Here is a 908,980-nt window from a genome sequence, read left to right as displayed (position 1 = left end):
GCGCACCAATCCGGCCGAAATGACCATCGCCAAATCCTACATCAATTGCACCGAGGACACCGCGCTGCCGCACGGTCTGCCGTGGCATCCGCGGCTGTCGAGCAAGCTCGGCCTGTTCCGGCTGGTGCAGGTGCCCGGCAGCCATGAGCTGTGCTTCTCAGATCCGGCGCGGCTGGCGCAGGCGATCATGGATGCGGGGCGCGACTGAGCGGCTATGTCAGCACGATCCAGGCCGGCGCGTGATCGCTCGCGCCGTCCTCGCCGCGGATGGCGCGGTCGATGCCGGCCTTGGTCAGGCGCGGCGCGAGCTGCGGGCTGAGCAGCAGGTGATCGAGCCTGAGCCCCGCATCGCGCGGCCAGCGGTTGCGCTTGTAGTCCCAGAAGGTGAACATCGGCTGGTCCGGATGCAGCGTGCGGATCGCGTCGCACCAGCCCTGATCGAGCAGCGCCTTGAAGGCCGCGCGGCTCTTTGGCTGGATCAGCGCGTCCTTGTCCCATGACCGCGTCGGATAGATATCCAGCGGCGTGGGTGCGACGTTGTAGTCGCCGGCGAGCACGACCGGCAGGTCATCCTTGATGAAATCAGCTGCGTGCCTGTGCAGCCGCTTGAACCACTCGATATAGCGCGCGTCCTTGTCCGCAGGCGCGCCGGGCAGGGCAGTGCGGATCAACACCGGCTCTGCTTTGCGCGCGAGGATCGCAACCCCGTTCCAGGTCTTCTGACCCTGCCACACCGCGCCATAGCCGGCCTTGGCGATGGCGTCAGCCGGGAATTCGGCCTGTGCGCATTTCAGCTCCTGCAGGCAGACGATGTCCGGCCTGGCGCTGCGCAGCCAGGAGAGCAAATTGGGGAGGCGCCGCCTGACATTGTTGATGTTGAAGGTCGCAATCTTCATGATGCCTGCACAAGGAGGGGAGACCGGATGTCCAAGCTCGCAGGCGCCATTTTGTTCATCGGGCTCATCGGCGCCGCCTGCGCCGCGTCCGCCCAGCAGCTGCCGACCGACGAGCAGCGCGCTGCCTGCCAGGCCGATTACATCAGGTTCTGCCTGGACACGCTGCCCGGCAACGGGCGCATCGTCGCCTGTCTCACCCGGCAATATGCCCAGCTCTCCGAGGCCTGCAAGAAGGTGCTCGACGACGCCAAGAAGGAATAGGGGCCTGGGCGCCGGCCTAGGAACGGTCGTGGGCCCGCCTGATTGCCACCTGCGCCCCGCCAAGAAGCGACCATGCTCCTGATCAAGCTGGCCGCTCCACGCGGATATTGGGGGGGCCAATGATCGGACGAGAGGCGGCGCGGGCGCTGGTACGGGTGATCCGATCGCGGTATCGCGATCACCGGACGGAACTCCACGCGCTGCGGCAGCGGATCGGACGCGGCGACATCGTCTGCGACATCGGGGCGAACAAAGGCAGCTTCCTCTATTGGCTGGCGCGCTGGTCGGCGCCCGGGCGCGCGATTGCATTCGAGCCGCAGCCGGATCTCGCCGACGGCCTGTCGCGGCTGTGCGCGAGCTTCGCGCTGAGCAATGTGACCATCGAGCGGCGCGCGGTGTACTCGTCATCGGGGTCGCGAACGCTGTTCATCCCGGACGGGCATCAGCCGGGCGCGTCGCTGCTGCAGCCGGCCGAGGCCTTCCGGCCGATCGAGGTGCAGACGATTTGCCTGGACGACTACGTGTCCGGCGGCGACATGGTCTCCGCGATGAAGATCGACGTCGAGGGGGCGGAGCTCGATGTCCTGCGCGGCGCCGTGACCACCTTGCGGCGCTGCCGGCCGTTGATCGTGCTGGAATGCGACCGCCGCCTCGCCACGCTGGAGCGGATGCGCGAGACCTTCGCGCTGCTGCGCGGCCTCGGCTATTCCGGCAGCTTCGTGCGCCGCGGCCAGCTGCTCCCGTTGGCGAATTTCGATCCCGAGCTCCATCAGCGCACTGATGGCGAATGGTTCTGGAAGAGCAAGGACTACTGCAACAATTTCGTGTTCAGCAACTGAGCCGGACAGCCGGCGGCGCTTGCGCGCGGCCGGCGTTTCATCCGGCCTTGCTGCCGGTGACGATCGCCAGCGCCTCCACCAGGCGGTCGAGATCCGCCTCGGTCGTGTAGAGCGCCGGCGTCACGCGGATGCATTGTCCGTTGGCGACGCCCGCGCGCCGGACGGTGAGCACTTTGCGCTCGTCGCGCAGCCTTGCGACGATGGCCTCGTTGTCCGCCTTGCTGGTCTTGCCGGCCAGCCGGAACGAGGTGATGGCCCCGTAGAGGCCGGGCTCGTCCGGCGTCAGGATCTCCAGTCCTTTGAGCGCGCGGGCGCGGCTGACCCAGCTGTCGCGCAAATAGCGCAGCCGCGCCTGCTTGGCCGCGGCGCCGATCTCCTGGTGCAGGGCGATCGCGGTCGGCACCGTCAGCACGGTGGCGAAATTGACCGTGCCGGTATGCACGCGCGAGCGAATGTCGCTCTCGGGAAAGTCTTCATCGCCCATGTCGCGATCGATGCTGTCGAGCCGGTCCTTGCGGATGTAGAGGAAGCCGATGCCGAGCGGTGCGCCGATCCATTTGTGTAAATTGAAACCGACGAAATCGGCTTCGAGATCGCCGACCTTGATGTCGAGCTGGCCCCAGGAATGCGCGGCGTCGACGATGCTGTCGATCCCGCGCGCCTTGGCCATGCGGACGATCTCGGCCACCGGCATCACCAGCCCGGTGCGGTGGCTGACATGGGTGAGCAGCAGCAGCCGCGTCTTCGGATTGGCGTCGAGCGCGCTGGCATAGGCGTCGAGCACGGCCTGCCGCGTTGCCGGCTCGGGGATGTTGAACTTGACGACCTCGACACCGCGCCGCGCCTTGAGCGCGTTCATGGCATATTGCATCGAGTCGTAGTCGAGATCGGCATAGAGCACGCTGTCGCCCGGCTTCAACCGGTTGTAGCCGCCGATCAGAAGCTGCAGCGCCTCGGTCGCGCCGCGCGTCAGCGCGATCTCCTGCGGCGCCGCGCCGACCGCCTCCGCCACCTTGACCCGCACCGCCTCGAAATCGGCGCCGAAGCGCTGCCGCGCGTAGTAGGAGTTCTCTCGGTTGACCATGTCGGTCTGCCGAATGAACTCGCGCCTGACGGGCTCCGGCATCACGCCCCAATAGCCGTTCTCCAGATTGACCACGTCCGGCGTCACCGCATAGAGCCCGCGCACGGTCGACCAATAGGCCTGGTCGGTGGCGATCGCCGTGGCCGATCCGGCCGGCGGCGTCGGCAGGCCCGACAGCGCTCCCTCGGCGGTCGTCGCGGTCCCGGCCAGCGGCAGCACCGCGGTCGCGGCGAGGCCGGCGAGAATCGAACGGCGGCTCGATGTGATGGTGTCGGTCGGGGTCATGGCAGGTTCTCCCTGGGCGTCGCGAGCACAGAGCAATCCGCGACGAAATAGAGATGACGGCGGGGTGACGGTTCGATGTCCTTCCGCATATGCGAGGATCGCGACAGCGCGATCAAGCCGGCCGGGGAGGCGGCAAGGATCGTCCGGTCCGTGCCCGCTTGCGCCGGCGCCCGGCCTATGTCACTGGCGTAAAGATGTCCTCGCCTCCACTCGCCATCATTCCGCCCGCGCACCCGCTCGTCGGGCGGGTCATTCCGCCCGGCAGCAAGTCGATCACCAATCGCGCCCTGCTGCTCGCAGCGCTCGCGCGCGGCACCAGCCGTCTGACCGGTGCGCTGAAGTCGCGGGATACGACCTTGATGGCGGCTGCGCTGCGGCAGATGGGCGTTGCGGTCGACGAGCCCGACGAGACCAGCTTTGTCGTGACCAGTCCGGGCAGGCTGAGCAGGCCGGATCAGCCGCTGATGCTCGGCAATGCCGGCACCGCGATGCGCTTTCTCACCGCGGCGGCGGCGCTCTGCGACGGCACGGTGATCCTCGACGGCGACGAGGCGATGCGCAAGCGCCCGATCGGACCGCTGCTGACGGCGATGCAATCGCTCGGCATCGCGGCCGCCGCGCCGACCGGCTGCCCGCCGGTCACGGTGCAGGGGCGCGGGCATTTCGGTTCCGGCCGGGTCGAGATCGACGGGGCCTTGTCGAGCCAATATGTCTCGGCGATGCTGATGGCCGCCGCTAATGGCCAGGGCCCGATCGATGTCGTGCTCGCCGGCAAGGATCTCGACGCGCGCGGCTATGTCGACCTCACGGTCGCGGCCATGACGGCGTTCGGAGCCGAGGTCACGCTCGTCGACCGCACCACGTGGCGGATCGCGCCGACCGGCTACACCGCGACCGACTTCGTCATCGAGCCCGATGCCTCCGCCTCGACCTATCTGTGGGCCGCGGAGGCGCTGACCCAGGGCCGCATCGACCTCGGTGTTCCGATCGAGGCCTTCACGCAACCGGATGCGAAGGCGGCTCAACTGATCAGGATGTTCCCGCATCTGCCCGCCGTCATCGACGGATCGCAGATGCAGGACGCCGTCCCGACGCTGGCGGTGCTGGCGGCGTTCAACGCGACACCGGTGCGTTTCACGGGCATCGCCAATCTGCGGGTCAAGGAATGCGACCGAATCCGCGCGCTGGCGACGGAATTGTCGCGCATCCGTCCCGGCCTCGGCCGCGAGGACAGCGACGATCTGATCGTCGCGGCCGATCCCGGCCTCGCCGGACAGACGCTGCCGGCGCGCATCGAGACCTACGAAGACCACCGCATCGCGATGAGCTTCGCGCTCGCCGCCTTGCGGATCGGCGGTATCGTCATTCTCGACCCGGCCTGCGTCGGCAAGACCTATCCCGGCTATTGGGATGCGCTGCGCGCGCTGGGCGTGGAGACGCGGCAGCTGTAAGTGGTGACGCGCGGTCTTGCGCGCGCTTTGAGCCGCGATTTGACGTCGCGTCATGCGGACGAGAGACACCGCGCGGCAAAATCGCGAGTTCGCTGGTCGACCCGAGGTGGTGCTCCCTGCGGGTTTGCTGTTAGCTTCGGTCCACCCGCGTCGCAGAGCCCCGGCATGGCCAAACCGCAGATCCCGCATCCGATCCTCTCGACGGCCCGGCTGCGGCTGCGCCAGTTCCGTGAGGACGACACCGCCGCCATGCACCGCTGCTTCAGCGACAGAGACGCGATGCGGTTCTGGGATCATCAGGTGCATACCAGGCCGAGCGAGAGCGAGCGCGCCGTTCGCCGCTTCATCGATTGCACGCCGTCCTACTACCGGTTCTGGGCGATCGCCGAGGCCGGAACCGACCTCTGCATCGGCATGGTCAACTACCACGACGGTCACATGCGCCAACGGCGCGTCACGATCGGCTACATCGTCGATCCCGCCCGGCAGCGCGACGGCATCGCCACCGAGGCTGTCGCTGCGATGCTCGACTTCTGCTTCGGTGAGCTCGGCCTGCACCGCGTGCAGGCTTTGATCCATCCCGACAACGCCGCGTCGCGCAAACTGGCCGAAAAGCTCGGCTTCCGCTGCGAAGGTCGGCTGCGCGACCACCAGCGCGTCGGCGGCGAATGGCGCGACGACATGCTGTATGCGTTGCTGAAGACGGATGCGCGTGGCAGAGCCGCCCCATGAGACCTCGTCCGGCCGTCGCCACCGTGAGGCGACCACGAAAGCCTTCCTGTTCGATCTCGACGGCACGCTCGCAGCCAGCGAGGTCTTGAAGGCCCGCGCGCTGGCATCTGCTCGCCCTGTCGCGATTGAGCGTGGATGCGACGACGACGCGGGTATTCGAGGACTCGCTGGCAGGGCTGAAGTCGGCGAAAGCGGCCGGCTGCCGCTGCATCGCCGTCCGCCGCAGCTTCAACAGCCGGGACGATTTCTCCGCAGCGGACGGAGAAATACGAAGCTTCGAGGGGCTAGCTCCTGCCAGCCCCTACGCCCCACCGGCCGCGCCTGGGATATCGAGCCTGGCTTGATAGGACTTGAGCAGTAATGATAAGTTGGTACCGCCGCTGCCCGGCATGAAGCAGCGGCAAGGCCAAGTTTCCTTGCGCGCTTCGTTAACGCGCCTCGAACGAGCTTGCCTTAGTTGGCTAGCTGTGGAGCCTCAGGAGGTTGTCCTCGGTTAAACCGAGTCTGCTGATAGGCGGCTGGGAGTTTATGCCGCCGTGAGGCCGGTGCCAATTATACTGGTGCAGCCAGATGGGCAGTTGCGCGGCGCGCTGATCGGAAGTGGGATAGGTGTGTGCATAAGCCCACTCCCGGAGCGCTGTCTGGATAAAGCGTTCAGCCTTGCCATTGGTTCTGGGCGTGTAGGGCTTGGTGCGGATATGCTTGAGACCAATATCGCGGCAGGCCTTATCGAAATCGAAGCCGATATAGCAGCCTCCGTTGTCAGTCATGACGCGGGTGACGGTAACGCCCAAGCTCTTGTAGTGAGCGACAGCGGCCTTGAGAAACGCAACAGCACTCTCGGCGGTCTGATCCGGCTTGAGCTGTGAAAAAGCGACACGGGAGTGGTCATCGATGCAGACATGCATGTACTCCCAGCCAAGACCGCGACAATGACTATAACCGTTCCGATTACCGGTGACGCGATGGCCGCTTTGCGCGAAACGGCCGAGCTTTTTGATATCGATATGGATCATCTCGCCGGGCGCAGCGTGCTCATAGCGACGCACCGGTTCGATCGGCTCCAGATCACGGATTCGGTTCAGCCCCAGCCGTCGCAGAACGCGGCTGACCGTGGCCGGCGACACCTTAACCTCAGCCGCAATCTGCTTGCCGGTGTGGCGCTGACGGCGCAGAGCCTCGATAGCGGTACATGTGGCAGCAGTGGTTTGGCCTGGCGATGAGTGCGGTCTGGAGGAGCGATCGAGCAATCCCTCGACACCTTCCTCGCGGAACCGCCTCACCCATTTGGCTACGGTCTTCGGCGTCGTATTGTACTGGTAAGCAGCTTCAGCATAGCTCAGCCCACCGTCTACGACACTGCGCACCATCGCCTCTCGACCTTTCGGTGTCATAGGCGCATTCTTGTGGACGTCCATCTGGTCTCTCCTTGGAACACTGAAGCTTCGCAACCTCAGCTTCCTCGGTTCAGACCGGATGGACAACCTCCTGGAAGACCACAGCTAGCCACCTACTTGAGAAGTCGCGCGCAGTCTTATAGCGGCTGACTGCGACGTCATCTTCGCAGGGCACTGCGATCGGATCCCGAGCCACCTCAAATTCACGGTCTGCGATGTAACCGACGGTGAAACACTTCTGCTGGTGCTCACCCAGCGCTCTGTTCTTCACCTTGAACGTGAGCGCGATGAAACCAGCTTCAAGAATCCGATTCTTCCATTTCACCGTTCCATAGTCACGCAATTCGCTGGCCACGCTTTCCAGTTCCCAGTCGTTGGCAATCTGCTCCAGGTACCACGTCGCCAATGCCGGCCACCACTGCCTCACATAGGTTCTGTCGGCGCGTTCGCTGTTCTCCGCAAATTCCTTTACGCGATCCGTTATGAGCTCCTGCAGCCCTCGCGCTAACGCGCCGTTCTCCTTCTGCAGTTTGTCTTGCCGGTCGCGCTTTTCCTCGCCGGATTGCCTCAGTCGGAGTTCCGCGCGCAACTGATCATCTTTCCTCCTCTGGTCCAATTGCTGTTCTTCGCGCAGCGATCTGGCTTCGGCTTCAGCGACATTCTTTGTTTCCGCCTCAAGGTCGACGGTAGTGAACCAAATCGGCAGGACATGATAGTTGAGTTTGTCTCGCTGCAAGCCCGTAATCAAATCGCGCAAATCCTTGGAGGAGCTGTAAATCGCTCCGCACTGACCGCGCTTGGTCGACACAAAGGCGGTCTCGATCGAAGTAGAAATGACCTTCGGCGCGGAGCCAAGCTCAATCTGCAGCCGATCAGCGGCGCGAGTGATAAGGCTCTCATGGGCTTTCTGGTGATCGGAGACCGCTTGACACACGACAGAAGTTCCGTTCGCAATCGAGACGAAACCAAAGCCGTCGATGGCTCGTTTTTGTAGATCGTTCTCGAGTTGAAGACTCTTGATGCTGTCCGCGTTCCTCGCGGTCTGCAACTCGCGGTCGCTAAGGCTCCCAAGCAGCGTGAAAAGACCTCTGTCGACAGCCTTCAGAATGGCGCTCGCAACATTGGCCGGAAGTGTCGCAAACAGACCTCTGTTGACGGCAACGAGATCGTAGCGCTCCAGGCGATCTGCCGCGCATGGGGATGCCGATACTTCGAACGTACGGACACCTTTCTCGGAGATTTTGGCTTTGAGCTCGGACATGCCGAAGGCGTCGAGGTTGGCGTCATGCAGAAAGCACAATGTTGCGCTGCCGCGGTCGAATACGAGGTCACCACGGATATTTCTCACCACGTTCGCTTGGCCGCTTTCGTTCACGAGGATCAAGGTCTCATCCAGGGGGCCGTCCACGAGCAGACGGTTACGATCGGTTGCCGCTGGCAGAGAATTCCGACTCTGTATCGGATGTTTGGCTCGATAGTCGTGGTAGTCCTGTTGAAGGCGCAATTGGGCCAATTCTCGCTCGGAGTCGGAGATGGCTTGCTTGAGAGCATTCGTTTCCGGACGGACGAGCACTTCAGACAAGCGAGCTTTCAGTTTGATGAGGGTCTGCACGTTATCGGAGGTAATGTTCCGCTTTGCGTAACTTTCAGAAAAGTCAGAAATTGTTCGCGCGGTGTCAGAGAGTTGATCTAACTCGGCTTTTGCGGATTCCTGGCGCGCTTCTTCCCGAGAGATTCGAAAACGTTTGAACTCCGGAATTTCCTCGAGGCGACGTTGTAAGGCGGAGAGCGCTTCTGACGTCTTGCTTGGATCTTTGGTGCTGAGCGCCGCCTTTAATGCGGCGACAAGCGGTCCCACTTCAAGGGGTACTAGGCTGGCGTTCTTCTGCGCGAACTCAGATAAGTCGCCCAGGGTGTTCTCGGCGTTGACGCGTACAGCGTTTGCAGCTTCTTCCCTCTGCTTCTGCCGGATCTCGTCTGCCTTTTGGTCGAGTGCATCGATGCCCGCTCGGATTTGCCTTGCGCAGCTCTCAGCGCCTTCTTTGGCGGCACGGATGGACTCGGACCGTGCCAGCGCTTTCGCGATGTCCGCGCCTCGTTGCTGAGCTCTTGAAGATGCATTGTCCCGCTCCGAGGAGCGTCGATTGAGGTCCTGCTCGGCGGCAGTCATTGTCGGCCGCAGTCGCTCCAGTTCCTGTTTCATCTCCCGTTGCCGAGCTTTGGTCGGTTCTGCCTTGAGTTCGTGCTCGCGCTCAGTGACCTTTTCAGAGACGGCATTCAGCCGAGCTTGGCTTTCGGCGACAGCATCGCTCAGTTTTTGCACGTCCATCAAGAGCTTCCGGCGCTCGTCAGCTGGCTGTGTGAGAGCCGATTGTTGCTTCTCGGCAGCCTCTATGTCCCGGCTCAATTGGTCGATCTGGGCGAGTTGAGCGTCCAGTTTGGCACGGTACGTCTGAGCACTGGAAGAAATGGCGGCAACAGCTATTTCCATGGCTGTCCCGGACGTAGCAACTGTGCCTGCGGCGATGCGCGCTGCCTGCTCGTTTGTGTCGCCCAAGCACGAAGCTGCGGTTTCCGCCGATGGCGATGCTGTCATCGTCGTCAGCCTTGCAGCCCCATCCTTGGCCACCTGATTTGTGGGATCGATCAGCAGAGCGTATTGATAGTCTTTGAGCGCGTCATCCGTGTTCGAGCCGGATGCTTCGAGAGCTTTGGCGCGAGAGAGGCGAGACCAGATGAAGTTCGTCTTTAGGGCGATGGCCTTATTCAGGGCTGATACAGCGTTTGCCGCGTCATTCAGGCCCAAATAGGCCGCGCCGAGATTGGCGTAGGCGTAGGAGTATTTCGGGTTCAGATCAATGGCAGTCTTGCAGTCCGACAGCGCAGGTTGATATGCCTGCTTCTGATTGTAGGCGGAGCAGCGGCCATCGAAGGCGTCGGCAAGGCGTACCCGGTCGGCACCTTTCGCGTCGATCACCTTTGTACAGCCGGCGAGCCGCGCTGCAGTGTCAGAAGACTGACAATCTTTCCAGGGGTCAGATGGGATCTGCGGCGACGGATTGGCATTCGCCTGTGGACCCACTGTCGTTCGGGTGGCTAGAGTTGATGCATCGATAGCGAAGAAGCGCAGTCGCCCAAGCCCATTGGCGTCATGGCTTTCTGCCCACACAAAGCCGGGACCGCCGGAAACCCGGTATATGGGAAGGTTCTGACGTATGGATTCTTGGTAGTTTCCCGCGAAATCGACGAGTAAGCCTCCAGGGGCTCGACCCGAGGCGATCGTCGCGATGGCATTTGCATCCAGCGGCTCCAGAACAACATCGCCCCAATAGGCGATAACGCCGCTCATTCCGGCTGGACGCTGGGGTCTGGAAATGATGCGAGGTTGCTCGCCGTAGGTCCGCGACAGGCGATCGATGTCTTCGCTTGCTTCTCCCGGGTCAAAGAATGCGGGGTCCAGGGAGCGGTTCAGATAGTAAATGCGCCCTTCGTCGGTGTGCAACAGGCTGTACGAAGAAAGGTACTCTCCTCGTGAGGTGCGCTCAGTTCGCTGTTTTTGACACCATGTAAAGCCTGAAAACTGGGCGCTCGGTCGGCATTGGTACTCTTTATAGTTCGGCGTTTCGAACGAAATGGTGCTGCCCAGCGGGACCTTATCCACTCTATATTTGAAAGGACCGCCGGTGGGCTGAGACAGTGGAGGGGGTGCGGGACTCATCCGGCCAAGCTCCGGCGCCGGTTGGGATCGGGTGTTTGCCTGCCGTAGCTCGCCCTGGGCGCGGCAGCTCGCGATGACGTCGGAGACTCGCGTGTCTGATGGGCCAATACCGTTATTCACGAGAACCTGGACGCTGATGCCGCGCTGACGGAGTGTCTCGTCGACGCAGGTCAATGTGATCGGAGGAAGCTTACGCCATTCAGTTTGGCTCGCTTGGGCCATCGCCGACTGCATGATGGCGCCAAACATGTTCATCAAGTCCCGCGAATTCTGGGCGAACGACGAGCTTGCAATGAATCCACATCCAATGATTGTTAAAATGCGAATGATCGACGCGCTGTGAAACCTGCGCATTGTTGTCACCTAAAGCAAAGCGAAGTTCTGATATGATCGAAAAATGATGGCTGCCCAGTTGGCAGTCAATATCAACGCTCGGCTAATCTAAGCAGTAGGTTAGCATGGGGGCGCTGCACGAGGATGTTGACCTTCCGTTTCGATGGCGAAGTCTGCTCGTGGCGTCAATCCGAGCTTCGTCAATGAGACGGTTCTATGGTTTCTAAGGAGGACGGTCGTTCAACTGGACAACCGTGCCATCCGGGGCTGCTCCGGCGAAGTGGCTGATCATGGTCGCTCGATCAGGCGAAATTCCCCTGCGATCTCAACGCGACTCACCTTGTCCAGTCTTTCCTCCACAAATAATCGGCTTTCGCTTTTCCGAAAATCATGATTGTATAGAACCGTCCCGCCTCGGCACGAGCAACTGTGCTGTTGAGGTAGGCCGGCGATCGGCCGGCCTCAAGGCTGGCGCGAGACGCGCCTCCGCCTTCGGCGGCTGAAGGCCTTGACCCCGTCCGCTCGCCGTCCTGTTGGCTTGGCATGCGCTCGGTCGCGGACCGAGCGCGGCGTGGCGCTCGATCAGCTCACCGCAACGCGTGGCGGCTTGGGATTCCACTTCTCCCCGCGGGCGATCATCGTGTTGAGGATGATGATCAACTTGCGCATGCAGGCGATGAGCGCAACTTTCGGCTCCTTGCCCTTGGCGGTGAGGCGCTCATAGTAGGCCTTGAGCACCGGATTATGCTGGGTTGCTGCGCCGAGGCAGGGAAGAAACAGGCCGTTTCTCACCCAGCGCCGGCCACCCTTGATGTGGCGCTCGCCTCGGCGCTTGCCACTGTCATCGTCGTAAGGAGCGACCCCGATCAGGGCGGCGGCGATCTCGTCGCTCACCTTGCCGAGCTCCGGCGCTCCTGCAATGAGGATCGCGGAGGTCGTTCCGGCAAGCCCTGGAACACTTTCGATGATCTCGGCGCGCTCGGCAAACTCCGGTGTGGCCTTGACCTTGGCCGAGATCGCAGCCTCAAGCTTTGCAATCTGTGCCGCGAGCGTCTTCAACACCTGGGAATGGGCCTTCTGCGCCAATCCCGGCACGACATGTTCGTGCTGGTTCTGTAGACGGGTTTTCAGATCCATCAGGTTCTTGCGTGCTTTCACCAGTCCCGCCAGTTCCTCGCGGGCAGCGTCGTAGGTCTGGCTCGGTGCGTCGTTGAACGTCTCGGCGAACCAGGCGATCATCTCCGCATCGATCGTGTCGTTCTTCGCCAGTCGACCGGCCGATAGGGCAAAGTTGCGAACCCGCTTGGGATCGACGATCCGCACCTCCACGCCTGCCTGGCGCAACACCTTGGCCCATTCGCGCTCATAGCCGCCAGTGGCCTCCATGACGGCCTTGTTCACCTTGTGCTTGCGAAGCAAGGCCAACAGCTGGCGGTGCCCTTGCGGAGTGCTCGGGAACGTCTGCCGTAGTCCGAGACCGCGAATGCAGCCGTCCACCTTGTCCTTGGCCACATCGATGCCGGCGACACCGTTTGCGATCTGTGTCATCATCCACTCCCTTCCTTGCCTTGTATGGGCTCGAGGCCCTTGCAACTGTTCGGGTTGAGGAAGATCACCGGAGCTGTCCCTCGCTCTGAAACAGGCTCTGCCGCGTTTGGGGCGTTACGGGCTCAGATCCTGCGACGGGCGGTTTTGCGAGAACCGCCCGTTCGCACATTCTGACAGACTTTCTGAACACAAGGGGCGTATCGCGATCGTCATGACACGCGGGGTGGGATGCGGTGGGCGCTTGGGATCGCAGCATGGCTTGGCCGTGCGGACGAACGGCTCGGGGCGCACGTCGAAAACGTATGGTCCTGGCATCTCGACGCTGATGCAACGCCGGCGGTGAGGATGATCCGCCGGTCACGGGGGCAAGACAGCCGATCCCCGGGGAGAGTACGCATAAGACGTCGATCCATCGCGCAGGGAATGCCGGTTGACGGCTGGACCTGTGGTGACTGCCGCCTGCTTTTTTGCTGCAGGCGGGCCATGGGTTGCGGCCAGCGCCCGGCATTCCCTGCGCCCTCGTTGTCGAAGAGGGTGAAAATGAGATGCAGGCCTCGGGCGATTCATGCCGCGAGAACGAAGGCGCATGCTTTGTGGGCACCGTCATTGCGAGCGCGGCGCGCAGCGCGCAGCGAAGCAATCCAGAGTCCCGCACACCACTCTCGATTGTTTCGCTGCGCTCGCAATGACGCTGTGAAGGCCGCTCTGGGCCTCTCAGGCAGACAGCGTTGTAGCTGGCGATTAGCCTTCCGCTGCCGCAGCACCGCCCTTGTAGATGCGGTGATAGCGCCGGCCGAGATTGGTCATGACCTCGTAGCCGATGGTGCCGAAATGATGCGCGAGTTCGTCGACGGTGATGCCTTCGCCGAGCAGGGTGGCGAAGTGGCCGCGGCGGGCGGCCTTGGGCGGCAGGTCGGTGACGTCGACCGCGATCAGGTCCATCGAAACACGGCCGGCGACGGGGCAGCGCTGGCCGGCGATGACGACGTCGGCGCCGCGGGTGCCGTCATTGGAGCCGGCGGCGCGGAAATAGCCGTCGGCATAGCCGGCCGAGAGGATCGCGATCTTCGTCGGACGGCGCGCGGTCCAGGTGCCGCCATAGCCGACCGTGTCGCCGCGGGCGAGGTCGCGCAACTGCACGATGCGGGCCTTGATCTCGGCGACCGGCTGCATCGGGTTGTCGGACTCCGGCGTTGGATTGATCCCGTAGAGCGCTGCACCGGGGCGCACCATGTCGAACTGGAAGGCGGCGCCGAGGAAGATGCCGGAGGAGGCGGCCAGCGCCGCCGGCACGCCGGTGAACACGCTGGCGACCTCGCGGAAGGTGGTGAGCTGGCGCGCATTCGACGGGCTGTTGAGCTGCTCGGCCGAAGCGAGATGGCTCATGATCAGGGTGATGCCGTGGTCGCCGCTCTGGATGCGCGGGATCATGCCCTGCGCGTCGGTCGGCGTGAAGCCGAGCCGGTTCATGCCGGTGTCGACATGGATGGCGGCGCCGCCCTTCCAGCCGGTGCGGCGGCAGAACATGTCCCATTCGGCGAGCTCGTTGAGGTCGCCGATCACCGGGCGGCAGTTGATCGCGGCGTAGTCTTCGCCTGTGTTCTGGAAGAAGCCGTCGAGGACGTAGAGCGCTGCGCTGTCGGGCAGGGCGCTGCGTGCGACCTTGGCCTCGCCCAGCGTCGCGACGAAGAAGGTCTTACAGCCGGCCGCGGCGAGCGTGCGCGCCACCTGGGGGATGCCGCAGCCATAGGCGTCGGCCTTGATGACGCCGGCGCATTCGGCCGGCACTGCGGTCTTTTCCAGCTTGCGCCAATTGGCGGCCAGCGCGTCGAGATCGATGGTCAGCACGCCGGTGGCGGCGGCAGGCACCAGATCGTCAACCGCCGCTGCGGGCGACTCGACGGGTTTCGTTTCGGGAACACTCATGTGGCGCTTTTACGCGCCACCGTGCCCCGGTTCAACAGCACACGGTCAATAGTCGTGATGCTGTGGCGGCAGACCGTCATGCGCGAGATCGCCGAAGCGGGTGACGGAGGCGTCGAAGTGCAGCTCGACCGTGCCGGTCGGACCGTGACGCTGCTTGCCGATGATCACTTCGGCCTTGCCGAGCGCGAGATCCATTTCCATCTGCCACTTCTGGTGCTCCTCGGTGCCGGGGCGCGGCTCCTTGGCGGCCAGATAGTACTCGCCGCGGTAGACGAACAGCACCACGTCGGCGTCCTGTTCGATCGAGCCGGATTCACGCAGGTCCGACAGCTGCGGTCGCTTGTCCTCGCGATTCTCGACCTGACGCGACAGCTGCGACAGCGCGATGATGGGAACGCTGAGCTCCTTGGCCAGCGCCTTCAAGCTGGTGGTGATCTCGGTGATTTCCTGCACGCGGTTGTCGTTGCCGCGCTTGCCCGAGCCCGACAGCAGCTGGATGTAGTCGATCACCAGGAGGTCGAGGCCCTTCTGGCGCTTCAGGCGGCGGGCGCGCGCCATCACCTGGGCGATCGAGATGCCGCCGGTTTCGTCGACATAGAACGGCAGCGACTGCAGCTCGATCGAGCACTCGCGCAGCTTCTCGAAATCGGCCTCGGTGATGCCGCCGCGGCGGATATGGCTCGACGGAATGCCGCTGCGCTCGGCGATGATACGGGTGGCGAGCTGCTCGCCGCTCATTTCGCACGAGAAGAACCCGACCACGCCGCCCTGAGCGGCCCGATAGGTGCCGTCGGGCTGCAATTCGGGAACATAGGCCTGGGCGACGTTGTAGGCGATGTTGGTGGCGAGCGAGGTCTTGCCCATGCCGGGGCGGCCGGCGAGGATGATCAAGTCGGAGTGCTGCAGGCCGCCCATCTTGGCGTCGAGATCGCGCAGGCCGGTCGAGATGCCCGACAGCTTGCCGTCGCGCTGGAAGGCCTTCGCGGCCATGTCGAGCGCGGTGGTCAGCGCCTGCGAGAATTTCTGGAAGCCGCCGTCATAACGGCCGGACTCGGCGAGCTCGTACAGCCGGCGCTCGGCGTCCTCGATCTGGTTGCGCGGCGCGAAGTCGACCGGCGCGTCATAGGCGACGTTGACCATGTCCTCGCCGATGCCGATCAGGTCGCGCCGCAACGACAGATCGTAGATCGTGCGGCCATAATCCTGCGCGTTAATGATCGTGGTCGCCTCGGCCGCGAGGCGCGCCAGATACTGGCCCACGGTCATGCCGCCGAGATCGACATCGGCCGGCAGGAACGTCTTCAAGGTGACGGGCGTCGCGATCTTGCCCATCCGGATCAGGCTGGAGGCCGTCTCGAAGATGGTCTGATGCAGCGGCTCGAAGAAATGCTTCGGCTCGAGGAAGTCGGACACGCGGTAAAACGCGTCGTTATTGACCAGAATAGCCCCGAGCAGACCCTGCTCCGCCTCGATATTGTGAGGAGCGGTACGGTAGGCCGGTGTCGCCGCGTCAGCAGGCGCCAGCTTGAAGACGTTCGAATCGGTAAGTGCCATGGCGATGTTTAGCAGCTTTGAAGGGGAGGGGATAAAGCGCCAGTCGCGCGCGAAGCGGAAGCGAAAGCTGGTCTCTATTCACCGTCCGGTAAATTTGGTGGATGAATCCGGACTCGCCAGATGACGTGCTTGACGACTCGCCCCGGTGGCAAGGCCGTCGGTCCCGGAGCGGAACTCCGGTGCATCGACGAGGAGCTGACGTCGGGTCGCAGTCGGGGGCGGGCGAGACGAAGGGGGAGGCCGGTGCGCCTTGGCGCGTGGCGGCTGTCAAAAGATCCGCGCGGGGCGTCAGACCAGCAGCAGATAGAGCAGGGCGATGAGGGAGGCGCCCACGCCGGCGGCAATCAGCGCGTAGTCGGTGCTGAAGTCGGTCTGGGGTTCCAGCATGGCTTGGGTCGGGCTCTTGATCATGCCGGGACATTACGGCCGGGCTTTCCCGGGGTCTGTGAGCCAGTTCACAGAACGAACGATTTGTTCGAAAGTTTGAGATGGATGAGGGGCAATTCGTGCGGAAGATGCAGATTACCGAACTGGCATCTTGAGATTGAAACGGGGGGCGCCTGCGGGGCGAGCGGAGACCGCGCGCAGCGCCTCCGCCCGCCGCCTCGCTGTCGCGGAGCGCAGCGGCGCCCGGCTACTCGCCCGCCATCCGCAGCGTTGGACGCGTGCCGCGCTCCAGCGTCCGCAGCCTTGCCTCCTCGCGCTGGATGTAGTCGCGCGTCATTGGCACGACGCCCTGACGCTTGGTCAGCTGGATCTGGAAGTTCATCATGTTCTGCTTGCGGAATGCCATCTCCGAGGCCGCCAGATAGAACTCCCACATCCGCGCAAAGCGCTCGTCATAGAGCTGCACGGCCTCCTCGCGCCGGGCCAGGAATCGCTCGCGCCAGGCTTTCAGCGTCTCCGCGTAGTGCAGGCGCAGGACCTCGATGTCGCAGACCAGCAGCCCCGCGCGCTCGATCGCCGGCAACACTTCCGACAAAGCGGGGATGTACCCGCCCGGGAAGATGTATTTGGCGATCCATGGATTGGTGGCATCCGGCCCTTCGGAGCGGCCGATCGAGTGCAGCACCATGATGCCCTCGTCATCCAGCAGTTCGGCGCAGCGGCGGAAGAACGTGTCGTAGAAGGCAACCCCGACATGTTCGAACATGCCGACCGACACGATGCGGTCGAACGTGCCGGGGACGTCGCGGTAATCCTGCAGCAGGAAGCGCGCGGATCCCGACAGGTTGCGTTCCGCCGCTCGGGCATTGGCGACCTGCAGCTGCTCGTTCGACAGGGTGACGCCGGTCACGTCGGCTCCGGTCATTTCAGCCAGATAGAGGCCGAGCCCGCCCCAGCCGCAGCCGATGTCCAGGATGCGATCGTTGCGGTCGATCAGCAGCTTGGCGGCGAGATGCCGCTTCTTGGCAAGCTGGGCATCGTCCAGCGTCGCATCCGGCGTTTCGAAATAGGCGCAGGAATATTGCCGGTCGGCGTCGAGGAACAGCGCGTAGAGGCGGCCGTCGAGGTCGTAATGATGCGCCACGTTCTGGCGCGACCGTCCGCGGATGTTGAGTTGGCCCAGGTGCCGGATGAGATAGCGCAGCCACCATTGCGGCTTGGCCCAGTCGGGCACGGCCGCCGGCTGACTCATGACGATCGCCAGGAAGTCCGCGACCGAGCCCTGCTCGATCACGAAGCTGCCGTCCATATAGAGCTCGCCGAGCGCCAGTTCGGGGTTCAGCAGCACCCTGCGCTCGGCGTCATGGGTGAGAAATCGCGCTGCGACGGGAACGCCGGTTCCATCCCCACAGCGGAATGTCGTGCCATCCGCGGTCGCAAAACTGATCGACCCGCGGCAAATGAAACGAGACAAAAGACGACGCAGCAAACGGTCCATCCACACCACCCAACGAGCTTATCCCGTGAGATGCTGACTTTCCCGGCTGTCGCACTCGACGCGTTGAGAACCGATTGGTTCCCATTCATCAGGTCGTTATGTTACGCGGCGGGCATATGAACGCCATTGCGTTTGTGACAAAGCGGTTATTCCGAAATCACATCCCAGGCAGGACAGTTGTGGGGCGGGACATCTGTGCGCTTTCATTCCCTCCGCGATCCGCTAAAACGATGCCGCCCGGCCTGTGGTTGGCGGATTTCCGCCATGGGACGGCCGGTGGGGTCGAGGGATCGCCATCGAGGATCGAGGAGCGGCCGCAAGGCGCGCTGTCACGTTCCCCTGATAGCGAGAGGAACACGGCAGCGGGTGTCGCGCTGGCGACGCCGTGTGGGCGAAACGATAGCTGGAGAATGAGGATGGTGGGCCGAGCGCTCAATCTGGCGACGGTGGTGGCTGCGTTCTGCGTGGTGTTTGCGGGCGGGGCCGGCGCGCAGGAAAATCTCGACGCGGGCAAGAGTCCCGCTCAGATCTTCAACGGAACCTGCGTGGTCTGCCACAAATCGCCGCGCGGTCTGGCCAAGAACACGTCGGCGAGCTCGTTGCCCGGCTTTCTGCGGCAGCATTATACGACCAGCCCTGAGATGGCTGGGGTGCTCGCCAACTACCTGATCGCCAACGGCGCGGCCGATGCGCGCGCCACGGGACATTCGGGCAAGGATGGCAAAGACGGCAAGGAGACGCGGGCCGAGCGCCGCGCCCGGTCCGCGGTGAGCGCCGAGCCGTCCGAGGCGAAGCCTGCCGCTGACGATGCGGGCGGCTCGGCCGAGCCGCGCCGCCGGTCCGGCCATCACAAGCGGTCCGAGCGCCCGGCGCCGGCCGAGGGCAAGCCCGAGGCGGCTCCCGAGGCCGGTGCGGCCCCGGCTGCGGCCGATGGCGACGGCCAGTCTCCGGCCAAGGGCCGGCACGGCAAGCGCAAGAAGCCGGCGACGCAGGATGGGGCGGCGGCTGACGAGACCCGCAGCGAGCCGACTGGCGCCACGCGTCCTGCCGCCGCGCGCGACGACTCTGTCGTGCGCTCCGAACCGCCGCGGGTCGCGCCTGCGACCTCGAGCGAGGCAGCGCCGGCACTGCGCGCCGATCCGGTTCCGCCGGTGACCCCGGCCCCCGCGACGACCCAGGCGGTGCCGACGGCTGCGAGCAGCGCCGACGATACCTCGGCGCCGTCCTCGCCGTCGCGCTAGTTACACAAACGAAAAGCCCGGCTCGATGAGCCGGGCTTTATGGTCTTCCGGGGGGCGCTCGTCGCGCTTACTGCGCGGTCTCGCCAGCGGCGGCCTCGTCCTCCTGAGCCTCCGGATCGAAGAACTCGCCGGCGGCGGCGATGGCCTCGGCGGCGGCGTCGCGATCCTCCTGGCGGGTCGAGATGTCCTCGCCGCGCTTGATGCGCTCGGCCTCGTCGGCGCTGCGGGCCACCGTCACGGTCACCGAGGTCTCGACCTCTGGATGGATCGCGATGGTGATCTTTTGCTGGCCGATCGCCTTGATCGGGGCGTCGAGCCAGACCTGCGGACGGTTGACGGTGATGCCGTCGGCGGCGAGCGCGACGACGATGTCACGCACCGAGACCGAGCCGAACAGCTGGCCGGATTCGGACGCCTGGCGGATGATGACGATGTCGCGGCCGTCGATCTTCTCGGCGACCTTGGCGGCCTCACCCTTGGCCTTGATGTTGTTGGCCTCGAGCTCGGCCTTCATGCCCTCATACTTGGCCTTGTTGTCGGCGGTCGCCCGCAGCGCCTTCTTGCGCTTGAGCAGGAAGTTGCGGGCGAACCCGTCCTTGACCTTCACGATCTCGCCCATCTGGCCGAGCTTGGCGACACGTTCCAGCAGAATGACTTCCATCGATGTTCTCCTTGTGATGTTCGGAAGCGGTTGATGAGAGGTTGAGCTTTTACGGCACCGGCAACGGCGGCGGCTGCCGCGGCCCGAAGCGGTGACGGAGGTCGAAGGCGGCGTCGGCGATCCCCAGCGCGATCATCGCCAGCATCGGCACCGGCCAGATGAAGGTGAGCATCAATGCGTAGGCGAGGCCGAGCCAGAGCGGGCGGGTTCGCAAAGGCAGCGTGAGGGTATGGAGCACCGCTAGGCCAGTGAGGGCGTAGGCGGTCAGCAGCGCAGCGGCGGCGATCCGCGCCAGCAGGCCGACGATCCCGCCGGGGAAGCAGAACGCGATGATGGCGCATAGCGCGGCAAGCGTCATCGGCGGCAGCTTGGTATCCCGCAGGCGGGGCCAGGGGCGCATCAGGCGGCCGGAAATCGCGGCGATCTTCGCTGCAATCACGACGCTGAGCGCGAGGATCGTCGTCATGATCATCGCGGCCAAGGGGGGCGCCACGATCAGGAAGAATTCGACAAGGCGCGGAATGTCGACCGTGTCCGGCGGGACGGCGCTGGTGAACACACGCGAGAGCAGGCGCCTCAGGTCATCGTTGGTGGCCGAGACGTCCGTGCCGAACGCAAACGCAACGATCAGCGTCGCAATGGCCGCGATCCACAGCAGGATGCTGCCGGGGGGGTACCATTCAACGCCATCCTGCGGCTCGGTCATCGGCCGGCCAAGCAGGACGAGATGGCCGAGCCACCAGGCCGGCAGCGCAATCGTGACGGCAAAGGCGAGGCCGCGATCCACGCCGAAAATGGCCAGCACGGCCGCCGTGGCTGCGGCACCGCCGATGGCGGCGCAGAGACGTCCCCACGAGATGCCCACGACGATCAGCGGCACCGGCGCAAACAGCGCGAGCAGGATCGACATCGCCGCGCCCGACATGGGAGAGGCAAACATGAGCGCCGAGGCGGCGCCTGCTGCGAGCGCGATGAGAAGCAGTCCGATCATCAGCTGTCCCGCTCCCTTCGAGCGGTTAGAGGCCAACTCGCCCCAACCATCGGCGACCGGACGACCCGGAAGCCTTATGAGAATTCTCAGTATTCGAGACGAGGAATCGGCGGCGCAAGGCCGCCGATTCCTGACCGCCGTTCAGCGGATGACGTAAGGCAGCAGGCCGAGGAAGCGGGCGCGCTTGATGGCGCGGGCCAGCTCACGCTGCTTCTTGGCGGACACCGCCGTGATGCGGCTCGGCACGATCTTGCCGCGCTCGGAGACGTAGCGCATCAGGAGCTTGGAGTCCTTGTAGTCGATCTTCGGCGCGTTCGGCCCGGAGAACGGGCAGGTCTTGCGGCGGCGGAAGAACGGGCGACGTGCGGGGGCTTCAGCCATTGATCTTACTCCTCGTCCGCAGTTTCTTCGTCACGGGGCCGGCGCGGGCCACGATCGCCACGGTCACCGCGATCGCCACGGAAGCCGCCGCCATCGCGCTCACCGCGGAAGCCGCCGCCGCGGTCGTCGCGCTCACGGTCGCGATCGGCCTTGCGCATCATCGCCGACGGGCCTTCCTCGAGCTCGTCGACGCGGACGCTGAGGTAACGGATGACGTCTTCGCTGATCCGCTCCTGACGCTCGATCTCGGCGATCGCCGCCGACGGCGCGTCGATGTTGAGCAGCACGAAGTGCGCCTTGCGGTTCTTGTTCATGCGGTAGGTGAGGGAGCGAACGCCCCAATTCTCAGTCTTGGTGACCTTGCCGCCGAGACCTTCGACGATACCGGTCATCTGAGTCGTCAGTTCTTCCACCTGCTGGGTGCTCGCGTCCTGACGTGCGAGGAAAACATGCTCGTAAAGCGGCATGGCTGTCCTTTCCAAGTTGGCGCAGATCCCGGCGTCAAGCCCTTCGAGCCCTTGTGGAAAGGACTCGCAGACGTCAGCTCAGAAGGCGGGAACACGGGACGACGGGCCGACTGGCCCTGCCACATCAAAGTCGCCTGGAAATCACTGAGATTAGAAAATCGCTGCGATTAGACAGGGAGATTTTGCTGAGACCGTCCGTTCAGCTCCCGGCTCGGGATCCACGGATGGCGCGCCTTATACCGATTTTCGGCCCCAAGGCAAGGGAAAGTGGTCGAATTGCGCCCGTCACGCGCTTGACATCACGGCCTTGGCCAGTGTCTTTCCGGCCAAAGTTACTCAATTCCAGGGATTTTGGAACGTTCAGGGAGCGGCCATGACGGCAGCATTCACTTTTCCGGGGCAGGGGTCCCAGGCCGTCGGCATGGGCAAGGCGTTGGCAGACGCCTTTCCGGAGGCTCGCGCGGTGTTCGAGGAGGTAGATACCGCCCTTGGCGAGAAGCTGACCGCGATTATCTGGGACGGCCCGGCCGAAACCCTGCAGTTGACGGAAAATGCCCAGCCCGCCTTGATGGCGGTCTCGATGGCGGCCTTGCGGGTGCTCGAGGCCGAGGCCGGGTTCTCGGTCGGCCGTGACGCAGCCTTTGTCGCCGGTCACTCGCTCGGCGAGTATTCGGCGCTGGCGGCCTCCGGCAGTCTTAGCATTGCGGACACCGCGCGCCTGCTGCGGACGCGCGGCTTGGCCATGCAGAAAGCCGTTCCCGTCGGGGTTGGCGCCATGGCCGCGTTGCTCGGCATGGATTACGAGGCCGCGGTCGCGGTGGCCGAGGAGGCTGCTCAAGGCGAGGTCTGCCAAGCGGCCAACGACAATGGCGGCGGCCAAGTGGTCGTTTCCGGCAACAAGGCCGCAGTCGATCGCGCTGTCGAAATTGCGCGCGCCAAAGGCGCGAAGCGCGCGATGCTGCTGCCGGTCTCGGCGCCGTTCCACTGCAAGCTGATGCAGCCGGCGGCCGAAGTCATGGCAGAGGCGCTGTCGAAAGTGACGATCAAGGCGCCGGCGGCGCCGCTGGTGTCGAACGTGCTCGCGGCACCGATCAGCGACCCCGACGAGATTCGCCGTCGGCTGGTCGAGCAGGTCACGGGCACGGTGCGCTGGCGCGAATCGATCGCCTATATGGCAGGTCAAGGCGTGACGCGCTTTTTCGAGATCGGCGCCGGCAAGGTCCTGAGTGGTCTGGTCAAGCGGATCGCGGATGGAGCCGTCGGCGTCGCTGTCGGCGGTCCGGCGGACATTGCGGCCGCCAAGGACGCGCTGGCCGCGGCCAAAACGGCGTAACGGGCTGCGTGTAGCGGCATTGATGGAGAGTTGAATGTTCGATCTGAGTGGCAGGACCGCGCTGGTCACCGGCGCGACCGGCGGTATCGGCAATGCGATCGCCAAGGCTCTGCACGCGCAGGGGGCGACGGTTGCGATTTCCGGCACGCGCCGCGACGTGCTGGAAACGCTGGCGGGTGAGCTGGGCAGCCGTGTGCATGTGCTGCCCTGCAATCTGTCGGATAGTGCCGAGGTCGAGGCGTTGGTGCCGGCCGCGGAGCAGGCCATGGGCCAGGTCGATATTCTCGTGGCCAACGCTGGCATCACGCGTGACAACCTGTTCGTGCAGCTGCGTGACGAAGACTGGGACGAGGTCATCAAGGTCAATCTGACCGCGACCTTCCGTCTGGCGCGTGCCGCGACGAAACTGATGATGCGCAAGCGTTTCGGCCGAATCATCGCGATCACGTCGATCGTCGGCGTGACCGGCAATCCCGGGCAGGGGAATTATACGGCTTCCAAGGCCGGGCTCATCGGCATGATCAAGACGCTCGGTGCGGAATATGCCAAGCGCGGCGTGACCGCGAACTGCATTGCGCCTGGTTTCATCAAGACGCCGATGACCGATGCGCTGAACGACAAGCAGCGCGAGACGATCCTGGCCAAAGTGCCCGCGGCGCGACTCGGCACGCCCGAGGATATTGCTGCAGCTGCGGTGTACCTCGCCTCCAACGAGGCGGCCTACGTCACGGGGCAGACGATCCACGTCAATGGCGGCATGGCCATGATCTAAGCGTCTCCGCGGCTCGGAATGCGGCGAAAAGACGTCGCAATCGATCTCCCGGTCCGAGTCGCCAAGGATTCGCGTGTATGGTAACTGGGCCGCCGATGGGGGCACGAAGAACGCCATTGCAGGATTTCCAAACCCTGTATATTGGCGGGGCGAGCTGCCATCGTTCGCCGGGCCTCCGTCGGCTGGTGCTGCTGATCCGGGGTCCTGTTTGAGCGCTCTGGGTCGGAGGCGTGCCGGACTCGTGGAGTCCTTGAGGATTGGAGTTTGTGAGTGGCCCCGTTTCCGAAGTTTTCGGACCGCAAGTCGTCCGCCAGATTTCGGTAAAGGGGCGCTGCGGGGCAAATCTGGTTTTGCGCGATCGCGAAGGAAGTTTAACGGCCGGGGTGATGCGGATCATCCGGGGGTCGGGTCTTAAAGGAACAAGCACGAGGTTGAACGATGAGTGAGATTGGCGAGCGGGTTAAGAAGATCGTGGTCGAGCACCTTGGTGTCGAGCCCGAGAAAGTGGTCGACAACGCGAGCTTCATTGACGATCTCGGTGCCGACAGCCTCGACACGGTCGAGCTCGTGATGGCCTTCGAGGAAGAGTTCGGTTGCGAGATCCCTGACGACGCCGCGGAGACGATCCTCACCGTGGGCGACGCCACCAAGTTCCTTGAGAAGAACGCCAAGAGCTGATCCTCAGGCGAGCGTTGCGCGAAACCGGCCGGCCCGTCTTGTGCGGCCGACCGGTTTCTTGCTGTTGGCGGCGTCGTAAGGAGTCGTCAGATTGGGCCGGCAGTGCACGATTCGGCGGCACGACCCGGCCAGAACGTGTTGCTCGAAACAACGTGTTGCTCGAAACAATGACCCGAGGTGCGGCGACCGTCGTCCGCCGGTCAACGACCGCCCAAGATCGGGTCTGGAGAAACAAACATGAGGCGGGTTGTCGTCACTGGCCTTGGCATGGTTTCGCCGCTTGGCTGTGGGGTGGAAACGACCTGGCAGCGCATCCTGCAGGGTAAGAGCGGGGCTCGCAAGATCGAGACGTTCGACGTCTCCGATCTGCCGGCCAAGGTGGCTTGCCAGGTGCCGCGTGGTGATGGGACCGACGGCGCGTTCAATGCCGACCAATGGATGGAGCCGAAGGACCAGCGCAAGGTTGACGATTTCATCATCTTCGCCATGGCGGCTGCGCGCCAAGCGCTTGACGATGCCAATTGGCACCCGTCGACGGAAGAGGACCGTTGTGCCACCGGCACCTTGATCGGCTCCGGCATCGGCGGCCTGTCGGGCATCGCCGACACCGCGATTCTCCTGAAGGAGCGCGGTCCGCGGAAGGTGTCGCCCTTCTTCATCCCCGGACGTCTGATCAACCTCGCGTCGGGCTATGTCTCGATCGAGCATGGCCTGAAGGGCCCCAACCATTCGGTGGTCACGGCGTGTTCGACGGGCGCACATGCCATCGGCGACGCCAGCCGTCTGATCGCGCTTGGCGATGCCGACGTCATGGTGGCCGGCGGCACGGAATCGCCGATCTGCCGGATTGGCATGGCCGGATTCTGCGCGGCCCGGGCGCTGTCCACCGGCTTCAATGAGACGCCGGAGAAAGCTTCGCGTCCCTACGACAAGGATCGCGATGGCTTTGTGATGGGCGAGGGCGCCGGCATCGTGGTGCTCGAGGCGTATGAGCATGCGAAGGCGCGCGGCGCCCGGATCTACGCCGAGGTGAGCGGTTACGGACTGTCGGGCGATGCCTATCACATCACCTCGCCATCGCCGGATGGCGACGGCGGTTTCCGTAGCATGAGCGCGGCCATGAAGCGCGCCGGCATCACGGCCGCGGATATCGACTACATCAATGCGCACGGCACCTCGACGCAGATCGGTGATGAGATCGAACTCGGCGCGGTCGAGCGCCTGCTCGGCAACGCAGCATCGAGGATCTCGATGTCCTCGACCAAGTCGTCGATCGGCCATCTGCTCGGCGCTGCCGGCGCTGTCGAAGCGATCTTCTGCATTCTCGCGATTCGGGATAATATCGCGCCGCCGACCATCAATCTGGAGAACCCGTCGGTCGAGACCGCGATCGACCTCGTGCCGCAGACCGCTCGCAAGCGGGAGATCAACGTGGCGCTGTCGAACTCGTTCGGGTTCGGCGGCACCAATGCTTCGGTGATCTTGCGACGCGTGGTGGGTTAGTGTGGAAGGACGGATGACCGCTGCGACTGCTTGTCGTTTCGTCACGCGGATATCCGACCACAGCCACACTAGAACCCAAGAGTTCGCGTGTCCTCGCAGGACGAGCAGGCTCGATGAGGCACGGAACCGGCCGTCCATGGCCATGAGATCCGGCGAGAACACCTTTTCGCCGGATTCGATGATGAAGCGTGAGGGTGGGCGTAGACGTGACGTCGCCGCGTGGGGAGCGCACGGCGGCGACGAGAGCGACAGCACTGAAGGTTGCATCGATGAGTGAACGGCCGCCCATCTCGCCCCGTAGTCCGCGCGCAGCGCTTGAGCCCGAGCGGGTGCCGCCGCCGCCGCGTCGTTCCGATCGGGCTCGCAATCCGTTTGTCGTCGTCGGCAATGCGATCATCACGTTGCTGCTTCTGGCCATGATCGGAGCGGGAGCTGCGTATTACTACGGGCGGCAGATCCTGGAGGCCCCGGGGCCGTTGCAGGACGACAAGATCGTCAACATTCCCCAGCGCGCGGGCAAGCGCGACATCGCGGACGTGCTTGCCCGCGAGGGCGTGATCGACGTCAATCCCTGGATCTTCATCGGTGGCGTGTATGCGTTGAAGGCGAGTTCCGACCTGAAGCCCGGCGAGTATGCGTTCCAGAAGAATGCGTCGCTGCGCGACGTGATCGGCGTGATCGTCGAGGGCAAGGTTGTGCAGCATGGGGTCACGATTCCCGAAGGTCTGACCTCCGAGCAGATCGTGGCCCGCCTCTCGGACAACGAGATATTCACCGGCAGTGTTCGTGAAATTCCGCGCGAGGGAACGCTCCTTCCGGAGACCTACAAATTCCCGCGTGGCACGAGTCGCGAGCAGGTCATTCAGCGCATGCAGCAAGCGCAGAAGCGTGTGCTGGCCGAGATCTGGGAGCGCCGCAGCCCTGATTTGCCCGTGCGGACGCCAGAACAGCTGGTGACGCTCGCCTCGATCGTCGAGAAGGAAACGGGCAAGCCGGACGAGCGCAGCCGGGTCGCCGCAGTTTTCGTCAATCGCTTGAAGCAGAAGATCAAGCTGCAGTCGGATCCCACGATCATCTACGGTCTCGTCGGCGGCAAGGGGACGCTGGGACGTCCGATCAAGCGCAGCGAAATCACACAGCCCTCGCCGTACAACACCTATGTGATCGAGGGGCTGCCCCCGGGGCCGATCTCAAACCCGGGCCGGGCGTCCCTGGAAGCCACGGCCAACCCGGCACGGACACGCGACCTCTATTTCGTGGCCGACGGCACCGGCGGTCACGCCTTCACCGAGACCTACGATCTGCACCAGAAGAACGTCGCCAAGCTGAGGGCGATGGAGCGGCAGACCCAGAACGACACGGTCGAGCCTGAGGAGGCGCCGGCGGCCACCGCAGCGGGCGCCGTTGATCCGGCCGCCGCGGCAGCAGCACCGCGTACGCCGACGGGGGCCAAGAAGCCGCCGGCCAATCGCGCATCGGGCGCTCCGGCGCCTGCTGCTGCGGGCGGAAGGCAGGGCGCGGCGCAATCGAGCCCGCCGGTCGTTCAGCAATAATTGTCCACGCGCCCCGGCCGCGCAGAACCGGGCTTAACATTTGGCCAAAAGGCCGTAAGGTTCGCGCACTTTTGGTGGGGCGAGTCTGTCGCTCGTTTCTGATGTGCCGGAGATATTGACGAAATGGCGCTGTCGAGCATGACCGGCTTTGCCCGTAGCCACGGGGCAAGCGGTCCCTACTCGTTCGAGTGGGAGTTGAAGTCCGTCAACGCCAAGGGACTGGACGTCCGCGTGCGGCTGCCGCAGGGCTGGGACGAGGTCGAGGCTTTCGCGAAGAAGCGCGCAACCGAAGTGCTGTCCCGCGGCACTGTCTATGCGAACCTGACCGTCAAGCGCACCGAGACTGGCGCGACGGTTCGCATCAACGAGGACGTTCTGGCGGCCGTGGTCAAGGTGGCGAGCTCGCTGTCCGGCCGGATCGACGCGGTCGCCCCGAGCATCGACGGGCTGCTGTCCATTAAGGGCGTGATCGAGGTGGCCGAGCCGGAGAGCGACGAGGCCGAGGACAAGGCGGCCAAGGAGGCTGCCATCGCCGCGTTCGAGACGGCTCTGAAACATCTGGTGGAGATGCGCCGCCGCGAGGGAGAATCGCTCGGCCAGATTCTCAATCAGCGTGTCGATGAGATTGAGGCGCTGGCGGGCAGGGCCGAAGCCTCGCCCGGGCGCAAGCCGGAAGCGATCAGGGCGCGGCTCGCGGAGCAGGTTGCGGCCTTGCTCGAAACCTCCGATCGTTTCGATCCCGACCGCCTGGCGCAAGAGGCGCTGCTGATCGCGGCCAAGGCCGATGTGCGCGAGGAGCTCGATCGTATCGCCTCGCATGTCGCGCAGGCCCGCGAGATGCTCGGCAAGGGCGGCCCGGTCGGGCGCCGGCTCGATTTCCTCGCGCAGGAATTCCACCGCGAGGTCAACACCTGCTGCTCGAAGTCGAACGACATCGAGCTGACCAACATAGGACTCGAGCTGAAGACCGTGGTCGAGCAGTTTCGCGAACAGGTTCAGAATCTGGAGTGATCCATGGCGGCTCACGACGGAAGCTTCGACGGGGTGGAACGGCGCGGTCTGATGTTCGTGCTGTCGTCACCCTCGGGGGCGGGCAAGACGACGCTGTCGCGGCTGCTGATCGAGCGCATGCCGGGCCTGCAGATGTCGGTGTCGGCGACGACACGTCCGATGCGCCCTGGTGAGGTCGATGGACGTGACTATCACTTCGTCGACCGTGGGCGCTTCGAGGACATGGTCAAGCGCAACGAGCTGCTCGAATGGGCGACCGTGTTCGACAACCGCTACGGCACGCCGCGCGCGCCGGTCGAGGCGGCTCTTTCGGCCGGGCAGGATGTTCTGTTCGACATCGATTGGCAGGGCACGCAGCAGCTGCGCGAGAAGGCACGACAGGACGTAGTCAGCGTGTTCATCCTGCCGCCATCCGCTGCCGATCTCGAGAAGCGGCTGCATACGCGCGCGCAGGATTCCGACGAGGTCATTCGCGGGCGCATGAGCCGAGCCAGCCACGAGATGAGCCACTGGGCCGAGTACGACTACATCGTCATCAACCGCAATGTCGACGACGCCTTTGCCGAAGTGCAGTCGATCCTGAAGGCCGAGCGGCTCAAGCGCGAGCGCCGGACTGGACTGACGACCTTCGTGCGTGAGCTGCAGCGCCAGCTCGAAGGCTGACGCGCCGGCTCAGGCCCGGCGCCCGAGGCGCGCCAGGATGTCCTGAATGCCGTCGAGCGACTCATCCTGCTGGATGTTGCGCGGCCGCGGCCGCAACGCCTGAGGGCGCGGAATGAAGTCGAGCGGCGGTGTCGCCGCATCCTCGACCGGAGGCGGGACGAACAGCGCACGTTGCTGCGGCTGGCGTCGTGACGGCTCGCGGACGGCAGGGGCCGGCGGCAGCGAAGGTCGCGATTCCAACATGCTCAACAGCTGCGCCGCCGGATCGTCCTGCTCGGCGGCGATCTGCTGCTGCGTCTGCGGTGCAAACGCCTCGTCGCGCGCGTCGGAGCCATCTGCTTCCAGTTCGTCTTGCGCCAGCGCGAAGCGGGACTCCAGCAGGTTGATCAAGGCCGCAGCGGGATCATCGAGGTCAGCGTCGTCGCTGTGAGGCGCCGCGGGCTCCGGCTCGAAGGTCGAGGCGTCCTGCGGCTGCTGGGGGGGCTGCCGCGCCGCATGGGCGCGGAGCGTCTCGATCAGCGCAGCCGCCGGATCCGCGGATGAAGCTGCACTTGCGGCGACCGCGTCGGCGGACATCGCAGGCCTCGGAGGCGCGGTGGCGTGTCCGTTGCGGAGGCGATCGACCAAGGACGGCGCTGGCGGCGCGGCCTGCGATGCGCCGATGTCGGCGGCGGGTGCGGCGTCCGCCATTTCGGGCATGGACGGTTGCGATGCGCGTCGCTTGGCCGCGCGGGACACCAGAAGGGCAGCAATCACCTTGGCCGCATCCACCGGCGCGGCGCCTGGCGTTTGCGACGCGGCATTGCCGGTGCGGGCCTTGCGCAAGGCCGATACGATCTCGGCGACATCCACCGGGGCGGGCGGGGTCGCCGGCGCAGCCGGCGCGCCCATCTGGGACGGTGCCGCAGAAGCGGGGGCCGCGATCTGCGCGTCAGGCGGTTGCGCGCCCGGCCAGGCCGCAGCGGGGCGGGTCTGGGCGGACCAGCCCTGGGGGGCCATCTCGGCCGAAGAAGCGCTGGCATTGGCAGCGGCCGCTTGCGGGGCAGCAAACGCGGGCGCTGTTGCTGGCGGGACCGCAGGGGCGATCTGGGCTGAGGTGATCGGCATGTCGGCCGATGCCATAGATCCCTGCGCCATCGATCCCTGGGTCTGGACGCCTTGTGAGAGGACGGCCTGGGCCATCATTGCGGAGTGGCGCCCCGCGGCACGGGCCGCGAGATCATCGGCGGCCTGCCAGACGGCCTCGGCTGGTTGCAGCTTCGGCAACTCGGCTGCCTGATCCCAATCGTGTCGGCTGGGAACGTCGTTCGAAGGATCCGGATAGGGGGCGGGCGCCGCGGCTCGGGGCCTCGCGCCGGCCTGATCCTGTGTCGCGGCGGACAGCCGGGCGCTGGCGAGGTCGAGCGCCGATGCCGTCTCCTGGGTTCGAAAGCCGTTGCCCGCGGCAGATCCGTTGCGGGCGCTGCGCTGACCGAAGGCCGGCGCTTTTGCTTTTGTCCGCGGCTTCGCGCGCGAGCGCCGCGTCCGTGCCGCCATTTGCCACTCCGCGCCGCGGCGCCGCTTCCGTCCCATCCGGCTGAGACGGTAGAGGGCGCTGGCCAGCAGGCCGGAGATCGCGAGGGCGCCGAACACCACGAGCATCAGCACGTGGATGGGGGCTTCCGGCTTGGCGGACTTCGACGCCGCCGTCATCGGCCCCTCGGCGGGCGGTGCTGCATTGGCGTCCAGTTCAACATTATCGTCCGCGGCGATCGCCGCTGCCGGCTGCGAATCGGATATCGCCGGCTCGGTCTGCGGCGGCGGCGAGGACGGCCATGGCGAGGCGTCGAGACTGCGCGGCAGGTTGGCGTCGGAGGCCGTCAGTGTGGTCGGCGTGATCGCGACATTCTGTGGCTTCGGCGTGCCTCGGATGGCAAGGTCCGTGCGGACACGCGGCTGAGGCGCATCTGCCAGGGCTTCGGCGTTGGCGCGGGGCGCTGGGCCATCGGTTCGTTTTGCGGTCAGTTTGGGCGGCGCAGGCTGGGCAAAGTCCCAGGGAGCCGGCTGCTGCGGCGTCCGCGGTGGGGCCGCAATGTCGCGGGTGTTGCCGTTGGCGTCCTTCAGATACCAGCAGCGCCGATTGGTGCCGCGATCGAAGCGGTAGTACCAGCGTTGTGCGTCGGACTTCTCGCCAGTCGGCTCAGTGAGGCAGTCATCCGCAGCGATGGCTACGCGCGGCGACACGGCAATCACGACGATTCCGGCTGCAATGGCGAATGCAACTCCTGCCGTTCGGCCTGCCATTGGTGACTCCGGATACGCGACGCAACGGCGCGTTCTCGGAAAGAAGTTAGGTCGCAATGAGCCCCAATTCCGGATTAATTCTGACTGGCCGTTTTCACTGTGGACTGAGGCATTTTTTCCACAAGCAGATCGCCATGCGGGCTCCGCTGCTGGATCACATGGGAGCAGGCTGCGTGCTTGGTTGCACCGCACGGCCACCATTTGTGGACAAATGAACCGCGTCGATCGATGCCGCACGCAACCCCACCCAGACACCGTTGAGGCTGCTGCCGGATCAGCGCGCGCGGCTCCGAGCCGCGCGCGCACTGCATCTACAATGCGATGGACGGACCGATCAGTTCGTCAGCACCACGCGTCCGACGACATGGCCGGCGCGCAGTTGATCGATCCATTTCTGGACGTCGGCCATCGGCTCCTCGCGCATCGGCGGCGGCTTGATCTTGCCGGCGCGGGCCAGGGCCATCAGCTCATGACCTTCGGCGAGCGTGCCGACCATGAAGCCCTCGATGGTCATGCGCTTGTACACCCACTGCACCATCGGCAGCGTGAACTGGCCGCCCATCAGGCCGGATACGACGATCTTGCCGCCGCGAGCCACGACCGACACGGCAAACGCCATCGACTTCTCATTGCCGGCGAAGTCGACGACCTCGTCGAAGCCGCCCTCGGTCTCCTTGAGGATGCGCTTGATCACATCCGGCTCGGCCGGATCATAGGCCGTGGCTGCCCCGTTCTTCAGCGCGGTGTCGCGCGCGGCAGCCGAGAGATCGGCGACCGAGATCGGCTGCTTGAACATCGCGTGCGCGAATGACAGACCCATCATGCCGACGCCGCCGAGTCCGATCAGCAGCAGATTGCGCTGCCGCGGCCGGTCGACGAGACGCTTGAGCGCGCCATAGGCCGTGACACCGGAGCACATCAGGGTCGCCGCCTGATTGACCGGCAGCGGATCATATTCGAGCAGGTACTTCGCGTCGGGCACCAGTACGTGGGTGGCGAAGCCACCGTCGATCGAGACGCCGAGAAAACGCTGCTTGGCGCACAAATTCTCGTCGCCATTGGCACAGTCGCGGCACTGGCCGCAGCCGATCCACGGAAACACCGCGCGCCGGGCGCCGATCAGCTCCTTCGGCACGTCGGGTCCGATCTCGTCGACGACGCCGGCGATCTCATGTCCGAGCGTGAAGGGCAGGGTCATGCCGCGGGTCGTGTCGAGGCGCTTGCCGCCGCCGAGGTCGGCATAGCCATCCTGGATGTGCAGGTCGGAATGGCACAGGCCGCAGCGTTCGATACGCACGAGAACCTCCCGGCCCTGCGGCTTCGGTGTCTCGACGATCGTCTCGCACAGCGGTGCATCGAATTTGACGAGCGACTGACGACGCATCAACGCCATGAGAAATCTCCCTGAAATGCTTGTTGTTAGGTCTTGTTATCGTCGCGACTATTGGTCAATTCGCTCGCCATGGCAACAAAGCCCGACACCGGAATGGTCTCGGCGCGGCGCGTCGGATCGACGCCGGCAGCTGCGGCCAGACGCGCGGGATCCGTTGGCAGGGACTTCAGGCTCTGGCGCAGCATCTTGCGGCGCTGGCCGAATGCGGCGGCTGCGACCTGCTCGAGCGCGCGGCGGTCGCACGGCTCCGGGGCTGTGCGCGGCACCAGCCGCACCACCGATGAGGTCACCTTCGGCGGCGGCACGAAGGCCGAGGGCGAGATGTCGAACAGGATCTTGGTCTCGCAGCGCCAATTGGCGAGCACGCCGAGCCGGCCATAGGCCTCCTCGTTCTCGCGCGCGACGATCCGCTCGGCGACCTCGCGCTGGAACATCAGCACCATCATGTCGTACCAGGGCGGCCATGGTTCGGCGGAGAGCCAGCCGATCAGCAGATGCGTCGCGATGTTGTAGGGCAGGTTGGCGACGATCTTGGCCTTGGTGCTGCCGAGATAGGGCCGGACATCGAAGGTGCGGGCATCGGTGCAGACGATCTCGAGCCGTCCCGGATAACGCTCCGCGATCGCCTGCAGCGCCGGGATCGCGCGCTCATCGTGCTCGACGGCGATGACGTGGCGGGCGCCGAGCGCGAGCAGCGCCCGCGTCAGGCCGCCCGGGCCCGGACCGATCTCGACCACGGTGGCGTCCTCCAGCGGACCGGCGGCCCGGGCAATTCGCGCGGTGAGATTGAGATCGAGCAGGAAGTTTTGGCCGAGTGCCTTGCGCGCCGACAGCTGATGCTCGCGAATGACCTCGCGCAGGGGCGGCAGGTCGTCGATCGCGCTCATGCCGCTTGGCTGGCCATGCGCGCGGCAAGCCGGAGGGCGGCGATCAGGCTGGCCGGATTGGCCGTGCCCCTGCCGGCGATGCCGAACGCCGTGCCGTGGTCCGGCGAGGTGCGGATGAAGGGCAGGCCGAGCGTCACATTGACGCCCTCGTCGAAGGCCAGCGTCTTGATCGGGATCAGCGCTTGATCGTGATACATGCAGATGGCGCAATCATAGGTCTTGCGCGCAGCGTCGTGGAACATCGTATCGGCCGGCAGCGGTCCCTGCACGTCGAGGCCGGCATTGCGCAGCGTCGCGATCGCCGGCGCGATGATCGTGTCCTCCTCCGTGCCCATCGTGCCGTCCTCGCCGGCATGGGGATTGAGGCCCGACAGGGCGATGCGCGGCCGCGACAGGCCGAAATAGCGCCGCAGGCTCGCCGCGACGATGCGGGTCGTCGAGGTGATCAGCGGGCTCGTCAGCTGCTCGATCGCCTCGCGCAGCGCCACATGGATCGTCACCGGCACGACGGCGAGCGTCGGCGACCAGAGCATCATGACGGGCTGCGGGACCACCCCGCCATCGGCGGCGAGCTCGGCGAGATACTCGGTGTGCCCCGGATGCGTGAAACCGGCGCGGTAGAGGATGGCCTTGGCGATCGGATTGGTCACGACGGCGCTCGCCCGTCCGGTCTTGACGTCAAGGACGGCCTGGCGGATCGAGCCGATCGCGGCCTCTGCGCTCGTGACGTCGGGACGGCCGGGTTGCGCGGTGACGCGATGCCCCGTGGGTACGACCGGCAGCGCCTTGGAGAATATCTCGACGGCCTGTCCGGGATGCGTCTCCGTCACCGGAACATCGAGGCCCAGCAGCGCCGCCCGCTGGCTGATGAAGCCGGGATCCCCGAGCAGATAGAAAGCCGGAAGTCCAAGCTCGGTGCGACGCAACCACGCCTGCAAGGTGATGTCGGGGCCGATGCCTGCAGGTTCGCCCAATGTGAGCGCGAGGGGATTGCTCATCAGCGATATTCGATCATCGCCGCCTTGCGGACTTCCTGCAGATAGGCCTTGGACGTCGCCTCGTACTTCTTGGTGTACATCTCCTCGCGGATCTGACGCTTTTTCGGCGTGTCGACCGTCGTGGGAGTGCGGGCGCACAGCGCGACCATCTGGATTCCCTGTTTGGTCGCTTCAGGCGGCGTGAGATGTCCAATCGGAGTGTCGTCGAGCAATTTGCGGAGGTTCGGCGGAATGTCGGCGGACGTCTTGACGACGATCTCCTTGATCACGGCATTCGCGGTGGTCTTGAAGACATTGTTGGCGTCGGCGCAGGTCTGCACCCGCGCGCGCAGGGCTTCCGCCTCCTTGTGCCGCGCTTCCATCACCGCCTGGTTCGATGAGTTTGACACGATCAGCACGATCGGCTGCATCTTGTATTCAAAGGCTTGGCCCTGCTGGTCGGAATCGCCGCCGGCCGCAGCAACCGCCGCGGCGACGTCCTTGTCGGACACCAGCAGGCGTTCCTTGTAGCGACCGCGGACCAGGCTGGTCCAGACGATCTCGGCCTTGATGCGCGCCTTGAGGGTTTCGGGGCGCACGCCCTGGCTCTCCAGCGATTTCGTCAGCTGTTCGGCATTGAGCCGCATGCGCGAGCCCATGCCGGCGAACGACTGGTCGACGTCGGAGGCCGTCGGTTCGACGCCGAACTTCTTGCCTTCCTTGATCTTCACCTTGTCGTCGATCAGCTCGTTGATGACCTCCTGCCGGCTCTGCTGCTTTCGCGTGCTGAGGAAGTTGAGCTTCATCCGCTGCTCAATGTCGTAATCGGTAATGGGATCGCCATTCACCATCACGACGATGCTCTGGGCCTGAGCGGGGATCAGCCCGGCACCCGATGCCAGCACGGCAAGACTGCAGATGGCCAGGGCCCGAAGGCGGGAAGAGAACGCGATCGTCATGACCAAGCTTCGCTGTTCGCAATGAGTCCAACCAGAAGCGGCGCGACGGCTCTTTGTCGGGACCTCTCGGACCAGAGGAGCACCGGTCGGAGACCGGCGCGCGCTACTGAAGGCCACCAGCCGCACTTCCCGTCGACGAGGAGTTTGCGAGCGTCCGAAGCCCGATCTGGAGCATATAGGCATGGCTCAGAACGGGTGGGGTGGTACCTGCGGTGTAATTATAGGACGTTACATAGTTGGCGGCCAGCACGAAACAATCGTCCACATAGCCGGCGCCGATCACATACTGGTTGATCTTGTTGGCGGCCAGATCCCAGCGCGCCGCACCGGATACGATCCAGTTGGGCGCCACCTTGACCGAGCCGCTGCCGAGGATGCCCTCACGCCGGGCGAGATAGCCGAGCGCCGGATCCGCGGCGTAATTGCCGTAGGTCAGGGCCACCGACCAGCGATCGAAGTTCGCCTTCGCCTCGGCCTCGAAGCGCTGGATGTTCAGGGTCTGCTGGTCGAACCGGCTGCGCATGCTGAACGTATAGGTCCGGTTCGGCGAGTAATCGACGCGCGCCACGTAATCCGAGACGGTCTTGTCGAGACCGGACCCGATGGCGGTATTGTTGGCGTCCTGCACCGCGAAGGAGTTCAGGCCGAACAGGTGGTAGGACTGGCCGAACAGCACGTTGATCGTGCCGCCGCGGTCGAACTGGGTGGTGGCCTGCACGCCGACATTGGCGCGGCCGCCGCCTTCGACGCGGTCATAGCCGGAGAACTTGTCGACGCTGAACAGGTTGCTGGCGTCGAACACCATGCTCTGGGCGTCCTCGTTCGGCAGCCGGCCGGCATAGGTCTCGTTCGGCCGGATGATCACCTGCGCGATCGGTTCGATCGTGGTGGTTCCCCACGGCTGCACATTGATGAACGGGTAGCGGTATTCCAGGCCGACCGTCGGCATCAGCCGCAGCGCCTGGGTGTCGCCCGTCTGGACGAAGTTGCCGACGCCTGGCTGCGCGGTGACGTTGGCGTTGATCGCGTCCGCGCGCAGAATCGCGAACGGCGTCCAGATCTGGCCGTAGGGGTCAGTGAACGAGCGCCGCCACTCCGCCTGTGCGGTGAGACGGGTATAGGTGCCGGGTGTGGCGCGCAGCAGGCACTGGGTGGGCAGCCGCGCGCGCGGATCGGCCGACGTCGTCGCGCACAGGCCGGCCGTATTGGCCGTGGTGGTGATCGGGTCGAACACCGCCTGTTCACGGCTCAGATTGACGAAATTGGTCTTGTAGCTGAACTCACCGCCGAACACCGGATAGTTCAGCACGTTCGAATAGTCGAGCACCGGATAGACCACCGGCACGGTCTGCTGGTTGCCCGAGAAGCTCAGATAATGGATGGCCCGGACGTCGAAGAAGCTGCGGCTGCCGACGCCGGTCAGATACAGCTGCGAGATCGCCTCCGTCGGCAGGCTCATGAACGAGTTGAACGGGTCGCGGTACTGCGCCAGCCGGTAGTCCGACAGGAACATGTAGTCGGACAGCAGGATGCCATCCCAGCCGAACACCCACTTGTCGTTGATCGCGAACTGGCCCTTGGTGTCGATGCCGCCGCGGAACTGGCGATTGCCCGGCTGGCCGGCGAAGGCGTTGGGGTCGAGCTGGTCGATGCCGTAGAGGCGCACCTGATAGCCGCCATTGCTAAAGCGCTGGCGGAATTCGGTCTGTAGCAGCACGCCCTGCTTGGAGGTGATGCGCGGCGTGAAGGTCGCGTCGTAATCCGGCGCGATCGCCCAGTAATAGGGGATGTCGACGCCGAAGCCGTAGCCGCCGGTCTGGGTGATGCCCGGCATCAGGAAGCCGCTCTTGCGCTTCACCGTCGGGTCGGGCGTCGAGAAGTACGGGATATAGGCGAGCGGAACGCCGAAGAATTCGAGCTGGGCGTTCTCGAAATACAGCATCTTCTCGGTCTGGTCATGGATGATGCGCGCACCCTTGACCTGCCACAGCGGCGGCTTCTTCGGATCGTCCTTGCATGGCGCGCAGGCGGTGTACACGCCGTTCTCGAAGACGGTGTAATTGCCCTTGGAGCGGTCGGCGCGGGTCGCCGCCATCCGCGTCTGGTCCTCGGTCTCGACGCGCAGCGAATCGACGAAGCCGTCGCGGTAATCGTCGGACAGATCGAGGCTGTTGGCGTAGGTGATCTTGCCGTCGGCGTCGGTCATGCGGATGTTGCCTTCCGCATGCAGGCGCTTGGTTTTCTGGTCGTAGATCACCCGGTCGGCCTCGACCGAGGTGCCGTTATAGAACAGCTGGACGTTGCCGACCGCTGACACGCGCGAGTTGTTGTAGTCGTAATCGACCTCGGTCGCCTGAACCAGCATCTGGTTGTCGTTGGCGACGCGCGGCGGTGGCGCCTTTGGCGGGCGCGGATTATAGGTGAAGCTTTGCGCGGCGGCGGGCGCAGGTGCAACCAGACCGATGGCCGCTGTCAGCACGGCACCGAACGCCAGCGCGAACACGCCCCCGAGAACGGCAGACGTGAATTGGCCAGACGTGAAGCTGCGCGGCTTGGAACCGGGAGACCAGAACTTCCGAGACATGGATTCGGCAGACACGATGCCACTCACGCGCGCGAATCGACCGCATGCAATCGCATGCTGCCGGAGCACGGCAAGCGCTGTCTGACGGACGGCAACGAACGACACTAGCCGTCCTCCTGGTAGAGCAAGGCCATAAAGCCGGTCAGGCCACCGACGAACACCGGCAGCCACGCGGCAACGATCGGATCCATCAACGCAGCCTTGCTCAAATCTTCCGTTACTTTCGACAAAACGTAGAGCAGAAAGCCGGCGCCCACGCCACTCAAAACCATTTTTTGTACGCCACCCATTCGGAAGAAGCGGAGCGACACGGACGCGGCCAGCATGACCATCGCAGCCAGCAGGAATGGCTGCGCGATCAGCTTATGATACTGCAATCGGTAGCCCGCGGTCGCGAAGCCTGAGCTCTCTGACGAACGGATGTAGCTCGGCAGTTGCCAAAACGACACAGTTTCGGGGGTCGAGAAGCTGTTGCGGACCTGTGCCGGTGTCAGGCTGGTGGGCAGAATGAAGGTCGGCTCGTCCACCGGCGGCGCATCGAGGGAGAATCGGCGCACCGATTTGAACACCCACTGGCCGTCTTCGAGGGTGGCCTCGCGCGCTTCGATTCGGTCCTTGAAATGTTTCTCCGTATCAAAACGGAACAGCGTCAGGCCGGTCAGCCGAACACCCTGCTGCTCACTGCGCGCGGCGTTGATGATGACCGAGCCGTCCGGGTTGATCTGGTTCAGCCAGAAGCCGGACGCATCCTGCACGCCGCCGCCCGGGGCGGCGCCGAACAGCTCCGCTTCCATGCGCTTCGACAATTCGCGCAGATTGGCGGACATCGGATTGTACAGCGTCGTCGCCATCAGGCCGAGCATGATGGCGCTGGCCAGCGCCGGCGCGATGAACTGCCAGGCCGACACGCCGGCGGCGCGCGCCACCACGAGCTCGAGGCGACGCGACAGGGCGAGGTAGCAGGTCATGGCGCCGATCAGGACGCAGAACGGCATCATCTTCTCGAGCAGTTGCGGCACGCGAAACAGCGAGGTCTCGGCGACCATCAGCGCCGAGGCGGAGGCCAGCCCCGAGGTCTTGCGGACCATCTCGATGTAATCGACCAGGACGAGCAGCACGAAAATGCTCGCGAACACGCCGACCGCCGAGACCAGGAAGCGGCCGGCGAAATAGCGCCCGAGCGTGTTGGTGACCATGTTCATGCGGCGGCCGGCCTTCTGAACAGCCGTGCGATCCGCGCATTCGAGCGGTTGATCACCTCCATCAGCCGCGCCGGCGGCTCGACCACCACGCCGCCGACGATGATCCAGATGCTCAAGCCGAGCACGCCGAACAGCATCAGGTACTGCACCAGGGCGGCAACCGGCGTCTTCACCGTCATGACGGAGCAGGCGAAGCCGGCCATGCGTACGCCGAACACCGCGAGAATCGCACTGCCGAACGAGAAATTGCGGCTCTGACGCGTCGTGCGCGGCGCGCCGAGAAACGCAAAGGTCAAAGCCGCGAAGGCGAAGGGGTAGATCGGTGCAAGGAAGCGGTCATGCAGCTCCTGCCGGAATTGTCCGGGGATCTGCTTGTAGATCGGATCGTCCTCGGCCGGCGCCATCAATTCCCACAGATAGCGCTCGCGGATGCCGAGCGTGACATCGCGGCCCTGATTGGAGAATTTCGACATGTCGAAGGCGTAGCGGGCGAACGCGACCATCGCCGGCTCGCGCTTGCCAAGTTCGAAGCGCTCCAGATTGCCATCCTCCAGCACCAGGAACGACCCGTCGGGGTTCTTCACCACCGTACCCTTCTCGGCGATGATCGTGATTCGCTCCTTCGGATCGCGGCGGTCGTCGATCAGAATGCCCTGCAATTCGCCGCCGGGCTGGCGTTCGCGAATCCGGATGGTGAGGTTCTGGTCGAGCTGGGCGAACCGGCCGGGCTGCAGGATGTTGGCGAGTACGTCGGCGGTGATCTCGGCGTCCCATTGCTTGATCCGCCGCAGCCCGTCGGGCGCAAAGAAAGCGGCAATGAAGGTGACCAGGATCGCGACGACGCAGGTGGCGTAGGCGAAGGGCACGAACAGCCGGATCGGCGACATGCCGGCGGCGTTCATCACGATGATTTCCGAATCGGTCGCGAGCTTGTTGAGGGTGTGAGAGACCGCGATCATCAGCGCAATCGGCGCGATCACGCCGAGCAGCGAGGGAATCACCAGGCCGGTAATGCCGAGAAAGGTCAGGATGGTCTGTCCCTGGCTCGTCATCAGGTCGATGCCGCGCAGCGCCTGGGTGATCCAGATCACCCCGGTGAGACTCACCAGGACCACCGCAAACGACGCGAGCGTCGTGCGAAAGATGTACCTGTCGATGGATCCCATCGTGTGCGCTCGATCCCCAATCAGCAGTCCCGGAACGAGCGCTGCGGCCACCCTTGAAACGGGTCCCCGAGGCTGCTTGCGCCGTCACGTTCCAAGGTCAGTGAACATCCTTACCATCCCTTTGATCCGTCGACAAAATGGCTGTGGCGTGGCGCCGCTAAAATACGGCTAAAATTTCATTATTGTGACCGCCTCGACACGGGAGGCTTGGCAGCTCTGGCCGCGGCAGGCCATACTGTTGCCAAGTTGGGTTCCGAACTGCCGCCATCCTCGTCTGTCCGCTCAGATTTTGGGGCGGTCGCGGCGGCCCTCACGATGAAATTTGGAGGTTTGCTTGATGTCCGACACCGTCAAGGTCGGCTTCGTTCCGCTGTCGACTGCGCCACGCGGTATCCTGGTCGCGTTCTGCGACGAATCCCTGCGGCTTGGTGCCGCGACCGACAAGGCGCTGGGCGGCGCCGCCGAGCTGATCCAGCGCGCGGCCGCTGCGGCGCGCTTCAAGGGCAAGGACGGTGCGGTGCTCGACCTTCTCGCCCCCCAGGGAATCAAGATTCAGCGCTTGCTCGTGATCGGCACGGGCAAGAGCGGGGATCAAAAGGAAAAGGATTTTCTGAAATATGGCGGGACGTTAGCCGGAAAACTGAATGCCGGGACTGAACCTGTGATGGTGATGGCCGAGCTGCCCTCCGGGCCGATGACGCCGGATCAGGCGAGCTCGTTGGCGGCCGGGATCAGGCTGCGGGCCTATCGATTCGACCGCTACAAGACCAAGAAGAAGGACGAGGAGGCGGCCGTCAGCGCCGCGATCTCGCTCGCCGTCGCGGACGTTGCCGCGGCCAAGAAGGCTTTCGCGCCACGGTCGCATGTCACCGACGGCGTGATTCTGGCGCGCGATCTCGTCAACGAGCCGCCGAACGTGCTCTATCCGGAGGAGTTCGCCAAGCGCGCCAGCGCGCTGCGCAAGCTCGGCGTGACCGTCGAGATTCTCGATGTGCCGGCCATGACGAAGCTCGGAATGGGGGCGCTGCTCGGGGTCGGCCAGGGCTCGGCGCGGCCGAGCCGCACCGTCGTCATGCGCTACAATGGCGGCAAGAAGGGTGATCAGCCGGTCGCGTTCATCGGCAAGGGCGTCTGCTTCGACACCGGTGGCATCTCGATCAAGCCGGCCGGCTCGATGGAGGATATGAAGGGCGACATGGGCGGTGCGGCCTGCGTCGTCGGTCTGATGCATGCGCTGGCCGCGCGGAAGGCCAAGGCCAATGTGATCGGCGCGATAGGCCTGGTCGAGAACATGCCGGACGGCAACGCCCAGCGCCCGGGTGACATCGTCACCTCGATGTCCGGGCAGACGATCGAGATCATCAACACCGACGCGGAAGGCCGGCTCGTGCTCGCCGACGTGCTCTGGTACGTCGCGACCAAGTACAAGCCGAAATTCATGATCGATCTCGCCACCTTGACCGGGGCGATCATGGTTGCGCTCGGCACCGAGCATGCGGGCCTGTTCGCCAACAATGACGATCTTGCCGAGAAGCTGTTGAAGGCGGGGCAGGAGACCGGCGAGAAGGTCTGGCGCATGCCGCTCGGCCCCGAATACGACAAGCTGATCGATTCGCAATTCGCCGACATGAAGAACACCGGCGGGCGCCACGGCGGCTCGATCACGGCCGCGCAATTCCTGCAGCGCTTTGTCAATGATACGCCATGGGCGCATCTCGACATCGCCGGCACCGCGATGGGCGCGCCGAAATCGGAGGTCAATCAGAGCTGGGGCTCCGGCTACGGCGTGCGCCTGCTCGACCGGCTGGTGTGGGATTGCTACGAAGCCAGGAGTTGAGGGACGGCTGTTCGGATGACGGAAGTCCTGTTCTATCATTTGCAGAACATGACGCTGGAAGGCGTGTTGCCGCCGCTGCTGGAGAAGTCGCTCGAGCGTGGCTGGCGGGTTGTGGTGCAATCGACCTCAGAAGAGCGTGCAGATGCGCTTGATGCGCATCTGTGGACCTATCGTGACGATTCGTTTCTGCCGCACGCCACATGGCGGGTTGCCGATGTGGCCGACCAGCCGATCGTGTTGGCGGTGGAGGAGAGCAATCCCAACCAGGCGAATGTGCGATTCCTGGTCGACAACGCGCCGCTGCCGTCAGACGCGCACACTTATGAGCGTATGGTCCTCGTCTTCAACGGCGACGATGACGAAGCGCTCGCAGCTGCGAGAGCGGCCTGGACCGATTGCAAAACGCGCGGATTCGAGGTCACCTATTGGCAGGCCGATGAGCGCGGGCGGTGGCAGCGTCGGCAATGATGGCCTGCCGGTCGCGCGCGCTCGCCATGGCGGCGTACCGCGATTAATGATAATCTGCCAATGAACTGGCGGTGCGTTGGCAAAGCCACGAACGTGCCGCAAAGTGATGGTGGGACGATCCGTTCGAACAACGATTGTGCCTCGCGCATCTGAAGTGTTGCATCCCGCCGATGCGGGCAGAACATCGCTTCAAGAGCCAGGGCGCAGCCGGTTACAAGATCTGCTAGTGCTTTTGAATCGAGCATTGGTTGCAATTCAGCAAGGTTCATCGTGCGAGACCACAATCAAAAGCTGACGCGCCTTCTGGCGTTCCTTGTGCTTGCACCGGTCGTGTCCGGATGCTCCGGCTCGGCTGACTTTCTCTCCAAGGATGCCGAATGGTTCAACCGGCCGCAGCGCCTGTTCATCAAGAGCATCTCGATCGACGCGCCGCCGCTGACGCCCGAAAAGCCCGTCACCGCGGAGGATCTCGTCAGCGCCGAGGGCGCCTGTCCCGGCATGGCGTCGGCCGGCGCGAATGCGATGAGCAGCGATGCGGCCGCTGCGCCGCCCGCCGCAGGCGGCACGGTTGCGCTCGGCCATACCGAATGTGACGTGGTGCGCGGCATCGGCGCACCCGACAGTGTCAACATCGGCGGTAATGGCGGTGATCGCGTTGCGACCGTGACCTGGCTGCGCGGTGCGCGCGCAGGCGTCTACACGTTCACCGCGGGCCGTCTGACCTCGATCGAGCGCGCGCCCGATCCGGGCCCGGCGCCGAAGATGGCGAAGCCCGCCAAGGGCAAGAAGAAGGCGACCTGAGCCCGCTGCGCGAGTGGCTTCTGTCACAGCAGAACGGATCGAACCAGGTTCGGTCCCAGTGATTTTGAGGAACTACCGGCCGGACGTTTGTTCGTCAGCCGGTCGCCTCGTCGTACAGCGTGCTCGCTTCCAACCACTGCTCTTCGGCGCGCGCGAGCGCCTCCGCGGCATTCGCCCTTGCCTTGTACAATTGCGCCGCCTGCTTCGGGTCGCGGGTGAAGATGTCTGGCAACGCCAGCGCGCCGTCGATCTTGGCGATGATCTCGGTGATGCGGGCCATCTCGGCTTCGGCGGCCGCGATCTTCTGTTTCAGTCCGCCACGCTTGTTGTCGCCGCGCGGTCGTTCCGCTCGCTCGCTCGTCTGCGGACGTTCGGCATCGCGCGCCGACGCACCGCTCCGCGACGACAGGATCATCCGCCGGTAATCGTCCAGATCGCCGTCATAGGTCTTCACGGTCCTCTCGGCGACGACCCACAGACGATCCGCGCAGGCCTCGATGAGATAGCGATCGTGCGAGACCATGATCACGGCGCCCGGAAACTCGTTGATCGCCTCGGCGAGCGCCGCGCGGCTGTCGATGTCGAGATGGTTGGTCGGCTCGTCCAGGATGATCATGTTGGGACCGTAGAAGGTGGCGAGCCCGAGCAGCAGCCGCGCCTTCTCGCCGCCGGACAGGCTTTTCACCAGCGTGTCGGCCGCCTTGCCGGAAAATCCGATGGCGCCGGCACGGGCCCGCACTTTCGATTCCGGCGCATCGCTCATCAACTGCCGGACGTGAGTGTAGGGTGATCCCTGCTCGTCGAGTTCATCGAGCTGGTGCTGGGCGAAATAGGCGGTCGACAGCTTGTCGGCGCGCGTGACCTTGCCGGAGAACGGTGCCAGCCGGCCGGCGAGCAGCTTGACCAGCGTCGATTTGCCGTTGCCGTTCGCGCCCAGCAGCGCGACGCGATCGTCATTGTCGATGCGCAAGGTCACCCGGTTCAGCACCGGCTGGGCAGGGTCATAGCCGACCGAGGCGTTGTCGACCGCGATGATCGGCGGCGACAGCAATTTCTCCGGTGCGGGAAAGCTGATCTCGTGCACATCCTGGGTCACGAGCGCCGTGATCGGCTTCATCCGTTCCAGCATCTTGACCCGCGACTGCGCCTGCCGCGCCTTCGAGGCCTTGGCCTTGAAGCGGTCGACGAAGGACTGCAGCCGCGCGCGCTCGGCCTCCTGGCGCTTGACCGCCTTGGCGTCGAGCATCTCGCGCGTGGCGCGCTGCTCCTCGAACGAGGAATAGCCGCCGCGGTACAGCGTCAGCTTGCCGCGATCCAGGTGCAGGATCTGATCGACCGACGTCTCCAGCAGATCGCGGTCGTGGCTGATGACGATCACCGTGCGCGGATAATGCGCCAGATGATCCTCGAGCCACAGCGTGCCTTCGAGATCGAGATAGTTGGTGGGCTCGTCGAGCAGCAGCAGGTCGGGGGCGGCGAACAAGGTGGCGGCGAGTGCCACGCGCATACGCCAGCCGCCGGAGAATTCCGCGCAGGCCCGCGCCTGGTCGGCGGCCGAGAAGCCGAGGCCGCTGAGGATGGCGGCGGCCCGCGCCGGCGCCGAATGCGCGTCGATATCGACCAGCCGGGTCTGGATCTCGGCGATGCGATCCGGCTCGACGGCGGTTTCGGCTTCGCGCAGCAGGGCATCGCGCTCGAGATCGGCCCGGAGGACCACCTCGATCAGGCTTTCCGGGCCGCTGGGCGCCTCCTGGGCCAGGCTGCCGATCCGCCATCGCGGCGGGACGGTGATCGCTCCGTTCTCCAGCGACAGTTCGCCGCGGATCGCCTTGAACAGCGTCGACTTGCCGGTGCCGTTGCGGCCCACCAGGCCGACGCGGGCGCCGGGCGGAATCTGCACCGTGCTGTGGTCGATGAGAAGCCGTCCGGCGAGCCGGATGGAGATGTCGTTGATCGAAAGCATGCGCGCCTTGTCACCGCGCGCGCGACCAAACGCAACCGCTTTGTCGCAGGCTCAGCCTGGCGGAATTTTACTCCAAGCGCAGACTCGTCTCGTCGCGCTTGCGCAACTCGTTCATCAGATGAGCGAGCGGGGCCGGGAGGTGGGAGCCGTCCGGCGGCAGGCTGCGTTGCAGCCGTTCGCCCACGGCGTCGCAGATCGATCGGCTCGTCTTGCGATCGAGCGCCTCGCTGGAATCGGCGGTGCGGCCAGTCATGACTGAGTTCCACGAGCATTGTGACGGGTCCTCTATCAAGTCATGGCAGGCCGATTGGTTTCCGCGACAGCCCCGGAATGGCGCGGACTTGGTTGAAATCCAACGAAAAAAGCCCCGGCGTGGGGGGCGCCGGGGCTAGGCGAGCTGTTGCGGCGGGGGGCGGGTGCCGCGACAGGGCTCGTCGGGGAAGGTGGGATCAGATGGTCTCAGTAGCAGCGGTTGATCCAGCGCCAGCGCGGTCCCCACGGGGTCGGAACCACGCGGCGCACATAGCAGCCGCCATAGCCGTAGCTGTACACCGGGCCGCCGACGAAAACGCGCGGCCCATAGAACGGACGGTGCCAGCCGTGATGCCAGCCCCCGTGCCAACCGCCGCCATGCCAGCCGCCGCCGTGCCAATGGGCCGAGGCCGCGGTGGGGGCGAGCGCAGCTGTGCCGAGGGCAACCGCGGCCGCCGCGATGAGCGAGATTTTGCGCAACATGTTCGTCTCCTGGAGTACGGCGCTGGTGGCGCTACATTGTTGGACGCTTTGGGCTGGGAGAAGGCGGTGACCAGAGCCCGGTTCGCCGTCACCCGATGCGACCATCATATGAAGCCGAGGTGAACGCTGGTGGCATGTGCCCTTCAGACAATGTTCAGAATTGTGAAATTGTCGTAACCCGCGGCCTCTCAGAACCGGCGCGGTCGCTTGCCGACAACCGATCGCGTCGATATAAGCCCGCAACCCACCCAAATCCCGCACCTCCAAGGACGACATTATGGCGATTGAGCGCACGTTTTCGATCATCAAGCCCGACGCGACCGAGCGTAACCTGACTGGCGCGATCAACGCGCTGATCGAGAAGGCCGGTCTGCGCATCGTGGCCCAGAAGCGCATCCGCATGACCCGCGAGCAGGCAGAGACCTTCTATGCCGTGCACAAGGCCCGCCCGTTCTTCGGCGAACTGGTCGACTTCATGATCTCCGGCCCGGTCGTGGTCCAGGTTCTGGAAGGCGAGGGCGCCATCCTCAAGTACCGTGATGTGATGGGCGCGACCGATCCGTCCAAGGCCGCCGATGGCACCATCCGCAAGCTGCACGCCAAGTCGATCGGCGAAAACTCGGTGCACGGATCGGACGCCGCGGAAACCGCGGCCATCGAGATCGCGCAGTTCTTCTCCGGCAACGAGATCGTCGGCTGATCCATCAGTGTGCGGCGGAGGGGCATCTCCGCCGCACACCGCGTTCGTCCGCATTCCCGCTGAACGTCTCTGAAAGGCCTGGCCGTGAACTGGCTGTCGCAGCTCGCTGATCCCGCCACTTTCGGCCATTTGCTCGCTCAATTTGAAGCCGACCTGCAGAGCCCCGGCTTCTGGCTCGCATTGGGCAAGATCATCTGGATCAATGTGCTGTTGTCGGGCGACAACGCCCTGGTGATCGCGCTCGCCTGCCGCGGCCTGCACGGCCGGCATCGCGTCTGGGGCATGGTGGCAGGCTCGGGCATCGCGGTGGCGCTGCGCATCGCGTTCACCGGCATCGTCGCCACCTTGATGGCGCTTCCTTATCTGAAGCTGATCGGCGGCTTGGCGCTGCTCGTGATCGCGGCCAAGCTCCTGGTCCCGGAGGACGAGAACGACGAGATCGCCGCGGGAACCACGCTGTGGCACGCGGTGCGGATCGTCGCGCTCGCCGACCTCGTGATGAGCCTCGACAATGTGATCGCGGTCGCCGCGGCCGCCAACGGCCAGGCTTCGCTGCTGATCATCGGTCTCGCCATGAGCATCCCGTTGATCATCGCCGGTGCGGCATTGATCATGCTCGTTCTCGATCGGTTTCCGCTCCTGGTCTGGCTCGGCGCGATGCTGCTTGGCTGGGTGGCCGGCGAGGTGATCGCCACCGATCCGGCGATCGAGCCGCTGCTGCACCATGTCCTGGACGGCACCGTCGTCATCACCATCGAGGCGGCCTCTGGCCTGTTCGCGGGCAAGACCAACGTCTCCGGCCATGTCGACGTCATGGAGACGCTGATGTCGCTGCTCGGCGCAGGGGTGGTGCTGGTAGCCGGGTCGATCTGGCGCGGCCGCGCGCTACAGCGCCAGGCGGCCGGTGAGCTCGAAGCGGTGCCGGCCCGCGGCGTCGATCTGCCATAGTTCGCGACGCGCGCTGTCCATCCTCCAGATCTCGCCGGAGCCCGTCAGGTCCCGGCGTCGAACCGGTCAAGGAACTCGCGGACGGTGTGAACCGAGCCGGTGTCGGCTGGCGCGTAGCCGGGCAGGGCTGCGATCTCACGATGGAAATCGTCGCCCTTCATCACGTCGAGCACGCGCCGCATCGGATCGCTCTCCAGGAACGATTGATGGCAGGCGAAGAAGTAGTCCTCGGTGAGGATGCGGATGAAGTCGAGCCCGAACTGCCGCGCGGCAGCCTCGACGCCGAAGCTGACATTCGGCCATGCCGCTCGCGACATAGGCGGCGACGGCCGCATGGGTGAACTCGATCTGCTGCGCGCCATTGATCTGCTGTTCGTCCAGGCCATGCGCGGCGAGCAACTGATCGAACAGCAGGCGGGTGCCCGAGTCATGATCGCGATTGACGAACCGCGCTTTGCCATCGGCGAGATCGGCCAATGATCGGATGACCAGCGGATTGCCGTGTTTGACCATCAATCCCATCTCACGTGTCACGAAACTGATGACGCAGTCCCGCTCGGGATCGAGCCAGTCTCGGCAGGCCTGGATGCTCTGCGCCCGGAGCTCGCCCCGTGGCAGGTGCAAACCCGAGAGATCGCAGGCGTCCTGCGCGAGCGAGACCAGCGAATGTTGGCTGCTGACATAGCGAAGGTCGATGCCGACACCCGGTGCGCGATCCAGCAACTCACGCAGCTTGGCCACGGCAAAGCCATGACTGGCGTGAACGCGGATCAGCGTCGGATGTGGCTGCAGGAACGGCTTGATCTCGGTGACGAGCTCCTGCGCGAGATTGTCGAGCTGAGGACCAAGCCGCGCATGCATGCGCTCGCCCGCCCACACCAGCTTGTCTCCGAATGCGGTCAGTCGCGATCCCTTGCCGCGCTGGGTTTCCACCAACGGCACGCCGAAGAATGCCGACCATTGCTCGATCAGATTCCAGACATGCCGATAGGAGAGCTGGGCATCGTTGGCTGCGCTCGTGATCTTGCCCGTCCGCCTGATCTCGCTGAGCACGCGGAGCATCACGACGATGCTGTGCGGGTCATCATTCTTGGAGAAGCGCCAGACAGGTTCGATCGCGATCCGCAACATCAGGGCCTGCTCATGAAGACGGCTTCATGTGATCGCCTGCAATAGGCAACCCATATCATATTTACGAACTCATATTTGCTCCTACGTTGGCATACAACAAGCGGAGGAAATATGATGTCCATTGCATATGAGTACGAGCGCAGCTCCGCGCTATCGTCGGATCTGACGAAGCCGCTGCAACTTCTGATCGGCGGACGGCACGCTCCGTCGGTCTCGGGGCGCACCTTCACGACGATCAATCCCGCCACGGAGCGGCCGCTCGCGACCATTGCCGAGGGCAATGCCGAGGATGTCGATCTTGCCGTCGCAGCTGCGCGGCGTGCCTTCGAAGGTCCTTGGCGCACGATGCGTGCGGCCGAGCGCGGCGCGATCCTGCTCAAATGGGCGCAGCTGCTGCGTGATCGTTCCGCGGAGATCGTCGAGCTGGAAAGCCTGGACGCCGGCAAGCCGGTCTCGGCGATCCTGCGCCAGGACCTTCCTGCGGCGATCGACACGCTGACCTACTACGCCGGCTGGGCCGACAAGATCAGCGGCGAGGTTGTCCCCACCCGCGACGATGCCCTGACCTATACGGTGCGGGAGCCGGTCGGCGTGGTCGCCGCGATCGTGCCCTGGAACTTTCCTTTGATGATCGGGATGTGGAAGCTCGCCCCGGCACTGGCCTGTGGCTGCACGGTGGTGATGAAACCGGCCGAACTGACCTCGCTGTCCGCGCTGCGGATCGCGGAGCTGGCACTCGAAGCCGGTCTGCCGCCGGGCGTTCTCAACATCGTGACTGGACCGGGGCGCATCGTCGGCGAGGCGCTGGTCAACCACCCCGATGTCGACAAAGTGACGTTCACCGGGTCGCCCGGCGTCGGCCGCGGCATCATGAAGGCGGCCGCCGGCAACTTCAAACGGGTGTCGCTCGAGCTCGGCGGCAAGTCCGCCAACATCATCTTCGATGATGCGAATATCGAGGCGGCGGCCAAAGCCGCGGCCAGCGGCATCTTCTTCAACGCCGGACAGGTCTGCTCCGCGGGCTCCCGCGTGCTGGTGCAGGAGCGCGCCTATGACGAGGTCGTCGAGCGCCTGACCGCGCGGGCACGGGCGTTGCGGATCGGAGATCCGCTCGATCGCGCGACCTCGCTCGGTCCGGTGATCTCCGAGCGGCAGATGAAGACGATCCTCGACTATGTCGACATCGGCCGACGCGAGGGCGCCACGCTGGTGACCGGTGGCGAGCGCGCCGCGGCACGTGGCTATTTCATCAGCCCGGCAGTGTTTGCCGGCGTCACGCATGAGATGCGGATCTCACAGGAGGAGATTTTCGGTCCCGTGGTCAGCGTGATCAAGTTCAAGGACGAGGCCGATGCGCTGCGCATGGCGAACGGTACCGCCTACAGCCTGGCGGCCGGCGTTTGGAGCCGCGACCTCGGGCGCGTACAGCGCTTCGCCAAGCGGCTGCGCGCCGGCACGGTGTGGATCAACACCTATGGCTACACCGACGTCCGCTTGCCCTGGGGCGGCGACCGCGACTCTGGCCTCGGCCGCGAGCACGGCACGGCGGCATTGGACAATTTCACCGAGCCGAAGGCGGTGTGGATGAACCTCGCCGTGTGAGTCTGCGAGCTCCATCCGCGAGGACGGCCGCGATGTCTTACGCGCGGCCGTCCAGGGGGGCGTCGTTCAGTCGATCTTTGTCGTGTTAGTCCGTGGTTGCGCCCGTCGTGATCATCGAGCCGACGTGCTGGCCGCGCAGCGCCGCCGTGAGCCGTCCCGGCACCAATCCGTTGATGAGTTGGATGCGCGTCAGGTGGCGGGCGTTGGCCATCACCTCGACCAGCGCGCGGTCGAACGGCAGCGTGCCCTCGTGCTTGGCAAGCGCATCGAAGCTGGTGCGGTCCAGCAGTTTCGCCTGGGCTGCATCCGGTCCTTTCGGGTCTGCGGTGTAGACGCCATCCACGTCCTCGACGATGGTCAGGCCGGTTGCGCCGAGCGCGTCAGCGATCAGGAAGGCGCCGGTATCGGCCCGATGCGGCGGGATCCGCGAGGTCGGGAATTCGTGGTGGTGATAGGGCGGAAAGGCGCTGCCGACCACGGCGCGCGCGGCGCTCAGATGGATCGCGAGCTGGTTGGCGATGGTCGGATGTTCGATATAGGAGACACCTTCCGACGCCAGCAGCGCGGCCAGGATGTGACCGTTCTGGCCGGCTTCGCTGGCTGCCAGCGGCGCGAGCGAGCCGACCGGCAGACCGAGATCGAGGCCGACGCCATACAGGTGGCGGGCGCGGATGCCGGCGCCGGTCAGGATCAGCAGGCGGTGCTCGGGCAGTAGCGTCTTGATCTCCTCGACCAGGGGCAGGATCGCCTCTGCGCCGCGGTCCATGATCGCGCGGCCGCCGATCTTGATGACTTGCAGCCACGGCAGCAGCGCGATCGGGCGCTTGCCGGCCACGGGACGGGTGAGCTTGTTGTCGAGCAGGGTCTGGCGCGCGAGCGGCGAGGCGACGTGCTTGATGGTGTTGGCGGTCTCAGCCATGGCGATGGGCCTCTCAGCTCGCAGTGATGATGGTGCCGACATGTTCGCCGGCGAGCGCGCGGGTCAGATTGCCGGGCACGAGGCCGTTGACGACCTGGACCTCGCGGACATGGCGTGAGGCTTCGAGCAGATCGAGCATCGGAAACTCCAGGATGGAGTCGGCGAGGCCCTTGGCCTTCATCTCGGCGACCGAGATATTCGGAATGAAGGTGGCGTTCTTGTCGGTCTTCGGATTGGCGGTGTAGAGGCCGTTTTCGTCCTTTACATAGATCATCGCCTTGCAGCCGAACTGCTCGGCGACCAGGAAGCAGCCGGCGTCGGTGCGGTAGGGCGGGATCACGCCGTCGGCGGCAGGCCGCATCCACAGGCCGTAGGGCGGCATGCCGCTGAAGACGACGGCGTTCACTTCGGCAAGATACAGCGGTACGGCCGACAGGCCGGCGCCGTCGACCGCCGAGATGCCGTGCTTGGCCAGCAATTGTCCGAGCATCGCCGCGTTCTGGTCGGCCACGGAGGCGCCGAGCTGCGACAGCACGCCGGCGGGCAAATTGAGGCCGGCGGCGATCGAATAGAGGTGGCGGGCGCGCGTCCCGGCGCCGGTCCCGATCAGCATCTTGTGCGCCTTGCGGGCGGCCACGATCTCCTCGACCAGCGGATAGACGGCGGCGCGCCCGCGGTCGATCATGCTCTGGCCGCCGACCTTGATCACGGTGGCGTCAGGAAGGATGCGGAAATCAATTGCCGTCTCCGCCGCCGCGATCAATTGGGCGTCGGTCAGCGAGCGCTGCATCAGCAGCGTCTCGAGCTCGGCCGTCGTACTTGCCATCGAAGAGGATCCCTTATGCTTGTCGACATCCGTCAGCGCGCCGGCATGCTACCGCCGCCGCCCGTTGTGGGCTCCTGAACGTTTCCTGGATGGGACGGCCGGGAGCTCATTAAGCCCTGGCCTCGCGTGCTGCCCATGGACGACGCGATCGTTTGTGGCGTCGGCCGCTCGCTTGGCGGCCGACACGCGGCGAAAATGATCGCTCCGGTTCCGGGCGTCAACCGCGATCAAAGCAATTCTTTTGATGTTTCAATAAGCTGTATCGTTATTGATATAGCATTGTTGAGCCCCGGAGCCGACCCCAATCGCGGCTGCTCGCGAATATTGAGCAGGTCGTGAACGGCGCGTGCGAGCGCTTCGCGTCGGTGCCAAGCTATTTCAGCATCTCGCAGATCGTTGGGCGGACATTATCGAACCCTGGGTAACGCCGCGATACGGTTCGCCACCAAGCATTCAACGCACGAGGCGTGCAGGGCAGTCGCACACTCATGCCGTGCGCGAACCGGATCCATTCCACAAATCGGAAGCTTGGGACCGCGATCACCACAGGGATATCTGATGCCAGCGCCTGCTCGATCAGGAAAGTGAGGCCTTTGCCTTCGCTTTCCTGACGGCCGAAGCGGTTGATGATGAGAAGATCGGCGCCGTCGCTGAGGGCGTTCGCGACCTCGGCACCGGCCTGCAGCAGCTGGCCGACATCGAGCCGGCAGCCGCTCGCATGACGTCCAAGTTGCAGCAGCAGGGGACGCTCGACACCGTTGTGCACCAGCATCGCTGCGATGCCGTCAGCGTCGATGGCGTGTCGGACCTGTTGGATCAGGCCGACGGCACGAACGCCGTGGGCCTGCAGGCTCTGCGCGAAATCGCGCAGCACAGCACTCGGATCGTCGCCGCGATCATAGACCACGGCAGCAAGATCGCATTCGGCATCGAACATCGCGCGCTCCGAATGGCAAAGATCGACGAGGCCGCAGCTGTTGTCCCGCGGCCTCGCTGTGGCTCAGGCGGTGACGCCAGGTCCGTTGATGATCTGCAGCTGGGTGAATTCGGCGAGGCCTTCCTCGGCGAATTCGGTGCCGATGCCGGATTGCTTGGCGCCGCCGAACGGGATGTGCGGCGCCATGTCGATATGCTTGTTGATCCAGACCGTGCCGGCCTCGATGCGCGCGGCGATCTCGTGGGCGCGTTTCGGATCGGACGACCAGACTGAGGCGCCGAGGCCGTAGCTGGAAGCATTGGCGCGGCGGATCACGTCATCGGAATCGGAGTATTTGATCACGGGCAGCACCGGTCCGAACTGCTCCTCGTCGACCAGCTTGGAGCCTTCCTCTATGTCGCGGACGATGGTCGGCGCGATGAAATAGCCGGGGCGGTCCATCGCCGCGCCGCCGGCGATCACCTTGCCGTTCTTGTGCGCGTCGTCGAGGAACGCCTTCACCTTCTCGTACTGCATCTTGTTCTGCAGCGGTCCGAGCCTGGTGCCCTGCTTGGAGCCGTCATCGACGACCGTGCTCTTGGCGATCGCAACCAGCTCGTCGCAGATCTCGTCATAGACGCTTTCATGGACATAGAGCCGCTTGATCGCGAGACACACCTGGCCGGAGTTCTGGAAGGCGCCGTCGAAGATGCCGGGCGCGACGGTCTTCGGGTCGACGTCGTCGAGCACGATGCCGGCGTCGTTGCCGCCGAGTTCGAGCGTGATGCGCTTCAAGGTCTGGGCGGCGCTCGCCATCACCTTCTGGCCGGTGGCGGTCGAGCCCGTGAACGAGATCTTTCGGATGTCCGGATGCTTCGTCATGGGGTCGCCAAGGTCGTTCGCGTCGGCGATCACGTTCAGCACGCCGGCGGGGAGCACATCCTTGACCAACTCGGCGAAGCGCAGCGTCGATAGCGGCGTCGTCGGCGCCGGCTTGACCACCAGCGTGTTGCCGGCGAGGAGGGCAGGCGGCAGCTTGAAGCCGAGGATCAGCAGCGGGAAGTTCCAGGGAATGATAGCGCCGACCACGCCGAGAGGACGCCGATAGGCTTCGACCTGCCGGTCGCCCGAACGCTCAAGCACCCGCATCGGCAGATCCAGCGACGCCAGATAGCGGAAGAAGCCCGCCATGCCGAGCACCTCGCCGGTGGCGTCGGCGAGCGGCTTGCCTTGCTCGCTGGTCAAAATCCGGGCGAGATCGTTGGCATGGGCCTCGATGATGTCGGCCATCTTGCCGATCAGCCGGCGGCGTTCCGTGATCGGCGTGGCGGCCCAGGCCGGAAAGGCGGCCTTGGCGGCGGCCACCGCTGCGTCGAGCTGCTCCTTGGACGCCCGCGGACAATCGGTCAGCACCTCCTCGGTCGCGGGATTGATGACCGGCATGGTCGTCTCGCCCGGCACCAACGCCCCGCCGATCAGAAGATGATAGTCATTCATGGCATGCCTCTCCCTGCAATATGTGACGCTTCGGTCACGTTATATGCAACGCTATATCACGCAAAATACAGCAGCGCCATCGTTTGATGGCCGTGGGGCAGGTAGACGCTGCTCCGTTTTCGATATATTCATGCGGGAATAACGATGAAGTGAAGCGGAGCGCGTGATGCAACTGCGGGCGAAGGCGCTGACCTGTTGCGAGGTGGTTGACGACGGCGAGACGATTTCGCTGGGCTTTGAGGATGCCGCCGGCCAGCCGATCGCGCTCAGCCTCTCGGTCAGTCAGGCCGGTGCGCTGATCATGACCCTGCCGGGCCTGCTCGAAATGGCACTGCGCACGCGCTATGGCGATCAGACGCTGCGCTATGCCTATCCGCTGGCATCCTGGACCATCGAGCAATCCACCGACGCCGCCCAGCGCATCATGACGCTCGCCACCGCCGACGGCTTCAGCATCCGCTTCGCGATCCCGACGGCCGAGCAGAACGTGCTCGGCGAGGCGCTGCTGGCGCAGTACCCGACGCTCATGGCTGTCCGGCCCAATTGACGCCGCTGAGCGGCTGACCGCCGCAGGGCCGACTGCCCGAGCTTGCCAGTATTATGATCTTGATCCGCACCTGCTGGTCCGCGGCGATGTGCTCACGGCAGCTGCGGCACGGTGCCGCGCCTGGGGAGCGCTGGGGTGGATGACCGCCCCCGTCCTCCAGAGCATGATCCGGAAAAGCGGAAATCGGTCTTCCGTAAAGATCACGATGCGTTTCCGTGGAGGCGCATCATGATCTGGACTTGAACCGTTTGCGGTCGCCGAGATACCACAACATCGTATGTTATTTGCTGCCCCGGATCGGGCTTTTCGAAGTTGGACTCGTGAATGTTGACCGCCGAGGAGATTGCCTGCGTCAGGTCGTCGTTCGACATGGTGTTTGCCAATGCCACGGACATGACCACGACGTTCTATCAGCGGCTTTTCGAACTGGCGCCGGAATGCCGCCCGATGTTTCCCGACAACATGGACGTGCTGAAGCGGGACTTCATCGCGACGCTGGCGGTGCTTGTCGGCAGCCTTGATCGGATGACTGGATTGCTGTCGAGCACCGACATCCTCGGCCGCAACCATGCGCGCTACGGTGTCAGGCCCGAGCATTACCCGCTGGTCGGCGAGGCGCTGCTGTGGAGCCTCGCCAAGGGTCTCGGACCGCAATGGACGGCAGAGGTGGAGCAGGCCTGGCGCAAGGTCTACGAGGTCATCTCCCAGCGCATGATCGCGATTTCAACCGGTCCCCATCGGCCTTGATCCGATCACGCCAGCGGCACGCGCGCCGGATCCGTGGCATTGCCAGCGGCGTTGCAATGTCCGGCGAAACGCAAGCCGTCAGTTCAGCACCACCGAGCCTGCGCGTCCGAGCAGCCGGGCGAGTTGCTTGAAGCGGCCGCCGACGCGGTCGGCGACGAGATCCACCATCTGGTGCTCGAACACCAGCATCAACTTGCGATCCTGGGTGCGGAAATGGGTTGCCGGCAGCACGCCCGGACGGGCTGCGGAGACCAGATGGGCGACGCGGAAGGCGGTGCCGAGCAGGCGGGCGCGGTCGATCGCGGCGGGGCTCAGCTGTTCCGTCAGCGCCGGTGGCGCGGCTTCGTCGCGCAGGCCCTCGTAGCGGAAGAACACCGAGAGCGCGACGAAGATGCGGCCGTCATGGCTGACCGATCCGAAATTGCCGTTGAGGATGATGCCGTAGGTCTGCTCGCCGCGGTGATCCGGATGCATGCGCCAGCCGATGTCGGACAACAGGCAGGCGGCGTGGCGCAGCCGGCGCTCCTCCTCTGTCTCGCGGAGATGGACCACCCGGAACAGGCGGTCGGTCCAGTCGATTAGCTCGCGGGCATGCTGGGCCGAGCGTGACAGCAGCTCGTTCAGTCCCTGGGCGGCGCAGAGCAGACCGTCCTTGGCGCGCTCGACATCCGGCAGCTTGGAGTAGAGCAGGCCCTCGCGCACCCCGAACGTGGAGAAGACCACCATCTTCGGTTTCGCGACCCGGATGATGTGTTCCAGCACGAGCGCGGCATAAGCGAGCAGCGGCCGGCGCGCTTCGGCGACCACTTCGATGTCGGCCAGCATGTCGGCGGCGACGAGACGGCGCAGCCGCCGGACAAAGGCCAGGGCCTCCACGGCCGGGATCGCGTAGCCATGCATGACCCCGAGCGGATAGCCGCTCTGGAGGATGTGGATCCGGGCCAGCGCGCGCCAGGTGCCCCCGACTGCGTAGAAGGTGCGGTTCTCGCCGGCCAAGAGCTGCGGCAGGTCGGTCAGGGCATCGCTCGCGATCCGCTGCGCCTTCTTCAGCGATTTCTCTGCGAGATCCTGCAGCGCCAGGCTGCCGAGCGGCAGCGTCACGCCGCTGCGCACCTGGTGGCCGCGCACGTCGATCAGCTCCAGCGAGCCGCCGCCGAGATCGCCGACGATGCCGTCAGGCTTGTGGATCCCCGAGATCACGCCGAGCGCGGAGTAACGCGCCTCTTCGGGGCCCGTCAGGATCTGGATCTCCGCGCCGCAGATCTTCTCGGCCTTGGCGATGAAGTCAGGGCCGTTGGAGGCGTCGCGGCAGGCGGCCGTGGCAATCGCGTGGATGCGCCCGACCTTCTGGACCTTGCATAGCGCCCGGAAACGCCGCAGCGCGGTCAGCGCCTTTTCGACGGCATCCGCGGCGAGCAGGCCTGTGGTCTGCACCTCGCGTCCGAGCCCGCACAGCGCCTTCTCGTTGAAGACCGTGACGAGGCTGCGTTCCATCGCCTGGTAGACGACGAGACGGACCGAGTTCGAGCCGATGTCGATGACCCCAACGCTCGCGGCCCTGGCAGCGGGCCGTTTCACCGGGACGTCCTCTGATGACAGGCGCCGTTACGACGGGTTGCGTTCGTTCCGGCGCGTGAGGCGACGCGGCGATGATTCCTTGAGCGACTTTCCACGGCCGGACAGACTCGGATTCGTCATGAAGTAATTGTGCAGGTTGAACGGCTCTTCGCCCTTCGCGGCCTTCATACGCGTTGACGACCCGTCCGGCAACAATTGCCAGCTTTGCTCGGTGTCCTTCAGGTTCGCGACCATGATCTGCTCGAGAACCTGCTGATGCACCGTCGGATTTTGCAGCGGACACAGCACCTCGACGCGACGGTCGAGATTGCGCGGCATCATGTCGGCCGAGGAGATGTACACGGCTGCCTTGGCGCTCGGCAGGCCCTGGCCCATACCAAAGCAGTAGATGCGGCCATGCTCCAGGAAGCGGCCGATCACCGATTTGACCCGGATGTTCTCGGACAGCCCGGGCAGGCCCGGGCGCAGGCAGCAGATTCCGCGCACGATCAGGTCGATCGAGACGCCGGCCTGTGACGCTTCATACAACGCGTCGATGATATCGGGGTCGACCAGCGAGTTCATCTTCATCCAGATCACGGCCGGCTTGCCCTGGCGCGCGAAACTGGTCTCGCCGTGGATGTGCTCGATCATGCGCTTGCGAAGCGTGAGCGGCGACACCGCCATCTTCTCGATGTCGATCGGCTCGGCATAGCCGGTGATATAGTTGAAGACCCGTGTCACGTCGCGGCCGATCACCGGATCCGAGGTGAAGTAGGAGAGGTCGGTGTAGATGCGGGCGGTGACCGGGTGATAGTTGCCGGTCCCGGTATGCACATAGGTCGTCAGGCCGCCGCCCTCGCGGCGCACCACCATCGACAGTTTGGCGTGGGTCTTCAGCTGCAGGAAGCCATACACGACCTGCACGCCCGCGCGCTCGAGGTCGCGCGCCCAGCGGATATTGGCTTCCTCGTCGAAACGGGCCTTCAACTCGACCAGCGCCGTGACCGATTTGCCGGCCTCGGCGGCCTCGGCCAGTGCGCGCACGATCGGCGAATTGTTCGAGGTGCGGTACAGCGTCTGCTTGATTGCGACCACGTCGGGGTCGCGGGCCGCCTGCTGCAGGAACTGCACGACGACGTCGAACGACTCGTAGGGGTGATGGACGATCAGGTCCTTCTGCCGGATCGCGGCAAAGATGTCGCCGCCATGGTCGCGGACGCGCTCGGGATGCCGCGGCACATAGGGCGCGAATTCGAGGTCCGGCCGGTCGACACGCGTCAGCTGCGACAGCTCGTTCATCGCCAGCACGCCGTCGACGACGAACACTTCGTCGTCGGTGGTCGACAGCGCGTCCTGAACGAAGGCGCGCAGCTCTTCAGGCATGTTGGCCTCGATCTCGAGCCGGATCACCGAGCCGCGGCGGCGGCGCTTGAGCGCGGTCTCGAACAGCCGCACCAGGTCCTCGGCCTCTTCCTCGATTTCGATCTCGCTGTCGCGGATGATGCGGAAGGCGCCCTGGCCCTTGACGGTGTAGCCGGGAAACAGCCTGCCGATGAACAGGCTCGTGGCCTGTTCAAGCGTGATCAGGCGGATCACGCCATCCTTGCTGCCGGGGAAGCGGATGAAGCGATCGATCTTGCCGGGCATGCGGATCAGCGCATTCATCGGCCTGCCGTCGGAGGTGCGCATCAGCTGCAGCGCGACGGTGAAGCCGAGGCTCGGAATGAACGGGAACGGATGCGCCGGATCGATCGCGAGCGGCGTCAGCAGCGGGAAGATGCTGGCTAAGAAATGGTCCTCGATCCAGGCGCGCTCGCTCTTGGTGACGTCCTGGCCGTCGACCAGCACGATGCCGAGCTCGGCGAGGAACTTGCGCAGGTCGCGCCAGATCGCCTGCTGGTCGATCGCGAGCTGCGACACGCTTTCGTTGATTACCTTGAGCTGCTCCAGCGGCGTCAGGCCGTCCGGGCTGCGCTCGGCGATGCCCTCGCGCACCTGGGCGCGGATACCGGCAACCCGGACCATGAAGAATTCATCAAGGTTGTTGGCGGAAATCGACAGGAACCGCACCCGCTCCAGCGCCGGATGGCGTGGGTTGACTGATTCTTCCAGGACACGGCGGTTGAAATGCAGCCAGGAGAGTTCGCGATTGATGAAGCGCTCGGGGCTGGAGGCAATCTCGGCCGGAGGTGAGGAAACCTGATCTTTCTCTTGAATTTCAATCGCTTGTTCGGTGTCCATCGGAAAATCGTTCCATCGCCGTCAAGGGCGTCAAATCGGTCCTGCAGAGCGGTGGACCGTAGACTAATGTGAATGACCAGGGGATGACGTTCCCGGCACCATAGAGGTTCCCCGGCGACCGGGCGTCAAGATGGCCCGCGGTCACATACCCTCGGAGGGCCGGAGCAGCTCGGCCGCGAGCGCCCGGGTGACGGGGCGCCCAAGCCGCAGCGACTCATTATCCAGCAGGGCGACCGTATGGCGGGCGGCGGCATAGGAGCGCTCGATCCGGGTGGTGAGATAGCTCACGACGGCTTCGTCGATGGTCAGCTGCCGGTCGGCGGCCAGCTTGACGATCAGGGCCCGAAACAGCTGGTCGTCGGGCGGCAGCAGCGTCACCACCGGACAGGCGCGCAGGCGCGACCGGAGGTCGCTGAGCGCGACCGGCATGGTCGCGGGGGCCTCGCGCGCCGTGATCAGGATGTAGGCCTCGTCCTGCCGTGCCAGATTCAGCAGGTGGAACAGCGCGCGCTCGTCGAAAGCGGTGGGGCTGAGGTCCTCCAGCACCAGCGCGCCGGTGGCTAGCGCCCGTGGAACGGCGGCGATGTCGAGGGCCTGGGCCGAGAGCGAGCGGGCTCCGGACTGTTCGGCCCAGATCGCGGCGAGATGGCTCTTGCCGGACCCGTCCGGTCCGACCAGGAACATGGTGCGTGCCGGCCATTCTGGCCAGGCATCGACCAGCGCCAGTCCTGCCGCGTTGCCGGCGCCTTCGAGGAAGTTGTCCCGCGTCAGACTTTCCGCGTGCGGCAGCGCGAAGGCCAATTGACGAGGGGGAAGATGGCCGGCCAAGTTTGACGTGCTCCGTATCGTGCCTAGGGGGGCGTTGCGGGAGGCCAAAGCCCCACTCATCGCACTTCGATGGTGCTCATGTGGCGCACCCATTCGACCAGGTAAAGCCCGACGGATACGAGGGTAAAGATGGTCACCAGGGTCATCAGCAGAATATCGTAGGGCTTCGGCTCGAAGCCGAAGCTGAGCGACGCCAGCACCAGCGCAGCAAAGGCGACCTGCGCCGCCGTGTTCAGCTTCGACACCATCAGCGGCCGCATCGCGACCGGGCGGTCGAACAGCCAGGACACGATCACCGCCGCGACGATCATGATGTCGCGCGATACCACCAGGATCACGATCCAGCGCGGGATCGCGCCCCAGATGCCGAGCGTCACGAAGATCGAGACCAGAAGCGCCTTGTCGGCGAGTGGGTCGAGCAGGGCGCCGAGCTCGGATCGCAGGTTGAAGCGCCGGGCGAGAAAGCCGTCGACCGCATCGCTCACGCCGGCGACGACGAAGACCATGAATGCGATTTCGGTCTCGCCGGCCGCGATCGCCCAGACGACGATCGGAACCAGCAGGATTCGGCCGAGCGTAATCAGATTGGGGATACTGTGGGGGATGGTCACGCAGCAGGTCCCGACGATAACTCGATCAACATTCAATCCGATTCCGAAGCGGGGCGAACCGGTGCAGTTCCTAGATAGTGTGGGGACGAGCCCCTTGCGAGCCATTGCGCGCGGCCGGATTCCGACGTAACCAGCGGTCAGATTAGGGGTTTTTACCATGACCGAGCGCAAGAACGGGCTCACTTATGCAGATTCGGGCGTCGATATCGATGCCGGCAATCGTCTGGTCGATCTGATCAAGCCGATGGTGCGCGCGACGGCCCGTGCGGGCGCGGATGCCGAGATCGGCGGGTTTGGCGGCCTGTTCGACCTCAAGGCCGCCGGCTTCAAGGACCCGGTCCTGGTGGCCGCCACCGACGGCGTCGGCACCAAGGTCAAGATCGCGATCGAGACCGGTCTGCATTCCGGGATCGGCATCGATCTGGTGGCGATGTCGGTCAACGATCTCGTGGTGCAGGGCGCCGAGCCGCTGTTCTTCCTCGACTACTTCGCCTGCGGCAAGCTCGATCCGGAAGCGACCGCGTCGATCGTGGCCGGCATCGCCGAGGGCTGCCGCGAGTCGGGCTGTGCGCTGATCGGGGGCGAGACGGCGGAAATGCCGGGCCTCTACAAGGATGGCGACTATGATCTCGCAGGGTTCGCGGTCGGCGCGGCCGAGCGTGGCACCCTGCTGCCGTCGGCCGACATCGCCGCGGGCGATTTGGTGCTCGGCCTCGCATCGTCAGGCGTGCACTCCAACGGCTATTCGCTGGTGCGCAAGATCGTCGCGCAATCGGGCCTCGGCTTCGAGGCGCCGGCGCCCTTCGCACCGGTGATGACGCTCGGCGGCGCACTGCTGACGCCGACGCGCCTTTACGTGAAGTCCTGCCTGCGGGCGATCCGTGAGACGGGCGGGGTGAAGGGGCTGGCGCACATCACCGGCGGCGGCTTTACCGACAACATCCCGCGCGTGCTGCCGGAGGATTTGGGCGTGTCGATCGATCTCGCCCGTCTTCCCGTGCTGCCGGTGTTCAAATGGCTGGCGGCGCAGGGCGGCATTGCCGAGCTCGAGCTGCTGCGCACCTTCAACTGCGGTATCGGCATGATCGCGATCGTCAAGGCCGAGGCGGTCGATGCGGTCAAAGCGGTGCTGACCGAGAGCGGGGAGCATGTCGCGCTGCTCGGCGAGGTCGTTCGTGCAGTTGGGGATCAGCGCGTGATCTACAACGGCGCCCTCGATCTGTCGCTGTGAGACGAGCACGCCGATGAAGCGCCGCGTCGCCATCCTGATCTCCGGTCGCGGCTCGAACATGGCCGCGTTGATCCGTGCCGCCGCGGAGCCTGATTTTCCGGCCGAGATCGCGGTCGTGATCTCCAACCGGGTCGATGCGGCCGGTCTGCAGAAGGCGGCTGCGAGCGGCATCGCCGTCGAAATCATTGAGAGCAAGCCGTTCGGCAAGGATCGCGCCGGCTTCGAAGCCAGGCTGCAGCAGGCGCTCGACGCCCGCGGCATTGAGATCATCTGTCTTGCCGGCTTCATGCGGCTGTTCACCGCCGGGTTCGTCCAGCGCTGGTATGGCCGGATGCTCAACATCCATCCCTCGCTGCTGCCGTCCTTCCCCGGCCTCGATCCGCATGGTCAGGCGCTGCGCGCCGGCGTGAAGCTCTCGGGCGCGACGGTGCATTTCGTCATTCCGGAAACGGATGCGGGGCCGATCGTCATGCAGGGCGCGGTTGTCGTCAAGGATGACGACACGCCGGAGACCCTGTCGGAGCGGATTCTCGGCGTCGAGCACCGCATCTATCCCGACGCGCTGCAACTGTTGGCGAAAGGTCTCGTGCGGCTCGAGGGCGATCTGTGCAGGACATCGACCGTGGAGCAGGCGGAGCAATCGCTGATCTGGCCGCAGGTCTCCGCCGCGCGCTGAGCGGGCGGCCGGCGAAAAAAATCCCCGGCAAGGCCGGGGAACATCAAGGCTGACCAAGTCCGATCATCGGTTTAGGCGAGGGGCGCGCGGCGCCTGCAGGTGTGCAGCAAAGCGTGCGCGATGGCCTCCGCCGTGAGCACGCTTACGAGAGCTTGAGGTTCTCGGCCGACGTCTTGCCGCGGCTCTCGACGAGATCATATTCGATCGCCTGGTTCTCGTTGAGCGTCGACAGTCCGGCCCGCTCGACGGCCGAGATGTGAACGAACACATCCTTGTCTCCGCCTGCCGGCTTGATGAACCCATAGCCCTTGGTCGGGTTGAACCATTTCACGCTGCCTTTGTAGCTCGGCATCGGTGTCTCCTTCGTCTACACGAAAAAAAGACGCGGCCACGCTCGCGCGTGCCACGCCACAATACGGGCTTCCCGAAGTCTGCTGAATTTCAGATGTCACGAAACGCACAGTCGAACGGCCAGATCCGATTGCGCTGGGGATTGCAACACGATTTTTAGTCGATATCAAGTTCGTGAGGCCTGCGGGAACGCGTCGCGACGTCGCGTCTTGCCATCTCTCTGGTGGGCATGAAACTGCCGCGGAACCGGCATTTTCGTGCCGGCCGCGGGCCCGACGGGTGTCAGCAGCCGGGAACCCGGGACGCCGAGCCCGCCTACCGAAGGATATCTGCTGCTCTCGCCGGGGCGGGCGGCCATGCGGTTGGTCGGCGTCGTGCCGGCCGATCACGCCCCCCGCATGGGACGCTCATGCCGTCAGTCCGGCGGAACCCGCACGCTTGCACCCCGGCCAACTTCTCGGGCAGCAGCGGGAGGGGGGCGGGTTACCCAGTGGCTTGGGCGGCCCCGGAGTGTGCCGAGATCGAGCCTCGGCTGCAGCGCGGTGTCCTAGATCGGCCTGGGGGCGATGTAGTTGTGGAAGCCCGCGGTCTCTCGCGTATGCTCCATCATCGGAATGAGGTGGAGGGGATGGATGAACTCGTCGCGAAAGCAGGCGTGGATCTTCGGATCAAAGATGCGCTTCAGCCATTCGATGACGATCTTGTGTCGTTCCGACGTACGAAATTCCTTATGATAGGTCAGCCACAGATCCATGTGGTAGTTGATGCCGAGATCGACAGGCACAAGCGGTGCCCCGAGCGCGACCGCCGATGTCGGCAGGAAGCCGATGCCTGCGCCGCGCTCCACCGCGTAGAGAACCGCCACGCTCGAATTGGTGGAAATTCCGACGATGCCATCGAGCGAGTCGAGGCCGAGAATTCGCGCATAGCCGGTCTCGTCCAGCTGCACGCCATGCTGCTTGATGATGCGGTGATTGCGGAGATCGGCAAGCGAGGTCGGCAGGCCATACGCATCACGATACGCTTCGGATACGAAGCCGTGGATGTGAAGCCGGCCGAGCTTGCTGACGATCACGTCGGGATTTGTCGGGCGCGCGAACTGGATCGAGACGTCCGCTTCGAGGCGCGACACGTCGGCCTGCTCCATCGCACAACTGAGTTCGACAGTAATCCGCCGATAGGTCTTCTGGAAATCGATCAGCCTTGGCAGGATCCAGAAATTGCCAGGGCCTTCCGTCACGGCGACGCGGACCGAGCCTTGACTGTCGGTGGCGAGCGAGGCGCGGCGGAAGATGTTGAAGCTCAGGCGCTCCATCTGCTCGACATCGAACAACAGCGACCGTCCTTCATCACTCAGCGACAGGCCCGACTGATCGCGGATGAAGACCTTGAATCCGAGCTCTTCCTCGAGCCGGTCGATCTTGCGCATGAGGGTGGTGCCGGTCAGTCCTAGAACTTCCGCCGCATTTCTGAAGCTCTGATGTCGTGCGCAAAGGAGAAATGCTCTTAAATCTTCCCACGACGCATTAAGGTTTTCGTCAGATTTCCGGCGCTGCGTAGATGCAGCACCCCGATGCAAATGTTGCCGCATACACTCCAGCCCCGAGAAGTATGATGACGTCATCAAAGCCAAGCTGGAAACATAGATGCAGAACCCCCGCTTCGGAAGCACGGAATCCACGCGAAGACACCAGCTTGACATGTTGCCGCGGACGGATCTCGTCGCGGCCCGCCCTGTCACGCCGGATCGGCTCGGCGAGCTCGCGGCGCTGGCAAGGCAGGAAATTCCAGGCGTTCGTGCCTCCGAGCAGGATCTGGCGGAATTCCTGCGGCACGACCCGAACTCGATCTTCGTCCTGTGCCGAGGCCGCAATTTGCTCGGCGGCATCGCCTTTCTCTATTTGAACTGCGCCGGCCTCGATGCGCTCCTCTTGGATGAGTTCAGCTTGTATGATCCGCCGCGCAAATATCTTGCGCGGCTCGATGAGGATGTTGCTGCTATCTATGTCTGGGCGCTTGTTGCGCAAGGACGAGGAGCCGTCGGCCTGGGCAACGTTGCTGATATCCTGCGGGGACCGCGATTCCGCGCTGCTGACTACTATGCGCAGCCGTCGAGCTCGGATGGGCGCGCGTTCCTCGGCGCCCTGGGCTTTACGCCTGTTCCCAGCTTTCAGCCGGATCTCTGGTGGTACCAGCGACCGTGGAATCGATTGCAGCAGGTGATTGCGCCGTCGTTGCAGTCGGTCGAAACATTCTCAGAAAGGGGTGCAGCGGATGCACGATATTAGTTCGAGCAAGCTGGAGCGGAATCCGAAATCGCGCGCCATCTCGGTCCGTATTGCGCGTGATGCAAACGATCTCATGCTGGTGACGGCGATCCGTTCGGCGGTCTATCTGGCCGAGCAGGATTGTCCGATGGAAGAAGAGTTCGATGGCAACGACCTCGTTGCCGCGCATTTCCTCGGCTTCGTCGGCAATGAGCCGGCCGGTTGCGTGCGCGTGCGCTTCTTCGGTGAGTTCGCCAAGGTCGAGCGGCTGGCTGTTCGCCATCAGCACCGGCGGTCGCGCCTGTCGTTCAAGCTGGTGCGGGAAGCGCTGGATTATTGCCGGCGCAAGGGCTTCAAGAAGGCCTATGGCCATGCTCAGGACCGTCTGGTGGACTTCTGGGCGCATTTCGGCGCAAAGCCGCTCGGTCACAACCGCAAGCTCACCTTCTCGGATTTTTCCTACACGGAAATGGTGGTGGATCTCGCGCCCTGCGAGGATGCGATCACGCTCGACAGCGATCCCTATCTGATCATCCGTCCGGAAGGGGATTGGGATCGGCCGGGCGTGCTCGATCTCTCGGCCGGCCGGCCGGCGTCCTCGCCCTTGCGCGATCTTGCCGCCGCGGGGCGATGATGTCGTACCGAGACCCGCTCGGTGAGTCCGCAACGGACCCGCCGGTTCTGGTGTGTGCCGATCTGCAGTGCGAGTATCTCGCTGAAGGGCGCAAGCATCTGATTGCCGACGGCGACCTGATCATGTCGCGCTGTCGGCAGTTGATTGCGTTGTGGCGCGGCAATCTGTGGCCGGTGCTTCACCTCAAGCGGATTGCGCAGGCCGCCTGGTTCAATCCGGCTTCCAATCTGACGAATTGGCTCCCGGAGGTCAGGCCGACGCCTGGCGAACTGACGTTCGAGCATCCGCTGCCATCGGCCTACAGCTCGGCGCGGTTTGCCGAGTACATGTCGAACATGCGCGGCATCCGCTGCGTGCTGCTTGGCTTCTCGCTGGATGAGACGATCCTCTCGACAGTTGTGGAAGGCTTCCATCGCAGCCACCGTTATCAGGTGATCGAGGACGCCGTGGCCTGCCGCTTGGCATGTGACGGCGACGTCGCCGCCTACAAGCTGGTTGTCACCCGGGTGATCAGCAACTTCGCTGGCGTGCTCGACAGCGCCGACCTGACAAGATTCTGCGGCCGTCTCGCGGTGTGATCCCGGGGGCGGGGACGTCACCCGCCGGCCAGCCTTTCAGCCAGTTCGATCACCATGCGGCGGTCTGACGGGGCGGTGAGCTTGTCGAAGGCGACGACGAGCCTGAGGGCTTCCGCAACATGTAAATCCACCGGATTTTCGCTGAGAAGCCGCAGCAACTTCTGTCGCGGCGGCTCGCAATCGTCTTTGCTCACACGGCAGCTCCAGCAACGAGAATCGGACATGACCCGAGAGGAAGAGCTCAAAGAGCTGGCGAGCAGCCTTCGGGCGGCCCTCGACAGGGCACGCCGACTCAACCTGCCGACCAGCGCCTACATCCTGTCGATGGCCCTGGTTGAGGTATCCCAGACAATCGAGGCAGAGTTGAGGGGACGGGCCGACCCCGAATGATTGATTCCAATGCACCGTGGCTGGGTGCATCGTATCCTGCAATAAACTGCATCAACGTCCGGGCAAGCTGCGACGCCGCAGGCTCATGGGATCAGGCGATCGACCCGGATCACGCGGCCCTTGTCGATGGCGAGCGCGAGCTTGCCATGCTTCAGCGCCAACGCGGCCTCGCCGAACAGCTCGCGGCGCCAGCCCTGCAGCGCGGCAACGTCGGCATGATCGTCGGCGGCAATCTGCTCGAGATCGTCGACGGTCGCGATCACCTTGCTCGCCACCGCGTGACGCTCCGAGGTCATTCGCAGCAGCACCTTGAGCAGCTCGACGATCGCGGCGCCGTTGGCGTTGTTGCGCGGCTTCTCCAGCTTCGGCAGCGCCGCGAGATCGCGGGCCAGGCCGCGCTGCACCGCCGCGACGATGTCGGAGCCCCATTTCGAGCGTTCGAATCCCTTGGGCAGCGAGCGCAGATTGCCGAGCTTCTCGATCGAGGTTGGGGCATGCGTGGCGATATCGCCGACCGCATCGTCCTTGAGCACGCGGCTGCGCGGCACGTCGCGGCTCTGCGCCTCCTGTTCGCGCCAGGCTGCGACCTCCATCAGCACGGCAAGCTCCTTCGGCTTGCGCACGCGCGTCTTCAGCCGTTCCCAGGCGCGTTCGGGGTGGAAGTCGTAGGTCCTGGGCGAGGTCAGGATCTCCATCTCCTCGCTGACCCAGTCGCTGCGGCCGCGCTTCTTGAGGTCGGCATCGAGCGCTGCGAACACGTCGCGCAGATGGGTGACGTCGGCCTCGGCGTAGTGCACCTGTTCCTTGGAGAGGGGGCGCCGTGACCAGTCGGTGAAGCGATGGGTCTTGTCGGGTCGGTGGCCGGTGATGCGCTCGACCAGCTGGTCGTAGGCGATGCTGTCGCCATATCCCAGTACCATCGCGGCGACCTGGGTGTCGAAGATCGGATGCGGGACGATGTTGGCGCGGTGCCAGATGATCTCGATGTCCTGCCGGGCGGCGTGGAAGACCTTCAGCACCTTCTCATTGGCCATTAGTTCGAAGAACGACGTCAGATCGATGCCCTCGGCCAGGGCGTCGATCACCAGGGCCTCGTCGGGGCTCGCCATCTGCACGACGCAGAGCAGAGGATAGTAGGTGGTTTCCCGCAGGAACTCGGTATCGACTGTGATGACCGGGTGTTGGGCGAGGCGGGCGCAGGCGGCTGAAAGATCCGCAGTGGTGGTGATCAAGTCCATGAACGATCCATGACGAGGCACTTACGCCGTCGTCCGAAAGCGCTGACAAGTCAAGGGTGTCGGCAAAGGGTACGGGACGAAATTCATCTCCGCTTGTCGGCCCAATCGGGCTGGAAGGCAAGCGCCGCAATATCAGCCGATCGGCCTATGGTTGATGCCGGGCCGGCCCCGGACGCCGTTCAATGGTGGCGGACGCGGCCGGAGGGCCGCCGCCCGGAGGGCACGGCGAGCACGATCAGGCACAGCGCGATCATCGCCAGACCCATGAATTCGAACACCAGCGCGTCCACGTTCGCGACCTCCCCGACCTGTTGGTTCAACTTGTCGGGGCTGCGTTGATCGTTTCTTAAGGACCCGGGCGCCGTCAGGGCGATGGTGGACGCGCGGTTAACAGCGTCTGGTCCGGGTTTACGTCCCGCAGAACGTCTGGAGCACGCGCTCATCGGGTTGTGGCGGCTCGGCGTAGGCCGAGAACGCTGGCTGGTCGTCATACGGCCTGGCCAGCACCGCATGCAGCTCCTCGAACGGCGCGTAGTCGTCGTTCTCGACCGCTGCCGTGATGACCGCCTCGATGCGGTGGTTGCGCGGGATGAAGGCCGGATTGACCTGGCGCATGGCCGCGGCGCGCTCGGCGGCCGGCTGCGGCTCCGCGGCGAGGCGCTGGCGCCAGCGCGGCAGCCATTCGTCGAGCCCGGTCGGATCCTCGAACAGCGCCCGCACCGGGGCGTCATCGCCGCTGCCCGCCGCATCGCTCAGCCTGCGGAAGGTGAGGGTGAAATCGGCCTTCGCCGCTGCCATGGCATCAAACAGCGCCTGCGCCAGCGCCTGGTCGCCGTCGCGCGCGCTGAACAGGCCGAGCTTGCGCCGCAGGCCGGCCTGGTGCGCGTCGGTGAACTGCGCGGCAAAACCGTCGAGCGCGCCCTCGGCTTCCTGGATCGCCTGGTCCTTGTCGTCGCCGAACAGCGGCAGCAGGCATTCGGCCAGCCGCGTCAGGTTCCACAGCGCGATGCGCGGCTGGTTGGCGAAGGCGTAGCGGCCGAACTCGTCGATCGAGGAGAACACCTGCTTCGGATCGTAGCCGTCCATGAACGCGCAGGGGCCGTAATCGATGGTTTCGCCCGACACCGAGGTGTTGTCGGTGTTCATGACGCCATGGATGAAGCCGACCAGCAGCCAGTCGGCGATCAGCTTCGCCTGGCGCGCGATCACGGCATCCAGCAGGGCATGATAGGGCCGCTTGGTGCCGGCGAGGTCGGGATAGTGCCGGCTGATGACGTGGTCGGCGAGCCGGCGCACGGCCTCGACGTCCTGGCGCGCCGCGAAATATTGGAATGTGCCGACCCGGATGTGGCTGGTCGCGACCCGCGTCAGCACCGCGCCGGGCAAGGCGATGCCGCGATAGACTTGCTCGCCGGTCACGACCGCCGCCAGCGAGCGGGTGGTCGGAATCCCCAGCGCCGCCATCGCCTCGCTGACAATGTATTCGCGCAAGACCGGCCCGAGCGCCGCCCGGCCGTCGCCGCGGCGGGAGAACGGGGTCGGGCCGGAGCCCTTGAGCTGGATGTCGCGGCGGACGCCGTTCTTGTCGACGACCTCGCCGAGCAGGACCGCCCGGCCGTCGCCGAGCTGCGGCACGAAATGGCCGAACTGGTGGCCGGCATAGGCCATCGCGATCGGCTCGGCGCCGTCAGGCACGGTCTTGCCGGCCAGGATCTCGGCTCCCTCCGCTGTCTCCAGCTCGGCCGGGTTCAGCCCGAGTTCCGCGGCCAGCGGCCGGTTCAGCTTGATCAGCCGGGGGGCGGCGACAGGAGTCGGCGCCACCCGGGCAAAGAAATTGTCCGGCAGCGCGGCGTAGGAGTTCTGGAAGGGGAAATGCACGGTCATGGCTCCAAGATAGGCGCGGCGGGACGGCTTTTCGAGCCCAAACGGCCGTCAGATGAGCGATCCTGCGTCAGCTCAATCCGGCGGCAATGCCCGGGTTGCACGCCGCGCCGGCGTTTTCCTGGCCCTTGGCCCGAAAAGGGCCGCTTCATTCGGTTGCCGCGCCGGGGCGGCTCGGCTAAACCCAGCGCGCATTCGGAATGCGCCTTTGCGGCAGCACCGATTCCTTCTCCTCACGACGATATTCAGGACGACCATGCATCGCTACCGGACCCATACCTGCGGCGCGCTCCGCGACAGCAACATCGGAGAGACGGTCCGGCTGTCCGGCTGGTGCCATCGCATCCGCGACCATGGTGGCGTGCTGTTCGTCGACCTGCGCGACCATTACGGCATCACCCAATGCGTCGTCGACCCCGATTCCAAGGCGTTTGGCCTCGCCGAGAAGCTGCGCTCGGAATGGGTCGTGCGCATGGAGGGCAAGGTGCGCCGCCGCCCCGAGGGCACTGAAAACGCCGAGCTGCCGACCGGCCAGGTCGAGCTCTATGTCGCCGACATCGAGGTGCTGGGCCCGGCCGCCGAGCTGCCGCTGCCGGTGTTCGGCGAGCAGGAGTATCCTGAGGACATCCGGCTGAAATACCGCTTCCTCGACCTGCGCCGCGAGAAGCTGCACCAGAACATCATGACCCGCGGCGCGATCATCGATTCGATGCGCCGGCGCATGAAGGAGCAGGGCTTCTTCGAATTCCAGACGCCGATCCTGACCGCGTCCTCGCCTGAGGGCGCGCGCGACTTCCTGGTGCCGTCGCGCATCCATCCCGGCAAGTTCTACGCGCTGCCGCAGGCGCCGCAGCAGTACAAGCAGCTCTTGATGATGTCGGGCTTCGACCGCTACTTCCAGATCGCGCCATGCTTCCGCGACGAGGACCCGCGCGCCGACCGTCTGCCCGGCGAGTTCTATCAACTCGACGTCGAGATGAGCTTCGTCGAGCAGGAGGACGTGTTCGCGGCGATGGAGCCGGTCATCACCGGCGTGTTCGAGGATTTCGCCAAGGGCAAGCCTGTGACCAAGGGCTGGCCGCGGATCCCGTTCGCCGAGGCGCTGCGCAAATACGGCACCGACAAGCCGGACCTGCGCAACCCGATCGAGATGCAGGACGTCTCCGAGCACTTCCGCGGCTCCGGCTTCAAGGTGTTCGCGCGCATGCTCGAAGACCCGAAGAACCAGGTCTGGGCGATTCCCGCACCGGGCGGCGGCAGCCGTGCGTTCTGCGACCGTATGAACTCGTGGGCTCAAGGAGAAGGCCAGCCGGGCCTCGGCTACATCATGTGGCGCGACGGCGGCGAGGGCGCAGGTCCTCTCGCCAACAACATCGGCCCGGAGCGCACCGCTGCGATCAGGACGCAGCTCGGCACCAAGGAGGGCGACGCCGCCTTCTTCGTCGCCGGCGATCCCGAGAAGTTCTGGAAGTTCGCAGGCCTCGCCCGCACCAAGGTCGGCGAGGAATTGAACCTGATCGACAAGGACCGCTTTGCGCTGGCCTGGATCGTCGACTTCCCGATGTACGAGTACAATGAGGACGACAAGAAGGTCGACTTCTCGCACAACCCGTTCTCGATGCCGCAGGGCGGCCTCGATGCGTTGCAGACGCAGGACCCGCTGACCATCAAGGCGTTTCAGTATGACATCGCCTGCAACGGCTATGAGATCGCCTCCGGCGGCATCCGCAACCACAAGCCGGAAGCGATGGTGAAGGCGTTCGAGATCGCGGGCTATGGCGAGCAGGAAGTGGTCGACCGCTTCGGCGGCATGTACCGGGCCTTCCAGTACGGCGCGCCGCCGCATGGCGGCATGGCCGCCGGCGTCGACCGCATCGTGATGCTGCTCTGTGGCACCACCAACCTGCGCGAGATCTCGCTGTTCCCGATGAACCAGCAGGCCATGGACCTCCTGATGGGCGCGCCGTCGGAGGCCACCACCAAGCAGCTCCGCGAGCTGCACATCCGGACCAACCTGCCGAACAAATAGGTCGGCAGGGGTCGTAGATCCTATGGGCGGCAGGTAGTCAGGAGCAAGTTGAGCGGGCGACCGCCCACTCGCCCAGAGGATCAACCATGCGCATTGATGATACTGACGCACGCGCCCGCGACGAGTGTGCCGCGGTTCACGTCCAGTGAACCGAAGTGACCGCTGGGCATCATGCTGCCCGGAACGGAGAAGCTGGGCCGCTATCGGATGCCGGGTCGGCGATTGCGAGGTTGATGCCTCGAGCATCGAGGTCAGCCGCCGGGCGCGGCGGGCCAGGACCGACCGGGGCGATCTGGCATTGCTGATGCGTTCGTTGTTGGCCCGTCTGCGCGGCGAGGCCGGCGTCTGCAGTATGGTTCGAGTGCCGAGGCCTGAGACGAGGACCGCAAACGCTGGACGCGGGGGCGCAAGCGGCTCTTGAAGGAACGCGCCGTTCACAGCAGCCGGATCAAGGGCCTGCTGCACGGGCCAGTGCATCCGTGATGCGGATGCCCTTGAAGCCGGGCTTCCTGAAGAGCCGCGACACGATCCTCACCCGCGGCTGCAGTACGGTGACGGGCCGCGACCATCGGTTTTCGAGAGATTGCAGCGAAGCGCCGCGCTTGCCGACGTCACAGGACAGCAGCAGTCCAGTCCGCGCTCAGGGCGATAGCGCCTTCCAATACGAGTCCTGCAGGTGATCCCTGATCTCAGGCGGAATGAACCTGAACAAGGACCCAAATGTACCTGGTCCTGCGGGCGACAGAAGATGCCCAGACATAAGATTCCCCAATCCTCGCTCGATCGTCTTGGCGAGTTGTTGGCTGAACTGAGGATCGTCGGTCCCGATCGGCGTCAGTGGCTGCGCCTCGTCGAATTTCGCTCCCGCGTCACATAGGAGGGCTCGCCCCAAATGGCGAAATCCGGCGAGCGACGGCGGCACTCGCGCGACGAGATCAAGTCCGTAAACCAACCGATAGGTCAACGCCCCAAGACTCGGATCATAGGCCGCGCGAAATTGTTCTCCGCCGACGCGGGGCATGCCGAATGCATATACGGCGGTGGGCGGCGAGTTCTTGGCCAGGGCTGTCGTGGCAGCGAGCGCCGCGAGTGCGGCGCCAAGACTATGACCTGCGATGAAGAACGCTTTCCGCGTCTGCTGGGCCAGCTGGATGGCCGCTTCGATCTCGGACTGCGCGGCTGCCGCGGCCCGCCGGAAGCCCTCGTGGATGTCCGAACCGGCGCGCGGCAAGAGGCTAAGATCCGTGGCGAGATTCTGCCAGATGCCTGGATCAGTTCCGGCAAAGGCCAGGATCACTGCGTCGTCCCGTTCACCGATCAGCCCGCAGGTTTCAAAACTGCCGTTCAGGCTGGACTTGCGCGTGATGAAAGGGACCACGGATCTGAAGCCCCATAACGGGTATACGGCTTGGACGGTCGCGATCCGATGCGTCTCATAGGCAAGCTGGCAATACCACATCAACGCCCGCGCATTGGCGACCTTGAAGCCAGCTGCCGTTGCACCGAAGCCTTCGAATGCCGCAGGATCATATTCGTCCGGGGCGATTTCGACGAGCGTACTCATAGGGCCCACTCCCGAAGGACCGATGCGCAGGGAGGTTGAACTCGTTGTTCGGCACGCCGCGCGCTTGGAAATGATCGAAGAGCTGATCGCTGCAATCGAGCAAAGCCCATTCTCTGAGTAAGGCCAATGCTCGGCAGCGAGTCGATCGCTCGTCAGCCCATTCGCGATCGATGTCGTTGTCCTGTCAGATCAATATCAACAAGGCGCAACAATTACGGCCGTCACGCCTCCGCAGCTGATGACCAAACCATTGCGACCAAATCTATTGGCCCAAGCACTATAGTTCATCGCTCGTCTGGACAGTGCCGCACCAGGCGCGACAGACGTCAACGCTGACGATCACAGCAAACAAAACCGCGCGGAAAACGTATTTGTGAAACACATCACTTGTCAAGGAGCGCGTCCCGTAGAAATATGCTTAGCTAAACTACACAACGGTGGCGCGTGCTCTGGCCTGCAGAGCCTTGTCGACCGGCCTCAGTGTTGGGGGGCTTCATGGCTGGTGAAGACCGACGATCGGTTGATCTCGCGTTTGCCGCTCTGCACCCCGCTATTCGCCAGAGCGTGCAGACGATCCAGCGTCAGCTGAACAGCGAAGGCCATCCGTTTGAGATCTTCGAGGCGTTCCGGTCGCCCCATCGCCAAGCCTATCTCTACGCCCAGGGCCGCACGAGACCCGGCAACATCGTCACCAAAGCCCAGCCTTGGACGTCGTATCATCAGTATGGTCTTGCGGTCGACTTTGTCCTCAAGATCAATGGCCAGTGGGATTGGAGCGACACCGGTCCCAACGCTGCCGCTTGGAAGCGGCTTCATGAGGTCGGCCGCGCGCAGAACATGGAGCCGCTGAGCTGGGAGACGCCGCATCTGCAAATGGCCGGCGTCCGGATCGGTGATCTTCACGCCGGACATTTTCCTCCCGGGGGTGACGCCAGCTGGGCCGAGAATCTTGAGTCAGCCATTGCCGGATGGTCGGGCTCGCCAGTCCCGCCTCCGGCACCGCCGTCGGTCTTGCGCCCTCCTCTCGCGGCGGGGGCCGTTGCGGAGATGATGACAGTGTCCGATATCGATCGCCCAGCCAGCGCTGCGATGACATCCACGGCGCCTGGCCACTTCTCCCGCATCCAACCCTTCATCGAGAAGTGGGAAGGCGGATACACCAACCATCCCGCCGACCGCGGCGGCCCCACCAATATGGGTATCACGCTCGAGACCTTGCGGGCCTGGCGACACAACGATGCTTTGACCGCGGAGGACGTCAAACAGCTCAGCATCGACGAGGCGCGTCGCATCTTCAAGGCGCGCTACTACGATATCGTTCGTGGCGATGATCTGCCGCTGCAGGTTGCTGCGCCCGTGTACAATGCCGCAGTGCTGCATGGGCCGGGGCGCTCCGCCGAATTCCTGCAAAATTCGCTGATACGCTGCGGCGCGCAGGTGGCCGTCGATCGCATCATCGGCCCCGATACGATCCGAGCGGTCGGATCGGTTGACACGCAGCGCCTGTGCAAGGCGTTTCTCGACATCGAAGATGCGTATTTTCGATCGCTGCGTGAATTTCCAGTGTTCGGCACGGGCTGGCTCAACCGCCTCAATGACATGCGACGCTTCGTTGCCTCGCTCTCGGCCGAACCCATCGTCGTCGCAACTGGAGCAACAGCCGTGTCCGTTCAGTCGCAGACCCAGCCGAACCTGACCGAAATCGTCGCGAAAATCGAGGAGCTCCTCGAGCTCTTCGGCCAAAAGCCGAACCTGCCGGGTGCAGGGGTCGGGCCGGCTGCTCAAGCTGACGCGCTGTCTCGCATGAGCCAGGTGGTCGAGGTGCTGCGGCAGCTCGGCATCGTGGTTCCTCCGGTTGCTCCGGGCACCACAGCTCCAGCACCGCTGACACCCGTCAATGCCGCGTTGGGGACGACGCTTGGAAATCTGCTCGACGGGAGGAAGAGCGCGATCGGCATCATCGGCAGCGTGCTGACCGCCCTGCTGGGCGCCGCTGCGCCATCGGCAGGCGGGGCGCCCGGAGCAGCGGGCGGCCTCATGAGCATTCTTTCCACGCTCGGCGTCGCCGTGCCCTACCTCCAGCCCATCATGCTGGGCCTGACTGCATGGGGGGCGCTCGGCAAATTAGATAAATGGCGATTGGGCGTGCAAACAGTGCAAGCCTCAAAGCCCGGCTGACCGAACGACATAGCTCGGTTGTCGCTTCGCTCATCCGGGTTGCGTCGCCAGATGGCGCGGGTTCGGTGCGTCGTCGGTCCGCGCAGGGTGAGCCGGCTCTCAACGCACCCTTCTGCATTCGATCCTCTCGCGTCAGCGTCGGTTAAGGCTGCCAGCGACATCATCTGAACCGCTGGGGCAGCGCCCGGCGCCCTGGATCAGCGCGCCTCGCCATGATCGATCCGCCGGCGGCCTGTTGTGCAATGCAGGAAGGCCTTGATCTCCAGCGTCAATCGACGGCCTCCCTGTCAGTCCCACGGTTCGCGAGGCGCAGCTCGCGAGGCGTCCGGCTGTACTCATTTCAAATGAGAGCAATACCGTTCGGTCAAACGGTGCGGTGTCATGCAACCCGCCATTAATCCAGTGCTCATCTGAATGGTGCGGTGAACATAGCCACCCCATCACAAGAAAACGGATAGCCCTGAATGACCGTTCGCTGGTCTGTGCTCCTGCTCGGAACTTGCTTCCTCCTCCCTGCGGGCCCCGCGCTCGCGGCCGTGTCTCCCGATGTCGTTCGCGATCTCGCCGCGCGGGTCGGCCCTGTCATCGGCCAGGCCGCGACCTGTCCGGCCATTGCCCAGGGACGCGTCCAGACCATCATCGATCAGTTCGGCGAGGTCATCCGTCAGGCCGCGTCGACGACCACCGAGCGCGATCTGCTCATCCGCAGCTTCAACAGCTCCATCGCCGAGGGGCGCGGCCGGATCGCATCCGCGCAGGTGAACTGTCAGATGGCAGAACGCCAATTGTCCGAGCTCGAGCGCTCGCTGAGCCAGCAGTCATCGGCCGCTGCGACGATGTCGCTTACGCTGGCGCCGTCGAGCGCGGCTGCGGCGACGCAACCCACGGCCAACCTTCCGCCGCCCCTTCCGCACGGCGTCAGCGACACCGAGATCCGTTTCGGCACTGTGATTCCCTTCTCGGGCGTGCGCAAGGAGTCCGCGCGTCAGATGAAGCTCGGCATCGAGACCGCGTTCAACCGCGCCAACGACGCCGGCGGGATCAACGGCCGCAAGCTGAGACTGATCGCGGCCGACGACGCCTATGATCCTACCCGCACGCTCGCCGCCATGATGCAGCTCTACGAGAAGGATAAGGTGTTCGGCTTCATCGGCAATATGGGCACCGCCAACAATGCGGTGGCGATCCCCTATGCGCTGGAGCGCCGCGCGCTGTTCTTTGCGCCCTATAGCGGCTCGGCCGTCGTTCGCCGCGATCCGCCCGACCGCTACGTCTTCAACTATCGTGCGAGCTATGCCGAAGAGACCGCCGCGATCGTGCACTATCTGATGAAGGTCAAGCGCATCCAGGCGAAACAGATCGCGGTCTTCGCGCAGAATGATGCCTATGGCGACGATGGCGCCAACGGTGTCGCCAAGGCGTTCCGTGCGCTCGGCATCACCGATCCGATCATCCGCTACGGCTTCCCGCGCGGTACGCTGGAGGTCGACGACGCCGTCGGCAAGCTGAAGGCGCAAACCAAGCCGCCGATCAAGGCCGTGATCATGATCGCGACCGACCGCGCCGCGGCGAAATTCATCGAGAAGACCCACGAGGCGGTTCCGGGGCTGATCTACGCCAACATCTCGGCTGTCGGCTCTTCGTCTCTCGCCGCCGAGCTGAAGCTGCTCGGCACGAAATATACCAAGGGCGTGATCGTCACGCAGGGGGTCCCCTCGGTGGCCGGCTATTCGAGCCTCGTGCTCGACTACAAGAATGCGCTCGACAAGTACTTCCCCGGCGAAGCGCCGGACTACACCTCGCTGGAGGGCTTCATCTCGGCGAGCATCCTGATTCAGGCGCTGAAACAGACGACGCCGCTCGACACCGAGCGGCTGGTCGACACGCTGGAATCGATGAAGAGCATCGATCTCGGCCTCGGCAGCACGCTCTCGTTCGGACGCGCCGAGCACCAGGCCTCGCACAAGATCTGGGGCACCGCGCTCGACGAGACCGGCACCTACCAGGCGATCGAGCTGGAATGAGGCGCGGAGCGCGGCTCCGGCAGGTGCGGTCGGGGCCTCGTTCGCCGCATCCGGCGGCGTCAATGCGGGGCTGCAACATGCCAGCAGCAGGTGGCCGCGTTGCGCGATGCGATAGGTATCGCATCGCCGCAGCACCATCGACTTGAACCGTCGCCGTCACGGTTTGGTCGCCACGCGGCCGATTTTGCCCAGTCGACTTCCCCCGCTGGGGTGCGGGAGGAGGGGACATGCCGCCGAGCCGTCGCGGACGTGCATCGGGCGTTGCGACCGAGGCTGGCGCGCCGCGCTGGCATCTGCGCGATGCATCGGGCCGCGCCGTGCGGATTCGTTGGCTCGCCGTCGCGCTGTCGGCGGCCTTGCTCGCCGGCTGTGCGCGGTCGCCCGACATCGGCGCCGGCCCCGACAAGGGCAGTGCGGCAGAGCATACTGCCCTCACACGGCCTGCGCCGGTCGCGTCGACACCGCCGGCGAACCCTGCCGCGCAGACGGCCGCTCCGCCGTCTGCGCTTACTGCGCCGCGGCGGCCGCGCCATGCGCTGCGCGGTCTCGCCAGCTACTACACCGCGCCGCAGCCGACCGCGAATGGCGAGGTCTTCGACACCACGGCCATGACCGCCGCGCATCGCAGCCTGCCGTTCGGGACGCGCCTGCGCGTGACGCGGCTCGACACCGGTCGCGCGGTGACGGTGCGCATCAATGACCGCGGTCCCTATGTCGACGGCCGCGTGGTCGACCTGTCCTATGCCGCCGCTGCTGCGCTGGACATGGTCGACTCCGGGCTGGCGAACGTCCGGCTCGACGTGGTGCGCTGGCCGAAGCCGCGGGCGCACAAGCCAAGGGTGCAGCAGGCCGCGCCGGCCAATGCAAGGCCGCTGCCGCGCCCGTCGCCGACGCGGCTGAGCCTGCTGCGCTTGCCAGGCGGGCCGGCACAGATCAGCCGCTGATACGGACGGCCAGCCGCAGGGCTTACAGGCCGCGAAGGGCGATGCCGCCTTTGGGCATCGGCCGAGGCGCGGCCATTTCGGCGCGTGCATCGAACTGGGAGGCCGGCATCGGCCGCGCGGGCGCGATGAAACTCTGCCCGGTCTTGGGTCCGCCGCTGTAGCGGATGCCCTGCGCGGACGCGCAGCACGAGGTTACGCCGACCAGGCCAATCGCAGCGATGATGATCTTGAACGTCGACATCGAACTCTCCTGTGTTGGCTGCAGCAGGGAAGCCGCTGCGGCATGGAGAGGACAATGCGGCCGGCCGCGCCAGCGTTGAAATATCGATCCGCTATCATCGCGATACGCCGCGGCCATCGCCGCGGCCGGTTCGATAGATCAAGGGGTCATCACCATCGCATCTCGGTGGTCGATAGTCACTCCTGCGCTGCATATGGCAAGCTCATGCGGCCGAACGGCCGGGCAGCATCCGGGTCAAAACGCCGTCGCGTCGTACCAGGTGATGAAACAGCGCGGCGACGACGTGCAGGGCAACAATCGTCCAGGCAACCCATTTGCCCAGGGCATGGTGGATGGCATCGACCGGCGGCTCGAACCTGTCCCAGGCGAGCCCGAAGCTGCTCTCGATCCAGCCGAACAACGCCGTCTCGCGGAAGTTCGGCACCTTGAACAATCCGAAATTCGTCTCGGCATCAGTGCCGACATAGCCGGTCAGCGGCATGACGATCAGCAAGGCATACAGGCCCCAATGCGCGGCATCAGCGAGCCGGCTTTCGAGCGCAGACTCATGCGGCGGTTCAGGCTGTACATTGGCGAACCGCCACAGCAGCCGGGGCAGAACCAGGAATCCGACGATGATCCCCAGCACCCAGTGGATGTTGAGCACCGGCAGCGCCTCAGGCGCCATGTCATCCATGAACCAGATCACGTAGTAGACGACGACATAGGCGGCGATGAAGGCGACCGCGCTGCTCCAGTGGAAGAACTTGGCCAGGGCGCCAAATTCCAGCTTCGTGTTCGTCCATGGCATGGTGGCGTCCTTCGAAACGAGAACGAGGTTGTGGTCACCGAATGCCGCGAATTCGTCGTCGTGAAATCGCTCCGCGCTTCGGCGTGATGGGAAGGACGGCCGATGCGGGCAGCGCCTTCCGTTCGAAGGCTGCGCAGCTAGCCGAAAAGAGCGCGGGATTCCAGCGAGAGGCGCGCGAACTGGGCCAGCGCCTGATCAATTCGCTTCACCTTGTTGTCATTCGACGCCGTGGCGCATGCTCGGCCGGCCAGAGCCGGCGGACCTCGAACCGCGGAGGCATCAGCTTCCGTTATGTCGCCTGCATCGCGCAGAGCGGTCAGCCCGCGCGCCGCGCAACGAGCAACGCTGCTCCGAGTCCGCACAACACCGCGCCGGAGGCCTGGCGCATCCGGGTGACCAAGCCCGGCCGCTTGATCAGTCCCTGCCGCGCCTTGGCCGCCCACAACGTCACGACGAGGTCGACGCTGGTGTTGAGCGCGACCGAGATCAAGCCGAGCGCGATGAATTGCCCGGCGACATGCCCTGCGGGATCGACGAATTGCGGGATGAAGGCGAGGACGAAGGCCGCCGTCTTCGGATTGAGCGCCTCGACGATGATGCCCTCGCGAAACGCGCGCCGGCTGCCGGTCGTCGTCACCTCGGCCGGCACGGTGGTGCGCGCCTGGCGCCAGGTCTTGATCCCGAGCCAGATCAAATAGAATGCGCCGGCAATCTTCAGCGCCGCAAAGGCTTCGGCGCTCGCCATCACCAGCGCTGACAGGCCGACCGCACCGGCGACCACGTGCACCAGCCCACCGAGCCCAAGCCCGACGCTGGACGCCAGCCCCTCGCTCCGGCCGCCCGCCAATGTCCGCGCGACGATGTAGAAGATGCCCGGCCCCGGCGTCACTGCGACGACGAGGGCGGCAGAAAGGAAGAGAAGGAAGGTGGACAAGTGGGGCATACGGCCTGTCGTTGCGGCGAGATCTTGTCTTGTAGGAGAATCGTGAGCACGATGCAAAATCTGGCATTGCGGCGGTCGCATCTGCGCGGGCGGCGCGGCTCACGGATAGCCAAGGACATCTTTATGGAGGTCCGCCGCCTCATCATGGAATGAGCTGCGCTTATATGCTCGAGATCACTTTGGACGACCCGGCTTCAGCCGCGGCAGAAATGTTGATAGCTGAGCTGTCCGCGACGCTCGCGCGCATCACCGGTGACAGCGGCCGGTCGTCGTTCGATCCGGGTGACGTTCGCGGCCCGAAAGCGTGCTTCGTCGTTGCGCGCGATGGAGAGGGGCAGGCCATCGGTTGCGGCGGGCTGCGGCCGCTGCAGGCGAACATTGCCGAAGTGAAACGGATGTACGCCCGCGCGGGCACGCGCGGCGTCGGCGCAGCGATCCTGGCGCATCTCGAAGCGGCAGCGCTTGGCTTCGGCTACCACACGATCTGGCTGGAGACGCGGCGCGTCAATGCGCGTGCCGTCGCATTCTACGAACGGCACGGCTATCGCCGGATTCCCAATTTCGGCAAATATGCCGGCCGGCCTGAAGCCGTCTGTTTCGAGAAGCGGCTTCCTCGTCCGCGCTAACGGCGCTTCTGTTGCAATCGGATCCGTGTTTGCGTCACGCCTTCGGTGAGCTGCGCCTCGCTCCGACACGCAGCTTGTTGGCGTCAGGCGTTCCGTGTCCGTGCCGGCGCCAGGGCCGTGCCGAAGACGTGGTCCCAGACACCCGTGACGACGCCGAAATTGCCGGGTGGGCCGCGATGGTGTCGGACATGGCGGAGCCGGCAACTGCGCAACCAGGACTGCAGCGGCGACTGTCCGGCCAACGGCCAGTGATGCACGGCATCGTGGACCATCAGATACAAGACGTAACCCACCAGCAGGCCGCTCGTCGTTCCACTTGCCGTCTGCAGATCGGTGAGGCTCGCGACCAGCGCGAAGAATGACAGGAAGATGACGACGCTCACCCAGATCGGCGCGCCAATGAGATCGCTGGGGCGCGCGTGGTGGAGCCCATGGAGCTGCTTGAGGATGGCGACCTCATGATACAGGAAGCGGTGCACCAGATATTCGGCGAGCGTCCACAGCATTGCCCCGCCGAGCGCCGCCAGCAGCCAGCGCAGGTGCAACGTGACCCCATTGCTCGCGAGATCGAACAGCAGAAGCGCGGCGACGACGATCGGGTAGAAGAAAAGCTCGGCGTAGTAACTGATCTTGCTGTGATTCACGTCGTGTCCCGTACGCAGATATCAAGGACGATAGGGGGCGCGCTCCCCCGGACATGGCCGACCAACGCGATCAGCCATCGCCCGAATCGGCGTTCGTGGGAGTGGTCGTCACAGGTATTGGGTAGCGCAGTTTTAAGGCACTTGCGTGAATGCACGAAGGTGGGCCTTGAGCCGGGCTGCATTCTGGCATCCGGAACAGGTGCGACTGGAATCCCCGATATCGTAGCACCTCATCTCTTGGGGGGGATTGCTACTATCGCGCGCGATCAATTCGTTTGCTCGACGGGCAGTCCAGGCATGCCCCTCATGCGCAGATTGCCCGTCGAGCCAGTTTGCCGCAGCTTCAAGGCTTGCACCGTCGGGCAAATCGGGCCGATGTTTTCGGCCATCCCGCCTCGATGAAGAGGGACGGTTCGCGGTCGTCACGAGACGTGAGGTGGGGAGGCGGTGGCTGCACTCTGGCGCAGCGCGCGCAAGCGCGTGGACGAAAGGCAGGTTGCAGGCGGCCAAGTCGTGTGGTCCTGACGCCCCGATGCTGGTGTCAAGTTCGCGCAAATGCCTAGCGGCATCGCGCGGATGATGGGGGCAAACAAGCCGGTCCCCAAGGAGAGCGCGAAGCAGCCGAAAAGCCCACCGCGCAGGGAATGCCGGATGATTTGGCTGAACCTGTGGTACCTGCCGCCTGCATTCTTTGTTCGCAGGCGGGCCATGGGTTGCGGCCAGCGCCCGGCATTCCCTGCGCCTTCTTCGTTCGGAGGAGCGCCGAACCAACCGGACAAACTCGGGCGAATGAGCCGCGGGATTGCGGATGTGTGCTCTCGATTAGTGGGGTGCCTGCCGTGCTCGTTCATAAGCGGCCCATAATCCTCCGCGCGCAACGATGTCGATCGCGGGCACAATCTCGCCGCCGTCATTCCGGGGCGCCCGTAGGGCGAGCCCGGAATCCATACTCACAGACGGTGGTTGGTGAAGGAGGTCGGGCGTGCTCGCAACTCGCTTTCCACGCACAGCCGGGGTTATGGATTCCGGACTCGCGCTGCGCGCGCCCTGGAATGACGGCCGTAAGAGACGGGCTCGCTGCGTCAATCGCCTCAAGGCGCGGTCTGCGCCTCGATCTTGAACTGCGCCAATGCGCTCTGCGGATCGATGGCGATAAGCTGCGCGAGTTGGATGGCAGGCACCTTGGCGCGGGGCGAGAGTTTCAGCGTCAAAGTCTGGCGCGGCTTCTCGACGAACCGGCTCAGCGCATCCACGGCACTCGCTGCATCGATATTGGCGGCGGCCATCTGTGCGCCGATGGCCTTGATGCTGTCGATCAGCGCCCTGCGCGCGGCATCCCGGGGAATGCCATGACCCCTGGCGAAGTTGGCGACGAGCACGTCGACAGCACCGAGGTCGCGCAGGCTGAAGTCGAGCCCTTCGGCCTCGATCTGTGCCGCCGCCGTCGTCGCCTGCTGCAGATCGATCGTGAACACATCGCGAGGCACCTGCGCCAGCGACATGTTGGCCGAGGCCGCGACGAGATTGCTGACCTCGAGCTTGAAGGGCGTCACGGCAAACCGGCCCGTGCTCTCGGTCCAGCCGAGGCCGAGATCGGCGTCGAAGGCGGCCGTGTCGATGCCGGCGACCAACAGCGGCAGCAGCGCCGGGTTGGATGGATCGAGCGGCCCTGCCATCTTGGCGACCAGGCGTGCCCTGGTCGGGATGGGACCGACGAACTGGCCCCAGTCGAGCGTGATATTGTCGATCTGCACCGGCTTGTCGCCGGCCTTGTAGGGGGCCGTGAGCGCCTTCAGCTCGACGCCGTCGAGCAGTTTGAACAGCAACACCGCGTCGGTCGGCCCCGGCTTCGTCCCGGGCGAATATTTGCTGCCGAGGCGCATGAGGCCCGCGATGTCGAAGCCCTTGAGCGCGAAGCGGCCGAGCTTGACCGGCCCGTTGGGCGAGCGACCGTCGAAACCCTCGACCGCGATGTCGCTCTTGCCGTCGCGCAGGTCGAACCGCAGCGCCGCCAGCTTGATCGGCCCTTGCGGCGTCTCGATCGAGAGGCCACGCATTTCCGCGTTCCTGAGCGCCATGCCGTCATAGATCCCGGCGATCTTGTCCATCAGTTCGCGCGTCTGTTCGGGCGTGGGCTGCACGCCCGTCGAAGCGGGCAGGGCGGCAAACAAGGCGGGCAGTTGCAGCCGCGAGGGCCGCACGCTGAACTCGTCGGCGGAGATGCCGTCCATGCGCATGCGAACGCCGGATTCGGAATTGACCTCATAGGCGCCGGTGGTGACCCGGCCATAGACCCTGTAGGTGCGGTCATCCTTTGCCGCGTCGGGATCGAGCGCGGCCACGATTGCATTGGCGTCGACGTCGTGGTGAACGATGTCGGTGATGCGGCCCTGCATCTTGTCGGTCTTGCCCGCGGGCTGCTGCGGACTCATCGTGAATGCGAGCTCGTCGAGCTTGTAGCTCGCGATCCGGCCGGCCTTGATCTGATCGACGCTGAGGCCGGAATAGCTGAATTCCGCCGGGCCGGCGGACGGCCCGCCCTCCATTGTCCCGGTGGTGCGGGGTACCGTGATCGAGGCGGCGCTGATGGCGGCGAATTGCTGGGCCAGCGCCCGGTAGGTCTCAACCAGCGTGGCGCCGGCCGGGATGGCCGCGAACCGAACCGGCCCGGCATAATCCTTCACCACGAGCTGCGGCAGCTTGTAGCTCAGCCGAAGCGGCGACGTGCCGGGGATCTGGGCGGCCATCGCTACATTGCTGATTTCGAGGCTGGCAGCCGCCACGTGCCCCTGGTCAGGCTGGCTCAGCCCGGTCGCCGTGATGGTGCCGAACGTCACGCTGGCCGGCGGTTGCGTGGCCGACTCGATCTTGACATCGGCGATTGTCAGCTTGCGCGACCACAGATCGAAGGCGACCTTGCCGTGGGTCGCAGTGGCGCCGTTCTGCCGGATCTGGGCGAAACTGGCCTCGACCTCGCGCTCGGCGCGGTTCTGGGCGTACCAGGGGACGCCCAAAAAGGCGGCAGTGCCGAGGACAATCGCAACGAGAACTCCAGCCACAATCCGGTTCATGCAATCTGCTCCCGCTCTCGCCCGAATGCCGGGCCGGCGCAACGCTCTGGTCTCATGGTGATGGTGTTGGCGAATGGGATCGGATAGGGATGTGCTTCTGCCAACTTGAGAATTTGCCGCCCCTGGTCTGTTGACGGACATGGTTTCCGATGTTGCATGAAAACCGCTCTGCGTGCATCAACTGCGGTTCCGCCGGCCGGAAAAACCGCGTCCTGAACGCATCTCACGAGACCAACCGGGGTCGGAAACGCTGGAGCACGTATGTCGTCCTATTCTGAAGATCTTCGTTCCGCAGCGCTGGCCTATCATCGGCTGCCACGGCCGGGCAAGCTGGAGATCCAGGCCTCCAAGCCGCTCGCCAACCAGCGCGATCTGGCGCTCGCCTATTCGCCGGGTGTGGCCGCTGCATGCACCGAGATCGCCAACAACCCGGCCGAAGCGGCGTCGCTGACCGCGCGGGCGAATCTCGTGGCCGTGGTCTCCAACGGCACGGCCGTGCTGGGCCTCGGCAATATCGGCCCGCTCGCCTCCAAACCGGTCATGGAGGGCAAGGCGGTCCTGTTCAAGAAATTCGCCGGCATCGACGTGTTCGATATCGAGATCGCGGCCGACACCATCGACCGCGTGGTCGAGACGGTGGCGGCGCTGGAGCCGACCTTCGGCGGCATCAATCTCGAGGACATCAAGGGTCCCGAGTGCTTCGAGATCGAGGCGCGGCTCAAGGAGCGCATGAAGATTCCGGTCTTCCATGACGACCAGCACGGCACCGCGATCATCGTCGGCGCCGCGATCAAGAATGCGCTGTCGCTGGCGGGCAAGCAGCTCTCCGAGGTGAAGATCGTGACGTCCGGCGCCGGCGCCGCCGCGATCGCCTGCCTCAATCTGCTGGTCTCGATGGGCGCGCAGCGCAAGAACATCTGGGTCTGCGACATCGACGGCGTCGTCCATGAGGGCCGCAACACGCTGATGGACCCATGGAAGGCGGTCTATGCGCAGAAGACCGACAAGCGGACCCTGGCCGAGGTGATCGGCGGTGCGGACATTTTCCTGGGGTTGTCCGCGGGCGGCGTGCTGAAGCCGGAGCTGCTCAAGCAGATGGCCGAGAAGCCGCTGATCATGGCGCTCGCCAATCCCAATCCGGAGATCATGCCGGAGGAGGCGCGTGCGGCGCGACCCGACGCGATGATCTGCACCGGACGTTCGGACTTCCCGAACCAGGTCAACAACGTCCTCTGCTTCCCCTTCATCTTCCGCGGCGCGCTCGATGTCGGCGCCACCGCGATCAACGAGGCCATGAAGCAGGCGGCGGTCGACGCGATCGCGCAGCTCGCCCAGGACCCGCCCTCCGATGCAGTGTCACGCGGCTTCGATACCGGTGAGACCCAGGGCTTCGGTCCGGGCTCGCTGATTCCTTCACCATTCGATCCGCGGCTGATCCTGCGCATCGCGCCGGCAGTGGCCAAGGCGGCGATGGAGTCGGGCGTGGCGACGCGGCCGATCAAGAATTTCGACGAATACACCGCGCTGCTGGAGCGCTTCGCGTTCCGCTCCGGCCTGATCATGAAGCCGGTGTTCGCGAAGGCCAAGACGCAGCCGGTGCGCGTCATCTATGCCGAAGGCGAGGACGAGCGCGTGCTGCGTGCGACGCAGGTCGTGCTGGAAGAGAAGCTGGCGCGGCCGATCCTGGTCGGCCGTCCCTCGGTGGTGGAGGCCCGCATCAAGCGCTTCGGCCTGTCGATCAAGGCGGGCCAGGATTTCGACCTCATCAATCCCGAGGATGATCCGCGCTACCGCTCCTATGTGCAGAGCTATATCGAGGTCGCCGGCCGCCGCGGCGTGACGCCGGATGCGGCGCGCACGGTGGTGCGCACCAATGCCACCGTGATCGCGGCGCTCGCGGTCGTCAGGGGCGAGGCGGATGCGATGATCTGCGGCGTCGAGGGACGCTACATGAGCCATCTGCGTCATGTCCGCGAGATCATCGGCTTCATGCCGGGGGTCAGCGACTTTGCCGCGCTCGCGCTCACCATCACCAGCAAGGGCGCCTATTTCATCGGCGACACCCAGGTGCGGCCGAACCCGACCGCCGAGGAGCTCGCCGAGATGGCCTCGTTGGCGGCCAATCACGTCACCCGCTTCAACATCAAGCCGAAGATCGCCTTTGTGTCGCATTCCGATTTCGGCGGCTACGACACCGATTCCTCGCGCAAGATGCGGCAGGCGACGGCGCTGCTGAAGCAGCACCGGCCGGATCTCGAGGCCGATGGCGAGATGCAAGGCGACACGGCGCTGTCGGCGACCGCACGCAAGGCGATCCTGCCGCATTCGGATCTCGAAGGCTCGGCCAATGTGCTGATCATGCCGAATCTCGATGCCGCCAACGTCGCCTATCAGATGATCAAGGTGCTGGCGGACGCGGTGCCGGTGGGGCCGATCCTGATCGGCCCGGCGCGGCCGGCGCATATCCTGACGCCGTCGGTCACCGCGCGCGGCATTCTGAACATGACGGCCGTCGCAGCGGTCGAGGCGCAGGAGCGCGCCGGGAGGGCGCAGCCGACCCTGTTCGCCTGAAGGCTGACATGATCGAAGTGTGGCGGAATTCGTCCGGTTTCGGTCGCATTCCGCCCGCCTTTATTGTTGAAAAGCGTTGGAGACGTCACATATCCGGCCCGGTGGGCCGGCGACACATCGGTTGAAGTTGATCCGTGGTTGAAGTTGATCCGAGAGGGCGAGAATGCCGGGTTTCATTACGTTCGGGCGCGTTCTGTTTGCCGTGATCTTCATCTACACGGGCGCGACCAAGCTGTTCGGCATTCAAGCGACCGCCGATCTCATTGCCGCTAAGGTCACGATTCCTGCCGTGCTCGCGCCCTATGCGGCGCAGCTGGAAGCGGCCGCGAAGATGCCGATGCCGCAGATCCTGGCGATCGCCGCCGGCGCGTTCGAGGTGCTGGCCGGCCTGATGATCGCGCTCAACATCCTCGGCCGGTTGTTCGCGTTGCTGATGATCGTGTTTGTCGGAGCCACGATCTTCTACTTCCACGATTTCTGGAACCAGACCCCGCCGGACAACGCCAAGACCCTGATCGACGCGCTGAAGAACCTCTCGATCATCGGCGCGCTGTTCATCATCTTTGGCTACGGCAAGGGACCGAAGGTGCCCGAGCAGAGCGCCTATGGCGACATCTAGCCGGATCGTGAGCGGGCTTTACGCCGCGCGCTTCCAGGCGGTGACGCTGACCTCGTCGGCAGGATCGAGCATCAGCTGGTTGGCCGGGACAAGGCCGTGTGCGGTCAGCACCTGCTGCGGCGAGCGTCCGGGAGCGACCGAGGTGAAGCAGGGCGCGCCCTCGGGCAACGAGACATGGGGCGCCAACGACAGGAAGAACGTGTCGTAACGGTCCATGAACATGTCGAACACGACCGGACCACCAATGATGGCGACGGTGCCTGAATCGACGCCGGCGGCTTTGCAGGCAGCCTCGAACGAGGCGCCGGCCGGATTCCAAAGCGTCGATAGCGGCTTCTCGGGGTCAGGCGCCAGCCCCGCCACCGTGCGGGTTACGACCAGCCGGCGGCGCTTCGGTGAATTGGGCTGGTCCTCGTAGGAATTGCGCCCATGGACGATCAGATCGGCGCCATCCAGCGCCTGAGAAAAAAACGCAGCGTCGCCGGGAAATTTCAGCGCTGCCGGCATCACATTGTGGGCGTCGGCCAACATTCCGTCGGCCGACACGATCACGTAACCCTCGATTCGAAGCTTGTTCACTGACGAACGTCATCCTGTCTCATTCGGACACTGTCGTCACAACGCTCGACACCGGCCTTTGGCTCACCGTCGGCAGCTTGGCGACCTTGGCGAGCTGCTCGTCATATTGCGGCAGCGACTGCACCGGGGCCTTGGCCCGCATCGCGACGACCTTGTAGCCGCCGGCCTTGAGGCGGCGCAGCAGTTCGGGCAGCGCTTCGGCGGTGTGCTTGTGGAAGTCGTGCATCAGGATGATGCCCTTGCCGAGCTTGTCGAGCTTCTTGAAGGTGACGTCGATCACCGCCTGCGCATTGCGCGCCTTGAAGTCGAAGGAGTCGAGGTCGCAGGAGAAGATGCCGATATTGCGGGTGCCGAGATAGGTCACCATCTCCGGCGGGTGCTGCAGCGCCGGGAAGCGGAAGAACGGAGCAGGCGAGTTGCCGCCAAGCGCCCATTTCACGGCGCTGATGCCGAGTTCGATCTCCTCCTTGCGCTGGTCCTCCGTGAGCTTCTTGTTGGTCAGCGCGGCGTGCGACCAGGTGTGCGTGCCCACGGTGTGGCCGGCGTTGTAGACCTGCTTCAGTATCTCCGGGTAATAGGTCGCGTGCTTGCCGATGATGAAGAAGATGCCCGTCGTGCACTGGTCGGCCAGCGCCTTGAGCACGCCGGGGGTGTTCTCCGGCCAGGGGCCGTCGTCGAAGGTCAGCACGACCTCGTGATCCTTGAGGAAGTCGAGATCCTTGAAGTGCTCGAAGCCGAACCCGGGACCGCCGGTCGTGTCGATCTCGACGGTGCGGCCGACCCCGAGCGCCTCAGGGTTCATGCAGGGCGCCCGTGGCGGTTGGCTCTGTGGGGCCGGCGTTGCGGCCGCTGGCAGCGGAGCCGCAGCCGGGGTGGGGGCCGCCGCCGTGCGCTGGGCCTGCGACCACGCGGCGCCAGACGTCAACAACGATGCCGCCAAAGAACTCGCGAACACCAATCCAGCCGCAATCCGCATCGTGCTTCCTCGGGTTGTTGCAAGGCGAGCGCCGTAATCCAGAGTCGCTCCACCATCCGGCTCGGGATACTAGCCCAGTCACCGGATGGTCGCCAAAAGGAAACGCGGCAAAGTCACGCCGAGATTGCCGATTTCCGCCGCATTGTTGCCGAGTGTTGCTCAGACGTCCGCGAGGTTGCGGGCGATGGCCGTCTTCACCCGGGTATCCGTCGGCTCGACCGAGGAGGCGAACACGTCGGCAATGAAACCGTCGCGGCCGATCAGATATTTGTGAAAGTTCCAGCGCGGGGTGTCCTTCGGCCGCGCCTCGGCCGCCCAGCGGTAGAAGGGATGGGCGTTGGAGCCGGTGACAACCGCCTTCGCGGTCATCGGAAAGGTCACGCCGAATTGCTTGTTGGCGAGCTCGGCGATGTCGCCGGCCACCCCCGGCTCCTGATTGAAGTCGTTCGACGGCACGGCAATGATCGACAATCCGCGCTCGTGGAACTCGCTCCACAGCTGCTGCAGGCCGGTGTATTGCGGGGTATAGCCGCATTGCGAGGCCGTGTTCACGACCAGGACCGGCTTGCCCGTGAACTCGGCCAGGCGAATCGGGTCACCCGACAGCGCCGGGAACGAGAAGCGATAGGCCGTGGTCTTGCTCACCGCATTCTCGGCGCGGGCTGCCGGCGAAATGAACGCTGAGCTGGCCATGGACGCGCCGATGCCGAAGAGAACCGTCCTGCGATCGATCATGAGAACCTCCTGAGCGGAATCAGCCTCGCCGACCGTCGAGCGACATGGCCGCGACGGGACCGTACCATGAACGGTCCCGCGATGGCTTTGGATCAGGTCGCGTCCGGCAAGGGATACCTTGGTGGTACGAGCCGCCTTGGGCGGAAACAAGGACCCATTCGGCCGTCACCGCAGCGAAAGGATGAACTCCGTGCCCTCGCCAGTTTCGCCCTGGTGGAGGCCCTGATCGGAGACGATCAACGAACTTCCGCTCGACAAGGCCTCGCCCAGCCAAGCCAGGACGTCCGCTGGAATCGTGATGCGATCGAGCGCCTCGGTGGCGCTGCTGAGCTGAACGACCGGCTTTGCATCGGCCTGCTCAACAGATTTCCTGCCGCGGCGGACCACACCGTCATTGGCGGCGACGCTCCGCGCCGAACTGGGAAGCGAGACGGCCGTCCAATGCATCGTCGCCGGATCGGCCTTGTCCGCGGTCGCGGTGAACACATGCGTGCCGAGGGGCTTGTCGCCCGGCGCGATGCTGATCGGCGTGTTGAACACAGGCGCGAAGTTCTGCCGAACGTACAGCTTGGAGTCCTTGCGGCTGATGAAGATCGCGATTTGGCTGTTGCGCTTCAATTCGGGTTTCGGGGCGATCGGCTTGTCCGGAGCCGCAAGACGCGACTGATCCTTTTCGAGAGTCTTGGGATCAAGCGTCTTGGGATCAACAGGGCTTTCCGGCGCCGTCGCTGCCGTGCCCGTGCGAATGGCGGGCTGATCCGTGATCTTGGTATCCGCGGGCTTTGCCTCTGTCGGCTTCACATCGGTCGAGCCAGTGGCTTCGAGGGCGGGGGCTTCGAGGACGGGCGATGTCGCCGTCGCCTTCTCCGGTGGAGTGGTATCAGCCGTGCTGCTGGGCGGGCTCGCCGGCGACGGAATGGCATCCGCCGCGGTAGACGTCGCGTCGTCCTTTTGAACGGCCTTGGCACTGGGCTCCACGAGGCTGGACTTCATACCGGCGGCGACGCCCACCACCTCTGCGGCGTCCGGGCGAGCAGCTTCCGGGCTTGGCGACGCATCGGAGGCCGTGGCGGCAAGACCATTCGCATTGCTGGCGTCGGCTGTCCGCAGCGGGCGTGGCAGCGCCGTGGCTTCAGCCGAAAGCGCCGCCTCGGCGTGGCCGATGGTGGCCCGCAGATCCGTGGTCGCAACCGTGATCGGGGCTGCCAAGGCGGCGCCCTTGTCCGACTTGGTCGCTGCCGGAGTGGTGGCGTCGGGCTGGATCGACGCGCTCGGTTGCGGCGCCTTCAGCGCCGCGAGCAGGGGATGGGCGAAGCTGGCCGGGGCGACTTCGCCAGGGGTGACCAGAACGCGCGATCCCATCCGCGTCCACCCATAGATTCGCGTCGCGAAGCTCGCGGGCATGCGGATGCAGCCGTGCGACGCCGGATAGCCAGGCAGCACGCCGGCGTGGAGCGCCACGCCCGACCAGGTGATGCGCTGCATGAACGGCATCGGCGCGCCGCTATAGATGTTCGAGCGATGAAATTTCTGCTTCTGAATGACACTGAACACGCCCATCGGCGTGGAATGCCCCTTCATGCCGGTCGAGACCGGCGCTTCGGCGAACAGGCCGTTCGCGTCGTAGACCTTGAGGCGCTGCTTGTCGATGGACACCGCCACGGTCACGGGACCTTGCGGTTTGGCCGCTTCCTTCTCGAGCTTGACAGTTTTCTGAATCGGGCGCGCCTTCGGCTTGCGCGGCACGACATAGCGCTCGGCCGGATAGAAGGTTTGCTGCGGATCATTCCATTCGGAGTAGGGCGCAGCTCCAGCCTGTGACGTCGCTGCTACGATAAGCGGTACTGAAACGATTGCTGCACAATAAAACCGCCCCCTGGCGGCTGCACGAACGCAGAGCATTCCGGCAAGTCCTCAAGAACCATCTGGCCTTTAGTGTCGCAGACGGAGTCTGCGTTCACCAGCTTGGGGCTTCTGCCCTGCGTGTTTTCGTTCCGATCGTAGCAGAAAAGCCTCACATCCCGTTAAACGAGTATCGGATGTGACGGGATAGGAATGCCTTCCTTGCAGGCATTTGTGTCCCTACATGGGCGGTGTGCCGAGCCATCGGCGGTATAATGGAGACCGACATGTCGTTCAGAGCCACCAGCCAGTTTGACCTGTGGCTGAAAACTTTAGCTTTCCTGCTGCTTATCGGGCTGTTTTCGCCTGTGGTGTCAGCGTACGCCGCCGACGAGCCGGATCTGATCTTCCGTCGGTCGACTGTGTTCAAATTGCTCAGTCCGAATGACAAGCTTGCGACCTATGGCGTTGACGATCCTGAGGTCGAGGGCGTCGCCTGCCATTTCACCGTGCCGCAGAAGGGGGGATATGCCGGCTGGCTCGGTCTTGCGGAGGAGGTGTCGGACATTTCGCTCGCGTGCCGGCAAATCGGGCCGATCCGCTTCAAGCGCAAGCTCGAACAGGCCGACGACATGTTTCGGCAGCGGCGGTCGCTGTTCTTCAAGAAGATGCAGATCGTGCGCGGCTGCGACGCCAAGCGCAACGTTCTCGTCTACATGGTCTATTCGGACAAATTGATCGAAGGCTCGCCGAAAAACTCGACCTCGTCGGTGCCGGTCATGCCCTGGGGCAAAGCGGATGACGGCGATGTCCAGAAATGCGGAGACTTCATTCAATAAGGATGAACGAACGGGAGAGGCGGACTGTCCATGGGCTTGCCGCGCGCTTGCGCGGCTGGCTCGTGGCAGACAGGGAGAACGAATCGGGGGCGCGTTGAGCTGTTGCACTGAGATGATGTGAGGAATGTCTCCTTTTGCTTGAAGGAAATACGTCATTCTTTCGGTGGTTGTGTTTGATGTCGTCCCGGAAGGCGCACGAAACAATTGGCCGCGCGACGAAACCATTTTCCCCTTGCGGCGCAAACGGACTGAAACCTGGCGACCTTATCAAGCACGGTCAGGCGACGAAGCCACTTCGAACTTCCTTCCAGCCATGCCGTGGATGCGATGACGAGACCCCGAGACCAGCGATGGGCGACGCTTCGTCAGAGTCTCGCGACCGTTGCCGTTCTTGTCGGCCTCGTCGCGTCCGCCGCCGATGCTCGGCCGACGGCGCCATTGCCCGATCTGCGCAGCGACTTCGTTCGCCAATGTGCGCCGCACATGGTCGGACGATGGGCGCATCCTGAAGCCGTGTGCTCGTGCCTGCATGACCACGCGGTCGTCATGGTCGAGGATGCCGACCTTCGCGAGGCGCTGCTGCGCGGGATCAGCGAGAACGGTGTACCGACGATCGAGACGCAATGGGTGCCGCCAAGCAAGCTGGCGGAGATCGGCCCAACCTTTTCCAAGATCGCCAAGCCGACATTGCAGTGCATGTTCGCTCCCGCCGATTGATGCGGGGAAGCTGAACCTCGCGCGGCGCTGCTTGGTTCGAGAGCGATTCCGACCAACTCTGTAGCGAGGGCTGCTGCCCCATCCGGACATGCTGCGGAGCGCCGCGGTGTCCGGCTGCATCCGTTGGGGCATTTCGGAGCAGCGCGTCGCTGTTCGTAGCGCTGCCGACAATGCAGCAATTGCCGAGCGCTACGTGGCGGGATCATGGCGGTCGGCCTGGGCGGTATCGGATGCTCACGATGGTCATGGTCACGCAGCGGTGGCGGCCGCTCGATCGTGGGCGACGACGACGCGTTGACCGCGCATCCGGGCGATCACCTCGTCGCGCTCCCCGAAGGCCAACGACTTGCCGAACGACATCACCATGATGCGATCGACATGCGCGAGAAGCTGCGGGCGATGCGTGACGACGATGACGGTCCGGCCGGCGGCCTTTGCCTGGGCCATGGCATGGGCCAGCGCCCGCTCGCCGTCCTCGTCGAGGTTGGAGTTCGGCTCGTCCAGGATCAGCAGGCGTGGATCGCCATACAGGGCGCGGGCCAGACCGACACGCTGGCGCATGCCGCCTGAGAGCGCGACGCCACCCTCGCCGATGGGCGTGTCATAGCCGTTGGGCAGACGCAGGATCACCTCATGCGCGCCAGCAGCCTTGGCCGCCGCGACCACAGCGGCTTCGTCGACCTTGGCCAACCGCGCGATGTTGTCCGCGACCGTGCCCGAGAACAGCTCGATATCCTGCGGCAGATAGCCGATATGCTTGCCGAGCCGATTCTGATCCCACTGGCTGTAGGCTGCGCCATCGATGCGGATCACACCTTCGCGGAGCGGCCAGACGCCGGCCATCGCGCGGGCCATGCTGGACTTGCCGCTGGCGGAGGCGCCGACAATCGCGAGGCTCTCGCCGGCCTTGAGCGAGAAGCTGACCCCCTTGACCGACGGGCGACCTGCCGCCGGCGGCCAGACCACGGCATTTTCGACGTTGATATCACCACGCGGCGCAGGGAGCGCGGTCGGCGCAGCGGTGACGGGGAGCGCCTGGAACAGCTCTTCGAGTCGGCGATAGGCGGAGCGGAAGGCGATGATCCGCTTCCACTGGCCGACGACCTGTTCAACCGGTGCCAGCGCGCGGCCCATGATGATCGATGTCGCCATCATGGCGCCGGGCGAGATCTGCTGCTCGATCGCGAGCCAGGCTCCGATGCAGAGCAGCGACGTCTGCACGGCCATGCGGGCGAATTTGGTGATCGAGTGCATCGCGGCGCCGCGCTCGACCAGCGTGCTGTGGGCATCGACCATGGCCGACTGCCGGCAGCTCCAGCGATCCATGACGATGTCGCCCATGCCGAGGCCACGTACGACCTCGCCATTGCGCAGCGCCGCTGCCACGAAGCGCGAGGCCTCGTTGGCCAGCGCGTTGGTGCGCTCGACGCTGGAGCGCGTGTAGAACTCGGTCAACAGCGCCAGCGAGAACAAGACGACCGCTCCCAACAGCGAGAGAATGCCGAGATAGGCGTGCTGCAGGAAACACAGCGCCACGAACACCGGTGTCCAGGGCAGGTCGCAGGCGATAGCCGCGGTGCCGCTCGAGATGCAGTCGCGGATAGTCTCGGCGTCGCGGATGATCTGCTGTCCGAAGCGATGCCGCGGTGACAGCTCGGCCTTCATCATCGTTTCGAACAGGGGATGGCGCAGGGTGCCTTCGAACTGGACGCCGGCGCGCGCCAGCACCCCGGACCGGGCGAATTCGAGGATGCCGTACAACACCAGGAAGACGCCGACGATCAAGGTCAGCATCACCAGCGTGCCAAGGTTGCGGCTGGTGAGCACGCGGTCATACACCTGCATCGAATAGAGCGGCGAAGCCAGCATGCTCGCATTGATGAAGAGGCTGAGGACGAAGGTCGCGGTGAGCGCGGGAAAGCAGGCGCGCAGTGCGGTTCCGAGCGGGCTGCGGGCGGTGGTCGTCGTCATGACTGGTCCCCTTTGCGATTGGCAGGAGGAGTTTCGTCCAAGCGGAGCTCTGCCCACCGTGATCGACCTCACACAGGCGCGACCCGCGTCCTTCGTTCAAAGCCGAACCGTCACCTTCGGCTTCGCTTTCACCGTGCTGCAGTCTGCCATCGGGCGGCGCGTTCACCGAGGTCTCTGGGTCCGCATGGTCTGCGTCTCACGCGGGCGCCGATGCGCCCGGTCTCAGTCTGTGTCCGGCACCTCATTTCTCCCGGAAGGTCTTGGCGAGGGTGTTGAGCAGGGGGCCGACGAGATATTCGAGCACGGTGCGTTCACCCGTGGAGATGATCACGTCGGCCTGCATGCCCGGCATGATTTTGCTGGCGATCTCCGGCGGAAGGGTCGAATAGTCGATCACGACCCGTGCGGAGTAATAGCTCTGCTTGGTCGCCTCGTCGGATATTGCGTCAGCCGAGACGCTCTGGACCTTGCCGAAGATCGTCGGCGTCGTGCGTGAGGAGAAGTTCGGGAAGCGGACTTCGGCCTTCTGTCCGACCGCGACGCTCTCGATATCGCGCGGCGAGACATGCGCCATCACGTCGACGCCTTCGCCGATCGGCACGATCTCTGCGAGCGTATCGCCCGGCTTCACCACGGCGCCGACCGTGTGAACCTTCATGTTCATGACGATGCCGTCGCGCTCGGCGCGGATGTCGACACGGCGCAGCACGTCCTCTGCAATGACGAGCTTCTCGCGCAGATCCGACAATTTGGCTCGGGTGCCGTCGAGCTGCTGGCCGACCTCTGTCTGGTATTTCTGCAGCGCCTGATCGATCTGCAGGCGCGTTTGCGCCGCCGTTTGCGTCAGTCGTGCCACGTCGGCCTGGGCCTGGCCGAGATCGCCCTCGACGCGGGCGCGGTCGCGCTCCAGCTCCAGGAACTTGTTGCGGGGATAATAGCCCTGCGCGACGGCAGGCCTGACATTGTTCATCTGCGTATCGAAGCTCGCGAGTTGCGCCCCCAGCGCGGCGCGCTGCCTGTCGCGGCCGGCGAGCTCCTGCTGCTGCTGGGCGATCTGCGAGTTCAGGATGTTGATCTGGCTGATCAGGCCATTGCGGCGCTCGATGAACAGCCGCTGCTGATCGGCGATGGCGAGCGCCGCTTCCGGAACGTTTTGCCGATTGAGCAGACTGTCCGGGAAGGTGATCATCCGCGCATTGCCGCGCTCGGCGAGCAGCCGCGCTTCCTCAGCCAGTGCGGCGTCCATCTGCTTGCGCAGGAGATCGGTGTTGGCTTGCGCCTCGGTCGGCTGCAGCCGGAACAGCAGGTCGCCGCGGCGCACCTCGCGGGTTTCTTTGGCCAGGATCTCCCTGACGATGCCACCTTCGCGGTGCTGGACCACCTTGTGATCGCCGGAGACGGACACCGTGCCAGGCGCAATGGCTGCGCGGTCGAGCGGCGCATAGCCCGACCACATGCCGAAACCGCCGAACACGAGCGCGATCGAGATGTAGCCGAGCAGGGCGTAGCGGCTGAAATCGGCGTTGACCGGCTGTGGCCGGCCGGGCAGTTCAAAGCTGTTGTCCTGCACCAGTGACATCGACATGAGTGTCCCCCGTGGTCTTCACCGGAGGGCAGCATGGACGTTCGGTGGTTCGGGAACTGTGCGGCATGTCACACCGCACGGTAGACATCACCAGGTCGGCTCCACCCCGCTACTTCTTCGGTCCGAAGCGGGGAACGCATGTGACGGTCCGGACGATGCCGTTCTCGCTCATGGTGGCTCCGACGACCTGCTTCACCTGGCCGGCAGGGCAGGTGCCATCGTCGACCAGCACGCGCTGGCCCAACCTGAGATCGGTGATGTCCTGCTCGCTCCCGACATATTGTGCGCTCGCCGGTGCGAGCAGAAGAAGCATCAGCCCGAATGCGCCAAGGGACCGCGATGCCGTGAACGAGGGACGGAGAGGACCCATCATTTGCCTTCGATCTTCAGGCCGTTCGGTCCAAGATTGATCTGGACGCCGTTCGGCTGCCTTTTGGCTTGGTAGAAGTTGTAACCGAGCACGATCACCGCCGCGGTGAGAATGCCCAGCAGAAAATACAGGATGTTGCGGTGATCCGACATGGCAAAATTCCAAAGTAAGTCATTGCGGTCGTTCGTATGCGTCAATGTACGAGGAGGCTTGCGATTCTGAAAGCAACGGCATTTCCACTGCAACTCCGCATCGGATTGTGATTTGCTGCTGCGGTCAGTCATCGGAACCTGAACACGCATGCTCACGCCCGACATCACGCAACGAATCGTCGACGCCGTCGACGACGCTTTCGACCGTCAGCTCGCGACCACGAGCGATTTCGTCGCCATTCCTTCGACGCGCGGCGCCGAAGGGCCCTGCCAGGACATGTTCGGTGATCTTCTGCGCATGCGCGGCTACGAGGTCGACGATTGGCACATCGAGCTCGATGCCCTCAAGGACATGCGCGGCTACGGTCCGATCGAGCATGACTTCTCGAAGGCGCGCAGCGTGGTTGGAACGTATCGGCCGGCGACCACGGCGGGCCGCTCGCTCATCCTGCAGGGCCATTGCGACGTGGTGCCGGCGGGGCCGCTCGAGATGTGGGAGACGCCGCCATTCTCACCGGTCATCCGCGACGGGCGGATGTATGGCCGCGGCGCCTGCGACATGAAGTCGGGAACGATCGGTGCGTTGTACGCGCTGGATGCCATCAAGGCTGCTGGTTTCAAGTCGACGGCCCGCATTCACGTCCAGTCCGTCATCGAGGAGGAGAGCACCGGCGTCGGCGCGCTGTCCACTCTGCAGCGCGGCTATCGCGCCGATGCCTGCTTCATTCCCGAGCCGACCAGCGGAAAGATGGTGCGTTCGCAGGTCGGCGTGATCTGGTTCCGTCTGAAGGTGCGCGGCTTTCCCGCCCATGTGTTCGAGGCCGGGATCGGCGCCAATGCGATCCAGGCGAGCTATCATCTGATCCACGCGCTGGAGAAGCTTGAGGCCGACTGGAACGAGCTGGCCAAGAGCGATCGTCATTTCAAGACGCTCAATCATCCCATCAACTTCAATCCCGGGATCATCAGGGGCGGCGATTGGGCGTCGAGCGTGCCGGCGTGGTGCGATGTGGATTGTCGGATCGCGGTCCTCCCGGGCTGGTCGATCAAGGACTGTCAGAACGAGATCCTCGCTTGCGTCGCGGCTGCCTCACGCGATCACCGTTTCCTGTCCAACAACCCGCCGGTCGTGGAATGGTCGGGCTTCCTGTCAGAGGGCTATGAACTCACGGATTCGGCCGAGCCGGAGGCGGCGTTCGGACGGGCCTTCAACGCTGTCTATGGCGGGGAGGTCCAGGATCTCGTCTTCACCGCGCTCACCGACACCCGCTTCTACGGGCTGAACTACAACATCCCGAGTCTCTGTTTCGGCGCCGCTGGCGCTGCGATGCATGGCTTCAACGAATATGTCGATCTTGCCTCGCTGCGCCAGGCCACCAAGACCATGGCATTGTTCGTCGCCGACTGGTGCGGAGTGGAGCCCAACTGAGCTGAGCGGGATCACGACGACGCGCAATGACCTCGCAGGTCATTGCGCGTGAGTCACTGCCAGGCGCATTCACTTGGTGCATTCGTCGGCGGCTCTGACGCTGCCAGACCCGTGGTCCGATCAGGAGGAGAACGGCATGACACCGCTGGACAGGATCAATGCGCTGAAGATGCCGTTCGCGGAACTGAAGGGTGTCACGTTCATCGAAGCCGGCGCGGATCGGGTGGTGGCGACGATGCGGGTCAGGGCCGATCTGTGTACGTTGCATCATACCGTTCACGGCGGCGCCGTCATGGCGCTGGCCGATTCGGTGGGGGCAGCCGCCACTGTCATCAACCTTCCCGACGAGGCCAAAGGCACCACGACGATCGAAAGCAAGACCAATTTCATCGGCGGCGCCAAGGAGGGGACGGTCATCACGGCGATTGCGACCCCGGTGCATCGTGGGCGCCGCACCCAGGTATGGCAAACCCGGATCGAGACCGCCGAAGGCCGGCTGGTGGCGGTCGTCACCCAGACCCAGCTCGTGCTCGAATGATTCGTACACAAACGAGTTGTTAACTCACGCGGTGCACGCATGGCCGCATGTTCCCTCCGTAGAGCACGGGGCTTGCAATGAATGTTGCGATGCACAATATAGCCGCTGTCTAGGGAAGACGCTTGTGCACGAGGGCTTCGAAGAGGAGTCTTGGCAGTGTCACAGTTAGATAGTTTTCGTCCGCGGCCGGGCTTCGGCTATGTGCGGACGCTCAGCCAGCACGAGGAACTGCCGCTGCTGCGCGATCATCTGTTGCGGCTCGATCCTGAGAGCCGGCACGATCGATTCAACGGCTTCCTCGATGACAGTTTCATCGAACGCTATGCGGCCCGCTGTGCGGCTGACGGCACGATCGTTGTCGCCTACATGGAAAACGGCATGGTCCGCGGTGCGGCCGAGTTGCATCCGCCGGAGCAGTCGGAAGACGGGCTCCCGGAGATCGCGTTCAGCGTGGAATCCTGCGTGCGCCGTCGCGGCGTTGGCAGCCTGCTGTTTCAGCGCGTGATCTCGGAGGCGCGCTGGAAGGGCTACCGCCAGCTGCGGGTCACGACCGGAGCGCAAAACCACGCGATGCGGGCTTTGGCGGCCAAGTTCGGCGCCCACCTGGCGTTCCGCCATGGCGAGTCGACGGGCACGATCGATCTGGAGCAGCAGCCGCAGGACGAATTGGCGAAGCTCGTGATCGAGGCGCCGATCGCCGCGGCACGCGCCTTCTTCAACCTCAACCGCGCCTGCTGGAAGCTGGTCACGCGCATGTATGGTGACCAGCGCGCAGCTTGAGCTCACAAGCTCGTCCAACGACAAGAGCGCAGCGGCGTTGGCCGTTGCGCTCTTGTCGTTTGAGAGGGGTCTGTGGCAGCCCGCCTGTCGCGCGCTCGCGCGGGCGACAGAGCAGTCTGATCAGGTGCCGGTGCGCTTGTCGAAGTTGAAACGGCGCACGGTGCGGCGCTCAACCACGACGGCGCGCTGCTGGGTGCCCTGGTCGGCGGTAATCACGCGTGTATTGGTCCGCGCAGCAACCCGACTGGCTTTCTTCACCTCAGGCAGGACCTGCTCGAGCGGGAGTCCCATCAGAGCTGATGCGATCTCGGCCTGGGCCTGGACATCATCCGTGATGCCGGACGCAGCGAAGATCGCCTCCTCCAAGGTCGGAGGATCACGCCTGACGCGACGCGGACCGTACTTGGTGTTCCAATCTTCGCTCATGGGGGCCTCGTGAATCGTCCGGGATACCTAGAAGCAGCTTTGTTGCATTGCAATATGAAATCTGCACGGCAGCCCAGTTATGCGTTCACCATGTCGCGATCGGGCAACGCGGCCTCCGTGATGTGGATATTCTGGGGCCAGCGGCGCAAGGCTGCATGCCCGGCTGGCGTGAGAGCGTAGACCCCGCGCTCGGCGCGGTCGAACCAGCCATAGACGTTACGCTGCAGGATCTTCGGTGCGTCTGGGATGTCGGCACGAAGCTCTCGCACACGCTTCGGGCCGCCCGACAATGCCGAGGCGCAGGCCAGCGCCTGCTGGCGATAGGCGGTCATCACCGGTGCGCGGGTCGAGCCGCCGGCCACCGGATCTCCTTTGCGCCGCTGATGCTCGCTCACCAGACGCGATCTCTTCTTGAGGTTTTTCCGCGGTGCAGTCGTGGGCGGTTGTACCAGCACCTCGACCTGACCGCTGGAGGTCACCGCGAGCATGCCGAAGCCGAGTCGCCGGCAAAGGTTGCGGTAGCGGGTATCGCTTTCGCGGCCTTTGCCACGCGCCGACAGTCTGGCCGCAACCCAGACCTCATCGCAGGCTCCGGCGCGATCGACGGCCTGCAGCAGCAACTCCAGATTAAAAGACTGCTTCAACTCGCAGATCACCACCAGTGGCGGCTCGTCGCCCTTCAGCGCGACCACGTCACAGCCGCCGATCTCCCCTTTGGCTGTAAAGCCGAGGTTTTCGAGGAACCGTTTCACGGGCAGATACAGCGCGGTTTCCAAGGGAGTATCCCTGCGTGCGACTCAAAGCGCGAGTCTAGCGCGATGAGTCACGCGATGTCAGCGCCAAGCCAACGATTGATGGACGGCGCTGCGCCTACATGCGGCCGACCACCGGTATCAGCGCGCCGGTCACGCCGCTCGCGGCGTCGCTTGCAAGAAACAGAATCACTTCCGCGAGTTCCTGCGGCGTCACCCATTTGTCGAAATCGGCCTTCGGCATGCTGGCGCGATTGGCCGGCGTGTCGATGGTCGAGGGCAGCACGGCATTGACGGTGATCTTGCCTTTCCATTCCGCTGCGAGCGCCTCGGTCAGGCGATGCACACCTGATTTGGAGGCGGCGTAGGGGCCCATGCCGGCGCCGGCCTGCAGCGCGCCCATCGCGCCGATATTGACGATGCGGCCGGTGCTGGAACGCACCAGATGCGGGATCGCTGCGCGCGAGGCATGCAGCGCCGTCATCAGATTGCGCGCGTGCATCTTGTCCCAGACCGTATCGTCGCCATCGGCCGCATTCTCGAACGCAAATGCGCCGGCGATGTTGATCAGGGCATCCAGAGTGCCGAAATGGGCCGCGACCGAATCGATGGCGACTTTTGCCTGTTCGGGATCGGACAGATCGACACCTCCGAGCTCGATGCGGTCGTCGCTGGCGGGGATTTCTGCCTGGGCATGATCGATTCCGGCCACGTGCGCGCCCCGCGCCAGAGCGAGATCGGCAACGCTCCGCCCCAGCGCCCCCTGCGCTCCCGTAATGACAATCACTGCTCCGTTCATTCCGTCCCCTGGTCTCCATTCGCCCCGCGCGCCTTGCTTTTATACTATTGCCACGCCGACGAGTTGCAATGGCTGCGCGGCCCGCGGGACGGAATTGCATCTGGGCCTGAGGCATGGGATGACGATGACGATCGGCTGCCAATGAGCGAATGCGTGACCGCCCATTTCATCGGCGCGCTTGTCGACGCCGTGGGCAACGCGGGCCTGATCGATAAAATTTGTCGTACTTTCGTAAGAGGATCGCCAGGGTGAGAGGCTAGCGTCGCCTTATGCCGCCTGAGGGGCGTTGGAGCTTTGTCATGATGAGACATCTGCCGGACCATGGTTTGCCGCTGGTGCAGCTGAAGGAACAGCGGCGGGATCTCGTGGTCGCCTTGCAGAACCGCGCCGGTCCGGTCACCGGCTGGGAATTGATGCAGATTGCAGCGGTGCAGCAGGCGATTTCCGCATTCGAGGAGGTCATTGCCGATCTCGACGCGATGGAAGCCGCCGAGACAGCGGATATCGAGGCCGCCTGACGCCGAGGCTGCCGCGACCGGCGCAGCCCGATCTACGACGATGTCCCCTGGGCCGTCGCCGCAAATCGTCCATACAGACGACAATGCCCAGCTGCGCTTGCGGGCGCAATGCCTCTAACATCAGGCGCATGAATCGAATTGGCGCAAGCATTGCGGTTATCGGCATCATCGCCGCTGCGAGCACGTTCGCGGCTGGAGCTGAGGCACCCTGTGAGCCTGATCAACATCAGAGCTTCATCTGTGGCACAGGCCAGGGTGCGATCCGCGTATTCCCCGAGACCATTGCCCCCTCGGGCAAGCTTGCCTTCGGCTGGCGGACGTCCAAGGGATTGCCGTCCGGAGCGTCCGAGCCGTCCGGCGCCATCGACAACGTCGTGATCAGACTTCCCGATGGTGCAGTGCTGGGGAAGCTCGGCAGCACCTATTGGGCCACCGGCGAAATGCGGGCCAACCGCCATGACCTGATTGCCGCCTGGTCGCCCGACAGCCGCGCCGTGGTGGAGGTCGAGAACAGCCGCTGGGACACTGAATCCTTGCGCTTCCATGGCATCGGCGACAGCGACGTGGTGTCCCTGGACCTGCGCGATCTCGTCGAGCGAGCTGTCAGCCAGGCCGCTGGCGGCGCAGCCAAGGGGCGGGTGTTTCGGGTCCGCGAAGATCTGCCGGTGAAGCTCGATTCCGGTGGGCATCTCTCCTTCGCGGCGATCCTGTTCTTTCCGAAGAGCGAGGAGGCCGCGCTCGGCTTTCGTCTCGAGCTGATGGTGAAGACCGTCAAATCGTCCGCGGCGGCGCGCGTGGTCTCGATCCAGCGCGCGAAACTGCCGAACTGAGCAGCTCAGCGCGCGAGATAGCGATCCTGCAATGCGCTCCGCTCCGCAGCGCCGAGACCGAGCCCGTCTCGCAGATAGTCTTCGACACCGCCATAATCATCGCGAATGGCGTCGAACGCCGCCGTCAGAAATGACGCCTGCACAGTTCGGATGGCTTGGACGATCTCCTCGGGCAGATCCGGCCGAACTGCGCTATCGTGCCGGTAGAACTGGTTCGTGAGCAGGTAATCTTCGAAGATCACCTCCTCGGGGACTTCGAGTGCGTGCAGCAGCAGCGCGCAGGCGAGGCCGGTGCGGTCCTTGCCGGCCGTGCAATGGATCACGAGTGGGGCGCTGTCCTGCAGCAGGTGATCGAACAGCGTCTGAAAGCGCGGCGTGTGATGGCGGATGTAGTTGCGATAGGAGTCCCGCATCAGGCCGAGCGCATCCTCGGCGTTCAGCTGTCCTGCCATCGCCCGAGCCCGTAGTGCGGGGACGACGCTCGGCTCGATCGACAATGAGTGCACGGTGATGTGATCGACCGCGCACGGGCCGGACAAACGCTCGTCGCGACCGCGGAAATCGAAGGCGGTGCGGATGCCGAGCTGACGCAGGACGGCGACATCGGATGCTGTCAGCTGGCCGAGATGGTTCGATCGAAACAGCTGTCGCCAGCGCACATGGCGGCCATTGCTGCTGGGATAACCGCCGAGATCCCTGAAATTGCAGGCCCCTTGCAGGCCGAGATGGCGGCGGTTCGGATCGAGCATGCACCCACAATAGAAGAGGGAGCGCCCTGAGGGAACGCCCTGGCGTGCGTTCGGGCGAAGATCCGCCGCTCACAAGGAGCGGCCATCGCTTCGCGTGGGTGCCATGAAGCAAAAGGGCCGGAACCTCATCGGTCCGACCCTTCAGCAAAGGCGCAATTGCGTCACGGCATCGTCTGACATCAGCGGTCCCACGCCGGTTTGGCTTCCTGGATCGCCTCGTCGTGATACCAGCTGCCGCTGTAGATCGAGGGCTGCAAGGCCGGAGCGACCTGCCGGGCGGATGCGATTGCAGGATGCTGGAGCGCGAGACCTGCCCGTCCTCCGCGTGGGAATTGATAGATCCTTGCGGATCCCTCGTTCACGTTCGTGTCCATTCCTCAGTCTCCTTTCCATCGGACCGCAGCTGATGGTGCGCCCGACTCGTTCTCTTGTGGTTACCGGTCTCGATATCGGCGCTGCCTTGGAGAATGCAATATGATCAAAATGAAATCACATGTTGCGTGTTTCGAAGGCATTTCGGCGTTTGCCCCCTGCGAAGCAACGGGCAGCTGACTAACGCTTGGGCCGGATCAAAGGTTGCGGGATGAAGGCGACTTCTTTTCGAAAATGTCTCGGGCTTGCCGATGCCTTGGTCGCCCCGTTTTTCGCGCCGCCGCAAATGCCAAGGAATCAAGCGGGTTTTTGACGCGCTGCTCTCGTTCCCATGCAGTCCGTGCAATCCCGGCCGCGCCGCTTTGCCGCACCTTTGGAGGGTCAAAGTCGAGGCGCGCGGTGTCCGGATGAGCCCCGGCGCGTGCGACGGGACGCCGCAGGACTTGGCACGTTCCGTGCTTAAGAGTGCGCTGGCCGATCGTGGCCGGGTAAGCGGGGTGCCTTCGATTGCTGGGCTCCCACCTTTCGATAAGACAGAGAGGCTCAATGACGAAATACAAGCTCGAGTATATCTGGCTCGACGGCTACAAGCCGGTGCCGAATTTGCGCGGCAAGACACAGATCAAGGAATTTTCCTCGTTCCCGACCCTGGAACAGCTGCCTCTTTGGGGCTTCGACGGCTCGTCGACGATGCAGGCCGAAGGCCATAGCTCCGACTGCGTGCTGAAGCCGGTCGCCGTGTATCCCGATGCCGCCCGCACCAACGGCGTGCTGGTGATGTGCGAAGTGATGATGCCGGACGGCAAGACCCCGCATCCGTCGAACGCCCGCGCCACTATCCTGGATGATCCGGACGCATGGTTCGGCTTCGAGCAGGAGTACTTCTTCTACAAGGACGGTCGTCCGCTCGGCTTCCCGGAGTATGGCTATCCGGCGCCGCAGGGTCCGTACTACACCGGCGTCGGCTTCAAGAACGTCGGCGACGTCGCCCGCAAGATCGTCGAAGAGCATCTCGACCTCTGCCTCGCGGCCGGCATCAACCACGAAGGCATCAACGCCGAGGTGGCGAAGGGCCAGTGGGAATTCCAGGTGTTCGGCAAGGGCTCGCGCACGGCCGCTGACCAGATGTGGATGGCCCGCTACCTTATGCTGCGTTTGACCGAGAAGTACGGCATCGACATCGAGTTCCACTGCAAGCCGCTCGGCGACACCGATTGGAACGGCTCGGGCATGCACTGCAACTTCTCGACCAAGTACATGCGCGAAGTCGGCGGCAAGGAGTACTTCGAGAAGCTCATGGACGCTTTCAAGGAGGCTCGCGCCGACCACATCGCCGTGTACGGTCCGGACAACCACATGCGTCTGACCGGCAAGCACGAGACGGCGTCGATCGACACCTTCAGCTGGGGTGTGGCCGACCGCGGCGCCTCGATCCGCGTCCCGCATTCCTTCGTGAACAACGGCTACAAGGGCTATCTGGAAGACCGCCGTCCGAACTCCCAGGGCGACCCCTACCAGATCGCGTCTCAGGTCCTGAAGACGATCTCGACGGTTCCGACCGGCGCGAAAGCCGCGGCCTAAGACGCCGAACACAACACCCCGGGGGCAGGGGCTGACATGATGATCCGCCGGAGCAGCCGCTCTGGCGGATCATTCGTTTGTGAAGGCGCTTCGCCGGATACGTGCGTTCGTCGTCCGTCTTGATCAAACGCAAGTCCGGGTCTGGCCGGCAGCGGTATGTCTTTCCTGGATGGCGGAGACGCGGATCTGGGAAGCGGAGTGTCGAATGAATCATCGCAAATGGTTGGCTGGAATTGTGCTGGCCGGCGCAGCCGTCTCGCTGGCCCTCATGCCGGCGGCGTCCGGCGCAGAGCAATATTTGCCGCGGCTTGGCGACATCATGAATCTCGTCCAGGTCAGGCACGCCAAGCTGTGGTTCGCCGGACAGGCCAAGAACTGGGATCTTGCGGGCTACGAGCTGGCGCAGCTCAAGCAGAGTCTCTCTGATGCCGCCGCCTTCTATTCGGGTCTGCCGGTGGACAATGTGACCACCTTGAGCCAGCCGATCCAGTCGATTTCCGATGCGATCACCGCCAAGGACGGCAAGCGCTTCGCCTCGGCGGTGACCGAGCTGACCTCGGGCTGCAATGCGTGCCACGCGTCGATGGATCGCGGCTATGTCGCCATCCGCATCCCCACCGAAAAGCCGTTCGGCAACCAGGATTTCCGGCCGCAGGGCCGCTGACCGGGCCTGCTTGGGGCGCGAGTTGCAGTGCAAAATTGCGCCTTCCACCGGCGGCGCGCATCGACTAAGAGCGGCGGCAACCCGTCCACCGCCTGAGCCCTCATGATCCGCCTCGATAACGTCAGCAAGCAAGTCGGCCACCAGATTCTCTTCATCGAGGCCTCTGCCGCGCTCCAGCGCGGCGAGAAGATCGGGCTGGTGGGCCCGAACGGGGCCGGCAAGACGACGCTCTTCCGGATGATCTCGGGCCGCGAGCAGCCGGACGAAGGCCAGGTCTCGATCGATCGCGGCGTCTCGATCGGCTATTTCAACCAGGATGTCGGCGAGATGTCCGGCCGCAGCGCCGTGGCCGAGGTCATGGACGGGGCCGGGCCGGTATCCTCGGTCGCGGCTGAGCTCAAGGAGCTCGAGGCGGCCATGGCCGATCCGGACCGCGCCGACGAGATGGACGACATCATCGCCCGGTACGGCGAGGTGCTGGCGCGGTTCGAGGAGCTCGACGGCTATGCGCTCGACAGCCGCGCCCGCGAGGCGCTGGCCGGCCTCGGCTTCTCCGAGGAGATGATGGACAAGGATGTCGGCTTGTTGTCCGGCGGCTGGAAGATGCGCGTCGCGCTGGCCCGCATCCTGCTGATGCGTCCCGACGTCATGCTGCTCGACGAACCGTCCAACCATCTCGATCTCGAGAGCCTGATCTGGCTGGAGCACTTCCTGAAGGGTTATGAGGGGGCGCTGCTGATGACCTCGCATGATCGCGAGTTCATCAACCGCATCATCAACAAGGTCATCGAGATCGACGCCGGCCAGCTCACGACCTATTCCGGGGACTACGATTTCTACGAGCAGCAGCGGGCGCTGAGCGAGAAGCAGCAGCAGGCGCAATATGAGCGCCAGCAGGCGATGCTCGCCAAAGAGATCAAGTTCATCGAACGCTTCAAGGCGCGGGCGTCGCATGCGGCGCAGGTGCAGAGCCGGGTCAAGAAGCTCGACAAGATCGAGCGCGTCGAACCGCCGAAGCGCCGCCAGACCGTGGCATTCGACTTCCTGCCGGCGCCGCGCTCGGGCGAGGACGTGGTGGCGCTGAAGAAGGTGTCCAAGAGCTACGGCAGCCGCCGCATCTATGAGGGGCTCGATTTCATGATCCGGCGCAGGGAGCGCTGGTGCGTCATGGGGGTCAACGGCGCCGGCAAATCGACGTTGCTGAAGCTGGTCGCCGGGACCGCCGAGCCCGACGACGGCTCGGTGACGATCGGCGGCAGCGTCAAGATGGGCTATTTCGCGCAGCATGCGATGGATCTGCTCGACGGCGACGAGACCGTGTTCGAATCGCTGGAGCATTCGTTCCCGCAGGCCGGGCAGGGCTCGCTGCGCGCGCTCGCCGGCTGTTTCGGCTTCTCCGGCGACGATGTGGAGAAGCGCTGCCGGGTGTTGTCGGGCGGCGAGAAGGCACGGCTGGTGATGGCCAAGATGCTGTACGATCCGCCGAACTTTCTGGTGCTGGACGAGCCGACCAACCATCTGGACATGGCGACCAAGGAGATGCTGATCGCGGCGCTGTCGAGCTTCGAAGGCACGATGCTGTTCGTCTCGCACGATCGTCATTTCCTCGCCGCGCTGTCCAATCGCGTGCTCGAGCTGACGCCGGACGGCCTGCATCAATATGGTGGCGGCTACACCGAATATGTCGCCCGAAGCGGCCACGAGGCGCCGGGCCTGCGCAGCTGACGGCGTGGTGGCAGCGGCCTGTCATCGCTTCAGCCACTCGACGACGAGCGGAGCGGCGCGCCGGAGCGTGTCGTCCATCGCCGGACCGTTGCCGGCGACCGCCTGACGGCTCGCCGACGGTTCGTCGAAGCCGTGTGTGGCACCGGGATAGATCGTTGTCTCGATCTCTGTGCCGGCCTGCCGTGAGCGCTCGGCCATGGCGCGGCAGAGCGCGGGCGACACCTCCTCGTCATCGGCGGCGAGGAACAGCTGGACGGGTGCATTCGTCCTGAGTGCTGGGCCGAGCATGGAGCTCCCACCGCAGCCTGGATAGAAAATGAGAGCACCGCGAAAGCCGTTCGGCTGCAGACCCTGGCGCATCAGCACGTTCAGAGCCGTGCTGCCGCCATTGGACCAGCCCTGCACGACAATATGGTCTGCTGTGACATCGCTGCGTTGGCGCAGATAGGCGAGGGCCCCTTCGGCGTCGAGCGGGCGCACCGTTCTCTCATTGACGTCCGCACGCTCCTGATCGTCATGCGTGTCGCGGCCGAAGCCATGCGCCTTGCCGCGCGGACCAAAACTGTCGGTCAGCAGCGCGAGGTAGCCGCGCTCGGCCCAATACTGACCCCACATCATGTGCCGCTTCGACAGGGTCCGTGCGTTGCAGGGCGAAGCGGGTGTCGCGCGCGAGACCAGCGTGCAGTCTGCATTGATGTTGGAGGAGTAGGGGCCTCCGCGTCCGTGCAGCATCACCACGGCCGCAAATGGCCCCCGGCCGACCGGCCTGAACAGATATCCGGCGAGTTCGGTTCGCCCGTCAGCGCTCGGAAAGAACACCGTCTCGGGCTGTGCAGCGCTCGCGGGGACCGACCATGACATTGCAAGGACAGCCATGCGGGCCATCCGAACGCTGGTCAGGCGTCTCCTCATCAGCCCTCCACCATCTCCGTGACGCGGCCGGCCAGCGCTTCGGCGTCGAACGGCTTCGTCAGCACCTGCATGCCCGGAGCGAGCTGGCCGCTGCTCAGGATGGTCGGCTCATCGTCCACGACCATGATGTCTGACCTAGGGACGAGGCCGTCGGAACTCCGCGCCGAGCCCCTGCGATCATCGGCCCCGCCGGGTGGCGAGGCCGCCGTGTCATCAGCGAAGCCCAGTTCAGGTGCCGGCCTCGCACTTCTTCATGAAGCTGGTCTTGGCCGCGCCGGCGAGCTTCTTGCCATCGGAGCCGACTGCCTTGGCTGCGCAGCTGTCGGCCATGCACTTCTTCATGAACGAGGTCTTGGCGGCTCCGGCGAGCGGCTTGCCATCCTTGCCCATGGCCTTGGTCTCGCAGCTGTCCTGGGCGAAAGCAGAGCCTGCAGCGAAGGTCGTGAGCGCGGCAATCAGAAAAAACTTCCTCATGAGCGTGTCTCCTTGGGACAAACAATGCGGCGGATGGGAGCCGTAAATCTGGGCGCGATCAAGTTTCGTGTTCGGCTATCACCTGAAATCCAGCTCGCCGGACGCTGAACTCATCAGCATGCTACCGATGACGCCGGTGTGAATCGCTGCGCCGCCAGGACGTCAGACGGTGTCGCGCTGCAAAAAGGCCAGGGTAGCGGGATCACGCACGCCATCGCAGTGGCGGTCGAGTGCGGTGCCGAAATCCGCTAGCGGGCGAATCGCATCGAACAGCGTCATGCAGGAGCGAAACTTGGCGTCGTCAGGCGTGCCGAGAATGTCGCGGAGCGACTTGCCGGGGACGGTGAGCACCAGCCGGGTGCATTCGACGAGACGGCTGCCGAGCAGAGGGTGGGCGAGATAGGCCTCCGCCTCCGCGCGGGACCGAATGGCATAGCGTTGGGCCATGGCGGAGGTCCCCAACCCGTCCACCTGGGGAAAGATGAACCACATCCAGTGGCTTTGCTTGCGACCGGCGGCAAGTTCGGCGGTCACGCGGGAATAAATCGGAGTCTGCGCCTCGACAAATCGGTTGAGATTATGACAATCCACGTTCATGAATGTCTCCATCTAATTGAAAAATATAGAAAATGTTTCCCTCGCCCAGCTTGGGAGAGATGCTTTTCCCGCTTGGATCGGCTGCCATGCCGGATCAATGCGGGCTGGTCTTTGTCTAGATTATGCCGCACTCTTGCCATCCTATGTCATGACGGGTCGAATCGTACCCCTTGGGGTCGGCTACTTCCGCTTGTAGTCCGAAGAGGGCGTATATCGGGGACGTGATGGCTTCCAGTGAAGCGAGCGTAGAGGTGCTGTTGTTGCGTGGCCGCTTCGGGCACTCCGAAGCGATCGCGCTGGTGCTTGCCGCGCTGGCGATCGCCGGCGGTGCGGCCGTTTGGGTCGGCAGCGACAGCAGCGATCCGGCCCCGCTGACGACTGCGGCGCTGCCGGCGCCCGAGCCGCCGTCCACCACCTTCGAGACACGTTTCGCGCCGGTCTCTGCGTCGGCGACCGCCTATTCCGAGAAGGACGCCTTGCGCGCGCTCGACCGCTTCGCTTTGCGCGGAATTGATCGCCAGTTGCTGGATGCGCGGGCGGCGCTGGTGAAAGGCATGGAATCGCGGGACCCGAACGGGCGCGACCTCAATGGCGGCGAATGGCGGCCGAAACTCACGGAAGGCACCGCAGTCGCGCTGCCGGCGCCCGGCGTGCCGCTGCCCCGGCCACGGCCGTCTGCCGCCGACATGCCTGTCAATCTTGCGTCGGCCGCGCCCGCCGAGACCACGGGACGCGTCGATGATCGCTCGATTCTGCAGCGCCTGTCCGACCTGCTGCCGAGCCCGACCAAATACGCCTCGCTCGGGCCTGACAGCGGCGTGGTTCGCTCCGGCATCGATCTTGGCGCGCTCGGCTACGAAAAGACTGCCGTGTACGACATCAAGGCCAAGATGGTCTATCTGCCCTCCGGCATCGGGCTCGAAGCCCATTCCGGCATGGGCAGCCTGCGCGACGACCCTGAGCACGTCAATCAGCGCATGATCGGCGCGACGCCGCCGGCCACTTACGAGCTCAAGCCACGCGAAAAGCCGTTTCACGGCGTGCGTGCCCTGCGCATGAACGTGGTGGAAGGGTCGACTCTCGGCCGAACCGGCCTGCTGACCCACAGCTATATGTTGGGACCGGAGGGCGATTCCAACGGCTGCGTCTCGATCAAGAATTACGATCGCTTCCTGAAGGCGTATGATGAGGGCGAGTTCAACCGACTCGTCGTCGTCGTCGGGCTCGAGGCTGGCACCCCGACGCGAACCGCGCAAAAGACCGAGTGACGCTTGGTTGCTGGGCCTCGGCGCGACTTCGGCGGTGACGCCCGTCGTATCTTCGGGAAGGTCTCCATGAATGATCCCGCAAGCTCGGAAACGCGTCTGCGCACCACCTTCAACATCAGGGTGAACGGGAAGCCGTTCGTGATTTCGACCGTCGGGCAGGCTCACCAGTTTCTCACCAGCCTCAACGCCGTCGAATGGATGGAGTTCAAGTCGCTGCACGACCAGGCCATGGCCTCGCTGCAGGCGGCCGCCGACAATGCGATCATGACGGTGCAGGCCACCAACGCGGTGCGCACGCTGTTCGTCAATGCGAAGCTGCTGTGAGAGCATTGCGCCGTCTCTTGCATTGGTGTCGCCCGCTTGCTCCGCGTCATCGCCGGATCGACCGGCGAGTCCACACATGTCCTCACGCTCTCGCGGCGCTGTCGCGTCCGAGTCATCCATCGGTGAGGCCCTCGAAACAGATGAGGGCGCGGGGAATGCCGGGCTGCTGGCCGCAACCCATGGCCCGCCTGCAGAAGAAAAAGCAGGCGGCAGTTACCACAGGTTCAGCCGGGCAACCGGCATTCCCCGCGCGATGGCCTTAACGGCTGCTTCGCGTTCTCCCCGGTGCGCCGGGCTTTCTGGTCACCGTTTTGCGCATGATGCTCACACATCAGCGCGGCATCAGCGTCGGGATGCCAGGACCACGCGACTTGACCGTACGCGACGACGGCGTTCGTCGGCGCAAGCTGCGCTCCGCTGCCATCGCGTCCACCGCTTCTCCCGCTCGACGTCCGTGACGACCGCGATACGCCCCCTTGCGAGCAGGAGATGGGATCAGGAAAGCAGCAAAGCTCACTTTGGAAAAGCGGAAAATTTTTCGTAGTGCGACTGGACAGGCCAAATCAGCCTGATGTGTCGGAAGAAAATCGTTTTCGCGCGCATGGGCAATCTGGTTGGTTCAACCTCTGAATGTGCTCATATGATGCAACAAAGTCGCCTGATTTGCCCGACGGGCAGTGAAGTCATTCTTCGCGGGCGACTGCTCGCTTGCAGAAACGGCAAATACTCGCGGCCATCCTGCGCACTTATTAGTTCGCTGAACTGAAGATGTTCTGGCTGGCGGAACTGAGGACGATCGAAAGCACAAATTGTCCGCTGCTCGCAAAATTACGGAAGACGGTTTTACCTCCCCTTTCAAAAAGAGACGGTCTTGGACTCGCTGCGTTATCGCTTCTCTGCGACAATTTGCGGGTCGATCGATGGTGATTGACAGAGGGGACGTGCATGATCGGCAATGATCTCTGCAGCTGCCAAGATGCGGCTGCACTCACGGATGGCGGCCACTTCCGTGCCACCTGCACATGGCTCTGTTGATCGGCTGATGCGGCAGTCGCGGTTCTGATAACCGCGACATCGGCAGGCGCTGCCTGCTGATCATTTCGATATCGCAATGCAATCCGCAATGTGCTGCCAGCCGGCGGCGCAAAGGCTCGCTGTCGTCCTGTCGGCGACGGCAGAAGTGTTCACGACCACGAGGACTAGCGAGGATAACAATGACGGCCAAGGATTCGTCCATCAAGTTCGCCTATTGGGTGCCCAACGTCTCGGGCGGATTGGTGATCTCCAACATCGAGCAGCGGACGAGCTGGGACATCGGCTACAACAAGCGGCTGGCACAGATCGCCGAGGAGAGCGGCTTCGACTATGCGCTGAGTCAGATCCGTTTCACGGCTGGCTATGGCGCCGAATATCAACATGAATCGGTGTCGTTCAGCCATGCGCTGCTCGAAGCGACGACGAAGCTGAAGGTGATCGCCGCGATCCTGCCCGGACCGTGGCATCCGGCGGTCGTCGCCAAGCAGATCGCCACCATCAATCATCTCACCCAGGGGCGTGTTGCGGTGAACATTGTCAGCGGCTGGTTCCGCGGCGAGTTCGCGGCGATCGGAGAACCCTGGCTGGATCACGATGAGCGCTATCGCCGCTCGGAGGAGTTCATCCGTGCGCTACGGGGCATCTGGACCGAGGACAACTTCAATCTCCGCGGCGACTTCTATCGTTTCACAAACTACTCGCTGAAGCCGAAGCCGATCGACCCGCAGCCGGAGATCTTCCAGGGCGGCAGCTCGCGTGCTGCCCGCGACATGGCCTCACGCGTCTCGGACTGGTACTTCACCAACGGCAACTCGGTGGAGGGCATCAAGGCCCAGGTCGACGATATCAGGGCCAAGGCGAGGGCCAACAATCACCAGGTCAAGATCGGCGTCAACGCGTTCGCAATCGCGCGCGACACCGAGGCCGAGGCGCAAGCCGTGCTCAAGGAGATCATCGACAACGCCAATCCCGAGGCCGTCCACGCCTTCGCGCATGAGGTGGCCAATGCCGGCAAGGCGTCGCCGGAGCGCGAGGGCAATTGGGCAAAGTCGACCTTCGAGGATCTCGTCCAATACAATGACGGCTTCAAGACAAACCTGATCGGCACGCCCCAGCAGATTGCCGAGCGCATCGTCGCACTGAAGGAGGTCGGCGTCGACCTCGTGCTGCTTGGCTTCCTGCACTTCCAGGAGGAGGTCGCCTATTTCGGCAAGCACGTGATCCCGCTGGTGCGCGAGCTCGAGGCCAAGGCCGGCCTTCGCGTGCAGGCTGCCGAGTAGGCCGGGCCGCGATGCTGTTGACCGCACTCAGTTCGTCGCTCGACCTGCTGTCGCTGGAGACCTGGGCTCCAGGGACGGCGCGTCAGGTGCTCACGGCGGAGCCGAATGACCAGTCGGCCTCCGCCATGGCCGGCGCGCCGCGTCCGGTGCTGCGGCTCAACAATGTCTCGCTGGCATTTGGCGGTCTGACGGCGCTCCGCGATATCGATCTCGATGTCGCGGAGGGCGAGATCCGCGCGGTGATCGGCCCCAACGGGGCCGGCAAGAGCTCGTTGCTCAACGTCGTCAGCGGGCTCTATCGCCCGGACCGAGGTGCGGTGTGGTTCGGTGATCGCGCGTTTCGCCAGGTGCCGACCGCGCAACTGGCAGGCTATGGCGTTGCCCGCACCTTCCAGAACCTCGCTTTGTTCAAGGGGCTGTCCGTCTTCGACAACGTGCTGATGGGGCTCGCGCATCGCGTCCGCGCCGGCTTCATCCGCCAGCTCGTCGGCTCGCCCATGGCGCGACGGATCGAAGCTGAGAACCGGGCAGCCGCTGCCGAGGTCATCGGTTTTCTCCATCTCACGGATATCAGCGACCGCATTGCCGGCACCTTGCCCTACGGCTTGCAGAAGCGGGTCGAGCTGGCGCGCGCGCTGGTGGCACGGCCGAAGCTGCTGCTGCTCGACGAGCCCTTTGCCGGCGTGACCCTGAGCGAGAAGCGGGAGCTGGCCGAGCATGTGCGCAACGCGCGCGACCGTTACGGCGCCACCATCGTGCTGATCGAGCACGACATCGGCATCGTGATGGAGCTGTCCGACCACATCGCGGTGCTGGACTACGGCCGCAAGATCGCCGACGGGCCGCCGGCCGAGATCCGCAGTAACCAGGCGGTCATCGACGCCTATCTCGGCGTTGCCCATGAGGACGAAACGGAGCTCGCGAGCTGATGTTCGACTATCAATTCCTGATCGAGGTGCTGGTCGGCGGGCTGCTCTCCGGGGTCATGTACTCGCTGGTCGCGATCGGCTTCGTGCTGATCTACAAGACCTCCGGCGTGCTCAATTTCGCCCAAGGCGCGATGCTGCTGTTCGCGGCGCTGACCTTCGTCAGTCTGGTCGAGCACGGCACGCCGTTCGCGCTGGCGCTGCTGGCGACGCTCGCCATCATGGTGGCGCTGGGCATCACCATCGAGCGCACCGTGCTGCGGCCGCTGATCAACCAGCCGCCGATCACGCTGTTCATGGCCACCCTCGGCCTCTCCTACGTCATCGAGGGCGCGGCGCAGCTGTTGTGGGGCACGCAGGTGCACGGCCTCGAGATCGGCGTCAGCGACATCCCGTTCGACATCGGCGGCGTCTTCATCAGCCGCTTCGACCTGTTCGCGGCGGCGATGGCCGGCAGTCTGGTGGCGCTGTTCACGCTATTCTTCCGCTACACCCGCACCGGGCTCGCGTTCCGCGCCGTGGCGGATGATCAGTTCGCCGCGCTCGCGGTCGGGCTGCGGCTCCCGCGGGTCTGGGCGGCGGTGTGGACGGCAGCCGGCATCGTTGCTCTGGTGGCGGGCCTGTTGTGGGGCGCGCGGCTCGGCGTGCAGTTCTCGCTGTCGCTGGTGGTGCTGAAGGCGCTGCCGGTGCTGGTGCTCGGCGGCTTCGATTCCATCACCGGCGCGATCGTCGGCGGGCTCCTGATTGGCGCCATCGAGAAACTGGCGGAGGTCTATGTCGGACCGTTCTTCGGCGGCGGCATCGAGGCCTGGGCGGCCTACGTGGTCGCTCTGGCGCTGCTGCTGGTGCGGCCCTCCGGGCTGTTCGGCCAGAAGCTGGTGGAGCGGGTGTAGGTCATGACGACGATCTCCGAAGCCGCTCCCACACCGGCGCGATCCTCGCTGCTCAACGCCAATATGCTCGGCATCGTGCTGCTGCTGGTGCTGGCTTACGGCCTCGTGCCGCTGATCGGCTCCGACTATCTGATGGACGCGGTGCTGACGCCATTCCTGGCGCTGGCGCTGGCCGCAGTCGGGCTCAATGTGCTGACCGGCTATGCCGGTCAGGTGTCGCTGGGCTCGGCGGCGTTCCTCGCGGTCGGCGCTTATGCTGCCTATAATCTCAATCTGAGATTGCCGCAGTTGCCGCTCCTCGCCGACCTGGTGTTGGCTGGCGGCATCGCCGCCGCGGTCGGGATCATCTTCGGCCTGCCGAGCCTGCGGTTGCGCGGCTTCTATCTCGCGGTCTCGACGCTCGCGGCGCAGTTCTTCGTGCAGTGGGCGCTGACCAAGTTCGGCTGGTTCTCCAACGATAATGCGTCGGGGGTGATCGACGCGCCGGTCATCCGCGTCGGCAGCCTGACCTTCACGAGCGCGACCGGACGCTACGTGTTCTCGTTGACGATCGTCGCGATCGCCACCGCGCTGACGGCGCGGCTGCTGTCATCACAGACGGGGCGCAACTTCATTGCGGTGCGCGACCACGAGGTCGCGGCCAAAGTGATCGGCGTGCCCTTGCTGCGCACGAAGTTGCTGGCGTTCGGCGTGTCCTCGTTCCTGATCGGCGTCGCCGGCGTGCTGTGGGCGTTTGCCTATCTGCGCACGGTCGAACCGGCCGGGTTCAATCTCGATCGCTCGTTCCAGATTCTGTTCATCATCATCATCGGAGGGCTGGCCTCGCTGCGCGGCGCCTTCATCGGCGCTGCCTTCATCGTGGTGTTTCCGCTGCTGTTGTCGCGGCTCGGCGCCGCCGTACTCGGCAGCGTGTTCGATTCCGGCGTGCTGGAGATGAGCCAGCGTATCGTCATCGGTGCGCTGATCATCGCCTTCCTGAGCGCTGAGCCGCGCGGCCTGATCGCGCTGGTCGACCGCGCGGCCAGCGCGCTGCGCCGCCTCCGTTCATCCCAGACCTGAAACAGTAACACCAGAAGGAGATCATGATGACGACGTTCCGACATGCGAAGCTGGCCTTGAAGCTATCATTGGCGGCGGCGCTTGCACTCGGGCTTGCAACCAGCCTGCCGGCAAAAGCCGACGAGCAGTTCTTTCCGCTGCAGAGCTATCGGGTCGGTCCCTATGCGGCTGGCGGCACCGGCTTCTTCGGCGGTTTCATCGACTATCTGAATTTGATCAATATTCGTGACGGCGGCGTCAATGGCGTCAAGCTGACCTGGGACGAGGGCGAGACGCAGTACGAGGTCGAGCGCGGCGTCGAAGTCTATGAGCGGCTGAAGGGCCGGCCGGGTGTGGCGGCCTGGAATCCACTCTCCGTCGGCATCGCCTATGCGATGATCGACCGTATCAGCAAGGACAAGGTGCCGCTGATCACCATCAACCACGGCCGCACTGACTCCACGGATGGCCGCGTGTTCCCTTACGTGTTCCCGCTGCTGCTCAATCCCTACAGCGAGACCTCGGGCATCGTGAACTACATCGCGACGCGCGAGGGTGGGTCCGAGAAGCTCAAGGGCAAGAAGATCGTCGTGCTCTATCACGGCTCGCCCTACGGCAAGGAGACGATCCCGATCTACAAGCTGCTCGCGGACAAATATGGCTTCGAGCTCGAGCAGATCGAGGTGCCGCATCCCGGCAATGAGCAGCAGTCGCAGTGGCTGTCGATCCGCCGCGCCAAGGCCGACTACGTCGTGCTGCGCGGCTGGGGCGTGATGAATCCGGTGGCGCTGAAGACAGCGCAGAAGGTCGGCTTCCCCGTCGACCACATCATCGGCAATGTCTGGTCCAACTCCGAGGAGGACGTGATCCCGGCCGGCGACGCCGCCAAGGGCTATGTTGCGATCACCACCCAGGCCTCCGGTGCCGAATATCCGGTGCTGCAGGAGGTGATCAAGACCGTCTACGGCGCCGGCAAGGGCAATCTCGACGACAAGAAGCGGATCGGCAGCGTCTACCACAATCTCGGCATCGTGAACGGCATCCTCAATGTCGAGGCGGTCCGGATCGCGCAGGAGAAGTTCGGCAAACGGACGCTCACGGGCGACGAGGTGCGCTGGGGCTTCGAGCATCTCGCTCTCGATCCCGCCCGCGTCGAGGCGCTCGGCGCCAGGGGGCTGTTCCACTCGATCAACGTCACCTGGGACAATCACGAGGGCAATGGCCGCGTGACCTTCCAGCAATGGGATGGCGCCAAGTGGAAGGTCGTCTCCGACTGGATCTCGCCGGACTGGGCGGCGCTGCGCCCGATCATCGAGAAGTCGTCGACCGCCTATGCCCAGGAGCGCGGCATCAAGATCCGCACCTCCGGGGATGACCCTGTCGGTCAGTAACGTCATCAGGCGCGGGAGCCGGTCTCCCGCGCCCTTCACCCGGGGATTATGAGATCATGAGCGACGTGCTGCTGTCGGTCGAGCATCTGGCCGCGACCTATGACCAGGCGATCCGCGCGGTCAGCGACGTGTCGTTTTCTGTTGCTGCCGGCGAGATCGTCGCGGTGCTCGGCGCCAATGGCGCCGGCAAGTCGACCACGCTGCAGGCGGTGTCGGCGCTGCTGCCGGCGCGGCGCGGTCAGATCACCCGCGGACATATCACTTACGACGGCCGCGACGTGTCCTCGTCGTCGGCCGCGCAGCTGGTGCGCGCCGGGCTCGTGCCGGTGCTCGAAGGCCGGCATTGTTTTGCATCGCTGAGCGTCGAGGAGAACCTGATCACCGGTGCGGTCGGGCGCGATGCCCGGCGTGGCGAGATCAGCGCCGATCTGGAGCGCATCTATGCGCTGTTCCCGCAGCTTACCCGGCATCGCCGGTCGGTGGCCGGGCTGACCTCTGGCGGCGAGCAGCAGATGACCGCGATCGGCCGCGCGCTGATGTCGCGCCCCCGGCTGCTGGTGCTCGACGAGCCCTCGATGGGGCTCGCGCCGCTGGTGGTCGAAGGCATCTTCCGCGCACTCAAGCGGCTGAATGGCGAGGAGGGGCTCTCGATCCTGGTCGCCGAGCAGAATTCGACTGTGGCGCTGCGGTTCGCCGATCGTGCCATCGTCCTGGAGAGCGGCCGAAGCGTGCTCACGGGCGCCGCGCGCGAGCTCCGACAGCGCCCCGACATCAAGCATCTCTATCTCGGCGGCGCGACCGCGCCGACGAATTCCACCCAGGCCGTGGCCTGACTGACACCAACCTGACTGACACTAAGAGGAGACCCGCATGGCAACCAGCACTGCCGCACGCAAGATCGAGGAAGGCCCTTACAGTCAACTTGACGCCATCGTCGCCGACGTCATCAAGGCCAACGCCGATCGCAACGACCGCGAGGGCCGCTTTCCCCGCGAGAACCTGTTGGCCCTTGCCGAGGCCGGCTGGACCGGCGTGCTCAATGATCCGCGCTTCGGCGGGCTCGGGCTCGGCCATGTCGACTTTGCGGAAGCCGCCTACCGCATCGGCCAGGCCGACGCCTCGACCGGCCTCGTCTATGTCATGCATGTCGGGGCCGCCCAGACCATCAATCTGTTCGGCACCGACGATCAGAAGGAGCGCTGGCTGAAGGCCGACAATGGCCGGCTGCTCGGAACGTACTCGACCAGCGAGCGCGCCACCGGCGGGCACTGGTGGTACAATCTGTCCGAGGCCTCGCGCGACGGCGAGGATTACCGGCTCAACGCCGACAAATCGTTCACGACCAGCTCGGGCCAAGCCGACTTCTATGTCGCGCAAACCCGCACCCCCGGCGCCAAGGACCAGGCCGACATCATCTTCTTCATCGTCGATGGCAAGGCCGAGGGTATCCAGTCACGGCCGTGGGAGGCGCTCGGCGTGCGCGCCAACCATTCCGGCGGCATCAGCTACAAGAACGTCCATGTGCCCAAGCGCGACCGGCTCGGCGCGGAGGGGCAGGGCAAGGAGATCATCTATGACGGCGTTTCGCCGGTCTATCTGATCGGCCTCGGCGCGGTCTGGGAGGGGCTCGCGCGCGGCGTGCTCAATGCCGCGGTCGCGCACACGACCGGCTTCGTGCACAAGGACCGCAACAAGAGCCTGTCGGATTACCAGGCGATCCGGCAGGAGCTCGGCGCCGCCAAGGTGCTGGTCGAGAGCCTGCGCCCCTGGCGCATCGAGCTCGCGCACAAGCTCGACGAGCTCTGGCGCGCCGGCCGGCCGCAGAGCGAGATCCTGATCCCGCTGACCGAGTTCAAGGTTCATGCGGCCGAGGTGGCCAACAAGGTGGCGTCGACGGCGCTGACCGTGACCGGCGGCTATGGCTACCATCGCGGGCCGATCGAGCGTGCCTTCCGCGATGCACGCGCCGCGATCGCGATGGGGCCGTCCAACATCATCGCGCGGGACTGGATCGGCAAGGCCCAGGTCGGGCTGCCGCTCGAACTGTTCTATGAGGGCGGCGAGTGACGCTCACGGCTGCTGCGGCGCGGCCGCAGCAGCCCATCATGATGCGGCTCCACGGCACCGCATCATGATCTTATCTTTTGTTCGCGGCTGATGTTTTCAGAAAGCCGCTTCCGAGCCTTTTGAATTGTGCACTAGCTGGCCAGCTCGGCCTCGACCGTGCTGTCCTTGTGCTCGGCGGCCTCGACTGGCGCCGCATTGGCGTCATCGGCGGTTTCGAAATCGTCCTCGGCGATCGCGGGGACTTGATCGACCTCGGCCGTCGCGGTCTCGACCTCCTCGGCGGCGAGCTCGGCGGCCACGATCGCTTCGGCCTCGCTATCGCCAGCCTGCGGCAGTGCGAACACGTTCGGTGCGGGTACCGTCGTCGGCAGCGGCGGCTGGCACTTCGGCTTGTACCAGGATGCGAATTTTTGCGAGATGCTGGCCTCGAACTCGGCGAGCGGCTGGCTGTTGCCGTCCTCGTCGGTGATGACGACCTTCCAGCCTTCGGCCTCCATGACCTGCGCGTTCGCCAGCACGATCAGCGCGCTTTCGCGCTGCTTGCGGATCTTGTGGTGCTCCCGCTCCGCGATCATCGTGTACGCCATGATCCTGCTCCCGCGATGCCGGGACGACGGTCCCGGTGCGCCACTACTACGCCGCGAGAGTGTGGGTGCGGCTGGGCCGGATTGCGTTCGGCTAATGACAATTTGGCGGCGCCGCGTGGGTTCCCAACGCTGAAGGGAGTCGCAGATGCAACAGCCGGCAAAATAGTGGTGCAGGGACTACAGCGCTTATTGAAGGCGCGTCTCGACCTGTCATGATTTGATTCTGCGGCGGCAACTGCTTCGCGGACAAGCGCGGGCAGCGGGTGATCAGGGCAAACAGCGGGCAAATCGGGGACATCGATGCGAGCTCATCGGCTCAGGATGCGAAACTTCAATGTGGCAATGGCAGGGCTCGCGCTGGCGATGATGGCAGCTCCGCGCGCGGGCCATGCCTTTACCGAGGACGATCAGCGGCGGCTGTGCACCGGCGACGTCTTCCGTCTCTGCTCGTCGGAAATTCCTGATCGCGACCGCATCATCGCCTGCATGGTCAAGCAACGCGCCAGCCTCAGCGATGGCTGCCGCAGTGTGTTCGGCCGGCCCACCGAGCGCTCCGCCGCGGCGACGGTGACTCGGTAGGGCCTCGCCGGCTTCTACCTCGGAAGAGACGCGCCGCCGGTCGGCAACGCGACCGACCCGCGGCCGTCTCGGCATCACCGGGTGACCGTTGGCGTGGTAGACTGGCACGGATCATTCGGCCAGGAGGTGACCCGCCATGAGCTTCCGTATCCTCGTCTTCTATGGCTCGTACCGCGCCGACCGGATGGGGATCCGGCTGGCGCAGTTCGTCGTGGATGGCCTGCGTGACAAGGGGCAAGACGTCGAGCTGATCGATGCCAAGGCGGTCGGCCTGCCGATGCTTGACCGCATGTTCAAGGAGTACAAGCCGGGCGACGCGCCGGAGGCCATGGCCGCGCTCGCAGCCAAGATCCGCGCCGCCGACGGCTTCGTGTTCGTGACCGGCGAATATAATTGGGGCATGCAGCCGGGGCTGAAGAACCTGACCGACCATTTTCTCGAGGAGTGGTTCTGGCGGCCCGTCGCAATCGCGAGCTACTCGGCCGGCCGGCTGTCGGGCGCGCGCGCCGCAACCGCCTGGCACGGCACCTTGTCGGAGATGGGCATGGTGGTGGTGTCGAGCACGCTCGCGGTCGGCCCCATCGCGCAGGCGCTGTCGGCGGAGGGCAAGCCGACCGGCGAGGCCGGCCAATCACTGGCGCGGGCGTTTCCGCGCTTTGCCGACGACCTGTTGTGGTGGGTCGAGGCAGGCCGGGAGCAGCGCGCGCGCAAGGCGCCGCCTTATTGAGCCCGTGCTGATCGATCATGTGCCGGAGCGCGCCGCGCTCCGGCTTTTTGTTGCATTTGTTAGCGCGCCGCGCTGCCCGGCGTGTTGGTGACCGACTGCTGCCTGCGCGGTGCGCTTGCCGGCTGCCCTTGGCCCTGACAAGGCAGCTCGTTCCAGGTTCCGTCGGGAGCCTGCTGATAGGCCCGGCATGGGACGGAGGAGGGGGCCTGATCGTCAGGCTTAGGTATTTGGGAATTCTTCGCCAGTGCGGGTGCGGCCGTCGCGACGAGGGCGGCCAGCGAACCGACGAAGATCACGGGGGTGATCCGCATGGGGGTTCTCCTGCTCGAAGCACTGCAGATTCAGAGCCGGATTGTGGAAACATTGAGGCAAATTGCGCTGTCGGTCCCGCCACGCTCAGGATCACCGGCGACGCGGACCTCGCTGTTAACGGTGGTTGTCGAAGCCCGGCCGCCCCGGGGGAGTGTGGCAGGATGTGGGCTGGCGCTGCGCCGCGCCCGGCGTTAAGAGCTGCCCAACGCGCGGAAGCGCCCTCATGGTCGCGATGCGGCGCTCCGATGGAGCGGCGCATGCGGTCATCGGATGACGTGTTGGCCGAACGGCTGATGTCGTCCCAACAGCAGCCGCGTGGGTAATTCCTGGCGGCTTGCTGACCGGCGGGTGGGGAGTGATCGCGCAGGCTGACGACTGTGCGAGTATGACGCGACCTCGATTGCCCTCTCTCATCGCATTGCGTGCCTTCGAGGCGGTGGGCCGCAAAGGCAGCGTGCGCGCCGCCGGTGACGAGCTCGCCGTCAGCCATACCGTCGTCTCGCGCCATCTGCAGAACCTGCAGCGCAGCCTCGGCGTCGCGCTGGTCCGCGCGGAAGGCCGCGGCATTGCCCTGACCAATGCCGGCCGCACGCTGCATGCCGAGGTCAGCCAGGCATTCGACATCATTGCCCGCGCCACCACGCAGGTCCGCCCCGCGTCGCGGCCCACCCTGAACATCTGGTGCATTCCCGGCCTCGCCAACCGCCGGCTGCTGCTCAGGCTGCCCGAGCTCACCGGGCCGCCGCGCAACTGGGACATCAACCTGCAGCCGACCTTGTCGCACCCCGATCTCGAGCGCGGCGAGGCCGATGCCGAGATCGTCTATGCCGACATGCCCGCGGCCAAGAGCGGCATGCTGGCCGAGGAGCTCGTCCGCCCCCGGGTGTTCCCGGTCGCGAGCCCGGCCTTCCTGGCCCGGTTCCCGGCGCTCACCTCGCTCGGCGCACTCGCCAGGGCCTCTCTCATCCACGAAGAGTCCACTGAGCAGTGGGAGCGCTGGTTCAAGCTGGCCGGACTGCACGAGCCCCTCACCTTGCGCGGACAGCGGCTATGGCATGCGCATCTGGCGATCGAGGCGGCGCGCTTCGGCCAGGGCGTTGCCCTCGCCAACGACGTGCTGGTCGCGGATGACGTGCGCAGCGGCGCGCTGGTCGAGGTGCTGCCGTCGGCGGTCCATATGGGCGCCTATCAGCTCATCGCCCTCCGGGAGCGCTGGGACGAACCGGCCATCGTCGCGCTGCGCGCCTGGCTCAAGAAGGTGCTTGCGCAATAGCGATCGCCACTCTGCCGATCGGAGCGGTCACGCGCGTGACAAGAGCAGCGTGTGACAATGAGAATCATTCCCTGCTGAGCCAGTAGTCGTACGGGTGCGGAATTCACGCCGCGGCGACCGCAGGATTCACATCCTATACCAAATCGAAATTGGCCAAGTCTAACTAACTCATCATTGATGATGTTATCAGGCCGGGCCGATGCTGTCGCTGTTCTCGAAGAACTCACAACCGCCGTCTCAGCCCGTGATCGCTCAAGCCTCTGGCCCCGAGACGCCGGAATTGCGCGAGGCTCAACTGATCCGCGTCATCGATACGGATGACCGGCTCGACGGCGTCTCGGCCGACAGCTTCAAGTTCGACGGCGCAGCGTCACCGCTGGCATTCGCTTTCGTCTCGCCGCATCTTGATTTCGCAAGGATCACCTCCGAGCTCCGCAGGCTGGCCGGTGCGACGACCGTCATCGCAGTCTCGACGGCCGGAGAGCTGTGCGCAGCATCGCCCGCGACGCTCTACAAGCCGACCGAAAACCGCTGGTCGTCGGTGGTGGTCCAGGTGTTTCCGGCCGATCTTTTCCGGGCGGTGAGCGTCCACGCGATTCCATTGCAGAATGAGGACACTCGTAAGGGCGCGCCGTCGCTGCCGCATGATGCGCGCATCGAGGCGATCGTTCGTTCGCTGTCGTCGATTCGCACGCCGTTCGGCATCGACGTGCGTGACACGCTCGCCTTCACCCTGGTGGATGGCGTCTCGGCGAGCGAGAATTATGTCATGGAGGCGGTGTACAGGGCCGGCAAGTTCCCGTGCGCCTTTGTCGGCGGCTCCGCCGGCGGCAAGCTCGACTTCAAGAACACCTATCTGTTCGATGGCAGCCGCGCCATCGAGAACCACGCGCTCATGATCTTCATGAAGATGGCTCCCGGCCGCGGCTTCAGCCTGTTCAAGAGCCAGAACTTCAAGAAGACGGGTCAGTCCTTCGTGGTGATGGGCGCCGATCCGCACCGGCGCACCGCCTCCGGCGTGCTCGACGAGCGCACCAACGAGATCAGGCCCTTCGCCAACGCCGTGGCGGACGCGCTGAAGACGACGCCGGCCGGGGTCATGTCGAAGATGCAGCGCTACTCGTTCGGGATCGAGGTGGGCGCCGATCTCTTCGTCCGGTCGGTCGCGGACATCAACGCTGAGACGGGCGTCATTTCCTTCTTCTGCGACGTGAATTCCGGCGATCGCCTCGAGCTTCTGGAGGCGACGGATTTCGTGGAGCAGACGCGGAAGGACCTCCAAGCCTTCCTCCAGGGCAAGCCCCCGGCGATCGGTGCCGTGCTCAACGACTTTATCCTGCGGCGTCTCAATAATGAGGGTGCGCTGCGCAACATGTCCGGCCTATGGCCGATGCCCGCGGCGGGGTTTTCGACCTTCGGCGAGCTGTTCGGCATCAACATCAATCAGACGCTGACCGCCGTGGTGTTCTTCGACACGCGCAGCCAGCAGCTGCGCGATCCCTTCGCGGACATGTTTCCGGTCCACTACGCCAATTTCGCCAGCTACTTCACGCGCAGCCATCTCAACCGCATGATCCTGCTGAACCGGATCAAGGACGGAATCGTCGCTCGCCTGACCGAATATCTCGGCACCAGCGCGATGCTGAGCGAGAAGGTGGAGAACGCGTTGCGGCAGACCGCCGCCGTCAACACAATCGTCAAGGACATCCATTCGGTGATCCTGACCAGCGCTGATTCAGCCATCAAGGCCACGGACACCACTGCGCTTGCCGACGAGTATTCCGGCCTGACCCAGGCGATGAACGGCCTGCGCGACATCCTCAAGATCATCGACACGATTGCCGGGCAGACCAACCTGCTGGCTCTGAACGCCACCATCGAATCCGCCCGCGCCGGCGAGGCCGGACGCGGCTTCTCGGTGGTGGCGAGCGAGGTCAAGAAGCTCGCGCAGGACACCCGTTCCAGCCTGTCGCGGACGCATGCCTCGATCGGCGGGATGGAGAACTCGCTGGCGTCGCTGGGCACGAACATCCAGGAGACCCGCGGACAGCTGGTGCAAGCGGGCGAAGGCTATAGCGGGATCGTCACCCAGATCGAGCAGATGTTCACCAAGCTCGAGACCATCACCGGCGTTCTTGCCGAGCTCGAGGGGTTCGTGCGCAAGAGGAGCGCCGAGCTGGCTGGGGTGATGGGCGAAATCGACAAGTTGAAGCGGATCGGCTGATCGCGCCGGACGCTTGCTGACGACGCGCTCCGCCGAAGACCATTCTCCGAAGAACCTGGTGCCGGCCGCCGGGACGGCGCGCCGAACCGCGGCAGCCGGGCCTCAAGGTGGGGTGTGGCGCATTTTCATGCCTCGCCTTCGGTGCATAAAAGTCACCTGTCGCGCGGAACAAGCTGATTGTTCCCGAACGCCAGCGCCTTAGCGTGTGGCTCAGCTAGTTTTGCAAGGAGCTGAGCCATGGGCGCGAACGAGGAACTGCTGGCACGACGACACCAGGCCGTCGTCAGGGGCGTGAGCTATGCGACGCCACTGTTTGCCGACCGGGCGCTCAACAGCGAGGTCTGGGACGTCGAAGGCAAGCGTTACGTCGATTTCGCCGGTGGCATCGCGGTGCTGAACACTGGCCATTGTCATCCGCATGTGGTGGCGGCCATCCGCGCCCAGCTCGACCGTTTCACCCACACCTGCTTCCAGGTGCTGCAATACGAGCCCTATGTGCGGTTGACGGAGCGGCTCAACGCGATCGCGCCGATCTCTGGCCCGGCCAAGTCGATCCTGCTGACGACCGGCGCGGAGGCGACCGAAAACGCCATCAAGATCGCGCGGGCCGCCACCGGCCGCAGCGGCATCATCGCCTTCACCGGCGCCTTTCACGGCCGCACCGCGCTGGCCAATGCCATGACCGGCAAGGTGATGCCCTACAAGAAGCACTTCGGGCCACCTTTGCCCGGAATCTGGCATGCGCCTTTTCCGGTCGCCGGCAGCGGCGTCTCGGTCGAGGATACGTTGTCTTATATCAACTTCATCTTCAAAGCCGACATCGACGCCTCGCAGGTCGCTGCGATCATCATCGAGCCGGTGCAGGGCGAGGGGGGCTTCCATCAGGCGCCGCCGGAGCTGATGCGCGGCCTGCGCCGGCTTTGTGACACCCATGGCATCGTGCTGATCGCGGACGAGGTGCAGACCGGCTTCGGCCGGACCGGCAAGATGTTCGCGATGGAGCACTATGACGTGCAGCCGGACGTGATCTGCGTGGCCAAGAGCCTCGCCGGCGGCATGCCGCTGTCGGGCGTGATCGGCCGCGCCGCGATCATGGAAGCCGCTGAGCCGGGCGGGCTGGGCGGAACCTATGGCGGCAATCCACTGGCCTGCGCGGCTGCGCTCGCCGTGCTCGACGTCTTCGAGCAGGACAAGCTGTTGGACCGCGCCAACGCGATCGGTGCCAAGCTCCGCGCTGCCATCAGCAAGTTTTCGCGCGCCAATACACTGGTTCCGATTTCCGAGCCGCGCGGTCCTGGCGCGATGATTGCATTCGATATTCTGAAGCAGCGCGGCAGCCACGAGCCGGATGCGGAGATGACCAAGCGCGTGACCCGCGTGGCGCACGAGAATGGCCTGATCCTGTTGTCTTGCGGCGTGACGGCCAGCACGATCCGAATCCTGGTGCCGCTCACCGCGTCGGACGAGATCGTCGACGAAGGGCTCGCGATCCTGGAGAAGTGTCTGGCCGCCTGATCAGCGGCCAGGGTGAGAGATGAGGCTGGAGGTTGGCGTGACTGAGAGTGTGGCGGCAGTGCCGAATGACGTGATGGAGCGGCTTGCCGCCGCGGTCGATGCGAACTTCGCGAAGCAGGTCGCCTTCCTGCAGCAGCTCGTGCAATTTCGCAGCCTGCGCGGCGCGGAAGCGCCGGTGCAGGACTGGCTGGCCGGCGAGTTCGAGACGCGCGGCTACGAGGTCGAACGCTTCAGCCTCGCCGATGTCGACTTGATGCGCCATCCCAAGGCGGCGCCGATGGACAGCATCGTGCTGGATGGATCCAAGCAGGTGGTGGCGACGCTCGACAGCGCGGGCAAGGGGCGCAGCCTGATCCTGCAGGGTCATATCGACGTCGTGCCGGAGGGGCCGACCGATCTCTGGAATGATCCGCCCTATGAGGCGATCGTACGTGACGGCTGGATGATCGGGCGCGGCGCGCAGGACATGAAGGCCGGCGTGTCGGCGATGATCTTCGCCCTCGATGCCATCCAGACAGCCGGCTTCGTGCCGGACGGACGCATTCACCTGGAGACGGTGACCGAGGAGGAGAGCACCGGCAATGGTGCACTGTCGACCTTGATGCGCGGCTACACCGCCGATGCCTGCCTGATCCCGGAGCCGACCGGCCACACGCTGACGCGCGCCCAAGTCGGCGCAATCTGGTTCCGCCTGCGCGTGCGCGGTACACCGGTGCACGTCGCTTATGCGGAGACCGGCACCAATGCGATCCTGTCGGCGATGCATCTGATCCGTGCCTTCCAGGAGCATACCAAGGAGATCAACGCGCGGGCCAAGTCGAATGCCTGGTTCGCCGCGGTGAAGGATCCGATCAAGTTCAATGTCGGCATCATCAAGGGCGGCGATTGGGCGAGCTCGACGCCGGCCTGGTGCGACCTCGATTGCCGGCTCGGCGTGCTGCCCGGTGAGACACCGGCGCAGGCCATGGCGGGAATCGAGCAGTGTCTCGCCGCAGCGCAAGCCGCCGACAGCTTTCTGTCGGAGAATCCGGTCGAGCTGGTGTGGAGCGGCTTCCAGGCCGATCCGGCGGTGTGCGAGCCTGGCAGCGCCGCCGAGGCCGCGCTGGCCGAGGTGCATGCGCGCGTCTTCGAGACGCCGCTGGATGTGCGGCTGTCCACGGCCGTCAACGACACGCGCTATTACGCGGTCGACTACGGCATTCCGGCGCTGTGCTACGGACCTTACGGCATCGGCCCGCATGCGTTCGATGAGCGCGTCGATCTCGACAGCGTGCGCAAGACGACGCTCTCGATTGCGATGTTCGTTGCGCAATGGTGCGGGCTGCGGACCGCGTGACGACCGCATGATCCGCGTTGCACTTCTGAGCCGTCCCGGCCTCATGGATCCGATGAAGCCGCTGCTTGAGCGCGAATTGCCAGGTGTGACCGTCGCGTCGTGGCCCGAGCCGGCGGCGCGCGATGCCGATATCGCGGTATGCTGGAAGCCCGAAGCCGGTGCGCTCGCGGCGATGCCGAAGCTGAAGCTGATCCATGCGATCGCCGCCGGCGTCGACAACATCCTGTCGGACCCGACCTTGCCTGATCTCCCGCTGTGCCGGATCGTCGATCCCGGCATCACGTCGGCGATGACGGAATTCGTGCTGTGGGGAGCGCTCTACTTTCATCGCGACTTCGATCGGATGATCAGCAACGCGCGTGATGGGCTGTGGTGTCGCTACGATCAGCGCGCGGCGCGGAATCGCCGAGTAGGGATTCTCGGACTGGGCGAGCTCGGGACTGCGGCGGCAGTTCGTCTCGTCGAGCTCGGCTTCACCGTCAGCGCCTGGTCGCGCTCTCCGAAGCGGCTGGCGGGTGTTCAGACCTATAGCGGGGCGGGTGCGCTCGACGCATTCCTGAGCGAAACGGAGATCCTGGTCTCGCTGCTGCCGCTGACGCCCTCAACCGTTGGCCTGCTCAACGCGGAACGTCTGAGCCGGCTGCCAAGAGGGGCGGCGCTGATCCTGTGCAGCCGCGGTGAGCATCTGGTGCTGGATGATCTGGTGGGCCTGCTTCGCAATGGGCATCTGCGCGGCGCGGTGCTCGACGTGTTCGAGCAGGAACCGTTGCCGGCCGAGCACCCGCTATGGCGCGAGCCCGGTGTGCTGGTGACGCCGCATATGGCGGCGATCGCCTCCTGGGAGGTGATTGCGCAGCAGGTGGCGGACAATGCCAAGCGGCTGCTGCGCGGCGAGCCGCTCCTGAATGTCGTCGATCGCGTGCGAGGCTACTGAGCTGCGGGCCGCTGAGCAGCCTCCCGTGGCCTGGCCTATTCGAGCGTCTGCACCGGCGGTGCGACTGGGCCGCGCGGGGCCGGGGGCGCGGCCGCAGCAGTCATCGGCTGTGGCGGCGCGTTGCGCGGTGCTGCGAGCGGCGGCTGCTGAGCGTCGGTCATGGCCGCCTGGCTCTCCCTGACCGGACGCCGAACCTGTTGCGCGCGGGCCGCGCGCGACCGGCGGAAGCCCCAGGAGCGCGCGATCGAAGGCCCAGCGGTGTAGCCGACCACGGCGCCGGCGACGGCGCCCACCGGGCCGAAGACCACGGCGCCGGAGAGGGCGCCCAGCGCGGCATCGCCGCCGCGATGCTCGTCCGCCCGCGCCGCTGTCAGGGTGACCGATGTCAGCAAGGTGAGTGCAAGCGCCGTTGTGGCCAACATTCTGGTCATGCGATGTCCCTTCGTCTCAGCGCTGCCGAAATGGCGGACAAATGTGGCGAGAAGAATGCGGCTGGGATCCACGCTGGCGATCGCCGGACATGCGTGTCATCGGCGCATCGCACCCTGCGGCTTCAGCGGCGCAGGATCCGGCCGGATGCACGCCGGCTTTTCGAAAGCATCATCGTCAGGGAAGGGACAAGATCATGGCGCGCAGCTCTGGAACGCATCCTGTTCCAGGTCTATGCCACGCTTCTGGCGCCATGCTTGGCGCGCCATTTCGGCCCGGGGCCGCGCATGTAGTGGCGTTCGGGCCGGTAGGGGTCGCCGATCAGCGCGAGGAGAGTCTTCCAGCGATCGCGCAGTGCAGCCAGACGACGGGGTCCACGGAACAACATCTGAGCCTCGAACTCAATGCATGCGACCAAGAATGGACGAGAACGGGACGGCGAAGATCTCTTCGTCGAGATCGTCTGCGACATGCAGAACCCAGTCCCGCCAGTCCTCCTCGCTCTCGGCTGAAATCAGTGCGTTCATCACGCGGGTCGCGTGATCGCGGGCCTCAGCAAGATCGAGAACCGCGGTTCCGCGCCGATCGATGAGGATCTCATCGTCATTGGAGCAGTGAAAGAAGACCTGCGTCATGTCTGGCTCCTCAGCCACCATCGCCGAATCTTGCTGAGAGTTAGCAGCGGAGAGCTGCACACGGAATTACGATTGAGCACGTAAGGTAAATTACGGGCGCAGTGTTGCCTTTTGGAACCGCTTCTGCGGTGACCAGAGTCACACAAGGCAGCCTCCGAAGGAACCCTAGGCTCGCATTGCGGTTAATGCGGGATTCCAGTGCAACAGGAGCACCGCATGATGTCCGAAACTCAGATTCATGCGATCGCCAGGCAGATGCTCGAGATGCACGGTGCGGCCGCGATTGCGCAGGCCGCGCAAAAGGCGCTGTCCTGCGAAAACGGGGGCTCTCCCGAAGAGGCGCGCGAGTGGCGCCACATCGCCGATGCGATCAGGATGATGCGCGGCCCGCATCAGAGCTGATAAGGCTTTGCTAACCCTGCGGGGGGACCGGATCCGGCCAGCGTGTCCGCTGTCGGCGCTGGTCGAGCGCGCGATGCGAGCCATCTCATCCTGGTTTCCGACCCAATTTCCCCGCATGACTCGGTCAACATGATTCGGCCGTCGATTCGCCGCGGCGGCCGAGGCGTCGGCGCGCTTTTCGCCTCAAGATTGTCCAAGGATTGTCGCCATGGTCTTTTTCAAGCGTGAGCTCAGCCCCGTCGAGATCTTCGAGCGCGCCTTGAGGGACAAACAGGCCGCGCGCCAGAGGCTGACGGAGCGGCTGCGCAGCGCCGAACAGGCGCTGGAAGAAAAGCGCGTGGCCGCCGAGCGGCTCGCAAAGGCCGGCGCGAGCAATGGCCAGCTCGATCGCGCCGAGGCCAAGATGCAGTCGGTCGAACTCAAGGCCAAGACATTGCGGACCGCCGTCGCGGAATGCGACGAGCAGATCATTCTCGCCGAGCGCGGTCTGTCGGAGGCGGTGGCCCAGCGCGACCGCGACCGCGCCGCCAATGAGATCGAGGCGGTGGCCGCCGCAATCGAGCAGGCGGTGCCGCGGTTCGAGATCGGTGCGGCAGCGCTGGTGGATGCCGTCACGCGCGGCCGTGCGGTGTTGAATGAGGCCAGCCGCTTCGCCGCCGATGTCGACGATATCCGTCGCGAGGTGCTCTCGGCCGCCGAGCTGATCTGCTGGGAACTACGCACAGCGGCCTCGCGCACGCGGGCCGGCAACATCAATGTCGCGCTGCTGGCGCCACCGGAGGCCGCGCAGCTGCCGCCGCCGGAGACGGACCGGCAGATGATCTACACACTCAATCCGCTGACATGGCGCGAGGGAGAGGAGGTGAAGCGTGTCGCCGCCTTCACCATGACCGCGCTCCCCAAGGCGCTGTTGCCGTCGGCGCTGGCGCATCAGCATGTCGACTATCTGAATGCGCGTCGGGTGCAGACGCTGATGCATGTCCATGGCAGCGGACAGCAGCAGAGCGAGCCGATGCCGGATGATCCGGCGCTGATTGACCTCGATGCGCTCGGCATGCAGGCCGAGGAGACGCCGCAAGCGGATGTGGCCTGAGTTCGGCAGCTTGCGGCTGGCGTTGGCGGCGGCGCTGCTGCTGATTGGCATCAGCGCGGCGCGCGCCGAAAACCTCGATGCTGGAAAGTCCGCGCCGCGCCTGTTTGCGGACAGTTGCGCCAGCTGCCACCGCTCGGCACTCGGTCTCGCCAAGGGGCGTTTCCGTCTGACGCTCTATCTGTTCCTGCAGAAGCATTACACGACCAGTTCGGACCAGGCGGCGGCGCTGAGTGCCTATCTGCAGTCGGTCGATGAGTCCCCCGGTCACCGGCCCGCGCGCGCCGCCAAGCCTGTCCATCCCGGCCGTCGCGAAGGGCGGGCGCCCCGTCCGCCGTTGCCGGTCCGGGGCCGCTAGCCGCCCGAACGTCCGCAGTTTTCCGGGCAACGCGATCCGGGTATGGCCGACATCTGCAACCTGGGCTATGCTGAACGGGCCAAAACCGGCCAAACGAAACGCAAGCGAATACGGATGATGCTCACGCCTCCCATCCTGGTGCACGGACCGGCCGAGGCGGGGCGGTAGCGATGATGACCTTACCGGAGCTCGCGGCAGCGGCGCTGGAGCAGTTCCTCAGCTCTTACATGCGTCGCCGTTTCGGATCCTCTCAGACCCAGCTGTCCGAATTCCTTCCGGCTGCGGCCCGAATTGCGCTGGAATGCATCGGCAACAGCGATGCGCTCTATCACAATGTCGAGCACACGCTTCTGGTCACGCTGGCGGGACACGAGATCCTGCGCGGCCGCGCGCTGCACAGCCACATGACGGCCGACGACTACGTTCACGTGATCATGGCATGCCTGCTGCACGACATCGGCTATGTGCGTGGCCTGTTTCGCGAGGACGATGCGGACGGGTTTGTGGTCGATCCGGCGGGCCGCAAGATCTGCCTGCCGCGCGGTTCCTCGGATGCCAGCCTGATGGCCTATCATGTCGACCGCTCGAAGCTCTACGTGATCAACCGCATCGAGGGCATGGCGCCACTCGACAAGGATCGCATCGCCCGCGCCATCGAAGGCACGCGCTTTCCGCCGCTCGCCGGCCAGCAATTCGACGAAGAGCAGTCGATCGTCCGTGCCGCCGATCTCATCGGGCAGCTCGGCGATCCCAACTACATCCGCAAGGCCAATGCGCTGTACCACGAGTTCGAGGAGGTCGGCATCAACCGCCAGCTCGGCTACGATTCGCCGGCCGACATCGTCCATCGCTACCCGCAGTTCTATTGGAACAGCGTCGCGCCGCACATCCAGACCGAAATCCGTTATCTCAACATGACGTCCACTGGCCGGCAGTGGATCGCCAATCTCTATGCGAATGTGTTTCGCGCCGAGCGCGACATCTCGCTGTCGGGGCCGCAGACCTGAGCAGGCGTCGCGGCTAGATCACGAAGCGTTTCCACGGAACGCATCATGATCTTTCCTCGTTGTTTGAGCATGATCTTTTCGGAAAACCGGTGTCCACTTTTCCGGATCATGCTCTAGCGCCGGCCGCCGACCTCGTCGATATGGCCGAGCAGATCGGCGGGATCCTCATAGACTCGAATGGCTCCGGACTGGCGCAGCTCTTCAGAGCCATAGCCGCCGCTCAACAGGCCGACGCCGAGCGCGCCGCGGCAGCGCGTCGCGGCCAGCATGTCCCAGATGCTGTCGCCGATGACGATCGTGCGCTCGATCGGCACATCGAGACGGGCAGCCGCGGCGAGGAACAGGTCAGGGTCGGGTTTGGCGTAGCGGACCTCGTCGCGCGTCACCACCGGGCTCGCTTTGGGGTCGACGCCGAGCGCTGCGAGGTTGACGGCGGCGGTTTCCATGCGGCCGCTGGTTGCGATCGCCCAGGGGATGCCCGCATCGGTCAGGAAGCCGAGCAGTTCACGCGCGCCGGGCAGGGGACGCACCTGCCGTCCCAGCGCTTGATAGGCCGCCGCGTGCGCGATCCGGAGACGTTCGATCCGCTCCGGCTCCATCGCAAAGCCGGTCTCGCGCAGCAACTGGTTGGTGAACAGGCCACCGCTCATGCCGATCTTGCGGTGGATGCGCCAGACCGAGAGTTCGATGTTCTCGGCATCGAGCGCGCTCTTCCAGGCCAGTACATGCTGATAGACGCTATCGACGAGCGTGCCGTCGAGGTCGAAGAGAAAGGCGGTTTCAATGTGCATGGGTGGACCTCAGCGCCGGGCTGGTGCAAGCGTCGCGATTGCAAGACCACGCGCGGGCGGCCATTCGGGGTCCTGCCCGGCCTCATTCAGCGTACGCGCCCGGCCCATGGGGCCGGAGACGCGCCGCCTGTCCTCGTCGGCATTGGTCGCCGTCAATCAGCCCTTGGTGCGGATGAAGCCGGCCAGGGTCTTCTTGTGCTCCTCGCACCAATTCGTCATGCCCAGGCGGCGCTGATCCATGTCGATGGCCTGTGTGGCGATGGCCACTTCGGCCATCACGTCGTCATCCTGCTTCTGGCCCATCTTTCCGCCGGTATGCATATAGGCGATGGCGTTGCGGACCTTTTCGGTGGTCCCATCGGGCATGTGCATCTCCTGGGCCTTCTGGACCAGGTCCTGATAGACGACGTCGATGCCCGGGCATTCGATCTTGGTTGCAAACGCTTCCAGCACCATCATGGTATACATTTGGCGCGGCTCGGCGTTGGCTGACGCCGCTCCCATCAACAGCGCCGCAATGGCCAAGGTGTAACGCAGCAAGGTGTAACGCAGACCGTGTCGCATATGCTCGGATCCTCCCGTTTGTTTCCCGGGAGGCTAGCGGCTGGGCGCGGCGGCGGCAATGATGAGCGCAGTGCAGCAATCGCGATTTGATCTCGCGATCCGGCCGCGGCCGGCGCCTCCCCGCTATTTGCCGAGGCGGCGCTCCTGCTCCTTGAGCAGCAATTCCAGCTCGTCGCTCTGTTGCGCCAGGCGCTCCGCGTTGCGCTCCTCGTCCGCGGCTCCTGAGCGCGCTGCCGCCTGCTCGGTGATCTGGCGGATGTTGTCGCGCAGGATCGCGATGCGATCTGCGAGCTCGGACGTGGACAGGATGGTCGGATCGGTTAGGCTCATGAATCCCTCGCCAATGGTGCTTGTGCGTCGTCTGCTGGCTTCGGATCGCACATTCCCGCGCCTCTCAGCGCGGTTCCATAGCTCGGAAAGCGCCAGCGCGACAAGCCTGACGAGATGTCAGCCGGTCATTCCACTTCTAGGACGCGGCCTGATTTCCATTAGCGGACCGGCATCGGCGGACGCACCACCGGCTGATCGGGATCGGTCGTCCCCTGCGGCGGCGGTGCCGATTGCAGGGCCATCGGCGCTGGCGGCGGGGGGACTGCAGCGGTCGCGGGGCGCGGACGGTGCGGGACGGCAGCGGCGCCCGGCGGCGGCGCTACGGCGGCCGTGGCGGGCCGCGGCGCGGGCCGGGGCCGCAGCGTCTGCTCGATGGCGCGCGGATCGAACGCCCGCGCTTCCGCGGTCCGCTCGGTCGGCTTGGCCTCGGCCGCGCGCGCCACGTCCCGCGCCACCTGGTCCTGGCCGGCCTTCAGCTGCGCGATACCGGCTTTGAGCTCGTTGACCTGCTGGCTCAGAGCGGCGATGTCGCGGGCCATCGATTGGAGCATCTGAACCTGCTCCGATGTGACCGTCGCGGCGGCGGCATTCGCCGCCGGCTCCTGCGCCTGCGGCGCAGCAGTAGCCGTCGCCGTCGTGGTCTCGTGCGACAGCGATGCGGCCGCAGGAGCCGATCCGTCCCGGTCCGCATTCGACATCAGCGAGATGCGCGGCATCCAGTGCGCAACCAGCTCCTGGGCCTGATCTCCATAGGTCTGCCACGCGGCCGCGGCCACGGCGCTGCAGACGCCAAACAGCACGACAAGGACGGTGCGCACCAGCCAGGTTCCGACGCTGCTGCGGCCGCCGGACGACGCGGCCTCTGGCGCAGCCGGTCGCGATTCGGGATCGATCTTGGGCGGCGACATCTCTGCGGCTCGCGGCAGCGGCCGGCGGTCCGGCTCTGCGGTGACACGATCTGCGCGCGCTGCCAGTACGATCTCAGGGTCGATCACAGCATGGGGCTGCGCATCGCCGTCTTTCGTGGTCGTCGTTGCAAGCATTGACGCTCCGTCCTCCGTTATCGTCCGCTCTGACGGCGGGGCTCAGCTCCATGCCCTTGGTGAGGCGACGCGCGACCGAGCAGGCCGCATCCAGCATGGAACTTGAAAACCGGTTATCATCGTACTCATGCACCGCGTACTCCTGCATCGTGCGCGCGCACGGCAGTCACGCATCACCCAGAGTAGGACCCGGCACGAGATTCGAGCCAAAAAACTGGGCTCAAGATCTCGGCTGGCACTTGCGCCGCGCGCTTGGAACGCGCCATTGCGTTCCCTCATTCTCGCGGTCGGCGAGTTCCGATATCTTATCGCACGTTCCCAATCTATCCGCCCAAACCAAGGCGAACGCATGACGCTTGCGGGACCCGCGGGACTATCCCTGCGGCCGCAGCTGCAGCTTACTCCCAATAAGCGCTCAATGCTATGCGGATGGTATTTCCGGCCGTTGAAGATCGTTTTGGCCGGCCATTTCTGCCTCCGCTAACTGCATCGGACGTCAACGCTTGAGGATGTCCCGCGCCGGCAGCCGGATCTCGCAACGCAGGCCGCTCGGCTCGAATCGCCTGGTCACGCGGGCCCCGACATCATAGGGCAGCATCTGTTCGAGCAGGACAGTTCCAAAGCCCTGGCGCTGCGCGGCGATGGGGCGGCCCGACATGCCGGTCTCGCTCCAGTCCAGGACGATCCAGCCGCTGTCCTCGCTGCCGTCGAGCCGCCATTCGATGCTGATGAAGCCTCGCGGCATGGTCAGAGCGCCGAATTTCAGCGCGTTGGTCACGAGCTCATGCACGGCGAGGCCGATGCTTTCGGCAGCCTTGGCCCTGATTCGCAAAGGTGGGCCGGCCAGTGAAAACTGTTCGTCCTCACGCGCTGCGCCGGCGCGCAGCTCGTCGGCAATCAGTTGGGCAAGGTCGAAGCCCGCGAATGGATCGCGCGTGATGGCGGCCTGAACGCGGGAAAGCGCCGTGATGCGGCCCTCGAGATGGCTGGCAAAATCCTCGACATTGTCGCTGCTGTCTCCGGTACGCCGGATGATCGATCGGATCACCGCCAGCATGTTGCGAACCCGACGCTGCAACTCCGCCAGCAGCAATTTCTGGTGCTCGGTCCCTGATACGAGCGCGGTGATGTCCTGGGTGATGCCGCCGATTCGCTGCACCCGCCCGGTCTCGTCGATCATCGGAAAGCTGCGGATGCGGAGCCAGCGCAGGCTGCCATCGCTGCGCCTGATGATGCGAAAATCGAAGCTGTCGCGTTCGCCCTGACGGGCGCGGGCGAGGCCCTCCAGGACGCGGGGGCGGTCCTCCGGCAGCATCAGCTCGGTCCACTGCGCGAGATGGTCACCTTGCAGCACGGCCTCGCGCGGAACGCCATAGATTGTCTCGAACGCGGGGCTGAGATATTCCCATTGCATGGTCGCGGCATCGCGGATCCACACCACGTCGGACGATGCCGCGCCGAACTGGCGGAAGCGCGCCTCGCTCTCGCGCAGCGCGGCTTCGGTGCGCTTGCGATCGTCGATATTCATCGCCAACTCGACCAGGGTACCGTCGCCGAGGTCGCGGCCGGCGAACATCATCCAGGTGCGTTCGCCGTTCTTGCGGAAATATTCCTTCTCATAGGGACCGATCCGGCCGGTCCGCTGCAACAGATCAATCTGGGCCGCGGAACTGGCCTGCCACTCCGGAGGTGTCATGCTCTGCCAGGTCAGCTGTCCACCGCGCACCTCCTCGCGCGAATAGCCGGTCATGGTAAGAAAGGCGTCATTGGCGTCGATCAGCCTGCCCTCGGCATGATCGAAGAAGAGCACGCCGACCGAGTCGATCTCCTGCAGCCGCTGCAGCCGGTGCGCGCTGGAGACGATATGCTCCGCCGGCCCGGGATGCCCGGCCATGTCGGGATCGCAGCCCTTCTTCGCGTCCGTGCAGCTCAGCCGCGCCGCCAGATCGGGATCGGATCGCATCAAGCTCAGCACATCCGGGTCCAGCGCGATGTCGGGGTGGGCGACGGCCCAGAAATGCGCCATGCGCAGATAGGCGAGAAAGGCGGCCAGCAGCTCCAGCCTGCGATCGCCCAGCGTCTTTCTGAGCGTGAGCCGCGCCCGCTCGGCCATTTCGGTCTGCAGCAACAGTGCGCCGGCGGCATCGAACAGATCAGCCTCTGCCGCGCTGAAAGGGGCAGGAAGCTCCGTCAGCTCGGACACTGCTCCCATCCGGTCCAGCGCGGCCGCGACGCGACCCGAATCTGCAATCGGACGCATAAGCAACTGGCGGGCGCGATCAACCGTCTCCGGCCGGACCGTGGGATCGCCGCCGGGATGACCCAGCCCGACCAGAAAGCCGAAATGACGGGCCACGCAATAGCGGGCGCAACCGAGGCGCGACAGGTGGACGGCGAGACGTTCCTTGAACAGCGCCGGCAATGGCGCGTCGAGATAGGAGCTTTTCGCGAATTGCCACAGCGTGGGGGCGGTCTCCGGCGCCGATGGCCGGGGACGGAATAGGTTGGGCATCAGGCCAAGGCGCTGGACCACCTCCTGTTCAAACGCGAAGTCGCCGTCACGCTGCTCAACCATTGCCGCTTCCCCGGCCGTGCGCCCGAGCTGGCCAGCATAGCGCAATCCGCGCGCGCGACCACAGACGGTGCCTCAATCATTGGCGTCGAGCTGACGTCCTTCGCGGTCCAAATGCAAGTAATTGGCATTGAACAGGCCGGCGCTCATCAGGCGCTCGAGATCCGGCAACACCAGCATCTTGCCCTTGAGCACGATCAGATTGTTGGCACGCAGCTCCTGGAGCGTTCGATTGACATGGACCTTCGAGAGACCTGTGGCTTCGGCGAGATCGGCCTGGGTCAGGGGGAAATTGCAGCTGTTGTCTTCGGCGAGGCCAGCGAGTCGCAGCCGGAAGAACAGTTCGCACAGCAGATGCGCCATGCGCTCCGACGCGGTCCGCTGTCCGAGGTTCATGGTCCATTCGCGTTGGATCGCCGCGTTGACAAGGGTCTCCCACCAGAAGGCGGTCGCGACGCGCGGATACCCCGTGCTGATCTCGTCGAAGAACTCGCGTGACAGGTCGGCAATCGAGACCTGCGTGATGGTGCCGATCGAATGGTCCATCTCGCGCAGGATGAAGATGTTGAGGTCGCAAATGTCGCCCGGCAGGAAGAATGATACGATCTGGCGGCGACCGTCCTCGAGCTGCTTGTAACGGCAGGCCCAGCCGTTCAGGATCAGGTGAACGTCCTTCGGTTTCTCGCCTTCACGCGCAATGTCGGTACGCGGCGCAAACGTCCTGATGCGCTGCGCGGCCGCGCGATTGAGCATCAGGCGGTCCGCTGCAGAGAGCCGGACGAAATTCTCAAGTTTGCGAACCAAGTGGCTCAATATCGGTTCCCCCGTGTCGCTTATAGGGGTTCCAGGCGGTGCGCATTCAATAACTTATGTTAGTATGGTACCTCATTAGTCGCTGGAGCGCCATGGTTGCGCCGGTTCCCATTCCGACACTTCCGCACCGTCCATCATAATCGGTTCCATCGCCCCGGGGCATCCGCCTTGCTGCGGCGGCACGGAGGGCAAAAGCGGTCTGATCGGCCGATGGGACGACCCATGTCGCAAGCCGAACAACCGTAATCCTACGGGTATTCATGCTGCGCTTGATGCGACGCCTACCGGCAGGGCGGCTGATTAAGCGTGCCTTAGTGTGCCACTGTCTAGGGTGAACGGATCAAGCAATTAGGGATGCATCATGCGGGTCGGTCAGCTGTTCACTGTCTCGATGCTCTCAGTCGCGGGCCTCGCCTGCGTGCTCGGGGGCGAGATCGTCGTGTCTGAGTATCGCGCTTATGCGAGCAAGACCGAGGCGATCAGGTCGGTGGACGCCTTCGGGGCCGTGCTGCTGACCGGGCAGGCGATCGCCGGGTTCCGCACGCCCTATGCCACCACGCTGTTCCAGGAGCCCGTTGCCAATCCGGCGCAGCTGGACGCGATCGCGAAATCCGGGCAGCAGGCCGATGCGGCTTTTGCGAAGGCGCGCAACGCGATCGAGGCGATCTCCGATAGTCAGCCGATCATCGACGGATTGGCAAAGGGGATGGCCAGGCTCAACGACGTCCGCGCCGTCGTCGATCGCGCCGTTCAGGTGCCGTTGAGCTCGCGCGATCAGAACGCGACCCGAGGCGTACTGCCGGGCATCTCCGATAGCCTGAAGATGATGGAGCCGCTCTTGAACCGGCTGGAGAGCCGGGTGGCGGTGGCGGATCCCTCGCTGACGCCGCTGCTCAGCATGGCGCGCACGGCGCAGGATCTGCGGCTCACGGCCGGCGGCCGCGCCGCGATGCTGTCGCCGGTGCTCGGATCGAAGCGACCGCTGACCGCCGCCGAGATCTCTGCCATGGACCGCGCGCAGGGCCGCGTCGAAGCCAACCGCGAACGCATCGAGTCGAGCATCGATCAGGTCGGTAATCCTCCCGCGGTCGTGCAGATCATGGGCGAGGCGGTCGAGGCCTATTTCGGCAAGTCGGCGCCGTTGATCGAGAAGGAGGTCGCGGCCTCGCGCAGCAACGGCAATTATTCCTTGACGCCCGACGAGCTGGGCAATCTGGTGGTTCCTGCGATCCTCAAATTTCTGGCTGTTCGCGACAAGGCGCTGGCCGAGGCACGCGATCGCGCCGAAGCCGAACGCGACGATGCGCGCCTGAAGCTGGTGCTGGCAAGCGGTGCCGTGCTGGCGCTGCTCGGCATGCTCGCCGTCGTCACCTTCATGCTGCGCCGTCGCGTGATCGCGCCGCTCGCGGCATTGACGGGCGTCGTCGGCGATCTCGCCGCCGGCCGGGATGACGTCGTCATTCCCGCCAACGATCGCCAGGATGAGATCGGAACGCTGGCCGGTTCGCTCCAGGTCTTCAAGGACGCGCTGCTGGCGAAGAAGGCCGCCGATCGTGCGGCCGCCGCCGAAGCGGAAGCCAAGATCCAGCGCGGCCAGCGGGTCGACGTCGTCACGCGCGAATTCGAAGCGATCATCAGCGAGATCGTGGAGGTCGTGTCGACGGCGTCGACGGCGCTCGAGAGTTCGGCGGGTACGCTGACCGCGACAGCCGAACAGTCGGAGCGGCTAGCTGTGGAGCCTCAGGAGGTTGTCCTCGGTTAAACCGAGTCTGCTGATAGGCGGCTGGGAGTTTATGCCGCCGTGAGGCCGGTGCCAATTATACTGGTGCAGCCAGATGGGCAGTTGCGCGGCGCGCTGATCGGAAGTGGGATAGGTGTGTGCATAAGCCCACTCCCGGAGCGCTGTCTGGATAAAGCGTTCAGCCTTGCCATTGGTTCTGGGCGTGTAGGGCTTGGTGCGGATATGCTTGAGACCAATATCGCGGCAGGCCTTATCGAAATCGAAGCCGATATAGCAGCCTCCGTTGTCAGTCATGACGCGGGTGACGGTAACGCCCAAGCTCTTGTAGTGAGCGACAGCGGCCTTGAGAAACGCAACAGCACTCTCGGCGGTCTGATCCGGCTTGAGCTGTGAAAAAGCGACACGGGAGTGGTCATCGATGCAGACATGCATGTACTCCCAGCCAAGACCGCGACAATGACTATAACCGTTCCGATTACCGGTGACGCGATGGCCGCTTTGCGCGAAACGGCCGAGCTTTTTGATATCGATATGGATCATCTCGCCGGGCGCAGCGTGCTCATAGCGACGCACCGGTTCGATCGGCTCCAGATCACGGATTCGGTTCAGCCCCAGCCGTCGCAGAACGCGGCTGACCGTGGCCGGCGACACCTTAACCTCAGCCGCAATCTGCTTGCCGGTGTGGCGCTGACGGCGCAAAGCCTCGATAGCGGTACATGTGGCAGCAGTGGTTTGGCCTGGCGATGAGTGCGGTCTGGAGGAGCGATCGAGCAATCCCTCGACACCTTCCTCGCGGAACCGCCTCACCCATTTGGCTACGGTCTTCGGCGTCGTATTGTACTGGTAAGCAGCTTCAGCATAGCTCAGCCCACCGTCTACGACACTGCGCACCATCGCCTCTCGACCTTTCGGTGTCATAGGCGCATTCTTGTGGACGTCCATCTGGTCTCTCCTTGGAACACTGAAGCTTCGCAACCTCAGCTTCCTCGGTTCAGACCGGATGGACAACCTCCTGGAAGACCACAGCTAGCCACCACCGTCGCCGCTGCGTCGGAAGAAGCATCCACCAACGTCGGGTCGGTGGCATCTGCAACGGAGGAGATGTCGTCCTCCGTCACCGAGATCAGCCGGCAGGTGCAGGATTCCGCACGGGTGGCCAACGAGGCGGTGCAGCAGGCGCAGCGCACGAACGACCGGGTCGGCGAACTCGCCAAGGCCGCCAGCCGCATTGGCGATGTCGTGGAGCTGATCAACTCGATTGCGGGCCAGACCAATCTCCTGGCGCTGAACGCCACGATCGAAGCGGCGCGCGCCGGCGAAGCGGGTCGCGGCTTCGCCGTGGTGGCGTCCGAGGTCAAGGCGCTGGCCGAGCAGACGGCAAAGGCCACCGACGAGATCAGCCAGCAGATCAACGGCATTCAGTCGGCGACGCAGGAGTCCGTGAACGCGATCAAAGAAATCGGACAGACCATCGAGAAGATGTCCGAGATCGCCTCGACGATTGCTTCGGCCGTGGAGGAGCAGGGCGCCGCCACGCAGGAAATCTCGCGCAGCATTCAGCAGGCCGCGCATGGCACCCAGCAGGTCTCCGCCAACATCGCGGATGTGCAGCGCGGAGCAAGTGCGACCGGTCAGGCGTCAGCGCAGGTGCTGAACGCCGCCCAGTCGCTCGCCGGTGAAAGCAGCCGTTTGAAGCGCGAGGTGAGCCGATTCCTGGGGTCGGTTCGCGCAGCCTGAGGCACGCCCGGCGCGGCCTCGTCCTCGTCTTGAAGCCCGTTGGCGACGTTCTACGCCATTTCGAGATGGTCACTTGCTGCCGGCCCGGTCCTTGTCGTTCCTCCAATGCCAAGTCGAGCACTTAAGCCGAAAGCTGGGCGCGAGGTTCTGAGGAGGTCCGCCGCGCCAGCCGCGGTGAACGGCCGCGGCGTTGTTGGAGGAGCGCGCGCAGGCGCAACGCGTCTGTCGGCGCCGCGCTCTTCTGATCATTGTCGAAGTAGACGTAGACGTCGATCCCGTGTGCGGACCACCCGCGAATTCGCGCGGCCCAATCTTGGAGCGTTGCCGCGGGATAGTTGTCGCGGTACTGGCCACCTGGTCCATGGCCCCGCACATAGACAAAATCAGCCGTCCGTCGCCACGGCGCCGGCGCGTCGTGATGGTCCGACAGGCACAGGGAGATATTGGCATCTCTCAGCACGCGCATGATTTGCGGCGTGTACCAGCTCGGGTGACGGAATTCGAAGCTGTAGCGGCGATGCTTGGACAGCAGCGCCAGGAAGGAGGTGAGCCTGTCGACGTCCAGTTGAAATCGCGGCGGCAGCTGAAACAGCACGGGATCGGCCTTATCGCCGAGCAACGCCAGCCGGCTTTCCATCAGCTCCAGGCTGTTGATGGAGCGCGCGGACAGGCGCTTCCATTGGGTGATGAACTTGGACGCCTTCCAGGCGAAGACGAAGTCCGGGCCGGTCTGGTCGTGCCAGCTGCGGACAGCGGCTTCCGTCGGTGTTCGATAGAACACACCGTTCAACTCGGTGGCGCCGAACTGGCTGGCGTAATAGAGCAGCTCATGGCGGATCAGCAGACTGGACGGAAAGAAGGCGCCGCGCCAGGAGGCATAGTGCCATCCGGATGTGCCGACAACGATCCGTGCCATCATCACCTCGCCAGCAACGTCATCCCACTCACAAGCTTGGGGCGGGGACGGGGTTCCTGGCTTGAGGACAGAAGACGTGGCCGGCAGTGCGGCCAGGCGAGACGTCCGGGGAACTCTAGCGATCTGCAGGCTGCAGGCGCGGAGCGCTCAACAGCTCGTTGATGTGCGCCGCCGTTTCGGCCTGCAGCGCCTTTTTCAACAGCGAATCCCGCTCCTGTCCGGCCGGAAGCAATTTCGCAGCATCACGCGCCGCGGCTGCGGCCTGCTGCAGGCGCTCGGCGAATGGAATTGTCTGTTTGCGCCGGTTTCTCTTGAGGGGCATGGGCGAACTCCTGTTCCACTGGACAGGAGTCTGTGACGCTGTCCCGTCGATGTCGCTAACACACGTTAGCGTGAAATTCACGATGAGCGGAAGGCGCAGCGAACCCGTCTCGCAGCAGGCGATGGTTAGTTGCTCGACCGTTCCGTATCGTCGCCTGGGACGCATGAGATGCACCTCATGTCCTTGCTTGAGCGCCAGGGTGGCCGCTGCGGCCGCCGACTCGAATGCCGCCTCCCTGGTCGCGAAGTCGCCATGCGTGTTGCCGTCGTGCAGCATGCTCCAATGATCACCGACTGCGACGACGGCGTATTGAGCCAGTCCCATTGTGTCCTCCATCACTGCCTGAACGACGAGAAATCAGCTGCCCGACGCGGTGACGCGCCAGACCCTGTTGCCGACGTCGTCGGCGATGAGCATTGCGCCGGTCTTGTCGACGGCAACGCCCACCGGGCGGCCCCGCGCCTCGTTGCGGTCGTTCAGAAAGCCGGTCACCACGTCCTGCGCTTCGCCACGGGGCTTGCTGCCTGCCTGAGAGCCACCGGCATCGCCGGGCGTTCCGATGGAGCGCACGGATTCGTTCGACCGCCTCGTGCCTGGGCAGGGTCTGCCCATGTTTTCCGATTGCAAACTGGGTTGGTTGCAGCACGATCGAGGGCTGACCGGGATTCATGGGGAATCCCCTGCATGGGCTCGAGACGTGATGGCTGCTTCTCAGCGCCTGTTTTCATTCGTCGGCGGACCGGTCGGACGGTGGTCCGTCCTGGAGATTCGTCCCGTCAAGGGCGCGGCGCTGGCCGTGGTCGAGAAACTGGACATCGTGCAGGGCTCGGTGCCCGCGCCGTCCTGCGGCCAAGGCTGGTCGCTCCGCGGCGTCACCAGCAACGTCAGGTACACGACACGGTCGGAGCAAAGCGCGCTCACCACGGTTCAGGCCGGGCTCGGACGATCAGAGGCGACGCGCGCCGTGCTGATCCCGATTACGAAGACCGCCGCATGGTGGGATCTTCCGCAGGATGAGCGGCGCGCCATTTTTGAGGAGCAGTCGCGTCACACCAGCATCGGCCTGAAATATCTGCCGCCGGTGGCGCGGCGGCTGCATCATTGTCGCGATATCGGTACGGCGGAGCCGTTCGATTTTCTCACCTGGTTCGAGTTCGCTCGGGAGCACGAGGGTGAATTCGATGCTCTCTTGGCCGAGCTGCGCGCCACGCGGGAGTGGGATTTCATTGCCCACGAGGTCGAGGTCAGGCTGGCGCGATGAGGCCCGGGCCTTGGCGCGGATGCCGCACGCCTCGGCATCCGTCAACGGTTCTTGTTGAGTGGACCGGTGCCGCGCGCGCTATCGCTGGCGGTGGCGTTCCCCGGCGCAGTCGGGGCGACGGCGGCCGGCGCGCTCTGCTTCGGTGCCGCGACGCCAGTGGTCTGCTGATCGGTGCCCTGCGCGTCGCGGCGCGGCCACCGAGCTCGCCATCAACGAGGGCCAGCTGCATTCCGTTCCAGCGGTCGGCCGCTGTCAGATGCCGCTGTCAGAGCTCGATGATGATGTAGTCGTTCTCGACCGCGACCGGGTAGCGCTCGGCGACGTAGGGTCCCTTCACGAGGTTCCCGCCGGTCTCGCGCTTGACGTCGTAGTTGCGCAGCCGCGTGGTGCGTGGGTCGCACCAGGACTGGCCGGTGGCGAGCTCGAACTCCCAGCCGTGCCAGGGGCAGCGCAGGAATTCCCCGTTGCGTTCGAGGCGGTAGTCGCCGGGACCTGAGGATTGCGCGATGCCGGTGATGACGCCGGTGCAGATCCGCGCGCCGCCATGCGGGCAGCGGTTCAGCAGCGCATGCAGCCGGCCGTCGACATTGAACAGCGCGATCTCGCGGCCGTCGACGAAGGCGGTCCGGCGCGCGCCCGGCGGCAATTCGTCGGCCGAACAGACGACGTGGCGGCTCATGACAGGCGATACAATGCCATCGCATTGTCCCTGAAGATCTGACGGCGCTGGGCTTCGGTCATTGGGAATTTGAAGGAGAAGCCCGGATTGTCGTAGTCCCAATGCGGATAGTCCGACGAATAAAGCAGGCGGTCCCAGCCGATCCAGTCGATGATCTCCGTGAGATGGCGCGCCTGCTCGGGCTCCTCGATCGGCTGCGTGGTCCACCAGATGTGGCGGCGCAGATAGTCGGAGGGTCGCTGCTTCAGATGCGGCACTTCCTTGCGGAACTTGTCGAAGTGCTTGTCCATGCGCCAGGCCAGCGCCGGGGCCCAGGCGAAGCCGCCTTCGACCAGAACGACCTTCAGGCCGGGGAAACGCTCGAACACGCCGCCGAGGATGAAGCTCGCGGCAAGTGACTCCATGCAGGCGACGAAGACGTAATGCTCCTGCAAGTAATAGGTCGGCCAGCCGGAGCCGGTCGAGGGATGTCCGCCATTATAGCCGACCGGATGCAGGCCGATCGGCAGTCCGGCACGTTCCGCCGCGGCGTAGATCGGCCAATAGCGTGGGTGGCCCAGCGGATCGGACGGCCGCGACGACAGCATGATCTGCACGTAGCGGCGATCGGCGGCGCAGCGTTCGATCTCGGCCACCGCGGCCTCGGGAAATTCCTGCGGCACGACGATGCCGGCGCGCAGCCGCGGCTCCTGCCGCACCCAGCGGTCGATCTGCCAATCATTGGTGGCGCGCGACATGGCGGCCGCGAATTCGGGATTGCGTTCCTCCATGCCGCCCTTGCTGAGCGCCATCAACAGCCCGAACTCGACATTGACGGGATCGAGATGCTGCCTGCGCAGCATGTCCAGGTCCGATCCCGCCGGGCCGCTGGCCGGCAGCGCGTCGGAGCGCATGCCGGCTGCCATCATGCGCGGATACATCAGGGTGCTCGACAGCGCCTGCCGCACATGCACCCCGTAGGTCTGATAGTGTTCGCGCCAGCGCGGCTCGAGATAGGGCAACAACTCGCCCGGTGTGCGATGCGCGGGATGAATGTCGCAGTCGACCACCGCGAGGGTCTGTCGCGCCTGCTGCTCTCGGAACGGAGCGTTCATCGGATCGTCTCCTCGATCGTGGCGGCGGCGCCAAGCGCCTGCGGCGCAAGCCGCGGATAGGCCGCCTGCGCGTTGTCGATCAGCAGCTTGCGCAGGGTGGCGGACGGCAGGCCATCCGGCAGCACGTCGTCGCCCTCGAACTGCCAGTGCGGGTAGTCGGTCGCGAACAGCAGCATGTCGTCGGAGCCGATGCGCGCGATGGTCTGGGCGATGGCGGTGGCGTCGGGTGCATCGAAAGGCTGGGTCGTGAGCCTGATGTGCTCGCGGATGATCTCGGATGGCCAGCGATCGACCCAGGGTGTCTCGGGGCGGGCCCCGCGCCAGGTCTTGTCGGTGCGCCACATCGTCACCGGCAGCCAGCTGACGCCGGATTCGAGGAAGACGAATTTCAGCTTAGGGAATTGTTGGAAAACGCCCTCGGCAATCAGGCTGACGGTCTGGTTCTCGAACGCCTGCGCCTGGGCGACATAGTCCTCGAATTGATAGCAGGGCCAGCCGACGATGGTTGGCGCATAGCGATAGGTACTGCCGGCATGGACGGCGACGACCAGCCCGTGGCGTTCCGCGGCGGCATAGAGCGGGAAGAATTCGCGCCGGCCGAGCGGCCGCTCGCCCATCGCTAGCATCAGGATCTGAACGAAGCGGCTGTTGGATGCGAGGCGCTCGACCTCGGCCACCGCCTGGGAGATGTCCTGGGGATGGATCAGGATCGAGCCGCGCAGCCGCGGCTCGCGGTCGAGCCATTGCACGCGCAGCCAATCATTGACCGCGCGGCACAGCGCGGCGGCCATGTCGTCATGATGCAGCGCGACGCAGCCATGGATGACATTGACGATGGCGTATTGGACGCCGAACGGATCGAGCGCTTGTGCGCGCAGAGTGTCGAGCGGCGTGGCGGCCTGCGTGCTGCGCCAATCGGCGCGCATGCTGATCGGCGCATTGGGCGGATAGCTCATCATCGCAAACGGCATGCGGTCGATGGCGCGATTGACGAGCTGGTCGCGCCAATAGTCGTCGAGGAAGGGCAGCAGCTCGGCGATGGTCGGTGCGGGAACGTGGAGGTCGCAATCGACCGCACCCGCATAAGGCATTCTCATGGTCGGCTCCGTATCTGACGAGAAGGTGTCGGCGCAGCAGCGATCAGGCCGGCGCGGCCTGATCGACCTTGTCCGGTTCAGGAGCTGCGAGGCTGCGGCGACGCTGCGACAGCCCCAGCGAGACGACGCAGCACGCCATGACCAGCGGCGGGAGCGCGGCGAGCACGAACAGGCTCGACGCCGGCAGGTGCCGGGCGATCAGCAGCCCGGCGATCAACGGCCCGCCGATCGAGCCGATCTTGGCCACCGAGAGCGCCCAGCCGACCGCAGTCGCGCGGTTGGCGCTCGGATAGAACTGCCCCACGGCACTGTTCAGACCCTGGTGGCCACCGACCACGAAGAAGCCGACGCACATCATCGCGGTCAGGAAACCCGCGTCGCTGAAGCCGGCAAACCCCAGCGAAGCAACCAGCGGGCAGGCGATCATCGGGACGGCAGCGATCGCAAGCACGCCGAAGCGGTCGAGCGCCCAGCCGGCGAGCAGGGCTCCGACCGAGCCGCCGAGGCTGAACATCGACAGGCCGAACGCGGCCCGCGCCGGCGAATAGCCTGACGCTTCCGCCAGGATCGGCGTCCAGCTGTTGAGGAAGAACATCGTCATCGAGCTGGCGATATAGGCCACCCACAGCAGCGGCGTGATGACCGCGAGCCTGCCGTCGAACAAGGCGGTCAGGCGCGCGAACGGCCCGCTGCCGGCCGGGGTGGGCTCGTCCTCTCGGATTACGAAGCGGCTGGTCGGTTGAGCGTTGAGACCGGGCGCGATGCGGTTGACGATGCGCGCGACCTCCTCGGGCTGCCGGCCCTGCGCGACGAGAAACTTGATGGATTCCGGCAGGCTGAAGAAGCTGACGATTGCGGCGAGCAGCGGCAGCACGCCGCCGATCCAGAACACGATCGGCCAGCCGAGATGCGGCACCAGCCAGGCCGCGATCAGCCCGCCGGCGCTGCCGCCCGCGACATAGCCGAGCATGATGATGGCGACGACGGTGCCGCGATAACGGCTCGGCACATATTCGAGATTGAGCGAGAAGCACAGCGGCGCAAGTCCGCCGATCCCGATGCCGGCGAGGAAGCGGAGCGCGATAAGCATGTTCAGATCACTCGCCCACGCTGTCAGCAGGCTGAAGCCGCCAAAAGTCACGGTGGCCGCGACGATCGAACGACGCCGTCCGATGCGGTCGCCGAGATAGCCGAAGATCAATCCGCCGACGAGAATGCCGAACACGCCAGCGCTGAACACGATGCCGAGCGTGGCCTTGTCGATGCCCCAGCTGCGGATGAGGGACGGGGCTGCGAACGCCATCGCGTGCAGGTCATAGCCGTCGAGACACATCATGATGGTGGATAGGGTCACGACTCTGAGCACCAGGGCGTTGCGGCGCTGGCGCTCGATGACGTCGCTGACGTCAATGGCCGCTGTTGAGCTCATGGTCTCCTTCCCCTTGTCTGCCGTTCGTTGGTGACGGCTTGTGCAAACCGCCCGACGGCGGCCAATCGTTCTGGGCGGAGCGACCGACCCGGACACAACCTTGGAGGCGCGTCCACAGCCGGAGCAGTTTGCAGCTGCAAGCTATTTGCTTCGAAAAGGAGGGAGAATAGGCTATTTTGGCAGAACATTTTTTCCGGATTGGATGAAATGAGCGATAGCCTTTTGAATATGAAGGCCTTTGTGGCGACGGCCCGGAACGGAAATTTCTCCGAAGCGGCCCGCCAGCTGGGGCTGGCGCCATCCGTCGTGACGAAGCGGGTGAGCCACCTCGAATGGTCGCTGAAATGCAAGCTGCTGCGACGAAGCACGCGGCGCCTGCAGCTCACCGAGATCGGTGAGCGCTATCTCGAGACCATGCAGCAGATCGTCCGTGAATATGACGAGATGGCTGCCGGCGTGAAACGATCGCCGCATGAGATCGAGGGCCACATCCGCATCAAGGCACCGGGGTCGCCAATGGCGATCGACCTGCCGCGGCTGCTATCGAGCTTTCAGATCAGATATCCGCGCGTCGTCCTGGAGGCGGTGCTGGTCGACCGCACGGTCAATCCGGTCGAGGAGGGATTCGACATCGTGCTGACGATGATGCCGTCGTCGTTTCATGGCGTCATCGAAGAGCCGCTGCTGGCCTTTCCACGCGTGCTGTGTGCCGCGCCGTCCTATCTCGCGCGGCGTGGCGAGCCGCGCCACATCCGTGATCTCGCCGATCACGATTGTCTGGTGTTTACGCCGATGGGGTCGGTTTGGACCTTCGACGGCAAGAGCGGTCTGACCACCGTCGCGGTACGGCCGCGCCTGTTGACCAACAATAACGGGCTGCTGGTGGAAGCCCTGAGTGCCGGTGGCGGCATTGCGGTGGTCTCGCGCAAGGTGGTGGCCCCAAGGCTGCGAAGCGGGACGCTGATCGAGGTGCTCCCGGAGGCGTTGCTGCCGGACCTCTGGGTCAAGGCCCTGGTGCCGACAGCGCGGGCGAATCTGGCCCGCGTGCAAACCCTGCTGTCGGAGATCCGCGATGCCTTCCGCCTGGTGGGAGAAGGTCAGCCGGCGCATGTTTGACTGGCTCGCGGTCGCAGCGATGCGCCTGGCGGGGGTCTACCCGGTGATGCGATAGCCTGTTAAGCAGCAGGCGAGCGCGGGCGGCGTCGCCCGGACGACATGAGAGAGGCATGAGCAATGATTGAGACAGTCGGCATCATCGGAGCAGGCACCATGGGCAACGGCATCGCGCAGGTCTGCGCGGCCGCGGGCGTACCGATCGTGATGGTGGACATTTCCGAGCAGGCGGTGGCGCGCGGGCTCGCGACAGTCGGCTCGAGCCTCGATCGTCTGGTCAGGAAGGACAAGCTGACCGCGGCAGACAAAGACAAGGCGTTGTCGCTCATCACCGGCACCACGGACAAAGCGAAGCTGGCGAGCTGCGATCTGGTCATCGAGGCTGCAACGGAGAACGAGGAGCTCAAGCTCAAGATCCTCGCGGATCTCTGCGCGGGCCTGAAGCCGGAGGCGGTGGTCGCCACCAACACGTCGTCGATCTCGATCACCAAGCTGGCGACAGCGACGGACCGGCCCGACCGCTTCATCGGCATGCACTTCTTCAACCCGGTGCCGATGATGGCGCTGCTCGAACTGATCCGCGGCTTGCAGACCTCCGATGCCACGCATGCGGCCGCGGCCGATTTCGCCAAACGGATCGGCAAGGTGGCGATCACCGCGAAGAACAGTCCGGGCTTCGCCGTCAACCGCATTCTGTGCCCGATGATCAACGAGGCGATCTTTGCCTATTCTGAGGGGATCGCCACCGCCGCCGACATCGATGAGGGCATGAAGCTCGGCTGCAATCACCCGATCGGCCCGCTTGCGCTGGCGGACCTGATCGGGCTCGACACGATGCTGTCGGTGATGGAAGTGTTCTACAATGGCTTCAACGATCCGAAATATCGCCCGGCGCCGCTGCTGAAGGAAATGGTGGCGGCAGGCCAGCTGGGCCGCAAGACCGGCAAGGGCTTCTACGACTATAGCAAGTAGTTGCGATTGGCCGCAACGGCACATCAGCATTGCGCGCAGCGGGTTGCTCCCGCTGTCGCGCAGAGATGCCGCGGACGTTGGTCCTCAAAACCTATTCTGATCCCAGATCGGTTGATTTGGCAGTTGTTGCAGGAATTGATGCGTCGGCGATGATCAATCTTGCGGCGACATCCGAACCCGGCATCATGCGTCGCACCGATGACAACCGCAACCTTCGCAATGGCGCCGATTGCGGCCGATAAAAGCTACAGTTGATATTGACCAACGGCATCCGTCGAGCCGACGGCCAACGCCGGGTAGGCAAGGGGCCATGCCTCGCTGATGCAGCCCTCTAAGCCGAGTCCCGGCGTGCCGTTCGTGAATTTGCCGCTATGCGACGCTCCGAAACGATGCCGTCGCACTCAGCGGAGTCGGTACTGAGGTGGAGTCATTGGACCTCCCGCCACAATTTTTTGCCGTCAATCTGCAATGAGACCTGTCACTCATGGTTACTGCAGACGAGCACACTACAGACGATCAGCACCCGGATCGTCCTCCCGCTCGCCGACGCTGTCAAGGCGCATCATGACGCAATGATGAACTCGACGTTACAGCGCCCATCGCAGCGCGCAGCAAGCCGTCACTTTTGGCTCACAGCGGTGACAAATCATGCGCGGATAACTACATGGGTGCGGGCCAAGGCGATCGTCGGCAGCCGGGTCGTGAATCGCGGTGGGCAAGCGCGACAAAGTGACTGCCACGAGGATGAACGTTTGCGGCGCGTCAAACAGCCGCGTTCATCCGCGGTTACACTGCGCGCGTGCAAAGTGATCGACGGAACCAAAGGAATTCGTGGCGTCTTGTCTGCCGCGAATATCACAGCAGGAGAACAGCGATGAAGACAGCAACCATCACCCTGGCCACGGCCGCGGTTCTCGCATGGAGTCTGCCTGTCCTTGCTGCGGAGCAGGGCGCTGCCGGCGTGGTGACCGGCATCAACCGTTTGAATGGAACCATTGCCATCAAGCGCGTTCAGAATGGAACCGTGGGCGCGGCTGCCGCGGCGACCGCCGAGGAATTCAAGGTCAAGGACAATGCGATGGTGGAGGACGTTCACGCCGGCGATCGCGTGATATTCTCCACGTCGGACGGCAACACCAAAACGATCATCAAGCTCGATCGCCAGAAATAGCGCCTCCGTGCTGAGCTGAGGACGAGATGCGATCGCGGGATAGCGTGCTGCGATATGGCGCCTGGAGCCTTGGCCTCTGGCTGATCGTCGGTCTCTGCCATGGCGCCAGCGCGGGGACCGACGATCTCTACCGCGCTCAGACGATTGTGACCGGCCAGGGGCTGGACAACCGTGAGGCGGCGTTTGCCGCCTGTTTGGAAGACGTGCTGATCAAGGTGTCGGGCGCTTATCAGCTCAGCGGTGACGCCCGCCTGTCGCCGTTCAAGGCGCGGGCCGGCGACTTCGTCACCGGCTTCGACTATCACGACCAGAAGGCGGGGAAGCCGAAGCACGATGAGCAGGGCACGCGCGACCGTTCCTACGATCTCACGGTCTCGTTCGATCACGCCAAGATCGATGCTCTGCTGGGGACGCTTTCGACCAAGCCATGGCTTGCGGCGCGTCCGGTCGTCGCCACGATCGTCGCGATGAACTACGGCGGCAGGAGCTTTCTTGTCGCCGCGGATGATCGGCGCTCCGATCTGCAGCGTGACGCGCTGCGTGCGGCCGCGGCCAAACGCGGCCTCGACATCGCTCTGCCCACGGCGTCAGAGCTCGCGACGGCCAGTTCTGGCGGTGCCTATCAGGGCGCTCCGACCCTGGCGAGCCTCGGTGCCGTGTTGCCCGGAGTTGAGGTCAGGCTGTTCGGGCAGTTGTCATGGGACGACCGCGAGCTCGGCTGGATCGCGCAGTGGCAGCTCGACGCCGCCGGACAGCGGCATCATTGGCAGCTTCGCGGCGCCACGTTTGACGACGCATTCCGCCGCGGATTCGGCGGGGTCGCGCAGATTCTCTCCGGCAATGGAGCGCCGTGAGATCAGACCTCGGTGACTTTGCTGTTCAGTCATTGTGATCTCCGCATCGGTGATCGGTCCAACAAGTTTCGGAGCGCTCGCTTCGGAAATCGGTTCCGTATCTCCGGATGATGCTGATGGGCCACTGCGGCAGTGGCAGAAGCCGCGAGGACGACTACATGGGGGTCATCCTCCGGATCTCCAGCACAACTCGTCCGTCGTGAAAAAGCTCGTGCTCGTCTTCCTGCTTATCATTATCGCCCCCTTGTCCCTCTCGGCCGCGAACTATCTGCGCGATGATCGCCGCGGCAACTGGCAAAGCGCCGATCGGTCGAGTGCAGGATTGCTCCCCTCTCCAGCCGAACAGGCCGATGCGCTGGTGCGCGTGTTCGCTGCGCGCACAGTGCGGTGGCGCGACATCTTCGCGGTCCATACCTGGATCGTGGTCAAGGAGAAGGGCGCTCCGCGCTATACGCGCTATGACTATACGGCGTGGGGTGAACCGATCCGCGTCGATGGCTCCGCCCCCGACGGGCGCTGGTTCGGAGCTGAGCCGGAAACGGTTCTGGCCGTCGATGGCGACGAAGCCCAGCGCGTGATCCCGAAGATCCGCAATGTCATCGAGACTTATCGCTTCCGTGCCTATGGCGATTACAACGCCTGGCCGGGGCCCAATTCGAACACCTTCGTCCAGGCCGCGCTGAACGCCGTGCCGGAGCTGAACGCGGTGCTGCCGCCGACCGCGATCGGCAGGGACTTTCCTTATGCGGGGTGGTGGGGGCGCACCGCCTCTGGAACCGGTCTGTTCGTATCTTTGGGAGGCTATCTCGGCGTCACCGTGGGGTGGATCGAAGGGATCGAGCTGAACGTCCTCGGTAGCGTTCTCGGCGTGGATGTGCGCCGGCCGGCGCTCAAATTCCCCGGCATGGGCAGGCTCGGCCTGCCCATGGGGTGAGGACGGAGGGCCTCCGGCGACCGGCTGGCATGCCGCTTGCTGCGCCTCGACAGCGCGGCGCCACGATGTCGGGGACCCGCCACAGGAGGCCGGTGATGGAGACGCTGTTCGCAATCTGTGCGACCTATGAGGTGGACGACGGTGGCGCACGGGGCTTCGTTCTCCAGCGCCGGGAGCCGGACGGCACCGCCAAGCCCTGGCCGATCCTGGTCACCCGTAAAGGCAATCATTTCTACGGCTTTGAGAATGCCTGCCCGCACCAGGGCGCCCGTCTCGATAAGCGCGCCGGCGAGTTCATGGACGAGGAAGGCAATTTCCTGGTCTGTGGACAGCACGGCGCCCGCTTCGACCTCGACACCGGAAAGTGCTTCATCGGGCCGTGCCAGGGCTCGGCTCTGGCCGCGATCAAGCTGGTGATCGACGATGGCGATGTCTGCCTGTCCGGCATCGATCTTGACGAGGAGGACGGCCTCGACATCGACGATCCCGAGGATGACGTCCCGGACGTGCAAATCACGTCCGATTGACGCTACAGCGCCCGCTGGGGCCGTCAGCGCTTCTTCCGTTCGGCGCGGCTGAAATTGCTGAGATGTCCCTCGCGAGCCGCTTGCGCGCGCGCTGCCCTGATGAGGCCGGGGCTGCGTGCCGGCGGGGCGGGCAGCGACGGCAGCCTGGTGAGCTTGCGTCCGCCGCAGCCCGGGCACACCGGGCGTTCGGATAGTCCGATCAACAACTCGACGTCTGCAGCGCAACTGGTGCAGTGAAAGCTATAGAACGGCATGACACATCCCCCTGTGTAGCCAGGCGGACCTTGCAGGAAGCGGGCCATCCACAAAGATACCGAAAGCGTCGATCAGGGCGGGATCCGGGCCGGTTTTCACGCAAACGGCTCGTTCTTTGCCCGAGCGCGTTCCAAACATGACGCCGCCTGCGTCGAACATTCGACAGGTGGTGGTCCGAGCGGTCGACCGCGGCGGCTGGTTCCGCGCAGGCTCGGTCGACCGCCCGCCGGCCAGCCGATCAGGCGTGGGTCTTCGGTACGTAATTGCCGGCGACGCACTTGTAACTCTGCAGGCGCCACTCGTGATATGGACCCTTGGACATCCAGTCGGCGATTCCTATCTGTGCACTGACCGCGCACGACGTCATCGTGATGCCGGACATCTCGCTATTCGTGACAACCTTCTCCATGCAGAGTTGGCCGTTGCAGAGCATTGCGACGAGAGTGACGAGCACGTTGATTCTGCCTCCATAGAGTGGGACCCGGTAAGGATCGCGAAAGCAGAGTTCATGCCAAGTTATGATGGTGGGCCGGGTTGCTACGGGACGGATCGTTGCGGATGTTACTTGATCGCTACACAAGCGTGACGAATCCCGAGCGACATCACGTAGGTTTCACAATGCCGTTCGGTATGCTGCTGATGAGTTCGCGATGGGAGCGTCATCGCTGAATGCGCGTCCGGCTGTGGGCGTATCCTCGAATTTTACCGATGCCAAAGAACGGGCAGCGTTTGCGCAGTCGAGTGGCGGCTTCGCCGGGATGCCCCCGTGGGCCGAGATACCGTTATTCCACGGCTTGATCCCAGGGCTTGATTCCAAGCCTCGCAAGTCTTCAACCCGGGGCAGCCGCGCAGCTCAGGCCTCGTTGAGGCCGGCGCCGCGATCGGTCAGGACTTTCTGACCTTTCGCGGTCAGCTCATGGATGTCGCCGTCCTTGGCGACGTAGCCTTCGCGAATCAGGCCGTCGAGTTGGTCCTGGCGGTCAGGCGAGAAGGCGATTGCCCGGCCGATATCTGCGAGTGTCGCGATCTGGTCGTCCGTCAGCATGGCCACCCTCCCGTTGTCGATCCGAACGCGGCGACGTGCCGAATGTTCCGGGAGGGCGGCATGTGAAGGGGGCGGCATGTCATGCCTTGCGCACGAACTCCGACTTCAGATTCATCTGGCCGATGCCGTCGATCTTGCACGCGATGTTGTGGCCGTCGCTCGCCTCCTGCAGGCGGATGTTGCGCACCTTGGTGCCGCCTTTCACCACCGAGGACGAGCCTTTCACCTTGAGGTCCTTGATGACGATGACGCTGTCGCCATCCGCGAGCACATTGCCGTTGGCGTCACGAATGCTCGTCTCATCCGCCGCGGCGACAACCGCATCACCGCTCCATTCGTGACCGCATTCCGGACAGACCCACAGCGCGCCGTCCTGATAGGCGTGTTCGGAGCGGCATTGCGGGCAGATCGTCGCGTCGGTCATGTCATCCTCGGGCGCTGGCAGAAGCGGGGGCAGCGTTAGAGGCTCGGATGGAACCGGGCAAGGAAAATCACGCCCGGCCCGCAGTCCCAGCGCGCGTTGCCGAGGCGCCGCGCGCTGTCGTTGTCGACGGTCTGCTGGTCGCGCCGCGCCCGTCACGCCGCCTTGCGTTCGGGGGCCTTGGCCGGTTCGGTCTCTGCCGCTTCCATGGCCCGCAGATAGGTGTCGAGCAGGGTCTCATGCTCGTCGCGCTCGTCCTGGTCCTGCTTCCGCAGCTTGATGATCTCCTTCAGGATCTTGACGTCGAAGCCCTCGCCCTTGGCCTCGGCGAACACTTCCTTCTTCTGCTCGTTCAGCTCCGCCAACTCGCCATCGAGGTGCTCGATGCGCTCGACGAAGGACCGGATGCGCGCGCCGGGAATGCCGATCTCTGACATGGTGACTCCTACATGAATGGGACCCTGAAAATGCGCGGCAGTTCGTTGCCAATGTGTTAACGCGCGGGGCTTGACCACAGCTGCGCATGTGACGTGCTTAACGCGGAACCGGGCCTGCAGCGATCCCGCCGATGCTGCGCCCCTGCTCAGCTCCGTTGACCTGCTGCAAGCTTCTGAAACAGCTTCTTCATCGCGTTGACCTTGCCGAGATAGTTCGCGACCGAATGGTCGCCGCAGCGCTCGCCATCCTCGGGCTTGAAGCCGCGCCGGACGAAGCCGGCGGCGGGTCCGGCGCCGCAGAGATGGATGACGGCTGCGAGATCCTGTTTCTGCTGGGCGGTGGGCTTGGCGGCGGGCTGCCGCGCGAGCACCGCGGCGACCTGGCGGTCGAGCGAAATCACCGTGAGGGCCACCGCATGCACGGGCCAGGCGCGGAGCCACAGGCTGGGAGATCCGCAGTCGTCTGCCGTGACCTCGTGATCCCGGATGCAGAACCGCGCGGCGTCGGCGAAGGCGCCATCGGTCATCTGGAACAGGCCGACGGCGCTCGAGGCCGGCTGATACAGCGCAAACGGATTCCAGGCGAGCCGCCAGCGCCAATAGGTCCTCGCCACCGGATTGCCGGAGCTTTCGGTCTGTGCCAGCGCAGCGAGCAGCTCCGGTGTGATCGCCCGTGTCGCGCTCTCTCGAAACAGCGTGCCATATTGCCGCCAGGTCTCCTCCGGCTCCTTGTCAAGCGCGTGGCCCGTCACGACGAACAACTCGGTCGGTTTGCGCACGACGTGATAGGCGAGATTGGCGAGCGCGAGGACGCCGAGCGCCAATGCGACCCCGACGGTCAGCTTCAGCCAGCGCGGCGCCGCGCCCGCCGTCCGCAGCAACCACCATGCGCCGCGCTGAGCATATCGCCCCGTATCGCGGCGCAGGGCGCGCCAGCCTTGAGCCAGCCGGCCTTGGGCGCGGCGCGGCTTGCGCGCGGTTTGTGGACGTCGAGCAGGAACGTTCGGCAAGGCGGGACCTCGGTGAGGGGTGTGCCGGTCCATGGTTAAGGAAGAATTTGCGCAAATGGGTCATGCTGCCACTTTCTGCGGTAAGGCGGTGCGCGATGAGGAATTCGGTCAGTACCCTGCTGATGGTGCTGTTGTCGGTGCTGGCGGCGGGCATCCTGGTGTCCACGGCGATCCTGATGAGCGGCGCTGCCGGCCGCTACCGCGAAAGCGTCGCGACGGAGCAGCTCACGGCGGCCGACAAGGCGATCTTCCAGAACGTGCTGGTGATGCGCGCCCGCCGCGGCGACATGCAGAGCGTGCTGCTCAGCGAGGACGATCCGCGCGCCAGGCTCACAGAGTATCAGGGCGTCGAGGCCAAGGGCTATGACGGCATCCTCGCGGCGCTTGCCGGCGTCGACATGCCCGAGCGCGATGAACTCATCAGCCGGCTCAAAGCGAGCTGGGAGGCGACGCAGCCGCAGTTCCGGCTGCTGTTCGACGAGGCCGCCAAGCCGCGCGCCGAACGTGTGCTGAGCCGCACCCAGCCCTGGTATGACGCGATGACCAAGACGCTGGATGCCGCCAACGCGGCCTCGCTCGCCGTCTCCAACCGCGCCTGGATGACCGATCCGGCGATCGCCAAGATGGTCCAGGCGCGCCGCCTGGCCTGGCAGGTGCGCGACCGCTACGGCCTGCAATGCTCGGCGATGCGGCCCAACATCAACAGCTCCAAGCCGCTCGACGACGCCCAGAAGGCCTCGATCGGGCAATGGCGCGGCACCGTCGCGGCCGGCTGGTCGGGTCTCGACGACCTCCTGGCGGGCGCCGGCGGTGCGGAGCTCGCGGCCGTGGTCAAGACCTCGCGCGCCGAGGTCGAGGCGGCGCATCAGCGCATGGACCAGCTCGCCAAGAGCTTTGACGGCAGCGGCAGACCGGCGATGCCGGCGCCGGAGTGGAATGCGTTCTGCCAGGGTCCGTTCCAGGGCATCATCAATATCGGCATGGCCGCGCTCGACGGCTCGATCGCGCGCGCCGGGGCGATCAAGGCGGCGGCGCTGAGCAGCCTGATCGTGCAGTCGATCGCCTTCATCACCGCGCTGCTGGTCGCGGGCGCGGCGCTGCGCGCCGTGCGCGTCCGCCTGGTGCGCCCGGTCGGCGCGCTGATGCAGGCCATCCAGCGCATCGGCCAGCGCGACTACCAGACGCCAGTGCCGCAATTCGCCCATGCCGACGAGTTCGGCGCGATGGCCGCCGCGCTCGAGGGCCTGCGTGAAAGCGCCGGCACCGCCGAGCAGCTGGGCCGCGAGCGCGAGCTCGACCAGGGCAAGCGGCTGGAGCGCTCGCAGGCGATCGACAGCGCCTGCCGGAGCTTCGACGACACGGTGCAGGCGGTCATCGTCAGCATGAGCACCTCCACCGGCCAGCTCGATTCCAGCGCCGGCGACGTGCGCAAGCTGGTCGACGAGTCCGCCGATCAGACCGCCGCCGTCGCCAGCGCCGCGGAGACCGCGACCACCAATCTCGAGACCATCGCCGCCGCCACCGAGGAGCTGACCGCGTCGGTCTCCGAGATCGCGGCGCAGGTGCAGGCGTCGGCCGCCGAGGCGCGCCAGGCGGTGGAGAAGGCGGCGCAGACCAACGCCACCGTGGAAATGCTCGACCGCGCCGCCAACCGCATCGGCGAGGTGGTCAAGATGATCACCGCGATCGCCAGCCAGACCAACCTGCTGGCCTTGAACGCGACCATCGAGGCGGCGCGCGCCGGCGAGGCCGGCCGCGGCTTTGCTGTTGTCGCCGGCGAGGTCAAGAACCTCGCGGCGCAGACCGCGAGCGCAACCGACGACATCACCCGGCAGATCGGCGAGATCCAGGCCGCCACCGGCGAGTCGGTCGAGGCGATCCGCGCCATCAGTCACAACATCTCCGGCATCGACGAGAAGATGGCGGCGATCGCGGCGGCCGTGGAGCAGCAGCGCGCCGCCACCACCGAGATCTCGCGCAATTTCCAGCAGGCCGCGCAAGGCACCCGCGCCGTCACCGACACGATCGGCTCGGTCGCGGCCCTCAACCGCCAGACCGGCAATGCGGGCGCCGCGATGGTGGAGTCGGTGCGCCGGATGGCCGATGACGCCGACCGCTTCCGGGTCGCCGTCGAAGGCTTCCTCGGCACGGTGCGCCGCGCCTGAGGGGAGGCGCCGCGCGCGCCGTCCTCTGACCGGGTCCTGACGTTGACAAACAGCGGCGTGCGCAGATCAGCTCACGCATGCAGACAAAGGGAAGCATTCCCGCGGCGCCGATGCGCCCGAGTCGTGCTCCGGATTGCCCCCTCCTGAGGAGAGGGCGCGGGGAATGCCGGGCGCCGGCCGCGCCCATGGCCCGCCTGCAACAAGATAAGCAGGCGGCAGTCACCACAGGTTCAGCCGAGACATCCCGGCATTCCCCGCGCGATGGTTTTCACGCTTATGGCGCGCTCTCCCCGGTGTCCGGCTTGTAGCCACCGTCGTCAGCGGGATCATCATCCCCCGCGGATTTGGCGCCAGCTTCGGGGCGCCAGGACCACGCGATTTCACGTCCGCAAACGGCTGTTCGTCGGCGAGCACCAGGCCCGCTGCAGCCCATCCACGGCCACCGCATCTCCGGCCCCGCGTCTCGTGACGATCGCGATGCGCCCCTCTCAGCGGGCCGGGATGGCGATAGACAAGCATGAGTTCGGCAAAAGCGAAAGAGGTTTATTTTTCGCCGAAACACTGGACAGGCCAAATCAGCTTGAGGCGACTGCGGAAATCGGCTTTCACGCGCATGGTCTCGCCGGGCGCCGCTGTGCCGATCCACGGCTCCGTGTTTGCGCGGGCGTCGCACGGAACACATGTCCAATCCGCTGGTTGAAGCAGCTCAACCCAGAGCATCAGTCACGGAGCGCGCCACCATGCAGGACATCAGGGAACATATGGAAGTCATCGGCGCCGACGGCGCGCATGTCGGCACCGTCGACGGCGTCGAAGGCCACCGCATCAAGCTGACCAGGAAGGACAGCGGCGAGGGCAGCCACAAGGGGCATCATCACTTCATCGACAAGGGCCTCGTCGCCGAGATCGAGGGCGACAAGGTGCGGCTGTCGGCGATCGGCGCCGTGGCGGTGACGATGGAGGAGGAGACGTAGCGGCGCCGCCCATCCCGCTTCCGCTATTTGTCTCCATCATAGCGAGCGCAGCGAAAGCAACCCAGGATTCAGCCAAGGATTCTGGATGGCATCCGCTGCGCTCGCAATCATCGAGGCCATGAAGAAAGATCTGGCGACGCCCTTTGCGCCGGTACAATAGTCCATTAGGTCTGGACCTCCGCAAGCAGCGCCGTGGCGCAAGGAGGTCGAGATGACCAGGAGACTCGAAGGCAAGGTGGCGCTGGTGACCGGTGCATCCAAGGGGATCGGCGCCGAGATCGCGGCGCGGCTGGCGGCGGAAGGCGCGGCGGTCGCCGTCAATTACAGCGCCAGCAAAGACGGCGCCGACCGCGTCGTCGCTGCGATCGCCGCCAAGGGCGGCAAAGCGGTGGCGGTGCACGGCAACCTGATCGATGCGGCCCAGGTCAGAAGCGCCGTCGCCGAGACCGTGAAGGCGCTGGGGCCGATCGACATCCTCGTCAACAATGCCGGCATCTACGAATTCGCGCCGCTCGATGCGATCACGCCGGAGCACTTCCGCAAGCAGTTCGATCTCAACGTGCTCGGCCTGCTCCTGGTGTCGCAGGAGGCCGCGCGGCATTTCAATCCGGCCGGCGGCAGCATCGTCAACATCTCCTCCGGCGTGTCGACGATCGCGCCGGCGAACACCGCCGTCTACACGGCCACCAAAGCCGCCGTTGATGCGATCTCCTCGGTGCTGTCCAAGGAGCTGGCGCCGCGCAAGATCCGCGTCAACACCGTCAATCCCGGCATGACCCTCACCGACGGCGTGATCGCCGCCGGCTTCCACGAGGGCGATATGCGCAACGAGGTCGAAACCGCCACGCCGCTGGGCCGCATCGGCAAGCCCGAGGAGGTCGCTGCCGCGGTCGCGTTCTTCGCCTCGGATGATGCATCCTTCGTCACCGGCGAGACGCTGCATGTGACGGGGGGACTGCACTGAGCGATCGACGCGTGCGGTGTTCGCGGCGTGATCCTGGATCGCGTCGCGGCGCTCGCGATCACGGCCAGTGGATCATAAGGGAGAGCAGGGGCCGAGCCGGGCCATCGGGCCTGCCGGGATGGCGAGCGGAGCCGCCAAGGGCGTTGCATGTTTCGGCCGGCCACCGCAGACTTCCACCGCGATGAACATCTATCTCGACATCGATGGCGTGCTGCTCGACCGCCACTCGGAGCTGGCGCCGTCAGCGCCGGAGTTTGTGAGGTGCGCTCTGGCCAGGTGCCCGGAGAGCACCTATTGGCTGACCACCCATTGCAAAGGCGACGCCGCCGTTCCCCTGCGGCGGATCGGGCATCTCTTCGACGCGGAGACGCGGGCGATGATGGCGAGGATCAAGCCGACGAACTGGGACCTCGCCAAGACCGAGGCCATCGATGTCGCGACGCCGTTTCTCTGGTTCGACGATGATTGCTTCGATTTCGAGCGCAGGGTGCTGGAGCAGCACGGCGTCCTGGACAATTGGATCAGGGTCGATCTGCGCAGGACGCCAAACCAGCTCGGCCTGTTCGTGCAGAGCTTTCCGCTGCCGATCAACGCGCTGCGAAACGATGAGTAAGATGAGCGGGGATGCCGGATGAGCGATCGTGACATCTGGCAGCCCGCCGCTGGTGATGGCGCCGTATTCCGCAGCCTCTTCGTGCGACGAGCTGGCGAACACGCGCACGATACGCTGCCTCGGAGGCGCCGAGGACTTTGAAATTGGCCCGTGCCTCGGTGAGCGACAGCCCGTATCCCGGATGAGCGCAGCGATATCCGGGGTCTTCCTTGCCGCCGGCGATGAACCCGGATGTCGCTGCGCTCATCCGGGCTACGCCATTACTGAAACGCCTGCATCAACGGCGTCACGTGAGGCGAGCCATGCGGCGCGCGGCCATCTTTAACGAAGCGAAATATTTTAAACGACAACTATAGGTTGATTTTCGGGTCGAGATCGGATCAAATCCGGCTTGCCGAATCCGCGATGCAAGTCCTCACGGACCCGGCAGCGTTTCGCCTCGCGTGACACATGGCGTCTTGCGATAGCTTCAATCCCGAGCGGCTGGATTTTCAGATTACCGAGGAGTTTTTCATGCGCATTGGCTTTGCATTATCGACGATGTCGGTTGTCATGGGATCGGCCGTTCTCGGCTGGGGAGTCACGACGCCACGCCCCGCGCACGCGTTCCTGGAGGACATCTGCATCCCGCGCGTCAAGGACGGGCTACGGAATTGCCTCGCGCCGGCCAGCGCGTGCAAGGATCCGGCGGAGGCGCTCAACCGTGGCTGCCTGCTCGAGGCGGTGCAGTTCGCGCTCATTCCGCCCGGCCGCAGCATGATCCACGCCGACTCGACCTATTTCATCGCCCAGGCGCTCGGCTACCGCGCCGACGTGGCCTATTGGATCGCCGCCTACAACGAGAACTCCGACTATGGGCAATATGCGCCGATCGATCAGTGCGGCGGGCAGGCGACGTCGGCCAATTCCGGCGCCAGCTACATCACCGCGCAGTTCAACGGCTTCAAGCGCACCAACAACACCACCGACGGGCCGCTCTATCACTACCTGCTGAACTTCTCGCCGAACGGGCAGGGCACCGACGTGCACGGCGCCAGCGGCGTGCAGGCGGTCTATCCGTTCCATTATCCGCCGCCCGGCTATCCCATCACCATCGACGACGTCTATCAGGGCACGCTGTACGACCTCCGGCAATGGGCGATGAAGCCCGACGACGGCCCGGGCCTGCTGTGCACCGCCGGCTACACGGTGCCGAACGGCTCCTCGAACTTCAGCGGCCCGAAATGCCTGGCGAACGTGCCGATCAGCGGCAACGTGCCGCTGCTGGAGAACTACGCCATCGGTCCGGCGATCAACGTGACCTCGGGGCCGAAGATTCTCGACAACAGCAACGGCGTGGTCGACTACACCCAGCTGAAGTCCTGGCTCGACGACAAGGGCAAGACCACCGGCGTGCTGTTCGACGACCCCAGGAAGCCGCCGGTGCCGGTGCAGATCGCCCGCATCGGGCTCTATCTGCACAGCCTGCAGGATGCGTCCTCGCACGGCACCTTCTGCGGTGACGACGCGCCGTCGCCGCCGGGCGGCTCGGACGTCGGCAGCTACATGGCCATGAGCGCCAGTAGCATCAAGCTGGTGTTCGGCACCTATTGCGCGACCGGACCGCATCTGGCGAGCCACGTCCAGGAGACCGGCACCGGCGATACCAGCCTGCCGCTGCGCGACTATGTGGCGTTGAACAACACGCTCGATGAGCTGATCCTGTTCGGCAACAACGTCGCCAAGAAGCGCGGCTGGATCGTCAACCCCGACCTGCTGCCGCCCAACGTCGTCGGCGGCAAGAGCGCCGCCGGCGACAGCGCCGCCGACCTGAAATCGCGCCTCGTCGGCCGCATCGTCCAGGGGCAGCAATGGTCCCGCGCCGAGGTCTACAATTCCGGCGTCATCACCTTTCCGTTGCAACGCACCGATGCCCAGGACCGCCTGAACACGATGAACGCCGCGCTGGGCGCGTATTCGAAGCGCTTGTTGAATACCAATCCCAAGCTGACCCCGTTGAAGCCGATGCCGGGCAATTCGTTCGTGCCGGGCGATAAGTCGGTATGCTTCAAGTAGGGAACGAGGGTGTGGAGCGCAGCAACCGTTCAGCTCATCACAGGGATGCGTGAAGATCCGGCAGATGAGCGCGGTGCACATGAATGCGCCCTCGCCCCTTGCGGGAGAGGGCATGTAGGAAAGCGCTGCGAGTTCGGTCGGGTGAGGGGTATGTCTCCGCAAGGGACATTTGCGGAGACATACCCCTCACCCGACGGAGCACGTGGATGGGCCGGAGATGCCCTCTCCCGCAAGCGGCGAGGGCGCTGTATTGCACAGCGCGGCCTGCACGCGACCTCTGTCGATATGAGGGGGGCAAAGCGCCGCCCTCAGGCGACCGATGGCGACATTCTCACTATCCGCGTCGCGGTGGTCTCGATGCGACGCGCCGGCGGAGCCGCCATGCCATTGTTTGGGACGGGGATAACCGCTAAACGCGCTCCATCGCACCAAACTCATCCCGGAGACCGTCATGGCCAACGAAAAAGGCCCGAACATCAAGAAGAAGGCCAAGTGCAAGAACTGCGAAGGCAAGGGCCTGGTCAAGAAGGGTGACAAGGTGCTGAAATGCCAGCGCTGCCACGGAACGGGACTGCGCTAGGCCAAAGCGTCAGCTGGAGTTACAAAGACGAACAGGTCGATCGGTGTTGCTCGGTCCCCTACGAACCCCGCTTAGGCGCAAGCTCCCTCAGCACGTCATTCCGGGGCGCGCGTAGCGCGAGCCCAGAATCTAGAACCACAGGCCGTTATGTCGGGCGAGGGCCGTCGTGACGAACGTCTCGGACCACATGCCTGATTGCGGCTATGGAGTCCGGGCTCGCGCTGCGCGCCCCGGAACGACGAGAGGAGAGAGGCGCTCTCAGCCACACCGAGCGTGCTACGCGACCTCCACCACCAGGGCCGGGTCGAAGTCCGGGTTCTCCCGTCCATAGCCGTGCGGGTTGCACACCACGCGCGTCGCGCCGATGCGATAGTCCGCGGGCGTGTGGATGTGGCCGTGGACCCAGAGTGCCGGCTGGGTGGCCTGGATCAGCGCCGAGAGATCGGAGGCGTAGGCGGCGGTGACGCGGTCGTTTCGATATTTGTCGGCGACCGAGCCCCAGCCGGGGGCGTGGTGGGTGACGACGACGGTGGGTCCGTCGAACGGCGTCTGCAGCACGCCGGTCAGCCAGGTGCGGGATATCAGGTGCAGGCCGAGCGCCTCCTGCGGCCGGAACCGCAGCCAAGGCTGTTTGCGCCAGGTGATGCGGCGGTGGTCGTTCATCCGGTCGCGGCACACCGCCATCGTATGCACCTCGCTGCCGGGACCGAAGATCGCATAGTCGGTCCACAGCGTGCAGCCGACGAAGCGCGCGCCCGAGAGCACGACCGCGTCGTTCTCCAGCAGATGCACGCCGAACCGCGCCGCCTCGGCCCGCGCCAGCTTCAGCTCGTCGGGGAAGGTGCGCTGATAGAATTCATGGTTGCCCATGACCATCGCGACCTGCTCCGGCACGATCTTCCGCAGCCGCGCAAACCCGTTCACCGCTCCCTCGCAGACATCGCCGGCGACGACCACCACATCGACCTCGGGCAGGGCCTCCATCGGCTTGATGTCGGCCATGTCGGCGTGGAGGTCGGAGAAGATGTGGAGGTGCATGAGAGCGGCCAACCGCGTGCTCGCATCCGTAGGGCGCGTTAGCGAAGCGTAACGCGCCGATCCGGTCAAGCGGCGGATTACGATTCGCTAGTCTGCGTAGGCCTCCGCGTCACTAGTGATCGTTTAATATGGCTCGGCTCGGAGAGAATCGGAAGATTGTTTGCAATAAGGCTCATCTATCTCGGGAAGCGGATGTCCGTGAGTGTCCTGCAACAAGTGAATTCCCGTGACTCGGCGCTTCACCAGAGGCGAGGCGCATCGTGTCAGTTCGCGCGTCTTATCCTGCAGCATCAGAATGCGTTGGTCTATCTGAGCATCTAATTGCTGGAGCACGTGCGGCACATTTGCGTGTTTGAAGGCTTGAGACCACCCCCAAATGGTCCGATGCATCAACGAGAGCGCATGGTGATACAGTCTTGTATGCGAGTGGCTGCGCCCACTTGCCGCCGAGGTCATGTTGCGCTCCGCCTCCAGGATGATCTTGTCGAGTTTATCGAAAAGCGCCCTTTTAGCTGATCTGCTCGGCTGCAATGCGTGAGCCGAAATTCGATATCCGAGCACGTCTGTTCCATTGTGAATGTTCCCGCTGTCGACTTTTCCAGCTTTCCGCGCCGCCTCATCGGTGAAATCGTAGACGGACATTCCTAATCGAAGCAAACGGTTTTGGGCAGAGCGGAATGCGGCGGTGACGGCCTTTTCGCTCTTTCCGAGCAGAATGAAATCATCAATGTAACGTACGCAGACAATCCCACGATTATTCATTTCGATGTCGAAGTCATGCAGAATGATATTGCCTGCAAGCGCAGAGAGTGCAGAGCCCTGAGCGACACCGGTGTCATCCGAGGGAAAGAGTACGAAGTGCTTTCGCTCTTGTAGTGCTTCCTTATTCGCAAGGTTAGTCTTCAGTGCTTGGAAAAAAAGATCAGAGAAAAACTCGTCATTTACGGCGGTGCGAACAAAATGGTTCACGTCCGCGAGCGGAATGCGCGTAAAAAAGTCTTTGATATCTGAGCGGACGAACCAGTGATGCCCATCCCTGACCGCAGAGTCGATCAGCGCAAGGCCATAAGGCACTCTGCGCTTGGCTATGCCGCCTACACTCGTAGGAGTCTTCATTACCTTTCGAATTGCATCGACGCCGTGAAAATTGCGTCGCTTTTCATCTGAAATCAGCTCGTAGCCCTGAAGAACTTCCAATATCGCTCGGCGAACGACACGATTCTCGATCGGGGCAACAACTATGGGGCGTCGTCCATTCCCCGATCGCTTTAGCGGGGCGACACCGATTTCGTCCGAAAAACTGAACTTCCCATTTCGCAGTTTCTTCGCGATGCGTTCTATATGATTGAGTGAATTAGCGTCGAATTCTTTTGTTTTTCGAACGGTTTCTTCGCTAAGCGAATTTAGACCTGAGGCTCGAACTATGCTCCATGAGCGTTGAAGAAGAGCTCTTGACCGTACTAGTCGCGAAGGTGCGGCTGTCATTGTCTCTCATTTGGTGTGGGAGCTCATCGGTAAACCCGCTCCCGGCCGAAGGCGTTATCGATCTCCAAGGCTCCGAAGGCGCTGCGAGCGAACTTCGGGTGCTACCTGAACCGCTGAAGCCAAAGCCTCGCGGTCCTCGCCCCCAGCAAGACCGACGCTCACAAGGAGCCCAGCCGCCAGAAGCGGGTAGATCGGTGCCGCAGCCGAAACGGCGGCGGCGAGACGAGCCGCAAACGTTGCCCGTTTTTGCATGTCCGGGTCATTTGTCCCTCCTTACTTGTCGGCTAGCCTTTTTGTGGCTTCCGTCAAGCTCGGCCATCGACCCTCCACGACCAACGAGAAAGAAAAGCTGCTGACCGTCCGATGAGTCCCCTTGATAGTTAGGGCTACGGCCAGTTTCCTTTCAGCCGGGCGCGAAGTTCGATCTCCAAGGCTCCGAAGGCGCTGCGAGCGAACTTCGGGTGCTACCTGAACCGCTGAAGCCAAAGCCTCGCGGTCCTCGCCCCCAGCAAGACCGACGCTCACAAGGAGCCCAGCCGCCAGAAGCGAGCGAATCGAACACATCGATTCTGTCAGAACATAAGAAGAACTTCAATATGCAGTAGGATATATCCACACAAGATCCTCTATATCTAGTGCGGGACTGTAGAGTTCTGATATTCCGAAATTCTTGAGTGATGCCCTGTTTGGGCCGCCAGCAGCGCGCCCAAAAAAGGCGCGGCATCGGATGCCGCGCCTTCCCTTTTGAGGAGGTATCTTCGTCGAAGTTTACGAACACCCCGTCGTGCTGCCGCACGTATCACACTTCATACAAGTCCCGTTCCGCACCAGCGTGAAATTCCCGCACTCCGAGCACATCTCGCCTTCGTAGCCCTTGGCCTTGGCTTCGGCGCGGCGTTCGGCCTTGGAGGCGACTTGGGTGGCGGCGGTGCCGGCCTTGCTCCATTGCAGGGCCTCGAGCTTCTCGGTGGGCGAGAGGTCGTGTTGCGGCTCCTGCTTGTAGGCGACGGCGCCTTCGATCGCGTCGCCGGCGCGGGAGGAGGCGAGGGCGGTGAGATTCACCCCACCCCGATCGCTCGCTGCGCTCCCGATCGACCCTCCTCCTGCAGGGGAGGGGGACGAGGAGCCGCCGCGCATCACGACGAGGTTGTCGGTGCGCGAGCGGGTCAGGCCGCGCGAGACATATTTCGCCGCCTGCTGGCTCGGGCCGTCCTCGGACATCTTGCCTTCCTCGACGCCGCGGCCGAGCGCGTCGAAATTGCTTTCGGACGGGTCGACATGGGCGAGGTCGAAGCGCGACATGTAGCTGACGGCGAGCTCGCGGAACACGTAGTCGAGGATCGACGTCGCGTACTTGATCGAGTCGTTGCCCTGCACCGGACCGGCCGGCTCGAAGCGGGTGAAGGTGAAGGCGTCGACATACTCCTCTAGCGGCACGCCGTATTGGAGACCCAGCGACACCGCGATGGCGAAGTTGTTGATGAAGGAGCGCAGCGCCGCGCCCTCCTTGTGCATGTCGATGAAGATCTCGCCGAGGCGGCCGTCATCATACTCGCCGGTGCGCAAGTACACTTTGTGGCCGCCGACAACCGCCTTCTGGGTGTAGCCCTTGCGGCGATCCGGCATCTTCTCGCGCTCGCGCATCACGACGATGCGCTCGACCAGCTTCTCGACGATCTTCTCCGAGACCTGGGTGGCACGCGCGGCCATCGGCTTCTCGTAGAAGGACTCGACCGCATCGTCCTCGTCCTCATCGTCGGCGATGAGCTGCGAGTTGAGCGGCTGCGACAGCTTCGAGCCGTCGCGGTACAGCGCGTTGGCCTTCAGCGCGAGCTTCCAGGAGAGCAGATACGCCGCCTTGCAGTCCTCGACCGTGGCGTCGTTCGGCATGTTGATGGTCTTGGAGATCGCACCCGAGATGAACGGCTGCGCCGCCGCCATCATGCGGATGTGGCTCTCGACCGAGAGATAGCGCTTGCCGATCTTGCCGCAGGGATTGGCGCAATCGAACACCGAATAATGCTCGGCCTTCAAATGCGGGGCACCCTCGACGGTCATCGCGCCGCAGATATGCACGTTGGCGGCCTCGATCTCGCGCTTGGTGAAGCCAACAGCCGCGAGCAGCTCGAAGGTGGGCGCAGCCAGTGCCTCGGCGGAGACGCCGAGCTGCTTGGTGATGAACTCCTCGCCGAGCGTCCATTTGTTGAACACGAACTTGATGTCGAACGCGGTCGGCAGCGCCTTCTCGACCTTGGCGATCGCCTCGTCGGTAAAACCCTTGGCCTTCAACGTGGTGGCGTTGACGCCGGGGGCGTTCGACAGCGAGCCGTGACCGACGGCATAGGCCTCGATCTCGGCGATCTCGCTCTCGCGATAGCCGAGCACGCGGAGTGCTGCGGGCACCGCGCGGTTGATGATCTTGAAGTAGCCGCCGCCGGCCAGCTTCTTGAACTTCACCAGCGCGAAGTCAGGCTCGATGCCGGTGGTGTCGCAATCCATCACGAGGCCGATGGTGCCGGTGGGAGCGACCACCGTGACCTGGGCGTTGCGATAGCCGTTGGTCTCACCGAGCGCGAGCGCGTCGTCCCAGGCCTGGATGGCGTGGCTGACGAGCGAGACCTGAGGGCAGTGGGCGTGGTCGAGCGGCACCGGGTTGACCGACAGCGCCTCATAGCCGGTCGCTTCGCCCTTGGCGGCGCGGCGATGGTTCTTGATGACGCGCAGCATGTGCGCGGCGTTCTTCTTGTAGCCGGGGAAGGGACCGAGCTCGCCGGCCATCTCGGCCGAGGTCTTGTAGGCGATGCCGGTCATGATCGCCGAGAGCGCGCCGCACAGCGCGCGGCCTTCCTTGGAGTCATAGGACAGGCCCATGGTCATCAAGAGGCCGCCGATATTGGCATAGCCGAGGCCGAGCGTGCGGAACTCGTAGGAGAGTTCGGCGATCGCCTTCGACGGGAACTGCGCCATCAGCACGGAGATTTCGAGCACGACCGTCCAGAGCCGGCAGAGATGCTCATAGGCGCCGACGTCGAAATGCTTCGTCTCGGTGTTGTAGAAGGTCAGCAGATTGGCCGAGGCCAAATTGCACGCCGTGTCGTCCAGGAACATGTATTCCGAGCACGGATTGGACGCGCGGATGTCGCCGGACGCCTTGCAGGTGTGCCAGTCGTTCATCGTGGTGTTGAAGTGCAGGCCCGGATCGGCCGAGGCCCAGGCGGCGTGGCCGATCTTCTCCCAGAGGTCGCGCGCCTTGAGCGTCTTGACGACCTTCTTGTTGGTGCGGCCGATCAGGCTCCAGTCGCCATCGGTCTCGACGGCGCGCAGGAAATCGTCCTTCAGCGACACCGAATTGTTGGAGTTCTGCCCCGAAACGGTGAGATAGGCCTCGGAATCCCAGTCCGTGTCGTAGATCGGGAAGTCGATGTCCTTATAGCCCTGCTTGGCGAACTGGATGACCCGCTTGATGTAGTTGTCGGGCACCAAAGCGCGGCGCGCGAGCTTGATCTCGCGGCGCAGCGCCGGGTTCTTCTCGGGATCGAAGCAGTCGTCGCCGGAGCCCTCGCAATTGACGCAGGCCTTCATCACGGCCTTCAGGTGCTTCTGGTTGATCTTGGAGCCGGTGACGAGAGCGGCGACCTTCTGCTCCTCCTTCACCTTCCAGTCGATATAGGCCTCGATGTCCGGATGGTCGGCGTCGACCACGACCATCTTGGCGGCGCGGCGGGTGGTGCCGCCCGACTTGATGGCGCCCGCGGCGCGGTCGCCGATCTTGAGGAAGCTCATCAGGCCGGACGAGCGGCCGCCGCCCGACAGCTTCTCGCCTTCGCCGCGCAGCCGCGAGAAGTTGGAGCCGGTGCCGGAGCCATATTTGAACAAGCGCGCCTCGCGCACCCACAGGTCCATGATGCCGCCGTCATTGACGAGGTCGTCCTCGACGCCCTGGATGAAGCAGGCATGCGGCTGCGGATGCTCGTAGGACGACTTCGACTTGGTCAGCTTGCCGGTCTTGTAGTCGACGTAATAATGGCCCTGGCCGGGGCCGTCGATGCCATAGGCCCAATGGAGTCCGGTGTTGAACCATTGCGGCGAGTTCGGCGCGACCATCTGCTTGGCGAGCATGAAGCGAAGCTCGTCATAGAACGCGACGGCGTCTTCTTCCGACGAGAAGTAGTTGCCCTTCCAGCCCCAATAGGTCCAGCAGCCGGCGAGACGGTCGAACACCTGCTTGGCAGAGCGCTCGCTGCCATAGCGCTCGCTCTCGGGCAGTGCGGCGAGGGCGTCGGTGTCGGGCACCGAGCGCCACAGCCAGGACGGCACGCTCTCTTCCTCGACCTTCTTCAGGCGCGCGGCGACGCCAGCCTTGCGGAAATATTTCTGCGCCAGCACGTCGGAGGCGACCTGCGACCAGAATTCGGGGATCTCGACATTCTCGAGCCGGAACACCACCGAGCCGTCCGGATTCTTGATCTCGGACGTGGTCAGGCGGAAGTCGATCCCTGCATAGGGTGACTGTCCTTCGGTGGTGTTGCGCCGTTCAATCCGCATCGCGAGCCCCAATTGTTCTTGCCGGACCGCGTTGTTGGCGGCCGGGATCATTGCATCCAAGGGCGGCGGCCGGCGAGTCCCGATTCCGGGACACCCGCCTGCCGCCGCAGTTCAACCGGTCGCCCGGCCCGTCTCTGTTCAGCCTCGAAGACGGAAGGCAGCCGCGCCGTTGTCCGGCGTCTCGCCCCGTCTTCTTCGCCGGCGCGCGCAGCCCGTCCGCTGCCCGCTCCGCCTCACGTCTCAACGCTTCACGTTCTCAACGCCTCACGCTCTCGACGCGCCACGCTCTCAACGCGCCAGGCGCGCCATCCTGCTCCCGTCTCGCTGCAGGGGAGGCCCCACATCTAGTGGGTTCCCCCGGAGGACGCCGTCCGCCTCCGTCCCGGCGTGGGACAGCCGAGGCCGCGCACGCCGGGCCTTGTGGCCGGATGGCGTGGTTGTCCTCGAACCCTTCTGGGAAGCGGCCGGCGAGACTTCAAACGCGATCAAGCGCCGAACCGGGCCGGAAGCTAGGACGACTCCGCTCTGCCCGTCAAGGACTAGTACGAGTTCCTAAACCAAACACTAAATATGGGGGAAAGCGGGGGATAACAGGGCATTTGCCGGTATCGTGATGGCCGTAACTATCGGCGAGTCCTCGCGGATTCGAAACCGAAAAAATTTGCCGGCGATGTCATCCACAGGGCTTCGCCCCGCTGTTCACAGGGCAGGAATTTATTCGTCTGCGAACGATGTGTTCCGGTTGCATCGGCGCGACTCACGGCCGCTGACGGGCTGGTGCGGGGCAGGCATGCCCCACAATCCCTGGTGTGGCCGGGAAAACGCCGGCAAGCTGCGGCTCCTGCACACCGCGCCGGTGATTCCATGACAGACACGCCGAAGGCCAGCGGGCGGATCACGCCCGCCGGGCTGATGTTTCTTGCCGTGACCTCGCTCGGCTGGGGCTTCAACTGGCCCGTCACCAAGCATCTGGTCGGCGTGCTGCCGCCGCTGACGCTGCGCGGCAGCACCGGGGTGGTCGGCGCGGCGCTGCTGGCGCTGCTCGCGATCGTCAGAAGCCAGAGCCTAGCCGTGCAGCGCGAGGTCTGGCCGCGGCTGATCATCGCCGGGCTGCTCAATGTCACGGTGTGGATGGTGCTGATGGGGCTGGCGCTGCTGTGGCTGCCGGCCGGCGAGGCGGCGCTGATCGCCTATACGATGCCGGTCTGGGCGTCGATCCTGGCCTGGCCGATCCTCGGCGAGCGGCCGACCTGGCTGCGCGTGCTCGCGCTGCTGCTGGCCTTCGCCGGGCTCGCCGCGCTGATGGGCGGCAACGGCCTGTCGGCCAGCCGCGACAAGCTGCCGGGCATCCTGATGGTGCTGGGCGGCGCCTTCGGCTTTGCGCTCGGCACGGTGCTGGCGAAGAAGCTGCCGATCCGGCTGCCGCCGCTGTCGGCGGCGGCCTGGCAGATCGGCATCGGCTGCGTGCCGATCGTGCTGGTGGGCGTCGTCATCGAACAGTCCGACTGGACCAGGCTCGATCAGCTCGACTGGGCGCTGATGTTCTACTCGACGGTGATCCAGTTCTGCGTCGCCTATGTCACCTGGTTCGCGGCGCTGGCGCGGCTGCCGGCCTCGGTGGCGGCGATCGGCACCATGGCCGTCCCGGTGATCGGCGTGGTCGCCTCGGCGATCGCGCTCCGCGAGCCGCTGGGGGCCGGGCAGGTGGCCGCGCTGGCGCTTACGCTGGCCGCAGTGGCGCTGGCGACGCGGGGCTGAGCGCCCGCCGCACCATCTGCGCGAGCTCGGCGCGGCGATACGGCTTGGTCAGCAGCAGCGCCTCCGAGAGCAACTGGCCGTGCTCGAGGATCGCATTGTCGGTATAGCCGGACGTATAGAGCACGCGGACCGATGGGCGCTTGGCCTGCACCGCCTCCGCCAATTGCCGGCCGCTCACGCCACCGGGCATGATGACGTCGGTGAACAGTAGCTCGAACGGCTGGTCGCCATCGACGATCGCCAGCGCCTCGCGGCCGCGCGCGGCCGACAGCGTCGTGTAGCCGAGGCCCTGCAGCTGGGCCAGCACGAAGCTGCGCACCAGCGGATCATCCTCGACGACGAGGATCGTCTCATGGCCGGTCGGCAGCTCGGTGTCCGGCTCGGCGGCGATCTGCAGCGCCGCCCGCGCCGGCGGCAGATACAGCCGGATCGTGGTGCCGCGATGCTCCTCGCTGTAGATCTTGACGTGCCCGCCTGATTGCTTGGCGAAGCCGTAGACCATGCTGAGCCCGAGGCCGGAGCCCTTGCCGGCCTCCTTGGTGGTGAAGAACGGCTCGAAAGCGCGGTTCTGCACCTCCTGCGGCATGCCGCTGCCGGTGTCGCTGACGGCGACCATGATGTAGCGGCCCGGCACCACGCCCGGATTCGCGGCGGCATAGGCCGCGTCGAGCGCGGCGCTCTGCGTCTCCAGCAGCAGCTTGCCGCCATCTTGCATCGCGTCGCGGGCATTGATCGCCATGTTCACCAGCGAATTGGCGAGCTGCGCCGAATCGACATGGGCGATCAGTTCCTCCTCGGCGAGAATGGCCTTGACCTCGATCTGCTCGCCCAGGGTCGGCCGCAGCAGCTTGGCGATGTCCTGCACGGTCGCATTGACGTCGATGTCGCGCGGCCGCAGCGGCTGTTTGCGCGCGAAGGCCAGCAGATGGCGGATCAGTTCGGTGCAGCGGTCGGCGGCCCTGCTGATCAACGCCGCCAGCTCGGCCGCCGCCGGGCGATCCTGCACCGTGTCGATCAGCACCTCGATCGACCCGGTGATGATGGTCAGCATGTTGTTGAAGTCGTGCGCGACGCCGCCGGTGAGCTTGCCGATCGCGTCGAGCTTCTGCGCCTGCTGCAGCAGGCGCTCGGTCTCGTGCACTTCGGTGACATCGTGATACACCAGCACGGCACCGCTGATCGTGCCCGCGGAATTGCGCAGCGGCCGCCCGCTCACCATCAGCCGGGCCTGCGCACGACCGTCGGCCGGCTTCACCACCATTTCGCGGCGATCGAAGGACAGGCCGCGCAGGGCGGTCGCGATCGGCAAGTCGTCGGTCGGGATCGGCGTGGTGCCGTCGCTCGCGAAGAACCGGTTCTCGACCACGATTTCGGCGAACGTCTTGCCGGCTCGCGTGGCGAGAAAGTCATCGATGGCCGGGTTCGACAACACGATCGTGCCGTCCGGATCCACCACCAGCACGCCTTCCGCCATGCTGTTGAAGGTGCTCTCCAGAATCGCCGAGGATCGTCTCAGCTCGTCATAGGCGACAGCGAGTTCGGCCACGTTGCTGCAGGGCCTGGGCCTCGAGCGACATTGCTGTGGCCTGCGATCGGCTGAGCGACGAGCGCAGCGTCCGATCCGACACGTAGGCGCGCCGAATGAGGTAGGCCGCGATCAGCAGCAGCACGCCGACCCCTGCCAGGTCGATCATCAGCAGCCACGCGCCGGTGCGCTGCGAGGTTTCCGTGCGCGCCGCGAGCAGCCGCCGCTCCTCTGCATTGAAGGCGTCCAGCGTCGCGGTGATCGTCGCCATCGCCGCGCGTCCGGGCCCCCCTGCGAGCAGGTTGTCGAGCGCTGCCTGATTGTTCGCGGCGCGAAGCTGGATGAGCCTGCTCGACAAATCGAGGCGGCGCTTCACCACCTCGTCGATGGATGTCAATCGGGTGACCTGGGCCGGATTGTCGTTCACCGCGTGCAGCAGATCCGCGAGTGCCGCGGGAACCTGTTGTCGCGCGTCCTGGAACTCGGCCACGAAACGATCGTCAGCAGTGAGCGCGAAGGCACGCGAGGCGCTCTCGACCTGGCGCAGCAACAGCCGCAGATCGGACGATTTTTGCAGCACTTCCATGGTGTGATCGACCAGGGCTGCGTCATCGCGCGACTTCAGGTCGAGGGCCACGGAGGCGGATCCCACCGCAAGCAAGGTTCCCAAACCCAGGCCGATCGCCACGCGCCGGCGTATCATGGCAAGAGCTCTTCAGCGCGCTGCGCGTTGGATCGATCAAGCATTGTTGTGATGGAGCGCTCGCCGCCTCTGCGCAGCTAATAAGGCTATTAGGAGTGACGATTCCTAAGCAATATAGGGCGCTCTGCCAATTCTTCTTTGCGGTTCCATGCCGATTATCCAGAGCCGGCGCCGATCTCAATTCGCAGCGTGCTGGTCGGGCATCAGCCCGCGAGAGCGCCGCCGACGGCGGCGGGCGGTCCGGCATCCGCGCTCGACAGCAGCGCCAGGCGGACCATCTGCGCGAGCTCGGATTTGCGATAGGGCTTGGTGAGGGAAGCAGCGCGTCCTGATCGAGGCCGCCATGCTCGATCATGGCGTTATCCGTGTAGCCGGACGTGTAGAGAACCTTCATGCCGGGCCGTTGCCGCAGCGTCTCCTCGGCTAGTTCCTTGCCGTTGACGCCGCCGGGCATGATGACGTCGGTGAAGAGAAGGTCGAAGGTCTGCCCGGCCTCGATCTTCGCCAGGGCTTCGACTCCGGTCGATGCCGTGATGGTCCGGTAGCCCAGGCTCTGCAGTTGCGCGACCACGAAATCCTGCACCAGCGGATCGTCCTCGACGATGAAAATCGTTTCGGTGCCGCGGGGCGGCGGCGGATCAGGCGCCGCCGGGGCTGCGGGTTGCCCCTTGGGTGCGGGAATATAGAGCCGGATCGTGGTGCCCTTGCCTTCCTCACTGTAGATCTTGATGTGACCGCCGGATTGCTTGACGAAGCCATAGACCATGCTGAGCCCGAGGCCTGAGCCCTTGCCAGGCTCCTTGGTCGTGAAAAACGGCTCGAACGCGCGATCACGGACCTCGGTCGACATGCCGGTGCCGGTATCGCTGACGGCGACCATGACGTAGGTCCCGGGCTCCACGCCGGCATTGGCGGCGGCATAGGCCTCATCAAGCACGACCCGGCGCGATTCCAGCAGCAGCTTGCCGCCATTGGGCATCGCGTCGCGGGCGTTGATGGCCATGTTGACGAGTGAGTTGGCAAGCTGCGCCGAATCGATATGGGCGATCAGCTCTTCCTCGTCGAGGATCGAGTTGATTTCGATCTGCTCACCGAGGGTCGGTCGCAGCAGCTTGGCGATGTCGAGGATCGTGCTGTTCACGTCGCTGTCGCGCGGATGCAGCGGCTGCTTGCGCGCGAAGGCGAGGAGGTGGCGGATCAGCTCTGTGCAGCGGTCTGCGGCCTGGCCGATCAAGGCTGCGGTGGCGGCGGCAGCCGGGCGGTCTTGAACCTCTTCGGCGAGGGTTTCGATGGTGCCGGTGATGATCGTGAGCATGTTGTTGAAATCATGCGCCACGCCGCCCGTGAGCTTGCCGATCGCGTCGAGCTTCTGCGCCTGATACAGCAATCGCTCGGTCTCATGTGCCATCGTGATGTCGTGATAGACCATCGCCGCCCCGGTGATGGCGCCGGCGGCGTCACGCAACGGCCGGCCGCTCACCATCAACCGCAACAACTCGTCGCGCTCTTGCAGATGGACGATCAGCTCCCGACGGTCAAACGCCTCGCCGCGCAGGGCGCGCGGCGTCGGCAGGTCATGACCTGCGATCTGCGTCACGCCGTCGCTTTCATAGACGCGAAGCCGGGCTCGGACTTCGGACAGCTTCCTGCCGGGACGGTAGCCGAGCAGACGCTCGACGGCGGGGTTCGAGAATACGACCGTGTCGGCGGCATCGATCACCAGCACGCCCTCGGCCATGCTGTTGAAGGTGCTTTGCAGGATCTCGGCGGAATGGCGCAGCTTCTCATGCGCCGCCATCAGATCGCGGTGCTGTTCCTCGGCCTTCTCGGCCAGCGAGACGGCTTCGGCCTCGGAACGGAGCAGGGAGGCGCGGAGCGTGCGGTCGTCCTGATAGGTGCGTCGGACGAGGTATCCAGCGATGAGCAGGAGCACCGCAAGCCCGCACAGGTCGATCGCGAGCAGCAGGGAGCCGGTCGCCTTGGACGTCGCCGTCCGCTGCGCCAGCAGCTGTCGCTGTTCGGCAACGAAGCGATCGAGATTGGCCGTGATCGTGGCCATGATGGCGGGGCCTTCGGCGCGACTGCCAAGCGCGTCGAGCCCGGCGCGATCCGACGCCGCGCGCAGACGGATCAATTCGGCGGCGAGATCAACCCTCCGGTCGATCAGCGCGGCCGTCTCGGCAAACAGGTTCTTCGCGGTGGGACTGTCCGCCGCGCTTCGCTGCAGATCGGACAAAGCCGTGGGAATTTGTGCCCTGACGTCGTTGAACTCGGCGTTGAACTGCTCCGCGCCGGTGAGCCCGAAACCGCGTGAGGATGCCTCCACCTCGCGCAGGAGCAACCGCAGATCGGATGCCTTCTGCAGAATGTTGAGCGATGAATCGACCCAGGCTGCGTCATGGCGCGACTTGATGTCGAGCGCCGTCGATGCCGCTCCGATCGCAAGCAGAGTTCCCAGCCCGAGCCCCAATGCGAGGCGATGGCCGATCATCCGGTGCGCCCGCTCAGCGACATATCAACCCGGAGGGTGGTCGAATGCCGCTGGCGCCTCTTCCGGGCAGCAGGGTGGAGTTGATATTCGATGCAGCGATGACGTCTTGGCAAGGTGCGCCTCCTTGATGGAAAGTCCGGGCGCGTTCGACGGCGATAGGCGCAAACGCTGAATCGCCGCGGGTGAGAAGGCGCGGGACGGCAGAAACAGTCTGTGCATCGGCAGCAGAGCGATACCCTTGCGAGCAGCCCGTTCCCTGAGGAAAGAAGAATCAAGGCTGAAATCGATATTGGACCTGTTCGCTGAATTCATCTGCACGCCGGACGGCACAATGTGGAAATTTCGTTCAAAATCAATCTGCGACGTGGCGGCCTGGACACACAACGCGCAACGATGAGGCACGAACAACTATGAGGCACTGCTACACGCGACAAGGCGGCGGGTGATCACCCCGCCGCCTCTTTAGAGCAGTGCCGTCGTTGCCGGACGCTTACGGGCAGGGATGACGCAGGCCGTCATAGCCCAGATAGGTGCCCGACGCAGGATCGTAGGACCGATAGCGCCGCACGCAGTAGCTCGGGTCGACGCCTTCCGTCCCGACGACGGCGACAGGCGCAGAGTCGTCATAATAGGAATAGTCGTTGTAGTAGTCCGATCCGTAATAATACGGGTCGTTGTAGTAGGCATAGGAGCTGCCCAGTGCGCCGCCGATGAAGGCGCCCGTCGCTACGCCCGGCCAGAAGCCGCCGCCGCGATGATGCCAGCCACCGCCATGTCCGCCATGCCAGTTGCCTCCGCCGCCGTGCCAATTGCCGCCGTTCCAGCCGCCACGGCCGCCACCGCCATTGTTGATGGCAACGTTCGCGCCAGCCGCCGGACCACGGCCGGCAAAGACGTTGGCGCCGCCTGCTGCGGCCCGGCCGGCAAAACCGCCGCCGCCCATGCCGCCGGGCCCAGGACCCGCCGAGAAGCCGCGACCGCCACCGCCGATCGCACCCCCTCCACCGCCCATGGCGCCGCGGCCGCCACCGCCGCCGATGGCGCCACCGCCATGGCCACCGCCACCGATGGCTGCGCCGCCACCGCCGGTGTGACCGCCAGGACCAGGGCCTTGCGCAAAGCTCGTGCTTGCTGCCGCAAGCGGCAGGACCAGCGCCACGGCCGCTACGGCGCTCAATGTCTTCAGGTTGGTCATCGATGTCGCTCCATCAGGGGAAAAGGATCTAACCGCAGGCGGGGGATCTCGTTCCCCGTGCCGAACCGGCCGGATCGCCGCGGCCGGCAGCACTGGACCGGCAACACTGGACAAGTGGCGGGCGCGGTGGCATCAGAGCCGGGATCTTCACAACACCGGCCCGCGCGCATGAAACAGTTCTTCCTGAAGCTCTTCACGTGGTGGAACGGCCAGACGTTCGGCACGCAGCTGTGGACCTGGCGGTTCGGCGAACTCGTGGGCCAGGACGGGCAGGGGAACCGCTATTACCGCACGGCCGGCGGCAAGATCGATCCGGTCCTGCATTTCGAGCGCCGCTGGGTGATCTATAACGGCCTCGCGGAAGCCAGCCGTATCCCCCCGGAGTGGCACGCCTGGATGCACCACATGGTCGACGTGCCGCCCTCCGAGGACGGCTACAAGCCGCGCGAGTGGGAGAAGCCGCACCAGCCCAATTTGACTGGGACGCCGCTCGCCTATCGTCCTGCTGGATCGACCCTGGCCAGCGGTCGCCGCCCGAAGGCCACCGGAGACTATCAGCCCTGGACGCCCGGCAGCTGATTCGCCGCAGCCGCTGACCGTGGAATTCGACCCGACCGTCCGGACCTCCGGGCGGTCTTTTCTTGTGGGCAACCTCGGGCGCTCGGCGCTAGCCTGCCGTCCTCGCGAGCCGGCTGGCTGCGCGTTCGGCTGCCTCGACGCGACGCGTCCGGAATGGCTCGATCCGTTCAAGCATCCGTGACAGCACCTCGGGTGGCGCCGTGTCCGGCGAACCAGCCGAGAAGGGCGGCGCGGGATTGTATTCGAGCCGGAGTTGGATGGCTTCCGCCGTTTGCCGGTCGAACAGTTGCGACACGACGGTCAGCGCGAAATCGATGCCGGCGGTGACGCCGCCGCCGGTGATGCGGTTGCGATCGATGCAGACCCGCTCGGTGCTGACAGTGGCGCCGAACAATGCGAGGCACTCGCGCGCGCTCCAATGGGTCGCGGCCCGATAGCCGTCGAGCAGGCCGGCGGCGCCAAGCGCCAGCGAGCCGGTGCACACCGATGTGATGTACCTGGCGCCGGCAGCCTGGCGACGAATAAAGCCGATCACCTCGTCGTCGTTGAGAATGGCGTCCACGCCGAAGCCGCCGGGGATGCAGATGATGTTGCTCTGGGGACAGTCCGCGAAGGTCGTCGTCGGCAGCAGCGTGAGCACGGAATCGGTGGGCACAGGCTCGATCGTCTTCCAGGCCAGATGCAGCGTCGCGCCGGGCACGCTGGAAAACACCTGCACGGGACCGGTGAGATCGAGCTGCGTCACATGGGGAAAGAGGACAAAGGCAATGGAAAGCGGTTCGGCCATGGCTGCGCTCGCTGCGATGAGGGTTGACGGCGATCATCCTGCATGATCCGGTGTCTGGCTCATATGCCTAAGTTCCCTCGTTTCCGGACAAGGCGGCCGTGGAGCTCCCAGATGATCGGCGTCCTGATCTTCCCGAGTTTCCAGCTGCTCGATGCCGCCGGGCCGATCTCGGTGTTCGAGATCGCGGCGCGCTATGCACACGCTGTCCCGGCGCTCCGGGTAATCGCGGCGCAGCCGGGGCCGGTCCGCTCCTCGTCGGGCGCCGAGATGCTGGCGCGCAAGTTCGGCCCGGCGTCGGCGCTCTCGACATTGCTGATTGCCGGCGGCGACGGCGTGGAGGCGGCGAGCCGCAATTCCTGCACGATCAACTTCGTCCGGAAGGTCGCGCAACGCGGCACCCGCATCGCGAGTGTCTGTTCCGGAGCGTTCGTGCTCGCTGAAGCGGGCCTGCTCGACGGCCGGCGCGCCACCACGCATTGGCAGCGAACGCGGCAGTTCCTGCGCAGCTATCCGAATGTGAGGCTGGAGCCGGACAGCATCTATGTTCGCGACGGCCAGGTGTGGAGCTCGGCCGGGATCACGGCCGGCATCGACCTCGCGCTGGCGATGGTGGCCGAGGATCATGGCGAGGAGATCGCCCAGATGACGGCGCGTCAGCTCGTGCTGTATCACCGCCGCAGCGGCGGCCAATCGCAATTCTCCTCGCTGCTCGAACTGAAAGCGCCGAGCGGCCGCTTCGCCGATCTCCTGATCTGGGCGCGCGAGCATCTCGATGCGCCGCTGACCGTCGATGATCTCGCCGAGCGTGCTGGCATGAGCACACGGCATTTCACCCGCGCCTTCGTCGCACAGACCGGCACCACGCCATCCAAGGCGATCGAACGTCTGCGCCTCGAGGTCGCGCGCGATCGCGTTCAGGCCTCGCACCAGCCGATCGAGCTGGTCGCCGAAGCCACCGGCTTTCGCGATCCCGAGCGGATGCGCCGGGCGTTCATTCGCGCGTTCGGCCAGCCGCCGCAGGCGTTGCGGCGGGCGGCGAGGGCGGGATAGTCTCACCCAGTCAAGCGCGGAGATGGCGTGATGGCCGGCAATTCCATGGGGTTTGGAGTCATCTTCCCATCCCCCTATGTGATCGAGCTGTCCAGGCTGCGGCAGCAGCTCGAGCAGGCGCATCTCGCTTGGGCCATCGAATGGAAACGGCAGCAGCAGGCGTTCGTGATCGAGAACATCCGATTCGCGCACGACCCGCGCTGGAACGAGCGCGTCTTCAGCCTGCAGGCGGCGCGCGACGGCAAGACCTGGGTGTGGCGGGCGACCCGCATCATCCTGACCTGCAGCGGATTGTCGGTCTGAACAGTGGCGTCTGCCGAAGGGATTTGCGGCAGGTGTTCAGCTCAGACGGCTCATTCCCGTGCCGGGCTGACGAGGTCCTTATCGCCGTCGACGGTTGACGGCGGCTTGCGCAGCCGTTCGGCGAACGGCCGCAGCAGCTGTGGCGCGAGGTGGATCGGAAACTGACTCATCGCGAAATACAGCCAGGTGGTGCCTGGGATCGCGCCTTCGGTCGCCGCCAGCATCAGCCCCATGTTGCGCAGCGAGACCATCATGCCCAGCGCCATCGCGCGTTCGCGGCCACAGCGGCGGAACAGCAGCATGGTGGTCCCGAGCAGCAGGAAGAACACAGCGAAGGCGAGCGCTGCGAGGCCCAGCATGCGCAACGGAGTTGCGACGAGGTCGGCGAGCACATGTGCCATGATCGCGGACGCGAACACGAACAGGATGCAGATGTTGAACCCGTCGATCGGCGCCCGATGGCGGCGCACCGCCGTCAGGCCGAAGGCCAGGCGGATGAGCGTGGCGACGACGCCGGCGCCGGCGAGAATGCCGGCCAGCTTCAGCCCGAGCGTTGCGGGTGACAGCGCCAGCGTCTGGCCCAGGAAGACATAGGCGAAGAACGGGGCCGTCAGCGGCACGAGCGCGGTCGAGGTCACCAGCGTGATCAGCACCAGCGTCGCGTCCAGCCCCATCAGGGCGGCGAGCGCGGGCGAGGCCATCATTGGCGAGGCGGTCGCCTGCAGCATCAACGCGAGATGCAGGTCAGGGGTGGCGGCCTCGATACCGGTGATGCGCGTGAGCGTGCCGACCAGAAGCGGCACGGCGATCGTGGTCCAGGCGGTCGCGGACAGCACCAGCAGCGGCCGGCGCAGATGCGCGCGCAGCATCGCGACGTCGACGCGCATGAAGGAGATGCAGAGCAGCAGGAAGATTGCTTCGGTGACGTAGGGACGCAGCAGCTCGCCGAGCGGCGGCACCGCGATCGCGGCCAGGAGCACGGCGACGATCGCGCGCGTGCCCTGATTGCCGAGCCAGCTCAGGGCCCGCAGCGGAACAGCGAGTGGCCCGGAATATGGCATCGGATGTCCGAACGATGTGAATCAAAGAACGCGCGAACCATGAAGTGGCCGCGCGCTCCTGCAAAGTCACATCTCTTTACCGATGATGACCGGCGACGGCCCCCTGATCGATCGGGGGCGCCGACCCTGGGCTATTGCGCCGTCGAGCCGCCCAGCACGATCTTCTCATTGAGCTTGAAATCGACGGTCTGCACCGTCTGGTCGATCTCGGTATTGGGCATGCCGAGCTGCTGGGCGATCAGCTTCACCAGCAGGTCGACGCGCTCGATGAACGGCGCGCCCGCGGCCACGGCCCGCGCAGCCGAAGACGGCTTCAGCAGGCTCTCGGCCGCCTTGGCGTACTTCTCGAACGGCACCTGATCGCTCGGATCGGCACCGAGCTTGCGCGCGATCGCGTCGACATGCTCGTAGATCGCTTTCGAGCGGGCGAGATCGCCGTGCACGGCGTCGCGGATCGCCTGCGGCTCGCCGCGCGTGATGCAGCGGTAGTTGCCGGTCAGCAGCATCGACCATTTCGCCAGCGGCACGAACAGCGAGTCGAATACCTTCAGCTTCACCGGCACGTCATGGCCGTCGAGCGTCACGGCGTCGATATCGCGCTCCAGCTCACGCAGCAGCGCGGTGTGCGTCTCGTCCGCGAAGGCGGCGGCCTTGAAATTGGTCGGCAGGCCGACATGCAGCACGTTGGCAGCTTCCTCCGGTGGGCGGAAGGCCTGCGGATCCGGCGAGCACAAGGTCACGAGGCCCGGCGTGAAGCGCTCCCAGACCGCAGCGTTGGTATAGGCCTCGTCGAGATCGCTGTTGGCCAGCGCCGGAATGCGCTTCAGATAGGGCAGCGGCGGCATGTTCATGATCGACAGGCAGGGCAGCTTCGCCTCGGCGATCTTGACCATCAGCATGCGGATCGTGTGGTTGGCGTATTGCGGCTCCTGCATTGCAAGGCCGACGAGGTCGTAGCGCGACAGATCGACTTGATCCGGCGAGGCGGCGTCGAGCTTGCCGGGCAGATCGCGCGAGAAGATCGAGCGGTGCGCCGGTTCGTCGCGCAGCTTGATGCGGACCTCGGTACCCTCGCGATTGATTAGCTCGGCGGTCTTCTTGCGGCAGACCAGCGTGACATTGTGGCCGGCCATCAACAGCTTGGTGCCCAGCAGGGAGCCATAGGAGGCCCCGAGAATCAGAATATTGCGTGCCATACCTTGGTCTCCCCAGAGATCGGTTTTGCGTGCGAGATTTTTTTATTGGTGGTCCAGTCGCACCGAAGTGTCCGTCGGACGCTCCAAGGAGCGGACGGAGGCGGCAAGCCTTGCCTCGGCTGCTGGCATACCAGAGCTTCATCACATGGAATGAGCCGTCTGGCAAGTGCAGCGCACCCGAGGCGGGGCAGTGCCGGCGGTTGTCCGGGCGAGCCGGACAGGCGCGGGCCGGTCGCTTCAGCTCAGAGCCATGTAGCGGCCGGGCTTGTGGTTGATCGCGATGATGATGTTGACGATCACGATCCCCAGGATCGACAGCGCCAGCCTGTTTGCCGGGATGACGAAGAACGCGCCGAGCATGATCAGGATGTCGACCGCGAGCTGGAAATAGCCGGCGCGGATCTTCCAGTGTTCCTGCAGATAGAGCGCCAGGATGTTGATGCCGCCGAGGCCCGTGCGATGACGGAACAGCATGAGAAGCCCGGTCCCGGTGAGGCCTGCCCCGATCACCGTGGCATAGACCGGGTCGATACGGCTGATGTCGATCCAGTCTGCTGTCAGGCGCGAGAACACCGCGACAAGGCCGACCGCGACGAAGGTGCGGATCGTGAACGGCCAGCCCATGCGCTTGATCGCCAGCACATAGAAGGGCAGGTTGAGCAGGAAGAAGCTGATCCCGAACCCATAACCGGTCACGTAGCTCAGCAGCAATGACAGGCCCGCGGTGCTGCCGACCAGCAGCACCGTCTTGCTGTAGATCAGCATGCCCAGCGAGACGAACAGCGTGCCCAGGGTCAGCGCCATCACATCTTCGTAGAGCTTGTGACGCTCCTGCACCACCTCAGCCACGCCGTCGGTCCTCAATCTGCAGCGAGGTCAGAGCGCCTTGAACAGTCCGGCGACGCGTGCCACGTCCGCAAGCTTCAGGCCGGCGATGTTGATCCGGCCGGAGGTCGGCATGTAGACGCCGTGCTTCTCGCGCAGGGCCATGACGTCAGCCGGCGTCACTGGCAGCAGCGAGAACATGCCCTCCTGCCGGCCGATGGCCAGGGAGTTCGACCAGCGGTCGCCCAGCGCCTCGGCGAATGCGCCTCGCAGCGTCGCCAGACGTTGCCGCATGGAGTCGAGCTCGCTGCGCCAGTCGTCGTAGAGGTCCGGCGTGCCCAGGATCGTCTTCACGATGGCCGAGCCGTGGTCCGGCGGCATCGAATAGCTGGTGCGGGCGATGGCGACGAGATTGGAGCGCGCGGTCTCGGCCGCGGCCTGCGCGGCAGCGACGGCGTAGAGCGCGCCGGTGCGCTCACGATAGAGACCGAACGATTTCGAGCAGGACACCGCGATGAGCGCTTCGGGGATGGCTGCGATCATCGCCCGCAGGCCGGCGACGTCGCCGTCGAAGCCGGCGCCAAAACCCTGATAGGCGGAATCGATCAGCGGCACGAGCCCGCGCGCGGCGATCACGGCGGTGATGCGTGCCCAATCCTCGGCGCCGAGCGGGGCCCCCGTCGGATTGTGGCAGGAGGCATGCAGCAGGACCGCATCGCCGGGCTCGGCGCGCTGGAGCGCCTCGATCATGCTGTCGAGCTGCAAGCTCTGCGACGGGACGTCGAAATAGGGATAGGTCTCGATCTTGAGTCCGGCGGCGGCGAAGATGCCGGCATGGTTCGGCCAGCTCGGCAGTCCAAGCCAGATCTTGCCGGTGCCGGCCTGGCGGATCAGATCGGCAGCCAGCCGCAATGCGCCGGAGCCGCCGGGGGTCTGCACGCCAGCAGCATGCACCGCAGAGGCGTTGCCGCCGACCATGGTCCAGAGCAGGTCGAGGTAGGTCTGGTCGCCTTCAGGCGCCACATAGGCCTTGCTGCTCTGGCTTTCCCAGATCAGGCGCTCGGCGGCCTTTACGGCGCGGAAGATCGGCGAATGGCCGGCTTCGTCGCGATAGACGCCGACGCCGAGATCGACCTTGTCGGCCCGCGGATCGGCTTTGAAGATGCCGATCAAAGCGAGCAGGGGATCGTCGGGCTGGCGGCTCAGGCGTTCGAACATCGGGGCAATCCTGTCGGGAGTAGGGCCCACCGGCCAGTCATGGGCCGTCCTCGCGGGCGACGGGACACTATCTTGGTTGCGGCGCAAAAACAGCGGAAATTTCGGCGAGGCTCGGTTTCGTCCGGTGCATGAAGCAGCCCGCGCCCGTCCGGACGCCTCGCGCGCGCGAGGCGTGCCGGTGGAAGCTCGGCCGGAGGCGGCTCAGATGCCGCTGGGCCGATCCAGCTGTTTCAGCCAGGCGCCAATGTCGCGCGCCGCGACATTGGCCTGGTCGAGCAGCTTGCCCATGGTGAAGAAGCCGTGGAATTGGCCGGGATGCGTTCGGTGCGTCACCGGCACGCCGGCCTCGCGCAACCGCCGCGCATAATCATCGCCTTCATCGCGCAGCGGATCGGCGCCGGCGGTCAGCACGTAAGCGGGCGGCAGGCCGGCCAGCGTCTCGGCCTTGGCCGGCGAGGCGCGCCAATCGTGGATGTCGGCGGCGCTGTTGAGATAATGGTCGCGAAACCAGCGGATGACCGAATGGGTCAGCAGCACGCTGGTCTCGGGCTCGCTGTGCGAGGGATGGTTCATCGAGAAGTCGGTGGCCGGGTAGATCAGGACCTGGCCCGACAGCTTCGGCCCGTGGCTATCGCGCGCCGACAGCGCGACCACGGCCGCCAGATTGCCGCCGGCGGAATCGCCGCCGACGCTCAGGCGGGTGTCGTCGATGCCGAGCGAGGCCGCGTGATCGGCGACCCATCGGGTCGCCGCGACGGCGTCGTCGACCGCGGCCGGAAACTTGTGCTCGGGCGCAAGACGGTAATCGATCGAGACCACGATCAGCTCGCCCTCATGGGCCAGCGCGCGGCAGACCACATCGTGCGAATCCAGATTGCCGATCACCCAGCCGCCGCCATGGAAGAACACCAGCGCGGGTGCGAGGCCGCCATTGTGCCGTATCGTCTTCGGCCGATACAGGCGTGCTGGGATCGCGCCATGCGGGGCCGGGATGGAGAGCTCCTGCACGTCGGCGAGCTCCGGCGGCTCCGGATTGCTCACCACGCGGGCGGCCAGATAATAGTCCCGCGCTTCCGCAGGTGTTAGCGTTTCATAGGCCGGGCGGCCGGCCTCCTGAAACGCCTTGTAGACGGCGGCGGCATCGGCATCGAGTGGAACGGGCATGGGCAATTGACCTATCGCGTTAATGTTCAATGACGTCTTGAATGAAGGCTGTTCAGGCTGCGGTGCGGCCGCCATCGACGGTGTAGGCGGCGCCGGAGACGTAGCTCGCATCGTCGGAGGCGAGGAACGCGACGATGGCGGCGACCTCCGAGCCCTGGCCGAGCCGGCGCGCGGGGACGCGGTCGACGATCTTGTCGACCGGGACTGGCCCGCCGCTGCGGCCTTCGATGATTGCGCTCAGCATGCGGCTGTCGATCAGGCCGGGACAGATGCAGTTCACGCGCACATTCGTGCCGGTGCATTCCCACGCCGCGCTCTTGGTCAGGCCGATCACCGCGTGCTTGCTGGCGCTGTAGACGGCAATCTGCGGCGAGCCGATCAGCCCGGCAATCGAGGCGGTGTTAATGATCGAACCGCGGTTCTGCTGCAACATCACCGGCAGGACGTGCTTGAGGCCCAGGAACACGCCGACGACATTGACGTCGAGCACGCGACGAAACGCCTCGAGCGGATAGTCGGTGATCGACTTGATCTCGCCCTCGACGCCGGCATTGTTGAAGAACACGTCGATGGTTCCGAACTGGTCACAGGCCCGCCGCACATAGGCCGCCACCTGCGCTTCGTCGGTCACGTCGGCGGCGATCGCGAGAGCCTCCGCGCTGGCGGGCAGGGCCGCGATGGCCGCCTTCAGATCCTGTTCGCGCCGGTCGATGGCGACGATGCGGGCGCCGCGCGCGGCCAGCAGGCGCATGGTCGCGGCGCCGATGACCCCGGCCGCGCCGGTGACGACGGCCACCCGGCCGTCGAGACGAATCAAATCGGTCATTCATTTCCTTCCTTGCCGGCCGATCGGACGCGGCCTTGCTGCGTGTTGGTTTCACGCTATCTGTTGGTGGTCCGACTATCTCATTGGATGAACCGGATGACCACCTCGCGGTGCGCTGGTAAGTCGCCCTTTCCCCGCCGTATTCGACATGTTAACGGGAGGGCTGATCGAGAGCGGCGGATGGGTCATGACGCGATTTGATTGTCCCGAACCCCGATTCGCCTGATAAAGCCGCGCGAGATGCACCGAACAATCGTCCTGACCGGTATCGCGGCAGTCCTGGCCGCAACGTCCCTCGCGCTGGCCGTGCCCGCACGCGCGCAGATCGGGACTATTTTCTCTGATCCCGTTCCTCGGCCGCCCGGCAACATTCCGCGTCGCGGAGAGCCGATCCCGCCGCCCGAGGAAGAGGAGGAAGTTCCGGAACTGCCGCAGGGCCGCGTTCTGCCGGCACCGACCCGGCCCGCGCCGGGGGCCGGACTGCCGGGCCCGGTGCAGTCGCAGCCGCTGGCGCCGCCTCCGGGGGCGGCCGTGCCCCCGACCAACGCCCCCGTCGCAGTTGCTCCGCCTCCCGGACAGCCCGGCGCGGCGCCGCCGCCTGGCGGCCAGCGGCAGCCGCCGCGCGCGGCGCGCCGCAGAATGCGGCGGTTCCGCCGAATGGCGCCGTGCCGCAGACGCCGGCGACCCTGCAGCCGGGCGACGAGGTCGTGACCGAGCCGCCGGCGCAGAAGATCGTGAACAAGAAAGCGAGCTTCTCGGGCCTGGACAAGATCACCGGCCGCATCATCAATTTCGACGAGGATGTCGGCGAGACGGTGCAGTTCGGCGCGCTGCGGGTGAAGACCGATGCCTGCTACACGCGTCCGGCCACCGAGGCTGCGAATACCGACGCCTTCGTGCAGGTCGATGAGATCACTCTGCAGGGTGAGGTGAAACGCATCTTCTCGGGATGGATGTTCGCCGCGAGCCCCGGCCTGCACGGCGTTGAACATCCCATTTACGACATCTGGCTGGTCGACTGCAAAGAGCCGCAGACGACCGTCGTGAGCGCCGCGCCCGACCAGAAGCCGGCGGCGCAGCAGCCGGCTCAGAAGCGGCCGCCGCAGCAGCGACAAGCTGCTCCGCGGCCGGCGCCGCCGCAGCAGCAATATCAGACGCAGCAGATGCCTCCTCCGCCTCCGTCCCCACTGCCTCAGCCGGGCGGACCGTTCGGCGGTGTGTTCAGATAGCGCCTGTTCAGATCGCGCGTGTTGCGATCGCATGCGTTGAGATGGCGGGGCTCAATGGCGCTCGGCAATGATGGCGAGCGCCTCCGTGCCTGAGATCGGCTGGTCAATGGAGAGCCGCGTGAAATTGGCCGCGGGCCCGGTCAGCGCCTTTTCCAGCAGGCCCGTATAGCGGCGGCGGGGGATCTCCACCGCGCCGAACGTCTTGAGATGCTCGGTGACGTATTGCGTGTCGAGCAGTTCGAATCCGCCTGCGATCAGCCGCGCGACAAGATGCACCAGCGCGACCTTCGAGGCGTCGCGGGTGCGGTGAAACATGCTTTCGCCGAAGAAGGCGCGCCCCAGGCTGACGCCATAGAGCCCGCCCACCAGGTCCCCCTCCTGCCAGCATTCGACGCTGTGGCAATGGCCCAGCGCGTAGAGGCCACTATAGAGTTCGCGGATACGCCGGTTGATCCAGGTGTCCTCGCGCCCGGGCTGCGGCTCGGCGCAGCCATCCATGACGGCCGCGAAGGCCTGGTTGACGGTCACCGTGAAGGCATCCGACCGCACCGTCCGCGCCAGACGTGACGACACCCGAAAGCCGGTCAAGGGAATGACGCCGCGCAGCTCCGGCTCGACCCAGAACAATGACGGGTCGTCGGCGCTTTCGGCCATCGGGAAGATGCCGCAGGCATAGGCACGCAGCAGAACCTCGGGCGTGATCTCGGACGCTGCGGAGTCGCGCGAATTCATGCGGGGAGCTTAGCAGGAAGCCGCCGTCCAGGCGATGGTTCGTTGGTGGCGTCCGCCGGTCGCCGGGAGCTGTCAGCCCACCGCGGCCGCCGCCGGCTTGAGAACATCCTTGGTCAGGCGGAAGCGCACCAGAATCTTGGTGCCGTCATGCCCCGGATCGGGGGCCACCGTCGCATCGAGCTTGGTGGCCATCGCGCTGACGATACGCTGCCCCATGCCGGTCGAACGCGGATCGCTGGTGGCGTTGAGGCCGACGCCATTGTCGGCGATCGAGAGCAGAACGTCGTCGCTCGCAAGCTTCAACTCGACGTGGATCGGGCCGGGCCCGTCGGGATAGGCATATTTGACCGCGTTCATCACCAGTTCGTTGACGACGATGCCGATGGCGACCGCCCGATCCGGGTCGATCTCGACCGGCTCCGCCTTCAACGTCAGGCGTGACATGCGATTGCCCTCGGCCGAGCGGCGGAGGTCGTCGAGCAGGGCGTCGAGATACTGGTTCAGCAGTACGCTCTTGAGATCGTGCGAGGTGTAGAGCCGGCGGTGGACCTGCGCCACCGCGGCGACGCGGCCCATGGCATTGGTGAGCGCGGCCTTCACGTCCTCCTGCGAGCTCGAATTGGCCTGCAGGTGCAACAGCGAGGCGATGATCTGCAGGGAGTTGCCGACGCGGTGGTTGACCTCGCGCAGCAGCACCTCGCGCTCGGCGGCCAATGCCGCGTAGCGGTCGCGCGAGGCGCGCACTTCGGCTTCGGCCTCGTCGCGAGCCTTCTGCAGCCGTGCCTGGCGCAGCGCGCCTTCGGCGGCGACCTGGAGCAGGGGGACGAATTCGCCCTGGACGTCCTTGACCAGGTAATCGGCGGCCCCGGCCTTCAGCGCGGTCACGGCAATCTTGGAATCCTGGGACGCCGTGACGAACACCACGGGCGGTGCTTCAGGCAGCGCCATGATGCGCTCCAGCGTCTCCAGGCCATCGAGGCCCGGCATGTACTGGTCCAGCGCAACGACGTCGATCCCACCGTGCTGGATCCGTTCGAGGCCTGCGGCGCCATCGGGCGCATGCTCGACCGTGAAGCCCAGCCGCTTGAGCCCGCGCTCCACCAGCCGCGCCAGGGTGGCGTCGTCGTCGATATAGAGCAGCGTGGGTGCGGCGGAGCTCATACGGCGGGCGGAACCTGGATGACGGAGAAGAACAGGCCGAGTTGGCGGATGGCGTTGGCGAAACTCTCGTAATTGACTGGCTTGGTGATGTAGACGTTGCAGCCGAGCTCGTAGCAGCGCTTGATCTCCTGCGAGTCGTCGGTGGTGGTGAGGATCACCACGGGGGCACTCTTCAGGAAGCTATTCTGCTTGACCATCCTGAGGATGTCGATGCCGGTCATGTCCGGCAGGTTCAGGTCCAGCAGAATCAGCAGGGCCCGGCCCTTGTGATCGAGCCCGGTACCGTCAGCACCCAGCAGATAATTCACGGCGTCTGTACCGTTGGTGAACGGCATGATCTCGTTGTTGACGCCGGAGCGGCGAATGTTCCGCTCGATCAGCCGGGCGTGTCCTTCGTCGTCCTCGATCATGATGATCGTCACGGGCATGGTCATCGGTCTGAGTTCCGGTTTGAGGCGTTCCATTTGATCGGAAGCGTGATGGTGAAGGTGCTGCCCTGGTCGAGTTCCGAGGCGACCGACATGGTTCCGCCGAGTCGCCGCACCAGCGCGCGCACATGGGCAAGCCCGATTCCCTGACCGGGACGATCCTGCGTCCCGGCGCGGCGGAACAGGTCAAAGATACGTTGGTGATCCCGGGGATCAATCCCCCGGCCGTTGTCGGTAATCTCGAAGATCGCGAAGCCCAGCTTGGTACGGGCGCGGATCGCGATATCCCCTGGCACTCCGGGCTTCAGATATTTGATGGCGTTGTCGATCAGGTTGGAGAAGATCTGCTCCAGCGCCAGGCGGTCGCTTATGATCGCAGGCAGCGGCTCGATACGGATGGTTGCCTGCGCTTCCTCGGCCTGATGGGCGAGCGTGGAGACGATCGCCTCGATCAGCTCGCGCGTCTCGATCCGCACCGGAACGAACTCACGTCGTCCTTCGCGGGTCAAATTGAGGATGGCTGAGATCAGCCGGTCCATCTTCGCAATCGAGGATTTGATGAAGCCCAGCGCCTCCGAGAAATCCTCGGAGAGCTGCTTGTCGGCGCCTTCCAGCTCCGGCTCGGCGCCTTCGGCCGGAGGCGGCGAGTCGGATACCGCGCGTGCCAGCGTCGCGATGCGGCGGAAGATGTCGTTGCGCAGCTCGTCTAGCTCGCTGGTAAAGCCCATGATGTTGACCAGCGGCGAGCGCAGATCGTGGCTGACGATGTAGGCGAAGCGCTGGATCTCCTCGTTGGCTTCGCGCAGATCCGCGGTGCGCTCGTCGACGGTCGCCTCCAGGTTCAGGTTGCTCTCGCGCAGCTGCGCCTCGGCATCATCGCGGGCGCGGGTGGAACGGCGCACCAGCAGCACCGAGATGACCGCAAGCACCACAACGAGGGCTGAACCCGTGATGGTGACGATGGCCGCCAATTGCTGGCTGGCATCGGCATTGGCGGTGCGCAAAGCCAGCAGACGCTCCTCCTCGAGACGCATCGTCTCGGCGGTGTTGCGCATCATGTTGCTGCTGTCGGTCGATCCGGCATCGCGCACCAGCGCGACGGCGCCGGGGAGGTCGCCGGATGTCACCAGCGCCTTTTCGCGATCGAATTGCGCCAGCCGGCCTTCGATCACGCTGCGCAGTCGGGCGAGGTTTTCGACCTGCTTCTGGTTGTCGGCGACGAGCGTGCCCAGCTTGTCGAGCAGCGGCCGGAGCGCCTTCACGGCGGCTTCGTGGTCTTTGAGAAATTCCGGGTTCTGCGTCAGCAGATAGGCGCGCACGCCGCTCTCGGCGCGCCGGACCTCGAGCAACAAGGCGTTGATCTGGTTCTCGGCCTCGACAGTGTGGACCACCCAGGCGCTGTCGCTGCGGGCCTTGTTGACCAGCAGCACCGACGCCGTGCTGACGGCAACCAGCACCACAAATCCCGCCGACAACAGCAGGATCTGTCCCAGCGTGCGCCTTCGTCTCACCTCAGGCGCCACTGCCCACTCGCACGTCGTTGGTAATCACTGCCCCCTGGCGGAAAAGTTCCGACCGAGCAGAACGCAGCTGCAACGGGTTGGTTCCGCCCTGGACGACAGTTTTTCTGGGCGAAGCCGCTCAGTCCGTCTGCTGGCCGGCCAGATACTGTTCGAGCCAGTGGATGTGATAGTCGCCGTCGATGATGGCGGGCTCCCGAACCAGGGCGCGGAACAGCGGCAGGGTCGTCTCGATACCGTCGACCACCATCTCGTCCAGCGCGCGGCGCAGCCGCATCAGGCATTCGACCCGGCTCTTGCCGTGAACGATCAGCTTGCCGACCAGCGAGTCGTAATAAGGCGGGATCACATAGCCCTGGTAGACGGCGGAATCGATGCGGACGCCGAGGCCGCCGGGCGGATGGTATTGCAGGATCTTGCCTGGCGAGGGACGGAAGCTGACCGGGTTCTCGGCGTTGACGCGGCATTCGATCGAATGGCCGTTGATCACGACCTGGTCCTGGGTCATCGGCAGGTCGCCGCCGGCGGCGATGCGGATCTGCTCGAGCACGAGGTCGATCCCGGTGATCATCTCGGTGACGGGATGCTCGACCTGGATGCGGGTATTCATTTCGATGAAATAGAACTCGCCATCCTCGTAGAGGAATTCGATGGTGCCGACGCCGATATATTTCAGCTCCTGCATCGCCTTGGCGACGGTGTTGCCGATCTTGGCGCGGGCGGCCGCGTCGAGCACCGGGGAGGGGCCTTCCTCCCAGACCTTCTGGTGGCGGCGCTGCAGCGAGCAGTCGCGCTCGCCGAGATGGATGGCGCCGCCGCGGCCGTCGCCGAGCACCTGGATCTCGATGTGACGCGGCTTCTGCAGATATTTTTCGAGATAGACCGAGGCGTCGCCGAATGCCGATTTGGCCTCATTGGCCGCGGTGGTCAGCGCCAGCTGCAGGTCGGCCTCGGTATGCGCGACCTTCATGCCGCGGCCGCCACCGCCGGCGGCGGCCTTGACCAGCACCGGGAAGCCGATCTCCTTGGCGATCGCCATCGCGTCCTGGTCGGGCGTCACGGCTCCGTCGGAGCCCGGCACGACGGGAATGCCGAGCCGCTTGGCGGTCTTCTTGGCCTCGATCTTGTCGCCCATCAGGCGGATGTGCTCCGCCTTCGGCCCGATGAAATGCAGGTTGTGATCGGCCAGAATCTCGGCGAAGCGCGCGTTCTCGGACAGGAAGCCGTAGCCGGGGTGGACGGCGTCGGCTCCGGTAATCTCGCAGGCGGCGAGCAAAGCGGGGATATTGAGATAGCTGTCTTTCGACGGCGGCGGACCGATGCAGACGCTCTCGTCGGCGAGACGGACATGCATGGCATCGGCATCCGCGGTGGAATGCACCGCGACGGTGGAGATGCCGAGCTCCTTGCAGGCCCTGAGGATGCGAAGGGCGATTTCGCCGCGATTGGCGATGAGGATCTTGTCGAACATGGTGTCCTACGAAGCGAATGGCGAATAGCGAGTGGCGAGCAGGAAAGCAGCGACCATTCGCTACTCGCCATTCGCCACGCGCGCCTACTCGATGATCACCAGCGGCTCGCCGAACTCGACCGGCTGGCCGTCCTCAACCAGAATCTGCGTCACCGTGCCGGCACGCGGCGACGGGATCTGGTTCATCGTCTTCATGGCTTCGATGATCATCAGCGTCTGACCGACCGAAACCTTGGTGCCGACCTCGACGAACGGCTTGGCGCCGGGTTCCGGAGCCCAATAGGCGGTGCCGACCATCGGCGAGGGCACGACGCCCGGATGCTTGGAGAGATCGGCGCCGACCGAGGCCGCGCTCGCCGCGGCGACCACGGGAATGCCGGCCGCGGCGGACGGGACCGCCGAGGGAACGGCGGCGGCGATGGTGACGTTGCGGGCGACGCGGATGCGCAGGCCCGCCCGCTCCAACTCGATCTCGGTCAGGCTGGTTTCATCCAGCAGCGCAGCAAGCTCGCGGATGAGCTGGCTGTCCTGGGATTGAGCGGAGGTCTTGTCGTCGGGCTGGGGCGCCATGATCGTGATCCAGAAACGTTGTGTGACGTGAGGGCGAGGACGTCAGGCTTGCGCCTTGATGTCGGACTTCGTGTCGGTCGTGGCACCAATCTTTGCAGCGAGGCCGGTGATCGCGAGTCGGTAGCCGTCGATTCCAAAGCCACAAATTGACGCAAACGCGGCCTTGGCCGTGAAAGAATGGTGCCTGAAGCTCTCGCGGGCGTGGATGTTGCTGATATGCACCTCGACCGTCGGGATCTTCACGCCCATGAGCGCGTCGTGCAAAGCGATCGAGGTATGGGAATACGCGCCAGCATTGAGAATGATGCCGGCCACGCCCTTGACGCGGGCCTCATGGATGCAATCCACCAGCACGCCTTCGTGGTTCGACTGCCGGCACTCGGCCACGAGGCCGAACCGCGTCGCCGTCTCGACGCACAGACGCTCGACATCGGCCAGTGTCGCGTGGCCGTAGGTTTCCGGCTCGCGGGTGCCCAGCAGATTGAGGTTGGGTCCATTGAGGACGTAAATCGTCTTTTGCGCGTCGTCGGCCATTCCCATCCCGGCGGTGTGGCGGCGGTGGCCGGCGTTATAGGTAACAAAGCCGCCAAGGGGAAGCCTTTCGGCAGCCGGGCCGCCCTGGATCGGGGCTTGCCCGCCCCGCGAAAAAACGGGGCAAGTCGCGGAAACGGCTCGTTAACCATGGCCAGGCTGGCGCTGCACGTGCCGATTGTGGTTGCGCAGCACAAAGGGGCGGGCATTGCTGCCCGCCCCTTGTCCCGTCACCTGCCTGGTCGGGGATCAGGTGTCGAGAACCGCGACGATCTCGAAGGTATGAGGATCGATGACGACAATCTGCTCACGAACGAGGATGAAGTCATATCCGCGCCATTCCGGATAGACCGTCACCACTTCGGCCGGAAGCGGATGGAAGCGGACGTCACGCGGCACGCGGGTGCCGACCGAGATGTTGAAGTTGACGTTGGTGACCGGCTCGACCCGCTGACTGCGGATCACGCTGGTGATCTTGGTGCGCTGCTCGGTCGAGAGCTTGGCGCCGGCGCCGGCCTGTCCGGTGGTGGTCTGGGAACGGTCACCGCCGGTCTTGGTCTCGGCATTGGTGCTGGTGCCGTTGCGGTTGTCGCGGTTCTCAGCCGCGCTGCTGCCGCTCTTACTGTCGTGGCCCTCGGCCTTCATGTTCTTGGCGCCGCCCTTGTCGGTCTCGGAGCTGCTGCTCTTCGTCGCCGGGCCCTTCATGCCGTCTTCGGCGCGCTGGCCGCGTGTCTCGGTGCCAGACTTCTGCTGCGACTGGCTGGAGCGCATGTCGGATGAACCACCGGTAGAGGGCGAGGCGCTGTCGCGATTCATCGCGCCGCCGGTCGCATTCGTGCCAGTCGAGGCGCCGCCGCTCGCGCCGCCCTGCATCGCAGCGCCGCCGGACTGCCCACCGGCGCCGCCGGCGCCGCCACCTTGCGCGTGAGCGAAACCTGCACCGGCCAGCAGCGCGATCGCAGCAACTGATACCATCAAGCGATTAGTCATTCCGTATCCTCCTCTGTCATTGGCACTGCCCGCGCCGACAACGGCAGGACATAGGAGTCGTTCCGTGCGTCTGTGTTGGTTCCAGAGATTTGTCGCGGCTCGCGACCTTATGAACGGATGCTCAGGCTCATGAACGCAGCACAACGCGCAGCTCTCTTGCATTCACGCGGAGCTCTCTTGCATTCACGAGACGTGTTGCAGGGACTAATCAGCGTGGCGCTCTTTGGCGTAGCGGACGAGCGCCAGGAAGCGGTACAGCCCGTGCACGAACTTGCCATAGGGCAGGGTGATGAACAGCGCGAACACGGCGCCGAGATGCAGCGCCAGGAGCACGCCCATGGCGTTCGTCTCGCGCAGCAGCAGCAGAGCCAGACCCGTCACGCCGGTCAGCAGGAGCATGGCGAGGAACGCCACGTCCATGCCGCGGCTTCCAGGGTCCATCAGCGCAGCGTCACGCTTGCGCTTCGCGGCATAGAGACCGATCGGCCCGATCACAATGCCCAGGCCGCCGAGCGTGCCGAGCACGACCGGCAGATCCCAGAACGGGTAGGGCGCTTCGCGATGCAGGACGTAGTGATAGAGCGTTGCGACGCTAGTCGAGGCGAAGCAGAGCAGGAAGCCGTAGAACGTCAGATGGTGATAGAGGCGCCTGTTGTCGCTGGGCCGCTCGTCCTCATTGTAGCAGCCGACGCCGCCGCCATCGAGATAGCGCAGGTTGGTCGCGTCGCGCACCGCGCGAAGGAACGGCCGCGGCTCGGTGAGGGGCGCGTTCGGCTCGCCGATATCCGTCCAGAAAGCGCGCGCGCCCTTGATGAAGGCGATCATCGCCCACAGGAAGGCCGCGCCGAACACCAGCGCCATCATATTGTGAGGCATGAGCGCGTAGAATGATCCGGCGCCATGCCGGGCTGCAAACAACGCCGTCGAATCGTTGAAGGCGACGAATCCGACAATGAATATGGCGACGCTCAGGACGGCGGCCAGCGCGATCGCGAGGCCGTTCCGTCTGAACATCGGCGCGAGCGCGCGCGGCCAAGCATAGTCGGCATAGCTCTCGCGCCGCGCTTTGGCGAGCACTGCAGGGACTCGTACGTCGAATTCGTGCGGCGGCGAGAACTGGCAGTCGACGTAGCAGGCACCGCAGGAATGGCAGAGATTGGCCAGGTAATTGAGGTCGCCGCTCGTGAAGGCGCGGCGCATTTCCATTGCGGGAAAAACGGCGCACAGACCCTCGCAATAGCGGCAGGAGTTGCAGATCGTCATCAGGCGATCCGCCTCGGTCAATGTCGCGCTACGCTGCATGTCGTGCTGCTCCCCGGCCGGCGATGCGGCCGAACACGCTGCCGATGGTCATGCCGATGCCGGCGGCATAGCCGCGGCCGAGCACGTTGCCGGCCATAATCTCGCCCGCGGCGTACATGTTGTCGGCCGGACCGCCGCCCTTCATCATCATCCTGGCCTCGTGATCGACGCGCACGCCGAGATAGGTGAAGGTGATGCCGGGGCGCACGGGATAGGCGTAATAGGGCCCGGTGTCGATGCGCCGCGCCCAATGCGACTTCGTCGGCGTCAGCCCCTCGGTATGGCAATCATCGAGGATGTCGGGGTTGAACGTGCCGTCGCGCACCGCTGCGTTGAATTGCGCGACGGTGGCTGACAGCCTGTCGGGATCAAGGCCGAGCTTGCCGGCGAGCTCGCCGATGCTCGGCGCCGCGACGGCCGGGTAGAGCGAGGGCATGAACAGGTTCGCGGATTTCGAGTCGAAGATGATATAGGCGATCTGGTCAGGCTGCGCCGCGACCAGCCGCCCCCAGATCGCGTAGCGCTTCGGCCAGACGTCCTCGCCCTCGTCGTAGAAGCGCTCGGCCTTGTTGTTGACGACGATCCCGAACACGACGCAGTCGAGCCGGGTGATGATGCCGCCATCATATTTCGGCGCCCGTGCATCGATCGCCACGGCGTGGCACTGGGTCGGATCGCCGATGCTGTCGACACCGGCGCCGAGCAGCAGGTCCAGCACGGTGCCGCGGTTGTTGGGGGTGCCGCGGATCAGGAAGTTGCGGGCGATCTCGCCCCAGCCTTCGACCAGCTTGTCGATGTTGGACTCGAAGCCGCCGGCCGCCGCCACCAGCGCCTTACCGCGAATCCGAATGCGCTGATCACCGCGCTGGACGATTGCGGCGCGAAAGCGAGTCTGGTCGATGTGGAACGCGACGACCTCGGATTCGTAGTGCACCTCGACGCCCAGCCGTTCGGCAGTGAGATAGAGGGCGTTGAGCATCGCGCGACCACCGCCGAGGAAGAACGAGTTGGTGCGGCCGAGGCTCAGCGTGCCGCCGAGCGAGGGCTGGAAGCGGACGCCCTGCTCGACGATCCAGGTGAGCATCTCCTTGGATTCGCGGATCATCATCCGCGCCAATTGCTCGTTGGTCTGGCCTTCGGTGACGCGCAACAGATCGTCCCAGAACTCGTCTTCGGTGTAGGGGCCGCTCAACGTCGCTGTCGCGGCATCATGGGCGCAGCGCATGTTGCGGGTGTGTCGGGTGTTGCCGCCGCGATAGAATTTGGTCGCAGCCTCGAGCACGATGACGGACGCTCCCGCGCGCCGCGCCGAAATGGCGGCGCAGAGGGCCGCGTTGCCGCCGCCCACGACCACGACGTCGTAGGCCAAAGGATGGTCGGCGATGTCGCCGTCGCCCGTACTCATCCGATTTCTCTCTGTGCAACCAAGTCAACCGGCTCCTCACACAGCGCATCGAGCAATGGCCAGGCGAACCGGCCTCGCCACGCGCCAAGGGCGGCAATCCATTCATCGTATACTATTGTATACAAAAATATGCAACAGCCTTTCGCTTTCGCCGGCGCTGTGAGACAGTGGCCTCCATGTCCTCAGACGCACACGTGCTCACCATCGATCGCGACAATGTTTCGCTCGGAGAGGCGGTATTCCGATCGCTGTGCCGGGCGCTCGAACACGGCGTCTACCGCTCCGGCGACCGTCTCCGCGAGGACGAGGTCGCCCAGAAGCTGAACGTCAGCCGCACGCCGGTGCGCGAAGCGTTCGGCAAGCTCGTCGCCAAGGGGTGGGTGCAGCCGGCCGGCGGCCGCGGCCTGATCGTGCGCAGCCTCGACCAGGGCGAAATTCTCGAGCTCTACGCGATGCGCGAAATATTGGAGGGGGCGGCGGCTCGGCTGGCCGCGCAATATGCCGCGCCGGCCGAGATCGCGGCGCTGCGCGACATTCATGCGCGGTTCGCGCGCGGGGAAGGCGGCGCGCCCGGGCTCGCCCGGCTGAACCGGCTGCTGCACGGCGCCATCCAGCGTGCCGCCCGCAACCGCTATCTCGACGCCGCGCTCGAGGACATGCACGTCGCCACCGCGCTGTTGGGGACGACGACGTTCGCGGCGGAGGGACGGCCGGTCACGGCCGCCGCGGAGCACGGCGAACTGATCGACGCGATCGCAGCGCGCGATTCCGACCGCGCCGAGGCGATCGCGCGTGCCCATATCCGCGAGGCGCTGCGGACGCGGCTGCAAATGACGCTGACGGAAGCGGCCAAGGCCCGGCCCTGAGCGGCTCTCCGCGCAGTGAATCCGCGCAATGAAAAAGGCCGGCTGCTCAGCCGGCCTTTTGGGGAGGATGTCTTCACGCGGCGCGGTGGGCTCAGCAGGTCGCCTTGCCACAGCGCGCGGTGCTGATCTTCTCGCGCAGTCCCTCGACGCCGACCGCGCCGATCACCACCTGCTTGCCGATCACGTAGCTCGGCGTGCCGTTCATGCCCATCTCTTCGGCGAGCTTGAAGTTCTCCTCGATCGTCGCCTTGGCTTCCGGGCTCGCCATGTCCTTTTCGACGCGGGCGATGTCGAGGCCGAGCTCCTTGGCCACCGCGAGCGCGTGGGCCTTGTCGGCCTGGCCGCGGCCGCCCAGCAGCTTCTGGTGGAAGTCGAGATATTTCTGCGGCGCCTGCATGCGCACCGCGACGCCGACTTGCGCGGCCTCGACAGACCCCTGGCTCAGCACCGGGAATTCCTTGAGCACGACCTTCAGCTTCGGGTCGCTCTTCATCAATTCCATCATGTCGTTCATCGCGCGCTTGCAGTAGCCGCAATTGTAATCGAAGAACTCGACGAAGGTGACGTCGCCGTCCTTGTTGCCGAGCACGACGCCGCGCGGCGAGTTGAAGATCGTGTCGGCGTTCTTCGCGATGCCTGCCTCATGCTTGGCAGCTTCCGCGGCGGTCTGGCGCTTCTGCAACTCGGCCATCGCCTCCTCGAGCACCTCGGGATGCGAGATCAGGTAGTTCCTGACGATCGTCTCGATCTCGCCGCGCTGGCTGTCGGAGATGCTTTCTGCCGACGCGACCAGCGGGGCGGCGCAGAACGAGAGCGCGAGCAGCGCCGCGGGAACGAGCGTGCGGAATGACGGCATGAAGGCGGTCCTCTTGGTCAAATGATCGGGTCCTTGTCGATGGCTGTGAGCGGTATCTTGATAAGATGGTCCGATGATAGCAGTAATCTCTTCGTTCTACTGGCCCGAAAGCGGCTTTGCCGTGACGATGTCGTCGGCCTTGACCCAGCCCGGCGAACCCACGGCAAACCGCGTCTTTGCCCGCGACGCGAGTTCGCGCGCCGTCTTGTTGTCGCCTCGCAGGAACGCCGCCTGGGCCGAGGCCAGATCAGCCTCGGCATAGTCGCCCTTGCGGCCATAGGCCATCGCAAGCTGGGAGTAGCCGAGCGGCGCCTCGGATTCACGCGCGACGGCGGCGCGCAGGATCGAAATCGCCTCGTCAGTGTAAGCCTTGTTCTCGGATGCCACCAAGGCTTGGCCAAGTAACATCTCGATGAGCGGGCCGTTATTGGAGAGCTGCACGGCTTTGCGCAACGGCGCGATCGCCTCGGCCGGGCGGCCGCCTTCGAGCAGGGCCTGGCCGCGTACCTCGTAGAAATAGGGATTGTTCGGCTGGGCCTGGATCAAGGCGTCGATCTGGCTCAACGCGCTGCGCAGGTCGCCATGGAGATAGGTCGAGATCGCCCTCGCATAGCGCGCGGGCAGGCTGTTGTCCGACAGCGGATATCGCCGCGCGACGGTGTCCGGCCGCTCCATGAACGCCGAGATCTTGGCGCGGACCATGTCGTGGCGCAGCTGCAGCGCAGGGTCGTCCTTCTTGTCCCAGTAGGGGCTCTGCCGTGCCAGGCCCTCGAGCGCCTCGACACGATCGGCGGGCATCGGATGGGACTGCAGATAAGGGTCGGAGCCGCGGGCCGCGAACAGGCTCTCATTGGTGAAGCGCTTGAAGGTGTCGTACATGCCCTTCGGCGACTGGCCGGTGGCGCTGAGGAACTTCACGCCGGCGCGGTCGGCGTTCTCCTCCTGCTGCCGCTGATAGGACAGCAGCGAGCGGCGGATCACCTCACCCGGGCCCGACAGCGCGGCGGCCCCGGCATTGGCCAGGCCGCTGTTGCCTCCGCCACGGGCGCCGACGGCGAGTGCGCCGGCACCGAGAATCGTGGCGATGATCATCTGGGTCTGGGCCGTCGCGAGCTGCTGGCGCAGCTTGGCGAGATGGCCGCCGGCGAGATGGCCGGTCTCGTGGGCGAGAACGCCGATCAGCTGGTTCGGATTTTCCGACTGCATGATCGCGCCGTAATTGACGAAGATGCGGCGGCCGTCCGCGACGAACGCGTTGAAGGACGCGTCGTTGATGATGACCATCTGGATGTTCTGCTTTTCGAGGCCCGCGGCACGCAGGATCGGCCGGGTATATTCGCGCAGCAGCACCTCGGTCTCGGTGTCGCGCAGGATCGGCGGTCCCTTGCCCTGCTGCGCCGAGGCCGACGCGAACGGCGCGAGCGCGACGGCAATCGCGACGAGCGCGGCGAATCCACCGGACAATCTCTTACGGAGCGCGATACGGAGCGACATCAGGCGATCTTTGCAATTGGCGTGAGGCTCGATAAGGGCTATTGCCCACCAAACTGCGGAATGCGGCTCATCTGCGGCGAGCGATGTCCGCGACGCAGGCTCGGGCCGGCTCAGAGAACGGGTCCGAACAGCCGGGTCAATAGCAGATATCCATGGTGGACGCGACAGTGATACCGACAATGGAACAGCGGATCGCAAGCCTGACGGCACCATCCGCCCGCAGCAACGTTCCTCCGTTCATGGTGATGGACGTCATGGCCGCCGCGGAGCGGATCGAGGCCGGCGGCGGTCACGTCATTCACATGGAGGTCGGCCAACCGGCGGCGCCGGCGCCGCGGACCGCGCTGGCGGCCGCGCATGCCGCGCTCGATCAGGCCCGCATCGATTACACCTCGGCGCTCGGTCTGCCCTCGCTGCGCGGACGCATTGCGCGGCACTATCGCGAGACCTATGGCTGCGACATCGATCCGGGCCGCATCGTGATCACGACGGGGTCTTCGGCCGGCTTCATCCTCGCTTTTCTGGCGATGTTCGAGCCGGGCGATCGCGTGGCCGTCACGGTGCCGGGCTATCCGCCGTATCGTCACATCCTGACCGCGCTCGGCTGTGAGCCGGTGCTGATCGAAACCACCGCCGAGACCCGGCATGCGCTGACCGGCGAGGCGCTGCTGGCGGCCCATCGCAAGACGCCGCTCAAGGGCGTCCTGGTGGCGAGCCCCGCCAACCCGACAGGCACCATGATGTCGCGCGCGGCGTTGGGCGACGTGATTGCGGCTGCGCGCGACGCCGGCATCCGCTTCGTATCCGACGAGATCTATCATGGTCTCGACTACGCTTTTCCTGCCGTGACTGCCGCGCAACTGACCGCGGATGCGCTGATCATCAACTCGTTCTCCAAGTACTTCTGCATGACCGGCTGGAGGGTCGGCTGGATGGTGGTGCCGGATGCGCTCGTCCGTCCGATCGAGCGGCTGCAGCAGAATCTCGCGATCTCGGTCCCGACCCTGTCACAGATCGCAGCTGAAGCGGCGTTCGATGGTCGCGCCGAGATGGACGGCATCAAGCATGGCTACCAGGAGAACCGCCGGATCCTGATCGAGGGCCTCCCCAAGGCGGGGCTGAGCCGTTTTCTGCCCGCCGATGGCGCGTTCTACCTCTATGCCGACGTCTCCGAGTTCACCAAGGACAGCCTGGATTTCGCCAAGCGCATGCTCGAGGAGACCCATGTCGCGGCCACGCCGGGCGTCGATTTTGACCCGATTCACGGCCGCAACTTCGTGCGCTTTTCCTATGCACGTTCGGCTGAGGATATGCGGGAGGCTGTTGCCCGGATCGCACGCTGGCTCGGATAGGGCTGGGCTGAGCCCGGCACGACGGGATATCGGCCGTCGCCACCATTGACTCCCGTGTCACAATTTGCCTGAGGTGGCGGCTCGCGTGGGCTGGGACACAAGGCCCGACGCGGCAAAGGTGGATGAGGTAAGCCCGATGGTGGCAGCAACTGATGCCGGGACGCAGGGTACCCGGCTGCAAGCAGCGAAGAAGCCCTGGTATGGAATCCTTTATATTCAGGTGCTGATCGCCATCGTGATCGGCGTGCTGGTCGGGTGGCTGTTTCCGAACCTGGCCACCAACGACTGGATCAAGGCGCTCGGCGACGGCTTCATCAAGCTGATCAAGATGGTGATCGCGCCGATCATCTTCTGCACCGTCGTGTCCGGCATCGCGCATATCGAAAGCGCCAGCAAGGTCGGCCGGGTCGGCATCAAGGCGCTGATCTATTTCGAGATCGTATCCACCTTCGCGCTACTGATCGGCCTGATCGTGGGCAATCTCGCGCCGATCGGACACGGTCTCGCCGAGAAGCAGGATGCGGCTGCTGTCGCTGGCTATGTCAAACAGGCGCAGGCGCAGAAGTCGGTCGACTTCGTCCTCAACATCATCCCGGACAGCGTGGTCGGCGCGCTCGCGCGTGGCGACATTTTGCAGGTGCTGCTGTTCGCGATCCTGTTCGGCTTCGCACTGATGGCGCTGGGCGAACGGGGCCATCGGCTGCGTGACGTCATCGACGACACCGCCCACGCCGTGTTCGGCGTGATCGCCATCGTCATGAAGGCGGCCCCGGTCGGCGCCTTCGGCGCGATGGCCTATACGATCGGCAAATACGGCCCCTCAGCCCTCGGCGACCTGATCGGCCTGATCGTCGTGTTCTACATCTCGGCTGCCCTGTTCGTGGTCATCGTGCTCGGCCTGATCGCGCGCTTCGTCGGTTTCAGCATCTTCAAGTTCATCTCCTACATCAAGGACGAGCTGCTGATCGTGCTCGGCACCAGCTCCTCGGAGAGCGCGCTGCCGCAGCTGATGGAGAAGCTGGAGCGGCTCGGCTGCTCCAAGCCTGTGGTCGGCCTGGTCGTGCCGACCGGCTACTCGTTCAATCTCGACGGCACCAACATCTACATGACGCTGGCGACGCTCTTCATCGCGCACGCGCTCGGCGTCGAGCTCACATGGGGGCAGCAGATGACCATCCTGCTGGTCGCGATGCTGACGTCGAAGGGCGCCAGCGGCCGTGACCGGCGCGGGCTTCATCACCCTGGCCGCGACCCTGTCGGTGGTAAACCCGGCGCTGGTGCCGGGCATGGCGATCGTGTTCTCGATCGACAAGTTCATGAGCGAGGTGCGCGCGCTGACGAACATCACCGGCAATGGCATTGCCGCCGTGTTCGTGTCGTGGTGGGAGGGCGAGCTCGACCATGACCTTCTGCAGAAGCGGCTCAACCGGGAGATCGATCCGTCCGACGTCGAGACCGCGATCACGACCGGCTGAGGCGCCGCCACCGGCGCCGGCCGCGCTTCATTCGAAGCGTGCCCGCGAAACAGAAACGCCCGGCCAGATGGCCGGGCGTTTGCGTTTGCGGATGATTCTGGTGGCGGGGTTTATTGGCCGCCGCCGAAACGGCGCGACCACCAGCCTGCCTTGCGGGGGGCCGCGGGCGCGGCCTCCGGAGTGGGCTCGGTCGCGCTCGGCTCGGTCGTCACCGGCTCCGGCGCCGCAGCAGCCACGGTGGGGGTGCTCTCGGCAACGTTGACCGAGACAGCCGCGCTGTCCGGTTTGGGCTCGGTGAACAAGCTGACCTTCTCGCGCACGGTCGAGCGACGCGGGGTCTTCTCGGGCTCGGCCTTCGCAGGTTCGGCCGGCTGCGTCTCGGGCTGGATTGCAGCAGGAGCTGCCGGTGCGACGGGCTGTTCGGCCAAGGCGACTTCCGCTGCGGGGGCAGCCTCGACCGGGGCTTCCGGCTCGTCACCGTGGGGGGCGCCGTTGCCGTCGAAATCGGCGACGGCGGCCTCGGCCTCGGACGCGGAGGCCGGTGCAAGATCGTCGCTGATCGATGCGGCCAGACCGTCATCGATGCCGCCGCGCCGACGGCGACCGCCACGGCGGCCGCGCCGCCGTGGGCGCCGCTCACCATTGGCCTGGTCGCTCGGCTGGTCGCCTGACGCGAAGGCCGGCTGCTCGTCGCTGTCCTCGTCCTCTGCCTCGGCGTCCTCGGCCGGCAGTTCGGCCGCGGGTGCCCACCTCGAGGGACTCTGCCGCTGCAGCCCCTTCAGGCGTCGCTTCGCGCGCCTCGTTACCGCCCCGGCCGCGGCGGCGCCGACGCCGCTTGCGGCGAGCGCCGTCACGCTCGGTTTCACTGGCCTCGACGGCCTCCTCAGACAGTCCCTCGGTTTCCTCGGTCTCGACCTCGGATTCTGTTTCGATGTCGAACGGCTCGTCCTCGTCATAGACCTCGTCGGCCACCAAAGGCGGAGCAGACGCCTGCGCGGCCAGCAGCGCCTTGGCGGCCTCGAGCGTATGCACCTGCTCGCCGCGATCGATGATGAAGGATTGCTGTCCGCTGACGTTCGGATCGGCGATCACCGCCAGCGAGACCTTGAAACTGTTCTCGAGGTCGCGCAGATGGCCGCGCTTGTGATTGAGCACGTAGAGCGCCACCTCGGTCCGCGTGCGGACCACGAGGTTGTGAGTCGCGCCCTTCATCAGCGTCTCTTCGAGGCTGCGCAACAGCTGCAGCGCCACCGAGGACACCGAGCGCACATGGCCGGTGCCGCCGCAATGCGCGCAGGGCTCGGTCGAGCTCTCCAGCACGCTGGCGCGGATGCGCTGGCGCGACATCTCCAACAGGCCGAAATGCGAGATGCGGCCGACCTGGATGCGCGCGCGATCCTGCCGCAGACAGTCCGACAGCTTGCGCTCGACGGAGCGGTTGTTGCGCTTCTCGTCCATGTCGATGAAGTCGATGACGATCAGGCCGGCGAGGTCGCGCAGCCGGAGCTGCCGCGCCACTTCCTCGGCCGCTTCCATATTGGTCTTGAGCGCGGTGTCCTCGATGTGATGCTCGCGGGTGGCGCGGCCGGAGTTCACGTCGATCGAGACCAGCGCCTCAGTCTGGTTGATCACGATGTAGCCGCCCGAACGCAGCTGCACGGTCGGCGAGAACATCGCATCGAGCTGACTCTCGACGCCCATCCGCGAAAACAGCGGCTGGCCGTCGCGATACTGCTTCACCGCGCCGGACATTGGTCGGCATCAGCATCTTCATGAAATCGTGCGCCTCGCGGTAGCCGGCTTCGCCGGCGACCAGGATCTCGTCGATCTCCTTGTTGTAGAGGTCGCGCAGCGAGCGCTTGATCAGCGAGCCTTCCTCGTAGACGAGGGTGGGGGCCTGCGACTTCAACGTCATGTCGCGGACCGTTTCCCACAGCCGCAGCAAATATTCGAAGTCGCGCTTGATCTCGGGCTTGGTGCGGTTGGCGCCGGCGGTGCGCAGGATCACACCCATGCCCTCGGGCACGTCGAGGTCCTGCACCACTTCCTTCAGGCGCGAGCGGTCCTGCGCCGAGGTGATCTTGCGGCTGATGCCGCCGCCACGCGCGGTGTTCGGCATCAGCACAGCATAGCGGCCGGCGAGCGACAGATAGGTCGTCAGCGCGGCGCCCTTGTTGCCGCGCTCTTCCTTGACGACCTGCACCAGCATCACCTGGCGGCGCTTGATGACCTCCTGGATCTTGTACTGGCGACGCGGACGGAAGGTGCGCTCGGGCACTTCCTCGAGCACATCGTCGCCGCCGACGGATTCGACGACCTCTTCCTCGATCTCCTCGCCGTCATCGTCATCGTCGTCATGATCCGCGACGGCCGGCTCGACGCCGTTGTCGTCGCCCGGAACGATCGTGACCTCGCCATCATCATCGTGCTCGGCGACGGGCGAGAGATCCGCGGAGTCCTCATGCTCATGCTCGTCATGATCCTCATGATGATCATCGTCGTGATGGTCATCCTCATCGTGATCATGATGATCGTGATCATGATGGTCGTGGTGGTCGTGATCGTGCGCCTCGGCGGCGTCGTCGGCCCCGGACGAGGCAACCTCGCCGCTCGACGCGGCCGCTGCGACCGCAGAAGGGGACACCGGGAGGTCGGTGCCGCCCTGCGCGGGCTCGGAATCCGCAACCGCCGGCGCATCCGGACCGTGATGCGGCTGCGCGTCGTGGGTCCCTTCGTCAGGGCCGGCGTGCGTTGGAGCCTCAAGCGGCGCCTCGGCGAAGCCTGCGGCCTGTGCAGGGGTCTCCGCGCCCGCATCATCGGCGGGGTGGTTGTCCTGCGCGCAGGCGGAGTCCGACGCCTCGAATGCGCCGTGGTCGCCCTCATGCGTCTCGGCGTGAGGCGCCTGGCTGGCGTCGGCGGCCTCGATGATCTCGCTCTGAACGCGCTCGCCGCTGCCGCGGCGCCGCGAGCTGCGGTGCCGGTTGCGCCGGCGATTGGACCGGTTCTCGCTCTCTTCCTCGGCCTCGCGGTGGGCGCGCTCTTCCGCCTCGATCAGCGCCTGACGATCGGCGACCGGAATCTGGTAATAGTCCGGGTGGATTTCGCTGAACGCCAGGAAGCCGTGGCGATTGCCGCCATATTCAACGAAGGCCGCCTGGAGCGACGGCTCTACCCGAGTGACCTTGGCGAGGTAGATGTTGCCGCGGAGTTGCTTGCGCTGGGCAGTTTCAAAATCAAATTCCTCGACGCGGTTGCCGCGGACGACAACGACCCGGGTCTCTTCCGGGTGGGTAGCATCGATCAACATCTTGTTCGGCATATTGGAACTCTTGGAGGCGACGGACGCGATTGGCCGCGAGCGCGTGGCGCGCTGTCGGATGACGCGACGGTCCACCTGATTCGGGGGTGAGGGGAAGGCCTAAACACGTAGGGTTGCGCCGTGCCGGCCGTGGACCCGGCGGTACGATGTGCCGAGCGAGGGTCTGGCCCCGCATCGGCGCGGTTCGTCCGCTGGTCATGGCTGGCAGTTTCGTTTGGCGCATCAAGCGTCGGCCCGTCTGGAACACGTGGGCGGCTGAGGAGGCCACCTTGTCTCTTGCTGAAGACCAGATTGCGCCGGAACGCTCGCCTTGGTCGCATACCGCACCCATCAAGGATGTGGTATCAGGCTATGCCGTGCGTGACTGGTGCCCGGGCGGCCTCAGCTGAGGAGGCGCCCTGAAACCGGCGCCACTCGGCTCGTGACCGGAACTCCATTGCGCCGCGCGGGATCGCGCAGGTTCGATGGAGCGTCGGAAAGGCGCAGGAGTCTCCGAAAAGATCGAATATTCGATCACGAAGATTCCGGCGTTTCACCGGGAGGTTGAACGCGACACAACCGGCAGTAAGTAACAGCCTTCAGCCCTTCGTACATACGAGGATTGGGCTGGCCGTGCAAGGGAAGCGTCGCGGAACCGCAACAATCGGTGGCCTTTAACGAAAATGCCCAAATTTGGCGATTAACCCCGTCGATTGGTTGCGGTAAGAGGGTCCTGCGGAGACACGGATTTGGCAGCTGGCCGGGCAAAACACCTAACTTTGCTGGGATGCGCGTGGCTGTGCGTCACGCAATTGTTATGGACGACCGTGCTTCCGGCGCAGGCTCAGGGTGTGCCGGCGGCGCAGACTCCCGCCGTGAGCGTCACGCCGGGGTTTCCGATTGCGTCTGATGCGCGCCTCGCGGGCGATTCTCGACAGACGCGATTCGTGCTCGACCTCGACAAGGCGGTCCCGTTCCGCGCCTTTCTGCTCAGCGAGCCCTATCGCGTCGTGGTCGACCTGCCGCAGGTCAGCTTCCACCTTCCTGCGGGGGCCGGAACCAGCGGCCGTGGCCTGGTGAAGGCATTCAGGTACGGCATGGTCATGCCCGGCGGCTCCCGGATCGTGTTCGATCTGACGGGGCCGGCGCGAATCGCCAACTCTTCGGTGCTGGATGCCGCCAACGGGCAGCCGCCCCGGCTCGTGCTGGAACTGGAGGAGGTCGACGAAGCGACCTTCGCGCGGGCGATCGGCAACGACAACCGCCCGGCGCTCAAGCCGAGCGTGGCCGATTCGAGCCCTTCGGCGGCGCTGGCGGCGGCGTCTCCCAATCCGTTGGCGGTGCGACCGCCGCCGACGACGCCTGCAGGAGTTCCGGCGGCGCCAAATGCGCCCGCGGACACGCGGCCGGTGGTGGTGATCGATCCGGGGCATGGCGGTATCGACTATGGAACCCAGGGCGGCGAGATCCCGGAAAAGAATCTGGTGCTGGCGTTCGGACAGGCGCTGCGCGATCGGCTCGAGCGCGCGGGCAAGTTCCGCGTCGTCATGACCAGGGATGATGACACCTTCATTCCGCTCGGCGACCGGGTCCGCATCGCCCAGAAGCAGGGCGCGGCCCTGTTCGTGTCGATCCATGCCGACGCGTTGCCGCGCGGCGAGGGCGATGCTCAGGGCGCGACGATCTACACGCTCTCGGACAAGGCCTCCGACGTCGAAGCGGAGCGGCTCGCCGAGGCCGAGAACCGCGCCGACCTGATCGGTGGCGTCAACCTGACCGAGGAGCCGGCCGACGTCGCGGATATTCTGATCGATCTGGCCCGGCGCGAAACCCGCACCTTTTCCAATAGGTTCGCCCGCGTCTTGATGAACGACATGAAGACGGCGGTGCATATGCATAAGCGGCCGTTGAAATCGGCGGGGTTCCGCGTGCTGAAGGCGCCCGACGTGCCCTCGGTGCTGGTCGAACTCGGCTATGTCTCGAACAAGGGCGACATGGGGAACCTGGTGTCGGAAGCTTGGCGGTCGCGCACGGCCGACGCGATGGCCCGCGCGATCGATGTCTTCCTGACCAAACGCGTTGCAAATGCCGGTGCCGAGCGGCCGGAGAAGCCGGCGCCTGCCCGTGCAAAGCCCTAGTTTGGCCACAGCAACATCCGTATAAACCTGCTGCGAGGCACCTGGAATCGGGAGATGATTCCTTATCGGCGGACTTGTGGTAAGCTCGACCGCCGACAGGTTGGACCGTGCGGTTCTCCGGCATGGGTCATGTGGCATCACGGCCCACCGCATGATTTTGGCGGCAGCGTCTTCGGGATGCGCCGCGTCCAAGCCGAGAGATGAACAGAAGTGGGAACGGATATTCGCCGATGCGCTTTGTAGTGCGGTTTTTGGGCTTCCTGTTCGCAGCTGGCACCGTCGTCTTCCTCGTCGGTGTGGCGGCGGCGGCCGGCCTGATCTGGCATTTTTCCAAGGACCTGCCCGACTATTCTCAGCTGCAGGATTACGAGCCGCCGGTCATGACCCGCGTACATGCCGTCGATGGCTCGCTGGTCGGCGAGTACGCCCGGGAGCGCCGGCTCTATCTGCCGATCCAGGCGGTGCCCAAGCTCGTGATCAACGCGTTCCTCGCCGCCGAGGACAAGAACTTCTATGAGCATGGCGGCATCGATTTCACCGGCATGGCCCGCGCCGCTGTGGTCTATGCCCAGAACTTCGGCTCGAATCGCCGTCCGCAGGGCGCCTCGACGATCACCCAGCAGGTCGCCAAGAACTTCCTGCTGACCAACGAGGTCTCGTTCGCGCGCAAGATCAAGGAAGCGCTGCTGGCGATGCGCATCGAGCGCACCTATTCGAAGGACAAGATTCTCGAGCTCTATTTGAACGAGATCTATCTCGGCTCCGGCGCCTATGGCATCGCCGCGGCGTCGCTGGTGTATTTCGACAAGTCGGTCAACGAGCTCACGGTGGCCGAGGCCGCCTATCTGGCGGCACTGCCGAAGATGCCGGGCAGCCTGCATCCGATCCGCAACCGCGACCGTGCCATCGAGCGCCGCAATTATGTGGTCGACCGCCTGCTGGAGAACGGCTGGATCAAGCAGGCTGACGCCGAGAAGGCGCGCAAGGACCCGCTGACGATCGCAAGCCGCAACACGGGCGCGCACATTTTCGCAGGCGAGTATTTCGCTGAGGAAGTCCGCCGCGACATTTTCGAACGTTATGGCGAGAAGAAGCTCTATGAGGGCGGGCTGTCCGTCCGCACGACGCTCGATCCCAAGATCCAGGTCATGGCGCGCAAGGCGATGGTCGCCGGTCTGGTGCGGTATGATCAGGAGCAGGGCTATCGCGGACCGGTCTCGAAGCTCGACATTTCCGGCGATTGGGGCCTGAAGCTCGCCGAGATCAAATCGCTCTCCGACATCTCGCCGTGGCGGATGGCGGTGGTGCTGGAGACCAGCGATCAATCCGCTCGCATCGGCTTCCAGCCACCGCGTGAGCTCGGCGGTGCCGTGAGCAAGGAGCGTCAGACCGGCCTGATCACGCTCGACGGCGTCAGATGGGCGCGCGCAGCGACGGGCAATGGCCGCGGCAAGACGCCGACCTCCGTCGCGCAGGTGCTGCAGCCGGGCGACGTGATCTATGCCGATCCGCTGTTCAAGGAAGGCAATCCGGTTGAAGGCCAGTATCGCCTCGAGCAGCTGCCTGAAGTCTCGGGCGCGATGGTCGCGATGGACCCGAACACCGGGCGCGTGCTCGCGATGGTCGGCGGCTTCTCCTTCGACCAGAGCCAGTTCAACCGGGCGACGCAGGCGTACCGGCAACCCGGCTCGTCATTCAAGCCGATCGTCTATTCGTCGGCGCTCGATAATGGCTACACGCCGTCGACCCAGGTCGTCGATGCGCCGATCGAAATCGATCAGGGGCAGGGCGGTCAGGTCTGGCGTCCCGACAATTTCTCCAACGGCAAATATCTCGGTCCCACGACGCTGCGCAACGCGCTGCGGCTGTCGCTCAATACGGTGACCGTTCGGTTGGCGCAGGATGTCGGCATGCCCTTGATCTCCGAATATGCACGCCGGTTCGGTGTGTATGACGAGCTGCCGAATTACCTCTCTTACGCGCTCGGCGCCGGCGAGACCACGGCCATGCGCATGGTCACGGCCTATTCGATGATCGCCAATGGCGGCCGTCGGGTGAAGCCGACCTTGATCGACCGGATCCAGGACCGCTACGGCCACACCATCTTCAAGCACGACGCCCGCGAGTGCCGCGGCTGCGATGCGCCCGAGGGCTGGAAGAACCAGACCGAACCGCAGCTGGTCGATCGCCGCGAGCAGGTGCTCGATACGATGACCGCCTATCAGATCACCTCGATGCTCGAGGGTGTCGTGCAGGCCGGCACGGCGACCGTGCTCAAGGAGGTCGGCAAGCCGATCGCCGGCAAGACCGGCACCACCAATGAGGCCAAGGACGCCTGGTTCGTCGGCTTCTCGCCGGATCTCGCTGTCGCGATCTATATGGGCTACGACAAGCCGCGGCCGCTCGGTAAGGGCAATGCCGCAACCGGCGGCCATCTGGCTGCGCCGATCGCCAAGGACTTCATGAAGCTCGCTTTGGCCGACAAGCCCGCGACCCCGTTCAAGATCCCCGCGGGAATCAAGCTCGTGCGCGTCGATGCCAAGACCGGGCTGCGCGCAGGTCCTGGCGATACCGGCCGCACCATCATGGAAGCCTTCAAGCCGGGCACCGCGCCGCCGGACAACTACTCGGTCATCGGCGTGGCCGATGCCGATGGCCGGATGATGCCGTCGCAGAGCGGCGGTCAGCCTGATGCCGGCAGCTTCATCATTCGTCCGGGGACCGGCAGCCTCTATTGAGCTGGCGAAATTGAACTGGCGAAACTCGCCACCTTCCGGTGCAGGCGATTGCGCTTTGTGCCGCGCGCCGCTACATCCCTGACGGACATCATGCTGCGGCCCCCTCGGCCGCGGCCGGAAGAGAGCGATATGCGCGCCGAAATCGAAAAAATCGTAGAAGAGATCAAGCAGTCGGTCGGGCTGCTGAGGAGGCATCTTTGACGTCGATGCATCGACGGCAAGGCTGGCCGAGCTGAACAAGCTCGCCGAAGATCCCAACCTCTGGAACGATCCCCAGAAAGCCCAAAGACTGATGCAGGAGCGGACCTCGCTGGAGGATTCGCTGACCGGCATCGGCAAGGTGGAGCGTGAGCTCAGCGACAACATCGAGATGATCGAGCTCGGCGAGGCCGAGAACGATTCCGGCGTTGTCACCGAGGCCGAGAACGCGCTCAAGGCTTTGAAGAAGGACGTCGCGCGCCGCGAGCTCGAGGCGCTGCTGTCCGGCGAGGCCGACAAGTTCGACACCTATCTCGAGGTGCATGCCGGGGCCGGCGGCACCGAGAGCCAGGACTGGGCGCAGATGCTCTTGCGCATGTACACGCGCTGGGCCGAAAAGCACGGCTTCAAGATCGAATATCTGGAAGAGACCCAGGGCGAAGAAGCGGGCATCAAGTCGGCGACCATCCAGATCTCCGGCCACAATGCCTATGGCTGGCTGAAGACCGAGGCGGGCGTGCATCGTCTCGTCCGCATCTCGCCGTTCGATTCGAATGCGCGGCGGCACACCTCGTTCTCATCGGTCGCGATCTTTCCGGTGGTCGACGACAGCATCAAGATCGACATCAAGGAATCCGATGTCCGCACCGACACGATGCGCTCGGGCGGAGCCGGCGGCCAGCACGTCAACAAGACCGAATCGGCGGTGCGACTCACGCACATTCCGACCGGGGTGGCGGTGGTCTGCCAGGCCGGCCGCTCGCAGCACAAGAACCGCGCCCAGGCCTGGGACATGCTGCGCGCGCGTCTCTATGAGATCGAGCTGAAGAAGCGCGAGGAGAAGGCCGCCGCCGATCAGGCCGCCAAGACTGAGATCGGCTGGGGCCACCAGATCCGATCCTATGTGCTGCAGCCGTATCAGATGGTGAAGGATCTGCGCACGGGCGTGCAGACCTCCGACACCGCTGGCGTGCTCGACGGCGATCTCGACGAGTTCATGGCGGCGACCTTGGCACAGCGTGCCTTCGGTACCACGCCAGGGGCTGCGATCGAGGACGTGGACTGACCGGTGACGCGCGTCGCCTTCATCGGCCTCGGCCGCATGGGCCATGGCATGGCCGGGCGTTATCTCGACGCCGGCTATTCCGTTGCGGTCTGGAATCGCAGCAAGGCCAAGGCCGAGGACCTGATCTCGCGCGGTGCGCGCTGGTCGACCTCGCCGGCTGACGCTGCGATCGATGCGGATGCGGTCGTCACGATGGTCGCCGACGACGATGCCTCGCGCGCGGTGTGGCTCGGGCCCGACGGTGCGGCGGCCGCGATGCGGGTCGGCACCATTGCGATCGAATGTTCGACGGTCTCGCGCGATCATGCGCTGCGCCTGTCGCGTGAGCTGAATGCACGGGGCGTGATCTATCTCGATTGCCCGGTGACCGGGCTGCCTGACGCCGCGGCAAACGGCAAGCTCACCTTGCTGGTCGGCGCCGACGCCGCCGACCTCGAGCGCGCGCGACCGTTTCTTGCGCCGATCGGCTCGACCATCCGCCATTTCGGCGCCGTCGGCACCGGAACGGTCTATAAGCTGATCAACAATCTCTTGGGCGCGATGCAGATCGCAGGTCTCGCCGAAGGCCTCGGGATCGCCGAGCAGGCCGGGCTCGATATGAACCTCGTGTTGGAGGCGATCCAGGGCGGCGTCGCGGCGAGCCCGCAAGTTCTGCGTCACGCGCCGCGCATGGTCGCGCGCAATTTCGCCGATGCGAGCTTTACCGCCGCGCTCCGCCACAAGGATGCGGCTTGTGCGCTGCAACTCGCCGAGCAGCTGCTTGCTGAACGTCCGGTGATGGCCCAGGCTGCTGTCGATGCCTATGCGCGCGCGACGGCGGCGATGCCGGATGAAGACGAAGGCCGCATGATCGAGCTGGTATCGCGGCCGAAGGATCCGTCCTAGGCGGGTGTCAGGGCGAACGGAAAGCGGGTGGACCTTGCTCCGCTTCATCTGCAACGTTCACGCGCACATTGAATGCGGTTGCGGTGATGACATCCCCGAACGACAGCATGGACACACGGGATTGGTAGGCTGCTCGGCCTGCTGTCGGTGCTGTGGAGCGGATCTTTCATCTTCAACGGCCTTGCCTTGAAGGAATTGCCGCCGCTGACCCTGGTGCTGCTGCGCATTGTGCTGGCGGCCGGGATCCTGCTGCCGGTGGCGCGACTGCGCGGGCTCGGCTTCCCTAAGGGCATTGCCGGCTGGCGACCGTTCTTTGCGGTGGCGCTGTTCAATAACGTCGTGCCGTTCTGCCTGATCGTGATAGGCCAGACGTTCATCACCTCAGGCTTGGCTGCCATCCTGAATGCGACGACGCCGCTGTTCACGATCGTGGTGATGGCCGCCGCGGCAGAGGAAAGGCTGTCGGCCCGGCGGGCTGCGGGACTGATCCTTGGTCTCGTCGGCGTCGTAATCCTGCGGGGTGGGCCGGGGTTCGATGGCTCGGCTGGCGGCTACGGCATTCTGTTCGGTCTCGGCGCGTCGCTCAGCTACGGCATCGCCGCGCTGCTGGTGCGCCGCCATCTCGCCCATTCGCCGCCGCTTGCGACCGCCACCTTCCAGCTCTCGGCGTCCAGCGTGATGATACTCGCCGTCGCCGCTGTCGTTGACCAGCCATGGCGTCTTCCACTTCCCGGACTGCAGACCTGGCTCGCGGTCATCGGGCTCGCGGCGCTGTCGACGGCGTTCGCCTATATCGTGTTCTTCCAAATCCTGCGTCGCTCCGGCGCAACCAATGTGACGCTGGTGACATTGTTGATCCCGTTGACGACGATCCTGCTCGGGTCGCTGGTGCTTGGCGAAAGCATCTCGTCGCGGGAGATCGGCGGTGCGCTGGTGATCGGGAGTGCGCTGCTGGTGATCGACGGCCGGATCTTCAGCGTCATTCGTCCGTTACTGCGACCGTCCTGCTGACGCGTTCGCGCACGCTCACTTCGTGCCGAACATGCGGTCGCCGGCATCGCCGAGACCGGGCACGATATAGGCATGGTCGTTCAGCTTCTCGTCGATCGCCGCGGTCCAGATCGGAATGTCCGGATGCTCCTTTTCGAACTGCGCGATGCCTTCCGGCGCGGCCAGCAGGCAGACGAAACGGATGTCCCGGGCACCGCGCGCCTTGAGCAGTTCGGCTGCGGCGCAGGCCGAGTTGCCGGTCGCCAGCATCGGGTCCATCAGGATCACGGTGCGGTCGGTCAGGTCCTGCGGCGCCTTGAAGTAGTATTCGACCGCCTGGAGCGTCGTGGGGTCGCGATAGAGCCCGATATGAGCGATGCGCGCCGATGGCATCAGCGCCAGCATGCCGTCCAGGAAGCCGACGCCCGCGCGCAGGATGGGGGCGAGGGTCAGCTTCTTGCCCGCGATCTTCGGCGCTTTCATCGGCGCGATCGGTGTTTCGATGTCGACCAGTTCGAGCGGCAGGTCCCGTGTGACCTCATAGGCCAGCAGCATGCCGATCTCGTTCAACAGCTCACGGAAGCCCTTGGTCGAGCGGTCGCGCTCGCGCATCAGGGATAGCTTGTGCTGGACCAGCGGGTGATCGACGACGTGAACGTTGATGCTTGTCATAGGACCGGTTTAGCGGGATCTCGGCCGCAGTTCCAGTTGGGAGGTGCGTTGGTTCACGGGAGAACCTCGCGGCGGTCGGCCAGCAGCGCCTCGGCCTCCTGACGGCGGTCGGACAACAGGCCGGCGCTGGCGTCCTGGATCAGATTTAGCAGCACCTGCGCGTCGCTGAGCCGCGGCACGGTCACATAGTCCGCGCCGGCATTGTAGAGATCGTTGACGTCGGCCAGCAGGTCCGCGGTCGCGACGATCTTGGCGGTCGCGTTGATGCTGCGGACGTGCCGCACCAGCTTCTCATTGTTGGCGCCCTTGAGCAGCGAGTCCGGGATGCTCAGGATGATCAGCTCGGCCTGGCCGACCCCGGCATGGACCAGCGTGTCGACATTGCTGATATCGCCATAGGTCACCTGGATGCCGCGGTCGGACAACGTCCGAAACACCACGGGATTGAAATCGACGACCCCGATCCGCTGCAGGAGCGCAGGCTCGTTGCGCTCGATCTCGCTGAGCAGTGCGCTGGCGGTTCGGAAAAAGCCAAGGAGCACGATCGGCCGTGCGGCGCCGTGGCCTCCGTCGTGGCCGGGCTCGCCGTCCTTGGTCGCGTCGAGATCCCGCAGGCCGAGCCGCTTCAGGAGCGGAATGCTGCGCCTTACGATCGGATCGGAGCGCACGATCACGAAGGTGGAGAGCACTGCGAGCAGCACGAATGCGAAGGACGCCGCGCTCGACGTGCCGGTCTTGAGATGGCCGGCGGCGGCGCCGGTCTGGATCACGACCAGCGAGAACTCGCTGATCTGGGCGAGGTTGAGCGCCGGCAGAAGGCTCGCACGCAGGCCCTGCCGCATCATGTAGAGAGGCGTGAAGGTGGTGAGCAGCCGGCTCGCCACCGTGAACAGGGCGATGACCAGCGCCAGCCCCACCACCGACATCGTCGGGATCGGGATGGTCATGCCGAGCGCGACAAAGAACAGCGTGATGAAGAAATCGCGCAAGGTCGTCACCTTGGCGGTGACGTCAAGCGCATAGGGGAAGGTCGAGAGCGACACGCCGGCGATAAGGGACCCCATTTCGCGCGAAAGATGCAGCCGCTCTGCAATCTCGCCGATCAGGAAGCACCAAGCCAGCGCGCCCAACAGGATCAGCTCGGGGGTGCGCGCGATGCGATGGAACACCGGTGGCAGCACGTAGCGACTGAGCAACAGCGCGATCGCGACCAGCGCGCCGGCGCGTGCGAAGGACAGCAGGATGACGCCGACATGCAGATCGTCGAGGCTCGGCTGCACCGCCAGGAAAAGGATCGCGAACACATCCTGCAATACGAGCACGCCGAGGGTGATGCGGCCGGGCAGGGTGTCGAGCTCGCGCTTCTCGTACAGCACCTTGACGATGATCACGGTCGAGGACAGCGCGCAGGCGACGCAGAGATAGAGCGCATCGTAGCTCTCGGCGCCCATTCGCATGCCGATGGCGACGAAAAACAGAATACCGAGCGCCGCCCCGCCGAGCAGCTGGACGCCGCCAGCGATCAGAATCACCGGGCCGGCACGGATGATCTTCTTCAGGTCGATCTCGAGTCCGATCATGAACAGCATGAAGATCAGGCCGAGTTCCGAAATGACCGAGATCGAGTCCTGGGATTTGACCCAGCCGGTGCCGAAGGGGCCGATGGCGAAGCCCGCGACCAGATAAGCGAGAATCGAGGGCTGGCGCCAGTAATGCGCCGCCAGTCCAAGCACCCACGCAAACAGGATGCAGAGCGTGATGTCGCCGATCAGTTCATGCATGAAGCAACCCCCGGGCGGCAACTTATGTCGCTGCGCCCGGCAAGGAAACCCGCAATCTGTCACATCGTGTGATCGCGGCTATCGGCTTGCTCGCCGCGGAGTGGTGCCGATGCGCGCAATCTGCTGTTGCAGCAGCACGCCATGATGCAGGGCGGAGTCGGCGGACGCCCAGCACGTAGCTGTCGATTGGCACGATCCGGCCGCAGCCGCCGACGAGCGAGGAGTCGTGGTGATGGTAGCCGCCGGCGGGGGCCAGGAGCCCAGGCCTGCGCGCTCGCATTCTAACGCGGCCACGACGGATCGACGGCTCACGCGCTCGGACGAAAATGATGTCGGCGACAGGCCCTTCCTAAATGGAGGATGCGAGCCGAGTCCGCATAGCCACCGCCGGCGGCGGGTCGGGTTCAGAGTGGCCGGCGGTTGGGGAGAACTGCGGAAGAATTCTGTAACGTCTTGATCGCGGACGGGGGCTGGACGCGCGGGCCGGACTGCTGCCATTGCCTGACGTTGACGAGGATGCCGGCGAGCAAAAGCGGTGCGACGGCGGCGATGGCCATCAAGGACGACAGCGGCTTGGGAGTGATCATCTCCAGAATCATCTCGGAGACCATCCATAACGTCCCGAACACCACCGCGTAATCGAGCGGAGGGATGCGCAGCCAATAGAGAAAGCCTGCGACGATCACGGCCGGGGCGATCGCCGGGCCAATCATGTAGAAGGTCAGCTCCGGTGGCGTCAGGGCGTCGAGAAGCATGGACGCCAGCAGCCAGAGGCTGAAGAACATCACTGAGCCGTCGACATATCGCATGGATCACCTCCGCCGCGACATTTTGGCGCAATGTTTGGCCGGTTTGTGGCTGGTTCGTCAAGTGGGGAGCTTCTCGGACCCTCGTTCGACGGCTGTGGCGGGGCGTCGGATGACGTGGATACCGGCGACGTCTGCCAGGGCCAGCACCGCCTGCTGCAGGTCGAGATGGCCGGCCCGCCAGCGCTGCGCCATCGTCGCCGGACCGCTACCGCGGCGGGACCGGCGCGACGACGTTTAGGAGCAGGTGCTGCGGTTCAAGCGCCGCGTTGCGAGCTGATGAGCTTCGCCCGTCCCGGCGGCTTGGCGGGGCCCCCTATACGCGTCGGCAGTTCGATGCGGGTCTTGCTCGATGGGGCCGATCGCGCGCGGAAGACGCGGCGGTAGCCCGGCGGCGCGACCGGGCCAGGCGCCGGATGGTCTGATCTCAGGGCTCGCTGCAGCCCGCGATCCAGATATGACCGCCGATGGCGACATGCGGGCTGTTCGCGCAGCGCGACGGAAAAGCGACAATGGCGGCGATGTTGCCGAGCAAGAGGGCGGCGAGCATCACCACAGCGGCGCGGCGCAGGGCTGGTGTCGGAGATGGCATGGGGAGGCCTCGGGATCCTTTTCGGGTCGTCGAGGCCGCGGGCGGGGAGTTTGCAAACCGCGCGCGGCCACGCCTGTGAGGACACGCTGGCGGCGGGGCGGTTTTGCGAAGCTTTCATTTCAGGCTGTGAGATGTTGTTGCGTTGTCCTTGACCGGCACGGAGGTCTTAACGCTCCGCCAGCGCCAGCCGGGCGCCGAGCAACGCAAATCCGGCGGCGAAGCTGCGGCGCAGCCAGGCTATGACGCGGGGACGGCTGATCACACGGTCGCGCACCGCCGCGGCGAACAGGCCGTACAGCACGAACACCGCAAAGGTCATCGCCATGAACGTTGCCGACAGCTCGAGCATGGTTCCGAGCGGATGCGCGTCGTCGGCCGCGATGAACTGCGGCAGGAAAGCGAGGAAGAAGATCGACAGTTTCGGATTGAGGATATTGACCAAGAAGCCGGTCAGCACCACGCGGCCGGACGAGCGGGCATCCCCCTGCGCCTCGACCGCGAGCGCGCCACGCTCGCCGAGCGTCTGCCAGGCCATGTAGAGCAGATAAGCGACACCGCAATATTTCAGCGTGGCAAACGCCAGCGCGCTGGTATGCAGCACCGCCGCAAGGCCGACAATGGCAGCGAGCATCGCCGGAATGATTCCGAGCGTGCAGCCGAACGCGGCCGCAATGCTCATGCGCGATCCGCGCGTCAGCGCCACGGCGAGCGTGTAGAGCACGCCGGTGCCGGGCGAGGCCACCACGATCAGCGAGGTGAGGAGAAAGGCTGCGGACATCGACACATTCCTCGCTTCGCTGTGTGCCCAGCATCGCCCATTCTCAATCTGCCGAGAAACCGAACGGGATCGACGAGGTGTGGAAATCGTCGGGCAGGATCTCGCGGCCGATGGGCGGCGCCGAACGCGCCGCGCATTTCGGCCGGTGGCAGACCCGGCAGGCGGTGCCGATCGGGGTCGGTTCGTCGGCGCGCGGGCCGTGGCCGTCGCGGGTGTAGATCAATTGGCCCGCATGCTCGGCCGCGCAGCCCACCGCGATCGCGCGCTCGACGCGGACGGCGCCGTAGGAGCCGCCGCCGGCGGTCACCGTGCGTGCGATCGAGAAGAAGCGACGGCCGTCCGGCAGCTCCAGCCATTGCGTCACGATCTGGCGCGGCGTCTTGAAGATGCCGTGCACGGACCACAGCGGGCAGGCGCCGCCATGACGCGCGAACGGAAAGCCGGCGCCGTCGAGCAGTTTCGACACGTTGCCGGCGGGATCGACGCGGATCAGGAAGAACGGGATCTTTTCAGCGCCCGGCTTCTGCAGGGTCGTGACGCGATGCGCGGTCTGTTCGAAGCTGGTGCCGAACTGCCGCGCCAGCGCCTCCAGATCGTAGGCCCTGGTATCGACGGCTCTGGCGAAGATCGAATAGGGCATGATGATCGCCGCCGCGGCATAGGCCGCGAGCGCGCGGCGCGCCAGCAGCTCCGCGGTCTTGCTGGCGAACTTGCCGTCCTCCAGCGCTGCGCCGATCTCATTGTCGAGCTCGAGATAAGCGAGTTGCCGCGCCAGTTCGAACTTCAGGCTGGCGCTGTCGAGCGAATCCTCGATCAGCAATTGCCGGCGGTGCAGGTCGAGCCGCCTGAGCGAGCCGAGCATCACGTTCGGCGGCATGTAGCGGACCTGTAGATTGTGCCGGGCGCGAAACCGCTCGATGAAGCCCGAGGGGCTGGCCGAGACCTGCGCCGAGCCCGTCGCCGAACCCTGGACCATGGCCTGCGCCAGCCGCTCGGCGGCCTCGTCGAGCTGGGCAAAATTGTTGCGGCGGGCGGCGAGGAAACGGCGCACGTCGGCGACGGGATCGTTGGCGTCGAAGCCATCGGGAAGCGGCGCGCCGCCGGAGGCTGCGGGCGCGCGCTCGGCCAGCGCCAGCTGCTCCTCGCGATAGGCCGTGTAGAGCCGCAGGAAGGCTTCGGTCATGCCGGGATAGCTGACGGCGAGGTCGGAGATCTCCAGCGCGGGAATGTCGATGTCGGAGAACATCGGGTCCTTGAGGACGGATTGCATCCGCGCGGTGTGGTCGGCGCCGCCGTCGCCGGCCAGATCCGCCAGGTCGATCTTGTAGGTCCGGGCCAGCCGCAGCAGCATGTCGGCGGTTACCGGCCTCTGGTTCCGCTCCAGGAGTGCCACGTAAGGTGCTGATATTTCGAGGTCTGCGGCCATGTCGGCCTGGGTCAGGCCGAGCTCGCGGCGGAGCCGGCGCAGGCGCGGGCCCATGAAGATCGAGCGTGCCGTGGTCGTGGTCATGGCCTGTCATTTCGGGTCTGTAAGCTCCTTACAGCTATACACGAGAGATTTGTAAAGTGTGACAAGTTTTCCGCGCGCTGTCTGGTCCGTCCGCGGCGAACGCTTACAACAGGTCCCAGGTTGTCCTTAACCAAGGGATCACGGACATGAACTTCCAACCGCGTGGACTGAACGACCAAGCCCTCCAGGGCCCCGCGTCCTACCAGGCCGAGGTCGAGGCGGCGCGTGCGCTGCTCGAGACCCAGCCGACCTGGAACGGCGTCACCGCCGAGGCTGTGGCGCGCATGCGCCTGCAGAACCGCTTCAAGACCGGTCTCGACGTGGCCCGCTACACCGCGGCCGTGATGCGCGCCGACATGGCCGCGTATGACGAGGACAGCACCAAATACACCCAGTCGCTCGGCTGCTGGCATGGCTTCATCGCGCAGCAGAAGCTGATCTCGATCAAGAAGCATTTCGGCAAGACCGACCGCCGCTACCTCTATCTCTCGGGCTGGATGATCGCGGCGCTGCGCTCGGAGTTCGGCCCGCTGCCGGATCAGTCGATGCACGAGAAGACCTCGGTGCCCGCGCTGATCGAGGAGCTCTACACCTTCCTGCGCCAGGCTGACTCGCGCGAGCTCAATGATCTGTTCCGCACGCTCGACGCGGCCCGCAAGGCCGGCGACAAGGCGAAGGAGACCGAGATCATCGCCAAGATCGACGGCTTCCAGACCCACGTCGTCCCGGTGATTGCCGACATCGACGCCGGCTTCGGCAATGCCGAGGCGACTTATCTGCTCGCCAAGAAGATGATCGAGGCGGGCGCCTGCGCGCTGCAGATCGAGAACCAGGTTTCCGACGAGAAGCAGTGCGGCCATCAGGACGGCAAGGTCACCGTGCCGCATGACGTGTTCCTGGCCAAGATCCGCGCCTGCCGCCACGCCTTCCTGGAGCTCGGCGTCGAGGACGGCATCGTCGTCACCCGCACCGACTCGCTCGGCGCCGGCCTGACGCAGCAGATCGCGTTCTCGAGCCAGCCGGGCGATCTCGGCGACCAGTACAACAGCTTCCTCGATTGCGAGGAAGTGACGCCTGCGACCGCGCGCAGCGGCGACGTCATCATCAACCAGAACGGCAAGATGATGCGTCCGAAGCGGCTGCCGTCGAACCTCTATCAGTTCCGCCCCGGTACCGGCGAGGACCGCTGCGTGCTCGACTGCATCACCTCGCTGCAGAACGGCGCCGACCTGTTGTGGATCGAGACCGAGAAGCCGCATATCGAGCAGATCGCCAAGATGGTCGACCGTATCCGCAAGGTGATCCCGAACGCCAAGCTCGCCTACAACAACTCGCCGTCGTTCAACTGGACCCTCAACTTCCGTTGGCAGGTCTATGACGCGATGAAGGAGGCGGGCCAGGACGTCAGCCGCTACAACCGCGCCGAGCTGATGAAAGCGGAGTATGACGACACCCCGCTGGCCAAGGAAGCCGACGAGCGCATCCGCACCTTCCAGGCGGATTCGGCCAAGCGCGCCGGCATCTTCCATCACCTGATCACTTTGCCGACCTACCACACCGCGGCGCTCTCGACCGACAACCTCGCCCGCGAATATTTCGGCGAGCAGGGCATGCTGGGCTACGTCAAGAACGTCCAGCGCGCCGAGATCCGCCAGGGCATCGCCTGCGTCAAGCACCAGAACATGGCCGGGTCCGACATCGGCGACGACCACAAGGAGTACTTCGCCGGCGAGAAGGCCCTGAAGGCCGGCGGCGCGCACAACACGATGAACCAGTTCGGCTGAGCTCTGCCGGGTGAATTTCTGAACTGATGAAACCCGTCTGGAGCGGCAACGCTCCAGACGGGTTTGGTTTTTGCCCGGGCTAATCGAGCCGAAACTGATGACCCTCGCAATGGGCACACGTTTCATCGCGCGCCAGCCTGCAACCTCCGCACCCCTGCGCGATGCAGTGCCCTCGCCCCTTGTGGGAGAGGGCATCGCCGGCTGATCCGCAGGCTCGGTTGGGTGAGGGGTTGTCTCCGCGAGCGCAACTCGTTGAGACATACCCCTCACCCGACCGAGATCGTTGGGCTGCCGTACATGCCCTCTCCCACAAGGGGCGAGGGCGCAGTTACGGCCATCGCGCCCGCGGCGAGGTCGATTGGTTTCCCGCTTCTCCACAATGTTGCTCTGTATCAACACGCGGACAGCTTGTTCATTGTCTCGTGTGCAGCGGCCGCCCCGCCGCTGAAGGCTCATGGTGAGGAGCGCCGCCCTTGCGGCGCGTCTCGAACCATGAGGCCACAGCACGGGCCTCGCCCTTCGAGACGCCCGCCTGCGGTGGGCTTCTCAGGGTGAGGAGTGAAGGCCGTATGCCCGTTGCCATGAGCGTCACCCCCGCTGCGGCACGCCCTCAGCGCTCGCTCATTGCCAGCCGCGCGCCGAGCAGAGCAAAACCGCCGGCGAAGGCGCGGCGCAGCCAGGTCATGACGCGGGGGCGGCTGACGATCCGGTCGCGCACGGCGGCGGCGAACAGGCCGTAGATCACGAACACCGCAAACGTCATCGCCATGAACACAGCCGACAGCTCCAGCATCAGCGCCAGCGGATGCGCCGCATCGGCGGCGATGAACTGTGGCAGGAAGGCGAGGAAGAAGATCGACAGCTTTGGATTGAGGATGTTGATCAGGAAGCCGGTCAGCACCACGCGCCCCGCCGAGCGCGCCTCGTCCTTTGACGCGATCGAGAGCGCACCGCGTTCTCGAAGTGTCTGCCAGGCCATGTACAGCAGATAAGCGCCGCCGCAATATTTCAGCGCCGCAAACGCCAGCGCGCTGGCGTGCAGCACCGCCGCGAGCCCGACGCTCGCCGCGAGCATCGCCGGGATGATGCCGAGCGTGCAGCCGAACGCAGCCGCCATGCTCATCCGCGATCCCCTCGTCAGCGCCACCGCGAGCGTGTAGAGCACGCCGGTGCCGGGCGAGGCCACCACGATCAGCGAGGTCAGCAGGAAAGCAAAGGACATCGGCGGGCTCCCGGTTTCGCGGCCGTGCAACAAGAGAACGATCGGCGCATCGCAATGTGGGCTCCATCATTCCATGCCCGACCTGAGGAGGATACACTGACGCGTGACACGCTCAGTGACGCCCAGGTGCGCCGCCATTCGACGTCGCCGCGCACGCGCACAAGGCTGGGGGCAAAGGGGCGCGCTCGCGCGTCGTCGCGACGCATGTCGCGCCCGAGCTTTTCGAGATCGTTCGCCCTCCTCGGACAGAGGGCGCGGGGAATGCCGGGTTGCAGGCCGCAACCCATGGCCCGCCTGCAACAAGGAAAGCAGGCGGCAGTCACCACAGGTTCAGCCGGCATCCGGCATTCCCCGCGCGGTGGTCTTAACATTTATACGCGATCTCCCCGGTGTCCGGCTTGATAGCCACCGTCGCCCTCGGGGATCATCATTCCCCGAAAACTTGGCGCCAGCTTCGGGGCGCCAGGACCACGCGATTTCACGTCCGCGACCTGCCGTTCGTCCGCGCACATCAGCGCGCTGCAACAGGCCCGCGGCCACCGCTCCCCGCACCCAACGTCCGTGACGATCGCGAAGCGCCCCTCTCGAGGAGCACGGGATGGGGGTGTCTAGCATGGATTTCGGAAAACGTGAAATCAATTATTCTGCGCAAGGGGGCCGAACAGGTTGATCGTTTTGAGAAGGCAGAGGAAACTAATCTCTGGGTGTATGCCATCCAGCAAGGGCGGGCTGTGTCAACCAAGGATGCGGAACAAAACGAGGGTAGACGGGCAATCGAAGCTTCGAATATCATTCTCGTGTAAGATGAATATGATTCTCGTATAAGATGTAGGCTCAAAGCCATCGCTATCGGAGGAGCGACGTGGGAGAAAATTCATCAAATGGCTTAGTCATCGAACGGGAGCAGAAGCTGCTGAACCTAGTGAATAGCTTGATCGTGTTTTCGCGTGATCGACGTTTTGTGCCGGGCCTCAACATTTTCGAAGCAGCGGGGCTCGACCGACAAGAAATCCGACATTCCAACTTTCTGGCATTCATTCTTAGGCCCTACGAAAGCCATGGGTTGGGCGATTCGTTCCTAAAGTCTCTACTGAGGCGTGCTCTCGAAAATGCGCCGGAACCACCGATTAGACCGCTCAAGCTTGTTCTAGCTGACTTCTCCGATGCGCTCGTAACGCGCGAATGGCGCGGTATCGACGTTCTGATCGAATCGAAAGCTAACCAGCTCGTCTGGGCGATAGAGAACAAAATCGACTCTACAGAATCCGAACATCAGCTACGAATGTATGAAGAGAGTGCCCGTGAATCCTTTTCAAACCACAAGTTTGTTTTCTCGTATCTGACCGTCGATGAGGACCATCCGTCAGAGCAGACGTGGTCGGCAATTGGCTACTCAGGTGTCCTGGAAGCATTGCAAGAGTCAATGACATATCACTCTGCCAATTTGACGAGTGAGGTCAGCACCGTCTTAAATCACTATGTGACCCTCATAAGGAGAAAGATCGTGCCGGATCAAGAGCTGATTGAGCAGTGCAGGGCAATCTACGCTCAACATCGCCAAGCTTTGGATTTGATCATCCGGTTCGGCACGGTAGACCCCTTCGTATCTGCGGCCGACCTATTTTTTAAGGAGCACACAGACCTAGAGCAGGCCACCGTATCTCCCAACAGAGCGGTTTTTACGCCGTCAGTCCTTGCGAATGTCGTGCCAAAGGGTGTTGGAAGCTCCTGGGCTGGATATCAGCGAGCCGTAGCTTTCTGGTTCAATCTATATCGGCCAAAGAATAGCCTTGGCCTAATTATAGAAGTAGCGCCATTCAACAGTGATCGCTACAACCGAGAAGCTCTCGCAAGAGCGCTTCTTAATCACTTCAAGACGAACACCAAGACGATCACGCCAAAATATACCCGGGTTTATAGCGACTACAAGAAGCTGTCGGACGAACAACTAGGTTCGACAGACGAAATTCTGAGGGTCATGAACGATCTTTATCAAGTTGTTTCGAGTCGGTACCTTTCCGCGGTAGCGGACATAGCAAGATGTGCGTTCTCAGGCGTAGGATCATAGCGGACTCGAGTCGCGGCGACTGTGCTGGACTGTTGATGCGACGAAGGAGTCGGCTGACTACCAAGCGCGAAAAGATCTGCTCGGCCCGGATTACGGTGACATTCAATTCCGGGCTGAAAGAGCAGCCAATTTGGTGCACTGTCACCGTAATCCCCGCGGTAGGTAGGGGACGGATCTTTCGAAATTGGCTTGAATGCAGCAGGCCGCCCATCGTCTCGGCGCACTAATAACAGTAAGTATTCTGCGCGCAAGAATTAAAGCGATCAATCTGCTTTTTTCTCTCCGACGCCATATCGTCGAATTCCATTCGGAGACAATCCTGATATTCAACAGATCTTCTTTGATAGCGCTCCACTTCATCCCGACACGTTTGAAAAGTCACTTCATCACGACTGACGGCCATTGCGTCGATACAAGACGGCTTTCGCGGGCGATCGCAATAATACGTCTGGGCGTATGCCTCCGACATCTGGAAGGCAACCGGCACTACAATTGCCGATATCGCTACAGCTGTTGCGCATAATGTCGTGTTCATGTCAGCTCGCTCATCTTCGTCTCGATCAGCCGAGGGATCGGCTCACCTATTGATCGAGTATCGTCACGGCTTCTCCCCCGCGATAAGCGGGATACGGTGACAGCACTGGACTGCACCCCTCAAGTGAGACACGATAATCTCGGTGACAGTGCGGTTGCCACGACGTGTTATCGTGCGTTGTTTTGCGCGAACACGGCTTCGAACTCAAGAGGCGATCGATAGCCGAGTGCCGAGTGCAGGCGTTCTTTGTTGTAGACGTCCGCGATGAAGCTATCGATCCGGCGACGCGCGTCTCTGATGTCGGAGAATGTCTTGCCGTTGACCTCTTCGGCCTTGAGCGTCTTCATGAAGCTTTCAGCTTTGGCGTTGTCGAACGGGTTGCCCGGCCTGCTCATGCTGATCGTGATGTCACGATCCGCCAAGATCTGGCGATAGGCAATCGAGGCGTATTGCACGCCGCGATCGGAGTGGTGGATCAGGCTGCCGCGCTGCGGCTTGCGGGCCTCGATTGCCCTGTCCAAAGCCGCAATCGCGAGTGAGGCATCGAGCGTGTTGTCGAAGGCCCAGCCGACTGCCTTGCGCGAGAAAGCGTCGAGGATGACGGCGAGGTAGGCGAAGGTCGTGGCGAGATGGACATAGGTGATGTCCGCCACCCAGATCTGGTCAGGAGCGGACGGCACCAGGCCGCGTACGAGATTGGGGACGACGACAATGTCCCTTGGCCGCTCTGCCGGCGGCTTCAGGAATGGCGCCTTGCGCTGTGCGAGAAGGTTGTCCTCGCGCATCAGCCTGAGCACCTTCTTTGCATTGACGACCATGCCTTTGCGTCGGATCGTGGCCGTCACGCGCCGATAGCCGTAGAATGGATGCTTGAGGCAAATGCGCTGGATCTGGTCGCGCAGCTCGCAATCGGCCGTCTCGCGACTGCGTTTGTTGAGATGCCGGTAGTAGGTCGCGCGTGGCAGGCCGGCCAGACTGCAGAGCGTTGCACGTCGGCGTGGGACTCCGTTGCTTCCGATGTCATGGCTTGGATGACTTCGATGATGCGGGTGCGGGTTTGCCTTGCGCTGCCGGCCGCTCCAATGCGCGCAAGGCTTGCCGAAAAAATCGAGATCCATCTGCTGACGGCCGACAAGCCGTTCGAGCTCGGCGATACGAGCATTTGCGCGCGTCAGCGCAGACCTCTTATCGTCATAGGTTGCTGTAGCTTTGAGCTTCCGGGGGTCGGGCTTCGGCCCCGGTCTGCGGTTCAATCCGTCGGGCCCTTGGGCCTTCCAGGCCTTGATCCAGTCGTGCAGGATCTTGCGCGATATCCCAAGCTCGCGGGCCACAGGCAGAACGCCTTCGCCTCGCTCGACACGCTTGATTGCCTTCAGCTTGTAAGCCGTCGGAAACCGACGGTTCTTCCCTCTTGCTGCCACAGGTCATCCTCGGAATGCCTGTCACCGAGATTATCGTGTCTCACTTGAGGGGTGCAGTCCAGTCCAGCACTGTCAACGTAATCCTGTCCGTAGTCCGTCATCACAGCCAGCACGGTGCATGATTTTACGGCCTGGCCGTCGATCTCGACGGTGCAGGCACCGCATTGCGAGGTATCGCAGCCAACATGCGTGCCGGTGAGACCGAGATCCTCCCGGATCAGGTGGACGAGCAACCTTCGCGCTTCGGCGGTTACGGTTCTGTGGGCGCCGTTGATTTCGAGCGTCACGGAGTGAAGCTCTCCAGAATCGGACATGACGCCTTCCTCACGAGAACCTAATGTTTCTGATGTCAATGGCGACGGAGGGACCATTCTGGATTGCCGTTCCGTCAGCATTTCGTCGATAGGCGCGGCGCCTAGAGGGAATCTTGATCCCATCGAAGTCTCGATAGTCGGACGTGTAGTGCGCGGTCGGAATTGCGCCGACAACGTTTGCGGAATAGTCGAGCCGCGTGATCAGGCCATTGCCGCCGACATAGAACACCTGCTCCGGGGAATGGGTGGCGACCGACTCTGGAAAAGTGATCTTGAGTCGTCGCCACGTCTCGCGACCTTCAACCCACGGCTCGATCTCTTCGGCCGAGAAACCCGGCAGAGCAAACATGAAGGGCGTGTTGAGGTAGTTCCACATCGCGTAACCACTGAAATAGGCGAGGTGGAGATCGTCCCATGGGGTAGCGGGCGCGTGGCCGGCGAATGAGTCGCGCGGATTGGTCCGCTGTTTCAGGCGTTTGCCGTTGACGTCATCGATCGCGACCAGATCGGGACGATAGAAGCTGCGCAAGCCCTCAGCCGTGAATGGTTCGTAGCTGAGCTGCTGGTCGGCGATATCGACGGTGACGCGAACGTGCTTCAGAGCTTCCGGCCAACCCTTTCGCGCCCAGAGGCCGCCGACAATCGACATGTCCCCTTCAATTCTGCGAAACCGACGCCATTGCGCGGCTCCATGGGCATCGAGAACCAAATCACGAAGATTAGCCATGATCGTCCCTCCGCTGCATTTTTGTAACTCTAATGATTGTAACTCTAATGATAAGAGTGAAAAGAATGCAAACACTTTCCCAAGATGCGGATTCCGATCGATGTCGCCCAGGATTCCGAGATGATCTCGCCCACCATTCCGATTTGAAGTCGCCCACCCGTTCCGAGATGATGTCGCCCACGATTCCGGGATGATGTCGCCCGGGTATCGCAAGAGCGAACCCGGGGTGACGAGACCTCTTCTGGCTCCCATAGGGTCAACCTTTCGGCTTTGCGAAGGGGGACCCTGGATGCCGACGGAGAGGCTTGCGATGCGCCGTGTGCGCGATGTGATCAGGATGAAGGCGGCTGGGCTGCCGAGCCGCGAGATTGCTCGGCGGATGGGCGCGGCGCCCTCGACAGTGCGGCTGACCATCCGGCGGTTCGAGGCCGCAGGCCTGAGCTGGCCGTTGCCCGACGAACTCACGGACGCGGCCCTGGAGGCCCGCCTGTTCGCCAAGACCGGCAACGGTAACCGGCAGGGTCATCGCCGCATCGCCGAGCCCGATTGGGCGGCGGTGCACCGCGAGCTCAAGCGCAAGCACGTGACGCTGTCGATCCTGTGGGAGGAGTACATCGGCGCCGAGCCCGGCGGATACCGGTACTCGCGCTTCTGCGAGCTTTACCGCGCCTGGGAGGGACGCCTGTCGGTGACGATGCGCCAGGCGCACGCGGCCGGTGACAAGCTGTTCGTCGACTACGCGGGCGACGGCGTGCCGGTGGTGGTCGACCGCCTCACCGGCGAGCGGAGGACGGCGCAGATCTTCGTCGCCGTGCTCGGCGCCTCGAGCTTCACCTACGCGCAGGCGACGTGGACGCAGGGGCTCGCCGACTGGATCAGCGCCCATGTTGGCGCCTTCGCGGCGATCGGCGGCGTCCCGGCGCTCCTGGTGCCTGACAACACCAAAGTCGCAGTCATCAAGGCGAGCCTCTACGACCCGCAGATCAATCGCACCTATGCGGAGATGGCCGCGCATTACGGCACGGCCGTCTTGCCGGCGCGACCTCGCAAGCCGCGCGACAAGGCCAAGGTCGAGCAGGCCGTCCTCATCATCGAGCGCTGGCTGCTCGGTCGCCTGCGCCACCGCGTCTTCTACAGCCTCGCCGAGGTCAACGCAGCGATCGGCGAGTTGCTCACCAGGCTCAACGAGGAGCGGCCGATCCGGCGGCTCGGCGTGACGCGCCGCCGGCTGCTCGAGGAGATCGACCGGCCGGCGCTCAAGCCGTTGCCGGCGAGCCCCTACGTGCTCGCCGAGTGGCGGATCCGCCGCGTCAGCCTCGACTACCACGTCGAGGTGGAGAAGCATTATTACAGCGTTCCGCATCGCTTCGCGCGTGCCGAGGTCGAGGTGCGGTTCACCGCCCGCACCGTCGAGATCTTCCACAAGGGCGAGCGGATTGCCGCGCATCAGCGCATGAGTGGCAATCACAAGCACACCACCGTGCCGGAGCACATGGCCTCCAGCCATCGGCGCTACGCCGGCTGGACTATCGGGCGTATCCGTCAGGACGCCGCCGCGATCGGGCCGGCAACCAGCGCATTGTGCGACCTCATTCTCGACGAGCGCTCGCACCCCGAACAAGGCTTCCGCGCCTGCCTCGGCATCCTCAGGCTCGCCGCCTCCTATGGGCGCGAACGGCTGGACGCGGCGGCTGCGCGGGCGATCGACATCGGCGCGCGCACCTATGGCTCGGTCAAGTCGATCCTCGCCAACAATCTCGATCGGCGTCCCGCTCACCAGCGCTCCGCGGACGATGCGCCGATCCTGCATGCCAACATCCGCGGACCGCGCTACTACAATTAGGAGACCGTCCCTTGCTCACCCATCCGACCCTCGACCGCCTCAACGCCCTCGGCCTCCACGGCATGGCCAAGGCCTTCGCCGACATCGAAGCCGCCGGTGAGGCTGGCAGCCTCGGTCACGCCGAATGGCTTGCTCTGCTGCTCGAACGTGAAGCCTCGCTGCGGCACGACAAACGGCTCGCCACTCGCCTGCGCTACGCCAAGCTGCGCCAGCAGGCATGCGTCGAGGACATCGACTACCGCACCCCGCGCGGTCTCGACCGCCCGCTGTTCGCCAAGCTTGTCGAGGGCCGTTGGATCGACGACCACGTCAATCTCCTGATCTGCGGCCCGGCAGGCGTCGGCAAGAGTTGGCTCGCCTCGGCGCTCGGCCACAAGGCCTGTCGCGACAATCGCTCCGTGCTCTATCAACGCGTCCCGCGCCTGTTCGACGATCTGGCGCTCGCCCGCGGCGACGGTCGTCACCCACGCCTGTTGCGCGGCCTTGGCCGTGTCGATCTGCTGATCCTCGATGATTGGGGGCTCGAGCCGCTCGATGCCGGCGCCCGTCACGACCTCCTGGAAATCCTCGAAGATCGCTACGGTCATCGCTCCACCATCGTCACCAGCCAGCTCCCCGTGGACCAGTGGCATCTGCTCATTGGAGATCCCACCTATGCCGACGCCGTGCTCGATCGCCTCGTCCACAATGCCCATCGGCTCGACCTCACCGGTGAGAGCCTGCGCCGAACTCGGCAATCCGCCCGAAAGACCTGAGCGCCGTGGACATGCCGCTGCGCTTGGACAACGCAATCGCGTTGTCCACATGCCCACAGCAACCGCAGAAGAAGAAAAAAGGTTGAAGTCGCGATTCCAGATTGACCGCGCGGCTTGACCGATGCCAGAGAACCAGCCGGCCAGAACGCCTCGCCGCTGGGCGAGATCAAATCGGAAAGGTGGGCGACATCGTCTCGGAATCCACGGGCGACTTCATATCGGTACGCCTGGGCGACTTCGTCGGAATCCGCACCCAAGATTTGCGGAGGCGATCGAAATACTCTAATAATCAGAGTGGTTTGAGAGGCTGGGATCGATGCGGTCGAAGAGCTTTGAGGGAATGACGTGCTCGATCGCCGGAGTGCTCGATGCGATTGGGCGATCGCTGGGCGATCGTGTCCCTGGGCGTGGTGTAGCTTGCCGCGGTTCACCGCGTTCGCCGGCGCGGGCCGGATCGGTCAGCTGGCGATCGCTGCCGTGATCGTGACGGGATGACGGTCCACTGCACAGAACGCGTGAGGGCGGCGGCGTGGAGCGATCTGACCTTGCCCCCAAGTTTTATCCAGGTCTGAGTTCGTTCGGGCGGTTGGATGAAGTGCTCCCCGAAACTAGGCCAACTGAGGCTGGAATTTTCCGGGGTTAGGCTCATGCCGGCGGGGGCGCCGATGAGCCATTCAACAGCGAAATCGGCGCCTTGTTGCCGATCGCGCTATGTGGCCGGACCTCATTGTAGTCTCTACGCCAATCCTCCATTTTCTGCCGGGCATCGTCAAGGCTCAGGAACCAGTGCGTGTTCAGGCACTCGTTTCGGAACTTGCCATTGAAGGATTCGATGAAGCTGTTGTCGGTCGGCTTGCCTGGCCTGGAGAAGTCGAGAATGACATTCTTCTGGTAAGCCCAGATGTCGAGATCGCGGGAGATGAACTCCGACCCCTGATCGACGCGAATAGTCTTGGGGTAGCCGACGGCCTTGCAGACGCGTTCCAAAGTCAGCACGACATCCTCGCCTCGATAGCTGAAGCGCGGATCGACGGCTGGTGAGAAGCGACTGAAGGTATCGACGATCGTAAGAACCCGGATCTTGCGGCCGGTAGCGAGCTGATCGTGAACGAAATCCATCGCCCAAGTCTCATTGATCTGAGATGCGTCGGTACGATCCTCGCGCAGCTTGGCCTTGACGCGACGTCTCGGCGTTTTATTGCGCAATTGCAGGCCTAATTCCCTGTAGAGACGATAGACGCGCTTAACGTTGACGGCCCAACCGTCACGTTGCAGCAGGACATGGACCCGGCGATATCCGTATCTCACCCGCGTCTGGCAGACGTCCTTGATCCGATTTTTAAGGGCGGCCTGGTCGCCGCGCTTCGACTTGTAGACGTACAGTGCGCGATCGATCCGAAGCGTCGAACAGGCCCGCCTGATCGAGACCTTCCAGTCGCTCCGCACCTTGTCGACAAGCTCCCGCTTGCGGCCAGGCTTCAGAGCTTTTTTGAGAGCACATCCTGCAGCATGGCCTTGTCGAGCGACAAGTCCGCAACGATCCGCTTGAGCTTGGCGTTCTCCTCCTCGAGTTGGCGCAGCCGCTTCATCTCCGATGGCATCAGACCGGCATACTTCTTCTTCCAATTGAAATACGTCGCCTGGCTGATCCCGGCCTTGCGGCAAACCTCCGCAACCGCCGTACCGTCCTCAGCCTGCTTCAGAACAAATGCGATCTGAGCCTCCGAAAACTTCGATGCCTTCATGGAACTCTCCTCTGTCCCGGGTGGGATCATAAGTGGAAAATTCCAGTTCAAACTGGCCTAATTTGGCGGGGGCACGTCATGGATGTGCCCATCCGGGCGGTGGTAGCGGCGGGGGCTGGCGCGGAGCTCTCGACATAGCGCAGCGCCAGATCCCGACGCGGATTGCAGGTTGCGGCGAACTCGGACGGCGTTTTCCACCCGAGCTGTGAGTGTGGTCGTTCATCATTGTAGTCGGCCCGCCAGCATCGGAGCGCGACGCGGGCCTGGGCGAGCGAGGTGAACAGCGTCTCATTCAGCAGTTCATCCCGCAGGCGGCCGTTGAAGCTCTCGATGAAGGCATTCTGCATGGGTTTGCCCGGCTCGATGTAGTGCCAGGCGACACGGCTCTGATCGGTCCATGTCAGGATGGCATTGCTCGTGAACTCGCTGCCGTTGTCGCTCACCACCATCCTGGGCTTGCCGCGCTCGGCGACCAGCCGGTCCAGCTCCCGAGCAACCCGGGCGCCCGAGAGTGAGGTGTCGGCCACCAGCGCCAGGCACTCGCGGGTGCAGTTGTCGACCACGGTCAGGATGCGGAAGCGCCGGCCATCGGTCATCTGATCCGACACGAAGTCGAGCGACCAGCGATCATTCGGGAGTAGCGGCACCGTCATTGGCGCTCGTGTGCCGAGGGCCCGCTTGCGGCCACCTCTGCGGCGCACCGTGAGCCGTTCCTCCCGGTACAGACGGAACAGCTTCTTGTGATTGACCAGGTAGCCCTCCCGCTTGCAGGCGACGATAGCCGAAGCGGCGGCGCTCATGGGCGATCGCCCTCATGCGCTGCCGCAGCCCGGCATCATCGGCCCGGCTCGTCTGATATCTGACCGTCATGCGGCAACAGCCGATGGCTTTACACGCCCGCCGTTCGCTCATCCCGTGAACGCGCATGAGATGTGCGACAGCTTTCCGCTTCGCCGCGGGCGTTACCACTTCTTTCCCAGGAGATCCTTCAGCGCCGCATTGTCCAGCATGGCGTCCGCCAGCAACCGCTTCAGCCGCGTGTTCTCGTCCTCCAGCGTCTTCAGCCGCTTGGCCTCCGAGACGTCCATTCCGCCGAACTTGGCCTTCCACTTGTAAATGCTGGCGTCGCTCACGCCATGCTTGCGGCACAGATCGGCGACCGGAACGCCAGCCTCGTGCTCCTTCAAAATCCCGATGATCTGCTCTTCCGTAAAGCGGCTGCGCTTCATGCTCTGGTCCTCGTTGGGGCCAGAACGAACTTCAAACTGGATTAAGCCCGAGGGGCAAGGTCAGAAGTAGTTGCGGTTTCGATAGACTGCAAGAAGGCGCAAGGTCGCGGCTGAGCAACGATAGTAGGTCGTGACGGTAGAATGCGATAGACCGGCTCGACAAGACTGCGATTCGTCTGGAATCTCCTGCTCGGGTACAAACGCTAGCTTTGTCCGTCGTCGTTGCTCGTGCGCTCTTTGGCTGAACCAGGGCGTAGCGGAGCGCCTATGTCGTCGATGCAAGCGAACTCTACCTAGGCATCGCGAGCGCTTTGTGGTGAGCGCGCTGGGGCTCGAACCCAGGACCCCGTGATTAAAAGTCACGTGCTCTACCGGCTGAGCTACGCGCTCGCTTCTAGGGAAGCGGTGTGGCGGTTGGAGCCGTCACTGTCCGGATCGTCGGCAGGGTACCATGAGAACGCGCGGGGCGTCGCCGTGGTTCACTGCGGCGCAAAATCGGGGCGTCGAAACCCCGGCCATGGGCCGCGTTGCTGTCGCACCGGCTGTGTAGGGGGCTCGCCGGCTTCGGTCAATAGGCGCTCGCGCCACCCCACAGCCGGACGGCCGGAATTTGCTCGGCGTTGAAGGCGGTTAGCCAGCCGTCCTCGCATCCTCAGGCGCGCGGTCGAGGCTCACCTCCCGCGGGGCGCCGCGAGCGCGGCCGTCTGCGGGCGCCGCCATCACAGCCGAGGCCTCACCTGTGGCCTGCGCGCTACAGCGCGACCAAAACAGGGGTGGCTGTTACGAAATGGTGTAATCGCCGAATATGCTACCGCCAGTGAGTATGTTTCCAAAGGTTACTGTCCGTTGCTGTGGCCCGTGAACCGGCGCCAATCGCGCCCGGCCGTCGGCAGAGGAAACGACATGAATGTGCCTCATCGCGGATTCTGGCCTGTGCTTGGGGCCCTGCGGTTCCTGCTGGCGATGTGGGTGCTGTTCGATCACACCTACAATTTCGGGCCCGCCGACCGCGCCATTCCCGTCCTGACGCGGAGCGGCCTGATGGCCGTGATGTGTTTCTTCGTCATCTCCGGCTTCAGCATTCATCATTCGATCGCGACGGGGCCAGCCGGCTACTTCCGCCGGCGCCTGCTGCGCATCTTCCCGTTGAATGCGCTGGCGGTCCTGATCGGATGGTTCGGCTGGTCCGTGCTCGGCCTGTCCGGCGGGTATGGCACGCCGGCGGTGCCGCCAAGCGCGTGGCAGTTCATCGGCTGCATCTTCCTGCTCGAGGCGTTCTTTCCGATCATGATCGGGTTTCTTTACCCCGCCTGGTCGCTCTCGATCGAGGCGGTGTACTATCTGCTCGCGCCGCTGTTCCGGAAGATCGAGGGACGCCCGTATATTCCGGCCATCATGATCGTGTCGGGCCTGCTGTTCGTGGCATGGCCGCTGATCCGCGACGAATATGTCGCGGGCCGCAACTCCTACTGGCTGACGGGCATCGTCATGCTCTGGGCCTGGCTGGCGGGCTGGGTCGCCTATACGAACGCCGGCAACCGCCGCTATCTCGTCTGGCTCGGCATCGCCGGTCTGGCCTCGGTCGCGACCCAGGCCAGGTTCTTCGACGTGACCAATGTCAGCTCCGCGGCTGTGAATGGCGTCGCCTGGGTCGGCACCTTGATGCTGGTGTTCTACCGGATCGGCGATGTCCGCGGCCGCGTCGCCGCCGTCTTCGACTATCTCGGCGAAATCAGCTTCCCGCTGTACATCCTGCATTACCCCGTGCTGTTCGTGGTCAGCAGCTCGCTGTTCAAGGCGCATCCGGACCTGAACTACGGCGTCACCCAGGTCGCCATCTCGCTGGCCGCGGCGGCGCTGGCCTACCACCTCGTCGACAGGCCGTTGCGTGTCCCCGGGGCGAGCCTGGCGCAGGCCGCGCGCGCCTGGCGCGGCCTGTTCGCCGGCCGGCCCGTGTCGCCGGCTGTCGGCAATAGAAGCGTCGAGCTGCCCGAGGCCGCGCCGCGGCTCGGCACGACCTCCTGATCTTCGCTCATCCCGACGCAGGTGGCGGCGCGGGAAGGGGATTCAGACCTTCTCCGCCACCTTCGTCGGCGCAGCGCTCAGCGCGGCCGGCTGCATGCCGGGGCCGGCCAGCTCGGGCACCCAGACCGGGCGCAGGCCGATCAGCTCGGCGGTGCGGACGGTGGCGTGGCGCCAGAATTCGAAGGAGTTGATGCGCGACATCTCCAGCACGGCGATCGCCACCGCCGAGAGGAACGGCAGGCTCTCCAGGATCAGGACCGCGGCGAAGATGTAGAGCTCGGTGATCGCCAAATAGTTGGTCATGATCAGGATGGTGGCGCCGATCAGCAGCAGGGCGCCGATCACGGCCTCCCAGAACGCCTGGAACTCGATCGACATCCGGGACAGGCCGCCCTTGGAGGTCCGGGCGAACGCCAAATGCTCGGTGATCAGGCCCTGCGCCACGGCGCGGCTGACCGTCCATTGCACGCTCATGGCCGCGATCATCGCGCCCAGCATCTGCCACGGCTTCACGGCGACGCGCAGCCGGTAGAGGATCAGGAAGTGGGCGAGCGAGACCACGAAGGCGGCGATGATCGGGATGGTCAGGATCTTGTCGGGGATGGCGATGCCGGCAAAGGCTACGATCGGCACCCAGATCAGGTTGAGGATCGCGACCACGACGCCGAGGCTCTCGGCGCCGAGCCAGTTGAGCCAGCCGAGCGAGAATTCGCGCTTCTGGTCCGCCGTGAGCCGGCTGCGGCCCGGCAGGAAGCGGCGCCAATGCTTCTTGACGATCTGGAAGCCGCCATAGGCCCAGCGATGGCGCTGCTTCTTGAACGCCTCATAGGTGTCGGGCAGCAGCCCGGCGCCGTAGCGGGTGGCGGTGTAGTGGGTCTGCCAGCCGAGTTCCTGGATCGCCAGCCCGAGATCGGTGTCCTCGCAGATCGTGTCGCTCGACCAGCCGCCGGCCATGTCCATCGCCGCGCGCCGGATCAGGCACATCGTGCCGTGCACGATGATGGCGTTCTCCTCGTTGCGCTGGACCATGCCGATGTCGAAGAAGCCGGCATATTCGCCGTTCATGATGTAGTGCATCAGCGACAGGTCCTCGTCGCGATGCTCCTGCGGCGCCTGCACCAGGCCGACGGCGGGATCGGCGAAGGCCGGCACGAGGTCGGACAGCCAGTCCGGCGTCACCACATAGTCGGCGTCGATGATGCCGATGATCTCGGCATCGACAGCGGTGCGCTCCATGGCGATGCGCAGCGCGCCGGCCTTGAAGCCCTTGACCTTCTCGGCATTGATGAACTTGAAGCGCTCGCCGAGCATGCGGCAGTGATCCTGGATCGGCTGCCAGAACGCCGGATCGGGCGTGTTGTTGATGATGCAGACGACCTCGTAATTCGGGTAGTCGAGCCGGGCCAGCGCATCGAGCGTCTGCTTCATCATCTCGACCGGCTCGAAATAGGCCGGCACATGGATCGAGACCTTCGGGCAATAGTCCGGCGCGGCGGCGCGGGCGCGCGCGGCCTTGTCGCGGGTGAGCAGGCGGCGCGGCGCCCGGCCGAAGGCGATCGCGGCGATCTCTTCGATGCGGGCCATCGCGATCAGGATCAGCGGAACCAGCAGCGTCAGGCCCAGCGTCAGCGCGAAGGCGGAGCCCCAGACGAAATAATGCACGTTCCAATAGGCGAAGACGTTGGAGACCCAGGCGCCGACGCCATGCGCCGTGATCGCCAGCACCAGCGCCTGCAGCACCGTCGGCTGGCGCAGCCGCACCAGCGGCAGCGACAGGAGCACGCCGACCAGCAGCGCAATGGTCGCAAGCTTCCAATAATCCGGGTTCACGATCGGGCCGGTCCAGGCGAACTTGGCCTCGCGCGCGGCGTTCAGCACGCCCCAATACGGACCGACGCCGCCCTCGAAGAACTTCCAGGGCTGATCGATGCCCTCGACGATGTTGTACTCCATGCCGATGGCCTCGGCGCGGGTGACGAAATTGCGCAGCACCCAGGCCTGCTGGAACGGGCCGGGATCGGCAATGCCGCGATTGTAGCCCTCGCTCGGCCAGCCGAACTCGGCGATGACGATGCGCTTGCCGGGAAACTTTTCGCGCAGCAGCTGGTAGCGGTCGACGGCCTGGTCGACGGCCTGGGTGTGGTTGAAGAACTCCCAATAGGGCAGCACGTGCGCGGCGATGAAGTCGACATTGGAGGCGAGCTGCGGGTAGTCGCGCCACAGGTTCCAGATCTCGCCGGTGGTTACGGGCACGGTGACCGACTTCTTGACCATCTTGATGTAGCCGATCAGCTCGTCCGGCTTGAGCTCGCCGCGGTACAGCGTCTCGTTGCCGACGACGACGCCGATCACGTTGCTGTTGCGGCGGGCGAGCTGGATCGCAGCCGCGATCTCGCGCTTGTTGCGGTCCTCGTTCTTGTCGATCCAGACGCCGAGCGTGACCTTCAGGCCGACTTCGGCTGCGATCGGCGGCACCAGCTCGACGCCGCCGGTCGACGAATACAGCCGGATCGCGCGGGTGATGGTGGCGAGCTTCTTCAGGTCGCTGCGGATGCGCTCGGCATTGGGAATGTTGTCGACGTCAGGATGGTCGGTGCCCTCGAACGGCGCGTAGGACACGCTCGGCAGCATGCCGGTGAAGTCGGGCGCGCTCTGCTTCTGCTGCAACAGGCCCCACAGCGCGGCATGCGCGGCGGCGACGAACAGGATGACGGCTGCGATCACGCGCATCGGTCAGGACACCATGGCGGGCGGGAGAGGAGGGAGCAGCGACAGCGACGGCGCCATCGGCGGCCGGCGTCGCGCCGCGGCACCTCGCGGCGTGCTGCCCAGGCACGACAACGAAGCGCAGCTTCGAGCGGAAAACCGGCCATGGCTCTGAGATGGCACCATGCCGGGGTCACCATTTAGGCCCGTTCATCGCTGAACGAGGGCTGAACCGGCGTGGCGGTCGGACTCACGCCGCTCGCGACACGATAACGCTGCAGCGCCATTAGACAACTGCAGCGATGATGCGGCGTTTGCGTGGCAGACCTGTTGCTGCGCCGCGATGGCGCAGGCGGGTTCGCTTATGGCTTGGCAGGCTGGGGCGAGGGCGAGGCCTGCGGCGTGGCCGGCTGGGCAGCCTGGGGCTGCGACCCTGTCGGGGCCGGCGGCGCGGCCGGCGCCGGGGCAGCCGCGACCTGCGGCTTGGCGTCCGGGTTGATCCAGCAGGTGTGGACGTGGTTGTTCAGCGAATTCGCCACCTTGTCGTCGATCTGGGCGATGAACCGGGTCAGGCAGCGGAACGAGGCCTGGACGTGGCCGCCGGGGCAGCCGAACCGGTCATACAGGTCGAGGTGACGGAAGGCGGTATCGAGGTCGTCGCGGTACATCAGCTGGACGACGCGGCGGCCGAGCCAGACGCATTCGGGGTTGCCGGCGGGCCCGCCGCTGAGCGCCTGCGCGGCCTCGGAAAACTCGTCGGCCTTGCGCTGGTTCTCCTTGGCGTCGGCCGGATTGGCCGCCTGCGGCTTTTGGTCCTGGGGATGGTCGTTGCCGCTCTGGGCGAAGGCGCCGGGCAGGCCGACAAGGACCGAGAGGCCCACGGCCGCAGACAAGCGCAAAACCGAAAACTTGGACTGGAGCACGCGTCGACCCATAAATTCCCCGAATGTTGCCTTCATGCCGTCCCGCGACGGACGCAGTGTTGATGCCGGTCAAATCGGCCCCGATTGCGGCGGGAGAGTGATTCCGAGTATCGCATTGCGTTCCTAAAATCCGGTTGCGGTGCTCGGAGCATCCGGGGAGTCCCAATGACCGGAATCGCGGATTTTGTCCAGCAAGGCCCCAACTTTCTCGCCGCACATCGTAAAGCATCGCCAATGCCACGCCGCCATTGCCGCCGCGCGGGGCCGATGACGCGCGTGCGGCAGAGCCCTTGGCAGATCGCCGCCGACCGGGTAATCGACTGCACCCTGCCTGGAGAACGGAACTGAAATCCCTTCGTACACCGCTGGCGCTTCTGCTCATTTCCTTGGGTGTCATCGCCGCCATGTGGTGGTGGCTCGCCAAGCCCATTGTGCTCGCACGCGCCCCCATCGAGCTCGATTCCAAAGTTCAATGCGTCTCCTACGCGCCGTTCCGCGGCCAGCAGAGCCCGCTGGATCCGACCACGCATATCGAGGCCGACCAGATCGAGCAGGACCTGGTCCAGCTCGCCAAAATCGCGGATTGCGTGCGCACCTATTCGATCGAGAACGGGCTCGACCAGGTGCCGGGGATCGCGGCGCGCGTCGGCATCAAGGTCATCCAGGGCATCTGGCTCGGCTCCAACAAGCTGAAGAACCAGCAGCAGATCGGCATCGCCGTCGACCTGATCAAGCGCTATCCGGGCGTGATCACGTCGGCCGTGGTCGGCAATGAGGTGCTGCTGCGCGGCGAGATGACCACCGCCGATCTCGCCGCGACGATTCGCAGCGTCAAGGCGCAGGTCACGGTGCCCGTCACCTATGCCGATGTGTGGGAATATTGGCTGCGCAACCGCGAACTCTACGACATCGTCGATTTCGTCACGGTGCACATCCTGCCCTATTGGGAGGACATGCCGGTGCGCGCGAAATTCGCCGCCGCCCATGTCGACACGATCCGCCAGCAGGTCGGCGTGGCGTTTCCCGGCAAGGAGATCCTGATCGGCGAGACCGGCTGGCCGAGCGAGGGCCGCATGCGCGAGGGCGCGCTGCCGTCGCGCGCCAACCAGGCCCGCGTGGTGTCGGAGATCCTGACGCTGGCCAAGCGCGAGAATTTCCGCGTCAATCTGATCGAGGCCTATGACCAGCCCTGGAAGCGCAAGCTCGAAGGCACCGTCGGCGGCTATTGGGGCCTGATCAGCGACGACCAGCGCGCGCTGAAATATCCGCCGGGCCAGCCGGTCAGCAACTATCCGCAGTGGAAGCTGCAGATGGCGGCCGGCATGATCCTGTCCGTCGTGGTGTTCCTGTCGGGCTGGCTGACCGTGCGCCGCCGGCCGTGGCCGCCGCACCTCTCGGCCTGGCTCGGGGTCGGAATCTCCGCGACCACGGCGGGCGTGCTGTTCGGCATGGCCGCGGACAAGATGTTCTATGAGAGTCTGGGCGTCGGCGGCTGGCTGCAATGGGGTGCGCTGCTCGCCGCCGGCGTGCTGGCGCCGATCCTGGGGGCCAATGCCGCGATGGCCGGCCGGCCCCTGCCGACCTTCCTCGACCTGCTCGGGCCGAATGACGGCCGCAAGCAGCTCAAGATCACCTATGCCCTCGGCCTGGTGCTGATCGTGACCGTGCTGATCGCGGCCGAGACCGCGCTCGGCTTCGTGTTCGATCCGCGCTACCGCGACTTTCCGTTCGCCAGCCTGACCATGGCGGTGGTGCCGTTCGCGATGCTGCTGGCCAACCGGCCGGCGCAGGGCGGCCGGCCGATCGCGGAGGCGAGCTTCGCCGGCCTGCTCGCGATCTCCTCGGTCTATGTGATCTACAATGAGGGGCGCGACAATTGGCAGGCGCTGTGGACCTGCGCGATGTACCTGACGCTCGCCGTCACGCTGTGGCGGGCGCGGGCCGTGCAAATCCGAGGATGAGCAGGCCGATCGCCAGCCCCGACAGCACGATATTGTAAAGAACGATGCCGAGGCCCGCGGCGATCAGCCCGCCGGTCAGCAGCACGATCGACGGCCGCATCACATGCAGGACCGCGATCACCAGCGCGGTGGCGCCGAACACGGAATTCTTGAACAGCGTCGTCGCCACTGCCCGGCTCTTGCAGGCCAGGGTCTGCAGACCCGCGTCGCAGGCGAGCGCGACGCTCGACAGCTCGATCGCGAGATAGCGCAGATAGAGGGCGTAACCGACGGTGACGAAGCCAACGATCAGGAGCCATTGCACCTGATAGGGCGAGAGGCGGAACGGGGTCTTTTTCATGCGCCGGACTATGCTGCGGAACGGCCGTGCGGACAAGCCGCAAAGCGGGTCCGCTCTGCTTTCACAGGCCGGTCCAAGCGCTTCGCGGAGCAGATGAATTCGATCAGGAGCGGCGGAAGAAGGACGACAGCGCCGAGGGCTGCTCGGGCTTGGGCGGCTCGGGCGGAGGCGCCGGCGCGGCCGCCGCCGGGGGGTGGCGGCGGTTCCTCGCGCTTGCCATGGCGCTGCTGCAGCGCCTGGGGCTGCAGCGTGCGGCGGCGTTGCGCCGGCGGCTTCTGGGCTGCTGGCGCCGGCGCAGCCGACTTCGCGGCGTCGGAGCCGTCCGGCTCATCGCGCAGCGACAGCCGCTGGCCGTCATAGACCGTGGTTTCACAGGTGCGCTGCAGTTCTGTCAGCGTCGCGCAGATCCGGGCGGCCGCGGCCGCATCGCTGAGCGGACCAGCGCCGAGCCGCAGCTGCATGCCGGGGCCTGATTGGCCCTCTTTGAGGATGATAATCGGGCGCAGCGCGGCGAGATCGGCGTTGGTCTTGCTCAGGCCGCGCCACATCGTGCGCAGACCGCCAATCGAATTCGCGCCGCCGAGATCGACCGCGAATTCGGTTTTCTGGACAGCTGTTGCGACGTTGTCCGAACTGTCGGTCGGGCTGGCGGAATCCGCCGGCTCGGCCTTGGCGATCTTCTCAGCGTCAGGTGGCTTGGCTGCGGCCGGCGCGGCCGAACTCGCCGTGGCGGGCGTTGCCGCGGGCGAGGGCGCCGGCGCCGGCGAAGCGGTCGTGCCGGCACGTCCGGCCCCGGCTCCCGGAACCATGGTCGGCGCCGCCATGAAAGGCGACATGTTCGCATAGGCCGGCAGCGGGCTCGGCGATGCCGGACTGGGCGAGGGCGATGGCGGCTGCGACTCCACAGCGGCGACCGCCGGCGGCGGCGCGCTCCGGCTGTTCGGGGCCGGGCTTGCCGCGGCCTGGGGCGGCGTCTGTTTGGCAAGCGCGCCGGTGACGGAGTCCAGGCCCTGCTCGAGCACGGTGACCCGGGCATAGAGCCGGTCGCGGTCGGTGTTGAGCGTCTCGATGGCCGCCGCGAGCTGACGCGCTTCGCCCTGCGTCTCCCTAGCGAGCGACTGGATCAACTGGGTCTGGCGCGACAGATCGGCCGCCGAAACCCGGTCGCGACGCCAGCCCTGCGCGGTCTGACTGGCGAAAATGGCCAGGCCGACGGCTCCCACGGCACCCGCACCCCACCAGCCGAGCCGCCACAGCGTCCGGCGGTCGAACTCGTTCTCGTCCGCGAACAATCCGGACAGCTTTCCGCCGGTTTTCTCAACTCCTCGAACTGCGGCTGAATTGTGGGAGTCCTTAGCCATGAACCTGCCTTAATCGAATCACGGGCGAACATTAACAGGAAAACCACTGCAGGCTTCAGTCGGTGGAGGTTTGCCGCGGGCAGAAAACGCATTATGACAACGCGGTGTGGCCGTGTGCTGATTTGCCTCTCAATTCAAGGTGTTGAATGACCGCTCGATCCAGTCTCACAATCGTGCTTGCCGCGGGTGAGGGCACGCGGATGCGCGCGAGCCTGCCGAAGGTGCTGCACCCGGTCGCCGGCGAATCGATGCTGGCCCACGTGCTGGCGGCGGCGCCGAGTGGAGATGGCGCCCGCCTCGCCGTGGTGCTTGGACCGGAGCACGCCGCGGTCGAGACGGAGGCCAAGCGCCTGCGGCCCGATGTCGACATTTTCATCCAGCGCGAGCGGCGTGGGACCGCGCATGCGGTCTTGGCGGCGCGCGAGGCGATCGCCCGCGGCGCCGACGATCTGCTGATTGCCTTTGGCGATACGCCATTGATTACGGCTGCGACCTTCGCGCGGCTGCGCGCGCAGCTCGCTGAGGGCGCGGCGCTTGCCGTGCTCGGCTTTCGCGCCGCCGATCCGACCGGTTACGGGCGGTTGCTGATGGACGGAAGCAAACTGGTCGCCATCCGCGAGCAGGCCGATGCGACCGAGGCGGAGCGCGCGATCACGCTGTGCAATGCCGGGGTGATGGCGATGGATGGCCGGCATGCGCTGGCCATCCTGGACAAGATCGGCAACGCCAACAGCAAGGGCGAATATTATCTGGTCGACGCTGTGGCGATCGCACGCGCGCAGGGACTGGATGCGGCCGTCATCGAAACCTCGGAGGACGAGGTGCGCGGCATCAACACCAAGGCGCAGCTTGCCGAGGCCGAGGCCGTGATGCAGCACCGTTTGCGGCAGGCGGCGATGGACGCGGGCGTGACCCTGATTGCGCCGGAGACCGTCTATCTCGCGGCCGACACCAAGTTCGGCAAGGACGTGACGATCGAGCCGTTCGTCGTGATCGGTCCTGGCGTCTCCATCGGCGACGGTGCCGTCATCCATTCATTCTCGCACATCGTGCAGTCGACGCTCGGCCGCAACACCCTGCTGGGACCGTTCGCGCGGCTGCGGCCCGGCACATCAATGGGCGACGGCGCCAAGATCGGCAATTTCGTCGAGGCCAAGGCCGCGGTGCTGGAGGCGGGCGTCAAGGTCAACCATTTGTCCTATATCGGCGACGCCCATGTCGGTGCCCATTCCAATATCGGGGCCGGCACCATCACCTGCAATTATGACGGCTTCAACAAGCATAAGACCAGGATCGGCGAGGGCGCCTTCATCGGCACCAACACGTCGCTGGTCGCCCCCATCAACATCGGCGCGCGCGCTTATATCGGCTCGGGCTCGGTGATCACGCGCGACGTGCCCGAGGACGCGCTGGCGCTCGAGCGCAGCCCGCAGACGACCCGCGAGGGAGCCGCCGCGCGCTTCCGCAGCGCCAAGCAACGCCAGAAGAAGTGAACTGGGCCCGGCGGCCTAGCCTTCGTCGTCCTGGAACTCGGCGAACATCGCGCGTGTCAGCCGCCAGCCGCGACGGGTAGCGTGCTTGACCGGTTCGCTGCTGCGATGCTTGACCGGCATCGGCTTGAGCTCGCGGCTCATGGTCGGCGGCGGCCAATGCGCGAGATGGCTGCCCGACTCGGGATGCGACAGGCTCAGCGAGCCGGTGCCTTTGGGATCAGATGGGCGACGCGTGGTGGTCATGTGATCATCTCCGACGCGACATTGTCTGCGCGAAAGCATTGACCGGACGTTAAGCTCGCTTCCATTGGGACCTCCGCGTCTAACCGGAGTTGCACGCCTCTCCGCGCGCTGAAGTCCGCCACTTAACCGTGTCGCAATCCGCAATAATTATTGAATCCTGAAAGCGCACGGATTCCGTTAAGACAACGCCACGCATTTGAATCTGTTTGGACAATTTGGGGAATAGCTCGGCATGTGCGGAATTGTCGGCATTTTGGGACGCGGGCCGGTCGCCGAGCAGTTGGTGGATTCGCTCAAGCGGCTCGAATATCGCGGTTATGACTCTGCCGGCGTCGCCACGCTCGAAGGCGGCGTCCTGGAGCGCCGGCGCGCCGAGGGCAAGCTGAAGAATCTCGAAGCGCGGCTTCAGGCTCAGCCGCTGAAGGGATTCACCGGCATCGGTCATACGCGCTGGGCGACGCATGGCAAGCCGACCGAGAACAATGCGCATCCGCACGCGACGGATCGCGTCGCCGTCGTCCACAATGGCATCATCGAGAACTTCCACGAGCTGCGCGAAGCCCTGCAGAAGAAGGGCACGGTGTTCGCAACCGAGACCGACACCGAGATCGTGGTGCATCTCGTCGATGATCTCTTGAGCCAGGGCATGGCTCCGGTCGACGCCGTGCGCGAGACCCTGGCGAAACTGCGGGGAGCCTTTGCGCTCGGCTTCATCTTCGCGGGCCAGGACGATCTTCTGATCGGCGCGCGCAATGGTCCGCCGCTCGCGGTCGGATATGGCAATGGCGAGATGTATCTGGGGTCGGACGCGATCGCGCTTGGACCGCTCACCGACAACATCAGCTATCTCGAGGATGGCGACTGGGTGGTGCTGACCCACAAGGGCGCCACGGTCTACGATCGCAACAACGCGATCGCCGACCGCGAGATCGTCAAGCATGGTCCATCGACCTCGCTGGTCGACAAGGCCAACTACCGCCACTTCATGGCCAAGGAGATCCACGAGCAGCCGGAGGTCGTCGGCCATACGCTGGCGCGCTATGTCGACATGGGCACCGAGCGCGTGATGCTGCCGGCGCGCCTGCCGTTCGACTTCAAGGACATTCAGCGCATCTCGATCACCGCCTGCGGCACCGCGAGCTATGCCGGTTTCGTCGCCAAATATTGGTTCGAGCGGTTCGCGCGGGTGCCGGTCGAGCTCGACGTCGCCTCCGAGTTCCGCTACCGCGAGGCGCCGCTGCGCAAGGGCGACCTCGCGATCTTCATCTCGCAATCGGGTGAGACGGCCGACACGCTCGCCGCGCTGCGCTACGCCAAGGCGCAGGGTGTTCACACCCTGTCCGTTGTCAACGTGCCGACCTCCACGATTGCGCGCGAGAGCGAGATCGTGATGCCGACCCTGGCGGGCCCCGAGATCGGCGTCGCTTCGACCAAGGCGTTCACCTGCCAGCTGATGGTGCTGGCCGCGCTGGCGATTGCCGCCGGCCGCGGCCGTGGCGAATTGTCCGAGGCCGACGAGACCAAGCTGGTGCACGGCCTCGTCGAGGTGCCGCGCCTGATCGCGGCGGCCCTCACCATCGAGCCGCAGATCGAGAAGCTCGCCCGCGAGATCGCCAAGTCGAAAGACGTGCTCTATCTCGGCCGCGGCACCTCCTATCCGCTGGCGCTGGAAGGCGCGCTGAAGCTGAAGGAGATCTCCTACATCCACGCCGAAGGCTACGCCGCCGGCGAGCTGAAGCATGGTCCGATCGCGCTGATCGACGAGACCATGCCGGTTGTCGTCATTGCGCCTTATGACCGCGTGTTCGAGAAGACGGTATCGAACATGCAGGAGGTCGCGGCGCGCGGCGGCAACATCATCCTGATGACAGATGCCAAGGGGGCCGAAGAGGCCACCGTGGACTCGCTGGTCACGATCATCATGCCCGACATGGCCGCGACCTTCACGCCGATCGTCTACGCCATCCCGGTGCAACTGCTGGCCTATCACACCGCCGTGGTGATGGGGACAGACGTCGACCAGCCGCGCAATCTCGCCAAATCGGTCACGGTGGAGTAGGCGGGGTCACCTCCGCCGCCTTGGATCCTTACCGCGGCTACAAAGGTCTCAGGCTTGAGGCTCTCCCACTCCGCGTCGTCATGGCCGGGCTTGATCCCGGCCATCCACGTCCAGCGGCTTGCCCATCACGATGTGGATGCCCAGGTGTGACGGCTCGCTCATTGGCGGATGTGCCTGCTGCGCAGGCCGCGCGGAGACGACTGTGACCGCCCGCTTGCCATCCGGACTGGGATCAGTCATCAGCATCTGGCGGTGATCCTGGACACGGATCGATTGATCCGCGTCGACAGGGGATCAAGATGGCACTCAACACCTGGCTGCTGTTCCTGGTCACCTCGGTCGGGATCTCCCTCACCCCCGGGCCGAACGGCCTGCTGGCCCTGACCCATGGCGCGCTGCATGGCGGGCGCAAGACGCTGTTCACGATCGCGGGCGGCTTGATCGGCTTCGTCCTGGTCATTGCGCTCTGCATGTTCGGCATCGGCGCGCTGGTGCAGGCGTCGATCACCTGGCTGGTGGTGCTGAAATGGGGCGGCGGGCTCTATCTCGCCTGGCTCGGCATCAGGCTGTGGCGGTCGCCGCCGGTGGCCGTCGATGTCAGCCGCGACCGTGTCACCGTCAGCGGACCAGCGCTGTTCAGGGCTGGTTTCCTCACCGCGGCCACGAACCCCAAATGCCTGCTGTTCTTCAGTGCGCTGTTGCCGCAATTCATCGACCCCGACCGAAGCCTCCTGGTACAGTTCACCGTCGTTGCCGTGACCTATACGGTCACCGAGTTCGTCACCGAGGTCGCCATCGCGAGTTTCGCCGCACGGGTGCGCCCCTGGCTCGCCCGGGTCGGACGGCGCTTCAACCAGGTCTGTGGCGGCATCTTCGTGGCCGTGGGCCTCGCTCTGCCGCTGCGCGCCTAGCGCCGGATCTGCCCGTCGGGTGGATTTATGCGGCGTATCCTGCGGAAAAATAGTGACACGGATCGTCACAATCGTCCGGCGGATGGGTCACACGGCAGCGGCAAAGCGCCCGGCTGTGTCGGAAAGGGGGCCTTGTCCTTCCAAAAATCTGCTAAGACCCTAGCTGAGATTTGATCCGACCCCGGAAGTCCGCATGAGTTCCCGCGACGACCTGCCGCCCCAAAACGACCCCTTGGCCGATGCTCAAGCCGAGACGCCCCATCATGGGTTGATGTTTCGGTTTCGAAACTATTTTCTGACCGGTCTGGTCGTCGCCGGCCCCGTCGCCATCACGCTCTACATCACCTGGTGGTTCGTGACCTGGGTGGACGGTCTGGTGCGGCCGTTCGTGCCGCTGGTCTACCGTCCCGAGACCTATCTGCCATTCGGCGTCCCGGGCTCCGGCCTGATCGTCGCCGTGATCGGTCTCACGCTGCTCGGCTTCCTGACCGCCAACCTGATCGGCCGCACGCTCGTCGATCTCGGCGAGCGGCTGCTCGGCCGCATCCCGGCGGTGCGCGCGATCTATCGCGGCCTCAAGCAAGTGTTCGAGACGCTGTTCTCGGGCAAGGGCTCCAGCCTGCGCCGCGTCGGCCTGGTCGAGTTTCCCTCGCCCGGAATGTGGTCGATCGTGCTGATCTCGCAGCCGCCGTGCGTCGAGGTCGCGAGCCGGCTGCCCGGCGACGAGGAGCAGATCTCGGTGTTTCTGCCGTGTGCGCCGAACCCGACCACGGGCTTCTTTTTCTATCTGCCGAAGAGCAAGATCATCGAGATCGACATGAGCGCCGAGGACGCGGCGACCCTGATCATGTCGGCCGGCGTGGTGCAGCCCGGCTCCGATCAGCAGAAGAAGGTCGCGGCGCTCGCCAATGTGGCGAACGCCGCGCGCATCGCCAATTCCCAGCCGCAGCCAGCGGCGCGCCTGGAGCCGGAGACCGCCAAGGCGGACTAACAAGGCGGACTAACAAGGCCGACTGACGAGGCCGCCCGAGGCGGCCGGCCGTCACGCGTCCTGCGGGACGAAGACACGCAGCCGATGCCCGTCGGGATCGAGCGCCACGAAGGTGGTGCCGAAATCCATCCGCGTCGGTGCCTGCGCAATCTGCAGGCCGCGGGCCTTCCAATCGTCGTGAAGCCTCTGGACCTCACCGGCATCGGCCACCGTGAAGGCCACCTCGCTGCAGCCCGCCGCGCCGGCTGCAGCCGGTTCGACCGTGTGTCGTGACCACAATCCCAGCATGACGCCCTCGCGCAGCGGGAGCATCGCGAAGGTGGGGGCTTGCTCGACGATCGGGCTGCCGAGCAGGCCGGCATAGAAGGTCGCGCTGTTCGGCGGGTTGTCGACATACAGGATGAGAAAGCTGAGATCGGGCATTGTCGGTCTCCAGTGTCAGCGCCGGCGGCGCGTCTGAGCCCGCAAACTACCCGTGCCGCTGCCGGATTCTGTCAGCAGCCTGCATGGCCGCAGGCGGTGGCTTGCCGTGCGCCGGATGGACCGACGTTCATTGGGCGGCACGCTGCGCTGCATGATGATGCGCGAAAGGCACAGAGCATCCTGGTGTTCTCTCTACAACCGCAAGGTGGTGGTCCTGCAACCCGTCGCCATGGAAACATTCAGTCAACAAATGTAAGGCGTTGGGGAGGCGCGTATGAGGCCTGTGAGCAGGACGTCGTTGTTGTGTGCAGTTGCCCTGTCGGGAGCGTGTTTGCAACCATCGGGGCCCGCGTCCGCCCAAACCGCCCTCACGCGCATTCAGGCCTTCGGCGACAGCTACGCCGATACGGGCAATCTCTGGACCTTCACCGGCGGCATCGGCAAGCTGCCGCTCTATCCCACCGGGCGCTTCAGCGGTGGCACCAATTTCGTCGACACGACCTCGGCGCTGCTCGGCATCCCGCAGCTCAATTACGCCATCGGCGGCGCCACCAGCGGCACCACCAACGTGGCCGGCCCCGGCATTCCCGGCTTCTTCCAGGAATGGAGCGGATTGACCGGCTTTTCCGGCCGGATCTCGTCGACCGATCTGGTCGAGATTTCGATCGGCGGCAATGATGCGCGGGCCTATTACCGCGCCGGCGGATCGCTCGCCGGAGCACCGGTCGCCGCCGCGGTCACCGCGCAGCAGGCAATGGCCGGCATCAACGCGCTGGTCGGCAGCGGCGCGCGCAACATCGTGTTCACGGCTGGCGATGTCAGCACGCTGCCGGAGGCGGTCGGCAACGCCAATGCGCCGGCCGGCGCGGCCTACAGCAAGACCTATAACAGCCTGATGCAGGCATCGCTCGCCGGCGTTGCGCGGTCGGGCGTGCGCGTCGAATATGTCGACACCGGGCTGATCGGCACGCTGATCCAGGCCAATCCGCAGCGTTACGGCTTCAGCAATGTCGGCGCCTGTCCGGTGGCCTGCATCGGCAATCCGGCGCTGCAGAACCAATATCTGTTCTATGTCGACGGCGTGCACCTGACCTCGCACGGATTCGAGGTGCTCGGGCAATATATCGTCAACCGCCTCAACGCGCCGCTGACCTTTGCGCCGCAGGGCGAGGTGGCCTCGATCACGGCGATGGGCTTCGCCGCGACCTTGTTCGGCAAGCTCGACCAGTTTCGCGAGACCGCCGGGTTCGCGCCGTCGACGATGAATTCGTTCGCGACCGTCACCAAGGCGCCTTACACCAAGGCGCCGCCGCTCGCGGCCATCAGCCCGTGGTCGTTCTACATGCAGGGCAATGGCGGCATCAGCGACCGGCAGGGCAATGTCGCCGCCAACGGCTTCAATCTCGACAGTGTCGGCGGCACCATCGGCGTCGAGTACCGGCTGTCCGCGAATGCGTTCATCGGCACCGCGTTCGACTATTCCAATCCGAAAGCGCGGCTGTTCGACAATGCCGGCACCACGGACGCCAACTCCTATCAGTTCGGCCTGTACGGCGCCTGGGCCAGCAGCAACCTGTTCGCCGAAGCCCTCACCACCATCGGCCACCAGGATTATCGCAACACCCGGCCGGGCGTCGTCGACACCATCACCTCCAATCCCGGCGGCACCACTTTCGTCGCCGCCGGCAAGGCCGGCTATCTGTTCGATGCCGGCGCCGCCAAGATCGGGCCGATCGGCGGCCTGACCTATGCGCGGGCCCGCGTCGACGGCTTCACCGAGGCCGGTGATCCGGCGCTGACGCTGACCGTCGGCTCGCAGACCGCCGAGACCCTGATCGGCAGCCTCGGCGTGCAGTTGCGGACCCCGTTCCAGATGCAGGGCGCCACGATCCATCCCTATCTGAACCTGACGCTCGACGATGACATCATCGGCAATGGCCGCCTGATCCAGTACAGCGCGACCTCGGCGCCTGTGATCGTCAACAACTGGACGGTCCCGAACGGCACCTCGCACAATGTGTATGGCCGGGTCAGCGCCGGCGTGGTGGCGCCGTTCTGGAGCAATGTGGCGCTGACGGCCAACGTGTCGCGTACCATCGGCCGGAGCGGCGGCGACGACTTCTTCGGCAGCGGCGGGCTGAAGATCTCGTTCTGATGCGGTCGGCGCAGCAGGCGCTGGGGGGCGCGGCTGCTGCGACGGTCGTGGAGGGGCAGTCCGGAAGGGCTGCCCCTCGGTTTTCGCGTGTTCAGTTTTGTCACGAGATGCGCGTAGTCTCCGCGACTGTTCTTGGAATCGGAGACAGTCCTCATGCCCCCCAGCATTGCCGTCATCGCCCCCGGCGCCATGGGCAGCGCCATCGCCGCCCGCCTCGTCGAATATGGCTGCAAGGTTCCGACCCTGCTCGACGGACGTAGCGCGGCAACACAGTCGAGGGCGGCCGCAGCCGGCATGACTGGCGCCAGCGAGTCCGAAATCGTCGATGCGGACATCATCCTGTCGATCGTGCCGCCGGGCGAGGCGGTGGCCCTGGCGGAGCAGCTCGCGACGCTCATCAATCGCAATGCGAAGAAGCCCGTCCTCGTCGATTGCAACGCCGTGAACGTCGAGACCATCCGGACGATCGAGGACATCGTGCTGTCGTCGGGCGCGCGCCTCGTCGACGCCGCCATCATCGGCCTGCCGCCGAAGCCGGGAACGAAAGGACCGGCGTTCTATGTGAGCGGCGACGCCGCTGGCGACATTGCGGTGCTGGGCCAGCTCGGGCTCGACCTGCGGCTGATCGAAGGACCGATCGGCGCGGCCTCGGCACTGAAGATGTCCTATGCCGGTATCAATAAGGGCCTCACGGGGCTCGGCGCGGCCATGGTGCTCGCGGCCACGCGCGCCGGCGCCGCCGACGCGCTGCGCGATGAACTCGCGCTCAGCCTGCCGCAGGTCCAGGCGCGGCTCGCCAACGCGCTGCCGGACATGCTGCCGAAGGCCTATCGCTGGGTCGCCGAGATGCGCGAGATCGCGGGCTTCCTCGGCGAGGATCATCCGGCCGCGCTGATCTATGAAGGGTTTGCGCGGCTATTCGAGCACATCGCCGCGGATGTGCAGGGGCAGGGCACCGAGGCGGCGCAGCTCGTGGCGTTCGCCGAGCGCTGCAAGGCGAAGACATAGGCCCAGCTCTCTCCACGCGTCATTGCGAGCGCAGCGTGAAGCGAAGCAATCCAGGACGGAACGAGGACTCTGGATTGCGTCGCTGCGCTCGCAATGACTGCGAGTGTCTAAATTAGCCCGCCGTCAGCAGCGGGATCGCCTCGTCGCGTTCGTAGAGATACAGCAGGCAGCGCAGCGCGCCGCTGCGCGGGCCCTTGAGCTTGGGATCCTCTTTCAGGATCCGCAGCGCCTCGTCGCGCGCCTGCGTGATCAGCTGGGCGTGCACCTCGGGGCGGGCGATGCGATAGCCGGGCAGTCCGCTCTGGCGGATGCCGAGCACGTCGCCTTCGCCGCGCAGCTTGAGGTCCTCCTCGGCGATGCGGAAGCCGTCGGTGGTCTCGCGGATCACCGCGAGCCGCGCCTTAGACATCTGCCCGAGCGGCTCGTGATAGAGCAGGATGCAGGTCGAGGCCTCCGAGCCGCGGCCGATGCGGCCGCGCAACTGGTGGAGCTGGGCGAGACCGAAGCGCTCGGCATTTTCGATCACCATGATGGTCGCGGCCGGCACGTCGACGCCGACTTCGACGACGGTCGTCGCAACCAGGAGTCGTAACTCATGCGCCGCGAAGCGGCCCATGACCTCGTCTTTCTCGCTGCCCTTCATCTTGCCGTGGACCAGGCCGACCTTGTCGCCGAAGCGCTCGCGCAGGCTCTCGAAGCGGTCGGTCGCATTGGTGAGATGATCGATGCCCTCGGCCTCGGATTCCTCGACCAGCGGGCAGATCCAGTACACCAGCTTGCCGGCCTGCAAAGCGCGGCCGACGGCGTCGATGACCTCGCCGAGCCTGGTGTCGGCCACCGCGCGCGTATCGATCGGCTGGCGGCCGGCCGGCTTCTCGCGCAGCTCGGAAATGTCCATGTCGCCGAAATAAGTGAGCACCAGGGTGCGCGGGATCGGCGTCGCCGACAGCACCAGCACATCGACCGCCTCGCCCTTCGAGGTGAGCGCCAGCCGCTCGCGCACGCCGAAGCGGTGCTGCTCGTCGACAATGGCGAGCGCCAGCGATTTGAAGATCACGTCGTCCTGGATCAGCGCGTGGGTGCCGATCAGGAGGTCGATCTCGCCCGCTTCGAGCCGGCCGAGAATGTCGCGGCGCTCCTTGCCTTTCTCGCGGCCGGTCAGGATGGCGACGTTCATGCCGGCGCGCTCGGCCAGCGGCGCGATGGTCTTGGCGTGCTGGCGCGCCAGGATCTCGGTCGGTGCCATCAACGCCGCCTGCTTGCCGGCCTCGGCCACGGCCGCCGCGGCGAGCAGCGCCACCACCGTCTTGCCCGAGCCGACATCGCCCTGCAGCAGCCTGAGCATGCGGACGGGCTTTTCGAGATCCGCCGCGATGGCGTCGAGCGCCCCAGCCTGCGAGCTGGTCAGCGCATAGGGCAGGGCGTCGATGATCTTGCGGCGCAGATGGCCGTCGCCGGTATGGCGGTTGCCGGCCGGCCGGCGCAGCTGCGCCCGCACCAGCGCCAGCGCCAATTGCCCGGCGAGCAATTCGTCGAAGGCGAGGCGCGACCAGAACGGGTTTTCGGGCAGGATGTCCGTCAGCTCCTGCGGCACATGCACCCGCGTCAGCGCCTCCCTCAGCGAGGGGAAGTTGCAGCGGCTGAGCACCTCCGGGTTGATCCATTCCGGCAGGTCCGGCAGCTTGGTCAGCGCCGCCGCAATCGCCCGCCGCAGCGAGCCGAGCGCGAGCCCTTCGGTGAGCGGATAGACCGGGTCGATCCCGGAGAGCTTGGCAAAGGCCGCTTCGTCCAGGATGGGGTGGGGATGGACGATCTGCGGCACGCCGTCATACATCTGGACGGTGCCGGAGACGTAGCGCTTGGCGCCGACCGGCAGCATCTTCTCGATGTAGTCGCCCTTGGGGCGGAAGAAGGTCAGCACCACGTCGCCGGTCTCGTCGCTGGCGTAAACCAGATAGGGCGCGCGCGCGTTACGTGACGGGCGGTGGCGGTCGACGGTGACTTCGAGCGTCACCACGGTTCCGACCTCGGCGTCGCGCACCTTGGGCCGCGTTGCGGCGGTCGATCACGCTGGCCGGCAGGTGCAGCAGCAGGTCGACCAGGCGCGGCGTCTCGCTGCAGCTGAGCAGATAGCGCAGCAGCTTGTCCTGCTTCGGTCCGACCCCGGACAGGGTGGTGACCGGCGCAAACAGCGGATTGAGGATGGCAGGACGCATAGGGCGAACACTTAAAGCGGTTTGTGGGGCGGAATAGCCGCGAATGCCAAGACATCCACCTCTTTTTGTTGCAGGCGGCCCGGCATGCCGGTTCTGCGGCCCGGGAGGGCTGACACCGGCCCCGCGCACCGCTATATCGAACCGCGCCCGGCACCGTCCGGGCTTTCGGCGTTGTACTGCAGGGATACCGCGATGACTGGGACCACCCGATCGAGCCAAGGCCTAGACGACCGCCGCAAGCGGCTTCTGTTCCGCTGCTGGCATCGCGGCACCCGCGAGATGGACCTGATCCTCGGCCGCTTCGCCGACGCCGAGATCGGGACGCTCTCCGAGGGCGAGCTGGCGGAGCTGGAGCAGCTGCTGGAAGTGCCGGACCCGGATTTCTATGCCGCCGTGACTGGCGCCCGGCCGCTGCCGCCGGAGCAGACGCCGGCGCTGTTCGCGCGCATCAAGGCGTTCCGCGCGGCGGATGCCGATTGATGAAGAGCCCGGTCAAGTCGCCTGCCGAGCATCTCGCGCCGGGCCGCGCGCTGACGCTCGCCAATGTCGCCGAGGGCGCCGAGGGCCTCGTCGTCTCCGACCTCGCGCGCGCGATCGCGGCCAAGCCGAAGCCGCCGGCGGTGAGCCTCGCCGTGGTCTGCCGCGACGGCGCGCGGATGCAGCAGCTGGCGCGGGCGCTCGACTTTTTTGCGCCGGATCTTCCGGTGATGCAGTTCCCGGCCTGGGACTGCCAGCCCTATGACCGCGTCTCGCCGCATGGCGGCATCCTGGCGCAGCGCGTGACGACCTTGGCGCGGCTGTCGCGGCTGGCCGGCAGCGACAAGCCGCTGATCGTGCTGACCACGGTCAATGCCATCGTGCAGCGCGTGCCGTCGCGTGACACCATGGCCGGGCAGGCGCTGTCGGTGGCGCCCGGCCATGTCGTGCCGATGAACTCGGTGGTCGCCTGGCTCGAGCACAATGGCTATGTCAGGTCGTCGACCGTGCGCGAGAGCGGCGAATATGCCGTGCGCGGCGGCATCCTCGATCTGTTCCCGGCCGGCCTCGACCAGCCGGTGCGCTTCGACTTCTTCGGCGACAGCCTGGAATCGATCCGCACCTTCGATGCCGAAACCCAGCGCACCCTGCTCGACATGCGCTCGCTCGACCTCGTGCCGGTCTCGGAATTCCAGCTCGTCACCGACACCATCCGCCGCTTCCGCATGGGCTATGTTGCCGAGTTCGGCGCGCCCGAGCGCGATGATGCGCTGTACGAGGCCGTCAGCGAAGGCCGCCGCTATCCCGGGATGGAGCACTGGCTGCCGCTGTTCCATGACAAGATGGAGACCCTGTTCGACTATCTGCCGAACACGCCGATCGTGATCGAGCCGCAGGGCGAGGATGCCGCGCGCGAGCGCTTCAAGCAGATCATCGATTATTACGACGCGCGCCGCGAGGCGATGGAGCATCCCGGCGGCGGCGCGATCTACAAGCCGCTGACGGTCGATCGGCTGTATCTGACATCGTCCGAATGGGCCGAGCGGCTGGAAGGCGTGCCGCTGGCGCGGATGACGCCGTTCGCCGTGCCGGAAGGCACCGGCGTGGTGGACATCAACGCGCGCCAGGGCCGCAATTTCGCGCCCGAGCGCAACGACGCCGCCGTCAACGTGTTCGAGGCGGTGGTGGCGCATGTCCAGGCGCTGCAATCGGTGCGCAAGAAGGTCGTGATCGCGCTGTGGAGCGAAGGCTCGCGCGACCGCATGGCCAGCATGTTGAAGGACCACAAGCTGATCCATGTCACCAGCGTCAACACCTGGCGCATGGTGCAGGCGACGCCGCGCAACGAGACCATGCTCGCGGTGCTCGGGCTCGAGACCGGCTTCGAGACCGACCAGATCGCGATCATCTCCGAGCAGGACATTCTCGGCGACCGCCTGGTGCGGCCGCGCCGGGCGAGCCGCAAGCTCGACAATTTCATCTCGGAGGTGACGAGCCTCGCCATCGGCGACATCGTCGTCCATGTCGATCACGGCATCGGCCGCTTCGTCGGCCTGCAGACGCTGGAGGTCGCCGGCGCGCCGCATGACTGTCTCGAACTGCGCTATGCCGGCGAGACCAAGCTGTATCTGCCGGTCGAGAACATCGAACTGCTGTCGCGCTACGGCTCCGACCAGACCAGTGTCGAGCTCGACAAGCTCGGCGGCCAGGGCTGGCAGACCCGCAAGGCCAAGCTGAAGAACCGCATCCGCGAGATGGCCGGCGAGCTGATCAAGATTGCCGCCGAGCGCATGCTGCACGAGGCGCCGAAGCTGCCGGTGCAGGCCGGCCTCTATGACGAGTTCTGCGCCCGCTTCCCCTATGACGAGACCGAGGACCAGCTCACCGCGATCCAGGCGACGCTCGCCGATCTCGAAGCCGGACGGCCGATGGACCGGCTGGTCTGCGGCGATGTCGGCTTCGGCAAGACCGAGGTGGCGCTGCGCGCGGCATTTGCGGTCGCGCTCGACGGCAAACAGGTCGCCGTCGTCGTACCCACCACGCTGCTGGCGCGCCAGCACGCCAAGACCTTCACCGAGCGCTTCAAGGGCTTTCCGGTCAATGTCGCGCAGGCGTCGCGGCTGGTCTCGACCAAGGAGCTCAACCAGGTCAAGAAGGGGCTCGCCGACGGCTCGGTCGACATCGTCGTCGGCACCCATGCGCTGCTCGGCAAGTCGGTCAAGTTCCGCGACCTCGGCCTCGTCATCGTCGACGAGGAGCAGCATTTCGGCGTCGGCCACAAGGAGCGGCTGAAGCAACTGCGCGCCCAGGTCCACGTGCTGACCTTGTCGGCGACACCGATCCCGCGCACCTTGCAACTCGCTTTGACCGGCGTGCGCGAGCTGTCGATCATCGCCTCGCCGCCGGTCGATCGTCTCGCCGTGCGCACCTTCGTCGCGCCGCATGACCCCGTGATGATCCGCGAGGCGCTGCTGCGCGAGCGCTATCGCGGCGGCCAGGCGTTCTATGTCGTGCCGCGCATCGACGATCTCGCCGAGGTCAAGGAGTTCCTCGACAAGACCGTGCCGGAGATGAAGGTCGCGGTCGCGCATGGCCAGATGGCGCCGACGGTCATCGAGGACATCATCGGGGCGTTCTACGACGGCAAGTTCGACATCCTGCTGTCGACCACGATCGTCGAATCCGGCCTCGACATTCCCCGCGCCAACACCCTGATCGTGCACCGCGCCGACATGTTCGGCCTTGCGCAGCTCTATCAGCTGCGCGGCCGCGTCGGCCGCTCCAAGCTGCGCGCCTATGCGCTGTTCACGCTGCCGTCGACGCACAAGATCAGCGCCCAGGCCGAAAAACGGCTCGGCGTGCTGCAGTCGTTGGAGACGCTGGGGGCCGGCTTCCAGCTCGCCAGCCACGACCTCGACATCCGCGGCGCCGGCAATCTGCTCGGCGACGAGCAGTCCGGCCACATCAAGGAGGTTGGCTTCGAGCTCTACCAGTCGATGCTGGAGGAGGCGATCGAGAACCTCAAGGCCGGGATCACCGAGCCGACCGTCGACCGCTGGTCGCCGCAGATCACCATCGGCATGCCGGTGCTGATCCCGGAGGACTACGTCTCCGATCTCTCGGTCCGGCTGTCGCTGTACCGGCGGCTCGCCGATCTCGAAACCGACGAGGAGATCGAGAATTTCGCCGCCGAGCTGCGCGACCGTTTCGGCAAGCTGCCGGACGAGACGCGCTATCTGTTCAAGGTCGCTGCGATCAAGAACTACTGCCGCAGGGCCAATGTCGAGAAGGTCGACGCCGGCCCGAAGGGCGCCGTCATCGCCTTCCGCGACAACAGCTTCGCCTATCCCGATCGTCTGGTCGCCTTCATCAAGCGCCACGGCCAGGCCGCCAAGGTGCGCCCCGACATGAAGGTGGTGTTCCTGCAGGTCTGGGAGACCCCGGAAGAACGGCTGGAAGGCACGACGGATATTCTGAAGGAGCTGGCGGAGCTCGCGGAGAAGAAGAAGGCGGCGTAGCGCCGCTTTCATCGCCGTTCGCCTGCGGGCTCCCAGCTCGGCTGGGGCCTCGTCACCCGCCGCCGCGAGTCAAAGCAGCCGCCATCCGAAATGCAGCGCAAAACTGGCGATGAGAAAGACCGACACGATCGCGACAATGCTGACCCAGTCGGTCTCGTCGCGGGATTGTCTGTTTTGCATCGCGCAAGGCTCCGCTTCACGTGCCCGAGTCCCAGGTTTGATGACATTAGACGAGTAGGGCAAATGCGAGATCTCAAGATGTGCGTGTTTGGCTGAGATCTTGACCACAACCGTCATTGCGAGCGAAGCGCGAAGCGAAGCAATCCAGAGTCCCGTCCGAACCCTGGATTGCTTCGCTTCGCTCGCAATGACGCTGTGAGAGCGTGACGCGAAACTCACGACGCCGCGCGCTGCGCCTCGTTGTAGACGCGCGCCAGCAGTGTGCGCGCGGTGTCGCCGGGCTGCAGTGCGGCGATGGTGATCGCGGGCTCGGTGCGGGCGTCGCGCTTGCCGTGCGAGGTGTGGCGCATCACGCTGGAGAGGCGGCGGGCGATCGCATGGGCGGAGCGCAGATCGGTCTCGGCGAACACGACGATGACCGAGCCGTTGTCCTCGTGGGTGCCGAAATCCATCCGCCGCATCAGCCGGCTGATGATGCGCGCGCCGTCATATTGAGCGCGGGGACTGACCGGATCGAAGGCGAAACGCGCCACGGCGAGGCTGCCGCCGCTCTTCTGGGTCTGGCTGACGGCGGTGGCGAAGTCGCGTGCGAAGGCGGTCCGGGTGAGCAGGCCGGTCTGCGGATCGAGCATGCCGCCGGCTTCGATGGCGCGCAGTGTCCGGTTGAGGCGGGCCTCGAAGGCATGCTGCCGGATCAGGGGCAGGGCGCTGGCCGCGATATGGGCGGGAGCCCCGGCGATGATCTCGAGATTGGCGAGCTCCTGCAGCGGCGCCGGCTGGTTGGCGGTGACAACGACGGCGAGATTGCGGAAGCGGGTGTCCTCGGCGAGCACAGCGAGGAAGGCGTCGACGACGCGCGGCGAAAACCCTTCGCCGAGCACGATGCCGTCGATGTCGCGGCTCGACAGATGCTTGGCCGCGGCTTCGATGCTCAGCGCGCCGACGACGGCCATGCGCTCGCCGAGCGCCACCGACAGCCCGGGAAGCGAGCCGCCGCGGCCGAGCAGCAGCACCGTCGCATCGCTGAGCGGATCGGTATCCGGCATCGTGGCGTCCGACGCCTTCTTCTCGTCGAGACGCCGCAGCACCGTCGTGTGCAGCGTGCGGACCCGTAACGCAGCGCGCAGCCGCGCCAGCAGGCGGTCGGTGTTGTCGCTGCCGTGCAGGGGAATGGCATTGTCGGGCAGGGTCGCCTCGCCCGGCGCGATCGCGATCAGCGGCACGTAGGGCTTGCGCGCTTCCAGATGCCGCGAGAACGCGTGCATCTCGCTTGTATCGGCGCCCTCCATGACCGCCAGCACGGCGGCCGGTTGAACGCGGGAGATGATCCCGGCCGCAGCGTCCCAGCGCGCTTCCATTGTAGGCAGAATTTGCGCCGCATCGAGGGCCGCAGTCAGTGAAGGCCGCGAAGACCGGGAGACGATGAGGAGCGGGCCGTGTTGGGACATCCAGGAAACTCAGGATACGCTGATGACAACGCGCGATCCTAGGTCTCCGACGTTAACGCGGCGTCAACACTGTTCCGAGTGGCGAAGCCGCGAAAATACAACTCATGACGCGGCATGAGTTGCCGCCTTCATAAGTTGCCGCAGCTATGATTTGCCGCCTCGATGCAGCGCCCCTCAGCGCCTCGCAGAGCAGCAATGGCTGTGTCAGCCGGACTGATTTGCACGGTCGCGAAACGCCTCGACCATCAGTGGATTGAGTCCGAGTTCGGCCAGCGCGTCGCGGGCACGCGCATTGTCCATCGCGCGTCCGGCGAGCCGGTGACCGCTGAGCCGATCAGGCAAAGCCGTCAGCAGCGCGCCCTGGCCGAGCCGGCGCGACCATTCGTGCAGGTCCTGGGCGAGAAAGCGGTAGCCGCCCACGGCCATGACGCCGGCGGGAGGCGCGGTGATCGAGATGGTGTCATGGGCGCGGTCGAGCCTGACGGCATATTCGGTATCGACATAGTCGCGCGGCGGTGCCGGCATCAGTGAATCGCTCGGCGGTGGCGCTGGCGCATAGGCGGCCACCACGACCATCGGTCCGCGCAGTCCCAGCGTGCCCTTCGGCGTGACGAGGATCTCGCCGGCGATCGATGAGCCCGGCTGCTCGCGCGGGGCACCCTGGCGGCCCGGTTTGACGGGACCGGGATTGCCGTCGGCGGCGGTGCGGCGCACCGCGAACAATCCGGCCTCGCCGAACAGATAGACGTCCGAGAACTCGATCTCGCGCGTCTTCCAGGCCGGGCTCGAGGCGACCTGTTCCGGCGCCCGCCACAGGCCGAGCACATAGCGCAGGTTGGGCAGGCGGCCCGCGAGGTCGCTGCTGTCGAGGCGCAGCACGAGCTGCGCCGGCGCGATCAGCGTGTCGCAAGCGAGTTCGGCGAGCTGCTGCTCGAGCGCCTCGGAGTCGAACGGATGATGCAGGGCCAGGCTGCCGCCCGACAGCAGCCAGGTGACCACCGAGGCGGCGAGACCGGCGAAGGACGACGGCAGGAAGGCCGACATCATGTTCACGCCTTGGGGCAGATCGCTCTCCAAGGAGATGGCCAGCCCGCCGGCGATCAGGCTCAGATGGCTGCGCGGCACGGCGCGGAAGCCGTCGGCGGTGACATCGAACGACACGATCGCGGCCTTGCGACCGTCCGGCATCACGCCGCGCGTCGACCGCGACGGCTTGGCAATCGATTGGTCGAGCGAGAACATGCCCTCGGGCAAATCATTGCCGAAGCCGCAGACGTGCCGGATCGAGAACGCCTCCGCCGCGGCATGCATCGCGAGGTCGGCATGGATCACGCCATCGACCTTGGACATCGTCACGATCGCCCGCGCGCTGGTGCGGTTCAAGGCGGCGACCAGCTCGGCCTGCCGCCAGAGCAGCGGAAACACCGCGACCACGAGGCCGGCGCGATGCGCCGCCAGCACCGTCAGCACGAACTCGATGGTATTCGGCAGCTGCACCGCAATGACCGAATGCGGCGGCAGGCCGGCATCGATGAAATGCGCCGCCAGCGCCGAGATCACGCGGTCAGCCTCCGCATAGGTCAGGCGCATCGGCGCCCGCCCGGTGACCCGCTGCTTGTTGATCGGATCGACCAACGCAATCGCGTCCGGCTTGCGCGCCAGAATGCGTTGAAACAACGCGTCAAGCGTCGGCGACGTATTGGCCTGATTCACCTGCTGCCCCGTGCTTTCCCGGATCCGGCGTCGACCAACTGCCCCGGTTGATCATTTGGTTGCCGGCTCCGGCCGCTGCCACCAGCTTTCCGGGAGCGCTCCCGTCAAGGCTGTCCTGTCTGGTCGTTCTATCCGATTCCACCGCGCAATCCATTCCTCGGCGGCGTTGAGCACTGGAATAGCGTAGAAGCCGGCCATCAGGGTACGGTCCAATGCGCGGACCGTCGAGATAAATTCCGGCCTGTCGCGAGCCCGCAACAGCGCTGCGATCATGGCGTCGATGGCCGGGTCCTTGGCGCCCATGTAGTTCCGGGTTCCGGTCCGGTCGGCCGCCTCGCTGCCCCAGTAGAACGCCTGCTCGTTGCCCGGCGACAGCGATTGATCCCACCTGTTCTGGATCATGTCGAATGCGAAGCTGAGCCTGCGCTGGTCGAATTGCACGGGGTCGACAACCCTGATCGCCGCGTTGATGCCGGCACGCTTGAGACTGCCGGCATAGGCCAGCGCGATACGTTCCTGGTCCCTTGTGGTGACAAGGATCTCGAATGCGAGCGGCTGCCGGGTCGTCCGGTGCCGCAGCACCGTGCCGTCGAAGCCGTAGCCGGCCTCTTCCAGGAGATCGAGCGCCGCCTTGAGCGCAGTGCGATCGCGGCCCGAACCGTCCGTGATCGGCAGGCGGTAGCTGCCGTCCATGATCTCGGGCGGTATCCGGGCCGCGAACGGCTTCAACAACTCGCGCTCCGTGGCGTCCGCGGCGCGTCCATAGGCGGAGAGCTCGGAGCCAGCGAAATAGCCGCCGCTCCGACGGTAGAGGCCGAAGAAGTAGTTGCGGTTGATCCATTCGAAATCGAACAGGAGGGTCAATGCGCGCCGCACCTTGATGTCGGCGAACACCGGCCGGCGCGTGTTGAACACCAGGAACTGCGAGGGTTGCGGCATGCCGGAGGTGACACTGTCGCGGATGATTTCGCCGTTACGGGTCGCCGGGAAATCATAGCCGTCGTGCCAGCGCAGCGGCTCGTTCTCGATGCGGACATCGTAGAGCCCGCGTTTGAAGGCTTCGAACTGCCCATTGGCCTCGCGATAATAGTCCAGCCGGATCTCGTCGAAGTTCCACAATCCCCGATTGATCGGCAGGTCGCGGCCCCAATAATCCGGATTGCGGGTCAGGGTGACGCTCGCGCCCGGCCGGACCGCGGTGACACGGTAGGGGCCGGAACCGACCGGCGCCGCCATCGACGTGTCCTCGAAGGTCGCGATATGGGTGGCGTGCTTCGGCAGGATCGGCATCAGGCCGAGGATCAGCGGCAGTTCGCGATCGGCGACGCCGCCGAAATCGAACCGGATCGTGAGCGGATCGAGCACCTCGACCTTGACCACCTTGCCGTAGAACTGCTGGTGGTTCGGCCGGCCATGCTCACGCAGCAGGTTCCAGGAGAATGACACGTCGTCGGCCAGCACGGGCTGCTCGTCGGAAAAACGGGCGCGCGGATCCAGGTGGAAGGTGACATAGGTGCGCTCGTCGTCGGTCTCGACGGTTCGCGCGAGCAGTCCATAAAGGGTGAACGGCTCGTCATTGCCGCGGGTCAGCAGGCTCTCGAACACATGGGTGCGGATTTGCTGCACCGCAACGCCGCGCACGATGAAGGGATTAAGGCTGTCGAAGGTGCCAAGCAGGCCCCAAACCAGCCGCCCGCCCTTGGGCGCTTGCGGATTCACATAGGGCAAGTGCTGGAAGTCGGCCGGCAAAGCCGGAGCGCCGTGCATCGCGATCGCCGAACTTTCCGAGGCTGTTGCGGCGAAGCCGTGGACGGACAGCGACAGCGCGATGATCATGGCACAGCGGCGCAGCGCCATGCGGGAAAGGCGCTGCAACCTTAGGAACAGGGCACAAGCATCTGATTCGAAATGGGGCACAACAGGCTTTTAACACAGGCCCGTAAGCGCTAGACCGCAGCGACGTCGTGGTCTCGCGGCATTGATCTTTCCGCATACCGCGTTATGAAAGCGGGCGATTAAGCTGGGCGGTAACGCCTGTCACTTAACCGCCTCATTTCCTGAGGAGACAGCCGCTTCAACGGCTTGGTGTGGCGCCTTTGGCGGTCTCGGGCGCTGCCGTTCAGAAAGGGTTTTCCGCAATGAATTTCCGTGACTTGGCCTCGTCGGTTGGGCCGCGTGGGCGGCTCATCGCCCTGCTGGCGGTCACCGCGCTGGCTGTTCCCTTCGCTTCGGCTGCGCAAGCGCAGGCTCCGGCGCCTGCTGCGCCCAAGGCGAAGGCTCCCGCTGCCGCTCCAAAGGGTCCCGCTCCGGCCGCGCAGGCCCCTGCCACGCCTCCCGCCGGCGGCCAGCCGCAGCAGGCCCAGCAGGAGATGCCGCAGCTGATCTACGCGCCCTGGACCAAGTTCTGCCTGAAGGGGCAGGACGCCAACGCCAAGCAGGTCTGCTTCATCGGCAAGGACGGCCGCATCGAGTCCGGTCAGCCGGTGGTTGCAGCCGTGATCATCGAGCCCGAGGGCGAGCCGCGCAAGATCCTGCGCGTGACCCTGCCGCTCGGCATGCAGCTGCAGCCGGGCACCCGCATCGCGGTCGACACCGGCAACCCGATCGATGGCAAATATGTCATCTGCTTCCAGAACGGCTGCATGTCCGACTACGAGGCGACGCCGGATTTCGTGAACAGCTTGAAGAAGGGCCAGACCCTGTACGTGCAGGCAATCAACTCGAACGGCACCGCGCTGACGCTGCCGCTGCCGCTGCAGGAGGGCAATAGCAGCTTCGCCAAGGCCTATGACGGTCCGCCGACCGACCCGAAGGAGTTCGAGAAGACCCAGCAAAAGCTGCAGGAAGAGCTGCAGAAGCGCGCCGAGGAGCAGCGCAAGAAGCTGGAGCAGACCCAGGGCGCCCAGCCGCAGGCGAAACAGTAACGTCGGCCTGGCCGACGACATACCGACAAACACACAAAAGGCGCTCCGAGGGAGCGCCTTTTTTGTTTGGATCGTTCTTGTCCGGATCGTTCGGCGGGAGCGGGCTCTGAGAGAGGCTGCTGAAATGCTTCGAGCGCCGTGCCGCCTCGTGCAGCTCAGTTCAACAGAGGGTTGCGTGGACGGTAGCCGCCGGACTTGTCCTTGATGAAGATCTCGGCAACCTGGGAGTGCCGGATCGGCTCGCCCGAATCGTCCGGAACCAGGTTCTGCTCGGAGACATAGGCGACGTATTCGGACTCAGCGTTCTCCGCCAGCAAATGGTAGAAGGGCTGATCCTTGTGCGGGCGGACCTCCTCGGGGATCGACAGCCACCATTCCTCGGTGTTGTTGAACTCCGGATCGATGTCAAAGATCACGCCGCGGAACGAGAACACCCGGTGCCGGACGATCTGACCGATCTGAAATTTGGCGGTTCGCGCTTTGATCATTCTTGTCGAATAGACCAGGATTGAGGCTGATGCTAGTGCCCGGAAGGCGGATTTAATCTAGACCGCCGCCGATTCGGCGGGCAGCCGCCGCTCCCGCATCCCTGGCCCGCAACGGGTCACCTTCCGAGCGCCATGTTCGACATTCTCAATCTGGCCTTGCCCTATTTTGGCGTCGTTTTCATAGGGTTCGCCTGCGGTAAATGGAAGAAGCTGCCCGAATCCGGGCTGGCCTGGATGAACTTCTTCCTGCTCTACGTGTCGCTGCCGGCCTTGATGTTCAACCTTATCGCGCGCACGCCGTTTGCGGAGCTGAGCAACCCACCATTCCTGGTTGCAACGACGCTCGCCACCATGCTCACTTTCAGCCTGGCGCTGCTGCTCGGCAAGCTGATCGGCCGGCTTTCGCTGCGCGAGGCGACCATGGCGGGGCTCGCCGGCGGCTATGGAAACATCGGTTACATGGGCCCGGGACTGGCGCTGTCGGTGCTCGGGGCCAAGGCCGCAGCGCCGACGGCGCTGATCTTCTGCTGCGACAGCATCTTCCTGTTCTCGATCGTGCCGCTGCTGGTGGAACTGACTGAGCGCGATCATGCCTCGGTGGCGCATGCGCTGCGCACGGTGCTGCGCCAGATTGTGCAGAACCCGCTGATCATGGCCACTGCGGCCGGCATCCTGGCGGCGTCGCTGAAGGTCTATCCGCCGACGGTGTTCGACCGGATCCTGCAGTTCCTGCAGAACGCCGCGGCGCCCACGGCGCTGTTTGCGCTGGGCGTGACCGTGGCCCTGCGGCCGTTCGAGCGGCTGCCCTGGGAGGTGCCGGTCCTCACCATCGTGAAGCTCGTGGTCCACCCGCTGCTGTCGTTCGGACTGATGCTGCAGTTCGGGCCGTTCGCGCAGCCCTGGGCGGCCACGGCGGTGCTGATGGCGGCGCTGCCGCCGGCGCTGAATGTCTTCGTGATCGCGCGCCAGCATGACAACTGGATCGAGCCGGCCTCGTCCGCAGTGCTGATCGGCACCTTCGCCTCGGTGATCACGCTGACCAGCGTGATGTGGCTGATCCAGAGCGGCCGGCTGGTGTTTCCCTAACTAGTATTTCCCTAAGACCGGCGCTCAGCCCGCCTTGCGCGCGTTGCGCCAGGACGGCGCGAGTCCCTCGCGCATCGCCAGACGCCGCAGCGGACCGAAGCCGCCGATCAGATGCATGCCGACTGCGCGCAGCGACTGCATCGGTACGAGATCGCTGAGCAGCGAGCGGTTGGCGACGTCGATGACGAAGGTACGGCTCAGGATGTCGGCGCGGCGCGCCGCGCCATAGCGGGCGATCACTTGGGGCGCGCCGAGATCCTCGCCGGCTGCTTTCGCCTTGCTCACGACAGACGCGAGATCGATGCCGTCGCGCAGTCCGAGATTCAATCCCTGCGCGCCGATCGGCGGCACCACATGGGCGGCCTCGCCGATCAAGGCGACGCGGTTCTGGGCGTAGCGCTGCGGCCGCTCGATCGCGAGCGGAAACAGATGGCGGCCGGGCTCGACATGAACGCGACCAAAGATCGAATGCGATTGCCGCTCGGCGGCCGCGGACAAAGCGTCGTCGTCGAGAGCGTAAAGCCGCTCCGCCTCCTTCGGCGCCGCGACCCAGACGACGCTGCAGCGGTCGCCGGGCAGGGGCACGAACACGCAGGGGCCCTGCGGCGTATGGAATTCCGTCGAGACCTCGTGGTGCGGACGCGCATGGGTAATGTTGAAGGTCAGCGCCGCCTGTTGCAGCGTCCTCCGGCTCACGCCGATGCCGGCCGCCTCGCGGCACAGCGAATGCCGTCCGTCGGCCCCGACCACCAGCTGCGCCCTCAGGCTGCGTCCAGAGCTCGTGGTGACTGTGACGGCATCGGCGTCACAACGCACGCTCTCGGCGTCCTCCGCGATCCGCGTCAGCTGGTCGATGTCAGCCGCCCGCCGCTCCAGCGCCTCGACCAGCACGGCATTGGCGATGTTGTAGCCGAACACGTCCAGACCGATCTCGCTGGCAACGAAGCGCACTTCAGGCGCGCGGATCAGGCGGCCGGTATCATCGACGAGCCGCATCGCCTTGAGGCCCGCGGCGCGATCGCGGCACAGCGGCCAGACGCCGAGCTCGTCGAGGAAGTCGACCGAGCCGCCGAGCAGCGCCGTGGTGCGATTGTCCGCATAGGGGGCCTGACGGGCCACGAGCGCCGTGCGCGCCCCGGTTTGCGACAGGGCGATGGCGGCCGCGAGTCCCGCAGGGCCGCCGCCGACGACGATGACATCGAAGCTGGCATTTGTGTTGGTCATGGTGGAACAATTGACGTTCCCGCCGGCCTTTTTCAAGGGCACTGCGCGGCGCATGGTCGCAATCGGCGATATGCAATCGGCTCCGATTCCTGGTAGCAGTGGGCCTGCATGGATCAGGTCAGACCCGAGGGCGCAGTATCAGTCACGCCGGCGCACCGCGCTGCCGCGTTCTCGGTGCATGTGTTCACCGCACTCGGCGCCGGCGTGGCGCTGCTCGCGATGTTGCAAGCCGTTCGCGAGCATTGGACGGCGATGTTCTGGTGGCTCGGCGTGGCGCTGATCATCGACGGCATCGACGGGCCGCTGGCGCGCTGGCTCGACGTCGCCCATGTCCAGCCGGACTGGTCGGGCGACGTGCTCGATCTCGTGGTGGACTTCACGACCTATGTGTTCGTGCCGGCCTATGCGATCACCGCCAGCGGCATGCTGCTGCCGCTGGCCGCGCCCGTGATCGGGGTCGCCATCGCGGTGACCGGCGCGCTGTATTTCGCAGACCGCCGCATGAAGAGCGCCGACAATCATTTTCGCGGCTTCCCCGGGCTGTGGAATATCGCCGCGTTCTATTTGTTCCTGCTGCATCCGCCGCCGCTGCTCGGCACGCTCGGTCTGGCGATCCTGATCGCGCTGACCTTCGTGCCGTTTCACGTCATCCATCCCGTGCGCGTCGCGCGGTTGCGCTGGCTGACATTACCGCTCATCGCGCTCTGGGCCGTCCTGGTGATCGATGTGCTGGCGGAGAATTTCACCGTGAGCCCGATCGTGACGGCACTGCTGTGCGCGATCGGGCTTTACATCGTGGCGAGCGACTCCGCGATCCGTCTGTTGAGATCCTTGAAAGCATGATCGACCTCCTGACCAGCCCCGAAGCCTGGGCCGCGCTGCTGACGCTGACGGCGCTTGAAATCGTTCTCGGCATCGACAACGTGATCTTCCTGTCGGTGATCACCTCGCGCATCCCGCAACCGCAGGCGACGCGCGCCCGGCAGATCGGGCTGGCGCTGGCGCTGATCTTCCGCATCCTGCTGCTCAGCGTGCTGGTCTGGCTGATCGGCCTCACCCAGCCGGTGTTCTCGATCGGCGGTCTCGGCTTCTCCTGGCGCGACATCATCCTGATCGGCGGCGGCCTGTTCCTGATCGCCAAGGCGACGCATGAGATCCATGCCGAGGTCGAGGCGCGCGAGGAGGAGGGGCCGCAGACCGGGGGCACCAACCAGTTCTTCTGGGTGATCCTGCAGATCATCGTGATCGATCTGGTGTTCTCGCTGGACTCGATCATCACCGCGATCGGCATGGCCCAGGATCTCGAGATCATGATCGCCGCGGTCATCATCGCCGTCATCATCATGTACGTCTCCTCGGGACCGGTCGCCCGTTTCGTGGCGAACTATCCGACCACCAAGATGCTGGCGCTCGCCTTCCTGGTCCTTATCGGCGTCGCGCTGGTCGCCGACGGCTTCGAGTTCCACATTCCGCGCGGCTACATCTATTTCGCCATCGTCTTCGCGCTCGCGGTCGAGGCCTTCAACGTGATGGCCTCGCGCAACCGCAGGAAGCGCAAGGGCTGAGTTGACAAGGACCGCGTGATCGCCTTGGCTTTTGGCCTGCGGCTGCGCCTCGAGCACCGGCTGCGGTCAGGCTCTTTCGACGAGCCCGGATGTCCGATGAGAATCAGGTAATTGTCGAACGGGCTGGTCCGGCTCTCGAAGCCGGCCCAGCGGGCCTGAAGGGGGGATCGCGGGATGGCGAAGGCGGTGCGCGTGCACAAGGTGGGAGGCCCCGAGGCGCTGGTCTATGAGCCGGTCGATCTCGCCGCCCCCGGTCCGGGCGAGGTCCGCATCCGCCAGCATGCGATCGGATTGAACTTCATCGACGTCTATTACCGCACTGGACTGTACAAGGCGCCGGGCCTGCCCTTCATCGCCGGCAATGAGGCGGCCGGCGAGGTGATCGCCGTCGGGCCGGGCGTGACGCATTTCCATCCCGGCGATCGCGTCGCCTATTACGAAAATCTCGGCGGCTACGCCACCGAGCGCAACATCGCCTGGCAGCGCCTGGTCAAGCTGCCCGACCACATCACCTATGAGCAGGGCGCGGTGCTGATGCTCAAGGGTTTGACGGTGTGGTATCTGCTGCACAAGACATTCAAGGTCGAGCCGCATCATCGCGTGCTGATCCATGCGGCGGCCGGAGGGATCGGCCTGTTGGCCTGCCAATGGGCGCGGGCACTCGGCGCGCATGTCATCGGGACCGTCGGCTCCAGGGCCAAGGCCGACCTGGCGCTCGCCAATGGCTGCGATCACGTCATCCTCTACAACGAGGAGGACTTCGTCGCCCGGGTCAAGCAGATCAGCCGCGGCGAATTGTGCGACGTGGTGTATGACGGCGTCGGCAAGTCGACCTTCCCCGGCTCGCTGTCCTGCCTGAAGCCGCGCGGCCTGTTCGTCAGTTTCGGCAACGCCTCCGGACCGGTGCCGCCGTTTTCGATCGCGGAGCTCAACAGCCACGGTTCGTTGTTCGCGACCCGTCCGAAGCTCAACGACTATGTCGGAAAGCGCTCGGAATTGCTGGAAGGCGCGGACACGCTGTTCGCGGCGGTCATCAGCGGCAAGCTGCACGTTCCGATCAATCACGCTTATGCGCTGAAGGATGCGGCCAAGGCGCATGCCGATCTGGAAAGCCGCGCCACGACCGGAGCCTCGATCCTCAAGCCGTGACGACCTCGCTAGCTCTCGTCGCCGGCCATCGCCGCGCCGTCGGCGGCACGGCTCCAGAGCATGGCATTGGCCTGGCCGGCCGGCGGCTGTTCGATCCGGGCGGGGCGAGGCTGTCCTTGCCATCGCGCCAAGCGCGCTCGCGCGCGGGGTCGTTGAGGGCCAGTGCAAGGCCCTGGTTCAATTCATAAAGATCGGCAACAAGGCCGGCCTCCGCGAGGGCTGACCGCAGCGCATCCTGGATCAATCCGCGCAGGGCGATATGAGGTGCCGACACCGGGACATCCACGTCGCGTCCGGCCATGGCCTGGTTGCAGGCGCGTCGGTCGAACGACGCGTGGCCGCGGCAGGCCAGCGGGCGGGCGGGGTGGATGATGCAGGCGCCGCGCACCACGAAGGGGCAGGGTTCGCGCAGCTTCATCCGCTCGACCTCGTCCAAGCCCCGGGTGGTACGGTTGGCGAGTTGCACGCGTCGGGACAGGAGGCCGAGGGCCGTCCTCTGCACCCGCTGATCGATCTGCCTGATGTAGCGCGCCAGCAGAAAGATCTCCGGCGCGGTGGCCGTGACGCGCAGCGCGCAGCAGGACGGGCATCCTTTGTCGCAAGCCAGCACAGGCAGATGGGCCGACTGGACGCCGATATTGGCCTCGAACAGGTTGAACGCCTGCTCGGTCAATGTCTCGACGGCGGCGCCCGATCCGGGGCGGCTGGCCAGCAGCGTGCGGAAGGTCTGTTGCAGTTCTCCGAAGATCGATCGCGCCACCGCCATTCTCCCATGGCCAGAACAGATCCAATCGACCGCGGCGCACCCGGCGCGCCGCGGTCGAGAGGACGAGGCAGAGAGGACGCTCGCTGCCTCATCCGGACAGAGCCGATGTCAGCCAGCGACGTCCTTGAGGATCGCCTCGAAGCAGGGGCGGGGAATGCGGAAGAAGCCGCGGCCGCCGGCAAAGGTCTGATAATGCGGACGCGCCATGTCGAGCAGCCGCTCATACCATTGGCTGGCGGTGAGGCTGGCGGGCTTCTCGCCAATCGAATTGATGTCCGAGTTCGGGAAGAAGCGGACGTGGATCAGCACCTCTTCGGTCGCGGCAGCGGCGGCGACGTGGCTCGTTGGAGCTTCGACGGGCAGTACCCGAGCCAGATTGTCTCTCGCCATTCTTGCATCTCCTTCTGTCGTGCCGACCTCGTTGTCGGCGGAATGATCATCAGCTTGGTCCCGGCAAGCCTCTTCCTCCGAGCTGATCACATCCCGTACAACGCTATATCCGTAAGAATATAACGTATGTCATCGGATCGCAGGTGTTTGGCGCAAGCAGGATCGTTGTTCTGCAGCGACGCTGTCTTTGATTTAGGTCAACCGCTGCCGGTCACTGATCCTGCGAATCTGCCTCTTCTATGGGCAAGCGAGACACAGTCTCCACCGTCGGACGGGGGAGACCGCGCTCGACCTCGATCCGACTACGCGACGCAGCGTGCGGCGCCGAGCTGGGTCAGAATGCCGTCCAGGGTCTCGATCATGGCGGCGATCTCGTCCCGCGTGACGTTCAGGGCCGGCATAAAGCGCAGCGTGTCGGCGCGCGGCGCGTTCAAGAGCAGGCCGAGCGCGAAAGCCTCCGCGACGATCGACGGCGCGATCGGCCTGACGACATCGAGCGCGAGCAGCAGGCCGCGGCCGCGCACCTCGCCAAGCCCGTGCCGGGCCGAGAGCCGCTGCAGCTCGCTTTCGAGATAGATCCCGCTATCGGAGACGGCCTTCAGAAATGACGGCTTCTCGATCACGTCGAGCACGGCAAGCCCGGCGGCGCACATCAGCGGATTGCCGTTGAAGGTGCCGCCCTGGTCGCCATGCGCGAAGCAGGAAGCATCGTGGGTGGCCAGCAGCGCCGCCAACGGGACGCCGCCGCCGATGCCCTTGCCGAGCGTCATGATGTCCGGAACGATATCGGCATGCTCATAGCCGAAGAGTTTGCCGGTCCGGCCCATGCCGGTCTGGATCTCGTCGACGATCAGCAGCAGGCCATGCTGCGTGGTCAGGGCGCGCAATTGCTGCAGGAATCCGGTCGTCGCAGGCCATACGCCGGCTTCGCCCTGGATCGGCTCCAGCATGATCGCGACGGTCTTGTCAGACATCAGCGCCGCGACCGAGGCGATGTCGTTCAGACGCGCCTTGGCAAAGCCCGGGACCTTCGGCTCGAACAGCGGTTCGAACGCCTTCTTGCCGGATGCAGACATCGTCGCCAGCGTGCGGCCGTGAAAACCGCCTTCGAAGGTGATGATCTCATGCGCGCCGTTCTTGCGCATCGCGCCATATTTACGCGCCAGCTTGATCGCGCCCTCATTGGCCTCCGCGCCCGAATTGGTGAAGAAGACCTGATCGAAGCCGGAGCGGTCGACCAGAGCCTTGGCCAGTTTCAGGCTGGTCTCGTTGAAATAGGCCGGGCTCGGCGTGATCAGCCGCGCCGCCTGGTCGGCAAGCGCCTTGGCCAGCTCGGACGGCGCATGGCCCAGCGCGTTCACCGCCCAGCCCTGGATGAAATCCAGATAGCGCTTGCCGGTATCGTCCCACAGCCAGGAGCCTTTGCCCTGGACGAAGACGGTACGCGGACGGGCCGTGATCTCCATCAGAGCGTCGAACGGATGAGAGGCGGTCAGCATGTTCAATCTCCTATGCTCAGGGGGAAACGGCGGCCAAAAGCGAGAAGGCCGCTCCTTGCGGGAGCGGCCTTCTCGAAAAACGGAAGCTGATGCGCGAGCTGATCAGCAACGTCTTCGGACATGGCGCGCCCCGGCCTCGTCACGGCGGTGACGGCGGCAAATGGCGGCGCGGCGGCTGGTCCGGTTGAAGATCATGCGGCGGGCCATACAGGCAAATTGTCACCGGTGTCAAGGCGGGAGGATGTCGAGCCGGGGGGCACAACGCAAGACAGGCCCGATCGAGCGGGGAAGCATGACATACCGCAGGCAGCTCGACCCAGCTTAGTTCAAACTTTACCAAACATTTAGCGACTGCCTCTACCGTGCGGGGCAATCTGAAATGGAAAGCGCTCAGGACGAGCGATGTCGAAACCTCATCTCACCATCGCCGATGAAGTGCAGGCGGCGATTGCCACCGGCTCAGCCGAACGCTGCTCCGTGGTGGCCGAGCGAGTTGCGTCCCTGTTCATCGCCTCGGCTGGCAACATGGATATCGAGCAGCATGCGCTGTTCGCGGACGTGTTCGAGCGCCTCGTCAACACGATCGAGCTGCGTGCGCTCGCCGATGTCAGCGCACGGATCGCGCTCGCCGAGCTCAGCGCGCAGCTCGCCCCGGTGCCTCAGGCGCCCGTCGCGGTGATCCGGCGGCTCGCCCGTCATGAGGATATTGCTGTTGCGGAGCCGGTGCTCGCGGAGTCGCCGCGGTTGAGCAACGCCGATCTCATCGAGATCGCGAACACCCGCAGCGAACAGCATCTGATCGCGATCGCCGGCCGCTGGTGGCTGCAGGAAGTCGTCACTGATGCCCTGCTGGGGCGGCGTTTTCCCAGCGTGAGCCGCAAGCTGATGAAGAACCCGGGCGCGCGGATCTCCGCGGCTGGCTTTTCCATCATCCTCTCCCAGGCGATCAACGATCCGGAGCTCGCGATCGCCACCGGCATACGCGCCGATCTGCCGGCGGGATTGCGCAGGACGCTGCTGCAGAGCGCGACCGAGGCGGTCAAAGCACGCCTTCTCGCGTCGGCGCCGCCGCATCTCTATGAGGAGATCCGAAGCGCGATTGCGGCCGCCGCCGCCGGCGCTGAGCGGGACATGGCGCGACAACGCGATTTCGGCAGCGCCAAAGCGGCGTTCGGGCAGCTGCGGCAGACCGGCAGGCTGAACGAGACCATGCTGCTCGATTTCGCCAAGCAGCGCCGCTACGTCGAGACGACAGCGGCGATTGCGGAGCTCGCAAAATGCAGCATCGATCTGGTGCGGCCGCTGATGCAGAGCCTACGCAGCGATGGCATTCTCGTTCCCTGCAAGGCGGCGGGACTGAGCTGGGACACGGTGGTAGCCATTCTCGACAGCCGCTTCGTCTCCGGCGCGACGGAGCCTGACGAACTCGCCAAGCTCAAGATCAAATACCGTGCCCTGACCGCCGAAGAGGCCCAGCGCACGCTCAATTTGTGGAACGTCAGGACAGCGGCCCCGGCCAAGTCAATTTAAGGCGCAAGCCGATTTGAGGCCATCGTCTTAAGGCCATCGTCCCGAGGTGGCCGTCAATCGCGCGGCGATCAGAAGCCGGCGACCGTGCCGTGCAGGTCATATTCGTCAGCGCGCTCGATCTTGGCCGTGACGATCTCGCCGACGCGAAGGGGACGGCGGCTGGAGAGGTAGACGGAGCCGTCGATCTCCGGCGCGTCTGCCTTGGAGCGGCCCTTGGCGACGGTCGGACCGACCTCGTCGATGATGATCTGCTGGCGGGTTCCGACCTTGCGCTTGAGGCGACGCGCCGAGATCTTCTGCTGGCGCGCCATCAACGCGTTCCAGCGCTCCTGCTTGACCTCGGCTGGAACCTGATCTGGCAGGGCGTTGGACGTCGCCCCCGCCACCGGCTCGTATTTGAAGCAGCCGAGACGATCGATCTCGGCCTCGTCGAGCCAATCGAGCAGGTAGGCGAAATCCGCATCGGTTTCGCCGGGAAAACCGACAATGAAGGTCGAGCGCAACGCCAGATCCGGACAGGTCGCCCGCCAGCCCTTGATGCGGTCCAGCGTCTTGTCCTGGGCCGCCGGCCGTCGCATCGCCTTGAGGACATTGGGGCTGGCATGCTGGAAGGGAATGTCGAGATAGGGCAGCACGCGGCCCTCGGCCATCAGGCCGACGACCTCGTCGACATGCGGGTAGGGATAGACGTAGTGCAACCGGACCCAGGCGCCGAGCTCGCCGAGCTCGCGGGCGAGGTCCAGGAAGCGCGCCCTGACGCTGCGGTCCTTCCAGCTGCTCTCGGCATATTTCAGGTCCAGCCCATAGGCCGACGTATCCTGGGAGATGACCAGGAGCTCCTTGACCCCGGCGGCCACCAGCCGTTCGGCCTCGCGCAGCACGTCGGCGGCGGATCGGGACACGAGATCGCCACGCAGCTTCGGGATGATGCAGAAGGTGCAGCGATTGTTGCAGCCCTCGGAAATCTTCAGATAGGCGTAATGACGGGGCGTCAGCTTGATGCCCTGCGGGGGAACCAGGTCCAGATGAGGGTTGTGGAGCGGCGGCGACGCCCGGTGGACGGCCTCGAGCACGCTCTCGTACTGCTGAGGCCCGGTGATCGACAGCACACCCGGATAGGCCTGTTCGATCTGCTCAGGTTCGGCGCCCATGCAGCCGGTGACGATGACCTTGCCATTCTCGGCCATGGCCGAGCCGATCGCGGACAGCGATTCCTGCTTGGCGCTATCAAGGAAGCCGCAGGTGTTGACGATCACGACGTCGGCGCCGTCATGTTTGCGGGCCAGCTCGTAGCCCTCCGCCCGAAGCCGGGTGATGATGCGCTCGGAATCGACCAGCGCCTTTGGACATCCGAGCGAAACAAAGCTGATCTTGGGCGCGGAACCCTGCTGCATCTTGGAACTGCCTGATGGGATAAGCGTCAGCTAGTCTGAATTACTCAGAAAGACAAGGCTTTAAGCCGGTCGCGTCCATGCTATGGATGAAGGCCCGGACAACCCTGGTGATCGATGAGCGCCGAGCACTCGCCTAAAATCGTGATCGTCGACGAGAGCCCGATCCGCGCGGCCATCCTGGAGGAGGGCTTGCGGGAGGCGGGTTTTACCGGCGTGGTGCATGTCAGCGAGATGCAGGGCCTGCTGGCGCGGATCTACGCGCTCGACCCTGACGTCATCGTCATCGACCTGGAGAACCCGAGCCGCGACGTGCTTGAGCAGATGTTTCAGGTCAGCCGCGCGGTCCGCCGGCCCATCGCCATGTTCGTGGACCAGAGCGACGCCGCCTCGATCCAGGCCTCGGTGGAAGCCGGCGTGTCGGCCTACATCGTCGACGGTCTGAAGAAGGAGCGGATCAAGCCGATCCTCGACCTCTGCATCTCCCGGTTCAATGCGTTCTCGAAGCTGCAGGATGAGCTCGAGCGCGCCAAATCGGCCCTCGAGGATCGCAAGGTGATCGACCGCGCCAAAGGCATTCTGATGAAGATGAAGGGCTTCACTGAAGAGGAAGCCTACGTGCTGTTGCGCTCCACGGCGATGCGCGAGAAGAAGAAGATCGGCGAGATCGCGCAGTCGATCCTGACCGCCTCGGAGATGCTGAAATGATCGGGCCGATTCGCATTGGCTTCATTCCGCTGGTCGATGCCGCGGCCCTCATCGTCGCGGTCGACAAGGGCTATACGGCAGCGGAAGGGCTGGACGTCACGCTGGTGCGCGAGGTCTCCTGGTCGAACGTGCGCGACAAGCTGAATATCGGCCTGTTCGATGCCGCGCATCTGTTGGCGCCGGTTGCGATCGCCTCCAGCCTCGGCATCGGCCACGTCAAGGTCCCGATCGTCGCCCCATTCGCTCTCGGAGTGAACGGCAACGCGATCACGGTCACCCCGGCCTTGTACGCCTCCATCATGGCCAAGCTCGAAGGCGACCGCTTCGACCCGATGGCGACAGCGCTCGCTCTGGCGCGGGTGGTCGCCGAACGCCGCAAGTCCGGCGCCGAGCCGCTCACCTTCGGCATGACGTTTCCGTTCTCCACCCACAACTATCAGCTCCGCTTCTGGATGGCCGCCGGTGGCGTCGACCCGGATGAGGATGTCCGGCTTGTGGTGCTGCCGCCGCCCTACATGGTCGACAGCATCGCCAATGGCCATGTCGACGCGTTCTGCGTCGGCGCTCCCTGGAACTCGATCGCCGTCGATCTCGGCATCGGCCACATCCTGCATTTCGTGTCCGATGTCCTGGTGCGGGCTGCCGAGAAGGTCCTGGCGGTGCGGCAGAGTTGGGCCGACAAGCACCCGGACGCGCTGGCCGCGCTGGTCCGCGCCTGCGCCCGCGCCGCCAATTTCATCGAGCAGAATCACGAGGAGGCCGCGCGTGTTCTGGCGGTACCCGAGCGGATCGCCGTCGATGCGGGGGTGCTCCAGCGCACGCTGGACGGCCGGTTGAAGATCTCGCCGGACGGCAGCTTCCGCGAAAGTCCGCGCTATCTGCTGGTGGGACGCGAGGGCGCGGCGCGACCGGACAAGATCCAGGCCGCCTGGTTGTATGCTCAGATGGTGCGCTGGGGCCAGACCCAGCTCAGCGACGAGGCCCTCCGCACAGCGATGGGCGTGTTCCGGCCGGACATCTACGATGCCGCGCTCGGAGTCCCCGGGCAGACCCAGGACAGCGCCATCGGTGCCTTCGCCGGTCCGCCCTTCGCGGCAGACGACGTGATTGGCCATCTCAGGGCGTTCAAGATCGGCCGCTGGACCGCGTGATCCTTATTGCTCGACCAGGATCTAGGCATCTGGCGCCGCCGTACAAAATTTAGGCGGACTGCCCGCATTTCGGGGCTTGAGCCCGCATCCGCACGCTCAGCGATTCGATTATGTCCTTGTTTTGAATAGTCTTTCCTTGGCGTCGCGGCTGGCACGCAACTTGAATGTTGCATTGCAGTCAGCCGCCACAGACGCCGCTGACCGCAATCCGCGTCGGATTTCCGCAGCAACGAAGCTGGTCGGACCGCTCACCCTGTCGCGCCACGTCGGCCGAACGGATGACGCGATCCTCATCCCATCCACACAGGCCCGTGGCCGCTGGAGCTTCGTCCGCCATCATGAAAATCGAACCCTTGTCAGTCGACTTCAACGACGAGCAGAAGCGCTATCTCGAAGGCTTGGCCGCCGGCCTCAAGGTCAATCTGGGGGGGCGGGCTCAGACCGCCACTACACCCGTCGCGGAGCCGAGCGGGCCCGATGCCATCCACATCAAGGCGCAGGACAAGGTCCTCGCATCGGGACGCAAGCTCGCGGACCAGGAGAAGGTCAAGCGCGAGCAGCATCCGTTCGACGCCTATGCGCGCTTGAAGCAGCAGGCCCACAGCAACGCGGCGCCATCCGCTGCCGACAATTTCCGCTGGCGCTATTTCGGCCTGTTTCATGTCGCGCCGGCGCAGGATTCCTACATGTGCCGGCTGCGGATTCCGAACGGCATCCTGAAGCATTGGCAGCTCGCGGGGCTCGCCGACCTCGCCGATCAGCTCTGCGGTCCGTACAGCCATGTGACCACGCGCGCCAATCTGCAGCTGCGTGAAATCCCGCCCAAGCACGCCGTCATGCTGCTGGAGGGGCTCTCCGATCTCGGGCTGACCGCGCGCGGCTCCGGCGCCGACAACATCCGCAATGTGACGGGGACGCCGACCGCCGGCATCGATCCGCAGGAATTGCTCGATACAAGCGCCTATGCGCGCGAATGGCATTTCCACATCCTCAACGACCGCTCGCTGTACGGCCTGCCGCGCAAATTCAACGTCGCGTTCGACGGCGCCGGCCGGATCGCAGCGCTGGAAGACACCAATGACATCGCGTTCTCGGCCGTCGAGGTGAAGGATGGCTTCGGCGTTGCGCCGGGCGTCTGGTTCAGGCTCGGCCTCGGCGGCATCACCGGCCACAAGGATTTCGCCAAGCCGACTGGGATCATCGTCGAGCCCGAGCGCGCCACCGAAGTGGCCGATGCCATCGTGCGGCTCTTCATCGAGACCGGCGATCGCACCAATCGCCTGAAGGCGCGGCTCAAATATGTGCTCGACAGCATGGGCCATGACAAATTCGTGGAAGCCGTCGAAGCGCGGCTCGGCCGCAAGCTTGCGCGCGTCGCGGACGAGGCGATCAAGCCGCGGCCCGAAGCCGATCGCATGGCCCATATCGGCGTGCACCCGCAGAAGCAGCAAGGCCTGAACTGGATCGGCGTCGTGCTGCCGCTGGGCAAGCTGACGACGGACCAGATGCGCGCGCTCGCCAGGATCGCTGCGGATCTCGGCGACGGCGAGATCCGGCTCACGGTCTGGCAGAACCTGCTGCTCCCGGGCGTGCGCGACGAGAACGTCGTCCTGGCCTGTGCCGCGATCGAGCAGATCGGTCTCTCGACGAAGGCGTCGCACATCCGCGCCGGACTGATCGCCTGCACCGGCAATGCCGGTTGCAAGTTCGCCGCCAGCAACACCAAGCGTCACGCCGCCGAGATTGGTGACTGGTGCGAGAGCCGGGTGGAGATCGATACCCCGCTGAACATCCATCTCACCGGCTGCCATCACTCCTGCGCCCAGCACTACATCAGCGACATCGGCATGATCGGAGCGAAGGTCCCGGTCGGTGATGGCGACGAGACGGTCGAGGGCTATCATTTGTTCGCCGGCGGCGGCTTCGGCCCGCAGGCCGACATTGGCCGCGAAGTCTATCGCGACCTCAAGGCGGAGGACGCGCCGCGCACCGTCGAGCGGCTGCTCAAGGCCTATCTGGCGCACCGCCTCTCTCCCGATGAAACCTTCCTGTCCTTTGCCCGCCGGCACGATGGCGAAACCCTGCGCAAGCTGGCCGAAGCGCAGACATCCGAGGTCGCCGCATGAACCAGATCACGCCCATGCCGAAGATCGAGATCATTCCCCCGTCAGCGCCGTTCTCCGAAGCGCAGCGGTCCTGGCTCAACGGCTTCCTCGCCGGCGCGCTCGGCCTCGACGGATCGACGGCGTTGTCGCCGACGCAGAACGGCGCGGTGCTCGCACCCGCAGGCGATGCCGATGACGGCGAGGCGCCGTGGCACGATCAGACCTTGCCGATTGCGGAGCGCATGAAGCTGGCCGAGGGTCGTCCGCTGCGCCGTCGCCTGATGGCCGCGATGGCACAGCAGGATTGCGGCCAATGCGGCTACAATTGCAGCGACTATTCCGACGCGATCGCCAATCGCAGCGAAGCCCGGCTCAATCTCTGCGTCCCCGGCGGCAAGGAAACCGCGCGGATGGTCAAGGCGCTCTACGAGGAGCTCGACAAGGCGCCTGCAGCGGCCAAGCCGGCCGCAGTTGCAGCAACGCCGGCCACCGTGGCGGTCGTCGTCAGCGAGCCCGGCCGCTCGCGCGACAATCCGGTCGAGGCTACCTTCCTGTCGCGGCGTTTGCTCAACAAGCCGGGCTCGGAGAAGGAGACGTGGCACATCGAGTTCGATCTCGGCGAAGCCGGGCTCGACTATGTGGTCGGCGATTCCTTCGGCATCTTCGCCAAAAACGATCTTGGCCTGGTCGACCAGATCATCGCGCTGCTCGGCGCCTCGCACATGACGCAAGTGAACGGCAAGCCGTTGCGGCAATGCCTGCTGGAGGACGTCTCGCTGTCACCGGCGCCGGACTCGCTGTTCGAGCTGATCTCCTTCATCACCGGCGGCGCGACGCGCGAGAAGGCGCGGCGGCTGGCGCAGGGCGAGGACCCGGATGGCGATGCGGCAACGCTCGACGTCATGGCGGTGCTGCAGAAGTTCTCCGGCGTGCGACCGCATCCCGAAGCCTTCGTCGAAGCGCTGGAGCCGCTGCAGCCGCGGCTGTATTCGATCTCCTCCTCGCACAACGCAACGCCGGGAAAGGCTCTCGCTGACGGTCGACTGCGTCCGCTATGTCATCGGCAAGCGCAAGCGGCTGGGGCTTGCCTCGACATTCCTGGCCGAGCGCATCAATCCCGGCGACAGGCTCCGCGTCTATGTGCAGAAGGCGCATGGCTTTGCGCTGCCGGCTGATCCGAAGACGCCGATCATCATGGTCGGCCCGGGCACCGGCATCGCGCCGTTCCGCGCCTTCCTGCTCGATCGCAGGGCGACCGGCGCGCCGGGCAAGAACTGGCTGTTCTTCGGCCACCAGCGCAGCGACTGCGACTTCTTCTACGCCGACGAGCTCAATGCGATGAAGACGGCTGGCCTCTTGACGCGGCTGTCGCTGGCGTGGTCGCGCGACGGCGACAAGAAGTTCTACGTCCAGGATCGCATGCGCGAGGTCGGCCGCGAGGTCTGGACCTGGCTTGCCGAGGGCGCCCATCTCTACATCTGCGGCGACGCCAAGCGCATGGCCAAGGATGTCGAGCGGGCCCTGGTCGACATCGTCGCCCAATTTGGCGCGCGGTCGACTGACGAGGCGGTCAGCTTCGTGGCGGAGCTCAAGAAGACGGGACGGTTCCAGCTCGACGTCTATTAACCGTCCAAGGCGGGCAGGAAGCCCGCGGATAAAATTCTCAGGCGGAACTCCAGCTGAGAATTTTATGGTCCCAGGCGGACCCGAAACAGGGGGCTTGTCGTTATTTCGCCGGTTGCCTTGCGCTCGGCCGCGAGAACGCTTTTCTCGTGGTCGGAACTTCAGGAGACCGGCCATGCAGACCATCCCGACGGCTTCGCGCCAGGTGCCTCAGGCCCGCGTTATGCCTCAGGGCCGCGCGATGCCTGAGCGGGGAACGACGGCAGCGCTGGTTGCCTTCTATGGCGCCGTGGCTCTGATCGCTGCGATCACGCTGGGCATGCCCTTCACCCATCCGTTCTGATCGATCTCGTCTTGATCACGCTGCCGTCTTGAACGGCGCGACCTCGATACCGGCGGCATCGAGCGCGCGGCGCACCTCGCGCGCAATCTCCACGGCGCCGGCGGTATCACCGTGAATGCAGACCGTGTCGGTCCGCATCTTCATGACCTTGCCGGTCACCGAGATCACGGCCCCGTCCTGAACCATGCGCACCACCCGATCGGCGATCTGCCTGGGGTCGTGCAGCACAGCGCCCGGCTTGCTGCGCGACACCAAGAGGCCGTTGTCGTCATAGGCGCGATCGGCAAACACCTCATGCGCCATCGACAGATTGGCCTTCTCGCCGGCCGTCACCAGCTTCGAGTTGGCGAGCACGACAAAGATCAGGCTCGGATCGACGGCGTTGATCGCCCTGGCGATCGCGTTCGCCGTCATGTCGTCCTCGCAGGCGACGTTCGACAATGCGCCATGCGCCTTCACATGCGTGACCTTGTGACCGGCAGCAGTGGCAATCGCCTGCAGCGCGCCGATCTGATAGGCGACGAGGTTCTCGATCTCCGATGATGTCAAGCCGGGCACCGGGCGCCGGCCGAAGCCGTGCAGATCGCGATAGCCGGGATGCGCACCGACGCTGACAGCTTTGGCCTTGGCCATCTCGACCGTCTTGCGCATGATGTCGGCATCGCCAGCGTGAAAGCCGCAGGCGACGTTCACCGATGTCGCCAGCTCGATCATCGCGGCGTCATTGCCCATCTCCCACGGGCCAAAGCTTTCTCCGAGGTCGCAGTTCAGGTCGACGGTGCTGGTCATTGTCAGGGCTCCGCGCTTTGCTGGGTCCGAAGCTTTAGGGGTGATCAGATGAATCGAGCGTCAATCCGGGCCATGTGGTGACATCGGTTGCGCTGACCGCGTGGCCGGCCACATTGGCCGTGAACAGGGCATCGACATTGAAGGCGCTGCTCGTCAGTTCGGTGACGCGGCCGGGTAGGCTGCGCAACAGATCCTTGTACCTTCGCAGTTCGGCCTGTGCCTCCGCCATGCTGACGGCCTTGAAGCGGAACGGCGTGCCGGCGGACGTCTGGGCCAGGCGGCCAAAATCGGCCGTGATCACGGTCGCGATCTTCGGATAGCCGCCACTGGTGCCGCGGTCGGCCATCAGCACGATCGGCGCGCCGTTGCCGGGCACCTGGATGCTGCCATCCACGGTGCCGTCGGAGACGATGTTGTGGCCGTGCAAATGGCGGATGGGCGGCCCCTCGAGGCGGTAGCCCATGCGGTCGCTGGTCGCCGAGATCGTCCAGTCGCTGCCCAGGAACAGCGCCTTCATCTCGTCACTGAACTCGTCGTCCTGCGGTCCCATCACGACGCGGATCGGGCCGCCCGCCTTGGGCAGGTCGAGGCGCAGCTCCGGCGCGTCGCTGGCGGGCGCGACCTCGAAGACATCGCCCGACTTCAGCGGCCGAGGATAGGGGCTGCCGAGCCCGGCGCGCGCATTGACCGAGAGGCTGTTGAACATCGGCTCGCCGCTGATGCCGCCGGCGATGGCGAGATAGCTGAACGAGCCGCCGCGCGCGAAGCCGAGCGTGAGTGTCTCGCCGTCGTTCAGCGTCACCGACGTGTTCATCTCGACCTGGCGTTTGGCGACGTCGGCAGGCCGGGGCGCGCCGGCAAGCGCGACTCGCACAGAACCGCCTGTCGCCGTGAGCGTGGCGCCGAACGGGCCGATTTCGATCGCGGCCGCCAGCAGCGCGTTGCCGACCAGGCAATTCGCTGCCGCAAGCGACAGCTTGTCCATCGCGCCCGATGGGGTCAGTCCGTAGCGCTGCGCGCCGAAGCGGCCGCCGTCCTGGACCGAGCTGGCCGGACCGATCTGTGCGACGACCAGCGTGCTCATGCTGCAATCCGTTCGGCGATGAGCTCGCCGCCCTCGGCTGCGCGCTCCTGCTCCGCAAAGATCTTGGCGTCCACGGCGGTGAAGCTGACCTCGTCACCCGGCTCGAGCAGGAAGGTGGGCTGGCGGTGAAGCTGAAAGGTGCGCATCGCGGTGCGGCCGAGCAGGTGCCAGCCGCAGGGGCCGGCGAGGCACTGGATGCCGGTCTGGATGCCGCCGATCGCGACAATGCCCGGCGGCGTCGCGAGGCGTGGGTTCTGCCGGCGCGACATCTGCAGCGTGGGATCCAGGCCGGACAGGTAGGACCAGCCGGGCGTGAAGCCGATCATCGCGACCCGGTAGGTGGCGGCGACGTGGCGGGCGACGACCTCGTCCGGCGTCAGGCTCAGCGCCTTGGCGACATCCTCCAGGTCGATGCCGTGCTCGCCGCCATAGCAGACCGGAACCCGCCAGCGCCTGACCTCGGTCTCCGGCCCGAGCGTGCCCGCCGACAAGGCCAGCAAATTCGCACCGAGCGTCGCGTGATCGATCATGCAGGGATCGTAGTGCACCAGCAGCGAGCGATAGGTCGGCACCGTCTCGGTGATGCCCGCGAGGCTGGCCGCCGCCAGCGCGTGGTCGAGCGCGAGCACGCGGCGGTTGGCGGTCTCGTCGATGGTCCGGCTGAACTCGACGGTCACAGCGCTGTCGCCGCTGGGCAGGAGGCGTGGAGGTGGAAAAGGATCGGCCATGAGCTCGGGGACGGTTCGCGATGTCGGTTCCTGATTAGCTGCTTTTGGCCGCCAGTGGAATTGGGGCCAAGTCAAAAACTCTCGAAAATTCAATAAATTAATCGGATGTTCTGCGATAAGAGAACTTTATCGGGCGCAGCGCAACCCCGTATGCGCTGCGCGCACGCGCATGCCCTTGACGGCGCGACCGTCGCTCGCAAGATGCGCCTGCTTTTTCCGCCAGCCTGTTGGAGCACCAGTCTCACAATGTCCCTCACTCCCGAAGCCATCGCCACCCTGTCCCAGGTCACCACCGCGACCATCACCACGGTCCTGCTGAAGAAGGGGTTGCGCAATGTCTGGATGCGGGGCGCGAAGCCGCTGCGTCCGGGACAGAAGCGGCTGGTCGGTCCCGCCTTCACCTTGCGCTTCGTTCCGGCGCGCGAGGATCTCGCTACGCCGGAATCCTGGTCGTCGCCGATCTCGACCCGCACTGCGATCGAAGCCATGCCCGAGGGCTGCATCGCCGTCGTCGACGCGATGGGCGTCAAGGACGCCGGCATCTTCGGCGACATTCTCTGCGCGCGCATGGTCAAACGCGGCGTCACCGCGCTGATCACCGATGGCGTCGTGCGTGACCTCGAAGGCGTGCTCGGCACCGGCCTGCCGGTGTGGTGCGACGGTTATGCGGCGCCGCCCTCCGTCGCGGGTCTGACCTTTGTCGGCTGGGGCGAGGCGATCGGCTGCGGCGGCGTTGCGGTGTTCCCGAATGACGTGGTCGTGGCCGACCAGGACGGTGCGGTGCTGATCCCGCAGGCGATGCTCGATCACGTGCTCGCCGAAGGGCCGGAGCAGGAGCGCATGGAGGCCTGGATCGTCGACGAGGTGAACAAGGGCGCGGTGCTGCCGGGCCTCTATCCGATGAACGCTGAGACCAAGGCGCGCTACGCCGCGTCGAAGAAGTAAGCTCGAACAGCCGCAGAAAGGCACATCATGGATTTCCACCCCGCAGGCTCGCGCACGACGCGCCGGGCGCCCGCTGAATACTTCACCGGCAACGTGCTGCAGGATCCGCTGATCATGGCGCCGGCACCGGCACGGCTCAATGCCTCGCGCGTCTCGTTCGCGCCGGGCGCGCGCACCGCCTGGCACACCCATCCGCTCGGGCAGACACTCTATGTGATCTCCGGGATCGGCCGCATCCAGGCCAAGGGCGGACCGGTGCGCGAGATCCGGCCGGGCGACGTGATCTTCATCCCGCCGGGTGAGAAGCACTGGCACGGCGCCTCGCCGGACAATGAGATGACGCATATCGCGATGCAGGAGGCGCTCGACGGCGTCTATTCGAACTGGATGGAGCACGTCACCGACGAGGAATACGCGACACCGGTCGGCTGAGCGGTCTCTGACGAAATGCGAGCGCGCGGTCGCAGGGCTGCGCGCTTTGGGTTTGCAGCGGACGCTGCGCTCAGTTCACCCGCGTCCAGGTCTGGCCGCCGCAGAACATGCCGCCAAAGGCGCAGCCCTGCACGCGCAGGCTGTTCGATCCCTTCAATGCGATGGTCGAATCGTAGGTGCTGCCGCTGTTGGGATCGAAGATGCGGCCGCTCCACTTCTTCTCCTGCGACTTGTCGCTCGGACGCATGTTGATCAGGATCTGCTCGCCATTCTGGTTGGTCTTCGCGTCGATCGAATAGCCACAGAGATTGACGCCGCACGGCTCGATGCGGATCTTGCCTTCCTTCTCCTCCGTCAGCCAGATGCCGATCGGCGAGTTCGGATCCTGCGACGCTGCGGGTGCGGGCGGCGGCGGCAGCGCGGCCGTCGTGACCGCGGCCGGTGCCTGGGCCGGCGCTGGCACCGCCGCAGGAGCAACCGGCGGCGTCACCGGAGCCGTTGCCGTGATTGCGGGAGCGGCCGGTGCGACTGGCGCGGCAACCGCTGGCGCTGGTGGAACTGGGTCGAGGGGAGCCGTGGGCAATGGAACGGCCGGAGCGGCGGCCTGGACCGGCGCCGCCGGAGCTTGCGCCGGTGGCGGGCTAGCGGGGGCGGCAGCTGTCGTGGCGGGAGCCGGGGCAGGGATGGGGGCAGCGGCCGCCGCCGCTGGCGGCTGAGGCGGAGGTGCCGGCGTGACCGCCGCCTCGGCAGGTGCCTGGGCAGGCTTGTCTGCTGCTGCCGGCGATTTGCGCGCCGCATCCTGCTCGCGCTTGGTCTTCTTTGCCTTCTTCTGCTCGGTATTGTCGTAGACGCCGGGAATCGACACCGTGCCGCGCTCCGGATCGATGCGGATGGTGTTGCCGCCATATTCGATGACGTATTGCGCATGCGCGGCGCTGCTCGCCAGCACCAGCGCGGCAACAGCCAACAACCTCTTCATCAGGATCTCCGCCATGTCCGTTGCTGAGGTGAGCGAGCTCACGCGCTGGTAAGTCGCCGGTGTGGCGGCCTCGGTTCAATCCGCACGCCGCTCAGAAATCGAGCGGCGCATTGTCGACCACCTCCTTCATCACGAAGAAGGTGCGGGTCTGGCGCACGCCGGGCAATGAGATCAGCTGATCGCCGTGCATGCGGTTGAAGTCCTGCATGTCGCGGACGCGGATCTTCAGGAAGAAGTCGAAATCGCCCGCGACCAGATGGCAGTCGAGCACGAATTTCAGCTTGCGGATCGCGGCCTCGAAGGTGCGAAAACTCTCCGGCGTCGAGCGGTCGAGCACGACGCCGACCAGCACCAGCGCGCTGCGCTCGACCTTCTCGGGCGCGATCTGCGCGCGCACGCTTCTGATGTAGCCGTCCTCGAACAGGCGCTGGGTGCGGCGATGGCAGGTCGCCGGGCTGACATGGACCGCGGCGGCCAGCTCGGCATTGCTCATGCGGCCGTCCTTCTGCAGCAGCTGCAGAATGCGACGGTCGACTCGATCGAGATCGGGTTCGGAAGGTTCTTTCATCAATCGACGATCCGGTGAGAGTAAATTTCGCCATTGTGGCTCAGCTTTGACGTAAGCACGAAAGCAGCGGCCAATAAAGAGAGCACCTTTCTCAGGCTTTCTCGTATGTTTCCGTCGCCCATTCATCCATCCACGGAGAGATCCCGTGCTTCGGCTCGACAAGTTCAAGAAGTATCCGCTCACCTTCGGCGCGACCCCGATCGAGCATCTCCCGCGCCTGACGGCGGCGCTCGGCGGCAAGGTGCAGATCTATGCCAAGCGCGACGACTGCAATTCCGGCCTCGCGATGGGCGGCAACAAGCTGCGCAAGCTCGAATACATCGTGCCCGACGCGATCGAGTCGAATGCCGACACGCTGGTCTCGATCGGCGGCGTCCAGTCCAACCACACCCGCATGGTGGCGGCGACCGCGGCCAAGATCGGCATGAAGTGCGTGGTGGTGCAGGAGAGCTGGGTGCCGCACGAGGACGCGGTCTACGACCGCGTCGGCAACATCCTGATGACGCGCCTGATGGGCGCCGACAGCCGCATCGTGCCCGACGGTTTCGACATCGGCATCCGCAAGAGCTGGGAAGACGCGATCCAGTCGGTGAAGGATGCTGGCGGCAAGCCCTACGGTATCCCGGCCGGCGCCTCGGTGCACAAGTTCGGCGGCCTCGGCTATGTCGGCTTCGCCGAAGAGGTGAGAGCGCAGGAAGCCGAGATGGGAATCAAGTTCGACTACATCATCGTCTGCGTCGTCACCGGCTCGACCCAGGCCGGCATGATCGTCGGCTTCGCCGCCGACGGCCGCGCCGACCGCGTCATCGGCATCGACGCCTCCGGCACACCGGAGCAGACCCGCACCCAGGTGCGGCAGATCGTCGACAACACCGCCGAGCTCGTCGAGCTCGGCCGCAAGGTGCGCGACGACGAGATCGTCATCCTCGAAGACTACGCCTATCCGGCCTATGGCGTGCCGAGCGCCGAGACCAACGAGGCCATCCGCTTGGCCGCCCGCACCGAGGCGATGATCACCGACCCGGTCTACGAGGGCAAGTCGATGCAGGGCATGATCGATCTGGTCAAGAAGGGCTACTTCCCGGAGGGCTCGAAGGTGCTCTACGCCCATCTCGGCGGCGCCCCCGCGATCAACGGCTACAGCTACACATATCGCAACGGCTGAGGGCCGTTCGAGCTGCGACGGATCCTTCGGGGTGAGCCGGGCTTCCGCAACACATTCCGCTGCCGTCCCGGCCTTGAGCCGGGACGGCAGACGGCTTGTGTGATGAACTCGGCCAGGCCAGCGCCTCGAATCCCTTCAAACGTGTCGAGAAGGAGCATTCTTCCTTAAACAAGATTTGTCAGCTGTTTCGGCAGATTGAGCTTTTGGAGGACGATCCCGGCATGACGCGCCGCTTCCTTGCCATCGCATTCATCTGTCTGGCATCGTCGTGGGCGGCTTGGCGGCTGGGTTATTTGAGGTTCGCCGTTGAGTTCGTCGTCGTCGCGGTCATTATGCACGTGCTCACTCGGATCCAACGAGGCAAGGCGCCGGCCGAGGCGGGCGAGTGGAAGATCCTCCGGGTCGGCTTGATGGAACGGCTTGCCATCGGCCTCGGTACAGTCCTGACACTGCTGTTTGCGTATATCTTCTTCTTCGTCGGCTCCGCAAGGCACGACGCCGACCAGCAAATGTTGATGCTCAGACTGCTGCTCGTCGCCTTTACGCTGATGACCGCCTACGCCTCGTACCTGGCGCTCATGGTCACAATCCGGTGGGACGCGCGGCAGATCGAGCAAGAGTCCTCCTTGTTCGGCAAGCGCTCGGTTCAGTTTGCGGACATTGTTCAGTTGTCCCCACTGCGCTGGGCGGACATGCTGCGGATCACTTCGATCGACGGCACCCGAATCTACGTTCCCCTCTACAGGAATGGTGCTGACATGCTTTTGGACGAGCTGACGGCCAAGCTCGGGCTGAGCCATGGAAACAGCCCCGACATAAATCGGACGACGGACCGCTGACTGAGGCAGATCAATGATCGGCTCGTCACGCCTGGAAGATCAGGCAGGTGGTCGTGCCGTGGGCGAGCAGGCGGCCGCCTGCGTCGGTGATCCGGCCCTCGGCGGTGCCGACGCGACGACCGCAGGTGAGGACGTTCCCCTCGGCGCGGAGCACTCCCGTTGCCGGCGTGATCGGCCGGAGCAGCGAGATCTTGAACTCGAGGGTGGTCTGAGCCACGCCCTTCTCGAGCATCGACCAGATCGCCAGGCCCATGCAGCTATCGAGCAGCGTTGCTGACAGGCCGCCGTGCACGGTGCCGGCGGGATTGAGATGGGCCTCCGTGGGCATCGCGGTCACGACGACCCGTCCTTTCGACGCCGCGGTGACGTCATAGCCAAGCGTGCGCGCGATCGTGTTGAGCGGCAGCGTCCCGTCTGCGAGACCCTCGACGAATTCGAGGCCGCTCATCTCCTTGCGCCTGGCGTCGTCGACCGTCCCGTAGTGTCGGTTCGACATGTCCGATCCCTTTATTGTTGCTGCATCGATCTTGGCTTGCGCGGGCGCAGCCTCGACGGCGGCCAACCGTAGAGAGCGACAAATGTCGCGCTCATGCGGCGCGCACTGGAGAAACCGGCGCAGCGCGCGATGCGCGAAACCGGAAGATCGGTCTCATCGAGCATGCGCTTGGCGCGTTGGACGCGCAGCGATTGCGCGATCTGCGTCGGCGATGCGTCGAGATGCGCCGCGAATAGGCGCGCCAGATGACGCGCAGACATCCCGAGTCGATCCGCCAGCGCATCGATGCCGTCATGGTCGAGCGCACCGGCCTCGATCAGGGTCAACGCCCGTTCTACGGTGCTCTGGGTTCCCTTCCAGGCCGGACAGAACGGCGCGGTCTCGGGCCGGCAGCGCAGGCAGGGGCGATAGCCGGCGCCTTCGGCCGCTGCAGCGCTCCGGTAGAACAGGACGTTACGCGCCAGCGGCGTTCGCACCCGACAGACGGGCCGACAATAGACGCCGGTCGTTCTGACAGCGACGAAGATGCGGCCGTCGAGCGCTGGGTCGCGACGACAAAAGGCTCGGTAGAGGGCTGCAGGGTCTTGCATGAAAGGCGGTGTACCCCGATCGGCTGCTGGTCGTGAGCGCAGGCCGATGATGAGGTCCGAAAACGACCGCTGCAGCCGGCTGCCTTTGCCTCAGTCGAACCAGTTCTTATAGATCGTCTGATAGCTGCCGTTCTCCGTCGAGATATGCAGCCACTGATCGACGAACGCCTTGAGGGCGACGTCGCGCTGCAGCCAATAGGCCTTCTCGGAGAAGTCGAACGGCTTGTCGGGGTGGACGGCGCAGAGCACGCCGGGATGCAGCTTCTGCTGGTAGCGCGTCTCGGAGGCGTCGGTCATCATCAGGTCGGCATCGCCCTTGGCGATCTCCTCGAAGATGGTGACGTTGTCATTGTGGACGCGGATGTCCGCCGCCTTGACGTTGGCGCGGGCAAAGCGCTCATTGGTGCCGCCGGGATTGACGATGACACGGGTGCCCGGCTTGTCGATGTCGGACAGCGTCTGGTACTTTGAGGTGTCGCTGCAGCGGGCGATCGGAGTCTTGCCCTCGCGCATGATCGGCGTCGAAAACAAGCCCTTCTTCTGGCGGTCGAGGGTGATCGACACCCCGCCCATCGCGACGTCGAACTTGTCGGCCTCGAAATCCTTCATCAACTGCGGCCAGCTGGTCGGCACGAACTCCACCTTCACGCCGAGCGCCTTGCCGAGCGCCTCGGCCATGTCGACGTCGAAGCCGGAGAACTTGCCGGTGGCCTTGTCGAGATAGGTGAAAGGCTTGTAGTCGCCGGTCATGCCGACCCGAAGGCTTCCCCGCTGCATGATCTCGTCGAGGCGCGAGGCCTGCTCAGCCAGCGCGTCGCTGGCGACTCCACACAACAGCGCAATCCCGGTCAGGGTCGCGATCGTCCGGTCGAAAAATCCCATATCGAGGCACCTCGGTTCGTTTGGCCGGCCTCTTCTTAGCGGAGGTCGGCACGCGCGACGAGGGGGGCGGACAGGCAGTCGTCAGGAGGCCGGCCTGCGGGGGCAGGGGCAGGGCGCTGGCTGTTTGAGAACTCCGCGATGGGGTGTTCGGATCGACAGGCAGGCCGGCTGCTGCGTCTAGCGTGATCCCGTTGGAGCGACAGGGCTGGCCGGGCTCCTGCCTGTCATCTCGTTCTTCAGCGCCTCGAAGCGTTCTTCTGCCTCCCGCGCGCGGGCATCGACCAGCTTGATGGCGGCTTCGGCGCTCAGCGGGCCGCTGCTCACGGCGATCGAAGCGGGCCCGACCGTTTCGTCGACATAATAGCCGTCCTCACCGCGCCGCACCGTCCAGCGGAAGCGGATGGCGGAAATCGGACCTGGACCGAGCTTGGTGTAGCCATCGGCCTGTCCGAACGGCACCACCGTCGCGCCAGCCTGCTTCGGCGACACTGGCTTGTCGGCCTGCCTGGCGGTTTCCTGCTGATCCAGAATGCTCGCTATTGTTGCGAGCGCGTGCTCCGTCGCAACACTCATGACCGCCTCTGTTCCTACTGGCGCGCGCCGTGGCTGGCACCAATAGTCATAGTTGTAGCGGCGTTCGGGCAAGATGCAAGAAATGCGTTGAAAATGGGGCGAGAATGCGGTGGACGGACGCCAGTCCTCAGCCTGTCAGCCGCAGGGCTCCTGACGCCGTCCCGCCTGTGAGGCGGGACGATCCCGCGATCATCACCGCTTGAGCGTCTACAGCACGTCCTGATTGATCACGTTCTGCCGGATCGGATCGCCATCCAGCACGCTGAGGATATTGCGCGCGGTCTGCTCGCTCATGCGATCGACGGCTTCGCGGGTGACGCCGGCGACGTGGGGCGCCATGATCACGTTGGGCAGCGCATGCAGCGCATGCCCGACCGGCGGCGGCTCCTGCTCGAACACGTCGAGACCGGCGCCGGCCAGCCGGCCGGACGAGAGCGCGTCGTACAGCGCGGCCTCGTCGACCAGGCCGCCGCGCGCGGTGTTGATCAGGTAGGCGGTGGGCTTCATCAGCCTGAGACGGGCGGCATTGAACAGGCCGATCGTCTCCGGCGTCTTCGGGCAGTGGATGCTGACGAAGTCGGCGCGCGGCAACGCGGCGTCGAGATCGGCGACCGGCTCGCAGCCGGCAGCGGTAATCTCGGCTACGGGCTTGTAGGGATCATAGACCAGGACCTGCATCTCCATTGCCTGGCAGCGCTTGGCGGTCCGGATGCCGATGCGACCGAATCCGATGATCAGCACGGTCTTGCCGTAGAGATCGAACGGCAGCACGCCGAGCCGGCTACCCCAGGTGCCGTCTCTGACCATCGCATGCATCTCGTTGGCGCGCTTGGCGAGCGTCAGCATCATGAACAGAGCCTGCTCAGCGACCGAGGGCGAGTTCGCGGTGCCCGCCACCATCAGCGGCACCTTGTGCTTCGACAGCGCGGGAACGTCGACAGCGTCGAAGCCGACGCCGATGCGGGTCACGACCTTCATGTCGCCGGCCGCCAGCAGCTCCGGCTCGCCGAAGCGGGTGGCGCCGAGCGCGACACCGTGGACGGGCGCATGGGACTTGAGCAGCACAGAGAAATCCGCCGCCGAGATCATGTTGGGGAACTCGATCATCTCGACATCGTCGCGCGCCGCGAGCAGTGCGCGGCCCTTGGCCGAAAAGGATTCCGTGACGAGGATCTTGTTCTTGTTGGTTGCCGTCCTGGTGGTCATGTCCTGCCCTTGAAGCTTCTTGTGCTCGTCAGATCACGAGCCCGGTCGCCTCATTTAACAGGTGCATGTTGTTGAGGTCCATTGCCATGCGCAGAGGGCTGCCATCCCGCGCGCCGGCATTGGGACTGACCCGACCGCAAACCGGTGTCTCGTTCAGGCCGAAGTAGACCAGGGTTTCCATGCCCATCGGCTCGGTGACGTCGAGCATGGCCTCGAAGGGCTCGACTCCGGGCTCGGCATGCGGCTTGGTCTCGGTGATATGCTCCGGCCGGATGCCGAGCAGCAGCCGGTCATTCCGCGACACGGATTGATAGCGTGCAGCGCGCAGCGGCGGCAGCGGGAAGGCGATGCGGTCGGTGAGCCGCAAATGGAGCCGGCCATCGGCCTCCTCGAGCCGGCATGGCAGGAAGTTCATCGCGGGCGAGCCGATGAAGCCGGCGACGAAGCGCGTGGCGGGATTATGATACAGCTCGTTCGGTGTGCCGATCTGCTCGATGCGACCCTTATTCATGACAACGACGCGGTCCGCGAGGGTCATCGCTTCGACCTGGTCGTGGGTGACGTAGACCGTGGTGGTGCGGACCTTCTGGTGGACCTTCTTGATCTCGATGCGCATCTGCACGCGCAGCTTGGCGTCGAGATTGGACAGCGGCTCGTCGAACAGGAACACTTTCGGATTGCGCACGATGGCGCGGCCCATCGCCACCCGCTGGCGCTGGCCGCCGGACAGCTGCTTCGGCTTGCGGTCGACGAGGTCTGCAATGTCGAGCATGCGCGCGGCCTCCGCCACGCGGCTCTTGATCTCGGCCTTTGGGTAATGTTTGAGCCGCAGCCCGAACGACATGTTCTCGGCTACCGTCATGTGCGGATAGAGCGCGTAGTTCTGGAACACCATCGCGATGTCGCGATCCTTCGGCGGCACGTCGTTGACGACATCGCCGCCGATGGTGATGTCGCCGTCGGAGATGTCCTCCAGTCCTGCGATCATCCGCAACGTCGTCGACTTGCCGCAACCGGATGGGCCGACCAGCACGACGAATTCGTGGTCGGCGATGTCGAGATCGATGCCCCTGACCGCCTCGACGTCGTCGTAACGTTTCACGACCTTGCGCAAGCTCACTTCAGCCATGTGTGGTCAACCCCTCATCAGCCTTTGGTCGCGCCGGCCGTCAGTCCGGCGATGTAGTAGTCCATCAGGAATGCGTAGATGATCAACGGCGGCGCGGCGCCGAGCAGCGCGCCGGTCATGATCTGCCCCCAGTTGAAGACGTCACCCTTGATCAGCGTGGTGACGATGCCAACCGGCAGCACCAGCTGGTCGGCCGAGGTCGTGAACACCAGCGGATACAGGAACTGCGCCCAGGATACGGTGAAGGCGAAGATCGTCGCGGCGATCAGGCCGGGCAGGGCGACCGGGATGAAGATGCGCGTCAAGGTCTGCAGCCAGGAGGCGCCGTCGATGATCGCGGCCTCGTCGAGCTCCTTCGGGATCGAGGCGAAATAGCCGATCATGATCCAGGTGCAGAACGGCACCGTCAGCGTCGGATAGATGAACAGCAGCACGTACCAGCGGTTGATCAGCTGAATGCCGGTGACGTCGCCGATCAGCGCGAACATCTTGAACAGCGGAATGAACAGCAGGCTGTCCGGGATCAGATAGGTCAGGAACACGCCGGTGGCGAGCGTCGCCGAGCCCCAGAACTTCATCCGTGACAGCGCGAACGCGGCGGGGATGCTGATCAGCATGGTGATGATCACGACGATGATCGAGACCATGGCCGAGTTGAAGAAGAAGCGCAGAAACTGGTTCGAGGTCAAAAGCCCGGCATAGTTCTCCAGGGTCGGATGGAACACCCACCACGGATTGGTCGCGGCGGAGATCTCCGCGCTGCCCTTCAATGAAGTGATCAGCATATAAAGCGGCGGCACCAGCGAGAAGATCGCAAACAGCGTCAGGAAGAAATACGACCAGCGCAGCGCCCAGGCGCGGTCGCGGCTCATCGAGCCGTATTTGACGGTGCGGGTCGGGCCGGCCTTGTCGACGGTCATCGTGCTCATCAGGACTCGTTCCCCCGCTTGGAGACATCGCGCAGGATGAAGATCGCGGCCACCGCCAGGATCGGCACCATGAATAGCGAGACGCTGGCACCGAGCGGGATATCGCTGCCCTCGATACCGACGCGGAACGCCCAGGTCGCGAAGATGTGCGTCTTGTCGAGCGGGCCCCCGGCGGTGAGGATGCGGACGATGTCGAAATTCGCGAACGTCACGATCAGCGAGAACAGCGTGGTGATGGCGATGATGTTGCGCATCATCGGCAGTGTCACGAACCAGATCCGTTGCCACCAATTGGCGCCATCGATGGCGGCGGCCTCGTAGAGTTGCTCCGGCACCGACTTCAGCGCCGCCAGATACATGATCATGAAGAACGGCGCGCCGTACCAGACATTGACCAGGATCACCGAGAACCGTGCCCAGGCGGCGTCGCCGGTCCACGGGATCGGACCGATGCCGAAGAACGCGAGCGTATAGTTGAAGGCGCTGTAGGACGGGTCGAACAGCCACAGCCAGGCGAGCGTGCTCATCGCCGGCGGGATCACCCAGGGCACCAGCAGCATGCCGCGCCATTTGCGCTGCCCCTTGGCCGGGATATTGTGCACGAAATGCGCGACGATGAAGCCGATCAGGGCTTTGAACACCACTGCCGTGATCGCGAAGATGCAGGACTGCTTGACGACCAGCCAGAACGTGTCGCGCTTGAAAAGGAACTCGAAATTGCCGAAGCCGACGAAGCGCTGCATCGACTTGTTCAGGGTCGCCAGATGCACCGAATAGGCCGCGGGATACACGACGAGCAGCGTGATCAGCAGGATCAGCGGCAGGGTCAGCAGGAAGGCGACGGTCGATTTTCGCTTCAGCGCATGGCGGAGACCTCTGCGGGTGGCGGCCCTGCGCGGGCGGGCAACGGTGTCTTCGCCGATCGCGGCATCAACCATGAGAACAGGCTCCTCGTGAGACTCCCGGCAGGCCGGGCTTCACTGGGCGGGCAAGAAAATGCGCGGAGGGAGGCGGCCCGCGCGATGCGGACCGCCGGATTTGAGAGAGGGCCGCTCAGCTGCGCATGAAGCCTTCGCACTCGCCCTCGGCCCAGGCGAGCGTCGTTTCCATCTTCTCGCCCTGGGCATAACGCAGGCACATCTTGGTCATCGTCGCCTGCGCGTAGATCTGCTGCGCGATCTTGGGCGGAGCAGGGGAGGCCGCGATCGACAGCGTCTGGTGATTAAAGGGATTGGGGTAGTGATAGAGCGTCCCTTTTGGCGGTCCCTGCTCCTGCCAGACCTTGAGCGTGGTCAGCTTCTCATAGGCTGGCAGGTCATAGCCGCCGCTGGCGACCACCATCTTCTCGATCGAGGCCGGCTTGGACAGATGGACGATCAGACTCTTGGCGGCCTCCTTGTTCTTGGAGAACGACCAGACGCTCCAGAAGTAGGGCAGGAATGGCGCGAAGCGGCCCTTCGGTCCGGCCGGGAAGCCGTGGGTCCAGCACTGCTCGGCGATCTGCGGCGCGTCGCGCTTGGCCACCGCCCAGGCGCTCGGCGGATTCATGATCATGGCGCCCTTGCCCGACACCAGCCATTTGTTGTTCGAGGCGTCGTCCCATGAGGCGACATCCGGCGGCAGCGCCGCGATCAGCCGCTTGTAGAATTCGAGCGCCTGGCGGACGGCGTCGGTCTTCACGGTGACATCGCCCTTGGCATTGACCAGTTCGGCCCCGAACGCCTGGAAAAAGGCGCCCGCGGAATCGACGCTGTCGGTGGTCTCGCCGAGGCCGATGCCGAAGGGAACGCCGGCCTTCTGGCAGGCTTCCGCCGCCTTCAGGAACGTCTCTGTCGTCCAACTGTCCGCTTTCGGCGGGCTGCCGGCCGGGTAGAGCTCCTGCACGTCGATCCCGGCGTGCTTCTTCATCAGGTCGATGCGGGTGCAGGGCCCCTTGATCTGGCTGCCGACGCAGGCGGGTACCGCCAGCCATTTGCCGCCCGATTGCCCCAGATATTTGACGGTGCCGTTCACCTCGCCGTTTTCCTGGATGATCGGCCCCATGATGTCGTTGACCGGTTCGAGCAGCTCGGCATGGGCATGCGGCCACCAGGTCGGCATCGCGATCAGATCGTGTCCCGATTTCGCCGCGGCTTCCGCGGCGATGGTCAGCTCGATCTTCTTGCCCTGGCTGGTGATGTAGTCGATCGACACCTCGACCTTTTCCTTGGCGGCCCACTCATTGACGAGGTCGGTCGAAGCCTGATTGGCGCCGGGAACCCAGTGGTCCCAGAATCCCATCGAGAGCTTGCCTGCGGCATAGGCGCCGCGAACATAGGGGGCGGCGATCATGACCGCGGAACTGGCGGCGGTCGCAGCAACGAATTGTCGGCGGTTCAGCTTCCTCCGTGACATGGCGTTCCCTCCCTGGTGAGCCAAGCATGCGGTTGATGGCGAATCCGTCTTGTTAGTTATTGCGTCGCATCATGCGCGCACGGATTTCGCTTGAGTGCAATCAGAGCAGAATTGCACGCCACTGTCGAGAAAGCAGGTGAGGCGAACCCTTGAACTAATGGCGGGTACGCGGTGCTGTGGCAGCGTGTCGCGACCGCGGTGCAGCGATCGGCCGCTGCAATGCAAATCAAGCTGACCGTGGCTTTCACGGCGGAGGTCTTGCGGGAGCGCGAGGCTAACCGCATGCGGACATGGACTTGCGCGCTGCGGCAACGCTACACTGAGCAGGAATCACAGCGCCCACGCACTGACGTCGGCTCCGTCCGGTCAGGCCCTGTTGTGCGGAGCCTTCACTGATGATTGTGAAACTGATGATCACGAAGCAACCGGCCAGCCGGCGGCGCCCGTTGCTGTGCATTGCGGCAGGAGTCGGAGTGGTGCTGGCGGGGCTTGTCGGCCTGCCGCGTCAGGTTGACGCGCAAGGCCTGTTCAAGGGCATGGAGCAGGGGGCTCGCGAAGGCAACAAGGCTGCCGGTCCGGTTGGCGGCGTGCTGGGCGGCGCGATCGGCGGGGTCGTCGGCGTGGTCACCGGCGTTACCGGGGTGCTCACCGGAAATGAGGCGCAGCCCAACCCGCGCAGCGCAGCTCCGCCGGAGGGCAACCCGCCGGCGGAAGCCAAAAAGGGCAAGTCATCCAAAGTCACCAAGCCCAGCAAGCTTGCCAAGGCCGCGCCGATTCTGACGCAACAAGCTGCGCCGCAACTGACCGCCGAGCAGATCGTCGCCAACAGCGACAGCAATGTCGAGCGTCTGAAGGCCGGTCTCAACCTCACCGCAGAGCAGGAAAAGAACTGGGCACCGTTCGCCAATGCGATGCACGCTCTCGGCCGCAACGGCGCCGATCGCTTGAACCTGCGCATCGCGCGGTCGAAACGAGATCCGCCGGATGACATCGTCGAGCAGATGCGCAATGAGGCGCAGTTCCTGGTCGATCGCGCCGCCGACCAGCGCGCGGTGTCCGACGCGGCGGAGCCGCTCTTCACCAGCCTGGATGATAAGCAGAAGCAGATGTTCATCGATGAGATGGTCCGTCTCAGCCACGAGCGTGGGCTGGACTGAGATCGCTACCGAGCAACTCGCGCACTTTATCGTCGGCGCCATCGAGACGAGATGCGAGCTCGATTCAGCGAGCATGATATGTCGGATCCCTTCAGGCATACTTGCTCGCGGCGTCAACGTGCCCGACAGCACCTGCCGGCCGGAGCAGCAGCAGTCCGAATGCGGCAAGGTCCCTGCCTGCGTTGCGAGACAGATCCCGAAGCGGGTCGTGGCAAAGAGATAGCGGCTACTTCCCGCAAGCAACAGCAGCCAGGCTCCCTCGATCGGCACACCGAGCAGGCCGTGAATGACCAGGGATCAGCGACAGCGTCGAGGTTGCCAGAACCACGATGCCCATGGATCAGATCTGCTCAACATGATTTCGAGCGACGTGCAGCCAATTGAATCAGTCCCCATTATCCTCCGTCACACAGATGGGATTGAAGCAAGGGACAATCATTCGCCGATGTGCTGATTATATCCCCGAGACCCGCCAGCATCGATGTTGTTAACGGTCAGCAGCTCATTGGCCTGTCGTGATGCTGAATCGCATCACATTGCGTAGTTCGGCGAGACGTCCGGCCTCTCCCAGCGAACCGTGCACGTCGTCGGTAGAAGCGTGGACGAACTGAGATGGTCTGGCGGATAGGGGATTGTTGTCGAGATCGCGGTGCGTGGGCGCGAGCAGGGCGAGCGTGCTTCCAACACTTGTTTGAAAACCGCATCTGTGCTGGCGAACGATCTGTCGACGGCTGCCATGCCGATAGGCGAACAGATGTTCGATCTGCGCTTGATGACGACGAGGCGATGAGGCATCAGCCTCGCGGAGGTCGGCATTCTCAACGCGTAGCTGGGATGCTCGGCAAGCGAGGTCTAATTACCAGCATAAGTTGTCTACGACAACGGCCTTGACGCCAAGATCAAGACCAAGTCTGCCGACAGACCGCCGAGCTGAAAAATCCTGGTCCGTCATGACACAGAATGTGCCTGCTCAGTGGTCCCCATGCGCATGCTCGAAGGGAGAGACTCTCGAGCTGCGCTACGGATTGTTCTGGTGCGTCTTAGACAAACTGACTCACCTGCTCATCGTCAATCGATTGCAGGATCTTGATCATCCCATTCGGTCATCGCTCAAGATGCGGGGTCCGATAGACGATCACTCGATAAATATAGCCTGCTGGTGCTTGGGAGTTACACAGCCATGAGCGGCTCGCGAGGATACTCATAGTTGCCCACGGGTCGCTGCAGACAGCTCGATGCCTATGTGACGTCCGCAGATTGGACATTTTTGGCGGACACTCATGGCCACAACTAAGACCGGTCCTCCAATGGGTGTTCCAAATGTGACCGTCGCGCGATTTTGATTGGCGACCTCTGAACGCGTCGCTCTACTATCAACTTCTGGGCATCACTCCGTGAGCTCAGCGTGAGTTCTGCAAACGCTTCGGAGTCGTCTGATGGCGTGGACGTAAAGCTTGGAGGGTTTTTTTGCAACCTAGGGTAGTTTGCCGAATGCCGTGAACGTGGAGGCAATTCTTCCGGACGGCTCTCAAAATTCAGTAAGTAACCAACGGTCAGTAGGCACGATGATCTTCACCGCCAATGCAATGGTCCAACGGCAATATCGCCAAGAGGGACCAGAAGTGTCGCCACATCACGCAAATCGGTCATGGATCAGCTCGAAGAAGGGCGAGGCTGTCGTGGGTAGGGGGGCGCATGAGGATATTTGAACAATTCGTTCAGAATCTCCCGACATGCGACAATACGCATGAAATTGAGAATCTCTTGCGACAAACCTTGGAGCACTATGGCTTCCCATGCTTTGCCTATCTCAGTTTCACGCCGCGCGGCGACGAAGATGACGCGCTGGCAATCACGACCTATCCGAGTGCCTGGGTGGAGCAGTACCGTGCAAATCGGTACGACAGGATCGATCCGGTGATCGCCCGCTCGGTTGCAACGACGCTTCCCTTTGCGTGGTCAACTGATCGATTCGATACGCTAACCAATAGGCAGAAGTGGTTCTTGGAAGAGGCCAACGAGTTCGAGATTCGACATGGTGTCACGATTCCGATCCATGATCGTCAGGGCAAGGTTGCAACGCTCACCCTCGCTGCTTGCGACTCCCGTTCGGCGTTCGAAGCCCGAATCGGGAGATACCGCCATCAGCTGCATCTCATTGCGATCTACCTCTATGCGCGATTGCGGGACGTAACGCCGACGCCCGCGTCGCCACTTCGCCCATGCCTGACTCAACGCGAGAGGATCTGCCTGCAATGGGCCGCTCGCGGAAAGAGCGCTTTAGATACGGCGGAAATCATCAACGTCAGCCGGCGAACGGTTGTGTTTCACACCCAGAACGCCAAGCGCAAGCTCGGAGTGGCGACCGTACAACAGGCGGTCGCCAAGGGACTGGCGTACGACATCATCGGCATGTAGCCATCCGCCGTGCAGTCTAAGGTGCCGTGACCTGAGAGTAGCGGCACCTGCGCTTGCCGATGTGTGTCTGGTAGGTGTGTCTTGGAGACCGGGTCCTGGTCTACTCGCTCTCCTTGGCGCGCCAGACCACCATAGGGCTGCAGATGGCCGGCTGCCTCCAGTAGGCTGGAGCCCGTGCTGGTGAACTTGGCTGTCCTGGCGCTGTCGAAGATTAGCGGCTTGCCGAACCGCGACAGCGCGTCCTCCACGGCGTCAGCGCAGAACGCCACATCCACCGTATTGGACAGGCGCCAACTCAGCACGGCGCGGCTCGCCGCAATCGATCGCAGGCATCAGATAAGCAAGCGGCGCCCCATCCAGAAGCTGCTTCTTCGAGGCACGATCTGGTTGAGGTGCGCCTCGTAGCATAGCGCCAGATCTGCCACGCTCACTTATTCGGGTAACGCCCCCAAAGTCGATCTTCGCCGTCAGCGCCGTGTCGATCGTCCGTCTCGTCTTCTTAGTTGTCGTCAGCTCCGTCTACCGAACGGAACGATTCAACGACACTGAGACCGAGTTTAGGGCAGTCGCAGAACACAGGATACCTGCAAAGGTAGACAGCTCGAGTTGATGTTGCTGCCGGGTATTGTCCAGCCTAACGGACGGGACGGGGACCCAGATGCTTCGAATTGTCACGAAAGACAATGCAGGACGCCATATCAGCAGTTTGTATCAAATGCATTGTCTTCGGAAGACGGTCTTCAAAGACCGACTTGGTTGGGACGTCACCGTAAGCGGCGAACTTGAGGTCGACAAATATGACGCCTTGTGGCCCCGCTATCTGCTCTCGATGGACAGACACGATATCCTGAACGGTTGCGTCCGCCTTCTGCCGACGACCGGTCCGAATATGCTTCGCGATATCTTCCCGTCGCTTGTGACCAGGGCGGCCGTACCTTGCGGAGGACGCGTATGGGAAGCCAGCCGATTTGCGGTGAGCGGAAACACCGCCGCTACTGACTCGGGCATATCACGAACGACCTACGATCTGCTGATCGGTGTTCTGAAAGTCAGCCTGTCGAACGACATAAGCACAATCGCCTGCGTCGTCGATGTGGGGATGGAGCGAGTCCTGCGGCGGTCCGGCTGGCGACTCGAGCGCCTCGGTCCCGCGCGTCGGATCGGCGACACCATCGCCATGGCTGGACAGCTTCACGTGTCCACACAAACCCTTCGACGGCTTGAAGCACGTTTGGGCGTCGCGCACGCGGCTGCAGCCTGATCGTCAGCATCCAACTGAGTGCAATCCCTAGTCGAGATCGGAGCACGAGAATTGAGCAATCCCTTCGACGATCAGGGCGGCAGCTTCGTCGTCCTGCTCAATGACCAAGGACAACATTCGCTGTGGCCCGCAGCAGCGGAGATTCCGGCCGGCTGGTCCGCGGTTTGCGCACAGAACAGCCGCCAGGCCTGCATCGACTACATCGACAGGAACTGGACGGACATGCTTCCGAGAGCCAGCGGTGAGAACCGCACGGCATAGCCGCAGAATCGATATTCGAACATTCTCTTAACTCATACATCGGTGGGGAAGCCGTGAACGCGATCAACGAGTTTTCACAGGTGTTGCCACTTTCCGCGGCTCAGACGGGCATGTGGTTTGCGCAGAAATTCAGCTCGTCGGATTCGATATTCAATCTTGCGGAGTCCATAGAAATCCACGGACCGATTGATCCCGTGTTGTTCGAGGCGGCCTTGCGGCAGGCCGGAATGGAAGCGGAAACCGTGCGGGTGCGGTTCATCGAGCAGCGTGACGGAATCCGTCAGACGATCTCCCGCACATTGAATACGACCTTTCCGTTCATCGATGTCAGCTCCGAACCTGACCCGCGGGCGGCGGCTGAAAGCTGGATGATGGCCGAGTTGACTCGGCCGGTCGATCTGCTGACAGGGCCGCTTTGGACCTGCGCCCTGTTCAAGGCCGCGGCGGATCACTACTTCTGGTATCATCGCAGCCACCATATCGTCATGGACGGTTTCACCGGCGGGCTCTTCGCCCGGCGCGTCGCCGAGATCTACACGGCGCTCGCCGAGGGACGCTCTCCCGGGCAAAGTACGTTCGGCCCGTTGGCACTTCTGCTTGAGGAAGAGACCGCGTATCGAACCTCCGAACGATTTGCCCGCGACCGCGAACATTGGCTGAAGCAGTTCGCCGATCGGCCGGTTCCGTTCAGTCTCGCCGATCAGCGGCGGCAGAATGTCGGTGGCCTTCTGCGTCAGACAATTCATCTCTCTGCTGAAAGTGTGGAGGCACTGCGCGCAACGGCGCGAGCCAGCGGCGCAAGTCTTCCACAGATCATAATTGCTGCGACCGCAGCCTATCTGTATCGCGTAACCGGTATCGACGATCTGGTCATTGGCCTGCCGGTGACAGCCCGGCCCAAGGGACAACTGCGGCGTGTTCCCGGCATGGTTGCCAACGCCGTGCCGCTACGTTTGGCCATGAGTGCGGGCATGAGCGCGACGGCGCTCATTCGCGATGTGGGGAGGCGAGTCCGCGAAGCGATTCGACACCAGTGCTACAGATACGAGGACCTCAGGCGGGACCTCAACTTGCTGTCCACGAACGGGCACCTTTTTACGACCGTCATCAATATCGAGCCGTTCGACTACGATCTCTGCTTCGGCGGCCATTCCGCAACGACGCACAATCTGTGCAATGGCTCGGGCGACGACCTTGCGATTTTCGTCTATGACCGCGGCGATGGGAAAGGGCTTCGAATTGATTTCGATGCCAATCCCGCTCTTTACACCTCGCAGGAGCTGGCCTGTCATCAGCAGCGTCTCGTGAGATTTGTCGAGGCGATCGCACAGGATCCCAGTCGGCCGATTGGCGCAATTGACATTCTCGATGCGGCGGAGCGGCGTCGGGTGCTGGTGGAGTGGAACGACACGGTGCGCGCGGCGCCGCCCACGACATTGCCGTCGCTGATCGAGGCTCAGGTCGCGCGGCGCGGTGACGCCACCGCGCTGGTGTGCGAGGATGCCACGCTCAGCTACGCTGTCCTCAATGCTCGCGCCAACCGGCTCGCGCATCTGCTGATCGCGCAAGGCGCTGGTCCCGAGCAGATCGTCGCCCTTGCCCTGCCGCGCTCGGCCGAACTGATCGTTGGCCTGCTCGCCATCGTCAAGAGCGGCGCCGCCTATCTGCCGCTCGATCCGGACTATCCGGCGGACCGCCTGGCCTTTATGCTCGCAGACGCCAAGCCGGTATGCCTCATCACCAGCAACGCCGTTGCCGAGCGCCTGCCTGAGGCGGGCCGGCGCCTGCTGCTCGATCATCCCGACACCGTCGGCCTGCTTGTCGGCCAGCCCGACACCAACCCGCGCGACCAGGATCGCACCGCGCCGCTGACTCCGGTCAACTCCGCCTACGTCATCTACACCTCGGGTTCGACCGGAGTCCCAAAAGGCGTCGTCGTCTCGCATATCGGCATCACGAGCCTTGTCGAAGCCCAGATCGAGCGGCTCGGCATCACGCCTGACTCGCGCGTCCTGCAATTCTCCTCGTCGAGCTTCGACGCTTCGATCATGGAAGTGCTGATGGCGTTGCCCGCTGGAGCCGCGCTGGTCGTTCCGCAGGCTGGGCTCATTGCCGGCGAGATACTTGCCGATACGCTGACCCGCTCCGCCGTCAGCCACGCCCTGATTCCGCCGGCGGTTCTCGCCGGCATCCCGACCTATCGGCTTGAGCAATTGCGCACCCTGATCGTTGGCGGCGATGCCTGTTCGCCCGATCTGGTCGCGCGCTGGTCGGAAGGGCGGCGGATGATCAACGCCTATGGACCGACCGAAACGACGATCTGCGCCACGATGAGCACGCCGCTCTCGGGCGCGGAGAATCCGCCGATTGGACGTCCGATCTGGAATACGCGGGTCTATGTCCTGGACGATGGCTTGCAGCCTGTGCCGGTCGGAGTGGCGGGCGAGCTGTATATCGCCGGCAGCGGTCTGGCGCGCGGCTACCTCAACCGTCCGGGCCTGACCGCCGAGCGTTTCGTCGCCGATCCGTTCGGTCCGCCGGGCAGCCGCATGTACCGCACCGGCGACCGTGCGCGCTGGCGGCCGGAAGGCACGCTGCATTTTCTTGGCCGTGCCGACCATCAGGTCAAGATCCGCGGTTTCCGGATCGAGCCCGGCGAGATCGAGGCCACGCTCGGTCAGCATGAGAGCGTCGCCCGGGCCGCCGTCGTCGCTCGCGAAGACCGTGCCGGCGATAAGCGCCTCGTCGGCTATGTCGTCCCCGCTGCTGGTCATGCACCGCATGCAACGATGCTGCGCCAACATCTTATGCGCACCCTGCCGGACTACATGGTTCCCGCGGCGTTCGTCGTGCTCGACGCGCTGCCACTCACACCCAACGGCAAGCTCGATCGCAACGCTTTGCCTGCTCCCGACCACCAGCCCGTGACCGAATACGCCCCGCCGCGGACAGCACAGGAAGAGAAACTCTGCGCTCTATTCGCCGAGACCCTCGGGCTTGAGCGCGTCGGCATCCATGATAACTTCTTCGATCTCGGCGGCCATTCGCTGCTCGTGACGCATCTGGTCTCGAAAATCCGTGCTGATTTTGGAGTCGAGCTGCCGTTTGCGACGCTGTTTGAAGTTTCGACCATCGCCGGGCTCGCTGAACGGCTCGACCTCAATGGACCTTCGGAGGGGGCGCTGGACTTGTCGCGCGACATTCTCCTGCCGGCGCACATCAGGCTGACCGGCGGGCGCGCGCCGCAGAAGCCCAAACGCATTTTCCTGACCGGAGCGACCGGCTTTGTCGGCAGTCATCTTCTCTCCGCGCTGATCCAGGAGACGGATGCGCATATCGTCTGCCACGTCCGCGCGGCTGATCGGCAATCGGGCGAAGCCCGCTTGCGGCAGGCGCTCGATAAGCGAAAGCTTTCGGTGTGCGGGGACGGACATCGTATCGAGGTTCTGACCGGAAATCTCGGACATCCGGCGCTCGGACTCGATGAAAGGGGAATTCGCGTTGTGCGCGACGAGTGCGAGGCGATCTATCATTGCGGCGCGAACGTCGATTTCCTTCGTCATTATGCTGCGCTCAAGCCCGCCAATGTCGACAGCGTCCTGACGCTGCTCGATTGGACCGCGAGTGGACGACCAAAGCGGCTGCACTATGTTTCCACCCTTGCGGTGATCGACAAGTTTCAGGCCGGGCCGGTGTCGGAGCTCACTGATCTGACTTCGTGGCAGGGTCTTACGAGCGGGTATGGCCAGAGCAAATGGGTCGGCGACACGCTCGTCCGGCAGGCGCAGCTTCGCGGCCTGCCGGTGGCGATCTATCGCCTGAGCAGCGTCACCGGCGATCGCGCGAATGGCATCTGCAACGAAACGGACCTGATGTGGCGCCTTGTCCGGCTTTATGCGGAACTTGGCGCAATTCCGGACCTGGACTTCAGGCTGAACATGACGCCGGCCGATGACGTCGCGCGAGCGATCGTCCGACTCGCGGGCAGCGAAGCGTCCTGGGGCAGTGTCTATCATCTCATGAACAGCCAACCAATTGAAGCACGCGAGGTCCCAAGCATCTTCCGCCGGCTCGGCGTTCCGATCGAAATCGTGCCGCTGGATCGATGGATCGAGATCGGACGACGGCGGCTGGCCGAAACACAGGACAATGATCTGGCAGCCATCCTGTCGATCCTGTCAAAAGAGGACACGTCGCGATCGCACCCGGAAGTGACCTCGGACCTCACCCAGCAACAAATGGCGGCGGTGGGCGCGCCGATCGGTCCGGTCAGCGCGGCCCTTCTCGATCGATATTTTGGCAATCTGCGGCTTGCAGAAACCGTGCCTGATGTTCGGTTGCCGGAAACAGCGGAATGAGCGGCGATCGGTTGATGGGTTAGGACAGGGGAGAGCACAACATGGCGCGATTTCTCATTGCGGCTACGGCGCTAGCTGGTCACGTCTTTCCTTTGTTGGCCGTGTCCCAACTCCTCGTCAGCCGGGGCCACGAGGTCGTCGTCAATACCGGGAGCCTGTTCAAGGAGCGGGTGGAGGCGACCGGCGCACGATTCGTCGCGTTTCGCCCGGAAATCGACCTCGATTATCGCAAACTCGACGAGCACTTTCCCGAACGCCGCAAGATTGCAACTGGTCCCGCGCTGCTCTCCTTCGGATTGAAGCACATCTTTGCGGATGCAATACCGCATCAGGCCGCCGGAATACGCGATTTGCAGCGCGAGTTTCCGTTCGATGCGATCATCACCGATACGATGTTCTGCGGGACCTTTCCGCTGCTGCTCGGCCCGCCGGAAAAAAGAGTCCCGATCATCGGGCTCGGGATCACGGCGCTCGCCTTGTCGAGCGAGGACACCGCATTCTTCGGCACCGCGCTCCCGCCATCCATCACGCCGGCCGATCGCGCCCGCAATGCTGCGATGAACAGCCACCTGCAACAAGTGATCTTCGGCTCGGTGCAACAATATTTCAACGACACCCTCGTGAAGATCGGAGCGCGCCCTCTGCCGGCGTTCCTGTTCGATAGCATGATCACGCTGCCGGATCTGTATTTGCAGCTGACGGCCAGGGAGTTCGAATATCCGCGGAGCACGATGCCAAGCAGCATCCGCTTCGTCGGCCCGCTGCTGCCGCCGCCATCGACCGGATTCCGCCCGCCGCCTTGGTGGGACGAGATCGACAATTCCGGCCCGATCGTGCTGGTCACTCAAGGCACGCTCGCAAACGAGGATCTTGGCCAGCTTGTCGGGCCAGCGCTGACGGGTCTGGCGAATGAGGACCTGACGGTGATCGCATGCACCGGCGGTCCGCCAGCCGAATCGATCCCGGTGGTGTTGCCACCCAATGCGAAGGCGGCGACATTCCTGCCGTTCGACCGCGTGCTCCCGAAGGCGAGCGTCATGGTGACCAATGGCGGTTATGGCGGCGTCAATCACGCGCTCAGTCTCGGTGTGCCGTTGGTCGTTGCCGGGAACAGCGAGGAAAAACCGGAAATTGCTGCGCGCGTGGCGTGGGCGGGCGCCGGCATCAATCTCGGGACCGGGCGGCCCTCCGCCTCGCAGATTCGCGAGGCGGTCCGCGCCGTGCTCACCACGCCGCAATACCGACAGCGTGCGCAGGCGCTGCGCGCCGCATTCGCCGGCCACAACGCTCGTAACGAGATTGCGGAACGGGTCGAACAGCTCGCGGCCGCCGGGTTGATGGCCAGTGCTCAAGGAAATCCACGTCGCAGATTCGACTTTGTCGCTACTCCGGCGGAGGCTGCCAGCCGCCGGACGATCGACGTGGACGCTGGTTTGATGCGCGAGTCGTCGAGAACGGGTTGATCCGCCGCGACCCTCGAATGGTGCTACGTACTCATCTCCGAACGCAGCCGATCGCGGATGCTGATCGTCGGCTGTCGGCTTCGGACGTCATGCCGACTGTGCAGTCGGATCCAAAGGAAGGTCGTCGGGTGAAAACGCCGCTGTTGAGGTTCGCTTGGATCGCCTTCCCAATGCTCGCCGTGACAGTCTGCGTCGCCATCTTCGCTGTGATTGGTGCGGGGCGCCAGCAGGTCGAAGCGGTCGCAACGCAGATCTCCGATCCGCGACATGGCGCAGCCGAGCGTCCGGGTGCGGCACCGATCGCGACGACGCTCGCCCGCGCCGAACGGCATTCGATCACCGAGACGCTCGCGGTAACCGGATCGCTCGTGGCCCGCGAGGAGAATGTTGTTGGTGCGGAGGTCGACGGGTTGCGCATCATCGAGCTGCTGGCCGACGTCGGCGACCGCGTCGAAGCAGGGCAGGTGCTCGCTCGCCTCGACGGCACGATGCTCCGGACACAGCTTGCGCAGAACACCGCGATGATCGCGATCGCCCAGGCGTCGGTCGCGCAGATGCAGGCCTCGATGGCGGAGATGCAAGCCAACGAAGCCGAAGCGGCCGACGCGTTGAATCGCACGCTGACCTTGAACTCCACCGGCACGATATCTCCAGCGCAACTCCTGACGCGTGAGACCCAGGCCAAGGTCGCCGCGGCAAAGTCCACCGCTGCTGCGGAGAATTTGCGCATGGCCAAGGCCGAGGAGGCGTTTGCGGAGGCGCAACGTGGTGAGATCGAGCTGAAGATCGCGCGGACCGAACTCAAGGCGCCGGCTGCGGGGATCATCTCGCACCGCGCCGCTCGCCTCGGCGCGGTGACCGGCACGGCGGGCGAACCTCTGTTCCGCCTCATACGTAACGGTCAGATCGAATTCGATGCCGAGGTTCCGGAAACCGTGCTGCCGCAGATCGAGCCAGGCCAGGACGTGGAAGTTTGGCTGCCCGGCGTCAGCCAGTCGATCAGCGGCCAGGTGCGGCTGGTCGATCCCACTGTCGACAAAGCGAGCCGTCTCGGTCGCGTCGCGGTCGCGCTCTCGCCCCATGCGGCCATGAGGGCCGGTGTTTTCGCCCGCGGCAGCATTACGCTCGGCAAGCGACAAGCCGTCACCGTGCCGTTGTCCGCCGTCAGCTTCAGCAAGAATGGCAGCTATGTTCAGCTCGCGACCAATGATGTCGTCGAACTCCGCAATGTCCAAACCGGACTCCAACGCGGCACAAGCGTCGAAATCGTAAGCGGGCTGATGGAAGGCCAGGAGGTCGTCGTTCGAGCCGCCGCTTTCGTCAGGCCAGGCGACCGGATCCTGCCGGTCCGCAGTGATGCCGGACCTGCGGGAGAAGACTGAGATGGCCCTCAACATCTCCGCCTGGTCGATTCGGAAGCCTATTCCATCGCTGGTGCTATTCGGCGTCCTGATCGTGCTCGGTGTGGTCAGCCTGAAGACCCTGCCGATCACGCAGATGCCCAATATCGACATCCCCATCGTCACCGTCACGATCGCCCAGACCGGTGCTGCGCCGAGCGAGCTGGAAACGCAGGTCACGAAGAACGTGGAAAATGCGGTCACCGGGGTCGTCGGGGCCAAGCACGTCACGTCGAGCATCTCTGACGGCGTGTCCGTGACGACCGTCGAGTTCCAACTGGGGACGCCGGCCGATCGTGCGGTCAATGACGTCCGGAACGCGATAGCGAATATCCGGTCGGAGCTTCCGCAGAGCATCGAGGAACCTTCGATACAGCGGGTCGAGGTCGGAGGGATGGCCATCGTCACCTATGCCGTGTCGATGCCCGCTTGGACAGCCCAGCAGGTGTCCTGGTTCGTCGATGACGTCATCACGGGAGCGCTCCAGGGCGTTCGCGGCGTCGCGCAGGTCAAGCGCGCCGGCGGCGCCGATCGTGAAATCCGGGTATCGCTGCAGCCCGACCGGTTGATCGCGCTCGGCATCACGGCGGCGGACGTGAACGCGCAACTGCGAGCGACCAATGTCGATCTCTCCGGCGGGCGCGGTGAAGTGGGGGCGGGAGAGCAGACCATACGCATGCTCGCGGGGGCCGCGACGATCGACGGACTGGCCAATACCGCGATCGTGCTGCCTGGCGGCCGAAGGACTGCGTTGAAGGAAATTGCCACGGTCATCGATGGCGCGGCTGACGCACGTAGCTTTGCTCGCCTCGATGGACGACCGGTGGTCACCTTTGGTGTCTTCCGTGCGAAGGGCTTCTCCGACGTGGCCGTCGCAGAGGCCGTCGCGAAGAGATTGGAGGTACTCGCCAACGAGCATCCCGATCTGTCCGTGTCCGAGATCGACAGCACGGTGCGCTATACCAAGTCCGATTATAGAGCCACCATGCAGACGTTGACCGAAGGCGCCATCCTCGCGGTCGTCGTCGTGCTGATTTTTCTGCGCGACCTTCGCGCGACGGCAATTTCCGTGCTTGCGATCCCGTTGTCGATCCTCCCAACGTTCTGGGTGATGGACATCATCGGGTTTTCGCTGAACGCCGTCAGCCTGCTCGCGATCACGCTGGTCACCGGCATCCTGGTCGATGATGCGATCGTCGAGATCGAGAACATCGTCCGCCACATCCGGATGGGCAAATCAGCCTATCGCGCCTCGCTCCAGGCGGCCGACGAGATCGGACTCGCGGTCGTCGCGACGACCATGACCATCGTTGCCATGTTCATGCCGGTCAGCCTCATGGACGGCATCGCCGGTCAATACTTCAAGCAGTTCGGCCTCACGGTCGCCATCGCAGTCACGTTTTCCTTGCTGGTCGCAAGGCTGATCACGCCGCTGCTTGCGGCGTATTTTCTTCGCGCCCCTCAGCGTCATTCCGAAGGGCACGGAGTGATCATGCGGCACTACCTCCGCATGCTCGAATGGTCGCTTCGCCGCCGCTTCGTCACGCTCGCGTTTGCGGGGCTGGTCTTCCTGGGCTCGTTGATGGTCGCAGGCTCCTTGCCGCTCGGCTTTCTGCCAACCGATGACCTGTCGCGGTCGGTTCTCCTGATCGAGCTGCCACCGGGCTCGACGATCGCGGATACCGCGGCCGCCGCCGACCGCATCACGGCCCTGCTCAAGAAACGGCCGGAAGTCAGGAGCGTCTATGCGGTCGGCGGCACCGCCGGCGCCCACGGGCTGAGCGTCACCGCCGGTGACGTGCGCAAGGCCACCATCATCGTCGACCTCGTTGCGCGTAGCGACCGGTCGCACGGCCAGAAGGCCTTCGAGCACGACATGCGCGCGGCGCTCGGCGCGATCCCGGATCTTCGCTACAGCTTCGGCAACGGCGGCGGCGGACGCGAATTCACGCTGATCCTTTCCGGACGCGATGGCGCCGTGGTCGAGCAAGCGGCGCTCGCGGTGGAGCGGGACGCCCGGCAGAACGTGTCCGTGCTCGCGAATGTCGTCTCGACCGTGGCCCTCGCCCGGCCGGAGATTCGCATTCTGCCGAGGCTGGAGGAGGCTGCTGATCTTGGAATCTCCGGGACGCAGATCGCCGAAGTGGCGCGGATTGCGACGATCGGCGACGTCTCCGCACATCTGGCGAAGTTCTCGGCCGTCGACCGGCAAGTGCCAATCCGCGTGCAACTCGACGGGCGAGCTCGAGGCGATCTATCGACCCTCGATATGCTGCGGATCAAGGCCAAGTACGGCACCGTACCGTTGGCTACGGTCGCTGAGGTCGGCTTTGGCGAGGGGCCGATGACCATCGAACGCTATGACGGCAGGCGTCGCGTCGCCATCGAGGCCGATCTCGTCGGAAGCACGCCACTCGGCGAGGCCATCGCGCAAGTCATGGCGCTGCCCTCGGCACGAAACCTGCCCGCCGGGGTGACGATTGCAAGGTTCGGCGATTCAGAGATCATGGAAGACGTGTTTTCGAGTTTTTCGTTCGCGATCGCTGCCGGCGTCCTCATGGTGCTCGCCGTCCTCGTTCTGCTCTTCGCCGACGCGATGCATCCGATCACCATCATCTTCTCCATGCCGCTGTCGGTCGGCGGAGCGCTGCTTGCGCTGCTTCTGGCCGGCCATGCCATCAACCTCTCGGCCATTATCGGATTCCTCATGCTCATGGGAATCGTAACGAAAAATGCGATTCTGCTCGTGGACTTCGCCATCACAGAGGTCGCGAGCGGTGTCGAACGCACGACGGCGTTGATCGAAGCCGGCCGCAAGCGCGCTCAACCCGTGATCATGACCACAGCGGCCATGACCGCAGGCATGGTTCCTTCTGCATTGGGACTCGGCGAAGGCGGCGCGTTCCGTTCCCCCATGGCGGTCGCATTGATTGGCGGGCTGCTCGCCTCGACCTTTCTAAGCCTTGTCTTCGTGCCGGCCGCCTTTACGATCATGGACGACCTCGGCCGGATTCTAGACAGCAAGCTCTCGCGCTTCATCGGACCGAAGGACGAATTCAAGCTCGACGGGGATCAGCAGGTCTGAGCCGATGAGCAAGAGTTCAAGGCGCTGATCGACGGCATGCGCGACGAGGTCGTAACTCGGGATGGGACCCTGCGGCACGACCTAGCGGTCGCAATCGCCGTGGAGACGCGCTGGGGCGCCGGACTCCGATCAGGACTGGCGGAAGGGGTGGGATTCGAACCCACGGTACCCTTGCGGGCACGCCGGTTTTCAAGACCGGTGCCTTAAACCACTCGGCCACCCTTCCATCCGGTGCTGGTCCGGAACAACGCGATCGCATGCGTCGCCGCTCGCCAGCCTCACCACACTTGTTTAGGGTGTTGCCTTGCGGCTCGTCAACGGCGCTGCATCAGAGATGCGCGCCATCATGCGTTGCGGAATTCGTTGTGAACCCGGCCCGGTCGAGGCTGATGGCGACCGGGGGCGATCATTCGGCCGGCGTCGGGCCGGCAGGGCATGGCACCGCTCTCGCGCGGGCCGTACCGAGGCCTCCTCACCTGAAAGCAAGTGCGATCAGGCCAGAGCACAGGATTGCCGTGCTCACCGCTGCCAGGGCGAGAAATCCGCCCGAAAGCATATCTTGATGTTGCATCCACCAGCGCCTGCGTTCTGCCGCTGTCACGCGCGCGCTCGGCGACTGGACAAAGGCAATGTGCAAACGGCCAACTTGCAGAACTGGTGCTTCAAGCCGTCTCTGAAGCAACCCGGCCCGTCACGCGGGCCCGTTCGACATCAGGCCCGGAAACGCACGCCCTCAAAGGCGTGAGCGAGGAAGATCCCGGCGCCAACCAAGCCCATCACTGCGGTAACTGCTTCGATCATAGCGAACACATCCTGTTGCGCCCCGCGAGAAGGAAACGACGTGCAGCCCTGCACAGTCAAAATGATTCAGGTCCCGGAAAATGAGATCAGACTGAGTTGAGGATTTCGAGCAACATATGTGACCAAAAAGGTGCACTCGAAACACGATCGTGCTGTGTAGGTGGGTGACGAGAGCGACCTTCTCGCGTCAGTTGCGGCCGTAAAGCTCCGATTAACCACGGCGAGCCCACCCCATTTCCGCCGTGTTCGGGTTGCGTTATCCTTACTCGATGAGTTGCGGGGATGCGACTCGGGGACAAGCCGGGACGATTCGAGCCTGATCGCGTGCTCGGGCGGGCTGCCGGCGTAGTGGTAATTGGGTCGATGGGGATTGGTCAAACACATCCGGTCGAGAGAGCGGTGCGTAGCGCTGTCGCCGTCCTCGCCTGCCTGATGGTCGCGAATTGCGCCTCGTCGAACAAATTCGCCAGCAAGGTCGATCCGAAATACGGCGTGTCGTCGAGCCCGCGTGTGGTCGGCTTCGGCGAGCCGGTGCCGAAGGGCGGCGGTGTCTACCGGGTCGGCAAGCCCTATACCGTCGCCGGCAAGACCTATGTGCCCGAAGAAGACACCAACTATCGCGCCGAAGGCATGGCATCCTGGTATGGCGATGACTTCCACGGGCGCCTGACCGCCAATGGCGAGGTGTTCGACATGGCCTCGCTGACGGCGGCGCATCCGACCCTGCCGATGCCGAGCTATGCCCGGGTCACCAACCTCGCCAATGGCAAATCGCTTATCGTCCGCGTCAACGATCGCGGCCCGTATCATGCCAACCGGCTGATCGACGTCTCCAATAAGGCGGCTGACCTGCTCGAGTTCAAGGGCACTGGCGTCGCCCGCGTGCGCGTCGAATATGTCGGCCGCGCTCCGCTGGAGGGATCCGACGACGTCCAGTTGATGGCGACGTTGCGCACGGGCATCCCGGCGCCGGCGCCCTCCCTGGTCCGTGTCGCCTCGGCCAAGCCGTTCGTGCCCGACGTCGGCGCAGGCCGGCCGATTCGCGGCGAGATACCGCTGCCGGAGGGCCGTCCCTATACGCTGGGCAACGGCTCGGCCGACCTGGCCTCGATCGCCGCAACGTCGGAAATGTCGGCGTCCAGCAGGACGCGGGGGCGGAGCCTCGATAATCCGCGCGCCGTCTCCTATGATCAGAACGGCCGGTACGCCGCGCAGGGCAGGGCAGAGGCCAATGATGGCGCCGACGAAGCCCGAGACATCATGAGTGGTCGCGGGCTGTACTGATTGGGGTCCGCTGACATCGACGAAGCTCCTCGCGTCGGCTGACGCGGCCGGCTTGGCGCGAACAGTTGGCGCCCCACTGTTGAGAACATCCGCTGTCGAGCCCGGCCAGGGATAAACCGGCTCGCAAAAGGCCGGGGCTTCGCCCGCGCGCTCGAGCTGGGATTCGGTGTTGCCGTCGCGGGTCTTCAGAGCGCATCGGGAGCCTGCGTGCCCGTCGCTGAGTTCCACCGTGACGGCCCGCAGTCGGTGTCATGTCGACGGCCGGCGGTGGATCGGCTAGCTAGGCATCTGCGATAGTTGCGGCAGCACAGGCGTGATTCGCCATTGTTCAAAGCCATCGGCGACCCCGACAATGTTTTCGAGCACGTTATCGACCTATATGAACCTCGTGCGCGGGATCGCAGCCATGGCTGTGGTGCTGTACCATATCCGCGACAACGGACTGAGCCCCGTGTGGCTCCGCCCGTGGCTCCCGCCGAACGGCCAGGCCTATGTGATGATCTTCTTCGTCATCAGCGGCTTCGTCATCGCGCATCTGGCAGACCGCAAGACCGCCTCGGAGTTCGTCACCGATCGAGCGGTTCGGATCTTTTCGGTTGCGTTGCCGACATTGGTGATCTGCGCGCTGCTGTCAGTTCTGCTTCCGGCCGCCTCGACGAAATATCCTGAAGCGCTCGCGCATCCATTCGCAAGCTTTGCGCTATGCGCTGTATTCCTCAACGAATCGGTGGCGCTGGACATTCATCCATTTCTGGATGGGCCATATTGGTCGCTGTCGTTTGAAGTGTTCTACTATCTGATTTTCGGCCTGTGGATCTATGCGGACCGTTTCAAGCTGCTGCTGACTGCGATGGCCTGTGCGGCCGCCGGTCCGAAGATCCTCTTGCTGTTTCCGTGTTGGCTCGCCGGCGTCGCCGTCCACCGCGCGACGCGGATCAGCAATGACAACGCGCTGCTGACCTGGACCGCCGTCATCGTCGTGCCGCTGCTCCTGCTGGCGCTGCTTGGCATCAGCAAGCAATCCTTGAACGTCGTGTCGCGCGACCTGGTCGGCTATGTCGAGCACTCCGGAGAATTTCTCCGCAATTGGCTCGTCGCCGCTGCCTTTGCCGTTCACCTGTGGGGCGTCTCGCGCCTGCATGCTCGCATTCCGGCGTTTCTTGCCGATGCCGCGAACCGCTTTGCGGGCATGTCGTTCAGCCTCTACCTGCTTCACCTGCCGATTCTGCTCGCGGTGTTCGCGCTGCTCAGGGATCAACAACAAGCCGACCAACCGAGCATCGGCGTCGTCCTGATCGTACTGTCGGCCGCCGTGGCGGGCTCGTTCATCTTTTCAGAGGTGACCGAGCAGCGTCGCCATGTCGTCCTTGCGTTCGTCCGTCGGCAGTTGGTGCGCGTGCGCGCGACGGACGCCGCCGTTCCGAGCCGGAGTTGAGATGTCCCAATGGGGGGCCGGCTCGCGCCCCCATGACGAGCGTTAGCTCTGCGGCGCCACCTCGCGCAGGAATGCGATCAGCGCCGCGTTCACCTCGTCGGGACGTTCCTGCTGGATCCAATGCCCCGCGCCGGCGATGATCAGCTTGCGCCGGAGATCGGGAAGCACGCGCTCCATGTCCTGAACGCGCTTGGCGCCGATCAGTCCGGTCACGACCGCGTCCTCGCCGCCGGCGATGAACAGCGACGGTTGGCGGATCGGCGCATCCTGCCAGGGCGCGGTGAGCTCCCAATTGCGATCGATATTGCGGTACCAGTTGAGGCCGCCGCGAAAACCGGAAGCGCGATAGGCGTCGACAAAATGAGCCAGGTCGTCCGCGCTGAGCCATGCCGGCAAGGGCAGGTCGGTATCGACCTCACCGAGGAAGCCCTTATCTGGCGTGACGAAGAGCGACTGCGGATCGGAGAAGCCGCGCGCCAGCATCGTGCGCATCGTCAGCGCGACGTCGCGTTCGAGCTCCGCCTCGGCGACCCCGGGCGCCTGAAAATACTGCCAGTAGAAAGTCTCGATGCCACCAGCCCGCAGCATGTCGAGCGGCCGGGCGCGGCCGCGGAACGGGGGAGGCACGCTCAGGCCTGCCACGGCCTTGAACAGGTCCGGCCGGAACAGCGCGGCGTGCCAGGCCACCGGCGCGCCCCAATCATGGCCGATGATCACCGCGTCCCGCGCTCCGAGCGCGCCCACCAGCGCGACCATATCGCCGACGATGTCGAAGATCGAATAGGCGCCGATGTCGGCCGGCGCCTGCGAACCGCCGAAGCCGCGCATGTCCGGGGCCACCACGCGATAGCCCGCGGCGGCGAGCGCCGGGATCTGGTGCCGCCAGGAATAGGACAGCTCGGGCCAGCCGTGGCACAGCAGCACGAGCGCACCTTCGCCTTGCTCGCGCACGCAGAGTTCGATGCCGTTGACCTTGATCATCCGCGTCGATGACATCGCTTTCCCCCTCGATTGATTGATTTTTGATTGCCGGTCCCGGAATGCTATCGCACCCCGCGCGAGGCGGCGCAAATTCCGGGACAGCGGCCACCTCCGCAGGACTGCCGTGTTGTTTGCGCCGCAGCCAGCTGTTAGAAACGGCCCGCGCGCTCCAGGGCTTGGCCGATGGCTTTCATGACCTCACCGTTCCGCCGCTCCGGTTTCATGACCGGGCGGACAACCCGCGCGATTGTGGCATTGACAGCGGCCGTGGCGATCGGCTGGAGCGGGATGCTCTACGCCGCCAATCAGAGCGTGCAGGGCGCGCGCAAGGAGGAGGGCGGCTTCGACGGCGACGCGCCGACCGCGATCCTGATGGAGGCCAACAGCGGCAGCGTGCTGTTCGAGAAGAATGCCGACGAGCTGCGCGCGCCGTCCAGCATGATGAAGCTGATGACCGCGGAGGTGGTGTTCAATGCCGTCAAGGAAGGTACGATCAAGCTCAACGACGAATACCGGATCAGCGAAAATGCCTGGCGCCGGGGCGGCGCGCCGTCCGGCGGCTCGACGATGTTCGCAGCCCTCAACAGCAAGGTCTCGGTCAGCGACCTCCTGCATGGCGCGATCATCCAGAGCGGCAACGACGCCTGCATCGCGCTGGCCGAAGGCATGGCGGGCAACGAGAAGATCTTCGCCGCCGACTACATGACCAAGCGGGCCCGTGAGCTCGGCCTCACCAAATCGACCTTCGCCAATTCCAACGGGCTGCCGGATCCCGGCAACAAGATGACCGTCCGCGAGCTGGCGATGCTCGCCCGCCACATCATCCTCGACTTTCCCGAGTTCTATAAGATCTTCGGCGAGAAGGAATTCACCTGGAACAAGATCCGGCAGCAGAATCGCAATCCGCTGCTGAATGCGATGGAGGGGGTGCCGACGGCCTGAAGACCGGGTTCACCAAGGAGGGCGGCTACGGCATGGTCGGCTCGGCCGTGCAGAACGGCACCCGGCTGATCGTCGTGGTCAATGGCCTCGAGGATCCCGAGGACCGCGCCACCGAGGCCAAGAAGATGCTGGAATGGGGGTTCCGCAATTTCGAGACCCGGACCCTGTTCGCCGCCGACCAGCCGATCGGCTATGCCAAGGTGTTTGGCGGTGAGAGCCGCTCGGTCAAGCTGTCGAGCCCGGTGCCCGTCAAGGTCATGGTACAGAAGAATGGCGGCGACAAGCTGATCGCGCGCATCGTCTATAGTGGACCGGTGCGCGCGCCGGTCGAGCCCGGACAGAAGGTCGGGGTTGTCAGGGTCTGGCGCGGCCCCAATATCGCCATGGAGGCGCCCGTCTATGCCGCGGAGGCGGTGGAGAGAGGATCGACGATGCGGCGCGCGATCGATGGGGCCAGCGAGCTCGTGATCGGCATGTTCCGCGCCGGGGCCGAGAAGCTTTAGAGAGATGGCGGATGTAGCTTTGAAACGTGGTCCTGGCCGCGGCCGATTCGTCACCTTCGAGGGCGGCGAGGGCGCCGGAAAATCGACCCAGATCAAGATGTTGGCGGCCCGCTTGGAGAGCGAGGGGATGCGCGTCGTGCTGACCCGCGAGCCCGGCGGATCGCCCGGCGCAGAGATCATGCGCCACCTCGTTTTGTCGGGCATGGGCAAGCTGCTGGGCGCGGAAGCGGAGACCCTGCTGTTCGCCGCCGCGCGCGACGACCACGTCCGCAACGTGATTCTCCCGGCGCTGAGCCAGGGCAGCTGGGTGCTGTGCGACCGCTTCTTCGACTCGACGAGGGCCTATCAGGGCAGCCAGGGCAAGGTTGCCCCCGATGTACTCAACGCGATGCAGCGGGTCACGATCGGCGACCTCAAGCCGGACCTCACCCTCATCCTGGATGTGCCGGTCGAGGTTGGCCTGAAGCGGGCCGCGGCGCGGCGCGGCGCCGGAGCGCCGGACCGGTTCGAAGCCGAGGACATCAAGTTCCACAAAGGGCTGCGCGACGCCTTTCACAAGATCGCCGCCGACGATCCCAAGCGTTGCGTGCTGATCGATGCGACCGCCGGCCCGGAGCCGGTGTCGCTGCTCGTCTGGGACGCGGTCCGCGAACGCCTGTTCACGCCTGTGGCAGCGGCGTCATGAGCGCGCGCAAGGTCGAAGCCGAGGTCGCGGTCCGCCATCCGCGCGAGACCACCGCACTATTCGGCCACCGCGAGGCCGAAGCCGCGCTGCTGGCGGCGTATCGCAGCGGCCGGATGGCACATGCCTGGCTGATCGGCGGTCCGCAGGGGATCGGCAAGGCGACGTTGGCCTATCGCATGGCGCGGTTCGTGCTGGCGCATCGTGATCCCACCTCGACTGAGGTCCGCGCGGCCGATTCGCTGCACGTCGCTCCCGACGACCACGTCGCCCGCCTGATCGCCTCGGAAGCCCATGGCGGGCTGCTGACCTTGGAGCGCTCGGCCAACGACAAGGGCGTGCTGCGGACCGTCATTACCGTCGACGAAACCCGCGAGACCATCTCGTTCTTCGGCTCGACCGCGGCGGTCGAGGGCTGGCGCGTGTGTATTGTCGACACCGTCGACGAGCTCAATCCGAATGCGGCGAATGCCTTGCTCAAGATCCTCGAGGAGCCGCCGCAGCAGTCCCTGTTCCTGCTGGTCAGCCACGCGCCGGCACGGGTGCTCGCCACCATCAAGTCGCGCTGCAGAAGGCTTGCGCTGCGGGCGCTGTCGACCGACGATGTGATCAGCGCCGCCGCCGAGGCCACCGGCATGGCGGCTGGAGATCCCGCGCTTCGCGACGCCGCCCGGGCGTCCGAAGGCAGCGTCTCCCGCACCTTGATGCTGATGGGCGGCGACGGGCTGCAGCTGCAGAGCCGGACGACGGCGCTGCTGGCGAGCTTGCCGCGAATAGACCCCGGCGAGCTGCATGCGCTGGGTGATGCGCTCGGCACCAGCGACCGTGTGGCGCTTGCAAGCTTCCTCGACAGCATCGAGCGCTGGGTCGCGGAGCGGCTCCGGACTCAAGATCCCAATGCGGAACTGCCGCGCCTTGCACGACTGGCGGAGGTATGGGAAAAGATCGTCCGCGCCGCGCGCGACACCGAATCCTATAATCTGGAACGAAAACCGCTGGTTTTCTCAGTGTTCGGGATGCTCGCCGAAGCCACGCGGTAACCGCGCCGACCATCATCCCGGGATCGCCAGGATCAATTCGCCGACCGACGTCGTCAAAGAGGAATTTGCCGTGGCTAAGGCCAGCAAGACCACCGTGAAGAAGGGCAAGCCCGCGAGCGCCGCGAAGAACAAGGCTGCCGGCAAGTCGCCCGCAAAAGCCAAGTCGCCCGTGAAGGCCGGCGCCAAGACCAAGGCGAAGGGCAAGGACGCCAAGGACAAGGCCACCAAAGCAAAGGCTGCCAAAGGCAAGGCGGCCAAGACGGCGCCGGCCAAGGCCAAGAGCAAAGCCCCGAAGGCCAAGGCGACCAAGGTCGTCGCCAAGAAAGCCGTGAAGGCGCCTGCCAAGAAGGTCGTCGCCAAGCCTGCCGCAACTGCAGCCAAGAAGCCGGCCGCAACGAGCAAAGCCGCGCCTGCGAAGAAGCCCGCGGCCAGCAGACAGCCGGCCGCACCGAAGGCGGCTGCGCCGGCCGTTGCAGACGCGCCGAGGCCGCAGCGCGCCGCCAAGCCGAAAGCGCCGCGCAAGCCGAAGGTCGAAGCTGCCGAGACCGTTGAGATCGAGACCGTTGAGATTGAGGTTCTTGAGATCGAGGCTCCTGAGAGCGAGGCTACCGAGGGCGAGGTCGCTGAGACCAGCGCGCCGGAGGAGGCGGACTCCGCGGCGCCCGCCGCAGCCGCGCCCGCAGACAACAACACGTTCTACGTCACGACAGCGATCGCCTATCCCAACGGCAATCCGCATATCGGCCACGCCTATGAGGCGATCGCGACCGATGCGATCGCGCGCTTTGCGCGGCTCGACGGCAAGGACGTGTTCTTCCTGACCGGCACCGACGAGCACGGCCTGAAGATGGTGCAGACCGCGCAGAACGAGGGCCTGACGCCAGGTGAGCTCGCGACCCGCAACGCTGGCCGCTTCCGCGACATGGACGAGCGGCTGAACGTCTCGTTCGACCGCTTCATCCGCACCACCGAGCCGGCACACCACAAATCGGTGCAGGCGATCTGGAATCGCATGCTTCAGAACGGCGACATCTATGCCGACAGCTATGCCGGCTGGTACTCGGTGCGCGACGAGGCCTATTACGCCGAGGACGAGACGGTCGTCGGCGAGGACAATGTCCGCCGCGGTCCGCAGGGCACGCCGGTCGAATGGGTCGAGGAGAAGAGCTACTTCTTCCGCCTGTCGGCCTATCAGGACAGACTGCTCGCACTCTATGAGAGCCAGCCGGACTTCATCGGCCCCGACGCGCGGCGCAACGAGATCATCAGCTTCGTCAAGGGCGGGCTGAAGGACCTGTCGATCTCGCGCACGACGTTCGACTGGGGCGTCCGCGTGCCCCATGACGACGAGCACGTGATGTATGTCTGGGTCGACGCGCTGACCAACTACATTACCGGCGTCGGCTTCCCCGACGAGAACGATGCGAACTGGAAATACTGGCCGGCCGACGTCCACGTCATCGGCAAGGACATCATCCGCTTCCACGCAGTGTACTGGCCGGCCTTCCTGATGTCGGCGGGCGTGCCCGTGCCGAAGCGGGTCTATGCCCACGGCTTCCTGTTCAACAGGGGCGAGAAGATGTCGAAATCGGTCGGCAACGTCGTCGATCCGTTCAATCTCGCCGACCAGTATGGCGTCGACCAGCTGCGCTACTTCTTCCTGCGCGAGGTGCCGTTCGGCCAGGACGGCAACTACAATCACGAGGCGATCGTCGCGCGCATCAACGCCGACCTTGCCAATGACCTCGGCAATCTCGCGCAGCGCTCGCTGTCGATGATCGCAAAGCAGCTCGGCGGCGTGCTACCGGAGCCCGGCGAGTTCTCGGCCAACGACAGAGCGATCCTGGCGGAGGCCGACGCGATGATCGGCGCCGCGCGGAAGGCGATGGCGACGCAGCAGATCCACCAATGGCTCAACGCCGTCTGGTCGGTCGTGGCCGAGGCCAACCGCTATTTCGCGGGCGAGGCGCCGTGGGCATTGGCCAAGACCGATCCGAAGCGCCAGCACACCGTGCTCTACGTCACCGCCGAGGTGATCCGGCAGGTCGCGATCCTGACCCAGCCGGTGATGCCGACCGCGTCGGCGAAGCTGCTCGACAGCCTCGGCGTCCCCGAGGATGAGCGCAACTTCGCGCGGCTCGGCGGCGAGGTCCGGATTGCCGCCGGCACGCAGTTGCCGGCACCGCAGGCGGTGTTCCCGCGCTACATCGAGCCGACGGCGGCGTGATGCTGGTCGACTCTCACTGCCATCTGGATTTTCCGGATTTCGCTGAGGATCTGGACGGCATCGTCGCGCGCGCCGCCGCCGCCGGCGTCGGCCGCATGGTGACGATCTCGACGCGGGTGCGAAGGCTGCCCGAGCTGCTCGCCATCGCCGAGCGGTTCGAGAACGTTTTCTGCTCGGTGGGCACGCATCCGCACAATGCGGATGAGGAGGACGGCATCTCCGCCGAGGAGCTGATCGCGCTGACCCAGCATCCCAAGGTGGTCGCGCTCGGCGAGGCCGGGCTCGACAATTTCTACGACCACGGCTCCAAGGACGCCCAGGAACGCGGGTTCCGCGCGCATATCGCGGCCGCGCGCGAGACCGGCCTGCCGCTGGTGATCCACACCCGCGAGGCCGATGACCAATGCAGCCGTATCCTCGAGGAGGAGATGGCGCGCGGAGCTTTCAAGGCCGTGCTGCATTGCTACACCGGCGGACGCGAGCTGGCGATGAAGGCGATCGGTCTCGGACTGCACATCTCGTTTACGGGCATCGTGACGTTCAAGAAGTCGGACGCATTGCGCGCGCTCACCGCCGAGGTGCCAGCCGACCGCATCATGATCGAGACCGACGCGCCATATCTGGCGCCCGGCAAGTTCCGCGGCAAGCGCAATGAGCCGTCCTATGTGGTCGAGACCGCGAAGGTGCTGGCGGAGACGCGCGGCGTCTCGCTCGATGAGTTCTCGCGCCAGACCACCGAAACCTTCTTCAAGCTGTTCTCCAAGGTGCCGCGGCCAAAGGAGGCTGCATGACGCTGACGCTCACCATCCTCGGCTGCGGCTCCTCGGCCGGCGTGCCGCGCCCGGCGCTGGGGTGGGGCGCCTGCGATCCCAACAATCCCAGGAACCGCCGCCGGCGCTGCTCACTGCTGGCCGAGCGCCGCGGAGTGCACGGCGTGACGCGTGTCGTGATCGACACCTCGCCCGACCTCCGCGAGCAGCTGATCGACACGCAGGTCGATCACATCGACGCGGTGTTTCTCACGCACGAGCATGCGGACCAGACCCATGGCATCGACGATCTGCGTTCTGTCGTCATGCACCAGCGGCGGCGCATTCCGGTGTACCTGAACCAGTCGACCGCCAAGGACATCATGCACCGGTTCTCCTACTGCTTCATCTCGCCACCCGGCAGCGACTACCCGCCGATCCTGACCCAGCATGCGATCGAGGCCGGCGAGACCCAGGCGGTGGAAGGCAAGGGCGGCGAATTGAAGCTGACGGCGTTCCTGGTCCAGCACGGCAACATCCCCGCACTTGGCTACCGCATCGGCAATGCCGCCTACACGCCTGACCTCAACGACATTCCCGAGGAAAGCTGGGGGGCGCTGGAGGACCTCGATGTCTGGATCGTCGACGGCCTGCGCCCGGCGTCGCATCCGAGTCATTTCTCGGTCAACGACGCGCTGGCCTGGATCGAGCGCTTCAAGCCGAAGCGCGCCGTCATCACCAACATGACCGCCGATCTCGACTACGAGGTGCTGCGCCAGAGCCTGCCCGACGGCGTCGTGCCGGCCTATGACGGCATGCGGCTGGAAATCGGGTAGGGCACGTACGCTACCACTGGCGTCATTGCGAGGAGCCGAAGGCGACGAAGCAATCCAGAGTCGTCGGGATAACCCTGTTGCTTCCACCTTCGCTCTACAAGCTACGGCGGACAAGTCGCTTCGCCCGCAATGACGATCACAGATGCAGAGTGCACCGGCGACGCTATTGGTCATTCGGCGGACTCTCGATCAGTTGGAGGCACTGCCATGCTGTCGCTGTTCTTCGAGGTCGAGGTCAAGCCGGGTCGGCTCGATCAGTATCTGCAGCTCGCCGCCGCGCTGCGGCCGGAGCTCGATGCGCTCGGCGGCTGCCTGTTCCTCGACCGTTTCAGGAGCCTGTCGCGCGACAATCTGATCCTGTCCTACCAGATCTGGCAGGACGAGGGCGCCATGACCGCCTGGCGCGTCCACGCCCATCACCACGACATCCAGACGCTCGGCCGCGACAAGGTGTTCTCCGACTATCGCCTGCGCGTCGCCGAGCTGATCCACGAGGTGAAGCCGGGGCTGGCGGCTTGGCAGCCGGAGCGGCGCGGCACCTACAACGATCCGAAGCGGCGTGCGCCGACATATGCCCTCGTGGTCGAAACGGCGGAGCCGCGGCTGAGCAGCGGGACGGACCTGCCGGTCGAGAGCTTCTCCAGCGTCTATCGCGAGGGCCGCTTCGCGCATCTGGTCGAGCTGCCGGACGAGGCCACCGGCCTTGCGCTGAGCGCGCAGTTGCTCGCCGAACCCGGCGCCGACAACATCCGCATCGTCGAAGTCACCCGGGACTACGGCATGTACGACCGCCGCGAAGCGCCGCAATATTATCCGGAGAACAGCAGGGATATCTAATTTAGTCTCCGTCATTGCGAGCGGAGCGAAGCAATCCAGAGTCCTTGCTCGGCCCTGGATTGCGCTCGCAATGACGGCTCGGTTGATATCGTGCCTTTCAGCTACGCCGAGATCGCCTTGGCTGAGTTGACCTCGTTGCGCAGCAGGAATTTCTGGATCTTGCCGGTCGAGGTCTTCGGGATCGGGCCGAACACCACGACCTTGGGCGTCTTGAAGCCGGACATGTGGCTGCGGCAATAGGCGATGATCTCGGCTTCGGTGGCTTGCGCGCCGTCCTTCAGCTCGATGAAGGCGCAGGGCACCTCGCCCCATTTCGGATCGGGCTTGGCGACGACGGCGGCGAACAGCACCGCGGGGTGCTTGTAGAGGATGTCCTCGACCTCGACGGAGGAGATGTTCTCGCCGCCGGAGATGATGATGTCCTTGGAGCGGTCCTTGATGATGACGTAGCCGTGCGCGTCGAGCACGCCGAGATCGCCAGTGTGGAACCAGCCGCCGGCAAACGCTTCCTGCGTGGCCTTCTCGTTCTTCAGATAGCCCTTCATGACGATGTTGCCGCGGAACATGACCTCGCCGATGGTCTCGCCGTCGCGCGGCACCTCCTGCATCGTCTGCGGATCGAGCACCGTGACGGCTTCCTGCAAGGGATACGGCACGCCCTGGCGGCGCTTCAGTTGCGCGCGCTCGGCCGCCGGCAGGTCGTCCCAGCCGGGTTGCTCGGCGCAGACGGAGGCGGGGCCATAGACTTCGGTGAGGCCGTAGACATGGGTCAGCTTGATGCCGATGCTCTCGGCGCCTTCGAGCACGGCGACCGGCGGTGCCGCGCCGGCGATCAGGCCAATCACAGGCTTGTCGCGCTTGCCCTTGGGCGCGTCGGGCGCGTTGATCAGCACGTTGTAGACGATCGGCGCGCCGCACATATGGGTCACGCCGTGGGTCTTGATCAGCTCGAAGATCCTGGTCGGCTCGACCTTGCGCAGGCAGACATTGACGCCGGCGGCAGCGGCCATGGTCCAGGGGAAGCACCAGCCGTTGCAGTGGAACATCGGCAGGGTCCACAGATAGACCGGATGCTGGCCGAGTCCACCGGCGAGAATGTTGCTGACGGCGTTGAGATAGGCGCCGCGATGATGGGTGACGACGCCCTTGGGGTTGCCCGTGGTGCCCGATGTGTAGCTCATCGCGATCGCGTCCCACTCGTCGGCGGGACGGCGCGGCCGGAAGCCGGGATCGCCGGCGGCGACCGCGGCCTCATATTCGGTCTCGCCGATACGGCTGCCACCGGCATACGAGGCGTCGTCGACGTCGATGACGAACGGCTTGGTGCCGCTCATCAGTTTCAGCGCCTCGCTGATCACGCCGGAGAATTCCGGATCGACCAGGATGATCTTGGCCTGGCCGTGATCGAGCTGGAACGCGATCGACGCCGCGTCGAGGCGGATGTTGAGCGTGTTGAGCACCGCGCCGGTCATCGGCACGGCAAAATGGGCCTCGTTCATCGCCGGGATGTTCGGCAGCATCGCCGCCACGGTGTCGCCGACGCCGATGCCACGGCCCGCAAGATAGGACGCGAAGCGCCGGCAGCGCTCATAGGTCTGGTGCCAGGTGAAACTGCGGCCCTCATAGACCGTGCTGACATGGTCCGGATAGACGGCCGCGCTGCGCGCCAGGAAGCTGAGCGGGGTCAGCGGCACATAATTGGCCGCGTTCTTGTCGAGTCCGAGCTGATACTGGTTCGTGCTCATCGTCACCCTCCGTCATCGTCTGAAGAGTTTACAGGAACCCGATCGAAATCCACGGAAAAATCGCAACCACGATGAGGCCGATGAGAAGCGCCAGCAGGTAGCCCCAGATCGGGCGGATGCCCTCGGCGGGATCGACCCGGCCGATGGCACAGGCGGCGTAATATCCGACCCCGAATGGCGGCGCGAACAGGCCGATTCCCATCGCCAGGATGATCACCATGGCATAATGCACCTCGTGCACGCCCACTGCACGGGCGATTGGAAACAGCAGCGGCCCGAACAGCACGATCGCCGGAATGCCCTCCAGCACGCTGCCGAGGATGGTGAAGGCCACGATCGAGACCGCGATGAAGGTCGCCGGGCCGCCCGGCAAGCCCGTCATGGCCGCAGCCAGCGCGCGCGAGAAGCCGGACTGGGTCAGGCCCCAGGCCATGCCGGTCGCCGTGCCGATGATCAGCAGGATGGCGCCGGACAGCGCCGCCGTCTCGATCAGCATCGGCATCAGGCGGCGCCAGTCGAAGCGGCGATAGACCAGGAGGCCGGCGAGCACGCCGTAGACGATGCCGATGGTCGAGACTTCCGTCGCCGTGGCGATGCCCTCGACCACAGCGGCGCGGATCACGAAGGGCAGGGCCAGGGCAGGGACCGAAACGAGGAACGCCTTGCCGATCTCGGCGCCAGTCGCGCGGCGCACCCCGCTCATGTCCTCGTGGCGATAGCGCCACCACACCAGCGCGCACAGCGTGAAGGCCAGAACCACGCCCGGCAGCAGGCCGCCGGTGAACAGCGCCGCGATCGACACGCCGGTGACCGAGCCGATCGTGATCAGCACCAGGCTTGGCGGGATGGTCTCGGTCTGCGCGCCGGTGGCGGCGAGCAGGGCGACGAGATCGCCGGGCCGGGCACCGCGCGCCTTCATCTCCGGAAACAGCACCGGCGCGACCGCAGCCATGTCGGCCGCCTTGGCGCCGGAAATCCCCGAGACGAGATACATCGCGCCGACCAGCACGTAATGCAGTCCGCCGCGGACGTGGCCCAACAGGCTCGCCAGGAACGCGACCATCGCGCGGGCCATGCCGGTCATCTCGATCAGCAGGCCCAGGAACACGAACAGCGGCACCGACAGCAGGATGAGATGGCTCATGCCCTCGTCCATGCGACCGACCAGCACCATCAGTGGCGTGCGCGTCGTCAGAGCCAGATAGCCGAAGATCGCGAGCCCGAAGGCGAACGCGATCGGCACGCCGGCGAAGACGCAGAAGCCGACCACGCCGACGAAGAAAATCACGAGGTTGATGTTGCCGAGCGGCTTCAGCACCGGCTGTGCCATCCAGAACAGCGCCACGATGGCCGCAATCGAAAACACCGCCAGCAGCATCGTCCTGGGGCGCGCGGCGCGGGCGAGGCGGATCAGCGCAAACAGCGCCATCAGCCCGACGCCGACCGGCAGCGCTGCGGCGCGCCAGATGTTGGCGATCTGCAGCGCCGGCGTCGTGATGTAGCTTTCCTCGTAGGCGTAGTCCCAGGACGGCCAGGCGATCATGATCAGGAAGGTCAATGCGGCCGCCGTCGCGACGAGATCGAGATAAGCGCGCAGGCTGGGACTTGCGCGCGCCACCAGCGCGGTCATGCGCATGTGCTCGCCGCGACGGAACGCGACCGCCGCGCCGAGCATCGCGAGCCACAGGAACAGTATCGAGGCCAGCTCGTCCGACCAGATCAGCGGCTTGTGCAGCACGTAACGGGCAACGACGCCCGCGAACAGGATGACGATCTCGGCGACCACCAGCAGCGCGGCCGGGATCTCGACCAGGAGACCCAGCCCCGCCTCGAGCGTATCGAGAAAGGATCGGCGGCGAGGGTGCTCGATGACCACCTCGCCGATCGCAATTTCCGTGAACTCGGCATGCGCCATGACGTCACCCGAACGCGCCTACGACGCCCCTAAACGCTACGACAGCTTGCCGACGGCCTTCTCGAGCAGCGCCCAGGCCTCGTCGCCATACTTGCCCTTCCACTCGGCGTAAAAGCCGGCGGTGCGCAGCTTGTCGCGGAATGGCACCACGTTGGGCTGATTGAAGGTCAGGCCCTTGGAGGCGAGCTCCTGCTGCAGGCCGGCATTGAGCTTGGCGACGTCCTCGCGCTCCTTCACGGCCGCGGCGTTGATGTGCTTGGCGACGATCGCGCGCATGTCGGCCGGCACGGCCTCCCAGGCGCGACGGTTGGCGAGGAACCAGAAGCCGTCCCACATGTGGTTGGTCAACGAGCAGTATTTCTGCACCTCGTAGAGCTTGGCGGTCGAGATGATCGCCAGCGGGTTTTCCTGGCCCTCGACGACCTTGGTCTGCAGCGCCGAATAGACCTCGCTGAAATTGATCGAGGCGGGCGCGGCCTCGAACGCCTTGAACATCGAGGTCCACAGCGGCGACACCGGTACCCGGATCTTGAAGCCCTTGAGATCGTCGGGACCATTGATCGGCTTGGTCGACGACGTCGTCTGGCGGAAGCCGTTGTCCCAGATCTTGTCCATGACCATCAGGCCGGCCTTGTTGATCTGGCCGCGCACGTAAGCGCCGAGATCGCCGTCCATGGCTTTCCAGACCGTGTCGTAATCCGGGAAGGCGAAACCGATGCCGTTGATCGAAGCGGCCGGCACCAGCGTGGCCAGGATCAACCCGGAGAGCGTAAAGAACTCGACGCCGCCGGAGCGAATCTGGCTCAGCATGTCCGTGTCCGAGCCGAGCTGGTTGTTCGGGAAGATCTGCAGGTCGAACTTGCCGTTGGTCTCGGCCTTGATCGCTGCCGCCATTTCCTTGGCGCGGACGTTGAGCGGATGCGTGTCGGGCAGGTTGTTGGCGTATTTGTAGGTGAACTCGGCGCTCTCAGCGCGCGCGACATACGGGGCCGCAATCCCACCCAGGACGGCTGAAGCCGCTGACATCTTCAACAGCGCGCGTCGTGACAGGCTCATTCTCGTTTCTCCCTGAGAAGCTTCTTCTTGTTGCATCGGACGCCATGACAGCGCGGACGAATCCGGCGACGCTGTCGACGTCATCTGCGCTTATTGCAGCGATGAGCCGTAGCAGCAATATCGGCGTTCGCTGCACGCGGTCCGGCACGGCCATCCAGCGAGAGGGAGCAGCCTCATGGTCCGGGGAACAGGCCGCGCCAACCCGGATCTGCCGCACATCCAATTCGCATAAGGTATATTATGGAATATTTATATGGCGTGGAGAATCATGGGTTTGCGGTCAAATGTTCGGAATTCAATCCAGCCGTAAGCGTCCGTCCGCGAATCCAGCGCCATGACGGCGGCGTCCCGGCCGCTGTGCCAAATCGCCTCTCGCTTGTCACCACCCAGTCTTGGTTTGGTCAAAGCCCTTGGGTCAAAGCGCTACCCGAGGTTTGGGCACGGGCGTATCGCGAATGGGACCGAGGACATGCCAGTTCAGTCGGCGCCGAAGGAAGTTGATCCGGGTGATGTCGCGCTGTCGCCCGATCATGAGATCTGCGAGGAGATCTATCAGCGCGTCTTGACCGAGGTGCGCGCCCGGATCGATCAGCGCATTGCCGATATCGAAGCCCAGGCGGTGTCGCTGCCCGTCGAAGCCGGTGATCCGGCCGATGACGGCGAGCCCCGCGGCCTGCAACAGCCGCCCCGCCGACGGCCGTTGTTGCGAGCCGCCGTGACGCTGGTGGCGTCCGCTGGACTGGTCGGGGCTGTCGTCACCTTGGCGCGAGACCATCGGGAGACCATCCATTCGGTCACCGAACGGATCGATGCGGCGGTCCAGGCCGTGCGTGACAGCTTTCCCAAGGCGGCTTCAGGCGCTGGGCCCGAGGTCGCCACCAGCGCAGCGACCGCCGCCGTCGTCGCGCAGCCGGCTGCGGTCGCGCTAGCACCATCTTCAGCAGCCCCCTCGACACCTGCACCCGAGCCCCCGACGACGAGGTCGAGCGATCCATCTTCCGCGATGGCGGAGGCTCCGCCGGAGCGAGACATGCCGTCTGCGCCGGAGCGCGACCTGATGCCCCTGCTCGACAAGATCGCGCGTGACGTGACGGATCTGCAGACCGGGCTTCGTGAGCTCAAGGCCAGCCAGGACCAAGCCAGCCGCGATCACAGCAAGGCCGTCGAACAGCTGCAAGCCAGCCAGGACCAGCTCGCACGGGCGTTCCGGGCCGCGAAGAACGAAGCCGTTGGTGCCGCGACCGCGGCGCGCCTGCCGCCGCGACCGCCTCCGCCGCGCTCGCCTCGATTTCCCTGAGGCCAGGGGCAGGGTGGCAGAGACTGCCCTGCCCCCCTGGCCCGTCTCACTTACAGATAGGTCGCCGCGGCCTCGGCTTCGAACCGGTCTGGCGGCCCTTCCCAGACGATCTTGGCATGATCGAGCACGTAGACGCGATCCGCATGCGGCAGCGCGAAGGTGACGTTCTGCTCGCCGAGCAGCACCGTGATCTTGGTGGTCTCGCGCAGGCGATCGAGCGCCTTCGACAGCGTCTCCAGGATGACCGGCGCGAGGCCCAGCGTCGGCTCATCGAGAATCAACAGCTTCGGCTTCATCATCAGCGCACGCGCGATCGCCAGCATCTGCTGCTCGCCGCCGGACAGCGTGCGCGCCAGCTGCGGCTGCCTGGTCCTGAGGATCGGAAATAGGCCGAACAGCCATTCGAGCCGCTCGGCGCGCTCGGCATCGGACAGCGCATTACCGCCGAGCTCGAGATTTTCACGCACGCTCATGTCGCCGAACAGCTCGCGCGTCTCCGGGCATTGCACGATGCCCGAGCGCGCGATCGCGGCCGCCGTGCCGCCGACGAGGCTGCGCCCTGCCCATTTCACGTCGCCTGAATATGGCACGAGCCCGGAGATGGCGTTGAACAGCGTCGTCTTGCCGGCGCCGTTGAGGCCGACCACGGAGACGAACTCGCCCTTATGGACGTGCAGCGAGACATCCTGCAGCGCCTGCGCCTTGCCATAGAGCACGCCGACCTTGTCGACCTGAAGCGCCGGCGTCGTGTCTTCGAAGCTCGCCTCGGGACGCGCGGTCGACACCAGGGCGCCGCCGAGATAGACGCGGCGCACCGTCTCGTCCTGCATCACCTCGCTCGCTTTGCCCTCGGCGATCCTTTCGCCGAGATACATTGCGAGCACACGGTCGACCAGCGCCGACACGCTCTTGACGTTGTGATCGACCAGCAGCACGGCGCGGCCGTCATCGCGGAATTCGCGAATCAGGTTGGAGAAGTCGGCCACTTCAGATGCCGTCAGGCCGGCGAAGGGCTCGTCGACCAACACGAGTTTCGGGCTACGCGCCACCGCCTTCGCAAGCTCCAGCCGGCGCAGATCGGCGAAGGCCAGCGTCGGTGGCCGCCGGTCGATCACGCCGCCGAGCCCGACACGCTCGGCGATCGCCCGCGCTCTGGCATCGACATCCTTGTCGGCGAACAGCCGCGTCAGCTTGTCCGGCAGCAGCGCGACCTTGATGTTCTCCAGCACGGTCTGGCGCGCCAGCGGCCGCGAATGCTGAAACACGAGCCCGACGCCCATGCGCGCGATGCGGTGCGACGGCAGGCCGGCCAGCTCCACGCCGTCGAGCTTGACCGAGCCTGCGGTCGGCCGCTCCACGCCCATCACGCTCTTCATCGCCGTCGACTTACCGGAGCCGTTCGGCCCGATCAGGCCGAGGATCTCGCCCGGCCGGATCGAGAAGCTCAGATTCTTCACGGCGACGAGGCCGCCGAAGCGCTTGGTGAGGCCGCTGACCTCCAGCATCGGAGCGCCGCTGATGGTCTGCACACTCATGCTTTGGCCCCTCCCCTGATGATGCCGAGGAAACCGTCGGGGAAGAACAGGATGACCACGAGCGCGATCACCGACACGATCAGCGTGGCGAGCTCGCCGAGCGGCCGCAGCAGCTCGCCCATGCCGATCAGGAAGATGGCGCCGATTGCGGCGCCGATCACGGTGCGCCGGCCGCCGAGCACCGCGGCGATGATGATTTGCACGCCGACGCCGACATCGACGAAGGTCGAGACCGAGGCGGTGCCCATGTAGAACACCATCAGCGCGCCGGCGAGGCCGGAGAAGAACGCGCTGACGACGAAGGCGGCGAGCTTGTGCTTCGTCACGTTGAAGCCGAGGGCGCCGGCCTGGATCTTGTCCTGCCCACTCGCCTGCAGGATCAGGCCAATGGCGCTGCGCGACAGGCCGAACAGGATGGCCCCGCTCACCAGCATGAAGCCGAGCGCGATCCAGTAGTTGGTCTTGGCATCGATCGAGATGACGTCAGGCACCGCGAGGCCGATCTCGCCACCGGTCAGACCTGCGGCGACGACGATGAAATTCTGCAGCATCAGCACCGCAACCAGCGTCGTCAGGCCGAAATACGGCCCGCTGACGCGCAGCGCCGGGAGCGCCAGCACGACGCCGCCGACCACGGCCGCCAGCGCGCCGGCGGCGATGCACAGCCAGATCGACAGGCCCGGCGAGAAATGCGCATCGAGAATGCCTGCCGTATAGGCGCCGACGCCGATCAGAAAGGTTGGCCCGAAATTGACCTCGCCGGCAAAGCCGAACAGCAGGTCCCAGGACATCGCGAAGACCGCCGTGTAGTACGCGACCGTCAACAGGCCGAGGACGTAGCCCGAAACGTAGGTCGGCAGCACCAAGGCGACGATCACGGTGAGAGCGCCAATCCAGAACAGTCGCGAGGTGACGAAGTTCGGCATGCTCACCTCCGCCCGAACAGCCCTTGCGGGCGCAGATACATGACGATCACGAGCAGCAGCAGCGCCGGGATCGTCCGGTAGGCCGGCGAGATCAGATAGGCCGTGCCGGTCTCGAGATAGCCGACCACATAGGCCGCGATCAGCGAGCCGGAGACACTGCCGAGGCCGCCGAGCACGACGATCGAAAACGCGCTCGCCGTCAGCGGCCCGACGCTGTAGGAGCTGACGCCCAGGAACATCCCGAGCAGGATCCCCGCGACGCCCGCCAGCAGGCCGTAGATTGCCCAGACCGTGAGGTAGATCGACGACAATTCAATGCCGAGCAAGGTGACGCCGCGCGGGTTCATCGACGCGGCCATGACGGCCTTGCCGCGCCGCGTGCGGTTGACCAGGAACCACAACAGCGCGATCGCGACCCAGCAGATCACGGCGGTGAAGTACTCGTTCCGCGGCGTCCGCACGCCGAACACCGTGGTGACGCCTTCGACAATCGGCAGCACGGTCTTTGCGTTGTTGGTGAAGAAATACGCGATCGCCTCCTGGATGATGATGCCCCACAGCAGCGTCGCGGTCAGGATGAAGATCTCCTTCTCCGATTCCGCGATCGCCTTGGAGAGCTGGATCGGCCGGACGGCGATGAAGTAGGTCGCGAAGGCCAGGACGAGGCCAGCAAGGATGCCGATGGCCGCCCCAGTATAGGGACCGACGCCGAGTTCGCCGGCGGCGGCCCAGGCGGCCACGGCGGCGCCCACCATGATGGCGCCATGAGAGAGATTGAGCACGCCGGAAACGCCGAAGATGAGCGTGAAGCCGGTCGCGCCGAGCGCATACAGCGCGCTGATGGCAAAGCCATCAATCAAGATCTGCCAGAAAAGCATTGAAAATCGATCCGAGCGTCGGACTGAGGCACCAAGAAAATGGGCCGCTCCTTGCGGGCGGCCCCACGGCGCGTCAGTTGCTGGCTGCTTTGAGCTTGATGAAGGACGGCCAGGTGGCGGTGCCGGCGGCGAGCTCCTTGGGCCAGACATTGACCTGCTTGCCGTTCTGCCACTGCAGCATCAGCCCGGTGATGTAGCCCTTGCCGGTGCGCAGCGCATGCGGGTTCGGATCCCCCTTCGGCTTGAAGGAGACGCGGCCGATCGTGCCGACATAGTCGGTCGCTTCCATCGCCTCGACCATCTTGTCCGGATCGGTCCCGCCGGCGCGGTGGATCGCGTCCGCGATCATGTAGACGTCGTCATAGGACGTGTAGCCGGCGTAGGAGGGAATGTTGCCGAACTTCTTCTGATAGGCCTCGACGAAGGGCAACGTCTTCGGCGTCACCGCCACGCCCGGGCCCGACACGGCGTTGAACATAACGCCCTCGACGGCACCGTTGGTGTCCTTCCAGAAGGTCGAGTTGGTGGCCTGCGAGGAGATGCCGAACATCGGGATCGGCACCTGCTGGCTCTTCCATTGCACGGTCGGCTGGGTGCCGACATGGGAGATGCCGGTGATCATCACGTCCGGCTTCAGGCCCTCGATCTTGTTGAAGATCGGCGTGAAGTCGGTGGTGTCGGGTGACATCCGGATGTGGTCGACGACCTTCAGCCCTATCTCCGGCAAGCACTTCTCGTAGCCGGCATCGAGCGGCGTCGTCCATGCGGCGTCCTCGCTCATGATCACGGCTGTCTTCATCTTGTACGGCTCGACCAGCAGATCCTTGGCAGCATCACAGACCAGGCCGGCCAGCGAGGTCGAGGTCAGATAGCCGTGGAAGGTGTATTTCAGCTGATCGTAATTCTTGGCGATGTTCTGGGTGATCACGTCGGACGCCGCGCCGGGCGTGATCATCAGGGTCTTGAGGCGTCCTGCCCAAGGCTCCAGCGCGAGCACAACTTCGGAGATGTAGCTGGCGATGACGGCATTGACCTTGTCTTCGCTCACCGCGCGCTGGAACGCACGCACCGATTCCGCCGAGGACGAATGATTGTCGTAGACGACGATCTCGATCTTGCGACCGTCGACACCGCCCTTGGCGTTGATCTCCTCAGCGGCGAGCTGGGCTGCAGGCGCGATCGACGAGCCGGCGACGGCTTGGGCCTCGGCGATGACTCCGATTTTGATCGGATCAGCAGCCCATGTGGCCGAAGACATGAGCGCAGTCGCGCAGCTCGCAAGCAAGAATGACTTGAGCGAAAACATGAGACCTCCCGATTCCTTATGCCTCTGACGGGCACCGGGACTTTGGTCTCCCACATGCCACGGGGCAAGGGCGCACTCCCACTCCGGCTCTGCGTTCAGTGCAATGTGATGGAGTGCCGCGCTCATGGCTGCGTAAAGTCTCGTGAGGCAGTGAGGTTCCTTGTTGCAACGCGTAATATGCGCTGCGCCGCAGCGGCACACACATGCGCCTGCGAGCTGCCGACTACGTCGAACTACGCGGAACCTGCTGAGGCAGGCGTTCGACTGTAGGCACGTTCCGCCGTCTTTGCGTTAGACGGCGCAGCTCGTCGTCATCAACGGCTTGGCGGGTTCAGCGCGGCGCTGATCCTTCGACCCCGATCGAGTAGTGGAATATTACCGCGAGGCCTCATCCCTCCAACACGATCAAGTCTCGCCGGACGCTCCATCGTTGGCGCGGCTGCGGGGGAAGATTGTCCGAAAAGGCCCCCTCCTCGTCACGACGCTGTCTTGCTTTCGGCCAAAGCGGCGGGTCGAGTCACGTTTGAAAATTCAAAGACAAGACAGCGTCGGCGGCGGGCGTTCAGGGTTTGGGGATCAGCAATGCAGTCCACACAGAATGTGCAACAGATCGATCCGAGCGAAGTCGGTCTCGCCCCGGAGAAGCCGGGCAAGGCCAGCTACGATCAGCTGTATCGGCGGGTTCTTCGTGAGGTCCTGACACGGATCGACACGCGTTTGGCGGCGATCGAAAGGCCCGGCGTGGCGCCGGACGCCGCGGCGGCCGCCAGCACCGCGGAGGCGACCGGTGCCGAGGGCGGGCGCTGGGCGCGCCTCAAGGTCAAGGTGCCGCTCGGCAGGCTTCGCGGTCGCACCGGCGTCGGTCTCGCTCTGCTGGCCCTGCTGGTCGGCGGCTCCGTTGCGTGGTCACAACGCGATGCCACCACATCGCTGATGGACCGCTGGATGCCGTCCTCGGCCGAAGCGTCGCAGGATGAGGCCTCCGCCCAGGGCCATGAGGACGCCATGATGTCGAACGCCTCGTTGAGAGGATCGGACGACGGGGCCGCAAGCGGCGCGGGTGGCGGTCCGGCCACGACGATGCAGCGTATGGCCCGCGACATCGCGGAACTGCAGCAGGGCATCGAACAGATCAAGGCGACGCAGGATCAGGCCACCCGCGCCATCGAGCAATTGCAGACCGGCCAGGATCAACTGATGCGCCTGGTTTCGCGGATGTCGAACCAGGCCGCACAGGCGCGCGGCACGGCGCCGCCGCAGCAGCAGATCATCGTCAACCCGCAGCGCACCACAACGGGGCTGGCGCGGCCGCAGCCCGCTCAGCCGCCGCAGCAGGGGTCGACGATCGGCACGTTCCTGACCCGCAACACGTCAGGCATCCAATCGCCGATGCCGCGCTGATCTGTCGACCAGTCGCGGCCGGCGACATGGCGCTACAAGACCTCGCGCTATGAGCAGCTGTGGATGCGCCCGTCATAGCCGCGATAGGTGCCGCTCTCGGCATCATAGGTGCGGTAGGTCTTGCAGTTGCCGCTGCTCCGCTGCTTGCTGACGTGGTGCTTGCGCCGCGGGCGGTCGTCCTCATGCGCATGGTGCCGGTGCGCGTGAGCCTGTTTCTCAGGCTTGGCTTGCTCCCCGCCTGCTTTCGCGCTCGATTTGTCCTGCACGGCAGCTGGCGCAGCGGCTGCAGCCGCCGGCTCGGTTGTCTTGAGCTCGGCGGGCGCCGGCTTCACGTCCGCCGCGGCGGGCGCGGCCATGGCAGGCTTGCTCTCGTCCGTCTTCCCTTCGGCCTTGTCCGGCGCCGGGGCGTCCTTGGCGACGACCGGCTGGGCCGCCGGCTCCGTTGGTTTCGTCTCGGTCACGGCCGGGGTCTGGGCCGCAGCGGCGTCGGACTTGGTGTCAGATTTCGCGTCGGACTTTGCCTCGGATTTGGCCTCCGATGGCGCGTCGGACGTCGCGCTCTCCTTGACCTCGGCCGGCTTGGTGTCGGCAGCCGGCTCCGCCGATGCCTTGGCGGGGCTCGCCGGCGTGTCCGGAGCCTGTGGCTTGGCCTCGGCTTCGGCCGGCTTGGTCTCCTCGCCGGCGGCAGGCTTCGGCTGGGGATCGGCCGGCCTATCGGCTGGCGTCGTGGCGGATTGTTCGGTGGCGGGCTTGGCCGCATCGCTTGCGGCGCTCTGGGCCCAGGCGCTTGGGCTCGCGATCGCGCCGACGACGCAGAACAGGATGCCGGCGTTCAGGACGACGGCAGACGGACGAACAACGAACAGGGGCATGCGGGAGATCTCGATTGAGGGACCGGCAGATGGCCGTTTACGGCAAATCCCCGGGGCTTTCCGCTGCAAAACAGCGCGCGCGCAAAAGAGTCGCACGCGGTGTGCTTTCCTCACCATGCCCTTGCAATCGGCGGGTGAAGATCGGGCGAAATCAATCAAACCCGGCGCCGCATCCCACCACCATCCGAGATCACGCACTCACGGCATTGCGCGTGATGACGTGGCGATAATAGGACGCGCTGAGCTTGGGTGTACGCAGCTGGGTGTCGAAATCGACATGATAGACACCGAAGCGCTGCTTATAGCCGAACACCCATTCGAAATTGTCCATCAGGCTCCAGAGGAAATAGCCCTTCACCGGCACGCCTTCGGAGGTTGCGCGCTGCAGCTGCGCGAGATAGTTGCGCAGATACATCACGCGGTCGAGGTCATGAACCTTGCCGTCCGCCGTCATCTTGTCATCCGACGAGGTGCCGTTCTCGGTGATGTAGATGGTCTTGAGGTTCCAGATCTTGGCCGCGAGCTTCGGCACCCAATAGGCGGTCTCGGGTCCGACCAGCAGCCAGGGCGAGCTCATATGCGGGAACGAGGACGGCATCGGCAGCACGTCGAAGCCCGGCGCGCGCTCCGACGCCACGACATAGGCCTGCGGCGCGTAGATGTTGAGGCCGACGAAATCGACCGGCGTGGAGATCGTCTTGAGTTCGTCCGCGGTGAATGTCGGCGCACCCTTGCCCGACCAGGCCAGGAACGCGTCGGTGTAGCGGCCCTCGAGGATCACGTTGAGGAAGCCCGCATTCATCTCGCGCGTGGCGATCTCGGCGGCACGGATGTTCTCCGGCTTATCGATCGCGGGCAAGCAGGCGGTGATGTTCTCGGCCATGCCGATGCGCGTACCTGCCCTCCCCTTGGCACGGATCGCCTGCACCGCGAGGCCATGCGCCAGCGCCACGTGATGGCGCGCCTGGTTGACCTCCTGCTGCGGCAGTTTCAGCCCGGGCGCATCGATGCCGAGACCATAGCCGAACGGAATGAACCGGCCGCATTCGTTGATCGTGAAGATGGTCTTGACCCGGTCGCTCAGAGTCTGGGCCACATATCCGGCGTAATGCGCGAACGCCGTCGCGGTCTCCGCCGAGCGCCAGCCGCCGACGCGGTCCTGCAGCGCCTGCGGCAGATCCCAATGATACAGCGTCGCATAGGGCTCGATGCCGTTCGCCAGGAGCTCGTCGACGAGGCGGCTGTAAAAGTCGAGCCCCTTCGGGTTGGGCGTCAGCCCGCCGTCGGGAAACAGCCGCGGCCACGCAATCGAAAAGCGATAGGCACGGCAGCCGAGTTCCTTGATCAGCCGGACATCGTCCTTGTAGCGATCGTAGTGATCGCAAGCGACGTCGCCGGTGCTGCCGTCCTCGATCTTGCCCGGCGTGTGGGTGAAGACATCCCAGATCGATGGTCCGCGTCCATCGGCGGTCGCGCCGCCTTCGATCTGGTAGGACGAGGTGGCCGTCCCCCACACGAAATCAGAGGGAAAACGACGCCCGGCATCATCCGTCACGGCAGCCTCCTCCGCCTGCGCGGGTCCGGCCGCCGCCCCCATGGCAGCCAGTCCGGCCAGCTTCGCAAGATCACGGCGGGAGACGTCGTTCGGCATTGATGGACCTCAATCATGTGGTGCTTTCGCCTCGCATTGGCAGGCGAGCGGCGCAGGGAACCATATCCGGCCGCCGATTTGAACAGGGGGAACCGGGCTGAATTGAAGCTTCACCCCGGCCCGGGCCGCCCCGTCCACCGCCGGACCACACGCCTTGCTCGACAACCCCTCAGGGTTACCCCTATTTTGATCGGATGACCGACCACCACCACGATCATCATCACCACGATCACTCGGAATTGTCCGAGACCGACCTGCGGGTCCGCGCCCTCGAGAGCATCCTGACCGAAAAGGGGTATATCGATCCGGCCGCGCTCGACGTGCTGATCGAGACCTATGAAAGCAAAGTGGGCCCGCGCAACGGCGCCCGTGTCGTCGCGCGCGCCTGGACCGATCCGGCGTTCCGCGCGCGGCTGGTGTCCGACGCCACGCCCGCCATCGGCGAGCTCGGCTATGCCGGACGTCAGGGCGAACACATCGTGGCCGTCGAGAACACGCCGGAGCTGCACAACATGGTCGTGTGCACGCTGTGCTCCTGTTACCCCTGGCCCGTCCTCGGCCTTCCGCCGGTGTGGTACAAATCCGCGCCCTACCGCGCCAAGGCCGTCAAGGATCCGCGCGGTGTGCTGCAGGATTTCGGCTTTGCGCTGCCGGCGACGACGAAAATCCGGGTCTGGGATTCGACTGCGGAGATCCGCTATTTCGTCGTGCCGATGCGTCCCGACGGCACGGAAGGCTGGAGCGAGGATCAACTCGCCGAACTGGTCACGCGCGACAGCATGATCGGCACTGGCCTGCCCAAGCGGCCCGACGAGGTGAAACGCTGATGGACGGAGCGCACGACATGGGCGGTGCAGCCGGATTTGGCCCGGTCCGCCCCGAGCCGAACGAGCCGGTGTTTCACGCGGCGTGGGAACGTCGTGCCTTGGCCATCACCTTGGCCATGGCGATGCCGGGCGGCTGGAACATCGACATGTCGCGCTTCGCGCGCGAGAATCGTCCGCCAGCCGACTATCTCGGAATGAGCTATTACCAGATCTGGCTCGCCGGTCTGGAGCGCCTGATGCAGGAGCGCCACCTGGTCGAAGCGGATGAACTCGCCGCCGGCAAGGCGCTGCATCCGGCCCGCCCCGTCGCCAGGATCCTCACCGCTGACGGCGTCGCAGCGATGCTGCTCCGCGGCGGTCCGACCGAGCGGGCCGCAACCAGGCCGGCGCTGTTTGCGGTCGGCGATCGCGTGCGCGCCAAAGCCATGCACCCGCCGACGCACACGCGACTGCCGCGCTATGTGCGCGGTCACGTCGGCCGCATCGACGCGATCAGGGACGTGCACGTGTTTCCCGACAGCAATGCGCAAGGTCACGGAGAAGACCCGCAATGGCTCTACACCGTGTCCTTCAGCGGCACGGAGCTGTGGGCCGATGCCCCCGATCCGCTGCTGGAAGTGACGGTCGATGCGTTCGAGCCGTATCTGGAGCGCGCATGACCGCTCCCGATCGGCACGCCGCCTTGGCGGCAACGCGCGCTTTGCCCGGCATTCCGGTCGACCAGGACGGGCCGGTATTTCGCGAGCCTTGGGAGGCGCACGCCTTTGCGATGGCCGTGACGCTGCACGCGCGCGGCCTGTTCACCTGGCCCGAATGGGCGGCTGCGCTCGCCGAGGAGATTTCCCGCGCCCAGGAGGCGGGCGACGCGGATTGCGGCGACACCTATTACCGGCACTGGCTGGCGACATTGGAGCGGCTGGTGGCGGAAAAGGGCGTGACCACGCCGGCCAATCTCGCGCGCTACCGCGACGCCTGGGATCACGCCGCCGATCGCACCCCGCATGGCAAGCCGATCGAGCTGCGGCCTGACGACTTCGCCGGCTGAGCGGCGGCGCCGGTGACATCGTTAAATTCGCGTGACCGGCTTGCGAGGCATTCGACAATCCCGCCTTAACGGCCAGGTATTCATGATGCGAAGAGCCGTATTTGTTCGAAATTGAACGTTCATCAGTGTGCCCATAGCGTCCCGCATGCTTTCTGAGGAAGTTGAGGGGACGCCGTAATGCCTGCGCCTGAGTCTTTCGCTTCTATCGTCGACACGCTCGCTGGCGTGCGCCGGGACTATCACGAGAAGCTCAAATCGATCCCGCAATATGAGGCCTTCCTGCTGATCGAGAGCTCGACCGAGAAGGCCGCCGGCGCGCTGCACGGCACCGAGGCCTCGGGCTCCAGCATCGCCGCCGACGTGATCGACTCGCTGCAATATGCGCGCAACCGGTTCGAGCAGCACATGGCCTCGATTCCGGAATACCGCGTGCTGATGGCCATCGACAAGGTGATCAAGGAGATCTCGCAGCATCTCGGACTGGCCGCCAATGATGATGCGGCAGCCGAGCCGAGCAGCGAGGCGGAATCGGCGTCACAGGCGCCGGAGACCGCGGCAGTCGTGGCCAGCGCGCAAGCCGATGACGCCGAGCTGGAGGCGCCGGCAGAAGAGATCGCTTCCGCCGAGCCGGACATTTCCGCCGAGCCGGATATGGAGACCGCATCTGCGAACGACGCGGAAGCGGCCGTCGAGGCTGAGGCCGCGGATGACGACGTCGCCGAGCCGGAAGAAGCCGGCGCACCGGCGCTGCGCGTCGTCGAAGCGGCCGTCGAGTCGCCCTCGATCGTTCCCGTCGATCGTGATGCCGAGGCCGTCCATGACGATGACATCGTCGTGCTCAATGCGCCGGCCTGGGAAAAGGCCAGCCGCGACGGCAATGACGACATCACGGCCCGTCTCGCCGCGAAGGCCGCGTCCGCTGCCGCGAACGATGTCGACGATGGTCACGACGTTGCAGACAACGATCTCGTCATCGTCAGCCAGCGCGAGCCGTCGGACCACGAGGCAGCCTGAGTTCAACCGCCAATCACGCCTACGCCGGGCCTCCTGGCCCGCGTCGGGTCAGGACTGTGCGCTCCCTGCGATGTATTCGTGCCATCCCCTGGCGCGCAGATCGCAGGCGGGGCACGTACCGCAGCCATACCCCCAATCGTGGCGCGCACCTCGCTCACCGAGATAGCAGGTGTGTGACTGATCCCGGATCAGGTCGACCAGATCTCTTCCGCCGAGATCATAGGCCAGCTGCCATGTCGCCGCCTTCGAGAGCCACATCAACGGCGTGTGCAGCTCGAAGCGGCGCGCCATGCCGAGGCTGAGCGCACCCTGCAGCGCCTTGATGGTCTCGTCGCGGCAATCGGGATAGCCGGAATAATCCGTCTCGCACATGCCGCCGACGATGTGGCTGATGCCGCGCCGATAGGCCAAGGCGGCGGCGAAGGTCAGGAACACCAGGTTGCGGCCTGGGACGAACGTGTTGGGCAGGCCATCGGCACCCATCTCGATCGCGACATCGCGCGTCAGCGCAGTCTCGGAGATCGCGGACAGCGTGGGAATCTCCAGCGTGTGACCGTCGCCGAGCCTGCCGGCCCATTCCGGCCGCAGCTGCGCAAGTCCGTCCAGCAGACGGACCCGGCAATCGAGCTCGATCGCATGGCGCTGACCATAATCGAAGCCGATCGTCTCGACGCGCGCGAAGCGGTCGAGCGCCCAGGCCAGGCAGGTCGTGGAATCCTGGCCGCCCGAGAACAGCACCAGGGCCGTCATGTCATGCGTGTCGCTCATGTGCATCCGCTTAGCACCATCGCCTGATGCGGCCAACCCGCTGTCCTGCGGCGTTGCATCGCCTTTTCGCTGGGAGCTGCAGATGGCTTGAGGCATACAGGGGCGGAACGATTGCTGCTTCAGGACTCGCCATGACCCCTTCCCGCGACATCTCACGCCTCATCGAGATCATGGCGGCGCTGCGCACCCCCGTGACCGGCTGTCCATGGGACGTCGAGCAGACCTTCCAGACGATCGCACCCTTCACGATCGAGGAGGCCTATGAGGTGGCGGACGCGATCACGCGCAACGATCTCGACGACCTGCGCGAGGAGCTCGGCGACCTGCTGTTGCAGGTGGTCTATCACGCCCGCATCGCCGAGGAGCAAGGCGCGTTCGCGTTCGGCGACGTCGTCGAGGGCATCACGAGGAAGATGATCCGCCGCCATCCGCATGTCTTCCCGGATAAGGATGGCAATGTCACCCAACCGACCAAAGGCACCTGGGACCGCATCAAGGCCGAGGAAAAGGCCGAGCGCGCCGCGCGTCGGCCGCCCGAGGAGCAGACCGGCAAGGCCTCGCTGCTGTCGGGCATCAAGGCCGGGCAGCCGGCACTGGTGCGCGCGATGGAGCTGCAGCGCAAGGCCGCCACGGTCGGCTTCGACTGGAAGGATCCGCGCGCCGTGCTGCAGAAGATCCGCGAGGAGGCCGACGAGATCGAGGCCGCGCTCGACAAGAGGGATGCGACCGAGCTGAGCGCGGAGACCGGCGATCTCCTATTCGCCCTGGTCAACCTCGCCCGTCATGCCGACGTCGATCCCGAGACCGCCTTGCTGGGGACCAACGCCAAATTCGAACGCCGCTTCGCCTTTATCGAGCAGACACTGGCCGCGAACGGCCGCACGCTGGAGGAAGCCTCGCTCGACGAGATGGACGAGTTGTGGAACGAGGCGAAGCGCCTGGAGACCTAGCGCCGCCGCTCCGCGGCGACATCAGCCAGCCTTGCTCGAGAGGAGGTCTTTTGCGATCTCCACAAAGCGCTGTGCCGCCGGCGACAATCCAAAGTCGGCGCGGCTCAGCAAGGAGACGTGTCGATAGATCGTCGGCTGCGACAGCGGGACGGCGGCCAGCGTCGGGAATTGTGCCTTCGGCAACATATGCCCGGGCAGGATGCTGATGCCAGCCCCTTCGGCGGTGAGCGCCAGCGCGGTGGTGATCAGCGACACTTCCCACGCAGGCTTCAGCGCTCGCCCGGTCTGTGCCAGCGCCTCGTCGATCTGATGGCGGATTCGCGTGCCATGGCGCATCGTGATCACGTCCGCGCTCATGATGCGGTCCCATGTCAGACCACGTTGCTGTTCGAACTTGCCATCCTTGATCCCGATGGCCGACAGCGGACTTCGCATCAGCGTTTCGACACGCGCCTCCGGCACCCCCTCGTCCTCGACGCTGCCGAGGCCGAATTCGGCACGCCCATCCATCACGACAGCGAGCAGTTCATCGGGCGCGACGTCGAGCAGATCGATGCTGACCTCCGGATGGCACGAGCGAAACGTCGAAAACACCCGGGGCAGCAGCGCCGAAGCGACGCCGGCTGACACGGCGATAAAAATCCGCCCAGCCTTGATCTCGGCCAGATCGCGCATCCTGCGCGACAATCCCTGCGCGCCCGCCAGGATGCGCTCGGCAGCCATGATCGCTTCCCGGCACGCTGCCGTCGGATGCAGGGCGCGCGTCGTCCGGTCGAACAGCTTGAGCTGAAAATTTTCCTCAATCTGCCGGATCAGCAGGCTGATGGCCGATTGCGTGACGCGCATTTCGGCGGCGGCCTTGGTGATGCTGCCGAGCCGATACACCAGGACCAGCGCCTCCAATTGCCGCAGGCTCGGGGGCATTAGCTTTCCTCATGAATGAATGAGAATTTTGTGGCTAATCGAAAGAGTTTGATCATGCAACATATTTGCAAAACCGCCTGTGCCGCGACGGGCGGGACGGTTGCAACAACAACGCAAAACGGGGGAGGAACACTTGACGCAAGGGATCAATCTCACGCGCTACGTCGACGAACGACCGCTGTCGGCATTTCAGATTCGTGTCGTCTGCCTGTGCGCGCTCGTGGTCGGGCTCGACGGCTTCGATGCCCAGGCGCTCGGCTTCGTCGCGCCCGCGCTCAGCAAGGACCTGCATCTCGCGCCGGGCGCGCTCGGTCCAGTCTTTGGCGCATCCCTGTTCGGCGTGATGATCGGCTCCCTGGTGTTCGGCGCCCTCGCCGACTATCTCGGGCGAAAATGGCTGGTGATCGCCGGCGTTCTCGTCTTCGCGCTCGGCTCGCTGGCGACGACCCAGGCGACCAGCGTATCCGACCTTGTCATCATTCGGTTCGTCACCGGCATCGGGCTCGGCGGCGTCCTGCCCAATACGATCGCCCTGACCGGCGAGTATTCGCCGCAGCGTCGCCGGACCCTGTTGATCATGCTGATGTTCATGACGGTGTCGCTGGGGTCGGCGATCGGCGGCGCGGTGGCGGCCCGGCTCATCACCGCCTATGGCTGGCAGGTCATCTTCCTGATCGGCGGCACTCTGCCGCTCATCCTCTGTCCGGTCCTGATCATCTGGCTTCCGGAATCGCTGTCGCTGCTGGCGCTCGACAACAACAAGAGCGACCGCGTGCGCACCTTGCTGATGCGCATTGATCCGTCCGCGACGCTCGCCGCCGATGAGCGCTTCACGATTGTCGAGGAGAGCGGCAAGGGTTTTCTCCTGCCGCAGCTGTTCACCAAGCGGCGGCTGCTGCCGACGCTGCTGCTCTGGGTGATGTTCTTCATGAACATGATGGACATCTATTTCCTCAACAGCTGGCTGCCGACGCTGACGCATGGTGTCGGTCTCGACGTCCAGGCGGCGATCGCCGTCGGCATTGCGTTCCAGCTCGGCGGAATGCTGGGAACGATCGGGCTCGGCCTGCTGATCGAACGGTTCGGCTTCGATCGCGTGCTGTTCGCGACCTACGTCGCGGGCTTCCTCTCGATCGTCACCATCGGCATCGCGGGCGCATCATTGCCGATCCTCGTGCCGGCCGTCTTCATCGCCGGCGTGGCGGTGATCGGCGGACAGATCGGCTGCAACGCCTATGCCGCGCGCATCTACCCCACCTACATCCGTGGCACCGGCATCGGCTGGGCGCTGGGCATCGGCCGCTTTGGCTCCATCCTCGGCGTCACCCTGGGCGGCTTGATGCTCGCGGCGCATTGGGACGTTGCCGCGCTGTTCCAGGCCAGCGCGGTGCCGCAGCTGTGCTCGGCGCTGGTGATCCTCGGCCTCGCTTTTCTCGGCATGCGCGGCCGTCTCCCGACCTCCGACGACGTGCAGCAGGGTGTGCTCTCCACACCTGAGCGGGCCTAAATCCAAAGCAAGAGAGATTGACATGAAGACGATTCAAACCCAGGTCCTCATCGTGGGCGCCGGTCCGGTCGGACTGACCGCCGCCATGGACCTTGCCTCACGCGGCATCGACGTCGTGGTCGCCGAGATCCGGCGCGCCGGCGAGCCGCCCAACGTCAAGTGCAACCACGTTTCCGCGCGTTCGATGGAAGTGTTCCGCCGTCTCGGCATCGTCCGGGAGGTCCGGGAGGGCGGCCTGCCGGCCGACTTTCCGAATGACTGTGCCTATCGCACCGCGGTCGTCGGCCGCGAACTGACGCGCATCCCGATCCCATCCCGCCAGGACCGCTACACGGCGACGGGAGGACCGGACACCGATTGGCCGACGCCGGAGCCGCCCCATCGCATCAACCAGATCTATCTCGAGCCCATCCTGTTCGCCTGTGCGCAGGCGCAACGCGAGATCCGAATTCTCAACCGGGTCCAGCTCGATCATTTCGACCAGCGCGACGACGGCGTGATCGCGCGGGCGCGCGATCTCGACGCCGATCAGGAGATCATCATCTCCGCCGATTACCTGATCGGCTGCGACGGCGGCCGCTCCATTGTACGCAAGCTGATCGGCTCACGCCTCAGCGGCACCGACGTGGTGCAGCGGGTGCAGTCGACCTACATCCATGCCCCGGCGCTCAAGGAGCTGATCACCCAGAAGCCGGCGTGGATGACGATGTCGCTCAATCCGCGCCGCTGCGGCACCACCGTCGCCATCGATGGCCGCGACAACTGGCTGATCCACAACCATCTCGCGGCGGAAGAGGTCGAGTTCGACAGCGTGGATCGCGATTGGGCGCTGCGCACCATCCTCGGCGTCGACGACCGCTTCCAGTATGAGATCATCAGCAAGGAGGACTGGATCGGCCGCCGCCTGGTCGCCGACCGCTTCAGGGATCGCCGCGCCTTCATCTGCGGCGATGCCGCACATCTGTGGATTCCCTATGCAGGCTACGGCATGAATGCCGGCATCGCCGATGCGGTCGATCTGTGCTGGATGCTCGCCGGCGTCATCAGCGGCTGGGCCAGCCCTGCTTTGCTCGACGCCTATGAAGCGGAGCGGCAGCCAATCACCGAACAGGTCTCGCATTTCGCGATGAACCACGCGCTCGCCGTCATGAGTCAGAGGCGCTCCGTACCTGCCGAGGTAGAGATCGATGGTCCGGTCGGCGACGCGGCGCGCAGCAAGGTCGGCAAGGCCGCCTATGATCTCAACGTGCAGCAATATTGCTGCGCCGGCTTGAACTTCGGCTACTACTACGACCGGTCGCCGGCGATCTGCTACGATGGCGAAACGCCGCCGCCCTACGGCATGGGTCATTTCACCGCGTCGACGGCACCGGGCGCACGCGCGCCGCATGTCTGGCTGCCCGATGGGCGCTCGCTGCTGGACGCGCTGGGGCCGGCCTACACGCTGGTCCGGTTCGACCCGAGCGTCGATGCCGCAGGCCTGGTCGATGCGGCAGCCTGCCAAGGCGTGCCGCTGGCGTTGGTCGACGTCGATCGCGCCAGGGCCGGTTATGGCTTTGCGGAGAGCCTGATCCTGATACGGCCGGACTCGCACATCGCCTGGCGCGGCATGACCGCACCGCATGCGCCCGGGCGCCTGTTCGATCGCCTGCGCGGCAATGCCAATGAACTGGGGACCACGCACCGTGACGAAGCTGCCCTCGCCTGATCCGCAGTCCCGCGCCACCACGCGCCATCGCGCCGCGCATTACTTCCTCGAGGCCCTCGTCGACCTCGGCGTGGACTACATCTTTGCCAATCTCGGCACCGATCATGTCTCGCTGATCGAGGAGATCGCGCGCTGGGACAGCGAGGGTCGCAGCCATCCCGAGGTGATCCTGTGTCCCCACGAGGTGGTCGCGGTGCACATGGCGATGGGCTACGCGATGACGACCGGACACGGCCAGGCCGTGTTCGTTCACGTCGATGCCGGAACGGCGAACGCCTGCATGGCCATCCAGAACGCGTTTCGCTACCGGCTGCCGGTCCTGCTGTTTGCGGGACGAGCCCCCTTCGCGCTGCATGGCGAGCTGCCGGGCGGACGCGACACCTATGTCCACTTCGTGCAGGACAGCTTCGACCAGGGCAGCATCGTGCGTCCCTACGTGAAATGGGAGTACACGCTGCCCTCGGGAGTCGTCGTCAAGGAGGCGCTGGCTCGCGCGGCCGCGTTCATGCAGAGCGATCCGCCCGGCCCGGTCTACATGATGCTGCCGCGCGAAGTGCTCGCCGAGTGCTGGGACGACGACGCAATGCCGGCCTACCTGCCCGCACGCTACGGCAGCGTCAGAGCCGGAGGCATCGAACCGGAGCGAGCGCAAGCCGTGGCAGACGCGCTCATGACGGCGAAGAACCCGGTCGCCTTGACGTCCTATCTCGGGCGCAGCGCGGAAGCCGTTTCGGTGCTCGATCGGCTGGCGTTGGTCTGCGGCATCCGGGTCGTCGAGTTCAACCCCATCACGATGAACATCTGCCAGGACTCGCCCTGCTTCGCCGGCTCCGACCCGGTGACGCTCGTCGCAGACGCCGACCTCGGGCTCCTCATCGACATCGACGTGCCGTTCATTCCACAGCTGTTGCCATCAGCCGATCGGTTGCGCTGGATCCAGATCGACATCGACGCCCTCAAGGCCGACATCCCGATGTGGGGATTTGCCACCGACCTGCGCATTCAGGGCGATTCCGCGGTCATCCTGCGCCAGGTGCTGGAGATCGTCATCGCCCGAGGCGACGATTCCTACATGCGGAAGGTGCGTGATCGGATCGCCAGCTGGAGGCCTGCGCGCGAGGCCGCGCAGGCCAGGCGGATGGCGGCCGCTGCAAACAAGGGATCCCCTGGCGCAATCAACCCGGCCCATCTGTTCGCGCGGCTGCAGGCATTGCTGTCGGAGGACGACATCGTGGTCAACGAGGCCGTCCGCAACGCGCCGGTGCTGCAACAGCAGCTGCGCCGCACCAAGCCCATGACCTATGTGGGCCTCGCCGGCGGCGGGCTCGGCTTCAGCGGCGGCATGGCGCTTGGACTGAAGCTCGCCAATCCCTCGCGCCGCGTGGTGCAGATTGTCGGCGACGGCGCCTTCCATTTCGCTGCGCCGGATTCGGTTTACGCCGTGTCCCAGCAGTACCGGCTGCCGATCTTCTCCGTGATCCTCGACAACAACGGCTGGCAGGCGGTGAAGGCCTCGGTGCAACGCGTCTATCCGGACGGTGTCGCACAGCAGACGGATTCGTTTCTTTCCCGGCTCTGCACAGGGCGTCAGGACGAGCAGCGTCGTCTCGCCGACATCGCCTGCGCGTTCGGAGCCCATGGCGAGCGGGTCGACGATCCCGACAAGCTGGATGCGGCGATTGAGGGCTGCCTTGCAGCGCTGGACGACGGCCGCGCCGCGGTGCTGCACGTCAACATCACGCCGTTGTAGCCGCGTCGGTGGACGTCGGGGACTTAGAGGTCGGCGACCTCGAGGTGGCTTGCACGGAGAGCAAACAAACGCGCAGCTCACGCCACCCTGGGCACGCCATGATAGCGCTCGACGACGATATCGCGCTTGGTGGCGTCGACGCGGACCGTCATGTCGTAGTGGCCCTCGTGGAGCTCCTTGCTCAGCACCTCGGCGTTACGGTGGAGCCAGGAGATGCCGGCCCCGTCGGCGGCGTCGATGGTCAGATCGAGCGTGGTCCGGGCCGCGGCAAGCCGGTCCTCGATGGCCTGCAGCAGCGCGTCGACGCCCTCCCCGGTGTGGGCAGACACCAGCAGGCACGGTCGCTCCGGCGGCCGCCGGCTCGCGATGTTGGCGAGGTTCTCGCGCGCCGCCTCGTCGAGCCGGTCGATCTTGTTCCAGACCTCGATGATGGTGTCGGTGGCCTCGGGATCGATGCCGAGCTGGCCGAGCACCAGCTCGACGTCATGCTGCTGCGCTTCGGCGTCCTCATGCGACATGTCGCGCACATGCAGGATCACGTCGGCTTCCAGCACCTCCTCGAGCGTGGCGCGGAATGCCGCGACGAGCTGCGTCGGCAGGTTCGAGATGAAGCCCACGGTGTCCGACAGCATCGCCTTGCCGCCATGGGGCAGCGTGATTGCCCGCAACGTCGGATCGAGCGTTGCGAACAGCATGTCGGCGGCCTGCACGTCGGCGCGGGTGAGACGGTTGAACAACGTCGACTTGCCCGCATTGGTGTAACCAACCAGCGCCACCACGCGATACGGCACGCGCTGCCGTCCGGCGCGGTGCAGCCGCCGCGTCGCCTGAACCTTCTTCAGCTCGTTCTCAAGCCGGGTGATGCGGTCACCGATCAGCCGGCGGTCGGCCTCGATCTGGGTCTCGCCCGGACCGCCCATGAAGCCGAAGCCGCCGCGCTGGCGTTCGAGATGGGTCCAGGAACGCACCAGGCGGCTGCGTTGATAGTTGAGATGCGCGAGCTCGACCTGCAGCGCGCCTTCCTTGGTCTTGGCGCGGCGGCCGAAGATCTCCAGGATCAGCCCGGTGCGGTCGAGCACCTTGGTGTTCCAGGCCTTCTCCAGGTTGCGCTGCTGGATCGGCGACAGCGCGCAATCCATCACGACGAGCTCGGCCCCCTGCCCGGCGATCACGCCCGCGATCTCGTCAACCTTGCCTTTGCCGAGATAGGTCGCGGGGCGGATCTGTCCGATCGGCGCGAGGATCGCCTCCGTGACGGTAAGGTCGATCGCCCGCGCCAGGCCGGCGGCCTCGTCGATTCGGGCTTCGAAATCACGCATGTCGGCGTTGCTCGCTTGCGCGCCATCGTCGCCGCGGCGCGCTCGCAAGTAAGGGCCGACCACGATGACCAGCCCGCTCCTCTTGTTGTCATCTGGCCTCGCGAGGCCGATGGTCCCTTCGCGATCGCGGGGTTCCAATCAGGTCACTCTCACGCAGAAGCGTCCTCGCCGCCCTCGAACAGCTGGATCGGCGCGCCGGGCATGATGGTGGAGATCGCATGCTTGTAGACGAGCTGCGAGTGACCGTCGCGCCGGAGCAGCAGGCAGAAATTGTCGAACCATGTGACAATCCCCTGCAGTTTCACGCCATTGACCAGGAAGATCGTGAGCGGCGTCTTGGTTTTGCGAACATGGTTGAGAAAGGTGTCTTGAAGGTTCTGTGCGCGGTCTGCCGCCATCGTTGTTATCTCGCAGTCTTGTGCTTTTTCTTATTGATCCCATGACGCCCCGATTGCAGGTCTCGGAACCGCCGCGGTGGCCCATGATCCATTGAGATCCCCCTCGAGGGATCATGGGACGCCGGATTAGAAGACAGGCGAGCATATTAGGCAAGCCGAATGCAGGGAAACCGGTTCCAAAAGACCCGGATTCATCCGTAAAACTTCAGGCCCGGACGAATTTTCCAACGTAAATTCGTCCCACCCGGCAAGTTTGGCCGACCTGGAACCGTCAGCCCACCCCGAGGGCCTTGAGCTTGCGATGCAGCGCTGATCGCTCCATGCCCACGAACTCGGCAGTGCGCGAGATGTTGCCGGAGAACCGGCTGATCTGCGCGATCAGATAGTCGCGCTCGAACACTTCGCGCGCCTCGCGCAGGGGAAGGCCCATGATGTGCTCGCCATTGTTGCTGGTGGGCATGGCCGGCACCATCGATCCCACATCCGGCGGCAGCATGTCGGCGGTGATGATCACCTCCGGCCCGCCGGCCGCGAGAATCATCACGCGCTCGACATTGTTGCGGAGCTGGCGGACGTTGCCGGGCCAGACATGCGACTGCAGCACCGCCATCGCATCCTGGCCGATCTGCCGCTTCGGCAGTCCGGTCGTGACCGAGATCTGGTCCATGAAATAGTCGATCAGTTCGGGAATGTCCTCGCGCCGCTCGGACAGCGGCGGGACGCGGATCGGGACCACCGACAGGCGGTGATAGAGGTCCTCGCGGAAGCGGCCGGCGGCGATCTCCTCCTCGAGATTGCGCGCGGTCGACGAGATGATGCGCACGTCGACGTGCACTTTGGTGGTGCCCCCCGCGCGCTGGAAGGTCTGGTCGACCAGCACGCGCAAGATCTTGTTCTGCGTCTCCCGCGGCATGTCGGCGATTTCGTCGACGAACAGCGTGCCGCCATGGGCTTCTTCGAGCGCGCCGGTCTTGCGCGACTGCTCGCCGTTGGACTGCTCGACGCCGAACAGCTCCTCCTCCATCCGCTCCGGCGTGATCGCCGCAGCGTTGATGACGACAAAGGGTCCCTCGGCGCGCGGCGATTGGGCATGCAGCGTGCGCGCGGCGAGCTCCTTGCCGGAGCCGGGCGGACCGACGATCAGGATGCGGCTGTTGGCCTTGGCGGCGCGCTCGATGGTCTGGCGCAATTGGTTCATCGACGGCGAGCGGCCGGTCATCGTGCTCGCGGTCGGCGCCAGCTGCTTGAGCTCGCGCACCTCGCGCTTCAGCCGCGACGTCTCCAGCGCACGGGTCGCGACCAGAATCAGCCGGTCGGACTTGAACGGCTTCTCGATGAAGTCATAGGCGCCGCGCTTGATCGCGGCGACCGCGGTCTCGATGTTGCCGTGACCCGAGATCATTACGACCGGCAGGTCCGGATGATCCTTCTTGATCTGCTCCAGCAGCTGCAGGCCGTCGAGCTTGGAGCCCTGCAGCCAGATGTCGAGAAACACGAGGTTGGGTCGGCGGCCGGCGATCTCGGCCAGCGCCGAATCGCTGTCGCGAGCGGTTCGCGTCGTGAAGCCCTCGTCATCCAGGATGCCGGCTACCAGCTCCCGGATATCGGCTTCATCGTCGACAATCAGAATATCACTCGCCATGGTCACGCCTGTCTCGTCAGCCGCCTGTTGCGGCCTGGATTTTTGGTTCGCTATTGGTCGTTTCAACCTGGCCCGCGGTTTCCACCGCGGGTTTAATTGTTCCTGCGCCGTCGGGGGCGGCGACCGCAGCGGGTTGGTCCTTGGCCCCCGCCTTGGCGGCCTGTCCGGACACGGCAAAGCGCAGCCGCATCCACGCGCCGCGCTGGCCAGGACGGAAATCGGCGGCGTCCTTCAGCTCCAGCCGGCCGCCGTGATCCTCCAACACGCGACCGACGATCGCGAGGCCGAGGCCGGTGCCCTTTGCCCGCGTCGTGACATAGGGCTCAAGCAGGCGCTGCCGTGCCACCTTCGGCAGGCCGATGCCGTTGTCGATCACGTCGATCGTCACATCATCGCCCTCGCGCGACGCGACGACGTCGATGCGGCCCTTGCCCAGCTCTTCTTCCGGCACCACCTCGATCGCCTCGGTCGCGTTCTTGATGATGTTGGTCAAAGCCTGCGAGATCAGGCGCCGATCGAATTGCGCGCGCAGCGGGTCCTGCTTGATCTCGGTCTCGATATCGATCTCGGGATGCGCGACCTTCATCAGGAAGACGGCCTGGCGCACCGTGTCGGCGACGTCCTCGCCCTCCATCACCGGCTTCGGCATCCGGGCGAAACGCGAGAACTCATCGACCATTCGCCTGATGTCGTCGACCTGCCGCACGATCGTCTCGGTGCACTGCTCGAATACGGCCTTGTCCTCGGTGATGACCTTGCCGAATTTGCGGCGAATCCGTTCTGCGGAAAGCTGAATTGGCGTGAGCGGATTCTTGATCTCATGGGCGATGCGCCGCGCGACGTCGCCCCAGGCCGAGGTGCGTTGCGCCGAGACGAGCTCGGTAATGTCGTCGAGCGTGATGATATAGCTGTCGCGGGCCTGATTGGTCTGCTCGGCAGTGACGCGCACCGACAGGTTCCGCTCATGGCCGTCACGCTGAATGGTGATCTGCCCCTGCACCAGGCGCTGCTTGCCCTCGCGCGCGGTCTTCATCATGTCGTCGAGCTCGGGCAGCACCTCCGACAGCGGATGGTCAAGCACCTCCGGCTCCGCATGTCCGATCAGCTTCTCGGCCGAGCGGTTGAGGATGCCGACACTGCCCGAGGCATCTACGCCGATGATGCCGGCCGAGGCCGACGAGAGCACCGCCTCGATGAAGCGGCGCCGGCTGTCGATCAGCTCGCTGGCGCTGACCAGCTCGTCGCGCTGCGTGCGCAGCTCCTGCGTCATCTTGTTGAAGGTCTGGCCGAGCTGGGCGAGATCGCCTTCCGAGCGATGCACGGGAACCTGGACGTTGAGATCGCCCGTCGAGATCACATGCGCGGCATTCATCAGCTGGCGAATCGGGGCGACCAGCCAATTGGCGAAGTTCAGGCCGATCAGCACCGAGGCCATCAGAATGGTCAGCGCGATCACCGCGAACATCAATGCGAAGGCGACCTGGATGCCAAACCGCCGCGCCTCGACCTGGGCATATTCGGCGACCGACAGCTCGGTCTGTTTAAGCTGGTCGACGACCTGCGGATCGAGCGGGCGCGCGACATAGAGGAAGGTGTCGTTGAAGGCGCGCAGCCGGATCACCGCCGCGACGTAGTTGGACTCCGGCAGAACAGCGATCTCCGGCTCCTGCTCGCCGACATTGTTCAGGAACTCGGGCGCCGGCGGCGAATAAGCCAGCTGCACGCCGCCGGTCTCCGCCCACACGATCGGGTTGGTGTTCTTGTCGATGATCATCGCGCCCGGCAGGTTGCGCGAGGCGGCGCTGGCGGTCAGCAGCTCGCGGAAGCTGGCGCGGTCCTGGTCGAACAGCGGCCGGGCCCGGGCGATGTCGTTGGCCATGCCGAGAATGTCGCCGCGGATGAACTGCGCATGCTCCTGCATATAGGCGCGGGCAATGGTCAGCGAATTCTGGATCGCGACCTTGGCCGGCCCGGAAAACAACCGGTCCAGGCCGCGGTCGATGGTGACGTTGGCGACGACGGCGACCAGCACCGCCGGCAGCACGGCGATGACGGAGAACAGGCTGACGATCTGGACGTGCAGCCGCGCTGCCGCCCGGCCCCGCCGGCGGGCCTGCACGACCTGCCAGACCTCACGGATGATGATCCCGACCAGGATCAGGATCGTGCCAGCATCGATCAGATAAAAGGTCTTGACCACCTCGGTCGTCGGCTCGATCGGGCTCAAGCCCACGAGCACGATGAAGGTGAGGAAGCCTGAGGACAGCGCGACAGCCACCGCCACCGGCGCCAGCCAGGTGCGCCAGGTCCAGCGCCGCCCCTCAGGGGGCGAGGCATCGAAAGGGGTGGCCGAGGTGTCTGCGCTGGTCATTCCGGCAATTGGTGATGGTGGCACGTCCGGGGGAATCGGACTGATGCATTCCTACCACGCTGTTGCCAAATTGCGACAATTCCGCGGCGCACAGCCACGCCGCGGAATTGTCTACACAAATTCTCAAGTCCGGCGGTATCGCGGCCTGCCAGGAGGCCTATAATACCGCTCTAACCGCCGCTGCGGTAGACCTGGATATCGAGGTCGCGAATCTTCTTGCGCAGCGTATTGCGGTTCAGGCCAAGCAGATCGGCCGCGCGGATCTGATTGCCGCGGGTTGCCGCCAGGGCAGCCGTGAGCAGCGGGATCTCGATCTCCTTGAGAATGCGGTGATACAGGCCCGGCGGCGGCACGCCGTTCGGGAAGCCCTGGAAGTGCGAGGACAGATAGGCCTCCACGGCGCCGCCGAGATTGTCGATCGAGGTCGGCGTGCTGGACCCGGTGGTGACCGCGGGCGGCGCCAGCTCGCCATCGATCACCGACGCCGTGATGACGTCCTGCGGATACAGCGCGGCGAGGCGGCGGGCGAGATTTTCCAGCTCACGGACATTGCCCGGCCAACGGTGCTGCTTGAGCCGCTCGAGCGCGGCGGCATCGAGCTTCTTGGGCGGCAGTCCGTCCTTCTCGGCGAGCGCGAAGAAGTGCCGGACCAGGTCCGGCAGATCCTCGATGCGCTCGCGCAAGGGCGGCAGCCGCAGCGGCACGACGTTGAGGCGGAAGAACAGGTCCTCGCGGAACAGCCCCTGCTGGATCAGGATGCGCAGGTCCTTATTGGAGGCAGCGACGATGCGCACGTCGGTCTTGATCGGGGTGCGGCCGCCCACCGTGGTGTACTCGCCCTGCTGCAGCACGCGCAGAAGCCGTGTCTGCGCCTCCATCGGCATGTCGCCGATCTCGTCCAGGAACAGGGTGCCGCCCTCGGCCTGCTCGAAGCGGCCGGAGGCTCTCGTGTTGGCGCCGGTGAAGGCGCCGCGCTCATGGCCGAACAGCTCGGATTCGATCAGGTCGCGCGGGATTGCCGCCATGTTGACCGCGACGAACGGGCCGTTGCGGCGCTTGCCGTAGTCGTGAAGCGCGCGCGCCACCAGCTCCTTGCCGGTGCCGCTCTCGCCCGAGATCATCACGGTGAGGTCGGTCTGCATCAGACGCGCCAGCACGCGGTAGATCTCCTGCATCGCCGGCGAGCGGCCGACCAGCGGGATCGATTCGAACTCGTTGTCGTCGGGTTGGCTCGTCGCCCGCTCCTTCGGCTCCGCCAAGGCGCGGCCGACGATCGCGATCAGCTCCTTCAGGTCGAACGGCTTCGGCAGATATTCATAGGCGCCACGCTCCGAGGCCCGGATCGCGGTCATGAACGTGTTCTGCGCGCTCATGACGATGACCGGCAGGTTCGGCCGCATCTTCTTGATCCGCGGCAGCAGGTCGAACGCGTTCTCATCCGGCATCACCACGTCGGTGATGACGAGATCGCCCTCGCCCTGGCTCACCCAGCGCCACAAGGTGGCGGCATTGCCGGTCAGCCGCACCTCATAGCCGGCGCGTGACAGCGCCTGGTTCAGGACCGTGCGGATGGCCGTATCGTCGTCGGCAACGAGAATGCTACCTGCAGGCATAGATGGTCCTCAATTTGATCCCTGTGAGGCATGCAACGGCGTTCCCGAAACGTCATCGCCATGGCTGTTCTTTGGGCTTTGGTCTGGTTGCTTGGTTGCGCTGTACATCGGCATCAGCACCCGGAAGGTCGTCTTGCGCGGCTGCGACTCGCATTCGATGATCCCGCCATGGTCGCCGATGATCTTCGCGACCAATGCAAGACCGAGGCCGCTTCCGGTCGGCTTGGTGGTCACGAACGGATCGAACAGATTGGGCATCAGGTCTTCCGGCACGCCGGGGCCGTTGTCCTTGACGCAGAACTCCAGCGGCAGCGACACGCGCGACTTCTTGCCCGGCACCGACAGCCGCACGCCCGGGCGGAAGGCGGTGGTGAGCTGGATCTCGGCGTCGGCACCGAGGTCGACGACGGCTTCCGCAGCGTTCTTGACGAGGTTCAGGAACACCTGAATCAGCTGATCCTGATTGGCGAGCACCGGCGGCAGCGACGGATCGTAATCCTCGATGAAGCGGATGTTGCGGGCAAAGCCGGACTGCGCCAGCCGCTTCACGTGATCGAGCACGGAGTGGATGTTGACCGGTCCCCGCGCCACCGGCCGGTCGTCGCCGAACACTTCCATGCGGTCGACCAGGGTGACGATGCGATCGGCCTCGTCGCAGATCAGCCGGGTCAGCATGCGGTCCTCGGAGGAGGCCTGCTGCTCGAGCAGCTGCGCGGCGCCGCGGATGCCCGACAGCGGGTTCTTGATCTCATGCGCCAACATCGCGGCCAGCGCGATCACCGAGCGCGCGGCGCTGCGATGGGTCAGCTGGCGGTCCATCTTGTCGGCGATGGTGCGCTCCTGGAGCATCACGACGATGGCGCCAGGCCGTTCGGGCAGCGGCGCGACATGCAGGTCGACGAGCCGGTCGGCGCCCGTCCGCGGCGTGCCCAGATCGACCTTGTACTCGTTGACCGGCGCGCTTGTGGTGCGGACCTGATCGATCAGCGCCAGCAGCGGCGAGCCGAACGGCACCAGCTTCTTGAGCGATTGCCGCTGCAGAAACTGGGTCGAGGAATCGAAGAACGATTCGGCCGCCATGTTGGCGTCCATGATCATGCCGTCCGGGCCGATGACGAGGACCGGATTCGGCAAAGCGTTGAGGATGGCGTCGCCATCCGATGGAAGTCGCTTGCGCTGTTCTGCGGCTGAGCTCATGCGGCTGCACTCCAGGCAAAATCGTCGAACGCGTCACGCAGCGCCCCCTGCACCAGAGCCGGCTGCTCCGACGTCAGGATACGCTCGCGCCAGGCCTTCAGTTTTTCGGCCGGCGCCTTGGCGTGCCGGGCGGCCACGTCCAGCCCCCAGCTGAGATGTTTGCGGGCGTGGCGCAGGCCGACACGCTCGCCATAGTGGCGACAGATCTCGTCATAGAGGGCCGTCAAATAAGCGAGCTGCTGCGACAGCGCGGGTGCGCCCTCTTCCGCGCCGCCATCGAGACGACGGCCGATCTGGCCGGGCAGCCAGGGCTGCCCCTGCGCGCCGCGGCCGATCATGACGGCGTCAGCACCGGAGGCGTCGAGCGCCTCGCGCGCATCCTCGTAGCTCGTGATGTCGCCATTGACGACGACCGGCAGGTCGACCGCCTGCTTCACGGCGCGCACCGCGCTCCAATCGGCCTCGCCCTTGTAGAACTGCTGCCGCGTCCGGCCATGCACCGTGATCAGCTGCACCCCGGCCGCTTCCGCGCGGCGCGCCAGCTCCGGCGCGTTGAGGCTGCGCTCGTCCCAGCCGAGCCGCATCTTCAAGGTCACGGGCACGTCGACGGCCTCGACCGTGGCCTCGATCAGCGCGAGCGCATGATCGAGATCGCGCATCAGGGCCGAGCCGGACTGGCCGCCGGTGACGTGGCGCGCCGGGCAGCCCATATTGATGTCGATGACGTCGGCACCGCCATCCTCGGCGACTTTGGCTCCCTCGGCCATCCAATGCGCCTCGCAGCCGGCCAACTGGACCACATGCGGCCCGACGCCGCTGGCTTCGCAGCGCAAGCGAGATATCCACCGCCCTCTGACGAGATCGTCGCTCGCGGTCATCTCGGAGACGACGAGCCCGGCCCCGAGATCTGCTGCGAGTCGGCGGAACGGCGCATCGGTGATCCCCGACATCGGCGCAAGAAGAGCCCGGTTGGCGAGAGAAACCTCACCTATTCTCAAGGGCTTGGCGGTAGGCTTCACCGGACCGGTCACGGACGACTCATGATCTCATCTGACGCACCATTGCGCCGCCCTGCACTTTCGAGCACAAATCTTGGGCAGTCAAGCGTCATGCCTACACTTTAGACAAAACCGTCAGCGTTTCAAGTGCAGTGCAGCAAAATATGCTTGTTCGGCAGTCATGGTAAACCCTTGAGCCGCCGGATTTTTGCATGGCTGAAGGCCGCGCTCCCGGCTCCGCACCCGCTCTGCGGTGGATAGGCCCGGCGCGCCGGGGGGCCGACCGACTTTGCGAGTGCGTCGAACTCGCGGTCCTATGCGAGCGATGTGTGATCCCGCTCGCTTAACCTTCGCTGCAGATGTAAGAAGCCGCGAAATCCCTCACCCGATCTTCTTCATCAGCATCGATACCCTGTTCCCATGACGATTTCTCAGCGGACTGCAGCCATTCTCGTCGCGGCCGGACGCGGCCTGCGCGCCGGCACCGGCGGTCCGAAGCAATACCGCGCGATCGGCGGCCGCACCGTCATCCACCGCGCGCTCGCCGCCTTCTCGGAGCATCCCGACGTGACCGTCGTGCAGCCGGTGGTGAACCCCGATGACATCGACGTCTTCAATGCCGCGGTCAGTGGCCTGCGCCACGAGGTGCCCGCGCATGGCGGCGCGACACGGCAGGCGTCAGTGCTCGCAGGCCTGGAAGCACTGGTGCCGCATCGACCGGACATCGTGCTGATCCACGACGCCGCGCGCCCGTTCGTGACCCCAGCCGTGATCTCGCGCGCGATCGTCGCGGCCGGCACCACCGGCGCCGCGATTCCGGTCGTGCCCGTGACCGACACGATCAAGGAGGTCGGCGCCGGCGGTGACATCACCGCGACACCGGAGCGCGCGAAGCTGCGCATCGCGCAGACGCCGCAGACCTTCAAGTTCGAGGTCATCCTGGAGGCACATCGGCGGGCCGCACGCGACGGCCTCACCGAGTTCACAGATGATGCGGCAATCGCCGAATGGGCGGGATTGACCGTCGCGACGTTTGAGGGCGATGTTGCCAATATGAAGCTCACCACACCCGAAGATTTCGTGCGCGAGGAAGCGCGGCTCGCCGCTCAGCTCGGCGACATCCGGACCGGCACCGGCTACGACGTGCACGCCTTCGGCGAGGGCGACCACGTATGGCTCTGCGGCCTGCGTGTGCCGCATAGCAAAGGCTTCCTTGCCCACTCCGACGGCGACGTCGGTTTGCACGCCCTGGTTGATGCAATTTTGGGCGCCCTGGCCGATGGTGACATCGGTTCGCATTTCCCGCCCTCCGACATGAAGTGGAAGGGCGCCTCGTCCGATCAATTCCTCAAATACGCGATCGAGCGGGTCACAGCGCGCGGCGGTCGGGTGGCCAATCTCGAGGTGACGATGATCTGCGAGCGGCCGAAGATCGGTCCCCTGCGCGATCAGATGCGCGCCCGCATCGCAGAGATTTCGGGCGTCGATATCTCGCGCATCGCCGTCAAGGCGACGACCAGCGAGAAGCTCGGCTTCACCGGCCGCGAGGAAGGCATCGCCGCGACCGCGAGCGCAACGATCCGGCTGCCATGGAGTGTGTAGCGAGTGGGACTGGATTGATCTGACGCGGTCGCAACCTCGACTGCGACCAATCAGCGACGAAGCTGATCGGGTCCGAAATTTTGGAATCGAGTGATCACCGCGAGCGCGGTGCGCCCTCCTCGCCCCGCTCTTGTCCGCCGTAGCTCGAAGAGCGAAGGCGGATGTGGGGAGAGGCCGAGCTCGCGGCGACAGCTCGAACCCATCGAGCGCCATCCCGCCTTGGTGTGGTGAATTCTGAGGTCGGTATCGGGGAAACGCTGTCAATGGCGAGCGAACGTCAAATCGGCTCCACCAGCGCGCTGGCCCGCTCGCTGCTCGACCTCTGCCGGTCGCGCAAGCTGATGATTGCGACCGCGGAGTCCTGCACCGGCGGCCTGGTTGCCGCAGCGCTGACCGAAATTCCCGGCTCCTCCGATGTCATCGACCGCGGCTTCGTCACCTATTCCAACGAGGCCAAGCGCGCGATGCTCGGCGTCGAGGCCTCGACCCTGCAGACCTTCGGCGCAGTGTCCAAGGAGACCGCGATTCAGATGGCGGTCGGCGCGCTGGAGCGGGCCGATGTCGACCTCGCGGTCGCCATCACCGGCATCGCCGGCCCCGGCGGCGCCACCCCCGGCAAGCCGGTCGGCCTGGTCCATTTCGCCGTCGCCGCCCGCGACGGCCGCATCACCCACCGCGAGCACCGCTTCGGCGCCATCGGCCGCAGCGCCGTGCGCACCCGCTCGGTGCTGGAGGCGCTGAGGATGCTGATGGAGCTGGCAAGGCCGCAGGTCGCCGTGAAGCCGAAACGCGCCGCCGCGACGCGGCTGCGTCCGCGCGTCGCGCGGGCACCCCGGCTGCATCCGGTGAAGCGGCCGAGGCGGCCGCGGACGTAGTCGGAAGTGACGCGCAGCTGCCCTGCCGATTTCATCGCGAGCGCGGCGATGCCCGCAGAGCGAAGGCAGTAAGCCAGCTCATCCGGACGACGAGCCGTGTGACGCACACCGTGAACGATCACCTCGTCGGCCGTGACTTCGTAGTAGATGAGGTATGGGTATGGATTGACGATCAATCGTCGCAATCGCGGATGGGTCGATCGAGCGCCCGCTTTTGGATGATACACCAGCAGATCCAAAACCGACTTGATCCGAGCCTGAACACGTCGGGCGCCGCTTAGCGAATTGGCCGCCATATGGTCGAGGATACTCTCCAGCTCGGACGCAGCTCGACTGGTGAAGTGAAGCTTCAGAGACCGTGCTTGGCCCATATGGCGTCGATGTCGTCTTTGGTCGCGAACTGCCTCTGATCCGCCTGGGCGAGCGATTCCTCAAGCGACGCGACCTCAGCAGGAGAGAGCTCGACGTGAGCATCGTCATGCCCGGTCAAACGCAGGAGGACCCGTGCCAACTCATCCTGCTCATCGGCCGGGAGCTGGCGTGCGACGGCAAAAGCCGTATCGAGCAAGGTTGTCATGTCGGCATTATACGTACGGGAGCCCGCTCCGGGAAGGGGTCCAAAGCGGAGCCTGACAAGGCCCAATTCGGCCGTTGCTGATCTCCAAGGCCGCTCCGACGGCACTAATGACTCGCGCGACGTCTTTCTCGCCTTTCGCGATGCCGATGCCGCCTTCAGCCAAACGTTTTCGAGTGCTCGCTTCGAGCCGGCCGTCGTCGCGAAATCCAACAACTTGGTCCCAATGCCCGGAATGGTGGACGGCAGAACACTGCCCGGATCGCGCAGTCTATGTCGCACGCAACGCGCGAGGCTGGGACCAGATCGTCCCGACACGATGCTGCAGCGACGCCACGATCTACGTTCAGGCGCGATGGATCGACTGACGATGTCGTCTTTGGTCACGAACTACACCTCGCCCCCCCAGCGAGTTCCGAGGCGACGCTGCCGCCTCATCCTCTGCCGTCATCCACGCGCACGCGGGGATCCTAACCACAGGGCGGCGTGTGGCGGCACGCCCGTGGCTCCGATCTCGTCTCATCACATCTGCTGCGGAGTATGGGTCCCGGGTCGGCGCCTGCACTGCGCGTCGCGCCGCTCCGGCTTGCCCGGGACGACGGCGATGGGTGCGGCCGAGGCTTCTGGTTGGCCGCCGCATCCGCTTCACGCCCGCCAGAACGGACGGCGGCACAGCCGGCGCGCCTGGTCGCGCGTCAGGCCGTAATCCTCCAGCACCTCGTCGGCGATCCAGGGCAGCTCATGGGCGAAGCGGCGGCGTTCGCACCAGCGCTCCCACCAGAGCCGCAGCAGCGGCGCAGGCTTGGGGTCGGCGAGGCTTCGATCAGGGGCCGATCGCACCAAATAGTAGACGTTCGCGACGGGTTTGGGCGGACTCAGGTGACTCGGGGGGCGTCGGCGCGCGAAGAGCCCAGGTGATTGTGAGGCGTCACGGAGCGTAGGCGCCTCGATGGCGCTGATGCTCGGATCGTCGGTCGTGCTCGGCATAACGGGCTCCCCTGGAAACGAAGAACCTGCCGGCAACAAAAAAGCCGCCAGGTCCTGGCGGCTGTTCGGATCAGATGCTGCAAATCGTCAGATTGAGCGCGATCCTCCCGCCGCCAGCGAGCTACGGTGCGTGATGCGACCAAAACGATGAGTGGCGACGGTGATCATGGCCGGCTCTATAATCGATCCATCTGAGGTTGTCATCCGCAAACCGGTGCAGACAAGCGCCATCCCCGAACCGATCAGGACGGAAAGGTCCCAACGGTTCGCGCGAGCTGCCGCGCCAAAGGCCCGGGGAATGCCCGATCAAAGATCTTGCTCAGCGTGCGGTAGTACCAGATCGTGCCGTCCTGTCCGCCGCTGAAGCGCTGCCACACCGCGTCGCCGATCTCATCATAGTCCTTCGCGATCGCCTCGGCATTGTCGACCTTGTCGGCGAGCGAGACCAGCAGCGATGTTGCTGGCTTGTGCGGCAGCATGGCAAGGTAGGCTTCCTTGCGGGGGCGCCACGCCGGCTTGGGATCAACCCAGGAATCCGTGCAGTCCGCCACGATCTCGGCAACGCCGTCGCCGAACCGCCGGCGGATCTCGTCCAGCGTGGCCTGTCCGCCCTGGTCCTCGGCAGCGTCATGCAACAAGCCGGCGATGGCCTGGACCTCGCTGCCGCCAGCCGTCAGCACGCGGCTGGAGACGCTGAGCAGATGCGCGATATAGGGCACCCGACTGCCCTTCCGCACCTGGCTCCGGTGCAGGTCCGCCGCATAGACCAGCGCTTCATCATAAAGAGAGGAGAGTGACATCGGCTTGCTTTCCAAGCCGGCTGACCTGCGGTCACGCCGGCGACTTTTCTTGAGCTCACGGGCATGATTCCGGACCCTGCGTCCGACATCGAGCGGCATGATAGCCGATCTCCTCGGCCGACCAGGCAGCAGGCGGCAGGCGGCGCAACCGAGCGCCCTTTCCTATGCGGTGACGCCGGGGTCCGGAATTTTACGGGATTGAAAATTTACGTGGAGCTTAGAAACCGACTTTTAAGGTGGGGTGGTCCATCAGAAGCCGACACACAGCCGCGCGGGGACCATGCTGAACGAACTTCTCGTGATCGAAGATGCCGACGTTCATCTGTCGATCCTGCGCAAGATCGCCGTCCAGGCGGGCTTTGCGACGACCGGCGTGAACTCGGTGGACGGCGCCATCAACGTGCTGCGCCGGCGCAACTTCGAGTGCATCACCCTCGACCTCAATCTCGGTGAGCGCTCCGGCACGGAAGTGCTGCAGCTGCTGGCGGACATGAAATCCCGCACCCCCGTCCTGATCATCAGCGGATCCGACGACCAGACCCGCGACGTCACTGTCCGTGCCGGCAAGATCCTCGGCCTGAACGTCTATCCGCCGTTCTGCAAGCCGGTCGATCTGGCGCTGCTGCGCCAGACGCTGCGTCAGATCGCGGCCGACACCGACCGCCAGCGCCTCGTGAAGGCCAATATTCGCTAGCTAGCGTCACCACCTCGCCTCTGTTCGCTCGCGTCCGGCAGCGCCACGCGGCCGCCATCGGCATTTCATCTTTGATGCAGATCAAGGCGGTGCGTCGCAGGCAGCTATTGGCTGCACGGCGCCCACGGAAGCGAGATGATGACGGCAGCCAATTCAGCCAGCGAAGCCCATTCAACCGACCCTATCGTGGTCGAAGCCACCCCTTACGAACTCATCGGCGGCGAAGCAGGCGTGCGACGCCTGGCCGATCGATTTTATGCGATCATGGACGAGGAGCCGGATGCCCGGAACATCCGCGCCATGCACGATGCCGATCTCGGTCCGATCAGGCAATTGCTGTTCGAGTTCCTGAGCGGGTGGCTGGGCGGGCCTGCGCTGTATTTCGAGCGCGCCGAACACCGCTGCATCATGTCGGCGCACCGCCCCTATGCCATCGGGGACGCCGAGCGCGATGAATGGATGACATGCATGCGCCGGGCGATGTTCGATTGCGACATCACCGGCGACATGTATGATTTGCTGGATCGGGCGTTCCTGCGCATGGCGAACGCCTTCCGGACGCGTCCGGCAGGCTAAGCTGGCGGAGCCGTCAGCTCAGCTGCGCTTTTCGGCGGCTTCGCGCGCCAAGCGCTCAGCCCGGAGTCGCTCGCGGTTTTTATAGAAGGCCCGCTGGGCCTCCTCATGTTCGCGCATGGCCTGTTCGGCATCGGCCCTGCGCGTGGCATCGCGCGCCCGACGCTCTTCAGGCGTAAGGACGCGTGGCGGTCTGGCTGTGCTTTCGTAAGTCATGACCAGACAACGTCCAACCTCGCCAGATGTTCCACTTTCACTTAAATTACAGCGTGAAGTGCAGGCGTGAACGTCGGTGTCCCGATCAGATCATCGCTCGCGCGCCGGACAGATCTCTCTGAACCGGCATCTCGACCTAATCCGCTTTGCGCGGAAACAGACGGTCGCGAATATAGCGCGAGGTTGGCGTCAGGCTGAGCCCGTAGGGCTTTTGCCAGACGGCGCGGTCGATCTCATTCTTGTCGCCGATCTCCAGCCGCCCCCTGGCATTCTTGGCGATGAAGATCGCGTCGCTCATCTTGCGTCCCGACCGCTTGTTCTTCGCCGTGACTTCTTTCCACAGACGAAGACGGCCGAGCTTGAGCTTCGGCAGCTCCTCCTTGATCTCGCGCTTCAGACAGTCCTTCGCCGTCTCCCGCGCGCGTTTACGGCCGCCCGGGAACATCCAGCGCCCGTCGATGCGGCGCCGGACCAGAAGGACTTTTCCGCCCTTGGCGGCAACGAGCTTGGACGCCTTGGTCATCGCTCCAGAACTCTCACTGAGACCAGCACGGAAGAAGACCTTACCAGGATTCGTTCCAACTCCCGCTCCGGACCTTTGCGGAGCATCAATCGCAACGCACGGCCGGAGAGCGGAAACCCATGCACATCTCTGCGGACCGGCGTGAGCTAGTAGCAGGAGCGCGGATCGACAGCGACATACTCTCCCGACGGGTAGCGGTAGTAGCAATTGCCCTGGGACAGATAATAGCCCGGCCGCGCCGCTGCTGTCGCACCGGCGATCGCGCCCGTGGCGCCGCCGATCACGGCACCGGCGGCAGCGCCGCCCGCCTTACCAGTCAGAATCCCGCCGAGCACGCCGCCGATGATGGCCCCACCCAGCGCGCTGGCGCCTGGATCCGGGTCGGACGGCGGCGGTGGCGGGGCCGGCTCATAGGCGACCGGCGGCGGCGCCTGATAAGCGGCAGCTGGCGCGTAGACGACGTCGTCGGCGTAATCCTCGGAGACGTAGGTCGGCGGACCTTCCATCGGCTCAGGATAATAATACCAGACCCCACCGACGTCCCACCACCAGCCGGGCCGGCCATTGTGGACTTCGTGACGCCAGCGGCCCCCTTCCCAGCCGACACGGCCGCGATAACGCTGTCCGCCATAATCGCGCATCGCGATCGCGCCGCGGCTGTAGCGCGCGTCAGGCGCCCGGCCCGTGGCCGCAGGCCCACGGTCATAGCCCGGTCCCGGTGGCCGCGCCTGCGGCGCAGCGGCGGCACGCGGTCCGGGCCCGCTTGGCTGTCCCGCAACCGGCCCCGGCCCTTGCCGGGGGGGCTGAGCATGGGGCTGTCCGCCCGGTTGAACGGCGGCGGCCGGCGGCTGCCGGATGACGCTGGGCGGGCGCCCCTGCGGAGGGTGAGCGGCGCCGGGGCCAACCTGGTCCGGGGCCTGGGCCCGCACTTGCAGGGGCGAAGAGATCACCGACAAGACGGCCAGCGCCGGCAGCCAGAACCTGGTCTGATCGAACAATGCCATTCTCATCTTCCCCTCACTGGCCCGCCGTCCGCGCTGCCTACGGCCTTGGTCGGCGTGCGATGAAACCCGGTTCACTGGTCCCCACGATATGGCCAGAACGGGCATGAATTGCGGGACAGGCTGGGAAAAACCCGACAATTTTGCGGCACGTCAGCAACGTCCCCCGCAACATACAACCGAACGGCGGCGATTCGCCGCCATCATTCTTCCATTGCGTTTCCCGGCGGACCGTTACCGGACAACCAGCGGCGGCACCGGCGTCAGCGTGCCGGCTCGATCACGTTGCAATTGGTGCGGCCGGACATCAGGCAATCCTGCATCCTGCTCGCGGCCGTCAGGCTGTGGGCCAGCCACAGCCCGAAGCCGACCACGATCGCCGCAAATACCAGCCCGGCGATCGCGCCTCTCCGGCCTTGGCCTGCGTCGCGCTCAGTCATGAACCGCTGCCCCTAAACCGGCTGCGGGTTGGCGGGGTCTCCGAAGGCCGGACCGAAACGGCGGGAGGCAGGCGAGATCGGCGCGACACGCGTGCAGCTGGTCACCCAGAACATTTGACCGCACTCCCACTCCGAGCCGAGCAGCCGGCTCGGAGCCGCCGCCGGGTGGGCGAGCACAGCAGTCATGACGAGCGCGCTCACGGCCGAGCCGAGAAGCACGAGCATGAGCGCAAGGCGTCCATGCCTCCGAAACACCGAGGTCATGCCGGTAAACTCCGCTGGAAGCAGGCCATCCCGGCCCGCCAATGCCCGCTGTGTGAAGCAATTCACACCCGACTGACCTGCGTCAGCGTGGCGGGGGTGCTTACATAGCCAGCGGCGCGCGTCATGCAAGCGCCAAACGTGCGGCATGTGAAGGAATGGCGATAAAGCATTTGTCATCGGCGCGTGCGATCCTATACACACGGCCTCGCGCCCGCCTGCGCCCATATTCACGACAACGTGGATGAATGTCGGGCAGCGCATGCAGCCTGATCGAACCACACCAATCCAAACCAGTAGCGAAGTGACGACGTCTCCATGAGAGGATTCAAGGAACCCGGATTTGCCGATCGGCAAAAGGCCGCGCAGCAGGCCCGCCAGGGCATTCTGCAGAAGTTCAAGGCGCAGCCGGGACCGGATGATCCCGAAGTCGTGAAGCGGCGGCAGGAGCGCGAAGCGGCCGCCGCCCGGCGCGAGCAGCAGCGTCTCGAGCGTGAGGCCGCCAAGGCCGAGCAGAAGCGACTCGAGGAAGAGGCCAAGGCCGCCGAGGCCGCCCGGCTCGCCCGCGAGGCGGAAGAAGCAGCCGCTCGCCTGGCCGAGATGGAGGCCGAGCAGAAGGCCAAGCGCGATGCGCGTTATGCCGCGCGCAAGGCACGTGGCAAGAGGAAGTGATTGCCCCGAACGTTGCGTCGGCGTGGCGACCTCGATGATCGCGCGATGATGTCATGAGATCTGCGACAGGGCGGCCTTGCCGCCCCATCGCATGACGACGATGAACGACGATAAGAAGCCTAGTTCTTCTTCATCATGCCGTCGTCCTTCTTCATCCCGTCCTTGGACATGGCATCGCCCTTCTTCATCTCGTCCTTGCCCATCGCGTCTTTCTTCATCGAGTCATGGGACATCGCCCCCTTCTTCATCGCGTCATCCTTGCCCATCTTGTCCTCGGCGAATGCCGCGGGCGCGATGGCGACGTTGAAGGCGAGAGCAGCGGCAGAGAGGCCGAGGACGAGACGATTACGATAGGTCATGATGATCGCTCCTTCGAGAGACGGGGTTGGACGGCGACCGATGCGCCGCTCCTCCATGTCGACGTTCCGATGAGGGAGATCGTTACAGCCCTGCTGAAAATTTTCGGCTCGATCAAATTTGATTCGAGTTTTGCGGTGTTTGAACCTCGACACAATTTCGCCCGTCGGGCGAATGTTAGTACAACCCGCGCTAGGGATTCACAGGCATGTGCATCGCAGCAATATGTCGCGTCCCGTGCATTCGCCCTCGAACCAACTGTATTGTTCGGCTAGAGGTAATTCCTGCATTCCGGCTCCTACAAGGGCTGCCTACGAACCGGATCGGGAACCCAACCAGAAGTTGTCCAGGGGAACTCTCATGCTTTCACGCCGCACTGTCCTCGCGTCCGCGCTCGCTGCGCCCGCCATTCTGCGTTTTGGAACCGGAACCGCTCAGGCGGCGACCACGCTGAAGATCTCCCACCAGTTCCCGGGGGGAACCATCGACAAGGGCGACTTCCGCGACCGGCTCTGCCGGATGTTCGCCGAGGAAGTGTCGAAGCGCTCCGGCGGCGAGATCGCCGCTGAGATCTATCCGAACTCGTCGCTGATCAAGACCGTCGCGCAGTTCTCAGCGATGCGGAAGGGCGCGCTCGACATCAGCCTCTACCCGATGCCCTATGCCGGCGGCGAGGTTCCCGAAACCAACATCGCCCTGATGCCGGGCCTCGTCACCACCTACGACCAGGGCATGCGCTGGAAGAACGAGCCGGTCGGCAAGGCGCTGAGCGATTTCCTGGCCGACAAGGGTATCATCCTGCTCAGCTGGGTCTGGCAGGCCGGCGGCGTCGCCAGCCGCTCGCGCCCGCTGGTCACTCCCGAGGACGCCAAGGGGATGAAGGTGCGCGGCGGCTCGCGTGAAATGGACATGGTGCTGCAGACCGCGGGCGCCTCGGTGCTGTCGGTTCCCTCGAACGAGATCTACACGGCGATGCAGACGGGGGCCTGCGACGCCGGCATCACCTCCTCGACGAGCCTGATCTCGTTCCGGCTGGAGGAGGTGTCGAAGGCGCTGACCTCCGGAGCCAAGGCCTCGTATTGGTTCATGCTCGAGCCGCTCATGATGTCCAAGGCGACGTTCGACAAGCTGCCGAAGAACCAGCAGGACATCATCCTGGCGGTCGGCGCCGAACTCGAGGCCTTCGGACGCAAGGGCGCGCAGGACGACGACATCGAGGTCGCCAAGGTCTATGAAAAGGCCGGCGCCAAGGTGGCCGAGCTCGACATCGAGACCGTCAACAAGTGGCGTGACATTGCCCGTGACACCGCCTGGAAGGACTATGGCGGGAAGTCCGCGAACTGCGCCAAGCTCCTGAAGCTCGCCTCCGACGTGGCGGCCTGATTGATGCACGCGCCCGTCTCCGATAGCGAGGCCACGCCGACCACCGGCGCCAGCGGACCGCTGGCGCCGCTTCAGCGTGTGATCTCGATGCTCAACAGCATCATCGTCGTTCTCGCCGCGATCGCATTGGTCGCGGCCTGTGTCATTCTCAGCTACAGCGTGGCGGGTCGCGCGCTGTTCAAGGCCGCCAACTACTGGCAGGACGAAGCCGCCGTGTTCCTGCTCGTCGGCGCCACCTTCATGACTGCCGCCTATGTGCAGGAGCATCGCGGCCACGTCAGCATCGAGGCCTTTGTCGGCCTGATGTCGCCCTTGGCGAACAAGATCAGGCTCTGGCTCGTCGACGTCGCCAGCTTTTTGTTTTGTGCCTTCTTCACCTGGAAATCCTGGACCCTCACCCATGAGGCCTGGGAGGACGGTCAGGTCTCGAACTCGATGTGGTCGCCACCGCTCGCCATTCCCTATGCCCTGATGGCCGCCGGCATGACCCTGCTCTGCCTGCAATTGCTGCTGCAGATCGTGGCGCCGCTGACCGGAGCGCGGCGATGAGCGTGTTCGGGATTGGAGTTGCCTACGGGGCTGCCACCCTGTTTGCGATGTTCGCGGGCATGCCGATCGCGTTTGCGCTCGGCGCCGTCGCCGTGGTCTTCATGGCGATCTACATGCCCTCCGCGTCGCTCGATACGGTGACGCAGAACGTCTACGAGGAAATGGCGTCGATCACGCTGCTGTCGATCCCGCTGTTCATCCTCAAGGGCGCCGCGATCGGCCGCTCGCGCGCGGGTCAGGATCTCTACTCGGCGCTGCATGCCTGGCTGCATCGTGTGCCCGGGGGCCTCGGCGTCGCCAACGTGTTCGCCTGCGCGCTGTTCGCGGCGATGGCCGGCTCTTCGCCGGCAACCTGCTCGGCGATCGGCTCGGCCGGCATCCCGGAGATGCGCAAGCGCGGTTACTCGGGCGGCTTCGCCGCGGGCATCATCGCCGCCGGCGGCACGCTCGGCATCCTTCTGCCGCCCTCGATCACGATGATCCTGTTCGCGATCGCCGCGGAGAAGTCGCTCGGACGGCTGTTCCTGGCCGGGATCGGGCCGGGGCTGCTGCTGGTCACGCTGTTCGGCGTCTATGCGGTGGTGCGCTTCCGCCAGGAATACGCGCAGGCGAAAGCGGTCTACGAGAAGTCGGGCACCTGGTCGGACATCCTGATCAAGGACGAATACACGATGGCGCAGCGCTTTTCGGTGCTGCCGCGCGTGATCCCGTTCGTGCTCTTGCTGACCGGCGTCATGGTGGCGCTCTATGGCGGGTTGGCGACGCCATCGGAGACCGCCGGTCTCGGCGGCATTCTCGCGCTCGCCTTGATCGCGCTCATCTACGGTGTCTGGCGTCCGACCGACCTCGCGCCGATCATGCGGGCGACCTTGCGTGAGTCGACGATGTTGATGCTGATCATCGGCATGTCGCTGCTCTACTCCTACGTGATGAGCTATCTGCACATCTCGCAGTCTGTCGCCGAATACATCGTGGCGATGCACCTGCCGCGTTGGGAGCTGTTATTCGCGATCCTGCTGATGGTGGTCGTGCTCGGCTTCTTCCTGCCGCCGGTATCGATCATCCTGATGACCGCGCCGATCATCCTGCCGCCGCTGCGTGCGGCGAATTTCGACATCATCTGGTTCGGCGTGGTCATGACGATCGTGATGGAGATGGGTCTGATCCACCCGCCCGTCGGGCTGAACATCTTCGTCATCCGCAACGTCGCACCGGACATTCCGCTGCGCGAGGTGATCTGGGGCACCCTGCCCTTCGTGCTGCTGATGATGGCCGCGGTGCTGCTGCTCTGCTTCGTGCCGCAGATCTCGACGGCACTGCCGGACCTTGTGATGGGGCCGGATCTCAGCCGGTGAGAATGGCGAATAGCGAATAGGGATCCTGCGAATGGACCCCTACTCGCCATTAGCTACTCGCTATTCGCCCTCTTCGCCTTCGCATTCAGCGCGCTGGCGACCCGGCTGACCGGGGGACGGCCGAGCAGCCGGCTGATCTCGTTGGTGGCCGCCAGCAGCCTGGTCATGTCGACGCCGGTGCGAATGCCCATGCCTTCGAGCATATAGACGACATCCTCGGTCGCGACATTGCCGGTCGCACCCGGCGCGAACGGGCAGCCGCCGAGACCGCCGGCGGCGGAATCGATGACGCGGACGCCTTCCTCCAGGCCGGCATAAAGGTTCGCCAGCGCCTGCCCATAAGTGTCGTGGAAATGCATCGCCAGATGCGACACCGGCACGTCGTCGCAGACAGCGCGCAGCATCTGCTTGGCCTTGAGCGGCGTGCCGACGCCGATCGTATCGCCCAGCGAGACCTCGTAGCAGCCGAGATCCCACAGCGCCTTGGCGACGTCGGCCACCGCCTGCGGCTTGATCTCGCCCTCATAGGGACAGCCGAGCACGCAGGAAACGTACCCGCGCACCTTGATGCCGTCGGTCTTGGCATGCGCGATCACCGGCTTGAAGCGCTCCAGCGACTCTTCGATCGAGCAGTTGATGTTGGCGCGGGAGAAGCTCTCGGAGGCCGCCGTGAACACCGAGATCACCTTGGCCCCGGCGGCATGTGCCGCCTCATAGCCCTTCACATTGGGCACGAGCACGTGGAATTCGCCAGGCAGCGCAGCAACACTGCGCATGACCTCGTCGGAGCCGACCATCTGCGGGATCGCCTTGGGCGAGACAAACGCGCCGACCTCGACCGTGGTCAGGCCGGCCGCGACGAGGGCGCGGATGAAAGCGATGCGATCGGCGACGCTGACCTGCGTCTTCTCGTTCTGCAGGCCGTCGCGCGGGCCCATTTCGATGATGCGCACGCTCTCGCTCATGCTGCCCTCTTGGGTTGGAGGATCAGGCGGAGGGTTCGACTTCCGCCAGTTCGACGCCTTCCTGCACGATGTCGCCGACCTTGCACTTGATCGCCTTGAGCACGCCTGCGAACGGCGCGCGCAGGGTCTGCTCCATCTTCATCACCTCCAGCGTCAGGATCGCCGCGCCCTTCTCGAGGACGGCGCCTTCCTGCGCCAGCAATGCCACCACGGTGCCCGGCAACGGCGCGACGATCTTGTCCTCGCCGGCCTGTTCCTCGTCATCGCCGCCGAACGGATCGATCCAATGCAGATCGAACCGGCCGTTACGGGAACGCAGATACAGCTCGTGCCCCTCGATGACCGCCACCACATGGGATTTGACGCCGTCGCGCACAAGGTCGAAGCCGCCATCCGCCGTCGGGATGGCCGAGAACACCGTCACCCGGCCATCGATCGACAGGGTCTGCACGCCCGGTCCATAGGTCAGCGTCACTGTCCGCGGATCGCTGCCCCCGCTTTGGCGGAACAAGAAGACGCGCTCCCGCAAGCCGACCGGCATCCAGCTCTGGGCACGCCAGGGCGATCCCAAATCATGGGAAGCGGCGTTCTGCTCATCGATGAGAACGGCCGCGACCGCGGCGCACAGCTCGACATCCCCCGCGGCTACGCCCGCTTCTGTCAAATGACCTAGATGACGCTCGATGAAGCCGGTGTCGATGGCATTCGCCACGACGTCGGGATGCGTCAGCAGCGCCGACAGAAACGGAATGTTGCTGACGATGCCGCGAACATCCGTGTCCTCGAGGCCGCGGTTGAGCCGCTCGATGGCGACCTCGCGGGTCGGCGCCCAGGCGATCATCTTGGCCAGCATCGCGTCGTAATAGGGCGAGACAGCATCGCCCTCGCGATAGCCGGCATCGATGCGCAGGCCGCCGGTCTCCGCCGGAAGCCGCCAGGACTTGATGGTGCCGACCGAGGGCATGAAGTTCTTCGCGGGGTTTTCCGCGTAGACGCGTGCCTCGATCGCATGTCCATTGAGCTTGATCTGGTCCTGCGCCAGCGGCAGCCGTTCGCCGAAGGCGACACGCAGCTGCCATTCGACCAGGTCGACGCCGGTGATCAGCTCGGTCACGGGATGCTCGACCTGCAGGCGCGTATTCATCTCGATGAAGAACACGTCGCGGCCGTCGGAGACGAACTCGATGGTGCCGGCCCCGACATAGTTGACCGCGCCCGCCGCGCGCCGCGCCGCGGCGCAGACCGTCTCGCGCTGTGCAGGCGACAGCGTCGGCGACGGCGCCTCCTCGATTACCTTCTGGTGCCGGCGCTGCAAGGTGCATTCGCGCTCGAACAGCGAGACCAGGTTGCCATGGCTGTCGCCAATGATCTGCACCTCGATGTGGCGCGGATTCTGGACGAACTTCTCGATCAGCACGCGGTCGTCGCCGAACGCGGCCTTGGCCTCACGCTTGGCGCTGGTGACGGCATCGGCGAGATCGCCGGCCGCGTGGACCACGCGCATGCCGCGGCCGCCACCGCCGGCGGAGGCCTTGATCAGCACGGGATAGCCGATCCGCGCCGCCTCATTGGCGAGCGTCGCCTCGTCCTGCGCCTCGCCGTGATAGCCGGGCACCAGCGGCACGCCGGCCTGCTCCATCAGGAATTTGGAGCCGGACTTCGAGCCCATCGCGGTGATCATCGCAGCCGTAGGGCCGACGAACACCAGCCCGGCATCGAGACAGGCCTGCGCGAACTCGGCACTCTCGGACAGGAAGCCGTAGCCGGGATGCACCGCCTCGGCGCCGGTCTGCCGGGCGGCCTCGATCAGCCGTTCGATGTTGAGGTAGGAATCGCGGGCACGCGCCGGGCCGAGCAGCACGGCTTCATCGGCGAGCGCGACATGCAGCGCATTGCGGTCGGCCTCGGAATAGACCGCGACGGTCTTCAATCCCATGGCCCGCGCGGTGCGGATGACGCGCACGGCGATCTCGCCGCGGTTGGCGATCAGGACCTTGCGAAAACGACGATACAATCCGGGACGGGCCATGATCACATCCTGAACAGGCCGAACCTGGTCGGCTCGACCGGGGCATTGGCGGCGGCTGACAATCCGAGCCCGAGCACGAGGCGGGTGTCGGCGGGATCGATCACGCCGTCGTCCCACAGCCGCGCCGTCGCGTAATACGGATTGCCCTGCGCCTCATATTGCGCACGGATGGGGCTACGGAATTTCTCTTCCTCTTCCGAGGACCAGCTCTCGCCCTTGGCCTCGATGCCGTCGCGGCGGACCTGGCTCAGCACCATCGCCGCCTGCTCGCCGCCCATCACCGAGATGCGCGCATTCGGCCACATCCACAGGAAGCGCGGCGCATAGGCCCGGCCGCACATGCCGTAATTGCCGGCGCCATAGGAGCCGCCGATCACGACGGTGAATTTCGGCACCGAGGCGGTCGCGACCGCCGTCACCAGCTTGGCGCCGTCGCGGGCGATGCCGCCGGCCTCGTATTTCTTGCCGACCATGAAGCCGGTAATGTTCTGCAGGAACACCAGCGGGATATTGCGCTGGCAGCACAGCTCGATGAAGTGCGCGCCCTTTAGCGAGCTCTCGCTGAACAGGATGCCGTTATTGGCGATGATCCCGACCGGATAGCCGAGGATGTGGGCGAAGCCGCACACCAGCGTCTGGCCGTACAGCTTCTTGAACTCATCGAATTCCGAGCCGTCGACCACGCGGGCGATGATGTCGCGGACATCGAACGGCTTGCGGCCGTCGGCGGGCACCACGCCATAGATCTCCTCCGCCGGATAGCGCGGCGCACGGACCTCGCGCATGTTGAGCACCGCCCGCGCGCCGGGCGGCTTCAAGGTGCCGACGATGCGGCGCGCGATCCCGATCGCATGCGCATCGTTCTGGGCGTAGTGATCGGTGACGCCGGACTGCCGCGAATGCACGTCGGCTCCGCCGAGCTCCTCGGCGCTGACGACCTCGCCGGTCGCGGCCTTCACCAGCGGCGGACCGCCGAGAAAGATCGTGCCCTGATTGCGCACGATGATGCTCTCGTCCGACATTGCCGGTACATAGGCGCCGCCGGCGGTGCAGGAGCCCATCACGATCGCGATCTGCGGAATGCCTTGCGCCGACATCTGCGCCTGGTTGAAGAAGATGCGGCCGAAATGCCGTTCGTCCGGGAAGATTTCGTCCTGCAGCGGCAGGAACGCGCCGCCGGAATCGACCATGTAGACGCAAGGCAGATTGTTCTGCCGCGCGATGTCCTGGGCGCGCAGATGCTTCTTCACAGTCATCGGATAATAGGTGCCGCCCTTGATGGTCGCATCATTGGCAACGACCACGCATTCGCGGCCGGCGATGCGGCCGATGCCGGTGACGATACTGGCCGAGTGCACGTCACCGCCGTACAGCCCGTGCGCCGCGAGCGGCGACAGCTCCAGGAACGCGGTGCCGGGATCGAGCAGCAGATCGACCCGCTGGCGCGCCAGCATCTTGCCGCGCGCGAGGTGGCGCTTGCGCGAGGCTTCGCCGCCGCCGGCAGCGACCTGCCCAAGCTTGGCCCTGAGATCTTCGACCAGCACGCGCATGGCCTCGGCGTTGCGCGCGAAATCGGCGGATGAGGGATCGATCGTGGAATGAAGCGTCATGATCGGCGTTTTCGTTGCTTGAGCCGGATGGGAAGCCGTGAACGCACGCGTCAGACCGCGCGCGGCCCGAGGGGCCGCGGCACAAGCGGGTGTATCATCTCTTCCGGCATGCTGTCCTCCCTGGCCGTTGGCAGCCTGGCGATATGGCCGCGCCCTTTGCTCTCGAATTAAACGATCATACGTTTTTAAATTCAATTCTCAAGCGGATTGTCGTACAGTTCGAAACAGCGCCGTCCGCATTGAGAACGTGACGCTTTTCCGTGGTCCAGGGCGGTTGCTGGTGTCAGGTCGTCGGACCTGCAGCGTTCGGTGAGGATGAGATGGCGCGCACGATCGGGTCTCATGGTCCGACCACGATGGAGGCGATCCGCAAGGCCGGCCTGCGGCTGATCTTCGAGCATGGCTACGAGGCCATGAGCTTGCGCCAGCTGGCCGCCGAGGTCGGCATCCAGCCCGGCTCCCTCTACAATCACATCACCACCAAGCAGGAGTTGTTGTCGGATCTGATCCAGGACCACATCAACGACCTGCTGCGCGAGCTCGAAGCGGCGCTGCGCGACAAGCAAACTCCGGTGGAGCGGCTGCGGGCGTTCGTTGCCTTCCATGTCAGCTATCACATGACGCGGAAGCGCGAGGTGTTCATCGCCAATTCGGAGTTGCGCAGCCTGGAGCCGCGCAACTACGAAGCTGTCGTGGCCCTGCGCGGCGCCTATGAGCGCCGGCTGGCCGACATTCTCAGCGACGGCATGTCAGACGGGGTGTTCGACGTGGTGGACGTCCAGGTCGCGACCTTTGCCATTATCGCCCTGCTGACCGGGTTGTGCAGCTGGTATCGTCCGGGCGGCCGGCTGACCAAGGAGGCGATCATCGCGGCGCATGAGAAGCTCGTGCTGTCCGGCGTGATGCCGCAGGGCGCGCATGCCGCGTCCCCCGGCAAGGGCCATCCCGGCCACAGCGACGCCAGGAAATAGGGATCTCGCGGCCATGGCGGAGCGTCCCGACCTCGACGAGATCGACCGGAGGATCCTGGCGGAGTTGCAGGCAGACGGCCGAATCCGCGTCAATGAGCTCGCCGACCGGGTCGGCATCTCGCAGCCAAACTGCCTGCGCCGGGTCCGCGCGCTGCGCAGCCGCGGCGTGATCAAATCGATCCGCGCCAGCATCGACGAGCGGGCGTTGGGCTATGAGGTGGTGTCGTTTGTCTCGATCCAGCTCGACAGCCAGCATCAGACGGCGCTGGAGGCATTCGAGGCTGCGGTCATGCCGCTGCCCTGGGTCCAGCAATGCTGGCGGCTGTCGGGGGACGCGGATTTCCTGCTGAAATGCGTCTCGACCGGCGTGGACGGCATGAGCCGGCAGCTCCGGCAGTTCGCCGCCCTGCCCGGCGTCCGGGCCATCCGCAGTTTTCCGGTGCTCGGCCTCTCGAAAGACGCGCCGCTCCCGATCCCCAGTGACCCGCGCGCCAACGGCTAGATTCTGGACCGGTCACCGCTCGTCGGCGTGGCCCCATCAAGGCCATCCGATCGGTGTGCGCGATTCAAAGGGGCCGGATCAATGCGTCCGAATCAATGCGTCCAAGGCTCGCCGCGGCGGAACGAGAAATTGTCGGCATAGGCGATCTGCCGCTTCACCGGCTCCTTCGGCTCGATCACCTGGTAGGGAATGCCCTTGCGCTCGCAATAGGCGATGGCCTCTTCCTTCGAGTCGAAGCGCAAGGTGACCTGCTGCTTCATGTCCGACGAGGAGGTCCAGCCCATCAGCGGCTCGACCGCGCGGGGCTGCTCCGGCTCGTAATCCAGCTGCCAGTCCCGGGTCTTGGCCTTGCCCGATTGCATCGCGTTCTTGGCGGGCTTGAAAATGCGTGCGGTCATGGCTGAAAGAGACCCTCGGAGCAGCGGTTCGTCATGCGTTTGGCGGAAACGGCCGGGATGGGGTACACGCACGCTTCAGCACGGAACGGTGATTCCCATCCTGGACATGACCGTCTATCGTGCTCGGTATAGTCATTCTGCCGTCCCGTGACAATCTCGGTCGACTGCCACGGCGCCTTCCGCTCCCCGAACTTTCCTCATTCAAAAACAGTGCGTTGAAGCGGCCATGAAAATCAATGCGACGCTGCCCGAGAGAGGGCGCGACCTGCGGCTCGACCTGTTCCGCGGCATCGCCAATTGGGCGATCTTTCTCGATCATATCCCCGACAATGTGGTGAACTGGATCACGACCCGGAATTACGGCTTCAGCGACGCCGCCGACCTGTTCGTGTTCATCTCCGGCTATACCGCGTCCTTCGTCTATGCCCGCATGATGATCGACCGCGGCTTCATCGTCGGCGCCACCCGCCTGTTCAAGCGGGTGTGGCAGCTCTACGTCGCTCACATCGTGCTGTTCGTCATATATATTGTGGCCATCAGCTATCTGGCGACACGCTTCGGCGTCTCCGAGATCATCGACGAGTTCAACGTTGCCGGCCTGGTCGACCATGCCAGCGATACGCTGGCGCAGGGGCTCATCCTGAAGTTCAAGCCGGTCAATCTCGACGTGTTGCCGCTCTATATCGTGCTGATGGGCTTCTTCCCGCCGGTACTGTGGCTCATGCTGCGGCAGCCGGATATCACGATGATCGCCTCGATCGTGCTGTGGCTCCTTGCGCGGCAGATGGGGTGGAATTTCGCCGCCTATCCGGCCGGCACCTGGTACTTCAATCCGTATTGCTGGCAGGTGCTGTTCGTGTTCGGCTCGTGGTGCGCGCTCGGCGGCGCGCGCCGCTCGATGGGCATCATCATGGCCCCGGCGACACTCTATTTCTGCCTGGGCTACCTGCTGCTCGCATTGATCATGACCATGGCCGGCCGCTTTCCGGACTATGGCACGATGTTGCCGCACTGGCTCTATTCGGCGTTCAATCCGAACGACAAGACCAACCTCGCGCCCTACCGTTTCCTGCATTTCGTGGTGATCGTGATCCTGGTGATCCGCTTCGTGCCGAAGGAATGGCCGGGCCTGGAATGGAAGGGCTTCGATCCGCTGGTGGTGTGCGGTCAGCAGTCGCTCGCGGTATTCTGTGTCGGCGTCTTCCTGTCCTTCATCGGCCATTTCACGCTGATGCTGAGCTCGGGCTCGCTGCTGGCGCAGATCCTGGTAAGCGCAGCAGGGATCGCGATCATGACGACGGTGGCCTATTACATCTCGTGGTCGAAGCGTCAGGACAAGCCGCTGCCGAAGCCGGCCGCACCCAAGGCCGCCGCGGCGAAGTGAGCCGGTGCCGGGAGGCCGCCCGCACGCGGCGGCCTCTCCCGTTGACCTGCATCAAGCCGGGCCTGGTCGGCGCTGGCTAAGGTCGTCAGCACAATGGTGCCGCGTGCCGCGGCGCGCGCTCCCTGAGCGCACGTGCCGCCTGCTCACGCGGCGATTTGCTGACAAGGACCAGATCATGCCGACTCATTTTCATGCCGTCGTGTGGCTCGACCACAGCGAGGCCAAGCTGTTCCATATCGGTCTCACCGGTTCCGACGAGGTGACACTGCATCCGCATCTGCAGACCAAGCATCTGCACCACAAGGCGAACGCCATCGGCAGCGGCCATGCCGCGCCCGACAAGCATTTCCTGGAGGAGATTGCGGCTGCGCTCAACGATGCCGGCGAGATCCTGATCATCGGTCCAGCGAGCGCGAAGACGGAGCTTGCCAAGTACCTGCACGAGAAGCACCCTGCGGTCGGCAAGCGGATCGTCGCCGTCGAAGCCGCCGATCATCCAACCGATCGCCAGATCGTCGCCTATGCCAAGCAGCACTTCAAAATGGCACCGCCTCGCGTTGCGACGGGCACCGCGGGCTGAATAGAAGCCGCCTTCCCGTCGCAGGGTCCAGTCGACCATGGACATGCTGACGCCGGATCGATCCAGCGCGATTGTCGCCAACCATCCTCCTGCCCCGCCGGCCGCCGACCGCGGCCGGCGTCGCTTTCCCTGGCGTGGCCTGCTCACGATGCTGCTGGCTCTCGCCGCGGCGGCCGCGCTGGCGGCATGGTGGCTGCGCGGACCGACGATCACAGTCGTTCGCATCACGCGCGGCACGGCGGCCGAGATCGTCTATGCCACCGGAGCGGTCGAGCCGGAGACATGGTCGCGCACCACGCCGCTGGTGCGCGGCCGCATCGTCGAACGCTGCCGCTGCGAGGGCAAGGCGGTCAAGGCCGGTGACCTGCTGGCGCGGTTCGACGACAAGGAGGCGCTGGCCACCCTGAACGATCTGCGCGCGCAGGAGGAGTTTCAGCGGCACGAATTCGAGCGGCAGTCACAGCTGCTGGCGCGCGGCGCGTCCACGTCGCAGGCCTATCAGCGCTCCGAGAGCGACCTCGCCCGCATCCGCGCCCAGATCGCGGCGCAGAGCCAGCGCCTCGATTATTTCAGGCTGGTGGCGCCGATGGATGGCGTCGTGCTCAAGGAGGATGGCGAGGTCGGCGACATGGTCGACCCCGGCACTATCCTCTATCGCGTCGGTCTGGAGAAGCCGCTCTGGGTGATCGCCGACGTCAATGAAGAGGACATCCCCCGCGTCCAGGTCGGCCAGAAGGCGCTGCTGCGCAGCGATGCGTTCGGCAGCCAGGCGCTTCCCGGAATGGTGAAGCAGATCACGCCGGCGGGCGATCCCGTTGCCAAGACCTTCCGCGTCCGGATCGGCCTGCCCGACGACACGCCGCTGCGTGTCGGCATGAGCGTCGAGGCCAACATCGTCAGCCGCGAGAAGGCCGATGTGCTGCTCGTGCCGGCTAATGCCGTCGTCAACAACGGCCTGCTGGTCATTGAGGACGGCCGTGTGCACCGTCGGAAGGTCCGCGTCGGCATAAGAGGCTCCGCGGCCGTGGAGATCCTCGAAGGCGCGCAGCAGGGCGAGATGGTCGCAGCCCCCGCGACCGCCGACATCAAGGACGGCGAACGGGTCCGGCCGATGGAGATCGAGACCACAGCACCATGAGCCTGGTCCTCACCATCGCCTGGACACATGTGCGTCATCGCGCCCGGCAGACGCTGGTCGCGATCGCCGGGGTGATGACCGGCGTGGCGTTCTCGGTGATGATGGCGGCGATGATGGAGGGATCGCAGGACGATTTCATTCGCACCCTGGTCGACGCGCTGCCGCACATCTCGATCACCGACGAGCTGCGCGAGCCGAGCCGTCAACCGGCCGATCAGATCTACGCAGCCGCCGAATTCCACGGCCTGAAGCCGAATGTGCGGCGCCCCGGCATCAAGAACCCGATGGCAACGATCGCCTCGCTGCAGGGCTGGGTGCCCGGTGCGCTGACGGCGTCCGTGCAATCCAAGGCGGTGCTGCGCTTTGCCGGCCGCAATCTCACCGTCGCGATCATCGGCATCGACCCGCGCACCGAAAGCGAGGTCTCGACCCTTGCCAGCCACATGCGCCAGGGCAGCCTCACTTCGCTCTATCGCTCGTCGCACGCGATCCTGCTCGGCGACCGGCTTGCGGCCAAGCTCGGGGCGCGCGTGAACTCCAACATCACGCTCGCCTCCGCCCAGGGCATCAGCATGAACGCCACGGTCGTCGGCACCTTTCACTCCGGCTTCCGCGCCACCGACGAGACCACCGGTTATGTGCTGCTGCGCACCGCGCAAATTCTTGAGCGCCAGACCGGCATCATCAACGAGATCCGCATCCGGACCAACGATCCGATGCAGGCCCGGCTGATCAGCGAACGGATCGGGGAACAGACCGGCTACAAGGCGATCTCCTGGCAGGAGGCGCAGGAGGATCTGCTGTCGGCGATCACGCTGCGCAACGTGCTGATGTACACGATCGTCGGCGCCATCCTGCTGGTCGCGAGCTTCGGCACCTACAACATCATCTCGACGATCACGCATGAGAAGACCCGCGACATCGCGATCCTGAAATCGCTCGGCTTTCGCGACCGGACCATCCGCAGCATCTTCATCATCGAGGCGCTGTTCATCGGCCTCACCGGCGCGGCCTTCGGTTGGGTGCTCGGCTATCTCCTGACCCGCGGGCTTGCCTCGCTCGAGTTCAAGACGCCGTTCTCCGACTACAATCACCTGCCCGTCTTGTATTCGTTGAAGCACTATCTGCTCGCCACCGCCGTGGCGCTGCTGTCGAGCGTGGTGGCCGGCTACTTCCCGGCCCGTGCCGCGGCGCGGCTGCATCCAGTCGATATCATCCGGGGCGCAACGTGAGCCCGCCGCTGATCGAAGCACGCCGAGTGACACGGATCCTGCCCGGCGAGGTGCCGGTGACCCTGGTCGCCGACATCAACCTTGCGATCGGCGCGCGCGAGTTCATCGCGATCACCGGCCCGTCCGGGTCGGGCAAGTCCTCCCTACTCTATCTTCTGGGTCTGCTCGATCTTCCGAGCCAGGGCGACGTGCTGATCGATGGCCGCTCCACGACCGCCATGACCGAGGACGAACGCGCGGAGGTGCGGCTGTCGCGCCTCGGTTTTGTCTTCCAGTTTCATTTCCTGCTGCCGGAATTCTCGATCACCGAGAACGTCGCTCTGCCGATGCGGGCGCTGGGCCGCCTGTCGGCCCGAGCCATCACGCAGCGCGCCGAGGAGCTGCTGGCCTCGCTCGGCCTTGCCGACCATTTGCGCAAGACGCCGGACAAGCTGTCCGGAGGCCAGCGTCAGCGTGTGGCCGTGGCCCGTGCGCTCGCCAACGATCCACCGGTGATCCTCGCCGACGAGCCGACCGGCAGTCTCGACACCGCGGCGACGGCGCAGGTGTTCGGCATTCTGCGTAACCTCGTGATCATGCGCGGCAAGACGGTCGTCGCCGTCACCCACGACCTCAACCTCGCCGCGCAGATGCAGCGGCGCGTCCATATCGTCGACGGCCGCCTCGCGGAAGATGTGCAGGCGCAACCGCCGGCGCGCTGACGGCCTGCGGCCGCCGGTCCGCCAGCCCTCTATGTATTTGATTTAGCGCAAAGACGCCCCAAGGCCTTTCCGCTGTTGTGCGGCTTGGCGGATGTTCCTTCCCCGGATTCACCCGCTCCACTTCGGATGCTCTCGGGTCTTGCCGCTGCGAGGGCATCCGAATTTTTTTGGGGGGATGCGCTGCGCTCCGCCGCGGCGCGACTGTGGCGAATGCCGGCGCTTCTTCTGACCGATCCGGATAAGGGAGACCCGGCGGCCGTACCGCCTGGGAGATGGTCGGGGCAGCTGGATTCGAACCAACGACCTGCAGTACCCAAAACTGCCGCGCTACCAGGCTGCGCTATACCCCGATCTCCTGGAAGGACCACGTCACTACACGGTCGCGGGCTCCGCAGCAAGACCGCGGACGGTCTGCTCCCGGCGGGCGGGCGGCCGAGACATGTTTCCGGAAGACGCCGGCTGAGAATGCGTCAGCCCCGGGAAGAGGTCTCCCCGGGGCTGGCGAATTCCGCAGTCGCTTACGTATCCGACCGTTGGCTCAGTGCGACGACAGCGCCGGAGAGCCAGTCTCGGGATGGATCTCTGCCGCCATCATGCCCTTGGAGCCCGGCCCATAGCGGACCAGCACCCATTGGCCGGGCCGCAGCTCGGTCATGCCGAAGCGGCGCAAGGTCTCCATATGGACGAAGATGTCCGGGGTCCCCTCGCCGCAGGTCACGAAGCCGAAGCCGCGCAGCCGGTTGAACCATTTGACCTGCGCACGCTCCAACCCGCTGGTCGGCGTGACCGTCACATGGGTGCGCGGCGGCAGCATCTGCGCCGGATGGATCGCCGTCGACTCGTCCATCGAGACGATGCGGAAGGCCTGGTAGCCCTTGGCGCGCTGAACGCACTCGACCACGAGTCGAGCGCCTTCATAGGCCGTCTGATAGCCGTCGCGCCTGAGCACCGTGACGTGCAGCAGCACGTCCGGCCAGCCATTGTCGGGAACGATGAAGCCGTATCCCTTCGACGCGTCGAACCATTTGATGACGCCGCTGATTTCGACGAGGTTCTCGCCAAGACCGGCTAGCGCATCGATCGCTGCGTCGCGCGCGACACCGCCTTGATAGTCTGCCCCGAGACGGTTGGGTGCGGACACACCAGCAACCGGTAACCCGAGCTTCTTGGACTCAAATCCGTCCGACCCCATAACCCCGGACCTCACAGATAAATTGTGAGCCGCCACCCCTGCAACGGCGTTCTTAACCGCATGATCACCACTTATACCCACGGCGAGCCACGCGAATCTCTCGAATCAAAGATAACATTCCCTCGTGCCGCGCATAGACAAAAATCGGTTTCAGTGAGGCATATGAACAGACATGCAGGCAAAAATGCATCAATTTCCGTTCAATTACGGAGGAACGGACCAAGCACTTCGCCGATGTCATCGTGGATGACGAGATCAGCAACGTCGTCCTGATCAGTGGGTTCCCGGTTGATGATGACAAGTCGTGCACCCGCCTGCTTTGCCATCAATGGAAAGCAAGCCGCTGGCCATACAACCAATGACGAGCCGATCGCGATGAAGAGATCGCAATGCTGCGCAAGCTCGGTCGCGCGCTGCATCTCCGTTTCCGGCATCGCCTGACCGAACGACACCGTCGCCGTCTTCACCGGCGCGGCACAGGCCGTGCAGTCGGGCGCGGCGTTGTCAGCGGCATAGCGCTGTTGCACCCAGCCGATCTCATAGCGTTGCCCGCATCCGATGCAGCGCGCGAAAGTGGTGTTGCCGTGCAACTCGACGACGTGCTCGGGGGCGAAGCCGGAGTCCTGGTGCAGATTGTCGATGTTCTGCGTGATCACCGCCGGGATCTTGCCGGCACGGTAGAGCGCGGCGAGTGCGCGGTGGCCCCGGCCTGGTCGCGCCGCCGCAAACGTTTCCTGCATCGCAAAGCGCCGGCGCCAAGCCTCATCGCGGGCTTCCTGGCTGGCGACGAACTCCTGGAAGTCGATTGGCCGGTTGCGGGTCCATAGTCCGCCCGGCGAACGGAAGTCGGGGATGCCGGCCTCGGTCGAAATGCCGGCGCCCGTGAACGGCACGATCACCTTGGCAGCCGCGATCATATCGCCCAAGCGGTTCACGCCATCCTGCAGATCAGATCGGATCATCGCGGCTCACCCGAACCAGTCACTCATGCTTGCGAGTTTAGCACGGCCGGCCACCAATTCTCACGCGCCCGAACCAAGCGCGGGTCGCTTCGATGCCCTCATGCAAGCGACGCGAGTCTGTGGCGGGAGGTTCTACCGGAGCAAGGCATGCCGCCGCTGCTGTCCCCAGCCAAATGGTGAGCCGCCATGGGGTTGCGACCGGCGTCCGCAATCATGCCCCAATCGGGCACCCACATCACCCACAGCGATTCGCCAGGAAGTTTGTCATGCGTCTCAGGGCGGGCCTCGTCGGATATGACCAGAGCAGAGAACATCCGTGGGACACAAAGAGACGCAGGACGACCGGCGTGCGCAGGAGCGCGCCGAGATCACCGCTCGCATTGCGCGGTTCAGATCAACGCAGGAGAAGTTCGCGCGCGAACGCGAGGAATATGCGACCCTTGCCTGGAAGCGCGCCGATCGCGGCGAAGCGGCCGAGTAGCGGGCTGCACGGCGGCGTCATCCCGCACCGGCCCTAAGGCCGCGCCCAAATCGAGTATACATCCACATCGAGCACACATAGAGAGAGCCCGGAGGCCAAGTCTCCGGGCCCTCTCGCATTCCTGATATTACCAGTGATGACGCCAGTGGCGGTACCGATGGTAGTAAGGTCCACCATAATAGGCGTTGGGACCGGGCCCGTAGATGTAGCGCGGACCATAATAGCCATAGCCCGGACCATAATCATAAGGCCCCGAAGCTGCGATCGCGCCTGCGGTCAGTGCGCCCGCGGCCAGACCAAACGCGAGGCCTGGCCCGATCCCATGCGCCGGGGCCGGGGCCGGCGCAGCGAGGGCGATGGCGGCGACGGCGCCTGCAGTCGCCAGAGCGGCTAATGCGTTTCTCATCATGTCCGCCAAATCATCTGCGACCAAACAACACAGAGGCCGGGACATTGGTTGCACTCCGCACACTGTCGTGAGGACGGGAACCCACGAGGCCGGTTGCAGGTTATCCATGGACATGGCGCGTCAGTCGAAATGCGGCCAAGGAAAATCGTGATGGAAACTTGGCTGGAACTTCTGTTCAACATCATCGGCTATGGCGGCTTCGTCGTGCTCGCCTCCTGCCACCCTGGTGGCGAGCCGGCCGGCACAGAGAGCGCCATCGACGACATCACGCGCCCGATCAATCGCTGAGCCGGACCGCCGCCCACGCCATCCACCGCTTGTCCGCAGCCTATCCACAAGCCCGGCTTGCCCGCATTGGCGGGCCTTTGGAAAGACTTGCCGCGCAGCATGCCATGACTTGTCCCCACCAGCCCGCCACCCCCGCCGAGATGCGGCCGCGGGACTGCGTCGCGATGAGCTGTCAGGCCAGGCGCTTTGAACCTTTTGGCGGGCCGCCGATACACATCATCACTGGGGATTTCAGGGCCCAGTCTTCGAGGTGGCGCCAGGCGACGAAGATATTCCGTCGCGCTGGCGCTGCTGTCGTTCCAGCAGCACCGGCCATCACGTGAAACCATCGCGCAACAAAAAGGCCCCCTTCTCAGGGGGCCCTTGATGTCGCTCAGGACGTTGCGGGCCGGATCAGGCGACCGCGTCCTTGGCGGCCTTGACCGGGCGCGCGCGCACGATCTTGCGGGCCGGCTTGGCCTTGAACATCATCTCTTCGCCGGTGAAGGGGTTGGTGCCCTTGCGCGCCTTCACGGCAGGCTTCTTGACGACGACGAACTTCGCGAAGCCCGGCACCAGGAACACGCCGTTCTTCTTCAGCTCCTTGTGGCCGACATCCGTGAGCGTCTCCATGACGTTCTTGACGTCACGCTTGGACAGCTCGGTGGTGGTCGCAATCTTCTCGATCAGCTGCGACTTCGAAAGTTGGGTAGCCATCTTATCTCCTTAGGATTGGTACCGATGAATGACGAGACGACTGCGCGGCTATCAGCGCATTGCTGCGCAGACTGGTCGGGGCTTTCTGGCTGCATTGCACAGCCGTGACTTGAGTCGTCTGGTGGCGTATTACCCCGCGTTTTTTCGGGATTCTCCTGCATTTCAAGGGGCCCCGAAGCACCCACAGCGGCGCCAAAATTCCAACGGAGCGCCGAGAAGTCAAGCTGCGATGACGATCGAAGCGAGCGGTCGATTCATTTTCCCCTATATTTCCAGGCATTTTCGACCGTCATGCGTGATTTTGGCCGCACATCACAGCCAAAATGCCCTGAAAATCCTGCAGATGGGCGCATCCCGCCTCCGCATCGTGGTCGCGAATCACTGCCAAAATAGGGATTCGCCGCGTGCCTGCAGGCGCCACGAAACATCCTGCGACGACCGCGATGTGCGGTGGCGGCGCCGAAAATCCGTGCGCAGCCGCAGCGCCGCACGCCCTTGCCCTGATGCGCCGGAGAACGATTTGCTGCTATGGATCGACGTCCACGGGCGTTCGTTGAACATCCGCTTCAAGCTCGAAGGAGACCAGAAGGATGCGTTATCTCCACACCATGCTGCGCGTGCGCAATCTCGACGCGGCGCTCAAATTCTATTCCGATGCACTCGGCCTGAAGGAGGTGCGCCGGATCGACAACGACAAGGGACGGTTCACCCTGGTGTTTCTCTGCGCGCCCGAGGATGAACACCTGCTGAAGAGCCTGCCGCCGACACGCGGCGCGCCGCTGGTCGAGCTCACCTATAATTGGGACGAGGAGACCTATGGCGAGGATCGCTTCTTCGGCCATCTCGCCTATGAGGTCGACGACATCTATGCCACCTGCGATCGGCTGATGAAGCTCGGCATCACCATCAACCGCCCGCCGCGCGACGGCAACATGGCGTTCGTCCGTTCGCCCGACCTGCACTCGATCGAGCTGTTGCAGAAGGGCGAGCCGAAGGCCCCTGCCGAGCCCTGGCTGTCGATGCCGAACACCGGGCATTGGTGACGCGCCCCATTGCTGACGCTCCCCTGCGGCAGCCGCGCCACGCGCGGAACATCGCCGCCCTCCTCGCGTTGTCGCCCCGATTGACGGGGAGGACATGAGGAGGCCGAGATGGGTCGAGGAATTCTGCTTTGGTTGTTGGGCGTGCCGATCCCGGTGATCATTCTGCTGTGGCTGTTCTTCGGCCGCTGATCACCGAGCGACGTGCTCAACCGAAAAGCCCCGCCCGCAGCGGGGCTTTTTGCTTGAGATGCGCTATCAAGGTCGCCGACAGTGTCATGCGAGACAGGAGCCGATGATGCCCGCCGACAGCAAGCTCACACTCTGGGGCCGCGCCAACTCGGTGAACGTACAGAAGGTGCTGTGGTGCATGGCCGAGCTCGATATCGCCTTCGAGCGGATCGATGCCGGCATGCAGTTCGGCCGCAACAACGAAGCGGACTATCTCGCCATGAATCCCAACGGCCGAATTCCGACCCTGGTCGATGGTGACCTCGTGCTCTGGGAGAGCAACGCGGTCATGCGTTATCTCTGCCTGGCCTATGGCGGGCCGACGCCGCTGTACCCGCCGCTGCCGCGCCAACGTGCGGCGGTCGAGCGCTGGCTGGATTGGACGCTGTCCACGGTGCAGCCGACCGAGCGTCCGCTGTTCTGGGGTCTCGTGCGCACCCCGCCCGCACAGCGCGACATGATCGCGCTGCAGAAGGCGGCCGACGAGGCCGCGGCGATGTGGCGCATCCTGAACGCCCATCTCGGCACGCGGAGCTATGTCGAGGCGGAGACATTCACCCTCGCAGACATCGCGCTCGGCGCCTATGCGCGGAGGTGGTTCGGCGTCGAAGGCGTGGTCAAGCCGGAGCTGCCTCATCTCGACAGCTGGTATCAGCGGCTCTCACTACGCCCCGCCTTCATCCGCCACATCGCGCCGCCGCTATCGTAAGGCAGCTGCCAGATTCAACGGCCGAGTCCAGTGCCTGTCTCGACGCGCACGGCGCCGCCGACCTTCATGCACGTGTCGGTTCCCTCGATCCGCACGAAATTGGCGCCGTAGGACGCACAGGGATTGCGGCTGGCTTTGCTCGACCGTGCTGCCGGCGGCTCCGCGTTGGGGGCGCTCGGTGACAACAGGGACGGGCCGACGCTGCCGGCGCAGGCGACGGTCACCACCAGCATGGCGGTGATCGTTCCGCAAAGGATGGATCTGAACATGGCAGCTTGTTAGCGCATCTTCGCCGATTGCGCTGCCCGAAATCATCGGCCCGCCGGCACCGCCCCCCGCGCAGCCGCAATGCGCAATGCCGCTTGCTACTTGCCGATGAACTTGACGCCGACCGAGGCGCCGCGGCGCCACACCACCTGGCAGAGCCGGCCCGTGCGTGCATCGCGGGCAAAGGCGAGCCGGATCGTTCCCGGCAGGGCCACCGCATCCTCGACGGTCAGCTTGGCGCCGGCGCTGGAGATGTCCTGAACCAGGCAATGCCGCACAGCGAAGCCACCATCCAGCGTGATCCACGCCGGCTGCTTCATCGACTTTCGGGCTTCCCGCTTCTTAGGCGCGGCCATCATCCTGCTCCTGCTTGCCCGTTGAAGTACGGGAAGGACCCTAATGGAGGGTTGACCGGATCGAACACAGACAATGCGCCGATGGTCTGACAGGGCTGCGGGAGCGTGATGCCTACCGAAGGACGGCAAGGAAAGGGAGGGAAGAATGAACGCGCGGGTGGCGCTCCCTAGCGGAATCGAACCGCTCTCTCCACCGTGAAAGGGTGGCGTCCTAACCGATAGACGAAGGGAGCAATACGCACGATGCAGCGAGACCATCGGCCCCGGCGTCATCGCCGTTTGCACGTTCTTGACAAAACCTTCAGCAAATCAGCGGGTTAAAGCTGAGATCTGCGAGGTCGGCTGAACCATCGGAGATGATTCCGCGCCGCGCGCGCCGAACGTATAGAGGCGTTTGGTCGGCCGGGCAAGCGGCCCGTGCGCGTTCGTCCTCGGCTTGACGGCGCGGCTCAGCGTGCGGCGAACGATGGAGAGATGCCGTCGGTGTCGATATAGACCACCCCATCCTCGACCTTGACTGGATAGGCGGCCAGCGCGTTTTCCTGCGGGTGCAGCGGCAGGCCGGTCTGCGCATCCCAGGTCCAGTGATGCACGGGGCAGCTGAGCACACGACCGTCAAAGCCGGCCTCGGCCATCGGCGCCGCCGTGTGGGGGCACACGCCTTGGAACGCTTTGAGCTCACCATCGTCGGGCCAGGCGAGGATGATGAGGTGGGCATCGGCGATGACGAGACGCATCCCGCCTTCATCGATCGTGTCGGCCTTACAGATCCGGGCGAACATGCGGGGCCAAGCTCCGTTCGAAAATGTCGAATCGCAAGCAGCCCGAGCAAGACTCGTTCCGGCGCGCTCGGAGGCCCGAAAGGTGCTGATGTCATGGCACCCTTCTTGCTGCCCTCCTCTGCAAGTCTCGCCGGCGCCCCTGCGATGTCAGAAAGCTGACACGACAGCGGACAGGCCGGCGAGCGACAGCCACGGAGTGCGAGATGACCGACATGTCGGAGCTGAGAACGCGCAAGGAGCCGCTCAATCTCGCGATCGTGCATGTCGATCCCGATGCCTTCATCGCCCACCTGACGCGTTGGCTCGAGATCACCGCCTTCATCAAGGCGCAGCGCGCCGGCGAGGCCACGGTGCCGGCAGATGGCAGGACGCCTGCTTTGTCCGCCGCACAGCTGAAGACTGGCGGCGTGCACGAGGTCGGCAATGACGCGCTGTTCGCCTTTGCTATGACGGCGGCATTGAAGGGCGACAAGGCCGCGCTCGACCAGGTCGAGACCGCGCTGCTCGCTCAGATGGGCAACGACTTCCCCGGCTCGTTCGCGCTGTGGCACTTCCGCGCCAACATCGATGCACCGACCACCTTGGATGACTTCGTCGGACAGGCCGGCAAGAAGATGCTGGCCGGTGACCTGCCGCCGCCCCCGCTCCGCGCCAAGGAGTATTGGAACGCGGGCCTGCGCTTCTTCGAGAAGGCGCGCAAATCCAACTTCATCCATGAGGTCATGTACCCCCTGGCGAAATGGACGCGGGCGCGCTGGACCGAGACCGCGGACAAGGGCGTCGCCTTCCTGCATCACATCGAGGACAACGTCCCGGTCCTGCGCGAGGTGCTGGAGGAGCCGCGCAACGACCAGGCGTTCATCGCGAATGTGCTGCTGAGACTGTCGCCCGCCGTCGATATGGAGCTGAACGAGGAATATCAGGGTTTTCTGCGTTCGCTGGCGCGGCGCAACTGAGCGTTTGGGCGATGGCCTTGGCGATGAGATCCGCCGATCTATCCCGGCTTCAGCAAAAAGGCCGGCGGGCGTTACGCCGCCGGCCTCTTGTCGCGACTGTCGGCTCCGGCCGTCCGATTCCGTCGCACTCCTGGGGGAGCATGCGAACAGGGTCGCGCGACCTGGTTAATGATGCGTTAACATCGGTGATGTGAATGAGAACGATCTCATGCCAAGCACCGCCACAGAGCTACAGCCGGAGCACACCGTCACACGGCGGCGGAGCGGCTTGGCCTCAGCTCAGCACCAAGGCCCGCTTCTTCTCGCGCCGAAGCTTGAGCTCCTGGCAGCCGGACAGCCGGACAAGCTCTTGCGGATACATGTCATAGCCGTGGCTGCCGAACGCGTTCTGCCGCGACATCGGCATCTGCGCCGGTTTGTCGGCCGCATCCGCGGCGCCTCTGGCCAACGAGCTCCGGACCGGCTCGAGCCCAGTATTCAAAGCGGTCATAGCCAACTCCGAGAAAGAGTGCCTTGCCCCATGGGCAACTATAATGGTCTGCCTGCCCGGCGCAATTGAGACAAAGCGCCGGTGAGACAGGATGTCACTTGGCGGCCGCGAGGCGGGCCTGCTCGGCCTCCTGCTCCCAGCGCAAAATGGTCCGTTCGAGGTTGTGGAATTTCTCCGCCACGTCGCCGTCGAACAGCGGATCCTTTTCGTCGGACATGCGGGCGTCGATGTCGGCCCAGTCTTCGGCGCGCAGCGCATGCAGGGCCGCCGGAAATAGCAGCGTCTCCTCCTTGCGCAGGTGTTCGCGCTGGCTGTCGATGAACTGGTGGACCGCGGCGTGGAAATTCTCGCGCAGGATCTCCTGATCTGCCAACACCGCGTTTACCGCGTCGGCAAAGCCGCGCAACCGTTGCGCCTCGCTCTCATGCTCGCCGTCGACGTCGCCATAGGTCGCGGCCGCCGCCGGATCGCGCTCGCGCAGCCTGCTGAAGATCATCTCCTCCTTGGGATGGTGACAGCGCTGCGGATAGTCCTCGAAATAGGCGATGATGCTTTGCAATATGTCGTAATCCGGCCGCCGGTTGTGATCGAACAGATCGAGCTCGTGCTCGAGCACCGCGAGCAGCTTCTCGATATTGCCGTGCTCTTCCAGCAGCGCTTCGATGATCTTGGCCATGGGCTGCCTCGCCTGTTTGCCGGCCGGGCCCGGCCGAACCGGCTTGTTCCCTGATCGCAAAAGATTACGCCCGCGCGAGCGCGGGCGGCATTGCGGCAGATCAAACTGACAGGGCTGCGTGACAGTCCGCCAGGACAGGCCTATTCGGCGGCCAGCGCCTGCGGCGCGCGGGCAAGACCGAGGCGGTCCCAGACGTCGACCAGCGCCTCGGCGAGCGCGTCGATCAGGCCGTCATCATGGTAGGGCGACGGGGTGATCCGCAGCCGCTCCAGCCCACGCGGCACGGTGGGATAGTTGATCGGCTGAATGTAGATGCCGTGCTCGGAGAGCAGCAGGTCGGACGCCGTCTTGCACTTCTCGGGATCGCCGACATGCACCGGCACGATATGGGTGTCGGACGGCATCACCGGCAGGCCTGCGGCATTCAGCACGGCCTTGAGCCGGGCAGCCCGATCCTGGTGCCGGTCGCGCTCCCATTGCGACGTCTTGAGGTGACGGATCGCCGCGGTCGCGGCGGCGCAGACCGGCGGCGGCAGCGCCGTGGTGAAGATGAAGCCCGGAGCATAGGACCGGACAGCGTCGATCAGGTTGGCATTAGCGGCAATGTAGCCGCCGAGGCAGCCGAACGCCTTGGCCAGCGTGCCTTCGAGAATGTCGATACGGGCCATCGCACCGTCGCGCTCGGCAATGCCGCCGCCGCGCGGGCCATACATGCCGACGGCATGGACCTCGTCGACATAGGTCAAGGCGCCATAGCGCTCGGCGAGATCGCAGATCCGATGCAGCGGCGCGACATCGCCATCCATCGAATACAGGCTTTCGCAGACGATCAGCTTGGGACGGTCCGGATCAGCTGCCCGCAGCAGCTCTTCGAGATGTGCGATATCGTTATGCCGCCAGACCTGCTTCTCGGTGCCGGCCTTACGCACGCCCTCGATCATGGAATTGTGGTTCAGCGCGTCCGACAGCAGCAGGCAGTTCGGCAGCAGCTTGGCGATGGTCGAGATGCCGGTCTCGTTGGAGACATAACCCGACGTGAACACCAGCGCCGCCTGCTTGCCATGGAGATCGGCGAGCTCGCGCTCCAGCTCGATCAACGGATGGTTGGTGCCGGCAATGTTGCGGGTGCCGCCGGCGCCGGTGCCCATGCGCGCGGCCACATCGACCATGGCGCCGATCACCTTGGGATGCTGGCCCATGCCGAGATAGTCGTTGGAGCACCAGATCACGACGTCCTTGGGGCCGTCGGGCGCGTGCCAGATCGCGCGGGGAAAGCGTCCGGCGAGACGCTCGAGATCAGCGAACACACGATAGCGGCGCTCCTGGTGCAACTGGTCGAGAGCGCGGTCGAAATAGCTGTCGTAGTTCATCACCTGATCGTCCTTCCCCTGCCCGCGGCGCAAAGACCGGAGTTTCCGCAAGCGCTTAAAGGTGTATTGCGAGGGCGGACCAAAGCCCAGTTCGGCCGGTCGTTCGTTGATCCAGATCAGGGATCTCGCACAATGCCGGGCATTGGCCGCCCCCTGCGATCGCCGCCGCGCCGCTTCGGCGACGCCGGCGAAACCCGCCGCCTTCAGGCCCTTCGCGGATTGAGGGCGTCGGGAATGTCGAGACGGAGCGGCGCACCGGTGTCGAGAAAAGCGGACAGCGCCGCTTCATGGGGGGCCGGTTCGAGGCCGCGCGCCGCCAGCCATTGCGGATCGTAATAGGTCTGGCGATAGCGCTCGCCGGAGTCGCAGATCAACGTCACGACCGATCCGATCACGCCGGCCTCGCGCATCTCGGAGGCAAGCCGGCACAACGCCAGGAAGTTGGTCCCGGTCGAGCCGCCGACCGGCCGGCGCAGCCGCCTCGTCAGCACGCTCATCGCCGCGATCGAGGCCGCGTCCGGCACCTTGATCATGCGGTCGACCACCCCCGGCACGAAGGACGGCTCGCAACGCGGCCGGCCGACGCCCTCGATCAGGGACGGCCTCTCGCAGGTCTGCCGGCCATCGCCCGAGCAGAAGGCGTCGAAAAAGGCGGAATGCTCGACGTCGGCGACGCAGAGCCGCGTGGGATAACGGCGATAGCGCAAGTAACGGCCCATCGTCGCCGACGTGCCGCCGGTGCCGGCGCCCATGACGATCCATTCCGGCAGCGGACAGCGCTCGCCCTGCAGCTGGTTGAAGATCGATTCGGCGATGTTGTTGTTGCCGCGCCAATCGGTGGCGCGCTCGGCGAAGGTGAACTGATCCATGTAATGACCGCCGAGCCGCGCCGCGAGTGCAGCCGCCTCGGCATAGAGCGCCCGGCCGTCATCGATCAGATGGCAATTGCCGCCATAATGGGTGATCGCCGCGATCTTCTCAGGCGAGGTGGTGCGCGGCATCACCGCATAGAACGGCACGCCGATCATCTGCGCGAAATAGGCCTCCGACACCGCGGTCGAGCCCGAGGATGCCTCGACCACCGGTGTGCCTTCGCGAATATGGCCATTGCAGAGCGCGTAGAGAAACAGCGAGCGGGCGAGCCGATGCTTCAGGCTGCCGGTTGGATGCGTCGATTCGTCCTTCAGGTAAATGTCGATGCCGGACAGCGCCGGCACGATGAGACGGATCAGATGCGTATCGGCTGTCCGGCACTGATCAGCCTCGATCGCGGCAACGGCATCGTCGACCCAGACGCGACGGTAGTGAGGCTGCGGGACTTGCGAAGCACGGGAGGCAGGCGGCGAGATCATCCTGGCAACCGACCACGATCCCAGCATCACATCAAGACCGTCGCGCCTGCCCGCCCCCTGCGAACAGCACACCGGATTGCGCGCGATATTTGAACTTGCGCAACAGCGCGCCTAAAAATTGCACGTTTTCGGAGCGAAATAAGGCGGGCATTGCCGATCCGTGCGACCGGCGCGATGTCTGCATGACGGGCGCCGCTGGAGCCGCTAAATGTGAGCGTAAGCTGCGAGGGGCACGATGAAAATTCTTCCTGTTATCATGATTGCATGTGCGATCGGGCCGTCTGCCTTTGCCGAAGGCCTCGAATGCCGGCGCGTCGCCGATCCGGTGCCGCGGCTGAGCTGTGTCGAGAAGCCGACCACGGCGGAAATTCCCCCGAGCAACCGTTCCGATGTGAGCGCAGGCGACAGCCAGCGCGATCCACCTTCGCGGCGGGATGGGGACAGTCCCGCCCCGCGCACCACGCGCATCTGCCGCAATTGTTGAACCCTTCGCCGCACGGCCGCGTCAAAACCATGAACTCAGCCTGACGCGGGGCACGGCGACCTGACAGCTGGCCATTTCGATCTGGCGGCTCCGCTGCCGCAGAGCCTTGCCCGCCACGCGCAGCTCACATCACCATCAAGCTGCGTGCGGGAACCACGATTTGCCCCCGTTGCGGCATTGGATGTTCGGACAACACGGCCTATTTGCCATTTCAGATGAACCTGATTGAAGCCATTCCGACCGTCATTGGCACGGCTGCGATTGCCCCCGCGCTCCTGATCCTGTGGCTCGTGGTGGCCGCGGGTGACAATGCCGGACCGCCGCTCAAGATATGGACCGCTTTCCTGCTGGGGGCGGCCAGCGTGCTGCTGCTCGGCATCGTCAGGGCGCCGTTTCGCGACGTCGGACTGCAGTTGGATAACCCGTGGATGGCGCAGCTGGTGCGCGCCATCTTCGGCGTGGCCATTCCCGAGGAGATTGCCAAGATCGCCGTGATCGCGGCGATGTCGTCGCGGCGACGGCAGTTCGGCAATGCCATGGATACGGTGTTCTATGGCGCGGCGGTCGGCCTCGGCTTCGCTGCTTACGAAAACCTTGCCTATCTCGTCCAGCACGCCGAGATGTGGCGGTCCCTGGCCGTGCTGCGCAGCATCCTCACGGTGCCGTTCCACGGCGCACTCGGCATCATCGCCGGTGCTTATCTGGCGATCGCCCGTACCGGGACGGCGCTGGGCGCCCATCGCCACAACCGCGACTGGGCGCGCTGGTCGAGCTGGGTCCTGGTGCTGGCAGCGCCGGTGGCGCTGCATGCCGCGTTCGACTACCCGCTGCTGATGCTGCAACGAGGCTCGGGTCTCGACCCGACGGCGCGGCTGTGGCTCGGCGGGCGTCAGCGTGCTGATCGGCTTTTCGTCGATCGCTCTGGCCGTGCGGCTGGTGCGGCGGGTGGCCCGTCATCACACGCCGCGCACCGACGTCGCGCGCGCCCGGCTGAGCCAGCTGCGACGGATGTGGGCGCTGCTTCTGCTCGGCGGCGCCGCCGGTTTCATCGGGCTCGGCTTTGTCCTGACCTCGGTGCGGCACTGGCTGCTCAACCCCGACCGCAATGTCGCGGGTGTGCTCGTCCCGCTCGGGCTCACCGCCATTCTGCTCGGAACCGCGCTTTTGATTGTCACAACGACAATCTACATTTTCGGCCGCAACCGGATCCGCACGACGGCCTGAACCGGCACATCAGCCCTGCGTTGCAACGAAATGCGCCTCGCGCGCTTGTCTGGGTTGCGGTTCCGCACCATGTCGGTGGCCGGAGCGTGCGGCATCCAGCGCGCCCTGACCGGAGTTGAGACCATGACCCTGCCCCAGGATACGATTCCCCCGGATCTCGAACGCATGCGCTCGGAGATGGGGGCCGCGGTTCGCGCGCATTGGAAGGCCTTCCTCATCGAGGGCATTCTGCTCGCCGTTCTCGGCCTCCTGGCGATGATCCTGACGCCGCTCGCAAGCCTCGCGGTCACCATCTTTCTGGGCTGGATGTTTCTGATCTCCGGCATCGCCGGCCTTGCGCTCACCTTCTGGGCGCGCGGCATGCCCGGCTTCTGGTGGTCGTTGTTGTCGGCCGCGCTGGCCATCATCGCGGGCTTTATTCTGGTGGCGCAGCCGGTCCAGGGCACGGTGACGCTCACGATCGTGATCGGCGTCTATTTCCTGGCCGAGGGCGTCGCGACCATCATGTACGCGCTGGAGCATCGGCGCGAATTGTCGGGACGATGGTCTTGGCTGGCCATCTCCGGCATCGTCGACATCGCCATCGCCGGCATCATCATTTCCGGCCTGCCCGGCACCGCGCTGTGGGCCATCGGCCTCCTGGTCGGCATCAACCTGTTGTTCGGCGGCCTGTCGATGATCGGCATGGCACTCGCGGCACGCAACGGCTGAGACGCAACGGCCGAGAACCTGCGGCTGAGACTCGGCAGTTGCGATTTTCGGGATGACAAGCCGCCGGCAGGACGCTATAGGACTGGCATGATCAACCTCGCCACCAGCTATTATTGGTACTTTAGCTACGACAGCTCGCTGGCGGCGGGAGGATCGCGCTCAATCTGACACATTGCAGCAAGATATCCGAACAAGCCGCCAGACCTGGCGGCTTTTTTATTGCCGGCAGGTGCGCATCAAGACACGCAGGAGCCCGCCGTGCTGAGCACCACAGACGATCTTCGTATCAAGGAAATCAAGGAATTGAGCCTGCCGGTGGAGGTGATGGGTGAGATCCCGCGCACCCTCACCGCCACCCGGGTCGTGATGGCCGCGCGCAACGCGATCCACGCCATTCTCACCGGCGCCGACGACCGCCTGCTGGTCATCGTCGGCCCCTGCTCCATTCACGATCCGAAGGCCGCGATCGACTATGCCGGCCGCCTCGCCGCCTTGCGCGAGCGGCTCGATGACCGGCTGGAGATCGTGATGCGGGTCTATTTCGAGAAGCCGCGCACCACGGTCGGCTGGAAGGGCCTGATCAACGACCCCGATCTCAACAATTCCTTCGACATCAACAAGGGCCTGCGGCTGGCGCGCAACGTGCTGTCCGCCGTCAACAATCTCGGCCTGCCCGCGGGGTGCGAATTCCTCGACATGACAACGCCGCAATACATTGCCGACCTCGTCGCCTGGGCTGCGATCGGCGCGCGCACGACCGAGAGCCAGATCCATCGCGAGCTGGCCTCCGGCCTGTCCTGCCCGGTCGGCTTCAAGAACGGCACCGACGGCAACATCCGCATCGCCGCCGACGCGGTGAAATCAGCCGCCCATCCGCATCATTTCATGGCGGTCACCAAAGGCGGCCGCTCCGGCATCGCGGCCACCACCGGCAACGAGGACTGCCACATCATCCTGCGCGGCGGCAGCGGCCCGAACTACGACGCGGCCCATGTCGAGCAGGCCGCGAGCGAGCTGGTCAAGGCCGGCCTGCCGGCGCGGCTGATGATCGACACCAGCCACGCCAATTCGAGCAAGAAGCCGGAGAACCAGCCGCTCGTCGCCGCCGATATCGCCGGCCAGCTCGCGGCCGGCGAGCAGCGCATCATGGGCGTGATGATCGAGAGCCATCTCGTCGCCGGTCGCCAGGACGTCAAGCCAGGCGTGCCGCTGACCTATGGCCAGAGCATCACCGATGGCTGTATCGGCTGGGACACGACGGTCTCGGTGCTGGAGCAACTCGCCGACGCCGTCACGGCGCGGCGGACGCGGCGCGCCGTGTCCGTGCGCGAGCGCGAGCGCTCAGCATAACGCAAACAGATGAATAAAGCGGCGCCATCCGGCGCCGCTTCCGGCGAGACTGCCGATGCGCGCGACGGCCGCCCGGTTCGCATTCATTCGACGCCTGACGTTCTCCTCTCGCCCTCACCGCAGCCGGAGTCCCCACGTGGTTGAGAGCCTCGACCTGATCCCGTCATCGCAACAGGAGATCGTACGCCACGCTCTCGCCGAAGCGTTTGGCGCTGGTCGCATGGCTACTCGCCTCAGGCGTCTGAAAGGCGGCGTGTCGGGAGCGCTGATTTATCGGGTCGATATCGGGGAGCAGTGCTACGTCCTGCGCGTCGAGCCGGAGCGAACGGCCGTTCATCACCGTCGGCGCGGCTTTGCCTGCATGACAATTGCAGCCGCGGCAGGTGTAGCGCCCGCGGTGCATTACGCCGACCCGGTGGGTGGCGTCGCCATCATGGACTTCGTCGATCCGCGACCGCTATCCGAGCATCCGGGGAACACAGCCGGACTGGTCCGAGAGCTCGGCGGTCTCGTCGGCCGGCTGCAGTCGACGCCGACCTTCGTGCCGCTGGACCAGCCGGGCGACATCGTTGCCACGGTGCTCGCCACCTTGGACAGATCGGGCCTGCTTGCCCGCGGGCTATTGGATGGCCACAGGGAGAGCCTCGCTCGCATCCGCGCTGCGATTCCCTGGACCCCATGCGGTCTGGTTTCGAGCCACAACGACCCCACCCCGCGCAACCTGATCTTCGATGGCAGGCGGCTGTGGCTGATCGACTGGGAGCTCGCAGCCTGCAACGATCCGCTGTTCGACTTGGCCATCGTGACCTTCGAATTGGCGGTGACCGAGGACCTTGTGAACGTTCTCTGCATCGGCGCCGGCAGGACGCCGAGCCGCAGCTTCTTGGCCCGTCTGGCCGTGACTCGTTTGCTCGCCAGGCTGTTCTACGGCAGCATTGCGCTGGAGGCGTTGGCCGCTGGCCCCGGCGCCGCGCCGGAGCAAACGATCGACGGTCTGACGCCCGCCGAATTCCACCGTGCCGTCCGCGAGGGACGCCTCGCCGTTGATGGGCCTGACATCGCCAGGGCATTCGGCATGATGTCGCTCGCCACCTTCATGCGAGGCGTGTCGGAGCCCGGCTTCGACAAAGTGCTCGCATGGGCTCGCGACGCCGAAGCGCAATGATCCGCCTGGCCTCGCCGCGGTCCACGATCGGGAAGCTTACCGCACTCAACAGCCGCGGCAGATGCTCTTGATCTTGCGATCGAGCTCGCGGTCTTCCTTGCTGACATTGCTCATCGACGAGTCCTCGACCTGATCGGCCTTGGGCAGATCGCTCGGGCGCGGCTGGCGGCGCTTCTTCGGGGCCTGCATCGAGGAATCGCTGCCCGCGCCGGTGCTCTGCGCCCATGCGGTCACATCGGTCACGAGGATCAGGAGCCCCATCGCGATCGCAAGTCTCTTCATGTTGCTCCTCCGTGTCAGCGGAATCGGCCGGACACTTCACTCGGCCACGGGCGGATAGAGATGCGCCTCGCCGCAATAGTCAATCACACGATAGCGGGTTTGCGTACCTGCGGCGTGATCCTGCTCAACAAAATCCTCCGCAGTGAGGTATTGCGGCCCCACCGGCGCCTTGCCGTAGCCGCCGGGAATGTCGAGCACGTAATCGGGCTGGCACAGACCGGACACCCGGCCACGCAACGCGCGAAGCAGCGACTGGCCATGCTCCAGGGTTGTGCGCAGATGCGCCGTCCCCGGCGCGAGATCGCCGTGGTGGAGATAATAGGGCTTGATGCGCGTCTCGACGAAGGCGCGCATCAGGGCCTCCAGGGTGGCGACATCATCATTGACCCCGCGCAGCAGCACGGACTGGCTCACCAGCGGAACGCCAGCGTCGATCAGCCGGGCGCAGGCGCTCCGCACCGCGGCATTCAATTCGCGCGGATGATTGGCATGCAGCGCCACCCAGGTCGCGGCGCCCTGCACCTTCAGCGCATCGACCAGCGCCGGCGTGATGCGCTGGGGATCGGCGACCGGCAGGCGCGTGTGGATGCGGATGATCCTGACGTGATCGATGGCGGCGAGATCGGCCATGATCTCCTTCAACCGCCGCGGCGACAGCATCAGCGGATCGCCGCCGGTCAGGATCACCTCCCAGATCTCGCCATGGGAACGGATGTAAGCGAGCGCCGCGCGATAAGCCTCATCGGACAGCGCATTGTCCTTGCCGGGCCCGACCATCTCACGCCGGAAGCAGAAACGACAATAGACGGCGCAGACATGCACGAGCTTGAGCAGCACGCGATCGGGATAACGGTGCACGATGCCCGGCACTGGCGCATGCGCATCGTCGCCGATCGGATCCCCGCGCTCGCCGGGATGCGCCTTCAACTCGTCCGCCGACGGCACGAACTGGCGGGCGATCGGATCGTCGGGATCGTCGGCGTCGATCAGGTCGGCGAGATGCGTCGTCACCGCGACGGCATAACGCTGCGCCACGCGCTCCAGCGTCGTCTGGTCGGACGGCGCGGCGAGGCCCTGCGCGACCAGATCGGCGGCGCTGCGCAATGTCGTGGGCCGTTCAATTCTGTTCATCGCTCACCTGCCGGTGGCGTCCACACCACCTGATCGATCCGGGCCGCGCCCGACGCCAGCATCACCAGCCGGTCGAAGCCGAGCGCAACGCCGCTGGCCTGCGGCATCTCGGCGACAGCGGCCAGAAAATCCTCATCCAGCGGGTAGCGCTCGCCATAGCGCCGCTGCTTCTCGTCCATGTCCTGCTCGAACCGCCGGCGCTGCTCGGCCGCATCGGTCAGCTCGCCAAAGCCGTTGGCAAGCTCGACGCCGCAGGCATAGACCTCGAAGCGCTCGGTAACATCAGGCTGCCCCGCCTTCACCCGCGCCAGCGCGGCTTCCGGGCTCGGATATTCATACAGCACCGTCAGGCGTCCCTGTCCGAGATGCGGCTCGACATGCTCGACCAGCACCTTGCTGAACAGGTCCGACCATGTGTCGTCGTCGCTGATGCGGATCTTGCCCGTCGCCGCCGTGGCCAGCGCCGCGCGGTCACCCGTGCGGTTACGGATCGTGGCCAGCAGATCGATGCCGGCAAAGCGCGCGAACGCGGCGGCGACCGTCAGCAGCTCGGGCTCGGCGAACGGATCGGCGGTCCGGCCGCGGAACGCAAACTGCCGGATTCCGGTCGCCTGGGCGGCGTGGGCGATCAGGACGACGGTATCGGCCATGATGGCGTCATAGGGCGCCTCGGCCCGGTACCATTCCAGCATCGTGAATTCCGGCAGATGCAGGTCGCCGCGCTCGCGGTCGCGGAACACCCGGGCGAATTCGAAGATGCAGCGCTCCCCGGCCGCCAGGAGCTTCTTGCAGGCGAATTCCGGTGAGGTTCTGAGGTACCTCTTCAAGCGGGTTCCGTCCGCCCCCGTGAGTTCGGTCGCCGGGGCGTGCAGATGGGTCTCGTTGCCCGGCGACACCTGCAGGATGCCGGTTTCGACCTCGGTGAACCCCTGCTCCGCGAACCAGGCCCGCAACGCGCGCATGATCGCGGCCCGCGCCTGCAGGAACGGCCTGACGTCGGCATGGCGCTGGGGCGACCACCATGGCGAGGGTTTCGGCTCCCCGGACATCAGCGGATCGCCCGCCAGGGCCGCAAAGGACTGGCAACGCCGGACAAAATCAGTATGTTGCGCCCCGAAACCGAACCCGGCGTCCGACCGCCGCCCGGCTCTGCCCGTTGCCGGGCCCCAAGATCAGGAAAAACAGCTTTGAAAGTCATCGCCAGCTCTATTCGCAAGGGTAACGTCATTGAGCAAGACGGCAAGCTCTACGTCGTCGTGACGGCCGAAAACATCCATCCCGGCAAGGGCACTCCGGTCAGCCAGATCGAAATGCGCCGAATCAGCGACGGTGTGAAGATCTCGGAGCGCTACAAGACCACCGACCAGGTCGAGAAGGTCACGATCGAGGAGCGCAACTACACCTATCTGTACGAGGATCCGGACGGCTTCCATTTCATGAACCCGGAGACCTACGACCAGGTGCTGGTGCCGAAGGACGTCGTCGGCTCGCAGGCGGCGTATCTGCAGGAGAACATGACCGTCAAGCTCTCGATGCACGACGTTGTCCCGGTCTCGATCGCACTGCCGCAGCGCGTCACGCTCGAGGTCGTCGACACCGAGCCGGTCACCAAGGGCCAGACCGCGTCGTCGTCCTATAAGCCGGCGGTGCTGTCGAATGGCGTGCGTACCGGCGTGCCGCCGCACATCACGGTCGGCACCCGCATCGTCGTCATGACCGAAGACGGCTCCTATTGCGAGCGCGCCAAGGACTGAGGCCCGCGGAGGGCATGGCTTGATCTGACGCCGGGGGCGTGCGGGATTGGGGGCAAGGACAGGGGCAAGAGGCGTCATCATGGTTGCCGTCCTGGCGGCGATCTTGATGCTGGCCGCGTCCGCAGGGCGCGCGGCCGACAGCTTCGCCGCGCCGGCCCGCACGGTTCATCGCACCGATTGGCGGGCCGCGCTGGACCAGCTGCGCTCCGAGTTGAACGCGGCGCCCGAGGTGGCCGCCGACTTTGCCCTCAGCGCGCGCCGGCGCAGTGCCGGTCCGGATGACCCGCGCAGATGGCCTGCGCTGATCCAGCTGAATGGCGTGACCTCAACGATCTTCACGGGGATCGGACGCAGTCCGGTCCCCGTTTTGCTGCCGTTCGACACCACTGCTTATCTCGTCGCGCGCCGCAGGAGCCCGATCGGTCAGCCGGCCCTGCCGCACTATCAGGCCGACTTCCGGACCGACCTGTTCGATGCCGGCCCCACCGGCTACGACGCGGTGTTCTCGCTGCCGCCCGAGGTGACCGCCGGCCTGCCGTCGCGGATCTTCGCCAGGCCGGTCGAGGTCCAGATCACCGGCTCGCTGATCACCTACGACATTGCCGATCCAGCCGGCGGCAAGGGCGAAAGCGTCAAGGCGCTGTCAGCGCAATATCCGGACCTGCGCCGCTTCATCCGCGAGGGCTATGTCCGCTACGCCTTCACCCGCTTCGGCGTGCCCTATGTGGTCTCGATCCAGTGCCTCGACAGCGCACCGCGGCCGAAGCGCCTGGCCTGCCGCGAGGCCTATCCGGTCGCCGAGCGCTTTCTCAGAGCGCTGCGTGTCACCGGGGGCCAGCCGTCACGCATCGCGCCCGAGATCTCCCCGGTCGCCGCCGAGCGGCCCGAGACGCTCTCGGCGGACTTCACCTACCGCCCGTCCGGCGACATCGTCGCCAACAGCGGCGCGCGCGGCCAGACCGGCCGCGCCGACCGCACCGCCTATGCGCAGATCCGCTTCCCGCTGGATGCGCCGGCCTATGTGCACTCGCAATCGTTCGGCCGCCGCCGCGCCAGTGACAAGCTCGAACAGCCCTGGAGCCAGTATCCCTGGCGCGACAATTTCTGCGAGGCGCGCGATTTCAATGTCGGCCAATGCGCCAGCGGCCTCGGCCATCAGGGCCAGGACATCAGGCCCGGCGCCTGTCCCGTACGCCGCGATGGACCCGGCGGCTGCGATCCGTGGCAGCAGCGCGTGCGCGCGGTGCGCGACGGCGTGGTGATCCGATCGGCCAAGCAGCAGGCTGTGACCGTGCAGGTCAACAGCGGCACCGAGCATATCCGCTTCCGCTACATGCACATGAACCCGATGGCCATGGACAAGGACGGCGTGCTCAACGGCCGGCCGTTGCGCGAAGGCGAACCGATCGGCTGGGTCTCGAACTATCTCGACCATCCCAACGGCACCACGCGCCATTTGCATTTCGACGTGCAACTGTTCACGCGCGACGGCTGGATCTGGGTCAATCCATATACGACGCTGATCGCCGCCTATGAGCGCCTGATCGGCGGCCGTGGCCGCGAGATCGGCCCGGAGACGACGACACCACCGGCGCTGTCGTCAGCTGTCACGTCGGCCCCCGCGATGACCGGTGCGCTTCCGCCCGCAGCCGGCCCGCAGGCCGATGCCGCCGCAGGGCATAGTCGGAACTGATCGCGGCTGCCGCGGCCCGGCGTGCCGGAACCGACCTCCCCGCCCGAGGGTTAGTGGTCGAAGGAGGATCGCCGATGGTGACAGACACGCCTCATCGCAGGACCGGGCCGGCGCTGGTGTCAGCGGCAATCGCGATCCTCTGCGTCGGCGCGCTGACGATGCTGGTGCGCGACCGCTGGCATCCGCCGGACATCAAATCCGCAGAGCAGGCGCGCCAATCGGCCACCGGCCAGGTCGCCCGTGCCGCCGGCGCCCGCGTGATGCCGACCGCCCCCCGGCTCGCCGTGGAGCCGAAGCCCGAAGGCCCCAAGCGCGCGCAGCCCGCGAATCCGTTTTGAGCCACGGCGGGCAGGCCGGACTTGATCCGGCCATTCACACCTGCGAACCGGCCGATCTCACGCCGACCATTTGTCCTCTTCCCGGCGATACTCCTCGGCGTTGAGACGCTCGGCGATCTCCTGAGCCATCGCTTCGGTGTCGGTGCGCGCGATCGGCTTCCCGTCCTGGCGGCAGACGCGGCCCTTCTCCGCCTCGAGCGGGAAATCGTCCGGCTTGAGCGGCTCGTTCGGCTCGGTCATGTGCGTGTCCTCGTTTGAGGACACAACTCGCTCGGCTTCGCCGCGGTTCCCTGCCGCTCAGGACGCGGCGCGCGCCGGCCGCTCCGCCGGCGTCCAGCGGAAGGCGACGCCGAAGCGATTCCAGAGATTGATGACACCGATGGCCGAGGTCAGAAACACCAACTCCGTCTCGGAGAATTCGGTGCGCGCCAGCCCATAGACCTCGTCGCTGACGCCGCCATCCAGCTTCGTCAGTGCCTCGGCGAAGGCGAGCGCGGCGCGCTCCCGGGGCGAGAATTGCGGTGCTTCCCGCCAGGCGACGACGAGGTTGATCTTGTCGACTGATACGCCGAGCTTCTCGGCCAGCAGCACGTGATGCTGCACGCAGAACGCACAGCCGTTGATCTGCGACGCCCGGATCTTGACCAGCTCGAGCAGCTGCTTGTCGAGGCCGGCCTTGGCCGCCTGCTGGCTCACCGCGAGGATGGCCTCGTAGAGCTCCGGCGCCTGGGTCCTGAAAGTCGTGTAGTCGCTGCGCGCGTGTGACATCTGCTGTCTCTTATGTTATAAGCCTTATGATAACTTATCAGAGCTCTGATATCATGCGCAAGGCAAGCTATCGATCGACGAAGCGAACGCCGCCAAACCGTCCGTCAGTGGTGCAGTCGCGTCCGCCTCGTGCGCGCACGGCGTCGGCCGGCCATGCCCTGCCCTCGCCCGGCGAAGGCAAGCGCGGCGAGGACGGCCATCTCGCTTATCTGCTGCGCCAGGCCCAGGCGGCTACGCGGCTATCGCTCGAGCGCGCGCTGGCTTCCACCGGCCTGACCCATCCGCAATTCGTGGTGCTGACGATGCTGAAGGCCTATCCCGGCCTGTCCGGCGCCGACTGCGCGCGCATGGCGCTGCTGACGCCGCAGACCGTCAACGTGATCATCGGCAATCTCGAACGCGACGGCGCCATTCGCAGGGCCCCGCATCCGGTCCATGGCCGGATGCTGCAATGGACCCTGACCGCGCGCGGCCTTGCGCTGCTGGCCAGGGCGCGGCGCCAGGCGACCGCGCTGGAGCAGCGGCTGGCCGCCGGCCTGAGAAAACGCGATGTCGCGACCATCCGCCGCTGGCTGGCGCGCATCGCCGCCGAGTTCCACCCGGATTGAGCACCACGCGGGGTCTGCCGCCCGTCAGCGCCAGCCGCTAGAATGCGGGCCATGACCCAGCCCGATTCCCCGACCCGCCGCACTTTGCTCCGCTCCGGCCTTGGTGCTGCAGCGCTGCTCGTTCCTGTCCTGCCGGCAGCCGCCGCGCCGGCCGAATTCGACGCCTGGCGCGACGGCTTCCGCGGCCGCGCCCTCGCCAAGGGCATCTCGCAGGCGACCTGGATGCGCGTCATGGCCCGGCTCGAGCCGGACATGACCGTGTTCAAGGAGCTGCGCAACCAGCCCGAGTTCAAGGAGCAGCTCTGGCAATACATCAACCGCCGCGTCTCGGATTGGCGCGTCATCAACGGCAAGATCGCGCTGAAGCAGAACGAGGCGCTGTTTGGGCGCATCGAGAAGGATTTCGGCGTCGAGCGCGGCACGCTTCTCGCGCTGTGGGGCGTTGAATCCGCGTTCGGCGATCCCTTGGTGCAGCAGAACCACATGCGCCCGGTATTTCCGGCGCTCGCCGCGCTCGCCTGGAACGAGCCGCGCCGCAAGGCCTATTGGGAGACCGAGCTCACCAACGCGCTGAAAATCGTCGACCGCGGCTGGAGCACGCCGGAGGAAATGCGCGGTTCCTGGGCCGGCGCGATGGGCCACACGCAATGGATGCCGGAAGTCTGGCTCAATGTCGGCTTCGACTATGACGGCGACGGCAAGATCTCGCCGTTCGGCCGTCCCGACGATGCGCTCGGCTCGACCGCGCGCTACCTCGTCAACCGCGGCAAATATCATCGCGGCGAGCATTGGGGCTACGAGGTGCGCGCGCCCGGCAACATCGCGGGCAGCAAGAGCTACGCCGCCTGGCAGGCGGCCGGCGTGACCCGCGCCGATGGCGAGCCGTTCCCGCAGCCGAACGCCACGGCGCAACTGTGGATTCCGGTCGAGGGCGGTCCGGCGTTCCTGCTCGGGCCGAACTTCTACTCGGTGAAATCCTACAATCCGGCGATGAGCTACGCGCTCGCGATCTGCCATCTCGGCGACCGCATCTTGGGCGCACCACCCTTCCTGCAGCCCTTCCCCGGCTCCGAGCGCGCGCTGACCTTGGCCGAGGTCCAGGAGATGCAGAAGCGCCTGACCGCCGCCGGCTTCGACACGGGCGGCACCGACGGCCGGGTCGGCAACGACACCATGAAGGCGATCCGCGACTTCCAGGCCAAGGCCGCCATCACCCCCGCCGACGGCTATGGCGGCCTGAAGGTGCTGGCGAAGCTGCGGCAGGGCGGGTGAGCAGCCGGTCAAGTCGCCTTGTCGGACAGGCTTTGGACGATCACATTTCCTCTCGCGTCATTGCGAGCGGGGTTGTGCCCGTCAAAGGCAGTTCCGCGCCCGATCACGGCTTGGCCGCCTCGCGGTGGCCGGACCTCGGCGCCCTCGCCTTGGGCTGCGGCGCGCTCGCCGGCTTGACGCGGATGCGCACCGAGCCGCCGCCCTTCGACTGCTCCTCGATCTCGAAGCCCCCGGTCTTGCGGACGAGATCGCTCAGCTTGCGGCAGCCATAGGTGCGCGGATCGAAGTCGGACACCAAATTGGAGAGCTGCTTGCCGACCTCGCCGAGCGCCACCCAGCCGTCCTCGCTCTCCATCTGCGTGATGACCTTCTTGATCATCGGCGTCGCCGCGCTGATCGGCAGCAGCGATTTCGGCACTGCCGCGCTGTCCGCGTCCTTGCTGCTCGCAGCGTCGCTGCGCAAATTCTCCGTGTAGATGAACCGGCGGCAGGCCTGCCGAAAGCTCTCCGGCGTCTTCTGCTCGCCGAAGCCGAACACGTCGATGCCCTGCTCGCGGATGCGCGCGGCCAGCCGCGTGAAGTCGCTGTCGGACGATACCAGGCAGAAGCCGTCGAAGCGGCCGCTGTGCAGCAGGTCCATCGCGTCGATCACCAGCGTGATGTCGGAGGCGTTCTTGCCGGTCGTATAGGCGAACTGCTGCTGCGGCACGATCGCATGTCGCGCCAGCGTATCGGCCCACGGCTTCGAGCGCGGGCTGGAGAAGTCGCCATAGATCCGGCGCACGCTGGCCTCGCCGATCTTGGCGATCTCCTCGAACAACCCGTCGACGATCTTGGCCGAGGCATTGTCAGCGTCGATGAGCACGGCCAGACGCGGCGAGCGGGGTTCGGATGCCATTGAATGTCCTTGGAGATGACCTGATCAGATGCTGTTATACGCCGGCTGGCCGGCCGCCGTCCGGCTAATTTCATGCGATCGCGGATGATTCGCGCGCGCCCTCACCAGTCGGGGAAGATCGGGACGCAAGCGGCCGAACGGCTCACCATTTGTATACGAATAAATGGCCGGATTCTCACCGGTTTCGGCCGATGGTTTTCACCTTCTTTTAATTTGCGATGCACAACGATTTCGCGGTCGATCGAGGGGGGCACCGCCCATGATAAAGGAAGGTACCTATTCCGCCTGGTTCAAGACCCCCAGGGGCCAGGGGACCGGGATCGTGCAATTGGCCGCGGGCAACGTCTGCGGCGGCGATGGCGTGCTGAGCTATCGCGGGAGCTACGAGGCCCATGGCGATCGCTTCACAGCCATCATCAGAACCAAACGCCACGCCCCAGGACAGCCGTCGCTGTTTGGCCCGGACGAACTGACACTCAGCCTGGAAGGCTGCTGCCGAACAATTCCCTTCACCTGCTCCGGCCGGGCGGAAGAAGCGCCCAACGTGCCTTTCGAGGCGTTCCTGCTGTACTCGGCGACCGACCATGCGCCTCCTCCTGCCCCGCGGCCGGCCCCGAAATTCAATCTGGAGCAGTTGCCGAAGCCGTTCGGGCGCTGAGCGGCCGCTGTCGCCTGCATGGCTCCCTGCTGCGAGCAGCCTCGGCTCCGCCGCGACCCGCGCATGCGGAAAGACCCGAAGTCGACGGCGATGATCAGCACGATGAACTGCGCGATCGACGGCTGGTCCTCGACGCCGGTCCCACAGACGCGTGATCGCGCCTGAGGACACGTGATCTGGTCGGAGACCGAGCGCGATTGGCATGGCCGGCCTCTCAAGGCGCCGACGCGCTGATCCTGCTCACGAGATCGAGGACTCGCTGGGTTCTGACACCGTGCGGGTTGACGGTGAGATCGACCAACTCGACGAGCACCAGGCGCTTCGACGGGACGACGACGACCAGTTGACCGCCATAGCCATTGGCGAAGAAGGCGCTGAGGCCGGAACTGTCCTTCGTGTAAGTCCACCAGAGATACCCATAGCCGCGTTCAGGTTGGTCGGTGTCCGACAGCCGCGTCGTCGAGTCCGTCACCCAATGAGCCGGAATCAACTGGGCTCCGTCCCAGCGTCCGCCGTTGAGAAAAAGCAGGCCAAATCGCGCCAGGTCGCGCGCGCTCATCTGAAACACATAGGCCGGATGAGATGAGGATGGCTCCTTCAGGTAATGACCATCCTTTGCCGAAAAGTCCTCCATGCCGATCGGCACGGCAATCCGCGTCTCGAAGCTCGCGAAGATGTCGTCGACGGACCGGCGATAGATCGTGCCGAGCGCGTTGAAGTCCCAATTATTGTAGTACCAGAAGCTGCCCGGCGGATGACTGTCGCGCGGCGGCCGATGCTCCTTCATCCGGCCGGTCTCATAGGCCGCGAGATGATAGATGCCGGAGCGCGCCATCAGGAGCTGGCGCACCGTCGCCGTCTTCTCCGTCGGCGACAAGGCCGGCGGCGCGTCATCGATCGCAAGCTCGGCAAGCGTGCTGTCGAGATTGATCCGGCCGTCCTTGATGGCCACGCCATAGAGGGCGCTGAGCAGGCTTTTCCGGACCGATCGGACATTGACCTTCGCAGCGATGTCGCCCCAGGACGCGATCACCTCGTCGTCCCTGACGATCATGATCGCTTTGGGCCTCTGTTCGGCCGCGAAGTCCTGCACGACGTGCGAGATCGATTCAGTCCAGGGTTTTTCGTCCGGCTTTGCCGTCTGCCAATGCCGACCGGGCTCAGCCCGCGCCCAGTCACACAGCAGCAGGAGGGCTCCGATGGCGGCAGACAAACGTCGCATGAGGACTCTCATTCCCGCTGGTCGTGAGACTGGCAGTCAACGCTACTGGACGGCGGTTGGTTGGTACAGGGGTGGCCGAGCCCCGGCGACCGCACGGGCCACGCTCGCCCATGCTCGCTCAGGAGCCGCGCGCAGAAAGTGATTTTCGATCGCGACATCCGACGGATGCGGGCGACCACCTCCCCAGCCGGAATTTTTCGCTTGCCTTTATTCCGAAATTCAGAAATACCTCCATCGTCCCGTCCTCGTGAGAGGGACGCTTCGCGATCGTCACGAACGTGGAGGGCGGGCTGCGGTGGCCGCGATCGTGCTGCAGCGTGCTGAGGTACGCCGACGAACGGCAGGTTGCGGACGTGAAATCGCGTGGTCCTGGCGCCCCGAAGCTGGCGCCAAGCCGTCTGGTGATGATGATCCGGACGGCGACGGTGGCTAACTGTGGAGCCTCAGGAGGTTGTCCTCGGTTAAACCGAGTCTGCTGATAGGCGGCTGGGAGTTTATGCCGCCGTGAGGTCGGTGCCAATTATACTGGTGCAGCCAGATGGGCAGTTGCGCGGCGCGCTGATCGGAAGTGGGATAGGTGTGTGCATAAGCCCACTCCCGGAGCGCTGTCTGGATAAAGCGTTCAGCCTTGCCATTGGTTCTGGGCGTGTAGGGCTTGGTGCGGATATGCTTGAGACCAATATCGCGGCAGGCCTTATCGAAATCGAAGCCGATATAGCAGCCTCCGTTGTCAGTCATGACGCGGGTGACGGTAACGCCCAAGCTCTTGTAGTGAGCGACAGCGGCCTTGAGAAACGCAACAGCACTCTCGGCGGTCTGATCCGGCTTGAGCTGTGAAAAAGCGACACGGGAGTGGTCATCGATGCAGACATGCATGTACTCCCAGCCAAGACCGCGACAATGACTATAACCGTTCCGATTACCGGTGACGCGATGGCCGCTTTGCGCGAAACGGCCGAGCTTTTTGATATCGATATGGATCATCTCGCCGGGCGCAGCGTGCTCATAGCGACGCACCGGTTCTATCGGCTCCAGATCACGGATTCGGTTCAGCCCCAGCCGTCGCAGAGCGCGGCTGACCGTGGCCGGCGACACCTTAACCTCAGCCGCAATCTGCTTGCCGGTGTGGCGCTGACGGCGCAAAGCCTCGATAGCGGTACATGTGGCAGCAGTGGTTTGGCCTGGCGATGAGTGCGGTCTGGAGGAGCGATCGAGCAATCCCTCGACACCTTCCTCGCGGAACCGCCTCACCCATTTGGCTACGGTCTTCGGCGTCGTATTGTACTGGTAAGCAGCTTCAGCATAGCTCAGCCCACCGTCTACGACACTGCGCACCATCGCCTCTCGACCTTTCGGTGTCATAGGCGCATTCTTGTGGACGTCCATCTGGTCTCTCCTTGGAACACTGAAGCTTCGCAACCTCAGCTTCCTCGGTTCAGACCGGATGGACAACCTCCTGGAAGACCACAGCTAACAAGCCGGTACACCGAGGAGATCGCGTATAAGCGTTAAGCCCATCGCGCGGGGAATGCCGGGTTGATCGGCTGAACCTGTGGTGACTGCCGCCTGCTTTTTTTGATGCAGGCGGGCCATGGGTGAGGCCTTCACCCGGCATTCCCCGCGCCCTCTTTCATCGATGAGGGTCTTGACGATACATCACTCGAGCGCGATGGCGCGGCGAGATGTGATTTCACGCGTAATCATGAGAGACGCGACGGCTGCTCCAACCTCCGCTGTCGTCCCGGCCTCCGCGCCGGGACCCATACCCACAGGGAGCAGTGTGGGGCAAAGGCGGTCATGACCAGCTCGTTCTCACAACATCTGCTGAGGCGCATGGGTCCCGGATCTACCCCTTGCCGACGCAAGCGTCAGCAAGGCTTGTCCGGGACGACATCCAGGGGACCGCTACCTGATCATCGCCGGACCGTGGTCCGGCACGGCGACATCGAGCACGCGCAGCTGCACGCGCTCGATGCCCTGGTAGCGGTCGACGGTGAGTGTGCCCGCGACATGCAGGACCTGGCCGCGATGCTGAACCAGCGCGTTGCCGAGCTTCTGCCCGACCGAGCGGAACGCGATGGCGTTGACCATGGCGCCGTCGCCGGATTTGAAGCGCAGTTTCAGATGCGCCTGCCCGACCTCGTCGGCATAGACCAGCTGATGCGACGGCAGTGCCACGATCGGCTCGGGATTGCCGCTGCCGAACGGACCCGCGCGATTGAGCGTCGTGACCAGCTCCGGCGTCGCGGCACGCGCGCTGATGGCGCCATCGATCAGGATCTCGTTGACGTGGCGCGCCTCGGCCACGTCAGCCGCGAGCGCGCTTTCAAGATAGGCGCGGAATTCCGCCAGCCGCTCCTTGCGCAGGGTGACGCCGGCGGCCATGGCATGGCCGCCGCCCTTGATCAGGAGGCCCTGCTCCACGGCGTGGCGCACGGCCTTACCGAGATCGACACCAGGGATCGAGCGGCCCGATCCGGTGCCGATGCCGCCGGGTTCGAGCGCGATCGCAAAGGCGGGCCGCGCGAACTTTTCCTTCAGCCTGGACGCGACCAGCCCGACCACGCCGGGGTGCCAGCCTTCGGACGCCGTCACGATCACCGCCCCCTTGTCTTCCAGGCCCAGCGACGCCAGCGCTTCCGCCTCGGCCTGTGCCTCGGCGTGCTGCTCGATGATGCGGCGCTCGCTGTTGAGCCGGTCGAGCTCGGCGGCGATCCGCGCGGCCTCGGAAACATCGCTCTCCAGCAGCAGCCGCACGCCGAGATCGGCGCGGCCGATGCGGCCCCCGGCGTTAATGCGCGGCCCCAACATGAAGCCGAGATGCCATGCCTCCGGCGGGCCGTTGAGCCTGGAGACATCCATCAGCGCGGTATGGCCGACATGGTCGCGCCGGCGCATCGCGATCAGGCCCTTGGCGACAAAGGCGCGGTTGAGCGCGATCAGCGGTGCCACGTCGGCGACGGTGCCGACCGCGACGTGATGCAGCATGCTCAACAAATCAGGCTCTGGCCGCGTGCCGCTCCAGAAGCCGCGGCCGCGCAGCTCTCTGTTGACCGCGACCAAGGTGACCAAGGTCAGCCCGACTGCGGCGAGATAGCCGAGGCCGGAGAGATCGTCGGGCCGGTTCGGATTGACCAGCGCCTCGACCTCGGGCAGCTCCTCGCCGCATTGATGGTGGTCGATCACAACGACGGACATGCCGAGCCGCCGCGCCTCGGCCAGCGGCTCCAGACTGGTCGTGCCGCAATCGACCGTGACCAGCAGGGTCGCGCCTTTGCCGGCGAGCGCGCGGATAGCTTCGACGTTGGGCCCATAGCCCTCGAAGATGCGGTCGGGAATGTGGATCAGCGGATCGAGCCCGCAATGCCGCAGATGCCAGGCGAGCAGCGCCGCCGAGGTGGCGCCGTCGACGTCATAGTCGCCGAAGATCGCGACCTTCTCTCCCTTGACCGCGGCATCCGCAATGCGCTTGGCGGCCGCTTCCATCTGCGTCACCGTGAACGGATCTGGCATCAGCTTGCGGATGGTGGGGTCGAGGAAGTCGTTGACGGCTTCGATCTCGACGTCGCGTCCGGCCAGGACCCGGGCCAGCATCTCCGGCAGCTGATAGCGCTGCACCATCGCCAGCGCCCGCGCTGCGCCGCGCGCGTCCAGCCGGTCACGCCACAATTTGTTGGTGAGCGACAGCCGCACGCCGAGGAACGCCTGGGGCGCACTCGTCGGCAGGGCTGTGGCAAGCGGTGTCATGGGTCGCAAAGCCTCTTGCGCGGCGCGGCGATTCGCAAGCCGCGGCCGAATCTACAGCAACGACGCCCGGCGATCAGGTTCCGGGCTGGGAACCCCACGGGTTTTGCCAGATATCCAACGAAGTCGACCAGATTGGCGGTACCTAATAACAGTTGCCTAAAATTACAGCTATGTCGAAGGACGTGCATTAAACGGTCGTTAGGCGAACTCCATACAATTTCAATCAAAAGAACCATTTATTTTTTGTTGGCGATCTCCGCGCCGGGAGAGACGTACAGCAACATGGAGTTCATCCGATGCTGACTGCGCCTGATTTGAAGTCGTCCCCTTCCCTCATTTCCCCGCAAGCGTCCCGTGCCGACGACGAGACCGACGTTTCCGCGCTGATCGCGCGGCTCACCGGCGAGGTCAATCAGATCGCCTGCGAAAAGACCAAGTCGATCCAGCAGATCACCAATCAGATGAAGATGCTGGCGCTGAACGCGCTGATCGAGAGTTCGCGCGTGGGCGCGCAGGGCGCCGGCTTTGCCGTCGTGGCGCAGGAGGTGCGTGCGGTCGGCCAGCAGGTCGAGACCATCGCCCGCGAGCTGGAGGGCCAGCTGACAACACGCACCGGCAATCTCAAGAGCTCGATCGAGCGCATGACCGAGCGTGCGCGCGGTGAGCGCATGGTCGATCTGGCCCTCAACGCCATCGAGCTGATCGACCGCAATCTCTATGAGCGGACCTGTGACGTACGCTGGTGGGCGACGGATTCGGCCGTGGTCGATTGTGCGGCTTCGCCCGATGCTAACAGCGTCGTCCATGTGTCCGAACGACTTGCGGTGATCCTGTCGGCCTACACGGTGTATCTCGATCTGTGGCTGTGCGATCCCAGCGGCAAGGTCATCGCCAACGGCCGGGCCGACCGCTTCAACGTCGTCGGCCAGAGCGTGGCCGATACCAAATGGTTTCGCGAGGCGCGCGGCCTGCGCTCGGGCGACGACTATGTCGCCGGCGACGTCGAGTGCCAGCCGCTGCTCGGCAACGCCCAGGTCGCGACCTATTGCGCATCGGTGCGCGAGGACGGCAAGGCCCATGGCAAGCCGCTCGGCGTGCTCGCGATCCATTTCGATTGGGAAGCGCAGGCGCGCGCCATCGTGCAGGGCGTTCGCGTCAGCGAAAGCGACAAGGCCCGTGTGCTGCTGGTCGACTCCAACGGCCGCGTCATTGCCGCGTCAGATGGCCAGGGCATCCTCAGCGAGCGCGTTTCGCTCAGGCTCGACGGCAAGCCCAGCGGCTTCTATCAGGACGCATCGGGCCGCCTGGTCGCCTTTCACGCCACGCCCGGCTACGAGACCTACAAGGGTCTCGGCTGGTACGGCGTGATCATCTCTGGCACGTGACGCAGACGGTTCAGCAGCCCAGGCGATCGGCGATGCCGCCAAAGTCGGCGGCGACGATGTCCCAGGCGCCGGTGGCCTCGAAGTCGCGGCTCTGCAGCGGGCCGTATTCGGTGGGCCGCGCGACGAAGGCGGTCTTGAGGCCATAGCGCTGGGCCGCTTCGAGATCATTGTTGTGCGCGGCGACCATCATGACCTCGCCGGGCGCAAGACCGAGCAGACGCGCGGCGCCGAGATAGGTCTCGGGGTCGGGCTTGTAGTGCTGAAACAGCTCGGCGGAGAGGACCAGGTCCCAGGGGAGACCGGCGAACTTCGCCATGTTGGTGAGCAGCGCAACGTTGCCGTTGGAGAGCGGCGCGATGATGTATTTGGACTTCAGCTGGGTCAGCCCGGCGACGCTGTCGGCCCACGGATGCAACCGGTGCCAGCCGCGGGTGAGATGATCGAGATCGGTCTCGGTGAGGCCGCTGATGCCGAGCTGGGCGACGAGCGTCTCCAGCGAGCGGCGATGCAGCACGTCGAGGATGACGTAGCCGCGCTCAGGATGCTTGCGGACCTCGTCCATCGAGCTGACATAGAGCCCGCGCCAGCCATCGACCAGCGCGGTCCAGTCGCCCTGGATGCCGCGGGTTGTCGACCAGGCGGTGAAGTCGCTGATCAGGCTGGTGCGCCAATCGACGACGGTGCCGAACACGTCGAACACCAGCGCCTTGACCATCGAGAGATCGGACATCGCGGCACTCCGCCGTCAGTCGAGGTGGAATTTCTCCAGCTGACGGTGCTCGGCGCGGATGTAACGCACCGTGCCGGTAACCGAGCGCATCACCACAGTCTCGGTCTCGATGACGCCGTCCTTGCGGAACCTGACGCCAGACAGCAGCGAGCCGGTGGTGACGCCGGTGGCCGCGAACAGGCAGTCGCCACGGGCCATGTCTTCGATGCCGTAAATCATCTTGGGATCGCCGACGCCCATCTTGGCAGCGCGCTCCCTTTTCTCCTCGGTGTCGAGGATCAGCCGGCACTGCATCTGGCCGCCGATGCAGCGCAGCGCCACTGCGGCCAGCACGCCTTCCGGCGCGCCGCCCGTGCCGAGATACATGTCGACGCCGGTGTTGTCGGGATCGGCGCAATGGATCACGCCGGCAACGTCGCCATCGGTGATCAGGCGCACGGCGGCACCGGTCGAGCGCACGCCCTGGATGATGTCGGCATGACGCGGACGATCCAGCACCAGCACCGTGATCGCGCTGGGGTCGACGCCCTTGGCCTTGGCGAGGCGGCGGACGTTGTCGGCCGGGGTGGCGTCGAGATCGACCACGCCCTTGGCGTAGCCGGGACCGATCGCGAGCTTCTGCATGTAGACGTCGGGGGCATGCAGCAGGGTGCCGCCATCGGCCATCGCCATGGTCGCGATCGCGCCCGGCATGTTCTTGGCGCACAGCGTCGTGCCTTCGAGCGGATCCACCGCGATGTCGACCTTGGGGCCGGCATTGAGGCCGACCTTCTCTCCGATATAGAGCATTGGCGCCTCGTCGCGCTCGCCCTCACCGATCACGATGGTGCCTTCGATCGGCAGCTTGTTGAGCTCGCGGCGCATCGCGTCGACGGCCGCCTGGTCGGCCGGCTTCTCCTGGCCATGGCCGCGCAGCCGCGCCGCCGACACAGCAGCTCGCTCGGTCACGCGCACCAGCTCCAGCGTCAGGATGCGCTCGAGCAACAATTGCTGCGGGACAGAAATCTGCGTCGACATCGGCCAACTCCTCAAGACGTCTCGGCGGACACCCGCCATCAAAACCTACCGCTCAGACGCCGTCCGCAGGGGCGGCGTGTGGGTCAGGCGGTCGGCAGCGATGGCCGGTCTCCGCCCGAGAACTTCCCCGGTTTGAGCATGAACCACAAACAAACGCCACGCGTTTGTTTGAGCAGGGACAAGCGGTTCCCTGGCTATCATGCGCTAATTCTTCTCGATTCGGATCACCTGGGGTTTGCCGCTGATGACCTTGTCGCGCTGCACCGCCTGCAGGGCCTTGTGCACAGCATCCTCGTGGGTCGCATAGGTGACTAGGATCACGGGGACGGGACTGCCCTTGCCGGCCGATTGCGGCGGCTCGCCGCCATTGGGATGGCGCTGCACGATCGATTCGATCGAGATCTTCTGCTCGGCCAGACGGGTCGCGATCGTCGCCGCGGTGCCGGCATGGTCGCGCGCCATCAGGCGGATATAATAGCCGCCTTCATGCCGCTCCATCGGCGCCTTCTCGGTGGCCTGCAGCTTGTCGACCGGCCGGCCAAACGGTGCCGCCCGGATGCCGCGCGCGACATCAGCGATATCAGCGACGACAGCAGACGCCGTCGCGGCGCCCCCTGCTCCGGGCCCGACCAGCGTGATCGGCGGAATGCCCTCACCGTCGATCGTGACCGCATTGGTCACGCCCATCACCTGGGCGATCGACGAGGATTTCGGCACCATCGTCGGATGCACCCGCTGTTCGATGCCCTTGGCGGTCCGCACGGCGACGCCCAGCAGCTTGACGCGGTAGCCCAGTTCGGACGCCGCGCGCAGGTCCTCCGGCGCGATCGAGGAGATGCCCTCGACATAGACCGAGTTCTGCGCCACCTGGGTGCCGAAGGCGAGGCTCGCCAGGATCGCCAGCTTCTGCGCGGTGTCGTGGCCATGAATGTCGAACGACGGATCGGCTTCGGCATAGCCGAGGCGCTGCGCGTCCTTCAGACACTCGTCGAAAGACAGGCCCTCCTGCTCCATCCGGGTCAGGATGTAGTTGCAGGTGCCGTTGAGGATGCCATAGACGCGGCTGATCTCCGTGCCGGCGAGCCCCTCGCGCAAGGTCTTGATCACCGGAATGGCGGCGCCGACGGCGGCTTCGAAGTTCAACGCGCCGCCATGTTTCTCGGCGGCCTTCGCAAGCTTCAGGCCATGCTTGGCGATCAGCGCCTTGTTCGCGGTCACGACCGACTTGCCGCCCTTGAGCGCGGTATCGATCGCCGACAGCGCGGGATCGCCGGCGCCGCCCATCAACTCGACCAGACAATCGACGTCCGGATCGCTTGCCAGCGCGAGCGCATCCTTGGCCCATTTGATGCCGGACAGATCGAGGCCACGCTTCTTGGCCTTCGACCGCGCGGTGACGGCGACCACGCGCACGGGGCGTCCTGTCCGCTCGGTCAGCACACGCCCCTGACGCTCAAGGAGACGAACGACCTCGACACCCACGGTGCCGAGGCCCGCGATGCCCACTCTCAGGGGTGCGACCATGGAATCAGAGAACCTGTCGATAGGAAAGCAGCGGAGGGTTTAGCGCCGATTGGCGATCGGCACGACGTTGTGCAACGTTTCGATGCCACTTTCAAGGAACCGACGGACGCCGCGCGCAGCCTGCCGGATGCGCTGTTCATTCTCGACCAGCGCGATGCGCACATAACCCTCGCCATGCTCGCCGAAGCCGACGCCCGGCGACACCGCGACACCCGACTTCTCCACCATGAGCGTCGCGAACTGCATGCTGCCGAGCCCCTTGAAGGCTTCGGGCAAAGGCGCCCAGGCGAACATCGACGCCTCTGGCGAGGGGATCTCCCAGCCGGCGCGGCCGAACGCCTCGACCAGCGTGTCACGGCGCTTGCGATAGGTCTCGCGCATCTCGCGAATGCAATCGTCGGGCCCGTTCAGCGCCGCTGTGGCCGCAACCTGCACTGGCGTGAACGCGCCGTAATCGAGATACGATTTCACCCGCGCCAGCGCCGCGATGATGCGCTCATTGCCGACGGCGAAGCCGATCCGCCAGCCCGCCATCGAATAGGTCTTGGACATCGAGGTGAATTCGACGGCGACATCCATCGCGCCCGGCACCTGCAAAACAGAGGGCGGCGGATTCTTGTCGTCGAAATAGACCTCGGCATAAGCGAGGTCCGACAGAATGAGGATCTCGTGCTTCTTCGCGAATGCAACCAAGTCGCGATAGAAATCCAGGCTCGCAACATAGGCGGTCGGGTTGCTCGGATAGCAGACGATCAGCGCGAGCGGCTTCGGGATCGAATGGATGATCGCGCGCTCGGCCGCCTCGAAGAATTGCGGCGTCGGTTCCGACGGCACCGAGCGGATCACGCCGCCCGCCATCAGGAAGCCGAAAGCGTGGATCGGATAGCTCGGGTTCGGACACAGAATGACGTCGCCCGGCGCGGTGATCGCCTGCGCGACGTTCGCGAAACCTTCCTTCGAGCCGAGCGTGGCGACGATCTGGGTGTCAGGGTTGAGCTTCACCCCGAACCGGCGGTCGTAGTAGGCCGCCTGCGCCCGGCGCAGCCCAACGATGCCGCGCGATGCCGAATAGCGATCGGTTCGCGGCTTGCCGAGGGTTTCCTTGAGCTTCTCCAGCACATGCGGCGGGGCCGGCAGATCCGGATTGCCCATGCCGAGATCGATGATGTCGGCGCCGGCGTTCCGCGCGGCCGCCTTGGCCCGGTTGACCTGCTCGAACACGTAAGGCGGCAGACGGCGGATGCGATAGAAATCTTCCATGGGTCTCTCGGCTCCGGCAACCGGGGGCGATTCAGCCAGCATCGCTGGCTCTGCGGCGGCGCGGGCGATGTACCGAAATTCGTGCTAAAACATGAACTTAGCACGACCCTACGGCTTAGCCGGCGACGACACGCTCAGGTGCGGTTGATTCCGGTATTTTATCATGGACGCTGCGCCGCGCCAGAAAATTACGTGGGTCAAAGCCGTAACGTCGTCCCAGGCGGCGGTCAGCGGTCCTTGCCGGCCGTCCCTGCGGAGGCTTGGCGATCTCGCGCGGCAGCCAGCTCCTTTTCGATCTTGGCGCGCTCTTCAGGCGAGATGATCGGCGTCTCACGTTCGCGCGGCACGTCGTTCACCGGGAGATATCCGCCCGGCTCCTTCGGCCGCGCCACCGCATCGGAGTCCAGGGACGGCATGTCGGCGATCGGGCTCGAGCAGCCGGACAGCGCCAACGCGGCCCACGACAACACCACGCCCGCCGCGATGGCCTGCGTCCGCGTCGTCCAGCTCCGTCCCAACCACCTCAAACCAAGCCCCCACTCCTGCCACGAACCAGCCAATCGCAACGCGGCGCATTTTGCCGCAGCACAACCAATTGTCACCCCAAACGTTACAGGGTTGAACAAGAATCTCGGCTACGAACGCAATGTGTCAGAAACGCGGGACTTTTTCGCAACGCAACACGCAATAATCGAATTAACCGCAAACTCGCGGATTGTTGATCTCGCGCGGTGACGAACCGCTCCCGACGCGATAGTGTGATCAGGCCATGACCGACGTTTCGAACAGCACCACCCAATCAACAAAAACATTCGACGCCGAAGCCTTCGCGACGAATATCGCGAGAGCAATGGAGACGAGCGGCAAGGCTCTCGCAGCCTATCTGAAGCCGCGCGAAACCGGTGAAGTTCAGGACCGGCCGCCGACCGAGCTGGCCGAGGTCGTGAAGTCGTTCACGGCGGTCGCAGATTATTGGCTGTCGGACAAGGATCGCGCCAGCGACATCCAGACCAAGATCGCCAAGGGCTATCTCGACCTGTGGGGATCGGCCTCACGTCGGCTCGCGGGCGAAGACGCGCCACCGGCGATTTCGCCGTCGCCGCGAGACAAGCGCTTCGCCGATCCGGAATGGAAGTCGAACCAGTTCTACGATTTCGTCATGCAGGCCTATCTGCTGACGACGCAATGGGCGCAGGATCTCGTCCACAATGCCGAAGGGCTCGATCCGCACACGCGCAAGAAGGCCGAGTTCTACGTCAACCAGATCACCAATGCGCTGGCACCGTCGAATTTCGTGCTGACCAACCCCGAAGTGATGCGGCAGACCGTTGCCACGAGCGGCGACAATCTCGTGCGTGGCATGCAGATGCTTGCCGAGGACATCGAGGCCGGCAAGGGCACGCTGAAGATCCGCCAATCCGACCCGGCCAATCTCGAGGTCGGCGTCAACATGGCGACGACGCCGGGCAAGGTGATCTTCCAGAACGAGATGATGCAGCTGATCCAATACGCGCCGTCGACGGAGAACGTGCTGCGCACGCCGCTGCTGATCATCCCGCCCTGGATCAACAAGTTCTACATCCTCGATCTGCGCCCGGAAAAATCCTTCATCAAATGGTGCGTCGATCAGGGCCTCACGGTGTTCGTGATCTCCTGGGTCAATCCCGACAAGAAGCTCGGGACCAAGACCTGGGAGGACTACATGAAGGAAGGTCCGCTCACCGCGATGGACGTCATCGAGAAGGTGACGGGCGAGATGAAGGTGCACACGCTCGGCTATTGCGTCGGCGGCACCATGCTCGCGACCACGCTCGCCTGGCTCGCCGACAAGCGCCGCCAGCGCGTGACCTCCGCGACGTTCCTCGCCGCGCAGGTCGACTTCACCCATGCCGGCGATCTCCTGGTGTTCGTCGACGAGACCCAGATCTCGGCGCTGGAGCGCGACATGCAGGCCTCGGGCGTGCTCGAAGGCAGCAAGATGGCGATGGCCTTCAACATGCTCAGGTCGAACGACCTAATCTGGTCCTATGTCGTCAACAACTACCTCAAGGGCCAGCCGCCGACGGCGTTCGACCTGCTGCACTGGAATTCGGACGCCACGCGGATGTCGGCGGCCAACCATTCCTATTACCTGCGCAACTGCTACCTGGAGAACCGGCTGACGCAGGGCACGATGGTGCTCGACAACACGCTGCTCGATCTCTCCAAGGTGAAGGTGCCGGTCTACAATCTGGCGACGCGCGAGGACCACATCGCGCCGGCGGATTCGGTTCTCTACGGCTCGCAGTTCTTCGGCGGCCCGGTGAAGTATGTGCTCTCGGGCTCGGGCCACATTGCCGGCGTGGTCAACCCGCCCTCCTCCGGCAAATACCAGTATTGGACCAACGACCAGATCCACGACATCTCGCTGAAGGACTGGATGAAGGGCGCGCAGGAGCACAAGGGGTCGTGGTGGCCGGACTGGCGCGCGTGGCTCGCCGAGCTCGATCCGGAAGAGGTTCCCGCCCGCAGCGTCGGCAACGACGCCTATCCACCGATCGAGGATGCGCCGGGCTCGTATGTGCGCGTCCGCGCGTAGCGTGATCCGCGGCAATTGATTATAACGCCCCGGTCCCGCCGGGGCGGGACGGTAATCAGTTGAGGGGATCTCGATGACGCGCGAACTGTTCTGGCTGACGCTCACGGTCATTCTGACCGGGCTGCTCTGGGTTCCCTACATTCTGAACCGCTGCCAGGTCCGCGGCCTCACCGGCGCCATGGCCAACCCCTCCCGCAACGACAAGCCGCACGCGCCCTGGGCGACCCGGCTGATGTTCGCGCATGACAACGCGGTCGAGAACCTGATCATTTTCGCGCCGCTGGTGCTGATCCTCAATTCGATGGACTACTCGACCAAATGGACGGTGCTGGCCTGCGCCGTCTATTTCTGGTCGCGGGTCGCCCATGTGATCGTCTACACGCTCGGCCTGCCGCTGTTCCGAACGGTCGCCTTTCTGGTTGGCTTCGCCGCCCAGGCCGTGTTGGCAATCGCGATCTTCGGCTGGCTCTAAAGCGAGATGAGATTAAGTTCGATATCCTGAGTTTTTGAGGTAGTTGGCACACTCTTCTGCGGAGAAGGCGTCGAGGGCAACAGCAATTGCGGCGCAAACCGTGTCGACGGTTCGCGCCGCGGCTTTGCGTAGAAGGTGCTTGAGCTTGGCAAAGACCTGTTCGATTGGGTTCAGGTCGGGCGAGTATTTGGGCAAGAAGAAGATCCTGGCTCCTACCGAGCGGATCAATTGGCGGACGGCTTTGCTTTTGTGGCTGCCGAGGTTGTCCAAGATCACGATATCGCCCGGATGAAGGGTCGGCAAAAGAACGTGCTCTACATAGGTGCGAAAGCTTTCGCCGTTGATCGGCCCTTCAATGAACCATGGTGCATCAATGCGGTCGTGGCGCAGTGCCGCCAGAAAGGTCATTGTTTTCCACCGTCCGTGAGGGACTTTGGCGGTCAGCCTGCTGCCACGCGGGCTCCATCCTCGCAACGGCGCCATGTCTGTCCTGGTCCAGGTTTCGTCGATAAAGACAAGGCGCGTGGCGTCGATGCGATCTTGATATTTCCTCCATTGCTCTCGTCGCCGCGCCACGTCAGGACGATCGCGTTCGCCAGCCTCCACGCTTTTTTTTGAAGCTGAGCTTCTCGGCATGAACGAATTCCCAGACCGAACGGTAGTCGACTTTCAACCCGCGTTCGGCGAGCTCGGCCACCAGCCCTCTTAAGGTGAAGTCGCTCGCTCTGATTCGCTGTTGCAGCCACGTGGCATGCTCACCCGAGATCGCCTTGGGCTTATGGCCGCCCATCTGGCCAGGTTCGATGCTGCCTGTCTCCTTCTCAAGCCTGGCCCAATTGATCGCTGTGCTGATCGCGACCCCAAACTGCTTGGCCGCCTTATTGCGAGACATCCCGCCCTTGATCGCGGCGACAACCCGCTTTCGAAGGTCCAGAGAATATGGTGCGCCCATCCGTGCTGGCCTCCTTCCCAGCCAACACGGTGAATCAGAAACACGCTGATTTGGGAATCCCAAATCGATTCAGGCTATTCTCATCCCGCTTTAGATCAGATGCGTTTCCACGGAAACGCATCATGCTCCCGGCCGCTCTGCCAGATCACGGCAGATTGTCGCGCAGAAAGATGTCGATGCGGATGCGCTCCTGATCGGGGCTGATCGGCTCGCCCGAACAATGCGCGAGCAGGACGCGCGCCGCGGAGCGGGCCTCGTGGCCCGGATCCTGGTTGATGATCGCGTCGAGCGTGCCGCGGACCAGGAACCGCCGCGTATGCTGGGTCAGCTCATGGGTGATCCAGACGACCTCGCGGGCCCGCCCCGACGCCTCCAGGGCGTCGGCGATGCCGCGGTTGCCGGCGCCGCAGCAATAGATGCCGCGCAGATCCGAATGGCGCGCAAGCAGCTCGGCCGTGAGCTGGCGCGTGAGCTCGCTGTCGTCGCGGCCCTCGATCGTCGGCAGCGCGCGAAGGCTCGGATACTCGCTGCACAGGATCTGGTTGAAGCCGAACTGCCGCTCGGCGTGATCGCGCAGCGACAGCGATCCCGCGATCACCGCGACAGTCCCGTCACGGCCGCCAAGGAAACGCCCCATCAGCGTCGCCGCCGTCCGCCCAGCCGCCGGATTGTCGATGCCGACATAATGCAGGCGGCGCGAGCTCGGCGCGTCGGACACCAGCGTCACGACCGCGACCCCGCGGGCAGCGAGCTCGTCGATCGCGGCCCGCACCCTGGGATGATCGAGCGCGATCACGGCGACGCCCTGATAGGCCGGCGACAAGGTCTCCAGCGTGCTGGCCAGCACGTCCGGGTCGAACACGTCGACATGGAGGATGTCGATGAAGCCGCGCTGCCCGGCCAGCCATTCCGCCGTCCGCTGGACCTGCTCGGTCAGATTCGTCATGAAACTGTTGCCACCGGTGGGCAGCACGAAGGCAAAGCGGAAGCTCTGGCCCCTGGCGAGACGCGCGGCAGCAATGTCGGCGCGGTAGCCGAGCTTGGCCACGGCGGCCTCGACACGCGCGACGGTCTTGGCCCGCACGCCCTCGCGGCGGTTGATGACGCGGTCGACGGTGGCGAGCGAAACGCCCGCCGTCCGCGCGACGTCCTCGAGTGTGGCGCGAACGGGTGACGGCGTCGCTCCAACAGTCACTCGCGCGCCGCCCATAGCATGCCGCGGGTCATCAAGGTGCGGATCTCCGGAACGTCGAGCTCATAGGCGCGATGGCCGAGCGAGGAATAGAACACGCGGCCCGCGCCATATCGCTTCTTCCAAACCACCGGCATCACGACACCTTCGATCCAGGGTGCGTGCTCGCCGCTGAAGGTCGTGGTCGCCAACACCTCGTTGGCCGGATCGACATGCATGTAGTATTGCTCGGACCGGTGCTCGAAACTCTTCAAGCCCTTCATGATAGGATCGTCTGGTCTGGTCAAGTCGACCCGGTAATCGATGATATTGCCGGGATGTGCGACCCACTGCCCGCCGCACAGGAACTGGTAGTCCACCGAATCGCGGAAGGCATCGCACATACCGCCATGATGCCCGGCGAACCCGACGCCGCTGCGCACGGCCGCGCAGAGATTGAGTGCTTCCGCCTTCTCAATCTTAGACATCGTGTAGATCGGGATGATCAGCGACAGATCGTGAATCGCGGGCTCGGCGAAGGCGGCGGTCGTGGTCTCGATCCGCACCTCGAACCCTTCGGCCTTGAGCCAGCCGCGGATCATCGAGGCACAGAGGTCCGGATCATGTCCCGGCCAGCCGCCCCATACAATCATTGCCTTGCGCATAGCTTCATCCTCAATCGATCTGTCCGGTATCTTGCCCCGCAGGAAGCATCGCCGGCCGCTCGACGCGGCTCTCGATCCTGACGCGCCGACCCTCATTGGCGGAGGTCTGGAACGCCTCCATCACTTCCAGCACGTGAAAGGCCAGCGCGCCGCTGGCCCGATGCGGGCGGTCGTTCAGGATGGCCGTGGCCATGTCGGCGACGCCGATGGAGCGGAATTCGCCGTCGATGTGACCGTGCGTCAGCGGCATCGTCTCCCATTCACCGCCGGTCTTGGCGACCTGCACCTCGCCGCCGAAACGGTTCGGATCCGGCACCAGCATACTGCCCTTGTCGCCATAGATCTCGATCGGCGCGTGCCGGTGCTTCGGCACGTCGAAGCTCATCGTGACCGACACGACCGCCCCACTCTCGAATTCGAGCGTGCCTGCAACATGCGTGGCCACCTCGACCGGGATCAGCGTTCCGTTCATCGGCTGGCTGGTGACCAGGCGTTCGGAGCGTGGATGCGCGGTCGAGCCCATCACGCTGGCGACGGGGCCGAGCAATTGCACGAGGTCCGTGATGTAGTAAGGCCCCATATCGAGCATCGGGCCGCCGCCGCGGAGATAATAGAAGCCCGGAGCCGGATGCCAGCGCTCATGGCCGGGGCATCCGAAAAAGGCGCTGCCCGCGACAGGCGCGCCGATCGCGCCGTCGTCAATCAGCTTGCGCGCGGTCTGGTGCCCGCCCCCGAGAAACGTATCCGGCGCGCAGCCGACCCGAAGGTTCTTCTGCGCGGCAAGTTCGATCACCTTGCGCGCTTCCGCGACGTCGATCCCGAGCGGCTTCTCGGAGTGGACATGCTTGCCGGCATTCAGCACCACGAGGCTGACGTCGGTATGGGCCAGCGGCACGGTGAGGTTGATCACGATCTCGATGTCATCGCGCTTGAGCAGTTGGTCGACGCGCATGGCCGGCAGACCAAAGGCTAAGCTCTGACGCTCGGCCGCGTCGCTGCGCATATCGGCTAGCGCCCTGATGTCGAGCACGGGAAAGCGTTGTGCCGCCTTCAGATAGGCGGTGCTGATGTTGCCGCATCCGATGATGCCGATGCCTACTTGTCTCATGATGGTCTCCGTGTGCGGATTCCGACGAAGTCGCCCAGGCGTACCGATATGAAGTCGCCCGTGGATTCCGAGACGATGTCGCCCACCTTTCCGATTTGATCTCGCCCAGCGGCGAGGCGTTCTGGCCGGCTGGTTCTCTGGCATCGGTCAAGCCGCGCGGTCAATCTGGAATCGCGACTTCAACCTTTTTTCTTCTTCTGCGGTTGCTGTGGGCATGTGGACAACGCGATTGCGTTGTCCAAGCGCAGCGGCATGTCCACGGCGCTCAGGTCTTTCGGGCGGATTGCCGAGTTCGGCGCAGGCTCTCACCGGTGAGGTCGAGCCGATGGGCATTGTGGACGAGGCGATCGAGCACGGCGTCGGCATAGGTGGGATCTCCAATGAGCAGATGCCACTGGTCCACGGGGAGCTGGCTGGTGACGATGGTGGAGCGATGACCGTAGCGATCTTCGAGGATTTCCAGGAGGTCGTGACGGGCGCCGGCATCGAGCGGCTCGAGCCCCCAATCATCGAGGATCAGCAGATCGACACGGCCAAGGCCGCGCAACAGGCGTGGGTGACGACCGTCGCCGCGGGCGAGCGCCAGATCGTCGAACAGGCGCGGGACGCGTTGATAGAGCACGGAGCGATTGTCGCGACAGGCCTTGTGGCCGAGCGCCGAGGCGAGCCAACTCTTGCCGACGCCTGCCGGGCCGCAGATCAGGAGATTGACGTGGTCGTCGATCCAACGGCCCTCGACAAGCTTGGCGAACAGCGGGCGGTCGAGACCGCGCGGGGTGCGGTAGTCGATGTCCTCGACGCATGCCTGCTGGCGCAGCTTGGCGTAGCGCAGGCGAGTGGCGAGCCGTTTGTCGTGCCGCAGCGAGGCTTCACGTTCGAGCAGCAGAGCAAGCCATTCGGCGTGACCGAGGCTGCCAGCCTCACCGGCGGCTTCGATGTCGGCGAAGGCCTTGGCCATGCCGTGGAGGCCGAGGGCGTTGAGGCGGTCGAGGGTCGGATGGGTGAGCAAGGGACGGTCTCCTAATTGTAGTAGCGCGGTCCGCGGATGTTGGCATGCAGGATCGGCGCATCGTCCGCGGAGCGCTGGTGAGCGGGACGCCGATCGAGATTGTTGGCGAGGATCGACTTGACCGAGCCATAGGTGCGCGCGCCGATGTCGATCGCCCGCGCAGCCGCCGCGTCCAGCCGTTCGCGCCCATAGGAGGCGGCGAGCCTGAGGATGCCGAGGCAGGCGCGGAAGCCTTGTTCGGGGTGCGAGCGCTCGTCGAGAATGAGGTCGCACAATGCGCTGGTTGCCGGCCCGATCGCGGCGGCGTCCTGACGGATACGCCCGATAGTCCAGCCGGCGTAGCGCCGATGGCTGGAGGCCATGTGCTCCGGCACGGTGGTGTGCTTGTGATTGCCACTCATGCGCTGATGCGCGGCAATCCGCTCGCCCTTGTGGAAGATCTCGACGGTGCGGGCGGTGAACCGCACCTCGACCTCGGCACGCGCGAAGCGATGCGGAACGCTGTAATAATGCTTCTCCACCTCGACGTGGTAGTCGAGGCTGACGCGGCGGATCCGCCACTCGGCGAGCACGTAGGGGCTCGCCGGCAACGGCTTGAGCGCCGGCCGGTCGATCTCCTCGAGCAGCCGGCGGCGCGTCACGCCGAGCCGCCGGATCGGCCGCTCCTCGTTGAGCCTGGTGAGCAACTCGCCGATCGCTGCGTTGACCTCGGCGAGGCTGTAGAAGACGCGGTGGCGCAGGCGACCGAGCAGCCAGCGCTCGATGATGAGGACGGCCTGCTCGACCTTGGCCTTGTCGCGCGGCTTGCGAGGTCGCGCCGGCAAGACGGCCGTGCCGTAATGCGCGGCCATCTCCGCATAGGTGCGATTGATCTGCGGGTCGTAGAGGCTCGCCTTGATGACTGCGACTTTGGTGTTGTCAGGCACCAGGAGCGCCGGGACGCCGCCGATCGCCGCGAAGGCGCCAACATGGGCGCTGATCCAGTCGGCGAGCCCCTGCGTCCACGTCGCCTGCGCGTAGGTGAAGCTCGAGGCGCCGAGCACGGCGACGAAGATCTGCGCCGTCCTCCGCTCGCCGGTGAGGCGGTCGACCACCACCGGCACGCCGTCGCCCGCGTAGTCGACGAACAGCTTGTCACCGGCCGCGTGCGCCTGGCGCATCGTCACCGACAGGCGTCCCTCCCAGGCGCGGTAAAGCTCGCAGAAGCGCGAGTACCGGTATCCGCCGGGCTCGGCGCCGATGTACTCCTCCCACAGGATCGACAGCGTCACGTGCTTGCGCTTGAGCTCGCGGTGCACCGCCGCCCAATCGGGCTCGGCGATGCGGCGATGACCCTGCCGGTTACCGTTGCCGGTCTTGGCGAACAGGCGGGCCTCCAGGGCCGCGTCCGTGAGTTCGTCGGGCAACGGCCAGCTCAGGCCTGCGGCCTCGAACCGCCGGATGGTCAGCCGCACTGTCGAGGGCGCCGCGCCCATCCGCCGAGCAATCTCGCGGCTCGGCAGCCCAGCCGCCTTCATCCTGATCACATCGCGCACACGGCGCATCGCAAGCCTCTCCGTCGGCATCCAGGGTCCCCCTTCGCAAAGCCGAAAGGTTGACCCTATGGGAGCCAGAAGAGGTCTCGTCACCCCGGGTTCGCTCTTGCGATACCCGGGCGACATCATCCCGGAATCGTGGGCGACATCATCTCGGAACGGGTGGGCGACTTCAAATCGGAATGGTGGGCGAGATCATCTCGGAATCCTGGGCGACATCGATCGGAATCCGCACTCCGTGAGATCGTGTTCATCCCTTGACCGCGCCCGATGTGAGGCCGGCGACGATGTGCTTCTGCGCCAGCAGAAAGAGGATGATCGTCGGAAGGATGGTCAGCGTGATGAAGGCAAGGATCAGGTGCCACTCCGAGGAATACTCGCCCTGATAGACCATGATGCCGAGCGGCCAGGGATACAGCGCATCGGTGTTCAGCATCACGAGCGGCAGCAGATAGGCGTTCCAGCTATTGACGAAGGTAATGGTGCCGACGGTGGCTAGGTGTGGTCTTCCAGGAGGTTGTCCATCCGGTCTGAACCGAGGAAGCTGAGGTTGCGAAGCTTCAGTGTTCCAAGGAGAGACCAGATGGACGTCCACAAGAATGCGCCTATGACACCGAAAGGTCGAGAGGCGATGGTGCGCAGTGTCGTAGACGGTGGGCTGAGCTATGCTGAAGCTGCTTACCAGTACAATACGACGCCGAAGACCGTAGCCAAATGGGTGAGGCGGTTCCGCGAGGAAGGTGTCGAGGGATTGCTCGATCGCTCCTCCAGACCGCACTCATCGCCAGGCCAAACCACTGCTGCCACATGTACCGCTATCGAGGCTCTGCGCCGTCAGCGCCACACCGGCAAGCAGATTGCGGCTGAGGTTAAGGTGTCGCCGGCCACGGTCAGCCGCGTTCTGCGACGGCTGGGGCTGAACCGAATCCGTGATCTGGAGCCGATCGAACCGGTGCGTCGCTATGAGCACGCTGCGCCCGGCGAGATGATCCATATCGATATCAAAAAGCTCGGCCGTTTCGCGCAAAGCGGCCATCGCGTCACCGGTAATCGGAACGGTTATAGTCATTGTCGCGGTCTTGGCTGGGAGTACATGCATGTCTGCATCGATGACCACTCCCGTGTCGCTTTTTCACAGCTCAAGCCGGATCAGACCGCCGAGAGTGCTGTTGCGTTTCTCAAGGCCGCTGTCGCTCACTACAAGAGCTTGGGCGTTACCGTCACCCGCGTCATGACTGACAACGGAGGCTGCTATATCGGCTTCGATTTCGATAAGGCCTGCCGCGATATTGGTCTCAAGCATATCCGCACCAAGCCCTACACGCCCAGAACCAATGGCAAGGCTGAACGCTTTATCCAGACAGCGCTCCGGGAGTGGGCTTATGCACACACCTATCCCACTTCCGATCAGCGCGCCGCGCAACTGCCCATCTGGCTGCACCAGTATAATTGGCACCGGCCTCACGGCGGCATAAACTCCCAGCCGCCTATCAGCAGACTCGGTTTAACCGAGGACAACCTCCTGAGGCTCCACAGCTAGGATCGGCCGCGACAGCGGCAGCGTCACGTAGCGGAAGAACTTGACGTAGCTGCAGCCGTCGACCAGCGCCGCTTCGAGCAGTTCGTAGGGGAGGTCCTTGAAGAAACGACGCAGCAGCAGCACGCTCATCGCGAGGCTGAAGGCGACCTGCGGCAGCGCGACGCCGAAATAGGTGTCGAGCAGCCCGAGATCGCGCACCTTGACGAACAGCGGCAACACCGCCGTGGCCGCCGGGAACAGCAGCCCCAGGGTGAGATAGCTCAGCAGCATAGAGCTGCCGAAGAACCGGACATGGGCAAAGGTGAACGCCGCCATCGACGCGACGATCAGGGTCAGGGTGACCGTCAGGGTCGAGATGATCAGCGAGTTGCGCAGCAACTGCCAGTAGCGCCCCGAGAGCAGGATGTCGGCATAATTCTGCCATTCCCAATGCTGCGGCAGGCCGAAAGGATTGACGCGCAGTTCGCCGAGAGACTTGAAGCCGCCGAGCAAGGTCGCGAGCAGCGGCACCAGCACGAAGATCGCGACGACGGCGAGGAACGCCGCCTTCAACAGCATGGCCGGATCGAACGGCGCCCTGGTGGTGTCCGCACTATTCATCGCGCATGAACCATCGCTTGTAGGTGAACGCAAAGGTCAGGCAGATCACGAACAGGATAACGCCGATGGCGCTGCCGTAACCGACGCGCATGCGGGAAATGCCGTTGTTGTAGAGAAAGCTGACCATCGTGTTGGAGGAATCGGCGGGGCCGCCACGCGTCAGCGGCATGACCAGGTCGAACAGCTGCAACGACCCGATGATCGCAAAGAAAACGGAGAGCCGGATCGTCGGGTAGAGCAAGGGAATGACGACATGACGCAAGCTCTGCGTCCGCGTCGCGCCGTCGATTCGGGCCGCCTCGATCAGGCTCTTGTCGATGCTCTGCAGCGCAGCAATGAACAGCATCATGTGGAAGCCGAAATACTTCCAGACGATCACGATCAGCACCGCCAGCATGGCGGTGTCGGTCGACGCCAGAAGATGCGGCGGCTCGGCACCGAAGCTGCGCCATAACGAGGCGACGAGGCCGTAATCGCCGTCATAAACGAAGCTGAAGATCAGCCCGGTCGCGATCTCGGCCAGGATGTACGGCATGAAGAACAGCATGCGCAGCGCCACCGCGCCGCGGAACCGTTCCGAGAGCATCAGGGCCAGCGTGAGCGCCAGCGGCAGCTGGAGGCAGAGGGAGACCGCGATGATCAGGCCGTTGTTGCGCAGCGCGAGCCAGAATGCGCGCGTCTCCAGCACAAAGCGGTAGTTGTCCAGGCCGATCCAGTTGGTCGGCCTGCCGAAGCCGTTCCAGTTGAAGGCCGAGTACCAGGCCGCCTCCCCAATCGGCAGCACCACGAACAGCGTGAACAACAGCAGTGCCGGCGGCAGGAACAGGATCAGGACGGTGTATCGTCCGTCCCAGCTCGGTCCGCGGCTCGCTTGCGCGGCCAGCGGCGGCCGGACGACTTGGATCGCCGACGAGCTCGCAATCTGACGGGCCATGTCAGTTGCCCTGTTTGCGGGCCGCTTCGATCGCCTTGGCTGCGTCCTGCGGACTCATGCTGCCGCCTGCGATCTCCGCCGAGACATCGTTGACGACGCGGCCGACCGAGGGACCAAGGCTCTGGTCATAGAAATTCTGGTGATAGTTCGACTTCGCCAGGTTGGCCGCGATCAGCTTCATGAAGCCATTGTTGAGGCCGGCGTCGGCGCCCTGCACGACCGGGACGATGAAGTTGCCGGCCGCCAACCGCATCTGCACATCCTTCGAAATGAAATACTTCAGGAAATCGACTGCTTCCTTCGGCGAGCCCTTGGTGATGAGCCAGCCGGTGATGCCGCCGAGCGTATCGGCCGGAGCCCCCTTGCCGCCGGCCACGGCCGGGAAATCGAACCAGCAGAGCTTATCCTCGCTCAAGCCGATCTTGTCGGCTGCGAGCGCGCGCTGCAGATGATAGGCGGAGCTGATGGCAAGAGTCATCGCGGCCTTGCCGTCGCCGAAATAGCCAACGGCCTGGGGGTTCTTGAAGCCGAGAAAGCCGTTCTGGAACGGCTGCAGATCGACGAGCTGCTTGAACAGCTCGCCGGATTTGACGAAGGTCTCTCCAGCAAAGCCGCCATTCTCGCCGCGCAGCGCCGCATCGAATGCCAACTTGCCACCGATGCGAACCGCAAGGTGCGTCCAGTAGAAGTGCAGCGGCCATTTGTCGGCGCCGCCGACCACGATCGGGGTCACGCCCGCGGCCTTCAGCGTCTTCACGGCGCCAAGCAGATCGTCCCAGCTCTTGATGGCGGCCGGATCGATCTTGGCCTTGGCCATCAGCTCCTTGTTGCAGAGGAAACCGACCTGCGACAGCGCGATCGGCAGACCGTAGATGCGGCCATTGTCGGTGAATGCCGCAAGTGCCGCAGGCGTCAGGCTGTCGCTGTAGCCCTTCACCTGATCGGTGATGTCGTCGAGGACGCCCGCCTCGATCTGCGCCTTCAGTACGCCGCCGGCCCAGCTGTAGATGATGTTCGGCCGGTCCTTTGATTGCAGAATGGTCGGCAGCTTGGCCTTGTAGGCCTCGTTCTCCAGGAACTGCATCTCGACCTTCACGCCCGGATGCGACGCCTCATAGGCGCGGGCCACCTCGTCCCAGATCTTGACCTGCGCCGGATTGACCTCGATGTGCAGCCATTTGACGGTGGTGTCGGCGTTCGCGGCGTTGGCCCCGATCAGGCATGCGGCAGCGGCGAGTCCCAGCTTCGCGAGCAGTCTCATCACGTCCTCCCAGCCGGCTTCTTTGTTGGACGCAATGCTGTCCTCAAATATTGAGGTGCGCAACTAAAATTCTGACCTGATCAACCTCACAGGGATGTTTTGCGTTTGCGAACTCATACGCGATGAGTTCCGGGAGGATTGCTGTTCCGGAACACTCTACGCATTGCGCCGCACACGACTTTGCATTGCGAAATCCAAGCATGACGTGCGACGGCGCCAGCGTCCCCTCCTGCGCCACGCCGATCTCAGTCGGAGAACGCCGCGCGAAAGGCGCGTGGCGGACTCAGGTGCAACGCGCCTTGAAATTCGCTGCGGCGAGCTTGGCCATGACGTCGTTGAGATGCGCTTGATCGCGGGTCTCGATGACGAGTTCCAACAGCGTCGCCTTGGCTGGCAGGACCGAGAAGGTGCGCTGATGCGACACCTCGATGATGTTGGCGCCGGCGTCGCCCAGCAGGCTCGACACCGCCGCGAGCTGTCCCGGCCGATCGACGATGTCGATCGTCAGCTGCGTCAGCCGTCCCTCGCGCGCGAGCTCGCGGGTCAGAACCGATGCGATCAGCCTGGTGTCGATGTTGCCGCCGCTCAGCACCAGTCCGACATGACGGCCGGCGAATTCGCCGGGGTTGGCGAGCACCGCAGCCAGACCGGCGGCGCCGGCCCCTTCGACCACGGTCTTCTCGATCGAGATCAGCGTCGCCAAGGCTTGTTCGATCTGCGGCTCGGTCACGAGCAGAATGTCGTCAACGAGATGGCGGATGATCTCGGTCGTGATCCGTCCCGGCGATTTGACCGCAATGCCCTCGGCGAGGGTGTCGCCGCGCATCGGCAAGTCTTTGCCGCTGATGGCGTTGTACATCGACGGATAAAGCTCGGCCTGAACGCCGATGATCCGCACCGATGGCTTGAGCGCGCGGGCGACCACCGCGATGCCCGAGATCAGCCCGCCGCCGCCGATCGGAACGACGAGCGTATCGAGCTCAGGCACTGCGGCGAGCATCTCCAGCGCGACCGTGCCCTGCCCCGCGATGATCAGCGGATCGTCGTAAGGGTGGATCAACGTCATGCCATGCGCCGCACCGTGGCTACGGGCGAATGCGCCCGCTTCTTCCAGATTTGTACCGGAGATGATGACTTCCGCGCCGTGGCGGCGCGTGTTCTCCACCTTCACCATCGGCGTCCCGACGGGCATCACGATGGTGGCAGGAATGCCGAGGCGCCGCGCATTATAGGCGACGCCCTGCGCATGATTGCCGGCGGACATCGCGATCACGCCGCGCGGCCTCTGCTCGGCGGTCAGCGCGTTGAGCCGGTTCAGCGCACCGCGATCCTTGAACGAGGACGTAAACTGCAGATTCTCGAACTTCAACCATAGATTGCATTTGCAGATCTCGCCCAATGTGCGGCTCTGATTGCAGGCTGTCTCGAGCACAACGCCTTGGATCGTTGCTGCGGCGGCGCGCACGTCGTCAAGGGTGACGGGCAGCTTGCTGAGATCATAGGCGGTCATGGGTCTGCCCAACATTGGCGCGCGGCGTTGCGCGGCGGAGCCGGCATCATGCCGGCTCACGCATCATGTATCCGATGGAAGTGGCCGCGTCTGCGGTCGTAGCAATGTAGAGCGAACTCAGACGTCGGCAAGGCCGAGCATCAGCCGCATGTTTTGCACGGCAGCGCCCGACGCACCCTTGCCGAGATTGTCGAGCCGCGCCACCAGAACAGCCTGGCCATGCTTGTCGCTCGCGAACACGTAGAGCTCAAGCCTGTTGCTGCCGTTGAGCGCCTCGGGTTCGAGACGGCCGCTTCTGGCCGCATCGCCGTCGAGCGGCATCACCGACACATATTTGCTGCCCGCATAGTGCTTCGCCAGCGCGGATTGAAGATCCGCACCAGACGGCTTGCCGGGCAGCGTGTCGAGCTGCAGCGGCACCGACACCAGCATGCCCTGCCGATAGTTACCGACAGAGGGAATGAAGATTGGCCGCCGCGTCAGCTTCGAATAAAGCTGCAGCTCGGGCAAATGCTTGTGTTCGAGGCCGAGGCCGTACAACTCAAAGTTGGGAGCCGTGCCATTCTCATAGGCCGCAATCATCGTCTTGCCGCCGCCGGAGTAGCCGCTGACCGCGTTCACGGTGACCGGATAATCCTGGGGCAGCAGGCCGGCGTCGACCAACGGCCTCAGCAGCGCGATGCCGCCGGTTGGATAGCAGCCGGGGTTGGAGACCTTGCGCGCATTGCGGATCTTGTCGGCCTGATCGGCCGTCAGCTCGGGAAAGCCATAGGCCCAGTCCGGAGCCACTCGAAACGCGGTCGACGCGTCCAGCACTTTCGGTGCCGAGGGACCCATTCCATCGATCAGCGCGACGGTCTCCTTGGCGGCGTCGTCGGGCAGGCAAAGAATCACGAGATCCACCTCGGCCATCAGCGCCTGTTTGGCGGCCGGATCCTTGCGCTTATCCTCGGCGATCGTCTTCACGACGATATCGCTCTGATGGGCCAGCCGCTCGGCAATGCCGAGGCCCGTCGTGCCGGAGCCACCGTCGACGAACACGGAGCGGCTCGCGGCGCCAGCTGCGCTTTTGGCCTTCGGCGGATTGCTATCGATCACGGTCATGACACGCTCCTTCAGGTCTGGGTTTCGCCGGCAAAGGCCTGGGGCCGCGCCTGCCGCATGAGAGACGAAATCTGTTGCGAGCCGATGTCGGGCTGCTCGCCGAGCCTGGTCGCGATCGCGGCGTAGTCCGCCTCGGATTTGTGCTGGTTGAGCTTGAAGCTGCCTTCGACCTGGTCGATCGTCATGACGATGCCGACGATCGCCTTGCGCATCGCCTCGAGGCGTCCCGCCGTCATCTTGTCCGACGTCCAGGGCTTCTTCGGCAGCAGCCGCTGCTCGAACTTGGCACTGACCTCATCGACCTGCCGCGCAAGCTCGGCCTCCGACAAGATCCGCGCCGTGCCAGTCAGATGAACCGCCCGATAGAGCCAAGTCGGAACCTGGTCGGGCGACACGTACCAATCGGCCGAGACATAGGCATCGGCGCCGCTGACGGCGAGCAGCCAGGGCGTCGCGCCGTCGGCAACCTTTGCCAGCGGATTGTTGCGCGCGACATGAAAGAATGCCTGCGGCGTGCCGTCATTCAACGCGCCCAGATGAAACGGCACCAGAGATGCGATCGGCTTGGAGCCGTCCCACGCGCAGACCGTGCCGAAGCCGCGCGCGTCAGCGAAGCCGAGGCTCGCGGCGCGGTCGGGCTTGAAGGGCGGTGGCGTATACATCGGACACTCCTGCTGGACGAAGGAGCCGCCTGATCAATCGCGCTGCAAGGAGAAGGATTGCCGCGGGACTGGATCCGGCGGCAAGGGCTGTGATCTCAAACGCAGATCATCGCCCGTACCGCCGGGGTACGACGGCGCATTTCGGCGATCATGTTGGTCGCTGCGTTGATCATGGGCGCAGGCCTATAAGGCCGGCCGGTTCCTGCGTCAAGGTCGCGACTCGCCGGGGACGTCGGATCCCAGCGTCAAACCGCGCGCCAGAGCCATTCCATGATGCGGCCGATGATGTCGCCGAACAGCAGCAGCACCGCCGACCACACCAGCGCCGAGACGAAATTGGCAATCTGGAACATCATATAGGGCATCTCGAAGATGCCCGCAGCCAGCGGCACCGAGGCACGCAACGGCCCGAAGAACCGGCCGATGAAGATGCCCGGCACGCCCCAGTCGCGCACGAAGGCTTCCCCGCGCGGCAACAATTCGGGGTAGCGCGACAGCGGCCACATCTGGGCGACGCGGTCCTTGTAGCGATAGCCGAACCAATACGAGACCCAATCGCCGAGCGCGGCACCAATTCCTCCCGCCAGCCACACCGGCCAAAAGCTGATCCCGGTGGCGCCGATCAGGGCACCGATGGCCACCAGGGCACCCCAGGCTGGAATCAGCAGGGATATGAAAGCCAGCGACTCGCCAAAGGCGAGCAGCAGGACCACCGGTGCAGCCCAAGCCTGATGGTCGCGCACGAAATCGGCAACCGCGCGACCAAAATCTTCCATCTGCTCGATGCCTTCCCGTGCTGATCGCTAAGTCTTTGATGGCTTTCGGGGTTCCCCTTGGTCGACTGGTACGCCACGGAGCCCGCCGACTTCAAGTCACAACAATCGGCTGTGGCGCGTGAACAGCGCGGTTCCCGCCGCCAATTGCGACAGCGGCCGCGCCGCGGCCGGAGGCGCGCGGTTTCCTGGGTCATTGTTTTATGCCGGTCCATGGCATAGTCAGGCTCAACGATTCGTTCCATCTTGCGCAAGCGCAACATCAAATTCCATGGGTAAGCCATTGAAATCAGCTGCAAAAGCCAAGGCCAAGGGCGTCGCCGACCCGCTGGCGGCGTTCGCCGCCAAGGGTAAGGCCCAGGCCAAGCCAGCCGCCCGCGCGGCAGGTTCCGAGGGCGAGTACACCGCGCGCGACATCGAGGTCCTGGAGGGCCTGGAGCCGGTGCGGCGCCGCCCGGGCATGTATATCGGCGGCACCGACGAGAAGGCGCTGCACCACCTGTTCGCCGAGGTCATCGACAATTCGATGGACGAAGCGCTGGCGGGTCACGCCACCTTCATCGAGGTCGAACTCGACGCCCAGGGCTTCCTCACGGTGACCGACAATGGCCGCGGCATCCCGGTCGATCCGCATCCGAAATTCCCGAAGAAGTCGGCGCTCGAAATCATCATGTGCACGCTGCACGCCGGCGGCAAGTTCGACTCTAAGGTCTACGAGACCTCGGGCGGCCTGCACGGCGTCGGCATCTCCGTGGTGAACGCACTCTCGACCCGGCTCGAGGTCGAGGTCGCGCGCAACCAGAAGCTCTACCGGATGATTTTCGAGCGCGGCCATCCCAAGGGCAAGCTCGAGGAGATCGGCAAGGTCGCCAACCGACGTGGCACCAAGGTCCGCTTCCAGCCCGACCCGACCATCTTCGGTGCCAAGGCGACGTTCAAGCCGCAACGCCTGTTCAAGATGGCCCGCTCCAAAGCCTATCTGTTCGGCGGTGTCGAGATCCGCTGGAAGTGCGATCCGTCGCTGTTGAAGGGCATCGAGGACGTCCAGCCCGAGGCGACCTTCCACTTCCCCGGCGGCCTGAAGGATTATCTGGCGGCGGCGATCCATGCCGACACGTTGGTCCATCCCGACATCTTCGCCGGCAAGTCAGGCCGCACCGGTGGCCATGGCGGCTGCGAATGGGCGGTGGCCTGGACCGCCGACGCCGACGGCTTCCTCTCGTCCTACTGCAACACCATCCCGACCCCCGACGGCGGCACGCACGAATCCGGCATCCGCAGCGCCCTGCTCCGCGGCCTGAAGGACCACGCCGAGCGCGTCGGCCAGGGCAAGCGCTCGGCCAACATCACCTCCGAGGACATCATGGCGGGGGCCGCCATCATGCTCTCGGTATTCGTGCGCGAGCCGGAATTCCAGGGCCAGACCAAGGATCGCCTGGCGACCGCCGAGGCGCAGCGCATCGTCGAGCAGGCGGTCAAGGACCCGTTCGACCACTGGCTGTCGGGCAATCCGGTACAGGCCAATCGCCTGCTCGATTTCGTCATCGAGCGCGCCGAGGACCGCATCCGTCGCCGCCAGGAAAAGGAGACGGCGCGCAAGACCGCGACCAAGAAGCTGCGCCTGCCCGGCAAGCTCGCCGACTGCACCGACGCCGGCACCGAAGGCTCCGAGTTGTTCATCGTCGAGGGCGATTCGGCCGGCGGCAGCGCCAAACAGGCCCGCGACCGCAAGAAGCAGGCGGTGCTGCCCCTGCGCGGCAAGATCCTCAACGTCGCCTCGGCCGGCAAGGACAAGCTCACCGCCAACGCCCAACTCGCCGACCTCGTGATGGCAATCGGCGCCGGCACCGGCACGTCGTATCGCGAAGAGGATCTGCGTTACCAGCGCATCATCATCATGACCGACGCCGACGTCGACGGTGCCCACATTGCCTCTCTGTTGATCACCTTCTTCTACCGGCAGATGCCGCGGCTGATCGACGAGGGCCATCTCTATCTGGCAGTGCCGCCGCTCTACCGACTTACCCACAACAGCAAAACCTTCTATGCCCGCGACGAGGCACACCGGGACGAGATCCTGAAGCGCGAGTTCAACGCCAACGCCAAGGTCGACATCGGCCGCTTCAAAGGTCTGGGCGAAATGATGCCGGCGCAGCTCAAGGAGACCACGATGGATCCGGCCAAGCGGACCCTGTTGCGAGTCGTGCTGCTGGCCGACGATCGCGACGGCACCGCCGACTCGGTCGAGCGGCTGATGGGAACCAAAGCGGAGGCACGCTTCGCTTTTATTTCGGAAAAGGCGGAATTCGCCAGCGACGAGCTGCTCGACGTCTAGTTTTTGACCGATTCTCCCGCGTTGATTGCAGGTTCCACGCCCTCGCGTGGACCTGCTTTTACCTTTTTAAATCAGGTACCTACCGGAACAACTGTCGTTCCGCACCGCACTTTCCCCTCTGGTGTGCTCAGCCGGCAACAGCATTTGGGCGCCAATCGGCTATAGTTCAGGCAGAAACGGCGAAGGAATCGCCGCTGCCAAATTGGTCTAGGCGACACGTCGATCTTGGGGAATTGAACATGAAGAAGCTTTTGCTCGCTGTGACCGCAATGGCGGCAATGACCGGTGCCGCATCCGCCGCCGATCTGGCCGCCCGTCCCTATACCAAAGCCCCGATGGCTGCACCGCTCGCGCCGAGCTGGACCGGCTTCTATATTTTTGGTGGTGCGGGTGGCGGCATCTGGGATGCTGACTCCAACAGCAACCGCACCGGTTTCGCTTCGACGCTCAATCAGCGTGTCGGCGGCGACGGCTGGTTCGGCACTGTCGGTGCTGGTTACGATTGGCAGGTCAGCCCCACGTGGGTTGTTGGCGTGTTCGGCGATGGCCAGTTCGGCAGCCTGCGCGGTGACATCCAGGATCAGTTCGCTGGATTGACGGGCCGCATCAAGCTGCAGGATAGCTGGGCTGCTGGCGTGCGCGTCGGCTATCTGGTCGCCCCGAATGTCCTGTCCTACGTGAACGGCGGCTATACCGGATCGCACTGGTCGGGCACCACTCTGAACTCGGTCTTCACCGGCGCAGCGTCGGGCTTCCACACCGACTCCTTCAATCGCAATGGCTGGTTCATCGGTGGTGGCGTCGAGAACAATCTGAACATCTTCGGTATCTCGGCCCCGGGCTGGTTCATGAAGACGGAATATCGCACCGCCTTCTACAACAAGAGCGATATTGCCGTGCGCTTCGATGGTACCAATGCCCTGAGCACCGACTCGGTGACCTTCAAGCCGTGGGTGCAGACCATCAGCACCTCGCTGGTCTACCGCTTCAACTGGACCGGCCCGGCCGTCAAATACTGAGCCGCCTGAGTTCGGTATCTTCTTCACTGCGAAAAGCCCCGGTCGATCCGGGGCTTTTTGTTTTGTGCCCGAAAGCGGCTGGTCATCCGCCGCCTTGGCCGCTAGCTTCCTCGTCACAAATCTTCACAAAAATGACCGCAGCGGCGTCTTCGATGCTGTGAAGCGCGTCGATGAAGGAGGAAACGGCCATGCGGAGAGTGTTGCTGATCGGCGGCTTGCTCCTGCTCGCCATCGGCCTGTTCTGGATCGGTCAGGGCACTGGCGTGGTGGCTTGGCCGCGGACGAGCTTCATGATCAATCAGCTGCAATGGGCTGGCTATGGTGTCGGCATGGGCGCGCTCGGCTTGGTGATGATCTGGCAAGGCACCTGCTGAATAAGGCACCAGCTGAAAAAGGTGCCCGCAGAATCGGAACAGCAGGATAAGGATGCAGAATGACTGGACGATTCGATCTTCGCGGCAAGGTCGCGATCGTGACGGGGGGCAATGGTGGCATCGGCCTGGGCATGGCCCGGGGCCTAGCTGATTCCGGCGCCGATATCGCCGTGGTCGGCCGCAACGCGGCCAAGTCGAAGACCGCTGTCGCCGATCTCGCCGACCGCGGCGTGCGTGCCATCGCCGTTACCGCCGATGTCAGCAACCAGGACGATGTGGCCGCGATGGTCGCGCAGGTCTCGCGCGAGCTCGGCCGCATCGACATTCTGATCAACAATGCCGGCATGAGCATCCGCAAGCCGCCCCATCTCCTGGAGCTCGAGGAGTGGCGCGAGGTGATCGACACCAATCTCACCAGCGCGTTTCTGTGTTCAAAGGCCGCCTACCCCGCGCTCAAGGCGAATGGCGGCGGCAAGATCGTCAACATCGGCTCGATGCTGTCGATCTTCGGCGCCAGCTTTGCGCCGGCCTATGCCGCCAGCAAGGGCGGCATCGTGCAGTACACGCGCGCCTGTGCCTGCGCCTGGGCGCCTGACAACATTCAGGTCAATGCGATCCTGCCGGGCTGGATCGACACCGACCTCACCCGTGCCGCGCGCCAGCAGATCGACGGCCTGCACGACCGTGTGCTGGCGCGAACACCCGCTGGCCGCTGGGGCGATATCGACGACTTTGCCGGCATCGCGACCTTTCTGAGCTCACCGGCGTCGGACTTCGTCACCGGCACGGCCATTCCAGTCGATGGCGGCTACTCGATCTCGGCCTGACGCGGCACCTCAGCGCCGGAAGCTCTTGATCTCCGAAACGCTACCGTCGCGATAGGTGAGCTCGACGGAAACGAATTTCGTCGCAGGCGGCAGCTTCAGATAGGGCGTGGCATTCGAGGGAATCGCGATCGGGTCCTTCATGTCGCAACCTGGCATGTTCAGCACCTTGTCGGGGACGGCGCTGTCGATGCCGATGCGCACCTCGCGGATGGCGCAGCGATACGACATCAGGTGGGTGTAGTAGACGAGCAGGCCGTTGAACTCGCGGAACGACAGCCAGCTGGTCGCGGTCATGTCGAGGATCTTGCGCTGGTCACGCACCAGGGCAGCTTCCGGCTCGAATCGGATCGGAAACGGCCCCTGCATCTCGCCGCCCGCGTCAACATAGCGGACCTCGATCGTGCCAGCCGGCGCATCGGCGGGGAGCTGGATCGAGGGATTGGGCATGCGCTTGCGCGTGCGCGGATCCAGCACGTCCATGAAGCCGGTCTCGCGGAATTCCCCGGCTTCGCCCATGCGCCAGGAAATGCCGAGCGTCGGATCGGCGATCGAGAAGGTGATGGTCCAACCACCGTTGTGGCGCGAGAACATCGCGATGGGGGCGTTCAACGACTCGTTGGGCGGCGGAATGCGCGGGGCCGACACGGGCGGCAAGGCCGCGAGCTTCTGCTGCGGCTCGGCCGGCTTGTTGTCCGCTGCGGCAGAACCCTTGGCCATGCCGTTCAGGAAAACGTCGTCGACCATCTGGTCGAAATAGACCGGAATCTGCTTGTGCCGCACGGTCTCGGCCAGCTCGCTGACCACGCGGCGCGTGCGTTGCGCGACCTGCACCAGATTGACGCCGGGCTGCGTCAGCTCCTTGGCAAAGGTGCGCGTGAACACCGAGTTCGGATTGGCATCGTCGTTCGAGAGCCGGTCGAGCGCGGTCTGCCGCGGCCCGGCGGAAAACACCGAGAACACGCCCTCAGGCAACTGCGTCATCGGCGCCAACCCGCCGCCGCCGGCGACCGCGCGCGTGCCAGCGCGCTCGAACGGATTGTTGCGGCAGGCGTCGAACACCAGGATCGACGTGCGCGCCTTCTTGTTCTGCAATCGCTCGATGATGCGATCCGCCATGATCGAAGCATCGCGCACCAATTCCTCCTGCCCCTCTGTCGCCCCGGGCACGTCGGTGGGCAGCAGGAAGTTCTGTCCAGCAATCTCGAAGCCATGACCGGCATAGAAGAAGAACGCGGTGTCGCCCGCCTCGACAGCATTGTCGAAGGCCAGCAGCGCCTGGCTAAACTGCTGCCGATTGAGATTCTCCGCAACCATCACACTGAAGCCGAGCTGCTTTAACGTGTCGCCCATCGTGCGCGCGTCGTTCACGGCCTTCTGCAGCTTGGGAACAAATTTGTAGTCGTTATTACCGACGACCAGGGCGACGCGCTTCTCGGCCTGGGCGGCCGGCGCCAGAAGCAGGCTCAGCAGGATCAGTCCGCAGGCCCACCACGTCCGCATCGATCTCATCATCAGTCCCTGCTCTGTTGTCCCGCCGTGACGTCGCCAACCACGTCCCGCTCTGCGATAGTCGGCCGCCTCGCGTCGCCGGTTCATGAGCGTCGACGCGCCCGCCCGTTGCTGCCCGCCGGGTCAACGACAAGCCACAATTCCGACGACAATTCGACCGTCGGCCCTCCAGATGACTGCGGCGGTATTCGGAGAGCCCGAACTATGACGACTGGGCGACGGTTTGCCTGCAAATAATGCAAAAACATTAAGGTTTTTCGGGACTTCTCTGGCGACCTCCATTGACTTTGGGCGATTTGACCCTATTTTCTGACTATCGCGGCTTGGAAACGCTACTCGATTCCACCAAGCACTGGCCGCGGGTCAGCGTCAGTCAGAGAGCCCCCAGCTTCGTTAGAGCATGCCGTTTCGGGGTTGAACGCGACCACAGCCTTTTACCCCTCGATTCCTAACGGCGGCGTCGAACAGAGGCCCCGTCGCCTATTGGCGCGTGACACAGAGGCTCGATGTCCTTTTCCAATCTCGGCTTGTCCGACAAGGTGCTGGCTGCAGTTGCAGCCACCGGTTACACCACTCCTACTCCTATTCAGGAACAGGCGATTCCTCACGTGCTGGCCCGTCGCGATGTGCTCGGCATCGCTCAGACCGGCACCGGCAAGACCGCAGCTTTCGTGCTGCCGATGCTCACCATTCTTGAAAAGGGCCGCGCCCGGGCACGAATGCCGCGCACCCTGATCCTGGAGCCGACCCGCGAACTGGCCGCCCAGGTCAAGGAAAACTTCGATCGCTACGGCGCCGGGCAGAAACTCAACGTCGCATTGCTGATCGGCGGTGTCTCCTTCGGCGACCAGGACACCAAGCTCACCCGGGGCGTCGACGTCCTGATCGCGACGCCCGGCCGCCTGCTCGATCATACCGAGCGCGGCGGATTGCTGCTCACCGGCGTCGAGCTCCTCGTGATCGACGAAGCCGACCGCATGCTCGACATGGGCTTCATTCCCGACATCGAGCGAATTTGTAAGCTGGTGCCGTTTACGCGGCAGACCCTCTTCTTCACCGCGACCATGCCGCCGGAGATCCGGCGCGTCACCGAAACCTTCCTGCACAATCCGCAGAAGGTCGAGGTGTCCCGGCCCGCCACGACCGCTGTCACGGTTACGCAGCTCCAGGTGCCCGGCGGACGCGAAGCGCATCAGAAGCGCGAGGTGCTGCGCAAGCTGCTGCGCGAGGCAAAGGACCTGAAGAACGCGATCATCTTTTGTAATCGCAAGCGTGAGGTCGCCATTCTTCACAAATCGCTGCAGAAGCACGGCTTCAGCGTCTGCGCCCTGCACGGCGACATGGACCAGTCTGCCCGCATGGCCGCGCTCGATCAGTTCCGCAAGGGCGAGCTGCCGCTGCTGGTCGCCTCGGACGTGGCCGCACGCGGTCTCGACATCCCCGAAGTCAGCCACGTCTTCAATTTCGACGTGCCGCATCATTCCGACGACTATGTTCACCGGATCGGACGCACCGGCCGTGCGGGCCGCACTGGCACCGCGATCTCCATCGTGAGCCCGGCTGACCAGAAATCGATCACCGCAATCGAGAAGCTGATCGGTCAAAGCATTCCGAAGGCGGAAGGCGACTACGAGGTGGCCGCGTCAGCCGACGAGGACTCCCATGAACGGCGGCCGCGCGACGGTGCCCGCCGGAGCCGCGGCAAGGCACCTCGCGAGCGCGAGCCGCGCGAGATCCGCGAGACACGTCCGTCCGCCGCTGCGCCGCGGCCTGCACAAGCGGCGACGCCTCGGCCCGCGCCGAGCCCCCGCAATGACCCTGCCCGGACCGAGCAGCCGCGCCACGAACCCCGGCGGCCGCGACGCGATCACGACAACGAGCCGGCCGATCACTCGCATCTCCCGGCCTTTCTGCTCCGCCCTGTGCGCGCGCCGCTCCCGTAAACAAGTTTCCAAACTCGTGTGTTGCGGCGGAACCTCGATCAACAGTTCCGCCCATCATCAAGCGCGCCGACGGCGATCGTGCGTCCCGTTCACGCGCCGCCCGTTCCGCCGCTCACGACGCTTCAGCCTGATCACCGGCTATGCAGCACAACGAGCATATGAGATGACGAACGTCCTGTAAGGGTAACTTGACGTTCATCCGGAACTCTACGGCCGTATTTACCCCTGGTTCACACACGTCCTTTAGCTTGTCCGGCATTGTTTATTCATTGCTGTGGCGACGGCGACGCGGGCGATTTGGGGAGAACCTGTTGTGGTCAATGCGCTTGACGAACACGAACGAACGATAGGCTTTGGCGAATTTGCGCTTGGCCAGATCAGAGCTCTGCGTCACTCGGCCAATCCTCGCAACTACGAGATTTGGTACGTCTATGCGACGGGCTATAACACGCAGCTGAACGAGATCCTCAACGAGACGATCGCGCGCAACGGCGAGCTTTCTCAAGCCGAACTCGACCAGCTCTACGAATCCTATCTGACGCACCTGAAGACGTCCGATCGCATCGACAAGGTCGGTGCGCGCGTCGTCGGCGAGATCGATGACCTGGTCGGCACGATCTCCGACGCTCTCGGCCGCACCGCCAGCTACGATGCGAGCCTTGCCGGCGCTGACCAGAGGCTTGCATCGGCCACGAGCCGCGAGCAGCTCGTCGACATCATCGAGGCTCTCGCGCATTCGACGAAGCAGATGCGGGAGACCAACCGGATGCTTGAGCAGCGTCTCACGCTGTCCAAGGACGAGATCAGCGGACTTCAGCAGAGCCTCGAGGCGATCCGGGCCGAGAGCCTGACCGATCCGCTCACGGGGCTTGGCAATCGCAAATATTTCGATCGCATGATCGAGATGGCCGTTGAGGGTGGGCTGACGTCGAATCAGCCGCTCTCGCTGCTGATGTTCGACATCGATCACTTCAAATCATTCAACGATTCCTTCGGTCATCTGACCGGCGACCAGGTGCTGCGCCTCGTCGGGATGTCGCTGAAGAATGCGATCAAGGGACAGGATATTGCGGCGCGCTATGGCGGCGAGGAGTTCGCAGTGGTACTGCCGAACACGCCGCTCCGACAGGCGCTGACCGTCGCCGACCAGATCCGCCGCGCGGTCACCGCGCGGGAGCTCAAGAAGAAGTCGACCGGGGAAATTCTCGGACGGGTCACAATCTCCGTCGGCGTGTCCATGCTCAGGCCCGGCGACGACACGGATGCGCTGATTGAGCGCGCGGATGCCTGCCTCTATGCCGCCAAGCGCAGCGGACGCAATCGCGTGATCTGCGAGAGCGATCCGGAATTCGCCGCGGCCACGCGCGGCCAGGTGGCCTGACGAACGCCCGGCACGCGGCCCTCATGTCAGCGCCGCGTCGATGACGCTTTGGGCCTTCTTGCGGTCTTGCGGGCCCGCTCGGAGGCAGGCGGCTCCACCTTCTTTGCTGTCTTCTTGGCCGTCTTCGGCGCCGTGGCAGGCTTGCTGTTCGTCGCCGGCGTCTTGGCGTTTGCGCGCCTGGCAGGCGCCGCGGCCGCCGCCTTGTCACGCATCATCGGGGATGCCGCACGGGTCTTGCTGCGCTTGCTGAGGGCGGCAGTTTGCGCCGCGACGAATGCCTCCCGGGCCCACAGGGTGAACTCATCGGCGTCGTCGAACAAATGCGCCGGCACCTGCCAGTAAGAGCGCACGGTCATCGTCCGCGCCCGCGTCTCGTAGGAGAACGGCTGGGATCCGGCGGCCTCGAACTTGGCGAAGCTCGCTTCATCGGCCCGCAGATAGAGGCCGCTGCGCAGCGCCAGCGCAAAGTTGATGCCGTCAGCGGAGATGCCGAAGCCGGAGAACATCCGGCGGATCGTGACCGGCCCGAAGCCGGCGAACAGTTCGATCAGGAATTCGCGGTCCATCTATCGTCCTCCGCTCGCATTCACCGCCTCTGCCTGATCGCCGCAAGGTACAATCTTAACGATTGTCATCTTCATATTACTATCTTACCGCATATTACGGGCAATCGATTTCCGACATTCACGGCAGGCGACGAAATCATGAGCGACCGAGATTGTGCGTCTACAGCGCTCGGCACGCTCGCCTTCCTGTTCCTTCGCACAACCGCGGATACGGAACATAAGCTGAGCGGTGACATCGAGAAACAATACGCGCTGCATGACGAGGGTCTATCACGATCTGACATGCTCGTGGCGATCAGAGGGCTTCTCGACCGTCGCTTCGGCATCAGCCTGTCGAACGCGACTGCCTGCGACCTTCGTGAAGTGCCGCGCGCGAAGCGCCTGATGGCACAAACGCTCATCTATCTGGCTTGTGCAATCCTCGAGGAACAAAGACGCGACAGCAGGGCGACGGCGTGTAGCTCCTACTCACGAGGCGCGTTTCCGGCTCTTTTATGGTCGGGGGTGGTCAAAATCGACGAGTTCGCTCAATGGGGCGAGGAGTATATGCACTTGCAACGCCTGCAGATCGAGAAAGCGACCGCCGGTCGCGATCTCGGTCACTGTGAGGTGTTGCTGTCCAGGCCGTACTCGGTCGAGGATGACATCGAAGCTGCTCTTGCCAGTATCGATGTCTGGGTCAAGGACTATCGATCCCCCCGTGTCCTGCTGCTTGCCGGTCATCGCCGAAGTCTGGATGCGCTGATCCAGCAGGAAGTGCTGGCTCGTGGCATCGGAGTGTCGGCGAGAACTCCGGTCACGCCCTGCAATGCGGCGCACCTGCCGCTTGTGGATCCGGCGCCACAGCAGGCATATCTGAGCAGCGTTCCAGTCCATTCGCCCGAGCGTACCTACGTCGCTCAGGCCTCCGGCAGCATTGCCGTCGACGGCTCGCAGTGCGCGGACGACATTCGCGACTTCATTCTTCACACCGGCATCGGCCCCATGCGCACCTACGCGGCGCTTAGAACGCTCAGCTCGCTTTCGCGCACCATACTTGCAGTCGGAACGGCGAAGAGCTTCTTGGCGATTTGCGTCGCACCCAACCTGCAACCCCATCCGGTCTCGCACCTCCCAGTCGGATTTGAGGACTGCGAGTCGAAACACCCCGAGGAGTAAAATGCACACGATTGACCTTCTCGCTCCGGCGCTCCCGCATCGCGGCCTGGATGTTCCGTCGTTGAACGCCCATGAGGTCACCGCGGCTCAATTGCGCGATGACATCGCGCAATCCGGCATTGCGTTCGTCAACTCCATCGACAACGTGTCCACGGCTCTGCGGATTGCCGACCTGCTCGGCGAGGTTCGACAGCACCGCGACGCGAACGAGGATGGCGTCACCGTCGTGGCACCTAAACGCGTCGAAGCGGAAGGCAACGGATTTCTCGGCTTCGGTTTCGATGCCCTGTTTCCTCATACCGACCGTACGATCGCGGTTACACCACCCCACTTGGTCTTCGTCTGGCGCGAGCGCCCAGGAGATCGGGGAGAAGAGACTCTGCTCGTCGACGGACTCGAGGTCTATCGGGAACTATGCACCTCCTGGCCGGACGTGGCCGACCAGCTTCGCGTGCCCGACGCGGCCGTATTCGAAAGCGATGGCGCGCTGCTGCGTAGCGCGATCTTCTTTGAACCGGAGGACAGCAAGGATCGGCTCGGTGTGCGATTTCGGTTTGATCGGCTGATGTACATCAACTGCATCTACAGCGGCGCCATTCCCGTTCTGCGCGCCATCATCATGGCAAAGGCGATCAAGCTGCGCCTGGGCTCTGGTCAAGGCTACATTGTCTCGAACACGCGCTGGCTGCATGGCCGTAACGGCTTCGGCGGAGAACGGCGATACCTTCGTTTGCTGATCGACACGCGGGAAGCGCCAGCTCACCGGCACTTCGGCTTCGATGCTGCCTCCGCCAATGCTGGCTAGGGTCATCGCCGCAGTCAGTTCGCCCGGCAACCTCGAGTCGGGCGTCAACGAAGATGCGTATTGGTGCAGCCCCTCGGGGGCCGTCGTCCTGGACGGGATCACGGGGTTTGCAGGCGAACGTTTGACGAGCGGACCGACGGACGCGAACTGGCTGGTGTCGGCCGTCGTATCGAACCTCAACAACCACGCAGAGATCGACGAACCGTTCGAGCGCAGGCTGGAAAGCAGTCTGCGCGCCGCGGTCCAAGATCTGCAGCAAGGCGCGGCAGCGCTTGTTGAATCCCACAGGACACCCATGGCCGCCCTCGGTGCCGTGTCAATCGTCGGCGACCGCTTGCGGTACTGGCTGTTGGGAGATGTCGAGGCGATCATCCGATTGCCATCTCGAGACGCCTTTCGGAAGCAGGACACCCGTTGCCACAGCAGCGAGCAAAGGACGCTGCTCGAATGGAAAAGACTGTCCGAGGGCCGTCTGACCTATAGTGAACGGCGAAAGGCCGTGCGCCCCCTCATCCGCGAGAGCCGCCGGACCATCAATACGAGCGAGGGATATTGGCTCTTCAGCCTCACAAACCCAGACCTCGCCCAGGCAATTGCTGGCGAACTTGCGGTCGAAGCCGGAACGCGCATCCTGCTCGCCAGTGACGGCCTACTGCGCTGCTCGGCGATCCTGGGCATCGATGATGCGACCTACTTCGAAGACGGGGACGAGGGCATTCGTACCCTGCTCGAACGGCTGCGTCGATGCGAACAAGATGACAGCGAGTGCCTGCGTTGGCCGCGCCTCAAGCGCCACGACGACGCTACGGCCGTTCTTCTGGAGATCACCCGATGATCCCACCCACGCAACTGTTCAGCGACCATTTGGCCAAGGCTTTCCGGTCTCCGTGAAAGGCATCGTACACCTGCATGGACAGATTGCCCTGCTCAAGAACGAACGGGACGAGTGGGAGCTTCCCGGCGGCAAGCTGGAAGCCGACGAGCAGCCCGAGGCATGCTTGGTGCGCGAGATCGATGAGGAACTCGGCCTCGCGGTGACCATCTCCCGGATCATCGATTGCTGGGTTTACGACATCCAAGGCCAAGTCAAGGTCCTGATTGTCACCTATCTCTGCGAGCCATGCGCGTCCCTTCATGTCGCGCGCGTCAGCTCCGAGCACAAGGAGCTGCAATTGTTCACGTTGTCTGGCCTTCCCAACATCAACCTGCCCGATGGCTATCGGTCCAGCATCCTCCGGGCGCTGGGACCTCGACCTTAGCGGCACCAGCGGCACGACAAATGGAGAGAACTCTGTTACGGCACGACACGACGATTCGTGCCTGCAGCCGCAATCAATGTCGCGAACACGACAGACGTCGCGAAGATACCGACGGAAAGCCGACGATCAGACCTCGGCAGGCTTCAACTGTACCGACTCGCCGCAACCGCAGGCGCTGATCTGGTTGGGGTTGTTGAAGACGAACTGGGCCTGCATCCTGTCAGCTTGATAATCCATCTCGGTGCCGAGCAGGAACAGCACGGCTTTGGGATCGACCATGATCTTGACGCCCTTATCCTCCACCACCTCGTCCGTCGGGCGGATGTCGTGCGCATATTCGACCGTGTAGGACTGCCCGGCGCAGCCGCCGTTCTTGACGCCGACCCGCAGGCCAATGATCTCGGACTCGGCCCGCTGCATCAGCTCGCGGATGCGCGTGGCAGCGGCTTCGGTCAAACGCATGACCTGCGGACGGGGTCGCGGCTTGGGCTTGCTGACAATTGGCGCCGGCGTATTGTTCATATCGGTCATCTGGTCAATCCCGGCGGTCAATCAATCCCGCCCACCATTCAAACTTCGTGCCTCACCACATATTGAGGACGAGACGCGCCTCGTCACTCATGCGGTCCGGCGTCCATTGCGGCTCCCACACGATATTGACGTTGACGACTCCCACCCCCGGAACGCTGGCGATCGCGTTCTCCACCATGGTCGGCAGTTCGCCGGCCGCCGGACAGTTCGGCGTGGTCAGCGTCATGACCACGTCGACGCTGCGGTCGTCCTTGATGTCGACCTTGTAGATCAGGCCGAGCTCATAGATGTCGGCCGGAATTTCCGGATCGAAGACCGTTTTCAACGCCGAGATGATCTCGGTGGACAGCCGCTCGGTCTCTTCCGGTGGCAATGCCGAATGAGTTTCTACAGATTGAGTTTTGACATCGGCCATATCGGTCATGCAAACAAATCCCGCGCCTTGATCAATGCCTGGGCCAGCAGATCGACCTCTTCCCTAGTATTGTACATGCCAAACGAGGCTCGGCAGGTCGCAGTGACGTTGAATCTCTCCAAAAGCGGCATGACGCAATGCGTGCCCGCGCGCACTGCGACGCCCTGGCGGTCGATCACGGTCGCGATATCGTGGGCGTGCGCGCCCTTCATCTCGAACGAGATCACGGGGCCCTTGCCCTTGGCGGTGCCGATCAACCGCAACGAGTTGATCTCGCGCAACCGCTCTTGCGCATAGGTCAGCAATTCGTGCTCATGCGCGGCAATGCGGTCCTTGCCGACGGAATTCACGTAGTCGATCGCGGCCCCCAGTCCGACCGCCTCGACGATCATCGGCGTGCCCGCCTCGAACCTATGAGGCGGATCACCATAGGTGACCCAGTCGCGCGCGACCTCGCGGATCATCTCGCCGCCGCCATTGAACGGGCGCATCGCGGCAAGGAGATCGTATTTGCCGTAGAGCACGCCGATCCCGGTCGGCCCATAAAGCTTGTGGCCGGTGAAGACGTAGAAGTCGCAGTCGATGTCCTGGACATCGATGGCAAGATGCACCGCTGCCTGGCTGCCATCGACCAGCACAGGAATGCCGCGCGCATGCGCAATCCGCACGACCTCCTTCACCGGCACGAGCGTGCCGAGCATGTTCGACATCTGCGTGATCGCGACCAGCTTGGTCTTGTCGGTCAGCAGCTTCTCGAACTCGTCGATCAGGAAGTTGCCTTCATCATCGACCGGGGCCCATTTGAGCACCGCGCCCTGGCGTTCGCGCAAGAAATGCCACGGCACGATGTTGGAATGGTGCTCCATGATCGAGAGCACGATCTCATCGCCCTCGCCGATATTCGGCCCGCCCCATGACGACGCCACGAGGTTGATCGCCTCGGTCGCGTTGCGCGTGAAGATGATCTCCTCGCTGCGCCTTGCGTTGAGGAAGCGCGTCACGCGCTCGCGGCCGCCTTCATAGGCCTCCGTGGCCGCGTTCGCGAGATAATGCAGGCCGCGATGCACGTTGGCGTATTCGCTGGTGTAGGCCTGCGTCATGCGGTCGAGCACCGCGCGCGGCTTCTGCGCCGAGGCGGCATTGTCGAGATAGACGAGCGACTTGCCGTAGACCTGCAACGCCAGCGCCGGAAAATCCTCGCGAATGCGGGCGACGTCGTAGGTGCCGTTGGCGACTGCCGGATGCGTGCTCATGCGCGGGCCTCCAGCCAATCCTGGGCGGCGGCGATGACGCGCTCGCGCAAGCCGTCATCCTCGATCGCCTCGATCGCTTCGCCGACAAAGGCCTGGATCAGCAGCGCCTGCGCCTGCTTCTCGGGAAGACCGCGCGCCTGCAGATAGAACAGCAGGCTGTCGTCGAGCGCGCCGGCGGTGGCGCCATGGCCGCAGGAGACGTCGTCGGCGAAGATCTCGAGCTCGGGCTTCGAGTCGGCCTCGGCCTCGTCGGACAGCAGCAGCGCGCGGGTCATCATCTTGCCGTCGGTCTGCTGCGCGTCCTGGCGAACGATGATGCGGCCCTGAAACACCGAATGGGCGCGATCATCGAGCACGGCGCGGAAATTCTCGCGGCTGGTACAGCCGGGCACGGCGTGGTCCACCACTAGCGTCATGTCGCCATGCTGCTTGTCACGCAGCAGGTTGACGCCGTTGACCGTGAGTTCGCTGTTCTCGCCCGCCAGAGTGATGAAGGCCTGGAGCCGGCTCACCACGCCGCCGCTGGTCATGTTGAAGAGGTTGAGCTTGGCGCGGGCCCCGACCGTGATCACGTCCGAGGTGACATTCACGGCGTCGGAGGCATCGCGCATCAGCCGGATATGCGACAGCTCGGCCCCGCCGCCGATCCAAAGCACGAGCGCATCGTCGGCCTGATAGGCGGTCGCGCCCTCGGCGGCGACGCAGGTCTCGATCAGGGTGGCGCGCGCGCCCTTGCCGACCTGGACATGCGACCGCGCATAGCGCGCCGCCTTTGCGGCCGTCGCGACATGGACGATCTGCAACGGCGCCGGCAGATGGATGCCGTCCGCGATTCCGACCACTACGCCGTCGGTCGCCAGCGCTGCGTTGAGCGACAGCATGGGATCGGTGAAGGTCGTCAGCAGGAGATCGCCGCGCGCCTCGTTGCCATCATTCTCAAGAACTTGGCGCAGCGACCTCAGGCTGACGCCCGCCTTCACGTCATCGGACAGCTCGGCGGCGAACACGCCGTCGACCAGCACCAGCTTGATCGCGCCATCGATCGCGACCGTCGCGACAGCCGCCTTGGCCCGCGCCAGCGCAGCCGCATCGGGCGTGGCTGCAAGCGGCAGCAGCTCGCGCACCAGTGCGCGCAGGTCGGTATACTTCCATTCCTCGATGCGCCGGTGCGGCAGTCCCGTGCGCTCGAAGGCCGCGAAGGCCTCGCGCCTGATATCCGCCACCCTTCCGGTGCCGGGCAGCCGGCCCTGGGCGGCGGCAAACACGCTGCTCGCCGCCGGACCGCTGTCGTTCTTGACCAAAGCTACATTCATCACAGATCCATTCACGACAGCGCGATCAGGCCGCGTCTTCGAACTGGGCGTAGCCGGACGCCTCCAGCTCGAGCGCGAGCTCCTTGCCGCCGCTCTTCACGACGCGGCCCTTCGACATGACATGAACGACGTCGGGCACGATGTAGTTCAGCAGCCGCTGATAATGGGTGATCACGATCATCGAGCGCTCCGGCGAGCGCAGCGCGTTGACGCCGTCGGCGGCGATGCGCAGCGCGTCGATGTCGAGACCGGAATCCATCTCGTCGAGGATGCAGAGCGAGGGCTGGAACAGCGCCATCTGCAGCACCTCGTTGCGCTTTTTCTCGCCGCCGGAGAAGCCGACATTGACGCCGCGCTTCAGCATGTCCTGCGGGATGCTGAGCTGCTTCGAAATCTCGCGCACCTTCTTGAGGAAATCCGGCGTCGAATATTCCTCCTCGCCGCGCGCCTTGCGCTGCGCGTTCAGCGCCGTGCGCAGGAACGTCATGGTGGCGACGCCGGGGATCTCGACCGGATATTGGAACGCCAGGAACACGCCCTTGGCGGCGCGCTCATCCGGCGCCATCGCCAGTAGATCCTCGCCCTTGAACAGGATCTCGCCGCCAGTCACCTCATAGCCGGGCTTGCCGGCGATGACGTGGGACAGCGTCGACTTGCCGGAGCCGTTCGGCCCCATGATCGCATGCACCTTGCCGGCGTCGATCGTCAGCGTCAGGCCGTGGAGGATCTCGCGCTCCTCGACGCGGACCTGCAGGTTCTTGATTTCGAGTAGTGCCATTATCTCTTTCCGCTCAGCGCTTGCCCTGGAGCAACCGATCGACCGGGTCCGAGGGCGGATGATGTTGATGTCAGCACGAGCGGGCCGCGCGACGGGCCCGCTCCGTGGCCTTAGCCGACCGAACCTTCGAGGCTGATCGAGATCAGCTTCTGCGCCTCGACCGCGAACTCCATCGGCAGCTGCTGCAGCACATCCTTGACGAAGCCGTTGACGACGAGCCCGACCGCTTCCTCCTGCGAAAGACCGCGCTGGATGCAGTAGAACAGCACGTCCTCGGAGATCTTGGACGTCGTCGCCTCGTGCTCGAAGGTGGCCGAGGAGTTCTTGGCCTCGATATAGGGCACGGTGTGCGCGCCGCATTTGTCGCCGATCAGCAGCGAATCGCAGGCGGTGAAGTTGCGCGCGCCGGTCGCCTTGCGATGCGCCGTCACCAGGCCGCGATAGGTGTTCTGCGATTTGCCCGCCGCGATGCCCTTGGAGATGATCCGGCTCGTCGTATTCTTGCCGAGATGGATCATCTTCGTCCCTGAGTCGACCTGCTGATAGCCATTCGAGATCGCGATCGAGTAGAACTCGCCACGCGAATTGTCGCCGCGCAGGATGCAGCTCGGATATTTCCACGTGATCGCCGATCCGGTCTCGACCTGGGTCCAGGAGATCTTGGAATTGTTGCCACGGCAGTCGCCACGCTTGGTGACGAAGTTGTAGATGCCGCCGACACCTTCCGAATTGCCCGGATACCAGTTCTGCACCGTCGAATATTTGATCTCGGCATCGTCATGCGCGACTAGCTCGACGACAGCTGCATGCAGCTGGTTCTCGTCGCGCTGCGGCGCCGTGCAGCCTTCGAGATAGGAGACGTAGGCGCCCTTGTCGGCGATGATCAGCGTGCGCTCGAACTGGCCGGTGTTGCGCTCGTTGATGCGGAAATAGGTCGACAGCTCCATCGGGCAGCGCACGCCCGGCGGCACGTAGACGAACGAGCCGTCGGAGAACACCGCGGAGTTTAGCGTCGCGTAGAAATTGTCGGAGGTCGGCACCACGCTGCCGAGATATTTCTGCACCAGCTCGGGATGCTCGCGGATGGCTTCCGAGATCGGCATGAAGATCACGCCGGCCTTCTTCAGCTCCTCCTTGAACGTCGTCGCCACCGACACCGAATCGAACACGGCGTCGACCGCGATCTTACGCGCTTCCGGGCTGCCGGCACCGGGCTTAGGCTCGACGCCTTCGAGGATCGCAACCTCGCGCAGCGGGATGCCGAGCTTTTCATAGGTCTTCAGGATCTCAGGATCGATCTCGTCGATCGAAGAGAGCTGCTTCTTCGGCTTCGGCGCCGAATAATAATACAGGTCCTGAAAGTCGATCTTCGGATAGTCGACGCGCGCCCAGGTCGGCTCCAGCATGGTCAGCCAACGGCGATAGGCCTCCAGGCGCCATTCGAGCATCCAGGCGGGCTCGTTCTTCTTGCCCGAAATATAGCGGATCGTGTCTTCGGAAAGCCCCTTCGGAGCCTTCTCGGATTCGATGACTGTCTCGAATCCATAGCGATATTGATCAACGTCGATCCGCCTGACGCGGTCGACCGTCTCTTGTACGGCTGGCATTCCATCCTCCGCTCGCGGTTTCAAGGACCGCGGTGGACATCTTCTGGAACCGTCTTACGACGTTTCGCGGACGAAATCACGCCCTTAGAATCGCTCAAGCACGGTTTCATCGCTCCCCTTAAGTAGGGTCAATGACAGCTTTCGCCAAGCCTGCAGGCAGCGATCGACATCCGCCTCTGTGGTGGACCAGCCCAGACTGAGGCGCACCGCTCCCTGGGCGGCCGCGGGACCGACCCCCATGGCTTCGAGCACATGGGATGGCTGCACTTTGCCCGACGAACAGGCCGAGCCGGAGGACACCGCAATACCTTCCAGATCGAACCCGATCACTGCAGTCTCTGCCTTCATCCGGTCGGCAGTGAACAGCGTCGTGTTCGGCAGCCTCGGAACGCCACACGAGAATACCGTCACCCCCGCGACCTGCCCAAGGCCCGCTTCCATCCGGTCGCGCAATTCGCCGAGCCGCGCCTGATCGCTCTCCAGCCCAGCCAGGGCCGCGCCGGCAGCCGCGCCAAATCCCGCGATTCCCAGCACATTCTCGGTTCCCGCGCGACGACCTCGCTCCTGGCCGCCGCCGCGCAGCAGGGGGATCAGCTCCTCGACGCCACTCCCCAGCACCAGCGCGCCGACGCCCTTGGGGCCGCCGATCTTATGTGCAGAAAGAGACACCAGGTCCGCGCCCATCTGATTGATATCCATCGGAATTTTTCCAAAAGCCTGGATCGCATCGACGTGCAGGACCCCACCAGCCCGCCGCACGAGCTCAGCGACCTGCGAAACCGGTTGAAGCACCCCGGTCTCGTTGTTGGCGGCCATCACGGAAACCAGCGCCGGTGGTCCGCCAGCCAGCAGCAGTTCGAGGTGGCCCAGCGCAACCACGCCGGACGGGTCGACCGGGATGATCCGGATGTTCGAGGAATCAAAACGGCCGCCGGCCAGGACCGACGCATGCTCGACAGCCGAAACCAGCAGGCGTTCGATCCGGCCGGCCGGCGCCTTGAGCCCCGGGCTCAAGGCCAGAACATTGGCCTCCGTGCCGCCGGACGTGAACACGACGCGGCGGGCCATGGCGCCGAGGCCGCGGGCGATGACCTCGCGCGCATCCTCGACCAGCCGCCGGGCCTTGCGGCCCTCGGCATGAACCGAGGAGGGATTGCCGAGATGATCCATGGCCGCGATCATCGCCGCGCGCGCCTCCCGGCGCAGCGGCGTCGTCGCATTCCAATCGAGGTAGACCCTGTCAGCCATGGATCACTTCATATCAACTGGTGTCGTCAACGGCCACTGCAGCTCCAGCGACGACCCGTGGCCGGCCGTCTGCGCGGCTGCCGCCGGCCGAAGACGATGGTAATGTCCGCTGCGAGATGAGATGGCGAGTGCGGTCCCATGAACAAGCTCAGCGGTTTGATCCTGCGTCCGAACGATCGAACGTTCTATGTGACGACAGCCGTGCTCTCGGTCGGTGTCGGCCTCGTCAACGCCTTCTCATCGGCCCAGGACGCGGTCAGGCGGGGCGCGCCCTACGATCTCGGAACGCCGCTGCTCGGCGAGATGACGAGCATCCTGTTCATCATCCTGCTGGCGCCCCTGCTGGTCGCGACCGTCCGATCGATCCGTTCGCCACCCTGGACGCCCCATAGCGCCGCACGCGCTGCGTTGGCCATCGTCGCGTTCTCTGCGCTCCACATCATGGGCATGGTGGCGCTGCGCAAGCTCCTGATGTGGGCCGCCGGCGGCAGCTGTGACTTTCACCTCTCATGGCCCACGGTCATGTACGAATTCCGCAAGGACATCATGACCGCGCTGCTGATCGGCACGACGCTCTGGCTCTATGACGGCTATCGCGACGGCACCGCGCGCCAAGCCCCCCGTGATCCGCCGGCTCCCGCGACCCTGTGGCTGCGCGACGGCGCCAGCCGCGTCCGAATTTCGCCGGCGGACATCCTGTGGGTCGCCTCGGCCGGGAATTACATCGAATACGCCATGGCGGACGGCAGGCAGCACCTCATTCGCGGCACTCTCACCGCCGCCGAGAGCGAGCTTGCCCGCTTCGAGCTGGTCCGGATCCACCGCGGCCGGCTGGTCAACATGGCCCGGGTGACCGCGCTTGCCTCTCTTCCCTCCGGCGACTTCGCCCTGACCTTTGACACCGGGCAGACGGTCCAGGGCAGCCGCCGCTATCGCAGCGCCGTTGCTGTTTAGGAGCAGACGCCTGCGACCACGCCGGGAGCCGCCCGCGGGGAAAAAGAAAACTCCAGCGTTTTCAACTAACTGCCAGGACAGCCGGCGGGAACCAACCAACCGCCTGAGCCCGCGCGCATCAATCCGTCGCCGCAATCCGCGCCCCGAGCCGCCATGGCCGGGCGTTGAAAAGCCTTGCTTTTTGCCCTGCGCTCCATGTTAGAAGGCCAACTTCCAGTCACGCATGCGCCGTTCTGTTCAAGCGAACGGGCGGTGCTCGATCACCACTTGTCATGCGAAATTCGTCGGCGAGGCGCCAGATGAATCACGGACGAAGTCGGTCGATGCTCTGCCAAGGATTCTCTGATGCCTGAAGTCATCTTCAACGGTCCGGCCGGCCGCCTCGAAGGCCGTTACCATCCGGCGAAGCAGAAGAACGCGCCGATCGCGATGATCCTGCATCCGCATCCGCAGTTCCACGGCACGATGAACCACCAGATCGTGTATCAGTGCTACTATGCGTTCGCGCATCGCGGCTTCTCGGTGCTGCGCTTCAATTTCCGCGGCGTCGGCCGCAGCCAGGGCTCGTTTGACCACGGCACCGGCGAATTGTCGGATGCGGCGTCGGCGCTCGATTGGGCGCAGACCATCAACCCCGAAGCCCGCGCCTGCTGGGTCGCCGGTTTCTCCTTCGGCGCCTGGATCGGCATGCAGCTCCTGATGCGCCGTCCCGAAGTCGAGGGCTTCATCTCGATCGCCCCGCCAGCCAACCTCTACGACTTCTCCTTCCTGGCGCCCTGCCCGTCCTCGGGCCTGATCGTCCATGGCGAGAAGGATGCGGTGGTGCCGCCGAAGGACGTCAACACGCTGGTCGAGAAGCTCAAGACGCAGAAGGGCATCGTGATCGACCAGCAGGTCATCCCCGGCGCCAACCACTTCTTCGACGGCAAGCTCGAGCCGCTGATGGAAACCATCACGGCCTATCTCGACATGCGGCTTGCCAATGTGAGGTGAGGCAACGCGTCGTTGCTGATTGTTCGAACGGTCGTGCCTTGAGGCACTGCTGTCATCACCCGCGAAAGCGGGTGATCCATTGCGCTGCGGCTTCTCCGCTGATCATCGGCATGTCGGAATACTTGATCGCCCGGTCAAGCCGGGCGATCACACTGTGAGTGCATGAGCGCTCGGTACGACAACAACGTCCCTACGCCGCCTGCTTCAACAAATAAGCATCGTACCGCGCCAAAAATGCGCGGAGCAGATCCGGATAGTCGGCGCCGACCGCCGCCTGCACACTCGGCCGCTGCGCCAGCTGATCGCGCCACGCCCGGACCTTCGGCGTGGCGGCAAAAATGCCGAGATCGCCGTAGGCATCGAACACATCGAAATAGCGGAAGACCGGCGCGAACACGGCGTCGACCAGGCTGAAGCTCGCCCCGGCGAAATACGGCCCGTCGCCCAGCGCCGCCTCGACGCGAGCGAACTTCGCGGTCAGCGCGTCGCGCTTGGCGGCGAAGATAGCGGCATCCTGCGTCGTCTCCAGGCCCCAGAGGTCGCCGAGGATCGCCGAGCCGAACTCCATCCAGGCGCGATGCTGGGCGCGGGTCAGCGGATCTGCCTGATGCAGCCGCGCGCCGGCCTGCGTCTCCTCGATGTACTCGCAGATGACGTTGCTCTCGAACAGCGCCACCACGCTTTCGGCTGAGGGCACCACCAGTACCGGCACCTTGCCGAGCGGCGAGAGCTTCAGGAACCAGTCCGGCTTGTTGGCGAGATCGATGTCGATCCGCTCGAACGCGACGCCTTTCTCCGTGAGCGCGATGACGGCGCGTTGCACATAGGGGCACAGCTTGTGGCTGATCAGTTTCAGCGTCATGACATCCTCGGCAGCATCAATGCAGATGCATCAAACTAGATGCAGATGCATTAAGTTGTCAAGATTCATGCAGCTGCATGAATTACGGACGCGTGATCACGCCGCCGGTCATCGGAAATGGCACGCCGGTCGTGGTCGGATAGCTCAGCGGCAGCCCCTTCATGCCGCGGACCGCCAGGAAGCCGAACGCCTGGGCCTCCATCGCATCGGCCGACCAGCCGAGCGCGTCCGCCGATTCGACGCTCGCCGGCGCGAGCCGCGCCCGCAGCATCCGCATCATGGTATGGTTGCGGGCCCCTCCGCCACAGACGATCCAGCTCGCCGGTGGCTTCGGCAGCAACGGAACGACACGCGCGATGGCGGCGACCGTGAACGCCGTCAAGGTCGCCGCGCCCTCGGCCGGAACGGCCTGATCCAGCTTCAGCGCGGCGAAGTCGTTGCGGTCGAGCGATTTCGGCGGCGGCAGGGCAAAGAACGGGAGTTGCAGCGCCTGGGCGATCCAGGCTTCGTCCGGCCTCCCCTGCTCGGCCAGCCGACCATCCTGATCGAACGGCTGCCCGGTCGTCCGGGAGACGAAATCGTCGAGCAGCGCATTGCCCGGACCGGTATCGCAGGCGATCAGCACATCCTCGCCGTCGATATAAGTGATGTTGGCGACGCCGCCGATATTGACGACCGCGATCGGCCCGTCGCGTGACAGCGACTGGGTCAGCGCGCGATGATAGACCGGCACCAGCGGGGCACCCTGGCCGCCGAAATCGACGTCGGCGGCGCGGAAGTCGGACATCACGGGCATGTGGACGGCCTTGGCCAGCGCCGCGGCGTCGCCGATCTGCACGGTGAGGCGCCGTTCCGGCCGATGCAGCACGGTCTGCCCATGGAAGCCCACGATGTCGACGTCTTCGGGCATCAGCCGGTGCTGCGCCAGGAACGCCGCAATCGCCTCCGCATGCGCCAGCGTCACTACGTGCTCGGCCTCCCGCACGCGCCCGGGCCGGTCCTCGCGCCGCTCGATCTGCACCGCATCTGCAAGCGCCTGGCGCAGCAGGCTGCGCTCGGCGGCGCTGTAGGGCCGGTAGCCGGAGGGACCCAGGCTCTTGATCTGCCGCCCATCCGTCTCGATCAAGGCCACGTCCACCCCGTCCAGCGAGGTGCCACTCATGAGGCCAAGTGCGGTCAGAATCATTGCAGTTGAACCTGAAAACCCTGCCCTGATTGCCAAGTGCGGCCGATTTGAGGTCCCACCGGAGCCGTGCACATGCTTGTACAAGCCCGGCGCATCTTATAATGCCACATCGCCCGGACCCCTGGCATCTGCCCTTCCGTGCCGGAGCCGCGACAAGCGGTCAACACCGTAAACAAATGCTCAGAGTTGCCTAGAATGACTGGCTTCAAGTCCGATTTCCTGAACGTGCTGCAGAGCCGCGGCTTCATCCATCAGTGCTCCGATTTCGAGGGCCTGGATGCTCTCGCCGCCAAGGGCCAGGCGACCGCCTATGTCGGCTATGACTGCACCGCACGCTCGCTGCATATCGGCAACTTCCTGACCATGATGATGCTGTACTGGCTGCAGCAGACCGGGAACAAGCCGATCACCCTGATGGGCGGCGGCACCACCATGGTCGGCGACCCCTCCGGCAAGGACGAGACCCGCGCCATGCGCACGGTCGAGGAGATCGAGGCCAACAAGGCCTCGATCCGCGGCGTGTTCGCCAAGGTGCTGGCTTACGGCGATGGCGCGACCGACGCCATCATGCTCGACAATGCCGAATGGCTGACCAAGCTGAACTGGATCGAGATGCTGCGCGACATCGGCCGGCACTTCTCGGTCAACCGCATGCTGACCATGGACTCGGTCCGGCTCAGGCTCGAGCGCGAGCAGGAGATGAGCTTCATCGAGTTCAACTACATGGTCTGCCAGGCCTACGACTTCGTCGAGCTGTCGCGGCGCACCGGCTGCCGGCTGCAGATGGGCGGCTCGGACCAGTGGGGCAACATCGTCAACGGCGTCGAGCTCGGCCGCCGCATGGGTACCGAGCAACTGTTCGCGCTGACCACGCCGCTTTTGACCACCGCCTCCGGCGCCAAGATGGGCAAGACCGCGCAGGGCGCGATCTGGCTCAATGCCGACCAGTGCAGCCCGTATGATTTCTGGCAGTACTGGCGCAACACCGAGGACGCCGACGTCGTCAAGTTCCTCAAGCTGTTCACCACCCTGCCGCTGGCCGAGATCGAGAAGCTCGGCGCTCTCCAGGGCGCCGAGATCAACGAGGCCAAGAAGGCGCTGGCGGATGCGGCGACCACTTTGCTGCATGGCGAAGAGGCCGCACGAACGGCTGCCGAAACCGCGCGCCGCACCTTCGAGGAGGGCGCGATCGCCGAGAACCTGCCGACGGTGGAAGTCGCCCAGGCCGAGCTCGACGCCGGTCTCGGCGTGCTCAATGCATTCGTCAAAGCAGGACTCGTGGCATCGAACGGCGAAGCCCGCCGGCAGATCAAGGGCGGCGGGCTGCGCGTCAACGATGTCGCCGTCACCGACGAGAAGATGGCGCTGACGGCGAAGGAGCTGACGGCAGAAGGCGTGATCAAGCTGTCGCTCGGCAAGAAGCGCCATGTGCTGGTGAAGCCTGCATAGGGGCATTCGTTTTTGACTGCTTGTCAGGGAACGTCGAAACGCGCTCCCTGACAGCCATGACGATCAGCGCGCCGCAAGAGCCTGCGCAAGCCGAGGAAACCCCGCCTGCTCCGCTGCCCGCGAAGGCGGCGCGGACGGCCTTTGTCGTGCTCGGCCTCTGCTTTGCGCTGTCCGTGCTCGGCCGGGGGCTCGGCGAAAGCTTCACCGTCTTCCTCAAGCCGATTTCCGACGGCTTCGGCTGGGACCGTGCCGAGGTGGTGTCGATCTATTCGCTGACGGCGCTGGCCGGCGGTCTCGCCGCCCCGCTGATCGGCCGCCTGTTCGACCATTCGGGGCCAAGCGCGGTCTATGCGCTCGGGCTGCTGCTGCTCGGAACGGCGTTCACGGCGGCCGCGCATGCCCAGGCGCTGTGGCAATTCCAGCTCAGCATCGGACTTTGCGTCGGCATCGGCATCGCGTTGATCGGCAACGTACCAAACTCGATCCTGCTCGGCCGCTGGTTCGGCGCGAAGCTGTCGACCGCCATGGCCGTGATCTATTCCGCCACCGGCGCCGGCGTGCTGCTGCTGCTGCCGGGCTCGCAGCTCTTGATCGACGCCATCGGCTGGCGCAGCGCCTATCAGACATTCGGCGCCGCCGCCTTCATCCTGCTGGCGCCGCTGGCGCTGCTGCCGTGGCGGGTGTTTGCCGCGGGCGCGCCGCACGTGACGAAACCGCTGGCGGATGAGTTCGCCGACGATGCCTGGACCTTGTCGCGCGCGCTGCGGCATCACGCCTTCTGGGCGCTGTTTGCGACCTTCTTCTTCACCGCAATCGGCATGTATGCGATCGCCCCGCAGGTCGTCGCCTATCTGATCGATGCCGGCTTCGCGCCGCTGCAGGCGGCCACCGCCTGGGGCTTCTCCGGCGTCGTGCTGCTGTTCGGCATGCTCGGCGTCTCCGCACTCGACGGGCTGATCGGCCGGCGTCCGTCAGTGCTGTTCTCTTATGCGGTCTCGATCGCCGGCATCCTGATGCTGTGGGCGCTGCAGGTCTGGCCCAACATCCTTCTGCTCACCGGCTTCGTCGTCTGCTTCGGCAGCATGATCGGCTCGCGCGGACCGCTGTTGTCGGCGACGGCGATGAAGATCTTCCGCGGCAAGCGGCTCGGCACGATCTACGGCACTATCACGATCGGCAGCGGGCTCGGCTCGGCGTTGGGATCATGGAGCGGCGGCGTCATCCACGATCTCACGCATGGCTACGACGCGGTCATCCTGCTGGCGCTCGTCAGCGTCATCATCGGCATGATCCCGTTCCTGGTCGTGCCGGCGCTGCGGAGCTGAGCAAGTCGCGCGCGTCGCGACCTGCTGCGCTCGCGCACCGGAAGCGAAACGGCTACCACGCGTAGCGCACGACGGCTTTGCCCGCATATGAGCGGGTCGTATCCGAAAACTCCCCTTCGAAGGTCGCTGCCGCCGACCAGCCGGCCATCCAATGCATCTCGACCGCGGCGCTGGTCAGCGCCGAATCTCTGGCTTGCGCCGCCCCATTGACGACAAAACTCGCCCCGGGCACCGCCTGGAATGTCGCGGCAGTCGCCCGGTCGGGATTGAAGTCATGCGCCCAGGCAAGGCGGCCGCGAAGAGAGAGTACACCATTTGGCACCGCGAACGACTTGTCAGTACGGAAGCCGAGCTCGCTGCGGGTATCGGTCGGACTCCTCGAGGCGTAGTTCAGGGCGAAGCTTCCGGCACCGGAGACCACCTGCTCCGAATAGGACGGCAGAGCGATCGTGGTGACCTGAGCCGCTGCGTAGGGCGCGATGCCGACACCGCCGCGCCAAGGCCCGACAAAGCGGTAGCCACCTTCGACCCGGCCGGAATAGGCGTTCGCGTTGAACGCCGCGCGAAGATGATCGACGCCTGTGATCGTCACGTAGCGATCGGTCGTGATGTCCTGCCAACCATAAGCCACCGCTGCCGAGACGTAGGCCGGTCCGTCCGTGTGGCGCATATACGCACCAACCTGAAAAAGATCAGAGCGTCCCGAACCGAGTCCGTTGATGCTGAAATTCGTGCCACCTCCGGCAAGCGAGAAGCCCGCCAGCGTGTTCGGCGAAAACAGATAGTCTGCCCCCGCAGCTGCACCGTAGATTCGGCTGGTCGTGTCGCTCGATCCAACGCTCGCTTGGCCGTTGCTCGACTGCGCCCCACCGAAGCCTGCGGTCCACACGTTCCAGTGCTGCACGAATGGCAGCGGAGGGGCTTTGGTGAACATCGCAAACGCGTCGGCCCGCCGATTTGCCTGGTTCGCCTCGCGCTCGCCCGCAAACCCTGCCCGGCCGGACCACCAAGCAGGCGCGGCCGTGCTTTGTATCGGTGGATCGGTGAGCAGCCCGATGAACTGGCCCATTGCATCGAACGTCGTGTGCTGCGGCAACGTGCCAACCTCACCTGAGGCCTGCGTCAGCCCATTCGCCGTCAGCCCAGCATAGACGAACGGAATTCCACTGCCGGTGAACACGTTGATCAGCGTATTCCCGACCGCCGCCTGGTTGCCGTTGAGCCCACCGGGAAGTGCGTAATTGAGGATCAGATCAAGGTAGACATCCTTGGTGGTGTAGCTCAGCGCGGCATGAAAATTCGTGGGCAGGTTGGTCTCCACCAAGGTGGAGAACCTCGTGTCGTTAAGGCCGCCCGCCGTGGACAGGATCGTGTATCTCTTGGTCACATAGGCGGCAGGGCTGAAGACCGCATTCACCGTGCCCGACAATGCCGCCGTTCCCGACGCGACGATCCGATCGGACGCGGTGGGCGATACCTTGACCAGATAGGTTCCGCCCGAATTCAGGATCAAATTGCCGCTGAGATTGGTCGTCTGAATCGCGGTGCTCCCGCCGGGAGCGAGCAATCCACTGTTTGTCAGCGTCATTCCGTCCCCGAGCGCAACCGAAGCGCCCGGCGCGAACACGGCCCCTGCAAGATTGTTGAAGCTGTTGGTTCCGCTGCCGAGCCTGACGCTGCCGATGATGGTGCCGGAATTGTTGACGACAATGTTGCCGGTATCGCCCAAAATCGCGCTTCCTGCGGTGCCCGCTGCGCTTGTGACCGTGCCATAATTCCTCAGAATGTTGGCGTTGCCTCCCTGCAGGTAGATGCCGGCGCCCGCTCCCGGCCCTCCGGAGATCGTACCTCCCAGGTTGGTCACGGTGGTGTTGCCTAGACTGGACGTGATGGCATGGATTGCGTAGGAGCCGTCGCCGGACGCGGTGATGTTGCCGTTCGAGCTGATGGAGCCGAGTTGGCCAAAGGATGTGGATCGCGCGAGGATGCCATCAGACCCGCTTCCGCTCGTGACGAGATTGCCGATCGAATTGATGGCGATGTCGCTGCCGAACGCGGTGATCCCCTGGGCGTTGCTTCCCGACGTCGCCAGGTTCCCTTGCGACGAGATCCTCACCAGGGAGCCGCTGCTGAATGCCGCAATGGCGGCCGAGTTATCGCCTGCCGTCGTCACGTTTCCCTTCGACGTCACCGCGCTCGAGAAGGCGCCCGCCTGCGCGACAAGGCCGTTGGAGCTGTTCCCATTTGTCGAGATGTCTCCCGTCGAGTCGAGCGTCACGACCCCGCAGCAACCCGTGCCGGCAGCGATACCAGCCGCGCCGGCCCCGCGGGTCGAGATGTTTCCCGTCGAGCTGACATGGACATTGAAGCTCGGCTCACCACCGCTGTACGCAACGATCCCCGCACCCCCATTGGTGGAGATCGTCCCTTTGAATGTGAGATCTACGTTTCGCGCACTGATGAAACTCACCCCTCCGGCCCCGGAGGTGATGATTTGAAATGGCCCGAGATCGATCGTGCCGGAAATATCGGAGGTGAATTGCCCGGTCGAAACGCCGGCGGTCCCCGAGGTCGGCGTGATGTTGGTGGTCAGTGAATTGACCAGCAACGTGGTCGCGGAGGGATTGACCGCAACGCCCGCCGACACATCTCCAGTGCAGGTTTGAACCGTACCGCCAATTGAGCAACCGGCCCGGGCTGAATCCGGCGCGACGATCAGACCCAGCAGCGCAAAACCGCCTGCACGCAGTCCGACCAGGACAAGCGGGTGTTTCACAATGAACTCTCAGAAACAGTAAGAAACTACCTGAAATATAATCGCAAGCCGACGCAAGCCGCAATCTGATCTTGCACCATACGCGCATTGAATCCTGCAGGTGCACCCGGCGGGCCCCCAAGAAGGTGTCTGCCGACGTGCCTCGACAATCGACGAGCTTGGACAGGGCGTCGCTTGTCTCGCGCGCCAACCACAACCAAGCGTATTCGTCAGGAAAGCGGCCTCAACGCCGACCGGCGCCGCCAGCCCCTCAATTGTTCGGCGGCAGCTCGCCCGGCGGGTATTGCTGCTTGCCCGTGTTGAAATCCATGATCTTGCGCGTCACGCCCGGCAGCATCGCCGAGATCGGATTGATGCGCACCACCGGCTGGCTCGGCGTTCCCACGACCTCGTAGGTCACGCCAAACAGACCCTCATTGCTGCCGCCGAGGAACAGACCGACGATCGGAATCTGGTTGAACATGTTGTTCAGCCCATACAGCGGCACGATCGTGCCGGAGGCGCGGACCTGGTTGACGTTGTAGTCGATGCTGCCTTCGAGGGTGAGGCCGAGCGTCGGTCCCTTGACGACGCCGTCACGAACCGAGAGCAGCCCGTTCTGCCGTGTGAACTCCGCGCGCAACATCGTGAAGGCGATGCCTTGCGAGGCGCCCTGCACCGCGCCGGACGCGGCGCGATCGAGCGCCTGCTCGCCCCTGACAGTGAAATTGCGAACGATCGCCAGCCCCTCCTTCGGGCTGCTGTCGGCCGTCGGCGGCTCCATCGCGAGCTCCAGCTCGCCACCCGCCATCTTCGTATAGGTATCGGCAAAGCGCAGCAGCGCGCCGGCATCATTGGTCACGAGATAGATCACCTCGCGTCCCTGCCGGCGGGCGCGCGGATCGGAGCTCGGCGCCTCGCGTCCGACCCGAATATCCGCGGTGACCGGCGTATCGCGCCCGACCTTGCCGCTGAGATTGAAGCTCTTGAAGGCGCCGCCGCGCCTGGAGAGCTTGACATCGACACTACGCAGCGCCTCGCCATTGAAGCCGGCGACGGCTCCGAGCTTGACCTCGGCATCGAAATCGAGATTCGAACGCGCCTTGTTCTTCTCGGCATCCTTGTTGGTGCCCGAGATCGCCGATTTCAGGAAGCCGCGACCGTCGAACACGTCGCCGCGCATCGACAGCTTCAAAACGCCGTCCTGGCCGCGCTCGGCCTTCAGCTGCGTCTTGTCGCCCTCCGATGGCGAATAGGTCGGGAAGTTGGCGTTCATCAGGTCGCCGTTCTGGTCGACCTCAAGCGAGCCTTTGATCGCGACCCCGCCGCCTTCGACGTTGATGTCTTCGAAGCGGGTCGATTGCTGCTTGGCGACCACGTTGAAGGTCGCCTTGCCCGCCTTGCCCGGATTCTTGACCCAACCCGGCAGCAGATTGTCGAGCTTCAGCTTGGTCAGATCCGCTTCGACGCCGAGCCGGCTGTCGCGATCGGGAGAGCCGGCGATCTTGCCGTTCAGCTTGAGCGGCACGTCGCCGGTCACGGCCGTGCCGAGATCCATGCCGAGCCGCGCACGGCTGGCATCGTCGAGCACGGCCTGCATCTTGATGTCGGCGTCGCCCTCGGTCGGCTTGCGATAGTCGAGCGTCGCCGGTTGGCCGTTGATCTTGACGTCGCCCTTGACCTGATAGCCCGCGGTATTGGCGACGATCTTCAGCGTATTGGCCTCAAGCTTCTGGTTCATCACCAGCTTTTCGGCGGCGAAGCCGCTGAGGTCCGCCGTGACCGTATAATTGGTGTCGGCCTTGGTCAGCTCCCCCTTGACCGGCATCGCGAGCGTGACATTGGCCTGGAACGTGCCCTTGGTCTGGTTCGGATCGATCGGCACCGACGAGAGGTCGTTGAGCCGATCAGAGGCGAGAATCTCCGCTGCCGCGGCGACCTGCCCGTCGACGCGCATGCGCAGACGCGACGGCGACGGCTTCGGCGCCATGTCCGGCACTTCGAACACGACGTCGGAGAAGTTCAGCTTGCGCCCCGCGGGCGTGTCGGCCACGCCCTGCCCGATGGTCACCGTGGCGGTACGCCCCGTGACATGCGCCTTCATGTCGGCATCGCGCACCGACGGCAGGCCGTCGACGGGATGCACCGTGACATTGGTCGCCAAGATGTTGACGTCCAGTCCGTCATCGGGGATCGGCGGTCCCTTGCGCGGCAGGTTGCGGGTCGGCGAGTTCACCGCGACGTCGACGCGCTGCACGTTGCCGCGCTCGATCCGTTCGATGATCCAGGCCCGCACCTCCGGCACGATCAGCGCCGGCCAGATCCGCTTCAACGCCAGCGCCGGCATCGGCGTGGCGGCAAAGCCAAGCTTCAGCCGCGGCTCGCCGGCATATTCGACGCTGCCAGTCCCGGCAACGCCGATCTCGCCGTTGGACACTTCCGCCTGCGTGAGCACCACGCGCTTGCCCTCGGTGTCGAAGCGGAAGTTGATCGAGATCCGGTTGAAGATCAGCGGCGCCTCGTTCTCGATCGCGCCGAGCAGGATGGTGCCGCCGCTCAGTCCGAGCCGCCAATCATTGACGGCGTCATTGGGCGGCTCGAGATTGGCGTTCAGCGTGATCCGGTTGGCGCCCGAGATCACCTTGAACGGAGCGACCAGCACGCGACGGCCGGCATCCCAATCCATGCTCATCTCGGCGGAGTCGATCGCCATCGGATAATCCGGCGTATCGGTATCGATGATGTTGCCGGCGCCGATATTGATCTTGCCGCGCAGATAGGTCGGCAGCCCGTCACGGGCGAGCTCGCCCTTGATCTCCCCGGTCAGCGGCAGGTCGGCCATGTAGGTCAGGTCCTTCAGGCGCAGCGCCAGAAGGATGTTGCTGGTGGAAACCTTGTCGGCCTTGATGTCTATCGAGCGCACGCCGTTGGACGGCGGCCCGACCAGCACCCGCAGCAGCCACGGCTTGGCGCCCTCTTCGCCCAGGCTCAGCGCGACGCCGCCGCCGGAGGGGCGGCGCAGGCTGAGGCTGATATTCTCGAACGTCCATTTGTTGCCGCGCTGCTGGTCGTCGACGATCAGCACGCCATTCTTCAAGCCGATTTCGTTGAGGTTCTGGCCATCGAGGCCGGTCAGGCTGAGGCTGTCGAGCCAGTCGAGACCGGCCAGCAGGCCGCTCTGGGCGCTGGTCGGCACCGTAGGTCCTGTGGCAGCCGGGTTGGCGGGTGCAGCTTGCTGGGTTGCGGCCTCGGGCACGGTCGGCGGCGTGACGGGCTGGCCCGGCCGCGGGAAGGTCGGCGGCAGGCCCGCATCGCGCTTGGAGGCAACGCCGGTGGCAAGCGGCTTGCTGGTCTCGCCGGTGGAGACCGTGACGGTGCCGTCCGGGGTGATGCGGATTGCAAGCTCGGCATCGACCAGCTTGAGGCTTTCGGCGCGGAGCTGGCCCATCAACAGGGCTGCGCCGGACAGCCGCACCTCGGCCTTGGGCGCGCTGGCCACGATCGCCTGCTCCTGATCGCGGACGACGATGTCGCGAATCCGGACCGCGATCCGGATGCGGCCGGCGCGCTCGATCTGCGTGCCGCCGACCTCGACCGTATTGCCGTGACCGATATTGTCCGCGATCGCCGCGGCGAGCCAAGGCGTCGCGAGGTCGAGGCTGATCGGGCCGGCGCCGAGCCGCAGCCACAAGCCGCCGAACCCGATCGCCAGGATCAGGACCAGAGCGACCAGCGCGATGCCGATGCGCCGCACCAGGCCGCCCTTGCGGGCCGCACGCGCCTTGCCGGGCCGGCCCGACAGGGCAGCCAAGCCCGAATCGTCGTGCGACAGCAGCCGGCGGACGCGTTGGCCGGCGATCTCGTCATGCGCTCCATCCGCGTCGTGGGGGTGAGCCGTATCCCAGTCGGCGTCATCCCACTGTTGGCCCTGGGTGTCCGCTTGCAGATGGGGCCGGTGGGGGGATGTCTGTCTTGCCATTGCCTCTCGGTGCTGGCCGCTGGTGTTGGATGCGTAGGTGACAATCTGGCCCGAGCCAGATTGGTCGCCAATGTTGCCCCGCCCGTTCACAGGCTGCGCGCTTCGATCGCCGGCATCGCCGCTTCCTCGCCGCCGCCCGTCCCACTGAAACGGGCCCAATCGAGCCGCCTGCTGTCGTCAATTCCGCGACGCGGAGAAGACGAAGCACAAATTCCTCGTCACTATACCCTGCCGCCGTGAGGTTTGCCCACCCGCTCGTGCCGACGAAGCTGCGCCTCACCACGACCGGTCGGAATATGTGACGGGGACAGCCGATCCGGAGACGGTACGAGAGTCGTCATTGCTTTGGTACTCACGCGTGCTGGTATCCGTGACTTTCACGTCGTCGCAAGAGGCGTCGCCCCCGCGTGCGCCGAAGCACGGATGCAAGATTTCCCGGGACACCGGACAAGGACGGAGACACTCTCATGATTGAGCTGCGGAAAGCGACGAAAGGAAGGCGTATGTCAAAGGAATCACAAAAGAAATCCTCCAATCCTGGAGCCCGCGATGGGATCGCGGGGAACCGGGCCGCAATGGCCGCCAAGAAGGCCGTCAAAAAGACCGCCAAGCCCGTAACGACGAAGCCTGCCAAGGCGACCAAGACGACGACAGCCAAGACGACCGCCGCCAAGAAGGCAGCCAAGCCCGCGACCAAGCCCTCGGCGAAGGCGAAGCCCACATCGCCCCTCCCCGCTGCAGGCGGAATCGTGCTCGCCGAGGGCGCCAAGGCTCCTGCCTTCAAGCTGCCGCGCGACGGCGGCGGAACCGTTTCGCTGGCCGACTATGCCGGACAAAAGCTGGTGTTGTTCTTCTATCCGAAAGCCAACACCCCCGGATGCACCAAGGAAGCAATCGACTTCACCCGCCTGACCAAGGAGTTTGCCGCAGCCGGCACCGCCGTGCTCGGCGTATCGGCCGATTCGGTCAAGGCGCAGGACAATTTCCGCGACAAGCACGATCTGGCCGTGCCGCTGATCTCCGACGAGACACATGAGATGCTGGAGGCCTATGGCGCCTGGGGCGAGAAATCCCTCTATGGCCGCAAATTCCTCGGCATCATCCGGAGCACAGTGCTGATCGGCGCCGACGGCCGCGTCGCCAGGGTGTGGCGCAACGTCAAGGTCGACGGCCATGCCGACGCCGTGCTGACGGCGGCGCGCGAGCTCTGAGATTGCAACGCATGGTGTTGGGGGAAAATTAACCATGCAGGGGTCAAATCCCTCCCGTAAATGACGCCGCTGGAAACGATGAGCTCCGGCCGGCGCGGGAGTGTCGATGTCGCATCGTTCCGGCCAGTACGCCGAATATCCCCAGCACCATTCGCATGACCGCGGACGCGCCGTGCAGCAGCGGCGCTCTCCGGTCAGTCACCCTGCCCCCGCTCCGGCCACCTCGCAGAGCGACTATACGCTGGTGCATGCCGGCCGGCAGGTCCGGATCGGTCCGGTCGTGTTCTGGATCGTCGTCGGGACGGTCAGCCTGCTCGGCCTGTGGTCAGCGGCGACCGCTACCTATTTCGCATTCCGCGACGACGTGCTGACGCGCCTGATCGCCCGTCAGGCCGAGATGCAATACGCCTATGAGGATCGGATCGCCGAGCTGCGCGCCAAGGTCGATCGCGCCACCAGCCGTCAGTTGCTCGACCAGGAGCAGTTCGACCAGAAGCTCGACCAGATCCTGAAGCGCCAGACCGCGCTCGAGGGCCGCGCCACCGCGCTGGGCAGCATTCCCGATGTGACCGGCGCGATCCGTCCGCCGGCGCGCGGCCCCGCGATCGAGCCGTCCGCCGCGCCGGCCACGCCGAAGCCGTCGCCGATCAGCGACACCGTGATCTTCACGGCGCCGCCGGACCGTGAGGCGCGGCTGGAATCGCGCAGCCCCATGCTGGCGAACGTGCAACTGAGCCAGGCGACCAAGCTCGCCGGCGTCGACAATGTGCTGACGCGGCTGACGCGCTCGCTCGACCAGGTCGAAGCGCGGCAGCTGGCGATGCTGTCGTCGGCGGAAGAGACGCTCGAATCGAAGCTGCGCCGGATGCGCGGCGTGATCATCGATCTCGGCCTCGACATGGGCCAGCTCGAAGCCGCGGCCCCGAAGGGCGCGATGGGCGGCCCCTTCGTGCCGGTGAAGCTCGGCGCAGAATCCGGCCCGTTCGAGCGCCAGCTCTATCGCATCAGCCTCACCCGCGCGCAGGTCGAGAAGATGAACCGCACGCTGTCGCTGGTGCCCTATCGCAAGCCGGTCATCGGAGAGGTCGAGTTCACCTCCGGATTTGGCGTGCGCTCCGATCCGTTCCTCGGCCGGCCCGCGATGCACACGGGCCTCGATTTCCGTGCAGCCACGGGCGATCCGGTCCGCGTCACCGCAAATGGCAAGGTGGTCAATGCTGGCTGGTCAGGCGGCTATGGCCGCATGGTCGAGGTCGATCACGGCAACGGCCTGTCCACCCGCTATGGCCATCTCTCCGAAATCAACGTCAAGATCGGCCAGCAGGTGAAGATCGGCGACATCATCGGCGAGGTCGGCTCGACCGGTCGCTCGACCGGCCCGCACCTGCATTACGAAACTCGCATCGACGGCGAGGCGGTCGACCCACAGAAATTCCTGCGCGCCGGCGTCCGGCTCAGCGCCGGCTGACGCGGCCATCGGCCGAGCCCAATTCTCCCCTGTCTCGCCAATGTTGCAGCGGCGCCATCGCGGATGGCACTGCCTTATCGCTTGGCCGGCAGCAGGAAGACCTGACCCGGATAGATCAGGTCGGGACTGCGGATCTGCTCGCGATTGGCCTTGTAGATCACGGCGTAGCGCGTCCCACCGCCGAGCAGGCGCCGGCTGATGTGCCACAGGCTGTCGCCGCGGGCGACGGTGACGGTGACCATTTTCGGCTCACCTCCGCCGGCGTGGGCGACCGCGTCCTGGGAACCACCCGCGGCTGCGAGCGCCGTGCGCTGGGATGCCGGAGTGCCGCTTGCCTTGCCTGTGGATCCCGCGGCTGACGGCAGCGAGGCGGTCGTCGAGTCCTCCGGCAGACTCAACGGCACCTCGGCCCGGGCCTGAACCGATCCCGACTTCGGGTCAACTTCGTCGAGCCGGATCCGGTCGTTGCTGGCGCGCGCCACGTCCTTGCCGATGGTGATGCTCACGCGTCCGTCGGCAGCTGCTATCGCCGAGGAGATCAGGCGATCGTTCAGGTAAAGTCTCACGGTCGCCCCCGGCCGCGCGCGGCCGCTGACCCGGAGGATGCCGCTCGGCTCGACATCGACCGCGTCCACCGCGAGCGCCTGCGGGATCGATCCCGAAGGCTTCGAGAGAACGCGGGTCGGTTCGCCGGGCGCGAGCAAGGCCACGGTCGCCGGCTGTCGGCCGGCCTCGACGATGACGGCAACGCTCTGTCTCGAGGACAGCTCTCGCCCATCCGCAAGCTTCGCCCGCAAGGTCAGATCGTAGGTGCCCGCAGGAAGCCGTCGTGGAACCATGGCAAACTGCCCGGAACGGTCCGCAACGGTGCGATCGTGGACCTCGCCATTGCGCAGCAGTTCCACGGCGGCCCCAGGCGTCGCCCGGCCCGCGACGACGGCGTCACCCGACGGGTCGACGTTGACCACGTCGAACGCCGGCAAATCGCTATCCGCACTCGGCTGAGGAACGAGCGGGCTCAGCACGTCTGCGAGACCGCCCGCCTGCTGCTGCATCTTGGCGAGCGGGTTTGCAGCCCGATCCTGCTCCTGAGCGCCAGGAGTTTGCACGGCGACCGCGCCCGATCCAGGCTGAGCCGGCGCCCCTGCGCCCGCTGCCGTCTTCTCCCCGGCGGGGGATGGAAGATCAAAATTGATGGCTGGGTCGAACACGAGGATCAGCGCGACCGCCGTCACGGCGACGGCCACCACGCCGAGGACGATGCGGATCACCGCTTTGCCGCTGACGATCATGGGTCGCTCCATCCCTGGTCGATTTCGCTCGTGCTTGCGCCGAGCCGTTACGAGCACCCTCTATACACCATCGCGGCGAGGCCGGCACGCTTCCGCAAAACTCCGGACCGCCGCGCCCGATGTGAGCCGCCACAAGGTTGACGAGCGCAGCTCAGCCGCACCCGAGCGCCGCAAGAAAGTGCGCGAGGTCCTGCCAGAGCTCGTTTGGCTCTTCGAGGCCGATGCTGAGCCGGACCAATCCTTCCGCCGGATTCCAAGGGCGCACCGTGCGGCCGGCCGCGACGTCCATCGGCGCGATCAGGCTGTGGGTGCCGCCCCACGACGCGCCAATCGCGAACAACCGCAGATGACCGAGCGCAACAGGGATCCGCGCCGTGAACTCCGGCCGGATCACGATGCTGAAAACGGCGCTCGCGCCAATGTAATCGCGCGCAAAGATCTCGTGACCCGGACAGGACGGCAGCGCCGGATGCAGAACACGCGCGACCGCCGGGACGCTCTGCAGCCGTTCGGCAAAGTCACGTGCGACACGGCCGCTATGCGCGATGCGGACGCCCATCGTCTCGATGCCGCGCAAGGCCAGCGCCGCCTCGTCGGGCGACACGCCGATGCCAAGTACGCCCAGCACCTGCTTGAGCGCGTTTCGCAGCGCGAGATCCTTGACCGTGATCGAACCCAGCAGCAGATCGGAATGGCCCCCGACATATTTCGTCAGCGCCTCGATCGCGAAATCGACGCCATGCGCCAGCGGCTTGAACAATAACGGACTGGCCCAGGTGTTGTCGCAGCCCGTCAGCACGCCCCTCGCCTTCGCGACGGCGGCGATCGCCGCGACATCCTGCACCTCCATCGTTCCCGATCCCGGCGACTCCAGCCATATCAGCTTCGTGCTGGCATCGATAAGGTCAGCGATGCCGGCGCCGATCAGCGGATCATAGACCGCATGGGAAATGCCGCGCGACGCGAGATAGTCCTCGCAGAGGCTTCGTACCGGCGGATAGACGTGATCCGGTATCAGCACCTTGTCGCCCGGCTTGAGCACCGCAAGCATCGTCGCCGCGACGGCTGCCTGCCCGGACGGAACCAACACCGTGCGTTCGCCGCCATGCAGCGCCGTCAGTTGCGCTTCCAGGGTCCGCGTCGTGGGCGTTCCATGCAGGCCGTAAGTGTAGCCGTCCAGGCCGCGCTCCGCGCGATGCACGAACGCCTGCGGATCGCCATAGACAATGGTCGAGGCGCGATAGGTCGGAACCGCGAGCGACGAAAAGCCGTCATGGGACACGGCGGGGTGCTGAACACAGCGCGTGAGGTCGTGCATGAAAATCCTCGTGAGGAGACGTCGCAGCGATCGTAGCCAAACCGCATCACGGACGCGAGCGCTGCGTCCGCAAAGTCCATCACGCAAGATGTCTTGACGTCACCAAACCGACTCGCGCCGGTGAGCACACCAAATGGAAGGGGCGAGCCGCAGCCCGCCCCATTTGGTGCTCTATCCGAACTTGTTAACGGGAGGCCCTCAATCACCAGACCGCTACGTCGTTGGCAAAACCTCTTTCCACGCATTCGACATAGATACCACGACCAGCATCTATTCCCCTTGAGGTTGTGTCAATCCGACAACTGGGGTGCAGTCGAGAACAAAGCAGCCGGTCCTCAGAGTTGAATCAGCGATGCGTCCATCGAACAATGGCAGCTCGGTTGTCTGCTCCTTCATTCTCGGAGGAGGTTAAGTAATGAGTCATCATGAAGAGAACGAGTTTACGGGCCTACCGTCTGGGCGTAGATCTCGGCGCCAATTCGCTGGGCTGGTTCATGGTCTGGCTCGACGATCACGGGCAGCCCGAGGGCCTTGGCCCGGGCGGCGTCAGGATCTTCCCCGACGGCCGTAACCCGCAGTCCAAGCAATCCAATGCGGCCGGTCGCCGTCTCGCGCGCAGTGCACGACGGCGACGCGACCGCTATCTGCAGCGACGCGGAAAGCTGATGGGCTTGCTGGTCAAGCACGGCTTGATGCCCGCCGATGAGCCTGCCCGAAAGCGATTGGAGTGCCTCGATCCCTATGGTCTCCGCGCGAAAGCGCTCGATGAAGTGCTGCCTGTGCATCATGTCGGCCGGGCGCTGTTTCACCTCAACCAGCGCCGCGGCTTGCTTGCCAATCGAGCGATCGAGCAAGTCAACAAGGACGCCAGCGCGATCAAGGCCGCGGCCGGCAGACTGCAGACATCGATGAAGGCGTGCGGCGCGCGCACGCTCGGCGAATTCCTCAACCGCCGTCATCAGCTCCGCGCCACGGTGCGCGCCCGCAACCCTGTCGGCGGCGACGTCCAGGCGCGGTATGAATTCTATCCGACACGCGCGATGGTTGATGCGGAGTTCGAAGCCATCTGGGCGGCACAGGCGCCGCATCACCCAACGATGACGGCCGAAGCGCATGACGCGATACGCGAGGCGATCTTATCTCAACGCGCGATGAAGCGACCGTCGATCGGGAAATGCTCGCTCGACCCCGCCACCAGCCAGGACGACGTCGACGGCTTTCGCTGCGCCTGGTCGCATCCCCTGGCGCAGCGTTTCCGCATCTGGCAGGACGTCCGCAATCTGGCCATGGTGGAGACGGGCCCGACGTCTCCCAGGCTTGGCCAGGAGGATCAGGACAAGGTCGCATGGGCGCTGCTACAGAGCGACCAACTCAGCTTCGATGAGATCCGCCGCCTTCTCGGATTGCCGTCGGACGCGCGGTTCAACCTTGAAAGCGACCGGCGTGATCACCTCAAGGGCGACGCAACCGGCGCGATCCTGTCCGCCAGGAGACATTTTGGCCCGGCATGGCATGACTGGTCCCTGGATCGTCGGATCGACATCGTCGCTCTGCTGGAGAGCGAGCTCGATGAAGCAGCGCTCATCGCCTCGCTCGGGACAGCTCACGGCCTTGATGAAGCACCTGCGCGGCGGGCGTTGTCCGCCTTGCTGCCCAACGGATATTGCAGGCTTGGACTAAGGGCGATCAAGCGGATCCTGCCGCTGATGGAAGCTGGCAGGAACTACGCGGAGGCCGCCGGCGCAGCCGGCTATGATCACGCTTTGCTGCCGAACCGCAAGCTCTCTCTCACCGGCTACCTGCCCTATTACGGACAATGGCTGCAGAACGATGTCGTGGGCTCGGACGATGAGCGCGAGACCAACGAACGGCGCTGGGGTCGCTTGCCGAATCCCACCGTTCACATCGGGCTCGGCCAGTTGCGACGCGTCGTCAATGAGCTCATCAGGCGACATGGACCGCCAGCCGAGATCACCGTCGAGTTGACGCGTGACCTGAAGCTGTCGCCCCAACGTCTGGCGGAGCTCGAACGCGAGCAGGCCGAGAACCTGTGCAAGAACGACAAGCGCACCGCCCTATTGCGCAAGCTCGGGCTCCCCGTGAGCGCGCCCAATCTCCTCAAGCTTCAGCTCTGGGACGAGCAAGGCGATGTTGCGAGCGAATGCCCCTATACGGGCGAGGCGATCGGCCTTGAACATCTGTTCTCTGATGATGTGGATATAGATCACCTCATTCCATTCTCGATCAGCTGGGACGACAGCGCCGCCAACAAAGTGGTCTGCATGCGCTACGCCAATCGTGAGAAGGGCAATCGAACGCCATTCGAGGCCTTTGGCCATTGCCGAGGCAGACCGTACGATTGGGAGGCCATTGCAGAACGCGCAGCGCGCCTGCCGCGCGGCGAGCGCTGGCGCTTCGGTCCGGGCGCGCGGGCGCAATTCGAGGAGCTCGGCGACTTTCAGGCACGCCTGCTCAACGAGACCAGCTGGCTGGCGCGCGTCGCCAAGCAATATCTCGCAGCGGTCACCCACCCGCACAGGATCCACGTTCTGCCGGGCCGGATGACGGCGCTGCTCCGCGCAAAATGGGAGCTCAACGATCTGCTGCCCGGAAGCGACGACAGATCCGCGAAAAGCCGCAAGGACCATCGTCATCATGCCATCGACGCGCTGGTGGCGGCACTGACGGACCAGGCGCTGCTGCGCCGCATGGCGAGCGCGCATGACGACACGCGACGGAAGATCGACGTTCCCCTCCCCTGGCCGACGTTCCGGACAGATCTCGAGACCAGGCTGAAGGCGATGCTCGTATCGCACAAGCCCGATCACGGCCTGCAGGCCCGCCTGCATGAAGACACCGCCTATGGGACCGTCGAACATCCCGAAACCGAGGACGGCGCGAATCTGGTCTATCGGAAGACCTTCGTGGACATCAGCGAAAAGGAGATCGACCGCATTCGCGATCGCCGCTTGCGAGACCTCGTCAGAGCCCATGTGGCCGGCGAAAGGCAGCAAGGCAAGACGCTCAAAGCGGCGGTGCTGTCATTCGCGCAGCGCAGGGACATTGCTGGTCACCCGAACGGCATTCGCCATGTCCGGCTGACCAAATCGATCAAGCCGGACTATCTGGTCCCGATCCGCGACGAAGCCGGCCGCATCTACAAGTCTTACAATGCGGGTGAGAATGCCTTCGTCGACATCCTGCAAGCTGAGAACGGTCGATGGATCGCGCGGGCCACAACCGTCTTTCAGGCCAATCAAGCAAACGAGTCGCGCGACGCTCCAGCCGCGCAACGGATCATGCGGGTCTTCAAGGGCGACATGCTGCGGATCGATCACGCCGGCGCGGAGAAGTTCGTGAAGATCGTCAGGCTTTCGCCTTCGAACAACCTGCTCTACCTCGTCGAACATCATCAGGCGGGCGTGCTTCAGACCCGCCATGACGACCCTGAGGATTCGTTCCGATGGCTCTTCGCCAGTTTTGACAAGCTTCGCGAATGGAACGCCGAGCCTGTCCGGATCGATGTGCTGGGACAGCCCTGGCGGCGCAAGCGCGGCCATGAAAGCGGAAGCGAGGACGCCGCTCGCATCGGCCAGACGCAATCTAAAAAAATGGCCCTGAAGCCAGGGCCATGCGCTGAGGGGCGAAGATAGCGGTCTGGTGATTGAGGGCCAACCGCAACTGTGCTCCACACCTTCAACGCGCCAGGGCATCATAGCGGTCTCGTGAACGAAAGCCACGCACAACTTGGCCGTATCGCTGATCGCGCATGAAACCTCGCGCGCCGGCTGCGCCGCCTCGATCTGCGGGAGAGGCGTGCCCGTGGTTGTCCGGAGGCTGAGACGACCGGCGATTTCTTCAGCGCGCCTGCGACACGAAGGTTTTGGTTAATTTTGTCCTGCTAGCTCTGCTTCAATCTTCTCTGACAGTGGATTCGGGACCCCCCATGGCTTTCTTCTCCGGCAAGTCGGCTGATCGCGTGCACAACCTCTTGATGACCGAAGTCTTCGAACGCAATCGCGATGCCATTCTGGTGATGTCCGAGGGCAAGATCATCGCGTGCAACGAAACGGCAGTCCGTTTCGGCGGCTTCCGCAGCAAACAGGACCTGCTGTCACGCTCGCCCGCCACGATGGCGCCGGAGTTCCAGCCGAACGGCAAGCGGTCCGCCGACATGGTGCGCGAGATGGACGCCAAGGCCAGGCGCGAGGGCCATGCCAGCTTCGAGTGGACCACCAAGCGCGCGGACGGTAGCCCGGCCCTGGTGCAGATCACGCTGGTGCCGACGCAGATCGAGGGCCAGACCTACGTCATGAGCTTCCGCCGCGATCTCTCGGATCTGGTCGCCGCCCGCGAGGAGAAGACGCGCGCGCTGGACCGGATCGCCAAGGATTTCGAGACCAGCGTCGGCGCGATCGCCAATGCCATTTCCGGCGCGTCTCGCGAGGTGGAAACGACGGCCGCCTCGCTGACCGCGACTGCCGACCAGGCCGCGCAGCGTGTGGCGCTGGTGGCTTCGGCGTCCAACTCCGCCTCCTCCAACGTCCAGTCGGTGGCCGGCGCGACCGAGGAGCTGTCGAGCTCGGTCAGCGAGATCAACCGCCAAGTCGCGACCTCCTCGACGATCGCCTCAGAGGCGGTCGAGGCCTCGTCGCGGACCAACGACCTGGTCAACAGCCTGGCGGATGCCGCGGCCAAGATCGGCGCCGTGACCGACATGATCAACGCCATTGCGAGCCAGACCAACCTGCTGGCGCTGAACGCGACCATCGAGGCGGCGCGCGCCGGCGATGCCGGCCGTGGCTTCGCCGTGGTCGCCTCGGAGGTGAAGAGCCTGTCGAGCCAGACCGCGAAAGCAACCGACGAGATCTCGGCCCATATCAGCGCCATGCAGCGCGCGACCAGCGACACCGTCGCGGCGATCCAGGGCATCGGCGGCACCATCGGCCAGATCAGCGAGATCGCCAAGACGATCGCGACCGCCGTCGACCAGCAGGGCCACGCCACCCAGGAGATCGCGCGCTCGGTCAGCCAGGCCGCCAGCGGCACCCGCGAGGTCGCCACCAATATCGGCTCGGTCAGCCAGACGGTGGAATCTGCCGGCGGCGCCGCCCGGCAGATGCTCGGCGCAGCCGGCCAGCTCGCCAGGCACGCCGACGAGCTGCGCAGCAAGGTGAAGGACTTCCTGGGCGCCGTGCAGGCGGCGTAGGGTCACGATCGCTGGTCAGCTGTCCGCGATCAGACCGGCTCCGCGACGCCGTCGCGGAGCCGGTGTTCGAGACGTGGATCGGATTTTGAACGACGCCGATTGCGGCGCTGCTTGGCCGTGAGCTGAGACACGGCCAGCCTCACCAACCGCTGTCGTCCCGGGCAAGCCGCAGCAGCGCAACGCGCCGCGAAGGCGTCGACCCGGGACCCATACTCCGCGGCGAGGGTTGGTAAGAGGAGATCGGAGCCACGGGCGTGCCGCCACACGGCACCCTGCGGTTATGGGTCCCCGCTTTCGCGGGGACGACAGCGGAGATTGGGGCGCCGTCGCGGGGTGATCACTTGCGTGATCAAAAGCGCTACGTCGACGACACCGCCGGCTTGCGGCCGTAGATCGCATCGGCGCGCTTTTCGAACGCCGCCGACATCCGCGCAAAGACCGTATCGAACATCGAGCCCATCAGCATCGCCAGCATGCGGCTCTTGAACTCGTAGGCGATGAAGAACGTCACCTCGCAGGCACCCTGCTCGCGCGGCTCGAAGCTCCAGCGGTTCTCGAGGCTCGAAAACGGCCCGCTGACATATTCGACCAGGATCTTGCGCGCCGCACGGTCGAGCGTGACGCGGCTGGTGAAGGTCTCCTTGACCAGCTTGAACGATACCGTCATGTCGGCGACGACGACTTCGGTGCCATCGGGCTTCTGGCTGCGCTGGCGCACCGCCAGCCGCTCGCACAGCGGCACGAATTCAGGGTAGCGCTCGACATCGGCGACGAGGTCGAACATCTGCTCAGCCGTGTGCGGTACGCGCCGCTTGTTGGAAAATCTCGGCATCTCGTCTCGATCAGCGCGCGAGCGCGTCGCGCGCTGCCTTCAGCTTGGCGAAATCCTCGCCGGCATGATGCGAGGAGCGCGTGAGCGGACTCGCCGACACCATCAGGAAGCCCTTGGTGTAGGCAACGGTCTCGTAGTTGGCGAACTCCTCCGGCGTGACATAGCTCATCACGGCGTGGTGCTTCTTGGTCGGCTGCAGATACTGCCCGATGGTCAGGAAATCGACCTCGGCCGAGCGCAGGTCGTCCATCACCTGCAGCACCTCGTGGCGCTGCTCGCCGAGGCCGACCATGATGCCGGATTTGGTGAAGATGGTCGGGTCGATCTCCTTGACCCGTTGCAGCAGCCGGATCGAATGGAAGTAGCGGGCGCCCGGACGAACCGAGAGATAGCGCGACGGCACGGTCTCGAGATTGTGGTTGAAGACGTCGGGCTTGGCCGCGACGACCTGCTCCAGCGCACCGTCCTTGCGCAGGAAGTCGGGGGTCAGCACCTCGATCGTGGTGGTCGGGCATCTCGCGCGAATGGCGCGGATGGTCGCGGCGATATGGGCGGCGCCGCCATCGGCGAGATCGTCGCGGTCGACCGAGGTGACGACGACATGGGCGAGGCCGAGCTTGAAAGTGGCTTCCGCGACATGCTCGGGCTCACCGGCGTCGAGCGCAGCCGGCAGGCCGGTCTTGACGTTGCAGAAGGCGCAGGCCCGCGTGCAGGTGTCGCCCATGATCATGAAGGTGGCGTGCTTCTTGTCCCAGCACTCGCCGATGTTCGGGCAGCCCGCCTCCTCGCACACCGTCACGAGGCCGTTCTCGCGCACGATATTGCGGGTGTCGGCATAGCCGCGGGTGGTCGGCGCCTTGACGCGAATCCAGCTGGGCTTCGCCGGCGAGATGGAATCCGGCCGGTTCGCCTTTTCAGGGTGGCGCGGGCGCAGCGGCGTGTTCGAGAGCGTGTCGACGATGGTGACCATGGGGACCTGGCAAACCTCTGTTGCGCCCTAGCTATTCCGTGGCGGGGCGCACCGCAACCGGCTGGCCGAGGATACCAGGGCATGGCAGATATGGGCAGCGCGGAACAGCGCTCATCGCGGCGGATTTTCTCGAGAATGGCGCAAAAACCGGCAAAATCCCCCGGAGTTTCACGGCCTCGGCCGATGGCCGCAGGCCAACGACTCACACGGGCGTTCTTCGCCCGCGACGTGCTGGAGGTCGCGCCGGAGCTGATCGGGGCGACGTTCCTGGTCGACGGCGTCGGCGGGGTCATCGTCGAGGTCGAGGCGTATCACCACACCGACCCAGCGGCGCATTCGTTCCGCGGGCCGACGCCGCGCAACCAGGTGATGTTCGGCCCGCCCGGCTTTGCCTATGTCTACCGCTCCTACGGCATTCACTGGTGCGTGAATTTCGTCTGCGAGGCCGAGGGCTCGGCCAGCGCGGTGCTGATCCGGGCGGTCGAGCCGACGCTCGGCGTCGACGAGATGCAGCGGCGGCGCGGGCTGGAGGATGTCAGGGCGCTGTGCTCGGGGCCGGGTAAACTGACAGGGGCGATGGCGATCACGATTGCGCACAACGGCCTGCCGCTGGATCGTCAACCGATCGAGCTGTTCGCACGCCCGGCCGATGTCGAGATCGTCACCGGCGTCCGCATCGGCATCACCAAGGCCGTCGAACTGCCCTGGCGCTTTGGCCTGAAGGGCTCGCGCTTCCTGAGCAAGCCCTTCTCTCCGTCATCGCGAGGAGCGTAAGCGACGAAGCGATCCAGGCTACGCGCGGGACCCTGGATTGCTTCGCTGCGCTCGCAATGACGACGGAGAGAGCGGAGCTACCCCACGCCCTGCAGCCGCGACAGCGCGTCCTGGAACTTGGCCTTGCGGGCCAGCGCCGCCTCGCGCTTCTCCTTCTCTTCTTCGACGAGCTCTTCCGGCGCGTTGGCGACGAACTTCTCGTTGCCGAGCTTCTTGTCGACGCGCTCGATATCGGCGTCGGCCTTGGCGATTTCCTTGGCCAGGCGGGTGCGCTCGGCGGCGAGATCGACGACGCCCTTGAGCGGCAGGGCCGCAACCTCGCCACGCACGACGAGCTGAGCAGACCCCTCAGGCGCGGTGTCGGCGAAGGAGATGTCCGACAGGCGCGCGAGTCGTTTGATCACTTCGCTCCAGCGCGGCGCGCGCTCTTTCGTCTCGGCGGACGCTCCGACCAGCGCAAGCGGCATCAGGGTCGCGGGCGGGATGTTCATCTCGGCTCGGACCGAGCGGATCGCCGTGACGAGATCGACCACCCAGCCGATCTCGGCCTCGGCAGCCTCGTCCTTGAAGCTGGCGGCGTTGAATGCGACCAGGACCGGCGGCACCAGCGGATCGCCGAAGCTCGCCGCCGACAGGGCGGCGATCTCGGCGACGGTCGGCAGGTCCGTGCGGTGCGGCCAGGGCGACAGGGTCAGCAGGCTGTCGCGCTGGGCGGTCGATTCCCACAGCGCCTCGGTGATGAAGGGCATGAAGGGATGCAAGAGCTTGAGGATCTCGTCGCGCGCCCAGGCGACCATGGCGCGGGTCTCGGCCTTGGCCGGGCTGTCCTCGCCGAGCAGAGTCGGCTTGGAGAGCTCGACATACCAGTCGCAATAGACGTCCCAGACAAAGCGGTAGATCGCGTTCGCCGCATCGTTGAAGCGATAGGCCTCCAGGGCCTCGGTGACCTCGCGCGTGGCAGCGGCGGCCTCATGGGCGATCCAGCGGTTGAGCGTCTCCTTCGCGGACGCCGGATCGAAGCCCTCCGGCACCGTGCAGCCGTTCATCTCGGCGAAGCGGCTAGCGTTCCAGAGCTTGTTGGCGAACTTGCGGTAGCCGTCGACGCGCTGGGTCGACAGCTTGATGTCGCGTCCCTGCGCGGCCATCGCCGCGAGCGTGAAGCGCAGCGCGTCGGCGCCGTGCTCGTCGATCAGTGCCAAGGGATCGATGACGTTGCCCTTCGACTTCGACATCTTGGCGCCTTTCTCGTCACGGACGAGCGCGTGGATGTAGACGGTCGAGAACGGCACCTCCTTCATGAAGTGCAGGCCCATCATCATCATGCGGGCGACCCAGAAGAAGATGATGTCGAAGCCGGTGACCAGCACGTTGGTCGGGTAGTAGCGCTTCACCTCCGGTGTATCGTCCGGCCAGCCGAGCGTCGAGAACGGCCACAGCGCCGAGGAGAACCAGGTGTCGAGAACATCTTCATCACGCGTGATGAAGCCCGCGCGCTTGTTGCGGTCGAGCGCCATCTCGCGGCCCTGCTCGGCGGTGATGACCTCCTGCTCGACATAGTAGCCGAGCGCGTGGGACACCGCCTCCTCCTCGGTCTCGGCGACGAACACCTTACCGTCGGGTCCGTACCAGGCCGGGATCTGATGGCCCCACCACAGCTGGCGCGAGATGCACCAGGGCTGGATGTTCTCCATCCACTCGAAATAGGTCTTCTCCCAGTTGCGCGGCACGAACGTCGTCGCGCCGGACCTGACGGCTGCGATCGCCGGCTGCGCCAGGGTCTTGGCGTCGACGTACCACTGGTCGGTCAGATACGGCTCGATGACCACGCCGGAGCGGTCGCCATGCGGCACCATGTGGGTGTTGGGCTCGACGCGCTCGAGGAAGCCGAAGGTCTCCAGCCGCTCCAGGATCTTCTTGCGCGCGGCGAAGCGCTCGACGCCGTGGAACTCCCGTGCGAACTCCTCGGAGCCCTCGGGCAGCCCGCGCAGATAGTCCTCATTGTCGACCAGCGCGACGCAGCCCTCGCGGTCGAGAATGCTGATCTGCGGCAGGCCGTGGCGGCGGCCGACCTCGAAATCGTTGAAGTCATGCGCCGGTGTGATCTTGACCGCGCCGGTGCCCTTCTCCGGATCGGAATAGGTGTCGGCGACGATCGGGATCTCGCGGCCGACCAGCGGCAAGATCACACGCTTGCCGACGAGATGCTGATAGCGCTCGTCATCCGGATGCACGGCAACCGCGCTGTCGCCGAGCATCGTCTCGGGACGCGTGGTGGCCACCACGATGAAACTGGTCGGATCCTCGGGGCTGAACGTCTTGCCCTCGATCGGATAGCGCAGGTACCAGAGGTTGCCCTTGACCTCGATCTGCTGCACCTCGAGATCCGAGATCGCCGTCAGCAGCTTCGGGTCCCAGTTGACCAGCCGCTTGTCCTTGTAGATCAGGCCGGCGCGGTGCAGCTCGACGAACACCTTCACGACGGCCTTGGACAGGCCCTCGTCCATGGTGAAGCGCTCGCGGCCCCAATCGCAGGAGGCGCCGAGGCGCTTGAGCTGGTTGATGATGGTCCCGCCGCTCTCGTCCTTCCACTGCCACACGCGTGCGAGGAACTTCTCGCGACCCATCTCGCGGCGGCCCGGCTGCTGGCGCTCCATCAGCTGGCGCTCGACCACCATCTGGGTGGCGATGCCGGCATGGTCCGTCCCCGGCTGCCACAGCACGTCCCGGCCGCGCATCCGCTCGAACCGGCACAGTATGTCCTGCAGCGTGTTGTTGAGCGCGTGCCCCATGTGCAGCGAGCCCGTCACGTTCGGCGGCGGAATCACGATCGTAAAGGGATCGGCGTCCCGGCGATCGGGACGGCCGGCGGAGAATGCGCGCGCATCCTCCCAGACCAGGGACATGCGGCCTTCGAGGTCGGCGGGCTGATAATTCTTGTCGATCATCACATTTCCAGCGGGCACAGGGCCTGCCGTCCAATTCATCTATCGCGGAACTCGTCTCGGCCTTCGGTCGCGGCCTGAAAAAGCTCACGCAAGCTGTTGGGACTTGACTATTTTTCGACTGATGCCCGGTCCGGGATCGCGTTCTCGGGAGAGCACGCTGCGATCCGCCGGGCCTGCATCAGCTTGAACGGGCTAGAAAGCCGCCACGAGCCGCCAAGTCAACAGCGGCGGCGAACATTGATGGCAAACGGAGACACCGCCAGCCCTCTTGCGCGAGGAACCGGGTCGCGAAAACAGCCGGCCTGCGTCAGGAGACAGGCAGCCCGCGCGCCAAGATCCGCCGCTAGCGGCCGCGCGAGACCCGCTCGATCTCCGCCTTGACGATGCGCTCGACCAGGGCCGGCAGATTGTCATCAAGCCACGATTTCAGCATCGCATCGGCCGCAGCATTTCCTTGACCAGGTCCTCGAGCGTCCGGGCATTGTTGCTCAACACGGTATTGGCGAGCGCATTGAACGCGGACTCCACGGCGTTCACCGTGGACGGCGCAAGGATCGGCTGCTTCGGCGGCATGGGCTCGAAGGCCGATTCGAAAGCCGGGGCCGCTGCAGGCTGCGGCGCTTTACGGGCAAGACGTCCGGATTCAATGAACTCTATATCGTCCTGCGGCTCGACCTTGCGGAAGGAAGCCGCTGCGGGGGCTGGAGCGGGGGTCGGTGGGGCCACTGCCATGTCGTCCGTCAACTCAAGTACTTCAGGTTCGGGATCAGGCTCAGGTTCAGCCGGCGGAGCCTCGGCCGCCGGCGCAGTCGTTTCATCCAAACCCGCCAGCAATGCGTCAATGTCGTCCTGGCTGTTACTTGCGGGCGCCGGCGTGGGCGCAGGGGCCGGCGGAGGCGCAGCCTTCGCCGGAGCCGCTGCCGCAATCTTCGACGGCGGAACGTCGTTCATCACAGGCTTCGGTGCCGGCGCAGCCGGCTTCTCGGCCTTGGGGGGCTCAGGTGCAGCAGCTTTTTCGGCCGCCGGGGGCTTGGCCTCATCATCGGCAATAATCCGCCGGATCGACGCCAGAATCTCCTCCATCGAGGGTTCTTGGACCTTTGCAGGCTGCGTCATTTCCGACTCCAAATCAGCGACGCCGCCGCACGCGTCGTCTTAGCGCGAATGCAAAAAGCGCCGGATCCAAGTGGCTCGGACTTCGCTGTGGTCATGCCGACTTGTCCCAGACGCGGCCTCAATCGATGCAAACAACGGAACGATACTGACCAGATCGGAGACTATTCTTAGAACAACATCCGACGCACTGCGAATCGTTCCGCGGCCATTTTGAGGCTATGTCATGGCAACATTTGAATGCAAGCAACGGGCGCCCGCAACCGGGGGAGCACGGAAATTGACGGAGAAGCATCGCCCGCCGACCACAACCTGAGCATGTGCCACAAACGCAAATCCCTCGGCCAATGGCCGAGGGATCAAGAATTGAAGTTAAGATCCGACTAACGGCCGTCGGGAGTGCGGACGCCAGCCCAGCTGTCACGAACCTGCTGGTAGTGCACGCTTGGATCATAGGTGGTCGTCGGCAGGTTCAGCACCTGTGGCGACAGCCGCCCGACGGTCTGCAGCACCGAATAGGATGCGACCACCCGATCGTGCTGGGCGTTCACCAGCGAGTTCCGCGCATTGACCAGCGCCTGCTGAGCGTTGAGGACATCCAGCGTAGTCCGCTGGCCCGCCTTGGCTTCCTCGCGCACGCCGTTCAAGGCGATCTCGGAGGCCGCCACCTGGGCCTGCGCCGACTGCACCTGAGCCTTGCCAGCGAGCAGCTTGCCCCATGCCGAGACCACGTCCGAACGCACCTGATCCCGGGTTTGCTCGAGAATCAGACGCTGCTGCGCCAGCGATTCCTTGGATTGGCGAATGAGCGAATACTCCGCTCCACCATTATAGATCGGGACGTTGAGCGAGGCGACCGCCGCCGCGCTGAACCCACGATAGGACTGGATGCTCGACTCATAGGATTGCTGGGCCTGGGCCTGAACGTTCACCGTCGGCAGCAGCGCACCTTCCTTGATCTTCGTATCAAGATACTGGACGTCGATGCCGTACATCGCCGAGGTAACGCTCGGGCTTTCCGTGAGCGCGGTCTGGATCGACTGTTGCAGCGTCGGGGGCAGATACCGGTCGACCGGAGAGCCCGGCGCCAAGTTCTCCGGATCATTACCGATGATGCGGCGGAAATTGGAGCGCGTCGCCGTCAGATTGGACTCGGCTGTCAACTGCTGCGTGCGTCCGGCAGCAAGTTGCGCCTCGGATTGCGCCACGTCCGTGCGGGTGACCTCGCCGACGTTGAATCGATCCCGTGTCTGCTTCAGCGTCTGTTCGAGCACGCGCGTGTTGCTGCGCTGGACCTCGACGATCGCGGCGTCGCGTAGATAGTCCATGTAGATGGTCGCCGCCTGCAGCAGCACCTGCTGTTCGAGAACGCGGAGCGCCTCGCGCTGCGCCGACACGCTCGCTTCCGCCTTGCGGACACCGTTCGCGGTCTGCTGACCGTTGTAGAGTGTCTGGTTGACCGTCAGGCCAACACTTCGCGGCCTCTGTACCCCGTGGACCGCTGGAGTGGCAGGTGCCGCTTGCAGATCCGTGTACTGAATGCCCGCTGTGGCATTTAAATTAACTTTCGGGCGATATCCAGAGAGCGCCTGCGGGACGCCCTCATCGATCGCACGAGCTTGAGCCCGCGACGCGTTCAGTTGCGGGTTGTTCTGATAGGCCCGCACCAGCGCAGCCTCGATCGTGTCGGCCAACGCGGGCGCCGGGCCCGCGCAAGCCATCACGAGGACCGCAGCCGCCGCCGCGGTGACGAGCTTCACCCCAAACATCCCTGTTCCATTCATTGTTGTCACCGGCTCGAACGCCAAAGCCGGGCCGTAAACCTGTTAGAGACTCCCGCGCACCTCACACCTTATTCCCCATGCCTGCGCAACGGAACCTCTCTGCCCGGAACCCATGCGGAAAACTGTCGACGTGCAGCATCCAAGCCACACTTCTGATTTGAAACAGATTTTCGCCGGCCCGCAGCCGTGAAGACGACCAAAAGCCACCGTCGCACCAGCGGATCACAGCCCGGTGCGGCTCGTCCACAGGGAACCGCAGGATTCAGAAAACGAACTCGGGAACCTGTTCGAGACCAGGGAGGATAGGAGCCGCAGCGTCGAACAAGGTCCTGCTGCCCACCTCACCATGGGATCGCGTAAAGATGATGGCACGGGCCGGCTTGGTCTTCGCGGAGACGCCGACTAGACGGCCGCCCTCCTTGAGTTGGCGGCACAGCCCATCGACCGCGATCTCGGTGGCCCCGTTGAGCAGAATCACGTCGAAGCGACCATCGGCCGGATCGCCCTGCACGGCTGGCGCGACGCGAACAGAAACGCCTGCGATGCCGGCCAGCAGCTGCTTCGCGCGCCCCTCGAGAGCGGGGTCCGAATCGGTCGCGACCACGCTGGCCGCGAGCTTCGCCGCAAGCGCGGCAAGGTAGCCCGTCGCGCACCCGACCACGAGCACGTGATCGGTCGGCTTGATCTCGGCGGCCTGAAGCAGCTTGCCCGTCAGCATGGGGGTGATGAGAAAGCGTTGGGCCGGGCCGGCTTCCGACACATTGAGATTCTGGTCGAGATAGGCCAGCGCCTGACGGTCCAACGGGACGAAGTTTTCGCGCGGCACCGTCAGCATCGCATCCAACACACGGTGGTCGGTGACGTCGTTGGTGCGCACCTGGCCATCGACCATTTTCTGACGCGCCGTCGCGAAGGGGAGCATGAGCAGACCTGCAAGCAAAGAGGATGAACCGCGAACGATCTGCGCACCCTTTTGGTACAAGGTCGGTGAAAACGCAACACGCGGATCGTCCGGATACACCGCGCACATCGTCAGACCATGGGTCAGACCTCATGATCAGACGACGGCTCTGGCGCCGCATCGGCATGGCGGCGCATGCAGAGCTTCGAGTCGGACCGAGCGTCCCGCCGGCTCATCGGCGAACGCCGCAATCGCATGTCTTCGAGGTCGCGTCGGATTGGATCCCGGAGCATGCGCGGGCGCCGACTCAATGGATCGGCGGACCCGGGCGGAGAATGTCAGTCGTTTTGGCCGATCCCCTTGAGTCGAGGGTTACTCGATCACAACCGCCAGGCGGCCGAGCAGCTGCGCAACCTCATCCAGACGTTCCGACTCACCGCGGCTGACCGCATGGACCAAGCGCGACAGGCACTCGTCGTCGGAGAGGCGCTCCATCGGGTCGGGAATCAGCGATGGTGACGACACGCCTTCGGCGGCGTGAAAGGGGGTGTTCGACATCTGAAACGGCTCCATGTCCGAGGCAGCGGCAAGTTCCGGCCTACTATCCGCAGCCGATTGCGCCGATTCTAGTGAAATTCCTGTCACCCAATTGTGGGCGACAGCTGCCCATCAAGCGTTCACACCATGGATAAACCCATGATTTTCCGTGTTTTTGGCCTCGGCGCGACAATCGTCACAAAGATGCGATTTGGTTCTAGGCAAGGCCAAAAGGCTTTGTTATACGCACCCCGCTCGCGAGGCATTGCTTCGCCTGTTCCTCGGTAGCTCAGCGGTAGAGCATTCGACTGTTAATCGAATGGTCGCTGGTTCGAATCCAGCCCGGGGAGCCAATTCGGCCGATGCCGAATGGCTCGCTTAGACAATCCAGCCCAAGATCATCTGACAGGTAGGTCGCTCGAACCGGCACGTATGCGTCGCGCATTCCGTGCCGCAGTCAGGCTGCTCGCAGCAAGACCCGGCCCGCGCAACTGCCTTGACGTCACCGATTCGGTCGGGCAAGCGACCAGTCCAGCTCCAAGGCAACATCAGCCATGCCCATCTCCGATCACCTGAGAGCCGTCCGCAGCAAGGTCGGCCACGATCTGCTTGCGACCACGGCCGTCTCGATCTCGCTGTTCGATGACCAGGGCCGGATCCTGCTCGGCCGCGACGCGGAGACGGGCCATTGGACCTTGCCCGGCGGCGCCATCGATCCGAACGAGCATCCCGCCGACGCCGCGACGCGCGAGTGCTTCGAGGAGACTGGTCTGCTCGTCCGTCCCCAGCGCCTGCTCGGCGTCTTTGGCGGCCCCGAATTCCTCATCCGCTATCCCAACGGGGATCTGACCTATTACACGGTGATCGCGTTCGAGGCAGCCGTCATCGGCGGTGCGCTCGCAGCCGATGGCGACGAGATCGCGGCGCTGCGCTTCGTCGACAAAAAGGAGTGGGAAGCGCTCGATATCTCCCCCTCGAGTCGCATCATCTCGCGCCGGGCGTTCGAGCGCGATACCGTCCCCTATTTCGTGCCGGCCTGTTGGCGGCCCGAAAGCTGATTCTCCGAGACCATCGCCGTTGGATCCACTCGCCGCGCTCCTGATGCTGCTCGCCGGTCTGCTCCACGCGAGCTGGCACGCGATCGTCAAGAATGGCAGCGGCCTTTCCATTCTGGCCGGGATGGGTCTGGTCAGCAGCGCCGTGACTCTGCCGTTCCTGTTCCTGGTCCCGATCCCCGCCCTGACGACCTGGCCGATCATCCTGGCGTCGCTTGTGCTGCATGCGGCGTACAAAGCAAGCTTGGCAGTGACCTATGGGTCAACCGAGTTCGGGCGCGCTTATCCGATCGCCCGCGGCTGCGTGCCGCTGTTTGCCGCAGTATTCGCCTGTCTGGCGTTGCAGCAGCCGCCGCACCTGGGACAGGTGATCGGTATCGCGCTCATCGGTCTTGGCATCGTCGGCCTCGCGCGAGATCGCGTCCACGGCTCGATCGATCGCCGCGCGTTTGCTGCTGCTGTTCTCGCTGCTGCGATGGTTGCTGGTTATTCGGTCGTTGATGCCGCCGGGACGCGCCAGGCGGCCGGATGGGCCTCGTTCACCGCATGGATCATCGTGCTCGACAGCCTGGTGTTCCTCCTCGTCGCGACGATACGACGCGGCCCGGTCCTCTTCGCCGAGATTCGCACGGCCTATGTTTCGGTCGTGATCGCCGGGCTGCTGGGTCTGACATCATTCGCAGTATTCCTCTGGGCGCTGAGCAGGAATCCGGTCGCCAACGTCGTCGCGTTCCGCGAATGCAGCGTTCTGTTTGCCACCCTGATCGGGATTGTCGTCCTGAAGGAACGGGCGACGCCCTGGAGGGCGACCTGCGCTGCGCTGATTGCGTCGGGCCTCGTATGGATCGCAATGCTCAAGACCTGATGCGCAGCGCTTCGGCGCAATCACCGCTCCATGCTCATCGTATCGTACATAATAAAGGAACATCACGATCGGAGCAGCGCCCGTAAAACTCCTGGTTGCAAACTTGATACAACTAATTCAGTGTCAATTACTTATTCGTTTTGAGTCTTGATGCATTGTCTGTCGCGTGCGTGTCCTTCAGTCCGGCCGATACTGAGGTGGCCCATGCCTACCGTTCTCATTATCGATGATGATTCTGCGACCCGCGCGGCGCTTGAGACCTTGCTGAAGAAGAAGAAGTTCTGCGTCTTTCTCGCGCCCGACGGACCGACCGGTATTCGTTTGATCGGCAGCGTGTCATTCGACGCTGTCGTGATCGATATGTTCATGCCGGGCATGGACGGAATTGCGACCATTCGCGAATTGATCAAGATCGATCCGACCGTTCCGTTCATCGCCATCTCCGGCTACGCATTCACGGACAAGAAACAGGGAGCTCCCGACTTCCTCGGAATGGCGATCAAGCTCGGAGCGACGGCTGCATTGCAGAAGCCGTTCGACATCCTCGATCTGCTCGAAGCTGTGGATCGCGCCATCGAGGTCCGCCAGCGGCTTCTCGCCGACGCGCGCGGCAACCTCGCACCACACCGGCATGTGAGCGGAGGGCCTCATGACGAACATCCTGGTCGTTGATGACGAAGTTGGCGTCTGCTGTGTCATTCAGCATCTTCTCGTTCGCGAGGGATATGCGGTGACTGCCCTGACCGACGGTCGCCAGGCGCTCGACTTGGTTGTCCGCAGCGATTTCGCCGCGGCCCTGATCGATCTCAATCTGGCCGACATCGACGGCAACGATGTCATACGAGCGGCACGTGCGGCGCGCCCGAACATGCCGATCGTCATGATGTCGGGCATGGTCCTCGAATCAGACCAGGAAATGCCGGAGTCCCTGGGACTATCGGCGAGGGTTCAGGGACTTCATCGACTGGCCAAACCTTTCAAGCCGAAGGACCTCGCGCAATTGATGCGCGAGATTCTTACTCCCGATGAAGCGTTCGCTCCTCCCAGGTTGCAGTGCCGGCAGTAATCACGTCGAACGCCGGGTCGGAGGTCGCGGCGTCCTCGCTTGCGAGGCGCCAGGGCAGTATCTTGCCGTCTGGCTAGCTTCTCCGAGCAATTGTCGACAGGTAAGATAATCTCGCCGCGAATGTGACGCAGTTCACATCGCGCCCGACCTGATTTGGCTACCGTCGTGAGGAACGAAAGACAACGGTAACCAATCAAGCCCTTCGTCCGCGATCCTTACAATTTTAGTGATCCGTTCAATTTGGACAGAGTGGAGCTTTGACATGGTGTCCGCGCAGATTGCGCGAGGGCCATGATGAGCGAAGCCGAGTATGAACTGTTGCTGGATGCTGTAAGATCGGCAGTTGCGCCTGAGCCCGAGATTGATTCGATGACCCGCCTATTCTCGATGTTGCGGTTTCCCCAAGCAGCCAACGACAATCAGGGTGCTTGGCCGCTGATCCCGTTCCCCGACGGCTGGTTTGCGGCCTGCTGACCGCATTCTGATTGGACGTCTGTCCGTTGCACGGCGGCCGGCAGAGCCGCCGTCGCGACACACAGCGTCAATATCGCCGTATTGCAGCACCATGTTGCAGCGCCGTTCTGCAATGCCCATAAGCAGTCAGGCGACGGCGCGCGGCTGTCGCCTGGCTGACTGCGCTTCTACTTCTTGACGGCGAAGACCCAGACCACACCGCCCTGCGGGACATTGTCCTCCAATCCGGTGTTGCCTTTGGCAAGCGCATCCTGGATGCGCTGCGCGTCGACGCCCCAGCCGGACTGCACCGCGATGTATTGCGTGCCGTCGACCTCATAGGCGACCGGCATACCCATGATTCCCGAGTTGGTCTTCTGCTCCCACAACAGCTCGCCGGTCTTGGCGTGGAAGGCCCGGAACATCCGGTCGTTGGTCCCGCCGACCAGAACCAGATCGCCGGCCGTCGCCGTCACCGAGCCGAACAGCTGTGACTTCGGGAAATTGTACGACCAGACCTTCTTGCCCGAGGCAGGATCCCACGCCTGCAACTCGCCGAAATGGTCAGCGCCCGGCCGCACCGTCAGCCCGATATCCTCCGCCTTGGTGCCGAGCCAGAGTTGTCCGGGAACGAGCGGCAGCTTCTCGCCGGTGAAGCCGCCGCAGAAGTTCTCATTCGCCGGAACATAGACAAAGCGCGTCTTTTGACTGTAAGCCGCCGATGGCCAGTCCTTGCCGCCCCACAGCGACGGACAGAAGTCGACGCGCTTGCCGAGCGTCGGCTTATGCGCGGGATCGACGATCGGCCGTCCAGTCTCCGGCTCGATCCCCTTCCACACGTCGGTGTGAACGAAGGTCCAGCCATTGACGTAGTTGATGCGCTCCGGCGTGCGCTCGAGCACCCAGAAGATGGCGTCGCGACCCGGATGGATCAGGCTCTTGAAGCTGCGGCCGTCCCGCTGCAGGTCGACCAGCATCGGCGCGTCGACCTCGTCCCAGTCCCATGAATCGTTCTGGTGGTACTGGAAATGCGTCTTGATCTTGCCGGTCGCAGGGTCGAGTGCGATCACCGAGCTGGTATAGAGATTGTCACCCGGATGGAGGCCGCCGGGCCACGGCGCGGCATTGCCGACGCCCCAATAGACCGTCTTGGTGTCCTTGTCGTAGGTGCCGGTCATCCAGGCGGAGCCGCCGCCACTCTTCCAGTCGTCACCGCTCCAGGTGTCATGCCCCGGCTCGCCCTCGCCGGGGATCGTGAAGGTACGCCAGAGCTCCTTGCCGTCCTCGGCATCGTAGGCCGCCACATAGCCGCGGACGCCGAACTCGCCGCCGGAGCCTCCGACCATCACCTTGCCGTCCACGATCAGCGGCATCAGCGTCAGATATTGTCCCTTCTTGTAGTCCTGGACCTTCTTGTCCCACAGCACCTTGCCGGTCTTGGCATCGAGCGCGACCAGGTGATCGTCGGTCGTGGCGAGATAGAGCTTGTCCTGCCACAGCCCGACGCCACGGTTTGTCGGATGCAATTGGAACAGATCCTCCGGCAGCTCGCGCTTGTAGCGCCAGTACTGATCGCCGGTCTTGGCATTCAGCGCGATCACCTGCCCCATCGGCGTGGTGATGAACATCACTCCGTTATTGACCAGCGGCGGCGCCTCATGGCCCTCGATCACGCCCGTGGCGAAGGTCCAGACCGGCACCATGTTCTTCACGTTGGTGGTGTTGATCTGGTCGAGCGGGCTATAGCCCTGGCCGTCATAGGTGCGGCGGTAGAGCATCCAATTGCCGGGCTCCGGATTCTCCAACCGTGCCGGCGTGACCGGACTGTAGTTCTCGATCGGACCGGCGAGCGCGGTTTGTGCGGCGACACAGGTGAACGCGACGGTGCTCGACAGCAGCCATTGCCTGATGGTCTTCGACGTGATGGTCATGGACAAACCTCCCCTGCTTTCGTTTTTCGCTTCAATTGCCGTGACGTTTGATTGTCGAGACGATGCGAGTTCCGATAGGCACACGAGACCTCATCAACCTTGCTGGCCACCTACCTTTCCGATGAAGGGGGCAGCGATCACGAGCGCGCCATCCCTGATGACGAGCGGCAGCGCAGCCAGCCTGCGCGGCGCCGGCCCGAACACCACCTGCGCGCCACGCCGCGGATCGTATTCGGAGTTGTGACACATGCATTTGAAGACATCCGCACTGCCTTCCGTGGCCTTGATCCAGGCCGTCACCGGGCAGCCCGCATGCGAGCAGATCGCGGAATAAGCGACGATGCCGTCGGCCGCGCGCGGGCGCGTGTCCTCGTCGAGTTCGTTCGGATCGAGCCTGACGAGAAGCACCTCGTTCAATCGCGACCCATCGCGCACGATCGCATTCGCTGCATCCTTCGGCCACGCATGCACCGGCGGCTCGCCGACCTTCAAATCATCCGGCGTAATCGTCTGCCCCTCGCGCTCCCCTTCCGAGAACACGAGAAGGTCGCCCTTCTGCGGCCGCTTCTCCTTGCGCGGATCGTCCTCATCGCCGGCCGCAGCGCCCGTGACAGACGCGCATGCGACAAGCGTGCCGAGAACCACCGAGCGGCGTGTCGGATGATCGTGCATGATTGATCTTTGCGAGGCGTTGTTGCTCTGCAGTCGGCAGTCGCTGCAGCGCATCCAAACATAGAATTATTAGATCAATACAACCAGACTAAATCAAGGCGCGGGCCGCGCGCTTGCCTCGATATTTTCGTCATGCTGCCGCGGAGCACGCTGCGCGGCGAACTAACGATCGGACCTTCCGCATCCGGCGCGTCATCTCGTCGGCGCCGATCAGCACGCCGCCGCGCGATGAGGACGACCGATCCTGAAGCCGCAGAATACCGCGCGCCGCGTCCTTCTGCGATCTAGGCGCGGATCGACTTACGTCTGCGACTACAAATCGACGACAAGACAGCAAGTGATGGCGGCGGAAGAGGAGCTGCCTCAATTGCCTCAAATTTCCGACACGAAGTGAGACCAATAGGTCAGGCTTAGTGACCGGTCGAAAGTGTGTCGGACGCGATTGAGTTCGAACAGACTGAGGTCGGCCGCGCTGCGGTGAGCAGACTTCATGAGGTCCGTCGATCGCAAGCCGTGCATGCCGACCTCGTCGTCACTGTTGTCCGTCGGGCATTATGTGGGTGATCCTTAGACCATGAGCAGCGCGATCAGGCGGGGTTGCTGCACGAATGCAAGGTGCTCGCTGGCGACCGCAGGCACACTGCAATACATGGCGTTCTCCGACTCGACCTGCAGCGAATGCAGTGGCCCTTTGCTTGTGATCACGCAAAGCAGAGACAGCCGTCTCTCGTCGCCGCTGATGATCGCCGCAGGTATCATTGCGCTGTTCATTGTGTCGGGGTTTGGGTATTTGTTCGTAGCGAACAACGGAGCGGAGATCCCATCCGCGCCGGCACGGCAGCTTATGGATCTGGCGGCGCGTAGCGATCTCGGCGTCGCGCAAGCCTCCCAAGCTCCGGATGCGCTTGCCGTGCCGGCGGCCACCGCGCCGTCAGCAGCATCCCTGAACACGCTCGCACCGGAGGATCGTGCGGTGCCCAAGCGCGAGCTGTCGGGCGACTATCTGGTGCGACTGAATGGCTCGAACACGATCGGAGCCAAACTGGCGCCGGATCTCGCCGAAGCTTGGCTGCGCAGCCTCGGCGTATCGGAGGTCAGAAGAGTCCAACGATCAGATCCGCAGGGCGGGAAGCTGCCGGAGTTCGTGATCAGCGGCGAACTCGGCGGCCGGATGGTGGGTGTCGAAGTCAAGGCCCATGGCACCGGGACCGGCGCCAAGGCGCTGCGCAGCCTCGATGCCGACATTTGGATGGCATCGGTGCCGGTGAGCGACGAGCAAGCGGCGATGTTGGCGCCGGTCGGGGACATGCGGAGCGCGCGCTCCGAACACGTCGTCGGGCTGGACGGGATCGCCGTCATCGTGAGCCCCTCGTCGCGCCTGAAGACGCTGACCAAGGTGCAGGTGAAGGAGATCTTCACCGGACGGGTCACGGATTGGAGCGCGCTGGGTCTTCCGGCCGGGCCGATCAACCTCTACGCCCGCGACAGTCAATCCGGCACGCGCAAGACCTTCGAGGAGTTGGTGCTCGGACCGAGCGCCCGCATGGCGCCGCTGACCACGCGACAACCGAATGGCTACGAGGACAGCGAGCGGCTGTCGGACGATGTCGCCTCCGATCCCAACGGCATCGGCTTCGTCGGCATGGCCTATGTCGGCGCGGCGAAGGCGCTGGCGGTCAGCGACGGCAACGCGATCGCCCTCGCGCCGACCGAGTTCACGGTCCGCACCGAGAATTACCCGCTGTCGCGGCGCCTGTTTCTCTATTCGGCCGATCAGCCGCGCCCCGAGGTCAGCCGCTTCATCAAATTCGCGCTCAGCAAGGACGGCCAGGAGGTCGCGCAGAAGACGGTCGTCGGCCTGTCGCCAAACGCCAAGCCCGCCGCCGAGGTCGATACCCGCCCCTGTGCACTCAGCCCGAAATGGAGCGGGAATCCGCAGGAATTCTGCCAGTTGCGGGCGCAGGCCCGCGCCCTCGATGCGAGCTTCCGCTTTCAGAGCAATTCGTTCGAGCTCGACAATCTGGCGGCGCCAAATCTGTATCGGGTGATGCAGGCGTTGCGAGAGACGCCGCAGGCGCGGCTCCTTCTGGCCGGATTTGCCGACCGTCGCGGCAACTATCAGGCCAATTGCCGGCTATCGCTGCAGCGCGCCGAATCGGTGAAGCAGGAATTGGCCAGCCTTGGCGTCAGCAATGTCGACACCCGCGGCTATTGCGACGAGGTTCCCGTGCGCGACAATGGCGGTGACGAGTTCGAGAAGAACCGGCGGGTCGAGGTCTTCGTCCTGACCGGCCCAGCCGTCGCATCCGCAGCCAAGCCCCGGCCGACGCCCAAACTGCAGCCGGCGCGCTCGGCCGCTGAGGCCGTTTCGCAAAAGCTCGGCTCAAAGCCTTGATATGATTGAAGTGGAGGCCACGACCAGAATTGAACTGGTGTAAACGGTTTTGCAGACCGCTGCGTAACCACTCCGCCACGTGGCCCCAACAACGCGGAGCATTATAGGCAATCCGCCGCCGAGGCAACCTCTCTCATTGGCGCTGCACAAGCCAGCTGCACAAGGTTAGGCGTCAGATCGGCAGATCGTCGATCCCGCCGGGATAGAGCACCTGACCGCGCGGCCACATCAGAATGGCGCCGCGTTGTCCTGAGGCGGCACAGGTCGCCGCGGGCTCGGCCACCGTTCCTCTGCCCCGCCGGCTGGCATAGTCCCGGAATTGCACCACGTTCGACTTTTCGAGGTCCTGCATAGCTCGCTTCCTCATGCTATGCTGCAATGCAAGAAGCGTACCTTTGGTTCCTAAACCCGGCGTTTACGGCCGCGCCGATCCGGCTTGCCGCGGGGCTTGGGCCGCGGGGTGAGCTCCGGATGGTCTTTTTCGACCTCCCGATACCGCGCCAGCATGCGCTCGAAGCTGGCCTCGAGGGTCGCGGCGATCTCCGGTCGGCGTTCCAGCGCCGCCATCAGCAGGCCCGCAGCCTCGATCGTCGACAGCCCGTCGCGGCGCGGCTCGCGGCGCAGATGTCCATAGCGCGAGGGCCGGCGCGGCCCGAGGATCACGCGCTGGCATTTCAGCATCCAGGGATTGCGCCACCACAGCGCCTTGGCCTGGCTCCAGGTGCCGTCGAGCAGGATCACGCCCTCGATCGATTTGAGGATCGCGCGCTGGTTCTCCGCGACCTCGCCCTTGCGCGTGAGGGCCAGCACCTCGCTCTCGGGGTCGAGATCGGCCGCCTTGGCCGAGCCGAGATAGAGGATCGCCCAGCGCGCGGGGTCCGCGACCGGGCGGCCGAGGGCCTTGGCGAGACTCGGCCAGGACAGCCCGACCTTGACCACCGCGGTCTTGAAATGCTGCGCGGCAAGCCGCGCCGTGCCGAGCGCGCGGTCCTGCTCCTGCGGATGCTGCAGGATCAGCAGTCCCAAGCGGCTCTCGAGCGGAGTGACACTCTCGCAGATGCAGAGCGGCAACGGCTTCTGGCAGTGCGGGCAGTCGGGCGGCGCTTCCGCGAGCGGCGGATGATCGTGGGGCTGGTCTGACATAGCGCGGCCTATACGCGCCCCCGACCATCGCGACAACGCCTCATTCTGCCGGCGCGGCGAGCGGCTCCGGCGCCGAGCGGCGACGCAGCCGATCGATCAGGAGATAAATGACCGGCGTCGTGTAGAGCGTCAGGATCTGCGACACCAGCAGGCCGCCGATGATGGTGATGCCGAGCGGCCGGCGCAGCTCGGTCCCTGGCCCGGTCGCGAGCACCAGCGGCAGGCCGGCGAACAGCGCGGCCAAGGTCGTCATCAGGATCGGACGAAAGCGCACCCGGCAGGCCTCGAAGATCGCATCAGCCGAGGACATGCCGCGCTGCCGCTCGGCATCGAGCGCGAAGTCGACCAGCATGATGCCGTTCTTCTTGACGATGCCGATCAAGAGGATGATGCCGACGAAGGCGATCACGGTCAGCGGCGTATTGGTGACCTGCAAAGCGAGCAGCGCGCCGAGCCCCGCCGACGGCAAGGTCGAGATGATGGTCAGCGGATGCGCCAGGCTCTCATAGAGCACGCCGAGCACGATATACATCGCGACCAGCGCGGACAGGATCAGCAGCGGTTGCCGGCCGCTGCCCTTGTTGAAGTCGCCGGCATTGCCGTCGAAGCCGCCGCGGATGCCCTCCGGCATATGCAACTCGTCCACCGCCCGCTGGATGTTCGCGGTCGCGGCCTGCAGCGGCACGTCGGGCAGCAGGTTGAACGACACGGTGGTGGACGGGAACGACTGCGAATGAAACACCGCGAGCGGCGACAGGCCTCGCTCCGCCTTCACCAGCGCCGAGAGCGGAATCTGCGCGTCCCCTGCCCCCGCCACATAGATCCGATCGAGGTTCGAGGGATCGGTCTGGAATTTCGGATCGATCTCCAGCACCACCATGTACTGGTTGCGCTGGCTGTAGACGATCGAAATCTGGCGCTGTGCAAAGGCGTTGTTGAGGGCGGTGTCGATGTCCTGGACGCGCACGCCGAGGCTCGCCGCCTTCTGCCGGTCGATCCGGAGCACCAGCTGCAGGCCGCCGGGGTCGCGGTCGCTGGAAATGTCGGTGATGCCCTCCACCGTTTCCAGCCGCTTGGCGACGATCGGCGCCCATTTCTGCAGCAGGTCGAGATCGGGACTGCTCAGCGTGTACTGATAGTCTGAATCGCTCTGCCGGCCGCCGGCGCGGACATCCTGTGCGGCGAACATGAAGAGACGAATGCCGGGCACCATCGCGAGGCTACGCCGCAGACGGTTGATCACGAGCTCGGTCGAGACACCGTCCCGCTCCGCCGGCGGCTTGAGATTGATGAACATCGTGCCGCGGTTCGACGTCGCGCCGCCCGGCCCGCCACCGCCGCCGATGGTCGAGCCGATCCCTGCCACGGCCGGATCGGCCATCACGATGTCGGCGAGCCGCTGCTGTAGGCTCAGCATCGACTGGAACGAGATGTCGGCGGAGGCGCGGGTCGCGCCGATGATGAATCCGGAATCGTCGGTCGGGAAATAGCCCTTGGGCACCTTGATGTAGAGCGTGACCGTCAGCGCGATGGTGGCGAAGAACACGATCAGGGTCAGAAACGGGTAGACCAGCACGCCGCGCAAGGTCCAGGCGTAGAAGCGGACCATGCCCAACAGCGTGCCCTCGACGATGCGGTCGAACCAGCTGGCGCGGTCGGAGAGCGTCTCCTTGATGTAGTGCGCGCAGATCATCGGCGTGACGGTCAGCGACACCAGGGTCGACACCACGATCGCAAAGGTCAGCGTCAGCGAGAACTCGCGCAGCAGGCGGCCGACGACGCCGTCCATAAAGATCAGCGGCACGAAGGCCGCGATCAGGGACAGGCTGATCGACAGCACGGTGAAGCCGATCTGGCGCGCGCCGTCGAGCGCAGCGCGCAGCGGCGGCAGGCCCTGCTCGAGATTGCGGTACATGTTCTCGATCATCACGATGGCGTCGTCGACGACGAAGCCGACGGAGATCGCGAGCGCCATCAGCGAGAGATTGTCGATCGAGAAGCCGGCGAGCCACATCGCCGCGCAGGTGCCGGCCAGCGCCAGCGGCACCGAGACGCCGGCCGCCACCGTCGGCACCAGACGGCGAAGGAACAGAAATACCACAACCATCACCAGCACGGCGGTCGCCAGCAAGGTCCATTGCATGTCCTCGACCGAGGCGCGGATGGTGCCGGTGCGATCGATCAGGGTCGAGATCTCGATGCCCGCGGGCAACCACTGCTTGAGCTCGGGGATCAGCGCCTTCACCCGGTCGACGGTCTCGATGACATTGGCATCGCCCTGCTTGGCGATCTGGATCAGCACCGCCGGCTGCTTGTTGAACCAGGCGATCGAGCGCACATTGCGCACGGAATCCTCGACGTCGGCGACATCCGACAGCCGGACGAAGCTGCCATTGCTGCTCTTGATCAGGATGTCGCGGAATTCGGCCGCGGTCCGCATCTGCCGGTTGATGGCGATGGTCTCGCTCTGCCGCCCGCCCTCGAAGATGCCGACCGGGCCGATCGGATTGGCATTGATGATCGCGGTCCTGACATCGTCGGTCGAGATCCCGGCATTGGCGAGCGAGACCGGATTGAGCGCAATCCGCACCGCCGGCTGGTCGGCGCCGCTGACGGTGACGTTGCCGACGCCTGGCACCTGGAACAGCCGCTGCGCCACCACGGTGTCGGCGACGTCGTAGATCGCGCTCGGCGTCATCGTCTTCGAGGTCAGCGCCAGCACGAACACCGGTGCCGCGGCCGTATTGGCTTTGCGAAAGCGCGGCAGCGCCGGCAGGTCGCTCGGCAGGTCCGACAGCGATGCGTTGATCGCAGCCTGCACGTCACGCGCCGCCTTGTCGATATCGCGGCCGATCGAGAACTGGATCTGGATATTGGTGGTGCCGAGCGAGCTTGTCGAGGTGATCTGGTCGACGCCCGCGATCTCGCCGAGCCGCCGCTCCAGCGGTGCGGCCACGGTCCCCGCCATGACCGAGGGGTCGGCGCCGGGCCGCGATGCCGTGACGAAGATCGAAGGGAAATCGACATTCGGCACCGGCGCCACAGGCAGGAAGATGTAGGCGACGATCCCGACCAGGAACAGGCCGATCGAGAGCAGCGTGGTGCCGACCGGCCTGCGGATAAATGGTTCGGAGATCGAGAAGGCCATCACTGGATGCCTTCGGTCGCGCCCGCGATCGGCGGCGACGGCAGGTTGGGTGCGGGCGGCAGCGCCGTCTCGAAGCGGCGGTTGAGGCGGTCGAGCGCGAGATAGATCACCGGCGTCGTGTACAGCGTCAGCAACTGGCTGAGCAGCAGGCCGCCGATGATGGAGATGCCGAGCGGGAAGCGCAGCTCCGAGCCGGTGCCGCTCTCGATCGCCAGCGGCAGCGCACCGAATAGCGCCGCCAGCGTCGTCATCATGATCGGGCGGAAGCGCAACAGGCACGCCTGCACGATCGCGTCAGTGGGCGTCCGGCCCTCGTGCCGTTCGGCCTCCAGCGCGAAGTCGATCATCATGATCGCGTTCTTCTTGACGATACCCATCAGAAGAATGATGCCGATCAGGCCGATGACCGAGAGATCCTGGCCGAACAGCATCAAGGCCAGGATGGCGCCGACGCCGGCCGACGGCAGGGTCGAGAGGATCGTGATCGGATGAATGTAGCTCTCATACAGCACACCCAGCACGATATAGATCGTGATGACAGCCGCCAGCAGTAGCCAGGGCTGACCGGCGAGCGACTTGGCGAATTCGGCGGCATCGCCGGAGTAGACGCCGATGATGCTGCCGGGCATGCCGATGCGGGTCTCGGTGGCATGGAGCGCATCGACCGCCTCGCTCAGCGCCACGCCGGGCGCGAGGTTAAAGCTCAGCTGCACGGCCGGGAATTGCGCCTGATGCGAAATCGCCAGCGGCGCCGTGGTGCGCTTCAGGCTTGCCACCGCCGACAGCGGCACCTGGCCGCCCGCGCCCGGCAGATACAGCTTCGACAGGATGGAAGGGTCGCGCTGATACATCGGCATCGCCTCCAGTACCACGCGGTACTGGTTGGCCTGGCCGTAGATGGTCGAGATCTGGCGCTGCGCAAACGCATCGTTGAGCGTGTCGGTGACGCCCTGCAGGCTGACGCCGAGCTGGCCGGCGCGCTGGCGGTCGATGGTCAGTTCCGCGCGCAGCCCGCCCTCCTGGGCTTCCGATGAGACGTCGCGGAACAGCGGGTCGCGCCGCATCTCCGCGACCAGCTGTCCGGCCCATTTCGCGACGTCGCCGGCATCGGCGCCGGTCAGCGTGTATTGATATTGCGACCGGCTCGCCTGGGTCGAGATCTGCACGTCCTGGACCGGCTGGAAATACACGGTCATGCCCGGCACGCCCGCTGTCTTCTGCTTCAGCCGGTCGATCACCGCGGCCACGCCGTCCTGCCGCTCGCCGAGCGGCTTCAAGGTCATCACGAGGCGGCCGACATTGGTGGTCGGGTTGACCGATCCGGCCCCGATCACCGAGACGACGCCCACCACGTCCGGGTCCGCCTGGATTGCCGCCGCCACCTCCTGTTGCCGTCGCTGCATTTCGGAGAACGAGACGTCCGGGCCGGCCTCCGTCACCGCCGTGATCGAGCCGGTGTCCTGCAGCGGCAGAAACCCCTTCGGTGCGATGACGTAGAGCGCCAAGGTGGCGGCCAGGGTCGCGAAGGTCACGACCAGCGTTTCGGTCTGGCGGTCGAGCACCCAGAGCAGGCTGCGGTGATAGACGGCAACCGTGCGGTCGATGAAGCGGCTGATCGCGTTCAGCCCCGGCGGCACCCATTCCTCGCTGGCGTGCTTCAACAGCCGCGAGCACATCATCGGCGTCAGGGTCAGCGACACGACGGCAGAGGTCACGACCGCGATCGTCAAGGTCAGCGCGAATTCGCGGAACATGCGGCCGACCAGGCCAGACATGAACAACAGCGGAATGAAGACCGCGATCAGCGACACCGTCAGCGAGATCACCGTGAACCCGATCTCGCGGGCGCCGCGCAGCGAGGCGTTCATCGCGCTCTCGCCATTCTCCATGTGGCGGACGATGTTCTCGATCATCACGATGGCGTCGTCGACGACGAAGCCGGTGCCGATGGTCAGCGCCATCAGCGACAGATTGTCGAGACTGAAGCCGGCGAAATACATCACGCCGAAGCTCGTGATCAGCGACAGCGGCAGCGCCACGCCGGCAATGATCGTGGCGCGCAGCGAGCGCAGGAACAGGAGCACGACCAGCGTCACCAGCACCACGCTGAGCACCAGCGTGAACTGCACGTCATGCACCGAGGCGCGAATGGTCACCGTGCGGTCGCTGACGATGGCGAGCTTCACGCCGGCCGGAATCGTGCGCTGCAGCTTGGGGATTTCGGCGCGGATCTGCCTGACGACCTCGATCACATTGGCGCCGGGTTGGCGCTGAATGTCGAGGATCACGGCCGGCACGCCCTGATACCAGCCGCCGGTCCGATCGTTCTCGAGCCCGTCAACAATGGTGGCGACGTCGCCGATCGTGACCGGCGAGCCGTTGCGGTAGGCGATGATGATCGGCCGGTAGGCGTCGGCGGCCGCGATCTGGTCGTTGGCGGTGATCAAATAGGCCTGCTGCGCGCCATCCAACGATCCCTTCGGTCCGGAGACGTTGGCGCCGGCAATGGCGGCGCGCAGGTCCTCCATCGAAATGCCATAGGCGGCAAGCCGCGCCAGATCGGCTTGCACGCGCACCGCGGGTTTCAATCCGCCGAGCACCGAAACGCGGCCAACGCCGGAGACCTGGCTGAGACGCTGGGACAGGATCGTATCAGCCATGTCGCTCATCGCCCGCAGCGAGACGGTATCCGAGGTCAGCGCGAGCGTGATCACCGGCGCGTCGGCCGGATTGACCTTGGCGTAGGTCGGTGGATAAGGCAGCGATTTCGGCAGCACGCCGGCCGCGGCGTTGATCGCCGCCTGCACATCCTGCGTGGCACCGTCGATGTCGCGCCCGAGGTCGAACTGCAGCGAGATCTGGCTGACCCCGAACGAGCTTGTCGAATTCATCGCCGACAGTGACGGGATCTGGCCGAGCTGCCGTTCCAACGGCGCCGTGATCAGCGAGGCGATCACGTCGGGGCTGGCGCCCGGCAGCTGCGTGGTCACCTGCACCGTGGGAAAGTCGACCTGCGGCAGCGCCGAGACCGGCAGCGCGAGATAGCCGAGCAGGCCGCCGATCAACAGCGCGACGCCGAGCAGCGAGGTCGCGATCGGACGGCGAATGAAGGGTTCGGAGACGCTCATCGCGACCTGCCCGTCACGCTGTCATTGTCATGGCTGCGGCCTCGCGCCACGTCCCTGCTCACTCCCCGCCTGAGGCGGCGGCGCGCCGGCCGAGCCTCCCTGCCCGCTCTGCCCATCGCCCTGCGGCCTGCGCCTGTGCTCGCCGTCCTTGGCTGCGCCGTCGGGCGGAGCACTGCCCTGTTTGGCTTGATCCTTCGCTTGATCCTTGGCTTGCGGGTTGCGGCCACGCTTGCGCGGCGCAAGATCGGCCTGCGGCGTCTGCTCGGCGCGCCCGATCACGACCTTCACGCCGTCGGCGAGATTGGCGAAGCCGGTCGTCACCACCCGGTCGGACGGGCTGAGCCCGCTCGCGATCACCGCCTCGCTCTCGTTCTGCTGCACGACCGTGACCGGATGCGCCGAAGCGACATCGCCTTCGCCGATGACGTAGCTGAACGTGCCTGCCGGCCCGCGCTGCACGGCCGAGGTCGGCACGGTGATCGCCTGCGCCAGCGTTTCGACCTTGAGCCGCACATTGACGAACTGGCCTGGCCACAGCTGGAATTTGGCGTTTGGAAATTCCGCCTTCAGCTTCAACGTGCCGGTGGTCTGATCGACCTGGTTGTCGATGCCGCGCAAGGTACCGGTATCGATCACGGTGACGCCGTCATTGCCGAACACGTCGACCGCGAGCTGTCCCTTGGCCGCGGCGGCATTGACGCGCATGATCTGCTGCTGCGGCAGGCTGAACTGCACGGCGATCGGCTGCAGCTGGGTGATGACGACGAGGCCGGTGGCGTCCGACGAGCGGACGATGTTGCCCTGATCGACCTGGCGCAGGCCGGCCCGGCCCGAGATCGGCGCCACGATCTTGGTGTAGCTGAGCGTTGCCGCGGCATTGTCGATCGCCGCCTGGTCGGCCTTGATCAGCGCCTGCTGCTGCGCCACGACGGCGCGCTGCGTATCAGCCTGCTGCTTGGAGCCGGCACTGCTGGCCGCGAGTTGCTCGTAGCGGGCGAGATCGAGCTTCTGGTTGGCAAGCTGCGCCTCGTCCTGCGCCTTCTTGGCGACGGCCTGATCGTACTGGGCCTGATAGATGGCCGGATCGATCTCGGCGAGCACATCGCCCTGCTTGACGTCCTGCCCCTCGACGAAGTTGACGGCGATCAGCTTGCCGTCGACCTGCGATCGCACCGTCACCGTGTTCAGGGCGCGGACCGCGCCGACGCCGTCGAGATAGACCGGCACATCCTTGATGAGAGGCGAGGCCGCGAGCACCGGCACCGGGAGGTCGGGCCGGGTGAATCGGTTGCCCTGCTGCTGCTTCTGCTGCATGGCCATCCAGCCGAGATAGCCAAGGCCGCCGAGGATCAGCAGCGTGATCGTGATCGACACCAGCCGCCGGGCCACGCTGGCCCGCGCCCGTTTCACGGCTCCTGCTCCCTTCTCGTCCGGTTTAAAGAGCATCGGCCGACTTCTCCATGCGCGGCTCCCAGCCGCCGCCCAGCGCCTGATACAGGCTGACGAACGCCTGCAGCCGCGCCAGCTGGGCCTGCCATAACGCGTCCTCCGCCTGGAACAGCGTCAATTGCGTGTTCAAGACGGTCACGATGTCGGCAGTGCCGGCGCGCAGCTGCTGCTCGGACAGTTCAAAGGCCCGCCGCGAGGCGGCGACGACCTGGCGCTGCAATTGCAAACGGATCGTCGTCTGCTTGATCGCGAACAACGCGTTGTTCACGTCGGTGAAGGCCTGGATGACGGTCTTGCGATAGGTCTGCAGCAGTTCATCCTGGCGCGCTTTTGCGTTCTCGAAATTGCCGAGAATCCGGCCGCCATCAAAGATCGGCTGGGTCAGGCTGCCCGCGAGGCTGAAAAATGCCGCGTGCGGCTGGAACAGCGAGACCAGTGCCGCGCTCTGGTAACCGCCATTGCCGGTCAGCTGGATGCTCGGAAAGAACTGCGCCCGCGCACTGCCGACATTGGCGGTCGCGGAGGCCAGCTGCGCTTCCTGACGGCGAATGTCCGGCCGCTGCGTCAGCAGTTCGGACGGGAGCCCCGGCGTCACCCGCGGCGTCTTGATCTGGTCGAGCGAGCCGCCACTGACGCGAATGCCCTCGGGCGATCGCGCCACCAGGACAGCGAGCGCATTGACGTTCTGGTCGAGCGTCTGACGCAGCGGCGGCACCGCCGCCTTCTGGTTGGCAAGCACGCTCTCCTGCTGGGCGACGTCGAGGTCGTTGCCGGTGCCGGCCTTCTGGCGCTCACGGATGGCGTCGAGCACGCGGGTGGCGTTGGTGATGTTGCGCTCGGCGGTGCGGATCCGATCCTGCGCCGCCAGCACCTGGAAATAGGCGTTGGCGACCGTGGCCAGTGTCGTCAGCTGGGTGACGTCGCGGTCGAAACGGTTGGCGACCGCCGTCTCCTCCGCGGCCTGCAGGGCGTCGCGATTCTGGCCGAAGAAGTCGAGCTGATAGCTTGCCGACAGCGAGGCCTGATAATTGACGACCTCGCGGCCGCCATTGGTGAGCCCGCTCGAGCTCGAGCCCGACGTGCGCGAATAGGTCTCCTGGCCGGTCGTGGACAGGCTCGGCAGCAGCGCCGCGCCGGCCTGCCGCGCCAGCGCGTCAGCCTGCCGGAAGCGCGCGACGGCGGCGGCGATGTCGAGGTTGACGCTTTGCGCCTCCTCCATCAGCTGAGTCAGCTCACGGGAGCCGAAGCCCCGCCACCAGTCGAGCGTCGGCGGCGCAGCCATGTCCGCGCCGGCGGCCCGACTTGTACCGGTTGGGAATGTCGAGGGCCGGATCCGGAATGTCCTGCGTCAGCAGGCAGCCAGCGGCGTTGACCGCCAGACCGATCGCCGCGAACCAGCGGACGAAATGCCGCAGGCCCGCGGACACGCGGCTCTCCCGCTTCCCGGCAACGGTCCGCGTCTCAGCGGGCGCGCGGCGAGGCTCGTCGACGGCGATCTGCACGATGGACACTGGCGTGATGCTTCCCTGTCGTCTTACGACTCATTCTAGCCGCCCCCCACGGCGCCGGACAGCCCCGCGGGCCCCCTGCCCCGTTCCGCTACGACGCCGATCTGGACGGCCGGATCGACGAATCTCCCGTAAATCAGCGGATTTTCTGCGCGACCGGGTGCGAGTTCAGGGCGCGCGCCTTACCAAGATTTCATCTCTCGGCTGGCATTTTCGACGGGTGTGACGCGCGGAGCGCAGGGTGAAACCCATTGGCAGGGGCTCCGTAACTTGCATGTGAACTTCAGGGGGGGGCTATTCATGCGAGTTGCGGTGGTTGGAACGGGCATTGCGGGAAATGCCGCTGCCTGGTCCTTGGCGAAGCGTTATCCGATCACCGTCTACGAGCGAGATCTCCGTCCGGGCGGCCATAGTCACACCATAACGATCGACTATGATGGCACCGTCGTCGCTGTCGACATCGGCTTCATTGTCTACAATGAGCTGAATTATCCGGAATTGACCGCCATGTTCGATCATCTCGGGGTCGAGACGGTCGCCAGCAGCATGAGCTTCGCAGTGACGGCGGATGCGGGCCGCTTCGAGTGGAAGGGCGGCGGCGATAGCTGGCTCGATACCGCCAAAGGACTGTTCGCCCAGCCGCGCAACCTGCTCTCGACGTCCTATCTGTGGATGCTGCGGGACATCCTGACCTTCAACGAGCAAAGCGTCGCCGACTTCAAGGCCGGCCGCCTGCAGGGGCTGACGCTCGGCGACTATTTCCGGCGCAATCATTTCGCGCCACGGCTGCTGACCGACTATCTGGCTCCCATGGGGGCTGCGATCTGGTCTGCGCCTGCATCAGAGATGCTGGATTTTCCCGCCGAGAATTTCGTGGCCTTCTTCAGCAATCACCGATTGCTGCAGTATGACCGTCCGGTCTGGCGAACCGTTAAGGGCGGCAGCCGCCAATATGTCGAGAAGCTGACGGCCTCCTATCGCAACCAGATCCGGCTCGGCAGCGCCGTCACCAGCATCGAGCGCAGTGGACAGGGCGTGGTCGTGGCGGACAGCAGCGGCCATCGCGACACCTTCGATCATGTCGTGATCGCCGCCCATAGCGATCAGGCGCTTGCGATGCTGGCCGATGCCGACGAGCAGGAGCGCAGCATTCTCGGCGCAATCAAATACTCGCCCAACACGATCTATCTGCATCGCGACGCCAGGCTGATGCCGAAGCGGCGCCGCGCCTGGGCGTCCTGGAATTTCCTGCGCTGGCAGCGCGAGGGCGTGCCGATGAACGACGTCGCGGTGACCTATTGGATGAACAATCTGCAGGGTATCGACCACGACAAGCCGCTGTTCGTGAGCCTCAACCCGCCCTTTGCTCCGGCGCCGGAGCTAACCTTCGGCAAATACGTCTGTGAGCACCCGCAATACACGGCGGCCGCTTTTGCGGCGCAGAAGCGTCTGGCGGCGATCCAGGGGCAACGCCACACCTGGTTCTGCGGGGCCTGGACGGGTTATGGTTTCCACGAGGACGGGTTGCGTTCGGGCCTCGCTGTGGCCGAGGCGCTCGGCGCGACCGTGCCCTGGCGGGGACTTCCGACGGAGCTCGCCGAGGCCGCGGAATAGAGGCGATATGCAAATCGATCAGTCCGGATCACGCGATCGGCCGGCGGCGGCCACGCTCTATGTCGGTGACGTCATGCATGCGCGGATGCGGCCGGTCCCGCATCGCTTCCAATATCGCGTGATGAACCTGCTGATCGACCTCGGCCGGCTCGGCGAAGCTGACCGGCAGTCGCCGCTGTTCGGGGTCAACCGGCGCGCGCTCTACAGCTTTCACGAACGCGATCATGGCCTGCGTGACGGCTCGCCGCTGCTCGCTTATGTGCAGGCGCGGGCGGCGGAGCACGGCATCGATCTCTCGGGCGGCCGCGTCGTGCTGCTGTGCTATCCGCGGCTGCTGGGTTACGTCTTCAATCCGCTCTCGGTCTATTTCTGCTATCGGAGCGACGGCACCCTGGCGCTGATGATCTACGAGGTGCGCAACACCTTCGGCGAGATCAAGCCCTATTTGCTGCCGGTCGAGCCGGATCAATTGTCGACGGCCGGGCTGCGTCAGCAGCAGGACAAGACGTTCTATGTCTCACCGTTCATTGACATGGCGATGCGCTATCATTTCCGGATCTCGCCCCCCGCCGAAAACGTCAAGTTGCGAATTCTGGAAACCGGCGGCGGCGGGCCGCTGCTCGCGGCGACGTTCTTCGGCCGGCGGCGCGCTCTGACCACGAACTCCCTGCTCGCGGCCTTGCTCTCGCTTCCGCTCGTGACCCTGAAGATCTTCGGCGCCATCCATTGGGAGGCGCTGCGGCTGTGGGCAAAGGGCGTCCGCCTCGTTCCGCGCGGCGACATTGCGGCCGATGGAACCGATACCGGCTTGGCGAGAAACGACAGCCACGGTTATATATCTCGGCGCTGACTGGAAACCGTCGGCGCGCTCTGATCCCCTCATCCAGGCGCGAACAGCTGCTGCGTCGGCCAGCCGCGCCTGAGGCGGGACCGCGGAGCCGTTTGCGTGAATGGACCTGCCATGCCGGACGTCATCCCTGTTACCCCCGACACCGTCGACAAGGTGCTTGCCGATCTTCCCCGCCTACCCCGCCTGGCTCTGGGATTCGGCTCCCGACTGAGGAAAGGCACGCTCGACGTCACCCTGCCCGACGGTCGCATCATCCGGCTCGGCGGTGCGGAGCCCGGACCGGCGGCCGCGATGATCCTGGCCAATTACGGCTTCGCATCGCGCCTCATCAATGGCGGCGATATCGGAATTGCCGAGGCCTACCTGAACGGCGACTGGGATACGCCGGACCTGACGCAGTTTCTGTATCTGTTCTGCGTGAACCAGCATTTGCTGCAATCGATGCTCGAGGACAAGCCGCTGATCCGGTTTGCCCAGCTGGTGCGGCACTGGTTCAATCGCAACACCAAGCGCCAGGCACGCCGCAACATCTACGCCCATTACGACATCGGCAATGCGTTCTATTCGGCCTGGCTCGACCCGAGCATGACCTATTCCTCGGCGCTGTTCGAGGAGCATACGACCGACCTCACGGCGGCGCAGACCAACAAATACAAGCGGCTCGCCGAGGCGATCGATCTCAAGCCCGGCCAGACGCTGCTCGAGATCGGCTGCGGCTGGGGCGGTTTCGCCGAGTATGCCGCCAAGACATTCGGCACCAAGGTGGTCGGCCTGACCATCAGCCAGCAGCAGCGCGATTTCGCGCAGCGCCGCATCCACGAAGCGGGCCTCGCCGACAAGGTCGAGATCCGCCTGCAGGATTATCGCGACGAGCGCGACCGCTATGACCGGATCGCCTCGATCGAAATGATCGAGGCGGTCGGCGAGCAGTTCTGGCCCAAATACTTTTCGCAATTGCGAGATCGGTTGCTGCCCGGCGGCCTCGTTGGCGTCCAGGCGATCACCATCCAGGACAATCTGTTTCACCATTATCGGCGCGAAGTCGACTTCATCCAGCGCTACGTGTTTCCCGGCGGCATGCTGCCGACGCCGCAGATCCTGAAGTCGCTGGGTGAGCGATTTGGAATTCCCGTTATTCGGGAGCGCATCTTCGGGCAAGATTATGCCAAAACGCTCGCGATCTGGCGAAGCAATTTCCGTGCGGCCTGGCCGGACCTCACACCGTCCGGCTTCGATGAGCGCTTCCGGCGATTGTGGGAATACTATCTCTCCTATTGCGAGGCCGGTTTCCTTTCCGGGAACATCGACGTCCGACAGGTCGTTTTCGCCAAGTCAGGGTAGCAGAATGCGCGGCTTACGCCGCACTGGAGACTAGGCTAGGGTCATACTAGATCTGGTTGAGGAAAGCTGCCCAAGGTATTTTCGACATGGCCATAAGAAACGACGTCGTTGCGGCGATCGGCAACACGCCCCTGATCAAGCTGAAGCGCGCCTCTGAAGCGACGGGCTGCACCATTCTCGGCAAAGCCGAGTTCATGAATCCAGGCCAGTCGGTCAAGGACCGCGCCGGCAAATGGATGATCCTTGAGGCCGAGAAGCGCGGCGATCTCAAGCCCGGCGGACTCGTGGTCGAATCGACCGCCGGCAACACCGGCATCGGTCTTGCCGTGGTCGCCAGCGCGCGCGGCTACCGCACCCTGATCGTGATCCCGGAGACGCAGAGCCAGGAAAAGAAGGACATGCTGCGGCTGTGCGGCGCCGAGCTGATCGAGGTGCCGGCCCTGCCGTTCAACAATCCGAACAATTATGCGCATGTCGGCCGCCGGCTCGCCGACGAACTGCGCAAGACCGAGCCGAACGGCGTGTTGTTCGCCGACCAGTGGAACAATCTCGACAACGCCAAGGCGCATTACGAATCGACCGGGCCCGAGATCTGGGAGCAGACCGGCGGCAAGGTCGACGGCTTCGTTTCCGCGGTGGGCACCGGCGGGACACTGGCCGGCACGAGCCGCTATCTGAAAGAGAAGAACAGCAGCATCGTCATCGCCTGTGCCGATCCGCATGGCTTTGCCATGTACAATTGGTTCAGGACCGGTGAAGTCAAATCCACGCCCGGCGATTCCATCACCGAAGGCATCGGCATCGGCCGCGTCACGCCGGTGATCGAGACCGCGAAGGTGGACACCGCCTTCCTGATTTCGGATGAGGACGCCGTCAACACCATCTACGACTTGCTGCAGCACGAAGGCCTGTGCCTCGGCGGCTCAAGCGGCGTCAACATCGCCGGCGCGGTGCAGCTTGCGAAGCAGCTCGGCCCGGGCCACACCATCGTGACCATCCTGTGCGACCCCGGCAATCGCTATCAGTCGAAGCTCTACAATCCCAGCTTCATGCGCGCGAAGAACCTGCCGGTCCCGACCTGGCTGGAGCAGCGCAGCGCGATCAGGCCGCCATTCGTGTGAGACAGCGAGTAGCGAGTAGCGAGTAGCGAGTAGCGAGTAGCGAGTAGCGAGTAGCGAGTAGCGAGTAGCGAGTAGCGAGTAGCGAGTAGCGAGTAGCGAGTAGCGAGTAGCGAGTGAGATCCTTGCTTCATCCGCGATTCGCAACTCCCTATTCGCTATTCCCCACTCCCGATTCGCCTCTTCATCAATGCCGCAGGATCTGGCTCAGGAACAGCTTGCTGCGCGCGTGCTGCGGGTTGGCGAAGAATTCCTGCGGCGTATTGGACTCGATGATCTGGCCGGCGTCCATGAACACGACGCGATTGGCGACCTCGCGGGCAAAGCCCATCTCGTGCGTCACCACCAGCATGGTCATCCCCTCCTGGGCAAGGTCGACCATTGTATCGAGCACCTCCTTGACCATCTCGGGATCGAGCGCCGAGGTCGGCTCGTCGAACAGCATGACTTTCGGGTTCATGGTCAGCGCCCGCGCGATGGCGACGCGCTGCGTACGCATCCGGTGAAGACCGCAGGCGGAGTAGCCCGCGCGGATGGACGATTGATCGGAGCGATCAGGCAGCGGCAGGGATGGCGGTGTGCTTCCAGCTCCAGGGCAGCAGGTCTGCGATCCTGCTGGCCGGATGATCGGGCAACCTGGCGAGGACGTCGGCAAGCCACGCCTGCGGGTCGAGGTTGTTGAGCTTGGCGGTCTGGATCAGGGTGTAGATGGCGGCAGCACGGCGGCCGCCATCGTCGGAGCCGGCGAAGGTCCAGTTCTTGCGGCCGACGGCCACGGCGCGCAGCTCGCGTTCGGCCGCGTTGTTGGTCATGCACAGCCGGCCATCGTCGATGAAGCGCGTGAACACCTCCCAGCGCTTGAGGCTGTAGTCGATCGCCTTGGCGGTCTCGCTCTTGCCGGAGAGCTTGGTGCGGCGCTCGTGCAGGAAGGCATGAAGCTCATCGACCAGCGGGCGGCTGCGCGCATGGCGCGCGGCTTTGCGCTCTTGGGCCGGCAGACCGTTGATCTCGCGCTCGATCGCAAACAGAGCGTCGATCTTCGCGATCGCTTCGATCGCGATCGGCGCCTTCTTCAGCCGTGCGATCTCGAAGAACTTGCGCCGTGCATGCGCCCAGCAGCCGACCTCGATGATCGGGCCCGGCTTCCGCGATGGATCGTAGAGCCTGTTGAAGCCGGCATAGGCATCCGCCTGCATCGGTCCAGCATAGGTCGCAAGATGCGCCTCTGGATGGGTGCCGGAGCGGTCGGGCGAGTAGAAGAACAAGGCGGCCGGCGGCGCGTGCCCGGCGAAGGGCCGATCGTCGCGCACATAGGTCCAGACGCGCCCCGTGCGCGTCTCGCCCTTGGCCAGAACCGGCACCGTGGTGTCGTCGGCATGGATGCGCTCGGCAGCGAGGACATGCGCCTTGATCGCATCGACCAGCGGCATCAATGTCGCCGCCGCCGCGCCGACCCAGTCGGCCAGCGTGGAGACGTCCAGCATCACACCTTCGTGCGCATACGTCGTGCTCTGCCGGTTGAGGGGCAGGTGCAAGCCGTATTTGGCGAATAGGATGTGCGCGAGCAGACGCGGTCCAGCGCGCCCGCGCGAGATCGGATGGAACGGCGCCGGCGGCTGGCTGATCGCCTCGCAGGCGCGGCAGGAGAACTTCTCACGCACATGCTGGATCACCTTCCACTGCCGCGGCACGAGCTCCAGCGTCTCGGTCACGTCCTCGCCGATCTTGCGCAACCTGTCCCCGCCACAGCATGGACAATTGGCCGGCGCGGGATGAACGACGCGCTCCCGCGGCAGGTCTTCGGGCAGCGGCCGCCGCGCCGGACGCCGCCGCTCGAATGGCTGCACGTCTATCTTCGCGGCCTTAGCGCGTTCGCCTGCCAGCTGCGCATCGGCTTCGGCCTCCGATGCATCCTCCTCGAGGTCGGCGAGTTCCAGCTCGAGCTGATCGAGCACCGAGGCGCGCTCGGAGGATTGGCCGTGCTGTTCGTGCTTGAGCTTGGCGATCGTGAACTTCATCTGCTCGATCAGCAGCGTGCGGGCGCGGACCTCGGCTTCGAGATTGCGTGCCTTGGCTTCCGCCGCAAGCTTGGCCGCCTGGCCGGCGAGCACCAGCGCCTTCAGCGTCGCGACATCATCAGGGAGCGAATCGGCTGTGATCATCACAGAAGATGGAATCACAGCTCCGCCCGGCACGCATCAGTGCCGTGACGTTCGAGCCCTCAACCAACAGCTTCCGGGCGCCACGTCCGCTGCGGATGCCGCCAGTCGATGCCTTCGAGCAGATAGCCGAGCTGGGCCGGCGTGATCGTCACCGCTCCGTCAACAGCCTGTGGCCAGATGAAGCGGCCGCGCTCCAGCCGCTTGGCGAACAGGCACATGCCCTGGCCGTCGTGCCACAGCACCTTGATCAGCCCGCCGCTGCGGCCGCGGAACACGAACAGATGGCCGCCATGCGGATCGCGCTTCAAGGTCTCCTGGACCAGCAGCCCCAGGCCGTCGAAGCCCTTGCGCATGTCGGTATGGCCGGTCGCCAGCCAGACCTGTGTGCCGGAAGGGATCGGGATCGTCATCGCGAGCCCGCCCGGAGCGCCGTGATCACCGCCGTCACCGTCGCGGCATCCGCCGCGCCGCTGATCCGGATCTTGGTCTCAGTCCCGATCTCGACTTCGATCAGCCCCTGAGGCGGAGCTGCCGCTGCGTGAAGATCGGGATCGGCTGCAATCGTCACAGCGGCGAAGCCGGGCACGGCAGTCTCCTCGCCGCACAGCTGCTGGCGCCAGCGGAACACCTGGCTGGAATGCACACCAAACGCGCGCGCCACGCCCAGGATCGTCGCACCCGGCTGCAACGCTGCAGCGACGATGCGCTCCTTGTCAGCCCGCGACCAATGCCGCCGTCGCCGCTCCGACGTGATCACTTCAACTTCCGCTTTGGCCATAGGACTAGCTCCAGGACTAGTCCTATGGCTTCGCGAAGCCTCACTGCCGACGCAAGGTGGCCGTCACCGGGGGCTTACCGCGCTGCTGCTGACCGCCTGACATCTGCCCGGGATATTTCTGCGCCTGGTGCGGGATCTTGACCCGTTCCAGGAACTTCATCGCGGTCGCCTCGGCCTCCTTCTGCGGAACATTGCGCACCCAGATCGGCGCCAGGGTGCAGTTCTCCAGCACGGTCAGATGCGGGAACAGGTTGAAGCTCTGGAACACCATGCCGACCTCGCGCCGAACCTCGTCGACCCGCTTGAGATTCGGTCCGAGATCGATGCCATCGACATTGATGTCGCCTTCCTGAAACTCCTCCAGCGCGTTGATGCAGCGGATCAGGGTCGATTTGCCGGAGCCCGAGGGCCCGCATATCACGATGCGCTCGCCCTTTGCGACGGCGAGATTGATGTCACGCAGGACGTGGAATTCGCCGTACCATTTGTTGAGGCCGGAAATGCTGACGATCGAATTTGCGGTCATTTGTATCTTGCTCGATGATCTCAATGACGCCGGTGCGCGTTCAGGCGGCGCTCGACCAGCAGGGAGTAGCGTGACATGCCGAAGCAGAAGACGAAGTAGATCAGCCCGGTGAAGGCGAACCCCGTGAACGCGGTCGTCGGCGTCGCCCAGACCGGATCGGCGAACGACGCCTTGAGGCTGCCGAGCAAGTCGAATAGCGCCACGATCGACACCAGCGAGGTGTCCTTGAACAGCGAGATGAAGCTGTTGACGATGCCCGGAATGACGTGGCGCAGCGCCTGCGGCAGCACGATGAAGCTCGTCGTCTTCCACCAGGACAGGCCGAGCGCGCTCGCCGCCTCCGCCTGCCCCCGCGGAATCGCCTGCAGGCCGCCGCGGATCACCTCCGCCATGTAGGCCCCGGAGAACAGCGCCACGCCGACCAGCGCCCGCACCAGTCCGTCGATGCGCATGTTGCCGGGCAGGAACAACGGCAGCATGTAGGTGGCGAAGAACAACACCGTGATCAGCGGCACGCCGCGCACGAGCTCGATGAAGGCGATCGAGAACAGCCGGATCAGCGGGATCGTCGAACGGCGGCCGAGCGCCAGCGCGATGCCGATCGGCATCGAGGCGACGATGCCGATCACCGAGACGACCAGGGTGACCAGCATGCCGCCCCAGAGCCGGGTGTCAACGATCGGAAGTCCGCCACGATCGAGGCCCATGATGGCGATGACGAGCGCGATGCCGGCGAAGGTCGCGGCGGTGGCGACGACGCTGCGCAGCGCCCTGCTGCCGCCGCCGATGACGAACACCAGCGCCGTGACCACGATCGCGGTCAAAGCGAGATCGGTCCAGACCGGCTGATGCGAGGCCTGCAGCTGATCGCGAAGCCAGACCAGCGGCCAGATCAGCAACGACGCCAGCATGCCGATCAAAACGACGAGCTTGCCGAGCAGCCACAACAGCATGCCGACGACCGGAAGGTTGGCACCGCCGCGAACCAGGGCGTTGCCGGCGGTGTCGACGCTCTCCGCGAACAGCTGCAGCGTGGCCGCGCTCCAGCTCACGCCGAAGCCCGACAATCCCCCGCCATAGAGCAGGAAGAATGCGACCACCGGAAGCGCGAAGAAGAACAGGCCGGCGTTGAGCCCCTTTGCCGGCAGGCGCGGGATCAAGAGCGGCACCAGCAGCACCACGGCCAGCCCATAGGTCAGGTTGACCCGCCAGCGCTCGGCGTCGGGATAGAAGCCGTACATGAACTGGCCGAACTTCGCGGTGACATAGGGCCAGCAGGCGCCGACGGCATGGCCGACGTTCTGCGCAAGACAGGCTTCGCGATCCTTGCCGACCCAGACGGCATCCACCAGCAGGAACTTGAGCGCCGGGATCACCGTGAACCAGATCAACAAGGCGCTCACCAAAGTGAGCAGGATGTTGGTCGGCGAATTCAACAGCCGGGTGCGGACGAAGCCCGTGAAACCCGTGGTCTTGACCGGTGCCGGCCGTTCGCCGGCCATGTCCTGGCGAATGAAGGTGGAGGCTGTGATATCGGTCATGCGCCAAGTCTCTTCATGCGCCAAGTCTCTTGCCAAGTCGCCAGCTGTAGAAGCTCATCATCGCGCTCGTGATCAGCGAAATCGCCAGATAGACGCCCATCGTGATCGCGATGATCTCGATGGCCTGGCCGGTCTGGCTCATCGTCGTGCCGGCAAACACCGAGACGAGATCGGGATAGCCGATCGCGACGGCGAGCGACGAGTTCTTCGTCAGGTTAAGATATTGGTTGGTCAATGGCGGCAGGATCACCCGCAGCGCCTGCGGCACCACGATCAGGCGCAGCACCGTGCCGCGGCTGAGGCCCAGCGACAGGCCCGCTTCCATCTGCCCCTTATGCACCGAGAGGATGCCGCCGCGCACCACCTCGGCGATGAACGAGGCCGTGTACATCGTCAGCGCCACGGTCAGCGCAACGAGCTCGGGGATGATGCGCGAGCCGCCGGCGAAGTTGAAGCCTTTCAGCACCGGAACCTCGAAGGCAACGGGCGCTCCGAACATCAGCATCGCAACCAGCGGCAGGCCGACCAGCAAGCCGAGCACGTAAGGCCAGATGCGCATCGCATGGCCGCGCACGAACAGCTCACGCCGCGCATAATAGCGCAGACCGAGGGAGACCACGATCGCGGCCCCGAGCGCGATCAGGAACGGCGTCAGGCCGGGCTCCTCGATCGGGCGCGGAACGATGAAACCGCGATTGTTCAGAAAGAAGGTCGAAAACAGCGAGATGCTCTGACGCGGCCCCGGCAGCGCCGACAGCACCGCGAGATACCAGAACAGGATCTGGAACAGCAAAGGCAGGTTCCGGATCAGCTCGACATAGGCGCCTGAAACCCGCGACAGCAGCACATTGGGCGACAACCGGCCGAGCGCGACCAGGAAGCCGAGGATGGTCGACAGGACGATGCCGATCACGGAGACCAGCAACGTATTGAGGATGCCGACCAGCAGCACGCGGCTATAGCTGTCCGAGCCGGAGTAGCTGATCAGGGCCTGGTTCACGTCGAACCCGGCCGTGTTGTTGAGAAATCCGAAGCCCGACGTGATGCGTTGGGCCGCGAGATTGCTGCGGGCGTTGGCTACGATCTCGTAGCCAACCCACACCAGGACTGCGACGAACAGAATCTGCAGGATCACACCGTTCCATCCTGCCTTTCCTCCGAGCATGCGCTTCAAACGAAGCCCATATTGCGCAGGCGGTAGCCTCGCTTCGATACTCATTCGCCGCAGCCCCGATATCGTAGAACGATCAGCGGATCGGCGGCGCGTATTGCAGACCGCCCTTGTTCCACAGCTGGTTCAGTCCGCGGGCGATCTGCAGCTTGGAGCCGGCTCCGACATTGCGCTCGTATACCTCGCCATAATTGCCGACCGCCTTCACGATCCGGGAGAACCAGTCCTTGGTGAGGCCGAGCTGCTCACCGAGATTGCCATCGGTGCCGAAGGCGCGCTTGAACTCGGGCTTGTCCGACTTGGCCATCTCGTCGACGTTCGCCTGCGTGACGCCGAGCTCCTCGGCGGTGACCAGCGCAAACAACGTCCATTTGACGATATCGAACCACTGATCGTCACCGTGACGGACCATCGGTCCGAGCGGCTCCTTCGAGATCACCTCCGGCAACACGACGTGGTCCGCCGGGTTGGCAAGCTTCAAACGCTCGGCATAGAGGCCCGAGACGTCCGTCGTGTACACGTCGCAGCGCCCGGACTCATAAGCCTTCACCGTCTCGTCGGCACCGGCGAACGCGATCACCTCGTACTTCATCTTGTTGGCCTTGAAGTAGTCGGCGAGGTTCTGTTCGGTCGTGGTGCCGGTCTGCACGCAGACAGAGGCGCTGTTCAGCTCGAGCGCCGAATTGACCTTCAGCGCCTTCTTCACCATGAAGCCTTGGCCGTCATAATAGGTGACGCCAGCGAAATTCGCCCCGAGCGAGGTGTCGCGCGACAAGGTCCAGGTCGTGTTGCGGGACAGCACGTCGATCTCGCCCGATTGCAGCGCGGTAAAGCGGTCCTTCGCGGACAGCGGCACGAACTTGATCTTGGTCGGATCGTTGAAGATCGCGGCAGCGACAGCGCGGCAGACGTCGACGTCGATCCCGGTCCAATTGCCCTTGTCGTCCGGCGACGAGAAGCCAGGAAGGCCCTGGCTGACGCCGCAGGCGAGCATGCCGCGATCCTTGACGGTCTTGAGAGTGTCGGCCTGAGCGCCGACGCTCGCCAGGATCGGGGCAAGAGCAAAAGTAAGAGCCAGAGTGACGCGTTTCATAAGCACAGCCTTTCGGGTCGTCCTTGGGGATCGATGAAATCTCCGCGCGTGGGTGGGCCGACCTGAATCCGCCAGTGCAAACGCCATACCAAAAATATGGCGAAGACCATGCACAACCAGGTCGTGCATGGCCAATTAAGCGGATCATCGCGGCAAGCCCCTCAACGTGCAGCGATCGAATAGCGCCAGCATCACAGAACGACTGGCGCTCCGGGTCAAGGGGTTGACGGCCCTGTTCTGCATTCTGTTATTAACGAACGCAGTCCTGGCCGATTTTCACGATTCCGGCAGGCTCAAATGAGAGCAGACACGCGACATGGCATCGAAGAACGACCCCGCTGCGGCGGTGCGACAAAATGTCGGAACACGGCTGATCACGGCGGGCAGAGACGCGAAGGCGCAGCATGGATTCGTGAATCCTGCGGTCTTCCACGGCTCGACCGTTCTTTACCCCACAGCCGACGACCTGCACGCGCACCGCGGCGAATTCCAATATGGCCGCCACGGAACGCCCACCACCAAGGCGCTACAGCAAGTGCTGATGGAGCTCGAAGGCCCGCAATGCGCCGGCGTCGGCATCGCGCCGTCGGGTCTTGCTGCGATCTCGACGACGCTGCTGTCGGTGCTCAAGGCCGGCGACCACGTGCTTGTCTGCGACAGCATCTACCGTCCAACCCGCAATTTCTGCAACGGCATGCTGGCCCGTTATGGTGTCGAGACGACTTATTTCGACCCACTTGTCGGCTCAGGAATTAAGCAACTGCTCAAACCGAATACACGGGCAGTCGTCGTCGAGGCCCCGGGCTCGCAGTCCTTCGAGATGCCGGACATCCCGGCGATCGCGGCCGTGGCGCACGCCCATGGCGCGCTCGTCATCGACGACAACACCTGGGCCACGCCGCTCTATCACCGCTCGCTCGAGCAGGGCGTCGACATCAGCATGCAGGCGGCCACCAAATATATCGGTGGCCATTCCGACATCATGTTCGGAACGATTTCGGCAAACGAGAAGGCCTGGCCGTTGATTGCCGAGGGCATCCGCCTGCTCGGCGTCTGTGCCGGCCCCGACGATGTGTTCCTGGCGTTGCGCGGCGTACGGACGCTTGGCGTGCGGCTGGCTCAGCATCATCGGTCCGGCCTGGAGATGGCGCGCTGGCTCGCCGCGCGTCCCGAGGTGATCGACGTGCTGCATCCGGCGCTGGAGAGCCATCCGGGACATGCGATCTGGAAGCGCAACTTCACCGGCGCTTCAGGCCTGTTCAGCATCGTGCTGCAACCAAAGCCGCAAGCCGCAGTTGATGCGATGCTCGACACGCTGACGCTGTTCGGCATGGGCTATTCCTGGGGTGGCTTCGAGAGTCTGGCGATCCCGTTCGACTGCACGAGCTATCGCACCGCCACCAGTTGGACGCCCGGCGGCCCGACGCTGCGCCTGCATATCGGCCTGGAGAACGTCGAGGATCTGAAGGCGGATCTCGACCGCGGATTTGCCGCGTTCAACGCGGCCTGACCACGTCGGCAGCGGCCGACGAGGTTGCGACACGTGTGTGCGGCGGACGGCACGGCGAGCATCGCCCTGCCCGCGTCTCCGGGCCCAGCCGCTCCCGCACGGGCTGGGAGCCGTCGGGCAGACGCAGCCTGCAAACGAAGTTGCTCGTCATGCCCGGGCTTGTCCCCATGACGAGGGAGACGTCGGGAACATGCACTGAGATGTGGATCGAACGATCATCTGCCGTGCGAGAAGCGCTTTTGCAGTGTGAGATCGAGAAACCCGCAGGCCCGATCAATTGCTCAGCGTCTGCGACTCGCGCTGGCGGTTCTTGAAGATCAGCATGACGTTGCGGACGTAGATGATGTTCGACAGCAACTGGCCGAAGATGATGACCGGCTCGCGCTTGACGAGGCCATAGATCAGCGTCATCAGGCCGCCGCCGATCGAGAAAAACCAGAAGGCGAGCGGCACGACGCTCTTGCCCGCGCGCTCGCTGGCGATCCACTGGACCAGGAAGCGCGCGGCGAAGGCGAGCTGAGCTGCGAGGCCGAACACCAGCCAGAAATCGAACTTCGCAATGAAAATGTCGTAGAAATAATTGCTGAACGCCTGCCCGAATTGAATCAGCATCACTTCACCTCGATCGCGACCGGCGTCGGCTTCTTGCGGCGGATCAGCCACCACACGCCGGCGAGATCCATGATCCCGATCCAGAGCCGGTCGAAGAACCCGTAATTCGACACGCCCGAATGCCGGGGACGATCGATCACGTCGATATAGGCGATGTCGTAACCCTCGCGCCGCACCAGGGCCGGCAGGAAGCGGTGCAGACCATCGAAATACGGCATCATCAGGAACACGTCGCGGCGAACGGCCTTGAGGCCGCAGCCGGTGTCGCGGGTGCCGTCATGCAGCACCGCGTTGCGGATCTTGTTGGCGATCCGCGACTGCAGCTTCTTGAAGCCGGTATCCTTGCGGCCGACCCGCTGCCCCGCGACGAGACCGACCCGCGCGCCGCCCTTCTCGAGCGCGGCGATCAGGTCCGGGAGGAAGGCGGGATCGTTCTGGCCGTCACCATCCAGCGTCGCCACCATGGCACCATGCGCGGCGCGGATTCCGCTGCGGACCGCCGCGGATTGCCCCGTCGACGTCTCGTGTCGCAAAACGCGCAGGTTCGGCCGTCGCGCCATCTCCTCGGCGAGCCGCTGCGCGGTCTCGTCGGTCGAGCCGTCGTTGACGTAGATGATCTCGTACGGCCACAGACCGTCGAGCGCGGCCGCGATCTCGGTGATCAGAGGCGTGATGTTGCCGGCCTCGTTGCGCACGGGAACGACGATGGAGACGGCAACGGGGGTTTCGGTCGACAAAATTTGGACTCGTGATGGCTTGATCAGACCGGTTCCTGCCCGGGCGCTCCGGCGGAGGCTTATTATGGGGCTTGGGGCCGGCTCGCAACCCCCTTGGCGCAAGAGGCGCTTCCGCGGAATTGCCTGATGCTCTCAGCCCTTTGTTCGAGCAAGATCTTTTCGGAGAACCGATGCCCAGTTCTCCGGATCCTGCGCTAGCGCGGTAGGATCCGGCCGTCCTTGCCGAAGCGGAAGCCGAGCCGCCGGGCTGCGAACGAGTAGCGGAGCAGCATCGCGCAGACCAGGCCGACGACGGCCCCGGCCACCACGTCGCTCGGATGATGGGCAAGCAGGACGAGCCGGCTCGCGGCGATCGCCACCGCATAGATGTACATGGGAACGCGCAGCCGCGGCCAGACGGCAGCCACCGCGAAAGCCAGCGCGAAAGCGGTGACGGCATGCGCCGAGGGCATGCTGAAATAAGCCGGCGTGCCGTTGAACGGCTCGAAGTTGAAGGCGTTCGCCTTGCCGCCGACGAACGGACGACCGCGCCCGATGACGTATTTCAAGGCCTGGGCCGCAAGCACCGAACTCAGCACGGCGAAAAACAGGTACTGAACATGGGTTGCGAAATTGAGCAGGCGGCTGCGCGTGGCCTCGGGCCAAAGCGGCGCGATCAGGATCGTCACGACGACACCGACCGCCAACAGAGCCAGCACATATTCATCTTGGCCGAAATCGGTGAGGATGCGGACCGGCCACAGGCTCGGCGTGCCGCGCGCGGGCATAAGCCCGATCTCATAGGCATCGAAGGCGAACATCAGCACGAGGATCGCACCGACGCCAATGCCTGCGACGAGGAGAAGCTGGCGCGACAGACGCTGCCGGCTCGTCACATCGGGCACGGCTTGTGGACGACGGACGAGCCGGCCGAGCGAGAACTTTCCGACCAGCGCGAGCTGCGACAGATAGGTTGATGAAGGCGAAGGAGTGCCGGGCGCCGACATCTATTCGGTGCCTTCCGAGCGGAAGATCGCGATCGAGACCGGTCGCCCCTGCGAGATGTTGTAGCCGTCGATGCGCTTGGCCACGTTGTAGCGCAGCCCGATCGCCTCGGCCCGCTGCACGAAGGCGCGTTCGGTCCGCTGCTCGACCAGCGCGAAGCGACAGGTGCCCTGGCTCAGGAAATCGGCAGCGCCTGAGCCGTCGGTCAGCTGGGTCGAGGTTCCCGTCATGAACACCAGGCTCGGCTCGTGGAAGCCGGCCGCCGCGGCCTTCGGGCCGACACAGACGACGTTGCGCAGCGCGCGCGCAATCTCCGCGCTCGGGAACAGCGGCGTCAGCGCGGGCAGCACCGCGCCGTAGACCACGAAGGCCAGGAACATCGCCGCGACCGCGGCATTCAGCAGCGAGCGCTCGGCCCGACCGTCGTCATACAGCCACCAGGCGAACAGGCCGAAGATCAGCGATGCGGCCACGAACGGCCAGGCCAGGAACACCGGCTGGTGCGTGACGATGATGGCGCCGATCACGGCGACCACCGAGGTGATGGCGGGAATGGCAAACCACCAGGCGGCGCCGCGGCGCAGCCAGGAGCGGGACAACACCCTCCGCTCCAGGGCGCCGACGGTGAGGATCGCGATCGCCGGATAGAGCGGCAGCACGTAATGCGGCAGCTTGGTCAGGACGGCCTCGAACACGATCCAGGACGGCAGCAGCCAGGCCAGCAGGAACTGCGCGCCCGGCTCGCGCCGCGCCCGCCACACCGCAGGCGCGGCCATCGCCGCCAGCGGGGCGCCGGGCCAGAAGGTGATGAACAGCAGCAGCAGATAGAGGCCCGGCGGCGCGCCATGCGACTCCTGGGCACCGATCTTGCTCAACATGTCGCCGCCGACGGAGTCGGCGAAGAAGGTGTCTCCGGCGCGCAGGAAGATCAGCACGAACCAGGGCAGCACCAGCACGAGCATCCACATCAGCCCCCAGACGAGCCGCAGACGCCACAGCCACGCCGCGCCGCGATCCATGATAGCGAGAGCAATGATCGTGAGGCCGGCAAACATCAGGATCAGCGGCCCCTTGATCAGGATGCCTCCGGCCAGCGCCGTCCAGAAGATCGCCGGCGGCCCCCAGGGGGGATGCTCGGGATCCTCGCCGCGCTGCCAGGACAGATAGACACGGGCAAGCGCGCCCATCGCGGCCACCACCGTGAACAGCAGCATGGCATCGGTCTTGGCGAGCCGCGCCTCAGCGCCGAGCAACACCGAGCAACACATCAACAGCGCCGCGAACACCGCGCCACGCCGCGTGACAAACGCGAGCGCCGTCCAATAGGTCAGCAGCACCGCGCCGATCGCGCCGATCAGCGAGGGAATGCGATACACCCAGATGCGCAGCTGTGCCCGCGGCAGTCCGATCGCAGATGCTGCTTCAACCGCAGCCGACTGCAACCAGTAGATGCCGACCGGCTTCTTGTAGCGCACATCGTCCTGGAAGCGGATGTCGACATAATCGCCGCTCTCGACCATCTGCTTGGTCGCCTGCGCGAAGCGCGCCTCGTCGCGGTCAACAGGCGGAATCGTGAAGAATCCCGGCAGAAACAGCAGCAGCCCGCAGACGAGCAAGAACGCAACAGCCCTGGCGTGGCTGACGGTGACGGCATCGATCATCCGCACCAGCCGATTGCCCGGATTCACCAGGTTCTTCGGCTCGCGCGGCTCTCCAAAACGGGGGCGGGCAAAGGTCTCAACCATGGGGTTCCGAATACGCCGAAACCACCATGCCGACAACCGCTTAGCGAACGGTCATTGGATTCTGACCACAACTGTGTCCGCCGCGCCCGTGGCGTCGATGACGGTCAGGCGGGCAAAGCCCGGCCCGGGCGGATCGATCAGGCGCTGGCGCCGGCTGTCGATCTCGCCGACCGGCAGGCCGTTGACCAGCATGGTCAGCGGCAACACGCCGCCGGAGACCTTCACCGGCATCACGGCGGCCTCCGGCCCCGCGGCGCGGTCGACATCGATGCGCGAGCCATTCAGCGGGAACTGGATGTGCGGCGCCTGCTCGGCGCCGGTCCGTAGCAGCTCGCCGATCGGACGGAACCGGCGCAGCGGCAGTGGCAACTTTGAATTGCCGGCAATAAGCGCCCCCTTGGGCGGTTTGGGCAGGGCCGCCGGCAGCTTGCCGCTTCGTGCGAAGGCGTCGAACAGGATCGGCGCCGCGGCGACACGGCCGATCAGGCCCGGAACCGGCGCGCCGTCGGGACGGCCGACCCAGACGCCGATGGTCATGCGGCCGTCGAAGCCCACGGACCAGGCGTCGCGATAGCCGTAGCTGGTGCCGGTCTTGAAGGCGATGCGGTTACGTGCGGCATTTTCCGGCGGCGGCGTTCCGAGCAGCACGTTTCCGACCTGCCAGGCGGCCGCCGGATCCATCAGCCGCATCGGCTCCCTGGTGTCGGTGTCCTCGGCCGTCAGGCCCTCAGCCGGCAGGATCTCGCGCAGCGGCCTGGTGGTGCCGAGTCGCGGAAACCCGGCATAGAGCTGCGCGAGGTCCTGCAGGGTCACGCCGACCCCGCCGAGCCCCATCGCCAGACCGGGCGCCTCGTCCTTCGGCAGCACCAGATTGCCGCCGGCCTGCTTCAGCCGCGACGACAGCCGGCTGGCGCCGACGCGGTCGAGCAGCACGATCGCCGGCACGTTCAGCGACAGCTGCAGCGCCTTGCGCACCGGCACCGTGCCCTGGAACGTCATGTCGAAATTCTCCGGCGCGTAGGAGCCGAAGCGCACCGGGCGGTCCTCGATCAGGCTCTCCGGATGCACGAAGCCGTCCTCGAAGGCCAGGCCATAGATGAACGGCTTCAGGGTCGAGCCGGGCGAGCGCACCGCGCGCGTCATGTCGACCTGCCCTGCCCGCCGCTCGTCGAAATAATCCGCAGAGCCGACATGGGCGAGCACGTCGCCGCTGTCATTGTCGATCACGATGATGCCGACCGAGATGTTCGGTCCCAGCGCGGCAGCGCGGTCGCGCGCCAGCGGCTCCAGCACCTTCTGCAGCGATGCGTCCAATGTCAGCCGGATGATCGGCTGGTCCTTCACGACCGCCATGGCTTGGTCGGCGGCATGCGGCGCCAGGATCGGCATCGGCTTGCGGAAGGCCGGCACCGGTTGCGCCTTCGCCTGCGCGGCGTCCTCGGCGGAGATGACGTTCTCCGACACCATGCGATCGAGCACGCGGTCGCGGCCGCGGCGCGCTGCCTCCGGATGGCGATCGAGCCGGCGCGTCTCCGGCGACTGCGGCAGCGCGACCAGGAGCGCGGCCTCGGCCAGCGACAGCCGCTTCGGCTCCTTGCCGAAATAGGCGATCGAGGCGGCGCGGATGCCCTCGAGATTGCCGCCATAGGGCGCGAGAGTGAGATACAGATCGAGGATCTCGTCCTTGCTCAGCTTCCGCTCGAGCTCGAGCGCGCGCACGATCTGCCGGAGCTTGGCGTGCAGCGAACGCTGCCGCCGCGGCTCCAGCAACCGCGCCAGCTGCATCGTGATGGTCGAGCCGCCGGACACGATATGGCCGTGTGAACCGAATTGAATCGCCGCCCGCGCCAACGCGCGCGGATCGACGCCGTGGTGATCATGGAAGCGTTGGTCCTCATAGGCGAACAACAGCTTCAGATAGGTCGGGTCGACGTCCTTCTTCGCGCTGACCGGCAACCGCCAGCGCCCATCCGCCATCGCATAGGCGCGCAGCAGCTTGCCGTGGCGATCGACCACGGTGGTGGAGAGCGCCTTGGCGTCCTGCAGCGGCAGCGGACCGAGGGAGATGGTGTAGACGGTGAGTGCGAGGGCGACGACCGCAATGGATGCGAGCGCGAGCATCGCCAGCCGCTTGACGCCACGCCATCTCCTCCCGTCATGGCCGGGCCTGTCCCGGCCATCCACGTCTTTCCCAGGACTCGGAGACTGCGTGGATGCCCAGGCCTTCGCCGCGCCGAAGCGGCTTCGGCCGCGCAGGCGGGTCAAGCCCTGGCATGACGGAATGTGTGGCTCCGTCATCCGTCCATCACCGCTGGTCCCGCCCTCGCTCATTTTGCCGCGCGGACCTCCACCGAGCCCGTGCCCGTCCGGCCATAGCGCGAGGGGTTGTACATGTCCTCGACATAGGCCTGCGGCAGCACATATTTGCCCGGCGACACCGCGCGCACGACATAGGCCACGGTGAACACCGCCTTGGCGTCCGCGGTGCGGTCGAGCGCGGCGGTGAAGCGGTCGTCGCGGAACTCAGTGTTCACGGGTTCCTGGCCGTCCTCGATCCAGTCCAAGGTGCCGCTGTCGCCCGACGACACCAGATGCGGATTGTCGATCTCCAGCCCCGCCGGCAGATAGTCGGACACCATGATGTGCCCATATTCCGGCTTGGCCTCGGTGACCTTCAGCACGACCGCGAAGCGATCGTTCTGCTTCACCGTCTTGATGTCCACAGGCTTGCCGTCGAGCGTGTAGTAACCGCGCTCGATCTTGAAGCCGTTCGACGCCGCCGGCTCCGGTGTCAGCGGCGAGCCGGACACCGAGACTACCGCCTGCACCGGCGCGTCGCCGGTGTTGGTGATCTTCAGCGGCTGGCCGGTGAGTTCCGCCGCCTTGTAGCTGCGGTACATCGCCTGCTTCACCGCCTGGCCGTTGACATCCAGCGTCAGCGTCTCCTTGGCGAGCGCGCGTGCCGCCAGCACCATCCACGCATTCTCCTGCGTCGAGGTGTAGGGCGTCAGCCCGCGGGCGGCTTCGACGCGGGCCACCGCCTGGGTGAGCGTGGCGCGCGGCGCATTGCCCTCGCCCGCCAGCGACACCAGCGCGGCGGCGTCACGCAGGTCGGAGCCGTAGTCGGTGCGGCCGAACACCAGCACCGGTTTTGGCGCGAGGCTGTCGGCCGCCGCGGCATAGACCCGCTCGGCGCGGGCGCGGTCGCCGACCAGCGCCAGCGCCGCTGCGAGCTGCGCCTTGGCGATCGGGGTCGCGAGGTTGCCGAGCTTGGTGTCTGCGAGATAGCGCAGGTCGCCGATCGGCGCCGCGCCGTTGCGCGCCAGCACGTAGAGGCCATAAGCGAGATCACGGCCGCCGGTCTTCTCCGGCTCCTCGGCATTGACCACCGCGTTCCTGACGCGGTCAAGCGCGCTCTTGAACAGCACGTCCGGCACCGCAAAGCCCTTTTCGCGGGCGCGGGTCAGGAAGTCCGTCACATAGGCATCGAGCCAGGTATCGTCGCCGCCGGCCGACCACAGGCCGAACGAGCCGTTGGATCCTTGACGCGCCAGGAGCCGGTCGATCGAGTCGCGGATGCGCTGGTCGACCTCGGTATCCATCGCGAGATGCGCGCCGGCCGCGAGCTCGTTGACATAGAGCAGCGGCATTGCGCGGCTGGTGATCTGCTCCGAGCAGCCATGCGGATAGCGGTCGAGCGCCTTGAGGATGGTCGCCGCGTCGAGCGCGGTCGACAGCCCCGCCGACAGCGACACCGTGCCGGTGCCCGCCACGAGATCGCTGAACATGTCCGACGTCAGCGTCAGGCTCTCGCCCCTGGCCAGCGTCCGGATCGAGCGCCGCGCCAGCACCTGCGTCGCCGGCTTGACGTCGAGCTGATAGTGCCGCACCAGGCTCAGCCCGTTCGGCCCCTTGATGTCGACATCGAGCTGCGCCTGGCCGGTGCCTGATGCATCGAGCGGCAGGGTCGACGACATTCGCTGCTTGGCGGCGAGCTTGAGCGTCACACTGGTATTGCCGGACACCTTGACCGGTCCGCTCGCCTTGACGGCCACGACATAGTCGCCGGGCGCGCCCTCGACATTGTCGACATCGAAGGACAGCGTGCCGCGGTCGCCCGAGAGCAGGAAGCGCGGCAGGGTCGCGGTCAGCACCACGGGATCGCGCACGGTGACGTCGACGGTCGCGCGGCCGAGCTTGGTCGCGCTCCACGCCACCGCCATCACCCGCGCCGTGCCGGCGAACTCGGGAATGTCGAAAGCGACCTCCGCGGTGCCCTCGGGCCCGACGGTGACGATGCCCGAATACAGCGCCAGCGGCTTCTGCGTCGGCGGCGAGCCCTGCAGCTCGGCGCCGCCGCCATCACCGCCGGAGCGGATCTGGCCGCGCGTGCCCTGCATGCCGTCGATCAGCTGGCCATAGAGGTCGCGGATCTCGGCCGAGAGCTGGCGTTGACCGAGATAATAATCGTCCGGCGCCGGCGGCTTGTAGTTGGTGAGATTGAGGATGCCGACATCGACCGCCGCGATCACGATCTTGGCGTCCTCGCCGGGATTGAGTCCGCCGATCTTGACCGGGATCTTCAAGCTGGAGCCCGGGCGCACCAGCGCCGGCGGCGTCAGCGCCACGTTGAGCGTGCGCACGGATTTGTCGATGCCGAACCAGGCCACGCCGAGCGCACGGCCCGGCATGCGCTGCGCGGCCGCATCGAGCGGACGGCGGAGCGTCGTCACGACATAGGCGCCGGTGCCCCAGTCCTTGCCGACCGCGAGCTTGACCTGGTTGGTGCCTTCCTTGACCTCGGAGGTCTGCGTCGTCAGCAGCCGGTCGCCGAGCACGTTGACCGTGAGCTTGCCGGCGGTCCGCGCATTGACCGTCACCACCATGGTGTCGCCCGACTGATATTGCGGCTTGTCGAGCGAGGTCTCCAGGAGGTCCGGCGTGTCGGCGCTGCCGTCGGTGTACCAGCCGACATCGAACTGCAGCGAGGTCACCGGCCCATCGGGATCGGCCGATTTGACGTCGAGCCGGTAGCGCCCGGCCTCAGGCTGGAAGCTCAGCCGCGCCGGTTTGTTGGCTGCGATCGTGACGTCGCCATCGCCGACGCGGCGCGTCGACTTCACCGGCTCATACTCCCAATAGGAATTCTGCCGGTACCATTGATAGCGCGACTCGATCTTCAGCAGCTCATAGCGCAGGCCGTTGCGCGCCAGCGTCTTGCCCTCCGGCGACACGAACACGACGTCGAACTCGGCCTTCTCGCCCTCGCCGACGCTTTTTCCCGAGAAGGACGGCTTGATGCCGATCTGCGCCGCCTTGGGCGCCACCGGCAGCACCAGCTTGCGCTCGACAGCGCGGCCGCCGGTCTCGGCCATGCGCACGAAGATCTGCGCCTCCTGCGGCCGGCTCGACGACGGCGGCTTGGGCAGGCTGACCGGGAAGGTCGCCATGCCCTTGTCGTCGGTCTCGGGCAGCCCCTCGATCGGCGTTCGCTCGTTGGAGGCGCTCTCCTCGTCGGCGACGCCGAACTGATAGCCCGCAAAGCCCGGCCGCTCCGAGGCGGTGGTGACCAGTAGGTCGCCCTCGAGCTGCAGGCCGGACGCCGGCGCGCCATACAGGAAATGGCCGTCGACCTTCACCTCCACCGGCGCGTCAGCCTTGATCTGCTTGTCCTTGGACGACAGGTCGAATTCCAGCCGCTCCGGGACGTAGTCCTCGACCATGAAGGTGGTCTCGCCGACCGCCGCCCCCTTGGGGTCGGTGAAGGCGCGCACGCGATAGGTCCCGGTCGGCACCGCCGCGTTCAGCGCCACGCTCAACGACCGGCCGCCGGCGCCCTGGTCCGGCACCACGGCGCGGCGGAACTCGACGCCATCGGGACGCTCGACGACCAGCGTCAGCGGCGTGCCGGTCATGGCGTTGCCCTTGCCGTCGCGCAGCAGCGCGGTGAGATAGACCGTCTCGTTGGAGCGGTAGACGCCGCGCTCGGAATACACGAAGGCATCCGGCCCGGCCGGCGCCTCGCGCCCGGCGACGCCGCGATCGGACAGGTCGAAGGCGGACGTTTTCAGGCTGAGGAAGGCGTAGTCGGTCTTCTCGCCGGATACCGTCAGCATCGCCGGCGACAGCCCGCCCTCGCCGCGCGCCAGCCCGGCCTCGAACAGCACATGGCCGGCCTCGTCGGTCTTGCGCGTCGCCAGGATCTCGTTGTTGCGCGCCACCAGCCGCACCTCGGCGCGCGCCACCGGATCGGTCGACGCCAGCGAATTGACGAAGACGTGGATGCCGTCATTGCCGGAGAACGCAGCGACGCCGAGATCGGAGACAATGAACCATTGCGTCGCGAGCTGGCCGCTGTCCTCGTCGCTGCCGCCGCTGGCCGGGCCCTTGGGCGCGGCGGTCATCACATAGACGCCGGGCTGCATGTCGCTGATCGCCTGGTCGACCGGGAAGGCGGTCGTCACGTCCTGATTCAGGGTCATCGCGGTCGCGAGCTCGCCGCTCCACACCTTCAAGCCGCGCTCGTTGCCGAGGTCTGTCAGCTGGTAGCTCGACAGCGGACGCTGGAAATCGCTATCGATGACCGTGTTGATCAGGTTGCGGTCGCCGATCCGGAACACCTTGACGGTGACCGCGGGCGTGTTCACGCTGACCAGCGGGATGCCCTTCTGCCCGGTGCGTGGCAGCACATAGGCCTTGCCGGTGAAGCGCACGAACGGCTTGCGGTCGCGGACATAGATGTTGAACTCGGCCGATTTAGGCAGACTCTCCTTGACGCCCGAGGGCAGCCCGGCGCGCAGATTGATGTTGTAGCGCTCGCCGTGCTTGAGGCCCTCGACGCAGAGCTGCTTGTCCTCCGACGTCAGCGCCGGCTTGTCGGTGCCGGCCTGCGCCACGAAGGGCGAGAAATCGGTGCGCTTGGCGAGGTCCTCGGAGAACTGGAAGCAGGCGCGCGGGCTCGCCGAGTCCGAGTCGACGGTGTAGTCGAGCAGCTTGAAGCCGTGCTCGTCGCGCATCCGTTCATACTGCCCGCGGACGTCGGCGACCTCGCGCAATTCCAGCGACATTCTGAGCGTATCGAGCGCCGGCCGCCACAGCTTGCGTTCGGCCATGGTCTTGCCAAGCACGGCGAGCGCATCGGCCTCCTCGCCGGCATTGCCGGCGCGCTGATAGGCGATATAGGCCGCCGTCGAGGCGCGCTCCAGCAGGAAGGTCTGCTCCGAGGAATTGATCGGCTTGATCTGGTTCAGCACCGTCCGAGCCAGCCGCAGCCAATTGCCGGAATCCTCCGGCGCCGCGGTCGCGATCTGCCCGAGGATCTGCAGGCCGGTGCGCAGGTCGTTGCGCCGTAGCGCCGCGTCGGCATCGGTGCGCAAGGTCGGCAGCGGCTTGTTCACCGCCCCCGCCTCGGTCTTGATCTGGGCCTCGAGCTTGATGGCGGCGTCCGCCAGATCGTCGCGCTTGAACGCCTTGTCGGCGGCAGCAGCGGCAGAACCGGCGGACACGAGGCCGAGCGCCATGATGGCGCAGACGGCAGCGGCGCGAACCAGACCGATCATGGGACAACTCCTTGGGGCGGCTCTACGGGGCACATCAGACGATCCCCGTGTTTGGCCGATTCGTGGCGAGAATGGACGCGAAATGGTGACAGGCTGATGGCAGAGGTTGCATGCGCAGGACTCGCGGCCGGCCGCCAAAACCCCCCTCCGCTCCTGCGGCGGCGGGCCAGTCTTGGACTCAGCGGCAATTCACAGGGCATGTTCACCGGACACAGCATACGGCCGAGGCCCGCGGCGGCCGTTCATCCGGCGCTGCAGACCCGAGGATCGGGTCTTTTGCCCCTCCTCCGCCTCCGCTTGGTCGTCCGGTCCCCGGTTCCGGTTCGGCCGGGCTTGGCGAAACCGAAGATTTTTCATATGACCATGCTATGGATGACCAGCCAGCCGGGCCCCCGCCCGCGGCTTTCACCCCGTGACCACGGTCCCATAGCTCAACTGGATAGAGTAGCGGATTTCTACTCCGCGGGTTGCAGGTTCGAGTCCTGCTGGGATCGCCACCACGGCCGATGGCAGCGAAGACGCCTGGAGCCATGGACCCTCCTCGTCTTCGACGGCCCGTCCCGAGCGGTCTGGGTTCATCATCGGGGCAGAGATCACAGCTACCGCCGTTCGTTGCGCCCGATCGAAGCAGCTCGCCTTCGCAGAGCAGTTCTCCCCTCGCAAGAGTTCGAAGCCGACGGAGCAAGCTGGGAAGTGATTCGCGACCGTCCGCTTTCAACACACCTTTATCGAAGTGGGAGTTCATCAAAAATCGGCGGGCCATCCGTGCACCAACAATTCTGAACCGCGCCTGTTAAGCCATTCAGATTTCTACTTTTGAACATTTATTAGCAGGCCGATGTTCGTTGCCGCGCGAAACGCCCGTTGACATCGCACATACAGCCAGCGTGAAATAAGTCTGATCGACGCGGGGCTCTGATGAACATGTTTTCTTGTTCCGTTTCCGCTGCGCAATCTCGCGTACTCACTCGATAGTACCGGCTACAACAATTTCCGCTCGCCGCGTTGTGAGCCAGATGGTTTTACCACAAAGCCTTCTCTCGCCTCCCGGCAGCAATGGCTCGCGGCTTCTTCCAGCCCACAGTCAATACAGGGGAGACACTGTAGGTCGACACAACACTAGCGTGGCGCGCCGGATTCCGCTCCTGCCGCTCCCATCCCTTTTTATTGGACCATAGAACAGGTTCTGTGGCCGGCGAATTCTTCAACACCCGCTTGTTTACGACGAGACCCCAGATGCTGATTAAGGACCGCCAATTCGCTCAGCAGACGACGCCACCCGCAGCACGCCACAATCCAGCGGAGGCCCGCTGCCTGATCTGCGGATCTGAGATGGCTTTTCTGTTTTCCGCTCCAGCTCACGAAGAATGGTTCGAGCTGTATTGGTGTCACGAGTGCGATTTCGGTCGGCTGGCTGGAGATTTCCCGCAAGACCGAGTCGCTACCTTCTACTCTGACGACTACTATACTCACAGCGTTAAACAGAAGGAGAACCGGGCGCCCTCCCTATCTGAGCGGGCTCTAATCCATGCGGCTTGGTTGCTCGACAATGGCCGGCACTTCAGTCCGACCGAGGTGCCGCAAGGCATGACCTTCTGCGATATCGGCTGCGGCAACGGCGATGACATGCGACGCTTCCGAGAAGCCGGCTATGAAACGTCTGGCATCGAGCCAGATCCTCTTGCACGACGGCAAGCGAAGGCCCACGGAAGCGTATATGCAGGCATCGCCGAGGATCTGCCATCCATCGGCCCCTTCGACGTCGTATCGCTCATGCACTCGCTCGAACATTGCAGCGACCCCGTGAAAGTCATTGAAGGGGTCAAGCAGTTGTTGGCGGACGACGGCACGCTGGTCATAGAGGTCCCAAACAGCACCGCACTCGCCTTTAAATGGTTCAAGGAAAGATGGCCATGGACCGACATACCGAGACATCTTTCGTTCTTCACAGAGACCTCGCTGCGCCGACTGCTGGAGCGTTGCGGGCTCGAAGTGACGCACGTTCGATACGTCGGATTCACGAGGCAATTTTTGCCTGAATGGAGGACCAAGGTCGGCTCAAAATTATCCGGATGGCCTCTCCTGATATCGAGCGGGCTTCTCCGCGATTCTTTGAAGTTCGACTCTATCCGAATTCACGCGGCGAGACCTTAACGTCGTGCTGGCGGCAATCAGAGCCCGGGTGAAACGTCGCCTCGATGCGCTGGCGGGTGACTGAAGTCGCACTGACGCTCGTCGCCAACGGCTCTTGCCGGAGTGGAGAAGTTGACAGACCGAGACCATCGACGAAACGGTTCCTCGATCAGGTTGAACGTGAGATAGGCGAAACCGATCACGATCGCGATCATCATGATGACCATGGCGTCCGCGGCCAAAGGGATCTGGCTCGAAATGGTCTGAGCGCCCCCGGCTTCCTTCGAAATCGGCAACCACATATGCTTGGCAAGAAAGCCGATCGCATTCAAAAGCCTCGCCTGTACAAACATATGCGTCATGTAAATCGAGTAGGACAACGCGCCAATCAGCGCAATGCTGCGATACTTCAAGGTCGCACTGATCGCACCGCCTTCGCGAGCGAACACAAGAATTGCGACCACAAACATTGGCGGACACAGAAAAGAAACCGGGCCAGCTCCCGCAACAGCGACGATCAGGAGTGAGGCAGCTACGACGGCAAACTCGGTCAGCGTCGACGTTCTGAACGACATCACACGTCCCTCGCGGCGCCGCCAGAACTCGAACGCCAAGGCTCCCATCGAGAAACCAAAGAGGCAACGCAACAGTGCGCCTTCGAAGCAGACGTCCAGATATCGATCGCTGACCGCCAGAAGCATCGGGGGCACGATCACAATCGGGAGAGCAAGAAGACAGTAGAATAAGTTGCCCGAGACTCTGCACACGAGAGCGAACACCAGATAGGTCCAAACCTCGGCCGAGATACTCCAGCTCGGTGGATTCCAGTTTCCCAGGTTGCCGTCCGAGAATGCTTGCAGCAATGCCGCCGTGATCCAAAAGCCAGACCAGGAATAGCCGCCCATCGCCGCGATCGGAAGGTAGAGGCAAATGACGAACAGATGCAGCGGATACAGCCGTCCCAACCGCAGAAACATGAACTGCGGAATCGGGAAACCTGCCCGCAGCTTGTCGCCATAGCTCGAGGCGATTACGAATCCGCTCAGCACAAAAAAGAAATCAACAAACAGAAATCCGTTCTTGATGAAGGGAAGCGCGGCCAGACTCGAGTTCGAGCTAAAATGGTAGGCCGCGACGATGATCGCGCAAATGCCACGTAGGCTATCAATAGCCACAAACCTTCGTGGCATCATCTGATAACCGTCCCGCAACGCAGCCAAGCCCAGCACGCGCTCCAATCGATCAATCTTCCGCGCCCCATGCGGACCGCTCAGCAAACTCAATTTCGACAAAAATTCACAATGCTACGCGAAGCCAATAGCTCCACCGCATTGATGCAATCAGCTCGGTCAACTCTGAGCTCTAACCTAACCGCGCGCAAGCCAAATCTTATCAACTACAGCGACAGTTGGGGACAATGGCTATGGAGAATATTAGCAGCCGATCTTCTCACCGAAACGCATCTACGCCAGGCGACGATCACGCAGCCCGATCAGTTGGTGCCCTACCATGGTAGGATCGTCGGCACGACTTTTCGCCGCGCTTCGACGGCCATAGGCCAGTACAAGGCTTCCCCCATTGAGCGCAGACCGCCTGGGGTGCGGGCTCCGGGGATGCAATAGACTCATCCGGGAATGCGAAGGACGCACCCGCCGGCCCGGGCTGGCAAGTGTCGCGCGGGCGAAACCATTTTCCCGGCCCCACGACAACGTCCTGAAACAGAGCTCCGGCACGTTTCGACCGGTCAGATCGTCCAACGGGAGCGACCCATGTCGGCATTGATGAATTTCATTTTCGAGTCCTATTGTCTGAGCTGCCAGGCCATGTTTCCCGAGCTCGTCTCCGCCAGCCAGAGCGTGGCGGAATGACCGGCGACGCCCCACGGCTGGCGCGTTAAGCTTGCCTCTTCAGCTTAACGGCGGCTTCCATTTGACGTTTTCGGCTCCATCCGCCACCTCGGGGGCACGGAGTCGTCGCATGTTTGAATTGGCTGTTTTGACCGCAATTTGTTGCATCGCCACTGCCACCAGCGTCACCATCTACCAGCGTCGCCAGGACGTCCTTTACGGTCCCTACATCGAGCGCTCGTGCAGGCAACCGTCGCCGCAGGATCGCGGCATGGAGGGCGAAGCGTCCTGAGACGCCTGTCTGGTGTCCCGCCGCGGTGACCCGGGGCCGGCTTGCGCGCCCCGCCGCCGATCAATCCGCCAGCGAGGCCCGGGCACGCTCACGGTTCACAAGCGCATCGAGCTTGTCGGCGCTCATGATCTCGCCGCTCGGGGTGCGGATGCTGACGAGCGCGGCACCGAGGCGCAGATAGACATGGGCCGTCAGCAGCGCGTCCTGCGCGCTGCGACAGCGCAGCGTCGCGACGGCATTGGCGCTTTCCGCCCTGACGGTGAATGGCATGACGCCCATTGCCGCGAGTCCGCTTGCGAATGACAATCGATCCGCAAAACCTACGCGGACAGGTCCAAGCGCGGCATTGAGCTGGATCAAACCACCGGCTCCGCCGATCCGGTTTCGGCCAAGCCCGCCTGGCGGGGTTCTGTCGCGAGCCCCCGGGCTACGCCGCACTGCAGCCTGGCGGCGGCTGTCGACCGCCCTAACCGCGGTTCAACGACAGGCTGATGCGGGTAACGAGACTGTCCCAAGCACGCTCCCAGGCCCGGGGGTAATTGATCAGGACACAATGCACATGGGCGGCCGTGAAGTTGCACCTGTTGTACCAGACATAGTCTCCCTTGGTGCTGGAGACCGCGAAGAACCGCCGCGTGATCCGCTTGTACTGGATGTTCGACGGCGGATTCTTCTTGGCAAGGAACTCGGCCGGCGTTTCGCGCCCGCCCCGGGCCACCGACTGGACGGTCAGGCTGGCACGGCCATCGCCGGTTTGAAATCGCTGGCCGTATCCGTCCGGGCGGCCCGCCGTCTCGCTGAAGATCGAGGTGGGAATATCCACCGAGGTGCCGGTCTCCGGAATCCGGTAAACCGTCCAGCGCACCGGCTCGGCGCCGACGCGCGCGCTGCAGCTCGCGACCGCCGCAACAATTGTCAGCGCCTTGATCATCACATGCATGTCTGTCGTCCTGAACGGCATCAGAAGCGATAGTTGCAGCATTTTCGCGGCCCCGCGAAGGCGGCGACAGGGAACGCATACGCCGCAGGAAGGTTCACGACGCCCGGCTCCGCCATGCCACACGATCCCTCATGGACGGACCGGCTCCCAACGCCCCTGAGCACGCTTCGGCGCAGCAAGACGCCGATCCCCGCTGATCATTGCAGCTGAGAGGGAACGTGGATTTGCGGCGCCGGCACGCCACTGCCCGCCATCAGTTCCTCCATGTCTCCCGCCGGCGCGGTCTGCAATCTGCTCAAGAACGCGTCGAGTTGAGGCTTGAGCTGGGCGACGACGAAGCGGGAGCCTTCCGGCGTCAGATGGATGATGTCCCATGTGATCGGCGTCTCCGGGTCGGCCTTCAGCGGGCATTCCCTGGCGCGGCATATCGCGTCCAGAATCGAAACATACTGAACCGACGGGTATGAACGCGCGATCTCCCTCATGCGGTCATCCGCCTTGAACGCCCCTTCGATCGGCATGAACGACTTGCCGGCCGGCAGATGACTTCGCTCGTAGTTGAACAGGGTCGCCGCCAACGGCGCCGGGAATTCAAGCGAGGGACCCAGCAGCAGCACGGGAATGCCGGCCTCGTCAGCCGCTGCGAGCAGCGAACGCAGATAGTCGTGGAAACGCTGCTCCGTCGGCCGATCATAGAACTCGGAATAGAAGCGCCAGTTTCCGGAAAGGATGATGCCGGTGAACCGCCGCGCCTTGATCTGGGCACGCAGCATCTGATTGATCTCGTTACAGCTCCGCGATGTGTCCTGCTTCAGTTCGACAAAGGGAGCACAGGCCGCCGCCGTCATCTGCATCAGATGAACGGAGTCCGAGGGAAAATAGCTGCGCAAGCCCCAGTCATAGTGCGCAGCGATGCTGTCCCCCGCGAGCAGAACGTTGCGTTTGTTGGCAATCGGCTTCAGGCAGTCCTTCATGTCGAAGGTCGAGAGCGGCTCATCAGGCTGCAGGAAGCAGCTGTGCGTCCGGTAGAATGGCGCCACCGTCTGGCTATTGTAGCGGAGCATGCGCGCCTGCGACTGCGGAAAGCGCTGGGCATAGCCGTCGTTCGAATAGCCGTGAGCCCCGATCGCGATCAGCACGACGGCTGCGCATGCAATGAGCCGCGCACCAGGCACTCCGCGCCATTCGATCCGCTCCCGCGCAGGACGCTCGACCAGGACAAAAGAGAGGGAGGCGAGCAGCACCGTCAACAGCAGCAGCGCCGCCGTCGCAGAGACCGAACCGGCGGCCTCCAGCGGGAGCGCGGCCCTGCCGAGCACGAAGACCGGCCAATGCCAGAGATAAAGCGAGTAGGACAATCGGCCGAGCCGCGCTCCGAACGTGCCAAATGGCAGCGCCGGCCTGCCCTGCTCCTGGTTGAATGCGAGGATGTAGAGCGCGGCGCCCAGGCAAGGCAGCAGCGCGTTGAACCCAGGAAAGCGCGTCTCCGGCCGGAACGCGACCACGGGAAGCAGCGTGAACGCAAAGCCCAGCGTGGCAAGCAGAAGCCGCGCCGGAAGCCTGACCGGCGACCACCGCTGTCCCAGAAAGACGATGCTTCCGACCAGGAACTCCCAGGCCCGCAATGGCGCAACATAGAACGCCGCGGACGCCGATTGCTTGATCCAGAGTTCGCTCAGAACGCACAACGCCACCGTGCCGGCGGCGACCAGCCCGAGCGATCGCCGCGACGTCGGATCGGCAAACAGCCTGCTCCACAGCCACGTCACCACCGGGAAAAGGAAGTAGAACTGCTCCTCGACCGACAAGGACCAGGTATGGATGAGAACCTTGCCGACGGTGGGAAGATCGAAATAGCCGGTCTGAAGCCAAAAGAAGATGTTCGACGAAAACAGCAGAGCCGAGACCGCGCTGCCAAAAAACATCCGATAATCGTCAGGCGGAGCCACGAACCAGGCCGCCACCCCGGTCGATAGGATCATCAGATAGAGCGCCGGAAGCAGCCGCCGCGCCCTTCGCTCATAGAAGCGCAAGAAGGAGAACGATCCAGCATCGATCTCGGACCATATCAGCCGGGCAATGACATAGCCTGAAATGACGAAGAAAATATCGACGCCAACGAACCCGCCACCGAACCCTGGCAAGTCGTAGTGAAAGCCAATGACCGCCACGACGGCCAGTACGCGGAGATAATCAATGTCCGCGCGATACTCCAAACGCATTTTACACGTCACGCTATTAGTCCTGATGGGCGCGAAACGTACCGCCTATCCCATGACTCCACGTGACATCTCTGGACACGAACATCAACAAACAGAAACAATCATCATGCATTTCTCTCTTGTGTGTCACCGAAACGCATCACGCGAAATCGACACACAGAATTCCGGGACAGCCGAGACTTCGGCGGCAGCTTTGCCGAAACAGGCTTTTTATGTGGCATTCATGTGAACTATTCGCGGACACGCCGGCGCAATTGCAGCGGCGCAGCGCACGCTCCTGCCCAAGACCGGGTTGGATCATCAATGACGTTCAGTTCTGTACTTACATGGGGAAGCGCTGCCCGGCATGTCAGGCGCGTTGCCTCGCCGCGCAGCACCATCAGCCGCGCCCCTGCGCGATCTGCAGCAAGACTGCTCGTCGGGCAAATCAGCCCTCCGATGACGGATCAGAAGCGCGCCTTGCCAGCGCGGCTGGCCGACCGAAAGCGCCTGCGTGCAGAGACTAAAATCACTAACTCCGTCAAGTCGATTTGGCCTGTCCAGTCGCCCATGAAAAAATTCCTCCGTTTCCTTTTTCTCGAAATTCGGTTTGACTGGCTGCGTCTCGCCTCGGCAGAGGGACGCATCGCGATCGTCACGAGCGTTGAGTGTGGGATGTGGCGGGCGCAGCGGGTTGCAGCATGGCGATCATGCGGACGAACAATCTCGCGGCGCACGGTCAAGTCGCGTGGTCTTGATATCCCGATGCTGATATCCCCGCGCAGTGCGTGCGAGCGCATTGTGCGCATGGTGGCCAGAACGCCCGGAGCACCAGGGAGCGCGCGAAGCAGCCGTTAACACCGTCGCGCAGGGAATGCCGGTTGATCGGCACCACCTGTGGTCACTGCCGCCTGCATTTTGTTCGCAGGCGGGCCATGGGTGAGGCCTTCACCCGGCATTCCCTGCCCCCTCGCGGGTTCGAGCGAGGGTCGTTCAGAGGGTCGTTCAACAGCAAAACTCGGGCATCCCGGCCGCGAGATCGCGGATGCGCGCCCCTTTGCGGCCCCTCGACAGTCATCTCGACACCCGATGTTGGCTCGACCGGTGGCGACAGCGCACGATGAGAGTATGGCTGATGTTAGAGGACTGCATCCACAATGAGACCTCGGCGGGAGGCTTCTGCCACCATCCTTCATATGATACCGGTCAGGCCATCGACCTCTGCAAACTAGTGGCGAGATCGCCACACTCGCCCACTCCTTGCCGCAAATTGGCCGACGCCGGGACGCGCTGGGCCTATACTTCGAGTTGCTTTTGCAACCGGGCGCCGCGACTCCTCTCGAGCAGTTGTTAAGACGGCCAAGTTGAAGCAGGCGTTGACTCTTCCAGCAGCTTTTCCGCCGGAATTCAGCCTAGGAGGGTGCAGGCTCACCGTTCGACAACCTGCCGCCGTTATTAGACAGCCGAGACGTGCAACAATACTTCGCGCAACTAATAGCAACCTGAGATTTAGTTTGCGGATCATTTACTTTCCTCAACTTTGCCCCAAATTCTGCACGATGCTGGGTTCCACTTTCACAATTAGAACTCTTCTGGGCTTCAACATGATCCCGCCCCGAAAGGGCTTCTAATCATCTCCGTATATTCTTTTCGTGCCTCAATCTCAGTCTTCGTTTCGCGTACAGAGGTCCACAATGACAACACTGACCAAGGCTCTCCCGACCCATCTCGAAGAGACCCGCATCGACTCCGAGAAGCTGCGGACCATCCTGATGCTATGCGGCGCCACTGCATTTGGCTTCATTCTTCACGCCACCTACGGACTCGATCTCAGCTACGCTTTCTTCTGATGCAAGCTCACCGCTGGGGATCCCGGCGGGTCATTCATTGCGCGATACCATCTTAGTTTGCAGAATTCGGCTCGCGGGGCTCTTCAACCACCCCGCGCGTCGTCTTTCTTTCAAATCGATCTGCCATGATGCGTGGTACGGCGGCGGCGTGGACCAGCCCCGACAGCGCGTGCGCGTCTTGCGCATTGCGATTTTTCACCATGCGAGTTTTGCACAAGGTGGTCGCAACGCTCCCACAATTTCGCCGCGACCGCTCGACACGCTCAGCAGGTGAGTCGGTTGCTTGAGGACGAGTAGCGTCATGCGTTCGCCAGTCTATGATCTCTATCAGATGAAGCAGGACCGCCTGCCCAAGGGAGCCCGTTCGGCCTGGCTGAGAACCCGGCCCAATGAGCCGCCGCCATCGGCGGATGATTGGGTGTTCGTCGGCAAGGAGCGGCATCCGAGCCGCTGGACCGTCGCCGAGATGAACGAGAAGGGCACCTGCTATCGCGAGATTCCCGTCTGGCTGTCGAGCAGGCGGAGCCTCGTCGGCGCGGCGCCCGAGAGCGGTCTACAATCGTCGCCGGCCGCCTGAGGCCGGCAGGCTCGCTAGACGTCGTCCTGGACGAACATCATCAGGCTCTGCCCGGCCGTGGCAGGCGTCCCTTGGCTGCGCTCAGCTTGACGACCCGGCCCTGCTCGGCCGCCGTGACGTTCGTATATTGCAGATTGAGGTTGGCCTGGTCGAGTTGCGCCCTTGCCTGCTGCAAGCGACGCCCTGGCGGCCCTGCTCCCGCAGCGGCTGCCCTGCCCGTCGATCACTCGGACGCAGCTCATCCGCGGAGCACAGCCACGCGGCTTGATCTGGGCATCCACGGGATCACCTCAGTTTTCGTGGTGGGCGCGCCTGGTTCATGCCCCGGCGCGTGCGCACAGTCATAGACCGGCCCGCACTTCGTTCCCGGGCGATGACGCCGCGCATATCACCTAAGCGAGTCTGACCCCGTAATAGTCGTCGACTTTGCGGCCCGTTGCGAGGTCGCCCCAGTCCCATTCGCGCTCGTCGGAATATTTCGGCGCACCACGAAGCTGCTCCTCGGTCACGCCCGTCACATAGCCGCCAAGACGGGTGTCATATTTCAGCGATTGCCAAGGCAGAGGATAATGGTCGTTACCCAAGCCGAGAAAGCCGCCATAAGCCAAAACTACATACGACGCCCGGCCGCTCAGCTTGTCGATCATCACACGTTCGATCGTGCCAATCTTGCTGTCGTCAGCGCCATAGACGGCGGTGCCTTCGACCTTATCACTCCCGATCAGATTGCCATATTCGCGTTGGTCCAGCATGGACGTGTCGAGCGTCATCTCAACCTCCGTTCTTAAGAGCTTCGAAGACCGGCAGCGTGCCCCCTGCGGGCGATGTTCCCGCCATTCTCAAGCAGCTCTTTACGTCAAGCTGTCGTATCGTCCTTGCGCTCTGGATGACGCGTCGCGTCATGGGAGGGCGATTGGGGCGACGTCGTCTGGTGAGCTGCCTGAGCCCGCTCCTTGTCGGCCGGCTGCTCCTCGCCGCGTTCGGTCCTCACGATCCCCTGGCTATCTCGCGTCATCTGCGTGTCTCCTTTTGGTTCGCTTAGTGAAGCAGGGCGAGCGGGACACGACGGATCTCGTCTCCCTCCTCGTTAGTGACCAGCAGCGCGTAATTCTGGCTGCGGAGTTCGGGATACGCGGCGATGAGCTGACGCGCGATAACATCGGCCGAGTCCATCGCCTCGACGTCGCCCGGCAGTTCAACGTCGCGTTCTGCCGCGACCGGTTCGTTGTTTGTCAAATCAAATTGATAGAATGGCATCTTGTTGCCCACGTTCAGCTTCGCGCCCTCGCCGGATGTGTTTGCATCCGTGATCTGAAACGACGCACCCAGCCGGCATTCGTTCCCAGGTCGATGCGTAACGCGCCAATTGGCCTCACCTCATCCGCGATCACTGCATGCCAATTTTCCAATACCAAGTCGAAACCTTCGTCGGCCGTCTGGTTGGTGAGCACCATCACGAGGAACAAGCACATGGCCGATGAGCACCGATCTTCGATGTCCCGACGCCGGATGGTTGGGGGCACGGCAACGCTCGTAGCTGTTTCTTTGACCTCAGCAGCAGCGAAAGGACGAGACAGGATGGCGAGTGACTCCGGAGCCCCTCAAGGGCTTATCGATCCGACGAACAACTATCCCAGGCCGCCATTCGAACGGTAGTCGCAGCCCTGGCCGGGTCTTGCCAGCAAGATGTCGCCGCGCCCCGATCACGGCGAGACCAGCTACACTGGCTCCGAGCGCCTTGCCGGCCGCAAGGCCCTGATCACTGGCGGCGACTCGGGGATGGGCCGGGCGGCGGCGATCGCCTATGCCCGCGAAGGCGCGGACGTCGCCATCAACTACTATCCGACCGAGGAACCGGATGCACGGGAGGTGATCGACCTCATCAAGGCAGAGGGACGAAAGGCGGTCGCACTGCTTGGTGATCTGCGCGACGAGCGGTTCTGCCAGCAGCTGGTGCAGCAGGCTATCGAGGCGCTCGGCGGGCTGGACATCATCGTCAGCAACGCAGCGCGGCAGCAGGCACGTCAGTCGATCCTCGACGTCTCGTCGGAGGATTTCGACGCGACGATGAAAACGAATATCTATGCTACGTTCTGGATCATCAAGGCCGCTCTCCCTCATCTCCGGCCAGGTTCGGTGATCATCGGCACCTCGTCCGAGCAGGCCTATGACCCGTCGCCGGATCTTTATGACTACGCCCAGACCAAGGCTGCCACCATGAACTACGTAAAATCGATTGCAAAGCAGCTTGGACCGAAGGGCATTCGCGTCAACGCCGTTGCGCCCGGCCCGATCTGGACGCCGCTGCAGGTGTCGGGCGGAGCAACGATGGAGAAGCTGGAGAAGTTCGGCGGTCAAACGCCGCTGGGTCGTCCGGGTCAGCCCGCCGAGTTGGCCTCGATCTACGTTCAGCTCGCCGCAGCCGACGCGAGCTACGCGAATGGCCAGGTCTATGGGTCTTCCGGAGGGTCAGGCCACCCCTGACGCGGCAGCCTCATCAGATATGGGTGACCGGCTGCGGAAGCGAATACGCTTCGGTATGAACCTGGCGGATCGTCGTGAATGCGGCGACCGCCGAGGCCACGCTGAAGGCGGTCAGGAGCGCTATGAGCACGGTACGTGGGGCCATCCCGGGTTCTCCTTTCGCAGGTTAATCGCCGAGCGGGTCGGCCTTGCCGGCGGTCACCGGCGCGACCTCACCGTCCAGCCAATCCTGCTCGTCGGCAAGCGCGTGCCAGCCGTGAGCCATCCGCGTGAAGCGGCGGAATGCCGGATCACTTCCGGCGCGCTCCGCAAGGTGAAGACAATTGTCGGCGTTTTCTCTGAAGATGTCTGATTGCTTCATTTCGATGACTTGGGAAGCCTGCCGGACGCACGCAACCGCGTTACGCGATATTAATGCAGCCTGGAACCTGCAGACCGTTTCATCATTATCGAGGGATGCTTCGCGTCGTCACCCTTTTCGCCAGTGCGCTTCTGCTGACATCTGTGGCGCCGAGCGTTGCTCAACCCGAGAGCAAAGCGGGGAGGCCCGCGGAAGCACCTTTGCCTGGCGCGGCTCAGGTCCTCGCGAAGCTGAACGAGTTCAATGCATTTCAGCAATCCGCCAGCGACCGGACGTCCGCGTTCGACCGCGCCGATTTGACGAGCGCGGCAGCGATTCGGGCCGATGCCGCCACGCGGCGGGCCCGCGCCCTGGTCGAACTCCAGACCCGAACAGGCCTCAAGGCTGAGCCAGCATCGAAGCAGTCGCTCGGCCGAGAGACCATGTAGACCGACGTCGACCCGGCCGACGGCCCCAGTTTCGTGCGACAGTTTTACGCCGCGCAGGTCGCAGAATATGACTGAACCGTCACCATCCTCACGAAGTACCTTCAGGCACCCGATAATGCCGAGCTTCAGCGTTTTGTTGCAGCCGAACTCGGCCTGCTGCAGAACGAGCTCGCCGACATAAAGGCAGCTCTTGCGACGAAATAGTCCGATCGTGTCAACGGCCGGTCTTGTTCTGCTGCTTGCGGCGACCTGACGCTGGAATTGCTCTCCGGCATCTTGTCCCTGCCCTGATCGCCGTCGTCATCGCGTCCGCCGGACGACGAAGTACCACTTCCGCTCCGACTGCCCTGCCCCGAGTCGACGGCCGTTGCCGATCGCGGATTGACTGAGCTGACTGCGGGGTCTCCGGTGATGGATCCCGGTCCGCCGGGTTGACCCGATTGAGCCATGGTTGTTGCGGTCGACGCGAGAGACAGGGACACGGCACGACTGATCACGAGTGGTTTATTCATCAGCTTCTGCTCGCCAATCAAATCCATGGAGCAGCGCCAGTTCCAATGCGGTCACACCTGGGCGACGAAAATGTTTGGAACATTTTTCGCGAAGAGAAGTTGAGCCGCTTGTGCCGTATCCGTGCGGTTCCATCAGTGGGATTATCTGTATCCGGCTTGATTTGGCGAGTTGCCGCAGCTTCTATTCTGCGACTATGCGAGTCTCGGATACGGCGAGTGGTCATTTCTGCCTCGGGGGAACTTGATGAGCGATCTCGATACTGCCGATAGTCCGTCGCCGCGGCGGCAAGGCTTCGGCCGAAATGGCCAGGGGACCGAGACCGCTGATGCCAGCCAGGATCTGCTTCGGGCGCTTCAGGCCATGCGCTCCGGCGACTTCTCCGTGCGCATGAGCGGCGACTATCTCGGGATCGACGGCAAGATCGCGGATACGTTCAACGAGATCATAGCAGCCAATCAGCGGATGGCGCATCAGCTCGAGCGCGTCGGCCAGGTTGTCGGTCGCGAGGGAAAGACCCGCCAGCGCGTGAGGTTCGGCATCGCCAGCGGCTCCTGGGCCGACATGGAAGGCTCCATCAACACCTTGATCGATGACCTTCTCTGGCCGACCCGCGAGGTCACCCGGGCCGTTGCCGCGGTCGCGCAGGGCGATCTTCTGCAAACGGTGAAACTCGATGTCGACGGCCGGCCGCTCGGCGGTGAGTTTCTCCAGTCGGCCAACATCGTCAACACTATGATCAAGCAGCTAAGCGTCTTCACCTCGGAAGTGACGCGCGTCGCTCGCGAGGTGGGAACCGAAGGCAAGCTGGGCGGTCAAGCGCAGGTTCCGGAGGTGACAGGCGTCTGGAAGGATTTGACCGAGAGCGTCAACTCCATGGCCAACAACCTGACCGGTCAGGTCCGCAATATCGCGGAGGTGACGATCGCGGTCGCCAATGGCGATCTGTCGAAGAAGATCACGGTCGATGTCCGCGGCGAGATTCTGCAACTGAAGGAGGCCATCAACACGATGGTCGACCAGCTGCGATCGTTTGCTTCGGAAGTGACGCGCGTCGCGCGCGAAGTCGGCACGGACGGCAAGCTCGGCGGCCAGGCCATCGTCCCCGGCGTCGCCGGCACCTGGAAGGATCTCACCGACTCGGTCAACGCGATGTGCGGCAACCTCACCGCGCAGGTCCGCAACATCGCCAATGTGACCACGGCGGTCGCGCGCGGCGACCTCTCGCGCAAGATCACGGTCGACGTTCGCGGCGAGATCCTGGAGCTGAAGGACACGATCAATACGATGGTCGACCAGCTCAATGCCTTCGCGTCTGAGGTGACGCGCGTGGCCCGCGAGGTCGGCACCGAAGGCAAGCTCGGCGGCCAAGCGAAGGTGCCGGGCGTCGCCGGCACCTGGAAGGACCTCACCGACAACGTCAACTTCATGGCATCGAACCTGACGGCGCAGGTCCGCAATATCGCCGACGTGGCGACAGCCATTGCGAGCGGCGACCTGTCGAAGAAGATCACCGTGAACGTCTCCGGCGAGATCCTTCAGCTGAAAGAGACGCTGAACACGATGGTCGACCAGCTCAACGCCTTTGCCGGCGAGGTCACGCGCGTCGCGCGGGAGGTCGGAACCGAAGGACGGCTCGGCGGCCAGGCCAATGTGCTGGGTGTTGCCGGCACCTGGAAGGATCTGACCGAGAGCGTCAACTCGATGGCCTCGAACCTGACGGCGCAGGTCCGCAACATCGCCGAGGTGACGACCGCGGTCGCCAATGGCGACCTGTCCAAGAAGATCACCGTCGACGTGCGCGGCGAGATCCTGGAGCTGAAGGACACCATCAACACGATGGTCGACCAGCTCAATGCCTTCGCCGGCGAGGTCACGCGCGTCGCCCGCGAGGTCGGAACCGAGGGCAAGCTCGGCGGCCAGGCGATGGTGCGCGGCGTTGCGGGAACCTGGAAGGACCTCACTGACAGCGTCAACTCGATGGCGTCCAACCTGACCGGCCAGGTTCGCAACATCGCCGAGGTGGCAACCGCTGTCGCCAAGGGCGATCTCTCGAAGAAGATCACCGTCAATGTGTCAGGCGAGATTCTCCAGCTGAAGGAGACGCTGAACACGATGGTCGATCAGCTCAACGCCTTCGCCGGCGAGGTCACGCGCGTCGCCCGCGAGGTCGGCACCGACGGCAAGCTCGGCGGCCAGGCCGAGGTGCCGGGCGTCGCCGGCACCTGGAAGGATCTCACCGACAGCGTCAACTCAATGGCCGGCAATCTGACCGCCCAGGTCCGCAACATCGCCGAGGTGGCCACCGCCATCGCCGGTGGCGACCTGTCGCGCAAGATCACGGTCGACGTCCGCGGCGAGATCCTGAGCCTGAAGGAAACGCTGAACACGATGGTGGATCAGCTCAACCGCTTTGCCGGCGAGGTCACGCGCGTGGCCCGCGAGGTCGGCACCGAGGGCCGGCTCGGCGGACAGGCCAACGTGCCCGGCGTCGCCGGCACCTGGAAGGATCTCACCGACAGCGTCAACTCGATGGCCGGCAATCTGACCGCCCAGGTCCGCAATATCGCGGAGGTCACCACGGCCGTGGCGCGCGGCGACCTCTCGCGCAAGATCACGGTCGACGTGAAGGGCGAGATTCTCGAGCTGAAGAACACCATCAACACCATGGTCGACCAGCTCAATGCGTTCGCATCCGAGGTGACGCGCGTCGCCCGCGAGGTCGGCACCGAAGGCAAGCTCGGCGGTCAGGCCGAGGTGCCTGAAGTCGCCGGCACCTGGAAGGATCTCACCGACAGCGTCAACTTCATGGCTTCCAACCTGACGGCGCAGGTCCGCAACATCGCCGAGGTCGCGACCGCCATCGCCGGCGGCGACCTGTCGAAGAAGATCACCGTCGACGTGCGCGGCGAGATCCTGCTGCTCAAGGACACCTTGAACACGATGGTCGAGCAGTTGCGCTCCTTCGCCGCCGAGGTGACGCGCGTGGCGCGCGAGGTCGGCACCGAGGGCCGTCTCGGCGGCCAAGCCGTGGTGCCCGGCGTCGGCGGCACCTGGAAGGACCTGACCGACAACGTCAACCTGCTCGCGGCCAATCTCACCACGCAGGTTCGCAACATCGCCGAGGTCACCACGGCGGTGGCGCGAGGCGACCTGTCGCGCAAGATCACCGTCGACGTGAAGGGCGAGATTCTCGAGCTGAAGAACACCATCAACACGATGGTCGATCAGCTCAACGCCTTCGCCGGCGAGGTGACACGCGTGGCCCGCGAGGTCGGCACCGAAGGCAAGCTTGGCGGCCAGGCCCAGGTGCCGGGAGTCGCCGGAACCTGGAAGGACCTCACCGACACCGTGAACTTCATGGCGGCCAACCTGACCGAACAGGTCCGCGGCATCGTCAAGGTGGTCACGGCCGTGGCCAATGGCGATCTCAAGCAGAACCTGACTGTGAAGTCCAAGGGTGAGGTCGCAGCCCTCGCCGACACCATCAACAACATGACCGAGACGCTCGCGACCTTTGCCGATCAGGTCACGAGCGTCGCCCGTGAGGTCGGCGTCGAAGGGCGGCTCGGCGGCCAGGCCAACGTGCCCGGCGCGGCCGGCACCTGGAAGGACCTGACCGGCAACGTCAACCTGCTCGCGGCCAATCTGACGTCGCAGGTCCGCGCCATCGCCGAGGTCGCGACTGCCGTGACCAAGGGCGACCTCACGCGGAGCATTCAGGTCGATGCGCGCGGCGAGGTGGCCGAGCTCAAAGACAACATCAACACCATGATCACCAACCTGCGGCTCACGACCGACCTCAACACCGAGCAGGACTGGCTGAAGACGAACCTCGCCCGCTTCACCAACATGCTGCAGGGGCAGCGCGATCTGACGACCGTCGGCCGCCTGCTGCTGACCGAGCTGACGCCGCTCGTGAATGCGCATCGCGGCGTGATCTACCAGGTCGAGAACGAGTATACGCCGCAGCTACGCCTGCTCGCCTCCTACGCCGATGATGGCGTATATCCCCATCGCCAGCTGGTGCAGTTCGGCGAGGGGCTGATCGGCCAGTGCGCCATCGACAAGCGGCAACGACTGATCTCCGAGATTCCATCCGACGTCATTCCAGTCGGCTCTGCTTTGCTTCGCGCCGTCCCGAAGAACCTCGTCGTGCTCCCGGTGTTGTTCGAGAACCAGGTCAAGGCGGTGATCGAGCTGGCGTCGCTCAGCCCGTTCACAACGTCGCAGATGACGTTCCTGGAGCAGCTCACCGACTCCATCGGCATCGTGCTCAACTCGATCGAAGCCACCATGCAGACCGAGGGTCTGCTCAAACAGTCGCAGCAACTCGCCGCGGAGCTGCAGGCGCAGCAGCGCGAGCTGCAGCAGACCAACGAGCAGCTCGAACAGAAGGCCCAGCAGCTGGCCGAGCGCAATGTAGAGGTGGAGCGCAAGAACCAGGAGATCGAGCAGGCCCGCCGCGCGCTCGAGGAAAAGGCGACGGAGCTTGCCCTCACGTCCAAGTACAAGTCCGAGTTCCTGGCCAACATGTCGCACGAGCTGCGCACGCCACTCAACAGCATCCTGATCCTGGGCCAGCAGCTGACGGAAAACCCCGACGGCAACCTGACCATGAAGCAGGTCGAATTCGCCCGTACGATTCATGGTGCTGGCACCGATCTTCTCAACCTGATCAGCGACATTCTCGACCTGTCCAAGATCGAGTCCGGCACGGTGACCGTCGACGCCGAGGAGATCCTCACCGCCAACCTCCTGGAGACGGTTGGCCGTCCGTTCCGGCACGAGGCGGAAAACCGCCTGCTCTCCTTCAACATCGATGTCGATCCGAACCTTGCACGAAGCATCGTTACGGATTCCAAGCGGCTGCAACAGGTGCTGAAGAACCTGCTCTCGAATGCCTTCAAATTCACCGCGGACGGCGGCGTCCGGTTGAAAGTCTCGGCTGCACTTGGCGGGTGGAGTGCTGAGCATCCGGTCCTCAACACCGCGCCGGCCGTCATCGCCTTTGAAGTTTCCGACACCGGCATCGGCATTCCCCAGGAAAAGCAGAAGCTGATCTTCGAGGCCTTCCAGCAGGCCGACGCCGGGACCAGCCGCAAATATGGCGGCACCGGGCTCGGGCTCGCCATCAGCCGCGAGCTCGCGAACCTGCTGGGCGGTGAAATTCATCTGAGGAGCGCCCCCGGCAAGGGCAGCACGTTCACACTTTATCTGCCGCTGAAATATTCCGGTCCGGCCGTCGCTCCGCGCATCAGCGCGACACCAGCGGCATCCTATACGCCGCCGCTGCTGCCGGCGCAGCAGCCTCCGGCCCCCGATCGCGTCGCCGAACAGCTGGCCGATGACAGGCTCGATCTTGCGCCCGGCGACACCATTCTGCTGATTGTCGAGGACGACCCGCATTATGCCCGCGTGCTGATCGACCTCGCGCGCGACAAGGGCTTCAAGATCCTGGTCGCCACCCGCGGCGCGGAAGCCCTCGACCTCGCCAAGCAGTACCAGCCCGCTGCCATTTCCCTGGATGTGTTCCTGCCGGACATGCTGGGCTGGACTGTTCTGAGCCAGCTCAAGCACAATCCTCTGACCCGGCACATTCCGGTGCAGATCATCACGCTGGACGAGGACCGTCAGCATGCGCTGGCGCGTGGAGCGTTCTCCTTCGTCAACAAGCCGACAACCACGGAGGGCGTGAGCGCTGCGCTCAGCCAGATCAAGGAGTACGCGCAGCCGCGACGCAAGCGTCTGTTGATCGTCGAGGACAATGCAGCCGAACAGCTCAGCATCCGTCAGTTGCTCGATCACGACGACATCGAGATCCTCGCAGCGGACACCGGCGCCGGCGCGCTGGAGGCGCTGCGCAGCACGCCCTGCGATTGCGTCGTTCTCGATCTCCGCCTGCCGGACATGAGCGGATTCGACGTGCTCGATCAGTTGCGTTCGGACGAAACCTTGTCAGGCATTCCCGTCGTCGTCTTCACCGGCCGCGAATTGTCCGCCGAGGAGGATGCGGAACTACACACGATGGCCCGCAGCATCGTCGTGAAGGGCGTCGAGTCTCCGGAGCGGCTGCTCGACGAGACAGCCTTGTTCCTTCATCGCGTCATCACGGAACTGCCGATAGAGAAGCAGCGAATGCTCGAAAAGCTGAACAGCTCCGACGAAGACCTCGTGGGAAAAACGGTTCTGCTGGTCGACGACGACGCCCGCAACATCTTCGCACTGTCGAGCGTGCTGGAGCGCCGCGGCATGAAGGTGCTGACCGCGACGACCGGCGCCGAAGCGATCGGACTCGTGCAAAGCACGCCTGCGATCTCGATCGTGCTGATGGACATCATGATGCCGCAGATGGATGGTTACCAGACGATCGGTGTCATCCGGCAGAACCCTGCCTTTGCCCGGCTCCCGATCATCGCGCTGACCGCGAAGGCCATGAAGGGAGATCGCGAGAAGTGCCTCGAAGCCGGTGCTTCCGATTATCTCGCAAAACCCGTCAACACCGAGCAGTTGCTTCTTGCGATCCGCATGTGGCTGCACCGCTGAACGGCGCATCATCATGGAACATGAAAAGGTCAACATCCTCCTGGTTGACGACCAGCCCGCGAAGCTGCTCGCCTATGAGGTCATCCTCAAGGAACTCGGCGAAAACCTCGTGGTCGCCACGTCCGGCCGCGAGGCGCTCGAGATTCTCCTGAAGAACGAGATCGCGGTCATCCTGGTGGACGTCTGCATGCCGGAGCTCGACGGCTTCGAGCTGGCGCAGATGATCCGCGAGCATCCGCGGTTTCAGAAGATCGCGATCATCTTCATCTCGGCAGTTCAAGTCAGCGATTTCGACCGGTTGCGCGGCTATGAAATGGGCGCGGTCGACTATGTGCCGGTACCGGTCGTGCCCGAGGTCTTGCGCGCGAAAATCAAGGTGTTCACTGAACTCTATCGCAAGACGCGCGAGCTGGAACATTTGAACCAGGAGCTCGAGAGCCGCGTTCGCGCGCGCACCGCAGAGCTCGAAAGATCCACGGCCCAGCTACTGGAGAGCGAGCAGCGACGCAGCATGGCCATCGCGGCCGGAAGGATGGGGTCCTGGGATTGGGATGGCATCAATGGCGACTGGATGTGGGACGAAGGCCAATACCGCATCTTCGGCGTCACGCCGCAGACCTTCGAGCTCAACAACGTCAACATCATGAGCCTCTTGCATCCCGAGGATGCCGAGCGTGCGCGGCAGGTGGTCGCTGAGCTCGGCCGCGGGACGACGTCCTGCGAGGCCGAGTTCCGCATCAACAGGCCCGATGGCGAACAGCGCTGGTGCGTTGGAACGGCGGCGGCGACGACCGACAAGGCTGGACGCGTGATCCGGGTCAGCGGCGTCACCATCGACATTACCGAGCGCAAGCGCGCCGAAGAGCGCCAGAACCTATTGACCCGCGAGGTCGATCACCGGGCCAAGAACGCGCTGACCTTGGCGCAGTCGATCGTGAGGCTCACCAAGGCCGACAGCGTGCGGACCTATGTCAGCGCAGTCGAGGGCCGCATCAGCGCGCTCGCACGCGTTCATACCATTCTCTCGCTTTCGAGCTGGCAGGGCGCAGAGATCAGCCGGCTGATCGGCGAGGAGCTCGCGCCCTATGCGACCGGCGGACAGGTGGCGATCGGCGGTGCCGAACTCCAGCTCCAGCCGGCCACCGCACAAACCCTGGCGCTGGCCCTGCACGAGCTGGTGACGAACTCGGCCAAATACGGCGCGCTGTCGGTCCGCTCCGGTCATCTCTCGGTCAAATGGACCATCGAAGACGACGTTCTCGAGATCGTGTGGATCGAGACCGGCGGGCCGCGGGTCCACGTGCCGACCTCCCGCGGATTTGGCACCCGGAGTTTGATGGCTAGTGTCGAGAGCCAGCTCGGCGGGCGCGCCTGGTTTGACTGGCGGCCCGAAGGGCTGATCTGTCGGTTGATCGTGCCCTTACGTCCGGGCGCGATGCCGCCGGAGATGACGAGCTCCTTCACGAGCGCCACGCCCAACCCTGCTCGACAGCGCGCAGCCGGCTGAACGGCGGCGGGCGACGCCGGTGCGACGAAATTAGGAACGACGCGCCGCAGCCGACGCCTTCCCTTCGTCTCCGGCGGCGTTCCCTCATCTCGCCGGAGGCAACTCCGTGTGGGCTGTGGCCCAGCGTTCGCCCCCTCGGGCGCAGAGTCCGTTCGGGCCGGGATGCCGCCTCAGTCGGCCTTCCCGGTCCGGCTGGCCCCCTTAAGCGGCGCTTCGCTGCAGATGCCGGCCCTCCTTGACCTCCTCGATGATCTTGGCACTGAACGCTTCCAGATCACCGGGATTGCGCGACGTGATCACACCTTGGTCGACGACCACCTCCGCATCCTGCCAATCCGCACCGGCATTCACGACGTCGGTCTTGATCGACTTGTAGGACGTCATCTTGCGGCCTTTCGCGATGCCCGTCTCGATCAGCAGCCATGGCGCATGGCAGACCGCGGCCACGATCTTCTTTGCCTCGAAGATGTCCTTGATGAACTTCAGCGCCTTCGGCTCGAGACGCAAGAGGTCCGGGTTGATCTGGCCGCCCGGCAGCACGATGGCGTCGTAGTCCGAGGCCGATGCCTGGTCGAGCGTCTTGTCGACCTTGACGGGCCGCCCCCAATCCTTCTGGTCCCAGCCCTTGATCTCGCCCGCGGCGAGCGAGATCACGTCGACGGTCGCTCCGGCCTGCTTCAAGCGATCACGCGGCACTTCGAGCTCCGATTGTTCGAAGCCATTCGTGGCGAGAATGGCGATCCGCTTTCCCTTGATATCCATGATGCTCTCCTGTTCAGACGGATATGCTGGCCAACCCGGCCGGCGCGACCATCGTTCCCGGCGCAGGTCAGGACTGATCGTCACAACTCATCGAGCGCATTGGTCTCAGCATGGAACAGCGAAGCTCTGCCGCAGTTTGTATGCGGGAGCAGCCCCTGTCCGCCCCGGCCACGCGGACCAGCCGGACGCTCCGTCCACGGATTGCGATCTGGAGCTCCTCGTGCCCTATGCGCTTTTTGAGAATGACGAACAAATGACCCGTCCGTTTCGGACCGAGCGCGAGGTCTGGGAGGCCGCGGAGCGTGCAGATCTCGTGACCTTGGATACGCACGGCGAGAAGGTGCTCGACAACAATTTCGAGATCAAACCTTGCGAAGCCACGGCGGACGAGCTTGCTGGAGCTCCTGGCCAAGAGATCGTTTTTCCAGACGCGCGCAGCGCTGACCGGACTCTTGACAACGGCGCGGAGCAACGCCCGTCGCCTGCGGGAAAGAAGACGGCGGCAGAGACGTCCTCATGAGCACGGGCAATTGGCACGACCAGCCTTCTTTTCGTACCAAGAACATATACGGAACATTCTGCGATCATCCGCGTTGGCACCTCATGGGATTCAACCACGTGAGATGCAGCCAAGAGTGGAAATCGGCATGACCGAGAAGATTGAAAAGGATCCGAAGGATTGGGCGTCGGGAGACGATCCAGTGACCAATGCGCAAACCTCCTACTTGAAGACTCTGAGTGAGCAGGCAGGCCAGCCCGATCCGACGAAGGAGGTGCGGACTAAGGCTGAAGCGTCCGAGCTGATCGACGAGATGCGGCGCGCAGCGGGATTGGACTGAGATCGTTCGATCTGTCCACCAAGTAGCGGGACCGGTATTCCAGTGGCTTCGGCGACAGGCTGAAACAGCCTGAAAAGGTCGCGAATCAGGACTCGGTCGTCTAGTCTTGCCGCATTTCGCGGGAGTACCCCATGGTTGCGGACAGTGACAGCAAGGTTGCCTGGCATCGCGCTCAGCTCAAGAAGTACCGCGCGGCTCTGAAGCAAATCGAGACAGCGCGGTTCACAGTCGGCGAAAGCGCCGACGCCAAGGCGATAGAACGGACCAAGCGGCAGGTGGCTGAGCTCCAGCTCAAGATCCGCGAGTCGGAGCAAGTCATCGGCCAATACGACAAGCAGGCGCGACGCCCGCTGGCCACGGATCTGCGAAGCCTCTCCAACGTCTCATGGCGCGACTGGACCGGCAACGGTCCGCGCTGACGACGCGCCGTTTATTGGACCAGTGTCCTCATCGGCCAGGCTGCGATGCCGGCTCGGCGCGGTCATGTCGCCTGTCGAGGCATTCGCTGCCAGAGGCCCCTCCTCCCGTGGCATCCATCGCCGCAAACGCTCATCGCTCCTGCGGAGGGCCGCCAGATCGATCCGTCCTTCCGCCAGCGCCGTCTTGGCGCAGGCCAGCACGCGGTGGAACTGCGTGCCATCATAGGCGACGAGCAGGAGATCGGCGCCGCCGCTGAGAGCCTCGACGACAGCCTTGCAGAGATCGCGGCCGTAGATCGCGCCCATCACCAGATCGTCGGTGATGATCACTCCCTGGTAGTTCCATCGGCCGCGGATCAGACCGTCGAGCACGGCCTTGGAATGCGATGCCGGACGCTCGCGGTCGATCGCATCGACCACGACGTGGCCGACCATTATCGCCGCATCCGAATTGTCGAGTACCTGACGAAAGGGCCGCCAATCCGACTGTTCCAAGACCTCCGCAGGTGTTTCTAGATCTGCGGAGAAATGATGCGTGTCGACCGCAACGCGCCCGAGACCCGGGAAGTGCTTGACGGCGGCGCGAATGCCACTGGCCTCGAGACCGCGCACATAGCCGAGCGCGATGTCGCCGACCACGGCCGGATCATTGGAGATCGCGCGCCGACTGATCAGCGTGTGAAAGTCGAACCTGTTGTGCGTCCAGCTCGGCCGCAGATCGACGACCGGCGCGAGATTCAAGGTGATACCGGCATCCGCGAGGGACCGTCCCTGGCTCTGTCCCATCTCGAGCGCCCGCGGCATCCGCCGCGCCTCCGGCAGGTCGGCCAAGGTCGCAAGAGCGGGCATGTTCGGCACAGCCGGAGACAGGTGCGCGACAGAGCCTCCCTCCTGATCGGCCGAGACCAGCAGAGGTGGCAGGCCGGCGCTGACCCGCTCGGCCTGCAGCCGCGCGATCTCAGCACGAAGTTGAGCAGCGGTTCGGCCTCGGATATTGTGGTGGGTCACGTAGATGCCGGCGATCAGGCCCTGCCGCGCCAGCGCGGCAGCATCCGCCGTCGACGTGTAACCAACCATGAAATGCCGCCCGAGCAGCCGCGCGACCTCGGGCGCAGTGTCGAACGTCTCGTACTTGCGCCAGGCGAACGTGAATTGCGTTGATGTCAGTGCGAGCAGCGGGATGCACCAGACGAGGACGAGCAGCCTCCCGGAGAGGCCGCGCCGCCAGCGTCCGCTGAGCAGGAGCAGAAGCGGAGCCGCCAGACCGATGATCAGCAAGGCGGCGTGACCCGTGCCGCGCAGCCGAACGAGATACGGCTCGTTACTGTTGAACGTGATGAATATGAAGAGCAGAGCAAGGCTCCAGAGGACTGCCGTCCCGATACGCCCGAGCATGTGTGCAGCCGATCATTCCAGGGGGAAAGACGGCCTTTGCGTAACAATGCCGATCCGCCGGCGCCAGCGGCGGAGTCGCCTCTGCACGAAATCTGCAAACAAATCCTGAAATGCTGCAGACCCGCTCGTCAGCGGCTGCACGTGACGGCGTCATGGTGGCTCATCGGCTGGTGCATCCTGGCCGCATCGCTCCCATCGAGGACCTTCGCATGACCGCCTCCGCCGAGCCGACGGCCACCCCAGCCGCATCTGATTCCAGATGGCTCAAATTCGCAATCGCTCTGAGCCTCGTCGGAATGGCCGACATACTGCTCTACGACGGCCGCCCCATCGGCCTTGGCCTGCCGCTCTTCCTCGCCGCGCTCGCCACGACCGGCATCCTCGTCAATGTCGCGATGATCTCGCGCCGCCGGCTGATCGGAGCGACTGCCCTCTTCGTCGCGGGCTTGGCTCCTGTCGTCGAGGATCTGGGCCTGCTGTCATTCCCCATCATGCTGGTCATGATCCTGTCGGCGGTGGCATTCGCGACCCATCCAGGCGCCCGCGGATTCACGCTGCCGCTGACCGCCGCCCGACAGCTGCTCCTGATCGGACCATTCCGGCTCGTGCCCGACATCATCATGATGCTGCGCGATCATTCGCTCACGCGCGCCCTGCTGGTCTGGAGCATTCCGCTGACGCTCGGCGGGGTCTTCGCCCTGTTGTTCGCGGTCGCGAATCCGGTCATCGCGCAATGGCTCGATGTCTTCAGCTTCGACAGATCTGCTTCGGAGCTGACGACGGCGCGTGCGATCTTCTGGCTATTGGCGCTATCGATGATATGGCCGTTCGTCCACCTGCGCTGGCGCCAGCGTGTCGAGCCGACGCAGCCGGCGTTCGACCGCGAGCCCGATCAGGCCCCGTCCCAGCTGTCCACCGTGCTCGGTCCCGCGACCGTGATCCGGTCGTTGATCCTGTTCAACGTCCTGTTTGCCATCCAGACCATTCTCGACGGAGCCTATCTGTGGGGACATGCTGCGCTTCCGAACGGCGTGACATACGCGGCCTATGCGCACCGAGGGGCCTATGTTCTGATCGTCACGGCGCTGCTTGCAGCCGCTTTCGTCATCGTCGCAGGCCGCTCCGAAATCACGGCAACCGGGTCGCCGCTCATTCGTCCACTGATCTATCTCTGGGTGGCACAGAACGTGATGCTGGTCGTCTCTTCGATCCAGCGGCTGCACATGTATGTCGACACCTACGCCCTGACCTACTGGCGAATCGCAGCGTTGATCTGGATGATTCTGGTTGCAATGGGCCTCGTTCTCATCGTGCTCAGGATCGTCCTCGACAAGCCGAGTGCCTGGCTGATCCGCATGAACCTGGTGATGCTTTCGATCACGATCTACGCCTGCACGTTCGTCAATCTTGACGCCGTGATCGCCGATTACAACGTGGCCCACAGCCGCGAGGCCGGGCGGAGCGGCCCGTCCATCGACAGCGATTACCTCGTCTGGCTCGGGCCGCAGGCGCTGCCGGCGCTCGACCGGGCCATGCTGATGTCGCCATCCGACCGGCGGCTGACAGCGGACCGAGACCGCCTCCTCCTGCAGCAGCAAAGTCGGATGGCGGACTGGCGCTCCTGGAGCTTTCGCGGCTGGCGCTTGCAGCGCTATCTCGATACACATCCCCTGTTGCAGAACCCCAGCTGATGTGTCGCCGCGGAGCCCCGACCGTGTCCCCCCGAATCCTCATTGTCGACGATGACCCGCATATCCGGGAGGTGGTGCGCGTTGCGTTAAGCAAGGCCGGCATGGCGGTGACGGAAGCCGCCGACGGCCGCGCCGCCCTGATCAAGTTCACCGACGAGCGACCAGACCTGATCGTCCTCGACGTCGGCATGCCGGAATTCGACGGGCTGGAGGTCTGCCGGCGCATCCGCAGGACGTCGCAGGTGCCGATCCTGTTTCTCTCGGCGCGGGACGAGGAGATCGACCGCATCCTCGGGCTGGAGATCGGTGGCGACGACTACGTCACCAAGCCGTTCAGCCCGCGCGAACTGGTGGCCCGGGTCAACGTCATTCTCCGCCGGGTGGCGACCGCCGGAGCCCATCGCACGGCCGAGCCGGACGAGCTGATCCACGGCCGGCTTCGCCTCGACCCGCAGCAGCACCTCGCTTGCTTTGGCGAGACGCCGCTGGCGCTGACGGCGCTCGAATTCAGCATCCTGCGCACACTGATGACGCGCGCCACGGTCGTATTCAGCCGCGAGCAGATCATGACGGCGGCCTATCAGCTCAATATACAGGTCTCCGACCGCACCATCGACAGCCACATCCGCAACATCCGCGCCAAGCTTGCAGCGGCTGGTTGTGAGGACGCGATTGAAACGGTGCATGGCGTCGGCTTCCGGCTCGGACGCTGCGGCGCGCCATGATCGCGCCGAAACCGAAGGAGAAATGGCGACCGTCGCTGGGACAGATCGTCTTCGGCGTGCTGGCCTTGGTCGCAACCTTGCCGCTGGTCGGATTGTTCTTCTTCCGCATCTACGACAACCAGCTGATCCGTCAGACGCAGGCCGAGCTGATCGCGCAGAGCCGCGTGCTTGCCGCGATTTTTGCCGAGGAGGTTGCGGCGCGCGTCCCATCGGGAATTGCGCTCGGTGCCGAGATCCCGCCCGAAGCCAGGCCCGACGCGTCAGATGAGGTCACCCCGATCAGGCCCCTGCTCGATCTCCTGGGAAATGATCTGTTCGTCCGCCGCCCTGACGCCCGCGAGGCCATTCGGCCTGCGGACCCGGCCTATGTCGCGATCGGCGAACGGCTCTGGCCGGTCGTCCGCGAAACGCAGAAGGTCACCCTCGCTGGATTTCGTATACTCGATCCGCACGGGGTGGTGATCGCCGGCCGCGATGAGATGGGCAAGTCGCTCGCTCACATCGAAGAGGTCGCTTCCGCCCTGAGCGGAAAATACAGCGCCGCGCTACGCATCCGCATTCCCGACAAATCGCCTCCCCCGATCTATTCGATCAGCCGCGGTGTCGGCGTCCATGTCTTCTCGGCCATGCCGGTGATCGTCAATGATCACGTCGCCGGCGTGATCTACACGTCGCGAACACCGCGCAACATCTTCGAACATCTCTATCAGGAGCGCGGCAAGTTCGTCGCGGCGGGCTCCGCGATCATCCTGACGACCTTGCTGGTCGGGCTGATCGTCGCCCGCACGATCACGCGACCGATGCGCGAGCTCGTCGATCGCGCCGGCAGGATCGGCCGGAACGATCCGGCAGGATTCCGGCCGCTGGCCCATTACGGCACGCGAGACTTCGCCGAGCTGGCCGAGCATTTCTTCGCCATGGCCGAGCAGCTGGCGCGGCGCTCCAGCTACCTCAAGAACTTTTCCGCGCATCTGACGCATGAGCTGAAGTCGCCGCTGACCTCCATCAAGGGCGCGGCGGAGCTGCTGTTGGATTCGCTCCGGGCCTCGTCGGATCACCTCACAAGGGCCGAACAGGAACGCTTTCTTCTCAACATTCTTGGCGATACCGAGCGGCTGGAACAGATGGCGCAGCGGCTGCGCGAACTGGCCCGGGCCGAAGCCTTGCCGCAGAGCGATGCCTGCTGCCCGGCCGACGTCGTCGATCAGCTGCGATCCCGGTTTCCGGCACTGCAGCTCGAAACGCAGGGCGCGCTGAGCCGTCGCGTCGAGCTCTCCAGCGAGACGCTTCTGATAGCCCTGACGCATCTCGCAGACAACGCCGTGCGTCACGGCGCCCGGACCATCCGTCTGGCGGCGGAGCAGCATAGGGATCAGCTGATCCTGCGGGTCAGCAACGACGGTGATCCGATCTCCGCGGGGAACCGCGAGCGCATCTTCGATGCGTTCTTCACCACCCGCCGGGACAGCGGCGGCACCGGAATGGGGCTGGCCATCGTGCGGGCCATCATGACCAGCCATGGCGGCGCGATCGACCTCCTGCCGGACACGACCGAGGTCAGCTTCGCGCTGCGCCTGCCGGCCCGGGACGCCGAGGACGCCAGCCGCGCACACCTCAAATAGCATCTGAGTTGGCGGCCTCCTTCGAGGTTGAACGCCGACGACCCTATTGCTGTGGAGGACGGCGGGATCGACCCACGCTGGACGCAGGTCGGCTGGCGCGCGTCTGGCCGCAAAACCTCTTGCCACACAGCGCGAGAGTTCAAACATGCTGCCGAATGTTTGTATACGAGCGATCCATTGCCCAGCGGCGCCGGCACGGTGGTTACCGCAGCCACGGTCAGGCCGCGCGATTGGGAATGACTCAGCCTCTCGATCCGCGTAATCTCGCCGCGATTGCACCATTGGCCAGCGTCGCCATGGCCTTCGGGAGACCTTGATGAATTCGAGCCGTTTCGAGATCAACCGCCGTACCGCTCTTCTGACCTCTGCCGCCATCGCGGCAAACGTGGTCAACCCCCTCCGGGCCTTCGCCCAGGAGACCCCGCGCAAGGGCGGCGTTTTCAACGTCCATTACGGCGCCGAGCAGCGACAGCTGAATCCGAGCCTGCAGGCCTCGACCGGCGTCTACATCATCGGCGGCAAGATCCAGGAAAACCTCGTCGATCTCGACGCCAACGGTCAGCCGGTCGGCGTGCTCGCCGAGAGCTGGGAGGCCACGCCCGACGGCAAGACGATCACGTTCAAGCTGCGCAAGGGCATCACCTGGCATGACGGCAAGCCGTTCACGTCCGACGATGTCGCCTTCACGGCCATGAACATGTGGAAGAAGATCCTCAACTACGGATCGACGCTGCAGCTGTTTTTGACGGCGGTGGACACGCCGGATCCGCAGACCGCGATCTTCCGCTACGAGCGCCCGATGCCGCTCAATTTGCTGCTGCGCGCGCTGCCCGATCTCGGCTATGTCTCCGCCAAGCACATCTATGAGAACGGCGACATCCGGCAGAACCCCGCCAACCTCGCCCCTGTCGGCACCGGCCCGTTCAAGTTCGTGAAATATGAGCGCGGGCAATACATCATTGCCGAGCGCAATGCCGATTATTGGCGGTCCAACGCGCCCTATCTCGACCGCATCGTGTGGAAGGTGATCACCGACCGCGCCGCCGCCGCCGCGCAGCTCGAGGCGGGCGAGCTGCATTACAGCCCGTTCTCGGGGCTGACGATCTCGGACATGGCGCGGCTCGGCAAGGACAAGCGCTTCGTCGTCTCGACCAAGGGCAATGAGGGCAACGCCCGCACCAATACGCTGGAATTCAACGTTCGCCGCAAGGAACTGTCCGACATCAAGGTGCGCCGCGCCATCGCCCACGCGATCAACGTCCCCTTCTTCATCGAGAACTTCCTCGGCGATTTCGCCAAGCTCGGCACCGGGCCGATCCCGTCGACCTCGACCGATTTCTATCCCGGCGCGAACACGCCGCAATATCCCTATGACAAGGCCAAGGCCGCAGCGCTGCTCGACGAGGCCGGCTACAAGCCCGGCGCCGGGGGAACCCGCTTCTCGCTGAAGCTGCTGCCCGCGCCATGGGGCGAGGACATCTCGCTGTGGTCGACCTTCATCCAGCAATCCCTCAGCGAGGTCGGCATCGCTGTCGAGATCGTTCGCAATGACGGCGGCGGCTTCCTCAAGCAGGTCTATGACGAGCACGCCTTCGATCTCGCCACCGGCTGGCACCAGTACCGCAACGACCCGGCAGTCTCCACCACGGTGTGGTATCGCTCCGGCCAGCCGAAGGGCGCCCCCTGGACCAACCAATGGGGCTGGGACGACGCCAAGATCGACAAGATCATCGATGATGCGGCGACCGAGGTCGACCCCGTCAAGCGCAAGGCGCTCTATGCCGACTTCGTGCGCGAGGCCAATACCGAGCTGCCGGTGTGGATGCCGATCGAGCAGATCTTCGTCACCGTGATCACGGCGAAGGCACGCAACCACTCCAACACGCCGCGCTGGGGATCGTCGAGCTGGCATGATCTCTGGCTTTCCGCCTGAGCCGAAGTCGGTCAGAATGAGACCATGCGCATTTTGAGCCTTGCGGGGCGGCGGCTCGCCGCCTCGATCCCTACTTTGGTCCTGATCCTGGTCGGCGTCTTTCTGCTGCTGCAGCTCGCGCCGGGCGACACGGTCGACGCGATGATGGCGCAGATGGGCGGCGGCGATGCCGCCACCGCGCGCGAGCTCCGTCGCTTCTACGGGCTGGACCTGTCGATCCCGATGCAGCTCGCCAACTATCTGTGGCGCCTCGTGCGGCTCGATCTCGGCTTCTCCGCGATCTACGGCAAGCCGGTCGCGACGGTGATCCTCGAACGGCTGCCGCCGACCTTGCTGCTGATGACCTCGGCGCTGTCCTTCGCGTTCTTCTTCGGCCTGGTGTTCGGGGTGATCGCCGCGCGCGGCGTCAACCGCTGGCCGGACACGCTGATCTCCACGGTCGGCCTGATCTTCTACGCCACGCCCTCCTTCTGGTTCGGCCTGATGGCCATCGTCGTGTTCTCGATCTATCTGCAATGGCTTCCCGCCGGCGGCTTCGAGGATATCGGCGCGATCAGGACCGGGATCTGGCGGGTGCTCGATATCGCCAGCCATCTGATCCTGCCGTCGCTGACGCTGGGCCTGATCTTCCTGGCCATCTATCTCCGCATCATGCGGGCATCGATGCTCGAAGTGCTCAATCTCGATTTCGTCCGCACAGCGCGCGCCAAGGGCCTCGACGAGACAAGGATCATCACCCGCCACGTGCTGCGCAACGCGCTGCTGCCGATGGTCACGCTGATCGGGCTGCAGGCCGGGACCATGCTCGGCGGCTCGGTGGTCGTCGAGACCGTCTTCTCGCTGCCCGGCCTTGGACGGCTGGCCTATGAATCCGTGGTGCAGCGCGACCTCAACACGCTGCTCGGAATCGTCTTCGTCTCCGCGTTGCTGGTGATCCTGGTCAACTTCGTCACCGACCTGCTTTACGCGCGGCTCGACCCGCGCATCGCGGCCGAGAGCTAGCGCATGGATGCCCTGAAACGCTATTTCCGCAGTCCCGCCGCGGTGCTCGGCCTTGTCCTACTGCTGATCGTCGTGGGCATGGCGATCAGCGCCGGCTACCTCTATCCGCGCGATCCGCTTGCGCTCGCCGGACGTCCGCTCATCTGGCCTTTCACCAATCCGCGCTTTCTGCTCGGCACCGACAATTCGGGGCGCGACATCGCCGCCCAGATCTTTCATGGCGCGCGCATATCGCTCCTCATCGGCGGCGTCGCGACGCTGATCGCGGTCGCGATCGGGGTCATGGTCGGCGCCATCGCCGGCTATTATGGCGGCTGGATCGACAACATCCTGATGCGTATCACCGAGGCGTTCCAGACCTTGCCGAATTTCGTGCTGCTGCTGGGTGCTGGTCGCGGTGTTCGGCTCCACCCTGACGACGGTGACGATCGCCGTCGGCATCGTGTCATGGCCGGCGCCGGCGCGGCTGACGCGGGCGGAATTTCTCTCGTTGCGCAGCCGCGAATTCGTCCAGGCCGGCCGCACGCTCGGCATGCCCGACGCGCAGCTGATCCTGCGCGAGATCCTGCCGAATGCGCTGCCACCGGTCATCGTCTATGCCGGCGTCGTGATGGCGGTCGCCATCCTCCTGGAAAGCGCGCTCGCCTTTCTGCGCCTGTCCGATGCCAATGTCGCCTCCTGGGGCAATCTGATCGGCCTCGGGCGCGATGTGCTGCGCGTGCAATGGTACGTCTCGGCGATCCCCGGCGTCGCCATTCTGATCACCGTGCTCGCGGTGTCGCTCGTCGGCCAGGGCCTCAACGACGCATTGAACCCGCGGCTGAAACAGCGATGAGCTCAACGGGCCCCATTCTCACGGTCGACCGACTCAGCGTTCGTCTCCCCAAGGGCGCCGACCGCAGCCATGCGATCACCGAGGTGTCGCTGTCGGTCGCCGAAAAGGAAATCGTCTGCATCGTCGGCGAGTCCGGCTCCGGCAAGTCGATGATGGCCAATGCGATCATGCGTCTGCTGCCGCAGGGCGTCACCACCGACCATGGGCGCATCCTGTTCGTCGGTCGTGATCTGTGCGCAGCATCGGCCGCCGAGATGCGCAGCATCCGCGGCGCCGAGATCGCGATGGTGTTCCAGGAGCCGATGACGGCGCTGAATCCGCTGCGCACGATCGGCGATCAGATCGGCGAAGTGCTCGAAATCCACACCGGTCTCGCGAAGGGCGAGATCCGGTCGCGCGTGCTGTCGCTGCTCAGCGACGTCCACATCCCGGATCCGCCACGGGCCACCAAAGCATATCCGCATGAGCTGTCCGGCGGCCAGCGCCAGCGCGCGGTGATCGCGATGGCGCTCGCGCTCGATCCGAAACTGCTGATCGCGGACGAACCGACCACGGCGCTCGATGTCACGACGCAGGCGCAGATCCTCAAGCTCATTCGCGAGTTGCAGCAGCGTCGCAACACCGCGGTGCTCTTCATCACCCACGATTTCGGCGTCGTCGCCGAGATCGCCGACCGGGTGGTCGTCATGCAGCATGGCGTGGTGGTGGAGCACGGGCCGGCGCGCGAGGTGCTGCGCAACCCGCAACATGCCTATACGCAGCAGCTGATCGCCGCGGTGCCGCCCGTCGCCGCGCCGCCGCCGCGCGAACTGTCGGACCAGACGCTTCTCGCGCTGTCCGGCGTGGTCAAGACCTATCGCACCGGCGGTTTTCTCGGCCGTGGCGAGCGCGTGACCCATGCGGTCAAGGATGTTTCGCTCACCCTGCCCAAGGGCGCGACGCTCGGCATCGTCGGCGAGTCCGGCTCGGGCAAATCGACCCTCGCCCGCTGCATCATCCGCTTGATCGATCCCGACGCAGGATCGATCCTCCTGAACGGCCACGACTGGGCGGCGATGTCACGCCGCGAGATCCGGCAGCGGACGCAGCAGATGCAGATGGTGTTCCAGGATCCGTTCGCCTCGCTGAACCCGCGTCGCAAGGCGATCGAATTGGTAGCTCAGGGACCGATCGTGCATGGCACCCCGCGCGACAAGGCGCTCAGCGAGGCGCGTGAGCTGTTCCAGCTCGTCGGGCTCGATCCGTCTGCAGCGGACCGCTTTCCGCACGAATTCTCCGGCGGCCAACGCCAGCGCATCGGGCTTGCGCGCGCGCTCGCACTGAAGCCCGACGTGCTGGTGGCCGACGAGCCGGTGTCTGCGCTCGACGTCTCCGTGCAGGCGCAGGTCCTGAGGCTTCTCATCAGCTTGCGCGAGCGGCTCGGCCTGTCCATCATCTTCATCACGCATGATCTGCGGGTCGCGGCGCAGATCTGCGACCTCGTCGCGGTCATGAAGGACGGCGTGGTCGTCGAACACGGCCTCACCCATCAGGTGTTCGGCGCGCCGCAGCATGCCTATACGCGGGCGCTGCTCGACGCCATTCCGGGCGGCGACTTCGCCCGGACACCGCAGTCGTGAGCTGTGGAGCGTGATCCGGAACGTGAAACCGGTTTTCCGAAAGGCTCAAACAAGCCTCACGCGCTAGGCAATCTCGCGGGCATCGCGGTAGCGGTAGAGCAGCAGCATCAGCGGCGCAAACGGCCGAAGCAGCGCATGCGCGGGAATGGTGACCGCGTTGGTGAAAGGCAGCGCCAGCTCGTTGTCCGGTACACCGCGCACGGCCTTGGCCAGCTCGGCACCGAGCGGAATCGTCAGCGCCACCGCCCGGCCGTTGCAGCCGGTCCAGCCATAGGCATCCGGGCCGAGGCGATGAATCCGCGGCATGTAGTCCGTGGTCATGCCGACATAGCCGTTCCAGACGTAGTCGAATCGAACCTCGCCGATCTGCGGCCACAGCCGCTGCAGCCGGCTGGCGACGCGCGCCTTCAGCCGCTCGGCCTTGTTGCCCGGGCCGATCACGGCGCCACCTGTCACCAGGCGATTGCGGGCGTCATAGCGGGCGAAATACAGCTCTCCATGGGTGTCGGACATTGCCTGCCGGGCGGGGATGATCGTCTTGCGGACATTGTCCGACAGCGGCTGCGTCGCCATCTGCCAGGACAGCACCGGCATGACCTCATGCGCCAGGTCAGGCGCGAGCGCCTTGGAAAATTCGCCGGTATAGGCGTTGCTCGCCAGGACCAGGGCACGCGCCGACAATTCGCCCCGCGCGGTCCGCACCACCCAGCGGTCGCCACGCCGCGCGAAATCGGTCACAGGGGAGCGGGCATAGATGCGGCCGCCAAGGCTCAGCACGGTCCGTGCAAGACCACGGGCCAACGCAAGCGGATTGATGTGGCCGCCGGTCTTGTTGCAGAAGCCGCCATGCCACGCGTCCGAGCCGAGCATGTCGCGCGCCTGGTCACGCGACAGCAGGTCGACATCAGCGCCGAATTTCGACCATTGCTTGAAGCGGCGCTCGGCGATCTTGATGCGGCCAGGAGAATGCACCGGCTGCACCCAGCCGCTCTGCTCCTGCTCGGCGTCGATCTTGTAGCGCCGCACCGTGTCGAACAGGTTCGAGGCGCTGTCACGCAGCATGGCAACAAAGCGTTCTCCGGCCGCACCGTGCCGGGCGATGAGATCCTCGGGATCGGGCCGCGACAGCGTCGGGATGACCTGGCCATTGTTGCGGCCCGAGGCGCCCCAGCCCGGCTCCATCGCCTCCACGATGGCGACATCGACCCCGGTCTCACGCAGATGCAGCGCGGTGGACAGTCCGGTGAAGCCGCCGCCGATGATCACGACATCGGCCTGCTGGTTGCCGTGCAACACCGGCAGATTCGGTCCAGGCGCGGTCTGTGCGGCCCACAACGACGGAGGCCATTGAACGATATCTGTGGTCGTAGCCATCGTGGACGTTCATCCTTGCTGACCGAGCGGCCTCGTGGAGACCGATCTTGCCTTGCGCCCGGCGCCCGGCCGCGCCGGTTGCGGCGCATGGGTCGTTTGGGCATAGTTCGGCCGCAATATGCCAAGTTCGCTGCAAGGAGACAAATGCGTGGCCCTCAAGAATGTCATCGGTATCGATCACGCGGTCGTCGTGGTGAAGGATCTCGACGCGGCCGCCGAGACCTGGAAGCGATTGGGCTTCACGCTGTCGCCGCGCGGCACCCACAGCGCCAAGATGGGGTCCGGCAATTACACGATCATGCTTGATCCGGATTACATCGAATTGCTCGGCATTCTCGCCGAGACGGATCACAACGTCCCGACGCGCAACTTCCTCGCACAGCGTGGCGAAGGCATTGAGCGGATCGCCTTCACGGCGATCGATTCCGCTGCGGGCGCCGAAGAGATCCGGGCCAAGGGCTTCGAGCCGATCGGACCGATCGACTTCGAGCGTCCGGTCCCCCTCCCCGACGGCACGATCTCGGCGGCCCGGTTCCGCGTGTTTCAATGGCCGGTGGCGGAAGCCCCCGGCGGGCTGCGGGTCTTTGCCTGCCAGCACAAGACCCGCGAGACGGTGTGGATCCCGGAGCTGATGCGCCATGCCAACGGCGCCAAGCAACTGAAGCAGGCCCTGATCGTCACGCCCGCCCCGGCGAAGGATGCGGCGCATCTGTCGCGCCTGATCGACCGCGAAGGCCGCACCGAGAGCGATGGCGCCGTAACGGTGACCTCGGGCGGCGACCGCGCCGATTTCGTCTTCCTGACCCAGGATCAGCTCGGGGCGCGTTATCCCGGCGTATCGCTGTCTGGCCTGCCGGAGCGCGGCGGCGCCGGCCTCGTGCTGGTCTCGCACGATCTGGCCGCCACTGAAAAGGCACTCGGCGCCGCCGCCGTGCATAGCGGCACCAGCCTTGTCGTACCGCCGGCAGCGGCCACTGGCACACTGCTCGCCTTCGTGGCCAGCTGATCAGCTTGCAACAGCAGGATCGCGCGGCCGCAAGCTCAGCGGCCGCGCGAATTCACTCCGCTGGCTGGAACATCGCCGGTCGGCCGCGCTGGCTGTCGAGCCAGCCGACCAGGCGGTCCATCAGGCCGCCGCTCTGCTCCGAGGGTTGCGCCGACGAGACGAACGGATCGCAATGACACTTTGCGCCGGCCGCACGCGACATCTTCGCCACGGCCTCGGTCATCGCCGGAGCACCGCAGGTATAGACGACATCGTTCGGCGTGAGCTCGGGCATGTGCTCGGTCGGGCGGCCGCTGCGAATCGCCGGCGATACGTTCTGAGGCTCCGACACGATCGGGATGATCTTGACGTTCGGAAAGCGCGCCAGCCGGCACAATGCCTGATGCATGTAGAACGACTGCAGCGTGCGCGAGACGACGATGAAGACGATCTCCCGCTTCGGATTCTCGGTGATGGCTGCGACCGCAATCGCCCACATCGGCGCAAAGCCGGTGCCGCTCGCGACCAGGATGATTCGGCCGCGATGCTTCTGCCGGAAGAATGCCGTGCCGAGCGGAGCCGTCAGCTTGACGCGGTGGCCGACCTGAATGTCGCGGCCGAGCGCCGATGACACCAGGCCGTCTTTCAGAATGCGGATGTGCAGATACAGCAGATGACTGTCGGGCGCGCCGACCATCGGATAGGTCGGGCTGTAGCAACGCGTCGGGAAGCCGCGATACTGCACCTTGGCATATTGTCCGGGAAAGAACCGCAGCGGCTTCGGCATCTCGATGGTGACGCCGACGACGTCGGGCGCGAGCCGCACGAGATCACCGACCTCGCAATTCATCGTCACCGTATCGGGCACCGGCTCGGTGATGATCTTCAGATCCGACACCACCCGGGCCTGGCACGCATGCGCCATGTCGCCTTCCATGCCGCCGAACAGCTTGCCGTCGACGACAGTTACTTTGCAGGATCCGCAGATTCCGCTGCGGCAATCATGGGGCAAATCCACGCCACTATTGATGGCGCCGTCGAGCAGGATATCGCCCACATTCGCGTAGAACGTTTCCCTGTTGTACTGGATCTTGCAAATCTTACCCATCACTGCACCTCAAGTCGCATCGGCCGGATCTGCCTCGTATGTCTGATCTGGGTATGGTCGAAAGCCGCGACCCGCATGAAGACGCCATTCTTGATCGGAACGTCGTACTTGCTGTGTGTGTCCAATTTGCGGGCAATCTCGAGCGTCCAGTGACCCGCGGCCCAGCGCGCCGCGCACCGAATATCGGCGCGGTCTCCGGTGAATTCACCATTGACGATCACGCCGGGCACGACCGTTCCGATCGGCGTCTGCGCGTCGGCTTCCGCCGAATACGGCACCGATTCCGCCTCGGTCATGAACCATCGTGCCCCTTCGCTCTCGCCGATGTTCGGATCGAGCGAGATCTCGCCCATCGCCGCGGTCATCGCCGCAATGTCCTTGGGCAGGCGCTTCGGTCGCACGCCGCGATTGCCAAGCCTCGCCGCCTCTCGGTCGATCACGAAATTGTCCGAATAGTTCGCCGTCCCCGGATCCGGCGCGAACCCTCCTTTGTATGGCGTAAGCCCCTTGACCTGGTCGGGCGTCGGCTCAGCGGGGGGACCAAAATGATCATCATCCATCCAGCCGGTCGGACCGCCGCTCGTCGCCTTCCACAGCCAGGCATCGGCGTACAAATTCGGCGCCGGCGTATAGTGGATACCGCGACCCGACAGCGTCGCCGGCTTGTCCGGCATCGGCTGCGCGCTCATGTGGAACGTTCGGTCAGCGGCCAAAGTGATTGGCAGCGTCGTGAACAGCAGCGAGAACTTGTCCTCGTTGAAGTCGTTCTCGTCGCCCTTTTCATATCCGTTGTGCAGCATGTGCCAGCCGTCGGCCTTCTTGATCAGCGGCAGCTGCTTCAACGAGCGGGTCGGATCCTCCCAGATGACCAGAAAATAAACCCATGTTCCATCATGGGCGGCCTTGATCCAGACGCGCGATTCACCGGTGCCGTCGAAATTGTCGCCCTGGTTGGTCGTGACCATGTGCGGCTGAATGTTGCGCCAGACCCGATCGGACGAATCGCCGTCGAGCGTGGGCGCATCGGAGCTGGCGATCCGATAGACCGTCACCGTGTCCTCGGCGTAGTAGTCGGCCGCGAACATTGCGGAGCCGATCACGATCGCAGCAGCCGTGGCGACGACGAACGGATTTGCCTGAAAGCTCGGGTTGCGACGACGCGAATTGCCTTTGGTCGGCGCCGGCGCACGCATTCGCCCCGGAGCTGGGCGCGTCTCCGCACGGACGCGCGGAGGCTCCTCCATCCGTCGCGGCGCCGGCATGGGTTCGCGCATCGGTGGCCGCGCGGCGGGCGCAGGCTTCTTCTTCGGAGGCGCCTCCGCCTCTTCGAGCTTCTCCGACTGCTCGACCAGCATCGTCAGCAGTTCGACCGGATCGAGCTTCGGCGGCGGCGGCGGCAACGGGGCCGGGCGGAACACGCGATACAGCTGCATCTTCCCACCGATGCTGAAGTGAACCAGAACGTGCATCACGACGAACACCGGGATGACCCAGGTCGCATACCAGTGGATCATCATGGTCACATAGCCGGACGCGACACCGAAGAACAGCATGCCGCCGGTGACGATCAATATCGCCATTGCGATGAACAGCACCCAGTGCAGCATGACGCTGATCGAGCCAAGCCGCGCCGGCCGGCGGCCCAGCAAGCCCTTGAACCGCATCTTGTCGACGGTCACGCGCCGACCAAGGCCCGACTTCGAGATGTAGATCATGTAGGCAACGGCCACGCTCGCAAGAACGACGCCTGCCGGCATGTGCCAGGTCCAGGTCCGGTGCCGCGGCAGCAGCCAATCGAGATTGTTGGCGATCCAGGCATGATTCGGCGCTTCGGTCGCCATGCGCAGTCCTGTCAGGAACGCGACCACGGTCGCCGCGACCAAGGTCCAGTGCAGAATGATCGTCCCGTAATCGGTCTTCCGGACCTTCATGCGTGCGCCTCCCGACCGGCGCCGACGCGAGTGCCAACCCTCGCGGCCGATCCGGTCACCGCATTGAGGCTGTGCAGGTCGTCGGCAGCATGGCTGGCCGAACGTGCGGCGCCACCCTTCTGCTCTCGACGCGATAGGAGTCCCGCATCAGATGTTCCGATGGTGATGTAGTTCAGCAACTTTCGTCCCCCAAGATACTCTTCACTCAGCAACTCTCTGTCCGACACCGACGCCGGCGGCGTCGCCCTCTCCTTTCGATCGTTGCCCCACTACGTCCGGCGCGATCCTCAAGATCACGTCGATCAAAGACCAGTTGCTGTACCCAAAGCCGGTGACGGGTTGCTCGGAGCACGAATGAACTGGCCTATTTTGTCCTCCCTGATTTGGTCTTGTCTTTCGTTGTGACCGGATACCCGGTGCGTATCGGTCGTAGGCCTGCAGAGTTCCGGTCACATCCGGGCAGCGACCTGTCGTGGCCAAAATGAATGACCGTAATCATCTCATCATGATGCAGACCTGTGTGCTCGGATGTTGCCGCCGCCATTTCCGCTCTCACACCCGCAACGGATTACCGCATCATCGAGATGACAACGCGAGTCCGTTGCACCGCAGGAAGATTTATTCGGCTTCGTGGCGTCAATCGGCCCGGACAGCGGCTAATGAGTGCGGAAGCAAGGTGATAGACGGACGAATGTGTGACGCCCCCAGCGCATCGCGCCTCAACATCGACACGCAACTATAGAGAATTGCGTCCTAATTCGAACCGTTCGGACAGCCGGCGACGGTTCCGTTCAGATGCACAGACTCCACGGCTGTTTACAGCCATCCGCTGCTCTACATGCCGCGTGCCGCGACAGAAATGCCCACGCGTCGCATTGTTGCCGGAAATTCGTCGGCATCGACAGGCAAGAGCGGTGATCGAAGCATTGTCGTTTGGGAGACGCGCCTGGATGAGTCTGGCTCAAGACCGCTCGCGAACGAAAGCCGCGGCTGCCCTCACTGACCTCCTGTCCGGGAGCGATGATCCCGTGACGCGGGGTCTGCGCCAGGCGGTCAGGCGCATGGCCGGCATCGGCGTATTCAGCGGCGTCATCAACATCCTGATGCTGTCTGGCTCGATCTACATGATGCAGGTCTACGACCGGGTCATTCCGAGCAAGAACATGGCGACGCTCATCGGTCTCTCGGTGATGATTCTGTTCGTCTATATCATCCAGGGCTATTTCGACGCCCTGCGCACCCGCATGCTGTGTCGGGTGGCGACCGTGTTCGACGCCAGCCTGCAGGACGCCATTCATCACGCCCTCGCCACCCTGCCCTTGCGCGGCACGAAGCCGATGCTGATGCAGCAGCCGCTGCGCGATCTCGACCAGTTGCGTGCCTTCATGTCGAGCATGGGGCCGACTGCATTCCTCGACATGCCGTGGATCCCGATCTTTCTGATCGGCATGTTCCTGTTTCATCCGCTGATCGGCATCACCGCGATCATCGGCACCGTCGGCATCATCTCGATGACGCTCGTGACCGAGCGGCTGTCGCGGCAGGCGAGCCGATCGGCCAGTGATACCAGCGCCGCACGCCAGGTTCTCGCCGATGCCACCCAGCGCAACGCCGAGGTGATTCGCGCGCTCGGAATGATGGATCGGTTCTCGGTACGCTGGAACGCTATCAACGAGCGCTATCTGAAGGACAATATCCGCGCGAGCGACGTCTATGCCAATCTCGGATCGGCAGCCAAGGTTCTGCGCTTCATCCTGCAGTCCGGCATGCTCGGCATCGGCGCGGCGCTGGTGGTGTCGGACCAAGCGTCCGGCGGCGTCATGATGGCCTCGTCGATCTTGATGGGCCGCGCCCTGGCACCCGTCGAGCTCGCTTTGGGCAGCTGGAAGCAGCTCGTTGCCGCGCGGCAAGGCATCGCCAGGCTGCGCGACATCTGCAAGGCGACGGCCAAGCCGGAGGCGCCGCCTGTCGCGCTGCCGCGGCCCTATCGCGAGCTGACGGTGCAGGAATTGACCGTGGCCGCGCCCGGCACCGACCGCCCGATCGTCCATAACGTGTCGTTCTCGATCAAGGCGGGCACGGGGCTTGCCCTGCTCGGTGCCAGCGCGTCCGGCAAGACCTCGCTCTCCAAGGCGCTGGTGGGCATCTGGCCTGCTCTGCAAGGCACGGTCCGGCTCGACGGAGCAGCGCTCGACCAGTGGAGCAACGAAGATCTCGGCCGCCATATCGGCTACCTGCCGCAGGACGTCGCGCTGTTCGACGGCAGCATCGCCGACAACATCTGCCGCTTCGACGAGAATGCGAGTTCGGATTCGATCTTGAAGGCGGCACAGATCGCAGGTGTCCACGACATCATCCTGCGGCTGCCGGAGGGCTATGCGACACGCATCGGCCAAGGCGGCATGTCGCTGTCGGCGGGTCAGCGCCAGCGCGTCGGACTCGCCCGTGCGGTCTATGGTGATCCGTTCCTCATCGTGCTGGACGAGCCCAACGCCAATCTCGACACTGACGGCGAGAATGCGCTGAGCCGCGCCATCCAGATCATGCGGCAGCAGAATCAGAGCATCGTCATCGTGATCTCGCACCGCCCGAGCGCTCTGAACGCGCTCGATATGGCGCTGGTCCTCTACGAAGGTAAGGCGATCGCATTCGGTCCCTGCCAGGAGATCTTTGCACGCGTCGCCGGAGCCAAGCCGCAGGCCGGACCGGCTGTCGCGCATGCCGCGGCTGCGCCGAGGGTCGCAGCCCCTGCGCCAGCTCCGAATCCGAACGTGAGATCGCTTCGTCGCGCCGCCCCAGCAGAAAGCGTTTGATCAATGAAACACATCAACGACTTCCGGCCCTTCGATGACGAAGATTATGTGCGGCCGAAGACGCGCGCGGTCGGACCGCAGGGCGATGCCCTGATCCTCGAGCTGCAGCGGCTGCAGGGCGCCTTCGACGACGGCTCGGATGCCGATCCGCGCGACAATCGCGGATCCCGCAAGAAGCGGCGCGCGCCGACATCGGCGGTGCGCAACAAATCACCCCGCACCAAGAAGCGGCCGGGCAAGATGGGACGGGCGCTCGGGGCGTCGCTGTCGCTGCTCGGCTTCCGCAGCGCGACCGCCCGACCGCAACGCGCGTCCGGCATCCGCGAGATGGAATGGCAGGACCAGGCGCAAGGCCAAGCGCCAGCCATGCGATCGCGCGAACCCGAATTCTCACCACCGCCACGACAGCAGCAGACGCGCCCTCCGAGCAATGATGCAGCCCTGCTCGACGTGCGGAACGCCAATCGCGACGGTAATTTCGGCGTCGGAGCCCCACGCGCGATGCCGCAGCATAACGTTCCGGCGCGGGTCGAATATGCGCCCGCCGTTCCGCAAACCCGCGTCGGACGCATCGTCGGCACCGCCGGCACGGCTCTGACCACAGGCATGACGTTCATTGCGGCCCAGGGAACGGCGGCCGCGCTCGATGATCAATCGGACGAACCGCTCGTGCCGCGGGTCGGACGCATGTTCGAGAACGAGTTGCGTCTCGGCCTGCGTGTGCTGCTCGTGGCCGCGGTGCTCGGCGGCGGCTGGCTGACCTTGGTGCCGCTCGCCGGCGCCATCGTCGTGCCGGGCAATCTCGTGGTGCAATCCAACGTCAAGGCGATCCAGCATCCGACCGGCGGCATTATCGCCGAAATCAAGGTCGACAACGGCAAGCGGGTCACCGCCGGCGATCTGCTGGTCCGGCTCGATGCCACGCAGAGCCAGGCGCAGCTGCAGGCGATCACCAAGCAGTTGAACGAGCAGCGCGCCAAGATCGCCCGGCTCTCGGCGGAGCGCGACGGCCTCGATCAGCCGGAATATCCGACATCGCTGACGTCACGTCCGGACGATGCACATGTCCGTGCCGTGATCGCATCGGAGAACGCGCTGTTCAAGGCGCGCGCGACCACCCGCAAGAGCCAGAAGGATCTGCTGCAAGGCCGCATCGTCCAGCTCAACAACGAAATCAGCGGCATGGAGTCACAGCTCGATTCGAAGAACAAGCAGATCGAGCTCATCAAGGGCGAACTCGCCGGTGTTCAGGAACTCTACGACAAGCGTCTCGTCCCACTCACGCGCTTGACGACGCTGCAGCGGGAAGCCGCGCGAATCGACGGCGAGCGCGGCCAGCTGGTGTCGAGCGTCGCGGAGACGAGGTCCAAGATCAGCGAAGCCGAGCTTCAGACGGTCAAGATCGATCAGGACTTCCGCAGCGAAGTCGTCAAGGATCTCGGCGACGCGCAGGCCAAGGAGGGCGATCTGGTCGAGAAGGGCGTTGCGGCGCGGGATCAGCTCGACCGCATCGAAATGCGCGCACCGAACTCCGGCACCATTCACCAGCTCGCCGTGCACACGATCGGCGGCGTGATCAAGCCTGGCGAGACCATCATGGAACTCGTCCCCGATTCCGATGAGCTTCAGGTCGAGGCGCATGTCCAGCCCAAGGACATTGATCACGTCCACACCGGACAGAACGCGATGGTGCGCTTCAATGCGTTCAACCAGCGCACCACGCCGCAGCTGAGCGGCCAGGTCTCATTCGTCGCCCCCGACATCACCAACGATCCGAGATCGGGCTCGACCTTCTACACGGTGCGGATCACCCTGTCCGAGGAGGAGCGGCAGCGGCTCGGCGGAGTCAATCTGATGCCGGGCATGCAGGCCGAAGTCTACGTCCAGACCGGAAGCCGAACGATGCTGAGCTATTTGATGAAGCCGATCACCGACCAGTGGCGGCGCGCCTTCGTCGAGCAGTAGAACCGCGATGTCGCGGTCTGCGTTCCTCCTCGCGGAGGCCGCAGACCGCCTGTCCCATTCAAAATGAACTTTGCAAATTTTCCGCGTCCCCCCGACCCCGCGCCGCTGTGGCAGGGCGCAGGAGAACCGTCGACCGCCGGGATCAGCGCCGCGCCGCCGGCTGAACCGGCGCCGAAGCCGCGCCTGCCGAGGCCCACGACGATACCGACCCAGGAGGGACCGGCCGGACTCCGGTTCGACTTCAACGACGGCTGCCGCGTCATGCTGCCCGACACGGGACGGGCCTGGCGCGTCCGGCTGAGCGATCGTCAGACCGGAAACGTGCTGTTCGACGTCGATCTGCGGTCGGGCCACGTCAACAGCGCCAAGCGCTATTTCGTCCCGTTCAGGCTGGAGGTCTGGTCGGACGACGAGCGCGTGCTCCGTCACGACTATGATGCGCGCGGGCGGGACATCCTGATCCAGTTTCCGGTCGGCACGATCGGCGACGTCATCGGCTGGTTCAGCTACGCGGTGAAGTTCAAGGACGCCCACCAATGCCGGCTCACTTGCGCCATGGGCGAGCCGCTCATCGCGCTGTTCCGCAGCGCCTATCCTGACATCACCTTCGTCACCCATGAGATGGTGGAGCCAGATCGATTCTACGCGACCTACTCCGTCGCCTTGTTCTTCGACGACGCTGAATTCGTCTATCAGCCCTGCGATTTCCGCCAGATCGGCCTGCACCGGACCGCGGCCTATATCCTCGGCGTCGACCCGGCGGAGCAGCCGCCTCTTGTCGCGCTCGCGGACGACAGCCGCCCGATCGCCGAGCCCTATGTCTGCATCTCGGTGCAGGCCACCACCCAATGCAAGCATTGGAACAATCCCGAAGGCTGGGATCGCACGGTCGCCTTCCTGAGAGCGCGCGGCTACCGCGTGATCTGCATCGATCAGCATCCCGTCGCCACCCGTGATCCGTATCGGACGCAGATCCCGGCGGCGGCTGAGGACCAGACCGGCGATCGGCCGTTGCAGGAGCGCTCCCGATGGCTCAGGCATGCCGCCTTCTTCATCGGGCTGTCGAGCGGCCTGTCATGGCTGGCATGGGCCTCCGGCACGCCGGTCGTACTGATCAGCGGCTTCACTCATCCGACCAACGAGTTTGCGACCCCCTTCCGCGTCATCAATTATCACGCCTGCAACGGCTGCTGGAACGACGCGGGCCATCAATTCGACCATGCTGACGCTCTCTGGTGTCCGCGCCTGAAGGACACGCCGAGACAATTCGAATGTACGCGCCTCATCACCGCGGATCACGTCAAGGCGACATTGCTGAGCATTCCGGGGTTTGGCGAGGGCTTGCCGCCTCCGGCCCAACTGCCCTCCTCCGGCGTGGCCGAGCCGACCGACGCCGCCGATGCCTATGACGCGCGCGACGCAGTGACCGAGCCGGACGGTTCGTCCGACGAAGAGCCGCTCGCGATCAGCGAACTGCTCGAGCGCAATCTCGGCGATGTTCACCGCGGCGGGTTGGCCGTCGGCCTCACCGTCGGCGCCGGGAAGATGCTGGATCAGGCCGCTGAATTCATCGCAGAAGGCGACCGCGCGGCGACCGACGGTGAGTTGGCTGCGGCGATTGCGAGCTACATGCGCAGCGCAGCCATGGTCAGGACTTTGACCGAAGCCGATCCGGACCATCCAGGTTTCCAGCGCAACTTCTCGGTGGCCTTGAACCGGATCGGCGCAATTCTGTTTGTGCAGCGCGACCTCGAACGCGCACACGCCACCTATCGCGCAAGCCTCGCCGTCGCCGAGCGGCTCCACGCAGCCTATCCGAACAATGCCAGCTACCAACGTGACCTCGCCTGGTCCCATGCGCTGCTGGCCGACGTGCTCACGGCCGAGAGCCGGCACCAGGAGGCCTTCGATCACCGCCGCGCCAATACCGCCCTCACGACGCAGATGTGCGCGGCCGCTCCGGGCGATTCCAACCTGCAAAGGGCGCTGGCGAATTCCTATCAGAGCCTGGGCGATGCGCTCATTCCGCTCGGACATGGTGATGGCGCGCTCGCAGCCTATCGGGTGAGCCTCGGCCTGGTGCAGCGGGCATTGAGCGCCAACAATCAGGATCCGGCGTGGAACCAGCTCTCCCGCACGCTGCTGCCGAAAATCAGGAACACACTCCTGCTTCTCCGCCAGGGCGCGCCGGCCTCCTGAGCACCGGCTGCGGCCCCTCCACAGTTCCACGCGAAGTCGCACGGGAATTCAGATCGCGGACCGTTGATCCCTGCGCATGCGCGCCGCTCAACGCCTGGGCAAGATGCGGGCAGCATCTTGACGGGAAGATGCATTTCGCGTCAGATCGCCGCAGCCCGCTTTTGAGCTTGCCAGTCAAAATCAAACACTTGGCAAACCGCCGGGGCAAACGGTCACGAACCCGCGATGCCCGAACAACAACACAATCGCGGACTCTCCCACGCTTCTTTTGGCCTGATTGCTGCGACCAAATAGCACAGTGCGACAAACTGGCGCATGCCCGGCGCGAGCGCGATCGACGCTGGACATGGCTCGAGCTGACAACGCTTCGGCGCTGGGCAGGTCACGCACGGGGCCCACCGGGCGGATGAATTTGGGGAGAGTGATTTATGGCGAATAACACCTTCAACCCGACGGCTCTGGCCAACGGAACGTCGAACCTGCTGGTGCGGGCGTCGGCGCTCAACCTGTCGACAGACCTGGTCCAGGCGGGCGTGGTGTTCAACGACGCGGTCCGCGCCTCGCTCGGCCTCTTCACGCAGGCCGGCAGCGGCAACTCGAACCCGTTCCTAGGCAGCTACACGACCGATCTGCACGCCGTTCAGAACGATATTGCGGCGATGCTGGCCAATCCCGGACAGGTCACCCTCGGTGGCCAGACCTTCACGCTGAACGCCACCGACACCGCTGTCCTCACCAATGTGCAGGCGCAGATCACGACGCTGCTCGCAGCTGCACCGCAGACTGCGAACGCTGCAACGATCACGGCCGCCGATCAGACGGTGCATGCGGTCCAGCAGGAGATCCTGCAGGAGATCAACGGTGATGCGCATCTCTCCGGCGCCCTCAACAAGGTCGCCTTCCTCGCCAACACCGGCGGCCAGGATGTCGCCTTCCAGAACACGCCGGCTGGCGCCGACGATGCGGCAAGTCTGGCGGCGGCGACCGCGGGCAACACGCTGAAGGACGTCGGTGTCGTCTTCAACAAGGTCGTCGATCTCGCCTCCGGCGGCATCAGCACCGCGAATCTGCAGGAGGTGACGACCGACCTCACCGCCATCTCGCAGGGCCTGACCAACATCCTCAACAACAAGACCCAGCTGGCGCAGATCGAGAAGGGCGAGACCGCGAATGCCGCAGCTCTGACGACGATCCATCTGCAAACGGTGCTGGGACAGGTCAATCTCGAGCTGAATCAGTACGCCAAGGCCGAGACCACCGGCAACCAGGCCGCGCTCCGGGGCACGGCTGACAATCTGCTCGACAGTATCGACATCGTTCAGAACGATGCCAATCTGAACATGGCCGCGGGCGGAAACGGTAAGCCCGGTCACGCCGGCGGTTTCGCGGAAGATCCGGGCGGGCTGACCGGCACCGTGACCAAGTTCCAGGACAACCAGGCGCAGACGAATTTCTGGGCCGCCTTCCTGGCCGAGGGCAACACCATCAACGCGACGCTGCAGAAGATCGCGACCGGCGGCGCACAGGCCAGCGCCGCACTGGTCACTCAGATCCAGAACTATCAGGCATTCGGCGCCAATTTCGATGCGGCCCAAGGCAATGTCTTCCGTGGCCGGTTCGACAATGAGCTGCTGAGCGGCACGCTGGAAGCCGATACGGCCGCTGCGGTGAAGGGCCTGCAGGGCATTCTGAACGGCGACACTGGCGCCGCGCTGGCCGCCGACAAGGCGATGCTCGCAGCCGCCGGACAGGGCTTCGCGGCGGACGCGATGGACGTGTCCGGCAACAACATCGCCATTGGCGGCGCGACCTATGTCGGCTCAGCCACGACGGTGTCGACAGCGACATCCGTGCACGGCCTGGCCCAGGGCACCATCCCGGTCACCGCAACCCCGAACATCGCCAACGGCACCGGCGGTTCGTCCACGACGCCGCCGAGCACTGGCGGCGGCGGTACTGGTGGAGGAACCGGCACGGGCGGGATGCACACCACGCCGGTGAATTTCGATCCGGCCGCGCTGGCCAATGGCACATCCAACCTGCTGACGCGGGCCACCGCGATCCAGCACTCGACGGATCTGGTCCAGGCCGGCGTCGTCTTCAACGATGCGGTGCGCGCTTCGCTCGGCCTGTTCAGCCTCGCCAACAGCGGCAACTCGCCGGCCTTCCTGACGAGCTATCAGGCTGATATCACCGCGGTGCAGACCGATATCGCCGCAATGCTGGCCAATCCTGGCCAGGTGACCCTCGGCGGCAAGACGTTCGCCTTGAACGCCACCGACACCGCTGTCCTCACCAATGTCGAGGGCCAGCTCGGGACGCTGCTCCAGGCCGCCGGACAGTTCGCGAACGCCAACACGCAAGCAGCCGCCAGCCAGACGATCCACGCGCTGCAGCAGGAGATCCTGCAGGAGATCCACAACGACGCGCATCTCACGAACGCGCTCGACAACGTGCCGTTCCTGGCCAACACCGGAGGAATGGACGTGGCGTTCCAGACGTCCCCCGCCGGTGCGGACGACCCCATGAGCCTTGCTGCGGCCACCGCGGGCAACAGCCTGAAGGATGTCGGCCTGGTGTTCAACAAGGCTGTCGAGCTCGTCTCCGGCGGAGTCAACGCCGGCAATCTCGCCGAGATCAACACCGACCTGACGGCGGTGTCGCAAGGGCTGACCGCCATCCTCAACAACAAGACGCAGCTTGCGCAGATCGAAACCGGCGAGACCGCAAACGCTGCCGCGTTGACCACGATCCATCTGCAGACCGTGCTCGGACAGGTCAACCTTCAGCTCAACAAATATGATGTGGCCGCCGCCACCGGCAACCAGGCAGCGTTGCGTGGCACCGCCGACAATCTGCTCGACAGTATCGACATCATTCAGAACGACGCCAATCTGAACACGGCGGCCGGCGGCAATGGCAAAGCGGGTCATGCCGGCGGCTTTGCCGAGGATCCGGGCGGCCTGACCGGCACCGTGACCAAGTTCCAGGACAATCAAGCACAGACCAATTTCTGGGCTGCCTTCCTGGCCGAGGGCAACACCATCAATGCGACCTTGCAGAAGATCGCCACCGGCGCAGCACAAGCCAGCGCGGCGCTGATCACCCAGATCCAGAACTATCAGCAGTTCGGCGCCAATTTCGATGCCGCCCAAGGTGCGGTGTTCCAGGGCCGCTTCGACAACGAGCTGCTGAGCGGCACGCTGGAGGCCGATACGGCCGCCGCCGTGAAGGGCCTGCAGGGCATCCTCAACGGCGACACCGGCGCGGCACTGGCAGCGGACAAGGCGATGATCGCCGCGGCCGGACAGGGTTTTGCCGCCGACGCCATGGACGTCTCGGGCAACAACATCCCGGTCAATGGCGGCACCTATGTCGGCACGGCGACCACCATCTCCGCAGCGACGTCCATCAAGGGCACCGCTCACGGCACCATTCCGGTCACCGCCACGCCGAACCTCGCCAACGGCACCGGCGGCACTGCGGCGGCTGGAACGACCAACGCGGGCGGCGCGGCTGCCGGAGGTGCGGGCGCGGCCGGCGGAACGGCAGCGAATGGCGGCGCAGCCGCTGGCGGAACCAGCAATGCCGGGGGCACCGCCAACAATGGCGGAGGCACAGCTAACAATGGCGGGACGTCGACCGGTGGACAGACCGCCAACAATGGCAGCAACAATGCACATCACAGCGATCACCATCACGATCACAGCTCACACGTGACTGCCCAAAGTGCGATGACCGGCCCTGACCTGTCGCATCATCACGCGATGCATCACATGTGGGCGTGAGGTGTGTGACCGAGCGGCGGAGCAGTCATTTCAGCTGCTCCGCTCGCCGTGATCACGCCGCGAAGCGCCGGTGTGAGCCCCAGCCGAGCCCCGCTCGGCTGCCGCTTGCACCACCGCCGAAACCAGGATCTTCCAGCGGACCGAGTCGAGGGACGTTGGAACGGTTCCAAGGAGAGGCCGAGGAACCATCGCCAGATCAGGGCAACTTCTTGTCGATAACGTGCATCGGCCCGTCGCTTACAACGCATTGTTGCAGAGGGGCCACGACTAAAATCAACGAGTTAGAACATTACCAAGGGCTGACGTGGCTTGCCGGCGACAGCGTGCCTGTGCCCGAACAACATCATATTTGAGGACCCTGCACCGCTTCTTTTGGCCCCATTGGAGCAAATAATTCCCAAGTGCTCTGTGGCTGCGACAAATCGCCCGCTCCGGAAGGAGTGAGTGAGACGTCGCATCCCGATCAACGCCCGCGTGCTGCCGAGACGCCAAGCAGCAGACGCCGGGTTGAAACTTGGGGAGATGATCAATGGCAGCCAATACCTTCAACCCGACGGCGCTGGCGAATGGCACGTCCAATCTGCTGAACCGCGCCGACGCGCTGAACTTGTCCACCGACCTCGTTCAGGCCGGCGTCGTCTTCAACGACGCGGTTCGCATCTCGACCGGCCTGTTCTCGACGCCTCAGAACAGCGGCAACTCCAATCCCTTCCTCACCAGCTACACGACCGACCTGCACGCCGTGCAGAACGACATCGCCGCCATGCTCGCCAATCCCGGCCAGGTGACGCTCGGCGGCAAGGCGTTCACACTCAATGCGACCGACACGGCGGTGCTGACCCAGGTGCAGAGCGAGATCACGACGCTGATCAACGCGGCGCCCAACACGACCAATCCCAACACGTTGACCGAGGCTGACCAGACTATTCACAACGTGCAGCAGATGATCCTGCAGCAGATCCAGGGCGATGCCCATTTGTCCTCGGCACTGACGAACTTCACCTTCCTGGCCAACACCGGCGCGCAGGACGTCGCCTTCCAGGCTTTGCCCGCCGGCAATGACGGCACCGCCAATCTCGCCAAGGCGACCGCCGGCGATCTCGTCGCCATCGGTCAGGTCTTCAACGCGGCGGCCGACCTCGCGCTCGGCGGCATCAGCGCCAACAATCTCGGTCAGGTCACGGCCGACTTTACCGCCGTGCAACAGGGCCTGCAGGCCATCATCAACGATCCGGCCAAGCTGGCCGCGCTCGAGGCTGGCTTGACCGCGGTCGATGCGCAAACGACGACGCTGCACCTGATGACGCTGGCGGGCCAGATCGGACTGCAGCTCAACAAATACGACAGTCCGGAAACCCAGGCGAACCCGACCGCCTTGCGCGGCACCGCTGACAACATCCTGGACATGATCGACGTGTTCCAGAACGACGCGACCCTCAACAAGGCCGCGGGTGGCACTGGCATGCCCGGACATGGCGGCGGCTTCTCGGAAATGCCTGGCGGCCTGACCGGCACGGTCACCAAATTCCAGGACAACCAGGTGCAGACCAACTTCTGGGCGTCGTTCCTGGCCGAGGCCAACACGCTCGGTGCCAAGCTGAACGCGGTCGCGAACGGGACGGCCACAGCGACACAGGACATCATCACACAGATCGCCAACTATCAGAACTTCGGCGTCCAGTTCAACAACGCCCAAGGCGCGGTCTTCCAGGGCCGCTTCGACAACGAGCTCGCCGCCGGCGCGCTGCAATCCGACTCCGCGATGGCCACCAAGGCGCTCATGGGCATCATGAACGGCGACACCGGCGCGGCGCTGGCGACCGATCAGGCTATGCTGAAGGCGGCGGCCGCAAACTTCATCGGCAATGCCGGCGACATCGCCGGCAACAACATGGCCGTCGGCGGATCGGCCTATGTCGCTTCGGCCACCTCCTTCGTGACGGCGACCGCGGTGAACGGCATCGCCATGGGCACGGGCGCGCCGGCCGGCGCCACTCCGAACATTGCCAACGGCACCGGCGGCACGCCGGCAAGCACGACCACCCCGGGTGGTGGCGGCGGCATGACCGGCGGGGGTGGCAATGCCGGCGGAGGCACCGCTGGCGGAGGTAACGCGGGCGGAGGCACGACTGGCGGCGGCACAACCGGTGGCGGAGCGACCGACGGCGGCAACGCCGGCGGCGGTAATGCCGGTGGTGGTAACGCCGGCGGGGGCAACGCGGGCGGCGGCGCCAATGGCGGCGGCACCACAGGCGGCAACAATCAGACCACGACGACCCACCACTGCCACAGCCATCACAGCCATCACGGCCAAGACCATCATGCCGCGGCGGCGGCCGCCAACACGGCTGCAGCGGCCGCGACGGGCCCCGACATGTCGCATCACCACGCCATGCATCACATGTGGGGCTGACCTCGCCTCCGAACGGCGTATCGATCTCGACCGGCGCAGACCCAAGGTCTGCGCCGGATTCATTGCGTCAGGACGCAGCACAGGAGCAAGCGTTTAGGTACGCGAGACGCGGCCCTCTCCGTGGACAGCACGACGAGAGGTGCGTAGCGGGCAAACCGACTCGAACGCTTCTACACCATCGATCCATAGCTGCCCTGCTCGGGCCTCTGTTTCGCTTCAATCCGCCTGGAAAACGGCCTTCGTCGCATCCCAGCAAGTTGAGATCATGAACGAGCCCGCCTTCGCCTTGCGTCCCCGTAGTATCAACGCCTCGACCGGCCCCGTCGCGCCTTCGGCCGCGGCGATCGATGAGCGTGCTCTGCGGATCACCGAACAGGCCTACCGAAAAGTGCTGGCGCTCCAACCGCACCATTTCCGCACCTTGTGCGGCCTCGCAATGGTGCGGCTGCAGTTGGGCGACATCCACGAAGCGCGCACCCTGCTCGATCAGGCGGCGCGCGAGGCCGGCGACTCCGCGGAATTTCATCTGATGCTCGGCAAGGCCTTCGCTGGCCTGGGCGACCTGGCAACCTCGAGCGTCCATCTCCAGCGGGCGGTCGCGCTCGACGACACGCTGGTTCAGGCCCGGATCCTGCTGGGCAGCGCATTCACCAGCCTCGGAGATCCGGCGGGCGCAGTCCGGCACCTCGAGCTTGCACTCGCGGCCGACGCAGATGATGCCGACGCCCATCAGACCCTTGGCTTCGCGCTGCAGCGCCTCGGACAGTTCGAGCGCGCGATGTCGCATCACGAGGCGGCACTCGCCGCCCGGCCGCAATTCGCCGCCGCCGCTGCGAGCCTCGGAGACGCCTGCCGCCAGCTCGGCCGGCATGCGGAAGCCATCGCTCATTACGAGCGCGCGCTCACGCTCCAGCCCAATGCCCCAGCCGTCCTGCTCAATATCGGCGGCTGCCAGCAGGCCATCGGCCAGACCGACGCCGCGGTCCGCACCTATCAACGCGCCCTCGTCCTGAGCCCGCATCTCGCCGAGGCGCACTACAATCTCGGCAACCTTCATCTGGAGATGAACAGCTGGCCGATCGCAGTCTTCCACTACGAGCGCGCGATCGCCGAACGGCCGGATTTTCCGGAGGCCCACAACAATCTCGCCAATGCGCTACAGTCGCGCGGCCGGCATGAGGAAGCGCTGGCGCATTATGACGAGGCGCTGCGCCGCAGGCCGAGTTACGCGATCGCCCACCGCAACCGCGCTGATACTCTGCGCAACATGAAGCGGTTCGACAAGGCCATCGCCGGCTATCACGACGCCCTCGCCCTCGAACCGGCCGATACGACGACCTTGAATCATCTCGCTGGCGTGCTGATGATCGTGGGCCGGCTCGACGAGGCCGAACAGGCCTACCGATCGGCGCTGGCGATCAATCCCCGCAACATCGGCGTCCATCTCAATTACGGCGTCGTCAAGCCGTTTACGGTCGATGATTCGCGTTGGCCGGCGCTGCAGGATTTGGCGGCGAGCGCAGACACGCTGAGCGACGACGCACGCATCACGCTGCACTTCACGCTCGGCCGCGCCTATGCCGACGTCAAGGACGGCGAAAATTCATTGCTACACCTTCAGGCCGGCAATGCGCTCGAGCGACGCCGCATCAGCTATGACGAGAACCAGACGCTGCGTCAGATGGAGCGCATCCGCGACGTGTTCTCCAGAGACATGCTGCAGGCGCGCGCCAATCATGGTGACCCGTCGACCGCCGCCGTCTTCGTGATCGGCATGCCGCGCTCCGGCACCAGCCTGATCGAGCAGATCCTCTCGAGTCACCCGGCGGCTTACGGGGCCGGTGAGGTGAACTACTTCGCGGCCGCGACCGGGCTGTTCACCGACCGCGCGCGCGGTGACTATCCGGACATGCTGGCCAAGCTCGCAGATGCCGATCTCGGCTCGATCGCCCAGGCCTATCTCGCGCGCTTTACCGATCTGCCCGCAGGCATGGCCCGCATCGTCGACAAGATGCCCTCGAACTTCCTGTTTGCGGGCCTGATCCATCTTGCGCTGCCCAATGCGCGCATCATCCATGTCAGGCGCAACCCGATCGACACCTGCCTATCCTGCTTTTCCCAGCTGTTTTCGGAGCCGCAGCCGTTCTGCTACGATCTGGCCGAGCTCGGCCGCTACTACCGCGCCTATGAGGCACTGATGGAGCATTGGCGCGCGATCCTGCCGGATCGTGTGATGCTCGAGGTGAACTACGAGGACGTGGTGCGCGATTTCGAGCCCCATGCGCGCAAGATCGTCGCCCATGCCGGCCTCGACTGGGATGAACGCTGCCGTGCATTCCACGAGACCAAGCGGCCGGTCAACACTGCGAGCCTGGTCCAGGTGCGCAAGCCGCTGTTCACCGGATCGGTCGGCCGCTGGCGGCTCTATGGCGACCGGCTCAAGCCGTTGCTCGACGCGCTGGGTCCAGCCGAGGTGCAGGCGCCCGTCGCCGACGCCATCTCCGGCTCGATGCAGCCGTCGCCGACGAACCTCGCGCCGCCGGTGGCCACACCGATCGCCGACACTCCGCTCTTCGATGCCGATCAACTCGGAGCTTTGCAGACGCTGGCGGACGGCGCGGTGGCAGTGGCCAGGAAGCTCCAGGGGCGCGGTGACAACAATGATGCGGAAGCGATCTTCCGTCTCATCCTCGCCGGCCAGCCACGTCAGTTCGACGCGCTGGTCGGACTCGGCATGATCTGCAGCGGCACCAGCCGGCTCGACGAGGCGAAGGATTGTTTCCAGCGGGCGGTCGCCGTCAACGCGAAATCCGCCGAGGCCCATGGCAGCATCGGCGCGGTCGAGGCCTCGGCCGGACGTTACGATGCGGCCGTCGGCCATTACGAGACTGCGCTCTCTCTGTCCCCGAACCATCCCGGCATTCTCTACGCCTTCGCGATGGTGCGCCAGAACCAGGGGATGAGCGAGGAGGCGATGGTGCTGCTGCGGCGCGCCATCGAGAACAAGCCGCAGCATCTCGACGCCCATTTTGCCCTGGGCAACCTGCTCTACACGGCCGGCAAGGATATTGAAGCGGCGAAGTGCTACCTCAAGGTTCTCGAGTTCAGCCCGGAGCACGCCGAGACTCACAACAACATTGCCAATGTGCTGCTGCGCCAGGGCCATCGCGAGCGCGCCATCGAGCATTACAAGCGGGCGATCGCGAGCCGCCCCGACTATGGCGATGCCTATGGCAATCTCGGCAACGCCTATCTCGAGCTCAATCGCCTCGAAGAGGCGATTGAGCAGAACCTGGTCGCGCTCAAGCTGAAGCCGGAGCGGTTCGGCTCATACAACAATCTGGGCGTGGCCTATCAGGCGCTCGGCCGCTTCGAGGAGGCGACCGCGGCGTTCGAGAAGGCGCTGGAGCTGGCGCCCGACGATGCGCCGATCCACCTCAACCTCGCCAACATGGCAAAGTTCAAGCCGGACGATCGGCGGCTGCCCGGGCTGCGGGCGTTGGTCGAACGTGCCGATCAGCTCGATCAGGAAAAGCAGATCGCCGCTCATTTCGCGCTCGGCAAGGCGTTGTCCGATCTCAAGGACTACGACACGGCGTTCGCGCATCTGCGCCAGGCGAATACGCTCAAGCGCCAGAGCTTCGATTACGATTCGGAGCAGCGTCTGGCGATGATGAAGAATGTGGCCAGCCGCTTCACGCCGGAATTCTTCCGTTCGGTGGCCGGACATGGCGACGAGTCCTGGGCGCCCATCTTCATCGTCGGCATGCCGCGCTCTGGCACGACCCTCATGGAACAGGTGCTATCGAGCCATTCGAAGGTATTCGGGGCCGGCGAGCTCGAGACGTTCAAGGAGCTGGTGGGCGAGTGCGCCAACCGTCAGAAGGTGCCCCCCGCCTTTCCCGACCTGATCGCGCTGCTGCCGCCGGAGGAGATGACCGCACTCGGCCGGGAATATACGGCCCGCGTGCGCGTCCTGGCCCCCGAGGCCGAGCGGATCGTCGACAAGATGCCGCTCAACTTCCTGTTTGTCGGACTGATCCATGCCGCGTTCCCTCGCGCCAGGATCATCAACACCCGGCGTGATCCGCTGGACAATTGCGTGTCCTGCTACTCGCTGCTGTTCACCGGGGCGCAGCCTTTCGCCTACGACCTGACCGAGCTCGGCCATTACTACAGGGGCTATGAGCGCGTGATGGAGCACTGGCACGCCGTGCTGCCGCCCGGTGTCCTGATGGACGTCCAATATGAGGATCTGGTCGATGATCTCGAGGGTGTCTCGCGCCGCGTGCTCGCCCATTGCGACCTTGACTGGGAAGAAGCGTGCCTCGACTTCCACCGTACCGAGCGCATGGTGCGGACGGCCAGCCTGATGCAGGTCCGCGAACCGCTCTACCGCCGCTCGATCGGCAGCTGGCGCCGTTATGAGAAGCATCTCGGGCCGCTCTACGAGGCGCTCGGCATCGCGTCTCCGCCGCCAGCCTAGCGAGGGAGAACGCCGCAATAACCGGGTGCTCTGGCCCAGGGATCGGTGACAGGCGAGGCACCCGGCTATCCGGCCGCGCGGCGGAGCGGCACAAACATTGTGCTCCAATCCCTTTAAAAATTTATCCTCATTATTTCGAGACGCTGTCAGTTGAACTACGCACCAGCGCGATTTTTGATCCACCTCCAGTTGAACATCCGTGGATGAAAACTACTCGCGCTTAGCGTGTTCTGTGATCGGTCAAGAATGGACCGACCCGATCTCAAGCGCCCGCGTGAGGCCCCGTTTCGCCGCCAGCAGGCGATGCTGTGCTGCAGCAGGCGAGCGCGACCGCGCGAGCCGACTTGGCAAACCATCCAACCGCAACTATAGATATTCGTTGAGAATTATTTCCTCATGCAATTGTGCTTCCGGTCGAATTTCGAACGTTGCACGACGGCCCGACGGTGGCGCGATGCGTGGAAAGGACTGCGATGACGCGCTGGGGCGAGCTCCTGGAGGCGGCCAATCGAAGCCGGCCCCATCTCTTCGCCAATTCGCCCCTGCCCTCGCGCGCCGCAGCTGCGCCGGGCCCGACCGACGAAGACCGGACCGCGGCGGGCCGCCTGCATATTCAGCTGATTTCTCGCATCGCGACCCAGGCCTTACCCTATGTGGATGGCGAGGAGGTCGCGGCGCTCACGAGCGTCTATCAGCTGTTCAAGGAGGCCCGGACCATCTTCGACGAGCACCCGCAATGCGGGCTGCTGAACGACCTCGTCTGGCACGTTCTCAATGTCCATGTCCGGCCCTTCACCGCCAAATGGCACCGCCTGAGCGAGCGCGGTGCGCTCGAGGCGCTGGATGCGACCGACACATTCCGGGACGAGTTGGCCCGATTGCAGCCGATCCTGCGGCGTATGGACGCGCTGCTCGTCGCCATCCGCGACGGTACGCCGTTCACCGAGCCCGGCATCGACGGGGCCATGGGTCACAACGGATCCATGGCGGATGAGATGAACGCGTCACTTCCTTGGGGGATCGACGAAAAGTTCGGCGGCCTGCCGCCGCGGGTCGCGGCCGGCATCAATAGCGCCGAGCGCGCCGCCATTGCGCAGCGCCGCACGCTTTATGCGGCTCGGCTTGCCGCGCAGGGGCGGACGGCGCCGGAGCAGGATTGGACGGCAAGGCCCGATGCCGCGGCTCTTGCCATTTCCGGTGGAGGCATCCGCTCGGCGACCTTTGCGCTCGGGGTCCTGGTCGCCCTCGCCCGGCGCAATCTCCTGTTTCAGTTCGATTATCTCTCCACGGTCTCGGGCGGCGGCTATATCGGCGCGTTCATGACGACCTTCCTGAGCAGCCAGTTCCTGAGCAGCGAAGCCACAGCCGAGCCACAGCTCGGCCTGCTGCGCGACGACCTGCCGTTTCAGCGCGAGGACGGCGAGGCGGCCGCGTTGCGGCATGTCCGCCATCACAGCAAGTACCTCGCCACCGGCGGCGTCATCGAACGGCTGCAGATCGCGTTCGCGCAGGTCTACGGCATGATGATGAACGGGCTCGGCGTCATCTACCTCGCGGCCGTCGCCGCTGTTGTCGAGTATACGCTGCGGCTTGCTCTGCCGCCGGCCGCGTTCTGGCCTACGCCCGTATTGATCGCGGGCGCTGCGCTTCTGCTCACCCCGTTCGTGCTGCCCTTGCTCTGGCGGCGCCCGGCTCATCGCGGCATGGCCGACCGGCTGCTGCTCGTCCTCTGCCTGATCCTGATTGTCCTGTTGGCATGGCATGGGCTCGGCTGGCTTCACCACAACTTCAGATGGTACCTGCTCTATCTATTGGTCCCGCTGGCGCCGCTGCTTGCTTCCGCGCTGCTTGCGCTCGCCGGCCGCATGGCAACTCCGCTTCGCATCCTGTTGTACATTGTGTCGTGGGTCGCGCTGCCGCTGGTCGTGGTCGGAGCGGAGCTCCTCATCTATGATCAGCTCGATGGCAACACCGTATTGCCGGTGCTTGGAGCAACCAGCAACATCTTCATCGCCGGCATCCTGGTTGCGATCGGCTTCTGGCTGTTCTGCGACCTGTTCGACATCAACTTCACCGCGCCACACCGCCACTACAAGAAGAAGCTCGCCGAGGCCTATCTTGTGCAGCCCGATCCTGCCGACCCGCTCGGTCCGCTGCGGCAGAACGTGTCGGTCCCGCTCTCGAGCTGCAACGAAGCCGGGCGCGGCCCCTATCATCTGATCAATTGCGCGCTGAACGTGCCCGCCTCCAAGGAGGCGCGCATGCAGGGACGGCTGACGGATTTCTTCCTGTTCAGCAGGGACTTTTGCGGCAGCCCCCTGACCGGCTACCAACCGACCGGCGCGTGGGAACGTCTCAATACCGATCTCGACATTGGGACCGCGATGGCGATCTCCGGCGCGGCTGCGGCGCCGCAGATGGGCACTGGCACGATCAAGTCGCTCAGCTTCTGGCTGGCGCTGTTCAACATCCGGCTCGGCCATTGGATCAGGAATCCTGGCCACTCACGTGCCGCCGAGGTGGGTCCGCCCGGCCTGTCCTATTTGCTGCAGGAGGTCTTGGGCCAAGCCGACGAGACCAGGCCCTTCCTCAACGTCTCCGATGGCGGCCACATCGAAAATCTCGGCGTGTACGAGCTGCTACGCCGGCGCTGCAAATACATCGTCGCGATCGACGGCGAGCAGGACGCGCAGATGACGTTTCACGGCCTGACCACGCTGCAGCGGCTGGCCGCGATCGATCTCGGTGTCACCATCGAGATCGGACTGGACGCGCTGCGGCTCAGCAAGACGAGCGGTCTCAGCCACTCGCATTTCGCATTCTGCCGCATCCGTTATCCGAACGCCGAACGCGGCGGCAGCGAGAGCTTCGGCTATCTCATCTATCTCAAGCTGTCGCTGACCGGCAATGAAGGCGAGTTCATTCGTCGCTACCGGCTGGACGAGCCGGACTTCCCGCACCACTCCACCGCCAATCAGTTCTTCACAGAGGCCCAGTTCGAGGCCTATCGCAGTCTCGGCGAGCATGTCGGGGACAAGCTGTTCCTGTCTGCGATCGTCGGACCCGGCATGTCCCGCTCCTCCGAGGTCTGGATCGAGCCGTGGTTTCACGCCATCGGACAGAACCTGCTGACGCCGCGGCCCTAGACGATGCACGGCCGTCGGCCGGAGGCGCGGCTGCCGGACGCTCCCTGTGACTGTGATGAACGCACCGCAGCCGCTTGACCTGAGGCGCAAGGCTTGGTTTGACCCGAACTCACCCGGACTGCGAAAGCAGCCTGGGTGTTGCCCCGCCCCAACCGTGGAAGATCCCTGGCCATGCGTATCACCCTCGTCGGCTCCCGCCATTTCGGTGTGGCCACACTGAACATGCTGCGTGAGAGAGGCATCGAGATCGCGCGGGTCATCGTGCATGATGGCGAGGACCGGCTCGCCGCGGCGGCGCATGCGGCCGGCATCGAGGTTCTCGTTCAGGCCAACCCGAAGCTGGTGCCTGCGAACGAGATCGCTCCGGGGACGGATCTGATCGTCACCGCCCACAGCCACGCCCGCGTGACGCAGGAGGCGGTCCAGGCGGCACGGCTGGGTGGCATCGGCTATCATCCTTCGCTGCTGCCGCGGCATCGCGGCATTGCGGCCGTGGAGTGGACCGTCAAAGAGGGCGATCCGATCGCCGGCGGCACGATCTATCATCTGGCGGAGCGCATGGATGCCGGCGCCATTGCCGCGCAGGATTGGTGCTTTGTGAAGAAGGGCGAAACGGCCCGCGAATTGTGGGAGCGCGCGCTGGCGCCACTCGGTCTCAAGCTGCTCGGCGACGTCGTCGAATATGCCAAAGCCCATGGCACGATCCCCGCCAAGCCGCAGGACGAGCAGTTCGCGACCAAGGCGCCGAGCCTGACGCCGCACTGAGCGTGGGGATCACCGAAGGGCGGAGCGCCGCACCGACATCTTGCGCCAGATGATCGCTCTGTTCTGCCGTCCCGGTTGAGCAAGCGGCGGTATTTTCCAGACGGCGCAACGCGATGGCTCCGATGTGCTCGAGTCGCGCACGAGTTCCCAATTTCCCCGCAATGTCGCCGAAATGGCTCAATGAAGAGTTTGGGATTAACCTTTACCCTTTTGAAAAGACGAGATAATTTTCTATTGCGGCGGCGCGGCAAATTTTCGTCACAATTCTTCCAAATAAGCTTGTCGATCATAGACATTGAGGGACATCGATTCATGCGTCTCGATCGCATTGGAATGGCTTTCGCCGCGTCGATCCTGGCAGGCGCTGCAACCTCCCCCGCTTTTGCCCAATCGCCCTATGACGGGCAGTGGCAGGTCACGATCGTCACCAACAGCGGCAGCTGCGAGCCCACGGCCAGCTCGACCCTGACCGTCTCGGACGGTAAGGTTTCGGCAGCCGGCGCCAACATCTCGGGCTCGATCGGGCGCGAGGGCGTCGTCAAGGTCTCGATCAATGGCGCATTCGCGAATGGTCAGCTCAGCGGCAATTCCGGCTCCGGCAAGTGGAATGGAGCTTCGGCCGGTATCCCCTGCAGCGGCCGCTGGCAGGCGTCCCGCCTCTAAGGCGCGCCACGCTCCGATCTCCAGACGGCGGCTTTCGAGAGCCGCCGTTTTGCTGTGTGCGATCTTTGCCGATGGCCCGGCCTGGGCCGATCCGGGCCCTTTCACCGGCATGGCCGGGACCTGGAGCGGCAGCGGCACGGTGGCGCTCGAGGACGGCTCGACCGAACGCATCCGTTGCCGGGCCAATTACGCGGTCGCGGGTCCGCGCATGGGCCTGGTCCTGACCTGCGCGAGCGACGCCTATAAATTCGGGCTGCAGGCCGATGTGGTGGCCGACGGCTCGGCGATCTCGGGAAGCTGGAGCGAGACCAGCCGCGGCGTCAGCGGCGTGCTGCAGGGGCGCGGCAGCGGCGGCAACTTCCAGCTCGTCGCGACGACCGCCGGCTTCAACGCCAATATCGCGCTCGCCACCCGCGGCAACAAGCAATCGGTATCGATCCGCGCCGACAGCCAGTTCCGCGCAGCGACGATCTCGCTCTCACGGTAGAACATAAAGAGACACGGACGGAAGCGCATCGCGCTCTGGCCGGCGCGCCGTCCGCTCAAGCGCGCTTGGCGCCCGGCGCCGGACCACCAGCCGGAGCCGGCGCCAATTGCGCCGCGGTCCGTTTGATGGTCTTGGCGATCAGCAGCGCCTGCTCCCGGGTCATGGCAAAATCCTGCACGCCCTTCTGGGTGGTCAGCGACAGCACCATGAGATGAGGCTCCCGCTCCGGCCAGCCGGTGGCAAAGGCGGTCAGGAAGTCGGCTGAGGCGGCACGTTCGGTCATGTCTGAAAGCTCTGCCCTGCTGTTTCGGGGCGGTGGCTTTAGGACGAAACCGCGTCACACTCCATGTTTTTCTCGACGGAGCTTTGGTCGGGCTGCGGTCCCCTGCACCATTGGTGCAGTGCATCGTGGAAATCATTTGCAAGACCGGACCTGGGCGGAGATACAGCCTCCGCTCCTCGCCCCGATCCTCTCCAAGACAGCTGCCTGATGCATCGCTCCGCTTCGAAAATGACGGCCGCATCATGGATGGCGGGCTGGCTCGCTCTCATGCTTGTCATGGTGGTCGCAGGGCGCGAGGCCATGCGGGAGCTGAACGTGTTCGAGCTGATGGAGCTCCGCTGTCTCATCGGCCTCGCGATGCTGTCACCGGTCATCGCGCTGAGTGGCGGCTTTGCCAGGCTCCGCACAGCCAGGCTGACGCTGCATGTGGTGCGCAACCTGATCCATTACGGTGCACAGCTGGGCTGGTTTCTGGCCCTCACATTGATTCCGATTAGCCAGGTCGTCGCCATCGAATTCACGATGCCGATCTGGACGGCGCTGCTGGCAGCGACATTCCTCGGTGAGCGCATCACGCTCTCGAAGCTCATCGCCATCGTGCTCGGCCTGGTCGGTGTGGTCGTGATCGTTCGACCTGACGCCGGCGCCGTGAACCCGGGACAGCTCATTGCGCTCGCCGCCGCCGTGGGCTTTGGCGTTTCGGTCGCCCTGGTCAAGATCCTCACCCGCACCGAACCGACCGCCTCGATCATCTTCTGGATGCTCGCGGTCCAAGCCACGGCGGGGCTTGTCCCCTCGCTCGCGATGTGGGCATGGCCGTCGGCGACGGCATGGGGCTGGATCGTCGTGGTCGCGCTTGCCGGGACGTTCTCCCACTTCTGCATGGCGCGGGCGCTGCTCTATGCCGATGCAACGGTGGTCGTGCCGATGGACTTCCTGCGGGTACCGCTGACGGCCACCGTCGGCTGGCTCGTCTATTCGGAACGGCTCGACGGCTTCACGCTGGTCGGCGCAGCCCTGATCCTGGCCGGAAACCTCCTGAACCTGCGCCCTGCCCCGGCTCGCCCGGTTCCAGTGAGCGGCTCGGCGGGGACCTGAATCTCGGAGCCCCCGACCGGAGGCGCTGGCTGCGCTGTGATCCTCGTCACGGAAGACAGCCCCTGCACGTGGTTGGCGTTGGTCCCGCGCAACACTCGCCAAAAAGCTTTGCGGCCAAAGCGAGATTTTTTACATCGGAACAAGACTTTTCGGCCCGCGCAGCGACAAATGCGGAAGTGATCGCTTCGCTAATTCGTTGGGGGATCTCCTGATGCGCTTTCTCTCCATCACATTGTCCCTGCTCTGCATGGTGCTGACGGCGGAAGCCGCACGCGCCGACCGTCGCGTCGCCTTCGTGGTCGGCAACGGCGCTTATAAGAGCGTGGCTCAGTTGCCGAACCCGCCGGTCGACGCCAAGGCTATGGCGGCAACCCTGCGCAATGTCGGCTTCGACGTGGTCGAGGGCACCAATCTCACGCGCGACAAGATGACGGAGAAGCTGCTCGACTTCGGCCGCAAGGCGCAGGGGGCCGACATCGCGGTGTTCTATTACGCAGGCCACGGCATTGCGATCGCCGGCACCAACTACCTCCTGCCGGTCGATGCCGACCTGAAATCGGAGATGGACGTCAAGCTCGGCTCGGCGATCAATATCGATGTGACACTCGATCAGACGATGGGCGACGCCAAGGTCAAGCTGGTGTTCCTCGATGCCTGCCGCGACAACCCGTTCGCCGCCAAGATCAAGTCGAACTCACCGACCCGCAGCGTGTCGGTGCAGACCGGCCTCGCCGAGATGAAATCAGGCGAGGGGACGCTGATCGCGTTCGCGACCGGTCCCGGCCAGACCGCACTGGATGGCGATGCCGGCGCCAACAGCCCGTTCACCCGCGCGCTGATCTCGCACATCGCGCAGCCCGGCGTCGAGATCCAGCAGGCGATGACCTCGGTGCGCGCCCAGGTCAATGAAGAGACCAACAAGGGGCAGCTGCCCTGGGGGCATACCAACCTGATCGGCGCGGTGTATCTGAATCCGGCCGCGTCCCCTGCCGCAACCGCCGCCTCTTCCGGAACCACTCCGGCCGCCGTCGCCGCAAGTCCGGTCGCCGGCGAGGCCGAGCTTGAATTCTGGCGCTCGGTGAAGGATTCCAACAAGCCCGAAGAGCTCAACGCCTATCTCTCGACCTATCCGAACGGGCAGTTCAAGTCGCTGGCAATGGCGCGCATCGCGTCGATCGAGAGCGGCGCCATCAATACCGCGACCCGCAACGTCGCCAAGGGTGTCGATCCCGCCACCTTCACGGAAGAAGGCACACAGGTCAGTGAGGATCAGATCGGCCTCGACAAGACCAAGCGGCGTGACATACAGCGGCGCCTCACCGGTTTGGGCTTCGACACCAAGATGACGGGTGTGTTCGATGACGAGACCCGCGCCGTCATGAAGCGCTGGCAGGCGGCCCGTGGCTATCCTGCGACCGGCTTCATGACCAAGCTGCAGCACAAGGCGCTGCTGGCCGAGCCTCAGCCGGCTCCGGCGACGGCCGCGGTCGGCGACGAGGCCAAGCCCCGCCGCGCCAAGCCGGCCGGCAATGTCGCCGCCGGCGCGCCGCCGCCGCAGGCCGCGCCGGTCTATCGCAACCCGCCGCCGCAGGACAACGCCGGCAATGCCGCGGGCGCCGCGTTCATCGGCGGCATGATGGGTGGCGTTCTCGGCAGCGCGTTGCGTCGCTAGTCTCTCCTCCTATCATTCGACAACAGCTGTCAGCCCGTGCCGCAAGGCACGGGCTTTTTGCTGCCGACCGACAAGGCAGCCACAACCGCCGATTTGACCTGGGCCAATCACGGCTTTTTGGTGTAGATATGGAGGCGAATTTCAGCCGTCGCCTATGCTTCGCCAAGGAGATTTCAGATGCGGGGGATCAGCCTCATTCCAAGGCTCATTTTGGCGCTGGTCCTGGTTACGCTTGCGATCGACAGCGCATCGGCGGACCGGCGCGTGGCCTTCGTCGTCGGCAATGGCGCTTACAAGAACGTGGCCCAGCTTCCCAACCCGCCGGTTGACGCCAAGGCCATGGCCGTCACCCTGCGCAATGTCGGCTTCGACGTTGTCGAGGGCACCAATCTCAACCGCGAGCAGATGACGGAGAAACTGCTCGATTTCGGCCGCCGCAGCCAGGGCGCCGACGTCGCCGTATTTTATTACGCCGGTCACGGCATCGCGATTTCCGGCACCAATTATCTGCTGCCGATCGACGCCGACATCAAATCGGAGATGGACGCCAAGCTCGGCGCCGCCATCAATGTCGACGTGACGCTCGATCAGACGCTGGGTGACGCCAAGGTGAAGCTGGTGTTCCTCGACGCCTGCCGGGACAATCCATTCGCGGCCAAGATCCGCTCGAGCGCCTCGACGCGCAGCGTCTCGGTGCAGACCGGTCTCGCCGAAATGAAATCCGGCGAAGGCACGCTGATCGCGTTTGCCACGGGTCCGGGGCAGACCGCATTGGACGGCGAAGCAGGCACCAACAGCCCGTTCACCAGGGCTCTGATCGCGCACATCACCCAACCCGGCCTGGAAATCCAGCAGGCCATGACCCAGGTTCGGGCGCAGGTGAACGAGGAAACCGGCAAGGGCCAGCTGCCATGGGGCCACACCAACCTGATCGGCGCGGTCTATCTGAACCCGGCAGCCGGAGGAGCGTCCGCAGGCCCGAGCGCCGGGACTGTTCCGGCGGCGGTCGCGGCGATGCAGCCCGCGAACGACGTCGAGCTGGAGTTCTGGCGCTCGGTGAAGGACTCCAACAAGGCCGAGGAGCTGAAGGCCTATCTGACCAACTATCCCAATGGCCAGTTCAGATCGCTGGCGCTGGCGCGGGTGGCTTCGCTCGAGAACGGCCCGTCCACCACGACGCGCAACCTGACCACCGGCGTCGATCCCGCGACCTTCACCGAAGAGGGCACCCAGGTGACCGAGGATCAGATCGGGCTCGACAAGGGGCAGCGCCGCGACGTGCAGCGGCGCCTGACCGGCCTCGGCTTCGACACCAAGACGAGCGGCAAGTTCGACGAACCGACCCGGGCCGTGCTCAAGCGCTGGCAGGCGGCGCGCGGCTATCCGTCGAGCGGTTATCTGACCAAGCTGCAGCACAAGGCTCTGCTCGCCGAGATCATCCCGGCCTCGGTCACGGCAAGCGCCAGCGAGGATGAGCGCCCGGCCCGCCGCACGCAACGCAGCAGCGGCGGCGGTGGTGGCCATCATCGCGGCGGCGGTCCCGACGCCGGCGCGGCCTTCATCGGCGGAATGATGGGCGGCATTCTCGGCGGCGCCTTCCGTCGCTGATCTCGGCAACGGCGCGGCTGCGGGCGGCCGAAGACGCGTCGCCCTGTCGGTCGGGTCAGCTGGCCTCGGCGCCACGTTTGCGTTCAATGGCGTCGCCGATGAAGGCGAGCAGCTCCTCGCGCTTGAACGGCTTCATGATCGTCCGCCGGCCGCCGATCCGGTGCTCGCCGGCATCAGCGACGATGGGATCGTTCGAGTAGCCTGTCATGAACAGCACCGGCAGATCAGGATGCGAAACGGCCAGTTGCCGGGCGAGTTCCGGCCCGCTGAGCCGCGGCATGACCACGTCGCTCAGGACCAGATCCACCGCATCTGCTTGCTCGCGAAGAAAGCGCAGCGCCTCTTCGCCATCGGCCATGGACTGAACCGAATAGCCCGCGCGCGTCAGCATCGCCGCTGTGGCGCGCTGGGCGAGAGAATTGTCCTCGACCAGCAGGATCCGTTCGCCTCCCCTGGCTTGCTGAACCGGAGGAGCCGGCGCGGCCTCGGTCTGGATGGTCTCGTTCGCACGCGGCAACAGCACGACGAAGCTGCTCCCCTCGCCGATCGCGCTCCTCACGGCAATGCTGCCGCCCGCCTGCTTCACGATGCCATAGCAGGTCGCAAGTCCGAGGCCGGTGCCGCCACCGCGGACCTTGGTCGTGAAAAAAGGATCAAAGATGCGATCGAGATCATCGGGAGGAATCCCGGTGCCGGTGTCGCTGACCGTCATCATGACATAGTCGCCCGGCTCCATACCCTCGTCGCCACGCTGGATCGTCCTGTTGGCCACCGCGATCGTCAGCTGCCCGCCCGAGGGCATCGCATCGCGGGCGTTGAGAGCGAGGTTCATGATCAGTTGCTCGACCTGCACCCGATCCGCGATCACGGGCCAGCTCTGCTCCTCGACATCGATGCTGATCTCGATATTGCTGGGCAGCAGCCGACGAAACATCTTCTGCAGATCCGCCAGAGTGGCGCCGAGATCGAGCAAGGTCAGCGTCGCCGGCTGCTTGCGCGAGAAAGCCAGCAGCTGCCGCGTCAGATCACGGCCACGCTCCACCGCCTTGATGAGCTCCAGGACATCCGGCAATCGCGGATCGTCGCCAAGACATTCCTCACGCAGCATTTCGGCATAGATCATCATCACGACAAGAAGGTTGTTGAAGTCGTGGGCGATCCCGCCTGCGAGCACCCCGACCGCCTCCATCTTCTGTGACTGCCGAAGCTCCTCGTTCAGCCGCTTCTGCTCGGTCACGTCCTGAATGAGAAGAAGCTGGGCCGGCGCCCCCTCCCACTCGCACCGCGACACGCGCAGCTCGCAGCGCCGGACATCCTTGCCGCGATAGACCTCGATCTCCGAAACCGCGCCCTCGCTGACCGCGAAGCTGACGCGTTCGCCGATGAAGTCGTCGCGCGCCTTTCCGAACAGCTCATGGGCCGCCCGGTTGACGAAGGCGACCTCGTTGTCCTGATTGGTGACGATCAACGCGTCCGGCACCGCCTCGAGCAGCTGGCCGAAGTGACGATGACTTTCCGCCGACAATGCGCGCGTCGCTGTCGCGGGCGCGCCGAGCGGCAGTGTGAAGCGGGCCTGGCCGGCACCACCGCGCCCATCCGTCGCGGACTGGTTGAAGAGCACGACGGGGCTCACGGAAGCCAGAGCGTGCAGATCCTCCGGGAAGGCGGCTGCGACCTGAGAGGACGCCAGGTTCATCAGGATGGTGTCGTAGGAGGCCGTCTCGAGCCTGCGGCGCGCCTCCGCCATCGTCGCGGCCCGGCTCAGGTCGATCTCGGCCTTTTCGCCGCCCTCACCGCCTCCCGTCGCAAGCAGGGGCGCCGCGGCCTCGCCGCCGATCACCAGCACTCGGTAGGGTGATGCGTCCATGTCGGATGTCCCTGCCTAGAGCTCGCTTTGCGATCCGCCAAACATCTCGGCAAGATGGTCGCGCTCGCGCGCAAACATATAGGTGGGAGCCCCCGTCAGAATTCCATGCACGTCGCGGAAGGTGGAGACCAGATGCATGCCGTGACCGTCAATGACATACTCGCGGATGTCCTTGTCGTGCTGCGTGCCGCGCATCTTCAGGATCGCCAGTCCACGCCGCATCACGCCGTAAAGCTCGACGTAGCGCAGCAGCACGATCATGTCGGTGATGGTGGAGATATGGGTCTCGGTGATCGACGCGCCGCCCATCAGCATCGATGTCGTGTTGGTGAAAAGCCCGGTGATCCCGACCTTCTTGATATGGCTCGTCAGCGCAATGACGAATTCCCGATAGGATTTCGGCGTGCCCGCGCGCTCGAAGGCCGACAGGCTGTCGACCGCAATCCGGCTCGGCTGGAACTCGTTGATCTCCCGCTGGATGTAGAGCAGGTGATCCTCCAGGCCCATGGTCTCGGGGTATCTGGCAATGATGCGGAGGAGACCCTCCTTCTCCGCTGAATCGAAATCGACGTTCCAATTCGACGCATTGCGGGTCAACTGTTCCCGGCTCTCCTCCGCCGCGATCAGCAGCGCACGTTCCCCGCGCTCGATGGCGGCCCTCAGGTAATGTGTCACCATCAGCGTCTTGCCGGTACCGGTGGCTCCGCTCACCAGAATGATGGAGTCGCGGTAGAAGCCGCCGCCGCACATCTGATCGAGCTCGGGCACGCCGGAGGACACCCGAAGATCGCTCGAGCGCTGCTTCAGCTCGATTGCCGAGAGCGGAATGATCGTGACACCTTCAGCGTGGTCGACCGTAAATGGATACTCGCCCTTCTGATGCGTGGCGCCACGAAATTTCAGGATCTCGATGGTCCGCCTGCGCTTCTCCTGCTCGAGCCGGTTACGCAGCACCAGGACGTTGTCGGCCACGAACTCCTCGACGCCGAAGCGCGCCAACCCGCCATCCTCGTCGAGGCGTTCCATCGTGATGATCGTGGTCACGCCAAGAAGCCGCAGCGCGCTGGCGATGCGGTGCAGTTCCCGGCGCACCACATTGGCGTCCGAGAACTGCGGAAACAGCGCGCCGACCGAATCCAGGACCACCCGCTTCGCATTGACCTTCCGGATCGCATTCTCGATCCGGACCATCAGCGCCGAGAGGTCATAGGTGCCGGCCTCGACCATCTCCTCGCCCTGCTCCGGCGTGGCATCGACAATCGCGATCTGGCCGTTCCTGTTCAACGATTCGAAGTCCCAGCCGAACGACGCGACGTTGCGCATCAGGTCGTCCGGAGCCTCCTCGAACGTGACACAGACGCCATGCTCGGCACAGGTCTGCACGCCCATGACGAGAAACTGCAGCGCGAGCACGGTCTTTCCGCTGCCGGCGGTACCGGAGACCAGCGTGCTTCGATTCAGTGGCAGGCCACCGTTCGAAATCTGATCGAATCCGGCGATGCCGGTCCGCAATTTCTCAAGTTCGAAAGCCCTAGTCGCGCTCATTCCCCGCCCCCTCCTCCTTTCCCATACGTCCCACGGACGAACTCTGGAGGATCCCGAGCCCGAGCAGGACCTTCCTGGTATCGCTGAGATCGCCGATGATCTTTCGCACCGGGCCGGGATGGCGCTTCACCAGCGTGGGTGTCGCGACGATCTTCTCGTCCTCGGCGATCTGCGGATGCTCCAGCACGTCGATGATGTCGATCTCGCAGGGGATGTTCAGCTCGTGCTGGCAGATCCTGCGGAGGTTCTCCATCGCGCGCAGCGAGTTCGATGTCTGACCTGTGATGAACAATCCGAGTTGCAGGGTCATTCCCTGTCTCCCGGTGCGATGCGACGTCGATGCCCGAGCCGGTAATAGTCGACCAGCAGTCCCATCATCTCGAGCGCAAGCAGCCTGCCTTCAAACACCAGGGTGCTCGTCCGCTCGACGGTCGTTCCGCCGATCGCCTTCTCGAGCGCCACGACGTGAAGATCGAGGAGATCGCGCGGCCCGCCGCCTTCATCGCCAATCGATGTCGCAATCCTCTCCATCATGCGGAGCGGACGGGCATGAGGCTCGCCGCTGGGGTCCAGGTATTCGCGAAACAGCCGCAGATATTGCTCCACGAGGTCACCGAAGGCCTCGGGCCTGCGCTCCCGGATCGACCCGTGTCCGGCCAGATGCGCCGAAACGCTGGTGACGCGGCCGGCCGAGGACAGGTCCCGGTCATTGGCAAGCGAGCGCCTATTGTCCTCGATACGATCCTTGCGGCGCCGAGCGGTCGCATAGATCATCGCGCGCCGCAGCGTCGAAGGTCCGGCCTCCGCTCCGGGCAGGTAATCACGAGCTCCGGCCCCAGCATAGGCCGCGGCGCTATCGGCATTGGCCGGTCCATTGACGACAATGATCGGGATATCCTGGCCAGCGGCTCTGAGCTTGCCGACATCCGAGACGCTGTGCGCGTCGGAATCGTCCACATCCAACACCACCAGGTCGATGGGCTGGTGCGTCAAGATGGCTTGCGCTTCCGCAACTGTTGCAACAGTCACCAATTCGCAGCCATCCATCATCGAGGGGCCCGTGATCGCATCCCGCACCACCTGCCCGCTCGCTGGACCACTCTCGACGAGCAGCACACGAACCGGAAGCTCAGCTTCGGCGCTCATGAAACGCTCCCGGAGAGGCGTCGACATCGCTCAGTCGGGACGATTCCGGCATTGCAGACGACCGCTGCAGAGGCTTGCTCTGAACAACATCGCCGCGTTGCCGGATGGAAACGCGAGAGACAATCGAAGAACGCGTTCGATGAGAGTAGATCAGGATCGAGGCGGTGAGAAGAAAAAGTTCCACCAAGACGTGTACTGCGCCAATATATCGCTGCGATCATGCGACGGGTTGTCGCAAATGCCGCGCTTGATCTGCCGCCATGACCTTCGGCGGTCATCGGGGCAATCAGCCGCGCGGAAGCGGTCACATTGTCTGGCAACTGACCTGTGACCGAAGGCGTGCAGAGCAGGCGCGGCCACGACCGTCCGAGCCAGAGACTGAGCCGTCCGACGCCTAAGCCGGGACTTGGTTGTTGCGCTAAAGACCGGCTGCCTTGCGCAGGACGGCGTTGATGCGGTCCTGCCAGCCCGGGCCTTCGGATTGGAAATGCTCCAGCACGTCCTGATCAATCCGCAAGGTCACCTGCTCCCGCACGCCGGGGACGGCCGCCTTCTTCGGCGGCGCCTCCACCGGCTTCGTGGTGACCTTCTTGAAAGCGGCTTCCGCCTCGGTGCGGGCGTCGGCCAGGGTCCGTGGGCGCCGCGGCTGGTCGGCCATGATCAGATCCCCTCGAACAGCGCGGTCGACAGATAGCGCTCGGAGAAGGACGGCACGATCGCCAGGATCGTCTTGCCGGCATTCTCCGGCCGCTTGCCAAGCTCGAGCGCAGCCGCGATCGCCGCGCCCGAGGAGATCCCGCCGGGGATGCCCTCATTGCGGGCCAGCGCGCGCGAGGTCTCGATCGCGGTCGTGCTGTTGATCTTGACGATCTCATCGATCACCGAGCGATCGAGAATATCGGGTACGAAGCCGGCGCCGATGCCCTGGATCTTGTGCGGCGAGTGCTGGCCGCCGGACAGCACCGGGCTCTCCTCCGGCTCGACCGCGACCACCTTGAGACCCGGCTTGCGCGATTTCAGCACCTGACCGACGCCGGTGATGGTGCCGCCGGTGCCGACACCGGCGACGAACACGTCGATGTTGCCTGCGGTGTCGTTCCAGATCTCCTCGGCCGTGGTGCGGCGGTGGATCTCCGGATTGGCGAGGTTCTTGAACTGCTGCGGCATCACCGAGTTCGGTGTGGTTCGCAACAGCTCTTCCGCGGCGGCGATTGCGCCCTTCATGCCCTGTCCCGCCGGGGTCAGCACGATCTCCGCGCCGAGGAAGGCTAGCATCTTGCGCCGCTCGATCGACATCGATTCCGGCATCACCAGCTTCAACCTGTAGCCGCGCGCCGCCGCGACAAAGGCCAGCGCAATGCCCGTATTGCCGGAGGTCGGCTCGATCAGCACCGTATCCGGCTTGATCACGCCAGCCTGCTCCATCGCCAGGATCATGCCGACGCCGATGCGATCCTTCACGCTGGCAGCTGGATTGAAATATTCCAATTTGGCGAGAATGGTCGCTTTGACTCTCTGCTGCTCCGGCAGCTTTCGCAGCCGCACAATCGGCGTGTTGCCGAAGGCGTCGACAATTGAGTCAAATACACGTCCACGCCCGGGACGCGGCGTTGCGGCTGCTGTTTCCATGATCTCACCCCTCGCGCACTCCGGCGCAACTGCGACACTATTCCACGTTCGTTCATCTTCGACGAGGCTGCTGCACTGCGCAAGCACGTTTCCATGATGGCCTGATCGTCGCGACGCACAACAACTTGTTGTTAAATTTCGCCAAACCAACGCATTTGTGTTGCGACAGAGTCAAACAATTCGGTCTATATTCAACTTCAGTCGGAGATGTCGGTTGAGACTTCGAGCCTCGTTTCGTGCCTGAACTGCAATCTATTAGCGCCTGCAAAGTTCGACAAGAAAAGATCGCCCAGGAGGTCACTATGTCAGCACTTGCTGAACTCGTGTCGACCGCAACGCCCCGCCCCGATCCTCGCGGCTGCGATCTGCCGACATGTCCGGTCTGCGCCGATTCCATGATTGCCGCCGAAGCCTCGGCCTATCTGGCCGACAACGCGATCAGCTACCTTTGGACATGCGACACCTGCGGTTATGGCTTCGTGACCAAGCACGCGGTGAAGAGCCGGTTCGCCTGCAACTGAAAGTCCCGGCGACGTGCCACCCAGCTTGGTGACGTACGCCGAAGCGCGCTGCGACCTTGCAGGGAGCCGCGCAACTAGATCCGAGCAATGTCGCCGCGCGACCAATCCGCCTTGGTGCGCGCGTAGAAATCCGCGAACTGGCCCTGCGCGATCGCCGCGCGCATTCCGGCCATCAGCTGCTGGAAATAGGCGATGTTGATCTCCGACAGCAGTGTCGCTCCGAGCGCCTCGCCGGCCTTGATCAGATGGTGCAGATAGGCGCGCGAATAGCTGCGCGCCGGCGGCCACGGGCTTTCCTCATCCAGGGGACGCGGATCATCGGCGTGGCGCGCATTGCGCAGATTGACCGGCCCGAAGCGCGTGAAGGCGACGCCATGCCGGCCGTTGCGGGTCGGCAGCACACAGTCGAACATGTCGATGCCGCGCTTCACCGACTCCAGCAGATCATCCGGCGTGCCGACGCCCATCAGATAACGCGGACGGTCACCGGGCAGCGCCGGCACGGTCGCCTCGATCATCTCCAGCATCACAGCCTGCGGTTCGCCGACCGCGAGACCGCCGATCGCATAGCCGTGGAAGCCAATGTCGACCAGCGCCGCAGCGCTCGCCACGCGCAGCGCGGGCACATCGCCACCCTGGACGATGCCGAACAGCATATAGCCGTCCGGCGCGCTCTCGAAGGCGCGGCGACAGCGCTCCGCCCAGCGCAGCGACAGACGCATCGCGCGCTCGATGTCGTCAGGCTCGGCCGGCAGCCGCACGCATTCGTCGAGCTGCATCGCGATGTCCGAGTTGAGCAGCCGCTGCACCTCGATGGCACGCTCCGGCGACAATTCGATCTTGGCGCCGTCGATATGCGAGCGGAACGTCACCGCCTGCTCCGTGACCTTGCGCAGGGCCGACAGCGACATCACCTGGAAGCCGCCGGAATCGGTCAGCATCGGTCCGCCCCAGCCGGTAAAGCGCTGCAGGCCGCCGAGCGCCGCGATGCGCTCGGCCGTGGGACGCAGCATCAGATGATAGGTATTGCCGAGCACGATGTCCGCGCCGGCGTCGCGCACGTCGCGCCAGTGAATGCCCTTCATCGCGCCGGCCGTGCCGACGGGCATGAAGGCGGGGGTCCGGACCACGCCATGCGGCGTGGTCAGCCGGCCGGTGCGGGCCGCGCCATCCGTGCCGAGCAGTTCGAAATGATTGGGGAGTTCGGTGCCGGGGGAGCTCATGGCCGGCTTATTGCGTCAGGACGGCCCCCGATTCAACCGGGATCGGCACAAGTTCGGCTCCTCGCGGCCGTTGACGGCGGTGCCTCACGCCCCTATGGTCCCCCGCCATGTCGACCTCGACCAAACGCACGACGAAAACCACCAAGCCCTTGCGGGCCTCGGGAGGCGTGCGCGCGTAATCGACCTCGATCGCGACCATCTTCGAACCGAAGCCCCGCCTGATGAAGGTCCGGGGCTTTTTTATTGCCTGAATTTCAACCGGAGACCTGAGACGTGCCCCACGATCCCACCATTGCCATTGTCGGCGTCACCGGCGCGGTCGGCGCCGAGTTCATCGCCACCCTGGACCGCCGCAACGTCCGCGTCGGCAAGTTGAAGGCCCTGGCGAGCGCCCGCTCGGCCGGCCAGACCGTGAGCTTCCGCGGCCAGAGCATCGTGATCGAGGAGCTCAATGAGCGCTCGTTCGAGGGCGTTGACATCGCGCTGTTTTCGGCCGGCAGCGGCATCTCGAAGAAGTTCGCCCCCGTCGCCGTCCGCTCCGGCGCCGTCGTGGTCGACAATTCCTCGGCCTTCCGCATGGACCCGAACGTGCCGCTGGTGATCCCGGAGATCAACGCCCGCCGCATCCGCGACCACAAGGGCATCATCGCCAATCCGAACTGCGCCGCCATCACCGCGCTGGTGCCGCTGTGGCCGATCCACCAGAAGAACCGCATCAAGCGCGTGATCATCTCGACCTACCAGGCTGCCAGCGGCGCCGGTGCGGCGGCGATGGACGAGCTGGTGCAATCGACCCGCGCGAACCTCAACGGCCAAGTCTATGCGCCCAAGGTGATGCCGCATCCTTTCGCCTTCAACCTGTTCAGCCACAACACCGCTGTGGATCCCGACACCGGCTACAACGACGAAGAGACGAAGGTCATCAACGAGACCCGCAAGATCTTCGAGGATGAGGGGATCGCGATCGGCGTCACCTGCGTCCGCGTGCCGGTGCTGCGCGCCCATTGCGAAGCCATCACCTTCGAATGCGAGAAGCCGATCTCGGAGGATGAGGTCCGCCGCATCCTCGCCACCGCCCCGGGCGTGCGCATCGTCGACGATCGCGCCAACAACTACTTCCCGATGCCGGTCGACGCGTCAGGCCAGGACGACGTGCTGGTCGGTCGCATCCGCAAGGATCTCTCCGATCCGTCCGGCCATTCGATCGCGATGTTCGTCGCCGCCGATCAACTGCTCAAGGGCGCCGCGCTCAACGCGGTGCAGATCGCGGAACTCTTGCCAGAAAGGGTGATGGCGTAGCGGTCTCCACACGTCATTGCGAGGAGCCGAAGGCGACGAAGCAATCCAGGAATCCCGCTGCAGCGGCAGGCTGGATTGCTTCGCTGCTCGCAATGACGTGGTGAGAGCACGGTCCGCCAGGAGCGACGCAACGTATAGAGCCACCGCGGAATGACGATGCCCGGAGGTCGCTATTGCCAACGCCTTTGGCCTCAGCGGGTTGCGGGCTACAAGCTACGGCTCGACGATGCGCTCGTCGTGCTGGCGGAACAACAGGCACGCATCGCCATATGAATAGAAACGATAGCCGCTTCGAATCGCATGCGCATAGGCCGCCTGCATCGTCTCCAGGCCGGCGAAGGCCGAGACCAGCATGAACAGCGTCGAACGCGGCAGATGAAAATTGGTCATCAGGATATCGACGGCGCGGAAGCGATAGCCGGGCGTGATGAAGATCGAGGTCTCCGCCTCGAATGGCGCGATGGTGCCGTCCGGCAACGCCGCGCTCTCCAACAGCCGCATCGACGTGGTGCCCACGGCGACGATACGGCCGCCTTTGGCGCGGGCCTCATTCAGCGCCGTCGCCGTGTCGGCCGAGAGGCTGCCCCACTCCGCGTGCATGCGGTGGCCCTCAGTGTCCTCGACCTTCACGGGGAGGAATGTCCCGGCCCCGACATGCAAGGTGACCCGCTGCAGCCCGACACCGCGGGCGCGCAGCCGCTGCTCCAGCGCGGGGGTGAAATGCAGCCCGGCGGTCGGCGCGGCCACCGCGCCCTCCTTGGCCGCGAACATGGTCTGATAGTCCGCCGCATCCTGCTCATCCGCGGGCCGCTTGCCGGCGATGTAGGGCGGCAGCGGCGGCCGTCCGAGATCGGCGATGGCCTGATCGAGCGCCGGGCCATGGAAGACAAAGGACAGCGTCACCTCGCCTTCCTCGCCCTTGGCCTCGACGGTCGCGTCGAGATGGCCGAGCAGGCAGACCTTGCCCTCATTACCGAAACGGATCGTATCGCCAGGGGCGAGCTTCTTCGCAGGACGGACCAGCGCCTGCCAGCGCGAGCCGTCGAGCCGCTTGATCAGGGTGGCCTCGATCTTCGCCTCGGTCTCGCGGCTGATGCGGCGGCCTGAGAGCTGGGCTGCGATCACCTTGGTGTCGTTGACCACCAGCTGATCGCCCGGCTCGAGCCAGTCCGGCAGATCGGCGACAATGCGATCGCGCAGCACGCCATCGCCCTGCACCACCAGCATGCGCGCGGCCTCGCGCGGGCTCGCCGGCCGCAGCGCGATGTTCTCAGGGGGAAGATGGAAATCGAACAGGTCGGTGCGCATGATGGAAAGGCGAATGGCGAGTGACGAGTAGCGAATAGCCTACTCGCTATTCGCTACTCCTATTCGCTCATCGCGGCTTTCGCCGCGACTGTTACGCCGCGTCGGCGGCCATATACGCCTTCACAATCTTGTCCGGATTCTGCACCGGCTCGCCGCGCTTGATCTTGTCGACGTTCTCCATGCCCTCGGTGACCTTGCCCCAGACCGTGTACTGCTTGTCCAGGAAGCGGGCGTCGTCGAAGCAGATGAAGAACTGGCTGTCGCCGGAATCCGGGTTGGCGGCGCGAGCCATCGAGGCGGTGCCGCGGACGTGCGGCTCGGCGTTGAACTCGGCCTTCAGCTTCTTGCCGGAGCCGCCCATGCCGGTGCCTTGCGGACAGCCGGTCTGCGCCATGAAGCCGTCGATGACGCGGTGAAACACGATGCCGTCATAGAAGCCCTCGCGGACGAGCTCCTTGATGCGCGCGACATGGCCGGGCGCGAGATCGGGGCGCATCTCGATGGTGACGGGGCCCTGGGTGGTTTCGAGGATCAAGGTATTTTCGGTCACAGCCATGCTGGTCTCTCGTTCGCTAGGGATTAATGGGGGGGGGGGCAGGACGGACATCCTGGGTCTGAAATGTCGAGCTTCCAATGTGCGGCCGTCACCCCTTCTGACGGCGAGCCGGGGACGACGGGCCCGGGCGATGCAGGCTCAGGATAAACCGATCCGGCTTAAAGCTGAAGCCGCCGGTCCTGTCGATGCGACGGGCGGCGCGTGGCAAAGGGTTCCTTAAGGACGGGGAACCCGGGCGTGGGGCCCGGGTGCCCTGCTCTCGCCAGCCTACTTGATATCGGAGGCGACCTGCACCTTCACCATCTTGTCGGGGTCGGTGACGGCTCCGCCGGCCGAGCCCGGAGGTGCCTTCTTCAGCTTGTCGACGACATCCATGCCCTGCACGACCTCGCCGATCACAGTATATTGGCCATTCAGGAAGGAGGCGTCGCCGAAGCAGATGAAGAACTGCGAATTGGCGGAATCGACGCTGTCGCCGCGCCGTGCCATGCCGACCGTGCCGCGCTTGAACGGCGTGCTCGAAAACTCCTGCTTCAGGTTCGGATATTTCGAGCCGCCTGTGCCATTGAAGTTCTGGCCATCGCCGGTCTGGGCCATGAAGCCGTCCATCACGCGGTGGAACGGCACGTTGTTGTAGAAGCCCTCACGCGCCAGCGTCTTCAGCCGCTCGGCATGCTGCGGCGCCAGATCGGTGCGCAGCTTGATGACGATGCGGCCCTTGGTGGTGTCGATGACCAGCGCATTCTGCTTGTCGAGACCAGCCGGCAATGATTGCGCCAGCGCCGGCAAAGCGAAGACGAGAGCAACAACGAAAGCGAGAGCTCGGATCATGGCAACTCCGATGAGATGTGAGGCTGTAAAGAGACCGGCACCGCGCCGAGCGGCCAGCGCCCGACGGATCAGTTGAATTTGGCCTTCAGGCTGGCTGCGACGGCGGCCGGAACGAAGTGAGACACGTCGCCGCCCATGGCGGCGATCTGGCGCACCAGCGTGGCCGCGATCGGGCGGACAGCCACCGAGGCCGGGACGAACACGGTCTGAACGCCCGGTACCATGGTCTGGTTCATGCCCGCCAACTGCATCTCATAGTCGAAGTCGGTGCCGTCGCGCAGGCCCCGGATCATCATGATCGCACCGGCTTTTTGCGCGGCGGTGACGGTGAGGTCGTCATAGGTGGAGGCTTCGAAGCCGCAGCCGGCCGCCGCAGCCACAGGACCCAACACTTCATGGACCATGGCCAGCCGCTCCTCGGTCGAGAACAGCGGCTTCTTGCCGTGATGCACGCCGACCGCGACGATCAACCGGTCACAGAGATGGACGGCCTGCCGGACCACGTCGAGATGGCCGTTGGTGACGGGGTCGAACGACCCCGGATAGAGCGCGATGCGTTGCATGCGCCCGTCCTATACCGGCCGGAACAGGCCGGCAAGCTGGCCGTCATGCCCGATGGCGGAGCTGTGATGCCGACCGGCGACCTGCGACTGCGGCAAAAGAGATCGGCCCCCTGGGTCCGGCTCCCTGATTGTTTCGTCGGAACAGCCGCCACGAAACAGTTCCGTGCTCCCACGAAACCTTTTTTTGCGGCGGCGAAGATCTTCCGAAACCCGAGATGGTTAACAAGACGACAACGAACAACGGGCCGAAATCGGCCCTGACAGGGGTCCGTCATGATCAAAGCGCTTTCTGCCGTTGCCGCCGCCGGCTTCGTGGCCGCCGCGTTCTCCGTCGTGCCCGGCTTCGCTCCCCAGGTCGAAGCCAGCGTGCCGCGCCCGCTCGCCAAGGGCGATCGCCTCGACATCCGTCCGATCGGCCGCGACTGCTCGCAACAGGCCTGGCCGAATTTCGAAGCTTCCTGCCTGCGCAGCGCCGGCACCAAGGCGACCGTCGGTCAGGCGCGAATGGTCGGCGTCGACCGGGCGCAGTGAGGCGAATGGCGAATGGCGAATGGCGAATGGCGAATGGCGAATGGCGAATGGCGAATGGCGAATGGCGAAGCGGGAAGACGTGATTCGTCCCTATTCGCTACTCCCTATTCGCCATTCGCCCTTATTCTCCATTCCCCGCTTCGGTCCCATTCGTCCCGTTGCCGTTCTCCGTCTCCTCGCCGATATGCTCGACCGAGACGACATGCTCATCGTCGGCCGTGTTGAACACGATGACGCCCTGGGTAGAACGGCCGGCAATACGGATGCCGTCGACCGGGCAGCGGATCAGCTGGCCCTTGTCGGTCACCAGCATGATCTGATCACTATCCTCGACCGGGAATGAGGCGACCAGCTTGCCGTTGCGGTTGTTGACGGACATCGCGACGATGCCTTTGCCGCCGCGACCGGTGGTGCGGTACTCGTAGGACGAGGTGCGCTTGCCGTAGCCGTTGACCGACACAGTCAGCACCACCTGCTCCTGCGCCGACATCTCCACGTAGCGCTCCTGCGACAGCTGGATTGCACCCGCCGCCTCCTCGCCCTCGGTCTCGACGGGCTCCTCCGTGGTCGTCTCGCCGGACATCGCCCGGCGCATCTTCAGATAGGCCGTGCGTTCGTCCGAGGTGGTTTCGACGTGGCGCAGAATCGAGAGCGAGATCACCTTGTCGCCCTCGGCCAGCGCGATGCCGCGCACGCCCATCGAGGTGCGGCCGGTGAAGACACGCACGTCGGTGACGGGGAAACGGATGCACTGGCCGCCCGCCGCAGTCAGCAGCACGTCGTCGCGCTCCGTGCAGATCTGCACGTTGACGATTTCCTCGCCGTCATCGAGCTTCATCGCGATGATGCCGGAACGGCGCACGTCGACGAAATCGGACAGCTTGTTGCGGCGCACATTGCCGCCCGTGGTCGCGAACATCACGTCGAGATTGGCCCAGGAGGATTCATCCTCAGGCAACGGCATGATGGTGGTGATGCGCTCGCCCTGCTCCAGCGGCAGGATGTTGATCAGCGCCTTGCCGCGCGAATTGGGCGCTGCGATCGGCAGCCGCCACACCTTCTCCTTGTAGACCTGACCGCGCGACGAGAAGAACAGCACCGGCGTATGCGTCGAGGCGACGAACAGCCGGCTGACGAAATCCTCCTCGCGGGTCTGCATGCCCGAGCGGCCCTTGCCGCCGCGGCGCTGCGCCCGATAGGCCGACAGCGGCACGCGTTTGGTGTAGCCGGCATGCGACACGGTCACCACCATGTCCTCGCGCTGGATCAGGTCCTCGTCCTCGACCTCGCCTTCCTGCTCGATGATGGCGGTGCGGCGCGGCGTTCCGAACTCCGCCTTCACGGCGGCGAGCTCGGTCTTAATGATGTCCTGCACACGCGCGCGCGAGCGCAGAATGTCGAGATAGTCGGCGATCTCGATCTTCAGCTTGTCGAGTTCGTCGGAGATCTCCTCACGTCCGAGCGCGGTCAGGCGCTGCAGGCGCAGATCGAGAATGGCCTTGGCCTGCTCGAATGACAGCCTGATCGTGCCGTCTTCCGCGAGCCTGTGGCGCGGATCGTCGATCAGGGTGATGATCGCCTCGACATCCCGCGCCGGCCAGTCACGCGACATCAGCGCGTCGCGCGCGCTGGTCGGATTGGGCGAGGTCCGGATGACCCGGATGATCTCATCGATATTGGCGACGGCAACCGCGAGACCGACGAGGATGTGGGCGCGGTCGCGCGCCTTGTTGAGCAGGAACTTGGTCCGGCGCGTGACGACCCGCTCGCGGAACGCGACGAAGATCGTCAGCAGATCCTTCAAGGTCATCGTCTGCGGCCGGCCGCCGTCCAGGGCCAGCATGTTGGCGGCGAAACTGGTCTGCAGCGGCGTGAACTTGTAGAGCTGGTTCAGCACCACGTCGGCCACCGCGTCGCGCTTCAGCTCGATGACGACGCGATAGCCGTCGCGATCGGACTCGTCGCGCAGATCGGAGATGCCTTCGATCTTCTTCTCGCGCACCAGCTCGGCGATGCGCTCGACCATGGTCGCCTTGTTGACCTGATAGGGGATCTCGGAGACGATGATCGCCTCGCGATCCTTGCGGATGGTGTCGATGGTCACCTTGCCGCGCATCATGATCGAGCCGCGGCCGAGATGATAGGCGCTGCGGATGCCGGCCCGGCCGAGAATGATGCCGCCGGTCGGAAAGTCCGGGCCTGGAATGATCTGGGTGAGTTCGTCGATCGAGATCGCAGGATTGTCGATCAGCGCGACGCAGGCGTCGATCACCTCGGAGAGATTGTGCGGCGGGATGTTGGTGGCCATGCCCACGGCGATGCCGCCGGCACCGTTGACCAGCAGATTCGGGAACTTGGCCGGAAGAACCGACGGCTCCTTGTCGGAATTGTCGTAGTTGGCCTGGAAATCGACAGTGTCCTTGTCGATGTCGTCGAGCAGGGGGATCGCCGACTTGGCGAGCTTCGCCTCGGTGTATCGATAGGCCGCAGGCGGATCGCCGTCGACCGAACCGAAATTGCCCTGGCCGTCGATCAACGGCACGCGCATCGAGAAGTCCTGCGCCATGCGCACCATGGCGTCGTAGATCGACTGGTCGCCATGCGGATGGTATTTACCGATGACGTCACCGACCACGCGCGCGGACTTGACGTATTTCTTGTCGGGCGTGTGCCCCTGCTCGTACATCGAATACAGGATGCGCCGGTGCACCGGCTTCAGGCCGTCGCGCGCATCCGGCAACGCTCGCGACACGATCACGCTCATGGCGTAATCGAGATAGGAGCGTTTCATCTCATCGAGGATCGAAACGGGACGAATGTCGGAAGGTCCGCCCGGCTCGCCGGGCTTCTCATCTTCTTGATCGGACAAAGGGGATACCGGTCGGTTTTGACACGCGAAAATCGCGTGGAATCATATAGCGCATCGCCGCGCCGCAGGCCACCCCCCGGCGCTCCAGCCCGAAGGATTTTTTTGTCGCATTTCCAGTTACTTAACGAGGACACCGCGCCTCGCTTGGGAGCCGGCCGCAGGCGCCCTTGATATCGTCTTGCCGCAGCCGCGATTCACGTGCTCCGCGCGGCTCGACGACCGACCGCGAAACGTCCGACGTGAAGCTGATCCATCTCGCCCGACACGAAATCCGCGATCAGATCCGGCAAGCTGTCAGACCTGTGCGACCTGCTCGGCCAAACCGTTGTGGTCCAGTTGGACTATGGCTCTTGATCGTCTCGCTGAACTCCGAACCGGCGCTCAAGACGCCACCGATTGGATCAGTGCCTACGGCGAGGCTGACCAGCGCGACCGCGGCTTAGAGATCGACGGGTCCGACGACGAGGCGATCGAGGTCACGACGGCCCGCGCCGATCTGGCGAGCGCCTGAGCGTCCGCTCCCCAATTCAAAGGTGACGGACGCCCTGCCACCGCGATCGGCGGCAGGGTGCATTCCTGGGAGCGCGACCTCAGAACGGAATGTCGTCGTCCATGTCGCTGTTGCGGCTGCCACCGCCGGCCGAAGCCACCGCGCGGCGCGGGGGCGCCATCGACGGGCCGCTGCTGCCGAAATCGCCGCCGCCCATATCGTCGGCGAAATTGCCGCCGCCACCACCGCCGCGGCCATCGAGCATCGTCAGCGTCGAGTTGAAGCCCTGCAGCACGACCTCGGTCGAGTACTTCTCGACTCCGCTCTGGTCGGTCCATTTGCGGGTCTGCAGCGCGCCCTCGATGTAAACCTTGGCGCCCTTCTTCAGATATTGCTCGGCAACCTTGCAGAGACCTTCGTTGAAGATCACCACGCGGTGCCACTCGGTCTTTTCCTTGCGCTCGCCCGTTCCCTTGTCGCGCCACGTTTCCGACGTCGCGATGCTCAGATTGGCGATCGGCCGACCGTCCTGCGTGCGGCGGATCTCCGGGTCCTTCCCGAGATTGCCGACCAGAATCACCTTGTTCACGCTACCCGCCATCACACTCTCCCGCGGTTATCTCATCACTGGGCCGGTCATCCCACCGGCCTCCCGGTGCAGGCTGGCGCGCCCGTCCTCTCGGCGCGGACCCTATACGGTTGCCGCGCCAGCCACCCATTTTCTCGTCGCTTATCCACATATAGCAGGAGAACCGTCATTGTTCCAGTTTTGTTCGCACCGACTCGTTACAACCTTGCGTCGAGTTCCATGGAACCTAATGGAACCCCGAGTTCCCCGAATGGAACCTCTTAAAAGTTCCCTAAATCACGAAAAAGTAATTAACTTTCATTAGGTTATATCGCCTCACATCCTCCTCGCCTGTGGCTTTTGGGAGACGGTATCCAGGGTTGAATCGCGTATATTTGCGGATGGATTGAGGCCGCAAGCGCGGTCGCACCAATTCGCAAAAGTGCGCCTCCGGGGACGAATTGGAGGCGCCGAACCCGGGAGAGTTGGGATGAGACTTCGGATGAAGAGAGTTTTTCTTGGAGCCGTCAGTCTGATGGTTTTGGGCGCCCTGGCGCCCGCGGGAGCCGCCGATCTTGCCGCCCGGCCCTACACCAAGGCGCCGATGGCGGCGCCCGCTCCGCTTCCGACCTGGGCCGGCTTCTACATCGGCCTGCAAGGCGGCGGCGGCTGGGGCCGGAGCGATGAGACCTTCTTCGGCGCGCCGAACGGCGTCGGCTTTGCCGGCACGCAGCGCTACGACATCAATGGCGGTTTCGCCGGCGGCGTGATCGGCTACAATTGGCAGGTCGACAACATCGTGTTCGGCCTCGAGGGCGACTACCACTGGGCCGACATCAACGGCCGCTCGGGTGTCATCACCGCGGGCGCCGGCGACAGCTACTTCACCAAGCTTCGTGGCTTCGGCGACATCAAGGGCCGGCTCGGCTGGGCTGCGGGTCCGGCGCTGTTCTTCGTCAGCGGCGGTGCCGCGGTCGGCGATCTGCAGCACCGCTATGATCCGGGCCTGTTCGGCCCCGCCTTCGGCGCGGCGCAGAGCGACTGGCGCTGGGGTTGGACGATCGGCGCGGGCGCCGAATACATGTTCGCTCCGAACTGGTCGGCGAAGGTCGAGTACAACTATCTCGACTTTGGCAAGAGCACGCTCCAGTACACGCCGGTGGCGGCCAACCGCTCCGAGTGGAGCGATACGGTTCACACCGTCAAAGCGGGCATCTCCTACCACTTCGGCGGTCCGGGCGTGTCGCGCTACTGATCACACGCTCGAATTGAATACGACCAAAGGCCGGCCATGCGCCGGCCTTTTTTTGTGTGCCATAACCAGCACTTGCTGAGCCGTTGTGTCATTTGGGTGACGGCTTTTTCCGATCAGAGCAGCTATCAAGGTTTGGCGGGTGGGCGTTGGTGAGAGCGTGCGTGCGGGCGTCGGACGAGGTTTGGGGACTGCGATGAGAAGTCTGTTGCTGGGGGCGACAACTTCGCTGGCGCTGGGGATTGCGCCGGCCATCGCTGCCGATTTGCCCGCGCGCACCTTCACCAAGGCGCCTGCGATGATCGCGACGATCTATGATTGGAGCGGTTTCTATCTGGGTCTGAATGCCGGCGGTGGATCGGCACGGACCTGCTGGACCAACCAGGTCACCTTTGCCGGCGTCGCGGCCACCAATGCCGAGGGTTGCCATGACGCGACCGGCGCGCTGGCCGGCGGTCAGGTCGGCTATCGCTGGCAGACCGGCGGCTGGGTGTTCGGCGTCGAAGGCCAGGGCAATTGGGCAAACCTGAAGGGCCGCAACGCGAGCCAGCTGGCGCCCGGCGTGACCAACCAGACCAAGATCAATGGTATTGGCCTGTTGACCGGCCAGATCGGCTACGCCTGGAACAACGTGCTCTGGTACGTCAAAGGCGGCGCCGCCGTCACCGGCGAGAAGTACAGCGGCCTCGCGACTGCGACCGGAACGCCGTTCGATCAAGCCAGCGCGACACGCTGGGGAGCTGCCGTCGGCACCGGCGTCGAGGTCGGCTTCGCCAATAACTGGTCGATCGCAGCCGAATACGAGCATCTCTTCATGGGCAATCGCACCCTGACCTTCTCAGGCGTGCCCGCAGGCGCTGCCACGCGAACCGATGCCGTCGGCCAGGATGTCGACATGGCCACGGTCCGGGTCAACTATCGCTGGGGCGGCCCCGTCGTTTCCAAGCACTGAACGACCTCGCGCTGCGGAGCGAGTTCAGCGGGCCCCGTCGATTTACCGCGCCTTAAGCACGATCAGCGCATCCGCTCGCCTGCCGCGGGTCATCACCGCTTTGGCAACCAGTCTTTCCTACAACCAGCCTCGGACCACACGCGTGGACTCGGATCGGAGGGATCCGACGAGATGAAACTGGGATTGGGGAGACTGCCATCATGAAGAGCACTCTGTTTGTCACTGCCGGCGTCGCCGCGCTGGGCTTGGCACCCGCTTCGGCTGCCGACTTCGCCGCGCGTCCCTATGGCAAGGCGCCGCCGCCGGCCTATGTCACGCCGCTGCCGAGCTGGGCGGGCTTCTATCTCGGCGCCAATGGCGGCGCCGACTGGAGCCGCAATTGCTGGACACTGAACCGGGTCAACGGCGTGCCGGTCGTGCCGCCACAGTCCGAGGGTTGCCACAACGCCACCAGCGGCCTCATCGGCGGCCAGATCGGCTATCGCTGGCAGGCCGCAAGCTGGGTGTTCGGCCTCGAGGCCCAGGGCAACTGGACCGATCTGAAATCCTCGAATGCCAGTTCGGCCGCATTGGCGGCGGGCATCACCAACAACACCAAGACCGACGCGATCGGGCTGTTCACCGGCCAGATCGGCTATGCCTGGGGCAACGTGCTCTGGTACGTCAAGGGCGGCGCCGCGGTCACGCATAACAAATACACCGGGACGGCCAATGCGGCAGCGCCCGTGGCCGTGGGCACACTGCTGGATTCGGCAAGCGAAACGCGCTGGGGCGGCACCGTCGGCACCGGCGTCGAGTTCGGCTTCGCGCCGAACTGGTCGGTCGCGGTCGAGTACGATCACCTGTTCATGGGATCGCGCGACATCACCTTCCCGGCCACCGCCATCGTCAACGCCCGCGTCGACACCATCAAGCAGGACATCGACATGGCGACCGTCAGGGTCAACTACCGATTCGGCGGCCCGGCGGCGGCGCGCTATTGAGCGCCCAATTCACGCTCCAAGGCTGATCGCAAAGGCCGGCGCCCGCGCCGGCCTTTTTCGTGTCCTTAGCCCGGCATCGCGACGGCTCTTTTGTGTTAAATATTTGATTTATAACGCTTTTTCACGGTTGTGGCGGATCCGTTACAGCCGGTTCGGAATGCCCCGTGTATGACGGCTTCATCGCCTGTCATTCCAACTCCTTGGGGGAGCATTTGATGAAGAAGTTACTTGTGATCACGACGGCCCTCGTCGGCATCGCAGCCGCCATGCCCGCATCGGCGGCGGACCTCGCAGCCCGGCCCTACACCAAGGCGCCGCCTGTGGTTGTACCGATCCTGAGCTGGTCGGGCATCTATGCGGGTATTCAGGGCGGCGGCGGCTGGGGCACCAGCAAGGAAACCTTTATCGGCCGCTTCAATGCGCCGGGCTTCCTGGGCACCCAGAACTACAACACCAATGGCGGCTTCGTCGGCGGCGTGATCGGCTACAATTGGCAGTTCGACAATTTGGTGGTCGGCCTGGAAGGCGACTATCACTGGTCCGATATCAACGGCCGTTCTGCCGTCATCAACGCCGGCGTCGGCGACACCTATTTCACCAAGCTCACCAGCTTCGGCGACATCAAGGGCCGTCTGGGCTACGCGGTCGGCCCCGCCCTGTTCTTCGTCAGCGGTGGTGCGGCCGTGGGCGAATTGCAGCATCGCTACGACCGTGCTGCCGGTGTCTTCTTCGGTCAGAACACCACCCGTTGGGGCTACACGGTCGGCGCCGGTGCGGAATACATGTTCGCGCCGAACTGGTCGGCCAAGCTCGAGTACAACTATCTCGATTTTGGCAAGAGCACGCTGCAGTATGTCGGGGTTCCCGGACGCTCCGAGTGGAAGGACAGCGTTCATACCGTCAAGGCGGGTCTCAACTACCATTTCGGCGGGCCGGTCATCGCCAAGTACTGACCCTTCGTTCCGCTCCGAAAGTTCCAAAGGCCGGCTCAATGCCGGCCTTTTTGTTGCGCTGAGGTAATCTGATCCGGATGCCACACATGGAACCCAAGCAATTGAGCCACATAGGCTTTTGGGAACCGGGCGTGGAAGCGTTGTTTCGCCGCGAGTGTGGCTTCAGGGTGACGGTAATCCGCGAGGAACCCGGCTATAGAACGGCGGTCAACTTGAACGAGTGAGTCTGTTTCGTGCGTGCAATTGTAGGTGCGATGCGGACTTCGTCGAATAAACTGGAGACAACAATGAAGAAGATCCTGCTCGCGACCGTGGCGTTGGCCGCCCTGGCCGCTCCCGCCGCCGCCGCGGATCTCGCCGCCCGCCCGACCTACACCAAGGCCCCGGTTGCCCCGCCGGTGTTGACCTGGACCGGTTTCTACATCGGTGCTATGGGCGGCTATGCCAGCCAGACGGATGACGGCATCAAGGGCGGCTTCGCCGGCGGCACCATCGGCTACAACTGGCAGCAGGGCGCTGTCGTCTTCGGCATCGAGGCTGATGCAGCTTGGGCCGACATCAACCGCTCCGCTGCTGGCATCGCCACGACGGCTGCCGGCGTGCCGTTCGCGGTGACGGCTTCGGCCAAGATCCAGGATTGGGGTACGGTGCGCGGCCGTATCGGCTACGCCTTCGGCCCGACCCTGCTGTACGCCACCGGCGGTTACGCCTGGGCTGACACCAAGCTGGGCATCACCGTCCCCGGCGCGTTCTCGACCTCGGACAGCCAGATCCACAGCGGCTGGGTTGTCGGCGCTGGCGCTGAGTGGATGTTCGCTCCGCAGTGGTCGCTGAAGGGCGAGTACCTCTACAAGAGCTTCGACAGCAAGAACTACACCTTCAACGCGCTCGGCGCGTCGGTCACTGCAGCCTCGGGCAACTTCGACATCCACTCCGTCCAGGTCGGCGTGAACTACCACTTCTAAGAACGTCACCTTCGGGCCAACGCACACAGCCTCCGCTCTTCCAGAGCGGAGGCTTTTTCTTTGGACAGCTGAGGTCGCTTGAGGGAACCGGCCTCCTCCTGCCAATCGCTGCCATTCCCTGAGCGCATTGTTGATGATTCGCTGACGGCACTGGAAATCCGGCCCCGTTCTTCCTACGTTCCGACCATACCTTTTCCCTCTGGCGTCCGATGGCCGGCTTCCGGCAGAACGCGCCTGCAACGATGGCGCGACCTTGCGCCGTGGGACGATCGTCATGGATGAAGTGCTCAAGGCCAAGCAGCGCGCGCAAGCCAACTCGTCGAGCCTGCGGGCGATCACCATCCGCGGCGCCCGCGAGCACAATCTCAAGAACATCGACGTCGAGATCCCCCGCGACAAGCTTGTCGTGTTCACCGGCCTGTCCGGCTCCGGCAAATCCTCGCTCGCCTTCGACACGATCTATGCCGAGGGCCAGCGCCGCTACGTCGAATCGCTGTCGGCCTATGCGCGCCAGTTCCTGGAGATGATGCAGAAGCCGGATGTCGACCAGATCGACGGCCTGTCGCCGGCGATCTCGATCGAGCAGAAGACGACGTCGAAGAACCCGCGCTCCACGGTCGGCACCGTCACCGAGATCTACGACTACATGCGCCTGTTGTGGGCGCGCGTCGGCGTGCCCTATTCGCCGGCCACCGGCCTGCCGATCGAGAGCCAGACCGTGTCGCAGATGGTCGACCGCGTGCTGGCGCTGCCCGAGGGCACCCGCCTGTATCTGCTGGCGCCGGTCGTGCGCGGCCGCAAGGGCGAGTACAAGAAGGAGCTCGCGGAGTATCTCAAGAAGGGCTTTCAGCGCGTCAAGATCGACGGCACCTTCCACGAGCTCGCCGAGGCTCCCGCCCTCGACAAGAAGTTTCCCCACGACATCGACGTCGTCGTCGACCGCATCGTCGTCCGCCCGGACATCGGCCAGCGCCTGGCTGAGAGCTTCGAGACCGCATTGAAGCTCGCCGAGGGCCTGGCCGTCATCGAATTCGCCGATGCGCCAGCCTCCGCCGTCCCGGCCGAAGAGAAGAAGAAGACCGCCAAGATCCACGACAAGAGCGGCCCCGAGCGTATCCTCTTCTCGGAGAAGTTCGCCTGCCCGGTCTCCGGCTTCACCATTCCCGAGATCGAACCGCGGCTGTTCTCGTTCAACAACCCCTATGGCGCCTGCCCGGAATGCGGCGGCCTCGGCGTCGAGCAGCATGTCGATGCCGATCTCGTCATTCCCGACAAGGACCTCACGCTGCGCAAGGGTGCGATCGCGCCTTGGGCCAAGTCGTCCTCGCCCTATTATCTGCAGACGCTGACCGCGCTCGGCAAATTCTACAAATTCACCTTGGACACCAAGTGGAAGGACCTGCCCAAGAAGACGCAGAACGCGCTGCTGCACGGCTCCGGCGATGACGAGATCAAGTTCACCTATGAGGACGGCGTCCGCGCTTACGACACCAAGAAGCCGTTCGAGGGCGTCATCACCAATATCGAGCGCCGCTTTCGCGAGACCGAGAGCGAATGGGCGCGCGAGGAGCTCGGCAAGTACTTCAACGACGTGCCCTGCGCGGCGTGTCGTGGCTTTCGGCTGAAGCCCGAGGCGCTGTGCGTCAAGGTCGGCGGCAAGCATATCGGCGAGATCTCGGAGCTCAGCGTCAAGGCCGCCGGCGAATGGTTCGCCGAGGTGCCGAAGACGCTGAACGCGCAGCAGACCGAGATCGCCACCCGCATCCTCAAGGAGATCCGCGACCGCCTCACCTTCCTGCTCGATGTCGGCCTGAACTATCTCACCCTGGCGCGCTCCTCCGGCACCCTCTCGGGCGGCGAGAGCCAGCGCATCCGCTTGGCGTCGCAGATCGGCTCGGGCCTGACCGGCGTGCTCTACGTGCTCGACGAGCCGTCGATCGGCCTGCACCAGCGCGACAATGCCCGCCTGCTCGACACGTTGAAGCGGCTGCGCGACCTCGGCAACACCGTGATCGTGGTCGAGCATGACGAGGACGCCATTCGCCTCGCCGACTATGTGCTCGACATCGGTCCGGGCGCCGGCACCCATGGCGGCAACATCGTCGCCGCGGGCACGCCGGCCGAGATCATGCGCCATCCGAAGTCGCTCACCGGCAAATATCTCACCGGCGAGCTCGAGGTCGAGGTGCCCGAGCGGCGGCCGCCGAACCATCGCCGCACCATCAAGGTCGTCAACGCCCGCGGCAACAATCTGAAGAACGTCTCGGCCGAGATCCCGCTCGGCCTGTTCACCGCCATCACCGGCGTCTCCGGCGGCGGCAAGTCGACGCTGCTGATCGACACGCTGTACAAGGCGATCGCGCGCAAGCTCAACGGCGCCAACGAGGCCGCCGCCCCGCATGACCGCATCGAGGGCCTGGAGCATATCGACAAGATCATCGACATCGACCAGTCGCCGATCGGCCGCACGCCGCGCTCCAATCCCGCGACCTATACCGGCGCGTTCACGCCGATCCGCGAATGGTTCGCCGGCCTGCCGGAATCCAAGGCGCGCGGCTACGAGCCCGGCCGCTTCTCGTTCAACGTCAAGGGTGGCCGCTGCGAGGCCTGCCAGGGCGACGGCGTCATCAAGATCGAGATGCACTTCCTCCCCGACGTCTACGTCACCTGCGATGTCTGCAAGGGCAAGCGCTATAACCGCGAGACGCTCGACGTCCTGTTCAAGGGCAAGTCGATCGCCGACGTGCTCGACATGACCGTCGAGGAGGCCGCCGAGTTCTTCAAGGCGGTGCCGCGCGTGCGCGACACGTTCGAGACCTTGCGCCGCGTCGGCCTCGACTACATCCATGTCGGACAGCAGGCCACCACGCTCTCAGGCGGCGAGGCGCAGCGCGTGAAGCTCGCCAAGGAGCTGTCGAAGCGCGCCACCGGCCGCACGCTCTACATCCTGGACGAGCCGACCACGGGCCTGCATTTCCACGACGTCAAGAAGCTCTTGGAGGTGCTGCACGAGCTGGTCGCACAGGGCAACACGGTGGTGGTGATCGAGCACAATCTCGAAGTCATCAAGACCGCCGACTGGGTCATCGACCTCGGCCCCGAAGGCGGTGACGGCGGCGGCGAGATCGTCGCCTGGGGCCCGCCCGAAGACATCGTCAAGGCACCGCGCAGCTACACCGGGCAATTCCTCAAGCCGGTGCTGGAGAAGTCAACTAAGCCGAAGAAGCGCAGCCGCGGCGCGGCCAGCGAGGCGGCGGAGTAGTTGCAGTCGAACTGCTCACGACCGTCATTGCGAGCGCAGCGAAGCAATCCAGGGCCACGCTCGCGACTCTGGATTGCTTCGTCGCTGCGCTCCTCGCAATGACGGGTGTGATGGAGACTGGTTGATCAAAGCAACGCCCGCCGTTCTCGACAGAGCGGCGGGCTTTATTTTCTCTGTTACTATTCTCTCTCTTTTGAGTTCGGCCTACCAGCGGTAATACCCGGTCCGCGTGCCGTTGTTGTTGCCGCCCGGGCCGACATCGCCCTGGGTCGAGCTCGGCGTCGGATGGTTGGTGCCGTTGTAGCCGGTGCCCCAACCCCGGCCATAATACGGGCCCGGTGCGACGGCGACGTAGCCTTCCTCATAGACCGGGGCCGGCGCCCAGGCGTAGGAGCCGCGATAGGCGTAGGTGCTGGTGGTCTGGCCGCCATAGCCATAGCCGCCCGGGCCGTATTCGTCGGCCGTGGCTGCGGCGGCGCCTGCCACCAGCGTGACGGCGGTCAGCGCGGCCAATCCAAAGATGCGTGTCATGAGCTTGCTCCGTTGCTTCTCAATTCATCATGGAACCAACAACCACGATGCCTCGCAGTTCCCGCGGCGCCGCCGATCATGGTGCGACACAACGCGGCGCTCACATGGTCGCGATCGCATAATCCAATGCCTGGGCGTCACCAGGCTCGCGGCTTGGCAGCAGATACGAGAGGCCCGCCACTCGTCTCCGAGCGGCGGGCCAGATCTCGTCAGTCGATGCGAGGCAACGCTTACCACTGCCGATAGACGCCGGTCAGCGTGCCGTTGTTGTTACCATCAGGGCCGACATCGCCCTGGGTCGAGCCGGGGGTCGGATGGTTGGTGCCGTTGTAGCCGCGGCCCCAGGTCGCCGGGGCCGGCGCGAAGACCGGCGCCGGTGCGCCGCCATAGACCGGCTCGGAATCATAGGTCGATGCCGGCGGCACCCAAGCCATCGAGTCGCCGTAACGGGCGTAACCCTGCGCGGACGCTGCGGCCGTACCGATCACCAGCGTGGCGGCGGCCAGCGCGGCCATCCTGATCGTGCGTTGCATGTGTCTCTCCTTGCTGCTTGTGCGGGGAACAACGACCGCACTGCGGTGCCGTTCCCGCAGTGCACGCTCACAAAACGCGTGATGCATTGTTGATCGGTTGCGACCGCAGGCCCATCTGCGCCAGCCCGATCGCCGGCTTGTCAGCGTCCCCTGGCTCGCGTAGCCATGGTGACCCCCTCAAATTCCGCGTCGATGCCCTACACCCTCATCATCTTCGATCTCGATGGCACCTTGGCCGACAGCTTTCCGTGGTTTCGGCTGCACGTGAATGCGGTCGCCGCGCGCTACGGCTTTCGCCAGGTGAAGGACGAGGATGTCGAGCGGCTGCGTCACGCCTCGACGCGAGAGATCCTCGATTTCCTCGCGGTCCCCAGCTGGAAACTGCCGTTCATCGCGCGCTACATGCGCAGGCTGAAGACCGAACATGCCGCCAGCATTCCGCTCTTCGCCGGCGTCGGCCCGATGCTCGATACGCTCGCGGCCCATGGTCATCAGCTCGCGCTGGTGTCATCCGACACGGAGGCCAATGCACGTGAAAAGCTCGGTCCGCTGGCCGCACTGTTCGCCGATTTCGACTGCTCGGCCTCGGTGTTCGGCAAAGCGCGAAAATTCCGCCGCGTGCTGAAGCGCGCGCGTATTGCCCCCCATGAGGCGATCGCGATCGGCGATGAGACCCGCGACATCGAGGCGGCGCGTGCCGCCGGCATCGCCTGCGGTGCAGTGACATGGGGCTACGCCGCCGAGAAGGCGCTGCGCGACCGACAACCGGATCACGTGTTCGAGCGGATGGAGGAGATCGTGGAACGGTTGACCAGGGCGCCTGCCGGACAGGATGCGTCGCCTGTGTGAGGATCAGCGACATCAAGGACAGTCACGAGCACGCCCTGCTCCGCGTCGCTGCGCTCGCAATGACGGAGATTGTGGCTTCGATTGATAGTCTCAAGCCGACACGGCCGGAGCTGACCTACCGCCGCAGGAACGCACCAAACGCGCGCGGGCCGTTGCCGACCTTGATCTCTCCCGTCACCCTCAACGTCGCGACGTCGATGACGCTGAGGATATTGCTCTCCCAATTGGCGACAATGATGCGCCGGCCGTCCGCCGTCGCCGCGATGCCCTCGGGATAATCGCCCACGGTGATGCGCGTGAGCGGCTGCAGGCTTGCCACGTCGAACACGGTGACCGTGCCGTCATACTGGTCGGTGACGAAGCCCTTGCCCTGCGCCAGCGCCACCGCATAGGGCCGCAAGCCGGTCTTGATCCGGCCGACCTCGCGGGCCTCTGCGAGATCGATCACCGACACATCATTGGAGCCGACATTCGCCGTATATGCGCGCCTGCCATCGCCGTCGATGGTGACGCCGAACGGGCGCGTGCCGACCTTGATCGTCTTCAGCCGGGTCTGCGTCGCGGTGTCGATCACCGACACCATGTCGTCGTCTCGGTCGGCCGAAAGCAGCAGCTTGCCGTCGGGCGTCACTGCGAGGCCCGAAGGCGAGGCGCCGACGGCGATGCTCGCCGTCACCGCCCGCGTCTTGGCGTCGATGATGCGAATGGCGGCGTTGTACCAGTCCGCAACGTAGACCGTCGCACCGTCCGGCGTGACCGCGATCCCGAGCGGCCCGCCGCCGACCTCGATGCGGCCGACGACTTTTCGCTCGGCGGCGTCAACGACGCTGACGGTCTTGTCGTCCGGGCTCGCCACATAGGCGAAGCGCCCATCGGCCGCCACGGCAACGCCCGCCGGCTTGCCGCCGATCGGAATCGTTGCCACAAGCTTGGACGTCGCGAGATCGACGATGGTGAGATCATCGCTGAGCTGATTGGTGACGAAGGCCTCTTCGGCGTGGGCGGGAACGACGATGCAGGCGAGCAGAGCACCTAAAAGAAAAACCCGAATACGATATAGGAGATGATGAACGCTGGAGCAGCGAGCTCGATGCCGACCTCTCCCCGCCTGCGGCAGGGCTATCGCATATGAGCGGATATGGGCGTGCTCCGAGTGAACCCGCCAATGAGTTGCTCCGTCTTGCCTGGGCTTGACCCGCCTGCGCGGCCGTAGCCGCTTCGGCGCGGCGAAGGCCCGGGCATCCACGCCTCTTTTTCCACGCTGAGCCGACGTGGATGGCCGGGACAAGCCCGGCCATGACGACGTGGAAACGGACGGGCGTAAAACAAAGATCGCCATATGCGATGGCCCTGCCGCTTGCGGGGAGAGGTCGGACTGCATCGTCAGATGCAATCCGGGGGTACAGCTCTCACCACGCACACCCCCTTGCGGCTACCCCTCTCTCCACAAGCGCGGGGAGAGGGAGCGCCCCGTCTATCGGGCAACATGATCGATTCCAAACTCGCGGCTCGGCGCCTCAGCTTCCGCTCTCCACCTTCTTCTTCAGCCCTTCGAGCCCGCTTTTGTAGATCCCGGTCACGGCATTCACCGCGGCCTCGTCGCTCAATTCCGGCGGCGGATCGTTGTTGGGGAAGCCGCGATAGAAGGCACCGCTCCATTCGACCACGCTGCCTTTGCCATCGGCGCTCGGAGCTACCGAGATGGTCGAGGAATAGTTCGTCACCGGCAGCACCTTCACGTCGACGGTCGTGATCCGATACGAATAGCTCATTTTTTCGGCATCATATTTGTAGAGCTCCTCGTCGATGGTCCCGCCGCCCTTCAGCGTCAGCTTGCGGGTCGCGCCGATCTCGTTGCCCTTGTCGCCCTCGGTCTTGTCGACCACGCCGAGCCAGCTCATGTCCTGGAAGTTGCTGATCACGGCCCACACCTTGGCGGGCGCGGCGTTGATCTCGACATGCTCCTGGACCTTGCGCCGGGTCGGACCATGCGCATCCGCCGTGGTCAGGGGCGTGAATGTCAGGCCCGTCGTTGCGATCGCGAGCGCCACCGTTACCGCCAGCGCCTTGCCGAACTCCATCCTCATCTCGTTTCCTCGGTCACTCACATTGGCCGGCGCATCTGTGCGCCCGGCGGCGCCATCTTTGCACCGCTCCCGATTGTTGCAACAAAAAAGACCGTGTCGTGGCGGCCGCCGGCCGGCTCAGGCCGCCCCGCAGCAGCGCTTGTATTTCTTCCCGGAACCGCAGGGACAGGGATCGTTGCGGCCGATCTTGCCGAAGGAGGCGAACGGATTGGGGCGGGCGGCGAATGGGGGCCGGTCAGGGACCGGGGCTCCGCTCTGCCGGTATTTGTAAAGCGTCAGCACCGCCGCGCGGATGCCAGCGGGCACCGCTGGCGCGAGACCGGCAGGATCGATCTGGTCGCGCTGATCGTCGAGCGCCATATCGATCGCCATCGTGAGGCTCAGACTCGCGACGGCCACGTCGCCGCCGAGTTGCGCATAAGCGTTGAACCGCTCGCGACGGAGGTTCACCGCCGCAGCAAGGCCTTCGATCCACAGCTCCCAGATCACATCGCCGTTCACCGGATCGACCGGAAAGCGCGGCTGGTACCGCTCCGGCTCCTGCGCCAGCGTCCGCGCAATCTCGTCGTGATACGCCATGACCAGATCGAGCACCGCATTGGCGTGGTCGATGCTCGCGAAGACCGAGCGCCGTCCCTTGCCCAGCCCGAACGCCGCGGCGAACCACTCGCCCGGCGAGACAGGCTCCGGCAGGATCAAGAGGCCGGCGATGAAGCCGTCGAGTTCCTCCAGCACCATGGCGGGGTCGTCGAGGGCGAGCAGCGCCTGGTCGAGATCCTCGTGAGAGTTGGTCTGATCCGCCATTTGCAACCCTGCATCCCTCACGCGCGTCGCGACCTGATTTGCCCGGCGCGCACGCCGCGAAGCCGCGGCGCGCTCGTTTTGACACCAAAACGGCCATGCGCGCAAAATCTAAATTTCGACGCGGGATCAGCGCCATGCCCCCTGTCCAGTCGTGCCGCGAAAAACATTTTACTTTCGCTTTTTCGGAAAATGCGCTCTCCTGCCCGCGTCCTGCACTCACGAGAGGGGCGCTTCGCGGTCGTCACGGGCGTTGAGTGGGGGATGCGATGGACGTCACCGGCCTGGCGCTTTTGCGCAAGACGACGGGTTTGGTGGCGGACGGCGAAGTCGTGTGGTCCTGACCTCCCGACGCTGAGGTCAAATAGGCGCCGATGTGAGAGCATCGCGCCGATGACGGTGGCCAGAAAGCCCGGCGCACCGAGGAGAGCGCGTATAAGCCGGTAGAAACCGTCGCGCAGGGAAGGCCGGGTCATCTCGGCTGAGCCTGTGGTTCCTGCCCCGTGCATTTTTTCCCGCACGGGGGCCGCGGGCATCAGCGGATGCCCGGCCTTCCCTGCGCCCTCTCATGTGAGGAGGGCGGAACAGCGATCAAAGCTCGGGTGCGCCTGCATCGCGAGGACACGGACTCATGTCTCTCCGTCATCGCGAGGAGCAAAGCGACGAAGCGATCCAGAGTCATCGGGTGGTCCTGGATTGCTTCGCTCGCAATGACGGCGGAGCGGGCGTCCTCCCCCTCGCCTGTCATCACAACCTCACTCCGCGAGCACCGCCTGCACGAAGCCGTCCGGGTCGGCGCAGAACTCGCGCAGGGCCTTGAAGTGATCCGTGTCCTGTACGCGCACAGACTCCAGGCTGGACTTGCTGAGCCGCAGCAGGGTCGCGCCCGGATAGGCCATCAGCACCGGCGAATGCGTCGCCATCAGCACCTGGCAATGGCCGGCCTCGTCCATGCGCCGCATCAGCTTGAGAAACTCGATCTGACGCGCCGGCGACAGCGCCGATTCCGGCTCGTCGAAGATGTAGAGGCCCTGGCGCCGGCATCGCTCCTCGAAGAAGCGCAGAAAACCCTCGCCATGGGAATGCGACAGGAAGTCGGGTGGCGGACCGCCGAGCGGATCGTCCAAGGCGGCTTCGTCGAGATAGCGCGCCACCGAGAAGAAACTTTCGGCACGGAAGAACCAGCCCTGAGTGATCTTCGGCAGCCAGCTCGCACGGAATGCCGCGCCGAGCGCGCCGCCCATCCGCTCCACGGCACGCGCATGATTGACGGGCATGTAGCCCTTGCCGCCGCCGGCCTCGTCATAACCGGCCAGCGCCGCGATGCCTTCGAGCAAGGTCGATTTGCCGGTGCCGTTCTCGCCGACGATGATGGTGATGGCGTGCGAAAAGCTCAGCTCGAACGCGTCCTGCAGGAACGGCAGGCAGAACGGATATTCGCTGCGGTCTTCGATCTTCGCCGGATCGAGCCACAGCCGCTTCAGATAGGGCGCGCGCAGCCGGATCTCGCGTTGCTTTCTCGCCATGACGCCTTCACGAATGCAGTGACATCACGGGCCATCTTGCACAACGCTGCGAACGCGGCCAGTAGCTCCGGCGGGCTACGCCACGACCTCCAGCACCAGCTCCATCGTCATCAGCACCGGATTGTCGCCGCGAACCAGCCGTCCCTTTGCCAACGCACCGGTGTAGTCGACCAGCGCGACGTCGAGCACGGCTTCGAGACCGTCCGCGCCGGGTGCGATGGCGCCGGCGGTGATGGTCAGCTCGGTCGCGAACGGTTCGACAACCTCACCGCTCGCGAAGCGCGCGCCGATGGTCGAGCCGACGCCGCCGCGGATGCGGGCCTCGCTTATGCCCCGCGCCCGGCAGAACGCTTCGAGGCAACCGGCAAAATCCTGGTTCGGCCGCAGGCGCAGCGCGAAGGCACGGCGGTCCGTCTCAGCCCCGCGCTGTGCCGCCACCACCGGTCCGAACAACTTGAAACCGCTCTCCGGATCAGGCTCGGCGGCAAAGACCGCCCCATCAAGGCCGAATGCTTCGACCTCGAACGGCTCCGCGACGACGGTCTCCTCGGGCAGGATGTGACCGCCGCCGTTGCGCCCCCCCTCTTCCACCCACAGCGCATGACAGTGGAAGAACGGCGCGCCGTCGCGCACGCCCAGCGTCATCGTCGCGGTGGAGAGCTGCGTGACCCCGCTTGGCCGATGGGTCTCGCTGTAGAATGCGGCATGATCCGGCGTCTTCGACAGCGCCGGCATCACATAGGCGAACGGCCCGAGCGCGCCGCCGCTGATGTCGAGCACGCCGCCGGCAAAGCCCTGCGCCGCAAGGCCGCGGCGCGCCGCCTCGAGCAGCGGCAGCCCGCGCTCCATGGTGAAGGTGAACGCGCGGCCGCGCGCCTCGACCCACTGGATGCGGTCCGCGGCGGGCGCGCCGGGTTGTTTGATGGATCGCATCCGCGCTCAGCCCTGCTTGGTGAGGTCGAGCAGCCCGCGCGCCTCGAGCTCGTCGCGCACCAGGCGCTTGGGGATCTTGCCATAGCCGGACTTCGGCAAGGCATCCCAGAAGAAGAAGCGCTTCGGCATCTTGTAGCGCGGCAGCTTGGTCGCGAGATAGCCGGCGATCTCGCTCTCGCTCGGCGCGGCCCCGCCCTCGCGGGCGACGCAGACGGCGACACCCACCTCGCCCCACACCGGATCGGGCACGCCGAGCACGGCGACCTCGCCGATGGCGGGATGGGTCAGGATCTTTTCCTCGACCTCGCGCGGATAGATGTTCGACCCGCCCGAAATGTACATGTCGGACGCGCGGCCGGTGATGTAGACGAAGCCTTGCGCGTCCATGTGGCCGAGATCGCCGGTGCGAAACCAGCCGTCACGAAACGCCTTCGCATTGGCTTCCGGATTGTCGTAGTAGCCGGCGAACACGGCAGGGCCAATGACGCAGATCTCGCCGGTCTCACCGGGCTTCAGCTCGCGTCCCCCATCGTCCTGGATCGAGACCTGCATGCCCGTGCGCTCATAGCCGCAGCTGCCGATCCGCGCCTCCGGCCCGTCCTCCTCCTCATGCGCCGCGGCCGGCAGCACCGTAATGTTGCCGGTCACCTCGCCAAGGCCGAAATATTGCACGATGACCTTGCCGAGCCGCGCCAGCGCGCACTTCTGGTCCTCGCGATACATCGGCGCGCCCGCATAGATGACATGGCGCAGCGAGGAATGATCGAACTGATCGACGGCGGGATGCTCGACCATCATCTTCAGGATGGTCGGCACCGTGAACAGATTGCTGACGCGATGCCTCTCGATCAGGCGGAACGCCTCGGCGATATCGAACTTCTCGCTCGGCAGCAGCACCGTTTTGGCGCCGCGCGCGCTCTGCATCAGCTGGTGGACGCCGGCGCCATGGGACAGTGGCGCGACGACCAGCGAGGCATCGTGCTCGGTGGTGCCCGGTGTCAGATCGGCGAGGTGGTTGGTGATGACGAACGCCATCTGGCCGTGGGTCAGCACCGCGGCCTTGGAGCGGCCCGTGGTGCCCGAGGTGAAGAAGAACCAGCAGGGATCGTCGTGCTCCACCGCGGCGTTGGCGATCTCCGCGCCGGCATGCGCCCTGATCGCCTCGGCCACCGCGCGCGTGCCGAGGCTGCCCCCCTCGCCGATGCGCCAGGTGAAATCGGTCGTCGTCACCGCCGCGGCATGCTCCGGAAAATCGCCATGGCAGAGGAATGCCTTGGCGCCCGACGCGGTCGCGAGATAGGCGACCTCGTCGGGCATGAGCCGGAAATTGGTAGGCACCCAGACCGCGCCGAGCCGAAACGCGGCGAACATCGAGACGAACATCTCCTCGCAATTCTTGGCGTGGACCAGGATGCGGTCGCCCTTCACGATGCCCTGCTCGGCGACCGCCGCCGCAAGCGCCGACACCATCGCGTCGAGCTCGCGCCAGGTCCAGGACCGGTCGCCCCAGACGAAGCCGATGCGGTCGCCGAGCCGGCGGCCATTCTGCGTCACGATGTGCGCGAGGTTCATCACCCGGCGGGACATCCGCAGCGGTGCGCCAGTCATCGGCGAGCCCTCGCGTCCCCGCGGTGCATGAACATATCCATGACGGCGTCCCCTCGATCGATGCGTCGGGCGGTCTCAAGCCGCCCGTTACCTCCGGTCTGTTTATCGTGGTCCGGCGCGCCCTCGCAAGGCCGCCCTGCCCATCGCTCCCATGCGACCGCGTCATTCGAACGAATGCAGGCATCGTGCGACAAACCGGTGCCGGTCGCGCATTCCGTCGTTTCACCGCGCTACCCAATCTGATGTGAGGATATCCATGATCGATCGTCGCCTTCTGCTCCTCGGCCTTGCCAGCGTGCTCGCCGCATCACCGCTGCGCGCGCAGACATCGGCGGCCAACGATCCCGCCAGCATCGTCAGCGCGATCTACACCCGCGCGGCCAAGGGCAAGGGCGAGGATGGCGGCACCTTCGTCATCGAGACCAAGGCGGCACGCGCGAAATATCTGTCCAGATCGCTGGCGGGCCGAATGGACCAGGATGGACGCCCGTACGCCCAAGGGCGAGGTCGGCGCGGTTGATTTCGATCCGATCACCAATTCGCAGGATCCGGATGTCGCATCGTTCAAGGTGACGCCGGAGACGCAGGAGGCTGACAAGGCCACCGTTGCGGTCACGATCGCCGGCCATCGCACGGAGCGCAAGGAACAGGCCGACAATGTCATCCGTTACGACTTCGTGCGCGATGGCGGCCAATGGAAGATCGACGACATCAAAGGCGCCGTGGACGGCAAGCCGTGGTCGATCCGCCAGATGCTGGCCGAGTTCATCAAGCTGACCGACAAACCGACACGAAGGTAGAGCCCATGACGTCAGTCCGCGACAACAAGGCCAAGAGCCGTTTCGAGCTCGACATCGACGGCAACATCGCCTTTTCCAATTACCGCGCGACGCCGCAGGCGGTCATCATCACCCACACCGAGACCCCGGCGGCGTTGCGCGGCCGGGGCATCGGCTCCGAGCTGGTGAAGGGGGCGCTGGAGCTGATCCGCGGCGAGGGCCGCAAGGTGGCCGCAGGCTGCAGTTTCGTCGCCGATTACCTCCGCGACCATCCGGAAAACCGGGACATCGTGGCCTGAAGATCCGTAGAACTACCGAGTGAGTCATTGCAGCACTGGCCTTAACGTCATGACTACCTGGATGGATGTGCAATCCACCGCCTTACAAACAACCAGACCAATGGGGAGAGTCTCATGTTCATCACGGCCGTTTTCGACGTTCTCAAGCGCTACGTCCACTATCGCACGCAGCTCGCCTATGTCGACCAGCTCGACGAACGGACGCTGCGCGACATCGGCTTCAGCCGCGATCAGTTGCATGCCGAGGCCTGGGAACGGGCCGGCTTCGTGCTGGCCTAAGATCGTCCCGCAGCATCGTCAGCAAGACCAATATCCGAGACGACAAAGGCCCGCACGATGGCGGGCCTTTCGCTTGGTTGCGGGCAGCGGCGCGGCCTCAGTGCTTGATCTCCGGCGGAAGCTTGCCGCCATTGGCCGCGAGCTTGCTCATGACCTGCTTGTGCAGCCAGACATTCATGCTGGCGGAGTCGTTGGTGTCGCCGCTGTAGCCGAGCTCCTTGGCCAGCTCCTTGCGCGCCGCGAGACTCGAATCGATGTCGAGCGCCTTCATCAGGTCGACGATCGAGGTGCGCCATTCCAGCTTCTCGTGCTTGGCGGCGGCGGCCTTGTCGACGATCGCCGCCACGTCGACACTTTGCGGCGCAGCAGCGGGAGCCGAGGTCGGAGCCGCAGCCGGGCTGCCGGCCGGCGCGCTGCCACCTGCAGCCGGGGCGCTGCCGCCGGCCGGCGCGGCCTCAGCATGATGGCCGAAAATCGCGCCCATGATCTTTCCGAAAACGCTCATCAATGGCTCCCAATGGATAGTGATCGAATGAAGAACTCGGCTCGCGGTGTTCCGTTGCGGAGTAGCCCGCATAAGCTCATCGCCAGCCGCGACGTCATGCCAACGCAGACATCGCGACGAATGTGAAGCTTACCCAAGGCGGAATGACGGCGGAATGACTTTGTCCGGGGAATGCTCACTTTCATTGGTCGCAGATGGGCTTGAATGCACCGCGACATTCACAACTCTCACCGAGGCGTGAGTAGGCGCCGCCGTGATCACGATTATGCTCATCACTTCCGTTCGCGAATGGCCGTCCCGGGGTTCGTCGCGTCTGGCCATCCGCGATCCGTCCAACGACAAGCGCAGCCCAGCCTGCGTGGTTGGGAAGCGCCCATGAGGCACGAGGGAGCGAACGACGATGGTCACTTTTCACAGCAATGTCGCTGCACATGTTCGGCCCGCCGATGAGGTCGCGGCCGAGATCACGATTCGCACGATCGATTTGTCCAGCCTGATGCGGGCGCTGCGGCTCGGCTGGGACGACTTCAAGGCGGTGCCGAGCCACGCCGTGATGCTGTGCGCCATCTACCCGGTGCTCGGCCTGGTGCTGGCCCGCGCCGTGTTCGGCTATGCGGTGCTGCCGCTGCTGTTCCCGCTGGCTGCGGGCTTCGCGCTGCTCGGTCCGTTCGCCGCGCTCGGTCTGTATGAGCTTTCGAGCCGGCGCGACCGCGGCGAGCAGGCCAGCGCCTGGGATGCATTCGAGGTGCTGCGTTCGCCCTCCTTCGGCGCGATGCTCGGGCTCGGCACCCTGCTGCTGGCGCTGTTCGTCACCTGGGTGGCAACCGCACAGGCGATCTATGTCGCAGTGTTCGGCTATGGCGGCGCCTCCGGCGTGAATGAATTCCTCCAGCGCGTGTTCACCACGCCGCAAGGGTGGTGGCTGATGGCCGTCGGCTGCGGCGCCGGCTTCCTGTTCGCGCTGCTGGCGCTGTGTCTCAGCATCGTGTCATTTCCGTTGATGCTGGATCGCCACGCCGGCGCCCTCGAAGCGATCGTCACCTCGCTGCGTGTGGTGGCGCGCAACCCGGTTCCGGTCGCCGCATGGGGCCTCATCGTGGCCGTTCTGCTCGTGGCCGGAACGATCCCGTTCTTCCTCGGGCTCGCCGTGGTCATCCCGGTACTCGGCCACGCCACCTGGCATCTCTATCGCGAGGCCATCGCGATCCATCCCGACGCCGCCCGCCTCATACCGCCGGCGCCGCGCGGATCCAAGCCTGCCGCCGACTTCCCGGCCAACCTGTTCCCGTGGCGCCCGCGTGACCGGATGTGACAACCATCGGTCGACCATCGACAGCCGCCGCTCTGCGGCGGCTGTCGATGGCAGCGTTCGGCGGCTTCGGTCAGCCACGAAGCAACCATACTCACGACAAACCAACGGCAAGTTGACTGAAGGGCCTTGTTGCCGCCGCGGTCATGCCCGACATGATCGGTTCCGCAGATGCTTTTTCAGACCATTGCCGTTCAGGTGTTTCGATGATTCGTCGCGTCCTCTCCGCCGCCGCCCTCTGTGCTGCTGTGATGACAAATTGCCCGTCGGCGCAGGCTGCGGTCCCCTGTGGGACCGGCAATTTCGATGCGTGGCTGGCGGAGTTCAAGACCGAGGCCGCCGCCAAGGGCATTTCGCAGAACGCCATCAACGCCGCGCTCACCGGCGTGACCCCCGACCAGACCGTGCTCAGTCGCGACCGCGGCCAGAAAGTCTTCAGCCAGACCTTCGAGGAGTTTTCCGGCCGCATGGTGCCGCCGCGCCTGACCCGCGGCTCCAACATGATGAAGCAGTACGGCTCGGTGTTGTCCCGCATCGAGCAGACCTACGGCGTGCCCGGCGAGGTGCTGGTGGCGATCTGGGGATTGGAAACGGATTTCGGAGTCAATGTCGGCAAGTTCCCGACCATCCGCGCGCTGGCGACCTTGGCCTATGATTGCCGCCGGGCTGAGCAGTTCCGCGGCGAGCTGCTGGATGCGCTGCGCATCGTCGATCGTGGCGATCTCCAGCCGGCCGAGATGCGCGGAGCCTGGGCCGGCGAGATCGGACAGACGCAGTTCATGCCGTCGTCCTGGATCAAATACGCGGTCGATTTCGACGGCAATGGCCGCCGCGACCTGATCCGCAGCGCGCCCGACGTGCTCGCTTCCACAGCCAACTATCTGAAAGGCTACGGCTGGCAGAAGGGCAAGGATTGGGAGCCGGGCAGTCCCAATTTCGCGGTCATCCAGCAATGGAATAAGAGCGACGTTTACGCCCGGACAATCGCGACCTTCGCAACGCAGCTGGCGCGGGCGCCGTAGTCACCTAAGAAAACAATGAGGCCGATCGCGCTGTCGCGACCGGCCGATCGTTGGCGAGACCGAGCGGCGCCGGCGCTACTTGGCCATCCCGGCCTGCATCGCCTTGGTCAGATGCACGCTGCAGGCCGCCATCTTGCCGCTCAGCAGCGCATCCTGGGCCGCCGCGATCTCTCGCTGCGCGGTGAACCTCGCGTCGCCGTCGGCCATGCCCTCGATCGCCGTCTCGGTCTTCTCAAGATTGGCTCCGCTGCAGCCGGCGCCATGCATCTTGGCCGCCTGGGCCGGTCCAACCGCAACAACTGCCGCAGTGATGAGCGCGGCCCCCAACAGTTTGCTGTTCATTGTTCTTCCTCGCTGGTGCGACGGCATCGGCATCATTGCCGAAGTCGCGACATTATGTCGCACCATCGTGATGTCGGACGAAATGACATCACCGCGATCGGGTCGTGAACTAAGCTTCGGTTCTAAAAATGAATAACAATTCACCCATGCGTTCGGAGACGTGATGGGGGAGGCCATGCCGAGACTGCTTCACCATGCGGCCGGTATCCCTCGATACGCCAAATCGAACGAACGATCGAAAATCCGCATGAATACGGAGGTTTTGCAACACCCATACGTGCTGGGCGCCCTTGCCCGATTCTTACTCGACGGTTACCCGAGCTATGCGCCGGCGGTTTAGCTGCATCGCAACATCGGCGCTTCCGCACCGCAACAATCTCTTCTATGTTCATTTCAACGATGAGGTTCCAGCGAAGAACTGAATCGCGAACTAAAGGAGATTTCTCATGTTGCTCTCGCTCATCCGCATGATCCAGGCGTTCCGTGAGTATCAGCGCAACGTTGCCGAGCTGTCGCAGCTCAGCGATCGCGAACTCGCCGACATCGGTCTCGACCGTTCGGACATTCCGCGCGTTGCTGCCGGTCAGTACAACGGCTGATCAGCCTGCTTCCGATATACCGGACATCGCCCGCCTCGCTGCGGGCGTTGCCGTTTTTGGGCGTCCCTTGACACAGGCGCCCGGTTTCTTGCGCTGAACCGCACAGTTGCATTTGCAGCCGCCGGGAAAAGCGCTACCTGTCCCGCGCATGACAGGGACCAAATCATCTTCGAATACCGTTCACGTGATCGGCGCCGGGCTGGCCGGATCCGAGGCTGCTTGGCAACTCGCGGAAGCGGGTGTGGACGTCGTTCTGCACGAAATGCGGCCGGACCGCATGACCGAGGCGCATCGGACTGCGACGCCGGCAGAGCTCGTGTGCTCCAACTCGTTCCGTTCGGACGATGCCGCCAACAACGCCGTCGGCCTGCTTCATGCCGAGATGCGCCGCTTGGGCTCCCTCATCATGCGCGCAGCCGACGCAAACCAGGTTCCGGCCGGCGGAGCGCTGGCGGTCGACCGTGAGGGCTTTTCGGCAGCCGTGGCCGCCGCTCTGAACGGGCATCCGCGGATCGAACTGCGGCGCGGCGAGATCACCGGCCTGCCGCCTTCCGACTGGGACAATGTCATCATCGCCACCGGTCCCCTCACCTCTCAGCCGCTGGCCGAGGCAATCCGCGACCTGACCGACGAGACCGCGCTCGCCTTCTTCGACGCCATCGCGCCGATCGTGCACAAGGACACGATCGACATGTCCAAGGCCTGGTTCCAGTCGCGCTACGACAAGGTCGGCCCCGGGGGCACGGGCGCCGACTACATCAACTGTCCGATGACCAAGGAGCAGTACGACACATTCGTTACGGCCCTGCTCGCCGGCGAGAAGACCGACTTCAAGGACTGGGAGACCAACACGCCCTATTTCGACGGCTGCCTGCCGATCGAGGTGATGGCCGAGCGCGGCCATGAGACGCTGCGCCATGGTCCGATGAAGCCGGTCGGCCTCACTAATCCGCACAACCCGACAGTCAAGCCGCATGCCATCGTGCAGCTGCGCCAGGACAACAAGCTCGGCACGCTCTACAACATGGTCGGCTTCCAAACGAAGCTGAAATACGGCCCGCAGCAGCAGATCTTCCGCACCATCCCCGGGCTCGAAAACGCCGAGTTCGCGCGGCTCGGTGGCCTGCATCGCAACACGTTCCTCAACTCGCCGAAATTGCTCGATGCGCAGCTGCGTCTACGCGCGCAGCCGCGGCTTCGTTTTGCCGGCCAGATGACGGGCTGCGAGGGCTACGTCGAGTCGGCCAGCATCGGTCTCATCGCCGGATTGTACGCGGCTGCGGAAGCGCGCGGCACAGACCTGTCGCCGCCCCCCGCCACCACCGCACTCGGCGCCCTGCTCGGCCACATCACCGGCGGGCATATCGAGACGATCGACGGCGCGACGCGCTCCTTTCAGCCGATGAACATCAATTTCGGCCTGTTCCCGCCCTTGGCGGTGGCGCCGACTCGAAAGCCCGATGGCAGCCGATTGAAGGGCAATGAGAAGACGGTCGCGAAGAAGCAGGCGCTGAGCGCCCGCGCGCTGGCAGATCTCGATCGCTGGATCGCCGAACATCTGCGCGTCGCCGCGGCTGCATGAGAGTGCGATGAGCTTGCCGAAGACTGACTCTGCCTTGCTGACGGCGCGCTGGAGCGAGGGCGTCCTGCTCAAACGCGACGTGTTCTCGACGGTGGAGCGCGGCCGCTTCAAGAGCGACGCCGGCGAGGTCGACGCGGTGCTGCGCCGGCTCGACGAGGTGCCATGGTGGTCGTTCGTGCTGGCGCGCCATCTGTTCGCCCGCGAGCGCAAGGCGCTGACGCGCGCAAAGGGACTCAATGCCGGCCCCGACCTGCTGTGGGCGGGCGAGCGCGCGCTGGTGCGCGGCTTCATCAACGGCGTGGCGCTGCATCTGGCCAAGCCGCACGGCAACGTCGCCTATTTCCGCTCGGCCAAGCAGATGATGCGCCGGCTGCATCGCGCCGGCATCACCCACAATGACCTCGCCAAGGAGCAGAACTGGCTGGTCGGCCATGACGGCCATTGCTACGTGACGGACTTCCAGCTCGCCGCATGCTTCTCGAGCCGGAGCCGCCTGTTCCGGATCGCGGCCTATGAGGACCTCCGTCACCTCCTCAAGCACAAGCGCACTTACGCGCCCGAGGCGCTGACGCCGCGAGAGCGCAAGATCCTGGCGCGCAAATCGCTGTTCGCGCGGGTCTGGCTGATGACGGGCAAGAAGGTCTACCGCGCGATCACCCGCGGCATCTTCAATTTCACCGACCGCGAGGGCGGTGGGCGGCGCCTCGTGAACGACGCGCCGGTGCTGATGGACATGATCCGCAAGAACCCGGCCGTGCGCGACGCTGCGATCGTCGCCTTCGCAGATCGCCGGACCGGCGTCGGCCTCTATGCCTTCGTCGAGGCGGAACAGCCTGCGCTCGAAGCTCAGTTGCAGAGCGAGCTGGCATCCGCCAAAGGGCCGAAGCCGCCGGAGCATATTCAGGTCGTCCATGCGCTGCCCCGCGACGCCAGCGGCAGGCCGCGCACCGAGCTGCTGCAGCTGGTTGCGATGAACCAGATCGACCTGATCGAGCCGATGATCACGAGCGACAGCGACCGCGCGTTCCTCAAGGACATCCTCGACTCCCGAAAGAACCTGCGCGATCGATTCAATTTCGAGGCGGACCTGAAGCTGCCCTCGGCCTGAGCGGCGAAACTTCGCGGTTCTTCCGCTATAGTCTGCCGAGCACCGCCATCCGTTGGGAGGATCTGGCCATGAATGTCGAAACCCGCATGCCCCCGGTCGCTCGGTCAGCCAATATCGAGATCGTTCCGACAGACCGGCCGTTGGGAGCCGAGCTTCGCAACGTCGATCTCCGACAACTGGACGACGCGGCCTTTGCCACCGTGCTCCGCGCCTTCCACGCTCATTCCGTGCTGCTGGTGCGCGGACAAAGCCTGTCCGACCAGGATCTGATCGCCTTCAGCCGCCGCTTCGGCGATCTCGACTGGGCGCCGGTGCAGGAGAATGGCCGGCGCTTCGTCGATGGGCTCCCAGAGATCTATATCGTCTCGAATGTGAAGGTGAACGGCAAGGCGATCGGTAGCCTTGGGGCTGGCGAGGCCGTATGGCACACGGACATGTCCTATCTCGAGACGCCGCCGATCGCTAGCGCGCTCTACGCGCTGGAGATTCCCCCCGTCGGCGGCAACACCTCGTTCTGCAGCATGTACGCCGTCTATGACGCGCTGCCGACCGATTTGAAGCATCGCATCGCGGATCTCAAAATCAAGCACGACGGCACCTACAACAGCGGCGGCTTCGTGCGGCAGGGCGTGACGCCGACGGATGATCCGCGGAGCTCGCCGGGCGCCGTGCATCCGCTGGTCTGTACGCATCCGGATTCCGGCCGGCAGATGCTGTATCTCGGCCGCCGACGCAACGCCTATCTGGTCGGCCTGGAGCTCGCCGAGTCGGAAGCGCTGCTTGATGAATTGTGGACCTATGTCGCGCGCCCGGAGTTCGCCTGGGAGCACGTCTGGCAGGTTGGCGACCTCGTCATCTGGGACAATCGCTCCACGATGCATCGACGCGATCCGTTCGACGATCAGGCGCGGCGAATCATGCATCGAACCCAGATCAAGGGGACAGAGCGCCCACGGTGATTCGCGCGCGCGCCAGACCTGCATGATCAGGCGTCGCATTGCCTGCAAATGAATTGCAGGTTGCTCGATATTTCCTCGCGCGTCGCCTTGAAGCGTCCAATTTCCGACTCAGAGCGGCAGACTGTGCCGACAATCGGCAGATCGTGCCGCGATCCTTCCGCGAATTGCCTCCGAGCCGAAACACCCCCGACAAATTACAGTGATTGATTTGCAAGGCTGGTGAAACTTGGGAGATGGCGCAAGTGAGTCTCAGAAGCAACGCTGCCCGGAACGCAGAAAGCGGCCTCATCCAGGTCATCCCGATGGGAAAGGCGCTCGGTGCCGAGGCCTGCAATGTCGATCTCAAATCCTTCGACGATTGGGCATTCGCGTCCTTCATGCGCGCGCTGCTCAAGCATCAGGTCCTGCTGGTCCGCGGTCAGCGTCTCAGCGAGCGCGACATCGCCGTGTTCAGCCGTCGCTTTGGCCATGCCGATCTCACCTACACGTCGCCCAGCTCTTTAATGGGGGACAGACTGACATTCTGCAGCTTGTACGCGGCCTATGATGCGCTTTCGCCGGCACTGCGCAGCCGCGTCGCTCATTTGAAGATTCGTCATCTGGCCGCCGAAGCGAACGGCTGTCACACCACCTTCGCCAGCGCAGTTCATCCGCTGGTCGCTCCTCATCCCGACACCGGCCGGTCGATGCTGGCGCTCGGACACCGCCATCACGCCATCATTGCCGGACTCGATCGCGCCGAATCGGACGCGCTGCTCGACGATCTCTGGCAGATCGCGGAGCGGCCCGAATTCACCTGGGCTCACACCTGCCGTCCGGGCGATTTCGTCGTGTGGGACACGCGCTGCACGATCCACCGGCGCGAGGCGTCGGACCTGCCGAGGCTCTGGCAAAGTCCCCCGCTCTGGAACGCGCTTTCGACCGTTTGAAGTATGATCCGGAGGTCGGAACCGGTCTCCGGACCAATCGGGCTCAACAGTGACCTGAGCCTCGAGGTCAGCGCTCCCGAAAGGCCGGCGAACGGGCGGCGCGCCACAGCGTCCAGAGCGTTGCCAGACGCGAGCGGAGCTGCGGCTGGAATGGATCGGCGTCGATGCGGCGCTCCGCCCGCATCAGATCGCGACTGACGAGCGCGAGCGGCAACAGCACCGGTCGCACCCCGCCTGGCGCCTCGCGCGCCAGTTCCAGCGTGTGATCGAGATGCTGCCGGGCCTGGTCACGCAGCTCGGTCAGCATGGCCTGGATCGCCGGCGTGGCCTTGGCAGCGAACACCTGCTCCTGGCCGAGCCCATGCCGGGCGAGGAGATCGAGCGGAATGAACAACTGCCGGCGGGCGGCATCCCGAGGCAACGAGGCGATCAGGTGCAGGATGCCTTGGGCAAGTCCGGCATGATGAGCGAGATGATCGATGTCGGCCACTGCGCCAACGACGATCCGTACAGCCAGCGCGAACAGTGCTCCGCGCGTGTCGCCGAGATAGCCATCCAACGCGGCCATTGTCGGCATCGGATCGTTGTAGAGATCGAACTGATGCTCGTCGATCAGGCGCGTGAGGCGATCGACCGGAAGGGCAAAGCGCTGCACCGTCAACTTTAGCTCAGCCGCGACGGGATTGCCTTCGACGCCGCCATGTTCCAGGCCCGTCAGCGTATCGTGCCACCATTGCAGGCGCAGTTCGCCCGGCAGCGGCTGTGACACGACATCTCGAATCCGGGTCACCTCGACATTGAAGGCGTAGAGCGACAGCAACGCACGCCGGATGTCCGGCGCAACGAACAGCGTCGAGGCGTAACGATCGAAATCATGCTCGCGGACAAGGCTCGCGCAGAACGCGGCGTCGGTGCTGGCGCTGGTTTCGCTCATGGCACGGCAATGAGCGCAGCGGCGACACGCCGCCGCTCGCCGATCATGACATTGTAGGTGCGGATCGCGGGCCCGGTCTGCATCGCATCAAGCACGATACCGACGCCGCGCAGCGCCGTGCGCAACGACGCGGGCGGAATCCAGACCTCGGTGCCGGTTCCCACGATCAGCGTATCGATCTTATTGGCTGCATCGAAGACCCGCTGCAGCGCATAGCGGTCGATCTGGCTCGGCTGGGTGACGTCCCAGGCCCAGATCGAATCCGGCAAGCACAACAGCGAGCCGCGATGCGACATGTCAGCAAAGGCGAAACCGCCTTTGCCATAGCCGTCGATCGACGCCGATCGCGGAAAGTGTGGAGCGTCCCCGGAAGCCGCCATGCGAGACCAACCTTTCAGCCCCGATCCGGGTCCAATGGCTGGCGTCCCATCAAGGCTTCTTCTTCGGCTCGTCGACCTGATCGCCGCGAACGGTTCCCACGCCGAGATAGATCAGGATCGGCGCCGCGATGAAGATCGAGGTGTAGGTTCCGACCAGCACGACGCCGAACATCATGACGGCGGTAAAGCTGTGGATCGCGGTGCCGCCGAACAGCAGCAGGGCCAGCAGCGCCAGGGTCACCGTGACGTGGGTGATGATCGAGCGCGACAGCGTCGAGTTGATCGATTCGTTGAGCAGCTGCGGCATCGGCATCTTCTTGTAGCGCCGCAGCATCTCGCGGATCCGGTCGTAGATGACGACGGTGTCGTTGAGCGAGTAGCCGAGAATCGTCAGCAGCGCGGCGATGCTGGTGAGGTCAAAATCGACCTGGCTGATCGACATGAAGCCGATCGTCAGCACGATGTCGTGGACGTTGGCGATCATCGCGCCGAGCGCGAACTGCCACTCAAACCGGAACCAGAGATAGATCAGGATCGACACGATCGCGAGCATCAGGCCAAGCATGCCCATCGCCAGCAGCTCGCCCGACACGCGCGCGCCGAGCACCTCGACACGGCGATAATCGACCGTATCGCCGAGCGCGCCGCGCACCTTGTTGACGGCCTCCTGCTGCGCGCTGTCGCCGCCCGGCTGCGCCGCGAAGCGGATCAGGACATCCGCCGGACCGCCGAACTGCTGCAGCTGGACTTCGCCGAGATTGAGCTTGGACAGCTCGCTCCGCATGCTGGCAATGTCGGCAGTCCCCGATTTCGCGCGGACTTCGAGCAGCGTGCCGCCCTTGAAGTCGATGCCGAAGTTCAAGCCGTGCGTGAAGAACAGCACGATGGCGATGATCGACAGCGTCGCCGAGATCGGAAAACTGATGCGGCGGAACTGCGTGAAATCGAAATGCGTATCGTCGGGGACGATGCGCAGCGACGGCAGCAGGCCGAGCGCGCTGACCACCGTCAGCACCGCGATCAGGATGCCAAGCCCGATGAGAACCCAGTGTGTCACAGTAGCTCCTAGATTGGCACGCTTTGCGGCCGCTTCCACCGCACCCACCACGCGACGATCAGACGCGTCAGCGTGAAGGCGGTGAAGACCGTGGTGAGGATGCCGACGCCCAAGGTCACGGCGAAGCCGCGCACCGGGCCGGTGCCGATGTAGAACAGCACGGCGGCGGCGATGAAGGTCGTGATGTTGGAGTCGAGAATGGTCGCCAGCGCGCGCTTGAAGCCGGCGTCGATCGCCGAGATGGCGTTGCGGCCGCCGCGCAGCTCCTCGCGGATGCGCTCATAGATCAGCACGTTGGAGTCCACGGCGATGCCGACCGTCAGCACGATGCCGGCGATGCCCGGCAAGGTCAGCGTCGCATTCAACAGCGACAGCACGCCGAAGATCATGGCGACGTTGATGATGACGGCGATGTTGGCGAACACGCCGAACAGGCGGTAGGTCACCAGCATGAAGACGATGACCAGGATCGAGCCGACATAGGAGGCAAGCTCGCCCTTGGCGATCGAGTCGGCGCCGAGGCCGGGACCGACGGTTCGCTCCTCGATCACCGTCAGCGGTGCTGGCAACGCGCCGGCGCGCAGCAGGATCGCAAGCTCATTGGCGGACTGCACGGTGAAATTGCCGGAGATCTGGCCCGAACCGCCGGTGATTGGCTCGCGGATGACCGGCGCCGAGATCACCTTGTTATCGAGCACGATCGCGAAGGGCTGCCCGACATTCTCGGTGGTCGCCTGCGCGAATTTGCGCGACCCGGCCGAGTTGAAACGGAAGGTCACGATCGGCTCGTTGGTGCGCTGGTCGAAGCCGGTCTGCGCGTCGGAGAGATCACCGCCGGAGACCAGCACCTGCTTCTTCACGACATAGGGCTGGTTGGGCGGCGATGCGCTCTGCAGGACTTCGGAATCCGGCGGCACTCGTCCCTGCAGCGCCTGGTCGGGCGGCACCGAGGTATCGACCATGCGGAATTCCATCTTCGCGGTCTTGCCGAGCAGATCCTTGAGCTGGGTCGGATCCTGCAGGCCGGGGACCTGCACCAGGATGCGGTCGGTGCCCTGGCGCTGGATGACCGGCTCGACGGTGCCGAGCTCGTTGACGCGGCGTTCGACGATCTGGATCGACTGCTCGATGGTCTGGCGGATGCGCTCGGTGATCGCGGCCTGCGGGATCACCAGGCGGATCAGGCCGCCGCCAGCGTCGCTGACCTCGAGGCTGCGCTGGCCGCTGGAGCCCAGCAGGCCACCGAGCGGCTGGGAGAGCTCACGCAATTTGGACAATGCGGTCGGAGCGTCCGTGTCCTTGGTGATCCGGACCTCGACGCCGTCGCCCCGGCTCACCAGCCCCGTATAGCCGATCTTGGCATCGCGGAGCGTGCGACGAACGTCGTCGCGCACGGCATCGAGCCGCTCCTTCTTGACGAAGTTGGAGTCGACTTCGAGCAGCAGATAAGAGCCGCCCTGCAGGTCGAGACCGAGAACGATATGACGCTGCGCCCAGGACGGCCAGGTCTTGACCGTTGCTTCGGGGAAGAAGTTGGGCACCGCGCACAGGCACACCACGAGCGCCGTGAGAATGATGCCCAGCGCCTTCCACCGCGTGAAATACAACATGGAGGTTATCCATAAGGGCCGAGCCGGCCCGAAAATCAGAACATCAGACGAAGATCAGACCGCTGGCCGGATTGGCGCCGGCAAGCCTGGATCAGCTCGCCGCCTTCTCGTCCTTGGCGTCGGCCTTGGCAGGCTCGCCCTTGGTGCGCACGCCCGTGATCATCTGGCGCATCTGGCGCACGCGGACGCCGTCGGCGATCTCGAACTCGACCTGATCGTCGTCGACGACCTTGGTGACCTTGCCGACCAGGCCGCCCTGGGTCACGATCGTGTCGCCGCGGCGGACATTCTTGACCAGGTCGGCGTGCTCTTTGACCTTCTTCTGCTGCGGCCGCAGGATCAGGAAGTACATGATCACGAAGATCAGCGCGAAGGGCAGCAGCGACATCAGCATGCTGTTGGTGTCACCAGCGCCGGCGGCCTGGGCATAGGCAGGGGTAATCAGCATGCGGTCAATCCTCGTGGGCCAGTGCCCGGTGAGACAGGAATAGCCGGCGAACCGCGGCAGTCTCGGCGCGGGCCGGCCTTTGTGAATTTGGCGCGGAATATAGCGGCCGTGGTCCCAATAGCAAGGCGCAGAGCCCCTTCATTTCCTTGGCTTGCGGCCGCCGGCGCGGCCCGATATGGCTGCCCCATCAGGAACTTGCAGCATGCCGAAAAAACCAGCCAAAGCCCCGTCCCCCGCCTCCGCCAAAACCGCCCTCAGGGCGCTCGCCAAGCGTCCCAAGGCCGCAGTGCAAAAGCCGGCAAAAGTCGCGGCAAAACGTCCCGCCGGCCCTGCTCCCGACGACACGCGGGAGCGGATCGCCACGGCGCTGGAGGCGATTGCAGCGCATCTGGCAGCCACCGGTACGGCTGCGGCGCCGGCGCTGGACCTGAATGCGGCCGACGCCTTCGTCTGGCATCCGGACGGCCGACTCACAACCGTGCCGCGCGTCAGTCGCGTCGAGATCGACCTGCTCAAGGGCATCGACCGGATGCGTGACATCCTGATCGAGAACACCGAGCGCTTCGCCAACGGCCTGCCCGCCAACAACGCGCTGCTATGGGGCGCGCGCGGCATGGGCAAGTCCTCTCTGGTGAAGGCCGCCCACGCCAGCATCAACGCCACCCGCAAGCCCGCCGACCGGCTGAAGCTGATCGAAATTCACCGCGAGGACATCGAGAGCCTGCCGGCCCTGATGGACATCCTGCGCACGGCGCCCTTCCACTTCATCGTGTTCTGCGACGATCTCTCTTTCGACGGCAATGATGCCTCCTACAAGTCGCTCAAGGCCGTGCTCGAAGGCGGCATTGAGGGCCGCCCCGAGAACGTCATTCTCTACGCGACGTCGAATCGCCGCCATCTCCTCGCCCGCGAGATGATCGAGAACGAGCGCTCCACCGCCATCAATCCGGGGGAAGCCGTCGAGGAGAAAGTGTCGTTGTCGGATCGCTTCGGCCTGTGGCTCGGCTTCCACCGCTGCAGCCAGGACGAATACCTCGCAATGGTCAGAGGCTATTGCAGCCATTTCGACATCGCCGTGGCGGATGATGAACTCGAGCGCGACGCACTGGAATGGGCCACCACCCGCGGCTCGCGCTCGGGCCGTGTCGCCTGGCAGTTCACGCAGGATCTCGCCGGCCGGCTCGGCGTGCAGCTGAGCGGGAAGTAGCGGCGACGATCAGAGCAGATTTCTGACACCCAGCCAGCTCCAAACTCCGTCATTGCGAGCGCAGCGAAGCAATCCAGACTGCCTCGGCGGCAAGACTCTGGATTGCTTCGCTGCGCTCGCAGTGACGGATACTGATAGTCTTTGTCAAATGATCGGCCTCGCCCGAGGCGAGACCGATTGGCGACGCAAGCTTGGTCTCACGCCCCGTTGAGGAATTGCAGCGGGTCAACCGGTGACGATCCCTTGCGGATCTCGAAATGGAGCTGCGGCGATCCGACTTCTCCCGATTGACCCGACTTGGCAATGACCTGGCCGCGCTTGATCGGATCACCGCGCTTCACCATCAGCTCACTCGCATGGGCATATGCGGTGACATAGCCGTTGGAATGCCGCACCAGGACCAGATTGCCATATCCCTTCAGCTCGTTGCCGGCATAGGCCACGACGCCGTCCTCGGCAGCTTTGACGGGCGTGCCCTCGGGCACGGCGATGTTGATGCCGTCGTTGGATTTGCCGTTGGTCTTGGCGCCGTAGCTCGTGATCACCTTGCCCCGCGCCGGCCAGCGGAAGGTCGGCAGCGAGCTGGTGGTGTCGGCCGGGCGCGCCGGCTCCTCCTCTTTCTCAGGCGCCGGATTGGCCTGCGCCAAGCGAGCAGTCTGGACCGGGCCGGCGGCAGCCACCCGGGTGGTCGGCGCCGGGGCCGGCACGGTCGCAACCGCCTGGGGAACGGTTGCGACCGGAGCCACGGGTGCAGCCACAGCAGCGGCCTTGCCAGGGACGGTCAGCCTGGCACCGAGTTTCAAGGGCGAAGCCTGATCGAGATTGTTGGCGCGGGCGAGTTCGGCCGGCGTCACATGGTTCTGGCGCGCGATGCTGGCAAGCGTCTCGCCCCGATTGACGAAATGCACGGTCGACGGGGCCGTGGCTGCTGCGACCGCCACCGGTCTCGGCGCGACCGGGGCCGCAGCCACGGGCGTCGCGACGGGCTGAGCCGCCGGCGCCGCAGCGACTGCGCCCGGATGCGGAATGATCAACTGCTGCCCCGGCGACAGCGCGCGCGGGCCCTTATAACCATTGGCCGCGAGGATCTCAGCCGGGCTTACCCGATAGCGCTTGGCCAGGATCTCCAACGTATCGCTGGTCCCGACAATGATCTTGGTGCCGCCCGTCGGACGCGCCGCGGCAACCGAGCGAGGCGGCACGGCCCCCGTGGTCTCGAGCTGCGGCTGCGCCGGCGGAGCGTAGGAACGGGCCGGCTGGGCGTAGGCCGGTTGCGGCGCTGCCGCCGGGACCGTCGCCGGCGGCACATAGGACGCGACGCCGCGGCCGCCGCCCGACACGCCTCCAGCCCCGCCGCCGGATGGATAGGATTGCGGCGTGGCGACCGCCGGCGGCGGCAGCGCCGAGGACGAATAAGTCGGGGCCGGCGCAGGCGCGGGCGTGTACTGCTGCGCGACCGGCTGATGCTGCCGTGGCGGCGCCTGCACCGAACCGGTGGCGTCGGAGGCGAAGGGATTCGAAAAGGGATTTTGCGCTTGCGACAGCCGCGTCGACATGTCGGCGCTGCAGCCGGCAACGCCGAACGACATCAGCGCCAGCGCCGCGAACTGCGGCAGGCGGCGCGAGCGAGGCAACTCGACGATAGCGGGCATGGTTACTCACTCGTACGCAACAAACAACGAATTTGAGTAAACACAGCCGCGGTAAATAAGCGCTTAAGCCGCGAATAAAGCGTTGTGGGGCCTGCTGATCCGCTGCCTCAAAGTTCGCGTGCAATCCCCGGAATAGCCGGCACAAATCGCACGTCGACGAGCTCTTTCCGGTCGAAATGGTCGCCCGTCCGCGTCACCCGCACCAGCGTCTGCACCCCGTGTTGCGGTCCCACTGGCGCGATCAGGATACCGTCAGGCTCCAGCCGGTCGAGCAGGCTCTGTGGAATCTGGTCCATCGCCGCGGTAACGATGATACGGTCGAATTGGCCGGCCCCTGGTGGCAGCGCGTAGCCGTCGCCCAGCATGACCTCGACATTGAAGCAGTTGAGCTTCTCCAGCCGCTCCCGCGCCTTGTCGGCCAACGTGCGGAATCGCTCCACCGTCAGGACGCTGGCGCACAGACGCGACAGGACCGCCGCCTGGTATCCCGACCCGGTGCCGATCTCGAGCACGCGGTGATTCTTCTGCAGCTTCAGCTGCTCGGTCATATAGGCGACGACGAAAGGCTGGCTGATGGTCTGTCCGCAGGCGATCGCCATCGCGCTGTCGCGATAGGCCTCGGCCCGATCGGCCGGCAGAACGAATTCCTCACGCGGCACCTCCTCCATCGTGCGCAGGACCGCCTGGTCGCTGATTCCCCGCCGACGCAGCGTCAGCTGAAACATCATCTTCTCGGGCGGGGCGGTCGGAGGCATTCGTGCTGTCGCTTGTTGGGCCGGCGTCAATTTAGACGTCGCCTTGACGTCGCGCACCGTTTTTCCTCACGACCCGTCGCAACCACGGGTGCCCCTGCCGGTCCCGAACCGAAATCCGTTCCTCTCGGAGGAACCAAGTCCCTTCGGGCGTGTTGACCGTCGAAGGCGAATTTGCCCGCGCCGCAGGGCCGCGACCAGCAAGGACCACGCAGTTGACGTTGCGCATCGAGCCGGTATTTGCGAGCGTCAGATCAGGTATGGGCAAGGACTGACATCATGACTGCACCGCGGCCGCCGCGCGGCTCTGTGTTTCTGGTTGAAGACGAAGTCATGATTCGGATGATGGTGGCCGACATGCTTGAAGAGCTCGGCTACACCGTGGCGGCCGAAGCCGGTGAAATCGGCGAGGCGATGCGGCTTGCCGAGAGCACCTATTTCGACGTCGCGATCCTGGACGTCAACGTCAACGGCAAGGTCATTTCCCCGGTCGCCGACGTGATCAGGGGGCGCAACCGCCCCTTCATCTTTGCAACGGGCTATGGCTCGTCCGGCCTCCCCGAAGAGTATCGCGATCGCCCGGCTCTGCAGAAGCCGTTCCAATTGGAGACACTGGGAAAGGCCATCGAGCAGGCCCTGCGGGGCGCCGCGCCTCAGGGCTCGGCCTCAGCCTAGGATCGTCGTGAGCTTGCCGGAAAACGCCTCGTCGGTCCGGTCGAGGCGGAGCGGCGTGACGGACACGTAACGGGCCGCCAAGGCAGCAAGATCTGTCCCCTCGTCCGGAACATCGAGAGCTGCAGCGCGATCGAAGCCGATCCAGAAGTAGGGATTGCCGCGGCCGTCGCGCCGTTCGTCGACCTTCAGGAAGCCGAGATTGCGCTTGCCCTGGCGGGTGACCACGATACCCTTGACCTCGTCCGGCGCACAGGCCGGGAAGTTGACATTGATCACCGTGTTCCTGGGCACGCCGGCTTCGAGCACCTTGCGCACGATCTGCGGCCCGAATTTCAGGGCGGTGTCCCAGGACGGCTTGTCACGGGTGGCGATGCTGAACTCCTGAGAGAGCGCAAAGGAGGGCAAGCCGAGAATGGTCCCTTCGAGCGCGCCAGCGATGGTCCCGGAATAGACGACGTCCTCGGCGACGTTGCGTCCCTTGTTCACGCCTGACAGCACCAGATCCGGCAGCTTGGCCCCGAGGATATGCCGGGCGCCCATGATGACGCAGTCGGTCGGCGTGCCGCGCACGGCAAAGTGCCGCGGACCGACCTCGCGCAGCCGCAGCGGATCATTGAGCGAGAGCGAATGCGACACGCCGCTCTGGTCGAGCTCGGGAGCGACGATCCAGACGTCCTCGGACAGAGCGCGCGCGATCTCCTCGATCACCTTGAGACCCGGCGCATGGATCCCGTCATCATTGGTGCAGAGAATCCGCATGACCACCCTTTCATCGCGTTCAAGACGATTGCCGGGGTGTCTTAACTGCTGCGCAGCATCGAGGCAAACCGGCCGCCAACAGCTGAATCAACCGGTCAACACCGGATCCGCCATTGCGGCAGGAAGCGCGCCAGCTGCCCTCGCGTGCTGAGCTGAAGCGCGACCGGGGCTCCGGGCTCTGCGGCGCCCCCCTGCCGGCCGACGACACGCGTCGGCGCAGCACACGACGCTCGTTCCTCCGGTGGAAACCGGCCGCGGGCGACGCCCAGGGCGTTCTCGAAATCAGCCGCGTTGAGCCAGGAGAGCTCGTGCAGGGACGTGAGCAGGCCATCGTCCCACACCTTCGCGCGGTCGATGTCGAACGCCCCTTTCAGGCGCTGATCGATCGCCTGAATGCCGGCGCCGGTGACCGCCCATTGCCGTCCGATCCAGAAAATGTCCCGATGCAGGGCCATGGCGCCGGTGTTCTGACAAGCGGTTGCTGATCAGACCCGAGGATACGATCCGCTAGCCGCGGTGCAATCGCCGCGACCGTGCCGATTGCAATTTACCGCGCGGCTATGGCTCCGCGGCCACCACCTTGAGGCCGCCCATATAGGGTTGGAGTACGTCAGGCACCGCGATCGAGCCGTCCGCCTGCTGATAGGTCTCCATGACGGCGATCAGGGCGCGCCCGACGGCGGTGCCGGAGCCATTCAGCGTGTGCACGAAGCGCGGCTTTCCATCACTCGCGCGGTAGCGGGCATCCATGCGCCGCGCCTGGAAGTCGCCGCAGACCGAACAGCTCGAGATCTCGCGGAAAGCGCCGCCGTCGCCCTGCCCCGGCATCCAGACCTCGATGTCGTAGGTCTTCTGGGACGAGAAGCCCATGTCGCCGGTGCACAGCGTGATGACCCGATAGTGCAGGTCGAGCCGGCGCAGCACCTCCTCGGCGCAGGCCAGCATCCGCTCATGCTCGTCCTTGCTGGTCTCCGGGGTCGTGATCGAGACCAGCTCGACCTTGGTGAACTGGTGCTGGCGGATCATGCCGCGGGTGTCGCGGCCGGCGGCGCCCGCCTCGGCGCGGAAGCACGGCGTGAGCGCGGTAAGCCGCATCGGCAGCTCCTTCTCGTCGACGATCGACTCGCGGACGAGGTTGGTCAGCGCGACCTCGGCGGTCGGGATCAGGCCGAGACGCTCGGTCTTCAGCCGCTCGTCCGGAGCAATCAGCAGTTCGCCCCTCACGGCCCAGAACTGATCATCCTCGAATTTCGGCAACTGCCCGGTCCCGAACATGACGTCGTTGCGGACCAGGAGCGGCGGATTGATCTCGGTGTAGCCGTGCTCGGTGGTGTGCAGGTCCAGCATGAACTGCCCGAGCGCGCGCTCGAGCCGCGCCAAGCCCTTCTTCAACACCACGAAACGCGCGCCCGACAGCTTCGCCGCCGATTCGAAGTCCATGGTGCCGAGGCCGGCGCCGATGTCGTCATGCGGCTTGGGCGCAAACGCGTAATTGCGCCGGGCGCCGAACACATGGCGCTCGACATTGTCGTGCTCGTCCTTGCCGTCGGGCACTTCGTCGAGCGGCAGGTTCGGAATTGCCGAGAGCTCACGCGCCAGTTCCTCGTCGGCCTGCTTGGCAGCCCCCTCGAGCTCCGGCATCGTGGTCTTGAGCTTGGCGACCTCTTCCATCAGCGCCGACGCGCGCGCATCGTCCTTGGCCTTCTTGGCCTCGCCGATCTCCTTGGACGCCGCATTGCGCCGCGCCTGCGCCTGCTCGGAGGCCAGGATCGCCGCGCGCCGGCGCTCGTCGATCGCGAGCAGCTGCGACGACAGCGGCGCGAGACCCCGGCGCGTCAGCGCCGCATCGAAACCTTGCGGATTGTCGCGGATCGATTTGATGTCGTGCATGGTCGTTCGGTCCTGGGAACGATGGATAGGGGCGAGTCGCCGCCCTGGCTCACGGGCGGCCTGCACTACCGCGAATGGCAGCGGATGGGAACAGGCAACGCCCGGGCACGTGGCAGCGTGGAGCGCTGCCGTTCTACTCGGACGGCTGGTTGCCCGAACCCGACGACGAGCCGGACTTGGCGGCCGCCTGCTTCTCGACGATCCCCACCGCGATGATCGCCCCCTCGTAGAGCGCCAGCAGCGGGAGCGCCAAGGAGGCCTGGCTCAGCACATCCGGCGGCGTCAGCACAGCGGCGATGATGAAGGCGATGACGATGAAATACCGCCGCTTCTCCTTCAGCATCTTCGAGGTGACGATGCCGATCCGGCCGAGCAAGGTCAGGATCACCGGAAGCTGGAACGCGATGCCGAACGCGAAGATCAGCGACATCATCAGCGACAGATATTCGCCGACCTTGGGCATCAGTGCGATCTGCGCCGTCTCAGGGCCGCCAAGCTGCTGCATTCCAAGTGAGAAGCGCACAATCATCGGCCACACGGCGAAATAAACCAGCATGGCGCCGAGGACGAAGAAGACGGGGGTCGCGATCAAATAGGGGAGAAAGGCATTGCGCTCGTGGCGATACAGTCCGGGCGCCACGAACTTGTAGATCTGTGTCGCCACAATCGGAAACGAGATGAAGCCCGCGCCGAACATCGCGAGCTTCAGCTGCGTCACGAAGTATTCGAGCAGCTGCGTGTAGATGAACTTGCTGTTCTCGGGGCCGGCGACCCAGACGAACGGCAGCACCAGGATGTTGTAGATCTGCTTGGCGAAGAAGAAGCAGAAGATGAAGGCCAAGCCGAAGCCGATCAGCGCCTTGATCAGCCGCGAGCGCAGCTCGATCAGGTGATCCATCAGCGGGGCTTTGCTGGCTTCGATATCTTCGACGGTCATGACGCTTTGGCGTCCTTCAGACGTTCGGCCTCGGTCGGCACCGGAACGTCCGGCTGCGGCTCGGGCTTGATCTCGCGCACGATGGCGAGCGGCTCGCCAACGGCCTGATGCGCCTCTGCCTCCACGAACGTTTCAGGGCGCGGAGCTTCAGGCGTGGTCGGGATCTCGGGCGTCTCGGGAGACGACACGACCGCGTCGGTGGCGGGCGCCGTGGTTTCGGCGGGCTTGGTCTCGGCGGGCTTGTCGACGCCCTCGATGTCGAGGGCCTTGTCGACGTCCCGCTGCAGCGACGTCATCAGACCGGTGGGGGTGAAACCGCTGGCCGCTTCCTTGACCTCATCGAAGCTCTTCTTGAGGTCGGCCATTTCGGCCTCGCGCATCGCCTCCTGAAACTGGCTCTGGAACTCCGACGCCATCCGGCGGGCCTTGCCCATCCATTGGCCGACCATGCGCAGAACGCCGGGAAGCTCCTTGGGGCCGATCGCAATGAGAGCGACGACCCCAATGACGAGCAGCTCACTCCAGCCGATATCGAACATGAAACAATCCGCCTACGCGACGACGCCAATGATCCCGCTTTGCCCAGGCCTATGGGAGCAGGCCCTGCTCTTGCGGGAGCGCGCGCCGCCCGCGCCCTTCACGCGCAGATCAAACGGCCTTGCTGCCGACATCCGTGCGGGTGGCCGACGGCGTAGCACCGTGATCGATCGACTTGACCGGCTCGGTCTTCTCCGGCGCCTTGTCGTCGTCCTGCATGCCCTTCTTGAAGGCCTTGATGCCCTGCGCCACATCGCCCATCAGGTCGGAAATCTTGCCGCGCCCGAACAACAGCAGGACGACCGCGATCACCACGATCCAGTGCCAAATGCTAAGCGAACCCATCCTGCAACCCTCCAAACACCGGTGCAGCCGTCCAGCAACTGCCCGCCGACGCTACCGCCGAAACCGCGCCACATCCATGGACTTTGACCGCGACACTTCGCTTCTAGCATCCGATTGTGAAACAGCAACCTGGACCGAAGGCAGCATCAGCCGAAAACGGCGCGCGGATAGCCCGATCTGGCCGGAAGGTAGGCGTCGGCGTCCCCAAAAACAAGCACTTAAGGTCCGCCAAATCGCGGTCGGACCTACGTAATAACGCGAGTGTTAACGGCGCGCCGTTAGCCCCGGAGGGACGAGTCATCCTCGCCGGTATCGCGGTCGCCTTCGTCATCTGCGGCCTCGACATCGATCTCGGTCTCGGCTTCGTCCGAGAGTTCCACTTCATCCTCGGCCTCAGCCGTGGGATCGACCAATTCGGCAACGACCTCATCGGCCTGCTCGGCGATCAGTTCCTCGGCCTCGAGCGCCGCGTCCTCGAGCGCGTCACCATCGAGCTCCTGGACCTCAAGGCTCACCTCGGCGATTTCAGCCTCCGCGTCGGAGGCCGAGAGCTCCAGTTCGCCGACAACCTGCGACGGGGTGTCGTCACCGAGAACCACCACATCGGCCTGTGCCGTTTCCGCCTCGGGAATATCAGCCAGAGTTTCGAAAGAGCCGGTTTCGCTGAGGCCAGTCTCGGCGACGGTCGCCTCCGCCTCTACTGTTGCCGTCTCCGTGGCCTCGGCCTCTCCGGCATCGACCTCGACGGCTGGCGCCAGCGCCAGATCGAGATCACCCGGATCCAGCGGCTCCTCGTCGTCGCGCAGGGTCGGATCGTCGGACGGCGTCGGCACCGTGAAGCCGGTGGGCAGGCGCGAATCCAGCAGGCCAGTGCCCTTCAGCTCTTCCAGGCCCGGCAGATCGCCCAGGGTCTCCAGGCTGAACTGGGCGAGGAAAGCGTCCGTCGTGCCGAAGGTCAGCGGCCGGCCCGGGGTCTTGCGGCGACCGCGGGGCTTGATCCAGCCCGTCTCCAGCAGGACGTCCAGCGTGCCCTTCGACGTCACCACGCCGCGAATCTCCTCGATCTCGGCACGGGTCACCGGCTGGTGATAGGCGACAATGGCAAGCACCTCGATCGCTGCCCGCGACAGCTTGCGGGTCTCGGTGCTCTCGCGCGTCATCAGCCAAGCGAGGTCGCCGGCGGTACGGAACGTCCATTTGTTGGCGACCCGCACGAGATTGACGCCGCGATTGGCATAGTCCGCCTGCAACTGCGCGAGCGCGGCCTTGATATCGACACCTTCAGGCATACGCTTGGCAAGCGTCGCCTGCTCGAGCGGCTCGGCCGAGGCAAACAGGAGAGCCTCAAGGATGCGCAACTCTTCGGGGCGCACCTCGGGCTCGCTCGCCACGATCTCGTCGGGCTCTTCCATGCGCAGTTCCGCCAAGCTTGCCATGGCAAGGTCTCCTTCTTCGTTACTCAACCGTCAAGTCCGGCGCAGCCATCGCGCCGGGCTGGTTCGGTGGACGCTTACGAAAATACAGCGGCGCGAACGCCTGCTTCTGGTTCAGCTCGAGCTTGCCTTCGCGGACCAGCTCCAGCACGGCCGCAAAGCTCGATGCGAAGACGGTGGCCTTTTGTGTGGGCTCGGCGACGTAATCCAGCAGGTAGTCGTCGAGACATCCCCAATCGTCCGACACCTCGGTCATGCCGACCAGCCGCTCGAGCGTCGCGCGCGCCTCGGCAAGCGACCAGACGGTGCGCTTGGCCATATGAACGGAGGTCACGACACGCGCCTGGCGCTGGATGGCGTAGGCCGACAGCAGATCGAACAAAGTGGCCGTGAATTTGGGACGCCGGACTTCGGCGATCTCTTCCGGATTGCCGCGCGGGAACACGTCGCGCTGAAACTGCGGACGGTTCATCAGGCGGTTGGCGGCCTCGCGGATCGCCTCCAGCCGGCGCAGCCGGTTGGCGAGCGCAGTCGCCATTTCCTCGGCGCTCGGCCCTTCCTGCGCAGGCGGCTCCGGCAGCAGCAGACGCGACTTCAGGAAGGCAAGCCACGCCGCCATCACGAGATAGTCCGCGGCGAGTTCGAGCCGGATCTTGCGCGCGGCCTCGATGAATTGGAGATACTGGTCGGCGAGCGCCAGGATCGAGATCTTGGCGAGATCCACCTTTTGCTGCCGCGCCAGCGCGAGCAGCAGGTCGAGCGGGCCTTCATAGCCCTCGACGTCGACAACCAATGCCGGCTCGGCCTCGGCCAGCTCCGTGGTGGGCCGGCCGGTTTCAAACGACAAAATTTCAGCGGTCATGCGCTCGCGGATCCCAACCGGTTGATCAGGGCGTCGAGCTCGGCGCGCGCGGCGGTCCGGTCAAAGCCCGAGGGGGTCTTGCGCGCCGCAAGCGCGCGATCGGCGCGGAGCAGAGCCTGGCCGGCCAGCTCTGGCGTCTCGGCGGCGACGGCCTGCATCTCGTCGAGCTTGCCGTTGCAATGCAGAACCATGTCGCACCCTGCCGCGACGATCGCGCGCGTGCGCTCGGCGATCGATCCGGCCAAAGCGTTCATGGAAACGTCATCACTCATCAACAAACCCTGGAACCCGATCCGCTCGCGAATCACCCGCTGGATCATTGTCGCAGAAGTCGTGGCCGGATGGGCGGCATCGATCGCGCTAAACACAACATGTGCAGTCATCGCCATCGGCAGGTCCGCGAGCGGCCGGAAGGCGGCGAAATCGGTGGCGTCGAGCTCGGCTTCCGGCGTGTCGACGGTCGGCAGCCGGAAGTGGGTGTCCGCGGTGGCGCGGCCATGGCCGGGAATGTGCTTCAGCACCGGCAGCACGCCGCCCTGCTCCAGCCCGCCCGTCACCGCCCGCGCGATCGCCGCCACCTTGGCCGGCGTCGTTCCATAGGCCCGATCGCCGATCACCGCGTCCGCGCCGGCAACCGGAACATCGGCCAGCGGCAGGCAATCCACGGTGATGCCGAGCTGCTGCAGGTCGTCGGCGATCAGGCGGGCGCTGAGCCAGGCGGCGCGCAGGCCGAGCGACGAATCAAGGTCGTAGAGGCGGTCGAATACGATGCCGGCGGGATAGACCGGCCAATGCGGCGGACCCAGCCGCTGCACCCGGCCGCCCTCTTGGTCGATCAGGACGGGGGCATCGGTCCGACCTACGCAATCGCGAAATTGTTCAACGAGTGCAGTCACTTGCGCGGGTGACTGAACATTGCGTTTGAACAGGATGAAGCCCCAGGGCTTCGCCGCGCGGATGAACGCGCGCTCGGCCTCGAAGAGATCAGGGCCGGAGATGCCGGTAATGAAAGCCCGCATGGTCATGCGGGCCGCATAGACCCCGCTTCGGGGTCGGTCAAGCAAGCCTTAATTGTTGCTAAACGGGAAACACTGTCCGCCGGCAGTTTTCAACGTTCCGCACATCTTGTTGGCCTCTTCCTTGGTCGCGAAGGGGCCGACGGCCGCACGGTACTTGACACCGCCCTTTTCACCCAGATCCGCCCGTTTGATGATCGGCTCGTATTTGCCGAGCACGGCCGAGTATTTGTCCTGCGCGGCCTTGTAGGCCCGCATCGCCTCGTCCTCGCTGGCCTGCGACGAGATCGAGACCAGGTAGCCCCCCGTGGTGCCGCCGCTCGACGGGGCCTGCTCAGTGACCGGAACAGCAGTGGCGATACGCGCCGGCGCGGGCGCCGACGGCTGCGGCGTAAGCGGCATCGGGCTGTCCCCGGTCGGCGGATTGGCCGAGGCATTGGCGTTGGCCGCGGATTTCTTGCCAGCCTTCGCTGCCTTGGCCGGGGGCGGCGTCGGCGCCGCAGCGGCCGGATCGGCTGCCGCCTGGTTGCCGCCGGTCACCGACAGCGTCTTGATCGGACGCGGATCACTGTTCGGCAGCGTCCCATTGGCGTTGGCCATTTGCGACGGCATGCCACCCGGCGCGACGCTCGACGCCGGCGGCGGCGCGCCGTTCTGGTTGAGCTGCGGGAACACGACGCGCGGATTGCCTCCGCGCGCATTCGCATTCACGTCCATCGGCGTCTCCTCGCGGGACACCAACTTCTCGCCACCATCATTGCCGAGCAGCCGATCGGGCACCTTCGGCGTCGTATCCTGCTGCGCCATGATCTTGGTCGGCGTATTGTCAGCGCGGATGATCGGCGGCTCGCCAGTCCGGGCCGACGAGATATACGTCTTGTAGCCGTAGGCGCCGCCGGTCCCGACCACGGCCAGCGTCAGCACCGCCAGAACCGTGCTCATGCCGCTGCGGCGACGGGGCCTCTCTTCTTCCTCGCCCTCATCATAGCCGTCCTGATAGCCGTATTGGCCATCCTGGAACTCGTTGTCGCCCTGAAAACCCTGCTGGTTGGCTCCCATCTGGCCGAACAGCGCATCATCGTAGCGCGATGAATCCTGATCGTTGTCGTCGAAATCCGAGCCGCGATTGTAGTCGGGATCGTTCTCGGCGAAGCGATGGCGCGACTCGCCGACGCTGTAATCAAGCTTGGACAGCTGGTCAGCGAACTCATTGTTCGGGTAGCCGGCCTGCTGCCGCTGGGCCGGCGCAGCAGCAAAATTCGGCTCGGAAAAACCGGGCTCCTGCCCGCGCTGATCCTGGAAGCCAGCCGGGAAGGCTGGGGGCTGCGGAGCCGGCGGCTCACGTCCCATGTCGGCAAACGGATTGGCCGCCGTCGGTTGCGGAGCGTTCGAGCGCTGCATCCATGTCGGAGGACCGGCCGGCGGCATGCCGGCGGCTTGATCGGGGGCAGCCGGCGCGGCCGGCCTGGCATTGGCGCGTGGAGCAGCCTGGGGCGTCGCGCGGCCCGATTGCGCAAAAGGATCGTTCTGCCCAATCAGGCGGGCGAGCTCGGCGAGCGGATCGGCATCGGCCGGCTGGTTTCCACCGCGGCCAAAACCATCAGCGGGAAAGGGTCTGTCCTGGTAACGATCAGCCATCGTGATGAAGCGTCCCTGCGGGTGAGCCGCATATGCGTCCTAAGGCGGACCCTGCCAGATTGAGGCCCCCAACTGAAGTCGCGTGTTTCCCCCAATCAGCGCATTGCGTCAGGAGCATTAACGCCCAAGATCGCTAGTCCCGACGCCAGAACCGAGACGACGCCCTGAACCATGGCCAAACGTGCCATGGTCAATTCTGCATCATCATCGATAATGAAGCGTAAATAGGGCAAATCCCGCCCCCGCGTCCAGAGGGCGTGAAATTCGCTAGCAAGATCATAGAGGTAGAAGGCCACCCTGTGCGGCTCATGGGCCAGGGCCGCGCTTTCCACCGTACGTGGGTACAGCGCCAGCCGTTTCAAGAGGTCGATCTCGGAGGGATCGGTGAGTTTTTCGAGCTTGGCCTGGCGGAGGAATGCGAGTCGCGCCCCCTCCTCCACGGGCAGGCTGGGGAAGCTGTCCCGGGCATTGCGGAAGATCGAATGCCCCCGGGCATGGCCATATTGGACATAGAAGACCGGATTGTCGCGCGACTGCTCGATGACCTTGGCGAGGTCGAAATCGAGCACGGCGTCGTTCTTGCGGTAGAGCATCATGAAACGGACCGCATCCTGCCCGACTTCATCAACAACTTCGCGCAAGGTGACGAAGTTGCCGGTGCGCTTGCCCATCTTCACCGGCTCGCCGTTGCGCAACAGCTTGACGAGCTGGACGACTTTGACGTCGAGCACCGCCTGCGCGGCGGTGACCGCTTTCACCGCGGCCTGCATGCGCTTGATGTAGCCGCCATGATCGGCGCCGAACACGTCGATCAGATCGGCGAAGCCGCGCTCGAACTTGTGCCGGTGGTTGGCGATATCCGAAGCGAAATAGGTGTAGGAGCCGTCCGACTTGATCAAAGGACGATCGACGTCGTCGCCATAGGCGGTGGCGCGAAACAGCAGCTGCTCGCGATCTTCCCAATCCTCGACCGGCGCGCCCTTCGGCGGCGGCAGCCGGCCCTCATAGACGTCGCCGCGCGCGCGCAGGAAATCGATGGTCTCGGCGACCTTGTTGGTGGCGCCTGTGATCAGCGAGCGCTCCGAGAAGAACACGTCGTGCCGGATGTTCAGCGCGGCGAGATCGTCCTTGATCTCGGCCATCATCATCGCGATCGCCTTGTCGCGCACGATCGGCAGCCACTGCGCCTCCGGCATCGCCTTCAGCCTGTCGCCATGCTCGGCCGCGAGCGTCTGCCCCACCGGCTTCAGATAGTCGCCGGGATAGAGCCCTTCCGGGATCGCGCCGATGTCCTCGCCGAGCGCCTCGCGATATCTGAGAAACGCCGAACGCGCGAGCACGTCGACCTGCGCGCCAGCGTCGTTGATGTAGTACTCGCGGGTGACATCGCGGCCGGCGAACTGCAACAGGCTGCACAGCGCGTCACCGAACACAGCGCCGCGGCAATGGCCGACATGCATCGGCCCGGTCGGATTGGCCGAGACATATTCGACATTGACCCTCGGCGCGCCCACGACCGGCGCGATGCGGCCATAGCCATCGCCGTCGCGCAGGATCGTGCCGAGCTGCCTCGCCCAGACCACCGGATGCAGGGTCAGGTTGATGAAGCCGGGGCCGGCGACATCGACCTTGGCGACAAGTTCGTCGGCCCGCAGCCGTTCGGCGATCGCCTCGGCGAGGTCGCGCGGCTTGGCCTTGGCCTCCTTGGCAAGCACCATCGCGGCATTGGTGGCCATGTCGCCATGGCTCGGATCGCGCGGCGGCTCGACGACCACGCGCGAGAAATCGATGCCCTCGGGCCAATTGCCGTCCTTGGCGAGCGCCGCGCAGATCGCATGGACGCGCGCGAGGACATCGGCAAACAAATGAAGATTGGAAGCTTGTTCGAGCATGTCGCCGCCTAACGCAAATCCGGGGTCGAGTCAAAAAGACGGTGGTGCTCGGTTAAGGCGAAACGGTCGGTCATTCCGGCGATAAAATGGCCGATCCGGCGGGCGCGGTCGCCCTCGCTGTCGCATCCCTCCAGCCAGCCCGCCGGCAGCGACGCGGGATCGGCCTGATAGCGGCCGAACAGGTCGGCCACGATTCGCTCGGCATCGCGCATCACCCGCATCACCCGCTCGTGCCGATACATGCGCTGCCAGAGAAACCGCTTGATCGTCGCCTCATGCTCGGCGACATCGGCCGGAAACGCCACCAATGGACCGGCATGTCGCCGCACGTCGTGCGGGGACATCGGCTGCGCCCGCTCGATCCGCCGCTGCGACTCGGCGGCGACCGCCGCGATCAGATAGGAGATCAGTTCGCGCACCAGCTCGGCGCCACGTCTGAGGTCGACGAGGCCAGGATAATGGCGATCGATGTCGCCGATCATGGCCTCGAGCAGCGGCACCTCGCGCAAATCGTCCACGGTGAACAGACCGGCCCGCAGGCCGTCGTCGATGTCATGGGCGTCATAGGCGATGTCGTCGGCCAGGGCGGCGATCTGGGCTTCCAGCGAGGCGTAGCTCCACAGCTCCAGGTCGAAGCGCGCATTGAACTCGGCGATCCCGCTGGGAATGGCCTCCCGCAACGGTCCGTTGTGCTTGACGATGCCCTCGAGCGATTCCCAGGTCAGGTTGAGGCCATCGAAATCCGGATAGCGCTGCTCGAAAGTGGTGACGATGCGCAGCGTCTGGGCATTGTGATCGAAGCCGCCATGAGCTTCCATGCAGCGGTTCAGCGCCCGCTCCCCGGCATGGCCGAATGGCGGGTGGCCGAGATCATGCGCCAGCGCCAGGGTCTCGGTCAGGTCCTCGTCGAGGCCGAGCTGGCGGGCGAGCGCGCGGGCGATCTGGGCGACCTCCAGGGAGTGGGTCAAACGGGTGCGGTAATGGTCGCCCTCGTGGAAGACGAACACCTGGGTCTTGTGCTTGAGCCTGCGGAAGGCGGTCGAATGGATCACCCGGTCGCAATCCCGGCGGAACGGGCTGCGGGTCCGGGACGGCGGCTCGGCGACCAGCCGACCCCGGCTGCGATCGGGATCGCAGGAATAAGATGCGCGGGGGGCAGCCATTCCGACCGACACGGGCGATTGTTCCCTTGGAGATTTGATTCCTCGACGAAGCCCACTTAACTATGGGGAGTGCCCGACACCAAATGAATAGGGCATGACGAGCTTCAGGAGACTCTTGGTGATGACCGCAACCACGACCACCCCCGTCACCATCAGCGAACGCGCCGCCCGCCGCATCGGCGAGATCCTCGGCAAGGAGACGGCAGGCGCCATGCTGCGCATTTCCGTCGAAGGCGGCGGCTGCTCCGGCTTCCAGTACAAGTTCGACATCGACCGCGCCAAGGCCGACGACGACCTCGTGATCGCGCGCGACCGCGCCGTGGTGCTGGTCGATCCGGCCTCGGTGCCGTTCCTGGCCGGATCGGAGGTCGATTTCGTCGACGACCTGATGGGTGCCTCGTTCCGGATCAACAATCCCAACGCAACCGCCTCCTGCGGCTGCGGCACCAGCTTCTCGGTCTAACCCCCCTCTCCTGCGTCAGGCCTCCGCCGCCACCGAGGCGCTGCCCTCCGACGGCGCCAGGCTCGGCGCCGCGACGGTCGGCGCCACCGGGCCAAGTGCCTTCAGCATCGCCGCGACCATCGCCGGCTTGCGCAGCGGCTTGGCGAGAAAGTCGGACATCCCCGCCTCGCGGCACTGCTTGATGTCGTCGGGGAAGGCGTTGGCGGTGAGCGCGATGATCGGCAGCTCGGCGAGCCGGCCGCCCTTGGCGCGGATCGTCCGGGTGGCGGTGATGCCGTCCATCTCCGGCATGCGGACGTCCATCAGGACCAGATCGAACTCCTGTTCACCGGCCGCCTTCACCGCCTGGAGCCCGTCCGGCACGATGCACTTCTCGACGGCAAACTCCTGCAACATCTTCGACACCACCATGCGGTTGGTGGCGTCGTCTTCCGCGATCAAGACGCGCAACGGGCGGCCGAGCGCCTCGATGCGCTCCTTCAGATCGCCGGCACCGACGCGGTCACCGCGCTGATCGGAGATCTGCTTGTCGCTCCACGGCAAGGTCAGGCTGAATCGGAACGTCGAGCCTTCGCCTTGCACCGACGATACGGCAATGCCGCCGCCCATCTGCTCGATGATGCGGCGGGAGATCGCGAGGCCAAGCCCGGTGCCGCCGAAGCGGCGGTTGATGGACGCATCCGCCTGGGCGAAATCGGTGAACAGCTTGCCGACGCGATCGGCCGGAATGCCGATGCCGGTGTCCGAGACCCGCCACTCGATCGTCGCCTTGTGATCGTCGCGGGTGCGGCAGGCCACGGCGATGGTGAGGCCGCCGCGCTCGGTGAACTTGACGGCATTGGAGGCGAGATTGATGAGCACCTGGCGAATGCGCGCGACATCGCCCTTCAGCGCCGGCGGCAATTTCGGGTCGATATCGGCGTTGACCAGCAGGCTCTTGGTCTTCGCATTGACGCCGATGATCGCCGTGACGGCCTCGACCAAAGCGGCCGGCGAAAAGTCGACCGATTCGAACTCCAGCTTGCCGGCGTTGAGCTTCGAGAGGTCGAGAATGTCGTTGAGGATGCGCTGCAGATTGTCGCCGGACTCGCGGATCGTCATGACCGCATGACGCTGCTCGGGATCGAGCTTGGTCTCCAACAGCGTCGAAGCCAGGCCCAGCACGCCATTCATCGGCGTGCGGATCTCGTGGCTCATCATCGCCAGGAATTCGGATTTCGCCCGGCTCTCGGCCTCGGCCTGCTCGGCACGCCAGCGCTCGGTGACGTCGCGACCGAAGCCGCGATAGCCTGCGAATTTTCCCTCATAGTCACGCGCCGGCCGCGCGGTCAATGCCCAGCGCCGCCGCTCGCCGCCGGCAACCACGACATGGATCAGAATCTCCGGAATCGACAGCCGCCGCGCCATGCGATCGGCAAAGGTCGCCAAGGTGGCCGTGTCGGTCGGGCACAGATATTCTAGCGTGTCGACGAGCCGCTCGCCCTTGAGCTGATCGAGCGGCAGCTGGGCCACATCGGCGAAGCGCTGCGGCGCATCGATCAGGCGGCCCTCGGCATCGGTCTGCCACAGCCAGCTCGCGGCGTTCTCCTGGAATTCCTTGAGCAGCAGCGAGATCGTCTCGTTCTGCCGCTCGTGCCGGATCTGCGCCTTCAGGTTTTCCAGAAAGACATTGCCGTGCGACACCAGGTGGCGCACCATGAAGGAGGAGTAAAGCAGCAGAAAGACCACCAGCACCAGATAGGTCGCGCCGCCACACAGCAACAACGAGCCGACCGACGCCAGCATCAGCGTCCAGGTGTAGGTCAGCCCCGCCCGCGGCACGCTCGACATCGCAAACGCGCCGCCGGAGATCATGCCTGTCATGAGCGAGCCGACGATGATCTGCAGTTCCGGCTCGATCTGCGGCATCAAAATCAGCGGCAGCGATCCCCACACTGCGGCGAGGAAGAAGGCCTGCAATGTCATGCGCCGGAGGCCGCGCTCGGACGCCTCCTTCGGCCGCGACTTGCGGGCACGCCACCAGCCGCGCAGTGCCAGGCCTCCGGCCACGGCGATCGACAGGCCCCAGGCCGTCAGAAATGCGTTGGAGATGTGGTTCCAGAACACCCCGAGAATGATTGCGGCGTTGGCGAAGTTGATGCCGATTGTCACCGGGACAAGGCTCGCCACGGCGTCGATCTGCCGCGCCCGGATGCGCCGGCGATCGCGCTCGGTCAGGGACTCGTCGTCGAGCCCTTCGATCGCACTGAAGCCGCCGATCCAGAGAAAGAAGGCGCTGAGCGGATTGCCGCCGGCAGTGCGCTTGGAGCTGGATGTGTCCCCGGGCCAATTCATGAGGGCGCAACGTTTCCTTGTGATCCCCTGCCATGCACGACCGGCTGCTTCAGCGGCGTTAATTGTTTCGCCCGTAGAATTACGGAACGGAGAGCTGTCTGGCCGGCGCTCGCTGCTGTTGTGATCTGCGAGGGCCGCCGCCTGCCGCCATCAATTCACCCAGGCGCGGGTTCGCCTTCTCGCGGCGCCAATCGCCCGAGCTGTGCGTTGCGATGTCGCCCTCTGCAAAGCAAGGGCGCGGGGAATGCCGGGCGCTGGCCGCAACCCATGGCCCGCCTGCAGTAGAAAAAGCAGGCGGCAGTCACCACAGGTCCAGCCGGTCAACCGGCATTCCCTGCACGACGGCTCGACGCCTTATACGCATTCTCCCCGGGGACCGGGCTGTCTTGCCCCCGTGACCGGCGGATCATCATCACCGCCAGCGTAGCATCAACATCGGGATGCCAGGACCATGCGATTTCGGCGTGCGCTCCGGCACGTTCGTCGGCATGACCGAAGCCACGCTGCGGGCCCCAGCGCCTGTCGCATCCCACCCCGCGTGCCGTGACGATCACGATACGCCCCTTGTGCCGAGGCAGGACTGTGACAAAGAACCATAATTTCTGTGAAAACGAAAGGCACATATTTCTCGCGACGGGTCTGGACAGAGCTGTTCACGTTGAGATTGCGCGCAAAATTCCCTTGCAGCGGCAAGCGACCGATGCGGCGATCGCTCGGGTGTAACGAAGAGATCCGAGCCTCACTTTGGCCGTTGATCACATGGTATTTGAGCACCTGGAACGGATGCTCTATGCTACTCGAGCGTCGTCCGATCGAGTCCAGCTGGACGCCGCGGCGCGAAGCGCAGCGACGACCGGGACACCGTCTGATTGGGATGCCGTGTGAGAGGGGATACGACCATGCGTGGTCTGCTGCGGTTCTTCGGCTTCTTCTTTGCCGCCGGCGCCGTGCTGTTCCTGATCGCCGGCGCCGGTGCGGCCATCCTGATCTGGCAGTTCTCGAACGACCTGCCCGACTATTCCCAGCTTCAGGACTACGAGCCCGCCGTCATGACGCGGGTGCACGCCGCGGATGGCTCGCTGCTCGGTGAATATGCCAGGGAGCGCCGGCTCTACCTGCCGATCCAGGCCGTGCCGAAGCTGGTCATCAACGCGTTCCTGTCGGCCGAGGACAAGAACTTCTACCAGCATGGCGGGCTGGATTTTTCCGGCATGGCGCGTGCGGCCGTGACCTATGTGCAGCATTTCGGCTCGGATCGCCGGCCGCAGGGCGCATCGACCATCACCCAGCAGGTCGCGAAGAACTTTCTGCTGACCAACGAAGTGTCGTTCAATCGGAAGATCAAGGAGGCCCTGCTCGCCTTGCGCATCGAGCGCGCCTATTCCAAGGACCGCATCCTCGAGCTCTATCTGAACGAGATCTATCTGGGCTCCGGCGCCTACGGCATCGCCGCCGCCGCACTGTCATATTTCGACAAATCCGTCGACGAGCTGTCGATTGCTGAGGCCTCGTACCTTGCCGCCCTGCCCAAGATGCCGGGCAGCCTGCACCCGATCCGGAATCGCGACCGCGCCATCGAGCGCCGCAACTACGTCCTCGACCGGCTGTTCGAAAACGGCTTCATCACCAGGGCCGACGCCGACAAGGCGCACCGCGAGCCGATCACGCTCAACAGTCACGCCGCCAACGCCCATACGTTTGCCGGCGAGTTCTTCGCCGAGGAGACCCGACGCGACCTGTTCGAGCGCTACGGCGAGAAGAAGCTGTATGAAGGCGGCCTGTCCGTGCACACGACGCTAGCCCCGAAGATCCAGGTGATGGCGCGCAGGACGCTGATCGCCGGACTGGTCCGCTACGACCAGGAGCAAGGCTATCGCGGGCCGGTCAACAGGCTCGACATCTCCGGAGACTGGGGCACCAGGCTCGCCGAGGTCCGATCGCTGACCGACATCTCGCCCTGGCGCATGGCCGTCGTGCTGGAGGCCTCGGACCTGGCCGCGCGCATCGGCTTCCAGCCGCCGCGCGAATTCGGCGCGGTCAGCAAGGAGCGTCAAACCGGGCTGGTCCCGCTCGACGGCGTCAGATGGGCCAGGCCCGTCGCCGGTCCCGCGCGTGGAAAAGCTCCCACCACCGTCTCACAGGTCCTGCAGCCCGGCGACGTGATCTATGTCGATCCGCTGTTCAAGGAGGGCAAGGCGGTCGACGGCCAGTATCGCCTGGAGCAACTGCCCGAAGTGTCCGGCGGGCTGGTCGCGATGGAGCCCAACACCGGCCGGGTGGTCGCGATGGTCGGCGGCTTCTCCTATGACCAGAGCCAGTTCAACCGCGCCTCGCAGGCCTACCGGCAGCCCGGCTCGACCTTCAAGCCGATCGTCTACTCGGCCGCGCTCGACAATGGCTATACGCCGTCGAGCATGATCGTCGACGCGCCGCTCGAGATCGAACAGGGCCAGGGCAGCGAAGTCTGGCGCCCGGAGGATTTCACCAGCGGCAAATATCTCGGACCGACAACCTTGCGCAATGCGCTGCGCCTGTCGCTGAACACTGTCACCGTTCGGCTCGCGCAGGACGTCGGTATGCCAATGATCTCGGAATATGCGAAGCGCTTCGGGATCTACGACGACGTCCCGAACTATCTGTCCTACTCGCTCGGCACCGGCGAGACCACGGTGATACGGATGGTGACGGCCTATGCGATGATCGCCAATGGCGGCCGTCGCGTGAAGCCGACCTTGATCGACCGCATCCAGGATCGCTACGGCCACACCATCTTCCGCCATGACAGCCGCGAATGTCGCGGGTGTGAAGCGCCCGAAGGCTGGCACAACCAGCCCGAGCCGCAGCTCGTGGACCACCGCGAGCAGGTCCTCGACAGCCTGACCGCCTACCAGATCACCGAGCTGATGGAAGGCGTGGTGCAGGGCGGCACCGCGGTCGCGCTCAAGGAGGTCGGCAAGCCGATCGCCGGCAAGACCGGCACCACCAACGAGGCCAAGGACGTTTGGTTCGTCGGCTTCTCGCCGGATCTCGTCGTCGGTCTCTACATCGGCTACGACAAGCCGCGCAGCCTCGGACGAACGGCGCAGGCGGCTCGCATCGCGGCCCCCGTGGCGCGCGACTTCATGAAGCTCGCGCTCGCCGACAAGCCGGCGACGCCGTTCAAGATGCCGGCCGGTATCAAGCTGGTCCGCGTCGACGCCAAGACCGGCATGCGCGCCGCCCCCGGACAGACCAGCGGCGTGATCCTAGAACCGTTCAAGCCGGGCACGGCGCCACCGGACGGCTATTCGGCGCTGGGCGATGCCGATCCGAACCGGCTTCCCGGTCTCCCCGGCAGCGCACCAGATGCCGGCGCGTTGATGCAGAGCACTGGCGGACTTTACTGATAGCAAGCGACACGTGGCTCGGTCTTGCCGGGCTCGGCTGCAAACGGCCGAGCCTTTGCGGTGTTTCCCCTCTTTGCCGCACAACGCTCGGTCCACGCTCATGTTGCGCCGTGATGAATGCGGCGCGCGCGGCGTATGGCGATCAGAGCACGGCACCGGAGGCGTAGGCGCTGGCCCAGTGCGGGAAGCCGTTCTCCACGGCGCGCGCCGCCGCGCGATCCCAATCATAGGTCAGCGCCAGCAGCTCCGCCTGCCAATGGCCGCGCCGCTCGGTCAGGACGGCGTAACGGGCATGCGGCGAGCGATATTCGAGCTGCGCGGCGATCGGAATGTCGCCGAACACAGGGCAGCCGACACTGCCGGGATTGACGATCAGCGGGCCGCGGAGCACCTGCACGACGGCCTGCCGGTGACTATGGCCGCACAGGACAAGCCCGGCGCCGCCGATATTGGCGAGGCGCGACGTCAGCACGTCGCGACGGGCCGGGACATAACGGCCGTCGTCCAGCATCTCCTCCAGCAGACAAGCACTGTCGTCGTCGGGCGTGCCGTGAACGGCGAGAATGCCCTGCTCCAGCGCAATCCGCGCAGGCAGGCCATGCAGCTGGAGGCGCTGGCCGGCCGTCAGCGCTGCCCGCGAAAACCTGCCGGCCGGCGAGAGCTTCTCCTCGGGCCATTCCTGGATCCAGCGATCATGATTTCCCCGCACCGTCGGCAGCGCCAGCTGCTCCAGCAATGCGAAGGTCTCGCGCGGCCACAACGGACCGGTCACGCAGTCGCCGAGATTGATCGTGGCGTCGACGCCGCGCCTCTCGATGTCCGCAAGCACCGCCTCCAGCGCGGGCAGATTGCCATGCACGTCGGATATCACGGCCAGTCGCATCGGTCCTCTCCTTTACACCGCCCGGCGGGAGCTATCACTTCGAATCCCTGGTGTCGCATTCGATCCGCGCCGGGGCCCGGACAAATCCCGACCGAAGCGATCCTGTCGTTCGTTCGCACGCACCGAACGCCATTGTTCAGGACCTGCGACGCATGGTAATTCGGTATTCGGGGATTCTCGAGACATGTGCCGCATTCGCGATCGCCCTCGATCGGGGCAGCCTGTTTGCGCACAGCAGGGGAGCATGGGGCGTTGACGACAGCAGCAGCAGTCAATCTGGGGCAAGGCCAAGCACACGGTCCTTCCGTCTCCCGCGTCGTGTGGGCGAGCGTGCTCGGAACCGCGATCGAATGGTACGACTTCCTGATCTACGCCACTGCGGCCGCCCTGGTCTTCAACAAATTGTTCTTTCCCGCTTTCGATCCCATCGTCGGCACCATGGCTGCGTTCAGCACCTACGCCGTCGGGTTCGTTGCCCGTCCGATCGGCGGCGCCATCATCGCTCACTTCGGCGATCGCATCGGCCGCAAGGCGATGCTCGTGACCACCATGATCATGATGGGAGTCGGCACGTTCGCGATCGGCTGCCTGCCGACCTATGACCAGATCGGCGTCTGGGCTCCGGTGCTGCTGATCCTGTTGCGCTTCATCCAGGGCGTCGGGATCGGCGGCGAATGGAGCGGCGCCGTGACCATGGTCATCGAGCACGCCGGCCGTCGGCGCGGCCTGTATGGCAGCCTCGTACAGATCGGCTTCCCGGCCGGGGTCGCCGCATCCACCGGCATCTTCGCATTGATGGTCCAATTGCCCGAGGCCAGCTTCCTGAGCTGGGGCTGGCGCGTGCCGTTCCTTGCCAGCCTCGTGCTGGTTCTCGTCGGCCTGTTTGCGCGCTATCGCCTGACCGAGACGCCGGAATTCCACCAGGTGCTGGACCGCAAGGACGTGCTGCGGCAACCGACGCTGGAGGTCATCCGGCGCAGCCGCCGGGAGCTGCTGCTGGCGATCGGCATCACGGTGTCCGAGGTCGGCTTGGCCTATCTTCTGACCGTGTTCGTCATCACCTATGCGACCACGATGCTCGGTTTGTCGCGGCAGGTCATTCTGAATGCCGTGGTCTATGCGTCCTTGTTCGAATTCCTGACGCTTCCCCTCGCCGGCTGGGCGTCGGACCGGTGGGGACGGAAACCGTTGTACATGATCGGTGCGCTCGCCTCGATCGTGCTGGCGTTTCCGCTGTTCTGGCTGCTCGACACCCGGAGCCCGGTGATCATCACGGCCACGCTGATCGTGACGATGACCCTGACGCATGCGCTGTTGTTCGGGCCGAAGGCCGCCTTTCTGCCGGAACTGTTTGGCACCCGCATGCGATACAGCGGCGCCTCGCTCGGCGCCAACATCGCTGCTGCGTTGAGCGGCGGCTTCACGCCCCTGATCGCGACCGCCCTGCTGGTCTGGGCCGGCGCGTCCTGGGCGATCTCGCTCTATTTGATCGGGCTGTCCCTGCTGACCGTGATCGCTGTGCTTGCGGCTCCCGAAACGGCGCGTCTCCCGTTGAAGTATTGATCCTGCGGGGAGACGCCGCGGGCGCGGTCAAGCCGGCCGCAGCGAAGACACGGCCGCGTAGCGCAGCAGCAGCCGGTGGGTCGGATAAAAGATCACGAGCGGCAATCCGGCCAGCAGCATCGCAAACCAGGCCGGTCCCGGCATGAAGCTCTGTGCAACCGCGTCGCTCAATCCGTAGACATAGTTGATGTTGACCGGCAGGTCGCTGGTCGCGGGCGGCGGCGGCATCAGGAAATAGCACACCGACAGGAGCCCCCAGGCCGCGACGGTCCACACCGCAAAGGCGCGACGGTCATAGCCGAGCCGCCACACCAGCCAGGCCAGCACGAAGGGCAGCCAGAAATGGAAGAACGACAGGCTGCGGGTGAACAGTGGCAGCTTGGCGTCGAACATATAGGCCGTCATGCCGGTCAACGGCACGCCGGCAGCGGTGCCGAGGAAGTCGACCACCCACAGCGCCTGCGGCAGGAGAATGCCGACCGCCGGTGCCGATGCGAGCAATGGGCTCTCCAGCCAGACCGCAGCCAGCGTGGTCAACAGCGCGACATCGCAGAAATAGAGGAAATTGGTCGGGCCGTAGGCCATGAGATAGGTCGGCACCAGCACCGCGCAGAAGGCGGTGTAAGCGAGCTTGAACCACAGCGGAATGCCTGGCTTTGCGGCCGTCTCCATCGATCCCCTTCCCCTGCAATATGACTTTATTGGCAATCGCGCGGAGATTGTCGGGGTACCGGCCGGCACGTCAATCACGGCGTCGGCGATCTTCGCGCTCAGCGTTAATGAGAGTTTGACCGAAGCATCGCGGGCGCGGTTGAAGATGGGGCGCGCGACCGGCTGCGGCGGACGCTCTGCCCGCCCTCCCCTCCATGTCCTACCAAGTTGAAACACTTGCGCAGCCGTGCCAGACTGGCGGCACGCGTTCATCTGCAACGCGTGGAGACGGAAGCATGGTGGGCGTGTCTACTGGCCCCGCTATCGCCTGGGTGACACTGTTCGGCGTCTTCATGCTGATCGTGCTGAGCGCCGGCGTCTATTGGCTGTTCAACAAACAGGTCAGGTTGAGAGAGATCGCGATCCTGCGCGAGAAACTCGGCCGCTTGACGACGATGGATCCTGAATATGGCGCTGTGAGAGCGCTGTACACGTCGATGGTGATCGACGCGCAGCGGTGGCACTTCTTCCATTCCGACACAGCCGCGGCAGATCACGGCGGCGGTCACCATGCCGGCGGCGATGATGCCGGCGCGGTTGGCGGTGCCGACCACGGATGATGTGTCGTTCGTCCCTCCGAGTTGCTCACTGCGGCGTATTGATCGCGAACACATCTGCGCGTTCGATGATCAGGTCGCGGAACAACCGGGCGCGGTGCGACATCCATTGCGGATCGGGATAGACCACGTGCAGCGGCAGCGACGGGACATCGTAGTCGGGCAGCAGATGAATCAGCCGGCCCGACGCAATGTGTTGAACAGCGCACCAGTCAGGCAGCACGGCGGCGCCGAGGCCCTCCAGCGCGGCCAGCGTCATGATGTCGGCGTCGTCGCAGGTGAGCGACGGCGTGATGCCGACGACGTGGCGGCCGGTCTCGGACTCGAAGCTCCATTCGTTCTTCGGCGACAGCCGCGAATAGGTCACGCAAGGCAGCTGGCGCAGATCGTTGGGCAGCCGCGGCGGCCGGTGCCGCGTGAGCAGCGCGGGCGCCGCGACCAAGAGCCGCTTGACGGTGCCGACGCGGCGCGCCACCAGCGAGCTCGAGCTGAGCACGCCGATGCGGATGGCGAGTTCTGTGCCGGTCTCGACGAGGTCGACGAACTGCTCGGTGAAGCGGATGTCGAGCCGCACCTCGGGATAGCGCCGGCCATATTCGGCAAAGATGTCGCCGAAGAAATAGCGGCCGAACGAGGTCGGCACCGTCATGCGCAGAGTGCCGGAGGGCGCGCCGACCCGCTTCGGCGACGGCACGCCGGCGCTCTCGAACAAGGTGACGATGTCCTTGGCGAGCTTCAGTACCCGATCAGCCTCCGCGGTCGGACGCAGCTTGCGCGTGGTACGGACGAACAGGCGGCAGCCGAACTGCTCCTCCAGAAGCGCGATGCGCTTGGTGATGGCAGGCTGTCCCAGGCCGAGATCGGCCGCGGCCTGGGTGAAGCTGCCGGCCTCCATGACCCGGATGAAGGTCTGCAGCGCGTCGATCCGGTCCATCCATTCCTCCCCGGAATGAGTTTTATTCTTGTCATTCCGTATACGTAATCGGGAGGACTGGTCTAGCCTCTCAAAAAAATCAAACGGAGGGAGACCCATGGAGAAGTCGATTGGCATCGTCGGCGCCGGCATCGGCGGCCTGCATCTGGCGCTGTATCTGCAGCAGCACGGCATTCAGGCGACCGTCCTGACGGACCGGGCGCCCGAGCAATATGCTGCAACGCGGCTAATGAACACGGTGGCGCATCACGGCGTCACGGTGGCGCGCGAGAACGAGCTCGGGGTGAACCACTGGGACGATCCCGACGTGGTCTATCATCACCACGATCATTTCTTCAATTTCCCGGGCAGTCCCCTGCTCTTCCGCGGCGCCTTCAAGCAGCCGAGCCGCGCGGTCGACTACCGGATCTATTTGCCGGCGCTGATGAAGGATTTCGAGGATCGCGGCGGCACGATCGAATATGCCAGCATTCAGGACGACGACATTCCGGCGCTGGTGGCGCGCTTCGATCTGCTGGTGGTGTCGACGGGCAAGGGCGCGCTCGGGCGGATGTTCAGCCACCGGCCGGAGCTGTCGCCCTACAACCAGCCGCAGCGCCTGCTTTGCGTCGGCCTCTATGACGGCGTCGATCACGGCAGCCCTGATGGCGACGATCCGCGCGGCGTGACGCTGTCAGTCTCGCCCGGGCATGGCGAGATGATCGTGATCCCGACATTGACGTTCGGCGGCATGAAGACGGCGCTGCTGATGGAAAACATTCCCGGCGGTGACATGGCCGAGCTGGTGTCGCTCAACTACGATGCCGATCCCGCCGCGTTCCGGCAGACGATGCTCGACAAGCTCGAGACGCACCATCCGCACACCTACAACCGCATCGACACGCACCGCTTCGATCTGCAGCCGCTGGACCTGCTGCAGGGCGCCGTGGTGCCCACGGTGCGGCGCTCCTCGGTCAGCTTCGACGACGGCAAGATCGCCATCGCGTTGGGCGACGTGCACTCGGTGGTCGATCCGATGATGGGCCAGGGCGCCAACATGGCTTCCTATGCCGCGTTCGAGCTCGGCAAGGCGATCATCGACGCCGTGGCGTTCGACGACCGCTTCGTCGAGACCGTCGATCGCGCCCGCGAGAACCGCGTGCTCGCCGCCGCGCGCTGGACCAATCTGATGCTGCAGCCGCCCTCGGAGGCGATGGGCCGGCTGATCTTCACGATGGCGCAGAACCGTGCGCTGTGCGACGAGTTCACCGACAATTTCAACTATCCGGAACGGCAATGGGACCGGCTGGCGAGCGACCGGCGCATTCGCGCCTGGATCGACGAGCGAACGCAGCTGGCGGCGTGAAGTGGATGGCGGAGAGCGATCGATGAGCGTTCATCCGGATGCGGCGAGCTTCCGCGCCGCGGCGTCGCGCTTCTCCACCGGCGTGACCGTTGTCACCAGCCGCGGTGACGACGGAGCCGCGGCCGGCATGACGGCCAACAGCTTCACCACGGTGTCGATGCAGCCGCCGACGGTGCTGGTCTCGCTGAAGCGCGGCCGGACCTGGCAGGCGGTGAGCGAGACCCGCCGCTATGCGGTCAACGTGCTCGCCGCCGATGACGTCGCGATCGGCCGGCATTTCGCCGGGACGCCGCTCGCACAGGGCACGCCGGCCTTGGACGAACACGATGGTTTCTTGCTGCTGCCGCAGGCCATCGCACAGTTCGGCTGCGAGGTGGTGAACGCGGTCGAGATCGCCGACCACACCCTGTTCATCGGCGAAGTGCGCTGGTGCCGTCATCGCGACGGCCTGCCGCTGGCGTTCTACGCCAGCCGCTTCCGCAACGGGCTCGGCGCGGAGATCGAGCCCAGCGACGCGCTGGCCTATCCGGCGGAGGGATGGAGCATTTGATCGCGCGGGTGGCCAGTGTTCTTCAAGCCGCTTACCCCTCATGGTGAGGAGGCGCACAGCGCCGTCTCGAACCATGAGGCCGCAGTGTTGGCCTCGCCCTTCGAGACGCCCGCCTGCGGCGGGATCCTCAGGGTGAGGAGCGAGAGGTTCTCTCTTCAGCGAAAACCTGATGCGGTTCGCCGGGACGACTTAGTGAGCCAAACATCGTCACATTGAAGACTGCGGGTCCGGCACAGTCGTGAGGCTCAACCGCCGATCAGTCCGGGGTCGATGCCCCCCGTTGTGGCGGCTCCAGAATGACCGAAGCGCGGCCACGTGACGATCGAATACCAATGTTATCGCCCGCTCCCGCTCGCCGTCAAATGGATCGGTCACGCCCGCGCGGCGCCGCCACCGCGGTTCCACAAACATGGAACGGAGCGGCTAACGGCGCTCGTTCAGCATCGGGAAGCCGCGCTGATGCCAGACCGGATAGGCGGCGGGGATGTCGCTTGCGGCATCGAGCGTGGCCACCTGCTCGGCCGTGAGGCTCCAACCGACCGTGCCGATATTCTCGATCAGCTGGCTCTCGTTGCGGGCACCGACGATGATGGTGGCGACTGTCGGGCGCTGCAGCAACCAGTTCAGCGCCACCTGCGGAATGGTCTTGCCGGTCTCCTTGGCGACGTGATCGAGCGCATCGACGACGCGATAGAGCCGCTCCTCCTCGAAATGCGGCCCGGTACCGGCGATGTCATGGGCGCGGGTGCCAGGCTTGGCCGGCTGTCCCCGGCGGATCTTGCCGGTCAGCTTGCCCCAACCGAGCGGACTCCAGATCACGGCGCCGACGCCCTGGTCGAGGCCGAGCGGCATCAGCTCCCATTCATAGTCGCGGTTCAGCAGCGAGTAATAGGCCTGGTGCGCGACATAGCGCGGAGTGCCATAGCGGTCGGCGGCGGCGAGCGACTTCATCAGGTGCCAGCCGGAGAAGTTCGAGCAGCCGATGTAGCGGATCTTGCCGGCGCGCACGAGCTGGTCGAGCGTCGCCAAGGTCTCCTCGACCGGCGTGTTGTCGTCCTGGCCATGCAACTGGAACAGGTCGATGTGATCGACCCCGAGCCGCTGCAGCGAACCGTCGATCGCCTCGATCAGATGCTGGCGTGACGAGCCATAATCGTTCGGACCATTGCCCCTCGGGAACGTGGCCTTGGTCGAGATCAGCAGGCGGTTGCGCTTGCCTTTGATGGCCTGGCCGAGAATGCTCTCGGCGAGACCATCCGAATAGACATCGGCGCTGTCGAACATCGCCAGGCCGTGATCGAGGCAGACGTCGATCAGCCGCGCGGCGCCCTCGGCATCGGTGCCGCCCCAGGCCTTGAAGAAATCGTTGCTGCCGCCGAAGGTCGCGGTGCCGAAGCTGAGCGCCGGCACGCGCAGGCCGGAATGACCGAGACGTCGATGGTCCATCTTCTTCTCCCTTGCCGCGGTCGCCCGGACCGGCTTCGCTGTGGCGAGATGGATACGCCCGCCCGCCGCCGCCGACCATGGGGCGCCGTGCATGGCATTGTTGCGCTTGTCTGTGGTTCGCCCGCGCATCCGCCTTGACCGGGGCTGCCGTGGCTTGATCTAACCGGGCCGTCTCTCCTGAAGGTCTCTGGAACCCGCCATGCGCATCGCCACCTGGAACGTCAATTCGGTCCGGCAACGGATCGAGCACCTCGTGACCTGGCTCAAGGAGTGCTCGCCCGACATCGTCTGCCTGCAGGAGATCAAATGCACGGACGACGCGTTCCCGCGGCTGGAGATCGAGGCGCTGGGCTACAATGTCGTCACCCACGGCCAGAAGACCTTCAACGGCGTCGCGCTGCTGTCGAAGCTGCCGTTCGACGAGACCAGGTCCGGGCTCGACGGCGATGCCGAGGACGTGCATGCGAGGTTCCTCGAAGGCGTGGTCAGCCTCAAGAGCGGCGTGGTGCGCATCGCCTGCCTCTATCTGCCCAACGGCAATCCGCCGAACACCGAGAAATATCCCTACAAGCTCAAGTGGATGTCGCGGCTTCGTGACTATGCGCGTGAACGGCTGAAGACCGAGGAGCCGCTGATCCTCGCAGGCGACTTCAACGTGATCCCGGCGGCCGCTGATGTCTCCAATCCCGAGGCCTGGGTCGAGGACGCGCTGTTCCGGCCGGAGACGCGCGAGAGCTTCCAGTCGCTGCTGGGCTTGGGGCTCACCGACGCGCTGCGCGCGGTCACCGATGCGCCGGGGCAGTACACGTTCTGGGACTATCAGGCCGGGGCCTGGCAGAAGAACGCAGGGATTCGAATCGATCACCTGTTGTTGTCGCCGCAGGCCAGCGACCGGCTGGTCGAGGTCGGCATCGACAGCTATGTCAGGGCCTGGGAGAAGCCGTCGGATCACGTGCCGGTATGGGCCGATTTCGATCTCGAGACGGCGTGAGAGATCAAGGACGGTTCCCGTGACGCGTGTCACACGGCGGCGATTGTTTCCGCTCGCGCTGCTGCCTGTGTTCGTGCGGCCGGCGCGCGCGGCCGACCTGCAGGAAACGATCGCCGGCATCGAGGCAGATGGCGGCGGGCGGCTCGGGGTGGCCCTGCTGGACCCCGCCAGCGGCGACAAGACCGGCTCGGGTGAGCACGGCAGCAGCAACGACGTCGCGGTGATCTGGCCCGCCGGGCGCGGGCCGGTGATCGTGACGAGCTATCTCACCGAGACCAAGGCCAGCGACGACAGGCGCAACGCCGCTCACGCGGCCGTCGGCCGCGCTGTGGCCGCTGCGCTCGGCGCCTGACCGGCGCGCGCGCCGAGATCGATCTCACGCACCAGCGCCGCGACCGCGTCGAAGCCGGCCCGCAGCTGGCGCAGCTCGCGGGCCGCGAGACGAATACCGATGCCGGCGCCCTCCGGCAACAGGCTCGCGGCCGCATAGAGGTCATCGATGTGCGCGAACGCGTCGGCCAGGTGCAGGCGGATCGCGGCGCCATCGTGCATCTCGGGCAGCATCAGCAGCGCCGATCCGAACGCGCGGCGGCCCTTGAACAGCGCGGTCGCGGGATCGCGCAGCTGCATGCGGTCGATCAACAGCGGCTCCTGGCTTGGCCGGCGCACGATGACGGTCGAGTCGAGCTCGCGAAACAGCCGCCCCTGCCCGTCCGGATCGTGCATCGTGAAGGCGTCGGTGACGAGCGCGACAGCATCGACGGCGCAATCCAGCTCCAGCACCTGGCACAAGGCCGCGTCGGGAAACAGGATGCGCGGCTCCGGCCGGTAGTCGAGCGACGCGCCGGGCGCGACGCGCAGCTGCACCTGCTCGACGGCGCGCGCGCCCTGCTCGGCGCGATGCACCGAGGTCGCGCCCTGCGTCGTGACGGAGACGGCTGCTCCTTCTCTCAGCGTGAAGCGTTGCGTCAGCCGGTCCTCGCCATGCACGGCGCCGCTGCCGGTCTGCAGGATGACGCTGAGCAGGTTCGGCCGCGCGGCATCGGTGTGGAAGCTGCGCGTCAGCACAAACGGCCAGGCGAACAGCCGCCGGTCGATCACGGTGCGGCCGCCGCGCCGGACGAACGAGAGATCGAGCCGCGGCGGCTCTGGGGCGGAAGCGCTCACTTGCGGAACAGCACCTCGCGCTCCAGCAGATCGACGATCGCCCCAATGCCCTCGCCGCGCCGGCAATTGGTCAGCAGCACCGGCCGTCCGCCGCGCACCTCCATGGCCTCGCGCTGCATCCGCGCGAGATCGACGCCGACATGGGGGGCGAGATCGACCTTGTTGATGACCAGGAGATCGGCGCGGATCACGCCAGGGCCGCGCTTGCGCGGAATGTCGTCGCCGCCGGCGACGTCGATCACGAACATCCAGAAGTCGGTGAGGTCGCGCGAGAAGGTCGAGGCGAGATTGTCGCCGCCACTCTCCAGCAGGATCAGCTCGACGCCCGGAAAGCGCCGCTCCAGTTCGTCGGCGGCCTCGATGTTGAGCGTCGGATCCTCGCGGATCACGGTGTGCGGACAGGCGCCGGCCTCCACCGCCGACACGCGCTCGGGATCGATCAGACCAGACCGGCGGACGCGTTCGGCATCTTCAGCGGTGACGAGATCGTTGGTGATCACTGCGATGTCGATGCCGCGCGCCTGCAGCGCCGGGATCAACTGCTCGACCAAGGCGGTCTTGCCGGAGCCGACGGGGCCGCCGATGCCGACGCGCGCGGCGGTCATCGGCTCATCGGCGCGGGTGAGAGCAAGCCGGCTCATCGCAGCATGAACCTCCTTGCGAGCGGCACGGACGTGGCCGGCGGACACATCAGGAGCTTGCCGTCGGCGCGCACCTCGAAGGTCTGCGGATCGACCTCGACATGCGGCATCGCCGCGTTGCGGACCATGTCGGTCTTGCGCAGGCGGCGCACGTTCTTGATCTGCACGGTCTCGCGGCCCAGGCCCAGCCTGCCGCGGATGTCGGCATCAACCGCGAGCTTGGACATGAAGTTGACGCCGAGCCGCTGTGGAGCTGCGCCGAGCGCGCCCCACATCCGCTTCTGGATCATCGGCTCCGACAGGCCGAGACTCCCATTGCCGTCACCCATTGCGGCCCACACTGGAAAGCCGTTCTTGATCACCATGTAGGGCTTGAGCCCGAACGAGGCGCGCGGCCACAGCACGAGATCGGCCATCTTACCGACCTCGATGGAGCCGACGACATGATCGATGCCGACGGCGATGGCGGGGTTGATCGTGAGCTTGGCAATGTAGCGCTTGATGCGCTCATTGTCGGCGCGCGCGGTGGTTTCCTCCGGCAGCCGGCCGATGCGATCCTTCATGACGCTGGCGAGCTGCCAGCATTTGGCGACGTTCTCGGCGAGCCGCCCCATGCCCTGAGTATCAGTGCCGAAGATCGAGATCGCGCCCATGTCGTGGAGGAAATCCTCCGCCGCCATCGACTGCGCGCGCACCCGCGCCTCGCCGAACATGACGTCCTCGGGCGCATTGTAGTTGAGCTGATGACAGATCATCGTCATCGGCACGCCCTCCTCCATGCCATAGGAGGTGTAGGGATTGGTCGGATTGGTCGAGGACGGGATCACGTTCTCCCACGACACGACCTTGAGCAGATCCGGCGCGTGGCCGCCGCCGGCGCCCTCGACGTGATACATGTGGATGGTGCGGCCGTCGACCGCGGCCATCGTGTCCTCGCAGAAGCCGTATTCGTTGATCGAGTCCGTATGCAGATGGACCGCGAAATCATTGCGGTCCGCCGCGATCAGGCTCTTGTCGATGACATCAGGCGCGGCGCCGAAATCCTCATGGATCTTGACCGACATGCCGCCGGCCGAGACGGCCTCCTCGACAGCCTCCGGGGTGGAGCCGCCGCGACCGAACAGCGCGTAGTTCAGCGGCGAGAACTCTATCGACTTGAGGAAGTGCCCGAAATTCGGCCCCGAGCCGGAGCCGACGTCAAACACCGGCCCGGAGCCGTTGCCGATCATCGTGGTGGTGCCGCCGGCCAGCGCATGGTCCGACTGTTCCGGCGAGATCAGATGCGCGTGGCTTTCGATCGCGCCCGCGGTGACGATGAAAGGCCCGCCCGCAATCGGCGCGGTGGTGTGGCCCACCACCATGTCCGGATGCACGTCGGGCATCACGTCGGGATTGCCGGCCTTGCCGATGCCGACGATGCGGCCGTCGCGGATGCCGATATCGGCCTTCACGATGCCGATGACGGCGTCGACGATGGTCGCGTTCTTGACGACGACGTCGAGCACCTTGTGCTGTGACGTGCGATGGCCGGCAATGGCCTCGCCGTCGCGCAAATTCTTGCCGGCGCCGACCAGGAGCTCATGGCCATAGGTCGTGTAGTCGTGCTCGATCTCGGCGAGCAGGCTGGTGTCGGCGAGCCTGACGAGATCCCCTTTGGTGGGACCGTAGAGCTCGGCATAGGCGCGGCGGGTCAGCTTGGCCATGATTTAGGCTCCCAGATAGCCGCGCGACTGTGCGAGCTTCAGCGCCGCATCGCGCGCGCCGGGGGCATCGAGCGGGCCGTTGACCAGCCCGGCCTGGCCGCGCACGATCCGGTCGCCTGAGATCGGCACCAGCCGGACCGACTTGAAGACACCGGGCTCGAAGCGCATGCCAAGGCCTGCGGGGCGGTCGATCTTCATGCCCCAGGCGGCGGCGCGATCGAAGCGCAGCGCGCGGTTGACCTCGAAGAAATGGGTGTGGCTGCGCACCTGGATGTCGCGATCCCCGGTGTTGACCACGTCGATGGTCACAGCCGGCAGCGCGGTGAACATCTCGATGTCGCCGGAACCTTCGATGATCTCGCCGGGCACGATGTCCTCGGCAACGGCGCCCTCCGCGGGCTGGATCGGCTCGAACAGCGCCATCACCTTGGTGCCCTCGGCGAACATCAGCTCGACATAGAGCATCGGGATCATCTGGGCGACGCCGGGCTCGACATCGTCGGTCGTCAGCAGCCGTCCCGCCATGTCGCGGATCTCGGCATAGGGCAGATTGCGGCGCGCCGCCGTCATCACTTCATCCGTGATGTAGGCGACCGCCTCGGGATGGCTGAGCTTGATGCCGAGCGAGCGGTTGCGCCGCGCCATCTGCGCGGCGTTGAAGATCACGAGACGATCCATCTCGGTCGGCGACAGATTCATCATGGCGTGGCGCCTCTCGTCAGGTGGTGAACATGCGCACGTGCCGCAGCGGTCCGCGCGACACGGCGATATCGATGAAGGGCGTGAAGCTCGACGGCATCGCGTCGTCGTCGGGCGTCTCGGCGAGCAGATCGGTGAGCCGCGCGCGGGCGGTTGCGAGGCTGCGCTGGGAGTCGACGTGGCCGATCAGGCCGAGCCGCACGGCGGCGCTGACGAGCCCGGTGACGAGGGTCCAGCCGGAGACCAGCTCGGCGGCCTCGAGGCCGAGGCCGCCGTCGCGGCTGGTGATCGCCTGCACCACGGCGAGATGACCGAGACACGCATCCGCGGAGACGCGGGCGCGATAAGATACGGCCAAGGGACCTGAGAGCTTGACCCAGACGCCGAGCAGCGCCCTGCCCGCGCGCCGCGAGCCCTCGCGCATCTCGACGGATGGAGTGGTGGCTTCGGCAAGGCGATCGACAGCAGCGATCGCCGCGATGTCGTTCGCATGCCATGCGCGACGCAGCAGAATGCGATCCATGCTCGCCCAGCGCTGCGCGAGATGATCAGCAATGACACCATCGAGATCGTCGCGATCGGACAGCAGACCATCGGCGGCGAGGCCTTCGATGCCCCAGGAGAAGGCAAAGCCGCCGGCAGGAAAGGCGCTGTCGCCGAGCTGCAGCAATGCGAGCGCCTCGCCGCGGTCAAACATGATCGCGCTCCACCACCTCACCGGCGTCGAGCAGTGACCGGATGCGGGCGCGATAGGTGGCGATCGGCGCGTCGAGCAGGACGACCAGATGGCCGCCTTCGAACCGGACGCGCCAGTGCAGGTTGCCGGCGTGCCAGCCGAGCTTGAGGGCACTGGCATCGTCACGGGCCTTGAGGCGCCAGACCTGCTGCTCGCCGAAACGGACGATGACGGCGCGATCGGCATCGAGATGCAGCAGCGCGCCGTCAACCAGTTCTTCATCGCGATCGAGGCTGACCGCGCAATCGGTACCGCGATCGGTGGTCAGGCGGAAACGCTTGCGGCCGGCGTCCTGCGGCGGCACGAACAACAGTTCGATGCCGCCGCGATGCTCCAGCCCGTGGAGCTGCCGGGCATAGGCCCGGTCGTCGGCGCGTCCCATGATGCCGTGCAGACGGAGCATCGGCGGTGGTCCTCCGGTTGTTCAGCACTCGTCGTTTGGGGCCTCATGGTTCGAGACGCCCGCCAAGGGGCGGGCTCCTCACCATGAGGGGTGAGATATCGGGCGCGGGCATCCGGCCGCCGAACCCCGCACTGATCACTTGAGGCAAGCCCGTGGACGCGGAGCACAACTCCGCGGCGCCACACCCACCGCCCTCGTCCTGAGGAGCCCGCCGCAAGGCGGGCGTCTCGAAGGACGGTTGGCTTGCTCATCTCTCGCCGTGTCCTACCGCAGCGTCGCCGAGACCTCCTGCGAGGTCACGAGGATGACCTCGCCGTCGAGGATCGGCTTGGCGATGCCGAAGAAGGTCGCCACCGCGGCGGAGCCGTTGTGGCGGTCCATCGCGGCCTTGTCGGCGAAGCGCTCATAGGTGGTGAACAGACCGGGCTCAGTCTCGCTCTGCGAGATGAAGAACCCGATCGTCTCCGGCTCGTTGGCCGCGACATGGGCCGCGACGGCGACGAGGGCGTCGCGCATCGTGGCCTCATGTCCCGCCTTGGCCCTGATGACCGCGGTGATGGTGATCATCAGAACGTCTTCCAGTCGCCGTCGGCTTCGAACGCCGCCGCCGCCTGGTAGATGGTGGACTCGGCGTAGTCCTTGCCGATCAGCATCAGGCCGACCGGAAGACCGTCCGAGAGGCCGCATGGCAAGGTCATCGCCGGGTGGCCGGTGACATCGAACGGGCTCGTCGTCGCGGTCATCTCGAAGGCGCGCTGCACGACTTCGGCGAGCGGCGCGTCCTTGGCAGGGATCGGCGTCGCGACGCATGGCAGGGTCGGCATCAGCAGCAGATCGTAGGAGCCGAACATGGCGTCATAGGCGGCCTTGGCCTGAATCGCGATGTTGCGCGACTTGGCGTAGTAGCGGCCGCGATAGTGCTCGAGCCCCCACTGCCCGACCAGCATGGTCAGCTTCAACGTCACCGACAAATCGTCGGCGCGCGTGCGCCAGCCGGAATGCGCGTCGAGCAGACCGACGTCGTAGAGGCCCTTCCAGTTGAAGCCCATGCCGTTGCCGAGCATCATCTGCACCAGGAAGCCTTCGAGCGTGATCGGGTTCCACGCCGCCAGCGCATGCATGTGCTCGGGGATCGAGACCTCGGATACCGAGGCGCCCAGCTTGGCGAAGCGCTCCGCGCCGGCCTTGACCTTGGACACCACGCCCTCTTCCATGTTCGGCGCGCTGAAGCCTTCCTTGAGCACGCCGATCTTGAGGCCCTTGACGCCCTTGCCGAGCGCCTCGGTGTAGGCCGAGACCTTCGGCGCATATTGCCTGGGATCGAGGCCGTCGGCGCCGGCCAGCACTTCGAGCAGCAGCGCGTTGTCCTTGACGTTGGCCGTCATCGGTCCGGTGTGATCGATCGTCGACTCGATCGGCATCACGCCGGTATAGGGCACGAGGCCATGGGTCGCCTTCATGCCGTAGATGCCGCAATAGGACGCGGGGATGCGGATCGAGCCGCCCTGGTCGCCGCCGATGGACATGTCGACCTCGCCGGCCGCCACCAGCGCGGCGCTGCCCGAGGACGAGCCGCCGGCCGAATAGCCCATCTTCCAGGGATTGTGCACCGGCGCCGGATCGGAGGTGTGGCTGCCGCCGGACAGGCAGAAATGCTCGCACACGGCCTTGCCGACGATGGTGCCGCCGGCATCGAGGATGCGGGACACGATCGTGGCGTCGGCGGCGGGAATGAAGCCTTCGAGCGTGGTCGAGCCGTTCATCATCGGCACGCCCGCGAGCGCGACGTTGTCCTTGAGCACGACGGTGCGGCCGGCGAGCTTGCCACTCGATGCACCCTTCACCTCGGTCTTGATCGCCCAGGCGTTGTACTTGTTCTCCTTCGCCGGCGGCTTGGCGCCTGGGGTACGCGGATATTTCACCGGCGGCAGCGGGTTCGGCAGCTCATCAATGATGTCGTACTGATCGAACATGCCTCCCATCAGCGACAGATATTCGGCGGCCTCCTCGACCGTCATGTTCATGTGCAGGCTGGCGGCGAGATCGGCGACTTCCTCGGCATTCGGGCGTTTGATGGACATGAGTCATCCTTTCTTGTGAGGACAAGCTGGGGCAGAGACAGCAATGTGCAGTTCAATGGGCCGGCGCAGCCGCGCCGGAATTCTCTAGCTCGGGACCATCTGACCTTCCCGGGCCAGCAGACTCTCACGATCGAGTTCCTCGGTGATGCGTCCCTTCTGGATGTGCAGGATGCGATCCGATAACGATGTGATGAACTCGAGGTTCTGCTCGACGACGATCAACGACAGCTTCCAGCGCGTCTTCAGCGCCAGGAGGGTCTCGATGATCTCCTCGATGATCGAAGGCTGGATGCCTTCGGTCGGCTCGTCCAGCAGGATCAGCTTCGGCTTGGTGCAGAGGCAGCGCGCCAGCGCCAGCAATTGCTGCTCGCCGCCGGAGAGCGCGCCGCCGCGGCGGTCGAGCAGCCGAACCAGCCGCGGAAAATCCTGCAGCACCGTGTCGATGACGCTGCGATCCTCCTTGGGCGCCGCAGCGAGGCCCATACGCAGATTCTCCATGACCGACAGGTCCGGGAAGATCTCGCGGCCCTGCGGCACCAAGCCGATGCCGAGCCGCGAGCGCTCATGCGGCTTGAGATGCGTGATGGTCTTGCCTGCGAACACCACCGAGCCGTCGGTGGTCGGCAGATGTCCCATCAAGGTGCGCAGCGCCGTGGTCTTGCCCATGCCGTTATGGCCGAGAATGCCGAGATATTCGCCGTCGGCCACCGTCAGATCGACGCCGAACAGGATCGGAATCCGGCCATAGCCGGATTTGAGACCCTTGACCTCGAGGAGCACGCTCATGCTGCCACCTTCTTGCCGAGATAGACGTCACGCACGCGTTGGTCGGCGAGCACCTTGTCGACGGTGTCCTCGACCAGCACGCGGCCCTGGTGGAACACGGTGACACGCTTGGCGATCTGCTTGATGAACTCCATGTCGTGTTCGACGACGACGATGGCACGGGTCTGGTTGATCTCGCGGATGATCGCGGCGGTGTGGAAAGTCTCCTCGTCGGTCATGCCAGCGGCGGGCTCGTCGAGCAGGATCAACTCCGGCTCGGCGGCGAGCACCATGCCGATCTCGACCCACTGCCGCTGGCCATGCGACAAGGTGGCGACGATGCTGTCAGCGTAGTCGGTCAGCCGGATCATCTCCAGCACCGCATTGACCGCTGGCCCCTGTTGCCGCGGTGTCGCCTTGCGGCGCACCGCCATCCAGATGTTCTCGCGCACCGACAGGCCATTGAACACGTTCGGCACCTGGGTCTTGATGCCGATGCCCATGCGCGCGATCTCATGCGAGGCCTTGCCGGCGATCGGCATGCCGCGGAACGCGATGCTGCCCGAGGTCGGCACCAGCTGGCCGGTCAGGGTCTTGAAGAAGGTGCTCTTGCCGGCGCCGTTCGGGCCGATCAGGCAGCGCAGCTCCATCTCCTGCAAAGTGAAGGTGATGTCGTCATTGGCGACGACGCCGCCGAAGCGCATTGTCAGGTGCTCGGCCTTGAGCAGAGGGACGAGGTCGGCCATGTCATTCGGCTCCTGCAGGATGCGGCGCCGCCGCCGATTGCACCGGCGGACCGTTGGTCTTCGGTTTGTTCTGCGGGATCAGCCGCAGCACCAGATCGCGCGCGGTCGGCACGATGCCCTTCGGCAGCAGCAGCACGAAGATGACGAGCACGCCGCCGAGCACGAGATTGGAGTTCAAGAGCTGCTGCGAGCCGATATAGGCGACGATGTATTCGATCACGACACAGCCGATGATCGGACCGAGCAAGGTGCCGAGACCGCCCACCGTGATCCAGATGATGATCTCCGCCGACAGCGACAGGCTGAAGATGGTCGGGCTGACGAAGGCGCCCCAATTGACGTAGAGCGCGCCCGCAAGCCCGGCGATGGCGCCGCCGAGGATGAAGGTCAGGCACTTCACCAGCCGCGGGTCATAGCCGAGCAGCGAGGCCCGCACCTCGTTCTCGCGCACGGCGACGATGACGCGCCCCGCCGGCAGCGCCAGCAGCAGGCGCAGCATCAGGAACACGGCGAGCAATACGCCGGCGGTGGTCCACCATGACTGCTCCGGCGACAGCACCGTCGACGGATCGAACGGCACGTTGAAAGTCGGCACCGCCGGCATGCCGTTGAAGCCGCCCAACAAAGCCTTGCCGATCTTGTAGGCGTCGCCCGAGGTCGAGTTGACCGAGTTGAACAGGATCAAGGTGACGGTGAGCGTGATGACCCCGAGATAGACGTCGGAGATGCGGCCGAAGAAGATGAAATAGCCGAGGATTGCAGCGAACAACGCGGGGACAGCGATCGCCAGCAGGATCGCCGGTGTCGAGTCCTGGAAGTTGACGGCCGCGATGGCGTAGGCATAGCCGCCGAGGCCGAAGAAGGCGGTCTGGCCGAATGACAGGATGCCGCCGAAGCCCCAGATGAAGGCGAGGCTGAGTGCCAGCACCGCCATCGCGGCGAACAAGGTCAGCTGCATCAGCGCGAACAGCTCGATGATGCTCGGCACGAGCGCGATGGCGACGATCGCCAGCAGGATGCCAGCCGCCTGGAGAGCGAGACGGACGTGCTTGGGCATCACAGGTTCCCCTTGAAGAAGCGCCCGGAGATGCCCTGCGGCAGCAAGCGGATCAGCACGATCGCGGTGGTGAAGACGATAACCTCGCCATAAACCGGCGTGGTGAAATAGGCGCCGATCTGGTTGACCGAGCCGAACAGGCTCGCCGCCGAGAGCGTGCCGGAGAGGATCGCCGCGCCGCCGCCGACCACGGTCATGAAGGCCTTGGCGACATAGGCGCCGCCCATCACCGGGGTGATGCCGGACACCGGCGCCAGCAGGCCGCCGGCGAGGCCCGTCACCGCGGCGCCGAGCGCGAAGGTGCTCATATAGACGCGGGCCGGATTGACGCCGAGCGTTGCCGCCATGGCCGGGTTTTGCATCGTCGCGCGCGCAACCAGGCCGAAGCGGGTATAGCGCATCACGCCGTAGATGATGGCCATCATGACCGCCGCCATCAAGGCGAGGAACAGCGTGTAGTAGCTCGACTGGTACGAGCCGATCGAGAAGCCGCCGAGCGGCGTCGGCACGCCCTGCTGGGTATTGCCGTAGATCGTCGTGATGATGCCGATGATCAGCAGGCTGAGCCCCCAGGTCGCCAGCATGGAATCGACCAGGCGGCCATAGAGGAAGCGGATCAGGCAGCGCTCGATGACGAGGCCGACGATACCGACGAACAGGGGCGCGACGATCAGCATCGCGATCCAGATGTTCACCCCGGCATTGGCCGAGATCACCGTCGCATAGGCCCCTAACATGATGAACTCGCCATGGGCGAGGTTGATGATCTTCATCATGCCGAAGATGATCGCCAGTCCCAGGCACAGCAGGAACAGCGATGAGATTCCATTGAGGACGTCGAGCGCGAGGATGACGTAGATCGCCATGCGTCAGGTCTTTCAGGGCAGTTCAATGAATCCGGGTCCCGCCGGCCGGCGGGACCCGGCAGGCGTCAGAGATTGATGATGTACTGCTTGACGTCGTTCGGGTTCTTGACGAGGTCGCAGACGCTCGCGGTGTCCGCCGGCTTGGCGTCGGTGTAGGTTTCCAGCACCGACCATTTGCGGTCCTTGACCTCGGCAAGGAACGCGTTGCGGACGGTGTGATGGGTCTGCTTGTCGAGCGACACCTTGCCGCTCGGGCCGTCGAAGACGAGGCCGCTTTCGAGGGCTTCGATCACCTTCATGCGATCGATGCTGCCCGCCTTCTTGACGCCCTCGGCCCACAGCATCACGCCTTCATAGGTGCACGAGGCGAGTTCGCTGATGTAAGGCGAATCCGGATGCGCCTTCTTGATCTTCTCGACGAAGCTCTTGGAGGCCGGCGTGGTCAGCTCCTCGAAATAGCCGTAGGCGCCGATGATCGCGTCGCTTTCGGCGGCATCGAGCGTCGAGGGCTCGTTGACCAGGCCGAAGGTGGTCGAGGCGATCGGGATCTTCCCCTTCATGCCGGCCGCGGTCCACTGCCGGTAGAAGGCGGTGTGGTTGCCGCCGACCAGCGCCGACAGGATCAGGTCGGGCTTGGCCGCCTGGATCTTCGAGATGGTGGAGCCGAAATTGGTGACGTCGAGCGGAAAGAAGTCGGTCGAAAGGATCTCGCCGCCATTGTCCTTGCAGTATTTGGTCATCCACTTCGCGGTGATCTGACCGTAATTGTAGTCGGCCGCGATGATGTAGGCCTTCTTGCCCGCCTTCTTCATCGCGCTCGGCACCAGCTTCTCCACCGTCTGCGCCGGGGTCGTGCCGGTGCAGAAGGTGTTGCGGTCGCAGACGCCGCCTTCGTACAGCGTGTTGTAGAAATACAGCACCTTGAAGCGGTCGAAGGTCGGCCGGATCGCCTCGCGCGAGGCCGAGGTAATGCCGCCATGCACGACGTCGACCTTGTCCTTCACCGCCAGCTGCTGGGCGTATTGCGAGTACAGCTGGATGTTGGACTGGGTGTCGTAATGGATCACCTTCAGCGGCCGGCCGAGCAGGCCGCCGCCGGCATTGATCTCGTCAACGGCCAGCTGCAGCGCATAGACCATCGGCGTGCCGGAGGTGCCGATCGGGCCGGACTGGTCGTGCAGGCTGCCGACCGTGATCGGATTCTCGGCCGCGAGCGCACCCGAACGGAACACCGCTGGTGCCGCGATCAGCGTCGAGGTCGCGATGGCCGAGCGTTGCAGAAAACGACGGCGGGAAAGAGTCATAAGGGGTCCCCATGGGTTGGTGATGCTGGTTCACGAGCCGGTCAAAGTTTAAAATTACAATATTTGAAAAGGCAAGTGATTTTTGGTGCGACGCGCCTCAGTGCGACGTCGCGACGAGCGAAAAATCGTAGCCGTCCAGCTCGGCGAGATGGACGGGATGGCGACCGCCAACCACCGGCTGTGCCTCGACGCCACGTGCGGTGCGGCGCTGCAGGGTGCGCCCGTAGTAGCGCCGGAGCTCGCGGGCATCGAAGCTTCCGGCTCGTTCGATCAACGCGGCCAGCGCGTGAACGCCTTCGTAGCAGGACTCGCCATAGCCGTTCGGCGGCGGCGGATTGTCGCCATAGGCCGTGTAGTAGCGCTCCAGGAATGCGCCGTTGTTGCGCGAATGCATCGACGCGAAATAGCTCGACGCAACAAACAGGTTCTCGGTCTGGCTGTTGTCGAGGCCATAGACGATGGTCTCGTCGAAGGCGGAGGAGAATCGCAGCACGTGGCGGCTCAGCCCGGCGGCGCAGAAGGCGCGGCTGAAGGCGATGCAGTCGAAACCGAGAAACACCGGCAGCACCACGTCGCTGCGCGTGATCTTGATGCGGTCGAGCATCTCGTCGAAGTCGTGAGCGCCGACCGGCAGATAGCACTCGCCGGTGACCGTGCCGCCGACACCGGCGATAAGCCGCTTGGCGATCTGCAGCGACGCGCGCGGCCAGATGTAGTCGTTGCCGCACAGGAAGAAGCGCCTGGCGCGCTTCTCCTCGGAGAGCCAGCGGATGGCGGGCGCCATCAGTTCGCCCGCCGTTTCTCCGGTCGTCATCACGTCCGCGTTGGTCGCCAGCCCCTCGAATTGCGGCGTGTAGACAAAGGGAACCTGCCCCTGTGTCGCCTGGGCCACGGGATCGCGCGCATAGCTCGGCAACATGCCGATGAGGCCGTCGACGGCGAGCTCGTCCACCGCCTCGCGCGCCGCCTGCGCCGCGCTTCGTCCGGTCTCCCCGGCATTCACCACGATCAGTTCCACCGGGCGGCGCATGATACCTGCAGCCTGGTTCAGCTCGGACACGGCCAACCGTCCGCAGGCCTCGGCGGACGGCGCCCAGAGGCCCGCCGAGCCGCTCAGGGGGACGAGAAGACCGATCCGTACGCTGCGCAAAGCGTGGCGCCTCCGTTGTATCGAGGTCGCCCACTCACGAATCGTGCCAACAGCGGGTTTCCTGCAAAGCAGGTCATTTGTGTACGAAAGATCGCCAATTCCGGGGTCGCCGGCCACGACTGATCAAGAGAGCGGCGGCACCTCGCTTAATCCTTGGGCAGAAGGGCCCGGCCCGCGAATCGCATGCCGGCGGGGGATCAGCCGGGCTGCCGACGACCGGACGCGGCGATCGGCTTGGCCATCGGATAGGAGGAAGCCGTGCCGAACTTTCCGACCGGGACGCCGGTGTCGACATAGCCACGTGCGAGATAGAAGCGGTGAGCGGTCTCCGTGCTCAGCAGCACGCAGCTCGTAGCGCCCTGCTCCACCGCGCGCTGTTCGAGCGCCGCAAGCATGGCCGAGCTGACCCCGCGATAGCGGGCCTGCGGCGCCACATAGTTCAGCGTGATTTCGCCGGGATGCGCCAGCCCGCCGACGGCGAGAAACGCATCACCCTCGATCGCCACGAGCAGCGATCGCCCTTGCCCATCCGCCCATTGCGCGACGACGTCGGGCGTCTTGTTGGCGAGCCATCGGCCAAGGATGTCCGGATCGCCGCGGTGGTCGGCGCTGCACAATTCGGAAATCGACGCGCGAATCACGGCGCAGGCCGCCGCCGCATCGCCCGGGGTCGCATCGCGAATAATCATGACGTGCCCTCTCTCGCAAGGAGGGAACGCGATGCATTCCGCTCCTGCTATTCCCGCTTGCCCTGCACCCAGCTCTCGAGCATCTGCAACGCGCTGGCGCGGTCGTCGTCCGAGGCCTTGGCAAAGGCGCGGTTGTAGCTTTCCTTGATCCAGGCCTCGTCCGGACCGGCGCTGTCACGCGCCAATGTCAGCCACATCAGGCCGCGCGCCGGCTGCCGGGGCAGACGGTCGCCATTGAACAGCATCTGGCCAAGCAAGGCCTGGGCCTGATGCTGCCCCTTCTGGGCGGCGAGGCCAAGCCAGCGCGCGCCATAGCGGAAATCGTCGCGCGAGGCGTCCGCCGTCTTCAGATACATCCGCGCCAGATCGTACTGGGCATCGGCATTGCCGAAATAGGATGCCGCATAGGAGAACATCTCGCGGGCGCGATCCGGATCAGCCTTCACCTTCGAGTTCGGGATGCCGTTCAAGTAATAGCGGCCGAGCGCCACGAAGGCGTTGGCGACGATCTGCGCCTGTGGCGCCGACGGACTATCCTCGGCATGCGCGTTGGCGATGCGGCTGAAATAGTCGAACGCGCGGATATCGTCGCGCACGACGCCGTCGCCCGCGGCATACATCCGGCCGAGCTTGAACTGCGCCACCGGGTGACCTTCCTCAGCCGCATATTGCAATGCGGTCAAAGAAGGCGTCGTGGTGGTCGCGTTCGCGGCGGCGGCCGGCACAGATTTGCGCAGCGCGCCGGGCGCGCCCGACTGAGGGCTTGCCACTGGGATTGCCGGCTCCTGGTTGACCGGAGCACCGTCGAAAGCGAATGACGGCGTCGGTAACGCGAGCGGGGCAACCCCCAGCACCAATGCGAATATGAGTCGATCAGATGTCCGCATAGCAATGTTTCTCTTGCGCACCACCTGGATGGGTCACGGCGCCCGCAACGGCCGGCCCCACCTGCTGGGCATATTTCCAAAGCGCACCTGACGTGTGCTGTGTCTCACGCGGCGTCCACTTGGTCTTGCGTGCCGCGAGTTCGGCATCACTCAACTTGACGTCGAGACGCCCTGCGACGGCGTCGATTTCGATGATGTCGCCGTCTTCGACGAGGGCGATCGGCCCCCCGATGGCGGCCTCCGGTCCGATATGGCCGATGCAGAAGCCACGGGTCGCGCCCGAGAACCGGCCGTCGGTGATCAGCGCGATCTTGCCGCCCATGCCCTGTCCGGTGAGCGCCGCCGTGGTCTGCAGCATCTCCCGCATGCCGGGACCGCCGCGCGGCCCCTCATAGCGGATGACGATGACTTCGCCTTCGCGATAGGTCCGCTTCTGCACCGCCTCAAAGGCATCCTCTTCCCGATCGAAGCAGCGGGCCGGCCCAGAGAATTTCAAGTTCGACATGCCCGCGACTTTCACGATCGCACCCTCTGGCGCGAGATTGCCTTTCAGACCGACAACACCACCAGTCGCAGTGATCGGCTGATCAGCCGGCCTCACCACGTCCTGGTGCGGATTCCATTTCACGCCTTTGAGGTTTTCGGCGATCGTCCGGCCGGTGACTGTGAGGCAGTCGCCATTCAAATAGCCATGGTCGAGCAACGTCTTCATCAGAAGCGGAATACCACCAGCCTCGAACATGTCTTTGGCGACATAGCGGCCACCTGGCTTCAAATCCGCGATATAAGGTGTCTTTTTGAAGATTTCGGCGACATCGAACAGGTCAAACTTGATACCTGCCTCGTGTGCAATCGCTGGTAGGTGCAGCGCGGCGTTGGTCGAGCCGCCGGAGGCCGCGACGACGGCCGCCGCATTCTCCAGCGCCGCCCGCGTGACGATGTCGCGCGGCCGGATGTTGGCAGCGATCAGCTCCATCACCTTCTCGCCCGCGGTCATGCAGAACGAATCGCGGATCTCGTAAGGCGCCGGAGCCCCGGCCGAATAGGGCAGCGCCAGTCCGATCGCCTCGGAGACCGTCGCCATCGTGTTGGCCGTGAACTGCGCGCCACAAGCGCCGGCTGACGGACAGGCGACGCGCTCGAGCTCATCGAGATCGTCGTCCGACATCTGGCCGACCGAATGCTTGCCGACGGCCTCGAACATGTCCTGCACAGTGACCTGCTGCCCGCGGAAATTGCCGGGCAGGATCGAGCCGCCATAGATGAAGATCGACGGCACGTTGAGCCGGACCATCGCCATCATCATGCCCGGCAGCGACTTGTCGCAGCCGGCCAGGCCGACGAGCGCGTCGTAGGAATGACCGCGAATCGTCAGTTCGACGGAATCAGCGATCGCCTCTCGCGAGGGCAGCGACGAGCGCATGCCGTCATGGCCCATCGCGATGCCATCGGTGACGGTGATGGTGCAGAACTCGCGTGGCGTGCCGCCGGCGTGGGCAACGCCCTTCTTGACCGCCTGGGCTTGGCGCATCAGCGCGATATTGCAGGGAGCGGCCTCATTCCAGCACGAGGCGACGCCGACGAAGGGCTGATGGATCTGAGCCGTGGTGAGGCCCATCGCGTAGAGATAGGACCGATGCGGCGCACGCTCGGGCCCTTCCGTCACGTGACGGCTGGGCAGCCTGCGCTTGATGTCGGTCTTCGCGTCCATCGCTGTTCTGGGCCTCCCGGTGCTCCGAAGACCGCCAAATCCCAGGAGTGGATTTTTGCAGCCTCACACGCACTGGTACTGTTCTGATCGAAGTATTTCACGACCAGGTGTGGCCAAAAAGCGGCGCGTTTGCGGAGCGCCTGAGATTGTTACCAAAACTTCGTAAACTGTGACTGCGCCGCAACATTCGTGGCCGATGCGCCACCATTGCTCGCAGAGCCCAATACCTTCCCTTTACTCTGGCACCACTCCCGCTGCCCTGATCATGGGCCACCATTTGGCGACTTCCTGCCGCTGCAGGGTGCCGAGCGCCTCAGGCGTCAGCTGATTTGGCGCCGGCACCTGCAACCCCAGATTATGTAGCTGACTTTTTACAGCTGGGTCATTCAGGGCGGCGACAGCGGCCGCGTTGAGGGTCGCAACGATCTCCGCCGCCGTTCCTTTCGGCAGCCAGAGTCCCGACCACAAGGTCATGTGGAAGCCAGGCAGGCCTGCCTCATCGGTCGTCGGAATATCGGGCGCGCTGTCCAGCCGCTTGGCGTCGGTCACGGCATAGGCGCGGATCGTGCCGGCCCGGACCTGGCCGATGGCGTTCGACGTCTGGTCGACGATCAGGTCGATCTGGCCGCCGACAAGGTCGTTCATGGCCGGGCCCGTGCCGCGGTAAGGCACGTATTGCAGCTTGATGCCGGTGACCTGCTCGAAATAGAGGCCGGCGATGTGGCTGCCGGAGCCGTTGCCGGCGGTACCGGCGGATGCCGGGTTCGGCTGCGACTTGAGCCAGGCGACCAGCTCGGGCAATGATTTCGCCGGCACATTCGTCTTGCTGACGATGATCATCGGATTGCTCGGCAGCAGCACGACCGGCTCGAGATCGGCGACGAGATCGTAGCCCAGCCGATAGACCGCGCCGTTGGCGACATGGGTGCCGAGATGACCGAAGCTCACCGTGTAGCCGTCGGGCTTCGATCGCACGGCGCGCCCGACCCCGATCGAGCCACCCGCACCGGTCACGTTCTCGACCAGCACCGGCTGCCCCAGCGTCCGCTTCATGTGTTCGGCCAGGATGCGCATCATCGCATCCGATGGCCCGCCGGCCGCGAACGGCACGATCACGGTGATCGGGCGCGTGGGATAGGTGTCCGCCCGCGCCGGCATCGCCAAGGCGACCCACGCAAGCAGCACGGCGCAAACAGCTCGTCGCATCACGTCCTCCCTTATGTCGCACGCGCCAAGCGCAGACGCCGATGCGTCTGCGCTGCAGCTCGTGCCCGAGGCCGCGGTGCGGTTGTTAGTTAGAACTGCCCGAAATCGATCGGCTGGTGACGATCGAGCGTACGGGTGACCGGCGGCAGCGGATATTTAAGCCCTGTCGCGCAATTGAACAGCATGACGCGATCGTTTTTCGTCACGCGCCCGTCGGCGAGGCTCTGCCTATAGGCGGCGTAGGTCGCAGCTCCCTCGGGGCATAGCAACAGCCCCTCCTCGCGCGCGACCTCTGACAGCGCAGATGAAATCTTGTCGTCGTCGACCGCAATCGCGAAACCCTTGCTCTCGCGGACGGCGCGCAGGATGAGAAAATCCCCCACGGCCTGCGGCACGCGGATGCCGGAGGCGATGGTGTGGGCGTCCTCCCAGCGCGTTGCATGCTCGACGCCTTGCTCGAAGGCGCGCACCATCGGCGCGCAGCCGGACGCCTGCACCGCGACCATGCGCGGGCGCCTGGACCCGATGAACCCGATCTTTTCGAGCTCGTCGAACGCCTTCCACATACCGATCAGGCCAGTGCCGCCGCCAGTGGGATAGAAGATCACGTCGGGCACGTCCCAGCCGAGCTGCTCGGCAAGCTCAAGCCCCATCGTCTTCTTGCCCTCGATGCGATACGGCTCCTTGAGCGTCGACGTATCGAACCAGCCGACCTTGGCCTTGCCCTCGCCGACGATCTTGCCGCAGTCGTCGATCAGGCCGTTGACGCGGTAGACGGTCGCGCCCTGCAGCTCGATCTCGCTGACGTTCACTTCGGGCGTATCGGCCGGGCAGAATATCGTCGTCTTGATGCCGCAGGACGTCGCGTAGGCGGCGAGCGCAGCCCCGGCATTGCCGTTGGTCGGCATCGCCATGTGCGTGATGCCGAGCGCCTTGCCCATCGACACCGCCATGACCAAGCCGCGCGCCTTGAACGAGCCGGTTGGCAACCGGCCCTCATCCTTGACGATGATCTCGCCGCCGCCGAGTTTTTTCGAGAGCTTGGGCAGATTGATCAGCGGCGTCATCACTTCGCCGAGGCTGACGATGTCCTGGCATTTGCGCACCGGCAGCAGCTCGCGATAGCGCCACATGTCGGCGGGGCGCTGCGCCAGCGCGTCCTTGGTCAGCGCCTGCTTCACCCCGGCGAGATCGTAGCGCACCAGCAGCGGCTTGCCGGCCTTGGACAGGTTGTGGACCTGGTCGGCCGGATAGTGATCGCCTTCCATCGCGCATTCGAGATGGGTGACGAAGGTCGGACGCTCGATGGTGAGGTTGTCGCTGGATTTCATGGGCACTTGCTTTCTCGATTGAGGCACATGCGTTTCAGCGCCGTCATTGCGAGCGAAGCGAAGCAATCCAGAGTCTTTCCGCAGAGGCAGTCTGGATTGCTTCGTCGCTTCGCTCCTCGCAATGACGGAGCGACTCACATGTTCAGCACGCGGCCATAGGCGTCGAGCACGGCTTCCTTCATCATCTCCGACAGGGTCGGATGCGGGAACACCGTGTGCATCAGCTCTTCCTCTGTGGTCTCCAGGTTCATCGCGACGACATAGCCCTGGATCAGCTCGGTCACCTCAGCGCCGACCATGTGCGCGCCGATCAGCTGTCCCGTCTTCTTGTCGAAGATCACCTTGACCAGGCCCTGATCCTCGCCGAGCGCGATCGCCTTGCCGTTGCCGACGAAGGGGAAGCGGCCGACACGGACGTCGCGGCCCTGCTCCTTGGCCTTGGCCTCGGTGAGGCCGACGGACGCGACCTGCGGGTGGCAATAGGTGCAGCCGGGAATGAGGCTCTTGTCCATCGGGTGCGGATGCAGGCCCTTGATCGCCTCGATGCAGACCACGCCCTCATGCTCGGCCTTGTGCGCCAGCATCGGCGGCCCGGCGACGTCGCCGATGGCGTAGAGGCCGGGCACGTTGGTCTTGCCGTAGCCGTCGATGACGATGCAGCCGCGATCGGTCTTCACGCCGAGCTTCTCGAGCCCGAGATTCTCGATGTTGCCGACCACGCCGACCGCCGAGATCACGCGCTCGAACTCGATCGCCTCGATCTTGCCCTTGCCGTCGTCGATCGTCGCCACCACGCTGTCGCTCTTCTTGTCGAGCTTGGTGACCTTGGCGCCGGTCATGATCTTGAGGCCCTGCTTCTCCAGCTGCTTGCGGGCGATGCCAGCGATCTCGGCGTCCTCCACGGGCAGGATCTGCGGCAGCACCTCGACCACCGTCACCTCCGAGCCCATGGTTCGGAAGAACGAGGCGAACTCGATGCCGATCGCGCCGGAGCCGACCACCAGCAGTGACTTCGGCATCTTCTCGGGCACCATCGCCTCGAAATAGGTCCACACCAGCTTCTTGTCGGGCTCGAGGCCCGGCAGCACGCGCGGCCGCGCGCCGGTGGCGACGATGATGTGCTTGGCCTGATAGGTGCCCTCGCCCAGCGCGCCCTTGGGTACCTCGACGTCGGATTTGGTCACCGTGATCTTGCCGGGCGCGTCGATCGCAGCCTTGCCCCAGATCACCTGGACCTTGTTCTTCTTCATCAGGAAGCCGACGCCGTCGTTCAGCCGCTTCGACACGCCGCGCGAGCGGGCCACCACCGCCTTCGGATCGTAGGAGATCTTCTCGGCAGAGAGGCCGTAATCCTTGGCGTGCTGCATGTAGTGATAGATCTCGGCCGAGCGCAGCAGCGCCTTGGTCGGGATGCAGCCCCAGTTCAGGCAGATGCCGCCGAGATAGGACTTCTCGATGATCGCGGTCTTGAAGCCGAGCTGGGCGGCGCGGATCGCGGTGACGTAACCGCCCGGGCCGGAGCCGATGATGATGACGTCGAAGGATGTGTCGGCCATGGCTATGCAATCATTCTCATCGTTAGCCGGGGGTCAGTCGAACTCTCTCTGTCATTGCGAGGAGCGTCAGCGACGAAGCAATCCAGGGTTCCGGCGGGACTCTGGATGGCTTCCGCCTTCGCCCTCTGGGCTTCGGCGGACACGTCGCTGCGCTCGCAATGACGGCGGATGCGGTTGCAGCGCGGCTCACACCATCATCATCACGGGGTTTTCGATCAGCTGCTTGAAGGCGCCGATCAGCTCGGCGCCGAGCGCGCCGTCGATCGCGCGGTGATCGCAGGACAGGGTCACGCTCATCATGTTCGCGATCTCGATCTTGCCGTTGCGCACCACCGGCCGCTCTTCCGACGTGCCGACAGCAAGGATGGTCGCATGCGGCGGATTGATCACGGCCGTGAAGTGATTGATGCCGTACATGCCGAGATTGGACACCGCGGTGGTGCCGCCCTGATATTCCTCGGGCTTCAGCTTGCGCGAGCGGGCGCGCGCGGCAAAGTCCTTCATCTCGCCTGAGATCGCCGACAGCGTCTTGGTCTCGGCCTTGCGGATGATCGGCGTGATCAGGCCGCCCGGCATCGCAACCGCAACGCCGACGTCGGAATGCTTGTGCTTGACCATGCCGCCTTCGGTCCAGCTGACGTTGCAGTTCGGAATCTTCTGCAGCGCCACCGCCATCGCCTTGATGACGAAGTCGTTCACCGAGAGCTTGTAGAGCGGCTTCTTCTCCTTGTCCTTTGGCGCAGCCGCATTGATCTCCTCGCGCGCGGTCAGCAGCTTGCCGATGTCGCAGTCGATCGTCAGATAGAAGTGCGGGACGTTCTGCACCGAGGCGGTCAAGCGCTGCGCAATGGTGCGGCGCATGCCGTCATGCGGGATGACGTCGTAGGAGCCCGGCTCGAACAGCGCCAGGATCTGCTTGTCGGACATCGAGGGCGCCAGCGCGGGTGCGCCTGCAGCGGCGGGCGCCGCCGACGGCGCGGCCTTGAGGCCCTTGCCGGACTTCGCCTCCTCGACGTCACGCGCCACGACGCGGCCATGCGGGCCGGTGCCGGTGATGCGCGCGAGATCGATGCCGGCATCCTTGGCGAGACGCCGCGCCAGCGGCGAGGAGAACAAGCGCGCGTGGCCGTTCAGCTGCGGCGCAGCAGCGGGCGCAGCCGGAGCCGCAGCCGGCTTCGGCGCGGGCGCGGCGGCCGGAGCAGCCGCGGCCGCGGGAGCCGCTGCGGCAGGCTTTGTCTCAGGCTTGGGCGCCGCTGCCGCCGGAGCGCTGCCGGCCGCCTTGACGTCCTCGCCTTCGCCGGCGAGCACCGCGATCACGTCATTGACGGGCACGTCCTGCGTGCCTTCCGGCACCAGGATCTTGGCAAGCGTGCCTTCGTCGACCGCCTCGACCTCCATCGTGGCCTTGTCGGTCTCGATCTCGGCGATGACCTCGCCCGACTTGACCTGGTCGCCTTCCTTCTTGAGCCAACGAGCGAGGTTGCCCTTCTCCATCGTCGGCGACAGCGCGGGCATCAGAATATTGATCGGCATGATCAGTGACCTTGTTTCGACCTGGGGCTGGTGCTGCCCATATCAGTCGGCCGAGCCAGCTCGGCTTCGAACATCTCGACGATGCGCTGCAGCGCCTCGTCTTCGGAATAATCGCTCTCGCGCGCATAAGCGCGCGCAGCATGACGGGCGACGTCGACCAGGAGCAGCCCCCACACGTCGGGCTCCTCGAACGCGCGTTGGAACGCGATCGAGAGCCCGCCATCGAGCACGAAGGCGCGCAACACTTCGGTGGCGTCCTCGCGGCCGACGACGTCGGGCGGCAGCGGCTGCTCCTTGGGTCCGGCCATGTTCGGGATTTCCCTTAGCGGTAGCAGACGGATTTGGCGGCCTGCACGACCTCCGCAGCCGAGGGCAGCGCGAGCTTCTCGAGGTTCGCCGCATACGGCATCGGCACGTCCTTGCCGGACACGCGCGTCACGGGCGCATCGAGATAGTCGAAGGCATGCTCCATGATGCGCGCGGCGATCTCGGCGCCGACGCCGCTCTGCGCCCAGCCCTCTTCCACCGTGACCGCACGTCCCGTCTTCTTGACCGAGGCGATGATGGTCTCGGTGTCCATCGGACGCAGCGTGCGCAGGTCGATCACCTCGGCCTCGATACCCTGCTTGGCGAGCTCGTCGGCGGCCTTCAGCGCGTAGGTCATGCCGTTCGACCAGGAGATGATGGTGACGTCCTTGCCGCTGCGCGCGATGCGCGCCTTGCCGATCGGGATCACGTAGTCGTCGAGCTTCGGCACCTCGCCGGAGTGACCGTAGAGCACCTCGTTCTCGAGGAAGATCACCGGGTTCGGATCGCGGATCGCAGCCTTCAACAGGCCCTTGGCATCGGCCGCGGAATACGGTGCGACCACCTTGAGGCCGGGGATGTGCGAGTACCAGGACGAGTAGTCCTGGCTGTGCTGCGCAGCGACGCGGGCGGCCGCACCGTTCGGGCCGCGGAACACGATCGAGCAGCCCATCTGGCCGCCGGACATGTACAGCGTCTTGGCCGCGGAGTTGATGATCTGGTCGATCGCCTGCATGGCGAAGTTGAAGGTCATGAACTCGACGATCGGCTTGAGGCCGGCCATCGCCGCGCCGACGCCGATGCCCGCAAAACCGTGCTCGGTGATCGGCGTGTCCATCACGCGGCGGGCGCCGAACTCCTGCAGCAGGCCCTGGGTGACCTTGTAGGCGCCCTGATATTCGGCGACCTCCTCGCCCATGATGAAGACGTCGCCGTCGCGGCGCATCTCCTCGGCCATGGCGTCGCGCAGCGCCTCGCGGATGGTCTGCGTGACCATCTCGGTGCCGGCAGGCACTTCCGGATCCGGCTCGGCCACGCTTTGCGGCGCAGCCACGCCGGTCGGTGCGGGCGAGGCCTGGACCGAGGCGGCAGGCTCGGCCGGCGGCGCCGATTGCGCGGCCTTCATCTCGATAGCGGGCGCTGCCGCCTTGCCGAGGTCGGCCGCGGTCTCGCCGTCGGCGAGGATGGTCGCGATCGGGGTGTTCACCGCGACGTCGGCGGTGCCTTCGGGAATCAGGATCTTGCCGAGCGTGCCCTCGTCGGTCGCCTCGACTTCCATCGTCGCCTTGTCGGTCTCGATCTCGGCGATCACGTCACCCGACTTGATCGCCTCGCCTTCCTTCTTCAGCCATTTGGCGAGGTTGCCCTTCTCCATCGTGGGCGACAGCGCAGGCATCAAAATTTGAATTGGCATATCAGCTCCGGAAGAAACAGCGTCTGCGCTTAGCGGTAAACGTCGGTGTAAAGCTCGGCGGCATCAGGCTCGGGATCGGCCTGGGCGAAATCGGCCGCCTCGTTGACGATCTTGCGCACATCGGCATCGATCGCCTTGAGATCCTGCTCGCTGACCTTCGCCGCCAGCAGGCGGTTGCGGACCTGCTCGATCGGATCCTGGTCGTGCCGGACCTTCTCGACCTCCTCGCGGGTGCGATACTTGGCCGGGTCCGACATCGAGTGGCCGCGATAGCGGTAGGTCTGCATTTCCAGAATGTAGGGGCCCTTGCCCTCGCGGCACCAAGCGACCGCCTTCTCGCCCGCGGCCTTCACGGCGCGGACGTCCATGCCGTCGACCTGCTCGCCCGGGATGTTGAAGGAGATGCCGCGCTTGGAGAAGTCGGTCTGCGCCGAGGCGCGCGACACCGCGGTGCCCATGGCATACCGGTTGTTCTCGATGACGTAGATCACCGGCAGCTTCCAGAGCTCCGCCATGTTGAAGCTCTCATAGACCTGGCCCTGATTGGCCGCGCCGTCGCCGAAATAAGCGACGCTGACCGAGTCGTTGCCGCGGTAACGGTTGGCGAGCGCCAGCCCGGTGCCGAGCGACACCTGCGCGCCGACGATGCCGTGGCCGCCGAAGAAGTTCTTCTCCATGCTGAACATGTGCATGGAGCCGCCCTTGCCCTTGGAGTAGCCGCCACGGCGCCCGGTGAGCTCGGCCATGACGCCCTTGGCATCCATGCCGCAGGCCAGCATATGGCCGTGGTCGCGATAGCCGGTGATGACCTGGTCGCCCTCCTTCAGCGCCATCTGCATGCCAACCACCACGGCCTCCTGGCCGATATAGAGGTGGCAGAAGCCGCCGATCGCACCCATGCCATAAAGCTGACCCGCCTTCTCCTCAAAGCGACGGATCAGCAGCATGTCGCGCAGCGCGGCCAATTCCTGTTCTCTGGTGAATTCCGGCGGCGGGCCGCTGTCTCTGTCCTGCCCTTGTTCCTTTGCGGCGGTTTTCTTGGGTGCGGCCATGGCAATTCCGGATGAGAGAAAAAGTAGCCCTCTCTAGCTCAACTCCAGGAGACGTAAAAGGACCGCGTGAACCACCATTCACTTTGCGTTTGCCGCACTGCAACGAGCACGAAATATTTGAATCCGATCGCCGGCTTTTTTGAAATTCAATGCGCCGCGCCAGCTAAAAACTGGGCAGTCATGGTCCGATCGTCGCCGCGATCACTACGGACGGCTGATCCGGATCAGATCGTGGGGGTTGGCGTAGCCCAGCTGAAAGCGCGCGCGCTCATCGAGCATATCGGGGTCGACCCGGTCGGAGCGCAGCAGCGACACCCGCCTCTCGCCCTCGGCCCGCTCCTGCTTCAGGCGCACGAGCTCAGAGGTGAGCGAGATGATCTCCTGGTCAAGTTCCTGGCGCGCGGTGAGTCCATAGCGCCCCGTATAAGCGTTGATGCCGAAATAGCCGATGATGGCCGCCGCCATCGTGTAAAGGGCGAGCCCCGTCAGGAACGATTTCAGGCGTGCGCGAGAGACCATGGGCGTGACAATGCGATCCCGGCGGTTAAGGAATCGCTAACCCTGCCCCCACCCACGGGCGCTCAACTCCGATACGCCGGCTCCTCGGCATCCAGCGTGCGCTTGATCGCCTCGATATGCAGCCGCGCCGATTCCGTATCGCCGTCCCGCATCTGCCGGTAGGTCGCCGCGGCGATCTCGGGCGCGACCGGCACGACCGTCCGTCCGGTCGAGAGCGCCAGGCACTGCACCTGGCAGGCGCGCTCGAGATAATACAGATCGTCCCAGGCTTCCGCGATGGTCGGCGCCAGCACCATCACGCCATGATGCTTCATGAACACGATGTCGGCGTCGCCGATCGCGGCGGCGATGCGGTCGCCCTCGCTGTTGTCGAGCGCCAACCCGTTGTAGTTCTCGTCGACGGCGGTGCGGCCATAGAATTTCAACGCCGTCTGTCCGGCAAAGATCAGCGGCTGGCCTTCCGTCATCGACAGCGCCGTCGCATAGGGCATGTGCGTGTGGAAGGCGACCTGGGCGCGCGGCAGCGCCTTGTGGATGCGAGCGTGAATGTAGAAAGCGGTAGCTTCGGGACGGCCGTCGCCGGCGATGACGTTGCCGTCGAAGTCGCACACCAGCAGCTGCGACGCCGTCAGCTCGCGAAAGGCGTAGCCGTAGGGATTGACGATGAAGAGGTCATCATAGCCGGGCACCAGCGCCGAGAAGTGGTTGCAGATGCCCTCCTCCAAGCCGTAGCGCGCCGCCATGCGAAAACAGGCCGCGAGGTCGATCCGCGCCTGCCAGATCGCCTCCGAATTCAGCTCCGGCTGGTTCGGACCGGGCTTCGACGAATTGGCAGGTGTGAATGCATGAGCCATTGCGCGTCCTTGCTGCGTGACCTTGGCACGCGTCCTCGCGGCGCGTCCTTGCGCCGCGTTCTGGCGCGCGCATCATTGCGCAGGTCACCGCCTCTCTTCAAAACCGATCGGGCAGAGCGCGTCAACGCCCTGCCCTCCTCGACCTGGGTTGCCTCGCCTGATGCGGCGAGGATGAAAGTCAGCCGTTCTGCTTGGCCACGAAGGCCGCGAATGCGTCCAGATATTGCTGCAGCACCGCCTTGAGCGACTCCTTGGTCAGCTCGCCCTGGCCATCGAACGCGTCGCCGACGCCGTTGAGATAGATCTCAGGCTGGCCCATCACGGGGCCCGAAATGCCCGGCATGATGTTCTGCAGATGCTTGGCCGCGGCGACGCCGCCGAGCGGGCCCGGCGAATTGGAGATGAGGCCGACCGGCTTGCCGAGGAACGAGCTCTGCCCATACGGGCGCGAGGCGATGTCGATGGCGTTCTTCAGCACGCCGGGGATCGAGCGATTATATTCGGGCGTCAGGATCAGCACGCCGTTCGAGGCCTTGAGCTTCGCCCGCAGCGCGAGCCAATCCGCGGGCGGGTTGGCCTCGATGTCCTGGTTGAAGAACGACAGGCCTTCGAGCGTGACCACCTCGATCTTGAGGCTGGCGGGAGCAAGCTTGGCCATCGCCTTCGCGATCTTGAGGGTGAAGCTGTCCTTGCGGAGGCTGCCGACGAGCGCGACGATCGAATAGGGAGCGGGCATGAGACCATCCTTTGAAGAGGAACATATGGGCGGCACTTAAGGCCCGCGGCCAAGAAGATGCAAGTGCATGAACTGGCCGATCGCGAAACTCAGCGTTTCATCGCGGGAAACGTTCGGATGTTCCAGACGGCAGCCGCCGCGGCGACATCACCGTGCGGCCATGATGCAGCGGGTGAATTCGGCCACGGCCTTGTGTGTGAGCCAGATCGATGGCCCCTCGACCGGTTGTGGCCAGGACGACAGCTTTGCGATCACGATTGCGTTGGCAGCATCGACGAACAGGTTCTGGCCGTGAATGCCCATCGCGAATGTCAGCTGCGGCTGATCGTTGATGACGTACCAGCCGCTGCGATAATGCATGTTGCGGCTGATGGCTGCGAAGCTGTCGCGCCATTGGCCGTCGCGCCAGGCCTGCGTGTCTCCATGGTCCCTGATGTCGTCGAGCCAGGTCTCAGGGATGATCGCATGCGAGCCGCGCCGGCCGGCCGACAGCACGAGTTGGCCGAGCCGGGCGAAATCCCGCAGGGTGGCGCAGAAGCCGCCGGTGCAGCGCGGCGCGCCCTTGCGATCGAGCGTGATGAAGGCCTCGCCACTCGCGCCCATTGGCTTCCACAGCAGGGTGCTCACCAGGCTCGCGAAACTGCGGCCGGTGGCGCGCTCGATCGCCCATCCCAGCAGATCGGTGTTGGACGAGACATAGCTGAACGGGCCGCCATGCGGCTTCGCCTGCGCGCGCATCGTCGCGAAGAAGTCATGCAGGTTTGGCGTCGTGCCCGGTGCGACCGGCCTCCCAGCCGGCGGCGGCGGCATAGGCCTGCAGACCGGCGCCGTCGAACACGATGCCGGCGCGCATGTCCATGAGCTCACGGATCGTGGCGCCGCGATAGGCGGTGTCTTCGACCTCCGGCACGTAGCGCCCCACCTCGGCATCGACGTCGATCTCGCCGCGATCCGCGAGGATGCCGAGCATCAGGCCGGTGATCGACTTGGTCGCGGACATCAGGATATGCGGCGTGTCGCGATCGGTGCCGCCGTCATAGTGCTCGAACACGATGCGGCCGTCATGCAGGATCAACAGCCCGTCGGTCGCCGTCGCCTTCAGGAAGCCATCGAGGTCGAGCGTGCCGCCCTTGGGCAGCCGCAGGCTGAAATCATCGAACGCGACCGGACGTACCGGCAGAGCCCAGGCGCTGCCCGGCGCACTCTCGATCTCGGCGACCGGCAGGATCGACCGGATGTTGTGAAAGGCCCAGCGGCTGAACGGCGCGGTGCGCCAGTTGGAGAGATCGGCGCGGGAGGGCGAAAGATCGGTCGACATGCGAATCCTGCGGGAATTTCCGAGGTGTTCGACATAGGGGTTCGCAGCCAGCGCGGAAAGCCCGGCATTTCGTATGGGCACAATGACCAGGTCGCCCGAAGGCGGCCTGTTCGTACGCTCTCTCTTCGTCATTGCGAGGAGCGAAGCGACGAAGCAATCCAGAGTCCCGGCCGAGCCCCTGGATTGCGTCGCGGAGCCTGTCATCGGGCCGCGCGTTCGCGCGGACCCGTTGGCTCGCAATGACGAAAAGTTCAGATCACCGGATTCCACGGTGCCGGGATCAGCCGGTACTTGGGGCCATCCTTCTCGACATAGCCCACCGAGGGGAACGAGAAATGGAAGCCGATCACCTTGGCCTTCTCGACCGCGACCAAGTCGTAGAACTTGTGCCGCGTCTCCTGGGCCATCGCGGCGTCGGTGTCGAACATCACGTGCCAGTCGGGATTGCGCAGGAACAGCTCCGGCACATTGGTGACGTCGGACTGGATGAACACCTTGGCATTGCCCGAGGCGACGGCGAACGAGGTGTGGCCCGGCGTGTGACCCGGAGTCGCCAGCGCCGTGATGCCCGGCGCCACCTCCTTGTCCCACTCGTATTGCGTGACCTTGCTCTCCAGCCCGCCGAACACCTTCTTGAAGTTGGCGAAATTGCCCTTCATCAGCTCCGACTGCGCCTTGGCGGCGTTCTCGTCGCTGTTCCAGAACGCCCACTCCACCGATGGCACCTTGAGCTCGGCATTCGGGAACGCCAGCGAGCCGTCGGCAAGCCTGAGACCGTTGATGTGGTCGCCATGCATGTGGGAGAGCACGACGATGTCGATGCTCTTCGGATCGACGCCGGCCGCGGCGAGGTTCTGCAGGGTGCGGCCGACCGCGCCCTTGCTCGCCTCGAAGGCGCCCGCGCCGTTGCCGGTATCGATCAGGACCAGCTTGGAGCCGGTATTGATCAGCTGCGGATTGAAGGGAATCGTGATCATGCCCTTCGGCATGTAGGCGCTTTCCGCCGCCGCCAGCGCGTCGTCCTTGGCGGTGTTGACCACGAACTTGTCGGGCATCGGGAAGGTGCGCGCGCCGTCATTAACGGAGGTACATTCGTAGTCGCCGACCTTGTAGCGGTAGAAGCCGGGCGCCTGCGCACCGGCGGGCGCAACGGCCGCGCGGGCTGCCGTGCTGGCCAACGGTGGCAACGCGCTCGCGGCTCCGGCAAGCGCCGCGCCGGCCAGAAATCGACGGCGATCCAACTGCGTCATGACACATCTCTCCTCAGTGCTGTCAGCGGCCAACACCGCCCTCGGACAAAACGGCGCGGATTGTCTCCGGCCGCAGGCCAAACGCAAGCCTGTCCGCAACGTCCGGGGAGCGACGTTAGGTCACTTATCTTTGTGAGGGTCGATAAGGAATTTTTCGCCAGTGGCCCGTTTGGCGTACACAGCCAGGTTGGCCGGATCGAGCGCCTCGGTCAGTGACACGACCTTCGTGTAATGGCTGGCGAAGGTGGTCTTGAGCTCGTCGACGACGCGCTGGCGCAGCCGTTCACTATCGGCGCGGCCGATCTTCATCAGGAACGGAAACAACAGCCAGCCGCCGACGCTCCAGGTCATGCCGAAGCCGCGGGGGATCTCGGTCGGGCGCGTATCCAGGCCGCCATAGATGTAGACCTGCTTGTGCACGCTCGAGCCGTAGCGGCTGTAAGCGTGCTTGCCGGACTTGTTGATCGCGGCTTCCATCGCATTGAGGATCTGGCCGGCGAGCTTGCCGCCGCCGATCGCATCGAAGGCGATGGTCGCTCCGGTCTCGACCAGCGCCGCGATCAGCTCGTCCATGAACGTCGGCGAGGTCGAATCCAGCACATATTTCGCGCCGATGCCGCGCAGAAGCTCAGCCTGGGCTGCGCTGCGCACGATGTTGACCAGCTGGATGCCGTCCTTGAGGCAGATCTTGTTGAGCATCTGCCCAAGATTGGAGGCGGCGGCGGTGTGCACCAGCGCGGTATGGCCCTCGCGCCGCATCGTCTCGGTCATGCCCAATGACGTCAGCGGATTGACGAAGCAGGACGCGCCCTCGGCCGCCGTAGTGCCCGCCGGCAGCGGCAGGCACTCGGAAATCTTCAGGCAGCGATATTGGCTGTACATCGCGCCGCCGATGGCGGCGACGGTGCGGCCCATCAGCGCCTTGGCGGCGTCGGACGCCCCGGTCTTGACCACGGTGCCGGCGCCCTCGTTACCGATGGGCAAGGACTCGTCGAGCCGGCCGGCCATCGCCCGCATCCCCGCCTCCGGCACCTTGGCCGTGATCACCGGACGCTCCTTGGTGCCCGACGCCTGGAGGGTCGAGAGATCGGCCGCGCCGACGAGGAGGCCGAGATCGGACGGGTTGATCGGCGCCGCCTCGATGCGCACCACGACCTCGTCCGGCCCCGGCTCAGGGGTCGGCACGTCGACCAGCGAGAGCTCGAGCTCGCCGCTGCGCTTGATCAATGTCCGCAGCTGCAGGCCCTGTGTCTCGACACTCATGCGCGCCTCCCCTGTTGTCTTGTTTTCAGCGAACGATCAGGCCAGCGCCTTCAGCGCCGAACGGCCGGCGTAGCGCGCCTGCGCATCCAGCTCCTGCTCGATGCGCAGCAGCTGGTTGTACTTCGCGGTGCGGTCGGCACGCGCCAGCGAGCCGGTCTTGATCTGCCCGCAATTGGTGGCGACGGCGAGATCGGCGATCGTGGAGTCCTCGGTCTCGCCCGAGCGATGCGACATCACGGCGGTGTAGCCGGCCTTGTAGGCCATCTCGACCGCCGCCAGCGTCTCCGTCAGCGTGCCGATCTGGTTGACCTTGATCAGGATCGAATTGGCGCGGCCGTTGCGGATGCCATCGGCCAGGCGGTTGACATTGGTGACGAACAGATCGTCGCCGACGAGCTGGCACTTGCTTCCGATCAGGTCGGTGAGCTCCTTCCAGCCGTCCATGTCGTCCTCCGACATGCCGTCCTCGATCGAGGCGATCGGATAGCGCGCGACGAGGTCGGCGAGATATCTGGCCTGCTCGGAGCGCGAGCGGCTCTTGTTCTCGCCTTCATAGACATATTTGCCGTCCCTGAAGAACTCGGTGGCGGCGCAGTCCAGCGCCAGCATCACGTCCTCGCCGGCGGTGTAGCCGGCCTTGCCGATCGCGCTCATGACGAAGTCGAGCGCGGCATCAGCCGACGGCAGGTTCGGCGCGAAGCCGCCCTCGTCGCCGACATTGGTGTTGTGGCCGGCCTTCTTCAGCTCGCCCTTGAGGGTGTGGAAGATCTCCGAGCCGCAGCGCAGCGCTTCGGCGAAGCTCGGCGCGCCCACCGGCATGATCATGAACTCCTGGAAGTCGATCGGGTTGTCGGCGTGGACGCCGCCATTGACGATGTTCATCATCGGCACCGGCAAAGTGCGGGCCGAGGTGCCGCCGACGTAGCGATACAGCGGCATGTCGTAGGAGATCGCGGCCGCCTTGGCGCAGGCCAGCGACACGCCGAGAATCGCGTTGGCGCCGATCCGGCTCTTGTTCGGAGTGCCGTCGAGTTCGATCAGGATCTGGTCGATCTGGACCTGGTCCTGGACCGACATGTCGCTGAGCGCCTCATAGATCTCGTCGTTGATGGCCTCGACGGCCTTCAGCACGCCCTTGCCGAGGTAGCGATGCTTGTCGCCGTCGCGCAGCTCGACCGCCTCATGGGCGCCGGTGGAAGCGCCGGACGGCACGGCGGCGCGGCCGACCGAACCGTCCTCCAGCACGACGTCGACCTCAACCGTGGGATTTCCGCGGCTGTCCAGGATTTCGCGGCCGATGATGTCGACGATGGCGGTCATGGGGTCCTCTTGAGGGCTTTTCTGGTGGGCTTTGCTGCGCCGCTTCTACCGCAGGGACGGGAGGCCGAAAAGGCCAAGTCACGACCAAATCAAGTCACGGCCAAATCAAGCCGCGGCCGGATCAAGTTTCCAAATCACGAAGCGGGTGACGCCGGCGATTCAATTGGATAAGACGGCGCCAACCTCATCCGTGACCCGAGACATGGCAAAAAGATCCATCAAATCCGAGACATCCCCGGAGCTCCAGCTGGGCCGGCCGGTCGCCGCGCCGGACCGTCCGGAGACGGCGACGCTCGATCGCGTGCCCAATCCGCAGAAGGACACGGATTATCTGGCCCGCTTCACGGTGCCGGAATTCACCTCGCTGTGCCCGGTCACCGGCCAGCCGGACTTCGCCCATCTGGTGATCGACTACGCGCCGGGCCCATGGCTGGTCGAATCCAAATCGCTCAAGCTGTACTTGGCGAGCTTCCGCAACCATGGCGCCTTCCACGAGGACTGCACCGTGGCGATCGGCAAGCGCCTGGCCACCGAGCTCAAACCGAAATGGCTCCGCATCGGCGGCTATTGGTATCCCCGCGGCGGCATTCCGATCGACGTGTTCTGGCAGACGGGGAAGCTGCCGAAGGGCCTGTGGGTGCCGGACCAGGGCGTGGCGCCGTATCGCGGGCGGGGGTGAGAGACTACGGTTCGCCGTAATCCTTGCCAGGGCCCTCCCGCGCGCGTACCCAGAAGTCATCACTCTTCACGGAAGACTGATGCGGATCGGCGTGCCGACAGGAAGCCCTTTGTCAGTAAGCGAAATAGCCGTCGAACTTCGCCTTATAGGCGGATGGATACAGGGCCTGAAACGTACTCAGCATCGCGTCCGTCTTTGCCGCACGCAGTCACGGCACCTTGCGCGACTGGGTCTCGATGGGCGCGCTGATGTGTTTACCGTGGCAGTGCACTCACTAACCATCAGCGCAATGACCGCAGAAGTTTAAGTGTCACCGTAGTTTCCGCTGCCGTTGCGCGAGGCTCCTTGTAGCTTATCCTGGCAGTTTCGGCGTGCCTGGGACGGGATCGGGGTTCGCCGCTACAAAAAAATAGATGAGACCGTACACCGGCACGAATGCCGACAACACTGCGTGGATGGCAGAACCGTTCTTTACGCCCCTCACGATGCCCATAATGGGACTCGCAAGCATCACAATAACTACAACCCAATGCCAAATCGAAACTGAGCCCATCTGCTCCTCCCACCTTGCATTAATCATGCGCCATTTTCCATGAGCGGTCCACCCCCAGTGAACGATCGCTCGCGCTCGTTCGGGGTTCATGAAGTCTCGGGAATTACTGTGACAATGCTGGACTGCCCCCCTCAAGTGAAACACGATAATTTCGGTGATATTTGGTGAAGTTCATCGTGTGTTGTTTGCGCAAAGGCGATCTCTCAAACTCAAGGGGAGATCGATATCCGAGCGCCGAGTGCAGCCGCTCCTTGCTGTAGATTTCGGCGATAAAGCCGTTGATCCGCGAGGCCAATTGTTGAGTCTCAGCCCTCTACCCACCGCGGAATTGTTTTCTTCGGCAGCTAACCCATGGTCTCTGAGTCGCTCGAAGGACATGTTTCGGTTGAATATCTCATTCTACGCAACCATCGAACCGCTGTTCCCGAAAGCCAATTTTTGTCGCGCCTTCAAGCTGATCACCCCTGTCCAGATCTTCCGCTAAAAATATTCTTCTTTCGCTTTATCAGAATCAATGATTGACTGTCGCCGTCCCGTCTCGATCGGAGGGGCGCTTCGCGGTCGTCACGGACGTTGAAGGCGGGATGCGGTGGGCGTGTCGGTGCTGCAGCGTGGTTATTCGCGCGGACGAACAGCACGATGCGCACGGTCAAGTCGCGTGGTCCTGATACCCCGACGCTGGTATCAAGGTCGAAGGGCTGGACGAGTCCTGCGACCGACGGTGGCCAAAACGCCCGGAGCACCGGGGAGAACGCGAAGCAGCCGTTCCAACCATCGCGCGGGGAATGCCGGGATGTCTCGGCTGAACCTGTGGTTCCTGCCGCCTGCATTTTTTTCCGCAGGCGGGCCATGGGGGCGGCCAGCTCCCGGCATTCCCCGTGCCCTCTTTTCGAAGAGGGCATGTCCAAGGGCAAAGCTCGGACGCAGACGCGCCGCGAGATGGTGAGCTCATGTCTCACAGCCGTCATTGCGAGGAGCCGAAGGCGACGAAGCAATCCAGAGTCGCGCACACGATTCTGGATTGCTTCGCTCGCAATGACGTCAGAACAGACTTCGGATGCGCATGCGCCGCGAGACGGCGGCATCGCGTCCGCCAGCAACGAAAGTGGGCCCGGGACATGTTTCAGCCGCGCAGATTCAGCACCGCGGACGACGACCAAATTTGCGGCTCAGATCCGGGCTCGATCGGACTTGCTACGCCGCATCCGCCGGCGGCCGCTGTCGCAGCAGTGCGGCGCAGGCGAAGCCGAGGGCGACCATCAGGGCGGCGGCGATGAACAAGGTCGGCTGCTTGCCGCCATGGGCCAAGCCGAAGCCATAGGCGATCGGGCCGACCGTCTGGCCCATGAAGAAGAAGAACGAGTGCAGCGACATCGCGGTGGCGCGCGCCTCGATCGACAGCTCGCTGGCAAACACCTGCAGGCAGCCATGGATCATGTAGAAGCCCCAGCCCATCATCAGCATGCAGGCGAATTGCAGCTTCCAGCCCGGACCGAAGGCGAGCGCGGCGAGTTGCAGGGCGACGAGGCTCGCGCCCACGATCATCATGCCCTTGACGCCGAGCCGCGGCAGGAAGTTCGACACCGTCGCCGTGTAGAACAGTCCGCCGACGGCAAAGCCCGCGATGACGATGCCGGCGATCGAGAGCGAGGTCTCGCCGAGATCGAACAGCAGCGCGGCGATGAACGGAAACAGCCCGAACACGCAGCAGCCCTCGACGAACACGGCCGAGTAGCAGAACCGCGTATTCGGGTTGGAGAAGATGGTGCGGTAGCCCTTGCGGAGCGCGGCGAGATCGGTGGTCGACGTATGCGTGACGCTGGCGCCGCGAAAGCCGGCAGCCACCGCGAAGGAGGCGATCAGGCCGAGCGCGCCGAGAATGGCGAGCACGCCGCGCCAGCCGATGAAGTCGCCGATGATGCCGGATGCGGTGGCGCCGAGCAGGTTGCCGGCCATCGAGCCCGCGAGCGTGCGGCCGATCGCGACCTGGCGCTTGTCGGGCGCGACGAGATCGCTGGTCAGGCCGAGCGCGACCGGAAACACGCCGCCGGAGGCGATGCCGGCCAGGATCCGGGTGGCGAACAGCAGCGGGAACGAGGTCGCGAGCGCGCCGAGGATGCTGGCGACACCGAGCAGGGCCAGGCACAAGGTCATCAGCCGCGCCTTGCCGAACAGATCGGCGGCCGCGCCGATCGCCGGCTGGATCAGGGCGTAGATCAGCGCGTAGCCGGCGGCGATGCCGGCGGCTGTCGCGATGCTGATCGAAAAGTCCTCGGCGACATGCGGCAGCACCGGATCGAGCGCACGCGTCGACAGCGCCGCCGAGAAGCCCGCCAGCGCGATGATGTTGACGGCGGGAGGAAAGCGCTGCTCGGACGGTCGCGCCGCGGGCTGGTGCATCAGCGCGCGGCGTCCGCCGCCTGCCCCTTTGCCAACTGGTCGAACGCCATCAGCGTGCGCAACAGACCCTCGAACTCGGCGAGCGGCACCATGTTCGGCCCGTCGGAGGGCGCATGATCGGGATCGGGATGGGTCTCGATGAACACGCCGGCGACGCCGACCGCCACGGCCGCCCGCGCCAGCACCGGCACGAATTCGCGCTGGCCGCCCGAGGACGTCCCCTGCCCGCCCGGCTGCTGCACCGAATGCGTGGCATCGAAGATGACCGGTGCGCCGGTCGTGCGCGCCATGATCGGCAGCGAGCGCATGTCCGAAATCAGCGTGTTGTAGCCGAACGAGACGCCGCGCTCGGTCGCCAGCACGTTGGGATTGCCCGCGCCGGTGATCTTGGCGACGACGTTGGCCATGTCCCAGGGCGCCAGGAACTGGCCCTTCTTGACGTTGACGACCTTGCCGGTCGCGGCCGCCGCGAGCAGCAGATCGGTCTGCCGGCACATGAAAGCCGGGATCTGCAGGATGTCGACCGCCTGCGCCACCTCGGCACACTGGCTCGCGTCATGGATGTCGGTCAGCACGGGAAGGCCGAGCGAGGAACGAATCTCGGCGAAGATCGGCAGCGACTGCGCCAGCCCGAGTCCACGCGCGGCGGAGCCAGAGGTGCGGTTGGCCTTGTCGAACGAGGTCTTGTAGACGAGGCCGATGTTCAGCCGCGTCGCGATCTCCTTCAGCGCCGCGGCGACCTCGAGCGCGTGGCCGCGGCTCTCCAGTTGGCACGGGCCGGCGATGACCGCGAGCGGCAGGTCGTTGCCGAAGCGCACCGAGCCTGCGGTCACGATGGCGGCGGCAGTGGTGGCTGTGGTCATGGTCACGATCCCCTCGGGTTGCGCCGGACCATGCCCAGCATGATCAGCCGGATCAAGCCGCATTCACAGCCGCGAATGGCAGGGTTGCGCCCAGCCCCTGCCCGGCGCGTCCATCCGATCGCGGACGCCGCGCCGCCGCAGAGCCGGCCGACCGGCTCACTTCACGGTCGAGAACGCCGTCGGCACCAGGATCTGGCTGACGATGTTGGCGACGATCTGGCCGTCGGCCTCGGTCTTCGCGCGGGCCTCGATCCATTCGGGATCGGTCTGGAACGCGGTCCACTTGGTCTCGCGCTCGGCGAGCGATTCCCAGGCCAGATAATAGGTCAGCTCCTGGTTGGATTCGCCGATCAACGTCGTGAAGAACCCCGCCGGCCGGATGCCGTGCTTCTCGAACATCTTGAGCGTGATCGTCTCGAACCGCTTGAGCAGCGCCGGCAGCCGGCCTGGAATGCAGCGATAGATGCGGCTCTCATAGATCATTGGCGGTCCTCCTGCCGGAATTGTCGTGCGGGAGTTATAGCGAGCGGGTTGCGGGATGTCTTGAGGAGGCGGCGACATGGCACCCCTGTCGGCGGCGGCCGGGACCATTTCCGCAATGTTCCGGCAATGCTAATTGCACCAGAATACGTTCAGAAGCTCGTCCACCGTTCGGCATCCCCCGTTCGCCGCCTTCGGAAGGTCCTGGGGTGCGAGCCGAACCCATGATTCGCGTTTCGCTTCGATCGGACGTCCCTCAAGCGATTTCGCAGCGCATGAGGCAAGGATTTCGAGATCGACGGACCGCGAACCGGCCGTTCCACAACCTGGATATCGAGACCATGCGGATCTTGCTGGTGGAAGACGAGGCCGAAATGGCGGCGGCGCTGTCTCAGGCGCTGCGGGGCTACGACATGGTTGTCGACCATGTGCCGAGCCTTGCGGAGGCCGAGGAGGCGATCTGCGCCGATGTCCACGGCGCGGTCCTGCTCGACCGCCAGCTTCCCGACGGCGACGGTCTGGCGCTGATCCCGAAGCTGCGCGCCAAGGCCGACGGCGTCCCGATCATCGTGCTGACGGCGCGGGGCGACCTTGCCGACCGCATCGCAGGCCTCGACCGCGGCGCCGACGACTATCTGGCAAAGCCGTTCGCGATTGCGGAGCTGATGGCGCGGCTGCGCGCCGTGCTGCGCCGGCCCGCCGGCCTGCAGCTCGACATCATCAAAGCCGGCCGCGTCGCGTTCGATTGCGGCCATCGCGAGGCCAGCGTCGACGGCCGCCCGCTCGACCTGCCGCGGCGCGAGCTGCTGGTGCTGGAGACGCTGCTGCGGCGCATGGGCCGCACCGTGCTGCGCGCAACGCTGGAGGAAGCAGTCTACAATTTCGACGACGAGATCCAGTCGAACGCGCTGGATGCGCATGTCTCGCGGCTGCGGCGCAAGCTGGCCGAGGCCGATGGCGGCGTCGAGATCCACAGCATCCGCGGCGTCGGCTACCTCTTGAAGCAGACGCCATGAGCGAGACAACCGATCACTATTGCCTGCGCTCGAAACTGACCTGGCGGCTGGTGATGCTGCAGGCTGCGCTCCTGATCGCCACCATCGCGCTTGTGCTGGTCGGGCTGTGGGCCAGCGGCCTGCCCGTGGCCGAACGCGACGAAGACCGCGTGATCGACGTCGTGCAGGCGGCGCTCGGGCGCGACGGCAACGGCAAACTGGCGCTGCGCCCGACCGCGGAGCTGAAGCAACTGCGCGAGGAAACGCCCGACCTCTGGCTCTTCGTGCGGGACCGGCAGGGCGACACGCTCGCTGAAGGCAAGGTGCCGAACGAGTTCACGACGATCGGCGGCGCGCTCGACCATATCAGCCAGGCGCGGCTCGGCTGGCAGATGTTCGAGGACGATCCGCGCAAGCCGCCAGCGCGCATGAAGCGCGTCAACACCGATGCCGGTAACGTCCAGATCATCACCGCCACGCAGGGGCGCCTGTCCGGCGCCAAGGCGCTGTTCGCGGCCTCCCTGACCTTTCTCATCGTCACTTTTCCAGGCCTGGCACTGATGGCTGCCGCGACCTTCGTGGCAACGCCCATGGTGATCCGGCGCGCCTTCGCCCGCATCGACACGACGGCAGAAGAAGCGCGCCGGATCGATTTCCGCCAGCATGGCAGCCGGCTGTCCGCGGACCACCTGCCGCTTGAACTCGCTCCGCTGGTTGCAGCGGTGAACGATGCGCTGAAGCGGCTCGACGACGGCTATTCCCGTCACCAGCGCTTCGTTGCCGATGCTGCGCACGAGTTGCGCACGCCGATCGCGATCCTCAACACGCGGCTGGAATCGCTGCCCGCAGGCCCTGACAAGATCCGGCTGCTCGAAGATTCGGCGCGGCTTGCGACGCTGGCCGAGCAGCTGCTCGACATTCAGCGCTTCGACCAGGGCCGCAATCCGTTCGTCCGGGTCGATCTCGTCGCGTTGGCGCGCAGCGTCGCTGCGGACCTTGCGCCGCTCGCGATCAGCGCCGGCTACGAGCTATCGCTCGATACCGCGTCCCAGCGCACCGAAACGCTCGGCGACCGTGCCGCGCTTGAGCGCGCGCTGACCAATCTGGTGCAAAACGCCATCCAGCATGGCGGCCGGCGCGGCACCATCACCATTCATGTCGGCTCCACCACAACGATCGACGTCAGCGACGAAGGCGACGGCATTCCGCCGAACGAACGCGCACGGATCTTCGATCCGTTCTACCGCCTGACGTCGCTCGATCGCGGCGCCGGCCTCGGCCTGAACATGGTGCGCGAGATCGCGAGGCTGCACGGCGGCCACGTCGCGGTGCTCGACGGGCCGAAGGGCGGCGCCTGCTTCCGACTGACCTTACCGACGGCCCCGTTCGTGCAATGACGCGCGCACGCGCAATGTTGGCGCAACGCAACCCCTGCAAAGAAGAGAGCACGCTTCGCAATCGAGACGAAGCGCGATGACACCTTGCTGGGGATGCCAATGTCACACGACTTCCTCTCGTTCTTCACGGCGTGGATGGCGGCACCGCGCCGCGTGGGCGCCATCGCGCCCTCAGGCACGGCGCTCGCCGAACTGATCACGCGGGACATCACCGCCGACACCGGTCCGATCCTGGAGCTTGGTCCGGGCACGGGCGCCTTCACCTACCAATTACTGAAGCGCGGCGTGCGTCAGCAGGATCTCACCCTGGTCGAGTACGGCTCCGATTTCATGCGGCTGCTGCAGCTGCGCTTTCCCGGCGCGCGCGTGCTGTGGATGGATGCGGCGCGTTTGGGCTCGGAGCAGCTCTATCAGGGCGCCCCCGTCGGCGCCGTGATCAGCGGACTGCCGCTGCTCAATATGTCGCCGCGCAAGATCATCTCGATCCTCAGTGGTGCGTTCAGCTATCTGCGTCCCGGCGGCACCTTCTATCAATTCACCTATGGGATGCGCTGCCCGGTGCCGCGGCCGATTCTCGACCGGCTCGGCTTGCGCGCTACGCTGGTCGATCGCGCGCTCCTCAACGTGCCGCCGGCCGCGGTCTACCGGCTCACACGGCGGCCGCAATACAGGCTGTTGACGCGCGACGCGGCGCCGGCGGCCGATGCGGGCGTCTCCCCCGTCGCGAAGCAGCACCGCGCCGTCGCAGACTGGGCCACGTCCGCTTAGGCTGCGGCGCTCGCAGCATGCAGTGCCGTGAGCCGGCTCACACCAGCCGCGACTGCACCACCGCCGCCTGAATGAAGGACGCGAACAGCGGATGCGGCTCGAACGGTCGCGACTTCAGCTCAGGGTGGAACTGGACGCCGATGAACCAGGGATGGTCCTCATATTCCACGATCTCCGGCAGCACGCCGTCCGGCGACAGCCCGGAGAACTTGAGCCCGTGCTGTTCGAGCCGATCCTTGTAGGCGGTGTTGACCTCGTAGCGGTGGCGATGGCGCTCTGAGATCTCGGTCGCCCCACCATAGACCTCGGACACGCGGCTGCCGCGCTTGAGCATCGCAGGATAGGCGCCGAGTCGCATCGTGCCGCCGAGATCGCCGCTCTGCGAGCGCCGCTCCAGCTCGTTGCCGCGCAGCCATTCGGTCATCAGGCCGACCAGCGGCTCCTTCGTCGGACCGAACTCGGTCGAGTTGGCCTCGGTGATCCCGACCAGATTGCGCGCGGCCTCGATGACCGCCATCTGCATGCCGAAGCAGATGCCGAAATATGGCACGTCGCGCTCCCTGGCGAACTGCGCCGCGCGGATCTTGCCCTCGGCGCCGCGCTGGCCGAAGCCGCCGGGCACCAAAATGCCGTTGACGTGCTCCAGGAACGGCGCCGGGTCCTCGTTCTCGAACACCTCGCTCTCGATCCAGTCGAGCTTGACGCGGACCTTGTTGGCGATCCCGCCATGCGACAGCGCCTCGATCAGCGATTTGTAGGCGTCCTTCATGCCGGTGTACTTGCCGACGATCGCGATCGTCACGTCGCCTTCCGGATTGCGGACACGCTCGTTGATCGTGTGCCAGCTCGCCAGCGCCGGCGGCATCCGCGGCTCGATGCCGAACGCGGCCAGCACCTCGTCGTCGAGACCAGCAGCGTGATAGGCTTCCGGCACCGCATAGATGTTGTCGACATCGCGCGCCTCGATCACGGCGCTTTCGCGCACGTTGCAGAACAGGCCGAGCTTGCGGCGCTCTTCCTTCGGGATCTCGCGGTCGGTGCGGCACAGCAGGATGTCCGGCTGGATGCCGATCGAGCGCAGCTCCTTCACCGAATGCTGCGTCGGCTTGGTCTTCAACTCGCCGGCGCTCGGGATGTAGGGCAGCAAGGTGAGATGGATATAGATCGCGTGGTCGCGCGGCAGCTCGTTCTTGAGCTGGCGGATCGCCTCGAAGAACGGCAGCCCCTCGATGTCGCCGACGGTGCCGCCGATCTCGACCAGCACGAAATCGTACTCGTCATTGCCCGACAGCACGAAATCCTTGATCGCGTTGGTGACGTGCGGGACGACCTGGATGGTCGCGCCGAGATAATCGCCGCGGCGCTCCTTGGTCAGGATGTCCTGGTAGATCCGGCCGGTGGTGATGTTGTCGGCCTTGGTCGCCGGCCGGCCGGTGAAGCGTTCGTAATGGCCGAGATCGAGATCGGTCTCGGCGCCGTCATCCGTCACGAACACTTCGCCGTGCTGATACGGCGACATCGTGCCTGGATCGAGGTTGAGATAGGGGTCGAGCTTGCGAAGCCGGACCTTGTAGCCGCGGGCCTGCAGCAGCGCGCCTAACGCGGCTGAAGCCAGACCCTTTCCGAGCGAGGAAACCACGCCGCCGGTGATGAAGATGTACCGCGCCATGGGACCCTACCTTTAATGCCGCGCGCTCGATTCGCCAAAACGAATCACCTGCAGCCCGCAACGTGGTCGCGGGCCTGTGGGTTACGTCAAAATATGAATGGTCTCAGCGAGTTGAGACCGTCTCATCATGCAGAAAGGCCAACCGCCTGCTGCATGGCTTCCCCGCATTATTGCGATTGCGGGGCCTGCGGCGCCGATGGTGCCGCCGGGGTCTGCTGCTCGTCGGCCTTCTTGAGCTGGTCAAGAACGCCGCCGCCGGTCGGCGCCACCGGGGTCGCCCCGCCTGACTGGGTCTGCCCGGGCATGTTGCCGAGGATCGAGGTCGGCTTGCGATCGTAGCCTGCCAGCCAGGTCAGAAGCAGGCTGGTGACGAAGAAGCCGACGGCCAGCACCGCGGTGGTCCGGGTGAGCAGGTTCGCCGTGCCCCGGCTCGACATGAAACCGGCACCGCCGCCCATGCCGAGGCCACCGCCTTCGGACTTCTGCAACAGCACCGCGCCGATCAGGACGGCAACGATCATGAGATGAATGACGATCAAGACAGTCTGCATGGTGACCTTCCGTCACAAGCCCTCGCAGGCCCCCGACCGCCGGCCGGGATCGCGAGAGCTTCGCGGGCTATTCGGAAATTTGCGCGGTGTTACACGATCATGCCGGGCAACGCCACCCCCGGAGATAATCCCGGGCACGCTTCTCACAAGCACCGAGCCAGCCCTCAACCGGCTGTTGCCTCGCCTCGAAATATCCAATATTAGAGATGAATGGATCAAATAATAGACGAATTCAGCACCCGGCTCGCCCGCCGCATTCTTCTCGAGCGCGAGAGTCGGGGCTGGTCGCTGGCCGACCTTGCGGAGCGTTCCGGCGTGTCCAAGGCGACGATCAGCAAGATCGAGCGGGCCGAGGTCAGTCCCACCGCCGTCATCCTCGTCAAGCTGGCGAGCGCCTTCGATCTCACCTTGGCCGGCCTGATGTTGCGCGCGGAGGCCCAGGCCGAGCGCCTGTCCAGAGTCGGCGACCAGCCGATCTGGCGCGATCCCGACACCGGCTATCTGAGGCGACAGGTCTTCCTGCGGCCGGACCATCCGATTGAACTCGTAACGGTCGAGATGCCCCCGAGGGCAAGCCTGACGCTGCCGGCCTCCTCCTACATCCATATCCGCCAACTCGTCTGGGGGCAGAGCGGGCGACTGTCGATCACGGAAGGCACTGAGCGCCATGTGCTCGGGCCGGGCGACTGCCTCGGCTTCGGCCCGCCGATCGACACCACCTTCGCCAACGAGACCGACGCGCCGTGCGTCTATGTGGTCGCCCTCGCCCGGAGCTGACAATGTCGCCGATTCGAATCGCAGCCCTTTCCGACACACCCGCGATCCGGGCCGCCTTGAGCGGCATGCTGATCGAAACCGTCGCCCATGGCGGCTCGGTCAGCTTCATGCATCCGCTGGCCGAGAACGACGCAAACGAGTTCTGGCAGAGTTCGCTCGCCGCCGCCGCGCGCGGCGAACGTGTCGTTCTCGGCGCCTTCGACGGCGACGATGTGGTTGCGACCGTGACTTTGCAGCTGAAGCTGCCGCCCAACCAGCCCCATCGCGCCGAGATCGCCAAGATGATGACGCGCGTCAGTCACCGCAAGCGCGGCATCGCCGCCGCGCTGCTGCGGGCCGCCGAAAGCCTCGCCCGCCAGCATGGCCGCTCGATACTCGTCCTCGACACCGCCGTCGATGGCGGCGCCTCACGGCTCTATGAGGGCCTGGGTTTCCAGCTCACCGGGATCATTCCGGATTACGCCTTGAAGCCGTATGGCGGCCTCACCGGCACCAAGATCTACTGGAAGCGCGTCGCGCCAACGGAGTGATGTCGGCGCGCTCGCGCAATCTCCGCGGATCGCCCCTCAACACCCTTTCGCAATTGCGAGAAAGTCCGCAGCCTTGAGGCTGGCGCCGCCGACCAGGGCGCCATTCACGTTCGCGACCGCCATCAGCTCGGCCGCATTCGACGGCTTCACCGAACCGCCATAGAGGATGCGCATCCGCGCCCCCTCGCCGTTGAAGCGCTCGATCAGCAGCGTCCTGATAAACGCGTGGATTTGCTCGACATCCTTTGCTGTCGGGGTCAGGCCGGTGCCGATCGCCCAAACCGGCTCATAGGCCACGGTCAGATTGGCCGCCTTGGAGCCTTGCGGCAGGCTGAGGTTCAGCTGGCCGCGCAGGATGTCCAGGGTCTGACCGGCGTCGCGCTGCTGCTGGGTCTCGCCGACGCAGACGATCGCAACCAGGCCGGCGCGCCAGACGGCTTCGGTCTTCTGGTGCACCACAACATCGCTTTCGCCATGATCGGCGCGACGTTCGGAGTGGCCGACGATGATCGCACTGGCGCCGGCATCGGCCAGCATCTCGGCGGAAAGGTCGCCGGTATGGGCCCCCGATGCCTTGGCGTGGCAATCCTGCGCGCCGACGGCCACTGCCGTCGTGCCGCGCGCTCTGTCGGCAAAGCCTGCCAGCAGGGTTGCCGGCGGACACACCAGGAGATCGGCCTTGCCGGTGACTTCGTCGGCGCCCGCCAGCATCGCCTCGAACTCGGCGGTGGAGGCCTTCAGGCCGTTCATTTTCCAGTTGCCGGCGATCAGCGGCCGGATGTGGTCGGTCATGGCAGGATTCCAGCAAGCGTTGGTGACAGGGATCGGCTAGCAGAGCCGTTCGAGCAGTACCAGACCGCGACCGGCCTTCCCACCGCTTCAATCCGCCTCAGGCCCGAGGTTGCGACCCGGCGGCGGCGTCTTTATAAGCCGTTTCAACTCGGTGACGCCCTTACGCGGATTCTGCTCTAAGGCGCGGCCCCTTCATCCTTTTTCCTGCAGACAGACTGGACCCATGCTTCGAGGATTACGCAAGGCCTCATCAAACTGGCTCGGCAAGACCATCATGGCGGTGGTCATGGGCGTTTTGATCGTCAGTTTCGGCATCTGGGGCATCGCCGATATCTTCCGCGGCTTCGGACAATCGACGGCTGCCACGGTGGGACGGACCGAGATCTCGATCAACGAGTTCCGGCAGATCTATACCGATCGGCTGCAGCAAATCGGGCGACAGCTCGGCCGTCCCCTGACGCAGGAGCAGGCCCGCATGTTCGGGCTCGACCGCACCGTGCTGCAGCAGACGATCGCGGAAGCGGCGCTTGACGAGAACGCGCGCCGTCTCGGGCTCGGCCAGTCCGATGCCGAGACGATGCGCGTGATTCTCAGCGATCCGAACTTCAAAGGCCCCAATGGCGCCTTCGATCCGCAGCGCTTCCAGGCCATCATCCGCAATTTCGGCTTCACCGAGCAGCGCTATCTGGCGGACCAGCGCCGGGTCTCGCTGCGGCGGCAGATCACCGGCACGATCGCGGCTGGCCTCGAGCCGTCGAACGCGATGCTGGACGCGCTGAGCCGCTTCCAGAACGAGCAGCGCTCGATCGACTATCTCAAGCTCGATGCGGCGCAGGCCGGCCCGATCGAGGCACCCTCGCCGGAGGTGCTTGCCTCCTATTTCGATGAGCACAAGGCCCAGTTCAAGGCGCCGGAATATCGCAAGATCTCGTTCGTTCTGGTGACGCCGGAAGACATCGGCAAATGGACCGATGTGTCGGATGAGGATGCCAGGAAGCTGTTCGACCAGCGCAAGGCGCAAATGGGCACGCCGGAGAAGCGCCAGGTGCAGCAGATGACCTTCCCGACCATGGAGGAGGCGCAGGCGGCGCGCGCGCGCATCGCTTCAGGTGAGGTGAGCTTCGACGAGCTTGCCAAGGAGCGCAACCTCAACCCCGCCGACCTTGATCTCGGATTGGTGACGAAAACGGCCATCCTCGACCCTACCGTTGCTGACATGGCGTTCTCGCTGCCGACCGGCGAGGTCAGCCAGCCGGTCAAGGGGGCGTTCAACGTGGCGCTGGTCAAGGTCAGTGCGATCCAGCCCGGCCAGCAGCCGGCCTATGAGAGCCTCGCCACCGACATCAAGAAGGAGATCGCCGCCGACCGCGCCAAGTCGCAGGTGGCCAATCTTCGCGACAAGATGGAAGACGAGCGCGGCGGCGGCGCCAGCGTGGCCGAGGCTGCCAAGAAGCTGGGCCTCAACGCCATCACGGTGGAGGCGGTCGACCGGTCCGGCAAGCAGCCCAGCGGCCAGCCGGTGCCAAATATTCCACTCGGCCTCGACGTCGTTGCGCAGGCCTTCAACAGTGATGTCGGCGTCGACAACGAGCCGATCTCGTTCCGTGGCGGCTATGTCTGGTACGAGGTGCTCGGGGTCACCCCGCCGCGCGACCGCAGCCTCGACGAGGTGAAGGATCAGGTCGCCGCCAAATGGCGCGATGACGAGGTCGCGGCCAAGCTGCGCGCCAAGGCCACCGATCTCGTCAAGAAGCTCAACGAAGGCGGCAAGCTCGCCGATGAGGCGGCCGCGCTCGGCGTGAAGGTTGAGACCGCCAGCGCGTTCAAGCGCGACGCGACTGTACCCAGCGTGCCTGCCGGCGCGATCGTCGCCGCGTTCCGGACGGCCAAGGACGGCGTCGGCCAGACCGAAGCCGACGGTGGCCGGCAATGGATCGTCTTCCGCGTCACCGATATCACCGAGCCGAAGGTCGATCTCGCCTCCGAGGACATTAAGAAGCTGAAGGATCAGCTGCAACGGGCGCTGGCCGACGAGCAAGGCACGGCCTATGTCATGAAGCTCGAGAAGGACATCGGGACGACGATCAACGAGGCCGCCGTCGCACAGGTGGTCGGCGGCGGCAACAACCAGTAACGGACGGCTGAGTGAGGCGATGAACGATCTCAAGTCCATCATCGGCAAGGTCGCGACCGGCGCGCCCTTGTCGCGCGAGGAGGCCGCATCCGCCTTCGACAGCATGATGTCCGGCGAAGCGACGCCGTCGCAGATGGGCGCGCTGCTGATGGCGTTACGCGTGCGCGGCGAGACGGTGGACGAGATCACCGGTGCGGTCAGCGTGATGCGAGCCAAGATGCTGCGGGTCGATGCGCCCGCCGGCGCAGTCGACATCGTCGGCACCGGCGGTGACGGCTCGGGCTCGGTCAACGTCTCGACCTGCGCGGCCTTCATCGTCGCGGGCGCCGGGATCCCGGTCGCCAAGCACGGCAATCGCGCTTTGTCCTCGCGGTCAGGCGCGGCCGACGTGCTCGCCGCACTCGGCGTCAAGATCGATCTCAAGCCCGATCAGGTCGGGCGCTGCGTCCAGGAGGCCGGCATCGGCTTCATGTTCGCGCCGGCGCATCATCCGGCGATGAAGAATGTCGGCCCGACCCGCGTCGAGCTTGCGACCCGCACCATTTTCAATCTGCTGGGCCCGTTGTCGAATCCCGCAGGCGTCAAACACCAAATGGTCGGTGTGTTCTCGCGGCAATGGGTGGAGCCGCTGGCGCAGGTCTTGAAGAATCTCGGCTCGAAGGCGGCCTGGGTCGTGCACGGCTCCGACGGGCTCGACGAGATCACGTTGACCGGCCCGACCTTTGTCGCCGCGCTCGAGCACGGCCAGATCAGGACATTCGAGGTCACCCCCGAGCAGGCCGGGCTTGGCCTGTGCGGCAGCGACGGGCTGAAGGGCGGTGACGCGGCGGCCAATGCCGTGGCGCTGCAGAGCGTTCTGGACGGGATGCCGAGCCCCTATCGCGACGTCGCCCTGCTGAATGCGGCGGCGGCGCTGGTCGTCGCCGGCCGTGCCAAGACGCTTGCGGAAGGCGTTGCAATCGGCCGCGACGCGCTCGACAGCGGCGCGGCGGCGGCGCGGCTGAAGCATCTGATCGCGGTCTCCAACAGCTGATCTCCCGGAGCGCGCCATGTCGGATATCCTGGCCAAGATCGAAGCCTATAAGCGCGAGGAGATCGCCGCTGCCAAGCGCGCCTGTCCGCTCGCGGAACTCGAGGCCCGCGCGCGCGACGCTTCGCCTCCCCGCGGATTTGTGGCCGCCATCCGCAACAAGCACGCGAACGGCGACTATGCGCTGATCGCGGAGGTGAAGAAGGCGTCGCCGTCGAAGGGGCTGATCCGCGCCGATTTCGACCCGCCCATTCTCGCCAGGGCCTACCAGGCCGGCGGCGCCGCCTGCCTCTCTGTGCTGACGGATACGCCGTCCTTCCAGGGGCGTCTTGAGTTCATGGTGGCGGCGCGATCCGCGACCACCCTGCCGGTGTTGCGCAAGGACTTCATGTTCGACACCTATCAGGTGGTCGAGGCGCGCGCACATGGCGCTGACTGCATCCTGATCATCATGGCGGCGCTGGATGACGCAGCTGCCGCCGATATCGAGGCTGCGGCGCTCGACAGCGGCATGGATGTGCTGATCGAAATCCACGATCGCGACGAACTCGACCGCGCGCTCAAGCTGCGCTCGCCGATGATCGGCATCAACAACCGCAACCTGCGCACCTTCGAGACCACGCTGGCGACCTCCGAGGCGCTCGCGCCGCTGGTGCCCAAGGAGCGTCTGCTCGTCGGCGAGAGCGGAATCTTCACCCCGGCCGATCTCACCCGTCTGGCGCGCGTCGACATCCAGACCTTCCTGGTCGGCGAAAGCCTGATGCGACAGGCTGACGTGACCGCCGCGACGCGCGCGCTGCTGGCGCGCGACGCCAGCCCCGCAAGCGCGGCTGAGTGATCATGGCCGATATGCCGGACAAGCCGTCCCTCACCCATATCGATGCCCGCGGCGAAGCCCGCATGGTCGACGTCTCGGACAAGCCCGCGACGGAGCGGACCGCGACCGCCGAGGGCCGCGTTGTCATGAGCGCGGCGACGCTGGAACTGATCATGTCCGGCAACGCCAAGAAGGGCGACGTGCTCGGCACGGCCCGGATCGCCGGCATCATGGCCGCGAAGCGGACCTCGGAGCTCATTCCGCTGTGCCACCCGCTGGCCCTCTCGAAGGTCACGGTCGACATCACCCCTGATGCCGCCCTGCCCGGCTGCCTGGTGAGCGCGACCGTAAAGGTCACCGGACCCACTGGCGTCGAGATGGAGGCGCTGACCGCCGTGTCCGTCGCCTGCCTCACCATCTATGATATGATCAAGGCTGCCGAGCGCGGCGTCCGCATCGAAGGCATTCGCTTGACCGAGAAACTCGGCGGCAAGTCCGGGCACTATCGCGCCTGACGGCACCTGGGTGCCGAATACAGCCGCAAATTAACCCCTCGCTAACTCAACTTCCTAACCTGACCTGCACGGCGGTCCCTGTAGCCATGGTGGTGGGAGGGATACATTGCACGTCCGTCCCTCACGCCCTTCGCAGCGTAACGGGACCGATGACGACAAACGCCAGTCCGGGGAGTTCCATCAGAGCCACGGCCGATCACGGGGGGCCGATCCGCTGGCTCATCGGTGGTGGTCTGACACTGATCGCAGCCATTGCGATCGGCGCCACCATCATGGCCGACAGCTTTCGGGAACGTGCGCTGACCAGCGCAACGCGCGAATTGGAGAACACCGTCCTGCTGCTGGCGCGCCATTTCGACCAGCAGATGGAAGATCTCGGCGCGATTCAGCGCGACCTCGCCGATTACGTTCGGCAGAGGCACATCGACACCGCCGCCCGCTTCAGGGAGCAGATGGGGAGCGCGCCCGTCAACGCCATGCTGCAAAGCAAGCTGAGCGCGGTGTCCTATGTCGGCGGCGTCAGCATCTTCGATTCCGAAGGCAACCTGATCAATTCCGCAACGTCATGGCCAGTGCCGGCGATCAATGTCGCCGATCGCGGTTATTTCCAACGGCTGAAGTTCGATCCCGCATCGCCGCAACTGCTGATCGAACCGGTCGTGAGCCGGGTCACCGGCACGCATGTCGCCGTCATCGCGCTGAAGCTGACCGCGCCCAACGGCGAGTTCCTCGGCGTCATCGCCCGCAGTCTCGAGCCCGTCAATGTCGAGCGCTTCTTCGCGTCCGTCGCCCTCGGGCCTGAAGCCGCGATCTCGATGATGCATCGCGATGGGACATTGCTGGCGCGGCACCCACGCCACGAGGGGATGCTGAACCAGAACTACAAGGATGCGCCGATCTTCCGGCAGATCCTGGCCGGCGACGGCAATACGACCGGTATCTTCAGCAGCCCCGTCGACCGCGAACACAGGATCGGCGCATCGCATCGCCTGACGAGCTATCCGCTGATCGTGACCGCGACGACGACGGTCTCGGCGGCGCTCTCCGATTGGCGCGAGCAGATGCGTTTCCTGATCGGCGTGGGCGTCACGTCGGTGCTGCTGATCGCCGGGATGCTCTACGTGGTGGTGCGGCGGCTGATCAGCGACCACGAAGCATCGAACCAGCGGTTGACGCTGGAGAAGGAACGGCTCGACAAAGCGGTCAACAACATGACCCAGGGTCTTCTGATGTTCGACGCATCGGAGCGCCTCGTCATCAGCAATCAGCGCTACATCGAGATGTACGGCCTCTCCGCCGACGTCGTGAAGCCCGGCTGCACGTTCCGCGAGCTGATCGCGCACCGCAAGGCCACCGGCTCCTTCATCGGCGACGAGGCCGAATATGTCGCAACTATTCTGCGCGACATCGGGCGCAAGAAGTCCCATTTGATCGAGACGCCGGATGGCCGCTCCATCGAGATCGTCAACGAGCCGCTCGCCGACGGCGGCTGGCTCGCCACCCATGAGGACATCACCGAGCGTCGCAAGGCCGAGCAGCGGATCACCCATCTCGCGCATTATGATGCGCTGACGGAGTTGCCGAACCGGACCCTGTTCCACGAGAGGCTGAAGCAGGAGCTGATCCGCGTCTCCGCGGGACAGCGGCTCGCGCTGCATTACATCGACATCGACGAGTTCAAGGGCGTCAACGATTCACTCGGCCACCTGATCGGCGACGAGCTCCTGAAGTCGGTCGCCGCCAGCCTGAGCACCTGCGTCGGCGTGGCCGGATTCGTCGCCCGGCTCGGCGGCGACGAATTCGCGGTCGTCCAGACGGGGATCCGCAACCGCGGTGATGTCGAGCAACTGATCGAGGACATTCTCGCTGCGATCCGCGCGCCGCGCGATTGTCTCGGCCATCAACTCACGGCCGACGCCTCGATCGGCGTCGCGCTGATCCCGGAACACGGCACCGAGCTCGACCAGATCATGAAGAACGCCGATCTGGCGATGTACGCCGCCAAGGGCGCGGGCCGCCGCACCTGGCGCTTCTTCGAGCCGGAGATGGATGCGCAGGTCAAGGCCCGCCATCAGCTCGAGGTCGACCTGCGCCAGGCGATGGCCGACGATCAGCTCGAAGTCTACTATCAGCCCTGCGTGAGCCTGCAGGATGACCGTATCGTCGGCTGCGAGGCGCTGGTGCGCTGGAAACATCCGGTGCGCGGCAACGTCTCGCCCGCCGAGTTCATTCCGATTGCCGAGGACACCGGACTCATCAACCAGCTCGGCGAACGCGTTCTCCACCTCGCCTGCGCCGAGGCCGCGACCTGGCCGGACGACATCCGGCTCGCCGTCAACGTTTCGCCGGTGCAGTTCAAGAGCGGAACCCTGGCGCTCAAGGTCGCCAATGTACTGGCAACGTCGGGCCTGTCGCCGCACCGGCTGGAGCTCGAAATCACCGAAGCCGTGCTGATCCGCGACGATGATGCGCTCGACACCCTGCACCAGCTGCGCGCGCTCGGCGTGCGCATAGCGCTCGACGATTTCGGCACCGGCTATTCCAGCCTGAGCTATCTGCAGCGGATCCCGTTCGACAAGATCAAGATCGACCGCTGCTTCGTCAAGGATATCACCGAGTCGGAAGGCTCGGCGAGCATCGTCCAGGCCGTGGTCAACATCGCCGCGATCCGCAAGATGGCGACAACAGCGGAAGGCGTCGAGACCGAGGCGCAGCGCCAGGTGCTGAAGCGGCTCGGCTGCTCGGAGATGCAGGGCTATCTGTTCAGCCCGCCGAAGCCCGCGGCCGAGGTACGGGGCCTATTCAAGGCGCAGTGTGCCCCGAGCCGCGCCGATAGCACCAAGCGCCAGCGGCCGCGCTCCGATGCCGCGTGACCGCGGCCGGTTCCGGACCGATAAATACCGCTGCAATTTGAGCGTTTTCCGCAAGCCAAATTCAAACCCTGTCGACCGATCGAAACGCCGGCCGCTTGCGATCCCGCACGGTGCCATGATCTATCTGAAACAGACGGACATACTCCGTGTCCGCCTGTACACGCTGGTCGAAAACCACGGCGGGACGGCTTCATAGCCGCCCCGTCGGGTGTGTGAGCATCCGGCCGCCAATGGGACCGGTGCGCAGCCCTCCGAAACACCGGTCAGATCAATTCGGCACCGCCGCCTTGGCGCGAACATCGGCATTCACGGTGACGCCGCGCAGCACGTTGAAAGCCGCGTGCAGCGCCTTGTCGTCCTTCTCATCCGGCGGAACGTAGGATTGCGAACCTGTCTGCTCGGTGCCATCGGCCGCCGAGAGATGCCCGCGCATCGACGCTTCGCCCTTGATGTCGGTGCGATCCTTCAGATCATCCGGCACGTCCTGCTTGACCTCGATGTCGGGGGCGATGCCCTGCGCCTGGATCGAGCGGCCCGACGGCGTGTAGTAGCGCGCGGTGGTCAGGGCGAGCGCACCATTGCCGGCCCCGAGCGGAATGATCGTCTGCACCGAGCCCTTGCCGAATGACCGCGTGCCGACCAGCGTCGCGCGCTTGTGATCATGCAGCGCGCCCGCAACGATCTCCGAGGCCGAGGCCGATCCGCCGTTGATCAGAACCACCAGCGGTTTGCCCTTGGTGAGATCGCCGCCACGCGCCGTGAAGCGCTGCGTCTCTTCCGGATTGCGCCCGCGCGTCGACACCACTTCGCCACGCGGCAGGAACGTGCTGGACACCGACACCGCCTGGTCGAGCAGGCCGCCCGGATTGTTGCGCAGGTCGACGACATAGCCGGCGAGCTTGTCCTGCGGAATGTCCTTCGAGATGCTGGTGATCGCCTTGCGCAAGCTCTCGGTGGTCTGCTCGTTGAACGAGGTGATGCGGATATAGCCGATATCGCCGCCCTCAGTGTGATAGCGCACCGGGCGGACACGGATGATCTCCCGCGTCAGCGTCACGTCGAGCGGCGCGTCCTTGCCCTTGCGCATGATGGTGAGCTTGGTCTTGGTGTTGACGCCGCCCTTCATCTTGGCAACGGCCTGTTCGAGCGTCAGCCCCTGGACCGCTTCGCCATCGATCTTGGCAATCAGGTCACCCGAGAGAATGCCGGCCTTCGAGGCCGGCGTATCGTCGATCGGAGCGACCACCTTGACGAGCCCGTCCTCCATCGTGACCTCGATACCGAGGCCGCCGAACTCGCCGGATGTCGTCTCCTGCATGTCGCGCCAGGACTTGTCGTTCATGTAGCGCGAATGCGGATCGAGCGATGACACCATGCCATTGATCGCACCCTCGATGAGAGCGGGATCATCGGGCTTTTCGACGTAGTCGGCACGAACGCGCTCGAACACCGCGCCGAACAGGTTGAGCTGCGAATAGGTGTCGGCCATGCCGGCCGCGGCCTTGGCCCGTGCGATCAGTTGCGCGCCGTCGGGTCCGCTGACCAGCAAGGTCAGTCCGACACCGGTCAGCGTGCCCGCCAGGAACAGCCAGTTCTTCCGCATTGTCTTTGCTTCCCGCGCTCGTTTGTCGGCCGACCAAATCACATAGGTTACAAACGACCGGCCGGGGTGATCAGACCACGAACTCACACCACATTTCCGGTTTCTTCAAGGCCGATATTGCAGCGCCATGTCGAGATTCCGGATCCACCGGACGCAGCACTGCGCCTGCCGCCCAGATGGACTTTCACCGGGAAATGTTCAACCCTCGCGCCTGCTTGGAGGTCGGGCCGCCGCCCACCCCGGCCTTTTACGGTCACCGCGCGATCACAACTTGCGGAGCCGAAGCCTCGCCGCGAATCACGCCGGGGGCGCGCGCCACCAGGCTCCGCCCAGTGCCCCCGCCGCCAGTTCGGAATGGCTTGCGCATCGCCGGTCCAATCGGCGATGCTTGCCGGCAAATCAGAACAGGGGCCGGGAGGCTGGGGCATGAATCAACAAACTCCGATCGAGGCGGCGTGGCGGAATGTCGAGCTCGGCGCCAGCGACGAAAAGTTCCAGAACCTGCACGAGTTCATCACGAAGGCGCGGATTCGACTCAACCAGAACGCCTGGGACTACATCATCGGGGGTGCGGAGACCGAAACCACGCTGCGCCGAAACCGAATGGCGCTCGACGAGATCGCGTTTCGTCCGCGTGTGCTGCGCGACGTGTCCAAGGTCGACGCCTCGGTCGAGAGATTCGGGCGCAGGATGCGCCTGCCGCTGGTGATGGCCCCTGTCGGCGCGCTGGAGATCTTCGATCCCGCCGGTGCGGCCGCGGTTGCCTGCGGCGCGGGACGGTTCGGGGCGGCGCACATGCTGAGCTCGGTCTCCGAGCCTGGGCTGGAGCGGACCGCGGAGGCTGCGCCGGACGCGCTGCGCATCTTCCAGCTCTATGTGCGCGGCGATGACGCCTTCGTCGAGGATTATGTCAGCCGTGCCGTCGCCAACAGCTACACGGCGTTCTGCCTGACCGTCGACACCGCCCATTACAGCCGGCGCGAGCGCGACATCGCCAAGCGCTATGTGCGCGAGAGCCGGCTGCGCGCCACGGGCGGCGACCACCAGAAGGCGCTGAGCTGGCACACCGTCAAGCTGATCAAGGACAAGTTCAAGCTGCCGCTGATCATCAAGGGCATCGCGACCGCGGAAGACGCCCATATCGCGGTCGATCACGGCGTCGACTGGATCTACGTGTCCAACCATGGCGGCCGTCAGCTCGATCATGGTCGCGGCGCCATGCATGTACTGCCTGAGATCGTCGCTGCCGTAAACGGCCGCGCCAAGATCATGGTCGATGGCGGCTTCTGCCGCGGCACCGACATCGTCAAGGCGATCGCCTGCGGCGCTGACCTGGTCGGGGTCGGGCGGCTGCAATGCTGGGCTCTGGCCGCCGCCGGCGAGGACGGCATCGTGCGCATGCTGGAGCTCCTGGAGGATGAGGTGATCCGCACGCTCGGCCTGCTGGGCCTCGCCTCCTTCGCGGAGCTCAACGCCTCCTACCTTCATCCGGCAACCGCCACCAATCCGCCGAGCGTGTTCAGCGCGTTTCCTCTGGCCGATGTCGCGCCATACCGCTATTGAGACGCTGTCGCTCGCGGTCACCGGCCAGGGAACGCCATCTCGCCCCATGCTCTCCTCCGATCTTCGCCCCGGCGCGGTCGACGCGCTGCTGTTCGATCTCGGCCGAGTCGTGATCGATATCGATTTCGTCCAGGTCGTTTCGCGCTGGGCCAGTCATGCCGGCCGCGCGCCGGAGGATATTGCCGCGCGCTTTGTGCGCGACGAGATTTATCACGGGCATGAGCGCGGCACCGTGTCCGATGCCGCCTTCTTCGCCAATCTGCGCCAGCAACTCGGCATCGACATCACCGACGATCAATTTCTCGAGGGCTGGAACGCGATCTTTGTCGGCCCGATGCCTGGCATCGGCCCCCTGCTCGCCCGCGCGGCGGACAGACTGCCGCTCTACGCGCTCTCCAATACCAACCAGCCGCATATCGAGCACTTCTCGTCGCGCTACGCCGATCTGCTCGGTCACTTCCGGAAGATTTTTCTGTCGTCGTCGATCGGCCTGCGCAAGCCCGACGCCGAGGCCTATCAGCACGTGGTGCAGGCGATTGGTATCCGGGCCGAGCGCATCCTGTTCTTCGACGATCTCACGGAGAACATCGAGGGGGCCCGTGACAGCGGGCTGCAGGCGGTGCTGGTGCGCTCGACGGAGGATATCGCCGCGGCCCTTCAGGCGTTGGGGATCTGATCGCGTTCGCCACGGCACCTCTTGGCTGACCAAGTGCCCTCGTGCCGATCAGCCCGCAGCCGCAGCGCCTGCAAAGAGGAAAGCAGGCGGCAGTCACCACAGGGTCCAGCCGACATCCGCGCGATCGCTGGCCACCCAAGCCCGAACCGCCTAAGCTCGCGACAGCCTCCCCAACGCGGCCTCCTGGAGCGCGAATGAATCTCGAGATCATCTCCCTCGGCGATCGGCCCGATCTGATTCCCCGCGTGTTCTCGCCCGAGCTCGACGGCGTCTGGCCCGACTTCATGCGGCAGGATCGGACAGCGATGCTGTACTACAGCGAGGCCGCGTTTGCGCATTATACCGACTGCGCCTTTGCCGCGCTTGCTGGCGGCGAGGTGGTCGGGCGCGCCTTCGCCGTTCCCTTCGCGTTCGGCGCTGAGGGCCGCAGCGAGCTCCCCGAAGCGGGCTGGGACGAGGTGATCCACTGGGGTCACGAGGACCGCATGCTGGAGCGGCGGCCGACAACGATGAGCGCGCTGGAGATCGCGCTGCTGCCAAAGGCACGCGGACCCGGCAGCTCGCGCGCAATGCTCGCAGCGCTCAAGGACTGCGCACGCGCGAAAGGCTTCGCCGAATTATACGCGCCGGTGCGGCCGAACCAGAAACATCAGCTGCCGCGGATGTCGATGCAGGACTATCTCCAACAGCGTCGTACCGATGGTCTGCTCGCGGACTCCTGGCTGCGCACCCATGTCGACATCGGCGGCGAGATCATCAAGATCGCGCCGTGCTCGATGACCATCGTCGGCACGCTCGCGGAGTGGTCACAATGGACCGGCGTGCCGTTCGACCGCTCCGGGGAGATTGAGATACCGGGCGCCCTGGTGCCGGTCATTGCGTCAGTCGCGTATGATTATGCTGTCTATGTCGAACCGAATGTCTGGATGCGGCATCCGGTGTGATGGCGAGCGCACAAGCATCCCGCCGATCAGGGCAGAGGCTCCCGCATGGTTGCGACGTCGGACTATGTCGAATTCCTGCGCGAGCAATTCGCGCCGCTCGGCTCCATCACAATCAGGCGCATGTTCGGCAAGACGGGAGTCTTTCATGACGGCGCGATGCTCGGCATGGTCGCTGACAACACGCTTTATCTGCGGGTCGACGACGACAATCGTGCCATGTTTGCGGAAGCGCAATCGCATCCGCCGTTGAGCTATCGTAAGAACGGCGTCGCGATCGACCTCGCCTTCTGGCGCATTCCCGACCGGCTTTTCGATGAGCCCGACGAATTCATCGACTGGAGCCGTGCGGCATTGGCGGCGGCGCGTCGAGCCGCGGCGAAGCGGAAAAAATCTCCACGAACGGTTCTGCAGGAGAAACACGCATGACGTCGAGCTCCAGCTGGATCCATTCAGGCCGCGCGCGGCTTGCCGCCGAAATCGCGGGTTGCGGCGACCCCGTGGTGTTCCTGCATGCCGCCGTGTTCGACCGCACGATGTGGCGGGCGCAGATCGCTGGTGTCGCGCCGACGCATCTGGCGATTGCCTATGACCGGCGCGGCTTCGGCGAGACGCGGACGGAGACGGAAGATCATTCGCCGGTCGCCGATCTGCTTGCCGTGCTCGATGCGCTGGCGCCGGGCCGGCCGGCGACGCTGGTCGCGTGCTCGCAAGGCGGCCGCATCGCGCTCGATTTCGCGCTTCTGCATCCGTCGCGCCTCCGCGCGCTGGTGCTGATCGCGCCGTCGGTCAGCGGAGCACCAGAACCGGTCTATCCACCGCCGATCGAACCGCTGCTCACCCGGCTTGCCGCGGCCGAGGCTGCGCGCGATTGGGACCGGGTCAGCGCGATCAAGGTGCATCTCTGGCTCGATGGACCGCTGCAGCTGGAGGGCCGCATCACCGGCGAGCTGCGCGCGAGCTTTCTGCAGAAGAACGTGGCGGCGCTGCGCGCGCCGCCGGTCGGCGCCAACCTCGACACGGCGCCCGCCTTCCCGCGCCTCGCCGAGATCACCGCGCCGTCACGCATCATCTGGGGCGAGTTCGACTTTCCTCATATCCGGGAGCGAAGCCGCCTGATCGCGGCGACATTGCCGAACGGCTCGGGCTGCGCGATCGCCGAAGCGGCGCATCTGCCGAGCCTGGAGCGGCCGCAAGAGATCACCCGCCTGATCGCGGGCTTTCTCGCGGGGCTCTGAGATCGCTGCCGAGGCGGGCCCCGCGGACTGATGCGAACGTGGCGCGCGGCTTAGACCCTTGGCCGGGCCGTGTGCGTTCGGTTAGAAGGCGACACTTTCGAGTCGTCCCCCGTCTCCGTCCGAAGGAAGTTCCATGGCCCTGATGCCGGTGTCCGATGCGTTGTCTGCGGTGCTCGCCGGCGCCGAGCCCCTGGCCGAGGAGATGGTGGGGCTGGACGCCGCGTTTCACCGAGTGCTCGCCCGCGACCTCGCGGCGCTGCGGACCCAGCCGCCTGAGGCGATGTCGGCGATGGACGGCTATGCCCTGCGCGCGGCCGACGCCGACAAGCCCAAGGTGCGATTGAAAGTCATCGGCGAGGTCGCGGCGGGACGGCCGTTCGACCGCGTCGTGGGGCCCGGCGAAACCGCCCGCATCTTCACCGGCGGCGTGGTGCCGGAGGGGGCCGATGCAGTCGTGATCCAGGAGGACACGATCGCCGAGGATGGCCACGTCGTGATCACGGAGCCGGCGATCAAGGGCCGGCACATCCGACCCGCCGGCGTGGACTTCCACCAGGGCATGGTGCTGCTGCAGGCCGGGCGCTGTCTCAGCGACCGCGATCTGTCGCTCGCCGCCAGCATGAACCATCCGATGCTGCCGGTGCGGCGGCGGCCGAAGGTGGCGCTGCTCGCGACCGGCGACGAACTGGTGATGCCCGGATCCTCGCCCGGGCCCGGCCAGATCGTCTATTCCAACGGCTACGCGCTGCGCGCGCTGGTACGCAGTGAAGGCGCCGAAGCCATCGATCTCGGCATTGCCGCCGATACGCTCGAAGCGACCGTCGCCGGCATTCGCCGCGCGCGCGAGGCCGCGGCCGACATTCTCGTCACGACCGGCGGCGCATCGGTCGGCGATCATGACCTGGTCAAGCAGGCGCTCGAGGCCGAGGGTGTCGAGATGGCGTTCTGGAAGATCGCGATGCGCCCGGGCAAGCCGATGATGCACGGCCGCCTCGCCGGCATGCGCGTCATTGGTCTGCCGGGCAATCCGGTGTCGTCCTATGTCTGCGCGATCCTGTTTCTGGTGCCGCTGATTCGCAGCCTGATCGGCCGGGAGGCGCAGCTGCCGCGCGAGACCGCCCTGCTCGGCCGCGACCTCGGCGCCAACGATTCGCGTGAGGACTATCTGCGGGCACAGCTCGACAAGCGCGCCGACGGCATGCTGATCGCAACCCCCGTGACGCAGCAGGATTCCTCGCTGCTCGGGAATCTCGCGCTGTCGCAGGCGCTGGTGATCCGCCCGGCGTTCGCGCCGAGGGCACCGGCCGGAAGCCCATGCGAGATCCTGCGCCTGCCGCTCTGAGCCGATTTCCCCGGCAAATCCCGGTCCGTTCACCATATTTTTGGGATTGCGGAACACACATCGAACATATAGTGTCCGTTCATGATTTGTTTTTAGTATGTTGCGGGCGAACGCGATCGTCCGATTCCCCTTCGCTCTCGAACGCTGGTCGTCGGAGCACGGCACGGGACTCGGACGACACCAACTGGGGACCAGGTCGAGATGCTGACGCGCAAACAGTACGAACTTCTGCGGTTCATCAATGAACGGCTCAAAGAAGCCGGAGTGCCGCCGTCCTTCGACGAGATGAAAGATGCGCTCGACCTGCGCTCGAAGTCCGGTATCCATCGCTTGATCACGGCGCTGGAGGAGCGCGGCTTCATCCGTCGGTTGCCCAATCGCGCCCGCGCGATCGAGGTGATCAAGCTTCCGGAGCTGTCGCAGGCGGCCAGCAACCGCCGCGGTTTCACGCCGTCGGTCATCGAGGGGAATCTCGGCAAGGTGAGAACCTCCACGCCCGCGCTCGACGACGGCGAGCGGCCCGTCGCGGTGCCGGTCATGGGCCGGATTGCCGCCGGTACCCCGATCGAGGCGCTGCAGACCCGCAGCCATACGATCAGCGTTCCCGCCGACATGCTCGGCAATGGCGATCATTACGCCCTCGAAGTGCGCGGCGATTCGATGGTCGATGCCGGTATCCTCGACGGCGACATGGCGCTGATCCAGCGCAACGAGACCGCCGACACCGGCGACATCGTGGTGGCGCTGATCGACGACGAGGAAGCGACGCTGAAGCGCTTCCGGCGCCGCGGCGCCTCGATCGCGCTGGAGCCCGCCAACACCGCTTACGAGGTGCGCATCCTGCCGCCCAACCGGGTGAAGATCCAGGGCAAGCTGGTTGGCCTCTATCGCAAATACTGATCGCGGAGACGCTGCGCGGATACGGACGCCGACAAGCTCAGCGGTCATCACCATCAGCGAACCTCAGCACTGACCGGTGGCGTGAGTGAGCTCCGCCATCGGGACGATGCGGCGGCCGCCTCTTGAAGCGGTGCGTCGCGCGACAGCGGCCGCTGGCGGCAAGCAATCACGCCCTCTGCCAATGCACCTCATGATGTGCAACGCGGTAGACTCGAACGCGTGCTCAAACGCTTGTGATCGCGCGCAGGCAGAGGCCGTGCAGATCAGCGCAGAAATGCCGCGAAGCGCGCGCTAACATCCTCCTTGATGTCCACTCTGATAGAGGCCTGCGCCTGTCCGGGGGGAGCGTGGGTCGGCTATCTCTGAACGAGGAGCGATCCGATGTGTGACTACAGCCTCCATGCCGTTGCCTCCCGTCCCGCCAAGGTCGGCGAGACGCTGATATCGACGACTTTCCGCGGCACCGCGACCCGTGGCTTCGCCTTGGAAAGCGAGCCCAACGTCGCGGTCTGCATGCTCCCCGGCACCGAGCTCGCGTTCGCCGAGGACGTCCGCTACGACAGCCGCTGGCTGTGGACCCGCACGATCCGAGAGCGCGTGGCCAAGTTCAACACCATCGAGAAGCACATTCCCGATCGCCATCACGACGCTGTCGAGTTCGCCGACGGGCGCCATGTGCTTGTGACCCAGCTGTGCGAGGGCCAGCGCGTGACCGTGCTGCAGCTGCCGGTCACCAAGCCATCAGCCGATCGACGCCCGGATGTTGCGGAGGAGCTTCCGGCGACAGAGAGCCCGACGATTCGCCGTATCAGCATCACCTGATCGTACTGCTCGGCCCCCGCTGCGTTTCCTTGGCAAGTCCACCCTCGTTAGGCGCGTCTGGATTCGCCGGGTCTGGATTCGCCAAGTCTGTTCTACGGATCGCACCGACGCGGCGCGGCAGCTCCTCGTTTTGGGTTTTGGCAACAACCGGCGGCCGCCGCTTGGCGGTCTCTGGTAACGAATATCTGGTAACGAACATGGGGCGCTCGGCGGGCATCTTGTGAGTCTGCGGAGCGTCTCATGATGTTGGCGTTCCATTTGAGATGATTGCGTGGGTGAACGGCCCACCCTCGCAGGTCGTGAATGACCTAATCCTCCGTCCCCTGCTCCGCCTCGGGCGGTGTCGCGTCCTGAACGCGTGGCGTGGACGCACGCGGCGTCAGCACCGGTTCGAACGCGCCAGTCTCGGCGGCGGGCCACCATGGCCGGCTGGTGCCGACGGCGCGCGCCGGTGTGACAGCAAATCCCGCCCCCTGCGTCGCCAGCATCAAGGCGCCCTGCTGCTGCAGGCGCTGGCGATCGATCGCGGCGGCTGCGCAGGACGCCGGCGCAGCACGCGACGTCACGATCAGTGCCGCGCGCGTGCAATCGTCGGCCAGCGCCTCCGGGCGCAGCGTCAGCGCCACGAACCGGCCATCGGCCATGGCCATCACACAACCGGACTCGTCGCAGGACACCCCGTCTCCCAAGGTGGGGTCCGACGGCACGCGCGGATCGGCATCGGCCGCCAGCCATTCCTTGACGACGAACACATCCTTGCCGGTCCGCATCACATGCAGCCGACCGTCGCGCCCGCGCACGGCGACCGCGCGTCCGTCGCCGGAAATCAGGATGTCCGGCTGCGGCGTGCTGACGGACCAGATCGTGGCCATGGCGAGCAGGACCGCGCCCGACCAGCGCAGCGGTGTCCGCAACAGGCCGATGAGCAGGAGTCCGAAACTGGCCAGGATCAGCGGACCGATGCCGAACGCCGTGACGCGTCCAACGGCCCCTGGCAGCGCCGCCACCCAGCGCGTCACCGCGATCATCCAGTCGATGCCCCAGCCCATCAATGTCCAGCAAAGACCGTCGAGTCCGAAGGGCGCCGCAAGCAGTCCCAGCAGGCCGGCCGGCATCACCAGCGCCGAGACCACGGGCATGGCCGCAAGATTGGCCAGCACGCCATAGGGCGTGATCCGATGGAAGTGAAACGCCGCGTAGGGCGTCGTGGCGAGCCCCGCGATCAGCGAGGCCAAGAGCAGCATCGCGAGCTCGCGGCCGCCCCATAATGCGATGCGCTCGGTGACGGAGCTGTCCGGCGTCGCGAATAATCGCGGCAGGCCGAATTGCACCAGCGCGACCAGGCCGAGCGTCGCCGCGAACGACATCTGAAAGCTCGGATGGACGAGCGCTTCGGGCGCCGCGATCAGGACAATCATCGCCGCGACGGCCAGTGTGCGGAACGTCACCGCGCGGCGGTCGACCATGACCGCGATCAGCACGACGGCCGTCATGAAGAACGACCGCTGCGTCGCGACCTCTGCGCCCGACAGGAGCAGATAGAACGCCGCCGCGACCAAAGCTGCCGCAGCCGCCCATTTCTTGATCGGGAGGCTGACGGTGAGGCCAGGGATCAGTGCGAGCAGCGCGCGCACCGCGAAGAACACGACGCCCGCGACCACCGCCATATGATAGCCCGAGATCGAGAGCACATGGCCGAGGCCCGAGATGAACATCGCGTCGTTGACATCAGGCGTGATCGCATCGCGCCGGCCGGTCAGCAGCGCGGTCGCGATGGCGCGCTCGTCGCCATCGAGCCGGGCCCGGATGCGCGCGTCGATCGCATCGCGCAGGCCCTGCATCGCCGCCGCATAGCGCAGGCCGAAGCCGCCCTCCTGCGGCGGCGTCAGCGTCGTGATCCCGCCCATCACGAAGCCGGAGGCGCCAATGCCTTGGAAGAACATGTCGCGCGCAAAATCGTAACTGCCGGGCCGCACCGGCGCCAGTGGCGGCAGCAGCCGCGCCTTGAGCTGCACGAAGCTTCCGACATCGGGCGCGGTGCCCTTGCGCACGGCCAGCCGGACGCGCGTCAGCGTGATCGCGTGGCGCTCGCTCTCCATCGCGGTCACACGCAGCACGATGCGATCGCTACGCTCGCGGATGTCACGCGCCTCGACGAAGCCGGACAGCGCCACGGAGTAAAGGGGCCGAGGCAGCACCGGATGCGCCACGCGTGCGGTCTTGATGGTCGCGACCGCGTAGCCGGACGCCGCGGCCGCGATCATCACCGCCGCCGGAAACAGCGGATGCCGCCGCATCAGCACGGCGACGGTGCAGAGCAGCAGCGCGGTCGGCACGCTTGCCCACAGCGCGGGCTCATGATCGGCGGCAAAATAAACCGCAATGCCGGCGCCGAAGGCGACGGGCACCCAGGGCAGCAGCCGGCCAGCCCCGGCCTCCTCGCGCGTCCAGCGCGTCAGATGGGCGGACAGCGATGGCCAGGCGTCGGTGCCGACCACAGGCCAGCCTCCGGTCCGCGCGCCGCGCGGCGACCAGACATCGGCCATCACGCCCGCGATCCCGCGACGCCATCCTGGCGGCCTGGCGGGCTCCGCCATCTCGGTACCCCGTAATTTTACGGAAACAGAGGCTAGCGGAACCCAGCGGAATTGGCCTAGCGGAACGAAACGCGAATCTCGCAGCTATGTGCACGAATGGTGATTGGAACTTTGGGTCGCATCGGTGCTTATTGGGGTATGGACGACGACCGTATCGACGACCCCCTTGCCGATCTCGATCTCGAGAAGGCGATCCACCTGCGCTGGACATTGCGAGACATCAAGGGACGCCGGCTCGCGCTTTCGCCCGTCGCGGACGAGGATATTGCGCTGCTCACCGCGCGCGGCCTCGTCGAGGTCAGCGACGGCGTGCCGAGGCTGACCGAGGCCGGGCATGACGCGATCACCTGAGGCGGCGATCGCGCCGGCCGGGCGCATCATCACCCCTTCGCGACTTCCTTGGCGAACGTATCGCGCAGGCCGATCGTACGGTTGAAGACGAGCTTGTCCGGCGTCGAGTCCGGATCGCGCACGAAGTAGCCCTGACGCTCGAACTGCATCGGCGCATCCGAATTGGCCGCCGCAATCGCCGGCTCGATACGGGCGTCCGTCAGCACTTCGAGCGAGTTCGGATTGAGATCGGCGGTGAAGTCGGCCGCATTGGGGCTCGGATTGGCGAACAGCTGATTGTAGATGCGGATCTCGGCCGTGAGTGACTGCGCTGCCGGCAGCCAGTGCATCGTCGCCTTGACCTTGCGTCCATCGGGCGCGTTGCCGCCCTTGGTCGCCGGATCATAAGTGCAGCGCAGCTCGACGATCTCGCCGGCCGCGTTCTTGATGACCTCGCGGCACTTGATGAAATAGGCGTAGCGCAGCCGCACCTCGGTGCCGGGCGACAGGCGGAAGAACTTCTTCGGCGGGTTCTCCATGAAGTCGTCCTGCTCGATATAGAGCTCGCGGCCGAAGGCGATCTTGCGGGTGCCGGCGGACGGATCGTCCGGATGGTTGATCGCCTCGAGCTCCTCGACCTGACCTTCCGGATAATTCTCGATCACCACCTTCAAGGGACGCAGCACCGCCATGCGGCGCAACGCCGTGCGGTTCAGCTCCTCGCGGATGCAGAATTCGAGCATGCCGACATCGACGATGCTGTTGGCTTTCGCAATGCCGATGCGCTTGATGAACTCGCGCACGGCGGCCGGCGGCACGCCGCGGCGCTTCAGGCCGGCGATGGTCGGCATGCGCGGATCGTTCCAGCCGGCAACGTGGCCATCCTGCACCAGCCGCGTCAGCACGCGCTTCGACAGCAGCGTATAGGTCAGGTTGAGCCGGGCGAACTCGTATTGATGCGGATGCGACGGCACCGGCAGCTTGTCGAGGAGCCACTCATAGAGCGGCCGGTGATCCTCGAATTCGAGCGTGCAGATCGAGTGCGTGACGCCCTCGATCGCGTCCGACTGGCCATGGGCGTAGTCATAGCTCGGATAGATCTTCCAGGTGTCGCCGGTGCGCGGATGATGGGCGTGCAGGATCCGGTACAGCACGGGGTCGCGCAGGTTGATGTTGCCGGCGGCCATGTCGATCTTGGCGCGCAGCACGCGCGCGCCGTTGGGGAATTCGCCGGCCTTCATGCGCCGGAACAGGTCGAGATTCTCCTCGACCGAGCGGTCGCGGAACGGGCTGTTCTTGCCCGGCTCGGTGAGCGTGCCGCGCGCCAGCCGGATTTCCTCCTGCGTCTGGTCGTCGACATAAGCGAGGCCGGCCTTGATCAGCCCTTCGGCCCAGTCGTAGAGCCGTTCGAAATAATCCGAGGCGTAGAACAGGTTGTCGCCCCAATCGTAGCCGAGCCAGCGCACGTCGGCCTGGATCGAGTCGATGTATTCCTGTTCTTCCTTGGTCGGGTTGGTGTCGTCGAAGCGAAGATTGCAGCGGCCGCCGAACTCCTTGGCGATGCCGAAGTTGAGACCGATCGACTTGGCATGGCCGATATGCAGGTAGCCGTTCGGCTCCGGCGGGAACCGGGTGACGACGGTCTTGTGCCTGCCGCTGTCGAGATCGGCCTGGACGATGTCGCGGATGAAGTCGCGCCCTGCCTCAGCCGTCGCTGCCGTGTCTGTCGTCGTGGTCATCAAGAATATCCTGCTCCGGAATTTGGCAGCCTATCTGCCAAATCCGCTTCCCCCAAGGAAGGCTTTAGTTATGCGATAGGCCTGCTATACACCCCCCGCTCGTTACAGCCCCTGCCTGGATTTCGTGCTGCCGCCCATGACCTCACCGATCGTCACGCGCTTTGCCCCCTCCCCGACCGGCTTTCTCCATATCGGAGGTGCCCGGACGGCGCTGTTCAACTGGCTGTATGCGCGCGGCCGCGGCGGCAAGATGCTGCTCAGAATCGAGGATACCGATCGCGAGCGCTCGACGACGGCGGCGATCGACGCCATCCTGGACGGGCTGAAATGGCTCGAACTCGATTGGGACGGCGAGGTCATCTACCAATATAGCCGCGCCGCGCGCCACCGCGAGGTTGCCGAGCAGCTACTCGCTAGCGGCATGGCGTATCGCTGCTATGCCACCGCAGAAGAGCTGGCTGCCATGCGCGAGAAGGCGCGCGCCGAAGGCCGCACCCGGCTCTATGACGGGATGTGGCGCGACCGCGACCCCAAGGACGCCCCAGCCGACGTCAAGCCGACGATCCGGCTGCGCGCGCCTCTGACCGGCGAGACCGTGATCGAGGACCAGGTGCAGGGCCGCGTGGTCTGGCAGAACGAGAATCTCGACGACCTCGTGCTGCTGCGAGGCGATGGCAATCCGACCTATATGCTGGCCGTGGTGGTCGACGACCACGATATGGGGGTTACCCATGTGATCCGCGGCGACGACCATCTGATCAACGCCGCGCGCCAGAAGCAGATCTACGATGCGCTGGGCTGGACGGTACCGTCGATGTCGCACATCCCGTTGATTCACGGGCCCGACGGTTCGAAGCTGTCGAAGCGCCACGGCGCACTCGGCGTCGATGCCTACCGCGCGATGGGATATTTGCCGTCCGCGCTGCGCAATTACCTGGTGCGGCTCGGCTGGAGCCATGGCGACCAGGAGATCTTCTCGACCGAGGAGATGATCAAAGCGTTCGATCTGCCGGCGATCGGCCGCTCGGCGGCGCGCTTCGACTTCGCCAAGCTGGAAAATCTCAACGGCCACTATATTCGCCACAGCGATGATGCGGCGCTCGTCCGGCAGTTCGAGGACGTGCTGAATTACATGCCGAGCGGCGCGGCACTGAAGGCCAAGCTCAATGACGAGACGCGCGCGCAGCTGACCCAGGCGATGCCGAGCCTGAAGGAGCGTGCCAAGACGCTGCTGGAGCTGATCGACGGCGCCGCCTTCCTCTTCGCCGACCGGCCGCTGCCGATCGATGCCAAGGCTGCCGCCCTGCTGACGCCGGACAGTCGCGCCTTGATCGGCCGGCTGCACGACGCGCTGGCGGCCGTGGAGCCCTGGAGCGGCCCGGCCACGGAAGCCGCGCTGCGTGCATTTGCCGAAACGAACAATCTCAAGCTGGGCGCGGTGGCCCAGCCGCTGCGCGCCGCGCTGACCGGACGGACCACCTCGCCCGGCATTTTCGACGTTTTGGCAATTCTGGGGCGAGATGAATCCTTAGGCCGTCTCAAAGACCAGACCACCTCATAAGGTCTCATTTACCCCCATCTTGCAGCGCACAGGGCAATACGATACGCATTTGCGCGGCACCAACCGGTGTCCCGGCTTTGGCATTCGTAACACGTTGCGGCGGGCCTCGTTTACGGATGTTACAGCCGAAGGACACTAGTAAGTATAAGAATCCAGTGCGGTTTCGGATTTGACCTTCGCTTAAGGTCTTCGCGGCGAAAGTGCATGCGAATGTCTTTGACGCGAATGTCTCTGACGCGAATGTCAAAGCCACCGCACTAGATAAAGTCCACCCGCCCTGCCATCTCTCAAAAAGAACAAGGGCCAAGCCTAACGATCTCATCGGGGACAAACGATGGACGCAAAATCCGCAAGCAAGACCGCGACCCTCACCGTCGGCAACAAGAACTTCGATCTTCCGATCCTGAGCGGTACGGTGGGCCCCGACGTCATCGACATCGGCAAGCTCTACGCCCAGACCGGGATGTTCACCTATGACCCCGGCTTCACCTCCACTGGCAGCTGCCAGTCCAAGATCACCTATATCGACGGCGACGCCGGCGTCCTGGAATACCGCGGCTACCCGATCGAGCAGCTCGCCGAGAAGGGCGACTTCCTGGAGACCTGCTATCTCCTGCTGTACGGGGAACTCCCGACGGCGGCGCAGAAGAAGGACTTCGACTATCGCGTGACCCATCACACGATGGTCCACGAGCAGATGTCGCGCTTCTTCCACGGCTTCCGCCGCGACGCGCATCCGATGGCGGTCATGGTGGCCTCGGTCGGCGCGCTCGCCGCCTTCTACCACGACTCCACCGACATCAACGATCCGAAGCAGCGCATGATCGCGTCGATGCGGATGATCGCGAAGATCCCGACGCTCGCGGCGATGGCCTACAAATACACCATCGGCCAGCCCTTCGTTTATCCGAAGAACGCGCTGTCTTTCGCCGAGAACTTCCTGCACATGTGCTTCGCCGTGCCGTGCGAGGATTACAAGCCGAACCCGGTGCTCGCCGACGCGCTCGACAAGATCTTCATCCTGCACGCCGACCACGAGCAGAACGCCTCGACCTCGACGGTCCGCATCGCCGGCTCCTCGGGCGCCAATCCGTTCGCCTGCATCGCCGCCGGCATCGCCTGCCTGTGGGGCCCGGCGCATGGCGGCGCCAATGAGGCCGCGCTGAACATGCTGGCCGAGATCGGCACCGTCGACAAGATTCCCGAATTCATCGCCAAGGTGAAGGACAAGAACAGCGACGTGCGCCTGATGGGCTTCGGCCATCGCGTCTACAAGAACTACGACCCGCGCGCCAAGATCATGCAGAAGATGTGTCACGCGGTGCTCAAGGAGACGGGCCACGCCGACGACCAGATGCTGAAGGTCGCGCTGGAGCTCGAGAAGATCGCGCTCAGCGATCAGTACTTCATCGACCGCAAGCTGTATCCGAACGTCGACTTCTATTCGGGCATCACGCTCAAGGCGATGGGCTTTCCGGTCTCGATGTTCACCGTGCTGTTCGCGGTCGCCCGCACCGTCGGCTGGATCAGCCAGTGGAGCGAGATGATCGAGGACCCGCAACAGAAGATCGGCCGTCCGCGCCAGCTCTACACCGGCGTGACCACCCGCAACTACGTCGAGATCGACAAGCGCGGCTGATCGATAGCGAGATCAATCATCGGGGGCCCGTCCAGAGCGCTGGACGGGCCTTTTTCATTGCGGTTGGATGTCCGATCGCAACAGCGTAAGGGCGGCGCAATGGCCAAACGGCTTCGGCTCTTCCGACGGATCTTCGCCACGGCGCTGATGCTGTCCTGCATCGGCGCGAGCCGAACGCATGCAGACGATGCCGGGCCGCAGGAGCTGACCGTATCGACCGCCGACGCGCCGGTCACGATCAAGCTGTTTCCCGGCCGTCAGGAGGGCAAGCGGCCGGCCGTGATCATTCTCCACGGCGCACAAGGGATTCAGCGCTTTGCTGCAGCCTATCGACGTTATGCCGAGACGTTGGCTGCAAAGGGGGATCGATGCGGTTCTGGTGTCCTACTACGACGCCGCCGACATCGGGCCGATGGGATCATCTGACCAGGCTTTGCGGCAAGCCTATTTTTACAAACACTTGCCCGAATGGTCGGCGCGCATCCGCGACGTCGTCTCCTTCATGGCGCGACGTGACGTGTTCTCCGGCAAGGTCGGGCTGCTCGGCTTCTCCAATGGCGGCTTCCTCGCCGTGACCTGCGCCGCATCAGATCCGCGGATCGACGCGCTGGTGGTGTTCTACGGCGGGATACCCAGCCCGGTTCAGCTTGGCCTGACTCATCTGCCGCCTCTGCTCGCGCTGCATGGCGACGCCGACCGCAACGTCTCCCTCTCGTCCGGCAAGGCGCTCGTCGATCGTGCCGCGGCCCTCGGCGGCGCGGCCGATCTGGTCGTCTACCCCGGCATGGGCCACGGCTTCGATTTCGATCCAATCCGTCCCGAAGCAGCCGACGCGCTGACAAGAACTGTCAGTTTTCTCCTGGCGCATTTGCGGTGAGCGCGTCCTGACGTCGCCGGATGTCCGCGCCCCGAACGCATCAGCCCGGCCTTCGTTCCCCGCGCATCGTCGCGACCACGATGTCGGCGGCGCGCACGCTCGGCGAGGCCGCGCCTGTCGCCATGATGCTGTCGAGGCGACTGAACGCGGCGACTTGGCGGGCGCGGATCGGGCCGTCGCTGAGCAGATCGACAAGCACCGGCGCGAGATTGTCCGCCGTACAGTCTTCCTGCAGGAACTCCGGAATGACGGCGTCGCCGATCACGAGATTGGCGAGGATCACCGATGGCACCTTGACGAGACGCCGCAGGATGAAGGCTTCGACCTGGCCGACACGATAGGCTGTGACCATCGGCACGCCGGCCAGCGCGAGCTCAAGGGTCACCGTGCCGGATTTGGCGAGCGCCGCGCGCGCGCTGCGGAAGGCGGCGCGCTTGTCGGCTTCGCCCATGATGATGGTCGGCTGCACCGGCCAGTTGGCGACCTCTGCTCTGACAGCGGCTTCGAGATGCGGTGTCGTCGGCAGCACCGCTTCGAACGCGATGCCTTGGGCCTGCAGCCGGGCCAGGGTCTCGCCGAACACCGGCATATGCCGCCCCACCTCGCTGCGGCGGCTGCCGGGCAGCACCAGCAACCGTGGCGGCGCGGCCTCGCGGCGGGCCTGCTCCTCCGGGGTGGGACGCAGGCTCGCAAGCTGCTCGATCAGGGGATGGCCGACATAGGTACAAGGCGGACCATCGAGCCGGCGGAATGCGTCGGGCTCGAACGGCAGCAGGCCGAGGACATGATCGACATAGCCACGCATCGTCCGTGCCCGGCCCGGCCGCCACGCCCACACGGTCGGGGCCACGTAGTTGACGATCGGGATCGCGCCATCGCGCGCGCGAACCCGCTTCGCCACGCGCTGGGTGAAATCGGGACTGTCGATGATGACGAGCACTTCCGGCTGCGACGCGACGATCGCATCCACCGTGCCGCGGATCAGGCGCAGGATCTTGGGCAGCTGCTTCAGCACGGCGGTGAAACCGACGATCGACAGCTCCTCGATCGGAAACAGCGAGACGAGACCCTCGCCGATCATGCCGCGGCCGCCAACGCCGGAAAACACGACGCCATCACCGAGCCGCTGGCGCAGCACCTTCATCAGGCTGGCGCCGAGACGGTCCCCCGACTCCTCGGTCGCGACCAGACAGATCCTGCGGATGGCCGGGCCTGCCGGGGGGCGCGCCGTCACGCAGCGACGCCCGAGATGAACAGGCCGGCGCGATCGGCCGCCGAGACGGTTTCCTGCGGGTCGGCCAGTAGCGTGTAGCCGGCAGAGACGGCAACGCCGGCGAGGCCCGCAGCGGACAGGCCTTCCACGGTGCGCGGGCCGATGGTCGGCAGGTCATAGCGGAGGTCCTGGCCGGATTTCGGCGCCTTCACCAGCACGCCACGCCCGGCCGCCGACCGGATGCGGCGATCGGCACGCAGCCGCACCACGCGGGCCAGCAGCCCGTCGGTGCCGCCTATATCCTCGAGCGCCACGACATGACCATCGATCACGACCACGGCCTGGCCGACATCGAACGGCGCCATGGCGCGGAGCACCGCGAGCCCCTTGGCGATGTCGCCGCTGACCAGATCATTCGGCCGGTTGCGCGTCAGAGGCCCTTCGGGAACGAGCAGATTGGGAGCGACGTCCTTGACGCCGATCATATGGAAGCCGTGGCGCTCGAAGATGCGGCCGACGCCCGACAGCAGATGATCGTCGCCGCCCCGGAAGGCCGACCAGATGTAAGGCAGCTCGCGCAAGGTGCCCCAGTCGATGCGGATCTCGGAGACCGCGGGACGCACGAGGTTGCCGATGAACATCAGGTCGCGGACGCCCTCGGCCTTCAACAACTTCAAGGCATTGCCGAGCTGGCCGAGGCCGATCCAGTGATGGCGGAAGCGCGCCAGCGGCTTCGGGTCGCAGATGCCTTTCAACGCAAACAGCACCGGAATCTGCCCGCGCGCCACGATCTCGTCGGCCACCGCGAAGGGCAGCACGCCGCCGGCCGCGATCAGGCCAACAGGCGGCGAGGTCTCGGTGGCCGGCCCGCCCATGTCGGTCAAAGCTCCGCAGCCGGTCTGCCGATCTCCGGCAGGCAGAGCGCGCGATGTCGACCACCGTCGATGAAGGCCAGGATCTCGCCGATGGCCGGATCATCCCCCGCCATCGGACGCACGGCAGCAAGCCGATCGGCGAACACGCCGGGGCCGTGGAACAGCTTCTGATAAAAGGCGCGGACCGTCGCGAGCCGTTCGCGCGTGAACTTGCGGCGCTTCATGCCGATGATGTTGAGGCCTTCGAGCGCGGCATATTGGCCGTTGACTAGGCCGTACGGAATGATGTCGCCGCGCACGCCGCAGACGCCGCCGACCATCACGCCATGGCCGATGCGGGTGAACTGATGCACCGCCGAGAGGCCGCCGATATAGACGGAATCGCCGACCTCGACATGGCCGCCGAGCGTCGCCGAGGTGGCGAAGATGACGTTATTGCCGACCACGCAGTCATGGGCGACATGGGCGTTGTTCATGAAGAACCCGCCATCGCCGACCTTGGTCAACCCGCCGCCCTTGGTGGTGCCAATGTTCATCGTCACGCCTTCGCGGAAGGTGCAGCCGGAGCCGATCTCGAGCCGGTGCGGTTCGCCGCGATAGCTCAGATCCTGCGGCGCGCCGCCCAGCACCACGAAGGGCGAGATCACATTGTCGTCTCCGATCGTGGTGTGGCCCATGATCTGGACGTGGCTGATCAGCTTGCAGTTCGCCCCGATGACGACGTTGGGGCCGATGACGCAGAAGGGACCGATGACGGTACCCTCGCCGATGACGGCGCCGTCCTCGACGCGCGCGGTGGGATCAATCTTGCTCATCTCGACGCAATCAACTCTCTACCAGCACGTCAGTCGGTCAGCATGGCGCCGACATCGGCCTCGGCGACGACTGTCCCGTCGACCTTGGCGTCACCGTGAAACCACCACATCGTCTTGCGCCGCCCGATCGAGCGCATGTGATATTCGATGGTCTGGCCCGGCAGCACCGGCTTGCGGAATTTGCACTTATCGATGGTCAGAAAATACACCGCGCGCGGCTTTTCCGTGCCCTCGACCGACTTGATGCCGATCACGCCCGCCGTCTGCGCCATGCCCTCGATCATCAGCACGCCCGGATAGACCGGCCGCTCCGGGAAGTGGCCCTGGAAGCAGGGCTCCCCAATCGAGACGTTCTTCACGCCGATGCCGCTGTAGTCGGCGCGGATGTTCTTCACGCGGTCGATCAGGAGAAATGGAAAACGGTGCGGAAGTGTCTTGAGAATCTCGTTGATGTCGACGTCCGCAAACCTGATGGGTGACTCCTCCATCACTCCTGTCCTTCGTCCTTGTTCGTCGCCGTCTGATCGCGCACCAGCCGTTCCACCGCGACGATCTCGCGGAACCACTGTTTGGTCGGCTTGGCGAAGAACCCGCCCCACCGGCCATTCGGCGGGATGTCGTCCTTGACGCCGCTCATCGCGGTCACCTGCGCGCCGTCACCGATCGTCAGGTGGTTGTTGATGCCGACCTTTGCCCCAAGTGCGACGTTGTCGCCGATCGTGAGGCTCCCCGCCAGCCCGATCTGGGCTGCCAGGAGGCAATGCCGCCCGATCGTGACATTGTGGCCGATCTGGACCTGATTGTCGATTTTGGTGCCCTCGCCGATCACCGTGTCGCGCAGGCTGCCCCGATCGATGGTCGTGCCGGCACCGACTTCGACATGATTCTGGATGATCACCCGCCCGGTCTGCGGCACCTTCACATGGCCACCCGGGCCGAAGAAGATGAAGCCATAGCCGTCCTGGCCGATGGCGCAGGCCGGATGGATCAACACGTCGTTCCCGATCAGCGCGCATTGGATGACAGTGCGGGCGCCGACATTGCAGTCGCGCCCAATCTTGACGTGCGGGCCGATCACCGCGCCGGCGCCGACGATGGTCCCCGCCCCGATCTCGACATGGGCGCCGATCACGGCCAGCGGCTCGACGACGACGCCGTCCTCCAGACGCGCGCTGGGATCGATGATCGCTTGCGGCGAGATCCCCTCGCAACCGAACCAGGATTGCGGGCGCAGCGCGTCGGCGTGCATTTCGCGCGCGAGTTGCACGAAGGCGCGGAACGGCTGATTGGCCCTGACGACGGCGACATGGGACGGCACCCGCGCCTCGAAGCGCGGGCTGACCAGACAGGCGCCCGCCTTCGTCGTCGCCAACTGGTCGGCGTATTTGAGATTGTCGAAAAAGGCGAGGTGCATCGGACCGGCCTCATCGAGCGCCGCCAGTCCCGTGATCACCTGCTCGCCGCGGGAGGCATCGACCAGCGTGGCATTGGCCGCCGCAGCGATCGCCGCGAGGGTCGTGGGAGGTGGAGATTGAAAAAAGCTCGGCTGGGCCATCCGTCGCACTCTCAGGACAAAAAGTCAGAGCTCGGCTCCGTCTCCCGGAACCGAGCTCCATCCTCTTACACCGTCACGGTCGGCCTACGCCAATCCGGATCGGGCCGCAACAGCCGTCTTAGAACGACGTGCCACCACCGAAGCGGAATTCCTGGGTCCGGTCGAACTGACCCTTGGTGAGCGGGATCGCGTAGTCGAAGCGCAGCGGACCGAACGGCGACGCCCACACCAGACCCACACCGACCGAGCTGCGAACCTTGTTCTGGTCGTCGAACTGCAGTCCGAGGCAGGTGCCAGCATTGGCAGGTACGGTTCCCGTGGCTCGCGTCGGCGCCCGGCAGCCGGCCACATTGACCTCGCCGGTCTGGGCCCATGACGTCGGTCCCTGATAGCCCCAGAGCCCGCCTGCGTCGGCATAGACCGCACCCTTCAGACCCACTTCCTTGGGCAGGAACCAGAACGGCATCTGTAGTTCGAGCGAAGCACCCCAGTACTTGGTCCCGCCCAGTGCGTCCTGCGTGCCAAACGGGTTGATGTCACGCGGACCGATGCCGTTCGGGGCAAAGCCGCGAACCAGGTTCGGACCCATCTGGAAGTGATCGAGCATGCGCAGCTGCGTGTTGCCGATCTTGTTCAGGATGCCGCCCTGCAGGTGGACGATGCTGACGATGTCCGACACCAGCGGGGTGAAGTACTTCGCATCGAACGCCGTCTTCAGGTAGGACACGTCGCCGCCAACACCCGCGAAGTCCTGCTTGAAGTCGATCAGCAGGCCGTCAGTCGGGTTCTTGTTGTTGTCCAGCGTGTTGTAGTTCAGCGTGTAGCCCAGCGCCGAGGTCAGGGTCGCGCCCTTCGCCAGCTCCTGGCGGACCGGCAGCGACGCCTCGCCATTGGCGAAGCAGCCCAGGCCGTTGTTACCGGTCGGATCGACGCCGCCATTGGCATTGATGAACGCCGGGGTCGGGTTGAACGGCACGAAGCGGTTGCCGATCAGGGTGCCGGCGGTCAGGTTGTTACAGTCCGACAGCGTCGCCGGCAGCGTGATTTCCTGGCGGTAGATCGAGTAGCGCAGCTGCAGCGACAGATCTTCGCGCAGCTGGAAGCCGAGCCGCGGGCTGAAGCCGAGCGTCTTGGTGCCGTAGGAGATGAAGTTGTTGGCCAGCTGCTGACGCTGATAGAGGTCGAGGCCGAGCGCCACCCGGTAGTCGAGCAGATAGGGCTCGACAAAGGACAGCGAGTAACCACGAGCGAACTGACCGTAGGTGACGGAGGCCTTGGCAAACAGACCGCGGCCCAGGAAGTTGCGCTCCGAGATCGACACCTCGGCCAGCGCGCCATCGGTGGTCGAATAACCGCCGGAGATCGAGAAGTCGCCGGTCGATTTCTCTTCGAGATTGACGACCAGGATGACGCGGTCGCTCGAGGAGCCCGGCTCCGTCGTGATCTTCACGTCTTTGAAGAAGTCGAGATTCTTCAGGCGGCGCTCGGCCCGGTCGACCAGCGCACGATTATAGGCATCGCCCTCGGAGATGTCGAACTCGCGACGAATGACGTAATCACGGGTGCGGGTGTTGCCGCGGATATTGATGCGCTCGATATAGGTACGCGGGCCCTCGTCGATGGCGAACACCACCGAGACGGTGTGGGCCTCGAAATTGCGGTCGCCACGCGGACGCACCACGGCGAAGGCATAGCCGCGCCGCGACGCCTCGATCTGCATCTCTTCGACCGACTTTTCGAGGCTTTCGACATTGTAGAGCGAGCCGACATTCACCCGCGAGAACGTGCGCAGCGAATTGGGGTCGAGCGTCGGGATCGTCGACTGGAAGTCGACCGAACCGACCCGGTATTGCTGGCCTTCCTCGATCTTGAAGGTGACCAGGAAGCCCTTGCGCTCCGGATCATATTCGGTGAGCGCGGCAACGACCTGCACGTCGGCATAGCCGTTCTTCAGGTAAAAGCGGCGAATGAGATCGCGGTCGGCCTCGACGCGGTCCGGATCGTAGACGTCGCCGGAGCCGAGGAAGCTCAAAAGATTGGTCTCGTGCGTCTTGATCACGTCCTTCAGGCGATAGGACGAGAACGCGTTGTTGCCGACGAACTCGATCGACTTCACGCCGGTCTTCGCGCCTTCCTCGACCGTGAAGATCAGGTCGACGCGGTTGTTCGGCTGCTCGATCATTTCCGGCGTAACCCGCACGTCGTAACGGCCGGAGCGGCGATAGATCTCGGCGATGCGCTGCGCGTCCGACTGGACCATCGGCCGCGACAGGGTGCCGCGCGGCTTCGACTGGACCTCGGCCTGGAGCTGTTCGTCCTTGACCTTCTTGTTGCCCTCGAAGGCGACGCGGCCGATCACCGGGTTTTCCACCACGGTCACGACCAGGCGTCCGCCCTGGCGGTTGATTTTCACATCCGAGAACAGGCCGGTCTCGATCAGGGCCTTGAGGCCGTCGTCAACGCGGCCGGCATCAAGCGTGCCGCCCGGGCCCGGCTTGAAATACGAGCGGATGGTCTCCACCTCGACGCGACGGTTGCCGACAACTTCGATCGCATTGACCGACTGTGCGGCGGCTGGCGACGACATCATCACATTCGCCAGCGGCAGAGCCACCGGAACGGCGAACATGATTAGGGTGGCCAGCATGCCCCCCCGCACCCGCAATCCGAACTTCATGCGCTACGCGCCCTTATCCCGATGCCGGTCCAGTACCCCTACCGAACCGACAGATTCCCATTTGTCGTTCGCTTGTAGCCAATTTGAACCCGACGGCAAACGCCGGATTTCTCCGAATTTTCAAATTCGTTTCAAAACGTTGCCCATCCGCCACGTCTTAAAATGGCCGTGATCACGACCCGGCGAGGTGCAGAATATCGTTGTAGGTCGCGAACACCATCAGCATCAGAACCAGCCCCAGACCGATTCGGAACCCCATTTCCTGGGCCCGCTCGGACAGCGGACGGCCGCGGACCGCTTCAACCCCGTAAAACAGCAGGTGCCCGCCATCGAGCAGAGGAACCGGGAACAGGTTCAACAGGCCGATGGAGACCGACAGGGTCGCACACAGCTGCACAACGAATTGGAAACCAAGGCTCGCGGCCTGTCCGGAGAGTTGTGCGATTCGGATCGGACCGCCGACATCGCCGGCGCTCCCGGCTCCCGCGAACAATGACGCGATGAACTTGAAGGTGGTCGCGATGATGAACCAGACCTGCTCGAAGCCGATCTTGATCGATTCGAAGAACCCGACCGGGATGGAGCGCGATTCGTCGGGCTTGGCGTTGTACTGGATGCCGAGCACGCCGATCCGGTGGCTGTTGCCGAACAGGTCCTTGACCTCCTTCAGCGCCGGGGTCGCCTTCAGGGTCAGTTCCGTGCCGTCGCGCTTGATCAGAAACGACAATTCCGAGCCGGCGCTGACCGACACAACCCGCTGCATGTCGGCGAAGGTCTCGATCGGCCGGCCGTCAATGGCCGCGATGACGTCACCATTCTTGAAGCCGGCCGCCGCCGCGACGCTGTCCGGCTGCACCGCGTCGACCCGCGGCGTGGTGTTCGGCTTGCCGAAATACAGCGCCATGCCGGCGAAGATGATCACGGCCAGGATGAAATTCGCGATCGGACCGGCCGCGACGATCGCGGCGCGCTGACCAACCGTCTTGTGGTGGAAGCTGTCGGCGCGCTCCTGCGGCGTCATCTTGGCCAGCGCCTCGGCCGACGGTGTCGAGGCCTCCGATTCGTCGCCGAAGAACTTCACATAGCCGCCGAGCGGAATCGCCGAGATCTTCCAGCGGGTGTTGTGGCGGTCGTTGAAACCGATCAGTTCCGGACCAAATCCGAGCGAAAACGTTAGCACCTTCACGCCTGCCCAGCGCGCGATCAGGAAGTGACCGAGCTCGTGGAAGAACACCACGATCGTCAGCACGAACAGGAACGGGACGATATAGCCGAGAAGGCCGTTGCTCAACGTATTGAAGATATGGTGGAAAAACTCGGACATCCGCTTCCCTTCCCGTGGGCCCGGAGACCCGTCGAACCCTTTAAGATGCTTTTGCGGCGATTTGAGGCAAGAGCCCCGCGGCGTTTTTTCGCGCATCATGGTCAATGGCGATGGCGTCGTCCGCCGATGTTAGCGGTGCTTGATTACCTGACCGTATCCAATGCTCAAGCGTGGCCTCGACCAGCCGGGCGATCGCGCCGAAGCGGATGTGCCCGGCGGCGAAGGCCGCCACCGCGACCTCGTTGGCCGCGTTGTACACCGTTGTGGCGCCCCGGCCGGTGCGGAGCGCATCATAGGCCAGCCGCAAACCAGGGAACCGCACGAAGTCCGGCGCCTCGAAGGTCAGCGTGCCGATCTTGGCCAGATCCAGCCGGGCCGAAGGTCCCGCGATCCGGTCAGGCCAGCCCAGACAATGGGCAATCGGGATGCGCATGTCGGGGGCGCCGAGCTGCGCCACCACCGACCGGTCCGAGAACTCGACCATGCCGTGGACGATCGACTGCGGATGCACCAGCACGTCGATCTCGTCCGGCGACAGCGCGAACAGGTAGGACGCCTCGATCACTTCGAGGCCCTTGTTCATCATCGAGGCCGAATCGATCGTGATCTTCTGGCCCATGCTCCAGTTCGGATGCTTCAGCGCCTGCGCCAGGGTCGCCTGCTCGATATCGGCGGCAGCCCAGGTTCGGAACGGACCACCGGACGCTGTAATGATGACCCGCACCAGTTCCTCGCGATTGCCCGAGGACAGCGCCTGGAACAGCGCATTGTGCTCCGAATCGGCCGGCAGGATGCAGGCGCCGGCCTGCGCGGCGCGTTGCATGAAGAAGTCGCCCGCACAGACCAGGCATTCCTTGTTGGCGAGTGCCACGGTGGCGCCACGGTCGACGGCGGCCAAAGCCGGCTTCAGCCCGGCGGCGCCGGAGACGGCGGCCATGACCCAGTCGGCGGGGCGCGCGGCCGCCTCGATGATGGCGCTCTCCCCTGCCCCACATGCGATGCCGGTGCCGGCCAGCGCATCGCGCAGCTCATTGAGCCGGGCCGGATCGGCAACCGCCACGAAGCTGGGCTTGAATTCGCGGGCGAGCTTGGCCAGCCCCTGCACATTGCTGTTGCCGGTCAGCGCCTCGACCCGATAGCGTTCGGGCGCGCCGCGCAACAGGTCCATGGTCGAATCGCCGATCGAGCCGGTGGCGCCGAGCACGGTGATGCTGCGCACCTCCGCGCGACCAGCCTTGTTGTTCCGCAATGGCACTGCGCTCATGTTCTCACCAAAGATTTCGACCGGTCAGCTGCGCCGGTCACCAAACCAGAAGACCGCGGCCGACGCCTTCGAGACCGCCGCGCAACAAACCGAGAATTGCGGCAAAGACAATTGCCGCGACATAGCCGTCCAGGCGGTCCAATAGACCGCCATGGCCGGGGATGATGTGACCGGAGTCCTTGACGCCGAAGTGCCGCTTCACGGCGGACTCGAACAGGTCCCCGAGTTGCGACACGACCGACAGCACCGCTGCGAGCACGACCATCGCCACCAGGCCGCCGGCGCCGGCCAGCGCCCAACAGGCTGCGGCGACGAGGCTCGCGACGAAACCGCCGATCGCGCCGGCCCAGGTCTTGTTCGGACTGATCCGCGGCGCGAGCTTCGGCCCGCCGATGCCACGCCCCGCGACATAGCCTCCGATATCGCTCGACCACACGACCAGGAAGACCAGCACCAAGGCGTGCCAGCCCTCGGACACGTCGAGGCGAACGAGCACGGAGGCGAGCTCGGCCGCGGCGGCGTAGATGAATCCGGTCGCCGCCCAGCTGCGGTGCCCGGCCGCCAGGGCCGCGACGAGCGCGAGGCCCAGGCCGAGCGCGACCGCCGCGACATCGACCAAGCCGAAAGCGAGACAGACCCCGGCAGCCGCAATCGCCAGCGCGCCGGTCACGCTCACGCGTACGGCGCGGACCTCGCCGACCACCATCAGCCATTCCAGATACAGGCCGACGGCGACCAGGGTGACCAAGGCGGTCCAGAACACGCCGCCGGCATAGGCTGCGCCCAGCGCCAGCGGCACCAGGACGAGGGCCGCCGCAATCCGCAGCAGCAGATTGCTCGGCGCGGCCTTTTTCGACTGCGCGGTCGTCACAGCATCACCAGCGGCTGCGGTGTCGGGCTTGGTCACGAGGCTGTTTTCGCCACGAGGCCGCCGAAGCGGCGTTCGCGCCGGCCGAACTCGGCGATCGCGCCTTCGAGCGCGGCCTTGTCAAAATCGGGCCAGTGCATGGGAACGAACACGAGCTCGCTATAGGCTGCCTGCCACATCAGGAAGTTCGACAGCCGCTGTTCCCCGCTGGTGCGGATGATGAGGTCAGGATCGGGAATATCCGGCGCATCGAGGTGGGCGCCGATCGCGTCGGCATCGATCGAGGCCGGATCCCGCCGTCCCTCGGCGACCTCGCGCGCCAGCTGCTGCGCCGCGCGCGCGATCTCCTGGCGGGAGCCGTAGTTGAAGGCGACCACGAGCGTGAGCTTGGTGTTGCTCCGGGTCAGCTCTTCGGCCTCGCTCAACAGCGCGCAGATGTCGGGATCGAGGCCATCGCGCTCGCCGATCACCCTGACACGCACGCCGTCGCGATGCAGCGTGGCGAGGTCGTTGCGGATGAAGCGGCGCAGCAGGCCGAACAGATCGCCGATCTCGCTCGCCGGCCGCGACCAGTTCTCGGACGAGAACGAAAAAATGGTGAGGTAGCGGATACCGAGCTCGTGCGAGGCGCGCACGACACGGCGCAGCGCCTCGACACCGCGGCGATGACCTTCCGCCCGCGGCAGTCCGCGCGCCGCAGCCCAGCGGCCATTGCCATCCATGATGATGGCAACATGGGCCGGACCGTCGGATCGATCCGGCGCCGTCATGGGGGCCGCGGCATTGGTCATCAGGAGCATCCTTCAGACGGTGAGGATTTCCTTTTCCTTCGCCGCCAGCAGCTGATCGATTTCGGAGATCACGCTGTCGGTCGCCTTCTGGATGTCGGTCGCAAACCGCTCCTGATCGTCCTCGGAAATCTCGTGATTCTTCTCGAGCTTCTTCACCGTATCGAGCCCGTCGCGGCGGACATGGCGGACGGCGACGCGGGCAGCTTCAGCATATTTGTGCGCTACCTTGACCAGTTCCTTGCGGCGCTCCTGGTTGAGCTCGGGAATGCGCAGCCGGATCACCTGGCCCTCGGTGGCCGGCGACAGGCCCAGATTGGAATCGACGATCGCCTTCTCGACGGCCTTGACCATGGTGCGGTCCCACACCTGCACCGACAGCAGGCGCGGCTCGGGCACGGAGACGGTGGCGAGCTGGTTGAGCGGCATGTGCGAGCCATAGGCCTCGACCTGGACCGGCTCGACCATCGATGCCGAGGCGCGGCCGGTCCGCAGACCGCCGAGTTCGTGCTTCAGCGCCTGGGTCGCGCCCTGCATGCGGCGCTTCAGTTCGTTGAGGTCGAAATTGCCCGTGCTCATCACGCTTTCCTTTCCTGCAACCCGAGGCACCGTGGCCGGCTGGACCGGACCTCCCGAACGGAGGCCCAAGGCCGGCCCTGACGATTCCCGGACGAATTCCTGTGTCGCGTCCGCTTCTACCGCAGCCCTGGGCAGGGTCCAACACCGGCCGCGGACGGTATCGCGCTCACCCCGCGACGATGGTGCCGTGCCCTTCGCCCTGCAGCATCGCGCCGATCGCGCCGGGCTCGGCAATGGAGAATACAATGATAGGCAGCGATGTTTCCCGGGCAAGCGCGAATGCGGTCGCGTCCATGACCTTGTAGCCGCCTTCGATGGCCTGGGAGTGGGTCAGCCGGTCAAAGCGCTTGGCGGCCGGGTCTTTCTTCGGATCGGCGCTATAGACGCCGTCGACATTGGTGGCCTTCAGCACCGCCTGGGCGCCAATCTCGGCGGCCCGCAGCACGGCCGTGGTGTCGGTCGTAAAGTAAGGATTGCCGGTGCCGCCGCCGAGCACGACGATACGTCCCTCGGCGAGCGCCTTGTGCGCTGCAGCGCGTGTGAACAGCTCGCAGACCTGCGGCATCACGAAGGCCGACAGCGCCTGTGCCGGGATACCCCTGCGTTGGATCGCGGCCTCCAAGGCGAGGCAGTTCATCACGGTGGCAAGCATTCCCATCGTGTCGCCGGTGGGGCGCGACACGCCCTGGGACGAGACCTCGACGCCGCGCACCATGTTGCCGCCGCCGACGACGACGGCGATCTCGATGCCGAGCTTTTGCGCCGCGATCAGATCGTCGGCGATACGGTCGACGGTGGCCTGGTCGATACCGAAGGAATGAGGGCCCGCGAGATACTCGCCGGACAGCTTGACCACGACGCGACGATAGACCGGCTCAGCCATGTGCCAATATGTCCCTATCCGCGCGTTGAGATCCGGCGCGAAGACCGCGCCGGATCGTGCCTGTCTTCAGTCGTCGTTACTTCTTGCCGCTGGCGGCGGCGACTTCGGCAGCGAAGTCGGTCTCTTCCTTCTCGATGCCCTCACCGAGCGCATAGCGGACGAAACCGGCCACCTTGATCGGACCGCCGACCTTGCCTTCGGCTTCCTTCAGCGCCTGCGCGACCGACTTGCCGCTGTCATGGATGAAGGCCTGCTCGAGCAGGGTGACTTCCTTGTAGTAGGTCTTCAGGCCGGACTCGACGATCTTCTCGATGACGTTTTCCGGCTTGCCCTGCTGACGATACTTGTCGGCGAGCACGTCCTTCTCGCGCTTGACGATCTCCGGATCGAGACCGGCGGCATCGATCGCCTGCGGATTGGCGGCTGCGACATGCATCGCGAGCTGGCGGCCGAGTGCGGCGAGCTCATCGGTCTTGCCGGGCGATTCCAGCGCGACGATGACGCCGAGCTTGCCGGCGCCCTCGATGACCGCCCCGTGGACGTAGCTCGACACGACGCCCTCGCTCACTTCGAGCGCGGCCGCGCGGCGCAACGTCTGGTTCTCGCCGATGGTCGCGATCGAATCGGCGATCGCGGCCTCGACCGTGATGCTGCCGACCTTGGCGGCCTTGATCTTCTCGAGATCGGCACCGACGTCGAGCGCGACCTGGGCAATGATCTTGACCAGGCCCTGGAAGTGCTCATTGCGCGCGACGAAGTCGGTTTCCGAATTGACCTCGACGACCACGCCCTTCTTGCCCGACGTGAGCGCGCCGATCAGGCCCTCAGCCGCGACCCGGCCGGCCTTCTTGGCGGCCTTCGACAGGCCCTTCTTGCGCAGCCAATCCTGCGCGGCCTGCATGTCGCCGCCGGTCTCGGTGAGCGCGGCCTTGCAATCCATCATGCCCGCGCCGGTCGACTCGCGCAGGTCCTTCACCATCGCTGCGGTGATATTAGCCATCGTTGAACGTCCTTTTGCCTGTCCAAAGCGCGACGCAGCGGATGGCTCGACGCCGTCCGCTGCCAGGAACTACCTATCTCAGTCGCGATGGCCGGCGTGCAACGCCGGCCAGATTCTTGTCGTGTCGTCTTAGGCGTCGGCGAGCGACTTGGCCTGGGCGACCCAGGCATCGGCCCGGCTCGGCAGACCGACTTCTTCGCCGATCTGGTGCGCCGTGTCGTGGTCGAGCTCGGCGAGCTGCCAGAAGTGGAAGATGCCGAGGTCGTTCAGCTTCTTCTCGATCGCACCGGACACGCCGGTGAGCTTCTTGAGATCGTCGGCGGTGCCGCGCGGACCAGGCAGACCCTGGAACGTCGAGGCGGCCGTCGCAGCCGGGAGCTCTTCCTCGAGCGGCGCAGCGGAGGCGCCGATGTCGATGCCGAGCTCGCCCTGGGCGCGCGAGATGCCGTCGATGGCGGCGCGCGCGATCAGGTCGCAATACAGCGAAATGGCCCGGCCGGCGTCGTCATTGCCGGGAACCACGTAGGTGATGCCCTTCGGATCGCAGTTGGTGTCGACGATCGCGGCGACCGGAATGTTGAGGCGCTGGGCCTCCTGGATCGCGATGTCTTCCTTGTTGGTGTCGATCACGAAGATCATGTCGGGCAGACCGCCCATGTCCTTGATGCCGCCGAGCGAACGATCGAGCTTGTCGCGCTCTCGCTGCAGGGTCAGGCGCTCCTTCTTGGTGTAGGAGTTGGCCTCGCCCGACGACAGCACCTCGTCGAGGTGACGCAGGCGCTTGATCGAGGCCGAGATCGTCTTCCAGTTGGTCAGCGTACCGCCGAGCCAGCGCGAATTGACGAAATACTGCGCGCAGCGCTTGGCCGCATCAGCGACGTTGTCCTGCGCCTGGCGCTTGGTGCCGACGAACAGGATACGGCCGCCCTTGGCGACGGTGTCGCTGACGGCCTGCAGCGCCGTGTGCAGCAGCGGCACGGTCTGCGCGAGATCGATGATGTGGATGTTGTTGCGGGCTCCGAAAATGAAATCGGCCATTTTCGGATTCCAGCGGTGAGACTGGTGACCAAAGTGCACGCCAGCTTCAAGCAGCTGGCGCATCGTGAATTCAGGCAGCGCCATTGGATATTCTCCGGTTGAGTCCTCCGGAAACGCGTGAGCAAAATCAGGCCGTTAAGGCCCGGCTTGCCACCGGACGCCCTCTAGGAGAGCCAAGTTTCCGTGTGAGATGGCGCGCTATATAGCCGGATTCTGGCGCAACGCAAGGAAAATGGGCCTATTCCGCCTGCAGAAGCTCGGCGAGCGCGGTCTTGGCCTGGCCCTCCTGGAGCGGAACGAAGTCGACAGGCCCCTTGTTGTCAGCCCCTGACGAGGCCGCAGCCATGACGCCCATGCCCACCAGCCCGAACGCCATTCCTCCGCCCTGCATCGCCCTCGACCGCTCGCTAGGCCTGATCGAGTAGAAATAGGTCTTGCCCGGCTCGGTGGTGAAATCGAGGTAGGATTCGCCTGGAAACAGCAGCTGAGTGGCCACGACATGGTGCGCGCCGGCCGGACGGTCGACATAGGCATAGGTCCCGGGCAGCAGACGGGGCAGAGCCACGCCGTCCACCTTGGCGTCGCAATTGGTGCGATCCAGCCAGGAATCCTTCAGGCTCATGATGACGATCCGGGAGTGTCCCGGGCGGGGCGCCCCGATCTTCTGCGACACCACGGCATATTCGGTGCCTTCCTTGCCCGTGAGGCATCCAGACACCAGAAGTGCCGCACCCAACCCCAGAAGCGCCCGCCTGTTCATGTTTCCATCCCCGTAAAGCCCCGGACAAAGGCTATGACGGGAACCGGGAACCTTGCAATCTCCGGCAGCAAAGAGAGTAGGATTGTGCTCAGCGCTCCACACCGGGCGCTTTCAGCTCCGCCCGATCCGCGTCGAGCTTCGCCTTCAAGGCGGCGACGCTATCGAAGAAGACCTGCTGCTGCCGCAGCGGCACCAGCCGCAGCGATGGCGGCATCAGCACATGGCTGACATTGGGCCGCCCCGAATTGGCGAATGCCTCCGACCGTTGCAGGGTCTGGACCGCGATGGCCACCACGAGCAGGAGACCGACCACGACGCCCTTGGCAACCAGATGCGTCCGCCCGACCGCGCGCAGATGCAGAAAACACGTGGCTGCAATGACTGTCCAGGAGAACACATAGCCATAGGTGAAGACGGCGGCCCAGGTCAGCGCGAACGAAGCAATCTGCGCAAACTCGCTGTAGATCCAGAACGCCGTGAGCCCGGCCTCGGCGATCAGGAGATGGCGCAGGACCTGCGAGCGTCCCGAAAACAGCCGCCCCAAGAGCGCCCAGATGCCGACCCACGCCGCCACGACCCCGACCATCGTGAGCGTCGGGACGAGATAGTCGGACAGATGCGCTTCGGAGGTTTGCGCAAACCACACCGTGATCGCGTTGATGGCCAGCAGCACCGCGCCGAGAGCGATGGCGGCCACGACCGGCAGCGCACTGCGTTCAGATCCCACCAGCCGCTCCGGCTCGACCGCATGCGCGGCGTCACGGACCCGAAGCAGCGTCTGTCCGATGCGGATCGGCTGGACGCCGTCGAGAACGAGCTGCGGCTTTCGGCTCCTGCTCCTGTCGAGATAGAGCCCATTGGCGCTGCCGAGATCCTCAGCGACGAGGCGCCCGTCAGCGTCGCGAAAGATCCGGACATGGCGCGCGGCAACATAGGGGTCGTCGAGAATGACGTGATTGTCGTAGCCGCGGCCGATGCTGATCTCCGTCGAGTCGACGCGGAAGCGGCCGGCGACCTCGCGATGCTTGGAGAGAATCTCGATCCAGATCATCGGGCGACCTGCAGACGTTCGAGAAAGCTCCTGCCAAGCCGCAACGCGTCGTCATAGGCGATCGCCTGCAGATTCAGGCGGGAGACGAGCGCCTCGTCGGCACGGTCCTGCGTCACCGCGACGACCGCGACGTCATAAAGGCCGTCGAACTCGCGATAGCCCTGCGCGCACCAGAGCACGCGCAGCGGCGGGTGATCGGCCGGCGGCGTGATGCCGACGAAATCCTCATGGCAGTGCTGCGGCGTGTACCATTTGCGGAACGTGCCGCCCAAGGTCAGCCGCGGCTGCGCAAGCTGCGTCAGCACGGTGGCGAATTGGAACTGATTGAGGTCGATCGACTTCGCGTAGGAATGATTGATTTCGACCGTACCGGTGTTGAGGTCGGAGGCGACATAGACGCTCGCATCAGCCTTGCAACTGGTCGAATTGATGCTGGCCCGCGGCTTCGGCGAGGCGCTGGCATTGGTGCTGGCCCAGCATTCGAACCACGCCGCATGCGTTTCCGGCGCCTGATAGGAGCCGAACACGCGATCATGGAAGCCTTCCTCGGCCAGGGATTTGTACAGCGCGCCGCGCCAGCTGGCGAGCTGGGCAACGACGTCCTTGCGCAGATCCGCGGCCTCCGGGCTGATGTCCTTGCCGCGGGTCAGCAGAGCGGCCGCGAAGCGGGCGGGCACTAGAAAGCTGATCAGCTGACCGCCACGTCGCGTTGCGACATTGACGCCGACCACCTGCCCTTGCGCGTTCACGGCGGGACCGCCGCTCATGCCGGGATTGAGGGCACCGGTGAAGTGAATATGGTCGTTGTAGCTGTGCTCGACGAGGCCGTTATAGGTCCCCTCGATGATGGTAAAGCCGAGGTCCAGCGGGTTGCCGAGCGAATAGAGCCGCTCGCCCTTTGGCAGGCTGCCCTCGAGCGCCGCTTTGTCGAAGGTGAAGAACGGCGCATCGTGCTTGTCGACGCGCACGAGGGCGAGATCATTGGGCAGATCGACCGCGACCAGCGTCACGCCGCCCTGCGTGCCGTCTGCTCCGGTATATTCGAGCCGATAGGTCTTCGGCTCGAGCGCCGCGTCGGAGACGACGTGGTAGTTCGTGATCGCAAGGCCGTCGGCCGAGACCAGAAAGCCGGAGCCGGTCGAAGTCTGGCGGCCGGCATCGGCCAGGAGGGTGCGGATCTGCAGCAGTCGCGGCGGCGCCGAGGCATAGACGGTGTCCGCGCCGGCGATCGACTGCGCACTTGCGCCTGACGGCACCCCGGTGATGCCGATCGCGCCGAGAGCGGCAATGATCACGCACCACCAGAGCAGCGCCGACACAATCCTCACAAAGCCGCGTCCCAATCGCACCCCCGCAACACGCCGGCGGCCGCCGACGTCCTGCGTCATACGCTCGATCAGCCCGCAGTCCGGCCAATAACGAAAACAGACCGACCTTGCAACCGAGCCACCACCACCCGATGCGGCTCAGCAATGCGGCACGTTCGGCGGACACCTCTTGCCGGCCGCCGGCGGAGCAGCCGGCCGCGGCGGCGGCGCCGCGGGCCGCATCATCGGCGGGGGCGACGGCGGCCGGGCCATGGCAGCCATCGGCGGCGGACTGGGACGCGTCATCGGCGGTGGGGGAGCCGGTCGCGCCATCGGCGGCGGCCCGGGGGGACGCATCATTGGCGGCGGGCCCGCGGGACGGATCATCGGCGGCGGCGCGGCGTGGACCGGCGCGGCGCGAACCATCGGCGGCGTCGGTGGTCGAGGCGGCGCCGGCGGCGGGCTCAGGCGCGCGGTCGCCGCAGGCGGAGGTGGCGCACGGCGCGGCGACGGCGCAGCCTGTTGCAGCTGCGGCCGCACCTCAGGGGCGCGCGGACCGACGTTCGGCCGCACCGGACGCGACATGGCTGGCGGCGGCACCGGCTGGGCCGTCGCGCCGGGCGGCGTGCGGCTCGCCTGCAGCCCGGACGCAGGTTGCTGCGGCGGCGGCGATCCGCCGGCCGGTCGCGCAGCTTGCGCCGGGCCCGGTGCGGGCGTGGCCAGCAACGGGGTCCGCACGTGACCGCCATTGCCGGTCGGCGGGATCGCAGGTGCCCCCTGACCAGGCATGGGCAGCGCATTCACCGCAGGCGAAACCGGCCCCGGTCGACCGAGCGGCAGCGGCGGCGTGCCAACGCTGCCGCTGGGCGTCGGATTGGTGGCCGGTCCATGGCTGCCCGGCCCCGCCCCGGCGGCAAGCCCCGCCGCGGCACCAGGCCCCGCTCCGGCGCCGGGCAATGGCGCCTTGCCCTGCTGGATCAAGCTCGCCCGCTGCACCGCTGCTGGCGGCAGCGGCGGCACAACGGCGGCTGCGGGCGGCGTCGCGATCGTGGGCGGCGGCGCGGTCGCCTGGCCGGCGGCCGCCGGGCCTGTCGCCGGCGGCGCGGTCGGCGGCGTCGGCGCGGGCCGATTGATCACGGTGTTGATGACCGTGGTGTTGTGGATATTCTGATAGATGATGTTGTTCGGCGGCGGCGCAACGAACGCCGGGGGATGGCAATAGACCGGGATCGGCACGAACACCGGCCGCGGCAGGATGAACACGCCGACCGGCGCAAAGGGCGGCGCCAGATCGATGAAGTCGGGCGGTGGCGGCGGCAGGATATAGACCGGCGGCGGTGGCGGCGGCACGAAGCCGAACTCCGGATCCGAGAACATCAGCACCGGACGCTCGACATAGACGACTTCATCGAGCGGCGGCGGCGGCACGTCATAGTCGATCATGGCGAAGGTCGGCGGCGGCGCCGGCGGCGCCGACAGCATCGTCAATCGCCGTCGAGCGTCCTCGGCATGGGCGCCATTTGGATAGCGCTTCAGATAGGACCAATAGGCCTCGGGACTGTCGGTGCGAAAAGTGCGACGCCAGGTCAGCGCCTCGCGGCGCGCCGCGAGAATGGCGCGCACGCGTCGCGCCAGCGGGTCGGCCGGATAGGCCGCGACGAAGTCTTCATAGCCCTGCAAGGTGTCGCGCTCCAGCGCAGCCACATAGGCCTCCTGCACCGGCAGATCGCGGATCGGCCGCGTGCGCAGCGCCGCCGTCTGCTCGGGCGAGGCTTGCGCGGCCGGCGCATCCGGCGCCCGCTCGAAGAAGGTGACAGCCGCCTGGATCTTCTGCGCATCCCACGGCACCTGCGCGCCCTTGGTCTCCTCGTTGACCCGCAACCGCAGCCGGTCGAACACCTCCGGCAGCGACAGACCGCCGGTGCGGATCATCTCCGCCAGCGAGCGCGCATAGACGCCGTAGGAGCCGGTCTCGTTCGGTGCGATCGTGCCCGGCGCGGCATTGAAGGCGATCAGCATGTTGTTGTCGGGCTCGACCAGCGCCAACCCGCCAGCAAGAGTCGGCCCGTTGGCGATGAAGGGCTGCTGGCGAGCCGCGTCGAGCACGACCACGCCGGCCTTCAGCGGCGTCGCGGCAAGCTGGCGGATGTAGTCGCTGAGGCGGAGGCTCTCGGTCGGAATGTCCACATCGCTGGCGATATTGGCGTCGACCGGAATGAAATAATTCTCGCCGGCGAGCTGCATGCCGTAGCCGGCGAGATAGACCATCGCGACGGTGTTGCCGTCGGACGACTGCGCCTTGTGAATGAAGTCGCGGAAGCTCTTGCGCAGCGTATCGCCGTCGAGGTCGCGGGCGCCGACCACATCGAACCCCGCCGCCTGCAGTGTCTGCGCGATCAAGCCGGCATCGTTGGCGGCCGTGGCCAGCGAGCTCTTGGCATAGGCGCCGTTGCCGATGACCAGCGCGATGCGTTTCTCGGTTGCGGGCTGCTGCGCCGCGGCAGACACGAGCGAAGCTGCCAGCGCGAGCAGGCAGAGCGAGACAGAGCAGACGATCTTTGAACAGCGCATGACGGTTCGAGCCCTTCGAGGCATCCTGCCCCGGATTCAGCGCGCGCGTGGCTGAACCGCGGTTGAACGGGGGCGTGCCCGTACAGCCCGCGGGCAGCCTTTTGGTTCCTCGCCCTGCGGTTCCGCGTCGTATTGCTGATCGCAGCTGCGCGTCGCTCCCCGATCCGGACCCCTCCCCGGCCCACCGGACCGCTCGCTCACAGCTGCTGCACGTCGACCACGCCGGTCACCGCCTTGATGGCGCCGGCGATTTGTGGCGAAACCTTGAAACGCCCGGGCAGCTTCATCTCCACCTCGGTCTCGAGGTCGAGCATCATCACCAGAGACACCTCGCCCTCCCCGGCCCGCGGCGCGAGCGGCGGCGCGGCCGACTTGGCCAGCCCGCCAACGCCATTGGCCGCGGCCTCCGGCCCCTGCAGGCGCTTGACGATGGAATCGAGCGGCTTGGTATCGCGCAGAAAGATGCGCAGGCCGCGCTGGGTCTTGGCGGCGGCATCGTCGAGCGGCTCCGCGTGCAGCACGCGGGCGCGCACATCCTCGCCCTGCAGCTCGGCGCCGAGCTGCAGCAGCACCGCAGCGCCCGGCTCGAGCACGTCGCGATATTGCGCGAGGCCCTCCGAGAACAGCACGGCCTCGAAATGACCGGTCGGATCCGACAGGCCCATGATGCCCATCTTGTTGCCGGTCTTGGTGCGGCGCTCCATGCGCGACACCACTGTTGCGGCGACCTTGCCCGCGGTCGCGCCGGTCTTCACCGCGCGCGAGAACTCGGCCCAGCTCTGCACCCGCAGCCGCTTCAAGGCCGCCGCGTAATCGTCGAGCGGATGGCCCGAGAGGAAGAAGCCGATCGCGTCATATTCCCGCCGGAGACGCTCCGCCGGCAGCCAGTTCTCGACGTTGGGCAGGATGATCGCCGGCGCATCGGCGGCATTGCCGAACATGTCGTTCTGGCCCGAGGTCGCGGCCTCATGCGCGCGCTGGCAGGCGGCAACAATAGCGTCCGCGCCGGCGAAGACGCGGGCGCGGTTCTTGTCGAGACAATCGAAGGCGCCAGCGGCGGCGAGCGTCTCGATGATGCGCTTGTTGATCGCGCGCGGATTGACGCGGGAGGCGAAGTCCGCGAGCGAGGTGAACGGCCCGCCTTTGTTGCGGGCCTCGACGATCATCTCGATCGCCTGGGGTCCTACGCCCTTCAGCGCGGCGAGCGCGTAGAAGATGGTGTTGCCGCTGACCTCGAAGGTCGGCCCCGAGCGGTTGATCGAGGGCGGTTCGACCTTGATTCCCAAACGCTGCGCCTCGGCGCGGAATTCGGAGAGCTTGTCGGTGTTGTTGAGATCGAGCGTCATCGACGCCGCGATGAACTCGACCGGATAATGCGCCTTCATATAGGCGGTGTGGTAGGACACCAGCGCGTAGGCGGCGGCGTGCGACTTGTTGAAGCCGTAGTCGGCGAACTTGGCGAGCAGGTCGAAGATGGTATCGGCCTGGTCCTTCGACACGCCGTTCTTGACGGCACCCTCGACGAAGCGGACGCGCTGCTTGTCCATCTCGGCGCGGATCTTCTTGCCCATGGCGCGGCGCAGCAGGTCGGCTTCGCCGAGCGAATAGCCGGACATCTGCTGCGCGACCTGCATCACCTGCTCCTGGTAGATGATGACGCCGAAGGTTTCTTTGAGGATCGGCTCCAGGATCGGATGCAGATACTCCGCTTCCTCCTCGCCGTGCTTGCGGGCGCAATAGGTCGGGATGTTGGCCATCGGACCGGGGCGATACAGCGCAACCAGCGCGATGATGTCCTCGAAGCGGTCCGGACGCATGTCGATCAGCGCCCGCCGCATGCCCTGACTTTCAACCTGGAACACGCCGACAACGTCGCCGCGCGCCAGCATCTGGTAGCTCGCGGCATCGTCGATCGGCAAGGTCGCCAGATCGACATGGATGTCGCGCTGCTTCAACAGCTTCACCGCGACGTCGAGCACGGTCAGCGTCTTCAGGCCGAGGAAGTCGAATTTGACGAGGCCAGCCGGCTCGACCCATTTCATGTTGAACTGGGTCACCGGCATGTCGGATTTCGGATCGCGATACATCGGCACCAGCTGGCTGAGCGGCCGGTCGCCGATCACGATGCCCGCGGCGTGAGTCGAGGCGTGGCGCGTCAGGCCTTCGAGGCGCATTGCGATGTCGAAAGCGCGCGCCACGACGGGATCCTCGTCGCGGAACGCCTGCAGCTTCGGCTCGCCCTCGATCGCCGCGGCGAGCGTCACCGGCGCAGCCGGATTCTGCGGCACCAGCTTGGTGAGCTTGTCGACCTGGCCATAGGGCATCTGCAGCACGCGGCCGACGTCGCGCAGCACGCCGCGGGCCTGCAGCGTACCGAAGGTGATGATCTGCGCCACCTGATCGCGGCCGTAGCGCTGCTGCACGTAGGAGATCACCTCGCCGCGGCGGTCCTGGCAGAAGTCGATGTCGAAGTCCGGCATCGACACGCGCTCGGGATTGAGGAAGCGCTCGAACAGCAGCGCGAACCGCATCGGGTCGAGGTCGGTGATGGTCAGCACCCAGGCGACCAGGGAGCCGGCGCCAGAGCCGCGGCCCGGTCCGACCGGAATGCCGTGCGCCTTGGCCCATTTGATGAAGTCGGACACGATCAGGAAGTAGCCCGCATATTTCATGCGGGTGATGACGTCGAGCTCGAAAGCGAGCCGCTTCTGATAGTCCTCCTCGGTCATGCCCGGCGCCATGCCGTGCACCTTGAGGCGCCGTGCCAAGCCCTCCTCCGCCTGCCGCTTGAGCTCGGCGGCCTCGGCGCTGGCCGCATCCACGGCATCGCCCGAGCCGGCGCCGACCGTGAAGAACGGCAGAATCGGCTTTCGCGTCCGTGGCCGGTACGAGCAGCGCTCGGCGATCTCCACCGTCGAGGCCAGCGCCTCAGGCAGATCGGCGAACAGGACCGCCATCTCGGCCCGCGTCTTGAAGCGATGGTCGGGCGTCAGTTGCACCCGATCGGTGTCGGCGATGAGATGGCCGCCGGCGATGCACAGCAGCGCGTCATGCGCCTCATAGTCATCGGCGGTCGCGAAATAGGGCTCGTTGGTCGCGACCAGCGGCAGGCCCTTGCCATAGGCGATGTCGATCAGACCGCCCTCGACGCGGCGCTCGCGGTCGGTGCCATGGCGCTGCAGCTCGATATAGAGGCGGTCGCCGAACAGGCTCGCCAGCCGCTCGCAGCGCTGCGCCGCCAGCGCCGCCATGTCGTGCTGGATGGCAAGCGAAATCGGGCCATCAGGCCCGCCGGTCAGCGCGATCAGGCCGTCGACCCCCTCCTGCAGCCAGTCGAACTTGATGTGCGGCGCCTGGTGCGTCGGCGTATCCAGGAAGGCCCGCGAGTTCAGCCGCATCAGGTGCCGATAGCCCTCCTCGCGCGCCGCCAGCAGCACGATTCGCGACGGCTGCGCCACCGCCGCAGCGTTGCGGGCGTTGGGATCCATGTCGCCGAAATCGATCGCGAGCTCGCAGCCGGCAATCGGCTGGATGCCATAGCCCGCCATCTTGTCGGAGAATTCGAGCGCACCAAACATGTTGTCGGTGTCGGTCAGCGCCAGCGCCGGCTGGCGGTCGGCCTTGGCGAGCTCGCCCAGCTTGGCGATCTTGATCGAGCCCTTCAGCAGCGAATAGGCGGAATGGACGTGGAGATGGACGAATCCGGCGCTGGACATGCTCGCCTTGCGACTTCTCTGAGGACTTCCGGGGATCGGTGCGGTGCGAGGGCCGACGGCCGGGTCTGATGGTTCCCTCGCCGACTCGCTTGCCGATGATACCGGATCAGCCCGTGCGAGTCGGGCCGCTCCTGCCGCTGTCCGGCTTTTCCCCAGCCGCCCTATCAAACCATCAAAGCTGCGGAATGATTTGCGCCCAGAGCGCGATCATTCCGACGAACAGCGTGATCGACGCCAGTGCGGCGGCTTCTTCGACGAAAACCTTCAGCATGGGGACCCTCCCTGAGCTAGAACATATGAAGAACAATGTTCCTTTTCTGTTCTCAGGTCAAGCACGCCGCCGGCGACGGTGACCGGCCGCAGCGAGACGTGGTTAATCCACCCCGCTCGCGCAAGAAAAAGCCCCGGCGCGATCACGCCGGGGCTTGTGGCTTGGCCGATGACTTGGCCGATCGTCCGAGGAAACGACTCAGAACCGCGTCGCGACCGGGCCGCCGAATCGATAGTTCAGGCGGGCCGTGAACAGGTCAGCATCCTGCTTGATGCTGTGGGAGCCGAGCGCGCCGAAGCTCACGGTCTGGCGATCCATGAACAGATGGTCGTATTCGACGCCCAGCGACCAGTTCGGCGCAAAGCCGTATTCGAGGCCAGCACCGACGACGCCGCCCCAACGGGTGTTGTCGTTCGAACCGAGGAACGCGCCGGTCGCGGCGTTGGTGATCGTGTAGGTGTTGCTGGTGATGGCCGCACCGCCCTTGGCGTAGACCAGCACGTTATTCCAGGCGTAGCCGACCTGGCCGGTGAACAGGCCGAACGCATCGGTCTTGGTGCGATTGCGGGTGCCGAACAGCGCGCTCTGATTGTCACCGGAGAAGTCCGCCCAATTGCCCTGCGCCTCGACGCCGAACACGAACTGCCCCATCTGCCAGCGATAGCCGACCTGGCCGCCGACCGTGCCGCCCGACGAATCGTGCGAGCCCTCGCGACCGCCGCCAACGAGATCCCACGTGTTGTGGGTCCAGCCGCCGCCACCGTTCACACCGATGTAGAAGCCGCTCCAGTCATAGATCGCGGCCATCACCGGCGGCGGCGCCTTCGTGTAGGGACGCGCGGCGAGATCCGCGGCCAGCGCCGGCGAGGCCAGCACCACGAGCGCCGTCGTCGTCAACAGAAGTTTCTTCATCAATCCAGTCTCGTCTCATTTGGCCCCCAGGCCAACCGCACGTCTTAACGATCTGCGCCACAATTGCTGTAGCCATGATGTCACAGGGCGCTGCTGAACGCGCCTCAGACATGACTGGAAATTAATCTGTAATCACAGTGTGTTGATGGAACTTTTTGATATGCAATCGGGAGCTGACCGACTACACACGAAGCGGCTCGCGCGCACTGCTTCGCGTGCTGTCTGCCGGGTCAGGACATCAGGGGATGAAGGAGAGATCGGTGATGCGTGGTGTGTTCTTCGCAACCTTGGCTGCAGCCGGCTTTGTGGTCGCAGCCCACGCTCCGGCGCAGGCGGTTGGAATCAGGCATCCGTTCTGTCTGCAGGGCGATCAGTTTCCCGGCTTGAGCAATTGCACCTTCGACAGCTACGCGCAGTGCCAAGCGACTGCATCGGGACGCCTGCTCGCTTGCATCGCCAATCCTTACTTTGCCGGCGTCAGCGATGATCCGCGCGCAACGCCGTATCCCTATCCGAACCGGCAGCGCATCAAGCCACGTCCCCCGCGCCCGAATCCCTACGCGCCGCTGCCCAATCCCTTCGTGTTCGAAGAGGACTGAGTTCGAAGACGATCGCAATCATGATGCGCTCCCACGGAAACGCATCATGATCTTTCTTCCTGGCGCATGATCTTCTCGGAAACCGGTTTCCGCTTTCCGGATCACGCTCTGACGAACAGGATCGAGACGGAGGCAGGCGTGTCGCTCGCCTCCGCTCAAGCAGCGGCTTCAGCGCATCATGCCGAAGCCAGGGCCGAACTTGTAGTTCAATCTAACGAGCCCGATGTCGACATCCTGCTTGATGCGATGAGTCATCGCAGGCGCGCCAGCGGCGTTGACGAAGTTCAGGTTCTTGTTGCCCAGGAAGATGTGATCGTACTCGACGCCGACCGACCAGTTCGGCGCGAAGCCATATTCCAGACCCGCACCGATCGTGCCGCCCCACCGGGTCGTATTCGCCCGATCGAGCATGACATTCGTGTTCGTCGTGAAGGTGTCGTAGCGATCGCCGACGACCGCCGCGCCGCCCTTGATGTAGCCCAGAATGTTGTCGAAGGCGTAGCCGACCTGGCCGGTGAACAGGCCGAAGCCGTTGGTGCGCGAACGGTCGCTGACATTTGGCAGGATCAGGTTGCGATTGGTGCCCTTGAAGTTGGCCCAGTCGCCCTGCGCCTCGACGCCGAACACCCAGTTCGCCATCTGATAGCGATAGCCGACCTGGCCACCGACGGCCGCACCGCCGCCGCCGGAGCAGCCCTCACGATTGAGAGCCGGGTTCACCACGACGTTGGCGTTCTGAACCAGATTCCAGCAGTCTCGGCTGGAACCGCCACCGGCATTGAAACCGACATAGAAGCCGCTCCAGTCATAGACCGTCGCCACCACAGCAGGCGGAGCCTTGGTGTAGGGACCCTTCTTCATCTGAAGGTCAGCAGCCAAGGCGGATGTCGCCGCGGCGATCGCGCCGAGTCCCACCGTTGCGCCGAAAAGCGTTTTCATCATCGAACTCCGTAGCTTCTGTCCCAAGGTCCCCAAACCCTCTGTTCCGACTCAAATACATGCAGCGCGACGATGCGACGATGCATTCGCAACGCGCTTCACCGAGATCACTTGATGAGCAGATTAGAAGCGTTCTTTCCGGCTTTTATGGGATTGGGGGCAAATGCCTGTTTTCCAAGGGCTTGGCTGCCCTCCAAACAAATAACTAATAGGATATAAGGAAGAGTCGTGGCCGGCGTCGCGCGCACGCCACAATACGAGACGCACATCGCTGCCGAAATCACGGCACGCCGCGTCACATCACCGTCGCCTTGAGGTCCCAGTCGTGAATTCTTGACGACAACCGATCACCTTGCGAATGCTTGGCATCATCATGCGCAAAACCGACGATTGTATGGTGGCTCACTACACGGCAGCTCGGAACTCAGCGACTGAGCGCGTCCCCACGCGTTCGGTAGAAGCCCTCAGATTGTGTAGTAGATCGCAAGCTTCAGCGCAGGATCGTCATTGGCCTGGAATGTCGCGTAGCGAAGCCGGACGCGGCCCTTCTTCGGATGTTCGAGCAGCTTCTCGCCGGCGACCAGGCCGTTGATGTCGTGAGCTGCCCACAGCTCCTCGAATTCGCGACTGCCGCGTCGCAGCCGCGCGATCAGATCAAGGAAGGCAGGATCACCCGCCCACAGATCATAGGTCGCGCGAAACTGCGCGACCATCCGCTTCGCCAGCTCCTTCCATTGCGCACCAAATAGCCGGCGCACGCCCGGCACGCACAGCATCAGCAGCAGCGTGTTGCGCTCGTCGTCGGCCAGCTGTGAGAACCCGAAGATCTCGTCCGCCGCGGCGTTCCACGCCAGCACGTCCCATCGCCGTCCAGAGATGTAGGCGGGCTGGTTCAGACTCTGCACCAGCTCGCGCAATCCGGCCGGCACCTGCTCGCGCACGAACGGCTTTCGCAGGGGATTGCTCGCCAGCGCCTTGAGATGCGCGTGTTCCGTTCGGTTGAGGCGAAGGGCGCGCGCCAGCGCATCGATGGTCGCAGATGACGGCTTCACCGCGCGGCCCTGCTCGAGCCGGATGTACCAGTCGACGCCAATCCCAGCGAGTTCGGCAACCTCCTCCCGGCGCAGCCCGGCCGTGCGCCGCCGCCGCCCAGTCGCAAGCCCGACCGCTTGCGGCGTCAACCTCTCGCGCCGCGAGCGCAGGAAGTTTCCGAGCTCGGCATGTCTTGGATCACTCATGCTGCGTTCCCCGCGCGAGCGCGTTCCCACAGTGGGCCGCTTCAGTCCTAGGATAATACCAGGCCTTCTGGCGCGAAGGATAGACCGCCATGCTCGGCCACCGCCATCGGGAATGGAGAAGGATCATGAAAGCAGCCGTGCTGAAACGCTTTGGAGCGCCGCTCGATATCGAGCAGGTCGAGGCCCCCGTGCTCGGCACCGGCGAGGTCATTGTCGACATCGTCGCGGCAGGCGTTCTGTCCTATGCGAATGAGGTGTTCAGCGGCGAACGGCAGTACCTGCTGGAGCTGCCGGTCATTCCAGGGACCGGCGGCATCGGCCGGGTCCGTGCGCTCGGCCCCGATGCGACACATCTTACGATCGGCGACTGGGTGTTCTGCGATCCGACGGTCCGCTCGCGCGATGCGGATCTCGCGCCCGACATCACGCTGCAGGGCTTGAGCGCGCGCGGCCCGGGCGGGCTGAAGCTGCAACAGCATTTTCGTCACGGCTCTTTCGCCGAACGCATGCGGCTGCCGACGGAGAACGCCAAGCCGATCGGCCGCATCGACGCGCAGGAGGCCGCGCATTGGTGCGCGCTCGGCACCCTGCTCGTCCCCTATGGCGGCCTTCTGGCCGCCAATCTACAGGCCGGCGAGACCGTGCTGATCAGCGGCGCCACCGGCAGGTTCGGCAGTGCCGCGGTCGCGGTGGCGCTTGCCATGGGAGCCGCAGCGGTCGTGGCACCCGGCCGCAACGAGACCATGCTGGCCGAACTGCAGCGCAGGTTCGGGCCACGCGTCCGTCCCGCCAGACTGTCAGGCGACGAGAACGAGGACACCGAACGCATGATGCGCGCCGCGCCGAGCCCGATCGACTGCGTGCTCGACATCATGCCGCCGTCGGTCACGACGACGGTGGTGCGGTCCGCGGTGACGACCGTGCGTCCTTACGGCCGCGTGGTGCTGATGGGCGGCGTCGGGATGCTCGGCGGCGCTGCGCTCGAACTGCCCTACCCCTGGATCATGCGCAATTGCGTCACTATCCACGGCGTCTGGATGTATCCGCCAAGCGCGACGGTGAGGATGGTGGCATTGATCCGGGCCGGCCTGCTCGAACTCGCTCAGTTCGAACCGACCTGTTTCGATCTCGATCACGCCAATGAGGCGGTCGCCCATGCCGCCGCCCGTCGCGAACCGTTCAAGATGACCGTCATCAGGCCTTGACCCCGACCGAGCCGTTCAGTCGAGCTCGACCACCTTGCCGCCGACGATGGAGACGCGCCGGTCCATGCGGCCGGCCAGCTCCATGTTGTGGGTCGCGATCAGCATGGCGACGCGGGTCGCCTTCACGAGCTGCATCAGGGCGTGGAAGACATGATCGGCCGTGCCGGGATCGAGATTGCCGGTCGGCTCGTCGGCCAACAGCGCGCGCGGGGCGTTGGCGACCGCGCGCGCGATCGCGACGCGCTGCTGCTCGCCGCCGGACAGTTCGGCCGGACGGTGCTTGATGCGCTCGCCGAGCCCCAGATAGGCCAGGATCTCGGTCGCCCGCTTCACCGTCTCGGAGCGCTTCAGGCCGCGGATCATCTGCGGCAACATCACGTTCTCCAGCGCCGTGAACTCCGGCAACAGCCGGTGCGACTGGTAGACGAAACCGATGTCGGTGCGGCGCATCTGGGTGCGCTCGATATCGGTGAGCTGCGAGGTCGGCACCCCCGCGACATACACCTCGCCCTCATCGGGGCTTTCGAGCAGTCCCGCAATATGCAGCAGCGTCGATTTGCCCGATCCTGACGGTGCCACCAGCGCGACCGACTGCCCCGCCCATAAAGCGAGCTTGGCGCCGTCCAGAATTGTCAGCTGCCGCTCGCCCTGCATGTACTGTCGTTTGATCTCATGGAGATAAACAACAGGTACATCCTCCGCCCCCTGCTCGTCCATCAGCGCCTCACTCGTAGCGAAGCGCTTCGACCGGGTCTAAGCGGGCGGCGCGCCAGGATGGATAGAGCGTGGCCAGAAAAGACAGAGTCAGAGCCATGATGACCACCGCGCTCGTCTCGCCGGCATCGATCTCAGCCGGCAGCTTCGACAGGAAGTACAGGGTCGGGTCGAACAGGTCCGTGTTGGTCAACCATGACAGAAACAGCCGGATGGTCTCGATGTTCATGCAGATCAGGAGACCAACGATGAAGCCGGTGAGCGTCCCGACCACGCCGATCGAGGCACCGGTGATCAGGAAAATCCGCATGATCGCGCCCTGCGACGCCCCCATCGTCCTGAGGACCGCAATATCCTGGCCCTTGTCCTTCACCAGCATGATCAGGCCCGAGACAATGTTGAGCGCGGCGACCAGCACGATCAGCGTCAGGATCAGGAACATCACGTTGCGCTCGACCTGGAGCGCGTTGAAGAAGGTCGAATTGCGCTGGCGCCAGTCGACCAGGAAGACCGGACGGCCCGCCGCCTCGGTCACCGTCTTGCGAAACTGCTCCACCTTGTCCGGATTGCTGGTGAAGATCTCGATCGCGGTGACGTCGTTGTTGCGGTTGAAATAGGCCTGCGCTTCCGACAACGGCATGAACACGAAGCTCGAATCATATTCCGACATGCCGATCTCGAACACCGCCGCGACCTTATAGGGCTTGATGCGCGGCGTCGTGCCCATCGGCGTCACGGCGCCTTTCGGCGCCACCAGGGTGATGCTGTCGCCCGCATGCAGCGACAACAGGTCAGCCAGCCGGCGGCCGATCGCGACCCCCTGGCCCTCGTCGAAGCCTTCGAGCGTGCCCTGCTTGATGTTCTTGGCGATCGACGTCAGGTTCACGAGATCCTGGGAGCGGATGCCGCGGATGAACACACCCGACGCGTTGAAGGGCGACGAGCCGAGGCCCTGGCCGTCGACCACAGGGGCCGCAAGGCGGATGCCCTGCACCTGCGAGATCCGCTCGGAGACATCCTTCCAGTCGGTCAGCGGCGACTCCAGCGGCTGCACAAGCAGGTGACCGTTGAGACCGAGGATCTTGTCGAGCAGCTCCTTTCGAAAGCCGTTCATGACCGCCATCACGATGATCAAGGTCGCGACGCCGAGCATGATGCCGAGGAAGGAGAACCCGGCAATGACGGAGATGAACCCTTCCCGACGCCGCGCACGCAGATAGCGTCCCGACAGCATCCACTCGAAGGGGGCGAAGGGCACGGTCTGCTGGGGTTCGGTCATGGTTTCATCCATCGCGCGATCATCCCATGATTCGGGCCGATTGTGGCCGGATTGGCCTGGAGGAGCCGAGCGGCCCGGTGGATAATCCGACGACCGAACGAACAGCTCAACCGGCCACGGTTCCGCCACCGAGCCTCGCCACGACATCGGCCGGCGACATCATTTGCCGCGCGCCGTCGCTGCGGGTCTTCACCTCGACCTTGCCTTCAGCAAGGCTCTTGGGTCCGACCATGATCTGCCAGGGAATGCCGATCAGATCGGCGGTGGCGAATTTGCCGCCGGCGCGCTGCTCGGTGTCGTCATAGAGCACGTCGACGCCCTTGGCGAGGAGATCACGATAGAGCTGCTCACAGGCGGCGTCGGTATCCGAGCCGCCCTGCTTCAGATTGAGGATCACGGCGCGGAACGGCGCCACCTCTTCCGGCCATTTGATGCCGGCATCGTCGTGGCAGGCCTCGATGATGGCGCCCGCGAGGCGCGACACGCCGACGCCATAGGAGCCGCCATGGATGGTGACCTCCGTCCCGTCGGGGCCCGCCACCAGCGCCTTCATCGGCTCGGAATATTTGGTGCCGAAATAGAAGATCTGGCCGACCTCGATGCCGCGGGTGTGGACGCGCCGCTCCTCGGGCACTTCGGCCTCGAAGCGGGCCGCATCATGGACGTCCTCGGTCGCAGCATAGAGCGAGGTCCATTGCTTGATGATCGGCGTCAGGTCGCCGTCATAGTCGACGGACGCCGGCGGGATCGGCAGGTCGAGCACGTTGCGGTCGCAATACACGCCGGACTCGCCAGTCTCGGCGAGCACGATGAATTCATGGCTGAGATCGCCGCCGATCGGGCCGGTCTCGGCGCGCATCGGAATGCCCTTCAGGCCCATGCGCGCGAAAGTGCGCAGATAGGCCACGAACATCTTGTTATAGGCGCGCCGCGCGCCGGCCTCGTCGAGGTCGAACGAATAGGCGTCCTTCATCAGGAACTCGCGACCGCGCATCACGCCGAAGCGCGGACGCTGCTCGTCGCGGAATTTCCATTGGATATGATAGAGATTGAGCGGCAGGTTACGGTAGGACTTCACATAGGCACGGAAGATTTCCGTGATCATTTCCTCATTGGTCGGCCCGTACAGCAACTCGCGCTTGTGGCGATCGCTGATGCGCAGCATCTCCGGACCATAGGCATCGTAGCGGCCGCTCTCGCGCCAGAGGTCGGCGAGTTGCAGGGTCGGCATCAACAGCTCCAGCGCCCCGGCGCGGTTCTGCTCCTCGCGCACGATCTGCTCGATCTTCTTCAGCACCTTGAAGCCCAGCGGCAGCCAGGCATAGATGCCGGCCGCCTCCTGCCGCAGCATCCCCGCGCGCAGCATCAGCCGGTGCGAGACGATCTCCGCCTCCTTCGGATTTTCTTTCAGAATGGGCAGGAAAAACCGCGACAAACGCATGGGGGAGGCCTTCGAGATTCGGTTCGGGCTGGCGCAGTCAAACCGGATCAGGCGGCAAAACACAAGACTGGGATTGAGAAAAAGCGGCTAAGCCGCCGGATTCCCAATCATTTTACCGGTTTGGCTGAAGCGACGCATGAACGCATCGCAAGCGCCGGTGGCGCCGGCCGCAATGGTGGCCGCCGGCGGGCCCCGAACCGCCTTATTGCGGCCGCCCCTGCTCCGACGACCATTTGTCGAGATCGCTGATCTCGGCGCTGCCTTCGATCGTCGAGATCGCGCCGTCGCGGGTGACCAGCATGGTCCGGGGAATGTCGCCTTGCCAGCTCGGATCGACCTCGAACCTGAGACGCTCGACATAGCCGTCGTTGAAGATGAAGTTTTCGGCGGCGGCGAGACCCGCTTTGTCCAGCATGCTCTGGGTCGCGGCGTTCAGGTTGGGCACGAGGTCGGCGCTGACCGTGACGACGTCGATTTCGGGATGACCGGCCATGAACTTGCCGAGTTGCGGCAGTTCGATCTTGCAGGGACCGCACGTCACGCCCCAGAAATGGATCAGGGTCGGCCGCCCCGCATGGGCGCGCAGCACCTCGCGCCAGCTGCCGCGCTCGAACGGCTTCAGCGCTGGCGGAGCCGCGGCGCTCGACGCCACGCAGGCGACCAGGCCGCCGATGACAAGGCCCAACAAAGCCCGCTTCATGACTCGTCTCCGATCGCCTGCAGCCGATAGCCGTCCGCCTTGGTCATCCACGACAAGAACACCTTGCCGCCATGAGCGACCAGCAGCGGATGGTCGGACGCATTGTCCGTGCTGGCGACCGCCCGCGGCTTCGACCACGTCTCGCCATCGTCCCTGGATTGCATGACCATGACGGTGGTCCGCTCGCCGTCGAACTCCTTCCACACCAGCGTCGTGGCCTCGGGCGTCGCCAGCAGATAAGGCCGCGTCGGATTGCGATCCGCCTGCCCGATCGCCAAGGGTTCGGAGAAGGTTCGACCGCCGTCGCGCGAATGCGCATAGAACAGCCCCTTGCGAACCTTGCCGCTCGTGAACCACGCGACATGGTAAGTGCCGCCCGGCGCCACGGTCAGGCTGGGCCCCTGGTGCGGGCACGCCTTGATCTGCCAATCGTCGGTGCTCACCCGATGCGGTTCGCCGGGCGTCGCGGGATCGCTGAACGTGATCACGGCATGGTCGCGCACACCGCCATCGAAGATGTTACGGAGCATCACCACCGGGCGTCCGGGCCCGGCGAACGCCACGCCGAGCCTGCAGCATTCGCAGGTGTTGTCCTGGGCCAGCGTCGCCTCGGCATAGGTTGCGCCGCCATCGCGCGACGACGCGAAGAACAAGCCGGCCCCGTGATAGGAGCGCCCGGCCGCCTTCGCCGGAGCGCGGTTGCGCTTGTCAAGCCACGCCACAAACACCGTACCGTCCTGGTCGAGCGCCAGCGCCTCGAAGCGCTGGCTCTCATTGTTCGCCGTGAGCGGGCGCGGCGGCGCGAAACTCTTGCCGCCATCGTCTGATCGGGTGGTGAGCACCTGCCCGTTGAAGGCCTGGTCGCGGAAGATCGAGAACGCCACCGCGATGCCGCCTTTGCCGTCGACCACCAGCTTGGGCCGGGCGTCTGGCCCCCAGTCGAGGTTGAGCGGCTGCTCATTGACCGGCACGGATGCCGAATATGTCTTGCCGGCGTCGGTCGAGCTCGCCACCGAGACCCGTCCACCGGCCATCCAGGCCAGCCAGAGCTTGCCGTCCTGCGCAAAGAACGGCGTGACCTTGGTGGCGCAGCGGAGCTCGGTGCCCTCGCATGCCGCATCCGAGCCGTGCTGATGCGCCATCTGGGCGTGACCAGTCAGCGGAGCGAAAACGGCGATCGCCAGTCCGAGCAGACCGCTCCTGAGCCGTGCTTTGCTTGTCATGCCGCTCCTCATCGGAATGCCACCTTCATGCCGGCCAGGAACGCGCGCGGGGAGCCGGCATAGATTGTTCCGGTGCCCGCCAGCCCCTGCACGCCGGTCCCCGCCACCGTGTTCTGCAGATTGTTCGCCGAGGCGATGTAGGTGCGATCGAACAGATTACGGACCTCGAAGAAGACGTTCATCGACTTGAACGTGTCTGAGGCGAGCTCGGTCTTGTAGTGGACATTCAGATTGACCAGCTCATAGCCCGGCGCCTTGAGCAAATTCGCGTTGTCCATGTAGAAGGAATCCTTCCATTGGACCTCGACGAAAGCACCGAGCCCGGCGAATCTCCCGCTATCGTGATCGTAGCCGATCCGCGCCGTCAGCTCGTTGGGCGATATTCCGGGGATCTTGTTGCCGGCACGATTGAAGCTGAACAGCTTCGAGGCACCCACAAGGTTCTCGGTATATTCGGTGTAGACCTGATCGAGGTAGGTGTAGGCAGCGGTGAACCGCCAACCTGGCAGGAACCTCCAGTCAGCCGCCAGTTCGACGCCACGATGCTCCGAACGCGGTGCATTGAAGGTGTAGGACGTGTTTTGCGTACCTGTGACGGCCTGTGTGACGAGCTCGTTGCGGAAGAACTCGTAGAAGCCCGTCGCGCTCAACGTCATCGCCCGGTTCGGCGTCCAGTCGAAGCCCACATCGTAGCCCAGGTTGGTCTGCGACTGCAGCTGGGTGTTGTTACCGTTGTCTCCGGTCGGCAACACGAACAGGTTCGAGACCTGCGGCGTGCCATAGCCGCTGGCGACACGGGCCCGCAGCAGCCAGTCGCTGTTCACCTTGTAGAGCAGCGCCAGCTCGGGAGCGAGATTGTCGAACTGCCGGTCCGCGGTGGTGATGGCGGTGGTCGCGGTGCCGACTGCGTCCTTGTAGCTATACGCCGTGTTCACGCCACGCAGATGCGTGCGCTCCCATCCGAGCCCGGCCACCGCGGTCAGAGCCGCGGTCAGCTTGAGCTCCTCGCGCGCCCGCAGGCCATAATTCGTCGTCTCGCTCCAGGTGTTGGCGGACAGCCGGCCCAGCGCCGCATTGCCGCCGGGCACGACGAAGCGCGTATCCCCCGATGCGGTCAGCGTGTTGTAGAAGGCTCCGAAGAAGGCGGTTGATTCCAGGCCGAAGATTTCACCGCGCCGGGTGATGTCGCTCATGTAGTTGTAGGACGGATAGTCGCCGATCGAGCTGGTCGAGTTGGTCGGCTGGCTGATGTTGCGGTCATCGAACACGAATTGGTTGCGCCAGGTCGTGTTGTTGTCAAAGTCATGCTCCCAGCGGCCGCCGACGATGGTGCGGCGGTCGTTGCGGCCGAGCCCGGCCTGAAGCGCGGTCTCCGTGTCGACACCACCAAGCGTATTGAAGCCGTTGTTGTTGAGCCCAACGGTCGCGCAGCCGGCCGCCAGGGACTTCCCGGTGGTGCAGCCCTGCTGATACGGGTTTTGAGTGTACTGGCTCAGCGTGTATCGGAGCGGGAGCCGCGTGAAGAGGTCGTTGTTGATGATCTTGACCGTGAACCGGTCATCGGGCGTCGCCTTGAAGGTGCCGAGGAAGTTGACAGTCTGGGTGTTGAACCAGCTGTTGCCGAGGAAGCCGTCGCCGCGCGCGTCGCTGGTGAACAGCGAGCCCTCGAAATTGCCGACCTTCTTGCCGAACGCCATGTAGTTGCTGAGATAGCCGAAGCTGCCGCCCTCGCTGCCGATCTCGGCGCCGTCGATCGTGCCGCCCGGACGGGTGCGGAAATTGATCGCGCCTCCGGTTGCGTAATTGCCGAAGAGCGCGGAGGACGGCCCCCTGATGACATCGACCGCGCCATAGGCGTGGGGATCGATTAGGTCGCTGCGCGACAATCCGTCCGGCTGGGTGACCGGAAAGCCGTCCTCGAACAGCACGATGTTGCGGATGGCGAAGCCGTTGCGGGCATTGGAGCCGCGGATCGAGATGCCGAGATCGCGCGGCCCGTTGCCCTGCTTCAGCGACACGCCGGGGCTCTCGCGCAGGATGTCGCCGACGGTGAAGGCCGGCCGGTCGTCATAACGGCTGCGGTCGATCGTGGTCGCGGTCTGGCCGGCGGGCGCCTGGCTGAGCTGGTCACGGGCGTCGGTCGCCCCGGCGACCCGGCCCGATGCCGCCGGTCCCTGGACGGATGTGTTGGCTGCGGACGCGGCGGCCGGCTTCGGCGCGCGGGCAGCGCTGGCCTGTGCGGCCGGCTTGCGCGCGGCCCGTGGCGTCGCGGCGCGCGGCGCGTCGACGGTGACGGACGGCAATTCTCTCTCGGTCTGAGCGTGCACGATCGTGGCCGGCTGCAGCCACGCGATGGCGATGACGCTCACACCACCCAGGGAATGACGACGAAACATGATTGACTTTCCCCAATGCCGGCAGCTTCGGCCGGTCTTCCTGATCAGATGCAAAGCCGCGCGAGCTGCTGCCGCGTCGGCGACGACAGTCGTGGTCAGACGGGGAAAGGAGGCGCTCGCGGCTGGGTTTGTGAGCGGGCGAGGAGATGGACCAGGCCGAGCTCACACCCACCCCATGCGATCCGCACCCAGCCGCGCTGCGGAGCTGCGGAGGTCGGTGCAGGCGGCGTGTCGAGAACGGCCGCGGCGTGAAGCACGCAGCACATCACGCAATCCAGGCCGCAGGCCGTGCGGTCGGCATCGCGGCTCGACGGCGAAGCATCCGGCTCGGCGTGGCAGATCACGGCGCCGGCAAGCGGATCGACCGCGCCGATAGCGGCCGCCGCCATCGCCGACGACACCACCGGCGCCAGCAGCTGGATGATCAGCGCCAGCACCGCAAGCGGCAGAACCCGCGCGATCCAACCGCGCCGCGCGTCGCCGTGAGCACGGCGACGGCGCTTGCGCAACGCGGTGGAGATCGCGAGGGCTGAGCTCATGGCACGCCGATCCTTGCGCCGGCGGCGCGCGCCGCCTGCTCGGCCAGCCGGATCAGCGGGCCGCGCTGGGTCAGCACCGCGTGGGTAGCTTCCGTCCCGGCACGCTCCGGCGATCCGGCTGCGAAGGGCGGCTGCGGATCATATTCGATCAGAAGCTGGATGCGCCGCGCGGTGTCTTCGTCGGTGAGCTGCGCGGCCAGCGCCAGGCCAAAATCGATGCCCGCGGTGACGCCACCGGCCGTGATGCGGTTGCGGTCCGACACCACGCGATCCGCGATCATGGTGGCGCCCATCAGCGGCAGCAAATCGCGCACGTACCAGTGCGACGTCGCCTTGTAGCCCTTCAACAGACCCGCCGCGCCGAGCAGCAGCGCGCCGGTGCAGACGCTGGTGACGAAGCGCGCGGTTTCGCCGCGCCTGGCGACGAAATCGATCGTGCGCGGATCGTTCATGCCGTCGACGGTGCCTTTCAGCCCGCCCGGAACGAACAGCACATCGAGCCCGGTCGCGGCGGTCTCGAAGCTGTGGGTTGGAGTCACGGGAATTCCGACATCCGTCATGACCGGAGCCATCGACGCTCCGATCAGTCGGATGTCGGCCTGCATGATGTTGAAGACGGTCAGCGGCCCGGTGAGATCGAGCAGAATCATCCCGGGATAGACGAGCAGGCCGATGACCGGCTTGGCCGCCGGTCGCGGTGTCTCCGCAGCTCGTGCGCCCGGCAGCAGCAAGCCGGCCAGTGACCCCGCCAGAAGCGACGTGTTGAAGACGCGTCGGTCCACGAATGCCCCCGTCGCCGCGTTACATCTTCATTCCCGAATGGTCGTGCTGCTTCATCATGCTGCCGCCCTCGCCGCCCGGCCCCTTGGCGCCGACCGCCTGCACCTCGAGCGTGACGGCGACCTTGCCGGCCTTCTCGAATTCCAGCGTGACCGGCAGCTTGTCGCCCTGCTTCAGCGGGCTCTTCAGCTCCATCAGCATCAGGTGATAGCCGCCCGGCGCCAGCGCGACGGTCTTGCCGGGCTCGATCACCAATCCCTTCTCCAGCGGCCGCATCGTCATCACGCCATTGCTGACCGCCATCTCGTGAACTTCGATCCGGCCGGCGACATCACCGGAGACAGCGACGAGGCGATCCGGCGCGCTGCCCTTGTTTTCGATGGTGAGATAACCCGCGCCGGTCTTGGCTCCGCCGGGGGTTGCGCGGCTCCAGGGCTGCGTGATCACGAGGTCACCAGCCTTCACGTCCGCAGCGAACGCCGCGGGAGAACCGGCCAGCAGAAGAGCGAGTGCAAACAGAGAGCGTCCGAGCAACGTCATGTGAGGATCCTTTCGGTCGTGGTCGCGATGCGCCGGCTTCGTGCCTTGGCGCGTGTCAGTCCGCCCAACGGGCTGGGCAGACGGCAGAAACAAAAACGAACATTTCGGGAGACAGCGGCCGCAGCGCGCGGCCACGCTTCACACGACAGGCGGTGCTCTGGCCTGTGCGTTGGTAAAGCTGTGCGCGGACGCGACGTCCGAGGCGGTCGTCCGCCAGATGACGTCGAACGCGTCACGTCGGGGAACATCGACGGCCGACAGGTCCGGCCCATCCAGCGTGGCCGGCTGCGCCGTGCAACACAGCGCGCAGGAAGCGGCGCCAGGCTTGCCGCGCGACTCGTCATCCGCTGGCTGGGAACCGGATTGGCTGTGGCAGATCTCGACGCCGCGCAGCGGGTCGGCGTTGACGAGGGCGGCCGCCCAGGCAGCCCCGATCGGCGCCAGGATCTGCACCATCAGCGCGATCAGCACGATCGGAAGAAACGCTTGCAGCCGCTGCCGCATCAAAGCCTGCCAAATGAACGGACCCGTTGTGACCGAGCCAGCGCCCCGAGTCGAGGCCACTCAGAACACACTGCGCACATTTCGCCAGCGTTCGTTGACTAAGAACAACCCCGCGGCGCGCAATCGCGCCTTGCCATTGTGGTATTTCAGCACCAACGACCGGAAAAGTCGAAAACAAAGCGCGCCAATTGCAAGCACTTACCGATCATTTCATCGACTGCGCGAAATTTGAACAATCGTTGCCGAAAAGGATGACAAACGCAAAAAGATCGTCTACGAATTTGGGCCTCAGGCTAACGCTTGCGGAAGTCTGGTGGTCCAAGTCTCGGGAGGAGCCCTGGCGCGCAACAAGCAGCGTCACCCCGCTTAACAAGATCAAATCTGAACTTGCGGGATATCAAAGGGTCGACACAATTTCCGAGCAGGGCCCGCTGCCCTGCTCTATTTTTTTGCCGGTCAACCGCATCCAGATGACCCTAGGCTCCCCCGCATGAACGCTGCCTGAATAGCCGGATCGGCGCAGACTCGCTCACGCCGCGCCTGCAGCCGCAAAGCATGGCAATGGTGCACGCCATGTCGGTTTTGTCGTCGGCCATGGCAGCGTGAGCGACAGCGGCTCCCGCCCACGCACAGTCCAGCGCAGGTCCTCGCCGTCGATCTCGAGCACGCCAAAGGCTCCCGCCGCATCACCGGAAATGAAGGTTTCGGTCAGCGACTGCAAGGTGATGTGCGGCGTGCCGTCGACCGTCGTCAGCGTATTCCAATGCACATGCCCCGCGAGCGCCACGATCGGACCCGGCGCGCTGGCGATGGCTGCGCGAATCGCGGCCCCCTCGGCATAGGTCGCGTGACCCGGATTGGCTTCGAAATAGTAGTTGCCGGTCTGGGCATGCCCCGACAGCGGCACGTGACTGACCAGCAAACTCGGGCGATCATCCTGCGCGAGCAGTTGGACCAGCCTTTCGAGATCGCCGGGAGACAGATGCAGACCCTGCTCGCGGGTGAGCCGCACATCGGGCTGCCAGAACACACACCTGACCTGCCCGATGACAAGGACGCGCGAGCCGCACGGCCGATCGAGAATCGCTTCATTGTCGGCGAGCGTCAGCATCGCGACGTCATGATTGCCGCTGAGGTGATGCCGGCTCGCGTCGAGCTGGGCGAAACACATCGCCACATCGCTCTGCAACAGGCGATCGCGTTCCGGATCCTCGTCGGAGATCCGATCTCCGAGATCGATGACCGCATCGAAACCAGCGCCGTTGACCTCTGCGACAAACTGCTCCAGCAGCGGTAGCGCGCGTGAGCCCCGCTTCGTCGGCGTGTCCTGGCCGTGATGAATGTCGCCGATCACGGCGATACGTGTCGATGCCATGCCGCATCTCCGAAGATGCCTTGAACGATCAAGTGCCGCCGCCGCGTAGCATGGCCGCATCACGGTTTTCTGACATCACGCGTGCAGCGCCACAGACAACAGACGCACCGCACAACATCCGGCTGTAGCTAGATGAGGAAGGTTGTGAAACACTGCAGGCCTTGGCGGCGCGATCAATGACGCCGCCAGACAACAATGGGACAGGGAGCACGGGATGTCCGGCACTGACAAAACATCCAAGACAACGGTCAAGACGAGGCGCGATCTTCTCCAGGCGGCGACAGCCGCGGGCTCCGCGGCGGCCCTGCTCGCCGGTTTCGGCATCAATCCGGCGCTCGCCGCCGAGATGGGCCGCTCCGAAAAGCCGCTCAAGGCGGCGTTCTCCAATGCCGGCCTGCAGGCCACCTGGTGCGCCCAGGGCAAGCAGGCGGCGGAATGGTGGGGCAAGCTGCTCAATGTCGAGGTGACCTGGTTCGACGGTCAGCTCGATGCGGTGAAGCAGCGTGCCGCGATCGACAATATGGCGTCGCAGAAATGGGACTTCGTCGCGATCCAGGCGTTCGGCATCGGAACGCTGACGCAGCCGGTGCAGAAGATGATCGATGCCGGCATCCCCGTGATCGACATGGACACGCTGATCGCGCCGCTGGATCAGATCAACGTCCACTCCTTCCTCGCGCCCGACAACGAGTTCATGGGCGCATCCGTCACCCAGGCGCTGGCGAACGCGATGGGCGGCAAGGGCAAGATCATCATGACGCAGGGTGCGCTCGGCCATACCGGCGCGCAGGGCCGCGCCAAAGGCTTCAACTCGGTGATCAAGCAGTTCCCGAACATCGAGGTGCTGGACACGCAGCCGGCGGACTGGGACGTGTCCAAGGCCGCGCGGCTGTGGGAGACCTATCTGACGAAATATCCGCAGATCGACGCGGCGTTCTTCCACAATGACGACATGGCGCTCGCGGCCTACAACATCATGAAGGCGCGCAACCGCACCAACATTCTGATCGGCGGCGTCGACGCCATGCCGCCAGCGATCCAGGCCGTCAGCGACGGCCGGATGTTCGCGACCGTGCGCAATCCGTCCTGCCGCATCCATGGCGGCGCGATCGTGGCCGGTGTGGCGGCGGTCACGGCCGGCGAGAAGAGCGGCCAGGGCATTCCGAAGCATGTCATCACCGACGGCCCCGTCGTGACCAAGGCCAATGCCGCGGGCATGCAATGGATGGAGGATCACTTCCTGATCTGAAGTCTCCTCCCATGTCGGACAGCCGCCCGCCTCTTCTGGAACTGCAGGACATCACCAAGTCGTTCGGCGGCGTCACCGCCTTGCGCGGCGTCGATTTCACGCTTCGTCCCGGCGAGATCCATGGTCTCGTCGGGGAGAACGGCGCCGGCAAGAGCACGCTGATGAAGATCATCGCCGGCGTGCACACCGGATTCTCCGGCCGTTTCCTGCTCGACGGCCGCGAGGTGCATTTCAACTCCGCCCGCGACGCCCGCACCGCCGGCATCGCCATGGTGCATCAGGAGCTGAGTGTCGCACCTGATCTCACCGTGGCCGAGAACGTGTTTCTCGGCAACCAGCCGACCAATGCGCTCGGCATCGTCCAGTGGCGCCGGATGGCGCGCGAGGCGGCCGAGCAATTGAAGAAGCTCGGCATCGACGCCGATCCGATGGGCCGGCTCGGCGACCTGCCGATCGGCGTGCAGCAGTTGATCGAGATCGCGCGGGTACTGTTCTCCGGCGCCCGCATCATCATCCTGGACGAGCCGACCTCGGCGCTGTCGCCGCCCGAGGTCGAGCGGCTGTTCGCAGCCCTGCGCAAGCTGCGCGAGCAGGGCACCGGGATCATCTTCATCTCGCATTTCATCGAGGACATCCTGCTGATCTCCGACGAGGTCACGGTGTTCCGCAACGGCCGCAAGATCATGGAGACGCGGGCGGCCGACACCAGCAAGGCCGCGCTGATCGAGGCCATGATCGGCAAGGGCCGCGATGCGCTGGAGGACAGCTACACCCACGACATCACCCTGCCCGCGCCGCCTGCCGGCAAGCCCGTGGTGGTCGAGGCCGCGGGCCTGTCGCTGGCCCGCAGCCTCAAGCGCGTGTCGTTCTCCGTTCACGCCGGCGAGGTGCTCGGCATCTACGGCTTCATGGGCTGCGGCCAGCTCGAGCTGGCGCGGATCCTGTTCGGCAAGCTGGCGCCCGATGCCGGCGAGTTGCGCCTGGCCGGCGAGCGCAACCGCTTCAAGAGCACGGCCGATGCACGCCGCGCCGGCATCGCCTTCGTGCCGGAGAGCCGGCGCGACATGCTGTTCCTGCAGGAGCCGGTGTACAAGAACGTCTCGATCAGCATCCTCGATCGCATCAATGCCGTGCTGCTGAAGCCGTCGCGCGAGCGCGCGCTAGCGAGGCGCCAGGTCGAGCAGCTCCAGATCCGGCCCGCCGATGTCGAGATCGATCTCGGCCTGCTCTCCGGCGGCAACCAGCAGAAGGTGGCGCTGGCCAAATGGCTCAGCCATCCGCCGCGGCTGCTGGTGCTGTGCGAGCCGACCCGCGGCATGGATGTCGGCGCCAAGAGCGACGTGATCGGAATCGTCCGGCAGCTGCGCGACCAGGGCATTGCCGTCATCGTGCTCTCGACCGAGCCGGAGACCGTGCTGTCGCTGGCCGATCGCGTCATCGTGCTCAAGCGCGGCGAGGTCGTGCGCGAATTCGCCGGCGAGACCATCAGCAAAGACCGTCTGCTCGAGGCGGCGTAGGGAGACTGTCATGGCGCATGGCGACACCGTTCCGATGCCGGAGGCGCAGCCGCGACGCGCGGGCGGCCTCGGCCAGTTGCTGCGCTCGCAGATGCGCAACATCGCGCCGTTCCTGACCTTGATCTTCCTCACTGCGTTCTTCGCGATTGCCAGCCCGTCCTTTGCGACGCTCGACAATGTCGGCAACATCCTGACCCAGGTCTCGGTCACCGGCATCATCGCGGTCGGCCTGACATTCGTGATCCTGTGCGCCGAGATCGATCTCTCGATCGCCGCCATCGCCAATGTCACCGGCATCGCGGTGGCCTTCTTCACCTTGCAGGACTCCTACGTCAACATCGCCAATCTGCCGCTCCCGGGCTTTGCCGCGATCCTGCTCGCTCTGGCCTTGTGCGCGCTGCTCGGCGCCGTCAACGCCTTCGGCCTGACGGTGATCGGCATTCCCTCCTTCATCATGACGCTCGCGATGATGCAGATCGCCGCCGGCACCTCGGCGATGCTGGTGCGCGGCCAGATCGCCTACAAGGTGCCACCGCTGATCACGACGCTCGGCTCCGGCTCGATCGCAGGCGTCCCCTGGATCGTGATCGTCGCCGCGCTGATGCTGCTGCTCGGCCACCTCGTGCTGACCTATACGCGCTTCGGCCGCTACGTCTACATGGTCGGCGGCAACCGCGAGGCAGCGGAATATTCCGGCCTGAACGTCAAGCTGATCCTCGGCAGCGTGATGGTGATCTCGGCGGTCTGCTCGGGGATCGGCGGCATGCTGGGCGTGGCGCATTTCGGCAGCGCGCAGCAGAACGAGTTCGACACCTACCTGCTCGACTCGATCGCCGCAGTCGTCGTCGGCGGCACCAGCCTGTTCGGCGGCCGCGGCGGCATCGGCAACACCATCGTCGGCCTGTTCGTGCTCGGCGTGCTCAACAACGGCCTCGACCACGTCAATATCGACAGCTTCCTGAAGATCCTGATCCGCGGCCTGATCCTGCTCGCCGCGCTGGTGATCAACGTCTACGCGCAGCGGCTGCGGGCAAAAGCGGCGGACTGATTGGTAAGCCTCCGCTCGCGATAAGCGGGACGGTGGAGTTGCCTCATGCCTGCTGCGGTTGCGCTGCCGTAGCCCGGATGAGCGCAGCGATATCCGGGATCAACGAGCCTCGTCGGAGAACCCGGATGTCGCTGCGCTCATCCGGGCTACGAAATATCTCCGCGTCATTGCAAGAGAAGCAATCCAGAGTCGTGAGGCGCTTCTGGATTGCCTCGTCGCTTCGCTCCTCGCAATGACGCGAACTATGAACGTGAATCAAAACGCCGGCTGCCAGTGGCGCAGCTCGCGTGCGGCACGCGTCACCGCCTCGATTGTCGCGAACGACGCCGTCTCGACCATCAGCGTTCGTGCCAGCCGGAGCGCCCGCGCCTCACAGGTCGCGCGTCGCCTCTCGTCCTCGATCAGCTCGAAATCGATGTTGTGCGCGAGGCCAAGGATGCGGCGGATGATCTTGGCGGCGGTGAAGCCGACCGCATCCTGGAACAGCCTCGCCATATAGGCCTGGCGTTCGGCCTCCAGCCGCGCCGCGCCCGCCTCACCCGGAAACAACGACAGCGGATAGGCATCGCCGGTCGCCTCGCGGCGCCACAGCGCCAGGAACTTGTCCGCGAACGCGGTCCAGACCTGATCGACCGTGGTCAGCACCCAGCTCTCGAAGGCGTCCCTGTCGCCGGCCGATCGTTCGTGACCGGCGGAGGCAAAATAGGCCATCAGCAGATTGGCGAGCACGGCGCCGACGTCAAACCCCATCGGCCCATAGAAGGCGAATTCGGGATCGATCACCTTGGTCTCGGCGTCCGTGACCATGATCGATCCCGTGTGCAGGTCGCCATGGATCAGCGCCTCGGCGTGCGACAGGAACTTCAGCTTCAGCCTGGAGATCGCGACATGCAGATCGAGGTCGGCGCGGATGTCAGCCGCGGTCGCATCGAGCCACGGCGAGGTCCAGCGGTTCTGCTCGGCGCTGCGATAGGGATCGGTGAAGATCAGGTCCTCGGTGATCTTGCAGAGCGCATGATTGCCGGCGAAGCTCGCGATCGCCTCCTTCTTTGCTGCCGCCGACAGCGCAAGGTCGGACGAAAAGAACAGCGTCCGCGCCATGAAGGTCGTGATGTGATCGACGAAGGCCGGATAGATCGTCCCAGCCACCAGCCCCTTGCGCATGATGATATGGGGCTCGAGCAGCTCCATCGCGGTCAGCGCCAGCGCCGGATCATGATGAATGATGGCCGGCACCAGTCCGGGCGCCAGCCGGCCCTGATGGCTGAGCGCCAGATGCTCGAAATGCGCGCGCGACAGCGGCAGCGGCCAGCTCTCGCCGACCAGGCGCACGTAAGGCAGAGCCTGCTTGACCGCGAGACCGCCGGACGAGCCCTTGACGATGAAGACGAGGTTGAGATTGCCGTCGCCGACCTCGGTGATCGACCAGCGATCGGCCGGTCCGCCGAGTTGCGCCGCGACGGCCGCTGTGCCTGCGAGATAGTCGCGCAGATCGGTTTCGTTCAAAATGCGATAGCCCGATGGCGTCCCCTGGCGGGCTTCGGCCGGTGTCGTCACGAACAATCTCCCTGTCGCTCTTGTTTTCTTCTCCTATAGCAAAAAAGCCGACGCGCGTCCGCGCATCGGCTTCGGAAGAATGTTGTGCGCCGCAAGCGGCCTAGAACGGCAGCCCCATCAGCTTCGACAGCCGCTCGATGCTGAAATAGCCGGCCTGATAGGCCGCGAGCGCGAGCGCGAAGATCACGGCCGACAACGATGTCGTCCAGATCAGGCGGCGGCCCATCAGGCTGATGGTCGGCGCGCCGGGATCGGTGCCCGGCGAGACGCCTCCGGTCTCGTGCTGGCTGCGCACGCCGAACGGCAGGATGACGAACAGCGTCACCCACCACAGCACGAAGTAGATCGCAAGCCAGGTCGAGATCGTATAGGCCATGATCGCGCTGCCTCAGGCCTGTTCGATTTCAACGAGCGCGCCGGAAAAATCCTTGGGATGCAGGAACAGCACCGGCTTGCCATGGGCGCCGATCTTGGGCTGGCCGTCGCCGAGCACACGCGCGCCTTCCTTGATCAGCGTGTCGCGCGAGGCGATGATGTCGGCCACCTCGTAGCAGACATGGTGGATGCCGCCATCGGCATTGCGCTCGAGGAATTTGGCGATCGGCGAGGCCTCGCCAAGCGGCTCGATGAACTCGATCTTGGTGTTCGGCAAGGTCACGAACACGGTGATCACGCCATGCTCCGGCAGCGGCACGGCTGACGAAATCTCGGCACCGAACGCCGCGCCATAGATCTTGGCGGCCTTCTCCGCATCCTTGACCGCGATGGCGACGTGATTGAGACGGCCCAGCATTGCATCCCTCCACATTTGATTTCGCGCGGCCGTTGATCGGCTCGCGTCAGACTTCCAGGACGTGAACGAGGCAGATCGGCTTCTTGCCCCATTGCTCGTTGACCGCGGCGCGCACCGCCCGCCGCACCGATTCCGCCGCCGCATCCGGATCGCGCCGCCGCGCCCGCGGCAGGCCTTCGAAGGTCGAGACGACGGCGTCGAACACGATGTCGTCCATCTCCTCGCCGGCCGCGTTCTTCTCGGGGATACCGACCATGTCGACTTCGGGATCGTCCGCCAGTTCGCCCTTCTCGGTGATGGCCATAGCGACGAAGATGCAGCCGGCAAACGCCATCTTGCGCCGCTCGACCACGGCCCGCGATTTCGCGTCCTCGACGATGGTGCCGTCCTTGTAGAGACGGCCCGCCGGCAGCTCGTCGATGATTCCGGGCTCGCCGGGACCGAGCTTGACGAGGTCGCCATTGCGGCAGGTGATCACCTTCGGCACGCCGCAGGCGCGCGCCAGCCGCGCGTGCTCGTGCAGATGCAGCGCCTCGCCATGCACGGGAATCAGCAGCTGCGGCCGCGTCCAGGCGATCATGTCGCGCAACTCGTCGCGGCGCGGATGGCCGGAGACGTGGACCAGATGGTTGCGGTCGGTGATGATCTCGATGCCTTGCTGCACCAGCCCGTTGATGACGGCGCCGACCGCCTTCTCATTGCCGGGAATGGTGCGCGAGGAGAAGATGACCGTATCGCCCTTGTTGAGGGTCACCAGCGGATGATCGTCATTGGCGATGCGCGCCAGCGCGGCGCGCGCCTCGCCCTGGCTGCCGGTGCAGAGCGCGAGCACCTTGTCGGCCGGGAAATGGCCGTAGAGGTCCATGCCGCGGAAATTCTGCACGCCGTCGAGATAGCCGGTCTCTCGCGCGACCTGGACGACGCGTTCCATGGCGCGGCCGACGATGACGACCTCGCGCTCGGCCTCGCGTGCGGCTTCAGCGACGGCACGGATGCGCGCAACATTGGAGGCGAAGGTGGTGACCGCGACGCGGCCCTTGGCTTCCTTCACCAGCATCGCGATGGTCTTGGCGACTTCGGCCTCGGACGGCGAGCGTCCCTCGCGGACGGCGTTGGTGGAGTCACCGATCAACGCCAGCAGCCCGGCATCGCCGAGCTCGCGCAGCCGCTTCTCGTCAGTCGGCGCGCCCAGCACCGGCGTCGGATCGATCTTCCAATCGCCGGTGTGCAGGACGGTGCCGACCTCGGTGTGGATGGCGAGTGCGTGCGATTCCGGAATCGAATGCGCGACCGGAATGAACTCGACGTTGAACGGGCCGATATCGACCCGGCCGCCGGAGGGGATCACCGTCACCGGGATCTTGGCCGGCAGCCGTTCGGCTTCGCACTTCGCCTCGAACAAGGCGGCGCTGAACTTGGTCGCGTAGATCGGACATTTCAGCCGCGGCCACAGATCGATGATGGCGCCGAAATGGTCCTCATGCGCGTGCGTCAGCACCAAGCCGACGAGGTTGTTGCGCTCCTTCTCGAGGAAAGCCACGTCGGGCATGATCAGGTCGATGCCCGGCAGATGCTCCTCGTCGCCGAAGGAGACGCCGAGATCGATCGCGAGCCAGGAGCGCTGGTGGCGGTTGCCGAGGCCGTAGATCGACAGGTTCATGCCGATCTCGCCAACCCCGCCAAGCGGGGCAAATGTCAGTTCGTCGGGACGCGCCATCTAGACCGCTCCTTTGGATGCGACCGAGCCGAAATGAACATCACCGGCCGTGATCGGCTCCAATCGTCCCTCCGCGGTCCGCACCAACATACAACCCTGTTCGTCGATCGTGTCGAAAATTCCCTCGATGATAGCATGTCCGGACCTGATGGCGACTGGCTGGCCGAGGCCGGCCGCGCGTTCCAGCCAGAGCCGGCGGATCTCAGCGAACCCCCGCCCTTCGTTCCAGATGCCGAAATATTCCACCCAGTTCTCGGTCAGCGCCGAGAACAGATCCTCGGCGCTGACCTCGACGCCAAGATCGCGCAACGAGACCGCCGGTGTCGGGGTATCGGTCGGTGCCGCCACGACGTTGGTTCCGATGCCCGCGACGACCGCGAGCCCACCGGCCACCTGCTCCGCCTCGAGCAGCATGCCGACGATCTTGCGCCCGCCGGCGAGCACGTCATTCGGCCATTTCACCGCAAAATCGAGTGCTGAACTGCCGCCGGATCGCAGCACAGCCTCGCGGCTTACCTGCCGCAGCGCGTTCTCGATCGCCAGGCAGGCGGCGAAGCCGAGGGTCGCGGCGACGACCGGCGCGACATTCAGCACTTCAAGGACGGAGGACGCCAGATTGCCGCGCGGCGCAACCCAAGGCCGCTGGCGGCGGCCGCGCCCGGCCGTCTGTTCCGTGGTGACGAACCAGCAAGGCGCCCTGGCGCCTTGCCGTGCAGCGGCCAAGGCCTCGATATTGGTCGAGCCGGCCTGATCGAAGACGACGAGCCCGTAGCCGCGGGCAGCGGCACGGGCCCCCAGAGCAAAGGTCATCTAGAACAGCGACTTCGCCGCGACCGCGGCGGCGCTGACCAGCGGGCCGGGATAGGCGAAGAACAGGATGTTGAAGATGCCGGAGATCGCCAGCACGGTGCGCAGCTCGACACGGACCGGATCGAGCGTGGCGAGCGGCTCGTCGAAATACATCGTCTTGACGATCAGCAGGTAATAATAGGCGCCGACCACGCTGGTGAGCACGCCGATCACCGACAGCGTGAACAGCCCCGCCTTGATCGCGGCGACGAAGACGTACCATTTGGCAAAGAAGCCCGCGAGCGGCGGAATTCCGGCCAGCGAGAACAGCAGCATCGCGAAGAAGAAGGCGAGCAGCGGATTGGTCCGGGACAGGCCGGCAAAGTCGCTGATCTTCTCGAACGACTGGCCGTTGCGCTTGATCGCCATGATCACGGCGAACGAGCCGAGCGTCATCGCGACATAGATCGCGATGTAGGTCAGCACGCCCTGCGCGCCTTCGACCGTGCCGGCGGCGAGGCCGACCAGCGCGAAGCCCATATGGCCGATCGAGGAATAGGCCATCAGGCGCTTGATATTGGTCTGCCCGATCGCCGCGAACGAGCCGAGCGCCATCGAGGCGATCGAGACGAACACGATGATTTGCTGCCACTGGAAGGTGATGCCGGGGAACGCGGTCAGCGCGACGCGGGCAAACACCGCGAGCGCGGCGACCTTCGGCGCCGAGGCAAAGAACGCGGTGACCGGGGTCGGTGCGCCCTCATAGACGTCCGGCGTCCACATGTGGAACGGCACCGCCGACACCTTGAAGCACAGGCCGGCGAACAGGAAGACGAGGCCAAAGATGATGCCGACGCTGCCGGTCTTGGCTGCGGCCGCAATGCCGGCAAAGCTGACCGTTCCGGTGAAACCGTAGATCAGAGAGGCGCCGTACAGCAGCATGCCGGAGGACAGCGCGCCGAGCACGAAATACTTCAGGCCGGCTTCGGTCGACTTGACGTTGTCGCGATGGCTGGCCGCGACGACATAGAGCGCAAGTGACATCAGCTCGAGGCCGAGATAGAGCGTGATCAGGTCGCCGGCCGAGATCAGCACGAGCATGCCGAGCGTCGAGAGCAGCACCAGGATCGCGTATTCGAAGATGCGGCGGTCCGGCGACGACAGGAATTCGGCCGACATCACCAAGGTGGCGACCGAGCCGATGATCGCCAGGATCTTCAGGAAGCGCGCGTAGCTGTCAGCGATGAAGCTGCCGCCGAAGGCCTGGCCGCCCGGCTGCCTGAGCACCAGGATGCCGACCACGATCAGCAGGACGACCGCAAGGCCGGTGACGATCCCCGTCGTCCCCTGCCCGCGAAACGCGCCCAGCATCAACAGCGCCATGGCCCCCAAAGCCAGCAGCAGCTCCGGCAGCACCACCCAAAGCTGAGGCCCAAGATTCTCGATCATCGTCTTTGTCCCGACCCCCTAGGGTCTCATCATTGGAGCAGCGCGGCGGCCTTCACGGCCGTCACGGCGGTATTGTAGTTGTTGACGAGCTGCTGCACCGAGGCCGCCGACATGTCGAGGATCGGCTTCGGATAGACGCCGAACAGGATGGTCAGCGCCACCAGCGGAAACAGGATCACGCCCTCGCGCAAGGTGAGATCCTTGATGCTGGCGAGCGACGGCTTGGTCAGCGCACCGAACACCACCTTGCGGTACAGCCACAGCGCATAGCCCGCCGACAGGATGACACCGAAGGTCGCGAAGAAGGCGGTCGGGATCGACACTTTGAACGTGCCGAGCAGGGTCATGAACTCGCCGACGAAGCCGGAGGTGCCGGGCAGACCGACATTGGCCATGGTGAACACCATGAACACCAGCGCGTAGATCGGCATCCGGTTGACGAGGCCGCCATAGGCCGCGATCTCGCGGGTGTGCATGCGGTCGTAGACGACCCCGACGCAGAGGAACAGCGCGCCCGAGACGATGCCGTGGGAGATCATCTGGAACACGCCGCCGGCGACGCCCTGCATGGTGCCGGCGAAGATGCCCATGGTCACGAAGCCCATATGCGCCACCGACGAGTAGGCGATCAGCTTCTTGATATCCTCCTGCATCAGCGCGACCAGCGAGGTGTAGATGATCGCGATCGCCGAGAGCGTCCACACCAGCGGCGCGAAATCGTGCGACGCCAGCGGGAACATCGGCAGCGAGAAGCGCAGGAAGCCGTAGCCGCCCATCTTCAAGAGGATCGCGGCCAGGATCACCGAGCCCGCGGTGGGCGCCTCGACGTGGGCGTCCGGCAGCCAGGTGTGAACCGGCCACATCGGCATCTTCACCGCAAAGGAGGCGAAGAAGGCCAGCCACGCCCAGGTCTGCAACGACCGCGGCACAGCCGTATGCATCAGGGTCGGGATGTCGGTCGTACCGGCGTTCCAATACAGCGCCATGATGGCGAGCAGCATCAGCACCGAGCCGAGCAGCGTGTAGAGGAAGAACTTGAAGGACGCGTAGACCCGGCGCGGACCGCCCCAGACGCCGATGATCAGGAACATCGGGATCAGGCCGCCCTCGAAGAACAGATAGAACAGCACGAGGTCGAGCGCGGAGAAGGTGCCGACCATCAGCGTTTCCAGGATCAGGAACGCCATCATGTATTCGCGCAGGCGATTGGTGACCGATTTCCAGCTCGCCACGATGCAGAACGGCATCAAGGCGGTGGTCAGGATCACGAACGGCAGCGAGATGCCGTCGACGCCCATGTGATAGCTGATCCCGGCCGCCAGCCAGTTCGACTTCTCGACGAACTGGAAGTCGGTCTGGTTGGGATCGAAGCGCAGCACCAGGAGCACCGACACCGCGAAGGTGATCAGCGTGGTCCACAGCGCGATCCAGCGCGCATTGCGCCGGGCGGCCTCGTCGTCGCCGCGCACCAGGTAGATCAGCAGCGCACCAACGATCGGCAGGAAGGTGACGACAGAGAGAATTGGCCAGGTGGTCATTGCTGGCCCCCCATGAACATGAACCAGGTGATCAGGCCGGCGACGCCGATCAGCATGGCAAAGGCGTAGTGATAGAGATAACCGGTCTGGATCTTGACGACGTTGCGCGTGACGTCGAGCACCCGCGCCGAGACGCCGTCAGGTCCGAACCCGTCGATGACGAAACCATCGCCCTTCTTCCAGAGGAAGCGGCCGAGCCACTTCGCCGGACGGACGAAGATGAAGTCATACAGCTCGTCGAAGTACCATTTGTTGAGCAGGAACCTGTAGAGCAGCGGCTGCTGCGCGGCCAGCTCCTCCGGAATATCCGGACGACTGACATAGAAGAAGTAGGACACCGCAAAGCCGAGCACCATCATGATGAAGGGCAGCTGGCCCAGCCAGAACGGCATGTGCTCCATGTCCTCCAGGATGTGCGGGTTCATCTTCAGCGACTCGCCGAAGAAGTGCTCGACGCCGTGCGGATCGGCGAACAGGCCCTTGAACGGGAAGCCCGCCAGGATGGAGCCCGCCGCGAGCACGCCGATCGGGATCAGCATCCAGATCGGGCTCTCATGCGCAGCCTCGTAATGATGCTGGTCATGCGGCGTGCCGAAGAAGGTCTTGAACACCAGACGCCAGGAGTAGAACGAGGTCAGGCCGGCGGCGACGATGGTGAGGAAGTAGGCGTAGGTCGCGAACGGATTATGCGAGGCATAGGCGGCCTCGATGATCGCGTCCTTGGAAAAGAAACCGGCAAAGCCCGGGAAACCCGTCAGCGCCAGGGTGCCGATCGTCATCACCGCAAACGTATACGGGATCTTCTTCCACAGACCGCCCATGTTGCGGATGTCCTGCTCGTGATGCATCGCGTAGATGACCGAGCCTGACCCTAAGAACAGCAGCGCCTTGAAGAAGGCGTGCGTGAACAGATGGAACATGCCGACCGAGTAGGCTCCTGCCCCCATCGCGACGAACATGTAGCCGAGCTGCGAGCAGGTCGAGTAGGCGACGATTCGCTTGATGTCGTTCTGCACCAGGCCGACGGTGGCGGCGAAGAACGCGGTGGTGGCACCGAAGAACATCACCACGGCCTGAGCGTTCGGCGCCAGCTCGAACAGCGGCGACAGGCGCGCCACCATGAACACGCCGGCGGTCACCATGGTCGCGGCGTGGATCAGCGCCGACACCGGGGTCGGACCTTCCATCGCGTCCGGCAGCCAGGTGTGCAGCAGGAACTGCGCCGACTTGCCCATCGCGCCCATGAACAGCAACAGGCAGGTGAGCGTCAGCGCATCGGCATGCCAGCCGAGGAAGTTGATGGTCTTGCCGGCAAAGCTCGGCGCGGCGGCGAAGATCGTCTCGAAATCGGTCGACTTCGCCAGCAGGAACACGGCGAAGATGCCGAGCGCAAAACCGAAATCGCCGACGCGGTTGACGACGAAGGCCTTGATCGCGGCGGCATTGGCCGAGGGCTTCTGGAACCAGAAGCCGATCAGCAGGTAACTCGCCAGACCGACGCCCTCCCAGCCGAAGAACAGCTGCACGAGGTTGTTCGCGGTCACCAGCATCAGCATCGCGAAGGTGAACAGCGAGAGATAGGCGAAGAAGCGCGGACGGTTCGGATCCTCGTCCATGTAGCCGATCGAATAGAGGTGGACGAGCGAGGACACGCTGGTCACAACGACCAGCATCACGGCGGTCAGCGTATCGACGCGCAGCGCCCAGGAGACCTGCAGCTCGCCCGAATTGATCCAGGGCAGCAGCTCCTTCACCCCGGCCTCGTGGTGCAAGAAGCCGACGCTCACGAGCATCGCCCAGGACAGCCCGGCCGACACGAACAGCAGCGCGGTCGTGATCGCCTGCGCGGCCCAGGTGCCGGCGGCCGGCGGCTCGGCGACGTGATGGTCGTTGTGACCGCCATGACCGTGATCGTCATGGCCATGATCGTCATGCGCATGGGCATGGGCGTCGGCAGCACCATGGTGGCCATGATCATGATGCTCGATCTCGTCGCCGCTCGGATGGCGTGCATGCGCCCCGAACAGCGCGATCAGGCCGGCCAGGATCGCGCCCAGCAGCGGCAGAAAGACAATGGCCTGGATCATTCGCCCGTTCCTTTACGCATGACCTTGCCGGCGAACCGGCCCCCATTCATCAGGATCATGCGCCCTTAGCCCTTCATCAGATTGACGTCTTCGACCGCGATCGAGCCGCGGTTGCGGAAGTAGACCACCAGCACGGCAAGACCGATCGCGGCTTCCGCCGCGGCCACCGTCAGCACCAAGAGCGCGAACACCTGGCCGACGATGTCGCCGAGGAAGGTCGAGAACGCCACCAGGTTGATGTTGACCGCGAGCAGGATCAGCTCGATCGACATCAGGATGACGATGATGTTCTTGCGGTTCAGGAAGATGCCGAGGATGCCGAGCGTGAACAGCATGGCCGCCACGGCCAGATAGTGTCCCAGTCCGATGGTCATTTCACCCACTCCGCGGCGTCCGTATCCTGCAGCCCCTGTCCGACCGCGACCTTGCGCACCGCCATCGCCATCTCCGGCGTGCGGGCGTTCTGGACGTTGATGTCCTGGCGCTTGACGCTGACCTTGTGGCGGAGCGTCAGCACGATGGCGCCGATCATCGCCACCAGCAGGATCATGCCCGACAGCTGGAAGTAATGAATGTACTTCGTATAGAGCACGAGGCCGAGCGCCTCGGTGTTGGTGACGTTGGTCGGGATCGCTGCCGTGATCGCCTTCGGCGTCGTCGGGTTGATGACCCAGTAGGACACCGTCAGCAGCAGCTCGAACAGGAAGATGCCGCCGATGACAAGGCCGATCGGCATATATTGCAGGAAGCCCTCGCGCAGCTCGGTGAAGTCGACGTCGAGCATCATGATCACGAACAGGAACAGCACCGCGACCGCGCCGACATAGACCACGACCAGGATCATCGCCAGGAATTCGGCGCCCATCAGCACGAACAGGCCGGAGGCGTTGACGAAAGCGAGGATCAGATAGAGCACCGAGTGAACGGGGTTCTTGGAGACGATCACCATCACGGCCGAGGCCACGCAGACCGCCGCGAACAGATAGAAGAAGAGCGCAGGAAGGATCATCGGACGGCCTCAGCGGTACGGCGCGTCGAGCGCGATGGCTTTGGAGATCTCGCGCTCCCAGCGGTCGCCATTCGCGAGCAGCTTGGCCTTGTCATAATACAGCTCCTCGCGTGTCTCGGTCGCGAACTCGAAGTTCGGTCCCTCGACGATGGCGTCGACCGGGCAGGCTTCCTGGCACAGGCCGCAATAGATGCATTTCACCATGTCGATGTCGTAGCGCACCGTGCGGCGGGTGCCGTCATTGCGGCGCGGACCGGCCTCGATCGTGATCGCCTGCGCCGGGCAGACGGCCTCGCACAGCTTGCAGGCGATGCAGCGCTCCTCGCCGTTGGGATAGCGGCGCAGCGCATGCTCGCCGCGGAAGCGCGGCGAGATCGGGCCCTTCTCGAACGGATAGTTCAGGGTCGGCTTCGGCTGGAAGAAGTAGCGCATCGCGAGGAAGAACGCGGAGACGAACTCGGACAGCAGCAGCGACCGTGCAGTGGCGGAAATGTTCATGACAGCCTCATTTCGGCGCGATGCCGGCGAAGTGCAGCACGCCCGCGACGATCACCACCATGACCAGCGACAGCGGCAGGAACACTTTCCAACCGAGTCGCATCAACTGGTCGTAGCGGTAGCGCGGCACGATCGCTTTCGCCATCGCGATCAGGAAGAACATGAAGAACAGCTTGAGTGCGAACCAGATGACGCCGGGCACCCAGTTGAACGGCGGCAGGTCGATCGGCGGCAGCCAGCCGCCGAGGAACAGGATCGTCGCCAGCGCGCACATCGTGGTGATGGCGACATATTCGCCGAGCATGAACAGCAGATATGGTGTCGAGCCGTATTCCACCATGAAGCCGGCGACGAGTTCCGATTCCGCTTCCACGAGGTCGAAGGGCGGACGGTTGGTCTCGGCCAGGGCCGAGACGTAGAACACCACGAACATCGGGAACAGCGGCCAGACGTACCAGTTCAGGATCGTCAGCTGCGGCAGGCCGATCAGGCTGGCGAGACCGCGGGCATGCTGCGCCTCGACCACCGCCGACAGGTTCAGGGTGCCGGCGCAGAGCAGCACGGTAATGATGACGAAGCCGATCGAGACCTCGTAGGACACCATCTGCGCCGCCGAGCGCAACGCTGCCAGGAACGGGTATTTCGAGTTCGACGACCAGCCGGCCATGATGATGCCGTAGATCGACAGCGACGAGATCGCGAAGATGAAGAGGATGCCGACATTGATGTCGGCGATCGCCCAGCCGAGATTGGTCGGGATGACAGCCCAGGCCGCCAGCGCCAGCACGCAGGACACCAGCGGCGCCAGCAGGAACACGCCCTTGTTGGCGCCCGCCGGGATGATCGGCTCCTTGAGCACGAACTTCAGCAGGTCGGCGAAGGACTGGAACAGGCCCCAGGGCCCGACCACGTTGGGTCCCCGGCGGATCTGCACCGCAGCCCAGATCTTGCGGTCAGCCAGCAGGATGTAGGCGATCGCGACCAGGAGGACGACGAGGAGCAGCACGCTCTGCGCGATCATGACGATCAGCGGCCAGAGGAAGCCGGTCCAGAATGAGCTCGCAAAGAAATCAGCCATCAGGTCACGCTCACTCCGCTGCCGTCAGCATCTGCCCGGAGGCCAGGCGGGAGCATTCCGCCATGACCGCCGATGCGCGTGCGATCGGGTTGGTGAGATAGAAGTCTTCGATCAGGGGCTTGAACGGCGCCTTCTCCAGGCTGCCGCCTTTGCCCGCCAGGGTCTTGATGTCGGCGATCTTGCCGGCCTCGATCTGGTCGATCCGGCCGAGATGCGGCGCGACCTTGACGATCTCGGCGCGCAGCGCCGCCAGCGAGTCATAGCCGAGCTTGCGGCCAAGCACATCGGACAAAGCGCGGATGATCGCCCAATCCTCGCGCGCCTCGCCCGGCGGGAACGAGGCCCGCCCTGTGACCTGCACCCGGCCCTCGGTGTTGACGTAGAGACCGGACTTCTCGGTGTAGGCCGCGCCCGGCAGGATGACGTCGGCGCGATGCGCGCCGCGGTCGCCATGGGTGCCGATATAGACGGTAAACACGCCCTCGGGCACCTCGACCTCGTCGGCGCCGAGCAGGAACATCACATCCATGGTGCCGAAGGTGGTCATCTGGGCGCCGGTCAGGCCGGTGCCGTTGAAGCCGATGTCGAGCGCGCCGACCCGCGAGGCGGTGTCGTGCAGCACGGCAAAGCCGTTCCAGTCGTCACGGACCGCGTTGACGTCCATCGCGATCTTGGCGGCGAGCGACAGGATCGCCCCGCCATCATGGCGGGCGGCGGCACCGGCGCCGACCAGCACGATCGGGTTCTTGGCGTTGCGGAACGTGGTCGCGAAGGAGTGCTTGCCGGCGGCGACGTCGCTGAGCGAGTCCGTGCCTGCGCCGATATGTTCATAGGCGTAGGTGAGATCGGCCTTGGGGCCGACCAGACCGACCTTGAGCTGACCCGAGCGCCAGCGCTTGCGGATGCGGGCGTTGAGCACCGCCGCTTCCTTGCGCGGATTGGCGCCGACGATCAGGATCGCGTCGGCCTGCTCGATGCCGGCGATGGTCGGATTGAACAGATAGGACGCGCGGCCGAGCTTGGCGTCGAAGCTGTCACCGCCCTGCACCACAACGTTGGTCGAGCCGAGCTTGGCGAGCAGATCCTTGAGCGCGAACATCTCCTCGACCGCGGCGAGATCGCCGGCGATCGCGCCGATGCGCTTGCCGTCGATGCGCGACAGCTTGGCGGCGATGGCCTTGAACGCCTCCGGCCAGGTCGCGGCCCGCAGCTTGCCATCCTCGCGCACATAAGGACGGTCGAGCCGCTGTGTGCGCAGACCGTCGACGACGTGACGGGTCTTGTCCGAGATCCACTCCTCGTTCACGGCGTCGTTGATGCGCGGCAGGATGCGCATCACCTCGCGGCCGCGGGTGTCGACCCGGATCGCCGAGCCGACGCCGTCCATGACGTCGATCGACTGCGTCTTGCCGAGCTCCCAGGGGCGCGCGGCAAAGGCGTAGGGCTTCGAGGTCAGCGCGCCCACGGGGCAAATGTCGACCAGATTGCCCTGCAGCTCCGAGCTCAGCGCCTGCTCGAGATAGGTCGTGATCTCCATGTCCTCGCCGCGACCGATCGCCCCCATCTCCGGCACGCCGCAAACTTCCGCCGAGAAGCGGACGCAGCGCGTGCACTGGATGCAGCGGGTCATCGAGGTCTTGACCAGCGCGCCGAGATACTTGTCCTCGACGGCGCGCTTGTTCTCGGCGTAGCGGCTGGTGTCGACACCATAGCCCATCGCCTGGTCCTGCAGGTCGCACTCGCCGCCCTGGTCGCAGATCGGGCAGTCCAGCGGATGGTTGATCAGAAGGAATTCCATCACGCCTTCGCGTGCCTTCTTGACCATCGGCGACCGCGTCGAGATCTCCGGCGGCTCGCCCTTCGGACCGGGACGGCAATCGCGCACGCCCCAGGCGCAGCTCGCGACCGGCTTCGGTCCGCCCTTCACCTCGACGAGGCACATCCGGCAGTTGCCGGCGATCGACAGCCGCTCATGATAGCAGAAGCGCGGAATCTCGGCGCCCGCCGCCTCGCACGCCTGCAGCAGCGTGTACTCCGGCGGCACATCGATCTCTTTGCCATCGATGATGATCTTGGTCATTGCCTCACATCTCTCTCAAACCACGGACCACCGCGCCGCTGCGCTCCTTCAGGGCGCCAACGCGGAGGAAAATCTTGCTGGCGGACAGGACCGCCATCCCCTACTCCGCCGCGACCATATGCGCGGGATCGCGCACGCCGACGTCGTCGACATCGGCCTTGTGCGAATACTGGTCGATGCGCGCTTCGATCTCGTGACGGAAATGCGTGATCAGGCCCTGGATCGGCCAGGCCGCGGCGTCGCCGAGCGCGCAGATCGTGTGTCCCTCGATCTGCTTGGTGACCTCCAGCAGCATGTCGATCTCGCGCTTATGCGCGCGGCCTTCGGCCATGCGGGTCAGCACGCGCCACATCCAGCCAGTGCCTTCGCGGCACGGCGTGCACTGGCCGCAGCTCTCATGCTTGTAGAAATACGAGATGCGCGCGATCGCCCGGATCAAATCCGTCGACTTGTCCATCACGATCACGGCCGCGGTGCCGAGGCCGGAGCGCAGCTTGGACAGGCTGTCGAAATCCATCGGCGTATCGATGATCTGCTCGGCCGGCACCATGCGCACCGACGAACCGCCGGGGATGACCGCCTTGAGATTGTCCCAGCCGCCGCGGATGCCGCCGCAATGCTTCTCGATCAGCTCGCGGAACGGGATACCCATCGCCTCTTCGACGTTGCAGGGCCGCTCGACGTGACCGGAGATGCAGAACAGTTTCGTGCCGACATTGTTCGGACGGCCGATGCCGGCGAACCACGACGCGCCCCGGCGCAGGATGGTCGGCGCCACGGCGATCGATTCGACGTTGTTGACGGTGGTCGGGCAGCCATAGAGGCCGACATTCGCCGGGAACGGCGGCTTCAGCCGCGGCTGGCCCTTCTTGCCCTCGAGGCTTTCGAGCAGCGCCGTCTCCTCGCCGCAAATATAGGCGCCGGCGCCATGGGCGACGTAGAGATCGAACGGCCAGCCATGGATGTTGTTCTTGCCGATCAAATTGGCTTCATAGGCTTGGTCGATCGCAGCCTGCAGCCGCTCGCGCTCACGGATGAATTCGCCGCGCACATAGATGTAGCAGGCATGTGCGTTCATCGCGAAGCTGGCGAGCAGACAGCCCTCGACGAGATGATGCGGATCGTGCCGCATGATCTCGCGATCCTTGCAGGTGCCGGGCTCGGACTCGTCAGCATTGACGACGAGATAGCTCGGCCGCCCGTCGGTCGATTCCTTCGGCATGAACGACCATTTCAGGCCGGTCGGGAAGCCGGCGCCGCCGCGGCCGCGCAGGCCAGATGCCTTCATCTCGTTGATGATCCAGTCGCGGCCCTTGTCGATGAGACCCTTGGTGCCATCCCAGCTGCCGCGCCGGCGCGCGCCTTCGAGGCCCCAATCATGCAGGCCGTAAAGGTTGGTGAAGATGCGGTCCTTGTCCTCGAGCATGATCAGACGGCTTCCTCGAATTCAGCGGTTCGACTGCATGGTGGCGATGAAGGCGGCACAGCCGCCGAACACCAAGGCCCACAGCAGACTGGACTCCAGCGTCGCGTTGAGCGCGAAACGCTGCAGCACGAAAATGAAAGCGGCGGCAGCAAGCGTATGCAGCGCCACGTAGCGCCAGTTCTTCATCGCGGCGCCCTCTCGGGTCAGGGCCGCAACGCGGATGCGATGGCGGCTCATGTCTTTGCCTTCAGCGTGGTCGGACCGCCGGCGGGCGCCGAGAACTGGCGGCCGTTCTGCGGACCCGGCGTCGGCAGGTTGCCGGTCGCGAAGCCGTCGAGCACCTTGCCGAAGCTCTCCGGCGTCAGGTCCTCATAGGTATCCTTCCACACCTGCACCATCGGCGCATTCACGCAGGCGCCCAGGCACTCGACCTCTTCCCAGCTGAAATCGCCATCCTTCGACAGGTGGAAGGGATCGTGATGGATGCGATGCTTGCAGACCTCGATCAGCTCCTCGGCACCACGCAGCCGGCACGGCGTGGTGCCGCAGACCTGGACGTGCGCCTTCTTGCCCACCGGCTGCAGCTGGAACATCGTGTAGAAGGTCGCGACCTCGAGCACGCGGATATAGGGCATGCCGAGCATGTCGGCGACGACCCGGATCGCGGCTTCCGACACCCAGCCCTCATTCTGCTCCTGGGCGCGCCACAGGATCGCGATGACCGCCGAGGCCTGGCGACCTTCCGGATATTTGGCGATCTGAGCCTTGGCGAAGGCGAGGTTTTCCTCCGTGAACGCAAAGCTCGCGGGTTGGACTTCCTTCGGGGCAAGACGGCGGACGGACATGGCTCTCTAGTCTTTCATTGCATGCGGCGCGCGGCACTTGCATTGAGCGCTGCGACGCGATTCTGCCAGAAGGCACTTGCAGTTCCGAACACGTTATAGCCGACGTGCGCGGACACCTTGATGCGGTCGAGGATCGACAGCTCGGTCACCGTCTCGAAACGCCGGCTCTGCGGGTCATAGACCATCAGCTGCATCGGCGTCTGCTCGAGGATATAGCGGGAGACCGTATGATTGCGGTCCTGGCCGTGCTCCTCGCACAGGATCATGCTGTCGGTCGACAGCAGCCGGGCGCCGCCCTTGATGGCCTCGATCTCGACGCCCTCGACATCAAGCTTGATCAGGTACTTGCCGGAGGCCGCGACCTTACCCTCATCGATGAGGTCGTCCAGCGCCATCACCGGCACCTGCTCGCCGCCCGTGCTGCCGCCGGCGATGCTGAAGGCCTCGTGCTTGGTGCCGGTCAGATAGGCCGTGCCACGGCGTTCGCCGATGGCGCACTTCATCACCTCGAAGCGGCCGGCATTGATCCTGGCATTGTTGGCGAGCTTGGCGAAGTTGGCCGAGGACGGCTCGATCGCGATCGCCTTGTGAGCGCCATAGGACGCGCTGGAGACCAGCACCGACCAATAGCCGTAATTGGCGCCGCCATCGACGAACGTGTAGTCGACATCGGCGGTGCCGAGAAAGAGCAGCTCGAGCTCGTCTTCGTAGTGGTAGGAGCGGTTAAGCAGCTTGCTCCAATAGCCGTCGCCATAGGGAAACTCGAACACGGCGTCCGGGTTGAGCTTGACCGCGATGTTGCGCTCCGCCAGCGCCAACCGCAGCAGATTGGCGCAGCGATTATAGCCGCGATGCGAGAAATGCGACGAGATCTTAGATCCGGTGACCAGCGCCAAGGCAGCCGTGCGCTCCCAGAGATTCGCCCCTTCGAGCGCCCCGGAAGCACGATCGAACTGGATCGGCGCATGGCCCATCAGCGGTCCACCTCTCCGAACACGATGTCGAGCGAGCCGAGAATGGCCGAGACGTCGGCGAGCAGGTGCCCACGGCACAGGAAGTCCATCGCCTGCAGATGGGCGAAGCCCGGCGCCCGGATCTTGCACTTGTAAGGCTTGTTGGAGCCGTCGGACACCAGGTAGACGCCAAACTCACCCTTCGGCGCCTCCACGGCGGCGTAGATCTCGCCGGCCGGCACGTGCACGCCCTCGGTATAGAGCTTGAAGTGGTGGATCAGCGCTTCCATCGAGCGCTTCATCTCGCCACGGCGCGGCGGCGCGATCTTGTTGTCGGTGACCACGACCGGCCCCTGCCCGTCCGGCGCCCGCAGCTTCTGGATGCACTGCTTCATGATGCGAACCGACTGGCGCATCTCTTCCATGCGGATCAGATAGCGGTCGTAGCAGTCGCCATTCTTGCCGATGGGAACGTCGAACTCCATCTCGGCGTAGACATCATAAGGCTGCGACTTGCGCAGGTCCCAGGCCGCACCCGAGCCGCGCACCATCACGCCCGAGAAGCCCCACTCCCAGGCCTGCTTCAGGGTGACGACGCCGATGTCGACATTGCGCTGCTTGAAGATGCGGTTGCCGGTGAGCAACTGGTCGAGATCGTCGACCACCTTGAGGAACGGATCGCAGAACGCCTCGATGTCGTCGATCAGCTTCGGCGGCAGGTCCTGGTGGACGCCGCCGATGCGGAAGTAGTTGGCGTGCATGCGCGAGCCGGAGGCGCGCTCATAGAACACCATCAGCTTCTCGCGCTCCTCGAAGCCCCACAGCGGCGGGGTCAGCGCGCCGACGTCCATGGCCTGCGTGGTGACGTTGAGCAGATGCGACAGCAGCCGACCGATCTCGGAATACAGCACACGGATCAGCTGGCCGCGGCGCGGCACCTCGATGCCGAGCAGCCGCTCGGCCGCAAGGCAGAACGCATGCTCCTGGTTCATCGGCGCGACATAGTCGAGCCGATCGAAATAGGGCATTGCCTGCAGATAGGTCTTGGTCTCGATCAGCTTCTCGGTGCCGCGATGCAAGAGGCCGATATGCGGATCGACCCGCTCGACCACCTCGCCGTCCAGTTCAAGCACGAGACGCAGCACGCCGTGCGCCGCCGGATGCTGCGGACCAAAGTTGATCGTGAAATTGCGAAGTGCGGGGCTCTGCTCGTTCATGCTCGCGCTCCCACTCACTTGGTCGCTTTCTCGTCGCCCGGCAGCGGATAGTCCGCGCCCTCCCAGGGCGAGAGGAAGTCGAACTTGCGGAATTCCTGGTTGAGCCTGACCGGCTCGTAGATCACCCGCTTCTCCTGGTCGTCGTAGCGCACCTCGACGAAGCCGGTGGTCGGGAAGTCCTTGCGCAGCGGATGGCCGTCGAAGCCGTAGTCGGTGAGGAGCCGGCGCATGTCGGGATGACCGACGAAGATCACGCCGTAGAGATCGTACGCCTCGCGCTCGAACCAGTCCGCCCCCGGAAACACGTCGATCAGCGACGGCACCTGAGTCGCCTCGTCGGCCTGGCCCTTGAGCCGGATCCGCGCGTTCAAGGTCGGTGACAGAAAATGGTAGACGACGTCGAAGCGCTTGGCGCGCTCGGGATAGTCGACCGCCGTGATGTCGGTGATGTTGACGAAGCGGCAGGCCGGATCGTCGCGCAGATATTTCACCACCTCGACGATTCGGGTCGGCTCGATGTCGACCGTCAGCTGGTTGAAAGCGACCGAATGACCGAGCGCCGCGCCCGGAAGCGCGCTCACGATCGTCTGCCCAAGGGCGTCGAGCCTGCCATCGTCCATAACGAAAACCTTCAGCGTTCGATGGTGCCGGTGCGACGGATCTTCTTCTGCAGCAGCAGAACACCGTACAGCAGCGCTTCCGCGGTCGGCGGACAGCCGGGCACATAGATGTCAATGGGAACGATGCGATCGCAGCCGCGGACCACCGAGTAGGAATAGTGGTAGTAGCCGCCGCCATTGGCGCACGACCCCATCGAGATGACGTAGCGCGGCTCCGGCATCTGGTCGTAGACCTTGCGCAGCGCCGGGGCCATCTTGTTGGTCAGGGTGCCGGCGACGATCATCACGTCGGACTGGCGCGGCGAGGCGCGCGGCGCGAAGCCGAACCGCTCGACGTCGTAGCGCGGCATCGAGACCTGCATCATCTCGACGGCGCAGCAGGCCAGGCCGAACGTCATCCACATCAGCGAGCCGGTGCGGGCCCAGGTGATGAGATCGTCGGCGGTCGCAACGAAGAATCCCTTGTCCGACAGCTCGTGCCTGACCTCGAGGAAATACGGGTCGTTGGCGCCGATCGGCCTGCCGGTCGCGGGATCGAGAATGCCCTTCGGGGCCGGTGCTATCACCGGGCCGGTCGAGGACGGGTTGGGGCTCAATCCCATTCAAGCGCGCCTTTCTTCCATTCGTAGGCAAACCCGACCGTCAGCACGGCCAGGAACACCAGCATCGACCAGAAGCCGGCCGCGCCGAGCTTGCCGAATGCCACTGCCCAGGGGAACAGGAAGGCGACTTCGAGGTCGAAGATGATGAAAAGGATGGCAACCAGGTAGAAGCGCACGTCGAACTTCATGCGCGCGTCGTCGAACGCGTTGAAGCCGCATTCATACGCGGAAAGCTTCTCCGGATCGGGCTGCTGATAGGCGACCAGGAACGGCGCGATCAGCAGCACCACCCCGATGATGGCTGCGACACCTATGAACACGACGAGGGGGAGATAATTCTGGAGGATGCCGGTCATCGGCGCCACTTTCCTCTGCGGCTTCGGTGCAAACCACAGACTCGTTGCATTGGAATTGTTCTGAGCCTTAGCGCAGCGCACCAAGCCGCGCAAGACAAGCCGTCTCAACGCCGCCATCCCTCCCCACATTGCGGAAACCCGGACACACGGGGCTGGCGGCCGCCGCAGCGCGCACGCGTCTGTCACATCACAGACCCGCAGCATTACGGTGTCCGGCGCGCGATCGGCAGAAGCTGATCGGCTCAGCGATCGCGAGCACGCACGGCGGTGTGCGCAAAGCCGGACATGGTTCGGGGCGGACGGCAAAGCGGCGATCGGGCGGCAGATCAGTCGCGATGAGCAATGGGCCGATACGCTTCCGCTATCGAGTAGATGGTCACCCGAGGTCGCCGAATCAAGTTCGTGCGCAGCTTGCAGGGGCCCAAGGCAGCGGGGACACCAACCAGGGCAACGTCAGCCAAAGACACCGGTCGGGCGGCGCTGGCGAACCGCCGGCGAAGGACAGTCCGCCTCGTCTCGCGTGCCGCAGCAAGCATTGCAACCGATGAAACCATTTTGAGGAAACGACGAAACCGGATCGAAACAAACCGGCGGTACATGTTCGGCAACAAAGTGGCGCTGTGAGACGCCGGGAGGCTGACATGAACCACTCGCTCCATTCCGCGGATCGTTCGACCCATCTGAAGGTCGTCGTCGTCGCCCTCATCGCCGGGATCGCCTTGACCGCCTTCGGGATCGCTGCCCGCACCGTCGACGACAGCCAGACGGCCGCTCACGTCGTGAAGGCGGGCAAGCCGATCACCGTGACGAGTTCCACCGCATCGATGGTGCGCTGAGCCGCCGCCGTTCCCTCGTGCGAGATGTCCCGGCCGCCGCCTCGGCGGCCTTTTTCTTGCGCGTTATACGTCCTCAGAGCACCGGTCCGCCGCGGTCACACCGCAGGCGCAAGGCGGCACGGGTCTAACGCCCCCCCCCAGAAGGAGAGACGAACAACCAACGATATGTGTGAGGATACTAAGCCATTCAAAATGGCGCGAGAGACGGGGCTCGAACCCGCGACCTCCGGCGTGACAGGCCGGCGCTCTAACCAACTGAGCTACTCCCGCGTGATCGCGAAATCCGCGGAGGAGTGCGACTTAAAGGGGCGATGTTTCGAAGTCAAGGACAATGAAACCGGATTTGTGAGAAGTCGTCGATCAGTCCCCAACAGGCCCGACCCGCCACGCCGCTGCCCGCGCTGCGTCCGCGTCAAAACTTCAAGACGCAAGGCCGGGACACGCCAAGATGACCATCGCTCCAAACATCAGGTTGCCACGACGGCGGACGCGCCGCAGCCTCGATGAGACGCAGACGTGGAAGTCACCGGATGGGGTCTTCGAATCGGGATCATCTTCGGTACGATGACCAGGTCAGGCAGGCTTCCTCAATCTCGCCTCAAGGCCGTTGGAAGCGGAGGAACTTGGCGCTGACGATCCCGTTCTGATCCTGAAAATATCAGATCGCGGTTGACACACGGGACCCGCACACGTGCTGTGACACATTGGCGGCTGCCGCGCAGATCTGGCATGTGGTATACGCACGCTAATATACTAATATCTTTGCTATGACGGTATCATAGTCCTCCGGCCCTCCCTGGTGCTCATGTCCGACACGTCGCTCAGCTTCACCCACTCCGTCCTGGAACGGTTCCTCCGCTACGTCGTGATCGACACCCAGTCGGACCCGACCTCCCCGACCTGTCCCTCGACCCTGAAGCAGAAGAATCTCGGCCGCCTGCTCGCCGCCGAGTTGCAGGCGATGGGGCTCGCCGATGCTCACCTCGACGATCACGGCTATGTCTATGCAACGATCCCGGCCAATACCGACAAGCAGGTGCCGGTGATCTGCTTCTGCTCGCACATGGACACGTCGCCCGACTGCTCCGGCGCCGACGTGAAGCCGCAGATCATCCGCAACTATCAGGGCGGCGACATCGTGCTGCCGGGCGATCCGAGCCAGGTCATCCGTCCCGGCGAACATCCCGCGCTGCAGGACCAGATCGGCAATGACATCGTCACATCGGACGGCACCACGCTGCTCGGAGCCGACAACAAGGCCGGCATCGCCGAGATCATGGATGCGGCGCAGTTTCTGCTCAGCAATCCCCAGATCAAGCACGGCACGATCAAGATCCTGTTCACCCCCGACGAGGAGATCGGCCGCGGCGTCGATCGGGTCGACCTGAAGAAGCTCGGCGCCGATTTCGGCTACACGATGGACGGCGAGACCGCGGGCAATATCGAGGACGAGACCTTCTCCGCCGACGGCGCGACCGTGATCATCAACGGCGTCAGCGCCCATCCGGGCTTTGCCAAAGGCAAGATCGAACATGCGATCAAGATCGCTTCGGCGATCGTGGACCGCCTGCCCAAGGACACCTGCTCGCCCGAGACCACCGAAGGCAAGGAAGGCTTCCTGCATCCGGTGGCGATCTCCGGCACGCTGGAGCAGGCCCGGCTCGATTTCATCGTCCGCGATTTCAGCGAGCAGGGCTTGCGGCAGAAGGAGGCGCTGCTCGAGGACATCGTGCGCGACGTCATGACGAACTATCCGCATTCCAGCTACCGGATGGACGTCCGGCAGCAATACCGCAACATGAAGGAGGTCATCGATCTCCATCCGCAGATCGTGACCTATGCCGAGGATGCGATCCGGCGCGCCGGCCTGACGCCGGTGCGGACCTCGATTCGTGGCGGCACCGACGGATCGCGGCTGTCGTTCATGGGGCTGCCCTGCCCCAACATCTTCGCCGGCGAGCACGCCTTCCACTCGCGCCTCGAATGGGTCAGCGTCCGTGACATGGAGAAGGCGGTGCAGACCATCGTGCATCTGGCGATGATCTGGGAAGAGCGCTCCTGAGCGCTGGGCGGCGCCGCGTCAGGCGCGCGCCGTCACCAGCCAGATCGAGCCCGGCAATGTGACGCTGTCACCGGTCTGATGCTGTGCGAGCAGGTCGCGGACCGATCGCCGCGCGGCCTCCCGGGTCTCGGGCGAATGTCCTTCCAACGCGCGGCTGGCGGGTCCGATCTCGAAGGCCGATTGCACGGCGGCATCGAGCCCCTTGCCGATCGCAATATCGAGCGACAGCGCCTGCGGCTCCAGCGCGACATCGCGGAACCCAGCCTCGGCCAGAATGCGGCTGACCCGCGCCTCGGATGCGAAGGCGAAGGGACCCGGATCCTCGGGCGCCATTTCCGGCAGCTTCGGCACGTGGCGATACACCGCCTGCAACGGCGCGATCATCCACGGATTGGCCTTCGGCTCCCGCCAGCAGGCGAACACGACCCGGCCGCCCGGCTTCAGCGCCCGGCGCATATTGGCGAACGACGCCACGGGATCGGCGAAGAACATCACGCCGAAACGCGAGACGAGGAGATCGAAGCTCGCCGGCGTGAACGGATGCACCGTGGCGTCGGCCAGCACGAACTCCACCGGACATCCCGCCGGAGCCACCTGGCGCGCTTGCGCGAGCATCGGTGCGGAGATGTCGATCCCGAGCACGGAGCCCCCCGGGGCCACCTGTCCCGCCAATGCGATCGCCAGGCCGCCACAGCCGCAGCCGATGTCGAGAACGCGATCGCCCGCCTTGGCCGCGATGCGCGCGATCAGGATCTGTGAGACCGGAGACAGCAGAATGTCCTGCGCCTCCTGGCGATCGGACCAGCGCTGGCCGCCGGGCCCGTTCCAATAGGCGATCTGGTCGGCATTGCGTTCGTCCCCGGCTGGCAATGGCATGCTGCGTCCCTCGCTCGATGTCATCCTTCGAGCCATCGCGCATGCCGCCGGCATCACTGTCAAGTCACGTGCCCGCGGCACGCTCACCAGGATTCGGTGAGGCTTTCGCCGACGCCGAGCGCGGCCCACTGCCGGCTCAAGCGCGCAAACTCCTGCCGGACCGCGGCGCGCCGGGCCGGCGTGTAGAGCGCACGCTCGGCCGGAGCCATGCGTGCGAACACGCCGCGCGCCGACGGCGCCATCTCCGCCCCACGGGCCCGCAGGGCGGGATCGTCGGAATGTTCCAGCCAATCCTGCCAGCACACATAGGTCGCCCGCTCCGAGCGGGCATAGTCTTCGCTTTGCTCCGGCATCAGGCGCTGATCTCTCGCCGCAAGCTTGCGTCGCTGCCGCGACGCCTCTCTGGATGCGCCGCCCTGCTGTTCCACGGCGTGAAACGTGCCAGCCGTGCCGCCCGCGGCCAGCCGCCCGAACACGGCAGCACCGATCTCGAGATGCTTCTCGACGATGAAATGCTGCAGATCATGCGGCACCCAGGGATCGAAGCCGGGCGCCGGGTTCATTTCGAGCGCGGGGCCGGCGGGCAGCATCGCGCGTACCGCGTAGCGGCGCTCGCCGGTGCGGACGAAGCAGACGGTCATAAGCGCGCGTTGACGATGCATGATCGACCTCCTCGGTTTGGCCGGGCGACGCGGGCAGACGAAGCCCGCTCATCATACCACCGGAAGCGGCACGCCGTCGATTCGACGCCGCCGCGCTGGCGTCTGCAGCGTCGAGATGGAATAGCAGGATGCCGAATCTGGTCCCGCTCTTGCTTCGAGCCAAAGCGTCAGGAGCCCCATGCGCTGTCTCGTCGTCGCCGATCTCCACTACGCGCTGCCGCAGTTCGACTGGCTGGTGGCTGCGGCCGATCATTTCGATGCAGTGGTGTTCGCCGGCGACGCGCTCGACCTCGCCTCGATCGTCGACATCCGTGCGCAGATCGTGGTCGTGAAGACCTATCTCGCGCTGCTGGCGGCCAAGACACGCGTGATGATCTGCTCCGGCAATCACGACCTGGAGGAGCGCAGCGCCGAGGGCGAGAAGATCGCGGCCTGGATCGGGACGGTCCGCGAGCTCGGGATCGCGGCCGATGGCGACGACCTCCTGATCGGCGAGACGCTGTTCTCCATCTGCCCATGGTGGGACGGGCCGCTGGTGAAGGCGGCGATCCAGCGCCAGCTCGAAGCCGCCGCCGAGCGGCCGGCCGCGCGCTGGATCTGGGTGCACCACGCCCCGCCGGCCAACTCGCCGGTCAGTTGGGGCGGCAAACGCTTCTTCGGTGACACCGAGCTCGAAGGCTTCATCGCACACCACCGGCCGGCGATGGTGATCTCCGGCCATGTTCACCAGTCGCCCTTCATCAAGGACGGGTCGTGGTTCGATCGCGTAGGTGAAACCTGGGTCTTCAACACCGGGCGGCAGCCTGGACGGCCTCCGACTTACATCGTGATCGACACCGACGCCGAGCAGGCGTTCTGGCTGGCGGCCGGGCAAGCCGAGTGGATCGATCTCGCCAGCCCGCTGCAGCGGCCGGCGCAGCCGGTGACCGTGGCGCCGGAGTGGCTCAGAGCCGTGGATCGGATTCCAGATCCGTTCCTGGCGAGACCTGCTGCGGCGGCAGGTTGATCATGCTCTGCAGCACCTCGCCGACCATCGACAGATGCGTGCCGTGGCCGGCATATTGCCGCTTGAGATCGGCGAGATAGGTGTTGGCGACATTGAGGCGCTGCGCCAGCATGCGCGCGATCCACAGCGTCGCCTCCGGATTTTCAGCCAGGAAACGCTGGGCATCGAGAATCTCGTAGATCCGGCACTCCGTCACGGCCCGCACGGTCGCCGTGTGCGGCTGCGCCAGCAAGAGCGACATCTCGCCGAACAGCGCGCCCGGCTCGGAGACGACGGCCACGGTCGCGCCGGCCTTGATCACCTCCAGCCGGCCATCGAGCAGGATGTAGAGGTGCCCGGTGCTGTGGCCCTCCATGAGCAGCTCGGTGCCTGCAGCCATGCTGCGCTCATGTCCACCAGTGCAGTGACGCAGGAAGTCGGTCATGGGCTCGTCCACGATGTTTTCGCCAAACGCGAAGCTAACCGACAAGCAGCCGGTCGCCACGCAAAATCATTGTGGCACTTCATGGCGGCTGCGGAAATGGATTATGAGCTGTCTCGAGAGGGGATGCTTGGCCACCCACGCCTCCATGCAACGTTGCGCGACAGGTCGCTCAGTTGTTCGAGCAGAAGCGCGATCGGCGAGGCGCACACACGTGCTTCTAGAGCGGATTGCCATTGGCCTGGAGAAACTGCGTCTGCCGCAGACGCAGCACGGATGGCTGGGAAAGACGATCCAGCGCATGCGCATGGTAGGCGGTGAGAGATTCGAACTCCCGACCCTCTCGGTGTAAACGAGATGCTCTAACCAGCTGAGCTAACCGCCCGTCGCGCTGCGCCTCTTTACCCCCTGCCCGGCGCGCAATCAACGCCGGAACCGCACGGCGGCGGTGGGAAAGCGGCGGCGGCCGGGGCTAGATGCCGAACAACGCACGTCACAAACGAAAACGGCGCCCTCTCGGGCGCCGTTTCCTTGGATAGGTTCGGATCTCAGTGGGCGGTCAGGCCGCCGGCGGCTTCGTCGCCATCGGCCTTCACGGGCACCTTGGTGTCCTCTTCCCAGACGATCGGCACCGGCTTGCGGACCAGGGCCCGGGCGACGACGTCGTCGAGACGGGAGACCGGGATGATCTCCATGCCGCCCTTGATCGCATCGGAAATCTCCGTGAGATCCTTGGCGTTGTCCTCGGGGATCAGCACCGTCTTGATGCCGCCGCGGGCCGCCGCCAGCAGCTTCTCCTTCAGGCCGCCGATCGGCAGCACGCGACCGCGCAGGGTGATCTCACCGGTCATCGCCACGTCGTGACGGATCGGAATGCCCGTCATGACCGAGATGATCGCAGTCGCCATCGCGACGCCCGCTGACGGACCGTCCTTCGGGGTTGCCCCCTCCGGCACGTGGACGTGGATGTCGCGGCGGTCGAACATCGGCGGCTCGATGCCATAGATGATCGCCCGCGAGCGGACGTAGGACGCCGCAGCCGAGATCGACTCCTTCATGACGTCGCGCAGATTGCCGGTCACCGTCATCTTGCCCTTGCCCGGCATCATGACGCCTTCGATGGTCAGCAGCTCGCCGCCGACATCGGTCCACGCCAGACCCGTGACGATACCGACCTGATCGTCCTGCTCGATCTCACCGAAGCGATACTTCGGCACACCCAAGAATTCCTCGACGGCCTTCTCGGTGACCTTCACCGACTTCTTCTTGGAGATCATGAGCTCCTTCACGGCCTTGCGGGCCAGTGTCGAAATCTCACGCTCCAGGTTACGCACGCCCGCCTCGCGGGTGTAGCGCCTGATCACGAGCAGCAGCGCATCGTCGTCGATCGACCATTCCTTCGAATCCAGGCCGTGCTTCGACAGCGCGGACGGGATCAGATGCTTGCGGGCGATCTCGACCTTCTCGGTCTCGGTGTAGCCCGCGATACGGATGATCTCCATGCGGTCCATCAGCGGCCCGGGAATATTGAGCGTATTCGCGGTCGTGATGAACATCACGTTCGACAGGTCGTAGTCGACCTCCAGATAGTGGTCGTTGAACGTCGTGTTCTGCTCGGGGTCCAGGACCTCCAGCAGCGCCGACGACGGGTCCCCCCGGAAGTCCGAGCCCATCTTGTCGATCTCGTCCAAGAGGAACAGCGGGTTCGAGGTCTTGGCCTTGCGCATCGACTGGATGATCTTGCCGGGCATCGAGCCGATATAGGTCCGGCGGTGGCCGCGGATCTCGGCCTCGTCACGCACGCCGCCGAGCGACACGCGAACGAATTCGCGGCCCGTGGCCTTCGCGATCGACTTGCCGAGCGAGGTCTTGCCGACGCCGGGAGGTCCGACCAGGCACAGGATCGGGCCGGTCAGCTTGTTGGCGCGCGACTGCACCGCCAGATACTCGACGATGCGGTCCTTGACCTTCTCCAGACCATAGTGATCCGCATCCAGAACCGCCTGCGCGGCCTCCAGATCCTTCTTCACCTTGGACTTCTTGTTCCACGGGATCGACAGCAGCCAATCCAGGTAGTTGCGCACGACGGTCGCTTCCGCGGACATCGGCGACATCTGGCGCAGTTTCTTCAACTCGTGCTGAGCCTTCTCGCGCGCTTCCTTGGAGAGCTTGGTCTTGTTGATGCGCTCTTCCAGATCGGCGAGCTCGTCGCGGCCGTCCTCGTCGCCCAGCTCCTTCTGAATGGCCTTCATCTGCTCATTCAGGTAGTACTCGCGCTGGGTCTTCTCCATCTGGCGCTTGACACGCGAGCGGATGCGCTTCTCGACCTGCAGCACCGAGATCTCGCTCTCCATCAGGCCCAGCACCTTCTCCAGGCGCGTGGTGACGGACAGCGTCTCCAGAATGCCCTGGCGATCGGCGATCTTGACGGCGAGATGCGAGGCAACCGTGTCGGCCAGCTTGCCGAAATCGGTGATCGACTGAACGACGCCGACGACCTCGGCGGAGATCTTCTTGTTCAGCTTCACATAGCTCTCGAAATCCGACACGACGGAGCGCCCGAGGGCTTCCGCCTCGACAGACTTCGCATCGGTGTCCTCGAGCGCGACAGCCGTGGCTTCGTAGTAGTCGGCACGATCGGTGTACTTCTCGACGCGCGCGCGCTCCAGGCCTTCGACCAGCACCTTCACGGTGCCGTCGGGCAGCTTCAGGAGTTGCAGCACGCTGGCGAGCGTCCCGGTTTCATAGATGGCGTCCGCAGCCGGATCATCATCGGACGCATTCTTCTGCGTCGCCAGCATCACCAGCGCGTCGTTCTTCATCACCTCTTCGAGGGCGCGGATCGATTTCTCGCGGCCAACGAACAGCGGCACGATGTTGTGCGGAAAGACGACGATGTCACGGAGCGGCAGAACCGGATAAGCGTGGCTCTCGCCGTAAACGATTGTCGGCCGGGGTTTAGGGGTCGTCATGGCCTGTTCCTTTTGTTTTGCCCCCTTGCACGCAGCCCGCCATCGTGCGCAACCGCCACAAGGTGCGATCTGATCCGGATTTCACTGGCGCACCATGTCGCCCGCTTATTCGGATCGTTGTGAGGCGAATCCCGGGATTGAGATTTGTGTCGCCACTGCACATTAGGTGGCTATCGACCCGGGGGGTGTCAAGTATCGGAAAACGCCCGCCAATTAAGGCTTTACACGGCGGGATACTGAAACGCTGCGAAGCCGCGGACGGTAACGTCCGCGGCCACCGCAAAACCAGGAAACCGAGCTATTATGTCTGCCGTGCCAGCGCGGCTACGCGCTGGCACTGCTTTCGACCGCGCGATCGGAGCGATCGGCGTAGATGTAGAGCGGGCGGGCGGTGCCCTCGACCACCTCGCGCGAGATCACCACTTCCTCGACGCCTTCCAGGCCCGGCAGGTCGAACATGGTCTCGAGCAGGATGCTCTCCAGGATCGACCGCAGACCACGCGCACCGGTCTTGCGCTCGATGGCCTTGCGGGCCACGGCACCCAGCGCCTCGTCGGCGAAAGTGAGCTCGATGTTCTCCATCTCGAACAGCCGCTGATACTGCTTCACCAGCGCGTTCTTGGGCTCGGTCAGGATCTTCTTCAGCGAGTTCTCGTCGAGATCCTCGAGCGTCGCCACGACCGGCAGACGGCCGACGAACTCAGGGATCAGGCCGTATTTCAGCAGATCCTCGGGCTCGACGTGACGGAAGATCTCACCCGTGCGGCGGTCTTCCGGCGCCAGAACCTGAGCCGCGAAACCGATCGAGGTCGACCGGCCGCGCGCCGAAATGATCTTCTCGAGGCCGGAGAAGGCACCACCGCAGATGAACAGGATGTTGGTGGTGTCGACCTGCAGGAACTCCTGCTGCGGATGCTTGCGGCCGCCCTGCGGCGGAACCGACGCAACCGTGCCTTCCATGATCTTCAGCAGCGCCTGCTGGACGCCCTCGCCCGACACGTCGCGGGTGATCGACGGATTGTCCGACTTGCGACTGATCTTGTCGATCTCGTCGATGTAGACAATGCCACGCTGCGCGCGCTCGACATTGTAGTCGGCCGCCTGCAGCAGCTTCAGGATGATGTTCTCGACGTCCTCGCCGACATAGCCGGCCTCGGTCAGGGTCGTCGCATCTGCCATCGTGAACGGCACGTCCAGGATGCGGGCGAGCGTCTGCGCGAGCAGCGTCTTGCCCGAGCCGGTCGGACCGATCAGCAGGATGTTCGACTTCGCGAGCTCGACGTCCGAGTGCTTGGTCTGGTGGTTCAGCCGCTTGTAGTGATTGTGGACAGCGACCGACAGCACCTTCTTCGCATGGTTCTGACCGATCACGTAATCGTCGAGAACCTTGCAGATTTCCTTCGGCGTCGGAATGCCGTCACGCGACTTGACCAGCGAGGACTTGTTCTCCTCGCGGATGATGTCCATGCAGAGTTCGACGCACTCGTCGCAGATGAAGACGGTTGGACCTGCGATCAGTTTGCGGACTTCGTGCTGGCTCTTGCCGCAGAACGAGCAATAAAGCGTGTTCTTCGAGTCGCTCGTGCCGACCTTACTCATTCCTGTCTCCGTCCGCGGTTCGCTCTTGTCCGCTCGTTCGCTCCAATCCGGCACGGGCCGGACCAGCTTGGTGAAAGAGCAAATTTCGTACCAAAATTAAGACCTTGTTCTTCACCCGTCGTGCACCCACGACCTACGCGAATCCCCCACGATCCATAACTGGACACTCTAGCCAATCATGCTGTCATCCGACTATCAAGAATTCGCTAATCGGACCACAGACCCTAGACCGTGACATTACCGTGATTTTAGGGCTTGACAGGGTCATGGCCAGCGAAATCGACGGAACGTTGCGCGTATGCCACGCCTGTTCGGCGAGCGCACGACGAGGTTGCGGCCAAATATGGCCGCACCCGAATACCTTTAACTGCATTGGGCCGGCTCGCGCCGGCCATGATGCGCAGAAAACAGCACCTGGGCTTGAAACCTCAAACCCGCGGGCCTCACTTGTCAGGCCTCACTTGGCCATCGGCGCCGGATCTTCCGGCCGCTTGTCGATCACCTTGTCGATCAGGCCGAACTCGGCAGCGGCTTCCGCAGTAAGGAATTTGTCGCGTTCCAGCGCATCCTCGATCGCCTTGTAGGACTGGCCGGTATGCTTCACGTAGATCTCGTTGAGCCGCTTCTTCAGGCTCAGGATTTCCTGCGCGTGCAGCATGATGTCGGTGGCCTGGCCCTGGAAGCCGCCGGAGGGCTGGTGAACCATGATGCGCGAATTCGGCAATGAGAAGCGCATGTCCTTGTGACCGGCGCACAGCAGCAGCGAGCCCATCGAAGCCGCCTGTCCCGTGCACAGCGTCGACACCGCGGGACGAATGAACTGCATCGTATCGTAGATCGCCAGACCCGACGTCACCACCCCGCCCGGCGAGTTGATGTACATCGCGATTTCCTTCTTCGGGTTCTCGGCCTCAAGGAACAGCAGCTGCGCGACGATCAGGGTCGCCATGCCGTCTTCGACCGGGCCGGTCACGAAGATGATGCGCTCCTTCAGGAGGCGCGAGAAGATATCGTAAGCGCGCTCACCGCGGTTGGTCTGTTCGACCACCATGGGCACAAGGTTCATATAGGTTTCGACGGGATCGCGCATGAATCACCCAAGGGTTGGACCAGCAGTTGAAGACGACCGGCCGCCGCAGGCAGGGGCTCACCAAAGGGAGCAACGACGACGGACAGAGGCCCGTGATGCAGAACTTCAAGACCGAGCCCACAGATATGGACCATTTTCCCGGTGACAAGACCGGACCAGCATGGCCTTCCGCGAGCGAGCCTTTGTGCTGTTCAAGCTGATTCCCCGCCGCCCGGCCAGAAGAGGAAGCGGGCCGGCCGGCGCTTTCGCCGGTCAACCTTAATCGTCGGCTTATCGTCCCGGGCAGCGTCACAGTGCGGCCCCGTCAGGCCGCACTGTCGTCACCATCAGGCCGCCTTGTCGTTCTCATCGTCCTTGAAGAGCTCGTCCTTGGAGACCTTCTTCTCGGTGACGTTGGCGAGCTCGAGGATGAAGTCGACGACCTTGTCCTCGTAGATCGGGGCCCGCAGCTGCGCGAGCGCCTGCGGGTTGCTGCGGTAGAAGTCCCAGACCTCCTTCTCGCGACCCGGCATCGAGCGAGCGCGCTCGATCACGGCGCGGCTGACCTCGTCGTCGGTCACGGTGATCTTGTTCTTCTCGCCGATCTCCGACAGCACAAGGCCGAGCCGCACGCGACGGTCGGCGATGGTGCGATACTCCTCCTTCGCCTTCTCCTCGGTGGTGTTCTCGTCGGCGAAGGTCTTGCCGCTGGAGTCCATCTCGGCCTTCACCGAGTTCCACATCAGGTTGAACTCCTCGTCGATCAGCGAGGGCGGCGCATCGAATTTGTGCGTCTCGTCGAGGCGGTCGAGCAGCGCGCGCTTCACGCGCTGGCGGGTCGCCTGGTTGAACTCGCCAGCGAGGCGGTCGCGCATCAGCTGCTTCAGCTTGTCGAGCGATTCGAGACCCAGCGTCTTGGCGAACTCGTCGTCGACGACCTTGTCTTCGGGCGTTTCGATCGCGGTCGCGGTGGTCTCGAACTCGGCGTCCTTTCCGGCGAGATCGTTGTTCAGGTAGTTCTTCGGGAACGCGACCTTGAGCGTCCGGGTCTCGCCGACGCCGATGCCGATCAGCTGATCCTCGAAGCCGGGGATGAAGGTGTTCGAGCCGATCACGACGTCGATGCCCTCGCCGGTGCCGCCGTCGAACGCCACGCCGTCGATCGTGCCCTTGAAGTTGACCTTCACGCGGTCGCCGCTCTCGGCCTTGGCGCCCTCGGCCTTGGCCGCATAGCTGCGGTTGGCGTCGGCCAGACGCTTGATCGCCTCGTCGACATCGGCGTCGGTGATGTCGGCGACCGGCTTTTCAACCGAGAAGGTCTTGAAGTCGGCGAGCGTGATCGCCGGCACGACCTCGACGGCCACCGTGTAGGTGAGGTCCGACTGGCCGCTGAGGATCTTCTCGACTTCGGCTTCCTCGGTCGGCATCGTCACCTTCGGCTCGGTGGCGAGACGGAAGCCGCGCTCGGTGAAGATCTGCGTGTTGGTGTCGCGGATGGTCTGGTCGATGGTCTCGGCCATGACCGACTTGCCGTAGATCTTCTTCAGATGCGCCACCGGCACCTTGCCGGGACGGAAGCCGTTGATGCGGACCTTGTCCTTCAGGTCGACCAGCTTCGCATCCGCCTTGGCGTCGAGATCGGCCGCGGGGACGCTGACCTGGAACTCGTGCTTCAAGCCTTCCGACAAGGTTTCTGTGACCTGCATGGCGTCAATCTTCTTCCGCTTCGGTTCGGACCCTTGCGATCCGAACACACCTGATTCAATTGTGGACGACGCGCGGCCAGAGCCTTGCGCCGGTGGGATCGGCGACCCCGCCCTCCATCGCGGAGAACGGGCGCGCCGTGAAACTTGGGGCAAACGCCGGAGAAGCGCTTGGTGCGGGCGGAGGGACTCGAACCCCCACAACTTTCGTCACTGGAACCTAAATCCAGCGCGTCTACCAGTTCCGCCACGCCCGCGTGAACTGCATCGATAGCCCGGCCGCGATGCCGCGGGCGGCGCGGCTTATACCACGCGTGAAACCGTCCGCAGCAAAAAAATGGGCCTTCGACAGTGCCCGCGGCCAGCCGATCGGCCAAGCTCGCCGCACACATAAGGGAAAACAGCATGATGCGCATCCCCCTCAATCAACAATGTTTTGTCGCATGAGGCCGGCTTCCGAGCGGCTCAGCCGGCGGTCCCTGCTCGGCGGCTTTGCCGCAGCCCTGGCCGGCACGGTCCCGCGGTTCGCGACGGCGGCCGAGCGCCTGGCGGTGGCGCTGGAGGCGCGGACCGAATCTGTGGCGCTGAGCTCCGGCCGCGCCGCGTCCGAGGTCTGGCGGCTGACCGGAACCGCCCCGGTGCTTCGGCTCCAGCGCGGCGCCGCACTCGATCTCGCTTTGACGAATGGACTGAAGATCCCGGCGGCGCTGTCCGGGCGGGGCCTCGCTCTGCCGGCCCCCCTGGCCGTCCAGGCGCCGGTCAGTCCGGGCGGCCGCACCAGCATGCCGGCCCGGCTGGCGCGCGCCGGCACCGGATTGCTCGACCTGCGCCTGCTGGCAGACGGTGCCGCGGCACCGATCCGGCCACTGGCTCTGATCGTCGATGAGGCCCCGGCGGTAAGCTTCGACCGTGACGAGGTTTTCCTGGTCGAGGACTTCCGGCTCAAGGCCGACGGCAGCGCGATCGCGCCGGGCCTCGATCCCGGCGAGACCGAGCTCTTGTACACGGTCAACGGCCAGCTTCAGCCGGAGCTGGCGCTGCCCGCCCAGGCGCGGGCCAGGCTGAGGTTCATCAATGGCTGCCATCGCGCTGTGATCGCACTCAAAATCGCCGAGCTCGACGCCGTGAGGGTGCTGGCAATCGACAGCCAGCCCGCCGAACCGTTCCTGGCCCGCAATGGCGCTGTGGTGCTGCCGCCCGGCGGCCGCGCCGACGTGGTCATCGACATGCCCCCGGCCAAGGCGTCGCTCCCGGTGCTGCTGCATGACGGCCGCGCGGCGCGCCCTGTGGCCCGCCTGCTGGTCTCGACCGAGCCGCCGCTGCGGGCCACCGCGCTGCCGCCACCGGGCCCTCTCCCCGCGTCCGGCTTGCCGGACCAGCTTGACCTACGCGCGGCGGTTCGCGCGGAGCTCGCGCTTGACGGTTCCGATTGGCGCCTGCCGACCCAGTTCGCCACGACCATGGCGCCCGCCTTTCAGGCCAAGGCCGGCCGCGTCATCGTGCTGGCGCTCGCCAACAAGACCGCCGGCACCGCCGTGGTCCATCTCCACGGCCAGCCGTTCCGGCTGCTCGACCGGCTCGACGATGGCTGGAAGCCGTATTGGCTCGACACGCTGGCGCTGGAAGCTGGCCAGACCCAGCGCATCGCCTTCCTGGCCGAGCAATCCGGCCGGTTCCTGATCGAGACCATGGCGACAAACTGGGCGGCGCCTCGCCGGTTGCGATGGTATGAGATCAGGTGAGGAAACGAACCAGGGAGAACTCCCGTGACCATTGCCGCCATTACTGGCGTCACCGCGCGTGCCGTGATCACGCCGATGAAACGCCCGCTGCGCAACGCCTTCGGCGTCATCGACACCGGCCCCCTGGTGCTGATCGACGTCGTGACCGATCAGGGGGTTACGGGCCACTCTTATCTGTTTACCTACACCAGGCTCGCGCTGAAGCCGCTGGTGCTGCTGGTCGAAGAGATCGGCCGCGAGCTCACCAGCAAGGCGCTGGTCCCGGTCGATCTGATGAAGCTCATGGACGCCAAATTCCGGCTGCTCGGCTGGCAGGGCCTGGTCGGCATGGCGGTGTCCGGTCTCGACATGGCATTTTGGGATGCGCTGGGTCAGATCGCCGGCAAGCCGGTGGTCGAGCTGCTTGGCGGCGCTGCGCGGCCGATTCCGGCCTATGACAGCTATGGCGTGCTCGACGCCAAGGCCGACGCGCGTACCTTGCGCACGGCCTGCGACGAGCACGGCTTCCGCGCCATCAAGACCAAAGGCGGCCATGGCGACCTCGCCACCGACGCAGCGATGATCGAAGGCCTGCGCGCTTTGCTCGGCCCCGACATCGCGCTGATGCTCGACTTCAACCAGTCGCTGGATCCCGCGGAAGCGACGCGCAGAATCACGCGTCTTGCGGATTACGATCTGACCTGGATCGAGGAGCCGGTGCCGCAGGAAAACCTCTCCGGTCACGCCCAGGTGCGCGAGCGCTCGGACATCCCGATCCAGGCCGGCGAGAACTGGTGGTTTCCGCGCGGCTTTGCCGAGGCGATCGCGGCCGGCGCCTCCGACTTCATCATGCCCGATCTGATGAAGGTCGGCGGCATCACCGGCTGGCTCAATGTCGCAGGCCAAGCCGACGCGGCCTCGATCCCGATGTCCAGCCACATCCTGCCCGAGGCCAGTGCGCATGTGCTGGCAGTGACGCCGACGGCGCACTTCCTGGAGGTGCTCGACTTCGCCGGCGCCATCCTCGCCGAGCCGCTGCAGGTGATCGACGGCAAGTTGACGGCACGAGGGCCCGGATTAGGGCTCGTTTGGAACGAGCACGCGGTCGCGAAATATCAGATGCAGTGAGCCGTCACGCGCGTGTCCAGCGGTAGAGCGCGTCAGGCTCGCGCTCTTCATTGCGGGCGCCATCGGTCTCCTCGACCAGCACGAAGCCGCGCCGCTCATAGAAGCGGCGGGCAGCCATATTGCGCTGGAATGTCCAGAGGTGCAGGCGATCGCCGGTGGTCTTGGCGAGGTCGAGCAGCGCGCTGCCGACGCCTCGCCCCTGTGCCTCGGGATGAACGTAGAGCTGGTCGATCCATTCCTTGCGCAATGCGATGAAGCCGGCCAGTTCGTCGCGCTGGAAAGCGCCCGACAACGCGCAGTCTCGAAACACGCGCTCGCGATAGAACCAGCGATCTTCATCCGGCGTATGCAGGCCGGCGAGCCAGGGCAAGGCTGCGTCGAATGCGGCACGATGGACGGCTGCGGCTGCGCCCATGTCCGACATTGCAAGCTGCCGGACCGTGTTCGCCATGCTCAATACTCGACGCCCAACCGGTCATAGAGGCGCCGGAACACCGCCGGCAATGTCTCGGTGAGGTCCTCGGCGATCAGGCCCGGCCCCGCCTCGGCGCCGGTCTCGCCATGCATCCAGACGCCGATACAGGCGGCCTCGAAGGCCGGCACGCCCTGCGCCAGAAGGCCGGCGATGATGCCAGCGAGCACGTCGCCGGCACCGGCCGTGGCGAGCCAGGGCGGCGCATTGGCCGCAATCGCGGCGCGGCCATCCGGCGCGGCGACCGTGGTGTCGGCCCCCTTCAGCAACACCACCGCGCCGCAGCGCGCGGCGGCGGCGCGCACGCGCTCCAGCTTGGAGCGGCCGGGATGCTTGTTGCTGAGATCCGAGAACAGCCGCGGAAATTCGCCCTCATGCGGGGTCAGCACGATCTGCGCCGCGGGCGTGGCCCTGATCTGCTCGAACAGCCGCTCCGGGGCGTCGGCAAAGCTCGTCAGCGCGTCAGCATCCAGCACGAGATGGCGCTGCGCCATGAGCGCCGTGAACACGAAATCGCGCGTGCGCTCGCTTATTCCCGTGCCCGGCCCGATGATGCAGGTGTTGTAGCGCTTGTCGCCGAGCAGCTCTGCGAATTCGAGGACGGTGTCGGCGGCGCGCACCATGACAGCCGTCAGCGCCGCCGCATTGACCGTGAGCGCGTCGCGCGGCGAGGCCAGCGTCACCAGGCCGGCGCCGGCGCGCAGCGCCGCGCGGGCCGCCATCCGCGCGGCCCCGGTCGCGGCGACGTCGCCGGACATCGCCAGCACATGCCCGCGCGCATATTTATGGCCATCGATGCGCGGCACGGGAAAGTGGCCGTGCCAAAGCTCGGGATCGTTCTCGAAGGCCTGCGGCTTGATTTCCTCCAGCACCTGCGGCGCGATGCCGATATCGGCGAGCCGGACACGGCCGCAATGCTGGCGGCCGGGAAGCAGAAGATGCGCCGGCTTCTTGCGGAAGAAGGTCACGGTCTCGGTCGCCTTGACGGCGATACCCATCACCGCCCCTGTGGTGCCATTGATTCCGCTCGGCAGATCGACCGCGAGCACCGGCGCACCATTGGCGTTGATCGCGGCGATGACATCGTGGGGATCGCCGGCCACCGGACGGCTGAGGCCGGCACCGAACAGCGCGTCGATGATCAAAGCCGGCTTGCCGATCGCCTGCGGCGTGAACGGCAGCACCGGAAATTTCCAGCCTCTGGCCGCGGAGGCCGCGTCGCCCTGCAGCGCATCGCGCTCGCACATCAGCACCACCGAGACCTCGCGGCCCTGCGCCGCGAGCTCCGCAGCTGCGACGAAACCATCGCCACCATTATTCCCGGGGCCGCAGACCACCAGGATCGGGCCGGTCTCCACCAGGTCCATGGCGGCATCGGCCACTGCCTGGCCGGCGCTCAGCATCAGCGAAAAACCCGGCGTCCCGGCGGCAATCGTCAGCCGGTCGGCCCGCTCCATTTCGCTCGTGGTCAAAACTTCCATCAATTCGCTCTTGTCCCCCGCAGCGGCCGCCGGGCGGCTGCGATATTCGTTCATTTGCCTGCGGCCGCAGCAGCGCCCTCGCCGCGATCGCCGTCCGCCCACCCTATTGCCGCGCCTGTCCGCAACTTCCAAGCGCGCATCGAAGACTGAAAAGCCGCGTGAAATGGCGGCACAGCCGCCTTTTCCCTGGGCATTCTGACCAGCCTGCGGATGCCACCGCCCCGCATGCACAACGTTTGATCTATTTGCCTAATCTCCAGGCTCCGGTATTCTAGGCTTTCCCAGCGGGAATCGTCGGGCAATCGCAAAATGCCTGATTAACGGCTTGATTCAGGCCCGTTAACGACTTGGCATAGACCCTGCTTTTGTAGAGCCACTTCGGCACGGGGCAAGACGGGCTGTCAATGACCGGGCCTCCGCCGGAAAGTGTCGGGCCCGGTAACGAAGTGATCGAACAACGTGCGCGTCAGCGCAGCCTGACGATGACCCTTATGTTTCTTAATGCGGAATGCCCGGGAGGCGCTCAGTGAAGAAGATCGAAGCCATCATCAAGCCGTTCAAGCTCGACGAGGTGAAGGAGGCGCTTCAGGAGGTCGGACTTCAGGGCATTTACCGTGACCGAAGCCAAGGGGTTCGGCCGGCAGAAGGGTCATGCCGAACTGTATCGGGGCGCCGAATACATCGTCGATTTCCTGCCCAAGGTGAAGATCGAGATCGTGATCGGCGACGATCTGGTCGAGCGCGCGATCGAGGCGATCCGCCGCGCCGCCCAGACCGGCCGCATCGGCGACGGCAAGATCTTCGTCTCCAACATCGAGGAAGCCATCCGCATCCGAACGGGAGAATCCGGGCTGGATGCCATCTGATCCTCTGCGGGAGGCTTGGAACGGCAGCCCCGCCCCAAGCCTCCGACAGAGAAAATATGCTGCGCAGGCAGCGGTGACGGCAGCTCAAGCGTCCTCTGCGAGGCGCTTGCATGCGGCCCTTTTGGCGTTTTCCGATATTGTCTTGGCCCCCGCGCGAGGCTAATGGAGCATGACCCGCGGACGCCGTCCCGCGCCGGGCCGTGACGTTTCAGCCAAGAGGGGTATTCATGAAGACCGCCAAGGACGTCTTGAAAGCAATCAAAGACAACGACGTCAAATATGTCGACCTCCGCTTCACCGATCCGCGGGGCAAGTGGCAGCACGTCACCTTCGACGTCGGTATGATCGACGAGGACGTTTTTGCTGAAGGCACGATGTTCGACGGCTCCTCGATCGCCGGCTGGAAGGCGATCAACGAGTCGGACATGTGCCTAATGCCCGACCCGGTGACGGCCACGATCGATCCGTTCTTCGCCGAAACCACCATGATCATCACCTGCGACGTGCTCGAGCCGACCACCGGCGAGCCGTACAACCGCGACCCCCGTGGCATCGCCAAGAAGGCGGAAGCGCAGGTCAAGGCGCTCGGCATCGGCGACACGGTGTTCGTCGGACCGGAAGCCGAGTTCTTCGTGTTCGACGACGTGCGCTACAGCTCCTCGCCCTACAACACCGGCTTCCGCCTGGACTCCTCGGAGCTGCCGACCAACTCGGACACCGAGTATGAGGGCGGCAATCTCGGCCACCGCATCCGTACCAAGGCCGGCTACTTCCCGGTGCCGCCGCAGGATTCGGTGCAGGACATGCGCTCGGAGATGCTCGGCGCAATGGCCCGCATGGGCGTCAAGGTCGAGAAGCACCATCATGAGGTCGCTTCCGCCCAGCACGAGCTCGGCATGAAGTTCGACACGCTGACCCTGATGGCCGACCAGATGCAGATCTACAAGTACTGCATCCACCAGGTCGCGCACATCTACGGCAAGACCGCCACCTTCATGCCGAAGCCGGTCTATGGCGACAACGGCTCGGGCATGCACGTCCACCAGTCGATCTGGAAGGACGGCAAGCCGGTGTTCGCGGGCAACAAGTATTCCGACCTGTCGGAGACCTGCCTGTCCTACATCGCTGGCATCATCAAGCACGCCAAGGCCATCAACGCCTTCACCAACCCGTCGACCAACTCCTACAAGCGTCTGGTCCCGGGCTATGAGGCGCCGGTGCTGCTCGCCTATTCGGCGCGCAACCGCTCGGCCTCGTGCCGCATCCCCTACACCTCCTCGCCGAAGGCCAAGCGCGTCGAGGTCCGCTTCCCCGATCCGCTCGCCAACCCCTATCTCGGCTTCGCCGCGATGCTGATGGCCGGCCTCGACGGCGTGAAGAACAAGCTCGATCCGGGCCCGGCGATGGACAAGGACCTCTACGACCTGCCGAAGGAAGAGCTGAAGCAGATCCCGACCGTCTGCGGCTCGCTCCGTGAGGCGCTCGAGAACCTCGACAAGGACCGCGCCTTCCTGAAGGCCGGCGGCGTGTTCGACGACGACTTCATCGACAGCTACATCGCGCTGAAGATGACCGAGGTCGAGCGCTTCGAAATGACCCCGCACCCGGTCGAGTTCGACATGTACTACTCGGGCTGAGCGCCCGGTAAGATCGGCGGAGACGACACCAGGGCGCCCCTCACGGGGCGCCCTTTGCTTTGGCGAGATCGAAAACGTCTCATGGTCCTGAGATCGCACGGGCCTCGTCCTTCGAGACGCTTGGCTGCGCCAAGCTCCTCAGGATGAGGAGATGAATCTCGCGCGACGGCAGACGGTCTCCCCCATTCATGAGGGAGACGGTCTCTCCCCTCATGGTGAGGAGGCGCGCGCCCGTCCGCGCGCGAGAGCAACGGGAAACGTCCGCGCGCCGTCTCGAACCATGAGGCCCGCAACGCCAACCTCTGGCCCGCATGCAGCAGCCATCATTTCGCGGCGAAATTGATGCTGATCTCCGTCACGACAGGCGCGAATTTCAGCAGTGCCGGGTTGTCGGACAACACCTTCACGCTGTCGCCCGAGAGCGCGCGCGGCGCGTCCTTGTCCTTGCCGAAGCGCAGCGTAATCGAGCAGCCGCCCGGCAGCCTGCGCCCGAGCGCGCCGTTCTTGAAGTCGGTGACGAAGCCGCCATAGTCCCAGCCGAAGCCGGCCACCACGAACGGCTTGCCGTTCGCCTTCTGCACCGCCGCGAGGCTGGCGCCGATGCTGATGCCGGCCACGGTCCAGCGGCTGGTCTTGGCGCTGTCGCGCAAGGTCAGCGCGGACACCGTTGCCGTCTTGTCCTCGATGAAGGCGACTTCGATGCGCCGGTCCATCGCCTGCGGAAACAGCACGAGCCCCTGATAGGTCTCGCCCTCGGCGCCGGGCAGATCCTGCACGACCGCCTCGGCGCCATAGCGCTGTTGGAGGCTTTTCGCGGTGTCGGTGGCCGCCACCGGGAGCGTGCAGCTGATCGGTCCCTCGCTCGGCGGGGCAGTCTGCGCCAGGGCGGAAGAAGCCATCAGCAAAGCTGCTGTGATCAGGAGGTGGCGCATCCGGGACCCTTGCTCCGCGACATCATAAGGTTGCCTTTGAGCTTGGTCTGGCCCGGGCTAAGCCGGGTTCACGTCCGACATCAAGCCGCGAGATGCCGCTTCCTCACCGCCGCGCCGAACGCCTCGAACAGCTTGCGGTTGATCGGGTTCTTCTGCGGGTCGTATTCGGCGTGCCACTGCACGCCCAGCGCAAAGCTCGGCGCGTCGGCGATGCGGATGGCCTCGATGGTGCCGTCCTCGGCGATGCCCTCGATGACGACGCGATCGCCGGGCTCGAGAATGCCCTGGCCATGCAGCGAATTCACCTTGATGCTGTCGCAGCCGAGAATGGTCGCGAAGGCTCCGCCCGGCGTCAGCCTGACCTCGTGGCGGTCGGCGAACACGACCGTCGGATCGGGATGGATCTCGCCATTCTCCAGCCGGGGCATGCGATGGTTCATGCGGCCGGGGATCTCGCGGATCTCCGGATGCAGCGAGCCGCCGAAGGCGACGTTCATCTCCTGCAGGCCGCGGCAGATGCCGAACAGCGGAATGCCTCTGGAGACACAAGCCTCCGACAGCTGCAGGGCGACCTCGTCGCGGTGAATATCGTAGGGCTCGTGCTTGAGGCTGGGCTCGGCGTTGAACCGCGTCGGATGCACGTTGGCGCGGGCTCCGGTCAGCACCACACCATCGACGATGTCGAGCAGCGCCGCGATGTCGGTAATCTCGGGAACACCTGCGAACATCAGCGGCAGCGCGCCCGCGACCTCAGCCACGGCGCTCAAATTGCGCTCGCCCACCATCTGCACGGTGAACCTGTTCTCGACGCGATGGCTGTTGCCGATCACGCCGACGACCGGACGTTTCATAGCCCTCGTTTCCGTTTCTCTCCCGCGCGAAGCATAAGTCATGCCTCTGAAAAATCATGCCTGCGTCGCAAGGCCGGATCAACCTATGACCGCGCGGGTCCCCAATGCCAATTCCGGACAACCCCGCAGCTTGCGCGCCTGCAAAGATCCGCCAAGCCGGTGCTTGATCCGCCGGCGGTTTTCGCCAATGTGTGGGGGCCGATCAGCATAAAGGACCCCTCATGACCGCCCCCGCCGACCCGCGCCTCGAGGCCCGCAGCGACCTGGCCTGGGCCATCACCGTCGGCGGCATCGGGGTGATCCTGTTCGCGGCGGCGCTCGCCTTCAGCTGGTATTACGCTGCCGCATTGTTTCTGCTGTTCTCGGGCATGCTGCTCGGCGTCGCGCTCAATGCGATGACCAGCCTGCTCGGCCGCGTGCTGCCGTGGCCGCATCCGCTGCGTCTCGCCCTCGTGTGTCTCACCCTTGCAGCGCTGCTCGTCGGCATCGTGTTCCTCGGCGGCACCACCATCGCCGACCAGGCCAAGGTGCTCAGCGACACCATCAAGTCGCAGCTCGGCAACATCAAGGGCTTCCTCGACCGCAACGGCATCGACACCAGCTTCTTCGATTTCAGCACAGCAACCCAGGCCACCTCCGCCCCCGATGGCGGCTCGACCACGCCGACCCAGGCGCCGTCTCACAGCCTGCCGGGCGGCCTACCCTCCCCGAGCGCGCTGGCCTCCTCGGGCGGGGCCATCGTCAGTCAGACCTTCAAGCTGCTGCTGGGCACCGTCAGCGCCGTCGGCAACTTCTTCATTGTCCTGTTCCTCGGCCTCGCTTTCGCGGCGCAGCCCGCGGTCTATCGCAGCGGGCTCTTGTTCCTGGCGCCGGCGAAGTACCGCGACCAGGCCACCATGATCGTCGACCGCATCAGCTATACGCTGGAGCGCTGGCTGATCGCCCAGATCACCACGATGTTCGCGGTGTTCCTCGTCACCTGGATCGGGCTCGCCGTCATCGGCGTGCAGAGCTCGTTCATCCTGGGCATCCAGGCCGGCCTGCTCGCCTTCATCCCGACCGTCGGCGCGATCATCGCCGGCGTCATCGTGGTGCTGGCGAGCCTCGCCTCGGGCTGGGTCGCGGCGGCCTCCGCCTTCGTGCTGTTCCTCGGCGTGCACGCGATGGAGAGCTACGTGCTGACGCCCTTGATCCAGCGCCAGGCGCTCGATATCCCCCCAGCCACCCTGTTCGCCTTCCAGATCCTGCTCGGCATCGTGTTCGGCGTCTGGGGCCTGACCCTGGCGCTGCCGCTGATGGCGATCGCCAAGGTGATGATCGACTATTTCAAGAGCGACCGCCGCACCGAAGACGCCGCAGCTGCGATCTGAAGCTTCGGCCGTCCGCGCGTCAGCCGACCGGCATCGCGGTCTCGACGAGCTTGGCCCAGTAGCTGATCCCGTGCGGGATGACGTCGTCGTTGAAGTCGTATTCGGGGTGATGCACGCCGGCCCCCTCGCCAATGCCCATGAACACGAACGCGCCCGGCCGCGCCTGCAGCATATAGGCGAAATCCTCGCCGCCGAGCCGGGGCGGCATGTCGGTCTTGACCTGATCCGGCCCGACCACGTCGCGCGCCACCCGGGCCGCGAATGCTGTCTGCTCCGCGTGGTTGATGACAACCGGATAGCCCCAATCGTAGTCGATCTCGACCTCGACGCCCATGCCGCTCGCCATCGCCGTCACGAGATCCTTGAACCGCTTGTCCATCAAACGCCGGACCTCCTCGTCGAGCGTGCGCACGGTGCCGCCGATGATCGCGGTCTGCGGAATGATGTTGTCGGCCGACGTGCCTGCATGGAAACGCGTGATCGACAGCACCGCGCTCTCGACCGGATCGACATTGCGCGCCACGATGGTCTGCAGCGCGGTCACGATCTGCGCGCCCGCGATGATCGGATCGACGCATTTGTTCGGGCGCGCGGCATGACCCCCGAGCCCCTTCAGCCGCACCTCGAAAGTGTCGGCGGCCGCCATGACAGCGCCGACGCGGGTCGAGACGGCGCCGAGCGGCAGGCCCGGCGCGTTGTGCAGGCCGTAGACCTCCTCGATGCCGAAGCGCTCCATCAGGCCGTCATCGACCATGGCGCGGCCGCCGGCGCCGCCCTCCTCCGCCGGCTGGAAGATCACGACCGCGGTGCCCGCGAAATTGCGCGTCTCGGCGAGATAGCGCGCCGCGCCCAGCAGCATCGCGGTGTGGCCGTCATGCCCGCAGGCATGCATCCGGCCGGGGATGGTGGATTTGTGCGGAATGTCGCTGACTTCCTGCAGCGGCAGCGCGTCCATGTCGGCGCGCAGGCCGATGACGCGCGGCGACGGCTCGCGACCTCTGATGACTCCGACCACGCCGGTGCGGCCGATGCCCGTCACGACCTCATCGACGCCGAACGACGTCAGCAGCTCGGCGACGCGCGCCGCCGTCCGGTGGACCTCGTAGAGCAGCTCGGGATGCTGGTGGAAATCGCGCCGCCAGACCTTGGCGTCCTCCGCCAATTCGGCGGCGCGGTTGATGATCGGCATGTTACGGAGTTCCGAATAATGGGGAAGCACGTCACGGACAACGCGCGTTGCATCTCATTGCATGTCGGCCGACCGCAAAACACAAGCACCATTCGCTCATGCGATGCTGCGCGGACTGCATTGCAGTCAGGATCGCAGCTCATCCAGCTCGCGGGCGAGATTGGCCCGCGCCTTCGCATCGAGCGCCGCGGCAAAGCCGGGGTCGGGATAGATCACCGGCCGGCTCGCAAACCGCTCCAATACGGCCGCGCGCCCGGCGCGATAGGCCTCGTCCGGCACATGGGCATATTCGCGCCGGATCGCGCGCGCATAGGCATCGTAGGTTATGTCGGCGGCGGCGAGAATGGACAGATCGATCGAGACCAGCAACGCGGCGCGCAGGTCGCCCGGCGCGACATCATGCGTCCGGGTCAGCCGGATCAGGCGGCCGACCTCGTCGCGCAGCTCCGGCGCGACATGGCGCTCGGCGAGAACAGCGCTCTGCTCCTCATTGTCGGCACGCGCGGGATCATAGACGACGTCGTGCCACCAGATCGCCGCGGTCAGGATCTCGCGATCGCCGGCGCTGAGGCCGGCGACGCCCTCCAGCCATGTCAGGCAGTCCTGAACGTGGCGCAGATCGTGATAGTGGCGGCCCGGCGCGGAATAGGCCGCGACCAGATCGTCATGGGTCATGCCGCGCTCCGTCACAGCGCCTGTCCAGGTGCGCCTCAGCCCGCCGACGTCAGCACCGTCTCAGTGTGCTCGACATCCGGCGGCGCGGCGAAATACTGCCCAACGAGGCCGCGCCACTCGGTGAAATTCTCGGAGCCGCGAAAATCCACCGTGTGGTTCTCGAGCGTCTCCCACTTCACCATCAGCCGGTAGCGCTGCGGCTTCTCGATCGATTTGTGCAGCTCGAAGCCGTGAAAGCCCTTGGAGCGGCCGAAGGCGGCGCGCGCCTTGGCGACCGCCGCCTCGAAATCCTTCTCGCTGCCGGGCTTGATGTCGATCTGGGCGATTTCCGTGATCATGGTCTGGCGGCCTCCCCTCATTGTCGGTCGAGGCCGTGTCTAGCCCAGACCGACGGCGAGAGAAAGCCGCGCCGCGGTCAGCTCGACACCACCGCCTGCCCCGGCTGCGCCGGTGGCGCTCCGGCCGCGGCGGCGGCCCGCTGACGCCGGTAGCGCTCCAGCGACAGCGGCAATTCGGACGCCGCCTCGACGCGGTTGCGGCCCGAGCGTTTGGCCTTGTAGAGCGCGGTGTCGGCGGCCGCGAGCAGCACGTCGAGCTCGGTTCCGGCCGGCCCACCGGCGACGCCGATGCTCACGGTGGTGTCCACCGGCTTTTCCTCGCACACCACGCCGGAGGCCGCGAAGGCCTCGCGGACGCGCTCGGCGGCGACCATGGCCTCCTCGATCGAACAGGGCAGCAGCGCCGCGAACTCCTCGCCGCCGATCCGCCCCGAGAGATCGGTGAGACGCAGATTGTTGACCACGACATCGGCAAACAGATTCAGCACCGTGTCGCCCTCGGCATGGCCGAACCGGTCATTGATCGATTTGAAATGATCGATGTCGAAGATCAGCACGCTGACCGGCCGCTGCTCGCGCGCCTCGCGGGCGATCAGCTGGGCGCAGGCATCCGCAAAGCCGCGACGGTTGAGCAGGCCGGTGAGCGGGTCTGTGGTTGCCGCGCGCTTATGCGCACTGACGATGCGCTCCGACACCAGCATGAAGATCACGAACACCGTGCCGACCGCATACAGCACCAGCTCGATCGAGAAGATCGTCACCCAGGCGGCGGCGAAGGCGCCGTCGGCGTCGCGCAGCATGTTGCCGAGCAGGATCGGCAGCATCAGCACGAAGCCATGCATCGCCGGCACGATCAGCGCCGGCCAGCGCCGGTGCAGCGTGCGCCGCCGCTCCTGCCAGAGCTCGGCCGCCGTCAGCATGGCGTAGATCACGACGATGGCGGCGCCGATGGTCAGGCGGAGCGACTGAGCGGCCGGGTCGAGCAGCATGCCGCTCGTGATCCACACCAGCGCGCCGAGGACCAGGCCAAGCACGCTCGGCGGCTTGCCGTGGAAGACGCGCGCGGCGTTCCAGACCATCGCGGTTGCGACCAGCCCGATCGCGCTGAGAAACAGCGACACCACCACGCCATAGACCTCGCCGACCAAGGTCCACAGCGCGATCGCGACCGCGCCGAGAATATAGGCCGCGCCCCACCAGCGCAGTGCCGGCGTATTCTCCTGCCGTCCGAAGTGCAGCAACATCGCGCCAAGCAGCGCCGCGACCATAGTCGCTACGATGTCGAGCGTCATGCTGTCGAGCGCCATGCGTCACCTCGGTTGCTGCGGCAGCGCGGGAACTCAGGGTTAGCGCGGCCTTATCGCGATCAACCTAGCGTGCGGTCTGTTCGGAAGACGTTTGCGTGGGATGCCAAGTTTTCTGGAAAAGCGCGCCGCAACTCGCCAGCAATTGCTGCGCAAAAAATCGGCAAAAAGAATTCAAAAGCAAACCGGAGGCCAGAGGAGACTGCTCGCTTCAATTGCAGGCCATGCAGGCGCATCGATCGTTAGTTGCTGAAACCGCCGAGAGGTTCGCTGATTTCGGGTAATTGCCGCGACAACTCATCGAAACGATAAGAAACCTTCTCAAATTTGAGATCATGTCTCCCTAACACGTCCCGGCCGCGGCACCGTGCGCGGCTGAATTGGGGACGACCATGTCTTTCGAAGACGATACATCAAACGACAAGCGGGCCACAGGGGATCATTCGTCGCAGCCGTCGACCGGCGCGAAGCCGACCCGCGTGGATCGCCGCACGCTGTTGCGCAACGCCATGGGCGCCTCCGCGCTCGGCCTCGGCGCCAGCATGCTGCCGCGCGAGGCGCATGCGCACTGGCATTGGCGCATGCATCATCACCATCATCACGTCACGACCAGCTTCGCGCTCGCCGTCCTTCCCGATACGCAATTCTATTCCCGCTACGCGACCTCGGAAGAAGGCCAGGCCTATCAGCGCCAATATGGCAGCACGCCCTACCCGGCGCAGACGCAGTTCATCGTCGACAACGCCGCCAAATATCATATCCCGTTCACGATCCATCTCGGCGACGTCGTCGATCAGTCCAAGCATCCGCAGCAATGGGCGGTCGCCGATGCGGCGATGAAGGTGCTGGAGAATGCCGGCCGGCCCTATTCGGTGCTCGCGGGCAATCATGACGTGCTGTCGGCGCTGGAGTTCGAGAACGCGGCCAGCCAGAGCTCGGGCACCGACGCGCAGCGCAGCGCCTCCGAGCCTTATTTGTCCTGGTTTCCGACCAGCCGCGCCGCCAAGCAGCGCACCTTCCTGGAGCGGCATCCGAGCGGCTGGCACGAGGCGCATGTGTTCCACGCCTGCGGCGTCAGCTTCATGGTGCTGTCGCTGTCATGGCGCGCCTCCGACGATGCGATCGCCTGGGCCCACAGCATGATCGCGCGCTATCCGATGCTGCCGGTCATCCTCGCCAACCACCAGCTGCTGAACATCGCCAATGATGGTGTGAGCCCGCTCGAAGTCGCCTATGGCCAGTATCTCTGGGACAAGCTGATCCGTCACAATGACCAGATCTTCATGACGCTCAACGGCCACTATCATGGCGGCGCGCTGCTGACGAAGATCAACGACTTCCATAATCCGGTCCACGAGATGGTCGTCGACTACCAGATGGCCTATCAGGGCGGCAACGGCCTGATGCGGCTGTACGAGTTCGACTTCACCCGCAACAAGATCGACGTCGCCTCGTTCTCGCCCTGGGTGGTCGAGAAGCCGAAGGACAGCCTCAAGCAGTTCGACCGCGCCTGGCTGACCGAGCCGAACCACGAATTCTCGATCGACATCGACTTCCAGCGCCGCTTCTCGCGCTTCACCCATTTCTGCCATTTGCCGGCCTTCGCCGGCACGCCGATTCTGCCGCGGGTCAAGCAGGATCTCTATGCCAACTACACCGAACAGCCCGAGCCGGTGGTGGTGCCGCCGACCAGCGAGCAGGACTATCCGCTGATCGCCGAGACGGTCGCGCATTGGCGGATCACCTCGTCGGCCATCGGCAAGGCCGTGGCCGCAGGCACAACGCTTGCGGACCTCACCGCCGCCAATCCGATGCAGCGCGCCGCGCTCGCCGGCGCCGCCCAGGTCGCCGACGTGGCATTCACCGCCGACAAGCACCGGCTGTCCTCGGCGCCGGGCAGCGTGCAGTTCCTCAACACCACCCACCAGGGCCCCGGCCGCTTCAGCTGGTTCACGACCGCAGCGAACGCGCCGATCAACGCCGCGACCTTCGCGAACGGCTATACGATCGAGACCTTCATCAGGATCGATCCGAACTGGAAGGCGGCCGACCAGGCCTGGTGCAACATCCTCACTCGCTTCGGCAATCGCGGCTGGCTGCCGGGTTATGCCGGCGGTGATCCGGAATCGCCGCCGATCCTGTTCGCGATCTCGAACCTGCGCGAGGTGCAGTGGGAGATCGTGCCGTCGAGCTCGACCAAGCAGCCGCAGACCGACTGGTCCGGCGAGATCATGCTCAACACCTGGTACCATCTCGCCATCGTCAACAACCCTGCGGACAATTCGACGGTGCTCTATATCGAGGGCGCGCCGGTGGTGCGCAGCGTGATCGGCGGCAACGGCATCGCGAGCGTTGCGGCGTCGCAGCCCTGGGCCCTCGGCTGCGGCTGGTGGGACCGCGCGCCGTCGGACGGCTTCCTTGGCAGCATCGGCGAGGTCCGCGTGGTGTCGAAGCCGCTGGCACCGAACCAGTGGCTGACCGCCCGCCGCGCCAGCGCCTGATCTCGACAACACATCCGCAAACAAAACGGGCGCCCGCGAGGGCGCCCGTTCGTATTGGAGACCAGAGGATCCGGCCACGGCCGGATCCTGGAAATCAGCGCTTCGAGAACTGGAAGGAGCGGCGGGCCTTGGCCTTGCCGTACTTCTTACGCTCGACGACGCGCGAGTCGCGGGTCAGGAAGCCGCCCTTCTTGAGGACGCCGCGCAGCTCCGGTTCGAAGTTCGTCAGCGCCTTGGAGAGGCCGTGACGGACCGCGCCGGCCTGGCCGGACAGGCCGCCGCCGGCGACCGTGCAGATCACGTCGTACTGGCCCTTGCGGGCGGCGACGACCATCGGCTGCTCGATCATCATGCGCAGCACCGGACGGGCGAAGTAGACCTCGATGTCACGGGTGTTGACGGTGACCTTGCCGGAGCCCGGCTTGATCCAGACGCGGGCAACCGCGTCCTTGCGCTTGCCGGTGGCATAGGCGCGGCCGAACTTGTCGACCTTCTTCTCATACTTCGGAGCGTCCGGAGCGGTGACCGCGCCCTTGAGCTGCGACAGCTGATCGAGAGACTGGATGCTTTCGGCCATCTTATGCGGCCCTCGTGTTCTTGCGGTTCAACTTGGCGATATCGATCTTCTCGGGGTTTTGCGCCTCGTGCGGATGATCAGGTCCGCCATAGACACGCAAATTGCCCATCTGCACGCGGCCGAGCGGGCCACGCGGAATCATGCGCTCGACGGCCTTCTCGAGCACGCGCTCCGGGAAGCGACCCTCGAGGATCTGGCGCGCGGTGCGCTCCTTGACGTGACCGACGAAGCCGGTGTGCTTGTAGTACGTCTTCTGCTCGCGCTTGCGGCCGGTGAACACGGCATGCTTGGCGTTGACGATGATGACGTTGTCGCCGCAATCGACATGCGGGGTGTAGATCGGGAGGTGCTTGCCGCGCAGGCGCATGGCGACCAGCGTGGCGAGACGGCCGACGACCAGACCCTTGGCGTCGATCACGACCCACTTCTTCTGGACCTCGGCCGGCTTTGCCGAAAAGGTTTTCATGAGAGATATCCGTGACAGGGAGAATGCGGCGCGGATGACGCGCCGGACTGGCCGCAGCTTCTAGAGAAGCGGCCCGCATTCGTCAACGCCATCGGCACAAAATTACGCCAGTAAAAACAGCCACTTGCAAATATGGTGCAATAATACCCTCAAAAACCCTATGCGTTCGGAATGGAATAGGTCGCCGTGACGTGGGCGATCGGGTCGGGCAATTCTCCTGACATTAGCGTGACTTCGCCGACCGCCAGCCGCTTGCCAAGCTTGAGCAGCCGCGCTTCGGCGAGCACGTCGGCCCCGGCCGCGCCCTTGCGCAGGAAGTTGATGTTGAGATTCGTCGTCACCGCGAGCCCGACCGGGCCGATCGCCGACAGCAGCACCACGTACATGGCGAAATCCGCCAGCGCCATCAGGGTCGGCCCGGACACCGTGCCGCCCGGGCGCAGCATGCGGTCGTTGAAGCGCTGGCGCAGACGGCAGCTCCTGCCGTCGGCGCTCTCGATGGCGATGTCGCCGCCGGTGCGAAAGGCCTGGGGAAATTCCGCATGCAGGAACGCTTCGAGTTCCGCGATCGTCATCTTCGCCGTCATGTCTCCCCCTGCTCTGTCGCGTTGCCTTCTGTTACATTAGCCGCCGCCAAGCGCCCAAACGGAAATCGCCGAACGGAAATCGCAATGTCCGCCCCTGCCCTCGCCACCCCTGCCGACGCGCCGATCCTGTTGCGCGAGATGGCCGGCCCTGTCGCCGTGCTGACGCTCAACCGGCCGGCGCAGCGCAACAGCCTGTCGGAAGCACTGATCGCGGAGCTGCATCAGGCGCTCGCCGGCATCGCATCCGACACGGCCGTGCGCGCGGTGGTGATCGCGGCCCATGGGCCTGCCTTCTGTGCCGGCCATGATCTGAAGGAACTCACCGCGCGCCGCAGCGACGCCGATCGCGGCCGCGCCTTCTTCGCGAGGCTCATGAGCGCCTGCAGCGCGATGATGCAGGCGATCGTACATCTGCCCAAGCCGGTCGTCGCCTCGGTGCAGGGCATCGCCACCGCGGCCGGCTGCCAGCTGGTCGCGAGCTGCGATCTCGCCGTCGCCTCCGAGCACGCCTCCTTTGCGACGCCCGGCGTCGATATCGGCCTGTTCTGCTCGACCCCGATGGTGGCGCTGTCGCGCAATGTCAGTCGAAAGCAGGCGATGGAGATGCTGCTGACCGGCGAGCCGGTTCCGGCGGAGCGCGCCCGCGAGATGGGCCTCGTCAACCGCGTGGTCGCGGCCGGCACCGAACGCGACGCCGCGATTGCGTTGGCACAACAAGTCGCGCGCAAATCAGCCTATACGGTCAAGCTCGGCAAGGAGGCGTTCTACCGCCAGGCCGAGATGAGCCTTGCCGACGCCTATCAATATGCGGCAGAGGTGATGACCGAGAACATGCTCGCCCGCGACGCGGAGGAAGGCATCGGCGCCTTCATCGAGAAGCGGACGCCCACGTGGCGGGATGAATAGTTTACCCCGCTCTCTTTCCTCCGTCATTGCGAGCGCAGCGAAGCAATCCAGAGTCCCACCCGAGCCCCTGGATTGCTTCGTCGCTTCGCTCCTCGCAATGACGGCATCAGTCACTTCGTCATTCCGGGGCGCCCGAAGGGCGAGCCCGGAATCCATAACCACGATCGGGAGTATGGATTCCGGGCTCGTGCTGCGCACGTCCCGGAATGACAATAACTAACAGAAGCGCTCGCCATGAATCACGACACCTATCCCGACGACTACATCCGCGGCATTCTCAACGGCGTGAAGGTGATCGCGATGGTCGGCGCCTCGCCGTCCGAGATCCGGCCGAGCTTCTTCGCGTTCAAATATCTGGTGCAACGCGGCTATGACATGATCCCGGTCAACCCCGGTCATGTCGGCAAGAGCCTGATGGGCCGTCCCTTCGTCGCCTCGCTCGCCGACATCGGCCGGCCGCTCGACATGGTCGACATTTTCCGAAGCTCTCAGCACATCATGCCCGTGGTCGACGAGGCCCTGAAGCTGCAGCCTTTGCCGAAGGTGATCTGGATGCAGCTCGGCGCGCGCGACGACGCGGCGGCCGAGAAGGCCGAAGCCGCCGGGCTGAAAGTGGTGATGAACCGCTGCCCCAAGATCGAATATGGCCGGCTGTCGTCGGAGATCTCCTGGATGGGCGTCAATTCCCGCACCATCAGCGCCAAGCGCGCGCCGATCCCGACGCAGGGCATGCGGCTGTCGCTGAACCGCACGAGTGTCGGCGGCGGCGCGACATCGGCGGCCGACCGCGCCGCAAAGGACAGAAGCGATCCCACCTGACGCATCTGCGAAAGGATTGTGTCGCCGGGGATGCGCGACACAGCAGCGCATTTCAAATCGGAGCTGAAGTCGCCAGCCGCCTTGACGCCACCCTGGCCGGTGGCAAATGTCCTCCGCCGGGATGACGCGGAGGCGCACGACGGCGCGCTATCGACACCGTCTCCCATCATCGATCCCCGTGCCGGCCGGCGCCGCTGCGCGAGGGATCAAGCCAAGAGGAAACACCATGACCGAACGTGCCCCGGGATTTGCCACCCTCGCCATTCACGCCGGCGCCCAGCCCGACCCGACCACTGGCGCGCGGGCGACGCCGATCTACCAGACCACGTCCTTCGTCTTCAACGATGCCGACCACGCCGCCTCGCTGTTCGGGCTACAGGCCTTTGGCAACATCTACACCCGCATCGGCAACCCGACCAACGCGGTGCTGGAGGAGCGCGTCGCTGCGCTCGAGGGCGGCACCGCCGCACTCGCGGTGGCCTCGGGCCATGCCGCACAGGTGGTCGCGCTGCAGCAGCTGCTCTCCCCCGGCGACGAATTCATCGCCGCGCGAAAGCTCTATGGCGGCTCGATCAACCAGTTCACGCATTCGTTCAAGAGCTTCGGCTGGAACGTGGTGTGGGCCGACACCGATGACATTTCGAGCTTCGAAGCTGCGGTCTCGCCGCGCACCAAGGCGATCTTCATCGAGTCGATCGCCAATCCCGGCGGCACCATCACCGACATCGAGGCGGTCGCGCAGGTCGCGCGCAAGGCGGGCGTGCCGCTGATCGTCGACAACACGCTGGCCTCGCCCTATCTCATCCGCCCGATCGATCACGGCGCCGACATCGTGCTGCACTCGCTGACCAAGTTCCTGGGCGGTCACGGCAACTCGATCGGCGGCATCATCGTCGATGCCGGCACGTTCGACTGGGCCGGCAGCGGCGACAAATATCCGATGCTGACGCAGCCGCGCCCCGAATATCATGGCATTCGCCTCCACGAGACCTTCGGCAATTTCGCCTTCGCCATCGCCTGCCGCGTGCTCGGCCTGCGCGACCTCGGCCCCGCGCTGTCGCCGTTCAACGCGTTCCTGATCCTGACCGGCATCGAGACCCTGCCGCTGCGGGTGCAGAAGCACAGCGACAACGCCAAGGCCGTCGCCGAATATCTCAGCAAGCATCCCGCTGTGGCGTCGGTCAGCTATGCCGGCCTGCCCGAGGACAAGTATCACGCGCTCGCCCGCAAATATTCGCCGAAGGGCGCCGGCGCCGTGTTCACCTTCTCGCTCAAGGGCGGCTATGACGCCGGCGTCAAGCTGGTGTCCAACCTGAAGCTGTTCTCGCATCTCGCCAATGTCGGCGACACCCGCTCCCTGGTGATCCACCCGGCCTCGACGACACACAGCCAGCTCGACGACGCCGCCAAGATCAAGGCCGGCGCCGGCCCCGACATCGTCCGCATCTCCGTCGGCATCGAAGACAAGGAAGACCTGATCGCCGACCTCGAACAGGCGCTGAGCGCGTAAGCGCGTTTCGCTCTATGGATCGCGCCGCGTGTCGACATGCGGCGTGACGAGCGCATCCCTCACCACGTCATATCTCACCACGTCTTGGCCGGGCTTGTCCCGGCCATTCACGTCTTTGCCCCGGACCGCGTGGATGCGCGGGCCTTCGCCGCGCCGAAGGGGCTTCGGCCTCGCAGGCGGGACGGGCCCGCGCATGACGAGCAACTCACACCAAACGCCGAAACCAAAGAGAGCGCGGGCGGGCCCATGGCCTTCCGCGCTCTCCTTCGTCCCACGGTCGGGCCGTTGCCGGCTTCTCGGACCGCGCCCTCGTTAACTGCAGATGGTCATGTCATCAGGTGCAGCACGCGCGCCTGCATCGCGTCCGCCAGCGGCATTCCGGACGCAGTGATCAGCCGGCTCAGGGACCGCGACTGCAGGCAGGCCGCGTCCTCATCGAGGCCCGCGCGGTCGGTGTTGAATGAGCTGGTCCGTGACTGGAAAATCTGGCGCCCTGACGCCGAAAACATGATCACAGACATGCTCGAAACCTTTGGGTCTGAGACTCTGATGAAAAATGCAGCAGAGATTTTCGCGCGAACGCAGCTATCCAGCTCCATTCGGCCGGCCTTCAAAAGCGCCGGCAGAAGTAAGCTTGCACCAGCAGAACTTAACAAAAGCTGAAAAAGCCCGTCCTTCTACGGGCGATTGCAGCAGCGCACCCCGCCCTGGAAGGTTTTCGTTAACCATACCGACCCCATCCTACCGGGTATGGAATCGCTCGGGGGCGTCCCGAGGCGAACGCGGCGGCCTTTGGCCGGTTGAATGCGTTGGACGGACCTTTCCACCAGAAGGCAGGAGAGCAGGATGCGACTATTGGTGATCATGATGTTGCTGGCAGCCATTGCGGCGAATGGCGTTGTGCTCGCCGCCGACCTGCCGGGTGTCCATGACAAGGTCCTGCACTACAAGGCCCGCCGCGCCGTCAAGGCGCCACCTCCGGCCGTCATCGTCAAGGACGAGGACTCGCTGATCTCCCCGATGCTGCCCTCGACTCCGCTGCTGCTTGGCCGCCAGGAACTGCCCGGCTATTACGGCCGCGCCTTCTCCTACGACTATCAAGGCCCCTATTACGGCGGCGAAGGCTATACCAACTACATGTTCCGCCTGCCTTATGCCTGCGGCGTGACCGGGTATTGCTAAGCGGAGTTCTACGCCAGCGCGCTTTCGTTGATCGCCTTGATGGTCTCGAACAGCTTCACCACCCTGCCCTCGTCGAACAGATGTTCCGGCCCGGTCGGCGCGATGCCGGTGAAGGGCGGCTCATAGAGCAGCGCCGGGTCCATCACGCCCTGATCGGTCAGATGCTCGATCACCATGTCGATGAACTCGATCTGTGCCGCTGAGGCGGTGCCGCCAGAAATGAACTCGGCGAACGCCGCGCTGACGGCGGCGCGGTCGAGACCGACCAGCGCGCGGACGAAGCGGCCGAAACCGTTGCTGACCTCCCTGGCGCGCGCGATATCGCCGGCCTCGCCGATCCCGGCCTCCAGCAGCATCCGCTCGAGCTCGGTCAGGTCATAGGCGGTCAGCGGCCTGCCCTGACGCAGCTTGTTGAGCGACAGATTGTCCTGATGCGCGCGCAGGAAGTGCCGCGCCTTGGCCTTGAACCGGGCGAAGTCGACCTCGCCGACATCAGGCAATTGCAGCTCGACACCCTCGCCGATCTCGTCGGCGAAGTTGGAATAGACGACGGTCTTGCGCCCCTTCTCGATGTGCTGGATCAGGTCGCGCAGCCGCAAGCGAACCAGCTCCAACAGCGGCACGGTGACGCCTTCCCACCATGGATCGGTCTGGATCGCCTCGATCAGCTCGGCATGTCGGGCGATCGCCGGAATGCCGGTCTGGTCCTCTAGCGCCGAGGCGATCTCCAGCAGTTGCTTGCGCAGATTGTCGAAGCGCTTGGAGCCCTTGAGCAGCGCCAGCTCGAGCTGGAACATCAGGAGGTCGAAGCGCTTGGCGTCCTCGGTGCCGAGCACGTGGCTCGACGGCAGCGGCGCGATCTCATCGATCAGCTCCTCGCGCTTGTGCGCGTCGATCGCGTCCCACTCCCTGGGCTCGCGATATTTTTCGACCGCGCGGCGGTGCTGGCGGACGATGAAATTGTCGGTGTTGAGCCCGCCGACGATCGCCTGCAGCGTCTGGGCTGCGGAGGCCCGGATCTCCGGCTCGCTCGGCGGCGCGTCCTCGCCCTCCTTGAACGGCGCCTGCTCGCCGGCCGAAAAGCCGCCGCTCGCCGCCTTCACCAGCTTCTCGTCGAGCGCGCGCACCAGGTCGAGCCGGCCGGCGAACAGCCGCTCGGACAGCGACTTCGCAGCGGAGGCTTCCTTCAGCTCCGGATTGGCGCCGAAGAATTCGATGTTCTGGCAGTAGTCGAAGACCCGGAACTCCTCCTTGTCCTGCCCAGGACCGAACAGGTCCGGACACAGCCGCGTGCCGCGCCCGATCATCTGCCAGAACTTGGTCTTCGAGCGCACCGGCTTGAAGAACACGAGATTGACCACCTCGGGCACGTCGATGCCGGTGTCGAGCATGTCGACGGAGATCGCGATGTGCGGCCCCTTGGTCTTGATCGAGAAGTCGTCGATCAGCGTCTGCGCATAGGCCCCGGTCTTGTGGGTGATGACGCGCGCGAAATGCCCGGCCAGCGCCGGATAGGCCAGATTGAAGCGCGTCTCGATATATCTGGCGTGGTCCTCGTTCTTGGCGAAGATGATGGTCTTGCCGAGCCGGTCGCCGCCCTCGACCTTGATCCCGTTCTGCATCAGATGCGCGATGACGAGATCGACCGTCTCCTGATTGAACAGCCGCTTGTTGACCTCGGTCGCCTCGATTGTGTCGGGGACGTCGTCCTCGCCCCATTCCAGCATGTCCCACTGGTCCTTCTCCTCCGCCGAGAGATCGTCATAGCGCAGGCCGGTGCGGACGATTCTGAGCGGCACCGAGATCGTCTTCGGCGGCACCAGGTGCCCCTCGGCCACAGCCTCCTCCAGCGAATAGGCATCGGTCGGCACGCCGTCTTCGAGGTCGAACAGCGAGTAGGTGTTGCGGTCGATCTCGTCCTTCGGCGTCGCCGTCAGCCCGACCAGGAAGGAATCGAAATACTCGAAGATGGCGCGATAGCGCTGGTAGACCGAGCGGTGCGCCTCGTCGATCACGATCAGGTCGAAATGGCCGGGGCCGAATCTGAGCTTGCCCTCCTGCCGTCCGTCGATCAGCCCCATCATGGTCGGATAGGTGCAGATGAACACGCGGCCGTCGGCGGTGCGCTCGGTCACCAGATTGACCGGCGCGGCATCCGGCAGATGCATCTTGAACGCGCCGGCCGCCTGGTTCACCAGCGCGACGCGGTCGGCCAGGAACAGTACCCGCTTCACCCAGCCGGCGCGCATCAGCAGGTCGACCAGCGCGATCACGGTGCGAGTCTTGCCGGAGCCGGTCGCCATTACCAGCAGCGCCTTGCGCTCGCGGTCCGCCTCGAAATGCTTGGCGATCGAGCGGATCGCCCGGTGCTGATACGGCCGCTCGACGATCCTGCGGCTGATCGCCTCTCCGGCCAGCGACTTACGCCCGGTGCGGCGCTGGATCAGAAGCTCCAGCTCATCGCGCTTGTAAAAGCCGCCGATCTGCCGCGGCGGGTAGCGCGTATCATCCCAGATCCAGTGCTCATAGCCGTTGGAGTAAAAGATCACCGGGCGCTGGCCGTAGCGCGCCTCCAGGCAATCGGCATAGAGTTTGGCCTGCTGCTGGCCCGATCGCGCATCCTTGCGCGTGCGCTTGGCCTCGACCAGCCCGAGCGGCTTGCCGTCGGCGCCCCACAGCACGTAGTCGACGAAGCCCACGCCCTCATTGTTCGGCATGCCCTCGACGCGAAACTCGCGCTCATCAGGCTTGTCCAGCGCCCAGCCGGCCTCGTTCAGCAAGAGATCGATGAAGCGGTCGCGGGTTTCCGCCTCGTCATAATTGTGCTGATCCGGCTTCGCCTCGGCCGCCTTCCGTGCGGCGGCGACCTCGGCGCGCAGCTTCTTCAGTTCAGTGTCGAGGTTGTCCTTGTCGAGCAGCAGCCTGGTCAGCTCGCCGTCCTTGGCGTCGAGCTCGGCCTGCTGGGCCTTGAGCTGGACGAAGGCCTTTTTCAGAACCTCGTCGCGGCGCGACAGCACGGCCGGGTCGAACGTCAGCCCATCGGCCGGCTTGGCCTTGGCATAGGTGCGGGCGAACCAGAAGCAGACGTGGAACAGCTCCTTGACCGCGCCGGTGGCATCACCGGCGCTGATCCGGCGCTCCTCATGCACGGCGCGGTTGCGCAGCGTGTTGATATATTTGGCCTTGGCGAAGACAGCCTCGCCGGCGGCGCGGCGGAAGCTCGGCTCGTGCAAGAGCGCGGCGATGTTGTCCTGATACGGCAGCTTGAGATTGGGGTCGGACCGGAACGCCCATTTCACCGCCACCTCGACCGTCTTGCCGGCAAAGAACGCCGCCGCGGTCGGCGACACCGCCGCCTGACGCTCTGCCTCCATTGCCGCCTCGTGCACGGCCGGGAATTCAGCGGCTAGAAAGGCGAAGTTGGTCATGCAGCTCCTCTGGCCTTCCCCTCGCGTGACCGCCATCCTGCCGGATCATCCGCGTCTGCCCAGACCGATCCGGCCACACCGGATCACCTTCAACCATCGGATGCATGGCCCCGGTCCGTCAAGCCGCTCCGCAGCATCATAAGGGAATCACATGCGCATTGCCGCCTGTGTCATAGGGTGGTACACTGCCTCAAACGGGACTGCCCATGATCGTGAGCTTCCGAGACGACTGGCTGCATCGGTTCTTCGTCGACGACATCCGCTCGAAGAAGATCCCGGCGGACCTGGAGGACCGGCTGTTCCGCAAGCTGCAGCTGATCGACGACGCGACCACGGATGGGGATTTGCGGTCACCGCCCAGCAACCATTTCGAGAAGCTGCGCGGTCACCTGGACGGCTTCCATTGTATCCGCGTCAACAAGCGCTGGCGGCTGGTGTTTCGCTGGCACGGCGGCCGTGGCGAGGCAACCGAGCTCTATCTCGACGACCACAGCTATGAGTGAGGCACGTCCATGCTGATGACCAAGCGCAAGCCGATCACGGTGGCCGAAATCCTGGTCGAGGAGTTCATGCAGCCGATGGGGCTGACGCAGACCGCGCTGGCGGCCGCCATGGGCGTGCAGCGCAAGCACGTCAACGAGCTCTGCAACGGCAGGCGCAACGTCACCGCGTCCACCGCCCTCATCCTCGCCCGCGTCTTCGGCAACAGCCCAGAGTTCTGGCTCAACGTGCAGCGGCGCAGCGACCTGTGGGAGGCGATGCACTCGCCACGCGAGCGCAAGCGGATCGAGCGGGCCAAGCCGCTGAATTCGGCGGCGTGAGTTTAGCGTAACTCTCAGCCAATAACACTTGTAGGGTGGGTGGGGTGGGCAGGTCTCAGCGTGCCCACAGTGAGATTTCGCCCTTTGCGCGTGGGCACGCTACCTACACCTTTTTGCGCCTGCTGAATATCACAACTGTCCCAGAAAGGCGTTGTGTTGGAGAGCTCCGAAGAGCGTTTCCAAATGCACATACTGTTTCTCTTGGCTTCGCCGTTCCTTCTTAGCTCTATCAACTTTATCCAAGAATTCATTTTGCTGAACGATAGGAGGAATTAGGAACGGTAATCGACGTAGACCGGGGCCGCTGAAATTTTGCTGTGCCGACTGCCGGGAACCCTCTGCGATGATACTCTGAACTGAAGGACTCCGGAGCGCGAACCAAGCAAAAGCAGGCTCAATCGTATCGGGAAATCGCAGTCTAATGAAATATGCGCCGGGAATGGTTGGGGGATTCTCCTCTGTGATTAGCGCAACTTTGCCGACGGTAGCACCCGTTCGTGCGAACAGCAGGTCGCCGGGGTTCGACCGATGAGCCTCAAATTCTGCGGCGGAAACATCCAATCTTGGCATTGCTTCGAAGTCTAGTTCTCCGTTCTCAGCCAGATCAGTAATCCTAACTATTCGAACCCCTTCTTCGCTATACCTTTCGTTGTAGAATCGTGGACCGTACGACATTTCGACGTTCAGCTCACCTAGGGTGGCACTCGGAATGCCGAACGGATTTTTCACGGGGTCGCCGAACATTTCCGAGAAGATTGAGTGAACTAGCTGATCTATTAATTCAATCGCCCGCCTCCGCTTCCGCCGCAACGCATCGGCCTTGTCCAGTATCGCCGCGATCCGCCGCTGCTCACTCAGCGAAGGCAGCAGAACGGAGAGACGATAAGCATCCTCGCGATTCAACCCGGGAACGGCAGCCGACCTATTCAACGTTGTGAGAGGCAAGAATCTCAGCTGATGATAAAGCCAACGCAGATCGCACTCTGTTGCAGCAGAATCAATGTAATACGTGGTGTCAATGGGCCACAGCGGCTCACTAGAAAAGTGCACCTCGCCATAAGACCCTTTCCTGCCAACAATGATTGCGGGGCCTTGAACTAACGCAACATTGTGGGTTCCAACTGGTCCGTTTGAACCGTATACATGTGCAAGCCCGTCGGTTCGGATATGCGCAGGTAGCGCCTTGCCGTACCGAAATTCGCAGATATCTCCGAGTTTGGCAGCTTTCATAGCATCGCCTCCAGCTCCGTGAGCACGTCCGCGATCTCCTGCTCCAGCGCCTTTAGCTCAGCGATGATTTCCTTCGGCGGCCGGTGCTCCGCAGCCTCGTGCACCACCTCCTTATAGCGATTGATCGAAAGGTCGTAGCCCGCCTCTGCAATCTCCACCTTCGGCACGCAAAAGCTCTGTGCGGTGCGCGGCCTATCCCGCTCGCTGCCGTTGCGCTCTTTCCAGCGCGCGGCGATGTCAGGCAGGTTGTTCTTGTCATGCTCAGCGACGTCGAGCTTGGCCCGCGGTCCGAGCTTTTCGGCCGGCAGCAGAGGCGTGCGCTTGTCATCAAGAGAGATGCCGTCGGCCTGGCAGTCGTAAAACCAGACATGATCCGTGCCGCCGGAATTGGTCTTGGTGAACAGCAGGATCGCGGTGGAGACGCCAGCATAGGGCCTGAATACGCCCGACGGGAGCTTCACGATGCCGTCGAGCTTGTGGTCCTCCACCAGCATCTTGCGTATGGCCTTGTGCGCGGTGGAGGAGCCGAACAACACGCCATCCGGCACGATGACGGCAGCGCGGCCGCCGGGCTTCAGCAGGCGCAGGAACAGCGCCAGGAACAGCAGCTCGGTCTTCTTGGTCTTGACGATCGCCAGCAGGTCCTTGGCCGTGGTCTCGTAGTCGAGCGAGCCGGCGAACGGCGGATTGGCGAGCACGAGGCTGTAGCGGTCGGAATCGCCGGCGTGGTCCTGCGACAGCGAATCCTTGTAGCGGATGTCTGGGTCTTCGACGCCGTGCAAGGTCATGTTCATCGAGCCGATGCGCAGCATCGTGCCATCGAAGTCGAAGCCGTGGAACATCTCCTCGTTGAAATGGTCGCGGCTCTCCTTGTCGTGGAACAGTTTTGGGTCGTTCTCGCGCAGATATTCGCCGGCCTGGACCAGGAAGCCGCAGGTGCCGCAGGCGGGATCGCAGATCACGTCCTTGCGGGTCGGCGCCATCATCTCGACCATCAGCGCGATGATGTGGCGCGGGGTGCGGAACTGGCCGTTCTGGCCGGCGCTGGCGATCTTGCCCAGCATGTATTCGTAGAGGTCGCCCTTGGTGTCGCGGTCCTCCATCGGGATGTCGGCGAGCAGGTCGACCACCTTCGCCAGCAGCGCCGGGGTCGGAATCGTGAACCGCGCGCCCTTCATGTGGGTGGCGTACGCGGTATCCGCGTCGGCCATCTTGCGCAGGAACGGAAAGACGTGCTCCGAGACGATGTCGAACATCGTCGCCGGGTCCTTGTTCTTTAGCCGCGACCAGCGCATCTCCTCATAGGCAACGCCGCCGCCCTTGCCGATGCCGTCCTTGCCTTCCGGGAAGATCCGCCGCTCCATCGGCTTGCCCGTCCGGGTGGCCCGGTTCTCCTCGCGCGTATGCGCCTCGTCCAGCCCGCGGATGAACAGGAGGTAGGTGATCTGCTCGATCACCTCGATCGGATTGGCGATGCCGCCCGACCAGAACGCATTCCAGACATTGTCGATCTTGGACCGAAGTTCGCCCGTCAGCATGTCCACCCCATTCCGCACATCTTGCTGAACCGGCATAGCAAATTCGGCGGGGCGTGAAATCGATTCGGTACAATCATCCCCTGCCTTGCGAGGGCATGATGAGGCGCGTGCTCGCAGCCCTCCAAAGGCTATTTCGCAGCCTCGATCCGCTCAATGTCTTCCTTGAGGAGCGTATTGACCAATTCGCTCAACGATACGCCCCGCGCGCTGGCGAGCCCGGTGAGATGATCGAGCACGTCCGGCTCCAGATGTACCGGAGGCATCATCCGCGCGCCCTTGCGAAAGAACTTGCCGCGTTCGGCGTTCGAGAAATCGTATTCATCCTTCATCGGATCACCCATTCTCGTAGGAGCGGATTTCGCGCCGGGTCGGCCGACGGACGGAAATGATGCGGATCGCGGCGCGGTCTATCGCCAGTTCCGTATACGTATGGACGACCAGCAGCAGCTCGTGGGCAATGTTGCGCCCCATCGTAACCCATCGTTCCTCGCCTGCGCCAGATCCGTCGTCCAGACGTGTGAGTGCCAACGGATCTCCGAAGATGCTGATGGCCTGCCCAAAGGCGACGCCATGCTTGCGCAAATTGCTCTCCGCCTTGGCCGGGTCCCAATCGAACTCGAATTGCATGGTCCGCCCCCGCCCTGCGACGTGCGCGACATCGTCACGCTTGCCCCCCTTGCCAAACGACGCAACTCAGTCTATGTTCTCTTTCTGTTCCTGTCCAGCCGAGGGGCGCTTCCGGGTCGTCCAGTTGCGTAGGGCATGGAATGCGGTGGATGTGGCGGGCCGTGCGCGGGCGAAAGCTCGCGCGGACGAGCGGCGTGTCACGGACGACGAAATCGCGTGGTCCTGGCGCCCCGATGCTGGCGCCAAGTCTCTTGCTGGTGCTCACAGCATCGCGCGAGATGACGGGGGCAAGACAGCCGGTCCCCGGGGAGATCGCGTATAAGGGTTAAAACCATCGCGCGGGGAAGGCCGGGTGTTTCCCGGCCGTACCTGTGGTGACCGCCGCGTGCTTTTTTTGTTGCACGCGGGCCATGGGTGCCGGCCAGGCATCCGGCCTTCCCCGCGCCCTCGCATTGTCGAGGGCGAAACGACCGGCATGGCTCGGCGCTGTCAGCGCGCGAGGATGAAAGTTCATGTCTTCTGATGAGACGGATTGGTCGCCCCCAAACTAAGTCGTCATCCCCGCGAAAGCGGGGATCCAGTACGCCGCGGCCCAAAGAGGAATCTCAGCTGTCGCCGGAATACTGGATCGCCCGGTCAAGCCGGGCGATGACAGCGGAGGTTGTGGGGCAAGCGCGGCACTACGGCAGGCGACGAATTGCACCGCTCTCTCCACGTCATTGCGAGGAGCGCAGCGACGACGCAATCCAGAGTCGTGGGCGGGACTCTGGATTGCTTCGTCGCCTCCGGCTCCTCGCAATGACGAATGGGCACCTACCCGGCCTGCCCCGCGGCCACCGCTCCCCGCGGCACCGTCACGACAGCGACGCGCCGCGGCGACAGCCGTTCGGCCTGCAGCACGGCGACGGTCAGCACGATGATCGCCGTGCCCTGATGCAGCAGCGCCAGCGAGATCGGCACCACCATCAGCAGGGTCGCGATGCCGAGTGCGGCCTGCACCAGGATCGCGGCCAGCAGGCGGTGCGCGCCGCGCACCACCGCGCGGCCGGCGCCGGCGCGCATGACGTCGAAGGCGTGCCACGCGGCGAGCACGAGCAGCGTGTAGGCGGTCATGCGATGCATGAACTGCACCGTCAGATCATTCTCGAACAGGTTGATCCACCACGGCGAATGGATCCACAGGCTGGCCGCCTTCGGGATCAGCCCGCCGTCGATGCCGGGCCAGGTGTTGTAGACGAGGCCGGCGCGCAGGCCGGCGACCAGGGCGCCGAGATAGAGCTGGACGAAGGTGACACCGACCAGCAGCCAGGCCGTCAGCCGCAGCCGCGCCGGCACCTCGGCTGCCTCGCGCGGCGCGAGCCGTCGCAAGGTCCAGACGATGGCCGCGAAGATCAAGAGCGCCAGCGACAGATGCGTCGCCAGCCGCACCGGCGCCACTTCGGTGCGTTCGGTCAGGCCGGAGGCCACCATCCACCAGCCGACCGCACCCTGCAGCGCGCCGAGGCCGAAGATCAGCCACAGCCTGCGGCCGAGCGGGCCGGACACGGCGCCGCGCCACAGGAACCACAGGAACGGCAGCAGATAGACCATGCCGATGACGCGGCCGAGCAGCCGGTGGCTCCACTCCCACCAGAAGATGGTCTTGAACTCATGCAGCGTCATGCCGGCATTCATCTGCCGGTACTGCGGGATCGTCTTGTAGGCCTCGAAAGCATCGACCCAGGCCTGCTCGGACAGCGGCGGCATAGTGCCGGTGACCGGCTTCCATTCCACGATCGAGAGCCCGGATTCGGTGAGCCTGGTCGCCCCGCCGACCAGCACCATCAGCGCGATCAGGCCGGCCACCACCGCGAGCCAGATGCGGATCGCGGCAAGATCTGTCGTGCGGGGAACCGTGGTCATGGACGTTGAACGCTCGATTGAACCGGGGCTGTCAGGTCCTTATAATCCCGGGGATATCGCGCGCAAGCCGCGCCGCCCACAGCCGAGGCTGACAATCCCGTCATGACGATCCGCACCCGCAAACTGATCGGCGCCGTGGCGCTGCTGCTGCTCGCCTTCGTCTGGTCGATGATGGGCATGGTGATGGCGCAATTCCCGCTGATCGCCAATTCGGGCTGGATGCAGGCGATCTATTACGTCGTCGTCGGCATGGGCTGGGTGCTGCCCGCGATGCCGATCGTGAGCTGGATGCTGCGCCCGGATCCGGAGCGGCAGGAAAGCTGATCAGCCGATGTCCAGCGTCGGCTGCGGCGCCGCTTTCGCCTTCGGCAAGGTCACGCCGGCCATCAGCACCTTGAGCGCGCGCAGCGAGCGCGAGCGGCCGTCCCAGGCGATGCGCGGCAGCATATGCAAATCGGTGCGGCCCTCCGGCTGGATCACCCCGCCGATCGCGGTCGCGGCGCTGACCAACCCCGCCTGCGCGGCCAGCACGGCATCGCTGCGGCGGAAGGCATCGCGGTCGCCGAACGGATACGCCATATGCCGCACCGGGCGCCGCAGCGCGGTTTCCAGCACCGCCTTGCCCATCGCGATCTCGCGCTGGGCGTCGGCATCCTTGAGATGGGCGAGCACGGGATAATGTACCGTGGCGCTGCCGATCGTGACATTCGGATCGGCCGCAAGCCGCGCGATGTCCGCCCAATCCATCGCGGCCGCGCGCGAGAGCGCGACCAGGTCGACCGCATGGCGCGCGCAGAGGTCGCGGATCGCGATCGACCGCTCCGCCGGCGGCAGCTTGCGCAGCCAGCCCCAGAGATAGGCGAACAGCTCGTATTTTTCGGCCGGCCTGGCCAGCGAAAAACGCTGCTCGCGATGATCGATCACGAGGCTGATCCGGCTCTGCCGCGCGATCACGGCCTCCAGCGCCAGCCACCAGGCCTCGCCGAGACCATCCGGAAAGGCGGACGCCACGTAGACCGTGAACGGCACGCCATGGCGGGCCAGCACCGGATAGGCATGGGTGATCAGGTCCTTCCAGCCGCCATCGAAGGTCAGGCAGGCGAACCGGCGGTCTTCGGCCAGCCGCACCGCGCGCTCACAGGCCTCGTCGAGCGAGACGATGTCGTAGCCCCAGCGCTTCAGCGCGCGGATCATCCTGTCGAGGAAGACCGGCGTGATCTCCGCGTGCTTGAGCGGCTGGAACGCACCGTTGCGGCGCGGACGTACCCGCTCGAAGCGCAGCACGGCACCGGCGCCCGCCGTGGCGCGCGAGGCCAGCCATGTGCCGCCGCTGAAATAGGCCAGTTCCAACCGCGCCGTCCGCAGCCATCTGTTGTCCGACGACAAATCGCCCGCCCCTTCCCGAGAGATCCACTTGAAACGAAACCGACCGCGCCCACCTGATGCGGAGCGACCGTGACGCGAGCGCGACATCGCACGCAGCACACGTCGTAACGATGGCGATGATCTTGATGTCCATGCCCTTAAAGACATCCATTCTTAAGATCGCGTGGTGGATACTGATTTGAACAGGTCTTTTGCCGCGTCACCCCGATTTGGGGCGGTGTCATTGCCCTTACTTTTCATTGATGTTTCTTTGCAAAGCTCGGCTGATCCAGAGCAACAAAATTCCACAACAACGCAGGTTGCGCGATGACCATGGCCGCCGTGATCGAAAACCGGACGGCGCAGTCGGCGCTGCCTGGACTTGCGCAGGTCGAGATCCTCTCTGATCTCGCGGCGGCCGAACCGGCCTGGCGCATTCTCGAGGCACCCGACCACATCTCGACGCCCTACCAGCGCTTCGACCTGGTCGCCGCGTGGCAGCGCGAGGTCGGCGCCCGCGAGCAGGCGACGCCCTTCATCGTCATCGCTCGCGATGCCAAGCAGCAGCCGTTGCTGCTGCTACCGCTGGCGCTGACGCACGCGTTCGGGGCGCGGGTCGCGAGCTTCATGGGCGGCAAGCACACCACCTTCAACATGCCGCTGATGCACCGTGCGTTCGCGGCGCGTGCCAGCGTTGGCGATCTCGAATTCCTGCTTGCCGGACTGCGTGATCATGGCGGCGTGGACGTGCTGGCGTTGACGCAACAGCCGCTGCGCTGGAGCACGATCGCCAACCCGCTGGCGCTGTGGCCGCGCCAGCCATCCGTGAACGACTGCCCGGTGCTGTTGATGCCTCCCGGCGCCGCATCGACCGCCTTGTTGTCGAACTCGTTCCGCAAGCGGCTCAAGAGCAAGGAAAAGAAGCTGCAGGCGGTGCCCGGCTATCGCTACATGATCGCCAGCAGCGACGCCGAGATCACCGAGCTGCTGGACTGGTTCTTCCGCATCAAGCCGATCCGCATGGCCGAGCAGAAGCTGCCCAACGTCTTCGCCGAGCCCGGTATCGAGGCCTTCGTGCGCGCCGCATGCCTGGCCAAGCTCGGCTGCGGTCATCGCGCCATCGCGATTCATGCGCTGCGCTGCGACGACGAGATCATCGCGCTGTTCGCGGGCGTCGCCGATGGCGAGCGCTTCTCGATGATGTTCAACACCTATACGCTGTCGGAGAATGCCCGCTGGAGTCCGGGACTGATCCTGATGCGCTCGATCATCGATCACTATGCGCAAAGCGGGTTCCGCGCGCTCGATCTCGGCATCGGCTCCGACGGCTACAAGCGGATGTTCTGCAAGGATGACGAGCCGATCTTCGACAGCTACCTGTCCCTGACCGCGCGCGGGCTGGTGGCGGCGCGGACGATGGCCGCGCTTGGCCGCGCCAAGCATGCCGTCAAGCACAGCCCTGCTCTGCTCCGTCTGGCGCAGCGCGTCCGCGGCGCGCTGCAGTCCGGCGGCAGCGCCGCCAGAGCCGAGGAACGGGCCGACGATTAGTCTAGGCGGCGACGCCGCGCGGGCCCGCTTGGGTGGACCCGGCCTCTTCGAGCGGCGCCTTCAGCATGGTCACGGCGCCAAAGCCGACCTCGCGCAGTTGCTCGGTCATCTGGCTGCGCGCCTCGGCGGTCATGTTGGGGTCCGGCACGACGACGGCGCGCGCCCCCGCTGTCAGCAGTTCGGCCGGCAGGTCGGAGGCCGTACCAGCGTCGAGCAGCACGTGATCGTAGACGCGCAGCAGCGCATCGATCGCGAGCGCAAGTCGCGGCGATTGCAGCTGGCCGCGATCGCCTCCGGGCCGGCCGGCATTGACGAGATGCAGCCGCGAGGCCTGATCCTTGGTGATAATGGCGGAGAACGAGGCCTCGCCCAGCATCAGCTCGATCAGTCCAGGCGCCGCCGGATCGACCGAGACGCCCGCGAGCATTTGCGGGCTGCCGGCGAGGTCGACCAGCACGATTCGGGCATGCCGGGCCATATTGCGGGCGATCGACAGCGCGGTGGCGGTGACGGTGTGGCCGCCGGCCGTCCCGAGCACGGTGATCTTGCGGGCCCCCTCGCCCGCGGCAAGCAGCTCGGCCGCGAGCTGGTCGAGCTCGCTCGACGGCGACGGCCCAGGCTCGGCAAGCTCAGGCTCCGGCGCGGCAGTGGCGGGAGCTGGCGCGACGGGAACGGGAGGCACGGCAACCGGAGGCGCAGGCGCAATCTGGACCGGCGCGGCCGGGGCCGCGGGCACAGCGGGGGCGGACATCACCGGCTCCACCCGGGGGGCGGGCGTGGCCGCGGCCATTACGGGAGCCAGCAAGCCGGCGCTGACGGCGCGTGGCGCGGTGAGGCGCAGCAGCTCGCCGGTGACGACCACGCCCGAGGTCAGCATCAGCGTGGCGAGCGTCGCGATCAGCACGATCGGCAGCTTTTTCGGATAGGCCGGCGTGTTCGAGACCACCGCCCGCGAGATGATGCGCCCTTCCGCCGGCGGCGTGTCCAGGGTCTCGCGGCTGTTGGCATCGCGGTATTTGGCGAGATAGGATTCCAGCAAGTCCCGCTGCGACTTGGCCTCGCGCTCCAGCGCCCGCAGCTGAACGTCCTGGCCGTTGGTGGACGTGGCCTGCTTCTTGGCTTGATCGAGGCTCTGGCTCAACATCTGCACCCGCCCCTCGGCGATCCGGGCGTCGCTGTCGAGCGAGCGCGAGATCTTGGCCGCTTCGTCGCGGATCTGGCGATCGAGATCGGCCAATTGCGCCTTCAGCTCCTTGATGCGCGGATGGTTATCCAGCAGCGTCGACGATTGCTCAGCCAATTGCGCGCGAAGATTCACCCGCTGCTCGGACAAGCGGCGCATCAGCTCGGAATTGAGCACCTCGGAAGCCTCGATCGGCTGTCCGCTCTGCAGCCTCTCGCGGATCAACCGCGCCTTGGTCTCGGCATCCGATTTCAGCGCGCGGGCATTGTTGAGCTGGGTGTTGATCTCGCCCATCTGCTGGTTCGACAGCGAGGTGTTGTTGGTGCCGATGAACAGGCTGGACTTGGCACGAAACTCTTCGACCCGCGACTCCGCGTCCTCGACCTTCTTGCGGAGGCTCTGGATCTCCCCGGCCAGCCATTGGCTCGCCGATCTCGCCTGCGACTGGCGGGCATTCTGCTGCACCACCAGATATCCGTCGGCAATGGCGTTGGCGATCTGGGCCGCGAGCGCCGGGTTCTGCGACTGGAATTCGACCACGAGGACGCGCGATTTGTCGACGGCATAGACCGTGAGGCGCTCATAATAGGCGTCCATGACCCGCTCTTCGGGGGTCATCGACAGCGGGTCTTTCACCAGACCGAACATGGCAAAGATCGACTTCAGCGGCGACACGCCGCGCAGCACCGGATCGAATTCCGGCAACTCGCCGAGCTTGGTCTTGGTAATGACGTCGCGCGCCAGATCCCGCGACAGCACCAGCTGCACCTGGCTCGCCACAGCCTCCGCGTCCAGCGCGGTCCGTTCTTCGCTACGCTCACTGTTGGACCGCAGGAAAATGTTCTCGCGACCATCAATCAGGATACGCGCCTCCGATTTGTAGCGCGGCGTGATCATGTTGACGGCAATGACAGCCAACGCAAGTGCAAGCAGGGTCGCGGTGAGGATGAAACCACGCTTGCGAGCCAGAGCACGGCCAATCGTACGCACATCCAGGTCGCCAGAGGCCTGCGCCGGCACGTCCGGCGATTGCGCATTCGTCGGCTGCGCGACGGGAGCCGCCTCGATCCGTGTCGTCTTGTCTTCCTTGCTGGCACGCCAGAACGCCAACCGCATCATCCACTCCCGCGAGACAAACGCCACGCCGCCAACATACGTGGTACAATTACACTCTATTAAGGTTGCCGGCCGGTTAATCCGACCGATCTGTCAGCGGCTCGCGCGAACATTCATGGGCATCTCCCATGGATGCAGATCCCCCGCTTATACACGATCATCACCATAATCCTCGCGGCCCGATCCCTATCGCCGAGCTGTGAGCCGTTTATTAACCATCAACGATCTATCCAGCCTGAAGCCGCAGGGAACTTAATGACGAGAGGCACCCGTGCTTCCTCTACCAACCAGCCGTCAGGTCCACTCGCCCGCTGACGGCTGGCGAGATCACGACCGCACCGCGCAACGAAGCGAGCTTGGCCTGGCCACTTCGCCACACAAGCCGCTCAGAATTTTGCATGCAGTCCGGGCCCCGGTCGGCGGCATTTTCAGACATATTATCGACCTCGCGAACGGCCAGGCCGATCTCGGCCACCACGTGGGAATCATTGCAGACAGCCTGACTGGCGGCGAACGGGCTGATGCGGCACTCGCGCAAATCGCTCCACGCCTGACACTCGGTGTTCATCGCGTCGCGATTCATCGGGAGCCCTGGCCGACCGATGTCCTGGCGCTTGGCCATTTTCATGCGATCGCCCGCAGTCTCAATCCGGACGTTCTGCACGGTCATGGTGCGAAGGCTGGCGCCTTCATCCGCATGCTGCCACATCGGACCGAAACGATCCGAATCTATACGCCGCATGGCGGATCACTGCATTACCCGCGCAACACGCTCAAAGGCGCGCTCTACGCACGGCTCGAGCGCGCGCTGATGAACCGGACCGAGCTTTTCCTGTTCGAAAGCATCTTTGCCCGCGACACCTATGAACGCATGATCGGCCATCCCCAGGGCCTGGTCCATTGCGTGTTCAACGGCGTGACAGCGGGCGAATTCGATCCCGTCGCGCCCGCGGACGACCAGACGGACCTCGCCTACGTCGGAGAGTTTCGCCATATCAAGGGCGCGGATATCCTGATCGACGCAGTTGCGCAGCTGCGCGACAGCGGTCGGCCTCTCACCCTCACGCTGGGCGGCGACGGCGAGGAGACGGCGCGCCTGAAGGCACAGGTCGAGCGTCTCGGTCTGACCTCCGCCGTGCGCTTCATCGGGCATGTGAAGGCACGCGAGGGATTTTCCAAGGGCCGCCTTCTGGTCGTCCCGTCGCGGGGCGACTCGATGCCTTATGTGGTGATCGAAGCGGGAGCAGCCGGAATCCCGATGATCGCCGCCAAGGTTGGCGGCATCCCGGAGATTTTCGGCCTCCATGCCGACGCGTTGTTCGCGCCGAGCAACGTCGATGCGATGGCGGGAGCGATCGCAAGCGCCCTCGACGATCCCGCCACCACGCAACTCCGTGCCAAGGCGCTGCGCGAGCGGATATTCCAGCATTTCTCCCAGAGGGCGATGGTCGAGGGCGTGCTCGGTGGCTACCGAGAAGCGTTTACCAAGACCTGATGCCTGCGGGACATCGCTAACCGATTGTTCCGAATTGCCGTTTATGACCGCTGGCGGGGAATTTCTCCCGGCGCTGTCAGCGCTTATCTGACCAAGAATACTAACAAACATAATCCGGGCTTGTACCATTGTGGAACCGATCAACGCCTCGATCGATGCTGGATGCTGCGGCCTCCGCCGCCACCATCGCCGTCGCCGGCCAGCCGGCGGTTGAACGCCGGCGACGTCTGTCGCCCGCCGCGCTGGCCGTCGCCAATCAGAAGGTCCACCGCGCCTATTCCCCGATCGTGCTCGCCGGTTTCGTCCGGATTGCGGATTTCGTACTGCTGAGCTTTGTCGGCAGCGCCGTCTATTTCGGTTACGTCGTTCCGATCAGCGGTTTCCATTGGGAGTATCTCGCTGCCATCGTCGGTATGGCGGTCAGCGCGGTGATCTGCTTCCAGGCCGCTGACATCTATCAAATCCAGGTCTTTCGCGCCCAAGTGCGGCAAATGACCCGGATGATCTCCTCCTACTGCTTCGTCTTCCTGCTGTTCATCGGCCTGTCGTTTTTTGCTAAGCTCGGCGGCGAGGTCTCCCGCCTGTGGCTTGCGGCCTTCTTCTTCATCGGTCTTGGCGCGCTGATCACAAGTCGCGTCGTTCTCGCCAGCCTGATCCGCAGTTGGGCCAGGCAAGGTCGTCTCGACCGTCGAACCATTATCGTCGGCGCCGATCAGAGCGGCGAAGATCTGGTGCGCGCACTGAAACTGCAGAACGACTCCGAGATCGAAATCCTAGGCGTGTTCGACGACCGCAGCGATTCCAGGTCGCTCGACACCTGCGCAGGCGTCCCGAAGCTCGGCAAGGTCGACGACATCGTCGAATTCGCCCGACGCACGCGCGTGGACCTGGTGTTGTTCGCTTTGCCGATATCGGCGGAGATCCGCATTCTGGACATGCTGAAGAAGTTGTGGGTTCTGCCCGTCGACATCCGCCTCTCGGCGCATACCAACAAGCTGCGCTTCCGCCCTCGCTCTTATTCCTATCTCGGCGCGGTGCCGACGCTCGACGTCTTCGAGGCCCCGATCACCGATTGGGATCTGGTGATGAAGTGGCTGTTCGATCGGCTGGTCGGCGCATTGATCCTGCTGCTGGCGCTCCCTGTGATGGCGCTGGTCGCGCTGGCGATCAAGCTCGACAGCCCCGGTCCGGTGCTGTTTCGGCAGAAGCGCTTCGGCTTCAACAATGAGCGCATCGACGTCTTCAAGTTCCGCTCGCTCTATCATCACCAGGCCGACCCCACCGCCTCCAAGGTCGTCACCAAGAACGATCCGCGCGTCACTCGCGTCGGCCGCTTCATCCGCAAGACCAGCCTCGACGAGCTGCCGCAGCTGTTCAACGTGGTGTTCAAGGGCAACCTGTCGCTGGTTGGTCCGCGTCCGCACGCCGTGCAGGGCAAGCTGCAGAACCGCTTGTTCGACGAAGCCGTCGACGGCTATTTCGCGCGCCACCGCGTCAAGCCCGGGATCACCGGGTGGGCGCAGATCAACGGCTGGCGCGGCGAGATCGACAAGGAAGAAAAGATCCAGAAGCGCGTCGAGTTCGACCTCTATTATATCGAGAACTGGTCGGTGCTGCTCGACCTCTACATCCTGCTCAAGACGCCGCTTGCGCTGATGACCAAGAGCGAGAACGCCTATTGATGCCAGGTACCCGGCGCGGCCCACCTGCAAGGACCGGTCCCGCCGCGCGTTGCGTATGAGTGCGAGGTCCTGATGACCGAGGTGGCAGCCCGAGACTTCGTGTCCCCGACGATCGCCCCTCCGGGCGTCGTGGCCCTGCAGCGCGCGCTGGTGTGGCTGGTCGGCGCTGCCGGCGCCATCGTCTTCATCGAACCTAGCCCCTACGAGCTCGCGACGCTCGCCTCGGCGGCTGTCTTCATTGCCACCGGCATCCGGCTGCGCCTGGTCTTTCTGCCTCTCCTCCTGCTGCTGTTCCTCATCAATCTCGGTTACACGATCAGCGCCATTCCGCTGCTCGACGACTCGAAGATCGCGAGCTGGATCGCTACCTCCTGGTACATGGCTGTCACCGCCATGCTCCTGGCCTTGGTGACATCCGACGACACCGGGGCGCGGCTCGATATGCTTCGTCGCGGCCTGGTGATGGGCGGTGCCGTCGCCGCGCTGGCCGGCGTCGCCGGCTATTTCCATCTGGTGCCCGGCGGCTACGATCTCCTCACTCTGTACGGCCGCGCCCGCGGCACCTTCAAGGATCCCAATGTGCTCGGCGCGTTCCTCATCCTGCCGGCGCTGCTCGCGCTGCAGAATGTCGTCACGGCGCGCCTGGCCGCAACCTTGCGCGCCGGCTTCGCGCTCGGCGTGATGGCCCTGGCCATCCTGCTCGCCTTCTCGCGAGCGGCCTGGGGCGGACTGGTCCTCACCTCCGCCTTCATGCTCGCGCTGATGGTCCTGACCAGCACGTCGTCCCGCGAGCGCTCCCGCATCATCGTCATGACGCTTGCCGCCGCTGTGATCGGCCTGATGCTGATCGCCGTTCTGCTCTCCCTCGATTCAGTCGCCGACATGTTCAAGCAGCGGGCGAGCTTCGACCAGAGCTATGATGGCGGCCGGTTCGGTCGCTTCGGCCGCCACATCCTGGGGGCCGACATGGCGCTCGATCTGCCCTTTGGCATCGGGCCGCTGCAGTTTCATAACTACTTCCCAGAGGACACGCATAACTCCTATCTGAATGCGTTCATGTCGGGCGGCTGGCTGTCGGGCATCTGCTATCCCGCGCTGGTCTTCACCACCGTCATTCTCGGCTTCCGCTACCTCTTCGTGCGCGTGCCCTGGCAGCGGACCTATATCGCGGTGTTCTCGGCGTTCCTCGGCACCGTCGGCGAAAGCTTCATCATCGATACCGACCATTGGCGGCACTTCTTCCTGATGCTCGGCACGATGTGGGGCATGATCGCCGCCGCACGCACCTACCAAGTCGAGACGGGCCGATCCGCCGGGATCGGCCCGCAGGGCGCGCTCTCCTAATCCTCCACCGTGAAGGTCAGGCCGGCATGATCGACCAGCCGCTTGATCAGGCTGTCGCCCAGCGCCGCGCCCGGCGTCCAGAACCCGCCCTTCACGTCGGCACCGTCGCGCAGCAGACCGACCGCGCATTCTGAGATCATCTTCGAGGTCGAGCCGTAGCCAGGATCGCGGTCGCCCTTGACGGTTACGCGGACCTGACGGCCATCGGGCGCGATCGCGACAAACAACAGATTGTAGTAGCCCTTCTCACGCTCCTCCTTCGAGGGTCCCTCGCCCGGCTTCGGCGCATTCGGGCCGGTCTTCTCGGCGTTGGCGGCCATGACTTTCTTGGCATTGGCCTCGCCCTTCTCACCCGGGCCGGTCAGCACCATCTCGTCATAGACGAAGTCCTGGCCGTACGGAAAACCCATCAGCATGTTGGAGCGGTGAACGTTGCGCGTGTTGATCAGCGCCATCATGAACGGTGCCGTCCAGGACTGCAGATCCTCCTCATAGAGAGGCTTGTTGCCGGCCGGCTGCTTCGGACCCTTGAAGCCCGGCGTCAGCGCGAACGCATCTTTCAGGATCGAGACGAGGCTGAGATCCTTGGCCACGGCGTCGAACGTCGCCTTGGCGCTCGCCGCGGTGCCGCCCGACAAGGTCCCGCTCATGCCGCGCACCCGCCCCTTGACGCGCGCCGCGGCAGCGCCGAACAGCTTTTTCGCCTGCTGCTGCACGAAGTAGACGCCGAGCTCGAACGGCACGGAGTCGAAACCGCAGGAGAACATGATGCGGGCCCCGCTCTTCTCGGCGGCGGCCTGATGCTTGTCGATCATCTGCCGCATCCAGACCGGCTCGCCGCAGAGATCGACATAGTCGGTGCCGGTGTCAGCGCAGGCAGCCACGAGCTCATTGCCATAGAATTGATAGGGTCCGACCGTGGTGAGCACCAGCTTCGTCTGCGCCACCATCGCCGCCAGCGAGGCGGGATCGGATGCGTCGGCCGCGATCAGCGGCGTATCGGCGGGCGCGCCGATCTCATCGCGCACGGTGGCGAGCTTGTCGAGACTGCGGCCTGCCATGGCCCAGCGCAGCGACGCATCGCCGCGATATTGCGTGGTGAGATATTCGGCGACGAGCTTGCCCGTGAAGCCCGTGGCGCCATAGACGATGAGGTCGAATCTGGGTGACGTCATTCTTGTTCCCTGGAGATCAGCTGCAAATCAGTTGCTCCGTCATTGCGAGGAGCCCTTGCGGCGAAGCAAACCGGACTGTCTCGGCGACAAGACTCCGGATTGCGTCGCTGCGCTCGCAATGACGACACATGTCACTTCTTCCCATACGACACGCTCATTCCGGCGCGGACATCGTTCTGGATGCCGTACGGCGCGATCGGATAGCGCAAGCCATTCTTCGCCAGCTTTTTCATGCCGGCGATCGCCTTGGCAAGATCCGCGGGCGTGAGCGCCATCAACATTTCTTCATCCGGCACGCCGCCATAGCGGCGCTCGGCGAAGCATGGCAGCGAGAGGCTGGGCTCGCCAGTCTTCAGCGCGCGGCCCCAGGAATCGGCACAGGCGGTTTCGCCGACGACCCCCCATTCGAATTTCTTGTAGCCGACATATTGGAGGCCGTTGATCAGGATGATCATCTGTCCCGGCGTCGCGTACACGAGACAGATATCGGGCGGATCGAGGCGGCCGCTCGACAGCGGGCTGACCGCCATCGCCTGATAGCGGCCGAACGGCACGACATCGAGCGCCTCCTGCCGCTTGCGCGCGTCCTCGGCCGTGCCGTGCCAGACGCCGACATAATTCTCGCCCTTGAGCCAGGTGTCGTCCTGCGGTCCGAGCCCGATCACCGCGCGGCACTGCGCGCCGACGAGATCGTCGGCGGTAATGCCGACGGTCCAGCCGAGCCGCGCGGCCATGCTGACGATCTGATCGGTGGTGTGCACCGCATTTGGCCGGCGAATCTTCTCCACCGCCTGCATGTCCTCGACCCGGGCGAACATCTTGATGCCGATCACCGTGGTCTTGAGACGCAGCAGGGCATTGAGGTCGGCGACCATTGCCGCCAAATCGAGCCGTTCGGAGATGTTGGGCTGTTGCATGTGGCGCTCCCTCCCTGCCGCACCGTCTGGGCGCGCGGTGCTCCCTTGCAAGGTCTGTTTACGGGTCGAGGCGCTTGTTAGACGGTCGCAGGCGTCGAGGCCAGCCCCTCCCCGTCCCGCTCGCGCCCGGCCTTCCGGACCCTTCTCGATGTGTCGGGAATCACTTATGAATTTGTCTTCCTCGAACAGGAACATGCGATGAGCCGCAGCGACCGGAAGCAAGGCGCCAAGAGCGTGACGGGCGGCTCGGATGGCGCGCCCACCCTTTCGCCTGCCGCGCTGTACGAGGCCGGACTGCATCACCTCGGCGCAGGCCAATGGCTCGATGCCCAACTGTGCTGCCAGCAGGCGCTCGAGCTCGATCCCGGCCACGCCGACAGCCTCTATCTCATGGGCCTGATCTCGCTGCAGTCGCGGCAACACGATCACGCCGTGGCTTGGCTTTCGCAGGCGATCCGGCAGACGCCAAAGATCGACTATCTGACCAGCCTCGGCTTCGCGCTCAAGCAGATGGGCCGGCTCGACGATGCGCTGGCGGTGTTCGACAAGGCCATTCAGCTCAAACCGGATGATGCCGAATTGTGGAAGCATCTCGGCGGGGTGCTCCTGGCGCTCGATCGCGGCGCCGAAGCATTGCTGAGTTACCAGCATGCGCTCTCGATTGATCCCGCTCACAAGGAGGCCGCGTTCCAGAGCGGACTGCTGCTGCACCAGCAGCAGCGCGACGCGGAGGCGGTCGAGGCGTTCACCGTCTGCCTCACGCAGCAGCCGAACGACCTGACGGCGCTGCAGATGCGCGCCAAATGCCTCCGCAAGCTGAACCGTTACCCGGACTATCTCGCCGATACGGAGCGCGCATCGACGCTCGCGCCGGCCGATCCGCTGGCCTGCAACAATGTCGGCGACGCGCTTGTCTGTCTCGGCCGTCATGCAGAGGCGCTGAGCTGGTTCGACCGGGCGCTGAGCGTGCAGCCGGACATGGTCGAGGTGCTGCTCAACAAGGGCTTTGCGCTGTTGCAGCTGCGGCGCTTCGCCGACGCGGCCGACGTCTATCAGAAGATCCTTGCCATCGATCCCGGCAATGCCAAGGCCGCCTGGCAGCTCGCCCATGTCGAGTTGCAATGCGGCGACTACGTCTCCGGCTGGGCCCGGCGCGAGGCACGCTGGAACATGCCGGATTTCTCGCCCGAATATCCGCGTTTCACCGCACCGAAATGGCTCGGCAACGAGGACATCAGCGGCAAGACCATGCTCATCGAGGAGGACGAAGGCTTTGGCGACACCATTCAGTTTGCCCGCTACATCCCCCAGGTCGCGGCGCGCGGCGCCAAGGTCATCCTGGTGGTCCGCGAGGCGCTGCGACCGCTGATGACGGGCATTGCAGGCGTCTCGCAATGTCTCGCCTTCAAGCCGGAGCTGCGACGCCCGGCCTTCGATATGCATTGTCCGGTGATGAGCCTGCCGCTCGCCTTCAGAACCACGCTCGAGACCATCCCGCCCGCGACCTATTTGCCGCCGCCGCCGGCCGACCGCGTGTCGGCCTGGGAGCGGCGGCTGGGATCGCATCAACGGCTGCGGGTCGGCCTTGTCTGGTCCGGCAATCCGCACCAGGGCAATGATCGTCACCGCTCGATGCCACTTGCGACGCTGCAGCCGCTGCTGGATCTCGACGCCGATTTCATCAGCCTGCAGAAGGAGCCGCGGCCGGCAGACCAGGCGCTGCTGATTCAGCAGAGCCGTATCCTCGACGTCAGTGGCGATCTGACCGACTTCGTCGAGACCGCCGCGCTGATCTCCTGCCTCGACGTCGTCATCAGCGTCTGCACCAGCGTCGCCCACCTCGCCGCCACGCTCGGTCGTCCGACCTGGATCATGCTGCCCTACCTCGCCGACTGGCGGTGGCTGCGTGATCGCGACGACAGCCCGTGGTACGGCAGCGTCCGGCTGTTCCACCAGGATGCAAGCTGCCGCTACGAGCCGGTCGTGGCGCGCGTGCGCGCCGAGCTGACGACCGCGATCGCCGGATTCGGGCCTCCAGCCGCCTAGTTCGGCGCTGGAAACAGATCGTCGATCCGACCACGCAGGCGGTAGGCGACGAGCCCGACCCATTCGCGCACCGCAATGTCGGCGCGCCGCAGCCCCAGCAGCGAGACGCCATCGACGTCGAGGAGGCGGCCGACGCGCCAGTCCACCGGATAGGGTTCGACCGGAAAACCCGCCTTTCGGAACAGCCCGACCGAGCGCGGCATGTGAAAGGCCGAGGTCACCAGCAACCAGCGCTCCCCCGGCTTCGGCGCGACCATGGCCTTGGAGAACACCGCGTTCTCGTAGGTATTGCGCGACTCCCGCTCCAAGGTCAGCCGCTCCTTGGCGACGCCGAGGCTGAGCAGAATATCGGCGGCCACGTCGGCCTCCCTCGCGTCCGTCGCGATCAGGTTGGCGCTGCCGCCCGTGAACACGATGCGCGCACTCGGATAGCGCCGCGCCAGCGCAGCCGCCTGGATCAGCCGGTCGGCGCCGGCGACGGTCACCGGCATTCCATACATGATTGACAGATCGGGATCGACCGGCCCGCCCAGCACGATGATGCCGTCCGGCGCGCCCTTGGCCGGATCCCATTTCGGAAAGCGGCTCTCGAGCGGAGACAGCATCAGGCTGCCGAGCGGCGTCAATCCGAGCACGGCCAACAGCAGCATCGCGGCCACGACGAGCCTGCGGCCGAATATAGCGAATCGGGTCAGCATCAGGACGACGCCGAGCAGCCCGAGCACGATCATGAAATTGGTCGGCAACGCCAGCAGGCCGAGCGTCTTCGACAAGACAAAAAACATACCAAGCTCCGGCGCGAGGTGAATCGCAGCTGCCGTCCTCATACACGACAGCCGCCATGCATCGCCATCTCTCTGCGGCGGCCGGCGGATGCGCTATGGTGAGCCCCGAACCGGCGCGAATGAGAGGATCATGACGCATCATCATCTGCACGCGAGCCCCGAGACCTGCCATTGGGGCTTTTTCGAATCCCGGCTGAAGCCGGTGCTCACGATCGACAGCGGTGACGAGGTCACGATCGACACGATCAGCGGCGGGCCGGACGTGGTCCCCGACAGCAGCCAATTCTACGTCCCGCCGGAGCTGTTTGAGGTTCACGCCAGGAGCGAGCGCATGGTGCCCGGCCACATCCTGACCGGGCCGATCGCCGTCAAAGGCGCCGAAGTCGGCGATGTGCTCGAGGTCGATATCCTGGACGTGCAGCTGCGACAGGACTGGGGCTACAATTTCATCCGCCCGCTCGCCGGCACGCTGCCCGACGATTTCCGCGAGAGCCGGCTGCTCAACATCCCGCTCGACAAGAGCCGGATGGTCGGCAAACTGCCCTGGGGCCTGGAACTGCCGCTGGCGCCGTTCTTCGGCGTGATGGGCGTCGCGCCGCCGCTGGCCTGGGGCCGCATCACCTCGCTGATCCCGCGCGCCATGGGCGGCAATCTCGACAATAAGGAGCTCGGTGCGGGCGCCAAACTGTATCTGCCGGTGTTCGTGCCGGGCGCGCTGTTCTCCTGTGGCGACGGCCATGGCGTGCAGGGCGATGGCGAGGTCTGCGTGACCGCGATCGAGACCGCGCTGCAGGGCCGCTTCCGTCTCACGGTCCGCAAGGACATCAAGCTCGACTATCCGCGCGGCGAGACCGCCACCCATTATATGACGATGGCGATGGACCCCGATCTCGACCAATGCGTGGTGCGGGCGCTGCGCGACATGATCGTGCTGCTCGGCGAGAAGCGCAATCTGTCGCGCGAGGACGCCTACACGCTGTGCAGTCTCGCGGCCGACCTGCGCGTCACCCAGACGGTCAACGGCTCCAAGGGTATTCATTGCATGATCGCGAAGTCTGTCGTGCACGGGTGAAACCGGCGCGGGCCACGCGTCACGGAGACGTGTCATACCCCTGTCAAAGGGCGTGAGCCATTTTGGCTGGCCACATCGACTTCGGGGATGACAGGGATGAGCAACAAGGAAACCACCGACGAGCGCGCCCTGCGCGAGCTGATCGATGAGGATTTCCGCGACAGCATGGACGAGGAGCTCGAGCTGGAGCTCGGCGACGATCAATTCGACGAGTTTCGCCGGCTCGAGCTCGGCCATCAGGCGCATCCGGGCATGGATCGCCGTGTCTATTTCAAGGAGCTGTTCCGCCTGCAGGGCGAGTTGGTGAAGCTGCAGGATTGGGTCCAGCACAACAAGCTCAAGGTCGTCGTGCTGTTCGAGGGGCGCGACTCCGCTGGCAAGGGCGGCGCCATCAAGCGTATCACGCAGCGGCTCAACCCGCGCGTCTGCCGGGTCGCAGCGCTGCCGGCGCCGAACGAACGCGAGCGCACCCAATGGTATTTCCAGCGCTATGCGACGCATCTGCCCGCCGGCGGCGAGATCGTGCTGTTCGACCGCTCCTGGTACAACCGCGCCGGCGTCGAGCGCGTGATGGGCTTCTGCACCGAGGACCAGGTCGAGGAGTTCTTCCGCTCGGTGCCGGAGTTCGAGCGCATGCTGGTGCGCTCCGGCATCATCCTGATCAAGTACTGGTTCTCGATCACCGACGAGGAGCAGCAGTTCCGTTTCCTGATGCGCATCCACGATCCGCTCAAGCAGTGGAAGCTGAGCCCGATGGACGTGCAATCGCGCAGCCGCTGGGAGCAGTACACCAAGGCGAAGGAAGAGATGCTGCACCGGACCCACATCCCGGAGGCACCGTGGTGGGTGGTCGAGGCGGTCGACAAGAAGCGCGCGCGGCTGAACTGCATCTCGCATCTCCTCAGCCAGATCCCCTATGGCGAGGTGCCGCACGAGCCGGTGGTGCTGCCCGAGCGCGTCCGCAGCCCTGAATATCGCCGCGAGCAGATCCCGGCCGAGTTGCACGTGCCGTCGCTGTATTGAGGCGGATGCCGCGACGCGGAACGAGCCGCGCCGCTGCGCGAAAAGGACGATGCTGCGCAGAAGGAACGTGCGTCGTGCGCGACGCCCTGCTCCCTGCGGAATGGAAGCCCCTGGGACCACACACCCTCTCCTCCGTCATTGCGAGCGCAGTGTTTAGCCCGGGGACATGGCTGACGGGTGTTCGGGGACATGGTTGACACGTCAAAATCGGCTCGATTCGTCAAACAAGGGGGCGAGCGATGCCGTGGCGAGAGGTGTCTGTCATGGATCAGCGACGAGAGTTTGTGATGCTTGCCAAGCAGGAGGGAGTAAACCGGCGGCAGCTGTGTCGGCAGTTCGGCATCAGCCCCCAGACCGGCTACAAGTGGATCCAGCGGGATGATGCTGGCGATACGACGCTGGCGGACCGATCGCGGCGGCCGCATCGGAGTCCGGAGCGCACGGCGGCTGCGACTGAGCAGCAGATTGTCGCGCTGCGCGATGCTCACCCGGCCTGGGGCGCGCGCAAGCTCGCACGTCGTCTCGAGCGCGATGGGCAAGCTGTCCCGGCGATATCCACCGTGCACTCCATCCTGCGCCGTTACGATCGCGTGAGCGAGCCTGCAGGCACGCCCGGGCAGCCCTACACGCGCTTCGAGAAGGATGCGCCCAATCAGCTTTGGCAGATGGACTTCAAGGGGCACAGCGCGCTGGAGAACGGCGTGTCCTGTCATCCGCTGACGGCGTTGGACGACCACTCGCGCTTCTCCTTGTGCCTGGCCGCCTGTGACAACGAACGAGGCTCTACGGTACAAGGCCATTTGGAGACGACGTTCCGCCGCTACGGACTGCCGGATGCGATGTTCGTCGACAATGGCGGCCCCTGGGGCTTCACCCTTGAAGACCCCTGGACCACGCTGACGGTGTGGCTTCTGAAGCTCGGCGTCCGAACGATCCACAGCCGGCCCTACCATCCTCAGAGCCGGGGCAAGAACGAACGCTTCCACCGCACCTTGAAGGCCGAGGTCTTTGCCCTCAAGCGCTATCGCGACCTGATCGACGTCCAGCGGGCGTTCGACGACTGGCGGGCCGTCTACAATCTCGACCGGCCGCACGAGGCGTTGGACTTCGATGTGCCCGCAAGCCGCTATCGACCCAGCCAGCGCACGATGCTGGATCGCCTTCCGACGGTGGAATACGACGATGGCGAGATCGTCCGTTCGGTATCCACCACCAAGGCCTATGTCAGTTTCAAGGGACGGCTCTGGAAAGTCCCGCAAGCCTTTCGCGGTGAGCGGCTCGCTATTCGTCCGCTCAGTTCCGACGGAAAATTCGGAATTTTCTTTGCCGCGCATCAGATCGCAGCGATCGATTTGCGCTGCCCGAAAAGTGTCAACTATGTCTCCGAACAGGTGTAAGCTATGTCCCCGGTCTGAACAGCAGCGAAGCAATCCAGAGTCCCGCACAGCACACTGGATTGCTTCGCTACGCTCGCAAAGACGATGAGGCGATATCTCGGCCACCACGGGTAGCTTCGTTATAGCGAGCATCCGACGACACACGTCAGCGTTCCCGCGGCAGGATTGGCCCGGGTTCTGCTGCAGCATCTCACCCTTGTGTTCAGAAAGTCTGTCAGAATGTGCGAACGGGCGGTTCTCGCAAAACCGCCCGTCGCAGGATCTGAGCCCGTAACGCCCCAAACGCGGCAGAGCCTGTTTCAGAGCGAGGGACAGCTCCGGTGATCTTCCTCAACCCGAACAGTTGCAAGGGCCTCGAGCCCATACAAGGCAAGGAAGGGAGTGGATGATGACACAGATCGCAAACGGTGTCGCCGGCATCGATGTGGCCAAGGACAAGGTGGACGGCTGCATTCGCGGTCTCGGACTACGGCAGACGTTCCCGAGCACTCCGCAAGGGCACCGCCAGCTGTTGGCCTTGCTTCGCAAGCACAAGGTGAACAAGGCCGTCATGGAGGCCACTGGCGGCTATGAGCGCGAATGGGCCAAGGTGTTGCGCCAGGCAGGCGTGGAGGTGCGGATCGTCGATCCCAAGCGGGTTCGCAACTTTGCCCTATCGGCCGGTCGACTGGCGAAGAACGACACGATCGATGCGGAGATGATCGCCTGGTTCGCCGAGACGTTCAACGACGCACCGAGCCAGACCTACGACGCTGCCCGCGAGGAACTGGCGGGACTGGTGAAAGCACGCAAGAACCTGATGGATCTGAAAACCCGTCTACAGAACCAGCACGAACATGTCGTGCCGGGATTGGCGCAGAAGGCCCATTCCCAGGTGTTGAAGACGCTCGCGGCACAGATTGCAAAGCTTGAGGCTGCGATCTCGGCCAAGGTCAAGGCCACACCGGAGTTTGCCGAGCGCGCCGAGATCATCGAAAGTGTTCCAGGGCTTGCCGGAACGACCTCCGCGATCCTCATTGCAGGAGCGCCGGAGCTCGGCAAGGTGAGCGACGAGATCGCCGCCGCCCTGATCGGGGTCGCTCCTTACGACGATGACAGTGGCAAGCGCCGAGGCGAGCGCCACATCAAGGGTGGCCGGCGCTGGGTGAGAAACGGCCTGTTTCTTCCCTGCCTCGGCGCAGCAACCCAGCATAATCCGGTGCTCAAGGCCTACTATGAGCGCCTCACCGCCAAGGGCAAGGAGCCGAAAGTTGCGCTCATCGCCTGCATGCGCAAGTTGATCATCATCCTCAACACGATGATCGCCCGCGGGGAGAAGTGGAATCCCAAGCCGCCACGCGTTGCGGTGAGCTGATCGAGCGCCACGCCGCGCTCGGTCCGCGACCGAGCGCATGCCAAGCCAACAGGACGGCGAGCGGACGGGGTCAAGGCCTTCAGCCGCCGAAGGCGGAGGCGCGTCTCGCGCCAGCCTTGAGGCCGGCCGATCGCCGGCCTACCTCAACAGCACAGTTGCTTCCGAGTGAGGCGGGATGGGCGCAGCAGAACACGATTTCCGGAAAAGCGAAAGACCAAATTTCTGAATTAGAGAAATTTCGATCATGACGGCGGGACGCCGTCCCAGATCGCTCCCCGGCACCCGCGACCAGGTCCGGACCTTCCATGAAGCCACCCGGCCGGCTGGCCGCCAGTTGTGGCGCGAATCCTCTCCACCGGCTCGTGCACCGTAGCATTCCGGGCACGGACTCGCCGACCGCGCGGAGAGTCACCGCCGCGACCGGCCCGATCCGTCATATTTCTTTAAAATTCAATATCTTAACCACTTATCCCCAAGTGGCTGTACAACCTATTGGATTCCTAATAGAGTCTAAAAAGTTACTTTTCTGTACACCGGTTACGGACTAGCTTTTAGGCATGGCGACGGAAAAAGCCGAGACTGACCGCATCCCCGTAACCCTAGCCCTGGCAACCATCGGCTATCTCGAAAAGCTCGTGAAACAGGGAACCCACGGCACCAGCGTTCCGGGTGTCTGCAGAACGTTGATCGAAGAAGGCATCCGGCTCGCCATCAAGGATGGGCTGCTGTCGATTCGCGACAACGGACGGGCGTAAATCTAGGGGCGCGCGACGCGGAGACAGTTTTGGTGCGGCCGTCGGCCAGGACGATCCAGGACGGATCAAACTTGGAAGCGATAGACAATGCCCGCCGAACGACAGACCCACCCCACCTGGACCGAGGAACGCCTCCGGGCCCTGAAACAGCACTTTGAAGCCGGGCTGACCTGCCGCGAGATCGCCGCCGAGCTCGGCGTCAGCCGCAATGCCGTGATCGGCAAGATCTCCCGCCTGGCGCTGACGCGGGACAATGGCGGCGACACACGTCGCGTGGTCCGCGCCGAGAATGCCAGGGACGGCGCACGCCGCCCCGTCCCCAAACTGCGCCGCCGCATCCTGCGCGCGGTGAGCAACGATCCGCCGCCGATCATGATCGAGGAGCCGCCCGCAGGCCCCGTCGAGAACGGCTGCTCGCTGTTCGAACTCTCCAAGGAGCGCTGCCGCTGGCCGATCTCGACGCCCGGCGCGGATGATTTCTGCTTCTGCGGCTCGAAGCCGCTGGATGGCTTGCCGTATTGTCCGAGCCATACGCGGATGGCGTATCGCGTAGCGTCGTCAAGGTAGCAGGATCAGGCGAGACCTCCCCTGAACGCCCTCAAGCCCTGCAGCATTACGCCTTACTCGGTCTCCGCGTTCTGCGGGGACGGCGCGGCCGTCTCATCTCCCCTCCCCCGGGCGGCAATCGCGCGGCGATTGTCGCCTGCGGGGAGGGGTCGGGGGTGGGGGGGCAACGCGCACTGAATTTGGTGAAGCGTCGGTGGGCTCGGCGCGCATACGGTGGGCGAATGATTGCTGGTGATCATCCATGCCAGTCCGATCTCATCATTGATAGCACGACTCGTAGACCCCCCCATCCCCTCCCCGCAAGGGGGAGGGGAGCTCACTGTCATCGCGGTAAGAGATCGACTTCCACCTACAGCCCTACCCCAGCCTCCACCCGGCTTCCTGCGCGAAGCGCTGGAAGAACTCGGGCTCGTAGGCCTGCTCCGGTGACTGGCGCACGCGCATGTCCAGGAGCTTGGCGTCCTCGCCGACCAGGATGCGCCATTGCTCGGCCTTCACGCCGCCGAGGATGATCTTCGCCGCCTGCGCCGCCCGTCGTCGGGGCGTCCTCAAGGAAGCTGCGGGCGCGCTCGCGGGCGGCGTTCTGGATGTCCTGATCGCTCATCGCGGCGACGTCGATGCCCATGCCCTTCATGCGCTGGCGGGCCAGGGCGATCTCGGTCTCGCTCAATTCGTCGGACTCGGTGCCGCTCTGCAGCTTGCGCGAGTTCGAGACGATCGAGGTGCCGATATGGCCGGGCATCACCACCGAGCATTTGATGTGCGGCGCGTTGAGGCGGAGGTCGTTGATCAGCGCCTCGGTGAACCCCTTCACCGCGAATTTCGCCGCGCTGTAGGCGGTGTGCGAGACGCCCATGCCGACCGAAGCCCAGAAGCCGTTGACGCTGGAGGTGTTGACGATGTGTCCTTCGGCAGCCTTCAGCAGCATCGGCAGGAAGGTGCGGACGCCGAGATAGACGCCGCCCCAGCAGATGTTGAAGGTGCGCTCCCACTGCTCGCGGCTGTTGGTGAACAGGCTGCCGCCGCCGCCGATGCCGGCATTGTTGAACAACAGATGGATCTTGTCGGTGGCCTGCTGCTCGGCGAGCTCGTCGCGAAAGCGCTGCAGTTGCGCCTCGATCGAGACGTCGGCGACGTGCGTGGTGACGCGCAGGCCCTGCGGCAGCGTCTCGGCCTCACATAATCTCCTGGTCTCGGCCATCGCCTCGGCCGAGACGTCGCACATCGCGACATTGCAGCCTTCGGCGACGAGCTGGCGCGCCAGCTCGCGGCCCATGCCCGTGCCGCCCCCGGTGATCACGGCGATCTTGCCGGCGAAATCCTTCATCGGATGCTCTTCCTTCCCTGTCGCGGGACCGCCCATGCGGCCCCGACCTTGCTCGTTCTCTTGTCGGAACGCGCCACGAGCTTAGGACGTTTGACCGGCAAGACCAGAGCGGATGTCGCGGACCGGCATTGCAGTGCACCACAGGAAAACCTCACCCAGGGGTTGAACCGGGGGCGATCGACGCCGACTTATTCTATGGGGAGGCAGGCTCGAGGAGGTTCGCATGGCGTACCAACAGGGGCACTGGCAGGACGATGGCTGGCGCGACACGATGGTCGATCCGGCCGGGCATGATGATGGCGCCTATGTCACCGGCTGGACGATCTCCGGACTGGCCGTGATCGGCACCATCGTCGCCGTTTGGCTGCTCGGCATCTGAGCGATCGGCAGAAGCGTCAGGAAATCTCGAGGTCTGGCGCCTCCGCGTAGGACCTACGGTGAATCGCTGCGCCGCGCCTGAGCGGGCACTCCCGGTTGTCACATTCCCCTCCTCAGAGAAGCGACGGACTGCGCGCGCGGCGCCGGCGACGGCGGTCCCGCGCAGTCCAACTGATTGCATACAATTATGTTCAATTGACCAAATTATGGGCCATTCCCAGAAGCAGCACCTCACTGCTCAAATTGCCATCAATTGAAAGTTCAAGCCAAATCAGCAGCTTACAGCTCCTGCCCTTCCCTCCAGCCGTGGCACAAAGCTTGAAAAGCTCCTCGCGAGGCTCCGCCGTGCCGGTGAAGCCGAGATGCGCGGGCCCGGGGCTCGCCGAGGGGAGCACAGCAATGGACTTTGGCAGGATTTCACGACGGCATCTGTTGCAGGGTGGCGCGGCGCTGACGCTCGGCGCAGCCGCGGGCCTACGGCCGGCCTTCGCCGCCGAGACGACAATCGGGTTCATCTATGTCGGCTCGCGCGACGACTACGGCTACAACCAGGCGCATGCGCAAGGTGCCGCGGCGCTGAAGAAGCTGCCCGGGCTGAAGGTGATCGAAGAGGAGAAGGTACCGGAGACCGACGCGGTCGAGAAGACGATCGAGTCGATGATCAATCTCGACGGCGCGACGCTGCTCTTCCCGACCTCGTTCGGCTACTACAATCCACACATGATCAAGATGGCCACCAAGTATCCGAAGCTGCGCTTCGAGCATTGCGGTGGCCTGTGGAGCGAAAAGGACCCGAAGAACGCCGGCTCCTATTTCGGCTATATCGATGAGGCGCAATACATCGCCGGCATCGTCGCGGGCTATACGAGCAAGAGCGGCAAGCTCGGCTTCGTCGCCGCCAAGCCGATTCCGCAGGTCCTGCGCAACATCAACGCCTTCACGCTCGGCGCGCAGCTCGCCAATCCCAAGGCGACCACGCAGGTGATCTTCACCGGCGACTGGTCGATGCCGGTCAAGGAGGCCGAGGCCACCAACAGCCTGATCGACCAGGGCGTGGACGTCCTGACCTGCCATGTCGACGGTCCGAAGACGATGGTCGAGAACGCGGCGCGCCGCGGCGCCTTCGTCACCGGCTATCACGTCAACCAGTCGCCGCTGGCGCCCAAGGCCTATCTCACCGGCGCCGAATGGAACTGGGAGGCGCTGTATCCGAAATTCGTCAAGATGCTGCAGGCCGGCGAGAGCATCCCGAACTTCTACCGCGGCGGCCTCAAGGAAGAGCTGGTGAAGGTGTCGCCCTATGGCGAGGCGGTGTCGGAGCAGGCGCGCAAGCATGCCGACGAGATCAAGGCCAAGTTCCTCGGCGACGGCTACACGATCTTCAAGGGCCCGATCAAGGACAACAAGGGCAACACCGTGATCACCGCCGGCACCGAGCGCGGCCAGAAGGATCCGGAGCTGGAGAAGATGGACTATCTGGTCGAGGGCGTGATCGGAGCGACGTCATGACCACGGAGGCGGCCGATCCGGTTGATGCGGCCGCCATCGCGCCGGCCGCCGATGCAGGCTTCCTGCAGCGCTGGGGCACTGAAATCGAGTACATCCTGATTCCGGGCGCGGCACTTGTCGCCGCGCTCGTCCTGTTCGGCACCTTTGTCGCACTGTTCGGCAAGAACCCACTCGACCTCTATTGGTACATGTATTACGGTGCGTTCGGCACCTGGTTCTCCTGGCAGAATACGCTGACGCGCGCCGCCCCCCTGATCCTCACCGCGTTGTGCACCGCTTTGCCCGCGCAATTGGGTATGGTGATCATCGGCGGCGAAGGCGCGCTCCTGATCGGTGCGCTCTCGGCGACCTCTGCGGCGCTGGCGCTGCAGGGCCTGCCGCCGCTCCTCGTGCAGATCGCGATGGTGATCGCCGGCATGGCCGGCGGCGGATTGTGGATCCTGCTGTCAGGGGCCCTGCGCCAGTATCGCGGCGTCAACGAAACCATTTCCAGCCTGCTGCTGGTCTATATCGCGCTCGCGATCCTCAACCATCTCGTCGAAGGCGCGATGCGCGATCCGGCCAGCCTCAACAAGCCGTCGACGCGGGAGATCGGCGCCGCCAACATGATCGGCAGCATCCCCGGCACCGACGTGCATTGGGGCCTGGTGTTCGGCCTGATCGTGGCGGTCGCGGCCTATGTGCTGATCTATCATACGACCTTCGGCTTCGCCGCGCGGGTCGCCGGCGGCAACATCCGCGCCGCCAAGATCGTCGGCCTCTCCGTCGGCAGATTGATCCTGACCGTGTGCTTCCTTGCCGGCGCCTGTGCCGGTCTCGCCGGCATGGTCGAGGTCGCCGCCGTGCAGGGCCGAACCAACGCCAATCTGGCGGTCGGCTACGGCTTCACCGGCATTCTCGTCGCGTTTCTCGCCCGGCAGAATCCCCTCGCCATCATCCCGGTCGCGATCCTGCTCGGCGGCATCAACGCGTCAGGCGGCCTGTTGCAGCGCCGGCTCGGCCTGCCCGATGCCTCGGTGCTGGTGCTGCAGGGCATCATCTTCATCTCGGTGCTGGCGAGCGACGCGCTCTACGGCCGGATCGGATTCCTGAAGGGAAAGTCGTGAGACATGGCTGACGGCAATATCGGACTCTGGACCGTGCCGCTCGCGGTGCTCGGCGGCGCCATCCGCGTCTCCACGCCGTTCCTGTTTGTGAGTCTCGGCGAATGCATCACCGAGCGCGCGGGCCGCATCAATCTCGGCCTCGAGGGCACCCTGGTGATGGGTGCGATGAGCGCCTACGGCATCTCCTATCTCTCGGGCTCGCCATGGCTCGGCGTGCTCGCCGCCGGACTGACCGGCGCACTGTTAGGCGCGCTGCATGCCGGCATCTGCTCGCTGCCGCGGGTCAACGACGTCGCGGTCGGCATCTCGCTGATGCTGTTCGGCACCGGGCTGGCGTTCTTCCTCGGCAAGCCGCTGATCGAGCCGACCGCGGCACGGCTGCCGGCGATCGATTTCGGCTGGTGGAGCGACGTGTCGCAGGTCCGCGCCGCGCTGCGCATCAACGTGCTGTTTCTCATCGGCGTCGTGCTCGCGCCGGTTTTATTCTGGGCGTTCAAGACGACGCGCTGGGGCCTTCTCATCCGCACGGCCGGCGAGAGCGCAGATGCGGCGCGCGCGATGGGCCATTCGGTGCTGATGATCCGGCTGCGCGCCACGATGGCCGGCGGCTTCCTCGCCGGCATCGGCGGCTCGTTCCTGTCGCTGTTCTATCCCGGAAGCTGGAACGAGGGCCTGTCCTCCGGTCAGGGCATCACCGCGGTCGCGCTGGTGATCTTCGCGCGCTGGGACCCGATGCTGTGCCTGTGGGCCTCGCTCGCCTTCGGGGGCGCGGCCGCGCTGGGACCGGCGCTGCAATCGGTCGGCGTCACCTCCGGCTATCATCTGTTCAACGCCGCGCCCTACATCCTGACGCTGCTCATCATGATCATCACCTGCTCGCCGAAGCGCACACTCAGCGGCGCGCCGGCGGAATTGTCCATCACTCGTTAGTTCAGAGGTCCGCAATGACCGCGCGCACCATCCGCTCCGAGCCCTATGCCTGGCCCTACAATGGCGACCTGCGCCCCGAGAACACCGCGCTGATCGTGATCGACATGCAGACCGATTTCTGCGGTGTCGGCGGCTATGTCGACAAGATGGGCTATGATCTCTCTCTGACCCGCGCCCCGATCGAGCCGATCAAGACGCTCCTCGCCGTGATGCGCGCGCAGGACTTCTGCATCATCCACACCCGCGAGGGCCACCGCACCGACCTCTCCGACCTGCCCGCCAACAAGCGCTGGCGCTCGCAGCAGATCGGCGCCGGCATCGGCGATCCCGGCCCGTGCGGCCGCATCCTGGTGCGCGGCGAGCCTGGCTGGGAGATCATCCCGGAGCTCGCGCCCCTGCCCGGCGAGATCATCATCGACAAGCCCGGCAAAGGCTCGTTCTGCGCCACCGATCTGGAGCTGATCCTGCGCCTCAAGGGCATCCAGAACATCGTGCTCACCGGCATCACCACCGATGTCTGCGTGCACACCACGATGCGCGAGGCCAATGATCGCGGCTTCGAATGCGTGCTGCTGTCGGACTGCTGCGGCGCCACCGACAAGGGCAATCACGACCACGCGCTGAAGATGATCAAGATGCAGGGCGGCGTGTTCGGCGCGGTCGCGACCTCCTCCGCTGTCATCGAGGCGCTGTCGTGATCGGCGAGGATCCGACGCCATCAACCGCGTTCGGCGTCGAGGCCATCGCGATGACGATGCGGTTCGGCGCGTTCACCGCGCTCGACAATGTCGAGCTGAAGGTGCGGCCCGGCTCGTTCCACGCGCTGCTCGGTGAGAACGGGGCGGGAAAGTCGACGCTCGTCAAATGCATCATGGGCTACTACCGCCCGACAGAGGGCGACGTGCTGATCGCCGAGCGCGAGCGCGCCATCAACAATCCCAGGGACGCCCATGCGCTCGGCCTCGGCATGGTCTATCAGCACTTTACGCTGGTGCCGGCGATGACCGTCGCGGAGAACCTGGTGCTGGCGCGCGACGACGTGCCGGCGGTAGTCAACTGGGCCAAGGAGAAACAGCAGCTGGAGGCGTTCCTGGCGCGCATGCCATTCCGCGTGCCGCTCGACGCCAAGGTCTCGGACATCTCCGCCGGCGAGCGGCAGAAATGCGAGATCCTCAAGCAGCTCTATCTGAAGCGCCGGTTCCTGATCCTGGACGAACCGACCTCGGTGCTGACGCCCGGCGAGGCCGACGAGGTGCTGGCCATGCTGCGCAAGATGGTCGAGGCCGGCGAGCTGACCATCCTGATGATCACGCACAAGTTCCGCGAGGTGATGGCGTTCGCCGACGAGGTCACGATCCTCCGGCGCGGCAAGCTCGCCGGCCGCGGCAAGGTCTCTGAGCTCACGCCGGATGACATGGCGCGGATGATGATCGGCGCCGAGCAGCTCACCGTGCAGCCGGCGCGCACCGGCGAGACCGGCACCATCCGGCTCGAGGTGGACGGGCTCGTCGCACGCGACGACGCCGGCGGCCTCGCCGTGCATGACCTGTCATTGACGGTCCGCGCCGGCGAGATCGTCGGCATCGCCGGCGTCTCCGGCAACGGCCAGCGCCAGCTTGTCGAGGTGCTCTCCGGCCAGCGCGAGGCGGAAAGCGGCACGATCAGGGTGTCCGGCGAAGCCTATTCGGCCAGCCGCGAGGAGATGCGCCGCCACAAGATGTCGCTGCTTCCCGAGGAGCCGCTGAAGAACGCCTGCGTCGGCGGCATGAGCGTCGCCGACAACATCGCACTGCGCGAATTCGACCGCGCCCCGTTCGCCCGCGGCGGCTGGTGGATCAACAGATCGGCGTTCCGCCAGGACGCCACCGCCAAGATCGGCCGCTACAAGATCAAGACCCGCACGCCGGACACGCCGATCTCGGCGCTGTCAGGCGGCAACGTGCAGCGCGCCGTGCTGGCGCGCGAGCTCGGCCATGACGTCGAGGTGCTGATCGCCGCCAATCCCTGCTTCGGCCTCGACTTCGCGGCAGTGGCGCAGATCCACGCCGAGATCATGGCCGCGCGCAACCGCGGCGCCGCCGTGCTGCTGGTGAGCGAGGATCTCGACGAGCTGCTCGAACTGTCCGACCGCCTGGTGGTGATGTTCCACGGCCAGCTGGTCTACGAGACGCGGGCGGGCGAGGCCGACCTCACCGAGATCGGCAGGCATATGGCGGGGCATTGAGGCGAGTATCGATGCGTTTCGGGACTAGGAAACCAGCAAACTGCCGCGCTGCTCCTGACGTCCATCACTCTCACCGCATCATTGCGAGCGCAGCGAAGCAATCCAGAGTCCCACCCGAGCCCTGGATTGCTTCGCTGCGCTCGCAATGACGTGGAGAGACCAAACACGCTGGATGGCGGGACATTGAGCCGCCCCCCCTGACAAACGACCTCAACGTGTTGACGACTATTTCGTCCCGCCGCGGTAACATGACCAACGGCATGTTTTCGCTCGGCCAGTGATTCGCCGGGCCTGCCGGCATTTTTCATACTTTTCATCGAACCCTTAAATCGACAGGTCGACATCATGAAGGCCTATTTCATCGGCGGCGGCATCGGCTCACTTTCAGGCGCAGCATTCATGGTCCGGGACGGCGGCGTCCCCGGACAGAACATCACCATCTTCGAGAAGCGCCTGCCCTATGGCGGCAGCCTGGATGCCGCGCGGCTACCGGACGGCTCCTACTCGATGCGCGGAGGCCGCATGCTCACGACCGAACAATACGAATGCACCTGGGATCTGCTGTCGACGATCCCGAGCTACACGGATCCGAAGGAGAACATTCTCCAGGAGACCACAGCCTTCAACGAGCTTCACGTCACCCACGCGCAGGCGCGGCTGGTCGACGGCAACCGGCACAAGGTCGACGTGTCGACGATGGGCTTCTCGATGCAGGACCGCATCGAGCTGACCCGGCTCACCGAGACCTCCGAAGACAAGCTCGGCAACTCGCTGATCTCGGACTGGCTGTCGCCGCCGTTCTTCACGACCAATTTCTGGTACATGTGGCAGACGACGTTTGCGTTCCAGACCTGGCACAGCGCGATCGAGTTCCGGCGCTATCTGCGCCGCTTCATGAACGAATTCCCGATGATGAATACGCTCGGCGGCGTCAAACGGTCGGTCTACAACCAGTATGACTCGATCGTGCTGCCGCTGGTGCGCTGGCTCGAGGGCCACGGCGTCAACTTCGTCGGCGGCGCCGATGTCGAGGACATCGAGATCGCCACGGCCGAGGGCATGCACCGCGCCACGCGCCTCGTCCTGGCCCAGGCTGGCGCGCGCCGCAGCATCGATCTCGCCGGCGACGATCTGGTGTTCTACACAGCCGGGTCGATGACCGACGCGACCAGCCTCGGCAGCCATGACAGCCCGCCGAAGCAGCTCACCAAGGCCGACAGCCATGGCTGGACCTTGTGGGAGACGCTCGCCGCCGGCCGCCCCGAATTCGGCCGGCCCGCCGTCTTCAACACCTGTATTCCGCAATCCAGCTTCGAATCGTTCACGGTGACCTGCCGCAATCCGCGCTTCTTCGCGGCAATGCAGAATTTCAGCGGGAATGTCGCGGGCACCGGCGGGCTCGTGACCTTCACCGACTCGCATTGGCGCATGTCGATCGTGCTGTACACGCAGCCCTATTTCCCGGACCAGCCCGCGGACGTCCAGATCTTCTGGGGCTATGGCCTGTTTCCCGACCGCGTCGGCAATTTCGTGCCCAAGCCGATGTCGGAGTGCAGCGGTGCCGAGATCCTGAAGGAGCTGTGCGGACATCTGCGCCTGCCGCTCGCGGTGTTCGAGAACGCCAGCTGCGTGCCGTGCTGGATGCCCTACATCATGAGCATGTTCATGCCACGCAGCTATGGCGACCGGCCGTTGCCGGTGCCGCTCACCTCCAAGAACCTCGCTTTCATCGGCCAGTATGTCGAGCTTCCGGAGGATGCGGTGTTCACGATTGAATATTCGGTACGCGCGGCCATGCATGCCGTCTATCAGCTCGTGAACATCGACCGGGCGATTCCGCCGGTCACCCCGTATGACAAGTCGCTGAAGGTGCTGCTGCAATCCGTGGCGAAATCGTTTGCATGACGAACCGCGCGAGATCGTGATCACCCGATACCTTCAATGTTGACCTGGATCAGTTCCGCCCCGGAACCTCGCCGGTATTCCCGTCGCGGTAACAACGATCCGGGTAATGATCATGAAGGCCTATTTCATCGGCAGCGGCATCGGCGCATTGGCCGGCGCGGCATTCCTCATTCGTGACGGCGGCGTCGCCGGCAGCGATATCTCGATCTTCGAGAAGCACCTGCCCTATGGCGGCAGCCTCGACGGCGCGCGTCTGCCCGACGGCTCCTATTCGCTGCGCGGCGGCCGCATGCTGACCACCGATCACTATGAATGCACCTGGGACCTGCTCTCGACCATCCCCGGCACCAGCGACCCCGGAAGGACCGTGCGCGACGAGACCATTGCCTTCAACAAGGCGCATGTCGCGCACTCGCAGGCGCGGCTGGTCGATCGCAACCGGCACAAGGTCGATGTCTCGACCATGGGCTTCTCGATGCAGGACCGGCTCGAGCTTGTCAGGCTGACCGAAGCGTCCGAGGAGAAGCTCGGCAATTCCCGCATCACCGACTGGCTGTCGCCATCATTCTTCACCACCAATTTCTGGTTCATGTGGCAGACGACCTTCGCGTTCCAGACTTGGCATAGCGCCGTCGAGCTCAAGCGCTATCTGCATCGCTTCATGAACGAGTTTCCGCGCATCGAGACGCTTGGGGGAGTCAAGCGTACCGCCTTCAATCAATATGATGCGATCGTGGTGCCGCTGATGAAGTGGCTGGAGGGCCACGGCGTCAATTTCGTCGGCGGCGTCGATGTCACCGACATGGAGATCGCCAGCGAGGGCGGCAAACATGTCGTGACACGGCTGGTGCTCGATCGCGCCGGCCAGCCGGACACGATCGCGCTGTCGGCCGATGATCTCGTGTTCTTCCAGAACGGCTCGATGACCGATGCGACCAGCCTCGGCACCCAGGATGCGCCGCCGCCGCGGCTGACCAAGCAGGACAGCCAGGGCTGGGCGCTCTGGGAGAAGATCGCCAAGGGCCGTCCGGAGTTCGGCAATCCCGCGGCGTTCAACGCATCGATCCCGGAATCCTGCTGGGAATCATTCACGGTCACCTGCCGCAATCCGCGCTTCTTCGACGCGATGGAGGCGTTCAGCGGCAATGCTGCCGGCACCGGCGGGCTCGTCACCTTCACTGAGTCCAACTGGCTGATGTCGGTCGTGCTGTATCATCAGCCGCATTTCGCCGATCAGCCCCAAGACGTGCAGGTGTTCTGGGGCTATGGGCTGCATCCGGACCGCATCGGCAATTTCGTGCCCAAGGCCATGGCCGATTGCGGCGGCGCCGATATCCTCAAGGAGCTGTGCGGCCACCTCAACTTCGACCTCTCGGTGTTCGAGAACGCGACCTGCGTGCCCTGCCGCCTGCCCTACATCACCAGCATGTTCATGCCGCGCAACACGACGGATCGTCCGCTGCCGGTGCCGGCCAACTCCAAGAACCTCGCTTTCGTCAGCCAGTTCGTCGAGATCCCGGACGACGTCGTGTTCACGGTGGAATATTCGGTGCGCGCGGCCCAGATGGCGGTCTATCAGCTGCTCGGCATCACCCGGGCCGTGCCGCCGATCACGCGCCACGACAAGTCGTTCCGCGTGCTGATCGAGACGGTGGAGAAGGCGTTCGCCTGAGCTGACCCGCCCGCCGGCTGAAAACAAATGCGCCCGGATCATGATGATCCGGGCGCATTCAGCGCTTCTCGCGAGGCGCAGCGCGCCTGTGTGCATCATTGCGTGAGCGCGTCACCGCATGAGTGCATCATTGCGTGAATTGATCAGTAGCCAAGCAAGGCCAGACCAACCCAGCTCACCGCAAACAACGATGCCACCGAGCTCGCAGCAGCAACAACCGATAACGAGACCTTCAAAGCCTTGAGGACCATACGCGCCTCCCGACAATACTGACACCGGGATCAACCCCGGCGACCGGTTAAAATTTCCTGAAAACCGACTCAGCCTTGAGCCGAACATCAGGTTTGTGAGCGCGAGCGCACAAAGGTTCAATGTGGAGGATCGTCGCGTTCACGCATGTTGATCCGTGAACAACGATGCCTCGGACGCGGTTCCGCTATCGATGAGAGTTCCAATGCACAGCGACGTGACTAACAGGCCGCTGCCCCGGCACATCCTTCAGGGATCGACGGCCGTCACGATCCAGAACGAGGACGGCACGCTGACGCTCTGCCCCCTGGCGTAGCGGGCGAGCGCCTTCCTCACGGCAACGATCGCCGCCTCGGTGGTATCGGGCGACTGTCCGGCGATGGCCCGGCCGGCGGGCCCGATCGCAAGCGCCGTCTGCACCGCGCTGTCGAGGCCGCCGCCAGCCGCCAGATCCAGGCCGAGATCGCACCGCTCCAGCCGGATACGGCGTAGGCCGGCGTCGGTCATCACGCGCTCGACCCATTCGGCGGACCCGAAGGCAAAGTCATCCGGCGCATGCGGCCGCAGCCCCGGCAGCTTTGGCACGTGGTCATAGGCCGCCTGCAGCGGCTCCAGCGCCCAGGGATTGTCGCGCAGCTCGCCCCAGCAGGCGAACGCGACCCGGCCCTCCGACCGCAGCGCATTGCGAATGTTGAGAATGGCGCGCACGGGGTCGGCGAAGTACATGACGCCGAGCCGCGACAGCACCAGGTCGGCGCTCGCGGCCTTGAAGTGGTGCACCATCGCATCGCCCTGGACGAAGCTGACCGGCGCGTCGGCCGGCGCGAGCTCATGGGCGCAGGTGAGCATCGCGGCGGAGACGTCGAGCCCGAGCACAGTGCCGCCGGGGCCGACCTGCTCGGCCGCAGCGATCAGGATCGCGCCGCAGCCGCAGCCGATGTCGAGCACCCGCTCGCCAGCCTGGATCGCAGCCCGCTCCAACAGCGCCGCCTGCACCGGCGCCAGCATGGCATCGAGCTCCGCCCGTCGCGCCACCCAGCGCTCGCCCCCCGCGCCATTCCAGAAGGCGATCTGCTCGGCATTTTCGAAATGGCCAAAGGAGATGTCGGCGACAGCGGCGTCCATGCGAGAATCTCAGTATGACTGAAGAAACAACCAGCGCGGCGCAGGTCATCATCCGCCGCAGGCGCGGGATTTTAGGTGCCGCGGGCTGCGTTGAAAAGGTCCCCCCAAGCGAGAGGGGTTTGCGGGCTACCGCGCGCGAGCACACTCACGTACGTTCCCGAATAGGTCTCCTTCAGCGCCTCGACGTTGAGTTTCTTGGCCCACAGCTTGTTGCTGAGGGGATTGTTGACGGCATACTGCGTCACAGACATTCGCGATTTCTCCGAGAATTCTTCAGATTTTGGGCTATGGGAGTGGGCCACGTGACGCTGCGGTCGAGCGCATCACCGAAATTCTGCCCTCGGTGAGGGCTGGCGCTGTGACGGGACGCCGCCGGAACTCGCGATCGAGGCTCGCGCGATGCCTTCAGTTCATCCTAGTGGGCGGATCAGCCGCCCATCAACCGCTTTGCCTTGGCGGGGTGCTTCTCCACCCATATCTCGAACTCATCCCTCGGCATCGACAGCAGCCGTTCCGGCGCCATGGGGGCGTCGCCGGTCGAGCCGCCGGTATTGGTATTGTTGAGGCTCTTGTTCGCCGCCTGCCCGCGCGCGATCGCGTCGAGCTTCTCAGCTGCGCTGGTGTCGGTCTTCTTCTCCTGCGACTTGGTGCTGGTCTCCGCTGGATTATCACCGTTTGGGGCGTCGTCGTCACTCGCCGCGGTACTCGTGGAGCCAGCCTCTGCCGGCATGCCACTCTCCCCGCCCGATTCGAAAAAAGCAGGGGTCTTCCGGAGAGAGCCAGCCCCCGAACGTTGTCTCATCAGTCATGTGTCTTGGGCTTCTTGAGATTTCATGCCGGGTCTACCGGCAGATGCGCAAGAAGCGCCCGCGCACGCAAATTCTTTGGACAAAGGAGTTCTGCTCGCCCTTCTTCGCAGCCGCAATCTCCCTCAATCTTTGTCCTCGTTGGGCCTCTGCGAAGCATATCCTCAACAGAACCAGTGCCGCTCAAGTCGCAACAAAATGCAACCGAAGGCCCCTTTGTCTATTGAAGTCCGTTCTTTGCTTTGATGTCGTCTTGCGCAGCCTTAGCACGCTCCTTGGCCGACAGGGGCGGATAGAGCCGAAATGTCGATGAGTTCAATCCGCTCTTGGCCACGAAACTTTGGATAGATTTGGTGTTCGAGCTTTGACAGCTGGGCGTATCCTCCCGTTCGCACCTCCGGATCTCGGTTGCGGCCTTAATCAAATCGGCCTGGGTCGGACACTTTCCAACCCCCTCCGACTCGCAAATACACCAAGATCGCACCGCCATCGTAGACGCCACATTCGACGAAGCTAGTAGCTGGTCATACATTCGAAGGCAGCTTTCGAAGAGCACAAACTCTGTCTGCGAGGTACCTTGCAGCGACCATACGCGACTTCCCTCATAGTGTGGACGGCACTCCTCGATCCTCTCGATCCGGCTGATATCGTTCAGAGCCAAACACTTCTGATCATCTGAATCAGTTACGTTTTGCGCTGGAGAAGAAAATAACATAAGGTACAAAATCCACTTCATCTTTCTGCCCACGCTACTGAACTGGTTGCTGTAGCTTTCGGATTGCTGTTTCTATACCCTGCAAATCTAGTCGTGTCTGCGCCGCCTGCACCTCAGATTCCGAAACTACACGTCTGCCTGATCCGTGAAATGGCTGCCCAAGCGGCAATGAAGTGACAACGAGCTTTTCCTTAGGCGCGATAGGCGCCATGCTAATATTCAGCTGTTCATCAAGAGTGTAGCTACCGCCAAAAGTTGCCAGGTTTGTCCCAGGCGGAAACGTGTAAGTGTAAGATCCGTTTCCGTTGAATTTGATGGTAATCTCCGTGTTGAACGTCGGCTTATCAATCCCGGCAGATGAGGCCACGCTCATAGCGAGCGCTGTCCTCATCAGCCATTCACCAACTCCGAGATGCTGGGCTAACGCTGACCTTGCCCCCAAGTTTTATCCAGGCCTGAGTTCGTTCGGGCGGTTGGTGAAGTGCTCCCCGAAACTAGGCCAACTGAGGCTGGAATTTTCCGGGGTTAGGCTCATGCCGGCGGGGGCGCCGATGAGCCATTCAACAGCGAAATCGGCGCCTTGTTGCCGATCGCGCTATGTGGCCGGACCTCATTGTAGTCTCTACGCCAATCCTCCATTTTCTGCCGGGCATCGTCAAGGCTCAGGAACCAGTGCGTGTTCAGGCACTCGTTTCGGAACTTGCCATTGAAGGATTCGATGAAGCTGTTGTCGGTCGGCTTGCCTGGCCTGGAGAAGTCGAGAATGACATTCTTCTGGTAAGCCCAGATGTCGAGATCGCGGGAGATGAACTCCGACCCCTGATCGACGCGAATAGTCTTGGGGTAGCCGACGGCCTTGCAGACGCGTTCCAAAGTCAGCACGACATCCTCGCCTCGATAGCTGAAGCGCGGATCGACGGCTGGTGAGAAGCGACTGAAGGTATCGACGATCGTAAGAACCCGGATCTTGCGGCCGGTAGCGAGCTGATCGTGAACGAAATCCATCGCCCAAGTCTCATTGATCTGAGATGCGTCGGTACGATCCTCGCGCAGCTTGGCCTTGACGCGACGTCTCGGCGTTTTATTGCGCAATTGCAGGCCTAATTCCCTGTAGAGACGATAGACGCGCTTAACGTTGACGGCCCAACCGTCACGTTGCAGCAGGACATGGACCCGGCGATATCCGTATCTCACCCGCGTCTGGCAGACGTCCTTGATCCGATTTTTAAGGGCGGCCTGGTCGCCGCGCTTCGACTTGTAGACGTACAGTGCGCGATCGATCCGAAGCGTCGAACAGGCCCGCCTGATCGAGACCTTCCAGTCGCTCCGCACCTTGTCGACAAGCTCCCGCTTGCGGCCAGGCTTCAGAGCTTTTTTGAGAGCACATCCTGCAGCATGGCCTTGTCGAGCGACAAGTCCGCAACGATCCGCTTGAGCTTGGCGTTCTCCTCCTCGAGTTGGCGCAGCCGCTTCATCTCCGATGGCATCAGACCGGCATACTTCTTCTTCCAATTGAAATACGTCGCCTGGCTGATCCCGGCCTTGCGGCAAACCTCCGCAACCGCCGTACCGTCCTCAGCCTGCTTCAGAACAAATGCGATCTGAGCCTCCGAAAACTTCGATGCCTTCATGGAACTCTCCTCTGTCCCGGGTGGGATCATAAGTGGAAAATTCCAGTTCAA

At 64.9% G+C, this 908,980-nt stretch carries 779 protein-coding genes, 10 tRNA genes and 30 pseudogenes (1 of these 819 cut by a window edge); 343 read left to right on the top strand and 476 right to left on the bottom strand.

The window, feature by feature from the left end:
• Positions 1-208: the 3' portion of an alpha/beta fold hydrolase gene (locus ACVIJ6_RS31695; protein WP_456775927.1), read on the top strand. The gene continues 518 nt to the left of window position 1, outside the view; the window shows 208 of its 726 coding nt (coding positions 519-726); the start codon falls outside the window, past its left edge; the stop codon is at positions 206-208.
• Positions 209-212: 4 nt separating this feature from the next.
• Here the strand turns inward: ACVIJ6_RS31695 and ACVIJ6_RS31690 are convergent, their stop codons facing one another.
• Positions 213-896, bottom strand: coding sequence for an exodeoxyribonuclease III (locus ACVIJ6_RS31690; protein ID WP_456775926.1), 684 nt, complete (start codon positions 894-896; stop codon positions 213-215).
• Positions 897-923: 27 nt separating this feature from the next.
• Here ACVIJ6_RS31690 and ACVIJ6_RS31685 point away from each other — a divergent pair, with 27 nt between their 5' ends.
• Positions 924-1,157, top strand: coding sequence for a hypothetical protein (locus ACVIJ6_RS31685; RefSeq protein ID WP_456775925.1), 234 nt, complete (start codon positions 924-926; stop codon positions 1,155-1,157).
• A gap of 119 nt (positions 1,158-1,276) precedes the next feature.
• Positions 1,277-1,996 (top strand): FkbM family methyltransferase, encoded by a 720-nt coding sequence (locus tag ACVIJ6_RS31680; protein WP_456775924.1) that lies wholly within the window; start codon positions 1,277-1,279, stop codon positions 1,994-1,996.
• Positions 1,997-2,033: 37 nt separating this feature from the next.
• On the opposite strand, the gene ACVIJ6_RS31675 is transcribed toward ACVIJ6_RS31680, so the two are convergent.
• On the bottom strand, positions 2,034-3,365 hold the full coding sequence (locus tag ACVIJ6_RS31675) for an aminotransferase class V-fold PLP-dependent enzyme (RefSeq protein WP_456775923.1): 1,332 nt from the start codon (positions 3,363-3,365) through the stop codon (positions 2,034-2,036).
• 194 nt (positions 3,366-3,559) lie between these two features.
• Between ACVIJ6_RS31675 and ACVIJ6_RS31670 the strand changes: the two genes are divergently transcribed.
• The gene (locus ACVIJ6_RS31670; RefSeq protein ID WP_456775922.1) at positions 3,560-4,816 is read left to right on the top strand and encodes a 3-phosphoshikimate 1-carboxyvinyltransferase; all 1,257 of its coding nucleotides are present in this window, start codon (positions 3,560-3,562) and stop codon (positions 4,814-4,816) included.
• A 165-nt stretch (positions 4,817-4,981) separates the two neighbouring features.
• Positions 4,982-5,548 (top strand): GNAT family N-acetyltransferase, encoded by a 567-nt coding sequence (locus tag ACVIJ6_RS31665; RefSeq protein WP_456775921.1) that lies wholly within the window; start codon positions 4,982-4,984, stop codon positions 5,546-5,548.
• Between the two features lie 461 nt (positions 5,549-6,009).
• Here ACVIJ6_RS31665 and ACVIJ6_RS31660 read toward each other — a convergent pair whose 3' ends face one another.
• From ACVIJ6_RS31660 to ACVIJ6_RS31630, 7 genes are all read right to left on the bottom strand, one after another.
• On the bottom strand, positions 6,010-6,966 hold the full coding sequence (locus ACVIJ6_RS31660; protein WP_456775608.1) for an IS481 family transposase: 957 nt from the start codon (positions 6,964-6,966) through the stop codon (positions 6,010-6,012).
• A gap of 49 nt (positions 6,967-7,015) precedes the next feature.
• Positions 7,016-11,017, bottom strand: coding sequence for a hypothetical protein (locus tag ACVIJ6_RS31655; RefSeq protein WP_456775920.1), 4,002 nt, complete (start codon positions 11,015-11,017; stop codon positions 7,016-7,018).
• Positions 11,018-11,578: 561 nt separating this feature from the next.
• On the bottom strand, positions 11,579-12,544 hold the full coding sequence (locus ACVIJ6_RS31650; RefSeq protein WP_456772807.1) for an IS110 family RNA-guided transposase: 966 nt from the start codon (positions 12,542-12,544) through the stop codon (positions 11,579-11,581).
• Positions 12,545-13,285: 741 nt separating this feature from the next.
• Entirely contained in the window at positions 13,286-14,470 is a 1,185-nt protein-coding gene (alr, locus tag ACVIJ6_RS31645; RefSeq protein ID WP_456775919.1) for an alanine racemase, read from the bottom strand.
• 45 nt (positions 14,471-14,515) lie between these two features.
• Positions 14,516-16,024, bottom strand: coding sequence for a replicative DNA helicase (locus ACVIJ6_RS31640; protein WP_456775918.1), 1,509 nt, complete (start codon positions 16,022-16,024; stop codon positions 14,516-14,518).
• Positions 16,025-16,312: 288 nt separating this feature from the next.
• Complete coding sequence (locus ACVIJ6_RS31635) at positions 16,313-16,435, bottom strand: hypothetical protein (RefSeq protein ID WP_283817396.1); 123 nt, start codon at positions 16,433-16,435, stop codon at positions 16,313-16,315.
• Positions 16,436-16,658: 223 nt separating this feature from the next.
• The gene (locus ACVIJ6_RS31630) at positions 16,659-17,909 is read right to left on the bottom strand and encodes a class I SAM-dependent methyltransferase (protein ID WP_456775917.1); all 1,251 of its coding nucleotides are present in this window, start codon (positions 17,907-17,909) and stop codon (positions 16,659-16,661) included.
• 416 nt (positions 17,910-18,325) lie between these two features.
• On the opposite strand from ACVIJ6_RS31630, the gene ACVIJ6_RS31625 reads away from it, so the two are divergent.
• A complete protein-coding gene (locus tag ACVIJ6_RS31625; protein ID WP_456775916.1) occupies positions 18,326-19,150 on the top strand; it encodes a hypothetical protein in 825 nt (274 codons plus the stop codon).
• 67 nt (positions 19,151-19,217) lie between these two features.
• On the opposite strand, the gene rplI is transcribed toward ACVIJ6_RS31625, so the two are convergent.
• From rplI to rpsF, 4 genes are all read right to left on the bottom strand, one after another.
• A complete protein-coding gene (gene rplI, locus ACVIJ6_RS31620) occupies positions 19,218-19,811 on the bottom strand; it encodes a 50S ribosomal protein L9 (protein WP_456775915.1) in 594 nt (197 codons plus the stop codon).
• 49 nt (positions 19,812-19,860) lie between these two features.
• Positions 19,861-20,802, bottom strand: coding sequence for a hypothetical protein (locus tag ACVIJ6_RS31615; protein WP_456775914.1), 942 nt, complete (start codon positions 20,800-20,802; stop codon positions 19,861-19,863).
• Positions 20,803-20,943: 141 nt separating this feature from the next.
• On the bottom strand, positions 20,944-21,183 hold the full coding sequence (rpsR, locus tag ACVIJ6_RS31610; RefSeq protein WP_008963441.1) for a 30S ribosomal protein S18: 240 nt from the start codon (positions 21,181-21,183) through the stop codon (positions 20,944-20,946).
• 5 nt (positions 21,184-21,188) lie between these two features.
• A complete protein-coding gene (gene rpsF / locus ACVIJ6_RS31605) occupies positions 21,189-21,650 on the bottom strand; it encodes a 30S ribosomal protein S6 (protein WP_012043898.1) in 462 nt (153 codons plus the stop codon).
• 373 nt (positions 21,651-22,023) lie between these two features.
• On the opposite strand from rpsF, the gene fabD reads away from it, so the two are divergent.
• The 7 genes from fabD to gmk all read left to right on the top strand — a co-directional run bounded on the left by fabD (position 22,024) and on the right by gmk (position 29,163).
• Entirely contained in the window at positions 22,024-22,983 is a 960-nt protein-coding gene (gene fabD, locus ACVIJ6_RS31600) for an ACP S-malonyltransferase (protein WP_456775913.1), read from the top strand.
• 34 nt (positions 22,984-23,017) lie between these two features.
• On the top strand, positions 23,018-23,755 hold the full coding sequence (gene fabG / locus ACVIJ6_RS31595; protein WP_456775912.1) for a 3-oxoacyl-[acyl-carrier-protein] reductase: 738 nt from the start codon (positions 23,018-23,020) through the stop codon (positions 23,753-23,755).
• 438 nt (positions 23,756-24,193) lie between these two features.
• A complete protein-coding gene (locus ACVIJ6_RS31590) occupies positions 24,194-24,433 on the top strand; it encodes an acyl carrier protein (RefSeq protein ID WP_006610957.1) in 240 nt (79 codons plus the stop codon).
• A 237-nt stretch (positions 24,434-24,670) separates the two neighbouring features.
• The gene (gene fabF, locus ACVIJ6_RS31585; RefSeq protein ID WP_456775911.1) at positions 24,671-25,936 is read left to right on the top strand and encodes a beta-ketoacyl-ACP synthase II; all 1,266 of its coding nucleotides are present in this window, start codon (positions 24,671-24,673) and stop codon (positions 25,934-25,936) included.
• Between the two features lie 269 nt (positions 25,937-26,205).
• The gene (gene mltG / locus ACVIJ6_RS31580) at positions 26,206-27,489 is read left to right on the top strand and encodes an endolytic transglycosylase MltG (RefSeq protein WP_456775910.1); all 1,284 of its coding nucleotides are present in this window, start codon (positions 26,206-26,208) and stop codon (positions 27,487-27,489) included.
• A gap of 123 nt (positions 27,490-27,612) precedes the next feature.
• Positions 27,613-28,500, top strand: a complete 888-nt coding sequence (locus ACVIJ6_RS31575; protein WP_456775909.1) for a YicC/YloC family endoribonuclease — start codon at positions 27,613-27,615, stop codon at positions 28,498-28,500.
• A 3-nt stretch (positions 28,501-28,503) separates the two neighbouring features.
• On the top strand, positions 28,504-29,163 hold the full coding sequence (gene gmk, locus ACVIJ6_RS31570) for a guanylate kinase (RefSeq protein WP_456775908.1): 660 nt from the start codon (positions 28,504-28,506) through the stop codon (positions 29,161-29,163).
• Between the two features lie 9 nt (positions 29,164-29,172).
• Here the strand turns inward: gmk and ACVIJ6_RS31565 are convergent, their stop codons facing one another.
• The 8 genes from ACVIJ6_RS31565 to lptF all read right to left on the bottom strand — a co-directional run bounded on the left by ACVIJ6_RS31565 (position 29,173) and on the right by lptF (position 40,614).
• Positions 29,173-31,446, bottom strand: coding sequence for a hypothetical protein (locus ACVIJ6_RS31565; protein WP_456775907.1), 2,274 nt, complete (start codon positions 31,444-31,446; stop codon positions 29,173-29,175).
• A 334-nt stretch (positions 31,447-31,780) separates the two neighbouring features.
• Entirely contained in the window at positions 31,781-32,839 is a 1,059-nt protein-coding gene (locus ACVIJ6_RS31560; RefSeq protein ID WP_456775906.1) for an alcohol dehydrogenase, read from the bottom strand.
• Between the two features lie 26 nt (positions 32,840-32,865).
• Positions 32,866-33,726 carry a 16S rRNA (adenine(1518)-N(6)/adenine(1519)-N(6))-dimethyltransferase RsmA gene (gene rsmA / locus ACVIJ6_RS31555; protein ID WP_456775905.1) on the bottom strand — a complete coding sequence of 287 codons (861 nt, stop codon included), beginning with the start codon at positions 33,724-33,726 and terminating at the stop codon, positions 32,866-32,868.
• Positions 33,723-34,724: a 4-hydroxythreonine-4-phosphate dehydrogenase PdxA gene (gene pdxA / locus ACVIJ6_RS31550; protein ID WP_456775904.1), complete on the bottom strand. Its 1,002-nt coding sequence runs from the start codon at positions 34,722-34,724 to the stop codon at positions 33,723-33,725. Before pdxA ends, rsmA begins: the two co-directional genes overlap by 4 nt.
• Complete coding sequence (locus ACVIJ6_RS31545; protein WP_012043909.1) at positions 34,724-35,662, bottom strand: SurA N-terminal domain-containing protein; 939 nt, start codon at positions 35,660-35,662, stop codon at positions 34,724-34,726. Before ACVIJ6_RS31545 ends, pdxA begins: the two co-directional genes overlap by 1 nt.
• Positions 35,663-35,765: 103 nt before the next feature.
• A complete protein-coding gene (locus tag ACVIJ6_RS31540) occupies positions 35,766-38,351 on the bottom strand; it encodes an LPS-assembly protein LptD (protein ID WP_456775903.1) in 2,586 nt (861 codons plus the stop codon).
• Positions 38,351-39,448, bottom strand: a complete 1,098-nt coding sequence (gene lptG, locus ACVIJ6_RS31535) for an LPS export ABC transporter permease LptG (RefSeq protein WP_456775902.1) — start codon at positions 39,446-39,448, stop codon at positions 38,351-38,353. The genes ACVIJ6_RS31540 and lptG overlap by 1 nt, the downstream gene beginning before the upstream one ends.
• Entirely contained in the window at positions 39,445-40,614 is a 1,170-nt protein-coding gene (gene lptF, locus ACVIJ6_RS31530; RefSeq protein WP_456775901.1) for an LPS export ABC transporter permease LptF, read from the bottom strand. The genes lptG and lptF overlap by 4 nt, the downstream gene beginning before the upstream one ends.
• A 337-nt stretch (positions 40,615-40,951) precedes the next feature.
• Here lptF and ACVIJ6_RS31525 point away from each other — a divergent pair, with 337 nt between their 5' ends.
• The 3 genes from ACVIJ6_RS31525 (at position 40,952) to ACVIJ6_RS31515 (ending at position 43,720) form a co-directional block, all read left to right on the top strand.
• Positions 40,952-42,451 (top strand): leucyl aminopeptidase, encoded by a 1,500-nt coding sequence (locus ACVIJ6_RS31525; RefSeq protein WP_456775900.1) that lies wholly within the window; start codon positions 40,952-40,954, stop codon positions 42,449-42,451.
• A gap of 15 nt (positions 42,452-42,466) precedes the next feature.
• Entirely contained in the window at positions 42,467-42,919 is a 453-nt protein-coding gene (locus tag ACVIJ6_RS31520) for a DNA polymerase III subunit chi (protein ID WP_012043914.1), read from the top strand.
• A 315-nt stretch (positions 42,920-43,234) separates the two neighbouring features.
• A complete protein-coding gene (locus ACVIJ6_RS31515; protein WP_456777120.1) occupies positions 43,235-43,720 on the top strand; it encodes a hypothetical protein in 486 nt (161 codons plus the stop codon).
• A 94-nt stretch (positions 43,721-43,814) separates the two neighbouring features.
• On the opposite strand, the gene ACVIJ6_RS31510 is transcribed toward ACVIJ6_RS31515, so the two are convergent.
• The 3 genes from ACVIJ6_RS31510 to ACVIJ6_RS31500 form a co-directional block, all read right to left on the bottom strand.
• Entirely contained in the window at positions 43,815-45,683 is a 1,869-nt protein-coding gene (locus tag ACVIJ6_RS31510) for an ABC-F family ATP-binding cassette domain-containing protein (protein ID WP_456775899.1), read from the bottom strand.
• Between the two features lie 67 nt (positions 45,684-45,750).
• Entirely contained in the window at positions 45,751-45,936 is a 186-nt protein-coding gene (locus ACVIJ6_RS31505) for a hypothetical protein (RefSeq protein ID WP_456775898.1), read from the bottom strand.
• Between the two features lie 206 nt (positions 45,937-46,142).
• Positions 46,143-46,418, bottom strand: a complete 276-nt coding sequence (locus ACVIJ6_RS31500; protein ID WP_456775897.1) for a sulfur globule protein precursor — start codon at positions 46,416-46,418, stop codon at positions 46,143-46,145.
• 277 nt (positions 46,419-46,695) lie between these two features.
• Here ACVIJ6_RS31500 and ndk point away from each other — a divergent pair, with 277 nt between their 5' ends.
• Complete coding sequence (ndk, locus tag ACVIJ6_RS31495; RefSeq protein ID WP_012043919.1) at positions 46,696-47,118, top strand: nucleoside-diphosphate kinase; 423 nt, start codon at positions 46,696-46,698, stop codon at positions 47,116-47,118.
• An 84-nt stretch (positions 47,119-47,202) separates the two neighbouring features.
• Complete coding sequence (locus tag ACVIJ6_RS31490; RefSeq protein WP_456775896.1) at positions 47,203-48,066, top strand: TerC family protein; 864 nt, start codon at positions 47,203-47,205, stop codon at positions 48,064-48,066.
• 44 nt (positions 48,067-48,110) lie between these two features.
• Here the strand turns inward: ACVIJ6_RS31490 and ACVIJ6_RS31485 are convergent.
• Positions 48,111-49,197, bottom strand: a pseudogene (locus tag ACVIJ6_RS31485) (substrate-binding domain-containing protein).
• A 114-nt stretch (positions 49,198-49,311) separates the two neighbouring features.
• On the opposite strand from ACVIJ6_RS31485, the gene ACVIJ6_RS31480 reads away from it, so the two are divergent.
• Positions 49,312-50,799, top strand: coding sequence for an aldehyde dehydrogenase family protein (locus ACVIJ6_RS31480; RefSeq protein WP_456775895.1), 1,488 nt, complete (start codon positions 49,312-49,314; stop codon positions 50,797-50,799).
• Between the two features lie 85 nt (positions 50,800-50,884).
• Here ACVIJ6_RS31480 and ACVIJ6_RS31475 read toward each other — a convergent pair whose 3' ends face one another.
• The 4 genes from ACVIJ6_RS31475 to ACVIJ6_RS31460 all read right to left on the bottom strand — a co-directional run bounded on the left by ACVIJ6_RS31475 (position 50,885) and on the right by ACVIJ6_RS31460 (position 54,957).
• A complete protein-coding gene (locus tag ACVIJ6_RS31475; protein ID WP_456775894.1) occupies positions 50,885-51,718 on the bottom strand; it encodes an amino acid kinase family protein in 834 nt (277 codons plus the stop codon).
• A 13-nt stretch (positions 51,719-51,731) separates the two neighbouring features.
• Positions 51,732-52,544, bottom strand: a complete 813-nt coding sequence (locus ACVIJ6_RS31470) for an amino acid kinase family protein (protein WP_456775893.1) — start codon at positions 52,542-52,544, stop codon at positions 51,732-51,734.
• A 373-nt stretch (positions 52,545-52,917) separates the two neighbouring features.
• Positions 52,918-53,481, bottom strand: coding sequence for a DUF2478 domain-containing protein (locus tag ACVIJ6_RS31465; RefSeq protein ID WP_456775892.1), 564 nt, complete (start codon positions 53,479-53,481; stop codon positions 52,918-52,920).
• Positions 53,482-53,544: 63 nt separating this feature from the next.
• Positions 53,545-54,957 (bottom strand): aldehyde dehydrogenase family protein, encoded by a 1,413-nt coding sequence (locus ACVIJ6_RS31460; RefSeq protein WP_456775891.1) that lies wholly within the window; start codon positions 54,955-54,957, stop codon positions 53,545-53,547.
• 166 nt (positions 54,958-55,123) lie between these two features.
• Here ACVIJ6_RS31460 and ACVIJ6_RS31455 point away from each other — a divergent pair, with 166 nt between their 5' ends.
• On the top strand, positions 55,124-55,504 hold the full coding sequence (locus ACVIJ6_RS31455) for a hypothetical protein (RefSeq protein WP_456775890.1): 381 nt from the start codon (positions 55,124-55,126) through the stop codon (positions 55,502-55,504).
• 324 nt (positions 55,505-55,828) lie between these two features.
• Positions 55,829-56,251, top strand: a complete 423-nt coding sequence (locus tag ACVIJ6_RS31450; protein WP_456775889.1) for a globin family protein — start codon at positions 55,829-55,831, stop codon at positions 56,249-56,251.
• Positions 56,252-56,329: 78 nt separating this feature from the next.
• On the opposite strand, the gene ppx is transcribed toward ACVIJ6_RS31450, so the two are convergent.
• From ppx to ACVIJ6_RS31430, 4 genes are all read right to left on the bottom strand, one after another.
• On the bottom strand, positions 56,330-57,829 hold the full coding sequence (gene ppx / locus ACVIJ6_RS31445; protein WP_456775888.1) for an exopolyphosphatase: 1,500 nt from the start codon (positions 57,827-57,829) through the stop codon (positions 56,330-56,332).
• A 27-nt stretch (positions 57,830-57,856) separates the two neighbouring features.
• Positions 57,857-60,052: an RNA degradosome polyphosphate kinase gene (locus ACVIJ6_RS31440; RefSeq protein ID WP_456775887.1), complete on the bottom strand. Its 2,196-nt coding sequence runs from the start codon at positions 60,050-60,052 to the stop codon at positions 57,857-57,859.
• Positions 60,053-60,193: 141 nt separating this feature from the next.
• Positions 60,194-60,880, bottom strand: coding sequence for a chromosomal replication initiator DnaA (locus tag ACVIJ6_RS31435; protein ID WP_456775886.1), 687 nt, complete (start codon positions 60,878-60,880; stop codon positions 60,194-60,196).
• A 56-nt stretch (positions 60,881-60,936) separates the two neighbouring features.
• A complete protein-coding gene (locus ACVIJ6_RS31430; protein ID WP_456775885.1) occupies positions 60,937-61,491 on the bottom strand; it encodes a CDP-alcohol phosphatidyltransferase family protein in 555 nt (184 codons plus the stop codon).
• Positions 61,492-61,648: 157 nt separating this feature from the next.
• Between ACVIJ6_RS31430 and purM the strand changes: the two genes are divergently transcribed.
• Positions 61,649-62,722 carry a phosphoribosylformylglycinamidine cyclo-ligase gene (purM, locus tag ACVIJ6_RS31425; protein WP_456775884.1) on the top strand — a complete coding sequence of 358 codons (1,074 nt, stop codon included), beginning with the start codon at positions 61,649-61,651 and terminating at the stop codon, positions 62,720-62,722.
• A 13-nt stretch (positions 62,723-62,735) separates the two neighbouring features.
• On the top strand, positions 62,736-63,398 hold the full coding sequence (gene purN, locus ACVIJ6_RS31420; RefSeq protein WP_456775883.1) for a phosphoribosylglycinamide formyltransferase: 663 nt from the start codon (positions 62,736-62,738) through the stop codon (positions 63,396-63,398).
• Positions 63,399-63,540: 142 nt separating this feature from the next.
• On the opposite strand, the gene ACVIJ6_RS31415 is transcribed toward purN, so the two are convergent.
• Positions 63,541-63,750 (bottom strand): cold-shock protein, encoded by a 210-nt coding sequence (locus tag ACVIJ6_RS31415; RefSeq protein ID WP_456775882.1) that lies wholly within the window; start codon positions 63,748-63,750, stop codon positions 63,541-63,543.
• A 546-nt stretch (positions 63,751-64,296) separates the two neighbouring features.
• On the bottom strand, positions 64,297-65,340 hold the full coding sequence (locus tag ACVIJ6_RS31410) for a LysR family transcriptional regulator (RefSeq protein ID WP_456775881.1): 1,044 nt from the start codon (positions 65,338-65,340) through the stop codon (positions 64,297-64,299).
• Between the two features lie 55 nt (positions 65,341-65,395).
• Here ACVIJ6_RS31410 and ACVIJ6_RS31405 point away from each other — a divergent pair, with 55 nt between their 5' ends.
• Genes ACVIJ6_RS31405 through ACVIJ6_RS31395 form a run of 3 tightly spaced genes read left to right on the top strand, consistent with a single transcriptional unit; the run spans position 65,396 to position 67,228 of the window.
• Complete coding sequence (locus ACVIJ6_RS31405) at positions 65,396-66,037, top strand: hypothetical protein (RefSeq protein WP_456775880.1); 642 nt, start codon at positions 65,396-65,398, stop codon at positions 66,035-66,037.
• The gene (locus tag ACVIJ6_RS31400) at positions 66,024-66,650 is read left to right on the top strand and encodes a GNAT family N-acetyltransferase (protein WP_012043938.1); all 627 of its coding nucleotides are present in this window, start codon (positions 66,024-66,026) and stop codon (positions 66,648-66,650) included. Before ACVIJ6_RS31405 ends, ACVIJ6_RS31400 begins: the two co-directional genes overlap by 14 nt.
• A complete protein-coding gene (locus ACVIJ6_RS31395) occupies positions 66,647-67,228 on the top strand; it encodes an isochorismatase family protein (RefSeq protein WP_456775879.1) in 582 nt (193 codons plus the stop codon). The genes ACVIJ6_RS31400 and ACVIJ6_RS31395 overlap by 4 nt, the downstream gene beginning before the upstream one ends.
• Before the next feature lie 17 nt (positions 67,229-67,245).
• On the opposite strand, the gene ACVIJ6_RS31390 is transcribed toward ACVIJ6_RS31395, so the two are convergent.
• Positions 67,246-67,422, bottom strand: coding sequence for a hypothetical protein (locus ACVIJ6_RS31390; protein ID WP_012043940.1), 177 nt, complete (start codon positions 67,420-67,422; stop codon positions 67,246-67,248).
• A gap of 28 nt (positions 67,423-67,450) precedes the next feature.
• Here ACVIJ6_RS31390 and ACVIJ6_RS31385 point away from each other — a divergent pair, with 28 nt between their 5' ends.
• Positions 67,451-67,618: a hypothetical protein gene (locus ACVIJ6_RS31385; protein ID WP_012043941.1), complete on the top strand. Its 168-nt coding sequence runs from the start codon at positions 67,451-67,453 to the stop codon at positions 67,616-67,618.
• Between the two features lie 83 nt (positions 67,619-67,701).
• On the opposite strand, the gene rnd is transcribed toward ACVIJ6_RS31385, so the two are convergent.
• Both rnd and ACVIJ6_RS31375 read right to left on the bottom strand, forming a co-directional pair.
• A complete protein-coding gene (rnd, locus tag ACVIJ6_RS31380) occupies positions 67,702-68,856 on the bottom strand; it encodes a ribonuclease D (RefSeq protein WP_456775878.1) in 1,155 nt (384 codons plus the stop codon).
• 408 nt (positions 68,857-69,264) lie between these two features.
• Positions 69,265-70,740 carry a protein adenylyltransferase SelO gene (locus ACVIJ6_RS31375; RefSeq protein WP_456775877.1) on the bottom strand — a complete coding sequence of 492 codons (1,476 nt, stop codon included), beginning with the start codon at positions 70,738-70,740 and terminating at the stop codon, positions 69,265-69,267.
• Positions 70,741-70,993: 253 nt separating this feature from the next.
• On the opposite strand from ACVIJ6_RS31375, the gene aspS reads away from it, so the two are divergent.
• Positions 70,994-72,766 carry an aspartate--tRNA ligase gene (gene aspS, locus ACVIJ6_RS31370; protein ID WP_456775876.1) on the top strand — a complete coding sequence of 591 codons (1,773 nt, stop codon included), beginning with the start codon at positions 70,994-70,996 and terminating at the stop codon, positions 72,764-72,766.
• 640 nt (positions 72,767-73,406) lie between these two features.
• Here aspS and ACVIJ6_RS31365 read toward each other — a convergent pair.
• The gene (locus tag ACVIJ6_RS31365) at positions 73,407-74,330 is read right to left on the bottom strand and encodes a lipase family protein (protein ID WP_456775875.1); all 924 of its coding nucleotides are present in this window, start codon (positions 74,328-74,330) and stop codon (positions 73,407-73,409) included.
• A gap of 495 nt (positions 74,331-74,825) precedes the next feature.
• On the opposite strand from ACVIJ6_RS31365, the gene ACVIJ6_RS31360 reads away from it, so the two are divergent.
• The 3 genes from ACVIJ6_RS31360 (at position 74,826) to ACVIJ6_RS31350 (ending at position 79,476) form a co-directional block, all read left to right on the top strand.
• Positions 74,826-76,508: a glycosyl hydrolase 108 family protein gene (locus tag ACVIJ6_RS31360; protein ID WP_456775874.1), complete on the top strand. Its 1,683-nt coding sequence runs from the start codon at positions 74,826-74,828 to the stop codon at positions 76,506-76,508.
• A 464-nt stretch (positions 76,509-76,972) separates the two neighbouring features.
• Positions 76,973-78,532 (top strand): ABC transporter substrate-binding protein, encoded by a 1,560-nt coding sequence (locus ACVIJ6_RS31355; RefSeq protein ID WP_456775873.1) that lies wholly within the window; start codon positions 76,973-76,975, stop codon positions 78,530-78,532.
• Between the two features lie 227 nt (positions 78,533-78,759).
• Positions 78,760-79,476 carry a septal ring lytic transglycosylase RlpA family protein gene (locus ACVIJ6_RS31350; RefSeq protein ID WP_456775872.1) on the top strand — a complete coding sequence of 239 codons (717 nt, stop codon included), beginning with the start codon at positions 78,760-78,762 and terminating at the stop codon, positions 79,474-79,476.
• A gap of 22 nt (positions 79,477-79,498) precedes the next feature.
• Here ACVIJ6_RS31350 and ACVIJ6_RS31345 read toward each other — a convergent pair whose 3' ends face one another.
• The 3 genes from ACVIJ6_RS31345 to ACVIJ6_RS31335 all read right to left on the bottom strand — a co-directional run bounded on the left by ACVIJ6_RS31345 (position 79,499) and on the right by ACVIJ6_RS31335 (position 81,450).
• Entirely contained in the window at positions 79,499-79,717 is a 219-nt protein-coding gene (locus ACVIJ6_RS31345; protein WP_456775871.1) for a hypothetical protein, read from the bottom strand.
• A 202-nt stretch (positions 79,718-79,919) separates the two neighbouring features.
• Positions 79,920-80,507 (bottom strand): cytochrome b, encoded by a 588-nt coding sequence (locus ACVIJ6_RS31340; protein WP_456775870.1) that lies wholly within the window; start codon positions 80,505-80,507, stop codon positions 79,920-79,922.
• A 316-nt stretch (positions 80,508-80,823) separates the two neighbouring features.
• Positions 80,824-81,450, bottom strand: coding sequence for a LysE family translocator (locus tag ACVIJ6_RS31335; RefSeq protein WP_456775869.1), 627 nt, complete (start codon positions 81,448-81,450; stop codon positions 80,824-80,826).
• Between the two features lie 164 nt (positions 81,451-81,614).
• Here ACVIJ6_RS31335 and ACVIJ6_RS31330 point away from each other — a divergent pair, with 164 nt between their 5' ends.
• Positions 81,615-82,076, top strand: a complete 462-nt coding sequence (locus ACVIJ6_RS31330; protein WP_456775868.1) for a GNAT family N-acetyltransferase — start codon at positions 81,615-81,617, stop codon at positions 82,074-82,076.
• An 83-nt stretch (positions 82,077-82,159) separates the two neighbouring features.
• Here ACVIJ6_RS31330 and ACVIJ6_RS31325 read toward each other — a convergent pair whose 3' ends face one another.
• The 3 genes from ACVIJ6_RS31325 to ACVIJ6_RS31315 all read right to left on the bottom strand — a co-directional run bounded on the left by ACVIJ6_RS31325 (position 82,160) and on the right by ACVIJ6_RS31315 (position 85,791).
• Positions 82,160-82,720, bottom strand: coding sequence for a sterol desaturase family protein (locus ACVIJ6_RS31325; protein WP_456775867.1), 561 nt, complete (start codon positions 82,718-82,720; stop codon positions 82,160-82,162).
• 266 nt (positions 82,721-82,986) lie between these two features.
• Entirely contained in the window at positions 82,987-83,109 is a 123-nt protein-coding gene (locus ACVIJ6_RS31320; protein WP_456775866.1) for a hypothetical protein, read from the bottom strand.
• A 702-nt stretch (positions 83,110-83,811) separates the two neighbouring features.
• Positions 83,812-85,791, bottom strand: a complete 1,980-nt coding sequence (locus ACVIJ6_RS31315) for a hypothetical protein (RefSeq protein WP_456775865.1) — start codon at positions 85,789-85,791, stop codon at positions 83,812-83,814.
• Between the two features lie 261 nt (positions 85,792-86,052).
• Between ACVIJ6_RS31315 and ACVIJ6_RS31310 the strand changes: the two genes are divergently transcribed.
• Complete coding sequence (locus ACVIJ6_RS31310) at positions 86,053-88,362, top strand: NADP-dependent malic enzyme (RefSeq protein WP_456775864.1); 2,310 nt, start codon at positions 86,053-86,055, stop codon at positions 88,360-88,362.
• A gap of 163 nt (positions 88,363-88,525) precedes the next feature.
• Complete coding sequence (locus tag ACVIJ6_RS31305; RefSeq protein WP_456775863.1) at positions 88,526-88,981, top strand: DoxX family protein; 456 nt, start codon at positions 88,526-88,528, stop codon at positions 88,979-88,981.
• 18 nt (positions 88,982-88,999) lie between these two features.
• Here the strand turns inward: ACVIJ6_RS31305 and ACVIJ6_RS31300 are convergent, their stop codons facing one another.
• From ACVIJ6_RS31300 to ACVIJ6_RS31285, 4 genes are all read right to left on the bottom strand, one after another.
• On the bottom strand, positions 89,000-89,560 hold the full coding sequence (locus ACVIJ6_RS31300; RefSeq protein WP_456775862.1) for a dihydrofolate reductase family protein: 561 nt from the start codon (positions 89,558-89,560) through the stop codon (positions 89,000-89,002).
• Between the two features lie 19 nt (positions 89,561-89,579).
• A complete protein-coding gene (locus ACVIJ6_RS31295) occupies positions 89,580-90,536 on the bottom strand; it encodes a polysaccharide deacetylase family protein (RefSeq protein WP_063719758.1) in 957 nt (318 codons plus the stop codon).
• A 159-nt stretch (positions 90,537-90,695) separates the two neighbouring features.
• Positions 90,696-91,271 (bottom strand): glutathione peroxidase, encoded by a 576-nt coding sequence (locus tag ACVIJ6_RS31290; protein ID WP_456775861.1) that lies wholly within the window; start codon positions 91,269-91,271, stop codon positions 90,696-90,698.
• Between the two features lie 165 nt (positions 91,272-91,436).
• The gene (locus tag ACVIJ6_RS31285; protein ID WP_456775860.1) at positions 91,437-93,173 is read right to left on the bottom strand and encodes a L,D-transpeptidase family protein; all 1,737 of its coding nucleotides are present in this window, start codon (positions 93,171-93,173) and stop codon (positions 91,437-91,439) included.
• Positions 93,174-93,400: 227 nt separating this feature from the next.
• Here ACVIJ6_RS31285 and ACVIJ6_RS31280 point away from each other — a divergent pair, with 227 nt between their 5' ends.
• Complete coding sequence (locus tag ACVIJ6_RS31280) at positions 93,401-93,952, top strand: CreA family protein (protein WP_456775859.1); 552 nt, start codon at positions 93,401-93,403, stop codon at positions 93,950-93,952.
• A 327-nt stretch (positions 93,953-94,279) separates the two neighbouring features.
• Positions 94,280-94,669 carry a hypothetical protein gene (locus ACVIJ6_RS31275; protein WP_456775858.1) on the top strand — a complete coding sequence of 130 codons (390 nt, stop codon included), beginning with the start codon at positions 94,280-94,282 and terminating at the stop codon, positions 94,667-94,669.
• Between the two features lie 249 nt (positions 94,670-94,918).
• Here the strand turns inward: ACVIJ6_RS31275 and ACVIJ6_RS31270 are convergent, their stop codons facing one another.
• The 4 genes from ACVIJ6_RS31270 to ACVIJ6_RS31255 all read right to left on the bottom strand — a co-directional run bounded on the left by ACVIJ6_RS31270 (position 94,919) and on the right by ACVIJ6_RS31255 (position 98,903).
• Positions 94,919-96,640, bottom strand: coding sequence for a type I secretion system permease/ATPase (locus ACVIJ6_RS31270; protein WP_456775857.1), 1,722 nt, complete (start codon positions 96,638-96,640; stop codon positions 94,919-94,921).
• A 241-nt stretch (positions 96,641-96,881) separates the two neighbouring features.
• Positions 96,882-98,225 (bottom strand): HlyD family type I secretion periplasmic adaptor subunit, encoded by a 1,344-nt coding sequence (locus ACVIJ6_RS31265; RefSeq protein WP_456775856.1) that lies wholly within the window; start codon positions 98,223-98,225, stop codon positions 96,882-96,884.
• Positions 98,226-98,334: 109 nt separating this feature from the next.
• Positions 98,335-98,538, bottom strand: coding sequence for a DUF6719 family protein (locus ACVIJ6_RS31260; protein ID WP_456775855.1), 204 nt, complete (start codon positions 98,536-98,538; stop codon positions 98,335-98,337).
• A gap of 56 nt (positions 98,539-98,594) precedes the next feature.
• The gene (locus ACVIJ6_RS31255) at positions 98,595-98,903 is read right to left on the bottom strand and encodes a hypothetical protein (protein ID WP_456777185.1); all 309 of its coding nucleotides are present in this window, start codon (positions 98,901-98,903) and stop codon (positions 98,595-98,597) included.
• On the opposite strand from ACVIJ6_RS31255, the gene ACVIJ6_RS31250 reads away from it, so the two are divergent.
• The 3 genes from ACVIJ6_RS31250 (at position 98,896) to ACVIJ6_RS31240 (ending at position 101,494) form a co-directional block, all read left to right on the top strand.
• Positions 98,896-100,176: an ArgE/DapE family deacylase gene (locus ACVIJ6_RS31250; protein WP_456775854.1), complete on the top strand. Its 1,281-nt coding sequence runs from the start codon at positions 98,896-98,898 to the stop codon at positions 100,174-100,176. The two genes, ACVIJ6_RS31255 and ACVIJ6_RS31250, sit on opposite strands and share 8 nt — an antisense overlap.
• Positions 100,177-100,312: 136 nt before the next feature.
• Complete coding sequence (locus ACVIJ6_RS31245; protein WP_456775853.1) at positions 100,313-100,714, top strand: PaaI family thioesterase; 402 nt, start codon at positions 100,313-100,315, stop codon at positions 100,712-100,714.
• A 156-nt stretch (positions 100,715-100,870) separates the two neighbouring features.
• Complete coding sequence (locus ACVIJ6_RS31240; RefSeq protein WP_456775852.1) at positions 100,871-101,494, top strand: N-acetyltransferase family protein; 624 nt, start codon at positions 100,871-100,873, stop codon at positions 101,492-101,494.
• A gap of 120 nt (positions 101,495-101,614) precedes the next feature.
• Here ACVIJ6_RS31240 and ACVIJ6_RS31235 read toward each other — a convergent pair whose 3' ends face one another.
• From ACVIJ6_RS31235 to ACVIJ6_RS31225, 3 genes are all read right to left on the bottom strand, one after another.
• Positions 101,615-101,920 carry a hypothetical protein gene (locus ACVIJ6_RS31235; protein ID WP_012043968.1) on the bottom strand — a complete coding sequence of 102 codons (306 nt, stop codon included), beginning with the start codon at positions 101,918-101,920 and terminating at the stop codon, positions 101,615-101,617.
• A 77-nt stretch (positions 101,921-101,997) separates the two neighbouring features.
• Positions 101,998-102,696, bottom strand: a complete 699-nt coding sequence (locus tag ACVIJ6_RS31230; RefSeq protein WP_456775851.1) for a DUF2161 domain-containing phosphodiesterase — start codon at positions 102,694-102,696, stop codon at positions 101,998-102,000.
• Between the two features lie 94 nt (positions 102,697-102,790).
• Entirely contained in the window at positions 102,791-103,471 is a 681-nt protein-coding gene (locus tag ACVIJ6_RS31225; RefSeq protein ID WP_456775850.1) for an SDR family oxidoreductase, read from the bottom strand.
• Between the two features lie 299 nt (positions 103,472-103,770).
• On the opposite strand from ACVIJ6_RS31225, the gene ACVIJ6_RS31220 reads away from it, so the two are divergent.
• Positions 103,771-103,989 carry a hypothetical protein gene (locus tag ACVIJ6_RS31220; protein WP_012044361.1) on the top strand — a complete coding sequence of 73 codons (219 nt, stop codon included), beginning with the start codon at positions 103,771-103,773 and terminating at the stop codon, positions 103,987-103,989.
• A gap of 128 nt (positions 103,990-104,117) precedes the next feature.
• Entirely contained in the window at positions 104,118-104,819 is a 702-nt protein-coding gene (locus ACVIJ6_RS31215) for a hypothetical protein (protein ID WP_456775849.1), read from the top strand.
• Positions 104,820-104,824: 5 nt separating this feature from the next.
• On the opposite strand, the gene ACVIJ6_RS31210 is transcribed toward ACVIJ6_RS31215, so the two are convergent.
• Complete coding sequence (locus tag ACVIJ6_RS31210; protein ID WP_456775848.1) at positions 104,825-105,568, bottom strand: tyrosine-protein phosphatase; 744 nt, start codon at positions 105,566-105,568, stop codon at positions 104,825-104,827.
• Positions 105,569-105,747: 179 nt separating this feature from the next.
• Positions 105,748-105,942: a DUF2735 domain-containing protein gene (locus tag ACVIJ6_RS31205; protein WP_456775847.1), complete on the bottom strand. Its 195-nt coding sequence runs from the start codon at positions 105,940-105,942 to the stop codon at positions 105,748-105,750.
• 544 nt (positions 105,943-106,486) lie between these two features.
• Between ACVIJ6_RS31205 and ACVIJ6_RS31200 the strand changes: the two genes are divergently transcribed.
• The 3 genes from ACVIJ6_RS31200 (at position 106,487) to ACVIJ6_RS31190 (ending at position 109,910) form a co-directional block, all read left to right on the top strand.
• On the top strand, positions 106,487-107,521 hold the full coding sequence (locus ACVIJ6_RS31200) for a glutamine synthetase beta-grasp domain-containing protein (RefSeq protein ID WP_041750787.1): 1,035 nt from the start codon (positions 106,487-106,489) through the stop codon (positions 107,519-107,521).
• A 205-nt stretch (positions 107,522-107,726) separates the two neighbouring features.
• Positions 107,727-108,185: a hypothetical protein gene (locus ACVIJ6_RS31195; protein ID WP_456775846.1), complete on the top strand. Its 459-nt coding sequence runs from the start codon at positions 107,727-107,729 to the stop codon at positions 108,183-108,185.
• A 102-nt stretch (positions 108,186-108,287) separates the two neighbouring features.
• Positions 108,288-109,910, top strand: a complete 1,623-nt coding sequence (locus tag ACVIJ6_RS31190; protein WP_456775845.1) for an ABC-F family ATP-binding cassette domain-containing protein — start codon at positions 108,288-108,290, stop codon at positions 109,908-109,910.
• A 21-nt stretch (positions 109,911-109,931) separates the two neighbouring features.
• Here the strand turns inward: ACVIJ6_RS31190 and ACVIJ6_RS31185 are convergent, their stop codons facing one another.
• From ACVIJ6_RS31185 to ACVIJ6_RS31170, 4 genes are all read right to left on the bottom strand, one after another.
• Positions 109,932-110,786, bottom strand: a complete 855-nt coding sequence (locus tag ACVIJ6_RS31185) for a dienelactone hydrolase family protein (RefSeq protein WP_456775844.1) — start codon at positions 110,784-110,786, stop codon at positions 109,932-109,934.
• A gap of 35 nt (positions 110,787-110,821) precedes the next feature.
• A complete protein-coding gene (locus ACVIJ6_RS31180; protein ID WP_456775843.1) occupies positions 110,822-110,947 on the bottom strand; it encodes a hypothetical protein in 126 nt (41 codons plus the stop codon).
• Positions 110,948-111,050: 103 nt separating this feature from the next.
• Positions 111,051-111,296: a hypothetical protein gene (locus ACVIJ6_RS31175; protein ID WP_012044352.1), complete on the bottom strand. Its 246-nt coding sequence runs from the start codon at positions 111,294-111,296 to the stop codon at positions 111,051-111,053.
• A gap of 162 nt (positions 111,297-111,458) precedes the next feature.
• Positions 111,459-111,893: a DUF1810 domain-containing protein gene (locus ACVIJ6_RS31170; protein ID WP_456775842.1), complete on the bottom strand. Its 435-nt coding sequence runs from the start codon at positions 111,891-111,893 to the stop codon at positions 111,459-111,461.
• A 224-nt stretch (positions 111,894-112,117) separates the two neighbouring features.
• Between ACVIJ6_RS31170 and ACVIJ6_RS31165 the strand changes: the two genes are divergently transcribed.
• The 9 genes from ACVIJ6_RS31165 to ACVIJ6_RS31125 all read left to right on the top strand — a co-directional run bounded on the left by ACVIJ6_RS31165 (position 112,118) and on the right by ACVIJ6_RS31125 (position 122,115).
• Positions 112,118-113,161, top strand: coding sequence for a DUF2778 domain-containing protein (locus tag ACVIJ6_RS31165; RefSeq protein WP_456775841.1), 1,044 nt, complete (start codon positions 112,118-112,120; stop codon positions 113,159-113,161).
• 66 nt (positions 113,162-113,227) lie between these two features.
• Positions 113,228-113,485, top strand: coding sequence for a hypothetical protein (locus tag ACVIJ6_RS31160; protein ID WP_012044349.1), 258 nt, complete (start codon positions 113,228-113,230; stop codon positions 113,483-113,485).
• A gap of 1,214 nt (positions 113,486-114,699) precedes the next feature.
• On the top strand, positions 114,700-115,800 hold the full coding sequence (gene sfnG / locus ACVIJ6_RS31155) for a dimethylsulfone monooxygenase SfnG (protein WP_456775840.1): 1,101 nt from the start codon (positions 114,700-114,702) through the stop codon (positions 115,798-115,800).
• Between the two features lie 11 nt (positions 115,801-115,811).
• Positions 115,812-116,729, top strand: a complete 918-nt coding sequence (locus ACVIJ6_RS31150) for an ABC transporter ATP-binding protein (RefSeq protein WP_456775839.1) — start codon at positions 115,812-115,814, stop codon at positions 116,727-116,729.
• A complete protein-coding gene (locus ACVIJ6_RS31145; RefSeq protein ID WP_456775838.1) occupies positions 116,729-117,619 on the top strand; it encodes a branched-chain amino acid ABC transporter permease in 891 nt (296 codons plus the stop codon). Before ACVIJ6_RS31150 ends, ACVIJ6_RS31145 begins: the two co-directional genes overlap by 1 nt.
• A 3-nt stretch (positions 117,620-117,622) precedes the next feature.
• Positions 117,623-118,678, top strand: coding sequence for a branched-chain amino acid ABC transporter permease (locus tag ACVIJ6_RS31140; RefSeq protein ID WP_456775837.1), 1,056 nt, complete (start codon positions 117,623-117,625; stop codon positions 118,676-118,678).
• Between the two features lie 26 nt (positions 118,679-118,704).
• The gene (locus tag ACVIJ6_RS31135; RefSeq protein ID WP_456775836.1) at positions 118,705-120,048 is read left to right on the top strand and encodes an ABC transporter substrate-binding protein; all 1,344 of its coding nucleotides are present in this window, start codon (positions 118,705-118,707) and stop codon (positions 120,046-120,048) included.
• 56 nt (positions 120,049-120,104) lie between these two features.
• A complete protein-coding gene (locus ACVIJ6_RS31130) occupies positions 120,105-120,881 on the top strand; it encodes an ABC transporter ATP-binding protein (protein ID WP_456775835.1) in 777 nt (258 codons plus the stop codon).
• Positions 120,882-120,918: 37 nt separating this feature from the next.
• Positions 120,919-122,115 carry an acyl-CoA dehydrogenase family protein gene (locus tag ACVIJ6_RS31125; RefSeq protein WP_456775834.1) on the top strand — a complete coding sequence of 399 codons (1,197 nt, stop codon included), beginning with the start codon at positions 120,919-120,921 and terminating at the stop codon, positions 122,113-122,115.
• A 131-nt stretch (positions 122,116-122,246) separates the two neighbouring features.
• Here ACVIJ6_RS31125 and ACVIJ6_RS31120 read toward each other — a convergent pair whose 3' ends face one another.
• Complete coding sequence (locus tag ACVIJ6_RS31120) at positions 122,247-122,702, bottom strand: hypothetical protein (RefSeq protein WP_456775833.1); 456 nt, start codon at positions 122,700-122,702, stop codon at positions 122,247-122,249.
• 342 nt (positions 122,703-123,044) lie between these two features.
• Between ACVIJ6_RS31120 and ACVIJ6_RS31115 the strand changes: the two genes are divergently transcribed.
• Positions 123,045-123,281 carry a hypothetical protein gene (locus ACVIJ6_RS31115; RefSeq protein WP_456775832.1) on the top strand — a complete coding sequence of 79 codons (237 nt, stop codon included), beginning with the start codon at positions 123,045-123,047 and terminating at the stop codon, positions 123,279-123,281.
• A gap of 136 nt (positions 123,282-123,417) precedes the next feature.
• Positions 123,418-124,008: an NADPH-dependent FMN reductase gene (locus ACVIJ6_RS31110; protein ID WP_456775831.1), complete on the top strand. Its 591-nt coding sequence runs from the start codon at positions 123,418-123,420 to the stop codon at positions 124,006-124,008.
• A gap of 59 nt (positions 124,009-124,067) precedes the next feature.
• Here ACVIJ6_RS31110 and ACVIJ6_RS31105 read toward each other — a convergent pair whose 3' ends face one another.
• Positions 124,068-124,319, bottom strand: a complete 252-nt coding sequence (locus ACVIJ6_RS31105) for a hypothetical protein (RefSeq protein ID WP_456775830.1) — start codon at positions 124,317-124,319, stop codon at positions 124,068-124,070.
• Between the two features lie 386 nt (positions 124,320-124,705).
• Between ACVIJ6_RS31105 and ACVIJ6_RS31100 the strand changes: the two genes are divergently transcribed.
• From ACVIJ6_RS31100 to ACVIJ6_RS31080, 5 genes are all read left to right on the top strand, one after another.
• The gene (locus tag ACVIJ6_RS31100) at positions 124,706-125,593 is read left to right on the top strand and encodes a LysR substrate-binding domain-containing protein (RefSeq protein ID WP_456775829.1); all 888 of its coding nucleotides are present in this window, start codon (positions 124,706-124,708) and stop codon (positions 125,591-125,593) included.
• Positions 125,594-125,792: 199 nt separating this feature from the next.
• Positions 125,793-127,817 (top strand): methyl-accepting chemotaxis protein, encoded by a 2,025-nt coding sequence (locus ACVIJ6_RS31095; RefSeq protein WP_456775828.1) that lies wholly within the window; start codon positions 125,793-125,795, stop codon positions 127,815-127,817.
• Positions 127,818-128,054: 237 nt separating this feature from the next.
• On the top strand, positions 128,055-129,332 hold the full coding sequence (gene gabT, locus ACVIJ6_RS31090; RefSeq protein ID WP_456775827.1) for a 4-aminobutyrate--2-oxoglutarate transaminase: 1,278 nt from the start codon (positions 128,055-128,057) through the stop codon (positions 129,330-129,332).
• Between the two features lie 37 nt (positions 129,333-129,369).
• On the top strand, positions 129,370-130,668 hold the full coding sequence (locus tag ACVIJ6_RS31085; protein ID WP_456775826.1) for an ArgE/DapE family deacylase: 1,299 nt from the start codon (positions 129,370-129,372) through the stop codon (positions 130,666-130,668).
• 7 nt (positions 130,669-130,675) lie between these two features.
• Positions 130,676-131,602, top strand: a complete 927-nt coding sequence (locus tag ACVIJ6_RS31080) for a 2-hydroxyacid dehydrogenase (protein ID WP_456775825.1) — start codon at positions 130,676-130,678, stop codon at positions 131,600-131,602.
• Positions 131,603-131,637: 35 nt separating this feature from the next.
• Here ACVIJ6_RS31080 and ACVIJ6_RS31075 read toward each other — a convergent pair whose 3' ends face one another.
• The 3 genes from ACVIJ6_RS31075 to ACVIJ6_RS31065 form a co-directional block, all read right to left on the bottom strand.
• Entirely contained in the window at positions 131,638-132,033 is a 396-nt protein-coding gene (locus ACVIJ6_RS31075; RefSeq protein WP_456775824.1) for a hypothetical protein, read from the bottom strand.
• A gap of 230 nt (positions 132,034-132,263) precedes the next feature.
• Positions 132,264-132,419: a hypothetical protein gene (locus tag ACVIJ6_RS31070; protein WP_012044332.1), complete on the bottom strand. Its 156-nt coding sequence runs from the start codon at positions 132,417-132,419 to the stop codon at positions 132,264-132,266.
• 13 nt (positions 132,420-132,432) lie between these two features.
• Positions 132,433-132,666, bottom strand: a complete 234-nt coding sequence (locus ACVIJ6_RS31065; protein ID WP_012044331.1) for a DUF6894 family protein — start codon at positions 132,664-132,666, stop codon at positions 132,433-132,435.
• A 219-nt stretch (positions 132,667-132,885) separates the two neighbouring features.
• Between ACVIJ6_RS31065 and ACVIJ6_RS31060 the strand changes: the two genes are divergently transcribed.
• The 4 genes from ACVIJ6_RS31060 to ACVIJ6_RS31045 all read left to right on the top strand — a co-directional run bounded on the left by ACVIJ6_RS31060 (position 132,886) and on the right by ACVIJ6_RS31045 (position 135,523).
• On the top strand, positions 132,886-133,068 hold the full coding sequence (locus ACVIJ6_RS31060) for a hypothetical protein (RefSeq protein WP_456777119.1): 183 nt from the start codon (positions 132,886-132,888) through the stop codon (positions 133,066-133,068).
• Between the two features lie 208 nt (positions 133,069-133,276).
• Positions 133,277-134,161, top strand: coding sequence for a hypothetical protein (locus tag ACVIJ6_RS31055; RefSeq protein WP_456775823.1), 885 nt, complete (start codon positions 133,277-133,279; stop codon positions 134,159-134,161).
• The gene (locus tag ACVIJ6_RS31050; RefSeq protein WP_456775822.1) at positions 134,151-134,516 is read left to right on the top strand and encodes a cytochrome C; all 366 of its coding nucleotides are present in this window, start codon (positions 134,151-134,153) and stop codon (positions 134,514-134,516) included. The genes ACVIJ6_RS31055 and ACVIJ6_RS31050 overlap by 11 nt, the downstream gene beginning before the upstream one ends.
• Before the next feature lie 170 nt (positions 134,517-134,686).
• Positions 134,687-135,523: an HD domain-containing protein gene (locus tag ACVIJ6_RS31045; RefSeq protein WP_012044326.1), complete on the top strand. Its 837-nt coding sequence runs from the start codon at positions 134,687-134,689 to the stop codon at positions 135,521-135,523.
• A 113-nt stretch (positions 135,524-135,636) separates the two neighbouring features.
• Here the strand turns inward: ACVIJ6_RS31045 and ACVIJ6_RS31040 are convergent, their stop codons facing one another.
• From ACVIJ6_RS31040 to ACVIJ6_RS31015, 6 genes are all read right to left on the bottom strand, one after another.
• Positions 135,637-136,314 carry an HAD family hydrolase gene (locus ACVIJ6_RS31040; protein WP_456775821.1) on the bottom strand — a complete coding sequence of 226 codons (678 nt, stop codon included), beginning with the start codon at positions 136,312-136,314 and terminating at the stop codon, positions 135,637-135,639.
• Positions 136,315-136,470: 156 nt separating this feature from the next.
• The gene (locus ACVIJ6_RS31035; protein ID WP_456775820.1) at positions 136,471-136,878 is read right to left on the bottom strand and encodes a hypothetical protein; all 408 of its coding nucleotides are present in this window, start codon (positions 136,876-136,878) and stop codon (positions 136,471-136,473) included.
• A gap of 123 nt (positions 136,879-137,001) precedes the next feature.
• Positions 137,002-137,208, bottom strand: a complete 207-nt coding sequence (locus ACVIJ6_RS31030; protein ID WP_012044323.1) for a hypothetical protein — start codon at positions 137,206-137,208, stop codon at positions 137,002-137,004.
• Positions 137,209-137,366: 158 nt separating this feature from the next.
• Positions 137,367-138,251 carry a hypothetical protein gene (locus tag ACVIJ6_RS31025; protein WP_456775819.1) on the bottom strand — a complete coding sequence of 295 codons (885 nt, stop codon included), beginning with the start codon at positions 138,249-138,251 and terminating at the stop codon, positions 137,367-137,369.
• Between the two features lie 496 nt (positions 138,252-138,747).
• Complete coding sequence (locus ACVIJ6_RS31020) at positions 138,748-140,826, bottom strand: PAS domain S-box protein (protein WP_456775818.1); 2,079 nt, start codon at positions 140,824-140,826, stop codon at positions 138,748-138,750.
• A gap of 72 nt (positions 140,827-140,898) precedes the next feature.
• A complete protein-coding gene (locus tag ACVIJ6_RS31015) occupies positions 140,899-141,576 on the bottom strand; it encodes a Crp/Fnr family transcriptional regulator (protein WP_456775817.1) in 678 nt (225 codons plus the stop codon).
• A 421-nt stretch (positions 141,577-141,997) separates the two neighbouring features.
• Here ACVIJ6_RS31015 and ACVIJ6_RS31010 point away from each other — a divergent pair, with 421 nt between their 5' ends.
• Entirely contained in the window at positions 141,998-143,398 is a 1,401-nt protein-coding gene (locus ACVIJ6_RS31010) for a HAMP domain-containing protein (RefSeq protein ID WP_456775816.1), read from the top strand.
• Here ACVIJ6_RS31010 and ACVIJ6_RS31005 read toward each other — a convergent pair.
• Positions 143,363-144,319, bottom strand: coding sequence for an IS481 family transposase (locus tag ACVIJ6_RS31005; RefSeq protein ID WP_456775608.1), 957 nt, complete (start codon positions 144,317-144,319; stop codon positions 143,363-143,365). The genes ACVIJ6_RS31010 and ACVIJ6_RS31005 overlap by 36 nt on opposite strands.
• A gap of 81 nt (positions 144,320-144,400) precedes the next feature.
• Between ACVIJ6_RS31005 and ACVIJ6_RS31000 the strand changes: the two are divergent.
• Positions 144,401-145,114, top strand: a pseudogene (locus ACVIJ6_RS31000) (methyl-accepting chemotaxis protein); the annotation flags it as partial.
• Positions 145,115-145,235: 121 nt separating this feature from the next.
• On the opposite strand, the gene ACVIJ6_RS30995 reads toward ACVIJ6_RS31000, so the two are convergent.
• The 3 genes and pseudogenes from ACVIJ6_RS30995 to ACVIJ6_RS30985 all read right to left on the bottom strand — a co-directional run.
• Positions 145,236-146,030, bottom strand: coding sequence for a DUF72 domain-containing protein (locus ACVIJ6_RS30995; RefSeq protein WP_456775815.1), 795 nt, complete (start codon positions 146,028-146,030; stop codon positions 145,236-145,238).
• A 463-nt stretch (positions 146,031-146,493) separates the two neighbouring features.
• Positions 146,494-146,676: pseudogene (locus ACVIJ6_RS30990) on the bottom strand (hypothetical protein); the annotation flags it as partial.
• A gap of 33 nt (positions 146,677-146,709) precedes the next feature.
• A pseudogene (locus ACVIJ6_RS30985) lies at positions 146,710-146,880 on the bottom strand (PQQ-dependent sugar dehydrogenase); the annotation flags it as partial.
• A gap of 172 nt (positions 146,881-147,052) precedes the next feature.
• On the opposite strand from ACVIJ6_RS30985, the gene ACVIJ6_RS30980 reads away from it, so the two are divergent.
• Positions 147,053-147,613 (top strand): chlorite dismutase family protein, encoded by a 561-nt coding sequence (locus ACVIJ6_RS30980; RefSeq protein WP_456775814.1) that lies wholly within the window; start codon positions 147,053-147,055, stop codon positions 147,611-147,613.
• A 265-nt stretch (positions 147,614-147,878) separates the two neighbouring features.
• Here the strand turns inward: ACVIJ6_RS30980 and ACVIJ6_RS30975 are convergent, their stop codons facing one another.
• From ACVIJ6_RS30975 to ACVIJ6_RS30960, 4 genes are read right to left on the bottom strand one after another with little or no spacing between them, the layout of a single operon-like run.
• Entirely contained in the window at positions 147,879-148,292 is a 414-nt protein-coding gene (locus ACVIJ6_RS30975; protein ID WP_456775813.1) for a Rieske (2Fe-2S) protein, read from the bottom strand.
• Positions 148,289-149,386: an amidohydrolase family protein gene (locus tag ACVIJ6_RS30970; RefSeq protein WP_456775812.1), complete on the bottom strand. Its 1,098-nt coding sequence runs from the start codon at positions 149,384-149,386 to the stop codon at positions 148,289-148,291. The genes ACVIJ6_RS30975 and ACVIJ6_RS30970 overlap by 4 nt, the downstream gene beginning before the upstream one ends.
• Positions 149,383-150,483: an amidohydrolase family protein gene (locus ACVIJ6_RS30965; protein ID WP_456775811.1), complete on the bottom strand. Its 1,101-nt coding sequence runs from the start codon at positions 150,481-150,483 to the stop codon at positions 149,383-149,385. The genes ACVIJ6_RS30970 and ACVIJ6_RS30965 overlap by 4 nt, the downstream gene beginning before the upstream one ends.
• A 43-nt stretch (positions 150,484-150,526) precedes the next feature.
• Positions 150,527-151,912 carry an MFS transporter gene (locus ACVIJ6_RS30960; RefSeq protein ID WP_456775810.1) on the bottom strand — a complete coding sequence of 462 codons (1,386 nt, stop codon included), beginning with the start codon at positions 151,910-151,912 and terminating at the stop codon, positions 150,527-150,529.
• A gap of 207 nt (positions 151,913-152,119) precedes the next feature.
• Between ACVIJ6_RS30960 and ACVIJ6_RS30955 the strand changes: the two genes are divergently transcribed.
• From ACVIJ6_RS30955 to ACVIJ6_RS30930, 6 genes are all read left to right on the top strand, one after another.
• A complete protein-coding gene (locus ACVIJ6_RS30955) occupies positions 152,120-153,028 on the top strand; it encodes a LysR family transcriptional regulator (RefSeq protein WP_456775809.1) in 909 nt (302 codons plus the stop codon).
• Positions 153,029-153,145: 117 nt separating this feature from the next.
• Complete coding sequence (locus ACVIJ6_RS30950) at positions 153,146-153,997, top strand: 3-hydroxybutyryl-CoA dehydrogenase (protein WP_456775808.1); 852 nt, start codon at positions 153,146-153,148, stop codon at positions 153,995-153,997.
• Between the two features lie 874 nt (positions 153,998-154,871).
• Positions 154,872-155,168 (top strand): copper-binding protein, encoded by a 297-nt coding sequence (locus ACVIJ6_RS30945; protein ID WP_456775807.1) that lies wholly within the window; start codon positions 154,872-154,874, stop codon positions 155,166-155,168.
• Positions 155,169-155,194: 26 nt separating this feature from the next.
• A complete protein-coding gene (locus tag ACVIJ6_RS30940) occupies positions 155,195-156,022 on the top strand; it encodes a DUF2066 domain-containing protein (RefSeq protein ID WP_456775806.1) in 828 nt (275 codons plus the stop codon).
• 211 nt (positions 156,023-156,233) lie between these two features.
• Positions 156,234-156,956: a DUF3750 domain-containing protein gene (locus tag ACVIJ6_RS30935; RefSeq protein ID WP_456777118.1), complete on the top strand. Its 723-nt coding sequence runs from the start codon at positions 156,234-156,236 to the stop codon at positions 156,954-156,956.
• A 95-nt stretch (positions 156,957-157,051) separates the two neighbouring features.
• Positions 157,052-157,483, top strand: a complete 432-nt coding sequence (locus ACVIJ6_RS30930; RefSeq protein WP_456775805.1) for a Rieske (2Fe-2S) protein — start codon at positions 157,052-157,054, stop codon at positions 157,481-157,483.
• Positions 157,484-157,506: 23 nt separating this feature from the next.
• On the opposite strand, the gene ACVIJ6_RS30925 is transcribed toward ACVIJ6_RS30930, so the two are convergent.
• From ACVIJ6_RS30925 to ACVIJ6_RS30905, 5 genes are all read right to left on the bottom strand, one after another.
• Entirely contained in the window at positions 157,507-157,737 is a 231-nt protein-coding gene (locus ACVIJ6_RS30925; protein WP_456775804.1) for an FmdB family zinc ribbon protein, read from the bottom strand.
• 854 nt (positions 157,738-158,591) lie between these two features.
• The gene (locus ACVIJ6_RS30920; RefSeq protein ID WP_456775803.1) at positions 158,592-158,783 is read right to left on the bottom strand and encodes a hypothetical protein; all 192 of its coding nucleotides are present in this window, start codon (positions 158,781-158,783) and stop codon (positions 158,592-158,594) included.
• Between the two features lie 79 nt (positions 158,784-158,862).
• A complete protein-coding gene (locus ACVIJ6_RS30915; RefSeq protein WP_456775802.1) occupies positions 158,863-159,207 on the bottom strand; it encodes a zinc ribbon domain-containing protein YjdM in 345 nt (114 codons plus the stop codon).
• 152 nt (positions 159,208-159,359) lie between these two features.
• The gene (locus tag ACVIJ6_RS30910) at positions 159,360-159,641 is read right to left on the bottom strand and encodes a DUF2312 domain-containing protein (protein ID WP_012044300.1); all 282 of its coding nucleotides are present in this window, start codon (positions 159,639-159,641) and stop codon (positions 159,360-159,362) included.
• Between the two features lie 146 nt (positions 159,642-159,787).
• The gene (locus ACVIJ6_RS30905; protein WP_456777117.1) at positions 159,788-160,567 is read right to left on the bottom strand and encodes a transglycosylase SLT domain-containing protein; all 780 of its coding nucleotides are present in this window, start codon (positions 160,565-160,567) and stop codon (positions 159,788-159,790) included.
• A gap of 179 nt (positions 160,568-160,746) precedes the next feature.
• Here ACVIJ6_RS30905 and ACVIJ6_RS30900 point away from each other — a divergent pair, with 179 nt between their 5' ends.
• The 6 genes from ACVIJ6_RS30900 to ACVIJ6_RS30875 all read left to right on the top strand — a co-directional run bounded on the left by ACVIJ6_RS30900 (position 160,747) and on the right by ACVIJ6_RS30875 (position 168,002).
• Positions 160,747-162,816, top strand: a complete 2,070-nt coding sequence (locus ACVIJ6_RS30900; protein WP_456775801.1) for a methyl-accepting chemotaxis protein — start codon at positions 160,747-160,749, stop codon at positions 162,814-162,816.
• Positions 162,817-163,556: 740 nt separating this feature from the next.
• Positions 163,557-163,790, top strand: coding sequence for a DUF2171 domain-containing protein (locus ACVIJ6_RS30895; RefSeq protein ID WP_456775800.1), 234 nt, complete (start codon positions 163,557-163,559; stop codon positions 163,788-163,790).
• A gap of 211 nt (positions 163,791-164,001) precedes the next feature.
• The gene (locus ACVIJ6_RS30890; RefSeq protein ID WP_456775799.1) at positions 164,002-164,754 is read left to right on the top strand and encodes an SDR family NAD(P)-dependent oxidoreductase; all 753 of its coding nucleotides are present in this window, start codon (positions 164,002-164,004) and stop codon (positions 164,752-164,754) included.
• 67 nt (positions 164,755-164,821) lie between these two features.
• The gene (locus ACVIJ6_RS30885; RefSeq protein WP_456775798.1) at positions 164,822-165,367 is read left to right on the top strand and encodes a hypothetical protein; all 546 of its coding nucleotides are present in this window, start codon (positions 164,822-164,824) and stop codon (positions 165,365-165,367) included.
• Positions 165,368-165,880: 513 nt separating this feature from the next.
• A complete protein-coding gene (locus ACVIJ6_RS30880) occupies positions 165,881-167,422 on the top strand; it encodes a hypothetical protein (RefSeq protein ID WP_456775797.1) in 1,542 nt (513 codons plus the stop codon).
• 451 nt (positions 167,423-167,873) lie between these two features.
• Positions 167,874-168,002, top strand: a complete 129-nt coding sequence (locus ACVIJ6_RS30875; RefSeq protein ID WP_015666732.1) for a hypothetical protein — start codon at positions 167,874-167,876, stop codon at positions 168,000-168,002.
• 276 nt (positions 168,003-168,278) lie between these two features.
• Here the strand turns inward: ACVIJ6_RS30875 and ACVIJ6_RS30870 are convergent, their stop codons facing one another.
• The 3 genes from ACVIJ6_RS30870 to ACVIJ6_RS30860 all read right to left on the bottom strand — a co-directional run bounded on the left by ACVIJ6_RS30870 (position 168,279) and on the right by ACVIJ6_RS30860 (position 175,070).
• Entirely contained in the window at positions 168,279-169,040 is a 762-nt protein-coding gene (locus tag ACVIJ6_RS30870) for a metallophosphoesterase (RefSeq protein WP_456775796.1), read from the bottom strand.
• A 123-nt stretch (positions 169,041-169,163) separates the two neighbouring features.
• Positions 169,164-170,525: a reverse transcriptase domain-containing protein gene (locus ACVIJ6_RS30865; protein WP_456775795.1), complete on the bottom strand. Its 1,362-nt coding sequence runs from the start codon at positions 170,523-170,525 to the stop codon at positions 169,164-169,166.
• 768 nt (positions 170,526-171,293) lie between these two features.
• Positions 171,294-175,070: a vitamin B12-dependent ribonucleotide reductase gene (locus tag ACVIJ6_RS30860; RefSeq protein ID WP_456775794.1), complete on the bottom strand. Its 3,777-nt coding sequence runs from the start codon at positions 175,068-175,070 to the stop codon at positions 171,294-171,296.
• An 864-nt stretch (positions 175,071-175,934) separates the two neighbouring features.
• Here ACVIJ6_RS30860 and ACVIJ6_RS30855 point away from each other — a divergent pair.
• Complete coding sequence (locus ACVIJ6_RS30855) at positions 175,935-176,828, top strand: DMT family transporter (protein WP_456775793.1); 894 nt, start codon at positions 175,935-175,937, stop codon at positions 176,826-176,828.
• On the opposite strand, the pseudogene ACVIJ6_RS30850 reads toward ACVIJ6_RS30855, so the two are convergent.
• The 4 genes and pseudogenes from ACVIJ6_RS30850 to ACVIJ6_RS30835 form a co-directional block, all read right to left on the bottom strand.
• Positions 176,791-179,056 (bottom strand): annotated as a pseudogene (locus tag ACVIJ6_RS30850) (CHASE3 domain-containing protein). The gene ACVIJ6_RS30855 and the pseudogene ACVIJ6_RS30850 overlap by 38 nt on opposite strands.
• A 203-nt stretch (positions 179,057-179,259) precedes the next feature.
• Positions 179,260-181,547, bottom strand: a pseudogene (locus ACVIJ6_RS30845) (CHASE3 domain-containing protein).
• Between the two features lie 24 nt (positions 181,548-181,571).
• Positions 181,572-181,955, bottom strand: coding sequence for a hypothetical protein (locus tag ACVIJ6_RS30840; protein WP_456775792.1), 384 nt, complete (start codon positions 181,953-181,955; stop codon positions 181,572-181,574).
• A gap of 82 nt (positions 181,956-182,037) precedes the next feature.
• Positions 182,038-182,742: a BA14K family protein gene (locus ACVIJ6_RS30835; RefSeq protein WP_456775791.1), complete on the bottom strand. Its 705-nt coding sequence runs from the start codon at positions 182,740-182,742 to the stop codon at positions 182,038-182,040.
• Positions 182,743-182,910: 168 nt separating this feature from the next.
• Here ACVIJ6_RS30835 and ACVIJ6_RS30830 point away from each other — a divergent pair, with 168 nt between their 5' ends.
• Positions 182,911-183,321 (top strand): NADH:ubiquinone oxidoreductase subunit NDUFA12, encoded by a 411-nt coding sequence (locus ACVIJ6_RS30830; RefSeq protein ID WP_456775790.1) that lies wholly within the window; start codon positions 182,911-182,913, stop codon positions 183,319-183,321.
• An 88-nt stretch (positions 183,322-183,409) separates the two neighbouring features.
• Here the strand turns inward: ACVIJ6_RS30830 and ACVIJ6_RS30825 are convergent, their stop codons facing one another.
• Positions 183,410-184,108 carry a DJ-1/PfpI family protein gene (locus tag ACVIJ6_RS30825; protein ID WP_456775789.1) on the bottom strand — a complete coding sequence of 233 codons (699 nt, stop codon included), beginning with the start codon at positions 184,106-184,108 and terminating at the stop codon, positions 183,410-183,412.
• Between the two features lie 111 nt (positions 184,109-184,219).
• On the opposite strand from ACVIJ6_RS30825, the gene ACVIJ6_RS30820 reads away from it, so the two are divergent.
• Positions 184,220-185,158, top strand: a complete 939-nt coding sequence (locus ACVIJ6_RS30820; RefSeq protein WP_456775788.1) for a GlxA family transcriptional regulator — start codon at positions 184,220-184,222, stop codon at positions 185,156-185,158.
• Between the two features lie 30 nt (positions 185,159-185,188).
• Positions 185,189-185,461 carry a hypothetical protein gene (locus tag ACVIJ6_RS30815; RefSeq protein WP_456775787.1) on the top strand — a complete coding sequence of 91 codons (273 nt, stop codon included), beginning with the start codon at positions 185,189-185,191 and terminating at the stop codon, positions 185,459-185,461.
• 50 nt (positions 185,462-185,511) lie between these two features.
• Here ACVIJ6_RS30815 and ACVIJ6_RS30810 read toward each other — a convergent pair whose 3' ends face one another.
• From ACVIJ6_RS30810 to ACVIJ6_RS30785, 6 genes are all read right to left on the bottom strand, one after another.
• Entirely contained in the window at positions 185,512-186,522 is a 1,011-nt protein-coding gene (locus tag ACVIJ6_RS30810; RefSeq protein WP_456775786.1) for a Na+-dependent transporter, read from the bottom strand.
• Positions 186,523-186,653: 131 nt separating this feature from the next.
• Positions 186,654-187,718 carry a ketopantoate reductase family protein gene (locus ACVIJ6_RS30805; protein WP_456775785.1) on the bottom strand — a complete coding sequence of 355 codons (1,065 nt, stop codon included), beginning with the start codon at positions 187,716-187,718 and terminating at the stop codon, positions 186,654-186,656.
• Positions 187,719-187,955: 237 nt separating this feature from the next.
• Complete coding sequence (locus ACVIJ6_RS30800; protein WP_456775784.1) at positions 187,956-188,567, bottom strand: YitT family protein; 612 nt, start codon at positions 188,565-188,567, stop codon at positions 187,956-187,958.
• A gap of 27 nt (positions 188,568-188,594) precedes the next feature.
• Positions 188,595-189,761 (bottom strand): amino acid aminotransferase, encoded by a 1,167-nt coding sequence (locus ACVIJ6_RS30795; protein WP_456775783.1) that lies wholly within the window; start codon positions 189,759-189,761, stop codon positions 188,595-188,597.
• Positions 189,762-189,962: 201 nt separating this feature from the next.
• The gene (locus ACVIJ6_RS30790) at positions 189,963-190,925 is read right to left on the bottom strand and encodes an alpha/beta hydrolase (RefSeq protein WP_456775782.1); all 963 of its coding nucleotides are present in this window, start codon (positions 190,923-190,925) and stop codon (positions 189,963-189,965) included.
• Between the two features lie 52 nt (positions 190,926-190,977).
• Positions 190,978-191,751 (bottom strand): SDR family NAD(P)-dependent oxidoreductase, encoded by a 774-nt coding sequence (locus ACVIJ6_RS30785; protein ID WP_456775781.1) that lies wholly within the window; start codon positions 191,749-191,751, stop codon positions 190,978-190,980.
• A 240-nt stretch (positions 191,752-191,991) separates the two neighbouring features.
• Here ACVIJ6_RS30785 and ACVIJ6_RS30780 point away from each other — a divergent pair.
• A pseudogene (locus tag ACVIJ6_RS30780) lies at positions 191,992-192,980 on the top strand (DUF2155 domain-containing protein).
• 51 nt (positions 192,981-193,031) lie between these two features.
• Here the strand turns inward: ACVIJ6_RS30780 and aat are convergent.
• From aat to tcuA, 10 genes are all read right to left on the bottom strand, one after another.
• On the bottom strand, positions 193,032-193,712 hold the full coding sequence (gene aat / locus ACVIJ6_RS30775) for a leucyl/phenylalanyl-tRNA--protein transferase (protein WP_456775780.1): 681 nt from the start codon (positions 193,710-193,712) through the stop codon (positions 193,032-193,034).
• A 72-nt stretch (positions 193,713-193,784) separates the two neighbouring features.
• Positions 193,785-194,873 (bottom strand): sensor histidine kinase, encoded by a 1,089-nt coding sequence (locus tag ACVIJ6_RS30770; protein WP_456775779.1) that lies wholly within the window; start codon positions 194,871-194,873, stop codon positions 193,785-193,787.
• Positions 194,870-195,307 carry a response regulator gene (locus tag ACVIJ6_RS30765; protein WP_456775778.1) on the bottom strand — a complete coding sequence of 146 codons (438 nt, stop codon included), beginning with the start codon at positions 195,305-195,307 and terminating at the stop codon, positions 194,870-194,872. The genes ACVIJ6_RS30770 and ACVIJ6_RS30765 overlap by 4 nt, the downstream gene beginning before the upstream one ends.
• Positions 195,304-196,824: a sensor histidine kinase gene (locus ACVIJ6_RS30760; protein WP_456775777.1), complete on the bottom strand. Its 1,521-nt coding sequence runs from the start codon at positions 196,822-196,824 to the stop codon at positions 195,304-195,306. The genes ACVIJ6_RS30765 and ACVIJ6_RS30760 overlap by 4 nt, the downstream gene beginning before the upstream one ends.
• Before the next feature lie 118 nt (positions 196,825-196,942).
• A complete protein-coding gene (accC, locus tag ACVIJ6_RS30755; RefSeq protein ID WP_456775776.1) occupies positions 196,943-198,292 on the bottom strand; it encodes an acetyl-CoA carboxylase biotin carboxylase subunit in 1,350 nt (449 codons plus the stop codon).
• Positions 198,293-198,376: 84 nt separating this feature from the next.
• A complete protein-coding gene (accB, locus tag ACVIJ6_RS30750; protein ID WP_456775775.1) occupies positions 198,377-198,862 on the bottom strand; it encodes an acetyl-CoA carboxylase biotin carboxyl carrier protein in 486 nt (161 codons plus the stop codon).
• 42 nt (positions 198,863-198,904) lie between these two features.
• Positions 198,905-199,396 (bottom strand): type II 3-dehydroquinate dehydratase, encoded by a 492-nt coding sequence (gene aroQ, locus ACVIJ6_RS30745; RefSeq protein ID WP_456775774.1) that lies wholly within the window; start codon positions 199,394-199,396, stop codon positions 198,905-198,907.
• A gap of 246 nt (positions 199,397-199,642) precedes the next feature.
• The gene (locus ACVIJ6_RS30740) at positions 199,643-200,383 is read right to left on the bottom strand and encodes a DUF1236 domain-containing protein (protein WP_456775773.1); all 741 of its coding nucleotides are present in this window, start codon (positions 200,381-200,383) and stop codon (positions 199,643-199,645) included.
• Between the two features lie 204 nt (positions 200,384-200,587).
• Positions 200,588-201,685 carry a tricarballylate utilization 4Fe-4S protein TcuB gene (gene tcuB, locus ACVIJ6_RS30735; RefSeq protein ID WP_456775772.1) on the bottom strand — a complete coding sequence of 366 codons (1,098 nt, stop codon included), beginning with the start codon at positions 201,683-201,685 and terminating at the stop codon, positions 200,588-200,590.
• The gene (tcuA, locus tag ACVIJ6_RS30730) at positions 201,675-203,090 is read right to left on the bottom strand and encodes an FAD-dependent tricarballylate dehydrogenase TcuA (protein ID WP_456775771.1); all 1,416 of its coding nucleotides are present in this window, start codon (positions 203,088-203,090) and stop codon (positions 201,675-201,677) included. The genes tcuB and tcuA overlap by 11 nt, the downstream gene beginning before the upstream one ends.
• A gap of 176 nt (positions 203,091-203,266) precedes the next feature.
• On the opposite strand from tcuA, the gene ACVIJ6_RS30725 reads away from it, so the two are divergent.
• A complete protein-coding gene (locus tag ACVIJ6_RS30725; RefSeq protein WP_456775770.1) occupies positions 203,267-203,956 on the top strand; it encodes a GntR family transcriptional regulator in 690 nt (229 codons plus the stop codon).
• A gap of 91 nt (positions 203,957-204,047) precedes the next feature.
• Here ACVIJ6_RS30725 and ACVIJ6_RS30720 read toward each other — a convergent pair whose 3' ends face one another.
• Positions 204,048-204,812, bottom strand: a complete 765-nt coding sequence (locus tag ACVIJ6_RS30720; protein ID WP_456777116.1) for a DsbA family protein — start codon at positions 204,810-204,812, stop codon at positions 204,048-204,050.
• A gap of 96 nt (positions 204,813-204,908) precedes the next feature.
• The gene (locus tag ACVIJ6_RS30715) at positions 204,909-206,306 is read right to left on the bottom strand and encodes a M48 family metalloprotease (protein WP_456775769.1); all 1,398 of its coding nucleotides are present in this window, start codon (positions 206,304-206,306) and stop codon (positions 204,909-204,911) included.
• A 152-nt stretch (positions 206,307-206,458) separates the two neighbouring features.
• On the opposite strand from ACVIJ6_RS30715, the gene ACVIJ6_RS30710 reads away from it, so the two are divergent.
• Both ACVIJ6_RS30710 and dctA read left to right on the top strand, forming a co-directional pair.
• Positions 206,459-207,658 (top strand): pyridoxal phosphate-dependent aminotransferase, encoded by a 1,200-nt coding sequence (locus ACVIJ6_RS30710; RefSeq protein ID WP_456775768.1) that lies wholly within the window; start codon positions 206,459-206,461, stop codon positions 207,656-207,658.
• A 136-nt stretch (positions 207,659-207,794) separates the two neighbouring features.
• Positions 207,795-209,133: pseudogene (dctA, locus tag ACVIJ6_RS30705) on the top strand (C4-dicarboxylate transporter DctA).
• A 110-nt stretch (positions 209,134-209,243) separates the two neighbouring features.
• Here the strand turns inward: dctA and ACVIJ6_RS30700 are convergent.
• From ACVIJ6_RS30700 to ACVIJ6_RS30690, 3 genes are all read right to left on the bottom strand, one after another.
• Positions 209,244-209,561 carry a hypothetical protein gene (locus ACVIJ6_RS30700; RefSeq protein ID WP_456775767.1) on the bottom strand — a complete coding sequence of 106 codons (318 nt, stop codon included), beginning with the start codon at positions 209,559-209,561 and terminating at the stop codon, positions 209,244-209,246.
• A gap of 208 nt (positions 209,562-209,769) precedes the next feature.
• Positions 209,770-210,834: a ribonuclease E/G gene (locus ACVIJ6_RS30695; protein WP_456777115.1), complete on the bottom strand. Its 1,065-nt coding sequence runs from the start codon at positions 210,832-210,834 to the stop codon at positions 209,770-209,772.
• Positions 210,749-212,452: a ribonuclease E/G gene (locus tag ACVIJ6_RS30690; RefSeq protein ID WP_456775766.1), complete on the bottom strand. Its 1,704-nt coding sequence runs from the start codon at positions 212,450-212,452 to the stop codon at positions 210,749-210,751. Before ACVIJ6_RS30690 ends, ACVIJ6_RS30695 begins: the two co-directional genes overlap by 86 nt.
• A gap of 776 nt (positions 212,453-213,228) precedes the next feature.
• On the opposite strand from ACVIJ6_RS30690, the gene ACVIJ6_RS30685 reads away from it, so the two are divergent.
• The 5 genes and pseudogenes from ACVIJ6_RS30685 (at position 213,229) to ACVIJ6_RS30665 (ending at position 220,467) form a co-directional block, all read left to right on the top strand.
• Complete coding sequence (locus ACVIJ6_RS30685; protein WP_456777114.1) at positions 213,229-214,569, top strand: N-acetylmuramoyl-L-alanine amidase; 1,341 nt, start codon at positions 213,229-213,231, stop codon at positions 214,567-214,569.
• A 230-nt stretch (positions 214,570-214,799) separates the two neighbouring features.
• Positions 214,800-217,307 carry a penicillin-binding protein 1A gene (locus ACVIJ6_RS30680; RefSeq protein WP_012044257.1) on the top strand — a complete coding sequence of 836 codons (2,508 nt, stop codon included), beginning with the start codon at positions 214,800-214,802 and terminating at the stop codon, positions 217,305-217,307.
• A 129-nt stretch (positions 217,308-217,436) separates the two neighbouring features.
• A protein-coding gene (gene prfB, locus ACVIJ6_RS30675) for a peptide chain release factor 2 (protein ID WP_456775765.1) occupies positions 217,437-218,571 on the top strand; the annotation gives its coding sequence in 2 pieces (ribosomal slippage) (positions 217,437-217,505 and positions 217,507-218,571; 1,134 coding nt in all).
• A gap of 3 nt (positions 218,572-218,574) precedes the next feature.
• Positions 218,575-219,456 carry an NAD(P)-dependent oxidoreductase gene (locus tag ACVIJ6_RS30670; RefSeq protein ID WP_456775764.1) on the top strand — a complete coding sequence of 294 codons (882 nt, stop codon included), beginning with the start codon at positions 218,575-218,577 and terminating at the stop codon, positions 219,454-219,456.
• Positions 219,457-219,542: 86 nt separating this feature from the next.
• Positions 219,543-220,467: pseudogene (locus ACVIJ6_RS30665) on the top strand (DMT family transporter).
• A gap of 15 nt (positions 220,468-220,482) precedes the next feature.
• Here the strand turns inward: ACVIJ6_RS30665 and upp are convergent.
• From upp to ACVIJ6_RS30635, 6 genes are all read right to left on the bottom strand, one after another.
• Positions 220,483-221,118 carry a uracil phosphoribosyltransferase gene (upp, locus tag ACVIJ6_RS30660; protein WP_456775763.1) on the bottom strand — a complete coding sequence of 212 codons (636 nt, stop codon included), beginning with the start codon at positions 221,116-221,118 and terminating at the stop codon, positions 220,483-220,485.
• 53 nt (positions 221,119-221,171) lie between these two features.
• Complete coding sequence (locus ACVIJ6_RS30655; protein ID WP_456775762.1) at positions 221,172-222,899, bottom strand: cation:proton antiporter; 1,728 nt, start codon at positions 222,897-222,899, stop codon at positions 221,172-221,174.
• A gap of 404 nt (positions 222,900-223,303) precedes the next feature.
• On the bottom strand, positions 223,304-223,708 hold the full coding sequence (locus tag ACVIJ6_RS30650) for a hypothetical protein (RefSeq protein ID WP_456775761.1): 405 nt from the start codon (positions 223,706-223,708) through the stop codon (positions 223,304-223,306).
• Positions 223,709-224,132: 424 nt separating this feature from the next.
• The gene (locus ACVIJ6_RS30645; RefSeq protein WP_456775760.1) at positions 224,133-224,297 is read right to left on the bottom strand and encodes a hypothetical protein; all 165 of its coding nucleotides are present in this window, start codon (positions 224,295-224,297) and stop codon (positions 224,133-224,135) included.
• Positions 224,298-224,463: 166 nt separating this feature from the next.
• Complete coding sequence (locus tag ACVIJ6_RS30640) at positions 224,464-225,075, bottom strand: LysE family translocator (RefSeq protein ID WP_456775759.1); 612 nt, start codon at positions 225,073-225,075, stop codon at positions 224,464-224,466.
• A gap of 43 nt (positions 225,076-225,118) precedes the next feature.
• Positions 225,119-226,585 (bottom strand): helix-turn-helix domain-containing protein, encoded by a 1,467-nt coding sequence (locus tag ACVIJ6_RS30635; RefSeq protein ID WP_456775758.1) that lies wholly within the window; start codon positions 226,583-226,585, stop codon positions 225,119-225,121.
• 146 nt (positions 226,586-226,731) lie between these two features.
• Between ACVIJ6_RS30635 and ACVIJ6_RS30630 the strand changes: the two genes are divergently transcribed.
• Positions 226,732-228,369 (top strand): isocitrate lyase, encoded by a 1,638-nt coding sequence (locus ACVIJ6_RS30630; protein ID WP_456775757.1) that lies wholly within the window; start codon positions 226,732-226,734, stop codon positions 228,367-228,369.
• Between the two features lie 610 nt (positions 228,370-228,979).
• Here the strand turns inward: ACVIJ6_RS30630 and ACVIJ6_RS30625 are convergent.
• Positions 228,980-229,591 (bottom strand): LysE family translocator, encoded by a 612-nt coding sequence (locus ACVIJ6_RS30625; protein WP_456775756.1) that lies wholly within the window; start codon positions 229,589-229,591, stop codon positions 228,980-228,982.
• 862 nt (positions 229,592-230,453) lie between these two features.
• Between ACVIJ6_RS30625 and ACVIJ6_RS30620 the strand changes: the two genes are divergently transcribed.
• Positions 230,454-231,659 (top strand): PDDEXK-like family protein, encoded by a 1,206-nt coding sequence (locus tag ACVIJ6_RS30620; RefSeq protein WP_456775755.1) that lies wholly within the window; start codon positions 230,454-230,456, stop codon positions 231,657-231,659.
• Positions 231,660-232,361: 702 nt separating this feature from the next.
• On the opposite strand, the gene ACVIJ6_RS30615 is transcribed toward ACVIJ6_RS30620, so the two are convergent.
• From ACVIJ6_RS30615 to ACVIJ6_RS30605, 3 genes are read right to left on the bottom strand one after another with little or no spacing between them, the layout of a single operon-like run.
• Positions 232,362-233,615, bottom strand: a complete 1,254-nt coding sequence (locus ACVIJ6_RS30615; RefSeq protein WP_456775754.1) for an IS3 family transposase — start codon at positions 233,613-233,615, stop codon at positions 232,362-232,364.
• A complete protein-coding gene (locus ACVIJ6_RS30610; RefSeq protein ID WP_456775753.1) occupies positions 233,567-233,929 on the bottom strand; it encodes a (2Fe-2S)-binding protein in 363 nt (120 codons plus the stop codon). The genes ACVIJ6_RS30615 and ACVIJ6_RS30610 overlap by 49 nt, the downstream gene beginning before the upstream one ends.
• Before the next feature lie 10 nt (positions 233,930-233,939).
• Entirely contained in the window at positions 233,940-234,656 is a 717-nt protein-coding gene (locus ACVIJ6_RS30605) for a hypothetical protein (RefSeq protein ID WP_456775752.1), read from the bottom strand.
• A 310-nt stretch (positions 234,657-234,966) separates the two neighbouring features.
• Between ACVIJ6_RS30605 and istA (ACVIJ6_RS30600) the strand changes: the two genes are divergently transcribed.
• Together istA (ACVIJ6_RS30600) and istB (ACVIJ6_RS30595) are read left to right on the top strand one after the other, a co-directional pair.
• Complete coding sequence (istA, locus tag ACVIJ6_RS30600; RefSeq protein WP_083780767.1) at positions 234,967-236,499, top strand: IS21 family transposase; 1,533 nt, start codon at positions 234,967-234,969, stop codon at positions 236,497-236,499.
• 11 nt (positions 236,500-236,510) lie between these two features.
• Complete coding sequence (gene istB, locus ACVIJ6_RS30595; RefSeq protein WP_012041725.1) at positions 236,511-237,254, top strand: IS21-like element helper ATPase IstB; 744 nt, start codon at positions 236,511-236,513, stop codon at positions 237,252-237,254.
• A 645-nt stretch (positions 237,255-237,899) separates the two neighbouring features.
• On the opposite strand, the gene ACVIJ6_RS30590 is transcribed toward istB (ACVIJ6_RS30595), so the two are convergent.
• The 3 genes and pseudogenes from ACVIJ6_RS30590 to ACVIJ6_RS30580 form a co-directional block, all read right to left on the bottom strand.
• A protein-coding gene (locus ACVIJ6_RS30590) for an IS3 family transposase (RefSeq protein ID WP_456771799.1) occupies positions 237,900-238,999 on the bottom strand; the annotation gives its coding sequence in 2 pieces (ribosomal slippage) (positions 237,900-238,747 and positions 238,747-238,999; 1,101 coding nt in all).
• Positions 239,000-239,046: 47 nt separating this feature from the next.
• Positions 239,047-240,228: pseudogene (locus ACVIJ6_RS30585) on the bottom strand (IS3 family transposase).
• Positions 240,229-240,542: 314 nt separating this feature from the next.
• Positions 240,543-240,618, bottom strand: a tRNA-Lys gene (locus ACVIJ6_RS30580).
• A 513-nt stretch (positions 240,619-241,131) separates the two neighbouring features.
• Here ACVIJ6_RS30580 and ACVIJ6_RS30575 point away from each other — a divergent pair.
• Entirely contained in the window at positions 241,132-242,253 is a 1,122-nt protein-coding gene (locus ACVIJ6_RS30575; RefSeq protein WP_456775751.1) for an acyltransferase family protein, read from the top strand.
• Positions 242,254-242,295: 42 nt separating this feature from the next.
• Here the strand turns inward: ACVIJ6_RS30575 and ACVIJ6_RS30570 are convergent, their stop codons facing one another.
• Positions 242,296-244,983, bottom strand: coding sequence for a glycosyltransferase (locus ACVIJ6_RS30570; protein ID WP_456775750.1), 2,688 nt, complete (start codon positions 244,981-244,983; stop codon positions 242,296-242,298).
• Between the two features lie 338 nt (positions 244,984-245,321).
• Positions 245,322-245,894, bottom strand: a complete 573-nt coding sequence (locus ACVIJ6_RS30565) for a beta-1-3, beta-1-6-glucan biosynthesis protein (RefSeq protein ID WP_456777113.1) — start codon at positions 245,892-245,894, stop codon at positions 245,322-245,324.
• Positions 245,895-246,047: 153 nt separating this feature from the next.
• On the opposite strand from ACVIJ6_RS30565, the gene ACVIJ6_RS30560 reads away from it, so the two are divergent.
• On the top strand, positions 246,048-246,230 hold the full coding sequence (locus tag ACVIJ6_RS30560) for a hypothetical protein (protein ID WP_456775749.1): 183 nt from the start codon (positions 246,048-246,050) through the stop codon (positions 246,228-246,230).
• A gap of 56 nt (positions 246,231-246,286) precedes the next feature.
• A complete protein-coding gene (locus tag ACVIJ6_RS30555; RefSeq protein ID WP_456775748.1) occupies positions 246,287-247,843 on the top strand; it encodes a glycoside hydrolase family 17 protein in 1,557 nt (518 codons plus the stop codon).
• Here ACVIJ6_RS30555 and ACVIJ6_RS30550 read toward each other — a convergent pair.
• On the bottom strand, positions 247,803-248,183 hold the full coding sequence (locus ACVIJ6_RS30550) for a hypothetical protein (RefSeq protein ID WP_008963041.1): 381 nt from the start codon (positions 248,181-248,183) through the stop codon (positions 247,803-247,805). The two genes, ACVIJ6_RS30555 and ACVIJ6_RS30550, sit on opposite strands and share 41 nt — an antisense overlap.
• Positions 248,184-248,191: 8 nt before the next feature.
• On the bottom strand, positions 248,192-249,544 hold the full coding sequence (locus ACVIJ6_RS30545; protein ID WP_456775747.1) for a hypothetical protein: 1,353 nt from the start codon (positions 249,542-249,544) through the stop codon (positions 248,192-248,194).
• Positions 249,545-249,690: 146 nt separating this feature from the next.
• Here ACVIJ6_RS30545 and glmU point away from each other — a divergent pair, with 146 nt between their 5' ends.
• Positions 249,691-251,037, top strand: coding sequence for a bifunctional UDP-N-acetylglucosamine diphosphorylase/glucosamine-1-phosphate N-acetyltransferase GlmU (glmU, locus tag ACVIJ6_RS30540; protein ID WP_456775746.1), 1,347 nt, complete (start codon positions 249,691-249,693; stop codon positions 251,035-251,037).
• Between the two features lie 15 nt (positions 251,038-251,052).
• Here the strand turns inward: glmU and ACVIJ6_RS30535 are convergent, their stop codons facing one another.
• A complete protein-coding gene (locus tag ACVIJ6_RS30535; protein ID WP_012044229.1) occupies positions 251,053-251,280 on the bottom strand; it encodes a hypothetical protein in 228 nt (75 codons plus the stop codon).
• A 232-nt stretch (positions 251,281-251,512) separates the two neighbouring features.
• On the opposite strand from ACVIJ6_RS30535, the gene glmS reads away from it, so the two are divergent.
• A complete protein-coding gene (glmS, locus tag ACVIJ6_RS30530; protein WP_456775745.1) occupies positions 251,513-253,339 on the top strand; it encodes a glutamine--fructose-6-phosphate transaminase (isomerizing) in 1,827 nt (608 codons plus the stop codon).
• A gap of 78 nt (positions 253,340-253,417) precedes the next feature.
• Here glmS and ACVIJ6_RS30525 read toward each other — a convergent pair whose 3' ends face one another.
• Positions 253,418-253,585: a hypothetical protein gene (locus tag ACVIJ6_RS30525; protein ID WP_456775744.1), complete on the bottom strand. Its 168-nt coding sequence runs from the start codon at positions 253,583-253,585 to the stop codon at positions 253,418-253,420.
• A 53-nt stretch (positions 253,586-253,638) separates the two neighbouring features.
• Between ACVIJ6_RS30525 and ACVIJ6_RS30520 the strand changes: the two genes are divergently transcribed.
• Both ACVIJ6_RS30520 and ACVIJ6_RS30515 read left to right on the top strand, forming a co-directional pair.
• A complete protein-coding gene (locus ACVIJ6_RS30520) occupies positions 253,639-254,250 on the top strand; it encodes a LysE family translocator (RefSeq protein ID WP_456775743.1) in 612 nt (203 codons plus the stop codon).
• 193 nt (positions 254,251-254,443) lie between these two features.
• A complete protein-coding gene (locus tag ACVIJ6_RS30515; RefSeq protein ID WP_456775742.1) occupies positions 254,444-255,241 on the top strand; it encodes a DUF502 domain-containing protein in 798 nt (265 codons plus the stop codon).
• 51 nt (positions 255,242-255,292) lie between these two features.
• On the opposite strand, the gene ACVIJ6_RS30510 is transcribed toward ACVIJ6_RS30515, so the two are convergent.
• Positions 255,293-255,664 carry a VOC family protein gene (locus tag ACVIJ6_RS30510; protein ID WP_456775741.1) on the bottom strand — a complete coding sequence of 124 codons (372 nt, stop codon included), beginning with the start codon at positions 255,662-255,664 and terminating at the stop codon, positions 255,293-255,295.
• A 274-nt stretch (positions 255,665-255,938) separates the two neighbouring features.
• Between ACVIJ6_RS30510 and ACVIJ6_RS30505 the strand changes: the two genes are divergently transcribed.
• On the top strand, positions 255,939-257,819 hold the full coding sequence (locus tag ACVIJ6_RS30505) for an autotransporter domain-containing protein (RefSeq protein ID WP_456775740.1): 1,881 nt from the start codon (positions 255,939-255,941) through the stop codon (positions 257,817-257,819).
• A 153-nt stretch (positions 257,820-257,972) separates the two neighbouring features.
• Positions 257,973-258,827: a DUF1932 domain-containing protein gene (locus ACVIJ6_RS30500; RefSeq protein ID WP_456775739.1), complete on the top strand. Its 855-nt coding sequence runs from the start codon at positions 257,973-257,975 to the stop codon at positions 258,825-258,827.
• 112 nt (positions 258,828-258,939) lie between these two features.
• Here ACVIJ6_RS30500 and recG read toward each other — a convergent pair.
• Positions 258,940-261,043 (bottom strand): annotated as a pseudogene (gene recG, locus ACVIJ6_RS30495) (ATP-dependent DNA helicase RecG).
• A gap of 192 nt (positions 261,044-261,235) precedes the next feature.
• Here recG and ACVIJ6_RS30490 point away from each other — a divergent pair.
• A complete protein-coding gene (locus ACVIJ6_RS30490; RefSeq protein WP_012044220.1) occupies positions 261,236-261,523 on the top strand; it encodes a succinate dehydrogenase assembly factor 2 in 288 nt (95 codons plus the stop codon).
• Positions 261,523-265,038, top strand: coding sequence for a transcription-repair coupling factor (gene mfd / locus ACVIJ6_RS30485; protein ID WP_456775738.1), 3,516 nt, complete (start codon positions 261,523-261,525; stop codon positions 265,036-265,038). The genes ACVIJ6_RS30490 and mfd overlap by 1 nt, the downstream gene beginning before the upstream one ends.
• A gap of 395 nt (positions 265,039-265,433) precedes the next feature.
• On the opposite strand, the gene ACVIJ6_RS30480 is transcribed toward mfd, so the two are convergent.
• The 3 genes from ACVIJ6_RS30480 to ACVIJ6_RS30470 all read right to left on the bottom strand — a co-directional run bounded on the left by ACVIJ6_RS30480 (position 265,434) and on the right by ACVIJ6_RS30470 (position 270,236).
• Positions 265,434-266,666, bottom strand: coding sequence for a GGDEF domain-containing protein (locus ACVIJ6_RS30480; protein ID WP_456775737.1), 1,233 nt, complete (start codon positions 266,664-266,666; stop codon positions 265,434-265,436).
• Positions 266,667-266,870: 204 nt separating this feature from the next.
• A complete protein-coding gene (locus tag ACVIJ6_RS30475) occupies positions 266,871-268,379 on the bottom strand; it encodes an AMP-binding protein (RefSeq protein ID WP_456775736.1) in 1,509 nt (502 codons plus the stop codon).
• Between the two features lie 51 nt (positions 268,380-268,430).
• A complete protein-coding gene (locus ACVIJ6_RS30470) occupies positions 268,431-270,236 on the bottom strand; it encodes an extracellular solute-binding protein (RefSeq protein WP_456775735.1) in 1,806 nt (601 codons plus the stop codon).
• A 281-nt stretch (positions 270,237-270,517) separates the two neighbouring features.
• Here ACVIJ6_RS30470 and ACVIJ6_RS30465 point away from each other — a divergent pair, with 281 nt between their 5' ends.
• Positions 270,518-271,303 (top strand): invasion associated locus B family protein, encoded by a 786-nt coding sequence (locus ACVIJ6_RS30465; protein WP_456775734.1) that lies wholly within the window; start codon positions 270,518-270,520, stop codon positions 271,301-271,303.
• 155 nt (positions 271,304-271,458) lie between these two features.
• Here ACVIJ6_RS30465 and hspQ read toward each other — a convergent pair whose 3' ends face one another.
• A complete protein-coding gene (gene hspQ / locus ACVIJ6_RS30460) occupies positions 271,459-271,791 on the bottom strand; it encodes a heat shock protein HspQ (RefSeq protein ID WP_012044213.1) in 333 nt (110 codons plus the stop codon).
• A gap of 132 nt (positions 271,792-271,923) precedes the next feature.
• Between hspQ and ACVIJ6_RS30455 the strand changes: the two genes are divergently transcribed.
• A complete protein-coding gene (locus ACVIJ6_RS30455; RefSeq protein ID WP_456775733.1) occupies positions 271,924-272,877 on the top strand; it encodes an AEC family transporter in 954 nt (317 codons plus the stop codon).
• A 24-nt stretch (positions 272,878-272,901) separates the two neighbouring features.
• Here the strand turns inward: ACVIJ6_RS30455 and ACVIJ6_RS30450 are convergent, their stop codons facing one another.
• Entirely contained in the window at positions 272,902-274,101 is a 1,200-nt protein-coding gene (locus tag ACVIJ6_RS30450; protein WP_456775732.1) for a UbiH/UbiF family hydroxylase, read from the bottom strand.
• 108 nt (positions 274,102-274,209) lie between these two features.
• On the opposite strand from ACVIJ6_RS30450, the gene pcsA reads away from it, so the two are divergent.
• From pcsA to ACVIJ6_RS30435, 3 genes are all read left to right on the top strand, one after another.
• A complete protein-coding gene (gene pcsA, locus ACVIJ6_RS30445; RefSeq protein WP_456775731.1) occupies positions 274,210-274,944 on the top strand; it encodes a phosphatidylcholine synthase in 735 nt (244 codons plus the stop codon).
• Complete coding sequence (locus tag ACVIJ6_RS30440) at positions 274,941-275,666, top strand: TerC family protein (protein WP_456775730.1); 726 nt, start codon at positions 274,941-274,943, stop codon at positions 275,664-275,666. The genes pcsA and ACVIJ6_RS30440 overlap by 4 nt, the downstream gene beginning before the upstream one ends.
• 174 nt (positions 275,667-275,840) lie before the next feature.
• Positions 275,841-276,815, top strand: coding sequence for a quinone oxidoreductase family protein (locus ACVIJ6_RS30435; RefSeq protein WP_041750766.1), 975 nt, complete (start codon positions 275,841-275,843; stop codon positions 276,813-276,815).
• Here ACVIJ6_RS30435 and ACVIJ6_RS30430 read toward each other — a convergent pair.
• From ACVIJ6_RS30430 to ACVIJ6_RS30420, 3 genes are all read right to left on the bottom strand, one after another.
• A complete protein-coding gene (locus ACVIJ6_RS30430; protein ID WP_456775729.1) occupies positions 276,805-277,581 on the bottom strand; it encodes a hypothetical protein in 777 nt (258 codons plus the stop codon). The genes ACVIJ6_RS30435 and ACVIJ6_RS30430 overlap by 11 nt on opposite strands.
• 108 nt (positions 277,582-277,689) lie before the next feature.
• Positions 277,690-277,971, bottom strand: coding sequence for a hypothetical protein (locus ACVIJ6_RS30425; protein ID WP_456775728.1), 282 nt, complete (start codon positions 277,969-277,971; stop codon positions 277,690-277,692).
• Between the two features lie 302 nt (positions 277,972-278,273).
• On the bottom strand, positions 278,274-279,470 hold the full coding sequence (locus ACVIJ6_RS30420; RefSeq protein WP_456775727.1) for an acetylornithine transaminase: 1,197 nt from the start codon (positions 279,468-279,470) through the stop codon (positions 278,274-278,276).
• Between the two features lie 402 nt (positions 279,471-279,872).
• Between ACVIJ6_RS30420 and ACVIJ6_RS30415 the strand changes: the two genes are divergently transcribed.
• Positions 279,873-281,000: a DUF2336 domain-containing protein gene (locus ACVIJ6_RS30415; RefSeq protein ID WP_456775726.1), complete on the top strand. Its 1,128-nt coding sequence runs from the start codon at positions 279,873-279,875 to the stop codon at positions 280,998-281,000.
• A 68-nt stretch (positions 281,001-281,068) separates the two neighbouring features.
• Here the strand turns inward: ACVIJ6_RS30415 and rimO are convergent, their stop codons facing one another.
• A complete protein-coding gene (gene rimO, locus ACVIJ6_RS30410; protein WP_456775725.1) occupies positions 281,069-282,394 on the bottom strand; it encodes a 30S ribosomal protein S12 methylthiotransferase RimO in 1,326 nt (441 codons plus the stop codon).
• Positions 282,395-282,508: 114 nt separating this feature from the next.
• Here rimO and ACVIJ6_RS30405 point away from each other — a divergent pair, with 114 nt between their 5' ends.
• From ACVIJ6_RS30405 to ACVIJ6_RS30385, 5 genes and pseudogenes are all read left to right on the top strand, one after another.
• The gene (locus ACVIJ6_RS30405; protein WP_456775724.1) at positions 282,509-283,099 is read left to right on the top strand and encodes an ANTAR domain-containing response regulator; all 591 of its coding nucleotides are present in this window, start codon (positions 282,509-282,511) and stop codon (positions 283,097-283,099) included.
• Positions 283,096-284,250 (top strand): CmpA/NrtA family ABC transporter substrate-binding protein, encoded by a 1,155-nt coding sequence (locus tag ACVIJ6_RS30400; RefSeq protein WP_456775723.1) that lies wholly within the window; start codon positions 283,096-283,098, stop codon positions 284,248-284,250. The genes ACVIJ6_RS30405 and ACVIJ6_RS30400 overlap by 4 nt, the downstream gene beginning before the upstream one ends.
• 338 nt (positions 284,251-284,588) lie before the next feature.
• Positions 284,589-286,376, top strand: coding sequence for a NirA family protein (locus ACVIJ6_RS30395; protein WP_456775722.1), 1,788 nt, complete (start codon positions 284,589-284,591; stop codon positions 286,374-286,376).
• Positions 286,373-287,981, top strand: a pseudogene (locus tag ACVIJ6_RS30390) (sulfite reductase subunit alpha). Before ACVIJ6_RS30395 ends, ACVIJ6_RS30390 begins: the two are co-directional and overlap by 4 nt.
• 172 nt (positions 287,982-288,153) lie before the next feature.
• Complete coding sequence (locus ACVIJ6_RS30385) at positions 288,154-288,321, top strand: hypothetical protein (RefSeq protein ID WP_456775721.1); 168 nt, start codon at positions 288,154-288,156, stop codon at positions 288,319-288,321.
• A gap of 15 nt (positions 288,322-288,336) precedes the next feature.
• Here ACVIJ6_RS30385 and ACVIJ6_RS30380 read toward each other — a convergent pair whose 3' ends face one another.
• From ACVIJ6_RS30380 to pxpB, 3 genes are read right to left on the bottom strand one after another with little or no spacing between them, the layout of a single operon-like run.
• Positions 288,337-289,110 carry a LamB/YcsF family protein gene (locus ACVIJ6_RS30380; protein WP_456775720.1) on the bottom strand — a complete coding sequence of 258 codons (774 nt, stop codon included), beginning with the start codon at positions 289,108-289,110 and terminating at the stop codon, positions 288,337-288,339.
• Between the two features lie 34 nt (positions 289,111-289,144).
• Positions 289,145-290,194 (bottom strand): 5-oxoprolinase subunit C family protein, encoded by a 1,050-nt coding sequence (locus ACVIJ6_RS30375; RefSeq protein ID WP_456775719.1) that lies wholly within the window; start codon positions 290,192-290,194, stop codon positions 289,145-289,147.
• A complete protein-coding gene (gene pxpB / locus ACVIJ6_RS30370; RefSeq protein ID WP_456775718.1) occupies positions 290,191-290,922 on the bottom strand; it encodes a 5-oxoprolinase subunit PxpB in 732 nt (243 codons plus the stop codon). The genes ACVIJ6_RS30375 and pxpB overlap by 4 nt, the downstream gene beginning before the upstream one ends.
• Before the next feature lie 246 nt (positions 290,923-291,168).
• Between pxpB and ACVIJ6_RS30365 the strand changes: the two genes are divergently transcribed.
• Together ACVIJ6_RS30365 and ACVIJ6_RS30360 are read left to right on the top strand one after the other, a co-directional pair.
• Positions 291,169-291,867 carry a ribonuclease activity regulator RraA gene (locus ACVIJ6_RS30365; protein WP_012044195.1) on the top strand — a complete coding sequence of 233 codons (699 nt, stop codon included), beginning with the start codon at positions 291,169-291,171 and terminating at the stop codon, positions 291,865-291,867.
• A gap of 27 nt (positions 291,868-291,894) precedes the next feature.
• The gene (locus ACVIJ6_RS30360) at positions 291,895-292,299 is read left to right on the top strand and encodes a (R)-mandelonitrile lyase (protein WP_456775717.1); all 405 of its coding nucleotides are present in this window, start codon (positions 291,895-291,897) and stop codon (positions 292,297-292,299) included.
• A gap of 70 nt (positions 292,300-292,369) precedes the next feature.
• On the opposite strand, the gene ACVIJ6_RS30355 is transcribed toward ACVIJ6_RS30360, so the two are convergent.
• A complete protein-coding gene (locus ACVIJ6_RS30355) occupies positions 292,370-293,278 on the bottom strand; it encodes a DUF2147 domain-containing protein (RefSeq protein ID WP_456775716.1) in 909 nt (302 codons plus the stop codon).
• 91 nt (positions 293,279-293,369) lie between these two features.
• A complete protein-coding gene (locus tag ACVIJ6_RS30350; protein ID WP_456775715.1) occupies positions 293,370-293,846 on the bottom strand; it encodes an Lrp/AsnC family transcriptional regulator in 477 nt (158 codons plus the stop codon).
• Positions 293,847-293,991: 145 nt separating this feature from the next.
• On the opposite strand from ACVIJ6_RS30350, the gene ACVIJ6_RS30345 reads away from it, so the two are divergent.
• A complete protein-coding gene (locus tag ACVIJ6_RS30345) occupies positions 293,992-295,011 on the top strand; it encodes a 1-aminocyclopropane-1-carboxylate deaminase (protein ID WP_012044191.1) in 1,020 nt (339 codons plus the stop codon).
• A gap of 95 nt (positions 295,012-295,106) precedes the next feature.
• On the top strand, positions 295,107-295,850 hold the full coding sequence (locus ACVIJ6_RS30340; protein ID WP_456775714.1) for a hypothetical protein: 744 nt from the start codon (positions 295,107-295,109) through the stop codon (positions 295,848-295,850).
• A 25-nt stretch (positions 295,851-295,875) separates the two neighbouring features.
• On the opposite strand, the gene ACVIJ6_RS30335 is transcribed toward ACVIJ6_RS30340, so the two are convergent.
• The 9 genes from ACVIJ6_RS30335 to ACVIJ6_RS30295 form a co-directional block, all read right to left on the bottom strand.
• Entirely contained in the window at positions 295,876-296,346 is a 471-nt protein-coding gene (locus ACVIJ6_RS30335) for a PaaI family thioesterase (protein ID WP_456775713.1), read from the bottom strand.
• A gap of 11 nt (positions 296,347-296,357) precedes the next feature.
• Positions 296,358-296,936, bottom strand: coding sequence for a bifunctional transcriptional activator/DNA repair enzyme AdaA (locus tag ACVIJ6_RS30330; protein WP_456775712.1), 579 nt, complete (start codon positions 296,934-296,936; stop codon positions 296,358-296,360).
• A gap of 90 nt (positions 296,937-297,026) precedes the next feature.
• On the bottom strand, positions 297,027-297,818 hold the full coding sequence (locus ACVIJ6_RS30325; protein ID WP_456775711.1) for a transporter substrate-binding domain-containing protein: 792 nt from the start codon (positions 297,816-297,818) through the stop codon (positions 297,027-297,029).
• A gap of 177 nt (positions 297,819-297,995) precedes the next feature.
• Entirely contained in the window at positions 297,996-298,391 is a 396-nt protein-coding gene (locus tag ACVIJ6_RS30320; RefSeq protein ID WP_456775710.1) for a hypothetical protein, read from the bottom strand.
• Positions 298,392-298,598: 207 nt separating this feature from the next.
• Complete coding sequence (locus tag ACVIJ6_RS30315; protein ID WP_456775709.1) at positions 298,599-299,597, bottom strand: hydroxyacid dehydrogenase; 999 nt, start codon at positions 299,595-299,597, stop codon at positions 298,599-298,601.
• A gap of 28 nt (positions 299,598-299,625) precedes the next feature.
• A complete protein-coding gene (locus ACVIJ6_RS30310) occupies positions 299,626-300,726 on the bottom strand; it encodes an ABC transporter ATP-binding protein (RefSeq protein WP_456775708.1) in 1,101 nt (366 codons plus the stop codon).
• A 17-nt stretch (positions 300,727-300,743) separates the two neighbouring features.
• Complete coding sequence (locus ACVIJ6_RS30305; RefSeq protein WP_012044183.1) at positions 300,744-301,655, bottom strand: carbohydrate ABC transporter permease; 912 nt, start codon at positions 301,653-301,655, stop codon at positions 300,744-300,746.
• Positions 301,655-302,593 carry a carbohydrate ABC transporter permease gene (locus ACVIJ6_RS30300; RefSeq protein ID WP_012044182.1) on the bottom strand — a complete coding sequence of 313 codons (939 nt, stop codon included), beginning with the start codon at positions 302,591-302,593 and terminating at the stop codon, positions 301,655-301,657. The genes ACVIJ6_RS30305 and ACVIJ6_RS30300 overlap by 1 nt, the downstream gene beginning before the upstream one ends.
• 115 nt (positions 302,594-302,708) lie before the next feature.
• A complete protein-coding gene (locus ACVIJ6_RS30295) occupies positions 302,709-304,049 on the bottom strand; it encodes an ABC transporter substrate-binding protein (RefSeq protein ID WP_456775707.1) in 1,341 nt (446 codons plus the stop codon).
• A gap of 410 nt (positions 304,050-304,459) precedes the next feature.
• Between ACVIJ6_RS30295 and ACVIJ6_RS30290 the strand changes: the two genes are divergently transcribed.
• Both ACVIJ6_RS30290 and ACVIJ6_RS30285 read left to right on the top strand, forming a co-directional pair.
• Positions 304,460-305,206, top strand: coding sequence for a Spy/CpxP family protein refolding chaperone (locus ACVIJ6_RS30290; protein ID WP_456775706.1), 747 nt, complete (start codon positions 304,460-304,462; stop codon positions 305,204-305,206).
• A 1,695-nt stretch (positions 305,207-306,901) separates the two neighbouring features.
• Positions 306,902-307,624, top strand: a complete 723-nt coding sequence (locus ACVIJ6_RS30285; protein WP_456775705.1) for a helix-turn-helix transcriptional regulator — start codon at positions 306,902-306,904, stop codon at positions 307,622-307,624.
• A gap of 176 nt (positions 307,625-307,800) precedes the next feature.
• Here the strand turns inward: ACVIJ6_RS30285 and ACVIJ6_RS30280 are convergent.
• Positions 307,801-307,935: pseudogene (locus ACVIJ6_RS30280) on the bottom strand (IS3 family transposase); the annotation flags it as partial.
• Positions 307,936-308,282: 347 nt separating this feature from the next.
• On the opposite strand from ACVIJ6_RS30280, the gene ACVIJ6_RS30275 reads away from it, so the two are divergent.
• From ACVIJ6_RS30275 to ACVIJ6_RS30250, 6 genes are all read left to right on the top strand, one after another.
• Positions 308,283-308,885 (top strand): acyl-homoserine-lactone synthase, encoded by a 603-nt coding sequence (locus tag ACVIJ6_RS30275; RefSeq protein WP_456775704.1) that lies wholly within the window; start codon positions 308,283-308,285, stop codon positions 308,883-308,885.
• 51 nt (positions 308,886-308,936) lie between these two features.
• Positions 308,937-309,146, top strand: a complete 210-nt coding sequence (locus tag ACVIJ6_RS30270; RefSeq protein WP_456775703.1) for an MbtH family protein — start codon at positions 308,937-308,939, stop codon at positions 309,144-309,146.
• Between the two features lie 110 nt (positions 309,147-309,256).
• Entirely contained in the window at positions 309,257-313,504 is a 4,248-nt protein-coding gene (locus tag ACVIJ6_RS30265; RefSeq protein WP_456777112.1) for an amino acid adenylation domain-containing protein, read from the top strand.
• A 41-nt stretch (positions 313,505-313,545) separates the two neighbouring features.
• Positions 313,546-314,967, top strand: coding sequence for a glycosyltransferase (locus tag ACVIJ6_RS30260; RefSeq protein ID WP_456775702.1), 1,422 nt, complete (start codon positions 313,546-313,548; stop codon positions 314,965-314,967).
• Between the two features lie 170 nt (positions 314,968-315,137).
• Positions 315,138-316,349, top strand: a complete 1,212-nt coding sequence (locus ACVIJ6_RS30255) for an efflux RND transporter periplasmic adaptor subunit (RefSeq protein WP_456775701.1) — start codon at positions 315,138-315,140, stop codon at positions 316,347-316,349.
• Between the two features lies 1 nt (position 316,350).
• Entirely contained in the window at positions 316,351-319,452 is a 3,102-nt protein-coding gene (locus ACVIJ6_RS30250; RefSeq protein ID WP_456775700.1) for an efflux RND transporter permease subunit, read from the top strand.
• A gap of 136 nt (positions 319,453-319,588) precedes the next feature.
• Here ACVIJ6_RS30250 and ACVIJ6_RS30245 read toward each other — a convergent pair.
• Positions 319,589-319,678: transfer RNA gene (locus tag ACVIJ6_RS30245), tRNA-Ser, on the bottom strand.
• Positions 319,679-320,616: 938 nt separating this feature from the next.
• On the opposite strand from ACVIJ6_RS30245, the gene ACVIJ6_RS30240 reads away from it, so the two are divergent.
• Together ACVIJ6_RS30240 and ACVIJ6_RS30235 are read left to right on the top strand one after the other, a co-directional pair.
• A complete protein-coding gene (locus ACVIJ6_RS30240; RefSeq protein ID WP_456777111.1) occupies positions 320,617-321,537 on the top strand; it encodes a septal ring lytic transglycosylase RlpA family protein in 921 nt (306 codons plus the stop codon).
• Positions 321,538-321,889: 352 nt separating this feature from the next.
• Positions 321,890-322,972 (top strand): acyltransferase family protein, encoded by a 1,083-nt coding sequence (locus ACVIJ6_RS30235; RefSeq protein ID WP_456775699.1) that lies wholly within the window; start codon positions 321,890-321,892, stop codon positions 322,970-322,972.
• A 42-nt stretch (positions 322,973-323,014) separates the two neighbouring features.
• Here ACVIJ6_RS30235 and ACVIJ6_RS30230 read toward each other — a convergent pair whose 3' ends face one another.
• Positions 323,015-323,968, bottom strand: a complete 954-nt coding sequence (locus ACVIJ6_RS30230; protein WP_456775698.1) for an alpha/beta fold hydrolase — start codon at positions 323,966-323,968, stop codon at positions 323,015-323,017.
• Positions 323,969-324,136: 168 nt separating this feature from the next.
• On the opposite strand from ACVIJ6_RS30230, the pseudogene ACVIJ6_RS30225 reads away from it, so the two are divergent.
• The 7 genes and pseudogenes from ACVIJ6_RS30225 (at position 324,137) to ACVIJ6_RS30195 (ending at position 331,769) form a co-directional block, all read left to right on the top strand.
• A pseudogene (locus ACVIJ6_RS30225) lies at positions 324,137-325,398 on the top strand (D-alanyl-D-alanine carboxypeptidase family protein).
• Positions 325,399-325,402: 4 nt separating this feature from the next.
• Positions 325,403-326,083, top strand: coding sequence for a dTMP kinase (tmk, locus tag ACVIJ6_RS30220; RefSeq protein WP_456775697.1), 681 nt, complete (start codon positions 325,403-325,405; stop codon positions 326,081-326,083).
• A complete protein-coding gene (locus tag ACVIJ6_RS30215) occupies positions 326,080-327,120 on the top strand; it encodes a DNA polymerase III subunit delta' (RefSeq protein WP_456775696.1) in 1,041 nt (346 codons plus the stop codon). The genes tmk and ACVIJ6_RS30215 overlap by 4 nt, the downstream gene beginning before the upstream one ends.
• Positions 327,121-327,190: 70 nt before the next feature.
• On the top strand, positions 327,191-329,347 hold the full coding sequence (gene metG / locus ACVIJ6_RS30210; RefSeq protein ID WP_456775695.1) for a methionine--tRNA ligase: 2,157 nt from the start codon (positions 327,191-327,193) through the stop codon (positions 329,345-329,347).
• Entirely contained in the window at positions 329,347-330,138 is a 792-nt protein-coding gene (locus ACVIJ6_RS30205) for a TatD family hydrolase (protein ID WP_456775694.1), read from the top strand. The genes metG and ACVIJ6_RS30205 overlap by 1 nt, the downstream gene beginning before the upstream one ends.
• Positions 330,135-330,932, top strand: coding sequence for an MBL fold metallo-hydrolase (locus ACVIJ6_RS30200; RefSeq protein WP_456775693.1), 798 nt, complete (start codon positions 330,135-330,137; stop codon positions 330,930-330,932). Before ACVIJ6_RS30205 ends, ACVIJ6_RS30200 begins: the two co-directional genes overlap by 4 nt.
• A 207-nt stretch (positions 330,933-331,139) precedes the next feature.
• On the top strand, positions 331,140-331,769 hold the full coding sequence (locus tag ACVIJ6_RS30195) for an antibiotic biosynthesis monooxygenase family protein (protein ID WP_456775692.1): 630 nt from the start codon (positions 331,140-331,142) through the stop codon (positions 331,767-331,769).
• A gap of 101 nt (positions 331,770-331,870) precedes the next feature.
• Here the strand turns inward: ACVIJ6_RS30195 and ACVIJ6_RS30190 are convergent, their stop codons facing one another.
• From ACVIJ6_RS30190 to ACVIJ6_RS30180, 3 genes are read right to left on the bottom strand one after another with little or no spacing between them, the layout of a single operon-like run.
• The gene (locus tag ACVIJ6_RS30190; protein ID WP_456775691.1) at positions 331,871-333,514 is read right to left on the bottom strand and encodes an acyl-CoA synthetase; all 1,644 of its coding nucleotides are present in this window, start codon (positions 333,512-333,514) and stop codon (positions 331,871-331,873) included.
• A 28-nt stretch (positions 333,515-333,542) separates the two neighbouring features.
• Positions 333,543-335,429 (bottom strand): TRAP transporter large permease, encoded by a 1,887-nt coding sequence (locus tag ACVIJ6_RS30185; RefSeq protein ID WP_456775690.1) that lies wholly within the window; start codon positions 335,427-335,429, stop codon positions 333,543-333,545.
• 36 nt (positions 335,430-335,465) lie between these two features.
• Entirely contained in the window at positions 335,466-336,485 is a 1,020-nt protein-coding gene (locus ACVIJ6_RS30180) for a TRAP transporter substrate-binding protein (RefSeq protein ID WP_456775689.1), read from the bottom strand.
• A 469-nt stretch (positions 336,486-336,954) separates the two neighbouring features.
• Here ACVIJ6_RS30180 and ACVIJ6_RS30175 point away from each other — a divergent pair, with 469 nt between their 5' ends.
• A complete protein-coding gene (locus ACVIJ6_RS30175) occupies positions 336,955-337,782 on the top strand; it encodes a hypothetical protein (RefSeq protein ID WP_456775688.1) in 828 nt (275 codons plus the stop codon).
• A gap of 50 nt (positions 337,783-337,832) precedes the next feature.
• On the opposite strand, the gene ACVIJ6_RS30170 is transcribed toward ACVIJ6_RS30175, so the two are convergent.
• From ACVIJ6_RS30170 to ACVIJ6_RS30155, 4 genes are all read right to left on the bottom strand, one after another.
• A complete protein-coding gene (locus ACVIJ6_RS30170; RefSeq protein ID WP_456775687.1) occupies positions 337,833-339,317 on the bottom strand; it encodes an ATP-binding cassette domain-containing protein in 1,485 nt (494 codons plus the stop codon).
• On the bottom strand, positions 339,314-340,243 hold the full coding sequence (locus ACVIJ6_RS30165) for a branched-chain amino acid ABC transporter permease (protein ID WP_012044158.1): 930 nt from the start codon (positions 340,241-340,243) through the stop codon (positions 339,314-339,316). Before ACVIJ6_RS30165 ends, ACVIJ6_RS30170 begins: the two co-directional genes overlap by 4 nt.
• 2 nt (positions 340,244-340,245) lie before the next feature.
• Positions 340,246-341,121 (bottom strand): branched-chain amino acid ABC transporter permease, encoded by an 876-nt coding sequence (locus tag ACVIJ6_RS30160; RefSeq protein WP_456775686.1) that lies wholly within the window; start codon positions 341,119-341,121, stop codon positions 340,246-340,248.
• A gap of 73 nt (positions 341,122-341,194) precedes the next feature.
• Positions 341,195-342,481 (bottom strand): ABC transporter substrate-binding protein, encoded by a 1,287-nt coding sequence (locus ACVIJ6_RS30155; RefSeq protein WP_456775685.1) that lies wholly within the window; start codon positions 342,479-342,481, stop codon positions 341,195-341,197.
• 528 nt (positions 342,482-343,009) lie between these two features.
• On the opposite strand from ACVIJ6_RS30155, the gene ACVIJ6_RS30150 reads away from it, so the two are divergent.
• Positions 343,010-343,828: a hypothetical protein gene (locus ACVIJ6_RS30150; RefSeq protein ID WP_456775684.1), complete on the top strand. Its 819-nt coding sequence runs from the start codon at positions 343,010-343,012 to the stop codon at positions 343,826-343,828.
• 47 nt (positions 343,829-343,875) lie between these two features.
• Here ACVIJ6_RS30150 and ACVIJ6_RS30145 read toward each other — a convergent pair whose 3' ends face one another.
• Positions 343,876-344,700: a hypothetical protein gene (locus tag ACVIJ6_RS30145; RefSeq protein ID WP_456775683.1), complete on the bottom strand. Its 825-nt coding sequence runs from the start codon at positions 344,698-344,700 to the stop codon at positions 343,876-343,878.
• Between the two features lie 190 nt (positions 344,701-344,890).
• Positions 344,891-346,351: a GH1 family beta-glucosidase gene (locus ACVIJ6_RS30140; protein ID WP_456775682.1), complete on the bottom strand. Its 1,461-nt coding sequence runs from the start codon at positions 346,349-346,351 to the stop codon at positions 344,891-344,893.
• 194 nt (positions 346,352-346,545) lie between these two features.
• On the opposite strand from ACVIJ6_RS30140, the gene nthA reads away from it, so the two are divergent.
• The 4 genes from nthA to ACVIJ6_RS30120 all read left to right on the top strand — a co-directional run bounded on the left by nthA (position 346,546) and on the right by ACVIJ6_RS30120 (position 349,237).
• Positions 346,546-347,178, top strand: coding sequence for a nitrile hydratase subunit alpha (gene nthA, locus ACVIJ6_RS30135; RefSeq protein ID WP_456775681.1), 633 nt, complete (start codon positions 346,546-346,548; stop codon positions 347,176-347,178).
• Positions 347,178-347,837, top strand: a complete 660-nt coding sequence (nthB, locus tag ACVIJ6_RS30130) for a nitrile hydratase subunit beta (RefSeq protein ID WP_456775680.1) — start codon at positions 347,178-347,180, stop codon at positions 347,835-347,837. Before nthA ends, nthB begins: the two co-directional genes overlap by 1 nt.
• On the top strand, positions 347,834-348,223 hold the full coding sequence (locus tag ACVIJ6_RS30125; protein WP_456775679.1) for a nitrile hydratase accessory protein: 390 nt from the start codon (positions 347,834-347,836) through the stop codon (positions 348,221-348,223). Before nthB ends, ACVIJ6_RS30125 begins: the two co-directional genes overlap by 4 nt.
• Before the next feature lie 177 nt (positions 348,224-348,400).
• Positions 348,401-349,237 carry a hypothetical protein gene (locus tag ACVIJ6_RS30120; protein WP_456775678.1) on the top strand — a complete coding sequence of 279 codons (837 nt, stop codon included), beginning with the start codon at positions 348,401-348,403 and terminating at the stop codon, positions 349,235-349,237.
• A 48-nt stretch (positions 349,238-349,285) separates the two neighbouring features.
• On the opposite strand, the gene queC is transcribed toward ACVIJ6_RS30120, so the two are convergent.
• Entirely contained in the window at positions 349,286-350,005 is a 720-nt protein-coding gene (queC, locus tag ACVIJ6_RS30115) for a 7-cyano-7-deazaguanine synthase QueC (protein ID WP_456775677.1), read from the bottom strand.
• Positions 350,006-350,136: 131 nt separating this feature from the next.
• Between queC and mazG the strand changes: the two genes are divergently transcribed.
• On the top strand, positions 350,137-350,955 hold the full coding sequence (gene mazG, locus ACVIJ6_RS30110) for a nucleoside triphosphate pyrophosphohydrolase (RefSeq protein ID WP_456775676.1): 819 nt from the start codon (positions 350,137-350,139) through the stop codon (positions 350,953-350,955).
• A gap of 21 nt (positions 350,956-350,976) precedes the next feature.
• Here the strand turns inward: mazG and ACVIJ6_RS30105 are convergent, their stop codons facing one another.
• A complete protein-coding gene (locus tag ACVIJ6_RS30105; RefSeq protein WP_456775675.1) occupies positions 350,977-351,879 on the bottom strand; it encodes a LysR family transcriptional regulator in 903 nt (300 codons plus the stop codon).
• Positions 351,880-352,012: 133 nt separating this feature from the next.
• On the opposite strand from ACVIJ6_RS30105, the gene ACVIJ6_RS30100 reads away from it, so the two are divergent.
• From ACVIJ6_RS30100 to ACVIJ6_RS30090, 3 genes are read left to right on the top strand one after another with little or no spacing between them, the layout of a single operon-like run.
• Complete coding sequence (locus tag ACVIJ6_RS30100) at positions 352,013-353,386, top strand: MFS transporter (RefSeq protein ID WP_456775674.1); 1,374 nt, start codon at positions 352,013-352,015, stop codon at positions 353,384-353,386.
• A 22-nt stretch (positions 353,387-353,408) separates the two neighbouring features.
• Complete coding sequence (locus ACVIJ6_RS30095; protein WP_456775673.1) at positions 353,409-355,094, top strand: FAD-dependent oxidoreductase; 1,686 nt, start codon at positions 353,409-353,411, stop codon at positions 355,092-355,094.
• Positions 355,009-356,844 (top strand): thiamine pyrophosphate-requiring protein, encoded by a 1,836-nt coding sequence (locus ACVIJ6_RS30090; RefSeq protein WP_456775672.1) that lies wholly within the window; start codon positions 355,009-355,011, stop codon positions 356,842-356,844. The genes ACVIJ6_RS30095 and ACVIJ6_RS30090 overlap by 86 nt, the downstream gene beginning before the upstream one ends.
• Positions 356,845-356,921: 77 nt before the next feature.
• Here the strand turns inward: ACVIJ6_RS30090 and hflX are convergent, their stop codons facing one another.
• The 7 genes from hflX to dusB form a co-directional block, all read right to left on the bottom strand.
• Positions 356,922-358,301, bottom strand: a complete 1,380-nt coding sequence (gene hflX, locus ACVIJ6_RS30085; RefSeq protein WP_456775671.1) for a GTPase HflX — start codon at positions 358,299-358,301, stop codon at positions 356,922-356,924.
• Between the two features lie 11 nt (positions 358,302-358,312).
• Positions 358,313-358,561, bottom strand: coding sequence for an RNA chaperone Hfq (gene hfq, locus ACVIJ6_RS30080; RefSeq protein ID WP_006613906.1), 249 nt, complete (start codon positions 358,559-358,561; stop codon positions 358,313-358,315).
• Between the two features lie 271 nt (positions 358,562-358,832).
• Complete coding sequence (gene ntrX, locus ACVIJ6_RS30075; protein ID WP_012044140.1) at positions 358,833-360,203, bottom strand: nitrogen assimilation response regulator NtrX; 1,371 nt, start codon at positions 360,201-360,203, stop codon at positions 358,833-358,835.
• Between the two features lie 16 nt (positions 360,204-360,219).
• Complete coding sequence (locus ACVIJ6_RS30070; RefSeq protein WP_456775670.1) at positions 360,220-362,574, bottom strand: ATP-binding protein; 2,355 nt, start codon at positions 362,572-362,574, stop codon at positions 360,220-360,222.
• Between the two features lie 170 nt (positions 362,575-362,744).
• The gene (ntrC, locus tag ACVIJ6_RS30065; protein WP_456775669.1) at positions 362,745-364,187 is read right to left on the bottom strand and encodes a nitrogen regulation protein NR(I); all 1,443 of its coding nucleotides are present in this window, start codon (positions 364,185-364,187) and stop codon (positions 362,745-362,747) included.
• 9 nt (positions 364,188-364,196) lie between these two features.
• Positions 364,197-365,384, bottom strand: coding sequence for a two-component system sensor histidine kinase NtrB (locus ACVIJ6_RS30060; RefSeq protein WP_012044137.1), 1,188 nt, complete (start codon positions 365,382-365,384; stop codon positions 364,197-364,199).
• Complete coding sequence (gene dusB / locus ACVIJ6_RS30055; protein WP_012044136.1) at positions 365,381-366,334, bottom strand: tRNA dihydrouridine synthase DusB; 954 nt, start codon at positions 366,332-366,334, stop codon at positions 365,381-365,383. The genes ACVIJ6_RS30060 and dusB overlap by 4 nt, the downstream gene beginning before the upstream one ends.
• Positions 366,335-366,802: 468 nt before the next feature.
• Between dusB and ACVIJ6_RS30050 the strand changes: the two genes are divergently transcribed.
• Both ACVIJ6_RS30050 and ACVIJ6_RS30045 read left to right on the top strand, forming a co-directional pair.
• Positions 366,803-367,984: a bifunctional 2-C-methyl-D-erythritol 4-phosphate cytidylyltransferase/2-C-methyl-D-erythritol 2,4-cyclodiphosphate synthase gene (locus ACVIJ6_RS30050; RefSeq protein WP_456775668.1), complete on the top strand. Its 1,182-nt coding sequence runs from the start codon at positions 366,803-366,805 to the stop codon at positions 367,982-367,984.
• A 263-nt stretch (positions 367,985-368,247) separates the two neighbouring features.
• A complete protein-coding gene (locus ACVIJ6_RS30045) occupies positions 368,248-368,859 on the top strand; it encodes a CinA family protein (protein ID WP_456775667.1) in 612 nt (203 codons plus the stop codon).
• A gap of 98 nt (positions 368,860-368,957) precedes the next feature.
• Here the strand turns inward: ACVIJ6_RS30045 and ACVIJ6_RS30040 are convergent.
• The 4 genes and pseudogenes from ACVIJ6_RS30040 to ACVIJ6_RS30025 form a co-directional block, all read right to left on the bottom strand.
• Positions 368,958-369,230 (bottom strand): annotated as a pseudogene (locus ACVIJ6_RS30040) (type II toxin-antitoxin system RelE/ParE family toxin); the annotation flags it as partial.
• A complete protein-coding gene (locus ACVIJ6_RS30035; protein WP_456775666.1) occupies positions 369,209-369,436 on the bottom strand; it encodes a hypothetical protein in 228 nt (75 codons plus the stop codon). The gene ACVIJ6_RS30035 and the pseudogene ACVIJ6_RS30040, both read right to left, overlap by 22 nt.
• 642 nt (positions 369,437-370,078) lie before the next feature.
• The gene (locus tag ACVIJ6_RS30030; RefSeq protein ID WP_456775665.1) at positions 370,079-370,273 is read right to left on the bottom strand and encodes a DUF1127 domain-containing protein; all 195 of its coding nucleotides are present in this window, start codon (positions 370,271-370,273) and stop codon (positions 370,079-370,081) included.
• Between the two features lie 389 nt (positions 370,274-370,662).
• A complete protein-coding gene (locus tag ACVIJ6_RS30025; RefSeq protein ID WP_456775664.1) occupies positions 370,663-371,220 on the bottom strand; it encodes an HD domain-containing protein in 558 nt (185 codons plus the stop codon).
• A 280-nt stretch (positions 371,221-371,500) separates the two neighbouring features.
• Between ACVIJ6_RS30025 and ACVIJ6_RS30020 the strand changes: the two genes are divergently transcribed.
• Positions 371,501-371,914 carry a response regulator gene (locus ACVIJ6_RS30020; protein WP_012044129.1) on the top strand — a complete coding sequence of 138 codons (414 nt, stop codon included), beginning with the start codon at positions 371,501-371,503 and terminating at the stop codon, positions 371,912-371,914.
• A 138-nt stretch (positions 371,915-372,052) separates the two neighbouring features.
• Positions 372,053-372,490, top strand: a complete 438-nt coding sequence (locus tag ACVIJ6_RS30015; RefSeq protein ID WP_456777110.1) for a group II truncated hemoglobin — start codon at positions 372,053-372,055, stop codon at positions 372,488-372,490.
• Positions 372,491-372,508: 18 nt separating this feature from the next.
• Here the strand turns inward: ACVIJ6_RS30015 and ACVIJ6_RS30010 are convergent, their stop codons facing one another.
• The 5 genes from ACVIJ6_RS30010 to ACVIJ6_RS29990 form a co-directional block, all read right to left on the bottom strand.
• Positions 372,509-372,703 carry a hypothetical protein gene (locus ACVIJ6_RS30010; RefSeq protein WP_456775663.1) on the bottom strand — a complete coding sequence of 65 codons (195 nt, stop codon included), beginning with the start codon at positions 372,701-372,703 and terminating at the stop codon, positions 372,509-372,511.
• A 136-nt stretch (positions 372,704-372,839) separates the two neighbouring features.
• Positions 372,840-373,226: an NUDIX hydrolase gene (locus ACVIJ6_RS30005; protein WP_012044126.1), complete on the bottom strand. Its 387-nt coding sequence runs from the start codon at positions 373,224-373,226 to the stop codon at positions 372,840-372,842.
• A 146-nt stretch (positions 373,227-373,372) separates the two neighbouring features.
• A complete protein-coding gene (locus ACVIJ6_RS30000; RefSeq protein ID WP_456775662.1) occupies positions 373,373-374,230 on the bottom strand; it encodes a hypothetical protein in 858 nt (285 codons plus the stop codon).
• 260 nt (positions 374,231-374,490) lie between these two features.
• Positions 374,491-374,667, bottom strand: coding sequence for a hypothetical protein (locus ACVIJ6_RS29995; protein WP_456775661.1), 177 nt, complete (start codon positions 374,665-374,667; stop codon positions 374,491-374,493).
• A gap of 12 nt (positions 374,668-374,679) precedes the next feature.
• Positions 374,680-374,892, bottom strand: coding sequence for a hypothetical protein (locus tag ACVIJ6_RS29990; protein ID WP_456775660.1), 213 nt, complete (start codon positions 374,890-374,892; stop codon positions 374,680-374,682).
• Positions 374,893-375,246: 354 nt separating this feature from the next.
• Here ACVIJ6_RS29990 and ACVIJ6_RS29985 point away from each other — a divergent pair, with 354 nt between their 5' ends.
• Entirely contained in the window at positions 375,247-375,600 is a 354-nt protein-coding gene (locus ACVIJ6_RS29985) for a DUF6481 family protein (RefSeq protein ID WP_012044122.1), read from the top strand.
• Between the two features lie 119 nt (positions 375,601-375,719).
• Here the strand turns inward: ACVIJ6_RS29985 and ACVIJ6_RS29980 are convergent, their stop codons facing one another.
• Positions 375,720-375,959 (bottom strand): pentapeptide MXKDX repeat protein, encoded by a 240-nt coding sequence (locus ACVIJ6_RS29980; protein WP_041751518.1) that lies wholly within the window; start codon positions 375,957-375,959, stop codon positions 375,720-375,722.
• Between the two features lie 358 nt (positions 375,960-376,317).
• On the opposite strand from ACVIJ6_RS29980, the gene ACVIJ6_RS29975 reads away from it, so the two are divergent.
• Genes ACVIJ6_RS29975 through ACVIJ6_RS29965 form a run of 3 tightly spaced genes read left to right on the top strand, consistent with a single transcriptional unit; the run spans position 376,318 to position 379,244 of the window.
• Positions 376,318-377,340 carry a TRAP transporter substrate-binding protein gene (locus ACVIJ6_RS29975; protein WP_456775659.1) on the top strand — a complete coding sequence of 341 codons (1,023 nt, stop codon included), beginning with the start codon at positions 376,318-376,320 and terminating at the stop codon, positions 377,338-377,340.
• Positions 377,341-377,343: 3 nt separating this feature from the next.
• Positions 377,344-377,889, top strand: a complete 546-nt coding sequence (locus ACVIJ6_RS29970) for a TRAP transporter small permease (protein ID WP_456775658.1) — start codon at positions 377,344-377,346, stop codon at positions 377,887-377,889.
• The gene (locus tag ACVIJ6_RS29965) at positions 377,886-379,244 is read left to right on the top strand and encodes a TRAP transporter large permease (RefSeq protein ID WP_456775657.1); all 1,359 of its coding nucleotides are present in this window, start codon (positions 377,886-377,888) and stop codon (positions 379,242-379,244) included. Before ACVIJ6_RS29970 ends, ACVIJ6_RS29965 begins: the two co-directional genes overlap by 4 nt.
• Positions 379,245-379,297: 53 nt before the next feature.
• Here the strand turns inward: ACVIJ6_RS29965 and ACVIJ6_RS29960 are convergent, their stop codons facing one another.
• The 3 genes from ACVIJ6_RS29960 to ACVIJ6_RS29950 are packed head-to-tail and all read right to left on the bottom strand — an operon-like array spanning position 379,298 to position 383,848.
• Positions 379,298-380,209: a hydroxymethylglutaryl-CoA lyase gene (locus ACVIJ6_RS29960; RefSeq protein ID WP_456775656.1), complete on the bottom strand. Its 912-nt coding sequence runs from the start codon at positions 380,207-380,209 to the stop codon at positions 379,298-379,300.
• A gap of 22 nt (positions 380,210-380,231) precedes the next feature.
• Positions 380,232-382,238 (bottom strand): acetyl/propionyl/methylcrotonyl-CoA carboxylase subunit alpha, encoded by a 2,007-nt coding sequence (locus tag ACVIJ6_RS29955; RefSeq protein WP_456775655.1) that lies wholly within the window; start codon positions 382,236-382,238, stop codon positions 380,232-380,234.
• 2 nt (positions 382,239-382,240) lie between these two features.
• Positions 382,241-383,848, bottom strand: coding sequence for a carboxyl transferase domain-containing protein (locus ACVIJ6_RS29950; RefSeq protein ID WP_456775654.1), 1,608 nt, complete (start codon positions 383,846-383,848; stop codon positions 382,241-382,243).
• A 320-nt stretch (positions 383,849-384,168) separates the two neighbouring features.
• Here ACVIJ6_RS29950 and ACVIJ6_RS29945 point away from each other — a divergent pair, with 320 nt between their 5' ends.
• Both ACVIJ6_RS29945 and ACVIJ6_RS29940 read left to right on the top strand, forming a co-directional pair.
• Positions 384,169-384,819, top strand: a complete 651-nt coding sequence (locus tag ACVIJ6_RS29945) for a TetR/AcrR family transcriptional regulator (protein ID WP_456775653.1) — start codon at positions 384,169-384,171, stop codon at positions 384,817-384,819.
• Between the two features lie 13 nt (positions 384,820-384,832).
• Positions 384,833-385,321: an Lrp/AsnC family transcriptional regulator gene (locus tag ACVIJ6_RS29940; protein WP_456775652.1), complete on the top strand. Its 489-nt coding sequence runs from the start codon at positions 384,833-384,835 to the stop codon at positions 385,319-385,321.
• Between the two features lie 92 nt (positions 385,322-385,413).
• On the opposite strand, the gene ACVIJ6_RS29935 is transcribed toward ACVIJ6_RS29940, so the two are convergent.
• Positions 385,414-385,719, bottom strand: coding sequence for an ETC complex I subunit (locus ACVIJ6_RS29935; RefSeq protein ID WP_172236498.1), 306 nt, complete (start codon positions 385,717-385,719; stop codon positions 385,414-385,416).
• 226 nt (positions 385,720-385,945) lie between these two features.
• Here ACVIJ6_RS29935 and ACVIJ6_RS29930 point away from each other — a divergent pair, with 226 nt between their 5' ends.
• The 5 genes from ACVIJ6_RS29930 (at position 385,946) to ACVIJ6_RS29910 (ending at position 390,754) form a co-directional block, all read left to right on the top strand.
• Complete coding sequence (locus tag ACVIJ6_RS29930; RefSeq protein ID WP_456775651.1) at positions 385,946-387,103, top strand: OpgC domain-containing protein; 1,158 nt, start codon at positions 385,946-385,948, stop codon at positions 387,101-387,103.
• A gap of 175 nt (positions 387,104-387,278) precedes the next feature.
• Positions 387,279-387,683, top strand: a complete 405-nt coding sequence (locus ACVIJ6_RS29925; RefSeq protein ID WP_456775650.1) for a translational machinery protein — start codon at positions 387,279-387,281, stop codon at positions 387,681-387,683.
• A gap of 37 nt (positions 387,684-387,720) precedes the next feature.
• Positions 387,721-388,821, top strand: coding sequence for an efflux RND transporter periplasmic adaptor subunit (locus tag ACVIJ6_RS29920; RefSeq protein ID WP_456775649.1), 1,101 nt, complete (start codon positions 387,721-387,723; stop codon positions 388,819-388,821).
• A complete protein-coding gene (locus ACVIJ6_RS29915) occupies positions 388,818-390,053 on the top strand; it encodes an ABC transporter permease (protein ID WP_456775648.1) in 1,236 nt (411 codons plus the stop codon). The genes ACVIJ6_RS29920 and ACVIJ6_RS29915 overlap by 4 nt, the downstream gene beginning before the upstream one ends.
• A complete protein-coding gene (locus tag ACVIJ6_RS29910; protein ID WP_456775647.1) occupies positions 390,050-390,754 on the top strand; it encodes an ABC transporter ATP-binding protein in 705 nt (234 codons plus the stop codon). Before ACVIJ6_RS29915 ends, ACVIJ6_RS29910 begins: the two co-directional genes overlap by 4 nt.
• Positions 390,755-391,027: 273 nt before the next feature.
• On the opposite strand, the gene ACVIJ6_RS29905 is transcribed toward ACVIJ6_RS29910, so the two are convergent.
• The 3 genes from ACVIJ6_RS29905 to ACVIJ6_RS29895 all read right to left on the bottom strand — a co-directional run bounded on the left by ACVIJ6_RS29905 (position 391,028) and on the right by ACVIJ6_RS29895 (position 392,908).
• Positions 391,028-391,104, bottom strand: a tRNA-Pro gene (locus tag ACVIJ6_RS29905).
• Between the two features lie 188 nt (positions 391,105-391,292).
• Positions 391,293-391,946, bottom strand: coding sequence for a cold-shock protein (locus ACVIJ6_RS29900; protein ID WP_012044106.1), 654 nt, complete (start codon positions 391,944-391,946; stop codon positions 391,293-391,295).
• A gap of 200 nt (positions 391,947-392,146) precedes the next feature.
• A complete protein-coding gene (locus ACVIJ6_RS29895; protein WP_456775646.1) occupies positions 392,147-392,908 on the bottom strand; it encodes an SIR2 family NAD-dependent protein deacylase in 762 nt (253 codons plus the stop codon).
• Positions 392,909-393,224: 316 nt separating this feature from the next.
• On the opposite strand from ACVIJ6_RS29895, the gene ACVIJ6_RS29890 reads away from it, so the two are divergent.
• Positions 393,225-393,389, top strand: a complete 165-nt coding sequence (locus ACVIJ6_RS29890) for a hypothetical protein (protein WP_456775645.1) — start codon at positions 393,225-393,227, stop codon at positions 393,387-393,389.
• Positions 393,390-393,516: 127 nt separating this feature from the next.
• Here ACVIJ6_RS29890 and ACVIJ6_RS29885 read toward each other — a convergent pair whose 3' ends face one another.
• Positions 393,517-393,795 carry a hypothetical protein gene (locus ACVIJ6_RS29885; RefSeq protein ID WP_456775644.1) on the bottom strand — a complete coding sequence of 93 codons (279 nt, stop codon included), beginning with the start codon at positions 393,793-393,795 and terminating at the stop codon, positions 393,517-393,519.
• A gap of 153 nt (positions 393,796-393,948) precedes the next feature.
• Between ACVIJ6_RS29885 and ACVIJ6_RS29880 the strand changes: the two genes are divergently transcribed.
• Positions 393,949-394,086, top strand: coding sequence for a hypothetical protein (locus tag ACVIJ6_RS29880; RefSeq protein ID WP_456775643.1), 138 nt, complete (start codon positions 393,949-393,951; stop codon positions 394,084-394,086).
• Between the two features lie 393 nt (positions 394,087-394,479).
• Here the strand turns inward: ACVIJ6_RS29880 and ACVIJ6_RS29875 are convergent, their stop codons facing one another.
• Complete coding sequence (locus ACVIJ6_RS29875) at positions 394,480-394,782, bottom strand: HU family DNA-binding protein (RefSeq protein WP_006614754.1); 303 nt, start codon at positions 394,780-394,782, stop codon at positions 394,480-394,482.
• A gap of 590 nt (positions 394,783-395,372) precedes the next feature.
• On the opposite strand from ACVIJ6_RS29875, the gene ACVIJ6_RS29870 reads away from it, so the two are divergent.
• Entirely contained in the window at positions 395,373-395,825 is a 453-nt protein-coding gene (locus ACVIJ6_RS29870; RefSeq protein ID WP_456775642.1) for a VOC family protein, read from the top strand.
• Between the two features lie 295 nt (positions 395,826-396,120).
• A complete protein-coding gene (locus tag ACVIJ6_RS29865) occupies positions 396,121-396,762 on the top strand; it encodes a glutathione S-transferase family protein (RefSeq protein ID WP_456775641.1) in 642 nt (213 codons plus the stop codon).
• Between the two features lie 14 nt (positions 396,763-396,776).
• Here ACVIJ6_RS29865 and ACVIJ6_RS29860 read toward each other — a convergent pair whose 3' ends face one another.
• From ACVIJ6_RS29860 to ACVIJ6_RS29845, 4 genes are all read right to left on the bottom strand, one after another.
• Entirely contained in the window at positions 396,777-397,031 is a 255-nt protein-coding gene (locus ACVIJ6_RS29860; protein WP_456775640.1) for a porin, read from the bottom strand.
• A gap of 96 nt (positions 397,032-397,127) precedes the next feature.
• Positions 397,128-397,385 (bottom strand): PilZ domain-containing protein, encoded by a 258-nt coding sequence (locus tag ACVIJ6_RS29855; RefSeq protein WP_456775639.1) that lies wholly within the window; start codon positions 397,383-397,385, stop codon positions 397,128-397,130.
• Between the two features lie 158 nt (positions 397,386-397,543).
• Positions 397,544-397,618, bottom strand: a tRNA-Glu gene (locus tag ACVIJ6_RS29850).
• Between the two features lie 216 nt (positions 397,619-397,834).
• Positions 397,835-398,167: a Rieske 2Fe-2S domain-containing protein gene (locus ACVIJ6_RS29845; RefSeq protein WP_456775638.1), complete on the bottom strand. Its 333-nt coding sequence runs from the start codon at positions 398,165-398,167 to the stop codon at positions 397,835-397,837.
• 203 nt (positions 398,168-398,370) lie between these two features.
• On the opposite strand from ACVIJ6_RS29845, the gene ACVIJ6_RS29840 reads away from it, so the two are divergent.
• Complete coding sequence (locus tag ACVIJ6_RS29840) at positions 398,371-399,123, top strand: hypothetical protein (protein WP_456775637.1); 753 nt, start codon at positions 398,371-398,373, stop codon at positions 399,121-399,123.
• Between the two features lie 274 nt (positions 399,124-399,397).
• Here the strand turns inward: ACVIJ6_RS29840 and ACVIJ6_RS29835 are convergent, their stop codons facing one another.
• The 4 genes from ACVIJ6_RS29835 to ACVIJ6_RS29820 form a co-directional block, all read right to left on the bottom strand.
• A complete protein-coding gene (locus ACVIJ6_RS29835) occupies positions 399,398-399,613 on the bottom strand; it encodes a hypothetical protein (protein WP_456775636.1) in 216 nt (71 codons plus the stop codon).
• A 94-nt stretch (positions 399,614-399,707) separates the two neighbouring features.
• Positions 399,708-400,289: a hemerythrin domain-containing protein gene (locus ACVIJ6_RS29830; protein ID WP_456775635.1), complete on the bottom strand. Its 582-nt coding sequence runs from the start codon at positions 400,287-400,289 to the stop codon at positions 399,708-399,710.
• Positions 400,290-400,429: 140 nt separating this feature from the next.
• Positions 400,430-401,659, bottom strand: coding sequence for a 5-aminolevulinate synthase (hemA, locus tag ACVIJ6_RS29825; RefSeq protein WP_041751516.1), 1,230 nt, complete (start codon positions 401,657-401,659; stop codon positions 400,430-400,432).
• 203 nt (positions 401,660-401,862) lie between these two features.
• The gene (locus ACVIJ6_RS29820; RefSeq protein ID WP_456775634.1) at positions 401,863-403,011 is read right to left on the bottom strand and encodes a PLP-dependent cysteine synthase family protein; all 1,149 of its coding nucleotides are present in this window, start codon (positions 403,009-403,011) and stop codon (positions 401,863-401,865) included.
• Positions 403,012-403,710: 699 nt separating this feature from the next.
• Between ACVIJ6_RS29820 and ACVIJ6_RS29815 the strand changes: the two are divergent.
• From ACVIJ6_RS29815 to ACVIJ6_RS29800, 4 genes and pseudogenes are all read left to right on the top strand, one after another.
• Positions 403,711-404,719: pseudogene (locus ACVIJ6_RS29815) on the top strand (PrsW family intramembrane metalloprotease).
• Positions 404,720-404,842: 123 nt separating this feature from the next.
• Positions 404,843-405,430 carry an HdeD family acid-resistance protein gene (locus tag ACVIJ6_RS29810; RefSeq protein ID WP_456775633.1) on the top strand — a complete coding sequence of 196 codons (588 nt, stop codon included), beginning with the start codon at positions 404,843-404,845 and terminating at the stop codon, positions 405,428-405,430.
• Positions 405,431-405,688: 258 nt separating this feature from the next.
• Positions 405,689-406,780: a 3-deoxy-7-phosphoheptulonate synthase gene (locus ACVIJ6_RS29805; RefSeq protein WP_456775632.1), complete on the top strand. Its 1,092-nt coding sequence runs from the start codon at positions 405,689-405,691 to the stop codon at positions 406,778-406,780.
• Positions 406,781-406,916: 136 nt separating this feature from the next.
• Positions 406,917-407,945, top strand: a complete 1,029-nt coding sequence (locus ACVIJ6_RS29800) for a phosphotransferase (RefSeq protein WP_456775631.1) — start codon at positions 406,917-406,919, stop codon at positions 407,943-407,945.
• A gap of 45 nt (positions 407,946-407,990) precedes the next feature.
• On the opposite strand, the gene ACVIJ6_RS29795 is transcribed toward ACVIJ6_RS29800, so the two are convergent.
• Genes ACVIJ6_RS29795 through epmA form a run of 3 tightly spaced genes read right to left on the bottom strand, consistent with a single transcriptional unit; the run spans position 407,991 to position 410,407 of the window.
• A complete protein-coding gene (locus ACVIJ6_RS29795) occupies positions 407,991-408,227 on the bottom strand; it encodes a hypothetical protein (RefSeq protein WP_456775630.1) in 237 nt (78 codons plus the stop codon).
• A gap of 36 nt (positions 408,228-408,263) precedes the next feature.
• Positions 408,264-409,358: a lysine-2,3-aminomutase-like protein gene (locus ACVIJ6_RS29790; RefSeq protein WP_456775629.1), complete on the bottom strand. Its 1,095-nt coding sequence runs from the start codon at positions 409,356-409,358 to the stop codon at positions 408,264-408,266.
• Complete coding sequence (epmA, locus tag ACVIJ6_RS29785; RefSeq protein WP_456775628.1) at positions 409,355-410,407, bottom strand: EF-P lysine aminoacylase EpmA; 1,053 nt, start codon at positions 410,405-410,407, stop codon at positions 409,355-409,357. The genes ACVIJ6_RS29790 and epmA overlap by 4 nt, the downstream gene beginning before the upstream one ends.
• Before the next feature lie 138 nt (positions 410,408-410,545).
• On the opposite strand from epmA, the gene efp reads away from it, so the two are divergent.
• From efp to ACVIJ6_RS29770, 3 genes are all read left to right on the top strand, one after another.
• Positions 410,546-411,112 carry an elongation factor P gene (gene efp, locus ACVIJ6_RS29780; RefSeq protein ID WP_012044083.1) on the top strand — a complete coding sequence of 189 codons (567 nt, stop codon included), beginning with the start codon at positions 410,546-410,548 and terminating at the stop codon, positions 411,110-411,112.
• A gap of 79 nt (positions 411,113-411,191) precedes the next feature.
• Entirely contained in the window at positions 411,192-412,805 is a 1,614-nt protein-coding gene (locus tag ACVIJ6_RS29775) for a M23 family metallopeptidase (protein ID WP_456775627.1), read from the top strand.
• A gap of 74 nt (positions 412,806-412,879) precedes the next feature.
• A complete protein-coding gene (locus ACVIJ6_RS29770) occupies positions 412,880-413,143 on the top strand; it encodes a hypothetical protein (RefSeq protein WP_456775626.1) in 264 nt (87 codons plus the stop codon).
• Positions 413,144-413,200: 57 nt separating this feature from the next.
• On the opposite strand, the gene ACVIJ6_RS29765 is transcribed toward ACVIJ6_RS29770, so the two are convergent.
• Together ACVIJ6_RS29765 and ACVIJ6_RS29760 are read right to left on the bottom strand one after the other, a co-directional pair.
• Positions 413,201-413,383 (bottom strand): hypothetical protein, encoded by a 183-nt coding sequence (locus ACVIJ6_RS29765; protein ID WP_456775625.1) that lies wholly within the window; start codon positions 413,381-413,383, stop codon positions 413,201-413,203.
• A gap of 57 nt (positions 413,384-413,440) precedes the next feature.
• Positions 413,441-413,911: a carboxymuconolactone decarboxylase family protein gene (locus tag ACVIJ6_RS29760; RefSeq protein WP_456775624.1), complete on the bottom strand. Its 471-nt coding sequence runs from the start codon at positions 413,909-413,911 to the stop codon at positions 413,441-413,443.
• 53 nt (positions 413,912-413,964) lie between these two features.
• Here ACVIJ6_RS29760 and ACVIJ6_RS29755 point away from each other — a divergent pair, with 53 nt between their 5' ends.
• On the top strand, positions 413,965-414,519 hold the full coding sequence (locus tag ACVIJ6_RS29755) for a MarR family winged helix-turn-helix transcriptional regulator (RefSeq protein ID WP_456775623.1): 555 nt from the start codon (positions 413,965-413,967) through the stop codon (positions 414,517-414,519).
• Positions 414,520-414,570: 51 nt separating this feature from the next.
• A complete protein-coding gene (locus tag ACVIJ6_RS29750; RefSeq protein ID WP_456775622.1) occupies positions 414,571-415,791 on the top strand; it encodes a lytic murein transglycosylase in 1,221 nt (406 codons plus the stop codon).
• A gap of 103 nt (positions 415,792-415,894) precedes the next feature.
• Here ACVIJ6_RS29750 and ACVIJ6_RS29745 read toward each other — a convergent pair whose 3' ends face one another.
• Positions 415,895-416,689: an NYN domain-containing protein gene (locus ACVIJ6_RS29745; RefSeq protein ID WP_456775621.1), complete on the bottom strand. Its 795-nt coding sequence runs from the start codon at positions 416,687-416,689 to the stop codon at positions 415,895-415,897.
• A 259-nt stretch (positions 416,690-416,948) separates the two neighbouring features.
• On the opposite strand from ACVIJ6_RS29745, the gene ACVIJ6_RS29740 reads away from it, so the two are divergent.
• On the top strand, positions 416,949-417,347 hold the full coding sequence (locus ACVIJ6_RS29740) for a hypothetical protein (RefSeq protein WP_456775620.1): 399 nt from the start codon (positions 416,949-416,951) through the stop codon (positions 417,345-417,347).
• A gap of 214 nt (positions 417,348-417,561) precedes the next feature.
• Here ACVIJ6_RS29740 and ACVIJ6_RS29735 read toward each other — a convergent pair whose 3' ends face one another.
• The 3 genes from ACVIJ6_RS29735 to recJ all read right to left on the bottom strand — a co-directional run bounded on the left by ACVIJ6_RS29735 (position 417,562) and on the right by recJ (position 422,316).
• Entirely contained in the window at positions 417,562-418,569 is a 1,008-nt protein-coding gene (locus ACVIJ6_RS29735; protein WP_456775619.1) for a serine hydrolase domain-containing protein, read from the bottom strand.
• A 429-nt stretch (positions 418,570-418,998) separates the two neighbouring features.
• Entirely contained in the window at positions 418,999-419,955 is a 957-nt protein-coding gene (locus ACVIJ6_RS29730) for an IS481 family transposase (RefSeq protein WP_456775618.1), read from the bottom strand.
• Positions 419,956-420,474: 519 nt separating this feature from the next.
• Complete coding sequence (gene recJ / locus ACVIJ6_RS29725; protein WP_456775617.1) at positions 420,475-422,316, bottom strand: single-stranded-DNA-specific exonuclease RecJ; 1,842 nt, start codon at positions 422,314-422,316, stop codon at positions 420,475-420,477.
• A gap of 296 nt (positions 422,317-422,612) precedes the next feature.
• Between recJ and ACVIJ6_RS29720 the strand changes: the two genes are divergently transcribed.
• Entirely contained in the window at positions 422,613-423,701 is a 1,089-nt protein-coding gene (locus ACVIJ6_RS29720) for a methyl-accepting chemotaxis protein (protein ID WP_456775616.1), read from the top strand.
• Between the two features lie 10 nt (positions 423,702-423,711).
• Here the strand turns inward: ACVIJ6_RS29720 and ACVIJ6_RS29715 are convergent, their stop codons facing one another.
• The 5 genes from ACVIJ6_RS29715 to ACVIJ6_RS29695 form a co-directional block, all read right to left on the bottom strand.
• Complete coding sequence (locus tag ACVIJ6_RS29715; protein ID WP_456775615.1) at positions 423,712-424,431, bottom strand: haloacid dehalogenase type II; 720 nt, start codon at positions 424,429-424,431, stop codon at positions 423,712-423,714.
• Positions 424,432-424,446: 15 nt separating this feature from the next.
• Complete coding sequence (glpX, locus tag ACVIJ6_RS29710) at positions 424,447-425,448, bottom strand: class II fructose-bisphosphatase (protein ID WP_012044069.1); 1,002 nt, start codon at positions 425,446-425,448, stop codon at positions 424,447-424,449.
• 204 nt (positions 425,449-425,652) lie between these two features.
• Positions 425,653-426,972 carry a homoserine dehydrogenase gene (locus ACVIJ6_RS29705; RefSeq protein WP_456775614.1) on the bottom strand — a complete coding sequence of 440 codons (1,320 nt, stop codon included), beginning with the start codon at positions 426,970-426,972 and terminating at the stop codon, positions 425,653-425,655.
• A 39-nt stretch (positions 426,973-427,011) separates the two neighbouring features.
• On the bottom strand, positions 427,012-428,232 hold the full coding sequence (locus ACVIJ6_RS29700; RefSeq protein ID WP_012044067.1) for an LL-diaminopimelate aminotransferase: 1,221 nt from the start codon (positions 428,230-428,232) through the stop codon (positions 427,012-427,014).
• 227 nt (positions 428,233-428,459) lie between these two features.
• The gene (locus ACVIJ6_RS29695; protein WP_456775613.1) at positions 428,460-428,759 is read right to left on the bottom strand and encodes a hypothetical protein; all 300 of its coding nucleotides are present in this window, start codon (positions 428,757-428,759) and stop codon (positions 428,460-428,462) included.
• Between ACVIJ6_RS29695 and ACVIJ6_RS29690 the strand changes: the two genes are divergently transcribed.
• From ACVIJ6_RS29690 to ACVIJ6_RS29680, 3 genes are all read left to right on the top strand, one after another.
• Positions 428,647-428,967: a hypothetical protein gene (locus tag ACVIJ6_RS29690; protein WP_456777184.1), complete on the top strand. Its 321-nt coding sequence runs from the start codon at positions 428,647-428,649 to the stop codon at positions 428,965-428,967. The two genes, ACVIJ6_RS29695 and ACVIJ6_RS29690, sit on opposite strands and share 113 nt — an antisense overlap.
• A gap of 34 nt (positions 428,968-429,001) precedes the next feature.
• Positions 429,002-430,810 (top strand): PHA/PHB synthase family protein, encoded by a 1,809-nt coding sequence (locus ACVIJ6_RS29685; protein ID WP_456775612.1) that lies wholly within the window; start codon positions 429,002-429,004, stop codon positions 430,808-430,810.
• Between the two features lie 73 nt (positions 430,811-430,883).
• A complete protein-coding gene (locus ACVIJ6_RS29680; RefSeq protein ID WP_012044064.1) occupies positions 430,884-431,282 on the top strand; it encodes an MAPEG family protein in 399 nt (132 codons plus the stop codon).
• A gap of 12 nt (positions 431,283-431,294) precedes the next feature.
• On the opposite strand, the gene ACVIJ6_RS29675 is transcribed toward ACVIJ6_RS29680, so the two are convergent.
• From ACVIJ6_RS29675 to ACVIJ6_RS29645, 7 genes and pseudogenes are all read right to left on the bottom strand, one after another.
• Positions 431,295-432,234 (bottom strand): IS630 family transposase gene (locus ACVIJ6_RS29675; protein WP_456771600.1). Its coding sequence is split into 2 segments (ribosomal slippage): positions 431,295-431,897 and positions 431,899-432,234, totalling 939 coding nucleotides; the frame shifts between segments, so codons are not numbered across the junction.
• Positions 432,235-432,379: 145 nt separating this feature from the next.
• Positions 432,380-433,429, bottom strand: coding sequence for a LacI family DNA-binding transcriptional regulator (locus tag ACVIJ6_RS29670; protein WP_456775611.1), 1,050 nt, complete (start codon positions 433,427-433,429; stop codon positions 432,380-432,382).
• A complete protein-coding gene (locus tag ACVIJ6_RS29665; protein WP_456775610.1) occupies positions 433,426-434,070 on the bottom strand; it encodes a ThuA domain-containing protein in 645 nt (214 codons plus the stop codon). The genes ACVIJ6_RS29670 and ACVIJ6_RS29665 overlap by 4 nt, the downstream gene beginning before the upstream one ends.
• Positions 434,071-434,080: 10 nt before the next feature.
• Entirely contained in the window at positions 434,081-435,178 is a 1,098-nt protein-coding gene (locus ACVIJ6_RS29660) for a Gfo/Idh/MocA family protein (protein WP_456775609.1), read from the bottom strand.
• Positions 435,179-435,443: 265 nt separating this feature from the next.
• A complete protein-coding gene (gene istB / locus ACVIJ6_RS29655) occupies positions 435,444-436,187 on the bottom strand; it encodes an IS21-like element helper ATPase IstB (RefSeq protein ID WP_012041725.1) in 744 nt (247 codons plus the stop codon).
• An 11-nt stretch (positions 436,188-436,198) separates the two neighbouring features.
• Entirely contained in the window at positions 436,199-437,731 is a 1,533-nt protein-coding gene (gene istA / locus ACVIJ6_RS29650) for an IS21 family transposase (RefSeq protein WP_083780767.1), read from the bottom strand.
• A 241-nt stretch (positions 437,732-437,972) separates the two neighbouring features.
• Positions 437,973-438,239: pseudogene (locus ACVIJ6_RS29645) on the bottom strand (carbohydrate ABC transporter permease); the annotation flags it as partial.
• A gap of 66 nt (positions 438,240-438,305) precedes the next feature.
• Between ACVIJ6_RS29645 and ACVIJ6_RS29640 the strand changes: the two are divergent.
• Positions 438,306-439,262 carry an IS481 family transposase gene (locus ACVIJ6_RS29640; RefSeq protein ID WP_456775608.1) on the top strand — a complete coding sequence of 319 codons (957 nt, stop codon included), beginning with the start codon at positions 438,306-438,308 and terminating at the stop codon, positions 439,260-439,262.
• Here the strand turns inward: ACVIJ6_RS29640 and ACVIJ6_RS29635 are convergent.
• From ACVIJ6_RS29635 to ACVIJ6_RS29605, 7 genes and pseudogenes are all read right to left on the bottom strand, one after another.
• Positions 439,257-439,820, bottom strand: a pseudogene (locus ACVIJ6_RS29635) (carbohydrate ABC transporter permease); the annotation flags it as partial. The gene ACVIJ6_RS29640 and the pseudogene ACVIJ6_RS29635 sit on opposite strands and share 6 nt — an antisense overlap.
• A 34-nt stretch (positions 439,821-439,854) precedes the next feature.
• Positions 439,855-440,796 carry a carbohydrate ABC transporter permease gene (locus tag ACVIJ6_RS29630; protein WP_456775607.1) on the bottom strand — a complete coding sequence of 314 codons (942 nt, stop codon included), beginning with the start codon at positions 440,794-440,796 and terminating at the stop codon, positions 439,855-439,857.
• A 1-nt stretch (position 440,797) separates the two neighbouring features.
• A complete protein-coding gene (locus ACVIJ6_RS29625; RefSeq protein WP_456775606.1) occupies positions 440,798-442,057 on the bottom strand; it encodes an extracellular solute-binding protein in 1,260 nt (419 codons plus the stop codon).
• Positions 442,058-442,340: 283 nt separating this feature from the next.
• On the bottom strand, positions 442,341-443,567 hold the full coding sequence (locus tag ACVIJ6_RS29620) for a threonine ammonia-lyase (RefSeq protein WP_041750746.1): 1,227 nt from the start codon (positions 443,565-443,567) through the stop codon (positions 442,341-442,343).
• A 117-nt stretch (positions 443,568-443,684) separates the two neighbouring features.
• Complete coding sequence (argC, locus tag ACVIJ6_RS29615) at positions 443,685-444,671, bottom strand: N-acetyl-gamma-glutamyl-phosphate reductase (protein WP_012044056.1); 987 nt, start codon at positions 444,669-444,671, stop codon at positions 443,685-443,687.
• 11 nt (positions 444,672-444,682) lie between these two features.
• Positions 444,683-445,333, bottom strand: coding sequence for an FMN-binding negative transcriptional regulator (locus ACVIJ6_RS29610; RefSeq protein WP_456775605.1), 651 nt, complete (start codon positions 445,331-445,333; stop codon positions 444,683-444,685).
• A 245-nt stretch (positions 445,334-445,578) separates the two neighbouring features.
• A complete protein-coding gene (locus ACVIJ6_RS29605) occupies positions 445,579-446,109 on the bottom strand; it encodes a DedA family protein (protein ID WP_012044054.1) in 531 nt (176 codons plus the stop codon).
• A 268-nt stretch (positions 446,110-446,377) separates the two neighbouring features.
• Between ACVIJ6_RS29605 and parE the strand changes: the two genes are divergently transcribed.
• The 4 genes from parE to ACVIJ6_RS29585 all read left to right on the top strand — a co-directional run bounded on the left by parE (position 446,378) and on the right by ACVIJ6_RS29585 (position 450,661).
• Positions 446,378-448,441 carry a DNA topoisomerase IV subunit B gene (parE, locus tag ACVIJ6_RS29600; RefSeq protein ID WP_456775604.1) on the top strand — a complete coding sequence of 688 codons (2,064 nt, stop codon included), beginning with the start codon at positions 446,378-446,380 and terminating at the stop codon, positions 448,439-448,441.
• A gap of 239 nt (positions 448,442-448,680) precedes the next feature.
• Entirely contained in the window at positions 448,681-449,460 is a 780-nt protein-coding gene (locus ACVIJ6_RS29595) for an outer membrane protein (protein WP_456777109.1), read from the top strand.
• 188 nt (positions 449,461-449,648) lie between these two features.
• Positions 449,649-449,834, top strand: a complete 186-nt coding sequence (locus ACVIJ6_RS29590; protein ID WP_012044051.1) for a hypothetical protein — start codon at positions 449,649-449,651, stop codon at positions 449,832-449,834.
• A gap of 59 nt (positions 449,835-449,893) precedes the next feature.
• Complete coding sequence (locus tag ACVIJ6_RS29585; protein ID WP_456775603.1) at positions 449,894-450,661, top strand: SDR family NAD(P)-dependent oxidoreductase; 768 nt, start codon at positions 449,894-449,896, stop codon at positions 450,659-450,661.
• Between the two features lie 9 nt (positions 450,662-450,670).
• Here the strand turns inward: ACVIJ6_RS29585 and ACVIJ6_RS29580 are convergent, their stop codons facing one another.
• Positions 450,671-452,173, bottom strand: coding sequence for a caspase family protein (locus ACVIJ6_RS29580; protein ID WP_456775602.1), 1,503 nt, complete (start codon positions 452,171-452,173; stop codon positions 450,671-450,673).
• A 503-nt stretch (positions 452,174-452,676) separates the two neighbouring features.
• Here ACVIJ6_RS29580 and ACVIJ6_RS29575 point away from each other — a divergent pair.
• Positions 452,677-454,113 (top strand): DEAD/DEAH box helicase, encoded by a 1,437-nt coding sequence (locus tag ACVIJ6_RS29575; RefSeq protein ID WP_456775601.1) that lies wholly within the window; start codon positions 452,677-452,679, stop codon positions 454,111-454,113.
• A gap of 313 nt (positions 454,114-454,426) precedes the next feature.
• Complete coding sequence (locus ACVIJ6_RS29570) at positions 454,427-455,494, top strand: GGDEF domain-containing protein (protein ID WP_456775600.1); 1,068 nt, start codon at positions 454,427-454,429, stop codon at positions 455,492-455,494.
• 26 nt (positions 455,495-455,520) lie between these two features.
• Here ACVIJ6_RS29570 and ACVIJ6_RS29565 read toward each other — a convergent pair whose 3' ends face one another.
• A complete protein-coding gene (locus ACVIJ6_RS29565) occupies positions 455,521-456,060 on the bottom strand; it encodes a TfoX/Sxy family protein (protein ID WP_456775599.1) in 540 nt (179 codons plus the stop codon).
• Between the two features lie 138 nt (positions 456,061-456,198).
• On the opposite strand from ACVIJ6_RS29565, the gene ACVIJ6_RS29560 reads away from it, so the two are divergent.
• From ACVIJ6_RS29560 to ACVIJ6_RS29545, 4 genes are read left to right on the top strand one after another with little or no spacing between them, the layout of a single operon-like run.
• The gene (locus ACVIJ6_RS29560; RefSeq protein WP_456775598.1) at positions 456,199-457,218 is read left to right on the top strand and encodes a hypothetical protein; all 1,020 of its coding nucleotides are present in this window, start codon (positions 456,199-456,201) and stop codon (positions 457,216-457,218) included.
• A gap of 1 nt (position 457,219) precedes the next feature.
• On the top strand, positions 457,220-458,023 hold the full coding sequence (locus ACVIJ6_RS29555) for a TauD/TfdA family dioxygenase (RefSeq protein ID WP_456775597.1): 804 nt from the start codon (positions 457,220-457,222) through the stop codon (positions 458,021-458,023).
• Positions 458,013-458,858 (top strand): hypothetical protein, encoded by an 846-nt coding sequence (locus ACVIJ6_RS29550; RefSeq protein WP_456775596.1) that lies wholly within the window; start codon positions 458,013-458,015, stop codon positions 458,856-458,858. Before ACVIJ6_RS29555 ends, ACVIJ6_RS29550 begins: the two co-directional genes overlap by 11 nt.
• Complete coding sequence (locus tag ACVIJ6_RS29545; RefSeq protein ID WP_456775595.1) at positions 458,779-459,282, top strand: NUDIX hydrolase; 504 nt, start codon at positions 458,779-458,781, stop codon at positions 459,280-459,282. The genes ACVIJ6_RS29550 and ACVIJ6_RS29545 overlap by 80 nt, the downstream gene beginning before the upstream one ends.
• Before the next feature lie 126 nt (positions 459,283-459,408).
• Here ACVIJ6_RS29545 and ACVIJ6_RS29540 read toward each other — a convergent pair whose 3' ends face one another.
• The 7 genes from ACVIJ6_RS29540 to ACVIJ6_RS29510 form a co-directional block, all read right to left on the bottom strand.
• Entirely contained in the window at positions 459,409-459,813 is a 405-nt protein-coding gene (locus tag ACVIJ6_RS29540; protein WP_456775594.1) for a HesB/IscA family protein, read from the bottom strand.
• A gap of 52 nt (positions 459,814-459,865) precedes the next feature.
• Complete coding sequence (locus tag ACVIJ6_RS29535) at positions 459,866-460,237, bottom strand: SUF system Fe-S cluster assembly protein (protein ID WP_456775593.1); 372 nt, start codon at positions 460,235-460,237, stop codon at positions 459,866-459,868.
• Complete coding sequence (locus ACVIJ6_RS29530) at positions 460,234-461,481, bottom strand: cysteine desulfurase (RefSeq protein WP_456775592.1); 1,248 nt, start codon at positions 461,479-461,481, stop codon at positions 460,234-460,236. The genes ACVIJ6_RS29535 and ACVIJ6_RS29530 overlap by 4 nt, the downstream gene beginning before the upstream one ends.
• The gene (gene sufD, locus ACVIJ6_RS29525) at positions 461,478-462,794 is read right to left on the bottom strand and encodes a Fe-S cluster assembly protein SufD (RefSeq protein ID WP_456775591.1); all 1,317 of its coding nucleotides are present in this window, start codon (positions 462,792-462,794) and stop codon (positions 461,478-461,480) included. The genes ACVIJ6_RS29530 and sufD overlap by 4 nt, the downstream gene beginning before the upstream one ends.
• A 25-nt stretch (positions 462,795-462,819) precedes the next feature.
• Positions 462,820-463,572, bottom strand: a complete 753-nt coding sequence (gene sufC / locus ACVIJ6_RS29520; RefSeq protein ID WP_257170788.1) for a Fe-S cluster assembly ATPase SufC — start codon at positions 463,570-463,572, stop codon at positions 462,820-462,822.
• A 110-nt stretch (positions 463,573-463,682) separates the two neighbouring features.
• Complete coding sequence (gene sufB, locus ACVIJ6_RS29515; protein WP_456775590.1) at positions 463,683-465,179, bottom strand: Fe-S cluster assembly protein SufB; 1,497 nt, start codon at positions 465,177-465,179, stop codon at positions 463,683-463,685.
• An 84-nt stretch (positions 465,180-465,263) separates the two neighbouring features.
• Positions 465,264-466,427 (bottom strand): cysteine desulfurase family protein, encoded by a 1,164-nt coding sequence (locus ACVIJ6_RS29510; protein ID WP_456775589.1) that lies wholly within the window; start codon positions 466,425-466,427, stop codon positions 465,264-465,266.
• 138 nt (positions 466,428-466,565) lie between these two features.
• Between ACVIJ6_RS29510 and ACVIJ6_RS29505 the strand changes: the two genes are divergently transcribed.
• Both ACVIJ6_RS29505 and ACVIJ6_RS29500 read left to right on the top strand, forming a co-directional pair.
• Positions 466,566-467,381: a LytTR family DNA-binding domain-containing protein gene (locus ACVIJ6_RS29505; RefSeq protein WP_456775588.1), complete on the top strand. Its 816-nt coding sequence runs from the start codon at positions 466,566-466,568 to the stop codon at positions 467,379-467,381.
• A 345-nt stretch (positions 467,382-467,726) separates the two neighbouring features.
• Positions 467,727-468,374, top strand: a complete 648-nt coding sequence (locus tag ACVIJ6_RS29500; RefSeq protein ID WP_006614822.1) for an alpha/beta hydrolase — start codon at positions 467,727-467,729, stop codon at positions 468,372-468,374.
• A 190-nt stretch (positions 468,375-468,564) separates the two neighbouring features.
• Here the strand turns inward: ACVIJ6_RS29500 and ACVIJ6_RS29495 are convergent, their stop codons facing one another.
• Together ACVIJ6_RS29495 and ACVIJ6_RS29490 are read right to left on the bottom strand one after the other, a co-directional pair.
• A complete protein-coding gene (locus ACVIJ6_RS29495; protein WP_456775587.1) occupies positions 468,565-469,236 on the bottom strand; it encodes a glutathione S-transferase family protein in 672 nt (223 codons plus the stop codon).
• A gap of 82 nt (positions 469,237-469,318) precedes the next feature.
• The gene (locus ACVIJ6_RS29490) at positions 469,319-470,422 is read right to left on the bottom strand and encodes an anhydro-N-acetylmuramic acid kinase (RefSeq protein WP_456775586.1); all 1,104 of its coding nucleotides are present in this window, start codon (positions 470,420-470,422) and stop codon (positions 469,319-469,321) included.
• A 195-nt stretch (positions 470,423-470,617) separates the two neighbouring features.
• Between ACVIJ6_RS29490 and tyrS the strand changes: the two genes are divergently transcribed.
• The gene (gene tyrS / locus ACVIJ6_RS29485; protein WP_456775585.1) at positions 470,618-471,871 is read left to right on the top strand and encodes a tyrosine--tRNA ligase; all 1,254 of its coding nucleotides are present in this window, start codon (positions 470,618-470,620) and stop codon (positions 471,869-471,871) included.
• Positions 471,872-471,927: 56 nt separating this feature from the next.
• Positions 471,928-473,196 (top strand): MFS transporter, encoded by a 1,269-nt coding sequence (locus ACVIJ6_RS29480; RefSeq protein ID WP_456775584.1) that lies wholly within the window; start codon positions 471,928-471,930, stop codon positions 473,194-473,196.
• 52 nt (positions 473,197-473,248) lie between these two features.
• Here the strand turns inward: ACVIJ6_RS29480 and ACVIJ6_RS29475 are convergent, their stop codons facing one another.
• Together ACVIJ6_RS29475 and ACVIJ6_RS29470 are read right to left on the bottom strand one after the other, a co-directional pair.
• Positions 473,249-475,972, bottom strand: a complete 2,724-nt coding sequence (locus tag ACVIJ6_RS29475; RefSeq protein WP_456775583.1) for an autotransporter outer membrane beta-barrel domain-containing protein — start codon at positions 475,970-475,972, stop codon at positions 473,249-473,251.
• Positions 475,973-476,222: 250 nt separating this feature from the next.
• A complete protein-coding gene (locus ACVIJ6_RS29470; RefSeq protein ID WP_456775582.1) occupies positions 476,223-479,930 on the bottom strand; it encodes a YhdP family protein in 3,708 nt (1,235 codons plus the stop codon).
• Positions 479,931-480,433: 503 nt separating this feature from the next.
• Here ACVIJ6_RS29470 and ACVIJ6_RS29465 point away from each other — a divergent pair.
• Both ACVIJ6_RS29465 and ACVIJ6_RS29460 read left to right on the top strand, forming a co-directional pair.
• Positions 480,434-481,141 (top strand): peroxiredoxin, encoded by a 708-nt coding sequence (locus ACVIJ6_RS29465; protein ID WP_456775581.1) that lies wholly within the window; start codon positions 480,434-480,436, stop codon positions 481,139-481,141.
• Positions 481,142-481,247: 106 nt separating this feature from the next.
• Positions 481,248-482,609 (top strand): peptidoglycan DD-metalloendopeptidase family protein, encoded by a 1,362-nt coding sequence (locus tag ACVIJ6_RS29460; RefSeq protein ID WP_456775580.1) that lies wholly within the window; start codon positions 481,248-481,250, stop codon positions 482,607-482,609.
• Between the two features lie 74 nt (positions 482,610-482,683).
• On the opposite strand, the gene ACVIJ6_RS29455 is transcribed toward ACVIJ6_RS29460, so the two are convergent.
• Together ACVIJ6_RS29455 and ACVIJ6_RS29450 are read right to left on the bottom strand one after the other, a co-directional pair.
• Positions 482,684-483,901: a LysM peptidoglycan-binding domain-containing protein gene (locus tag ACVIJ6_RS29455; RefSeq protein ID WP_456775579.1), complete on the bottom strand. Its 1,218-nt coding sequence runs from the start codon at positions 483,899-483,901 to the stop codon at positions 482,684-482,686.
• Between the two features lie 151 nt (positions 483,902-484,052).
• Positions 484,053-485,219: a trans-sulfuration enzyme family protein gene (locus ACVIJ6_RS29450; protein WP_456775578.1), complete on the bottom strand. Its 1,167-nt coding sequence runs from the start codon at positions 485,217-485,219 to the stop codon at positions 484,053-484,055.
• Positions 485,220-485,644: 425 nt separating this feature from the next.
• On the opposite strand from ACVIJ6_RS29450, the gene cas9 reads away from it, so the two are divergent.
• Together cas9 and ACVIJ6_RS29440 are read left to right on the top strand one after the other, a co-directional pair.
• On the top strand, positions 485,645-488,872 hold the full coding sequence (gene cas9, locus ACVIJ6_RS29445; protein ID WP_456775577.1) for a type II CRISPR RNA-guided endonuclease Cas9: 3,228 nt from the start codon (positions 485,645-485,647) through the stop codon (positions 488,870-488,872).
• Positions 488,873-489,165: 293 nt separating this feature from the next.
• The gene (locus ACVIJ6_RS29440; protein ID WP_456775576.1) at positions 489,166-490,428 is read left to right on the top strand and encodes a methyl-accepting chemotaxis protein; all 1,263 of its coding nucleotides are present in this window, start codon (positions 489,166-489,168) and stop codon (positions 490,426-490,428) included.
• Between the two features lie 358 nt (positions 490,429-490,786).
• Here ACVIJ6_RS29440 and ACVIJ6_RS29435 read toward each other — a convergent pair whose 3' ends face one another.
• On the bottom strand, positions 490,787-491,260 hold the full coding sequence (locus ACVIJ6_RS29435; protein ID WP_456775575.1) for a type II toxin-antitoxin system RatA family toxin: 474 nt from the start codon (positions 491,258-491,260) through the stop codon (positions 490,787-490,789).
• Positions 491,261-491,270: 10 nt separating this feature from the next.
• Positions 491,271-492,230, bottom strand: coding sequence for a lipoyl synthase (gene lipA, locus ACVIJ6_RS29430; RefSeq protein ID WP_456775574.1), 960 nt, complete (start codon positions 492,228-492,230; stop codon positions 491,271-491,273).
• 183 nt (positions 492,231-492,413) lie between these two features.
• Between lipA and ACVIJ6_RS29425 the strand changes: the two genes are divergently transcribed.
• Positions 492,414-493,004 (top strand): DNA-3-methyladenine glycosylase, encoded by a 591-nt coding sequence (locus ACVIJ6_RS29425; protein ID WP_456775573.1) that lies wholly within the window; start codon positions 492,414-492,416, stop codon positions 493,002-493,004.
• Between the two features lie 77 nt (positions 493,005-493,081).
• Here the strand turns inward: ACVIJ6_RS29425 and ACVIJ6_RS29420 are convergent, their stop codons facing one another.
• From ACVIJ6_RS29420 to ACVIJ6_RS29400, 5 genes and pseudogenes are all read right to left on the bottom strand, one after another.
• The gene (locus tag ACVIJ6_RS29420; RefSeq protein ID WP_456775572.1) at positions 493,082-495,949 is read right to left on the bottom strand and encodes a valine--tRNA ligase; all 2,868 of its coding nucleotides are present in this window, start codon (positions 495,947-495,949) and stop codon (positions 493,082-493,084) included.
• Between the two features lie 343 nt (positions 495,950-496,292).
• Positions 496,293-497,065: pseudogene (locus tag ACVIJ6_RS29415) on the bottom strand (PopZ family protein).
• 380 nt (positions 497,066-497,445) lie between these two features.
• On the bottom strand, positions 497,446-498,831 hold the full coding sequence (locus ACVIJ6_RS29410; RefSeq protein WP_456777108.1) for a TolC family outer membrane protein: 1,386 nt from the start codon (positions 498,829-498,831) through the stop codon (positions 497,446-497,448).
• A 277-nt stretch (positions 498,832-499,108) separates the two neighbouring features.
• Positions 499,109-499,768 (bottom strand): protein-L-isoaspartate O-methyltransferase family protein, encoded by a 660-nt coding sequence (locus ACVIJ6_RS29405; RefSeq protein WP_456777107.1) that lies wholly within the window; start codon positions 499,766-499,768, stop codon positions 499,109-499,111.
• A gap of 351 nt (positions 499,769-500,119) precedes the next feature.
• A complete protein-coding gene (locus tag ACVIJ6_RS29400; RefSeq protein ID WP_456775571.1) occupies positions 500,120-500,305 on the bottom strand; it encodes a hypothetical protein in 186 nt (61 codons plus the stop codon).
• Positions 500,306-500,562: 257 nt separating this feature from the next.
• On the opposite strand from ACVIJ6_RS29400, the gene ACVIJ6_RS29395 reads away from it, so the two are divergent.
• The 6 genes from ACVIJ6_RS29395 to ACVIJ6_RS29370 all read left to right on the top strand — a co-directional run bounded on the left by ACVIJ6_RS29395 (position 500,563) and on the right by ACVIJ6_RS29370 (position 503,744).
• Positions 500,563-500,637, top strand: a tRNA-Asn gene (locus ACVIJ6_RS29395).
• Between the two features lie 201 nt (positions 500,638-500,838).
• Complete coding sequence (locus ACVIJ6_RS29390) at positions 500,839-501,342, top strand: NUDIX hydrolase (RefSeq protein WP_456775570.1); 504 nt, start codon at positions 500,839-500,841, stop codon at positions 501,340-501,342.
• Between the two features lie 19 nt (positions 501,343-501,361).
• Positions 501,362-502,204: an EamA family transporter gene (locus tag ACVIJ6_RS29385; RefSeq protein ID WP_456775569.1), complete on the top strand. Its 843-nt coding sequence runs from the start codon at positions 501,362-501,364 to the stop codon at positions 502,202-502,204.
• Positions 502,205-502,408: 204 nt separating this feature from the next.
• A complete protein-coding gene (locus ACVIJ6_RS29380) occupies positions 502,409-502,876 on the top strand; it encodes a response regulator (RefSeq protein ID WP_456775568.1) in 468 nt (155 codons plus the stop codon).
• The gene (locus ACVIJ6_RS29375; protein WP_456775567.1) at positions 502,854-503,270 is read left to right on the top strand and encodes a response regulator; all 417 of its coding nucleotides are present in this window, start codon (positions 502,854-502,856) and stop codon (positions 503,268-503,270) included. The genes ACVIJ6_RS29380 and ACVIJ6_RS29375 overlap by 23 nt, the downstream gene beginning before the upstream one ends.
• Before the next feature lie 294 nt (positions 503,271-503,564).
• Positions 503,565-503,744: a hypothetical protein gene (locus tag ACVIJ6_RS29370; RefSeq protein WP_012044012.1), complete on the top strand. Its 180-nt coding sequence runs from the start codon at positions 503,565-503,567 to the stop codon at positions 503,742-503,744.
• Positions 503,745-503,911: 167 nt separating this feature from the next.
• On the opposite strand, the gene ACVIJ6_RS29365 is transcribed toward ACVIJ6_RS29370, so the two are convergent.
• The 3 genes from ACVIJ6_RS29365 to ACVIJ6_RS29355 all read right to left on the bottom strand — a co-directional run bounded on the left by ACVIJ6_RS29365 (position 503,912) and on the right by ACVIJ6_RS29355 (position 507,085).
• The gene (locus ACVIJ6_RS29365) at positions 503,912-505,654 is read right to left on the bottom strand and encodes a methanol/ethanol family PQQ-dependent dehydrogenase (protein ID WP_456775566.1); all 1,743 of its coding nucleotides are present in this window, start codon (positions 505,652-505,654) and stop codon (positions 503,912-503,914) included.
• Between the two features lie 93 nt (positions 505,655-505,747).
• Positions 505,748-506,326: a QcrA and Rieske domain-containing protein gene (locus ACVIJ6_RS29360; RefSeq protein WP_456775565.1), complete on the bottom strand. Its 579-nt coding sequence runs from the start codon at positions 506,324-506,326 to the stop codon at positions 505,748-505,750.
• 567 nt (positions 506,327-506,893) lie between these two features.
• The gene (locus tag ACVIJ6_RS29355) at positions 506,894-507,085 is read right to left on the bottom strand and encodes a hypothetical protein (protein WP_456775564.1); all 192 of its coding nucleotides are present in this window, start codon (positions 507,083-507,085) and stop codon (positions 506,894-506,896) included.
• Positions 507,086-507,170: 85 nt separating this feature from the next.
• Between ACVIJ6_RS29355 and ACVIJ6_RS29350 the strand changes: the two genes are divergently transcribed.
• Positions 507,171-508,721 carry a substrate-binding domain-containing protein gene (locus ACVIJ6_RS29350; RefSeq protein ID WP_456775563.1) on the top strand — a complete coding sequence of 517 codons (1,551 nt, stop codon included), beginning with the start codon at positions 507,171-507,173 and terminating at the stop codon, positions 508,719-508,721.
• Between the two features lie 11 nt (positions 508,722-508,732).
• On the opposite strand, the gene ACVIJ6_RS29345 is transcribed toward ACVIJ6_RS29350, so the two are convergent.
• The 7 genes and pseudogenes from ACVIJ6_RS29345 to ACVIJ6_RS29315 form a co-directional block, all read right to left on the bottom strand.
• Positions 508,733-508,806 (bottom strand) — tRNA-Cys (locus ACVIJ6_RS29345).
• An 87-nt stretch (positions 508,807-508,893) separates the two neighbouring features.
• On the bottom strand, positions 508,894-509,073 hold the full coding sequence (locus ACVIJ6_RS29340) for a hypothetical protein (protein ID WP_456775562.1): 180 nt from the start codon (positions 509,071-509,073) through the stop codon (positions 508,894-508,896).
• A gap of 50 nt (positions 509,074-509,123) precedes the next feature.
• Complete coding sequence (locus ACVIJ6_RS29335) at positions 509,124-509,864, bottom strand: tRNA-uridine aminocarboxypropyltransferase (protein ID WP_456775561.1); 741 nt, start codon at positions 509,862-509,864, stop codon at positions 509,124-509,126.
• A gap of 40 nt (positions 509,865-509,904) precedes the next feature.
• Complete coding sequence (locus ACVIJ6_RS29330) at positions 509,905-513,012, bottom strand: efflux RND transporter permease subunit (RefSeq protein WP_456775560.1); 3,108 nt, start codon at positions 513,010-513,012, stop codon at positions 509,905-509,907.
• Positions 513,012-516,140 carry an efflux RND transporter permease subunit gene (locus ACVIJ6_RS29325; RefSeq protein WP_456775559.1) on the bottom strand — a complete coding sequence of 1,043 codons (3,129 nt, stop codon included), beginning with the start codon at positions 516,138-516,140 and terminating at the stop codon, positions 513,012-513,014. Before ACVIJ6_RS29325 ends, ACVIJ6_RS29330 begins: the two co-directional genes overlap by 1 nt.
• 27 nt (positions 516,141-516,167) lie before the next feature.
• On the bottom strand, positions 516,168-517,586 hold the full coding sequence (locus ACVIJ6_RS29320; RefSeq protein ID WP_456775558.1) for an efflux RND transporter periplasmic adaptor subunit: 1,419 nt from the start codon (positions 517,584-517,586) through the stop codon (positions 516,168-516,170).
• A pseudogene (locus ACVIJ6_RS29315) lies at positions 517,576-519,100 on the bottom strand (efflux transporter outer membrane subunit). Before ACVIJ6_RS29315 ends, ACVIJ6_RS29320 begins: the two are co-directional and overlap by 11 nt.
• Positions 519,101-519,397: 297 nt before the next feature.
• Between ACVIJ6_RS29315 and ACVIJ6_RS29310 the strand changes: the two are divergent.
• The 4 genes from ACVIJ6_RS29310 (at position 519,398) to ACVIJ6_RS29295 (ending at position 524,023) form a co-directional block, all read left to right on the top strand.
• Positions 519,398-520,711: an NAD(P)/FAD-dependent oxidoreductase gene (locus ACVIJ6_RS29310; RefSeq protein WP_456775557.1), complete on the top strand. Its 1,314-nt coding sequence runs from the start codon at positions 519,398-519,400 to the stop codon at positions 520,709-520,711.
• Between the two features lie 7 nt (positions 520,712-520,718).
• Complete coding sequence (locus tag ACVIJ6_RS29305) at positions 520,719-521,561, top strand: DUF1365 domain-containing protein (RefSeq protein WP_456775556.1); 843 nt, start codon at positions 520,719-520,721, stop codon at positions 521,559-521,561.
• 111 nt (positions 521,562-521,672) lie between these two features.
• The gene (locus tag ACVIJ6_RS29300; protein ID WP_012044002.1) at positions 521,673-522,902 is read left to right on the top strand and encodes an SAM-dependent methyltransferase; all 1,230 of its coding nucleotides are present in this window, start codon (positions 521,673-521,675) and stop codon (positions 522,900-522,902) included.
• An 86-nt stretch (positions 522,903-522,988) separates the two neighbouring features.
• Complete coding sequence (locus ACVIJ6_RS29295) at positions 522,989-524,023, top strand: cysteine synthase A (protein ID WP_456775555.1); 1,035 nt, start codon at positions 522,989-522,991, stop codon at positions 524,021-524,023.
• 184 nt (positions 524,024-524,207) lie between these two features.
• On the opposite strand, the pseudogene ACVIJ6_RS29290 reads toward ACVIJ6_RS29295, so the two are convergent.
• The 8 genes and pseudogenes from ACVIJ6_RS29290 to ACVIJ6_RS29255 form a co-directional block, all read right to left on the bottom strand.
• Positions 524,208-524,510, bottom strand: a pseudogene (locus ACVIJ6_RS29290) (amino acid ABC transporter ATP-binding protein); the annotation flags it as partial.
• A 64-nt stretch (positions 524,511-524,574) separates the two neighbouring features.
• Positions 524,575-526,182 (bottom strand): IS66 family transposase, encoded by a 1,608-nt coding sequence (gene tnpC, locus ACVIJ6_RS29285; protein WP_456772119.1) that lies wholly within the window; start codon positions 526,180-526,182, stop codon positions 524,575-524,577.
• 59 nt (positions 526,183-526,241) lie between these two features.
• Positions 526,242-526,592, bottom strand: coding sequence for an IS66 family insertion sequence element accessory protein TnpB (gene tnpB / locus ACVIJ6_RS29280; protein ID WP_456772120.1), 351 nt, complete (start codon positions 526,590-526,592; stop codon positions 526,242-526,244).
• Positions 526,589-526,960 carry an IS66-like element accessory protein TnpA gene (gene tnpA / locus ACVIJ6_RS29275; protein WP_039187448.1) on the bottom strand — a complete coding sequence of 124 codons (372 nt, stop codon included), beginning with the start codon at positions 526,958-526,960 and terminating at the stop codon, positions 526,589-526,591. Before tnpA ends, tnpB begins: the two co-directional genes overlap by 4 nt.
• 79 nt (positions 526,961-527,039) lie before the next feature.
• Positions 527,040-527,486, bottom strand: a pseudogene (locus ACVIJ6_RS29270) (amino acid ABC transporter ATP-binding protein); the annotation flags it as partial.
• A 20-nt stretch (positions 527,487-527,506) separates the two neighbouring features.
• Entirely contained in the window at positions 527,507-529,027 is a 1,521-nt protein-coding gene (locus ACVIJ6_RS29265) for an amino acid ABC transporter permease (protein ID WP_456775554.1), read from the bottom strand.
• Between the two features lie 13 nt (positions 529,028-529,040).
• Complete coding sequence (locus ACVIJ6_RS29260; RefSeq protein ID WP_456775553.1) at positions 529,041-530,246, bottom strand: amino acid ABC transporter permease; 1,206 nt, start codon at positions 530,244-530,246, stop codon at positions 529,041-529,043.
• 28 nt (positions 530,247-530,274) lie between these two features.
• A complete protein-coding gene (locus tag ACVIJ6_RS29255) occupies positions 530,275-531,291 on the bottom strand; it encodes an amino acid ABC transporter substrate-binding protein (protein WP_012043997.1) in 1,017 nt (338 codons plus the stop codon).
• Between the two features lie 316 nt (positions 531,292-531,607).
• Here ACVIJ6_RS29255 and metC point away from each other — a divergent pair, with 316 nt between their 5' ends.
• Positions 531,608-532,801 carry a cystathionine beta-lyase gene (gene metC, locus ACVIJ6_RS29250; protein WP_456775552.1) on the top strand — a complete coding sequence of 398 codons (1,194 nt, stop codon included), beginning with the start codon at positions 531,608-531,610 and terminating at the stop codon, positions 532,799-532,801.
• Between the two features lie 273 nt (positions 532,802-533,074).
• Here the strand turns inward: metC and ACVIJ6_RS29245 are convergent, their stop codons facing one another.
• From ACVIJ6_RS29245 to ACVIJ6_RS29220, 6 genes are all read right to left on the bottom strand, one after another.
• Positions 533,075-533,413, bottom strand: coding sequence for a lipid-A-disaccharide synthase N-terminal domain-containing protein (locus tag ACVIJ6_RS29245; RefSeq protein ID WP_456775551.1), 339 nt, complete (start codon positions 533,411-533,413; stop codon positions 533,075-533,077).
• A complete protein-coding gene (locus ACVIJ6_RS29240; RefSeq protein WP_456775550.1) occupies positions 533,413-534,150 on the bottom strand; it encodes a glycosyltransferase family 2 protein in 738 nt (245 codons plus the stop codon). Before ACVIJ6_RS29240 ends, ACVIJ6_RS29245 begins: the two co-directional genes overlap by 1 nt.
• A gap of 194 nt (positions 534,151-534,344) precedes the next feature.
• Positions 534,345-535,136, bottom strand: a complete 792-nt coding sequence (locus tag ACVIJ6_RS29235; protein ID WP_456775549.1) for a phosphatase PAP2 family protein — start codon at positions 535,134-535,136, stop codon at positions 534,345-534,347.
• Positions 535,137-536,879, bottom strand: a complete 1,743-nt coding sequence (locus ACVIJ6_RS29230; protein ID WP_456775548.1) for an ArnT family glycosyltransferase — start codon at positions 536,877-536,879, stop codon at positions 535,137-535,139.
• Positions 536,880-536,930: 51 nt separating this feature from the next.
• Positions 536,931-539,210 (bottom strand): penicillin-binding protein 1C, encoded by a 2,280-nt coding sequence (gene pbpC / locus ACVIJ6_RS29225; RefSeq protein WP_456775547.1) that lies wholly within the window; start codon positions 539,208-539,210, stop codon positions 536,931-536,933.
• Complete coding sequence (locus tag ACVIJ6_RS29220; RefSeq protein ID WP_456775546.1) at positions 539,207-544,438, bottom strand: alpha-2-macroglobulin family protein; 5,232 nt, start codon at positions 544,436-544,438, stop codon at positions 539,207-539,209. The genes pbpC and ACVIJ6_RS29220 overlap by 4 nt, the downstream gene beginning before the upstream one ends.
• Positions 544,439-544,858: 420 nt before the next feature.
• Here ACVIJ6_RS29220 and ACVIJ6_RS29215 point away from each other — a divergent pair.
• Positions 544,859-544,935, top strand: a tRNA-Arg gene (locus ACVIJ6_RS29215).
• A 739-nt stretch (positions 544,936-545,674) separates the two neighbouring features.
• Positions 545,675-546,592 carry a class I SAM-dependent methyltransferase gene (locus ACVIJ6_RS29210; protein ID WP_456775545.1) on the top strand — a complete coding sequence of 306 codons (918 nt, stop codon included), beginning with the start codon at positions 545,675-545,677 and terminating at the stop codon, positions 546,590-546,592.
• A 17-nt stretch (positions 546,593-546,609) separates the two neighbouring features.
• Here ACVIJ6_RS29210 and ACVIJ6_RS29205 read toward each other — a convergent pair whose 3' ends face one another.
• Entirely contained in the window at positions 546,610-547,800 is a 1,191-nt protein-coding gene (locus ACVIJ6_RS29205; protein ID WP_456777106.1) for an acyltransferase family protein, read from the bottom strand.
• A 748-nt stretch (positions 547,801-548,548) separates the two neighbouring features.
• Between ACVIJ6_RS29205 and ACVIJ6_RS29200 the strand changes: the two genes are divergently transcribed.
• Entirely contained in the window at positions 548,549-548,710 is a 162-nt protein-coding gene (locus ACVIJ6_RS29200; RefSeq protein ID WP_456775544.1) for a hypothetical protein, read from the top strand.
• Between the two features lie 60 nt (positions 548,711-548,770).
• Here the strand turns inward: ACVIJ6_RS29200 and ACVIJ6_RS29195 are convergent, their stop codons facing one another.
• From ACVIJ6_RS29195 to ACVIJ6_RS29185, 3 genes are all read right to left on the bottom strand, one after another.
• Positions 548,771-548,989, bottom strand: coding sequence for a hypothetical protein (locus tag ACVIJ6_RS29195; RefSeq protein ID WP_172236430.1), 219 nt, complete (start codon positions 548,987-548,989; stop codon positions 548,771-548,773).
• A gap of 187 nt (positions 548,990-549,176) precedes the next feature.
• A complete protein-coding gene (locus tag ACVIJ6_RS29190) occupies positions 549,177-549,650 on the bottom strand; it encodes a hypothetical protein (protein WP_456775543.1) in 474 nt (157 codons plus the stop codon).
• A gap of 197 nt (positions 549,651-549,847) precedes the next feature.
• Positions 549,848-551,872, bottom strand: coding sequence for an acyltransferase family protein (locus tag ACVIJ6_RS29185; protein WP_456775542.1), 2,025 nt, complete (start codon positions 551,870-551,872; stop codon positions 549,848-549,850).
• A gap of 1,673 nt (positions 551,873-553,545) precedes the next feature.
• Between ACVIJ6_RS29185 and ACVIJ6_RS29180 the strand changes: the two genes are divergently transcribed.
• Together ACVIJ6_RS29180 and ACVIJ6_RS29175 are read left to right on the top strand one after the other, a co-directional pair.
• Positions 553,546-553,701, top strand: coding sequence for a hypothetical protein (locus ACVIJ6_RS29180; protein WP_012043977.1), 156 nt, complete (start codon positions 553,546-553,548; stop codon positions 553,699-553,701).
• 301 nt (positions 553,702-554,002) lie between these two features.
• Entirely contained in the window at positions 554,003-554,278 is a 276-nt protein-coding gene (locus tag ACVIJ6_RS29175; protein ID WP_456775541.1) for a hypothetical protein, read from the top strand.
• Positions 554,279-554,295: 17 nt separating this feature from the next.
• Here ACVIJ6_RS29175 and ACVIJ6_RS29170 read toward each other — a convergent pair.
• From ACVIJ6_RS29170 to ACVIJ6_RS29155, 4 genes and pseudogenes are all read right to left on the bottom strand, one after another.
• Positions 554,296-554,456 (bottom strand): annotated as a pseudogene (locus ACVIJ6_RS29170) (HlyD family secretion protein); the annotation flags it as partial.
• A 214-nt stretch (positions 554,457-554,670) separates the two neighbouring features.
• Entirely contained in the window at positions 554,671-555,048 is a 378-nt protein-coding gene (locus ACVIJ6_RS29165) for a PRC-barrel domain-containing protein (protein WP_456775540.1), read from the bottom strand.
• An 86-nt stretch (positions 555,049-555,134) separates the two neighbouring features.
• Positions 555,135-555,293 (bottom strand): hypothetical protein, encoded by a 159-nt coding sequence (locus ACVIJ6_RS29160; protein WP_456775539.1) that lies wholly within the window; start codon positions 555,291-555,293, stop codon positions 555,135-555,137.
• Positions 555,294-555,316: 23 nt separating this feature from the next.
• Positions 555,317-555,547: a DUF6894 family protein gene (locus ACVIJ6_RS29155; RefSeq protein WP_456775538.1), complete on the bottom strand. Its 231-nt coding sequence runs from the start codon at positions 555,545-555,547 to the stop codon at positions 555,317-555,319.
• 201 nt (positions 555,548-555,748) lie between these two features.
• Here ACVIJ6_RS29155 and ACVIJ6_RS29150 point away from each other — a divergent pair.
• Positions 555,749-556,762, top strand: a pseudogene (locus ACVIJ6_RS29150) (SDR family oxidoreductase).
• A 13-nt stretch (positions 556,763-556,775) separates the two neighbouring features.
• Here the strand turns inward: ACVIJ6_RS29150 and ACVIJ6_RS29145 are convergent.
• Together ACVIJ6_RS29145 and ACVIJ6_RS29140 are read right to left on the bottom strand one after the other, a co-directional pair.
• Positions 556,776-556,907 (bottom strand): hypothetical protein, encoded by a 132-nt coding sequence (locus ACVIJ6_RS29145; protein ID WP_434867169.1) that lies wholly within the window; start codon positions 556,905-556,907, stop codon positions 556,776-556,778.
• Positions 556,908-556,928: 21 nt separating this feature from the next.
• Positions 556,929-557,123, bottom strand: a complete 195-nt coding sequence (locus ACVIJ6_RS29140; protein WP_456775537.1) for a hypothetical protein — start codon at positions 557,121-557,123, stop codon at positions 556,929-556,931.
• Positions 557,124-557,218: 95 nt separating this feature from the next.
• Between ACVIJ6_RS29140 and ACVIJ6_RS29135 the strand changes: the two genes are divergently transcribed.
• From ACVIJ6_RS29135 to ACVIJ6_RS29125, 3 genes are all read left to right on the top strand, one after another.
• A complete protein-coding gene (locus ACVIJ6_RS29135; RefSeq protein WP_456775536.1) occupies positions 557,219-557,551 on the top strand; it encodes a hypothetical protein in 333 nt (110 codons plus the stop codon).
• 873 nt (positions 557,552-558,424) lie between these two features.
• Positions 558,425-564,607 (top strand): HAMP domain-containing protein, encoded by a 6,183-nt coding sequence (locus ACVIJ6_RS29130; RefSeq protein ID WP_456777105.1) that lies wholly within the window; start codon positions 558,425-558,427, stop codon positions 564,605-564,607.
• Between the two features lie 13 nt (positions 564,608-564,620).
• Positions 564,621-566,114 carry an HWE histidine kinase domain-containing protein gene (locus tag ACVIJ6_RS29125; protein WP_456775535.1) on the top strand — a complete coding sequence of 498 codons (1,494 nt, stop codon included), beginning with the start codon at positions 564,621-564,623 and terminating at the stop codon, positions 566,112-566,114.
• Positions 566,115-566,315: 201 nt separating this feature from the next.
• On the opposite strand, the gene ACVIJ6_RS29120 is transcribed toward ACVIJ6_RS29125, so the two are convergent.
• Positions 566,316-566,876 carry a type 1 glutamine amidotransferase domain-containing protein gene (locus ACVIJ6_RS29120; protein WP_456775534.1) on the bottom strand — a complete coding sequence of 187 codons (561 nt, stop codon included), beginning with the start codon at positions 566,874-566,876 and terminating at the stop codon, positions 566,316-566,318.
• A gap of 220 nt (positions 566,877-567,096) precedes the next feature.
• On the opposite strand from ACVIJ6_RS29120, the gene ACVIJ6_RS29115 reads away from it, so the two are divergent.
• From ACVIJ6_RS29115 to ACVIJ6_RS29105, 3 genes are all read left to right on the top strand, one after another.
• Positions 567,097-567,396 carry a hypothetical protein gene (locus ACVIJ6_RS29115; RefSeq protein ID WP_041751541.1) on the top strand — a complete coding sequence of 100 codons (300 nt, stop codon included), beginning with the start codon at positions 567,097-567,099 and terminating at the stop codon, positions 567,394-567,396.
• A gap of 127 nt (positions 567,397-567,523) precedes the next feature.
• Positions 567,524-567,715 (top strand): DUF3072 domain-containing protein, encoded by a 192-nt coding sequence (locus ACVIJ6_RS29110; RefSeq protein ID WP_456775533.1) that lies wholly within the window; start codon positions 567,524-567,526, stop codon positions 567,713-567,715.
• A 131-nt stretch (positions 567,716-567,846) separates the two neighbouring features.
• On the top strand, positions 567,847-568,134 hold the full coding sequence (locus tag ACVIJ6_RS29105) for a hypothetical protein (RefSeq protein ID WP_012044367.1): 288 nt from the start codon (positions 567,847-567,849) through the stop codon (positions 568,132-568,134).
• Here the strand turns inward: ACVIJ6_RS29105 and ACVIJ6_RS29100 are convergent.
• Positions 568,099-569,529 (bottom strand): glycoside hydrolase family 3 N-terminal domain-containing protein, encoded by a 1,431-nt coding sequence (locus ACVIJ6_RS29100; RefSeq protein WP_456775532.1) that lies wholly within the window; start codon positions 569,527-569,529, stop codon positions 568,099-568,101. The genes ACVIJ6_RS29105 and ACVIJ6_RS29100 overlap by 36 nt on opposite strands.
• 209 nt (positions 569,530-569,738) lie before the next feature.
• Between ACVIJ6_RS29100 and ACVIJ6_RS29095 the strand changes: the two genes are divergently transcribed.
• The 7 genes and pseudogenes from ACVIJ6_RS29095 to ACVIJ6_RS29065 all read left to right on the top strand — a co-directional run bounded on the left by ACVIJ6_RS29095 (position 569,739) and on the right by ACVIJ6_RS29065 (position 578,956).
• The gene (locus ACVIJ6_RS29095; protein ID WP_456775531.1) at positions 569,739-571,220 is read left to right on the top strand and encodes a DUF4153 domain-containing protein; all 1,482 of its coding nucleotides are present in this window, start codon (positions 569,739-569,741) and stop codon (positions 571,218-571,220) included.
• A gap of 23 nt (positions 571,221-571,243) precedes the next feature.
• The gene (locus ACVIJ6_RS29090) at positions 571,244-571,945 is read left to right on the top strand and encodes a response regulator transcription factor (RefSeq protein ID WP_456775530.1); all 702 of its coding nucleotides are present in this window, start codon (positions 571,244-571,246) and stop codon (positions 571,943-571,945) included.
• On the top strand, positions 571,942-573,567 hold the full coding sequence (locus ACVIJ6_RS29085) for an ATP-binding protein (protein WP_456775529.1): 1,626 nt from the start codon (positions 571,942-571,944) through the stop codon (positions 573,565-573,567). Before ACVIJ6_RS29090 ends, ACVIJ6_RS29085 begins: the two co-directional genes overlap by 4 nt.
• A gap of 316 nt (positions 573,568-573,883) precedes the next feature.
• On the top strand, positions 573,884-575,500 hold the full coding sequence (locus ACVIJ6_RS29080) for an ABC transporter substrate-binding protein (RefSeq protein ID WP_456775528.1): 1,617 nt from the start codon (positions 573,884-573,886) through the stop codon (positions 575,498-575,500).
• A 24-nt stretch (positions 575,501-575,524) separates the two neighbouring features.
• Complete coding sequence (locus tag ACVIJ6_RS29075; protein WP_012044373.1) at positions 575,525-576,502, top strand: ABC transporter permease; 978 nt, start codon at positions 575,525-575,527, stop codon at positions 576,500-576,502.
• Positions 576,503-576,505: 3 nt separating this feature from the next.
• A pseudogene (locus ACVIJ6_RS29070) lies at positions 576,506-577,337 on the top strand (ABC transporter permease).
• Positions 577,334-578,956: an ABC transporter ATP-binding protein gene (locus ACVIJ6_RS29065; RefSeq protein ID WP_456775527.1), complete on the top strand. Its 1,623-nt coding sequence runs from the start codon at positions 577,334-577,336 to the stop codon at positions 578,954-578,956. Before ACVIJ6_RS29070 ends, ACVIJ6_RS29065 begins: the two are co-directional and overlap by 4 nt.
• Before the next feature lie 63 nt (positions 578,957-579,019).
• On the opposite strand, the gene ACVIJ6_RS29060 is transcribed toward ACVIJ6_RS29065, so the two are convergent.
• Complete coding sequence (locus ACVIJ6_RS29060; RefSeq protein WP_456775526.1) at positions 579,020-580,330, bottom strand: NAD(P)/FAD-dependent oxidoreductase; 1,311 nt, start codon at positions 580,328-580,330, stop codon at positions 579,020-579,022.
• Positions 580,331-580,478: 148 nt separating this feature from the next.
• Between ACVIJ6_RS29060 and ACVIJ6_RS29055 the strand changes: the two genes are divergently transcribed.
• Complete coding sequence (locus ACVIJ6_RS29055; protein WP_456775525.1) at positions 580,479-581,336, top strand: VOC family protein; 858 nt, start codon at positions 580,479-580,481, stop codon at positions 581,334-581,336.
• Between the two features lie 52 nt (positions 581,337-581,388).
• Here ACVIJ6_RS29055 and ACVIJ6_RS29050 read toward each other — a convergent pair whose 3' ends face one another.
• Together ACVIJ6_RS29050 and ACVIJ6_RS29045 are read right to left on the bottom strand one after the other, a co-directional pair.
• Entirely contained in the window at positions 581,389-582,423 is a 1,035-nt protein-coding gene (locus ACVIJ6_RS29050) for a 2Fe-2S iron-sulfur cluster-binding protein (RefSeq protein WP_012044378.1), read from the bottom strand.
• Positions 582,423-584,354 (bottom strand): ethylbenzene dehydrogenase-related protein, encoded by a 1,932-nt coding sequence (locus ACVIJ6_RS29045; protein ID WP_456775524.1) that lies wholly within the window; start codon positions 584,352-584,354, stop codon positions 582,423-582,425. Before ACVIJ6_RS29045 ends, ACVIJ6_RS29050 begins: the two co-directional genes overlap by 1 nt.
• A gap of 1,061 nt (positions 584,355-585,415) precedes the next feature.
• Between ACVIJ6_RS29045 and ACVIJ6_RS29040 the strand changes: the two genes are divergently transcribed.
• From ACVIJ6_RS29040 to ACVIJ6_RS28995, 10 genes are all read left to right on the top strand, one after another.
• Positions 585,416-587,167 (top strand): type I secretion system permease/ATPase, encoded by a 1,752-nt coding sequence (locus tag ACVIJ6_RS29040; RefSeq protein WP_456777104.1) that lies wholly within the window; start codon positions 585,416-585,418, stop codon positions 587,165-587,167.
• A gap of 3 nt (positions 587,168-587,170) precedes the next feature.
• A complete protein-coding gene (locus ACVIJ6_RS29035) occupies positions 587,171-589,132 on the top strand; it encodes an HlyD family type I secretion periplasmic adaptor subunit (protein WP_456775523.1) in 1,962 nt (653 codons plus the stop codon).
• 63 nt (positions 589,133-589,195) lie between these two features.
• Positions 589,196-591,331, top strand: coding sequence for an autotransporter strand-loop-strand O-heptosyltransferase (locus ACVIJ6_RS29030; RefSeq protein WP_456775522.1), 2,136 nt, complete (start codon positions 589,196-589,198; stop codon positions 591,329-591,331).
• 428 nt (positions 591,332-591,759) lie between these two features.
• Positions 591,760-595,119 carry a beta strand repeat-containing protein gene (locus tag ACVIJ6_RS29025; protein ID WP_456775521.1) on the top strand — a complete coding sequence of 1,120 codons (3,360 nt, stop codon included), beginning with the start codon at positions 591,760-591,762 and terminating at the stop codon, positions 595,117-595,119.
• 529 nt (positions 595,120-595,648) lie between these two features.
• Positions 595,649-597,532: a hypothetical protein gene (locus ACVIJ6_RS29020; RefSeq protein ID WP_456775520.1), complete on the top strand. Its 1,884-nt coding sequence runs from the start codon at positions 595,649-595,651 to the stop codon at positions 597,530-597,532.
• Positions 597,533-597,797: 265 nt separating this feature from the next.
• Positions 597,798-602,018 carry a sulfotransferase gene (locus ACVIJ6_RS29015; RefSeq protein WP_456775519.1) on the top strand — a complete coding sequence of 1,407 codons (4,221 nt, stop codon included), beginning with the start codon at positions 597,798-597,800 and terminating at the stop codon, positions 602,016-602,018.
• Between the two features lie 458 nt (positions 602,019-602,476).
• On the top strand, positions 602,477-605,164 hold the full coding sequence (locus ACVIJ6_RS29010; protein ID WP_456775518.1) for a patatin-like phospholipase family protein: 2,688 nt from the start codon (positions 602,477-602,479) through the stop codon (positions 605,162-605,164).
• Between the two features lie 171 nt (positions 605,165-605,335).
• Positions 605,336-605,929 carry a formyltransferase family protein gene (locus tag ACVIJ6_RS29005; protein WP_456775517.1) on the top strand — a complete coding sequence of 198 codons (594 nt, stop codon included), beginning with the start codon at positions 605,336-605,338 and terminating at the stop codon, positions 605,927-605,929.
• A 312-nt stretch (positions 605,930-606,241) separates the two neighbouring features.
• Positions 606,242-606,592, top strand: a complete 351-nt coding sequence (locus ACVIJ6_RS29000; RefSeq protein ID WP_456777103.1) for a hypothetical protein — start codon at positions 606,242-606,244, stop codon at positions 606,590-606,592.
• The gene (locus ACVIJ6_RS28995; RefSeq protein WP_456775516.1) at positions 606,537-607,079 is read left to right on the top strand and encodes a hypothetical protein; all 543 of its coding nucleotides are present in this window, start codon (positions 606,537-606,539) and stop codon (positions 607,077-607,079) included. The genes ACVIJ6_RS29000 and ACVIJ6_RS28995 overlap by 56 nt, the downstream gene beginning before the upstream one ends.
• A 55-nt stretch (positions 607,080-607,134) precedes the next feature.
• Here ACVIJ6_RS28995 and ACVIJ6_RS28990 read toward each other — a convergent pair whose 3' ends face one another.
• Positions 607,135-607,362, bottom strand: a complete 228-nt coding sequence (locus ACVIJ6_RS28990; protein ID WP_456775515.1) for a hypothetical protein — start codon at positions 607,360-607,362, stop codon at positions 607,135-607,137.
• Positions 607,363-607,569: 207 nt separating this feature from the next.
• On the opposite strand from ACVIJ6_RS28990, the gene ACVIJ6_RS28985 reads away from it, so the two are divergent.
• The 3 genes from ACVIJ6_RS28985 (at position 607,570) to ACVIJ6_RS28975 (ending at position 611,740) form a co-directional block, all read left to right on the top strand.
• A complete protein-coding gene (locus ACVIJ6_RS28985; protein WP_456775514.1) occupies positions 607,570-608,460 on the top strand; it encodes a DMT family transporter in 891 nt (296 codons plus the stop codon).
• A 211-nt stretch (positions 608,461-608,671) separates the two neighbouring features.
• The gene (locus tag ACVIJ6_RS28980; protein ID WP_456775513.1) at positions 608,672-610,132 is read left to right on the top strand and encodes a caspase family protein; all 1,461 of its coding nucleotides are present in this window, start codon (positions 608,672-608,674) and stop codon (positions 610,130-610,132) included.
• 177 nt (positions 610,133-610,309) lie between these two features.
• Positions 610,310-611,740, top strand: coding sequence for a caspase family protein (locus tag ACVIJ6_RS28975; protein ID WP_456775512.1), 1,431 nt, complete (start codon positions 610,310-610,312; stop codon positions 611,738-611,740).
• Positions 611,741-611,795: 55 nt separating this feature from the next.
• On the opposite strand, the gene ACVIJ6_RS28970 is transcribed toward ACVIJ6_RS28975, so the two are convergent.
• The 6 genes from ACVIJ6_RS28970 to cysK form a co-directional block, all read right to left on the bottom strand.
• Positions 611,796-613,607: a hybrid sensor histidine kinase/response regulator gene (locus ACVIJ6_RS28970; RefSeq protein ID WP_456775511.1), complete on the bottom strand. Its 1,812-nt coding sequence runs from the start codon at positions 613,605-613,607 to the stop codon at positions 611,796-611,798.
• Positions 613,608-613,622: 15 nt separating this feature from the next.
• Entirely contained in the window at positions 613,623-615,152 is a 1,530-nt protein-coding gene (gene kaiC / locus ACVIJ6_RS28965) for a circadian clock protein KaiC (protein ID WP_456775510.1), read from the bottom strand.
• The gene (locus ACVIJ6_RS28960) at positions 615,139-615,462 is read right to left on the bottom strand and encodes a circadian clock KaiB family protein (protein ID WP_456775509.1); all 324 of its coding nucleotides are present in this window, start codon (positions 615,460-615,462) and stop codon (positions 615,139-615,141) included. The genes kaiC and ACVIJ6_RS28960 overlap by 14 nt, the downstream gene beginning before the upstream one ends.
• A complete protein-coding gene (locus tag ACVIJ6_RS28955; protein WP_456775508.1) occupies positions 615,459-616,268 on the bottom strand; it encodes a response regulator in 810 nt (269 codons plus the stop codon). The genes ACVIJ6_RS28960 and ACVIJ6_RS28955 overlap by 4 nt, the downstream gene beginning before the upstream one ends.
• 448 nt (positions 616,269-616,716) lie before the next feature.
• Positions 616,717-616,956 (bottom strand): BrnA antitoxin family protein, encoded by a 240-nt coding sequence (locus tag ACVIJ6_RS28950; protein WP_012044399.1) that lies wholly within the window; start codon positions 616,954-616,956, stop codon positions 616,717-616,719.
• 2 nt (positions 616,957-616,958) lie between these two features.
• Positions 616,959-617,927: a cysteine synthase A gene (cysK, locus tag ACVIJ6_RS28945; protein WP_456775507.1), complete on the bottom strand. Its 969-nt coding sequence runs from the start codon at positions 617,925-617,927 to the stop codon at positions 616,959-616,961.
• Between the two features lie 302 nt (positions 617,928-618,229).
• On the opposite strand from cysK, the gene ACVIJ6_RS28940 reads away from it, so the two are divergent.
• Positions 618,230-618,448, top strand: a complete 219-nt coding sequence (locus ACVIJ6_RS28940; protein ID WP_456777102.1) for a hypothetical protein — start codon at positions 618,230-618,232, stop codon at positions 618,446-618,448.
• 74 nt (positions 618,449-618,522) lie between these two features.
• Here the strand turns inward: ACVIJ6_RS28940 and tgt are convergent, their stop codons facing one another.
• The gene (gene tgt, locus ACVIJ6_RS28935; RefSeq protein ID WP_456775506.1) at positions 618,523-619,671 is read right to left on the bottom strand and encodes a tRNA guanosine(34) transglycosylase Tgt; all 1,149 of its coding nucleotides are present in this window, start codon (positions 619,669-619,671) and stop codon (positions 618,523-618,525) included.
• 273 nt (positions 619,672-619,944) lie between these two features.
• Between tgt and ACVIJ6_RS28930 the strand changes: the two genes are divergently transcribed.
• Positions 619,945-620,970 (top strand): aspartate-semialdehyde dehydrogenase, encoded by a 1,026-nt coding sequence (locus ACVIJ6_RS28930; protein ID WP_456775505.1) that lies wholly within the window; start codon positions 619,945-619,947, stop codon positions 620,968-620,970.
• 213 nt (positions 620,971-621,183) lie between these two features.
• Here the strand turns inward: ACVIJ6_RS28930 and queA are convergent, their stop codons facing one another.
• The 4 genes from queA to coaD form a co-directional block, all read right to left on the bottom strand.
• Positions 621,184-622,278, bottom strand: a complete 1,095-nt coding sequence (gene queA, locus ACVIJ6_RS28925; protein ID WP_456775504.1) for a tRNA preQ1(34) S-adenosylmethionine ribosyltransferase-isomerase QueA — start codon at positions 622,276-622,278, stop codon at positions 621,184-621,186.
• A 91-nt stretch (positions 622,279-622,369) separates the two neighbouring features.
• The gene (locus ACVIJ6_RS28920; protein WP_456775503.1) at positions 622,370-622,834 is read right to left on the bottom strand and encodes a peptidylprolyl isomerase; all 465 of its coding nucleotides are present in this window, start codon (positions 622,832-622,834) and stop codon (positions 622,370-622,372) included.
• Positions 622,835-623,101: 267 nt separating this feature from the next.
• Positions 623,102-623,665: a peptidylprolyl isomerase gene (locus tag ACVIJ6_RS28915; protein ID WP_456775502.1), complete on the bottom strand. Its 564-nt coding sequence runs from the start codon at positions 623,663-623,665 to the stop codon at positions 623,102-623,104.
• A gap of 68 nt (positions 623,666-623,733) precedes the next feature.
• Entirely contained in the window at positions 623,734-624,228 is a 495-nt protein-coding gene (coaD, locus tag ACVIJ6_RS28910) for a pantetheine-phosphate adenylyltransferase (RefSeq protein ID WP_456775501.1), read from the bottom strand.
• 273 nt (positions 624,229-624,501) lie between these two features.
• Between coaD and ACVIJ6_RS28905 the strand changes: the two genes are divergently transcribed.
• Positions 624,502-624,759 (top strand): hypothetical protein, encoded by a 258-nt coding sequence (locus ACVIJ6_RS28905; protein WP_456775500.1) that lies wholly within the window; start codon positions 624,502-624,504, stop codon positions 624,757-624,759.
• A gap of 121 nt (positions 624,760-624,880) precedes the next feature.
• On the opposite strand, the gene gyrA is transcribed toward ACVIJ6_RS28905, so the two are convergent.
• Positions 624,881-627,628 (bottom strand): DNA gyrase subunit A, encoded by a 2,748-nt coding sequence (gene gyrA / locus ACVIJ6_RS28900; protein WP_456775499.1) that lies wholly within the window; start codon positions 627,626-627,628, stop codon positions 624,881-624,883.
• Positions 627,629-627,971: 343 nt separating this feature from the next.
• Here gyrA and ACVIJ6_RS28895 point away from each other — a divergent pair, with 343 nt between their 5' ends.
• Positions 627,972-628,139, top strand: coding sequence for a hypothetical protein (locus tag ACVIJ6_RS28895; protein ID WP_456775498.1), 168 nt, complete (start codon positions 627,972-627,974; stop codon positions 628,137-628,139).
• 79 nt (positions 628,140-628,218) lie between these two features.
• Here the strand turns inward: ACVIJ6_RS28895 and ACVIJ6_RS28890 are convergent, their stop codons facing one another.
• Positions 628,219-628,719, bottom strand: coding sequence for a single-stranded DNA-binding protein (locus ACVIJ6_RS28890; RefSeq protein WP_012044411.1), 501 nt, complete (start codon positions 628,717-628,719; stop codon positions 628,219-628,221).
• Between the two features lie 469 nt (positions 628,720-629,188).
• Between ACVIJ6_RS28890 and ACVIJ6_RS28885 the strand changes: the two genes are divergently transcribed.
• From ACVIJ6_RS28885 to uvrA, 6 genes are all read left to right on the top strand, one after another.
• Positions 629,189-629,941, top strand: coding sequence for an outer membrane protein (locus ACVIJ6_RS28885; protein WP_456775497.1), 753 nt, complete (start codon positions 629,189-629,191; stop codon positions 629,939-629,941).
• Positions 629,942-630,134: 193 nt separating this feature from the next.
• The gene (locus tag ACVIJ6_RS28880) at positions 630,135-630,890 is read left to right on the top strand and encodes an outer membrane protein (RefSeq protein ID WP_456775496.1); all 756 of its coding nucleotides are present in this window, start codon (positions 630,135-630,137) and stop codon (positions 630,888-630,890) included.
• A 200-nt stretch (positions 630,891-631,090) separates the two neighbouring features.
• Positions 631,091-631,873, top strand: a complete 783-nt coding sequence (locus tag ACVIJ6_RS28875; RefSeq protein ID WP_456775495.1) for an outer membrane protein — start codon at positions 631,091-631,093, stop codon at positions 631,871-631,873.
• Positions 631,874-632,088: 215 nt separating this feature from the next.
• Positions 632,089-632,826: an outer membrane protein gene (locus ACVIJ6_RS28870; protein ID WP_012044415.1), complete on the top strand. Its 738-nt coding sequence runs from the start codon at positions 632,089-632,091 to the stop codon at positions 632,824-632,826.
• A 287-nt stretch (positions 632,827-633,113) separates the two neighbouring features.
• A complete protein-coding gene (locus tag ACVIJ6_RS28865; RefSeq protein WP_456775494.1) occupies positions 633,114-633,791 on the top strand; it encodes an outer membrane protein in 678 nt (225 codons plus the stop codon).
• 274 nt (positions 633,792-634,065) lie between these two features.
• A complete protein-coding gene (gene uvrA, locus ACVIJ6_RS28860) occupies positions 634,066-637,053 on the top strand; it encodes an excinuclease ABC subunit UvrA (protein WP_456775493.1) in 2,988 nt (995 codons plus the stop codon).
• Positions 637,054-637,257: 204 nt separating this feature from the next.
• On the opposite strand, the gene ACVIJ6_RS28855 is transcribed toward uvrA, so the two are convergent.
• Positions 637,258-637,584 (bottom strand): hypothetical protein, encoded by a 327-nt coding sequence (locus tag ACVIJ6_RS28855; protein ID WP_456775492.1) that lies wholly within the window; start codon positions 637,582-637,584, stop codon positions 637,258-637,260.
• A gap of 230 nt (positions 637,585-637,814) precedes the next feature.
• Positions 637,815-638,117, bottom strand: coding sequence for a hypothetical protein (locus ACVIJ6_RS28850; RefSeq protein ID WP_456775491.1), 303 nt, complete (start codon positions 638,115-638,117; stop codon positions 637,815-637,817).
• 192 nt (positions 638,118-638,309) lie between these two features.
• Here ACVIJ6_RS28850 and ACVIJ6_RS28845 point away from each other — a divergent pair, with 192 nt between their 5' ends.
• Complete coding sequence (locus ACVIJ6_RS28845) at positions 638,310-638,966, top strand: HAD-IA family hydrolase (RefSeq protein ID WP_456777101.1); 657 nt, start codon at positions 638,310-638,312, stop codon at positions 638,964-638,966.
• 115 nt (positions 638,967-639,081) lie between these two features.
• On the opposite strand, the gene ACVIJ6_RS28840 is transcribed toward ACVIJ6_RS28845, so the two are convergent.
• The 6 genes from ACVIJ6_RS28840 to ACVIJ6_RS28815 form a co-directional block, all read right to left on the bottom strand.
• On the bottom strand, positions 639,082-640,017 hold the full coding sequence (locus tag ACVIJ6_RS28840) for a YVTN family beta-propeller repeat protein (protein WP_456777100.1): 936 nt from the start codon (positions 640,015-640,017) through the stop codon (positions 639,082-639,084).
• Between the two features lie 466 nt (positions 640,018-640,483).
• Positions 640,484-641,053 carry an SRPBCC family protein gene (locus tag ACVIJ6_RS28835; RefSeq protein WP_456775490.1) on the bottom strand — a complete coding sequence of 190 codons (570 nt, stop codon included), beginning with the start codon at positions 641,051-641,053 and terminating at the stop codon, positions 640,484-640,486.
• Positions 641,054-641,170: 117 nt separating this feature from the next.
• On the bottom strand, positions 641,171-641,857 hold the full coding sequence (locus tag ACVIJ6_RS28830) for a UPF0149 family protein (RefSeq protein ID WP_456775489.1): 687 nt from the start codon (positions 641,855-641,857) through the stop codon (positions 641,171-641,173).
• A gap of 752 nt (positions 641,858-642,609) precedes the next feature.
• Positions 642,610-643,380, bottom strand: coding sequence for an AAA family ATPase (locus ACVIJ6_RS28825; RefSeq protein ID WP_456775488.1), 771 nt, complete (start codon positions 643,378-643,380; stop codon positions 642,610-642,612).
• Between the two features lie 75 nt (positions 643,381-643,455).
• Positions 643,456-644,313 carry a PCC domain-containing protein gene (locus tag ACVIJ6_RS28820; RefSeq protein ID WP_456775487.1) on the bottom strand — a complete coding sequence of 286 codons (858 nt, stop codon included), beginning with the start codon at positions 644,311-644,313 and terminating at the stop codon, positions 643,456-643,458.
• A 6-nt stretch (positions 644,314-644,319) separates the two neighbouring features.
• Positions 644,320-645,921 carry an acyl-CoA synthetase gene (locus tag ACVIJ6_RS28815; protein WP_456775486.1) on the bottom strand — a complete coding sequence of 534 codons (1,602 nt, stop codon included), beginning with the start codon at positions 645,919-645,921 and terminating at the stop codon, positions 644,320-644,322.
• Positions 645,922-646,177: 256 nt separating this feature from the next.
• Between ACVIJ6_RS28815 and ACVIJ6_RS28810 the strand changes: the two are divergent.
• The 3 genes and pseudogenes from ACVIJ6_RS28810 to ACVIJ6_RS28800 all read left to right on the top strand — a co-directional run bounded on the left by ACVIJ6_RS28810 (position 646,178) and on the right by ACVIJ6_RS28800 (position 647,278).
• Positions 646,178-646,721, top strand: a pseudogene (locus ACVIJ6_RS28810) (DUF3828 domain-containing protein).
• A 5-nt stretch (positions 646,722-646,726) separates the two neighbouring features.
• Positions 646,727-646,999, top strand: coding sequence for a GNAT family N-acetyltransferase (locus ACVIJ6_RS28805; protein WP_456775485.1), 273 nt, complete (start codon positions 646,727-646,729; stop codon positions 646,997-646,999).
• A 114-nt stretch (positions 647,000-647,113) separates the two neighbouring features.
• On the top strand, positions 647,114-647,278 hold the full coding sequence (locus tag ACVIJ6_RS28800; RefSeq protein ID WP_456775484.1) for a DUF1127 domain-containing protein: 165 nt from the start codon (positions 647,114-647,116) through the stop codon (positions 647,276-647,278).
• Positions 647,279-647,375: 97 nt separating this feature from the next.
• Here the strand turns inward: ACVIJ6_RS28800 and ACVIJ6_RS28795 are convergent, their stop codons facing one another.
• The gene (locus ACVIJ6_RS28795; RefSeq protein ID WP_456775483.1) at positions 647,376-647,783 is read right to left on the bottom strand and encodes a DUF3597 domain-containing protein; all 408 of its coding nucleotides are present in this window, start codon (positions 647,781-647,783) and stop codon (positions 647,376-647,378) included.
• A 400-nt stretch (positions 647,784-648,183) separates the two neighbouring features.
• Here ACVIJ6_RS28795 and ACVIJ6_RS28790 point away from each other — a divergent pair, with 400 nt between their 5' ends.
• Both ACVIJ6_RS28790 and ACVIJ6_RS28785 read left to right on the top strand, forming a co-directional pair.
• Positions 648,184-649,095 (top strand): DUF2189 domain-containing protein, encoded by a 912-nt coding sequence (locus ACVIJ6_RS28790; RefSeq protein ID WP_456775482.1) that lies wholly within the window; start codon positions 648,184-648,186, stop codon positions 649,093-649,095.
• 203 nt (positions 649,096-649,298) lie between these two features.
• Positions 649,299-650,114 carry a lytic murein transglycosylase gene (locus ACVIJ6_RS28785; protein WP_456775481.1) on the top strand — a complete coding sequence of 272 codons (816 nt, stop codon included), beginning with the start codon at positions 649,299-649,301 and terminating at the stop codon, positions 650,112-650,114.
• A gap of 75 nt (positions 650,115-650,189) precedes the next feature.
• On the opposite strand, the gene ACVIJ6_RS28780 is transcribed toward ACVIJ6_RS28785, so the two are convergent.
• On the bottom strand, positions 650,190-650,456 hold the full coding sequence (locus ACVIJ6_RS28780; protein ID WP_456777099.1) for a hypothetical protein: 267 nt from the start codon (positions 650,454-650,456) through the stop codon (positions 650,190-650,192).
• A 446-nt stretch (positions 650,457-650,902) separates the two neighbouring features.
• Here ACVIJ6_RS28780 and ACVIJ6_RS28775 point away from each other — a divergent pair, with 446 nt between their 5' ends.
• The 5 genes from ACVIJ6_RS28775 to ACVIJ6_RS28755 all read left to right on the top strand — a co-directional run bounded on the left by ACVIJ6_RS28775 (position 650,903) and on the right by ACVIJ6_RS28755 (position 655,633).
• Entirely contained in the window at positions 650,903-651,055 is a 153-nt protein-coding gene (locus ACVIJ6_RS28775) for a DUF1127 domain-containing protein (RefSeq protein WP_083780687.1), read from the top strand.
• 148 nt (positions 651,056-651,203) lie between these two features.
• The gene (gene trmFO, locus ACVIJ6_RS28770) at positions 651,204-652,637 is read left to right on the top strand and encodes a methylenetetrahydrofolate--tRNA-(uracil(54)-C(5))-methyltransferase (FADH(2)-oxidizing) TrmFO (protein WP_456775480.1); all 1,434 of its coding nucleotides are present in this window, start codon (positions 651,204-651,206) and stop codon (positions 652,635-652,637) included.
• 7 nt (positions 652,638-652,644) lie between these two features.
• The gene (locus tag ACVIJ6_RS28765; protein WP_456775479.1) at positions 652,645-653,745 is read left to right on the top strand and encodes an AMP-binding enzyme; all 1,101 of its coding nucleotides are present in this window, start codon (positions 652,645-652,647) and stop codon (positions 653,743-653,745) included.
• Between the two features lie 68 nt (positions 653,746-653,813).
• Entirely contained in the window at positions 653,814-654,704 is an 891-nt protein-coding gene (locus ACVIJ6_RS28760) for a TauD/TfdA dioxygenase family protein (RefSeq protein ID WP_456775478.1), read from the top strand.
• Positions 654,705-654,946: 242 nt separating this feature from the next.
• Positions 654,947-655,633 (top strand): TauD/TfdA dioxygenase family protein, encoded by a 687-nt coding sequence (locus ACVIJ6_RS28755; protein ID WP_456775477.1) that lies wholly within the window; start codon positions 654,947-654,949, stop codon positions 655,631-655,633.
• A 67-nt stretch (positions 655,634-655,700) separates the two neighbouring features.
• Here the strand turns inward: ACVIJ6_RS28755 and ACVIJ6_RS28750 are convergent, their stop codons facing one another.
• From ACVIJ6_RS28750 to yajC, 5 genes are all read right to left on the bottom strand, one after another.
• Positions 655,701-656,567 carry a phytoene/squalene synthase family protein gene (locus ACVIJ6_RS28750; protein WP_456775476.1) on the bottom strand — a complete coding sequence of 289 codons (867 nt, stop codon included), beginning with the start codon at positions 656,565-656,567 and terminating at the stop codon, positions 655,701-655,703.
• On the bottom strand, positions 656,564-656,947 hold the full coding sequence (locus ACVIJ6_RS28745; protein ID WP_456775475.1) for an Mth938-like domain-containing protein: 384 nt from the start codon (positions 656,945-656,947) through the stop codon (positions 656,564-656,566). Before ACVIJ6_RS28745 ends, ACVIJ6_RS28750 begins: the two co-directional genes overlap by 4 nt.
• Positions 656,948-656,996: 49 nt before the next feature.
• Positions 656,997-658,004 carry a protein translocase subunit SecF gene (gene secF, locus ACVIJ6_RS28740; RefSeq protein ID WP_012044441.1) on the bottom strand — a complete coding sequence of 336 codons (1,008 nt, stop codon included), beginning with the start codon at positions 658,002-658,004 and terminating at the stop codon, positions 656,997-656,999.
• 8 nt (positions 658,005-658,012) lie between these two features.
• Positions 658,013-659,614, bottom strand: coding sequence for a protein translocase subunit SecD (gene secD, locus ACVIJ6_RS28735; protein ID WP_456775474.1), 1,602 nt, complete (start codon positions 659,612-659,614; stop codon positions 658,013-658,015).
• 91 nt (positions 659,615-659,705) lie between these two features.
• Positions 659,706-660,062 carry a preprotein translocase subunit YajC gene (gene yajC, locus ACVIJ6_RS28730; RefSeq protein ID WP_012044443.1) on the bottom strand — a complete coding sequence of 119 codons (357 nt, stop codon included), beginning with the start codon at positions 660,060-660,062 and terminating at the stop codon, positions 659,706-659,708.
• Positions 660,063-660,264: 202 nt separating this feature from the next.
• On the opposite strand from yajC, the gene ACVIJ6_RS28725 reads away from it, so the two are divergent.
• The gene (locus ACVIJ6_RS28725) at positions 660,265-661,269 is read left to right on the top strand and encodes an ATP-binding protein (protein WP_456775473.1); all 1,005 of its coding nucleotides are present in this window, start codon (positions 660,265-660,267) and stop codon (positions 661,267-661,269) included.
• 197 nt (positions 661,270-661,466) lie between these two features.
• On the opposite strand, the gene ACVIJ6_RS28720 is transcribed toward ACVIJ6_RS28725, so the two are convergent.
• Both ACVIJ6_RS28720 and ACVIJ6_RS28715 read right to left on the bottom strand, forming a co-directional pair.
• The gene (locus ACVIJ6_RS28720) at positions 661,467-662,921 is read right to left on the bottom strand and encodes a peptidoglycan DD-metalloendopeptidase family protein (protein ID WP_456775472.1); all 1,455 of its coding nucleotides are present in this window, start codon (positions 662,919-662,921) and stop codon (positions 661,467-661,469) included.
• A 107-nt stretch (positions 662,922-663,028) separates the two neighbouring features.
• Positions 663,029-663,676: a protein-L-isoaspartate(D-aspartate) O-methyltransferase gene (locus tag ACVIJ6_RS28715; RefSeq protein WP_456775471.1), complete on the bottom strand. Its 648-nt coding sequence runs from the start codon at positions 663,674-663,676 to the stop codon at positions 663,029-663,031.
• Between the two features lie 276 nt (positions 663,677-663,952).
• On the opposite strand from ACVIJ6_RS28715, the gene ACVIJ6_RS28710 reads away from it, so the two are divergent.
• Entirely contained in the window at positions 663,953-664,348 is a 396-nt protein-coding gene (locus ACVIJ6_RS28710; protein WP_456775470.1) for a response regulator, read from the top strand.
• On the opposite strand, the gene surE is transcribed toward ACVIJ6_RS28710, so the two are convergent.
• The 12 genes from surE to ACVIJ6_RS28650 all read right to left on the bottom strand — a co-directional run bounded on the left by surE (position 664,340) and on the right by ACVIJ6_RS28650 (position 676,832).
• Positions 664,340-665,107 (bottom strand): 5'/3'-nucleotidase SurE, encoded by a 768-nt coding sequence (gene surE, locus ACVIJ6_RS28705; protein WP_456775469.1) that lies wholly within the window; start codon positions 665,105-665,107, stop codon positions 664,340-664,342. The genes ACVIJ6_RS28710 and surE overlap by 9 nt on opposite strands.
• Before the next feature lie 95 nt (positions 665,108-665,202).
• Entirely contained in the window at positions 665,203-665,562 is a 360-nt protein-coding gene (locus tag ACVIJ6_RS28700) for a hypothetical protein (RefSeq protein WP_456775468.1), read from the bottom strand.
• 103 nt (positions 665,563-665,665) lie between these two features.
• Positions 665,666-666,997, bottom strand: coding sequence for a serine--tRNA ligase (serS, locus tag ACVIJ6_RS28695; RefSeq protein ID WP_456775467.1), 1,332 nt, complete (start codon positions 666,995-666,997; stop codon positions 665,666-665,668).
• 133 nt (positions 666,998-667,130) lie between these two features.
• Complete coding sequence (gene tatC, locus ACVIJ6_RS28690; RefSeq protein WP_456775466.1) at positions 667,131-667,934, bottom strand: twin-arginine translocase subunit TatC; 804 nt, start codon at positions 667,932-667,934, stop codon at positions 667,131-667,133.
• Positions 667,931-668,473: a Sec-independent protein translocase protein TatB gene (gene tatB / locus ACVIJ6_RS28685; RefSeq protein ID WP_456775465.1), complete on the bottom strand. Its 543-nt coding sequence runs from the start codon at positions 668,471-668,473 to the stop codon at positions 667,931-667,933. The genes tatC and tatB overlap by 4 nt, the downstream gene beginning before the upstream one ends.
• A gap of 109 nt (positions 668,474-668,582) precedes the next feature.
• The gene (locus ACVIJ6_RS28680; RefSeq protein WP_006614346.1) at positions 668,583-668,816 is read right to left on the bottom strand and encodes a twin-arginine translocase TatA/TatE family subunit; all 234 of its coding nucleotides are present in this window, start codon (positions 668,814-668,816) and stop codon (positions 668,583-668,585) included.
• Positions 668,817-669,094: 278 nt separating this feature from the next.
• On the bottom strand, positions 669,095-670,252 hold the full coding sequence (scpB, locus tag ACVIJ6_RS28675) for an SMC-Scp complex subunit ScpB (protein WP_456775464.1): 1,158 nt from the start codon (positions 670,250-670,252) through the stop codon (positions 669,095-669,097).
• A gap of 19 nt (positions 670,253-670,271) precedes the next feature.
• A complete protein-coding gene (locus ACVIJ6_RS28670) occupies positions 670,272-671,111 on the bottom strand; it encodes a segregation and condensation protein A (RefSeq protein ID WP_012044454.1) in 840 nt (279 codons plus the stop codon).
• Positions 671,108-672,136 (bottom strand): beta-N-acetylhexosaminidase, encoded by a 1,029-nt coding sequence (gene nagZ, locus ACVIJ6_RS28665; RefSeq protein ID WP_456775463.1) that lies wholly within the window; start codon positions 672,134-672,136, stop codon positions 671,108-671,110. The genes ACVIJ6_RS28670 and nagZ overlap by 4 nt, the downstream gene beginning before the upstream one ends.
• A 42-nt stretch (positions 672,137-672,178) precedes the next feature.
• Complete coding sequence (locus ACVIJ6_RS28660) at positions 672,179-673,765, bottom strand: SPOR domain-containing protein (protein ID WP_456775462.1); 1,587 nt, start codon at positions 673,763-673,765, stop codon at positions 672,179-672,181.
• A 95-nt stretch (positions 673,766-673,860) separates the two neighbouring features.
• On the bottom strand, positions 673,861-675,657 hold the full coding sequence (gene argS / locus ACVIJ6_RS28655; protein WP_456775461.1) for an arginine--tRNA ligase: 1,797 nt from the start codon (positions 675,655-675,657) through the stop codon (positions 673,861-673,863).
• Positions 675,658-675,665: 8 nt separating this feature from the next.
• Positions 675,666-676,832, bottom strand: coding sequence for a deoxyguanosinetriphosphate triphosphohydrolase (locus ACVIJ6_RS28650; RefSeq protein WP_456775460.1), 1,167 nt, complete (start codon positions 676,830-676,832; stop codon positions 675,666-675,668).
• A 109-nt stretch (positions 676,833-676,941) separates the two neighbouring features.
• On the opposite strand from ACVIJ6_RS28650, the gene erpA reads away from it, so the two are divergent.
• Entirely contained in the window at positions 676,942-677,283 is a 342-nt protein-coding gene (erpA, locus tag ACVIJ6_RS28645; RefSeq protein WP_456775459.1) for an iron-sulfur cluster insertion protein ErpA, read from the top strand.
• 15 nt (positions 677,284-677,298) lie between these two features.
• Here the strand turns inward: erpA and ACVIJ6_RS28640 are convergent, their stop codons facing one another.
• Positions 677,299-679,617 carry an ATP-binding protein gene (locus tag ACVIJ6_RS28640; RefSeq protein ID WP_456775458.1) on the bottom strand — a complete coding sequence of 773 codons (2,319 nt, stop codon included), beginning with the start codon at positions 679,615-679,617 and terminating at the stop codon, positions 677,299-677,301.
• An 899-nt stretch (positions 679,618-680,516) separates the two neighbouring features.
• On the opposite strand from ACVIJ6_RS28640, the gene ACVIJ6_RS28635 reads away from it, so the two are divergent.
• On the top strand, positions 680,517-683,003 hold the full coding sequence (locus ACVIJ6_RS28635) for a penicillin-binding protein 1A (RefSeq protein WP_456775457.1): 2,487 nt from the start codon (positions 680,517-680,519) through the stop codon (positions 683,001-683,003).
• Between the two features lie 142 nt (positions 683,004-683,145).
• On the opposite strand, the gene ACVIJ6_RS28630 is transcribed toward ACVIJ6_RS28635, so the two are convergent.
• A complete protein-coding gene (locus ACVIJ6_RS28630) occupies positions 683,146-683,886 on the bottom strand; it encodes a metallophosphoesterase family protein (protein WP_456775456.1) in 741 nt (246 codons plus the stop codon).
• 252 nt (positions 683,887-684,138) lie between these two features.
• On the opposite strand from ACVIJ6_RS28630, the gene ACVIJ6_RS28625 reads away from it, so the two are divergent.
• Entirely contained in the window at positions 684,139-685,449 is a 1,311-nt protein-coding gene (locus ACVIJ6_RS28625; RefSeq protein WP_456775455.1) for an MFS transporter, read from the top strand.
• Between the two features lie 27 nt (positions 685,450-685,476).
• Here ACVIJ6_RS28625 and ACVIJ6_RS28620 read toward each other — a convergent pair whose 3' ends face one another.
• Positions 685,477-686,121, bottom strand: coding sequence for a hypothetical protein (locus ACVIJ6_RS28620; protein WP_456775454.1), 645 nt, complete (start codon positions 686,119-686,121; stop codon positions 685,477-685,479).
• 275 nt (positions 686,122-686,396) lie between these two features.
• Here ACVIJ6_RS28620 and ACVIJ6_RS28615 point away from each other — a divergent pair, with 275 nt between their 5' ends.
• Positions 686,397-686,720 carry a hypothetical protein gene (locus ACVIJ6_RS28615; RefSeq protein WP_456775453.1) on the top strand — a complete coding sequence of 108 codons (324 nt, stop codon included), beginning with the start codon at positions 686,397-686,399 and terminating at the stop codon, positions 686,718-686,720.
• Positions 686,721-686,745: 25 nt separating this feature from the next.
• Here the strand turns inward: ACVIJ6_RS28615 and ACVIJ6_RS28610 are convergent, their stop codons facing one another.
• Positions 686,746-687,651 carry a LysR family transcriptional regulator gene (locus ACVIJ6_RS28610; RefSeq protein ID WP_456775452.1) on the bottom strand — a complete coding sequence of 302 codons (906 nt, stop codon included), beginning with the start codon at positions 687,649-687,651 and terminating at the stop codon, positions 686,746-686,748.
• A gap of 97 nt (positions 687,652-687,748) precedes the next feature.
• Here ACVIJ6_RS28610 and styA point away from each other — a divergent pair, with 97 nt between their 5' ends.
• Together styA and ACVIJ6_RS28600 are read left to right on the top strand one after the other, a co-directional pair.
• A complete protein-coding gene (gene styA, locus ACVIJ6_RS28605) occupies positions 687,749-688,996 on the top strand; it encodes a styrene monooxygenase subunit StyA (protein WP_456775451.1) in 1,248 nt (415 codons plus the stop codon).
• 22 nt (positions 688,997-689,018) lie between these two features.
• Positions 689,019-689,546: a flavin reductase family protein gene (locus ACVIJ6_RS28600; protein ID WP_456775450.1), complete on the top strand. Its 528-nt coding sequence runs from the start codon at positions 689,019-689,021 to the stop codon at positions 689,544-689,546.
• Between the two features lie 423 nt (positions 689,547-689,969).
• Here ACVIJ6_RS28600 and ACVIJ6_RS28595 read toward each other — a convergent pair whose 3' ends face one another.
• Positions 689,970-690,992, bottom strand: a complete 1,023-nt coding sequence (locus tag ACVIJ6_RS28595; protein WP_456775449.1) for an aldo/keto reductase — start codon at positions 690,990-690,992, stop codon at positions 689,970-689,972.
• 199 nt (positions 690,993-691,191) lie between these two features.
• Here ACVIJ6_RS28595 and xth point away from each other — a divergent pair, with 199 nt between their 5' ends.
• Both xth and ACVIJ6_RS28585 read left to right on the top strand, forming a co-directional pair.
• Positions 691,192-691,983: an exodeoxyribonuclease III gene (xth, locus tag ACVIJ6_RS28590; protein ID WP_456775448.1), complete on the top strand. Its 792-nt coding sequence runs from the start codon at positions 691,192-691,194 to the stop codon at positions 691,981-691,983.
• A 163-nt stretch (positions 691,984-692,146) separates the two neighbouring features.
• A pseudogene (locus ACVIJ6_RS28585) lies at positions 692,147-692,335 on the top strand (class A beta-lactamase); the annotation flags it as partial.
• On the opposite strand, the gene ACVIJ6_RS28580 reads toward ACVIJ6_RS28585, so the two are convergent.
• The 31 genes and pseudogenes from ACVIJ6_RS28580 to eno form a co-directional block, all read right to left on the bottom strand.
• Positions 692,290-693,150: an urease accessory protein UreD gene (locus ACVIJ6_RS28580; protein WP_456775447.1), complete on the bottom strand. Its 861-nt coding sequence runs from the start codon at positions 693,148-693,150 to the stop codon at positions 692,290-692,292. The pseudogene ACVIJ6_RS28585 and the gene ACVIJ6_RS28580 sit on opposite strands and share 46 nt — an antisense overlap.
• Positions 693,147-693,791: an urease accessory protein UreG gene (ureG, locus tag ACVIJ6_RS28575; RefSeq protein ID WP_456775446.1), complete on the bottom strand. Its 645-nt coding sequence runs from the start codon at positions 693,789-693,791 to the stop codon at positions 693,147-693,149. The genes ACVIJ6_RS28580 and ureG overlap by 4 nt, the downstream gene beginning before the upstream one ends.
• Positions 693,788-695,494: an urease subunit alpha gene (gene ureC, locus ACVIJ6_RS28570; protein WP_456775445.1), complete on the bottom strand. Its 1,707-nt coding sequence runs from the start codon at positions 695,492-695,494 to the stop codon at positions 693,788-693,790. Before ureC ends, ureG begins: the two co-directional genes overlap by 4 nt.
• 3 nt (positions 695,495-695,497) lie before the next feature.
• Positions 695,498-696,196, bottom strand: a complete 699-nt coding sequence (gene ureB, locus ACVIJ6_RS28565; RefSeq protein ID WP_456775444.1) for an urease subunit beta — start codon at positions 696,194-696,196, stop codon at positions 695,498-695,500.
• Positions 696,197-696,212: 16 nt separating this feature from the next.
• On the bottom strand, positions 696,213-696,890 hold the full coding sequence (locus ACVIJ6_RS28560) for an urease accessory protein UreF (RefSeq protein WP_456775443.1): 678 nt from the start codon (positions 696,888-696,890) through the stop codon (positions 696,213-696,215).
• Positions 696,883-697,332: an urease accessory protein UreE gene (ureE, locus tag ACVIJ6_RS28555; RefSeq protein ID WP_456775442.1), complete on the bottom strand. Its 450-nt coding sequence runs from the start codon at positions 697,330-697,332 to the stop codon at positions 696,883-696,885. The genes ACVIJ6_RS28560 and ureE overlap by 8 nt, the downstream gene beginning before the upstream one ends.
• A 264-nt stretch (positions 697,333-697,596) precedes the next feature.
• Positions 697,597-697,899, bottom strand: coding sequence for a putative quinol monooxygenase (locus ACVIJ6_RS28550; protein WP_257164995.1), 303 nt, complete (start codon positions 697,897-697,899; stop codon positions 697,597-697,599).
• Positions 697,899-699,413: an amidase gene (locus ACVIJ6_RS28545; protein ID WP_012044479.1), complete on the bottom strand. Its 1,515-nt coding sequence runs from the start codon at positions 699,411-699,413 to the stop codon at positions 697,899-697,901. The genes ACVIJ6_RS28550 and ACVIJ6_RS28545 overlap by 1 nt, the downstream gene beginning before the upstream one ends.
• Before the next feature lie 84 nt (positions 699,414-699,497).
• Positions 699,498-700,199 (bottom strand): ABC transporter ATP-binding protein, encoded by a 702-nt coding sequence (locus tag ACVIJ6_RS28540; RefSeq protein WP_456775441.1) that lies wholly within the window; start codon positions 700,197-700,199, stop codon positions 699,498-699,500.
• The gene (locus ACVIJ6_RS28535) at positions 700,196-700,924 is read right to left on the bottom strand and encodes an ATP-binding cassette domain-containing protein (protein ID WP_456775440.1); all 729 of its coding nucleotides are present in this window, start codon (positions 700,922-700,924) and stop codon (positions 700,196-700,198) included. Before ACVIJ6_RS28535 ends, ACVIJ6_RS28540 begins: the two co-directional genes overlap by 4 nt.
• Before the next feature lies 1 nt (position 700,925).
• The gene (locus ACVIJ6_RS28530; protein ID WP_456775439.1) at positions 700,926-701,981 is read right to left on the bottom strand and encodes a branched-chain amino acid ABC transporter permease; all 1,056 of its coding nucleotides are present in this window, start codon (positions 701,979-701,981) and stop codon (positions 700,926-700,928) included.
• Positions 701,981-702,847, bottom strand: coding sequence for a branched-chain amino acid ABC transporter permease (locus ACVIJ6_RS28525; protein ID WP_012044483.1), 867 nt, complete (start codon positions 702,845-702,847; stop codon positions 701,981-701,983). Before ACVIJ6_RS28525 ends, ACVIJ6_RS28530 begins: the two co-directional genes overlap by 1 nt.
• 65 nt (positions 702,848-702,912) lie before the next feature.
• Positions 702,913-704,151: an ABC transporter substrate-binding protein gene (locus tag ACVIJ6_RS28520; protein ID WP_456775438.1), complete on the bottom strand. Its 1,239-nt coding sequence runs from the start codon at positions 704,149-704,151 to the stop codon at positions 702,913-702,915.
• Between the two features lie 97 nt (positions 704,152-704,248).
• Complete coding sequence (locus ACVIJ6_RS28515; RefSeq protein ID WP_456775437.1) at positions 704,249-705,301, bottom strand: substrate-binding domain-containing protein; 1,053 nt, start codon at positions 705,299-705,301, stop codon at positions 704,249-704,251.
• 197 nt (positions 705,302-705,498) lie between these two features.
• Positions 705,499-705,990: a GNAT family N-acetyltransferase gene (locus tag ACVIJ6_RS28510; RefSeq protein ID WP_456775436.1), complete on the bottom strand. Its 492-nt coding sequence runs from the start codon at positions 705,988-705,990 to the stop codon at positions 705,499-705,501.
• 47 nt (positions 705,991-706,037) lie between these two features.
• Positions 706,038-706,877, bottom strand: a complete 840-nt coding sequence (locus ACVIJ6_RS28505) for a tetratricopeptide repeat protein (protein ID WP_456775435.1) — start codon at positions 706,875-706,877, stop codon at positions 706,038-706,040.
• Positions 706,864-708,588 (bottom strand): dihydroxy-acid dehydratase, encoded by a 1,725-nt coding sequence (gene ilvD / locus ACVIJ6_RS28500; RefSeq protein WP_456775434.1) that lies wholly within the window; start codon positions 708,586-708,588, stop codon positions 706,864-706,866. Before ilvD ends, ACVIJ6_RS28505 begins: the two co-directional genes overlap by 14 nt.
• 234 nt (positions 708,589-708,822) lie before the next feature.
• Positions 708,823-709,794: a tripartite tricarboxylate transporter substrate binding protein BugD gene (locus ACVIJ6_RS28495; RefSeq protein WP_456775433.1), complete on the bottom strand. Its 972-nt coding sequence runs from the start codon at positions 709,792-709,794 to the stop codon at positions 708,823-708,825.
• An 89-nt stretch (positions 709,795-709,883) separates the two neighbouring features.
• Positions 709,884-711,125 carry a threonine synthase gene (locus ACVIJ6_RS28490; RefSeq protein ID WP_456775432.1) on the bottom strand — a complete coding sequence of 414 codons (1,242 nt, stop codon included), beginning with the start codon at positions 711,123-711,125 and terminating at the stop codon, positions 709,884-709,886.
• Between the two features lie 134 nt (positions 711,126-711,259).
• The gene (gene lpdA, locus ACVIJ6_RS28485) at positions 711,260-712,681 is read right to left on the bottom strand and encodes a dihydrolipoyl dehydrogenase (RefSeq protein WP_456775431.1); all 1,422 of its coding nucleotides are present in this window, start codon (positions 712,679-712,681) and stop codon (positions 711,260-711,262) included.
• Between the two features lie 186 nt (positions 712,682-712,867).
• Positions 712,868-714,214, bottom strand: a complete 1,347-nt coding sequence (locus ACVIJ6_RS28480; RefSeq protein ID WP_456775430.1) for a pyruvate dehydrogenase complex dihydrolipoamide acetyltransferase — start codon at positions 714,212-714,214, stop codon at positions 712,868-712,870.
• A gap of 2 nt (positions 714,215-714,216) precedes the next feature.
• Positions 714,217-714,522 (bottom strand): DUF5076 domain-containing protein, encoded by a 306-nt coding sequence (locus ACVIJ6_RS28475; protein WP_012044493.1) that lies wholly within the window; start codon positions 714,520-714,522, stop codon positions 714,217-714,219.
• A gap of 14 nt (positions 714,523-714,536) precedes the next feature.
• Entirely contained in the window at positions 714,537-715,934 is a 1,398-nt protein-coding gene (locus ACVIJ6_RS28470; protein ID WP_456775429.1) for a pyruvate dehydrogenase complex E1 component subunit beta, read from the bottom strand.
• Between the two features lie 29 nt (positions 715,935-715,963).
• On the bottom strand, positions 715,964-716,986 hold the full coding sequence (gene pdhA / locus ACVIJ6_RS28465; RefSeq protein WP_456775428.1) for a pyruvate dehydrogenase (acetyl-transferring) E1 component subunit alpha: 1,023 nt from the start codon (positions 716,984-716,986) through the stop codon (positions 715,964-715,966).
• A 204-nt stretch (positions 716,987-717,190) separates the two neighbouring features.
• Positions 717,191-717,505: an FtsB family cell division protein gene (locus ACVIJ6_RS28460; RefSeq protein WP_456775427.1), complete on the bottom strand. Its 315-nt coding sequence runs from the start codon at positions 717,503-717,505 to the stop codon at positions 717,191-717,193.
• Between the two features lie 62 nt (positions 717,506-717,567).
• Positions 717,568-718,359, bottom strand: coding sequence for an aldolase (locus tag ACVIJ6_RS28455; RefSeq protein ID WP_456775426.1), 792 nt, complete (start codon positions 718,357-718,359; stop codon positions 717,568-717,570).
• A gap of 178 nt (positions 718,360-718,537) precedes the next feature.
• A complete protein-coding gene (locus ACVIJ6_RS28450; RefSeq protein ID WP_456775425.1) occupies positions 718,538-719,095 on the bottom strand; it encodes an NADPH-dependent FMN reductase in 558 nt (185 codons plus the stop codon).
• Positions 719,096-719,242: 147 nt separating this feature from the next.
• Positions 719,243-720,413 (bottom strand): annotated as a pseudogene (locus tag ACVIJ6_RS28445) (serine hydrolase domain-containing protein).
• Between the two features lie 251 nt (positions 720,414-720,664).
• Positions 720,665-721,663: an MBL fold metallo-hydrolase gene (locus ACVIJ6_RS28440; RefSeq protein WP_456775424.1), complete on the bottom strand. Its 999-nt coding sequence runs from the start codon at positions 721,661-721,663 to the stop codon at positions 720,665-720,667.
• Positions 721,664-721,783: 120 nt separating this feature from the next.
• Positions 721,784-722,926: a zinc-binding dehydrogenase gene (locus ACVIJ6_RS28435; RefSeq protein WP_456775423.1), complete on the bottom strand. Its 1,143-nt coding sequence runs from the start codon at positions 722,924-722,926 to the stop codon at positions 721,784-721,786.
• A gap of 36 nt (positions 722,927-722,962) precedes the next feature.
• Positions 722,963-724,246, bottom strand: a complete 1,284-nt coding sequence (eno, locus tag ACVIJ6_RS28430; RefSeq protein ID WP_456775422.1) for a phosphopyruvate hydratase — start codon at positions 724,244-724,246, stop codon at positions 722,963-722,965.
• 202 nt (positions 724,247-724,448) lie between these two features.
• Here eno and queF point away from each other — a divergent pair, with 202 nt between their 5' ends.
• Positions 724,449-724,925 carry a preQ(1) synthase gene (gene queF / locus ACVIJ6_RS28425; protein ID WP_456775421.1) on the top strand — a complete coding sequence of 159 codons (477 nt, stop codon included), beginning with the start codon at positions 724,449-724,451 and terminating at the stop codon, positions 724,923-724,925.
• Between the two features lie 1,747 nt (positions 724,926-726,672).
• Here the strand turns inward: queF and ACVIJ6_RS28420 are convergent.
• From ACVIJ6_RS28420 to ACVIJ6_RS28410, 3 genes are all read right to left on the bottom strand, one after another.
• A complete protein-coding gene (locus ACVIJ6_RS28420; RefSeq protein WP_456775420.1) occupies positions 726,673-727,878 on the bottom strand; it encodes an MFS transporter in 1,206 nt (401 codons plus the stop codon).
• The gene (gene kdsA / locus ACVIJ6_RS28415) at positions 727,878-728,741 is read right to left on the bottom strand and encodes a 3-deoxy-8-phosphooctulonate synthase (protein WP_456775419.1); all 864 of its coding nucleotides are present in this window, start codon (positions 728,739-728,741) and stop codon (positions 727,878-727,880) included. The genes ACVIJ6_RS28420 and kdsA overlap by 1 nt, the downstream gene beginning before the upstream one ends.
• Positions 728,742-728,897: 156 nt before the next feature.
• Entirely contained in the window at positions 728,898-729,224 is a 327-nt protein-coding gene (locus ACVIJ6_RS28410) for an NIPSNAP family protein (RefSeq protein ID WP_456775418.1), read from the bottom strand.
• A gap of 338 nt (positions 729,225-729,562) precedes the next feature.
• On the opposite strand from ACVIJ6_RS28410, the gene ACVIJ6_RS28405 reads away from it, so the two are divergent.
• The 3 genes from ACVIJ6_RS28405 to ACVIJ6_RS28395 all read left to right on the top strand — a co-directional run bounded on the left by ACVIJ6_RS28405 (position 729,563) and on the right by ACVIJ6_RS28395 (position 732,381).
• On the top strand, positions 729,563-730,237 hold the full coding sequence (locus tag ACVIJ6_RS28405) for a response regulator (protein WP_456775417.1): 675 nt from the start codon (positions 729,563-729,565) through the stop codon (positions 730,235-730,237).
• Complete coding sequence (locus ACVIJ6_RS28400) at positions 730,234-731,613, top strand: sensor histidine kinase (RefSeq protein WP_456775416.1); 1,380 nt, start codon at positions 730,234-730,236, stop codon at positions 731,611-731,613. The genes ACVIJ6_RS28405 and ACVIJ6_RS28400 overlap by 4 nt, the downstream gene beginning before the upstream one ends.
• 99 nt (positions 731,614-731,712) lie before the next feature.
• Positions 731,713-732,381 (top strand): class I SAM-dependent methyltransferase, encoded by a 669-nt coding sequence (locus ACVIJ6_RS28395; protein WP_456775415.1) that lies wholly within the window; start codon positions 731,713-731,715, stop codon positions 732,379-732,381.
• Between the two features lie 37 nt (positions 732,382-732,418).
• On the opposite strand, the gene ACVIJ6_RS28390 is transcribed toward ACVIJ6_RS28395, so the two are convergent.
• The gene (locus ACVIJ6_RS28390; RefSeq protein ID WP_456775414.1) at positions 732,419-734,050 is read right to left on the bottom strand and encodes a CTP synthase; all 1,632 of its coding nucleotides are present in this window, start codon (positions 734,048-734,050) and stop codon (positions 732,419-732,421) included.
• 167 nt (positions 734,051-734,217) lie between these two features.
• On the bottom strand, positions 734,218-734,601 hold the full coding sequence (gene secG, locus ACVIJ6_RS28385; protein WP_456775413.1) for a preprotein translocase subunit SecG: 384 nt from the start codon (positions 734,599-734,601) through the stop codon (positions 734,218-734,220).
• Positions 734,602-734,811: 210 nt separating this feature from the next.
• Between secG and ACVIJ6_RS28380 the strand changes: the two genes are divergently transcribed.
• On the top strand, positions 734,812-735,378 hold the full coding sequence (locus ACVIJ6_RS28380) for a helix-turn-helix domain-containing protein (protein WP_456775412.1): 567 nt from the start codon (positions 734,812-734,814) through the stop codon (positions 735,376-735,378).
• 2 nt (positions 735,379-735,380) lie between these two features.
• Positions 735,381-735,908 (top strand): N-acetyltransferase family protein, encoded by a 528-nt coding sequence (locus ACVIJ6_RS28375; RefSeq protein WP_456775411.1) that lies wholly within the window; start codon positions 735,381-735,383, stop codon positions 735,906-735,908.
• A gap of 36 nt (positions 735,909-735,944) precedes the next feature.
• On the opposite strand, the gene tpiA is transcribed toward ACVIJ6_RS28375, so the two are convergent.
• Entirely contained in the window at positions 735,945-736,700 is a 756-nt protein-coding gene (gene tpiA / locus ACVIJ6_RS28370; protein WP_456775410.1) for a triose-phosphate isomerase, read from the bottom strand.
• Positions 736,701-736,923: 223 nt separating this feature from the next.
• On the opposite strand from tpiA, the gene ACVIJ6_RS28365 reads away from it, so the two are divergent.
• From ACVIJ6_RS28365 to ACVIJ6_RS28345, 5 genes are all read left to right on the top strand, one after another.
• Positions 736,924-738,834 carry a peptidyl-prolyl cis-trans isomerase gene (locus tag ACVIJ6_RS28365; protein WP_456775409.1) on the top strand — a complete coding sequence of 637 codons (1,911 nt, stop codon included), beginning with the start codon at positions 736,924-736,926 and terminating at the stop codon, positions 738,832-738,834.
• Between the two features lie 19 nt (positions 738,835-738,853).
• Complete coding sequence (gene trpD, locus ACVIJ6_RS28360) at positions 738,854-739,867, top strand: anthranilate phosphoribosyltransferase (RefSeq protein ID WP_456775408.1); 1,014 nt, start codon at positions 738,854-738,856, stop codon at positions 739,865-739,867.
• Positions 739,868-739,883: 16 nt separating this feature from the next.
• A complete protein-coding gene (trpC, locus tag ACVIJ6_RS28355) occupies positions 739,884-740,702 on the top strand; it encodes an indole-3-glycerol phosphate synthase TrpC (protein ID WP_456775407.1) in 819 nt (272 codons plus the stop codon).
• Positions 740,703-740,704: 2 nt separating this feature from the next.
• Positions 740,705-741,196, top strand: coding sequence for a cyclic pyranopterin monophosphate synthase MoaC (gene moaC, locus ACVIJ6_RS28350; RefSeq protein WP_456775406.1), 492 nt, complete (start codon positions 740,705-740,707; stop codon positions 741,194-741,196).
• Positions 741,197-741,345: 149 nt separating this feature from the next.
• Entirely contained in the window at positions 741,346-744,069 is a 2,724-nt protein-coding gene (locus ACVIJ6_RS28345; protein ID WP_456775405.1) for a bifunctional diguanylate cyclase/phosphodiesterase, read from the top strand.
• A 268-nt stretch (positions 744,070-744,337) separates the two neighbouring features.
• Here the strand turns inward: ACVIJ6_RS28345 and ACVIJ6_RS28340 are convergent, their stop codons facing one another.
• Complete coding sequence (locus ACVIJ6_RS28340) at positions 744,338-745,672, bottom strand: S41 family peptidase (RefSeq protein WP_012044518.1); 1,335 nt, start codon at positions 745,670-745,672, stop codon at positions 744,338-744,340.
• Between the two features lie 426 nt (positions 745,673-746,098).
• Here ACVIJ6_RS28340 and ACVIJ6_RS28335 point away from each other — a divergent pair, with 426 nt between their 5' ends.
• The 8 genes from ACVIJ6_RS28335 (at position 746,099) to ACVIJ6_RS28300 (ending at position 753,154) form a co-directional block, all read left to right on the top strand.
• Complete coding sequence (locus tag ACVIJ6_RS28335; protein ID WP_456775404.1) at positions 746,099-747,235, top strand: alpha-hydroxy acid oxidase; 1,137 nt, start codon at positions 746,099-746,101, stop codon at positions 747,233-747,235.
• Between the two features lie 46 nt (positions 747,236-747,281).
• Positions 747,282-747,911, top strand: coding sequence for an HAD family hydrolase (locus ACVIJ6_RS28330; RefSeq protein ID WP_456777098.1), 630 nt, complete (start codon positions 747,282-747,284; stop codon positions 747,909-747,911).
• A gap of 194 nt (positions 747,912-748,105) precedes the next feature.
• The gene (locus ACVIJ6_RS28325) at positions 748,106-748,855 is read left to right on the top strand and encodes a hypothetical protein (RefSeq protein ID WP_456775403.1); all 750 of its coding nucleotides are present in this window, start codon (positions 748,106-748,108) and stop codon (positions 748,853-748,855) included.
• Between the two features lie 45 nt (positions 748,856-748,900).
• Positions 748,901-749,281, top strand: a complete 381-nt coding sequence (locus ACVIJ6_RS28320; RefSeq protein ID WP_456775402.1) for a TfoX/Sxy family protein — start codon at positions 748,901-748,903, stop codon at positions 749,279-749,281.
• The gene (locus tag ACVIJ6_RS28315) at positions 749,278-750,090 is read left to right on the top strand and encodes an alpha/beta fold hydrolase (RefSeq protein ID WP_456775401.1); all 813 of its coding nucleotides are present in this window, start codon (positions 749,278-749,280) and stop codon (positions 750,088-750,090) included. Before ACVIJ6_RS28320 ends, ACVIJ6_RS28315 begins: the two co-directional genes overlap by 4 nt.
• A gap of 133 nt (positions 750,091-750,223) precedes the next feature.
• Positions 750,224-751,432 carry a molybdopterin molybdotransferase MoeA gene (locus ACVIJ6_RS28310; protein WP_456775400.1) on the top strand — a complete coding sequence of 403 codons (1,209 nt, stop codon included), beginning with the start codon at positions 750,224-750,226 and terminating at the stop codon, positions 751,430-751,432.
• Positions 751,433-751,633: 201 nt separating this feature from the next.
• On the top strand, positions 751,634-752,332 hold the full coding sequence (gene lexA, locus ACVIJ6_RS28305) for a transcriptional repressor LexA (RefSeq protein ID WP_012044524.1): 699 nt from the start codon (positions 751,634-751,636) through the stop codon (positions 752,330-752,332).
• A 381-nt stretch (positions 752,333-752,713) separates the two neighbouring features.
• Positions 752,714-753,154, top strand: coding sequence for a hypothetical protein (locus tag ACVIJ6_RS28300; protein ID WP_456775399.1), 441 nt, complete (start codon positions 752,714-752,716; stop codon positions 753,152-753,154).
• Positions 753,155-753,462: 308 nt separating this feature from the next.
• Here the strand turns inward: ACVIJ6_RS28300 and ACVIJ6_RS28295 are convergent, their stop codons facing one another.
• Positions 753,463-755,751 carry a ComEC/Rec2 family competence protein gene (locus ACVIJ6_RS28295; protein ID WP_456775398.1) on the bottom strand — a complete coding sequence of 763 codons (2,289 nt, stop codon included), beginning with the start codon at positions 755,749-755,751 and terminating at the stop codon, positions 753,463-753,465.
• A gap of 138 nt (positions 755,752-755,889) precedes the next feature.
• Between ACVIJ6_RS28295 and ACVIJ6_RS28290 the strand changes: the two genes are divergently transcribed.
• A complete protein-coding gene (locus ACVIJ6_RS28290) occupies positions 755,890-756,102 on the top strand; it encodes a hypothetical protein (protein WP_012044527.1) in 213 nt (70 codons plus the stop codon).
• A 29-nt stretch (positions 756,103-756,131) separates the two neighbouring features.
• Here ACVIJ6_RS28290 and ACVIJ6_RS28285 read toward each other — a convergent pair whose 3' ends face one another.
• Positions 756,132-757,820 carry a glutamine--tRNA ligase/YqeY domain fusion protein gene (locus ACVIJ6_RS28285; protein WP_456775397.1) on the bottom strand — a complete coding sequence of 563 codons (1,689 nt, stop codon included), beginning with the start codon at positions 757,818-757,820 and terminating at the stop codon, positions 756,132-756,134.
• Between the two features lie 136 nt (positions 757,821-757,956).
• On the opposite strand from ACVIJ6_RS28285, the gene gltX reads away from it, so the two are divergent.
• The 4 genes from gltX (at position 757,957) to ACVIJ6_RS28265 (ending at position 761,897) form a co-directional block, all read left to right on the top strand.
• Entirely contained in the window at positions 757,957-759,381 is a 1,425-nt protein-coding gene (gene gltX, locus ACVIJ6_RS28280) for a glutamate--tRNA ligase (protein ID WP_456775396.1), read from the top strand.
• 334 nt (positions 759,382-759,715) lie between these two features.
• On the top strand, positions 759,716-761,020 hold the full coding sequence (gene gltA, locus ACVIJ6_RS28275; protein ID WP_456775395.1) for a citrate synthase: 1,305 nt from the start codon (positions 759,716-759,718) through the stop codon (positions 761,018-761,020).
• 99 nt (positions 761,021-761,119) lie between these two features.
• Complete coding sequence (locus ACVIJ6_RS28270) at positions 761,120-761,446, top strand: hypothetical protein (protein ID WP_456775394.1); 327 nt, start codon at positions 761,120-761,122, stop codon at positions 761,444-761,446.
• Positions 761,400-761,897 (top strand): dienelactone hydrolase family protein, encoded by a 498-nt coding sequence (locus tag ACVIJ6_RS28265; RefSeq protein WP_456775393.1) that lies wholly within the window; start codon positions 761,400-761,402, stop codon positions 761,895-761,897. The genes ACVIJ6_RS28270 and ACVIJ6_RS28265 overlap by 47 nt, the downstream gene beginning before the upstream one ends.
• A 40-nt stretch (positions 761,898-761,937) precedes the next feature.
• On the opposite strand, the gene lpxB is transcribed toward ACVIJ6_RS28265, so the two are convergent.
• From lpxB to ACVIJ6_RS28165, 20 genes are all read right to left on the bottom strand, one after another.
• Positions 761,938-763,131 carry a lipid-A-disaccharide synthase gene (gene lpxB / locus ACVIJ6_RS28260; protein WP_456775392.1) on the bottom strand — a complete coding sequence of 398 codons (1,194 nt, stop codon included), beginning with the start codon at positions 763,129-763,131 and terminating at the stop codon, positions 761,938-761,940.
• The gene (locus ACVIJ6_RS28255; protein WP_456775391.1) at positions 763,128-763,985 is read right to left on the bottom strand and encodes an LpxI family protein; all 858 of its coding nucleotides are present in this window, start codon (positions 763,983-763,985) and stop codon (positions 763,128-763,130) included. The genes lpxB and ACVIJ6_RS28255 overlap by 4 nt, the downstream gene beginning before the upstream one ends.
• A 5-nt stretch (positions 763,986-763,990) precedes the next feature.
• Complete coding sequence (gene lpxA, locus ACVIJ6_RS28250) at positions 763,991-764,800, bottom strand: acyl-ACP--UDP-N-acetylglucosamine O-acyltransferase (protein WP_456775390.1); 810 nt, start codon at positions 764,798-764,800, stop codon at positions 763,991-763,993.
• 29 nt (positions 764,801-764,829) lie between these two features.
• Entirely contained in the window at positions 764,830-765,288 is a 459-nt protein-coding gene (fabZ, locus tag ACVIJ6_RS28245; RefSeq protein WP_456775389.1) for a 3-hydroxyacyl-ACP dehydratase FabZ, read from the bottom strand.
• Positions 765,288-766,355 carry a UDP-3-O-(3-hydroxymyristoyl)glucosamine N-acyltransferase gene (gene lpxD / locus ACVIJ6_RS28240; RefSeq protein WP_456775388.1) on the bottom strand — a complete coding sequence of 356 codons (1,068 nt, stop codon included), beginning with the start codon at positions 766,353-766,355 and terminating at the stop codon, positions 765,288-765,290. Before lpxD ends, fabZ begins: the two co-directional genes overlap by 1 nt.
• 118 nt (positions 766,356-766,473) lie before the next feature.
• Positions 766,474-769,032: an outer membrane protein assembly factor BamA gene (bamA, locus tag ACVIJ6_RS28235; RefSeq protein ID WP_012044537.1), complete on the bottom strand. Its 2,559-nt coding sequence runs from the start codon at positions 769,030-769,032 to the stop codon at positions 766,474-766,476.
• Between the two features lie 172 nt (positions 769,033-769,204).
• A complete protein-coding gene (gene rseP / locus ACVIJ6_RS28230) occupies positions 769,205-770,356 on the bottom strand; it encodes an RIP metalloprotease RseP (RefSeq protein ID WP_012044538.1) in 1,152 nt (383 codons plus the stop codon).
• Positions 770,357-770,396: 40 nt separating this feature from the next.
• Positions 770,397-771,620, bottom strand: coding sequence for a 1-deoxy-D-xylulose-5-phosphate reductoisomerase (gene dxr, locus ACVIJ6_RS28225; RefSeq protein ID WP_456775387.1), 1,224 nt, complete (start codon positions 771,618-771,620; stop codon positions 770,397-770,399).
• Between the two features lie 37 nt (positions 771,621-771,657).
• Entirely contained in the window at positions 771,658-772,527 is an 870-nt protein-coding gene (locus ACVIJ6_RS28220) for a phosphatidate cytidylyltransferase (protein ID WP_456775386.1), read from the bottom strand.
• Positions 772,524-773,279 (bottom strand): isoprenyl transferase, encoded by a 756-nt coding sequence (locus ACVIJ6_RS28215; protein WP_456775385.1) that lies wholly within the window; start codon positions 773,277-773,279, stop codon positions 772,524-772,526. Before ACVIJ6_RS28215 ends, ACVIJ6_RS28220 begins: the two co-directional genes overlap by 4 nt.
• Before the next feature lie 12 nt (positions 773,280-773,291).
• Positions 773,292-773,855 (bottom strand): ribosome recycling factor, encoded by a 564-nt coding sequence (frr, locus tag ACVIJ6_RS28210; protein WP_456775384.1) that lies wholly within the window; start codon positions 773,853-773,855, stop codon positions 773,292-773,294.
• A gap of 166 nt (positions 773,856-774,021) precedes the next feature.
• Positions 774,022-774,738: a UMP kinase gene (gene pyrH / locus ACVIJ6_RS28205; RefSeq protein ID WP_456775383.1), complete on the bottom strand. Its 717-nt coding sequence runs from the start codon at positions 774,736-774,738 to the stop codon at positions 774,022-774,024.
• A gap of 76 nt (positions 774,739-774,814) precedes the next feature.
• Positions 774,815-775,738, bottom strand: a complete 924-nt coding sequence (gene tsf, locus ACVIJ6_RS28200) for a translation elongation factor Ts (protein WP_456775382.1) — start codon at positions 775,736-775,738, stop codon at positions 774,815-774,817.
• 129 nt (positions 775,739-775,867) lie between these two features.
• Entirely contained in the window at positions 775,868-776,860 is a 993-nt protein-coding gene (locus ACVIJ6_RS28195) for a 30S ribosomal protein S2 (RefSeq protein WP_456775381.1), read from the bottom strand.
• A gap of 154 nt (positions 776,861-777,014) precedes the next feature.
• Positions 777,015-777,536: a DUF2846 domain-containing protein gene (locus ACVIJ6_RS28190; RefSeq protein ID WP_456775380.1), complete on the bottom strand. Its 522-nt coding sequence runs from the start codon at positions 777,534-777,536 to the stop codon at positions 777,015-777,017.
• 88 nt (positions 777,537-777,624) lie between these two features.
• Positions 777,625-778,587, bottom strand: a complete 963-nt coding sequence (locus tag ACVIJ6_RS28185; protein ID WP_456775379.1) for an FHA domain-containing protein — start codon at positions 778,585-778,587, stop codon at positions 777,625-777,627.
• Positions 778,584-779,975 (bottom strand): S1C family serine protease, encoded by a 1,392-nt coding sequence (locus tag ACVIJ6_RS28180; protein ID WP_456775378.1) that lies wholly within the window; start codon positions 779,973-779,975, stop codon positions 778,584-778,586. The genes ACVIJ6_RS28185 and ACVIJ6_RS28180 overlap by 4 nt, the downstream gene beginning before the upstream one ends.
• Positions 779,976-780,053: 78 nt before the next feature.
• On the bottom strand, positions 780,054-782,465 hold the full coding sequence (locus ACVIJ6_RS28175; RefSeq protein ID WP_456775377.1) for a caspase family protein: 2,412 nt from the start codon (positions 782,463-782,465) through the stop codon (positions 780,054-780,056).
• 197 nt (positions 782,466-782,662) lie between these two features.
• Entirely contained in the window at positions 782,663-786,181 is a 3,519-nt protein-coding gene (dnaE, locus tag ACVIJ6_RS28170; RefSeq protein WP_456775376.1) for a DNA polymerase III subunit alpha, read from the bottom strand.
• A 469-nt stretch (positions 786,182-786,650) separates the two neighbouring features.
• Positions 786,651-787,364, bottom strand: a complete 714-nt coding sequence (locus ACVIJ6_RS28165) for an outer membrane protein (RefSeq protein WP_456775375.1) — start codon at positions 787,362-787,364, stop codon at positions 786,651-786,653.
• A 263-nt stretch (positions 787,365-787,627) separates the two neighbouring features.
• Here ACVIJ6_RS28165 and ACVIJ6_RS28160 point away from each other — a divergent pair, with 263 nt between their 5' ends.
• A complete protein-coding gene (locus ACVIJ6_RS28160) occupies positions 787,628-787,963 on the top strand; it encodes a DUF3551 domain-containing protein (protein WP_456777097.1) in 336 nt (111 codons plus the stop codon).
• 168 nt (positions 787,964-788,131) lie between these two features.
• Here the strand turns inward: ACVIJ6_RS28160 and ACVIJ6_RS28155 are convergent, their stop codons facing one another.
• Positions 788,132-788,905 carry an outer membrane protein gene (locus ACVIJ6_RS28155; protein WP_012044553.1) on the bottom strand — a complete coding sequence of 258 codons (774 nt, stop codon included), beginning with the start codon at positions 788,903-788,905 and terminating at the stop codon, positions 788,132-788,134.
• 461 nt (positions 788,906-789,366) lie between these two features.
• Entirely contained in the window at positions 789,367-790,140 is a 774-nt protein-coding gene (locus ACVIJ6_RS28150; RefSeq protein ID WP_172236385.1) for a helix-turn-helix transcriptional regulator, read from the bottom strand.
• A gap of 125 nt (positions 790,141-790,265) precedes the next feature.
• Here ACVIJ6_RS28150 and ACVIJ6_RS28145 point away from each other — a divergent pair, with 125 nt between their 5' ends.
• Positions 790,266-791,345, top strand: coding sequence for an alcohol dehydrogenase catalytic domain-containing protein (locus ACVIJ6_RS28145; RefSeq protein WP_456775374.1), 1,080 nt, complete (start codon positions 790,266-790,268; stop codon positions 791,343-791,345).
• Positions 791,346-791,360: 15 nt separating this feature from the next.
• On the opposite strand, the gene ACVIJ6_RS28140 is transcribed toward ACVIJ6_RS28145, so the two are convergent.
• The 11 genes from ACVIJ6_RS28140 to ACVIJ6_RS28090 all read right to left on the bottom strand — a co-directional run bounded on the left by ACVIJ6_RS28140 (position 791,361) and on the right by ACVIJ6_RS28090 (position 802,836).
• The gene (locus tag ACVIJ6_RS28140) at positions 791,361-792,062 is read right to left on the bottom strand and encodes an ABC transporter ATP-binding protein (RefSeq protein WP_012044556.1); all 702 of its coding nucleotides are present in this window, start codon (positions 792,060-792,062) and stop codon (positions 791,361-791,363) included.
• 7 nt (positions 792,063-792,069) lie between these two features.
• A complete protein-coding gene (locus tag ACVIJ6_RS28135; protein WP_012044557.1) occupies positions 792,070-793,350 on the bottom strand; it encodes a lipoprotein-releasing ABC transporter permease subunit in 1,281 nt (426 codons plus the stop codon).
• A 94-nt stretch (positions 793,351-793,444) separates the two neighbouring features.
• On the bottom strand, positions 793,445-794,779 hold the full coding sequence (gene proS, locus ACVIJ6_RS28130; RefSeq protein WP_456775373.1) for a proline--tRNA ligase: 1,335 nt from the start codon (positions 794,777-794,779) through the stop codon (positions 793,445-793,447).
• A 202-nt stretch (positions 794,780-794,981) separates the two neighbouring features.
• The gene (locus ACVIJ6_RS28125) at positions 794,982-795,479 is read right to left on the bottom strand and encodes a TlpA family protein disulfide reductase (protein ID WP_456775372.1); all 498 of its coding nucleotides are present in this window, start codon (positions 795,477-795,479) and stop codon (positions 794,982-794,984) included.
• The gene (locus ACVIJ6_RS28120; protein WP_456775371.1) at positions 795,476-796,702 is read right to left on the bottom strand and encodes a sialidase family protein; all 1,227 of its coding nucleotides are present in this window, start codon (positions 796,700-796,702) and stop codon (positions 795,476-795,478) included. Before ACVIJ6_RS28120 ends, ACVIJ6_RS28125 begins: the two co-directional genes overlap by 4 nt.
• Positions 796,703-796,710: 8 nt before the next feature.
• Positions 796,711-799,098: a TonB-dependent receptor family protein gene (locus tag ACVIJ6_RS28115; protein WP_456775370.1), complete on the bottom strand. Its 2,388-nt coding sequence runs from the start codon at positions 799,096-799,098 to the stop codon at positions 796,711-796,713.
• A gap of 95 nt (positions 799,099-799,193) precedes the next feature.
• The gene (locus ACVIJ6_RS28110) at positions 799,194-799,637 is read right to left on the bottom strand and encodes a DUF2946 family protein (RefSeq protein WP_456775369.1); all 444 of its coding nucleotides are present in this window, start codon (positions 799,635-799,637) and stop codon (positions 799,194-799,196) included.
• On the bottom strand, positions 799,634-800,419 hold the full coding sequence (locus tag ACVIJ6_RS28105; protein ID WP_456775368.1) for a DJ-1/PfpI family protein: 786 nt from the start codon (positions 800,417-800,419) through the stop codon (positions 799,634-799,636). The genes ACVIJ6_RS28110 and ACVIJ6_RS28105 overlap by 4 nt, the downstream gene beginning before the upstream one ends.
• A 19-nt stretch (positions 800,420-800,438) precedes the next feature.
• A complete protein-coding gene (locus tag ACVIJ6_RS28100; RefSeq protein ID WP_456775367.1) occupies positions 800,439-800,957 on the bottom strand; it encodes a copper chaperone PCu(A)C in 519 nt (172 codons plus the stop codon).
• A 138-nt stretch (positions 800,958-801,095) separates the two neighbouring features.
• Entirely contained in the window at positions 801,096-801,461 is a 366-nt protein-coding gene (locus ACVIJ6_RS28095) for a DUF2946 family protein (protein WP_456775366.1), read from the bottom strand.
• 529 nt (positions 801,462-801,990) lie between these two features.
• The gene (locus tag ACVIJ6_RS28090) at positions 801,991-802,836 is read right to left on the bottom strand and encodes a metallophosphoesterase family protein (RefSeq protein ID WP_456775365.1); all 846 of its coding nucleotides are present in this window, start codon (positions 802,834-802,836) and stop codon (positions 801,991-801,993) included.
• 214 nt (positions 802,837-803,050) lie between these two features.
• On the opposite strand from ACVIJ6_RS28090, the gene ACVIJ6_RS28085 reads away from it, so the two are divergent.
• From ACVIJ6_RS28085 to ACVIJ6_RS28075, 3 genes are read left to right on the top strand one after another with little or no spacing between them, the layout of a single operon-like run.
• Complete coding sequence (locus ACVIJ6_RS28085; protein WP_012044567.1) at positions 803,051-804,085, top strand: sugar ABC transporter substrate-binding protein; 1,035 nt, start codon at positions 803,051-803,053, stop codon at positions 804,083-804,085.
• 11 nt (positions 804,086-804,096) lie between these two features.
• The gene (locus ACVIJ6_RS28080; RefSeq protein ID WP_456775364.1) at positions 804,097-805,602 is read left to right on the top strand and encodes a sugar ABC transporter ATP-binding protein; all 1,506 of its coding nucleotides are present in this window, start codon (positions 804,097-804,099) and stop codon (positions 805,600-805,602) included.
• 10 nt (positions 805,603-805,612) lie between these two features.
• Positions 805,613-806,650: an ABC transporter permease gene (locus ACVIJ6_RS28075; RefSeq protein ID WP_456775363.1), complete on the top strand. Its 1,038-nt coding sequence runs from the start codon at positions 805,613-805,615 to the stop codon at positions 806,648-806,650.
• A gap of 255 nt (positions 806,651-806,905) precedes the next feature.
• Here the strand turns inward: ACVIJ6_RS28075 and mtnK are convergent, their stop codons facing one another.
• The 21 genes from mtnK to ACVIJ6_RS27970 all read right to left on the bottom strand — a co-directional run bounded on the left by mtnK (position 806,906) and on the right by ACVIJ6_RS27970 (position 827,264).
• A complete protein-coding gene (gene mtnK, locus ACVIJ6_RS28070; protein ID WP_456775362.1) occupies positions 806,906-808,207 on the bottom strand; it encodes an S-methyl-5-thioribose kinase in 1,302 nt (433 codons plus the stop codon).
• A 100-nt stretch (positions 808,208-808,307) separates the two neighbouring features.
• On the bottom strand, positions 808,308-808,583 hold the full coding sequence (locus ACVIJ6_RS28065; RefSeq protein WP_456775361.1) for a DUF1467 family protein: 276 nt from the start codon (positions 808,581-808,583) through the stop codon (positions 808,308-808,310).
• Between the two features lie 12 nt (positions 808,584-808,595).
• Positions 808,596-809,000, bottom strand: coding sequence for a methylmalonyl-CoA epimerase (gene mce, locus ACVIJ6_RS28060; RefSeq protein WP_456775360.1), 405 nt, complete (start codon positions 808,998-809,000; stop codon positions 808,596-808,598).
• Positions 809,001-809,046: 46 nt separating this feature from the next.
• Positions 809,047-810,717 (bottom strand): ribonuclease J, encoded by a 1,671-nt coding sequence (locus ACVIJ6_RS28055; protein ID WP_456775359.1) that lies wholly within the window; start codon positions 810,715-810,717, stop codon positions 809,047-809,049.
• Positions 810,718-811,527, bottom strand: coding sequence for a biotin--[acetyl-CoA-carboxylase] ligase (locus tag ACVIJ6_RS28050; RefSeq protein ID WP_456775358.1), 810 nt, complete (start codon positions 811,525-811,527; stop codon positions 810,718-810,720).
• Positions 811,528-812,955 (bottom strand): NADH-quinone oxidoreductase subunit NuoN, encoded by a 1,428-nt coding sequence (gene nuoN / locus ACVIJ6_RS28045; protein ID WP_456775357.1) that lies wholly within the window; start codon positions 812,953-812,955, stop codon positions 811,528-811,530.
• Positions 812,956-812,984: 29 nt separating this feature from the next.
• Positions 812,985-814,493: an NADH-quinone oxidoreductase subunit M gene (locus ACVIJ6_RS28040; RefSeq protein ID WP_012044576.1), complete on the bottom strand. Its 1,509-nt coding sequence runs from the start codon at positions 814,491-814,493 to the stop codon at positions 812,985-812,987.
• Entirely contained in the window at positions 814,490-816,580 is a 2,091-nt protein-coding gene (gene nuoL, locus ACVIJ6_RS28035; protein ID WP_456775356.1) for an NADH-quinone oxidoreductase subunit L, read from the bottom strand. The genes ACVIJ6_RS28040 and nuoL overlap by 4 nt, the downstream gene beginning before the upstream one ends.
• A 65-nt stretch (positions 816,581-816,645) precedes the next feature.
• Entirely contained in the window at positions 816,646-816,954 is a 309-nt protein-coding gene (nuoK, locus tag ACVIJ6_RS28030; RefSeq protein WP_284418728.1) for an NADH-quinone oxidoreductase subunit NuoK, read from the bottom strand.
• Positions 816,951-817,589, bottom strand: a complete 639-nt coding sequence (locus ACVIJ6_RS28025; RefSeq protein ID WP_012044578.1) for an NADH-quinone oxidoreductase subunit J — start codon at positions 817,587-817,589, stop codon at positions 816,951-816,953. The genes nuoK and ACVIJ6_RS28025 overlap by 4 nt, the downstream gene beginning before the upstream one ends.
• A gap of 9 nt (positions 817,590-817,598) precedes the next feature.
• The gene (gene nuoI, locus ACVIJ6_RS28020; RefSeq protein WP_012044579.1) at positions 817,599-818,087 is read right to left on the bottom strand and encodes an NADH-quinone oxidoreductase subunit NuoI; all 489 of its coding nucleotides are present in this window, start codon (positions 818,085-818,087) and stop codon (positions 817,599-817,601) included.
• 7 nt (positions 818,088-818,094) lie between these two features.
• Positions 818,095-819,165 carry an NADH-quinone oxidoreductase subunit NuoH gene (gene nuoH, locus ACVIJ6_RS28015; protein WP_012044580.1) on the bottom strand — a complete coding sequence of 357 codons (1,071 nt, stop codon included), beginning with the start codon at positions 819,163-819,165 and terminating at the stop codon, positions 818,095-818,097.
• 10 nt (positions 819,166-819,175) lie between these two features.
• Positions 819,176-821,245, bottom strand: coding sequence for an NADH-quinone oxidoreductase subunit NuoG (nuoG, locus tag ACVIJ6_RS28010; protein WP_456775355.1), 2,070 nt, complete (start codon positions 821,243-821,245; stop codon positions 819,176-819,178).
• A gap of 100 nt (positions 821,246-821,345) precedes the next feature.
• Positions 821,346-822,671 carry an NADH-quinone oxidoreductase subunit NuoF gene (nuoF, locus tag ACVIJ6_RS28005; RefSeq protein ID WP_012044582.1) on the bottom strand — a complete coding sequence of 442 codons (1,326 nt, stop codon included), beginning with the start codon at positions 822,669-822,671 and terminating at the stop codon, positions 821,346-821,348.
• 21 nt (positions 822,672-822,692) lie between these two features.
• Complete coding sequence (locus tag ACVIJ6_RS28000) at positions 822,693-822,908, bottom strand: hypothetical protein (RefSeq protein ID WP_012044583.1); 216 nt, start codon at positions 822,906-822,908, stop codon at positions 822,693-822,695.
• Complete coding sequence (nuoE, locus tag ACVIJ6_RS27995) at positions 822,905-823,516, bottom strand: NADH-quinone oxidoreductase subunit NuoE (protein ID WP_456775354.1); 612 nt, start codon at positions 823,514-823,516, stop codon at positions 822,905-822,907. The genes ACVIJ6_RS28000 and nuoE overlap by 4 nt, the downstream gene beginning before the upstream one ends.
• Positions 823,517-823,530: 14 nt before the next feature.
• Positions 823,531-824,490 (bottom strand): FkbM family methyltransferase, encoded by a 960-nt coding sequence (locus ACVIJ6_RS27990; protein ID WP_456775353.1) that lies wholly within the window; start codon positions 824,488-824,490, stop codon positions 823,531-823,533.
• Positions 824,490-825,686 carry an NADH-quinone oxidoreductase subunit D gene (locus ACVIJ6_RS27985; RefSeq protein ID WP_456775352.1) on the bottom strand — a complete coding sequence of 399 codons (1,197 nt, stop codon included), beginning with the start codon at positions 825,684-825,686 and terminating at the stop codon, positions 824,490-824,492. The genes ACVIJ6_RS27990 and ACVIJ6_RS27985 overlap by 1 nt, the downstream gene beginning before the upstream one ends.
• A 14-nt stretch (positions 825,687-825,700) precedes the next feature.
• Complete coding sequence (locus ACVIJ6_RS27980; protein ID WP_456775351.1) at positions 825,701-826,306, bottom strand: NADH-quinone oxidoreductase subunit C; 606 nt, start codon at positions 826,304-826,306, stop codon at positions 825,701-825,703.
• Between the two features lie 11 nt (positions 826,307-826,317).
• Positions 826,318-826,902, bottom strand: a complete 585-nt coding sequence (locus ACVIJ6_RS27975; protein ID WP_012044588.1) for a NuoB/complex I 20 kDa subunit family protein — start codon at positions 826,900-826,902, stop codon at positions 826,318-826,320.
• Entirely contained in the window at positions 826,899-827,264 is a 366-nt protein-coding gene (locus tag ACVIJ6_RS27970; protein WP_008964559.1) for an NADH-quinone oxidoreductase subunit A, read from the bottom strand. Before ACVIJ6_RS27970 ends, ACVIJ6_RS27975 begins: the two co-directional genes overlap by 4 nt.
• Before the next feature lie 641 nt (positions 827,265-827,905).
• On the opposite strand from ACVIJ6_RS27970, the gene ACVIJ6_RS27965 reads away from it, so the two are divergent.
• Positions 827,906-828,100 carry a hypothetical protein gene (locus ACVIJ6_RS27965; protein WP_041750805.1) on the top strand — a complete coding sequence of 65 codons (195 nt, stop codon included), beginning with the start codon at positions 827,906-827,908 and terminating at the stop codon, positions 828,098-828,100.
• 193 nt (positions 828,101-828,293) lie between these two features.
• Here the strand turns inward: ACVIJ6_RS27965 and ACVIJ6_RS27960 are convergent.
• Positions 828,294-828,370 (bottom strand) — tRNA-Asp (locus ACVIJ6_RS27960).
• A gap of 535 nt (positions 828,371-828,905) precedes the next feature.
• Here ACVIJ6_RS27960 and pepT point away from each other — a divergent pair.
• Entirely contained in the window at positions 828,906-830,162 is a 1,257-nt protein-coding gene (gene pepT, locus ACVIJ6_RS27955; protein ID WP_456775350.1) for a peptidase T, read from the top strand.
• A gap of 18 nt (positions 830,163-830,180) precedes the next feature.
• Here pepT and ACVIJ6_RS27950 read toward each other — a convergent pair whose 3' ends face one another.
• Both ACVIJ6_RS27950 and ACVIJ6_RS27945 read right to left on the bottom strand, forming a co-directional pair.
• On the bottom strand, positions 830,181-831,038 hold the full coding sequence (locus tag ACVIJ6_RS27950; RefSeq protein WP_456775349.1) for a class I SAM-dependent methyltransferase: 858 nt from the start codon (positions 831,036-831,038) through the stop codon (positions 830,181-830,183).
• An 83-nt stretch (positions 831,039-831,121) separates the two neighbouring features.
• Positions 831,122-831,700, bottom strand: a complete 579-nt coding sequence (locus tag ACVIJ6_RS27945; RefSeq protein ID WP_456775348.1) for a hypothetical protein — start codon at positions 831,698-831,700, stop codon at positions 831,122-831,124.
• A 178-nt stretch (positions 831,701-831,878) separates the two neighbouring features.
• Between ACVIJ6_RS27945 and ACVIJ6_RS27940 the strand changes: the two genes are divergently transcribed.
• Positions 831,879-832,706 (top strand): metallophosphoesterase family protein, encoded by an 828-nt coding sequence (locus tag ACVIJ6_RS27940; protein ID WP_456775347.1) that lies wholly within the window; start codon positions 831,879-831,881, stop codon positions 832,704-832,706.
• Here ACVIJ6_RS27940 and ACVIJ6_RS27935 read toward each other — a convergent pair.
• The 7 genes from ACVIJ6_RS27935 to ACVIJ6_RS27905 form a co-directional block, all read right to left on the bottom strand.
• Entirely contained in the window at positions 832,645-833,130 is a 486-nt protein-coding gene (locus ACVIJ6_RS27935) for a Crp/Fnr family transcriptional regulator (protein ID WP_456775346.1), read from the bottom strand. The genes ACVIJ6_RS27940 and ACVIJ6_RS27935 overlap by 62 nt on opposite strands.
• A 305-nt stretch (positions 833,131-833,435) precedes the next feature.
• Positions 833,436-833,512 (bottom strand) — tRNA-Val (locus tag ACVIJ6_RS27930).
• A gap of 163 nt (positions 833,513-833,675) precedes the next feature.
• Positions 833,676-836,099 (bottom strand): endopeptidase La, encoded by a 2,424-nt coding sequence (lon, locus tag ACVIJ6_RS27925; protein ID WP_456775345.1) that lies wholly within the window; start codon positions 836,097-836,099, stop codon positions 833,676-833,678.
• A gap of 324 nt (positions 836,100-836,423) precedes the next feature.
• A complete protein-coding gene (gene clpX, locus ACVIJ6_RS27920) occupies positions 836,424-837,698 on the bottom strand; it encodes an ATP-dependent Clp protease ATP-binding subunit ClpX (RefSeq protein ID WP_012044595.1) in 1,275 nt (424 codons plus the stop codon).
• Positions 837,699-838,155: 457 nt separating this feature from the next.
• Complete coding sequence (locus ACVIJ6_RS27915; RefSeq protein WP_012044596.1) at positions 838,156-838,788, bottom strand: ATP-dependent Clp protease proteolytic subunit; 633 nt, start codon at positions 838,786-838,788, stop codon at positions 838,156-838,158.
• 326 nt (positions 838,789-839,114) lie between these two features.
• A complete protein-coding gene (tig, locus tag ACVIJ6_RS27910) occupies positions 839,115-840,473 on the bottom strand; it encodes a trigger factor (RefSeq protein ID WP_456775344.1) in 1,359 nt (452 codons plus the stop codon).
• Positions 840,474-840,642: 169 nt separating this feature from the next.
• Positions 840,643-840,727, bottom strand: a tRNA-Leu gene (locus tag ACVIJ6_RS27905).
• A 174-nt stretch (positions 840,728-840,901) separates the two neighbouring features.
• Between ACVIJ6_RS27905 and ACVIJ6_RS27900 the strand changes: the two genes are divergently transcribed.
• Both ACVIJ6_RS27900 and ACVIJ6_RS27895 read left to right on the top strand, forming a co-directional pair.
• On the top strand, positions 840,902-842,212 hold the full coding sequence (locus ACVIJ6_RS27900) for a multicopper oxidase family protein (protein WP_456775343.1): 1,311 nt from the start codon (positions 840,902-840,904) through the stop codon (positions 842,210-842,212).
• A gap of 24 nt (positions 842,213-842,236) precedes the next feature.
• Positions 842,237-843,319: an enolase C-terminal domain-like protein gene (locus tag ACVIJ6_RS27895; RefSeq protein WP_456775342.1), complete on the top strand. Its 1,083-nt coding sequence runs from the start codon at positions 842,237-842,239 to the stop codon at positions 843,317-843,319.
• Positions 843,320-843,323: 4 nt separating this feature from the next.
• Here ACVIJ6_RS27895 and ACVIJ6_RS27890 read toward each other — a convergent pair whose 3' ends face one another.
• The gene (locus ACVIJ6_RS27890) at positions 843,324-843,770 is read right to left on the bottom strand and encodes a GNAT family N-acetyltransferase (protein WP_456775341.1); all 447 of its coding nucleotides are present in this window, start codon (positions 843,768-843,770) and stop codon (positions 843,324-843,326) included.
• A gap of 2 nt (positions 843,771-843,772) precedes the next feature.
• Positions 843,773-845,272 carry an NAD(P)H-hydrate dehydratase gene (locus tag ACVIJ6_RS27885; RefSeq protein WP_456775340.1) on the bottom strand — a complete coding sequence of 500 codons (1,500 nt, stop codon included), beginning with the start codon at positions 845,270-845,272 and terminating at the stop codon, positions 843,773-843,775.
• A gap of 526 nt (positions 845,273-845,798) precedes the next feature.
• On the opposite strand from ACVIJ6_RS27885, the pseudogene ACVIJ6_RS27880 reads away from it, so the two are divergent.
• Positions 845,799-846,138: pseudogene (locus tag ACVIJ6_RS27880) on the top strand (P-II family nitrogen regulator).
• A gap of 227 nt (positions 846,139-846,365) precedes the next feature.
• A complete protein-coding gene (gene glnA / locus ACVIJ6_RS27875; protein ID WP_456775339.1) occupies positions 846,366-847,775 on the top strand; it encodes a type I glutamate--ammonia ligase in 1,410 nt (469 codons plus the stop codon).
• Between the two features lie 323 nt (positions 847,776-848,098).
• On the opposite strand, the gene ACVIJ6_RS27870 is transcribed toward glnA, so the two are convergent.
• Positions 848,099-848,707 carry a hypothetical protein gene (locus tag ACVIJ6_RS27870; RefSeq protein ID WP_456775338.1) on the bottom strand — a complete coding sequence of 203 codons (609 nt, stop codon included), beginning with the start codon at positions 848,705-848,707 and terminating at the stop codon, positions 848,099-848,101.
• A gap of 80 nt (positions 848,708-848,787) precedes the next feature.
• The gene (locus ACVIJ6_RS27865) at positions 848,788-849,558 is read right to left on the bottom strand and encodes a gamma-glutamyl-gamma-aminobutyrate hydrolase family protein (protein WP_456775337.1); all 771 of its coding nucleotides are present in this window, start codon (positions 849,556-849,558) and stop codon (positions 848,788-848,790) included.
• Between the two features lie 221 nt (positions 849,559-849,779).
• Between ACVIJ6_RS27865 and ACVIJ6_RS27860 the strand changes: the two genes are divergently transcribed.
• On the top strand, positions 849,780-850,928 hold the full coding sequence (locus ACVIJ6_RS27860) for an AI-2E family transporter (RefSeq protein WP_456775336.1): 1,149 nt from the start codon (positions 849,780-849,782) through the stop codon (positions 850,926-850,928).
• A gap of 19 nt (positions 850,929-850,947) precedes the next feature.
• Here the strand turns inward: ACVIJ6_RS27860 and ACVIJ6_RS27855 are convergent, their stop codons facing one another.
• The 4 genes from ACVIJ6_RS27855 to ACVIJ6_RS27840 all read right to left on the bottom strand — a co-directional run bounded on the left by ACVIJ6_RS27855 (position 850,948) and on the right by ACVIJ6_RS27840 (position 854,437).
• Positions 850,948-852,117: a M20 aminoacylase family protein gene (locus ACVIJ6_RS27855; RefSeq protein ID WP_456775335.1), complete on the bottom strand. Its 1,170-nt coding sequence runs from the start codon at positions 852,115-852,117 to the stop codon at positions 850,948-850,950.
• 126 nt (positions 852,118-852,243) lie between these two features.
• Positions 852,244-852,792 carry an HD domain-containing protein gene (locus ACVIJ6_RS27850; protein ID WP_456775334.1) on the bottom strand — a complete coding sequence of 183 codons (549 nt, stop codon included), beginning with the start codon at positions 852,790-852,792 and terminating at the stop codon, positions 852,244-852,246.
• Positions 852,793-852,827: 35 nt separating this feature from the next.
• Positions 852,828-853,130, bottom strand: a complete 303-nt coding sequence (locus tag ACVIJ6_RS27845) for an antibiotic biosynthesis monooxygenase family protein (RefSeq protein WP_456775333.1) — start codon at positions 853,128-853,130, stop codon at positions 852,828-852,830.
• 77 nt (positions 853,131-853,207) lie between these two features.
• Entirely contained in the window at positions 853,208-854,437 is a 1,230-nt protein-coding gene (locus ACVIJ6_RS27840; RefSeq protein ID WP_456775332.1) for a GGDEF domain-containing protein, read from the bottom strand.
• 389 nt (positions 854,438-854,826) lie between these two features.
• Between ACVIJ6_RS27840 and ACVIJ6_RS27835 the strand changes: the two genes are divergently transcribed.
• Positions 854,827-856,935, top strand: coding sequence for a LamG-like jellyroll fold domain-containing protein (locus tag ACVIJ6_RS27835; RefSeq protein ID WP_456775331.1), 2,109 nt, complete (start codon positions 854,827-854,829; stop codon positions 856,933-856,935).
• Positions 856,936-857,029: 94 nt separating this feature from the next.
• Here ACVIJ6_RS27835 and rpsI read toward each other — a convergent pair whose 3' ends face one another.
• The 3 genes from rpsI to ACVIJ6_RS27820 all read right to left on the bottom strand — a co-directional run bounded on the left by rpsI (position 857,030) and on the right by ACVIJ6_RS27820 (position 858,565).
• A complete protein-coding gene (rpsI, locus tag ACVIJ6_RS27830) occupies positions 857,030-857,512 on the bottom strand; it encodes a 30S ribosomal protein S9 (RefSeq protein ID WP_172109671.1) in 483 nt (160 codons plus the stop codon).
• A gap of 1 nt (position 857,513) precedes the next feature.
• The gene (gene rplM, locus ACVIJ6_RS27825) at positions 857,514-857,978 is read right to left on the bottom strand and encodes a 50S ribosomal protein L13 (RefSeq protein WP_008966110.1); all 465 of its coding nucleotides are present in this window, start codon (positions 857,976-857,978) and stop codon (positions 857,514-857,516) included.
• A gap of 158 nt (positions 857,979-858,136) precedes the next feature.
• A complete protein-coding gene (locus ACVIJ6_RS27820; protein ID WP_456775330.1) occupies positions 858,137-858,565 on the bottom strand; it encodes a PaaI family thioesterase in 429 nt (142 codons plus the stop codon).
• Between the two features lie 84 nt (positions 858,566-858,649).
• On the opposite strand from ACVIJ6_RS27820, the gene ACVIJ6_RS27815 reads away from it, so the two are divergent.
• The 3 genes from ACVIJ6_RS27815 (at position 858,650) to ACVIJ6_RS27805 (ending at position 861,800) form a co-directional block, all read left to right on the top strand.
• Positions 858,650-859,471 carry an enoyl-CoA hydratase gene (locus ACVIJ6_RS27815; RefSeq protein WP_456775329.1) on the top strand — a complete coding sequence of 274 codons (822 nt, stop codon included), beginning with the start codon at positions 858,650-858,652 and terminating at the stop codon, positions 859,469-859,471.
• Between the two features lie 234 nt (positions 859,472-859,705).
• Entirely contained in the window at positions 859,706-860,290 is a 585-nt protein-coding gene (locus ACVIJ6_RS27810; protein ID WP_172236416.1) for a CoA-binding protein, read from the top strand.
• Positions 860,291-860,516: 226 nt separating this feature from the next.
• Positions 860,517-861,800 carry an O-acetylhomoserine aminocarboxypropyltransferase gene (locus ACVIJ6_RS27805; protein ID WP_456775328.1) on the top strand — a complete coding sequence of 428 codons (1,284 nt, stop codon included), beginning with the start codon at positions 860,517-860,519 and terminating at the stop codon, positions 861,798-861,800.
• Positions 861,801-862,126: 326 nt separating this feature from the next.
• On the opposite strand, the gene ACVIJ6_RS27800 is transcribed toward ACVIJ6_RS27805, so the two are convergent.
• Positions 862,127-862,399: a hypothetical protein gene (locus tag ACVIJ6_RS27800; RefSeq protein WP_456775327.1), complete on the bottom strand. Its 273-nt coding sequence runs from the start codon at positions 862,397-862,399 to the stop codon at positions 862,127-862,129.
• Positions 862,400-862,646: 247 nt separating this feature from the next.
• On the opposite strand from ACVIJ6_RS27800, the gene ACVIJ6_RS27795 reads away from it, so the two are divergent.
• Positions 862,647-862,982 carry a hypothetical protein gene (locus tag ACVIJ6_RS27795; protein ID WP_456775326.1) on the top strand — a complete coding sequence of 112 codons (336 nt, stop codon included), beginning with the start codon at positions 862,647-862,649 and terminating at the stop codon, positions 862,980-862,982.
• A gap of 8 nt (positions 862,983-862,990) precedes the next feature.
• On the opposite strand, the gene ACVIJ6_RS27790 is transcribed toward ACVIJ6_RS27795, so the two are convergent.
• On the bottom strand, positions 862,991-866,410 hold the full coding sequence (locus ACVIJ6_RS27790) for a DEAD/DEAH box helicase family protein (protein ID WP_456775325.1): 3,420 nt from the start codon (positions 866,408-866,410) through the stop codon (positions 862,991-862,993).
• A gap of 206 nt (positions 866,411-866,616) precedes the next feature.
• On the opposite strand from ACVIJ6_RS27790, the gene ACVIJ6_RS27785 reads away from it, so the two are divergent.
• Positions 866,617-866,913, top strand: coding sequence for a type II toxin-antitoxin system RelE/ParE family toxin (locus ACVIJ6_RS27785; protein WP_456775324.1), 297 nt, complete (start codon positions 866,617-866,619; stop codon positions 866,911-866,913).
• Positions 866,914-866,922: 9 nt separating this feature from the next.
• Positions 866,923-867,231, top strand: coding sequence for a HigA family addiction module antitoxin (locus tag ACVIJ6_RS27780; RefSeq protein WP_456775323.1), 309 nt, complete (start codon positions 866,923-866,925; stop codon positions 867,229-867,231).
• A gap of 129 nt (positions 867,232-867,360) precedes the next feature.
• On the opposite strand, the gene ACVIJ6_RS27775 is transcribed toward ACVIJ6_RS27780, so the two are convergent.
• The 5 genes from ACVIJ6_RS27775 to ACVIJ6_RS27755 form a co-directional block, all read right to left on the bottom strand.
• A complete protein-coding gene (locus ACVIJ6_RS27775; protein ID WP_456775322.1) occupies positions 867,361-868,461 on the bottom strand; it encodes a restriction endonuclease subunit S in 1,101 nt (366 codons plus the stop codon).
• A complete protein-coding gene (locus tag ACVIJ6_RS27770; RefSeq protein WP_456775321.1) occupies positions 868,458-869,999 on the bottom strand; it encodes a type I restriction-modification system subunit M in 1,542 nt (513 codons plus the stop codon). Before ACVIJ6_RS27770 ends, ACVIJ6_RS27775 begins: the two co-directional genes overlap by 4 nt.
• A gap of 128 nt (positions 870,000-870,127) precedes the next feature.
• Complete coding sequence (locus ACVIJ6_RS27765; RefSeq protein ID WP_456775320.1) at positions 870,128-870,328, bottom strand: hypothetical protein; 201 nt, start codon at positions 870,326-870,328, stop codon at positions 870,128-870,130.
• A gap of 4 nt (positions 870,329-870,332) precedes the next feature.
• Positions 870,333-870,626, bottom strand: a complete 294-nt coding sequence (locus ACVIJ6_RS27760; protein ID WP_456775319.1) for a BrnT family toxin — start codon at positions 870,624-870,626, stop codon at positions 870,333-870,335.
• 813 nt (positions 870,627-871,439) lie between these two features.
• Complete coding sequence (locus ACVIJ6_RS27755) at positions 871,440-872,528, bottom strand: COX15/CtaA family protein (RefSeq protein ID WP_456775318.1); 1,089 nt, start codon at positions 872,526-872,528, stop codon at positions 871,440-871,442.
• 102 nt (positions 872,529-872,630) lie between these two features.
• Between ACVIJ6_RS27755 and ACVIJ6_RS27750 the strand changes: the two genes are divergently transcribed.
• Entirely contained in the window at positions 872,631-872,852 is a 222-nt protein-coding gene (locus ACVIJ6_RS27750) for a DUF2842 domain-containing protein (RefSeq protein ID WP_456775317.1), read from the top strand.
• On the opposite strand, the gene ACVIJ6_RS27745 is transcribed toward ACVIJ6_RS27750, so the two are convergent.
• Complete coding sequence (locus ACVIJ6_RS27745) at positions 872,853-873,914, bottom strand: polysaccharide deacetylase family protein (protein ID WP_456775316.1); 1,062 nt, start codon at positions 873,912-873,914, stop codon at positions 872,853-872,855. It abuts the gene before it with no gap.
• 306 nt (positions 873,915-874,220) lie between these two features.
• Here ACVIJ6_RS27745 and ACVIJ6_RS27740 point away from each other — a divergent pair, with 306 nt between their 5' ends.
• Positions 874,221-875,441: a GNAT family N-acetyltransferase gene (locus ACVIJ6_RS27740; protein WP_456775315.1), complete on the top strand. Its 1,221-nt coding sequence runs from the start codon at positions 874,221-874,223 to the stop codon at positions 875,439-875,441.
• A 1-nt stretch (position 875,442) separates the two neighbouring features.
• Here the strand turns inward: ACVIJ6_RS27740 and ACVIJ6_RS27735 are convergent, their stop codons facing one another.
• Positions 875,443-877,740: a GumC family protein gene (locus tag ACVIJ6_RS27735; RefSeq protein WP_456775314.1), complete on the bottom strand. Its 2,298-nt coding sequence runs from the start codon at positions 877,738-877,740 to the stop codon at positions 875,443-875,445.
• 361 nt (positions 877,741-878,101) lie between these two features.
• On the opposite strand from ACVIJ6_RS27735, the gene ACVIJ6_RS27730 reads away from it, so the two are divergent.
• The 3 genes from ACVIJ6_RS27730 to ACVIJ6_RS27720 all read left to right on the top strand — a co-directional run bounded on the left by ACVIJ6_RS27730 (position 878,102) and on the right by ACVIJ6_RS27720 (position 882,261).
• A complete protein-coding gene (locus ACVIJ6_RS27730; protein ID WP_456777096.1) occupies positions 878,102-879,235 on the top strand; it encodes a glycosyltransferase family 4 protein in 1,134 nt (377 codons plus the stop codon).
• Between the two features lie 155 nt (positions 879,236-879,390).
• Positions 879,391-880,917: an undecaprenyl-phosphate glucose phosphotransferase gene (locus ACVIJ6_RS27725; RefSeq protein WP_456775313.1), complete on the top strand. Its 1,527-nt coding sequence runs from the start codon at positions 879,391-879,393 to the stop codon at positions 880,915-880,917.
• A 72-nt stretch (positions 880,918-880,989) separates the two neighbouring features.
• The gene (locus ACVIJ6_RS27720; RefSeq protein ID WP_456775312.1) at positions 880,990-882,261 is read left to right on the top strand and encodes an O-antigen ligase family protein; all 1,272 of its coding nucleotides are present in this window, start codon (positions 880,990-880,992) and stop codon (positions 882,259-882,261) included.
• On the opposite strand, the gene ACVIJ6_RS27715 is transcribed toward ACVIJ6_RS27720, so the two are convergent.
• The gene (locus ACVIJ6_RS27715; protein WP_456775311.1) at positions 882,258-883,436 is read right to left on the bottom strand and encodes a saccharopine dehydrogenase family protein; all 1,179 of its coding nucleotides are present in this window, start codon (positions 883,434-883,436) and stop codon (positions 882,258-882,260) included. The genes ACVIJ6_RS27720 and ACVIJ6_RS27715 overlap by 4 nt on opposite strands.
• A gap of 131 nt (positions 883,437-883,567) precedes the next feature.
• Complete coding sequence (locus tag ACVIJ6_RS27710; RefSeq protein ID WP_456775310.1) at positions 883,568-884,353, bottom strand: DUF169 domain-containing protein; 786 nt, start codon at positions 884,351-884,353, stop codon at positions 883,568-883,570.
• A 198-nt stretch (positions 884,354-884,551) separates the two neighbouring features.
• Here ACVIJ6_RS27710 and ACVIJ6_RS27705 point away from each other — a divergent pair, with 198 nt between their 5' ends.
• A complete protein-coding gene (locus ACVIJ6_RS27705; RefSeq protein WP_456775309.1) occupies positions 884,552-886,399 on the top strand; it encodes a tetratricopeptide repeat protein in 1,848 nt (615 codons plus the stop codon).
• On the opposite strand, the gene ACVIJ6_RS27700 is transcribed toward ACVIJ6_RS27705, so the two are convergent.
• On the bottom strand, positions 886,396-887,184 hold the full coding sequence (locus ACVIJ6_RS27700; protein ID WP_456775308.1) for a YdcF family protein: 789 nt from the start codon (positions 887,182-887,184) through the stop codon (positions 886,396-886,398). The genes ACVIJ6_RS27705 and ACVIJ6_RS27700 overlap by 4 nt on opposite strands.
• Positions 887,185-887,314: 130 nt before the next feature.
• Between ACVIJ6_RS27700 and ACVIJ6_RS27695 the strand changes: the two genes are divergently transcribed.
• The 6 genes from ACVIJ6_RS27695 to ACVIJ6_RS27670 all read left to right on the top strand — a co-directional run bounded on the left by ACVIJ6_RS27695 (position 887,315) and on the right by ACVIJ6_RS27670 (position 893,352).
• Entirely contained in the window at positions 887,315-888,256 is a 942-nt protein-coding gene (locus ACVIJ6_RS27695) for an acetamidase/formamidase family protein (RefSeq protein ID WP_456775307.1), read from the top strand.
• A gap of 96 nt (positions 888,257-888,352) precedes the next feature.
• Positions 888,353-889,279 carry a polyphosphate kinase 2 gene (ppk2, locus tag ACVIJ6_RS27690; RefSeq protein ID WP_456775306.1) on the top strand — a complete coding sequence of 309 codons (927 nt, stop codon included), beginning with the start codon at positions 888,353-888,355 and terminating at the stop codon, positions 889,277-889,279.
• Between the two features lie 239 nt (positions 889,280-889,518).
• Entirely contained in the window at positions 889,519-890,676 is a 1,158-nt protein-coding gene (locus tag ACVIJ6_RS27685) for an IS481 family transposase (protein ID WP_456771077.1), read from the top strand.
• Positions 890,677-891,064: 388 nt separating this feature from the next.
• The gene (locus ACVIJ6_RS27680) at positions 891,065-892,030 is read left to right on the top strand and encodes an IS110 family RNA-guided transposase (RefSeq protein ID WP_456772807.1); all 966 of its coding nucleotides are present in this window, start codon (positions 891,065-891,067) and stop codon (positions 892,028-892,030) included.
• Positions 892,031-892,587: 557 nt separating this feature from the next.
• The gene (locus ACVIJ6_RS27675) at positions 892,588-892,785 is read left to right on the top strand and encodes a hypothetical protein (protein ID WP_006614936.1); all 198 of its coding nucleotides are present in this window, start codon (positions 892,588-892,590) and stop codon (positions 892,783-892,785) included.
• 87 nt (positions 892,786-892,872) lie between these two features.
• Positions 892,873-893,352 (top strand): GcrA family cell cycle regulator, encoded by a 480-nt coding sequence (locus ACVIJ6_RS27670; protein ID WP_456775305.1) that lies wholly within the window; start codon positions 892,873-892,875, stop codon positions 893,350-893,352.
• Between the two features lie 357 nt (positions 893,353-893,709).
• Here ACVIJ6_RS27670 and ACVIJ6_RS27665 read toward each other — a convergent pair.
• Positions 893,710-894,679, bottom strand: a pseudogene (locus ACVIJ6_RS27665) (SDR family NAD(P)-dependent oxidoreductase).
• A 223-nt stretch (positions 894,680-894,902) separates the two neighbouring features.
• On the opposite strand from ACVIJ6_RS27665, the gene ACVIJ6_RS27660 reads away from it, so the two are divergent.
• From ACVIJ6_RS27660 to ACVIJ6_RS27625, 8 genes are all read left to right on the top strand, one after another.
• Positions 894,903-895,058 (top strand): hypothetical protein, encoded by a 156-nt coding sequence (locus tag ACVIJ6_RS27660; RefSeq protein WP_456775304.1) that lies wholly within the window; start codon positions 894,903-894,905, stop codon positions 895,056-895,058.
• Positions 895,059-895,456: 398 nt separating this feature from the next.
• Positions 895,457-896,566, top strand: a complete 1,110-nt coding sequence (locus tag ACVIJ6_RS27655) for a BMP family ABC transporter substrate-binding protein (protein WP_456775303.1) — start codon at positions 895,457-895,459, stop codon at positions 896,564-896,566.
• On the top strand, positions 896,563-897,672 hold the full coding sequence (locus tag ACVIJ6_RS27650) for an ABC transporter permease (protein WP_456775302.1): 1,110 nt from the start codon (positions 896,563-896,565) through the stop codon (positions 897,670-897,672). Before ACVIJ6_RS27655 ends, ACVIJ6_RS27650 begins: the two co-directional genes overlap by 4 nt.
• A 3-nt stretch (positions 897,673-897,675) precedes the next feature.
• The gene (locus tag ACVIJ6_RS27645) at positions 897,676-898,602 is read left to right on the top strand and encodes an ABC transporter permease (protein WP_456775301.1); all 927 of its coding nucleotides are present in this window, start codon (positions 897,676-897,678) and stop codon (positions 898,600-898,602) included.
• A 14-nt stretch (positions 898,603-898,616) separates the two neighbouring features.
• Positions 898,617-899,300, top strand: a complete 684-nt coding sequence (gene biuH / locus ACVIJ6_RS27640) for a biuret amidohydrolase (RefSeq protein WP_456775300.1) — start codon at positions 898,617-898,619, stop codon at positions 899,298-899,300.
• A 50-nt stretch (positions 899,301-899,350) separates the two neighbouring features.
• Complete coding sequence (locus ACVIJ6_RS27635) at positions 899,351-900,826, top strand: ABC transporter ATP-binding protein (RefSeq protein ID WP_456777095.1); 1,476 nt, start codon at positions 899,351-899,353, stop codon at positions 900,824-900,826.
• Between the two features lie 342 nt (positions 900,827-901,168).
• The gene (locus tag ACVIJ6_RS27630) at positions 901,169-902,731 is read left to right on the top strand and encodes an oleate hydratase (RefSeq protein WP_456777094.1); all 1,563 of its coding nucleotides are present in this window, start codon (positions 901,169-901,171) and stop codon (positions 902,729-902,731) included.
• 112 nt (positions 902,732-902,843) lie between these two features.
• Positions 902,844-904,403: an oleate hydratase gene (locus ACVIJ6_RS27625; RefSeq protein ID WP_456777093.1), complete on the top strand. Its 1,560-nt coding sequence runs from the start codon at positions 902,844-902,846 to the stop codon at positions 904,401-904,403.
• Between the two features lie 498 nt (positions 904,404-904,901).
• Here the strand turns inward: ACVIJ6_RS27625 and ACVIJ6_RS27620 are convergent, their stop codons facing one another.
• From ACVIJ6_RS27620 to ACVIJ6_RS27605, 4 genes are all read right to left on the bottom strand, one after another.
• On the bottom strand, positions 904,902-905,777 hold the full coding sequence (locus ACVIJ6_RS27620; RefSeq protein ID WP_456775299.1) for a class I SAM-dependent methyltransferase: 876 nt from the start codon (positions 905,775-905,777) through the stop codon (positions 904,902-904,904).
• A 71-nt stretch (positions 905,778-905,848) separates the two neighbouring features.
• Positions 905,849-906,028 (bottom strand): hypothetical protein, encoded by a 180-nt coding sequence (locus ACVIJ6_RS27615; RefSeq protein ID WP_456775298.1) that lies wholly within the window; start codon positions 906,026-906,028, stop codon positions 905,849-905,851.
• 176 nt (positions 906,029-906,204) lie between these two features.
• Positions 906,205-906,507 carry a hypothetical protein gene (locus tag ACVIJ6_RS27610; protein WP_456775297.1) on the bottom strand — a complete coding sequence of 101 codons (303 nt, stop codon included), beginning with the start codon at positions 906,505-906,507 and terminating at the stop codon, positions 906,205-906,207.
• Between the two features lie 1,322 nt (positions 906,508-907,829).
• Positions 907,830-908,929 (bottom strand): IS3 family transposase gene (locus tag ACVIJ6_RS27605; RefSeq protein WP_456771799.1). Its coding sequence is split into 2 segments (ribosomal slippage): positions 907,830-908,677 and positions 908,677-908,929, totalling 1,101 coding nucleotides; the frame shifts between segments, so codons are not numbered across the junction.
• Positions 908,930-908,980: the final 51 nt, after the last annotated feature.

Source organism: Bradyrhizobium sp. USDA 4369, from assembly GCF_054056435.1.
Note: the sequence above shows the minus strand (reverse complement) of the source record. Positions and strands in the feature narration are given on the sequence as shown.

What these genes read in the sequence shown, in the direction of transcription:
- ACVIJ6_RS31690 (WP_456775926.1), bottom strand. Translation starts at nt 896, where the DNA reads ATGAAGATTGCGACCTTCAACATCAACAATGTCAGGCGGCGCCTCCCC.
- ACVIJ6_RS31685 (WP_456775925.1), top strand. Translation starts at nt 924, where the DNA reads ATGTCCAAGCTCGCAGGCGCCATTTTGTTCATCGGGCTCATCGGCGCC.
- ACVIJ6_RS31680 (WP_456775924.1), top strand. Translation starts at nt 1,277, where the DNA reads ATGATCGGACGAGAGGCGGCGCGGGCGCTGGTACGGGTGATCCGATCG.
- ACVIJ6_RS31675 (WP_456775923.1), bottom strand. Translation starts at nt 3,365, where the DNA reads ATGACCCCGACCGACACCATCACATCGAGCCGCCGTTCGATTCTCGCC.
- ACVIJ6_RS31670 (WP_456775922.1), top strand. Translation starts at nt 3,560, where the DNA reads ATGTCCTCGCCTCCACTCGCCATCATTCCGCCCGCGCACCCGCTCGTC.
- ACVIJ6_RS31665 (WP_456775921.1), top strand. Translation starts at nt 4,982, where the DNA reads ATGGCCAAACCGCAGATCCCGCATCCGATCCTCTCGACGGCCCGGCTG.
- ACVIJ6_RS31660 (WP_456775608.1), bottom strand. Translation starts at nt 6,966, where the DNA reads ATGGACGTCCACAAGAATGCGCCTATGACACCGAAAGGTCGAGAGGCG.
- ACVIJ6_RS31655 (WP_456775920.1), bottom strand. Translation starts at nt 11,017, where the DNA reads ATGCGCAGGTTTCACAGCGCGTCGATCATTCGCATTTTAACAATCATT.
- ACVIJ6_RS31650 (WP_456772807.1), bottom strand. Translation starts at nt 12,544, where the DNA reads ATGACACAGATCGCAAACGGTGTCGCCGGCATCGATGTGGCCAAGGAC.
- alr (WP_456775919.1), bottom strand. Translation starts at nt 14,470, where the DNA reads ATGAGTGTTCCCGAAACGAAACCCGTCGAGTCGCCCGCAGCGGCGGTT.
- ACVIJ6_RS31640 (WP_456775918.1), bottom strand. Translation starts at nt 16,024, where the DNA reads ATGGCACTTACCGATTCGAACGTCTTCAAGCTGGCGCCTGCTGACGCG.
- ACVIJ6_RS31635 (WP_283817396.1), bottom strand. Translation starts at nt 16,435, where the DNA reads ATGATCAAGAGCCCGACCCAAGCCATGCTGGAACCCCAGACCGACTTC.
- ACVIJ6_RS31630 (WP_456775917.1), bottom strand. Translation starts at nt 17,909, where the DNA reads ATGGACCGTTTGCTGCGTCGTCTTTTGTCTCGTTTCATTTGCCGCGGG.
- ACVIJ6_RS31625 (WP_456775916.1), top strand. Translation starts at nt 18,326, where the DNA reads ATGGTGGGCCGAGCGCTCAATCTGGCGACGGTGGTGGCTGCGTTCTGC.
- rplI (WP_456775915.1), bottom strand. Translation starts at nt 19,811, where the DNA reads ATGGAAGTCATTCTGCTGGAACGTGTCGCCAAGCTCGGCCAGATGGGC.
- ACVIJ6_RS31615 (WP_456775914.1), bottom strand. Translation starts at nt 20,802, where the DNA reads ATGATCGGACTGCTTCTCATCGCGCTCGCAGCAGGCGCCGCCTCGGCG.
- rpsR (WP_008963441.1), bottom strand. Translation starts at nt 21,183, where the DNA reads ATGGCTGAAGCCCCCGCACGTCGCCCGTTCTTCCGCCGCCGCAAGACC.
- rpsF (WP_012043898.1), bottom strand. Translation starts at nt 21,650, where the DNA reads ATGCCGCTTTACGAGCATGTTTTCCTCGCACGTCAGGACGCGAGCACC.
- fabD (WP_456775913.1), top strand. Translation starts at nt 22,024, where the DNA reads ATGACGGCAGCATTCACTTTTCCGGGGCAGGGGTCCCAGGCCGTCGGC.
- fabG (WP_456775912.1), top strand. Translation starts at nt 23,018, where the DNA reads ATGTTCGATCTGAGTGGCAGGACCGCGCTGGTCACCGGCGCGACCGGC.
- ACVIJ6_RS31590 (WP_006610957.1), top strand. Translation starts at nt 24,194, where the DNA reads ATGAGTGAGATTGGCGAGCGGGTTAAGAAGATCGTGGTCGAGCACCTT.
- fabF (WP_456775911.1), top strand. Translation starts at nt 24,671, where the DNA reads ATGAGGCGGGTTGTCGTCACTGGCCTTGGCATGGTTTCGCCGCTTGGC.
- mltG (WP_456775910.1), top strand. Translation starts at nt 26,206, where the DNA reads ATGAGTGAACGGCCGCCCATCTCGCCCCGTAGTCCGCGCGCAGCGCTT.
- ACVIJ6_RS31575 (WP_456775909.1), top strand. Translation starts at nt 27,613, where the DNA reads ATGGCGCTGTCGAGCATGACCGGCTTTGCCCGTAGCCACGGGGCAAGC.
- gmk (WP_456775908.1), top strand. Translation starts at nt 28,504, where the DNA reads ATGGCGGCTCACGACGGAAGCTTCGACGGGGTGGAACGGCGCGGTCTG.
- ACVIJ6_RS31565 (WP_456775907.1), bottom strand. Translation starts at nt 31,446, where the DNA reads ATGGCAGGCCGAACGGCAGGAGTTGCATTCGCCATTGCAGCCGGAATC.
- ACVIJ6_RS31560 (WP_456775906.1), bottom strand. Translation starts at nt 32,839, where the DNA reads ATGGCGTTGATGCGTCGTCAGTCGCTCGTCAAATTCGATGCACCGCTG.
- rsmA (WP_456775905.1), bottom strand. Translation starts at nt 33,726, where the DNA reads ATGAGCGCGATCGACGACCTGCCGCCCCTGCGCGAGGTCATTCGCGAG.
- pdxA (WP_456775904.1), bottom strand. Translation starts at nt 34,724, where the DNA reads ATGAGCAATCCCCTCGCGCTCACATTGGGCGAACCTGCAGGCATCGGC.
- ACVIJ6_RS31545 (WP_012043909.1), bottom strand. Translation starts at nt 35,662, where the DNA reads ATGACGATCGCGTTCTCTTCCCGCCTTCGGGCCCTGGCCATCTGCAGT.
- lptG (WP_456775902.1), bottom strand. Translation starts at nt 39,448, where the DNA reads ATGAACATGGTCACCAACACGCTCGGGCGCTATTTCGCCGGCCGCTTC.
- lptF (WP_456775901.1), bottom strand. Translation starts at nt 40,614, where the DNA reads ATGGGATCCATCGACAGGTACATCTTTCGCACGACGCTCGCGTCGTTT.
- ACVIJ6_RS31525 (WP_456775900.1), top strand. Translation starts at nt 40,952, where the DNA reads ATGTCCGACACCGTCAAGGTCGGCTTCGTTCCGCTGTCGACTGCGCCA.
- ACVIJ6_RS31520 (WP_012043914.1), top strand. Translation starts at nt 42,467, where the DNA reads ATGACGGAAGTCCTGTTCTATCATTTGCAGAACATGACGCTGGAAGGC.
- ACVIJ6_RS31510 (WP_456775899.1), bottom strand. Translation starts at nt 45,683, where the DNA reads ATGCTTTCGATCAACGACATCTCCATCCGGCTCGCCGGACGGCTTCTC.
- ACVIJ6_RS31505 (WP_456775898.1), bottom strand. Translation starts at nt 45,936, where the DNA reads ATGACTGGCCGCACCGCCGATTCCAGCGAGGCGCTCGATCGCAAGACG.
- ACVIJ6_RS31500 (WP_456775897.1), bottom strand. Translation starts at nt 46,418, where the DNA reads ATGTTGCGCAAAATCTCGCTCATCGCGGCGGCCGCGGTTGCCCTCGGC.
- ndk (WP_012043919.1), top strand. Translation starts at nt 46,696, where the DNA reads ATGGCGATTGAGCGCACGTTTTCGATCATCAAGCCCGACGCGACCGAG.
- ACVIJ6_RS31480 (WP_456775895.1), top strand. Translation starts at nt 49,312, where the DNA reads ATGTCCATTGCATATGAGTACGAGCGCAGCTCCGCGCTATCGTCGGAT.
- ACVIJ6_RS31475 (WP_456775894.1), bottom strand. Translation starts at nt 51,718, where the DNA reads ATGGCTGAGACCGCCAACACCATCAAGCACGTCGCCTCGCCGCTCGCG.
- ACVIJ6_RS31470 (WP_456775893.1), bottom strand. Translation starts at nt 52,544, where the DNA reads ATGGCAAGTACGACGGCCGAGCTCGAGACGCTGCTGATGCAGCGCTCG.
- ACVIJ6_RS31465 (WP_456775892.1), bottom strand. Translation starts at nt 53,481, where the DNA reads ATGTTCGATGCCGAATGCGATCTTGCTGCCGTGGTCTATGATCGCGGC.
- ACVIJ6_RS31460 (WP_456775891.1), bottom strand. Translation starts at nt 54,957, where the DNA reads ATGAATGACTATCATCTTCTGATCGGCGGGGCGTTGGTGCCGGGCGAG.
- ACVIJ6_RS31455 (WP_456775890.1), top strand. Translation starts at nt 55,124, where the DNA reads ATGCAACTGCGGGCGAAGGCGCTGACCTGTTGCGAGGTGGTTGACGAC.
- ACVIJ6_RS31450 (WP_456775889.1), top strand. Translation starts at nt 55,829, where the DNA reads ATGTTGACCGCCGAGGAGATTGCCTGCGTCAGGTCGTCGTTCGACATG.
- ACVIJ6_RS31440 (WP_456775887.1), bottom strand. Translation starts at nt 60,052, where the DNA reads ATGGACACCGAACAAGCGATTGAAATTCAAGAGAAAGATCAGGTTTCC.
- purM (WP_456775884.1), top strand. Translation starts at nt 61,649, where the DNA reads ATGACCGAGCGCAAGAACGGGCTCACTTATGCAGATTCGGGCGTCGAT.
- purN (WP_456775883.1), top strand. Translation starts at nt 62,736, where the DNA reads ATGAAGCGCCGCGTCGCCATCCTGATCTCCGGTCGCGGCTCGAACATG.
- ACVIJ6_RS31415 (WP_456775882.1), bottom strand. Translation starts at nt 63,750, where the DNA reads ATGCCGAGCTACAAAGGCAGCGTGAAATGGTTCAACCCGACCAAGGGC.
- ACVIJ6_RS31410 (WP_456775881.1), bottom strand. Translation starts at nt 65,340, where the DNA reads ATGCGGCAACATTTGCATCGGGGTGCTGCATCTACGCAGCGCCGGAAA.
- ACVIJ6_RS31405 (WP_456775880.1), top strand. Translation starts at nt 65,396, where the DNA reads ATGCAGAACCCCCGCTTCGGAAGCACGGAATCCACGCGAAGACACCAG.
- ACVIJ6_RS31400 (WP_012043938.1), top strand. Translation starts at nt 66,024, where the DNA reads ATGCACGATATTAGTTCGAGCAAGCTGGAGCGGAATCCGAAATCGCGC.
- ACVIJ6_RS31395 (WP_456775879.1), top strand. Translation starts at nt 66,647, where the DNA reads ATGATGTCGTACCGAGACCCGCTCGGTGAGTCCGCAACGGACCCGCCG.
- ACVIJ6_RS31385 (WP_012043941.1), top strand. Translation starts at nt 67,451, where the DNA reads ATGACCCGAGAGGAAGAGCTCAAAGAGCTGGCGAGCAGCCTTCGGGCG.
- rnd (WP_456775878.1), bottom strand. Translation starts at nt 68,856, where the DNA reads ATGGACTTGATCACCACCACTGCGGATCTTTCAGCCGCCTGCGCCCGC.
- ACVIJ6_RS31375 (WP_456775877.1), bottom strand. Translation starts at nt 70,740, where the DNA reads ATGACCGTGCATTTCCCCTTCCAGAACTCCTACGCCGCGCTGCCGGAC.
- aspS (WP_456775876.1), top strand. Translation starts at nt 70,994, where the DNA reads ATGCATCGCTACCGGACCCATACCTGCGGCGCGCTCCGCGACAGCAAC.
- ACVIJ6_RS31365 (WP_456775875.1), bottom strand. Translation starts at nt 74,330, where the DNA reads ATGAGTACGCTCGTCGAAATCGCCCCGGACGAATATGATCCTGCGGCA.
- ACVIJ6_RS31360 (WP_456775874.1), top strand. Translation starts at nt 74,826, where the DNA reads ATGGCTGGTGAAGACCGACGATCGGTTGATCTCGCGTTTGCCGCTCTG.
- ACVIJ6_RS31355 (WP_456775873.1), top strand. Translation starts at nt 76,973, where the DNA reads ATGACCGTTCGCTGGTCTGTGCTCCTGCTCGGAACTTGCTTCCTCCTC.
- ACVIJ6_RS31350 (WP_456775872.1), top strand. Translation starts at nt 78,760, where the DNA reads ATGCCGCCGAGCCGTCGCGGACGTGCATCGGGCGTTGCGACCGAGGCT.
- ACVIJ6_RS31345 (WP_456775871.1), bottom strand. Translation starts at nt 79,717, where the DNA reads ATGTCGACGTTCAAGATCATCATCGCTGCGATTGGCCTGGTCGGCGTA.
- ACVIJ6_RS31340 (WP_456775870.1), bottom strand. Translation starts at nt 80,507, where the DNA reads ATGCCATGGACGAACACGAAGCTGGAATTTGGCGCCCTGGCCAAGTTC.
- ACVIJ6_RS31335 (WP_456775869.1), bottom strand. Translation starts at nt 81,450, where the DNA reads ATGCCCCACTTGTCCACCTTCCTTCTCTTCCTTTCTGCCGCCCTCGTC.
- ACVIJ6_RS31330 (WP_456775868.1), top strand. Translation starts at nt 81,615, where the DNA reads ATGCTCGAGATCACTTTGGACGACCCGGCTTCAGCCGCGGCAGAAATG.
- ACVIJ6_RS31320 (WP_456775866.1), bottom strand. Translation starts at nt 83,109, where the DNA reads ATGGCCGAAAACATCGGCCCGATTTGCCCGACGGTGCAAGCCTTGAAG.
- ACVIJ6_RS31315 (WP_456775865.1), bottom strand. Translation starts at nt 85,791, where the DNA reads ATGAACCGGATTGTGGCTGGAGTTCTCGTTGCGATTGTCCTCGGCACT.
- ACVIJ6_RS31310 (WP_456775864.1), top strand. Translation starts at nt 86,053, where the DNA reads ATGTCGTCCTATTCTGAAGATCTTCGTTCCGCAGCGCTGGCCTATCAT.
- ACVIJ6_RS31305 (WP_456775863.1), top strand. Translation starts at nt 88,526, where the DNA reads ATGCCGGGTTTCATTACGTTCGGGCGCGTTCTGTTTGCCGTGATCTTC.
- ACVIJ6_RS31295 (WP_063719758.1), bottom strand. Translation starts at nt 90,536, where the DNA reads ATGCGGATTGCGGCTGGATTGGTGTTCGCGAGTTCTTTGGCGGCATCG.
- ACVIJ6_RS31290 (WP_456775861.1), bottom strand. Translation starts at nt 91,271, where the DNA reads ATGATCGATCGCAGGACGGTTCTCTTCGGCATCGGCGCGTCCATGGCC.
- ACVIJ6_RS31285 (WP_456775860.1), bottom strand. Translation starts at nt 93,173, where the DNA reads ATGCTCTGCGTTCGTGCAGCCGCCAGGGGGCGGTTTTATTGTGCAGCA.
- ACVIJ6_RS31280 (WP_456775859.1), top strand. Translation starts at nt 93,401, where the DNA reads ATGTCGTTCAGAGCCACCAGCCAGTTTGACCTGTGGCTGAAAACTTTA.
- ACVIJ6_RS31275 (WP_456775858.1), top strand. Translation starts at nt 94,280, where the DNA reads ATGACGAGACCCCGAGACCAGCGATGGGCGACGCTTCGTCAGAGTCTC.
- ACVIJ6_RS31270 (WP_456775857.1), bottom strand. Translation starts at nt 96,640, where the DNA reads ATGACGACGACCACCGCCCGCAGCCCGCTCGGAACCGCACTGCGCGCC.
- ACVIJ6_RS31265 (WP_456775856.1), bottom strand. Translation starts at nt 98,225, where the DNA reads ATGTCGATGTCACTGGTGCAGGACAACAGCTTTGAACTGCCCGGCCGG.
- ACVIJ6_RS31260 (WP_456775855.1), bottom strand. Translation starts at nt 98,538, where the DNA reads ATGCTTCTTCTGCTCGCACCGGCGAGCGCACAATATGTCGGGAGCGAG.
- ACVIJ6_RS31250 (WP_456775854.1), top strand. Translation starts at nt 98,896, where the DNA reads ATGCTCACGCCCGACATCACGCAACGAATCGTCGACGCCGTCGACGAC.
- ACVIJ6_RS31245 (WP_456775853.1), top strand. Translation starts at nt 100,313, where the DNA reads ATGACACCGCTGGACAGGATCAATGCGCTGAAGATGCCGTTCGCGGAA.
- ACVIJ6_RS31235 (WP_012043968.1), bottom strand. Translation starts at nt 101,920, where the DNA reads ATGAGCGAAGATTGGAACACCAAGTACGGTCCGCGTCGCGTCAGGCGT.
- ACVIJ6_RS31225 (WP_456775850.1), bottom strand. Translation starts at nt 103,471, where the DNA reads ATGAACGGAGCAGTGATTGTCATTACGGGAGCGCAGGGGGCGCTGGGG.
- ACVIJ6_RS31220 (WP_012044361.1), top strand. Translation starts at nt 103,771, where the DNA reads ATGATGAGACATCTGCCGGACCATGGTTTGCCGCTGGTGCAGCTGAAG.
- ACVIJ6_RS31215 (WP_456775849.1), top strand. Translation starts at nt 104,118, where the DNA reads ATGAATCGAATTGGCGCAAGCATTGCGGTTATCGGCATCATCGCCGCT.
- ACVIJ6_RS31210 (WP_456775848.1), bottom strand. Translation starts at nt 105,568, where the DNA reads ATGCTCGATCCGAACCGCCGCCATCTCGGCCTGCAAGGGGCCTGCAAT.
- ACVIJ6_RS31205 (WP_456775847.1), bottom strand. Translation starts at nt 105,942, where the DNA reads ATGGACACGAACGTGAACGAGGGATCCGCAAGGATCTATCAATTCCCA.
- ACVIJ6_RS31200 (WP_041750787.1), top strand. Translation starts at nt 106,487, where the DNA reads ATGACGAAATACAAGCTCGAGTATATCTGGCTCGACGGCTACAAGCCG.
- ACVIJ6_RS31195 (WP_456775846.1), top strand. Translation starts at nt 107,727, where the DNA reads ATGAATCATCGCAAATGGTTGGCTGGAATTGTGCTGGCCGGCGCAGCC.
- ACVIJ6_RS31190 (WP_456775845.1), top strand. Translation starts at nt 108,288, where the DNA reads ATGATCCGCCTCGATAACGTCAGCAAGCAAGTCGGCCACCAGATTCTC.
- ACVIJ6_RS31185 (WP_456775844.1), bottom strand. Translation starts at nt 110,786, where the DNA reads ATGGCTGTCCTTGCAATGTCATGGTCGGTCCCCGCGAGCGCTGCACAG.
- ACVIJ6_RS31180 (WP_456775843.1), bottom strand. Translation starts at nt 110,947, where the DNA reads ATGGTCGTGGACGATGAGCCGACCATCCTGAGCAGCGGCCAGCTCGCT.
- ACVIJ6_RS31175 (WP_012044352.1), bottom strand. Translation starts at nt 111,296, where the DNA reads ATGAGGAAGTTTTTTCTGATTGCCGCGCTCACGACCTTCGCTGCAGGC.
- ACVIJ6_RS31170 (WP_456775842.1), bottom strand. Translation starts at nt 111,893, where the DNA reads ATGAACGTGGATTGTCATAATCTCAACCGATTTGTCGAGGCGCAGACT.
- ACVIJ6_RS31165 (WP_456775841.1), top strand. Translation starts at nt 112,118, where the DNA reads ATGGCTTCCAGTGAAGCGAGCGTAGAGGTGCTGTTGTTGCGTGGCCGC.
- ACVIJ6_RS31160 (WP_012044349.1), top strand. Translation starts at nt 113,228, where the DNA reads ATGAATGATCCCGCAAGCTCGGAAACGCGTCTGCGCACCACCTTCAAC.
- sfnG (WP_456775840.1), top strand. Translation starts at nt 114,700, where the DNA reads ATGACGGCCAAGGATTCGTCCATCAAGTTCGCCTATTGGGTGCCCAAC.
- ACVIJ6_RS31150 (WP_456775839.1), top strand. Translation starts at nt 115,812, where the DNA reads ATGCTGTTGACCGCACTCAGTTCGTCGCTCGACCTGCTGTCGCTGGAG.
- ACVIJ6_RS31145 (WP_456775838.1), top strand. Translation starts at nt 116,729, where the DNA reads ATGTTCGACTATCAATTCCTGATCGAGGTGCTGGTCGGCGGGCTGCTC.
- ACVIJ6_RS31140 (WP_456775837.1), top strand. Translation starts at nt 117,623, where the DNA reads ATGACGACGATCTCCGAAGCCGCTCCCACACCGGCGCGATCCTCGCTG.
- ACVIJ6_RS31135 (WP_456775836.1), top strand. Translation starts at nt 118,705, where the DNA reads ATGACGACGTTCCGACATGCGAAGCTGGCCTTGAAGCTATCATTGGCG.
- ACVIJ6_RS31130 (WP_456775835.1), top strand. Translation starts at nt 120,105, where the DNA reads ATGAGCGACGTGCTGCTGTCGGTCGAGCATCTGGCCGCGACCTATGAC.
- ACVIJ6_RS31125 (WP_456775834.1), top strand. Translation starts at nt 120,919, where the DNA reads ATGGCAACCAGCACTGCCGCACGCAAGATCGAGGAAGGCCCTTACAGT.
- ACVIJ6_RS31120 (WP_456775833.1), bottom strand. Translation starts at nt 122,702, where the DNA reads ATGGCGTACACGATGATCGCGGAGCGGGAGCACCACAAGATCCGCAAG.
- ACVIJ6_RS31115 (WP_456775832.1), top strand. Translation starts at nt 123,045, where the DNA reads ATGGCAGGGCTCGCGCTGGCGATGATGGCAGCTCCGCGCGCGGGCCAT.
- ACVIJ6_RS31110 (WP_456775831.1), top strand. Translation starts at nt 123,418, where the DNA reads ATGAGCTTCCGTATCCTCGTCTTCTATGGCTCGTACCGCGCCGACCGG.
- ACVIJ6_RS31105 (WP_456775830.1), bottom strand. Translation starts at nt 124,319, where the DNA reads ATGCGGATCACCCCCGTGATCTTCGTCGGTTCGCTGGCCGCCCTCGTC.
- ACVIJ6_RS31100 (WP_456775829.1), top strand. Translation starts at nt 124,706, where the DNA reads ATGACGCGACCTCGATTGCCCTCTCTCATCGCATTGCGTGCCTTCGAG.
- ACVIJ6_RS31095 (WP_456775828.1), top strand. Translation starts at nt 125,793, where the DNA reads ATGCTGTCGCTGTTCTCGAAGAACTCACAACCGCCGTCTCAGCCCGTG.
- gabT (WP_456775827.1), top strand. Translation starts at nt 128,055, where the DNA reads ATGGGCGCGAACGAGGAACTGCTGGCACGACGACACCAGGCCGTCGTC.
- ACVIJ6_RS31080 (WP_456775825.1), top strand. Translation starts at nt 130,676, where the DNA reads ATGATCCGCGTTGCACTTCTGAGCCGTCCCGGCCTCATGGATCCGATG.
- ACVIJ6_RS31075 (WP_456775824.1), bottom strand. Translation starts at nt 132,033, where the DNA reads ATGACCAGAATGTTGGCCACAACGGCGCTTGCACTCACCTTGCTGACA.
- ACVIJ6_RS31070 (WP_012044332.1), bottom strand. Translation starts at nt 132,419, where the DNA reads ATGTTGTTCCGTGGACCCCGTCGTCTGGCTGCACTGCGCGATCGCTGG.
- ACVIJ6_RS31065 (WP_012044331.1), bottom strand. Translation starts at nt 132,666, where the DNA reads ATGACGCAGGTCTTCTTTCACTGCTCCAATGACGATGAGATCCTCATC.
- ACVIJ6_RS31060 (WP_456777119.1), top strand. Translation starts at nt 132,886, where the DNA reads ATGTCCGAAACTCAGATTCATGCGATCGCCAGGCAGATGCTCGAGATG.
- ACVIJ6_RS31055 (WP_456775823.1), top strand. Translation starts at nt 133,277, where the DNA reads ATGGTCTTTTTCAAGCGTGAGCTCAGCCCCGTCGAGATCTTCGAGCGC.
- ACVIJ6_RS31050 (WP_456775822.1), top strand. Translation starts at nt 134,151, where the DNA reads ATGTGGCCTGAGTTCGGCAGCTTGCGGCTGGCGTTGGCGGCGGCGCTG.
- ACVIJ6_RS31045 (WP_012044326.1), top strand. Translation starts at nt 134,687, where the DNA reads ATGATGACCTTACCGGAGCTCGCGGCAGCGGCGCTGGAGCAGTTCCTC.
- ACVIJ6_RS31040 (WP_456775821.1), bottom strand. Translation starts at nt 136,314, where the DNA reads ATGCACATTGAAACCGCCTTTCTCTTCGACCTCGACGGCACGCTCGTC.
- ACVIJ6_RS31035 (WP_456775820.1), bottom strand. Translation starts at nt 136,878, where the DNA reads ATGCGACACGGTCTGCGTTACACCTTGCTGCGTTACACCTTGGCCATT.
- ACVIJ6_RS31030 (WP_012044323.1), bottom strand. Translation starts at nt 137,208, where the DNA reads ATGAGCCTAACCGATCCGACCATCCTGTCCACGTCCGAGCTCGCAGAT.
- ACVIJ6_RS31025 (WP_456775819.1), bottom strand. Translation starts at nt 138,251, where the DNA reads ATGCTTGCAACGACGACCACGAAAGACGGCGATGCGCAGCCCCATGCT.
- ACVIJ6_RS31020 (WP_456775818.1), bottom strand. Translation starts at nt 140,826, where the DNA reads ATGGTTGAGCAGCGTGACGGCGACTTCGCGTTTGAACAGGAGGTGGTC.
- ACVIJ6_RS31015 (WP_456775817.1), bottom strand. Translation starts at nt 141,576, where the DNA reads ATGCTCAATCGCGCGGCCGCGCAGCGCATCAGGACGTTTGCGCCGCGT.
- ACVIJ6_RS31010 (WP_456775816.1), top strand. Translation starts at nt 141,998, where the DNA reads ATGCGGGTCGGTCAGCTGTTCACTGTCTCGATGCTCTCAGTCGCGGGC.
- ACVIJ6_RS31005 (WP_456775608.1), bottom strand. Translation starts at nt 144,319, where the DNA reads ATGGACGTCCACAAGAATGCGCCTATGACACCGAAAGGTCGAGAGGCG.
- ACVIJ6_RS30995 (WP_456775815.1), bottom strand. Translation starts at nt 146,030, where the DNA reads ATGGCACGGATCGTTGTCGGCACATCCGGATGGCACTATGCCTCCTGG.
- ACVIJ6_RS30980 (WP_456775814.1), top strand. Translation starts at nt 147,053, where the DNA reads ATGGCTGCTTCTCAGCGCCTGTTTTCATTCGTCGGCGGACCGGTCGGA.
- ACVIJ6_RS30975 (WP_456775813.1), bottom strand. Translation starts at nt 148,292, where the DNA reads ATGAGCCGCCACGTCGTCTGTTCGGCCGACGAATTGCCGCCGGGCGCG.
- ACVIJ6_RS30970 (WP_456775812.1), bottom strand. Translation starts at nt 149,386, where the DNA reads ATGAACGCTCCGTTCCGAGAGCAGCAGGCGCGACAGACCCTCGCGGTG.
- ACVIJ6_RS30965 (WP_456775811.1), bottom strand. Translation starts at nt 150,483, where the DNA reads ATGAGAATGCCTTATGCGGGTGCGGTCGATTGCGACCTCCACGTTCCC.
- ACVIJ6_RS30960 (WP_456775810.1), bottom strand. Translation starts at nt 151,912, where the DNA reads ATGAGCTCAACAGCGGCCATTGACGTCAGCGACGTCATCGAGCGCCAG.
- ACVIJ6_RS30955 (WP_456775809.1), top strand. Translation starts at nt 152,120, where the DNA reads ATGAGCGATAGCCTTTTGAATATGAAGGCCTTTGTGGCGACGGCCCGG.
- ACVIJ6_RS30950 (WP_456775808.1), top strand. Translation starts at nt 153,146, where the DNA reads ATGATTGAGACAGTCGGCATCATCGGAGCAGGCACCATGGGCAACGGC.
- ACVIJ6_RS30945 (WP_456775807.1), top strand. Translation starts at nt 154,872, where the DNA reads ATGAAGACAGCAACCATCACCCTGGCCACGGCCGCGGTTCTCGCATGG.
- ACVIJ6_RS30940 (WP_456775806.1), top strand. Translation starts at nt 155,195, where the DNA reads ATGCGATCGCGGGATAGCGTGCTGCGATATGGCGCCTGGAGCCTTGGC.
- ACVIJ6_RS30930 (WP_456775805.1), top strand. Translation starts at nt 157,052, where the DNA reads ATGGAGACGCTGTTCGCAATCTGTGCGACCTATGAGGTGGACGACGGT.
- ACVIJ6_RS30925 (WP_456775804.1), bottom strand. Translation starts at nt 157,737, where the DNA reads ATGCCGTTCTATAGCTTTCACTGCACCAGTTGCGCTGCAGACGTCGAG.
- ACVIJ6_RS30920 (WP_456775803.1), bottom strand. Translation starts at nt 158,783, where the DNA reads ATGCTGACGGACGACCAGATCGCGACACTCGCAGATATCGGCCGGGCA.
- ACVIJ6_RS30915 (WP_456775802.1), bottom strand. Translation starts at nt 159,207, where the DNA reads ATGACCGACGCGACGATCTGCCCGCAATGCCGCTCCGAACACGCCTAT.
- ACVIJ6_RS30910 (WP_012044300.1), bottom strand. Translation starts at nt 159,641, where the DNA reads ATGTCAGAGATCGGCATTCCCGGCGCGCGCATCCGGTCCTTCGTCGAG.
- ACVIJ6_RS30900 (WP_456775801.1), top strand. Translation starts at nt 160,747, where the DNA reads ATGAGGAATTCGGTCAGTACCCTGCTGATGGTGCTGTTGTCGGTGCTG.
- ACVIJ6_RS30895 (WP_456775800.1), top strand. Translation starts at nt 163,557, where the DNA reads ATGCAGGACATCAGGGAACATATGGAAGTCATCGGCGCCGACGGCGCG.
- ACVIJ6_RS30890 (WP_456775799.1), top strand. Translation starts at nt 164,002, where the DNA reads ATGACCAGGAGACTCGAAGGCAAGGTGGCGCTGGTGACCGGTGCATCC.
- ACVIJ6_RS30880 (WP_456775797.1), top strand. Translation starts at nt 165,881, where the DNA reads ATGCGCATTGGCTTTGCATTATCGACGATGTCGGTTGTCATGGGATCG.
- ACVIJ6_RS30875 (WP_015666732.1), top strand. Translation starts at nt 167,874, where the DNA reads ATGGCCAACGAAAAAGGCCCGAACATCAAGAAGAAGGCCAAGTGCAAG.
- ACVIJ6_RS30870 (WP_456775796.1), bottom strand. Translation starts at nt 169,040, where the DNA reads ATGCACCTCCACATCTTCTCCGACCTCCACGCCGACATGGCCGACATC.
- ACVIJ6_RS30865 (WP_456775795.1), bottom strand. Translation starts at nt 170,525, where the DNA reads ATGACAGCCGCACCTTCGCGACTAGTACGGTCAAGAGCTCTTCTTCAA.
- ACVIJ6_RS30860 (WP_456775794.1), bottom strand. Translation starts at nt 175,070, where the DNA reads ATGCGGATTGAACGGCGCAACACCACCGAAGGACAGTCACCCTATGCA.
- ACVIJ6_RS30855 (WP_456775793.1), top strand. Translation starts at nt 175,935, where the DNA reads ATGACAGACACGCCGAAGGCCAGCGGGCGGATCACGCCCGCCGGGCTG.
- ACVIJ6_RS30835 (WP_456775791.1), bottom strand. Translation starts at nt 182,742, where the DNA reads ATGACCAACCTGAAGACATTGAGCGCCGTAGCGGCCGTGGCGCTGGTC.
- ACVIJ6_RS30830 (WP_456775790.1), top strand. Translation starts at nt 182,911, where the DNA reads ATGAAACAGTTCTTCCTGAAGCTCTTCACGTGGTGGAACGGCCAGACG.
- ACVIJ6_RS30825 (WP_456775789.1), bottom strand. Translation starts at nt 184,108, where the DNA reads ATGGCCGAACCGCTTTCCATTGCCTTTGTCCTCTTTCCCCATGTGACG.
- ACVIJ6_RS30820 (WP_456775788.1), top strand. Translation starts at nt 184,220, where the DNA reads ATGATCGGCGTCCTGATCTTCCCGAGTTTCCAGCTGCTCGATGCCGCC.
- ACVIJ6_RS30815 (WP_456775787.1), top strand. Translation starts at nt 185,189, where the DNA reads ATGGCCGGCAATTCCATGGGGTTTGGAGTCATCTTCCCATCCCCCTAT.
- ACVIJ6_RS30810 (WP_456775786.1), bottom strand. Translation starts at nt 186,522, where the DNA reads ATGCCATATTCCGGGCCACTCGCTGTTCCGCTGCGGGCCCTGAGCTGG.
- ACVIJ6_RS30805 (WP_456775785.1), bottom strand. Translation starts at nt 187,718, where the DNA reads ATGGCACGCAATATTCTGATTCTCGGGGCCTCCTATGGCTCCCTGCTG.
- ACVIJ6_RS30795 (WP_456775783.1), bottom strand. Translation starts at nt 189,761, where the DNA reads ATGTTCGAACGCCTGAGCCGCCAGCCCGACGATCCCCTGCTCGCTTTG.
- ACVIJ6_RS30790 (WP_456775782.1), bottom strand. Translation starts at nt 190,925, where the DNA reads ATGCCCGTTCCACTCGATGCCGATGCCGCCGCCGTCTACAAGGCGTTT.
- ACVIJ6_RS30785 (WP_456775781.1), bottom strand. Translation starts at nt 191,751, where the DNA reads ATGACCGATTTGATTCGTCTCGACGGCCGGGTGGCCGTCGTCACCGGC.
- aat (WP_456775780.1), bottom strand. Translation starts at nt 193,712, where the DNA reads ATGAATTCGCGCGACTCCGCAGCGTCCGAGATCACGCCCGAGGTTCTG.
- ACVIJ6_RS30770 (WP_456775779.1), bottom strand. Translation starts at nt 194,873, where the DNA reads ATGAGCTCCGCCGCACCCACGCTGCTCTATATCGACGACGACGCCACC.
- ACVIJ6_RS30765 (WP_456775778.1), bottom strand. Translation starts at nt 195,307, where the DNA reads ATGACCATGCCCGTGACGATCATCATGATCGAGGACGACGAAGGACAC.
- accC (WP_456775776.1), bottom strand. Translation starts at nt 198,292, where the DNA reads ATGTTCGACAAGATCCTCATCGCCAATCGCGGCGAAATCGCCCTTCGC.
- accB (WP_456775775.1), bottom strand. Translation starts at nt 198,862, where the DNA reads ATGGCGCCCCAGCCCGACGACAAGACCTCCGCTCAATCCCAGGACAGC.
- aroQ (WP_456775774.1), bottom strand. Translation starts at nt 199,396, where the DNA reads ATGGCCGACGACGCGCAAAAGACGATTTACGTCCTCAATGGACCCAAC.
- ACVIJ6_RS30740 (WP_456775773.1), bottom strand. Translation starts at nt 200,383, where the DNA reads ATGACTAATCGCTTGATGGTATCAGTTGCTGCGATCGCGCTGCTGGCC.
- tcuB (WP_456775772.1), bottom strand. Translation starts at nt 201,685, where the DNA reads ATGCAGCGTAGCGCGACATTGACCGAGGCGGATCGCCTGATGACGATC.
- tcuA (WP_456775771.1), bottom strand. Translation starts at nt 203,090, where the DNA reads ATGAGTACGGGCGACGGCGACATCGCCGACCATCCTTTGGCCTACGAC.
- ACVIJ6_RS30725 (WP_456775770.1), top strand. Translation starts at nt 203,267, where the DNA reads ATGTCCTCAGACGCACACGTGCTCACCATCGATCGCGACAATGTTTCG.
- ACVIJ6_RS30720 (WP_456777116.1), bottom strand. Translation starts at nt 204,812, where the DNA reads ATGCCGTCATTCCGCACGCTCGTTCCCGCGGCGCTGCTCGCGCTCTCG.
- ACVIJ6_RS30715 (WP_456775769.1), bottom strand. Translation starts at nt 206,306, where the DNA reads ATGTCGCTCCGTATCGCGCTCCGTAAGAGATTGTCCGGTGGATTCGCC.
- ACVIJ6_RS30710 (WP_456775768.1), top strand. Translation starts at nt 206,459, where the DNA reads ATGGTGGACGCGACAGTGATACCGACAATGGAACAGCGGATCGCAAGC.
- ACVIJ6_RS30695 (WP_456777115.1), bottom strand. Translation starts at nt 210,834, where the DNA reads ATGGGCGTCGAGAGTCAGCTCGATGCGATGTTCTCGCCGACCGTGCAG.
- ACVIJ6_RS30690 (WP_456775766.1), bottom strand. Translation starts at nt 212,452, where the DNA reads ATGCCGAACAAGATGTTGATCGATGCTACCCACCCGGAAGAGACCCGG.
- ACVIJ6_RS30680 (WP_012044257.1), top strand. Translation starts at nt 214,800, where the DNA reads ATGCGCTTTGTAGTGCGGTTTTTGGGCTTCCTGTTCGCAGCTGGCACC.
- upp (WP_456775763.1), bottom strand. Translation starts at nt 221,118, where the DNA reads ATGACAAGCATCAACGTTCACGTCGTCGATCACCCGCTGGTCCAGCAC.
- ACVIJ6_RS30655 (WP_456775762.1), bottom strand. Translation starts at nt 222,899, where the DNA reads ATGCATGAACTGATCGGCGACATCACGCTCTGCATCCTGTTTGCGTGG.
- ACVIJ6_RS30650 (WP_456775761.1), bottom strand. Translation starts at nt 223,708, where the DNA reads ATGCGATATGTCGACGGCTCAGTGATGTTCTTCAGCCTCTGGCTGCTG.
- ACVIJ6_RS30645 (WP_456775760.1), bottom strand. Translation starts at nt 224,297, where the DNA reads ATGCCATCTCCGACACCAGCCCTGCGCCGCGCCGCTGTGGTGATGCTC.
- ACVIJ6_RS30640 (WP_456775759.1), bottom strand. Translation starts at nt 225,075, where the DNA reads ATGTCCGCAGCCTTTCTCCTCACCTCGCTGATCGTGGTGGCCTCGCCC.
- ACVIJ6_RS30635 (WP_456775758.1), bottom strand. Translation starts at nt 226,585, where the DNA reads ATGACCACGACCACGGCACGCTCGATCTTCATGGGCCCGCGCCTGCGC.
- ACVIJ6_RS30630 (WP_456775757.1), top strand. Translation starts at nt 226,732, where the DNA reads ATGAACTTCCAACCGCGTGGACTGAACGACCAAGCCCTCCAGGGCCCC.
- ACVIJ6_RS30625 (WP_456775756.1), bottom strand. Translation starts at nt 229,591, where the DNA reads ATGTCCTTTGCTTTCCTGCTGACCTCGCTGATCGTGGTGGCCTCGCCC.
- ACVIJ6_RS30610 (WP_456775753.1), bottom strand. Translation starts at nt 233,929, where the DNA reads ATGTCCGATTCTGGAGAGCTTCACTCCGTGACGCTCGAAATCAACGGC.
- ACVIJ6_RS30605 (WP_456775752.1), bottom strand. Translation starts at nt 234,656, where the DNA reads ATGGCTAATCTTCGTGATTTGGTTCTCGATGCCCATGGAGCCGCGCAA.
- istA (WP_083780767.1), top strand. Translation starts at nt 234,967, where the DNA reads ATGCGCCGTGTGCGCGATGTGATCAGGATGAAGGCGGCTGGGCTGCCG.
- ACVIJ6_RS30575 (WP_456775751.1), top strand. Translation starts at nt 241,132, where the DNA reads ATGAATGTGCCTCATCGCGGATTCTGGCCTGTGCTTGGGGCCCTGCGG.
- ACVIJ6_RS30570 (WP_456775750.1), bottom strand. Translation starts at nt 244,983, where the DNA reads ATGCGCGTGATCGCAGCCGTCATCCTGTTCGTCGCCGCCGCGCATGCC.
- ACVIJ6_RS30565 (WP_456777113.1), bottom strand. Translation starts at nt 245,894, where the DNA reads ATGGGTCGACGCGTGCTCCAGTCCAAGTTTTCGGTTTTGCGCTTGTCT.
- ACVIJ6_RS30560 (WP_456775749.1), top strand. Translation starts at nt 246,048, where the DNA reads ATGACCGGAATCGCGGATTTTGTCCAGCAAGGCCCCAACTTTCTCGCC.
- ACVIJ6_RS30555 (WP_456775748.1), top strand. Translation starts at nt 246,287, where the DNA reads ATGTGGTGGTGGCTCGCCAAGCCCATTGTGCTCGCACGCGCCCCCATC.
- ACVIJ6_RS30550 (WP_008963041.1), bottom strand. Translation starts at nt 248,183, where the DNA reads ATGAAAAAGACCCCGTTCCGCCTCTCGCCCTATCAGGTGCAATGGCTC.
- ACVIJ6_RS30545 (WP_456775747.1), bottom strand. Translation starts at nt 249,544, where the DNA reads ATGGCTAAGGACTCCCACAATTCAGCCGCAGTTCGAGGAGTTGAGAAA.
- glmU (WP_456775746.1), top strand. Translation starts at nt 249,691, where the DNA reads ATGACCGCTCGATCCAGTCTCACAATCGTGCTTGCCGCGGGTGAGGGC.
- ACVIJ6_RS30535 (WP_012044229.1), bottom strand. Translation starts at nt 251,280, where the DNA reads ATGACCACCACGCGTCGCCCATCTGATCCCAAAGGCACCGGCTCGCTG.
- glmS (WP_456775745.1), top strand. Translation starts at nt 251,513, where the DNA reads ATGTGCGGAATTGTCGGCATTTTGGGACGCGGGCCGGTCGCCGAGCAG.
- ACVIJ6_RS30525 (WP_456775744.1), bottom strand. Translation starts at nt 253,585, where the DNA reads ATGCTGATGACTGATCCCAGTCCGGATGGCAAGCGGGCGGTCACAGTC.
- ACVIJ6_RS30520 (WP_456775743.1), top strand. Translation starts at nt 253,639, where the DNA reads ATGGCACTCAACACCTGGCTGCTGTTCCTGGTCACCTCGGTCGGGATC.
- ACVIJ6_RS30515 (WP_456775742.1), top strand. Translation starts at nt 254,444, where the DNA reads ATGAGTTCCCGCGACGACCTGCCGCCCCAAAACGACCCCTTGGCCGAT.
- ACVIJ6_RS30510 (WP_456775741.1), bottom strand. Translation starts at nt 255,664, where the DNA reads ATGCCCGATCTCAGCTTTCTCATCCTGTATGTCGACAACCCGCCGAAC.
- ACVIJ6_RS30505 (WP_456775740.1), top strand. Translation starts at nt 255,939, where the DNA reads ATGAGGCCTGTGAGCAGGACGTCGTTGTTGTGTGCAGTTGCCCTGTCG.
- ACVIJ6_RS30500 (WP_456775739.1), top strand. Translation starts at nt 257,973, where the DNA reads ATGCCCCCCAGCATTGCCGTCATCGCCCCCGGCGCCATGGGCAGCGCC.
- ACVIJ6_RS30490 (WP_012044220.1), top strand. Translation starts at nt 261,236, where the DNA reads ATGACTGGGACCACCCGATCGAGCCAAGGCCTAGACGACCGCCGCAAG.
- mfd (WP_456775738.1), top strand. Translation starts at nt 261,523, where the DNA reads ATGAAGAGCCCGGTCAAGTCGCCTGCCGAGCATCTCGCGCCGGGCCGC.
- ACVIJ6_RS30480 (WP_456775737.1), bottom strand. Translation starts at nt 266,666, where the DNA reads ATGTCCCAACACGGCCCGCTCCTCATCGTCTCCCGGTCTTCGCGGCCT.
- ACVIJ6_RS30470 (WP_456775735.1), bottom strand. Translation starts at nt 270,236, where the DNA reads ATGGCGCTGCGCCGCTGTGCCATGATCATCGCGCTGTCGCTGTCCGTC.
- ACVIJ6_RS30465 (WP_456775734.1), top strand. Translation starts at nt 270,518, where the DNA reads ATGAATTTCCGTGACTTGGCCTCGTCGGTTGGGCCGCGTGGGCGGCTC.
- hspQ (WP_012044213.1), bottom strand. Translation starts at nt 271,791, where the DNA reads ATGATCAAAGCGCGAACCGCCAAATTTCAGATCGGTCAGATCGTCCGG.
- ACVIJ6_RS30455 (WP_456775733.1), top strand. Translation starts at nt 271,924, where the DNA reads ATGTTCGACATTCTCAATCTGGCCTTGCCCTATTTTGGCGTCGTTTTC.
- ACVIJ6_RS30450 (WP_456775732.1), bottom strand. Translation starts at nt 274,101, where the DNA reads ATGACCAACACAAATGCCAGCTTCGATGTCATCGTCGTCGGCGGCGGC.
- pcsA (WP_456775731.1), top strand. Translation starts at nt 274,210, where the DNA reads ATGGATCAGGTCAGACCCGAGGGCGCAGTATCAGTCACGCCGGCGCAC.
- ACVIJ6_RS30440 (WP_456775730.1), top strand. Translation starts at nt 274,941, where the DNA reads ATGATCGACCTCCTGACCAGCCCCGAAGCCTGGGCCGCGCTGCTGACG.
- ACVIJ6_RS30435 (WP_041750766.1), top strand. Translation starts at nt 275,841, where the DNA reads ATGGCGAAGGCGGTGCGCGTGCACAAGGTGGGAGGCCCCGAGGCGCTG.
- ACVIJ6_RS30430 (WP_456775729.1), bottom strand. Translation starts at nt 277,581, where the DNA reads ATGGCGGTGGCGCGATCGATCTTCGGAGAACTGCAACAGACCTTCCGC.
- ACVIJ6_RS30425 (WP_456775728.1), bottom strand. Translation starts at nt 277,971, where the DNA reads ATGGCGAGAGACAATCTGGCTCGGGTACTGCCCGTCGAAGCTCCAACG.
- ACVIJ6_RS30420 (WP_456775727.1), bottom strand. Translation starts at nt 279,470, where the DNA reads ATGCTGACCGCCTCTCATCCGTTCGACGCTCTGATGGAGATCACGGCC.
- ACVIJ6_RS30415 (WP_456775726.1), top strand. Translation starts at nt 279,873, where the DNA reads ATGTCGAAACCTCATCTCACCATCGCCGATGAAGTGCAGGCGGCGATT.
- rimO (WP_456775725.1), bottom strand. Translation starts at nt 282,394, where the DNA reads ATGCAGCAGGGTTCCGCGCCCAAGATCAGCTTTGTTTCGCTCGGATGT.
- ACVIJ6_RS30405 (WP_456775724.1), top strand. Translation starts at nt 282,509, where the DNA reads ATGAGCGCCGAGCACTCGCCTAAAATCGTGATCGTCGACGAGAGCCCG.
- ACVIJ6_RS30400 (WP_456775723.1), top strand. Translation starts at nt 283,096, where the DNA reads ATGATCGGGCCGATTCGCATTGGCTTCATTCCGCTGGTCGATGCCGCG.
- ACVIJ6_RS30395 (WP_456775722.1), top strand. Translation starts at nt 284,589, where the DNA reads ATGAAAATCGAACCCTTGTCAGTCGACTTCAACGACGAGCAGAAGCGC.
- ACVIJ6_RS30385 (WP_456775721.1), top strand. Translation starts at nt 288,154, where the DNA reads ATGCAGACCATCCCGACGGCTTCGCGCCAGGTGCCTCAGGCCCGCGTT.
- ACVIJ6_RS30380 (WP_456775720.1), bottom strand. Translation starts at nt 289,110, where the DNA reads ATGACCAGCACCGTCGACCTGAACTGCGACCTCGGAGAAAGCTTTGGC.
- ACVIJ6_RS30375 (WP_456775719.1), bottom strand. Translation starts at nt 290,194, where the DNA reads ATGAGCACGCTGGTCGTCGCACAGATCGGTCCGGCCAGCTCGGTCCAG.
- pxpB (WP_456775718.1), bottom strand. Translation starts at nt 290,922, where the DNA reads ATGGCCGATCCTTTTCCACCTCCACGCCTCCTGCCCAGCGGCGACAGC.
- ACVIJ6_RS30365 (WP_012044195.1), top strand. Translation starts at nt 291,169, where the DNA reads ATGTCCCTCACTCCCGAAGCCATCGCCACCCTGTCCCAGGTCACCACC.
- ACVIJ6_RS30360 (WP_456775717.1), top strand. Translation starts at nt 291,895, where the DNA reads ATGGATTTCCACCCCGCAGGCTCGCGCACGACGCGCCGGGCGCCCGCT.
- ACVIJ6_RS30355 (WP_456775716.1), bottom strand. Translation starts at nt 293,278, where the DNA reads ATGAAGAGGTTGTTGGCTGTTGCCGCGCTGGTGCTGGCGAGCAGCGCC.
- ACVIJ6_RS30350 (WP_456775715.1), bottom strand. Translation starts at nt 293,846, where the DNA reads ATGAAAGAACCTTCCGAACCCGATCTCGATCGAGTCGACCGTCGCATT.
- ACVIJ6_RS30335 (WP_456775713.1), bottom strand. Translation starts at nt 296,346, where the DNA reads ATGTCGAACCGACACTACGGGACGGTCGACGACGCCAGGCGCAAGGAG.
- ACVIJ6_RS30330 (WP_456775712.1), bottom strand. Translation starts at nt 296,936, where the DNA reads ATGCAAGACCCTGCAGCCCTCTACCGAGCCTTTTGTCGTCGCGACCCA.
- ACVIJ6_RS30325 (WP_456775711.1), bottom strand. Translation starts at nt 297,818, where the DNA reads ATGGGATTTTTCGACCGGACGATCGCGACCCTGACCGGGATTGCGCTG.
- ACVIJ6_RS30320 (WP_456775710.1), bottom strand. Translation starts at nt 298,391, where the DNA reads ATGAGTGTTGCGACGGAGCACGCGCTCGCAACAATAGCGAGCATTCTG.
- ACVIJ6_RS30315 (WP_456775709.1), bottom strand. Translation starts at nt 299,597, where the DNA reads ATGACCACCAGGACGGCAACCAACAAGAACAAGATCCTCGTCACGGAA.
- ACVIJ6_RS30310 (WP_456775708.1), bottom strand. Translation starts at nt 300,726, where the DNA reads ATGGCTGAAGTGAGCTTGCGCAAGGTCGTGAAACGTTACGACGACGTC.
- ACVIJ6_RS30305 (WP_012044183.1), bottom strand. Translation starts at nt 301,655, where the DNA reads ATGAGCACGATGACCGTCGACAAGGCCGGCCCGACCCGCACCGTCAAA.
- ACVIJ6_RS30300 (WP_012044182.1), bottom strand. Translation starts at nt 302,593, where the DNA reads ATGGTTGATGCCGCGATCGGCGAAGACACCGTTGCCCGCCCGCGCAGG.
- ACVIJ6_RS30295 (WP_456775707.1), bottom strand. Translation starts at nt 304,049, where the DNA reads ATGTCACGGAGGAAGCTGAACCGCCGACAATTCGTTGCTGCGACCGCC.
- ACVIJ6_RS30290 (WP_456775706.1), top strand. Translation starts at nt 304,460, where the DNA reads ATGATCACGAAGCAACCGGCCAGCCGGCGGCGCCCGTTGCTGTGCATT.
- ACVIJ6_RS30285 (WP_456775705.1), top strand. Translation starts at nt 306,902, where the DNA reads ATGAGGATATTTGAACAATTCGTTCAGAATCTCCCGACATGCGACAAT.
- ACVIJ6_RS30275 (WP_456775704.1), top strand. Translation starts at nt 308,283, where the DNA reads ATGCTTCGAATTGTCACGAAAGACAATGCAGGACGCCATATCAGCAGT.
- ACVIJ6_RS30265 (WP_456777112.1), top strand. Translation starts at nt 309,257, where the DNA reads ATGTGGTTTGCGCAGAAATTCAGCTCGTCGGATTCGATATTCAATCTT.
- ACVIJ6_RS30260 (WP_456775702.1), top strand. Translation starts at nt 313,546, where the DNA reads ATGGCGCGATTTCTCATTGCGGCTACGGCGCTAGCTGGTCACGTCTTT.
- ACVIJ6_RS30255 (WP_456775701.1), top strand. Translation starts at nt 315,138, where the DNA reads ATGCTCGCCGTGACAGTCTGCGTCGCCATCTTCGCTGTGATTGGTGCG.
- ACVIJ6_RS30250 (WP_456775700.1), top strand. Translation starts at nt 316,351, where the DNA reads ATGGCCCTCAACATCTCCGCCTGGTCGATTCGGAAGCCTATTCCATCG.
- ACVIJ6_RS30240 (WP_456777111.1), top strand. Translation starts at nt 320,617, where the DNA reads ATGGGGATTGGTCAAACACATCCGGTCGAGAGAGCGGTGCGTAGCGCT.
- ACVIJ6_RS30235 (WP_456775699.1), top strand. Translation starts at nt 321,890, where the DNA reads ATGTTTTCGAGCACGTTATCGACCTATATGAACCTCGTGCGCGGGATC.
- ACVIJ6_RS30230 (WP_456775698.1), bottom strand. Translation starts at nt 323,968, where the DNA reads ATGTCATCGACGCGGATGATCAAGGTCAACGGCATCGAACTCTGCGTG.
- tmk (WP_456775697.1), top strand. Translation starts at nt 325,403, where the DNA reads ATGGCGGATGTAGCTTTGAAACGTGGTCCTGGCCGCGGCCGATTCGTC.
- ACVIJ6_RS30215 (WP_456775696.1), top strand. Translation starts at nt 326,080, where the DNA reads ATGAGCGCGCGCAAGGTCGAAGCCGAGGTCGCGGTCCGCCATCCGCGC.
- ACVIJ6_RS30205 (WP_456775694.1), top strand. Translation starts at nt 329,347, where the DNA reads ATGCTGGTCGACTCTCACTGCCATCTGGATTTTCCGGATTTCGCTGAG.
- ACVIJ6_RS30200 (WP_456775693.1), top strand. Translation starts at nt 330,135, where the DNA reads ATGACGCTGACGCTCACCATCCTCGGCTGCGGCTCCTCGGCCGGCGTG.
- ACVIJ6_RS30195 (WP_456775692.1), top strand. Translation starts at nt 331,140, where the DNA reads ATGCTGTCGCTGTTCTTCGAGGTCGAGGTCAAGCCGGGTCGGCTCGAT.
- ACVIJ6_RS30190 (WP_456775691.1), bottom strand. Translation starts at nt 333,514, where the DNA reads ATGAGCACGAACCAGTATCAGCTCGGACTCGACAAGAACGCGGCCAAT.
- ACVIJ6_RS30185 (WP_456775690.1), bottom strand. Translation starts at nt 335,429, where the DNA reads ATGGCGCATGCCGAGTTCACGGAAATTGCGATCGGCGAGGTGGTCATC.
- ACVIJ6_RS30180 (WP_456775689.1), bottom strand. Translation starts at nt 336,485, where the DNA reads ATGAGCCTGTCACGACGCGCGCTGTTGAAGATGTCAGCGGCTTCAGCC.
- ACVIJ6_RS30175 (WP_456775688.1), top strand. Translation starts at nt 336,955, where the DNA reads ATGCCAGTTCAGTCGGCGCCGAAGGAAGTTGATCCGGGTGATGTCGCG.
- ACVIJ6_RS30170 (WP_456775687.1), bottom strand. Translation starts at nt 339,317, where the DNA reads ATGAGTGTGCAGACCATCAGCGGCGCTCCGATGCTGGAGGTCAGCGGC.
- ACVIJ6_RS30165 (WP_012044158.1), bottom strand. Translation starts at nt 340,243, where the DNA reads ATGCCGAACTTCGTCACCTCGCGACTGTTCTGGATTGGCGCTCTCACC.
- ACVIJ6_RS30160 (WP_456775686.1), bottom strand. Translation starts at nt 341,121, where the DNA reads ATGCTTTTCTGGCAGATCTTGATTGATGGCTTTGCCATCAGCGCGCTG.
- ACVIJ6_RS30150 (WP_456775684.1), top strand. Translation starts at nt 343,010, where the DNA reads ATGCAGTCCACACAGAATGTGCAACAGATCGATCCGAGCGAAGTCGGT.
- ACVIJ6_RS30145 (WP_456775683.1), bottom strand. Translation starts at nt 344,700, where the DNA reads ATGCCCCTGTTCGTTGTTCGTCCGTCTGCCGTCGTCCTGAACGCCGGC.
- ACVIJ6_RS30140 (WP_456775682.1), bottom strand. Translation starts at nt 346,351, where the DNA reads ATGCCGAACGACGTCTCCCGCCGTGATCTTGCGAAGCTGGCCGGACTG.
- nthA (WP_456775681.1), top strand. Translation starts at nt 346,546, where the DNA reads ATGACCGACCACCACCACGATCATCATCACCACGATCACTCGGAATTG.
- nthB (WP_456775680.1), top strand. Translation starts at nt 347,178, where the DNA reads ATGGACGGAGCGCACGACATGGGCGGTGCAGCCGGATTTGGCCCGGTC.
- ACVIJ6_RS30125 (WP_456775679.1), top strand. Translation starts at nt 347,834, where the DNA reads ATGACCGCTCCCGATCGGCACGCCGCCTTGGCGGCAACGCGCGCTTTG.
- ACVIJ6_RS30120 (WP_456775678.1), top strand. Translation starts at nt 348,401, where the DNA reads ATGCCTGCGCCTGAGTCTTTCGCTTCTATCGTCGACACGCTCGCTGGC.
- queC (WP_456775677.1), bottom strand. Translation starts at nt 350,005, where the DNA reads ATGAGCGACACGCATGACATGACGGCCCTGGTGCTGTTCTCGGGCGGC.
- mazG (WP_456775676.1), top strand. Translation starts at nt 350,137, where the DNA reads ATGACCCCTTCCCGCGACATCTCACGCCTCATCGAGATCATGGCGGCG.
- ACVIJ6_RS30105 (WP_456775675.1), bottom strand. Translation starts at nt 351,879, where the DNA reads ATGCCCCCGAGCCTGCGGCAATTGGAGGCGCTGGTCCTGGTGTATCGG.
- ACVIJ6_RS30095 (WP_456775673.1), top strand. Translation starts at nt 353,409, where the DNA reads ATGAAGACGATTCAAACCCAGGTCCTCATCGTGGGCGCCGGTCCGGTC.
- ACVIJ6_RS30090 (WP_456775672.1), top strand. Translation starts at nt 355,009, where the DNA reads ATGCGCCCGGGCGCCTGTTCGATCGCCTGCGCGGCAATGCCAATGAAC.
- hfq (WP_006613906.1), bottom strand. Translation starts at nt 358,561, where the DNA reads ATGGCGGCAGACCGCGCACAGAACCTTCAAGACACCTTTCTCAACCAT.
- ntrX (WP_012044140.1), bottom strand. Translation starts at nt 360,203, where the DNA reads ATGGCGAGTGATATTCTGATTGTCGACGATGAAGCCGATATCCGGGAG.
- ACVIJ6_RS30070 (WP_456775670.1), bottom strand. Translation starts at nt 362,574, where the DNA reads ATGACCAGCGCAGACACCTCGGCCACCCCTTTCGATGCCTCGCCCCCT.
- ntrC (WP_456775669.1), bottom strand. Translation starts at nt 364,187, where the DNA reads ATGCCTGCAGGTAGCATTCTCGTTGCCGACGACGATACGGCCATCCGC.
- ACVIJ6_RS30060 (WP_012044137.1), bottom strand. Translation starts at nt 365,384, where the DNA reads ATGAGCTCAGCCGCAGAACAGCGCAAGCGACTTCCATCGGATGGCGAC.
- dusB (WP_012044136.1), bottom strand. Translation starts at nt 366,334, where the DNA reads ATGTCGGGGATCACCGATGCGCCGTTCCGCCGACTCGCAGCAGATCTC.
- ACVIJ6_RS30050 (WP_456775668.1), top strand. Translation starts at nt 366,803, where the DNA reads ATGACGATTTCTCAGCGGACTGCAGCCATTCTCGTCGCGGCCGGACGC.
- ACVIJ6_RS30045 (WP_456775667.1), top strand. Translation starts at nt 368,248, where the DNA reads ATGGCGAGCGAACGTCAAATCGGCTCCACCAGCGCGCTGGCCCGCTCG.
- ACVIJ6_RS30035 (WP_456775666.1), bottom strand. Translation starts at nt 369,436, where the DNA reads ATGACAACCTTGCTCGATACGGCTTTTGCCGTCGCACGCCAGCTCCCG.
- ACVIJ6_RS30025 (WP_456775664.1), bottom strand. Translation starts at nt 371,220, where the DNA reads ATGTCACTCTCCTCTCTTTATGATGAAGCGCTGGTCTATGCGGCGGAC.
- ACVIJ6_RS30020 (WP_012044129.1), top strand. Translation starts at nt 371,501, where the DNA reads ATGCTGAACGAACTTCTCGTGATCGAAGATGCCGACGTTCATCTGTCG.
- ACVIJ6_RS30015 (WP_456777110.1), top strand. Translation starts at nt 372,053, where the DNA reads ATGACGGCAGCCAATTCAGCCAGCGAAGCCCATTCAACCGACCCTATC.
- ACVIJ6_RS30010 (WP_456775663.1), bottom strand. Translation starts at nt 372,703, where the DNA reads ATGACTTACGAAAGCACAGCCAGACCGCCACGCGTCCTTACGCCTGAA.
- ACVIJ6_RS30005 (WP_012044126.1), bottom strand. Translation starts at nt 373,226, where the DNA reads ATGACCAAGGCGTCCAAGCTCGTTGCCGCCAAGGGCGGAAAAGTCCTT.
- ACVIJ6_RS30000 (WP_456775662.1), bottom strand. Translation starts at nt 374,230, where the DNA reads ATGGCATTGTTCGATCAGACCAGGTTCTGGCTGCCGGCGCTGGCCGTC.
- ACVIJ6_RS29995 (WP_456775661.1), bottom strand. Translation starts at nt 374,667, where the DNA reads ATGACTGAGCGCGACGCAGGCCAAGGCCGGAGAGGCGCGATCGCCGGG.
- ACVIJ6_RS29990 (WP_456775660.1), bottom strand. Translation starts at nt 374,892, where the DNA reads ATGCTCGTGCTTCTCGGCTCGGCCGTGAGCGCGCTCGTCATGACTGCT.
- ACVIJ6_RS29985 (WP_012044122.1), top strand. Translation starts at nt 375,247, where the DNA reads ATGAGAGGATTCAAGGAACCCGGATTTGCCGATCGGCAAAAGGCCGCG.
- ACVIJ6_RS29980 (WP_041751518.1), bottom strand. Translation starts at nt 375,959, where the DNA reads ATGACCTATCGTAATCGTCTCGTCCTCGGCCTCTCTGCCGCTGCTCTC.
- ACVIJ6_RS29975 (WP_456775659.1), top strand. Translation starts at nt 376,318, where the DNA reads ATGCTTTCACGCCGCACTGTCCTCGCGTCCGCGCTCGCTGCGCCCGCC.
- ACVIJ6_RS29970 (WP_456775658.1), top strand. Translation starts at nt 377,344, where the DNA reads ATGCACGCGCCCGTCTCCGATAGCGAGGCCACGCCGACCACCGGCGCC.
- ACVIJ6_RS29965 (WP_456775657.1), top strand. Translation starts at nt 377,886, where the DNA reads ATGAGCGTGTTCGGGATTGGAGTTGCCTACGGGGCTGCCACCCTGTTT.
- ACVIJ6_RS29960 (WP_456775656.1), bottom strand. Translation starts at nt 380,209, where the DNA reads ATGAGCGAGAGCGTGCGCATCATCGAAATGGGCCCGCGCGACGGCCTG.
- ACVIJ6_RS29955 (WP_456775655.1), bottom strand. Translation starts at nt 382,238, where the DNA reads ATGGCCCGTCCCGGATTGTATCGTCGTTTTCGCAAGGTCCTGATCGCC.
- ACVIJ6_RS29950 (WP_456775654.1), bottom strand. Translation starts at nt 383,848, where the DNA reads ATGACGCTTCATTCCACGATCGATCCCTCATCCGCCGATTTCGCGCGC.
- ACVIJ6_RS29945 (WP_456775653.1), top strand. Translation starts at nt 384,169, where the DNA reads ATGGCGCGCACGATCGGGTCTCATGGTCCGACCACGATGGAGGCGATC.
- ACVIJ6_RS29940 (WP_456775652.1), top strand. Translation starts at nt 384,833, where the DNA reads ATGGCGGAGCGTCCCGACCTCGACGAGATCGACCGGAGGATCCTGGCG.
- ACVIJ6_RS29935 (WP_172236498.1), bottom strand. Translation starts at nt 385,719, where the DNA reads ATGACCGCACGCATTTTCAAGCCCGCCAAGAACGCGATGCAATCGGGC.
- ACVIJ6_RS29930 (WP_456775651.1), top strand. Translation starts at nt 385,946, where the DNA reads ATGAAAATCAATGCGACGCTGCCCGAGAGAGGGCGCGACCTGCGGCTC.
- ACVIJ6_RS29925 (WP_456775650.1), top strand. Translation starts at nt 387,279, where the DNA reads ATGCCGACTCATTTTCATGCCGTCGTGTGGCTCGACCACAGCGAGGCC.
- ACVIJ6_RS29920 (WP_456775649.1), top strand. Translation starts at nt 387,721, where the DNA reads ATGGACATGCTGACGCCGGATCGATCCAGCGCGATTGTCGCCAACCAT.
- ACVIJ6_RS29915 (WP_456775648.1), top strand. Translation starts at nt 388,818, where the DNA reads ATGAGCCTGGTCCTCACCATCGCCTGGACACATGTGCGTCATCGCGCC.
- ACVIJ6_RS29900 (WP_012044106.1), bottom strand. Translation starts at nt 391,946, where the DNA reads ATGGGGTCGGACGGATTTGAGTCCAAGAAGCTCGGGTTACCGGTTGCT.
- ACVIJ6_RS29895 (WP_456775646.1), bottom strand. Translation starts at nt 392,908, where the DNA reads ATGATCCGATCTGATCTGCAGGATGGCGTGAACCGCTTGGGCGATATG.
- ACVIJ6_RS29885 (WP_456775644.1), bottom strand. Translation starts at nt 393,795, where the DNA reads ATGAGAAACGCATTAGCCGCTCTGGCGACTGCAGGCGCCGTCGCCGCC.
- ACVIJ6_RS29880 (WP_456775643.1), top strand. Translation starts at nt 393,949, where the DNA reads ATGGAAACTTGGCTGGAACTTCTGTTCAACATCATCGGCTATGGCGGC.
- ACVIJ6_RS29875 (WP_006614754.1), bottom strand. Translation starts at nt 394,782, where the DNA reads ATGGCTACCCAACTTTCGAAGTCGCAGCTGATCGAGAAGATTGCGACC.
- ACVIJ6_RS29870 (WP_456775642.1), top strand. Translation starts at nt 395,373, where the DNA reads ATGCGTTATCTCCACACCATGCTGCGCGTGCGCAATCTCGACGCGGCG.
- ACVIJ6_RS29865 (WP_456775641.1), top strand. Translation starts at nt 396,121, where the DNA reads ATGCCCGCCGACAGCAAGCTCACACTCTGGGGCCGCGCCAACTCGGTG.
- ACVIJ6_RS29860 (WP_456775640.1), bottom strand. Translation starts at nt 397,031, where the DNA reads ATGTTCAGATCCATCCTTTGCGGAACGATCACCGCCATGCTGGTGGTG.
- ACVIJ6_RS29855 (WP_456775639.1), bottom strand. Translation starts at nt 397,385, where the DNA reads ATGGCCGCGCCTAAGAAGCGGGAAGCCCGAAAGTCGATGAAGCAGCCG.
- ACVIJ6_RS29845 (WP_456775638.1), bottom strand. Translation starts at nt 398,167, where the DNA reads ATGTTCGCCCGGATCTGTAAGGCCGACACGATCGATGAAGGCGGGATG.
- ACVIJ6_RS29840 (WP_456775637.1), top strand. Translation starts at nt 398,371, where the DNA reads ATGACCGACATGTCGGAGCTGAGAACGCGCAAGGAGCCGCTCAATCTC.
- ACVIJ6_RS29835 (WP_456775636.1), bottom strand. Translation starts at nt 399,613, where the DNA reads ATGACCGCTTTGAATACTGGGCTCGAGCCGGTCCGGAGCTCGTTGGCC.
- ACVIJ6_RS29830 (WP_456775635.1), bottom strand. Translation starts at nt 400,289, where the DNA reads ATGGCCAAGATCATCGAAGCGCTGCTGGAAGAGCACGGCAATATCGAG.
- hemA (WP_041751516.1), bottom strand. Translation starts at nt 401,659, where the DNA reads ATGAACTACGACAGCTATTTCGACCGCGCTCTCGACCAGTTGCACCAG.
- ACVIJ6_RS29820 (WP_456775634.1), bottom strand. Translation starts at nt 403,011, where the DNA reads ATGATCTCGCCGCCTGCCTCCCGTGCTTCGCAAGTCCCGCAGCCTCAC.
- ACVIJ6_RS29810 (WP_456775633.1), top strand. Translation starts at nt 404,843, where the DNA reads ATGACCCTGCCCCAGGATACGATTCCCCCGGATCTCGAACGCATGCGC.
- ACVIJ6_RS29795 (WP_456775630.1), bottom strand. Translation starts at nt 408,227, where the DNA reads ATGAAGAGACTTGCGATCGCGATGGGGCTCCTGATCCTCGTGACCGAT.
- ACVIJ6_RS29790 (WP_456775629.1), bottom strand. Translation starts at nt 409,358, where the DNA reads ATGAACAGAATTGAACGGCCCACGACATTGCGCAGCGCCGCCGATCTG.
- epmA (WP_456775628.1), bottom strand. Translation starts at nt 410,407, where the DNA reads ATGTCCGGGGAGCCGAAACCCTCGCCATGGTGGTCGCCCCAGCGCCAT.
- ACVIJ6_RS29775 (WP_456775627.1), top strand. Translation starts at nt 411,192, where the DNA reads ATGGTTGCCGTCCTGGCGGCGATCTTGATGCTGGCCGCGTCCGCAGGG.
- ACVIJ6_RS29770 (WP_456775626.1), top strand. Translation starts at nt 412,880, where the DNA reads ATGGTGACAGACACGCCTCATCGCAGGACCGGGCCGGCGCTGGTGTCA.
- ACVIJ6_RS29765 (WP_456775625.1), bottom strand. Translation starts at nt 413,383, where the DNA reads ATGACCGAGCCGAACGAGCCGCTCAAGCCGGACGATTTCCCGCTCGAG.
- ACVIJ6_RS29760 (WP_456775624.1), bottom strand. Translation starts at nt 413,911, where the DNA reads ATGTCACACGCGCGCAGCGACTACACGACTTTCAGGACCCAGGCGCCG.
- ACVIJ6_RS29755 (WP_456775623.1), top strand. Translation starts at nt 413,965, where the DNA reads ATGCGCAAGGCAAGCTATCGATCGACGAAGCGAACGCCGCCAAACCGT.
- ACVIJ6_RS29750 (WP_456775622.1), top strand. Translation starts at nt 414,571, where the DNA reads ATGACCCAGCCCGATTCCCCGACCCGCCGCACTTTGCTCCGCTCCGGC.
- ACVIJ6_RS29745 (WP_456775621.1), bottom strand. Translation starts at nt 416,689, where the DNA reads ATGGCATCCGAACCCCGCTCGCCGCGTCTGGCCGTGCTCATCGACGCT.
- ACVIJ6_RS29740 (WP_456775620.1), top strand. Translation starts at nt 416,949, where the DNA reads ATGATAAAGGAAGGTACCTATTCCGCCTGGTTCAAGACCCCCAGGGGC.
- ACVIJ6_RS29735 (WP_456775619.1), bottom strand. Translation starts at nt 418,569, where the DNA reads ATGCGACGTTTGTCTGCCGCCATCGGAGCCCTCCTGCTGCTGTGTGAC.
- ACVIJ6_RS29730 (WP_456775618.1), bottom strand. Translation starts at nt 419,955, where the DNA reads ATGGACGTCCACAAGAATGCGCCTATGACACCGAAAGGTCGAGAGGCG.
- recJ (WP_456775617.1), bottom strand. Translation starts at nt 422,316, where the DNA reads ATGACACCGCTTGCCACAGCCCTGCCGACGAGTGCGCCCCAGGCGTTC.
- ACVIJ6_RS29720 (WP_456775616.1), top strand. Translation starts at nt 422,613, where the DNA reads ATGCTGACTGCGCCTGATTTGAAGTCGTCCCCTTCCCTCATTTCCCCG.
- ACVIJ6_RS29715 (WP_456775615.1), bottom strand. Translation starts at nt 424,431, where the DNA reads ATGTCCGATCTCTCGATGGTCAAGGCGCTGGTGTTCGACGTGTTCGGC.
- glpX (WP_012044069.1), bottom strand. Translation starts at nt 425,448, where the DNA reads ATGTCGACGCAGATTTCTGTCCCGCAGCAATTGTTGCTCGAGCGCATC.
- ACVIJ6_RS29705 (WP_456775614.1), bottom strand. Translation starts at nt 426,972, where the DNA reads ATGGTCGCACCCCTGAGAGTGGGCATCGCGGGCCTCGGCACCGTGGGT.
- ACVIJ6_RS29700 (WP_012044067.1), bottom strand. Translation starts at nt 428,232, where the DNA reads ATGGAAGATTTCTATCGCATCCGCCGTCTGCCGCCTTACGTGTTCGAG.
- ACVIJ6_RS29690 (WP_456777184.1), top strand. Translation starts at nt 428,647, where the DNA reads ATGTCGGCGATCGGGCTCGAGCAGCCGGACAGCGCCAACGCGGCCCAC.
- ACVIJ6_RS29685 (WP_456775612.1), top strand. Translation starts at nt 429,002, where the DNA reads ATGACCGACGTTTCGAACAGCACCACCCAATCAACAAAAACATTCGAC.
- ACVIJ6_RS29680 (WP_012044064.1), top strand. Translation starts at nt 430,884, where the DNA reads ATGACGCGCGAACTGTTCTGGCTGACGCTCACGGTCATTCTGACCGGG.
- ACVIJ6_RS29665 (WP_456775610.1), bottom strand. Translation starts at nt 434,070, where the DNA reads ATGCGCAAGGCAATGATTGTATGGGGCGGCTGGCCGGGACATGATCCG.
- ACVIJ6_RS29660 (WP_456775609.1), bottom strand. Translation starts at nt 435,178, where the DNA reads ATGAGACAAGTAGGCATCGGCATCATCGGATGCGGCAACATCAGCACC.
- istA (WP_083780767.1), bottom strand. Translation starts at nt 437,731, where the DNA reads ATGCGCCGTGTGCGCGATGTGATCAGGATGAAGGCGGCTGGGCTGCCG.
- ACVIJ6_RS29640 (WP_456775608.1), top strand. Translation starts at nt 438,306, where the DNA reads ATGGACGTCCACAAGAATGCGCCTATGACACCGAAAGGTCGAGAGGCG.
- ACVIJ6_RS29630 (WP_456775607.1), bottom strand. Translation starts at nt 440,796, where the DNA reads ATGGCCCGTCAGATTGCGAGCTCGTCGGCGATCCAAGTCGTCCGGCCG.
- ACVIJ6_RS29625 (WP_456775606.1), bottom strand. Translation starts at nt 442,057, where the DNA reads ATGAGACTGCTCGCGAAGCTGGGACTCGCCGCTGCCGCATGCCTGATC.
- ACVIJ6_RS29620 (WP_041750746.1), bottom strand. Translation starts at nt 443,567, where the DNA reads ATGACCGCCTATGATCTCAGCAAGCTGCCCGTCACCCTTGACGACGTG.
- argC (WP_012044056.1), bottom strand. Translation starts at nt 444,671, where the DNA reads ATGACCGTGATCGATAGCAATCCGCCGAAGGCCAAAAGCGCAGCTGGC.
- ACVIJ6_RS29610 (WP_456775605.1), bottom strand. Translation starts at nt 445,333, where the DNA reads ATGTATACGCCACCGCCCTTCAAGCCCGACCGCGCCGCGAGCCTCGGC.
- ACVIJ6_RS29605 (WP_012044054.1), bottom strand. Translation starts at nt 446,109, where the DNA reads ATGGAAGATTTTGGTCGCGCGGTTGCCGATTTCGTGCGCGACCATCAG.
- parE (WP_456775604.1), top strand. Translation starts at nt 446,378, where the DNA reads ATGGGTAAGCCATTGAAATCAGCTGCAAAAGCCAAGGCCAAGGGCGTC.
- ACVIJ6_RS29595 (WP_456777109.1), top strand. Translation starts at nt 448,681, where the DNA reads ATGAAGAAGCTTTTGCTCGCTGTGACCGCAATGGCGGCAATGACCGGT.
- ACVIJ6_RS29590 (WP_012044051.1), top strand. Translation starts at nt 449,649, where the DNA reads ATGCGGAGAGTGTTGCTGATCGGCGGCTTGCTCCTGCTCGCCATCGGC.
- ACVIJ6_RS29585 (WP_456775603.1), top strand. Translation starts at nt 449,894, where the DNA reads ATGACTGGACGATTCGATCTTCGCGGCAAGGTCGCGATCGTGACGGGG.
- ACVIJ6_RS29580 (WP_456775602.1), bottom strand. Translation starts at nt 452,173, where the DNA reads ATGATGAGATCGATGCGGACGTGGTGGGCCTGCGGACTGATCCTGCTG.
- ACVIJ6_RS29575 (WP_456775601.1), top strand. Translation starts at nt 452,677, where the DNA reads ATGTCCTTTTCCAATCTCGGCTTGTCCGACAAGGTGCTGGCTGCAGTT.
- ACVIJ6_RS29565 (WP_456775599.1), bottom strand. Translation starts at nt 456,060, where the DNA reads ATGGACCGCGAATTCCTGATCGAACTGTTCGCCGGCTTCGGGCCGGTC.
- ACVIJ6_RS29560 (WP_456775598.1), top strand. Translation starts at nt 456,199, where the DNA reads ATGAGCGACCGAGATTGTGCGTCTACAGCGCTCGGCACGCTCGCCTTC.
- ACVIJ6_RS29555 (WP_456775597.1), top strand. Translation starts at nt 457,220, where the DNA reads ATGCACACGATTGACCTTCTCGCTCCGGCGCTCCCGCATCGCGGCCTG.
- ACVIJ6_RS29550 (WP_456775596.1), top strand. Translation starts at nt 458,013, where the DNA reads ATGCTGGCTAGGGTCATCGCCGCAGTCAGTTCGCCCGGCAACCTCGAG.
- ACVIJ6_RS29545 (WP_456775595.1), top strand. Translation starts at nt 458,779, where the DNA reads ATGACAGCGAGTGCCTGCGTTGGCCGCGCCTCAAGCGCCACGACGACG.
- ACVIJ6_RS29540 (WP_456775594.1), bottom strand. Translation starts at nt 459,813, where the DNA reads ATGACCGATATGAACAATACGCCGGCGCCAATTGTCAGCAAGCCCAAG.
- ACVIJ6_RS29535 (WP_456775593.1), bottom strand. Translation starts at nt 460,237, where the DNA reads ATGACCGATATGGCCGATGTCAAAACTCAATCTGTAGAAACTCATTCG.
- ACVIJ6_RS29530 (WP_456775592.1), bottom strand. Translation starts at nt 461,481, where the DNA reads ATGAGCACGCATCCGGCAGTCGCCAACGGCACCTACGACGTCGCCCGC.
- sufD (WP_456775591.1), bottom strand. Translation starts at nt 462,794, where the DNA reads ATGAATGTAGCTTTGGTCAAGAACGACAGCGGTCCGGCGGCGAGCAGC.
- sufC (WP_257170788.1), bottom strand. Translation starts at nt 463,572, where the DNA reads ATGGCACTACTCGAAATCAAGAACCTGCAGGTCCGCGTCGAGGAGCGC.
- sufB (WP_456775590.1), bottom strand. Translation starts at nt 465,179, where the DNA reads ATGCCAGCCGTACAAGAGACGGTCGACCGCGTCAGGCGGATCGACGTT.
- ACVIJ6_RS29510 (WP_456775589.1), bottom strand. Translation starts at nt 466,427, where the DNA reads ATGGCTGACAGGGTCTACCTCGATTGGAATGCGACGACGCCGCTGCGC.
- ACVIJ6_RS29505 (WP_456775588.1), top strand. Translation starts at nt 466,566, where the DNA reads ATGAACAAGCTCAGCGGTTTGATCCTGCGTCCGAACGATCGAACGTTC.
- ACVIJ6_RS29500 (WP_006614822.1), top strand. Translation starts at nt 467,727, where the DNA reads ATGCCTGAAGTCATCTTCAACGGTCCGGCCGGCCGCCTCGAAGGCCGT.
- ACVIJ6_RS29495 (WP_456775587.1), bottom strand. Translation starts at nt 469,236, where the DNA reads ATGACGCTGAAACTGATCAGCCACAAGCTGTGCCCCTATGTGCAACGC.
- ACVIJ6_RS29490 (WP_456775586.1), bottom strand. Translation starts at nt 470,422, where the DNA reads ATGATTCTGACCGCACTTGGCCTCATGAGTGGCACCTCGCTGGACGGG.
- tyrS (WP_456775585.1), top strand. Translation starts at nt 470,618, where the DNA reads ATGACTGGCTTCAAGTCCGATTTCCTGAACGTGCTGCAGAGCCGCGGC.
- ACVIJ6_RS29480 (WP_456775584.1), top strand. Translation starts at nt 471,928, where the DNA reads ATGACGATCAGCGCGCCGCAAGAGCCTGCGCAAGCCGAGGAAACCCCG.
- ACVIJ6_RS29470 (WP_456775582.1), bottom strand. Translation starts at nt 479,930, where the DNA reads ATGGCAAGACAGACATCCCCCCACCGGCCCCATCTGCAAGCGGACACC.
- ACVIJ6_RS29465 (WP_456775581.1), top strand. Translation starts at nt 480,434, where the DNA reads ATGTCAAAGGAATCACAAAAGAAATCCTCCAATCCTGGAGCCCGCGAT.
- ACVIJ6_RS29460 (WP_456775580.1), top strand. Translation starts at nt 481,248, where the DNA reads ATGTCGCATCGTTCCGGCCAGTACGCCGAATATCCCCAGCACCATTCG.
- ACVIJ6_RS29455 (WP_456775579.1), bottom strand. Translation starts at nt 483,901, where the DNA reads ATGATCGTCAGCGGCAAAGCGGTGATCCGCATCGTCCTCGGCGTGGTG.
- ACVIJ6_RS29450 (WP_456775578.1), bottom strand. Translation starts at nt 485,219, where the DNA reads ATGCACGACCTCACGCGCTGTGTTCAGCACCCCGCCGTGTCCCATGAC.
- cas9 (WP_456775577.1), top strand. Translation starts at nt 485,645, where the DNA reads ATGAAGAGAACGAGTTTACGGGCCTACCGTCTGGGCGTAGATCTCGGC.
- ACVIJ6_RS29440 (WP_456775576.1), top strand. Translation starts at nt 489,166, where the DNA reads ATGGCTTTCTTCTCCGGCAAGTCGGCTGATCGCGTGCACAACCTCTTG.
- ACVIJ6_RS29435 (WP_456775575.1), bottom strand. Translation starts at nt 491,260, where the DNA reads ATGCCGAGATTTTCCAACAAGCGGCGCGTACCGCACACGGCTGAGCAG.
- lipA (WP_456775574.1), bottom strand. Translation starts at nt 492,230, where the DNA reads ATGGTCACCATCGTCGACACGCTCTCGAACACGCCGCTGCGCCCGCGC.
- ACVIJ6_RS29425 (WP_456775573.1), top strand. Translation starts at nt 492,414, where the DNA reads ATGGCCGCAGGCCAACGACTCACACGGGCGTTCTTCGCCCGCGACGTG.
- ACVIJ6_RS29420 (WP_456775572.1), bottom strand. Translation starts at nt 495,949, where the DNA reads ATGATCGACAAGAATTATCAGCCCGCCGACCTCGAAGGCCGCATGTCC.
- ACVIJ6_RS29410 (WP_456777108.1), bottom strand. Translation starts at nt 498,831, where the DNA reads ATGTTTGGGGTGAAGCTCGTCACCGCGGCGGCGGCTGCGGTCCTCGTG.
- ACVIJ6_RS29405 (WP_456777107.1), bottom strand. Translation starts at nt 499,768, where the DNA reads ATGCTCCCCTTCGCGACGGCGCGTCAGAAAATGGTCGATGGCCAGGTG.
- ACVIJ6_RS29400 (WP_456775571.1), bottom strand. Translation starts at nt 500,305, where the DNA reads ATGTCGAACACCCCCTTTCACGCCGCCGAAGGCGTGTCGTCACCATCG.
- ACVIJ6_RS29390 (WP_456775570.1), top strand. Translation starts at nt 500,839, where the DNA reads ATGCCCATCTCCGATCACCTGAGAGCCGTCCGCAGCAAGGTCGGCCAC.
- ACVIJ6_RS29380 (WP_456775568.1), top strand. Translation starts at nt 502,409, where the DNA reads ATGCCTACCGTTCTCATTATCGATGATGATTCTGCGACCCGCGCGGCG.
- ACVIJ6_RS29375 (WP_456775567.1), top strand. Translation starts at nt 502,854, where the DNA reads ATGACGAACATCCTGGTCGTTGATGACGAAGTTGGCGTCTGCTGTGTC.
- ACVIJ6_RS29370 (WP_012044012.1), top strand. Translation starts at nt 503,565, where the DNA reads ATGAGCGAAGCCGAGTATGAACTGTTGCTGGATGCTGTAAGATCGGCA.
- ACVIJ6_RS29365 (WP_456775566.1), bottom strand. Translation starts at nt 505,654, where the DNA reads ATGACCATCACGTCGAAGACCATCAGGCAATGGCTGCTGTCGAGCACC.
- ACVIJ6_RS29360 (WP_456775565.1), bottom strand. Translation starts at nt 506,326, where the DNA reads ATGCACGATCATCCGACACGCCGCTCGGTGGTTCTCGGCACGCTTGTC.
- ACVIJ6_RS29355 (WP_456775564.1), bottom strand. Translation starts at nt 507,085, where the DNA reads ATGATACCTGCGGCGATCATCAGCGGCGACGAGAGACGGCTGTCTCTG.
- ACVIJ6_RS29350 (WP_456775563.1), top strand. Translation starts at nt 507,171, where the DNA reads ATGGATCTGGCGGCGCGTAGCGATCTCGGCGTCGCGCAAGCCTCCCAA.
- ACVIJ6_RS29340 (WP_456775562.1), bottom strand. Translation starts at nt 509,073, where the DNA reads ATGCAGGACCTCGAAAAGTCGAACGTGGTGCAATTCCGGGACTATGCC.
- ACVIJ6_RS29335 (WP_456775561.1), bottom strand. Translation starts at nt 509,864, where the DNA reads ATGTCAGACCAGCCCCACGATCATCCGCCGCTCGCGGAAGCGCCGCCC.
- ACVIJ6_RS29330 (WP_456775560.1), bottom strand. Translation starts at nt 513,012, where the DNA reads ATGGCCTTCTCGATCTCCGAACCATTTATCCGCAGGCCGGTCGGCACC.
- ACVIJ6_RS29325 (WP_456775559.1), bottom strand. Translation starts at nt 516,140, where the DNA reads ATGAGCGTCTCCGAACCCTTCATTCGCCGTCCGATCGCGACCTCGCTG.
- ACVIJ6_RS29320 (WP_456775558.1), bottom strand. Translation starts at nt 517,586, where the DNA reads ATGCTCTTTAAACCGGACGAGAAGGGAGCAGGAGCCGTGAAACGGGCG.
- ACVIJ6_RS29310 (WP_456775557.1), top strand. Translation starts at nt 519,398, where the DNA reads ATGCGAGTTGCGGTGGTTGGAACGGGCATTGCGGGAAATGCCGCTGCC.
- ACVIJ6_RS29305 (WP_456775556.1), top strand. Translation starts at nt 520,719, where the DNA reads ATGCAAATCGATCAGTCCGGATCACGCGATCGGCCGGCGGCGGCCACG.
- ACVIJ6_RS29300 (WP_012044002.1), top strand. Translation starts at nt 521,673, where the DNA reads ATGCCGGACGTCATCCCTGTTACCCCCGACACCGTCGACAAGGTGCTT.
- ACVIJ6_RS29295 (WP_456775555.1), top strand. Translation starts at nt 522,989, where the DNA reads ATGGCCATAAGAAACGACGTCGTTGCGGCGATCGGCAACACGCCCCTG.
- tnpC (WP_456772119.1), bottom strand. Translation starts at nt 526,182, where the DNA reads ATGATCACAGCCGATTCGCTCCCTGATGATGTCGCGACGCTGAAGGCG.
- tnpB (WP_456772120.1), bottom strand. Translation starts at nt 526,592, where the DNA reads ATGACGATCCCGATCCCTTCCGGCACACAGGTCTGGCTGGCGACCGGC.
- tnpA (WP_039187448.1), bottom strand. Translation starts at nt 526,960, where the DNA reads ATGGCCAAAGCGGAAGTTGAAGTGATCACGTCGGAGCGGCGACGGCGG.
- ACVIJ6_RS29265 (WP_456775554.1), bottom strand. Translation starts at nt 529,027, where the DNA reads ATGACCGATATCACAGCCTCCACCTTCATTCGCCAGGACATGGCCGGC.
- ACVIJ6_RS29260 (WP_456775553.1), bottom strand. Translation starts at nt 530,246, where the DNA reads ATGAGTATCGAAGCGAGGCTACCGCCTGCGCAATATGGGCTTCGTTTG.
- ACVIJ6_RS29255 (WP_012043997.1), bottom strand. Translation starts at nt 531,291, where the DNA reads ATGAAACGCGTCACTCTGGCTCTTACTTTTGCTCTTGCCCCGATCCTG.
- metC (WP_456775552.1), top strand. Translation starts at nt 531,608, where the DNA reads ATGGCATCGAAGAACGACCCCGCTGCGGCGGTGCGACAAAATGTCGGA.
- ACVIJ6_RS29245 (WP_456775551.1), bottom strand. Translation starts at nt 533,413, where the DNA reads ATGCTGATTCAATTCGGGCAGGCGTTCAGCAATTATTTCTACGACATT.
- ACVIJ6_RS29235 (WP_456775549.1), bottom strand. Translation starts at nt 535,136, where the DNA reads ATGTCGGCGCCCGGCACTCCTTCGCCTTCATCAACCTATCTGTCGCAG.
- ACVIJ6_RS29230 (WP_456775548.1), bottom strand. Translation starts at nt 536,879, where the DNA reads ATGGTTGAGACCTTTGCCCGCCCCCGTTTTGGAGAGCCGCGCGAGCCG.
- pbpC (WP_456775547.1), bottom strand. Translation starts at nt 539,210, where the DNA reads ATGAGCGAGGGCGGGACCAGCGGTGATGGACGGATGACGGAGCCACAC.
- ACVIJ6_RS29220 (WP_456775546.1), bottom strand. Translation starts at nt 544,438, where the DNA reads ATGATCGGTCTGGTTCGCGCCGCTGCCGTCTGCGCCATCATGGCGCTC.
- ACVIJ6_RS29210 (WP_456775545.1), top strand. Translation starts at nt 545,675, where the DNA reads ATGCTGATTAAGGACCGCCAATTCGCTCAGCAGACGACGCCACCCGCA.
- ACVIJ6_RS29200 (WP_456775544.1), top strand. Translation starts at nt 548,549, where the DNA reads ATGTTTGAATTGGCTGTTTTGACCGCAATTTGTTGCATCGCCACTGCC.
- ACVIJ6_RS29195 (WP_172236430.1), bottom strand. Translation starts at nt 548,989, where the DNA reads ATGGGCGTCATGCCATTCACCGTCAGGGCGGAAAGCGCCAATGCCGTC.
- ACVIJ6_RS29190 (WP_456775543.1), bottom strand. Translation starts at nt 549,650, where the DNA reads ATGCATGTGATGATCAAGGCGCTGACAATTGTTGCGGCGGTCGCGAGC.
- ACVIJ6_RS29185 (WP_456775542.1), bottom strand. Translation starts at nt 551,872, where the DNA reads ATGCGTTTGGAGTATCGCGCGGACATTGATTATCTCCGCGTACTGGCC.
- ACVIJ6_RS29180 (WP_012043977.1), top strand. Translation starts at nt 553,546, where the DNA reads ATGACAACACTGACCAAGGCTCTCCCGACCCATCTCGAAGAGACCCGC.
- ACVIJ6_RS29175 (WP_456775541.1), top strand. Translation starts at nt 554,003, where the DNA reads ATGCGTTCGCCAGTCTATGATCTCTATCAGATGAAGCAGGACCGCCTG.
- ACVIJ6_RS29165 (WP_456775540.1), bottom strand. Translation starts at nt 555,048, where the DNA reads ATGACGCTCGACACGTCCATGCTGGACCAACGCGAATATGGCAATCTG.
- ACVIJ6_RS29160 (WP_456775539.1), bottom strand. Translation starts at nt 555,293, where the DNA reads ATGACGCGAGATAGCCAGGGGATCGTGAGGACCGAACGCGGCGAGGAG.
- ACVIJ6_RS29145 (WP_434867169.1), bottom strand. Translation starts at nt 556,907, where the DNA reads ATGGCCCCACGTACCGTGCTCATAGCGCTCCTGACCGCCTTCAGCGTG.
- ACVIJ6_RS29140 (WP_456775537.1), bottom strand. Translation starts at nt 557,123, where the DNA reads ATGAAGCAATCAGACATCTTCAGAGAAAACGCCGACAATTGTCTTCAC.
- ACVIJ6_RS29135 (WP_456775536.1), top strand. Translation starts at nt 557,219, where the DNA reads ATGCTTCGCGTCGTCACCCTTTTCGCCAGTGCGCTTCTGCTGACATCT.
- ACVIJ6_RS29130 (WP_456777105.1), top strand. Translation starts at nt 558,425, where the DNA reads ATGCGCTCCGGCGACTTCTCCGTGCGCATGAGCGGCGACTATCTCGGG.
- ACVIJ6_RS29125 (WP_456775535.1), top strand. Translation starts at nt 564,621, where the DNA reads ATGGAACATGAAAAGGTCAACATCCTCCTGGTTGACGACCAGCCCGCG.
- ACVIJ6_RS29120 (WP_456775534.1), bottom strand. Translation starts at nt 566,876, where the DNA reads ATGGATATCAAGGGAAAGCGGATCGCCATTCTCGCCACGAATGGCTTC.
- ACVIJ6_RS29110 (WP_456775533.1), top strand. Translation starts at nt 567,524, where the DNA reads ATGACCGAGAAGATTGAAAAGGATCCGAAGGATTGGGCGTCGGGAGAC.
- ACVIJ6_RS29105 (WP_012044367.1), top strand. Translation starts at nt 567,847, where the DNA reads ATGGTTGCGGACAGTGACAGCAAGGTTGCCTGGCATCGCGCTCAGCTC.
- ACVIJ6_RS29100 (WP_456775532.1), bottom strand. Translation starts at nt 569,529, where the DNA reads ATGCTCGGGCGTATCGGGACGGCAGTCCTCTGGAGCCTTGCTCTGCTC.
- ACVIJ6_RS29095 (WP_456775531.1), top strand. Translation starts at nt 569,739, where the DNA reads ATGACCGCCTCCGCCGAGCCGACGGCCACCCCAGCCGCATCTGATTCC.
- ACVIJ6_RS29085 (WP_456775529.1), top strand. Translation starts at nt 571,942, where the DNA reads ATGATCGCGCCGAAACCGAAGGAGAAATGGCGACCGTCGCTGGGACAG.
- ACVIJ6_RS29080 (WP_456775528.1), top strand. Translation starts at nt 573,884, where the DNA reads ATGAATTCGAGCCGTTTCGAGATCAACCGCCGTACCGCTCTTCTGACC.
- ACVIJ6_RS29075 (WP_012044373.1), top strand. Translation starts at nt 575,525, where the DNA reads ATGCGCATTTTGAGCCTTGCGGGGCGGCGGCTCGCCGCCTCGATCCCT.
- ACVIJ6_RS29065 (WP_456775527.1), top strand. Translation starts at nt 577,334, where the DNA reads ATGAGCTCAACGGGCCCCATTCTCACGGTCGACCGACTCAGCGTTCGT.
- ACVIJ6_RS29060 (WP_456775526.1), bottom strand. Translation starts at nt 580,330, where the DNA reads ATGGCTACGACCACAGATATCGTTCAATGGCCTCCGTCGTTGTGGGCC.
- ACVIJ6_RS29050 (WP_012044378.1), bottom strand. Translation starts at nt 582,423, where the DNA reads ATGGGTAAGATTTGCAAGATCCAGTACAACAGGGAAACGTTCTACGCG.
- ACVIJ6_RS29045 (WP_456775524.1), bottom strand. Translation starts at nt 584,354, where the DNA reads ATGAAGGTCCGGAAGACCGATTACGGGACGATCATTCTGCACTGGACC.
- ACVIJ6_RS29040 (WP_456777104.1), top strand. Translation starts at nt 585,416, where the DNA reads ATGGCCGGCATCGGCGTATTCAGCGGCGTCATCAACATCCTGATGCTG.
- ACVIJ6_RS29035 (WP_456775523.1), top strand. Translation starts at nt 587,171, where the DNA reads ATGAAACACATCAACGACTTCCGGCCCTTCGATGACGAAGATTATGTG.
- ACVIJ6_RS29030 (WP_456775522.1), top strand. Translation starts at nt 589,196, where the DNA reads ATGAACTTTGCAAATTTTCCGCGTCCCCCCGACCCCGCGCCGCTGTGG.
- ACVIJ6_RS29025 (WP_456775521.1), top strand. Translation starts at nt 591,760, where the DNA reads ATGGCGAATAACACCTTCAACCCGACGGCTCTGGCCAACGGAACGTCG.
- ACVIJ6_RS29020 (WP_456775520.1), top strand. Translation starts at nt 595,649, where the DNA reads ATGGCAGCCAATACCTTCAACCCGACGGCGCTGGCGAATGGCACGTCC.
- ACVIJ6_RS29015 (WP_456775519.1), top strand. Translation starts at nt 597,798, where the DNA reads ATGAACGAGCCCGCCTTCGCCTTGCGTCCCCGTAGTATCAACGCCTCG.
- ACVIJ6_RS29005 (WP_456775517.1), top strand. Translation starts at nt 605,336, where the DNA reads ATGCGTATCACCCTCGTCGGCTCCCGCCATTTCGGTGTGGCCACACTG.
- ACVIJ6_RS29000 (WP_456777103.1), top strand. Translation starts at nt 606,242, where the DNA reads ATGCGTCTCGATCGCATTGGAATGGCTTTCGCCGCGTCGATCCTGGCA.
- ACVIJ6_RS28995 (WP_456775516.1), top strand. Translation starts at nt 606,537, where the DNA reads ATGGAGCTTCGGCCGGTATCCCCTGCAGCGGCCGCTGGCAGGCGTCCC.
- ACVIJ6_RS28990 (WP_456775515.1), bottom strand. Translation starts at nt 607,362, where the DNA reads ATGACCGAACGTGCCGCCTCAGCCGACTTCCTGACCGCCTTTGCCACC.
- ACVIJ6_RS28985 (WP_456775514.1), top strand. Translation starts at nt 607,570, where the DNA reads ATGCATCGCTCCGCTTCGAAAATGACGGCCGCATCATGGATGGCGGGC.
- ACVIJ6_RS28980 (WP_456775513.1), top strand. Translation starts at nt 608,672, where the DNA reads ATGCGCTTTCTCTCCATCACATTGTCCCTGCTCTGCATGGTGCTGACG.
- ACVIJ6_RS28975 (WP_456775512.1), top strand. Translation starts at nt 610,310, where the DNA reads ATGCGGGGGATCAGCCTCATTCCAAGGCTCATTTTGGCGCTGGTCCTG.
- ACVIJ6_RS28970 (WP_456775511.1), bottom strand. Translation starts at nt 613,607, where the DNA reads ATGGACGCATCACCCTACCGAGTGCTGGTGATCGGCGGCGAGGCCGCG.
- kaiC (WP_456775510.1), bottom strand. Translation starts at nt 615,152, where the DNA reads ATGAGCGCGACTAGGGCTTTCGAACTTGAGAAATTGCGGACCGGCATC.
- ACVIJ6_RS28960 (WP_456775509.1), bottom strand. Translation starts at nt 615,462, where the DNA reads ATGACCCTGCAACTCGGATTGTTCATCACAGGTCAGACATCGAACTCG.
- ACVIJ6_RS28950 (WP_012044399.1), bottom strand. Translation starts at nt 616,956, where the DNA reads ATGGCCGACCAGCCGCGGCGCCCACGGACCCTGGCCGACGCCCGCACC.
- cysK (WP_456775507.1), bottom strand. Translation starts at nt 617,927, where the DNA reads ATGGAAACAGCAGCCGCAACGCCGCGTCCCGGGCGTGGACGTGTATTT.
- ACVIJ6_RS28940 (WP_456777102.1), top strand. Translation starts at nt 618,230, where the DNA reads ATGTCAGCACTTGCTGAACTCGTGTCGACCGCAACGCCCCGCCCCGAT.
- tgt (WP_456775506.1), bottom strand. Translation starts at nt 619,671, where the DNA reads ATGAGCTCCCCCGGCACCGAACTCCCCAATCATTTCGAACTGCTCGGC.
- queA (WP_456775504.1), bottom strand. Translation starts at nt 622,278, where the DNA reads ATGCGCACCGACCTGTTCGATTTCCATCTTCCCCCTGAGAACATCGCG.
- ACVIJ6_RS28920 (WP_456775503.1), bottom strand. Translation starts at nt 622,834, where the DNA reads ATGGCTGTGACCGAAAATACCTTGATCCTCGAAACCACCCAGGGCCCC.
- ACVIJ6_RS28915 (WP_456775502.1), bottom strand. Translation starts at nt 623,665, where the DNA reads ATGATCCGAGCTCTCGCTTTCGTTGTTGCTCTCGTCTTCGCTTTGCCG.
- coaD (WP_456775501.1), bottom strand. Translation starts at nt 624,228, where the DNA reads ATGCAACGCATCGCGCTCTATCCGGGGTCGTTCGACCCCGTCACCAAC.
- ACVIJ6_RS28905 (WP_456775500.1), top strand. Translation starts at nt 624,502, where the DNA reads ATGATCAAAGCGCTTTCTGCCGTTGCCGCCGCCGGCTTCGTGGCCGCC.
- ACVIJ6_RS28895 (WP_456775498.1), top strand. Translation starts at nt 627,972, where the DNA reads ATGGCTCTTGATCGTCTCGCTGAACTCCGAACCGGCGCTCAAGACGCC.
- ACVIJ6_RS28890 (WP_012044411.1), bottom strand. Translation starts at nt 628,719, where the DNA reads ATGGCGGGTAGCGTGAACAAGGTGATTCTGGTCGGCAATCTCGGGAAG.
- ACVIJ6_RS28885 (WP_456775497.1), top strand. Translation starts at nt 629,189, where the DNA reads ATGAAGAGAGTTTTTCTTGGAGCCGTCAGTCTGATGGTTTTGGGCGCC.
- ACVIJ6_RS28880 (WP_456775496.1), top strand. Translation starts at nt 630,135, where the DNA reads ATGAGAAGTCTGTTGCTGGGGGCGACAACTTCGCTGGCGCTGGGGATT.
- ACVIJ6_RS28875 (WP_456775495.1), top strand. Translation starts at nt 631,091, where the DNA reads ATGAAGAGCACTCTGTTTGTCACTGCCGGCGTCGCCGCGCTGGGCTTG.
- ACVIJ6_RS28870 (WP_012044415.1), top strand. Translation starts at nt 632,089, where the DNA reads ATGAAGAAGTTACTTGTGATCACGACGGCCCTCGTCGGCATCGCAGCC.
- ACVIJ6_RS28865 (WP_456775494.1), top strand. Translation starts at nt 633,114, where the DNA reads ATGAAGAAGATCCTGCTCGCGACCGTGGCGTTGGCCGCCCTGGCCGCT.
- uvrA (WP_456775493.1), top strand. Translation starts at nt 634,066, where the DNA reads ATGGATGAAGTGCTCAAGGCCAAGCAGCGCGCGCAAGCCAACTCGTCG.
- ACVIJ6_RS28855 (WP_456775492.1), bottom strand. Translation starts at nt 637,584, where the DNA reads ATGACACGCATCTTTGGATTGGCCGCGCTGACCGCCGTCACGCTGGTG.
- ACVIJ6_RS28850 (WP_456775491.1), bottom strand. Translation starts at nt 638,117, where the DNA reads ATGCAACGCACGATCAGGATGGCCGCGCTGGCCGCCGCCACGCTGGTG.
- ACVIJ6_RS28845 (WP_456777101.1), top strand. Translation starts at nt 638,310, where the DNA reads ATGCCCTACACCCTCATCATCTTCGATCTCGATGGCACCTTGGCCGAC.
- ACVIJ6_RS28835 (WP_456775490.1), bottom strand. Translation starts at nt 641,053, where the DNA reads ATGAGGATGGAGTTCGGCAAGGCGCTGGCGGTAACGGTGGCGCTCGCG.
- ACVIJ6_RS28830 (WP_456775489.1), bottom strand. Translation starts at nt 641,857, where the DNA reads ATGGCGGATCAGACCAACTCTCACGAGGATCTCGACCAGGCGCTGCTC.
- ACVIJ6_RS28825 (WP_456775488.1), bottom strand. Translation starts at nt 643,380, where the DNA reads ATGGCGAGAAAGCAACGCGAGATCCGGCTGCGCGCGCCCTATCTGAAG.
- ACVIJ6_RS28820 (WP_456775487.1), bottom strand. Translation starts at nt 644,313, where the DNA reads ATGCGATCCATCAAACAACCCGGCGCGCCCGCCGCGGACCGCATCCAG.
- ACVIJ6_RS28815 (WP_456775486.1), bottom strand. Translation starts at nt 645,921, where the DNA reads ATGACTGGCGCACCGCTGCGGATGTCCCGCCGGGTGATGAACCTCGCG.
- ACVIJ6_RS28805 (WP_456775485.1), top strand. Translation starts at nt 646,727, where the DNA reads ATGACGTCAGTCCGCGACAACAAGGCCAAGAGCCGTTTCGAGCTCGAC.
- ACVIJ6_RS28800 (WP_456775484.1), top strand. Translation starts at nt 647,114, where the DNA reads ATGTTCATCACGGCCGTTTTCGACGTTCTCAAGCGCTACGTCCACTAT.
- ACVIJ6_RS28795 (WP_456775483.1), bottom strand. Translation starts at nt 647,783, where the DNA reads ATGAGCGTTTTCGGAAAGATCATGGGCGCGATTTTCGGCCATCATGCT.
- ACVIJ6_RS28790 (WP_456775482.1), top strand. Translation starts at nt 648,184, where the DNA reads ATGGTCACTTTTCACAGCAATGTCGCTGCACATGTTCGGCCCGCCGAT.
- ACVIJ6_RS28785 (WP_456775481.1), top strand. Translation starts at nt 649,299, where the DNA reads ATGATTCGTCGCGTCCTCTCCGCCGCCGCCCTCTGTGCTGCTGTGATG.
- ACVIJ6_RS28780 (WP_456777099.1), bottom strand. Translation starts at nt 650,456, where the DNA reads ATGAACAGCAAACTGTTGGGGGCCGCGCTCATCACTGCGGCAGTTGTT.
- ACVIJ6_RS28775 (WP_083780687.1), top strand. Translation starts at nt 650,903, where the DNA reads ATGTTGCTCTCGCTCATCCGCATGATCCAGGCGTTCCGTGAGTATCAG.
- trmFO (WP_456775480.1), top strand. Translation starts at nt 651,204, where the DNA reads ATGACAGGGACCAAATCATCTTCGAATACCGTTCACGTGATCGGCGCC.
- ACVIJ6_RS28765 (WP_456775479.1), top strand. Translation starts at nt 652,645, where the DNA reads ATGAGCTTGCCGAAGACTGACTCTGCCTTGCTGACGGCGCGCTGGAGC.
- ACVIJ6_RS28760 (WP_456775478.1), top strand. Translation starts at nt 653,814, where the DNA reads ATGAATGTCGAAACCCGCATGCCCCCGGTCGCTCGGTCAGCCAATATC.
- ACVIJ6_RS28750 (WP_456775476.1), bottom strand. Translation starts at nt 656,567, where the DNA reads ATGAGCGAAACCAGCGCCAGCACCGACGCCGCGTTCTGCGCGAGCCTT.
- ACVIJ6_RS28745 (WP_456775475.1), bottom strand. Translation starts at nt 656,947, where the DNA reads ATGGCGGCTTCCGGGGACGCTCCACACTTTCCGCGATCGGCGTCGATC.
- secD (WP_456775474.1), bottom strand. Translation starts at nt 659,614, where the DNA reads ATGTTGTATTTCACGCGGTGGAAGGCGCTGGGCATCATTCTCACGGCG.
- yajC (WP_012044443.1), bottom strand. Translation starts at nt 660,062, where the DNA reads ATGCTGATTACCCCTGCCTATGCCCAGGCCGCCGGCGCTGGTGACACC.
- ACVIJ6_RS28725 (WP_456775473.1), top strand. Translation starts at nt 660,265, where the DNA reads ATGCCGAAAAAACCAGCCAAAGCCCCGTCCCCCGCCTCCGCCAAAACC.
- ACVIJ6_RS28720 (WP_456775472.1), bottom strand. Translation starts at nt 662,921, where the DNA reads ATGCCCGCTATCGTCGAGTTGCCTCGCTCGCGCCGCCTGCCGCAGTTC.
- ACVIJ6_RS28715 (WP_456775471.1), bottom strand. Translation starts at nt 663,676, where the DNA reads ATGCCTCCGACCGCCCCGCCCGAGAAGATGATGTTTCAGCTGACGCTG.
- ACVIJ6_RS28710 (WP_456775470.1), top strand. Translation starts at nt 663,953, where the DNA reads ATGACTGCACCGCGGCCGCCGCGCGGCTCTGTGTTTCTGGTTGAAGAC.
- surE (WP_456775469.1), bottom strand. Translation starts at nt 665,107, where the DNA reads ATGCGGATTCTCTGCACCAATGATGACGGGATCCATGCGCCGGGTCTC.
- ACVIJ6_RS28700 (WP_456775468.1), bottom strand. Translation starts at nt 665,562, where the DNA reads ATGGCCCTGCATCGGGACATTTTCTGGATCGGACGGCAATGGGCGGTC.
- serS (WP_456775467.1), bottom strand. Translation starts at nt 666,997, where the DNA reads ATGCACGACATCAAATCGATCCGCGACAATCCGCAAGGTTTCGATGCG.
- tatC (WP_456775466.1), bottom strand. Translation starts at nt 667,934, where the DNA reads ATGACCGTCGAAGATATCGAAGCCAGCAAAGCCCCGCTGATGGATCAC.
- tatB (WP_456775465.1), bottom strand. Translation starts at nt 668,473, where the DNA reads ATGTTCGATATCGGCTGGAGTGAGCTGCTCGTCATTGGGGTCGTCGCT.
- ACVIJ6_RS28680 (WP_006614346.1), bottom strand. Translation starts at nt 668,816, where the DNA reads ATGGGTTCGCTTAGCATTTGGCACTGGATCGTGGTGATCGCGGTCGTC.
- scpB (WP_456775464.1), bottom strand. Translation starts at nt 670,252, where the DNA reads ATGGCAAGCTTGGCGGAACTGCGCATGGAAGAGCCCGACGAGATCGTG.
- ACVIJ6_RS28670 (WP_012044454.1), bottom strand. Translation starts at nt 671,111, where the DNA reads ATGACCGCTGAAATTTTGTCGTTTGAAACCGGCCGGCCCACCACGGAG.
- nagZ (WP_456775463.1), bottom strand. Translation starts at nt 672,136, where the DNA reads ATGACCATGCGGGCTTTCATTACCGGCATCTCCGGCCCTGATCTCTTC.
- ACVIJ6_RS28660 (WP_456775462.1), bottom strand. Translation starts at nt 673,765, where the DNA reads ATGGCTGATCGTTACCAGGACAGACCCTTTCCCGCTGATGGTTTTGGC.
- argS (WP_456775461.1), bottom strand. Translation starts at nt 675,657, where the DNA reads ATGCTCGAACAAGCTTCCAATCTTCATTTGTTTGCCGATGTCCTCGCG.
- erpA (WP_456775459.1), top strand. Translation starts at nt 676,942, where the DNA reads ATGACCGCAACCACGACCACCCCCGTCACCATCAGCGAACGCGCCGCC.
- ACVIJ6_RS28640 (WP_456775458.1), bottom strand. Translation starts at nt 679,617, where the DNA reads ATGAATTGGCCCGGGGACACATCCAGCTCCAAGCGCACTGCCGGCGGC.
- ACVIJ6_RS28635 (WP_456775457.1), top strand. Translation starts at nt 680,517, where the DNA reads ATGCGTGGTCTGCTGCGGTTCTTCGGCTTCTTCTTTGCCGCCGGCGCC.
- ACVIJ6_RS28630 (WP_456775456.1), bottom strand. Translation starts at nt 683,886, where the DNA reads ATGCGACTGGCCGTGATATCCGACGTGCATGGCAATCTGCCCGCGCTG.
- ACVIJ6_RS28620 (WP_456775454.1), bottom strand. Translation starts at nt 686,121, where the DNA reads ATGGAGACGGCCGCAAAGCCAGGCATTCCGCTGTGGTTCAAGCTCGCT.
- ACVIJ6_RS28615 (WP_456775453.1), top strand. Translation starts at nt 686,397, where the DNA reads ATGGTGGGCGTGTCTACTGGCCCCGCTATCGCCTGGGTGACACTGTTC.
- ACVIJ6_RS28610 (WP_456775452.1), bottom strand. Translation starts at nt 687,651, where the DNA reads ATGGACCGGATCGACGCGCTGCAGACCTTCATCCGGGTCATGGAGGCC.
- styA (WP_456775451.1), top strand. Translation starts at nt 687,749, where the DNA reads ATGGAGAAGTCGATTGGCATCGTCGGCGCCGGCATCGGCGGCCTGCAT.
- ACVIJ6_RS28600 (WP_456775450.1), top strand. Translation starts at nt 689,019, where the DNA reads ATGAGCGTTCATCCGGATGCGGCGAGCTTCCGCGCCGCGGCGTCGCGC.
- ACVIJ6_RS28595 (WP_456775449.1), bottom strand. Translation starts at nt 690,992, where the DNA reads ATGGACCATCGACGTCTCGGTCATTCCGGCCTGCGCGTGCCGGCGCTC.
- xth (WP_456775448.1), top strand. Translation starts at nt 691,192, where the DNA reads ATGCGCATCGCCACCTGGAACGTCAATTCGGTCCGGCAACGGATCGAG.
- ureG (WP_456775446.1), bottom strand. Translation starts at nt 693,791, where the DNA reads ATGAGCCGGCTTGCTCTCACCCGCGCCGATGAGCCGATGACCGCCGCG.
- ureC (WP_456775445.1), bottom strand. Translation starts at nt 695,494, where the DNA reads ATGGCCAAGCTGACCCGCCGCGCCTATGCCGAGCTCTACGGTCCCACC.
- ureB (WP_456775444.1), bottom strand. Translation starts at nt 696,196, where the DNA reads ATGATGAATCTGTCGCCGACCGAGATGGATCGTCTCGTGATCTTCAAC.
- ACVIJ6_RS28560 (WP_456775443.1), bottom strand. Translation starts at nt 696,890, where the DNA reads ATGTTTGACCGCGGCGAGGCGCTCGCATTGCTGCAGCTCGGCGACAGC.
- ureE (WP_456775442.1), bottom strand. Translation starts at nt 697,332, where the DNA reads ATGCTCCGTCTGCACGGCATCATGGGACGCGCCGACGACCGGGCCTAT.
- ACVIJ6_RS28550 (WP_257164995.1), bottom strand. Translation starts at nt 697,899, where the DNA reads ATGATCACCATCACCGCGGTCATCAGGGCCAAGGCGGGACATGAGGCC.
- ACVIJ6_RS28545 (WP_012044479.1), bottom strand. Translation starts at nt 699,413, where the DNA reads ATGTCCATCAAACGCCCGAATGCCGAGGAAGTCGCCGATCTCGCCGCC.
- ACVIJ6_RS28540 (WP_456775441.1), bottom strand. Translation starts at nt 700,199, where the DNA reads ATGAGCGTGCTCCTCGAGGTCAAGGGTCTCAAATCCGGCTATGGCCGG.
- ACVIJ6_RS28535 (WP_456775440.1), bottom strand. Translation starts at nt 700,924, where the DNA reads ATGGCCGACCTCGTCCCTCTGCTCAAGGCCGAGCACCTGACAATGCGC.
- ACVIJ6_RS28530 (WP_456775439.1), bottom strand. Translation starts at nt 701,981, where the DNA reads ATGCCCAAGCACGTCCGTCTCGCTCTCCAGGCGGCTGGCATCCTGCTG.
- ACVIJ6_RS28525 (WP_012044483.1), bottom strand. Translation starts at nt 702,847, where the DNA reads ATGGCGATCTACGTCATCCTCGCGCTCGACGTCCTCAATGGAATCTCA.
- ACVIJ6_RS28520 (WP_456775438.1), bottom strand. Translation starts at nt 704,151, where the DNA reads ATGACTCTTTCCCGCCGTCGTTTTCTGCAACGCTCGGCCATCGCGACC.
- ACVIJ6_RS28510 (WP_456775436.1), bottom strand. Translation starts at nt 705,990, where the DNA reads ATGATTATTCGCGATGCGACCCCGGGCGATGCGGCGGCGGCCTGCGCC.
- ACVIJ6_RS28505 (WP_456775435.1), bottom strand. Translation starts at nt 706,877, where the DNA reads ATGCGGACATCTGATCGACTCATATTCGCATTGGTGCTGGGGGTTGCC.
- ilvD (WP_456775434.1), bottom strand. Translation starts at nt 708,588, where the DNA reads ATGGACGCGAAGACCGACATCAAGCGCAGGCTGCCCAGCCGTCACGTG.
- ACVIJ6_RS28495 (WP_456775433.1), bottom strand. Translation starts at nt 709,794, where the DNA reads ATGCGACGAGCTGTTTGCGCCGTGCTGCTTGCGTGGGTCGCCTTGGCG.
- ACVIJ6_RS28490 (WP_456775432.1), bottom strand. Translation starts at nt 711,125, where the DNA reads ATGAAATCCAGCGACAACCTCACCATCGAGCGTCCGACCTTCGTCACC.
- lpdA (WP_456775431.1), bottom strand. Translation starts at nt 712,681, where the DNA reads ATGGCCGACACATCCTTCGACGTCATCATCATCGGCTCCGGCCCGGGC.
- ACVIJ6_RS28480 (WP_456775430.1), bottom strand. Translation starts at nt 714,214, where the DNA reads ATGCCGATCAATATTCTGATGCCCGCGCTGTCGCCGACGATGGAGAAG.
- ACVIJ6_RS28475 (WP_012044493.1), bottom strand. Translation starts at nt 714,522, where the DNA reads ATGGCCGGACCCAAGGAGCAGCCGCTGCCGCCCGACGTCGTCGGCCGC.
- ACVIJ6_RS28470 (WP_456775429.1), bottom strand. Translation starts at nt 715,934, where the DNA reads ATGCCAATTCAAATTTTGATGCCTGCGCTGTCGCCCACGATGGAGAAG.
- pdhA (WP_456775428.1), bottom strand. Translation starts at nt 716,986, where the DNA reads ATGGCCGCACCCAAGAAAACCGCCGCAAAGGAACAAGGGCAGGACAGA.
- ACVIJ6_RS28460 (WP_456775427.1), bottom strand. Translation starts at nt 717,505, where the DNA reads ATGGTCTCTCGCGCACGCCTGAAATCGTTCCTGACGGGGCTCGCCCTT.
- ACVIJ6_RS28455 (WP_456775426.1), bottom strand. Translation starts at nt 718,359, where the DNA reads ATGGCTCATGCATTCACACCTGCCAATTCGTCGAAGCCCGGTCCGAAC.
- ACVIJ6_RS28450 (WP_456775425.1), bottom strand. Translation starts at nt 719,095, where the DNA reads ATGCCCGCTCCCTATTCGATCGTCGCGCTCGTCGGCAGCCTCCGCAAG.
- ACVIJ6_RS28440 (WP_456775424.1), bottom strand. Translation starts at nt 721,663, where the DNA reads ATGACGCAGTTGGATCGCCGTCGATTTCTGGCCGGCGCGGCGCTTGCC.
- ACVIJ6_RS28435 (WP_456775423.1), bottom strand. Translation starts at nt 722,926, where the DNA reads ATGAGTGTCGAGACACAGGGCCTGCAGCTGCGGACATTGATCAAGCGC.
- eno (WP_456775422.1), bottom strand. Translation starts at nt 724,246, where the DNA reads ATGACCGCCATCGTCGACATCATCGGCCGCGAAATCCTGGACAGCCGC.
- queF (WP_456775421.1), top strand. Translation starts at nt 724,449, where the DNA reads ATGGCAAAAAGATCCATCAAATCCGAGACATCCCCGGAGCTCCAGCTG.
- ACVIJ6_RS28420 (WP_456775420.1), bottom strand. Translation starts at nt 727,878, where the DNA reads ATGCACCAGCCCGCGGCGCGACCGTCCGAGCAGCGCTTTCCTCCCGCC.
- kdsA (WP_456775419.1), bottom strand. Translation starts at nt 728,741, where the DNA reads ATGACCACAGCCACCACTGCCGCCGCCATCGTGACCGCAGGCTCGGTG.
- ACVIJ6_RS28410 (WP_456775418.1), bottom strand. Translation starts at nt 729,224, where the DNA reads ATGATCTATGAGAGCCGCATCTATCGCTGCATTCCAGGCCGGCTGCCG.
- ACVIJ6_RS28405 (WP_456775417.1), top strand. Translation starts at nt 729,563, where the DNA reads ATGCGGATCTTGCTGGTGGAAGACGAGGCCGAAATGGCGGCGGCGCTG.
- ACVIJ6_RS28400 (WP_456775416.1), top strand. Translation starts at nt 730,234, where the DNA reads ATGAGCGAGACAACCGATCACTATTGCCTGCGCTCGAAACTGACCTGG.
- ACVIJ6_RS28395 (WP_456775415.1), top strand. Translation starts at nt 731,713, where the DNA reads ATGTCACACGACTTCCTCTCGTTCTTCACGGCGTGGATGGCGGCACCG.
- ACVIJ6_RS28390 (WP_456775414.1), bottom strand. Translation starts at nt 734,050, where the DNA reads ATGGCGCGGTACATCTTCATCACCGGCGGCGTGGTTTCCTCGCTCGGA.
- secG (WP_456775413.1), bottom strand. Translation starts at nt 734,601, where the DNA reads ATGCAGACTGTCTTGATCGTCATTCATCTCATGATCGTTGCCGTCCTG.
- ACVIJ6_RS28380 (WP_456775412.1), top strand. Translation starts at nt 734,812, where the DNA reads ATGGATCAAATAATAGACGAATTCAGCACCCGGCTCGCCCGCCGCATT.
- ACVIJ6_RS28375 (WP_456775411.1), top strand. Translation starts at nt 735,381, where the DNA reads ATGTCGCCGATTCGAATCGCAGCCCTTTCCGACACACCCGCGATCCGG.
- tpiA (WP_456775410.1), bottom strand. Translation starts at nt 736,700, where the DNA reads ATGACCGACCACATCCGGCCGCTGATCGCCGGCAACTGGAAAATGAAC.
- ACVIJ6_RS28365 (WP_456775409.1), top strand. Translation starts at nt 736,924, where the DNA reads ATGCTTCGAGGATTACGCAAGGCCTCATCAAACTGGCTCGGCAAGACC.
- trpD (WP_456775408.1), top strand. Translation starts at nt 738,854, where the DNA reads ATGAACGATCTCAAGTCCATCATCGGCAAGGTCGCGACCGGCGCGCCC.
- trpC (WP_456775407.1), top strand. Translation starts at nt 739,884, where the DNA reads ATGTCGGATATCCTGGCCAAGATCGAAGCCTATAAGCGCGAGGAGATC.
- moaC (WP_456775406.1), top strand. Translation starts at nt 740,705, where the DNA reads ATGGCCGATATGCCGGACAAGCCGTCCCTCACCCATATCGATGCCCGC.
- ACVIJ6_RS28345 (WP_456775405.1), top strand. Translation starts at nt 741,346, where the DNA reads ATGACGACAAACGCCAGTCCGGGGAGTTCCATCAGAGCCACGGCCGAT.
- ACVIJ6_RS28340 (WP_012044518.1), bottom strand. Translation starts at nt 745,672, where the DNA reads ATGCGGAAGAACTGGCTGTTCCTGGCGGGCACGCTGACCGGTGTCGGA.
- ACVIJ6_RS28335 (WP_456775404.1), top strand. Translation starts at nt 746,099, where the DNA reads ATGAATCAACAAACTCCGATCGAGGCGGCGTGGCGGAATGTCGAGCTC.
- ACVIJ6_RS28330 (WP_456777098.1), top strand. Translation starts at nt 747,282, where the DNA reads ATGCTCTCCTCCGATCTTCGCCCCGGCGCGGTCGACGCGCTGCTGTTC.
- ACVIJ6_RS28325 (WP_456775403.1), top strand. Translation starts at nt 748,106, where the DNA reads ATGAATCTCGAGATCATCTCCCTCGGCGATCGGCCCGATCTGATTCCC.
- ACVIJ6_RS28320 (WP_456775402.1), top strand. Translation starts at nt 748,901, where the DNA reads ATGGTTGCGACGTCGGACTATGTCGAATTCCTGCGCGAGCAATTCGCG.
- ACVIJ6_RS28315 (WP_456775401.1), top strand. Translation starts at nt 749,278, where the DNA reads ATGACGTCGAGCTCCAGCTGGATCCATTCAGGCCGCGCGCGGCTTGCC.
- ACVIJ6_RS28310 (WP_456775400.1), top strand. Translation starts at nt 750,224, where the DNA reads ATGGCCCTGATGCCGGTGTCCGATGCGTTGTCTGCGGTGCTCGCCGGC.
- lexA (WP_012044524.1), top strand. Translation starts at nt 751,634, where the DNA reads ATGCTGACGCGCAAACAGTACGAACTTCTGCGGTTCATCAATGAACGG.
- ACVIJ6_RS28300 (WP_456775399.1), top strand. Translation starts at nt 752,714, where the DNA reads ATGTGTGACTACAGCCTCCATGCCGTTGCCTCCCGTCCCGCCAAGGTC.
- ACVIJ6_RS28295 (WP_456775398.1), bottom strand. Translation starts at nt 755,751, where the DNA reads ATGGCGGAGCCCGCCAGGCCGCCAGGATGGCGTCGCGGGATCGCGGGC.
- ACVIJ6_RS28290 (WP_012044527.1), top strand. Translation starts at nt 755,890, where the DNA reads ATGGACGACGACCGTATCGACGACCCCCTTGCCGATCTCGATCTCGAG.
- ACVIJ6_RS28285 (WP_456775397.1), bottom strand. Translation starts at nt 757,820, where the DNA reads ATGACCACGACGACAGACACGGCAGCGACGGCTGAGGCAGGGCGCGAC.
- gltX (WP_456775396.1), top strand. Translation starts at nt 757,957, where the DNA reads ATGACCTCACCGATCGTCACGCGCTTTGCCCCCTCCCCGACCGGCTTT.
- gltA (WP_456775395.1), top strand. Translation starts at nt 759,716, where the DNA reads ATGGACGCAAAATCCGCAAGCAAGACCGCGACCCTCACCGTCGGCAAC.
- ACVIJ6_RS28270 (WP_456775394.1), top strand. Translation starts at nt 761,120, where the DNA reads ATGGCCAAACGGCTTCGGCTCTTCCGACGGATCTTCGCCACGGCGCTG.
- ACVIJ6_RS28255 (WP_456775391.1), bottom strand. Translation starts at nt 763,985, where the DNA reads ATGGGCGGGCCGGCCACCGAGACCTCGCCGCCTGTTGGCCTGATCGCG.
- lpxA (WP_456775390.1), bottom strand. Translation starts at nt 764,800, where the DNA reads ATGAGCAAGATTGATCCCACCGCGCGCGTCGAGGACGGCGCCGTCATC.
- fabZ (WP_456775389.1), bottom strand. Translation starts at nt 765,288, where the DNA reads ATGGAGGAGTCACCCATCAGGTTTGCGGACGTCGACATCAACGAGATT.
- lpxD (WP_456775388.1), bottom strand. Translation starts at nt 766,355, where the DNA reads ATGGCCCAGCCGAGCTTTTTTCAATCTCCACCTCCCACGACCCTCGCG.
- bamA (WP_012044537.1), bottom strand. Translation starts at nt 769,032, where the DNA reads ATGAAGTTCGGATTGCGGGTGCGGGGGGGCATGCTGGCCACCCTAATC.
- rseP (WP_012044538.1), bottom strand. Translation starts at nt 770,356, where the DNA reads ATGTCCGAGTTTTTCCACCATATCTTCAATACGTTGAGCAACGGCCTT.
- dxr (WP_456775387.1), bottom strand. Translation starts at nt 771,620, where the DNA reads ATGAGCGCAGTGCCATTGCGGAACAACAAGGCTGGTCGCGCGGAGGTG.
- ACVIJ6_RS28215 (WP_456775385.1), bottom strand. Translation starts at nt 773,279, where the DNA reads ATGACCAATGCCGCGGCCCCCATGACGGCGCCGGATCGATCCGACGGT.
- frr (WP_456775384.1), bottom strand. Translation starts at nt 773,855, where the DNA reads ATGAGCACGGGCAATTTCGACCTCAACGAACTGAAGCGCCGCATGCAG.
- pyrH (WP_456775383.1), bottom strand. Translation starts at nt 774,738, where the DNA reads ATGGCTGAGCCGGTCTATCGTCGCGTCGTGGTCAAGCTGTCCGGCGAG.
- tsf (WP_456775382.1), bottom strand. Translation starts at nt 775,738, where the DNA reads ATGGCTAATATCACCGCAGCGATGGTGAAGGACCTGCGCGAGTCGACC.
- ACVIJ6_RS28195 (WP_456775381.1), bottom strand. Translation starts at nt 776,860, where the DNA reads ATGGCGCTGCCTGAATTCACGATGCGCCAGCTGCTTGAAGCTGGCGTG.
- ACVIJ6_RS28190 (WP_456775380.1), bottom strand. Translation starts at nt 777,536, where the DNA reads ATGAACAGGCGGGCGCTTCTGGGGTTGGGTGCGGCACTTCTGGTGTCT.
- ACVIJ6_RS28185 (WP_456775379.1), bottom strand. Translation starts at nt 778,587, where the DNA reads ATGATCTGGATCGAGATTCTCTCCAAGCATCGCGAGGTCGCCGGCCGC.
- ACVIJ6_RS28180 (WP_456775378.1), bottom strand. Translation starts at nt 779,975, where the DNA reads ATGACGCAGGACGTCGGCGGCCGCCGGCGTGTTGCGGGGGTGCGATTG.
- ACVIJ6_RS28175 (WP_456775377.1), bottom strand. Translation starts at nt 782,465, where the DNA reads ATGCGCTGTTCAAAGATCGTCTGCTCTGTCTCGCTCTGCCTGCTCGCG.
- dnaE (WP_456775376.1), bottom strand. Translation starts at nt 786,181, where the DNA reads ATGTCCAGCGCCGGATTCGTCCATCTCCACGTCCATTCCGCCTATTCG.
- ACVIJ6_RS28165 (WP_456775375.1), bottom strand. Translation starts at nt 787,364, where the DNA reads ATGAAGAAACTTCTGTTGACGACGACGGCGCTCGTGGTGCTGGCCTCG.
- ACVIJ6_RS28160 (WP_456777097.1), top strand. Translation starts at nt 787,628, where the DNA reads ATGCGTGGTGTGTTCTTCGCAACCTTGGCTGCAGCCGGCTTTGTGGTC.
- ACVIJ6_RS28155 (WP_012044553.1), bottom strand. Translation starts at nt 788,905, where the DNA reads ATGATGAAAACGCTTTTCGGCGCAACGGTGGGACTCGGCGCGATCGCC.
- ACVIJ6_RS28150 (WP_172236385.1), bottom strand. Translation starts at nt 790,140, where the DNA reads ATGAGTGATCCAAGACATGCCGAGCTCGGAAACTTCCTGCGCTCGCGG.
- ACVIJ6_RS28145 (WP_456775374.1), top strand. Translation starts at nt 790,266, where the DNA reads ATGAAAGCAGCCGTGCTGAAACGCTTTGGAGCGCCGCTCGATATCGAG.
- ACVIJ6_RS28140 (WP_012044556.1), bottom strand. Translation starts at nt 792,062, where the DNA reads ATGGACGAGCAGGGGGCGGAGGATGTACCTGTTGTTTATCTCCATGAG.
- ACVIJ6_RS28135 (WP_012044557.1), bottom strand. Translation starts at nt 793,350, where the DNA reads ATGGATGAAACCATGACCGAACCCCAGCAGACCGTGCCCTTCGCCCCC.
- proS (WP_456775373.1), bottom strand. Translation starts at nt 794,779, where the DNA reads ATGCGTTTGTCGCGGTTTTTCCTGCCCATTCTGAAAGAAAATCCGAAG.
- ACVIJ6_RS28125 (WP_456775372.1), bottom strand. Translation starts at nt 795,479, where the DNA reads ATGAAGCGGGCTTTGTTGGGCCTTGTCATCGGCGGCCTGGTCGCCTGC.
- ACVIJ6_RS28120 (WP_456775371.1), bottom strand. Translation starts at nt 796,702, where the DNA reads ATGACAAGCAAAGCACGGCTCAGGAGCGGTCTGCTCGGACTGGCGATC.
- ACVIJ6_RS28115 (WP_456775370.1), bottom strand. Translation starts at nt 799,098, where the DNA reads ATGTTTCGTCGTCATTCCCTGGGTGGTGTGAGCGTCATCGCCATCGCG.
- ACVIJ6_RS28110 (WP_456775369.1), bottom strand. Translation starts at nt 799,637, where the DNA reads ATGAGCTCAGCCCTCGCGATCTCCACCGCGTTGCGCAAGCGCCGTCGC.
- ACVIJ6_RS28100 (WP_456775367.1), bottom strand. Translation starts at nt 800,957, where the DNA reads ATGACGTTGCTCGGACGCTCTCTGTTTGCACTCGCTCTTCTGCTGGCC.
- ACVIJ6_RS28095 (WP_456775366.1), bottom strand. Translation starts at nt 801,461, where the DNA reads ATGCGGCAGCGGCTGCAAGCGTTTCTTCCGATCGTGCTGATCGCGCTG.
- ACVIJ6_RS28090 (WP_456775365.1), bottom strand. Translation starts at nt 802,836, where the DNA reads ATGGCATCGACACGTATCGCCGTGATCGGCGACATTCATCACGGCCAG.
- ACVIJ6_RS28085 (WP_012044567.1), top strand. Translation starts at nt 803,051, where the DNA reads ATGTCCGGCACTGACAAAACATCCAAGACAACGGTCAAGACGAGGCGC.
- ACVIJ6_RS28080 (WP_456775364.1), top strand. Translation starts at nt 804,097, where the DNA reads ATGTCGGACAGCCGCCCGCCTCTTCTGGAACTGCAGGACATCACCAAG.
- ACVIJ6_RS28075 (WP_456775363.1), top strand. Translation starts at nt 805,613, where the DNA reads ATGGCGCATGGCGACACCGTTCCGATGCCGGAGGCGCAGCCGCGACGC.
- ACVIJ6_RS28065 (WP_456775361.1), bottom strand. Translation starts at nt 808,583, where the DNA reads ATGGCCTATACGATCTCGACCTGGCTTGCGATCTACTTCGTGCTGTGG.
- mce (WP_456775360.1), bottom strand. Translation starts at nt 809,000, where the DNA reads ATGCTGGGCCGTCTCAATCACGTCGCCATCGCGGTCAAGGATGCGGAG.
- ACVIJ6_RS28055 (WP_456775359.1), bottom strand. Translation starts at nt 810,717, where the DNA reads ATGGCGCGTCCCGACGAACTGACATTTGCCCCGCTTGGCGGGGTTGGC.
- ACVIJ6_RS28050 (WP_456775358.1), bottom strand. Translation starts at nt 811,527, where the DNA reads ATGACCTTTGCTCTGGGGGCCCGTGCCGCTGCCCGCGGCTACGGGCTC.
- nuoN (WP_456775357.1), bottom strand. Translation starts at nt 812,955, where the DNA reads ATGATCGAGAATCTTGGGCCTCAGCTTTGGGTGGTGCTGCCGGAGCTG.
- ACVIJ6_RS28040 (WP_012044576.1), bottom strand. Translation starts at nt 814,493, where the DNA reads ATGACCACCTGGCCAATTCTCTCTGTCGTCACCTTCCTGCCGATCGTT.
- nuoL (WP_456775356.1), bottom strand. Translation starts at nt 816,580, where the DNA reads ATGATCCAGGCCATTGTCTTTCTGCCGCTGCTGGGCGCGATCCTGGCC.
- nuoK (WP_284418728.1), bottom strand. Translation starts at nt 816,954, where the DNA reads ATGACCATCGGACTGGGACACTATCTGGCCGTGGCGGCCATGCTGTTC.
- ACVIJ6_RS28025 (WP_012044578.1), bottom strand. Translation starts at nt 817,589, where the DNA reads ATGATCCTTCCTGCGCTCTTCTTCTATCTGTTCGCGGCGGTCTGCGTG.
- nuoI (WP_012044579.1), bottom strand. Translation starts at nt 818,087, where the DNA reads ATGAACATTTCCGCCACTGCACGGTCGCTGCTGCTGTCCGAGTTCGTC.
- nuoH (WP_012044580.1), bottom strand. Translation starts at nt 819,165, where the DNA reads ATGGCTGATTTCTTTGCGAGCTCATTCTGGACCGGCTTCCTCTGGCCG.
- nuoG (WP_456775355.1), bottom strand. Translation starts at nt 821,245, where the DNA reads ATGACCAAGATCATCATCGATGGCAAAGAGATCGATGTGCCGCCGGAG.
- nuoF (WP_012044582.1), bottom strand. Translation starts at nt 822,671, where the DNA reads ATGCTCGAGGACAAGGACCGCATCTTCACCAACCTTTACGGCCTGCAT.
- ACVIJ6_RS28000 (WP_012044583.1), bottom strand. Translation starts at nt 822,908, where the DNA reads ATGAGCCGCCATCGCATCCGCGTTGCGGCCCTGACCCGAGAGGGCGCC.
- nuoE (WP_456775354.1), bottom strand. Translation starts at nt 823,516, where the DNA reads ATGTCCGTCCGCCGTCTTGCCCCGAAGGAAGTCCAACCCGCGAGCTTT.
- ACVIJ6_RS27990 (WP_456775353.1), bottom strand. Translation starts at nt 824,490, where the DNA reads ATGGGCCATGCGCCGATCCAGTTCGATCGTGCTTCCGGGGCGCTCGAA.
- ACVIJ6_RS27985 (WP_456775352.1), bottom strand. Translation starts at nt 825,686, where the DNA reads ATGAACGAGCAGAGCCCCGCACTTCGCAATTTCACGATCAACTTTGGT.
- ACVIJ6_RS27980 (WP_456775351.1), bottom strand. Translation starts at nt 826,306, where the DNA reads ATGGACGATGGCAGGCTCGACGCCCTTGGGCAGACGATCGTGAGCGCG.
- ACVIJ6_RS27970 (WP_008964559.1), bottom strand. Translation starts at nt 827,264, where the DNA reads ATGACCGGCATCCTCCAGAATTATCTCCCCCTCGTCGTGTTCATAGGT.
- ACVIJ6_RS27965 (WP_041750805.1), top strand. Translation starts at nt 827,906, where the DNA reads ATGAACCACTCGCTCCATTCCGCGGATCGTTCGACCCATCTGAAGGTC.
- pepT (WP_456775350.1), top strand. Translation starts at nt 828,906, where the DNA reads ATGTCCGACACGTCGCTCAGCTTCACCCACTCCGTCCTGGAACGGTTC.
- ACVIJ6_RS27950 (WP_456775349.1), bottom strand. Translation starts at nt 831,038, where the DNA reads ATGCCATTGCCAGCCGGGGACGAACGCAATGCCGACCAGATCGCCTAT.
- ACVIJ6_RS27945 (WP_456775348.1), bottom strand. Translation starts at nt 831,700, where the DNA reads ATGCATCGTCAACGCGCGCTTATGACCGTCTGCTTCGTCCGCACCGGC.
- ACVIJ6_RS27940 (WP_456775347.1), top strand. Translation starts at nt 831,879, where the DNA reads ATGCGCTGTCTCGTCGTCGCCGATCTCCACTACGCGCTGCCGCAGTTC.
- ACVIJ6_RS27935 (WP_456775346.1), bottom strand. Translation starts at nt 833,130, where the DNA reads ATGACCGACTTCCTGCGTCACTGCACTGGTGGACATGAGCGCAGCATG.
- lon (WP_456775345.1), bottom strand. Translation starts at nt 836,099, where the DNA reads ATGACGACCCCTAAACCCCGGCCGACAATCGTTTACGGCGAGAGCCAC.
- clpX (WP_012044595.1), bottom strand. Translation starts at nt 837,698, where the DNA reads ATGAGTAAGGTCGGCACGAGCGACTCGAAGAACACGCTTTATTGCTCG.
- ACVIJ6_RS27915 (WP_012044596.1), bottom strand. Translation starts at nt 838,788, where the DNA reads ATGCGCGATCCCGTCGAAACCTATATGAACCTTGTGCCCATGGTGGTC.
- tig (WP_456775344.1), bottom strand. Translation starts at nt 840,473, where the DNA reads ATGCAGGTCACAGAAACCTTGTCGGAAGGCTTGAAGCACGAGTTCCAG.
- ACVIJ6_RS27900 (WP_456775343.1), top strand. Translation starts at nt 840,902, where the DNA reads ATGTTTTGTCGCATGAGGCCGGCTTCCGAGCGGCTCAGCCGGCGGTCC.
- ACVIJ6_RS27890 (WP_456775341.1), bottom strand. Translation starts at nt 843,770, where the DNA reads ATGGCGAACACGGTCCGGCAGCTTGCAATGTCGGACATGGGCGCAGCC.
- ACVIJ6_RS27885 (WP_456775340.1), bottom strand. Translation starts at nt 845,272, where the DNA reads ATGGAAGTTTTGACCACGAGCGAAATGGAGCGGGCCGACCGGCTGACG.
- glnA (WP_456775339.1), top strand. Translation starts at nt 846,366, where the DNA reads ATGAAGACCGCCAAGGACGTCTTGAAAGCAATCAAAGACAACGACGTC.
- ACVIJ6_RS27870 (WP_456775338.1), bottom strand. Translation starts at nt 848,707, where the DNA reads ATGCGCCACCTCCTGATCACAGCAGCTTTGCTGATGGCTTCTTCCGCC.
- ACVIJ6_RS27865 (WP_456775337.1), bottom strand. Translation starts at nt 849,558, where the DNA reads ATGAAACGTCCGGTCGTCGGCGTGATCGGCAACAGCCATCGCGTCGAG.
- ACVIJ6_RS27860 (WP_456775336.1), top strand. Translation starts at nt 849,780, where the DNA reads ATGACCGCCCCCGCCGACCCGCGCCTCGAGGCCCGCAGCGACCTGGCC.
- ACVIJ6_RS27855 (WP_456775335.1), bottom strand. Translation starts at nt 852,117, where the DNA reads ATGCCGATCATCAACCGCGCCGCCGAATTGGCGGAGGACGCCAAGGTC.
- ACVIJ6_RS27850 (WP_456775334.1), bottom strand. Translation starts at nt 852,792, where the DNA reads ATGACCCATGACGATCTGGTCGCGGCCTATTCCGCGCCGGGCCGCCAC.
- ACVIJ6_RS27845 (WP_456775333.1), bottom strand. Translation starts at nt 853,130, where the DNA reads ATGATCACGGAAATCGCCCAGATCGACATCAAGCCCGGCAGCGAGAAG.
- ACVIJ6_RS27840 (WP_456775332.1), bottom strand. Translation starts at nt 854,437, where the DNA reads ATGGCGCTCGACAGCATGACGCTCGACATCGTAGCGACTATGGTCGCG.
- ACVIJ6_RS27835 (WP_456775331.1), top strand. Translation starts at nt 854,827, where the DNA reads ATGTCTTTCGAAGACGATACATCAAACGACAAGCGGGCCACAGGGGAT.
- rpsI (WP_172109671.1), bottom strand. Translation starts at nt 857,512, where the DNA reads ATGGCCGAAAGCATCCAGTCTCTCGATCAGCTGTCGCAGCTCAAGGGC.
- rplM (WP_008966110.1), bottom strand. Translation starts at nt 857,978, where the DNA reads ATGAAAACCTTTTCGGCAAAGCCGGCCGAGGTCCAGAAGAAGTGGGTC.
- ACVIJ6_RS27820 (WP_456775330.1), bottom strand. Translation starts at nt 858,565, where the DNA reads ATGACGGCGAAGATGACGATCGCGGAACTCGAAGCGTTCCTGCATGCG.
- ACVIJ6_RS27815 (WP_456775329.1), top strand. Translation starts at nt 858,650, where the DNA reads ATGTCCGCCCCTGCCCTCGCCACCCCTGCCGACGCGCCGATCCTGTTG.
- ACVIJ6_RS27810 (WP_172236416.1), top strand. Translation starts at nt 859,706, where the DNA reads ATGAATCACGACACCTATCCCGACGACTACATCCGCGGCATTCTCAAC.
- ACVIJ6_RS27805 (WP_456775328.1), top strand. Translation starts at nt 860,517, where the DNA reads ATGACCGAACGTGCCCCGGGATTTGCCACCCTCGCCATTCACGCCGGC.
- ACVIJ6_RS27800 (WP_456775327.1), bottom strand. Translation starts at nt 862,399, where the DNA reads ATGGAGCTGGATAGCTGCGTTCGCGCGAAAATCTCTGCTGCATTTTTC.
- ACVIJ6_RS27795 (WP_456775326.1), top strand. Translation starts at nt 862,647, where the DNA reads ATGCGACTATTGGTGATCATGATGTTGCTGGCAGCCATTGCGGCGAAT.
- ACVIJ6_RS27790 (WP_456775325.1), bottom strand. Translation starts at nt 866,410, where the DNA reads ATGACCAACTTCGCCTTTCTAGCCGCTGAATTCCCGGCCGTGCACGAG.
- ACVIJ6_RS27785 (WP_456775324.1), top strand. Translation starts at nt 866,617, where the DNA reads ATGATCGTGAGCTTCCGAGACGACTGGCTGCATCGGTTCTTCGTCGAC.
- ACVIJ6_RS27780 (WP_456775323.1), top strand. Translation starts at nt 866,923, where the DNA reads ATGCTGATGACCAAGCGCAAGCCGATCACGGTGGCCGAAATCCTGGTC.
- ACVIJ6_RS27775 (WP_456775322.1), bottom strand. Translation starts at nt 868,461, where the DNA reads ATGAAAGCTGCCAAACTCGGAGATATCTGCGAATTTCGGTACGGCAAG.
- ACVIJ6_RS27770 (WP_456775321.1), bottom strand. Translation starts at nt 869,999, where the DNA reads ATGCTGACGGGCGAACTTCGGTCCAAGATCGACAATGTCTGGAATGCG.
- ACVIJ6_RS27765 (WP_456775320.1), bottom strand. Translation starts at nt 870,328, where the DNA reads ATGAAGGATGAATACGATTTCTCGAACGCCGAACGCGGCAAGTTCTTT.
- ACVIJ6_RS27760 (WP_456775319.1), bottom strand. Translation starts at nt 870,626, where the DNA reads ATGCAATTCGAGTTCGATTGGGACCCGGCCAAGGCGGAGAGCAATTTG.
- ACVIJ6_RS27755 (WP_456775318.1), bottom strand. Translation starts at nt 872,528, where the DNA reads ATGACCACGGTTCCCCGCACGACAGATCTTGCCGCGATCCGCATCTGG.
- ACVIJ6_RS27750 (WP_456775317.1), top strand. Translation starts at nt 872,631, where the DNA reads ATGACGATCCGCACCCGCAAACTGATCGGCGCCGTGGCGCTGCTGCTG.
- ACVIJ6_RS27740 (WP_456775315.1), top strand. Translation starts at nt 874,221, where the DNA reads ATGACCATGGCCGCCGTGATCGAAAACCGGACGGCGCAGTCGGCGCTG.
- ACVIJ6_RS27735 (WP_456775314.1), bottom strand. Translation starts at nt 877,740, where the DNA reads ATGCGGTTGGCGTTCTGGCGTGCCAGCAAGGAAGACAAGACGACACGG.
- ACVIJ6_RS27725 (WP_456775313.1), top strand. Translation starts at nt 879,391, where the DNA reads ATGCTGGATGCTGCGGCCTCCGCCGCCACCATCGCCGTCGCCGGCCAG.
- ACVIJ6_RS27720 (WP_456775312.1), top strand. Translation starts at nt 880,990, where the DNA reads ATGACCGAGGTGGCAGCCCGAGACTTCGTGTCCCCGACGATCGCCCCT.
- ACVIJ6_RS27715 (WP_456775311.1), bottom strand. Translation starts at nt 883,436, where the DNA reads ATGACGTCACCCAGATTCGACCTCATCGTCTATGGCGCCACGGGCTTC.
- ACVIJ6_RS27710 (WP_456775310.1), bottom strand. Translation starts at nt 884,353, where the DNA reads ATGCAACAGCCCAACATCTCCGAACGGCTCGATTTGGCGGCAATGGTC.
- ACVIJ6_RS27705 (WP_456775309.1), top strand. Translation starts at nt 884,552, where the DNA reads ATGAGCCGCAGCGACCGGAAGCAAGGCGCCAAGAGCGTGACGGGCGGC.
- ACVIJ6_RS27700 (WP_456775308.1), bottom strand. Translation starts at nt 887,184, where the DNA reads ATGTTTTTTGTCTTGTCGAAGACGCTCGGCCTGCTGGCGTTGCCGACC.
- ACVIJ6_RS27695 (WP_456775307.1), top strand. Translation starts at nt 887,315, where the DNA reads ATGACGCATCATCATCTGCACGCGAGCCCCGAGACCTGCCATTGGGGC.
- ppk2 (WP_456775306.1), top strand. Translation starts at nt 888,353, where the DNA reads ATGAGCAACAAGGAAACCACCGACGAGCGCGCCCTGCGCGAGCTGATC.
- ACVIJ6_RS27685 (WP_456771077.1), top strand. Translation starts at nt 889,519, where the DNA reads ATGCCGTGGCGAGAGGTGTCTGTCATGGATCAGCGACGAGAGTTTGTG.
- ACVIJ6_RS27680 (WP_456772807.1), top strand. Translation starts at nt 891,065, where the DNA reads ATGACACAGATCGCAAACGGTGTCGCCGGCATCGATGTGGCCAAGGAC.
- ACVIJ6_RS27675 (WP_006614936.1), top strand. Translation starts at nt 892,588, where the DNA reads ATGGCGACGGAAAAAGCCGAGACTGACCGCATCCCCGTAACCCTAGCC.
- ACVIJ6_RS27670 (WP_456775305.1), top strand. Translation starts at nt 892,873, where the DNA reads ATGCCCGCCGAACGACAGACCCACCCCACCTGGACCGAGGAACGCCTC.
- ACVIJ6_RS27660 (WP_456775304.1), top strand. Translation starts at nt 894,903, where the DNA reads ATGGCGTACCAACAGGGGCACTGGCAGGACGATGGCTGGCGCGACACG.
- ACVIJ6_RS27655 (WP_456775303.1), top strand. Translation starts at nt 895,457, where the DNA reads ATGGACTTTGGCAGGATTTCACGACGGCATCTGTTGCAGGGTGGCGCG.
- ACVIJ6_RS27650 (WP_456775302.1), top strand. Translation starts at nt 896,563, where the DNA reads ATGACCACGGAGGCGGCCGATCCGGTTGATGCGGCCGCCATCGCGCCG.
- ACVIJ6_RS27645 (WP_456775301.1), top strand. Translation starts at nt 897,676, where the DNA reads ATGGCTGACGGCAATATCGGACTCTGGACCGTGCCGCTCGCGGTGCTC.
- biuH (WP_456775300.1), top strand. Translation starts at nt 898,617, where the DNA reads ATGACCGCGCGCACCATCCGCTCCGAGCCCTATGCCTGGCCCTACAAT.
- ACVIJ6_RS27635 (WP_456777095.1), top strand. Translation starts at nt 899,351, where the DNA reads ATGACGATGCGGTTCGGCGCGTTCACCGCGCTCGACAATGTCGAGCTG.
- ACVIJ6_RS27625 (WP_456777093.1), top strand. Translation starts at nt 902,844, where the DNA reads ATGAAGGCCTATTTCATCGGCAGCGGCATCGGCGCATTGGCCGGCGCG.
- ACVIJ6_RS27620 (WP_456775299.1), bottom strand. Translation starts at nt 905,777, where the DNA reads ATGGACGCCGCTGTCGCCGACATCTCCTTTGGCCATTTCGAAAATGCC.
- ACVIJ6_RS27615 (WP_456775298.1), bottom strand. Translation starts at nt 906,028, where the DNA reads ATGTCTGTGACGCAGTATGCCGTCAACAATCCCCTCAGCAACAAGCTG.
- ACVIJ6_RS27610 (WP_456775297.1), bottom strand. Translation starts at nt 906,507, where the DNA reads ATGCCGGCAGAGGCTGGCTCCACGAGTACCGCGGCGAGTGACGACGAC.